Source organism: Pseudomonas sp. 8O (assembly GCF_902506495.1).
GTDB lineage: Bacteria > Pseudomonadota > Gammaproteobacteria > Pseudomonadales > Pseudomonadaceae > Aquipseudomonas > Aquipseudomonas chaetocerotis.
Genome location: NZ_LR733264.1, coordinates 55,624 through 978,369, shown reverse-complemented (window position 1 = coordinate 978,369; position 922,746 = coordinate 55,624). Strand labels below are relative to the sequence as shown.

Here is a 922,746-nt window from a genome sequence, read left to right as displayed (position 1 = left end):
CGATATCGAGATCAAGCCCGGCAACATCTACTACTTCAATTATTGGGGCTCGTAGGCGCCGGAAAAACCGGTGCTCACGCGTTTTAGAGCCTAGCGCTGCAAAGGCTTCGCCCCGGGGCGGGGCTCCTACCGCATGGCGTCCAATAACCCTTGCAGGAGCAGCGCCGCGCAGGGAATAGGCTCTCGCGTGACGGCGATATATCGGTTAACCGCACGACGATGCCATATTTCCAGACGATGAGAGATCTCCTGCCACAGAGTTATTGTTACCCGCTCTTTTGGGACGTCAAAGCCCAGCCAGTTTCAGCCAGTGCGCGTAGAAACCCTCGGCCACCTGATTCAGTAACCTGACCTTCTCGCTCAGGCCTTCGCGCATCTCGTCGATGCTCTGCTGGCTCGGCTGGCTGGCATCGAGCAGGTGCGCCCAGTCGTCTAGCCAGAGCGCGATCAGATCTTCGGTCATCTCCGGGTGGCCCTGCAGCGCCAGCACTTTGTCGCCCCAGGCGAAGGCCTGGTTGTCACACCAGCGGCTACTCAACAGAGGCTGGGCGCCGTCAGGCAGCGAGAAGGTGTCGCCATGCCACTGAAAAATACTGAACGCTGCGGGCACATGCGCCAGCCAGGGGCTATTGGCTGCCTCCGGGCGGCGCTGCATACGCTGCCAACCCGCCTCGGTGTAGGCCATACGGCGGATGCTGGCGCTCAGTGCCTTGGCCAGCAGCTGGCCGCCCAGGCAGTGACCGATGATGGGAATGTCACGTGCGATGAAGCGCTGCAGCGCAGCCACTTCGTCGGCAATCCAGGGTAGCGGGTCATTGACGCTCATCGGCCCGCCCATCACGGCGACCGCCTTGGGCCGCTCCAGGTCGTAGCCGCGCAACTCACCCAGATCGACGCGCAGCACGTCGAAACTGCAGCCACGCGCTTGCAGCACCTGCGCCAGGTGGGCTGGCGGGCAATAATCGATATGAGTCAGGATCAGAACATCGGCCATAGCTACCTCCGCCGCGCAGTCTGCGCGAGAAGGATTGGCAAGTCGAGGTGGGCTGGGAATTGAAGCCATCGGCCGGACAACCGGCCGATGGTCTGTGGTGGGGAATACCGCTGCATTCACCTTTAACGCATGGCTGACGCTTTCACCTCCTGGGTAACGCCCCAGCCATCCATCTTGCCGCCCAGCGGGACGACAATGGACTCTAGGTCATGTTCGAACTCGCCGATACCGGCATGGGTGGCATACATCACTTTGCTGATTTGCAGGTGCCAGATGCCGTCCTCACGGGCGGATATCTGAGCGTTGAGCGACTCGCCGCGAAAGTTTCTGGCCGCCGTTCTGGCCCGCTCTTCGTCGGGAAAGATGGCGTAGAACTCGATCGGGTGAAACTGGGCGAAGTCGAATCCCCCTTCTTTCATCCGACGCAGCACCGAGGTGCTGGAGTCTTCGTGGAAGGCTGTGCTCATAAACGACCCCCTCTCAGGCTATGGATGGATTAACCGCTTTCCCAATGCGACCGTCCTACGGACGGTGTCGCGGCTCCTGCCGGAAACCTCTGAAAACGCCCTGCGTTTACAGAAGCACCCAATTGGCGCCGCCCCGAGAATCGAGCAGATGCTCGATGTGTCTACTGCAAGCGTATCGACGACTGCCCGGCAGAACACCGAACTGAAACCGTCTCCCGTAGAGTAGCTGCTACGAGAGAGATTCGCGCTATACAGAAAGCCTTTGTGACAAAGCCGGCGACCAGCGGCACTTGGCCATCGCGCCTCTTGTATGCGCTCACGGACGACTGAGCCAGCCCATCAGCAGCCTGTTGATCCACCCTGGTGTGATCTGCCCAAGATTGAACAGCAGCCCGAACTGCAACCCTACCGGGCGATGCACGCAGTTACCGTGAGCCTGCTTCCAGGCCGCCTCGGCGATCTGCTCGGCCTCCAGACGCACGCCCAAGCGGCGCATCACCGGCGGACGCTGCGCCTGACTGCGCACCATCGGCGTATTGACGAATGGCGGCATCAGATCACCGACACGGATACCATGCTCGCGCCACTCCAGCTCCAGCGCCTCGGTCAGCCCGCGCACGGCGAACTTGCTGGCCGAGTAGCTGGCCAGTTGCGGCACGCCATAGAGCGCCGAGGCCGAGCCCATGTTGATCACCTGCGCCTCTGGCGTGACCTTGAGATAGGGATAGGCCGCATGGCAAAGATTGAGCACGCCAAGCACATTGATCTGTACCAAACGCGTGTGCTGCTCCAGCTCGATATCGGCGAAGGCACCGGTGCGCAGAATGCCTGCACCGTTGAACAGCAGGCGCAACTGACCGCCGCTCTGCGTGCAGAAGTCGGCCAGCGCGGCCTTCACCGCTGCGGCATCGACCACATCCAGCGGCGCATGCCAGGCGCCGCCCAGCTCGGCGGCCAAGGCTGCCAGCACCTTTTCATCGACATCGAGCAACCCGACGCGCCAGCCCCGCGCGTGAAACAGCCGCGCGGTGGCGGCGCCAATGCCCGATGCGGCGCCGCTGACGAGAATGTTGTTCATCACACACCCCGCTCACGGAGAAAGGCTGCCACGCGGGCGATGGCGTAATCCGCCGCACGCAACATGCCGACATGCGCCTGGAACACGTGCCACAACCCCGGATAACGCTCCAGGCGCACGTTCACCCCGGCCGCCTTGGCGCGCTCGGCCAGGCGCAGACTGTCGTTCAGCAGCAACTCGTCTTCGCCCACCTGGATCAGCGTCGGCGGCAGGCAGCCAAGATCGGCGAACAGCGGCGACATGCCCGGATCGGCGCGCGGCAGGTCGGCCGGGCAATACAGCTGCGCGGCCTGCTCGATCCAACTGGGGTGGAGCAGCGGGTCGCCTGCTGGCGGCTCGTGCATCTGCTCGCCGGTGAAATCGGTGACCGGCGAGAAGCACACCAGTGCGGCAGGCACCGGTAGGCCGAGTTCGAGGATGCGCAGGCAACCGACCAGGCTCAGGTTGCCGCCAGCCGAGTCGCCACCAATGGCGATCTGTTCGGCTCTATAGCCGGCCGTCAACAATGCCTGGTAAGCCACCACCACATCATCGCGCGCTGCTGGATAGGGATGCTCAGGCGCCAGACGGTAATCCAGAGCGCAGACCTCCAGGGCAGCGCGTTTGGCCAGGCTGGCGCAGATGCCTCGGTGCGTGTCTGGTCCACCGATCATGAAGGCGCCACCGTGCAAGTAAAGCAACACGCTACCGCCGCTGACAGGCGGCCGGTGCCATTCGCACGGGCGCCCGGCCAGGGTATCGGCGCTGCGGCTTACTCCGCGCGGCGTCAGCGTGATGGCGGTTAGCGCGCGCAGCACACGACGCTGCCCGGCCACCGGCATCGGCGGCCGTACCAGGCTGCGGAAGAACAGACGCAGAAAACCGCGCAACAGGCCGCGCAGCAGCATCTGCTCGGCGGCGGGGGCTTTGAAATCAGCGGACGCAGTCATAGTCGGCAAGCTCCGGAGTACGGGTCATGAGGCGATAGGTGAAGGTGAACCCCGGCCAGTTGTTGGTGTGCTTGCCGGTAGCGGTCTTGTACCAGCTGTCGCAGCCCTGTTCCCATATCGTTCGATGAGTCGCTCGTTGCAACTCGGCGTTGTAGTGCCGTTGCACCGTCGGGCGCAGATCGAGGTAGCGCAGCCCCTGTTCGCGCAGCGCCTGCAGGCAGCCCAGCACGTAGGCGTACTGGCTCTCGAGCATATAAAGAATGGAGTTGTGGCCGAGGTTGGTGTTCGGCCCGTAGAGCAGGAACAGATTGGGAAAACCGCTGACGCTGATGCCTTTGTAGGCCTCGGCGCCCTCCTTCCAGGCCTGGTTCAGCTCCAGCCCATCGAGGCCGCGTATATGCATCGGCGCGAGGAAATCGGTGGCGGTGAAACCGGTGCCGTAGATCAGCACATCGCAGGGATGCTCACGGCCATCGGCCGTCACCAGCGACTGCTCGCGCACCTCGCGAATCGCCGTGTCGACGATCTCGACATTGGCCTGCGCCAGCGCCGGGAAGTAATCGTTGCTGATCAGAATGCGCTTGCAGCCCATGGGGTAGTTCGGCTGCAACCGCTCACGCTTGCCGGCATCGGGCATCCGCCGCCGCAGGTGGCGGGTGAAGCGGTGGCGGAACAGGCGCATCAGCCAGGGAAAGCGGATGAAGGCCAGCGCCCGGCCCTCGTGATGCAGGTATTGCAGGAGGCGGTCGGCGCGTTGCAGCAGGGGAAAACGCTGTTTGAGAGCAATCTCCCAGGGACTATAGGCACGATCCGGCTTGGCCAGCACATAGGCCGCCGAGCGCTGGAACAGGCTCAGGCTGGCGACCTTCGGCTGGATCTGCGGCACGAACTGGATCGCCGAAGCGCCGGTGCCAATCACCGCCACGCGCTTGCCGGTCAGATCCAGATCATGGCGCCAGCGCGCCGAATGAAAAGCCTCGCCACGGAAATGCTCCAGGCCGGGCAGTTTCGGGTAGGCCGGCCGATTGAGCTGGCCGCAGGCACTGACCAGCGCCTGCGTCTCGATCACTTCGCCCTCTGCCAGCTCGACACGCCAGATACCGCGCGCGGCATCGAACTCGGCGCCGAGCACTTCGCTGTTCAGACGGATGTGCGGGCGCAGCCGGTGTCTCTCCACGCACTGCAGGATATAGGCGTGGATTTCCGCCTGTGGTGCGAACTTGCGCGACCAGTCGTGCTTGGCCTCGAAGGAAAAGGAGTACAGGTGCGAAGGCACATCGCAGGCGGCACCCGGATAGCTGTTGTCGCGCCATGTACCGCCGACCTCGCCGGCCTTTTCCAGCAACAGGAAGTCATCCTCACCGGCTTTGCGCAACTGCATGGCCAGGCCCAGACCGGCAAAGCCGCTGCCGATGATCAGTACGCGCCAGGGCGCGTTCGTACGGGGGTTGTTATGCATTGTGATGACCCGTGTATGACGATGAACAGATGCTACTTGCCTCGCCGCGCTCAGGTTATGGCATAGTCGGCCAGAATATTGTGATTTTCGGACAATCCATGTCAGCCCCCTGGCCCGCACGACGCAGCATCATCAGCCTCCAGTTGCTCACTCAACTGGGGCTCGACCTTGGCTTGAGCCTGGACAGGTGCCTGCACGAAACGGGGCTCAGCCCGGTGCAGTTGGCCAGTTTGAACGGGGAGATCGACGCACAACGCGAACTGCAGCTGATCGCCAACCTGATCGAGGCGCTGCCCGACGCTGGTGATCTTGGCTTGCAGGCCGGTCGGCGCTACCACCTGACCACTTACGGTGCCTGGGGTTACGCCATTCTCAGCAGCGCCACGGTGCGCCAGGCCGCCGAGCTGGGCCTGCGCTATCACGGCCTGACCTATGCCTTCACCCGCATCAGCCTGAGCGTGGATGACGCCGTCGCCAGCCTGTATTTCGATGACAACGCCCTGCCCACGACGCTGCATGACTTCATCGTGCAGCGCGATATGCTCGGCGCCCTGGTGGTCGTGCGCGAGCTGCTCGGCAGCACACTGCGATTGCTGAATGTGGAACTGCGCCAGACGGCGCCGGCTGACGTTTCGCCATTCATCACTGCCTTTGGCCAGATGCCGCGCTTTGGCGCTACGCACAATCGCCTGGACTTTGACGCCGACCTGCTGGACAACCCGCTGCCACGGGCCAATCCGCAACTGGTCAGTGCCTGCGAACAGCAATGCCAGGCGTTGCTGACGCGCCATCAATGGCACCAGGGCCTGGCCGGACGGGTGCGTCAGTTGCTGTTGCAGTCGCCAGGGCAGATCGCCGACATGGAACAGGTCGCAGACCGTCTGCACCTGAGCAGCCGTACCCTGCGCCGGCGCCTGATCGAAGAAGGCACGAGCTTCCGCGCCCTGCAGGACGAAGTCCGTCAGACCCTGGCCGAAGAGCTGCTGGATGCAGGCGGCCTGAGCCTGGAAGAAATCGCCGAGCGCCTGGGTTACGGCGAGCTGTCGAACTTCATTCACGCCTTCAAGCGCTGGAAAGGCATCACACCGGGGCGTTATCAACGTGGCTCCTAGATCGCCGCTGGCTCCCCTGGTGCGCGCGGCGCACCCTACGACAAGCCCGTGCGCCTGGAACGCGCTTCATGTAGGGTGCGCCGTGCGCACCGCGCCCCAGCACACAGGCAGATCGTCGCAGTTTGAAAGTCATCTTCACGCTGACAAGCCGCAAACGCCGAGCTAGGGTGCCAGCCATGAACATCATCACGCTGCTTCTGCCCTACCAACCGCCCTGGGACTGGCAACAGTTCCATAGCCACTTCGCCCTGCGCGCGATCCCTGGGCTGGAGTCACTGAGCGCCGACAGCTACAGCCGCGGCTTCAGCCTCGACGGCACACCCGGCTGGTTTCGGGTAGCCCCGCTGCCGGGGCAGAACGCGCTGGAACTGCGCTGTCGTCTGGCCTCGCCAGCGCACCTCGATCAACTTGAGCAACGCGTGCGGCGCATGTTCGATCTCGACAACGAGCCCGAGGCGATTGCCCTGCACCTGAGCACTGACGAACTGCTCGCGCCGCTGCTGCGACGCAATCCCGGCCTGCGCCTGCCGGTGGCGTTCGATCCGTTCGAGCAGGCGGTGCGCGCCATCGTCGGCCAGCAGGTCACGGTCAAGGCGGCGGTCACCATAGTCGGACGCCTGGTGCAACGTGTCGGTACGTTGATCGAGACGCCGAGAACGCTGGACATCAGCCATCTGTTCCCCTCACCACAGGCGCTTGCCGAGGCCGACCTGAGCGGCATCGGCATGCCCGGTAAACGCGTGCAATGCCTGCAGCATTTCGCCGCGCGCATTGCCGATGGCAGCCTGAAACTGCATCTGGCCGACGGCAGTGCAGCCCTGATCGAGCAGCTATGCGCCCTGCCAGGCATCGGCCCGTGGACAGCGGAGTACATCGCCCTGCGTGCGTTCGGTGAGGCCGACGCCTTTCCCGCCAGCGACCTGGGTTTGCTCAAGGCGCCGGTATGGGGAACGGAGGGTATCGATGCGCGCCGCCTGAAAGCACGCGCGGAAGCCTGGCGCCCGTGGCGCGCTTATGCAGCCGCGTACCTCTGGCATAACTATTCGGGACGCTGAAATCATGCATTACCGTTACCACGACAGCCCCGTCGGTCCGCTGCTGATCGCAGCCGACGACAGCGGCCTGCAACTATTGCTGATGGAGCTGGACAGCCGGCCCTGGCGCATCGAAGACCATTGGCAGCCCGCTGGCCGTGAGCTGGACGCCGTGTGCAGCCAGCTCGATGAATACTTCGCCGGCAAGCGCCGTCAGTTCGAATTGCGCCTGGCGCCGCGGGGCACGGCATTTCAGCAGGCGGTCTGGCAGGCGCTGTTGGACATTCCCTACGGCCGCACCTGCAGCTATTCGGAGCTGGCCCATGTGATCGGCAGGCCGCAGGCAGTACGCGCGGTGGGGACGGCCAATGGCGCCAATCCTATCTCCATCATCGTGCCCTGCCACCGCGTGATCGGCCGGGACGGCAGCCTGACCGGTTATGCCGGCGGCCTGCCGCGCAAGCAGCAGTTACTGGAACTCGAGGGTGTGTTGCAGCCAACGCAGGCGCAACTGGCTTTGTAGCCTAAGGCGCGGGTATGCGCGCCAGAGGCTCTGCACGCGGGCGCAGTGGCAACGCCAGGATCAGCCCTTCGCCCGAGGCCGGAAAGATACCGGTCAGCGCAGTGATATTGACCTGATGGGAAACCAGCACCAACGGTGCGCCAGCAGGCAGCTGGTTGATCGAGCGAATCAGCTCGGCGGTCTGCCCGGCACCATCCGCGGGCTTGCCGAAGAACGAATCCAGCGCAGCGAAGGGTTGTACCGGACCGCGCTGCATGTTGCTGGCCGTGTCCAGCGCGCGGCACCAGCGACTGCTGAGAAGCCGAGGCTGTTCGATCCCCTGGCGCGCGAGCAGTTCGCCCCAACGCCGGGCCTCGGCACGCCCTTGAGCGTTGAGGTTGCGCTGGGTTTCGCATTGCCCCAGGCGAAAGTTCGCCGGGTCGCCCGTACCCGGCGCGGTGGCGTGACGCATGAGTATCAGCGCACGGCCTTCGCGCAGTGCCTGCCAGGCTTGCGCGTCATCTGCAGCCACACTGAACAGTGGCAGCAGCACCAGAACCAGCAGCCACAGGCGATTCATAGTCTGACGTTGCCACGCGGCCCCATCAGCGCCCAGATGATCAGACCGATCACCGGCAACAGCACGATCAGCAGAATCCATAGAATCTTGATTCCAGTTTCCGCGTTGCTCTTGACCACGTTGATGATGGCCCAGATATCCAGGGCCAGGATGACCAGGCCGATCAGCCCATTGAAGGTGGAACCCATGACGACACTCCTGTCTGAAAGGTTGCCTGCATAGGATAGTCGTTGATTGGTTGGGGTTCCCTCAGTCGCCCAGGCGCGGAAAGCGGCTGGCGATATCGTCACCGGTGCGTTCTGGTGTGTCTTCGCTCGGGCTCAGACGCAGCGCCAGCACGTGCGGCTCTTCACCCAGGTCGAACCAGTGACGCGTGCCGGCCGGCAGCGTCAGCAGGTCGCCACGCTCGCCCTGCAGCACATATACGTAGTCATCCAGATGCACGCTGAGTTGGGCGAAACCACCCAGGAACAACCAGGTACTGGCGCTCGACTGCACCAGTTCGTCCAGATACCGAGCGCGCAGCTCCAGTTTCTGCGGATGATTGCGCTGCAGGTTGAACAGCTCCTGCTGCACATGCCCTTCCTTGCCCATGAATGCCTGCAGCCATAGACCATAGGCCGCGTCGAACTCGGCCTGCTCGCAACCGGGGCGCAACGCAGCCGGCAGCTCCATCTGGCGATAGTCGATGCCCACCGCCGCCAGCGTGCTGGCGATATCGTCGGCGTGATTGAGAACCTTGTTCGGCAACTCCGGGGAGGTGTGCAGGTGGACGGCGAGACTGCTCATGAAGGGTTCACTCGATTCAGGGCCGCTCGGGCGGCAGACGGGTGGCAATGATGAAGGCTGCCAGCAAGGCTACCAGACTGGCGATGGCGAAGGTCCAGGCCGGGCCCAGGCCCTTCCAGCTATAGCCGGCATACAGCGCGCCCAACGCACCGCCGATGCCAGCCAGGCTGACATAGAGCGCCTGGGCCTGGCCCTGCTGGCGGTCGACGAAACTGCGCTGCACGAAATGGATACAGGCGGCGTGGAAAGCGCCGAAGGTGGCGGCATGCATGCACTGCGCCAGCAGCAGTACCGGCAGGTACTGGGCCAGGCTGCCCAACAGCAACCAGCGCACGGCGGTGATCAGGAAGCTGGCCAGCAACACGGCGCGCAGTGAATAGCGCTGCAGCAGGCGCGCCATGACCAGGAACAGCAGGATCTCCGCCACTACCCCCAACGCCCAGAACAGCCCGATGGCACCACGGCTGTAGCCAACACCCTCCAGGTGCAGAGTGAGGAAGGTGTAGTACGGGCCGTTGCTCAACTGCATCAGCCCGACGCTGACGTAGAACGCAAGGATGCCGGGGCGGCGCAATTGGCGTAGAAATCCCTCCGCCTCCAGCGTACTCGGGCGCAGCACAGGCTGTGCATTGGGCACCCAGAAGCTGCTGACGACGATACCGGCCATGATCACCAGCAGCGCCGCCGGATACGCGTCCAGGCTCAGCCACTCGAACAGCAGGCCGAGGCCGACCACGGCGACGATGAAACCGATGCTGCCCCACAGGCGAATCTGGCTGTAGCGCGCCGCCTGCTCGCGCAGGTGGGCAAGGGTGATGACCTCGAACTGCGGCAGCACTGCATGCCAGAAGAAGGCGTGAGTGGCCATGATCAGCGCCAGCCAGGCGTAGCTCTGGCTGAAGAAGATGCCGGCGAAGCAGACCAGGGTGCACAGCGCGCCGAAACGCACGATCAGCAGGCGCTGACCGCTGTGGTCACCCAGCCAACCCCACAGGTTCGGTGCCAGGCAGCGCATCAGCATGGGAATGGCGATCAACTCGCCGATCCGCGCCGGGGAAAAGCCCAGGTGGTCGAAGTACAGCGCCAGGAACGGCGCCGTCCCCCCGAGCAGGGCGAAGTAGAAGAAGTAGAAACCGGACAGCCGCCAGTACGGCAGGGCCGCGCTCATGCCGCCCCCAGGATCACAGTTGTGGCAGCACCGGCGTGGTGACGCGCACGTCGGCGTTCTGCGCGCGGTGACGCAGCAGGTGATCCATCAGCACGATAGCCATCATCGCCTCGGCGATCGGCGTGGCACGGATGCCGACGCAGGGGTCGTGACGGCCCTTGGTGATCACGTCAACCGGGTTGCCGTTGACGTCAATGGAGCGCCCCGGTGTAGTGATGCTCGAGGTCGGTTTCAACGCCAGGTGAGCGATGATCGGCTGGCCGCTGGAAATGCCGCCGAGAATGCCGCCGGCGTTGTTGGAGAGGAAACCTTCCGGGGTCAGCTCGTCGCGGTGCTCGGTGCCACGTTGGGCGACGCAGGCGAAACCGGCGCCGATCTCCACGCCCTTGACCGCATTGATGCTCATCAGTGCATGGGCCAGCTCGGCGTCGAGGCGGTCGAAGATTGGCTCGCCGAGGCCCGGCATCACCCCTTCGGCAACCACGGTGATCTTCGCGCCAACCGAATCCTGGTCACGACGCAGCTGATCCATGTAGGCCTCCAGTTCCGGCACCTTGTCCGGATCGGGGCTGAAGAAGGCGTTGTCTTCGACGCTGTCCCAGGTCTTGAACGGGATCTCGATGGGCCCGAGCTGGCTCATGTAGCCACGGATGACGATGCCCTGGGTGGCCAGGAACTTCTTGGCGATGGCGCCGGCCGCCACGCGCATGGCGGTCTCGCGCGCCGAGCTGCGGCCGCCGCCACGGTAGTCGCGGATGCCGTACTTGTGGTGGTAGGTGTAGTCGGCGTGGGCCGGGCGGAACAGATCCTTGATCGCCGAATAGTCCTTGGACTTCTGGTCGGTGTTGCGGATCAGCAGGCCGATGGAGCAGCCGGTGGTCTTGCCCTCGAACACGCCGGAGAGGATTTCCACCTCGTCGTCCTCCTGGCGCTGTGTGGTGTGGCGGCTGGTGCCCGGCTTGCGGCGATCGAGGTCGCGCTGCAGGTCTTCCAGGGAGATCTCGACACCGGGCGGGCAACCGTCGACGATGGCGACCAGCGCCGGGCCATGGCTTTCGCCAGCGGTGGTGACGGTGAACAGCTTGCCGTAGGTATTGCCGGACATGGGAAGACGCTCCGCGAAATTCAGCTCAGGCCCGGCGCTGCGCAGGCCCGATTCACAAGGTGGGCGAGTATACCTGCCGATAACTTGCAGTTCACCCCGAACGGGCATTTCTAAAAACGTAAGCGAGGCAGTCAGCACAAGGCTGAAAACAGGCGAAAAGCGGAGTTTACGGGCTGTAAATGAGCATTTGAGCCTGTTTTCTAACGCAGTGATGACAACGCAGCTAGTTTTTAGAAGTGCCCGAACCTTGGCCCGCGGCCAGCGTCCAATACCAACCTGCCACTACCCTGCCCTCATCATGCTACGAGCTCTGCTCTTGTCCCTCACCCTGATCACCAGCCTGGCCCAGGCCAACACCACCCAGCAATCACCCATCAGCCTCGACACCGACCAGGGCACCCTGTACGGCAGTCTGCTGGTGCCGCAGAGCGAAAAGCCGGTGCCGGTGGCGCTGCTGATCGCCGGCTCCGGCCCCACCGACCGCGACGGCAACAACCCTCAGGGCGGGCATAACGATGCGCTGAAGAAGCTGGCCCAGGTGCTGGCACGCAACGGCATCGCCAGCCTGCGCTACGACAAGCGCGGCGTGGCCGCCAGCCGCACCGCCACGCCGGACGAAAAGGACCTCAGCGTCGAGCGCTATGTGGCCGATGCCGAGGGCTGGGCCAGGATGCTCAAGGATGACCCGCGCTTCGACCGCCTGATTCTCATCGGCCACAGCGAAGGCGCGCTGATCGCCAGCCTGGCCGCGCCCGGTAGCCAGGCCGATGCCCTGGTGTCCATTGCCGGCCCCGCCTACCCCATCGGCCAGGTATTGGACATGCAACTGGCCATGCGCCTGCCGCCGCCGCTCCTGGCCGAGAGCAGGCACATCCTCGCCAACCTGATTCGCGGCAAGCTGCAGCCCAAGGTGCCCAGTGAACTGCAAGCGATCTATCGCCCCAGCGTACAGCCCTACCTGATCAGCCTGCTGCGCCAGGACCCGGCGGAAAACTTCGCTGCGCTGCAGATTCCAGCACTGATCGTGCAAGGCACCCACGACGCCCAGGTCAGCCCGGACAACGCCGAAGTACTCAAGCAGGCCAAGCCCGATGCCGAACTGGCGATGATCGCCGGCATGAACCATGTCCTGCGCATCACCCCGGCGCCCTGGAACGAACAGCTGGCGTCCTACGATGATCCACAGCTACCCTTGGCCCGTGCGCTGGGTGAGAAGATCCTGTCCTTTATTCACTCCAGTGCTGAGGAAAATGGCCGATAACGCATCGAAGGCCACCGAACAGTACACAGGACGCCCATGAGCGAGAACCCAGCCCCGCAGGCACAAGCGCCAGATGCCGAAGCGGCGACAAGCGAAACGCCTGCCGCGCCGCATCCCTGGGCGGACCTTCCAGCCGAGCAATTCAGCCTGCTGCGTCTGGCGCCGCTACCCGTCGACCGGGAAACCGGTCCGCGGCCACTGCGCTTCGTTCAGCTTGGCCGGGTGGAGCGTCACGCCAAAGACACGAGCCTGCTGCGCCTGACTATCCAGGTACCCGGCCAGCGTCTGCATCGCCACAACAACCTGCTGGAGGTCTGGGCCGACCATCAGCGCAAGGAGGTTCGCTTCGGCCCCGACAAGGGCCTGAGCGTAGAGCCGGGCAATCGTGGCCTGGGGCGCTTTCTCATGGCTCAGGGCATCGCCTGGGCACGCAAGCAGTACGCGCATTATCAGGTCGAGGGCGCTGCCCTGCCGACCAAGGACAACTTCAATGACGCCGCCCGCGCCCGCCGTGACCACGCGCTGAAGGCGCAGGGTTTCACCATCGAGTACAGCGACCCGTTGCAACTCAAGCCTTTCTACAGCGCCCCGCGAGTCAGCTCGCTGCATGGTGACTGGCATGCCGAGAAGGTGCAGATCATCGAGTTGCTGGACGCCGCCGCGATGTTGCAGCAGGCCGACCAGACGCTGCAGGAGCAGGACGTGAAACTGCGCAAGCTGGAAGATCGGCTCGAGCGCCTCAAGCGCGAAGACAGCGGCCTGCGCTTCACCATCACCTGCCTGGTGGCGTTCAGCCTGTTTCAGGCCGGCCTGCTGATCTGGATCGCCACGCGCTAGCGCCCCTGGTGCGCACGGCGCACCGTACGTCGCCCTGTCAGCCGCAACTCCCGTGTGGCCCCTGGTGCGCGCGGCGCACCCTACGTGACTACGTCAGCCGCAGCTCCCGTAGGGTGCGCCGTGCGCACCGGCGAATCAGCCTTCGATGCGCGAACGAAACAGTGCCTGATGCTCGCGGCACTGCTTGGCCGCCAGCAGGAACACGCCGTGTCCGCCGCGCTGGAAGTCCAGCCAGGTGAAGTCCACTTCCGGGTATAACGCCTCGACATGCACCTGGCTGTTGCCCACCTCGACGATCAGCACGCCACGCTCGGTGAGGTGATCGGCCGCTTCGGCCAGCATCCGTCGCACCAGATCCAGGCCATCATTGCCGCAGGCCAGGCCCATCGCCGGCTCGTGCTGGTATTCGGCGGGCATGTCGGCAAAATCCTCGGCGTCGACATAGGGCGGGTTGGAGACGATCAGGTCGAAACGCTGCCCCGGCAACCCAGCGAAACCATCGCCCTGCACGCAGTAGACGCGCTCTTCCAGGCCGTGGCGCTCGATGTTGAGGTTGGCTACCTCCAGCGCGTCGAACGACAGATCGCCCAGCACCACTTCCGCTTCAGGGAATTCGTAGGCGCAGGCGATGCCGATGCAGCCGGAGCCGGTGCACAGATCGAGAATGCGCGCCGGCTCGGTCGGCAGCCAGGGGGCGAAATGACGGTCGATCAGCTCGGCGATCGGCGAGCGCGGCACCAGCACACGCTCATCGACGACGAAGGGCAAACCGCAGAACCAGGCTTCGCCGAGCAGGTACGCGGTGGGTACACGCTCTTCGATACGGCGCTTGAGCAGCGCCTGCAGGTGGGCATGCTCGTCGTCTTCCAGGCGGCAATCGAGGTAGGTGTCGGAAATTTCCCAAGGCAGGTGCAGTGCACCGAGCACCAGTTGGCGCGCTTCATCCCAGGCGTTGTCGGTGCCATGGCCGAAGAACAGTTGCTCGGCCTGAAAACGGCTGACGGCCCAACGGATGTAATCGCGCAGGGTGCGTAAACGGGTAGTGAGAGCGGTCACGGGCGGCCTCCGGGTGAAAAGTGCGGAAGTTTAGCCCAGTGCGGGTGGCGAGCGCATGAATTGCGGGTTATCGAGTGTTCATAGCCGCTCGTGCTTCTTGCGCAAAGCATCGTCATCAGGACGGCGCAGCTCGCGCAGAACAGCGATGGCCACGGCGATGGAGAACAAAAGCCAGAAATGCGGGGAAAACTGCGACAAAAGTGACATGGCAACTCCTTTTGCGTACGACCCTGAGTCCTTCAGGGCAGTTCCAATTCTGCTCCGGCAACATGCACCGGGCAAGCCTTGGCGCAGATAGAGGTTCACAGAGCGCTCTGGCAAGCGGACAATGGCACATTATCACCATCAGCCAGGAGCCCGAGATGTCCCATCCGCAAACCATGTTCCAGCTCACCGGTCGTGGCCACGCGCCGGCCAGCCTGAACAATGCGACCCTGCTGATCATCGATGCCCAGGAAGAATACCGCAGCGGCGTACTGGCGCTGCCGGGCCTGGACCCCGCACTGGCAGAGATCGCCAGTCTGCTGGCAGCAGCGCGCAGTGCCGGTGCTGACATCGTTCACGTCAAACACCTTGGCATTCCCGGCGGCCTGCTCGACCCCAGCGGCCCGCGCGGTCGTCACCTGCCGGAAGCGGCCCCACTGGCTGGCGAGATCGTCGTGGAGAAACGCCTGCCCAACGCTTTTGCCGGCACCGAGTTGCATGATCGTCTGCAGGCGCTCGGTCATCTCGACCTGATCGTCTGCGGTTTCATGACCCATTCCAGCGTCAGCACCACCGTGCGCGCCGCCAAGGACTATGGATATCGCTGTACCCTGGTCGATGCCGCCTGCGCCACCCGCGACCTGCCCGCACCGGATGGCAGCGTGATAGCCGCCGCCGAGGTACATCGCATCGAGATGATCGCGCTGGGCGACAACTTCGCCACCCTGGTGCCGCACGCCAAATCGCTGGTGTGAAGCCTGTTGCAGTTATCGCCAACGCTGCGGAACCCGGACGCGACCAGTCGGTCATACCGGCGATAAGCCAAAGGAAATCGGAATGAAGCTGTCCGACGATTTCGATGCACGCCGCTTGCGCCCACGCCAGCCGAGACACTGGCGCCTGCGTATCGGAGCCGGCCTGGGCGCCCTGCTCGCCACTTTCGGCATTCTCTTGTCGATGGCGGGCGTCGCTTCACTGGCAGGTCGCGCGCCAGTGCTGGGTACGCTGAACGACTCCACCGGCGAGGCCATCGTTCTGCTGCTGCTCGGCCTGTTCCTGTTGTGGGCCGGCGTCGCCTTCTGGCGTCGCTGCCGCAGACGCCTGCGTCGCCCCAGCGACCTGAGCCTGTCGCCATCACTGATGAAAAAGCGCGACTGAATCGCCAATAACCGTAGGAGCTGGCTTGCCAGCGATGCTTTGCACCGAAAGAGGCATTGATCGCCCGCAAGCGGGCTCCTACCAATTCGTCTTTGCAGCGCTACAGGGCCGAACATTTGGGTAAAATGCCCGCCTGTTTCGCGGAGCCACCGATGCAAGACGACGATTTTTCCCTGTTCCAGGCCGAGCTGCGCGGCGTCAAGCCGATCAAGCACGACCGCGCCGACACCGGCAAACCCAAAGCTGACAGTAAACGGTTCAGCTCCCTGCGCCAGGCTGCAACCATCAGCCAGGGCGAGACCAAGGTGGACGGGCTGTCTGACCAGTTCGTCATCGACGTCGGCGCCGAAGACCCGCTGTACTGGGCCGGCAACGGCGTGCAGGACGGTCAGATGCGCAAGCTCAAGCTGGGCCAGATCCCCTTCGACGGCAGCCTCGACCTGCACGGCATGAGCGTCGAGAAGGCCCGCGACACACTGTGGGAGTTTCTCGCCGAAGCCACCAAGCTGGAGATTCGCTGCGTGCGCGTCACCCACGGCAAGGCAGTGCGCATGGACGGGCGCAAGCCGATGATCAAGAGCCATGTAAACACCTGGCTGCGCCAGCACCCGCAGGTGCTGGGTTTCAGCTCCTGCCTGGCCAAACACGGTGGCACCGGCGCGGTGTACATCATCCTCAAGCGCACCATGATGGATGGTCGCGACGAGTAATGAGATAACCGCATTGGCGCCTGGCACTCTTGTCAGGCCCTTGTCGGCGCCCTACCCTGCGCCCATTCGATACCCAACAGGATTTTCCATGTCCCTGGAACAACAGTACACCGCGATCCTCGGCCAGCTTGGCGAGGACGTTACCCGCGAAGGCCTGCTGGACACGCCCAAGCGCGCCGCCAAAGCCATGCAGTACCTCTGTCGTGGCTACCAGCAGACGCTGGAAGAAGTCACCAACGGCGCACTGTTCAGCTCCGACAACAGCGAAATGGTGCTGGTCAAGAACATCGAGCTGTACTCACTGTGCGAGCATCACCTGCTGCCGTTCATCGGCAAGGCTCACGTCGCCTACATTCCCAACGGCAAGGTGCTCGGCCTATCCAAGGTGGCGCGCATCGTCGACATGTACGCGCGGCGTCTGCAGATCCAGGAAAACCTCAGTCGGCAGATCGCCGAAGCGGTCGAGCAGGTCACCGGTGCACTGGGCGTGGCAGTGGTCATCGAAGCGCAGCACATGTGCATGATGATGCGCGGCGTGGAGAAGCAGAATTCCTCCATGGTCACCTCGGTGATGCTCGGCGAGTTCCGCAGCAACCCGGCGACACGCGGCGAATTTCTCAATCTGGTTCGCTGACACCACTCAAGACGACGGCCACTCACTTCTCTGAACGGCCGTCGCTGCTTAGCGCAAAATCGCGTAGCGATGCCTTCCTTGATGCCTCTCCCTTGACGAGAAGGTGGCGCGAAGCGCCGGATGAGGGGGCAGGCCAAGAAGATATTCATCATTTGGGTTGCCGCCCGCGGCATGCCCGCTCAGGAGTCAAAAACATGTTGCTCAAAGCCATTCGTATCGGCCTGGGCCAGCTCGTCATATTCGTCGACTGGATCAGCCGCCCGCGCAAGCTCAAGCGCAGCCCCGAGGCGCAAGCCGAAGTCGAGCGCGCCACCGCCGACCTGGCGCTGTACCAGTTCCACGCCTGCCCGTTCTGCGTCAAGGTGCGGCGCAGCCTGCATCGCCTCAACCTGCCGGTGCAGTTGCGCGACGCCAAGAACGATGCCGAACACCGGCAGGCGCTGGAGCAACACGGCGGCCGCATCAAGGTGCCGTGCCTGCGCATCGAGGAAAACGGTCAGAGCACCTGGCTGTATGAATCCAAGGCGATCATCGCCTATCTGGATCAGCGTTTCGCCGGTTGAGCCACGCTTTCGTAGGAGCCGGCTTGCCGGCGATGCTTCTGCGTAAAGGATCGCCGGCAAGCCGGCTCCTACAGGTTCAGAGCTCGACACCTAAACTTCGCCCAGTCCTGTAGCCCGGATGCAATCCGGGAGCCTTGGAGCTACCTGCACCGGTCATTTCGCGGCTGAAGCCGCTCCTACAGGATCGGCGCATCTTCGCCTCCCTTGCAGGAGCGAGCGCTGCTCGCGAACAGCGCCCTAGGGTTCGATGCCGTAGGCCTTGAGCTGCTCGAGGAACTGCGCTTCGTCCAATACCTTAACCCCGAGCTCACTGGCCTTGGCCAGCTTCGAGCCAGCGCCCGGCCCTGCGACAACGCAATGGGTCTTGGCTGATACCGAGCCGGCCACCTTGGCACCGAGGCTTTCCAGCTTCTCCTTGGCCACGTCGCGACTCATCACCTCCAGGGTACCGGTCAGCACCCAGGTCTGGCCGGCCAGCGGCAGGCCTTCGGCGACCTTTTTCTCGCTGTCCCAGTGCATGCCGAACTCACGCAACTGCTGCTCGATGGCGCGAGCCAGCTGGGCATTTTCAGCGTTGTCGAAGAACTCTCGCACAGCCTTGGCCTGCTTCTCCGGCAGGGTCTGGCGCATGTCCAGCCAATCGCCGCCGAGTACGCCTTCGAGACTGCCGAAACGCTCAGCCAATTTCTGTGCAGCACCGGGGCCGACACTCGGAATGTTCAGCTTGTCGAGCATACCTCCGAGGGTGGCAACGGCCGAGAACTCGGCGCTCAGTTCGCCCTCTTCCTGCAACTCGAGGCCGCACTCGCCGAGCAAGGCGCTGATCACCTGCTGGTTGTGCGCGTCCTCGAAGAAGCTGTGGATCTCATGCGCCACTTCCAGGCCGATATCCGGCAGATAGGTCAGCACTTGCGGCAGCGCCTTTCGCACGCGCGCCAGCGAGGCCAGGGAGCGCGCCAGCACCTTGGCGGTTTCCTCGCCCACATCGGGGATACCGAGCGCATAGATAAAGCGCGCCAGCGTAGGCTTGCGGCTATCGGCGATGGCCGCCAGCAGCTTGTTGCTGGAGACCTCGGCGAAGCCTTCCAGGCCGATGATCTGCTCGTACTGCAGCTTGTACAGGTCGGCCGGTGAGGCGATCAGCTTCTCGTCCACCAACTGCTCGATGGTCTTGTCGCCGAGACCTTCGATGTCCATGGCGCGGCGCGAGACGAAGTGAATGATCGCCTGCTTGAGCTGCGCCTGGCAGCTCAGGCGACCAACACAGCGATACACCGAACCTTCGCTGACCGACTCCTTGCCCTTGCTGCGCTTGACCAGTTGCGTGCGCTCCACCGCCGAGCCACACACCGGGCATTGCTCGGGGATGTGCACGGGGCGCGCATTATCCGGACGACGCTCGGGCACCACCGCCATTACCTGCGGGATCACGTCACCGGCGCGGCGGATGATCACCGTATCGCCGATCATCACGCCGAGACGCGCCACCTCGTCCATGTTGTGCAGGGTGGCATTGGCCACCATGACGCCGGCCACCTTGACCGGGTTCAGCCGCGCCACGGGCGTGACCGCGCCGGTGCGGCCGACCTGAAATTCCACGTCGAGCAGCTCGGTGAGTTCCTCCTGCGCCGGGAATTTGTGGGCGATGGCCCAGTGCGGGGTGCGCGCACGAAAACCCAGCTGCTGCTGATCCTCGATATTGTTGACCTTGAACACCACGCCATCGATGTCATAGGCCAGGTTCATGCGCCGCTCACCGATATCACGGTAGTAGTCCAGGCAAGCTTCCACGCCTTTGGCCAGCTTCAGTTCGCGACTGATGGGCACACCCCAGGCCTTGAGCTGCTGCAGCATGGCCACCTGAGTGCCCGGCAGTTCGCCGCTGACCTGGCCGACGCCGTAGCAGCAGAACTCCAGCGGCCGGCTGGCAGTGATTTTCGGATCGAGCTGACGCAGGCTGCCGGCGGCAGCGTTACGCGGGTTGGCGAAGGTCTTGCCGCCGCTCTCGGCCTGGCGCGCATTCAACTCCTCGAAGCCGGCCTTGGGCATGAACACTTCGCCACGTACTTCCAGCACCTGCGGCCAGCCCTCGCCCTGCAGCTTGAGCGGCACGTTGCGGATGGTGCGTACGTTGCTGGTGATGTCCTCGCCGGTACTGCCATCACCGCGCGTGGCGCCGCGCACCAGTTGGCCGTTTTCGTAACGCAGGCTGACGGCCAGACCATCGAGCTTGGGTTCGCAGCTGTACTCGACCTCGGCACCGCCGCCGAACAGATCGCCGCCCTGCATACCGAGGCCGTTCTGCACGCTGCGGTCGAAGGCGCGCAAGTCGTCTTCCTCGAAGGCATTGCCGAGGCTGAGCATCGGCACTTCATGGCGCACCTCGCCAAAGGCGCTGAGCGCTTCACCGCCGACGCGCTGGGTCGGCGACTCCGGTGTCACCAGCTCCGGATGCTCCGCCTCCAGCGCTTGCAGTTCGCGGAACAGGCGGTCGTACTCGGCGTCCGGCACGCTCGGTTCGTCCAGCACGTAATAACGGTAGTTGTGCGCGTCCAGTTCATTGCGCAGTTCGGAAATACGTTGGGCGGCGTCGGTCATGCTCGGTCTCTCAAACGAAAAGAGCAGCCTCGGCTGCTCTTTTGCAATGCACTGGTGTTTCAGCGTTTCTGGGTCAGTTGCCGGCGCTCGAATTCGACGATGCGCTGGCGGTAGTGTTCGATGGTTTGCGCAGTCATCACGCTGCGCTGGTCGTCCTTCAGCTCACCGCCCAGTTCATGGGCCAGCTTGCGCGCCGCAGCGACCATCACGTCGAAGGCCTGCTTCGGATGACGCGGGCCGGGCAGACTGAGGAAGAAGCTCACCGCACGGGTGCTGAAGCCTTCGATGTCGTCCAGATCGAAAGTGCCTGGTTTGAGCGCATTGGCCATGGAGAACAGCACCTCGCCGTTGCCTGCCATGCTCTCGTGACGGTGGAAGATGTCCATCTCGCCGAAACGCAGACCGCTTTCGAGAATGTTCTGCAGCAGCGCCGGGCCCTTGAAACCAAAGTCGTCACGGGCGACCACGTTGATCACCAGCACCTCTTCCACCGGTGCGGCATCGACAGCCGGCCTGGTGGCTTTCTTGGGTTCGACGGGCTGGTCATCGACCGGGTTGAGCAAGGTCGGTACCGGCTCATCGACGGCCAGATTGAGGTCGCCCTGCTGAGGCTCGTTGCGAGGACGACGCGGCAGGTCCTTGGCAGTCATCGAGGGCAGGTCGTCTTCATCCAGTTGCGGCTCGTGGTCGCGTTGCACCACACGCGGTGTACTGAGCAGATCCGGATCACTGTCGTCGTCCGACATATTGGCGAAGCTGCGGTCAAGTCTGAACTTGAGCTTGCCCTTGCCTCCGCGCATACGGCGCCAGCCGTCGAACAGGATGCCAGCGATAACGATGATGCCAATAACGATCAGCCACTCGCGCAGACCGAATTCCATGAAATACCTGACCCTTAAAAATTCTGGTGAAAAAAAGATCCAATCAAACGGATCACAACTCGACTATAAAACGCGGCGCCAACTTCATGTTCTACCTGACGTTTTCCGCGTGTAACAAAAGTGGGCAATAAGCTAGCACGACGAAAGGCAACTTTACACAGGCAGCCACATAAGCTTTTGCCCGTACTCAGTTAATCTCGCGGCGCACTGCCATCACGCCTCCACCATCGCCAGCGCCTCCTCGACATCCACCGCCACCAGACGCGAGCAACCCGGCTCGTGCATGGTAACTCCCATCAACTGATCGGCCATTTCCATGGCGATCTTGTTGTGGGTGATGTAGATGAACTGCACCGTTGCCGACATCTCCTTGACCAGCCGCGCGTAGCGCCCGACGTTGGCGTCGTCCAGCGGTGCATCCACTTCGTCCAACATGCAGAACGGCGCCGGATTGAGCTGGAAGATGGAAAACACCAATGCCAGGGCGGTCAGCGCTTTCTCTCCACCGGAGAGCAAATGAATGGTGCTGTTCTTCTTGCCCGGGGGCCGCGCCATGATGGTTACACCGGTATCGAGTAAATCTTCGCCGGTGAGTTCCAAATAAGCGTTGCCGCCACCGAAAACTTTTGGAAAGAGTGCCTGCAAACCGCCATTGATCTGATCGAAGGTATCCTTGAAACGATTGCGCGTTTCCTTGTCGATCTTGCGAATGACGTTTTCCAGGGTTTCCAGTGCCTCGACCAGATCCGCATCCTGCGCATCCAGATAGCGCTTGCGCTCGGACTGCTGCTGATACTCGTCGATGGCCGCCAGGTTGATCGGCCCGAGCCGCGCGATACGTGCGGCCATGCGCTCCAGCTCCTCTTCCCAGGCGCTTTCCGTGGCCTCGGCCGGCAGCGTGGCGATCACCCCGTGCAGGTCGTAATTGTCCTCGGCGAGCTGATCGGCAAGCGCCTTGCGTCGCACGTTGAGCGACTGCCAGTCCATGCGCTGTTGCTCCAGCTGGCTGCGCAGCAGTTGCGCCTGCTGCTCGGCCTGGGTGCGGCGCTTCTCGGCATCGCGCAGTTCACGGTCGGCGTCTTCCAGCGCCAGACGCGCCTGACGCAGTTCGTCGTCCACCGCCATGCGCCGCTCGAGCAGCTCTTCGAGCTTGATGCGCAGTTCTTCCAGCGGCGCCTCGCCTTCCTCCAGGTTTAGCGACAGCTGCTCGCGCCGCTCATGCAGGCGCTCGGCTTGCATTTCCAGGCGTTCCAGCGCCTGGCGGGTGGAGTCGTGCTGCGCCTTGAGCGAGCCGACGCGCACCGCCAGTTGATGCGCATGATCCTTGTGCTGACGCGCGTCCTGGCGCACACGGTCGAGGCGCTCGCGCAGACTGTCGCGGCTGGCCAGCAAGCTTTCGCGCTGCTCATTGTCCAGCGCCATGGCGTCCAGTGCATCCTGCAGTTGCAGCCGCGACTCACCCAGTTGTTCCTGCTCGATCTCGCGCTGCTCGGCCGCTTCCTGCAGCTCGTCGTGCAGACGGCGACGGCGCAGGCCCAGTTGCTCGGCCTTGGCCTGGCTGGCGGACAGCCGCGCCTTCAGCTCACTCAGCTGGCGCGCCAGCTCCTGACCCTGGCGGCGCTGCTGTTCACGCTGTTCTTCCTGACGGCGCTGCTCTTCGCGCAGCCCCAGCAAGCGTTCATCCAGTTGCGCCAGGGCCGCCTCACGCTCGTCGCGCTCCAGCTGCAGGCGTTCCAGCTCCTGACCGCGCGCCAGCACGCCGCTGTCTGCCTCGGCGGCGCGACGCACGCGCAGGAAATGCCGGCCGACCCAGTAGCCGTCGCGACTGATCAGGCTTTCGCCCTCGGCCAATTGCGAGCGAGCCGCCAGCGCCTGCTCCAGGGATTCCACCGGGCGCACGCCGGCCAACCAGGGTGACAGGTCGTGGCTCGACTCGACCTTGTCCAGCAGGCTACCGGCGCGGCGCGCGCCGCCCCTGGCGGGACTGGCCAGGCGCAGCTCGCCCTGCTCCAGCGCCGAGAAATCCAGCCCGAGGAAATCATCCAGCAGCACCGCCTGCAGGTCGGCGCCGAGCACGGTTTCCACCGCCAGTTCCCAGCCGGCTTCCACGCGCAGCCCTTCGGCCAGGCGCGGGCGCTGCAGCAGGTTCTGTTCACGTAGCCAATCACCCGCGCCCTGCCCCGGATCGAGCGCTGCCTGTTGCAGCGCTTCCAGCGAAGCCAGGCGACCGTTCAGCCGTTGCAGCTCGCCCTGCGCCTGCTGTTGGGCCTGTCCGGCCTGCTGCAGTTCCTCGCGCAGTTGTTGCAGACGCTCGGCCTGCTGCTCTTCGGCCAGGTGCAGGGATTCCTGCTCCAGCTCACCAGCAGCGAGCTGTTCGTTCAGTTCGAGAATGGCCGCATCTTCGGGGTCAGCGGCCAGTTGCTGCAGTTCTTCGCCCAGACGGCGCTGGCGTTCGGCCAGGCGCTCCAGGCTCTGCTCCAGTTGGGCGATGCGCGACTGCTGCACCTCGGCCTGGCGACGCGGCTCGGCGCTGCGCTGGTTGAAGCCGTCCCACTGCTCCTGCCAGCCGTGCATGGCGGCCTCGGCCTCTTCCAGGCTGGCGGCAGACTCCTCGGCGGCGGCGGCGGTCATCTCCTGCTCGGGCAGGAGCATCTCCAGCTCTTCGCCCAGGGTGGCCAGCAGGGTACGGTCGTGACCAAGGTGGGATTCGGTTTCCAGGCGCGCCTTTTCCGCCTCGCGCAGGTCATCCTGCAACTGGCGCAGGCGCTGCTGGCCGTGCTGGATGCTCTGCTCGACGCGGGCGATATCGCCGCCCACGGAATAGAAGCGGCCCTGCACCAGATTGAACCGCTCGCTCAATTCATGATGCCCGTCGCGCAGGCGCTCGATGCTGGCATCGGCGCTGCGCTGCTCGGCCACCAGGGCCTCGAAGGCCACTTCCTGGTCGCCGATCACCTGCTCGCGGCTGCCGACCTGCTGGTTCAGACTCTGCCAGCGCAGAGCCAGCAATTGCGCCTTGAGCTGGCGCTCCTCGGCCTTGTATTCCTGATATTTCTCAGCCGCCTGGGCCTGGCGATGCAGACGCTCGAGCTGGCGTTCCAGTTCTTCACGCAAGTCGCTCAGGCGCTCCAGGTTTTCCTGGGTACGACGGATGCGGTTTTCGGTCTCGCGGCGGCGCTCCTTGTATTTGGAGATGCCGGCGGCTTCCTCGATGAAGTTGCGCAGTTCCTCGGGCTTGGCCTCGATCAGCTTGCTGATCATGCCCTGCTCGATGATCGAGTAGCTGCGCGGGCCAAGACCGGTGCCGAGGAAGATGTCGGTGATGTCGCGGCGCCGGCATTTGGTGCCGTTGAGGAAATAGGTGTTCTGGCCGTCGCGGGTCACCCGACGGCGAATGGAAATCTCGGCGAAGGCAGCGTATTCCCCTACCAGCGAATTGTCGCTGTTGTCGAAGATCAGCTCGATGGAAGCCTGGGTCACCGGCTTGCGCGTGTTGGAGCCGTTGAAGATGACGTCGGTCATCGACTCGCCACGCAGGTTCTTCGCCGAGCTTTCGCCCATCACCCAGCGCACGGCGTCGATGATGTTGGACTTGCCACAACCATTGGGCCCGACCACCGCCGCCATGTTGCTGGGGAAGCTAACCGTCGTCGGATCGACGAAGGATTTGAAGCCGGCCAGCTTGATGTTCTTCAGGCGCATCGTGGCTTAGCGCTCGGCCAGGGTCGCCAGCACCAGCTGGCAATTGTGCTGACCGTAAGCCTGCAACACTTCGCGGGCGCGCGCGTTGTCACGGGCGATGATCGCCTGCAGCAGGCTGGCGAAGGTGCCCATGAACTGCCCCATCTCGCCTTTGCGCCGCTCCAGCGCCAGGTGATAGGTGCGACTGATGGCCGGCAGCAGATTCTCCAGGGTTTCCTGCAAATAGGGATTGTCGGCGAAGGGAAAGGCCGCACGCATCACGTCGAAGCTGCTCTCGACGAAGGCGCCGATATCGCCGCGCTCCAGACTGGCCAGCAGGCGCTGCTGGATATCGACGAAGGGCGCCAGGTCGGTTTCCACCTTCCAGCGCTCGATCACCGCACGCGCCAGCATGATGTAGAGCTCGATGGTCAGCGCGTAAAGGCTGGTGACGTGATGCGGGGTCAGTTCGCTGACCTGGGCACCACGGCGCGGCAGGATCACGATCAGGTGGCGACGCTCGAGAATCAGCAGCGCTTCGCGCACCGAACCGCGACTGACGTTGAGGGCCTGGGTGACTTTCTGCTCCTGGATGCGCTCACGCTCCTTGAGCTCACCGCGAATGATGCGTTCGGCCAGGTAATGGGCAATTTGCTCGGCGAGGCTGTCCGGGGCCTTGAATGTCATGACATTCCTTATTTGCGTCGATCCAGGGGCAGGCGGTCGAGTCTGGGAGCCCCGTCACGGCTGGGCGGGAGCAAAAAAATCTGGCGGCGAGTGTAACACAGGGTGTTACCCCGCCAAGCGTCCCCACAGGGCACTTTCCGTTCTAAAGATTGGTCGTGGGCATCTGTCCATGAAAATGGATTGTCCTACAATCCGAGATATGCCCCTCGACAGTAATGACCGGGAGAATTCGATGTTCGAACGCCTGCCTTCACACTGGATGCTCGCCCTGAAAAAGGTCGGCTACTGGATCTGGCTGATCCCGGTACTGGGCATCCCGCTGAGCTATCACTGGTCACAGGGCAGCGCCCATGCAGACGCCTGGCCCTGGCTGGTGATCAGCGTGGTGTTCGGCGTGATTCCCCTGCTGGACTTCGTCGTCGGCCGCGACCCGGCCAACCCGGATGAGCGCGACGAAGTGCCGGCACTGGAAGCTCAGGGCTACTACCGCCTGCTGAGCCTGGCCACGGTGCCGCTGCTGCTGGCGATGCTGGTGTGGAGCGGCTGGATATTCGCCACTTACGAAGGCTGGAGCTGGGTCGGCAAGCTCGGCTGGGTGCTGTCGGTCGGCACGGTGATGGGCGCCATCGGCATCACCGTGTCGCACGAACTGATCCACAAGGACGCACTCCTGGAGCAGAATGCCGGCGGTCTGCTACTGGCAGCGGTGTGCTATGCCGGCTTCAAGGTGGAACATGTGCGCGGCCACCACGTTCACGTCTCCACGCCCGAGGATGCCTCCTCCTCACGCTTCGGCCAGAGCCTGTATGCCTTTTTGCCCCACGCCTACAAGCACAACTTTCTCAACGCCTGGAAGCTGGAGGCCGAGCGTCTCAAGCGGCGCGGCCTGCAGGCACTGCATTGGCGCAACGAGCTGATCGGGTGGTACGCCATCAGCGCGCTCATGCTGCTCGGCTTCACCCTCTTCTTCGGCTGGCTGGGTGCCCTGTTCTTCCTCGGCCAGGCGTTCATCGCCTTCACCCTGCTGGAGATCGTCAACTATGTCGAACACTACGGCCTGCACCGGCGCAAGCTGGACAATGGCCGCTATGAGCGCACCAATGCACATCATTCCTGGAACAGCAATTTCCTGCTGACCAACCTCTTTCTCTTCCACTTGCAGCGCCACTCCGACCACCACGCCTACGCCAAGCGCCGCTACCAGGTGCTGCGCCATTTCGATGACAGCCCGCAGTTGCCCAATGGCTATGCGGGGATGATCGTGCTCGCGGTGCTCCCACCGCTGTGGCGCGCCGTGATGGACCCCAGGGTGCGTGCCTATTACGCCGGCGAAGAGCACCAACTGAGTGAGTCGCAACTGACGTAAACCTCCCGCTCCAGCAACCCCGGCAGTGCAAGCTCCCGGGGTTTTGCTTTTGTAGGGTATCGCGGGCCCACCCAGGCCATGCGCACCAGTGCTGTGCCATGTTTGCCCGTGGTCACTGGTGCGCGCGGCGCACCCTACGCTCCCCTGACAGAGCCTTCGCCGGCATGAAAGTCACGCAGGGTGCGCCATGCGCACCAACCATTCGCCGCCGAACATTTGTGCGCACGGCCTCGACGCCCCCGCGACATCCTACGGAAACCCCGCAGCAGAGCCCTCGCTGGCACGAAAACCGCTACGCTCAGAGCATGAATCCCGCCCGCCGCGCTCATAACTGAAACGCATGACAAGCAGCTGACCACGAGGTCAAATATTTGTTGACCCAAAAGTCAGAAAACTCTAGATTGCCCCCATGGCCAATCACGCCCGGGCCTTGCAATGCGTGCACACTACCCGGCGAGCCACCGATTCATAACAATAAAGTGCCTGGAGGTCGTCCTTGATCCAGTTTTTACTCAACCGGGAGCTGCGCACTGAGCATGCCCTGGACCCCAACGTCACCGTGCTCAACTACCTGCGTGAACACGTCGGCAAAACCGGAACCAAGGAAGGCTGCGCCTCCGGCGACTGTGGTGCCTGCACCGTGGTGGTCGGTGAGCTGATTGGAGAGCGCGTGCGCTATCGCACCCTCAACTCCTGCCTGACCTTCGTCTCCAGCCTGCACGGCAAGCAGCTGATCACCGTCGAAGACCTCAAGCACCAGGGCCAACTGCACAGCGTGCAACAGGCAATGGTCGACTGCCACGGTTCGCAGTGCGGCTTCTGCACCCCCGGCTTCATCATGTCGCTGTTCGCCCTGCAGAAGAATTCAAAAGGTTATGACAAGGGCGCAACGATGGAAGCCCTGGCCGGCAACCTGTGCCGCTGCACCGGTTACCGCCCGATCATCGATGCCGCCGAGCAGGCCTGCTGCCAGAAGCAGCCGGATCAGTTCGATGCCTTCGAAAGCAACACCGTGGCCCAGCTCAAGGCCATCGCCCCGCGTGAAACCGCCGAGCTCAACAGCGGCGACAAGCGCTGCCTGGTGCCGCTGACGGTGGCCGACCTGGCCGACCTCTATGCTGCCAACCCCGAGGCACGCCTGCTCGCCGGTGGTACCGACCTGGCCCTGGAAGTCACCCAGTTCCACCGTGAACTGCCGGTGATGATCTACGTCGGCCATATCGAAGACATGAAGCGCATCGAAGTGACCGACAGCGCCATCGAAATCGGCGCTGCTGCGGCGCTGTCCGACTGCTACGAAGCACTGTCGCGCGAATACCCGGACTTCGGCGAGCTGCTGCATCGCTTCGCCTCGCTGCAGATCCGCAACCAGGGCACCCTGGGCGGCAACATCGGCAACGCCTCGCCCATCGGCGACGCTCCGCCGCTGCTGATTGCCCTTGGCGCGCAGATCGCCCTGCGCCAGGGCAACACCCGGCGCATCCTGCCGCTGCAGGACTACTTCCTCGATTACAAGGTGACCGCGCGCCAGGAAGCCGAATTCATCGAGAAGATCATCGTGCCGCGTGCCCAGGCGAATCAGGCGTTCCGCGCCTACAAGGTGTCCAAGCGCCTGGACGACGACATCTCCGCCGTCTGTGCGGCCTTCAACCTGACCATCGAAGATGGCGTGGTCACCGCAGCACGCATCGCCTTCGGCGGCATGGCCGCCATCCCGAAACGCGCCAGCGCCTGCGAAGCGGCCCTGGTCGGCTCGGCCTGGTATCCGGGCGTGATCGAACGCGCCTGCGAAGCGCTGGGTGAAGACTTCACCCCGCTGTCGGATTTCCGCGCCAGCAAGGAATACCGCCTGCTCACTGCCCAGAACCTGCTGCGCAAGTTCTTCCTGGAGCAGCAGTCGCCCGAGGTCGAAACCCGGGTTACCGCTTACGCCTGAGGGCGCAGTGAATTGATACGCCGCCGGCCCGCCCGGCGGCATGCGAAGTTTTGGAGGCGAAGATGTCCAGTCATATCGAACACAAATCCCAGGAAGAGCTGGCCGCCCTGTTCCGCGCCGGCATGACCAGCGGTGTCGGCAAGAGCGTCAAGCACGAGAGCGCGGACAAGCACGTGTCCGGCGAAGCGGTCTATGTCGACGACCGCCTGGAGTTCCCCAACCAGTTGCACGTCTACGCGCGCCAGTCGGATCGCGCCCATGCGCGCATCGTGCGTATCGACACCCGCCCCTGCTACGAATTTCCAGGCGTGGCCATCGCCATCACCAAGGATGACGTACCCGGTCAGTTGGACATCGGCCCGGTGGTCGCCGGTGACCCGCTGCTGGCTGACGGCAAGGTCGAGTACGTGGGCCAGGTGGTGCTGGCAGTCGCCGCAGACAACCTGGAAACCGCACGCAAGGCGGCCATAGCCGCGATCGTCGAATACGAAGACCTGGAGCCGGTACTCGACGTGGTCGAGGCCTACCGCAAGAAGCATTTCGTGCTCGCCAGCCACACCCACCGCATCGGTGATTCGGCCAGCAAGTTGGCAAGCGCCCCGCGTCGCCTGCAGGGCACCCTGCATATCGGTGGCCAGGAGCACTTCTACCTGGAAACCCAGATTTCCTCGGTCATGCCCACCGAAGACGGCGGCATGCTGGTCTACACCTCGACGCAGAACCCCACCGAAGTACAGAAACTGGTCGCCGAAGTGCTCGGCGTGCCGATGAACAAGATCGTCATCGACATGCGCCGCATGGGTGGCGGTTTCGGCGGCAAGGAAACCCAGGCTGCTGGCCCGGCTTGCCTGTGCGCAGTGATTGCGCACCTCACCGGCCGGCCGACCAAGATGCGCCTGCCGCGCGTCGAAGACATGAGCATGACCGGCAAGCGCCATCCCTTCTACGTCGAGTACGACGTCGGCTTCGATGACGACGGCCTGCTGCATGGCATCGAGATGGACCTGGCCGGCAACTGCGGCTATTCGCCAGACTTGTCCGGCTCCATCGTCGACCGCGCCATGTTCCACTCGGACAACGCCTACTTCCTCGGCAACGCCACCATCAACGGTCATCGCTGCAAGACCAACACCGCCTCGAACACCGCCTACCGCGGTTTCGGCGGCCCACAGGGCATGGTCGCCATCGAGGAAGTGATGGACGCAGTGGCGCGCAGCCTGGGTAAGGACCCGCTGGAAGTGCGCAAGCTCAACTACTACGGCAAGACAGAGCGCAACGTCACCCACTACCACCAGACCGTCGAGCACAACGTCATTCACGAAATGACCGCCGAACTGGAGGAGAGCTGCGAGTACGCCAAGCGTCGTCGCGAAATTATCGAGTTCAACCAAAAAAGCCCAGTGCTGAAGAAAGGCCTGGCCATGACCCCGGTGAAATTCGGCATCAGCTTCACCGCTACCTTCCTCAACCAGGCAGGCGCGCTGATCCATATCTACACCGACGGTTCGATCCACCTGAACCACGGCGGCACCGAGATGGGCCAGGGCCTCAACACCAAGGTCGCGCAGGTCGTCGCCGAGGTGTTCCAGGTCGATATCGAGCGCATCCAGATCACCGCCACCAACACCGACAAGGTGCCCAACACCTCGCCGACCGCAGCAAGCAGCGGCGCCGACCTCAACGGCATGGCGGCGAAGAACGCGGCCGAGACCATCAAGCAGCGCCTGGTCGACTTCCTGGTGCGCGAGTACAAGGTCACGCCGGAAGACGTGGAGTTCCGCAACGGCCAGGTGCGCGTGCGCGAGCACTTCCTGTCCTTCGAGGAGATGATCCAGAAGGCCTACTTCGGCCAGGTCTCGCTGTCTTCGACCGGTTTCTACCGCACCCCGAAGATCTTCTACGACCGCGACAAGGCAGCTGGCCGCCCCTTCTACTACTACGCCTACGGCGTGGCCTGCGTGGAAGTGCTGGTCGACACCCTGACCGGCGAATACCGCATGCTACGTGGCGACATCCTGCATGACGTCGGCGACTCGCTGAATCCGGCCATCGACATTGGTCAGGTCGAGGGCGCGTTCGTCCAGGGCATGGGCTGGCTGACCATGGAAGAGCTGGTGTGGAACGCCAAAGGCAAGCTGATGACCAACGGCCCGGCCAGCTACAAGATCCCGGCCATCGCCGACATGCCCATCGACCTGCGCGTGAAACTGGTGGAGAACCGCAAGAACCCGGAAGACACCGTGTTCCACTCCAAGGCCGTCGGCGAGCCGCCGTTCATGCTCGGCATCGCCGCCTGGTGCGCCCTGAAGGACGCCGTGGCCAGCCTGGCGGACTACAAGGTACAGCCGCAAATCGACGCCCCAGCCACCCCCGAGCGCGTGCTCTGGGGCGTGGAACAGATGCGCAAGTTGAAGGCTACGGCCAAGGCTGCCAGCGCTGTCGAGGTTGAAACGGCCTGATTCGTAGCCCGGATGCAATCCGGGAGAATCCTGCCCCGGATTGCATCCGGGCTACGACCCAAAATAAAGAGGTGTACAACAATGACAAAACACACCGAACCGAATAACCCACCCGCTCGCCCGGTACCGGTGCCAATTCTCGACCCGTCGCCGAGCAACTGGCGCCTGCCGCGCCCGGGACAGACCACGCCTTCCTGGAGGCTGAGCAAATGAGCTGGATCAGCGCCCTCGCCGAGCTGCGGCAACAAGGTGAAGCCTGCGTGCTGGTGACCATCATCGAGGAACGCGGCTCGACGCCGCGTAATGCCGGCTCGAAGATGGTGGTCACCGCCGAGCGCATCTTCGAAACCATCGGCGGCGGTCATCTGGAATACAAGGCCATGGAGATGGCGCGCGAGATGCTCGCCACGCGCAGCCAGGACACCCGCCTGGAGCGTTTCTCCCTCGGCGCCAGCCTCGGCCAGTGCTGCGGCGGCGCCACCGTGCTGCTGTTCGAACCCATGGGTCAGCCCCAGGCGCAGATCGCCGTGTTCGGCGCCGGCCACGTCGGCCGCGCGCTGGTACCGCTGCTCGCCAGCCTGCCGTGCAAAGTACGCTGGATCGACTCGCGGGAGAACGAATTTCCCGAGCACATCCCCGCCGGCGCGCAGAAGATCGTGGGCGACGAGGTGGTCGACGAGGTGGAGAACATGCCGCCCGGCAGTTACTACATTGTCATGACCCACAACCATCAGCTCGACCTGGAACTGACCGCGGCGATCCTCAAGCGCGGCGACTTCGCCTACTACGGTCTGATCGGCTCGAAGACCAAACGCGTCAAGTTCGAGCATCGCCTGCGCGAGCGCGGCTTCGAGGAAAGCCTGATGGCACGTATGCGCTGCCCCATGGGCCTGGCCGAAGTAAAAGGCAAGCTGCCAGTGGAAATTGCCGTATCCATCGCCGGCGAGGTGATCGCCACCTATAACGCCAGCTTCGGCCAGGACGTGAAGAAAGGCGAACCCAGCGTCACCAAGCTGCTGCCCAGTTCACGCCGCGCCCAGTAGGGTGCGCCGCGCGCACCAATAACACCGCATTGTGCGTGGTGCGCACGGCCTAGGCGGCCCCGCGACACCCTACGCACTGCCCGCCCAATCGAGACCTAACAGATGACCACCAATATCAAAGCCTACCGCGCCGCCATCCTGCACAGCCTCGCCGACCCGGCCGTCGTCGGCGTCGAGCAGTCCTACCAGTATTTCGAGGACGGCATCCTGCTGATCGAAAACGGCAAAGTCGCCCAGGTCGGCGCGGCTGCCGAATTGCTGCCGAAGCTAGCCTGCGTCGAGATCCAGCACTACCGTAACGCCCTGATCACCCCCGGTTTCATCGACACCCACATCCACTACCCGCAGACCGGCATGATCGCCTCCTACGGCGAGCAGTTGCTGGACTGGCTCAACACCTACACCTTCCCCACCGAGAAACAGTTCGAAGACAAGGCGCACGCCAGCGACGTGGCGGCGATCTTCCTCAAGGAACTGCTGCGCAACGGCACCACTACCGCCCTGGTGTTCGGCAGCGTGCACCCGCAGTCGGTGGATGCCTTTTTCGAGCAGGCCGACAAGCTCAACCTGCGCATGATCGCCGGCAAGGTACTGATGGATCGCAACGCCCCGGACTACCTGACCGACACCGCCGAATCCGGCTACGCCGAGAGCAAGGCATTGATCGAGCGCTGGCACGGCAAGGGCCGCCTGCACTACGCGGTCACCCCGCGCTTCGCCCCCACCAGCACGCCGGAGCAGCTGGAACTGGCCGGTAAGCTGCTGGGCGAGTATCCGGACCTTTACATGCACACCCACCTGTCCGAGAACCGCAAGGAGATCGAGTGGGTCAAGGCGCTGTTCCCAGAGCGCAAGGGCTATCTCGATGTCTACGACCACCACAAGCTGATCGGCCCGCGCGCGGTGTTCGCCCATGGCGTGCACCTCTGCGACGACGAGTGCAGGCGCCTGGCCGAGACCGGCTCGGCGGTGGCTTTTTGCCCCACTTCGAACCTGTTCCTCGGCAGCGGCCTGTTCGACCTGAACAAGCTGGAAGCCCATGGCGTGCGCGTCGGCCTGGGTACCGATGTCGGCGCCGGCACCAGCTTCAGCCAGCTGCAATCGCTGAACGAGGCGTACAAGGTGATGCAGCTGCAGGGCAAGAAACTCGACCCGTTCAAGTCGCTGTACCTGGCCACCCTGGGCGGCGCCAATGCGCTGTACCTGGACGACAAGCTGGGCAACTTCCTGCCCGGCAAGGACGCCGACTTCGTGGTGCTGGACTACAACGCCACGCCGCTGATCAGCTACCGCATGCAACAGGCCAAGAGCCTGGAAGAACGCCTGTTCGCCCTGACCATGCTTGGCGACGACCGCGCCGTGAAGGAAACCTTTGCCGCGGGCGTGTCGGTGCACCAGCGCGATTGAAACGAACAGCCTGATCGCCTTGTGGAGCCGGCTTGCCGGCGATCAATTCACTAGCGCATCGCTGGCAAGCCAGCTCCTACAAAAATACGCCTCAACGTAGACACGCCAACGAAAAAGCCCCGATGCGCGAGCATCGGGGCTTTCTTGTCACACGCAACGAATCAGCGGTTGGCAGCGCTGCGGCCGGGCTTCTTCTTGGTCTGCAGCAGGTGCGAGAACACCGCGTGCAGATCGTCCGAAGCGCTTTCCTCGTCCAGGTTCAACTTGCTGTCGATGTGATCCATGTGATGCATCATCAGGTGCACCGCACGCTCGGCATCGCGCGCCTCGATGGCGTCGATCAGTTGGTTGTGCTCGTCATAGGAGCAATGCGAACGGCTGCCGCTTTCGTACTGGGCAATGATCAGCGAGGTCTGCGACACCAGGCTGCGCTGGAAACTTACCAGCGGCGCATTACGCGCGGCCTCGGCCAACTTCAGGTGGAACTCGCCGGACAGGCGAATACCTGCACCTCGATCGCCGCGAGAGAAGCTGTCCTGCTCGTCCTTGACCATCTGGCGCAGCTCGGCCAGTTGCTCGGCGGTCGCGTGCTCGACGGCCAGTTCGGTGATGGCGCGCTCGACCAGGCGGCGCGCGTAGAAGATCTGCCGCGCCTCTTCGACGCTCGGGCTGGCCACTACCGCGCCACGGTTCGGGCGCAGCAGCACCACGCCCTCATGAGCCAGGCGCGAAAGGGCGCGACGGATGATGGTGCGACTGACGCCGAAGATCTCACCCAGCGCCTCTTCGCTCAGCTTGGTGCCGGGCGCCAGACGCTGCTCGAGAATGGCATCGAAGATATGGGCATATACGACATCGTCCTGAGTCCCGCTGCGGCTGCTTTTGCCCACGCGCGGCTGCTTCTTGAGAGGCTGCAATTGATCGTTCATTCTGGCTCGCGTCAATGAGAGTCGGCGACACTGCGACTCTACTGTGTTCTACCCGGTAGCTGACAAGCTCCGAGCGAAAAAACATCAGAAAAAAATTCAGGCAATTGTACACAAGTCAACCAGCCACTACACCCTTCGTTGTATGACGTCATAGCTGGGCATCGGTACCTCATCGCCTGAGACTGAGCACAGAACGACAAATTCTTTCCTTATATATAGCCGACTCCTCAGTCCATTAACGGCTAAGGACCTTCAACGGCTGACGAATCGATGCTCAGACGATAGAAGGCCTTCAGCCGGCCATAAAGATATCTCTTTGTTTTAAAAGAACTTCACTCTAAAGATCGAGAAGATTGTCGCCAAATCTCTACGCACCCACCTCGGCACGGCCAATTGGTGCGATCAATGCAACATTAAAAACATTAATTGCATTTTTTGTATACAACAGCATAATCGCGCCTGAGTGACTTCTTGACCGCTCGGTCAACAACTTAGCCAGGAAGCACCGCCGAAACACCGCCTGCCTCAGAGAGCATTGTTCTTGCGCAACGCTCTGGGCGGTACACAACAAGAGAGATGAGGAGTACCCGCTGTGGAAAGCGTCAAACAAGAACAACACGCGAATCAACTGGCAAGAGGTGGCCTGCTCGACCGCTTCTTCAAACTGACCGAGCATCGCACCACCATCAAGACCGAACTGCTGGCCGGCCTGACGACCTTCGTCACCATGGCCTACATCATCTTCGTCAACCCCAACATCATGGCAACCGCCGGCATCGATCACGGCGCAGCATTCGTCGCCACCTGCATCGGCGCGGCCCTGGGCTGTTTCCTGATGGGGCTGTACGCCAACTGGCCGGTCGGCCTGGCACCCGGCATGGGCCTGAACGCCTTCTTTACTTACACCGTCGTGGGTGAAATGGGCTACAGCTGGGAGATCGCACTGGGCGCAGTATTCATCTCCGGCGTGCTGTTCATGATCATGAGCCTGTCGAAGATTCGCGAATGGCTGCTCAACAGCATTCCGATGAGCCTGCGCTTCGCCATGGGTGCCGGGGTCGGCCTGTTCCTCGGTCTGATCGGCCTGAAGACTGCCGGCATCGTCGTCGACAGCCCGGCCACCCTGCTGACCATGGGTTCGTTCAGTAACCCTTCGGCGCTGCTGGCTGCCGTGTGCTTTCTGATGATCGCCGTGCTCAGCCACCGCAACGTGTTTGGCGCCATTCTCTTCAGCATGCTCGGCGTGACCGCAATCGGCTGGGCCCTGGGCCTGGTGGAATACGGCGGCCTGGTGTCGATGCCGCCGAGCCTGGCCCCGACCTTCCTGGCCATGGACATCGCCGGCGCGTTCAACGTGGCGATGATCAGCGTGATTCTGGCGTTCCTCTTCGTGAACATGTTCGACACCGCCGGCACCCTGATGGGTGTGGCCCATCGCGCCAACCTGGTGGATGAAGATGGCAAGATCCAGAACCTGTCCAAGGCCCTGAAAGCCGACTCCACCTCGAGCGTTGTAGGCGCCATGGTCGGCTGCCCGCCGGTGACCAGCTACGTGGAAAGCGCTGCAGGCGTAGCCGCTGGTGGCCGTACCGGCCTGACCGCCATCACCGTCGGCCTCCTGTTCCTCGCGGCGATGTTCTTCGCCCCGCTGGCTGGCATGATTCCGGCCTACGCAACCGCAGGCGCGCTGATCTATGTGGCGATGCTGATGATGAGCGGCATGGCGCACATCGATTGGAAGGACCACACCGACACCATCCCAGCCATCGTGACCGTGGTGATGATGCCGCTGACCTTCTCCATCGCCAACGGCATCGCCCTGGGTTTTCTCACCTACGCCACACTGAAACTGCTGACAGGTCAGAGTGACAAGGTGTCGCTGAGCCTGTATGCGCTGTGCGTGATCTTCATCGCCAAGTTCGCCTTCCTCTGACGACCAATACCACGCGCTGATCGAAGCCCCGGCCCTGTGCCGGGGCTTTTCGTTTGGCCCATCAACCGCAGGCAGACGCGCGCCTCGCATGCATATCGCCGGCCCCGGATTTCATCCGGGCTACGGGTCGCGCGCACCAGTTTCGACGCGCTGCACGGTGCCGCGTGGGGTTCCGGTGCGCGTGGCGCACCCTACACGCGGACGAAAAAAAGCCCGCAGTGTGAGCGGGCATAAGGACTCAAACGAGTCTGAGGGTGACAAGCATTCGTCTGGCAGGCGACTGGCCCGCCAGTCACTCAGCTACCGCGATAGGTGGAGTAGCTGTAGGGGGAAATAAGCAGCGGCACGTGGTAGTGCTCCTGGCCGGCATCGATGCCGAAACGCAGGACCACGACATCGAGAAATGCCGTGTCCGGCAGCTTCACGCCACGGGCGCGGTAGTAGTCGCCGGCGTGGAAATGCAGCTGGTAAACGCCCGTGCGGTAGTCGTCACCCTGCAGCACCGGCGCATCGCAACGGCCGTCGTGGTTGGTGGTAACGCTGTTGATCAGTTCCAGCTGCGCGCCTTCGACGCGGTACAGCTCGACCTTGATGTCACTCCCTGGGCAGCCGTGCGCGGCGTCCAGTACATGTGTAGTCAAACGTCCCATGGGTCTCGGATGCCCGCAGCGACTCGCGCCCTACGAACACCACACCTCCTCTACTCTGTTGAAATCGGCTCGTCGCAGTGCTTCGACGCAATGGCAGGATAGCACGCAGATCGAATATAAAACACTTTACGCATAAATTGTACACAATAAATCCCATACAGATGCCATGCGTGCACCAAACCGGCTCACTACCCACGACATTGCCAGCCAGCAACCACGGCACAACCAGCGCGCATTACTGACCGCTTAGGCAATTTTTTTGCCTTGGCGCGCAGAGAAGAAAATGATGAAAAGTCGATTTACAAACGGCAACTAACTTTGTATACAATTAGCCATCCCGGTCGCGTAGCCGTCGATTACCCGGCACGCAGTGACCGCAACGTTCCAGATAGGAAGATTGCAGTGAACGCTGATTACCCACGCGATTTGATCGGCTACGGCGCAACCCCACCCCACCCGCACTGGCCGGGCGACGCCCGCATCGCCCTGTCTTTCGTGCTCAATTATGAAGAAGGCGGCGAGCGCAATATCCTGCACGGCGACAAGGAGTCCGAGGCCTTCCTCTCCGAGATGGTCTCCGCCCAGCCGTTGCAGGGCCAGCGCAACCTGTGCATGGAGTCGCTCTACGAGTACGGCAGCCGCACCGGTGTCTGGCGCCTGCTCAACCTGTTCAAGAAGCACGACATTCCGCTGACCATCTTCGCCGTGGCCATGGCCGCCCAGCGTCACCCCGACGTGATCCGCGAAATGGTCGCCGCCGGCCACGAGATCTGCAGCCACGGCTATCGCTGGATCGACTATCAGAATATGGACGAAGCCACCGAGCGGGAGCACATGTTCGAGGCCATCCGTATCCTCACCGAACTGACCGGTGAACGCCCGCTGGGCTGGTACACCGGCCGCCTGGGCCCGAACACCCGGCGCATCGTGCGCGAGGAAGGCGGCTTCCTCTACGACTCCGATACCTACGACGACGACCTGCCCTACTGGGACCCGGCCAGTACCACAGAAAAGCCGCACCTGGTGATCCCCTACACCCTGGACACCAACGACATGCGCTTCACCCAGGTACAGGGCTTCAACAAGGGCGACGACTTCTTCGAATACCTCAAGGATGCCTTCGACGTGCTCTACGCCGAGGGCGAAGCCGGCGCACCGAAGATGCTGTCGATCGGCATGCACTGCCGTCTGCTCGGCCGTCCGGCGCGCATGGCCTCGCTGGCGCGCTTCATCGAGTACGTGAAGAGCCATGACAAGGTCTGGTGCGCCCGCCGCGTCGACATCGCCAAGCACTGGCACGCCACCCATCCCTTCCGTGCGACCGAATGAGAGAGCTGCCCATGAGCCGTTTCCAGACCCTGACCCCTTCCCAGCTGAGCCGCGACGCGTTCGTTACCGCCTTCGCCGACATCTACGAGCACTCGCCCTGGGTCGCCGAGAAAGCTTACGACCTTGGTCTCGACGAGAGCGTCGACGATATCGATAGCCTGCAGCAGCGCATGGCCGACATTCTCCTGTCTGCCAGCCATGAGGCGCAGCTGGCACTGATCAACGCGCACCCGGACCTGGCCGGTAAAGCCGCCGTTCGCGGCGAACTGACCGCCTCCAGCACAGCCGAACAGTCCGGTGCCGGCATCCACGAATGCACCGCCGAAGAGTTCGCCCGCTTCACCGAACTCAACGACGCCTACAAGGCCAAGTTCGGCTTCCCCTTCATCAAGGCCGTCAAGGGCAGCAACCGCCACCAGATCCTGGCCGCCTTCGAGGAGCGCATTCACAACACACCGGAGCAGGAATTCCAGACTGCCCTGGCCGAGATCAACAAGATCGCCCTCTTCCGCCTGCAGCAGCTGTAAGCGCTGCAGCCTCCCCACACGAACAGAACAAGTAGAACAGCCATGCGTAGCCTGACCATCGAGCCCCTGAGCAAAGAAGCCTTCGCCCCCTTCGGTGACGTGATCGAAACCGACGGCAGCGACTTCTTCATGATCAACAACGGTTCCACCCGCCGCTATCACAAGCTGGCCAGCGTGGAGACCGCTCAGCCGGAGGATCAGGCCATCATCAGCATCTTCAGCGCCGAGGCGCTGGAGATGCCGTTGATCATCCGCATGCTGGAACGCCATCCGCTGGGCAGCCAGGCCTTCATTCCGCTGCTCGGCAACCCCTTTCTGATCGTGGTCGCGCCAGTTGGCGATGTACCTGTATCAGGGTCCGTCCGTGCCTTCCTCAGCAATGGCAGGCAGGGCATCAATTACCATCGCGGCGTCTGGCACCACCCGGTGCTGACGATCGAAAAGCGGGATGACTTCCTGGTGGTTGATCGCAGTGGTTCCGGCAACAACTGCGATGAGCATTTCTTCAATGAGGACGAGCTTCTCCTCCTCGACCCCCACCAATAAGAGAAGCCCGGGGCTGGCGTGCCTATCCCGGGAAAGAGGTACAGATCGTGGAAGCACATTTCACCGAATGGCTAAACCTGGGCATCCGCTGGATCCATATGATCACCGGTATCGCCTGGATCGGCGCATCGTTCTATTTCGTCTGGCTGGAGAACAACCTCAACCGTAGCAATCCCCGCGAGGGCCTGTCGGGCGACCTCTGGGCGATTCACGGCGGCGGCATCTACCACCTGGAAAAGTACAAGCTTGCTCCGCCGAAAATGCCGGAGAACCTGCACTGGTTCAAATGGGAGGCCTATGCCACCTGGCTGTCGGGCATCGCCCTGATGCTGGTGGTGTACTACCTCAACCCGAGCCTGTACCTGATCAAGCCGGGCGTCGAACTGGCACCGGCCATGGGCATCGTCATCGGCTTCGGCTCGATGATCGCCGGCTACGTGGCGTATCACTTTCTCTGTGACTCGCCGCTGGGCAAACGCCCGGCCCTGCTCGGCGCCGTGCTGTTCGTGCTGATTATCGCTGCGGCCTATGGCTTCAGCCAGATCTTCAGCGGCCGCGCCGCGTACATCCATGTCGGCGCCATCATCGGCACCATCATGGTCGGCAACGTGTTCTTCACCATCATGCCGGCTCAGCGCGCGCTGGTTAAGGCCATCGAAGACAACACCACACCGGACCCGACCCTGCCGGCAAAAGGCCTGCTGCGCTCGCGCCACAACAACTACTTCACCCTGCCAGTGCTGTTCATCATGATCAGCAACCACTTCCCGAGCACCTACGGCAGTCAGTACAACTGGCTGATCCTGGCCGGTATCGCGATTCTGGCCGTGCTGGTACGCCACTACTTCAACACCCGCCATGACAGCAGCAAGTACGTCTGGACCCTGCCGGCCGCAGCGCTGGGCATGATCTGCCTGGCTTACGTCACCGGCCCGCAAACGCAATCGGTCAGCGCACCGGCAACGGCCCAAGCTCCGGCGATCAAGTACGCTCCCGTTCCTGCTACCGGCCGCCCCGGCAACCCCTCCACAACCAGCAAGCCTGCTGTAGAGGAAACCCAGGCCAAAGCCGATACAAGCGAGGCCTCACCTACTGCCGCTGACACCGCGACACCTGCCGCCAGCACCGATTTCGCCCAAGTCGAAAGCGTGATCCATGAGCGTTGCACCGTGTGCCATTCATCCAGCCCCACCAGCCCGATGTTCAGCACCGCACCGGCCGGCTTCATGCTCGACACACCCGAGCAGATCAAGGCGCAGGCAGCGAAGATCCACGCGCAGACCGTGGCCACGCAGATCATGCCGCTGGGCAACATCACTCAGATGACTCAGGATGAACGCGACCTGATTGGCAGCTGGATCGCCAAAGGCGCTCAGATCAACTGATCCACCGCAATGCCGCGCCCCTGGCGCGGCATCTTCTTGCCGGCCCCGCCTGAATGCTCGTCAGCGCTGTCAGTGCGCGACACAGCGCGGCACGCCCCGCCAATAAAGCGCCAAATCCCCGCCTTGCCAGTCGCAGCCTGCCACGCGCAGCCCGTAGCGACCCGACACGCCCCCGAGCAGAGGGTTACGCCGACCGCGCCCCTCTGGCTGCGAGCTAATTTCTGTACACAACATAAAAACAAGTTGTTCTTTTAAATGTGAACAACTTGCTATAGTCGAGTCATTCTGAGCAAGCGAGCAAGGTCGTCCGCGTGCAGAACAGAGGCCTCGTGAAGCCTCGCCAAGCCCATGAGCCGATAACAACAACTAGCAGGGCCCCACAGCATGTTCTGACCACCCCGACAAAAAGGAAGCACCGATGAAGCTCAACCCTCTGCTCCATGGCCTGGCCATTTCGGCTGGCTTGCTTGTTGCCCTAGGTGCCAATGCCGGCGACCTCTCCCTCCGGCAAGACCGCAGCCCGACCTATCTGGACGGCCACGACAATGACAGCCTCAAGCCACCCGCAATAAGCCACTTTCAAACCCTGACCCCATCACGCCTGAGCCGTGCAGACTTTATCAAGGCCTTCGCCGACATCTACGAGCACTCGCCCTGGGTCGCCGAACAGGCGTTTGACCTGGGCCAGGACGAGCGCATCGACGAGATTGACGGCCTGCATCAGCGCATGGCCGGCCTGATGCTCAGGGCCAGCTATGCCGCACAGCTGGCACTGATCAACGCGCATCCGGACCTGGCCGGCAAGGCTGCCGTGCGCGGCGAACTGACGGCCTCCAGCACCGCCGAGCAGTCCGGCGCCGGCATTCATGAATGCACCGCCGAGGAGTTCGCCCGCTTCACCGAACTCAACGACGCCTATAAGGCCAAGTTCGGTTTCCCCTTCATCAAGGCCGTCAAGGGCAGCAACCGCCACCAGATCCTGGCCGCCTTCGAGGAGCGCATTCACAACACGCCGGAGCAGGAATTCGCCACCGCCCTGGCCGAGATCAACAAGATCGCGCTGTTTCGCTTGCAACAACTGTGAGCCTGCGCGTCAGCCTGTGCATCGCTCACGCCTGAGGATTGTCGCCCTCGACCATCCGGACGTGAGCGGTCGCGGCGAGGCCCTCTCTCCCCAAAGCCGCCCGATCCGGGCGTTTTCGTTCCGCCCCCCAGCCGCAGCAACCGATCAGGCTCAACCGCCCAGGGCATGGCATCGGCCACCTGAGCGAGCGGCCAAACCATTGTGCACAATCTTTAAATAAATTGTTTTTAACCATGTCCACGAGTTGCTATAGTCGGCATATCCTGACCGATCGGACAATTTTCGATTGATTGGAGCAGAGGTGCCGTGAAGCCTCGTGTAAGCCCATGACCATATAAAAACAACTGGCAGGCTATGACATGACCACAGACAGCAACACCCAAGCCCCAGCTGCGCCCGTCGGCAACAGCGACCTGATCTATCAGCTGGACGACACGCCAGCTTTCGCCCCAGCCATCTTCGCGGCGCTGCAGCATGTGCTGGCCAGCTTCGTCGGCATCATCACCCCTACCCTGATCGTTGGCAGCGCCCTCGGCCTCGGCGCCCATGTACCTTATCTGGTGAGCATGGCGCTGTTCGTCTCCGGCCTCGGCACCTTCGTCCAGGCCAAACGCATCGGCCCTATCGGTTCCGGCCTGCTGTGTTTGCAGGGCACCAGCTTCGGTTTTCTCAGCGTGATTCTCAGCGCCGGCTTCATCGTCAAGGGGCGCGGCGCCAGCGAGGAGGAGATACTCGCCACGCTGTTCGGCATCTGCTTCTGCGCCGCGTTCGTCGAGATTGCCTTCAGTCAGTTCATCAACAAGCTGCGCAAGGTGATCACCCCGGTGGTCACCGGCACCATCATTTGCCTGATGGGGCTGTCGTTGACCAAGGTGGGCATGACCGATCTGGCCGGTGGCTATGGCGCGCCAGATCTCGGCGCCCTGCACCACCTGGCCCTCGGCGGTCTGGTGCTGGGCACCATCGTCGTGCTCAACCGCGCATCCTCGCAGGTGCTGCGTCTTTCTGCAGTGATCATCGGCCTGACCCTGGGCTTCGCGGTCGCCTGGTTCACCGGTCGGGTGGACTTCGCCAACATGGCCGAGGTGCCGCTGATCAGCGTGCCGCAACCGTTCAAGTACGGCTTCGGCTTCGACTGGATCGCCTTCGTACCGATCGCCGTGATCTTCCTGATCACCCCACTGGAAACGGCAGGCGATCTGACCGCCAACTCGATCATCTCCAAGCAGCCAGTCAAAGGGCCGCTGTACATGCGCCGGATCAAATCCGGGGTGCTGGCCGACGGCTGCAACTCGGCGGTCGCCGCCATGTTCAACAGCTTGCCGATGACCACCTTCAGCCAGAACAACGGGGTGATCCAGCTCACCGGCGTGGCCAGCCGCCATGTGGGTTTCTACATCGCCAGCATCCTGGTGCTGCTGGGCCTGTTCCCGGTGGTGGGCGCAGTGTTGCAACTGATGCCCAAGCCGGTGCTTGGTGGCGCCACGCTGATCATGTTCGGCACCGTCGCGGTGGCCGGTATCAAGATTCTCAGCGAAGCCGGCCTGCACCGCCGCAACGTGCTGATCGTGGCCATTTCTCTGGGTCTTGGCCTGGGTGTAGCCGGCGTACCGGATGTGCTCTCGCACATGCCGGACGTGCTGAAGAACATCTTCGGCTCGCCCATCACCATCGGCGCCTTCAGCGCCATCGTGCTGAACATCTTCCTGCCCGACGAGAATCACGAAGTCGAGGAAGACGACTACGACCCCGAGGCGCACCTGCACACCGTGCTGCAGAACCGCCCGGATGATGCAGCCATCGACGACAGCAGCCTCAAGACTCTGAGCCGCGACCTCGACCCGGCCGCCCGACCAAGCTGACCCCTGGCTTAGACCCAACTCCCGACGGCACACCGCCGGGAGACGCACGCTTGCACCCCAACAATAAGGAAAACCCATGAAACTCAAGCATCTGCCCCACTGCCTCGCCCTGTCAGCCGGACTGTTCTCCGGCCAGCAGGCACTCGCTGGCGACCTGCTCTACTGGCAGGACAACAGCCTGTCGTACCTGTACGGCGAGAACTTCCAGCGCATGAACTTCAATGGCGAAGAACAGCGCACCCAGACCACCTTCACCTTCGAGCACGCCAGTGGCTGGGCCTGGGGCGACGTCTTCTACTTCCTCGACTACATCCGCGCCGACAACGTGCAGTCGCGCGGCAGTTTCGACAACGGCACCTTCCGCCAGCATGACAAGGATTCCTTCTACTACATGGAGTTCTCCCCGCGCGTCAGCCTGAGCTGGCTGACCGGGCAGAAGCTGGCCGCCGGCCCGATCAAGGATGTGTTCGCCGCCTTCACCTACGAGAAAGGCGAAGGCGGCCCTGGCCCGGAGAACTACCTGTACGGTGTTGGCCTCGACTGGGAAGTGCCTGGCTTCACCTACTTCAAGACCAACCTGTACCAGGTGAAGATCAACAACCACACCTTCTTCGCCGACAGTAACAGCAACGGCTACGCCACCCAACTGACCGTCAGCGCGGCTTACCCGTTCAGCCTGGGTGACCAGGACTTCGTCGTCGATGGCTTCCTCGACTGGCGTTCGCCGTCGCGTGACGCCGGCACCCAGACCTCGGTCGGCTCCTCGATCCAGGTCAAGTGGGATGCGGGCAAGGCCCTGTTCGGCAAGGAGCGTCAGCTCTACGTGGGCACCGAGATCAACATGTGGCGCGCCAAGTACGGCGTGAAACCGGTGGATGGTTCGGATGATCGTTTCGACCAGACCGCCCTGCAGGCACTGGTCAAGTATCACTTCTGATCACTGCCGCAACGCACTTGGCCGACGTCGGGTAGGGACGGCGGCCGGGTAAAAAGGGGGATGGGCGTTCGCGCCCCTCCCCCTTTTTCTTTGAGCGGGAAATGGCTGGTGCGCACGGCGCACCCTACGCAGGCGGCTACCACCCGTAGGGTGCGCCGCGCGCACCGCCTTTGCCGACGCGACCTGAATTACCGCACCAACCCGACGCCAGCAGACAAACCCGGCACCACGTCGGTGCACAATCGGGCGCACCCCAGGCGCCCTCCAATCAACGCCTTGCAATCACACAACTGACCGCAAGGTCAAGTTTTTGATCACAAAATTTCTATTTTTTGTGTGCAATTTGTCCAAAAGCCATATTCAGCAATGCATTTTCTGTGTACAAGACAATCAGGTTCCTACCGAAGCACTGTCGAAATGGCTGTATACATCGATTCAGTCATGACGCGAATACAAAATCGGAACGAAACCTGCAGACAAATCTCCTCACAGATCGCCGCGGCGCAAGAACAGTACTGGGAGCTGTCCATGTCCAACACCGAAGACTTTCGCATCAAGAACATCGATCCGTCGTTATACAACGAGGACCTCGCTCCACTGGCTCCCGAGAAGCGCACCTGGGGCTGGTTCGAGATATTCAACGTCTGGTCGAACGACATTCAAAGCCTGTTCGGCTATACCCTGGCAGCCACGCTGTTCATCTCCTACGGGCTCAATGGCTGGGCGGTGCTGGCCGGTATCGTCCTCGCCGGCTGTATCGTCATGGGCCTGGTGCAGCTGACCGGCAAACCCAGCGTCAAGTACGGCATCCCCTTCCCGGTATTCGCCCGCGCCAGCATGGGCGTGCGCGGCGCCAACTTCCCTGCGCTGGTGCGTGGCATCGTCGCCATCTTCTGGTACGGCGTGCAGACCTACTTCGCCTCCACCGCCGTGGCACTGCTGCTCAACTCGCTGCTGCAGCCGCAAGACCCTGCCGTATACATGGGCCTGACCGCCATCGGCTGGTTGTCCTACGTGATCGTTTGCCTGTTCCAGGTCGGCCTGTTCGTCTGCGGCATGAGCTGGATCACCCGCTTCCTGAACTGGGCCGGGCCACTGGTCTATGTGGTGATGATCGCGCTGATGGGCCTGATCTGGTATCAGGCCGGCCCAAGCCTGCTCAGTGAACTGGGCAACATCTTCAGCGGCACCGGCGAGTACAAGGCCGGCCCGGTGGCTGCGTTCTTCGCCGTGGTCGGCACCATGGTCGCCTACTTCGCGGCCGTGGTGATCAACTATGGCGACTTCGCCCGCTTCGTCAAAAGCGAAAAGCAGATGACCATCGGCAACTTCCTCGGCCTGCCGGTGAGCCTGGCGATCTTCTCGCTGATCGCTCTGGTGATCACTGCAGGTACCGTGGTGGTGTTCGGCGAAACGCTGACCAACCCGACCGATATCGTCGCCCGCGTAGATAACCTGACCCTGACCATCATCGCCGCACTGACCTTCTTCGCCGCGACCGTGGGTATCAACCTGGTGGCCAACTTCATTCCACCGGCGTATGACCTGGCCAACCTTGCACCGGCGCACATCAGCGCTCGCACCGGTGGTTTCATCACTGCGGGCATCGCCTTCTTCATCGGCGCGCTGTGGGTAGCCTTCATCAGCAGCGTCGGCATCGCCGCCTTCGTCGATACCCTGGGCGCCGTGCTGGCGCCGCTGTACGGCATCATCGTCGTCGACTACTACCTGGTGCGCCGACGCAAGCTCGATATGCAGCAGCTGTTCAGCGCCGAGGTCGGCTCGGCCTACTACTTCGACGGCGGCTGGAACCGCAAGGCGCTGGTCGCCTTTGCCATCGCCTCGGTGTTCTCCGTCGCCTCGGTGTGGGCGCCCGTTCTGAGCCAGCTGTCGGGCTACTCCTGGCTGCTCGGCGCCCTGCTCGGCGCGGTGCTGCACTACGGCCTGATGCGTGGTCAGGCGCAGGCGCTGAAACGCGCCGACGCCAGCATCTGAGCGATCACGGACGGGACGAAGCCGGCGCCTGTGCGCCGGCTTTTTCTTTCTGCCGCTCGAGAAAGTCCACCTTCCACTGCTCCAGGCCGATGTAGTCGCTATTCAGGTTGGCCTCGACGCGATAACTCGCCTTGAGCGCGGCAACCTGAGCCGAGTGCTCGGCAAGAAAGCGATCGAAACGAGCGATCAGCTGCGGGTGATGCAGGCTCGACAGGTGAAAGCTGCCACGGGTATGCGGCAACTTGGGATCAAATACCAAAGCACCCGGTCGCGCGCGGATGTTGTCCAGATAATGGGTGGCCACCACCACGTTGAAGTAGGCGCCATCGGTGTCCTGCTTCAACGCCTGGCGAATCATCTGGCGTAGATCGTCGCTGTAGCTCAGCTGGATCTGCCCACTGTCGATAGGCTGTTCGTATCCGCGCGGTGTCCAGCCCTGCACCATGGCCAGACGACGGATGCTCTCCAGCGCCTGCCCCTGGCGCTGCGGCGCCACCAGCACGCCATCGACGTAGTCGACCACCGCCTGGCTGTAATGCAGTGTCATGCCAGCCTTCTGTGCGCCGGCCCAGTGCGGGCTGTCGGGATACTTGAGATCGATCTCGCCGCGCTGCAGGGCCGGCAGCAACTGATCCACCGGCAGCGCCTTGTAGCTCAGGCTGATACCGCTATCGACGGCGAAGGCATCCAGCACCTCGCGGGCGAAGCCACGGTAATGACCTTCGGCATCGAGGCTGTAGTGCGGAGCGAATGGCAGGTCCTCGACGCCGACCACGTAGGTCTGCGCCAGGACTGCGGGTGTCAGCACAATGGTGGAAAACAGGCACAGTCGTACGGGCTGCATTGAGAGCCTCCTTATTGTTGTTATGGGAATCCGATCAGACGGGCTCAGCCGCCGGTCATACTCATGAAGCGCACCACCTGCACCTGCTCGTCGGTGGCGAAGTGATGCCGCTCGGGTTTGAGCCGCAACGCCTCGATCAGCGCCTGACGCAGGCGCCCGCCGTCGCCCGGATGCGCGCGCAGCAGGCGCTTGAGGTCCAGCGCGTTGTCGTGGCCGAGACAGAGCACCAGCTTGCCTTCGGCGGTGACCCGGACACGGTTGCAGTCACCGCAGAAATTGTGGCTGTGCGGCGAGATGAACCCCACCTGGGTCTGCGTACCGACCACTTGCCAGTAACGCGACGGTCCGCCAGTGACCTTGCTGCTGCGCACCAGCGCATGGCGCTTCTCGATGCGCTGGCGCACCTCGTCGCTGGAGCAGAAGGTCTGCTCACGGCTGTGGCTGACCACGCTGCCCAGCGGCATTTCCTCGATGAAGCTGATATCCAGGCCGCGCTCGATGGCGAACTCGACCAGATCCAGCACCTCGTCATCATTGCGCCCGCTCTGCACCACGCTGTTGAGCTTGATCCGCTCGAAGCCGGCCGCACGCGCCGCCTCGATGCCTGCCAGCACCTGGTCGAGCTTGTCGCGTCGGGTGAAAGCGGCGAAGCGCTCGCGCTGCAGGGAATCCAGGCTGATGTTCAGGCGCCGCACGCCCGCCGCGCGCAAAGGCGCTGCCATCTCTGCCAACTGCGAGCCATTGGTGGTGATCGCCAGGTCATCCAGCTCATCACGCTCACCCAGGCGCTGCAGCAGGCTCAGCAGGTTCTTGCGCACCAGCGGCTCGCCGCCGGTGATGCGAATACGCCGCACGCCCAGACCGATGAAGGCATCGGCCACGGCGTAAAGCTCCTCCAGGCTGAGAATCTGCGCACGCGGCGCGAACTGCATGTCTTCGCTCATGCAGTAGGTGCAGCGAAAATCGCAGCGATCGGTCACCGACAAACGCAGGTAGGTGATGCGCCGACCGAATGGGTCGACAAGCTGATGGGTATTCACGGTGGGTCTCCTGCAGCGTCACGCGCCGAGACTTTTTGTCATGGATAACGCTGTGCGCGATAGAAACAGAAAAGCGATTTCCTGTATACAAAAATTTGACTGCAGAGTCAGTTAAGCGCTGGGCAGCCCGTGGCCGCTGGCTTGAGCCTCGTGCAAAGCCGGTGCTACCATGCCCGACCGCCGCCCGGCGGCAGAGCAAACCACAGGGCCTTATGACCAGCATCCGCGAGCGTAACAAAGAGCTCATCCTGCGCGCAGCCAGCGAGGAGTTCGCCGACAAGGGCTTCGCCGCCACCAAGACCAGTGACATTGCGGCCAAGGCAGGCCTGCCCAAGCCCAACGTCTACTACTACTTCAAGTCCAAGGAAAACCTCTACCGCGAGGTCCTGGAAAGCATCATCGAGCCACTGCTGGCCGCCTCTGCCCCCTTCAATCAGCCGGGCCATCCGAGCGAAGTGCTGACCGCCTACATCCGCTCGAAGATCCGCATCTCCCGCGAACTGCCGCATGCCTCCAAGGTATTCGCCAGCGAGATCATGCACGGTGCGCCGCACCTGTCGCCTGAACAGACCGAACAGCTCAACGCCCAGGCCAAGCACAACATCGCCTGCATCCAGCGCTGGATCGATCAGGGCCTGATGGCGAAAGTCGACCCGCATCACCTGCTGTTCAGCATCTGGGCAGCGACCCAGACCTATGCCGACTTCGACTGGCAGATCTCCACCGTCACCGGCAAGGCCAGCCTGGACGATGCCGACTACGAAGCCGCCGCACAGACCATCATTCGCCTGGTGCTCAAAGGCTGCGACGTCAGCCCGATGCCGTCGATGGCCTCCGAGCTGGTGACCAGCGCCTAACTCGAATCCGCGGCATATGCCGAACCCGTAGAGTGCGCCGTGCGCACCGAGTTTACGGCGCAGACGTTCGGGAAGCCTTGGTGCGCACGGCGCACCCTACGGACTGGTGGATGTAAAAAGCGACATCCCCCTACGCAAAGCCGAAACCGTGGGAGGCGCTTTAGCTGCGACGCCTCGGTGCAGCAGTCGCGGCTGAAGCCCCTCCCACAGCCGTAGCCCGGATGCAATCCGGGGCATCGCGCAGCCGCGATCAAACCGGTGCGCGCAGCCTGGACGGCCCCGCGACAACCTAAGCCCCGGCATCCGCCTTCAGCCCCAGCGACTCCAGCGCGCTCACCGCACACTGCTCGTCGATATCCGAGGTGTCGCCGGTGATGCCGACGGCGCCGATCACTTCGCCGCGTTCATCGCGAATCAACACCCCGCCCGGTGCCGGAATCAGGCTGCCCTGCGCCAGATTGTTCACCGCACCGATGAACGCCGGGCGCTGCTGCGCGTCGGCGGCGATCAGGCGCGAGCCCTTGCCCAGGGCCAGCGCGCCCCAGGCCTTGCCGATGGCGATCTGCGGGCGCAGCAGGCTGGCCCCGTCCTCGCGCTGCAGGCAAATCAGATGCCCGCCAGCATCCAGTACGGCGACGGTCAGCGGCGCCGCCTTTATCTCGCGGCCCACGGCCAGCGCGCGGTTACCGATGGCATTGGCGGTTTGCAGGTTCAAGTTGCTCATGCTGGTGACTCCTGAAGTGACGAAGGGAACGAAACACCCGAAGCGAAGCCGGCACTGCGCACGCCGACAGCCCCAGGCAATCCAAAGCTCGCCCCACTATCCCACCAGAAACAAAAAACTCAACCACTACATACAATATTATTTTTTATTGTACACAGTTATCGCGCCACACCTCTTCGCCAGCACTGCCAACCCCGTCAAACGGGCGTTTCAAAAGAATTTGGCCTAGGCGACAGACTGCACCGGAAAAATTGTTGACCGCGAAGTCATGGCCTGCATAGAATCCGAGCCAGGTGTTTTGTATACAATCTGATAACAAAAGAGGCACAAGATTATGGCCAGAATGAGAGCAATCGAGGCAGCCGTACTGGTGATGCGCCGCGAAGGCGTCGATACCGCGTTCGGCGTCCCCGGCGCTGCCATCAACCCCCTGTATGCCGCACTGAAGAAACTCGGTGGCATCGATCACGTCCTGGCCCGTCACGTCGAAGGCGCTTCGCACATGGCCGAGGGTTACACCCGCACCAATGCCGGCAACATCGGCGTATGCATCGGCACCTCCGGCCCGGCCGGCACCGACATGGTCACCGGCCTGTACTCGGCCTCGGCCGACTCCATCCCGATTCTGTGCATCACCGGCCAGGCGCCGCGTGCGCGTATGCACAAGGAAGACTTCCAGGCGGTCGACATCACCAGCATCGTCGGCCCGGTGACCAAATGGGCCACCACCGTCATGGAGCCTGGCCAGGTGCCGCGCGCCTTCCAGCGTGCCTTCCATGAAATGCGCAGCGGCCGCCCCGGCCCGGTGCTGATCGACCTGCCGTTCGACGTGCAGATGGCCGAGATCGAGTTCGATATCGACGCCTACGAGCCGCTGCCGGTGGCCAAGCCGAGCACCAGCCGCGTCCAGGCCGAGAAAGCCATCGCCATGCTCAACGAGGCCGAACGCCCGCTGCTGGTCGCCGGTGGCGGCATCTTCAATGCCGATGCGCAAGACAAGCTGGTGGAGTTCGCCGAGCTGACTGGCGTGCCGGTGGTGCCGACGCTGATGGGCTGGGGCGCGATCCCCGACGATCACAAGCTGATGGTCGGCATGGTCGGCCTGCAGACCTCGCACCGCTATGGCAACGCCACCCTGCTCGCTTCCGACCTGGTGTTCGGTATCGGCAACCGCTGGGCCAACCGCCACACCGGCTCGGTGGACGTCTACACCGAAGGCCGCAAGTTCATCCACGTCGACATCGAACCAACGCAGATTGGCCGCGTGTTCAACCCGGACCTGGGCATCGCCTCCGATGCCGGCAACGCGCTGGACGCCTTCCTAGAAGTGGCTCGTGAGTGGAAAGCCGCCGGCAAGCTGAAGGACCGCAGCGCGTGGGTCGAATCCTGCCGCGAGCGCAAGCGTACCCTGCAGCGCAAGACCCACTTCGACAACGTGCCGGCCAAACCGCAGCGCGTGTACGAGGAGATGAACGAAGCCTTCGGCAAGGACACCTGCTACGTCAGCACCATCGGTCTGTCGCAGATCGCCGGCGCGCAATTCCTGCACGTGTACAAGCCGCGCCACTGGATCAACTGCGGCCAGGCCGGTCCGCTGGGCTGGACCATTCCGGCAGCGTTGGGGGTGGTCAAGGCCGACCCGCAGCGTCAGGTCGTGGCCCTGTCCGGCGACTATGACTTCCAGTTCATGATCGAAGAGCTGGCCGTCGGTGCGCAGTTCAACCTGCCATACATCCACGTGCTGGTGAACAACTCCTACCTGGGTCTGATCCGTCAGGCGCAGCGCGGCTTCGACATCGACTACTGCGTGCAGCTGGCGTTCGAGAACATCAACGCGCCGGAGCTCAACGGTTACGGCGTCGACCACGTCGCCGTGGTCGAGGGCCTGGGCTGCAAGGCGATCCGCGTGTTCGACCCGAACGAGCTGCAGAACGCCTTCGCCGAAGCCAAGCGCCTGATGGCCGAGCACCGCGTGCCGGTGGTGGTGGAGATCATCCTGGAGCGCGTCACCAACATCTCTATGGGCACCGAGATCAACGCCATCAACGAGTTCGAGGAACTGGCCGAGCGCGGCGTCGACGCGCCGACCGCCATCTCGCTGCTGGATTGATCTACCTACTCCCCTCTCCCTTTGGGAGAGGGGCCGGGGGTGAGGGCTGTGCAAGGCACGCGGTCCTCGCTCATTCCGACACTGTTTCCCTCACCCCAACCCTCTCCCGAGGGGAGAGGGAGCCAAATTGAAGGAGCACACCATGCCCCGTTTTGCAGCCAACCTGTCCATGCTGTTCACCGAAGTGGACTTCCTGGACCGTTTCGCCGCTGCCGCCGAAGCCGGCTTCAGCGGCGTGGAATACCTCTTCCCCTATGACTTCGCGGTAGAAGAGATCAAGGCCCGCCTGGACGCCAACCAGCTGGAACAGGTGCTGTTCAACCTGCCCGCCGGTGACTGGGGCAAGGGCGAGCGCGGCATCGCCTGCCACCCGGACCGCGTCGAGGAGTTTCGCGCCGGCGTCGACAAGGCAATCGCCTACGCCAAGGTGTTGGGCAACAAGCAGATCAACTGCCTGGCCGGTATCCGCCCGCAGGGCCTGGATTGCGCGACCGTCGAGAAGACCTTCGTCGACAACCTGCGCTACGCCGCTGACAAGCTGGCCGGTGCTGGCATTCGCCTGGTCATGGAAGCCATCAACACCCGCGACATCCCCGGCTTCTACCTGAACAACACCCAGCAGGCCCTGGACATCCGCGACAAGGTCGGCAGCACCAACCTGTACCTGCAGTACGACATCTACCACATGCAGATCATGGAAGGTGACCTGGCCCGCACGGTTGAAAGCAACCTGGCCGCCATCAACCACGTGCAGTTGGCCGACAACCCGGGCCGCAACGAACCGGGCACTGGCGAGATCAACTATCGCTTTCTCTTCGAGCACCTGGATCGCATCGGCTACCAGGGCTGGATCGGCTGTGAATACAAGCCGGCAACCACCACCGCTGCCGGCCTCGGCTGGATGAAAGCACACAACGCAATCTGACGGCTACACGTGTAGGAGCGGATTCATCCGCGAACACCGGCGAAGCCGGTGCCATTCACCGCGGTGTCTGATTCGCGGGTAAACCCGCTCCTACAGGCTCTGCAGCAACTGGTTCACCACCTACAACGAGGTTATCTCTCATGGCTAAAATCGGATTCATCGGCACCGGCATCATGGGCAAACCCATGGCGCAGAACCTGCAGAAGGCCGGCCACACCCTGTTCTTCTCCGAGCACTTCGACAAGGCCCCGGCCGACTTGGTTGGCGACAACGGCATCGCCCTGGCCAACCCGAAGGAAGTGGCTCAGGAAGCCGAATTCATCATCGTCATGGTGCCGGACACCCCGCAGGTCGAAGACGTGCTGTTCCGCGACAACGGCATCGCCCAGGGCGTCGGCGCCGGCAAGGTGGTGATCGACATGAGCTCGATCTCCCCCACCGCGACCAAGACCTTCGCCGAGAAGATCAAGGCCACCGGCGCCGCTTACCTGGACGCCCCGGTGTCCGGCGGTGAAGTCGGCGCCAAGGCCGCCACCCTGTCGATCATGGTCGGCGGCTGCCCGAACGCCTTCGAACGCGCCCTGCCGCTGTTCCAGGCCATGGGCAAGAACATCACCCGCGTCGGCGGCAACGGCGACGGCCAGACCGCCAAGGTGGCCAACCAGATCATCGTCGCGCTGAACATCCAGGCGGTGGCCGAAGCGCTGCTGTTCGCCGCCAGGAACGGCGCCGACCCGGCCAAGGTGCGTGAAGCGCTGATGGGCGGCTTCGCCGGCTCGAAGATCCTCGAAGTGCACGGCGAGCGCATGATCAAGGGCACCTTCGATCCGGGCTTCCGCATCAGCCTGCACCAGAAGGACCTCAACCTGGCGCTGTCCGGCGCTCGCGAGCTGGGCCTGAACCTGCCCAACACCGCCAATGCCCAGCAGGTGTTCAGCACCTGCGCGGCCCTCGGCGGCAGCGGTTGGGATCACTCCGCCCTGATCAAGGGTCTGGAGCACATGGCCAACTTCAATATCCGCGGCGAGTAAGCGCAGCCCTCTCAGGAAATCCGTGGGAGGGGCTTTAGCCGCGACTGTCGCTGCTGAAGCGCCTCCCACAGATCCCGAAGGCCGCGTTTCGCCCACCCTTTCGACCTTCCTGGCAGGAGGTGTCACGGCCCGATTGCCAGGTCGGTCGATTCCATTCCCCAGGTGCTGCCACGCGGCGCCTGCGGACTGGAATCGATCCACCGAGAGAACATTGATCGTTCCCACGCTCTGCGTGGGCATGCATCCCGTGACGCTCCGCGTCACACAACAGCAGACGCCTTAGCGTCTCGCCGGGCGTTACCACGCGGAGCGTGGGAACGATCATCCAGCGTCACCCCAGAACAAGAGAACACCGCCATGACCTTCGACCCGCAACGCCTGCTGCGCGACCTGTTCGCCACCGCCATCGCTGCCGCGCATCCGCGCCAGGTGCTGGCCGACCACCTGCCCGCGGACCGCAGCGGCCGCGTCATCGTCATCGGCGCCGGCAAGGCTGCTGCGGCCATGGCCGAGGTGATCGAGCAGGAATGGCAAGGCGAGGTCAGCGGCCTGGTGGTGACCCGCTACGAGCACGGCGCCGACTGCAGGAAAATCGAAGTGGTGGAAGCCGCTCACCCGGTGCCGGACGATGCCGGCGAACGCGTCGCCCGCCGCGTGCTGGAGCTGGTGTCGAACCTCAGCGAAGACGACCGGGTGATCTTCCTGCTCTCCGGCGGCGGCTCCTCGCTGCTGGCATTGCCGGCAGAAGGCATCAGCCTCAAGGACAAGCAGGCGATCAACAAGGCGCTGCTGAAATCCGGCGCCACCATCGGTGAGATGAACTGCGTGCGCAAGCACCTCTCGGCGATCAAGGGCGGTCGCCTGGCCAAGGCCTGCTGGCCGGCCACCGTCTACACCTACGCCATCTCCGACGTACCCGGCGACGAAGCCACGGTGATCGCCTCCGGCCCCACCGTGGGCGACCCGACCACCTCGGCCGAAGCCCTGGCGATTCTTGCCCGCTATGCCATCGATATTCCGGCCAACGTGCGCGCCTGGCTGGAAGACCCACGCTCGGAAACGGTCAAGCCCGGCGATCCGGTGCTCGCCCGCAGCCACTTCCAGCTGATCGCCACGCCGCAGCAGTCGCTCGACGCCGCCGCTGCCAAAGCAGAAGCGGCCGGTTTCCCGGTGCTGATTCTCGGCGACCTGGAAGGCGAGTCGCGCGACGTGGCCAAGGTGCATGCCGGCATCGCCCGCCAGGTGCAACTGCACGGTCAGCCGATCAAACCGCCGTGCGTGATTCTCTCTGGCGGCGAAACCACCGTCACCGTGCGCGGCAATGGCCGTGGCGGGCGCAACGCCGAATTTCTCCTGAGCCTCACCGACAGCCTCAAGGGCCTGCCCGGCGTCTATGCACTGGCCGGCGACACCGACGGCATCGACGGCTCCGAAGACAACGCCGGCGCCATCATGACGCCCTACAGCTACGCCCGCGCCGGCATCAAGGGCCTGTCCGCCCGTGACGAACTGGACAACAACAACGGCTATGGCTACTTCGCCGCCCTCGACGAGCTGATCGTCACCGGCCCGACCCGTACCAACGTCAACGATTTCCGCGCCATTCTGATTCTCGAGAAAACCCAATGAACGCCGACAAGAAAGTGAAGATCCTCGCCACCCTCGGGCCGGCGATCCGCGATGCCGCGCATATCCGCCAACTGGTGGAAGCCGGGGTCAACCTGTTCCGCCTCAACTTCAGCCATGGCGAGCACGCCGACCACGCCCAGCGCTACCAGTGGGTGCGCGAGGTGGAGCGCGAGCTGAACCAGCCCATCGGCATCCTCATGGACCTGCAGGGGCCGAAGCTGCGCGTCGGCCGTTTTGCTGACGGCAAGGTGCAACTGGTCAACGGCCAGAGCCTGCGCCTGGATCTGGACGCCACACCCGGTGACGCCAGCCGGGTCAACCTGCCTCACCCGGAGATCATCGAAGCCCTGCAGCCGGGCATGAGCCTGCTGCTGGACGACGGCCGCCTGCGCCTGAAAGTGACCGCCAAACAGAATGATGCCGTAGACACCTGCGTCATCGCCGGTGGCGAGCTGTCCGACCGCAAGGGCGTCAACGTGCCCGAGGCGGTGCTGCAACTGTCGCCGCTGACCGACAAGGATCGCCGCGATCTGGCCTTCGGCCTGGAGCTGGGCGTGGACTGGGTGGCGCTGTCGTTCGTACAGCGCCCGGAAGATATCGTCGAAGCCCGCGAACTGATCGGCGGCAAGGCCTTCCTCATGGCCAAGATCGAGAAACCCTCGGCGGTGATCCACCTGGAAGAAATCGCCAAGCTGTGCGACGCCATCATGGTCGCGCGCGGTGACCTGGGCGTGGAAGTGCCGGCCGAGAATGTGCCGCGCATTCAGAAGGACATCGTGCGCACCTGCCGCCAGCTTGGCCGCCCGGTGGTGGTCGCCACGCAGATGCTCGAATCCATGCGCTTCTCCCCGGCGCCGACCCGCGCCGAGGTCACCGACGTGGCCAACGCCGTGGCCGAAGGCGCCGATGCGGTGATGCTGTCGGCCGAGACCGCCTCCGGCGACTACCCACTGGAAACCGTGCAGATGATGAGCAAGATCATCCGCCAGGTGGAAAACGGCCCAGACTACCAGAGCCAGCTCGACGTCGGTCGCCCGCAGGCCGAGGCCACCGCCAGCGACGCCATCAGCTGCGCCATCCGCCGCATCAGCTCGATTCTGCCGGTCGCGGCCCTGGTCAACTACAGCGAATCCGGTGCCAGCAGCCTGCGCGCCTCGCGCGAGCGGCCCAAGACGCCGATCCTTAGCCTGACGCCGAGCCTGACCACGGCACGGCGCCTGACCGTGGCCTGGGGCATCTACTCAGTGGTCAACGAGCGCCTGCGCAAGGTCGAGGAGGTCACCAGCACCGCGCTGGAGATCGCCCAGGCCCAGGGCATGGCCCAGCGTGGCGAAACCGTGGTGATCACCGCCGGCGAACCCTTCGGCCAACCGGGCAGCACCAACAGCCTGAGGATCGAAACGCTGCATTGAGCCGCGCTGCTCTCCTGTAGGGTGCGCCACGCGCACCGAAAGCCGTACGCACTAATAAAAGGTGCGCACAGCGCACCCTACACAGCCCCGCAGCCCGGATGAAATCCGGGGAATGCTCTGACCCTGCGCCCCGGATTTCATCCGGGCTGCGCGTTGTATTGATTCGTAGGGTGTCGCGGGGCCGCCTGGCCCGTGCGCACCTTGCGTCCCGTTGGCGGTGCGCACGGCACACCCTACGAGCGGCCCCTGCATGTTGCCTCTCCCTTCCCCCACTATCCTGCAAAGCCTGCGCGCCCTGCTCAGCGGCTTCGCTCAGATCTTCCTGCAACAGCACCCCGGCTGCGGCCTGCTGGTGCTGCTGGCCATCCTCATCGGCGCGCCTGACCTGTTGCCCGGCGCCCTGCTCGGTGGCCTGACCTCGATGCTGATCGCGCAACGCAGCGGCTACCCGCCTGCCGACATCACCATCGGCCTGTACGGCTACAACGGCATCCTGCTCGGCCTGCTGCTCAGCCTGAAACTGCCATGGACACCGCTGCTGCCCGTGCTGATCATCGCAAGCGCAGCCCTGTCCAGCCTGCTGCTGGCCCCCTGGATGCGGCGCATGCGCAAACATGGCTGGCTGCCTGCCTTCACCTTTCCCTTCGTGCTGCTGGGTTGGCTGTTGCTGGCTCTGCTCGCTCAGCTGGAGCTGCCAGCTGCACCGCCGGCCAGCGCACCCGAAGCGCCGGAGCTGAACCTCCTGCAACTGATACTCGCCGTGCTGCGCGGCCTGGGTCAGGTGATCTTCCTCGACTCACCATTGGCCGGTCTGTGCCTGCTGCTCGGATTGCGCCTGGCCGATGGCCGCATGGCGCTGTGGGCACTGCTGGGTTCCAGCGGCGGCTTCGCCCTGGCGATTTTCCATGGTTGGCCCAGCGATGGTGCCCTCGCCGGCCTCTACGGCTACAATGCCACCCTCGCCGCCATCGCCCTGGCCCAGGTGCACCGCAGCCCACTGGTACCGGCCCTCGGCATTCTGCTCGCCCTGTTGCTGCAGCCCGGCTTCAGCGCGCTGGACCTACCCGCCCTGACCATGCCCTTCATCCTCGCCTGCTGGCTGATCAGGGCCGGTGCACAAAGTTGGCAAAAGGTAGTCAAGGACAGCACGCCGACGATCTAGAATCGCGCAACGGACTACAAAGCGAGCGCGCAGAACATGGACAGACGAATTCTCGGCCTCAGCTTGCTACTGGCAACCGCTACGACCAGCGCAGAGTCAATCCCCAGCCTGATCGGCCCGGTCAGCGATATCGTGGTGATCGAAGATGGACTCGGCCCGGAGCAAGAAAACTGCCAGAGCTTCAAGGTCAACGAAGCAATGGTCGCCGATTTCCTGCGTTACGCCCTCCTCATCACCCATCGCCAGGAACACGACTGGTATCTCTACGGCCCCTGCCAAGCCCATGGCACCTTGAGCACCCGTTACGGTGAATGGCACTGGCAACTACTCAATCTGGGCACCGCAAGGATTACAGCGATCACCGGTGAAACCTTCGTGCTCGGTGATCCGCGGGAGGAGTCGTCGCTGGAAGGGGATTGAGAACAGAGCAGCAAGCACAACCGCGGCCTTGCCCTCACTCCGCCTTCCTGCCTACGCTGTGCGCTTTCGCTTGATTTGGACCTTGCCATGGAAAACCGGCAGAGCTGGCGCCAGCGCCTTTACATCATCATTTTCGAAACCAGCACGCCGGCAGCGCAGCGTTTCGATAACTGGCTGCTGGTGGCGATTCTCGCCAGCCTGGTGGTGGTGATGCTCGACAGCATCGAGCGCTTCCACAACCAGTACGCCGATGTGTTCGGCGCGCTGGAGTGGTTCTTCACCGCGCTGTTCGCCATCGAGTACGGCCTGCGCCTGTATAGCTCGCCCAAACCGCTGCGCTATGCCTTCAGTTTCTTCGGCCTGGTGGATCTGCTGGCGGTGCTGCCAGCCGTTCTGGCGTTGGTGTTCGCCGATGCGCAGTACCTGATGATCGTTCGCGTCATCCGCATGATCCGCATCTTTCGCGTGCTCAAGCTGCGCCAGTACCTGACGCAGGCCAACTTCCTGCTGGTGGCGCTGCGCGGCAGCAAGCAGAAGATCGTGGTGTTTCTGGTCAGCGTCTCGACCCTGGTCACGGTGTTCGGTGCCCTGATGTACGTCATCGAAGGCCCGGCCAACGGTTTCACCAGCATTCCTACCGGCATCTACTGGGCGGTGGTGACGCTGACCACCGTTGGCTTTGGCGATATCACGCCGAAGACGCCTATCGGCCAGATGCTGGCCACGATGGTGATGATCACCGGCTACTCGATCATCGCCGTGCCCACCGGCATCTTCACCGCCGAACTGGCCAACGCCATGCGCCAGGACGGGCTGATGGAGCATGACTGCCCGCACTGTCGGAAGAACCGCCACGAATACAGCGCGGCGTTCTGCAGTCGCTGCGGTGGGCCGCTGTTCAGCAGGCAGGCCGAGCCGTCATCATCGGCGCAAAGCCCGCCTGAAACAGACTGAAGCAAAACCGATCGGCCACCGCGTGGTCATAAAGTCGCCCTGTGGGCTATAAAGCCCGACTTTTTAGCTGAAGGAAGCGCGCCATGGCCGTTACCACCAATGAATCCACGGCACCTGCCAAGGCTGCCTGGATTGGCCTGATTCTGGGCCCCTTGCTACTGCTCGTCTGCCTGGTCACCGAACCACCAGCCGGTCTCTCCAGCACCGCCTGGGCCACCATCGGCCTGACCCTGCTGATGGCCACCTGGTGGTCGACCGAAGCCATTCCGATCCCGGCCACTTCGCTGCTGCCGATCCTGCTGATCCCGGCACTGGGAATCGACAGTCTCAACGCCGCGACCGCGCCCTACGCCAACCCGACCATCTACCTGTTCCTCGGTGGTTTCGTCCTGGGCCTGGCCATGGAGCGCTGGAACCTGCACAAGCGCATCGCGCTGATGACGCTGCTGGCCATGGGCAGCAAGCCGAGCAGGCAGATCGCCGGGTTCATGATGGCCACGGCCTTTCTCAGCATGTGGGTGAGCAACACCGCCACCACCATCATGATGCTGCCCATCGGCCTTTCGGTGATCGGCATGCTCACCAGCGAGCAGAGCAACGGCGAAGCCGACCGTGAACGCTTCGCCACCGCCCTGCTGCTGGCGATTGCCTATGCCGCCAGTGTCGGCGGTATTGCCACGCTGATCGGCACACCGCCGAATGCCTTGCTGGCCGCCTTCCTCGCCGACAACTACGACGTGCAGATCGGCTTCGGCCAATGGATGCTGCTGGGCGTGCCGGTGGCGGTGATCATGCTGGCGTTCATCTGGTGGTGGCTGACCCGTGGCGGTTTCAACCTGGCCGGGCATGACAGCACGCAGCTGATTCGCAACGAGCTGGCCGAGCTCGGCCCGTTGAGCCGTGGCGAGAAGCTGGTGGCGCTGGTATTCGTGGTCACCGCACTGGCCTGGGTATTCCAACCGTTGATCTCCGGCTGGGTGCCCGGCGTCAATGACACCAGCATCGCCATCGCAGCGGCGATGGCGCTGTTCATGATCCCGGTGGACGTCAAACAGCGCGTGTTTCTGATGAACTGGGAAAGCGCCAGCAAACTGCCCTGGGGCGTGCTGTTGCTGTTCGGCGGCGGCCTGTCGCTGGCCGGCGTGATTCGCAGCACCGGCCTGGCCGAATGGATCGCACAGAGCCTTGGCGCACTGAGTGCGCTGCCGGTGATCGCGATGATCGGCGTGGTGGTGCTGGTGATCATCTTCCTCACCGAAGTCACCTCCAACACGGCCACCGCTGCCGCCTTCCTGCCGCTGCTGGGGGCACTGGCCGTGGCCCAGGGCATGCCGGCCGAGCTGCTGGCGATTCCAGCTGCCATCGCTGCCAGCTGCGCCTTCATGATGCCGGTGGCGACGCCGCCCAATGCCATCGTGTTCGGCACCGGGCACATGAAGATACAGTCGATGATCAAGGCGGGCTTCGTCCTCAACCTGTTCGGTGTGGTGCTGGTGACGCTGATCTGCTACCTGCTGGTGGGCATGATCTGGGCGCACTGAGCCTGGCTCGCACCAACAAGAACGGCGCCTTCGGGCGCCGTTTTCATATGCGGTTGTAGGGCGGGTTTCACCCGCCCTACGAGATCAGCGGTTCTGGTACTGGCGAAACAATCCCGGCGGGATGCCCGAGCTGTCGGTTTCCTTCCACGGCCCGCCGGCTTGCGACGACCAGCTCCAGCCGCCGTCCCAGCGGTAGAAGATGCGCTCGCGGTAGTACAGATCACGCGCACCTTCGACTACGTAGACACCCAGCCCCGGGTTCCAATGACTCTTCACCCCAGGCGGCGGCGCGTAGCGCGGGTGCGAGGGCTGCTGTACCGGCGGCAGTTCACCGACCGGTGCACTCGGTTGCTGCAATACGCAGCCACTCAGGCCAAGCCCGAGTACGCAGGCCAGCGCCAAACGCTTCACTGTGCCTGCCCGTCGCGGCTGTCGATCAGCAGCGCCTGAACGTCACGGGAGGTGTTGGCAACCGGGCCGATCTGGCCGGTCCATTCGCCCTGGGTGGCGTTACCTGCGCGGGATACACGCGCCACCAGTTGCACCTGGTCGAATCGGGAAATCTTCAGCTCGGGCATCATCGCATCCACATCGGAAAGGCTGATCTGCACCGGCAGGTCGGAGACCTTCAGGCGCTTGACCGCCAGCGGCATCGGCGGGCCACTGAGTGCGCGGGCGAATACGAATACGGCATCGTCCGGCTGAACATTCTGCTGCACTTCAGGTGACAGCGATACGCTGACCTCAAGCGCATGCACCTTGGCGCTCGGCTCGGCAGCCGCGTTGGGCTGCTCGCCCTCACCCATCTGCTGACGGGCGCGTTCGATACCGCCGGCGATGGCCGCACGCGACGGGTCCTGCTCCGGCAGCACGGCGACCAGGCGTTCCCAGTAATTCACGGCATCGGCATAGCGCTGGCTTTCATAGGCGGCGATGCCGAGCAGGCCGAGACTGGTGACCTCTTGCGGATCGGCCTTCAACGCTTCGTCGGTGAGCGCCTGCATCTGCTCGCTCCACTGCTTGCCTTCGGCGAAGTACAGCGCCTGCGCCCATTGGCCGAGTAGCTCCGGGGCACGCCCGGCGATTTCCACGGCACGCTCGAACGCCTTGGCGGCATCGCCGGCACGCTCCTGCGCCATGTAGGTACGACCGAGGAAGTACCAGGCCTCGGCAGACTCCGGCTGTTGCTGCACGGTCTGCTCCAGGCGCGCAGTCATCTCCTCGATGCTTTGCGGCTGCGCAGCGGCCATTTGGCGAGTCTGTACGACCTCATCAACAGCGCCCCAGTGCAGATAAAGGGCCACACCCAGCACCGGAACCAGCAGCGCCGAGATCAGCGGAATCTTGCCGCCAAGCACACTGCTGCGGCGCTGCACGCCTTCGGTGTCATCCAGCAGCTCGCGCGCCGCCTCGGCGCGACCGGCCTCCATCTGCGCTTGATCGAGCACGCCAGCCTGGAGTTGGTTTTCCAACTCCTGCAGGCGCTCCTGATAGAGGGTGACGTTGAGTGCGGTGCGGTCTTCTTCGGCCTGCAGCTTGCGAATACGCAGTACCGGAATCAGCAGAAACGCCAGGGCGGTGAGCAACAACAGCCCGGCGGGCAACCAGAAATCGATCATCGGTCTTTCTTGTCCTGAGAGTTTTGCTCGAGCAACGCGGCCAGGCGCGCCTGCTCATCGACGGAGAGGCCAGCAGCAGAGCGGTCTTTGTTCTGGCCACGGCGGCGCAGGACGATAACCCCGAGCACAGCGAAACCTATTACCAGCAGGCCGGCCGGGCCGTACCAGAGCAGCAGCGTGCGGCTGGTCAGCGGCGGTTTGTAGAGCACGAAGTCGCCGTAACGCGAGACCAGGAAATCGATGATTTCCTCGTTGCTCTTGCCCTCTTCGAGCATGCGGTAGATCTCGCCTCGCAGATCCATGGCAATCGGCGCATCGGAGTCGGCGATGTTCTGGTTCTGGCACTTCGGGCAACGCAGCTCTTCGATCAGATTGCGATAGCGCTGGCGCTCGGCCTCGTTGGCGAACTCGAAGGTATCGATGGCGGCATGCGCGCTGGCCAGCAGGCCCAGTGCCAGACCGGCAGAAATCAGCAGACGCTTCATGGCTGGGCCTCGTCGACCAGTTGCTGGTAAATCGGCGCCAGCTTCTCGCGCCAGACGCGCTCGTCGATGGTGCCGACGAACTTGTGACGGATGATGCCCTTGGCATCGACGAAGAAGGTCTCTGGTGCGCCGTACACACCCAGGTCCAGCCCCAGGCTGCCCTTGGCGTCCTCGATGTTGAGCTGATACGGGTTGTGCAGGTCGCGCAGCCATTTCTGCGCCGGCTCGCGCTTATCCTTGTAGTTGACCCCATGGATCACCACGCCGGCCTCAGCCAGCTTGTTCAGCACCGGATGCTCGTGGCGGCAGGCCGGGCACCAGGTGGCCCAGACATTGACCAGCGCAGGTCGGCCCTTGATGTCAGCCTCGCTGAGAGTGCGCTCGGGATCATCCAGCGACGGCAGGCTGAAGGCCGGGAACGGCTTGCCGATCAGCGCCGAAGGCAGTTCGGACGGGTCGAGAAACAGACCGCGATAGAGGAATACGGCAATCGCCAGGAAGGCCAGCAGCGGCAACAGCAGGAGCAGGCGTCTCATGCGCTGGCCTCCTGCATGCCCAGGGCTTCACGCACGCGGGTTCTGACCTTGATGCGGTAGCGCTTGTCGGCCGCAGCGAGTAAGCCGCCGAAGCCCATCAGCAACGCGCCCAGCCATATCCAGCGGACGAAGGGCTTGATGTGCACACGCACCGCCCAGGCGCCCTGCTCCAGCGGCTCGCCGAGGGCGACGAACAGATCGCGGGTGAAGCCGGCATCGATGCCCGCCTCTGTCATGGTCGCCTGCTGCACGGTGTACAGGCGCTTCTCCGGGTACAACACACTGATCTGCCGCTCGCCGTCGAATACGCGCACCGTGCCCTTGTCGGAGATGAAGTTGGGGCCTTCATGATGCACGGCGCCGTCGAACTGGAACCGGTAGCCGCCCAGCTCCACCGACTCACCCGGCGCCATGCGCAGATCGCGCTCGTAGCTGCCGAGACTGGTGAGCACCACTCCCAGGGCGCACACGGCGAAACCGAAGTGCGCCATCTGCATGCCCCAGTAGCTGCGGCCCAGGCTCGGCAGGCCTTTTAGCAGGCCCTTGTGGCGCGTCTTGTCGAGAATGTCGCGCACGCCTGCCAGGATCACCCAGAAGGCCAGCAGGCAAACGGCCAGAACGGCCCAGTTGAAATCGCCGTGCAGGAAGGTGGCAACTACAGCCAGCACCACGCTGGCCACCAGCACCGGCGTCAGCATGCTACCCAGCCATTTCAGCGGGGTGTCCTTCCAGCGCACCAGCACGCCGACACTGATCACGGCCATCAGCAGTGCCATCAGCGGCAGGAACAGCGCGTTGAAATAAGGCGGGCCGACCGACAGCTTGGCGCCGGTCAGCGCGTCGAGCACCAGCGGGTAGAGCGTGCCGAGCAGGATCATCGCAGCCGAGACCACCAGCACGATGTTGTTGACCAGCAGCAACGTCTCACGCGACCACAGGCCAAAGCCGACCTGGCTCTTGACCACCGGCGCACGCACGGCGAACAGCGCCAGCGAACCACCGACCACCACCAGCAGGAAGGCGAGGATGAACACGCCGCGCTCCGGATCGGTGGCGAAGGCGTGTACCGAAGTCAGTACACCGGAACGCACCAGGAAGGTACCCAGCAGGCTCAGGGAGAAGGCCGCGATGGCCAGCAGCACGGTCCAGCTCTTGAACACACCGCGTTTTTCCGTCACAGCCAACGAGTGAATCAAGGCGGTGCCTACCAGCCAGGGCATGAAGGACGCGTTCTCTACCGGGTCCCAGAACCACCAGCCACCCCAGCCGAGTTCGTAGTAGGCCCACCAGGAGCCCAGGGCGATACCGATGCCGAGGAAGGCCCAGGCGACGATGGTCCAGGGCCGCGACCAGCGCGCCCAGGCAGCGTCCAGCTTGCCGCCGAGCAAGGCGGCGATGGCGAAGGCGAAGGCAACCGAGAAACCGACATAGCCCATGTACAGCATCGGCGGATGCACGATCAGGCCGAAGTCCTGCAACAAGGGGTTGAGGTCGCGGCCATCGGCCGGCGCGTTCGGCAGCAGGCGCTCGAAGGGGTTTGAGGTGACGATCAGAAACAGCAAAAACCCGACGCTGATCATGCCCATCACCGCCAGCACACGGGCGAGCATCTCTTCCGGCAGGTGGCGCGAGAAGATCGCCACGGCGAAGGTCCAGCCCGCGAGGATCAGCGCCCACAGCAGCAAGGAGCCTTCGTGCGCGCCCCATACCGCGCTGAACTTGTAGTACCAGGGCAGCGCGCTGTTGGAGTTGTTGGCCACGTAGGCGACGGAGAAGTCGTCGACCATGAAGGCATAGGTCAGGCAGATGAAGGAAAACAGCAGGAAGGCGAACTGACCCCAGGCGGCCGGCTGAGCCAGGCTCATCCACTGGTGGTCACCACGCCAGGCACCGATCAGCGGCAGTGTCGCCTGCACCAGGCACAGGCACAGCGCCAGGATCATCGCCAGATGGCCGAGCTCGGGGATCATTGTGCGCTCTCCTGCTGATAGCCCTGCTTAGCGGCTTTGGCATCATTGTGCTGCTGCATCATTCCGCTCTTTTCCAGCGCCTGCATGACTTCAGGCGGCATGTAATTCTCGTCGTGCTTGGCCAGCACCTCGTCGGCCACCAGCACGCCCTCTTCATTGACCCGACCGAGCGCAACGATGCCCTGACCTTCACGGAACAGGTCCGGGAGGATGCCGTGATAGCGAATGGTCACGCCGTGGGCGCCATCAGTGACGACGAAGTCGACTTCCAGGGTATCAGCGGAACGCTTGACGGAGCCCTCTTCCACTAGGCCGCCGGCACGAATGCGGGTGTCGACCGGCGCCTCGCCGGTGGCGATCTGGCTGGGGGTGTAGAACAGGTTGATGTTCTCCTGCAGCGCGGTCAGCGCCAGCGCCACGGCGATACTGACGCCGCAGAGAATGGCCAGAACGATATACAGGCGTTTCTTGCGAACCGGATTCACTTCGACTTCTCCCGACGCAAACGGCGCGCCTCGTCTTGCAGGTAACGGCGGCGCGCCAGGATCGGCAGCACCACATTCAACGCCAGGATCGCCAGGCTGATACCGTAGGCGCTCCAGACATAAGGGCCATGGGTACCCATGGCGAGAAACTCGGAGAACGACGCGAAACTCATGCCTTGCCCTCCACCAGGGTCTGCACTTCGGCTTTCACCCAACTGCTGCGTGCTTCGCGCTTGAGCACTTCCAGACGCATGCGATAAAGCAACACGGCGCCGAAGAAGCAGTAGAAACCCAACACCGCGAGCAGCAGCGGCAGCCACATTTCCATCGGCATCGCCGGCTTTTCGGTGATCTTGAAGGTGGCGGTCTGGTGCAGCGAATTCCACCACTCCACCGAGTACTTGATGATCGGGATATTGATCACGCCGACGATGGCCAGCACGGCGCAGGCCTTGGCGGCGCTGTCACGGTTGCTGATGGCATTGCCCAGGGCGATGACGCCGAAGTAGAGGAACAGCAGGATCAGCATCGAGGTCAGGCGCGCGTCCCACACCCAGTAGGTGCCCCAGGTCGGCTTGCCCCAGATGGCGCCGGTGAGCAACGCGATGGCGGTCATCCAGGCGCCGATGGGAGCTGCCTGCTGCACGGCGACGTCGGCCAGCTTCATCTTCCATACCAGCCCGACCAGCCCGGCAATGGCCAGGGTCACGTAGATCGACTGGGCGAGGAAGGCCGCCGGAACGTGGATATAGATGATGCGGAAGCTGTTGCCTTGCTGGTAATCCGGCGGTGCGAACGCCAGGCCCCAGATCAGGCCGGCGGCGATCAGCACCACAGCAGCGATACTGAGCCAGGGCAGCCAGCGGCCGCTCATCTCATAGAACCACTTGGGCGAACCCCACTTGTGAAACCACGTCCAGTTCATTCAGTCGACTCATCATCTACACGTAGCCCGGATGCAATCCGGGGAGGCTATCGAGAGCTCCCGGATTACATCCGGGCTACATCACGGTTCGTTCTTATTCGCCGACACTGATGGTCAGACCGGCGGCAATCGCAAAAGGTGTCAGGGTCACCGCCAGGGCAGTGAGGCTCGCCAGCCACAACAGGTGGCCGCTAGCCGGCAGTCCTTGCAAGGCCGCCTGCAGCGCCCCGCTGCCAAGAATCAGCACCGGGATGTACAGCGGCAGGATCAGCAGCGCCAGCAGCAGGCCGCCGCGCTTGAGACCAACGGTGAGCGCCGCGCCCACCGCACCGAGCAGGCTCAGCACCGGGGTGCCGAGCAGCAGGGAAATCAGCAGTACCGGCAGGCAACGCCCAGGCAGACCGAGCATCAGCGCCAGTACAGGCGCCAGCAAAACCAGCGCCAAACCACTGAAAAGCCAGTGTGCCAGCACCTTGGCCAACACCAGAAGAGGCAGGGGGTGCGACGAAAGGACCCACTGTTCGAGCGAACCATCCTCGAAATCACTGCGGAAAAGCCCGTCCAGCGAGAGCAGCACGGCCAAAAGCGCTGCGACCCAGACCAGGCCCGGAGAAAGGGTTTGCAACAATTGCGTCTCCGGCCCTACCGCCAGAGGGAACAGTGCGATGACGATGGCGAAGAACACCAGCGGGTTGGCCAGGTCGGACGGACGGCGAGCGAGCAAACGCATTTCGCGCGACAACAGCTGAGTGAAGACGTTGCTCATGCGGCGTGCTGCCCCAGATCCAGATCGCGATAAGTCGCCGGCTTGTGCTGCAGGCTGTGGTGGGTGGTCAGCACCACCACACCGCCACGCTCGCAATGGCCGGCCAGGTGCGCTTCGAGTTGCGCCACACCGCTCTTGTCCAGCGCAGTGAACGGTTCATCGAGCACCCACAGCGGAGGCGTATCGGCCAGATACAGGCGTGCCAGGGCGACACGGCGCTGCTGGCCGGCCGACAGGGTATGGCAGGGAACATCCTCGAAACCGCGCAGGCCGACCGCCTCCAACGCCTGCCAGACCGCTTCGCGACTGGCCGGGCGATGCAACGCGCAGAGCCAGGCAAGATTCTCTTCGGCAGTCAGCAGGCCCTTGATACCGGCGGCATGGCCGATCCACAGCAGGTTGCGCGCCAGCTCGCTGCGTTGCTCGGCCAAGGGCTGGCCCTGCAGGAAGATATCGCCGGAAGTCGGCTGACGCAGGCCCGCGATCAGCCGCAACAGGCTGGTCTTGCCGCTGCCGTTGGGGCCGCTGATCTGCAACATGTCGCCTGGTTGCAGGGCGAAATGCAGCTGCTCGAAGAGCATGCGCCAGTCCCGCTCACAGCTGAGCGCCACGGCTTCGAGAAGGGGAACAGGACGGGTCATCGATACCTGGCAGGGTTAAAGTCGACGGTGCTCCGGCCGCTATACTGACGCGTGCCGGAAGTGCGCTGCGCAACGGGCCGGCATTATACATGCCGCATCACTGTCCCCGCAGTCAGCATTTTCGACAGGGTGTTAATCGCGTAGGGTGTGCGATGCGCACCAGTAGTCGAAACCGGTGCGCATGGCGCACCCTACGGCACCGCACAGGACGGAGCTTCACGAAAACCCATGAGCGAAATCAGCAGCCCACGCCCGCTTCCCCCTTCCGTGCCGGTGGTTCGCAACACCGCGCCCGCAGCAGACATGGCCGTGCGCCTGTTACAGCCGCTGGAAGGCATGCTGGCGGCTGGCGAAAGCGCCAAGGCCGAAGTCGTGGCGATTCGCGAGCAGGCGCAAAGCTTCCAGTTGCTACTCAAGCTGACCCTCGCAGGTGGCAAACAGGCGACTCTGCAAGCCGAAAGCCCCAGGCCACTGGCCCAGGGTAGTGCGCTGGTGGTCACCGCCCTGTCGGATACTCGCCTGGCGCTGGCCTTGCAAGCTGGCGGCGACAAGCCGCTGACCAGCCTTGACCTGCAGCAACTGCCGCCCGGCACTTTGGTCCAGGGCAAAGTGGTCAGCCGCGACGTTTTGTCGCCACAGGGCGCGCAGACGATCTATCGCCTGGTGGTGAATCTGCTCAACACCCCGCTCGCTGGTAGCCAGCTGGCGCTCGACAGCCCGCTGGCCCTGCCGCTCGGCAGCCTGCTCAGCGCCCAGGTGCAGGGTAGCCAGAGCCTCGCCTTCCTGCCGCTCAGCGGCCGCCTCGATCAATTGGTGCTGGGCCAGCAACTGGCAGCCCAGCAGAATCGCCAGGCGTCGCTGGAAGGCTTGTTCAAGGGCCTGCAGAAGCTGAGCGGCGGCGATGAAGCGCTGCGCGGCAGCATCGACAAACTGCTTGGCGCACTCCCCGACAGCACCCAGTTGAGCACCGCCAAAGGCCTGGCGCAGGCACTCGAAGGCAGCGGTGTGCTGCTCGAAGCCAAACTGCTGCAGGGACAGACCGGCACATTGCCGCAGGATCTGAAGGCCAACCTGCTGCGCCTGATCGCCCAGCTGATGCCGCAATTGCCGGGCGCCTCAGGCCCCCTTGCCGGCCTGCAGAACGCTCTCAATCAGAACCTGCCCAACCTGGCCCGACAACTGCTCGGTGCAGGTGCTACCGGCTCGGCGCGCCAGCAGGCACTGACCTTTCCCCTGCCCTCGCGCTTGCTGCAGAACATGGATGACGAGGCAGACCTTGAAACCCTGCTGAAGCTCGCCGCAGCGGCCGTTTCACGACTGCAGACTCACCAGCTGTCGAGCCTGGCGCAAACCCAGCTCGACGCCAACGGCAACCTGCTGACCACCTGGCAGTTGGAACTGCCCATGCGCCATCAGCAGGAGGTGATTCCCCTGCAGCTCAAACTGCAACGCGAGGACAGCGGCAAGGCGGAAAAAGCGGAACAGAAGGAAACTCTCTGGCGCGTGGAACTGGCCTTCGACCTCGATCATATTGGCCCGCTACAGGTTCGCGCTCAGCTGCTACGCGGCAGCCTCTCCAGCCAGTTATGGGCCGAACGCGCCGACACCGCTTCGCTGATCACCGCCGAACTGGGCAACCTGCGTGAGCGCCTGCAAGCCGCAGGTCTGGAGGTGGGCGAGCTGGCCTGCAGCCAGGGCATGCCGCCGCAAGGGCCGAAAACCTCGCTGGAGCAACGCTGGGTGGATGAAACCGCATGAGCCGCAAGCCGCAGTCCGAAGCGCGTCAGGCCATCGCCCTCAACTACGACGGGCAAAACGCGCCGATACTCAGCGCCAAGGGCGATGACGAACTGGCCGAAGCCATTCTCGCCATCGCTCGCGAATACGAAGTACCGATTTATGAAAATGCCGAGTTGGTGCGTCTGCTGGCGCGCCTGGAGCTGGGCGACGCCATTCCGGAAGCACTGTATCGCTGCATTGCCGAGATCATCGCCTTCGCCTGGCACCTGCAGGGCAAGGCCCCGCCGGGTTTCGAGGCCGACAAAGAGCGCGACGTCACCCCGCCGCTTCCCCTGCTCAAGGGGCCGGCAAACTGAGCGCCAGCCGTTCGTTGGTGCTGCCCTTGCTGCTTGGCATATCGAACAACTGCCAGGCGAAGTAACCGCCACGAAAATAGAACACACGGGTAAAACCCCAGCCAACTGCCTGCTCGACCGCGACGGCACTCTGCGCGCACACCTCACTGTCGCAGTAGATGACCAGGGGCACCTCGCGCGGCCACGGCACCTGCGCCAGAGCTGCAAAGTGCCCGCGCAGGTCGAGATGAATGGCACCCTCGACATGCCCCCAACCCCACTCGCGGGCCGGCCGTACATCGATGAACAGTGCGCCATGGTCGTGCAGGTGCTTGGCCTGCATGACGTTGACGGTGGTCGCACCCGCAACCTGCAGCGGCGCCTCCTGGGCAACCAGGGGCTGGCAGAGCAGCCAGCCAACGAGAAACACAACCAGACGATGCATGACCAATCCCCCGTGACGACCACAGCCGGACGAACCACTGCCTTCTATCAGCGTAGATGGGCGCACAGGGACGCTAGGATTGATTGCGCAGGCGGCAGGGCCTGCTAAGAACGCGCTCGACTATGCGTCAAGACGTGAGGAAGGCTATTGCGACTGGCCTGTCTTGGGTGTGTGCAGGCGGCTGATCAGTTCGGCCTCGGCCTTGCTCAGGCCACAGGACTGGGTCAGGTCATCGACGCTGGCGCCCATGCCTACCAGGCGCGCAGCCTGGGTGAACGACAGACTGCTGGGGTCGCGCTGTTCGATCTGGCTGACCTTGTCCGGCAGCGGCGCCACCACACGGCGCAGCTCATGCAGCTCTTCGCCCATGCGAATGCTGCCGGTCAGGTAGGCGTCGAGACGTTTGCTCAGCTCCCTGATCCGTGTATCGCGCACGGCGTCACGCTTGGCCTGCTCGGCCAGCAGTCGCTGCTGGTTGCGGTACAGGCCTTGGCAGACGATGCCCAGTGCCACGCATAGCAGCGCCACGAAGGCCAGGGCCGCGGCAAGCATGGCGAACTCGGACATGGCTCAGATGCTCTCCAGCTCCGACCACTCTTCCTCGGACATCATCTTGTCCAGCTCGACCAGGATCAGCAGCTCGCCGTTCTTGTTGCATACGCCCTGAATGAACTTGGCCGACTCGTCGTTGCCGACGTTCGGTGCGGTCTCGATCTCGGACTGACGCAGGTAGACCACTTCGGCCACGCTATCGACCAGGATGCCGACCACTTGCTTGTCCGCTTCGATGATGACGATACGGGTATTGTCGGTGACCGGCGCCGAACCCAGGCCGAAACGCTGGCGGGTATCGATCACGGTGACCACATTGCCGCGCAGGTTGATGATGCCCAGCACATAGCTCGGAGCACCCGGTACCGGGGCGATCTCGGTGTAACGCAGGACTTCCTGCACCTGCATCACGTTGATGCCGTAGGTCTCGTTGTCCAGGCGAAAGGTCACCCACTGCAGAATCGGATCTTCGGCACCTTGTGCAGAACTTTTCTTCATGTCCCTAGCCTCATCAAAAACCGCTCAGTGCGGCATGCGCGGGTCGACCCGCTTGTCATCAACTATAGAGCCCGTTGGCACAGGCTCACCAATTCTCAATGCAGCTTTCCGCCATTCAGGCGCTTCGCCCCGCCGCTGGCGATCAGCTCGGCCAGTGCCGCCACGTCGAGCAGCGCGCACATGTGCTCGATCACCGTGCCGGCCAACCAGGGACGCTGGGTACGCTGACTGCGCCACTTGACCTCGCTCGGGTCCAGGCGAATCGAACGGCTGACCTGATGCACCGACAGCCCCCACTCGTAGCCCTGCACCGAAATCACGTACTGCAGGCCCTCGCGGAAGTCCTCGCGGTAACGGTCCGGCATCACCCAACGGGCGGTATCCAGTACCTTCAGGTTACCGGCCTGGCTCGGCAGGATGCCAAGAAACCAATCCGGCTGACCGAACAGCGGCGTCAGCTCCTGGCCTTCGAGCGGGTAGATCGAGCCCAGGCAAATCAGCGGCACGGCCAGGGTCAACCCGGCAACGTCGAACAGCAGACATTCGAACGGCTCTTCGGCCCAGGCAGGGCGACCATCGGCCAGCAGAGCAGCCGGCGGCGGCACCTGTTCGGCAGCGGGAGCAGGCTCTGGCGGCGCCTTGTCGATGACCGGAGCCTGTATCGGCGCGAGCAATTCAACCGGCGCGACGTCCACCTGCACCTGCGGCTCGACCACGGTGGCGAGCACCACCGGCTCGACCAGTCGCGCATCACGCACCTGCTCTTCGAGCACGGCGGCCTCGAACTCGTCGAGACTGACGGACATTTCCAGTTCGGCAGCAGCCTCCTGCAGCAGCCCGTCGAGGTAGGACTGCAGGGCCAGCTGGGAACGCGTGGCGGTGGCGAGGTTACGACTCATGACTGGAACCCGGAATAAGATCTTGACAGCCTATCGGCCGCTGCATGCTCCGACTTGAGTGTCGCAGTTCAACACAGACGCTCATTTCAAGCCACCTGCGCCGCCGGCTGATGACTCAGCAGATGCTTGAGCAGCGCACGATAGGCGATCACCCCACGACTGCCCGCATCGAACTGCGAAGGCGTGCGCCCTGCCCGGCTGGCATCACGCAAGCGCGTATCGACCGGAATATAGGCCGGCCACAGGTGCTCGGGATAGGTATTGCGCAACACCCGCAGCGTGCTCATGGACGCCTGGGTACGACGGTCGAACAGCGTCGGCACTATGGTGTAGGGCAACGCCTGCTTGCGGGAACGATTGATCATGGCCAGCGTGGTGATCATCCGCTCCAGGCCCTTGACCGCAAGGAACTCGGTCTGCACCGGAATCACCAGTTGCTGGCTGGCGGCCAGGGCGTTGACCATCAGCACGCCGAGCAATGGCGGGCTGTCGATGACGGCGTGATCGAAATCTTCCCACAGCTGCGCCAGGCTCTTGGCTATCACCAGACCCAGGCCACTCTGCCCCGGCGACTGGCGCTCGAGCGTGGCCAGCGCGGTGCTCGACGGCAACAGGGCGATATTCTCGTGACTGGTGCTGTGCAACAGCTGCTTGGGCAGGCCTTGCGGCACGTTGCCCTGATGCAGGAACAGGTCGAAGCAACTGTGCTCCAGTACATCGGGGTCATGACCGAAGTAACTGGTCATCGACCCATGCGGATCGAGATCTACCACGACCACACGCTTGCCGGCATCGGCCAACAGGCCTGCCAGAGCGATGGAGGTGGTGGTCTTGCCGACCCCACCCTTCTGATTGGCTACTGCCCAGACTTTCATCTTCTCTCATCCTCCCGGCAAGAGGCGCTCAGGCCGAGAATGGCTGTCGCCTGCACGCAGCAGGCGACTGGGATTTGACGGTTCACGACTGTGGAACCCCCGACGCAGACGCTGGTGCAGGTTGCGTGCCAGCCCCTGACTGCTGGGTCGCAGCACTGCCAGCGCCGCGTCGCGTATCGAGGTTGCGCGAAATCACCAGCACCACCCGGCGATTACGCCCCCTGCCCTCGGCAGTGGCATTGTCCGCCACCGGCTGGAACTCACCGTAACCGACGGCCGCCAGACGAGAAGGGTCGACGCCGTCCATGGCCAGCATACGTACGATGCTCGCCGCCCGTGCCGAAGACAACTCCCAGTTGGTTGGGTACTGAGCGGTCTGGATCGGCAGGTTATCAGTGAAACCTTCGACCTTGACCGGATTCTGGTACGGCGCCAGGATTTTGGCGACTTTCTCGATAATGTCGAATGCCTGGTTGTTCGGAATCGCGTCACCGCTGGGAAACAGCAGGCTGGAGCTGAGCTCGATCTCGATCCACATCTCGTTGCCGCGTACGGTCAGCTGATCACTCTGGATCAGGTCGCCGAACGCTTCACGCACGCTGGAGGCGATGCTCTGCAAGTTCGAGTCCGAACTCGGATCGTCCATCGAGGTGTTGTCCGGCTCGCTGGTACGCGGCCGTTCCTCACCGACCGGAATCGGCTTGATCGAGCGATCGGGCTGATTGAACACGCCGGTCAGCGACTCCGAGAGGATCTTGTACTTGCCTTCGTTGATCGAAGAGATCGAATACATCACCACGAAGAAGGCGAAGAGCAAGGTAATGAAGTCCGCATAGGACACCAGCCAGCGCTCGTGATTCTCGTGCTCTTCATGATGCCGCCTGCGCGCCATGCCATACCTCCATCAGTCCATGAAGCCTTGCAGCTTCAGTTCGATGGAGCGCGGGTTTTCACCCTCGGCGATGGACAGGATGCCTTCGAGGAGCATCTCGCGGTAACGCGACTGGCGCAGAGCGATGGATTTGAGCTTGTTGCCTGCCGGCAGCAGCAGCAGGTTGGCGAAACCAACGCCGTAGATGGTAGCCACGAACGCCACGGCAATACCGCTGCCGAGCATGCTCGGGTCAGCCAGATTGCCCATCACGTGGATCAGGCCCATCACCGCACCGATGATGCCAATGGTCGGTGCATAGCCGCCCATGCTCTCGAACACCTTGGCGGCCTGGATATCGCGCGCCTCCTGAGTGTAGAGATCAACTTCCAGAATGCTGCGAATGGATTCCGGCTCGGCGCCGTCGACCAGTAACTGCAGGCCCTTGCGCGCATAGGGGTCAGGCTCGGCATCAGCCACCGCTTCCAGACCGAGCAGGCCTTCCTTGCGCGCCACCATGCTCCACCCGGTCACACGATTGATGCCGCCGACCAGATCGATACGCGGCGGGAAGAAGATCCAGCGCATGATGCTCATGGCACGCTTGAACACCTGCACCGGTGCCTGCAGAAAGGCCGCGCCCAATGTCCCGCCGATGACGATCAGCGCCGCCGGACCGTTGAGCAACGCCCCAGCGTGGCCGCCTTCGAGATAATTGCCGCCCAGAATGGCAACGAACGCCAGGATGACGCCAATAAGGCTCAGTACATCCATGCGCATGTTTCCGACTTAGCGTCCGTCACTGGCAGGCCTCGGTCAGGTGCCGGCCGATGTCATCCAGGCCGTAGACCGCATCCGCCAGATTGGCTTTGACCACGGCCATGGGCATGCCATAGATCACGCAACTGGCCTCGTCCTGAGCCCACACCTGGCTGCCGCCCTGCTTGAGCAGGCGCGCGCCCTCACGACCGTCTGCGCCCATGCCCGTCAGCACCACGGCCAGTACCTTGTCGCCATAGGACTTGGCGGCAGAGCCAAAGGTGATATCGACACAGGGTTTGTAGTTGAGGCGTTCGTCACCCGGCAGGATTCTTATCGCGCCGCGCGCATCGACCATCATCTGCTTGCCACCAGGAGCCAGCAACGCAAGGCCTGGGCGCAGGATATCGCCATCCTCGGCTTCCTTGACCTGAATGCGGCACAGCTTGTCCAGGCGCTCGGCGAAGGCCTTGGTGAAGGCTGCCGGCATGTGCTGGATCAGAACCAGCGGCGCCGGAAAATTGGCCGGAAGCTGGGTCAATACGCGCTGCAGCGCCACCGGGCCACCGGTCGAGGTGCCTATGGCCACCAGCTTGTAGGCCTTGCGCTTGGGCGCAGGCGATGCGGCGGCAGCGCCACCGGCCGCTGACGCAGGTCGCGCAGGAACAGCAGGGGCCGGGGCAGGTCGCGCCGAAACAGCTGGACGAGTCGTCGGCGCCGCACTCGGACTAGCCGCAGTCGGCGCCGGAGCCACTGCGGCCGAACTGAAACGGCGATTGCTGCGAGCGATGCTGTGCACCTTCTCGCACAGCATCTGCTTGACCTTTTCGGGGTTGCGCGAGATGTCTTCGAAGTTCTTCGGCAGGAAATCCACCGCACCCGCATCCAGCGCATCCAGCGTGACGCGGGCGCCTTCATGCGTCAGCGAGGAGAACATCAGCACCGGTGTCGGACAGCGCTGCATGATGTTCCGCACTGCGGTGATGCCGTCCATCATCGGCATCTCGTAATCCATGGTGATCACGTCGGGCTTGAGCGCCAACGCCTGATCGATGGCTTCCCGCCCATTGGTGGCCGTGCCCACGACCTGAATACTGGGGTCAGCAGACAGAATTTCCGACACGCGCCGACGGAAGAAACCGGAGTCGTCCACCACCAAGACCTTGACTGCCATACACACTCCTAGACGGCGTGGACTTAAGGTCCACGCCGCGAAACATCAGAAACGTCGAGCGTAGCGCTTGAGCATGCTCGGTACGTCGAGAATCAACGCGATGCGTCCGTCGCCCGTGATCGTGGCACCGGACATTCCGGGCGTGCCTTGCAGCATCTTGCCCAGTGGCTTGATTACCACTTCTTCCTGGCCGACCAGTTGATCGACGACAAAGCCGATGCGCTGACTGCCAACGGTGAGAATCACCACATGGCCTTCGCGCTGACCTTCATGGAAGGCCTGCGGCACCAGCCAGCGCTTGAGATAGAACAGTGGCAGCGCCTTGTCGCGCACGATCACTACTTCCTGACCATCGACCACGTTGGTGCGCGACAGGTCGAGATGGAAGATCTCGTTGACGTTGACCAGCGGGAAAGCGAAGGCCTGGTTCTCCAGCATCACCATCAGCGTCGGCATGATCGCCAGGGTCAGCGGCACCTTGATGATGATCTTCGAGCCCTGGCCTTTCTGCGAGAACACGTTGACCGTGCCATTGAGCTGGGAAATCTTGGTCTTCACCACATCCATGCCGACACCACGGCCAGACACGTCGGAAATCTCGGTCTTGGTCGAGAAGCCCGGGGCGAAGATCAGGTTGTAGCATTCGAACTCGTTGAGACGATCAGCTGCGTCCTTGTCCAGCAGGCCCTTTTCAACGGCCTTGGCACGCAGCACGTCGGCATCCATGCCTTTGCCGTCATCGGTGATCGACAGCAGGATATGGTCGCCTTCCTGCTCGGCGGACAGCACCACGCGCCCAGCACGGGCCTTGCCGCTCTTCTCGCGTTCTTCCGGCGTTTCCACACCATGGTCGACGGCGTTGCGCACCAAGTGCACCAACGGGTCAGCCAGAGCCTCGACCAGGTTCTTGTCGAGATCGGTTTCTTCGCCCACCAGCTCGAGGTTGATTTCCTTCTTCAGGTTACGCGCCAGATCACGTACCAGACGCGGGAAACGACCGAACACCTTCTTGATCGGTTGCATCCGGGTCTTCATCACCGAGGTCTGCAGATCGGCCGTGACCACGTCGAGGTTCGATACCGCCTTCGACATGGCCTCGTCGCCGCTGTTCAGGCCCAGGCGCACCAGACGGTTACGCACCAGCACCAGCTCGCCGACCATGTTCATGATCTCGTCGAGGCGCGCAGTGTCGACCCGTACAGTGGTTTCTGCTTCGCTCGCGGCCGATGCCTTTTCGGCAGCGGGCGCCGGCGCGGCAGCAGCACGAGCAGCAGCAGGCTCAGCCTTGGCTGCTGCGGGTTTGACAGGTGCAGCGGCCTTGGGCGCTGCTGCAGGTTTAGCCGCAGCGGCAGGCGCGGGCGCCGGCTCAGCGGGCGGCACGAACTTGCCCTTGCCGTGCAATTGATCGAGCAACGACTCGAACTCGTCGTCGGTGATCTCATCACCCGCCGGAGCGAGCGCTGCAGCAACGGCCGCAACCGGAGCTGCGGCTTCGGCCGTGGCCGAGAACTGGCCCTTACCATGCAGTTGATCGAGCAGCGCTTCGAATTCATCGTCAGTGATGTCATCGCCTGCCGGTGCGCCAGCAGGCACAGAAGCAACTACCGCAGCGGCGGGCGTTTCGACCGTACCGGCGAACTGGCCTTTGCCGTGCAACTGATCGAGCAGCGACTCGAACTCGTCATCGGTGATCTCGTCACTGGCACTGGTCTGCGCACTCGGGGCGGCAGCCGGCGCTTCACCCAACGCGTCGAGCAGTTGCTCGAACTCGCTGTCGGTGATGTCGCCTGCGGGAGCGGAAGGCGCAGCCGGCTGAGGCACCGGCGCGGGTTCCGCTTCGGCTTGCTGCACGGGCTCTGGAGCCGCTTCGGCGCCGCCCGGTTCAGCCAGGCGAGCCAGTGCCGCCAGAAGTTCAGGCGATGCGGGCGTCGGCTCGCGACGCTCACGCACTTCGCCAAACATGCCATTGACTGCATCAAGAGCCTCGAGCACCACATCCATCAGCTCCGAATCGACGCGACGCTCACCCTTGCGCAGGATGTCGAAGACGTTTTCGGCGATATGGCAGCACTCCACCAGCTCGTTGAGCTGGAGGAAACCCGCTCCGCCCTTGACGGTATGAAAACCGCGAAAGATGGCGTTGAGCAGGTTCATGTCGTCCGGTCGGCTTTCCAGCTCGACTAACTGTTCGGACAACTGTTCGAGAATCTCGCCGGCCTCTACCAGGAAATCCTGGAGGATCTCTTCATCGGCGCCGAAGCTCATATTTGTGTGCTCCTTAGAACCCTAGACTGGACAGCAGGTCGTCGACATCGTCTTGGCTGGAGGCGACGTCATCACGCTTATCGGCATGAATCTGCGGACCTTCACCCCGCGATGGCTCTTTTGATTTTTCCTGTTCGGTACGCAGCGCTTCGTGATCGTGCTGAATACCGGCAAAACGGTCGACCTGGCTGGCCATGAGCATCAGCTTGAGCAGGTTGCTTTCCACTTCGGTCACCAGTTGGGTGACACGTTTGATCACCTGGCCGGTAAGATCCTGATAGTCCTGCGCGAGCAGAATGTCGTTGAGGTGGCCGGAGAGCTTTACGCCATCTCGCTCACTGCGGGCGAGGAACAGCTCGACACGCTTGGCTAGCTCACGAAAACCGTCAGCACCGATTTCGCGGCGCATGAAACGGCCCCACTCGGCGCTGAGGCTCTGCGCTTCGTCACTGAGGTCGTTGACCAGCGGCGCACTCTGCTCGACCAGATCCATGGTCCGGTTGGCGGCCTTCTCGGTCATGGTCACGACGTAGTTCAGGCGCTCGGTCGCGTCGGCGATCTGCGACAGCTCCTGGGCATGTGGCATGCGCGGATCGAGTTGAAAATTGACAATGGCGTTGTGCAGTTCACGGGTCAGTTTGCCGACCTCATGATACAGCCCGCGATCACGGACCTTGTTCAGCTCGTTGATCAGTTGCACCGCAGCGCCGAAGTTACCCTGTTCAAGGCTATCGACCAGATCGCGGGCATTGTTTTTCAGGGTCGACTCGAGGTCACCCAGCGTGGAGTCATCGTGTTCCATAGCACCCTCGCGGCTGACATCAGCCGTTGACCCGCTCGAAGATCTTCTCGATCTTTTCCTTCAACACCTGAGCGGTGAAGGGTTTGACCACGTAGCCATTCACACCGGCCTGGGCCGCCTCGATGATCTGATCGCGCTTGGCTTCAGCGGTCACCATCAGCACCGGCAGGTGCTTGAGGCGCTCGTCGGCACGTACGGCACGCAGCAGGTCGATGCCGGTCATGCCGGGCATGTTCCAGTCGGTAACCAGAAAGTCGAAGCTGCCGCTTTGCAGCATCGGTAGCGCCGAGGTGCCGTCATCGGCTTCCGCGGTGTTGGTGAAACCCAAGTCCCGCAAGAGGTTCTTGATGATCCGTCGCATCGTCGAGAAATCGTCAACGATGAGGATTTTCATGTTCTTGTCCAAGTCGACCTCCGTACAGTCCCAAACGTATTGCGCTTGCAACTACGTCCTTTAATCATGAAACCGTTTGCGCCTGCGAGTACACCGCGTTCAGGCAGCGCGCCATTCACTCAGCCGCGAGCGCAAACGCGCTGCGCACTGGCTGTGCAACTGACTCACGCGTGACTCGCTAACCCCCAGCACTTCACCGATTTCCTTCAAGTTCAGTTCTTCATCGTAATACAGCGCCAGCACCAGACGTTCGCGCTCCGGCAAGCCAGCGATGGCATCGGCCAACGCCGCCTGGAAGCGTTCGTCTTCGAGGTCCCGCGAAGGTTCGAGGTGAGAGTGTCCGGCGTCTTCGTGCAACCCGCCATGCTCGCCGTCCTGCAGCAGGTCGTCGAAGCTGAACAGGCGGCTGCCCAAAGTGTCGCCAAGAATGCCGTAGTAATCCTCCAGACTCAATTGGAGTTCGGCCGCAACCTCATGATCTTTAGCGTCACGCCCGGTTCTTGCTTCAACGACACGAATGGCATCACTGACCATACGGCTGTTGCGGTGTACCGAACGCGGCGCCCAATCACCCTTGCGCACCTCGTCGAGCATGGAGCCGCGAATACGGATACCCGCGAAGGTCTCGAAACTGGCGCCTTTACCGGAGTCGTATTTGCGCGAGGCTTCGAGCAGACCGATCATGCCGGCCTGAATAAGATCGTCGACCTGCACGCTGGCCGGCAGACGGGCCAATAAGTGGTAGGCGATACGCTTGACCAGAGGCGCATAGCGCTCGATCAGCTGGTGCTGGGAGTCCTGCGCCTGAGCCTTGTTATACATACGAAGTCCAGAGGCTGCTGTCATACGGCCGAGTCTGCGGTCGGTTGTTGCACCAGACGCTCGACGAAAAACTCCAGATGACCACGGGGATTGGCCGGTAACGGCCAGGTATCTACCTTCTGAGCTATCGCCTTGAACGCCAGGGCGCACTTGGATCGAGGGAAGGCTTCATAGACGGCGCGCTGCTTCTGCACGGCCTTGCGCACGCACTCATCGTAAGGCACGGCACCGACATACTGCAGGGCGACATCGAGGAAACGATCCGTCACCTTGGTCAGCTTAGCAAAGAGATTGCGTCCTTCCTGCGGGCTGTGAGCCATATTGGCCAGTACACGGAAGCGGCTGATGCCGTGATCGCGATTGAGCAGTTTGATCAGCGCGTAGGCGTCGGTAATCGAGGTGGGCTCATCGCAGACCACCACAAGGATCTCCTGCGCAGCACGCACGAAGCTGACCACCGCATCGCCGATACCGGCGGCGGTGTCGATCACCAGCACGTCAAGATTTTCGCTGATGTCACTGAACGCCTGGATCAACCCCGCGTGCTGCATCGGCGTGAGGCTGACCATGCTCTGCGTACCGGAGGCTGCCGGCACGATGCGCACGCCACCCGGCCCCTGCAGCAGAACATCGCGCAGATCGCATTCGCCTGCGATGACATCGGCCAGGGTGCGCTTGGGCGTCAAGCCCAACAGAACATCGACGTTGGCCAAGCCAAGGTCAGCGTCCATCAACATCACCCGACGGCCGAGATCGGCCAGGGCCATGGACAGATTGACCGACACATTGGTCTTGCCGACGCCACCCTTGCCGCCAGTCACCGCAATCACCTGTACGGGATGCATACCCATGTTCTTTCTACACCTTGTCTAACTTCGACTTGGCCCTACAGGCCGTTGAAAAACACCTGTCGGGCCGTTCACTCCCGCACCATGTGCGAGAGGGTGCAACAATTTCGCTGCTTCAGCCGGCCCGCTTGGCCGGATTGTGATAAAGGCCGGCGAACAACTGCGCCATGGCGTCTTCACTCGGCTCCTCGGCAGCCTGCAGCCCCACGGCACGGCTGACCAACTGGTGACTACGCGGCACGTGCAGATCATCCGGAATCCGCGGCCCGTCCGTCACATAGGCTACCGGCAGTTGCTGGCCTATAGCCAGACCTAAAACCTCACCCAGACTCGCGGCTTCGTCCAACTTCGTCAGTATGCAGCCTGAAAGGCCACAACGCTTGTAACTATGGTAGGCGGCCTTGAGCACTTGGCTCTGACTTGTTGCGGCCAGTACCAGATAATTCTTCGCCTTGATGCGTGCCGAGGCCAGGCTTTCCAACTGCAGACGCAGCGCCGGATCGTTGCCTGGCAGGCCAGCGGTATCGACCAGCACCACGCGCTTCTTGGCCAGCGGCGCCAAAGCCTGCAGCAGAGACTGACCAGGGTCGATCTGAGTCACCGACACACCAAGGATGCGCCCCAGGGTCTTGAGCTGCTCCTGCGCGCCAATACGGAAGCTGTCCATGCTCACCAGAGCGACCTGTTGTGCGCCGTACTTAAGCACATAACGCGCAGCCAGCTTCGCCAGGGTAGTGGTCTTGCCCATGCCGGCCGGACCGACCAGGGCGATCACACCACCCTCTTCCAACGGCTCGACCTTGGGTGTAGTGATAGCGTGAGCCAGATGCGCCAGCAGCATGCGCCAGGCCTGACGCGGCTCGGCAACGCCGGCCACTTTGCTCAGCAGCGCCTGCGACAGTTCGGCAGACAGCCCCATGCGCTGCAGGCGACGCCATAGATTGGCCTGCTGCGGGCGGCGATTCTGCAGCTGCCCCCAGGCGATGGAACCCAGCTGTACTTCGATCAACTCACGCAAGCCGTGCAGCTCGAAGCGCATGGCTTCCAGTGCACGCGGGTCGACCGCAGGCGCAGCCGATACAGGGGCCTCGACCGGGCGCTGCGGCTTGACCAGGGTCGCCGGCAGCTCGGGCGCCAGCAACGACTCATTGGCGAATAGTTGGCGGTCCTTGCCGGCATCCTGCTCGGCACGCGTGGTCAGCTCAGCCTGAGCGCTGGCGATGCGCGCCTGGGTCTTGCGCAGCTCGGCTTCCAGCGCCGGGTTCGGGCGCACCGGCATCGGCGCCTGATAATCCAGCGCTGCAGTCAGCTCGACACCACCGGCGACACGGCGATTGCCGATGATCGAGGCGTCGGCGCCCAATTCGTCACGCACCAGTTTCATGGCGGTTCGCATATCGGCGGCAAAGAAGCGTTTAACCTGCATGACCCTTTACCTCAGTTCTGGCCAACCGTAGCGACTATGGTGACCTGCTTGTTGTCCGGAATTTCCTGGTAGGCCAGCACATGCATGCTGGGTACCGCCAGCCGCGCGAAGCGCGACAACATTGCCCGGACCGGTCCGGCCACCAGCAGAATCACCGGCTTGCCGAGCATTTCCTGGCGCTGCGCCGCTTCCACCAGGGAACGCTGCAGCTTCTCGGCCATGCCCGGTTCGAGGAGGATGCCATCCTCACCGCCCTGACCGGCCTTCTGCAGACTGTTGAGCAAGATCTGTTCCAACCTTGGCTCAAGGGTTATCACAGGCAGCTCCGGCTCTAGTCCCACGATGCCTTGGACGATGGCACGGGCCAGCGAGACGCGTACCGCAGCGACCATCGCGGCGGGATCTTGACTCTTCGGCGCGACGTTGGCGATGGCCTCGGCGATGGTACGGATGTCGCGCACCGGCACCTGCTCCTGCAGCAGCGCCTGCAGCACCTTGAGCAGGGTCGACAGCGACACCAACCCCGGCACCAGCTCCTCGGCCAGCTTCGGCGAGCTCTTGGCCAGCAACTGCATCAACTGTTGCACTTCCTCGTGCCCCAGTAGCTCGTGAGCATGCTTGTGCAGGACCTGGTTGAGGTGAGTGGCCACCACGGTACTGGCGTCGACCACGGTATAGCCCAGCGATTGCGCCTGATCGCGCTGAGTAGGGTCGATCCACACGGCCTCCAGACCGAACGCCGGATCCTTGGCGGCGATGCCATTGAGCGGACCGAACACCTGGCCAGGGTTGATCGCCAATTCACGATCCGGATAAACCTCGGCCTCAGCCACGCTGACCCCCATCAGCGTCAAACGGTAGGCATTGGGCACCAGGTCGAGGTTATCGCGGATATGCACCGAAGGCATGAGAAAGCCCATTTCCTGCGACAGCTTCTTGCGCACCCCCTTGATCCGCGCCAGCAGTTGACCACCCTGGTTGCGATCGACCAGCGGAATCAGGCGATAACCCACCTCCAGACCGACCATGTCCACCGGGGTGACATCATCCCAACCCAGCTCCTTGACCTCCTGCGCCTTCTGCGCAGGGATCAGTTCCTGTTGGCGCTGGACCTCCTTGACCGCTTCTTCCTTGGTCTTGCGCTGGCGATTGGCGATCCAGTAGGCGCCGGCAGCAGCGATCAGGCCGAGGCTGATAAAGGAGAAGTGCGGCATGCCCGGCACCAGGCCCATGGCAATCATGATTGCCGCCGCCACGGCCAGCGCGCGCGGCGAAGCGAACATCTGCCGATTGACCTGCGCGCCCATATCTTCAGAGGAAGAAACGCGAGTCACCATGACCGCTGCGGCAGTGGACAGCAGCAGGGAGGGAATCTGCGCAACCAGGCCATCACCGATGGTCAGCAGGGTGTAGACCTTGCCCGCCTCGGCGAACGGCAGGCTGTGCTGCAGCACACCGATGGCGATACCGCCAATGAGGTTGATGAACAGGATCAGCAGGCCGGCGATGGCATCGCCACGGACGAACTTGCTGGCACCGTCCATCGAGCCGTAGAAGTCTGCCTCCTGAGACACTTCACTGCGGCGCTTCTTGGCTTCGCCCTGATCGATCAGGCCAGCGTTGAGGTCGGCGTCGATGGCCATCTGCTTGCCGGGCATGGCATCGAGGGTGAAGCGAGCACTGACTTCGGAGATACGCCCGGCACCCTTGGTGACCACCACGAAGTTGATGATCATGAGGATGGCGAACACCACGATACCCACCACGTAGTTGCCGCCGATCACCACTTCACCGAAGGCCTGGATCACCTGGCCAGCCGCTCCATGCCCCTCGTGACCGTTGAGCAGCACCACGCGCGTCGAAGCCACGTTCAGCGCCAGACGCAACAGCGTGGCTGCCAGCAGGATGGTGGGGAATACAGCGAAGTCCAGCGGCCGCAGCGCATAGATACTGACCAGCAGCACCACGATCGACAGCGCGATGCTGAAGGTGAACAGCACGTCGAGCAGGAAGGCCGGGATCGGCAACATGACCATGCCGAGCATGACCAGCAGCAGCAGGGGAATACCCAGATTGCCGTGACGCAGGCCCGCCAGATTGCTGCGGACATCACCGATTAACTGTGCGCGATCTACTGCCACGTCCCTACCCCAAGCCATTCAATCTTTTGACGCGAAAGTGCGTCCTGAAAGGGTAATGGCAAGAAGCGTTCCAGAAATGACAGGGCAGCGTACAAGACGCTCTTTAAGTGTCGCGCCGTAAATCCGGCGGAATCGGCAGGTCCGGCAACGGACCAGGTCGCTTGCCCTTGCCCGCCCGGTACTGCCGCAACTGATAGACGTAAGCGAGCACCTGAGCCACTGCCAGATACAGGCCAGCAGGAATTTCCTGGTCCAACTCGGTCGAGTGATAAACGGCACGAGCCAGAGCCGGCGACTCCAGCACCATCACCTGGTGCTCCTGGGCAATCTCGCGGATCTTCAATGCCAGGAAGTCGCCCCCCTTGGCCAACAACAGCGGCGCGCTGCCCTTCTCGGGGTCATATTTGAGCGCCACCGCAAAGTGCGTCGGGTTGGTGATCACCACGTCGGCCTGGGGAATGGACTGCATCATGCGCCGCTCGGCCATCTCGCGTTGCAGCTGACGAATACGACCCTTGACCTCAGGCTTGCCCTCGGTGTCCTTGTACTCGTCGCGCACTTCCTGCTTGGTCATCATCAGCTTCTGCTTGTGACTCCAAAGCTGGAACGGCACATCCACTGCGGCGATCAGGATCAGCCCGCAGGACAACCAGAACGCGCTCCAACCGACCACATTGAGGCTGTGCAGGATAGCGGGCTCGACCGGTTCATTGGCAATGGCCAGCAGATCGTCCTGATCTGCCGAAAGCACCACCAGCGCCACCGCAAGGATGACCAGAAACTTGGCCAGCGCCTTGAATAACTCGGCCAGCGCCTGAACCGAAAACATGCGCTTGAGGCCTGCCAGCGGGTTCATCCGGCTGGCCTTGGGTTGCAACGCTTCGGCTGAAAACAACCACCCACCCAGGGCAATCGGGCCGGCGATGGAGGCGATCAGCAAGGCAAGCAAAAACGGCTGCGTCGCCAGCAGCGCCTGCTTGCCCGACGCCAGCAGGTACTGGGCCATGCTGCCTTCGTTCATCAACACGTCACGCGGTAGGCTGAAGTTGCCGCGCATGATGTCCATCAGCACATTGCCCATGTAGGCGCCGAAGATGATCAGCGCCACGGTGCCGGTGAGGGTCACCGCCAGTGTATTGAGCTCCTTGGAGCGAGCGATCTGGCCTTTCTTGCGCGACTCTTCAAGTCGCTTGCCTGTAGGTTCCTCGCTCTTGTCGGCGCCACTCTCGCTCTCAGCCATGCTTGCCCCTCATCGCGTCAGAGCGAATTCGCCCAGCTGCTGCAGGGCGTCGCTGGCCAGCGCCTGGAACAGGCTGCCGAAATCGGAGAGGCTCACCCAGAAGATCACCAGACCCATGGCCAGGGTCAGCGGGAAGCCGATTGAGAAGATGTTCAGTTGCGGTGCCGCGCGCGTCATCACGCCGAACGCCAGGTTGATCACCAACAACGCGGTGACGGCCGGCAACGTCAACAACAGGCCGGCACCGATCACCCAGCCCAGCTTGCCAGCCAGCGCCCAGTAGTGATTGACCATCAGGCCCTGGCCATATGGCAGCGTGACGAAACTCTCTGCCAGAATTTCCAGCGCCACCAGATGGCCGTTGATGGCAAGAAACAGCAACGTCACCAACATCAGCATGAACTGCCCGAGCACGGGCACCGATACACCATTGGTGGGATCCACCATGGACGCGAAGCCCAGGCCCATCTGCATGGCAATGATCTGCCCGGCCACCGCGAACAGATGAAAGAACAACTGCAGGATGAAACCGAGCATGGCACCGATCAGCACCTGCTCGAGAATCAACAGCAAGCTGCGCAGGCTGAGCGCATCGATCTGTGGCATCGGCGGCAAGGACGGTACCAGCACCACGCTGATCGCCAACGCCAGATAGAGACGCACACGAGTCGGCACCAGCTGGGTACCGATGATGGGCATCACCATCAGCATCGCGGCGATACGAAACAACGGCAACATGAACTGGCCGACCCAGGCGCTGATCTGCTCGTTGCTCAATTCCAGCATCGCGCCCAGCCCCTCAGCCTATGAGGTACGGAATGTTCTGGATCAACGTCTGGGTGTACTCCATCAGCTGACTCACCAGCCAGGGTCCGGCCCAGATCAGGGTGATCAGCATCACCATCAGACGCGGCAGAAAACTCAGTGTCTGCTCGTTGATCTGCGTGGCAGCCTGGAACATCGCCACGATGAGCCCCACCACCAGACTGGGCACCACCGCCAGACCAACGATCAGGACGATCAGCCATAGCGCTTCGCGAAACAGGTCAACCGCAACCTCGGGAGTCATCAAAGGCCTCGCTATAACGTGCCGAAACTGGCGGCCAGGGTGCCCATGATCAGCGCCCAGCCGTCGACCAGGACGAACAGCATGATCTTGAACGGCAATGAGATGATCAGCGGCGAAAGCATCATCATACCCATCGCCATGAGGATACTGGCGACCACCATGTCGATGATCAGAAACGGAATGAAGATCATGAAGCCGATCTGGAACGCGGTCTTCAGCTCGGAGGTGACGAACGCCGGCACCAGAATGGTCAACGGCACGTCCTCGACGCCGGCCAGGTCGGTGCGTTTGGACAGTCGCACGAACAGCTCCAGGTCGCTTTCGCGAGTCTGCGCCAGCATGAAATCGCGGATCGGCCCCTCTGCCCGAGTCAGCGCCTCCTGAGCGACGATCTCCTCGTTCAGATAAGGCTGCAACGCATCGGTGTTAATCCGGTCGAAAATCGGCGCCATGATGAACATCGTCAGGAACAGCGCCAGGCCGACCAGTATCTGGTTCGAGGGTGTCTGCTGCAGGCCCAGCGCCTGGCGAAGAATGGAAAAGACGATGATGATGCGGGTGAAACTGGTCATCAGCATGACGAACGCCGGGATGAAACTCAGCGCCGTCATGATCAGCAGAATCTGCAGGCTGACCGAGTACTCCTGCTGGCCCTCCGCGTCCGTCGACAGGGTAATGGCCGGGATCGATAGCGGACTGCTGCCCTGCTGAATCAGCGTGCTGGCGCCAGGCGGGTCTTCGGCGAACGCCAGTGATGCGGCGAGACTCAGCACCAGCACCAGCAACAAACGCAGCATCAGGATTTGTCCTTCTGATCCTTGCCCAGCAGCTCCATCAGGCGCTGAGCGAATTCCGGTGTGGCCTGCTCGGCGTCGGCCAGGTGCACGGGTTCCTTGAGCACGTGCAGCGGAGTGATCCGCCCGGCAGACAGGCCCAGCAATATCTGTTCATTGCCCACCTGCACCAGCACCAGGCGATCACGCGGGCCCAGCGCCTGAGTCGCCAGCAGCTTGATCACCTGACCACCGCGCGGAGCCAGTTGCTGCACACGACGCAGCAGCCAGGCGAGCAGGAAGATCAGACCGATCACCAGCAGCAGGCCGAGCAGCAACTGACCGAGCTGGCCGGCTATGTCGCTGCCAGCCATGGGCGTCGCCGCCTTGCCGGTAGGTTCGGCAGCCATGGCCATCAGGGGCATGCTCAGAAACAGAGCGAGAAGACGAGCCATGGTCAGCGCAGCTTCTTGATACGTTCGCTGGGACTGATCACGTCGGTCAGGCGAATGCCAAACTTCTCGTTGACCACCACCACTTCGCCATGGGCGATCAACGTGCCGTTGACCAGCACGTCGAGCGGCTCACCGGCCAGACGATCCAGCTCGATCACCGAGCCCTGATTGAGCTGCAACAGGTTACGGATCGTGATATCGGTGTTGCCCACCTCCATGGAGATGGACACTGGAATATCCAGGATCACGTCCAGATTGGGCCCATCCAGATTGACCGGCAGGTTGCTGGTAGGCGGCGCGCTGCCGAACTCTTCCATCGGCGCACGCGGCGCTGCAGGTTGCGCCGCCTGAGCGGCACCCTGCCCGGCCAGCATGGCATCGATATCGTCCTGATCGGCATCACCTGCCTCGGCCAGCGCTGCGGCCCATTCATCGGCCAGTGCCTGCTCCTCGGGGGAGGTGTTCTCTTCGTCTGCCATCGTGGTTCCTCGCCTGGCTTCTGCTATTCGTTCGCTTCGGGCCTGGTGGCCCTACGGAGGTGCCAGCGCCTCAGCGTTGGCGTTCGATTGGTTCCAGTACCTGCAGGGCCAGATTGCCCTTGTGCGCACCGAGCTTGACCTTGAAGGTCGGCACGCCATTGGCGCGCATGACCACGTTGTCCGGCAATTCCACGGGGATCACATCACCCGGCTGCATATGCAGGATGTCGCGCAGTTTCAGTTGGCGACGGGCCACGGTGGCGGCCAGCGGCACACTGACATCGAGGATGTCCTCGCGCAGGGCCTTGATCCAGCGTTCGTCCTGATCGTCGACATCGGACTGAAAGCCGGCATCGAGCATCTCGCGGATCGGCTCGATCATCGAGTACGGCATGGTGATATGCAGGTCGCCACCGCCGCCGTCCAGTTCGATATGGAAGGTGGACACGACCACCACCTCGCTCGGACTGACGATATTGGCCAGCGCCGGGTTGACCTCGGAATTGACGTACTCGAAGTTGATGTCCATGACCGCGTGCCAGGCTTCGCGCAGGTCGACGAAGGCCTGGTCGAGCACCATGCGCACGACGCGCAGCTCGGTGGGGGTGAATTCACGGCCCTCGATCTTGGCATGGCGCCCATCGCCGCCGAAGAAGTTGTCCACCAGCTTGAACACCAGCTTGGCGTCAAGGATGAACAGACCGGTGCCGCGCAGCGGCTTCATCTTCACCAGATTGAGACTGGTCGGCACGTACAGCGAATGCACGTATTCGCCGAACTTCATCACCTGCACGCCACCGACGGCAACGTCAGCCGAGCGGCGCAACAGGTTGAACATGCTGATGCGGGTATAGCGGGCGAAGCGCTCGTTGATCATCTCCAGCGTCGGCATACGCCCACGGACGATACGATCCTGACTGGTCAGGTCATATTGTTTGACGCTCCCAGGCTCCGCGGCGTCCTCGGTCTCGACCAGGCCGTCATCGACGCCATGCAACAGCGCATCGATCTCGTCCTGGGAAAGCAGGTCTTGCACGGCCATCTTCGGCTCCCGCTACTGCAACACGAAATTGGTGAACAGCACCTGCTCGACCACAGTGCTGCCGGTTTCCTTCTGCGCCAGTTCCTGCACGCTGGCCAGCGCCTGCTGCAGAAGCATCTCCTTACCCAGCGGCGTTTGCAGCGCGACAAAATCCTGACCGGAGAGCAGCATCACCAGACGGTTACGCAATACCGGCATATGCACCTTGAGCTTTTCCATGCCGGCAGTATCGCGACTCATCAAGGCCATGCTGACCTGCAGGTAGCGGGTGCGATTCTGGTGATTGAAATTGACCACGAAGGCCGGCATCAGATCCTGGTAGATGGCTGGCTGACGCACTGGAGCCGCCGGTGCCGCGGCCTCTGCCGGCTCAGCCGCCTCGCTCTTGTCGCCCTTGCTGAGAATGAACCAGGTACCGCCCACGGAAAGGCCAACGGCCAGAAGCAGGCCCACCACGATCAGGATGATGAGTTTGAGCTTGCTCTTGCCGGCGGGTTGTCCGTCGGCAGCCGGTGCCGCTTCTTTCTTAGCCATGCCAATAATCCGTCAGTACCTACGTTCTTTCCGCATTCAAAGGGTTAAGAGCAAGTGTTATGCCAGCATATGAGCAGGCTTGTCTAACTCTGGGCTGCGGATTTAACAGGTCCAGCTCCCTGCTGTCACCCAAAATGCATTCGCCCGAGCACCTTTCGGCAACCCGGGCGAATGCAAGTCTAGCGGAGGAACACCGGTCTTCGGGCATTGCCCAGTGTCGATACAGTACCTGGCCGCTACTTATGCGTAGTAGTCGACCAGCCCACGGCCAGTGGTCACGTGCTCACTGCGCACTTCCTGATGGACACCAGGCTGCAACTCGTCACCGGCAAGCAGACCATCACGCGAGCCGGAACCACCACGACCACCCTCGCCCTGCCCTTGCCAACCACGGTTAAGCGACTGATCGGAAACATTGGCATCGGCCAGGTTCATGCCTTGCTGCGCGAACAGCTCACGCAGACGATGCATCTGCCCTTCCAGCGCTTCACGCACCCCGGCATTGGGGCTGGCAAACGTCACCTGGGCCTGGTCCTGAGACAGGTTCACGCGCACTTCGAGACGCCCAAGATCTGCCGGGTCCAGTTGAATTTCGGCCGATTTGAGGTTCTGGCTGGAAAGCCACATGACGCGATCCACCACCGCCTCACTCCAGCCGCCCTGCTGCATGGCGACCGGCTGACCAGGCACCAATGGCAGACGCTGCGTAGCACCCGCCTGATGATTGAATGCCTGCGTCAGCGCATTGAGCTTGCTGACGAACTGATCGGGTCGAGTGGGCTGAGCACTATCCTTGAGACTCTCCAGCGCCTCCTTGGCCAGGCTTTCCAGCGGCAAATCCAGGGTCGCTTCTTCAGTGTTCTCCACTGACGCCTCGCCTTTGCCCATGGCCGCCATGGCTGCGGCGAAGTCCGTGCTGGTCGCCACACGCGCGCTCTTGATCGCGGCGTCCTGCGGCAACTGGGCCTTGCTCGCCTCTTGCGCCGGTTGCTTGAGCAGCGCCAGCGGGTCGAGCGCTTCTTCCTCCAGCGCCGGCTCGGCAGTCTCGGCGCCATCGCTGCCTGCGCCGGTAATCACCAGCGCCGGCAGCTCCGACGACGCCTCGGTTAGCGGCGCGTCGTCTACCTGAGCCTGGATACCGCCCAGCGCCATTGCCAGCAACGGATCGAGTTCTTCTTCAGCACCCTCCTGCGTCGGCAAGGAATTGCCGGGGGCGGCAACCGCAGGCTGCTCGGCGGCAGTTGAAGCGGCATCGGGCTCCCCTGCTGATGGCGCAGACTTCTGTTCCTGGCTGGTTTTGTCGGTATTGCCAGTGCGCTCGCCAGGCTTGGCCTGACGCTCCTTGGCATACACCTCGGCAAAGCTGGAAGCACCGTTCTTGCTGGGCTCCGGCGCTCTGGCCGGCTGCTTCGCTTTGCTCTTCACCTCAGGCGTAGCCTGCAGGCGTAGGTCGGGCAACACGGACATGGACGCTCTCCGTCTGATGGGTCGTGACAGGATCAGAGCAAAGGGCGGGCCAACTCGGGGAAAGCCGTCAGAGTATGTTCAATGTCTGCTGCGTTAAAAGCAGGCTCTCAGACGCGATAGCGCTGGCGCTCGGATTTGAACAGGATGCGGACGATGGCGAACTCGCGCTCGATCTGCTCGATCAGGGCCGGAGCCGGCTCCAGGGCCTCGCGCCGCCCCGCGTCCTCGAGCTCCTTGCACAAGCTGGCCAGAAGCACCGCCCCCATGTTGCTGCAGCTGCCCTTGAAGCTGTGCGCAGCCAGGCGCAGGCCCTGCGCATCACCCTCAGCCGTAGCTTCATGCAACAGACGCAGACGCTCCTCGGAATCGGCCACGAAGGTATCGAGCAGAATCGGGTATTCGTCCTCCATGACGTCCTGCAGGGCCGCCAGGACGGCATCGTCGAGATGGATATCGGACACCGTGTCACCCCCTGAACAACAGCCTCGCATTATGCCTCAGAGGACCAGCAAAACTCCACGCTGACTCCCTGGCCAACCGGGGCGATCTGGAAACCATCACTGAGCTGACGTACCAGGGCAAGACCGCGACCACACAGGGCTTCGTCACCGAGTGCCATGACAGTGACCGGATCGAATCCGGGGCCACTGTCCTCGACCCGAACGATCAGACGCCCTCCCCCTGCTTCCGGCAGCATCTGCACATGAAATCGGACATAGCCATCCTGCAGGGAGGCCAGACGCAGCCGTCGCTCCCGGTAGTACTCGGCAAAACCACTGGCATCCTGCTTGAGTGAGGAATCCAGGCCCATAACCCCATGTTCCAGGGCATTGGAATAGAGCTCGGCAAGCACGGTATACAGCTCTCCACCACGCGGCCGCAACGCCCGCACGTCCAGCAGCAGCTGCAGCAAAAATGGCAGAGGGTTGAAATGACGCAGGCTCAGTGCACGAAACTCGAAACTGGCTGACCAGTCCATCACGCTGCTCTGACCACTGTCGGCAAATGCCAGTGGGCGAGGACGCTCATCGTCTTCGGCCAAGCCGACCTGAACCATGCTGACGTCATCCTGTTGCTCGCCACGGAACGCCGTCAGTGCCTGCTGGATTTCTTCGAACAATGCCTGCGGCTGACGATTGGACTCCAGAAGCTCGAGCAGACGGGCCTCGCCGAATAGCTGCCCTTGCTGGTCACTGGCCTCGAGCACGCCATCGCTGAGCAGAAAAATACGATCTCCCGGCGCCAGCGGATAGACCTCGCAGCGATCACTGAACGCCGCTGGCTCGAGGATTCCCAGGGGCAGATGGCGTGACACCAATGACTGACGCGGGCGACCATCGCCATGTAGCAGGTAGCCATCCGGCAACCCGCCACTCCACACCTCGAGCAAGCCTCGCTTGCTGCTGATGTTGAGCACGGTGGCGCAACAGAAAACGCCTACAGGAAGGATGCGCTTGAGCTTGGCGTTGATCTCGCGAAGGACCTCGGCAAGGGCATGGCCTTTGGCAGTCATGCCGTAGAACACCTCGGCCAGCGGCATCGCGCCAATAGCCGCCGGCAAACCATGGCCGGTGAAATCGCCCAGCATCACGTGCATGCCGCCAGACGGCTTGTACGCCGCCAGCAGCAAATCACCGTTGAACAGCGCGTAGGGTGACTGCATGTAACGGATATTAGGCGCATCCAGACAGCCGGAATGCGCCACCTTGTCGAATACCGCCTTGGCCACGCGTTGCTCGCGCAACAGGTGCTCATTGTGCCGAGCGATCAGGTCGCGTTGTTTCAATACCGTGTCATGCAATCGGCGCAGACGATCCATCGCACCTATCTTGGCCTCGAGGATCACCCTGTTGTAGGGCTTGGCGAGAAAGTCGTCGCCACCGGCCTCCAGACAACGCACCAGCGCTTCGCCCTCGGTCAGCGAAGTGAGGAAGATGATCGGCACCAGCGCCTCGCCGGCCTGATCCTTGATCCGTCGCGCCGCCTCGAAACCATCCATCACCGGCATCAGCGCATCCATCAGAACCAGATGTGGGCGCTCCTGCTCGAACAGGGCCACCGCCTCCAGGCCATTGCTGGCGGTCAGGACACGGTGGCCCTGACGACTGACGATGGTGGACAGCAGCATACGGTCGGCCGCGTTGTCCTCCGCGATCAGGATGGCAAGACGCTCAGGCATGCTCAGCTGATCTTGAACAGCTGCTCGAAGTTGGAGATGGCGAGGATCTTGCGCACGTCACTGCTGCAGTTGAGCAGGCTGATCTGCGCCGAATCGCCGCCAGCATGGTCACGCAACAGCAGCAGCATGCCCAATGCCGAACTGTCCAGATAGCTGGTGTCGCGCAGGTCGACCTGATAGCGCCTGGGCGTCTGATCGACGCGCTCATAGGCGTCACGAAATTCCTGGTGGGAGGCGAAGTCGAAGCGTCCTCGAATCACAATGGTCAGCTCTTGCCCGTCTGCCGAGGGCTGCGAGGTAATGGCCATGTCTACTCCTTTGTCGAGACTTTGCCAGATAGGGCAGTTCACGTTTGAAGGTGTAGCATCTGGTCGGCAACGAAACAACCTCTATTCAGGGTTCGCCACGGTCGATCAGGCGTTGCGCCAGTTCGTCGAGCAGTTTCTGTTCGCGCTTGTCTTCGGCCAATCGGGCTTCATCGATGTAGCGCTGTACCAGTTTGCGCAGTCCCTCGAGACGCGCATAGCGCTGCTGCCAAACGGCACGCACCTTTTCAAGATTGGCGCGATGCCACTCCAGACTTTGCTGCTGCTGGCCGACTGCCGTCTCCAACTGCGACAGAAAGCGCTGATAGTTCATCAGCCACTGGCCGGAAACGCCCTTGCTACCCTCGCTGATCCACTGCTGCTGGTAGTCACCACGGAAACGCTCCAGCTCACCCAGCTTGGCTTCGGCCTGGCCGACCAGCCCCTGGCAATGCCCGAGTTGGCGCGCGGCCTCGCGCTCGGCCTTTTCTGCCATCTCGACGACCGGCTGCAGGCGCTTGGCGCGACTGAGACTCATCGATGCACGACCTCAGCGATGACGAAAAACACCTTGATCAACGCCATCATTGCCCCAGCAAGGCCGCCAACTGCTCACGACTCTGTGGCATGCCCACACTTTCGTCCAGACCCTGACGCAGATATTGAGCCATGACCGGCTGGCGGGCGATGGCCAGGTCAGTGTCCGCATCGCCACCGGGAACATAGGCCCCCACACTGATCAGATCGCGGCTCTGTTGATAGCGTGACCACAACTGTTTGAATCGCTGCGCCTGCTTGAGCTGCTCGGGCGGCACCACTTGCGGCATGACCCGGCTGATCGAGGATTCGATATCGATCGCTGGATAGTGCCCTTCCTCGGCCAGACGGCGTGACAGGACAAAGTGCCCGTCGAGCACACCACGTGCCGCATCGGCGATAGGGTCTTGCTGGTCATCGCCTTCACTCAGCACGGTGTAGAACGCGGTGATCGAACCGCCGCCGGCTTCGGCATTGCCGGCGCGTTCGACCAACTTGGGCAACTTGGCGAACACCGATGGCGGGTAGCCCTTGGTCGCTGGCGGCTCACCGATAGCCAGAGCGATTTCACGCTGGGCCTGGGCATAGCGCGTCAGTGAATCCATCAGCAACAGAACGTTCTTGCCCTTGTCACGAAAGTACTCGGCGATGCGCGTGCAGTACTGCGCCGCACGTAAACGCATCAGCGGCGCTTCATCGGCCGGAGAAGCCACAACCACGGAGCGCTTGAGACCTTCTTCGCCAAGAATCTCGTCGATGAACTCCTTGACCTCACGCCCGCGCTCACCGATCAACCCAACCACGATGATCTCGGCCTCGGTAAAACGCGTCATCATGCCCAGCAGCACCGACTTGCCCACGCCGGTACCGGCGAACAAGCCCAGACGCTGACCGCGTCCGACAGTGAGCAAGCCGTTGATCGAACGAATGCCGACATCCAAAGGTTGGCTGATGGGGTCGCGATTGAGCGGGTTGATGGCAGGGCCATCCATCGGCACCCAGTCCTCGGCCTTCATCCCGCCTTTGCCATCCAGGGCGCGGCCAGTGCCATCGAGCACTCGGCCAAGCATGGACATGCCCATGGGCAAGCGCCCGGCATCGGGCAATGGCACAACGCGCGCACCCGGCGCAATACCCGCCAGACTGCCCGCCGGCATCAGATAGATCTTGCCCCCGGAGAACCCCATCACTTCGGCCTCGACCTGAACCGGATGGTAGCTGTCTTCGTTGATGACCAGGCAGCGGCTGCCTATGGCTGCGCGCAGCCCTTCGGCCTCCAGGGTGAGACCGACCATGCGCAGTAGGCGGCCTTCGAGTATGGGTTGGCTAGGCAGGCTGATCGCATCACTGTAGCCCTCCAGACGCCGGGCGAAACTCACGCGGTCAACGCGCATCGTCGCGATCCAGGTCCAGGTCCAGATTGATGTCCGCTTCCGGCGGCTGGGTGCTCTGCGCGCGCTGCTGCTCGAACAGTTGCTTGAGTGCCTGCGCCATGCGCGTCTCGACGCTGGCGTCGATTTGGCTATGCTCCGACTCGATACGGCAACCGCCCGGCAGCAGACTGTCATCCTCGAGGATGCGCCAGCTTTCCTCATGACGCTCGCGCAGCGCCTTGATCACTTCGAAGTCCTGGGGGTTGACCTGAATGCGTACGTTGCCCGCCCCCATCGGCAGCAGCTTGAGCGCTTCACGCAGCACCTGGCGAATCTGACTGGAGTCGGTGCTCAGTTCACGCTGAATCACCTCGCGCACCATATGGCTGACCAGACGCACCATGGCCACTTCCATCTGCTGGTCCTGCTCGGCAATCGGATCGAGCAACTGCATCATGAGCGTTTCCAGGCTGCCGACCTTCAGCGCCAAGGCCGCGTCAGCCTCCTGCTTGGCCTTGATCTGGCCGGCATGGAAGCCGTCCTTCTCGCCCGTGGCGAAGCCTTCGTTGTAGGCATCCTGGCGGATGGCTTCGAGCTCATCGAGCGTCAGCGGTTTGACATCTTCGAGTGCGACCTCTTCGATCTGCGCTGCGTCCTGCTCCTCGACCTCGGCCGGAGGCTGCGCCTGTTCATCAGCAACAGCTTCGGCTGCTGCCGGTTCTTCACCCGGCGCATCGAAGCTGGGCAACGCCCAGCGGTCGAACGCGCCGAGATCCTTGGCGCGAATCAGCTCGCTCTCGGGCTCCTTGGCAGCCATGGCTTAAACCATCTCCTCGCCACCCTTGCCGCCGAGCACGATCTCTCCGGCTTCGGCCATGCGCCGGGCGATGGTGAGAATTTCTTTCTGCGCCCCTTCGACGTCGCTGACGCGCACCGGCCCCTTGGCCTCCAGGTCGTCGCGCAGCAACTCGGCTGCGCGTTTGGACATGTTCTTGAAAACCTTGTCCTTGATTGCCTCGTCGGCGCCCTTGAGTGCCAGTACCAGCACCTCGGACGAGACTTCGCGCATCAGTGCCTGGATGCCACGGTCGTCGACATCGGCCAGGTTGTCGAAGACGAACATGAGGTCTTCGATCTGCGTCGACAGGTCTTCGTCCACCTCGCGGATGGAGTCCATCAGCTGACCTTCCACCGAGCTGTCGAGGAAGTTCATGATGTCCGCCGCACGCTTGACGCCGCCCATGGTGGCGCGTGTGGTGTTTGCGCTGCCAGAGAACTGCTTCTCGAGGATCTGGTTGAGCTCCTTGAGCGCGGACGGCTGCACGGTATTGAGCGAGGACACGCGCAGGATGATGTCCAGGCGCACCTTGTGGTCGAAATGGCTGAGCACTTCGCCAGCCTGATCCGGATCGAGATAGGCGACGACGATGGCCTGGATCTGCGGGTGCTCGTAGCGGATCACGTCAGCGACGGCGCGCGGCTCCATCCACTTCAGGCTGTCCAGGCCACTGGTACTGCCGCCGAGCAGGATGCGGTCAATCAGATTACCGGCCTTGTCCTCACCCAACGCAGAAGTGAGCATCTTGCGGATATAGGCATCGGAACCCACACCGAGGCTGGTCTGGTCGCCAACGATATCGACGAACTCGGCCATTACCTGCTCGACCTGCTCGCGATGGATATTGCGCATGCCGGCCATGGCCACACCGACGCGCTGCACTTCCTTCGGCCCGAGGTGACGCAACACCTGTGCGGCATCGGTCTCACCCAGCGAAAGCAGCAGAATCGCAGCCTTGTCGACCTTGTTCAGCTTGGTAGCGGTACGATTCTCACTCATCGGCGTTGATCCACTCTTTCACGACCTGGGCGACGCGGCCAGGATCTTCCGCTACCAGACTCTTGATAGCGTTCAGTTGTGCATCATACCCCTCGCTGGGGCTCGGCAACATGATGCTCTGCGGCCCACCGAGGCTGACGCGGTCGTCGGACAGCTCGCCGTCCAGACCTCCCATTGCGCCAAGTTCCACATCGCCGGAACCTGCCAGCTCCTTGCCCCTGCCGCCGCCGGTGATGTTGTTGAGCACCGGGCGCAGCACACCGAATACCAACACCAGGATGAACAGCACGCCGAGCACCTGCTTGACGATGTCCCAGAACCAGGGCTGGGTGTAGAACGGAATATCGGGGATTTCCTCGCCCAGCGAGGCCGTGAAGGCAGTGTTGATCACACTGACGCTGTCGCCGCGGCTGGCATCGAAGCCCACCGAATCCTGGACCAGACGGGTAAAGCGCGCGAGGTCATCGGTCGTCCACGGCACTCGGCTGCTCTCGCCAGTGGCCGGATCGACACGTACCTGGTCATCCACCACCACCGCCACCGAGAGCCGACGCAGACGCCCCTGCTGCTGACGGGTGTAGCTGATCGACCGGTCCAATTCGAAGTTGCGGGTGGACTGCTCGCGCTTGTCTGCCGGGTAAGGTGCCAGCATCGGCTGGCCGGTTACCGGGTCCATGATCTGCTGGCCATTGGCGTCGACCAGCGGCTGACCCGCGGCGACCGGGCCTGCTGGTGCAGCCGCACCAGCAGCCTGCTCCGGAGCGGCAGCCGGACCCGGTGGCTGATTGGACAAAGCACCCGGCACGCCCTGCGGCGGCAGACTGCTCTGGCGCTGTTCATTGACCTGCTGCTCACTGCGCAGCGCGGGTTGATCCGGATTGAACATTTCGGAGGTGGATTCAACCGAGCTGAAATCCACGTCAGCCGATACTTCCGCCTTGTAGCGACCGGTGCCCAGCACTGGCTGCAGAATGTTGTGCACGCGTTGGGTGAACAACGTTTCCATGCGGCGGGTGTAGTCGAACTGCTTGCCGGCCATGCTCAGCTCGGACAATTCCTGCTGATCGGAAAGCAGATTGCCCTTCTGGTCGACCACCGTGACCTGGCCCTTGTCCAGCTCAGGCACGCTGGTCGCCACCAGGTTGACGATCGCCATGACCTGGCTGGGCTCCAGCCCACGTCCCGGGTACAGCTCGACCAACACAGAGGCAGACGGTTTGCGCTCATCACGCACGAAAACGGACGCCTTGGGCATAGCCAGGTGCACCCGCGCCGCCTTGACGTTATTGAGGCTGGAAACCGTACGCGCCAGCTCGCCTTCGAGGCCACGGCGATACCGGGTCGCCTCCATGAACTGGCTGGTACCCAGGCCCTGTTCACGGTCAAGAATTTCGAAACCGACGCTGTTATCGGTAGGCGCCACGCCAGCAGCAGCGAGGCGCATGCGCGCACGCGCCAGATCATCAGCCTTGACCAGCAGCGCGCCGGAGTTGGGTTCGATGGTGTAATCGATGCCGGAAGTGGTCAGGGTATCGACCACCTGGGAAGCATCCATACCATTGAGGCTGCCGTACAGCGGACGATAGTCCGGTTGCTGCGACCAGAGCACCACGGCAAAACCGATCGCCACGCTGGCAGCCAGACCGACCAACAGGCCGAGCTGACGCAGCACCGACATCTCCGCGAGGTTTTCCAGGAAGCTGAGGCCCAGCAGGGGCTTCTTGGGCTCACCCGGCTCGGCCTTGGCCGGTACGTTTGCTACTGCTGCTTCAGCCATGAATCAATCCTCAGACCGGCATCTGCATGATGTCTTGATACGCCTGTACCAGCTTGTTACGCACCTGGTTCATGGCCTGGAAGGATACGCTGGCTTTCTGCGAGGCGATCATCACGTCGGTCAGGTCGACCCCGCTCTGCCCCATCTCGAAAGCGGTCGCCAGTTTATTGGAAGCCTGCTGGGTCTCGTTGACCTTGTTCACCGCCTGGCCGAGCATTTCCGAGAAACTCGGCGCCCCTTGCACTGGCTCGCTCACAGCAGGTTTCTGACGCGCCATGGCCTCAGCCTGCATGGAACGCATTTCCAGCATCAAGCGATTGAATTCGACACCTTGGCTCATGACTTCCTCCACTGCCCGCTTTTTGACACTAGCGGCGCTATGCAGGGGTATTTGCAACAAGGGTGCCAACAAAGCAGCTACAGGCGGCTTATGGGAATCAGACCGAGGACACGCAGATAAATTAGGCTAACTACCGTCATCCCCGCGAAGGCGGGGACCCAGCGGCAGGAGCCGAATCACCAACAATCTCCGACCAGAGATCCTGCCACTGCGGATTTTGCTCTTCGATCAGACGCAACTTCCAGACACGATTCCATTTCTTGATCGCCTTCTCCCTGGCTATCGCGCCACTCATGCTTTCATGCTGCTCGTACCACACCAGCAACTTCACGCCATAGCGGCGTGTAAAGCCCTCAAGCACTCCCTCTCTATGCTGCCAGACACGCTGCAGCAGATCCGCCGTAACCCCGGTATAGAGCGTGCCATTACGCCGGCTGGCCATGATGTAAACGGCTGGCTGTTTCATGCTGCAGTCCTTTGCAGATTGCGCCCTCCATAAGTATGGAGGCCTATTCAGCGATCAATTCAAACCCGAACGAAAAAAATAATCACTCATACAAGCCAGGACAACCTGAGCACCGCAGCTGGATCCCCGCCTGCGCGGGGATGACCTCGGTTTTTCTATCACCGTCATCCCCGCGAAGGCGGGGACCCAGGCCACCATATCAGCCGTACCCACTCCCCCCGCTCAGCACAGCACAGCACAGCACAGCACAGCACAACTAGCTGGCGTACAGATACGCCTCGACATCCATGCCGGCATCACGCATCTGCGCCAGCTTGTAACGCAAGGTTCGCGGGCTGATGCCCAGGCGCTCGGCAGCCTCCTTGCGACGACCGCGCTCGGCACGCAGGGTATCGATGATGACCTGGAACTCGCGACGGCGAAGATCCTCGCCCAACGCGCCGGCATCGACCGCACTCGGCGACTCAACCGGTTGCGCCATTGGCGGCGCAACGCTCGGCACCACTGCCAGGCGCGGAGCCGTCCCCTGCACCGATTGGCCGATGGGCGCATGCAGGCACAGATCCTGCGCCTGAATCACACCACCCTGCTGCAGGATCAATGCGCGCTGAATGGCGTTGTCCAACTCGCGCACATTGCCCGGCCACTGATGCTGCACCAGGCTTCGCGCAGCCGACTCGGACAGCCTCACGTGAGGCTGATTCATTTTTTTGACGTGCTTGGCTAGCAGTCGTTCGGCCAGCGGCAGAATGTCGGCAGGCCGCTCACGCAACGGTCGCCAGGCCAGAGGGAAGACCGACAGGCGATAATAGAGATCCTCACGGAAGCGCCCCGCTGCCACCTCACCGGCCAAGTCACGGTTGCTGGTGGCCAGCACACGAATATCCAGGTCGATCGGCTTGCGCGCCCCGACCCGCTCTACCTCACGCTCCTGCAGCACACGCAGCAACTTGGCCTGTAGCCCCAGCGGCATTTCGGAAATTTCGTCGAGCAAAATGGTGCCGCTGTCAGCCAGCTCGAACTTGCCCGGCTGAGCAGTGACCGCACCGGTGAATGCGCCCTTCTCATGCCCGAACAAGGTGGCCTCAAGCATGTTGTCGGGAATCGCCGCACAGTTGATGGCGATGAAAGGCCCGGATGCACGCGGCGACTGCTGATGGATATAGCGCGCCAGCACTTCCTTGCCGGTGCCGGACTCGCCGGTGATCATCACCGTCGAATCACTCTGCGCCACGCGGGACGCCAGCTCCAGCAACTGCACGCTGGCCGGCTCGAGCGCTACCGGACCATCACGATCTCCCGCCGTCAATTTTCCGAGTGCATGCCTGGCCACCAGCTCCAGCAACGTGCGCGGCTCGAACGGTTTGACGAGATAATCAGCGGCGCCCTGGCGAATGGCATCCACCGCCCGCTCCACCGCGCCGAAGGCCGTCATCAGCAATACCGGCAGTTGCGGATAACGACTACGAATCTGCGCCAGCAACTGATGACCATCCATACCCGGCATGTTGACGTCACTGACCACCAGCCCGAACGGCTCTTCGGTCAACGCGACCAACGCCGCCTCGGCACAATCGACCGCCCGATAATCATGCCCGCCCAGGCACAGGGTATCGGCCAGGGCTTCGCGCAGCGCGCGATCGTCTTCAACCAGCAGGACTTTGGTAGCCATGGATTACTCCTGATTCGAGTGAGGCGCTGCACCTTGCAGCGGCAAGGAAACGATGGCGCAGGTACCACGACCCGCACGCGATTGCAGCAGCAGCTGGCCCTGATGAGCACGTGCCACCGCCTTGACCACCGCCAGCCCGAGGCCGGTGCCAGTGGTCTTGGTGGTGAAGAAGGGTTCGCCCAGGCGCGCCAGGGTTTCCCGGCTCATGCCTGGCCCGTTATCGCTGACGCACAGGCGCAGCTGGCTGTCGCGGCGATATAGATGAATTTTCAGACGCGCATCACGCCCGGCAGCCTGAATGGCGTTGTCGATCAGATTGAGTACGGTGCCGACCAGCGTGTCGCGATTGCACATCAGCTCGCCGTCGCGCACATCGCACTGCCAGCGCACGGCCATATCGCCCACATGTGCATCGGCAGCCGCACGCAGCGCATCGAACAAGACAGGCGGCGACAGGCGATCCGGCAACGGCAGCTCACCCCGGGCGAAGATCAGCATATCGCGCACCTGGTTCTCCAACTCGTGCAGCCGCTCCTTCAAGCGCCCGGCGAAGCGCTGCTGCTGCTCGGCTGGCAGTACCTGCTCGTTCAGGTGGCTTGCATAAAGCAGCGCAGCGGAGAGTGGCGTACGGATCTGATGCGCGAGAGAGGCGACCATGCGCCCCAGCGCCGATAGACGCTCATGACGAGAAAGCTGATCCTGCAGGCGACGGGTTTCTGTCAGGTCGGTCAGCAGCACCAGCTGCCCCGGCTCCCCGTGCAGAGAACGTGTGGCGATGGAAAGACGGCGACCGTCACGCATGGAGATTTCATGACCATCGTCTTCGCGCGGCGCAAAGTTGCGAGCGATCACCTGGCGCCAGAGCATACCCACCAGTGGCTGTCCGAGCAGTGCACGCGCGACGGGGTTGGCCTCACGCACGACGCCCTGACCGTCGATGACAATCACACCGCCGGGCAGCAGATCCAGCAGGCTTTGCAGGCGATGGGCCAGGCGCTCCTTCTCCGCCAGTTCCTGCATACGCTGAGCACTGACCAGTGCCAGTTGCCCCTTCAACTCATTGACCCGCGCCTCGAGCAGGCTGTAGGACTCGCTGAGCTGATTGGACATCTGATTGAACAGGGCAAAGGCCTGCTCCAGTCCTGCGCGGCTGGCGTGTTCGAGCGGCGCAGATGCGCCTGGCTCGGCTGACTCGGTAGGACGACGGTTGGCTTCCATCTGCTTCTCTCGTACGACGCACCGTCAGAAGACGGTCGGATACAAGAGCTTTAGCAATCCCCGTGCCTACTTTTTTATTCTTATTTATCAATCACTTGAAAAAACAAAGCCGGAGCTCGCGTCAAAGCTCCGGCTTTCGGGTGACCAATTTCCAGTAGGGTGCGCCATGCGCACCAGCTCTACGGGATCATGACTTGTAGAGCTGCGCGGCCGCTCCCAGCCACGTCAATCCTCGTCCTGACCATCTTCTTCGCGACGGCTCATGCCGTACTTGCGCATCTTCTCGACCAGGGTGGTACGACGAATACGCAGGCGCTCGGCCGCACGCGCCACCACGCCACCGGCATCATCCAGCGCTTGTTGAATCAACCCTTGCTCCAGATTGCCGAGATAGTCTTTCAGGTCCAACCCCTCCGGCGGCAGCATGGCTGGCGTATCGAGGCCCGGCAGACCGGCCATGATCGCAGCGCGCTCTTCCATTTCATCGCGCAAGCTGGCTGCAAGCTGCTCATCCTCGTCATCGACATGACGGAACTTCTTCGGCAACTCGCCCACCCCGATCACCCCATAGGGATGCATGATCGCCATGCGCTCTACCAGGTTGGCCAACTCGCGCACGTTGCCTGCCCAGTCATGGCGACACAGCGACATGATGGCGGCCGAGTTGAAGCGAATGGAGCCACGCTTCTCGTGCTCCATGCGCGAAATCAGCTCGTTCATCAGCAGCGGGATATCTTCGATACGCTCGCGCAGTGGCGCCATCTCGATGGGGAAGACATTGAGGCGGTAATACAGGTCCTCACGGAAACTGCCGTCCTCGATCATCCTCTCCAGGTTCTTGTGCGTGGCGGCAATGATGCGCACATCGGCGGTCTGCGTCTTGTTGCTGCCCACACGCTCGAAGGTGCGTTCCTGCAACACGCGCAGCAACTTGACCTGCATCGGCAGCGGCATATCACCGATCTCGTCGAGAAACAGCGTGCCGCCGTTGGCCAGTTCGAAGCGCCCTGCCCGACTGGTGATAGCCCCGGTGAAGGCGCCCTTCTCATGACCGAACAGCTCACTTTCCAACAATTCGGCCGGAATCGCGCCGCAGTTGACCGGCACGAACGGTGCCTCGCGACGCTTGGAGTGGTAGTGCAGATTGCGCGCTACCACTTCCTTGCCGGTCCCGGACTCACCAAGGATCAGCACGCTGGCCTCAGTGTCGGCGACCTGCTGCATCATCTGCCGCACCTGCTGAATGGCGCGGCTGGTACCGACCAGGCTGCGGAACAGATTGGGCTCGCGCTGCCGACCACGATCGCGGGCCTGATCGTACATCTCGCGATAGACCTGGGCACGGTGCAGCGAATCGAGCAGCTTGTTATAGCTGAGCGGAGTCTCCAGGGTGGCCAGCACACGTCTGCGCAAATCTTCCGGCCACTCGACGATGTTTGAGTCGCCAACCGTCAATAGCGGCAGGAACTCATCCCAGCCAGCAATCTGCTTGGTCAGCTCGAGCGCGCCCCCCTTGGTCTCGACATCGCCCAGCAAGACGCTGAGCACTTCGCGACTGGAAGCGAGCTCGGCCACAGCAGTACGCCAATCCTGGCTGGTACAGGCCAGATGCTCTTCCCCAAGAAAACTCAAAATGATCGCCAACTCGTGGCGGCGCGCAGCATTGTCATCGATCAACAGGATTTTGGTTTCACGCCACATCTTGTGCTTGTCTGACCCGAGAAGTGAGGGAAATTGCGCGCCAGATCTTCGACGCACACCGGCAATGAGCCACTAGTAAAGTCAAAAAATTGAAGCCAGTCAATTTTATGGCGTAATTTTTTCGCCCACCAGTGTAATTAGCTAAGCATCTGTTTGCAGAGCCGGGTAGTGGCAGCCGATAAAAAAGCAGGAGAACGAAAATGGAGAGAGAGGACAACCGAGCCGAACCTGCTGGTTAAACTCGGTAAACACGCTGTTATCAGCCGAAAAGCTGATAAACCTTGGCCCCTTGGCGGGAGTGATTGAGCTGCACTAATTCGCCAGCCAGACGCTGCTGCTCGGTCTGACAAACGGTCACCAACTCACGATACAGTGACAGCAGATTTTCCAGCCCACTGCGCAGCTCTTCTTCGTCATCACTATCGACCATAGCCGCATCGACTACCATGCGGCACTGTAGATCGAGCTCGCCAATCGCGGCCCAGTCCTGTTTGGCCAGAGCATCGCGCAGGGCCGAACCGGTCGCTTGCAAACGCTGGACGGATGAACTCATTTGCTTCTCCTCCGATGCCCACTCACTACTGAGCGATGGCATCCCAACCCTGTTTGACTTTACGCAGCAGCCCTGAAACTTCCTCGAGAAGCTCCGGCTCGTTGCTCACATTGGCCTCGGTCAAACGGGCGATCATGTATTCGTACAGGCTATCGAGGTTAGCGGCCAGCTCGCCACCTTGCTGATGGTCGAGACTCTCGCGCAGTCCCGCGACGATGGCAATACTCTTGCCGATCAATTCACCTTTCAGCGCTGTCTGGCCTCGCTCCATGGCACCACGTGCCTGAGCGATACGAGACAGACCACCCTCCATCAACATCTGGATCAGTCGATGAGGGCTGGCTTCAAAGACCTGTGCATGATTGTTTACGGTTTGATACTGCTTGAGAGCCGCCATCGCATTCATGACATCTGCGCCTATATGGTTGATACCTTAGATATCGACGCGCACTCAAGAAACTTTAGAAAAATCAGGTGGGAGCAGTTGTCTCATCAGGCTCGATAGCGTCCCAGGCATCCTTCAGCACAGCCAGCAAAGACTCGACTTCATCCAGGTTACGGGGCGTATCGTCCACAGCGACACTGGCTAGACGTCGCGTCATGTAGTCGTAGAGCGAATCAAGGTTCTGAGCTATTTCGCCTCCCAGCTCTTTGTCCAAGCTGGCCTGCAGAACGCCAATGATACTGAGCGTACTGCCCACTGCCATCCCGCGCTGCTCATGATTGCCCTCAAGTTTGGCGCGCCTCGCCAAAGATACACGCGCCAGTGCCCCCTCCAGCAACAACTGAACCGCACGATAAGGCGTCACATCCTGATGTGTCTTTATTTGCCGATACGTGTCGATTGGGTTACTCACGAGTCTTTCCTCACGACACCAGGCAGGTTGTTCAGGGCAGAACTCAACTGGCCACTGGTGCTGTTCAATTGACCGATCAGCGACTCCATCGCAGTAAACTGTGCGACCAAGCGCTTTTGCATTTTATCAACACGCAGGGTCAGATCATCACGCTGCTGCTTGATGTCACTTTGCGTACTCCGCAAAGCACCCATCCGCTGTTCGAGAATCCCGCCAGCCTGGTTGTAGGACCCGACGCGATTGTCGAGACGCTTCATCAGCCCTTGGTCACCCGTAAAGAATGAGGCCATGTCATCAAAGTTGTTTTTCAGAGAATCATTGAGCTTGTCATCGTCGATCTTCAGGGTACCATTCTGCTGAGTGGTGATACCCAAATCCGCCAATGCCCGAATGTTGCCCTGACCGCCAGAGAGCGCCACAAGCTCGTTGCGCACCCCACTTACCAGCGTACGTACGGTTGCATCACCCACCAAGCCGCCAGTAAGCGGTGTGCCGTCCTCCCCCACCTTGACGACGCTGGTCAGCGAATTGCTGGTGCTTATAAGCTTGTTATACGCGTCAACAAACTTCTTTACATTCGACGTAACAGCCGTCGTGTCCTGCCCCACTGTAAGCGTCAGAGGCTTGTCAGCCTCAGTTTTCGCTAACAATTGGAAAGTCACACCTGAAATGGCATCGGCGGGGCTGTTGGTCGCACTGCTTAGCGCGAGGCCATCGACAGTGAACTCCGCATTGGCAGCCTTGACGATGTAACCAGCACTCTCATTGTCAGTCGCCCCATTTCCATCCGCCAAGCTAACGCGACCGTCAACATCAAGCGCCTCATAGCCACCCTTTCCCGCGACAATAATATCTTTGCCTACGCCGGTCGTATTACTGCCGAAGACCAGGCGCGAGGTACCTGTCGCAGGATCAGTCACGGCGCTTACCGTGATGCCCTTATCCTTGAGCGCGGCGTTCAACTGATCGCGCGTGCTATTTAGGTCAGATCCAGCGGCAATCTTTACATCGAGGCCGGCATCATCAGCGCCCAGCTTGATATTCAAGACCTGATCAGACTCTACTTTGAATGTCGAGGTCTGAGCCGCGGTAGCGACTTTACTGGCGGTGGCCAGACCTTTGACTTCAATCTGATAACTACCGGCACTCGCCGTCTTGCTCGCCGTGGCGGTCAAGGCAGAGGTATTGGAGGAAGTAGCCGAGCGCTTTTCGAAAAGACTGGCGTTGTTGAGGTCCTTAAGCGCAGTACGAAATTCACTAAGCGCCGAATTCAGCTGCCCTAAGGCGGAAAGCCTGGTCGTCGTGGTTTTATCCAGGCGATCGAGCTGGGCTTCCTTGGGTGCCTTCTCCGCATTAACCATCGCAGTGACTAGATCACCAATGGGCAGTCCTGAATTCAGGCCTGTGGTGAGCCCACCGATAGTCGCCATAGTGATTACCTCGTCATGAAATTGGCAGTAGCACGCTTATCACGCGCCGATGCACTCAAGCATTCAAGAACCATACCAGCGCATCATGCCTCTGCATTGAACAGCAAGCTGCGTACTTCCGTTAGGTTTTCTGCAAGGCGAAGCGCCTCTTCGGACGGAATCTGTCGGATAACATCTCCCGAGCCGGCGTCCGTAACCTTGACCACGACTCGCCCATTACCGTCATCCAGCGAGAAGTTGATGTCACGACGAACAGACTGAACGAACTCCTGAATGTTACTGACAGCCTCTTCTACCTCTGCACGGGTAATTGCAGCAGCATCACGCTCCGGTTCTACAACAGAATCTTTGCCTGGCGACAGCGATTCCTTGGCCACAGAGTCGGAAAGCTCACTTGGACGAGTCTTGACAGACTGCCCTTGTGCCGCTGCCGGCTTCAGCCAATCATGCACTGAGTCAATGTTCATTTCTTTTTCCTCACAACGAGGCAATGGGGGAAAAGGTCATGCCTTTCCCCCCATTGGCGCCGCCTGTCGACTTAGCCCAGCAGGCTGAGTACGGCCTGTGGCAACTGGTTGGCCTGGGCCAGGATAGCCGTACCGGCCTGTTGCAGCACCTGATTCTTGCTCAGGTTAGCAGTTTCGGCAGCGAAGTCAGTATCCTGGATACGGCCGCGAGCTGCCGACACGTTCTCCGCGATATTCTGCAAGTTGCCGATGGTGTTCTCGAAACGGTTCTGCACCGCACCGAGGTCTGCTCGCTGGGAATCGATTGACTGGATCGCCTGATCGATGACCAATACCGCTTCCTGAGAGTTCTGCACGCTACTGACATCAATGTCGGAAATCTTGTCAGTCGTTACCGCCGTGGCAGCCGTGTAGGCACCAGTGGTAAGGCCAGCAGGAGCACCAGTGATGGTCAGAGCGGTCAATTCGTTGCTGCCATCCTTGTCTTGCGAGATGATTTTCATCGCGCCAGTGTCGTCGACGAAAGCACCCACACCCAGGTTGGCATCGTTGATTGCCGCGCCCAACTGGCGGGCAGCCTGAACAGCAGTAGTGCCGCTGGCAATGGTGGTTTCAACGGTTACGGTCTTGCCATCTACGGTCATCGATACCGACGCGGTACCAGAAGCCGTGGCAGTACCCGTGACAGCCGCGACATCGCCCTCATAGTACTTGCCGGTCAACGAGTCGGTGCTCATCTCGTCAATCTTGACGCTGATGGTTTCGTTTGCTGCGCTACCCACTTGGAAGGTAGTGGTTTCGAAAGAACCGTCCAGCAACTTCTTGCCACCGAATGTGGTGGTATTGGAGATACGGTTCAGTTCCTTCTTCAGCTCGGTAACTTCCGAGTTGAGCGCCTTACGCTCTTCGTCACTGTTGGAACCGTTGGCCGATTGCAAGGCCAGGTCACGCATGCGCTGCAGAATGCTGGTGGACTGCTGCAAAGCACCTTCAGCAGTCTGCGCCATGGAGATGCCGTCGTTGGAGTTCTTCACTGCAACGTTGAGGCCGTTGATCTGGCTGCTCAGACGGTTGGAAATCTGCAGGCCGGCAGCGTCGTCTTTGGCGCTGTTGATACGCGAACCCGTGGACAGGCGCTGCAAGGAGGTGTCCAACGCCTTGGACGAGCTGTTCAAGTTACGCTGAGTGTTGAGGGAAGCAATGTTCGTGTTGACTGTAAGAGCCATGATGTATGTCCTCCATCGGACCTAGCTTGTTTGTCTGAGGCTGCGAAACCCGATTCTGCAGTTCTCAGACAGCCATTGAGTTCGCATTCGTATTGCTTATCGGCTTGTGCGGCAGGAGCTTTAGGGCCAAGTGAAAAAAAATTTCTTCCTGCCTTGACAGCGCCAACGCACTCCTAATTCACGTCAGGTCTATCGGCACGATCAGGCCCAGCTTTAGCCACATCTGAAAACGCATCAGGCCGCTCGAAAGCGGCCTGATGCGGGAACCTGTTCAGTCAGGAAGCCAGGCTGTCCGCCAGGCTTGTAGGCCCGGCCCTTCAAGCATCCAGTCACAGTGCACGGCACTGCGCAATGCATCACCCGCCTGGGCACAGGCGTCAAGGTCGGTTATGTGCATGCGTATGGCGTCAACCCAATCACGGAAGCGGTTCTTAACCCGCATGACGGGCAGCCCATCCTGATAGCAGCGTACATCACTGCATATCACCGGGATGCCACAGGCGCCATACTCCAGCAAGCGTAGATTGCTCTTACACTCATTGAATAGATTCTGCTCAACAGGCGCGAGGGCAAGGTCCAAATTCAGCGCGGCAAGAGCCTGGGGATAACGGGTGATATCAACGCCTGAGTGAAACTCTTTTACGAAGGGTCGAATTACCTCTGGGCACATTCCAAAAAACACCCAGTCCACCTCGCTGGCCAATTCCTTGACGACATCGACGATCATCTCTAGATCGCCGCTGTGACCTGCTCCCCCGGCCCAGCCGACTCGAGGCCGGGCAGAGGTTCGACGGCAGCTTTGCAAATTACCCCACCAGTGGCTGGGCAACCTGTTGTGGACGATCCTGATCCGCTCATGCATGCCGACAAACGCTTCGGCTAACGCCTCGGTGGAGACCACCAAGCGATCAACACACGCAAAGCCCTGACGCAACGAACGCAGGATATCCTTGGGCATATGCTGACGATGGGCATTTTTCAGCGGCAGGTTGGGTAGATAATCATCCAGCTCGTAGACTTTGAACGCCGATGAAAACGCCTTCATTCGCTGCATAGCTGCCAGTCGCTCAGCACCGACCTGACGCTGTAACAGAATGACGTCGGGCTGGAAGCGCTCCAGCTCGGTCAGCGGCAGAAGACTGGTGGACATGGCACCCTCAACCAGACCGGCATCCTCTAGCGCCTTAAATGGCTGGACGATCCGGTAATGACCACAGCCGAAGAGATCAGCCGGATGCGCAAGGACCCGGGGCAACGGGCGCCAAGACTCCAACGGGCGCCAAGCCAGGCCGGGATCGGCAAGTTTGAATCCACCGGACTGCACCAGGGAAAAATTCGGGTTGTACGCAGGGTCCCTGGCCAGCACGGACAACCAGCGTGCATACAAGGCATCCTGCTCCTCTGCACTGGCAGTTGGCATCGAGCTGGCGTCCAGCATTAGCTTCGCATTGGCCGCCCACACAGTGAGATAGCCGGCCTGGAGCGCTCGTAGGCAAAGATCAGTATCGAGGTAACGATCGGGCAGATCATCCGCACAACCAGCCAACTCAGCGTAGAGCTCACGGCCGATCATCAGACATTCGCGACTGACAGCACTGTAATCCTGATCCACCCGCAGGCGCTGCATGTAACCGGGCGCGTCCAGCCCCTCGCCCACAAACGGAAATCCCACCGGCCCATCCAGCCCGAGAACCAGGCCGGCATGACGAATCGAGCCATCCGATGCAATTAGCTTGGCGCCGACCACCCCCACTTCCGGCCGAAGAGCGTGGTTGACCAACTCGTCCAGCCACTGATCGTCAATCACCGCCGTTTCCGGCGACAACATCAGCAGAAAATCGCCTTTGGCCTGGACCGCCGCAAAATTCAGAGCTGCGGCTGCACGCAACTGCGACTCATCCGGCCAAACCGCCCTCAAGCGGGCCTCACCCAACCCAGCCAGCGCGGTCAGCCAGTCACGAACCTCACTCGCCGATGGGTCGCTCTCTATCAACAGCAGTTCGTAATGTGGATAGCGAGTACTTTCCAACAAGCTTTCCACGCAGCGCTGCAGCTGCGATAACTGACTGCCCGCCAGGAGCAGCACCGACACCAGGGGCCGCCGGGAATGCTCATAACGAATGCGATACTGCCCCGGTTGAATCGAGTCTATCTGCGGCGACTCATAGCCCCGCAACTGCAGGTGCCGCAGGATCGCCAGACGCTCATCCTCAACGTCCGAGAGCACCGGCGCATCGGTAATCAGCAGCGGCTCAGCGATATGACCTAGCCCGGCAAGGCCGCCAACATTGATGAGCCGAAGTATCATGTCCAGCTCGATGGCACGGGGCAGCGTGTCATCGAACCCACCAGCCTGAAGCAGAATATCTCGACGGAACAGCCAGTGATGGGCCATACCAGCGGGAAAGCTCAACAGGTAGTCCAGATTGAATGCTGGACGGAAACCGACACCCAGTCCTGCGTTGTCCTGGCGGTATACCTGATCGCAGTACACCGCTCGACAATCGGGAGCCGTCAGTAACTCCAGGCTCGCCATCAGCAGACCATTGACTGTGAATGTCTCGCCGGGATTGACCAGCACCAGCCAATCGCACTCTGCTTCCTGTAACACCTGATTAAGGGTGATCACCCAGGTGTCGGAGGTCACGCTGATCCTATGGCCTTGCCAGTCCTTCGCCGATTGGCCGACGGATAGAAGCAACGGATAAAGATTGGCGTAGCCATTGCGAGACGGATGCAGGGATTCCAACGTCCGTACGACACCCTCATCGTCGCCCTTCAGGTCCAGCACAACTACACCGATGCAAGGACCACCCGCATGCTCCTGCAGGCGCTCGTCCACCAACCGCTGTTGAGTCGAGTTTAGCTCTCGCGCTTGCAACCAGTCCTGCAAACCAGCCTTGCGCGGCTGCCGAGTACCATCGCCTAAACCGAAACGTCCCAGCATTTCCTCGCGGCCAGCACGTACCCTATCGCTGCCAAGATCAGAATGGCGGCGGTACATTTCCTGATACAGAGCGCCAAAGTTCTTCTGCTCACGTCCAAGCATGTGGTCCGACCCGGTATTCGGTGCGTCCCGCAAATGCACCTCGGCGGTTACGCCAGGCAGATGCACGAAGGGATAGCGGGCCGCCAGGCGCAGCAGCATGTCCCAGTCCTCGAACGCCGTCAGGCTGGTATCGAACTCACCGACCTCTGCCAGCATGCTGCGCGGATGAGCCCAGGTGTTGACCGGAATGTAGTTCTGGACGAACAACCGCTCTCTGTCGAAGATCTCGTGGGAGAAAGGTGCCTGGCGACCAAGCTCAATGCGCGTATCCCCCTCAAGTCGCTCGCTGATGTACTCGACCCCGGCGTAGACCACGCTCTGTGGCTGGCGCTCGAACGCGTCAGCCAGACACGCGAGGTGCTCGGGCAGATAGAGATCGTCATCGTCCAGGTAACAGATGTAGCGCCCCCGCGCCAGCCTGAGCCCCGCGTTACGCGCCGCCGACAGCCCTTGGTTGCGCCCTTGGTAGAGGTAAGTGATAGGAAAGTCGAACTCCGCCAGCAGCGACTCGACCGGATCACCATGGTCGTTGACCAAAATCACCTCGAAGTCGCGCAGGCTCTGTTCGCCCAGGCTGGCCAGGGCATGGCGGAGCAATCCGGGGCGGTTGTAAGTGGTCAGGATGATGGAGAAAAGTGCCTCCTCCCCTAGACGAGCCAAATCCTCCAGGCGCTCACAGAGCTGGCGGGCTTGCTGACCCAACGCCGAATGCTGTTCCTCTGGATACAGGGCAAGCCGGCGACTGATGTGCGCCGCCACCTCACGCTCGCGCCCCCTCAGGCAACGTTCCGCATTGCGATTGAACACGCCCTGAACAATTGCAAGGTGCGCAGCCAAAGGTTCGGATGAGGCGTAGAAACGAGTCGACTCCTGCCCGCCATGCCAGCGATAGCTGACCCCGGGGGCATCCACGTAAACAAAGTCGGGGTAACGCTCGGCCATCTGCACGACCATTTCCCAGTCGCCGGCACTGTAGGTCTTCTCCGGTCGCCAGGTGCTGCAGAAGGCTTTTCGGCGATAGATGACGGCGGAAGGCGCCATGTAACAATCATGGATCAGCAGGTCAGCGACTTCGTTACGCCCACCCACATAGTCGCCATTGCGGTACCCCGGATGACGGGGCTGATTCAGGGGCTGCCCACTCCCGTCGACCCAGCGGATACTGGTATAACCCACTGCGACATGGGGCTGCCGCTCCAGGGTTGGCAGGAGGCTCGAAAGATGACCAGGGTTGAAGTAGTCGTCCGCCGATAAGAAAGTAATGTAGCGCCCCTTGGCTATCCACATACCATTGCGCCAGTTGAAACCTGGCCCATAGTTATAACGATTGCGCATGTAGCGAACACGCGAATCACCGGCAAATGCACTCATGACCTGCGAGGTATCGTCGGTGGACGCGTTGTCCAACACCAGAATCTCGATGTCATCCACCCCCTGGTCCAGCACCGATTGAATGCACTGCCCGAGAAAGCGCCCGTAGTTATAGGTCGGGATGATAACGCTGAGCAGTGGTTCGTCACCGCGTACTGTCGCGGCATCGGCGGCGACGGCTGATGTCACGCGATGAATCCAGAAATCCGCCGAGCGACTGTATAGCCGAGAGTAGTCACGCTCGTCGGCATCCCGGGCGATCGCCCACTGTGCAGAATCCGCGCAAGCAGGATCGGTGAGGGTATGAGGGTTGAGGGAGATCAGTCGCTCATCATAATGATGGACCGACATTGGCAGAAACAGCTTGGCGAAGGTTGCCTCGTTTTCTAAGCCGTCCCGCTCGGAGCACTCCTGCAAGACCAGATAACGACGCTGTCCGGGAGCCGGACTGAGCACTACCTGATCGCGATACTCGCTAGCGATCAGCAACAGCCCATCGCACCCGGCAAGCGCTGCATGGGTGAGGCGCTCGAAGGACAGACCATTGCCTCGTGCGTAGCTCGCCAAGGGCTCAAGCGGCATCTGCTGCTTGAGGCTGCCCCAATCATCTTCGGACAACAGGAACACCTGTTGGGCATTCGTATCGAAGCCGGCAATTCCCACCTGCCAGGGTTGCTTGCAACGGCCCCCCGCGATCAAAGCCCAGTCCGTCATGCTGTTCCCACCTAGGTTGGAGCTATCAAATTTTGTTTGGTTGTCGATTGGCGACTGAACGGGCGCGGATATCAATCCGTCTTGTATCCCGGCCAGGCTCAGATCCGTTCCAGTATCGGCCGCGAACCGCGTGTTGAAAGACCAGCAGAGTCCATCGGCTCCGCAACAGCAGACACCACAGCGTGCACAGGCACGTCCACTAGGTCTTTCCAGGAAACGATCAGCACCTCGCTGGCAAGGTTCTGCCTGATGAGGGCCTCGATGTAATGCTCGTGGTCCCGTTCGGAGCTCATCACGATGACATCCCCTGGCAGGACATTATCACGCATCCAACTCAACGGCTGGATAGGCACACCCAAGAGCCTCCTGCCCTGTCGGTTGACATTGGAGTCCAGGCACGCGACCACCTCGCCAGCATTCTTGCGCGCCTCGAGCACCAGCAGTGCCGCGATAAAAGCGCTGCCGAACACGATGATCCGCCGCCTTGCAACGGCCGCCAGAATACTCGAAGCGGGATCGGCTGCATGCCGCTGCGCCCAGCGCAGCAGTTGTCGGGTGGCACTGCCGTGCCCCTCCGCCGACAACGTTTGCAACCTGTCAAAGCGCTCCGCCGGCGAGAGCAGGCTGTGCAGCATTACAACCGGCAGGCCGGCAAGAAATGCGTCGATGGAAACATCGGCGGTAGCCTTCAGCTTGCGGGCCGCCCGAGCGATTTTATCCGCAGTGCGTTTACTGACAAGAGACCGCTCCTGCGTGGTGATCGCTTCCTGAATCTCGAACCGCTCCACGAACGCATCGAAATGCAAGGCGTCCGGTCGCCCTCCGGGCACCTCGCTGGCAACCTTCTTCAGGCGCCGATACAGATATACCCCCGGACGCGACAGGCTTGCCACATGAGAGAACTGGTTCGTGTGGACACGGCGTCGGAGCAGAGGCGAACCGATGAACCCGATAAAATGGCGCCTGTTGACACGAGCAGGCAGCAACACATCGGCGATTCCCGCTACATCCATCGGATTTTCCTGTTGCCGCAAGACGCGAAACGGCAACGCCATCGAATAAACCTTGGGCAGGTACGCTCGCTCCAGCATGACGCCACTGGGCATTGGCCAGAGCCGCTCCTTGAGAAAGCTGGCGATATACTGCCCGGGAGCGAACACGCGATCTTCCGTCCGCTCGGCAACACTACCCGCTATCGGCAGGCCATCCTGATCAATATCGCTGACGGCGCTCCAGACCAGGCGCACTTCGGGATTGGCATCCAGAAACGCCATCTGCTGCGCCAGCATATCGGGCTCCATGATGTCGTCGTCATGGGTCACGATCACACGCTTGCCGATGGCAATGTGGAAGGCAGAGCAGCAGTTGAACTCCACAGAGCTGTAGTGGGCGGAGTTACGCACATAGCGAATCCGCGGATCTTGCAAGCCCAGAATATATGCGCCGGTAGCGTCGGTGCTGCAGTTGTCCAGCACCAGCAGCTCAAACTCGCGGTAGCTCTGAGTGAGGATCGCCTCGATGGACTCTTTCAGGTAGTGCAGCCGGTTGTAAGTCAGCAGGGCAACTGTGAGCGGCGGTACGGACAAGCTCATGGCGCTGTCTCTGGGCTGCAATCGCCGGCTATATGGCGATGCTGCTCCACATGGAGAAAGATGAAGTTCGTCTCTGGCGTGTCTTCATTGATCACAGGACAGGGTTTCAGTCCGGCGGCCCCCAGGGTGTAGGCGCGGTAGCCATACCTGCCGAGCAACTGCACGACATCATTCGGGTGGTAGTCGAACTGCCGCGCCCACTTGCGCAGCAACTCGATGAGAATCACCGGCTTGTGGCTGGCGATGGTCGCTTCGCCGCCCTGCATCACCATGAGCTCAGCCCCCTCGACATCACATTTGATGATTTGCGGGGCCAGGCCATGGCGCGTGCAGAACAGGTCAAGTGTCGTGCCCAGGCAGGGAATCCTCTCTAAAGTCTCCTGGTCACCAGGCTGCCCCGCCACGGCCAGCGAGGTTGCGCCTGAGCATAGAGGTGTATGGAGAAACTCCAGAGGGCCTTCCTGATTAGAGAAGGCAAGGCGGTGCGTCTCAATATTGCTCAAGCCGTTGTGCAGGATGTTCCGCGAGAGGATCTCGTGGGTATGGGGTATCGGCTCGAACGCATGCACCTGTACCGAGGAGCAATGGCGAGCCAAGGCGAGCGAATACCAACCGCAATTGGCACCTATGTCCAGAAAGGTGCCATTGGGCTGGATAACCGACTTGAGAAACTCGGTCTCGGTAGTTTCGTATGACCGGAAGTTCATGAGGGTGTAGGGCACTAGATGCTGGTCCTGGGGGTCGAGCACCAATTCGATTTGCTGAGACCGGGAACGAACGTAGATACCGTCATGCTGGATGCGTACAGCCTCCACATCGGTCTCGGCAATAAACGCCGAATACTCGAACAGGCTGCTATGCCGGGCATGGATGGCCTCGATATAGTCTTGCTTACGAGTCTTCCCCGCTTCATGGGCATCTCGTAGCTGAGTTAGTGTGTTCATCGGCTTACGATGCCCTCCGGGGCGAGGCTGATAATGCGTCCGGTCCAGGCATACTGATCAAGGAGCATGCGTCTTATCTCATCAGCGTAGGTCGTGCTCGCGATGAAGACCGTGGCACCCGCATGCTGCAGTACGGATTCCGGTGCTGAAATAGCAACACCCAGCAAGGATTTACCCTGCAGGCTTTTATTCCGGTCGATGACCGCACGCAGGTTCACATGGGCTAGACGAGTGTCACACAGCAAGCGACTTGTCAGAGAACCAGCGCCCCATATAACCACTGGCTCCCCGCTATCCTCCAACTGCCTGGCAAGCGCTTCCACGCAGGCCAGTTTCTCCTGCGAGAACGCCACGTATCGATGCAGGCTGCTCGCCGATACCCGGTCGATACTGGGTGTTTCCATCCGGCTGCCGGTCTTACGATAGAGGGCCAGCAGGTAATGGTTGTCGTAGAAATCATTGTGTTGAGAGATGACGTCTACCTTTTCGAAACCCGCGCCACGGAGCAGATTGTCGAGGCTGGTCTCGCTGAAGAAGTTGATGTGTTCCAACGCAAATTCGAGAAACGCCTCAGCAGGCGGGACAGCACCGAAAGAAACCCCATCGGGAACGGCAATGAATAGATGCCCGCCCTCTTCAACCAACTCAGATAGCTGCCCTGCACTGCGTTTCAGATCAGCAATATGCTCTAGCACACCACAGAGACTGACCAAGTCAAAGGGATGAGTGGCAGAAAGGGTATCCATGGTTTCCGTGCGAATCTCGAGGCCGTGAACCTCCATGCCCAAGCGTGCAGCAGTCGGACTCGGCTCGATGCCCAGTAGGTCGACGAGGCCCGCCGCCTTGAACCGGGACAGGAAGTGGCCCATGCCCGAACCGATGTCCAACACCCGCACCGACTCCGACAATGGGACATGCCGCTGAACGAACGCGAAAAAGTCGTCATGGATGCGTGATAGCCCTGCAGGCACCTCCTGATGCAGATGGTGCTCGGACTCCTGATAGAAACTGTTCAGCACGGACTGATCGGGAATATCGCTGGCAAAGGCGAAGCCACACGCCCGGCAAGACACGACGTCGTAGTGCACGGGTTGCACCTGCCCGGGAAACAGGAAGTGCTGACGGTGGATAAGGTCCAAATCTTCGCCAGCACAAAGTTCACAAGGTCTCATAGAGTCGCATCAATGGCTTGTTGTTGAATGGGATCCCATTGCCGCTGTAGTGGCATCACATTGCGCCTTTACTTGAACGGAAAAGGTACCAATCGTGGGCGATGGTCTTGATCTGGGCGAGCCGGTTGAATACATCATCTGGAATGGCGGCACATATCTCGATCTGCTGCTCCAGAAACATGAGTTCATCCGAGCTGCATCGCACTTGGCTCTCCTCTTCGACTACCTGTGCATCAGGCTCAGGCGCCCAATTATCGATAATTTGGCCTGAGACATCGATGTTGTCACCCAGCCCGTGGCAGCGCAGCGTTTGCACGAAATTCCGGTAAGCGACCTGATAGCGCTTGCTGGTTTCCGAATAATTGCAACGGGAGAGAAAGAAGTCGATATTCAACGTTTCAGGCAACTCGTGCTCGGCAACGAAAGGCAGCGAGAAAAACTCGCACATTTCTCTAACCCGTGCATCGTGGGCGATGAAAACGGCGGGCTTACCCGCATGAATGGCTGGGGTAAGGCCATGCATCCTGGCTCCAAAAGCAAAATCCATCGAGGCCAGGAACTCCTTCCACAGGCTGTAGTTAGTGAAGTAGCGCATGCGCCCTTTACGCAACAGGGAAAGCAGTGGTGCCAAATCTTGGTAGTTCGTCCGCGCGGCATGGATATCCGCTCCCGTTACCTTCCCCGGGTAATACAACGCCTGAGCCATCAGACCGAACGCCTGCTCGACGTAGTGGTAGCCGGCGTGATCGGCCATCCGGACGAAGTCTGCGATCCTGCTGTGCGGATTCCCCTGATAGTTGGAGTAGCACACCGCCACCCGCTCGGGAGCCTGAGGCACATGCAGAAGGGAATCGCGAAGGGACGGCCCGTTCAGATACAGCGAAGGACACCCCAAAGGAACGGCATTCCTGATACCCAGCTTGTGCAGTACGTCTGCGGAGTAGTCACCACGCGTACCAACAATTGGGGACTTTTCAGCAATGACTTTCAGATAGCGAACAACCTTGGGCGAGAGAGACTTATGAAAAACCGGGTCATAGTCATAGCTTCGAGTCTGGATCGACTCGCCAAGACTGAAGAACGGGATACGAAGGCGCTCAATGAACTGAGTCGCAAGCTCGTAGGGATACCCATCCTCATCAAACGGAGCGTTCGCAATGCGACAAGGCACAAAGAACACGACTTTCGAGAATTTCTCGTTGACCTCCTCCGCTGACATACGGAAGTTCCAAGCACTGAAATTGCGCCCTGAGGTCAACAAGGCCCCGGCATGGGCGTAAGCAATATCGCCGATATTGATGAACTGAGAGTGCCCCAGGTAGTTCGCCCCCGTCTTGCGGATCCCCTCTAGCGGGGGTAGGTAGCCAATAAGCGTCGGCCGTGTGTCCTGATTATCAGACATACTCAGTTCACCCGTAGCAGTCTGGACAAGCCAGCTTCCAGATTGACGCGCGGAACCCAACCTAGTGCCCGGATCTTATCGATATCGAAATGCCCCGAGCTGCGTGCCGCAGGCGCCAAAGGACTGCGGGCCTTGGCGGTAACATGAAGACGGTCGGTCTTGCCGGCGGCGGCGATCATCATGTGCGCCAGTTCCAGGATGCTGGTCTCGTGGGTTTCCCCGACGTTGTAGGCCTCCCCGGCCTCACCGTTCAGCAGCACATGGAACAGCCCCAGGACGGTATCGGAGACATAGCAGAACGGGCGAGAGGCGCTGCCGTCCGAGTCAAGCTGGATATCCCGATCGTTCAGCACATCGACAAGCAGATCGGCAATGACCCGGCCGTCGTCCAGACGAATGCCCGGTCCATAGCAATGGGAGATACGTGCGATGCGGGCGTCGACGCCGTACTGGGTGTGGTAGGCCCGGCAAAGCGTCTCGGCCAGACGCTTGCTCTCGCTGTAACAGGCGCGCGGCCCCAAGGGGTCCTCGCTACCGAAATCGGTCTCACGCATAGCGTCGACCTGCAATATGTTGTCGCCGTAGACCGCACCACTGCTGAGGAACAGCACACGGGCCGCCCCACTCCGGGCCAAGTCGAGCATATGCCGGGTGCCATCGGTATTGGCGCCAATGGTCTCCACCGGCCGCTGCAGGTAATGCCTGGGACTTGCCGGGCTAGCCGCGTGAATGATGATGTCCGGCGGTGTATCAAGGTGGCAAGGCTGACGGATATCCTGGATCACAGGGCTCAGCTCGCCAGGAATGTCGAGCCAGGGTAAGCGCTGATGCAACCTGCCCAGATCGCGTGCCAGCGCATAAATGCGCAGCCCGGCATGGGGCTGGCAGCGATTGAGCCAGGCCAGCGTCTCAACGATGTGACCGCCAATAAAACCCGAGGCACCCGTAACCAGGATCGTGCGGCCATATAGCGACTCCCAAGGCAGGGGCGCTGCAAGAATGCTGCTCAGGTCTTCGCGGAGGATGGGCTCAGGGACTTTCATAAATGCTCTCAAGACCGATGATCCGCGCCGGAGCAATGCCTATGGAAAGCAGGTGTTGCCTAATATCAGCCGCGAATCTGATGGAGCAGACAAGTATCGGTAACTCTACGTGTTCATTGGGATCGTAGGCGCCCACAACATGGAGACCGACCTGTTGCCCCCACTTGGCCGGCGACGAATCCAGCAAAGCCTGAATTTCAAGTAACTCAACCAGTGGCGCCACGTAATTGAGAAAATCACCGCCGATGCCGTAGACGAAAAACGGACCGCCAAGCCTCTCGTGAAAGCGCTTTAACAGCAGACGTTGCTGGCTGTCGGCAGTGGGCTGAGGCCGGGCAACAACCCGAATCGAGTCCGAGTAGACCGGCGACTCGTAATGCCCTGTAGATAGCTCATGGCAGACAAAGCCACAGCGAGCCAGCAAGAGGGTTAAAGACGCTGGCGTGAACTGGTGCAGGTGCTCGGGGTTACCGTCATTGGCCAATAGCGGATGGCCTGCCTGGTTGGGCACTTCAATCAACAGTTGTCCATTGGACGATAACAGCCCCGACCAGGCTGCAAGTTCCTGCTCGGGCTGGGCGATATGTTCCAGTACGTGGAAGGAAACAATCAGATCATAGGAACACGAATGCAGTTGACAGGCAGGGGTCTGAAAAACCTGATCCAGCTTCTGCTTGGCGAGCTCCCAGTCACGGGAAAGCTCCACGCCGTCATAGGCGACAGCAAAACGTGCCTTGATTGCCGCACCCAAATCACCTTCGGCGCAACCAACTTCAAGAACCCGCTGAACTCCAGCTTCCAGTAACGAGGACAGCACGGCCACGCGGTCGGCGAGTTTGCGCTTGAACCAGGGCGCCTGCGGGTCGTTGCGCGCCACTAGCGCCTCGTAATAGCCTGCCCCGGTCTTATCTAGCGGCAGACGCCAGCGGTGCCCACAGCCCATGCAGCGCGTGTAGGCTGGGCTGGGCAACAATGCCACGGCGGCACAGCAACAGGGACATGCGCTGGCTAGAGGTGACGTCGCAGTTATCGAACTCATGCGCTCACCAGTCGCTCCAGCAACTGCTGCGGCGACTGCAACGGCTGCTCCTGGCTGGCAAAATGGCCATAGCCCCAGGCCACCGGCCAGAAATCTACTGCATTGGCCGCAGCCGCCAGGCCATCGTGCTCGGTATCCCCGACATAGATAGCCGCCTGCGGCGCTATCGCGCCATCGTGCAGCAATGCGCCGATCATGCCCGTCTTGTCGGCATAGCGCCCGGGGTAGGAGTCACTGGCGAAAACCTCGGCAAACAGACCGTCCCAGCCGAGGGTAGTAATAATTTTTTGCGTAGGTAACAGGCGTTTATTCGTCGCTATAGCCAGGGTAAACCCCTGTTCGTGCAAGCGTTCCAAGGTTGCCTGGCAGCCGGCGTATGCAAGTGTTTCCAGGCAAGCCTCGGTATCGTAGATGTCCTTGAAGCTAGCGCTGAGAGCATCGAGCAATTCAGGATCACTCCGGCCACTCAGCATTTCCAGGGTCTGCCGCAAGGGTGGCCCGATCAGGCCAGCATCGATGGCACGGCAAGCAGACAACCCATGAGCCTGCAACACTCGGCTGAAACAGGCGAGAATAGCCGGAGCAGAATCGACCAACGTACCGTCGAAATCGAACAGGATATGAGTTTTCATCGAACGACCTGGCGCGATACCTGGGTGAGCCTGCCGTCCATTTCCGCCTCCAGAACCTCCAGCGGCAACAATGGACTCATGTCCTCCAGTGGCATCGAGGTCATCGAGCCATCCGACTTGGGTATGGCGGCGACCTTCGGGCTCAGTGCCTCATCATTCATCAGCATCACTTCCACGATCATCGGGCGTGGCTGAAGCATGGCTTCGCGCAAGCCCTTGGCCAGTTCAGCGGCATCATCGATGCGCATGAACGGCAACTGATAGGCACGCGCCACCTCTTGCAGATCGGGCATCCACAACCCGGCCTCAGGGCCGGTACCGACATAACGGCTTTCGAAGTAGTTACGCTGGGTGTTACGGATCGAGGCGTAGCCGCCGTTGTTCATCACCACTAGGCAGATCGGCAAGTTGAAACCACGCAAGGTGGCCAGCTCCTGGATGTTCAACTGCAGACTTCCATCGCTTTCCACCGCCACCATCGGTTTGCGGCCATTGGCGAAGCAGGCGCCAATGGCGGCTGGCAGACCATAGCCCATGGCACCGAGACCAGAGGTGAGAAACACGCGCTGACCGGGACGATTGCGGAACACCGTATAGAAGACCTCCACCGCCAACCCGGAACTGCCGGTGCTGACCAGGGTATCGGCTGGTACGGCGTCGGAAAGCGCATCGGCAAACTGGAAGTGGCTGATAGGCCCCTCGCCCGGAAACGGCTTGCCGTCATTGACACTGTAGCGGGCCTTCCAGTCAGCGCAGCGCTCGAGCCATTGCGGGCGGCGGTACTCGACGCTCCCCAGGTAAGGCCCCAGGGCGGAAATGAAGTTGTTGGCATCACTGGCAATAGCCACCTCGATGTCCATATCGAGTTTCTCGATCTCGTTGACGTCCACATCCACGATGACCTTACGTGCGGAACGAGCGAAATCGCGCGGCGCGTACGCCGTGATGATGTTGTCGAGGCGGCAACCAATGGCAATCAGCAGATCGGCATTTTGCACCGCGAAATTCGGCGCGCGCAGGGCTACCACACCAGGACGCCCCACATACAACGGATGCTCGTAAGGCAGCAGATCCATGGCGTTCCAGGTTGTAACCACCGGTACGCCCAGCGTCTCGACCAGTTGGCGAAAAGCCTTGGCACCACCACTCAAGCGAACGCCATGCCCGGCTAGGATCAACGGACGCTCGGCAGCATCGAGCAGACTGCGTAAACGTGCCAACAACGCCACGTCCAGAGACTCGACAGGTACGTCATCAGGCTGCCAACCTTCCAGGCTAGAGGGGTCGATGGGGGCGCCCTGGACATCCAGCGGCACGTCGATCCAGACCGGACCGGCACGGCCATCGCGCGCCAAAAAGACCGCGCGTTCCAACTCTCGTCGGATGTCCTCAGGACGCTCCACGGTGACCGCGTATTTGGTGATCGGCCCCACCACGCTGACGATATCCACTTCCTGTACGCCCTTCTGCCGCAACGGCGCACCACGCAACATATCCTGACGCTTGACCTGACCGGAAACCACCAGCAGTGGTACCGACTCGATCCAGGCACCGGCCACCGCGGTCACTGCATTGGTTGCGCCAGGTCCTGTGGTGACCATGCATACGCCCAGATTTTCGTTGATCCGGCAGTAGGCCTCAGCAGAAATCGCCGCCGCTTGCTCATGGAGACAGGCCACGACTTCCAGGCGCGGGTGTTTGCCGACGGCATCATTGAGAAACATGGCGCCGCCGCCAGGTAACAGAAATACGTGTTCGACCCCTTGGTCAGCGATGAAATCGGCAATGTAATCGGCAACGCGATAAGGAGTTGGCACGTCAGTCCATCCAATAGCTGAGAAGGGTCTTGCGGTCGAGATTGGCGTTGATCGTTTCGTCTGTATAGAAAGAATCATTACGCAGATGGGTCGAGGAAATCTCTTCGATGATCGCGCCGCCCGCCGAGCTGAATGCATGACGCACACCGGGCTCCACTGTGACCACGTCACCGGGCACACAGATACGCTCGACACCATCGAGAACCAGGCTTACCTCACCTTGCAGGACATGAAAGGTCTCTTCCTTCTCAAGGTGGTACTGCTCTGGATGGCGCTGCCCAGGGAACAGCAACAGCAATTTCTTGCAATAGCCCCGGTTGACGATGGTCAGCATGCTCAAGCCAAACTCATCGAAGCGATCCAATCCATAATGGTGGGAAATTTCCAGAGTGATCCGCCCCGGCACCACCACATGTCCATCACGCAGTTGCGCCTTGACGCGCTGCACGATGTCCCAGACCTTGTCGCGAATGCCACGCACCTGTGTGTTACCACCATGCAGTGGTGCATCTGCAGCAATCGCCTGGGAGGCAGTGAAAATGCTGTACTTGGAGAAATCGTTAGCAGTCAACTGGCCTTCCCGGGGAGGGAAAGCAAAGTAGACGTCGCTGGCCTGCACCACCTCACCAGCAGCAACCGCACGGCGCGCGAATACACCACGGCGCAGCGATTGCAGGCTAGCCTGCTCGGTCGGATTAATTGGCAAGCGCTGCTCGCCTTCACCGCACAACTGCAAGGTGGTTTGCACCGCCTCCAACCACTTTTGCACTTGCTCAGGACTGGCCGAGTAGGCATTCAGCGGGTACTGCGCAGTGGCCAGGCCGACGTGTTTCTCGAATATCTGCGCGCCTTTGGCCAAGGCGATTTTGACGATGTCAGTGTTATCAGGATTCTCATGAGTGGAGAAGCCGATACGGACGTCCGGGTAGCGTCGACGCAAGTAGTCGATCTGCGATAAATGCATGTTGGCGTCTGGCGTCGGATATTCACCGACGCAGTGCAACACGGCGAAGGTTTTTTCACGGTGAGCCAGGAAACTGATAACCCGATCAATCTCATCAATGCCAGAACCGGCAGTAGAAACGATGATTGGCCGATCGCTTTGGACCACCCGCTCCAGCAACGGCCAGTCTGTCATCGAACAGCTAGCGATCTTGATGCAGTCCAGCCCTTGGGCCTCGATCAGATCCACCGAAGCCTCGTCGAAGGGTGTGGCCATGGCCAGGAAACCATTGGCACGGATCTCCGTCACCAGGGCATCGAACTGCTCGCGAGACAGGCGCGTTTCACTGAAACGCTTGATGTACTTGACGTCATCACGCCCCTGCATCGCCGGATGGATGAAGGTGTCGAGATCGCGATACTGCAACTTGAACGCGAAGGTATAGGGGAAGCGCCGACAAACCTCGCCAAAGGCGCGAACGACCTTGATGCCATGGCCGACATCACCCATATGGTTGTTGGCCATTTCCAACACGAACATCGGCAGGGCAAAGGAGGAAGACATGGATTTCTCGCTCGTCAGATGGGCATTCATCGTGCGTCTCCAAGGCCAAACCAGGCCTCTAACTGCGTCGCTACATGGTCCAGATGATCGTCAGTCAAACCAGGCCAGACGCCTAACCAAAAAGTATCCTTCATGACCCGGTCGGTGACCAGCAACTCGCCACACGTCCGATAGTTCTGGTTTTTCATGTATGGCTGACGAGTCAGGTTGCCGGCAAACAGCAGCCGCGTGCCAATCCCCTGAGCATCGAGGTGACGCAATAGCTCAACCCGTGAATGGCGATTGCCATCACGTAGCGTCAGGGGAAAACCGAACCAGGACGGATCGCTACCTGGGGTTGCCTGCGGCAGGATCAGATGCTCGCTGCAACTGAGCAGACGCTTGCTGAGCCAGGCAAAGTTGCGCTGGCGGGCCGCAATGAAATCATCCAGTCGGTCCATCTGCGCCAATGCACAAGCCGCCTGCATATCGGTAATCTTGAGGTTATAGCCCAGGTGCGAGTAGGTGTACTTGTGGTCATAGCCCTCGGGCAGATCGCCCAATTGCCAGCAGAAACGCTTGTTGCAGGTATTGTCCTGACCTGGTGCGCAATAACAATCGCGCCCCCAGTCACGGAACGACTCCATGATGCGTTTCAACAGCGGATTGTTGGTGAAGACCGCACCGCCTTCGCCCATGGTGATGTGGTGAGCAGGATAGAAACTCAGCGTACCGATATCGCCGAAGGTGCCAACGCCTTTACCCTCGAAGGTTGCACCCAAGGCGTCGCAGCAATCTTCAATCAACCACAAGCCATAGCGATCGCACAGCTCGCGAACCACTTTCAGGTTGAATGGATTACCCAGCGTATGGGCCAACATGATGGCCTTGGTCCGCGGGCCAATAGCCGCCTCGATCAATTGCGGATTGATGTTGTAGGTGGGTAGTTCGATATCGACGAATACCGGCACGGCCCCGAACTGCAGGATGGGATTGACCGTTGTCGGAAATCCCGCCGCCACTCCGATGACCTCATCGCCCTTACCAATGGCACGATCACCTAGCCGTGGCGAGGTCAGAGCGGAAAACGCCACCAGGTTCGCCGATGAGCCGGAGTTGGTCGTCAATACACTGCGGCACCCCAGATAACGGGCTAAACGCCGCTCGAAGGCCTCATTGAAACGGCCAGTGGTCAGCCAGCCATCCAGAACGGCTTCCGTCATGGCCTGCAACTCGGGTGCGCCAATCACCTTGCCGGATGGCGGTACACTGTCTTGCCCCGCGACGAACGGTTTCGGCGCCATCTGCAACTGCGCATAACGCCCGACCAGCTCGGCAATCTGCACGCGCAACTGTTGCGCTGCACTGTCACTCATAAGGTTTCGCCTTCATAGGCCGCGATCTGCGCACGGCTGAATTGCTGCATGTCATCTGCGGCTTGCCAGGCCTGATGCCAGGCAAGGGTCTGGGTCAGGGTCGTGCTAAGTGACCAGGATGGCCGCCAGCCAAGTTGCTGACGGGCTTTGGATGAATCAAGAGAAAGCAACTCTGCTTCATGGGGCTGTGGTGAAGGGCACAGCTCCCAGCGCGCATCACCGGCCCATTGCTGCGCAAGCTGCCCGACAATATCGGCAACAGTGCTAATACCATCGGCATCAGGGCCAAAGTTCCAGGCGGAAGCACAGGCATCGCCCCTTTCGATCAGCGCCTGCGCCAACAACAAGTAGCCCTTCAAAGGGTCGAGCACATGCTGCCAGGGACGCGTGGCGTGGGGATGACGCAAGGTGACGGTTTCCCGCTGCTGCCAGGCGCGCAGAATATCGGGAAGTAACCGCTCTGGCGACCAATCGCCACCACCGAGGACATTGCCTGCGCGCGCCGTAGCAAGGGCAACACCTGCCTTGCGCAGGAAGGACTCGCGGTAGGACGCACAGAGCAATTCGACACATGCCTTGCTGCTGCTGTATGGGTCATGCCCGCCGAGCGCATCCTGCTCACGATATGGCCAGACCCACTCGCGATTGTCGTAACACTTGTCGGTCGTTACCACGACAACCGCACGAACGGCATCGCACTGACGCACCGCGTCCAATAGGTTGAGCGTGCCCATGACGTTGGTGGTATAGGTGTCGGCAGGCGTACGGTAGGACTCCCGCACCAGCGGCTGCGCGGCCAGATGAAGGACCAGTTCCGGCCCAAAATCCTTAAGCGCCCGACACAGTTGGTCGGCGTCACGAATATCGGCGAAGCGCCCGGCAATGCTCGCCTCTAGGTTCGCGGCCTGCCACAGTGACGGAGCGCTTGCTGGTGGCAGCGCGTAGCCGTAAACCTCTGCACCCAGCTCACGCAACCAGAGCCCTAGCCATCCCCCTTTGAACCCGGTATGCCCGGTCAGAAAGACTTTACGTCCGGCCCAGAATGCACGGTTCAGCGCCACACTTGCCACTCCGCCTGGCCACTCTTCCAGCGGTCTTCGAGGAGGACACGATCACGCAGCGTATCCATAGGTTGCCAGAATCCGCGGTGCAGGTGACTCATCAACTGACCGTCACGTGCCAGTCCACGCATGGGTTCGTGCTCCCAAGCAGTAGCGTCACCGCTGATGTAATCCAGAACCTGGGGCTCCAGCACAAAGAACCCGCCATTGATCCAGCCACCATCTCCCAGGGGTTTCTCCTGAAAGCCGATGACCGATTGCCCTTGAACATCCAGCGCACCATAGCGACCGGGCGGCTGAACAGCAGTAACCGTAGCTAGCTTGCCGTGCTGACGGTGAAACGCGATAAGTGCCGGAATATCGACATTGGAAACGCCATCGCCATAGGTGAAGCAAAAAGCCTCATCACCCACATAATCGCGCACCCGACGCAGTCGACCGCCGGTACCGGTGTGCTCTCCTGTATCGACCAGCGTGACACGCCATGGCTCGGCGTGGCGCTGATGGATATGCATGCTGTTCTCAACCATATCGAAGGTCACGTCGGACATATGCAGGAAGTAATTGGCAAAGTACTCCTTGATTACATACCCCTTGTAGCCGAGGCAGATCACGAAGTCATTGATACCGTAATGTGCATAGATCTTCATGATGTGCCAGATGATCGGCTTACCGCCTACCTCAATCATCGGCTTCGGCTTGAGGTGGGACTCTTCACTGATCCGAGTACCCAACCCACCAGCCAAAATCACAGCTTTCATCCAATTCTCCAGGGCCGCCAAACGCTGAACCCGTCATTTTTTTGGCAAGCAAGGGTCGTTCGACCATATCTAGCAAGTTATTTGCCAACCTGGCTCAAGACAACCGCCACCTCACAGGCCCTACGCTCAAGCAATTGACCAGGACAGACAAAATCTTATCCTCGTGTAATCACTTAAAACACGCAGTAATGATAATAGAGAGGACGTGCTGAGGAGGAGAGTACAAGCACAGCGTACGAGGATCGCCAACAGAAGGGGTCGGTAGTGTACTGCGGCGATTGCCGCTACAGACATCTCGATCGATCAAAGCTTATTGAACAGATTCAAGCTGCTGATCTTCACATAGCTCTGCTGTGCCGCTTCGAGAATAATCGATTGAAATGACAACCGCGACAATGCCTCGGCATAGTCGAGCTCGCGCAAATCCGCCTGGACGCTTTTATTAACTAACGTCACGTCTTCATTGTCGGTGAGGGTGGTGTCGATCACATTCAGTCGCGCACCAATCTCGCCACGCACGCTATCTATATTGACCGCAGCGTGATCCAGGTTGGTCATACCGGCAGCCACTGCGTCACGAATTTCGCTACTGGTGCTGGCTGGATTCTCCAAGACCCGCCGCAAGTTGACGATGGTATCCAGCACCCCCTGTTTCTGGCGAGTCGGGTCCAGCGTGACGGTCACCCGCTCCCCGCCTACCGCTGCACCATCAACCTGAAGAGTCACTCCACGGAACGTCACCTGATCGGCTTCGTCCGGGTCATCGTCGAGCTGGCCGCTGCCCAGCACTGGCGTTGTGGTGCCGGCCTCGAAAATCTCATAACTCTGCGCATCGGGGTTACCAAAGACTATCTCGATGCCCGCATCCGGGAACGGCGGATTACCGGTAAATGCCACCTCGCTCTGCACCAGCGGCGCGGAAACGCTCAGGGTCGAACCAGGCGCCGCCGAAACGTCCAGCGTTCGATCAAGGCGGTCAGCATTAATGATGTTCTCGAAAATGCGTTTGCCATTGTCGCTGATCGGTATGTCCAGCGAACTACCAATCTGCAACCGGCGCTGACCTTCGTCGCCCTGATAGCTGTAGTTGCCGCTGTCATCACGCCCAAAAGCCTGCGTCTTGCCCTGAAAGCCAGAGAAGATGTACTCACCCCGAGCGTTACGCGTGTTCATCAGAGCGAACAGTTCTTCCTCGCGCTCCTTCAGCTCGGCGGCAATGGATTGGCGCTCCAGCTCACCAAGACTGCCGTTGCCAGCACGGACAGTCAGCTCCTGCAAACGCTGCAGAATGGTATGGGCTGAAGCGAGGGTCACTTCTTCCTGGGTCAGGCTGTTGTCGGCGGCGACCAGGTTGGACTTGTACTGACTCAGTACATTCTGTTGCTGCTCTAGTTGCAGCAGGCGCACTGACGCCACAGGATCATCTGCCGGCGTGAGAATCCGGTTGCCAGTGCTGATCTGCTGCTGGGTGCGCGTCACATCGGCGTAATTACGCTGCAGTCCCTGAACACCGTTGTTGAAGGCCTGTATGCTGGAGATTCGCATGTAAAAACACCCTCGTGTACTTCTTCGACGTGGCGGCTCGCGGCAGCCTACGCCCTAAATTCGGCAGTGGCTTCTGGTTTACCTGAAAGCACCAATCAGGGTATCGAACAGCGAGCGAGCAACTTGAATCACTTGTGCCGATGCATTGTAGTACTGCTCGAACTTGATCAGGTTAGCCGCCTCTTCATCGAGGCTCACCGCCGATAACGAGTTCCGGTTATCCGTCGCCTGTTTGAGGATAGCGGAGGTGGCCGTGCTGTCCTGGCGCGCCTGAGCAGTCAAGGTGCCGACGCGCTCAACCAGGTCGCCATAGCCATCGGTGAAACTGGCTCCGGTAGCAATAGACGTGACATTGGGGTCGACGCCGATGGTTTGCTTATTCTGCAGGTCGACCAGCTTCAACGCGTTGCGGTTATCGGACACACCACTCTGATTGAAGGCAACATTAAAGGTGTCACCATTTTCCGGGCGGCCACTCAGCGTCATGCGCACCGTACTGCCATCCGAAAGCTGCAACTCGAACAGGTTCTGTTGGCCGCTCTGGAATGCCGCTGGCGTTGCCGCCGTGCCATCGGCATTGATGCGGGTTAGCGTAGCGCCAGCCGGCACATTGAACGTGCTCGTCGCCGCATCATAGGTCAGCCCTACAGGCAGGGCCGCCGACAAGGTGGCTGGATTAATCGCCGAGCCATTGAATTGCAGATCAGGCTGACTGACCACCCCAGTCCCCCGGTTCTGCAAACCGGCCTCGGCACGCACGGGGGCTGCGAAAGCCAGTTGATCAGACTGGTCCAGCGTCACGCTGATAGTGCTCGCACCATGCCTGGTAGGCTGCAGAATGAACCGATCATTAGCATTCGGAGCCTGCTCGAGTGCCACACTGAACCCCTGGCTGCGCCCAGCAGAGTCAGTAAAGGTCAAACTCGCGGGGTAAGTCCCGGGGGGGTTCGGGTTCAGCGTCATCAACTGGCCATCGCTCATGCGTATCGCCGAATAGGAGGTACCGTCAAAATCCAAACGATAGTCGCTGGTCGTCAATACGCTGGTATCAGTAATGTTCAGCGCGGGTTGTGTATTACCGGTATTCGTCGCATAGCCACGCACTCGCAGGCTGGCCAGAGTCGCATCATTGTAGTCACCGAACAGCGCAGTCCCCACCTGCCCTTTCAGATCCAACCCTTGGCCAAGCTGGGTATTAACCTGATCAGTCACCGCCAGGGCCAGTCGACCGAGGGAGTTCAGGGTTGGGTCCAGCGATTCGGAACGGTAACGGAGTAGCCCGCCCATTTCGCCACCAGTTACCAGATCGGTGATGGCCTGCTTGGAGTTGCCACTGACAAACGACACCTCGTAGCGCATCGGGTCGCTCTGCCCGGGACCAACTTCCAAGCGGCTGGCGGTACTGCCCACTACCAGTGGCTGCCCCGAACCAACGAACAGGTTGAACGTGTTGTCGTCCTGCGGCACGACCGTGACGCCAACAAAGGTCGACAGTTGACGAATGGCTTCGTCGCGCGCATCGAGCAAATCGTTGGGTTGCTGGCCATTAGCCGATGCAATGGCGATGGCATCGTTATAACCGGCAATCGAAGAAGCCAGACGGTTAACCTGGTCAGTGACCGCCGAGAGCTGTTTATTGATGAAATCGTTTTGCTCACTGACGCGTTCGTACACCATGTTGAAACGCTTGGCCAAGCCCTCGGCTTCGGACAGCACCAACTGGCGAGCGGGAATATTCGCTGGGTCTTCTGCTGCTGTTTGCAATGCAGAAAAGAAGCTTTTGAGCGACGGCGTGATGCCGGTGGTGGTACCCGCCAACAGGGAATCGAGTTGCTCAATCTGACTTTTGTACGCTTCGACATCGGAACCCAATGCCGTGCTGCTACGCACCTGTGCCGTGAGGAACTCGCTATAGGTGCGGCGAATATCAGTCAGCGTGGTCCCCGAGCCAATATAACCTGCGCCACTGAACTGCGGCGTACGCGTGACCTGTACTGTGTCCTGCCGGCTAAACCCGGGAGTGTTGACATTGGTGATGTTATGGCCAGTAACAGCCAGCGAAGTCTTGTTCGCCGCCAGGCCCGAAAGGCCTATGTTCAATAGGTCAGCCATGATTCAACCTCAAGTCCTTGTGGTGGCGCTATCGGCAGCGGCGATTGCTTGATAGGTCTGCATCTTGCGAGCGATCTGCGAGATCTTGCGCGCATAGTTCGGATCGGTGGCGTAGCCAGCCTGCTGCAGCTCCTTGACGAAACGCTCCGGGGTCTCGGTAGCACTCAGCGCTTTTTCGTAGCGACCGTTGCTCTGCAGGAAACTGACGTAATCGTCGAAGCTCTGCGCATAGGAGTCATAGGCACGGAAGCTGGCTGCTTCCTTGACCGCCTTGCCACCCTTGTATTCCGTGGTCAGCACGCGGGCCGAGTCGCCCTCCCAGCTGCCATGGGACTTGATACCGAACAGGTTGTGGCTGCTTTCGCCATCACGGGTGCGGATGATCGACTTGCCCCAACCGGTTTCCAGCGCGGCCTGGGCCACCAGGTAACGCGGGTCGACACCGATCTTCTCGGCAGCGGCCTCCGCCATCGGCAGCATGGTGGCGACGAACTCCTGTGGTGAACTGAATGCGGCTTTGCCCGGCGCCAACGGCGGTTGAGCAATACGACGGCCAGTCAATGCATCGCTATTGCCAAGGCTCAGGCCTCGATCCTTGGGTGCGGCGCTGGCCTGCGCAGGAATCCAGTCACTACCAGCCAGGGCCTTGCCCTCGCCTTCTGCAGCCGATGGCACGATACCAGCCAACAGGCGATCCGCCAGTTTGCCCGGCACAGAGAGGCGACGGCGATTGAGCATCGCCACATCATCACGAAAGCCTTCGCTATTGGCGACCTGGTCAGCCTTCGACTCGCTCACGGCCGCGACCGGCTGCTCGATCTGCGCGAAGGGATTTGGGCGGCTCGACGGCTGCTTGATCTTCGACATCTGCCGCACCAGCACGTCAGCCAGGCCGATGCCGCGCCCTTCCTTGGAGAGCGTCACCGCCAGTTGCTGGTCGTGCATATCCTGATAGGTCTTGCTCTCGTTGCTGTTCATGAAGTTGCCCTCGCCGAACACGGCGTTGGCCGAACGCATGGCTTTGAGCATTTCGTTAAGGAACAGCGATTCGAACTCCTGCGCAACCTTGCGGATGTTCTGCTCGGTGTCACCGCCCACCTTGAACTGGTTGAGGCGGTTCAGGTCGGTGTAGGCACCGCTGTCGATCGGGCTTTTACCGTTGCCGAGCAGACCGGCTGAAAGTCGAGAGTCCATACGTTGTGCCTCTTTAAATCACGATCAGGTCAGCCTGAAGGGCGCCGGCTTGCTTGAGCGCCTCCAGGATGGCCATGAGGTCGGACGGCGCTGCGCCTACCTGGTTAACTGCACGGACAATCTCGTCCAGGCTGGTACCAGGGCCGAACTTGAACATCGGTTTGGCCTCTTCCTCGGCACCCACGCGCGAATTCGGCACTACCGCGGTCTGGCCACCGGAGAATGCCTCGGGCTGGCTGACGATGGGGTCTTCGGTGATGGTCACGGTCAGGCTGCCATGTGTGACTGCCGCCGGCTGTACCTTGACGTCCTGGCCAATGACGATGGTGCCGGTACGCGAGTTGATGATGACCTTGGCCACCGCTTTACCCGCCTCGACCTGCAGGTTTTCGAGGATCGACAGATAGTCGACGCGCTGGTTCGGATCGAGCGGTGCGCTGACGCGAATCGAGCCGCCATCGATGGCCTGTGCGACACCAGGGCCAAGCAGGTCGTTGATCTGATCGACGATGTTCTTCGCCGTGGTGAAATCGGGGCGGTTGAGGTTCAACGTCAGGTAATTGCCCTGATCGAAACCACTCGGCACCGGACGCTCGACGGTCGCCCCACCGGGAATACGACCGGCAGACGGCACATTGACGGTGATGCGCGAACCATCGGCGCCGCTGGCGTCGAAACCACCGACCACCAGGTTGCCCTGGGCGATGGCGTAGACGTTGCCATCGATGCCCTTGAGCGGCGTCATCAGCAGACTGCCACCGCGCAGACTCTTGGCGTTACCGATCGAGGAAATGGTGATATCGATGGTCTGCCCCGGCTTGGCGAACGCCGGCAGGTCGGCATGCACCGACACGGCTGCGACGTTCTTCAACTGCACGTTGCCGCCTGGCGGCACCTTGATGCCGAACTGCGCCAGCATGTTGTTGAAGGTCTGCACGGTAAAGGGGGTCTGTGTGGTCTGGTCGCCGCTGCCATTGAGGCCGACCACCAGGCCGTAGCCGATCAACTGGTTGCTACGCACACCCTGGATCGATGCCAGATCCTTCAAACGCTCGGCCTGGGTCGGCAAGCTCAACAACAGACACGACAGCATGGTTGCCAGCAGCAGCCAGTCGTTGGCGCCACGGCGGCGATAGCCGCGATGAGCGACCGCGAACTGTCGACGGCACGCCCCGGCTTGTGTCGACTCACTGCCATGAGCTCGCCCCCCTCGCCTGGTAACCGAAGTCACTGCGAAGGCCTTGCGCGCCGAGCCGCCGGTCGTCACTCGCGCGTACCAATTGGACAGGTGCTCGAGTAACAGGGACGGAGAATGAGTCAGCCAGGTTTTCATCTACAGCACCCCGAGATCAGAACGGCCACAGCGGGCTCATGAAGAAACGACTCATCCAGCCGGGCTGACTGGCATCGGCGAAGGCGCCAGTCCCGGAATAGGTGATGCGCGCATCGGCAACCCGCGTGGAAGACACGGTGTTGTCAGTGGAGATGTCGTCGGCACGAACCAGGCCGGAGATACGCATGAGTTCATCGCCGGTATTGAGCGTCATCCACTTCTCGCCACGTACGGCCAGAATGCCGTTGGGCAGCACTTCAGCGACGGTCACGGTGACCGAACCGGACAAGCTGTTGCTCTGCCCTGCCTGACCAGAGCCTGTGGCGTCACGCTGGGAATTCCAGCTCGAATCCAGGCTCAGATTGTTGTTGGTCATACCCAGGGCGCTGAGGCTGCGCAGCGGGTTGTCCGGGGCGACGGTCATGCCGAACAGATTCGGTACGCCGAGGGTTCCGCTGCTGTCTTTCTGCAGATTGCTGTTGGCATTCTTGCTGGCCTGGGTACGCTCGTTCAGGGTAATGGTGATGATGTCCCCGATACGGAAGGCCTTGCGGTCGTCATACAGACCATTTTCGAAGCCGGCCTGATAGATCGAACCATTGTTCTGCGCAGCCGGCAACGGCGTGCGCGGCAACACCGGCGCGTAATAGGGATCATCCGGCTTGGCTGTTGGCGCCACGCAGCCGCTGGCCAGCAGCAGGCCAGCCAACAGGGGTAAACAGAGAATTTGCCGGTTCATAACCACTACCTCGCGGCGTTCACAACAGTGTCAAGAAATCAGAGGTTCTGCGTCACGAAGGACAGCATCTGATCGGCGGTGGAAATCACCTTGGAGTTCATTTCGTAGGCGCGCTGGGTGGTGATCATGTTCACCATCTCCTCCACCACGCTGACGTTGGAGTTTTCCAGGGTGTTCTGCAGCGTGGTGCCCAGACCGTTGAGGCCGGGGTTGCCCACCTGCGGCGCGCCACTGGAACCGGTCTCCAGGAACAGGTTGTTACCGATGGCCTCCAGGCCAGCCGGGTTGACGAAGTCGGCCAGCTGGATATTGCCGATGATCTGCGGCTGCGGATTGCCGGTGGTGGTCACCGAGACAGTGCCGTCCTCGCCGACGGTGAAGGTGCGCACTTCGTTCGGCAGCACGATCGCCGGCTCCAGGGCAAACCCCTGGGACGTAACGATCTGTCCATCGGAGTTCAGGTGAAAGCTGCCATCACGGGTATAGGAAACAGTGCCGTCGGGCTGCAGGATCTGGAAGAAACCACGACCATTCACCGCCATATCCATCGGCTGCTCGGTGGTTTGCAGACTGCCGGCGGTGAAGATCTTCTGCGTACCCACCACCCGCACACCGGTGCCGAGCTGCAAACCTGAGGGCAACTCGCTGTCCTGGCTGGACTGGCCACCCGGCTGACGACGGATCTGATAGAGCAGATCCTCGAATTCCGCGCGATCACGCTTGAAGCCAGTGGTCGCCACGTTGGCCAGGTTGTTGGAAATGGTGGTCAGGTTCATGTCCTGAGCGGACAAACCGGTCTTGCTGACCCACAGTGCCGGAAGCATATCGATTCTCCTCGGACGCCGGTTTTACGGCGCCGCGTGCTGGTAATTAGCTAATTTGCAAAACCCGCGCCATGGCCGACGAATTGTCCTCGGCGGTGCGCATCATCTTTACCGACAGCTCGAACTGACGGGACAGGGAGAGGATCGCGGTCATTTCTTCAACGGCATTGACGTTGCTCGCCTCGAGGAAACCCGACGTCACCTGAACGGTCGCATCGGCCTCTACCTCGGGCCGGCCCTTGACGCGGATCAGGCCATCGGTGCCCTTCTCCATGCTTTTCGGATCAGGGTTGACCAGCTTGATGCGGTCGACCTCAGCCAATACGTTGGGATCTTCACCAAGCGCACGAATGCTGATGGTGCCGTCCTGACCAATCTCCACCTTCTGCTCTGGCGGCACGGCAATCGGCCCGGCATTGCCCATGACCGGCAAACCATTGCCGGTACGCAGCACGCCCAGAGCATCGATATTCAGGCTGGCAGTACGTACGTAGGCCTCGCTGCCATCAGGTGTCTGCACGGCGATCCAGCCCTTGCCACCAATGGCGACATCCAGGTCACGACCGGTTTCCTGCAGCGAGCCCGGGCGAAAATCCGTAGCCGGACGTTCGCTCATGGCAAATACACGCGCCGGGTGGGTTTCACCGAACAGCGGCATGGAGCGCGCCTGCTCGAAATCGCGACGAAAACCCGAGGTGGAAACGTTCGCCAGGTTGTTGGCGTGGGCGCGCAGGGCCAGTGTGTTGTTCTGCGCTCCGGTCATGGAGACGTACAGCATCTTGTCCATGGAAACTCTCCGAGTGGGCGACACGCCCTTGGCTCTTTGCATTGACTATAGCAAACGCCGTGCCAGTCTCGAAAAACAAATACAAGGTACTGATTTTAGAGGATTTTACAGATATGAAAGAATCATAAAGAAAAGCCAGCGGCGGGGTTTTGCCGGCCCTGCAACGGCAAAGCGGCAAGCCAGGCTTGCCGCTTTGCTTCAGCCCCGACTCATCAACGCAGGTTGATGATGGTCTGGGTGATGGCGCTTTCGGTTTCGATGGTCTTGGCGTTGGCCTGGTAGTTGCGCTGAGCCACGATCAGGTTCACCAATTGATCCGACAGCTCGACGTTGGAGTCTTCCAGCGCACCAGCCTGCAGAGCACCCAGGGTACTGCTGCGCGGCGTGCCGATGACCGGCTCACCGGACTCGAACGACTGCGCCCAGGCCGTCTTGCCGACAGGAGTGAGCCCCTGGACGTTGGCGAAGTTCGCCAGCAGCACCTGCCCTTGCACCTTGGACTGGCCGTTGGTGTAACGGGCGAAGATCACCCCGGTGTCATCGATCTCGACACCCGCCAATTGGCCCGTGGTGTAGCCATCCTGACTGACGGCGTTGACGCCGAAGGAGGCGGCGTACTGGGTCGAGCCGCGCATGTCGAAGGTGAAAGCCTCACTCTCAGCACCGTTGGGCACCAGAGTTCCCGGATTACCCGGATCCTCCTCGGCAGGCACCCAATCGGTATCCGCCAGAGCGAAGATGCCATTGGGCGTCCCCCCCGGAATGGCCGGCGCATCAAGGGCCGGGTTGGCCGGCGTGCTGGCCAGCGGGGTGAACGCAGGTGTCGACAGCTGCCCGACGGCATCGAAGTTCACCGCATAGCTGAATGGCTGATCACTGGATGGGTCGCGCGGGTTGACCCCATCGACCAGCACATGCATCACCCAGCCGTTGTTGGCCGGCGCTTCGTTCTTGACGAAGTATTGGCTCATCACGTGAGCATTGCCCTGTGAATCGTAGATATTGGTCGAAGTGGACCAGTTGAAGGACTTCGAATCGCTCGGGTCGAACGTCGGTGCCGCCATGGTTCCTGCGTTAGCGGGCCGTACGGCATTGGAGTTCAGGTTGAGGCGCTGGGTAACGCTGGTGGTCGCCTTGGGCTCCTGCTGACCTGCACTGATGCGCAGGTCAGACTGCACCGGCAGGATATTGCCGCTGTCATCAGCCGCATAACCTTGCAGGCGGTAACCGAAGTTATTGACCATATAACCATCGCGATCCGTACCGAAGTAACCGGCGCGGGTATAGCCAATCTCACCGTTGTTGCTGGTCATGAAGAAGCCATTGCCATTGATGGCCAGATCCAGAGCATTGTTCGTGTAGTTGACATTGCCCTGGTTGAACAGCTGCGATACGTCTGCCAGTAGTACACCACTGCCCTGCGCATTCTTGCCGGTACCCAGAACGGAAGCGGCATAGACATCGGCGAACTCGGCACGCGACTGCTTGAAACCTGCAGTACCGGCGTTGGCGATGTTGTTGCCGGTGACGTTGAGGTCGCTGGTCGCGGCACGCAGGCCGCTGAGACCAATATTGAACGACATGGAAGACTCCTTTGCCGGAACTGCCGGCGGCAATAGTTATTGGCCGATGACCTGCACTTGAGAAAGCGGAACGCTGCCCAGGCCGGCGAGATTGAGCATCAGCTCGCTGCCGCCCAGGGTGACGCTGTCGACGTTGGCCGGCAGCATGGTGTACAGCCCCTTGGTCTCACTACCGTAGGTGGCCTGCGCCTCGAACTTGTACGTGCCCGGCGGCGCCACGTTGCCATCGGAATCCTTGCCATCCCAGATGAAGCTGACGTTGCCGGCTTCCTGCTCGCCGAGATTGACGCGGGTAACCAACGCCCCGGAATTGTCATAGACGTTGACGTAAACGTTGCTGCTGCTGACCGGCAGAACAGTGCTGGCCTTGAAGCTTTCACTGGTATCGACCACGGCCTTCTCGCTCGGCACGATCACTTTGCGGCCGACCAGAGAAGACGCCTGCAACGCCTGCGAAGACTGAAAGCTGGAGAGCATCGAGCCCATGCTGGTGTTGAGCTTCTCGATGCCTTCGACCTGGCTGAATTGCGCCAACTGGGCGATGAACTCACCGTTACCCTGAGGCTCCAGCGGGTTCTGGTTGTTGAGTTGCGCCACCAGCAAGTTGAGGAACTCGTTCTTGCCGAGGTCATTGCTTTTCGGTGCATCCTGTTTGAGCTGGTACTGATCCAGTACCGAGCTCGTGCCGTTTACGGTGCTCATACCCTGATTTCCTCGTCTCGTCTTACTGACCCAGGGTCAGCACGCGCTGCAGCATCTGTTTGGCGGTATTCATCATTTCAACGTTGGTCTGGAAGGCACGACTGGCGGAAATCATGTCGGCCATTTCCTCGACCACGTTGACGTTCGGGTAGAAGACATAACCATCGGCGTTGGCCATCGGATGATCAGGCTCATAGCGCGGCATCAGGCTGCCCTGATCCTCGATCACGCCCAGCACCTGCACACCGCGACCGGCTTCATCCTGCTCGGCGAACAGCGAGCCACGGCCTCCGTCTTGTGCCTGCTGAAAGACGGTGGCGAACACCGGGTGGCGAGCGCGGTAGGTCTGATCCAGGCTCGAGGAAACGGTCTCTGCGTTGGCGATGTTGCTGGAAATGGTGTTCAGGCGAGTGCTCTGGGCGCTCATGCCGGTTCCGGCGATGTTGAAGACACTGGCAAGGGACATGGTCGCGCTCCTTATTCGCCGCGCAGGGCAGTGGTCAGCCCTTTGAATTTGCTATTGAGAAAGGTGAAGCTGGCCTGGAACTGCACCGCGTTTTCGGCGTAGTTCGATTGCTCGATCTGCAGGTCGACGGTGTTCTGATCCAGCGACGCGTGGAACGGCGTGCGATAAGGCAGCTCAGCATCGCCACTTTTCACACCATCGGCCGGGATGTGGCGAGTGTCGGTGCGATTCAGGGCAACGCCGCCACGCTGCATGCGGCTGTTCTGCTCGGCCAGCACACTGGCGAAGTCCAGATCACGAGCCTTGTAGTTCGGCGTATCGGCGTTGGCGATGTTGTTCGCCAGCACCTCGGCACGCTGGGCGCGAAAGCCGAGTGCCTGCTCATGGATGCCGAGTGCTCTGCCGAAGTTGATGCTCATGCTCTGAACCTTTGCCACAAGGGCCGTCTGATCACTGTTGCCAGAGATAGAGCAAAGGCTGTGCCATATATTTAAATCCTTATAAATCAATGGCTTGAGATTAAATCGAAGGATCGAATGCGGCAAAGCGGCAAAGTATTACCGCCCCCAGGCAAGGAAGCGGCAAAGCTGATCGGGCAGATTGCCGCCGGCCCGACCCTAGGGTGCGCTGTGCGCACCGCCCCTCTTCACCATCACACCAAAAACCACTGGTGCGCACGGCGCACCCTACCGGGCCCATGGTTTTCAGAGCCCAGAAACGCAAACGGGAGGCCAAAGGCCTCCCGCTGCTGATACCAAACATGCCTTGCGCCTATTTGGCCTTGTAGATGATCCCCGGACTGCACTGCACCATCTGGTACTTGTCCGGTAGGCCATTGAGTGCCTCGGAGGCGCCGAGGAACAGATAACCGCCCGGTTTCAAGGTGGCGTGGATGCGCGTGAGGATGTCCTTCTTCACGTCTGCCGAGAAGTAGATCAGCACGTTGCGGCAGAAGACGATGTCGAACTTGCCCAATGCCGCGTAACTGTCCAGCAAATTCAGTGGGCGGAACTCGACACGGCTCTTGATGGGAGCCTTGACCTGCCAACGCCCCGGTCCCTTGGGATCGAAATAGCGCTGCAAACGCTCCTGTGCAAGGCCTCGCCCCATGGCAAGGCTGTCGTACTCGCCGGATTTGCAATTGGCCAGCATCGACGGCGAAAGGTCGGTGGCAACGATTTGCACACCTGCCTTGAGCTGACCGAGATTGGTGCGTTCGAACTCATCGATGGACATCGACAGCGAGTAAGGCTCCTGACCGGACGAGCAGGCTGCCGACCAGATACGCAGGCGCTGGGCCGGATAAGCCTTGATCAACTCCGGCAACACGCGGTTCTTGAGCACCTCGAAGGGATACGTGTCACGAAACCACAGGGTCTCGTTGGTGGTCATGGCATCTACGACCTGCTCGCGCAGCCCTCCGCGCGGCTGGCTTTGCATGCGCTGCACCAGCTCGCCCAGGGTCTTGATACCGTTCTGTTCCATCAGCTTGTTCAGACGGCTGGAGACCAGGTACTGCTTGTTGCTGCCAAGCAGAATACCGCAGGCCTTTTCCAGGAAAGTCCGGAACTGCTCGAAATCCAAATTACCTGAAGACACTAGTGCCGCCTCTGCAACCATAACATTCGCCGAAGGTCACCCTTCAGCCCCCATCCGATACACGAATGCGATCGACCACCCGCGCCGCCAGATCATCTGGCTTGAACTTGGCGAGGAAGTCGTCAGCGCCGACTTTCTTCACCATCGCCTGGTTGAACACACCGGAAAGCGAAGTATGCAGGAGGATATGCAGCTTCTGCATGCGCGGATCGCTGCGAATCTCCGTAGTCAACGTATATCCGTCCATCTCGGGCATCTCGATGTCGGAAATCAGCATCAGCAGTTCCTTGTCAGGATTATGCCCCTCGTCCGCCATTTTCTTGAGGTAATTGAGCGCCTCACGGCCATCGTTCAGAGCCGTAACCTCGACGCCAACGGTCTGCAGACAGCGCGAAACCTGTTTGCGTGCCACCGAGGAGTCATCGACGATCAGCACATGTTTGGTCACTGCCTGACTCTGCACCTGTTCATCGATCACGCCAGCGGAGATCACTTCCGAGGTCGGCGCGACTTCGGCAAGAATCTTCTCGACATCGATGATCTCGACCAACTGCTTGTCGAGCCGCGTGACCGCTGTCAGGTAGTGATCGCGCCCGGTGCCCTTGGGTGGCGGATGGATTTCCTCCCAGTTCATGTTGACGATACGCTCGACCGAGCGCACCAGAAAACCCTGCACCTTGGTGTTGTACTCGGTGATGATCACGAAGCTGGTCTTCAGATTTTCCAGAGCGGCACTGCCGGTAGCGATGGAAAGGTCGAGAATCGGAATGGTGCCCCCACGAATATTGGCCACACCCCGCACCACCGGACTGGACTTGGGCATGATGGTGAGATTCGGGCACTGCAGTACCTCTTTCACCTTGAATACGTTGATACCGTAAAGCTGTGGGCCCTCCAGGCGAAACAGCAACAACTCCAAGCGGTTCTGCCCCACCAGCTGAGTGCGCTGGTTAACCGAATCCATCAACCCGGCCATGCCCGGACTCCTTCTTGTCTAGTAACGCCTACCCCATTGAGCCTAGCAGGCGGCACGGGGCTTGCTTTGCATTGCTTATGAAGCAGAGAACGTCATCATTCCGTCAGCTACTGGCAAAGTGCCTTGCGCCTTTGCCCGTTTTACTCGCTTTGCCGACACTCGGCTACAGCGCTACGGCGGCTGCCACCTTTACCAGCACTGAGCAACTTATCGGCGCCACCGAGGCCTTTCTTGAGCAGGCAACCACTGAATATCTACAGCGTAGCGAAATTCAGGGCCGCCATGAGATTCGCGTCAACCGTCTCGACCCGCGGTTGCGTCTGCCGCTGTGCGATCAGCCGCTGACGACCACGCTGGAGAGCCCGGCGCAGCCGTTGGGCCGTGTCACCACGCGGGTGCGCTGCGACGGCAGCGCCCCGTGGACCGTATTCGTGCCGGCTGAAGTGCGTTTGTATCGCCCAATCGTCGTACTGACTCGCCCCCTCAAGCGCATGAGCGTAGTCAAGGCTGCGGATCTGAGCCTGGTTGAACGCGATGTCGGACAATTGGGGCAGAACTTTCTCACCGACCTGAACCAGGCGATCGGCAAGAAATTGACACGACAGCTCGGTAGTGACCAGATTCTTCTTTCTACCCACCTGCAAGTAGCCGAGGTCATTCGTCGGGGCGATCAGGTGGTGATCAGCGCTCGCGGTATCACGGTCAACGTGCGCATGCCCGGCGAAGCCCTGACAGACGGTGCTCCAGGTGAGCAGATCAATGTACGCAACCTGCGCTCGCAGCGAGTCGTTCGAGCCCGAGTGGTTGGCCCTGGTCAGGTGGAAGTAGCCATGTAGGCATGTTTCTTGTAGCGCAAAAGCGTGGCGATTCCCTACACTATTCAACGACGCTATGAAATTAATCCTAAAGTTTTCCCGGCTGCAGCCGAGAAGCATGGCAAGCGTCCACTATATCGTCCGAGGTTCTGCATCATGGTCATCGACTTCAACCGGCTGAACAATGCCAATACGCCCGCCAATGCGGGGCGTACCGGCGCGACTCAGGCTGGCAATCGCAATGAGTCGGCACAGCCGAACCAGGCGTCTGCCATCGGTAACGATGAACAAACCAACGCCAAGAGCGGCGAATCGGTGCAACTGAGCCGCGAGGCACAGCAGTTGCAAACAATCGGCGAGAAGCTGCGTGATCAGCCCATCGTCAACAAGGAGCGTGTGGCCCAGCTGAAACAGGCCATCGCTGATGGCAGCTATCAGGTCGACAGCAAACGTGTCGCCCAGAAACTGCTCGACTTCGAATCCCAGCGCTAGTCTCAGGGCTGCGCTGGGGGTGTTGGACGCCCGACCCCCAAGAGCCCGCCATGAACGACACAGCCTTGCTTGACCTCTTCACCAACGATATCGGCACTGCAAAGCAATTGCTTGAGCTGATCGATAGCGAGTTCCAGGCCCTTACCGAACGCGACCTACCGCTCCTGAATAGCCTGCTCAGCGAAAAACAACCGCTGCTTGCCCTGCTTCAGCAGCATGGCAGCGAGCGCAGTCGTCTGCTGCAAAACGCCGGTCTGAGTGCTGATCGCGAAGGGCTCTCAGCGCTGGCGAGCAAGTCCTCCGTCGGCGATCAACTGCTGGCGCGCAGTGAAGAGTTGTCCGCTCTCCTGCAGCGCTGTCAGGAGGCCAATCTGCGCAATGGCCGTTTGATTCGCGCCAACCAGGCCTCGGTCGGCAGCGTCCTTGGCATTTTGCGTGGCGCAGAGACTCCCGGCCTCTATGACAGCCGCGGCAGTGCCGCTAGAATCGCGCAGCAAAGGCCGCTCAGCCAGGCCTGAGCCATCCCCCCAACAAAAAGCACAGGGACATGCAGGCACTCTGCCAGTATTCTAGTGCCGTTGTAGTCCATGACTCGGAGAGTTCCGAACTGTGTCCAGTGCGTTCAACGACGAGAGCGGTCCTCAACCGCCCAAGGTGCTCAAGACATCCGTCGAGATCATTGCCACCCTGCGTCAATTGCAACAGAACCATGATCCCCTGGTTATCCAGTTCAAGGATCGTGGCCAGCGTTTTCAAAGCTACCTCGTCGAAATCGATAAAGACCGTGCGCGTTTAGCGCTGGACGAGATCATCCCTACCGATGGCGAACGTTTTCTCAAGCAAGGCGAAACCTTCAACGTCGAGGCATTCCGCGACGGGGTACGAGTAGCCTGGACCTGTGATCACGACGTGCAGCTTGGCGAACTCGAGGGAGCCCCCTGCTACTGGGCACCGCTGCCCACCGAAGTGATCTATCACCAGCGCCGCAGCGCCTTCCGTGCGCAGTTGAAGCAAAGCGATCTGGTCAAGGTCGTACTCAGCGGCGACAAGCTGCGCGAACCGCTGTCAGGTCATCTGCTGGACATCTCGGCCACCGGCTGCAAACTGCGTTTCGCCGGCAACCTCAGTCAGCAACTGAGCAATGGCCAGGTACACGAGCGACTCACTGCCTATCTGCCATTCGGCAACATGACCTGCGCCGTGGAGTTACGTCACGTGCAATACGAGGACAAGGTCGACATGACGTTCGTCGGCACGCGTTTTCATCGCTTGAACGGCCTGGAGCAACGCCAGGTCGAGCGCTTCGTCTATCAGTTGCAGCGCGAGGCGCGTCGCACCGAGAGCGACGGCCCCTTCTGACGCCCACAGCCCTTACTGGCCCGCCTGCGTTTTCTGCTGATCCTCTTCAGCCGCTGCCGCAGCAGCGGCTGGTTCCTGCATCTGCTCCTGCACCGCCTGCTCATCGACCCTCGGGTCGAGCGCAGCGACCAGCGGCGAGCTGGTGACGTTACCCGGCATGGCCATATGGTGCAGCGGCGCATCATCGACCTGATGCAAATGGGTCACCACTTCAGGACGAATGCGCCAGACCAGAATCAACGCGCAGACACTGAAGAATACATAGAGCATGTTGGCGCCGTAGAAACGCATCAGCACACCGGCCAGCAGTGGACCAATGCAGGCACCCACGCCGAAGGTAACCAGCAGCATGGCCGTCAGTGACACACGGCGCTCAGGCTCGACGTGGTCATTGGCCAAGGCCACCGCCAGTGGGTAGAGGCTGAACTGCATCAGGCTGACCAGAAAGCCGACGCAGAACAGCAAGCCGAGAAAGACCTCTGGCAGTGCCGCCAGCGGCAAGGCAGTCAGCAGCAGCAAGACCGCGCAGCCGCGAATCAGGCGCACACGGTCATGCCGATCGGATAGCCAGCCCAGCGGCCATTGCACCAGCAGGCCGGCGAGAATGCAGCTGCCCATGAACAGACCCACCTGCTCGGTCGACAGGCCCATCCGCGTGGCATACAGCGGTGCCAGACCGTAGAACGAGCCGATCAGCAGACCGGCCACCGCGATGGTTGTCAGCGACAGCGGCACGCGACTGAGGAAGAAACGCAGCTCCAGCGGCGCCGGATGCAAAGGCGCAGGGTGCAGTCGCCGGGTCAGTGCCACCGGTACCAGACACAGCGCAAAGCACAGGGCGACCAGCATCAGCAGCTCCAGCCCCAGCGTCGGGTGTATGACCAGAGCCAGCTGGCCAAGGATAAGCCCCAGATAGGAGGCCGCCATGTAGCCACTGAACACCAGGCCGCGCTGCCTGGCTTCAGCCTGCTCGTTGAGCCAGCTCTCGATCACCATGTACTGGCACATCATGCCCAGGCCTACCAGCACGCGCAGGAACAGCCAAAGCGGCAGCCACTCCACCAGGCCATGGCCGAGCACCGCTGCGGTGACTACCCCGGCGCAGGCCACATAGGCACGGATGTGACCCACCCGACCGATCAGCCGATGCCCCAGCTTGCCACCCAGTACCAGGCCGAAATAGTTGGCCGCCATCAGTGCACCGACCCACAGACCATCCACGGTGTCGGCCAGACGCAACGCCAGATAGGTACTGAGCAGGCCGGAGCCGAGCAACATCAGCAAAGTGGCAAAGTACAGCGAGCGGAATGACTTCCAGATCAGTCGCATTGACGGGTAAAGCTCCTTGTACGGTAACCGGGAATGGCGTCACGCCTGTGCGGCGAGAACACGACGCTCCCAGGGCGTAATTTCATCGTAGAAGCTGGTCAGCTCCAGGGTCTTGCTGGCGATGTAACCTTCGATGAATTCCGCACCGAACAGTTCGATTGCCAGCTCGCTGCGTTTCAGACGCTCGATCGCGGCGTGCATGGTACAGGGTAGCGCCAATTCTTCCGGCACCTCGAACTCACCCTGGATCGGCGCACTGGGTTGCAGTTCGCGCGCCAGGCCATGCAGCCCGGCTGCCAGGCTGGCAGCCAGGGCCAGATAAGGATTGGCATCGGCACCCGGCAGGCGATTCTCCACCCGCCGCGCCACCGGGGCACTGGCCGGAATACGCAGCCCCGCAGCACGGTTGTCAGCCGACCAGCAGGCGTTGTTCGGCGACGCATAGGGATGGCACAGACGCTGATAGGAATTCACGTGCGGTGCGAACAGCAGGGTGAAATCGGCCATCGCCGCCTGCTGACCGCCGATGAAGTGATAAAAAGCCGCTGTCGCCTCGCCTTTCTCCGCGCTGAAGATGTTGCGACCGCTACCCTGCTCCACCACGCTCTGATGGATATGCATGGAGCTGCCCGGGGTATGCGCCAGCGGTTTGGCCATGCAGACCACGGAAAGGCCATGCTTGAAGCCGACCTCCTTGAGCAAGTGCTTGAACAGGAAGGTCTGATCGGCCAATTGCAGCGCGTCACCATGCAGCAGGTTGATCTCGAACTGGCTGACGCCCATCTCGTGCATGAAGGTATCGCGCGGCAGCCCCAATGCCTCCATGCAGCGATAGACCTCGGCGAAGAAAGGCCGCAGACCATTGCCGGAGCTGACGCTGAACGCCGAACCGCCATCCTCGCGACGTCCATCCAGCCCCAATGGCGGCTGGAACGGCTGCTGCGGATCGGGATTGGCGGCGAACACGAAGAACTCCAGCTCGGTCGCCACCACCGGCTGCCAGCCATGCTCGGCGTAGCGTGCAAGTACACGTTTGAGCAGACCGCGAGTGGAAAGCCCGGAGCTACGCCCGTCCAGTTCGTCCGCGTCGCAGATGGCCAGTGCGCGCGGCGACTCGCTCCAGGGCAGACGGTGTATCTGGCCAGGTTCGGCGTTAAGCACCAGATCGCCGTCGTCACCACCGTAGAAACGTGCCGGCGGATAGCCGCCCATGATGCATTGCAGCAGCACACCGCGAGCGAGCTGCAGGCGCCGTCCCTCAAGAAAACCCTCGGCCGTCATCACCTTGCCGCGCGGAACGCCATTGAGGTCCGGGGTTACGCAATCGATCTCATCGATACCCTGCAGCAGGGTTTCCAGTGCCTGGCGGCTGGCAGTGCTCATCTTTTGTTGTCCTTGAATGACGCGAATACCGCCTGACGGCGACGATGCGTACAAAATACGCACCAGTCGTTCGATATTTCAAGCAGGCAAAGCTTGCCGAGATGCGACACCGGCTTGCACCCTGTCGTCCAGATGCCTGCCGCTGCCTCGAAGCAGCGTGGGGCTGTGCTAGAGTCGCGCGCTATTTTTCGGACGCCCTTCCACAGGCTGCGCTGAAAGCCCTCTCGACCCAGGCGCGACGGCCATTGCCACACGCCCAGCAACCAGAGAACCACGCGATGTCCCAAGCCATCCACCCTGCCCTGCAGCTTCTCAACCGCACCAGCCTGGTGACGCAGATCATCATCGGCCTGCTCGCAGGTATCGCCCTTGCCGTCATCGCCCCGCAGGCAGCGCTGTCTGTCGGTTTCATCGGCAACGTGTTCGTTTCGGCGTTGAAGGCGGTGGCGCCGGTCCTGGTGTTCATCCTGGTGATGTCGTCCATCGCCAACCACCAGCAAGGCCAGCAGACCCACATTCGCCCGATCCTGCTGATGTACCTGATCGGTACCTTCAGCGCTGCCCTGGTGGCGGTGATTGCCAGCTTCGCCTTCCCGTCGTCGCTGGTGTTGAGCAGCCAGGCCGCTGAGCTGACGCCCCCCGGCGGCATCGGCGAGGTGCTCAAGACCCTGCTGATGAACGTGGTCGACAATCCGGTCAATGCCCTGTTGAAGGGTAACTTCATCGGCATTCTGGCCTGGGCCATCGGCCTCGGCTTCGCCTTCCGTCATGCCAGCGCCAGCAGCAAGCAGCTACTGGGCGACCTGTCCAATGGCGTTACGGCCATCGTCAAACTGGTGATCCGCCTGGCACCACTGGGTATCTTCGGCCTGGTCGCCGCGACCCTGGCCGAGTCCGGTTTCGACGCCCTGCTCGGCTACCTGCACCTGCTGATTGTGCTGGTCGGCTGCATGTTGCTGGTGGCCCTGGTGGTCAACCCGGCGCTGGTGTACTGGAAGATTCGTCGCAACCCTTATCCGCTGGTGTTCACCTGCCTGCGCGAAAGCGGCATCACCGCCTTCTTCACCCGCAGCTCGGCCGCCAACATCCCAGTCAACCTGCAACTGAGCCAGCGTCTGGGCCTGCACGAGGAAACCTATTCGGTATCGATCCCGCTGGGCGCCACCATCAATATGGCCGGTGCGGCAATCACCATCACCGTCCTGACCCTGGCAGCGGTGCATACCCTGGGTATCCCCGTCGACCTGCCCACCGCCCTGCTGCTGAGCATATTGGCCTCGATCAGTGCCTGTGGTGCTTCGGGTGTCGCCGGCGGCTCGCTGCTGCTGATCCCGCTGGCCTGCAGCCTGTTCGGTATCCCCAACGAAGTGGCCATGCAGATCGTCGCCATCGGCTTCATCATCGGCATCGTTCAGGATTCGGCGGAAACCGCACTGAACTCCTCCACCGACGTGCTGTTCACTGCCGCTGCCTGTATGGCGCAAGAGCAGCGTCAGGCCTGAATCTCGGGGGCTCGTCCATCAGACGAGCCTATTGTCCAACAGCGGTGCGCGCAGCGCACCCTGCGGATCGGGAATACGGCAGGCACCACAAAATTGATAACGATTAGCGTTTGAATTAGATTGACGCCCTTCGCAACCCCACAGCGGACGGCTTCATGTTCGAATTGCAAAGCGTCAGTTTCAGCATTCCTGAACGCACCCTGCTGCATCCCCTGAGCCTGCACATCGATGCCGGACGCATGGTCGGCCTGATCGGCCACAACGGTTCAGGCAAGTCCACCCTGATCAAATTGCTCGCCCGCCAGCAGTCTCCCAGCGGCGGCCACATCCTGCTCGATGGCAAACCATTGCCGGCCTGGGGCCAGCGCGACTTCGCCCGGCAGGTGGCCTACCTGCCCCAGCAGTTACCGCAGACCGACGGCCTGACCGTACGCGAGCTGGTGGGCTTCGGTCGTTATCCCTGGCATGGCGCCCTTGGCCGTCTGGGCAGCGAAGACCGCGCGCACATCGAGCGCGCCCTGGACCTCACCGATACCGGCGTATTTGCCGATCGTCTGGTCGATCATCTGTCCGGAGGCGAACGCCAGCGCGTCTGGCTGGCCATGCTGCTGGCGCAGAACACCCGTTACCTGCTGCTCGACGAACCCACCTCGGCGCTGGACATCGCCCACCAGGTGGAAGTCCTCTCACGCGTTCACGACCTCAGCCGCGAGCTGGGACTGGGCGTGCTGGTGGTGCTGCACGACATCAACATGGCCGCGCGCTATTGCGATCACCTGCTGGCCCTGCACAGCGGCCGTCTGCTGGCGCAAGGCAGCCCGGCCGAGCTGATGCACGGTGAAACCCTGGAGCGCATCTACGGAGTGCCCATGGGCGTGATGGCCAATCCGGCAGACGGTTCGCCGATCAGCTACCTGCACTGAGCGGCACGCCTCAAGGCGTCGAACCAACTGCCTGTGCTGGAGGCTCATCGAGCAGCGGGCAGTTCTCGCACAGTTCGAGCTCGGGCAGCAGATAGCGAATGCAGCACACCCGCCGTTGCCGCCAAGGCAGGGCAGCGCCCTGCAGCTCGACATAACGCACCGGCTGATACAGCGGGTTGCGCCGTCCATCAGACTGCAGGGTCGCCTGCAGGAGGCTGAAACCATCAGCCAGCACGGGTGCAGGCAGTACCTTGCCCAGCGCCGTCAGAATCCACTCGAAGTAATTGCCGGCGTTGCTCCAGAGCACCTTGGGCGCGATCTTCACCTGCGCGGTGAATGCCTGAATCAATGGCGCCAGATGGTCGTGCTGGAGATGGGCGAAACGCTCGAACGGATCGCCAGGGGCGAACGGTTCACCCGCATCGCGCAGCTTGAACGCCTGTGGCAGGTACTGCGCATCGAGCACCACGTCCATGTCGTCGAGATGCAGCGGCAGGCGCCGGTTCAGCACCAGCGCAGCGGCCACCACCGGCGGGATCAGGCGCACGAAATAATGCTTCGACCACTGCGACAGCAGCGCGCGGCGGTCACCGCCGGTGTACGACTCGCCGAAACGCGCCAGCAGCACCGGTAGCCCCTCGTCGCTGAGCAGTTCGCGCAGCGGCACCGAGGGCCGTGGGTCGTCGTGCAGCACCAGGGTGTCCCGATAAGAGGAGAAATCGCCGATGAACAACGGCGCCAGTGCCTCAATCACCCTGAGCGATTCCCGATGCGTTCAATACAGCACCCCGCCGTCGAAAAAGCGCTCGCGACCGATCGCCATCAGCGCCGCGCGCTTGTGAGGAAAATCGAACTCCTTTTCCCGGTAGTAACCCAGCGTTTGCATATAGCCGATCATCTTCGCGTTGTCCGCACGTGGCTCGGCCACCACCAGGCCTGTGCGCGGATCGTCGAGAAAGGCGTAATGGGTCAGCGCCGCCAGCCAACTGGCCACCTTGTGCGGCCCGCGATGCGCCTGCTCACCCACCAGCATGTGAATGCCGCGATCATAGTCGTCCACGCGATAGAAAGGCGCAATGCGGTCTTCCCTGGCCCAGTAGAGCTCGAAGTAGGCGAAGGGCTGGTCATCGAAACAACCGATCAGGCTGTAGACATGCGGATCGGCAGCGATGGTTTCGAGATAGCTGCGGTGCTGCGCCAGATTGCCGCCCTCCTGCCAGAAATGCAGGACGCGCGGCGTATTCTGCCAGCGATTGAAGCGTTCCAGGTCCTGGTCGATGTCCAGCGTACGCAGGGATATCCAGGCGCCCAACTGCGCATCGAAGCGCCGGTAGACCTCGCCCTGGGGCTTGGCCCGGCGCCGGGGATGGCGCTTGCCGTCGCTCATCACCATCTGCTGCGGATAAGGCGGCAGCGCCTGGCGCAACCAGGGCTGCGGCAACTGCCAGAACACGCCGCGCTCGACGTGCGCAAGCTGCGCACCGGCATCACTGCGCAGCCAGTCACCACAGGCGTGCAGTGCCTGCTGATCCAGCCCCTGCCAGAGCAGACGCACCACCTGCGGATGAGTGGCGAACCACCAATAGCTGGCGCACCACAGCGCATCGGCCAGATCGGCCGTGGCCACTTCCAGCACCTGCAGGGTGTTTGCTTCGCCCATGCGTAGCTGCATCAGCGGCCGGCCGTCGCAGGTCAGCCAGATCGCCGACTCGCGCGACTCACCTTGCAGCACACGCCCGTCAGGCAGCGGTAATGCATTCATTGGAAACCCTCCTGGCCATAGGCCTCGGCCATCGCCACCACCACCTTGCGCGGCCCCTTGAAGGGATCGCGGGCATGGGCCGTGAGCATGTTGTCGAGCATCAGGATGTCGCCGTCACGCCAGGGGAAACGAATGGTGCAGGCGTCGAGTACGCCGCGCACCTCGTCCAGCAGGCTTGCCTCGATGGGCGTGCCGTCGCCGAAGTAGACATTGCGCGGCAGGCCCTCGAGACCGACCGCGTCGATCAGCACTTCCTGGGTATCGGCGTCCAGGGCCGACAGGTGGAACAGGTGCGCCTGGTTGAACCAGACCCAGTCACCGGTACGCGGATGCTGGGCAACGCCTTGGCAAAGCTGACGCGTGCGCAGTTCGTCGTCGCCGATCCATTCGAAGTCGATACGGCGAGCGCTGCAGTAACGCTCGACCTCCTGGCGATCTTCGGTATTGAAGACCTGCTGCCAGGGCAGATCCAGACCATTGCCGTAATTGCGCACATAGAGCAGGCCGCGCTCGGCGAAGCGCTGGCGGATGGCCGGATCGATGCGCCGAAAGACTTCACGGCTATCGGCAATCGGTGTCTCGCCGCCCTGCTCGGCCGCCTGGGCGCAATAGAACCAGATGCGCAGCGGCCATTCGGTGGTGTAGGCCTGCTCGTTGTGCAGCGGAATCGGCCGATGAGCAGGAAATTCGGTGGAGGTATACACGCCACCGGCGCTCACCCGGCTACGCGGCGTGGAGCCGAACTCGTAGCTCAGCAATGGATGGCCAAAGGCGCCGGCAAACTGCTGGAAGCTGGCCACATCGACATCGGCGAAGCCACTGAACAGCAGCCCACCGCTCACTTCAAGATGCTCGGCCACCAACTGCTGCAGAGCTGGCAGATGTTCGTGCAGGCCCTGCCCGGCCTGCAGCGGGCTGACGCGCATGGGCAGGCCGGCCTCGATGCTCAGGGCGGCCTGCGCCAGATCGGTCACTTGATTCATCGTCGCGCTCCCCGCAGGTCGCTGTTCACGCCATGGCCTGACGCAGGCTCAGCGGGCGCATGTCGGTCCACACCTCTTCGATATGGGCCAGGCAGGTCGCCTTGTCGCCGGACACGCCCACGGCGGACCAGCCTTCGGGAATGGCCTTGTACTCGGGCCAGATGGAATACTGCTGCTCATGATTGATCACGACCAGAAAGCGCGCGTTCTCGTTGTCGAAGCTCATGCGATGACCTCTGTGAAAATGGCTTGCCCCTGAGCGATATCGATGGTCGCCAGGCTCCTCTTAAAGGACGAATGGCCGGGGACAAAATTCAACGAATCATCGCCTCGATCGCCTCGCGCACCTGGGTCGCGATGGCGGCCGTCGAGCGCGGGCCACCAAAGGTCCAGTAAGGCGTGGGGAGAAAGGCATAACGCTGCTGCTGGGCAACCGGCAGGGCTTTCCACAGGGGGCTGGCGAAGAACGGCGCCTGCTCCTGCCCACCGATGAACAGTACGCGCAGCCCCGGCTCACCGGCGAAGCGGCGCATATCGATGCGCCGGTGCAGGCTGTGTGCGGAACGCAAGGTCCAGGGCGAGCGCACCTCCAGGCGGTTCATCAGGCTGCCGATCAGTGTCTGCTGGTTGAGGGCAATGAAACTGCCCTGCTGCACCAGCGGATAGAGCACGGCCACCGGCTCGCCCTGCAGGTCGCGCTCGCGAACGGACTGACGCGCGGCAGCCAACGCCTGCCGGCCTTCGCGAATCACGGCAGCGGCCTGCGCCTGCCGCCCGGTCAAGCGGCCAAGATGCTCCAGCATGGCCTCGCCGATGGCCACGCCATCGTAGCCAGTGGATGCCAGTGACACCTGATAGATGAGTGTCGGCGCCAGGCCGTCGAGACGCTCGAACAACGGCAGGTGCAGGTAGGCCACGCCAACGATCAGATCCGGCTCGAGCCGGGCGATGGCCTCCAGATTGGGCTGCTGCGCACTGCCCAGCGCCACGCTGCTTTCGAGCAGGTCATTGCCGATGCCGATGTAACGGCGATAGCTGGCCAGGTTGGCCACCCCGACCGGCTCGATCCCCAGCGATACCAGCAACTCGGTACTCAGCTCATCGAGGCTGACGATCCGCTGCGGCGCGTCTCCAACACCGGCCGACTGCCGGGCTACCAGTTGTGCATCGGCCGCCCAGGCGCCGTGCGCCAGACAGACCAGCAGCAGGCAACAGACAAGACGCATCGCCACGGCACTAGCTCCTTTTGTCACTGAAATAGACACGGCTGAGCAACAGCAGAAACAACGGCGCACCGATGGCGGCCGTAGCGATCCCCAGCGGAATGTCCAGCGGCGCGAGCAGCACGCGCCCGAGCAGATCGGCCGAGGCCAGCAGCGTCGCGCCCAGCAGCGGCGCCGCCAGCAGGCGTTGACGGGCACGATGAAAGCCCAGCAAACGCACGCCGTGCGGCACCAGCAAACCGATGAACGCCACCGGCCCGACCACCGCCACGGCCGCGGCGATCAGCGCACTGGCCAGCACGATCAGCAGCACCCGCCGGCTCGGCACTGACAGCCCGAGGCTGCCGGCCACGCCATCGCCCAACTGCAGCAGATCCATCCAGCGCGTGGTCGCCGCGCACAGCGCCAACCCAATCACCAGCCAGGGCAGCATGGCCTGCAGATCACCCCAGGTGCGCCCGTAGCTGCTGCCCACCATCCAGATCAGCGCCTGCGCGATATTGCTGGTGAACTGCGCCATCAGCAGGCTCACCAGGGCCAGCACCACACCGCTGATGGCAAAGCCGGTGAGCGTCACGCGCAGCGGCTCCAGGCCATGACGCAGGTTGAGGCCGATGACGATCACCAGCGCCAGGCCGGCCCCCAACCAGGCCAGCGGGAAGCGCCAGGCCACTGCCAGCTCGGGCATGAAGATCAGCGCCAGCAAGACCACCAGCGCTGCCATCTGGCTCACCCCGAGAATTTCCGGGCCGGCCAGCGGGTTGCGCGTCACCGCCTGCAACAGCATGCCGGCGGTTGCCAGCAGTGCACCGGCGGCCATGTCCACCAGCAGGCGCGGCAAGCGCAGATCGAGCAGGGTCATGGCCATGGGCTCGCCCATCCATACCCGCTGCCAGAACGCCCAGACGCCCGACTCACCCTGCGCGGTACCGCCCACCAGCAGCGCCAGGCAGATCAGCACGGCAAGCATGACGAATGCCCACAGCGGCAGGCGCATAGCCCGGTTCTCGCCCGGCATGCTCGCCGTGACCGAGGCCACCGGCGCGCTACGGCCGTAGCGCAGCAGCAAGAGAATCGCCAGCGAACCGAGAATGGCCGACAGCACCCCCAGCGGCAGCTGGAACCAGGGCTCCACCGCCGCCACCAGCGCATCGGCGAGTACTGTCAGCAGCGCGCCCCAGATTGCGCACAAGGGGATCAACCGGGAAGGTCGCACCACGGCAAAGGCAAAGCGCAACAGGTTCGGCGTGATCAGCCCGATGAAGCCCAAGGGGCCAGCCAGATGAATCGCCAGCGCGGCCAGCAAACTGCCAAGGACGATGCTCAGCCCTTTCAGCCAGGCCGGCGAAAGCCCCAGCGCGCGCATCTGCCCATCGCCCAGCACGGCCAGGTTCATCGGCCGCATCAGCACCAGCAGGGCCAGGGCAATCAGCGGCAGCAGATACAGGGCCGGGTGCATCGCGCCCCAACCCAACTGCTGCAGCGAACCGGTATTCCACAGCGATACCACCATCGCGGCCTGGTCGTTGAGGCTGAGAAACAACGCGATCAGTGCGGCGAAGGTCTGCGCCACCGCCACCCCGGCCAGGGTCAGGCGCAGCGGCGAGGTGTTCCAGCCGCCAGCCATGAGGAAAGTAAACAGCGCCGCCAACAGACCACCGACGAAGACCAGCGGCAGGCCCAGGGCGCCGGGCAGAAGCATGCCAAGGATCACGCCCAGTTGCGCTCCGGCGGTGATGCCGAGCAGATCCGGCGACACCAGCGGGTTGCGCGTGATCAGTTGCATGATCGCCCCGGAAACGCCCAGGCAGGCGCCCACCAGCACTCCGGCAAAGGCGCGTGGCAGCTGGGTCCACCACAGCAGCAGCCCCTCCAGCGATGGCGTCGACGACAGCGGCGCCAACCAGGCCTCGGCGGTTGGCCAGGGATGGCGCAACACGCCCTGCCACAGCAGCATGGCCAGCAGCAGCGCGAGCCCCAACAGCGCCAGGCCGGCGTGACCGAGCCCGCGTGCAGTGGCTGGCTGCCCGGGGCGACTCAAACTCGTCATCCGTTGTCCTTACCTATGCAAAAAGGCGAAGGGGTGCCCCCTCGCCTTGGTTTGCCCACTCGGTTGCCGCTTACCAGCGCAGCGATACGCTACCGAGGAAGGTGCGCTCGTCGCCCCAGTAGCAGCGCCCAGCGTTGTTGCAGCCTGCCACGTACTCCTGATCGAAGACGTTCTTGGCATTGAGATCGACCGACCAGTTCTCGTCGATGTCGTAGCCGATGGCGGCATCGACCAGGGTCACGTCGCCGGTGTCCAACTTGCCGTATAGGCTCTCGGCGGTGTAGGCGAAGGTGCTGTCGAAGTGACGCACGCCGCCGCCCAGACGCAGGCCACGCAGCGCGCCATCGAGGAAGCGGTAGTTGGCCCAGATCGACGCCTGATTGCGCGGCACGCCGGTCATCTGGTTGCCCTCGAGCAGCGAGCCCGGCGCATCCTTGGTAATCCGTACATCGGTGTAGGTGTAGGCGGCGGTGACATTCAGGTTGGCACTGATATCACTGTTGACCTCCAGCTCGACACCTTTGGAACGGCTCTCACCGACCTGACGGTAGTCATTGATGGCCGATTCGAAGTAGACGTCATTTTCTTTACGCAGATCGAATACGGCAGCAGTGAACATGGTGTTCCAGCCCTTGGGCTCGTACTTCAGACCCACCTCGTACTGCTCGGCGGTAATCGGATCCAGAGGCCCGTTGGCGCTGGTGGTCTGCTGCACCGGAACGAACGAAGTGGAATAGCTGACGTAGGGCGACAGGCCATTCTCGAACTGGTACATCACTCCGGTCTGCCAGGTGAAGTCGCGGTCGGTGTAATCCAGATCGGACTCGGCATTGCTGACAGGGCTGCTGGCATCGCGCTTGTTGCGATACTGGCTGTCCACCGTATCGAAACGACCACCAAGCAGGAAGATCCAGTTCTCGTACTTGCTCTGCAGCTGGCTGTAGAGACCGGTCATTTGCTGATCGAGTTGCGAGTTCTGGATGGTGAACGGCGTGGTCGGCTCACTGGTCCACACCGGATTGAATACGTTGATCGACGGGCCGAACCCTGCACTCCAGTCCTGGTTGAAGGAAGTACGGTCGAAACTGGCGCCGACCAGCAGCGTGTGCTGCAAAGCACCGGTATCGAACTTGCCTTCGAGCTGGTTATCCAGCGAATAGGTGATGGACTTGTTGTAGCGGTCGTAAGCCTGCGAACTCACGTTGGTGCCGAAGCCCGCGTTGTTCAGTGCGCCCGGCCAGATCTCGTTACGCTGGATGCGCGACTGCATGTAGCGCGAGTTCTGGCGGAACTGCCAGTCGTCATTGAAGCGATGGGTGAACTCGTAACCCAGGGTCCACACCTCGCGCTCGAAGGTGTTCCAGTCCTCGTTACCGAGGAAGGTGTCCTTGTCGAGCTTGCCATTCGGATTATTCAGCAGCGTACCGGCCGCCGGCAGGCCCAGCTCCAGCTTGGTGCGGTCCTTCTGGTAGGTCGAGAGCAGGGTCAGGCTGTTGAAGTCGTCGAAGTTCAGCGTCAGCGACGGGGCGATATAGATGCGGTTGTCCTGCACGTGATCGACCTGGGTATCGGCCTCGCGACCGACCATCACTACGCGGCCCAGCACATTGCCGCTGTCATTCAGCGGCCCGGACACGTCCAGATTGAGTTGACGACGGTCGTTGGAACCGTAGTTGAGCTGCACTTCACCCTGCGGGACGGCGGTCGGACGCTTGCTCACCAGGTTGACCAGGCCACCCGGCGCGTTCTCGCCATAAAGAATCGAGGTCGGCCCGCGGAACACTTCCACCCGCTCCAGGCCATAAGGCTCGCTGGTGGTGTCGTAGCGGTTGCCCTGCACGCGCAAACCGTCACGCAGCAGGCCATAGCCGTAGTCGGTGGCGTTGAAGCCACGAATGAAGAACAGATCACCCGCCAGGCCATCACCGGCAGCGAATGGCGGCGCGAAGATACCCGGTACGTAACCCAGTACATCGGTGAGGCTCTGCGACTTCTGGTCTTCGATGCGCTTGCGCGTCACCACCGACACCGAACGCGGCGTCTCCGACAGCGGCGTGCTGGTCTTGCTGGCGGTCAGGCTTTTCTCGGCCTTGTAGCCGTAGTCCGGGCCTTGTGGGCGGTCCAGTTCACCGGTGACCGTTTGCGCAGGCAATGTCACCTGATTGGCCTCATCGCTCTCCTGCGCCTGAACCACGCCATGGCATGTGGCAGCAATCACCACGGCCAGGCACTTCAGTTGAAAACGTCCAGCACCTTGCACTGCTTTCGACATCATCTTCTCCCCGATACCGCCAGCCAATCCGCTGGCCTGTCAAAAAAACGCTGGCTAGCCTAACCAATATCAATGCAAAACTAAATAGTAATTTTTATCATTTAGATGGCAATTTGATACAACCCTGCCATCACCCGTTAAAGGGGCACGTTCTGCTATCGATTGATTAGGTAGCCGATTAAATGGCTGTGATTCCCCGCTCAGGCGGGGAGCCCACATCGAATAGGCTCCCGCCTTCGCGGGAGTGACGGTGAAGCGTTCTTAATGGTTGACCGCAGCGTCGAGGGCGCTGGCGAAGATCTCTGCCACCTGATCCACCTGTGCCGCCGTGATGATCAGTGGCGGCAGCAGGCGCAGGACGCTGGAATGGCGACCGCCCACCTCCAGAATCAGGCCCCGACGCAGGCACTGTTGCTGCACGGCCGAGGCCAGCGCGCGGTTGTGCGGCGCATGGCCCATGGCGTCCGCCTTGCCCTGTGGATCGACCATTTCCACCCCGAGCATCAGCCCCCTGCCACGCACCTCGCCAATCTGCGGGTAACGCACCTGCAGTGCCTGCAGGTGAGCACACAGGCGTTCGCCCATGGCGGCGGCGTGCTGGTCCAGGCGCTCCTCGCGGATCAGGCGCAAGGTGGCCGCGCCTGCCGCCATGGCCATCTGGTTGCCACGGAAGGTGCCGGCGTGCGCGCCTGGCTGCCAGCGGTCGAGATCCTTGTGGTAGACCACCACCGCCAGCGGCAGGCTGCCGCCGATGGCCTTGGACAGCACCAGCACGTCCGGTGTGATGCCGGCATGCTCGAAGGCGAACAGCTTGCCGGTACGCCCGATACCGCACTGCACCTCATCGAGAATCAGCGGCACGCCGGCCTCACGGGTGATGCGCCGAATGCCGCGCAACCAGTCGGCGGACGGGGCGATCACCCCGCCCTCGCCCTGCACTGTCTCGAGAATCATGCCGGCAGCCGGCAGCACACCGCTTTCCGGATCGCACAGCTGATTCTCGATGTAATGCAGGCCGACCCCTTCGCCCTCGGCACCGCCCAGGCCGAACGGGCAGCGGTAGCCGTAGGGGTACGGCAGCATCTGTACGCCACTGATCATGCCGTCCAGATACTGCTTGGGCCCCAGGCTGCCCATCAGGCTCAGGGCGCCCTGGGTCATGCCATGGTAGGCGCCGTGGAAAGCCAGCATCTGGCTACGCCCGGTAGCCGTGCGCACCAGCTTCAATGCCGCCTCCACTGCATCGGTGCCGGCCGGCCCACAGAACTGGATGCGCGCATCGCGGGCGAACTCGGCCGGCAGGCAGGCGAACAGTTCATTGATGAACTCGTCCTTGGCTTCGGTCATCAGGTCCAGCGTGTGCAGCGGCCGCTTGCCATCGAGCAGGCCGCAAATGGCCTGCAACACGACGGGATGGTTGTGCCCCAGCGCCAGGGTGCCGGCACCGGCCAGACAATCGATGAACCAGCGTCCCTCGCTGTCCTGCACGTGGATGCCCTCGGCGCGGCGCAGCTCCAGCGGGATGCGCCTGGGATAGCTGCGCGCGTTGGACTCCACCTCGCTCTGGTGCTGCAGCCTGGCCGTGCTGGCGAAGCGATAGTCGGCGCCGCGCAGCGTGGTCTCAGGGGCGAGATCGAGCGCGACAGGCATCGGCAGCGGATCGTAATGCGGTTCAATTTGCATGATCGTGACTCTCCAGGCCCAGTGGCCGTGACGATTGATCGAGCACGGCCAGTTGCCGGCCCAGGTGTTCGATAAAGGACGGATCGCGGACGATGCCCAGGTGGTCGGCCTGGACCCAGCTCGACAGGTGCAACTCGTGGCCCAGCGCGGCCTGCAACAGTGCCTCGCCGTTGCGGTTGTTCTCCGGCGAGTGCGCGGCCCACCAGGCCTGCACCGGGCTGCGCAACGGCTGGATGTGCCGGTATTGCGCGGCCAGTGCGTGCATGTGCCGCTCCAGGGCGAGCAACTGTTGCCAGTCGTCGTCGCCCGTGACCGACGCCTCTGCCACGTCAGCGCGTGGTGCGCGAGCCAGACCGGCACCGGGTACATAGCCGTCGACCAGGCCGACGAAGGCCACCGTTTTGCCCAGGCGCTCCAGCAGACGGGCCATGGCCAGCACCAGGGCGCCACCCATCGACCAGCCGAGCAGGTGGTAAGGCCCCTGCGCCTGGGTTTCCAGCATCACCCTGACGTAATCGCGGGCCATCTGTTCGAGGCTCTGATCACGCCAGGACGGCTGTAGCAATTGCCGGTTCTGCAGGCCGAACACCTGCCAGTGCGGCGTCAGGGCGCGGGCCAAGGGGTAGTAACCGACCAGCGTGCCGCTGACCGGGTGAACGCAGAACAGCGCGGGCCGCCCGGTATCCGCCTGGTTCAGACGCAGCAAGGGGCTGGGCGCGGCAGCCGTCGGGGCTTCCTGCCGTGTTGCAGACGCGGCCGGCGTGTCGTCGATCAGGGCTTGCAGCGCATCGCCCACCGCCGCCAGCAACGCCTCGATACGCTGCAGGCGATGGCGCTGTGCGCTGAAGCGGCAACTGAGGCTCAGGCGGCCGGCGAACACCTGGCCGTTGATTTCCAGCTCCTGGGTCAACGCCGTGGCCGGATCGACCAGAGTGCCCGGCGACTCGCTGGCGGGGGCGAAGTGACCATCGCCGAGCTGCGCGTCGAACTGCCCCAGGTAGTTGAAGGCAATCTCGGGCTCGCCCAGCTCGGCCAGGCTGCGGCGTTGTTCCGCGTTACCCAGGTGGCGCAGCAGGCCATGACCCAGGCCCTTGTTGGGCACGCCGCGCAGGCGCTGGCGAACGTCGGCCAGGGTCTGCGGCAGCGTTTCCTGCGCTTGCAGACGCAGCGGGTAGAGACTGGTGAACCAGCCCAGCGTACGGCCGATATCCTGCTCAGCCTGTTCGTCGAGCCATTCGCGCCCATGACCTTCCAGGGCGATCAGGCTGTCATCGAGGCCGCCCCAGCGGCGCAACCCTTCGGCCAACGCGGCGAGCAGCACTTCGTCCATACGCGCATCCTGCTGCTGCAGAGTCTCGCGCAGCAGACGTCGGGTCTGCGCTTCGCTCAGTTGCCAGGTACAGGTCTGCACCTGGGCATGGCTCGCCTCGCCGGCCGGGTCATCCACGGGCAAACGCTGGCCGGCACGCTGCGCCTGCCAGTAGTCCATCTCGCTGGACAGCGGCACTCCCTGCGCGTGGCGCCACAGGTGCTCGGCCCAGGCCTGATAGCTGCCTGGCCGGTCACCGAGATCGACCGGCTGGCCAGCCACAGCCTGCTGGTAGGCGCGGGCCAGATCATCCAGCAGGATGCGCCAGGAAACGCCATCGATGATCAGGTGATGAGCGGCGAGCAACAGGCGCTGGCCGCCATCGGGCATGTCCGCAAGCAGCACCCGCAGCAGTGGGCCGTGCTGCAGGTCCAGGCTGCGCTGGGCAGCCTCGCATTGCGCCTGCAGGACTGCGTCCGAGTCGATGCGGCGCTGCCAGAACAGACGCTCGGCCTGCTCCTTGTCCCGATAGAAGGCCTGCCAGTTGCCCGCTTCATCCTGGCGGAAGGCCAGGCGCAGCGCATCGTGATGCTCGATCAGCCCCTGCAGCGCACGCTGCAGAGGCGCGGTCTGCAAGGGTCGACGCACGTCGAGCAGCAATGCCTGGTTCCAGTGCGCACGGTTGGCCATGGGCAGCGAGAAGAAATGCGCCTGGATCGGCGTCAGCGGCAGTGAGCCACTGGCGCGCGGCACCATCGCGGGTTGAGTGCTGACGGGTGTCAGCACCGCCGCCAGATCGACCAGGCGCGGATGCTGGAATACCGCCTTGGGCGTCAGCTCCCAACCGGCCTTGCGCAGCCGTGTCACCAGGCTCAGGGACTGGATCGAGTCGCCGCCCAGGGCAAAGAACTGGGCATCGCGGCTGATCTGACCAATACCGAGCAGCTCGGTCCACAGCCCGGCCAGCAACTGTTCCTGCTCGGTACGCGGCGCCTGGTAAGCACCCGCCTCCACCTGCGGCTCGGGCAAGCTCTGCCGGTCCAGCTTGCCGTTGGGCAGCAGCGGCAGGCGCTCCAGCGCCAGGATATGGCTCGGCACCATATGCGCCGGCAGGCGCTGCTTGAGCTGCGCTTTCAGGTCACTCTCGCTCAGACCCTGGCCGCTGACGTAACCCACCAGACGCTTACCGGCAGCACTGTCCTTGACCACCACCAGCGCTTCGCCCACGCCGGTGCAGGCTTTCAGCGCCGCCTCGACTTCGCCGATCTCGATGCGGAAGCCGCGCAGCTTGATCTGCTGATCCAGCCGGCCCAGGTATTCCAGCTGACCGTCAGCGCCCAGGCGCACGCGGTCGCCCGTGCGGTACAGGCGCTCACCCAGGCGATACGGATTGGGCACGAAGCGCTCGGCGGTGGCGCCCGGTCGATCCAGGTAACCCCGCGCCAGCAACCCACCCAGGTACAGCTCGCCAGCCACACCGACCGGCAACAGGTTGAGGTCGGCATCCAGCACATAACCTTGGCGTGTGCCGACACGGTCACCAATCGGCGCGTAAGCAGTGGCGAAATCGGCCATGGCCGCCGGCACTCGCCACAGGGTTGGCGTGACCACGGTTTCAGTCGGCCCGTAACCGTTGATGATCCACTGCGGTTGCAGGCTGCGAATCACCTGTTGCAACAGCTCGCGGCTGAAGGCTTCACCGGCGAAGCAATAGGTCTTCACCCCGGGCGCTTTACCGCATTGCTCAGCCCATTCGGCCAACTGGCGCAGGTAGCTCGGCGGCAAGGCCACCACGCTGATGCCCTCGGCGATCAGGCAGTCATAGGTCTGCTGCACGCTCCACAGTTGCTGGTCACGGATTACCACCCGCGCACCATGGCTCAGCGGCGTGAGCCAACGCTCGTGGGCACCGTCGAAACTGACCGAGAGGAAGTGCAGCTCGCGATCCTCGGCCGTCAGTTCATAGCGCTCGCCAATCGCCTGGCAATGCAGGGCGATGGCGCCATGAGGCACCGCCACGCCCTTGGGCTTGCCGGTGGAGCCGGAGGTGTAGATCAGATAAGCCAGTTGCTCGGGGTGAATATTCACCTCGGGCGCCTGCTCCGGCTGATCATTCACCGGCAAGTGATCGAGGTCGAGCACCTCGATACCGGCCACTTCGGGCAAGCGCGGCAAGGCCGCCTGGTGGCTCAGCAGCAGCTTCACCCCGGCGTCTTCGAGCATGTAGCGCAGGCGCTCGCCGGGGTAGTCCGGGTCCAGCGGCACATAGGCGCCGCCAGCCTTGAGCACTGCCAGCAAGGCGACGAACAACTCGATACCGCGCTCCAGGGCCACACCGACGCGCACCTCAGCTTCGACACCACGGGCGATCAGTTGATGGGCCAGACGATTGGCGCGGGTTTCCAGCTCGGCGAAGCTCAGGCGCTGCTGGCCGTGTACCAGGGCGATGGCCGTCGGGCGCAGGCGTGCCTGTTCGGCAATCCGTTCTGGCAATAGCTGGATGCTGTTCGGAAGCGGTTCTGGGTCGTTCCAGGCTTCGACTTCGGCTACCTCGGCCTCGCCCAGCAAGGGCAGATCAGCCAGCGACGCCTGCGGCATGCGGCAGGCGCCATCGAGCAGGCGCAGGAGCTGGCCGGCCAGACGCTCGACGCTGGAGGCATCGAACAGATCGGTGGCGTAATCCAGGTAGGCCTCGAGGCGGCCATCCGCCTGTTCGAGGGTGCCCAGCACCAGGTCGAACTGAGCGCTCTGCCCCTGGCAGTCGAGGCTTTCACACTGCAGGCCGGGCAGCGCCTGTAGCGCACGATGGTCCTGGCGTTGATGGTTGTAAGCCACCTGGAACAGCGGGTTGTGGCTAAGGCTGCGCTCCGGCTGCAGAACATCGACCAGTTGCTCGAAGGGCACATCCTGGTGGGCCTGGGCACCGACCACCCGCGACTTGACCTGACGCAGCAGGTCGACGAACGAGTGCTGCGCATCCACTTCACTGCGAATCACCAGGGTGTTGACGAACAGGCCGATCAGCCCCTCGCTCTCGCCTTGGGTGCGCCCGGCCACCGGCACGCCGACGCGCAGGTCATGCTGGCCGGTCAGGCGATACAGCAGGCCCTGGTAGACCGCCAGGATCAGCATGAACGGCGTGACTTGATGCAACTGCGCCTGCTCGCGCAGTCGCTCGGCCAAGCTGGCCGGCACGCTGAAGGCATGCCGCGCCCCCTGCCCCAGACGCACGGCCGGACGCGGCCGATCCCCCGGCAGCTCCAGCAGCGGCTGTTCATTGCCGAGCTGCTCACGCCACCACTGCACCTGCTCGGCAAGGCGACTGCCAGCGAGATGATCGCGCTGCCACAGGGCATAGTCGGCGTACTGGATCGGCAGTGCCGCCAGTTCCACCGGCTGCCCTTCGGCATGGCCCCGATAGAGCGCGGCGAACTCGTCGAGCAGCACCTGGATCGACCAGCCATCGGCGATGATGTGATGCAGGCAGAGCAGCAGCACGTGCTGCTGCGGGCCCAGTTCGATCAGTGCCACACGCCAGGGCGGGCTCTGTTCGAGGTCGAAGGGGCGCTGATTGAAGGTATCGACCTGCTGTCGCAGCTGCGTCTCGTCCGGCGCCTGCAGGCGCTCGAGGCCGACCGCAGTCGGCTGCTGCACACATTGCAAAGGCTCACCCGCGTCGCCGCTGGCGAAGGTGGTGCGCAGGCTTTCATGACGCTGCGCCAGGCTGTCGAAGCTGCGTTGCAGGGCCTGGATATCCAACTCACCCGTCAGGCGCACGGCACAAGGCAGGTGGTAGGCCAGGCTGTCGGGCTCCAGCTGGGCAAGGAACCACAGACGCTGCTGAGCGAAGGACTGCGGGCTGCGCGCTGCGCGTTGGCGGGCCTGCAGGCCGAAGCCAGGCGCGGCGTCGGCGGCCGCCAGCTGCAAGGCCTGAAAACTGAGGGTGCTGGCTTCGAAGGCGGCGCGCAGCGGCAGCTCACGCTGCAGTTGACGACGAATCTGCGACACCAGCTGCGTGGCCAGCAGCGAATGACCGCCGAGGGCGAAGAAATCATCCTCACGCCCTACCCGCTCCACACCCAGCAGCTCCTGCCAGATGTTTGCAAGCTGGCTTTCCAGCCCGGGGCGCGGCGCCTGGTAGTCACGCTGGATGCGCTGCGGCTCCGGCAGCGCCTTGCGCTCCAGCTTGCCATTGGGCGACAGCGGCAGGCGCTCCAGCGCTACGAAGTAGCTCGGCACCATGAACTCGGGCAAACGCTGCTTGAGCTGAGCGCGCAGCGCTTCTTCCTCGAACGTATCGCCGACCACGTAGGCCACCAGTTGCGGGCTACCCGCCACGTCGCGCACCAGCACCACCGCCTCACGCAGCGCCGGATGTTCCAGCAGTGCAGCTTCGATCTCACCCAGCTCGATGCGCAAGCCGCGCAACTTCACCTGATGGTCGATGCGACCCAGGTATTCCAGCACACCCTCTTCGGTCCAGCGCGCCAGGTCACCACTGCGGTACAGGCGCTCGCCGTCGCCGAAGGGGCTGGCAACGAAGCGTTCGGCGGTCAGCCCCGGACGGCGGTGATAACCGCGCGCCAGGCCGATGCCACCGATATACAACTCCCCTGCCACACCGATGGGCTGCGGGTTGAGACGCTCGTCGAGGATATGAATCTGCAGGTTGGCGATCGGTCGGCCAATCGGCACGCTACGTCGTTCCTGGCCACTGCAGCGCCAGTGGGTCACGTCGATGGCCGCTTCGGTCGGGCCATACAGGTTGTACAGCTCGGCCTGCGGCAGCAGTTGACGCGTGCTGCCGGCCAGCTCTGCCGGCAACGCTTCGCCACTGCAGACGATGTGGCGCAGGCTGTCGCAGCCGTGCAAGTCACCATGACCGACAAAGGCCGCCAGCATCGAGGGCACGAAGTGCAAGGTGCTGATGCGCTCGCGCTCGATCAGCTCGACCAGCTTGGCCGGGTCGCGGTGATCGCCCGGTTGCGCCATCACCAGGCGCGCACCGCTAATCAATGGCCAGAAGAACTCCCACACCGACACGTCGAAGCTGAACGGGGTTTTCTGCAGCACCCGGTCTTCAGCCGTGAGCTGGTAAGCCTCCTGCATCCAGGCCAGGCGGTTGTACAGCGCCGCATGGCTGTTGCCGGCGCCCTTGGGCTTGCCGGTGGAGCCGGAGGTGTAGATCAGGTAGGCCAGCTGCTCGGGGTGAATGTCCACCTCGGGCGCGGTCTGCGGCTCTTGAGAAAGATCCAGATGATCGAGGTTGAGCACCTGCACACCGCCCACCTGCGGCAGGCTGTCGATCACCGCGTCGTGGCTCAGCAGCAGGCTGACGCCGGCGTCGTCGAGCATGTAGCGCAGGCGTTCGGCCGGGTATTCCGGGTCCATCGGCACATAGGCACCGCCGGCCTTGAGGATGGCGTACAGCGCCACCACCATCTCCACCGAACGCAGCGCCGCCACGCCCACCAGGCTGTCGCGAGTCACGCCAAGTTTCTGCAGATGGTGGGCCAGCTGGTTGGCGCGCAGGTCCAGTTCGGCGTAGCTCAAACGCTGCTCGCCGCACACCAGGGCGATGGCCTGCGGCTGCGCCTGCACGCGGCGTTCGAACTGACGATGTACCGGCTCGACCGCGCCGTAATCGACGCGGGTGGCGTTGAAGCTGGTCAGGGCCAGACGATCCTGATCATCGTCCAGGCGGTGTTCGCCGATGGCCAGTTGCGGCTGTGCCAGCAACTGCTCCAGCAGGCGAATGAAACGCTGGTGCAGACGCTCGACCGTGGCCGCCTCGAACAGATCCCGGGCGTAGTTCCAGTTGCCGCTGAACTGACCGTGGCGATCTTCCTGGGTGTTGAGCGCCAGGTCGAACTGGCTGCCGCCATCGGCCAGAGTCAGCACCTCGGCGTGCAGATCCTGCAGTTGCCCCAGTGCCTCGTGGCGCACCTGCTGGTGGTCATAGGCCACCTGGAACAGCGGGTTGTGGCTGAGGCTACGCTCGGGCTGCAACGCCTCGACCAGTTGCTCGAAAGGCAGCTCCTGGTGCGCCTGGGCGTCCAGGCTGGTGCGCCTGATCTGCTCGACCAACGCCGTGAAGCTCTGCTGCGGAGCAATCTCGCTGCGCAGCACCTGGGTGTTGACGAACAAGCCGATCAGCCCTTCGACCTCGGTGCGCGTACGCCCGGCGATGGGCACGCCGACGCGCAGGTCGCGCTGCCCGCTCATACGGTGCAGCAGCACCTTGTAGGTGCCCAGTAGCAACATGAAGGGCGTCGCGTGCTGCGCCTGGGCCAGCTCGCGCAGGCGCTCACCCAGCGCCGCGCCGAGACGGAAATGCACCCGCCCGCCGCGAAAACTCTGCCGCGCCGGTCGCGGGTGGTCGCAGGGCAGTTCCAGCAGTGGCTGCTCGTCGCCCAGTCGCTCGCGCCAGTAGGTCAGTTGCCGCGCACCTTCGCCGCCGGCCAGCCACTCACGCTGCCAGGCCGCGTAATCGGCGTATTGCACAATCAATGCCGGCAGTTCAGCCGCCACGCCAGTGCGGGCGGCGTTGTACAGGGCAGCGAACTCGGCCAGCAGAACCTGCACGGACCAGCCATCGGACAGCAGGTGATGCAGGCACAGCAGCAGGCGCTGCTCGCCCGGCTCCAGCGTCACCAGGGCGACACGCCAGGGCGGCGACTGCTGCAGCTCGAAAGGCTTTTCCATGAATGCCCGCGCCATGGCCTGGAAGGCGTGCTCGCCCCTGGCCTGGAGCATCTCCAGGTTCACCGATGCCTGCGGCTGTATGCATTGCAGCGGCTGGCCCTGAGCGTCCTGGGTGAAGGTGGTACGCAGAATCCAGTGACGCTCGGCCAACGCTTCGAAGGCCTGCTGCAGCGCCTGCTGGTCCACCTCACCGCGCAGGCGCAGCACGCCCGGCAGATGATAGGCACTGCTGCTCGGCTCCAGTTGCTGAAGGAACCACAAGCGCTGCTGAGCGAAGGACTGTGGCGCCTGCGCCCGCTCGCCTCTGGCCTGCAGAGGCAGGTCGACGGCGCTTCCAGCTTGTTCCAGCTGCCTGGCCAGATCGCTGAGCAGCGGCGCCTCGAACACGGCGCGCAGCGGCAGATCCAGACCGTGCGCGTGGCGCAGGCGGGATATCAGCTGCGTCGCCAGCAGCGAGTGGCCGCCCAGTTCGAAGAAGTGATCGTCACGGCCGATGCGCGGCTGTTCCAGCAACTCGCTCCACAGCTCGGCCAGCAGTCGTTCCTGCTCGGTACGCGGCGCCTGGTAAGCACCCGCCTCCACCTGCGGCTCGGGCAAGCTCTGCCGGTCCAGCTTGCCATTGGGCAGCAGCGGTAGACGCTCCAGCGCCAGGATATGGCTCGGCACCATATGCGCCGGCAGGCGCTGCTTTAGCTGCGTTTTCAGCTCACTCTCGCTCAAGCCCTGGCCGCTGACGTAGCCCACCAAACGCTTACCGGCAGCACTGCCCTTGACCACCACCAGCGCTTCGCCCACGCCGGCACAGGCTTTCAGCGCCGCCTCGACTTCGCCGATTTCGATGCGGAAGCCGCGCAGCTTGATCTGCTGATCCAGCCGGCCCAGGTATTCCAGCTGGCCATCGACGCCCAGGCGCACACGGTCGCCAGTGCGGTACAGGCGCTCACCGGGGCGATACGGATTGGGCACGAAACGCTCGGCGGTAGCGCCCGGTCGATCCAGATAGCCACGCGCCAGTAAGCCGCCCAGATACAGCTCGCCAGCCACACCGACCGGCAGCAGGTTGAGGTCGGCATCCAGCACATAACCCTGGCGTACGCCCACACGGTCACCAATCGGTGCATAAGCAGTGGTGAAATCGGCCGTGGCCGCCGGCACTCGCCACAGGGTTGGCGTCACCACGGTTTCGGTCGGCCCGTAGCCGTTGATGATCCATTGCGGTTGCAGGCTGCGGATCACCTGTTGCAACAGCTCGCGACTGAAGGCTTCGCCGGCGAAGCAGTAGGTCTTCACCCCGGGCGCTTGGCCGCATTGCTCGGCCCACTCGGCCAACTGGCGCAGGTAGCTCGGTGGCAGTGCTACCACGCTGATGCCTTCTGCGATCAGGCAGTCGTAGGTCTGCTGCACGCTCCACAGTTGCTGGTCACGGATTACCACCCGCGCACCATGGCTCAGCGGCGTGAGCCAACGCTCGTGGGCACCGTCGAAACTGACCGAGAGGAAATGCAGCTCACGATCCTCGGCGGTCAGTTCGTAACGCTCGCCAATGGCCTGGCAATGCAGGGCGATGGCGCCATGAGGCACGGCCACGCCCTTGGGCTTGCCGGTGGAGCCGGAGGTGTAGATCAGATAGGCCAGTTGCTCGGGATGAATCTCTATCGCGGGCGCTTCTGACGACTCGCCGCTCAGTTCCAGATGATCGAGGTCGAGCACCTCGATACCGGCCACTTCGGGCAAGCGTGGCAAGGCCGCCTGGTGGCTCAGCAGCAGCTTCACCCCGGCGTCTTCGAGCATGTAGCGCAGGCGCTCGCCGGGGTAGTCCGGGTCCAGCGGCACGTAGGCGCCGCCAGCCTTGAGCACCGCCAGCAGGGCGACGAACAACTCGATGCCGCGCTCCAGGGCCACACCGACGCGCACCTCGGCACCGACGCCACGGGCAATCAGCTGATGAGCCAGGCGATTGGCGCGGGCTTCCAGCTCGGCGAAGCTCAGGCGCTGCTGGCCATGTACCAGAGCGATGGCAGTCGGGCGTAGGCGCGCCTGTTCGGCGATGCGCTCTGGCAATAGCTGAATGGTGCTCGGAGCCGCTGCCGGGTCATTCCAGGCCTCGACTTCGGCCACCTCGCTTGCATCCAGCAAGGGCAGTTCACCGATGCAGCGCTGCGCATCGGCGCACAGGGCGTGTAGCAGCTGTTCGAACTGGCGACTCATGCCGGTGATCTGCCGGTCGCTGAAATGCGCGCGCTGATAATGCCAGTGCACCTGCAGTTCGTTGCCTGCCATTACCGCCAGGCTCAGCGGGTAATGGGTCTGCTCGTGCGCTTGCAGGTTGGCGAAGCGCAGGCCAGCGCCCTGCCCTTGCAGCACCTGATCCACCGGGTAGTTCTCGAACACCAGCAGGGTGTCGAACAGCTCGCGCCCGGCGTGGCCGGCCAGTTGCTGCAAGCGGAACAGCGGCACCTGCTCGTGCTCGCGCAGCGCCAGGTTGTGCGCCTGCAGCACGTCGAGCCAGTCACCGACCGGCTCATGTGGCTGCGGAGCCTGCACCACCGGCAGGGTATTGATGAACAGGCCAAGCATGTGTTCGATGCCCGCCACACTCGCCGGCCGCCCCGCTACGGTGGCGCCGAAGGCCACCTGGCGGCGCCCGCAATAACGCTGCAGGAGCAGCGTCCAGGCCGCCTGGATCAGGGTATTGAGGGTGATGCGTCGAGCCTTGGCGAAGGCTTCGAGTTCAGCACGCGGCAGGTTCAGGACATGCACGCCGCTGCCGCCGGCAGACAGCTCATTGCGCAGGCTGCCGGCCAGTAGCGTCGGCTCATCGAAGCCCTGCAACTGCTCACGCCAGAACGCCTCGCTGGCGGCGATATCCTGGCGTTGCAGCCAGGCCAGGTAATCCGGGTAATGCCCGAGCGCCTGCACACCGCCCTCGCCGCGTGTGTCCTGCAGCACCTGCGCCAGCAGCGCGGCACTGCTCCAACCATCGAGCAGGATATGGTGCAGCGTCCAGATCAGTTGATGACGCCCTTCGCCCAGGCGTACCAGCACCAGGCGCATCAGCGGCGGCCGCGTCAGATCGAATGGCGTCTCGCGCTCCTCGCGCAGCAGTGCTTGCAGGTCGAGGTCGGCGCCCTCCAACTCGCGAATCGTCAGCTGTGCCTCGCGCTGCACCAGCTGCACCGCCTGTTGATCGACGCCCAGGCGCAAAAATGCCCCGCGCAGCAGCGGATGGCGCTGCAGCGCAGCCGCCCAGGCGGCCTTGAAGCGCGCCACCGGCAAGCCCTCGACCTCCAGACTGAGCTGATTGACGTAGGCGCCATCGGCCACCTGCAGTTCGCTGTGGAACAGCAGCCCCTGCTGCATCGGCGTCAGCGGATAGATGTCCTCGATCTGCCGAGCCGGCAGCGGCAGGCTGTCGAGATCGGCCTGGCCGAGCGGCACGAAGGGGAAATCGCTGGGGGTGACAGCCGCCTGTGTACGGCAGTGCTGCACCAGCTCGACCAGCGCGCGGCGGTACGCTTCGAGCAGCTCGACGATGCGTTCGCGGGCGAAGCGCTCATGGCTGAAGGTGCAGGTGAAGTGCAGGCAGCCGCCCGTGACGCGACCGTCCAGGGCCAGGGCACAGGCCAGCGGCGCGCTGGCGTCGCGTTGCGCGCCGGACACTTCCTCAGCTAGGTCGAACAGCTGCCCGCTCGCCTGCATGCGCCCCAGGTAATTGAACAGCAGTGCGTCATCCAGCGCAGGCAGGTCATCGCCCTGCAGGTATTTCAGCAGGCCGTAACCGATGCCACCGTGCGGCACCTGACGCAGATTCTCCTTGGTGCCCTTGAGGGTCGCATCCCAGTCATCACGGGCCTGCAGCAACAGCGGGTAGAGGCTGGTGAACCAGCCCAGGGTCTGGCTCAGGTCCAGATCCTCAAACAGCGCTTCGCGGCCATGGCCTTCGAGGGCGATCAGGGTTTGCGCCTGTCCGTTCCAGTCACGCAGGGCATGAGCCAGCGCACTGAGCAGCAGGTCGTTGACCTGCGTGCGGTACGCCGCCGGTGCCTGTGTCAGCAGCGCCTCGGTGGTGGCGGGGTCGAGCTGCACCTGCAAATGCTCGGCGCAGGCCGTCAGGTTGTGCCCTTGCGGGTGTTCGCAGGGCAACCCGCGATCAGTCGGTAGCGCCTGCCAGTAGGTACGTTCGGCGGCCACTTCGGGGCTGGATGCATAGGCCGCCAGGCGCTCGCTCCAGCTCTGCCAGGCACTGCTCTTGCGCCCCAGATCGGCAGCAGCGCCCACGCCCAGTTGCGCGTAGGCGCGCTGCAGGTCATCGAGCAGGATGCGCCAGGAAACACCATCGATTACCAAGTGATGAACCACCAGCAACAGCCGCTCGCCGCCCTCGTGCAACTGCACCAGCACGGCGCGCAACAGCGGGCCACGGCTCAGATCGAGGCTGGCCTGCACCTCATCGCACAGCGCGCTCAGCTCGGCCAGGCTGCAGCGCTCGACGCGCAGTTCGAGCGTTTCGGCCTCGGCCGCATAGCGCTGGCGCCAAGCGTCGCCCTGCTGCTGGAAACGCAGGCGCAGGGCATCGTGTTGCGCCAGCACGGCCTGCAGGGCAGCGTTGAGGCGCTGCGGCTGCAGCGGCTCGCGCGCGCTGAGCAGCACCGACTGGTTCCAGTGCTGACGATTGTTCATCGGCTGGGCGAAGAACCAGTGCTGGATCGGCGTCAGCGGGATGTCGCGCTGGCTGTCGATGATGCAGCTCGGTGCCTCGGCGCTGCGGGTTGCGACCTGAGCCAGCTCGGCGATGCTCTGGCGTTCGAACAGCTGCCGTGGCGTCAGCTCGATGCCCTGACGGCGGGCACGAGCAATGATCTGCAGGCTGAGAATGGAATCGCCACCCAGCTCGAAGAAGTTGTCATCGCGCCCTACCTGCTCCACACCCAGCAGTTCCTGCCAGATGGTCGCCAACTGGCTTTCAATTCCCGCACACGGCGCCTGGTAGTCGCGCTGGATGCGTTGCGGCTCCGGCAGCGCCTTGCGTTCCAGCTTGCCGTTGGGCGACAACGGCAGGCGTTCGAGCTGCATTACATGGCTCGGCAGCATGAACTCAGGAAGCAGTTGTTTAAGCCGCGCCCGCAGCTCGCTCTCGTCGTAATCGCCGCCGACCACATAGGCCACCAGTTGCTGGTCGCGCACCAACACCACCGCTTCGCGCAGCGCCGGATGCTCCAGCAGTGCAGCTTCGATCTCACCCAGCTCGATGCGCAGGCCACGCAGCTTCACCTGATGGTCGATGCGGCCCAGGTACTCCAGCACGCCCTCTTCGGTCCAACGCGCCAGGTCGCCACTGCGATACAAGCGCTCGCCGTCGCCGAAGGGGCTGGCAACGAAACGCTCGGCGGTCAGCCCCGGACGGCGGTGATAACCGCGCGCCAGGCCGATGCCACCGATATACAGCTCGCCGGCTACACCAATCGGCTGCGGATTGAGACGCTCGTCGAGGATATGGATCTGCAGGTTGGCGATCGGTCGACCAATCGGCACGCTGCGCCGTTCCTGGCCGCTGCAGCGCCAGTGGGTCACGTCGATGGCCGCTTCGGTCGGGCCATACAGGTTGTACAGCTCGGCCTGCGGCAGCAGTTGCCGCGTGCTGCTGGCCAGCTCTGCCGGCAACGCTTCACCGCTGCAGACGATGCGTCGCAGGCTGTCGCAGCCGTGCAGCTCGCCATGGCTGACAAAGGCCGCCAGCATCGAGGGCACGAAGTGCAGAGTGCTGATTTTTTCACGCGCGATCAGCTCGACCAGCTTGGCCGGGTCGCGGTGATCGCCCGGCTGCGCCATCACCAGGCGCGCACCGCTGATCAATGGCCAGAAGAATTCCCACACCGACACGTCGAAGCTGAACGGGGTTTTCTGCAGCACCCGATCTTCAGCCGTCAGGTTGTAGGCCTCCTGCATCCAGGCCAGGCGGTTGTACAGTGCCGCATGGCTGTTACCGGCGCCCTTGGGCTTGCCGGTGGAGCCGGAGGTGTAGATCAGGTAGGCCAGTTGCTCGGGGTGAATGTCCACCTCGGGCGCGGTCTGCGGCTCTTGAGAAAGATCCAGATGATCGAGGTTGAGCACCTGCACACCGCCCACCTGCGGCAGGCTGTCGATTACCGCGTCATGGCTCAACAGCAAGCTGACGCCAGAGTCTTCGAGCATGTAGCGCAGGCGTTCGGCCGGGTACTCCGGGTCCATCGGCACATAGGCGCCGCCGGCCTTGAGGATGGCGTACAGCGCCACCACCATCTCCACCGAACGCAGCGCCGCCACACCCACCAGGCTGTCGCGGTTCACGCCAAGTTTTTGCAGATGATGAGCCAACTGGTTGGCGCGCAGGTCCAGCTCGGCGTAGCTCAAACGCTGCTCGCCGCACACCAGAGCGATGGCCTGCGGCTGCGCCTGCACGCGGCGTTCGAACTGACGATGTACCGGCTCGACCGCGCCGTAATCGACGCGGGTGGCGTTGAAGCTGGTCAGCGCCAGACGATCCTGATCATCGTCCAGGCGGTGCTCGCCGATGGCCAGTTGCGGCTGTGCCAGCAACTGCTCCAGCAGGCGGATGAAGCGCTGATGCAGACGCTCGACCGTGGCTGCTTCGAACAGATCCAGGGCGTAGTTCCAGTTGCCGGCCAGCTCTTCGCCTGGGCCTTCCCAGGTGTGCAGGGCCAGGTCGAACTGGGCGCTGCCGCTGTCCAGGGCGATCAGCTCGGCACGCAGGTCGGCGGTCAGTTGCAGGCTGTCCTGCGGGCGCTGCTGGTGGTTGTACAGCACCTGGAACAGCGGGTTGTGGCTGAGACTGCGCTCGGGCGCCAGCGCCTCTACCAGTTGCTCGAAAGGCAGCGTCTGATGCGCCTGGGCGCCCTGCGCCGTACGCAGCACCTGCACCAGCAGTTGCTCGAAACTCTGCTCGCCGCTCAGCTCGCTGCGCAGCACCTGGGTGTTGACGAAGAAGCCGATCAGCCCCTGGGTTTCGCTCTGCGTACGCCCGGCGATGGGCACGCCAACACGCAGGTCGCGCTGCCCGCTGGTGCGCTGCAACAGCACCTTGTAGGCCGCCAGCAACACGGTGAACGGCGTGCAGCCCTGTTGCCGGGCCAGTTCGCGCACGCGCGCCGCCAGCGCGGGCTCCACGCGAAAGGCCAGGCGCGCGCCACGAAAGCTCTGCTGCGCCGGGCGCGGATGATCGCAGGGCAGCTCCAGCAACGGCTGTTCGTCGCCCAGTTGTTCGCGCCAGTAGGCCAGTTGCCGCTCGCCTTCGCCGGCATCCAGGCAGGCACGCTGCCACAGGGCATGGTCGGCGTAACTCAGCGGCAGCTCGGCGAGCGCGGCAGGTTCGCCCTGCACGCGCGCACGGTAGAACTGCGCCAGTTCGGTCAACAGCAGCTGGATCGACCAGCCGTCGGCGATGATGTGGTGCAGACAGACCAGCAGCGCATGCCGCTGCTCATCCTGGCGCAGCAAACCGATGCGCCACAGCGGCGCCTGCTCGAGATCGAACGGGCGCTGGGCGAACTCACGCGCCAGGGCGGCAAAGTCATCGCCCTGCAGCGGCTCCAGGCTCAGTGCCGGCGCTGCTTCGGCGCACTGACGCGGATTGCCGTCGGCATCGGCGAAGAAGCGCGTGCGCAGGCTCGGGTGACGCTGCGCCAGATCACCGAAGGCGCCCAGCAGCGCGGCCTCGTCCAATGGCCCCTGCAATTGCAGGGCGCCCGGCAGGTGATAGGCGCTGTTGCCCGGCTGCAGCTGTTCGAGGAACCACAGGCGCTGCTGCGCGTACGACAGCACGCTGCCTTCGGCATCGGCCGCACCCGCTGGGATCGGCAGCGCCGAGGCGTCGAGCCCCTGTTCGCGCAGCTTGTCGAGGAAGGCACGGCGCTGCAGTGGCCCCAGGCCGAGAAAGCGACGCGACAGCAGCAGGGCTTTGTCATGCAACAGATTCACTGAATTTCCTCCAGAGCGCTCATCAGGTCGTCGAGCGCATCCAGCCGTTCATCGTTGAGGGCCTGGCTTTCCAGGGTGCGGATCAGGCTGGCCATGGCGGCCACGGTGGTGGCCTCGAAGGCCTGCGCCAGCGGCACCGTGACGCCGCGCGTCTCGCGGATCAGCGCCAGCAGGCGGGTGGCCAGCAGCGAGTGGCCGCCGAGCTCGAAGAAGTGGTCGTGACGGCCGACCTGCTCCACCTTGAGCAGGTCGCGCCAGAGCTGTGCCAGGTGCTGTTCCAGCTCACCCTGTGGCGCCTCGAAGCTGTGTGCCTGCACCTGTGGTGCCGGCAGCGCGCGGCGATCCAGCTTGCCGTTGGCGTTGAGCGGCAGGCGCGGCAACAGCATGATCTGCGCCGGCACCATGAAGGCTGGCAGCTGCGCAGCCAGCTCCGCTCGCAAGGCTTGCTGATCGATGCTCTGGCCGGCTTCGGCCACGCCATAGGCGATCAGCTGCGTACCGGCTGCTCCCTCGTGGGCGACCACCACGGTCTGACGCAGCGGCGCACTGGCCAGCAGGCAGGCTTCGATCTCGCCCAGCTCGATGCGCTGGCCACGGATCTTCACCTGGAAGTCCACCCGGCCGACGTATTCGAGCTGGCCCTCGGCATTCCAGCGCGCCAGGTCGCCACTGCGATACAGGCGCTCGCCCGGTGCGCCGAAGGGGTCGGGCACGAAGCGTTCGGCCGTCAGCCCCGGGCGCGCGGCATAGCCACGGCCCACACCGGTGCCGCCGATGTACAGCTCGCCGACCACGCCAGCGGGCAGCAGCTCGAGGTCGTCGCCCAGCACGTACAGGCGGTTGTTGTCGGTCGGCTGGCCAATGGCGATGGACTGCCGACGGGCCGGCGCCGCGTTCAGGCGGTACAGCGCCACGTCATCGGCGCACTCGGCCGGGCCGTAGGCGTTGATCATCGGCACCTGCGGGTAGCGGTCGAACCAGCGCGTGGCCAGCTCATGGCTCAGCGCCTCGCCGGTGGGCAACAGCCAGCGCAGTGCCGGCAGCGCCATGGGCGCAGCTTCGAGCATGCCGTCGATCACCGCCGGCACCGCCTCCAGCACGCTCACCCCGGTATCAGCGACGCACGCGAGCAAGGCCTGCGGATCGTGGGTGATGGCATCGGGGATGATCTCCAGCGCGCCACCGAACAGCGGCGCGGTGAGCAGCTGCCAGACCGAGATATCGAAGCCGGTGGCGGCAGTCTGGGCGATCACGTCCGCTTCGCCGAGTTGCAGGTAAGGCACCTTGGCCAACTGGTTGTTGAGCATGCCGCGCTGGTTGACCATCACCCCCTTGGGCTCGCCGGTGGAGCCGGAGGTGTAGATCAGGTAAGCCAGGTGCTCGGGGCCGGCGTAGCGCCCGGGGTTGTCGCGGCGGCCATGCTCCAGCACGTCCTCATAGACCAGCACGCGCGGCGGCTGCAGCAGTTCGGCGAGCATCGCCTGAACCTGCGCCAGTTGCTCGCGCAGGGTGATCAGCACCGGCGCGGCGCTGCTGGCCAGCATGCGCGCGCTGCGCGCCGGCGGATGGCGCTCGTCAAGCGCCAGGTAGGCAGCACCGGCCTTGAAGGCGCCGATGATCAGGCTCAGCAGTGGCAGACCACGGGGTGCATACAGCGCCACCACGTCATCGAACTGCACACCGCACTCGATCAGGCCATGGCCGATAAGGTTGGCCCGCTCGTTGAGTTCGAGGTAGGACAGCGTCTGCCCCTGGCAGCGGGCGACGCTACGTGCGCCCTGCTGCTGCACCTGCGCCTCGAAACGCGCCAGGTAGCTCTGCGCATACCAGTGCGGCTGCATGGCGCCCTGGCCCAGTCGGCACAGGGCGTCGCGCTCGTTTTCATCGAGCAGGCGCAGCTCGCTCAACGGACGCTGCGGCGCCTCGCTCAGCTGCAACAGCAGACGACGGAAATGCTCCACCAGCACCTGCATGTCGGCCACGGCGAACTGCTGGGTGTCGAAGCTCAGTTGCAGGGTCAGGCTGGCACCCGGCAGCAGCACCACGGTCAACGGATAGTTGGTGTGGGTGCGGTTGGCCAGCGGCGTGATGCGGTAGGTCTCGACCGCCTCTTGTACTTCACCACCGAGCGGCACGTTCTCGAACACGAACAGGCTGTCGAACAGCGGCTGGCCGCGCGGCGTGCCGGCAAGGTTCTGCACCTCGGCCAGGGACAGTTGCTCATGCTGGCGCATGCCGGCGTTCTGCGCCTGCAGCGCCTGCAGCAGGTGCAGGCCAGTCACTGCCTCGCCCGGCACTCGAACGCGCAGTGGCAGGGTATTGATGAACAGCCCCAGCGCCTCTTCGATGCCCTCCAGCTCGGTGGGCCTGCCGGCTACGGTGACGCCGAACAGCACGTCATCGCGCCCGCTGTAGCGCATCAGCAACAGCGCCCAGGCGGCCTGGACGAAGGTGTTGACGGTCAGTTGATGGTTACGCGCCTGCTCGGCCAGCGTGCGGGTCTGCCCGGCATCGAGCGCGAGGCTGACGTCATGCATGCCCGCCTCGCCCTGCTGGCGGCGATAAGGCAGCGGCGTGACCGTGTCGAAGCCGGCCAGCGCATCGCGCCAGTAGCGGCGGCTGGCCGCCTCGTCCTGGCGTGCGAGCCAGGCGATGAAGTCGCGATAGGGCCGCGCCGGCGGCAGTTGCAGGCTGCGCCCGAGCAGGCGAGCGCGGTACTGGGCGAAGAACTCGGCCAGCATCAGGCCCCGGCACCAGGCGTCGATCAGGGCATGGTGATGGCTCTGCACGATGCGCAGATCGGCTTCGGCGAACTTCACCAGGCGCAGGCGCAGTAAAGGCGCCTGGGTGAAGTCGAAGCCACGCTGACGCTCCTCGCGCAGGATCGCCTGCAACCTGGCCTCGGCTTCATCACGCGGCAGTTCGCTGAAGTCGAGGAACTGCACCGGCGACGGCACCTGACGCAGCACCAGCTGATGCGGCGTGCCGTCGAGGTTGCAGAAGGCCGTGCGCAGCGCCGGGTGACGCTGCACCACCTGTTGCCAGGCATGAGTGAAGGCCTCCACGTCCAGCGCACTGGCCACGGCGTACTGGTCCTGCATCAGGTAGATGCCGCTGCCCTGCTCCAGCTGGCTGTGCAGCAGAATGCCCTGCTGCATCGGTGCCAGCGGGAACAGGTCTTCGATCTGCTGCGGCGCATGAGGCAGCGCGTCGAGCTGCGCCTGGCCGAGCGTTGCCAGGGGGAAATCGCAAGGCGTCAGGCCACCGGCACCAGGCGCGCAGCAATGCTCGATCAGTTGCCGCAGCGCCTGTTCGTAGAGGGCCAGCAGACGCTCGACGCTGCGCGTCTCGAAGCGCGCACGGCTGTAGGTCAGCGCCAGTTGCAGACAACCGCCACCTACCTGGCCGTCGATGGCCAGGGCATTGGCCAGCGGGCCGCTGCCGTCGCGTGGCGCACCGCTCGCTTCGTCGGCCAGACGCCAGCGTGCAGCAGCTTCGTCATCGAAACGGCCCAGGTAGTTGAAGGTCAGCCCCTCGCCCGTCAACTCCTCCAACGGGGCCTTGGCCAGGTACTTGAGCACGCCGTAGCCGATGCCCTTGTCCGGCACCTGACGCAACCCTTCCTTGACCTGCTTGAGGGTAGCGCCGAGGTCATCACCGGTTTGCAGCGCGACCGGATAGAGACTGGTGAACCAGCCGAGCGTGCGACTCAGGTCGAGCTGATCGCCTTCGCGGCCATGGCCCTCCAGGCTGATCACCGTGCGTCGGCGCCCGCTCCACTGCCACAAGGCCTGGGCCAGCGCCGCCAGCAGCACGTCGTTGATCTGCGTGCGGTAAGCCGCCGGCACCTCGCCGAGCAGGCGCGCGGTGGTGGCTGCATCGAGCTGCAAGTGCAACTGGCCAGCATCGGCGATCCTGGCACTGCCTTCGGGTCGGTCGCAGGGAAGGCAGGCTTCGGCCGCGCTGAAGCCCTGCCAGTACTCCAGTTGCGCCGCCAGGTCCGCACTGCCGGCCAGGGCCTGCAAATGCGCCGACCACTGCTGGAAGCTCGCGACCACCGCTGCGAGGCTGACCACCTGTCCGGCCAGTCGCTGCGTGTAGGCCTGCTGCAGATCGTCGAGCAGAACGCGCCAGGACACGCCATCGACCGCCAGATGGTGGACAGCCAGCAACAGGCGATTGCGCCCGTCCGGCAACTGCGCCAATACCGCGCGCAGCAACGGGCCGCGCTCGATATCGAGGCTGCGCTGGGCTTCGTCGCACAGCGCCGGCAGGTCGTCGGCGGCGGCCACCTGGCAGACCCACAGCAGCTCCTGCGCCGGCTGTGCATCACGATAACGCTGCTGCCAGTTACCCTGCGCATCCTGCTGGAAACTCAGGCGCAGACTGGCGTGATGACGCACCACGGCCGCCAGTGCCTCGGCCAGCGCACGGGCGTCGAGCGGCTCGTCCACCGCCAGCAGCAAGGACTGGTTCCAGTGGCCGATACGCGCCGGGGGCTGGGCAAAGAAGCGCGCCTGGATCGGCGTCAGGGCGAAGCTGTGCGTCACCTCGGCACTCGCTCCCACGGGCGTCGCCGGTGCCTCGGTGAGGACGGCGACCTGCGCCAGTTCGGCGATGCTCTGCTTCTCGAACAACTGCTTGGGCGTCAGACGAATGCCCTGGCGCCGCGCACGGGCGATGATCTGCAGGCTGAGGATGGAGTCGCCACCGAGGGCGAAGAAGTTGTCGCGACGGCCGACACGTTCGACCTTCAGCACCTGCTGCCAGAGCGCCGCCAGTTGCGTCTCGACGCCCTCATGCGGCGCCTCGAAGCCCTGCTCTGCCGCCTGTGGCTGCGGCAGCGCCTGACGGTCGAGCTTGCCATTGGCGGTCAACGGGAAGCGTTCGAGCAGCAGCACATGGCTCGGCAGCATGTAGTCCGGCAGGCGCTCGGCAAGCTGCGCCTGCACCTGCGCGGGGTCGAGAGAAGACTCCTGCGCGACCACGTAGGCGAGCAACTGGCCGCGTTCGTCCAGCTGCACATGGGCATCGGCGATGCCCGCCAGGCCGCGCAACTGCGCCACAATTTCGCCGAGGGCAACGCGATAACCGCGCACCTTGACCTGATCATCACCGCGCCCGAGAAATTCGATACGCCCGTCGGCCAGCAGGCGCGCACGGTCGCCGGTGCGATATAGACGCTCACCGTTGGCAAAGGGATCGGGCAGGAAACTCGCCGCCGTCAGCCCCGGACGCTCGAGATAGCCGCGCGCCAGGCCAGGCCCACCCAGGTACAGCTCGCCGACCGCACCCTGCGGCAGCGGCGTCATGCCAGCGTCCAGCACCAGCGCGCGGACGTTGGGCAATGGCCGGCCAATCGGTACCACGCCGTCCAGGGCTGCCAGCTCGGCTTCCGTGACCTCGTGAGTCAGCACGCCGACCGTGGTTTCGCTGGGGCCATAGTGATTGATCACCCGGCACTGCGGACGCAGGCGCTTGACCTCCTTCACCAGCTCGGCCGGCAGCGCTTCGCCGCCGAAGATCAGGGCATGAGACGGGATGGCCCGCACCCCAACGCCAGCCTGCAGCAGGCCGGCCAGATGAGTCGGCACGATCTTGAGAATGCCGACCTGCCAGGTGCTCAGGTAGTCCGCCAGGCTATCGGCGTCGGCCACGCTTTCCGGGCTCAGCAGGTGCAGGGTCCGCCCGGACAGCAGCGCACCGAACAGGACGGTATGGCCCAGGTCGGCCGCCACGGTGGAGACCATCGCCATGCTCGCCTCAGGCGCCAGTGCCAGTTGTTCCAACAAGCCCTGCACGTAGTCGGCCAGGGCCGCATGGCTGATCACCGCGCCCTTTGGCTGGCCGGTGGTGCCGGAGGTGTAGATCAGGTAGGCCGCCTGTAGCGGATGCACCGGCACCGTTGGCGCATCGCTGGGCCGCTGGCGCCACGACGCATCGGCGCTGAAGTCCAGCTGTGGGCCGGCGAAGGATTGCGCCGACGCGGCTTCACCGAGCAATACGACACAGGCGCTGTCGGCCAGGACGAAGGCCTGGCGCTGCGCCGGCCAGGCCGGATCGAGCGGCACGAAGGCGGCGCCGACCTTGAGCGCGGCCAGCAGGCCGATGACGAAAGCCGGCGAACGCTGCAGGCACAGGCCGACGCGCTGCTCCGGCACAACGCCTAGGGCGAGCAAGTGCTGCGCCAGCTGATTGGCCTGGGCTTCCAGTGCGGCGAAGCTGCAGGGCACGCCGTCGTGCATCAGTGCCACGGCCTCGCCGTGCACCTGCGGCTGCCACAGGTCGAGCACCTGCGCAGCGGCGAACCTGCGCTCGACGCCCACGACCTGCGAAGGCTGTGCCGCGAGTTGCAGGCTGGCCAGTGGCGCTTGTGGCTGCGCCAGCAGTTGCTCCAGCAGATGTTCGAAATCGGCGGCGAAACCAGCGATGCGCGGCGCCTCGAACAGATCCTGCGCATAGGTGAAGGCGGCCTCGATACCTTCGGGCAGGTCGGTGATGTCCAACCCCAGATCGAAGTGCGCGGCCTGCTCGTCCAGTTGGCGCGCGCTGAGGGTCACCTCGGGCAGGGCCAGGTCCTGGGCCAGGGCGAACTGCTGGGTGAACTTCACCTGAAACAGCGGGTTGTGGCTCAGGCTGCGCTGCGGCGCAAGCGCCTCGACCAGTTGCTCGAAGGGCAGCAACTGGTGATCCTGCGCGCCGAGGGCCGCTGCCCGAACCTGGGCCACGACATCGGCGAAGCGGTGCTCGCCGCCGAACTCGCTGCGCAGCACCTGGGTGTTGACGAAGAAGCCGATCAGCGCCTCGGTTTCCCGGCACACGCGCCCGGCACTGGGCACGCCAACGCGGATGTCGCGCTGACCGCTGTAGCGCTGCAGCTGCACCTTGAAGGCGGCCAGCAGCAGCATGAACAGGGTGATGCCCTGATCTGCGGCGTGCGCGCGCAGGCGCTGGCTCAGCGCATCACCGAGACGAATGGCGTGGCGCGCGCCGCGATGGCTCTGCCGAGCCGGGCGCGGATGGTCGGCAGGCAGTTGCAGCAACGGCTGCTCATCGCCCAGCTGACGCCGCCAGTAGTCCAGCTGACGCGCGCCCTCGCCCGCCTGCAGCCAGCGCCGCTGCCAGAGCGCGTAGTCGGCGTACTGCACCGGAAGTGCCGGCAGGTTCGCCGCCTGGCCGAGGACATGGGCGGCGTAGAGCTGGGCGAACTCGCGGATCAGCACCTGGATCGACCAGCCGTCGCAGATGATGTGATGCATCACCAGCAGCAGGCGCTGATCGTCCTCACCCATCCGCACCAGGGCGAGGTGCCACAAGGGGCCTTGCTGCAGATCCAGTGGCAGGTTCATCCGTTCATCGCGCAGGCGCGCCAGTGCAGCTTCGCTATCTACCTCGCCACGCAGATCGAAACGCGTCAGGTCGACGGTAAAGGGCGGATCGATGCGCTGCAGCGGTACGCCATCCTCTTCGCCAGCGACGAAACGCGTGCGCAGGCTCTCGTGGCGACTGACCAGGTCATCGAAGCTGCGCTGCAGCGCCGTCTCGTCGAGCCGGCCCTGAAAGCGCAGTTCACCGCCCAGCCGGTAGGCGCTGGCGTCACCCTGCAAGCGCTCGAGAAACCACAGGCGCTGCTGCGCATAGGATTGCGCGCACTGTGCATCACGCGCCTCGCCCAGCAGTGCCGGCATCTGCCGCGTCGTACGCGGCTGCGCCGCGACCCAGGCACTGAATTCCCCCAGGCGCGGCCGCTCGAACAGGCTGTCGGCCTGCAACTCCAGCCCCAGCTCGGCGTTGAGACGCGCCAGCACCTGCATCACGCCCACCGAATCCCCGCCGCGCGCGAAGAAGTGATCGCCCGGCTCCAGGTCCGTGCAACCCAGCACCTCCTGCCAGGCGTGTAGCACCTGCGGCAGCACGGCGCCGGCTTGCGACGCCGGACTGGCCGCATCGGCCCCTTGCAGGCGCCCCTTGTACCACTGCGCGAAGGTCGCCAGGCTGCCGTTCTGCCAGCCACTGCGGCAGGCCGAGCGCTGCAGCTTGCCGCTGGTGGTACGCGGCAAGGTGCCCGGTTCGAGCAGCAGAATCAGTTGCGGCGCCAGCTGGAAACGCTCGCCCATCCCGTCGGCGATGCGCTGGCAGATCATCTCGGCACTGATCAGCTTGCGCACGTTGCGGCTGATCTCCAACGCCAGGCCGACACCCTCCTGCCCCTGCTCGTCGGTGACGGCGAACGCGGCGATACGCCCCTGGCGCAGCAGCTCGATGTCCTGCTCCAGGGCCTGCTCGATGTCCTGCGGGTAATGGTTCTGGCCATTGAGAATGATCAGGTCCTTCAGGCGCCCGGCGATGAACAACTGACGCTCGCGCACCACGCCCAGGTCGCCGGTACGCAGCCAACGCTGACCATCACGTTCGACGAAGGCCTCGGCGGTCGCCTCGGGATTGCGCCAGTAGCCCTGGGCGATGCTCGGCCCGGCGACCCAGATTTCGCCGACCTGATCGTCCCCCAGCACCTCCAGCGTCTGCGGCTCGACGATGCGCAGCGGGTGCTCGGCATCGCTCCAGCCACAGGCCGGCAGGCGGCTGTCCGCCTGGCCCGCTGTCGTGCCGGCGAACGCTTCCACCTGCGGTTCACGCTCGGCAGCATCGACGCACACATACAGCGTCGCTTCGGCCAGGCCGTAACTCGGCGCCAGCGCCTGGGCGCGGAACCCCGCTGCCGCGAAGCGCTGACTGAAGGCCTGCAGGGTGTCCAGACGGATCGGCTCGGAGCCGGAAAACGCCAGGCGCCAGCTGCTCAGATCGAGCGTTTCCAGGCTGCTCTGCGGCACGCGTTCGGTGCACAGGCGATAGGCGAAATCCGGCCCGCCGGAGAAGGTGCCGCCGTATTGGCTGATGGCCTGCAACCAGCGCGTCGGCCGGGCGAGGAAGAAGTTCGGCGCCATCAGCGTCAGGGTGCCGCCATGCAGGATCGGCAGCAGCAGCCCGGCCATCAGGCCCATGTCGTGATACAGCGGCAGCCAGCTGACCCAGGACTCCTCCCGAGCGGCGCTGAAACCCCGGCTCATGCTGCGCTCGTTGGCGAGCAGGTTGGCGTGACTGACCATCACGCCCTTGGGCGCACGGGTGGAGCCCGAGGTGTATTGCAGGAAGGCCAGCGCATCGCTGGCGATCAGGCGTGGCTGGTAGCCGGCGCGGTCGCGGGCATCGACATCCTCGATGGCGATCAGCGCCGCGCCAGGCACGAGCAGTGGTTGCAATGCCGCCTGGCAACGCAGGATCACCTCGCGCGGCGCCAGCACCACAGAGGGCTGGGCATCGAGCAGGATGCCGGTGAGGCGCTCGATATGCATCTGCCGGTTGTTCTCCGGCGCAAAGGCCGGCACCGCGATCACGCCGGCATACAGGCAGCCGAAGAAGGCGGCGGCGTAATCGGCACCGCTGGGCAGCATCAGCACGCAACGCTCGCCACCCTGACAGCCCATACGCTGCTGCAGCAGGCCGGCGACGGCCAGCGCCTGCTCGCGCAGTTCGGCGTACGTCGTCAGCAGCGGCTCGCCCTGATCCGCCACGATATGCCGGATGGCCACACGGCCCGGCGCGTGCTCGGCGTGATAATCCAGAATATCGGCAAAATGCTGCGCCTGATCCACCATCGATCTCATCTCGTCACCCGTGAAAACTCGTGCCTGCGTACGGCCCGGCAGTAACTGCCGAACCGCTCGCGGAAGAAGGAAAAAACTGCGTCAGCCGACTAGCTGAGCGACCCTGCGGCCAGACGCAGCGAATCGCGCACCTGCATGCCGGCGGACTCGACGAACATCGCGCTGACCAACTCCTCGGAGCGCATGGCCAGCACCGACAGCAGGGTGTCGCTGAGGCCATGACTGCCCTCGCAGCCGCCTTGCAGGAAGATCTGCGCCTGGCAGTCCGACCGCAGCGGCAGGCGATACTGGCGGTCGACCGCTTCGCCTTCGATGTAGTCGGCGATGCCCGCCAGCAGGGTGCGGTGGTAGTCGCGGCGGTAGCCGGTGGCGAGGATCACCGCATCGAAACGCTCGCTGTGCTGGTCGCCGTCCAGGGTGTTGCGCAGGCTCAGTTCCACAGCGTTGTCGTCGACGGCAACGGCCGTGACTTCACGGTGAGTGAGCAAGCGGTGAGGGTGCTGACCACGGACCTTCTGCTGGTAGAACAGGTGGTAGATCTTCTCGATCAGCTCCAGGTCGACCACCGAATAGTTGGTGTTGCGGTACTCGCTGAGCATCTGCGCGCGTTGCACAGGGCTATGGGCGAAGATGCGGTCGGTGAAGTCGGCATTGAAGATCTCGTTGACGAACGGGCTGTCGTCAGACGGCTTGAGGCTGCCGCCGCGCACCAGCAGGCTGGCCTCGATCTGCGGGAAGCGGCATGCCAGGTCATGGAAGATTTCTGCGGCGCTCTGCCCGCCACCGATGACGGCGATACGCCGCGGGCGACTGCCATCGCCCAGCATGGCATCGAGGGCGCCCAGGTAGCGCGAGGAATGCACGATGCGCGGGTCAGTCTTGCCGGCGAAGGCCGCCGGAATCTGCGCCACGCCACCGATACCCAGCACCAGGTTGCGCGCGCGGCGACGCGTGCTCTGCCCGTCGCTGCCGCGCGCGACCACCTCGACACCGGCACAGACACCCGCGCTGTAGAACGGCTCGATACTGGTCACCTCCTCACCGTAATGCACCTGCCCGGCGAACGCATTGGCGGCCCAGCCGAGGTAGTCGTTGAACTCCTCACGACTGGGGTAGAAGGTCTTCAGGTTGATGAAGTCCTCAAGGCGCCCGCATGCCTTGAGGTAGCTGATGAAGGTGAAGCGGCTGGCCGGATTGCGCAGGGTGGCAAGATCCTTGAGGAAGGAGATCTGCATGCTCGAGCCGTCGATCAGCATGCCTTCATGCCAGCTGAATGAAGGCTTGCGCTCGATGAAGCAGACGCTGGGCTCTCGCCCACTGCGCTGGGCGAACTCTTCGGTGGCGATGGCCAGTGCCAGGTTCGAGGGCCCGAAGCCAACCCCGATATAGTCATGAACGAGCCCCATAAATCCTCCCGATATCTGCGTGCTGAATGGGTGGTTCGCCAGCCGGAATGACTGGAAAACATTCTCATTAACACTGACGAACGAGAGGAAGGAATGTTTAGGGCAATTGCCTGGGGAATGGGAAATCACTTCGCTAAAACGACTGCGCCCGCATGATGCGGGCGCAGTGAGGGTAGCCAGTGCTCAGGAATGGGCGCGGCCACCGATCTCCAGCAGCGCGTTGCGGCTGGCCCGGGCCCGCTGCTCACCCTGCAGTTCGTGGAGCTGCCCGCCATCCATCTTCAGCAGGCGGTCGGCCTGGTCGAAGTAGTGATCGTCGTGACTGATGGCGAATACGGTCTTGCCTGCGGCCTTCAGTTGCGGCAGCAGCTCGCGATAGAACACCTGACGGAACAGCGGATCCTGATCGGCGGCCCATTCGTCGAGCAGCAGGATGTCGCGCGCTTCGAGCAGCGCCAGGAGCAAGGCCAGACGCTTGCGCTGACCGGCGGACAGGCGCGTGTCGCGCAGGCGCCCCGCCGCCACCTGCACCTTGTGGCGAATGTGCAGGCTGCCGAGCCAGTGATCGAGTTCTTCATCCGACGCTGCCACGCCGTGCGGGCCAAGCAGCTGCGAGAACAGGTGGTAGTCGGTGAAGACCGATGCGAACAGCTGACGGTAGGCGGGCCACTCCTGCGCGCCGAGCACTCGGCCATCGATGCGGATCTCGCCGCGCTGCGGGATGTACAGGCCCGTCAGCAGACGCGCCAGGGTGGACTTGCCACTGCCGTTGCCGCCGACCAGAAATACCGTCTCACCACGTTGCAGGCGCAGGCTGACCGGCCCTACGTCGAAGCCGGGCTCACCATCCTGCGCCGGATAGCGATATTCCACCTCGTGCAACTCCAGCACCTGCCACTGGCCGCTCAGGGGATCGGCCGGATGCTCGAAGGCCTCCACATGCGGTGCCAGCGCCAGCGATTCGACCTTGTCCAGCGCCACGCGTCCGGCGATCTGCGCCGGGATCGCCGCGACCGCCGACACCAGCGGCGTGCGCATGAACAGAATGGTCAGCGCGTAGGTCGAGGCCACTGCTGTGGACGCCCAGCCCAGGCCGTTGGCCAGGTAGAACACCAGGCCGATGGTGCCCAGCACCATGATGTTGGCCCAGTTGCTGGCCAGGCCGTGGTAACGGTCGGCCAGGGTCACGTGATCACGATAGGCGCGGGCGCTGAGGTCGAACTCGTCCTCGTAAAGACGCTGCGCGCGGTCGCGGTTGAGGGTCAGTTCCTTGCGTCCGTCGATCACCGCCTGGTAATCGCCGTACAGACGATCCTCGGACTCACGCAGCATGCGCAGGTGGTGATTGAGACGCCCGACCAGCAACCAGCCGATGCCGAGGGTGAAACTCATCCACAGCAGTGTGGTGACGAACAGACCGGGCGACAGCCAGGCCAGGTAAGCGAATGCCGCCAGCGTCAGCACACTGCCGTAGATCAGCTCGGGCAGATGCACGAAGGCCAGGGTGATGTTGCGAATATCGCTGGACAGGCTGGCGATGATGGTCGAGCCACCGATGATCTCCAGGCGCTCGACGGCCGTGTCCAGCACCCGCTTCACCAGCGCCCGGCGCATGCGATAGACGAAGCGGTGACCCAGCGCCGTCAGCGACAGCTGCGCTGCCGAGGCCAGCACCAGCAGCAAGGCCAGCAAGGCGACGAACTGCCCCAGTGCCGCGCCCGGATTGCTCGCCGGCGTGAGCATGCGCTGATTGATGAAGGCGATCACCGCCACGCTGAGCAATGCGCTGCTCAGGCTGAGCCCCAGCACCAGCGCGATGGACCAGCGATATTCGTGGAAAACCAGACGCAGCAGCTTCATTCAGAACCTCTTGGCCAGGGGACAGTTACGCGAACACTGCCCGTCGAGTCGAACACGGCAATGCCCTAGGGTATCGCGCAGAATCAGATTGATGAGCGCTGGCGACGCACCCAGTTGAGTCGCCACCTCGCGCTGGGTGAGGCCATCGAGCTGACTGAGCTTGAATACCCGGCGCATGCGCGGGGTCAGCTCCGCCAGCGCATCGAGCAACTGGCGCACCGCCTGCTGCCCGCCCACAGCTTGCTCCGGGGAGATTTCCGAAGGCTGCAGATCCGCCAGTTCGGCGGCAGCACCGTAGCGCTGCTCCAGCTGCAAACGGCGCAGATGGTCGATGGCCAGGTTACGCACCAGGCGACTCAGATAACGCTCGGGCGCCTCCACCCGGGAGAGATTGAGGCTGCCCTCCCACAGCTTGAGAAAGGCATCCTGCAGGACATCTTCGGCTCTGCTGCGACACCCCAGTACCCGCGTCGCCAGATTGAGCAACGCATGACGCTGAGCCTGATAGGCAGCCAGCAAGGCCTTGCGGTCGATGACCGCAACAGCATGGCCATAAGCAGGTGCATTCGCGGCAAAGGACGGTCGAAAACCTCTCCGGCCCGAGGCCGGCAATGACTGTTGAGAACATTCCATGTGAGGTCAGGCTCTTGGCAAGGAGCGCCAATCCTGAATGCAAACACTTCTCATTGCAATAATGGCGAGACGCCTTGATATGGCGATCCTCTGCCGACAATTGAAATGGCCGCACGGCATCACGCCGCAGTGGCATCAGCGGATGACCAACATGGCTGCAGGTGATCGAGGAGTACGTATAGAACGGCGCGTTGCGACGAGCGTTCGCTGAACGCGAGGGAGAGAAACGAAGATGGCGTCCCCTGCTGGAATCGAACCAGCATCTAGCCCTTAGGAGGGGCTTATTCTATCCGTTGAACTAAGGGGACAGGGCCGTATTGGCTAAGGCCGGGCCGCATCTTAGCGGCGGCGCGCGCATTTGTCATGTCGCGCGCCGCTCGCTGCTAACGCTGCCAGCCCTGAGCCACAGCCTTGGCGGCGGTTGCAGGACGGCCACCGCGCAAACGCTCCAATGCCATGCGGTCGGCAATCGCGGTGGTGGTCGCACCTTCGCGTTCGGAGCGCTGGAAGATTTCCGTCAGTGTCGGGCCGATGCCTTCGATATGCGCCTTGAGCTGCGCGGCGCTGCCACCGGTGCGTTCGTAGCAGACATCAATGATGCCGCCGGCATTGATCGCGTAATCCGGCGCGTACAGGCACTCACGGCGACGCAGCAGCTCGGCCAGGCTGGCGTCGGCCAGCTGGTTGTTGGCCGCACCGGCGATGATCGGCGCGCGCAGGGCTTCCAGCGTCTGCAGGTTGATGATCGCGCCCAGCGCGCACGGTGCGAACACGTCCACATCGAGACGGTAGATCTCATGCTGGCCGACCGCAGTGGCGCCAAGCTGGCTGACGGCGCGCTGCACGTTGGCCTCGACGATGTCCGTCACCCACAGCTGCGCGCCGGCCTCCTTGAGCGGTTTGGCCAGGCCGAAGCCGACCTGCCCCACGCCCTGGATCGCCACGCGAACGCCCGTAAGATCCTGGCGGCCAAGGCGATGCGCCACAGCAGCCTGGATGCCGATGAATACACCATAGGCGGTCGAGGGCGACGGATCGCCGTCACGGCTGCCACCGCCGAATGCCTCGCGCTGCCCGGCGCCAGCCACGTGGCGGGTGCGCTCGGCCATGATGCGCATTTCGGCCACGCCGGTGCCCGAGTCTGCCGCAGTGACATAGCGCCCACCCAGGCTGTCGACGAAATCGCCCATGGCCTGAAACAGCGCCTCGCTCTTGCCGGTGTGCGGGTCGCCGATGATCACCGCCTTGCCGCCCCCCAGCGGCAAACGCGCCAGCGCCGACTTGTAGGTCATGCCGCGCGACAGGCGCAGCACGTCGCGCAGCGCCTCCTCGTCACTGGCGTAGTTCCACATGCGGCAGCCGCCCAGTGCCGGGCCGAGGGTGCTGTCGTGAATGGCGATGATGGCTTTCAGGCCGCTGGCCTTGTCGTGGCCGTAGACCACCTGTTCGTGTTGATCGAAGTCGACGTGAGTGAAGACGGACATCGGGTTACCTCGGTTATCGGGTCGTAAAAAGCCGCGCCTCTCCCGCACGGGAGAGGGTGGCAAAGGGGATCGGTTGAGGTTCAGGCAGCCGGTTCGAACAGCTGCACGGCAGCGATCTCACTGACGGTCAGGCGCGCCTTGAGCTGCGTCGCCTGCTCGCGCGCCTTGGCCAGCGCCGCTTCCTTGACGTGGCCGTAGCCGCGGATCTGCTCGGGAATCTCGGCCAGCGCCACCGCCGTGCGGTAGTTGCCGGTATTGAGCTCGGCGAGCAGGTAGGCCACGTTGGCTTCGTACTCCTCGATCAACTCGCGCTCCAGGCGACGTTCGGCACTGTGGCCGAACGGATCGAGGGCGCTGCCACGCAGGAACTTGAAGCGCGCCAGCACGCCGAACGCCTTGAGCATCCACGGGCCGAAGCTACGCTTGCGCGGCTGGCCGGTGACCGCATCGGGCTTGCTCAGCCAGCTCGGCGCCAGATGGAACTGCAACTGGTAGTCGCCTTCGAACTGGGCTTCGAGCTGCTTGCGGAAGGTGGCATCGCTGTACAGACGCGCCACTTCGTACTCGTCCTTGTAGGCCAGGAGTTTGAAGTAGTAACGCGCCACGGCCTTGCTCAGGCGCTGCTCGGCATCGCTGTCGGCCTTGCGTACGCGCTCGACCAGCTCGCGATAGCGCTCGGCATAGGTCGCGTTCTGGTAAGCAGTCAGGCGCTGCACGCGGTCGGATACGATCTCGTCGAGTGTGCTGCAATGCGGCGCTTCGACGACCTTGGGCGCGGCGAGTTTTTCCACCGCAGCCAGGTCATGCGCGGCACGACGGCCCCAGAGGAAGGCCTGCTGATTGAGCTGAACCGCCACGCCGTTGAGTTCGATGGCCTTGTTGATCGCTTCGGCCGATACCGGCACCAGACCCTGCTGGTAGGCGTAGCCAAGCATGAACAGGTTGGTGGCGATGCTGTCACCGAGCAGGCGAGTGGCCAGGCGGGTGGCGTCGACGAAGCGGGTCTTGCCCTCGCCCACCGCCTCGCTGATCGCTTCGCGCATGGCCGCGCCGGGCACCTGGGCGTCCGGGTTGCGGGTGAACTCGGCAGTAGCCGCTTCATGGCTGTTGATCACCGCATGGGCGATCTTGTCGTTGAGCTTGGCCAGTGACTCTTCGCTGGACGACACCACCAGGTCGCAGCCCAGCAGCAGGTCGGTCTCCCCGGCGGCAATACGCACGGCGTAGATGTCGCTCTGCTGCGCGGCGATGCGGATATGGGTGATCACCGGGCCGAATTTCTGCGCCAGGCCGGCCTGGTCGAGCACGGTACAGCCCTTGCCTTCGATATGCGCGGCCATGCCCAGCAGCGCACCGACGGTGGTTACACCGCTACCGCCAACGCCAGGCAGGAGGATGTTCCAGGGGCGACTCAGGGCCGGTTGCTTAGGCTCCGGCAAGGCGATGAACAGCGCGCTCAGGCCAACGGCCTCGGGCTTGCGCAGGCTGCCGCCGTGGACGGTGACGAAGCTCGGGCAGAAGCCCTCCAGGCAGCTGAAGTCCTTGTTGCAGGCACTCTGGTCGATCTCGCGCTTGCGCCCCAGTTCGGTTTCCAGTGGCAGCACCGACAGGCAATTGGATTTGACGCTGCAATCACCACAACCCTCGCACACCGCCGGGTTGATGAAGGCGCGCTTGGCCGGATCGACCAGCTTGCCGCGCTTGCGCCGACGGCGCTTCTCGGTGGCGCAGGTCTGGTCGTAGAGGATCACCGAGCAGCCTTTGACCTCGCGCAACTCACGCTGCACGGCGTCCAGCTCGCGACGGTGATGGAAGGTCACACCGGGTGCGAAGGTGGCGCGGGTCGGGTACTTGTCCGGCTCGTCGCTGACCAGGGCGATGCGCTTGACGCCCTCGGCATGCACCTGCTGGCTGAGCTGGTCGATGCGCAGTTCGCCGTCGATGGGCTGGCCGCCAGTCATGGCCACCGCGTCGTTGTAGAGAATCTTGTAGGTGATGTTGACCCCGGCTGCCACGGCTGCGCGCAGGGCCAGGTGGCCGGAGTGGAAGTAGGTGCCATCGCCCAGGTTCTGGAACACGTGCGGCGTGTCGGTGAACGGCGCCTGGCCAATCCAGGTCGCGCCCTCGCCGCCCATCTGGGTGAAGGTGTCAGTGCTGCGGTCCATCCACTGGGTCATGTAGTGGCAGCCGATGCCGCCGAGGGCGCGACTGCCTTCCGGCACCTTGGTCGAGCTGTTGTGCGGGCAGCCGGAGCAGAAATGCGGGGTGCGCACGGTCTTGTGCTTGGGCGCGGCCAGGGCCTTTTCCTTGGCATCGAGAAAGGCCAGGCGCTCTTCGATGGTCGGGCTGCTGTAGATCGGCGCCAGGCGCTTGGCGATCACCCGGGCGATCATCGCCGGCGTCAGCTCGCCCAGGTTCGGCAGCAACGAATTGCCCTGCTCGTCGAACTCGCCGACCACGCGCGGGCGCTTGCCCACCGGCCAGTTGTAGAGCTGACCGGTGAGCTGGTCTTCGATGATGCTGCGTTTTTCTTCCACTACCAGAATTTCGTCCAGGCCTTCGGCGAACTGGTGCACCGACACCGGCTCCAGCGGCCAGCTCATGCCGACCTTGAGCACGCGCAGGCCAACCTTGGCGCACAGCGCCTCGTCCAGGCCGAGGTCATCCAGGGCCTGGCGTACATCGAGGTAGGACTTGCCGGTGGTGATGATGCCGAGGCGCGGGTTGGGCGAATCGAGCTTGACCTGGTTGAGGTTGTTGGCCAGGGCGAAGGCGCGCGCGGCGTAGATCTTGTAGACGTTGAGGCGCTTTTCCTGCGCCAGGGGCGGATCGGGCCAACGGATGTGCACGCCGTCTTCCGGCAGCTGGAAATCCTCGGGAATCTTCACCTGGATACGCAGCGGATCGACGTCCACCACAGCCGAGGAATCGACGTTCTCGGCGATGGTCTTCAGCGCCACCCAGCAGCCGCTGTAGCGCGACAGCTCCCAGCCGATGATGCCGTAGTCCAGCACTTCCTGGACGTTGGCCGGATTGAGCACCGGGATCGACGCGGCGATGAACGCATGCTCGCTCTGGTGGGCGATGGTCGAGGACTTGCAGCCGTGGTCGTCACCGGCCAGCAGCAGCACACCACCGTGTTTGGAGACACCGGCCGAGTTGCCGTGCTTGAACACGTCGCCACTGCGATCGACGCCCGGTCCCTTGCCGTACCACATGGCGAACACGCCGTCGTAGCGCGCGCCAGGGAACAGGTTGGCTTGCTGGCTGCCCCATACCGCCGTCGCACCCAGCTCTTCGTTGACTCCGGGCTGGAAGTGGATGTGGTTTTCCTTGAGGTACTCGCGCGCGTCCCACAGGCTCTTGTCCAGGCCGCCCAGGGGCGAGCCGCGATAGCCGGAGATGAAGCAGGCGGTATTGAGTCCGAAGGCGGCGTCACGCTGCTTCTGCAGCATGGGCAGGCGGGTGAGCGCCTGAGTGCCGGTCAGGTAGAGGTGACCAGTAGCGAGACGATATTTGTCATCCAGGCGGATTTCGGCCAGTGACATGGAGCGCTCCTTTTATTTTTATGGCGAGCACGAGGAGCGCGACGGTAAACACGCTCCGTTGGTTTCCACGGCAGGATCGCTGCTGTGAATTTGCCTAAATCATGACCGGAGGGTTCCGCTTTTTTCTTTCTATTTTCGAGTAGCGAAGGCGATACTTCGCATGATCCTTCCAACAATCACAATAAATTGGAAACAATCATGCAGGACAAGCTCAGCCCCATCGACCGCCGGATTCTCCGCCTGCTGCAGCACGATGCCGACCTCTCTGCCGCCGAGGTCGCCGAGAAAGTCGAGCTGTCGCAATCGCCCTGCTGGCGACGCATTCATCGCATGCAGGAAGAAGGGCTGATCGAACGCAAGGTCGCCCTGCTCAATCACAAGCGCCTGGGGTTCGGCATCACGGTGTTCGTCGACATCAAGCTGTCGGCCCACGGTCGCGGCAATCTGGATGAATTCGAGCAGGCCGTGGTCGGCTACCCGCAGGTACTGGAGTGCTACAGCATGGCCGGCGGTTCGGACTACCTGCTCAAGGTCGTGGCCAAGGACATCGCCGATTACGAGCGCTTCCTGCGCGACCACCTGCTGCAACGCCCGCACGTGCACGAAGCGCACTCGCACATCGCCATGAGCGAGGTCAAACGCACCACCGAGCTGCCGCTGGATTGAACCCCGCCCTGCAGGAAACACATGCGTAGGGTATGCCGCGGCACCGGGATACCGGCGCCAGCGTCACTGAGCCTGGCGACTAATGCCAGTCACTCAAGTGTCAGGATACGGCTAGGTAGGGTGCGCCGCGCGCACCGAAATACCGGTGCTGCCTTCATTGATGCGCATGGCGCACCCTACAAAGGTCATCCGTGCCAAACATTACGTCTTATCTGACCGGCATCAGGCCAGGCGCCTGGCCTTGCGCGCCCGCAGAGCGGCCATCAGCGATGGGCCGAGGGCGGTGAGCGCCGAGCCCAGCACCACCACCACGGCGCCTGCGTAGGCGATCCAGTTGACCTGCTCGGGCAGCACGTGGTCCGGCCACCAGGTCGAGGCCAGGGCCACGGAGACGAAGGTCACCAGCGGCGTCAGCGCCAGGGTCGCGCTGACCCGCGAAGCCTCCCAATGCGCCAGTGCCTCGGCAAAGGCGCCATAGGCGACCAGTGTGTTCAGGCAGCAAGCCAGCAGCAGCCAGCCCTGCAGCGGGCTCAACTCCAGTGCCTGCATTGGCTGCGCCCAGGGCGTCAGCAGCAGCGCGCACGCCAGGTAGATCACCATCATCACCTGCACCGAATTCCACTTGGTCAGCAGTTGCTTCTGCGCCAGGCCGTAGAAGGTCCAGACGAAGGCAGCCGCCAGCACGGTCAGCACGCCGGTGGTATAGGCGGTCAGCGAGGTCAGCAGCTCACCCAGGCGCTGATTGAAGAACAGGCCGAAGCCCAGCAGCATGACCATCAGGCCAACCGCCTGGCCCAGGCTGAAGCGCTCGCGAAAGACGAACAGGCTACTGATCAGCAGCAGTATCGGCGCCACCTGGATCACCAGTTGCGTGGTCCCGGGGCTGAGCAGGTTGAGCCCGACCAGATACAGCACGTAGTTGGCCGTCAGCCCGCCGATAGCCAGTGCCAGCAGCCAACCACCCTTGCGTCCCAGCGGCCGAAAACGCGGTAACCGGCGACTCGCAGCGAGATAGGCAAGTAGCAGAGAACCAGCCACGGCCAGGCGATACCAGGTGACCGTCACCGGGTCCATCACCTGCAGAACTTCTTTCAACTTGATGGGCAGGATGCCCCAGAGCACGGAAGTGATCAGGGCGAGCAGCAGGCCGTACATCCAACGGCCGGAAGAAATGTGCATGGCAACCTCTGGCAGGCGGCCAACAGAGCATGTCGACCGCAGCAGAGCATTCTAGGAGAGGCATACACACCTACACAGCAACAGTTCAGCCCGGTTGCCGAGCGAAACTGTACTGCTCAGCATCCGCATAACGCCAGCCGACCGGCGCCAATAATCCATAAAATCCGCTAAAAGACGCTAACAGGCTGCCAAAATCTACCATCTGTCGTTTTGCCAAGCACGCCGCATTGGCCACAGTAGACTCAGATTATCCAGAACCTGCAGATGGAGCTCTCACCATGTTCGGCCAACGCGATATCGACCCCCAACCGGGCACGCACTACCGCAGTTCACGTCTGAGCGCCGTCAACGGCCAATACTTCTTCGCCACTCGCGAAGGCACACTGGAAGGCCCCTTCATCTCCCGCCATGACGCTGAGCAGAGCATCACGCGCTATATCGAGCGCATGACCATGGCCGACAAGCTGCTACGCCACAGCAGCGAGCACATCGACCATCTGCAACGCCGCGAAGCGATCAAGCACAATCAGGAGCTCTGAGCGCTCGCCCCTTACAGATGCGCCAGGCCCAAATCCCCCCGATGCGCCGCGAGATGCGGCAACACCGCGGCCAGCAAAGGCTCCTTGAAGGCATCCTGAAAGCGATGCGCCAGGCCCGGAATCAACTTGAGCTCCGCGCCCTTGATATGCGCCGCCACGTGCACGCCATGCATCACCGGCAGTAACGGATCGGCCGTACCGTGCACCACCAGCGTCGGCACTGTCAGACGATTGAGTAGCTCGACCCGACTCGACTCGGCAAGAATCGCCAGCAACTGACGCTGTACGCCTTCGGGATTGAAGGCGCGGTCATAAGCCTGCTCGGCCTGATGCAGGAGCAAGGCACGGTCATCATGCACCGAAGGGCTGCCCAGGGCCGCGAGCAAGTCGGCCTGCTGCTGCAACGCCGCTTCGCGACTCCCCGCCTCACGCCTCGCCAGCAGCGACACCAGCGCATCGCTGGGTGCAGGCAATCCCTGAGCACTCGAACTGGTCATCACCAGCGTCAGACTGAGAACGCGCTGCGGCGCCAGATCGGCCAGGTGCTGGGCGATCATGCCGCCCATGCTCGCGCCCAGCACATGGAAGTTGTCGACGCCCAGGCGATCCATCAAGCCCAGGGCATCGCCCGCCATGTCGCGCAGGTGATAAGGCGCACCGAGCGACAGGCCCAGGCGATAGCGCAGCACCTCGTAAGGCAGGTTGATGCTCGGCGCCGGCCGTCGCCAGGTGCTCAGCCCCACGTCACGATTGTCGAAGCGCACGACGCGAAAACCCTGCTGACACAGGCGCTCGACCACCTCGTCAGGCCAGTGGATCAACTGTCCGCCCAGCCCCATCACCAGCAGCAGAGCCGGATCGCGCTCGCTGCCGATGCTTTGATAAGCCAGGCGCACTTCACCGACATCCGCATAACGGGTCGGCTCGGACAGGTCGCAACGATTGGCCGCAAAAGACGGCAGGCCACAAAGCAACGCGGCCAGGAAAATTAATGCACGCATGAAAACACCAGAAACGCAGAACCCCATTGGAACGCGAGTCTGATGAAAGTCATTCGATAGCGCTGCCACACATGCATGACAGTTTGATGAAGGAGGACGAACGGTTGCTCTGCAGGTGACCAGAAGCCCAGCCCAGAGCGTCGCGAGCGCCCCTCCTGCTTAACCGTGGGAGGGGCTTCAGCCGCGACTGGCGGGAATCAGGCCAGCTCGGCGCGCAACTGCCTGGCTGCGGCCACCATGTTCACCAGCGCGGCCTCGGTTTCCGGCCAGGCACGTGTTTTCAGGCCGCAATCGGGGTTGATCCACAGCCGTTCGAGCGGGATACGCCGTGCCGCCTTGCGCAACAGCCCGGCCATCTCGGCGCTGTCGGGCACGCGCGGCGAGTGGATGTCGTACACCCCCGGGCCGATTTCGTTCGGGTAGGCGAATTTCTCGAAGGCCTCCAGCAATTCCATGTCCGAACGCGAGGTTTCGATGGTGATCACGTCGGCATCCATCGCCGCGATGGATTCGATCACATCGTTGAACTCGCTGTAGCACATGTGGGTGTGGATCTGCGTTTCGTCACGCACGCCGCTGGCGGTCAGGCGGAAGGCTTCGGTGGCCCAGTCCAGATAGTGCTGCCAGGCGGCCTGGCGCAGCGGCAGCCCTTCGCGGAACGCGGCCTCGTCGATCTGGATGATCTTGATGCCGGCTGCTTCCAGGTCTACCACCTCATCACGAATCGCCAGCGCCAGTTGCCTGGCCTGCACTTCACGGGAAACATCCTCGCGCGGGAACGACCACATCAGCATGGTCACCGGGCCGGTCAGCATGCCCTTCATCACCTTGTCGGTCAGGCCCTGGGCGTAGGTGATCCACTCCACGGTCATGGCCTTGGGCCGGCTCAGGTCACCGACGATCACCGCCGGTTTGACGCAGCGCGAACCATAGCTCTGCACCCAGCCGAAGCGGGTGAAGGCGTAGCCGTCGAGTTGCTCGGCGAAGTACTCGACCATGTCGTTGCGTTCGGCCTCGCCATGCACCAGCACGTCCAGGCCCAGGCGCTCCTGCACCTGCACCGCATGGCGAATTTCGCTGTGCATGGCCTCGGTGTACTCGGCAGCGCTAAGCTTGCCCTGCTTGAACGACTGCCGCGCCAAGCGAATCGCCGAGGTCTGCGGGAATGAGCCGATTGTGGTGGTCGGCAGCAACGGCAGTTGCAGGCACTCACGCTGCCGCTCGATGCGCTCGGCGAATGGCGACTGGCGCTGGGCATGACGCGGACGGGTCGCTGCCAGGCGCGCCTGCACCTCGGGTTTGTGGATGCGCGTCGATGCAGCGCGGGCGGCCTGCACCGCCCGGCTTGCTTGTAGTGCGGCTTGTACGACGGAATCCTCCGGCGCCTCCAGGGCCTTGCCAAGCACTGCAACCTCCTGGCACTTCTGCACGGCAAAGGCCAGCCAGCCTTTCAGCTCGGCATCGAGCTTGTCTTCGCGCGTCAGATCCACCGGGCTGTGCAGCAGCGAGCAGGACGGTGCAACCCACAGCCGCTCGCCCAGGCGTTCGTGAGCGTGACGCAGCACCTCGAGCACCTTCTGCAGATCGCAACGCCAGACGTTGCGCCCGTTGACCACACCCAGCGACAACACTTTATAGGCGGGCAGGCGGTCGAGGATGGTCGGGTACTGCTCCGGCGCACGCACCAGGTCGATATGCAGACCATCGACCGGCAGGTTGGCGGCCAGGCCCAAGTTATCTTCCAGGCCGCCGAAATAGGTGGCGATCAGCTTCTTGCAGGGTTCGCGCTGGATCAGGTTGTAGGCGCGCTCGAAGGCGTTCTTCCACGCCTGCGGGAGATCGAGCACCAGAATCGGCTCGTCGATCTGCACCCACTCCACGCCCTGTGCGGCCAGACGCTGGAAGATCTCGCCATAGACCGGCAGCAGGCTTTCAAGCAACTCAAGCTTGTCAAAGTCGCCCCCCTTGGCCTTGCCCAGCCATAGATAAGTCAGCGGACCGATCAGCACGGGCTTGACGCTGTGCCCGAGGGCATGCGCTTCATCCACCTCCTCGAACAACTGCTCCCAGCTCAGGGCGAACTGCTGGTCCGCGCTGAATTCCGGCACCAGGTAGTGGTAGTTGGTATCGAACCACTTCGTCATTTCCTGGGCGTGGGCACCTCCGCAGCAAGTGCCACCGCTCTTGTTTGCAACGGCCCCACGGGCCATGGCGAACAGGGTATCCAGCGTCGGCTTGCCATCGGCCGGGCGAAAACGCTCGGGAATCACACCGAAGGCCAGGGAATGACCGAGCACCTGGTCGTACCAGGCGAAGTCACCCACCGGCAGCAGGTCGATGCCCGCATCCTTCTGCAGTTGCCAGTGTTCGGCGCGCAGGCGCTGGCCAACGGTGCGCAGGCCGGCTTCGTCCAACTCACCTTTCCAGTGGGCTTCGAGGGCTTTTTTCAGTTCGCGGTCGCGGCCAATACGCGGGAAACCGAGGGAATGGGACAGGGCCATGTCGTGAAACTCCAGAATCAATCGAGATGGCGACATTCTCGGCATCGATGCCGAGTGAGACAAACTCAAGATTTTCGCCTTGATCTATAGATTTACTCATGTAGGCTGTATGAACGATTTTCATCCGGCCACGACATTGGATGAATGAACTCCTCGCAGAGACCCGCCATGCTCGAGCTACGCCACCTGAAAACCCTGCACGCCCTGCGCGAAACCGACAGCCTGGTGGAGGCCGCCGAGCGCCTGCACCTGACCCAGTCGGCGCTGTCGCACCAGTTCAAGGAGCTGGAAGAACGCCTCGGCCTGCAGCTGTTCGTACGCAAGACCAAGCCGGTGCGCTTCACCAGCGCCGGCCTGCGCCTGCTGCAACTGGCCGATGCCACCCTGCCCCTGCTGCGCGGCGCCGAACGTGATCTGGCGCGCCTGGCCGGCGGTACTGCCGGTCGCCTGCACATGGCCATCGAATGCCACAGCTGCTTCCAGTGGCTGATGCCGACCATCGATCAGTTCCGCGATGCCTGGCCGGAAGTGGAGCTGGACCTGGCCTCGGGCTTCTCCTTCGCCCCACTGCCCGCCCTGGCCCGAGGCGATCTGGACCTGGTGGTGACGTCAGACCCCATCGAGCTGGCCGGTATCACCTATGTGCCACTGTTCACCTACGAGGCCATGCTCGCCGTGGCCAAACAGCACCGTCTGGCGCACAAGGCCTGCATCCAGCCACAGGATCTGGCCACGGAAACCCTGATCACCTACCCGGTGGAACGCGATCGCCTGGACATCTTCACGCGCTTTCTCGAACCCAACGATATCGAGCCGGCCCAGGTGCGCACCTCCGAGTTGACGGTGATGATGATGCAACTGGTGGCCAGCGGTCGTGGCGTATGCGGCCTGCCCAACTGGGCACTGCACGAGTACAGCTCGCGCGGTTACGTCAGCGCCAAGCGCCTGGGCGAAAAAGGGCTGTTCGCCACGCTCTACGCGGCGATCCGCACCGACATGCTCGACGCGCCGTTCATGCGCGACTTCCTGCTCACTGCCAAGGACACCTCCTTCGCCAGCCTCGAAGGCGTCAGCGTGGCGCGCTAGGCGCCGCTACAAAACCGACGGTACTGCAGGCGCAGCGCCCCGCGACGACCAAGACAGAGGCGCAACGCCAAAATCTCAGTCAGTTAAACAGGTGAAGGTGAGTGTGTAGGAGCCAGCTTGCTGGCGATCCACGCTTTGGCAATCATCAGTCCAGCTGAAGAAAAGCATCGTCGGCAAGCCGACTCCTACAGTTGCGCAGTGCCACAGGCCACGCGTATCGGTTTCCCCCCAAGCCACGCAGCGCACTGGGGAACCTCATCTGATCGGCATTAGTCCGCCAATTGACTTGTTACAACTCCCGTCTTGCTGCGCCGTGACCAACAGTCATAGCATGACCACCGGTCACAAAACCCGGAACCGCCATGCGCTACCAGGATCAACTTTTCCAGCAGCGGGAAAACGCCCTGCTGCAATCCGCTCGCCAGCTGTTTCAGGAGCAATCCTGGGATCGCGTCACCATCGCCGAGGTGGCCCGTCACGCCGGCATTGGCAAGGGCACGGTGTACAAGCACTTCTCCAGCAAGGAGGCGCTCTACGCGCGCCTGGTGCTGGACTGCTCGCGCCAGCATCTGAGCGAACTGCGTGAGACCGCGAACCGGGCTCCGCCTCGCGAAGCCATGCGCCATGTGATTCGCCGCGCCTTCGAACAACTGCTGGCCGACCCACTGCAAGCCCAGCTCTGCCTGCTGTGCGACCGCCCCGCCTTTCAGGAACGCCTGGACGCGCCCTACCGTGAACAGTTCCTCGAGCTGGAAGGTCAGTACATGGCCCTGTTCAACCAACTGCTGCAAGGCAGCTTCAGCGAACTGACACTCTCCCCCACGGATTGCCAACGCCTGCTGTGGGGCGTGGAGGCTTGCGTCAATGGCGTGATGGCCCGTATCGCCTCCGGCGGCTTCGCCCATTGGGCCGAACCCATCGAGCTGGATGCCTATTTCCAGCGCGTCACCGATTTCATCATTGCCGGCCTGCAAGGCCAGGCCGCCGCGCTGCATGCAGCGCCTGCACTCAGCGAGTAAACCCACATGTTCGCCCAACTCAGCAAGCGTCCCTGGATCATCGCCATCGTCATCGCAGTTCTGCTGCTGGCCTGGCTGTTCAGCGGCGAGCGTTTCGTCGCTCGCGACGATGTCGAGCCCGACCAACCCGCCACCAGCAACGATCTGGCGCGCGTCGAAATTCAATGGCTGGAAGCCCAACCCATGCAGCGCGAACATGTGGTGCAAGGGCAGGTCGAAGCCTGGCGCCGAGTGGAACTGCGCGCCCAGGTCAGCGGCAGCGTACAGAACCTGGATCAGGACAAGGGCAGCCGCGTCGCAGCCGATCAATTGCTGCTGAGCATTTCGCCAGACGACCGCCCGGCCCAGGTCGCGCGCAGCGAGGCCGATGTGCGCCAGCGTCAGAGCGACGTCACCGCGGCCAAGCGCCTGCGCGAACGCAGCCTGGTTTCGGCCAACGAGCTGATGCGCCTGGAAAGCGAGCTGGCCAAGGCACGCGCCGAACTCGACAGTGCCCGTCTGCAACTGCGCAACACCAAGATCAAGGCGCCGTTTGCCGGCATCTATGACCAGCGCATGGTCGAGCTGGGCGATTTCGTCCAGCCCGGCCAGAGTCTGCTGACCCTGGTGGATATCGACCGCCTCAAGGTCAGCGCACAGATTGCCCAGCAGCAGGTCACCCAGCTGGAACTGGGCCAACCGGTAAAAGTGGAACTGCTCGATGGCCGTACACTGCAAGGCGAACTGCACTTTATCGCCGCAGCTGCCGACCCCGGCTCGCGCAGCTTCCGCATCGAGGTCAAGGTGGACAACCCAGACAGCCTGCGCCTGGCCGGCGCCAGCGCCACCCTGCACATCCAGACCGGCGAAGCCATGGCCCATCGCCTGTCCCCTGCCCTGCTCAGCCTGGATGAAAGCGGCCGCCACGGCGTCAAGTGGGTCAACGAGGCGCAGCGCGTGGAGTTCACCCCAGTGCAACTGATCAGCGTCGACAACCAGGGCGCCTGGGTCAGCGGCCTGCCGCCGAAGGTAGCGTTGATCACCCTCGGCCAGGGCTTCGTCCAGCCCGGTCAGCAGGTACGCACGCAACTCGCGGCCGAGGGCAGTTGAGATGCACGCCTTGATCGCTGCTGCACTCGACCGTAGCCGTACCACCATCCTGGTCCTGCTGTTCCTGCTCTGCGGCGGGCTGGTGGCCTACATCGCCATGCCCAAGGAATCCAACCCGGACGTGGTCATTCCCATCATCTACGTTTCGGTGACCCTCGAAGGCATCAGCCCGGAAGACGGCGAACGCCTGCTGGTGCGTCCACTGGAGCAGGAGCTGCGCAGTCTCGAGGGCGTCAAGGAAATGCGCTCGGTATCCAGCGAAGGGCACGCCTCGGTTACCCTGGAGTTCGACGCCGGCTTCGACGCCAAGGTGGCGCTGGCCGATGTGCGCGAAAAGGTCGATACCGCGCGCAGCAAGCTACCAGAAGAAGCCGACGAGCCGACCGTCACCGAAGTCAACGTGGCGCTGTTCCCGGTTCTGTCGGTGGGGCTGTCCGGGCCGATTGCCGAAACCGAGCTGGTGTATATCGCCCGGCGCCTGAAGGAGAACATCGAGGGTATCGCCGAAGTGCTGTCGGTGGAGATCGGCGGCGACCGCGAGGACCTGCTGGAAATCGTCGTCGACCCCCAGGTGCTCGACAGCTACGGCATCGACTACAACGAGCTGTTCAACCTGGTCAGCCGCAACAACCGCCTGGTCGCCACCGGCAGCCTGGATACCGGCGCAGGCCGCATGAGCATGAAGGTGCCCGGTGTCATCGAAGACCTCGAAGACGTGATGCGCATGCCGATCAAGGTAGTCGGCGACAGCGTGGTCACCTTCGCCGATGTCGCCACCATTCGCCGCACCTTCAAGGACCCCACCGGCTTCGCCCGCATCAACGGCCAGCCGGCCATCGTGCTGGAAGTGGCCAAGCGCAGCGGCGCCAACATCATCGAGACCATCGACCAGGTCAAGGCATTGATGGAGCAGGCCAAACCCCTGCTGCCGCCGGGCGTTGAAGTCAGCTACATCATGGATCAGTCGCAGGAAGTGCAGAGCATGCTCGGCGACCTGCTCAACAACGTGCTCACCGCCATCGTCCTGGTACTGATCCTGGTAGTGGCGAGCATGGGCATGCGTTCGGCGCTGCTGGTCGGCCTGACCATTCCCGGAGCCTTCCTCAGCGGCATCCTGCTGATCTGGATGCTCGGCTTCACCCTCAATATCGTCGTGCTGTTCAGCCTGATCCTGGTGGCCGGCATGCTGGTGGATGGAGCCATCGTCGTCTCCGAGCTGGCCGACCGCTACCTGCACCAGGGCCAGACGCCTCGTCAGGCCTGGGCCAATGCCGCAACACGGATGGCCTGGCCGGTGATCGCCTCAACCGCCACCACCCTGGTGGTGTTCCTGCCGCTGCTGTTCTGGCCGGGCGTGGTCGGTCAGTTCATGAAGTACCTGCCGGCCACGGTGATTCTCTGCCTGCTGGCATCGCTGGCCATGGCCCTGGTGTTTCTGCCAGTGCTCGGCGCCGTCACCGGCGGCCAGGCACGGCCGCAGGCACAGAGCGCCAGCCGCGCGGGCAGTGCCTATCGCCGCCTGCTGGAAAAGCTGCTCAAGCGCCCCGGCCTGACCCTGCTCGGCATGCTCGCGCTGATCGCGCTGATCTATGTCGGCTACGGCCGCTTCAACCATGGCGTGGAGTTCTTCCCTGACGTCGAACCGGAAAGTGCACAGATCTGGCTGCGTGCACGTGGCGACCTGTCGGTGCAGGAGAAAGACGCCCTGCTCAAGCAAGTGGAAAACCAGGTGCTGGGCATGCGCGAGGTCAAGGCACTGTATGCGCGCTCTCTGGCGCAGCCGGACGGCCAACTCGGTGCCGATGTGATCGGCACCCTGCAGTTCCAGTTCGTCGACTGGCATCAGCGCCGCCCGGCCAAGGACATCCTCGCCGAAATGAGCCAGCGCACCGCCGGTATTCCCGGCGTGGTGCTGGAGTTCCGCAAGCAGGAACAGGGCCCCACCGACGGCAAGCCGGTGAAGCTGCAGATCAGCTCGCTGGACCCGGCACTGGGCGAGCAGTGGGTCGAGCGTATCCGCGGGGAAATGCAGAAGCTCGGCGGCTTCGCCGATATCGAAGATGACCGTGCGCTGCCCGGCATCGAATGGCGAATCAAGGTCGACCGCGAGGCCGCTGCGCGCTTCGGCGCGGACGTACTCAGCGTCGGCAACGCCGTGCAGATGATCACCAACGGCCTGAAACTGGCGACCTACCGTCCCGAAGATGCCACCGACGAAGTGGACATCCGCGTGCGCCTGCCCGGCAACTGGCGCTCGCTCGACCAACTCGGCCGCCTGACCCTCAATACAACGGCCGGCCAGGTACCGCTGAGCAACTTCGTCGACCTGCAGCCTGCGCCCAAGGTCGGCACCCTGCGCCGCGTCGATGGCGACCGCACCATCACCCTGCAGGCCGACCTGGCCGAAGGTGCGCGCCTGGACGAACGCCTCAAGGCGTTGCGCGAAGCGCTCGGCGATGTACCGGCCGAGGTCAAGGTGAAGTTCGCCGGCGAGGATGCCGACCAGCGCGAGGCGGCCACCTTCCTGATGACCGCCTTCGTCATCGCCATCTTCCTCATGGCGATCATTCTGGTGACACAGTTCAACAGCCTCTACCAGGCAGCACTGGTGTTGTCGGCCATCGTCCTGTCCACCGCCGGCGTGTTGATAGGCCTGCTGGTCAATGGTCAGTCGTTCGGCATCGTCATGGTCGGCATGGGCCTGATCGCCCTGGCCGGCATCGTGGTGAACAACAACATCATCCTGATCGACACTTACAATCAGTTGCGCCGCCAGGGTCTGGAGCCGCGCGAAGCAGCGTTGGAAACCGGCAGCCTGCGCCTGCGTCCGGTGCTGCTCACCGCGGTGACCACCATCCTCGGCCTGATGCCCATGGTGCTCAGCATCAACGTCGACCTGCTCACCCCGAGCCTTGGTTTCGGCGCGCCCTCGACGCAGTGGTGGACGCAACTGTCCAGCGCCATCGCCGGCGGCCTGGCCTTCGCCACCGTGCTGACGCTGCTGCTCACACCTTGCCTGCTGGTACTCGGTGCCCGCTTCGAGCGCCGCCCGCCACCGCTGGAGACCTACGACACCGACCTGCTCGACCTGCCAGAACACCTGATCGCCGCCAAACCCGACAAGGCGCAGGTGCAGCGCACCAGCTGACGCCTAACCTCCCTGGAATACATGGCAAAACGCCAGATATCGCCTAGGCTAACCAGCAACGATGCTTAGGGCGGGAATGGAAAGACGGCAGGGATGCTCTTGACAGGCAGCAGACGCGCAAGGCGTCTTGCAGAAACGACAAAGCCCTCTCGCGGAGGGCTTTGCTTTTCCACTCGCGCCACATTGCTCAGCGGAAGGAATACCGAGCTAACGAAGTGTATGGGGTCGGCATCCTGCCTGTTGGCCACTTCGTTAGCCCGGTGACCGGAGAGTAGTTCAGGCAGTGGCACTGTGCCAAGCCTCAATTACGTGGCATGACTCACAGAGCGGAGCAGCTCTCCAACGCAAGCTGTCGCCCTTCGAAATTCCCCTGTCTATTCGCATGACGGCTAATCAGCACTCCCGCTCCCAGCGTTGAACACGGCACAGCGCACTCATGCACAACTTCCGAGCAGAACCTTACTGCAGCGCCATACAACTAAGCACAAAAGATAATGTTTTTATGGCGCCATAAAAATAACACACTAAAAAGCTGCAACTATTTTTTGGCGCCCAAAAAACAGCAAATATAAGTATTTGTTTTTATTGATAAAAAAATTAAATCCTGACAATAAAAAACAATTCAAAACTTTTGGTTCAGGTTTTGCTTGAAATGCCAAAACAGCCAACTTAGTATCCGCGCCAATTCGAGCACCCCTATTCGATTGCAGTCACCATTACGCAATCTTAGTGGCGTACTTAATGAACACGGATGTTGGCCAATTCAAACCGGCTAACTCATTTATATGAGAGAGGGACCTATGAGAATCAGCATCTTTGGATTGGGTTATGTAGGCGCCGTATGCGCCGGTTGCTTGTCGGCTCGCGGCCATGAGGTCATCGGCGTCGACGTCTCGCAAACCAAGATCGACCTGATCAATCAAGGCAAGTCCCCCATTGTCGAACCCGGCCTCGCCGAACTGCTCGAAGCTGGCGTCAACTCCGGCCTGCTGCGTGGCACCACCGATGTGGGTGCCGCAGTGCTGGCCAGCGAACTGTCCTTCATTGCCGTGGGCACGCCGAGCAAGCGCAATGGCGACCTCGATCTCGGCTACATGGAATCGGTGTGCAAGCAGATCGGTACCGCCCTGCGCGACAAGCAGGAACGCCACACCGTGGTCGTACGCAGTACGGTCCTGCCGGGCACGGTAAAGAACGTGGTGATCCCCCTGATCGAAGCAGCGTCCGGCAAGAAAGCCGGTGTCGATTTCGGCGTGGCCACCAACCCGGAATTCCTGCGTGAAAGCACGGCGATCAAGGATTACGACTTCCCGGCCATGACCGTGATCGGAGAACTGGACGAACAGTCTGGCGATCTTCTGCAAGAGCTGTACAGCGAGCTGGACGCCCCGATCATCCGCAAGTCCATCGAAGTGGCGGAGATGATCAAGTACACCTGCAACGTCTGGCACGCGGCCAAGGTCACCTTCGCCAACGAGATCGGCAACATCGCCAAGGCAGCCGGCGTCGACGGCCGCGAAGTGATGGATGTGGTCTGCCAGGATCACAAGCTCAACCTCTCCAAGTACTACATGAAGCCCGGCTTCGCCTTCGGCGGCTCGTGCCTGCCCAAGGATGTGCGTGCCCTCTCCTACCGCGCCGGCAGCCTGGACGTGGAAACGCCGCTGATCGGCTCGCTGATGCGCAGCAACGCCGCCCAGGTGAAGAAGGCCTTCGACATCGTCACCCACTATGACAAGCGCCGCATCGGCCTGCTGGGCCTGAGCTTCAAGGCCGGCACCGACGACCTGCGGGAAAGCCCTCTGGTCGAACTGGCTGAAATGCTGATCGGCAAAGGCTACGAACTGCGCATATTCGACAGCAACGTCGAGTACGCCCGGGTGTTCGGTGCGAACAAGGAATACATCGAATCGAAGATCCCCCACGTTTCCTCGCTGCTGTGCAAGGAGCTCGACGAGGTGGTCGCGCAGTCCGACGTGCTGATCATCGGCAACGGCGAACAGCGCTTCGCCGAGGTCATGAACAGCGTCGGCGACGACAAACAGATCGTCGATCTCGTGGGGTTCATGGCGCATGCCACCCAAGCCAACAAGGAAGGTATCTGCTGGTAGCAGCAATCTAGGGCCTTTTCGAAAAGCCGCCGAGCGTAGGCACTTTTCGTACAGAGCCTAACAAGAACAGAGGCGGCACCGGTCAGGTGCCGCTTGGTTGGTCATGGCGTGTCGCCAGTTCACTGCCCATACGATCCGAATCGATGTTTACAAGGAGTGACAGCATGATTCCTCTGATTTTGTCCGGCGGCAGTGGCTCCAGACTCTGGCCTCTCTCGCGCAAGCTATATCCCAAGCAGTTCCTGGCCCTCACTGGCAGCGAAACCCTGTTTCAGCAGACGCTCGGCCGCCTGGCAATCGAGGGCATCAACAAGCCTATCGTGGTGTGCAACGAGGAACATCGTTTCATCGTCAGCGAGCAACTTGCCGCTATCGGCAACGAGGCGCAGACGATTCTGCTGGAACCGTTCGGCCGCAACACCGCGCCGGCCGTGGCCATCGCCGCCATGCACTTGCTCGCCGCCGGCCGCGACGAGCTGCTCCTGGTTCTGCCGGCCGATCACGTGATCGAAGACTTGCCGGTATTCCACAGCGCACTCGGCGTGGCTCGCAAGGCTGCCGAACAGGGCGAGATGGTGCTGTTCGGCATCCCCGCCCAGCGCCCTGAAACCGGTTACGGCTATATCAGGACCGGCGAGCGATCCGGGCTGCCAGGTGGTGTTCTGTCAGTCGAGCAGTTCGTCGAGAAACCCGATCTGGCCACCGCCAGCGAATTCGTGGCGCAGGGTGACTACGTCTGGAACAGCGGCATGTTCCTGTTCCGCTGCAGCCGCTACCTGGAAGAGCTGCAACGCCACGATCAGGACATCTACGACACCTGCCAGCTGGCGCTCAGCCGCAGCAAGAGCGACCTGCAGTTCATCCGTATCGACCCCAGCGCCTTCGAGTGTTGCCCGGACAACTCCATCGACTACGCGGTGATGGAAAAGACCGATCGCGCCTGCGTGGTACCGCTCGCGGCAGGCTGGAACGATGTCGGTTCCTGGTCCGCACTGTGGGACGTCCAGGACAAGGACGACCAGGGCAACAGCCGCTCTGGTGACGTGGTGATCCATGACAGCCAGGACTGCCTGGCTCACAGCCAGAGCAAGCTGGTGACCCTGGTCGGCCTTAAGGATGTGGTGGTGGTGGAGACCAAGGACGCCGTGATGGTCGCCCACAAGGATCGCGTGCAGGACGTCAAGCAACTGGTCAATACCCTCACCTGCGACGGGCGCGCCGAGGCGCAGAACCATTGCCAGGTCTATCGCCCGTGGGGCAGCTACGACTCCATCGACAGTGGCAACCGCTTTCAGGTCAAACGCATCGTGGTCAAACCAGGCGCCAGCCTGTCGCTGCAAAAGCACCACCACCGTGCCGAGCACTGGATCGTGGTCTCGGGCACCGCGCGGGTGACCTGTGACGACAAGACCTTCCTGCTCTGGGAGAACCAGTCGACCTACATCCCCATCGCCGCCGTTCACCGCCTGGCCAACCCCGGCAAGATTCCCCTGGAGATCATCGAGGTCCAGTCCGGCAGCTACTTGGGCGAGGACGACATCGAGCGCTTCGAGGATGTCTACGGCCGCACCGACGCCACGATCAGCTAGCGACTTTCGGCGTCACAGCGGCTGACGCTCGTACACGGCTTCACTGGAGGAAGCACGTCACATGCCTAGGTTATTCAATGGGGTCGACACCTCATCCGGTTTCGGCAAGCTGTGCGGTTGGCTATGCCTGATCGCCTTGCTCGCACTTGCCTCGGAAATGGTCGACCCGAGCTACCTCGACCCGTCGCATCAGAAATTCATTTTTCTGATCGGCGCACTGGGCATGTGGCGTTACGGCAACGCCGCCACTCACTACCTGCGCGGCATGTACTTCCTGCACTGGCGTTTCCCACGGATGCGCAAGGCCGTCGAACGCATGGGGGCCGCGGCACTGCCCGAACACATGTTCATGGTGGTGACCAGCTTCCGCATCCCGACCCACACCACCTTCAAGGTTTACCAGTCGGTGTTTCAGGAAGTGCAACGGATGCCAGTGCCCTGCACCGTCATCGCCTCGATCGTGGAGAAAGGCGACGAGAACTTCATCAAGGACATCATGCGTCAGGAAGTCCGCGACCGCGACGACATCAAGCTGATCATCATACGCGCCCGCGGCACCGGCAAACGCGACGGCCTGGCGCATGCCTTTCGTGCGCTGTCCCGGCAGATGCCGCTGGAGAACGCCGTGGTCGGTGTGGTCGATGGCGACACCATGATGCTGCCCGGCTGCGTCGAGCGCGCCGTCAGCATGTTCGCCTATCTGCCCAGCGTCGGCGGCATCACCACCAACGAGTTCTGCGAGGTGGAAGGCAGCCGGCTGATGCAGGAATGGCACACCATGCGCTTCGTCCAGCGGCACATCAACATGTGCTCGATGGCACTGAGCAAACGCGTGCTGACCATGACCGGGCGCCTGTCGTTCTTCCGCGCCAGCGTGATGACCAACCCGGAATTCATCAAGGACGTGGAAGCCGACTTCCTCGATCACTGGCGACTGGGGCGCTTCCAGTTCCTCACTGGCGACGACAAGTCCTCCTGGTTCAGCCTGATGCGCGCCGGCTGGGACACCTTCTACGTGCCCGACAGCCACACCCTGACGGTGGAGCATCCACCCGACAACAGCTTCCTGCGCGCGACCCGGCAACTGATGTACCGCTGGTACGGCAACTCGCTGCGGCAGAACTTCCGCGCCACCCGACTGCTGGGCCTCGACCGCCTGGGCCTGTTCACCATGTACGTGCTGTACGACCAGCGCGTGTCCATGTGGACCTGCCTGATGGGTCTGAGCGCCTCGGTGGTGGCCGGCCTGCTGTTCGGCATCCAGTACCTGTTGCTGTACCTGTTCTGGGTGCTGTTGTCGCGCACCCTGGTAACGCTGTTGTTCTTCTTCACCAAGCACCCGGTGCATCCGATGTACCCCTTCGTTCTGTATTACAACCAGATCGTCGGCTCGGTGATGAAGGTTTACACCATGTTCCACATGGACCAGCAGAGCTGGACCCGGCAAAAGACCACGCTCAGCAATGGCAGCGTCAGTTTCGATGCGGCCCTTAATCGATGGACGTCGAAGACGATGTTGTTGTCCTCCATTGCCATCTTCTTCGGGGTCATTTCGGTCCTGCTAGAACTCACGCAACCTTAAGTAAAGGCGCGAATGCTATGAGTAGCACCACTGTCTTACCTGCAAATGTTGTTCACGAAGCGATCGATGAGCGCCAGTTCGTCCGCGCCAAGATTCCCGCCCGCATCAGCCTGCAAGGTCACGGCCTGAACGGCGTGGAATGCGAGATCCTGGACATCTCCCTGGGCGGCATCGGTCTGTCCCACGAGCAGCCGCTGAAGCTCGGCAGCCTGTTCCAGGGCTCGATCAAGCTGAAGCTGAACAATATCGACCTGAACATCGACACCAAGCTGAAGATCGTCTCCCAGCGCGGCCATGAAGTGGGCGCCGAGTTCGTCGAACTGGATCGGCAGAAGCGCGACATCCTGCGCTACATCATCTCGGCCTACATGTCCGGCGACATCGCCGACATCAACGGCCTGTTCAACGTGATGCAGCGCGAGAACTACATCAAGGAGCGCAAGACCAAACAGGCCAGCTCGCGCACGCCCACGGAACGCCTGAAGGCGGCGCTGGGTTCGATGCTGTTTCTCGGCGCAGGCCTGGCGGCACTGAGCCTGATCCTCTACAAGAGCTACCTGCTGTTCTTCCAGATGCCGGCCGCACAGGCGGTGGTCAGCGCCAATGCCTACGTGGTGAGCATGCCGGAGAACGGCAACCTCAAGTACCTGATCGGCCCCGAGCAGACCAGCGTGAGCACCGGCCAGCCGCTGGCCAGCGTGTCCACGCAACTGGCCAGCAGCCTGACCAGCCCGACGGACATCGCCGCCCTGGCCAGCCTTTCCGATCAGGATGCAGCCGCCCTGCTCGGCCGCGTGACCGTCGAGACGGTGATCGCCAGCCCCTGCGACTGCAGCCTGTACTTCCCCCGCCCGCGCATGGACGGCTTTGCCTACAAGCAGGAGCAACTGGTGCATCTGCTGCCGCAGGACCAGCCGCTGAACGTCAAGGCCAGCGTGCCGTTCGATCGCATGGACAAGATCGAGCGCGTGCGGGCGGTCGAGATGCGTGTGCTGGGTAGCGACGCCCTCTACAGCGGCGAAATCATCGCCAGCCGCGTCGACGACCAACGGCAGATGGTCGAGCTGACCATCAAGCCTGATCAGGCGTTGCCGCGCAGCGCCTATCAATTGCCGACGGCCGTCGACTTCAAGCTCGGCCTGCCCCTGCGCTGGACGTTCTGAGGTCGCCATGCCGGTCAGATACCTTCTTTGCACAACTGCCCTGATGCTGGCTCTCGCCAGCTCGGCGCATGCGGCGCGCAGCCTCGAACAGGTCCGTTATGCGCTGTTTCAGGACGGCCAGGCACAGGTCGAAGAAGACCTGCGCCATCTGTCCGCGCGTGGCGACCTGGGCGCAACGCGCCTGCTCGGCGAAGTGCTGGCCGGCCGCAGCCCGGCGAATACCACGCAGGCCATCGACCTGTTCAAGCAGGCCTTTGCCGATGGCCGCGGTGACATCGGCGCGCTGATCCCCCTCGCCCGGCTGGTGGACAACAAGCCGCGCTGGCGCGAAGCCAATCGCGCGTACATGCGTCAGGCCCTCAGCCGCTTTACCGCTGGGCGAGACTTCATCGCCGTCGACACGCGCCTGGAGGTGTTCCTGGTCTACCCCGAGCTGTTCAAGCAGGACGAGGTTACCCGCCTGATCGAGCTCTATGACCGCGCCTGCCTGATCTACTGCCACGCGCCGCTGTACCGAGCGGTGGCGGCAGCCCGCTACGGTGAAAGAAGCGAAGCCGAGAAGTGGTTCCAGCTGGCCGTGGAAAGCGACCCGCGCGCCGTGCAGCGCTATTACGAGTTTCTTGGTGAGCAGCGCAACGTGCTGTTTCGCGCCTTCGCCGAACGCCTGGTGCCGCGCATGAACGCCCTGCCCGTCGACCTGGTGCACCGCATTGCCCAGCAGGTAGCGAACATCCGCAACATCGAGATCAGCACCTACAACAACAACCGCCCGACCACCCGCGCGCAGAACGACGAAGAAAAACAGGCCCGCGAGCTCAAGGCGAAGGCCCATGCCAGCCTGGTCGAACAGCTCGACCGCGAAGTGCTGCAGTGGCTGGACAACGCCATCGAGCGTGATTTCGGTCCGGCCATGCTGAGCAAAGCCAGCTTCCTCATGACCGCACCGGACCGCTACGGCCCGGAGCCGGTGCTGGCCCTGATCCAGCGCCTGGAACAACGCCAGGGCGAGAGCCTGACCCTGAGCATGGCCGAACGGGAAAACCCGATCACCCCGCAGCGCATCAAGGCACTGCGCGCCAGCCTGCACATGGTGCTGTGGCGCACCCTCGATCCGCAGTTGAGCCAACGCCTGATCACCGAGCTGCAGGCCGAGCAGTACCCCGAAGCACAGCTGCTCGAAGGCGACCTGTACAGCCAGGGCGGGCTGGACGAGCCCGATCAGGATCGCGCCCTGGCGCTGTACATGGCAGAAGCCCGCCAGGGTTCGGTGAACGCCCTGCTGCGCATCGCTCGCCTCTATACCTACGGCCGCGCCATCTGCCGCGATAACGGCAAGGCCTACAGCTTCGCCTATGCCGCCCACGAGCTGGGCGACCAGCGCGCCACCGATCTGATGCACTCGCTCAGCACCCGGCTCACGCCTGAACAGCGCGATATAGCCGCCGCCGAAGGCAACCGTCTTATCGAGGAATCCATACTGTGAGCGCTCCCAATACCCTTGGCCGCGCAGCCCTGCTGCTCGCCTGCCTGCCGCTCGGTCTGCTGCACGCAGACGAAACCAGCATCGCCTCGCCCGAGCTGGAACCGGTCACCTCGCTGCTGACGCACAAGCTGTTCCTGCGTACCGGCTACGGGCCGGACGAAACGCGCCTGGGCGAAGACCGTCGCAGCTTCTTCAGCCTGCGCTACGAACCGTCCTATCGCTGGTACTCCCCCGAACAACGCTGGGCCAAGTGGGAAGCCTTCGGCCGCCTGTGGCTCAACTACGACACCGATCCGAATGCCCTGCAAAGCGACGAGGGCAACGACGAGAACCTGTCGAGCCGGCGCCATGCCTACAGCGAAGCCCGCGAGTTCTATGTACGCCGCAACCTGCTGGGCGACGACCCGCGCTTCTCCGCGACTTTCGGTCGCCAGCGCTTCAGTGATCGTTTCGGCATCTGGTGGGACGACAGCATCGAAGCCCTGCGCCTGGACTACAACGACAGCTTCGGCAAAGGCTTCGTCGCCATCGCCGAGAAGTTCTACTACTACAACTCCGACGACAACCGCCTCGACCCGCGCGACAAGAAAATTCGCTACCTGATGGCCGAGTACGCCTGGCGCTGGCATGCCGATCACTGGATCGGCGCGCGCCTGCTGCACGAGGACGACTACTCGGGCAGCTCGCCCGATGATCGCCAGGACTTCGACGGCCTGCGTTACGGCGTATTCCTGCATGGTGACACCCGCCACCTGACCTCGCTGGTCAGCGACTACCACCTGGAAGTCGCGGCACTCGACGGCAGGCAGGAAACCACGCAGAACAATGGCCTGCGCGACAGCGGCGACAAGACCGGCTGGGCCGTGGTAGCGGATGTCGGCAAGCGCTTCGAAACGCTGCCATGGACACCGCGCGTGGGCATCAGTGGTGGTATCACCGATCGCCCGGACGACAGCGGCAGCGACGGTTTCACCCTCAACCGCATCCAGTCCGACCGGCGCAACGATCCGCTGAGCTACAGCAGTCGCCTGGTCAGCAACCTGGTCAGCGTCAACCTGAGCAACCTGGCCTTCTACGGCATCGTGCTGGAAACCCAGCCCACCGACCGCACTGCGCTGGATCTGCGCATCAGCGATCTGCATCTGCGCAACCGTTCGGCGCAGCTGCCCCTGCGCACCACCACCGAAGGCGTGGTGCGCGATACCGGCTCGTCCCATCTGGGCCAGGTGCTGGACATCAACCACTACTGGCGCATGTTCCCGCTGGCCTACGACGGCAAGCGGGTACAGCTCAACACCCTGGCCAGCCTGAGCTACTTCAAGGCCGGCAGTGCGCTGGAAATCGGTGATGACTATCAACTGACGCTGGGCATAACCCTGACTTACTGACCGAGAGCAGCGCTAGCATGATCTTCGCCTCCAACGTCTTCCTGTTCCTGTTTCTGCCGGTGTTCCTGCTTTGTTACTACATAGCCAAGGACCACTGGCGCTCGTACGTGATCGTGCTCGGCAGCTACCTGTTCTACGCCTGGTGGCGTCCGGACTTCCTGCTGCTGTTCGTCGCCATCTCGTACTGGAACTACTGGTTCGGCCTGCGCATCAAGGCGCGGATCGATGCCGGCGAGAAGAAGATCGCCTTTCGCCTGCTGACCGTCGGCGTGATCGGCAACCTGGCCACGCTCGGCTACTTCAAGTACGCGAACTTCGGTGCCGACGTGCTGGTGGCGGTGCTGGAACCGCTGGGCATCAATACCTTCACCCTGGAACACATCATCCTGCCGCTGGGCATCTCCTTCTATGTGTTCCAGGCGCTGAGCTACATCGTCGACATCTATCGACGCAATGCCGAGCCGACCAATCGCTTCGTCGATTTCGCCGCCTATATAGCCCTCTTCCCGCAACTGATCGCCGGGCCGATCCTGCGTTACAGCCTGATCGACAAGCAGTTGAAGAACCGCACCCACTCGCTGGAGCTGTTTTCCCTGGGTGCCTGTCGCTTCATGCTCGGTTTCATCAAGAAGGTGCTGATCGCCGACTCCCTGGCACCGATGAATACCCTGTTCATTGGCGGCGGTGGCGAACTGCAGATGGCCGACGCCTGGTTCGGCCTGTTTATCTCGGCCCTGCAGCTGTACTTCGACTTCTCCGGCTACAGCGACATGGCCATCGGCCTGGGCATGATGATGGGCTTTCGCTTCGCCGAGAACTTCAACCAGCCCTATATCGCGCAGAGCATCACCGAGTTCTGGCAGCGCTGGCACATGACCCTGGCCGACTTCCTGCGCGACTACGTGTACATGCCGCTGGTACGCAAGCGCCTGACCGGTATGCTCGTCGGGCTGGTCATCACCATGGTGCTGTCCGGGCTCTGGCACGGGCCGAGCTTCGCCTTCATCTTCTGGGGGCTGTTCTTCGGCATAGCCATGGTGCTCGAACGTAAGCTGGGCATCGCCACCAAGGTCAACACGCCCTACAACTTCTGGCGCAACGCCCGCTGCATGTTCGTGCTGGCTTCCTGCATGCCGCTGTTCTTCACCGGCAACCTGCCGCAAGCGCTGCAGGTCTATCAGGCGCTGATCGGCCTCAATGGCATCGGCTCGCTGGACCTTTACTGGTTCGGCACCTCCGCCATGACCATGACCTTCACCCTGATCGCCCTGCTGTGGATCGTCATCGCTGGCGGCATCAACATTCGCTACTACGCCGGCACGCACAAGGACCAGTACTTCATGCAGCACGTCAGCGGTTTCAGCGCCCTGCTGCTGTGGGTCGGCTTCCTGCTGACGCTGACGCGCCTGGCCGCGAACTCCTTCTCACCCTTCCTGTACTTCCAGTTCTGAGGATGCCCCCATGTTTCCGGTGATGAACTCGGCCAGCAAGATCAACGGGATTCTCTTCTGCGTGATGCTGTGCGCCATGTTCCTGTATTCGCTGCCGACGGTGTTCGCCTTCGCCGGCACGCAGACCCAGGCTGTGTCGCTGTTTCTCGACGGCAAACTGGTGCGCAAGTTCGAGCAGTTCTACGACAAGCGCCTGTTCCTGCGCGACCCGTCCGTCGAGCTGTGGGCCAACATCCAGCACGCGATCTTTCGTGAAGGCGCCAGCGGCGTGGTACTGGGGCGTGACGGCTGGTTGTTCACCAATCAGGAATACCTGCAGCCCAGGGACCTCGAGGGCAACCTGGAGCGACAGCTCGTGCTGATCGACAAGGTACGCGCGCAACTGGCGCAACAGGGCGCGCGGCTGATCGTCCTGCCCATTCCGATGAAGCTGGACACCTACGCCGTACATTCCACCTATGCCCCCTCGCAGCCGATCAGCGACCTGTACCAGCACTTCAGCCAGCGCCTGCACGAACACGGCATCGACACCGTGGACCTGCGCAGCGCCTACCAGAACGCGGCGGCCAATGAGCAGCTGTTCCTGCGTAACGATACCCACTGGAGCCCGAGGGGGGCCGAACTGGCAGCGCAAACCCTGGCCGCGCAGTTCCCTGAACTGCAGGGCGAGACCCCTTACCTGACCCAGGCGGTCAGCGAAAAAGAAGTCACCGGCGACCTGCTCAACTACCTCAAGTTCGACCCCAGGCTGGCGCCCAGCTATTTCGAGCCGGTGCATATCCAGCTCTACGAAACCCTGCAGCAGAGCCGCAACGACCTCGCCGACAGCCTGTTCGGCGAAGAGGCCGTGTCACTGGCGCTAGTCGGCACCAGCTACACACGCATCGATGACTGGAACTTCGTCGGTTTTCTCAAAGAGGCCCTGCAGCGCGACCTGGTAAGCGTCGCACTGGAGGCCCGCGGCCCGTTCCAGTCGATGAACGAGTTTCTCGCCGGCCCAGCCGCGAAAAGCACTGAGCTGCAGACCGTGATCTGGGAATTCCCCCTGCGCACCCTGCTCGCCCAGCGTCAGATTCCTTCGCCCCTGGCTACGCCAGACACTGCCCAACACTGACCGAGGTACCGTCGCATGCCTGCCTTCATTTCCCGCGCCCTGATCATCCTGCTGACGATCGCCAGCGCCGCCGCCCAAGCCCAGGACGGCAACGCCGACCTTTACGATCCGGTGGCCCCGGCCAACTCGGCTTTCGTGCGGGTACTCAACCTCAGCGAACGCAACATCGAAGTCACCCTCAGCGGCAAGAACAAACCCCAGGTCGTCACCGGCGGGCAGTTCGGTGGCTATCGCTTCGTTGTGCCGGGCAAGCAGCGCATCGCCGTGGCCAACCAGGCGATCGAGCATGAGCTGAAGGCCAACACCGCCAGCACGGTGATCTACCGCGACGGCCAGCTGCTGCTGATCGCCGACCAGTTCGTCAACGAACCACGCAAGGCGCAGATCGCCTTCTACAACCTCACCGACAAGCCGGCAGCGCTGAAGACCGTCGACGGGCAGCACGTGGTGGTCGACACCATCGAGCGCGACCAGACCGGCAGCCGCATGGTCAACGAGCTGAAGATCGCCTTCGCCGCCTATGCCGACAGCGAACAACTGATCGGTTTCGACGAGCTGTTCCTGAAAAAGGGCCGCTCCTACAGCTATGCCCTGCTACCCGCAGCCAACGGCTACCGCGCGATAACCCTGGCCAACAGCATCGACCCCAGCGAATGAACCCTGAACGGCCGGCCAAACAAGTGAGCGGACGATGATCCCAACGAGCATGAAGCACTATTTTCTACTGGCCATCGGCAGCCTGATCGCAGCAGGCGTACAGAACGCCTCCGCTGCGGCGCAGGGCGAAAAGACCGATGAATGCACGGATTTGCAATGCCTGATCTGCCCGCAACTCAGTGCGCCCGAGGAATATGCCGAAGGCAACATGAAGTCACTCAAGCAGATCGTGCCGGGGAGTGATCGCTGGCTGTTTCGTTCGGAGGTCGACCTGACCAACGAGTTCGGCATTCCGCCAGCCATGCAGCCAGAGTTCGCCCGCCTGATGCGTGCGTTCGCCAGCCATGGCACCCAGGTGGCGGTGGCCGTGCAGCCGACGCGCGGCCTGATGCATCGCGCCCAGCTGCAGCCAGGTCAGATGCATGGCTTCGACTACGCGCGTGCCAGCGCCAACCTGCGCAAGTTCCTGCAGCAGATGCGTGACGGCGGCGCCATCGTCCCGGACATCATGACTCTGGTGGAACAGCCGCCGAAAGATTTCTTCTTCCGCCGCGACCACCACTGGACCCCGGTAGGCGCAGAGGCCACCGCCCGGGTTACTGCCGACGCCATTCGCCAGCACCCGGTCTACGCGCAACTCCCGCGCAAGGGCTACACCACCGAGCGAACCCTGACCCTGTCCAAGGACGGCACCCTCAACCTCGGCCTGGCGGCGATCTGTGGCAACCACTTCGGTTATCAGTTCGTGCCCGGCTACCAGACCGTGCCGGAAGACAACGACGCCGCCCTGCTGTTCGAGGACCAGCCCGACCCGGAAATCGTCCTGGTCGGTACCAGTAACTCCGCCGCCCGTGAAGACGAGACCAAGCAGTTCAACTTCGACGGATTTCTCAAGCAGTACCTGAGCAGCGACCTGATCAACTACGCCCTGCCCGGCGCGGGCCAGGACGGCTCGCTGCTGGAATACCTGCTGTCGTCCAACTACGCCCCGGACAAGGCGCCCAAGCTGATCATCTGGGAGCTGCCGGCCAACTACCGCCTCGATGGCGACCTGATGTACCGCCAGCTGATCCCGGCGGTCAACGGCGGCTGCAAGGCCAGCGACAGCCTGCTCGAAGCGCGTCTCGAACGCCCGGCCATGGGCCTCAACGATCGTCTCGAACTGCTCAGCAACGCCGGTGCGCAGCTCAAGGACCTCAAGGGCCGCGACGCGGTGCTCGACATCCGCATCAGCGACCCCAACATCAAGAACTTCTACATCATCACCTACTACGACAACGGCACGCGCGACAAGGTGTGGTTCCGCCGCGAGGCCATCGTCACCGGCGGCCAGTACTACCTGGAGCTGAGCCGCGCTGCGGAGTTCCGCGACGCCAACCTGCTCTCGGTGCTGCTCGAACCCACCCAGGTCGTGGAGCAACCCTTCCAGATCGAGACCAAGCTATGTCTGTGAGGATGTCGCCCGGCCGCCTGACGGCCATGCTGGTGCTGCTCGCCGGCTCCATGAGCGCCAGCGCCACGCAGTCGATCTGGAGCAACCACGCGCCGAACGTGGCGGCGCAGATGACGGGCGACTACCGCAACGCGAGCTGCCCGAAAAAGCCGCCTGCGGCCTACACCGGGCACCTGCAACTGGACAGCAAGTACGACCAGAGCGACGCCAGCAAATCGCGGTTGGTGGCGCGCCAGAGCAAGGACACCGAGCGCATCCGCCAGCAGGTCAAGCACTACATCGGCGGCCTGGTGAAAGCGACTCAGGTGTTCCAGCGCACCCGCAAGGCCGATGAAGCCACCACCGCCCTGGCCTGCCTGAACCAGTGGCTCGATGCCTGGGCCGGCAAATCGGCGCTGCTCAGCGCCGACGCCAGCAAGACCGGTGTCGCCTCGCGCAAATGGGCCCTGGCTGCCATCGCCTCGACACTGCTCAAGGTCCAGGCCCTGAGCGATCAGCGCTATCAGTTGAGCGCCGTTCAGGCGCGCTGGCTGGGCGAGCTGTCGGCCAAGGTGATGGCCGAGTACGAGCCGCGCCGCTACGACAGCGGCATCTACTTCAACAACCACGACTACTGGGCCGCCTGGGCCGTGGCCGCCACCGCCATGCTGCTCGACGATGACCGCGCCCTGGCCTGGGCCGATGTCGCGCTGCGCCGCGCCTTCACCCAGCTCACCCCCGGCGAGGGCGATTACCAGTACCTGCCCCTGGAGGTCGCTCGCGGCCGCCTGGCTGCCGACTACAGCCACTACGCCCTGGTGCCGCTGATGCTGCTGGTGGAGGCTGCCGAACATAACGGTCGCCCACTCACCGAGCAGGAGCGCGAGAAACTCGCCGGCCTGGCCAACTTTGCCGCGCGCGCCGCGCTGGAGCCCAAGACCCTGGCGGAACTGACCGAGCGCCAGAGCGAAGTCGGCCCGCACAAGATGGTCTGGGTGCTGCCCTTTCTCACTCGCTATCCGCAGCACCAATGGGCCGCACGCCTGTACCAGGCACACGGCAAAGCCATCAATCATTACAGCCAGGTGGGCGGCGATCTGAAACCGCTCTACCCCCAGCTCAACTGACTCAGGATGCCACCATGTCCCAGGCACTGACCCTCTCCCGCGCGCTGCTGCTGACGGCCTGCGCAGCCTGCAGCCTGAGCGCCCTCGGCGGCCCGGCGGCGTTGCACACGCTGGACCCGCAATGGCAACAGCAGCAGCAACAGCGCACCCGCCAGCAGATCATGCAGCACAGCCAGCCACCGGCCTTCGACCTGCCGGCACCTTCGCAGCGCGGCAACGCCAGCCTGGAGCCGATGTATTCGGCGCAGGCGGGCAGTTGGCCGTTCGAGCCGTTCGTGCATAACGGCCTGTTCCGTGCCATCGCCGGCTACCAGGCGCAACACCCGCGCGCCGTGGTCATCCGCGGTGGCAGCGTCAGCCTGGAGCAACTGCACGCGCAACTGAACGACCCAAGGGTTCTGCGTAAGCATGAAGACGGCTATCTGCTCAGCTACCCGCTGATGATTGCCGAAGACGCCGCCCTGCTCGTCGACGACCAGGTGCTCTACCTCTTCGGCCCGTCGGGCACCGCACTGATCAACCAGGGCTTGCTGCAGGTGCAGGGCTCGCGCCTGGAAAGCTGGAGCGACGGCCGCGCGCTGGCCACCGACCGCCCTACCCGCCCCTTCATCATGAACTGGGCCGGCAGCCGTTTGCGGGTTGTCGACTCGCATCTGGTCAAGATCGGCTACAACGCCAACTTCTCCCGCGGCATCAGCAGCGGCATCAGCGCGCAGCAGTCCGCCACCCGGCCGGCGGCGCGCATTCTGATCGACAACAGCCGCTTCGACAGCATGGCCAGCGCCCTGGAGCTGCGCCACAGCGAGGCTCTGATCCGCAACAACCAGTTCAGCCACCTGCAGCAGTACGGCATCGACCTGGGCAACAGCCGCTTCCTGATCGAAGACAACCGCATCGACGGCGTAAAGCACAACAGCGGTATCCGCATCGGCGGCAGCAGCAGCGGGCGCATTCAGAACAACCTGATTTTGCACACCGGCAAGAGCGCCATCGAAGTCAGCGAGCAAAGCGGCGCCCTGCTGATAGAGAACAACCGCCTCGGCGCGTCCAAGGGCTACGGCGTGATGCTGCGGCAGATCAACGGCGGCACCGGGCTGCTGATCGAGAACAACCTGATCGCCAACAACCAGCTCAGCGCCATCGACGCCGGCGGGCTCAGCGGCGCCCTGATCATCGACAACCGCATCCACTCCACCCCGGAATACGCCATCAGCCTGCGCAACGAGCAGCTCACCGCAGGCCAACTGGTCATCACCGGCAACACCCTGGAAAGCATCGGCAAAGCCATGATCCGCGTGGAAGGCATGCAGAATACCGTGCTGGGCAGCAACCAGTACCGCGCCAACCCGCTGTTGCAGAACCTGCTGATCGGCGACCTGCTGCCGCTGCAGAGCCAGATCCTCGACAACACCGTGCGGCGCAACTGCCACCTGCAGATATCCCAGCCCCTGACCGGCACCAGCAGCAGCGCAGACGCCCCCACCTGCACCAACTGACCAGCGCCAGACGTGGCCGAAAGGCCTGCACTCACCCCGCTCCGAGTGCAGGCCGGGAGACTAACGATGCTCGACTTTCAACGCTGAAAATACGGCGGCCCCGGCACTGGTTTCATTGCCGTTGTTGTCGAGCGTGTAAACGCCCGCCTTGAAATACAGGTTGTGACTGGCCCAGGCCGAGTTGAGTACACCGCTCCAGGTCTTGACCGCGCCACCCGGCTCGACCAGGCCAATCGTCAGCCTGCCGTTCTTCGCCAGAAAGACCTCATAACTGAAATCCTGATTCAGCTTGATCTTGCTCGACAGCACGATCTTGGTGGAATTGCTACTGGCCGGATTGCCCCGAAACGAAATCACCACATTGCCATAGCCAGTGGGTGACAAGGATTGATAGCCCAACATCATGGGGGGCGAGGTGCTGTTCTTCGAATGGATCTGGGAAAAGGCGATCAGCCCATTCGACGGCACCTGAGTGATTCTCACCTTAGCGGTCAGCACGTTATCTGCGGCGCGATAGGGCCAGTTGCGCAGAGCGCCGTTGGCGAACGTCTCGCGCAACTCACTGCGCGGATAGGTCGAGTTGGCAGTCGTGGTGCCGTTGACCGGCGCCCAGAAAAACAACTTGCCCTCCTTCGACTGAAAGTAGTGGTCCTGATACCCACCGGCCAGAACGGGGGTGGAAATGACAGTGGCAGGAACACCGACAGGGATAGTGAGGTTCCAGGTGGACAGATCGATCATGGGGGCGGTACTCCGAGGGTGAAACGCTGGTCTACGCCCGATCTATCCATGACCGTGCCGGCATCGCTTCGAGCGTTGAGGCGGAGAATATCGGCACACTCAGCGGCAGTTAACGACCATCCGTCACCATACTGTCGCTATTTTTTTGACCCTTTGAAACATAGCCAACAGCAAAATCTATCCGCCCATTCACCGCTAAGGAATTTCCCAAGCGAAACGCCGAACAGCGCGCCAAAACTGACGGAGTTGGCGCCAATAAACGCTTTGCAGAAATGTGCACCAGCTCGCGCTTTGTAGCGCGGCGGGCGTTGCTTCGAGGGCGTTCGACCATTTGCGGTAGGCCAAGGTGAAGACCCGAAAACGACAAAGCCCCGAAGCGTAATACGGTTCGGGGTCTTGGTTTGGATATGGAGGGAAAGATGGAGATTTGAACCCGTTTTGGCGGGTGCCCGTTGCTGCCCATCGTTGCCCAAAGCCAGCGAAATCGGGGCTTGCGCATCAATCCTACTGCCTAGTATTGCCGGTTGGTGCCCAGTGATTTCGACACTTTTTCGACACATGCTTTTGTGTTTCTACATGTGCAGCCTCAATCTAAAAACCTCATCAGCTTAATTTGATAGCTCTAAGCCGAAAGGGGAAGAACGGCCTCATAACGATGAATACAGCCATCAGTCCGTTAGCTTTGACTATCGCTATAAAGTTCTAAGTCGCTCTCAGCTACTTCCGTTGAGGAGCCATCTTCAAATTCGATTGTATATACCACCCCTTCTGGGAATGATTTCAAAAACTCGCCTCTGCGAGTTTCAAAGACTCCAACGACCCAAGCCTTACTTCCTGGGCGTGCATTAATCGGTGCGGTGTCTATGACTTTAACGATGTCGTCGTAGTTAAATATAGGCATAGTTAATAAATCGGTAGGTGAGGGTTGCCATCAGGAGTTGTCACTCCTGGCCTGTGCCCGTGAGGGCCTTGAGCACGAGGGTCAGATTGAGTTCTATGTCCCCCTCGATCAAGTCGATCTCCCGTAGGTTTGCCGTCTGCCCCTACGACTTGTTGGTAGTCACCATTTGGTGAGCTTTTGGCACTCTGCCCAGTCCCAACTGGAATGGCATTACCATTTTTATCAACAACGACCACCGGTTCATCTACGGGACCATCATATGGGTTAGTGTTACCCTCGCTATCATCGCTCTGTGATGCCTCATTCGCCAGATAACCACCAAGTAAGGCTCCCCCAACAGCTGTACCGATGTAAGCACATGCCGTTGCGGTTGCTTTCGCTAGAGCGCTACAAGTGGCCCAGCCTACTCCAGGTACAAAGCAAAGTGCTGCTACTGCAAGCCCTTTGGGGTCAGAATACTTCAGTGGATTTCCATAGACGTATCCATATGTGTTCAGCCCCCCCATTAGCCCAATTGGATCACTCTCAACATAGCGCCCCATCTCTGGGTCGTAATCGCGGAAGTAGTTGTAATGCAGCCCGCTTTCCTGATCGTAGTACTGCCCCGGAAACCGCAGGTTGATGGCAAGGCTTCCCGTTGTCTGGCCCACGCCAAAGGCATCGGACACCCAACTCCAGACGGGCTGCTGGCTCTGATTGGTGGCCAATCGCGGCGTACCCAGATGATCGATATGCAGGTAGAAGGGGGTACTCGATGCAATACTGCCGTTGGCGGCATAGGTTACGGTGATACCGGCCACTGGCAGGTTGTCCAGCCAGATGTAGAACTGACTATTTTGTTGTTGCCCTGCTGCGCTGATGCTCCGTTCTTCCAGCAGTTGGCCGCTGGGGTCATACAGAAAAACAGTTGTTCCGCTGGTGGTAATTTTGTGCGTGCGTTGCCCGAGGGCGTTGTAGCGGTATTCGGCAACCGTTGCACCGCCGATCTTTACCCGTGACAGCCGATTCTGCTGATCGTACTCCAGTTGTCGATCAGGGCGATCTTGCGTCAGGTTGCCGGCTGCATCGCTGGTTACTGGCGTTCCCGCTATTGCAGCGAGTCGGTTGCTGTTAGCCGCATAGCTGAGCGGAATAGTTGATCCCTGTTGTGGGCTGCCATTGGCGATGGGCGTGGCCGTTTTGCTTATACGGTTCCCAACAGCGTCATAGGCATAGCCCTGCTGCAGGTCGGCGCGTTGCTCCGAAGTGAGGCGATCCAGGGCGTCGTAGCCGTAGCTGAGATTACCTAGCAAGCTGCTCTGCAGGCTCTCAATATTGCTGTTGGCATCGTAGCCGTAGGTGCTTGTCCAGGTCGCGACCTGCTGCTGGGTCAGGCGGTAGTCCTGATCGTAGGTTCTCGACAGGCTCACGCCGTTGGCCCATGTCAGGCTTTTCAGGGGGCCGAAGGGGAGGTACTGGATCTCACTTACGAGAGCGGTTGGGTTGAGGTCTCCCACTTGCAGCTGGATCTGGCCAACCTGTCCAGCGCCATTGCGGGCATAGATGATGCTGAATCCAACGGGGTAGTTGATCCGGGTGAGCTGATTGGCGCCGTCATATCCGTAGCCCAGGCTGTCGTAATGATCCGCCCCGACAACGTCTATCGAGCGCAACTGTTCGGTGAGATTGCCACGGGCATCATAGTGATAGCCGATTACGCCGCTGGCATCCTGAATGGCCGTCATGCGCCCTATGCCATGATTGCCCTCGGCCGTCATGTCGTAGTGGTACTGCACGTTCAAGGCTGGGTTGGCTGGGTACTGGCGGGAGACCAGACGGTTCAGCGCGTCATAGGCGTAGAGGGTGACGACGCCTCGGGCATCGGTCTTGCTGATGACGTTGCCTGCTGCGTCATGGCTATAGGTGGTGGTACCGCTGTCCGGGCTGATCAGCTTGGTCAGGTTGCCCAGACCGTCGTATTCATAGCGCGTGCTGACGCCGCGTGGGTCCTGCACCAGGGTCAGGTTGTCCTGAGCGTCATAGGCGAGCTGAGTCACCCCGTTAAGCGGGTCGGTACTCGATACCAGGCGATCGAGGGCATCGAAGCTGCTGGTCGTGCTGTGCTGCTTGGGCGTTCGGCTCAACGTGGGATTATCATTGAGGTCGTAACCGTACTGCTGGGTCTGACCAGCTGCGCCCACACTGCGCAGCAGACGCCCTAACTCGTCGTAGGCCCAGGTCTGCAATTGGGTGAGATTGTTGCTGGCATCGCTTAGGCGCTGAGCCGTGCGATTGCCCATGGCGTCGTAGTCGTACTCGACCGTTTCCCCGAGGTTATTGCTGATCGCTGTCAGGCGCCGCGCCGCGCTCCAGGTGTACGCCAGCCAGCTGCCATCACCTCGGGTGACTTTGGTGATCTGGCCAATGGCGTCATGTTCGAAGCTGGTGGTGCTGCCAGCGGTACTGATGGAGGCCAGCCAGCCTTGAGGCGTATAGCTCAAGGACGTGGTGACGCCATTGGCATCCACCAGGGTCTGGGGGTTGCCGTAAGTGTCGAAGTTCGAAAGCTGAGTGATATGACCCAGGGCGTTGGTGACTGTCGTCAGACGGCCCTGGGAATCGTAGGCGTAGGTGGTGATGTCCGAAACGTCGGTACGCGGGCCGTTGGCAGTCTCGATCAGGCCTTGGCTATTGTATGTGTAGCTCCAACTGCGTGTGGATGCTTGAGCATCGGCGGCAATTAGAACGGCAGCCAGAGCCAACGACAGCACGCTGAAGCGATGCAAGATGTTCATTGTTCAGTTCCTTCTGCTGTCAGCGCTGGGTTACGGACTGGCTCGTTTGCCGCCCTTGAGTATCATAGGTGTACTGGGTAGTTCGATCAGGTTCCGTGATCATTACTGGCAAGAAAAATTCAGGGTGCCATTCGGTCGTAATAGTTCGAGCTTGTGGTGTGCCAATGGCTTCTGTACGCGACGCTTCTAAACCACGTGAGTTATAGGTATAGCTGGTCAGAACTCCTTTTTTGTCAGTTTTAGTTGCAAGTAGGCCGCGTGCATCGTATGTGTAGTTTGAATTTGACGCAGGGCAATTAGGCGAGGGCTCGCCTACAATTGATGTAACTCTTTTTACTCCAGCCCCTCCAAGTATATTCAAAAATATTTGGAAGGTATATTTTGTTCTTTTTCCTAACGGATTAACAACGGTAACGCTCCCGTCATCTGCATACTCGATATGAGTCGCCCCACCAGTTGCAGCGTTTTCACTGAGAATGGGGCGCCGCTGAGCATCATAAGCCCAGGTCACATAACGGATACCACGCTCATCGGTAATCCCTGTCAGCAAGCCTTTGTGTGTTTGCTCATAGTGAAACTGAATATTTGTAGAGGCGCCACCTGTAGACTTGTTAATTCTTGTTATTTTGTCAGAGTAATACTCAAAACTTGCAGTCCCCTGTGGAGTTTCAATTGAAATTAACTTCCCGTAACCATCCCTGGAAAGGGTAATCTCATAGCCATGCATGGAGCTAACGGTTATCACAGATGGTGAAGCAGCATAGCTCAATGCCAGCTCATCATTAGCGGTTTTAATTTTTATTAGTCGGCCATATGTATCGAAAAATAGCTTCTCGCCAGTATCTCGCGAAAGAGTCCACTCGTTTGTATCCTTTCGCAGCATATCCACACTTTCATGAGCACGCATTTGGCCGGTTACACCTGCAAAGCTAAGTGTTCGCCCATCACCGAGCACAACATAGGTACGCGTCCCATGCACATATAAACGATCAGAGTATGTATGAGACCACGCTAGCTGCGCGCTATTATAGTGAACCGAAAACTCAAGCACTCCGACAGGAGCCCTGTACAAATTCACTTGCTCATATTTATTGGCGGAAGCAAAGTTTATAGGGTTACCCGCGTAGACTCCCGGGCCGTTATTGCTTACATGACAAGGGTCGTTGCCACCTCCAGATTGCAAGCCTGGGGTAAGGTCTACGCAGCGCCCTAGTATATCGTCGTACACTCTGCCTGGATAGCAGCCATTCCCATATCTAACTGCCGCAATATAGTATCCGTCAATAGAGTATGCAGGCGTTGGTGTGTACCACTTTCCGCACTTAGTACCACTGCACTGGCTTAACCTCAAGTGACAATATGCATGAGTCTTATTTGGGGTTGTGAACACCACGTCGACAAGTTCTTTTTTTCCATTGAACCAAGTGGATGCCACACCTGCGGAACACGCATAATAAGGACTAGTAAAGCTCCCGATCGCATAACCGGATATGTACTTCCAGTAATACTCTTCCGATTGAGCCGAAAAAGAGACCAACAATATTGATATATAGAAGAAGATCCGTTTCACTATTTTACTCCCTGAGAAGTGACTTTTACCTTTGGAGTCTCAACATGCAGAAGTCATATCTACCCACCTTACCAGCATGGTAATTTACATGGCTGGCCTGTTGAGATTTTGCAGTTGAGTTTCAAGCTTAATTATTGCCTAGAAGGCTTGCCATGCAAGCTCCTTCTATAAGTAGAGAAGGAAACCGCTGCCCAAACCGGGCATGTGATGCGGGTGCTGTACAAAACCTGCGCAGCCTAGATCCGTCCGGACCTATTAGTCGCAAATCTATGCTAGCTGCCGTAGTGGAATCAACCGGCTTACGACACTTCTTCGACACCTTGCATGCCGTAGAAAGCAAAAGCCCCCGAAACTCTAGGAATTTCAGGGGCTTAGGCTTGAGATATGGCGGGAAGATAGGGATTTGAACCCTAGGTGCCATTGCTGACACAACGGATTTCGAATCCGTCCCGTTCGACCACTCCGGCATCTTCCCAAGCGGCGCGAATCATAACAGCTGAATGCGCTTTGGCGAAGCTTATTTTGAAAAATTTTCGTGTTCTATCAGACGCTTGTGAAAAAGCCGGGGGATGCCCGGCCTTCTCTCGCAAGGTTCAAGCGGTCAGGCGAGTAAGCGCTTCACGGTACTTGTCGGCGGTTTTCTGCGCGACGTCTGCCGGTACAGCCGGGGCCGGAGCTTGCTTGTTCCAGCCGGTGGATTCCAGCCAGTCGCGCACGAACTGCTTGTCGAAGCTCGGCGGGTTGCTGCCTTCGGCGTAGCTGTCGGCCGGCCAGAAGCGGCTGGAGTCCGGGGTCAGCACTTCGTCCATCAGGGTCAGGGTGCCGTCTTCGTCCAGGCCGAATTCGAACTTGGTGTCGGCGATGATGATGCCGCGGGTAGCGGCGTACTCGACAGCCGTGGTGTACAGCTTGATCGCGGTGTCACGCACCTGGGCAGCCAGTTCGGCGCCGATGATGGCTTCACACTGCGCGAAGCTGATGTTCTCGTCATGATCGCCCACGGCGGCCTTGGTCGAGGGGGTGAAGATCGGTTGCGGCAGTTTGGCCGCTTCTTTCAGGCCGGCCGGCAGGGCGATGCCGCAGACGGTGCCGCTCTTCTGGTACTCCTTCCAGCCGGAGCCGACGATATAGCCACGCACGATGGCCTCAACGGCAACCGGCTTGAGGCGCTTGGCGACGACCGCGCGGCCCTCGACCAGTGGCAGCTCGGCGGCGGACACGACGTCTTCGACCTTGTCACCGGTGAAGTGATTCGGCACCACGCCAGCCAGCTTGTCGAACCAGAAGTTGGAGATGGCGGTGAGGATCTTGCCCTTCTCCGGAATCGGTTGTTCGAGGATGACGTCGAATGCCGACAGACGATCGGTGGCCACCATCAGCATGCGCTTGTCGTCGATTTCGTAGAGGTCGCGGACCTTGCCCGAGTAGATCTTCTTCAGGCTCAGGGTGGTGGGTGTGCTCATGTCGGCATTTCCGTTTCTGGCAAACGGGTATGCCGCGAGAGGCATCCCGAATGATGAAAGCCTTCGCGGCATGCCCTCCCTCGTCCGGCGCTTCGCGCCACCTTCTCCCGGAGGAAGAAGGACTGAAGGAAGACGTCGCTACGCGACTTTCACACTAACAAGGCGAAACCTTTGCAGGTTTCGCCCATCGATTAACGGCTGGAGCGCGCTGCAGGCCGCTTTTCAACGGCCTGCTGGCGCCGGTCAGCCGAGATTATCCTGGATCAGGCTCAGCACGCGGCGCGACACGTCGGCCGGGGCAATGGTGTTGAGGTCTTTTTCCACGGTGACCTGGACACCATCACCAACCGGCGTCAGGCGCACCTGGTAGCGCTCGGCACGGGCTTCGATCTCTTCCTTGCTCGGCTCACTGCCGAACATGCGACCGAAGAAGCCTGGCTTCTCTTCGTTGATCTGAGCGCCCTCGGCCATGTTGATGTAGTACAGGCCAAGGCTGCGGTTGAGGTCGTCGACGCGCACGTTGCCGAGCTCCAGCGAACGGCCGACGCCGGACCAGGCGCGGTCGAAATCGGCGCCGAGGTTGAGCACCGGGTTGCCGTTGCCGTCTTCACTCAGGCTGACGCGGCTGGGCGCATCGTAGTCGCGCGCGGCGAGCAGCGATACCGAGCCGCCCTGCTCCACGCCACGGGTCATGCTCACCAGCATTTCGTCGAGCAGTGCAGCTTCGAGGCTGGCGTTGCCGCTACGGGCAGCAAAATCGACATCGGCGGTGCTGCCGGCAGGACGCTCGGCGCTGGTGACGAAGACTTCACTGGTGTTGCGCTGTACGCCCGGCTCGATGCGCACGCGCACGCGGGTTTCGGCGTCCGACGCCACGCCAGAAACGCGGCTGCTCAGGCTGCGCGCCATGCTCGTGGAGAGCTCATCGAAACGCTGCCAGGAGGTGATGAATTCGCCGGTTTGCGGACGCTCGCTGGCGATGCGAAAGCCGTTGTCTTCGAAGAACTGACGCGCCAGCGGCCAGACTTCGGCCGGCACGCGCTGGGCCACGACCCAGCGCGAATCGCCGCTGCGCTGCAGGCTGAACTCGCGCTCGTCGGCACGTACCTGCAGGCCTTGCGGGCGCGGCACTTCGAATTCGGCCGGAGTCGCAGTGCTGCTGGCGACCTGGGCAGGTATCGGTAGCAACGGGTCGAGGCGCTTGGCCTGGACGTCGGCCGGCAATTGCATCGGTGCGGTCTGGCGTGCTTCCAGGTAGTCGCTACCGCGATCACGGAAGTAGCCATTTTCACCCCAGAGCCAGCCACAACCGCTGGTGCTGGAGACGATCAGAGCAAGGGCGGAAAATCCGGCCAGTCGCTTCATGCGTAGAATCCTTGAGTTAAGCCAATACACCGCACTGGCGCATGGCCTGGCGCAGCGGTTCGTGACAGCGCGGGCTGAGCCACGTCAGCGGCAGACGAATACCGTCGCTCATCAGACCCATTTCGTGCAGCGCCCATTTCACCGGAATCGGGTTGGATTCGAGGAACAGTGCCTTGTGCAGCGGCATCAGACGGTCGTTGATGGCGCGGGCGATGGCCGCCTCGCCACGCATGGCAGCCGCGCACAGGTCGCTCATGGCACGCGGCGCAACGTTGGCGGTGACGGAGATGTTGCCCTTGCCGCCCAGCAGCATCAGTTCGACGGCAGTGGCGTCATCCCCGGAGTAGACGAGGAAATCCTTGCTGACGCGATCCAGCACGTCCTGGGCGCGCTGCAGGTCGCCGGTGGCTTCCTTGATGCCGATGATGTTGTCGATCTTCGACAGGCGCTCGACGGTCTCCGGCAGCATGTCGCACACGGTACGGCCCGGCACGTTGTAGAGAATCTGCGGGATCGAGACGGCTTCGGCGATGTGGCGGAAATGCAGGTACAGGCCTTCCTGGGTCGGCTTGTTGTAGTACGGGGTGACCAGCAGGGCAGCGTCGGCGCCGACTTCCTGCGCGGCACGGGTCAGCTCGACCGATTCACGGGTGGAGTTGCCACCGGTGCCGGCGATCACCGGGATACGGCCGGCAACCTGCTTGACCACGCGCTTGATCACTTCGATGTGCTCGGGCACTTCCAGCGTGGCGGACTCACCGGTGGTGCCGACCGCGACGATGGCATTGGTGCCCTCTTGCAGGTGGAAATCCACCAATTTGCTCAGGGCCTCCCAATCCAGACCACCCTGCGCATCCATGGGCGTGACCAGTGCCACCATACTGCCCGCAATCATGCAACCGCTCCTGCCGGAAAAATTGAGCGGTAATGGTACTGGTGCCACCAATCCGGCACAAGCAACGGACACGGGCTTATCAGGTCGTTTGCACACTACCTGCGTTTTTCCACGGCCTGCCAGTAGCGCAGGCCGTCGTCCGATGCACAAGGCTTCGCCATTCCCCTCGGCGGTGCTTTTCGCTAACCTGCTGTCTTTGGTCTGCGGCTTCTCGTGCGTGGACCGTTCATCGCTTTAGGAAGGCTGCATGTCCACCCCCCTCGTTCGCGAACAATTCCTCGTCATCAGCGCTCTCGGCCGCGATGCTATGGCCCTGACCAACCTGCTCAGCCGCAACAGCCATGAGAACCGTTGCGCGGTGATCAGCACTCGCCTGAGCCGTCACGGTGAATTCAGCGCCCTGGTGCTGCAGGTGTCCGGTAGCTGGGATGCACTGGCGCGCCTGGAGTCGAGCCTGCCGCTGCTGGCCAAGAAGCATGACTTCACGGTGGACCTGGCGCGCAGCGCCGCCGCCGAAGTGCGCCCGCAGGCGCTGCCTTATGTGGCTTACGTCAGCGCCGTGTATCGCCCGGACATTCTCAACGAGCTGTGCCAGTTCTTCATCGACCACCGCGTCGAGCTGGAAGCCCTGACCTGCGACACCTACCAGGCGCCGCAGACCGGCGGCACCATGCTCAACGCCACCCTGACCGTGACGCTGCCGGCCGGCACGCAGATCAGCTGGCTGCGCGATCAGTTCCTCGATTTCGCCGATGCGCTGAATCTGGATGCCTTGATCGAACCTTGGCGCCCGCAGAATCCCTGATAGCCGCATGCAAGGAGTTTCCATGTCCGTTGAACTCGACAAAGCCGTTGCCGACTTCCAGGCCGAGGCCACCAGTGGCCAGCAGGTAAAGCTGTCCGCCCTCAAGGGCCAGCAGGTCGTGCTGTATTTCTACCCGAAGGACGCGACCCCGGGCTGCACCACCGAGGGCATGGACTTCAGTGCTCGCTTCGAGCAGTTCAAGGCGGCCAATACGCTGATCTTCGGCGTGTCGATGGACAGCCTGAAGAAACACGAAAGCTTCAAGTGCAAGCAAGCGTTCCCCTTCGAGCTGATCAGCGACGAAGAGCATCAGCTGTGCGATCTGTTCGGCGTGTACCAACTGAAGAAGAACTACGGCAAGGAATACATGGGCATCGTGCGCAGCACCTTCCTGATCGACAAGGATGGCCTGTTGCGTGAAGAGTGGCGCAACGTCAAGGTCGCCGGCCATGTCGACAAGGTGCTGGCAGCCGCCGAAGCGCTGCATAAGGGCTAAACGGCGCGCCCTACGGCATCGCTGTCAAAGCCTCGTTGCCCTGAAAAAGGCCGCAAATGCGGCCTTTTTCATTGGGCTTGGGTAACTGGTCTTTTGCGTATTTCGCGGCTGAAGCCGCTCCCACAGGCCCGATCAGGCAGGTTCGATACGCGGCCAGGCGTTGATCACAGCCTTGAACAGGGTCGCCAGCGGAATGGCGAAGAATACGCCCCAGAAGCCCCAGAGCCCGCCGAACAGTAGCACCGCGCAAATGATCGCCACCGGATGCAGGTTGACCGCCTCGGAGAACAGCAGCGGTACCAGCACGTTACCGTCGAGCGCCTGGATGATGCCGTAGACCACCATCAGGTAGAGGAACTGATCACTCCAGCCCCACTGGAACAGTCCGATCAGCGCCACCGGCACGGTCACCACCACCGCGCCGATGTAAGGCACCACCACCGACAGGCCGACCAGCAGGGCCAACAGGGCCGCGTAGTTGAGCCCCAGGTAGGCGAAGGCGATGTAGGTAACCACGCCGCAGATGATGATCTCGATGAACTTGCCACGGATGTAGTTGGCAATTTGCTGGTTCATCTCCTGCGCGACCTGGGTGATCAGCGCACGCTCGCGCGGCAGGTAGCTGCGGAACCACTGGCCGATCTGCTCGCGGTCCTTGAGGAAGAAGAACACCAGGATCGGCACCAGCACCAGGTAGATCATCACGCTGACCAGCATCGGCAGGCTGGACAGGGAGAACGACAGTGCCCATTGGCCGAACTTGCCGGCCTCACCGCGCATGCTGTCGATCAGTTGCACGATCTGTGCATCGCTGATCAGGTTCGGATAACGCTCCGGCAGCAGGAGGAACACCGACTGCCACTCGGCCGCCATGCGCGGCAGTTCATTGAACAGCGTGCTCAACTGCTGCCAGAGCAGCGGCATCAACACCAGCATGAACACCGTCAGGCCGCCCATGAACAGGGTAAAAACCAGCCAGACCGCCAGCACCTGCGGCACCTTCAGGCGCTCCAGACCGTTGACCAGCCCCTGCATGAGAAAGGCCAGCACCAGACCGGTCAGCACCGGCGCAAGCATACCGCCAAGCGTCAGCACCACGGCAAAGCCCAGCACCAGAAGCACTGCCAGCACTACAGCCTGTTCATCGGAGAAGTAGCGATGCAGCCAGTCGCGAATAACCTTGACCATCAATGATCCTTAATCTGCAAAAGAGGCGCGTCCGTAATACCGATCAGACAGCCCGCCAAAACAGCTTTGCGTATGAGCTCCGCCCGGGGCGCTGCTCCTGCCTATTCGCTGCATCGACGCTCAACTGGGTGACATTGGGCGCGTCCGTTATCTTTCTGGCCCGTCATGACGAGCCATGGCTCAGGCCTTACGCAACCAGTAACGATAAATACCCGAGTCGACCTCTTCATGCAGCAGCGCATGGCCGGCCAGGCTGGCGAAGGCGCGAAAGTCGCGCTGCGAACCGGCGTCGGTAGCGCTGACCTTGAGCACGGCGCCGCTGGCCAGGCGATTGAGCTCAAGCTTGGCTTTGAGCAAGGGCAACGGGCAGTTCAGCCCGCAGGCGTCGAGTTCGGCATCGAAGGCCGGTACGTCTGTCATCATCTACTCCTGATAGGTCGGCTAGGATACCCAAGCCGCCGCAGCCCTGGCCAGCGCAGTAGCTGGCCGGCTACAGTAACCCCTTTGCCGCCCAAGAGCCCTGAGTGCATGACTTTTCTGCGCCCCACCCTGCTGACGCTGGCCTGCCTGTTCGCCGCCCACACGGGTGCCAGTGATCTGCCGTCGCTAGGCGACGCCAGCTCCTCGATCGTCTCGCCACAACAAGAACACCAGCTCGGCCGTGCCTGGCTCGGCCTACTGCGTGGCCAGGTTTCGCAACTGGACGACCCGCAACTGAAGGATTTCGTCGAGTCCAGCGTCTATCGCCTGTCGGAAACCAGTCAGCTGCAGGACCGCCGTCTCGAGTTCGTCCTGCTCAACAGCCCGCAGCTCAATGCCTTCGCCGCCCCCGGTGGGATCGTCGGGGTCAACGGCGGTCTGTTCCTCTATGCCCAGACCGAAGCCGAGTACGCCTCGGTCATGGCCCACGAACTGGCGCACTTGTCGCAACGCCACTTCGCCCGTGGCGTCGAGGCCCAGCAACGCATGCAATTGCCGCTGATGGCGGCCATGCTCGCCGGCATTGTCGCCGCGGCGGCCGGCGCCGGCGATGCCGGCATGGCAGCGATCATGTCGACCCAGGCGGCGGCCATTCAGGAACAGCGGCGTTTCTCGAGGCAGAACGAGCAGGAGGCCGACCGCATCGGCCTGGTCAACCTGGAAAAAGCCGGCTACGACCCACGCGCCATGCCGCTGATGTTCGAACGACTGATGCGCCAGTACCGCTATGACGCCAAGCCGCCGGAATTTCTGCTGACTCACCCGGTGTCGGAATCACGTATCGCCGACACCCGCAACCGCGCCGAGCAATACCCGGCCACGGGCCGTGAAGACAGCTTGCGCTACCAGTTGATGCGCGCCCGCGTGCAGTTGACCTATGAAGAGACGCCGGGCGTCGCGGCCAAGCGCTTTCGCGCCATGCTCGACGAAAACCCAGGCCTCGATGCAGCGCGCTATGGTCTGGTACTGGCACAGATGAAAACCGGCCAACTCGCCGAGGCTGGTGAGACCCTGGCGCCGCTGCTGGGCAAGACCCCGGACGACATCACCTACAACCTGGCGCAGATCGAGCTGGATATGGCAGCCAATCGCCTGGATGCAGCCGAGCGCAGGCAGAAACGCATGCTCACCCTCTACCCGAGCAACTATCCGCTGCAGCAGACGCGCATCGACCTGCTGCTCAAGCAGCAGCGCGTCGCCGATGCCGAACGTGCGCTGGACGACCTGCTCAAGACCCGCGCCAAGGACCCGGACGTCTGGTACCAGGTTGCCGAGGTTCGTGGCCTGAGCGGCAATACCATCGGCCTGCATCAGGCGCGCGCGGAGTTCTTCGCCCTGGTCGGCGACTACAACCAGGCCATCGAACAGCTGGATTACGCCAAGCGCCGCGCCAGCAATAACTTCCAGCTAGCCTCGCGCATCGATGCCCGTCAGCGCGAGCTTGCCGAGGAGAAACGCCTGGTGGAACAGATGCTGCGCTGATCGGGACCCAATGTTGCGCACGGCGCACCACCACGCTGGGGCCTGGTGCGCATGGCGCACCCTACTCGTCGTAGGGTGCGCTGCGCGCACCGACAACGATGCGGTAGCCCGGATGTAATCCGGGGCAAGAGCGGAAGAATCCCCGAATTGCATCCGGGCTACGCAAGCACAGCAAAACGAACAAGCCCCGCGCCTGGCGTAATGCCGCTCACATAAGGTCCCACGCACCTGCCTCCCCTCTCCGAACGCGACCCACTCTGAGGGGCTGGCGAAACCCAATGTTGCGCACGGCGCACCACCACGCTGGGGCCTGGTGCGCATGGCGTACCCTGTTCGTCGTAGGGTGCGCTGCGCGCACCGACAACGATGCGGTAGCCCGGATGTAATCCGGGGCAAGAGCGGAAGAATCCCCGGATTGCATCCGGGCTACGCAAGCGTGTGAATACCGCTCAGCAAAAAAAAAGAGCCCCGCACTTGGCGGGGCTCTTTTATTTCAGCGGGCGGCTCAGGCGGTTTGTGCCAGGTCCATCAGCTCGCGGTTGGCTACCGCGTACATGGCGTAGTCGGTGCCGGTCGCCGAACGCAGTTCGGCCAGCATCGCCTTCCAGCGGTCGACCAGGCGTTGATGCTGGTCGAGCCACAGGGCCACGCGCGCTTCGATTTCCTGCGGACCATCGGCCATCTGCAACACCGACACGGTGATCGCACGCTGCTGCCAGTCCAGATCATCCCGGAATGCTTCGCGGGCCAGCGCCTGCCAGTTGTTCTCCACAGGCAGGTTGGTGATCTGCTGCAGGTACCAGGACAGCTCCAGGGAGCCGCCAACGGCAAAGTAGACAGTCGCCACTTCACTGGTGTCTTTACCGGTGACATCCGCCGCTTCAATGATCGGCAGCAGCGTATACAGATGGCTGGTGCCGGCGACCACACGGGCCAGCTCTTCCGGCGTGCCGGCTTCGACGAAGCTCTGGTAGCGTGCCAGCCATTGCTCGCGAGCCGGGCCTTCGAGCAGTTCATCCAGGCGACCGACCAGCGCTTCGATGCGCGGTGCGAAATGCGCCACGTCGCGCGCGGCATCCAGCTCGTTACGGCGGCTGCGCAGGAACCAGCGGGTAGCGCGACGGCCCAGGCGCATCAGCTCGTCCATCAACTGCAGTTGCAGATCAGCCGATACCTTGTAGTCCAGCGCCTCGATCTGCGCCCACCAGTGCGGCAGGCGGAACAGGTCACGCACGATGACGTAGGCACCGGCGACGTTGGCTGCGCTCATGCCGGTGGACTCCTTCAGGCGCTGCACGAAGGTGATACCCATGTGGTTGACCAGATCGTTGGCGATCTGCGTGCTGACGATTTCGCGCTTGAGGCGGTGACGGCGCATGGCGTCACCGAACTTCTCGGTGAGGATCGCCGGGAAGGCGGTTTCCATCTCGCGCGCCAGGTACTCGTCGTCCGGCACCAGGGACTTGAGCAGCGATTCCTTGAGGTCGATCTTGCTGTAGGAAATCAGCACCGACAGCTCCGGCCGAGTCAGGCCCTGGCCGTTGGTGGCGCGCTCGTTCAGTTCTTCGTCCGAGGGCAGGAACTCCAGGGCGCGATCCAGCTTGCCGGCGCTTTCCAGCGCGTTCATCAAGCGCTTGTACTCGCCGACACGCTCGCGGGCGCGGCGCTCGGCCAGCGACAGCGCCTGGGTCTGCTTGTAGTTGTTGCCCAGCACCAGTTCGGAGACATCATCGGTCATCTCGGCCAGCAGCTTGTTGCGCTGCTTCTCGGTCATGTCGCCGCCCGAGACGATTTCACCGAGCAGAATCTTGATGTTCACTTCGTGGTCGGAGCAGTCCACGCCACCAGCGTTGTCGATGAAGTCAGTGTTGCTGGCGCCGCCATGCAGGCCAAATTCGACGCGGCCGAGCTGGGTCATGCCCAGGTTACCGCCCTCGCCTACCACCTTGGCACGCAGTTCGCGGCCGTCCACGCGCAGGGCGTCGTTGGCCTTGTCGCCGACGTCGCCGTGGCTTTCCTTGCTGGATTTGACGTAGGTGCCGATACCGCCGTTCCACAGCAGGTCGACCGGCGCCTTGAGCAACGCATTGAGCAGCTCGGTGGGCGCCAGCTTGTCGGCGGCGATGTCGAAGCGCGCCTTCATCTGCGGGGTGATGGCGATGCTCTTGGCACTGCGCAGGAAGATGCCGCCGCCGTCGGAAATCAGCTTGGCGTCGTAATCGGCCCAGCTCGAACGCGGCAGCTCGAACAGACGCTTGCGCTCGACGAAGCTCCTGGCGGCGTCCGGGTTCGGGTCGATGAAGATGTGCATATGGTTGAAGGCCGCTACCAGTTGCAGGCTTTCCGACAGCAGCAGGCCATTGCCGAACACGTCGCCGGCCATGTCGCCGATACCGATCACGGTGACGTTGTCCTTCTGCACGTCGATGCCGCGCTCGCGGAAGTGGCGTTGCACCGAAACCCAGCCGCCCTTGGCGGTGATGCCCATGCCCTTGTGGTCGTAGCCGGCCGAACCGCCGGAGGCGAAGGCGTCATCGAGCCAGAAGTCATATTCGGCAGCGATGCCGTTGGCGATATCGGAGAAGGTCGCAGTGCCCTTGTCCGCCGCCACCACCAGGTAGGGGTCATCGGCGTCGTGACGCACCACGTTCTGCGGCGGCACTACCTCGCCGTCCTTGAGGTTGTCGGTGATATCCAGCAGGCCGCTGATGAAGATGCGGTAGCAGGCGATGCCCTCGGCCAGCACCTCGTCACGCGAACCGCCAACCGGCATCCGGCGCGGCACGAAGCCACCCTTGGCGCCCATCGGCACGATCACCGCATTCTTCACCTGCTGCGCCTTGACCAGGCCGAGCACTTCGGTACGGAAGTCCTCTTCACGATCCGACCAGCGCAGGCCGCCGCGGGCGACGTCGCCGAAGCGCAGGTGCACACCCTCGACGCGCGGGCTGTAGACGAAGATCTCGAACTTCGGCACCGGACGCGGAATATCCGGAATCAGACGGGGGCTGAGTTTGAAGCTGAAGTAGGATTTGGCGGCGCCGCTGGCGTCGGTCTGGAAGAAGTTGGTGCGCAGGGTGGCTTTGATGAGGTCCAGGTAGCGACGCAGGATGCGGTCTTCGTTGAGCACGGCGACGTTGTCCAGCGCAGCCAGAATGGCCTGCTCGAGCTTCTGCTGCTTGTCTTCCAGGTCCTCGGCGGTGAGCTTGCGGGCGAGGTAGAAACGGGTGCGGAACAGACGCACCAGTTCCTTGGCGATATCGGTGTGGTTGATCAGGGTCGCAGCGATATAGCTGAGATCGAAGCCAAGGCGGATCTGCTTCAGGTAGCGCGCGTAGGCACGCAGCAGCGCCACTTCACGCCAGGGCATTGCAGCGGTCAGCACCAGGCGGTTGAACGCATCGTTCTCGGCATCGCCGCCGACGATATGAATGAACGCGTCCTGCAGGGTGTCGTTGAGCTGCTGGATGTCGACGTCCAAGCCTTCGGCATAGGTGAAAGCGAAGTCGTGAATCCAGAACTCGCGGCCGTCATTGCGGCGCAGCTTGTAGGGGAACTCGCCAAGCACGCGCAGGCCGAGGTTCTCCAGAATCGGCAGCACGTCGGACAACGGCAGCGGCGTATCGGCGTGATACAGCTTGCAGTGCAGTTGCTGCCCTGCCTGGGCCAACGGCTGGTAGAAACTCATCACCAGCGGCTTGTCGTTGCTCAGGCTGAGCAGGTGCTGCATGTCCACCACCGCCGAATGTGGGGCAAAACGCTCGCGGTAGCCGGCCGGGAAGCCGCCGGGAAATTCGGCCAGCACGTTGGTGCCCTGGGCTTCACCGAGGCTTTCGACCATCAGGCTGGCGTAGTCGTCCTTCCACGAACGGCAGGCCTGGATGACTTCCTTCTCCAGACGCACGGGGTCGATCTGGGTCTTGTTCTTCGGGTCGACGCGCAGGATGAACTGCACGCGCGCCAGCACCGATTCGGAGAAGAAGGTCCAGAACTCGCAATCGGTGGCCTGCAGACGCTCCATCAGCACCTGCTGGATCTTCATGCGGGTTTCGGTGGAGTACACGTCACGCGGCACATAGGCCAGGCAGTAGCAGAAGCGACCGTAGGGATCGCGGCGCAGGAACACGCGAATCTTGTTGCGCTCCTGGATCTGCACGATGGAAAGCGCTGTGTTGAACAGGTCATCCACCGGGGTCTGGAACAGGTCGTCGCGCGGCAGCACTTCCAGCACCTGGGCCAGTTCCTTGCCCAGGTGAGCACTGCTGTCGAAGCCGGAACGCTGCTTGATCACGTCCACCTTGCGGCGGATGTAGGGGATGTTCCAGACGCTCTCGGCATACACCGAGGTGGTGTACAAGCCCATGAAGCGGCATTCCTTGACCACGTTGCCCTTGGCATCGAGTTCGCGGATGGAGACGAAATCCGGATAGGCCGGACGATGCACACGGCTCGGTACCGCAGCCTTGGCGAAGGACAGCAGCTGCGGCTCGCGCAGGTAGGCCACCGCCTCTGCTTCGATATGCAGCTCCTCGGCCGACAGCCCGGTACGCAGGCGCTTGGACAACCCGAGCAGGGATTTCTCGTCGTAGACCATGCTGCCGCCATCGGCGGTCGGTACGACGGTGAATTCCTCGTAGCCGAGAAAGGTGAAGTGATTGTCCAGCAACCAGTTCAGGTAGACCTTGATTTCATCCAGCTCGGCCTTGTCCACCTTGAGCTTGGCGCGATCCAGCCAGGCCAGCAGTTCGCGCGCCTTGGCCTTCATCGGCTGGAAGTCGGCGACGCTCATGCGCACGTCACCGAAGACTTCGTGAATGGCCCTTTCCAGGGTCTTCAGCTCGGCGGAGGTGGAGCAGCGGTCGATTTCCAGGAACATCAACGCTTCCTGCAGCACGCCCTCGCCCTGGGTGCCGCGCGGCAGGATCTCCAGCAGTTGTCCGTTCTTGTCACGGCGCACGCTGAACACGCTGTTCTGCAGGGTATGGATGCTGTAGCCGTGGCGATTGAGCTCCATGCGCACCGAGTCGACCAGGAACGGGATGTCGCCATGGAGGATTTCCACCGCTGTATGGGTGGACTGCCAGCCGTGCTTCTCGTAATCGGGGTTGAAGGTGCGTACCTGCGGCTTGGCGTGATCGAACTGCTCCAGCATGCGCCAGGCCGACAGGGTGCAACCGACCAGGTCGGACAGACGTCGCTGGGTCAATTCCTCGAGGGCGATGATGCCGAAAAACTGTTCGGCGAACAGGGCTACTTGTGGCAGCGCCTGCTCACTCACGTGCTGTGCCAGGGCCGCTTGCAGTTGGTGCTGGAAGTCGGCTTTGCTGGCCGCCGTAAAGAACGCCATGGTTTTGCTCCATTAGGCTGGTGGTTCGACATCGCTGCCGTGAGGTATTAGTTCAACGTTAGTCCATGAAGCGACGATGACACTTGCGAGTCGCATGCAGACCGGCGTGAAGAGAGCGACCGATGGGTCACATATAACCAGCGAGCTTAACGAGGGATGGCCTGCAACCGCTTGCGGCGCTGCGACATTTTCTTTCAAGGCTGCACCGGCGCGGTGCAAAAAGAAAACCCATGGCCCGCCACTGGAGCGCGAACGGGCCATGGCGAGAGGTCAGGCGCCGCGCATCGCCTCGGGCAGCGCCAGCACGATCTGCGGGAACAAGGTGATCAGGATCGCCGCCAGCACCAGCAGGAGGAAGAACGGGAAACTGGCACGCGCCACCGCGCCCAGGTTACGTCCGGTGAGGTTCTGAATGACGAACAGGTTGAAGCCTACCGGCGGGGTGATCTGCGCCATTTCCACTACCAGGATGACGAAGATGCCGAACCACAGCAGATCGATCCCGGCAGCCTGCACCGCCGGCAGAATCACGGCGGTGGTGAGCAGGATGATCGAGATGCCGTCGAGGAAGCAGCCCAGGGCAATGAAGAACAACGTCAGCGCCAGCAGCAACAGGTACGGCGACAGCTGTTTGGCGATGATCCAGTCGGCCAGCGCCGCCGGCAGACCGGTGAAGCTCATGGCCGAGGTCAGGTACGCCGCACCGAGCAGAATGAAAAAGATCATGCACGAGGTGGACACCGCGCCCATCAGGCTGGCCATGAAGGTTTCCCGGGTCAGCGCTCCGGAGCACAGCGCGATCAGCAGCGCACCGACCACGCCAACAGCAGCAGCCTCGGTGGCCGTGGCGATGCCGCCATAGATCGAGCCGATCACCGCGATGATCAGGCCCAGCACCGGAATCAGCAGCCTGGCCTTGCGCAGCTTGTCCATGAACGGCAGACGCTCGCCCTCTTCCGGCAGCTTGCTGCGATTGCAGGCAGACCAGAGCATCAGGTAACCGCTGAAGATCGCCAGCAACAGGAGGCCCGGCAGGATGCCGGCGATGAACAGGCGCGAGATCGACACCTGCGCCGCCACCCCGTAGACGATCATCATGATCGACGGCGGAATCAGCAAACCGAGCGTACCGGCACCGGCCAGCGAGCCCATGGCGATGGACTCCGGGTAACCGCGCGCTTTCAGCTCGGGCAGGGAGATGCGACCGATGGTGGCCGCCGTGGCTGCGGAAGAGCCGCTGACCGCCGCAAACAGGCCACAGCCGAACACATTGACATGCAGCAGGCGCCCCGGCAGGCCGCGCATCCAGGGCGCCAGACCGTTGAACATGTCTTCGGACAAGCGCGTGCGATAGAGAATCTCGCCCATCCAGATGAACAGCGGCAGGGCCGTCAAGGTCCAGCTGGCACTGGACGCCCAACTGGTGGAAGCGAGGATCGAACCGGCCGGCGCACCGCCGAACAGCTCCATGCCGATGATGCCGACGCCAAGCAACGACAGGGCAACCCAGACGCCGCCGCCAAGCAGCACGAACAGCGCCAGCAGCAGGGTGATTGTAATGATTGTGTAGTCCACGGGTTCACTCACGAATGCAGTGCGGCGCTGGCCGCAATTAAGGGTCGAGCCAGCGGGCTCACTCGCTCATCGCCGTACCGGCTTCGACAGCTTCGAAGCGCTTGCCCTGACAGCTCAGCACCAGGCGCTCGGCCATCGCCACCACCAGAATCAGCGTGCCCAGCAGCATCGGCAGCTGTGGCAGCCACATGGGAATCGGCAACAGGCCGGACGACACTTCCTTGAACTCATAGGACTCCAGCACGAACAACGCGCAGTACCAGGCCATATAGGTAGCGATCCCCAACCCGACCAGCGTGGCCAGTACATCGACTACACGGCGGCCACCAGCGGGCAGCAGGCGCAACAGCAGCTCCACACGGATGTGCGCGCCGCGCTGCAGGGCGTAGGGCAAGGCGAGAAAGCCCGATGCCGCCATCGCGTAAGCGGCGAACTCATCGGCGGCAGGCACCATGCTGCCCAGTTGGCGGGCGACGATCTGCGCCACCACCAACACGCAGATCAGGACGAGAAACACGCCGGACAACCATCCGGACAGGGTGTAGAGCTTGTGCAGTGGGGTCATGAACAACGGGCTCCCTGGGCAAGCCACGAGAAAAAGCCCGCCGCCAGGATAGCGGCGGGCAGCAGAGTCAAGGCTGGTAGGTATCGAGAATCGCCTTGCCATCGGCACCGGCGCGCTTGAGCCACTCATCGGTCATGCTCTGGCCGATCTGCTCGAAGCCGCTCTCCACCGCCGCCGGGGCCTGCTCGGATACTTGCATGCCATTGTCGGCCAGGGTCTTGACCAGCTCACTGGTCTTCTCCTGAGCAATCGCCCAGCCACGTTTTTCGGCACGTTCGGCGGCTGCCAGCACGGCCGCCTGGGTCGCTTCCGGCAGCCGGGCGAAGGCGCGGGCGTTGACGATGACGAAGTTCTTCGGAATGAACGCCTTGACGTCATAGTAATAAGAAGAGAAATCCCAGGCCTGGGAGTCCACGCCGGTGGTCGGCGAGGTGAGCATGCCGTTGATCATGCCAGTGCTGAAAGCCTGCGGGATTTCGCCGGTCTGGATCACGGTCGGCACTGCGCCCATCAATTCGGTCATGCGCGAAGTGGCCGGGTTGTAGGCACGAAATTTCATGCCCTTGAAGTCATCCATACTCGCGATCGGCGTCTTGGTGAAGATGCTCTGCGGCGACCAGGGCATGGCGTACAGCAGCTTGATGCCCTGCTTGGCCAGGCGTTCTTCCACGGCCGGGCGGCTCGCGTCCCACAGGGCCTGGGCTTGCTCGTAGTTGCGCACCAGAAACGGCACGCTGTCGATTTCGAAGATCGGATCTTCGTTGCCCAGCACCGACATCAGTACGTCACCCACCTGCACCTGGCCGGTCTGTACGGCGCGCTTGACCTCGGGGCGCTTGAACAGCACCGAGTTGGCGTGCACGCGAATAAGCAGTTCGCCGTTACTGGCTTTTTCCACATCCTGCGCGAACTCCTTGGCCACGGTGGTGATGAAGTTGCCATCGGGGTTCTCGGCGGTCATGTTCCAGCGCTCGGCGGCCTGGGCACCGAAGCCCAGTGCGCAAGCCAGAGCGGTAATGGCGAAACGCGATGCGATGCTTTTCATGGTGCTCTCCTGTTCATTGTTTTTTGTGCGCCGCAAGGCGCGGCTGGAAGACGATTTCGAGTCTCAGCGCATCGCCCTACCCTGTCCAACTAGAAAAACCGGAGGCGCATGATCGGAAATCGTTATGGGATGAAAAGGGGCGTTTTCGCGCCAAATGCACCAGCAGCGGGCAGCCGTTTCCGGGCCCGCAGACCAGCGAATGGAAGTTAATCAGGCGCTTTGCTGTTCCGGCGCTGGTGCGACCCGTGCCATGCAGGCCTCGCCCATTTCCTCGGCGTAGACGTCCAGCGCTTCGCAGGCCAGGGCGATGATGTCCTCGCTGAGCTCGAGACCCACGCCCGTGCGCCAGGTGGCAACCACCGGCAAGGGCGGTGGCTCGGGCACTTCGTCGAGAATGCTCAGCAGGCCTTGCTTGAGCTCGTCATGTACCAGCGCTGGCGGCAGCGCGCCGATACCGAAACCGTCGCGCACCAGGCGCGTCATCGCGGCGATGGAATTGACGCAGTTGATACGTGGCGCGCTGACGCTGCCGGCATGCAGCAAGTTGAGAATGTCCTGATGCGGTCGCGAATTCTTCGAGAAGGTGATGATGCGCTCGCGTGCAAGCTCCTCCATCGAGGCATAGCTGCGGTGGTACAGCGAACCGGTCGGAACGATCCAACGCACCGGAAAGGCAGCCAGTTCCAGGTTGCGCACACTGTCGCCGTTGACCATGTCGGTCTGGAACACGATATCCAGATAGCCCTTGAGCAATTGCTCGTTGAGGTTGCGCGCGGTGTCAGCGGTCAGTTCGATCTCTACTGCAGGGTAGCGCTCCATCACCCGTGTTACGAACGGACTCAACCAGGTGTGAATGACGGTATCCATCGCCCCGACGCGAATACGCCCCTGTATGTTGCCGGTGTCGCTGATCGACTGCTTCAAGGCCTGCATGGTGTCGATCATGCGCTCGGCATATTCGAGCACCTTCTGCCCTTCCGGGGTCAGCGATACGCCCTTGGAATCACGCAGAAAAAGACGGGTACCGAGTTCATCTTCGAGCGCGGCAATGCGGCTGGAAATGGACGCCTGGGTGCTGAACAGCTTCTCGGCTGTCAGGCGGAAGCTCTTGAGCCGTGCCACCCAGACGAAGGTCTCGAGAAATCTCAGATTCATGCCGTACCGCCTCTTCGCAATGTTCTTCTCAGGGGCTGATTTGCAGCGCCCACGCAGCCTCAGGCGTAGCAGGTTGTATGCCAGAGGTTTTTCCCGCAACCGATGAATTTTCCTATCGCTGGCCCCTGTTTTTTCTCGTTGGACGCAGCCGAACAACGCTTTGAAGAATGGCGCCGCGCTCCGCGCAGACCACAACAACATCATTCAAAACGCGCTCTGCGAAGCAGCCGCTCTCGTCGGCTGCGCGCTCCCAACAGGAGACACTGCACCATGAAACCCCATTACTCATTGGCATCCGCGCTGTTGCTCAGCGGCGGCCTGCCAACCCTCGCGCATGCCGATTTCATCGCTGACAGCAAGGCCAGCGTCGAGATGCGCAACTTCTACTTCAACCGTGATTTCCGTCAAAGCGGCGCCCGTGACAAGGCCGAGGAATGGGCGCAAGGCTTTCTGCTGCGCATGGAGTCCGGCTACACCGAGGGCACCGTCGGCTTTGGTATCGATGCATTGGGGATGCTCGGTGTGAAGCTCGACTCCGGTGACGGCACCGCTGGCAGCGGCCTGCTCCCTGCCGATGGCTCCGGCGGCTCGCAGGACGAGTACTCCAAGCTCGCCCTGACCGGCAAGGTGAAGCTCTCCAACAGCACGCTGAAAGTCGGCGCCCTGCACTTTCGCAGCCCGATCGTCTCGGCCAACGACTCACGCCTGCTGCCGCAGACGTTCCAGGGCGCGCTGCTCAACGTACAGGAAGTCGACAACCTGACCTTGCAGGGCGGCAAGATCAACCGCATCAAGGCCAACAGCTCCACCGACTACACCGAGATGACCGGCAACCGCATCGGCGGCAGCAGTGATTCCTTCGTGTTCGGCGGCGGCGAGTACAAGATCACCCCGCAACTGACCACCGGCCTGCACTACGGCACCCTCGAGGATATCTACCAGCAGTACTACGGCACCCTGGTGCATGTGCTGCCGCTGGGCGATGGCCAGTCGTTCAAAACCGACCTGCGCTACTCGCAAAGCCGCGAGGACGGCAACTTCCGCGACCTCGACAACAAGGCCTTCGGCGCCATGTTCACCTACAGCCTGGGCGGTCATGCCTTCGGTGCCGGCTACCAGCGCATGAGCGGTGACGACCCGTTCCCGTACATCGCCAGCAGCGACCCCTTCCTGGTCAACTTCGTGCAGATCAACGACTTCGCCAACGCCGAGGAGCGCTCCTGGCAGGTTCGTTACGACTACAACTTCGCCAGCATCGGCATCCCCGGTCTGACCTTCATGACCCGCTATATCTCCGGCGACAACGTCGAAGTGGCGGGGCGCAGCAGCGAAGGCAAGGAATGGGAACGCAATACCGATATCGCCTACGTGGTACAGAACGGTCCGCTGAAGAACCTGGGGCTGAAGTGGCGTAACGCCACCGTTCGCTCCAATTTCGGCAACGATCTCAACGAGAACCGCCTGATTCTCAGCTACACCCTGGCGCTTTGGTAAGCACTCAACTCATCACGGGGCCCTTGCGGCCCCGTTCGCATTTCTCGGGAAACAAGACGGCCATAGACTTTTAATCAAGTTGTATGACAACTTGCCGATTCCTGAGCATCATCCCGAAGAAGATGGCGAGGCGTTAACGTGAGCTTTTTACTGTCCTGGCAACAAAAATTCCGCGCCCTTGTCGCGCTCACCCTGATCAGCCTGATCCTCATGGCCGCCGCCTCGTTATGGGCCAGCCACAGTGTCAGCAGTGCATTGCAGGCGAGGGAACAGGCGGCAGCCTATGCCAGCGCCAGTACCCAGTTGATGAACCGCTGGTGGCAACAGAACGCACTGCGCCAACAGATCACCCCAGACCTGTTGGCAGAGTTCGACAGCGGTCTCGATGAGCTGCAAGAACTCATCGGACAACTGTTGACGCAAGCCCAAGCGCTGGAAGACGGCGAGACCTTGCAACACGCCCAGCAGATCCAGGCCGTGCTGCTCGAGGAACTGGCCCAGCAGCGCCAGTGGCTGAGCTTCAATCAGGCCCTGGGCCTGACCCCCTTTGAAGGCCAGCGCAAGACGTTGACGGAAAAAGGCAAGGCTCTGGAGGCGATCAGTTTCGACCTGATCAAACCCTTCATTAGCAGTGCCCTGAGCAGCCAGCGTGACTACCTGTCGACCTTCGACCCGGCGTTCGCCCAGATTGCCCTGACGGCCATCGGCAAATTGCAGGAACAGATCGCAGACCTTGAATGGCAGGACACGCCGATTGGCAAGAACGTGCAGGGCTATGCCCAGGCGTTCACGGATATCCATGGCAACATCGAGCGCATCAACGCGACCAATCAGCGCCTGCGCCAGTTGGGCGAGCAGTTGCAGACGCGTATCGAAGAGCAGGCACAAGCGCTGCAGAGCGGCCTGTTGCTGCGCCGCACCCAGGAAGCCGAGCAGGCCCGCCTGTCCGCACTGTGGATGATGGGGCTGAGCTTCCTCGCCGTTGCCGCCCTGCTCTGCTTCACCTTGCTGCAGGCGTCACGCACCTTGGTCAGCCGCCTGCGCAACGTCATTCAGTTGCTCACTCAGGTCGCCTCCGGCGATCTCACCGGCAAACTGCCGGTGGGCAGCAACCCGCATGACGAATTCAATCAACTGGCCGACGCCGCCAACCGCATGATCCAGGGCATCGGCGGTATCGTTGCCGAAGTGGTGCGCGCCAACGGCGAGCTGAGCCGCCTGCACCATCACCTGGGCGATGCCATGCGTCAGCTGGGTGATAACAGCACCCAGGTGGAAATGCAGACCGAGCAGGCCGCCTCGGCCTCGCATCAGATCAGCGCCACCCTCAACGACATGGCGCAGCGCACGGCGCAAGTCGGCACCGCCACCACCAGCGCCTACGATGCCGCACGTAACGGCGGCGAAGTGATCGCCGCCAGCGTCGACAGCATGAGTCGTCTGGCGCAGCTGATTCAGGACACACACAGCCAGGTCGATGCCCTCGGCCACAGCAGCGCGCGGGTCAACGGCATCGTCGATGTGATCAACAGCCTTGCCGACCAGACCAACCTGCTCGCCCTCAACGCGGCAATCGAGGCGGCCCGGGCAGGCGATGCCGGGCGCGGCTTCTCGGTGGTGGCCGATGAGGTGCGCTCGCTGGCGCAGAAAACGGTCTCGGCAACCACCGACATCAGCGCCATCGTCGGCGAGTTCCAGCAACAGACCCGACACATGCACCAGTTGATGAGCAACGGCCTGAACCTGGCTGCCGACAGCGAGCGACATGCCGCTCAGGTGGCCGACGCCATCAGCGCCATCACCTCGGCGATGGAGCGCCTGACCGGCGAAATGAACCAGGTCGTGGTGGCCATCGAGGAAGTCTCCACCACCACCGAGGACATCGCCGACAAGATGGAAACCATCCACGTGCATACCGGGCAAAGCAAGGACCTGCGCCATACCCTGGGCGGCCATACCGAGGGCTTGTCATCCCAGGTCGATGCACTGGGACGCAGCGCCAGGCAGTTCCGCCTGGCCTGAGCCTCATCGACTTTTCCTATATCGGGCGCACGCTTTAATTAGTTGGACGCCTCCGGCAGGCCGTTGAAAAATGACAGCCATGGATGACGGCTACAGCCGTCGCAAGCCGCGCCAGCACCGGCTTACCGGCTGCCTGCCTGAGGAGCTCCCGCGTGAACGATCTGCTTCTGAACTGTGACATCGGCGAAAGCTTCGGCGCCTGGACCATGGGCCTGGACGCCGAGGTAATGCCCTACATCGACTGCGCCAACATCGCCTGCGGTTTCCACGCCTCGGACCCCAGCGTGATGCGCAAGACCGTGGCCCTGGCCGTGGCCCATGACGTACGCATCGGCGCGCACACCGCCTATCAGGACCTGGTCGGCTTCGGCCGTCGCTCGATGGACTGCACGCCGCAGGAAGTCGAAGACCTGATGCTCTACCAGATCGGTGCGCTGGAAGGCATCTGCCGCAGCCAGGGCACGCGTGTCAGCTACGTCAAACCGCACGGCGCGCTGTATCAGGACATGATGCGCAAACCCGCCACCCTGCGCGCGGTGATGAGCGCCGTGGCCAGGTACGACCGCCAACTGCCGCTGATGCTGATGTGCACCCGCGACAACAGTGCCGCCCAGGCGCTGGGCGAGGAATTCGGCCTGACCCTGTGGTTCGAGGCTTTCGCCGACCGCGCCTACGATGCCGCCGGTTTCCTGGTCAGCCGCAGCCTGCCGGGTGCCGTGCATCACGACAGCGAGGTGATCGTCAGCCAGGCGCTGACCCTGGCGCGTGGCGAGGCACTGCAGGCCAGCGACGGCAGCGCATTGCACCTGGCCGCGCAGACGCTGTGCGTGCATGGCGACAACGCCAGCTCGGTCGCCGCCGTCAGGCGCATCCGCCAGGCCTTCGACAGCCTGGTTCAGGCATGAAGGCGCCCAACGCCAGGCTGGAAGTCGCCGGCATCGACAGCCTGATCCTGCGCCTGTTCGACGTTATCGATGAAGCCAACATGCCGTGGATGCTGGCCGCACGCACGCGCCTGCACGACGCATTCGGCGACGCGCTGATCGACCTGGTGCCCTCCTATACCACGCTGCTGCTGCACTACGACCTGTGCCAGCTCGACAGCGAGCAGGCGCGCGCGAAGGTCACCGAAGCACTCGATGGCTTGCAGCCTGCCGATCTGCAAGGCGGCCGCGAGCATCAGTTGCCCACCTGGTACGACCGCAGCGTCGGCCCTGAGCTGCAACTGCTGGCTCGGCGCAGCGGGCTCAGTGAGGCCGAGGTGATCGCCCGGCACAGCGGTCATGCCTATCAGGTATTCGCCCTGGGTTTCGCGCCCGGCTTCGCCTTCATGGGCCTGGTCGAGGAAATCCTCGCCGCGCCGCGCCTGAGCACGCCGCGCAAGCGCATCGCCGCCGGCAGCGTCGGCATCGCCGAACGGCAGACGGCCGCCTACCCGGTGGTTTCGCCCGGTGGCTGGAACCTGATCGGGCGCACGCCGAGTCGCCTGTTCGGCAGCGACATCGAAGGCTACAGCCTGCTGCAACCCGGTGACCGAGTGCGTTTCGTACCCATCGAGCGCGCCGAATTCATCCGCCTGGGCGGCGACGACAGTCCGCTGGAGACCGGTCAATGAGTGCTATCGATGGCGGCCTGCGCGTATTGCGCAGCAGCCCTTTCATTCAACTGCAGGATGGTGGCCGTTTCGGCGTGCGCCACCTCGGCGTGACCCAGTGCGGAGCCCTGGACTGGATCGCCCATCGCTGGGCCAACTGGCTGCTGGGCAACCCGCTGACTGCCGCTGTGGTGGAGATCACCCTGGGCAATGCCGATTTCGAATGCAGCCGCGACGCCACCCTGGCAGTGACCGGTGCCGACCTCGGTGCGCGGCTGGACGACCAGCCGCTGGCGTCCTGGCGCAGCTTCGAAGTGCGCAAGGGCCAGCGCCTGAGTTTCGCTCAGCCGCGCCAGGGCGCGCGCGCCTATCTGGCTGCGCCAGGTGGATTTGAGGCGCCGCTGGTGCTGGGCAGCTGCGCCAGCATGTTGCGCGAAGGCCTTGGTGGCCTGCAGGGCGATGGCCGCGCCATCGCTGTCGGCGACTCGCTGGCCTGGCCCGGCAGCGCCAGCGCAACGCGACAGATGCCCACCGAGTTCATCCCCGAGTACCGGGATGCGCCACGTCTGCAGTTGGTGTTGGGTGCACAGATCGGCGACTTCCGCGGCCAGAGTCTGTTCGATGCCTTCAACAGCCAATGGCTGATCGACCAGCGCGCCGACCGCATGGGCATTCGTCTCAACGGCCCGCAGCTGCAATGCCAGCGTGGCTCGATGATCTCCGAAGGTATCCCGTTGGGCGCCGTGCAGGTGCCGCCGGATGGCCAACCGATCATCCTGCTCAACGACCGCCAGACCATCGGCGGCTACCCGCGCCTCGGCGCCCTGACGCCACAGGCCGTGGCTCGGCTGGCACAATGCCTGCCGGGGCAGACCGTACAGTTTGCGCCCACCACGCAGGACAGCGCTCTGCTCGCCCAGCGCCGGCTCCTGGCGCAGTGGCAATAGCGTCGCCCCCGGCTATATGACCCGCCCTCGCCAAGGGCGGGCATTTCAGCGTTGGCGACGCCCCTCGCATTTCTGTTGCCAGACTGTTCATGACCCGCGCCGCAGATAGCGGCTGAAGCCGCAAATGCATTAAAGTCGGCGGTCTGCACGCGCGGCCGTGAAAAGCCCCGCCCATCCGCCAGAAGAGCCCGACGATGGAACACCGTGAAGCGCTGCTCGCGTTACGCCAATTTCTCTCCACTCAGATTCTCGGCCAGGAAAGGCTCATCGAGCGTTTGCTGATCGCGCTGCTCGCCGACGGCCATTTGCTGGTCGAGGGCGCCCCCGGCCTGGCCAAGACCAAGGCGATCAAGGAGCTGGCCGAGGGTATCGAGGGCGAGTTCCATCGCATCCAGTTCACCCCCGACCTGTTGCCGGCGGACATCACCGGCACCGAAATCTATCGCCCGGAAACCGGCAGCTTCGTATTCCAGCAGGGGCCGATCTTTCACAACCTGGTGCTGGCCGACGAGATCAACCGCGCCCCGGCCAAGGTGCAATCGGCGCTGCTCGAAGCCATGGCCGAGCGCCAGGTCTCGGTAGGCCGCAGCACCTACGACCTGTCGCCGCTGTTTCTGGTCATGGCCACGCAGAACCCCATCGAACAGGAAGGCACCTACCCGCTGCCGGAAGCGCAGCTCGACCGCTTTCTGATGCACGTGAAGATCGGTTTTCCCGATGCGGCGGTGGAGCGCAAGATTCTTGCCCAGGCCCGTGGCGATGCGCTCAACGGTGAGGCCAAGCCCGAGCACCGGGTCAGCCAGCAGGCTGTGTTCGCCGCGCGCAAGGAAATCCTCGGCCTGTACATGGCCGATGCCGTGGAGGAATACCTGGTGCAACTGGTCATGGCCAGCCGCACGCCGGCCAAGTTCGATGCCGAGCTGGCCGACTGGATCGCCTATGGCGCCAGCCCGCGCGGCTCCATCGCCCTCGACCGCTGCGCACGCGCCCACGCCTGGCTGGCCGGACGCGACTTCGTCAGCCCCGAGGATATCCAGGCGGTGCTGTTCGACGTGCTGCGCCATCGCATCATCCTGTCCTTCGAGGCCGAGGCCTCGGGCGTCGATCAGGACCGCGTGATCCAGCGCATCCTCGACGTGGTGGCGGTGGCTTGATGCAGCTGCGCCCCATGCGCCTGTCCCACGTAGCCCGGATGCAATCCGGGGCTGATCACGCTGCCTCCCCGGATTGCATCCGGGCTACGGGCTGAAGCCCATGCAAACCCCGGCCAGCCAACCCGGCATCCATATCGCCCTCGGCGAGCTGATCGACATGCGCCACAAGGTGCATGAGGTGCCGCTGTTCTCGACACCTGCCCGGCGCAGCCCGTTGATCGGCCTGCACCACTCCAAGCTGCGCGGTCGCGGCGTGGACTTCGACCAGGTGCGCGTTTATCAACCGGGCGACGACGTGCGCACCATCGACTGGCGCGTCACTGCACGCACCCAGGAGCCGCACACCAAGCTGTTCCATGAAGAGCGCGAACGCCCCATCTTCATCATCACCGAGCAGAGCCAGCGCCTGTTCTTCGGCTCCGGCCAGTGCTTCAAGTCAGTGCTGGCCGCACGCGCCGCAGCGCTGATCGGCTGGGCCGCGCTGGGCCATAACGACCGCATCGGCGGCCTGGTGTTCGCCGATAACGACCATCACGAAGTCAAACCAAGGCGCAGCAAGCAGAGTCTGCTGCAACTGCTCAACCTGCTGGCCCGCGCCAACCAGGCGCTCGGCCCGGAGAGCCAGGCCAACACCGGCCGCGACAACTTCGGCCTGGCCCTGCGTCGCGCTCGCGAAGTCCTGCGCCCGGGCAGCCTGGTGATCGTGCTGTGCGATGAGCGCGCCCTCAGCGATAACGCCGAGCAGCAGTTGACGCTGCTCGCGCGCCATACCGATCTGTTGCTGCTGCCGCTGTCCGATCCGCTCGATCACGCCCTGCCGGCCGCAGGCCTGCTGCGCTTTACCCAGAACGGCGCACAGCTGGAGCTCGACAGCCATAATGCTGACCTGCGCCAGGCCTATCGTGCCCAGGCCCAGGCCCGCGAGGCGCGCTGGCAACGTCTGGCGCAAAAGCTCGGCGTGCCGCTGCTGCCGCTGAGCACACAGTTCGAACTGGTCGAGCAATTGCAGGAACAGCTCAGCACCCTGCATTCGAGAAAGTCGCTATGAACCCCATCGACCAGTTGCAGCCGCTGATCGATCCGCCCGCCGTACTCTGGTGGCCGCCGGCTCCGGGCTGGTGGTTGCTGGCCGTGCTGCTGCCACTGCTCGGCTGGGGACTGTGGCGTTTGCTGCGCAACTGGCGCCGACGCGCACCCAAGGTGGCTACGCAGCAGCCACTCGACCCGCTGCGCCAGGCGGCGCTCGATGAACTGTCGCGCTTGAGCAAACCTTATGACGGCGCCCCGGCCGGCCCCTGGCTGCAGCAGCTCAACGCCCTGCTCAAGCGCCTGTGCCGCGAACGCTATCCCGAGAGCGCCAGCCACACCCTGAGCAGCCGCGCCTGGCTGGCGTTTCTCGATAACCGCTGCCCGGCGGCGGGCCTGACCCGCTGGATGATCCTGGTCGATGGCGGCTACAGGCCACAGTGCACCCTGAGCGACAAAGCCATTGTGGAGCTCGATCAGGCCATCGCCATCTGGATTCGCAAGCATGTTTGAGTTCGCCTGGCCCTGGGTCTTTCTGCTCGCGCCGCTGCCCTGGCTGCTGCGCCTGCTGCTGCCGCCAGCCGACAGTGGCGACGCAGCGCTGCGCGTCGGCTTTCTCGACGAGCTGCAGGCCCTGAGCGGGCGCCGCGCCCGCGCCGCTCTGCCCAGCTGGCGTCAGCAAGCACCACTGGTGCTGCTCTGGTGCCTGCTGCTGTGCGCCGCTGCACGGCCGCAGTGGGTCGGCGACCCCCTGCCACTGCCCGCCAGCGGCCGCGACCTGCTGCTGGCGGTGGATGTCTCCGGCTCCATGGATTACGCCGACATGCAGTGGGACGACGAGCCAATCAGCCGCCTGGAACTGGTCAAACGCCTGCTCGGCGATTTTATCGAAGGCCGCCGTGGCGATCGGGTCGGCCTGATCCTGTTCGGCAGCCAGGCCTATCTGCAGGCACCGCTGACCTTCGACCGCCATACGGTACGCACCTGGCTGGACGAAGCCATGATCGGCATCGCCGGCAAGAACACCGCCATCGGCGATGCCATCGGCCTGGCAGTGAAACGCCTGCGCCAGCGCCCGGCGCAAAGCCGCGTGCTGGTGCTGATCACCGACGGCGCCAATAACGGTGGCGAGATCGATCCGATGGTGGCCGCGCAACTGGCCGCCGATGAAGGCGTGCGCATTTATGCCATCGGCATCGGCGCCGATCCGCAGCAAAGCGGTGCCTTCGGCAGCTTCGGCTTCAGCGCCCTGGATCTGGACGAAACCAGCCTGCGCGCGATCACTGACGTCACGGGTGGGGAGTATTTCCGCGCGCGCGATCAGGCCGAGCTGCAGCAGATCGAACTGACCCTCGACCGCCTCGAACCGGTCGCCCAGCAACCGACCCTAGCCCGTCCGGCCCTGGCGCTCTATGCCTGGCCGCTGGCGCTGGCGCTACTGGGCTCGCTGTTACTGGTCGGCCAGATGCTGTGGCCCGACCTGCTGCAGCGGCTGCGGAGGCGTGCATGAGCCTGCTCTGGCCTGAGTGGCTGCGCCCACTGTGGCTGCTGGCCGTGCCGTTGCTGGCCTGGTTGCTCTGGCGCCTGTGGCATCGCGAGCGTCAGAGCGGACGCTGGCAACTGCTGTTGCCGGCGGCGTTCCATCAGGTGCTGCTCAAGGGGGGCAGTGGCCGCTCCAGCAAGCTACCCTGGCTGGCGCTCGGCCTGGCCTGGCTGCTGGCCATACTGGCGCTGCTCGGGCCCAGCTGGCAGCGCGTCGAGCAGAGCAACCAGAAACCTGCCGACCCACTGTTGATATTGCTCGAACTGACGCCGCAGATGCTCGCCACCGACGGCCGCCCCAATCGACTGGAGCAGGCCCGGCGCAAAGTGTTCGACCTGCTCGAAGCGCGTCGCGATACGCAGACGGCGATCATCGTCTACGCCGGCAGCGCGCACAGCCTGGTGCCACTGTCCGATGACCTGGCCACCAGCCGTAACCTGCTGGAGGCACTGAAACCCTCACTGATGCCGGAGCCGGGGCGGCGCGCCGATCTGGCTGTGGCCCGCGCACTGCAACTGCTCGACCAGGCGCAACTGGGCCAGGGTCGCCTGTTGCTGATCACCAGCGCCCTCGACGAAGCGGAACGCAGCGGCATCCAGCAAGCACTGCAAAAGCGCTCGGTACCGCTGCTGATTCTCGGCGTGGGCAGCCGCGAAGGCGCGCCGGTGGTGCAGGAAGACGGCAGCTTCCTCAAGGATTCGCGCGGCGCCATCCTGATTCCGCGCCTCGATGCGCGCGGCCTGCGGGAAACCGCTGAAGCCCATGGCGGCCGCTATGCGCCGAGCCGCCTGGACGACGATGACCTGCGCCGCCTGGGCCTGCTCGACGGCCCGCAGGCCATGCGCGCAGCGGGTGAGCCGACACAGCTCGACAGTCATGTCGACCAGGGCTACTGGTTCCTGCTGCCGCTGCTGTTGCTCGCCGCCTGCGCTGGTCGTCGCGGCTGGCTGTTCTGCCTGCCACTGCTGCTGATGCTGCCGCCACAGAGCAGCCATGCCTTCGAATTCGACGACCTCTGGCTGCGCCCTGATCAGCAGGGCCAGCGCCTGCTGCAGACGCAACGTCCGGCCGAGGCCGCGCAACGCTTCGTCGATCCGCAGTGGCAAGGCAAGGCGCTTTACGAGGCCGAGGATTATGCCGCCGCCGCAGAGCGTTTCGCCAAGGGCGACAGCGCAGCCGATCATTACAATCGTGGCAATGCCCTGGCCAAGGCCGGCGAACTGGAGGCCGCGCTGGATGCCTATGAGCAGGCCCTGGAGCGCCAGCCGGAGCTGGCCGCGGCACAGCAAAACAAGGCGTTGGTGGAGCAAGCGCTGCGTCAGCGCGAAAATCAGCAGCAATCCGGCGAGGATGATTCGGCCGAGCAGCCGGAACAAGCCAACGAGCAATCGCAGCCGAATGAATCGTCGGCCGGCCAGCCCGCCGAGAGTACTGCCACGCAGCCCAGCCAACCAGGCAGTGTTGGCGAGAACAGTGAAAACAGCGAAGTACAGGGCAGCGCCAATGGCTCCGGGGAAGACACCCAACCCAGCACCAGCAGTGAACCCCCAGGCGACGCCGAGCCCGTTGAGCAACCCCTAACGGAAGCCGATCTGGGCACGGCGGCCGAACGCCGACAAGCGCTGGAACAATGGCTGCGGCAGATCCCGGATGACCCGGCCGAACTGCTGCGGCGCAAATTCTGGTATGAACAGCAACAGCGTCAGGACTCGAATCGATGAAGCGTCTGGTCTTCCTGCTTCTTCTAGTGCTCGCGGGGCAGGCCCATGCCGAAGCCTTTTTCGCCAGCGTCGACCGCACACGCCTGAGTGAAGGCGAAACCGTGGTGCTGACGCTGGAATCGACCGACCCGACCCGCTTCGGCCGCCCCGACCTGAAGCCGCTGGAGGAAGACTTCGAGGTGCTTGGCAGCCGCCAGGTCAATCGCCTGAGCAGCATCGGCGATACGCCGCGCGCCAGCACTCGCTGGATCCTGACCCTGCAGCCACGGCGCAACGGCGAAGTGACGATCCCTGCGATCCGCCTGGAAGACGCCGAAACCCTGCCGATCACGCTGACCGTCGAGGCAGCCGTCAGTGCCGGCAATGGCGAACAGCTGGCACCGGTATTCATCGATGCCAGCCTCGATCAGGAGGATGTCTACGTTCAGGCCCAGGCCGTGCTGACCCTGCGCATTTACCACTCGGTGTCCATGTACGACGACAGCAGCCTGACGCCCCTGCGCATAGCGGATGCGCGTGTCGAACAACTGGGCGAACCCCGCACCTACGAGAAGAGCATCGGCGGCGTGCTGCACGGCGTGATCGAATTGCAGTACGCCATCTATCCGCAGCGCAGCGGCCAACTGCTGATCCCGGGCCAGACCTTCAGCGCGACCCTGGTCGACCGCTCGCGCAACAACGACTTTCTGCCTTTCGGACCGCGCGCGGGCAAGGTCTCGCGAGTCAAATCACCGGACATTCCTCTACAGGTCAAACCCAAGCCGGCGGACTACCCGGCTGACGTGCCCTGGCTACCGGCGCGCGCCCTGGGCCTGGCGGAAACCTGGAACCCGCAACCCGAACAGAGCCAGGTCGGCGATTCCCTGACCCGTCGCCTGATTCTCAAGGTCGATGGCCTCTCCAGCGCTCAACTGCCGCCATTACCGGCGACCCAGGTCGACGGCCTGCGGCGCTACCCGGATCAGCCGCAGATGAGCGACCAGAAGAGTGAGAACGGCATCATCGGCACCCGCGAAGAACGCGAGGCGCTGGTGCCCAATCGCAGCGGCAGTTTCGATCTGCCGCCGCTGGAAGTGATGTGGTGGAACACCCAGACCGACACGCTGGAGCGCACCACCCTCTCCGCCCGTACGCTGCAGGTCGCGGAGAACCCGCAACTGCAGAACGACGAGCAACCCAATACGCCGATGGTAACGACCCAGGTCATCGAGGGGCCGCAACTGTGGCCATGGCAGCTGGCCTGCGCTGTGCTGAGCCTGACCACGCTGCTCGGCTTCGGCTTGTGGTGGCATGCCCGCAGGCAACCGGCGATCCAGCGCGCGGCGCAGAACGGCCCCAGCCCACGCACGCTGCTCGACGACATCAAGCGCGCCTGCCAGGCCGGCGATGCCCAGGCCACTCGTCATGCACTCGACGCCTGGGCTCGCCAACAACCGGAAACCCTCGCCGATATGGCCGCGCGCTACGTACCGCTGTCGGACGCGCTGGACGGTCTCAACGGCGCGCTGTACAGCGAAGTTGGCCAGCAATGGCAAGGCGAGGAGCTGTGGAAGGCGATTCGCAACCTGCCTGCCGCACAGGAGCCAAGCGCAGCGCCGCAGGAAAGCAGCGCGCTGCCGCCGCTGTACCCGCGCTAGCGCTGCTACGGTCAAACGATCGCGGGCGTCGAAGCGAACCCCAAACCAGCACTTTCGGATCACGGCGAAAACGCCAACGTGCCAGATGCCTACGGATTGCAGCCGATGCACAGAACTGTAGGAGCCGGCTTGCCGGCGATACACCCCATGCGCAGCAATGACCGGATCGCCAGCAAGCTGGCTCCTACAAAGTGCACATCGGAAATATTCCGATAGCCCATAAAAAACCGCGGCCCGAGGGCCGCGGTTTTCGTTCTACGCGACAGGCATCAAGCCTTGGTGCGCATTTTCTCGGTGTTGATCAGGAAGCGAGCCAGGGCCGGCAGCAACCAGATCGCACCAATCATGTTCCAGAGGAACATGAAGGTCAGCATCAGGCCCATATCGGCCTGGAACTTGATCGCCGAGAAGATCCAGGTCGCCACGCCGATCGCCAGGCAGACGCCGGTGAACAGCACCGCCTTACCGGTAGACTTAAGCGTCTCGTAGTAGGCTTCCTGCAGCGACATGCCCTGGCGCAGATAGGTCTCCAGGCGGCTGTAGATGTAGATGCCGTAGTCGACACCGATACCCACCCCCAGCGCGATCACTGGCAGGGTAGCGACCTTGACGCCGATGCCCATGAACGCCATCAGCGCATTACCCAGCACCGACGTCAGCACCAGCGGCAGGATCACGCACAGGGTCGCAGCCAGCGAACGGAAGGTCAGCAGGCACATGATGCTCACTGCCGCGTACACCGCGATCAGCATGGTGGTCTCGGACGCCGCGATCACTTCGTTGGTAGCCGCCTCGATACCGGCATTACCGGCAGCCAGCACGACCTGCAGCTCGTCAGTGGTGTGCTGCGCGGCGAACGCTTCGGCAGCAGCCACGGCGCGCGACAGTGTCTCGGCCTTGTGGTCCTCGAGGAACACCAGCACCGGTGCCACCGAGCAGTCGGCGTTGTACAGGCCGTCGGCGCGGGCGATCGAGTTGTTCAGTACGTCCTGGTTGCGCGACAGGGTTTCCCATTTCAGGTTGCCCTCGTTCATGCCCTTGATCACCTGCTTGGACACGGTGACCATGGAAATCGCCGACTGCACACCCTCGGTGTTCTCCATCTTCCACATCAGCTCGTCCATGGCGGCCAGGCTGTCATAGGTAGAGCAGCCTTCAGGGCCGGTCTTGATCATGACTACCAGTACGTCGGAACTGGTCGAGTAGTTACGGATGACGAAGTCGTTGTCCAGGTTGTAGCGCGAATCCGGGTGCAACTCCGGTGCGCCCTGGTCGAGGTCGCCAATCTTCAGGTTCTGGCCGTACCAGACACCACCGGCCAACGCCACCACGGCAACGACAACGGAGATCGGTGCCACCATCGGATGAGCGAAGTTGGAAATGGCGCGCCAGAATGGATGATCCTTGGCAGCCTCCTCGCGACTCTTCTTCACCGCACGATTGCCGATACCGATATAGGAAATCACCACCGGCAGCAGAATCAGGTTGGTGAGGATGATCACCGCCACGCCCATCGATGCGCCGATGGCCAACTCGCGGATCACGCCGATGTCGATCAGCAACAAGGTCACGAAGCCAACCGCGTCGGACAGCAACGCCACCAGACCCGGGATGAACAGCTGACGGAAGGCCATACGTGCAGCGGAGAGCGCGTCGGTCGCCTCACCCGATGCCATGGCGATCCCGTTGATCTTCTGCACGCCGTGAGAGATACCGATGGCAAACACCAGGAAAGGCACCAGCATCGAGTAGGGGTCGAGACCAAAGCCCAGTGTATGCAGCAGACCAAGCTGCCAGATCACCGCGATCAGCGTGGTGATCACAACCGCCATGGTGCTCTTGAAGCAGTGGGTGAACCACAGCAGCAGCACGAAGGTAATGCCAATGGCCACGGCGAAGAACAGTGCCACACCGATCAGACCATCGATGAGATCACCGACCTTCTTGGCGAAGCCGATGATGTGCACCTTGACCTTGGGATTCTGCGCTTCGTATTTCTCGCGAATCTTCTCTTCCAGCTCGTGAGAGAACTGCTGGTAGTCCAGCTTGATCAGCTTGCTCTGATCATTCGGGTCCGGGTAGGACTCGAGCAGCGGAATATCGACGATGCTGGACTTGAAGTTGTTCGCCACCAGGCGCCCGATCTGACCCGACTTGAGGATGTTGCTGCGCAGATCCTCGAGACTGTCGGTGGAACCGTCGTAGGTCTGCGGGATCACTTCACCACCGGCGAAACCTTCTTCGGTCACTTCAGTCCAGCGCACGCTCGGACTCCACAGCGACTTCAGACCGGAACGGTCGACGCCTGGAATGTAGAACGCCTCGTCATGGATCTGCCGCAGCGTTTCCATGTATTCCTTGCTGAAGATGTCACCGTCGGTGGCTTCCACCGAGATGCGCACCGTATTGCCCAGGTTGGCCAGGTCGTTACGGTGTTCGAGCATCTTCTGGATATAGGGGTGCCCCAGCGGAATCATCTTCTCGAAGCTGGTCTGCGGGCGTACCTGAGCAGCCTGATAGAACAGGAAGATGCTGATCAGCAGGCAGATCAGGATAACCGCCGGGCGATTGTTGAAAATCAGCCGCTCGAGGAAGGAAGCAGGCTGTTGTTGATGCTTGGTCATGCAAAGGCTCCCGGCTTGTTATTGTTGGCCCAGATCGGCGCCAGTCGAGGCGGCGAGGTGAACGCCGCCCTGCCCCACCAGGATCAGGTTGCCGTTATCCAGTGCAGCTACCCCGGCCAGAGAGAGGCGGTCGGGACGGTTGATCAGGCTGAAGGTCTGGCCGTGATCCTTGCTGCGCAGCACAGTGCCACCGTGCCCGACGACCGCGACGCTGCCATCGTTGAGCAGCGCGCCATCGGCCAGACCGAACTCCAGCGGGCCATTGTTCGGGGTATTGAGCGTGATCTGCTGCCAACTGTCACCGAAATCGGTAGAGCGGAACAGGTGGCCGCGCAGACCGTAGGCCAGCAGTGTGGCTGGCTGATCGGTACCGATCACGCCGAACAGCGAACCCTCGTAGGGCAGATCCTCGATACGCTCCCAGGTCTGCCCCCAGTCTGCGGAGCGGAACATCAGACCCAGCTCACCGACGACGAACAGACCGGAGTCCTTCACGGCGGCAATGGCGTTGAGGTGATAGGCGTCTTCGTTGTCGAGACGGTCGCTGACGTCTTCCCAGTTCTGGCCACCATCGGTGGTCTCCAGAAGCGCGCCATAAGCGCCCACGGCGTAACCGGTCTGAAGATCCTTGAACCAGATATCCAGCAGCGGCGCTTCGAGTTCGAGGTCCTCGTACTGCTTGGTCCAGGTCAGGCCGCCATCGGTGGTCGCGAGAATCTGCGCATCGTGACCGACCACCCAGCCATGCTGGGCATCGACGAAGAACAGCGACGTCATCATCTGGCGGGTCGGCACCTTGGCCTGCTTCCAGCTCTGCCCCTGGTCGTTGGAATAGAGAATGTGGCCACGGTCGCCAACGGCAACCAGGCGCTCACCGGTATTGGCCACATCGAGCAACAGGCTGTGCACGGCCTTGGGAGACTCGATGGCGTAGCCAGCATCAGCCGCAGCCGAGGTCTCGGCCTGCAAGGGTGCGGCAGCGAAAGCCAGAATGGAAAGCACACTGCACAGCGAGAGCGCTTTAGCCAGCGGCGAATGGACACGGAGCGCCGATTTGCGCGCCAGGATGGGCGCCAGACCGGACTGGGTGCGCCGCATGACGGGCTCACTCATATACCTTCCCCCTTTCTTGTTATAGGCGGTACTACTGATCACGCCCATCCTAGCGAGCTTCGGAAAGCCCTGACAATTGGCGCGACGTTATGTTTTGTTAAGGCAAAACCCGCGTGATAGAAGCCTATTCGCCAAGCTGATACGAAAAGGCCGCTACTACTGTAGCGGCCTTCGCATGAGACTACACGACTATTATCGCGTGCCGCGGCGACGCAGTGCGGCCGGTTTGAAATAACCGTCGTCGGGAGTGGCCTGGGTGAAGTCGATGGTGTTGCTCTCTTCGTTGTCCAGGTTCTGCACGTGGTAACGACGCGCCTGCAGGTCATGGAACACATCGAGTGCAGACCAGGTGGTCGGCAGGTCGTAGTAGTTCTTCAGGTAGGCGATGGAAACGCGCCACAGCTCACCACGGCCGTCGTACTGATCCACCACCGCAGCCTGCCAGCTGTCCTCGTCGAGGAACAGGGTACGCTTGGAGTAGATATGGCGGGCGCCGGACTTCAGCGTGCCCTCGACGACCCACACACGGTGCAGCTCGTTACGAGTCAGAGCCGGGTTGAGGTGACCGACCTGCAGCAGATCCTTGTACTTAACGTCAGGGCTGGTGACCTTGTAGTTGTTGTACGGGATGTAGATTTCCTTCTTGCCCACCAGTTTCCAGTCATAGCGATCCGGGGCACCGTTGAACATGTCGGTGTCGTCGGCGGTACGCAGACCGTCAGCCGCGGCGATCGGGGTGTCGTAGGCCAGGTTCGGTGCACGACGCACACGGCGCTGACCAGCGTTGTAGCCCCAGGCCTGACGAGGTTCCTTGACCTGATCCAGAGTCTCGTGAACCAGTACTGCACCACCGGCCAGGCGCGCCGGGCTGGTGGTGAAGGACAGGTAGTAGAACATGATGTTGTTCAGGTCGGCGAAGGAGCCGTTCTGCAGGTAGTACTTGAACAGCGCTTCCTGCTGCGAAGTGACCAGCGAGTAGGCGCCATTGCGCTGTACTGCCACTTCCGAGGCACGACGCACGATGTAGGTACCGCGGTAGCGGGCGATGTGGTTCCACAGCGCCTCGACACCATTTTGCGGAATCGGGAACGGGATACCGCCGTAGGCATCGGAGAAGCCGTTGCCGCCATCGACCAGCTTGGCGCTGGTGGCGTTCTTCACGGTGTTGTCATAGACCCACTGCGGCGCGGAGCCGGAGCGGCGGGTCTGGTACACCGGCATCTGATAGGTTTCCGGGTAAGCCTTGAACATGGCGATCTGACCCGGCGTCAGATTGGCCTCGTACTGGCTCAGGTTGGCTGCGGTGATGGTGAACAGCGGTTTGTCTTCCGGGAACGGATTGACGTGGTGCTGGCCCGAGCGAGTGTAGCCAGCCGGTGCCTGGGTGATGCCACCGGTCCAGGCCGGAATGGTGCCGGCAGCGTTGCCAGCCTTCTCGGCGCCGAAGGGAGTCAGGGTATCGCCGAGCTTGGCGGCTTCCTGCGGGGAAACGGCAGCCAGCGCAGAACCGGCAGAAAACGCCAGCGCAACGGCTACGGCCATCAGCCTGTGCTTGTTCAGCATGGGTAATTCTCCGTGAAGAGTATTGTCGGGCACCCGCGGGCGCCCGGCGTGTTTCTGGTTATAGGTACAGAGGGTGTTTACAAAGCAGCGAGCGAAGGCCAGGCAAGGCGAAACCAGTCGAAAAGCGGCGTGTACGAGCAGTACATGAGCATTTTGAGGCTGGTTCCAACGCAGCATGGCCGAGCGCAGCAATTTGTAGACGCCCTCGTTAGAAGGAGTACTTGACGTTAAGCCCGATGTTGTCGCGATCACGCGCACCGTTGTTCTGACCAGCGCCATAGAACTCGGTGTACTGGATCTCGGCTTCCAGGCTGTTCAGGTAGCTGGCGCGCATACCGAGGGTGTACGCCTTGCGCCCTTCGATGAAGTTGCCGGTCTGGTGCGAGTTGCCTTCGAAGTCATGCTTGAACACGGCGAACGGCGACAGGTTCACGCCAGCGTAAACGTCGTTCCAGGTGCCGGAGAGCACCAGGGTGTAGCCGTAGGCGTTCTTGTTGACCTGGTCGTCGCGGTCGTAGCCGGAAATATAGGAACCGTTACCACGACCGGCGTAGTAGCGAGTGCCGTTGCGCGAGTTGTACTGCAGGCTGTCGCCACGCAGGTGCTCCGAAGCCAGTTCAGCCACACCGAACAACGAGTCGAAACCAAAGCTCGGACCAAAGTTGTAGATCGTACCCAGCGAAGTATTGAATGCTTCGACGCGGGTGTAGTTGTGAATCTGGTCGCCCAGCTGCACTTGCTGACCACCGATGTTCACACGACCACCGCCAGCCAGCTGAGGCGCCTGGGTCAACAGATCGCCGAGCAGGTCGTTGGTAGCGGCGATGCCAACCGGCAGGTTCGGACGGTAAGACAGCTCACCGAACACCGAAGCGTTACCGACCGTGGTGTTGAAGCTGAAGCCGTACATGCGGATGTCTTCCACATACTCGCGACGCGCGTTGACCTGGTTGGCCACGTCGATGGTGGCAAGGCCACCAGTGGCGTTCGTCACGGCATTGGTCAGAGCATTCGAGTAAGCAGTGGCCAGCGCGGGGTTCAGGGCCGGGTTAGCCAGCACAGCTTGCAGGGTGGCAACGGAAACGCCTGCCTGAGCTGCCACCGCCTGTTGCACTTGAGGGGTCAGCGCCCCTTGTGCCTGAGCAGCAATAGCGCCGAGATCAAGGCCGGTGTACGCACCCAGGTCGGCATAAATGGTCGGCTCTTTGGCGTGGTAGTTGACGAAGTAGAAACCAAACTCGGTGGAATTCAGTTCTTCAGCGATATAGCGGAACGCGACGCCAAACTGACCGTCGTTCTTGGCATTGATATCCGGGCCAACACTGGCCACTTTGATGTTGCCATTACCGTCAACGGTACGACCGCCTTGCAGGCCACCTGTTCCCAGAGCGCTTAAACCGGAATAAAGCCCACCCAGCGGAATGAGGGCTTGCTGAGTCGAATAGGCAGTATTACCACCATCAGCAAACAGGTCGGTCTCGGAGAAGTAGGTCCCCACCGGGTCGATGGCGGTCTCTTTCCAGTTGAACTGGTAGAAAGTCTCCATCGACAGGTTGTCAGTCAGACCGAGGTTGAAGCTCAACGCCTCCACCGGCACCAGCACTTCCTTGACTTCCGAGCCAGGCAGACGGAACTTGGCGGCGTCGACCGGGTTGGTGGTGTTTACACCGTTGCGGTAGAACAGGCCTTCACCCCAGTTGAATACCTGCTTACCCAGACGACCGGAAACCGGCATGTTGCCCACATCCCAGTTGCCATAAACGTAGGCGTCGAGGATCTGCGCATCACGGCCAGCCTTGTGGCGGGTTTCGCGGGTGAAACTGTTATCACGCGGCGCGCTCTGGCTCGGCTGGCCAGGCGAGTTGTTGTCGTAGTAATCGTTGCGCTTGTCCATGATCTGGGTGTCATAGAACGCAGTACCGCGAATGAACACCCCGTAGTTCTGGTAGGAAGCTTCAAGGTCACTGGTGATCTTGAACACTTCGGAAACCAGGCCGGTATCGAAGTTGCGATTGCCGTCGTTGGTGTTGATGTCGTCGTTGGTCTTGTCCTGACCCTGTACGCGCCACAGCTGGCCGTAGGAGACGGTGGTGTCGATGGAACCGGTGATTTCGTTGTCGGCGAAGCTGAACTCCACCGCTTGAGCCTGGGCGGCGACCAGCAAAGGCAGAACGCCAGCGAACGCAAAGCCGGCCTTGGCCGGGGCAAAACGTAGAACGGGCTTGCGGGACTTAATTTCCATCGAGACTCACTCCGTGGACAGATCATTCTTTTGGGCGATCCCGTATCCGGGTCGCGATTGCCGTACTGACGACGGCTTCTGTTTTTATTTGCAGCGACATGTTCCAGCGACCAGCGCGCGCTCGCACGCGGTCAGATCCAGCTCGGTACTGCAACCATGGTGCCAATTCAAACAGGTGTATCAGCGCAAACAGGCTTGGAAGAGCTGTTGGCCAGTTTCTTTTCGTGACTGATCAGCCACTGACCAATACGTCAGAAAAACTGGCGCACTTTGTCCTACGATCCGACGCTTTATGCCACTTACCACGCGCCTTGCGGCGCAGCAGAGGGACGAAGATCACCTCGCTGTCAAGCGACGAAGCCCGAACTTAAGTGTGCAAAGGCATAACGAATTGCATGCATATTTCATTGGGTAACAAAAAAGTGTTACCAACCAGAGATCGGTAACACTTTTTTATGGAGCAAAACCCGTTTCAGGCCTGTTGCCATTCACTCAGGCGTCGACACACCGAATCTGTAGGAGCGGCGCCCCGCCGCGAACCGGCGAGAGGGACTAAAAGTGCTTCGCCCCGAGGCAGGGGCTCCTACCAGGCCTACTTCGAGAGCCCTACCTGAGCAGCATCAGCCTCAGGCCAGGCTCTTGCTCACCACTTCATAGACATCGCTGGACAGCTCACCGGAGGCGAGAATGCGTTCCAACTCGGCCTTCATCAGTGCCTGACGCGCCGAACCGTACTTGCGCCAGCGGGTCAGCGGCGCCAGCAGGCGCGAAGCGATCTGCGGATTGAGGGTATTGAGGGTGATTACCTGATCGGCGAGAAAACGATAGCCCGCCCCGTCCGCATGGTGGAAGTTGATCAGGTTCTGGTTGGCGAAGGCACCGATCAGCGCACGCACCTTGTTCGGGTTCTTCAGGGTGAAGGCTACGTGCTGCATCAGCGCATGCACACGCTCCAGACCACCCGGCAGCGGGCAGCCGGCCTGCACGCTGAACCACTGATCCATGACCAGCGGGTTGTCCTTGAAGAAGTCGGCGAACATGGCCAGGGCCTTGCTCTGCTCCTCCTGGAACGGCGAGTTGACCAGCACGGCCAGGGCCGCCAGGCGCTCGGTCATGTTGTCGGCGTTGTCGAACTGATCGACGCAGGCCGCCAGCACTTCAGACTTCTCGCTGAGCATCAGGTAGGACAACGCGATGTTCTGCAGGCTGCGGCGGGCGAAGTGCGCCGCCTCGGCCACGTAAGGCGTGGCCTTGGAGACTTCGCGGTTGGCCTGGTAGCGCGCCCACAGCGGCGCGAACAGCGCGTCGGCCAGCGCCTTGCGGGCGAACTCGCGCGCGACGTGAATGGCCTCGACATCGGCCACTTCGCTGATCTCGGTGAGATAAGCCTCCCCCGGCAGCGAGAGCATTTCCGCGACCATGGCCTGATCCAGAGACTCGTCCTCGATCAGGGTGCGCAGCGCAGCGACCAGGCGCTGATCCAGCACCAGGGCTTCGCCACGTTGGTGCTGGCCGATCAGTTCCTGCAGGACCTGCACAGAAAGCTGCTGGCCGGCTTCCCAGCGGTTGAAGCCATCCGAATCGTGCTGCATGAGGAACATCAACTGGTCACGGCTGTAGGGGAAGCTGAGCTTGACCGGCGCACTGAAGCCACGCAGCAGCGATGGCAGCGGCTTCTCGGCAATAGCCTCGAAGGTGAAGGTCTGCTCGGCTTCGGTCACCGACAGCACGCGACTGGTCCCTTGCACGGCACTCTCGCCTTGCAGACGCAGTGGCAGTTCGTTGCCTTGGGCATCGAGCAAACCGAGCGCTACAGGGATGACGAACGGCAGCTTCTCGCTCTGCCCCGGCGTGGCCGGGCAGCTCTGGCGGAAGCTCAGGCTGTAGCGCTGCGCAGCGGAGTCATAGGCCTCGCTGATTTCCAGACGCGGCGTGCCGGCCTGGGTATACCAGCGCTTGAACTGGGTCAGATCGATACCGCTGGCATCCTCCATGGCCTTGACGAAATCGTCGCAGGTCACGGCCTGGCCGTCGTGGCGCTCGAAGTACAGGTCCGAGCCTTTGCGGAACAGCTCCGGCCCGAGCAGGGTGTGAATCATGCGCAGCACTTCCGAACCCTTCTCGTAGATGGTCAGGGTGTAGAAGTTGGAGATTTCCATGTACGCGTCCGGGCGCACCGGGTGGGCCATTGGGCCGGCGTCCTCGGCGAACTGGTGGGTACGCAGGTAGGCCACGTCCTCGATGCGCTTGACGGTGCGCGAGTGGGTGTCGGCGGAGAACTCGCTGTCGCGGAATACGGTGAAGCCTTCCTTGAGCGACAGCTGGAACCAGTCGCGGCAGGTCACGCGGTTGCCCGACCAGTTGTGGAAGTACTCGTGCGCCACCACGGCTTCGACGCGCTGATGCGCGGCGTCGGTGGCAGTCTCGGCCTTGGCCAGCACACAACTGGAGTTGAAGATGTTGAGGCCCTTGTTCTCCATGGCGCCCATGTTGAAGTCGTTGACCGCGACGATCATGAAGATGTCCAGGTCGTATTCACGGCCGTAGACCTCCTCATCCCACTTCATCGAGCGTTTGAGGCTGTCCATGGCGTGCTGCACCTTGTCGATGTTCTCCGGCTCGACGTAGATGCGCAGCGCGACCTCGCGGCTGCTCATGGTGGTGAAGCTGTCTTCCACGCACCAGAGGTCGCCGGCGACCAGGGCGAACAGGTAGGCCGGTTTCTTGAACGGGTCTTCCCAGGTGGCCCAATGACGACCGCCCTCCTCGCTGCCGCTGGCAATCGGATTGCCGTTGGACAGCAGCACTGGGTAGGCATGCTGCTCGGCGCTGACCGTGGTGGTGAATGTGCTCATCACGTCCGGGCGGTCGAGGTAGAAGGTGATCTTGCGAAAGCCCTCGGCCTCGCACTGGGTGCAGAACATGGTGCCGGACTTGTACAGGCCTTCCAGCGCGGTGTTGCTTTCCGGATGGATGCGCACGCTGCTGTCGACCACGAAACGTTCCTGGGTCGGCTGCAAGGTCAGGTGGCTGTCGGTCAGGGTGTAATCACCTTCACCCAGCTCGTGGTCATCGAGCTTGAGCTCCAGCAGTTCCAGCTGCTGGCCATCCAGCACGAGCTGCGGCAAGCCAGCACCCGCTTCGGGGTTGCGCCGCATGACCAGCTGCGCGTGCACCAGGCTGTGATCCTCGAACAGCTCGAAGGTCAGGTGGGTCTCGTCGATCAGGTAGTCGGGAACCTGATAGTCCTTGAGGTAGATGGTCTTGGATTGTTCGGTGCGCATGGCGGAGCCTCTTCGAGGCAGCTGCGAGCTTCAAGCCGCAAGCTGCAAGGTGGTGGTCAGGCGGCGATCTCGTGGACGGCCAGCTGATAGGCGGTGTACTTGCGGATATTGATCACGCCGGTGTCGAACATCAGGTACTGGCCCTTGATGCCGAGCAGGGTACCTTCGGCCAGGGGCTGCTTGTCCAGATTGAAGCTGGTGATCTTGGCCGGATAGGCTTCGATGGGGTAACGAATCTCCAGCACGTCGGCTGCGCTCAGCGGCTGGATGGCTTGCAGGCCGAAGCGCTGCTGCAGCTCGGCAATGCCCGCGCCACAGCTGTCGAACAACTGCTCGCGAATGGCCAGCAGATCGACCGGTACGGCGTCGCCCTTGAGCAGCGCGCGCCAATTGGTTTTGTCCGCCACTTGGCTGCGCAGCAGGTCTTCGACGAAACCGGACTGCTGCCGGGTGGCCACGCGCAGGATGGGCAACGCCTGGGTCGCACCCTGGTCGATCCAGCGCGTCGGCACCTGGCTGGCACGGGTGATGCCGACCTTCACACCACTGGAGTTGGCCAGGTAGACGATGTGATCGGTCATGCAGAACTGCTCGCCCCAGCTCGGCTCGCGGCAGGTGCCTGCATCGTAATGACACTTCTCCGGACTCATGATGCAGACGTCGCATTGCGCCAGCTTCTGCATGCAGGGGTAGCAATAACCCTGGCTGAAGCTGGTCTTGGTCTTGCGCCCGCAGTGCGTGCAATGGATGGCGCCGAGGTATTCCAGGCGCAGATGCTTGCCCACCAGCGGGTTGACCGGTACTTCTTCGTCGCCAAGACGGAAGGCGTATTGCACCGGTGCGCCCAGGTGCGCCTTCATCTTGCTCAGCGAGCCACGTCCCAATTCGCTCATCAGTGCAAGGTATCCGAGGACTTGAACAGCAGGTTCGGCACCGGCTCGGACTTGCTGCTGCACTCCTGCGGGCCCATGTAGCCGGTGCGCTCTTCCTCCGGCAGGTTCTGCACTTCCCAGGCGATCATCGCCTGCAGGCTCAACTCCTTCTGCTCCTGGGTCAGCTTGCGGCCGTCTGGCCATTTGCCGATTTCCACGGCCAGCTTGAGGCTCTCGTAGATTTCCGGGGTGATGTTCTCAATCGCATCGAGAAAGGACGACATACAGCTCTCCATTGAATCGTAGGGCGGGTGAAACCAGCCGAAACACCGCATTGGCGGGTTGCACCCGCCCTACAGGTCAAAAAGTCGAATCAAGCGCCACGTCGGGCCAGCATACCGCCAAGCAGCCCGGTCAGGCAGCCGGTGAGCAAACCGCCGACATGCGCGGCATTGGCGATGGCGCCGAACTGCAATAACTCGAAGATGCCGGTCATGCAGATCAGCAGCCAGGCCAGCATCATCACCAGCACGCCAGGCGGTAGCCGATAGGCAGCGTTCGGTGCCAGACGCTGGTAGATCCAGCAATGCCCTAGCAGGCCATAAAGTACGCCGGACAACCCGCCGAACAACGACGGCCCGGCCCACCAGTATTGGGCGAAGTTCGATGCCAGGCCGAACAGCAGGGTCAGCCCGAGCAGGCCGATGGCGCCCTGGCGAAACTCGATGCGCCGCCCCAGTTCCCAGTACCACAGGCTGTTCATCGCCAGATGCAGCCAGCCGAAGTGGATCAGCATCGGCGTGATCAGGCGCCACCATTGACCGCTGCCCAGGGTGGCATCCAGATAGGTCAGATAGATGTGCTCACCGTCGAGGCGAAAATCGACGAAGCTCAGCCATCGAATGGTGGAAAAGTTCTCGCCCGCCAGGGTCACCGCGAAGACGATGAAGGTGGTCAGCAACACCAGCGCCGTGACCGGGCTGCGCCGTAGCTGAGTAGCGAAACTCTCGCGGACAGGGGCGACGCTTGGGGGCAGCTCTCCGGCATCATCGCCCTGCGGGTGACGCGCGTACAGTTCACGCACCTGCTCCGCAAGCTCCTGCCCCGGCACCCAGAGCACCTGCTCGCCGCCCTCTTCCGATACCCGGTGCGGCACACGCAAACGCTGCAGCAGAGCGATGAAACCGCTCAAATCGCGATCCAGCGGCAAGCGCAACACAACCACAGCCGTCATCGCGGCGCCTCCTGAGGGTCGACATCGACCCAGACGAATTTACCCGCCTCCAGGCGCGTTTCCTGATCCAGACGATAAGCCACCAGGCGACCGCCAACCACCGCGCTGTAATCCAGGCAGGCCAGGTTGGGCCTGATCGGCGCCGGTTTGCCACGCCGCCAGTAATGACCGACGAACAGCAGCGGCTCATGCGCGCCGTACCTGAGCAGCTCATCCTTCTGCAGCTCGGTTAGCGGCGTCTGCGCAGCCATCTCCGGCAACGCATCGGGCTGGAAGACGATATCGCCGTAGGTCTGCGGATCCTCTTCCCAGAATTTGGTGCGAAAGTACGAGCGGGTGAAGCCGTCACCGCTGGTGAGCGTCAAGCCATGAGGCAACCGCATGTCGGTACCACGCAGCAGGCGATCGAGTGCCATGTTGGCGAAGCTGCCGGGCACGGCAGAGGCCTGCAGGAAGTGTTCGTCGATGCAGCCATCGGGAAATTGCGCCTTGAGCGGAGTGATGAGCTCGTCATCCCAGCAGGCGTGAACGACGCGAAAGCGTCCGGCATCGATGAACAACGGCATCTCGTAGAACCAGCGCAGGAATTCGCGCCACTCCTGCGAATGATCCTCGAACTGCGCCAATGTCTCGCGCATCAGGCGCTGGTGCCGTGGGTTGTGTTCGCGCACGTACTGACGGCCACTGCCCGGCGGGGCTGGCGTGCTCCAACCCAACGCATTGAACTCGTGGTTGCCCATGATGCACAGCGCCTGACCGGCACGCACCATGTCGTGCACCAGGTGCAGGGCCTCGCGAATGCCGGGGCCGCGGTCGACCAGGTCTCCGAGGAAGATCACCATGCGCGTCGGATGGCGCCACACGCCACCCTGGCGGCTGTAACCCAGCCGCTCGAGCAGGCGTTCGAGGGTTTGCGCACAACCGTGGATATCACCGATCAGGTCATAGCCACGATGGGGGTCGAGGGACATTCAGTCCTGCCCTCCCAGGCGGCTGCCCCATCCGAGCTTGGTGCGGCAGACCTCATAGTAGTTGTGATCCAGCGGATGGATCAGGCGCAACTTCTGCGCCTTCTTGGCCACATGCAAGGTATCGCCCGGTGCACAGGTGAAGTGGTTCTGGCCGTCACAGGAGACTTGCGGATAAATGGTCATGTCCGAGGACACCACCACCTTCAGCTCACTGTTGCCGTCGACCACGATGGGGCGGCTGGACAGCGTATGCGGGTACATCGGCACCACCACGATGGCATCGAGCTTGGGATGCATGATCGGCCCGCCAGCGGACAACGCATAGGCGGTCGAGCCCGTGGGTGTGGCGACGATCAGGCCGTCGGCCTTCTGGCTGCAGACGAACTGACCGTCTATATACAGCTCGAACTCGATCATTCGCGTCGACTTGCCGGGGTGCAGCACCACGTCGTTGAGCGCATCGCCCTGGCCGATGGCTTCGCCCTGGCGGCGCACCTCGGCTTCGAGCAAAAAGCGATTCTCGGTCAGGTACTGGCCTTCGAGCACCTGCGCCACCTTGAGCTCCAGCTCGTCAGGGCGAATATCGGTGAGAAAGCCCAGGCTGCCACGGTTGATGCCCAGCACCGGCACCTTGTGCCGGGCCAGGGCGCGGGCGGCGCCGAGCATGCTGCCGTCGCCACCGACGACGATCACCAGGTCGCAGACCTCGCCAAGCATCTTGCGCGAGGAGGTTTGCAGGCCGTGTCCCGGTAGCACGTCGGCGATGGTGTCCTCGAGGATCACATGCAGGTGGCGGTCTATCAGAAAGCGCTTGAGTCGCCGCACGGTTTCCAGCACCCGCGTACTACCCAGGCGCCCGATGATGCCGACATTGCGAAATTGCTCCATGGGACTCCCGCCAGACAGATAAGAAACGAAGAGGGATTATCGGTCAAAGGCCCGGGCGGCAGCAAACCAGCACTGTTACTGCGCTATGCTCGGGTCATGACTGCTCCCGACTCGCTGCACGATCTGCTGCTGGGCTTGCGTACCCCGGCCGTGCGTGACCTGGCCTGGGCGCTGTTCTCCCCCCCCATGCTGGGTGAGACCACGAAAGTCCAGCGTCATCCGCTGCAGGCCAGTTGCTGGACGCGGCAACCGCAGCGGCTGGCTGACTGGCTCGTGCAGCAGGACAACGACGCCGGCGGTCTGCACGCCTGGCTGGCCGCAAAACCTGTACGCCGCCTCGGCCTCTATTATGAACGCCTGTGGCAGTTCGCCCTGCATGCTGCGCCAGATGTCGAGGTAATCGCCGCCAACCTGCCGATCCGCCAGAACGGCCAGACCCTGGGCGAGCTGGACCTGCTGCTGCGTGACGACGAAGGTGAACACCATCTTGAATTGGCGGTGAAGTTCTATCTCGGCACGGACGGCAGCGATGCCGCTGACTGGCTCGGCCCGGGCAGTCATGATCGGCTCGATCTGAAGCTGAGTCATCTCGCACAGCATCAACTACCCCTTTCTTCGCGCCGCGAGGCACGGGGAGCGCTGAACGACCTGCAACTGGGCGAAACCCGATCCGCCTTCTGGCTCGGCGGCTACCTGTTCTATCCCTGGCCCGACGACTCCTCCCCGCCTCGCGGCGCCACGCCCGAACACTGCCGGGGGCGCTGGCTGCATCAGCGCGACTGGAATGACTTCGCCGCGACGAAGCCAGGCGCGCACTGGCAGCCGCTACCGAGATTGGCCTGGCTGGCGCCGGCGCTGGTGAATGCCGATGAGGCCTGGTCCGATGAAATGCTGAAGCAGTGGCTGAGCACGTTGCGCCCGGATGCTCAGGCGCAGTTGCTGGTACGACTGGAGGAGGATCATGCCGGGGATTGGCGAGAGGCGGAGCGGATCTTTCTGGTCAACGATCAGTGGCCGACGCACTCGTAGCCCGGATGCAATCCGGGACGCATGCGCCTGCAATCCCCGGATTTCATCCAGGCTACGCTTGCTCCAGAGCCTGCGCCGATCAACGGCTGCGTTCGGTACGCCCGCCGGAACGTGCCAGATACCCTGCACCGCTTTCACAGAGCAGCGCATCGCGTTGCACCGCCGGCAGGGCATCCAGTCCACCGCGCAAGGCGTAAACGCTGTACCCCAGTTGCGAGAGCAGAAACACCGCGCCGCTACTGCGCTTGCCGCTGTCGCAGTAGCACAGGTAGGTGCGCGACCGGTCCAGCAGGCGCGCCTTCAGACGCAACAGCTGCAGCGGCATATGCAGCGCTTGCGGCGCATGCGCCTTTTCGTACTCTTCCAGCAGGCGTACGTCGAGCCACTGCGCGCCCTGCGTCAGCAACCTGGCGCCCTCACCCAGCGATACCTCAGCTACCACCGGCGCCTTGAGCAGGGCAAAGAAATCCTGACGATCCAGACGCAACACACTGCCGGCCTCGACCATGGTCACCGTGGCATTTCGCGGCCGGTCGGCAAGCAGGGCCTCCTCGCCGAAGCAGGCGCCAACCTCCAGCTCCGCCAGCACCTGGTGCTCGCTACCAGCGCCCCGGATCACTTCGGCGCGGCCGCTTTCCAGAAAATAGCAGCAATCGCCAGTGGCACCCTCTTCGATAATCTGGCTGCCAGCCGCCAGTTCGACTTTCTGCAGGCGAGCGAGCATGTTCTGCACGTTGGCCGGCGGCACCTTGGCAAACAAGGGGTTTTCCAGCAGCCGTTCCAGCCACTCGACATCAGCACCACTCTGCTGCAACGCCAGCAACAGGTCCTGATGCGCAAGGCGCCAGGTCAGCAGGCGATCGAGCGTGGCACTGTCGATCATCAACACGCTGACATCGCTCAAGGCACGGGCGTCATGCAATCTGGGCAGACCGGGTGACAGGGGATGGCAACTGATCTCGCTGCCGGCCTGCACCCTCTGCGTCCTGCCCTCGGCATCCTGCAGCTGCAACTCGCCGGCCAGCAGATAGCAGGTCAGACGGGCCTGATCGCCCTGGCGAAACAGCAGTTGCCCGGCCAGCAGGGGCTGCGGCACCAACTGGCTACGCAACTCGCGCCACTGCTGCTCGGAGAGCGCGTTGAGCGGCGTCAGGCTGCGCAGTTGTTCGGGGGTAAGGGGTTCGCTCATGAGGATTTCCAGGCTCCGCTGGTCAGACCTGAGTGTAGTCGGCGCTGGCGCCCATCAACACCCGCCGCCCTTGCAAGCCGCCAGTATGAATGAATATCAGCCTACTGCCGCGCGCAAGTTGACCACTCTTGCAGAAATCGCGTAGCGCCATGAGCGCCTTGCCGGTATACACGGGATCCAGCGGTACACCGCTGGCCTGCTCGGTTTCCAGGATGAACTGGCGCAGTGGCTCGTCGAGGCGCGCAAAACCGCCGCGCGCGGCGTCAATCAGTTGGTAGCGACGCTCCGACGCCCCGGCCTCGTCCAGCAGCCCGGCGACCTGAGTGGCGACGCCGTGGTCGCTCGGTACGGCCTGCGCGCCGAACACGCTGCGCCGAACATCACCCAGCAGCACACCGGCCAGGGTGGTGCCGGTCCCCGTAGCCAGCCACCAGGCATCGAAATCAGACCAGCCGATATCTGCCAACTGCGCTTCGACCATTGCCACCAGAGAGCTGCAGCCTCTAGCGCCCTGAAGGCCCAGACCGCCCTCGCCGACCGCCTGGAACCCCGGATAGCGGGCGAGCCAGGGCGCCCAGAAGTCCGGCTGATGGCGCGCACGGTAACCGCCGTAACCCAGCCAGTGCAGCGCCATGCCCATGCGCTGCAGATCATCGACGGTCGGGGTCTGGTGCGGTTCACCACGCAACAGACCGACGGTGGCGAAGCCGAAACGCCGGCCAGCCGCTGCCAGCGCATGCAAATGATTGGAGTGTGCACCACCCAGACTGATCATCCCCTGCGCACCGGCCGCAGCGGCCTGTTCAAGATAGGGCGCGAGCTTGAACCACTTGTTGCCAGACACCAGTGGGTCGACAAGATCCAGGCGCAGACAGGCGAGCTCGACGCCAGCGGCCTCGAGCCAGTCCAGTTGCAGAGGTTGTAGTGGCGCCTGAGGGCGCCAGGGGGGAATGCGTATGGGCAAAATCAGCCGACAGTACGCAGACGGCTACTGGCCTTGTGCCGCGCGCAGCAGTTCGAATCACCCAAAGTGAAACGGCTGGGCGTATCGACGCGGTCGATGGGAATGGCGCAGCGCTCCCCACTGGGCAAGGATGCGTCGCAGCTGGGCTGCTGATAATGCGCCAACCAGTGACGATACTGCTCTTCGGAAACGAAGCATTTGCCAGCGGCGTAGGCCATGGGGTTGTCCTGATAGCGGGCGACATCCTGCAGGGGAATGGTCAGGTGCCCGGCGCCGGGATGGTACACCACGAACACCACGCCAAGCTTGGCCAGACGATCCAGCACCTGGTCACCGCCCTGACTGGCAAATGCATCGCGCTCACGCTTGAGGCGTTCGATTTCCGCTTGCAACTGGGCATCCAGCTCGTTGCGATAGGCCAGTTCGACGTCGCGTATGGCGATCTGTTCCTTGTACTCCGCCACGGCCGCAGCGACTTTGGCGCGCATTTCACCCTCGTACTGCGCACGCAGGATATCGCCCTCGGTACGACCGTGACGCTCGAGGGCACGCAGTTGTTGAGTCATGTCCTCACGGCTGCTCTGGAAGCTTTCGGCCTGGGCGGCCAGTTGCGCCTTGAGGTTGGCGTTGAGCTCCTCCTGCTGGCGCAACGCCTGATGCAACCCATGGATCTGCGCCTGCAGATGCTTGCTCTGCTCCTCGCTGGCCAGTTTGAACTTGGCCAGTTCCTCTTCATGCTGCTGGGTCAGGCTGGTGATACGCAGGCGCTGCTGCTGAATCAGCTGCGCGGTCTTGGCACGATGTTCATGATCCATCTTCTGCGCCAGTTGCTCGGCCACTTCCTTGGCCGGATCGGGCGCATACCATTTATCTTCGGAAGCTACCTGCAAACGCTCGGTAACCACCGACTGGGCACTGTCGTCTTCGATCAAGAGCCCGAGCTGATTGCGTTTGACTGCATCGCGCAGCAATACCAGATCGTTTTGCCCCGGCGCCAGGCTGGGGTCCCACAGGTGCATCTGGTGCCAGGACACCGGGCACTGACTGCGACAAGCCAGACGAATCGGCCCGGCACCGAGGTCCGGGCCGCGGCCAGCACGTTCGGCCAGGTGCTGCAGAGGAATGTTCCAGCCCTTGTCAGGGCGACCGTCCTCGTCGAAATCCAGAAAGAAGAATACCGCCGCCCTGACCAGCAGTCGCGGGTTGATCACCACGAATACCGCGCGCATCTGTTCGTCAGCGAACTCGGGCATGTTCACCACGCCATCGAGCAAGGCTTCGAACTCAGGGAACATCATCTGTTTGCAGATACCGCGTTCACTGAAGAACATCACGGCTTCCACCATCTGCGGCTTGTTCTGCATGCTCATTGAGGACCCTCTGGACCAACCGGGAATACGCGCGCGCATAGTCGCGTGCCAGAGCAGCGCATACTCTGGCACTGATATCGTCCCTGATATCTGAGGCAAGTCTAGGGGAAAACCCGACCACAGCAATGTGACTGGGTTGGCACTCACTCTGCGATCCAGGCCGAATAGACCACCGCTTAGCGCAAAAATGTGACAAGGCCGAAAAGTACGAAAGCGGCCAGCGACCCGATCCAGCGGGATGAGCCCTCGCCTGCCAAGCACGGCAAGACCGGCGGATTCTTGCTTTTTATCCCCACCACATAAGCGGATTTTCGCCTACCTCAGTCAGCATGATTGGATCCGCCCGCTCTAGACCGGTGGTCCGACAACCTGGCACGTCACCTGCTCTGAGACATGCAAGCCCACGCGCATGTCGCGTGGGCGGACTGATAAAAAAGACAAGAGGTCAGCCATGTTCCGTCATTACTTCACTGCCAACCCTCATCCCTCAATCCGCTTCGCGGGTGCCTCTCCCGGCACCAGAAAACTGCCTGCGCATCACTGACGCAGTCTTAGCCAAAAAATAACAATAACGGAGAATCCCCATGCACTTAGCCAAGCGCCTTGGCCTGCTTGCCGCTGCCGCGATTTTGGCCAATAGCCCCAACGCTCACGCCGATCCGACCTCGATCAACATCCTCACCGGCGGCACCAGCGGCGTTTACTACCCGCTGGGCATGAGCCTGTCCGACCTTTACAGCGAGCGCATCGCAGACTCGACCGCCAGCGTGCGGGCCACCAAGGCCTCGGTGGAGAACCTCAACCTGCTGCAGATCGCCCGCGGCCAGTTGGCCTTCGCCCTGGGCGACTCCGTTGCCGATGCCTGGAAAGGCGATGAAGAAGCTGGCTTCAGAGCCCCGCGTGACCGCCTGCGCGCCATCGCCGGGATCTACCCGAACTACATCCAGATCGTCGCCAGCAAGGCATCGGGGATCACCAGCCTGGAGGATCTGCGCGGCAAACGTATTTCCGTCGGGGCGCCGCGCTCGGGCACCGAGCTCAACGCCAGGGCCATCTTCAAGGCTGCGGGTCTCAGCTACGCGGATATGGGCCACGTCGAATTCAAGCCCTACGCTGAATCGGTCGAACTGATCGAGAAAGGCCAACTGGACGCCACCCTACAGTCGGCCGGCCTGGGTATGGCGGCGATTCGCGACCTGGCCGAACGCGTACCAATCACCTTCGTCGCCATTCCAGAGCAAGTGGTGTCACGTATCGGCAGCAGCGCCTATCAGTCAGGCACCATTCCTGCTGGCACTTACAAGGGCCAGGCCAACGACGTGACGACGGCGACCATCACCAACGTTCTGGTCAGCCAGACCAGCGTTTCCGACGCCGTGGCCTATCAAATGACCAAGTTGCTCTTCGAGAACCTCGACAGACTGGCCGAAGCGCATCCAGCCGCCAGGGACATCAGACTGGAACGGGCGACCAGCGGCCTGCCGATTCCGCTGCATCCCGGCGCGGAGCGCTTCTATCGTGAGGTGGGCGTTCTCAAGTAGAGCGCCCCTCAGCCCTTGGCGGCTGCGAGAAAGGGCGCCAGGCGCTGCGCCATTTCCGCGCCGAGCGCCTGCAGCCCGCTCATCGGGCGCACCATCACCTCGAACTCGACGATTCGTCCCGAGTCGTCGAAGCGAATCATGTCGATGCCCTTCAATTCGCGCCCGCCTACCTTCGCGGAAAACTCCAGCACCACGCTGAGGCCGTCGGCAGTAGCCAGTTCGCGGTGATAGGCGAAATCCTCGAACACCTTGAGCACGGTATTGAGGATCAGATTGACCGCCTGCGCGCCCGGATACGGGGTGTGCGCCATGGGCGAACGGAATACGGCCTGAGGGTGCAGCAACTCGGGCAAGGCGCTCAGGTCCTTGGCGGCAACGAACTGGTGCCAGCGTTCGAGACTGGTCGCAGCGGCAGGGTGTAGCTGGGCATTGAGAGACATCGGCTTCTCCTTGTTATTGTCAGGCCAGATAGCAAACGCCCCGCACTGGGCGTAATGCTTTTCACTTAGGGCTGCACGCGTTTGGCTCCCCTCTCCCATTTATTGGGGGCACGCCTAGTGGAGAGGGGCTGGGGGAGAGGGCTGAAAACACCGCAAAACTGCCAGTTTTCCCCTCTCCGAACGCGGCCCGCCCTAACCCTATCCCCAAAGGGGCGAGGGGACTGATCGCGCTCGACCGTTTATTGAGTGAACAGTATTACCCGCACTAAGCGGGGCGTTGCGTCGATCAGAGCTCAGCCGCCAGGCGCGAGCCCTGGTTGATCGCCCGCTTGGCATCGAGCTCGGCAGCGACATCCGCGCCGCCGACCAGATGCACGCGCTGACCGGCGCTCTCCAGGCCTTCCTGCAGCTCGCGCAGCGGGTCCTGACCGGCGCAGACGATCACGGTATCGACCGGCAGCACCTGCTGCTCGCCGCCGGCGATGCGGATATGCAGGCCGGCATCGTCGATCTGCACGTACTCGACGCTGTTGAGCATCTGCACGTTCTTGTTCTTCAGACCGGTGCGATGAATCCAGCCGGTGGTCTTGCCCAGGCCATCGCCGACCTTGGACTTCTTGCGCTGCAGCAGGAACACCTGGCGCGCCGCCGGATGGGGATGCGCCTCGACGCCCGCCACGCCACCACGCGCCTCAAGCGCGGTATCGATGCCCCACTCCTTCCAGAACTCATCACGGTCGAGGCTGGTGGCCTTGCCCTGGTGAGTGATGAATTCGGACACGTCGAAACCGATACCGCCGGCACCGATCACCGCCACTTTCTGCCCGACCGGCTTGCGCTCGAGAATCGCATCCAGGTAGCTGATCACCTTGGCATGCTCGATCCCCGGGATCTCCGGCGTACGCGGGGCGATACCGGTGGCCAGGATGATTTCGTCGAAGCCGCCCTTGAGCAGATCGTCCACCGACACACGGGTGTTCAGGCGCACGTCGACGCCAGTGGTTTCCAGCTTGCGCTTGAAGTAGCGCAGGGTCTCGAAGAACTCTTCCTTGCCCGGCACGCGCTTGGCCACGTTGAACTGGCCGCCGATCTCGCTGGCCGAATCGAACAGGGTCACGCTGTGGCCGCGCTCGGCGGCGACGGTGGAAGCCGCCAGCCCGGCCGGGCCGGCGCCGACCACGGCGATCTTCTTCACCGCGGCGGTGGGGATGTAGTTGAGCTCGGTCTCGTGGCAGGCGCGCGGGTTGACCAGGCAACTGGTCAGCTTGCCGCCGAAGGTGTGGTCCAGACAGGCCTGGTTGCAGCCGATGCAGGTGTTGATCTCGTCTGCGCGGCCTTCGGCGGCCTTGTTGACGAAATCCGGGTCAGCAAGGAACGGGCGCGCCATCGACACCATGTCGGCATCGCCCTCGGCCAGTACCTGCTCGGCAACTTCCGGGGTATTGATGCGGTTGGTGGTGATCAGCGGGATCGACACCTCGCCCTTGAGCTTGGCGGTGACCTTGGTGAAAGCCGCACGCGGCACCTTGGTGGCGATGGTCGGGATACGCGCCTCGTGCCAGCCGATGCCGGTGTTGATGATCGTCGCGCCAGCCTTTTCGATGGCCTTGGCCAGCAGCACGATTTCGTCCCAGGTGCTGCCGCCCTCGACCAGATCGAGCATCGACAGGCGGTAGATGATGATGAAGTTCGGCCCGACCGCCTCGCGCACGCGACGCACGATCTCCACCGGCAGGCGCATGCGGTTCTCGTAGCTGCCGCCCCAGCGGTCGGTGCGCTGGTTGGTGTGGGCGACCAGGAACTGATTGATGAAATAGCCTTCCGAACCCATGATCTCGACGCCGTCATAACCAGCCTGCTGGGCCAGCGCGGCGCAGTTGACGAAGTCCTGGATCTGCTTCTCGATGCCTTCCTCGTCCAGCTCGCGCGGCTTGAACGGGTTGATCGGTGCCTGGATGGCGCTCGGCGCAACGGACTTGGGGCTGTAGGCATAACGCCCGGCATGCAGGATCTGCATGCAGATCTTGCCGCCCGCCTCGTGCACGGCCTGGGTAACGATCTTGTGCTTCTCGGCCTCTTCCACCGTGCTCAGCTTGGCCGCGCCGGAATACACGCCGCCCTCCTCGTTCGGGCCGATGCCACCGGTGACCATCAGACCGACGCCGCCACGGGCGCGCTCGGCGAAGTAGGCCGCCATGCGCTCGAAGCCGCCCGGCTTCTCTTCCAGGCCAGTGTGCATGGAGCCCATCAGCGTGCGGTTGCTCAGCGTGGTGAAGCCGAGGTCGAGCGGGGCCAGCAGGTGCGGGTAACGAGCAGTCATGGAATTCTCCACATCGCGGTGCAGTTCACGGATTGCCGCGGTCTCATGGTCACGCGGTCGGTTATGGAGCCAGACGATAAAGAGGCTGCCAGCCATGCTCAATGATCGAAACTAACAAGATAATGATCAAAACCAGCAATAGATCTTGGCAGCGCGGCTCGACCGACCTAACCTGCACCGCAATCAAACCGAAAAGAACCAATGCGCCTACTGATCACCCTCCTGCTCGCGCTCGTCCTGCTGACCGGTCTCGGCAGCTACGCCCACTGGATCGCGCAGCGCCCCACCAGTCATTACCTGTCCGACCTGCGCAGCCAGGTTGCGCTGGATATCGGCCAACCCGGCCCGCGCGGCAATCTGCTGGGCATCCAGCCGGAACTGTTCGCCGCCGACTACCAGAGCCTCGCGCGCCTGCGCCTGAAGCTGGCCGCCTATCTGGACCACGCCCGCGACCTGGGCATGCTCAACGAACGCACCGTCGTCGTGCTGCCCGAACATATCGGCACCTGGCTGCTCGCCGTCGGCGAGAAGGAAGAGCTTTATCGTGCCGCCGAGCGCCGCCAGGCCATGCACTGGCTGGCGGCGAGCAATCCGCTGGACTTTCTCGGTGCGCTGTTCAGTGCCGGAGGCGACGCACGCCTGGACGACGCCATGTTGCGCACCAAGGCCAAGGCCATGGCGCGTGATTACCAACAGCTGTTTGGCGATCTGGCCCGCGATTACCAGATCACCCTGGTTGCAGGCTCCATCGTTCTGCCCGAGCCCCGCGTGGAACGGGGTCACCTCGAAGTCGGCCGCGGCCCGCTTTACAACGTCAGCCTGGTATTCGATCGGGCCGGCAACCCGCAGGGCCAGCCACAACGCCACGCTTTCAGTGCCGGCGCACTCGCCACCGAGTCGCCAGACGCCCTGCAGGTACTGGAGACTCCGGCAGGCCGGCTTGGCGTACTGCTAGGCGGCACTCTCGACCAACTCCAGGCGAAGGCAATCGATGGCGAGGCAGTAGAGCTGCTGGCCATGCCCAGCGACCTGGATGGCCAGACGGACGACGTCGACCTCACCGAACAGTTACAGGCCCACGGCATTCGTGCGGGAGTGAAAGTCCACCTGCGCGGCCGATTGTGGGAGCGTAGCGGTCAGCCCCAGGCAATGGTGTTCGATGCCGGACGCAGCGAACGAGCCGCCAGCGAGCGCGGCGCGCAACTGATCAATCTATGGCTATAAAAGCATCACGCGTTCGCCTCGGCGATCTCTCCGTCGGCTTCACTCAGGCGCTGGCCGACGCACTGCGCGAACAGGGTCAGCGCCCCGAACCCCTCTTCGAGCAATTTGGTCTGGATGCCGCACGCCTGAGCGAGCCGCGCGCACGCCTGTCGATTCCACGCTTCATGCGCCTTGGCCATAGCGCCATTGCCCTGTGCAACAATCCCGCGCTGGGGCTGGAAATGGGGCGGCACAGCCACCTCAGCCAGGTTGGCCTGGCCGGCATCTGCGCCGCGCAGGCGCCTGATCTGCGCGAAGCAGCACGCACCCTGACCCGCTTCGAGCCGCTTTACGCCGCCAACTATCGTGGTCGCTCGGACTTGCGCGAAGATGCCCGCGGCGCCTGGCTGCATTTCTATTCCATCAGTCCGTACAACGCCTACAACCGTTTCGTGGTGGATTCGGTGCTGGCCGGCTGGCAGACCAACCTGAGCCAGGTGGTCGACCGATCCATCACACCGGAAAAGGTCGAGATCGAATTTCCTGCACCGGACTACGGCGAACGCTACGAAACGCTGTTCGGCTGCCCCGTGGAGTTCAGCGCTGGGGCCAATCGCCTGCGCCTTAGCAGCGAAACCCTGGCCCTGCGCAACCCACAACATTGCCCTGGCACCTGGCGGCACCTACTGGAGCTTTGCGAACGCGAACTGGAGCAACTGACCCGCACACGCAGCCTGCGCGAACGGGTCATCCAACTGCTCGGCCCGCTGTTGCACGGCCACGAGCCGGATCTGCAGGAAGTCGCGCGCAGCCTGCAGCTGCCGAGCTGGACACTGCGGCGCAAGCTGGCCGAGGAAGGCACGCAGTTTCGCACCATCCTCAACGACACCCGCCGCGACCTGGCCACTGCCTATATCCGCGATACCGAGCTGGCCTTCGGCGAGATTGCCTACCTGCTCGGCTTTGCCTCGGCCGAAGCCTTCCAGCGCGCCTTCAAACGCTGGCTCGGGCAAACGCCGGGCGACTACCGCCGCGCGCAGCGCAGAGCAAGCTGATCAAACAGCAACCTTGATCACCAAGCGTTCGCAACTTAGAATCCTTTTCATCCGCGTTTGCGGTCGCTTCTTACTCCTTTCATTCCGCGCCGGCCTTGCCGTGCGCGCCAACGACCCCGCGAACATGTCCAAGAAATCCCGCTCCAGACTCTGGTTTCTCGTCCACAGCTGGCTGGCCCTACCGGTCTGGTTCTTCCTGCTGATCATCTGTGTCACCGGCACCCTGGCAACGGTCAGCCAGGAGATCGTCTGGCTGGCCAACCCGGACGTGCGCGCCAGCAAGCCGTCCGATGATGCACAGCGCCTGAGCTTCGGCCAGGTACTGGAAGCGATCAATCGTGCCGAGCCGGAGCTGATCGTGCAATCCATCGGCCGCCCGGACGAAGATCACTTCGCCCTCACCGCGCGTGTCAGTTATCCCGACGGCAGCTCGCCGTTGCTGTACGTCAACCCTTACAGCGGCGCGATCCAGGGCGTCAGCCCGGAGTTCGACTTCCGCCAGTTCACCCGTGCCCTGCATGGCTGGTGGTTGGTGCCGTTCACCAACGGCTACAGCTGGGGCTGGTACCTGGTGTCGCTGATGGGTCTGCCGATGCTGCTGTCGCTGATCACCGGTCTGGTGGTCTACAAGAAGTTCTGGAAAGGCTTCTTCAGCCCACGCCTGCGCGTGGGCCAGGGTGCGCGCATCTTCTGGGGCGACTTCCACCGCCTCTCCGGCATCTGGTCGATCTGGTTCATCGCGGTCATTTCCATCACCGGCGTCTGGTTTCTGATCCAGGCAATTCTCGGCGATACCCACGTGTCGATCTCCACCGAAGGCGTACCGCCGGTGGTGGCGCGCGAGGAAGTGCCGCTGGCGCCGAGCGCCGCCGAAGTGCCGCGTATCAGCCTGGACGCCGCCGTGCTCAAGGCCACAGACATCATCCCGGGCCTCGAGCCAAGTTTCGTCAGCCTGCCCGGCTATGCCTATGGCCATTATTCGGTCTGGGGCCGTGGCTGGTATCCGCTGATGTTCCAGTCCGCCTCGATCAACCCCTACAACGGCGACATCGACTCCACCCGCCTGCTCAGCGACCGCTCGGGCCTGGAGTTCGTCACCGAGTCCATGCGCCCGCTGCACACCGGCGACTTCGGCGGCCTGTGGGTCAAGCTGCTGTGGTTCGTCTTCGGCCTGCTGCTGAGCATGATGGTGCTCAGCGGCCTGCTGATCTGGACCAAGCGCACCGCCCAGGCCACGGTCGCTGCGGTCAAGCGGCCGGCACGCGCCGCCAAGCCGGTCCCGATCGTCGCCACCCGTGAAATCTCGGAGAGCCGCCCATGAGCAAGGCCGCAATCGCCCCCGCCCCGTCCGCTCTGGGCCGTTTTTGGTACAAGTGGCGCTTCCACATTAATGTGCTGCTGGTGCTGATCCCGCTGGGTTTCATGCCCAAGTACTTTCAGGATGTCGCGCTGTTCCGCGGCGCCAGCGGCCTCGGCGAGCGTGAGTTCGGCGAAGTCCAGGTCGGCCCCTGGAGCCTGCGCCTGGCCGAGTTCCGCAACCAGCCGCCGCAACTGGAAGGTCCGGCCGGCTATATGAAGAGTTTCAACGCCGCGCTGTGCCAGGCGTGCATCAGCCAGGTCAAGGTGGTCTACCTGCGCATCGGCAAGCCGCGCAGCCTGCGCGCTGCCGGGGGGCTATTCTTCGGCAGCCCCTATCGCATGGGCACGAGCATTCCCATACCGCCACGCACCAAGCCCGACGCCGAGTTGTGGATCACCGCCGAGGGCTGGGACGGCACAGTACATCAGGCATCCATCCCGCTGGCCGAGGCTTCGCCCGCCACCCTCGCCTGGCTGAAACAACAAGGAGACAAACCATGATCCAAAGCGCCCGCATCGGTCTGCTGATGCTCTGTACCGGCCTGTCCCCTCTGGCTCTCGCGCACAACCCGATCTGCGAATGCGAGGAGCACGGCACCGGCGAAATCGTCTGCACCGGCGGCTTCTCCGACGGCAGTGGTGCCCCCGGCGTGACTCTCGACGTGATCAGCTACGAAGAAGAGGTGCTGGTGCCCGGCAAACTCGGCGATGACTCCAGGCTCAGCTTCAAGCGCCCGGACGGAGAGTTCTACGTACTGTTCGACGCCGGCCCCGGCCACGTCGTGGAAATCGACCACACGGAAATCGCCAGCCAATGACCACCCAAGTGGTACGCCCGGCTGGCGCCGGGCATGAAAGCCTGTGGGTAGCCGTCCTCAGCCTGTCGATCATCCTGCTGGCCGCAACAGTCATCAGCCTGCGCAGCGAGAGTCACGAGGAAGAAAGCGTCGCCGCCCACCAGATCGATGCCCGCCGCGACCTCAACGCTGCCGAGCAAGGTATCCATACCGAATTGGTCGTAGCCCTCGACGAGATCCTGATGCTGCAGGACGAACTGCAGACCTTGCCCGAGCCGCAGCAACTGGCCGAAGAAGGCATTCCGCCCTTCACCAACGACTCCAGCACCGCCACCCGCGGCCACCACGTCTGGCAGCTGCTGCATGTCGGCGATGACTACGCCTACCAGGGTCTGAGCGGCGACAGCGCCGTCGCTGGCTCCTTTCTGTTGCTGGCAAGCCCAGCGGATGCCGACATCTGGCTCAACCGCTCCAGCGATGTCGTTGCCCCACAGAACCTGCATGCCGATGCCCTGATCGCCGCCGGCTGGCGCCAGGTCGCCAGCCAATACGACGCCGGCGTCACCCGCCAGCATCGCCACTGAATATCGGGAACCCCTCCATGCCCTCTCGCTTCGTCTCCCGCCGCCTGCTGGCCAGCCTGCTACTGAGCCTGGGCGCCGCCCTCGCCCCCGTGCTCGCCAGCGCCGACAACCACCGCCTGCGTGTCGGTATCACCCTGCACCCCTATTACAGCTACGTCAGCAATATCGTCGGCGACCGCGCCGACGTGGTGCCGCTGATCCCGGCCGGCTTCAACCCACACGCGTACGAGCCGCGCGCCGAGGACATCAAGCGCATCGGCGAGCTCGACGTGGTGGTGCTCAACGGCGTCGGCCATGACGACTTTGCCGACCGCATGATCGCCGTCAGCGAGAAGCCGGACGTCCCCGTGATCGAGGCCAACGCCCGCGTGCCCCTGCTCGCCGCCACCGGCCAGGCCGCGCGCGGCGCCGGCAAGGTGGTAAACCCGCACACCTTCCTCTCCATCACCGCCTCCATCGCACAGATCAACAACATCGCCCGCGAACTCGGCAAGCTCGACCCGGACAACGCCAAGTTCTACATCCAGAACGCCCGCGCCTACGGCAAGCGCCTGCGCGGCCTGCGCGCCGAGGCTCTGGGCAAGCTGACCGACGCCAAGGGCAGCGAGCTGCGCGTGGCCACCATCCATGCCGCCTACGACTACCTGCTGCGCGAGTTTGGCCTGGAGGTCACCGCCGTGGTCGAACCGGCCCACGGCATCGAGCCGAGCCCCAGCCAGTTGAAGAAGACCATCGACCAGCTCAAGGAACTGGACGTGCAGGTGATCTTTTCCGAGATGGACTTCCCCTCCAGCTACGTCGACACCATCCATCGTGAGTCTGGCGTGAAGATCTACCCGCTGACGCATATTTCCTACGGCGAGTACACCGCCAGAAAATACGAAGAGGAAATGGCGCGCAACCTCGACACCGTGGTGCGCGCCATTCAGGACGAAGGCGTATGACCGCCCTCGAAACCGCGCCGCCGCGCCTGCAGGGCCCCGGCATCGAATTCTCCGGCATCGACCTCAACCTCGGTCGCACGCGGATTCTCGACAAGGTCAGCTTCCAGGTGCGCGCCGGCAGCGTGCACGCTCTGGTCGGCCCCAACGGCGGTGGCAAGAGCTCGCTGATCAAGACCCTGCTCGGGCAGATGCCGCACCAGGGCGAGCTTCGCCTGCACTGGCCGGCCAGCCCCGGCACCATAGGCTATGTACCGCAGGCGCTGGAATTCGATCGCGGCCTGCCAATGACGGTGGATGACTTCATGGCCGCCATGTGCCAACGCCGCCCGGCCTTCCTCGGCCTGTCGCGGCGCCACGCCCCGGCCATCGAGCAGGCGCTGGCAAGGGTCGGCATGCTGGACAAGCGCAAGCGGCGCATGGGCGCGCTGTCCGGCGGCGAGCGCCAGCGCGTGCTGCTGGCCCAGGGCCTGGTGCCCGAGGCGCAGCTGCTGGTGCTCGACGAGCCAATGTCGGCGCTGGACGAGCCCGGCGTCCAGGTGTTCGAGCAACTGCTGCGCGACTGGCGCCAGGCCGGCACCACAGTGCTGTGGATCGAGCACGACCTGCAGGCCGTCGGCCGCCTCGCCGACCGCGTCACCGGGCTCAACCGCCGCGTGCTGTTCGACGATACGCCGCAGCAGGTGCTGACCCCCGAGCGCCTGCTCGAACTGTTCTCCAGCCATCCGCGCCAGCAAGAGGCCTCGTCATGAGTTTCGAAGACATCCGCCTGGCAATCCAGGCCTGGGCCAGCGCCGGCTATCTGCCCGAGGCTCTGGCCTACGGTTTCGTGGTCAACGCCCTGCTCGCCGGTCTGCTGATCGGCCCGGTGCTCGGCGGCCTCGGCACGCTGGTGGTGGTCAAGCGCTTCGCCTTCTTCTCCGAAGCGGTCGGCCACGCCGCGCTGACCGGCGTGGCCATCGGCATCCTGCTTGGCGAGCCCTACACCGGCCCCTACGGCAGCCTGTTCGGCTACTGCCTGCTGTTCGGCATCCTGCTCAACTACCTGCGCAACCGCACCGGCCTGGCGCCAGATACGTTGATCGGCGTGTTCCTCTCGGTGTCGCTGGCAGTCGGCGCCAGCCTGCTGCTGGTGCTCGCCGGCAAGATCAACATCCATATCCTGGAGAACGTACTGTTCGGCTCGGTGCTGACGGTCAACGCCCAGGACCTGGCGGTGCTGGCGCTGGTCTCGCTGCTGGTGCTGGGCCTGGCACTGCCGCTGTACAACCGCATCATGCTGGCCAGTTTCAACCCGCAACTGGCCAGCGTGCGTGGCGTCGCGGTGAAGCCGCTGGACTACCTGTTCGTGATGTTGGTGTCGCTGGTCACCGTGGCTGCAGTCAAGGTCATCGGCGCCATCCTGGTCGGCGCCCTGCTGGTGATCCCGGCTGCCGCGGCACGACTGCTCAGCCAATCACTGAAGGGCTTCTTCTGGCTATCGGTACTGATCGCCACCTGCAGCACACTGGCCGGTATCTTTCTGCCGATCGCCCTGGAGCTGCCGGTCCCCTCCGGCGCCGCGATCATCATGGTCGCCGGCCTCGCCTTCGCCACCGCCGCCATCGCCCGCGGCACACTGCCTAGCCTGAAAGGGAACCTGGGATGACCCTGCAACGCCTGAGCCTTGCCCTCGCCGCCTGCGCCCTGCTCGCCGGCCCGCTGCACGCCGAAACACAGCCCGTGCGCATTCTCGCCAGCCTGCCGATCACCTACGGTCTCGGCGCCAGCCTGCTCGACGGCAGCGCCGTGCAGTTGCAACGCGCCGCCCCGGCCAACTTGCCGGCCAGCCGCCAACCCTCGTACTTCGCCGGCCGTGGCGCGGGCGCACTGGACAAGGCCGCGCGCGACGCCGACGCCGTGATCGGCCTGCGCTCGCTGTGGCCGGACGACCCGCTCTACCCGCTGGCGCGGCGCAGCAACATCCGCATCGTCGAAGTTGACGGCGCACGTCCGGTGGACGGCGCCCTGCCCGGCATAGCCCTGCGCAGCGACGGCGGTGACGCCCTGGCTAGCCAGCCCTGGCTCAACATCAACAACCTGGGACGCATGGCCGATGTGATCGCCGCCGACCTGAACCGCCTGGCACCTGAGGCCAAACCGCAGATCGAGGCCAACCTGGCGACGCTCAAGCAGCGCCTGCTCAAACTCAGCGCCGCCAGCGAAAGCCGCCTGGCAGAGCTGGATAACCTGAGTGTGGCCAGCCTGTCGGATCACTTCGACTACCTGATCGACGGCCTCAACCTTGACCTTGTCGAGCTGAGCGTGGCGACGGACGCCGAATGGACGACTGAAACCCTGGCGCAGCTTAGCGCCGAGCTAAGGGACAACGACGTCGCTGCCGTGCTTGTCCAGCGCCAGCCGCCAGCCGATCTGGCCAAGGCGATCAGCGACGGCGGCAGCCGCCTGGTACTGATCGAAGACAATCAGCAAGAACCCGTCGCCGGACTGGAAACAGCCATCGGCCAGGTGCTGGACGCCCTGTCGCCCTGAGCAAAACTCAACGTCTCTGCCCGGAGCCTGATTAGCCCGGATGAAATCCGGGAATGCCGCGCCCCGGATTGCATCCGGGCCATTAGAGCGAGCGGCAGCCGCTTGAGCAGCGCCTCATCCGGATCGGCCCCGCACACGAGCCTGTTTCAACGCAGCAGTGCTGACGCGCAGCAGGGCCTGGACAGGCCCTTACAGCTCGGTAGCGTCCTCGACGCCATCCACTGCGCCCTGCTCAAGGGCGCTCAGCTCCAGCAGTTCTTCCTGATAATCATCCATTACTCGACCCTCCCGCATGATCCATTCAACGACGACACAAGGTGCATGCCCATCAGGCTAGAGCGGCGGTATGAAGGCAATATGACGAAAAGTCGCGGGCAGGAGAAATGGCCATCGACACTGGCCAGGAGCTGTCTGCGTGGGAGCGGCTTTAGCCGATGACAAGCACGCAAAGCTTGCCGCTTGAACGCCTGCCACAGAGAAGCAGCCGCACAAACGGCGGCCAATAAAAAACCCGCTGATCTTGCGATCAGCGGGTTTCGTATATGGCGCAGCGGACGGGACTCGAACCCGCGACCCCCGGCGTGACAGGCCGGTATTCTAACCGACTGAACTACCGCTGCGTGTCGGTTGGACTTTCGTCCAGAAAACTCTTGAAGCTTTATTGCATCTGATGGCGCCCTTGCGGACTCTGCCATCTCAAATCGATGAAACATCGATCTGGGAAATAATGGCGCAGCGGACGGGACTCGAACCCGCGACCCCCGGCGTGACAGGCCGGTATTCTAACCGACTGAACTACCGCTGCGCGTCGGTGGACTTTCGTCCTTCTCTCTAAGGCTATGGTGGGTGATGACGGGATCGAACCGCCGACCCTCTGCTTGTAAGGCAGATGCTCTCCCGGCTGAGCTAATCACCCATGTGCCTTAGCGAGGCGCGCACTTTATGCAGGCGGCGATGCTAAGTCAACACCCTGCTTGAATTTTTTCTGAAAAAGACGGATTCACCGCCCACCTCATTCCATCTCTCCACACAACTCGGCCGCCCTCAATAGCGCTGCTGTCAGGCTATGGCGCTCCCAATCGGCCAGTGCGGCGAAACGCTGGTTGAATTCTGGCGGCATCAACGACGGCGCCTGCCGGATCAACTCACGCCCGGCAGCACTGATCAGCAGCCACTGCCGGCGACGATCCTGATCATCGCGCTGACGCTGCAGCAGGCCGTGCTCCTCGAGACGATCGAGCAGACCGGAAAGCGTCGCCGCAGTGAGGCTGACGCGACTGCTGAGCACGCTGGCAGTCATCCGCGTCTCGCTGGCCAGCACCTGCAGCACCATCAACTGCATGGGCGTCAGTCCGCCGAAGCGAGCCAGACGCTTGGCATGCACCTCACCCGCCTGCTGCAAGCGCCGCAGAGCCTGGAACAGGGGCATCTCGAAGGCCATGACAGATGACAAATCTATTTCAACAGGAACTTTTTTATCGGTCATAAGCACCAATTCATAACAACCAAAACTTTGACATGAAAGCATTTTTTTGTTTTGGTGTAAAAGGCTCGACCACGAGCCACTCCCCAACGGCAACACCGGTAAGGAACTATGTGCGGAATAGCTGGAGAACTACGTTTTGATCGACGCCCCGCGGACCTGGCGGCAGTCGAGCGCATCACCCACCACCTGGCCCCTCGTGGCCCCGACGCCCATGGCTTTCATAGCCAGGGCCCCATCGCCCTGGGCCATCGCCGGCTGAAGATCATGGATCTGGCCGAAGCTTCGGGCCAGCCGATGATCGACAGTGATCTCGGCCTGTCCATGGTGTTCAACGGCGCCATCTACAACTACCCCGAGCTGCGCGCCGAGCTGGAGACGCTGGGTTATCGCTTCTTCTCCGGCGGTGACACCGAGGTGCTGCTCAAGGGCTATCACGCATGGGGCGAAAAGCTGCTGCCCAAGCTCAATGGCATGTTCGCCTTCGCCGTCTGGGAACGTGACAAGCAAAGCCTGTTCATCGCCCGCGACCGTCTCGGCGTCAAACCTCTTTACCTGTCGCGTACCGGCGAGCGCCTGCGCTTCGCCTCGTCGCTGCCGGCCCTGCTGCAAGGCGGCGATATCGCCAAGACGCTGGATGCCGTCGCCCTCAACCACTATCTGAACTTTCACGCCGTGGTGCCGGCACCGCGCACCATCCTGGCGGGCGTGGAGAAGCTGCCGCCGGCCACCTGGATGCGCATCGACGCCGACGGCAAGGTCGAGCAGAACACCTGGTGGACGCTGCAATTCGGCCCACAAGGCGATGAAACCGGCTACGGTCTGGAAGAATGGCGCGAGCAGGTGCTGGACACCATGCGCGAAGCCGTGGCGATTCGTCAGCGCGCGGCCGTGGACGTCGGCGTGCTGCTGTCCGGCGGCGTCGATTCGAGCATGCTGGTCGGCCTGCTGCGCGAAGCCGGTGTGGAGAACCTGCTGACCTTCTCCATCGGTTTTCAGGATGCCGGCGGCGAGCGTGGTGACGAATTCCAGTATTCGGATCTGATCGCCCAGCGCTTCGCCACCCGCCACCACCAGTTGCGCATTGGCGAGCACGAGATTCTCGATCAGTTGCCGCAGGCCTTCCGCGCCATGAGCGAGCCAATGGTCAGCCACGACTGCATCGCCTTCTACCTGCTCTCACGTGAAGTGGCCAAACACTGCAAGGTGGTGCAGAGCGGCCAGGGCGCCGACGAGCTGTTCGCTGGCTACCACTGGTACCCGCAGGTCGATGGCGCAGACGATGCCTTCGCTGCCTACCGCGCCGCCTTCTTCGACCGCGAGCACGACGAATACGCGGCCTGCGTGCAGCCTGCCTGGCTGACTGGTGACATGGCCGGCGAGTTCGTTCGCGAGCACTTCGCCATGCCCGGTGCCAGTGCAGCGGTAGACAAGGCCCTGCGCCTGGACAGCACGGTGATGCTGGTCGATGACCCGGTCAAACGCGTGGACAACATGACCATGGCCTGGGGGCTGGAGGCGCGCACGCCGTTCCTCGACTACCGCGTGGCCGAACTGTCGGCGCGCATTCCGGCGCAGTTCAAGCTGCCTGACGGCGGCAAACATGTGCTCAAGGAAGCGGCGCGCAAAGTCATCCCCAGCGAGGTGATCGACCGGCCCAAGGGCTACTTCCCGGTACCGGGTCTCAAGCACCTGGAGGGCGCCACCCTGGGTTGGGTGCGCGACCTGCTGCTCGACCCCAGCCAGGATCGTGGTCTGTTCAACCCGACCATGCTCGATCAGCTGCTGACCAACCCGCAGAGCCAGCTCACCCCGCTACGCGGTTCCAAGCTGTGGCAACTGGCGGCGCTCAACCTGTGGTTGAGCGAACAGGGTCTGTAACTCACATGGAGCGGCCCTCGGGCCGCTCCTGCAGGATCAATGGTCGTAGCCCGGTCAAGCCGGGATTTGTCGCGACTCAATGACGATCCGGCTCGGACCGGACGTCGTGAACACGGACAGGGACTATTCCATGCGCTCCACTGCCTTCAACCAACGCCTGCTGCGCGGCCAGACACCCTCTTACGAGCGTCTGCAGGCACGCCTGGCCGAGGATCACACCAGTCAGCCCAGCCAGCCACAAGCCATTCATTGCGGCTGGGGCCGCCTGTTGATCGGCCACACCTACCCCGATGCCACCGCCCTGGCCGAATCCCTGCTGGGCGAACAGCCCGGCGAGCGCGATATCGCCCTGTACGTGGCCGCGCCGCATCAGGTGCTGGCCTACGCGCCGCAGCAACTGTTTCTCGACCCTTCCGACACGTTGCGCCTGTGGTTCACCGACTACCGCCCAGCGCGTCGCAGCTTCCGTGGTTTTCGTATCCGCCGGGCGCAGAACGACACAGACTGGCAGGCAATCAACTGCCTGTACCAGACCCGCGGCATGCTGCCGATCGACCCGGCCAAACTCACGCCCTACAACGAGGGCGGCCCGACCTACTGGCTGGCCGAGGATGAAGACAGCGGCGCGGTGATTGGCAGCGTCATGGGCCTCAACCATCAGCGAGCCTTCCGTGACCCGGAAAACGGCAGCAGCCTCTGGTGCCTGGCAGTCGACCCGCAATGCAGCCGCCCAGGCGTCGGCGAGGTGCTGGTCCGGCATCTGATCGAACACGGCATGAGCCGTGGCCTGAGCTACCTCGACCTGTCGGTGCTGCACGATAACAAGCAGGCCAAGAAGCTCTACGCCAAACTCGGCTTCCGCGAGCTGCAGACCTTCAGCCTCAAGCGCAAGAACGGCATCAACCAGCCGCTGTTCCTCGGCCCCGGCCCACAGGCCGAGCTCAACCCCTATGCGCGGATCATCGTCGACGAGGCACTGCGCCGCGGCATCGAGGTGCAGGTGGACGACGCCGATGCCGGACTGTTTACCCTCAGCCACGGCGGCCGACGCATCCGCTGCCGCGAATCGCTGTGCGACCTGACCAGCGCGGTGAGCATGACCCTGTGCCAGGACAAGCGCCTGACTCATCGCGCCCTGTCGCGCGCCGACCTCAGCGTGCCGGCCCAACGCCTGGCCGGTAGTGCTGAAGATAACGCCACGTTTCTCGCCGAGCATGGTTCGGTTGTGGTCAAGCCGGTCGACGGCGAACAGGGCCAGGGCGTGGCGGTCGATCTGCGTACGCCGGGCGAGGTGCAGGAAGCCATAGAGCGCGCCCGAGTATTCGACCAGCGCGTGCTGCTGGAGAGTTACCACGAAGGCCACGACCTGCGTGTGCTGGTGATCGGCTACGAGGTGGTGGCCGCAGCCATTCGCCGCCCAGCCGAAATCATTGGCGATGGCCGCCACAGCATCGGCAAGCTGATCGATGCGCAGAGCCGTCGTCGCCAGGCAGCCACTGGTGGCGAGAGCCGCATCCCCAAGGACGCAGAAACCCTGCGCACCCTGCACGGTGCCGGCCTCGACTACGACAGCGTGTTGCCAGCTGGCGAACGCCTGGCCGTGCGCAAGACCGCCAACCTGCACACCGGCGGCACCCTGGAGGATGTCACTGCGATCCTCCACCCGGCCCTGCGTGACGCCGCCATCAAAGCCGCGCGCGCCCTGGAAATCCCCGTGGTCGGCCTCGATCTGCTGGTACCGGCTGCCGACCAGCCGCAGTACGTGTTCATCGAAGCCAACGAACGCGCCGGCCTGGCCAACCACGAACCGCAGCCAACCGCCGAGCGCTTCGTCGACCTGCTGTTCCCCCTCAGCCAGACACCGAGCTGAGCCTTCTCCCCCGGCCCTCTCCCACATTTGGGAGAGGGGAAAACCCAACGCCGAGGAGCTTGCATGCAACAACTACCCGAACCCGATCTCGACTACATGCAGAAGGTACTGCTGGAGATGCTTGCCATCCCCAGCCCTACCGGTTTCACCGACACCATCGTGCGCTACGTCGCCGAGCGTCTCGAAGAGCTGGAAATCCCCTTCGAGCTGACCCGCCGCGGCACCATCCGCGCCACCCTGCGCGGGCGCCAGAGCGAGTACGAGCGTTTCGACCGTGCCGTTTCCGTGCACCTGGACACCATTGGCGCCATCGTTCGCGAGATCAAGGACAACGGCCGTCTCGGCCTGGCGCCAGTGGGCTGCTGGTCGAGCCGCTTCGCCGAGGGCAGCCGTGTCAGCCTGTTCACCGACAACGGCGTGATTCGCGGCAGCGTGCTGCCCCTGATGGCCTCGGGGCACGCCTTCAACACCGCCGTAGACACCATGCCGGTGAGCTGGGATCACGTCGAACTGCGCCTGGACGCTTACTGCGCCACGCGCGCCGATTGCGATTCACTGGGCGTCAGCGTCGGTGATTTCGTCGCCTTCGACCCGCTGCCGGAATTTTCCGAAAGTGGTCATATCAGTGCCCGTCACCTCGACGACAAGGCCGGCGTCGCCGCATTGCTGGCCTCGCTCAAGGCGATTCGTGACCACGGCCTGCAACCGATGATCGACTGCCACCCGCTGTTCACCATCACCGAGGAGGTCGGCTCAGGCGCCGCCGCTGCCCTGCCCTGGGATGTCAGCGAATTCGTCGGTATCGACATCGCCCCGGTCGCGCCGGGCCAGCAGTCCAGCGAGCATGCTGTCAGTGTGGCCATGCAGGACTCCGGCGGCCCCTATGACTACCACCTGTCACGCCAGCTGCTGCGTCTGGCTGCCGAGCAGGAAGTACCGGTACGGCGCGACCTGTTCCGCTACTACCACAGCGACGCGCAATCAGCGGTCACCGCTGGCCATGACATTCGCACGGCGCTGCTGGCCTTCGGCTGCGACGCTACCCATGGCTACGAACGCACCCATATCGACAGCCTCAAGGCACTCAGCCGCCTGCTCACCGCCTACATGATGAGCCCGCCGGTATTCGCCAGTGACGCCCAGCCGGCGCAGGGCTCGCTGGAGCGCTTCAGCCATCAGCTGGAGCACGATGCGCAGATGGAAAGCGATACCCGTGTCCCACCTGTGGACAGCCTGGTCGGGCAACATGATCGGGACGCTTGAAGGGTTCAGCGCATAAAGGCAAAGTGACACGAAAGGACGACAGGGGAGCATCAGCTCCCCTTTTTCTGGCCTGCGTCAGTGGCCAACCTTCGGGCCGTCGCCAAGCGACGTTGAACATGACACTCCGGCCATCTCTCATGGCCTTCTGAGGTTCACGGATGCCTCGCGTCTTTCTGGCCTTGTTGCTGTTCTGGCTTGCCTGCCCAAGTTGGGCCCTTACGCCTGCGCCGCTCGATAGCGATGACATGCGTCTATCCCTGGGCCCTTACACCGGCTACTACGAAGACGTGGACGGCACCCTCAGCGTCGAGCAGGTGCGGGCACTGGATGACAATGCCTTCCGTAACCCCGGCGGCGAACACGCCAACCTTGGCAAGAACGCATCCGTATGGTGGTTCAAGGTTCGCCTGGTCAATGCGCTTGAGCATGAGCTGGGCGGCTATCTCGAAGTCAATTATCCGCTGCTCGATCATCTTCAGGTTCACCTGATCAGACCCGACGGCAAGCGTCTGGAGCAGGAAAGCGGCGATAGCTTCGCCTTCTCCCAGCGGCCGGTACAGGTGCGCAACTTCTGGTTTCCCATGCAGCTGGAGCCTGGTGTCAGCACCCTGCTGATCCGCGTGGAAACCAGCAGCACGGTGTTCGTGCCGCTGTTCTTCGCCACCTACGGTGCCAGCGCGGCGGCGCAGGAAAACCTGATGGGCTTCAACGGCGCGTTCTACGGCGTACTGTTCGCCATGTTCTGCTACAACCTGTTCCTCTACCTGTCGCTGCGCGAATCGGCCTACCTCTGGTACCTGGCCTATAACCTCAACGTCGGTCTGCTCGCGGCCTGCTTCGACGGCATGCTGTTCAAGCTGCTACCCGAGCACGTGGCCTTGCAGTCGGTCAGCATCTACATCCTGATGTACCTGCACTGCCTTACGGCCATCCAGTTCAGCCGCCATTTCCTGCACGCACGCCAGTATTTCCCGCGCCTCGATACCGGCCTGCGTCTGTTGATGCTGATCTGCGTCGGCTGCCTGCTGTCGGTGCCACTGATCGGCTTCGCCGCCTGGAACATCCTGGCCAGCGTTACCGTATCGCTGGTGTCGCTGATCCTGCTGCTGACCGGCCTCTACGTATGGCGTCGCGGCGTGCGTTATGGCTCCTACTACACCCTGGCCTGGGCCATCCTGCTGTTCGCCTTCATCCAGGCCACCACTGGCTCCCTGGGGCTGGAAGTGTTCGGCGTATTCGGCGCCACGGTGGTGAAAATCGGTGTGACCATCGAGCTGATCACCCTGTCCATCGGTCTTGCCGACCGCATCAACCTGCTCAAGGAAGAAGGCTTCCAGTCGCGCCGTGCAGCCGAGCAAGCCGCCTTCGAGAGCCAGGCCAAGAGCCGTTTCCTGGCCAAGATGAGCCACGAGATCCGCACCCCGCTCAACGGCGTGCTAGGCATGCTGCAGCTGCTGCGCGAAACGCCTCTGGATCGTAGCCAGCGCTTCTACGTAGACACCATTTCCAGCTCCGGCAGTTCGTTGATGGCAGTGATCAACGACATCCTCGACTACGCCCGCATCGAATCCGGCAAGCTCAGTCTGGAGCAGATCGAGTTCGATCTCGAAGACATGATTTCCGAGACACTCAGCCTGTTCACCGGCCAGGCCCTGGATAAACGCCTACGCCTCTACGTCAGCCTGGAGAACGGCGTGCCACGGCGCATTCAGGGTGATCCGACGCGACTTAAACAGATCCTGATGAACCTGCTCAGCAACGCCCTGAAGTTCACTGCCGAAGGCCATGTGGCGGTCAGCGTCAGCCGCCGTAGCGACAGCCATGGCAACCCGCATCTGGTGATCGCCGTCAGCGACAGCGGTATCGGCATCAGTGAGCAGGCACTGGCGCAGTTGTTCGAATCCTTCGCTCAGGGCGATTCCAGCACCACCCGCCGCTATGGCGGCAGCGGTCTGGGGCTGGCCATCAGCAAGGAGCTGGTGGAGATGATGGGCGGCAGAATCGAGGTGCAGAGCACTCTTGGCCAGGGCACTCGCTTCGCTTTCGACATGCCGCTGCTGGCCGAACAGGAAGCACCCGACGAACTCAGCCGCCTGCTCGCCGGACGCACCGCCCTGCTCGCCTCGCTCGACGGCCTTGGTCTGGATGCCATGAGCCGCCTGCTCGGACGCTGGGGCATGCGTACCGAGCGCTGCCAGACGCCGGAGCGCCTGCAGGACTACCTGGAGGATTTCGCGGCGCCGCCACTGCTGGTGCTGATGGCGCCCTGGCCAGGTGGCGTCAACCACTGGCTTGACTCACTCAGGCCCAAGCTGCAGGCGCAACAGCGCGTGCTGCTGGTCTGCCCGCCCGAGGCCTGCCAGCAACTGCCGGCAAGCCACGAACTACGCCTGCAACACCTGGCCCAGCCAGTGGCGATCAACGCACTGCGCCAGGCCTTGAACGGGCTGTATGAAGAACCCAGAGCACAGGTACATCAGTTGGTCAGAGAAATACGCAGCGACAACAGCGAAGCCCCCTGCATTCTGGTGGCGGAGGACAATTCAGTGAACCAACTGGTGGTTCAGGGCTTTTTGAAAAAACGTGGCTACAGCGTGCGCCTGGTAACCGACGGCCAGGCGGCGGTGGACGAATATGGTCGCGACCCGGCTGCCGTGCACCTGATCCTGATGGATTGCGAAATGCCAGTGATGGACGGCTTTGAAGCCACCCGGCAGATTCGCCGCCTGGAGCGCAGCCAGCATCTCGCTGCCGTGCCCATCATCGCGCTGACCGCGCATATCCTCGAGGAGCACCGCCAGCACGGCCTGGATGCCGGCATGGACGATTTTCTCGGCAAACCGCTGGATAGCGCGCTGCTCTACAGCACGCTGGAGCGCCACCTCAAACGACCCGGCATGGTGCACTGAGAGAACTCGCAGCACGGCGCCTCTGGCTCTATCATGGGCGCCAATAACTGGAGTCACTCGTTGTGCTGATCCCCGCTGACCTGCTGCAAGCCGACACCCTCACCGCCCTGATCGAAGACTTCGTCACCCGTGACGGCACCGACAACGGCGATGAAACCCCGCTGGAAACCCGCGTGCAACGCGTACGCCGTGCCCTGGACAAGGGCGAGGCGGTGATCGTCTTCGACCCTGACAGCCAGCAGTGCCAACTGGCGATGAAGCGTGACGTGCCCAAGGAATGGCTGGACGCCCTCAACGACAGCCTCAGTGATTGACCGTGTGCGCCAGCATTACCGATAGCTGACACAGCGGCCGCCCGCTTTCGGCCTGCCACTGGTTGAAGGCAGCCTGCACGGCAGCCAGGTCTTTCAAACTGGTTGGTGCCTTGTCGATCACGCCCTGGGCCTTGAGCGCGGCGACCATGTCATCGGTAGGGACGAAGGTGTCCTTGCCCACCATACGCAGGAAGCGCGGCGCCGACAGACCGCCAAGCTGACTGCCATGCTTGGCCAGATACTTCCACAACCCGACGATGTCACTGACCGGCCAATCGGCAATCAGCGCGCCAAAAGAGAAATGGGCCGCAGGCCCAGTCTGATGCCCTTCTCCCTCAGGGAGGCAGCTCCCGCTCTCGAAAACGCTCCCGGCGTTTTTCCTACCTCCCCCATCCATGTGGTCGCCGGCGGGAGTACTGCATTCACCACATCCCTGTGGATCAAGGTGGCGCGCAGCGCCGGATGAGGGACTGCCCAACAAGCGTCCAGCCCGCACATCGAGGATGAACTGAGCATTGCGCGGCACGCTTTTGAGCTTGCCCAGGTGGCGAATCAGCCGCGCATCCTGCATCAGGTTCTCCAGGCGCTCGGCGCCCATCAGCACCACCTTCTCCGGGTCGAAGCCAAAGAACACTTCCTCGAACGCCGGCCATTTAGCGTCCACCAGGCTGTGCTTGAGGCCGGCGCGAAAGATGCGCAGGCTGATCAGCGACAAGTAGCGGTCGTCACTCAGCGCACGCAGTTCGGCGTCGCTGCGCGGCTGCGGCAGCATGGCTTCCAATGCCTTGGCCGAGCCGAAACGGTTGAGGCAGAACTCGTGCAGCCACTTGTAATCACGCATGAATCGAACCCTTCATGAAACGGATGACAGAGCCTGCACGCAGCGCGTAGAACACTCAAGTCCCACAGCGGCGACGCTCACGTAGGGCGGGTGCAACCCGCCAGTCCCGGATTGGCGGGTTGCACTCGCCCTACCCGCGCAAACGCTCGGCAGCCTGGCGCAGTGTTGCTTCGGTAGCGATCCAGCCCAGGCAGCCATCAGTAATCGACACGCCGTAACGCAGCTCGCCGGAAAGCGCCTGGCAACCGTCGAACAGGTGGCTCTCCAGCATCACACCGCGCAGGCTGGCATCACCGGCCAGGCGCTGGTCGATCACAGACTCCAATACAGCCGGCTGGCGCAGCGGGTCCTTGCCACTGTTGGCATGGCTGCAGTCGACCATGATGCGCGGCGCTATCCCCTGGCGCTGCAGTGCCTCACGTGCAGCGCCGACGCTGGCAGCGTCATGGTTCGGCGCACCGTGGCCACCACGCAGCACCAGATGGGTGTCCGGGTTGCCGGTAGTTTGCAACAGCGCCGGGTGACCAAGGTCATCGATGCCGAAGTGCTGATGCGGGTGCGCCGCCGAACGCATGGCGTCGCAGGCGATGCCAACGCTGCCGTCGGTGCCGTTCTTGAAGCCCACCGGCAGATCCAGGCCGCTGACCATCTCGCGATGCACCTGCGACTCGCTGGTACGTGCGCCGATGGCCGCCCAACCGAGCAGATCATCGAAGTAACCGGCGGCCATCGGCTGCAGCAGCTCAGTGGCCAGCGGCAGGCCGCGAGCGAGGATATCCAGCATCAGTTGCCGCGACTGGCGCAAGCCTTCGGCCATGTCGCCACTGCCATCGAGATGCGGGTCGTACAACAGCCCCTTCCAACCCACCGTGGTGCGTGGTTTTTCCACGTAGGCGCGCATCACCAGCAGCAGTTGGTCATCGACCTGCGGGGCCAGCTCGGCCAAGCGCTCGGCGTATTCGAGGGCGCTGGTACGGTCATGCAGGGAACAGGGGCCGACTACCACCAGCAGGCGCGAGTCGCGGCCATCGAGCACGGCGCGAATGGCGTCACGGTCGGCGGCAATACGTTCGGCAAGTGCGGCGGGCAGCGGCAGGCGCTGGCGCAAGACAGCGGGGCTGGGCAGCGGCTGGGCGCTGCGGCGGGCGATGCTGGTGACGGTGGAAGCGAGTTGAGCGGAGCTGTTCATGATCTGGCGGTTCCTTGGCCGGCGCGGTCGATACCGCGGCGGCGCTAACTGAGTGTTCGTTGCAAAGGTGTCAGGGCGGTGGTGACGCTGCTAAATCGCCAGTCGTAGCGGTAGTTGCGGTAATAACGGTTCATCTGTGAGTCCTCGATCTGTGGCCGTTTTTCGGCCGGAAAAAACAAAACCCCCGGTCGGGTTGCCGACCGGGGGTTTTCTGGAAAACGTCTCTGGTGGCGACCCTGGTGTCTCAGGCCGCCTGTGGGGTATCAGGCGCGCCTGTGGCTAAACCAATACCCAAAGAAATAATACGCTGCCGCCACAAGCGCCTGCGCACGAGCCAGCGCGGCGCTCGTGGCACCGGCTTGCAGCATGGACAGGAGGTTGAGGCTGGCGGACATGGAATTCTCCAAAGCGATGGCCGAACCATACTCCAGGCCTTTGCAGCCTGGCAAGGGCGAAAGCGTCGCGGCTAAAGCCCCTCCCACAAACGACGCGAACCGTGGGATGGGCTTTAGCCGCGATGTCTTACGTAGGGTGGATGTCGCCCTTTACATCCACCAATCCCCATACACGGCGAATCGGTGAAGCGTGATCCACCCTACGGCGGCGCCTTACAGGCTCATTACATCGAGAAAACGCGGCGTGGCGCTGTCGTCGATCTTCAGGCTCTTGAAATCGAACAGGTTGCGGTCGGCCAACTGCGAGGGGTGCACGTTCTGCAGGGCGCGGAACATGATCTCGACACGACCTGGGCTCTTGCGCTCCCACTCCTGCAGCATCTCCTTGACCACCTGACGCTGCAGGTTTTCCTGCGAACCGCACAGATTGCACGGGATGATGGGGAATCCCTTGAGCTGACTGTAAGCCTCGATATCGGCCTCGGCGCAGTAGGCAAGCGGGCGGATCACCACGTTGCGGCCATCGTCGGACAGCAGCTTGGGCGGCATGGCCTTGAGCGTGCCGCCGTAGAACATGTTGAGGAAGAAGGTTTCCAGGATATCGTCGCGGTGGTGCCCCAGCGCCATCTTGGTCGCGCCAATCTCGTCGGCATAGGTGTACAAGGTGCCGCGACGCAGACGCGAGCACAGCGAGCAGGTGGTCTTGCCCTCGGGAATCTTCTCCTTGACCACCGAGTAGGTGTCCTTCTCGATGATGTGGTACGCCACGCCGACGGATTCCAGATAGGCCGGCAGCACATGCTCGGGGAAGCCGGGCTGCTTCTGGTCCATGTTCACCGCGACGATCTCGAACTGGATCGGCGCCACCTTCTGCAGGTACAGCAGCACGTCGAGCATGGTGTAGCTGTCCTTGCCGCCGGACAGGCAGACCATCACCTTGTCGCCATCCTCGATCATGTTGAAGTCGGTGATGGCTTCGCCGGCCAGGCGGCGAATGCGCTTCTGCAGTTTGTTCTGGTTGACCGAAAGGGTGCCCATGGTGCGTCGAAATCCGAGGGAGTGGGAACGAAAGCGCGACATTTTACGCACAATGGCGCCGCGCCCCTACCCCGATAGCAATGAAATGCTAGTCTCGGCCGATGAACGACGATCTCGACCCCAGCCTGGACCTCGCCGAGCAGCTACTGCAATTGCTGCAGGCAGCACCGGACGGCATTGCCGAATACACCCTGATACAGCAATTGAAAGACCGCCACAGCGGCCACATACCCAATCTGCCCCTGGCCGACAAGCTGGTGCTGTTTCGCACTCATTTCCTGCTGTTCAACGCGCTTTATCGCCTGCGCGAGCGATTGTGGGAGGAGAACTTAAACCAGTTGCAGATCAGCCCGCTGTGTATCCGCCTGCTGCCGTATCAGCCAGGCAACGCAGCGCTCAGTGAGCGCGACGGACTGCGCGATTACTACCTGGACATGAGCAACCTGCAGGGCACCGACGAGCGCGACGTCGAGCGTCTGCTCACCAGCTTCTGGACACGCATGCAGGGCGGTGAAGAAAAGCAGGCCGCACTCGAGCTGTTCGAACTGGCCAATGAACGGACACTCGATCTGCCACGCATCAAGCTGCGCTACCGACAAATGGTCAGCGAGCATCATCCGGACCGAGGCGGCAGCACAGAGCGGTTGCAGTCGATAAACCTGGCCATGGAAATTCTTGAGCGCTATTACCGCTGACTTCTAGAGAGCGATTTGCTCTAAAGCCAGACACCACGCCTGCTCCAGGCCCTGCCTATACTGCGACATAAGGTCGCATAGATTTCGGCCCGACACCCGGTGGCGCTGTACACGCGCCTCGGGCGTTCGCTGGGGGGCGACCGTCATAAGAAAGAGGAGGTGTCTGGCATGATCCACCACGTTTGGGGGCTCTTCACCCATCCCGATCAAGAATGGCAAGAAATCCGTGGCGAGGAAGAATCCATCAGCCACATGTACCTGACTCACGTGCTGATTCTTGCGGCAATTCCCGCCATTTCAGCCTACATCGGCACCACCCAGGTTGGCTGGGCGATTGGTGACCGAGCACCGGTGATGCTTACCGAAGGCAGTGCGATGGTGATGACCATCATGTCCTACCTGGCGATGCTCGCCGGGGTAGCCGTGATGGGCGCCTTCATCCACTGGATGGCACGTACCTACGACGCCAATCCCAGCCTGAGCCAGTGCGTCGTATTCGCGGCCTATACAGCCACCCCGCTGTTCATCGGAGGGCTCGCAGCGCTCTATCCGCATCTGTGGCTGGGCATGGTCGTGGGCACGGTCGCGATCTGCTACACCGTTTATCTGCTCTATGTCGGCATACCGACCTTCATGAACATTCCTGAGGACGAGGGCTTCATGTTCTCCAGTTCCGTACTGGCGGTCGGCCTGGTCGTGCTGGTAGCGATGATCGCCAGCTCGGTCATTCTCTGGGGCATGGGCGTCGGCCCGGTCTACACCAGCTGATAGTCATTAGCAGCTAACCTACAGGCCGCCTTCGGGCGGCCTTTTCATTGGCAAGCGGCACAGGCTCCCGGCTTACGGCATAATCGGCGCTCAGCCAGTACCTGCACCCGCTCATGCCCGAACATATTCACGCCCGCGTCGAAGCCTGCTACCAGCAGGCCGAAACCTTCTTCAAGCAACGCTTTGCCCGCCCCGAAATCAGCTTCAAGCTACGCGGGCAGAAGGCGGGCGTCGCGCACCTGACGGAAAACAAACTGCGCTTCAACCTGCAGCTGTATCGGGCCAACCATGAGGATTTCCTGCACCAGACAGTGCCGCACGAAGTCGCTCACATGATCGCCCACCAGCTATTCGGCCCGCGCATTCAGCCGCATGGCGAGGAATGGCAGTTGATCATGCGCGGCGTCTACGAGCTGCCGCCGCATCGCTGCCACAGCTACGAAGTCGAGCGGCGCAAGGTCAGTCGATTCATCTATCGTTGCAGCTGCGCGGATGGCGAGTTCCCCTTCTCGGCCCAGCGTCACGCCTTGGTCGCCAAGGGCCGCCGCTACTACTGCCGGCGTTGCAAGGTGACGCTGACCTTCAGTGGTGAGCAGCGCCAGGAGTGATCGGGCGCCGACGCACCGCTAGCGGCCTCTAGCCCTCGAACGATTGCAGCCACTGAGTGCGTGCACGTGCTTGCTCGGCATGGCACTCCGACTCCCAGAACCCGGTCCAGGGCGAACCTTGCACGCGGTTGCGGGCGTAGAGGCTGCAATCCTGCTCGCGAAGCTTGATCCACAGACGCTGGGCGTCCCGTAGTTCATTGGCGAGCGCCGGATCATACTGCTTGAGCGAAGCCATCACGCGATCATAAGTGCCTTGCAGCTCCTGCTCGGCGGCTTTCCAGACAGGTCCCTGACACATGAAGGCGGCCATGGCGCTGCCTTGCTGGCAGGGATCCTCTGAATTCTCAGCGGCCTGCACGGGTGCCAGGGTAACGGCCACATACATTGCCAAGCCCGATACGACGCCCGCCATCCTCCCTGAAATTCCGTTCATGCCTGACGCTCCGCTGCGATAAAGGCTCCCATCCTAAGCGGGTTCAACCGAACACGCGCGCCTCACTTAGCGCTGCAATTCGCTCGGCGTCATAACCCAACTCCACCAGCACTTCGGCGGTGTGTGCGCCAACCGCCGCCCCGACATGCCGGGGCGGCGCCAAGCCCTCAGAAAACTTCAGCGGGCAAGCCAGTTGAGATTGCGCGGGCAGCCCCTCGCGCGGCACCTCGACGACCAATCCACGGGCTTTGATCTGCGGATGCTGCAACGCCTCGGATAGCGGCAACATGGGTTCGACGCAGGCATCCAGCGCGGCGAAGACTTCGCACCATTGCGCGAAATCGCGCTTCTCGAACTCGATCTCGATCTCGCGCTTGAGCGCGCGTTGATCCTCGGGCTTGAGTGACAGGCCGCGTGCTGCCAGTTCGGGGCGGCCAATGGCGGCGCAGAACTGTTGCATGAACTGTGGCTCCAGGCTGCCGACGGAGAACCAGCGACCGTCGCGCGTGCGGTAGTAGTCGTAGAAGCTACCGCCATTGAGCGCCTGGTTTTCCATTCCAGGCTCGACGCCGGCACCGAGGTAACCAGCGCCCGCCATGCCATGCAGGCTGAAGGCGCAGTCGGTCATGCTCACGTCGACCTGCTGTCCCTGACCGGTGACCTGACGCTGCACCACAGCCGCAAGCAGGCCGATCACCCCATGCAGCGAGCCGCCCGCCAGGTCGGCCAACTGTACGCCGAGCGGCAACGGGCCGCTGTCGCGGCGCCCGGTGTAGCTGGCGATACCGGCCAGCGCCAGGTAGTTGATGTCGTGCCCGGCGCGATCACGATAAGGCCCACTCTGGCCGTAGCCGGTGATCGACACGTAGATCAGCCGTGGGTTGATCGACTTGAGCGCCTCGTAACCGACGCCCAGCTTGTCCATCACGCCGGGACGAAACTGTTCGAGCACGATGTCGTACTGGCTGACCAGTTGCTTGACCACCTCCACCGCTTCGGGCCGCTTTAGATCGAGGGCGATGCTGCGTTTGTTGCGGTTGAGGTAAGCGTGGCTGGTGGAGGTTCCGCCATCGTGCGGCGGTAGCACGCGCACCAGGTCCATGCGCGTGGGCGACTCCACCCGCAGTACCTCTGCGCCCATATCGGCCAACAGCAGCGAGGCGAACGGCCCCGGCAGCAGCGTGGAAAAATCGAGAATCTTCAGCGATGACAACGGGCCAGACATGGTGACTCCAGATAAGAAAAAGTGGCGTAGGCGACTCAGCCTTCCCAGACGATGACGACATCGCCGGGCATCGCTGCAATTGCTTCGGCATACCGCACTTCCAGCACATTGCGGCGAATCTTCATGGTCGGCGTCATGCTGCCGTTGTCCACTGTCCAGGCCTCGCTGACCAGATAGAAATGACTGACACGCTCGTGCGCCTCCAGCCGTTGATTGACTGCATGCAGATGCTCGGACAACGACTGTTCGAGCAAGCTGCGTGGTTGCTGGTGGGCCGCAGGTGAAAGCTCGATCAGCGCCAGCGGTTGATCCAGGTTGCTGCCCATCAGGCACACCTGCTCGACCCAATGACTCTTGGCGATCTCGCCTTCGATGGGCGCCGGCGCCACGTACTTGCCCTTGCTGGTCTTGAAGATGTCCTTCACTCGCCCAGTGATGCGCAGGTAGCCCGCCTCGTCCAGCTGGCCACGATCACCGGTGTGCAACCAACCGTCCCTGAGGGTTTCCTCGGTTTTCTCAGGCTCACGGTAGTAACCCTGCATCAGGGTCTCGCTGCGCAGCAGGATCTCGCCACTGGCGTCAATGCGCACCTCCAGATGCGGCATCGGTCTGCCCACGGTGCCGAAACGCACCTGCCCGGGGCGATTGAAACAACCGTAGGCGAAGTGCTCGGTCATGCCGTAACCCTCGCAAATAGTCATGCCCAGGCGCCTATACCACTCCAGCAGCCCGGTGGAAATCGCCGCCGCGCCGGATACCAGAATGCGTGCGCGGTCCAACCCCAGCCCCGCGCGCACCTTGCGCGCCACCAGCCTCCCCAGCAGCGGGACGCGCAGCAGCCGGTCGAGCTTGTGCGCCGGCAATTTCTCCAGCACGCCCTGCTGAAAGCGCGTCCACAACCGTGGCACCGAGAAGAACACGGTGGGACGCACCTGACGCAGGTCGCTGGCGAAGGTCTCCAGCGACTCGACGAAGGCCACAGGTGCGCCGCAGTAGAGGCTGTTGAATTCGACCAGGAAGCGCTCGGCGGCATGCGATAGCGGCAGGTAGGAGAAGAACTGATCCTGCGGCGTCATGTTCAGCTCCGCCGTGGCGTTGGCCGCAGAGAACGCCATGGCGTGGGCCGAGAGCATCACGCCCTTGGGCTGCCCGGTGGTGCCGGAGGTATAGAGGATCGACAGCAGATCCTCGCCGCGTTGCAGATGCGCGCCGAGCAGCGGCTCATGCGCCGCCAGCAAAGCATGCCATTGATGCTCGGCGGGCATGGTCGGATAAGGCATGGCGATGCGGGTGATATGCGGCGCGATGCCGGTGGCCAGTTTGTCCGGCTCATCCAGCTTGCCAACCAGGATTACCTTGCAGCCCGCGTGCTCCAGCACGTAGGCGATCTGTTCAGGCGCCTGCAGCGGATACAGCGGCACGCTGACCAGCCCGGCGTGCTGGATCGCCAGGTCGCTGATGAACCATTCGGCGCAGTTCTTCGCCAGCAGAGCGACGCGTTCGCCGGGCACGCAGCCCAGCGCCAACAGCGCGCTGGCCAAGCGGCGCGCCTGCTCGTCGACCTGGCGCCAGGTGAAGTCGTGCCATACGCCATTGACAGGCTGGCGCAGCCAGACCGCGTCGGGTTGTCGATCCAGCCAGTGGTCGAAGCGTTCGAGAGGCAGTTGCAGGGTCATGGAAGGTTACCTTCTTGTCCTTGGGGTTCACCTGCTCGTTGCAATGCGAGCGTTACTGACGATAGACCACAGCCTCTCGCAGGCGGGTGCAACCCACCACAGAGCGCTCGTGGCGGGTTGCACCCGCCCTACACCGTTACAACTTCATCCCGCGACTGATGATTTCCTTCATGATCTCCGACGTGCCGGCGAAGATGCGCTGGATACGCGCGTTCGCGTACATCTTGCAGATCGGGTACTCCCACATGTAGCCCCACCCGCCGTGCAGCTGCACGCCCTCGTCGACCACCTTGCACAGCAGCTCGGTGGTAAACAGTTTGGCCTCTGCGGCGACTTCTGCACTGAGCTTCTTCTGGTTGTGGTCGAGCACGCAGCGGTCGGTGAAAACCTGAGCCACATCGATCTGGGTGCGCATCTCGGCCAGCTTGAAGCGGGTGTTCTGGAAGTGCGCCACCGGGCGGCCGAAGGCCTGGCGTTCCTTGACGTACTCGATGGTGGTCTGCAATGCCGCCTCAGCGCCGGCCACCGCGCCGCAAGCATTGGTCAGACGCTCCTGGGCGAGCATGTTCATCAGGTAGAAGAAGCCGCCCTTGGCATCGCCCAGCAGGTTGTCCTTCGGCACCTTGACGTCATTGAAGAACAGCTCGGCGGTGTCCTGGCTGTGCATGCCGAGTTTCTTCAGCTTCTTGCCGCGCTCGAAACCGGGCATGCCGCGTTCCACCAGGAACAAGCCCATGGCGTGCTTGTTGGCCGGGTCGGTCTTGGCTGCGACGATCACCACATCGGCCAGATAGCCGTTGGAGATGAATACCTTGGAGCCGTTGAGCAGCCAGTGGTCGCCCTTATCCACCGCCGTGGTGCGCATGCCAGCCAGATCGGAGCCGGCAGACGGCTCGGTCATCGCCACCGCGAGGATGGTTTCACCGCTGATGATGCCCGGCAGCAATCGCGCCTTCTGTTCGACATTACCGTACTCGGCGATATAGGGGCCGCACAGCGCCGAGTGCAGCGGGATCATAAAACCTGGTTCGTTGATGCGCGCCAGTTCCTCGCACATGATCTGCTCATAGCGAAAGTCCTTGAGACCCGCGCCGCCGTATTCCTCATCCGCCCAGGGCAGTAGGAAGCCCATCTCGCCGGCCTTGCGCCACACGCTGCGGTCGACCACCCCGGCGGCCTCCCACTCCTCCTGATGCGGCACCACCTCTTTATCGAGAAATGCCGCGAAGGCGTCGCGGAACAGGTTGTGTTCGGTGTCGAAATGGTTGCGTTGCATGGGGCGGGTCCTCCGCTGTTGTTATGCCCTTGAGGTTAAGGGCCGCTCCGCAGCCCCTCAATGACCCATGCGCTCAGCCTCGGTTGACCCAATCGCTCGGCTGGCTTGCCCTGGTCGGGAGCAACTGCCTACCATCGACCACCCTCGTTATCGGAAGCCCAGCATGCGCGAACGCACCATCGCCAGCCACTTCGTCCGTGCTGCCCTGCGCGGCGCGGATCGCCACGGCCTGGCCTGCGACCTGATCCTGCGTCAGGCTGGCATCCAGCCCGCTGTTCTGGTCGAGCCACGCGCACGCATCGCCCCCGAACAGTTCGCCCGGCTGATGCAGTTGCTGTGGGAAGCGCTGGACGACGAGTACCTGGGTTTCGGCCGCCAGCCGAGCAAACGCGGCACCTTCGCCATGATGGGCCACGCCATCATCCATTGCCGCAACCTGGAAAAGGCGCTGAGTCGTGGCGCGATGTTCTACGGGCTGTTTCCCCACGCACCGAGCATCAGCCTGCAACGCGAAGGCGACTGGGCACGGCTGAGTGTCGACGACAGCCCACTGTGGGACCCGGATCATTTTCTCGTGGAAAGCCTGCTGGTGATCTGGCATCGCCTCGGCAGTTGGCTGATCGGCCAGCGCATCCGCCTGGAAGAAGCCACCTTCGCCTACCCCGAGCCCGAGCATGCCGCCGAGTACGAATTGCTGTTCCCCGGCAGCCGCCGCTTCGCCGCCGGCTGCACCAGCCTGCTGTTCCACGCCCGCTACCTGGTCATGCCGTTGCTGCAGGACGAACGCACGCTCAAGCAATTCCTCCAGCACTCCCCCGCCGACCTGCTGGCCCGCCCCGACGGCGGCGACAGCCTGATCAGCCAGATTCGTCGCCTGCTCGGCCGCGACTGTCGCACCTGGCCGGACCTGGAACAGGTCGCCCAGCAACTGCACACCAGCCCACAAACCTTGCGACGTCACCTGCGCGAGGAAGGCTCCAGCTTTCAGGAACTCAAGGACCACCTGCGCCGCGACCTGGCCATCTACCACCTGGGCCGCGATGAACTGGCGATTCAGGACATCGCCGAACAACTCGGTTTCTCCGAACCCTCGGCCTTTCATCGCGCCTTCAAGAAATGGACGGGGCTGACGCCAGGGGCGTATAGGGCGCAAGAGGCTTGAAACGGCGAATCGACGGCGACGCTCAGCCTGCCACACGCCGTAACCTATGCGTCGACCGCTCGGTCATTTCGCCCTAAATAATTGCACCGCAGTGCCGACACAGCCTCAGCACCTACTCAGAGATTCTGCCAATGTTCGCGACCCGCCTGAAACAAGAGCTGCAAGCCTTACGCGAAGAACTGTCCTCGGTCGAACAGGTGCGCACCAGCCTCGATCAAGAGATGCTCGCGCTGATTCTCGATCCACAGGGGCGCATCGAGTCGGTGAACGCCAACTTCGAGAAGGAAATGCTCTACCGCGCCGATCAACTGCGCGGCCGCCCCCTGCTGGAGCTGATCCCGGAACATGTGCACAACCTGGACTTCCACCACCGGGTACGCCATGCCCTGGAGCGCGGCGAACATCTGGCCGGGGTCATCCGCCTGAAACGCGGCAACGGCGAAGAAGCCTGGCTGCGCTCGATCCTGCAGCCGCTACGCGACAGCCAGGGCCGGGTGCAGCGCTTCTCGATCTATGCCAGCGACCTGACGCGTACCATCGAGACCTCGCGCGAGCACGAAAACCTGATCAGCGCGCTGCAGCGCTCCACCGCCGTCATCGAATTCAACCTGAACGGTGAGGTGCTTACCGCCAACCAACGCTTCCTCGATTCGATGGGCTACAGCCTGACGCAGATTCAGGGCAAACATCACAGGATTTTTTGCGACCTCGCCGAAGCCAACTCTCCACAGTACCAGCGGTTCTGGGAGCAACTGCGCCGTGGCGAATTCGCTACAGGTCGTTTCAAACGTCTGGACAGTCACGGACGCGAAGTCTGGCTGGAAGCCTCCTACAACCCTATCACCGACGCCCACGACAACCTGTATAAGGTGGTCAAGTTCGCCACTGTGATCACCGACCAGGTCAACCGCGAAGCGGCCATCGCCGAGGCCGCCAGCATTGCCTTCGAGACGTCGAAAGGCACGGATGACAGCGCCAAGAACGGTGCGTCGGTGGTGCAGCAGATGCTCGACACCATGCGCGAACTGGCCGCTCGCATGCAGGAGGCCGCGCAGGGCATCGAGGCACTGGACAAGCAATCCCAACTGATCGGAGCCATCGTCAAGAACATCAGCAGCATCGCCGACCAGACCAACCTGCTGGCCCTCAACGCTGCCATCGAAGCGGCGCGTGCCGGTGAGCAGGGTCGTGGTTTCGCCGTGGTGGCCGATGAGGTTCGCCAATTGGCTTCACGTACCAGCTCCGCGACGGAGGAAATCGCCCAAGTGGTCGGTCAGAACCAGCAACTGACCGAACGCGCGGTAGAGCTGATCGACCGAGGCAAGACTCAGGCCGAGTTGGGCCTGGAGCTTTCCGCCCAAGCCGGCCAGGTGATCACCGAAATTCAGGATGGTGCAAAGCTCGTGGTAAACGCGGTGGAGCGCTTCGCGACGCAACTCTAGAGACGTGTGCCCTTCATAGTCGCCCGAGTATTTTGCCAGTCCTTAGGCAGCAGCGGCTGTATTCAGTCGTACAGGCGTACCCTGAAGCAGGCGCCACCCAGTTCGGAGTCGTCCAGGCTCAGTTCGCCGTCGTAGCTTTCGACGATGTCTTCGACCACCGCCAGGCCGATGCCCTGCCCCGGGTTCTGCGCATCCAGACGCTCGCCGCGCTGTAGTACCCGCGCACGCTGCTGCTGCGGTACACCGGGGCCGTCGTCCTCGATGGTGATCAGGCAACCTCCGGCCAGGGGTTGCAGCCTGACGCGTACACGATTCAGGCAGAGGCGGTAGGCGTTCTCCAGCAAGTTGCCGAGCAGCTCCATCAGCGCACCACGTTCCATGGTGATCTGGCTGTGCTCGGGAACCTCCAGGGTCGCTTCGACGCGCTTGTCGCGGTAGACCTTGTCCAGCGAGCGGCACAAGCCGTCGAGCACCGGCCAGACCTGCTCGCGATGGCGTACCAAGCCGCTGCGGCGCAGGCTGGCGCGCTGCAGCTGATAGCCGACCTGCTGACTCATGCGCTCGATCTGCGCCTGCATCAGCTGTGCCTGCTCGCGATTTTCGGAGTGCACGGCAAGGGTTTCGCCGATGCCCTGTAGCACGCTGAGCGGCGTTTTCAGGCTATGGGCGAGGTCTTCCAGCGAGTCACGATAACGTTCGCGCTGACGCCGCTCGCTGTCGAGCAGACGGTTGAGGGAGTTGGTCAGGCGCAGCAGCTCGCGTGGATGCTCGTCACTCAGGCGCTGGCGAGTACCCGCCTCCACGCCATCAAGTTCATCGCTGAGGCCGCGCAGGCTGCGAAAGCCCCAGGTCAGGCCGAACCAGAGCAGGCCCAGCAACACCAGCAAGGCCATGCCCAGCCACAAACGCAACTGCCAGGCAAAACCGTTGAACAGCCCCTGGTATTCGCGCGTCGGCTGCATGGTCACGATGCTCAGCGCGGTTTGGTCGCCGCGCAGAAAATCCACTTCCACGTCGTATACGAAATATTCCTGGCCGCTGTCGTCGCGAATGCGGATGAACTCGTGGCCGCGACCGTCGTAACGCGGCAGGTAGCGCACCAACTCGTCGATTGAGGAGCGTGAGCGCCAGATCAGTTGGCCCTCACGGTCGAAGATGAAACCCAGCAGGTGCGAGTCGAGGTTGTCGAATTCCTCGTCGGGCATCTTGTCCGGCATGTGCAACTGGCCGTCATGGATGCGCGCAGCAGATATCAGTGCAGCCGCGTCAGAGGCTAGACGTTTCTCCACGGTCTGTTCCAGGGCCATGAGAAACACACCCTGTAGCACCGGCATCAGCAACAGCATGAACAACATCGCCAACGCAGCGCTGGCCAACATCAGACGCAGTCGTAGCGAACCGAGACGCATGCGCAGCTTGCATAGAACGACGCGCGCTCGACTCACGTGCAGCGCTCGTTGAACATGTAGCCCTGACCACGCACGGTTTCTATCGGCTTGCCGCCCAGCGGGGCCTCCAACTTGCGCCGCAAACGGCCCACCAATACCTCTATGACATTGGGATCGCGCTCGTCGTCGCCTGGATAGAGTTGCTCCATCAGGCGCTCCTTGGCCACTACCTGCTGGTGATGCAACATCAGGTACTCGAGGATGCGATACTCGTAGGCGGTCAGTTGCAATGACTGTTTATCGACTGTGGCTTGCTTGCGATTGAGATCCAACACAAGGGACCCTGCCTCGATGGTCGACTTGGTGAACCCGGAAGAACGTCGTAGCAGCGCGTTCAGGCGTGCCTCCAGCTCTTCGAACTGGAACGGCTTGACCACATAGTCGTCGGCACCGCAGGAGAGGCCTTCGACCTTGTCCTGCCAGTTGCCGCGTGCGGTAAGGATCAGAATTGGAAAGTTCTTGTCCTGGCTGCGCAGCTCACGGATCAGGTCGATACCGCTCATACCGGGCAGACCGAGGTCGACCAGGGCCAGGTCATGGTTGAAGGACTCAGCTCGGTACAATGCTTCTTCGGCGGTGCGCACGGCATCCACCACATGCCCGTTTTCACTGAGGCGAGTGAACAGATGGTGACGCAGCAACGCCTCATCCTCCACCACCAGCAATTTCATGAGACTCTCCCTGATTTAAGGTGTAAAAGGGCCGGGCAGATGCCCGGCCTGGTAATGCCAAGTCGCCATCAGAAGGCGAAGTTGGCGCCGAGGTAGAGCTGCGCACTGCTATGTAGATCCAGCGACCCGGCCTTGCCTTCACCATGCGGTTTCATTTCCGTGCTGGCGTTGGTACGCAGGTAACGATAGCCGGCTTCGATCGATGTATTGCTGTTGAGTTCCTGCAGGATACCGGCCTGCAAACCTGCAGCAAATCCGATGTCGCTGTCACGGGAGAACCCGCGGCTTTCCTGCTCGAGCTTGACCAGGCCGGCGGTTACACCACCGAACAGCTTGGTGTTGTTACTGCCCAGCGGTACGAACATGTCGTAGCTGCCGAGCAGATTCTGCTGGCGCAGTTTGTAGCCGTTGTGACTGTCGGAGACATTCTCGTAAGCCGCGTAGTAGCGGACATCATCGGTCTTCTGGCCAGCGCGGACACCCCAGGTGCCCTCACCATTGATCACCTTGTCCAGTTTGGGATTGCCGAGGTTGGCGTTCAACGCGTTGGACTTCTGGATGTTGTTGTCAGTCTGCCCCCAGGTCAGGCCGACGAAATTGTCATTGGCCTGAGCAGCGGTTGCGCCCAGGGCCAGGCAGGTCGCGAATGCGATACGGTTCAGGGTGATTTTCATTGCATCATTCCTCTCGTTGCAGTTTTGATCAACTCGGCAACAAGTCTGCGGGAAGGCTACTGAATCCCTGCTGAACCCTCCTTGAACCTGCACTGAACGAGCGGCAAACAGCCTAGATACGCCGTACCAGAGCCCCAGCGGCGACGAATAACGAGGCCAGAACAGCCAACAACGCCAGCCAGCCGGCGTGCTCCCAGACATAACCACCGACGTAGCCCACCAGGCTGGAGCCGAGGTAATAGGCACACAGGTACAACGCCGAGGCCTGCGCCTTGGCCCCCTGTGCATGGATACCAACCTGCCCGCTAGCAACCGCATGAGCCGCGAAGAAACCCAGGGTGAACAGCGCCAGCCCGATCACCACAGCGCTCAGCCACGGCCCTGCGCACAGGGCCACCCCAAGCAGCATCAGACCGATGCCGCCATGCAGCACCTGGCGTGCGCCGAAGCGTGGGACCAGACGCCCTGCCCATCCGGCGCTGAAGATACCCAGCAGGTAGACGGTGAACAGCAGACCGATCACCGTCGCCGACAGGTTGAATGGCGCTCCGGCCAGACGAAAGCCGACATAGTTGAACAGCGCAACGAAACCGCCCATGAGCAGAAAGGCCAAAGCGAACAGCACGCGCAGACGCGGGTTACTCAGGTGCAGGACGAAGTTGCGCAGCAGCCCGCGCAAGGACAGCGGCTGAGCCGTGAAATGCCGCGAGGGCGGCAACAGCCAGATAAACAGCGCCAACGCCAGCAAGCCGAGCCCGGCAATGCCGCCGAGCGCCCAGGGCCAGCCGCCCAGGTCACTGAGCAGACCGGCCAGCAGGCGACCGAGCAACCCACCCAACGCCGTACCGCCGATATACAGCCCCATCGCCGCCGGAAGCGCTTCGGGGTCGAACTCTTCGCCGACATAGGCCATGGCCAACGCCGGCAAACCGCTCAGCGCCAGTCCCAGCAGCGCACGCAGAATCAGCAGGCTGCCCCACTCTTCTACCAGTGCGCAGGCGATACCCAGCATCGCTGCCAGGCCCAGCGCCGCAGCCATGACCGGCTTGCGCCCCCAGCTCTCGGCCAGCGCACCGGATACCAGCAGGCATAGCGCCAGGCTCAGTGTGGTCAGCGACAGCGCCAGGCTGCTGCTGGCCGCAGAAACACGAAAGTGCGCCGCCAGTAGAGGTAGCAGCGGCTGCACGCAGTAGAGCATGGCGAAGGTAGCGAAACCGGCACAGAACAGCGCCAGAGTGGCGCGCCGATAACCGGCGCTGCCACGGGTAAGATGGGTAGCGGACATCAGGCAGACTCATGAAGCACGGCGCAGGTTCGGCCGGAGCAAAAGCTTAGCATGCTACCTATTACTGCGACTGCATGTCGCAGCGATTTTTCTAGTCGTTACTGCCCGCGCAACTGTTTGAGATGCGCCTGTAAGCCCGCCGAGGTCTGCTCACCGACCAGGCGCTCGCGCAACTTGCCGTCCGCATCGACGATATAGGTCACCGGTAGCACGTCATTACGCGGCAGCTCGAAACGCGCCGCCGGGTCCTGCGCCAGCACGGTGAACCGAATGTCAAAACTGTCCGCTGCACGCTTGAGGTCATCGCCCTGCAGGGCGTCGAAATTGACGCCGATCACTCGCGCCGACTGGTTCTTCAGCTCTTCTTCCAAGGCGTTGAGCTCGGGAATTTCCGTGCGGCACGGTGCGCACCATTCAGCCCAATAATTAATGACTAGCCACTGGCCATCCAAGCTCTCAGCCGTTACCTTTCGTCCATGCTGATCAAGGCCGTAATCTTCGGCACAAGCCGTCAGCAGCAGAGCGGCGCAGATACCCATAACAGCCTTGCCGACATTCCGGAGCCCTAAGCCCATGTACTCGATCCTCGTCCACCCGGGGTTGATATGACGCTGGATGCCCTGCGCCTGGAAGTACCGGACATCCGCGAGGACAACAGCGTATCGCCGGCGGAAATCGTCCAGCGACTCGCGACGGCTCGTCACCTGGAGCAGGAAAATGGCCTGCAACACGTACTGGGCCTGTTGTTTTCGCTCAATCGCAGCGCCCTGACCTTACTGGAAAGGCAACGTGCGCTGCAAAACTTCAGTGACGAGTACCGCCATTACGCCGGCCTTGCCAATCGCCAGCATCCGCCAAGCACTCTGTTCGTGCGTTTCTGCGGCGAGCTGGCGATCGGTTTCAAACGCCTGTTGCTGCAAATCCTGCAGGGGCGTCAACCATCGATGCCGCACCTGGCCTGGTGCCTGTACATGGCCCAGCACTTCCTTGCCCAGCAGTTGCTGCGCCACTATCAGCTTTACCAGGAGCCACCCGCAGCGCTCTGGCGCGACAGCCACTTGCTGTATTGGATCGGCGAGCATCAGCAGTGTCTGGACGAGCCAGTGGCTGCGGCCTTCGAGCCGAAGCCGGCCAGCACCCTGAGAGGCCTTTACCAGCAGATGCTGCTATTGGCCCTGAGCAACCCCTTCCACCTCGATGAAGGCGAATGCCTGACTCTTTTCAGCGCACTGGCGCCTCTGGCCGCCCTGGCCAGGTTGCAAGCGTGGGACGAGGAAGACGAAATCGAAGGTCCGGTAGTCGACCTCAGCGAATCACAGGCCTGCCTGAGTTTCGAACAACGTATCGAAGGCGAGGCCGCCAACCTGCGCCGCTTCGAACTGGGAGCTCTGCTGATCGCGCTGCATGAACCAGCGCCACTGCAAAGCACGCAGGAGCGTCAGTTGCTTGAACGAGTACGTCAGCACTGGCTGGGACGCCAGCAACGCCGCCATGAACGCGCCGAACTGGACGGACAATGCAGCCTGGTGGTCGGCCTGCCAGCCATTCATGCGCAACTGCTGGACAAGCTGCCACAACGCACCGAGGCACAGATTCTCGATGCCAGCCCAGGCGGTGCGCGCCTGCTGTGCAACGCCAACGAGGGCGGGCAACTGCAGGTCGGGCAACTGGTTCTGCTGCTTACCAATGGCACACCGACTCTGGCATTGGTGCGCTGGCGTCATCTCAATAGCGAAGGCTTGCACCTCGGGCTGCGCTATCTGAAAGGCCTGCCACGGCCGGTCTGGCTGCGACGCGCCCCCAATGCGCAGACTCATCCGGGCGTGTTGCAGAGTACCCCGGCACCGGGCAACGGCTGGCACCACGGCCTGTGGCTGCCCAACGGCCAGTTCGCCTCCGGCGAGCACCTTTGGCTGCAACTGGTCAGCGTGCATAATCAGGCGATCCTCCCTCTCCCCGAAAGCAACCTGCAGACCTCATCGGTTACTCGTCACCCGCTGCGCCTGGCCTGATACGCGAAACTGCGACTCCAGTCACGCGGTCTGTCCGCCGAGTGCACAGTTTCGCCAGCAGGTGGCTGCTTATAATTCCCGGTACTAACGTCTCACCTAGCCTGGAATTTCACCATGTCCCAAGCGCAAGACAAGCTGATTGGCTCCGTGCCCTCGCGCATCGTAGACGCCGCTCGCCTGCTGGTCACGCCCTACGAGGGGCGCGTAGCCGAATACAACGTCGCCACCTGGCTGCAACTGCCGGGGCTGGCCAATCTGCCGGTGTCACTGCTGGTGAGTTATCGCGATGGAGACAAGCGTCGCGAGGTCAATGTCGACCACGGCAAGGTCAATGCCCATGGCAAGATCCTGCTCTCAGGGATCGCTCGCATGCCGGTGCGGCTGAAGATCGAAGACATGCAGGTGCGCCTGCGCTCGGCGGTGCCGGCGCAAAGCCTGGTAGTCGAGGAATTCTTCGTTCAAGCCGTCGAGTTGGTCAACAGCGAGAGCCGCCAGGCCATGGCCTGAGACAGAACTGGAACATCAAACCCCGCGCATCGACGCGGGGTTTCGCTTTCAGCCTGAGGAAACTCCGGAGCTGGGCGCAACCTGCGGATTTGAGTCGTCAGCGTCTGGCTGCAGGTTTTCGGCAGCAACATGCTCGAGCAGCGACTCCGGCCAACGTGCGAAGTGCAGCCCAGTGATTCGGTTGAGCCGCGTCAGCGCTTCCTGCGGATCGCGTCGGTGAAGGTGGATTACCCTGTTTTTTACCGTCATTACTGCCTGCGTCCTCAGCGATCCCTGCCTTGCTGGCAGTTCGATAGCAACTGACCTGGCATTTGCTAGAAGCGTGCCAGCCCTTCTACAACGCATTCATTGCCGCCACGCCTTTGCTCAGAGCGCATCAGGCCTGGGCAATGCCTGAAAGTGACGTTTTTCGTCACCCTCCGTTACGCTTCCTCAGCCCTTCCCCGGCAACCAGTCCGCCAGACTGGCGCCGAACTGCTCCTCGCGCTCCGCTTGCATGCGTTCCATTCCCTCGCGCAATGCCGGATACCAGGGCTCGTCAAGCTGAGCGGGCAGTTGCGAGAGGCTTGGCAACGGCCAAGGGCTGCACTCGAGTAGTTGATGCAGGGAAAAATTATGCAGGTCACGGCACAGCACCCAACCTCCACCGTTGGCCTTGCATGCCAGGTGCTCGCGCTCGAGGAAGTCCATCACTTGACTCCACTCGTCCTCGGGTAAACGCCAGCCAGCACGCTGCATATCGCCGTAATGCAGGACTTCACCCTTCTGCTGACGCTTGAGCAACAGGCGCAGCACCACTAGCAGAATCAATCCCTTGGGGATGGGTTCGCGGCGCCAATGCCGTGGTTGCGAGAGGCCGTACACCAGCTCGGCGCCCAGCAGCACGATCAACCAGGACAGATAGATCCACAGCAGAAACAGCGGCACCGTGGCGAAGGCGCCGTAGATCAGGTGGTAACCGGGAAACAGGCGCACGTATAGGCCGAACAGTGCCTTGGCCACTTCGAACAGTACGGCGCTGAACAAACCACCCAGCAACGCATGGCGCAAGGACACCCGAGTATTCGGGACCGCCGCATAGAGCAAGGTAAAGGCTGCGATGCTCGATAGCAGCGGCGCGAAGGCAAGCAGGGTCTTGGCGCCCAAGACGGCATCCGGCCCGGAAATCAGCGACAGCGAGGCGATATAGGTACTGATCGCAAAACCTGCCCCCAGTAGCAACGGCCCGAGGCTGAGGATCGCCCAGTACAGCAGAAAGCTGGACATACCGCGGCGCGGCTGACGCACCCGCCAGATCACGTTGAAGGTCTTTTCGATGGTCACCAGCATGAGGAAGGCGGTGACAGCCAGCAGCCCCACACCGAACCAGGTCAACTGCCGCGCCTGAGTGGTGAACTCGCGCAGGTACTCCTGCACCGTCTCGCCAGTGGAAGGCACGAAGTTATTGAAGATGAAACCCTGGATGTCCTCGCCCACGTCCTTGAATGCCGGAATCGCCGAAAGCATGGCGAAGGTCACGGTCATCATCGGCACCACGGCGAACAAGGTGGTGTAGGTCAAGGCAGCCGCATTGCCTGCGCCACGGTTCTCCACGAAACGCTTGTAGAGACTCAGCCAGAACCCCAGCCAGTCCTTAAAACGAACCCGCATGCCCTCTCCTTAGCTCTCAAACCTTACAGACAGTGCGCCGCGTGAAAAGGTCGCAGCAAAGCGACCCAGCGGTTTGCGTGCATCCGCGCACCAGGCGGTTAGAATAGCCGCCACCTCAAGCCGGATGCGAGCCACCATGACCGACCTGACCCTCTACCACAACCCGCGCTGCTCGAAATCTCGCGGTGCTCTGGAGCTGCTGGAAGCCCGCGGCCTGCAACCGCAGGTAGTGCGCTACCTGGAAGCACCACCCAGCGCTGGCGAACTCAAGAGCCTGCTCGGCAAGCTGGGCATCAGCGCCCGCGAACTGCTGCGCAGCGGCGAAGACGAGTACAAGGCACTAGGCCTGGACGATACCGGTTTGAGCGAGGCGCAGTTGATCGAGGCCATGGTCAAGCATCCCAAACTGATCGAGCGCCCGATTCTGATCGCTGGCGACAAGGCCGTGATCGGCCGCCCACCGGAAAAAGTGCTGGAGCTGCTGGCATGAGCGCGCGTTATATCCTCGTGCTCTACTACAGCCGCCACGGCGCCACCGCGCAGATGGCCAGGCAGATCGCCCGTGGTGTCGAGATGGCCGGCCTGGAAGCACGTCTGCGCACGGTGCCAGCGGTATCCAGCGAATGCGAGGCCGTTGCGCCGAGCGTGCCGGAGGACGGCGCCATGTATGCCACCCTGGACGACCTGAAGAACTGCTCGGGCCTGGCCCTGGGTAGCCCGACCCGTTTCGGCAACATGGCCGCACCACTCAAGTACTTCATCGATGGCACCAGCAACCTGTGGCTCACCGGCGAACTGGTTGGCAAACCAGCCGGCGTGTTCACCTCCACCGCCAGCCTGCATGGCGGCCAGGAGACCACCCTGCTGTCGATGATGCTGCCTCTGTTGCACCACGGCATGCTGGTCTGCGGCCTGCCCTACAGCGAATCGGCCCTGCTCGAAACCCGCGGCGGCGGCACGCCCTACGGCCCCAGTCACCATGCTGGTGGTGACGGCAAACGCGCGCTGGACGAGCATGAAACAGCCCTGTGCCGCGCACTGGGTCAACGCCTGGCGCAAACCGCCAGCAAACTGGAGCGCTGAACGTGGCCCGAGCGAAGAAACCCCTGCCCAGCCTCGAATGGCTGGAGCCACGGGTCAAACTCAGTCGAGCACTGAGTCTGTTCAGTTTCATCGCCCTGCTGACCCTGCTGCTGGTGTGGAATCTGGCCTTCGCCGATCTGCATGGCGCGCGGGTCGGCGTGGTGCTGGCCATTCAGCTGCTGCCGCTGGCGTTGCTCGCCCCCGGGATATTGATGGGAAACGCCCGTGCCCACGCCTGGGCCTGCTTCGTGGTCAATATCTATTTCATCCAGGGCGTACTGGCCGCCATCGATCCGGCGCGTGCTCTGTTCGGCGCGCTGGAGGCGGTAATCAGCTTCGGCCTGTTCTGCTGCGCCCTGCTCTATACCCGCTGGCGCTTTCAGTACGATCGCAAGCTGGCGGGGGAATAAGCAACAGCCGCAAGCCGCGCTATTCAGGGGGCTTATTGGTGCGCACGGCGCACCCTACATGTTTCCGTCGTAGGGTGCGCCGCGCGCACCAAGGGCCGCCCGGACTCTGAATCGAGCATGTAGCGGGGCTTGGGGACAGGCAGAGCGATGCGCCGACCGACGCGTGTTGGCTTGCAGCTTGCCGCTACCAGCCCAGCGTTTCCTTGAGAAAGGGAATGGTCAGCTTGCGCTGGGCCTGCAGCGAAGCCTGATCCAGGCGTTCCAGCAGCTCGAACAGCGCGCTCATGCTGCGTTCGCCACGGGTGAGGATGAAGCGGCCAACCTCGTCGCTCATCTGCAGGCCACGACGCGAGGCACGCAGCTGCAGGGCGCGCAGCTTGTCCTCATCAGACAGCTCGTGCAGTTGGAAGACCAGCGCCAGGGTCAACCGCGACTTCAGATCGGGCAGTTGAATGGGCAACTCGCGCGGCGACATGGTGCCGGCCAGCAACAGACGCCGGCCGCTGTCACGCAGACGATTGAACAGGTGGAACAAACCCTCTTCCCAGTCGCTGCGGCCAGCCACTGCATCGAGATCATCGAGACAGACCAGCTCACACAGCTCGAGGTTGTCGAGCAACTCCGGGCCATGCTGCACCACCTCGCCAAGCGGCAGGTACACCACCGCTTCGCCGCGCTGCTCGAAACGCAGGCAGGCGGCCTGCAGCAAGTGGCTGCGCCCCACGCCCTCAGTGCCCCACAGATAGATCAGGCTTTCCGTCCAGCCGGCATCGGCCTCGCACAGACGCTCGACATAGCCCAGGGCGGCGGCATTGGCGCCGGGGTAGTAGTTGGCGAAGGTGGCGTCGTCACGCAGACGCACCCCCAGAGGCAGCTGGATTGGTTTCATGCAGGGCTCGGCGGTTCGTCAGAACCGCTGTTGGACTCTCCGTAAAGGCCGGAAAGTTTATACAAATCATGGGCATGGCGCAGCAGAACCATGATTACTGCAGCAACTGGCAAGGCCAGCAGCACGCCGGTGAAGCCAAACAGCTGGCCGCCAGCGAGGATGGCGAAGATCACTGCGACCGGATGCAAACCGATGCGATCACCCACCAACATGGGTGTCAGGACCATACCTTCGAGCAGTTGGCCGATCATGAACACCACACCGATGCCGATCAACGGATAGGGCTCAAGACCGAACTGGAACAACGCGGCAGTCAACGCCGCACCGATGCCGACGATGAAGCCCATGTAGGGCACGATGCTCGCCAGGCCAGCCAGCACACCGATCAGCAACCCCAGCTCCAACCCCACCAGCATCAGGCCAGAGGCGTAGATGATGCTTAGCGCCAGCATTACCATCAACTGGCCACGCAGGAAGGCACCGAGCACCTCGTGGCATTCACCAGTCAGCTTGACTACCAACCCTTCGCGCTGGCGCGGCAGCAGGCGACGCAGGCGCTCGACCAGCACATCCCAGTCGCGCATCAGGTAGAAGCTCACCACCGGAATCAGCAGCAGGTTGCCCAGCCAGGCCAGCAGCGCCAGGCCCGAGGACGTGGCCTGAGCCAGCACCATCTTGAGCACATCGGTGGTCTTGCCGATGTTATCGGTGAAGACCTGCTTGAGTTGGTCGATCTGCAGCAGGTCATCCTGCAAACCCAGATGTGATTGCGACCAGGGCAACGCCGTACCCTGCAGCCAGTCGAGCATTTCCGGCGCCAGCTGGTACAGACGCACCAGCTGTCGCCCCAGCATGGGCACCAGCACCAGCAACAGGATCAGCAGCACCAGCGCGAACAGCGTGAACACCACCACTACGCCGCCGGTGCGCGACAGGCGGTGCCGCTCGAGGCGGTCGACCAGCGGGTCGCCCAGATAGGCCAGCAGGATACCGATCAGGAACGGGGAAAGAATCGGGTGTAACAGGTACAGCAGCCAGCCGAGCAGGAACAGCCCAGCCATCCATAGCCAACGGGTGGAATCGGTCATGCTCGCGTCCTCGATGCGAAACGGCGCCAGTAAGGCGCCGCGGAACTGGGCTGTGGTCTACCCGACAGGAATTCTACCAACGAAAGCGCAACTGATCGGTGCGCGGTTTCACCTGCGGAGCCTCGGTTGTAGCGGCCCCCGGGTTCTCTACCGGCTCAGCGGCATCGAGCGGCTCGCTGACTTCCTGCAACTGCCCCAATGCCAGTTGCGCACGCAATTGCTCCGGGCTGGCACTGACCTGATAGACCAGGCGCTGGCCATCGATCTCCTGCAAACGCGCGGCGAAGGGTTCGAGCAAGCGCTCCAGCGCCGCGAAACGACCCAGGTCTGCACCTTCGATTACCAGCGTCAGGCTTTGCGCAGCACCAGGCTTGACCAGAAAACGCGGGGCCAGGCGTTCGGCCACCGCCAGCAGCACGGCATCGGCCAGCGCAGCCTGATCAGCGCCTTCGGCCTTGCCCTGTTCACGTTCGTCGCCCAACCACAGGCGCCAGGTGGCCTGCCAGTTGCCGCTGCTCTCGGTCGCCTGCACGGCCAGCAAAGCATCGGCGCCATAGCGCTCGGAGGCCTCGCGCAGTGCTTGCGGATCGTTGGCCAGCAACGTATCGGCATTGCCCAGCGCCTGCTCGCTCAGGTCCGCCAGCGGCAGACGCAGCGGCAGGCCACGATGCTGAGCAGCATCGCGTAGCAACGCCGCTGCACTCTGGCTTTCGCCAACCAGTTGGCTGCCTTCCGGCGATTCGTTGAGCCACCAGGTGAGAATGGCCGGACGGTTGGCGCCCCACAGGGCAAGGCCTGCCTGGCGCAGTTGGTGATCGGTGCTGGCTGGATCGAACTCGACCAACAGCGCGTCACCTTCATATCCGTACTGACTGACGATCTGTTGCGGGTCCTTGCGCAGACCTTCCAGCCCAGCGCTCTGCAGCGCCTTGGCATCACCGGTCAAACGCAGCACCAGAGTCTGCAGGGCCTTCTGCATGGCCGCGTCACGGCTTTCCGGCTGCTGATCCGCCACGGGTTCACGCACCTGATAAAGACCGGTAACCGGCGCGGCCAATGCCGGCAGGCTCAGGAGCGACAGACAGAAGAACAGCAGACGGATGGGCAAACGCATTGGGGCGGACTCTCGCAAGGGATGGCTGCACGGAGGGCGGCCACAAAGGCCTATACCTTAAACAGCCGCTCAAGCCCCGGCAACCAGAGCCCGTGCCTGCGACGAAGCGCATGCACGCGAGTGGCCGCTACCGGGCAAGCCTGATAAAATCGCGCGCCTCCGCCAGCCGGTACGCGCGCCGGGCTCCTTGGATGAGCCTGCGCCACGTCGGCGCCTACACGAACTCCCCATCCAAAGGCCCGGATCTATGAGCAAGCAACCCTCCATCAGCTACAAGGACGCAGGCGTCGACATCGATGCCGGTGAAGCCCTGGTCGAGCGCATCAAGGGCGTGGCCAAGCGCACTGCGCGTCCGGAAGTCATGGGTGGCCTGGGCGGCTTCGGCGCCCTGTGCGAGATCCCGGCCGGCTACAAGCAACCCGTCCTGGTGTCCGGTACCGATGGCGTCGGCACCAAGCTGCGCCTGGCGCTGAACCTGAACAAGCACGACAGCATCGGCCAGGACCTGGTCGCCATGTGCGTCAACGATCTGGTGGTCTGCGGCGCCGAGCCGCTGTTCTTCCTCGACTACTACGCCACCGGCAAGCTCAACGTCGATGTGGCCGCCACCGTGGTCACCGGCATCGGCGCTGGCTGCGAACTGGCTGGCTGCTCTCTGGTCGGCGGTGAAACTGCCGAGATGCCGGGCATGTACGAAGGCGAGGACTACGACCTGGCCGGCTTCTGCGTTGGCGTGGTGGAAAAGAGCGAAATCATCGACGGTTCCAAGGTGGTCACTGGCGACGCCCTGATTGCACTGCCCTCCTCCGGCCCGCACTCCAACGGCTACTCGTTGATCCGCAAGATCATCGAAGTCTCCGGCGCCGACATCGAGCAGGTGCAGCTGGACGGCAAGGCCCTGGCCGACCTGCTGATGGCGCCGACCCGTATCTACGTCAAGCCGCTACTCAAGCTGATCAAGGACACCGGCGCGGTCAAGGCCATGGCCCACATCACCGGCGGCGGCCTGCTGGACAACATCCCGCGCGTACTGCCGCAAGGCGCCCAGGCGGTGATCGACGTCGCCAGCTGGAATCGCCCGGCCGTGTTCGACTGGCTGCAGGAAAAAGGCAACGTCGACGAGCATGAAATGCACCGCGTCCTGAACTGTGGCGTCGGCATGGTCATCTGCGTCGCTCAGGATCAGGTCGAAACTGCCCTGGCCAGCCTGCGTGCCAGCGGCGAGCAACCCTGGGTCATCGGCCAGATCACCGAAGCTGCAGAAGGTGCAGCCCAGGTTCAGCTGAACAACCTGAAAGCCCACTGATGCCCTGCAATGTCGTCGTCCTGATCTCCGGGTCAGGCAGCAATCTGCAAGCGCTGATCGACAGCGTTGCCCACGACGGCAATCCGGCCCGCATCGCCGCGGTTATCTGCAACCGCGCCGGTGCCTATGGCCTGGAGCGGGCGAAACAGGCAGGGATAGCCACCGAACTGCTTGACCACAAGCAGTTCGACGGCCGCGAAGCCTTCGATGCCGCTCTGATCCAGGCCATCGACGCCCACCAGCCTGATCTGGTGGTGCTGGCCGGCTTCATGCGCATCCTCACGCCCGGCTTCGTTCAGCACTATGCAGGCCGCCTGCTGAATATCCATCCCTCACTGCTACCTAGGCACAAAGGCCTGCACACCCACCAGCGGGCTCTCGAAGCTGGCGACAGCGAACACGGCTGCAGCGTGCACTTCGTCACCGAGGAACTCGATGGTGGCCCTCTGGTCGTACAAGCTGTGTTGCCAGTAATGGCAGACGACACGGCCGAAAGCCTGGCCCGCCGCGTGCACATTCAGGAACACCAGATCTACCCTCTGGCTGTACGCTGGTTTGCCGAAGGTCGCTTGCGTCTTGACGCTCAAGGCGCAATGCTGGATGGCCAGCCGCTGCCCGCCAGCGGCCACCTGATTCGAACCTAGGAGACTCTATGCGTCGTGCCCTGCTGTTCGCCCTGACACTGTTCAGCCTGCCCGCCCTTGCCGAGGATCTGCAGCCCTTCTCCGCCAGTTACACCGCGGACTGGAAGCAGTTGCCGGTCAGTGGCAGCGCCGAGCGTAGCCTCAAGCGCGAAGATGACGGCCGCTGGACCCTCAACTTCGAAGCGTCGATGCTGGTCGCCGGCCTCACCGAAGAAAGCACCTTCCGGGTCGACAACCAGACCCTGATGCCACTGACCTACCGCCTCAATCGCAGCGGCCTGGGCAAAGGCAAGAAGGTCGAGCAGGACTTCGACTGGGAACAGAAGCAAGTGATCGGCACCGACCGTGGTGACGCCGTGCGCTTCCCGCTCAATCGCGGCCTGCTGGACAAGTCCACCTACCAGATCGCCCTGCAACAGGACGTCGCGGCCGGCAAGAAGAGCGTGAGCTATCAGGTGGTCGACGGTGATGAGATCGAAACCTACGACTTCCGTGTGCTGGGCGAAGAAGTGGTACGCACCAAGGCCGGCCTGATCGACGCGATCAAGGTCGAGCGCGTGCGGGACCCCACGCAAAGCACCCGCAAGACCGTGTTGTGGTTCGCCAAGGACTGGGGCCACCTGCTGGTGCGCCTGCATCAGGTGGAGACCGACGGCAAGGAATACCAGATCATGCTCAAGGAAGGCACCGTCTCCGGCAAGTCGGTGGAAGGTCGTCGCGACTGATTGGCAAGCGCACAAAAAACCGGGCTAATGCCCGGTTTTTTTATGGTTTTTTGCATTCTCGCGGAGAGGATACGCTTGACACCGGACTGGCAATTAAGTGTTAGCTGTCGATGACTTGGCACTATCCATTAGCACGCCGTCTGACCTGATGGGTTTCGCCCCTTACGGGCGAGCAACCGTGTTCAGCGTCAAGCCACTTGAGGCCTGAAATGAGCCTGATCACGGAGCATCGCATTGAGGATGGTAAGCAATTTCCGCATGCAGGCGACGACCGCTACTTTGCCTGGTTTCCCCTGTTCCTTAAGTCGCCGGTAGAAGCTGTACACGACCCGTCGCCGATACCGAGCAAAAACTCGTTACCGCCGAAATAGTCACCCAGCCAATAAAACAGGGTGTAGAAGTTGTTGAGGATCACGTAGACGAAAGTGATCAGCGTCATGGCCGCCAGGAGGAAAGCGATGAAGCCTTCCTCGAAGTGCTCCCAGACGCGCCGCAAGGCGTTCATCGGCATCTCCGAGCATTGTTGTGGTTTTAAGGAGTGAGGCGAATCTAACCGAGCAAGGACCGGCGCGATATTCGTCATTGGCAAACGCCGTCTTAGGCGACGGCGAATGAGAGGCCGCCCCGGGTGCGTGGGCCCGGGGCGACTGTAAGGCTTACGGCTGGTTGGCGGCTTGCGCGGCTTCGATCACATCACTGCCGATCTCGGCCTCGAACTTCTTCCACGCCGGGCGCACGGCGTCACGCCAGACGGCACGCTGCTCGGGCGTCAGGGTGATGATCTCGCTCTTGCCGGTGGCGACGATGGCCTGGCGCGCTTCGGTATTCAGCGCCTCTGCCTGCTTGTTCACCTCGACGGTCACCTCGTCGACGATCTGTTCCAGTTCGCTGCGGATATCCGCCGGCAGGCCGTTCCAGAACTGGGTGTTGGTGATCAGCAGATAGTTGCCGATGGCATGGTTGGACTCGGTCATGTACTTCTGCACCTCGAAGTACTTCTGCGAGTAGATGTTCGACCAGGGGTTGTCCTGGGCGTTGACCACGCCGGTCTGCAGACCCTGGTAGATCTCGGCGAAGGCCATCTTGCGCGGCACCGCGCGCAGGGCGCTGTACTGCGCGGCCTGCAGGTCGGACGGTTGCACGCGGAATTTCTGCCCACGGGCATCGGCCGGCTCCACCAGCGGCTTGTTGGCGGTGAGCTGACGCATGCCGTTGAGCCAGTAGGCCAGGCCGGTGATGCCCTTGCTCTCCATCGACTTGAGCAGCGCCTTGCCCTTGTCCGAAGACTGGAAGCGCTGCGCGGCGGCGACGTCATCGAACAGGAACATCATGTCGAACAGCTGCAGCTGCTTGGTGTACTGCTCCAGCTTGGACGGTGCCGGCGCCAGCATCTGTACTTCGTTGAGCAGCAGGGCTTCCATTTCCTTGCCATCGCCATACAGCGAGGAGTTGGCGTAGACGTCGACCTTGACCTTGCCGGCCAGGCGCTCCTCCACCAGTTTCTTGAACAGCAGCGCGCCCTGGCCCTTCGGCGTGCTGTCAGCGGTGATATGGGAAAACTTGATCAAGATCGGATCGGCTGCGTGTGCCGAGAGTGCGCCAAGCAGCGCGCAACCGGCGAGCACGCCGGCCAGGCCACGACGGACGAAAGAAAACTTCATGGAAAGCTCCTGTTGTTTTTGTCTGAGCGTCGAGGGCGGATCGCCGTCGATTGGCCCGGACTCTACTCCGCCGTCCCCCCACGCTGAAATTCACATTTGGACAACCGAGCCTTCGGCATTCACGAAGGCAGCGCAGAACCCTCCCCTGCCGCGCCACTGTTTCTCAGGTGATCGAGCATCTGCTTCGCGGTCAGCGAAAGGTTGTCCTGATTGCGCACCGCCACCTTGAGTTCGCGCCGGGCCCAGGGATCGTGCAGCGGGATCACCCGCACATCGAGCGCCGGCAAATAGGTGCGCACCGCCAGATCCGGCAACACACCGACGCCCATGCCGGTGTGGATCATCCGGCAGATGGCTTCGAAGCTGCGCACCTGGATGCGCAGGCGCAGGGCCACCCCCTGGCTGTGCGCCGAGTGCTGTAGCAGGCCGTGCAAGGACGCGTCCTGCTGCAGGCCGATGAAGTCGTAGCCCACCGCCTCGCGCAGGAACAGGCCGTCGCGTTCGGCCAGCGGATGCTCACGCGGAGTGACCAGCACCAGCTGGTCATGGCGGTAGGTGAACACCTGGAGGTCCTCGGCCGGCACATGCCCAGCGAAGATGCCGATATCGGTCAGCCCCTCGCGCACGGCGCGGATGGTCTCGCTGCTGACGCGCTCTTCCAGGTCGATCTTCACCTGCGGGTGCAGACGGCTGAAGCTGGCCAGATCCTCGGGCAGAAACTCGATCACCGCCGAGGTGTTGGCGTGGATGCGCACATGGCCTTTGACCCCTTCGCTGAACTCGCTGAGGTCGGCGTTGAGCTGTTCGAGGTTGTCCATCATGTTGCGCGCGTGGTGCAGCAGCGCGTGACCGGCCGGGGTCAGCTCGACGCCCTTGGGCTGGCGATAGAGCAGCGTGATGCCGAGCTGGTTTTCCAGGTCGCTGACACGCTTGCTCACCGCTGCCAGGGCCAGGTGCTCGCGCTCGGCGGCGCGGGTCAGGCTGCGCTCGTCGGCGATGGCGACGAACAGCTTGAGAGTGACGAAATCGATGCGGCGCATCAGGGTCTCCATTTCGTGCCTGGCGAAGCGAAGCTGCCAGAAAGCTGATTTACAGCATGCCACTTCGCGATACGCGAAGCCTAGCTTGGCCATTGGGCAATTGTCGGCACCGCTGCGCTGCGCCATTCTGCGCACCACGAGAAACGCACAGGCAAATCAGGTGCAGCCATGACTCAGAGCAATAACAGCAACATGGCCCTGCAGGGGCTCAAGGTGATCGAGATGGGCCAGCTCATCGCCGGTCCCTTCGCCAGCAAAATGCTCGGCGAATTCGGCGCCGAGGTGATCAAGATCGAGCCGCCGGGCGTCGGCGATCCGCTGCGCAAATGGCGCAAGATCAAGGACGGCACCTCGCTCTGGTGGCACGTGCAGTCGCGCAACAAGCGCTCGCTGACCCTCGACCTGAAGCAGGCCGAAGCGCAGGACATCGTCCGTCGCCTGGTGAGTGAGGCCGACGTGCTGGTGGAGAACTTCCGTCCCGGCACGCTGGAAGGCTGGGGCCTGAGCTACGAGGCGCTGAAGGCGATCAACCCGCGCCTGATCATGCTGCGCATCTCCGGCTACGGGCAGACCGGCCCCTACCGCGACCTGCCCGGTTTCGGCGTGATCGGCGAAGCCATGGGCGGCCTGCGCCACCTCTCTGGCTACCCCGGCCAGGCACCGGTGCGCGTCGGCATCAGCATCGGTGACTCGCTGTCATCGCTGTACGGCGTGATCGGCGTACTGCTGGCCCTGCAGGAGCGTGCGCGCAGCGGCGAAGGCCAGGAAATCGACGTGGCGCTGTACGAGTCGGTGTTCGCCATGATGGAAAGCCTGATCCCCGAATACGACGCCTTCGGCTACGTCCGCGAGCCGGCCGGCAGCGCCCTGCCCGGCATCACGCCGTCCAACTCCTACCCCTGCAACGACGGCAGCTACGTGCTGATCGCCGGCAATGGCGACAGCATCTACAAGCGCCTGATGAGCCTGATCGGCCGCGACGACCTGGGCAATGACCCGCGCCTGGCGCAGAACGACGGGCGCAGCCAGCACGCCGAGCTGATCGACGGTGCCATCGCCGAATGGACCGCGCAGCGCGGCCGCGATGAAGTGATCGAAGCCCTCAAGGGCGCGCGCGTACCGGCCGGCTATCCCTACACCGCCGCCGACATCGTGCAGGACCCGCACTACCTGGCGCGGCAGATGATCGAGCAGGTGCAGACCAGTGTCGGCCCGCTCAAGGTACCGGGCGTGCTGCCCAAGCTGAGCCGTACACCGGGCCGTATCGGCACCGGCGGCCCGCAGTTGGGCGAGCACAACGACGACATCCTCGCCGGCCTAGGCCTGAGCGCGGAACAGGTCGCCGGCCTGCGCGAGCGCGGCATCATCTAACGACCGATAGCTCCCACGCTCTGCGTGGGAGCACCGCTCAGGACGCTCTGCGTCCGCCCCTAACAACAGCCGACGCAGAGCGTCGCAAGATGCGTTCCCACGCGAACGGTTCGACGCCTCGACGTGAGGAACGATCAACAACCAGGATCACACCATGAGCAAACGCCTTTACATCCAGGACGTCGCCACCCGCGACGGCTTCCAGATCGAAGCCACCTTCGTGCCGACCGAAGACAAGATCGCCCTGATCGACCGTCTGTCCCACACTGGCCTGGCCAAGGTCGAAGTCACCTCTTTCACCTCGCCCAAAGCCATTCCCAACCTGCGCGATGCCGAAGAGGTGATGCGTAGCATCCAACGCGTGGCCGGTGTCGAGTACACCGTGCTGGTACCCAACGTGAAGGGCTGCGAACGCGCGCTGTCGTGCGAAGTGGACGAGATCAACCTGGTGATGTCCGCCAGCGACACCCACGGCCTGGCCAACCTGCGCATGACGCCGGAGCAGTCGCTGGCGCAGTTCGCCGAGATCATCGAGGTCAGCCGTGGCAGCGGCGTGTTCATCAACGCCTCGCTGTCGACCACTTTTGGTTGCCCGTTCGAAGGCGAGGTCAGCGAAGCCCGCGTCTATGGCCTGATCCAGCGTCTGCTGGAGATCGGCGTACAGGGCGTGACCCTGTGCGACACCACCGGCATGGCCGACCCGGCGCAGGTCGAGCGCATCTGCCGCGAAGCCCTGCAACGCTGGCCCGAGGCGGTATTCACCGCGCACTTCCACAACACCCGTGGCATGGGCCTGGCCAACGCCCTGGCGGCACTGAATGCCGGTATCGACCGCTTCGACGCCTCACTCGGCGGCCTCGGCGGCTGCCCCTATGCCCCGGGCGCCAGCGGCAATATCTGCACCGAAGACCTGGTGCACATGTTCCAGCGCATGGGCCTGGACACCGGCGTGAACCTCGATGCCCTGCTCGACGCTGCCGCTTCCCTGCCCGGCCTGATCGGCCACGAGGTGCCAGGCGCCATCCTCAAGGCCGGCAAATCCGATCGTCGTTACCCTAAGCCCAAGTGGATGCAGGAGGCCGGGCTCTGAAGCTCGGCTGCCAAGTCGCGGCTGAAGCCCCTCCCACACGATGGTGCTGGTCTGAGGTAAAGCTGAACGGCGTGCGGCTTTAGCCATACCCCATCGCCTACCCAAAAGGCTATGCCCTTCCAATATTGTGGGAGGGGCTTTAGCCGCGACAAAAAAAGCCCGGTGCAAGCACCGGGCTTTTTCATGTCAGGGTGAACGATCAACCCTGGTTGGACTTCTCGGCCGCCTGGATCAGCTCGGCGCCGATCTCCTTTTCGAACTTCTGCCACACCGGGCGCATCGCCTCACGCCATTGGGCGCGCTGCTGCGGGGTCAGCTCGATGATCTCAGTGGTGCCAGCCTTGGCAATATCCTCTTTGGCCGTGCGGTTGAGTTCGTCAGCCTGCTTGTTCACCTCGACGGAAACCTCGGCCATGATCGTTTCCAGCTCGCTGCGCACGTCATCCGGCAGCCCCTTCCAGAATGTGGTGTTGGTGATCACCATGTAGTCGATCAGGCCATGATCGGAGTCGGTCATGTACTTCTGAACCTCGTGCACCTTCTGGCTGTAGTAGTTCGACCAGGTGTTCTCGGTGCCGTTGACCACCCCCGTCTGCAGCCCTTGATAAACCTCGGCGAAGCTCATCTTGCGCGGGTTGGCGCGCACCGCCTTGAACTGCTCTTCCAGTACAGCGGAAGCCTGCACGCGGAATTTCAGGCCACGGGCATCGGCCGGATCGCGCAGCGGCTTGTTGGCCGACATCACCTTCAGCCCGTTGTGCCAGTAGGCAAGGCCGGTGATGTTCTTGTCTTCCATGGAAGTCAGCAGACCACGCCCCTCAGGGCTGGCCTGGAAGCGATCGACCGCGGCCATGTCGTCGAACAGAAACGGCAGGTCGAAGATCTGCACCGACTTGGCGTACTGCTCGAACTTGGCCAGCGACGGCGCCAGCATCTGCACGTCGCCAAGCAGCAACGCCTCCATTTCCTTGCCATCGCCGAACAGCGAGGAGTTGGGGTAGACCTCCACCTTCACCCGGCCTGGCAGGCGCTCTTCAGCCAGTTGCTTGAACAGCAACGCCCCCTGGCCCTTGGGCGTATTGTCCGCCACCACATGGGCGAACTTGATGAGGATGGGTTCATCGGCAGCCTGGACCAGACCGGCACAGGACAGGATGGCGGCGCAGGCGAGCGCCTTGGCGGTGAGTTTGAACATGACGTTACCTCGTTGTTGTTGTAGGTCGGTACGTGGTTACAAGGTGGCTGACTGCCTCGGCAGCCAGCCGTTTTTTGTAGGAGCCGGCTTGCCGGCGATCTGCTGAGATGCATCGCCCGCCAGCGGGCTCCTACGGTTCTCCTGCGCGCTGCAGCAAGCGACGAGCGCGACCGAGTACGGGGGCGTCGACCATCTGGCCGTCCACCACGAAGACGCCTTCGCCGCTGCTGGCCGCCGTCATTACGCGACGCGCCCAGGCCAATTCCTGGTCCGCCGGGCGCAAGGCGTCGTGGACGATTTCGATCTGGGTCGGGTGGATGCAGAGCAAACCATCGAAGCCCATGTCGCGCGCATCACGCGTCGTACGGGCCAGACCGTCGCGGTCCTCGATGGCGGGAAATACGCTGTCCAGCGGCGCTGCCAGGCCCACTGTGCGCGAATGCAGCAGCAAGGCGTAACGGGCCTGATCGAGAATGCGTTCGGCCGCTGCGCTGCCGCTGCTCAGACCGAGATCCAGCCCCAGGTCGAGCGCGCCGAAGGACAAACGCTCGACGCCTTCCGCGCGGGCGATTTGCGCCAGCGCCAGCACCCCCGCCGCACTCTCGATGATCGGCCACACCGGCTTGCCACAAGCAGCCACCCGCGCCACCTGCACAGCGCTTTCCACCTTGGGTAGCAACACGCCAACGACACCGGCATGGCGTGCGCAAAGTTCGATATCGGCGCCATGGCCGGCATGCTCCGGCGCGTTGATGCGCACCAGCAGACGGGCCTCGGGATTGGCCGTCAGGAAGGCATCGAGATTGGCCCGCGCCTCGATCTTGAGGCTCTCCTGCACGGCGTCTTCCAGGTCGACGATGACTGCATCGGCGCCGACGGCGAGCGCCTTGGGAATACGCTCAGGGCGACTCGCCGGCACGAACAGGGCACTGCGAATGATCGGATTGCTCATGATCTACCCTCTTCGAACACAGGCGACTGGTGGACGAAAAGAGCGTCGTCCACCCTACGCAGCGACTTGCGGCGCGTAGCCCGGATGAAATCCGGGAGCGGTCTGATGGCAGCCAAGAAATTCCCGGATTGCATCCGGGCTACGGTCGGACTCATACGGCCCCCTGCTGATGCAGGCGCTGGATGTCATCGGCGGCATAACCCAGCTCGGCGAGCAGTGCATCGGTGTGCTGGCCCAGCGCCGGAATGGCGTCCATGCGCGGTTCGAAGGCGCTGTTGCGCCCTGGCGGCAGCAGCGCCGGCAGGCTGCCGCTGGGGCTGTCGACCTGGCGCCAGCGCTGCCGCGCTTGAAGTTGCGGATGAGCCCAGACGCCAGCCATGTCGTTGACCTGGGCATTGGCGATCTGCGCCTGCTCCAGGCGCTCGATGACCTGCGCCGCGCTCATGCGCGAGAAGGCCTCGACGATGATGGCGCGCAGCTCACTGCGATTGGCCGAGCGTTTGGAGTTGGCGCAAAAGCGCTCGTCGCTGGCCAGCGCCGGCTGCTCCAGCACCTTGTCGCAGAACGCAGCCCATTCGCGCTCGTTCTGCAGGCCGAGCATCACCGTGCCGCCGTCACCGGCCGGGAAAGGGCCGTAGGGATAGATGGTCGAGTGTGCGGCACCGGCACGCGGTGGCGGCGTGGCGCCGTCGTAGGCGTAGTACAGCGGGTAACCCATCCATTCCACCAGGCTTTCCAGCATCGACACGTCGACGCGGCTGCCGACACCGGTCTTGCCACGCAGCATCAGGGCCGAAAGCACACCGGTGTAGGCATACATGCCAGCGGCGATATCAGCGATGGAGCAGCCGGCCTTGGCCATCTCCTCCTCGCCCGGCCCACCGGTAACGGAGAGAAAGCCGCCCTCGCTCTGGATCAGCAGGTCGTAGGCTTTCTTCTGCTCGTACGGGCCGCCCTCGCCGTAGCCGGAGATGTCGCAGACGATCAGCGTGGGAAAGCGTTCGTGCAGCGCCTCGAACGACAGGCCCATGCGCGCGGCGGCACCCGGTGCCAGGTTCTGTACCAGCACGTCGGCACTGGCCAGCAGGCTGCCGAGCACCTGCATCGCATCGTCCTGCTTGAGGTCGAGGGTCAGGCTTTCCTTGGAGCGGTTGGTCCAGACGAAATGCGAGGCCAGGCCGCTGACCCGCTCGTCGTAGCCACGGGCGAAATCGCCACTGCCGGGGCGTTCGACCTTGATCACCCGCGCGCCGAGGTCGGCGAGTTGGCGGGTGCAGAACGGCGCGGCGATGGCGTGCTCCAGGCTGACCACGGTGATGCCATCCAGTGGACGGGGGTTACTTTGAGTCATGTCGAAAACCTCATTTACTCAGGCGCCACAGCATCCTTGTAGGAGCGGCGGGCGGCGTACCGCTTTATCCGCGAAGACGTATGTCGATCCCACACAACTGCAGCGCCTAACACATTGCATTCGCGGATGAATCCGCTCCCACAGATTGGCTGTTCTCATCACACCAGGTGGCGCAGATCGTCCATCTCGCGCAGGCGCCAGACCCGCTCGATCAGCACACCCGCCTCATCGCTGCTGCGCTTGCCGGCGAAGGCCAGCAGGCGGCGAAACTTGTCTTCCAACTCGACGCGGCTGAGGGTGTTGCCGGGGTCGCCCTTGGGCTCGTCGATGGCGCCACGCAGGGTTCGGCCATCGGTAGTGAGCACCTCGATGCGGCCCAGCCAGCGCTGCGGGTAGGCCACATCCACCTCCGGGTCGAGGCGCATCAGCACCTTGTCACGGAAGGCGGCCACCGCTGGGTCCTGCAACGCTAGGTTGGCGAACTCGGTCAGTTGCGCGCTGCCATACACGGCGATCAGACCGAGCACGGTGCCCATGGAGAACTTGGCCTGGTGCACCGTCTGCGGCACCTTCACGCGGCCGAGCACATCGATGGCGCCCTGATGCACGCGGGCGATGACGCGCTCGATCTGCTCGTGACGCAGGCCTTCGCGCTGCATCAGATCGAGCAGCGCGTCAGCCGCCGGATGGGTATGACGGCAGGAAGCGTGGAACTTGAACGAGGTCTCCACCAGCGCCCAGCGCCGACCGAGACGGTCCGACAGCTTGCTCGGGTCGGCATCGCGCGACATACCGGCGGCCATGCCCTGCTCGCCTTCGAGAATGTTCTGCGCGCCGGTCAGGCCCTGCTCGGTGAAGTACGCCGCCAACAGACCATCAGCGGCGGCCTTGGCGGTATGCAGTTGCTTGGAGTCGGCGGCATCGCGCAGGAACTCCCACAGCCCGGCGGCCTGGGTGCCGGCATTGCCAAGCAGATGGATGAACTGCTGCTGATCGAAATCCAGCAGCTTGCCCACGGCCACCGCAGCGGCCAAGGTGCCGACGGTGGCCGTGGTGTGGAAGATGCGGTAGTGCGAGCGGCCAAGGAATTCGCCGATGCGGATACCCGCCTCGTAGCCGGCCACCGAGGCCAGCAGCAGCTCGCGACCGGACTTGCCGAGGTCCTGCGCGGCCGCCAGGGCCGCCGGGAATACCACGGTGGCCGGGTGCAGCACCGAGCTGTTGTGCAGGTCGTCCTGCTCCACCAGGTGCGAGGAGGCACCGTTGACCAGCGCGGCGAAGTACGCCGAGGTGCCGCGACCGTTGACCAGGATGCGCGCCGGGCCGTCGGCCGGGCCCATCTTCTGCGCGTAGGCCTCGAACAGCGGAATCGGCCGCGCGCCCTCGCTAGCCAGTGCCGAGCCCAGCCAGTCGAGGAACAGGTCTTCGGTGCGATCCAGCACGTGCTCGGGAATCTGCTCGTAGGACAGTTTGGCGAGGAATCCAGCCAATGCCTGGGTGTGCTGACTCATCTTGATGCTCTCCAATTCGTAGGGCGGAAAACCGCGATGCGTCTTCCGTCATGCAGGTGGTGGATGTAAAAGCGACAGCTACGCGCCCCGATCCACCCTACGTTTACAGTCAGAACGAACGCGGCAGCTCGAGCAGATGCTCGGCCACGTAGCTCAGAATCAGGTTGGTGGAGATCGGCGCGACCTGGTACAGGCGGGTTTCGCGGAACTTGCGCTCGACGTCGTACTCGTTGGCGAAGCCGAAGCCACCGTGGGTCTGCAGGCAGGCGTTGGCCGCCTCCCAGCTAGCCTTGGCCGCCAGATACTTGGCCATGTTGGCGGCGGCACCGGCATTGCGCCCGGCGTCGTATTCCTCGCAGGCGCGCCAGCGCATCAGGTCGGCGGCCTCGATCTCGATGTGCGCCTCGGCGATGGGGAATTGCACGCCCTGGTTCTGCCCGATGGGGCGGCCGAACACCACACGATCACGGGCGTACTGCGCGGACTTCTCGATGAACCAGCGGCCATCGCCGATGCACTCGGCGGCGATCAGCGTGCGCTCGGCATTGAGGCCGTCGAGGATGTAGCGGAAACCCTTGCCCTCTTCGCCGATCAGACTGCTGGCGGGAATCTCCAGGTTGTCGAAGAACAGCTCGTTGGTCTCGTGGTTGACCATGTTGGCAATCGGCTGCACGGTCAGGCCGTTGCCAATGGCTTCGCGCAGATCGACCAGGAAGATCGACATGCCTTCGGACTTGCGTTGCACCTCGGCCAGCGGCGTGGTGCGCGCCAGCAGGATCATCAGGTCGGAATGCTGGACGCGCGAGATCCACACCTTCTGGCCGTTGATCACGTACTTGTCGCCCTGGCGCACGGCGGTGGTCTTGATCTTGGTGGTGTCGGTGCCGGTGGTCGGCTCGGTGACGCCCATCGACTGCAGGCGCAGCTCACCGCTGGCCAGCTTGGGCAGGTAGTAGCGCTTCTGCTCCTCGCTGCCGTTACGCAGCAGGGTGAACATGTTGTACATCTGCCCGTGAATGGTGCCGGAGTTGCCACCGCAGTGGTTGACCTCCTCGAGGATCACCGACGCCTCGGCCAGGCCCAGGCCCGAGCCGCCGTATTCTTCCGGGATCATCGCCGACAGCCAGCCGGCCTCGGTCATGGCGCTGACGAAGGCTTCCGGGAAGCCTTTCTCCTCATCGATCTTGCGCCAGTATTCGGCGGGAAATTCCGCACACAGGGCGCGCACGCCTTCGCGGATGGCATTGAGTTCTTCGTTGTTGTAGGCGTTCATCACAGTTCCTCGGTAAGCCGTAGCCCGGATGCAATCCGGGAGCGATTTCCCGGATTGCATCCGGGCTACACAATCAGTCGAATTGCACCTCGGCGCGCTGCGCCAGGCCGGCCTCGTTGCCCGCCCACAGCTCAGCCAGGCCTTCACCGCTGATGCGCCCACCGACCTCGAACGGCTGCGGCGCAATCAGCGGCCGCAGGCCGCGATAGGCGAAACGGCGCAGGCGCACCTGCGGGTTGGCGCGGCAGAAGGCGCGCAGGTTCAGGGTGGCGGTCAGCGGGCCGTGCACCACCAGGCCGCTGTAGCCTTCGGTTTCGGTGACATAGGGCCAGTCGTAATGGATGCGGTGACCGTTGAAGGTCACTGCGCTGTAGCGAAACAGCAGGGTGCTGGACGGCGTGACCGCCTCGCGCCAGTCACCGGCGACCAGCGGCTCGCCACTGCTGGCCTTGGGCGGGCTGGGCTCGCGGTAGACGATGTCCTGCTCCTCGCGGATGGCCAGTTGGCCGTCCTGCAGGTAGTCGTGCTGCACGGTGACGAACAGCAGCGCGCCGGTGCGGCCATGTTTCTCTTCGATGTGCTTGATGGTCGATACCCGACTGGCTTCGCCACCCACGCGCAGTGGCTGGATGAACTCGATACGGCCGCCGGCCCACATGCGATTGCGGTTGTCGGCCGGCGGCAGGAAGCCACCGCGCGCCGGATGGCCGTCTTCGCCCAGGCCGCTCTCGGCGACCGGCTCCTGGAAGAACGCCCAATGCCACAAAGGCGGCAGCGCCTCGCCATGGGCCGGCGTGACTTCGCCAAAGGTAGCCGCGATGTGCTTGACCAGGTTGCGGCTGAGTTGGTCGTGAACTTCTTCGCTACGACCGATCCAGGCGGAAAAAGCAGAATCACTCATGGGGCAGGTTCCAGCTCGGTTCTTGTGTGAGCTGTAGCATGCGACGCCGCTTGCGTTCAGAGAATCCGCATTTATTTAAACCGGCGTTCGGATATGCTTAACGCTAATCCTGTAGGAGCCCGCTTGCGGGCGATGCTTTACAGATCGCCAGTGATCGCCCGCAAGCGGGCTCCTACGAATGACCTCAGGAAATGGCCACCATGCATTTCGATCTGCCCGACCTGCGCCTGTTCATCCATATCGCCGAGTCGCCCAGCCTGACCCAGGGCGCGCGCAAGGCATTCCTTTCGCCGGCCGCCGCCAGCGCACGGATCAAGGCACTGGAAGGTCAGCTCGGCAGCCGCCTGCTGTACCGCGACAGCCGTGGTGTCGAGCTGACCCCGGCCGGTCAGCGCCTGCTGCAGCATGCGCGGCTGATCATGCGCCAGGTGGATTACCTGAAGAGTGAATTCACCGAATACGGCACCGACGCCGCCGGGCATATGCGCATCTTCGCCAACACCACGGCGGTGACCGAGTTCCTCCCCGAGGTGCTGGCCGGTTTTCTCGCCGAACGCCCCGGCGTCACCGTCGATCTGCAGGAGCGCCTGAGCCGCGACATCGTGCGTGGCGTACTCGATGGCGCGGCGGATCTGGGCATCATCGCCGGCCCGGTGCAGGCGCCCGGCCTGCAGGTACTGCACTTCAGCACCGACCGCCTGGTGCTGGCCGTGCCGCTGGGTCATGCCCTGGCGCAGCGGCAGACGGTCAGCCTCGGCGACACCCTCGCCTACCAACACATCGGCCTGCACGAGGGCAGCACCCTGCTGAGTTTCCTGCGCGAACAGGTGGAGAAACTCGGCGGCAACCTGGCCCTGCGTATCCAGGTCTCCAGTTTCGAGGCGATCTGTCGGATGATCGAAGGCGGCGTCGGCATCGGCATTATCCCCGAGTCGGCCGCACGTCGGCACAGCCGCACCATGCAGTTGGCCATCCTGCAGCTGGACGAAGCCTGGGCGGTGCGCGAACGCAGCATGCTGGTGCGTGAGCTGGATGCGCTGCCGGGCAGCGTGCGGGCGCTGATCGACCGGCTGAACCAGGGTGTATAGCGCCAGGCGAAATCACGGGTAAAAAAAAGGGCGACCAATTTGGTCGCCCGCCCATTCAAGGCATTCCTCGAGAGGAATGCGGAAACGCTTGCACCCAAATCACGCAGGATGATCGGGACGGCCTCAGTGTCGCCGTAGCCCCATGCCCTGCCTATTGCACCAAGGTCGTAGGGTCTGTACGAAAAGTGCCTGCGCTCGGTGATGCTGCGTTAAAAACAGGCTCGTGTGCGAGCCCGGTCAGAATGCTCATTTACAGCTCGTAAAGTCGAACGCGACCCCGGCCGTTCTTCGCCTGTTTTTGCGGGGCCGCCATCGGTATTGCCTGACCTTCGCTCGACGACTTTTCGTACAGACCCTAGGGCGCCAGTCACAGGGCAGGCCATACTCACGCGACGCCTTTTTGGCCCTGGAGGCACCCATGAACCCGGAGTACCTCGCCCTGCTGCAGCAGGCACCAGCCAGCACCCATGTCGATGACACCTGGGCCCGGCTCTGTTGCGAACAGGCCCTGCTGGCGCTTGAGGAAGGCTGTTACGCGGTCGGTGCATTGCTGGTGGATGACGCAGGTGAGCTGTTGTGCAGCGGTCGGAATCAGGTGTTCGCTGCGGCGTACAGCAGCGCCGCTCACGCCGAGATGCAGGTGCTCGACCAGCTCGAAGCCGAACACGCACAGATCGACCGTGGGCGCCTGACGCTCTACGTCAGCCTCGAACCCTGCCTGATGTGCTACGGCCGTATCCTGCTGGCCGGCATCACCCGCGTGCGCTACCTGGCGCGCGACCGCGATGGCGGCTTCGCCCTGCGTCACGGGCGCCTGCCACCGGCCTGGGCCAATCTCGCCTCCGGCCTTTCGGTGGTTCAGGCTACGGCCGATCCCTACTGGCTGCATCTCGCCGAGCAGGTCATCGTCGGCCTGCAAGACCGACGGACCATGCGCGAGCGCGTGGCCGCAGCCTGGCGCGGCGGGCGTTGAGCGCAGGGTGCGCCCGCACCAAAAATGGCAGACGTAGGGTGCGCCATGCGCACCGAAATTTGCGGGCATCCGCCAGGACCAGCGGAGCCATTGGTGCGCGCGGCGCACCCTACTCCTTGCCCAGGCCATGCTGCCGCAGCTTGTTGGCGATGGTGGTATGGGAAACACCGAGGCGCTTGCCCAACTGGCGGCTGCTGGGATGGTCGTGGAATAGCCGCTCCAGCACTGCCTTCTCGAAACGGCCGAGGATATCGTCGAGGCTGCCTTCCACTGAAAACTCGCCCAACGGCTGCGGCGCGCCGTAGTCTGGCAGGCGGATATGCTCGGCCTTCACCGTACCGCCATCGCACAACGAAACCGCCTGGAACAGCACGTTCTCCAGCTGCCGCACGTTGCCCGGCCAGTGGTAATGGGCCATGCGCTCGAAGGCCTGCGGCGCCAGTTTCGGCAGCGCGCAACCTATCTGCCGACTGGCGGAATCGAGAAAGTGCTCGACCAGCGGCGCCAGGCCGTCGAGGCATTCGCGCAGCGGCGGGATGTGCAGGCTGAGCACGTTGAGGCGGTGGTAGAGGTCCTGGCGGAACTCGCCATGGGCGCAGAGTTCGGACAGATCGACCTGGGTGGCGCAGATCACCCGCACGTCTAGGTACACCTCCTCGTCGCTGCCGACGCGGCGGAAGCAGCCGTCCTGCAGAAAGCGCAGCAGCTTGGCCTGCAGGCGCGGGCTCATCTCGCCAACGCCGTCGAGAAACAGCGTGCCGCCGGCGGTCAGCTCCAGCAGACCGAGCTTGCCTTCCGGGCGTGCGCCTTCGAAGGCGCCGGGGCCGTAACCGAACAGCTCGGTCTCGGCCATGGATTCCGGCAGGCCGGCGCAGTTGAGCGCCATGAAGGGCGACTGCCCGCGCGGGCTGGCCAGGTGACAGGCGCGCGCCAGCAATTCCTTGCCAGTGCCGGTTTCACCTTCGATCAGCAGCGGTGCATCCAGCGGCGCCATGCGTCGCGCCTCCTTGACCACCGCCGCCATGACTTTCGAGCTCTGGAAGATCGAGTCGAAGCCGCGCAGCTCCTGCTTGCGCACATGGTAGATGCGCTCACCGACGCGGTCGGCGCGGTGCAGGGTCAGCACGGCACCGGCCAGTGCCTCGCTGTCGTCGTGTTCGTTCTGCAGCGGCGCGATATCGGCGAGAAATACATCGCCCTTGATCTTCACCCGCAGCCCGTTGATCCGCGTCTTGTTGGCGCGAACCAGCTCGGGCAGATCGAAATCCTCGGCATAGCGCGACAGTGCCATGCCCGGCACCTCGTCCACGCGTACGCCGAGCAACTGCGCGGCGCTGCGGTTGGCGGCGACGATGCTGCCGGCCATATCGATGGACAACACGGGAAAATCCAGCGCACCGAGCAGCGCATTGAGCTCCAGGTGACGCCGTTCGCTGGGCATCAGCCCCACACGCTTGACGCCGAACACGCCGGCAATGGCCTCGAACTTCGGCCTTAGCGCTTGGAACTGCAAATTGATCAGATTCGGGCAGTGCAGGTAGATGGCGTTGCCCTGCTCACCCCCGACTTCGCCACGGGCGACGTTGATGCCGTAGTCGACCAGCAGGTTGAGGATGTCACGCAGGATGCCGACACGGTTCTGGCAGTGGACCTTGATACGCATGGCTCAGGCTCTTGTTAGACGCCATCCACGGCCTGCTGCGCGTCGGCGCTACTGCGTTAAAAACGAGCTGGATCGCCAGCCCGGTCGTAATGCTCATGTACAAAAGTACAGTCGCCCGCGACCCCGGCCGCTCCTCTCTCGTTTTCGCCTTGTATCGCTCTAGCTCGTGAGGCCGTGAACAGCGTCTTGATCTTGTTGTTGTGGCCGCCGAGTCGTAGAAATCAACGATGGCGGCATAATTTCCGTCAAGAATATGTGACAGCAGAGCACAGCAGCAAGCCGATAAATCGCCATACCGGCAATATCGTAATAAAAATTTTACAGTTTCTGAGCGCAATGCCGGGCAGCGCTGCTTATGGGCACCATTTCAACCCGAACAATCGTCGGCATGCTTGGGTCAAGACAAGAACAACAGCCCCCTCAAGGAGGCAGCGATGAAGAGTACGCAGTACCTGGCCCGGGACCCGGACGAGAGTGGCTTTATCCACTACCCGGAAAGCGAACATCAGGTGTGGAACACCCTGATCACTCGCCAGCTGGAAGTCATTCAGAACCGCGCCTGCCAGGAATACCTGGACGGCATCGAGCAGCTCGGTCTACCCATGGAGCGGATTCCGCAGCTCGGTGAGATCAACCGGGTGCTCGAGTCCACCACCGGTTGGCGCGTGGCGCGAGTACCGGCGCTGATCCCCTTCCAGACCTTCTTCGAGCTGCTGGCCAGCAAGCAGTTTCCCGTTGCCACCTTCATCCGTACGCCCGAAGAATTGGACTACCTGCAGGAACCGGACATCTTCCACGAGATCTTCGGTCACTGCCCCATGCTGACCAACCCCTGGTTCGCCGAATTCACCCATACCTACGGCAAGTTGGGCCTCAAGGCCACGAAAGAGCAACGTGTCTACCTGGCGCGGCTGTACTGGCTGACCATCGAGTTCGGCCTGCTCGACACCCCGGCCGGCAGGCGCATCTACGGCGGCGGCATCCTCTCGTCGCCGAAGGAAACCCTCTACGCCCTGTCCGACGCCCCCGAGCACCAGGCATTCGATGCGCTGGAGGCGATGCGCACACCGTATCGCATCGATATCCTGCAGCCGGTGTACTTCGTCCTGCCCGAGCTCAAGCGCCTGTTCGAGCTGGCTCATGAAGACATCATGGCGCTGGTGCATCAGGCCATGCAGTTGGGCTTGCACGCGCCGAAATTTCCGCCGAAAGCGGCGTAGCCTTTTAGCCCCTCGCCCGTTTATGCGAACGGGCAGTGGTTCACGCAGCCTTTATCCTGCACAGGAAACGCTTCGTGTCTTCACTGCGTCGAACACCCCAGATGAGTAGCCCGGATGCAATCCGGGATCGTTCACAGACATGGCCCCGGATTTCATCCGGGCTACGAATAATCAGGAGAGCCTCATGTCCCTTGCCCAAGCCCAATGCGAAGCCTGCCGCGCCGATGCGCCGAAAGTGACCGATGAAGAACTGGCCGAGCTGATCCGCGAGATCCCCGACTGGAACATCGAGGTACGCGGCGACCACATGGAGTTGGAGCGCGTGTACCTGTTCAAAAACTTCCGCCACGCCCTGGCGTTCACCAACGCGGTTGGCGCCATCGCCGAGGAAGTCGGCCACCACCCGGCTCTGCTCACCGAATGGGGCAAGGTCACCGTCACCTGGTGGAGCCACGAAATGCGCGGCCTGCACCGCAACGACTTCATCATGGCCGCACGTACCGATGTGCTGGCAGCCAGCGCCGAGGGCCGCAAGTGAGCCACTTCGCCCAGGTCACCCGCGTGCCGGGCGACCCCATCCTCAGCCTGATGGAAGCCTATCGCCTCGACAGCAACCCGGCGCGCCTGGACCTCGGCGTCGGCGTCTACAAGGACGCTCAGGGCCTGACGCCAATCCCACGTGCGGTGAAGCTTGCCGAGCAGCGCCTGATCGATATCGAGCAAACCAAGACCTACATCGGTGGTCACGGCGACGCGACATTCGGCACGCTGCTGAGCCAACTGGTGCTGGGCGCTGACTCGGCCCTGCTCGCCGAGCAGCGTGCCGCCGCGACGCAAACGCCAGGTGGCACCGGCGCCCTGCGCCTGGCAGGTGACTTCATCCGCCACTGTCTGCCGGGGCGCGGTATCTGGCTGAGCGATCCGACCTGGCCGATCCATGAAACCCTGTTCGCCGAAGCCGGGCTCAAGGTCGGTCACTACCCTTACGTCGGCGCCGACAATCGCCTCGACGTGGAGGCCATGATCGCTGCCCTCACCCACCTGCCCAAGGGCGACGTGGTGCTGTTGCATGCCTGCTGCCACAACCCCACCGGCTTCGACCTCACCCCGCGCGACTTCAAGCGTGTGCTGGAAGTGGTCAAGGCGCGTGAACTGCTGCCGCTGATCGACTTCGCCTACCAGGGCTTCGGTGATGGCCTGGAGCAGGACGCCTGGGCCGTGCGCCTGTTCGCCGCCGAACTGCCGGAGCTGCTGATCACCAGTTCCTGCTCGAAGAACTTCGGCCTCTACCGCGAGCGCACCGGCGCGCTGATCGTCTGCACCGGCGACGCCGAAAAGCTCGTCGACATCCGCAGCCAGCTGGCGTCCATTGCCCGCAACCTGTGGTCGACGCCGCCGGCCCATGGCGCCGCCGTGGTGGCGCAGATTCTCGGCGACGAAGAACTCAAGGCGCTGTGGCTGGACGAGCTGAAAAACATGCGCCTGCGCGTCGCCAGCCTGCGTCACGGCCTGGTCGAGGCACTGGCACCGCACGGTCTGAGCGAGCGCTTCGCGCACATAGCCGAGCAACGCGGCATGTTCTCCTACACCGGTCTGTCGCCGTTGCAGGTGCAACGCCTGCGTGAGGAATTCAGCGTGTACATGGTCGGCAGTGGCCGCGCCAACGTCGCCGGGCTGGACGCCAGCCGACTGGATCAGTTGGCCGACGCCATCGCCCGGGTCTGCGTGAACTGAGTCCGCAGGCGGTAGTCTCAAAGACCGCCGCCTGCCCACTTCACGGCTATAGTGCGGTCATCGCCATTCACGACGGATTCGCCAATGGCCGTACCCAGCAACATTCTCTTTCGCGCCTACCAGCGCATCATCCACAGCCTGGCGTTCTACCCGACGCTGATCGCCATCGGCTTCTTCCTGCTGTGCCTGCTGACCATGGCCATCGAATACCAGCCCTGGATGATGACGCTCAAGGGGCATTTCGATCTTGGCCTGGTGCGCAACGCCGACAACGCCAGGCTGATTCTCGGCACCCTGGTGGCCGGCATTCTGTCGCTGATGGTGTTCAGCTTCTCGATGGTCATGGTGGTGCTCAACAATGCTGCGGCATCGCTTTCGCCACGGGTGATTCCGGGATTGATCAGCAGCAAGGGCCACCAGAAAACCCTGGGCATCTACCTCGGCAGCATCCTCTACGCACTGCTGCTGATCACCACCATCGAACAGGGCAACAGCGACCGTGTGCCGAGCCTCGGCGTGCTGATCACCCTGGTGCTGGGCATCACCTGCCTGGGTCTGTTCGTGCACTTCATCCGTTCGATCTCGCAGTCGATTCAGGTCGAGCACATCCTCAGCAACCTCTACAACGCCAGCCTGGCAAAGCTCGATGCCTGCAGCGGCGGCCCGGCCTCGCGCGACGCCGCGCCACAGTGGCCGGACGACCGCGAATGGGTAACCGTCAATGCGCAGCGCAACGGCTACTTCAAGGAACTCAACGTCAAAGAGGTCAACACGCTGCTGCGTCGCCATCAGGTACGCATGACGGTACTCGCCCACCGTGGTTTCTTCGTCAGCGAGGGGCATCCGCTGTTTTGCCTGGAACGTCCGCTGGATGAGGCCGTTTGCCAGCAACTGCTCGACTGCTTCGACTTCTTCATCGAAGAGTACGCCAGCACCCATTACCTCTTCGGTTGCCGGCAGATGTCGGAAATCGCCGTGAAGGCGCTGAGCCCCGGCATCAACGATCCCGGCACGGCGATCAAGACGGTGGACCTGCTCAGCGTGCTGCTGAGTCGGCGCCTGGCGTTGTCCGAGCGAGATTTCGCCAGCCTGCCTGACGAGCCACCACGGCTGTGCTACCAGGAACTGTCGCTGGACCAGTTGCTGCTGCAACTGCTGGGGCCGATACGCGCCTACGGTGCGGCGGATGTCAGCGTACTGGTCAGCCTGCTGCAGGCCTTCAAGAACCTGCTGCATCGCCCCGCCAGCACGCAGCAACGCGCCGACCTGCTGCGCCACGCACGCAGCGTGCGCGATACCGCCGAGCGCCATCTGACCGAGCGTCGCGAGCGCGAGGAAATCAACGATTTCATCACTCGTCTCAACCGCACATTGCAGGACTCGGAGCAGCCGCTGATGCCCCTGCAAATCGCGAACGAAGCACCATGATGGGGCCAAGTTTGCCGCCAAAATATTGCACGACCGTTTATCAGTAAAAATAATCCTTAAAAATCAAATAGATAAAAAACAATCACAAAAAACATGGCGTACTTCATGCTTGCCATCAGGGGCACAGTTCCCTAGGGTAGTTCGCATGTGGTCCCTGATTGCCCCCATCAGTTCGTTGCTGAGCGGGGTCGCGTTACTCCTGCTTGGCAATGGTCTGCTCAACACCCTACTGACCCTGCGTGGCGTCGCCGAAGGCTACTCCACCACGATGCTCGGACTGATCATGTCCGGGTACTTCGTCGGGTTCCTCCTCGGTACCTGGCTGGCGACTCCGCTGGTCAAACGTATCGGGCACATTCGCGCGTTCGCCTGTTGTGCCGCACTGGCCGCCATCGCTGCCCTGCTCCATCTGCTGCTGATCGATCCCTGGGTCTGGTTGCTTCTGCGCGTGCTCTACGGCCTGGGGCTGGTAACGCTGTACATGGTCATCGAGAGTTGGCTCAACGCCCAGGCACCCAACGACAAGCGCGGCCAGGTGTTCGCCGTGTACATGGCGGTCAACCTCGGTGCCCTGGCGCTGGCCCAGCAGTTGCTGCACCTGGCCGACCCGGTGCAGTTCACCCTGTTCGCCATCGCCGCCATCCTCATCAGCGCCGCGTTGATGCCCATTACCCTCACCCGCCAGGCACAGCCAAGTCTGCCCGAGACACCGCCGAGCAACCTGCGCCAACTGTGGACTATCGCGCCGCTGGCCATCGTCGCTGCGGGTTTGTCCGGGCTGGCACTCGGCGCCTTCTGGGGCATGGCGCCGGTCTACGCCAGCCTGGCCGGCTTCGATACGTCCGGCGTCGGCCTGCTGATGACCGCGACCATTCTCGGCGGCGCCCTGCTGCAATGGCCCATCGGTATCTACTCCGATCGCCACGACCGGCGCCAGGTGCTGCTCTGGGTCGTGATACTGGCAGTCGCCCTGGCGCTGATCATGAGCCTGCTGCCAGCCGGCCCGCTGCTGCTCGGCGCCATATTCATCTGGGGCGGCCTGGCCTTCGCCATCTACCCCATCGCCGTGGCGCAACTGATCGACCAGTTGCACAGCGACGAGATCCTTTCCGGCTCCGCCAGCCTGCTGATGGTCAACGGCATCGGCTCGGTGTGTGGGCCGCTGCTGGCCGGCGTACTGATGGAACAACTGGGCGCCGGCGCACTGCCGCTGTATTTCGCCAGCACCCTCGGCCTGCTGGCCGCCTACACCTTTTACCGGCTGCGCCATGTCAGCGATCTGGTCAGCGGCGACGCCGCGCACTTCGTACCCATGCTGCGTACCAGCCCCACGGTGCTGGAGCTGATGCCCGATGCACCGCCACAAGACCACGAAGCCACGGAGGAACCTTCCCCCAACGCCTCCTGAACACCTGGCAGGCTGTTGAAAAACAGCCTGTTGAAGGATGGCTGTTTCGGCAAGGCCGCGAGCCTACCCCAAGCAGCCAGAAACCCGGCCCGTCGGCCGCTCGCATTCGCGCCGAGCCGTACCGGCCACTTCTGGAGAAACAACGATGCTACTTGCTACCGACCTGGATGGAACCTTTCTCGCTGGCGATCCCGAGGATCGCCTGAGCCTTTATCAGACCATCGCCGCTCATCCCGAGATCAAGCTCGCCTACGTCACCGGGCGCAGCCTGGAGGCGGTGCTGCCGCTGCTGGCCGACCCGACGCTGCCGCAGCCTGACTACATCATCGCCGACGTCGGCGCGACGCTGGTACATGGCGACAGCCTGCAACCGATCCAGCCGTTGCAGAGCGTGGTCGACGCCCGCTGGCCCGGAGAAACCCAGGTGGCCAGCGCCATCGAGCCGCTCGGCCTTGAGCGCCAGGACGTACCGCAGGCGCGCCGCTGCTCCTACTTCTGCACACCTGAACAGGCGGCCAACCCGGCGCTGCGCGAGATCGCCGATGAGCTGGGCTGCGACCTGCTCTACTCCGCCGAGCTGTACCTGGACTTTCTGCCCAGGGGCGTGAACAAGGGCAGCAGCCTGCAGGCTCTGGCCGACTGGCTGGAGCTGAGCCACGATCAGGTACTGGCTGCCGGCGATACGCTCAACGACCTGTCCATGCTCAGCGCCAGCTTCCACGGTGTGTGCGTCGGTCAGTCGGAAACCGCCCTGTTGGAGGCCACCGCCAGCCACTCGCGCACCCTGCACGCCACTCGCCCTGGCTGCGGCGGCATTCTCGAAGCCTTCGCCCACTTTGGCTTTCTCGGCGAGCACGGCATCGCTGCCGAACGCCGCCAGGCCGCGCAGCCGGGCAAGGCCGAGCTGGTGATGGTCTATCACCGCCTGCCCTATGAGGAATACCGCAATGACGCCGGCAAGCTGCAGCGCCGTCGCCCGACCTCGCCCAACGGCATCATCCCCACCCTGCTGAGTTTCTTCGGCGATGGCCGCCCCGGCTCCTGGGTGGCCTGGGCCGTGCACGAGGATGGCGACGAGCCGTTCGACAGCCACACCACGGTGGACGCCGAACGCTATCCCAAGCTCACCGCGGCGCGGGTCAAACTGAGCAAGGAAGAAGTGGACATCTTCTACAAGCGCTTCTCCAAGGAAGCCTTCTGGCCGACCCTGCACACCTTCTGGGAGCGCGCCACCTTCAACGAAGACGACTGGCAGGTGTTCCTCAAGGTCAACCGCGCTTTCGCCGAACGTACGGCGCTGGAGGCCGCCGAGGGCGCCATCGTCTGGCTGCACGACTACAACCTGTGGATGGTGCCGGCCTACCTGCGCGAGCTGCGCCCGGACCTGCGCATCGCCTTCTTCCACCACACCTACTTTCCCTCGGCGGACGTGTTCAACGTGCTGCCCTGGCGCCGGCAGATCGTTGGCAGCCTGCTGCAGTGCGACTACATCGGTTTTCACATCCCACGGCAGGTGGAAAACTTCGTCGACGTCGCCCGTGGTGTATTCCCGCTCAAGACCCTGGAGCGGCAGAACTGCGCCCCACGCTTCATCACCTATGGTTGCGCCGTAGGACTGGAGCGCATGACCACCGCACTGGATACCGGCACCCGCCAGGTCAAACTCGGCGCGCACCCGGTCGGGCTGGACATCGAGCGCGTACGTAATGCGCTGGAAGCGCCGAAGATCAAGGAGCTGATGGGCCAGCTGCGCGAGGAAATGAAAGGCGTGAAGCTGATCCTCTCGGTGGAACGGCTTGACTACACCAAAGGCATTCTGGAAAAGCTCAACGCTTACGAGCGCCTGCTGGCCGATAACCCCGAGCTGATCGGCAAGGTCACCCTGGTCACCGTCTGCGTGCCGGCGGCCAAGGAAATGACCATCTACGACGAGTTGCAGACGCAGATCGAACAGGCCGTCGGCCGTATCAATGGCCGCTTCGCCCGCATCGGCTGGACGCCGCTGCAGTTCTTCTTCCGCAGCCTGCCGTTCGAGGAAGTCAGCGCCTGGTATGCCATGGCCGACGTCATGTGGATCACCCCACTGCGCGATGGCCTCAACCTGGTAGCCAAGGAATTCGTCGCCGCCCAGGGCCTGCTGGGTGGACGTGGCGTGCTGGTGCTATCGGAGTTCGCGGGTGCGGCCGCCGAGCTCAAGGGCGCACTTTTGACCAACCCGCACGATCCGGCCGACCTTGCGCAGACCTGCTACCTGGCGCTGAACCTGCCGAAAAGCGAAGCCCAGGCGCGCCTGCGCGAGCTGTTCGACATCGTCTGCTACAACGACATTCGCCGTTGGGGCGAGGAGTTTCTCTCCGGCGTGCAGGTGCAGGAAGAGCCCGAGCCGCTGACGCTGGTGAGCTGAAAAGCGCTTCGCGGCTGAAACGGAATGCCGCCCAGCCGCTCCTACGGAGCTCATTCACTCGGTAGGAGCGGCTTCAGCCGCGAAGGCACATGCTCCTTCCCCAGAACTGCATCCGCACCCGTCGTAGGGTGCGCCGTGCGCACCAAAGCCGACTTAGGCATCTGGGTGGCAACAGGCATAGAACAGGCTCAACCCTGCTGGCTATCGACCATGCAGTTGATCATCCAGGACACGCCGAAACGGTCGGTAAGCATGGCGAAGCGGGTCGCCCAGAAGGTCGCCTGCAGCTCCATCTGCACCGAACCGCCGGCCGACAATGCCTCGTACAGGCGCTCGGCCTCCGGCACGTTGTCCACCTGCAGGGAAACGGAACACCCCTTGATCCCCTCATAGGGGTACTGCGGCAGATTGTCGGAGGCCATCAGCAACTGATCGCCAACGGTCAGGCAGACGTGCATGACACGCTGCTGGTACTCGGCCGGAACCTCCATATCCTCAGGGCTGTCGGCGTAGCGCATCATCTCCAGGTTACCGCCGAAGACCTCGGCGTAGCGGTTGAAGGCGGCCTCGCACTGGCCATCGAACATCAGATAGGCATGAATCTTCATCATTACGCTCCTTGATTTTCACTGCTCATGCGCGCGCGAATACGGTCTTCCTGCTCACGCAACTCGGGGGTGAACTCGGCGCCGAAATCCTCGGCCTCGAAGATCTGTCGAATCTCGATATCGGATTCGCCAGGCATGGGGTTGGGGCAACGCTTGACCCAGTCGATGCAGGCCTGCAGCGATTCGCACCGAAAGATCCAGAAACCGGCTACCAGCTCCTTGGTTTCCATGAAGGGGCCGTCGATCACTGTGCGCTGCGCCCCGGAGAACCGCACCCGTGCTCCCCTGGAGCTCGGGTGCAAACCTTCGGCTGCCTGGATCACACCAGCGGCTGCCAGCTCTTCGTTGTAACGGCCCATGGCCGTCAGCAGCTCTTCGCTGGGCACCAGACCGGCTTCGGAATCGGCCGTCGCTTTGACAATCACCATGAAACGCATCGCCTTTCTCCTTGTTCGAGTCGAAGTCGCGCGCAGGGTGTCTCCCTACGGCTGACAGTGAACCCAGAGTGGGGTTCTATGCAGTAGTCGAATAGGCGACGGAAGAATCGACAGGCACATTGAAAAAAGTTGGTGCGCGCGGCGCACCCTACGAACACTGCCGCTACCCGTAGGGTGTCGCGGGGCCGCCCAGGCCACGCGCACCGCGTCATTCGCCGTACTCACCGTTGTCCACCACTGCATCACCGCCCCAATCGGCCGGATATACGCCCTCCGTCACCAACCGATGAAAGCTCGACCACGGCCAATCCGCCACACGACCGACCAGGCCATGCTTCACCGGATTGAAATGCAGGTAATCCATATGCCGCTGGTAATCGTCGCCATCATGAATGCGATGCTCCCAGAAACGCCGCTGCCACAGCCTCGACTCGCGGCGCAGGCTACGGCTCAAACTGACCGCTCCAGGGATCGCGATTGCCTGGGATGTCAGGCGTTTGATCATCGACCAGCGCGACCCGAAATCTGCATCTCCTTGAGGCATGCGCCAAAGACAATGCAGGTGGTCTGGTAACAGCACACAGCCCTCGATGACGAACGGACGGTGTAGACGGACGCGTTCGATGGCGCGGCGCAGGGCTGCGCGCAATGGCGCATCGGTCAACACCGGGAGGCGCTGATGGCTTACCAGCGTGAAGAAATAGCAGGCGCCCGCATCGCGAGCGCGGCGGTAGTTGGACATTCCCTGTCTCCTGAATCCTTGCCGGCAGATTCAGGATAGTCGGTGGTGCGCACAGCGCACCCTACGGTGGCGCATCTCGGCGTATTCGGTGCGCGCGGCGCACCCTACAGGTAGAAAGGCGCAATTCCCGTAGGGTGCGCCGCGCGCACCGACTCCAACTCAAATCAAACGCGGAAGCGGCTGACCATGGACTGCAGCTGGCCACCCAGGCGCGCCAGCTCGGCCGAGGATTTGGCCGTTTCGTCGCTGGCAGTCGCGGTCTGCTCGGAGACATCACGCACGCTAAGGATGCTGCGGCTGATTTCTTCGGCCACGGCGCTCTGCTCTTCTGCAGCGGCGGCGATCTGCTGGTTCATCGACTGAATGTTGGACACCGCAAGGGTGATGCTGCCCAGCGAGTCGCCGGCCTTGCGCGTCAGCTCGACGCTGCTGTCGGTGAGTTTGTGGCTGTTGCGCATCACCGCCGCCACCTGCTGGGTGCCGCTCTGCAAGCCGGCGATCAGCGCCTCGATCTCCTCGGTGGATTTCTGCGTACGCTGCGCCAGGCCACGCACCTCATCGGCGACCACGGCAAAGCCGCGCCCCGCCTCGCCGGCACGCGCTGCCTCGATGGCGGCGTTGAGCGCCAGCAGGTTGGTCTGCTCGGCCACCGACTTGATCACGTCCATCACACTGCCGATCTTGTCGCTTTCCTGCTGCAGGCCGGTCATGGCCTCGGAAGAACGCCCCACTTCGGCAGCCAGACGCTCGATCTGCGAAATCACCTCGCCTACCACCTGGTCGCCCAGCCGCGCCTGGCCGTCCGCGTCGTTGGCCGCCTGCGAGGCCTGCTCGGCGTTGCGCGCCACTTCCTGCACAGTGGCGGACATCTCATGCATGGCGGTGGCCACCTGGTCAGTCTCGCTCTTCTGGCTGTTGGCGCCAGCGCTGGTCTGCTCGGTGACCGCCGACAGCTCTTCGGCGGCGCTGGCGATCTGGGTAACGCTGTCGCGGATGCCGCCGATCAGCTCGCGCAGGGTCGTGGCCATGTGCTGGATGCCCTGCTGCAGCTGGCCCATCTCGTCGCGGCGGTCGACCCGCACGCTGGCGGTCAAGTCACCGTCGGCAATGCGCTGCACCGCGCCCAGGGTATCTTGCAAGGGTCGGGTGATCTGACGGGTGATGACCCAGGCGGCAAGTACGCCGAACAGCAGGGCCAGCAGCGTGGCACCAATCTGCAGACTACGCGCCTGGGCACTTTCGATGGCCATGCGCTCCATCTGGAATCTGTACAGCGTCTCGCTGATACGGACGATCTCGCCCTGCTGATCGGTCATTTCCTGGCGGGTACGGGCGATAGCGGCAGTGGCAGCCTTGAACGCCTGCACCGTCTGCTCGAACTGGCCGAGCGCAGTGGAAATACGCCGTACCGCATCCTGCTGGGCGCTACCGAAAACCTGCTCCAGTGCATTGAGACTGTTGCGGGCAGTGGCTATGCGCTCGGCAAGGGCCTGCTCGGTTTGTGCATCGGGTGCGCTGTCATAACGTTCGAGCAGATAACGCAGACGCAGCAGCTCGCCATGAGTGAGCGTCAGCGCCTGCAGTTGCTCGAAGCGACGACCGTCGTATTCCGGCAGCAGCTCCACGCTGCGCCGCATCGCGCCCAGCAGCTCGCCCAGTTGCTGGTCTTCGTTAAGGATCTGGCCACGTGCCTGCCCGACGGCCGTGTAGGCTGCGCGCATACCCGCCAGTGAACGCTGGTAGTCCTGGTTGTAGCGGTACTGCTCTTGCAGCAGCTTGACGTTGACCGGATTGGTGAAGGTCCCCAGCAGCTTCTTCTGCTGCTCGAGATAGATGTTCAGGTTGGTCAGCAGACGTTCGGTACTGGCTGCGTCGCCCTTTGCCAGCATGAACTGCAGGCGGGCGATACGCAGGTTGGTCAGCGTTGCATTGAGTTGGGTGATCTCGCTCATCCAGGTGCTGCGCTGGATCACACTGCCCAGGCCGCTCCAGGCGGTCCAGGCCAGAGCCAGGGTAAGCACCAGCACCAGGCCGAAGCCGAGCGCGAGTTTGCGGGTAACGCTGAGATTAGCGAACCAGGTGTTCATGACAATTCTCCGACTGCGGATGTTTCAGGTTTCGCTGGAGAATTGTTTTTGTTGAAGCCAGCACGAGGGATCAGCTGACGTACCAGGCGACCACGACGGCACAGATTTTAAGCGACTGCGGCATTATGCAACGGCGCCGCCAGCGTTGGCGGCGCTACGCGCGCATCAACCAAGCAACTGCAGCGCCTCGACGCTGCATTGCTGGATGCGTGCCCAATCGCTGTTTTCCACCCACTCGCGCTGGAACATCCAGGTGCCGCCCACGCACATGACATTGGGCTGCGCCATGTAGCGCTGCAGGTTGTCCGGGGTGATACCGCCGGTCGGGCAGAAGCGCACCCCGCCGAAAGGCCCGGCCAGCGCCTTGAGCGCCGCGACACCGCCACAGACCTCAGCCGGGAACAGCTTGAAGCGGCGATAACCCAGGGCGTAGCCGACCATCAGCTCCGACGCGCTGCTCACACCAGGCAGCAGCGGCAGCGGGTTGTCCAGCGCGGCCAGCAACAGCTCGCGCGTGCTGCCCGGCGTGACGATGAACTGCGCACCGGCAGCGGTCGCTGCGGCAAGCATGTCTTCATCCAATACGGTACCAGCGCCAACGCAGAGCTCGGGACGCTCGGCACGCAGGCGACGAATCGCCTCCAGGCCATGCTCCGAGCGCAGAGTCACCTCCAGCACGCGCAGGCCGCCAGCGGCAAGCGCATCGGCCAGCGGCAGGATATCCGCCTCACGGGCGATGGTGATCACCGGCATGATCCGCGCCTGCGCGCAGATGCGGTCGATCTCGGCGATTTTGTCGGCCATGCGCACACGCTGGCTTGGGTCGAGGCTGGTCATGTCAGGAGCACCAATGGATTTCAAGAGGAGAATTGAGGAACGCGCGGATCGGCAGTTGGGCGGTCTCACCCGGCATCAGCGCCGCGCTCAGGGTGTTCAGTTTCGCCTGGCCCTGGATCGCCAGCAGCGGCAGCCGTGCGCTGGCCAGCACCGGCAGGGTCAGGGTCAGGCGTTGCGCCGGCTCGCTCGGGGCGAGCATCGGCAGCACGCGGCGCGCACAGTCCGGCTGCAGTGCCTGGTGCAGATTGGGGCTATGCGGGAACAGCGACGCGGTATGACCGTCGTCGCCCATGCCCAGTACCAGCACGTCGATCGGCACCAGTTCGGCGACCGCAGCATCGGCCAGCTCGGCCGCCTGTTCGAGGTTGCCAGCGACCTGGTAGAGGCTGAGAAAACGGGCTTCGGCCGCCGGGCCACGCAGCAGATGACGACGCACCAGCGCCTCGTTACTGCCCGCGTGATTCACCGGCACCCAACGCTCGTCGGCCAGGCTGACCAGCACCTGCGCCCAGGGCAGCTGCTGCTGCGCCAGCGCCTCGAAGAACGGCACCGGGCTGCGACCGCCGGACACCACCAGGGTGGCCTTGCCGCGACTGGTGATGGCCTGGCGCAGCGCATCGGCCACGCGCACGGCCAATGCCTGGGCCAGTTGCTCGGCACCAGCGTGCGGGCAGGCCTGCACGCCTGGCGGCAGTTTCAGTTCAGAGATCGCCATACCAACTCCTGCCATCGCGGGTGATCAGCGCGACCGACGCCATGGGGCCCCAGCTGCCGGCCGTGTACGGCTTCGGCGCCTCGCCGAGGCGATGCCAGCCGTCGATCAGTTGATCGCACCACTGCCAGGCGTATTCGATCTCGTCCTTGCGCACGAACAGGTTCTGGTTGCCGCGCATCACTTCCAGCAGCAGACGCTCGTAGGCATCGGGAATGCGCGCACTGCGGTAGGTGTCGGAAAAACTCAGCTGCAGCGGGCCGCTGCGCAGCTGCATGCCCTTGTCCAGGCCCTGATCCTTGGTCAGCACCTGCAGGGCGATACCCTCGTCCGGCTGCAGGCGGATGATCAGCTTGTTGCCGATCAGCTGCCTCTGCTCCGGGGCGAAGATGTAGTGCGGCGGCGCCTTGAAGTGGATGACGATCTGCGACAGCTTCTGCGGCATGCGCTTGCCGGTGCGCAGGTAGAACGGCACGCCGGCCCAGCGCCAGTTGCGGATGTCGGCGCGCAGGGCGACGAAGGTTTCGGTGTCGCTCTGGGTATTGGAGTTCTCTTCCTCCAGATACCCCGGCACCGGCCGCCCATCGCTGCTGCCGGCCACATACTGGCCGCGCACCACGCGCTGGCCGAGCTGCTCGACGCTGATCGGCTCCAGCGCCTTGAGCACCTTGACCTTCTCGTCACGGATGCTGTCGGCGGACAGGTCGCTGGGCGGGTCCATGGCGATCAGGCAAAGCAGCTGCAGCAGGTGGTTCTGGATCATGTCGCGCAACTGCCCGGCCTGATCGAAGTAGCCCCAGCGCCCTTCGATACCGACCTTCTCGGCTACGGTGATTTCCACGTGGGAGATGTGGTTCTGGTTCCACTGGGTTTCGAACAGGCTGTTGGCGAAGCGCAGGGCAATGAGGTTCTGCACCGTCTCCTTGCCCAGGTAATGGTCGATGCGATAGACGCGGTTCTCCGGGAACACCTGGGCCACGGCATCGTTGACCGCACGTGAGGACGCCAGGTCATGGCCGATCGGCTTCTCCAGCACCACCCGCGTGCCCTCGGCCAGCCCGACGGCGGCCAGGTTGGCGCAGATGCCGCCATACACCGAGGCGGGCGTGGCGAAGTAGGCGATCAGCTGATCCTGCGGGCTGACCTGCTCGAGCAGCGCCGAATAGTCCTCAGGCTTGAGGAAATCCATGCTCAGGTAGCTCAGACGCGCCAGGAACCGCGCCATGTCGGTTTCCGTCAGCTCCTTGGCTGGCACGTGCAGGCGCAACGCCTGCTCGATGGCGCGCAGGTGGCCGCTCGGCTCCCCCGTTTCACGGGCCAGGGCGAGGATGCGCGTGGCATCGTGCAGCAAACCGGCGCGATCGAGCTGGTAAAGCGCAGGAAACAGCTTGCGCAAGGCCAGATCGCCCAGCGCGCCGAACAAGGCAAAGGTGCAGGATTCAAGCTTCATCGCGGGCATGAGTTTGTTCTTTTATCAAGATGCACTAGAAATACCGGGTGATACTGCTTTTATCAAGGAAAAATGTTGTGATAGCAACAACATTATTCACGACATCCGATAAGTCAGTGGTGACCTTGGGGCGGCATCAGTAGGATAGGCCGGTTGTCTTACCGCCCATCGCCTGTCGCCAAGCCCGTTCAACCGCCTGTTTAGGAGCCCTTATGGACCGTGTGCGCAACTTGCTGGAACAGATCCAGAGCCGCCTTGACGACCTGAACAAGGCCGAACGCAAGGTCGCCGAAGTGATCCTGCACGATCCGCAGCAGGCCACGCGCTTCAGCATCGCCGCACTGGCCCAGGCCGCAGGCGTCAGCGAGCCGACGGTCAACCGCTTCTGCCGCTCGTTCGGCGCCAACGGCTACCCGGAACTGAAGATGCAACTGGCGCAGAGCCTGGCCAGCGGCGCCGCCTACGTCAGCCGCGCGGTGTCCGCCGACGACGGCCCCGAGGCCTACACCCGCAAGATCTTCGGCAGCACCATCGCCTCGCTGGACACCGCCTGCCAGAGCCTCGACCCGCAGCACGTCAGCCGCGCCGTCGACCTGCTGATCCAGGCGCGGCAGATCCATTTCTTCGGCCTCGGCGCCTCGGCGTCGGTGGCGCTGGACGCGCAGCACAAGTTCTTTCGCTTCAACCTGGCAGTGTCGGCGCATTCCGACGTGCTGATGCAGCGCATGATCGCCTCGGTGGCGCACACCGGTGATCTGTTCGTGATCATTTCCTACACCGGGCGCACCCGCGAATTGGTGGAAGTGGCGCGCCTGGCCCGCGAGAACGGCGCCTCGGTGCTCGGCCTCACCGCCGCCGGCTCGCCCCTGGCCAAGGCCAGCACCCTGAGCCTGGACATTCCGCTGCCGGAAGACACCGACATCTACATGCCGATGACCTCGCGCATCATCCAGCTCACCGTGCTCGACGTGCTCGCTACCGGCGTCACCCTGCGCCGTGGCGTGGACTTCCAGCCGCACCTGCGCAAGATCAAGGAAAGCCTCGGCGCCAGCCGTTACCCGGCGGATGAAGAGCCGCTCTAGGGCTTTTGCAGGAGCCAGCTTGCTGGCGATCGGTTCTATCGACACTCCTTGGAAAAGCATCGCCGGCAAGCCGGCTCCTGCAGTTCTGGTGCGCTGGACACTTCTGGTAGGCTTGCCGGCTTTTCCGAACCTGCCAGGAAATCCGCCATGCAAGCACTGATTGCCCTCAGCCGTTTCATCGGCAACACCTTCGCCATCTGGGTGTTGCTGTTCGCCGTCATGGCGTTCTTCCAGCCCGGCTGGTTCCTGCCGCTGACTGCCTGGATCGTCCCCCTGCTCGGGCTGATCATGTTCGGCATGGGCCTGACCCTCAAGGGTGCGGACTTCCAGGAAGTCGCCCGGCGCCCGTTGGCGGTGCTGCTTGGTGTGCTGGCCCAGTTCATCATCATGCCCTGCACCGCCTGGCTGCTGTGTCAGGCCTTTGCCCTGCCGCCGGAAATCGCCGTTGGAGTGATCCTGGTGGGCTGCTGCCCGGGCGGCACCGCCTCCAACGTGATCACCTGGTTCGCCCGTGGCGACCTGGCGCTGTCGGTGTCGATCACCGCCGTCACCACCCTGCTCGCCCCGCTCGTCACCCCGGCGCTGATCTGGCTGCTGGCGTCGGAATGGCTGCCGGTGTCGTTCAGCGCCATGTTCATTTCCATCCTCAAGATGGTGCTGCTGCCCATCGCCCTCGGCCTGATCGCCCAGCGCCTGCTCGGCGAACGCGTGAAGACCGCCGTCGAGGTGCTGCCGCTGATTTCCGTGGTGAGCATCGTCGCCATCGTGGCTGCGGTGGTCGCCGCCAGCCAGGGCAAGATCGCCGAATCGGGCCTGCTGATCATGGCCGTGGTGATCCTGCACAACGGTATCGGCCTGGGCCTGGGTTACCTGGCCGGACGCCTGTTCGGCATGTCGCTGGCGCAGCGCAAGACGCTGTCGATCGAGGTCGGCATGCAGAACTCCGGCCTTGGCGCCGCCCTGGCCAGCGCCCACTTCAGCCCGCTAGCCGCCGTGCCCAGCGCCCTGTTCAGCGTCTGGCACAACCTGTCCGGCCCACTGCTGGCGACCCTTTATCGGCGGATGGACCGGGGGCAGGAGAAAGGCGCCAACTGACCGGACACCTCGCACCAATCCGGGGCACCTTGCCCCGGATGCGCCGATATGCACAATAATGGCGCACGCGAGGACGACCTCCGCACCCTGACGCCAGGGTGGCTCATCCGGGGACGGCCCCTTCAGCACCTACTGGAGGTCATATGTCCTGGATCATTCTGTTTCTCGCCGGCCTGTTCGAGGTCGGCTGGGCCATCGGCCTGAAATACACCGAAGGCTTCACCCGCCCGCTGCCCACTCTGCTCACCGTCTGCGCCATGCTGGTCAGCCTGGGCCTGCTGGGCCTGGCCATGAAGGAATTGCCGCTGGGCACCGCCTACGCCATCTGGACCGGCGTCGGCGCCGTGGGCACGGTGATAGCCGGCATCATCCTGTTCGGCGAATCCATGGCGCTGCTGCGCCTGGCCAGCGTGGCGCTGATCGTCTGCGGCTTGATCGGTCTCAAGATGAGCCACTGAAAAAGCCGGAATCCAGCTTCGTGGGAGGCGCTTTAGCGGCGAATCGCGGCTGAAGCCCCTCCCACACTACAGTTCGCTATCGCCAATCCCCACGCAAGGCCGCCACTTGCGCCTGCAGCGCCTCACGTTTGGCCTGCTCCGGCGCAACCGGAGTACCGGCCACCAGGCACACCCGCGACCACAGGCGCTTGAAGATGCCCTTGTGCGGATCGCGACTGAAGAAGCTGCCCCACAAGCCCTGCAACGCCATGGGGATCACCGGCACCGGGTTCTCTTCGAGAATGCGCTCGACACCCGACCTGAACTCATCGATCTCACCATCAGCGGTCAGCTTGCCTTCGGGGAAGATGCACACCAGCTCGCCGTTGCGCAGGTACTCGGCGATCTTCCTGAACGCCGCGTCGTAGATCAGCAGATCCTCGTTGCGCCCGGCGATCGGCACGGTACCGGCGGTGCGGAAGATGAAATTGAGCACCGGCAGGTCGTAGATCTTGTAGTACATGACGAAGCGCACCGGCCGCCGTACCGCGCCACCGATCAGCAGCGCATCGACGAACGACACATGGTTGCATACCAGCACCGCCGGCCCCTCGTCGGGAATTGCGTCCAGGCCCTTGTGCTCGACCCGGTACATCGAATGCCCCAGCAGCCAGATGAGAAAGCGCATGCTGAATTCGGGGACGATCTTGAAGATGTAGCTGTTGACCGCGATGTTCATCAGCGAGATGGCCAGAAACAGCTGCGGAATCGACAGCCCGGCGACGCTCAGGAACAGGATCGCAACGATGGCCGAGGCCACCATGAACAGCGCATTGAGGATGTTGTTGGCCGCGATCACCCGCGCCCGCTCATGCTCGGCGGTGCGCGACTGGATCAGCGCATACAGCGGCACGATATAGAAGCCACCGAACAGACCGATGCCGAGGATGCAGCCGAGAATCCACCAGGCCTGGCCGTAGCCCAGCAGCGCCAGCCAGTCATGCGGCGCGGCGCCCTGCGGGAAACCACCAGAGAACCACCACAGCAACATGCCGAACAGGGTCAGGCCGATGGAGCCGAACGGTACCAGGCCGATCTCCACCTTGTGCCCGCTCATGCGTTCGCAGAGCATCGAGCCCAGGCCGATCCCCAGCGAGAACACAGTGAGGATCAGCGTCACCACGCTCTCGTCGCCGTACAGCCACTCCTTGGCATAAGCCGGGATCTGCGTCAGGTAGATCGCGCCGAGAAACCAGAACCAGGAGTTGCCCACCAGCGAGCGCGACACCGCCTTACGCTGGCCCAGGCCGAGCTTCATGATCACCCAGGACTGACGGAAGATGTTCCAGTCCAGCGGCAGCGTCGGCATCGCCGCCGCCGCACGCGGAATGCCCTGGCTGGCCAGGTAACCGAGCAGCGCCACACCGACTACCGAACCGGCGACGATGGGCGCATAACTGCTGCTGGCCATCATGATGCCGGCGCCGATGGTGCCAGCCAGAATCGCCAGGAAGGTGCCCATTTCCACCAGCGCGTTGCCGCCCACCAGCTCCTCTTCCTTCAGGTGCTGCGGCAGAATCGAATACTTCACCGGGCCGAACAGCGCCGACTGCGTGCCCATGGCGAACAGCACGGCGAGCATCAACGGCAGGTTGTCCAGCAGCACTCCGGCAGCGCCGACGAGCATGATGCCGATCTCGGCGAACTTGATCTTGCGGATCAGCGCGTCCTTGGCGAACTTCTCGCCAAACTGCCCGCCGAGGGCGGAGAACAGAAAGAACGGCAGGATGAACAGCAAGGCGCAGAGATTGACCAGCAGATCGCGGTCGGCGCCCGTGTTGAGCTTGAAGAGGATGGCGAGAATCAGCGACTGCTTGAAGATGTTGTCATTGAAGGCGCCGAGCAATTGCGTCACGAAAAACGGCAGAAAACGCTTCTTGCCGAGCAGGGCGAACTGCGATTGTTGGGTCATCGTCCATGGTCCTCGCGGGGGTAGATTTGCCCGCACAGGCATTTGACTGCAAATCCCCCCAAGAAAGCCACAGGGCAAATGCGAACGCCTTGGCGATCACACGAAGGGCCGGGAGGGTCGCGTAGGGTGGATGTCGCTTTTTACATCCACCAAAGCGGTGGATCGGTGATGCGTGATCCACCCTCGCATTTCGGCATTGCGTAGGGTGCGCCGTGCACCACAATGCCGCCGAATCCTCGGTGTACCGCGCCGCCAGACAAAGGATGCTGTAGGAGCCGGCTTGCCGGCGATCCCGTACATCAGCGCAGCTATCGCCGGCAAGCCGGCTCCTACGAACTGGTGACACCTCAGACATCGACTGCTCACCAGGCCTTTTGCCACAGCAGCAAATGAGAGACGAAAAAAAACGGTAGCCCAATCGGGCTACCGTTCTCGAACTCGGAGAAAACGTCAGTGCCTTCGCACTGACTACAACCTCACCTGCATTCCCTGGGGAATGCCAGCGCAGTCTGACAAAAGCCAGGGCAAGCGTCCGTTTAGCTTTGTTACCTGGCTGCAAAGAAATGTAAACGGCGGATGACTGCACGGTCCGCCGCGCGGCACAATCGCGCCCATGAACGCTCACCACCCCGCCTGCTGCAGCCCTCTCGACACGCACAACCCGCTGCCAAATGCGCTTGCCGGCGCGCAGCTGATCAGCACGCACTTCGACCCGGCCCTGCTCACAGAGGATGACTTCGCGCGCTGCGCCATCGCCCCGGTGCGCGGCGTGGCCAAGCGGCAGGCCGAATACCTGGCCGGGCGGCTGTGCGCCCGCGAAGCGCTGCGCCGCGTGACCGGCCAAGCCAGTGTTCCGGCAGTCGGCGAAGACCGCGCGCCGCAATGGCCCAGTGGCGTGGTCGGATCCATCACCCACGGCGACAACTGGGCGGCTGCACTGGTCGCGCCTGACCATCGATGGCGCGCCCTGGGCCTGGACGTCGAGCGCCTGCTGCCGGCCGAGCGCGCCCAGCGCCTTCAGAGCGAAATCCTCACTCCAGCCGAACTGCAGCGCCTGTCGGACCTGGACGACGAGACCCGCGCCGCGCGCATCAGCCTGACTTTCTCGCTCAAGGAAAGCCTGTTCAAGGCGCTCTACCCGCTGACCCTGTCGCGCTTCTATTTCCATGACGCCGAGTTGCTGGAGATCGACCACGACAGCGCGCGCCTGCGCCTGCTGATCGACCTGCATCCCGATTGGCGCGAGGGCGCCGAGCTGGATGGCCAGTTCGTGCTGTTCGATAACAAGGTGCTGAGCCTGGTGGCCGTGGCGGCGTGACCACGGGGCAGCCTGTCATAGATGGAAACCCGGTGCGCGCGGCGCACCCTACGGTCACTGCACAGTGCGCTACGTAGGGTGGATGACGCTTTTCCCATCCACCACCCAGGCACCATGGTGGATCGGTCGGGCGGCGGTCGCGGCGTAGCCCGGATGAAATCCGGGAGCAGTAGGGTGCGCCGTGCGCACCGAGCCCGACACGCAATCGCGCCTTACTCCCCCTGCCGCCGAGGCCACACCAGGCTGAAACGTGCCCCGCCGAGGCTGTCGCTGCGACCGATCTGCGCCCGACCGCCGTGCCAGTAGATGATCCGGCGCACGATGGACAGCCCCAGGCCATGCCCGCCAGAGGCCCGCGTGCGGCTGTCGTCGAGACGCAGGAAGGGGCTGAACAGGCGCTCCCAGGCTTCTTCCGGCACGCCAGGCCCGTCATCCTCGACGTCGATGCGGCAACGCTTGTAGCCGACCTGGCAACTGATCAGCACCTTGCCTTCGGCATAGCGCATGGCGTTGCTCACCAGATTCTGCAGCGCACGGTGCAGGTAGCGCGGCTCGGCCTCGACCCAGCAGGCGCCCTCGGCCTGCACGCTGAGCACCGCACCACACTCCACCCGCACCTTGTTGCTCAGCGGCGCCAACTCGTCGATCACCTGATCGATGAGCGCCTTGAGCTCCACCTGCTGGAAGTTCAGGGCCGGCGAGCCCTGCTCCAGGCGCGCGTAGGTCAGCATCTCGTCGACCAGCTTGTCGAGGTCCTGGATATCGCTGTCCATGCCGTCCATGTATTTGCGCCGGGTACTTTCGTTCGGCGCATCGGCAATCATCTCCAGGCCGAAACGCAGCCGCGCCACCGGCGTGCGCAGCTCGTGGGACACTGCGCGCACCAGCTCGCGCTGGGTGCTCAGGGACGTCTGCAAGTGCTCGGCCATGGCATTGAAGCTGCTGGCCAGGCGTCCTACCGAGTCCGCGCCGCGAGCCGGCACCCGCGCATCCAGACGACCACTGGCAATGTGCGTGGCCGCGCCTTCGAGCGCACGCAGGCGCTGCTCCAGCGAGCGCACCAGCAGGTAGACGATCAAGCCGATCAGGCTCAGGCCCAGCGCACCGATCAACACCAGCAGCTGCGGCGGATAAGGGTTCATCTGGTACAGCGGGCCGATCTCCAGCACCCAGGGCGTATCGACGATGCCGGAGAACACGTAGATGGAGTCGCCGCCCTTGCCCAGCGCCATCACCGTATCGCCCTCGTCGATGCGGCGCCGCTGGTCGGGGTCGATAGTGGCCTCTTCGAGTCGTACCAGCTGCAGGTCGAAGCCGAACTGCTTGGCCGCCTTCAGCTCGGCCAGGCGCTGCGGCTGCTCATGCACCGGGTAGCGAACCAGTTCGTCGATCAACAGGTAGTTGGTGGCCCGCGCCAACTGCTCGCTGATCTGCTGGATCTCGCCAGTCAACAGCAGCGGCTGCTTGCCATCGAGCAGGCCATAGACCTTGGCCGAATGCGGGCCGGTCTGCTGCACCAGCACGTGGCCGCGCTGCAGGCGATTGCGCTCGCTGCTTTCCAGCGGCACCTCGCTCAGGGCCTGCAGTTCCAGCGGAATGCCGAGCAGGCGCGACCACACCACCAGGGCGCGTTTGCGCTCCACCTCGTTCATCGGCAGCAGGTTGTCCGCCATCAGGCGAAAGGTGCCGCGCGCCAGGCCTTCGCGATACTGATCACCGCGCACCTCGTTGACCAGGTGCAGGGTGCCGACCCCCAGCAGCGCAACCAGCACCAGCGCGGCGAGCATGCCGCCATAGATGCGCAGGAAGATCGAGTTCATGGCTGCCCGATCAATCGCGCAGGATCGGTGGCGCATCACCGAACGGCAGCGCCTCGGCGGCCTCGGCGACGAACAGATAGCCCTTGCTGCGTACCGTCTTGATCATCCGTGGATGCATCGGGTCATCGCCGATCTTCGGGCGGATGCGCGAAATGCGCACGTCGATGGAACGGTCCTGACCGTCATATTCGATACCGCGCAGGGAGTTGAAGATCTCCTCGCGCGACAGGATGCGCCCGGCGTTGGCCGCCAGCAGCCAGAGCAGGTCGAACTCGGCGCTGGTCAGCTCGATGCCCTGCTCGCCCAGCCACGCTTCGCGCATGGCGCTGTCGATGGCCAGCGCGCCGAACTGCAGACGCCTTGGCTGACCCTCGTCACGCTCGCTCTCGCTGCCCTCGCGGCGGCGCAACAGCGCACGAATGCGCGCCAACAGCACGCGCGGGCGCACGGGTTTGCACACGTAGTCATCGGCGCCCATCTCCAGGCCCAGCACCTGATCCATGTCGTCGGTGCGCGCGGTGAGCATGAGGATCGGCCCCTTGTAGCCGCTGCGCACCTTGCGGCAGATGCTCAGGCCGTCTTCACCCGGCAGCATCAGATCGAGGATCACCAGGTGCGGTTGCTCGGCGAGAATCCGCGCTGCCGCACGCGCGCCATCGGCTTCGATGGACACACGCAGGCCGTTGCCCTCCAGATACTCGCGGGTCAACTGCGCCAGGCGCTGGTCATCCTCGACGATCAGAATCTGCCACGCTTCTTGTTCCACACCCTTTCCCCTTTGCATACCGGCAAGCGCCGCAAACACAGCGGCCATTCTAGGGGCTGAGCGTGTCTCGGCGCGAGCGACAAACCAGCGCCCGGACCTGGTGTCTGGTTAAGCACAGCACATGCCAAGAGCACTATATATAGTAGTACTCTGTGCACCGCCGAACAGCTTCGCCACGTCGCTGAAAACCTTCTTCCAGGGGCGACGAACGGTCATCAGCAGCCAGAGCCAGAGAACACGCGGGCTACGCTGTTAACACCCACAAGGCACTCACAGCTTATCCACAGGCAGTTCTTTTTCTAGCGCCTTGCAATGCCTCCAACAGCGCACTATCTTGTATCCCTATCGAGTGGCACACACCAGATATTGGGTTGCCACAGAAAACCGGATACAAAAAGAACGAATCGCGCAAGCCCTTTTCACAGGGTTTCCCAGATGATCCGGCTAACCGTTTTGCCCTGATCCAGGCCTGGCCTGGGTTACAGCCACGCAGCAACGCTAGACGTTGCGCGTGAGCCGGTCAGACAGCGGTCTTATCCGCCAGTCGACCACTATATGTAGTAGGCGGGGTGTGGTAATGCCCCGCTGTGACTTATGCGCCAGGACGGCAATTGAAGTCGTGCCCACCCTGCCCGCTCTTGCAACACCCCGTACCCGGCCCCGCTGCCGCGTGCGGCCAAGTTGTTCACAGGCCGTTGAAAAACGTAGGCGAGGCAGGCAAGACAAGGCAAAAACGACCGAAAAAGCGCAGTTTACGTGTTGTAAATGAGCATTTTGAGGTCGTTTTTAACGCAGGATTGCCAACGCAGGTAGTTTTTCAACAGCCTGTTAATGGAATGAACGGCGGACAGGGCACGGTTTCTAATCGTGACGTCCAACCAAAAATTACAGAACACGGAGATCTCCATGCATACCGACACTACTCGCGAGAACCCGCAGGCCGTGGCGCCGCAGGCCGCTGAATCCTCCCAGGATCTGGCTGCCACCGCCCCCGGCCAACTGCGTGTGATCAAGCGCAACGGCACTGTCGTCCCTTACACCGATGACAAGATCACCGTCGCCATCACCAAGGCCTTCCTCGCAGTAGAAGGCGGCACCGCAGCCGCTTCGTCGCGTATCCACGACACCGTCGCGCGCCTGACCGAGCAGGTCACTGCCACCTTCAAACGTCGCATGCCGTCCGGCGGCACCATCCACATCGAAGAGATCCAGGACCAGGTCGAACTGGCCCTGATGCGCGCCGGCGAGCAGAAAGTCGCCCGCGACTACGTGATCTACCGCGAAGCCCAGGCCAACAAGCGCAAGAGCGCCAATGCCGGCAGCGACATCGCCCAGCCGCACCCGAGCATCCGCATCACCACCGCAGGCGGTGAACTGCAGCCGCTGGACATGGGCCGCCTGCAGACCATCATTCGTGAAGCCTGCGAAGGCCTGGCCGAGGTCGATGGTTCGCTGATCGAGCGCGAAACCCTGAAGAACCTGTACGACGGCGTTGCCGAGAAAGACGTCAACACCGCCCTGGTGATGACCGCCCGTACTCTGGTCGAGCGTGAGCCGAACTACAGCTACGTCACCGCCCGCCTGCTGATGGACAACATCCGCGCCGAGGCCCTGAGCTTCCTCAACATCACCACCAGCGCCACTCACCACGAGATGGCCGAGCTGTACGCGAAGGCCCTGCCGGCCTACGTCGAAGCCGGCGCGCAGTTCGAGCTGCTCGACCCGAAACTCAAAGAGTACGACCTGGAGAAGCTGGGCAAGGCGCTGAACCACGAGCGCGACCAGCAGTTCACCTACCTGGGCCTGCAGACCCTGTACGACCGCTACTTCATCCACAAGGACGGCATCCGCTTCGAACTGCCGCAGGTGTTCTTCATGCGCGTGGCCATGGGCCTGGCCATCGAAGAGCCGAAGAACCGCGAAGACCGCGCCATCGAGTTCTACAACCTGCTGTCCTCGTTCGACTACATGGCGTCGACCCCGACCCTGTTCAACGCCGGCACCCTGCGTCCGCAGCTGTCCTCCTGCTACCTGACCACCGTGCCGGACGACCTGTCGGGCATCTACGGCGCCATCCACGACAACGCCATGCTGAGCAAATTCGCTGGCGGCCTGGGCAACGACTGGACCCCGGTGCGCGCGCTGGGCTCCTACATCAAGGGCACCAACGGCAAATCCCAGGGCGTCGTGCCCTTCCTCAAAGTGGTCAACGACACCGCCGTGGCGGTCAACCAGGGCGGCAAGCGCAAGGGCGCGGTCTGCGCCTACCTGGAAACCTGGCACATGGACATCGAGGAATTCCTCGAACTGCGCAAGAACACCGGTGACGACCGTCGTCGTACCCACGACATGAACACCGCCAACTGGATTCCGGACCTGTTCATGAAGCGCGTCTTCGAAGACGGCAAGTGGACCCTGTTCAGCCCGAGCGAAGTACCGGACCTGCACGACCTGACCGGCAAGGCCTTCGAAGAGCGCTACGAGTACTACGAAGCCCTGATCGAGTACGGCAAGATCAAGCTGTACAAGACCATCCAGGCCAAGGACCTGTGGCGCAAGATGCTCTCGATGCTGTTCGAGACCGGCCACCCATGGCTGACCTTCAAGGACCCGTGCAACCTGCGCAGCCCGCAGCAGCACGTGGGCGTGGTACACAGCTCCAACCTGTGCACCGAGATCACCCTGAACACCAACAAGGACGAGATCGCCGTCTGCAACCTGGGTTCGGTCAATCTGGTCAACCACATCACCGACGGCAAGCTGGACATCGAGAAGCTCGGCCGTACCGTGAAGACCGCTGTACGCATGCTCGATAACGTCATCGACATCAACTACTACAGCGTCGACCAGGCACGTAACTCCAACTTCAAGCACCGTCCGGTCGGCCTCGGCCTGATGGGCTTCCAGGACGCCCTGTACCTGCAGCACATCGCCTACGGCTCCGACGCTGCCGTCGAGTTCGCCGACAAGTCGATGGAAGCCATCAGCTACTACGCCATCCAGGCTTCCTGTGACCTGGCCGAAGAGCGCGGCGCCTACAGCACCTTCGAAGGCTCGCTGTGGAGCAAAGGCATCCTGCCGCTGGACTCGCAGCAGATCCTCATCGAGTCCCGCGGCCAGAAGTACATCGACGTCGACCTGTCCGAATCGCTGGACTGGGCGCCGATCCGCGAGCGCGTGAAGAAAGGCATTCGTAACTCGAACATCATGGCCATCGCGCCGACCGCGACCATCTCCAACATCATTGGCGTGTCGCAGTCCATCGAGCCGACCTACCAGAACCTGTACGTGAAATCGAACCTCTCCGGCGAATTCACCGTGATCAACCCCTACCTCGTGCGCGACCTGAAGAACCGCGGCCTGTGGGACAGCGTCATGGTCAACGACCTGAAGTACTACGACGGCTCCGTGCAGCAGATCGAGCGCATCCCGCAGGACCTCAAGGACCTGTACGCCACCGCGTTCGAAGTGGAAACCAAGTGGATCGTCGACGCTGCCAGCCGTCGCCAGAAGTGGATCGACCAGGCGCAGTCGCTGAACCTGTACATCGCCGGCGCCTCGGGCAAGAAGCTGGACGTGACCTACCGCATGGCCTGGTTCCGTGGTCTGAAAACCACCTACTACCTCCGTGCCCTGGCCGCCACCAGCACCGAGAAGTCCACCATCAACACCGGCAAGCTCAACGCGGTATCTGCTGGTGGTGATGACGGCTTCTCGGCCAAGGCCCAGGCTCCGGCGCAACAAGCTGCACCGGCCCCGGCGCCCGTACCAAAAGCCTGTGCCATCGACGAACCCGACTGCGAAGCTTGTCAGTAAGGCTTTCGCGTGGATCTGAGCGGCGCCCGCGTCGTTGCCTGGTAGGCCGGCCCCCATCACGTACATGCGTACGCTCAGGGGCTCCGACCTACCAGGCGCCTAGCGCTCACTCGCTCAGCTGCACGCTCGATAGCTGGATTAAAAGCTAGAGCAACACACAGATCGAACCAGGGAGAGGGAAGGCTCTTTCCGTAGGAGCGGCTTCAGCCGCGAAGCTCGCGGATAAATCCGCTCCTACAGGGCCACCGCTCCCCACCAAATTCCCGCCCCTCCTCCTCCGGGTCGAGGGGCAACGGTCAGCCAGCCATCCACCGTCTGCTGACCAGTGGTACCCGTTTCACCCTTGCGCGCATCACGCAACGGAACATAATTCAAATTATCTGTATATCCATACAGGCCGGTTTATTCACCGGCCCTCACGCAGGAGCCAAGCCATGCTGAGCTGGGATGAATTCGACAAGGAAGACGGCGCAGAAGCAGCCGCCGCAAGCAACGCCAACGCACAGAGCGCCGGCACCAACTTCGACAAGCTCGACAGCGAAGCTGCCGGCTCGGTCGAGCAGGCTCGCGCCGTCGACGCCAACGACTCCGAGGCCATCGCTCGCGCCAAGAAAGCCCTGAACGACCTCGACATCCAGGAAGGCCTGGACGACCTCGAAGGCGCTTCCGCGCGCGTACAGGTCGGCGACAAGCAGATGATCAACGCCCGCGCCGACCTCAACCAGCTCGTACCCTTCAAGTACGACTGGGCCTGGCAGAAGTATCTGGATGGTTGCGCCAACCACTGGATGCCGCAGGAAGTGAACATGAACGCCGACATCGCGCTGTGGAAGAGCACAGACGGCCTCACCGAAGACGAGCGTCGCATCGTCATGCGCAACCTCGGCTTCTTCTCCACCGCTGACAGCCTGGTTGCCAACAACCTGGTCCTGGCCGTGTACCGCCTGATCACCAACCCCGAGTGCCGCCAGTACATCCTGCGCCAGGCCTTCGAGGAAGCGATCCACACCCACGCCTATCAGTACTGCATCGAGTCGCTGGGCATGGATGAAGGCGAGATCTTCAACATGTACCACGAGATCCCGAGCGTCGCGAAGAAAGCCTCCTGGGGTCTGAAGTACACCCGCTCGATCTCCGATCCCAAGTTCGAGACCGGCACCCCGGAAACCGACCGCCAGTTCCTGCGAAACCTGATCGCCTACTACTGCGTACTGGAAGGCATCTTCTTCTACTGCGGCTTCACCCAGATCCTCTCCATGGGCCGCCGCAACAAGATGACCGGCACCGCCGAGCAGTTCCAGTACATCCTGCGTGACGAGTCCATGCACCTGAACTTCGGCATCGACGTGATCAACCAGATCAAGATCGAGAACCCACACCTGTGGGACGCCCAGATGAAGGACGAAGCGACCCAGATGATCCTGCAGGGCACCCAGCTGGAGATCGAATACGCGCGTGACACCATGCCGCGCGGCGTACTGGGCATGAACGCCGCGATGATGGAGGACTACCTCAAATTCATCGCCAACCGCCGCCTGACCCAGATCGGCCTGAAGGAAGAGTACCCAGGCACCACCAACCCCTTCCCGTGGATGAGCGAGATCATGGACCTGAAGAAGGAGAAGAACTTCTTCGAGACCCGCGTGATCGAGTATCAGACTGGTGGGGCGTTGAGCTGGGATTGATGGCTCGCTGACATCAGAGTAAATTGACCCTACACCTGCCAGGGATGTTGGGGTTGAAGTTTGAATAGAAAGCCCCGCCTAGTGCGGGGCTTTTTTATTGGAGTACGCGAATGCAGTCCAGGTCAAAGCTACTGCTAAAAAAGTCCATAGACGCGATGCTCGCGGCCATCGAAACTTACAACAAACCAAATTTCTTCTATCGTGAAGAAACCTTTTCCATCCTAGCCATTAATAGCTGGGAACTACTTCTCAAGGCCCGCATCCTTCAACTTGAGAAAAACAAAGTCAGCTCGATTTTTGAGTATGAAAAGCGAACCCTAGCCAACGGCGATAAGTCACAGAAAAAATATAGAAAACTTAACCGATCGGGAAACCCAGTATCCATTGGGCTTTACAAGGCATGCCGCAAGCTAAAAAACGATTACAAAGATGACATATCACAAGCAGTATTTTCAAACCTAGAACTTCTTACGGAGATTCGAGACAACTCCATACACCTAGTCAACAAGACAGGCGCCGTAGAACTTAAGATACAAGAAATAGCAACAGCCTCTCTGGTGAACTACATAGCGCTAGCCCGGCAATGGTTTGGTGTAGACTTCTCCCAATACCATATTTTTCTAATGCCACTGGCTTTTGTAAGAAATTTCGGAGTAGCTGAAGGAATAGTTCTTTCCCAGCAGGAGAAAAAGCTACTTTCAATGATCGACGCAATGAAGAACCCAAGCAAAGAAGGGGACAACTACAGCTTATTAGTAAAGATAGACATGCGTCTACATAAAAATACCGAGAAAGGAAACGCAGAGGTTCGCTTGAGTCGATCTGAAGATGCAACCCCAATAAGAATAGAAGAAGAGAGCATCATGGACAGATATCCTCTGAGCTTCAATAACTTAAAAGCAAAGCTAACAAATCGCTACACAAACTTTAGTTTCAACAAAGATTTCTACGCTCTAAAGAAAGCTCTCGAACAAGACGAAAAGCTATGTAAAACAAGACTATTAGACCCCTCCAATGAGAAAGGACAAAAAAAGAAATTCTATAGCCCAAATATACTCAAGGAATTTGACAAGCATTACAATCGTCAACTAATAAAAGCGCCAAATGATGACGACTAATTGGGATATTGGGGACAGATTTATTTTTCCGTACACCTCCTCTACCAGTTTCGCCCTTACGGCGAGCTACTTTTTCTTTGCTCGCGTGAAAGAGAAAGCAACCAAAGAGAAAGCGCGCCCGGCATCAGGGTTTCGCTGCGCTCAACTCCCCCTCGCTCCGGCGCTGTTCCGAGGATCTTCGCGGCGGAGAGGTCGATATTGAGTGCGAGGAGTGTTTTCATGCCGCCAGAATGGCGGCATCAGATCAGATGGGGAGTTTCAGGAGAGTTTAAGGTAGAAAAAGCAATGTGGCTGGTGGAAAGGCTTTATGCAACTCTACCTCTAACGCCTGTGAGAACGATAGAACAGTGTTAATCAACTCTTCTACTTCAGCGGTACTGACTTCAAAGCTTACCCCGTCTTTGTCTCGACTTCCGCGATGAACGACGTCATGGCGTTTGATCACAGCTCGCATTAGCTCTTCAATCTCGGGAAATTGAATCCCCAAAGCGCTCATAAACATCGGCTTAACTTTATCAAGGCGGTGCCACACGAACGTCTGCAAATGCAAATCATGGGCTTCCTTGATTTTTTCCATTGACTTGGCCTGCTCAAGCACATCAGCAATGGTGAATTTTTGATTCTTGAAGTCCGGATTATCTTTGAGGAATTTGTGTAGGACGCTTTCCTCGTTATCACACCAATACTTAGCCGTATCCCACAAATAGCACTCTAAGGCGGTGATGACTGAACCGAAGCACACTGGTGCGATGAGATGATGTAGATGTTCGGGTGTACCGCTCAAGATTGACCTGATGTCATCGATACGATTGTTGATCATCAGCTCTGGATCGCTACGCGCTATGATTTCAAATGAGAGGGCTTGATCGTAAAACTCTTCCTCCCAATCATCACCGTGATCAATGCCAGCCCACTCATCTCCATACATGCCATGCAACTCTGAGATGACATTTTCCATGACCTCATAAGGTACGTATTCGCTGAAACGCTCCTGTATCACCTCATTGGGATCATATGGCCCGCCACAGATGAACTGATACCCACCTTCTCGGCTCTCGTAAGGGGTACAGTTAGCCGGATCTTCATAGCGCAGAAGGAACCATGACCGCATAGCGATAATTTGTTCCTCTCGGCTGGCGTTCTGAATCCAGCGATTGTCAGGATCAAAAACTGAAGAATGCTCACTACGAGCTTCCTCAGGTAGATTTTGATATTCACCAGCGTTTGGCGAGTCATCTATGTAGTCGTTCCAGCCCATCTCATGTACCCCTGACCTTTGCTTGCTGGTGTATGCACTGCTGCTCGCAAATTTAACGCACCTTTAACGCCCCTTGCACGTAGCAGCCATACGAAGCCTGAAGAAAGGTGACAGATTTATTTTCTACGTCACCCTCCTCTACTGGTTTCGCCCTTACGGCGAGTCACTTTCTCTTTGCTCGCGCGAAAGAGAAAGTAACCAAAGAGAAAGCGCGCCCGACATCCGGGTTTCGCTGCGCTCAACTCCCCTCGCTCCGGCGCTGTTCCGAGGGTCGTCACGGTGGGCCATCCCTGGCCCATCGTTCCTCGTTTGGCATCCATGCCAAACGCCCCTCTCCACAGCACCTCCACTCGGCCTCCTGACGGGATTCGGAAACCGAGTCGCCTGAACTGTCCGTGTAGGCAAATCCAAAAAGCAGAGCCAAAGCATTGCGGCCTTGCCGCAATGCTTTGGCTCATAGGTTCTGTAGTACCAATCTCACAAGCGACGCCAAACGCCCCATCAGAAGGCCGAGTGGAATCGTTGTGTAAGGGGTTGAGCGGCATGGATGCCGCGAGAGCCGCGATGGGCCAGGGATGGCCCTTCGCGGCGGGCCCCTGGAACGACGATGAAGCGAGGGAACCCGACGAAGTCGGGCCGGATGGCAGGGGCAGAGACCTTTTGCTTACTTTTGGGGCGTCTGCCAAAAGTAAGCCGCTGTAAGAGCGGAACCGGTATCCAAGTCACCACATCAGCGGCGGGTTCACTCCGTAGCGAGTAGCCGGACAATCGCTGATGGTGGATGAAAAAAAGCGTCATCCACCCTACAAATCTTGCCATCCTTGACCACTTCCGCACACTTCCCCTACCCTGACGACGGCGCCTAAGAAACGCCTTACCAGAGCGGTATACCGCACCCGATAGCTATGCGGCTTTTTTGCGTTCGCGGCTTTGCCACGCCCGCAGAAAAACTCCGTGCTGTCGGGAGTGGGCTAATACAAGACCCGAAAGGGGAATACGTCCGGCCCGTCTCTGGTGGGTTTCTTAGCTCCCGACTCCAATCAAGCCCTAAGAAAGCTTCCAGAGGTAATGGACATGTCGATTCAACCCGTATCACCCGCAATCCCCGCCCTTCCCAACGAAATCCTGATCCCCCACACCTTCACCCGCCACCGCAGGCAACTGCGCGCGCAGCTGATCGAACGGCAATGCTGGTTCTGCGCAACGGATCTTGGCCGGCTGATCGGCCAGCCCCATCTGGACGAACGCGCCACACGCACGCTCGAGGCCGACCAGCTACTCGATGCCGTGGTGCTCAACACCCACGGCCAACCGGAGACGACACGGCTGATCAGCGAATCCGGCGTCTATGCCGCACTGATCCACTACTACCACCCGGAGAACCGCTGCATCCGCCGCTGGATCACCGCCGACGTGGTGCCGATACTGCGCGAAGCCGAACGACCCGCCGGGCACCACCCAAGGCGCGAGAACCGCCAGGGGCTGTCGCTGCTGCATTGGCAAGGCGACACGTGGATGCCTTACCGTCCTGCCTGACAATGGCCACTCAGCGGGTGGATGGACACAGGGTCATCCACCCTGCCCGCATTGCGCCAATCTCAGGGCAAGTCGGCCGGCTCAGCCTGGTGGGCCTTGTGCAGCAGCTCGATGAACGGCCCTGCCTCAGCGAGCGTATGAGCGGCGATGGCGGTGACCGGAATCCCCGGTGTCCATGAGTTCATCACGGCTGCACCAGAGAGCTCTTTCACCCGCTCGAGCGTGATGACTTCACAACGCTGTGGCACGCCAAGGCGGGCAAGTTGACGCTGAACCATGCCCATCATGGTGCCTTTGAGCATCTTGGCCTCAGGCCAGATCACCGTCTCACCATCCCAGAACGCCAGGTTCCAGATCGTGGCCTCACTCAGGTGCCCACGTTGATTGACGAAGGCCGTATCATCGAAACCCTCGCGTATGGCCTGGTGCAGGTAATGGGTCTTGCCGATTTCACCGACATGCTTGATTGCCGCCAGCGGCCTCTCATGCTCGATGACACCCAATCGCAACGGACCTTGCGGCCCATCGGACGGCGCGGCCGTGCGTACGAACACGGCAGGTTCAACCTCCATGCTCTCTGCCGTGAATTCGCCGTGAGGTGAAAAGACGGTGACGGTCAGTGACTGGTCGCTCGCGCCTTCTTCGATCGCGGTGCGAATGTACGACCGTAGCAACGCTTCAGCAGGCGCACGGTTGAAGAGTTTCAGAGAGGCATCACGCAGCCGCTGCAGGTGAAGATCCAGCCCCTTGATTCTGGAGCGTCTGACCTGCATCGCGGTGAAGTGGGCAAAACCGGCGAAAGCCAGCGGGTTCAGCGGTGAAGCGCCGACGGGTTGTCCATCGATGTAGGACGGATAGGGGTTCGGGTGAATCGCCATGAGAACGGCTCCTGATGGTGCTCGATTGATCGAGCCCCTATCATCGACCCTGACAGCACTGTCAGAGTCAAGGCGAAGCAAGCGATGAAAATAGGTGAGCTATCCAGGCGTTCTGGCGTGAGTGTGAGAATGCTCCGTTACTACGAAACCGAAGGGTTGCTGAAGCCCAGGCGCACAGCCAGCGGCTACCGCGATTACGCCCTGGAAGAATTACGCACGGTCGAACGCATCAGGTTGCTGGGCGCAGCCGGCATGACCCTGGCGACCATCTTGAAGTTCTTGCCGTGCGTGAGAGGCGAAGGCCTCGCCTTCGAGCCATGCGATGAGCTGCGTGACGTGCTGCACGAACAGATCCGCGTGGCCGATCAGAAAGCGGCAGAACTGGCGCAAAGCCGCAAGATTCTGGAGAGCTTTCTGCAGGAAGTTGAGCTCGGGACTGCCATGGTTGTTGATAGAAAAACACTGCAGCACGCTACGCCTTCATCGTAAGGAGACGACGTCAAATGCCGGACATGCCCAGCCCAATCCCCTTGATCATCCTCGACGTTCAGGACGCCATCGACCAGCCCGTATGGGATGGTAAAAGTCATCCCGGTTACTTGTCCGTCATCCAACGTCTCCTGCAATTCTGGCGATCAAACGGCTGGCCAGTTCTTCACGTAAAGCACGATGAAAAGACGCCCACCTCCAGCTATTACGTTCACGGCCCCTGGAATGGCATCAAACAGGAAGTCGCGCCGATAGAGGGCGAAGCCGTCATCATCAAGAATGAAAACTGCGCGTTCATAGGCACCCAATTGGATGCCGCGCTGAAGGGCATGAACGCAAATCGCATCGTGCTGACGGGCGTTGTGATCCATAACAGCATGGATGCCACCATCCGCGCAGGCAAAGCGCTCGGGTACAGCATCATCCTCCCGTCAGATGCTACAACCGCCGTACCTGTAACAGGACCAGGTGGAACCTGCTGGGATGCTTCGACTGTGTACGAGCTGACGTTGGCCATACTGGGCGCCGAATATGCCGAGGTCATGTCATCAGACGATGTGATCGCACAATTCAGCCTATGAAGTTGCAGGAAAGAGAACAGATTCATTTTCCTAGCCCCCTCCTCTAATCGATTCGATCCTCTCCACGCTTCGCGGCAATGCCACAGTCGTGGAGCGCTTCCCTTTCCCGATGTGAGACGAGCGGTATCATGCGCAGCCCATTTTCAGACCTAAGGAGAGGTCCAATGAACGTTCGTCGCATCATGCTGCTTGGCTCACTGGCATTACTTGGCGCTTGCAAGGAAGAACGCCTGGTGCTGCATTTCGAGCAGCCCGTTACCAGTGGCTGGGGAATTGACGCCGCATATGAGCACGCGATCCTCGATGGCCTGAAAAACGCAGGCATCGACGGCAGCCAGGCAGCGCTCAGCACGCGCGACAGCGGCAAGGTGGTGGCCGTCTCCTTCCCGGAGGGTGTCCTGGGCCAGCAACAGCAAGCCAGCCTGACCACCTATTTCAACGATGTGCTCAAAGCACGCACCGAGGCGCAACAGGTGCGGCTGCACATCAAGCAGCAGGAGCCAGAGCAGGCCGAGGGTGGTCCCCTCTCCGACGCCGCGCGAATGCTGCAGGAGAAGGCCAACAAGATGCGCCCGCTATTCACCAGCCGCATCAGCTCCTTCGACACGCCGCGCCTGACCTATCAGGAGCAGGAAAAGCCAGGTATCCGCCTGTACGAATCCAGCCAGGTGCGCTGCCAGGTCACGCTGGGGCTGGAAAGCCCCCTGCCGCACATCGATTACCAGCTGAACCTCCCTGGCGAGAGCAGCAGCACCAGCATGCTCAATCAACTTCTGGGGCTGCAGAGTTTCCGCCTGCCTTCGTCCATGCGTATCGGAAAGAGCGATCTCGATCAGGCAGTCGCTGATGGCCACTACGCATACAAGCTGATCACCAGCCCCAATGCCCGTAACAAACAAGCCGATGAGCTGGTGTTCTTCTTCGGTGAGCTGGGTGATGTCGTACACAGCGGCGGTGCGACCACCACCGACCTTGGCCAGTTCGAGTCGGTCTGCCTGGAGCGAGTCATCGCTGCCGGACGACCATTCACCTTTCATTACGGCAACTCGCTGGATCGACTCGTTGCGGTGGACTATCTCTTCGGCGAACAGGCCCGCTGATACGTGCGGGCGGTGTGATGGATGTTCATGCTGCTTAGAACACTATCGAGCATCTTGCTCTGCGCTCTGCTCGCCGGCTGCGAGACCTTGTTGCTCGGAAGTACCCTCGCCGGCTGCGCTGCCAGGGTAGAGCCTCGACTCCTGCCCGAGCACTTGCCGGACGGCCAAGTGGGAGTGCCTTACAGACAGCGCATCGAAATCACCAACGCTTCAACGCCCGTTCATGGTTTCTATATCAGCGACCAGACGCCGCTGCCGGCAGGCCTGCGGATCGGGCATCAGGATCGTGAAGCACAGGCCCTGGTCGCGGGAATCCCGACCCAGGCTGGCCTTTATCAGGTTCACATTTCGGTGGGAACCTATGGAACGCAGTGCGTGGGGCTGCGCGCCGAGCGCACTTACAACCTGCGTATCGTTGAATAGCGCGTCGAACAGATCGTCTTCCAGACTGCGCTGTAGTCGCCGATTACTCGCTAGCCTTTGCCTCTCTTCCTGGCAATCGCCTTCATCCGCACCGCCGCTTTCTGCACGGTGGCCATTTTCTCGGGCCGCTTCATGCCCCGCCACTTGCGGATTTCCTCGCGGGTGCGCCCGCAACTGACGCACAGCTCGCTGTTGAGCTGGCACAGCGACACGCAGGGATTGATCGCTAGCCCTTGCTTTTCTTCTTGGCAATCGCCTTCATCCGTACCGCCGCTTTCTGCACGGTGGCCATTTTCTCGGGGCGCTTCATGCCGCGCCATTTGCGGATTTCCTCGCGCGTGCGCCCGCAACTGACGCACAACTCACTGTTGAGCTGACACAGCGACACGCAGGGATTCTCAATGTCCTTGGCCACGCTTGCCCCTCGCCGGCTGCTCGACCGAAAACGCCACGTGTTCAGCGATGCTGGAAACGCTGATGCCCACTTCATCGAAAGCGGCTTGCGTCAGCGCCAACATTCGCGCCTTGTCCGCACTGGCGAGTGCGCGCGCCCTGCTCGCCTCGCTGTCGAACATCCAGGTCACGCGCAGGCTCTGCGGAAACCGCTCGTAGTCCACGTCATGGGTCAGCCACCGGAAGCCGACGATTTCGCTTTTTGCCGTTTCACAGGCAAGGGTCAGGGTGCGGATCAGCTCGCGCTCCACAGCTGAGTATTTTCGTTTTGGCGATGGCATAAGGTTCTTCTGGGTCCGAGTTCGCTGCGCCGCCATGTTACCCGAGGCGCTCAACGGCCAGAGGGAACAGATGGATCGAGGTCGAACAATGGCATCCGCGACGCAGGGCAACGCCGAGCGCGAGAGCGATCATCGCGCCCGAGCAAGGCGGCCCGCAGGTTACAATCCACGGCCCACGCATTTTCCAGCGGACCATATACCGATGTTCACCCTTTCCCACCTCAGCAGCCCGCCGCCCGAGTCACTGAAGAGCCAGGTGCAGCAGATGGTGGTGGACTACTTCGCCGATGTCAGCGCAGTACCGCTGCTGCCAAGCAATCCGCTGTATCAGCTGTACCAGTACGTGATCGGCTATGAGCTGCATCTGCACCTGCAGACCATGAACGGCGAGGCCGAAGGCCCCGTGCAGTTGCTACTGGCGCTGGACGATGAAGACCCGGCCCGTGTGCTGGGGTTTGCCCTGTATCTGCCGAGCCCGGACGATGCCGCCGCCTGCACCCTCGCCTATCTGGCGGTACTCAGCGAGCATCGCACTCAGGGCATCGGCCGGGCGCTGCTGCAACGCGTGCTGGAGCGACGCCCGCACCTGGAGCTGGCCTGCGTGGCAGACAAGGTGCCGCTGTTCGAGGCCCTGGGCTTGCAGGTGCTGGCCGCTCAGGGTGCGTTGGTGGTGATGAGCAGCCGCGACTATCGCTCCAGCGGCATGGTGGCCGTCGCCGACCTGGCGCCGGTGTTTGCCTCCACGGAGGTCAGGCAGATTCACGCCTACCTGCTCAAGCAGCACGGCCAGCGCGCCATGCAACAGGCGGAAAAACAGCGTGACACACACCTCGACGCGCTCGCCCTCCAGGCTCAGCAGTTGGTCGCTGAGCGCCTGCCTTCACGCGCGCTGCATTGAGGCGATGCCCCACGCCAGGCGTGGGGGCTTCACTAAACACCGAGCGCCATCACCTGCGGCGGCCAGCCGACATCGCGCATGCACACACGCAGTCGGTGGCCGTCTGGGTCGAATGTGACGAAGGTCGGCCCGCGCACTGCGCGGACCAGGGGTTGCTCGGTCTCGACGTTCAACGCTGATAAAGCATTACGACAGGGGCTCTGGCCCGGTCAGAACGAGTAGCTGGCGCTGACCACCAGGTTACGCGGCTCACCCAGCTGGATCTGCCCGGCGCTGGTGGCGGAGCTGTAGTAGGTGCGGTCGGTGATGTTGTTCAGCGCCGCGCGCACGTCCCAGTCCTTGTGGCGGTAGCCGGCCAGGGCGTCCCACGCGCCATAGCCAGGCAGTACGGTGGTGTTCTGGTTGTCGGCAAAGCGCTCGCCCACCAGGATCACGCCGGTTTCGGCGTACCAGCCCAGCTCGGGCTTCCAGGTGATGAACAGGCTGCCATTGCGCTTGGCGACGTTGCTGACGCGGTTGCCTTCCAGGCCGTTGTTGTCCTTGACGATGCTGGCGTCCTGCAGGCCGATGCCACCGCGCACATACCAGTTGCCAACCAGCTGACCGGTTACGGTCAGTTCGATACCGCGCGAGCGCTGCAGGCCGGTAAGAATGGTCAGGGTCGGGTCGTTCGGGTCGCGGGTGCGGCGGTTGTAAAGTTCCAGCTCGTACACGGCCAGGGTGGTGCTCAGGCGCTCGTCCAGCCAGTCGCTCTTGACGCCGATTTCCTTCTGCCGGGTCTGTTCGGGGTCGAGTTCGTTGCCATTGCCCGAGGCGCCCGGGGTGATGCCGATCAAACCACCGCCGACCGGGGAGAAGGTCTTGCTCCAGGAGGCGTAGAAGGAGTGATGCTGCAGCGGCGTCCAGACGATACCGGCGCGGGGACTGAGGCCGTGGTTGTCGCGCTCTTCCTTGAGGTTGCGCAGCTTATTGGTGGTGGCCACCTCGAATTCGTCGTAACGCAGGCCGGCCAGCAATTGCCACTGGTCGTTGATGCGCAGTTGATCCTGCACGTAGAGGCCACGGCTTTCGACTTCGCTGTGGTTGTTGCTGGAGAGCGCCATGGCGCCCCGGTGGCTCTGGCTGCGATCCGGGTTGTACAGGTCGAGCGCGGGTACGGCCTGGCCTGCGCTGTAGAGTTTCGGGTCACGGCGCTGGCTGCCGATTTCCACACCGGTCAGCAAGCGATGCTCGAAACCGAACGTATCGACAGTGCCTTCAGCCTCCAGGTTGTTGAACAGGTTGCGGGTGCGCAGATCCTGCTGCCAGCGTTGCCGGGTCACGCGCTGAGTGCTGGCGTTGAAGCCGGTCAGGTAGGTGTTGTCGAAATCGCTGTCGAGTTTGAACAGGCTGGTGGTCTGCCGTAGCTGCCAGTTGTCGCCCAGCTCATAGGTGAGCCTGGAGCGTAGCGATTGTGTCTTGTCGTCGATGAAATCACGGTCGTCGCCATAGGTGGTGCCGCGCTTGACGTCCGCCGGGCGCCCGCCAACGCCGGGAATACCGCGATCCGGGGTGCGGTCGAAGCGGCTGTATTCGTATTGCACCAGCCAGTTCAGCTCAGGCGCCAGTTGCCAGCTCATGGACGGCGCGAACAGTTGGCGATGGCTGGAGACGCCGTTACGGAAGCTGTTGCTGTCCTGATTGCCCATGTTCAGGCGCAGGCTGATGGTGTCCGTAGGGTCGGCACTGAGGTCGGCGTACAGGCTGCGCAGGTCTTCGCTGCCGCCCTGTGCCTCGAGCGTGGAGCGGCGCCCGGCCTCGGGCGCCTTGCTGATGCGGTTGACGATACCGCCCTGGCTGCCACGCCCATAGAGTACGGCTGCCGGCCCCTTGAGCACTTCGATGCGCTCGATGTTATGCAGGTCGCGCACGTACTGGCTGTCATCGCGCACGCCGTCCAGGTAGAAGTCGTTGCTGGCATCGAAGCCACGAATGCGCAGGCTGTCGAAACGGGTATCCGCCCCGCTGCTGACGTTGGGCAGGCCGCTGAGCGCCTTGCCCAGATCGTTGATGCCATAGTTCAGCACATTGCTCGTCTTCAGCGCGTCGATGGCCTGAGGCACGTAACGCACCGGCGTGGCCGTGCGGGTGGCGGTACTGACCTCCTTGACGCGCGGGTTATCGGCTTCCTCGTCGACATCGCCATAGACCACGGTCTCAGGCAGATTAGCCGGGGCGGCGCAGGCGAAGCCGGCTGTCAGTAGAACGGAAAAGCCCAGCGAAACAGGGGTTAGTCGTGAAAGGGAGAACATCTCAGCACGCATCCAGACAGTGGTGATTGATTAACGGGCGCGCATGATAATTCTTTTCATTTGATATCTAGAAGTATTTCTTTAGCATCTCCACCCACGCTGCCGCTTTCTGCTCGGTGGCCATCTTCTCGGCCCGTTTCATGCCCCGCCAGTTACGAATTTCCTCGCCCGTGCGCCCGTAAATGACGCATAGCTCGCTGTTGAGCTGGCCGAATCAGCGGGCAGCACAGCAGCCGGTTGGCGCTGCGCCACGATGATGAACCGAGGGAACACACGGCTGAAAAAAGCGTTATCCACTCGCACTGCAGCACATAAGTGGCCATTGGCGATTGCCACCTGAACACGCCACGACGCACTATCGCCAAGGCAATCCGTTTTCCGCTGCGAACAAGGAAGCTCCATGCGCCTCGCCCTCGTCCTACTGCTGTTCCTGTGCCATTACGCGCACGCCACCGAGACCGTCAACGACGTCACCGGCATGAATCCCATCGAGGTGGCACAGGTGCTGGCGCCTACCGAACTGGAGCAGATCGTCGAGGCAGTGCGCGGGCATTCCGGCCCCATCGCCATTGGCGGCGGGCGCTACAGCATGGGTGGGCAGACCGCCACCGAGCAGGCTCTGCAACTGGACATGCGCCAGTTCAACAAGGTGTTGGAGTTTTCCGCGCAGCGCCGGGAAATCCGCGTGCAGGCCGGCATCACCTGGCGCGACGTGCTCGAATACATCGACCCGCACGGCCTGTCGCCGCAGATCATGCAGTCCTACGCCAACTTCACCGTCGGCGGCGCACTGAGCGTAAACGCCCATGGCCGTTACGTCGGCCAGGGGCCGTTGGTGCTCGGCGTTCGTTCGCTACGCCTGGTGCTGGCCGACGGTCAGGTGGTGGAGGCCAGCCCGACGCACAACAGCGAGCTGTTCCATGGCGCCATAGGCGGTTACGGCGGGCTCGGCGTCATCGTCGAAGCCACCTTGCCGCTGGTGGAGAACAGCAAGCTGGTGCGTCAGACGCAGCTCATGCCGCTCAGCGACTATGCGCAGTTCTTCGCCAGCCAGGTCGTCGATAACCCGGACATGGTGATGCACAACGGCATTCTCTATACGGACGACTACGACAGCGTTCGTGCCGTGTCCTACCTGCGTACGGACGCGCCGCTGACCGTCACGCAGCGCCTGGTACCGCTGGACCGCGACTACAAGGCCATGCGCGCCGCGCTGGCAGTGGCCAGCAGCAATGGCGGTGCGAAGGTGCGTGAAAGCGTCGTTGACCCGCTGCTGCTCAAACGACCGCAAGTGCAATGGCGCAACCATGAGGCCAGCCTGGATGTGCGCGAGCTGCAGCCAATCTCCGGCCCTGACTACAGCTACGTGCTACAGGAGTATTTCGTTCCCGAAGCTCAACTGGAGTCTTTCGTCGCTGGGATGAAAGCGGTGCTCAAAGCGCACAAGGTCAAGGTCGCCAATATCTCCATCCGCCATGCCAAGGCCGACCCGGGTACGCTGCTGGCCTGGGCCCGCGAAGACACCTTCGCACTGGTGATCTACTACCGACAGGGCGTCTCGCCCAGCGAGCGCGCCGCCGTAGGCGACTGGACACGACAGCTGATCGACCTCGCCATCGCCCACCAGGGCAGCTACTACCTGCCCTATCAGATCCACGCCAGCCGCGAGCAATTTCTCGCAGCCTATCCCCGCGCCGAGGAATTCTTCGCGCTGAAAAGGCGCGTCGATCCCACCAACAAATTCCGCAACAAGCTGTGGGATGCCTATTACCTTCAGCCCACTGGCCGCTGATTGGAAATCGCGGTTCAACGCTCAGGAGTTCCGATGCCCGGCATTACCCATGTCGCCGATACCTTCCAGGCGTTTCTGAACGACCTGCAAGCGCACCGCGCACCAGCACTGCCCCAGCTATCCAGACTGCGCAACGGCTTCGAGGGCTGGCTCAAGATCGAGCTATACCTCTGGCTGACCGAACGCTTCAGGCTGCAGCCGCAGACGGATGTGGGTGTCGAGTACAAGGTCTGGCTGGATCAGCGACGCGGGCAGATGGATCGCGCAACCAAGCAATGCGACTTGTGGGTGCGCGATGCGGCAGGCAATGGCTACCACTACATCGAGCTGAAAGTACCGTTCGCCAACAACAACCGCGGCAAGCTGTTTCTCAGCGCGTCCGATGACTTCTGGTACATGTCACGCCTTCTCGCAGCCGACCAGCGCGCAGCGAGCGGAAGCGCCATCCTGGTCGGCGCTGGTTTTGCCGAGGATGACTGGAAGCTCGCCATCGACGAGGCAGTCGCTTACGCCGGCAACGACCCGACACAGGTTCAACTCAACGTCGGGGCGTTGATGCTGGAGGAGGCGCCAGCTCTGCAATGGGCGGTAATGACAAAACTATATGAGTCCCGACCTGGCACCTAGCGGGTTCGGTATTTGCCAGGCAAATGCCGGCCGCTGCCTCTAGATCGAACACAACCCACCCGGCACCGCCATGATCCACTCCCGCACCGCGAGAATGGTCGGGTCGTTCCGACGGCTCTCCGGGTACACCAGAAAGAACGGTTTGCCTTCCAGTTCCGGGCCGAAGGGCTGCACCAGTCGTCCCTCCTTCAACTCGTCCTCGATCAATTGCCGGCTCATCAGCGCCACGCCCTGGGCGCCAATGGCAGCCGAGACGGCGTGGGTTTCGTCGGAGAACACCAGCCCGGCACCGACATCCAGCCCCGGCACCTGAGCGTGTTTCTGCCAGATGGCCCAGTCCATCGGCGAGGAAATCGCCGCCTGGTTACGAAAGTGAATCAGCGCATGCCTGGGCAGCTCAGCAGCATCGTGCAGCCCCAGCAACGGGCTGCAGGCGGGGACGAAGGTGTTGTCGAACAGTTTTTCGGCCACCAGGCCAGGCCAGCGGCCGTCGCCGTAGCGAATGGCGATATCGGCGGTGACGCCATCGAGCGCCACCGGCTCGTGCGAGGCGTGGATACGCAGGTCGATAGTGGGATGGGAGTCGCGCAGCATGCATACCCAGGACAAAAGCCAGCGCACGGCCACGGCCGGCGTGGTGCTGAGGGTGATGGCCTGTCGGCTGGGCGTCGCGCTGAGGCGTTCGACCGTGGCACCGATGCTGTCGAAGGCGCTCTCCAGCACCTGCTGCAACTCGCGCCCGGCCATGGTCAGTTCCAGCTGACGCGGCTTGCGCACGAACAGCGCGACGCCGAGGGCGTCTTCCAGCGCGCGAATCTGGTGACTGATCGCCGTGGCGGTAACGGAAAGTTCTTCCGCAGCCTGCTTGGCGCTTTCATGGCGTGCAGCCGCCTCGAAGGCGCGCAAGGCGGAAAGCGGAGGGAGTCGGCGCCGGCTCATGCCTGAGTTTTCCTCATTCATTGCGAAAAATATTGATCGTTTGTCGCGCGAACGGTGAGACCTTAGCCTGAGTCTGCTGCTAATCACAGATGAATTCAAATTCAAGCAGGAGACTCATCATGCCCCATATTCTGCATCTCGACGCCAGCGCCCGCCCCGGTCTCGCCGGCAAGGATCAACACGGTTCGCACAGCCGCAACCTCAGCCATCGTTTCATCAGCCAGTGGCAGGCGCGCCGCCCGCAGGACGTCGTCACCTACCGCGACATCGGTCAGAATCCGCCCTCGATCATCAGCCATGACTGGATCGCCTCATCCTTCACGCCCGAGCCGAAACGCGAGGCCTGGATGCACGACACCCTGGCCGAAAGCGATCGCCTGGTGGATGAACTGATCGCCGCCGACGTGCTGGTGATCGGCACGCCGCTGTACAACTTCGGCATGCCCGCCGCGCTCAAGGCGTGGATCGACCAGGTGGTACGTCCCGGCCGCACCGTGGACGTGGATGAGAGCAACCCGCTTGATCCCTATGTACCCAGGCTGGCCGACCGGCCGCGCCATGCAGTGATCCTCACGGCGCGCGGCGGCGTCGGTTTCGACCTGGGTGGCGAGATGGCGCACATGAACCATCTGGAGCCGAACCTGATCACCGCGCTCGACTTCATCGGCATCACCCGCGTGCACCAGATTGCCATCGAAGGCCAGGAAGTCGGCGGTGAACTGCTCGCCGAATCCGTCAAACAGGCCTTGGCCACGGTCGATGCGCTGGTGGCCGAGCTGCAGCGTTCATTGCAAGCCGAGCGCGTCGAGGAGCTGGCGTGAGGCGATGGCCAGGCAGAGGATGACGCGGCCTCGCGTCAGCGCTTGGTGCAGGCAAAGAGCGCGTTGCCGGAGCTGCCATCCCACGGCGCCAGGCGCTGATAGTCGTGCTCCAGCACCTGCACCTCGAAATACGGCGCCAGCAGGCTCTGCAGCTCGGCAAAGTTCACCGCCACCATCGGGTGTTCGTCGTGCCAGACCTCGGTCTGCCCGGCGACGCTGCGTTCGATACGCAGGCGCAGCGCCTGCGCATCGCCTTCCCCGAGGTAGTACCAGCCGGAGCTGAAGCGGAACTGTCCTTCGGCATGCCGCGCGCTGTGGGAAACGAACGAAGCGTTGTCGATGCACTGCTTGTCCACGGCGTTGAAACAGAACACTCCGCCGGCTGCGAGGGCGCCGTGCGCGCTGGCGATACAGGCCTTGAGCCGCTCGATGCTGGCGCTGTAGTGGATGGAGTAGAGAAAGCAGGTGATCAGGTCCAGCGGCTCGTCGACCTGAAAACCGCACATGTCCTGCCGGGCAAAGCGTGCCTCGGGGCAGCGCTGGGCGGCGCGGTCGAGCATCGGCTGGTTGATGTCCAGGCCGCTGCTGACATAGCCAGCATCGAGAAAGTGACGCACATGCGGGCCGGTGCCACAGGCCAGATCGAGGTGACGTTTGCCGCCGTTGCCGAACAGCTGGTGCAGGCGGTGCACACAGTGGCTTTGGGCGGCGTAGTCGATGTCCGCGCACATCAGATCGTAGTAACCCGACAGGTCGGTATAGAGGGCATTGCCGGACATGATGACAGGGGCGCGAGGACGAAGGGCGCGCATCATAGCTCATGACCGATGCCGCTGAGCATTGACTTGACGTGGCACGCCTTGAAACAGCCACGCTCATTCGGGAAAGGAGGCACCTTGCGCAAGTCATCATATGACAAAGCCGAGTCAGCGCCGCCACCACCTAATGCACGAGCCAGACAGAATCATGCAGACAGGTGATTTTGGACTGTTAGGCGCTCATGGCAGAATTGAAGCACTTTCACAGTTGTCATACATCATATAAGTTCATGAGGTCGCATCCGCGATCAACAAGAACAACAAGGAACCTCACGATGAATGACGAACAACGCCCCGACGGCTCACGCCGTCATTTCCTCAAGCAGTCGCTGGTCTATTCCGCTGCCGCCGCCAGCGCTGCCTCTCTGCTGCCGCAACTGGCAAACGCCTCGCAGCCTCTCGATCTGCGCTACCCATCCGGCGCGGTCAAGGCGCTGGATGACAGCTTCCTGCAATTGCGCCTGTTCAACGCCAGCGTGGAAAAGCTTGCCGATGGCATCCGCTGGGCCGAAGGCCCGGTGTGGTTCGGTGACGGTCGCTACCTGCTGGTCAGCGACATCCCCAACAACCGCATCATGCGCTGGGACGAGATCAGCCAATCGCTGGCCGTCTACCGCCAGCCATCGAACTATTCCAATGGCCTGGTGCGCGACCGCCAGGGCCGGCTTATCGCCTGCGAGGGCTCGACCACTCAGGACGTTGGCCGGCGCATCACCCGCACAGAACACGACGGCAGCATTACCGTGCTGGCCGATGCGTTCGAGGGCAAACGCTTCAACTCGCCGAACGACCTGGTGGTCAAGCGCGACGGCTCGGTCTGGTTCACCGACCCGCCCTTCCAGACCGGCAACTTCTACGAGGGCTACAAGATCGAGCCGGAGCTGCCCCATGGGGTCTATCGCATCGACGGCGAAACGCAGCAGGTCACCCGTGTGATCGAGGATCTGGCCGGCCCCAACGGCCTGTGCTTCTCGCCCGACGAGAAGACCCTGTACATCGTCGAGGGCCGCGCCAAGCCGCACCGCCTGGTGTGGGCTTATCAGGTGAACGACGACGGCAGCCTCGGCCAACGCCGCAAACACATCGAAGCCACCGACACCGGTGCGCTGGATGGCATCAAATGCGACGAGTTCGGCAACCTGTGGTGCGGCTGGGGCAGCAATGGCTCGGCCGAGAGCGATCCGGAAAAGCTTGATGGCGTGCGCGTGTTCAACCCGCAGGGCAAGGCCATCGGTCATATCTCACTGCCGGAACGCTGCGCCAACCTGTGCTTTGGTGGCGAGAAAGGTAATCGCCTGTTCATGGCCAGCAGCCATGGCATCTATTCCCTGTTCGTCAACACACGCGGCGCCACCTTCATCAGGTAGCCCATGTGCCACGGCCGATACGGCCGTGGCCTGCCTAGGGGCCGAACAGCGCCCCAAAATGCGCTTGGACCCTTCTATCTCGGTCCTTACAGCAAGCATCAGTCGCATCGATGTTCACCATCATGCCAATGAAGTTCTCTGAAAAAATCCAGTGCGTAACATCTGCTCCATACCCAACCACAACACCGCTGGAGCACCACACCATGAAACGCCAACTGATCCTCGGCTTCGCCCTCTCCGTACTGGCAGCCAACGTATTCGCCGCTTCTTCCGCCCAACCTGTAGTCGCCGAAGGCGGCTCTGATCGCCTGATCGAAAGCCGCGTCGCCGAAGGTGGCTCGGACCGTCTGATCGAGAACCGCGTTGCCGAAGGTGGCTCGGATCGCCTGATCGAGAACCGCGTTGCTGAAGGTGGCTCGGATCGTCTGATCGAGAACCGCGTTGCTGAAGGTGGCTCGGACCGCCTGATCGAGAACCGCGTTGCCGAAGGTGGCTCGGATCGCCTGATCGAGAACCGCGTTGCCGAAGGTGGCTCCGACCGTCTGATCGAGAACCGCGTTGCCGAAGGTGGCTCCGACCGCCTGATCGAGAACCGCGTTGCTGAAGGTGGCTCGGACCGTCTGATCGAGAACCGCGTTGCCGAAGGTGGCTCGGACCGTCTGATCGAGAACCGCGTTGCCGAAGGTGGCTCGGACCGTCTGATCGAAAACCGCGTCGCCGAAGGTGGCTCGGATCGTCTGATCGAGAACCGCGTTGCCGAAGGTGGCTCGGACCGTCTGATCGAAAACCGCGTCGCCGAAGGTGGCTCGGATCGTCTGATCAAAAGCCGCACCGCCTGATACCTTCCTGATGACCTGATCGAGAACGTCGTATGACTCGATGCCAAACGCAGCCCCACAAGGCCGGCCTGATAAGCCGGCCTTGTTTTTTTCAGCGATAGAAAGCCCCGCGCACTGCGCGAATGAGCAGCCCCGTGTCGACCCCAGGCAATCGACCGCCCCGCCCCCGCTCTATGGTGAACGCCCCTTTGATCTCTCACCGGAGCGCCCCATGGCCAACAAACCGATCACCGTTCTGCGCGATACCCAGCCGATGCCCGTCGTCGATGCCTGCAAGTGGGAGCGCATCGAAGGTGACCCGCACACCGTCAACCTCAATGCCTACACCTCCGAAGACGGCAGCAAGATCATGGGTACCTGGATCTGCACGCCCGGCAAATGGCGCGTGGAGTACGTGAAGTGGGAGTACTGCCACTTCCAGGAAGGCTACTGCATCATCACCCCGGACGGCATGGACCCCATCCACCTCAAGGCCGGCGACATCTTCGTCGTGGAGCCCGGCATGAAAGGCACCTGGGAAGTAGTGGAAACAGTGCGCAAGTACTTCGTATTCGCCTGATCACAGCACCTCGTATCCGTGTGCGCCCAGCAAGGCGCCCACCGATTGCCCTTGCCTTGTCGCCCGCGCCAATCCTGAAGCCCTCCCCCTGGATGGCGGCGTAGCACTACTCAGGACGCCCGTACCGTGAGGCTCACCAGCTTGATCACGATCGGCCGCACCAGCATCACACAGACAAACGCCACCGGCATCGCCAGGCTGTAGGCGCCCAATACCGCCTGCAGATAACCCTCGCCGATGCCCCGGTTTGCAGCAGTAATGACCAGCGACATGAGCATGGCCATGATGCCCGACATGAAGAAGGCGAAGGCCACGGGCATGGCGCGGGCTGGCAGTTTCCAGTTGCGCCTGGTGGTTGCAGCGAGGTCGAGATCGGACATGCTCAGGTTCCCTGTTCGATGAAAGTGTCGGGCACTCTAGCGATGAAGATGATTGCGGCGGTAGAGGGCGAAAGGTAAGTTGAGTATCAAGATCAACTTACGAATGAATGACACATTGGAAAGCAAAGGCACAGATACCCTGCGCGGCCTGGAAAGTTTCGTGAAGGCCGTGGAGAGCGGCAGCATCGCCGCCGGCGCACGTCTGCTGGGTATCAGCGCAGCCGCAGCGAGCCAGAATATCGCTCGTCTGGAACAGGGCCTCGGCCTGCGCCTGCTCACCCGTACCACCCGAAGGCTGGCACTCACCGACGCTGGCTCGTTGTATTTCGAGCGCGTGCAAGCTGTGCTTCAGGAGCTGGAACTCGCTCGCGCAGCCATCGCCGACCTGCAGGACGAGCCACGCGGGCAGTTACGCATTGCTGCCAGCGCAGCGTTCGGTCGTCACGTACTGGCTCCGCTGCTCCCCGGTTTCATGGCGCAACATCCGCTTATCCGCTGCGAATTGCTGACCACCGACGCCACTGTCGATCACGTCCAGGAAGGCGTGGATATCAGCATCCACATCGCACAGCAGTTGCAGGAGGGCCTGGTGGCCAGGCGCATTGCCACCGCGCAGACACGCTTCTGCGCCGCACCGGCCTATCTGCAACGCGCCGGACACCCCAGCGAACCCGAACAGTTGCGCGACCACGACTGCCTGCTGTTTCGCTTCGCCACCGACGGACGCCTGTTGCGCTGGGGCTTCGTCCGCGAGGGCGTGCATTTCGATGCCCAGGTCAAAGTGGGTATGAGCAGCAACGATATCGATGTCCTGGCGCAGTGCGCCGTGGCAGGCGGCGGCATCACCCGACTGGCGTCCTTTGTCGCCGCCCCCTATCTGGCTCGAGGTGAACTGGTCGAACTGTTCTCCTCGGCCACGCCAACGGACAGCCGGGCTACCAGCGCTGCGCTGGACTATTACCTGTGCGTACGCGACCGCTACGAGCTGACGCCCAAGGTGCGCCTGTTCATGGATTACCTTCAGCAAGCCTTGCCCGCCGAGCTGAAACCCTCAGCCGAGGCGCCCTGAAACTTCTTGAAAAGCACGGGAAATTGGCCTATTCACGAAGGTCAGTGCTGCTCCGCCGATCAGGCGATTTCCCAACCACGGACAGGCCAGAAGGCCTTTCAGCAAGGAATCATCATGAACCGACTCAAACTGCCACTGCTCTCCCTCGCTTGCGCGCTGCCGCTGGTTGCCTGCGCGGCAACCCCGGAAGCGCTCAAGCCCTACCCCGCCGCTGCCGACGGCTATAACCGCCATGTGATCGAACTACCGGCGCAAGCCAACGAAGCCGAACACAAGGTAGAGATCATCGCCGGCAAGACCCTGGAAGTGGATTGCAACCCGCAACGCCTGGGCGGCCAGTGGCAGGAAAAAACCGTGGAAGGCTGGGGCTACACCTACTACGAACTGGGCCAGGTCGGCCCTGCCATGAGCACCCTGATGGCCTGCCCTGACGGCAGCCGCAAGCAGGCATTCGTACGCGTTGGCGGTGAGCCGCAACTGGTGCGCTACAACAGCAAGCTACCACTGGTGATCTACGCGCCGAAGGATGTCGAAGTGCGCTACCGCGTGTGGTCTGCAGCGGCCGAAACCAGCACCGCACCGCGTCAGTAAGCCCTCCCCGACATGCCAGCCCCTCGGGGCTGGTGTTTCAATCGGGTAACACCCATGAAAAAGGCTCTAGATAGCGGTTATGGGACTGGCTGCAGCGATAGGCACAGCTATGCTCAAGGAGCACTTTTCATCAGCCATCACTGCAGCGTTCGTACGTATCGGAGTTGCCATGGACATAGAGAGTCTGTTCGCCCAACTGCACACCCTGCCCAGTATTCCCAAGGTTGCGCAGGATCTGATCCAACAGTTCGACAACCCTTCCTCCAGCCTGGAAAGCGTGGCGCGCAACATCGAGCGTGACCCGGTCATCGCCGCCAAGGTCCTGCGCCTGGCCAATTCGCCGCGTTTTCGTGGAGCTCGTGAAGCCGTGAGCGTCGAGGACGCCGCCATGCGCCTGGGCTTCAACACCCTGCGCACGCTGGTGCTGGCCTCGGCGATGACGGGTGCGTTTCAGGTCGATACCGGCTTCGACCTCAAGGGTTTCTGGATTCGCAGCTTTCGCGTCGCCAGTATCGCCCGCAGCCTGGCCAAGCAGCTGAAGCTGGACACCGACGCGGCCTTCACCTGCGGCATGATGCACAACATTGGCGAACTGCTGATCCAGACCGGCGCGCCGGATTTCGCCAGGCGCATGAACCGTCACCCCAAACGCGAAGCCGCAGCCCACGCCGCCGAGGAAACCCTGCAATTGGGCTTCGGCTACCCGGAAGTGGGCGCTGAACTGGCGCGCCGCTGGCAGCTGCCTGCGCTTATCCAGCACGCCATTGCCTATCAGGCACGGCCGACTCAGGCGCCCGGTGACGGCCGCTACGCGCGCCTGGTCGCACAGTCGGTGATCGTCGCGCAAACCATCGAGCTGGACGGCGTCAGCGAACAAGCGAAGCAGAATCTGGAAGGCCCGTTATTCGAGGAAGTCGACCTGACCATGCTGTTCGAAGCCTTGCCGGCGGTGCTGGAAGCGGACAGGGCGTTTGCCGAACTGCTGGGGTGAACATGGCGTCTGCTCACTCGCCGGCGTCAGGCGAGGTACGCATTGCCGGCAGGTAACTGACAACCACGACCACGACTGACTTCAGGCAGGGCCTCAGCCAGGCTTCTTGCCGGAGTCAGCCTTGGCTGCAACAGCCAGGGCCATCACCACTTCGCGTGCCACCTTGCGCTGTGCTGCTGGCAGAGCGAGAAAGGCCTCGATGACCTCACGTTCCTGATAGAACTTGGGATCTTCCCAACGGCCACGCTGCTCGCGCACGGCAGCGCCGGCCTGTTCGCCAAAGCGCAGTACCTGCGGTTCGATACGCAGCCACTCGGCAAGGACCTGCAATTTGTCCTGCGACGGTATCGCCTCGCCACGCAGCCAGCGGGAAACTGCCTGGAAGGTTACGGAACGGCCCCAGTAACGCGAATTGAACTCGCGCTCGAGCACAGCAGGGCGATCTGGATATCCAGCCGCAATCATGGCGCCACGCAGGCGCTGGGCGAATTCGGTTTTCTCGGTCATGGACGCGGACGTTAAGTTCCGCTTCCATGCTTGATTGAACAGTCAGTTGTATATTAAATGAAATTCATGGTTTCATTGCATTCGACAAGCCGTTGTTTCATGCACCAGGGAGGGCGCCATGACCAGTTCGATCCACCTCATCTTCGAAGATATCCGCTTCACCGTACGGCGCGCCGCCGACGGCCGCTTCTGGTTCGCCGCACAGGCCGTTTGCCAGGCCCTGGAGTTGGCGGATGAAGAAACCGCCCTGCTGCTGCATTGCCGGCCGGAGGGCATCCTCTTCGGCAACGAGCAAGCGCCTCAAGCCATGATCGACCTGGAAAACCTGCTACGCCTGAGCCTGAGCAGCACCAGCTCACGCGCCGAGCGTCTGCGCAGCTGGTTCTGCCAGGTCTTGCTGCCGAACCTGTTAAGAAGCTCCAGCCCGCCCAGCTATCGACAGCTGAACACCGCAGACAAACGCATGCGCGTACTCAAGTGGCATGACGACTGGTGGATGTCGGTGAGTGACGTGATGCAGGTTTTCGGCGCGCGGTCCGAACTGCTGCCCATGACCGAGGACCCGCACTGAAGCTGAGCACGACATCGGGGCTCGCTCGCCAGGCAGGTTGACGACAACCGGTCAGCGCATGCAGCACTGCTTGTATTTCTTGCCGCTGCCGCAGCTGCACGGATCGTTGCGCCCGACCTTGGCGTCATCACGGCGCACCGGTAGCACCGGCTGCAAGTTCTGCTGCCAGTACTCGTAAAGCTCGACAGCGGCCGGTTCGAGCATCGCCGTGCTGGCCTCGTATTCGGCGTCGGACATGGCCTTGAGCGTCTCGCTGCCACTTTCATCGCCATGCAGGGTGATCAGCGCCAGCGCGGCCTGCACCGAGTCGGGTAGTGCCTCCTCCAGCCAACCGGCAACCACAGCGCCGCGCAAGTAGCCTGCGCACCACTCGGAAACGATCAGCTTCTCGCCCTTGCCGTTATCGTCGGCGAGGAAGATTGCCTCGTAGTCATCCGGCTCCTCGCTGAGCATGTAGGCCGCCTCGCTCATCAACTCGACGGCCAGCTTCATGAAGCGTTCGCCATCCTTGTCGCTCGGCCATTGCGGCGGCTGGTCGGCCCAGATCGCCGAATACCAGACGGCAGGCGCGACCTGACGCGGCCCAGAGACGATCGCGGCGAAATAACCGTCCAGCTCGCTGGCGGACAGGATCGAGTCATCGTTGCCATACTTGAGCAGCCACTGATCGAGCTTCTCCAACCCTCTGTTGTCCATCGCCACGCCTCCGCCTGAAAAAGGCCGCTACTGTACCGCCATCGGTGCGTATTGCCAGCCGTCCGGCATCTGACGAGTGCCCACAGGCCAACAGCCCGGTACAATGCCCGCCTTGCCCGTGTGCCAGCCTGATAAAAGAAAACACCATGTCCTTGCCCAAGAACCACCTGGAACTGCTCAGCCCTGCGCGTGATGTCGAGATCGCCCGCGAAGCCATTCTGCATGGCGCCGACGCCATCTATATCGGCGGCCCGAGCTTCGGCGCGCGGCACAATGCCTGCAACGAAGTGAGCGATATCGCCAGGCTGGTGGAGTTCGCCCGCCACTATCACGCGCGGGTGTTCACCACGATCAACACCATTCTGCATGACGATGAGCTGGAGCCGGCGCGCGCGCTGATCCACCAGCTCTACGACGCGGGCGTGGATGCGTTGATCGTGCAGGACATGGGGGTGATGGAGCTGGATATTCCGCCCATCGAGCTGCATGCCAGCACCCAGACCGATATCCGCACGCTGGAGCGGGCCAAATTTCTCGACCAGGCCGGCTTCTCCCAGCTGGTGCTGGCGCGCGAGCTGAACCTGCAGGAAATCCGCGCCATCAGTAACGCCACCGACGCGGCCATCGAGTTCTTCATTCACGGCGCGCTGTGCGTGGCCTTCTCCGGCCAGTGCAACATCTCCCATGCGCAAACCGGGCGCAGCGCCAACCGTGGCGACTGCTCGCAGGCCTGCCGCCTGCCCTACACCCTCAAGGATGAAAAAGGCGGCGTGATCGCCTACGAGAAACACCTGCTGTCGATGAAGGACAACAACCAGAGCGCCAACCTGCGCGCCCTGGTCGAGGCCGGCGTGCGCTCGTTCAAGATCGAGGGCCGCTACAAGGACGTGGCCTACGTGAAGAACATCACCGCCCACTACCGCCGCGAGCTCGACGCCATCCTCGAAGACCGCCCGGACCTGGCCCGCGCCTCCAGCGGCCGTACCGCGCACTTCTTCGTGCCCGACCCGGACAAGACCTTCCATCGCGGCAGCACCGATTACTTCGTCACTGAGCGCAAGGTGGACATCGGCGCCTTCGACTCGCCCACATTCACCGGGCTGTCTGTGGGCTTTGTCGAGAAAGTGGGCAAGCGCGACCTGATCGCCGTCACTCACGAGCCGCTGTCCAACGGCGACGGCCTCAACGTGCTGGTCAAGCGCGAGGTAGTGGGGTTCCGCGCCAATATCGCCGAACTGAAGGCAGAGTTCGAGGACGACGGCGAGAAGCGCTACCGTTACCGCGTCGAGCCCAACGAGATGCCCGAGGGCCTGTTCCGCTTGCGCCCGAACCATCCGCTGAGCCGCAACCTCGACCACAACTGGCAGCAGGCGCTGCAACGCACCAGCGCCGAACGCCGTATCGGCGTGAACTGGAAGGCCGAGTTGCGCGAAGCTGCACTCACGCTCACCGCCACCAGCGAAGAAGGCATCAGCGTCGAAGTCGCCCTGCCCGGCCCGTTCGGCGTCGCCAACAAACCGGAGCAGGCGCTCGATGGCCTACGCGACCTGCTCACCCAGCTCGGCACCACCATCTACCACGCCCAGGGTGTAACGCTGGATGCGCCGCAGGCGTTCTTCGTACCCAACTCGCAGCTCAAGGCGTTGCGCCGCGATGCCATCGAGGCGCTGACAGAAGCGCGGGTCGCCGCTCACCCACGCGGCAGCCGCAAGGCCGAGACCGACCCGGCGCCGGTGTACCCGGAGTCGCACCTGTCGTTCCTCTACAACGTCTACAACCAGAAGGCGCGCGACTTCTACCATCGCCATGGCGTGCAGCTGATCGACGCGGCCTACGAGGCCCACGAGGAAACCGGCGAAGTGCCGGTGATGATCACCAAGCATTGCCTGCGCTTCTCCTTCAACCTGTGCCCGAAACAGGCCAAGGGCGTGACCGGCGTACGCACCAAGGTGGCGCCGATGCAGCTCGTACATGGGGATGAAGTGCTGACCCTGAAGTTCGACTGCAAGCCGTGCGAGATGCACGTGATCGGCAAGATGAAGGGCCATATCCTCGACCTGCCACACCCAGGCAGCGCCGCCACTCAGGTGGTCGGCCACATCAGCCCGGACGACCTGCTCAAGACCATTCGCCAGAAGCCGGGTTACAGCCACTGAGCCAACAGCCCCATCAGGTAAAGGCCCAGGCCGAATACCAGATGGGTCAGTAACGCACGCACACGCACCCGCCAGGGCTGCGGCGTGCGTGAAGCGGCCACGCCCATGCCGAACGCCGGCTGCATCAGCAGCAGGGGCGCAGCCACGCTGAGCGCAGCAAAGGCCAGAGCCGGCGCAAGCGTGGGACGCTGCAGCCAGGCTTCGCCAACCCAGGCCAGGAACAACGCGGCGAACAACAACCCGGTCAGGTAATGAACGCCCCAACCCAGCGCACGCTCACCGCGCAGTGTGGGCGCCTTGCCAATCGCTGCGTGGCGAAACTGTCCATGCCCCATGTGCCCCAACCAACGTCCGACCCAGGCGTAATCCAGCGCCGCCACACCGAACCAGCGCTTGCGCGCCAACGTCCACAGGTCCATCAACAGCGTTGCGCCAATACCCAGCATGATGATCTCGACTGCCATACACACCTCCATCTAACCTATCTGAAAAGCCTTCAAAACAAAGCTGCCAGTTAAAGTCGACTTGAGGTCAAGCAATGAAAGAGCTGGATATCGGCAAGGTCGCGCGCTGGTCAGGTCTGCCGGCCTCGACCTTGCGTTACTACGAAGAAAAAGGGCTGATCCATTCCATCGGGCGCAATGGCCTGAAGCGGGTCTTCGCCGAGTCGGTGCTGCAGCGCCTGTCGCTGATCGCACTCGGGCGCACGGCTGGTTTCTCACTGGACGCTATCGCCGAGATGCTGGCAGCCGAGGGCGGCCCTGCCATCGACCGTGAGCAACTGGAGCGCAAGGCAGAGCAGTTGGATCACACCATTCGCCGCCTGTCCGCCATTCGCGACGGGCTGCGCCATGCAGCGCTGTGCCCGGCCGACAACCACCTGAGCTGCCCCACCTTTCAGCGCCTGATGAGCATGGCCAGCAAGCAGATGGGCCGAAAGCGGTCTGCCGCTCCCGAACGGGCTTGAACGGCCGCAGCGCCAGTGTTTCGGGCTCAAATTCGGGTCGCCACTCGGCATGCTTGGGACTCGGTGCGCACGGCGCACCCTACAGGAGTGGCATGCTCCGTAGCACCAAGCGCGACACGCTCCGTAGGGTGTCGCGGGGCCGCCAAGGCCATGCGCACCGGGTTTTCAGCGACGCCCTCACCGGGCCGGGCTGAGCATCTCGATTTCACGAATCTCGACATCACGACGCAGGTAGTCCATACGCTGATCATGGAACTCGCGCATGTGCGGCAGGGCCGTGTGCTCGGCCAGCGCCTCCCGTGACGCCCACACCTCGTAGAAGATGAACAGCGTTGGGTCCTGCGCGTCGCGCAGCATGTGATATTCGATGCAGCCGGGCTCGGCGCGACTGGGTTCGACGTAAGCACGGAACAGTTGCTCGAAGGCCTCGGCCTGTTCGGGTCTGGTGTGAGCGTGAAGGATGAAGCCGTACATGGAGCAGGTTCCTCGATGTGGGAAGATGCCTCACCATAATGCAGTATTCGACAAGCCTTTCATGACTTTCAGTCAATAATCATTTGACCGTTCCGGGGTGTTTCGCACGCGCAGGACTGGATAACCTGCCGCCACATTTTTGGAGAACCCCCCATGAAAAAGATCCTCCTGCTCAACGGCGGCAAAGCCTTCGCCCACTCCCACGGCCAATACAACAGCACCCTGCATGACGCAGCGCTGGCCTTCCTCGACCGCGCCGGCTTCGACGTCAAGACCACCTTCATCGACGGCGGCTACGACGTGGAAGAAGAAGTGCAGAAATTCCTTTGGGCCGACGTGGTGATCTACCAGATGCCCGGCTGGTGGATGGGCGCACCCTGGACAGTGAAGAAGTACCTCGATGAGGTGTTCACCGCCGGTCACGGCAGCCTCTATGCCAGCGACGGCCGTACCCGTTCCGACGCCTCGCAGAAGTACGGCAGCGGCGGCCTGATCCAGGGCAAGCAGTACATGCTGTCGCTGACCTGGAACGCCCCGGTACAGGCCTTCGAGGACCCGACCGATTTCTTCGAAGGCAAAGGCGTGGACGCGGTGTACTTCCCCTTCCACAAGGCCAACGAATTCCTCGGCATGAGCGGCCTGCCCACCTTCATCTGCAACGACGTGATGAAGGTGCCGAACATCGAGCGCGACGTGGCGCGCTACGAGCAGCACCTGGCCCAGGTGTTCGGCGTCAACTGATACGCCGAGCTATCAGCGCTGCTTGGGAATCGTCTGCTCGCGCTCGATGTCACCAAGCAGTTCGTCGAGCATGTCGCGCTTGTTGCGGTCAAAGGGCATGGGCACGTACCAGGCCAATACCCCCCAACCATCGCGGCGATAGTCGTAGGACTTGATCGGTACGCCATCCTTGAACACGGTACCGCGCAGGTGCTGTTCGTAGCTGACCGGCAACGGCAGCGTGAGCAAGGTCAGCGCCCCCAACAGGACGACACCCGTGTTGGCGCGTTTGCCTGCCGGCTCGACGATCAGCAGGCTGTAGCCGTTACGGCTGATGCCTTCATCGAGCCAGGAAAAACTGCCGGACTGCTGCAGACGCTGCACCACCTGGCGGTTGCTGGTGTCGCCCTTGCGCCCCGTGGTGAGCATGGACACTCGCAGCCCGACCGGCACGAACGGTTCGACCTGCCGATGCTCGAGCGGCGGTAGCGTGGTGGAGCAGCCGCTCAGCAGCGACAACATTACCAGCAGCGGTAAAACAACCTTGACGGACATTCTCATTGCGCCACCCCAGCCTGCATCAGATCGTCCTGCTGGACGTCGCGGGCAAAGGAGCGGGTGATGCGGCGCAGGTGCTCCGCGTTCGCCTCGTCGCCTCGGTCGAGCAGCCAGAAATAGGCGCGCGTGCGATTCTCGTAGCTGTAGCGTTTGAGCGTACGTTCACCCTTGAGCAGGGTGAAATCCATGCGCGTATCCGCGTCGCTGGGCAGCGGCAGCAGGAACAGGGTCGCGGCACTGAGCAGCACCAGCGGGAAAGCGGCGTGGTCACGCTCCTGCGCGACCTGGACGCGCACCGCGTAGGCATCGCCCGGCGCCTGGCCGGCGAGCACGTCCTCGAACATCCCCGTGGCGCGCAGGCTGTTGCGGATTTCCCCGCCCTTGAGCGGGTCGTTGCTCATCACATGAATGGGCGGCAGGTAGGACTCGCCGTAACGCAATTCGGTAGACGGCAAGGTATGAGTCGCGGCGCAACCCGACAGCAATACGCTGGCGAGCAGCAGGTAACGAAACGGTTTCATGGTGTGGGGCGGTCCTTCGTCCGGGATGAAGAATTGGCTGCTTCGGGCAGGATGAACGGTTTCGCCCGCTCCAGCTGCAAGGGCAGCAGCTGCAGCTCGGGCAATGCGGGGAACTGCTGGCGCGCGATGGCTTCGTCACGCGCAAGACGCTCGCGCTGCACGAACAGGCACAGGCTGCCGGTGATGCAACGCGAGCGGTACTCGCCGATGTAATAGGCCTTGCCGGCCTCCAGGCGCATGGGCACGACGAACTTCTCCCGCGCCTGCATCGAGGAGTAGTAGGTGCCGTAACCGGTACTCGTGGTGGAGAAGAACTGGAAGTCGTACAGCTCGTAATCGCCGGGTTTCAGTGGCATCACGAATACGCTGGCGCTGGCCGAACCGTCCTGGATGTCCTTCGGCGTCTGGCGTATGCCATTGTCGATCCAGACTGCAGCGGCGCCCTCTTCCGAGCCGCGCAGCCGAAACAGCAGGCGCTGGTTCTGCGCCGTGGCGGCCATCACCCCATCAGGGCCAACGGCGCCAACCAGATAGGCCGCCGGCTCCCCAGGCGCAGGACTCAGACGGTCGCTGACCAGCGCGGAGCGCTCGGTAATGCTGCAACCGCCCATTAACAACAACAGGCCAACCAGCTGGGCCTGGAAAAACACACGAACCATGCAACACCCTCAAACCACATGGATCACCTCGGCACGAGGCGCCAATCGAAGGGCGCGGATTATACGTAGCCTCCGTGGGTGCTGCAGTGGCAAATGGCCAAAGTGCGAAACGGATTCACTCGCCGCCGAACAGCGCCGTCCAGTAGATGCCAGCATCGCTCTGCGGGTCGTTGGCGTAGGCAGCGCCTAGTTCGCTGAACTCCGGGTTCATGATGTTGGCGCAGTGCCCGGAGCTGGCCAGCCAGCCCTCGACCACCTTGGCGGTGCTATCCAGAGCCGCCGCGATGTTCTCGCCAACCTTGCTACCGCTGTAACCCGCCAGCTCCGCGCGGTCACCCGGCGTCAGGCCGTCACGCCCCTGGTGGGCGAAGAAGTTGCCATTGGCCATGGCCCGACTGTGGCTCTCGGCAGCGTTGCCCAGCTCGGCGTTCCATACCAGCGGCGCGGCAGCGGCAAAGCGCTGGTCACCGCATTGGCGCGCCTCGGCGCGGGCCGAGTTGATCAGCAACAGCAGACTTTCCCCCTCGGTCTGCCAGGTTTGCAGGCGCGCACTGAGCAGCGGCCGTGCAAGCACGATGCGCCAGTCACGATCCTGCTGGCTGACACCGATGTCGATGAATTGCGGATCGAGCAACACACGACAGAAACTCTCGCTCAAGGCCTGCATGGCCGCCTGCGCATTGCGCGGGCCGGAGAGCGTGATGGCCTGTACGTTGACCAACGGATAACCGGCCGCGCTCAGCGAATCCTGCAGATCCGCGGTGCCATTGGCAGGCAGGATCAGGCGTGGGTCATTGGTCAACGGTGGCAGTGGCTCGGAGGCCTGCACGCCGCAGCGTTGCACCTCGCTGCGATAGCTGTTGATCGTCTCGATCAGCGCAAGGTCCTCAGCGGCCTGAGCCGCGCCCCAAAAGCCCATCAGCAGCAGCGCCAACAGGCAGCGTTGCCATCCCCATATGCCCCTTGTTGTTGTCATACCGTCCTCTCCCAACTAACGTCGTGATTCTGACGCAATTTCCGGCGCAGGATCATGGCCGGTTTCCTGGTCCCATCAAACGCCCGCATGCACTGGCATCGCGGCCGAACGGCAGGGTTCCTGCATGACGCCATCTGCCGTCATCGAACAATTTGCGCACTTGCCTCTCCCGCCGAGAACACTGATGCCCGGTTACTTCGCCAAGAACGAACAACATCGTCGCCTGGTCCTCAAGGCCTTGCTATGGATCACCTTGAGCGGTGGTTTGTTCTTCTCCGTGGTCAATCTGCTGCACGACAACTGGCTGCTGGCCGGTCTGGAGATCGGCTACGCCGCTGTGTCGCTGTATCTGCTGACCATCGTCGACCGAACGCACAACTTGCAGCTATTGACCGCGGTTTACCTGCTGCCGTTCTTCAGCATCATGATTTTGGCGCTGGCTCAGACCCACACCACCTTCGCGGTGTTCGCCTGGATACAGTCGATTCCGATCATCTGCTATCTGCTGCTGGGGCTGCGTCTGGGCATGTACGGCTCGGTGCTGTTCGTCGGCATCGGCCTGTTCGTCTTCAGCCGGCGGTTTGCCTCTGATCAATTGCTGCAAAACATCGAGATCATCGCCAATCTTGGCCTGGCCAGCCTGGCAGTGATGATTTTTGCGCATATCTACGAGCGCAGCCGCCTCCTCAACGAGCAGCGTTTGACCGATCAGGCGACCACAGATTCCCTGACCGGTCTGCCAAACCGGCTGAAGCTGGCCGAGGTATTCGAGCGCGAGCGTGCCCATGCGCTGCGCAATGGCACGCCGCTTTCGCTGGTATTCGTCGATATCGATCACTTCAAGCAGATCAACGACCGCTTCGGCCACGAGGTCGGCGACCGCGCCCTGGTTCACTTCGCCACGGTGCTGGCGCAGCGTTTGCGGGTCAACGATCTGTTCTGCCGCCTGGGCGGCGAGGAGTTTGCGGTGCTGCTGCCAGGCAGCACGGCGACGCAAGCTCGTGAAATCGCCGAGAGCCTGCGCGAACGCCTGGCGGCACAGCCGCTGGCGGTGGATGAGACCACGCTGCGCATGACACTGAGCGCCGGCGTGGCCTGCTTCGGGGTGGACGGGCAATCACTGGACGAGCTGATGCTGGCGGCGGACAGGCGCACCTATGCGGCCAAACGCGCCGGGCGTAACCGGGTGATCACCCGAGAGGACGTAGAGCCCGTTCTGGGCTGAACAGGTGCGGATCAGACGTAGATGCTGACCCCACCCTTCTCCTGCAACCACTGACGGTAGGTCTCCAGCGAGTCGGTCTGCTGGTCGCCGTTGTAGCCGGAGATGCGCACGCTGCCCTCCATGCCGGCATCCACCATCTTCTGTACCTGCGCCAGCAGCGAGGCGGCATCGTCGCGATCGAGTTGCATCACGTCCGGCAATTGAATCACCGAAGGGGTCGCCGGCTGGCTGTCGCCAGTGGGCTGCACGGCATTGCCGGGTTGCGCCGCGCCGCCATTCATCGCACGCAACAGTCCACCATCACTGCGCGCCACCACCTGCAGGGCGAAACGCCGCAGGTCGGCCAGCGGGTCCTGACTGGCCTGGTCGCCGGTGTCGCCACTGCCTGCGCTCGAGCGATTGTTGAGCTGACTGCCGTAGTAGCTGAGCATGGCAGGCATGCTGTTGTTGATACTGGTCATGAGGCCTCCGCGAAATCCGTTCGCCTCATGCAAAGCAGATTCCGGGCCAGCCACTGCAGGCCCGTCATTACGCGGGTTGCGCATCCATTCGCGGCAGCGGCTTGCCACCGCGGGGCAAGGTTTTGCCTGTGCCGGTCAACCCAACAGGTCGACCATCACCGCATTGCTGTAGATCAGGCAGCCATCTTCGGCACTGTAGCCGACCAGATGAAACTGGCCCCGCCCCTCCTCGCCGCCGATGTATACGCGCCATTTGCATTCGCTCAGCGGGCCGAAGCCGTCCGGCATGACCAGCTCCAGCGTCTGCATGTCGGCGTCGATCATGGTGTCTCTGAGCCCGCTGTGTTGCAGCTCTTCCTCAGCCCGTTCCAGGCGCAAGTGCTCCGCCTCGCTGACATGGAACTGCAGGGTACCGATGGGAATGGATTTGCTGTCATTGTCGGCCTTACGCCAACCGTCGATGCTCAGGGTGTTCATCTGCACGTCTCCTCAGTGAAACCCGAGTTCAGGGCACATGCCCACTTACAGAAAATGGGACAAGCCAGACTCCGAGGCGACTCCTGAGAAATGGACGAACGGCCTACCGTTTGCTTGTCGAGACGATTGCGCTAGGCTCTGCACCTTCATTGATAGGAGGTACTCCCATGGCCCGCGCCACTGCCCGCCACATCCTGGTTGCCAGCGAAGACAAGTGCAACGAACTGAAAGCCGCCATCGAAGGCGGTGCCGACTTCGCCCAACTGGCCAAAGACAATTCTTCCTGCCCGTCCGGCCGCAGCGGCGGCGACCTGGGCTCGTTCGGCCCCGGCCAGATGGTCAAGGAATTCGACACCGTCGTCTTCAGCGCGCCGGTCGGCGTGGTGCAGGGCCCGGTGAAGACCCAGTTCGGCTACCACCTGCTGGAAGTCACCAGCCGCCAGGACTGACCTGACTAGACCGAAGAGTCGCCAGCGCGGCTCTTCGGTTCACGTCCCCCGCTCGTGACAGCAGCGCTCATCCGGTTCAGCATTTCGTGACGCCTTGTCGGCTCGCGTCGGCGCCAGCCATCGAGCAAACGCCCGCAAGACTGAGCCTGTCGTTGTAGGGTGCGCAGTGCGCACCAAGGTTCCAGAGAATATCGGGTCACGATTCTGGAAGCGGTGCGCACAGCGCACCCTACGGCAGCGTCGGCTCGCGCTGGCGCCAGCTATCGAGCAAACGCCCGCCCCAGACGTTGATCAGCAGCCCGGCCATGACCAACGCCGCACCGACCATCTGCAGACTGCCGAGGCGCTCGCCGAGCAACAGTGCCGAGGAGCTGATACCCACCACCGGCACCAGCAGCGAGAACGGCGCCACCTGGCTGGCCGGATAGCGCGAAAGCAAGCGACTCCAAAGCCCGTAGCCGAGAATGGTGGCGCCGAATGCCAGGTAAGCCAGCACCAGCAGCGAATCCAGGCTGAGCGTGCGCAGCGACTGACCGATCAGCTCCGGCCCTTCCAGCCACAGCGACAAGGCCAGAAATGGCAGCGGTGGAATCAGGCTGCCCCAGACCACCAGGCCGACCAGATTGACCTTGCCCAGCTTGCGCGTGACCACGTTGCCCAGCGCCCACATCGAGGCCGCCGCAATGGTCAGGGCGAAGCCCGCCAGGGTCATCGCCTGCCCGCCCTGCAGACCTATCAATACCAGACCGCTGGCCGCCACCAGCAAACCGAACAGGTTACTGCGACGCAGCCGCTCGCCGAGAAACAGCGCGGCGAAGAACAGGGTGAAGAAGGCCTGCGACTGCAGCACCAGCGACGCCAGACCCGCCGGCATGCCGACGTACATGGCATAGAAGAGAAAGGCGAACTGCCCCACTGAAATGGTCATGCCATAGGCCAGCATCCAGCGCAGCGGCACCTGCGGCCGCCGCACGAAGAGGATCGCCGGAAAGGCTGCGAGCATGAAGCGCAGAGCGCCCATCAGCATCGGCGGCATGCCATGCAGGCCAACCTTGATCACCACGAAGTTCAGCCCCCAGACGACGATCACCAGCAGCGCCAGCAGTAGATCCTTGGGTGTCATGAGCACAAACCTCAGGTTGAGTGAGCCGGCATTAGAGCAGCCTCCCCCCAACAGCAGAAAGACACAGACGCCGAGGAAAAAAGCCACACAGCCACTGGCGGCTGCTAACCTGCGCGCCTCCGTAGCGTTACGCCAAACCCATGACTCTGCACGATTTCCTTTTGTTCGCCCTGCCGGCAGTGTTTCTCACCGGGCTGTCCAAGGGCGGCTTCGGCGGCGCCCTGGGCGGCATCGCCGTGCCGTTGCTGGCACTGGCCACCTCACCGAAACAGGCGGTGGCGGTCATGCTGCCGATTCTCTGCCTGGCCGATGTGGTGGGCCTGAAGGCCTACTGGGGCAAGTGGGATATGGCCAACCTCAAGGTCATGCTGCCGGGCGCGGTGATCGGCATCGCCATCGGTTCGATGACGTTCGGCTTGTTCGACGAACGCGCCATCGGCCTGCTGATCGGCGCCATCGCCATCACGTTCGTCGGGCTCGGCCTGGTGGTTGGCAAACAGGCGCCACGACCGCTGCACAAAGGGCGCGGCACACTGCTGTCGAGCCTGGCCGGCTTCACCAGCTTCGTCGCCCACGCGGGCGGCCCGCCGGTGATGATGCACCTGCTGCCGCAGCAACTGGACAAGGTGCGCTTCGTCGCCACCATCAACCTGTTCTTCCTGCTGACCAACGCCGCCAAGCTGTTCCCCTACGCGGCGCTGGGCCAGTTCACCGAGGAAAATCTGCTGCTGAGCCTGATGCTCGCGCCCATCGTGCCGCTGGGCGTATGGAGCGGCCTGTGGCTGCAATCGCGCGTCAACCACCTGTGGTTCTACCGTATCGCGCGGCTGGGCATTCTCATGGCGGGTGTGCAGCTGATCTGGCGCTACCTATAGATCCCCCGCCCGTAAGGTGCGCCGTACGCACCGCTTCCTGGATCGTGACCCGATACTGCCTGAAGCCCTGGTGCGCCCAACTACCCACGCCAGCTCAGGGCTCGATCACCCTCCACAGCTGCGGCCACTCGCCGGGGTTACGCCCCGCACAGCGGTTCAGGAAGCTGAACAAGGCCAACTGAAAACGCTCGCCATCGAAGCGCCAACTACCCGACTCGCCGCAATCGGCAATGCCACGCCCCTTGTGCAGGTAAGCCAGCTCGCCTGTCTGCGGCTGATAACTGACCCAGCCGGATAACCCATCGTGCCCCAACGGCAGCGGATCGATCTGCATGTCCTGCTCTACATACGGCGACTGACGGCTGACGCGATAGACCGCGAAATCGCAGTTGTAGGCCGCACACCAGGTACGAATGATGACCAACGCCTCGCGCTCGTTGAGCGCGAAGGCCTCGGCCTCAGGCTCGTCTGTCATGCCCTCCTCGAACCACTGGCTGCGAGTCGCGGCCATCAGGTGCCGGGCGATGTCATGCTGTTCGACTTCGCTCAGTGGTGCAACGCCAGGATAGGCACGCAGACGTGGCGCCTGCGGCGGCGCCGGCACCTCGCTGTCAGGGCGCGTACCCGACCGGTACAACGCCGTGCGGGTATCCATCCGCCCCTGCACGGCATCAATGAGCAGCAATGCGGCGGACAGCCCACTGAGCGACACCACCGCCTGGTGCTCGCCATCGCCTGCCATACGCAGCTGCGCACCATTACGCAATTCGGCCAGCACGACCTGGGCATCGGCCCCCTCGGCCGCCAGCAGTGTTTCACCATCCTCGTCCACCAGGCGCAGGCGACCGGCACTGGATAATGCGTGACCATCGAGCTGCAGCGGTGCATATCCACCTCGCCCGGCATGGTGCAGCGACAACGCCAACGGCGCCTGCGCACCCGCAGCACGCTGCAGATGAAGACTCAATGGCGTGTAATCAAAGCCTTGCGTGGCACTCAGCGCCTGGCATGCCCGCAGGTTGTCGCAGGCGATCACCCAGTCCTTGATTTCCCGGTACAGCGGCACCTGCTCGGGTGCTGCCTGGACCATTCCCGCCGCCAGCAGCAGAGCCGAGATCAGCATCCGACGCGACATGAACAACTCCTTTTGATGATTGCGCAGGGCCGTCATGTTCCCTGGCCCGAGCAAGCCAGGCAAGCGCCATCACAACCCCAGCAATTCGCGCAGCTCACGCGCGGTGGGCATGCGCGCCGACACGCCGCTGTTGAAATCGAAAGACTTGGCACTGGACAACGGCCCGACGATCACCGGATCGAAGCCGGCATCTGTCACCAGACGCGCCGCCACCTCCAGCGCCGCCTCGTCATCTGCGGCCAGCGGGATGGCCAGCTTCTCGCCGCTGCGATGGGCCTGGCTACGCAGGTTGTGCGCAGAGATGGCATTGAACGCGCGTACCAGGCGCACGCCTGGCAGAAACTGCTGCGAGGCCAATCCGGCACCCATCTCGACCGCCTCCTCGGCCATCGGCCCGTCGCGTCCCGGACGGGGATTACCAGCGTCCAGCACCACCTTGCCAGCCAGCTCAGAGACATAGTCGCGCCCGACCTGCGGCGTCGCGCCATAGGGTACGGCCAGCAGAATCACCTCGCCAAAGGCCGCCGCCTCACGCGGGGTGCCGACGCGGGCACGCTCGCCCAGCTCACTGGCAAGCGGCTGCAGGCGTTCGGGATTGCGCGAGGAAATCATCACCTCATGCCCCGCTTCGACCCACAATCGCGCCAGCGCGCCGCCAATATTGCCGGTGCCGATGATGCCGATACGCAAGGCGTCCGCGTGTGCCAGCACTGGGGCGCCGCCCAGCAATACCAGCAGGCCGAGCGCGGCGGTGAAAAGCTGAAGTAAACGGGGCATGGTGAGTTCCTCGAGCGAGTGACGACGAAGACCAAGCATAGAAAAACCGAACAGCGTGACGACCCACGATTCGCAACAGAGTGTTGCCCGCCAGCTATGCTTGAAAGGCGATATTGCATTGCAGTCGGCTACAGGGGCCGAGGAGGTGGCAGTGACCCGAACGCATCCCCCCAGTCAATGAACTGCTTCCCGGAGACGCGACCATGAGCAAAAGCATGGATTCACACAAAGAAGGCAAGAAGAAACCGCTGAAAACGGCGCATGAGAAACGCATGGCCAAGCGCGAGAAGAAGCACGGCCAGACCCTGCTCGGCAGCCACTCACCGGACGCCTGAGCTCCAGCCTGCCGGCGCAGCCTCGCTGCGTCGGCCCTCCCCTGCCGCAAAAACACCATCCGGGAAATTGCGCGTGCCGCCGGCGCCGCAAGGCACTAGAATCCGCAGCCTAAGTGATCGTCCGGCCGCCTCTGCGCACCGCGACACCCTCTCACCTATCGGCCAGGAGACCCCAGATGGGCGCCCAGTGGAAAGCCAAACCCAAAGAAGCCGCCGCCAACGCCCGAGGCAAGATCTTCGGCAAGCTGGTGAAGGAAATAATGCTCGCCGCGCGGAACGGCGCCGACCCGGACATGAACCCCAAGCTGCGCCTGGCCGTGCACCAGGCCAAGAAAGCCTCGATGCCCAAGGACACCCTCGAGCGCGCCATCAAGAAAGGCGCCGGTCTGTCCGGTGAAGTGATCAACTACGAGCGCACCCAGTACGAGGGCTTCGCCCCGCATCAGGTACCAGTGATCGTCGAGTGCCTGACCGACAACGTCAACCGCACCGTGGCCGAGATCCGTGTGCTGTTTCGCAAGGGCCAGCTCGGTGCATCCGGCTCGGTCAGCTGGGACTTCGACCACGTTGGTCTGATCGAAGCCAGCAGCGAAGAGGGTTCCGACCCGGAACTGGCCGCCATCGAAGCCGGTGCCCAGGACTTCGTGCCCGATGACGAGGGCTCGACCCTGTTCATCACCGATCCGACCGACCTCGACGCCGTGTGCAAGGCACTGCCGGAGCAGGGTTTCACCGTCAACTCGGCCAAGCTCGGCTACCGCCCGAAAAACCCGGTAAGCAGCCTGACGCCGGAGCAGATGGAAGAAGTCGAAGCCTTCCTCGAAGCCATCGACGGCCACGATGACGTGCAGAACGTTTACGTCGGCCTGGCCGGCTGATGTTCGCCAGGTCCCCAGCCTGACGCTGTAGGAGCGAATTGATTCGCGAAATTCGCGGCACAATCGCGAATAAATTCGCTCCTACACCAGCCGAGCCATCCGCGGCATCGTCGATAAATTTTCGCAGCCAGGCATGCAAAGGCCACACCCCCATGAAAACCACCCTGCATATCGCCGCCGCCTGCCTGTTCGACGCACGAGGTCGTCTGTTGCTCGTGCGCAAGCGCAACACCCGATTCTTCATGCTGCCAGGTGGCAAGCGTGAACCGGGCGAAGACGCGCTGTCGGCGCTCGCGCGTGAGCTGCTCGAAGAGCTGGAACTGCAACTGCAGGCCGGTGCACTGCGACCGCTCGGCCAGTTCCAGGCGCCAGCCGCCAACGAGGCCGATACCTGGGTGCAGGCAGACATCTATCGCGCTGCCCTGCCCCACGCGGTGCAGCCGGCCGCCGAGCTGGAAGAGCTGCGCTGGCTCGATACCACCTTGCCCCTGCCCGATGACCTGGCCCCGCTGCTGCGTGATCAGGTGCTGCCGGCTCTGCAACGCCAGCCGTTCCTGTAGGGCTGGCGCCAGCGACATCAAAGACCGCTCCCGGCCGTTTCTTGATCCACGACAACGCGGGTGACAACGCCAGCGATTAGGCTGCGCCGATAACCAGAACCATTCGTTTTGCGTGCAAACCCCACAGGACTCCGAGGTTTGCCATGAGTATCAGCTCAGCCCATATCTGCCAGGCCGCCGACCAGTTGCAGGGCTTCGTCGGCTTCAATGCCAAGACCGGCCAGTACCTGCTGCGTTTTTCCGAAGACAGCTTCGGCCTCGACGTGCCGGCCGAAACCATCACCCCTACCTGCGAATACGTATGGAGCAGCGCCAAAGGCGAACTGATGCGTCTGGATCGCCAGCGCCTGGCCTGGTTGCAGGAACAGCGCATCGACGACCGGGTCAACCTCAGCGAACCGTTGCGCATTTACCTGCGCCGCAGCGACCTGCCGGAAATCCACGCCGAACGGCGGCGCCTGACACCGGCTTGAGGTGTAGCGTGTCTCGGTGCATTCGGTGCGCACGGCGCACCCTACGGCAGAGTTGCGTCAAACGTCACCGTACGGCAACCACCCGTAGGGGGCGCCGTGCGCACCAATGCGCGTATGCCTCAGCCCAATAAGCGCATCGAGATGGCGCCGAGGCCCACACCGATCAGCAGCAGTACGATCCCACCCAGCCACAGCTTGCCCGCACTGTTCGCAGGCGCCACGACAACGGGCGCGGGTTTGGCCTGAGCTGCTCGCAGTGGATTGGCCGCCGCCGGCGCAGCCTTGACGCTGGCGCGCGCCACCTGCGGCACCGGGGCGATCTGCGTGGCGCCGCCAGCCGCCTTGGCAGCCAGCGCTGGCGGCAAGTCCGTCACGCGCATGAACTGGGTGGCATCCTCGTCGGGCGCATCGCTTACGCTCACCTTCGGCCCGATCACCAGCAGCGTCACCGTGCCCATCTTCAACTGATCGCCCGGTTGCAACACGGCGGTACGGACCTTCTGCTGGTTGACCAGCACACCGTTGGCCGAGGCAAGGTCCTTGACCTCCAGCACGTCGTCCTTGAGAAAGAACTCGCAATGCCGGCGCGACAGTTCCAGATCGCTGAAGCACAGCTCGCACTTGCTCGAACGGCCGAAGGTCATCGAGCCGTGGACATGAAACTTGCGCCCCTGGTGTTCGCCCTGGATCACCTGCAGAAACCAGCGCGGCGCAGCGGCCTCGGGCCTGGCCGCGCTTTTCGCCGGGTCGACCAGCTGCAGTTCGACGGCGCCCAGCCGCAGGCGATCGCCGTCGCGCAGCTGAAAACGGGTACCGACGCGCTGGTCGTTGACCCAGGTGGCGCCCTGGCCGGCATCGCTCAGGTAGTAGTAGCCGTGATCCTGGCGGATCTCGGCGTGGAAGCTGGCGATTCCGGTATCGCCGAGCACAAGTTGGTTGCGGCTGTCCTGGCCGATGGTCAGGCGTTCATCAGTCAGCCAGACCGGCGCTTGGCGGTTATCCAGGAACTGCAGTCTTAGCATCGTGGTCGCCTCGGGTCAGTCGAATAGGTTGTTCAGCAAGCGCTTGATCGGGTTCTGCTGGGCCGGCTGTGCGCTGCGCGGGCGGTTCGCCGCCTGACGCACGCGCTGCTCGTGGCTGTCATAGAGGGCCAGCAGCCGTTCGTTGTCGGGCTCTGCCTCGAGGCCCTGCTTGATCTGTTCCAGCGCCAGGTTGTATTCACGCCGCGCATAGGCCGCCTCGCTCTGTTCGATGAACCGCTGCGCCACGCGATTGATGCCAGCCAGAGCCAGCAGGTTGTCCGGTTCCCAGCCAAGCACCTGACGGAAGTAATGCACCGCGCTGTCGTCCTCGGGCAGGATCAGCAAGCCCTCGCCCAGGCGTTGCTCGGCCAGGTCGAGATACTGCTGGATGCGGGCCTGCAGTACGCGCTGCAGGCCGTCGCTGGCCTGCCGGTTGTCTGCATCCAGGGCCAGCGTCTGGCGAAAATAGTAGTCGGCGTTGTCTTGCGCCGGGGTCAACAGGTGCCCCTCGCTCAAGCGCGTTTCAGCCAGCCCAAGCAACCCGGCGATGCGCTGCTGCAACTGCCAGTAGTAGCCGCCTGCGCTACCCATGCCGAGCAACAACAGACCGAGCACGGCCCAGGGCAGCCAGCGCCGCCGGGATGGACGAGGCGGCAGGCTGACGGCCGGGCTCAGACGGGTCTGGTCCTGCTCGACATCCTGCAGCTCATCGAGACTGGCCAGCAGCACGTGGCAGTCGGCGAAACGATCTTCCGGGTCCTTGGCCAGCATGCGGTCGAGCAGCCACTGCAACTCGCCCAGAGGCTCCGGCAGCGGCGGCGCCTCCAGCTGCAACTGGTTCATCAGGGTCTGGGTGTAGTTGCCGCCGCGAAAGGGGTTATGCCCGCTGAGCATCTCCAGCAGGATCACGCCGAGGCTGTAGATGTCGCTGCGTGCGTCCAGTGCCTGACACTGCGCCTGCTCGGGGCTGCTGTAGGCCGGGCTGCCAACGGCGATGCCGGACTGGGTCAGCTCGCTGTCGAGCTGCAGGTCCTTGGCCACGCCAAAGTCGCTGAGCACGGCGGTGCCATCGTCGCGAAACAGGATGTTGCCGGGCTTGATGTCGCGGTGCACCAGGCCCTTGTCGTGTACCAGCGCCAGGGCGCTGGCGATCTGCCGGGCGATGCGCAGCGCACGCGCCGGCTCCAGGCGCTGGCCCTTGTACTGAGCCAGGTCGCCGCCAGCCAGGTACTCCATGGCGAGAAAATGGCGGCCGTCGTCCAGTTGGTCGATGCGGTAGATGGTGATGATCGAAGGATGCTGCAGGGAGGCGACGGTATGGCCTTCCTTGATGAAGCGCTGGGTGAAGGCGGCGTCCTCGCGATGCAGCAGCACCTTGAGCGCCACCTGGCGCTGCAACGCCTGCTCGGTCGCCAGATAGACCTCAGCCATGCCGCCTTTGCCGAGGCGATGATGAATGCTGTAACCGGGTACGCTGATGGAAGGCTGGCTCATGCGGCTCGACTGGCGCTCAGGGTTGGAGGGACTTGAACAGCTTGCGCAGCAGACCGGGGGTCGGCGCTTCGCGGTGCTCGGCAGCTGGGCCAAGGCACAGGACGATGCAGCTGATATTGTCTCTGCCGCCATGGCTATTAGCCAGCCCCACCAGTTGCTCGACCATCGTTTCCAGCGTGGCCGCTTCGGCGCAACAGTGCTGGATGGCCGCGTCGTCCAGCTCGTTGGTCAGCCCGTCGCTGCACAGCAGCAGCAGTTCGTCCGGCGCCAGCCGGGCGCGCAGCAGACCGACATCAGGCATCTGCCCGACCTGTCCCAGGCACTGCAGAATCACGTTGCGACGCGGGTGCTCACGCGCCTCCTCGGCGCTCATCTGGCCGGCGTCGACCATGGCCTGGACCCAGCTGTGGTCGTGACTGAGTTGCTCGATATGTTCGCTGCCGACGCGATAGGCGCGGCTGTCGCCGACCCAGGCCAGCTCGAACTCCTCCCCGTCCAGGCGCACGGCAACCAGGGTGCTGCCCATGCCAGCCTCGTCCGCAACGGGCTGCGCCGCCGCTACGATTGCCAGATGGGCGGCATGCACCGCTGCAAGCAGCTCCTCGCCCTGCTGCACGGCGCCCACCAGTTCCTCCAGCGCCAGGGCACTGGCCACCTCGCCACGCTCATGCCCGCCCATGCCATCGGCCAGCGCCCACAACCCCAGATCGGGACGGCAGGCCAGGGCATCCTCGTTGTGCGTGCGTACCTGGCCGGCAACGCTCTGCGCAGCGAACACCACGGATACGGGGAAAGGCTGAGACACGCGGCGAATCCTTTAGCAAAATGCGATTGTCCATGATGCGGCGACGCGAACGAGCTGTCACCGCCCGCCAGGTCGTAAATGCGCAACCGTTAACCAAAATGCGATGGTCAAATGAGCCGCCACTGAATCCATGATTACACCGCACTTTCGCCATCTGCCCCTGCAGCTACGACCTCTGGTCGACAAGTTCTACCGCGACCACCGCTCGCCGATGCGCAGCCAGGCAGGGGATGAACTGTGGGTGGCGCAAAGCGCCAGCGAGATTGTCGCCGCCCTCAGCCTGCGCCCACTGGCGGGCGGGCAGTGGCTGACCGGCCTGTTCGTTGCCCCCGCGCGGCGACGTCAAGGCGTGGCGGCTGCGCTGCTCAGCCACAGCCTGGCACTGCATCCCGAACCCGTCTGGCTGTTCTGCCATCCCGAGCTGCGCAGCTTCTATCAGCGCCTGGGCTTCGAGGACTGTCAAAGCCTGCCGACCGAGCTGGCCGAACGGCTGACCCGCTATCAGCGCACCAAATCGCTAATCTCGCTGCGCATCCACTGAGCAGCCTGTCGCCCTGGGCAAAAATACTGGCACTTTGCTCAGGAATGCCCCTTGCCATACGCGGTCAAAGCTCTGCATGCTTGTTCCATAACAACGAAAAGAAATGCTATGGCTACCCAGACCGCTCGTTTGCTGAAGCGCCTGCGCAACGATTTCCAGCTGTCGATCATCACCCTGATGGGTCTGTTCGGCGTCATCGGCATCTCGCCTTATGCCGTCTACCGCCTGCTCCAGGGCAACTACCTGGTCGGCATTGCCGACACCATCATCGTTCTGTCCACGCTGTTCGCCGTGCTTTATGCCTGGGTCACCCGCGACACGGTCAAACCCGGTATCTACCTGGCGGCCGTGTTCTCTGTCGGCGCCACGCTGATCGCCATCAACCTGGGGGTCAACGGCCTGTTCTGGATCTACCCGCTGATCCTCTTCAATTTCTTCATGGTCACCCCTGGCAAGGCCCTGCTGGCCACTGCGCTGGTGCTGGTCAGTCTGGTCAGCCATGCCCTGCTGGTACCTGACAGCGTGTTCGAAAGCCACTACCAGATGGTGTCGTTCCTGGTCACCTGCATGATGGCCAGCGTGCTCAGCTTCATCTTCGCCTTCCGCACCCGCAACCAACGCGACCAGTTGCAACTGCTGGCCATTCATGACCCGCTGACCGGCGCACGCAACCGCCGGGCGATGAACGAAGAACTGAAGATCGCCATGGCCAGCCATCGCCGCCACAGCGACAGCTACGGCCTGCTGGTAATGGATCTGGATCACTTCAAGCAGATCAACGACCGCTTCGGCCATCACGTTGGCGACCAGGTGCTGGTAGCCTTCGTCGAGCTGATCAAGCGCTGTTCACGCAAGGAAGATCGCTTGTTCCGCTTTGGTGGCGAGGAGTTTCTCCTGTTGCTGCCCAATACCGAGCTGGCGGGCCTGCAGGTCGCGGCGCAGAATCTGCTCAGCTGGGTCGCACAGGAGCTGAAAAGCCCGGGCGGCGCGGTAACCGTCTCCATCGGCGGCGCCATTCTGCACAGTGGCGAGCACTGGGAAAGCTGGCTGCAGCGCGCCGATGAATGCCTGTATCGCGCCAAGAGCGAGGGGCGCAATCGCTCGGTGATCGCCGATGCCCCGAGCAGCCCGAACAAGACTGCCGCCAGCAACTGAGGCGTCAGCGGCTACGCTGCTGCTGATAACTGCCACTGCCCGGCTGGCGCTCGATGATCAGCCCGCCCGGGTATTCGGTGCTCTGCCGAATGCCGCCACGGCTTTCGCTGGAGTAACTGCCGTAGCGGCTTTCCTGACGCACGCTGCCCTGCGGCAGACGCTGCCCACCGTAGAGATTGTGCTGCTGATAACTCGACGAACCGGAGACGCTGCCACTGGCGCCGGGGCTGACGTAGCTCTTGGGAATGACGCGAATGGTCTGCGGCTGATCGGCGAACGCAGCACTGGCGAACGACGCAGCCAGAATCAGTACAAGCGAGCGAATGAACATGAGCACCTCCCCTGCGAGTCAGGGCCAGACGTCAAGCGCCTGAGCCGAAATCATCATCACACCGGCTTTGACAGCAGCGCGAGGGAATTTTCAGCGCTGATACGACAAAGGGTCAGCCGAAGCTGACCCTTTGCTGGACATGGTGCCGGAGATAGGAATCGAACCTACGACCTTCGCGTTACGAGTGCGCTGCTCTACCGACTGAGCTACACCGGCGGGAAAACGACGGCATTATGCGAGTTGCCACGCTCGCGCTCAAGTCGCTGTGACGTCAGCTGTCAAGCAGTTCGATGCGGTCGTCGTGGATGCGGATCAGGCCCTGCTTGTAGAGGCCACCGATGGCCTTCTTGAAGTTGCCCTTGCTGACCCGGAAATGCTCGGAGATCAGCTCTGGCGGGCTCTTGTCACCCAGCGCCAGCACACCGCCTTGTGCGCGCAGTCGTTCGATGATCTGCTCGGCCAGGCCACTGGCGGCTTCGTGACCGATGGGCTGCAGGCTCAGGCTGATCTTGCCGTCGGCACGCAGCTCCTTGATGTAGCCCTTCTCGCGCATGCCGCTGCGGATGAACTTGAACAGCTCGTTCTTGTGGATCAGGCCCCAATGCTTGCCGTCGATGATGGCCTTGAAGCCGAGGTCGGTACGTTCGACCACCAGCAGGTCGACTTCCTGGCCGACCTGGTAGTTGGCCGGCACCTTGTCCAGGTGGCGGTCCAGGCGTGCGGTGGCGGTAAGGCGGCGGGTGCGCTTGTCCAGGTAGAGGTAGATCACGCAGTAGTCGCCGATCTGCAGCGGACGCTTCTCTTCGGAATGCGGCAGCAGCAGGTCCTTGGGCAGGCCCCAGTCGAAGAACAGGCCGACGCGGTTGATATCCACCACCTTGAGGCTGGCGAACTCACCGAGCTGGATCTTCGGTTTCAGGGTGGTGGCGATCAGCTTGTCTTCGCTGTCGAGGTAGAGGAACACGTTGAGCCAGTCATCGACTTCGCTCGGCGTGTCCTTGGGGATGTAGCGCTTGGGCAGGAGGATTTCACCATCCGCACCACCGTCCAGGTACAGACCGAAGTCGGTGTGCTTGACCACCTGCAAAGAATTCATCCGCCCAATCAAGGCCATCGCGTTTCACCTCACCAAAACAGCCGGCCATTCTACCCGAGTTGACGCGCGACCGGGCTGGCCGCATGGCAAAACGACAGCCGGTCGAATGGTGGCATAAGTGCCTGGGAAACAAGCCATAAGTTGCCGCGAAAAGTGGATGAGACGCAGCATTACGCTATTCATCACGGCGATTAACCAAGCAGAAAGGGGCTGCTTCAGGCATAATGATCGGCCGCCCATCTGAAAGAGATCAAGGTCATGGCCACCCTGCGCGTGAAGTCCTCCTCCAGCAAAGTCAGCAAACCCGCCCCTGCCGTGGAAACCCGCGAGTCCATCGAGGCGCAGATTGCTGCCTTCCTGCAGGGCGGCGGCGAGATCCAGCAGATCGCCAAGGGCGTCAGCGGCCAGACTTACGGCGGCACGCGCCAGATCACCATCAGCAAGAAGTGATCGCTTCGGGTGCGCGATGCGCACCCAGCCCCTCCCTCATTATTCGCTCGCCAGCCCCAGGCGCAGCAACTGCCCTTTCGGCGCATCCGTCAGCACGTAGATATAGCCGTCCGGTCCTTGCCGTACGTCGCGCACCCGTGCGTTCAGTGACTCCAGCAAACGTTCCTCATGCACGATCTTGTCGCCATCGAGCTGCAGGCGAATCAGCGCCTGGCCGGAAAGCGCGCCGATGAACAGGTTGTGCTGCCAGGCCGGGAAACGCTCGGCATCGTAGAAGGCCATGCCGCTGATCGCAGGTGATTTTTTCCAGACGTGATGCGGCGGCTCGGTGCCCTCCACGGTTTTGCCCTTGGCCTCGGGAATCGCCAGCATCGAATAGTTCACCCCGTGCGTCGCCAGCGGCCAGCCGTAGTTCTTGCCCGCTTCAGGAACGTTGATTTCGTCACCGCCGCGCGGGCCATGCTCGTGGGTCCACAGGCGGCCGCTCCAGGGATTGAGCGCTGCGCCCTGCTGGTTGCGGTGGCCGTAGGACCAGATTTCCTCACGCGCGCCGTCACGGCTGACGAAGGGGTTGTCCTCGGGTATGCGCCCGTCCGGGAAGATGCGCACCAGCTTGCCCTGCAGCTTGTCGAGGTCCTGCGCGGTGGGGCGATTGTTGTTGTCGCCCAGGGCGATGAACAGATGGCCGTTGCGGTCGAACACCAGCCGCGAGCCAAAGTGCGTGCCGCTGGACAGCTTCGGTTGCTGGCGGAAGATCACCTCGAAACCTTCCAGCGCCCTGGCATCGGCCGACAGCTTGCCACGCCCGACAGCCGTACCTGCCGCGCCGTCGCCTTCCTCGGCGTAGGACAGATAAACCAGGCGGTCTTCGGCGAAGTCAGGCGACAGCACCACGTCGAGCAAGCCGCCCTGGCCGACGGCGAAGACCTTGGGCACGCCGCGTAGCGGCTCGGACACGTCACCCTCAGCGCTTACCCGGCGCAAGGCACCTGGCCGCTCGCTGACCAGATAACCCTGGCCATCCGGCAGAAAGGCAACGGCCCAGGGGTTGGCCAGACCTTCGGCGACGGTATGAACGTTCAACGGTCCCAGTTCGGAGCTCAGTTGTCGGTCTTCGGCGAAGCTGTACTGATAACCGAACAGGGCGAGCAGACCGAGGGCGGCGAGGGGTTTCAGGCGCGGCATCGTGGCGTCTCCATGCGTCAGACAGGCGGCCATAGTGCAACAGCCCCTCAGCCGTGGCAGCCCCGCAAAAGTTTCCTCAGGTTTCAGTCCGTCAGGTAGCGCTGCTCGATACGGCGGTATTCGCCGGACTCTCTGAGCATACGCAGCCCCTCATCGAAGCGCCGACATTGTTCGTCACGGCGAAAACCGACGCGGTACGGCGTCGGCGGGAAAATATCGAACCAGTCCAGTGGCTGATGGATGTCGACCTGATCGGCGACCTCACGGTCGAGATAGCGGATGATGCGCTTTTCGCCCACCACCACATCGGTGCGGCCGCTGTAGAGCAGGCGATTGCGATTGATCTGCAGCGCCTCCTCGCGATAACGCGGATTGTTCATGGCCATCTGCTCGAACTCCGGCCCCATCAGCAGCCGCGCGCGCTGGAAGGCGCTGACGGCATACTGGCCGAGGTCGGCGATCTGCTCGATGCGATATCCGCGCTTGGCTAGCGCCACCGCTACGTTCTGGTAATGAATGTAAACGTCCGAATAGAAGGCCTGCACGCCACTGCGCTCATGAGTGGTGGCAATCGCGTCGATCTCGCCGCGGCGCAGCATCAGGTGCAGGCGCTCTATCGGCGCGTAATAGGCGGCCACTTCGAAACCCGCGTTGTGCGCGGCGCGCTCAACCAGTTCATATTCCAGGCCACGCGGCTCACCTTCGAAGATATAAGGCGGCTTGTGCGTGCCGAAGCCGACGTGCAGCACTTGCGCCGTCGCCGTTACAGCCCAGCACGACAACAGCACCACCATCCACCATCTATACATGCCACCTCCGGCAATGACCCTGCCAGAGCATAGACCCCATGCGCCCCTCATAACCAGAATGGATGCCGGCCGATTCACTCCGCTTTGCCCTATCGCGGCTAGACTGGCTGCACGCATTTTGCGCCTGCCTTCAGGAGACCAAGACCATGCTCAAAGCCGAATACCAACAACGCGGCCCGGTGCCGCAAGACGTGATCAGCGCGGTGCCACTGCAGCTACCTGAGCCCACGGCCGGGCAAGTGCGGGTCAAGGTACTGGCTGCACCGATCAACCCGTCCGATGTACTGACCCTGACCGGCGCTTACGGCATGCTGCCGCCGCTGCCAGCCGTGGGCGGCAACGAAGGTGTGGGCAAGGTCGAGGCGCTCGGTGAGGGCGTCAGCAACTTCAAGGTCGGCCAGACCGTGCTGCTGCCGGTCGGCTGCGGTACATGGGTCACGGCGCTGAATGCTCCGGCGGAAAAACTCATCCCGCTGCCGGATGCCGACCCGCTGCAACTGGCCATGCTGACCGTCAACCCACCCACTGCCTCGCTGCTGCTCAGCGAGTTCGTCGACCTCAAGCCGGGCGACTGGGTGATCCAGAACGCCGCCAACTCGGGCGTCGGCAGCTACCTGATCCAACTGGCCAAGCTGCGCGGCTTCAAGACCATCAACGTGGTACGCCGTGATTCGGCCATTGCCGGCGTCGAGGCTGAAGGCGGTGATCTGGTACTGGTGGACGGCCCGGACCTGGCCAAGCGTGTGCGTGCAGCCACTGGTGGCGCCGAGGTGCGCCTGGGTATCGACGCAGTCGGCGGCGTCAGCACCGACAACCTCGCAGCGGTCCTGGCCAACGGCGGTGTGCTGGTGAACTACGGCATGATGAGCGGCCAGGCTTGCCAGGTTTCGCCAGCCTCCTTCGTGTTCCGTGACGTGACACTGCGCGGCTTCTGGCTAGCCAAGTGGTTCCAGAACGCCAGCCCGGCGCAGCAAATGAAGGTGTTCGGCGAGCTGGTGCAACTGATCGCCAGCGGCAAACTGAAGACCCGCGTCGCCGCCACCTATGACCTGGAGCACATCAAGGACGCCGTGGCGGCAGCCGCCAGCGGCGAGCGTGACGGCAAGATTCTGCTGGTGCCCTGAGGCTTACAGCGATTGGTGCGCACAGCGCACCCTACCTCCGAAGTACGCCCGGCGCCCCTGCCCCAGGGGGCGCCATCTCTGCTGCCGCTCACTCGCGGCATACTGCCTGCGGCGAGTACGCCCTTCGCGGGTAGTGCCACTGCCATTCGCTTGCCTGATGCGCAGCGATGAGGCTGATCGGCCAAAGCAGCTCATATCTGTGGGGAATAAGGCAAAGTACTTTTTTCCGTGCTAGAACCTATGGGGTTGGTCATGTTATGGCCAATGGCCAATACCCCACTGACTCGCCGGACTGTCACCGATGAAAACTAAAAAAGACGCCGTAGCCCCCGCAAAGGAAGCCACCCTGGCCGACATCGCCGACAACCTGCTGGCGCCGCCCGCACTGCCGGGACACAGCGTTAGCGGCGAGCAGTATCTGTATTTCACCGAACGCGATATCGAACGCATCCTCGACAACCTCGACGGCCTGCGCAACATGGTGTTCCCGCTGGGCGAGCCGCTGGACGAGGGCGAGTCGAGCCGCATCCAGCAGTTTCCCTCGGTGTGCCTGATCGGCCTTGGCCGCTGCGGCTCGAACATCGCACTGGACGTCGCATCCCTGGTCTACAACGCACGCCAGTTCTACCTGGAAGAGTTTCACAGCGAAGCCACTGCCGCCATCGAGCAGGCCTCGCGCCCCAGCCGCTGGATACGCAGCAACCTGTTGCGCGCGCCGCGCAAGAACAGCAAGCCGGTGTTCCTGATCGAGCCGCTGGTGATGCTCGGCGACCTGGACAAGGACATCGCCGGACGCATTCGCTTCTCGCGCAAAGGCGAAATGAGCGGTTTTCTCGACGATTACAGCAAGATGAAGATCATGGACCTGTCCGAAGTGCATGCCGGTGGGGCCGGCAATGCGCCGATCCTCGGTCAGTACCTGGCCAAGATCATCCTCAACAAGGACACCCAGCGCTTCTCCAACGAAGACTGGAAGTTCATCCACAGCTATCTGATCGACTCCTGCGGGATCAAGGCCAACCAGTCGCGCTTGTACTTCTATATCTTCAGCGCCGGCGGCGGCACCGGCTCGGGCATGGCCTCGGAGTTTGGCCTGGCACAACAGTTCGCCTACATGAGCAAGACCTTCGACAGCAAGACGCCGGACGATGGCGAGGCCGAGCGCGAACGTGGTTTCGTATTCGAACCGATCTTCACCAGCGGCATCTGCATCCTGCCGAACATTTCCGACCAGCGCAGCGAGATGTCAGAGGCCCTGCACATCAATGCCGGACGCCTGCTGTGCAAGTACCTGGCCGAGGAATGGGACTTCTCCTACAACTTCGACAACGAGCAGAACAGCGCCGAAAGCGTGATGCGCCGCATCCGCCCGTGGAACGCGATGATGCTGATCTCCAACGACATCATGCGTTACGCCGAAGAGAGCGGTGACGGCAGCATCCACAACATCGACGTGACCGCCATGGAGCGCCACGCCAACCAGTACATCTCGCAGCAGATCTTCAACATCCTCACCGCCCAGGCGGTGACCAGCGACTACGACCAGAACTACTTCCGCCGCGCCGGCATCGACATCGGCGAGACCATCCGCCTCGACGCCAACGACCTGTTCATGAGCCTGGCCGGCCCGGTGGCCGTGGCCTACGCCGAGTCCGTGGTGCCCGAACAGCATGCCCAGCTCTCGGAAAAATTCCGCGTGCTGGACAAGGAACAAAGCCCACCCCGCCTGAACATCGACGACCTGTTCTTCCGCTCCATCGACCTGCCGCACTTCAACAAGGTCACCCAGGCCATCGAAGGCATCAGCCTGCTGCCGATCGAGTCCAAGCGCTATCGCCAGGCGCTGGAGCAATACAAATCCAGCGGCTACGACGCCACGCAACTGAGCGACCTGCACTTCTTCAAGAACTGCTCCTCGGTGGTGTCCATCGTCTCGTTGCCCAAGGACTACAAGCTGTCCTACATGGACCTGAACCGGCTCAAGACCCACCTCAACAACCTCTTCCCCAACACCACGCTCAAGCGCTATGCGCTGGTGATCGGTGCCTCGGCAAACCTGTCGCTGACCACCCTGATCGTCAAGAGCCCGTGCCTGTCGGACGACTTCCTGACCCTGATCGTCGCCTACATCAAGCGCTGCTTCGCCCGCGACCAGTACCGCTTCGACGACAGCCTGGACGACGCCATGCTCGACTTCATCGTCTCCGAGCGCTTCAACGAAGCGCAGCTCGACGCCATGCTCAACGAGCACGAAGACCCGGCGAAGATCCTCGACACCAATTGGTACGCGATCAAACCGATGTACGAGAAGAAGTACCGCGAGCTGATCCACGACGCCGAGAAGTTCGTCTCGATCAACGACATTCGCCTGTCGCGCGAAAGCGTCAAACAAGCGATCAAGTACCTGCGCGAAATCTATCGCCACCGCATCGGCAAGACCCGGGTGATCTCGCTCAACGATTACGGAAAATAGGTGGTACGGGCGTGCCTGTGCTTCACTGAACAGGGCACGCAAGCCGCCGCCAAGCGGGGTGACTATGGAAGGACTATCGATCCGCTTTCTCGCCGACCTGCCCGAGCAGGGCCAGCTCCTGCTCGATTGCGAACACGATCCCTGGCTGGTGGCGCTGTCATACGTCATCGCCAGCGTCGGCAGCCTCAGCACGCTGACCATCGCCAAACATCTCGATCAGGTACAAAGGCGCAGCATGCGCCTGGTCTGGGGCTTGCTTGGCGGGTTGTGCCTGGCCGGCGCCATCTGGTCCATGCACTTCATCGGCATGCTGGCGTTCCAGGCGCCTGTCGCCATTCGCTATGACCTCGCCACCACCGCGCTGTCGCTGCTGGTGGCCCTGGCCGCCGCACTCCTCGCCGTGTACTACATGGCCATGCCGCGTCCCGGCCTGAGCCGCCAGTTGCTGGCCGCCAGCATCATCGGCCTGGGTATCAGCGCCATGCACTACAGCGGGATGGCGGCGATCCGCTCGCACGCGCAGGCCTATTACCACGGCGGCCTGTTCACCCTGTCCATCGTCATCGCGGTCAGCGCCAGCTTCGCCGCGCTGCTGCTCAACCGTTATGTGCGCCACGGCTCGCAGCTTCGCCAACGCTGGATGAGGTACTCGGCAGCGCTGGTGATGGGCGCGGCGATCGCCTCGATGCACTACACCGGCATGGCCGCGCTCAACCTGGTAGTACCGGACGGCACGCCGCTGCAGTTGCGCAGCGCCGACAACAGCGTGCAACTGGTGCTGATCGTCGCCTCCATCACCTTGCTGATTCTCAGCCTGAGCCTGGCCGCGGCCTGGATCGGCCGCAAGCTCGACGACAAGGAGCGCGACCTGCAACGGGTCAATACCCTGCTGGTGCAGCTCGATCAGGCCAAGGCCTCGCTGGAGCAGGTGGCACATTTCGACCCCCTGACCGAGCTGCTCAACCGCCGCGGCTTCAACCGGGTGTTCGCCGCCACCCTGGAGGAACACGCCGTCACCGGCCGCAGCCTGGCGGTGATGTTCCTCGATATCGATCACTTCAAGCGCATCAATGACAGCCTCGGCCACGACGCTGGCGACGAATTGCTGCGCGTGGTGGCACAGCGCATCCGCAGCGCGTTGCGTGAGCGCGACATCATCGCGCGCTTCGGTGGCGACGAGTTCTGCGTGGTCGCCAGCCTCGACAGCAACTCCGCCCCGCGCGCGCTGGCCGCGCGCATGCTGGAGCACATGAAGGAGCCGATTGGCCTGGCCGGCCGCAAGATCGTAATGACCACCAGCGTCGGCATCAGCCTGTTCCCACAGGACGGCAGCAACGCCGAAGAACTGCTCAAGCACGCCGACCTGGCGCTATACCAATCCAAGGGCAGCGGGCGCAACGTCGTGCATTTCTTCAACCCGCATCTGAAGCAGAAAGCCTCGTTCGAGCTGCAGCTGGAAGAAGACCTGCGCCAGGCCCTGCAACAGGACAACGGCCTGCTCCTCTACTACCAGCCGATCATCGACCTGCGCAGCGGCGCGCTGAGCAAACTCGAAGCCCTGGTACGCTGGCATCACCCACAGCACGGCCTGCTCACACCGGAGCGCTTCATCGCCATCGCCGAAGCAAACGGTTTCATCGATCAGCTCGATAACTGGGTGTTGCGCCGTGCCTGTCTCGACCTCAAAAGCCTGGACCGCCTCGGCTATCCGGGTCTGAAGATCGCGGTCAACTGTTCGGCGCTGAACCTGGCCAACGACCAGTTGCCTGGCCGCATCGAACAGCTGTTGAACTCGACCCGTTGCCCCGCTCACTGTCTGGAGCTGGAGGTGACCGAGAGCGCACTGCTGAGCAACATCAACCGCGCCATCGGCTTGCTGGAAAACATCCGCGCGCTGGGCGTCAGCCTGTCCATCGACGACTTCGGCACCGGCTATTCCTCGCTCGCCTACCTGCGCCGCCTACCGCTGGATACCCTGAAGGTCGACCGCTCCTTCATCCAGGACGTGGCCCACTCCAATCAGGATCGCGAGATCGTCCACGCCATCATCGCCATGGCCCACGCCCTGCATTTGAAGGTCGTCGCCGAGGGCGTGGAAACGACCGAGCAGCTGGCGTTCCTGCAGGAGCGCGACTGCGATCAGGTCCAGGGCTATCTGTTCAGCAAACCCATACCGCTGGAAGAAATCGTGACCCTCTTCCCCCCACATTACCGGCCGCTGGAGCGGGTGGCGGCACGGTCTTGAGCCTTCGCCCCAGAGCAAAGGCTCGCCGCTGAAGCGCCTCCTACAAGCAGCTGTGCAGCCCTTGTGGGAGGGGCTTCAGCCGCGACCAAGGCACGCCACGCACTCAAGCCCTGAACGCCTGCAACCAACCCAGGCTGGCCTGCGTGCCCGCCTCACCGGGCTTGTACTCGGCGCCCAGCCAGCCGCTGTAACCGCTGTCACGCAACGCACCCAGCAACGGCGGGAATGCCAACTCACCTGTACCCGGCGCACCGCGCCCCGGCACATCGGCGAACTGCACGTGGCCGATACGCCCGGCCAGCAGATGCATGCCTGCGGCCACGTCGATCCCCTGGCGCGCCATGTGGTAGAGGTCGTACTGCGCCGCCAGGTTCGGGTGATCCACTGCGCGCAGCAGCTCATCGAGATGCTCCGGCGTATTGATCAGAAAGCCCGGCATGTCGATGGGGTTGATCGCCTCCACCAGCACGCGAATGCCCAACGTCGCGAAGGCCTCGGCGCTCTTGCGCAGGTTCGCGGCCAGACAATCCAGCGCCTGCTCGCGGCTCACGCCTTCGGCCAGGCGGCCGGGCAGCACGTTGATGCAGGCCGGGCGCGCCATGGCGGCGTAGGTCAGCGTCTCCTGCAACGCGGCATCGAACTGTGCCTGTCGCGCCGGCACGCTGGCCAGGCCGGGGCCGCCCGTCATCAGATCGCCTGCCGGCACGTTGATCAACACCAACGGCAGCGCGGTCAACTCCAGCACTTCTTTCAGGGCGACCGCCGGCAGTTCGTAAGGAAATTGAATTTCCACGCCCTCGAAACCTGCAGTCATCGCCGCCAGTACGCGCTCGCGCAGCGGCAACTCGGTGAACAGCATGGACAGGTTGGCGGCGATCTTCATGGGCATTGCTCCCGCAGCATTTCCACCAGGGTGGCGGGGTCGCGTTCCAGGTTGCCCTGCCTGCCGTGCAGGCGCATCAGTTGTGCGGCCAAGCCGCTCATGGGCGTGGCGCTGCCCTGCTCGCGAGATAGTTTGACCGCCGTATCGAGGTCCTTGAGCAGCGTGCGCACGTGCCACTTGATCGGCTCGAACTGGCTGGCGGCCATCTGCGGCGCGAGAATCTGCAGCGGCTTGGAGTCAGCGAAACCACCGGCCAGTGCCGGGGCGATCAGGCTGGTATCGACGCCGGAGCGCTCGGCCAGCGCCACCACCTCGGCGATCACCAGCGCATTGCAGGCAACGATCATCTGGTTGCACACCTTGGTCACCTGCCCGGCGCCCACCTCGCCCATGCGCGTCAGGCGCTGGCCCAGATGCGCCAGCACCGGGCGCACGCGCTCCAGGTCCTCTTCGCGGCCGCCAGCCATGATCGCCAGCGTGCCTGCCTCGGCGCCAGGCGTACCCCCGGAAACCGGCGCATCCACCCAGCGCATGCCAGTACGCGCCTCCAGCTCGGCGGCCATCTCACGGGTAGCAGCCGGCTCCAGGCTGGAAAAGTCCACCAGCAACTGCCCAGGCCGCGCGCCCTCGACGATCCCGCCCGGACCGAACACCACCTCACGCACCACCTCGGTGTTGGCCAGGCAGAGCATCACCACATTGGCATCGCGACACAGCTCGGCGGGACTCTCCACGCGATGTGCCCCCTGCGCCAACAGCGACGCGCATTTGTCCGGCGTGCGGTTCCAGAGGGTCAGCGGGTAGCCTGCGGCGAGCAGGCGGCGGGTCATCGGCAGGCCCATCAGACCAATCCCGGCGAAGGCCAGGGCGGGAAGCGTTGCAGTCATCGATCAACTCCAGGCAATGAAGATCAGACCCGCATCTTAACCTCGGAGTCAGTTGTGTGCTGCCGGGGCTGCATCGGCAGCGCCAGGCCACTATACTCCGCGCGCCTTCCCCGCTATTGAACCGGAGAATCCGACATGTTCAAGAACACCCTGGCGCTCGCCGCCGGCATCGCCCTGTCCGTATCTGCTGTATTCGCGCAAGCCGCCGACGTCCTCAAGGTCTCGGCCATCCCTGACGAAGCCCCCACCGAACTGCTGCGCAAGTTCAAGCCGCTGGGCGCCTACCTGGAGCAGGAACTGGGCATGAAGGTGGAGTTCGTGCCAGTGGCCGACTACGCCGCCGTGGTCGAAGCGCTGGCCGCCGACCGTATCGACATGGCGTGGCTGGGCGGTTTCACCTTCGTCCAGGCGCGCCTTAAGACCGGCAACGCCGTGCCGTTGGTACAGCGTGAGCAGGACGCCGAGTTCACCAGCAAGTTCATCACCTCCGATCCAGCGGTGAAGTCCCTGCAGGATCTGAAAGGCAAGACCTTCGCCTTCGGTTCGGTGTCCTCGACCTCCGGCAGCCTGATGCCGCGCTATTTCATGCTGCAGGACGGCATCAAGCCGGAAGACTTCTTCAGCCGCGTGGCCTATTCCGGCGCCCACGACGCCACCGCTGCCTGGGTGCAGGCCGGCAAGGCCGATGCCGGCGTGCTCAACGCCTCGGTGTGGCAGAAGCTGGTCGACGCCGGCAAGGTCGACACCGACAAGGTCAAGGTCTTCGCCACCACCCCGACCTACTACGACTACAACTGGACCGTGCGCGGCAACCTCGATGCGGCGCTGCAGGCGAAGATCAAGAGCGCCTTCCTCGCCCTCGACCCGGCCAAGCCCGAGCAGAAGGCGATTCTCGACCTGCAGGCCGCCAGCCGCTTCATCGAGACCCAGCCTGCAAACTACGAAGGCATCGAAGAAGCCGCTCGCGCCGCTGGCCTCTTGAAGTGAGCATCGCCCTGCGTGGCGTGGGCCTGGCCCACGCCAACGGCAAGGTGGCGCTGGAAAACATCGATCTGCAGGTAAATCCCGGCGAACGGGTGGCCATCATCGGCCCCTCCGGCGCCGGCAAGACCACCCTGCTGCGCCTGCTGGCCACCAGCCTGCAACCCACGCACGGCGAGATCGACTTGCTACAGCACAACCCCTGGCGCCTGGCTGCCCGCCAACGCCAACGCCTGCGTGCGCGTATCGGCTTGATCCACCAGGCACCGCCGCTGCCGCCGCGTCAGCGCGTGGTCACCGCCGTGCTGGCCGGCAAGCTTGGCCAGTGGTCATTGGCGAAGGGCCTGATCAACCTGCTGCATCCGCTGGATGCCAACGGTGCCCAGGCCGCCCTTGCGCGGCTGGATATAAGCGAGCAGCTCTACCAGCGCTGCGACCAGCTCTCCGGTGGCCAGTTGCAGCGCGTCGGCATCGCCCGCGTGCTGTACCAGGCGCCAGAGCTGATTCTCGCTGACGAACCGGTCTCGGCCATGGACCCAGTGCTGGCCGGTCATACGCTGGCCGTGCTCAATCGCGAGGCCGCCGAGCGCGGCATGACCCTGCTGGCCAGCCTGCACGCCGTAGACCTGGCCCTGGCGCACTTCCCCCGGGTGATCGGCATTCGCGGCGGGCGCATCGCCTTCGACCTGCCGGCCGCGCAGGTGCAGCCCGAACAGTTGCAAGCCCTGTACGCCAACGAGCAGTTGCAGGCCACGCCCAGCTCACCCGTGCAGCCGCAGCCGGTGCATATCCCGCGATGCTGACCGCCGCCCCACGTGACCCCGCCGCCCTGCCGCGCCTGCTGATCAGCGTACTGGCGCTGCTGCTGTTGTGGCCGGGCCTGAGTCTGAGCGAACTGGACCTGGGCGTGCTGGTCGATGGCGACAACACCCGCGCCATGGGCAACTTCCTCGCCGGTTTCTGGCCGCCTGCACATGACGCCGAGTTCCTCGCCCTGCTCGGCCGAGCCACCCTGGAAACCCTGGCCATCGCCACCGCCGGCATGAGCCTGGCCCTGCTGATCGCCGTCCCTGCCGCGCTGCTGGCCAGCCGCGCGCTGTCGTTGTCGGCCGTGCATCGCGGTGGCCGCCCGGCCTGGTGGGCGAATCTGGCGCGCTGGCCGGTGCGCGGTCTGCTGATCTTCCTGCGCAGCGTGCCGGAGATCGTCTGGGCACTGCTGTTCGTGCGCGCCGTCGGCCTCGGCCCCACTGCCGGCGTGCTGGCCATCGCCATCACCTACGCCGGCATGCTCGGCAAGGTGTATGCGGAAATCTTCGAGTCGGTCGACGCCCGCCCCACGCGCGCGCTACTGGGTGCCGGCAGTAGCCGCCTGACCGCCTTCGCCTACGGCGTGCTGCCCAACGCTGCGGGAGAGATGCTCTCCTACACCGTGTACCGCTGGGAGTGCGCCATTCGCGCCTCGGTGGTGATGGGCTTCGTCGGCGCGGGTGGGCTGGGCCAGCAGATCGACCTGTCGCTGCGCATGTTCGCCGGCGGCGAAGTGGCGAGCATGCTGCTCACCTTCCTTTTGCTGGTACTGCTGGCCGACCAGTTCAGCCGCCTGCTGCGCGTGAGGCTGACATGAGATCCGGCAACCTGATTCTGCTTGCTGCCATGCTCGGCGCGGTGGCTGCCTCGTTCCTCTATCTGGGCATCGACCTCGGCGCCCTGGTCGCCGGCGACAGCCTGGCGCAGATGGGCAAGTACGCCAGCAGCTTCCTGCAGCCGGACTTCTCCAGTGCACACTTGCAGGCCATCGGCCGTGGCGCGCTGGAAACCCTGGCCATGTCCGCCATCGGCACCCTGCTCGCCGCCCTGCTCGGCCTGGCCCTGGCGCTTCCGGCAGCCGGGCGCTTCGGCGGTGTCGCCCTGCACCTCACACGCCTGCTGCTCAACGCCCTGCGCGCCATCCCCGAGCTGGTATGGGCGGCGCTGATGGTGCTGGCCGCCGGCCTCGGCCCCAACGCCGGCACCCTGGCTCTGGCCCTGCACACCGCAGGCGTGCTCGGCCGCCTGTTCGCCGAAGCGCTGGAAAACACCCCACGCGAACCGGCCGACGCCATCCGCGAAAGCGGCGGCGGACGCATGCTCGCCTTCTGCTACGGCACCCTGCCCGGCGTCTGGCCGCAACTGGTGGCCTACACCTTGTATCGCTGGGAAAACAACATCCGCATGGCCAGCGTGCTCGGCTTCGTCGGCGCCGGCGGCCTGGGGCAGATGCTCTACGTGTCGCTCAGCCTGTTCCAGGAAGCGCAGGCGGCCACGGTGATCCTGGCCATGTTGCTGCTGGTGCTGGCGGTGGATGGCTTGAGTGGCTGGGCACGGCAACGGTGGGTGAGCTGAGCCGAACACAGCATTGTGCCCTGGCGGCTAGTCTGTTCGTAAAGTGCCGCGACCAGTACGAGGCATCGGCACAGCCGAAGGAGCCAGGTTGGCGGTGCCGCGCAAACCGCCGGTAGTTGAAAGCTGCCGAGTTTTTTCCTGCCTCAAGATCGCCCACCCGACTGTGAGACCTCAGCCAGCCTGCAAACACGCGCGTGGCCATGGGCATGAACAGATACACCACGAGCAGGACGATCAAGTGAAACCTCAAGAATATTAAATAGCATCCCATTACATAACCGGACTTCCCCCACTCATGATGCAGTGGTGACCTTTGTCAAATGACGGATTGGATAGTCAGGCGTTGGAGGCATATAACTTTCGCCACGTTTGCGGCGACAACCCTGTTTCCCGCCTAAATACACGGCAAAAGTGTGCCTGATCACAGAAGCCGTGACTTAGCGCAACGTCGCTTAAGGAATGCATGGAGCAAAGCATAAATTGCTGCGCAGCCTTCACACGCATAGTCGCTACGTATACCAAAGGGGTCATACCGGTCGTTTGTTTGAAGGCATGTGTAAAATGGCTGGCGCTCAAACTGAGCAATGAGGCAAGTTCGACTGTCCGTATACTGCTACTGATATTGTCATTTATGAATTTATCTACGCGCGACATCTGCCAGCTCGCCAACCCTCCGCGAGGCTTGTATGGGTTGTGTTTGTTATGCCTGGTGACTGTCAGCAAGCTAATTGCCTGATTAAGGTAAGTCGATGCGATATCAGGATCACGATAAATTGCTCTTTCCGTTTCCATTAGCAACATCAACAGTCGTCTTGCCTGTTCTGCACGGTCAGGGCGACCGACGCTACTGTTACTCAACATAATACCCGTATCGATACTTTCGCTCATAGCTCGCGCTCCTAGATCGGGTGGTTAATTCATGAGTTTCGTATTACTTATGAGATAGTCAACTGGTGTGCTCTCAACACAACCGACACCATAATAGTTATTTGAGAAATATTTCCGATGCTTGTGCGCCGCCAAAATTCACGAAAACCCTCGCAGGAACAAACTGACTCGACCGGCACATATCTACTACAACTGACGCCCGTTTCTTGATCCCGCTTCATGGCCTCACGGATGGAGAAGTCAGAAGAGCTGGAGGTCCAAATGCGTGACATTTATTGCCAGCCAAAATCAATCGACGCTTATGATTGCCCTGTGGCACGACATCTTGACCGCCGAAGGCGAAGTTGGAGATATCTGCCCCCGATGCTGACGTTATAGCGCCCCGGCATCAGGCCACACTTAGTTATCCATCAGTCCTGGATTGAGCGTGATCGTTCTGATCTCGGTGAAGTCCTCGATCGCAGCCACACCGTTCAGACGGCCGAGCCCCGACTGCTTGGAACCGCCCTCCTCGGTGTCTTCGCCGAGTGCGCCCCACTCGTTGATCCAGACCATACCCGCTTCGATCCGCGGCGCGATCCGCAGCGCCTTGGAGAGATCGCGCGTCCAGATGCTCGCTCCCAAGCCATAGATGCTGTCGTTGGCCAACGCAACGGCCTCCTGTTCCGTAGCAAACCTCTGCATGGTGACCACCGGCCCGAACGTCTCTTCCTGGACGATTGGCATCGTCGGATCGCTCACCTCCAGAAACGCGGGGCGAAAGAATGCGCCTTTCGACAGCGGGCCTTCGGCCACCGGACCACCTCGCACAATGACCTCCGCGCCCTGCGCAATGGCGCGCTCAACCAGGATATCGACGCGCTCGACGTTCTCGCGGTCGATCATCGGGCCCATGTCGCTCGACAGGTCTGCCGCAGGCCCGACCTTTACCGCGCGCAGGCGTTCGGCAAAGCGTTTGCGAAACTCGTCGGCGATCCCTTCCTGCACAATCACCCGTTGACCCGTCACACAGAACTGGCCCGCAAACACTGTCACTGACTTTTCGAGGATGGGTAGCGCAAGATCGAGATCCGTATCGTCGAACACGATCGATGGCGTCTTACCGCCGAGTTCCAGTCCAACTCGCTTGAAGTGCGGTGCGGCGCTGAGCGCGATCGCCTTGCCGGTCCCAGTGCTACCGGTAAAGCTGATGATCGGCACCTCCGGCGAGGTGACGAGATGCTTGGCTCCATCGCCAGTCTCGTCGGTAAAGACATTAATCACGCCGCGGGGCAGTACCGTTACGTTGCTGAAGATCTTGGACAGGGTCGAGGCGATCTGCGCGCTCTTGCCCGGCACCTTGACGATTACCGCACAGCCGGCCGCCAATGCAGGGGCGAGTGATCGTACCGTCAGGATTATCGGGGAATTCCAAGGCACGATGATTCCCGCCACGCCCATCGGCTGGCGCACCATCATCGCGATTCTGCCCGGTTTGGAGTCCACGACCCGTCCGGCCTCAGTGCGCACGATGCCGGCAAAATATCGCAGTGACGACGCGCAAAGATCGACTTCGAAGCTGGCCTCGCGTTGAATCTTGCCGTTCTCGGTGCAGAGGATCTTGATGAGTTCGCCCCGATTGCGTTCGAACGCGTCTGCAAGATTGTCGAGCACGCGCGCGCGCAGCTTGCGGTCGTGTACCCAATCGGTCTCGCGCATTGCGCGTTTCGCCGCGACGATGGCCGCTTCAGCGGTTTCAACCCCCCCTTCGGCATAGGTACCTATGACCTCATAGGTGGCAGGGTTGATGGATCCACGGATCGTATCCGAGCCCATCCACTCGCCGCCGACCCAATTCAACGCATGCCTGGACGTGTGCGGGGTATGAATACTCATGGCTAACTCCTGGGTTTGCCTGGTGTGAATTATCGGGCCCTGTCCCCGCATGGCAGCAATCCGTTCGGCGACCATCAGGTCACCCTGGCTGGCGCCAACGGCATCTCTGGAAACGGCGCATAGCGAGAGCTTGGCAATGATGCGCTCCCTCATCTGGGCGCTATCTGCCGGCACGCCAGGAGTGTTTTCACTCTCTGGGATGCCGACACAAGGCTTGGTCCTCGCGATCAAAATCGTTAATCCGCACCCACCGCAAAGGGGGCTGCGTTCGCAGAGGTCTTCACAGTCCAGGAGCCAGACTGTCGGAAGGAACTGGCAGACGCGTAGGTATCTTCCATGAACTGGAAATAGGTCATCTTGCCGTCACGCACCTTGGCATGGATGGAGAACGGCGAAGTGAATACCTGGTCGACCGCCACGGACCGGTAGGTGAACTTACCGAAAATCGCCACATCTTCTCCGGAGGAGATTTTAGTGCTGATGGTGAAGTCTTCGATTTTCCAGTAATCCTGGACCTGCAGGAATAATGAACTAAAGGCTTTCGGGCCCTTGTTTGTGCCAGTCCAAGGCAAGATTTTCCTTAATTCCGGGTTATCGAAGTTGAGAGAAACATAAGTGGCGTCCGGAGCTGCCAGCTTCTCGGCAGCTGCCTCAACCTTATCGGGCGCAGTATTGGCCAGAAACTCCATGACTACCGAAAGTGAAGCCGCAGACTGTGCTTCGCTGGTTGACTGCGCGACCGCAGGAGTAACAGTCACAATGCACGCAGCGAGCGTAATTGCTGCAGCGAGCGATTTAATTTTAGAGGTGATCATGGGTTTTCTCCGATTAACTACCATTTGTGATGCGTAAGAACAAACACGTCGCTAAGTACGGGGTACATACCCAGCAACTGGCAGGACTACAGCAAAGGGTATGCCATCGCAGCAAAACTTGGAGAAAAGCTATATTTATCAGCAGGATAGACTTGTAGCTGGCGGGGTTCAGCTCAAATCCACTGTTTATCGAAGAGGGTTGAATTCATCATTTGATAAATCATGGCAGCCCATTGATCAATTGGTTAATGCCACAAAAATTCGCAATCGATTGGATCCGTCCGAGAAGGCAACTGAAATTACTCAGTTGCCTCCTCATCAAGGATGTCGCTTTTCTTAAGACGATAAGCTAGCGCAGGTCGAGTTAATCCCAGGATTCGAGCGGCTTGCGCAACGTTTTGCTGAGCATGGTCCATTGCCCGTCGCATCAGCTGTTCTTCTACAGCTTCCAGGCTTATGTTTCGTTCGAAGATTTGCGTGACCCAATCGGCCGAGCTTGCTGTGTCCTCAGCCTGAACCAGCGCGCCATCGGCGTTAAGACGATCACCACGCACAGTGCCGGCCTTCGGGAAAACCGCAAAGAGCGCGTCCTGTCCTATGGTTTCGTTGCTGTCAGTCAAGATGACGCCGCGTTCAATCACATTCTCCAATTCGCGGATATTTCCAGGCCACGCGTAACTTAGACACAGCTCTAGTGCCTTGTCCGACAAACCTAGCGTGCGCTTGTGATACTGCAGATGAAACTTGCTTAGAAAGTGCTCGACCAGCAGCGGCAGGTCCTCGAGCCGATCACGCAGAGGGGGGACCTGAACCGGAAAAACGTTCAGGCGATAATAAAGATCCGCGCGAAACCGGCCTGCCTCGACCGCATCGGCGAGACTCTCATTGGTGGCCGCAATGACTCGCACATCGACCTTATGGGTCCGAGAGCCCCCCACACGTTCGAGTTCCCCCTCTTGCAGCACCCTTAATAAGGTCGCCTGCGCTCTGGGCGTCAGCTCTACCACCTCGTCCAGAAAGATGGTCCCGCCGCTAGCGCGCTCGAAGCGCCCCGGGCGGGTCTGATTGGCGCCGGTATAAGCGCCTTTCTCAACGCCGAACAGTTCAGCCTCGATCAAGTCCTGCGCAATGGCAGCACAGTTCACCGCGACAAAGGCTTGCTCGGCGCGATCGCTGCGAAGATGCACGCTGCGAGCGATGACCTCCTTGCCGACACCGGTTTCTCCGAGCAACAGGACCGAAATCTTGCCCTTGGCTGCCTTGTCGATCGTCTTGCAGACCTTCATATAGGCAGGGGAGCGCCCGATACCGTAGTACTGGCCTTCCTGCTTCTCTAGGCTCGTGCGCAGTGAGCTGACCTGCGATTGCAGTTCATACAGCTCCTCGATGATGGGGTCGCTTTGAAAGTACTTTCTGAACTCTGCTGCGTTCTCCCATTCCTCAGCGGGTTTCCCTATGATGATGCAGCGCTCATCACCACACCCGCGGCAGCTCGTTTCCTGAATGATGATTTCGCGTTTCATGAACGAAGAGCAGTGCGCACATGCGTAGCCCAGCAAGGACCAGCAAACCGGCTCATCCATCACACCCACCTCCGTCAGGCAGGTCTCGACCTCGAATGAATCAACCCATTCAAGCTCGCAATAGAAGTGGCCGGTCTCCTGATCCAGTTCCAACTGGATGGGTTTCGGATTGACCATGCCTTTCAAGGAGTGCAAATGCGGTCCAACCAGGAACATCTCCAGTTCCGGACTGTTTGGCCTGAGCTTGCGGGCCAATTCGGCGTCCTTGAGCCCGGATTGGTAGCCAAGGCGCATGAAGAACCCTTTTGCGCGCTCGATGCCGAGGGTATTGATGAGTTCACGGCGCAAACTAGCCATCGCCGACACCTGCATCAGCAACATGCGCTGCTCACCAAACCAGATTTTACCTTCTGTGCTTTGGAAGCGAACCTGATCGCTTAGGTCCTGAAAGCCGGAATACTGCAGCTCCGGCTTGTAGCTGATAGCCATTGAAGGAGGCCTCGATTATTGTTTTGAGCGGCTTGATGGATCTGTGCCACCGAATAAGAGGACCGAAGCGAGTGATCGTGATATCACACGGTTCCAGTCAGTATGGATGCGCAGAGCGGGCCTGCTCCGGAGAAGCCGCCAGGGCGGCGCAGGGTTAACGGATAGCGCTGGAGCCATGATCAAGGGCTGATCAACTAAGACGGCCACGGCTCAAGTCGCTGGATTGAGCGAAAGCCGGGCGCTACACGAAGCCTCTCCCCCATTGCTTCGATTACCAGGTGAATGCCCGCTCGAGGACCGGGGTGAACGCAGTGACTGACGCTTGCACCTGCAATTTCAGGCAATCTCATAATCGTTGCTCTGAACGGTAGCCTAGCCATAAGCCTTTACCGGCCTGCCAATAGGCCTGGTTCCACGCACCAAACCACACGGGTTAGCCGAATACATCCTGGCAAACACGCCACGGCGAGGGGTATGGAACGTTGACACTGATCCTTTCGCGTACAGCGCGCTCAGCTGAAAAAAGGATAAGTCGGAGAGACCCTCTCCATAAGCCTGGAAAAATCGAATCGGTGTTTCGTTTTTCTCGAACGACTCACTGCCGGGATTGCGAACTGGTTGCCAGCATCTGGTCCCATATTGGCGGGTTGCCGATCTGCTCGCTAAGGAAGCTGCTCAGTGCGTGAAGCTTGTGCGAGCCTTTTTGCGATTGGCGATAGACCACAGAAATATTGCCGCCTCGCGGAGCATAAGGCTCCAACACCTCTATCAGCTCACCGTCCACGATGGCCTGCGCGGCCAGAAAGGTGGGCAATATAGCCAGACCGAGGCCTGCTTTCGCCGCTTCCATGAGCTGATGACCACAGTTGGTGCGCATTCGGCAGCGCACACGAAATGACTCCAATGTGTCGTTCACCGGTAGCGTCCACATGCCATGTGGTTCGCGATTGACATAGAGCAAGGCGAAATGCTGAGCCAGGTCTTGTGGTGTCTGTGGCGTGCCATGTGCATTCAGATAGTCAGGGCTGGCGCAGATGATATGGCGGTTGGGAGTAATGGTCTTGGCCACCAGGGAAGAGTCCGGCAACTCGCCTATACGCACCGCCGCATCAAAGCCCTCTTCATGCAAGTTGACGCGCCGGTCGTCGAACTCAACGTCCAGAGACAACTCAGGATATTGCTTGGAAAAAGAGGCCAAAATCGGCGTCAGATATCTCATGCCGAAAGCCATCGGAGCAGCGATGCGCAAATCCCCACGGACACTCGACTGAGACGTCAGAACTGCATTCTCGGCATTTTCTATGTCAGCGAGAATTCCGGTGCAATGACGGTAAAAAACCTCACCCGACTCAGTCAGGCGAGTCTGCCGGCCACGCTCGAGCAGGATGCATCCTAGACGTTTCTCGAGTTGCTGAATGCGCTGAGAAACCATCGACTTGGCCGTGCCCAAACGACGAGCGGCCTCGGAAATACTCCCGCTGTCCACTACCGCAACGAAAGCATGCATCTCAGATAGTTTATTCATGCTCTGATCCACAGAAATTGGCTTGCATGCTTTTAAGCCTGACCGCCCAGGTGCAGTTGGATCTGCACAATACCAGCAGAAAGCAGATTTATCGGCGGGATCGAGGGACCCTAAGGGCTGCTCCGCGGAACTGATTCACATCGATTGGATAGAGCACAGCGTACGGGCACCGTCTGACTCAGTACGGGCCCACCTCACATCAAACGAGTCCCGGCCTGGCGCAACGTGCATGCTGCGAGCAAATCGCTGCAGCATGCAGCGCCGTGCAAACGGAGTTGATCTGCGCTGATCGTTAATCAGGCGGAAACGAGTCTCTCGTAGTCAGAGAAAGGCTTGAGCGCGCAATACTGCACGTGTAGCAGATTCTCTTGAACGTAAGGCAGCGCCTCGATGTAATCGCGCGCCTCTTCGAAGGTGGCGGACTCCAGCTCAAACGCTGCACCGGGGCCAGCGGCCAGCCCATGGACCGCGCGAACAATGCCGTCGGCGAAGCCTTGCCAAACATGCAATACCTCCGGTTTCGCCAGTCGCTTGAAGTCATCTGCCGCTCCATCAGCGCGGCGAGTCAGAATCACGAAGGTTTTCATAACGCCCCCTCCGTTTCCAGCTGCTGCCGCTGAGTTGTTTCGCCATCAGCAACATGCGCCGTTATCCCCGTCTGGCCCACGGCCACATGCGGTTCAAGCTCGTTGCGGGGCGTGTAGTCCCCACCATTCTGGGGCCGGAAGGGTATCGGCGCGTCCTCGAACAAACCCTCCAGACGGCTGCGCCAAGCCTCCTTGGCCGCGTCAGCACCGACGGCAGTCAAGTGGCCAGTGCCGTATACGGCGAACGTAGGCAGCACATCGAACCCTGGGAAGTAGAGCGAGCCGTGCGTGATCGGAAACAGCAATTGCTCAAGTGGTCCGTTGATACCGCGCGGCGAGTAATCTTCTGCGGGGCCACCGACAGCGACTGACAACATGGCCCGCTTGCCCTTGAAGGCCCCATCTCCGTAGCGATAGGTGTTGCCTGCGTCCTTGAAGTTGTGGGCAAGTCCGGCTGCCCAAACACGATCTATCCATCCCTTCATGATGGCCGGCATACCGTACCACCAAAGCGGGAACTGAAAGATCACGGCATCTGCCGCAATGACCTTGTCTTGCTCTGCCGCTACGTCGGCGGTCTGGCGGCCATGACGATATGCGTGAGCAGACTCTGCGCCAAACGATAGCCGCTGAGTGTTCGCTCGATCGGGAAAGTCGTGCTCGTCGAACGTTGCTTTCCAGCCCATGGCGTATAGATCGGATTGCAGGACCTCGTGCCCTTGCGCAGTCAAGCATTCAACAGAGACATCCACCAGTTGCCGCGTTAGCGACGAAGGCTCGGGATGGGCATAGATGATCAGTACTTTTTTCGACATGAAGGACGGCTCCGCTGTAATGTCGCTGGAGTGTCGCGGGGCTCGGACCCTCTGTGAAATCGCAAAATTTTCCTGCTAGCATAAGTTCGATGGATACCAGACGCCTTGATCTCAATCTGCTTGTGACGTTGGAGGCCCTTCTCATCGAGCAGAATGTGACCAGGGCCGCCGCCCGTCTGCATTTGAGCCAGCCAGCAGTCAGCGCGCAGTTGAGCCGTCTGCGCGATGTCTTCAATGACCCTCTTCTGGTCCCCGCGCAGCGTGGAATGACCCCCACCGTCAAAGCCTTGGAGCTGCTGGTGCCGCTTCGCCAAGCACTTGACCAAGTAAGGGCCACCGTCACTACTCACCTGAATTTCGAGCCTGCGACGGCGAGCCTGACGGTATCAATCGCCTGCACGGATTACGTGCAGGCGGCCTTGATCAAGCATCTCGTCGTCGCCATGCGACCCGAAGCGCCGGGTGTCCGTATCGCACTGCGCATCCTGGACGTACCACAGCTGGAGCTGCAGATGACCCGCGGCGAAGTGGATCTGGCCGTGATAAACATGAACGGGGCTCCGCCAGCACTCCACTCGCAACACCTCTACGATGAGAGTTATGTGCTGATTGGACGTCGTGGGCATCCAAGCCTGCGCGCGGACCTGACGGTGGATGAGTTCGCGCAGCTGGAACATGTGGTGGTGTCACTACGCGGCGGAGGCTTCTCTACGTCGGTGGATAACGCCTTGGTAGCGCGAGGGCTGCGGCGTAACGTAGTCCTGTCTGCGTCGTCATTTCTTCCAGTACCGGAGTTGGTCGCGCAGTCGGATTGTGTGGCCCTGGTGCCACGACGTCTTGTAGAAGGTCGCGACGAGCAGTTGCTGTGCGTAGCCCCGCCATTGCCGGTGGAAGGTTTTGCGATTGGCATGTTCTGGCATGAGCGGTCAGACGGACACGCCGGCTTCAGATGGGTGCGTGAGTTCATCACTCTCGTAGCCGATTCTCGAGCATCCCAGTTCAACGAATCGAATAGTCAGGCTGGGTAGTTCATCGCATTATTCAAATGCGGCCTCACGTAGCTCGCGGCGTTTGTGTATTCGCCGCAGACATGGCTTAAAAACGGAAATAGTGTTCGCTGCTCTGGCCAGTTACAGCCTGTCACGACAGGCGCCTACCGGCCAAAAGCTGCCCGTTAAATTGCCTATGGGTAGTCCGGTAGTCTATTCATGACAACCTTTTAGTAGAGATCGAGCACTTTGCATTACTTTCGCCCAGTCATGCGTGCATTCGGTAATATCCGGGATATCTCAGGATTGCCGAAGGTTAAGAAATGGACGTCGCTCAAATATCGGTATCGCTTTCCGACCTTGGCCTTGCCTACCGCAAGGCCAAGGTTGACCTCTACTACTCAACCAACCCCTCGCTGTTCGACATCGTCGACTATGAAGATGATCTGGGCAAAAACCTTGCTCGTCTGAAAGAACAGATTGAAGCCAGTAGCGAGGATTGGGTGAAAGAGCCCGATTTTCTCGGCACTTGGACGCTGGCACCCAAAGAAATCCGGCCAGAGAAGGCAGAGAAGGATCAAAGCCTGATCTTCGCCTCACCGGAAGCTGAGTGGCTAAGCGCGACGGAGGCCGGCAATCAACCCACCGCCGTATTCCGCCTCATGGCCCGCTGCAGCATCGACTTTCACGTGCTGTCATCGCTCTGGATGATGGAAGTCGGCGGTCTCTTCGACAAGCAGCTCAGCAGCAACGTCTTTGGCAGCCGCCTACGTCGTAACCGGCATGACGAGATCAACACGTGGGCACTTGGCTCCTTCAAACCTTACCTCAGGCCCTTTCGCGAGTGGCGCGACGGTGGCATCAAGGCGATGCGCACTGCCCTGAGCGAGAAGAAAAAAGTATTAGCCCTGACAGCCGATGTAAGCAGTTTCTATCACGAGCTAAGCCCCGGCTTTATGCTCGATGATAGCTTCCTCAAGTTAGCCCAAATTGAGCTGAGCGAATCGCAGTCAAAACTTAACCGCCTGTTCATCTCCGCCTTGTTGGCCTGGGCACAAGAAACACCGCTGAAAAAAGGTTTACCCGTCGGTTTGCCTGCGTCTGCTGTAGTCGCAAACGCCGCGCTACTCAAGCTCGACCAGTTCATCGAGCAACAAGTGGTACCGCTTTATTACGGTCGTTATGTGGATGACATTCTGCTGGTCATGGAAAACGCCAGCGACATCAAAAGCACCGAGCAGTTTTGGGAGTGGATTTTTAGTCGCGACGGCGGAAAGGATCTGCTCAAAAAAGATAAAGGCAGCATCCTGTTCAAGCCTGACTATCTCAAAAAGGACCGCATCGCTTTTGAAAACAGCAAAAACAAGCTGTTCATACTTGGGGGCTCTGCAGGCACCGCTCTGGTCAACGCCATTTCCGAACAGATCAACCAACGTGCCAGCGAATGGCGCGCTTTACCGGACCTGCCGAATTCGCCCAACACCGTGGCAACGGATCTGCTCAAAGCTACCAACCTGGCCGGTGAGCAAGCAGACAACCTACGCAAAACTGATGCTCTGACGCTGCACCGAGCTGGCTTTGCACTCAGCCTCCGCAACTACGAAGCCTTCGAACGTGATATCCCCCCAGAGGACTGGCAAGCACACCGTCATGCCTTTTTCGCCGCAGTCATTGAGCATCTGCTGACCCCGGCGAAGTTCTTCGAGCTGGCTCAATACCTGCCACGTATCATCCGTATGGCTACGGCCTGTGAAGATTTTGAGTACCTAGACAAGATCATCAGCGCACTCACTGGCCTAATCAACAAAGTTGAAAATGACTGCACTCTGGAGATCAAAAGTCTGACCGTGACCGACGTGCCAGCCGAAGCCCGACATTTGTGGAAACGATCTATCTGGGAAGTTACAGCGCAGAGCATCGTTTCAGCTTTTCCTTCCCGCCTAAGCAAGTCGGGGGCTACCGCCTGGAAGAACCAGATGACAAGCCATATGGAGAGCCTTGCCTTCATCATCTGGAGTAACTTCCTGGACAGGCCAATGAACATCACCAGCCAGAACATACAGAAGCTTCAAGCTCGTATGTTCAGCTTCGACCTTGCCCATATTCCCCTTCGCTTTGCAGGCCTTCCTCAGGAAATGGTCAGCCAGCGCGGTATTCCACTCCGTAAAAACCTCACAACTGCTGACTTAGAGAAATTGCTGCCTGATGAGATGAGCGACGGCATAGCCACGCTGGCGAATTGGCTCAGGTTTAAACGCGGTACACCGCCTGGACTTACCTTTGCCACTCGACCGTTCAGCCTCAATGAGCTCTACCTCATAGTGCCCACTCCTTTTGCTGCCTCCAGCCGCCAGACCCTGGGGCTGGTGGTGCAGGCACTACGAGGCTTTGAGCTGACTGAGCACAAGATGCCGCACCTCGACAAAAAGCAGGTGTTGTATATCCCCGACGGAGATCCCAAAGCCAAGCAGACCATCGCTGTAGCGAGCTTGGAAACCAAAGATGAAAGCTTTACCGCCGCGATCATGGGATTGCCCGACCCGGACGGTCTGCACCGTTACCAACGGATCAATCGCCTGATCAACGAACTAATCTCTCGGCCTGACGGCGCCGGTTACTTGATCCTCCCGGAAGTGGCATTACCACCCCAATGGTTTATGCGTATCGCCGACAAGCTCAAGGGCCGTGGCATATCTTTGATCACCGGGGTCGAGTACCTCCACGCGCCGAAAAAGTATGTACGCCACCAGGTTTGGGCTTCGCTCACCCACGACGGTCTTGGGTTCCCTTCGCTGATGCTCTATCGCCAGGATAAACAACGTCCAGCATTCCATGAGGAGCAAGAACTCTTTCGTCTGGCTGGCCTACAGCTGAAGCCCGCTCAAGAACAGCAGTGGCAAAAGCCTCCGGTCATCCAGCATGGTGAATTCCGCTTTGCCATCATGATTTGTAGCGAGCTGACGAATATCCGCTACCGCGCTGACCTACGCGGCCAGGTCGATGCGCTGTTTGTCCCAGAGTGGAACAGCGACACCGACACATTCAATGCGCTGGTGGAGTCTGCCGCCCTAGATATTCATGCCTACATCATCCAGTGCAACAACCGCCGCTTCGGTGATAGCCGTATCCGCGCCCCATACAAGGACCGCTGGAAACGCGACATATTGCGCGTCAAGGGTGGCAACCACGACTACTGCATTACAGGTGAAATCGACGTATTGAGCCTGCGCCAGTTCCAGTCCAGCCACCGCTCGCCAGCCTCAGGTTTTAAGCCTGTACCAGATGGTTTTAGCGAGGATATGGCCGCGGATCGGAAAGTATTACCCAAGGCATAAATTAGAAAATGAATAGGTATAGAGAACAACGCTTTGCACTGCTGATGCGCGATAGATTTGTTGAGTCACATCAGTTCAACGCACCACATTCGCTGGCACTCGGATAGTCAGCCGCAGGGAAAGGGTGAGAGGCTTATGAATACCATCCCGCTTACAGATACGATCGTCCATGCATTGGCGCAGCTTGTAGACGACTCAGGAAATAATGGCAATTATCGCGAGCCATCCCATGCCGACATTGAGTTTCAAGTAAATACCGCCGGTCTTTCTAAACATGATCCAAAGCAGCAAGGGCAAACCATTGGCAAAGCGAAGCGAAACAATTGGCGAAACAATTGCGAAACAATTGAAACAATTGGGGACTGAAACAATTGGGGACAGACCACGATATTGATGCTCCTGCATCAACAGCTACTGGCCTGTTCATCCCTGTTGCGAGCATCCGCTTTCCCAGATTTTTGCTCTCTACCTTCTTCTTCAAACCTAGGCGAGTTCAGAGATCTAGCAGCATCAACCGCTGCTCCTTGCCCCAGGCCTGAAAAAATTCCTGCACCTGCCATCCACGCTTGGAGTAGTAGTCGCTGCGATCATGGGTGTGCAGGTACAGCCGTGTGGTGCCGTTGGCCTTTGCGGCGGCGCAGATGCCTTCTATCAACTGTTCCGCCAAGCCTCGCTTCCTTGCCTGCGGAGCGATAAAGACGCAGGCGAGCCAGGGACCCAACTCCGGGCGCTCGGGCAGATCGTTGACGGCGAGTGCAGCACCGCCAAGTAGCTGGTCATTCTCTAGTGCGATCAGGCATTGCCAATCACCGTTGCCCTGGCCTTCCGCGAATTCGCGCTGCCAGTCGGCCAAGGGCTGCTCGATAAACTCGTATACGAACTGCTGATGCAGCCACTGCGCCAGGGTGTCGCTGTGTTGCATATGGTCGCGCAGCCAGACCAGGCGGGGCATGTGGGGATCTTCCTTGGTTTTTTGATCAGTACGCGCATGTAGCCGTAAGGAGGGAATAGGGTCAAGCGCAACGGTGAAAAGTGGAGAGACTATTTCTCCTCCGGAATGACCGCTTTTGGCCGATAGCAGCCTCCCACATAGTCCAGCTACTCCACCCTCTCCCATCTTTCAGCGTAAAGTCGCCACACCCCACACCTGCGGTTTCCGCTCAGACGAATGGGGTCGAACAAGGACTCACCAACATGGACCGTTTACGCAGCATCGTCTCCGCCTTCGCGCTCTGCCTGCTCTCCCTCGCTCACGCCGACACGCGCCAGCCACAGCCCTGCGACGCTTCCTTGCTGGACTCACTGGCGACCCAACTGGGACAACAAGGCTGGACGCCCCCTGACGGGCGCGGCGACGGGCCGTTGGTGGCGGCTGCCTGCAAGCCCTGGCCGGATGATCCGGCGTTGTCCGTGGTGACCCTGGCTTACCGTGACGCCGAGGACGCCACGCCAGCGGGCGAGCGCAACCTCAACTGGCTGGTGGCGAAGGTGGACACGCAGAGCGGGCAATTGCGCGAACGTTATGACGACTACCTTGGCGAAGATGCCGCACTGGAAATAGATGCCGGTAGCCTGTGGCTGGATACCGCGCGCTATCACCTGGCGCCAGGCGTTCGCGCGTTCGGTGTAGTGGTGCGCAGTGTCGCGCGCGGGGCGAGCTGTCCGGATGCAGGCTTCAATGACCTGCTGACGCTGGTAGTGCCGCAAGGGCCTCGGCTGAGGCCGGTGTTTGCCACCTATCTGTATTCGTGGACGACGCTAAAGGGCACGTCCTGTGTCACGGATAGTGACTTCCAATCGGAGCGAGCCGACCTGACGCTGGGCCTTGGGTCGAAGCAAGCCCATGGCTATGCCGACCTGGTGCTAACCGCTCAGGTTCGCGCAGGCTGGCAGGAACCCGTGCTACGCAAGGTCAGTACCACCGTCCGCTACGATGGCAAGCACTACCCCTTCGATCAGTTCCCGATGTTCTGGATGACAGAACCGCAGCCGTAACGACGAACAGGCAAGGACAAGCCAGCGCGTCACTGCCGTCTAGACTGCTGAGTCTCAACCCATGGCGGGAGACTCAGGATGACCAGCAAGAACACCATCTGCCTCTGGTACGACCGCGACGCGCTGGAGGCTGCGACCTTCTACGCCAAGACCTTTCCCGACAGCGCCGTGCTGGCGGTCCACCATGCGCCCGGTGACTACCCCAGTGGCCAGCAGGGCGATGTGTTGACGGTGGAGTTCAGCGTGATGGGCATTCCCTGCCTGGGTCTGAATGGCGGCCCGGCATTCCAGCACAACGAGGCGTTCTCGTTTCAGGTCGCCACCGACGATCAGGCCGAGACGGATCGCCTGTGGCACGCGATCATCGACCACGGCGGCCAGGCCAGTGAATGTGGCTGGTGCAAGGACGAATGGGGCGTCTCCTGGCAGATCACCCCGCGCCTCCTCAGCGCCGCCATCGCCAGCCCCGATCGCGCAGCGGCCAAACGCGCCTTCGAGGCGATGATGACCATGAGCAAGATCGACATTGCCAGAATCGAGGCGGCGCTGAAGGGCTGACTGCCGAAATGAATCAGGCGCGGGCGTTCTTCTTCTGCAGGATCAGCGACGCTTCGTTATAGGCGCTCTGGAAGGCGTCGCTGCCGATCCAGGTGATCGCGGCGTCTTCGTCTTCATCGTGGAAGATGCCGCGGTAGACGATCAGCAGGCCCATCATGAAGTCGGTCGCGGCCTCTTCCGACTCCTCGGCGACCACCAGCTCCAGCACCGGGTACTGCAGGAATATCAGGCACAGGGCGAGCAGGCTGATGCCTTCGCCGGCTTTCATGGCCTGGAACAGGTCATCGAAATGCGCGGGGTCGAAGCCATTCTCCTCGATATCCTTGAAATCGAAGGTGCTCAGGTCGATCTCGACATCATCGAACGGCTCGTTGATCAACGGGTTGGCGAGAATCGGATGGACGACATTGACCTGCGCCTTGGGCTTGCCCATGCGGTTCTGCCTGGCTTTGGTCTTGGCCCGTTGGGCGCGCTTCTTCTGTTTGTCTGCGGATGCCATGGGGCGTTCCTCGTTCGGTACAGCCATGTGCATGGCGCGGAAAGTTCAGGCGCCATTGTATTCAGTCTTGGTCATGGCCTGCGGCTGAATTTGCAGACGGAGAGTCATGCATTGAAGAACTGGCTTGCCTCTTCGACTTCCACCTGTTTTCTTCGGGATGCATGGATGACAGGAGCCTGACCATGACGGACCGCGAACAACTCCACCACGACGGCTATGCGTTGCTACGCCAGGCGGTTCCTATAGGGTGGCTGGATGGGTTGCGCACCGTGTTCGATGCGGGCATTACCCCCTCGGATCAGTGGCCGGTACCGCGTGGCGCAGACTGGCATCACTCGCTGCTGGATGACGACGCCACGATTCAGGCTGTGTGCCGCCTGCCACACTTGCTGGCAGTGGTCGGCGAGCTGATCGGCGAACGTTTCTTCCTCACGCAGGTGGAGGGCCGCGAGCCACTGGCTGGTGGCGGTCATCAGCAACTGCATCGCGATCTGTCGGCGCAGCGCCCGGGTGATATCGTCAATGCCATGGTCTACTTCGATGACTACGGCCCAGACAACGGCGCCACCCGTATCGTCCCGAGCAGCCACCGTCCGCCTGCCGGCGAGCCCCCCTTCGATTTCAACGACGAGTCCCGCTCAGTGCAGCTTGCGGGTGCGGCCGGCGACATCCTGGTGTTCGATGTGGACCTGATACACGCCGGCAGCCTGAACCGGCTCGGCACACGTCGCCGCTCGATCCTGATCAGCTACTTCGCCGAGCCCCTGTACGCGTCCTATCTGGAGATGCGCAGCCTGCGGGGGATTCGCATGGACGCAAGAGAACACTTCGAACCTGCGGATTTTCCCCTGAGACAGGTGTGAGCAAGGCGGTTGCTCGTGTCAGCAAGCGACACTGGCGTCTCTCGCCGGCGGCAGGCCGAACAGCCGGCGGTACTCCCGGCTGAACTGCGACACACTTTCGTAACCCACCGCGAACGCCGCACTGCTGGCGGTGGCGCCCTCCCCCGTCATCAGGCGACGCGCCTCGATCAGACGCAGCTGTTTCTGAAATTGCAGCGGCGTCAATGATGTCTGGTTGCGAAAGTGGTGATGAAAAGATGACGGACTCATACCGGCCACGGACGCCAGATGCTCCACCGGCAGCGGCCGGGTGAATTCGGTGCGCAGCACCTTCACCGCCCGAGCGATGCGTTGCGCATGGCCGTCCGGCCAGCCCAGGCGACTGATCGCCGGGCCATGCCGGCCAGCCAGCAACCAGTAATGCAGTTCGCGCACAAGCGACGCATGCAGCACCGTCGCCGAAGCCGGGCGCTCGAGCAGTCGCATCAGGCGTAGTGCCGCTTCGGCGACTTCGCTATCGGTCGGTTCGATGCGGATGGGCTCCAGCTCCGCACTCGGCACCGCCTTCATCTCCTCCATCAATTCGGTGAGCAGTGCAGGATCGAGGTCGATCACCAGCGAGATATACGGGACCTCGTGGCTCGCCTGGATGATCTGGCTGACCGTCGGTACGTCGGCGGTGATCAACAGCGAATCACCGGCGCTGAAGTTGAAGCTCCGGGTGCCCATCATGACGCGCTTGCTGCCCTGCAACACCAGGCAGGCCAGAGGCCGGGTGATGGCGTAATCCAGCCCGCTGGGCTCTGACGTGCGAATGATGGTCAAGCCGGGAATGGGCGTTTGGGCAAGCCCGCCGGGTTGGCCATGTCGATTCAGATAACCGCGCACAACCTCCAGCAGCGCTGCGCTCATCGTAGGCTCCTGATGCTGATCCAGAGCATGTCTTTTCCTCTTGGAGAAATAGGCAAAAAGCGTCGAGGTTTCGGTAACGACGGGGTTGCGCCACGAGCCACACAATGAAATCCCGTTCACCCATGAGAGGATTTTTACCATGACCAAGATCGCCATCGTAACCGGCTCCAGCCGTGGCCTCGGCCGCAACACTGCGCTGAACATCGCGCGTCAGGACATCGATGTCGTCGTCACCTATCACAGCCAGGCCGACACCGCACAGGCCGTGGTTGCCGACATCCAGGCCCAGGGACGCAAGGCGGTCGCCCTGCAGCTCGACGCAGGCGACGTCAGCACCTTTCCGGCCTTCGTACAACGCCTGCGCCAGGCACTTAACGAGACCTGGCAACGCGACAGTTTCGACCACCTGATCAACAACGCCGGCCATGGCGACATGGCGTCGATTGCCGACACTACTGAAGCTCAGTTCGATGCCCTGGTGAACGTGCATTTCAAAGGAGTGTTCTTCCTCACCCAGGCGTTGCTGCCACTGATGGCCGATGGCGGTCGTATCGTCAATATCTCGTCCGGGCTGACCCGCGTGTCCTATCCCGGTTTCTCCGCCTACTCGGCGGTCAAGGGCGCAGTGGAAGTGCTGAGCCTGTATATGGCCAAGGAGCTGGGCAGCCGGGGTATCGCAGTCAACACCGTGGCGCCCGGCGCCATCGAAACGGATTTCCTGGGTGGAGCCGTACGTGACATGCCGGACCTGAACAAGGTGTTCGCGGACATGACGGCGCTGGGTCGGGTCGGCGTGCCGGACGACATCGGCCCGATGATCGCCAGCCTGCTCGGCGAGCAGAATCGCTGGATCAACGCCCAGCGCATCGAGGTATCCGGCGGTCAGGCGATCTGATCGCCCCGCTGCGACCGGACAACCCGGTCGCAGCGATATCCGCGCGCCCTAGCCACGCGACGGTTGTCCAGCCATGCGCTGACGCATCAGCTCCAAATCATGATCGTTGTCAATTTACCTGATGACTGTCGTCTTTCTTTATCAGCTCATTCCCTCTAGTTTCCAGCCATCGACAACCCGATGGGAGCCTTGCATGAAACAGGACTGGAACGACCAGGTTGCACTGATCAGCGGTGCCGGCAGCGAACACGGCATCGGCATGGCCATCGCCAGGCGCTTGGGCGCGGCAGGGGCGAAGCTGATCGTCACCGCCAGCAGTGCGCGCATCGCCGAGCGCGTCGCCGAATTGCGCGCCGAAGGCTTCGCAGCCGAGGGCCGGGCAGTCGACCTTACCGACGAAGCCGGCGTGCAGGCGTTCGCCGCCTGGGCCGAAGGGCTGTGGGGGCACGTCGATATCCTGGTGAACAACGCCGGCATGGCGATGCAGGGCAGCCCCGAGCCGTTCGCGGAGCTTTCCAGCATGAGCCTGGAGGTCTGGAATCTCTCGCTCGCCCGCAACCTGACCAGTGCCTTCCTGCTCACCCGCGCCCTGCTCCCCGGCATGCAGACGCGCAGCTACGGGAGGATCGTCAACATCGGCTCCACCACCGGCACGCGTGGCGGCAATCCCGGCGAGGCGGCCTACAGCGCCGCCAAGGCCGGTATGGTGGGCATGAACATGGGCCTGGCGTTGGAGGTCGCACGCCAGGGCATCACGGTCAACACCGTGGCGCCGGGCTGGATCGCCACGGGCTCGAGCACGCCGCATGAACAGCGCGCCGCGGCCTATGTGCCGATAGGCCGTGCCGGCCGCCCCGAGGAAGTGGCATCAGCCGTGGCCTTCCTCGCCTCCCCTGAAGCCAGCTACATCACCGGCGAGGTGCTGGTGGTCGATGGCGGCAACTGCCTGATCGAGGACAAGGCCCCATGAGTACCGAGCCCAAAATCAGCCCCGTGGTGCTGATCACCGGCGCGGCTGGCGGCGTGGGCAGTGCGCTGGTGGCACGCTTCGTGGCCGGTGGCTGGGCGGTGTTCGCCACCGACGCCAACGCTACCGGTCTGGCTGAGCTGGGCCAGCGCCACGCCCTGGTCGGCAGCCTGACGGCGGATATTCGCAAGCCTGCCAACTGCAATGCAGTGGTGACGGCAGTGATCGAAGCAGCTGGCCGACTGGATGCATTGATCAATGCGGCAGGGGTGTGGCGCGAAGGGCCGGTGGAAGCCTTCAGCGAGGAGGATTTCGACCTGGTATTGGACGTCAACCTCAAGGCCAGCTTCTTCATGTGCGCTGCGGCCATTGCTCACCTGCGCCAGACGCGAGGCGCCATCGTCAATATTTCCAGCGACGCCGGACGCCAGGGCAACCCCAATGCTGCCGCCTACAGCGCCAGCAAGGGCGGCCTGAGCATGTTCACCAAGGCACTGGCGCTGGATCTGGCACCTTACGGCGTGCGTTGCAACGCCGTCTCGCCTGGCGATATCGAGACACCGATGCTCAAGTTCCAGGCCGAGCACTACGGTAATGGCGATCCGGACGCCTACTACCGGGAGTTGCTGGGGAAATATCCACAGGGTGATCAGGCGCGTTTCATCCAGCCGGAAGAAGTGGCGGAACTGGCGTTCTTCCTCTGCCAGCCTGGGGCGCGGTCGATCACCGGTGCCGACCTGGCCATCGATCAGGGCGTTTCAGCCGGTCACTGATCGTCGCGACGTTCGTAGCGGCGCTGGATACGTGTCAGCTCCCCCGTGCTGCGCAACTTGGCCAGAGCAGCGGCCCAGGCCGCGACCAGCGCATCGTCGCTGTCGCGGCTGAAGGCGATATACAGCGAGGAGCGATACAGCTCGATGGGCACTCGCCTGAGAGTGCCCGGGGCGATACCCAGCTGGCGACTGTAGTAGGCCACGCCGGCGTCGGTGTCGCCGATGATGACCTCGGTACGACCGGCCAACAGCATGCGGTAGAGCTGCTCACTCTCCGTTGCGCTCGTGTCGAGGTTGTCGAACCCCATCGACGCCAACATCGTTGGCACCAGTCCGGCGTGCCGGGTGGTTATACGTGGGGTGTGCAACAACTGCTCCAGCGTGTGGATCGGCTGCGCTGCAGCGGCCAACTGGTAAGGGTAGATGGACTCCTCGGCGATGGGCCCGACCCACTTGAACAAGGACTCGCGCTCTGACGTGCGAAACATCGAATACATGATGGTTCTGGGCTGAGTCTGCAGTACACGAGAGGCACGCATGCTGGGTCTCATCCTGATCTCGAAGTCGTCGCCGGTCAGCGCCATGATGGCCCGCACCACTTCCGTGGCCATGCCGGTGATGTGCTCGTTCTCCCGGTAGTTGTAGGGCGCCCATTCCTCGGTGACGAGCTGATACGTCTCGGCCTTGGCAAGCGCCCCCATCAGCAGGCAGAGCAGCGCGGCGATGAGTATCGAGTGCTTCACGGGCTGTACCTGCTGGAGAGGATGCGGTTCAAGAGCGGCTCTGATCAGGGGGCTCGGCAAGCATAGACGCTCTGCCAGTGTTGCAGCCTCATGGCCAGAGCCGAAGGTTAAAGTTAACCTTGAGCTCACCACACTCCTGCCACGGTGATATTACCCAAATGAAGATCGGCGAACTGGCGCAACGCACAGGCCTTGCGGCCTCGCGCATTCGCTTCTACGAAAGCATCGGCCTGCTCAAGCTGGTGGAGCGCCAAGCCAACGGCTATCGCAGTTACCCGGAACAGGCCGTGCTGGTGCTCAACCTGATCACCACCGCACAGCAGGCCGGCTTCAGCCTGGACGAGTTGCGCACCCTGCTGCCGCAGGATCTGTCGCAGTGGGAACACGGCAAGCTGCTCGATACCCTGCAGGCAAAAGTGAAGGACATCGAAGCGCTGGAGCAGCGTCTGGCACAGAGCAAGACGCACCTGCTGGCGCTGATCGACGAGATCGAAAGCAAACCCGATGATATCGACTGCGCCAGCAACGCCAAGCGGGTGCTGTCGAAGATGAACCTGAGCGAGCCGAGCGAGACGCCCAAGCGCGCGAAGAAATAAGCGAGTGCTCGCTACATCTGTAGGAGCCGGCTTGCCGGCGATCTGCTTGAAAGCACAAAGCATCGCCGGCAAGCCGGCTCCTACGAAAAACGTTGGCGGCGCGGCAACGCTTCGACGTCGCGTGCGAAACCCATTGACATTAAAGTGAACTTTAAAGTTAAGGTCAGCGCTGGCTCAACCGAGGAAGCGCCCATGACCCTGTTCGATCCCCTTGTCCTGCCCAATGGTTCGACCCTGCCCAACCGCATCGCCAAAGCGGCGATGGAAGAGAACATGGCAGACGCCAACCACGCACCGTCCGAGCACCTGATGCGCCTCTATCAGGCCTGGGCCGAGGGCGGCACCGGCCTGCTCATCTCCGGTAACGTGATGGTCGACAGCCGCGCCATGACCGGGCCAGGTGGCGTGGTGCTGGAAGACGACGAACAGCTGGCGCGATTCGAACGCTGGGCCCGTATCGGCCGCGCCAAAGGGGCGCAATTCTGGTTGCAGATCAATCATCCCGGCCGGCAGATGCAGTCCAACCTGGGCCAGCCAACCTGGGCGCCTTCGGCCGTAGCGCTGGAGCTGGGCAACCTGTCCAAGCGTTTCGCCACACCGCAGGAAATGCCCCCGGCGGTGATTCAGGACGTGATCGAGCGCTTCACCCGCACCGCACAATTGGGCGAGCAGGCCGGCTTCACGGGCGTGCAAATCCATGCGGCGCACGGCTACCTGCTCAGCCAGTTCCTGTCGCCACTGACCAACCAGCGCAACGACCAATGGGGCGGCTCGCTGCAAAACCGCGCGCGCCTGCTGCTGGAGATCGTCAAGGAGGTGCGCACCGTGGTGTCGCCGGGCTTCGCCGTGGCGGTCAAGCTCAACTCGGCGGACTTCCAGCGCGGCGGTTTCAGCGCCGAGGACGCGCAGCAGGTGGTGCGCCTACTTAATGGACTGAATGTGGATCTGGTCGAGCTGTCCGGCGGCAGTTACGAGGTGCCGGCCATGCAGGGCCAGGCCCGTGATGGCCGCACCCTGGCGCGCGAAGCCTACTTCCTGGAGTTCGCCCGTGAGATTCGTGCAGTGGCGAACATGCCGATCATGGTCACTGGCGGTATCCGCCGTGCCCCCGTTGCACAGGAAGTGGTGGACAGCGGTATCGAGATGGTCGGCATCGGCACAGCCCTGGCCATCGACCCGAACCTGCCGCGTGACTGGCAGCTCGGCCTCGGCAGCGCTCCCCAGCTGCCGCCGATTACCTGGAACAACAAGGTGCTGGCCTCGCTGGCGAACATGGCAGTGGTGAAGTATCAGCTGCACCAGCTCAGCCAAGGCCGGGACTCCCAGCCCGGCGTATCCCCCTTGTGGGCGCTGGTGACGCAGCAGGTGAAAGACCTCTTCCGCACTCGCCAATATCGGCGTCGGATGGCGCGGCGCGCAGCGCGCTAATCCCCCCACCGATCTCGTGATTCGACAGTCTCTGGGCGGCGACCTCGCCGCTGCTTGGCACGTGGTGCCGAACCCGCGGACAACCGAAACGCCGTTTCGCTCGTTGCGCAGATGCAACAGTCCTTTGCCAAATCCCCGGTTTAATTAGCTTGCTAACGAGGCGTATAAACGAACTGCGACATATCGCCGCATTCGTATTTCGAGGAGACAAGCATGAACGTGATCGTGCATGAGCGTGACAACGAACATCTTTCCCGTGAAGCCCGTGCCATGGGGATGGTGGTCTGGGATGTGATTCAGAATGGAGAGCTGGTGGGTATCTTCCCGTCGCAGGACGAAGCCGATGCCTACCGCAAAACGCTGGAAAGCGCGCAGCTGCAAGGCTAAGCAGAGGCTGTTGCCGTTTCGAGCGAAACGGCAACAGCTTCAGACGAGCACTCAGCCCAGCGCACACTGCGCCCCCAACCGAGCCACCGAAGCATCCCCGCCAGCAACCCGCAAGCCCCGACAATCCCTCGACGGCCAATAGCGCAGGCACCGCACCATATGCAGCCAGAACCTCGAGCGGCCAGGGGCATACCTGGGCAACTCGCGCGGCAGTAACAACTGCGATGCCAGATAGCCGACCTCCATTTCGCAGTGCTCATGACTTCCTGGCGAGCCGCGCGCATCGCCTGTTTCAAGATCTGGCCAGATATCACGACGTTCAGATCGAATGCTCATCGACTCGGCCCTCTCACAGATCGAGCACGAGGGGTTGCACGCCATCCTCACCCTGTGCCGGCACCGCGCAGCAGATCAGCACACTATCGCCTTCCGGCAGCTCGGCTGGCGGGTTCGGGTAATGCACCTGGCCGCTGACCAGGCGCGTCTTGCAGGTGCCGCAGGAACCGCCACGGCAGCTGAATTCGGGGGTCAGGCCACGACTTTCCGCCAGTTCCAGCAGGCTGCCACTATCCGGCGTCCAACGCGCTTCCTTGCTCGAGGTGGTGAAATACACCGGCACTGGCTCGGTTGCCGCTGGCGGCTGCATGAAGGTCGTCACCTGCCCATCCGTGCGACGCGTCAGCGTCGAGGGGCCGAACGCCTCGGCATGGATGCGCGCGTCGGCAACGTTCAGATCGCGCAGGCCGTCGTAAATCGCCTGGGTAAAGGCGGCCGGGCCGCACAGGTAGAAGTCGTAATCGTCGAACGACAGTGCCGCCTTGATCTGCGCCAGCTCGATGCGCCCGTGCTGCTCGTAGTCGCGCCCGAGTACTGCGTCCTGCTCCGGCGCACTGACTGCACGGTGAACGTGCAGCAGGCCATCGGCACGTTGCACCAGCTCACGCAGCTCGGCCTGGAACGGCAGGTCAGCGAGCCTCCGTGCGCCCTGGAAGAAGTGGATGCGCTTGCCCTGCCTCAGCGCCACCTGCTCGCGCAGCATCGACAGCAACGGCGTGATGCCGACACCGGCACCGATCAGTACCAGCGGCCGGTTGGTGTCGCTATTAAGGGTGAAGCTGCCCAGCGGCGGACGTACTTCCAGCACATCGCCAACCTGGATCTGCTCGTGCAGGTGCCGCGAGACCAGGCCCTGCGCCTTGACGCTGATACGCAGTTGGCCATCCGACGGCGCGCTGGAAAGGCTGTAGGTGCGCAGCAGGGTGTCGCCCGTGGCGGTGGTGATGCGAATCGGCAGGTGCTGACCGGCGGCGAAGCGCGGTGCAGCGCCCTGCTCCGGCGCCAGCACGAACGAGCGGATATCGGTGCTCTCCTGCTGCTGGCGCTGCACGCGCCAGCGCTGCCACTGATTGCGCTGCTCGCGTTCGCGCAGGCGCACCTCCGTTTCCGCCCAGGTGCCGGTCATCAGGCTGGTCGGTGCATATTCCTCGAAGGCCCAACGTAGCGAGGCCGCCGCCGGGCGCAGTACCACCTGCTCGACGTCGAGTGTCCATAGCCGTTCGGCCCCCTCGAAGACGTTTATCAGCGGACTGTCGAGGAGTATTTCGGCGCGTCCGCCCAGTTGCAGAACGTCGCCCGTGGCGAAGTCGACGAACAGCAGGCCAGCGCGCGGATTGACGCTAAGGTTGCCCAAGGTGTTGAAGAACAGGTTGCCGGCGTAGTCGGGGATGGTCAGGCGATTGCCCTCTACCCGCACGAAGCCGGCGCGCCCGCCCCGGTGCGAGACATCCACCGAGCGGCGGCCATCGGCATGCTCGACGTAACTGGCGACGAAGAAGGTGTCGGCGCTACGGATCATCTCGGCAGTGCGCGCATCCAGTTCGGTCGCCTCCAGGCGTTCGACGCCCCGCTCGGGTACGCGGCGGTAATGACGCAGCTGGATGTACTGCGGGCAGTTGCCGAAGGAATGCTCCACGGTGATGTCCAGACGCTGTGCCGACGCCTGATGAATATGCCCGTTGATGCGATTGCGCCGCCGCGAATGCAGCTCGATGCCAAGCAGGCCGATGGCCTCGCCGCTGCCCAGACCGGGCGTGGCCGGATCGAGCGGGTCGAGCGCCATGGCGGCGAGGTCGAACGACAGGTGACGGGGATCGGGCGAGGTGACGAACCCTTCTTCGCCTTCGATCAAAGTGGCCCAGGGCTGGCCGCTGCCATCCACCGAAGCGGCGATCATGAACGGCAGCTGCTGGTAGAACTCACGATGCTGATCCGGCATGTAGTCGCGGATCACCTTCTGTCCGAGCACTTCCATGCGTTCGCCGACGCCGACCTTTTCCTGCAGTTGCTTTTCACCGGCATGCCAGGGCGAGTGCCGATGGCTGGGGAGCTGTTGCATGCTGCGCCCTCCTTCAGAGGTGCTGCCGGGGTACCCGGCAGCGGCTGTGTATCAGGCTTGCAGACCGGCGGCTGTACGCGGCATCGGCACGAAACCTGGCAGCGCCTCGATGCGGGCCAGCCAGGCGCGGATGTTCGGGTAGGGCTCCAGCGAGACGTTGCCCTCCGGCGCATGAGCGATGTAGGAGTAGTTGGCGACGTCGGCGATGCTCGGCTTGTCACCGGTTAGAAACGGGGTTTCGCCCAACTCGCCTTCCATCACGGTGAACAGCGCATGAGCGCGGTTGATCACTTCTTCGGTGTTGAACGAGTAGCCGAATACGGTAACCAGGCGCGCGGCGGCAGGGCCGAAAGCCACCGGCCCAGCGGCCACGGACAACCAGCGCTGTACGCGAGCGGCGGCGGCGGGCTCCTGCGGCAGCCAGTCATCATTACCGTAGCGCTTGGCCAGGTAGACGAGGATGGAGTTGGAATCGCTGATGATGGTGCCGCCGTCATCAATCGCCGGTACCTGGCCGAAGGGGTTGATGGCCAGGAACTCCGGCGTCTTGTGCTCGCCCTTGGCCAGATCGACGAAGATCAGCTCGGTGGGCAATTGCAGCAGCGACAGCATCAGCTCGGCGCGGTGGGCGTGGCCGGAGCGAGGAAAGTTGTAGAGCTTGATGGCGGGACGGGACATGGCGATGACTCCTTCGAGCGTGATTGGATAAGGTCACCGCGAGACGACTGGCCTTCGCGACGATGGGGCCATGTTCGCCTCATCCAGTCCCGATAAGAATCACCACAAAGGACAATCCACTATTTCACTTTCTGCAATTACCTCATTTCAGGCCTGAAACGCCGGATGGACGCGCAGACGTGGCACGGCGAAGTCGAGGAAGCTGCGTACCCGCGCTGCAGCCCGGCGCCCTTCGCGGTAGTACAGCTGCACCGGCACGGGCGCTGCGGCAAAGTTTTCCAGCACCGCCTGCAACTGCCCACTCTGCAACTCCTGATAGGCCTCGTAGCTCAGGCAGCGGGTCAGGCCAAAACCGGCGAGCGCAGCGCGGATCGCGGCCTGCGGCGTGCTGCAGGTCAACCGTGGCGCGAGCTTCACCGCGCCGTTCACAAAGCGCCATTCCCCCGCATGGCCGGTCGAAGAACGAGCGATGGTGCGGTGCGCATGCAAAGCCTGCGGGTTGGCGGGCCAGCCCCAGCGCTGCAGATACGCAGGTGCCGCACATACTAGCGGTCGCGCCCATCCCAACGGCACGGCGAAACCGGACGAACTGGGCAGATGGCCGACCACCACGGCCAGATCGATGCCATCCTCCAGCAACCTGGGCGACTCTTCGCGCGCCAGGGTGGTCAGGCTCACCTCGGGAAATTCCGCCAGGTAGTCGACCGCGATGGGGGTCAGCACCTGATGCGTCATCAATAGCGGCAGGGCCAGGGTCAGTTGTCCGACGGGGTTGGCATGCAGGCCCGTCACGGAACGTTCGGCCTCCTCCACCCGCAGCAGGATGCGCTGGCAGCTATCGGCGAAAGCCGCACCCGCCGGGCTCAGGCTCACACCGCGTGGCCCGCGCAGCAGCAGGGTGCTGTCCAGACGGCTCTCCAGCGCTGCCACGGTCCGCATCACCGTGGCCTGCGACAGCTGCAACTGCCGAGCAGCAGCCGCCAGGCTGCCCGCCTGGGCCACGACGAGAAACACCTGCATCTCGCGGTGAGCGTTCATGAAACAGGCGCTGCGCCGGCCGCATGCAACGCCGGGTCGGCACGAAAACTGGCAGCGCAGTGGTCGACGAACGTGCGCACCTTGGCCGAGACCTGGCGACCGCCCTGGTGAATGATGTGCACCGGCAAAGCCGGCGGTTCGAACGCCTCGAGCACCAGCTCGATCTCGCCGCGCGCCACTGCGGCGGCCACCTGGTAGGACAGCACGCGGGTATAGCCCCAGCCCAGGCGCGCCACGCTGATTGCCGCCTGGTTGGAGCTGACAGTGAAGCGTGCCTGCGGCATGAAGCCGAACGGGCCGTCCGCGCCGACGAACTGCCAGTGCGACAGCAGGGTGCTGGCACTGGACATGACGATGGGAGCGTCGCGCAACTCATCCGGGTGACGCGGGCGCCCGACGCGGTCGAGAAAGGCTGGCGAGGCGCACACCACCGAGCGGATCTGCCCGACCTGCAACGCCGGATGATCGCCCTCGGGCAACGAGCCGATGCGCACGGCAACGTCGATGCCCTCCTCCATCATGTTCACCACACGATCGACCAGCAGCGCGTTGACCTCCACGTCCGGGTGGGTGTCGAGGTACTGGGCGATGCGCGGAATCAGAAACAACTCGCCGAACATTACCGGCGCCGTCACGGTGAGCCGCCCGCGTGGTCGTACACTGCCTCCGGCGGCCAGCTCCTCGGCCTCTTCCAGCTCCAGCAGGATACGTCGGCAGTCCTCGACATAACGCTGGCCGGCTTCGGTCAGACGCAGGCTGCGCGTGCTGCGGGCCAGCAACAGCGTGCCGAGACGTGCCTCCAGCGCCGCGACGGCGCGGGTCACGCTGGGCGGCGAAATGCCCAGCAGCTTGGCGCCACCGGCGAAGCTCTCGGCCTCGGTCACTGCCAGCAGCACCCTCATTTCCTGAAACCGATCCATCGTCACCGCCTGGTTTTCTGTTGCATCGACGCAGCGTACCTCATGAAGAGGCCGCGTCCAGAATCAGCGCCGACTCAAGGCCAGACGCGCAGCGAACAGGACAAAGATCAGCCCGGTGCTGCGATCCATCCACTTGATCACCGCCTCGCGCCGCAGCCAGTGGCCGAGTGGCTGGGTGGCACCGATCAGCAGCAGCGCCCAGACCAGGCTGAGCGCGACATGGATACCCACCAAGGCGAATGTCCAGGTGATCAGCGGCTGCCCCTGCGGAATGAACTGCGGCAGGAAGGAGACGTAGAAAATCCCCACCTTGGGATTGAGCACGTTGCCCAGCAGACCGCGCAGGAACCAGTTGGCATCGGGAGTGCCGCTCGATTGTGCGGGTGCCAGCGAGGTACGCGGGCGCAGCAGCATGTTCAGCCCGAGCCAGGCCAGATAAGCCGCACCGCAATACTTGAGCAGGTTGTAGCCGAACTCGGAAACCGCCAGCAGCGCACCGAGTCCGAAGGCCACCGCCGCGCCCCAAAGCAAGCAGCCGGCATTGATGCCCAGCGCTGCGCGAAACGCCTGCTGCCGGCCCTCGACTGCGGCAGTGCGTAGCACCAGCGCAGTGTCGATCCCTGGCGTCAGGGTCAGCAGCGTGGCCGCCAGAGTGAAGGCGATCAGGTTTTCGGCAAATGGCATCGGCAGGCGCTCCGTCAACAGGGCAGAGCGCGAGTATAAACAGCGCATCGTTCAAACCGTAGGGTGCGCCGCGCGCACCGCCAACAACCGGAAAACCACCCGGTGCGCACAGCGCACCCTACGTTTAGCCGCGATACGCCTCGAACAGCCCGGTGGCGCCCATGCCACCGCCCACGCACATTGTGACGATGCCGTAGACCCGTAGGGTGCGCCGTGCGCACCGCCAACCAACGGAAAACCACCCGGTGCGCACGGCGCACCCTACGTTTAGCCGTGATACGCCTCGAACAGCCCGGTGGCACCCATGCCACCGCCCACGCACATGGTGACGATGCCGTAACGCAATTCGCGGCGTTGCAGCTCGCGTACCAGATGCCCGACCTGGCGCGAGCCGGTCATGCCGAATGGATGGCCGATGGAAATGGAGCCGCCATTGACGTTGTATTTCTCGTTGTCGATCTCGAGCGTGTCGCGGCAGTACAGGCACTGCGAGGCGAAGGCTTCGTTGAGCTCCCACAGGTCGATGTCGGCCACGCTCAGGCCCTTGCTCTTGAGCAGCTTGGGCACCGAGAACACCGGGCCGATGCCCATCTCGTCCGGCTCGCAACCGGCAACGGTGAAGCCGCGGAAGTAGGCCTTGGGCGTCAGGCCCAGTTCCAGCGCCTTTTCCAGGCTCATCACCAGGGTCATCGAGGCGCCATCGGACAATTGCGAAGCATTGCCGGCGGTGACGCTGCCAGCCGGGTCGAACGCCGGTTGCAGCTTGGCCAGGGATTGCAGGGTGGTATCCGGGCGGTTGCAGTCGTCCGCCTCGACCACGCCGTCGACGATCTTCTTCTCGCCAGTGGTCTTGTCTTCGACCAGATACTTCACCGTCATCGGCACGATTTCGTCAGCGAACAGACCTTCGGCCTGAGCCCGTGCGGTGCGCTGCTGGCTCTGCAGGGCGTAGGCGTCCTGGGCTTCGCGGGTGATGCCGTAGCGATTGGCGACGATCTCGGCAGTCTTGCCCATGGGGTAGTAGATGCCGGGGTTGTCCTGTTGCAGCAGCGGGTTGAACAGATTGTCCATGTTCATGCTTTTCAGGGTCATGGTGATGGACTCGACGCCGCCGGCGACGATGATATCGCTGCAGCCGGACGCCACCTGGTTGGCGGCGATGGCGATAGCCTGCAGGCCCGAGGAGCAGAAGCGATTGAGGGTCATGCCCGCCACCGGATTACCCAGGCGCGAGAGCACGGCGACGTTGCGGCCGATGTTCATGCCCTGCGCCCCCTCGTTGGAACCGGCGCCGACGATGCAGTCATCGACCAGTTTCGGGTCGATGCCGTTGCGCACCAGCAGCGCATCGACGCAATGGGCGGCCATGTCGTCCGGCCGGGTCATGTTGAACTTGCCGCGGAAGGACTTGGCCAGGCCGGTCCGGACGCTGTCGACGATCACCACTTCACGCATGACGCACCTCGTTGTTATTGGATGGCGAATGGCGTGAAGATAAATCCAGCCGATCCCAGGGCGCGACCATCATTGATCTGGCGTATACGAGGCGATGCAGGGACGTAGCCCGGATGTAATCCGGGGCTTTGGGATCGACACAAAAATCGCGGCTGAAGCCGCTCCCACAGTGCAGTGAATACCGTAGGAGCGGCTTTAGCCGCGATTACCGCTTCAATCCCTGGCGAACGCCGCCTCGATGGCCTCGTTGATGGTGCGCAGCACCTTGACTCGGGCGAAGCGCTTGTCGTTAGCCTCGATCAAGGTCCAGGGCGCGATCTCGGTGCTGGTGCGGTCGACCATGTCACCCACCGCATCGCCGTACTCATCCCACTTGTCGCGGTTGCGCCAATCCTCTTCGGTGATCTTGAAGCGTTTGAAAGGGATCTGCTCGCGCTCCTTGAAGCGCTCGAGTTGTGTTTGCTGGTCGATGGCCAGCCAGAACTTCACCAGGATCACGCCGGCATTGGCCAGTTGCTCCTCGAAGTCGTTGATCTCGCCGTAGGCGCGCAGCCAGTCGGCCTGGCTGCAGAAGCCCTCGACCCGCTCCACCAGCACGCGGCCATACCAGCTGCGGTCGAAGATGGTGAACTTGCCGCGCGCCGGGATGTGCCGCCAGAAACGCCACAGATAGGGCTGGGCACGTTCTTCCTCGGTCGGCGCCGCCACCGGCACGATGCGGTATTGGCGCGGGTCGAGCGCACCGGTCACACGGCGGATGGCGCCACCCTTGCCAGCGGCATCGTTGCCCTCGAATGCCGCGATCAGAGCGTGCTTGCGCATGCGCTTGTCGCGCATCAGGCCAGACAGACGCGCCTGCTCGGTGGCCAGTTGCTCCTTGTACTCGTCCTTGCTCAGTGCCTGGGTCATGTCCAGGCTGGCCAGCAAACCGCGATTGTCCAGACTGGAAACCAGCGGCGCGGCATGCGGTTGCAGCTGGGTGCGCTGCGGATTGGCCAACGCCGCCTGCAAGCCTTCGAGCAGAATGCGCCCGACGGTGAGGCTGCGGTAATAGTGATCGACGCCCTCGACCACATACCAGGGCGCATAGTCGCGGCTGGTGCGGCGCAGCACACGCTCGCCGTAGCGCACGAACTTGTCGTAGGTCTTCGATTGCTGCCAGTCCAGCGGGCTGATGCGCCAGCTGTGCAGCGGGTCTTCCTTGAGCGCTTCGAGGCGCGCCTTCATGTGCTTCTTGGACAGGTGAAACCAGAACTTGAAGATCAGCGCACCCTCGTCGCAGAGCATGCGCTCAAGGCGCTCGGCACCGTCGATGGCCTGGTCCAGCACCGCGTCCTTGAACTTGCCGTGCACCCGCCCCTGCAACATCTGGCTGTACCAATTGCCGAAGAACACGCCCATGCGCCCCTTGGGCGGGAGCTGCCGCCAGTAGCGCCAGGCCGGCGGCCGCGCCAGCTCTTCGTCGGTCTGTATATCGAAGGTGCTGACCTGGATCAGCCGCGGGTCCATCCACTCGTTGAGCAGTTTCACCGTCTCGCCCTTGCCGGCACCTTCGACGCCGTTGATCAGTACGATCACCGGAAAACGCGCCTGCTGCTTCAACTCATACTGTGCCTCCAACAGCGCTTCGCGCAGCGCCGGCTCTTCGGCCTCGAACACGGCTTTATCAATGCTGCGGCCGATTTCGGCGGATTCGAACATGCGGCAACCTCCCTGGAAACGATCCTCACAGAGTAACGGATGAAGCCCGCTTTTGCCTGCAGCCGCGGCGCCTTGTCCCAGCGCCGAGGTACCCGAGCACGGTAGAATCGCATCACGATCCAGCGGACCTCTCCCATGCCAGACACCCATCACGCCCAGCTCGACTGGGACGAGCGCGGCCAGCCTCTGTCGCGCAGCTACGGCGACGTCTATTTCTCCCAGGAAAACGGCCTGGAAGAGACGCGCTATGTCTTCCTCGCCAACAACGATCTGGCGGCGCGCTTCGCCGCTCTCACCGATGGCGAATGCCTGAATATCGGAGAGACCGGTTTCGGCACCGGGCTGAATTTTCTCTGCGCCTGGCAGTTGTTCGAGCAACAGGCGCCTGCCGGTGCCCGCCTGCACTTCGTCAGCGTGGAGAAGTACCCGTTGCGTCACGACGACCTGCAGCGCGCCCTGGCCCTATGGCCGGAGCTGGCGCCATTCAGCGCAGAACTGCTGACTCAATACCGCGCCATTCACCCCGGATTCCAGCGCCTTCTGTTGGCCGGTGGTCGGGTGATGCTGACCCTGTTGATCGGCGACGCGAGGGAGCAATTACCGCTGTTGGATGCGCGCATCGACGCCTGGTTTCTCGACGGTTTCAACCCGGCGAAAAACCCTGAGATGTGGACGCCCGGACTGTTCGCCGAACTGGCCCGGCTGTCTGCAGCGAACGCGACCCTGGGCACCTTCAGCAGCGCCGGCGTGGTGCGCCGGGCGCTGAACGAGGCCGGTTTCCAGATGCGCCGCGTGCCCGGCCTGGGCAAGAAATGGGAAGTGCTCAAAGGGCACTTCATCGGCAACCCGCAAAACGAAGGCAAACCCTGGTTTTCAAGAGCAAAAGCCAAACGCCACCGACTTTGATCTTCCGGAGATTTCGCGAGCTCGCGGCCCGGTCCCCTTCAGGAGGCCGAGTGGAGGTGTTGCGTAGGGGAGCGAGCCGCATGGATGCGGCGAAATACCGATGGCGGCCCCGCTTAAAGGGCCAGGGATGGCCCTTGTAAGCCGGCCCCCGGAGCAGCGCCGGAATGAGGAAACGCAGCGAAGCGAAGTAACAGCCGCAGGCTGGCCCGAAGGGTGAGCAAAGCGAATCAAGTTTCGCGTAGCGAAACCCGGATGTCGGGGTGCCCTTCTTTGGCACACCTTTCTTGGGCAAGCAAGAAAGGTGTGGCGCCCGTAAGGGGCGCAACCCAAATGCTCAGTGGACTCGGTAATGGATAGTGCTAAGCCCGTCAGCAATACGCACACAAACTTGCCAGTCCGGTGTCAACCCGGACGTTACCCAAACTATGCGAAGAACCTTCTTTTCAGCGCCGGACCTTACTGCTCCAGCCCCGGGGTTTCCTGGCCCATGCAGCGCACAGCCTGCTTCTTGTTGTCCACCAGCACACCGGTCAGCCCCTTCTGCTGCAGATCGAACAACACCAGCACGCCGTCGATGCACTGCGCCACCTGGTTGGCCGGTTTCAGCGAGACCTTGTAATCCTCACCCGGTACGGTCTTGAGCATGGTGAAATCGGACAGCAGCAGCGCATCTTCCGGCTTGGCGAAATGCACGTAGCCGTAGTACCAGAGCACGCCGATGGTGCCGACGATGCTGGCGACACCCGTGAAGATGAGGGGAATGGGATTACGTTCGGTCATTGCGGACTCTCTGTTGCGGATTCGGTAGCCGGCCCCTGGCGTTCGACAAAAGCCTGCGGCGCGCTGAAGAACGCCAGCAGCGACTGGCGCCAGGCGGGCTCGGCAAAGGTTTGCACGTGCAGGCCACGGGTCGCCTGAAAGACGCGTGGCGGGCGCGCAGCTTGATACAAACGCTGGCCATTGGAAAGCGGCACGATCGTATCGTCAATGCTGTGATAGATCAGCAGCGGCAAGCCTTCGAGTCGATCGATGCTGTGAATCGCGCTGTCACCATCCGGCACCAACCAGGACAGCGGCACCTGCAGCGGCCAGGTCAGCCAGGACGTGCTCAGGGCATGGCGGGCCACGTCGCGATAACTGGCTGGCACACCATCGAGCGCCATAGCCTGCACGCCTGAGCGACGCTCGGGATGCTCGGCCAGGTAGTGCACGGCCAACGCGCCACCGAGGCTCTGCCCCAACACCAACAGCGGCAAGCCCTGCACCTGCGGCGCCTGTTCGAGCCAGGCGAAGGCCGCATCGATATCCTGATAGACCTCCGGCAGTCGCGGCTTGCCTTCGGACAGACCGTAACCGCGATAATCCAGCATCAGCACCTGATAACCCTGTTCCGGCAGCCAGTGAACGCCGCCCAGGTGCCAGGCCAGATTGCCGCCATTGCCATGCAGATGCAGCACCGTGCCCTTGACCTTCACTCCGGCCTTGGCCGGCAGCCACCAGACATGCAGGCGCGTGCCATCGGCGGCGCGCAATTCGATATCGCGGTATTCCAGGCCGGCGCGAGCCGGAGTGATGGGCAGGCCAGGTTCCGGGTAGAACAACAGGCCGCTGCAACCGGCCAAGCACAGGCTGGCCAGCAGCAAGGCCAGTGCTCGCAGGCTACTTGCCACCCGCGCGTACCTCTTCGCGCGCCTGAACGGTCGCGGCATAGACACGTTCGGCCAGACGCGAGAACGGCAGACTCTGGATCCACACCGTGCCGGTGCCCTTGAGGGTGGTCAGCAAGATGCCTTCGCCGCCGAACAGCATGCTCTTGAGGCCGCCGGCCAGGGCGATGTCGTAGTCGATACCGCTACTGAAGGCCACCAGGCAGCCGGTATCCAGACGCAGCGTTTCGTTGTTCAACTCCTTGCGAATCACCGTACCGCCGGCATGCACGAAGGCCAGGCCATCGCCTTCGAGCTTCTGCAGGATGAAGCCCTCGCCACCGAAGAAGCCGGCACCCAGGCGCTTGGCGAAGCTGATACCGATGCGGGTGCCATGTGCGGCACAGAGGAAAGCGTCCTTCTGGCAAATCAGCCGGCCGCCGACCTTCGCCAGGTCGATGGGCACCACAGTGCCCGGATACGGCGCGGCGAAGGCGACCCGCGCCTGGGTTTTCCCGCCATTGCTGAAGTGGGTCATGAAAAGCGACTCGCCGGTGAGCATGCGCTTGCCGACGCTCCACAGCTTGCCCAGCAGACCGCTGGACGAACCGTCACCCATGCGTGTTTCGAAGCGCACGCCGTCGGTCATGTAGTTCATCGCACCGGCCTCGGCAATTACCGTCTCGCCAGGGTCGAGGATGATCTCCACCGATTGCGCCGAAGCGCCGAGGATTTCGTATTCGAGTTGATGGCTGGGCACTTGCGGGTCTCCGGGGTGGGCCACGACGTTGTAAACCTGACGATGCGCTGCGGCAGCGGTGCGCGCGGCGCACCCTAGGTACGGTGTGATTCAGAGGATGTTGGCGTAGTCCGCTTCGATGCGATCCAGGCTCAAATGGTTGAGGAAGTTGGAGAAGCACATCCAGGCCGATAGTGCGTTCATGTCCTGGAACTGCGGTGGCAGGTACTTGGGCGGCTGCACCAGGCCCTCGTCCACCAGTTTGCGCAGGGTGCGCATGTCTTCCAGGGTGGTCTTGCCGCAGAACAGCAGCGGAATCTGCTCCAGCTTGCCTTTGCGCACCGCCAGCTGGATGTAGTTGTAGATGAGGATGAAGCCCTTCAGGTAGGACAGATCCTTGGTGAACGGCAGCCCCGTCGGCAGCGAGCCGCGAAACACCCGGCTGGCATTGCTGTAGCCGCCTTCCAGGCCATAACCCTGCTCGCGGAAGAACTCGAACACCTCGAGAAAATCTGCGCCCTCCTCGGCCATGTGGATGGCGCGGGTGCGGTTGGTCAGCTTGCGCAAACGCGTGGGGTAGGAGGCGAAGGCGATCACCTCCATGAGAATTGCCAGGCCCTCCTGGGTCACCGTCGATGAGGGCGGGCCCTTGGCCAGGAAGGTGCAGATCGGCTGGTTGAGGCCGTTGAGCGTAGTGCCGACGTGCACCAGCCCTTCGTGCACCTCCAGCGCCTTGACGTCACGTTCGTTGAAACGCGCATCGCTGCGGATCTTGATGTAGTCGGCGCCGGCGGCAGCATCGGCAAGGATACCGTCGGACTCGAACACGCGAATGGTGTCGTCGCCGAACACCCCGGCCAGGCGCTGCTGCAGAATATTCACCGCATCACTGGCCCCGAGGGTCTTGGCCTCGTCTTCCAGATCACCACGCGCGGCGATGTTGTTGAGGTAGTCCGAAAGCATCAGACCCAGGTCGGCCAAGGTCGGATCGCCAGCATGGAAGGCGTCGGAGGCAGCGCCATACAGTTCCTGGCTGATCAGGCCGAAGTCCTCGGTGCCACGCGCCTCGAGCATGCGGATGACCATGCGGTATTCCTTGCACATGCGTCGCATGATCTGCCCGACCGGGTTGAACTGGCCGAGCTGGCGGGTGATATCGCGCTCGATGTTCTGAAATTCCTGCTTCTTCGCGGTGGCATCGAAGGCCAGCGGCCGACTCAGGTAGTAGTCGCGATCCACGGCTGGCAGCTGCTTGCCCTTGGCCTTGAGAAAGCCGTCACGGATGCCGTCGTCCCACTTCACCGCATCGAGTATGCGGATGGGCGTTTGCGCGTCGACGATGCGGTCACTGAGGGCACGAATACAGAGTTGGTAGTCGTCCAGTTTTTGCTGGCTGTTCATTGCAGTTCCTACTCGGCGGCCCGCTGATAGCGCGCCACCTCGACGAACAGGTCGGCATTGGCCGGGTCGTCGAGGTAGGCGAACACCTTGTCCAGCGGGCTGGTGATCAATGCACCGTCAGCTTCGGGCATGGAGACGGTCTGCCCTTCCAGCAGGCCCTTTTCCATGTCCTGGAGAATGCGGTCGGTGTCGAGGTTGTACAGCACCAGCTCGTTGTCCCTGGTCAACTCGAAACCGGCGATGGCGAAGTTGGCGCCCAGGCTCTTCGGCAAGCCCGCCGAGAGGTACCAGCGGCGGCCATGATGAGCGACGGTGAAACCGAACTCCTCGAAGCTGCTTTCGTTGTCCGCGCTGCCTTCATAGATACGCGCCAGGTAGAGGTTGGAGCCGGCACGGGTGATCTCCAGAAACAGCTGGTCGCCCCACTCGTCCTGCCGGGTCCATTCGCCCAGCAGTGGTATGGGCGCAGCCTCGTTGGCCGGAATCGGGTCCTTGAAGGTGACCAGGCAACCACTCAACAGCAGGAAGGACAGGGCGACCAATGCGCGCCAGGCTTTCATTTCGCTCTCCTTGTGAAGGCCGTTCGACCCGATGATCGACGGTTTACAACCCCAGAACCAGATTCATGTAGCGTTTAAGGATGGCCAGCATTCCTTGGCTGTCCAGGCGCTCTACACCGTCTAGCAGGCCCTGATACTCCATCCGCACGATGGTGGCCGTCAACAGCACGGCATCCTGTTCGGGCTGGCGCGAGCCCAGCACCTCGAAGAAGTGGGTGACACCCTGCTGCAGGATCTGCCGGTGGGCTCGCACCAGCTCGCGCAGGCGTGGGTTGAGCAGGGCTTCCTGCTGGAACGCCTGCTCGGCGATCAGGTGATCACGACGCTCACGCAACTGGCGCTGCACGTACTGCACCGCCAGAGCGGCGATCTCGTCGGCCAGTTGCCGACGCGCCTGCTCGCTGCCATCCAGGCGCCCGACCATCTCCTCCAGCGCACCCTGGGTACTGGCCCAGAAGGCCGCCATCTGCGCAGCGCTGCGCTCGACGAACTGGGCGAAGGTATCGGTGATCAGGTCATCGATGTCCTTGAAATAGTAGGTCGTGGCCGACAAGGGTACCTGCGCCTCGGCCGCCACCGCACGATGGCGCACGGCGCGCACGCCATCGCGCACGATGATGCGCATGGCGGCATCGAGAATCGCCTGGCGGCGCTGCTCACTGCCCTGGCGACTGGCCTTGCGGCCCTGGTACTGGACGCTTTCGGCGACGGCATTGGCTGCCTGGGTGGCATTCGGGGACGCGGGCACGGGGCTCAAGGTGGGTCGACCCTCTGGGTTCTGGTTATGACAGGGAGAGTAATGGCTTGGACAGGCAAGCAAAAGGCTCCGTTTCGCTTACAGCCCGGGCGACCGGTGAAATCGCCGTGAAAAGTGCAAAGGCAAGTAGCAAAAAGCCGCCCGAAGGCGGCTTTCTGTCTGGCATCAAGCCTGCGGACGCATGTGCGGGAACAGGATGACGTCGCGGATCGACGGTGAGTTGGTCAGCAGCATCACCAGGCGGTCGATGCCGATGCCTTCACCGGCCGTCGGCGGCATGCCGTACTCCAGGGCGCGGACGAAGTCGGCGTCGTAGTGCATGGCTTCATCGTCACCGGCGTCCTTCTCGGCCACCTGGGCGAGGAAGCGCTCGGCCTGATCTTCGGCGTCATTGAGCTCGGAGTATGCGTTGGCGATCTCACGACCACCGATGAACAGCTCGAAGCGGTCGGTGACGTTGGGATTGTCGTCGTTGCGACGCGCCAGTGGCGACACTTCGAACGGATACTCGGTGATGAAGTGCGGCTGCTCCAGCTTGCTCTCCACCAGCTCTTCGAAAATCATCACCTGCAGCTTGCCCAGGCCTTCGTGGCCAAGCACCTTGGCGCCGGCCTTCTTGGCGATGGCGCGGGCCTTCTCGACGTCGCCCAGGTCAGCCTCGGTGATCTCCGGGTTGTACTTGAGGATGGAGTCGTACACCGACAGGCGCACGAACGGCTCGCCGAAGTGGAACACCTTGTCGCCATACGGCACGTCGGTGCTGCCCAGCACGGCCAGGGCCAGCTCGCGGAACAGCTCCTCGGTGAGGTCCATGTTGTCGCGATAATCGGCGTAGGCCTGGTAGAACTCGAGCATGGTGAACTCGGGGTTGTGCCGGGTCGAAACGCCTTCGTTACGGAAGTTGCGGTTGATCTCGAAGACCTTTTCAAAACCACCAACCACCAGACGCTTGAGGTACAGCTCCGGGGCGATACGCAGGAACATGGCCATGTCCAGCGCATTGTGGTGGGTCTCGAACGGCTTGGCCGCGGCGCCGCCGGGGATGGTCTGCAGCATCGGGGTTTCCACTTCGAGGAAACCGCGCTCGTTGAGGAAGCGACGGATGTGCGCGATCACCTGCGAGCGCACACGGAAGGTGTGGCGTACTTCCTCGTTGACGATCAGGTCGACGTAGCGCTGGCGGTAGCGCTGCTCGGTGTCGGTCAGGCCATGGTGCTTGTCTGGCAGCGGGCGCAGCGACTTGGTCAGCAGGCGCACGTTCTGCATGTCGACGTACAGGTCGCCCTTGCCCGAGCGGGCCAGGGTACCCTCGGCAGCGATGATGTCGCCCAGGTCGAAGTGCTTGACCGCTTCCAGCTGCTCGGCCGGCAGGGTCTTGCGGTTGACGTAGACCTGCAGGCGCCCGGACGTATCCTGGATGACCATGAAGGCGCCACGGTTGAGCATGATGCGCCCGGCCACCTTGACCGGGATGGCTGCGGCTTCCAGCTCTTCCTTGCTCTTGCCCTCGTACTGTTTCTGCAGGTCGGCGCACAGGCGGTCGCGGCGGAAATCGTTGGGGAAGGCAATGCCCTGCTCACGGACGGCAGCAAGCTTTTCCTTGCGCTGGGCAATCAGCTTGTTTTCTTCCTGTTGCAGTTCGTTCTGGTCGAGTTGTTGGTCGCTCATGGTCGCTTTATCTGCCTGGCGTGTCGTACAAGATTTGAGCAGGCGCCGGCTAGCCGGCGCCCACGGATGGGTTGCTGGGCTTAGAGGCCCTGCTTGAGGCTGGCCTCGAGGTAGCCGTCGAGGTCGCCATCGAGGACTTTCTGGCAGTCGCTACGCTCGACGCCGGTACGCAGGTCCTTGATGCGCGAGTCATCGAGCACGTAGGAACGGATCTGATGACCCCAGCCGATATCGGACTTGCTGTCCTCCAGCGCCTGCGAAGCAGCGTTGCGCTTTTGCATTTCCAGCTCGTACAACTTGGCCCGCAGCATCTTCATGGCGGTGTCCTTGTTGGCGTGCTGGGAACGTTCGTTCTGGCAAGCCACCACGGTGTTGGTCGGCACGTGGGTGATACGCACCGCCGAGTCGGTGGTGTTGACGTGCTGACCACCGGCACCGGAGGAGCGGTAGGTGTCGATGCGCAGATCGGACGGGTTGATGTCGATCTCGACCTTGTCATCGATCTCGGGCGATACGAACACCGCCGAGAACGAGGTGTGGCGACGGGCGCCGGAGTCGAACGGGCTCTTGCGCACCAGGCGGTGCACGCCGATCTCGGTGCGCAGCCAGCCGAAGGCATACTCGCCCTTGATGTGCACGGTGGCGCCCTTGATGCCGGCGACTTCACCCTCGGACAGCTCGATGATGGTGGCGTCGAAGCCGCGCTTGTCGGCCCAGCGCAGGTACATGCGCAGCAGGATGTTGGCCCAGTCCTGGGCCTCGGTGCCGCCGGAACCGGCCTGGATGTCCAGATAGCAGTTGTTCGGGTCCATCTCGCCGCTGAACATGCGGCGGAATTCCAGCTTCTCGAGGATTTCGCGCAGGCGCTCGACTTCGGCGGCGATGTCGTTCACGGCGCCTTCGTCGTTTTCTTCAGCGGCCATTTCCAGCAGATCTTTGGAATCAGTCAGGCTGCCGGTGAGGTCGTCGATGGTTTCGACGATCTGAGCCAGCATGGCGCGCTCGCGGCCCAGGGCTTGCGCGTACTCGGGCTTGTTCCAGACGCTGGCGTCTTCCAGCTCGCGGTTTACTTCGACCAGACGATCATGCTTGTGATCGTAGTCAAAGATACCCCCGAATTGACTGGGTTCGCTCGGACAGGTCCTTGATGGCGTTGAGGATCGGATTGATTTCCATGGTAGTCGGCGCTCTCGGGCAAAAGACGCGAAAAGGCTCAATCCGGCTCGCCCGAGCGGCTAATGCGCTGCCCTGGCCGAGCACGACAAGAGCCGTGACCGCAAAGTTTCTGAAAAGCCGGCGAGTATACCCGACTCGAAGCCCCCTGGCAGCCCGCTGACTGACCGGCGGGGCGCGCTCAGAACTTCAGGCTCAGGCGCGCTGCCAAGGCGTTGTCGCGCGCGTCTTCGGCGTAATGGCCCGCATAGGTCAGGCCCAGGTAGAGACTGCGGCTGAGTTCATGATCCAGGCTCAGGTCAAGACGCAGGCTGCTGCGCTCGAACTCACGACTGTGCATCTGCTGGAGTGCGCCCTGGCCGTCGACCGCCTCGTCACGCAAGCGGTCGCTGCCCAGGTTCTGCCGCAGCGCCAGACTGGCACGCCCTACCCACTTGCGCTGTTGCCAGTACCAGGGCGCGGCCAGGCGCCAGCCAAGCGTCAGGTAACTACCCTGCTCGTGCGCCGAGGCCAGGCGCAGTCCGTCGAAACGCCGGGCGTCGGCATCCAGATGCACTAACGCCAGGCCGGCAAATGGCTCCAAGGTGAAATCGCGATAGTCCATGGCGTAACTGCTTTCGCCAAACAGCTGCCAACTGCGCGCGTTATCACGCCGATCCAGCTCATGCCAGCCGTGCAGCAACCCGAGCCGAAACCCCAACTGGTTGTATACCCGGGTCGCGGCGTAGACCCCAAGGTAACGACTATCGGTGCGGCCATGACCCTGATCATGATCCAGCCGGGCACGCGTCACGCCACCCAGTACACTGCCGATCCACTGTCCACCCAGCGCACGATCCATCCCCATCAGCAGCCCCTCGCCGCGGCGCTCGAGGCCGGCGTCGTCCCAGCTCCCCTGGATGCCATAGGTGCGCGACCACAGCGGCCACTCGCCGGCCTCAGGCGACGCCTCGCGAAAGGCGAAGCGCACCTGCTGCAGACGATCCAGGGCCGCCTCACGCGGCAACCGGCTGTCCTCCAGGAGCAAGGCGCGCTGGTCCAACGCCAGATCGCCAGCTACAACGCTCATGGCGACCTGAAGCAAGCCCAACCCGATCAGCGCTACACGCAGAGCCATGTTCGCCTCCATTCATCAACGCCCAATGCTACCAGAGCACACCGTCAGCCTCGCCCGCCAGGGCACTTCGGATCGAGCGGTCACGCGCTCACCGCGCAACCAGGCTCGCGCTGCGGCAGCATGCTTATCGCCGCTCGCGCATCGGCGGCGATCATCTGCGCGGCCTTTTCCGCGATCATCAGTACCGGCGAGCAGGTATTGCCCGAGGTGATGCTCGGCATGATCGACGCGTCGACCACGCGCAAACCGGCGATACCGTGCACGCGCAGGCGGGCGTCCACTACGGCATCGCGCCCCTGCCCCATGGCGCAAGTGCCGACCGGATGGAAAATGGTGGTGCCGATCTCGCCCGCTGCGCGCTGCAGGTCTTCCTCGCTCTGGTACTGCGGCCCCGGCTTGTATTCCTCGGGCCGGTAGCCGGCCAGGGCGGGCGCGGCGACGATGCGCCGGGTCAGGCGAATGGCGTCGGCCGCCACCTGCAGATCCCGCTCGTCACTGAGGTAATTGGGGCGAATCAGCGGGGCGACGCTGGCATCGACCGAGGCGATCTGGACGCTGCCGCGGCTGTGCGGGCGCAGGTTGCATACCGAGGCGGTGAAGGCCGGGAAATCGTGCAAGGGCTCGCCAAAGCGTTCCAGCGACAATGGCTGCACGTGATACTGCAGGTTGGCGCGCACCTGGCCGGGGTCGGATTTGGCGAAAGCGCCGAGCTGGCTGGGCGCCATGGACAAGGGGCCGCTACGCTTGAGCAGGTACTCCAGGCCCATGCCCAGCTTGCCCCAGGGCGTAGCCACGATGCGGTTGAGCGTCTTCACGCCCTCGACTCGATAGATCAAACGCAGTTGCAGGTGATCCTGCAGGTTCTCACCGACGCCTGGTAGCTCATGGTGCACGCCGATGCCCAGGCGTTCGAGCAGCGGCCGTGGGCCGATGCCGGAACGCTGCAGCAAGGCCGGCGAACCGATGGCGCCAGCACACAGGATGATCTCGCGGCGAGCCGCAATGCGCAGCGCCCGCCCCTGACAACGCAGATGCAGCGCACGGGCGCGACCGCCCTCCAGCTCCAGCCGTTCAGCTTCGGCGCCGGTAAGCACCTGCAGATTGGGGCGCTGGCGAATATCGCGCAGAAAGGCCTTGGAGGCATTCCAGCGCACACCGCGTTTCTGGTTGACCTGAAAATAGCTGCAGCCTTCGTTGTCACCGCCGTTGAAGTCATCGACGCTGGCGATACCGCTCTGCGCCGCTGCATCACGGAAGGCCTCGAGAATCGCCCAGGACAGACGCTGGCGCTCGACCCGCCACTCGCCATCGCCGCCGTGCCATTCGCTGGTGCCAGCAAAATGTTTCTCCGACCGTTTGAACAGCGGCAACACATCACGCCAGGTCCAACCGGGATTGCCCGCCGCAGCCCAGCCATCGTAGTCCGCCGCCTGGCCACGCATGTAGATCATGCCGTTGATCGAGGAGCTGCCACCGAGCACACGGCCACGCGGGTATTTCAGCGAGCGGCCATGCAGGCCGGGATCGGCCTCGGTGTCGTAGCACCAGTCGGTACGCGGGTTACCGATGCAGTAGAGGTAGCCGACCGGGATATGAATCCAGGGATAGTTGTCGCGCCCGCCCGCCTCGATCAGCAGCACGCTGACGCCAGGGTCGGCGGAAAGCCGATTGGCCAGCAGACAGCCGGCAGGGCCGGCGCCGACGATCAGATAGTCGTATGCATCCAGTGGCAGTTGCGACATAAGCATCCTCGCGTGTCGTTCTTGTCGTTGGCCAACAGCCTAGAACAAGCCGGGTGCGGGGATGAATGATCTTTTGGTCTGAGGCAGCGGCTGAATGTGCGCCCATCGACTGGCAGCTATGGTGAAGCACCCGTGCTCTGCGCTTTACTTGTAGGCATTCCTGCTCGAGCCCGTCCGCGATGCCACCAGCGCCTGCACGCAAGCCACACACGCCGCTTCCTGCCATTTCGCAACAGCGCGGCTGGCTACGCTGGCTTCCGGGCCTGCAAACGCTCAGGGGCTATCACCTGGCCTGGCTGCCGAAGGACATTGCGGCCGGCCTGGTGCTGACCACCATGCTGGTGCCGGTGGGCATCGCCTATGCCGAGGCCTCCGGCGTGCCAGGCATCTATGGTCTGTACGCGACCATCGTGCCGCTGCTGGCCTACGCCCTGTTCGGCCCCAGCCGTATTCTCGTGCTCGGCCCGGACTCGGCCCTGGCGGCGCTGATTCTCGCCGTGGTGCTGCCGCTCTCAGGCGGCGACCCGATGCGTGCGGTGACCCTGGCCAGCATGATGGCCGTGGTGGCCGGCCTGACTTGCCTGATTGCCGGGCTGCTGCGTCTGGGGTTCATCACCGAATTGCTGTCCAAACCCATCCGCTATGGCTACATGAACGGTATCGCGCTGAGTGTGCTGATCAGCCAGACGCCCAAGTTGTTCGGTTTTTCCATCGACAGCCAGGGTCCGCTCAGCGACCTCCGGGCAATCGCCAGCGCGCTGATCGAGGGACAGGTCCACCTCTACAGCCTGCTCGTCGGCACCGGCACACTGGCCTTGATCCTGCTGCTGAGCCGCTTCAGGCAGTTGCCCGGCATCCTCATCGCCGTGACTCTGGCAACCGTGGCGGTCGCACTGTTCGACCTCGATACCCAGGGCGTACAGGTACTAGGTGAACTGCCACAGGGGCTGCCCAGTTTCACCCTGCCCTGGCTGAGCGGCGTCGATCTGGCCAGCGTGGTGCTGGGCGGCCTCGCTGTCGCCCTGGTCGCATTCGCCGACACCAGCGTGCTGTCGCGCACCTACGCAGCCCGTACCGGACGCCCAGTAGACCCCAATCAGGAGCTCATCGGTCTCGGCGCGGCGAACCTGGCCGGTGGTTTGTTTCAGGGTTTTCCCATCAGCAGCAGCTCGTCACGCACGCCGGTCGCCGAAGCTGCAGGCGCGATGACCCAGGTCGCCGGTATCGTCGGCGCCCTGAGCGTCGCCCTGCTGCTGGTGCTGGCCCCGGATCTGATGCAGCACCTGCCCACCAGTGCGCTGGCCGCGGTGGTGATTGCCGCGGTCATCGGTCTGTTCGTGGTCACCGACCTGCGCCGTATCTTCCGCGTGCAGCAATGGGAGTTCTGGCTGTCGATGGCCTGCTTTGCCGGCGTGGTGACCTTCGGTGTCATCCCCGGTATCGGCATTGCCGTGGTGCTGGCGGTGATCGAGTTTCTCTGGGATGGCTGGCGCCCTTACTACACCGTTCTCGGCCAGGTAGAGGGCATTCGTGGTTTCCATGACATCAAGCGACACCCCGATGCACGACAGATACCCGGCCTGCTGCTGTTTCGCTGGGACGCCCCGCTGTTCTTCGCCAATGCCGAGCTCTTCCAGCAATCCCTGCTGCAGGCGCTGGAGCGAGCTCCCGCACCGGTGCGTCGCGTGGTGATCGCAGCCGAGCCGATTACCAGCATCGACGTGACCTCTGCCGACATGCTCGGCGACCTGGAACGGACGCTGGCGGATATCGGCATCGAGCTGCACTTTGCGGAGGTCAAGGGGCCGCTCAAGGACAAGCTGCGACGCTTCGGATTGCTGCATGAGGATCAGCCAAGGCACCTGCAACCAACGGTTAGCGCGGCCGTCGAAGCCTACCTGAGCGATCATGGTTATGAGGCGATGCCGGGCCATGCCCGGCATGCGGACTGAAACGAGAAGACGACTCAGGCACCGGCCGGCAGCGAGCGCACCTGGGTTTCCAGCTCGGCCTTCAGCTCCAGCGGCAGTTTCAGCTGACGCGCCAGCTCTTCGAGGTAGGCGCGTTCCATGAAGTGCTCTTCATCCACCATCAGGACGCTGGCCAGGTACATTTCGGCGGCCATTTCCGGGGTCGCTGCGGCGCGCGCCACATCAGCCGGGTCGAGCGGCTTGTTCAGTTCGGTGTGCAGCCAGGTCTGCAGTTCGGCGTCCTGCGCCAGCTTGCCCAGCTCCTCTTCGATCAACTGACGCTCACGCTCGTCGACATGGCCATCGGCCTTGGCCGCCGCCACCAGTGCCTTGAGAATGGCGCGGCTGTGCTGCTCGACTTGCGGCGCCGGCAAACGATCCAGGGTTTGCGGCTCGACCGGCTGCGCGCCGCCCTGCTGGGCTTGCTGCGCCTGCCAGTTGCCGTAGGCCTTGTACGCCATCACACCGAGAGCAGCCAAGCCGCCATAGGTCAGCGCCTTGCCGCCCATCTTGCGCGCTTTCTTGTTGCCCAGCAGCAGGCCGACCGCACCGGCCGCCAGCGCGCCGCCGCCCGCGCCCGAGAGCAGGCTGCCCAGGCCTCCACCAGAGAGCAGGCCACCCAAACCACCGGCTTGCTGCCCCTGGGAGCCCTTCGCAGCAGGTTTTTGCATGGCCTGCTGGCCGGCCTTGAGCAGTTGGTCGAGCAGATTACTGGTGTTCATCGCGAACGCTCCTGAAAAAGTAGGCTCCGGTACATCCGACCCCGGATAGTGCAGGGAAATTCCGAATGCGCCTCAACCGACATCGGCTGAATTGACGAGAGTTTCTAGCAGAGTTCGTCAGAATCAGCCTGGCATATTGGTAACGCCGAGTTTCATCGCCGCCACGATCAACGCGGGGCGATATGCGCCACCATCAACTGTACCGTCTCGTTACCGCGAAATTCGTTGAGGTCGAGCTTGTACGCCACTTCGGCCCAGCGCAACGTCGGATTGGGCCAGACCTCACGGTCGATGTTGAAGGCGATGCCGTCGAGTTGCACGCTGCCGCATTCGGTCTTGAGCACCAGCTTCAGGTGACGCTCACCGACTATGCGCTGATTGACGATCTGGAACACGCCATGGAACAGCGGTTCGGGAAAGTGCTGTCCCCAGGGCCCGGCGTTGCGCAGGGCACGGGCCAGTTCCAGATGGAATTCGGTGGCATCGAGCTGGCCGTCTGAAAGCAGGCGGCCGGTCAGGTCGTCTTCGCACAGCTGGCGGCGTACCTCGGCGTCGAAGGCGACGGCGAACGCGCCGAAATTTTCCTGCGGCAGCGACATCCCCGCGGCCATGGCATGCCCGCCGAACTTGCTGATCAGCCCGGGATGCTTGGCCGCCACGGCATCCAGCGCATCACGGATATGCAGCCCCGGCACCGAACGCGCCGAGCCCTTGAGCATGCCTTCGCCGGCATCAGCAAAGGCGATGGCCGGGCGGTGATAACGCTCCTTCAGGCGCGAGGCGAGGATGCCGATCACCCCCTGGTGCCAGTCCGGCTCGAACAGGCACAGGCCGAACGGCATGTCCGCCACCGGCAGATCCTTGAGCTGGGCCAGCGCCTCGCGCTGCATGCCCTGTTCGATGGCCTTGCGATCCTGATTGAGCTGGTCGAGTTGCACCGCCATGTCGCGAGCCAGGGCCTCGTCGTCGCAGAGCAGGCATTCGATGCCCAGGCTCATGTCATCCAGGCGCCCGGCCGCGTTCAAGCGCGGCCCGAGGATGAAGCCGAGATCGGTGGAGGTGATACGGCGGTGGTCGCGCCCGGCGACTTCGAGAATCGCGCGCAGGCCAGGCCGCGCCCGCCCGGCACGAATGCGCGCCAGGCCCTGGTGCACCAGGATGCGGTTGTTGGCATCCAGCGGCACCACGTCGGCGACGCTACCCAGTGCCACCAGGTCGAGCAGCTCGCCCAGATTGGGCTCCGCACGGCTGGCGAACCAGCCGGTTTCGCGCAGGCGAGCGCGCAGCGCCAGCAGCACGTAGAACATCACGCCGACACCGGCCATGGCCTTGCTCGGGAAATCGCAGCCTGGCTGGTTCGGGTTGACGATGGCATCGGCGGCCGGCAATTCCGGCCCTGGCAAGTGGTGATCGGTGACCAGCACCGTCAACCCGGCGGCCTTGGCCGCCGCCACGCCGTCGACGCTGGAGATGCCGTTGTCCACGGTCAGCAGCAAGTCGGGCTGGCGCTGCAGCGCAACGGCGACGATCTCCGGGGTCAGGCCGTAGCCGTACTCGAAGCGGTTCGGCACCAGGTAATCCACATGTGCCGCACCGAGCAGGCGCAGGCCGAGCACGCCGACCGAACTGGCAGTGGCGCCATCTGCATCGAAGTCGCCGACGATGAGGATGCGCTGACGCTGCGCCAGCGCCTCGACCAGCAGTTCGACCGCCGCATCGATGCCTTTGAGCTGCTGGTACGGAATCAGCCGCGCCAGGCCCTTGTCCAGCTCTTCGGCGGACTGCACACCACGGGCGGCGTAGAGACGGGTCAGCAAAGGCGGCAGATTGCCCAGATCAGGCAGTTGGGCGGGTAAGGGACGGGCTTCGATACGCATCTTGGGTCTTTTCGTGTAGGGCGGGTGCAACCCGCCACAGGTGATATGACGGGTTGCACCCGCCCTACAGCATCAGGTTCAACGCTCGCCGGCGAGCCATTCAATGGGAATCTCGTGCTGACCGCGCTCGTCGGTGACGAACAACTCGCCATCGCTGATCATCACGCTCCAGTTCAGCGAACGCGGCATGTCCAGCGCCAGGTCGGCCAGTGCCTCCTGGCCGAGCGCGACCACATTGATATTCTTCAGGCTGCGCACAGGGTCGAGGCACTTGGTCTGCCATACGCGCAGGTTGCCATAGGCCACCAGGCTGAACTTCTCGGTACGCCGCGAACACCAGGTGATGCGCTCACTGTCGGGCTGACCCACTTCGATCCAGTGCAGCACGCGATCGTCCAGACTCTTTTCCCACAGCGCCGGCTCATCGACATCCGACAGACCGCGACCGAACGCCAGTTGCTCGTGGTAGAACAGCGCATAGGCAATCAGCCGCGCGGCCAGGCGCTCTTCGGTCTCGGACGGGTGGCGAGCGACGGTGAACCGCAGGTTTTCATAAACGCTGCGATCCATGTCGGTGAGGTTCAGTTCGATCTTGTAGGTGGTCGATGGCAGGGCCATGGCGGGCTTCTTGGCTGGTCGAAAGAGCGCAAGTCTAACGCGAAAGCATGACCCACGCCGACCTTCAACAGGTCATGCGGCAGATACTCAGTTGTTCATCGGTGTAGTCGATGATCGCTTGCAGGCTGCTCAAATCGAGATGCAAACGGCAGTAATGCTCGCCATGACGCCAGGCCAGAAGCAGTTGGTCGTCAGCCGAGTAGTTCTGCTCGAAACGCCCTTCGAAAGCCGGATGCTGACAACGCAAACGCATCAGCGCCAGCAGACGCTGCACCAAAGGTTGCTGCAAGGCCTGCTCGGCCTCCTCGAGGCTGTAGTAATGACGATTGACGTCGCGCGCCTCGCCGGTCTGCTCGTGCAGGTCGAAGTCGTTGCAGCCAGCCAACAGGCCAACGTAGTAAACCTGTGGGATACCCGGCACGAAGAACTGGATGGCGCGTGCGGCGATATAAGCCTCGTCATTGCGCATCAGCGCCTCGTAGAAGGTGCAGGTCAACTGGTAGATGGCCCCGACGCTATGCACGTTCACCGCCGAGCGACGCATGATGGGGTCGGCACTGCGTGTCGAGACCTCATCGATCAGGTACTGGATCTGCGCCTCGGGCAACATGCCTTCGACATCCGGAATGCAGATGCCGTCGTGGGTATCGAGCACAGTGATCTGGTTGCGCGGGCACATCCGCAACCAGTTCTTGAGGTAGCGGCTGCTGCCGCTGAGCAGTGCATGCAGGACCAACGGTGGCAGAGCGAAGCCGTACGGGCGCATCTGCCGCCGCGAGATGGCGTACTGGTAGCTGATGTGGTCATGCACCTCCGGCAGCATCTCGGCCTCGTATTTGACCCCGGTTTCGCGGAACCACTCGAGGATGCGGTACACGTTCGGCTCCACCAGAAAACAGCTGGTGCCAATGCGTTTGGTGGTGTAGCCGAAGGCATCCAGACGGAACAGCTTGACCCCGCGCGCCGCGAGAAAGGCCATGTACTGTTCCATCAGCTGATAGGTTTTCGGCGAGTCGTAATTGAGGTCGATCTGCCGTTCGGTGAAGGTGCACCAGACCCGACAGGTTTCACCGTTGGCCAGTCGCACATCGCGAAAAGGCTCCTTTTCCTTGCGGATATGGATCTTGGCCAGGTCGTCATGGCTGATTTCGCCGAAGCGATCGACCTGAACGAAGAGATCCGCGTAGGGCGAGTCCTGGCCATGCGCAACGAAATCGAGAAACTCCGGCGACTCGTCCGCGATGTGGCTGATCACCAGATCGACGCACAGGTCGAAGCGTGCGGAGATGCGCTCGACATCCGCCCAGTCGCCGTAACGTGGATCAACCTCCATGTGCGTGAGCGGCGAGAATCCACCGTCGGCATTGGACGGATACAGCGGCAGGATATGCACCCCGCCCAACGCGTCACCCAGGTGCCGCTCCAACAGCTGGTAAAGCTCCCCGAGGTTACGCCCCAGGCGGTCGGGATAGGTGATCAGTTGAACAGCGTTGCGCAGCGCCATGAGTCCCCCGGTACATTGATGGTCTACCTAACCAAGGCCTAGGCCACGATCGCCGCGCGCGTCAAGAAAGCCCGCGAAGAAGCGTCAGAGTCGCGCCAGTACCGCCTGCAACGCCTGCTCCGGTGCCTCACGCCATAGACCGTAGCTCAGCGGCAAGGTCTCCAGCCCGGCGCGCGCCAGCACCAGGTAGCGCTCCAGCTCGAGAAAGCCTTCGCCCTCCCCCGGAAAACCGATCAGGTCGATGGCCAGGCATTTTTCGCCGCGGCGGCAGAACAGATCCAGCACCTGTCCGGCCAGCGGATAGTGACTCCACACGCTGACGCCCTGACTTTCGAGCGCCTGACACAGGTTCTGCCGGGCGACTTCCACAGCCCCCGCCTGCCAACTGACACCAGGCTTGTGCAGGAATTCCAGATAGCGGCGCAACAGATGCATGGCCGGCAACTGGCGTTCGTCACCGCTGAACAGCAGCACCTGGCGCTCGCGGGCACGCGTGATGGCGACATTGAACAGATCGGCACGATTCAGGTAGCTGGCCGCCTGGCTCGATTCGCGGTCGATGGCGAAACTGAGGATCATCAGGTCGCGCTCCTCGCCCTGAAAGCCGTATGGCGTATCCACCAACAGACGAAACTCGCGCAGTTGCTCCAACGGCAGCGTTTCGCCGATACGCGTGCGGATGCGCTCGACCTGATCGCGAAACGGTGACAGTACGCCGATGCTAGGTTTGAGCGGGCTACCCTGGTATTCGGCCAGATGCGCCGTGATCAGCGCCAGCACCCGCTCGACCTCCGCCTCATTGGCACCGTTGCGCCCGCGCTGGCCCTCGATACGCAGCAGTTGCAGGCTGTCGCAGGCATCAACGCCGGGGCGCTCCTTCATCACCCGCAGACGCTGGTCGTAGAACAGCTCGTTGCTGAAGCGGATCAGCGCCGGGCGGCTGCGGAAATGCTCATCGAGAAAAACCACCGCCTCCTGGCTGGCCAGCTGCAGGCCGACCAGATCCAGCACGCTGTTGTCGCGGTAGCTCCAGGCCTCGCGCTCCTCGGCCTGCAGGCCGGCGCGCTGCAGCAGCTGCGTTTCGCGCACGCGGGAGAGAAAGGAGATGTGCCGCAACTGGCGCGCATCGCCGGTGACCACGGCACGCTTGCAGCGCTGGAAGGCCGGCAGCGCCGAGGCGATGTCGCACTGCGTCGCCTCGTCCATCACCATCACATCGAACAATTCCGGACGCAGTGGCAGCAGGCGGTGCAATTCGTCCAGGGTCACCACCCAGATCGGAAAGGCAGCCAGCAGGCGCGCCGGGTCGATATCCTCGAACAAGGCCAGTTGACGCTGTGAGCTGCGCGCGCGAATGGCCTGGTTGTAACGCACGAACAGCGCGCGGTCGCTGACCAGCAGGCGCTTGAGGTTCAGGGCGCGATGACTATTGAGGTGCTCACGGCTCAGAAGCTGGCGGCGCTGCTGGCAATCACGCAACTCATCCAGCAATGCCCAGGGGCGCACACTGCTGCCGATACGCCTGCGCACCCAGGGCACCTGCAACCAGCGCTGCCAGAAGGCCAGGCTGCCACGTTCGGCGCGCAGCAACAGGCGGCTCCAGCGCACAGCCTGCTCGCAGCGCTTACGAAAATCTGCCGACAGGCGCAGCTCGGCCTCGGTCAGCACTTCCAGCTCGCTGCGTTGACGCGCTTCGGCTTGTTCCGATACCCATTCGAATTCGCCCTGCAGCAACCGCTCCAGACGCTCGCGCAGGGCCTGGCGCAGGCTCTGGCCGTCGCCTTCGAGCACGCCGTCACGCAGGCCGAAATCCTCACGCAACTTGTGCGCGATCACGCGCACCGCCTGGGCACTGCGGCTGACCAGCAGCACGCTCTCACCCTGCAGATAGCGATCCAGCGCCAGCGCGGCCAGGCTGTAGCTCTTGCCGGTACCGGGCGGTCCGGAAATCTGGCTCAGCGGGTGGCGCGCGGCATTGGCCAGCGCCTGGCACTGGGCAGTGCTGAGCTGCGCCGGCAGACGCTGCGGCCTGCTGGTCGAGCCCACCGCCTGCACAGGGGGTGTTTCGCCCAACAGCTGCAACAAGGCAGGTGACAGTCGCTCGGCGTCCTGCAGCAGTTGCAACTCATGGGCGATGCCACGGCTACCGCTACCGCGCGGTACCAGCGCGACGAAGGCACCCGCCTGCAGCGACAAACTGCGACGCCGCTGAGCCTTGGCCAACACCTCGCCGCTCACCAACTGCGGGAAACCAGCGGCCTCGCTGACCTCGCGCACCTGCGTATTGCGCGCCACCCAGGCGAGCAACTGACCCAGCGCGGCAGCATCCAGTGTTGCCATCGGCAGTGGCAGACCATCGAGGCTGGCGTTGCCGCTTTCATCGAACAGACGGCGCAGCAGACGCCAGTTGCCATGCACCTGCTGCGGGTCGATGGCGAGCAAGTGGCTCTGCCCGTCCGCCGTCGGTTGCAGGCTCGCCTCGTAATAGAACAGCGGGCCGCAGATCGTCTGCGAACCACCGCCCTCCAGTTGCAGGCGGCCACAGATCGGCAGCACGCCATAGACCAGTTGCAGCTCACGCTGATACAGCGCCTGCGCCTCGGCCAAAGCACGCCCCAGCTCGGCCGACAGCGGTAACAGCGGTATGCCGCCGCTGGCCAGTTCCTCAAGCCCATCGAGCCAGGCCCAGCGGTTGGCAGGCAGCTTGCCGACGTTGTCCAGGTCCAGGTCGCGGCTGTCGGCCAGGTAGCAGCTGCGGTAGAAGCCGAGGAGCTGGCGAGCGTGAGGATGATTCATCAGTTGCCTGCGTAACGTGCCCAGAGCGCTTCGAACTCACGACTGTAGGCTGCCAGCAGCTGCGGGTGGTCGATCACCAGCAGGTTTTCCTCGTTGCTGGTGGTGGCGCTGCGCGTCCAGTTGAAGCTGCCGTTGAGCAGCAAGCGGCCGTCGAACAGGGCGAACTTGTGGTGCATGTGATATGGCCCGGCGTCGATGCGCAGCGGCACACCCTTGTCACGCAGCCACTGGATATCGCTGCCGACATCGAACTGTTTTTCGTTGTCGGTGATCACCCGCACGGCGATGCCGCGCTCATGACAGGCGAGCACCTCTTCGCTGAGCTGATCGTCGGAGATGGTGTAGACGCAGATATCCACGCTCTTGCGCGCCTGGCGGCACAGCTCACGAATCTTGCGCCGGCAGCTCTCGCCCGGACTGAAGTGAGCGCTGGCATGCTCCACGCGCGGCGCGCTGCCGGCGCTGTCGAGGGTCTTGATCACCTGCTCGAGCCATTTCAGCGCTGGCTCGACGTTCTCCGGCTCACGCATCAATTCACGGGCCAGAGCGAAGGCGCGGTTGCGCATGAAACGCACCTGGTCACTGCTCAGTTCACTGCCCAGCTGGCGCAGCTCGTCACGCTCCTCATTGCTCAGGCGCAGGTCGGCCAGGCTGTCACGCAGTTGCTGATCGAGTCGATTGAAATCCATTTAAAGTCCCTTTTAACGATATTTACGACGGCTCAGCGCGGCATAGAGAACACCGCAGAAAGCCCCCGCCAGGTGGTATTCGAAGGAAACGCCAGCACGCGGCAGCAGGCCGAAGAACCAGCCGCCGTAAAGGAAGAACACCAGCACCGCCAACAGCAGATCGAGCAGGCTGCGCTCGAACCACGCGCGCGCCAGGAGTAGCCCCCAGAAGCCGAACAGCCAGCCGCTGGCACCGACGTGCAGGCCGGTACGACCGAACAGCCAGACCAGCGCCCCGCTGCCGAGGATGATGAAGGCGCTGGATAAATAGAAATCGCGACGCGAGCGCAGCAGCACCAGGCTGCCGAGCACCAGCAGACCACTGAGGTTGCTGAGCAGATGCGCCCAACTGCCATGCAGCCAGGGCGCGAAGAGAATACCGGGCAGCGCCTCGACATGCCGGGGTAGCAGCCCCCAGACGTTCAAGGCACCCGCGAAGGCGCCATTGACCAGTTGCACCAGCAGCATCACGCCGCTGATCACCAGCAGCGGGCGCAGCTCGGTCAGCCAGCCTCGTCTCACGGCGCCTCGTCATCCGAGACGTCGTTGCGCTGCTCGTGCCCGAGCAGCGTGCCGAGGTCACGCAGTTGGGTGGAGATTTCCAGCATGCGGTTGTGGGTACGCAAATCGATGTCGATTTTCTTGTCCATCGCCTTGACCAGCGGCAGGAAGCTGTTTTCCAGGCTATCAGCCAGGCTTTCCAGCAATTTTTGCGTGCCCTGCTGTGGCGGCGCAACCACCTCAACCTGCGGACGCAGCTTGCCGAGGTTGTCCAGGCCGGCGAGCAGCTGCTCCCAGGGAATGCTCGGCGTCTCGCCGGACGACTTGCCCGAGCCCAGGCCACGCACGCTCTCGACCAGATCATTGAGCTGCGCCACCATGCGGCCACCGACATCACTGTCGCTGCCGCCCATGGCCTTGTTGCGCATGAAGTCGCGCTTGATCTGCGCCCAGCGTTCGGCCTGCTCGGGCGTCTGGTTACAGCGCAGCTCGGCAAGCTTGAGCAGGTTTTCCTCGGCACCGGTGGTGAGCAGCTGCGACTCGCCCTGGTAGTGGTCGGCGATCAGTTGCAGCAGCTCGGCGTCGTTCATCACCGCGCTGATCTTCTCGGCCATCTTGTTCATGTTGCGGTAGCTGCCCTGCAGCTTGAACGGCGGCTCGGTGCGGTAGCTGTCGGCCTGCGCGGCGCTGACGATGTACTGCTGGTTGACCCGGCCGACCACATCGCGAATCTGCATCAGGCGCTGCAGGGTCGAGGTGATCTCGTTGATCTCGGCGGCGCTGTAGGTGTGCGACAGCTCGTTGGCAGAGAACGGCTTGCCCTCGGCCTTGGCGACGAAGCGGTAGACGTCGGCCATGTCGCGGGTGGCCAGCGGCGCCAGCACCGGGTTGGACGTCAGGCTGTTCTCGATGTAGGACAGCGCGAAGGCTTCCTGCATGCCACCCAGGGTGTCACCCAGGTTGTAGATGTCGGCCCGGTTGGCGAGCATGTCGGGGATCTTGAACACATCGCCGGACTCGGTGTACGGGTTGCCGCTCATCACCACGCAGAACTTCTTGCCGCGCATGTCGTAGGTCTTGGTCTTGCCCTTCCATACGCCTTCGATGCGCCGCGTGCCGTCGCAGAGCGAGATGAACTTCTGCAGAAACTCCGGGTGGGTGTGCTGGATGTCGTCGACATAGAGCATCACGTTGTTGCCCATCTCCAGCGCCAGGTTGAGCTTCTCCAGCTCCTGGCGCGAAGTGGCGTCCGGCGCCTGCGCCGGGTCGATGGAACGCACCTCGTGGCCCAGGGCCGGGCCGTTGATCTTCATGAAGATCAGGCCCAGGCGGTGCGCCACGTACTCCATCAGCGTGGTCTTGCCGTAGCCGGGCGGCGAGATGAGCATCAGCAGACCCATCAGGTCGGTGCGCTTGTTCTCGCCAGCGGTGCCCATCTGCTTGGCCAGGTTGTCGCCGATGAAACCCAGGTACACATCGTTGATCAACTTGTTACGCACGAAGGACGACAGCGGCCGTGGCTTGAACTCGGACAGACGCAGGGCCTGGCGCTCGCGGTTGATGACTTCCTGGCGCAGCGCCTGGTAGCGCTGCAACTGCGGCACGAAGTCGCCGCGGTGCTGCTGCAGGCGGGCGAAGTAATCGTCGATGGCCAATACCAGGGCACCACCCTGCACACGCGGGTGATCGCCGAGCAGGCCGCTGACGGTGAAACGCAGGTCGACTTCGGTGAAGCGACGCGGGAACTCGTCGTCCAGCAGGCTGATGGCCACGGCTTCGGGAATGTAGTCGACCAGCTCGGCCAGTGCTTCGTCCTGCGCGCAGAGGCCATCGAGCCAGGTCTGCGCCAGCGACCAGCGCTGCACCGGCCGGCCGCGCAGGTTGTCCAGCGCGGCGCGGTAGTCGTCCCAGACATGGCTGGCCTGCATGCGCTGCTGCAGGGTGTCGAGCAGTTGCCGGGCGTACTTGCTGAAGGTGAACTCGATGGGCTTGGCCGCCAGCTCCTCGACCAGATAGGCCGCGGCCGCCTGGCGCTGCGCTGCCGTCACCGTCAGCGGGTGCTGGGCGAGGAAGCGCTGCATGGCTGCAGCGATCTCTTCCTGCAAGCGCAGCACGCCGTCTTCACTGCCGAACATCTGCCGCAGGTGCAGGCTGCTGCGCGCGCGCTCGGGCCACAGTTCGGCCTCGATATCCTGCCCCCAGCGGTTCCAGAACAGCGCAGCAAAGCCTCGCGCAGCCGGCGCATAGCGCAGCAGCCCGGCGCTTTCGCGCAGCGGCAGCAGCTGGATGAGGATCAGCGCGGCATCGTGGTCGTGAATACCTTTCTCGTAGGCATCCTTGTAGCGCGGCGCGGCGAAGTCGCGGATCAGTCGGGTGAGGTCATCCGGCTGCGCCAGATGGGTCTTGAGCAGATCCAGGTTCAGCCCTTCACGCCCGCCCAGGGCGGCGTCCAGGACCAGCCCGGCCAGGTATTCGGCGCGGTACAGCGAGGGTGATTCGGACTCCAGCGACACCTGCCAGTAGTCGCGTAGGCCCTCCAGGGTTTCATCGCGCAGCGGCTCGAGAAAATCGGTACCGGTCAGGTGCAGGTACAGTGCATCGCCGCGCGGCATCAGGGTCAGATCGAGTTCCTGGGTGTTGACGCTGAAGCGGTGGCGCGGGCCGAGCTTGATGACGTTGCCGCCCTCTTCGAACAGCTCGCTCTTGTCACGCAGTGCCCGCACCGCCTGGTCGCGGGCGGCCTTCAGGCGCGCCTCGACGTCGTCGGCCTTGACGCTGTCCTTGAGCTCGCGCAGGCGCTCGGCCATTTCGCGCAGCTTGAGAATCAGCGGGTCGGCGGCGAAGAAGGCGTTGAGTTCCTCCATCTGGGTCAGGCGCGCGGTGCGCCGGACGAGGCTGTCGAGGATGCGCTGGGCGGCGTCGAGCACGCCCTGGGCGCGGCGCTGACGCTCGTCGAGCAGGCTCTGCTTGTGCGACTCGAAGGTTTCCAGCAGCTCTTCGCGCTTGCCGAGAATATCGCTGAGGAACTGCTCCTGATCACCGAACTGGCTTTCCAGTTCTTCCAGTTGCACCAGCAGGCGCGACAGCTGTTCGTCGCATTTCTCCGGGTCCTGGGCCAGCGCCAGGGCGTTGGTGATGCCCTGGCTGAACAGCTTGAACTGGGCACCGAACTGCGCCACGGTCTCGGCCGAGCCCAGCCCCTTGCGCCGTTGCTCGGCACGCGCCTTGGCCTGGTTGAGCCGTGCGTAAACTTCGGAAATCGACTCGACGATGCGGGTGCGCTGGGTGGCGTCATCGATCTTCAGCGAGGCCATCAGGCTCGACAGCATGTCGAGGTTGCCGGCCATCTCCTGCATCTCGACCAGCGGTTCATTGAGCTGGGTGACGGTCTCGGCCTTCTGCGCCAGGGCGTCCAGCTCGCCCAGCCGCTGTACATAGGGTTGCAGCGCCGCATCACTGGCGAGGAAGGCCGAGGTGGCGCCGGCCACGCGCTCCTGCGCTTCGAGCAGCTCGGTCTCCATGGCGTCGATACGCGCCACGTCGATGTAGCGGTAGTCGCGGATGGTCAGCAGTTGGCCGCGTTGTGCGGTGATGGCGTTGAGCGCCTCGACGAAGTGCTGCACCTCATCCCAGCTGTCCACCAGCAGGCCCGAGAGCAGGCTCTTGTGTCGCGACTCGGCCTCGGCCATGGCCCGGCTGGACTGCTGGCGAATGCTCTCGACCTTCTCGAACTCGTCGAGGACCAGCTCGGAAGTGGCGGCCACTTCGCGCAGCAGCGGTGCCAGCTCGGCGCACTGGGCGTCGCCCAGCCAGTGGTAGACGTCGAACAGACGACGGGTGTTCTGGCACAGCTGGGTGTAGCGCGCCACCGACACTTCGCGGCTGTCGATCTCGCGGCTCAGATTCAGCAGGTCGGATACGCCACGCACCAGCTCGGCATTGCCGATGCGCCCGAAGAAACCACTGCGTGCTGGCTGGCGCGCTGCATGGTCCTCGCTCTCGAACGGCGTCTGCCAGATCTGCATCGGGTGGATGCGGGTCGGTTCGCTGCCCTCGGCGGCGAAGATCACCATGCGCCCATCTTCCAGGCGCGCGTAACCGTGGCCGAAGATCGGGTTTTGCAACTGGCGATTGATCATGTTGTAGGTGAACAGCGCCGAGCGGCCTTCTTCCGGGTGGTAGAAGATGTACTGCACGTCCTCGCCGTTGGGCGAACGCACCGAGCGCTTGAAGCGCATGCCGCCCATGGGCTGCTCGAAGGTCTTGTACTCGCCGTTCTGCAGGTAGTAGCCGCCAGGGAAGATGATGCCGTGGTCTTCCGGTAGCTGCACGCAGGCCAGGCCGATGGCATCGATACGCTCGACCTGGCGGGTCAGGCTGTTGAATACCAGGTAGCGCCACTGCTCTTCGCGGTACGGCAGCACCTTGAGCAGGATCAGGCTGCCCAGGCGCGCATATTCGATCTGCGCGTCGTCCAGCGACTGAGTCTTGTCGACCACCGCCTCGCGGTAGATACCCTGGCCGTCCTGGGTGTTGTTCTCGACCTTGATGGTGAGGTCGCCACCGACGGTCTCGACGAACAGGGTGTCGAGGATGTTCACATGCGGATGGCGACCCATGACCACCATCTCGCGGTTGGTCTTCTGCCATTCGAAATCGAACGGCGCCGGCAGCGCGATATCGCGCTCGCCACGGTTATCGATGTAGCGAACATCCTTACCGTCGGTAGAGATGGACCAGCGGAACACGCGGATGTCGGTGATCCGCTCACCGATCTGGAAACTCGCCAGCAGCTTGCCGTCACGAATGGCCAACTGCAGCAGGCGGGTGTTCTTGTAGTAGGTGTACAGCTCGTTGAAATCGGCGACGAAGCTGGCCTGGGCCAGGAAGCTGCCGTCCAGCGGCACCGATTCGGCATCGAAGCCGTCAGGGGTTTCCACCAGGCGGTAGAGGGAGAACACATCGGCGACGCCGGTTTCCTTCTTCAGCCCCAGGAACACGTTGTAGCCGAACAGCAGGCACTCGCCGACCTGGACGATATCGCGGGCGATGCAGTTATTCTCGGTGCGAATACGCACCCGACCGATGGCCTCCATCGCACTGCTGCCGAACTCGACCAGGCGCTGGCCGTTGAGCGTCTCGGTCAAGCCACGCAGGCGCTGGCCCTGCTCCTGCAGGCGCCTGTGCAGCACCTCGTAAGCGCCGCCTTCGGCGACGGCCTTGTCCAATACGTCCTGTGTGTGTGCATCCGACATCGTAGTCATCCTGAATCTGCTGCATCTGAAAAGCCCCTCTGGAGAAGGGCTGGCAGGTTAGGCCGGGCGGCATCCGCGCAGGGGCCGGGCGGCGCTCCGCTTCAGCTCACCATTCAAGGCCAACTTGGTGGGCTGAAGTCCACCCAACAAGCTGGGAGAGTTGCCTGGGTGGACAACGCGAAGCGTGTCCACCGATCTCGTCAATGGTGGACAAAAAGAGCATTGTCCACCCTACCTGCTAGGCGCCGATCTTCTGCTCGACGATGGCGATCTTGTCGCGCAGCGCCACATCGATCTCTTCTGGGCGCACCTGGGCAATGATCTTGCGCAGCACCCGCACCTCGTTGTCGTCGATTACGTCATCTCGCTCGGCGATTTCCAGCAGCGCTTGGAGTTCCTGCGCATCCAGGCGACCGTCATTGCTGAAGCACTGGATCGAGCGGAAGGTCATCTCCAGGTAGTCTCTTGATTCTGACATCGCATATTCCCTGTTCGATCAAAGGGTAGACACTGTGGGAGGGGCTTCAGCCGCAACTGTCGCCGCTAAAGCGCCTCCCAGGATGAAGGTCTCAGACCGACTCAGGGCCTGAGCTTGGCGCCGCCGCTGGCGCTGCGGGCGCCGCCTTGCCGGCCAGCAAGCGCGACAGCACGTCCTGCACCACCGGGCTCTTGCCCACCACACCTTCGATGGCCTTGCCCACCGACAGCGACTTGGCAAAGGAGTTGAAGAAGTCGCCTTCGCCGCCGACGATCTCGATCTTCGCCTTGGCCAGCGCGGTGGCCAGTACCTCGGCCTGATCCTTGGCGATGTCCTTGTTGGCGGCAATGGCGGCCATGGCTTCCTCGAAGCTCTTCTCCAGCTGCATGCGGAACTCTTCGTGAGCACGCGCGTTGTCGCTGAGCGAATCCAGAGCACCGAACTTCTTGCCCAGACCTTCGGCTTCGGCGTTCAGGCGCTCCAGCAGCACCTGCGCTTCGGCCATGCCCAGATCCTGGGTGGCCTTGGCCTTGGCCGCGCCCAGCTGTTCTTCGCCGCGCGCCTGGGCGCCGAGTTTCTCTTCCAGTACCTTGGCGTCGGCCAGGCCGTCTTTTTCCTTGGCAGCAGCCTGCGCCTCGATGACGCGCGCCTGTGCCAGACCTTTCTCCTGTTCGCCCTTGGCTTCGGCGATCAAGCGCTCGGCCTGTACGCGAGCCTCGGCCAGACCTTCCTTCTCCTTGGCCGCAGCGGTGACTTCACGTACGCGCGCATCGGCCAGGCCAGGTGCAGCGCGCTCGGCCTCGATACCTTCGGCCATTTTCTTCTTGGCTTCGGCGCTCTTGGCCGCCGCTTCCAGCTCGGCCTGAGCGAGGTTGTTGATTTCCACCGCCTTGTGCTTGGAACGGGTTTCGTCGGCTTCGGCCTGCTTGACCTGGCGCACCAGCTCCTGCTCGGCTTCGGCCTGGGCATTGAGCACGGTGACCTGCTTCATGCGCTCTGCTTCGGACACTTCACGCACTTCCTTGATGCGCTCTTCTTCCTGGGCCACGGTCTTCTCGACCGCGACGCGCTCGCGAATCACGCCAGCGATATTCTTGCGTTCTTCCTCAAGCGCCTTTTCTTTCTCGATGCGCTGCAGCTCGACTTCGCGCTCGCGAGATACCACTTCCAGGTCCTTGGCGCGGGTGACTTTTTCCACCTCGATGACCACGGCACGCTGGCGGTTCTGCTGGGCCACTTCCACTTCGCGCTGGTGGTTCTCGGCGCGGATATCCAGCTCCTGCTGGGTCTGGATACGGGCCTGCTCGGCCTTGAGGCGCTCTTCTTCCTTGACCTTGAGCGTCTCGGCCTGCTCACGAGCCTGGATGGTTTCGATCTCGCGCTTCTGGCGCGCTTCGGCATCGGCCTGCTGGCGCTCCAGCGACAGGGTCGCCTCGCGGGTCTCGACGTTCTTCTTCTTGATCGCCAGCTCTTCGTTGCGCTCCAGTTCGTTGGTGATGACGTTCTGCGCGGCGGTCAGCTCGGTGATCTTGCGGATACCTTCGGCGTCGAGGATGTTGCTCGGGTCCAGCGAGTGCTTGGCCGTCTGCTCCAAGTAGTCGATGGCCACGTCTTCGAGCACGTAGCCGTTGAGATCGTTGCCGATCACCTCGACGATACGATCACGAAAGTCCTGGCGATTCTCGAACAGCTGGACGAAATCGAACTGCTTGCCGACGGTCTTCAGTGCTTCGGAGAACTTGGCGTTGAACAGTTCGTTGACTGCCCCACGGTCGGAAGCGCGCTCCACGCCAATGGCCTTGGCCACCTTGAGTACATCTTCCTGGGTCTCGTTGACGCGCAGGTAGAAGGCCACGGTGATATCGGCGCGCATGTTGTCGCGGCAGATCAGGCCATCCTTCGCGCGACGGTCGACTTCCAGGGTGATCAGGGAGATCTTCATGAACTCCTTGAGGTGGATCACCGGGTATACCAGCGAGCCGGTGAAATGCACCTTGGGCGTCGAGCTCATGTCGTTGACGATCAGCGCGGTGCCTTGCGGAACCTTGATGTAGAAGGCCTTGAACAGGGCAATCAGGGCAATGATGAAGAGGACGACCAGCCCTGCCCCGACGATGAAGGGAATGACGTTTTCCATTACAGCTCTACTCCTTTGCTAGTTGTGCAGGCAGGTTGGGTAATGCCCCACTCTGCCTGCCCTGTGTTACGTACGGATTGTGGGCAGAGGCTAAACGCCTCGGAACTCTTCTTCGGTGATGATGCGATAGGCGTGTTCGGCCGCCAGATATTCGAGCAGCACCACGCGGTCGCCGCGTTTGAAGCCCAAGGCTTCGTCGGCACGTACCCGCAAGATCAGACCAGCGCCGCCATCTTCCAGCACCGCCTCACCATGATTGGCGGTGACGCGACCACTGCGCACCACGGCCACCTGGCCCAGCACCGACTTGCTGCTGATCGCCTCGACCTTGTGAAACAGCGGCCGCAGCGGCCGGCAGATCGCCGCGCACAGCGGTGCCGCCAGCACGAAGGCGCCAGCGATGACCACCAGCCCAAGCGGGTAACGCAGAATGCCCAACGGCAAGTGACGCAGCAGCCATAGTTCGATGAAGTAGCAGGCGAACCAGGCAAAGAAGAACAGCAGCGTCAACACCAGAGTGACCGGCACGCCATCGAGCTTGAGTTTGTAGAGCAAGCCGGCGAGGCCTTCGGTCTGACCGCTGCCCTCCATCATCGAATCGGCTTCGACGTCGAGCAAATCGACCTCGAGCAAGCCGGCGGCAACCACCAGCCAGTAGATGACCGCCACGCACAGCAGAAAGCTGTAGATGGCGGTGGGGAATGACAGAGCCGTCTGCAGGAAGAGTTCCATAGCTTTCCTTTTCCCGAATCCATACGACAGGCGCGATCACTCGCGCCTGTCGCTCAATGCGCCCTGATCAGGACTTGGCCTTGTCCTTCAGACGCGCCAGCACGCTGTCGGCGCTGGCGTTGTCGGCCTTGATGCCGGCCGCGCGCAGCTTGGCTTCCAGCGAATCGTCCGGCGCGCTGGTGGCAGCAAGCTCGGCTGAAGCCTCCATCTTCGCTGCACGCTCGGCCTGCTTCTGCTTGATCCGTTCGAGCGACTCGACCGCGGTCTGCAGCTTGGCTTGCGAGCCGCCGTAGCGCTGGGCCACGGCCATTTGCGCCTTCTGCACGCTTTCGGTGGCCTTGACCGTATCCACCTGCTGCTTGAGACGCTTGATGTTGCCCTCGGCCTGGGTCACGGCCTTGCGCAGCTGCGCCACGCTGGCGGCGAAGCCTTCGGCCTGCTCGCGCTCGCCGGCCTGCTCGACTTCCAAGTTGGCGATCTTCTCAGCGACTTCCTTGGCCAGGGTTTCGTTGCCCGCGTCCAGCGCCTTAAGCGCGTACTGTTCGTACTCGGCAATGCTCACCGCGCTCTTGGTCACCTTATCGCTGGCCAGCTTGTGCCTGGCCATGATCTCGGCCAGCGCTTCCTTGGACTTGCGCAGCTCGACATCGGCGTCGCGGATTTCCTGATCGAGGATACGCAGGGCCTGACCATCGACCACCGCCTCACCTACTTCATTGGCGCCGCCACGCAGCGCCGTCAGCATTTTGCTCCAGACATTCATCGTCTCATCTCCTCTCAGGCGCCGGTCTTGAGAAAGCCTTCATAGGCCTCGGTGGCCTTGATCACGTTATCCGCCAGCAATTCGATCTCGAACACCACATCGGACAGGGTCGAAGACGAACTCAGAGCGCCAAACATGGTGTAGCAGTCACGCCCGTCGACCATTTTTTCCAGGCCGATGGACGACAGCGGGAACAACTTGTGGGTACGCAGCACTTCTTCGTTGAAGGTCGCCGCATCCTTGACGTCCGCTGCCGGCCAGAGCAGCGCCTCGACGATGATCTGTTCACCGAACACGGCGATGAATAGCGGCAGATCGCCGTACTCACGCATGGTGATGTGCAGACTGGCGTCAGCGCCTTGAATCAGCTCGACGCCGGCCTGACCGCTTTGGAACAGTTCCGTTGCCGCCAGCGCTTCATGCAGCGCCTGGGCGGTCCAAACTTGAGGCATGCTCATACCCTCCTCCTTCTCCATCGAAGCCAGCAGCGACTGTGGCTGGCGCAGTTTGCGCTCGAACGCGACCAGCAATGGCGCATGCTCGGGCAAGATCCAGACTTCCTTCTTGACCAACCCCTGCTCACGCAGACGCTGACGATAAAGACGCTGGTAATGGGCTGATGATTTGTTGTCCATGAATCGCAGCCTAGACCCTTACATGTGAACCGTAAAGTAATCACATGTAATAAATGTGATGCCGTTCGTCAGATAAGCGCGCAGGCGCAATCCTCGGCGCAAAAAGCCGAAGAACAGACAAGAATGGGTAAAGAAGAGAGACAGGCACTTGGGCTCATCCATGACTCGAGCAAAACGCTTCCATTCGCGAGGTGTCGAATTAAACCGCAGACGCTCGCACTGCGCACGAAAAAAAGCGCTAACCGGGTCGCAGTTATGACCCTGCCCCCGCCAACCCGAGAGACAGACAGCGCCATGAACGAACTTCCACCCGCAGTACGCCAGCTCGTGCATGCCAATCAACGTCAGGCAGCCATCGACCTGCTGAGCGAGTACCTGGCTAACGACCAGAAGGAAGCCGAACGCCGTATCGATCAGTACCTGGAAGACGATCCCCCGGTGCACCTGCGTGGCGCTGGCGTCGTTCGCGCCAGCCGCCTCAACGCCCTGATCTGGCTGATCCTGATCATCCTGATGGCGCTTCTGGCTCTGATCTTCGCCCTTTGAGCCCCGCACAAACGAAACCGGCGCCACTGGGGCGCCGGTTTCATCAGGACAGAGACCTCAGAGCGGCTTGCCGCGATTCCCGTGAGCCGCAACGAACTGCTGTACGGCCTTCAGGTCATTGGCCAGCACCGTGCAGCGCTCTTCACGCTGGAACAGATCGGTCAGGTGCGCAGGCAACGCCGGCACGGCGTCGATGCCGGCCTTTTCCACCGCCTCTGGAAACTTGACCGGGTGCGCGGTACCCAGCACCACCATTGGCGTAGCCAGGCTGCGGCGGCATTCACGCGCGGCACGCACGCCAATGGCGGTATGCGGGTCGAGCAGTTCGCCACACTCCCGATACACCTCGGTGATGGTCTCGCAGGTTTGCTCGTCGTTCACCGCCAGCGAATCGAACAGCTTGCGCGCTTCGGTCCAACGATCTTCGTCGACACTGAAACCGCCGCCCTGCTTGAAGCGGTCCATCAGACTGGCAATGGCCGCACCGTTGCGACCGTGCAGGTCGAACAGCAGACGCTCGAAGTTGGACGAGACCATGATGTCCATCGACGGCGACAGCGTCGCGTGCAGGGTTTCCTTGACGTACTGATTGCCGCTCATGAAGCGGTGCAGGATGTCGTTACGGTTGGTGGCGACGATCAGCTGGCTGACCGGCAGACCCATGTTGCGTGCCAGGTAGCCGGCGAAGATGTCGCCGAAGTTGCCGGTCGGCACCGAGAAAGCGATGGAACGCGCCGGCGCGCCGAGCTGCAGCGCAGCATGGAAGTAGTAGACGATCTGGGCCATGATCCGCGCCCAGTTGATCGAGTTGACCGCCACCAGGCGAGTGCCCTTGAGGAAGCCCTGATCGGCGAAGCTGGCCTTGACCATCTCCTGGCAGTCATCGAAGTTGCCCTCGATGGCGATGTTATGGATGTTGTCGCCGAGGATGGTGGTCATCTGCCGGCGCTGCACCTCGGACACGCGGTTGTGCGGGTGCATGATGAAGATGTCGACGTTGTCGCAGGCCTTGCAGCCTTCGATGGCAGCCGAACCGGTGTCGCCGGAGGTAGCCCCCATGATCACCACGCGCTCACCGCGCTTGGCCAGTACGTGATCGAGCAGACGGCCGAGCAGTTGCAGGGCGAAATCCTTGAACGCCAGGGTCGGGCCGTGGAACAGCTCCAGGACCCATTCGTTGCCGTTCAGTTGACGCAGCGGCGCGACAGCGTTGTGCTCGAACACCCCATAGGTTTCTTCGAGGATCTTCTTGAAGTCGGCATCGGCAATGGAGCCGGCGACGAACGGGCGCATCACCCGGAAAGCCAGCTCGTGATAGGGCAGGCCCGCCCAGGAAGCGATTTCCTCGACGGTGAAACGCGGCAGATTTTCCGGTACGTAGAGGCCACCATCGCTGGCCAGGCCAGCCAGCAGCACATCTTCGAAATTCAGGGCCGGCGCCTGACCGCGGGTACTGATATAGCGCATGGGATAAACCTTCGTTCTGCAGCACCCGCAGACCAGAGGCCTGCAGGTGGACACGGGATTAATTGAGCTGTTCGACGCGCAGGCGCATGACCGGTGAGGTCACGCCATCCAGCGCCTCCATGGCGGCAATGGCTTCGATGATACGCGCCTCGACCACACGGTGAGTCACAAGGATCATCGGCACCAGACCGTCCTGCTCCTCGACTTCCTTCTGCATGATCGATTCGATGTTGATACCACGCTCGGAGAGGATGCTCGCCACCTGAGCCAGCACACCCGGATGATCCTTGGCCTGGATGCGCAGGTAGTAGGCGCTTTCGCACTCTTCGATCGACAGGATCGGGTGGTCGGACAGCGAGTCCGGCTGGAAGGCCAGATGCGGCACGCGATTGGTCGGATCAGTGGTCAGCGCACGCACCACGTCCACCAGATCAGCCACCACCGCCGAAGCGGTTGGCTCCATGCCGGCGCCAGCGCCGTAATAAAGGGTGCTGCCAACCGCATCGCCGTTGACCATCACCGCATTCATCACGCCATTGACGTTGGCAATCAGACGGTCGGCCGGGATCAGCGTCGGGTGTACGCGCAGCTCGATGCCCGCCTCGGTGCGACGAGCGACGCCCAGGTGCTTGATGCGATAGCCCAACGCCTCGGCGTAGTTCACGTCGGCCGTGGTCAGCTTGGTGATGCCTTCGGTGTAGGCCTTGTCGAACTGCAGCGGGATACCGAAGGCGATGGACGCCAGGATGGTCAGCTTGTGCGCGGCATCGATGCCTTCGACATCGAAGGTCGGATCGGCCTCGGCATAACCCAGCGCCTGCGCTTCTTTGAGCACGTCCTCGAAGGCACGGCCCTTCTCGCGCATTTCAGTCAGGATGAAGTTGCCGGTGCCATTGATGATGCCGGCCAGCCAGTTGATGCGGTTGGCCGACAGGCCTTCGCGGATCGCCTTGATCACCGGGATACCGCCAGCCACGGCGGCTTCGAAGGCGACGATCACACCCTTCTCACGCGCCTTGGCGAAGATTTCGTTACCGTGCACGGCGATCAGCGCCTTGTTCGCGGTAACCACATGCTTGCCGTTTTCGATGGCCTTGAGCACCAGCTCCTTGGCCAGGGTGTAGCCGCCGATCAGCTCGATGACGATGTCGATCTCGGGATTGTTCACCAGCTCGAACACATCGCTGGTCATGGTAATGCCGGTGGTGTCGTACTGAGGCTTGGGCGAACGAATGGCGATCTGGGCAATCTCGATGCCGCGACCGGCGCGCCGAGTAATCTCTTCGGCATTGCGCTTGAGTACATTCAACGTACCGCCACCAACGGTGCCCAACCCACAGATGCCCACTTTGACCGGCTTCACACTCAATTCCCCATCAGCACTGCACGAAACGGCCGGAGCATGCCCCGGCCGCAGATAAAGAGCCGCACCTTACGAAGCGGCTGTTTGTTAGTCAATCCACGGTGCACAGAACCTATTCACGACCTCGCGAGCTAGAGCTATGCAAGGCAAAAACAGGCGAGGAAGCGCAGTTTACGAATTGTAAATGAGCATTCCGAGCCTGTTTTTAACGCAGCAGAGCCGACGCGCAGCAGGTCGTGGATAGGTTCTTAGTTCGACTCCAGCGCAATCTTGGCCAGCTGCGGCGCCGGCTGGTAACCCGGAATCATCTTGCCGTTAGCCAGAACGATGGCCGGCGTGCCATTGACCCCGATCATCTGACCGAGCTGGTACTGCTTGGCCACCGGATTATCGCAGGACGCATCGGCTACGCTCTGGCGAGTCTTGGCGCGATTCATCGCGTCCTGCTGATCCTTGGCACACCAGACGCTGACCAGCTCCTTGGCCGCAGGGCTGTTCAGGCCCTGACGTGGGAAGGCGACATAACGCACTTCGACACCCAGACGATTGAGCTCCGGCACTTCGCTATGCAGTTTCTGGCAATAGCCACAGTCGGTATCGGTGAACACGGTGATGTGGGTCTTCGGATCCTTCGGCGCGAACACCACCATCTCCTTGGCCGGAATGGCGTTGATCTGCTTGGCCACGGCGCGGCTTTCTTCGATCTCGGTCAGGTTCACGGCCTTGCCGTCCTTGACCTGGAACAGATAGCCCTGAATCAGGAACTGACCATCAGCGCTGGTGTATAGCTGACGACCGCCTTGCAGTTGAACCTGATAGACACCGGGCATCGGGCTCTCGGCAATGGCCTCGATCGGCAAGCTGCCGTCGAGCGACTTCAGCGTCTGACGAATGACCTGATCGGGATCAGCCGCCAGGGTGGCACTACTGCCCAGTGCAAGCGCCAGGGCAATGGAAATACGGGTCAGGGACATGGACACTCCTGTCGAACGACGGACCGATGAAAATCGCTACAGCCTACCACAGATGGCGCCCCAGACAGCCGACCAGCTAGCAGACAGCGCATCAGCGGGACGACATACCTCTCAATCCCCGCTCGAGCGGACCCACCTTATGCACACCCTCACTCCACACTTATTCCAATAAACGGAAAGCATATAACCAAATCTTCCATTTATTTATCTTGCGCGCTAATGTTTTGCGCAATATAGTTCGCTCCATGGAAACGGTTAGCGCACAAAAGATTAGCAAGCCAATCCATCACCACCCCACCGACAAGGATCAATGCCATGACTATCGAAAACGTTCTGTACCGCGTTCTACACGCCTCACCTCGCTTTGCAACCCCTCTTTTAAACTTAACTTATTGATTAACAAGAAGTTTTTGAAGAGCTTCATCGCTGAAGTGGCGCGCATTCTACCGCCAGCAGAATGCACGTCAAGCTTATATTTCAATTTTCTTTGGATTCTCTCGAAAAAGGACGCCTGCTCTCTGTAATGCGCCCGCGACAGCGGAGAGACGCATCAGCAGCAGCGCGCCACCGATCAACGCGTAAGCGAGCCACTCCCCCAGATCAGCCCGCACCACCCAGAGCATATGCAGCAAGGCCAGCAGCAGGATGGCGTAAACCAGACGATGCAGCGTCTTCCACTTACGGCCCAGCTTTCTGATGCTGAAGCGATTGGAAGTAACCGCCAGGGCAAGCAAGCCAATAAAAGCCAATGCCCCCACGATTATGTAGGGCCGCTCGGAAAGATCGCGCAGCACCAGTTCCACACGCAACCCGGCGATAAACAGGGCATAGCCAGATAGATGCAGGACGACATAGGTAAAGCACCAGAGCCCTAGCTGTCGCCGCACGGCAATCCAGCCTCCCCAGCGAGTCAACTGCTGCAAAGGCGTCATCGCCAGGGTGATCAGCAGAAGGATCAGAGCACCGAGCCCCAGGTTATCAACCAGCACCTTGCCGGGGTCAGGCCCCAGCAGATTGAAGACGGCGCAGTACAGCCAATACAGCGGCGGTACCGATGCAGCCAGGAATACGCCGACACGCCAGAGCCTGTAGCGCATCAGTAGTACCTCGCCAGATCCATCCCCGTGTAGAGACCAGCGACCTCCTCATAGCCATTGAACATCCGGGTATCGATCACATTCGGACTGAACAGGCCACTGGGCAGGCGCCGCTCGGTCGCCTGCGACCAACGCGGGTGGTCCACCTGCGGATTGACGTTGGCGTAGAAACCATACTCGTTCGGCGCGATGCGCTCCCAGGTGGTTTGGGGTGCCTCACTTACCAAACTGATACGCACAATGGACTTGATGCTCTTGAACCCGTACTTCCAAGGCACTACCAGGCGCAAGGGAGCCCCGTTCTGGTTAGGCAAAACACGTCCGTACATGCCGACGGCCATGAAAGCCAACGGGTGCATGGCCTCATCCAGACGCAACCCCTCGACATAGGGCCAATCGATCAGCGAAAAACCCGAGCGCTGGCCCGGCATGCGCTCAGGATCGACCAGCGTTTCGAAGCGCACATAGCGCGCCGCCGAGGTTGGCCCGACCTGCTTGAGCAGATCAGCCAAAGGAAAGCCCAGCCAGGGTATGACCATGGACCAGGCCTCGACGCAGCGCAGCCTGTAGATGCGCTCTTCGAATGCATGCGGCTTGACCAGATCCTCGATGGAATAGCGCCCCGGATTGCTCACCTCGCCATCGACCATTACCGTCCAGGGCTCGACCTGCAGCTTGCCGGCATTGGCTGCAGGGTCGCCCTTACCCGTGCCGAACTCATAGAAGTTGTTGTAGTGCGTGGCATCCTTGAAGGGCGTGATGCTTTCACCCTTGGCAGTGATTGCTTGCCAGCGTGCGCCTGCCAGCTTCTCGTCGAACCACCCCGGTGCCTTCGACGGCTCAACATCGGCATAGACACCTTGAGCGTCAGCACTGGCCAGACCCGGCATAGCAGCCATGGCCGCCAGCGCCAACGAGCCCTGCATCAGCTTGCGACGAGAGAGATAGACCGACTCGGGGGTGACTTCGGACTCGAGGGCCCGAGAGGAAGGAGGAACTCGGATGAGCATAACGACTCCGCGACTACAGTTCGAGAAACGAACTGTAGACCACGGAGCGCAGAGGAAATTACAGCAGCGTCAGACAGATTTTCGACGACGCAATTGCAGCAGGTACTGGATCGGGCCGGAAGCCGCATAAGCCAGGAAGATCAGCAGCAGGATACGGGGTGGGTCGCTGAACACCACCGCGAACACCAACACCACGGCCAGAATGGCCACGAAGGGCACGCGCCCCTTCAGGTCCAGGTCCTTGAAGCTGTAGTACTTGATGTTACTGACCATCAGGCAGCCAGCGGCGGCAACGAGCAGCGCCACGGCGAAGGACATGTTCGAGCCCTTGATGCCGAAGTCGCTGAATGCCCAGACCGTTCCGGCAACGACACCCGCGGCAGCCGGACTGGCCAGACCGATGAAGTAGCGCTTGTCGACGCTGCCGATCTGCGTATTGAAGCGCGCCAGGCGCAATGCCGCGCCAGCGACATAGATGAAGGCGACCATCCAGCCCACCTTGCCCATGCTACCCAGCGCCCATTCGAATGCGAGCAGAGCCGGTGCAACGCCGAAAGCCACCATGTCCGAGAGCGAATCGTACTCGGCGCCGAATGCACTTTGCGTGTTGGTCAGGCGCGCCACGCGACCATCCAGACCGTCGAGCACCATGGCGACGAACACCGCGGCGGCAGCCACGTAGAAATTGCCATTCATCGCGTTGATGATGGAGTAGAAACCGGCGAACAGGTTTGCCGTGGTGAACAGATTGGGCAGCAGGTAGATGCCACGGTGACGCACCTTGCGCCCTTCCGCGTCCTGCTCTTCCTCTATGTGCTCGTCGATCGGCAGCAGGCTTTCCAGGTTGTCGCCAGCCGGCTTTTGATCCTCGGGACCTTCACTCATGAACAGCACCTTGCAACGGGTTTGACGAATTTCGAACGGGGCGACTGAACTCAGTTCGCCGCTCATCGAGCTGGCTTTATACCAGAAGCCTCGCCACAGAATGAAAAAACGCGGCATATAGCCGCGTTCTTTCGCACATCGCAGACCTTAGTTCTTGGCCTTGTCGACGATCTTGTTGGCAGCGATCCACGGCATCATAGAGCGCAACTGCTCGCCGATGACTTCGATACCATGAGCGGCGTTGTTACGACGCTTGGCAGTCATCGATGGGTAGCCAGTGGCGCCTTCGCTGATGAACATCTTGGCGTACTCGCCGTCCTGGATGCGCTTGAGGGCGTTGCGCATGGCCTGACGGGATTCGGCGTTGATCACTTCCGGACCGGTCACGTACTCGCCGTACTCGGCGTTGTTGGAGATCGAGTAGTTCATGTTGGCGATGCCGCCTTCGTACATGAGGTCAACGATCAGCTTCAGTTCGTGCAGGCACTCGAAGTAGGCCATTTCCGGCGCATAGCCAGCTTCGACCAGGGTTTCGAAACCGGCCTTGACCAGCTCGACGGTGCCACCACAGAGAACGGCCTGCTCACCGAACAGGTCAGTTTCGGTCTCGTCCTTGAAGGTGGTTTCGATGATGCCGGTACGACCACCACCAACGCCCGAAGCGTAGGACAGCGCGACGTTCTTGGCATTGCCGGAGGCGTCCTGGTAAACGGCGATCAGATCAGGAATGCCGCCGCCTTTGACGAACTCGGTACGTACGGTATGGCCCGGAGCCTTCGGCGCGATCATGATCACGTCGAGGTCGGCACGCGGAACGACCTGGTTGTAGTGGATGGCGAAACCGTGGGAGAAGGCCAGGGTGGCGCCCTTCTTGATGTTCGGCTCGATCTCGTTCTTGTACAGCTGGCCCTGGAATTCGTCCGGGGTCAGGATCATGACCAGATCAGCGGCAGCGACGGCAGAAGCCACGTCGGCAACTTTCAGGCCGTGAGCTTCAGCCTTGGCAACGGTAGCGGAGCCTTTACGCAGGCCAACGGTGACATCGACGCCGGAATCCTTCAGGTTGCAGGCCTGGGCGTGGCCCTGGGAGCCGTAACCGATGATGGCGACTTTCTTGCCCTGGATGATGGAGAGGTCGCAATCTTTGTCGTAATAAACTTTCATGTTCTTGGCTCTTTTGAATCGAAAGGGATGGGGTGCGAGGCACCACGACGGAGACACCTTAAGTGATCCTCACCATTGCGTAAAATGATATATTTGCAACACAACATGCCGATATATGAAACATAAATGGACAGCCATTCCCTCAGGCTTTTTCTCTCCCTGGCAGACAACCTGCACTTCGGTCGAACCAGCCGCGAACAGCACGTCAGCCCTTCCGCGCTCAGCCGCAGCATCAAACAGCTCGAGGACGAACTCGGTGCCGCGCTGTTCGTACGCGACAACCGCTCGGTCCGCCTGACTCGCGAGGGCCAGCAGTTTCGCGAATACGCGAGCGAGGTCATCAATGGTTGGCAGGCGATTCGCCAGACCTTCATGCAGGACCAGTTGAATCTGCACGGCGAGCTGTCGCTGTATTGCTCGGTCACGGCAAGCTACAGCTTCCTCTATGACATTCTCAGCAGCTTTCGCCAGGACTACCCACGCATCGAAATGAAACTGCATACCGGCGACCCGGCGAAAGCCGTCGAACGGGTGCAGCAAGGACTGGAGGACCTGGCCATTGGCGCCCTCCCCGACAGCCTGCCGAGCGGAGTGGAGTTTCAGTCGATCACGCGCTCGGAATTGCGCTTCATCGGTCCACAGGCTCCCCAGTTGTTGAACGAAGAACAACTGCGCAACCCAACTTCGGAGAGATGGAAGGACGTGCCGATGATTCTCTCCGAGGAAGGCCTGGCCCGGACACGCACCGACCGCTGGCTGAAAAGCCACAACATCAAACCGCGCATCTATGCCCAGGTCAGCGGCAACGAAGCGATCGTCAGCATGGTCAGTCTGGGCTTCGGTATCGGGGTGGTGCCACAGATCGTGCTGGACAACAGCCCGCTGACTGCCCGCATCCGTATCTACGATATCCAGCCACCGCTCACCGCCTATGACATTGGTCTGTTCGCACTGGAAAAGCGCCTCAAGGATCCGCTGATCGCGGCCTTCTGGAATCGCCAACGCTGAATTCGAGCAATAAAAAACCCCGCACCAAGCGGGGTTTTGTTCGCCACAGCGATCAGATACTCAGTACCTTGTCGCCGCGCGCGATGCCCGTGACACCACTGCGTACAGTTTCCAGGATCGACGCAGTACCGACGGCCTGAATGAAGCTGTCCAGCTTGTCGGTGGTACCGGTCAGCTGCACGGTGTAGACGCTGCTGGTCACATCCACGATCTGGCCGCGGAAGATGTCGGTAGTACGCTTGACCTCGGCACGCTGAGCGCCGGTGGCCTTGATCTTCACCAGCATCAGCTCGCGCTCGATGTGGGCGCTTTCCGACAGATTGACCAGCTTGACCACCTCGACCAGCTTGTTGAGGTTCTTGGTGATCTGCTCGATCACCTCATCCTGACCAACGGTAGTGAGGGTCAGACGCGACAGCGTCGGATCCTCGGTTGGCGCAACGGTGAGGCTTTCGATGTTGTAGTTACGCTGGGAGAAAAGACCAACCACGCGCGACAGAGCGCCCGGCTCGTTTTCCAGCAGCAGGGAAATGATGTGTCGCATCTTAGGTCCGCTCCGTCTTGCTCAGCCACATGTCACGCATCGCACCGTCTCTGATCTGCATCGGGTAGACGTGCTCGCTGGAATCCACCGCGATGTCGAGGAACACCAGGCGATTCTTCAGGGCGAAGGCTTCCTCCAGCTTGGGCTTGAGGTCCTTCAGCGAAGTGATGCGCATGCCGACATGGCCATAGGCCTCAGCCAGTTTGACGAAGTCCGGCAGCGACTCCATGTAGGAGTGCGAATAACGGCTGTTGTACTGCATGTCCTGCCATTGGCGAACCATGCCGAGGGTGCCGTTGTTCAGGTTGACGATCTTCACCGGCAGGTCGTACTGCAGGCAGGTCGACAGCTCCTGGATGTTCATCTGGATGCTGCCCTCGCCGGTGACGCACGCCACGTCGGCTTCCGGGAAGTTCAGCTTGATGCCCATCGCAGCAGGGAAACCGAAGCCCATGGTGCCCAGGCCGCCGGAGTTGATCCAGCGATTGGGCTTGTTGAATCGGTAATACTGCGCAGCGAACATCTGGTGCTGACCGACATCGGAGGTGATGAAGGCATCGCCCTTGGTCACGTCACACAGGGTTTCGATCACGGTCTGCGGCTTGATGATCGAACCGTCGCCCTCGTTGTAAGGGAACAGACGGCCGCTACCACGCCACTCTTCGATCTGCTTCCACCAGCTGGCAACGGTGTCCTTATTCGGGGTTTCGCCGATTTCCTTGAGGATGGCGACCATCTCGGTCAGCACGCTGTCCACCGGGCCAACGATCGGGATGTCGGCCTTGATGGTCTTGGAGATCGAAGCCGGGTCGATGTCGATATGGATGATCTTGGCGTTCGGGCAGAACTTGGCCGCACCGTTGATCACACGGTCATCGAAGCGCGCACCGACAGCCAGGATCACGTCGGCATGGTGCATCGCCAGGTTGGCGGTGTAGCTGCCGTGCATACCGAGCATGCCGATGAATTGGCGGTCGGTACCCGGGTAGCCACCAAGGCCCATCAGGGTGTTGGTCACCGGCAGGTTGAGCATCTGCGCCAGCTCGGTCAGCGGCGCAGAAGCACCGCCCATGATCACGCCACCACCGGAGTACATGACGGGACGCTTGGCGGCCAGGAGCATCTCGGCAGCCTTGCGGATCTGGCCGGAGTGGCCACGCACCGCCGGGCTGTAGGAACGCAGCTTGACCTTCTTCGGATAGACGTACTCGAACTTCTGGGTGGGATCACCCATGTCCTTCGGAATGTCGACCACGACCGGACCGGGACGACCGGATTCGGCGAGGTAAAACGCCTTCTTCAGCACTTCGGGGATTTCCGACGGGTGCTTGATGATGAAGCTGTGCTTCACGATCGGACGGGAAATACCGACCATGTCGGTTTCCTGGAAGGCATCGGTGCCGACCATGGCGCTCGGCACCTGGCCGGAGATCACCACCATCGGAATGGAGTCCATGTAGGCGGTGGCAATACCGGTGATGGCATTGGTCGCGCCGGGGCCAGAGGTCACCAGCACCACACCGGCCTTGCCGGTGGCGCGGGCATAGCCGTCAGCCATATGGGTCGCTGCCTGTTCATGACGGACCAGAATGTGAGTCACTTCCGGTTCTTTGAACAGGGCATCGTAAATATGCAGGAGAGCACCACCGGGGTACCCATAGATATGCTTAACGCCTTCGTCACGCAGGAAGCGGACGACCATTTCAGCGCCGGATAAAAGCTCCACGTTGTTCACCTCTTGAACGCCAGTATGCCACCCGACAACGGGTAGCCCTAAGTAGGTCTTACTGTCAGCGGACACGCACGACGGTGATCGTGGATTCGGAACATCAGCTTGACGAGTAACGGAGCAGCCCATGGTCTTGCGGGGCCGACCCTCCCAGCGCGAGGTAACGCGTTGCGGGTGTCACGGTTCGGCGCGGGTAGCGCCTCTTTTCCCCGAGCTGGAGGACGCTTGCGGCGGACTCCACTACGGGGGAAGGCTGGATTGTTCGGGTTCGGCGAGGGCAAGTCAAGAGATGGCTAACCTATTATTCAACCTGCTGCTGTGACGCAGCGCAGAATGAAGATTGCCGACTTTTGGTTATAGTAACCTTCAGTACCGCCGCTCTCGATAAAGGAAACAGCATGCGCCACATGATTCTTACTGGCACCCTGATGCTCGCTTTGAGCACGGCCGCCATGGCCAGCCAGGTTTACAAGTGGGTAGATGACCAAGGCGTGACCCATTTCGGCGCGCAACCTCCGCAAGGCCAAGAAGCCACGACCATCAATACCGCCGCCCCACCTCCCCGTCAGGCGCCCAGCACACCGGCGCCGAGCATCGAAGAGCAGCTCGACCCCGAACAGGCTGCCATCGACAAGAAGGTCAAGGAAGATGTCGCGAAGCAGGAAGCCGAGCGCAGGCAGTACTGTGAGAACGCCCGCACCAACCTGGCTCAGTTGGAAAACAATCCTCGCCTGCGCATCGAGGACGGTGGCGAGGTTCGCCGCATTGACGAGAACGAACGGCAGGAACGCATCACCGAGCTGAAAAAGTCCATCGCAGAAAACTGCAAATAATGGACGACGCGCACGCCCTCAAGGCGTGCGCGTAAGTAGGCGATCGAACTCGCCGAGCAGCTCAAGCAACCGACGCGCAGTGCTCGGCTGCTGCTGATAGACCATCTCTGCCATGGCCTGAATGCCTGATACCGAGGGCAACGCGGCGCCGGTTTCCAGCAGAACCTTCATACGCGGCAGAAAAATCCACTGCAGCCATTGCTCGAACGCCAGCGTATCGACGCAGAACGGTTCCGGGCTGGCCAGGGCCTCGGCGCTCGGAGCCTCCTCCTGCCACCAACCCTGCACACGCAACTCACGCTCGATCAGCAGCAGGTGTTCGGCCAGTGCGCTTGCGCGAGCATCCATCAGAGGTTGACTCGTGCGCGTTCACGGGCCTGGGCAGCACCAGCAGGATCCCCCTGACGCTCGCGAGCCTGCGCGATCAGGTCCCACAGACTGGCTTGCAACGCCGGACGACCGTTGGCGTAAGTCAGGCCACGACGGGCGAACTGCTCGGCTTGGGCAGCATCGCCCTGCGCCAGGCGAACCTCGGCAAGACGGTAAAGCACCTGCGGCTCACGCGGCGCGATGCGCTGGGCACGCTCCAGACTGGAGGCGGCGCCATTCAGATCGCCACCGCCCTGCTGCTGTTGAGCGGTGGTCAGCAGCGCGAGAACCGGGCCATCCAGTTGCTCGTCTGCAGCCAGGCCGCCGCCACTGGGAATGCCGCTAGGCATGCTCGGCGCCGAAGAGCCGAAGCTGCCCTGGCTCGGTGCAGACGGTTGACTGGGCACGGGCGGGTCGAAGGTCAGTCCGCCACTGGAGGTGATCGGCTGAGAGTCGGTCTGCAACGGCGTCGAGACAGCTCCCTGCGGCACCATCACAACTACACCGGAATCTTCCTCGATACGCTGCGGTGCAGCTGCAGGCCCCGGACCAGTCGCCGGGCCAGCCCCGCCCGAAGACAGCGGAGAGCCGGCGTCGATCACCGGGATCGAACCCTGCGGCACCGTACTGCAACCACTCAACACCGCCGTTGCCAGCATAGTGGCAAGCCACTTCTTGTTCACATCCAATCCTCTTAGGTCACACCGAATCACTCGACCCGGCCGTTATTCCAACCAGCCTCGCACCCAGTCCATCACCGAATCGACTGGCGCCTGGATACCGCACGCGGAACCGGCGGCAGGTTCACTGCCGCGAATATAAGGCATCTGTACCGCATTCGGGCAGCCCGAAGCCGAGCCCAGACCCGTCTGACGATCCACCCAGGCCTGGGTGACGTTGTCCGGCATCGGCATATCCAGCGGCAGCGGATCCGCCTTGCGCATGAACCCGGTCCAGACCTGCAGGGCGCCGGTCGCGCCGGTCAACGGGGTCGGACCGTTGTCGTCACGCCCCAGCCACACCACCGACAGTAGATCCTGACTGAAGCCAGCGAACCAGCTGTCGCGGGAGTCATTACTGGTACCGGTCTTGCCCGCCAGGTTCAGCGAGCTGGGCAGCTGGCTGTATACCGAACGACCAGTGCCTTCACGCATGGTGCGCTGCATGGCGTTCTGCACCAGATAGATGGCACCCGGATCGAAGCGCTGCTGGATCTGGAATGGATAACGACCGAGCGGTTCGCCGTCGGCTGTCAGCACACTGCGAATGCCACGCAAGGGCGTATTGAAGCCTCCGTTGGCCAGAGTCTGGTACATACCTGCCACTTCCATCGGCGTCAGAGCCCCCGCACCAAGCAGCATCGACGGATAGGCCGGCCACTTGCGCTCGACGCCCAGTCGCTCGAGCGTCTTGAGCACATTGGGCACGCCGATCTCCAGGCCGAGCTTGGCCGTGGACAGGTTGTAGGACTGCGCCAACCCCTGATACAGGTAGATGGTGCCATGAGCCTTGCGGTCGTAATTTTGTGGCGTCCAGACCTGGCCATCCTGGCCCTTGATGGAGAACGCTTCATCCTCCAGCCAACTGGTCAGGGTGTACTGACTCGGACGCTCCAATGCAGACAGGTAAATCGCCGGCTTGATCAGCGAACCGATCGGCCTTACGGCGTCCAGCGCACGGTTGAAGCCGGCAAAGCGTGGCTGGCGGCTGCCGATCAATGCCTGAATTTCCCCGGTCTCGGGGTTGGTCACTACCATACCGGCCTGCACTTCATCCACGCCCTTGCGCCCGGCCAGGCGCTTGAGCGTCTCGGCCAGCGCCTCTTCGGCCTTGAGCTGCAGAATCGGATCGAAGCTGGTGAAGATACGCAGGCCTTCTTCAGTCAGATCCTGCTCACGATAATCTTCACGCAGCTGACGCTTGACCAGATCGAGGAACGCCGGAAACGAGCTGTCAGCCATGCTGCCGCGCGAGCTCACGCCGAGCGGTTTCTGTTTGGCTGCTGCCGCTTCCTCAGGGGTGATCGAACCTTGTTCGGCAAGCAGATCGAGCACCAGATTGCGGCGCGCCAGCGCTCGCTCGGGATTGCGCCGTGGGTTGAAGTAGGTGGGGCCCTTGACCATGCCCACCAGCAGCGCGACCTGCTCCAGCTTCAGCTCGGAAACCGGCTGACTGAAGAAATACTGGCTGGCCAGACCGAAGCCATGCACCGCGCGCTGGCCATCCTGCCCGAGAAATACCTCGTTCATATAGGCTTCGAGAATCTCGCGCTTGTCGTAGTGCAGCTCGAGCAGCACCGCCATCATCGCTTCGGTGGCTTTACGCACCAGGGTGCGTTCGTTGGTCAGGTAGAAGTTCTTCACCAACTGCTGGGTCAGAGTACTGCCGCCTTGCACCAGGCGCCCGGACGTGGCGTTGATCCACATCGCTCGGGCAATGCCCTTGGGCGACACGCCGAAGTGATCGAAGTAGTCACGATCCTCGACCGCCACCAGCGCATCGATCAGATAGGCCGGCACCTGATCCAGCTTGATCAGGATGCGATCCTCCTGATGCGCCGGATAAAGCCCGCCAATCAGCAGCGGCTCCAAGCGTGCCACGGCAAGATTGCCGCCGTTGGCCTGGGTCAGACCGGCAACGTAATCGCCAGAGAAACGCACGCGCACCTTCTGTGACGGTTCGGCACCTTCATAAAACTGAAAGCCGCGACTGTGCAGCTCGATATTGTTACCGGCCACCGACACTGCGCCCGGCCCATTGACTGCGCTCTCGCGGCGGTAGCCCAGCGCATCGAGTTCACGCAGGAAATCGTCCTTGGCCAGCTTCTGCCCGACGAAGAGTTCGAGCGGCCTGGCGTAGACTTTCGCGGGCACCGTCCAGCGCTTGCCGGAGAACTTCTCCTGCACCACGGCATCGAGATAAACGGCAAAGCCAGCCAGGATCACCAGGCCAACCAGACCGAGCTTGAGGCCCCAGGCAAACCAGGGACGCATACTGGATGAGCGGGATTTTTTGTTTGAGCGGGGGGAGCGTTTTCGAGTCATGGCGGGATTATACGCACTTTACATGGGGGCCAGCAGGCCGCCTGGATGGTTTGCAGAGCAGCTCACAGCGGCCATAATGCCCAGCTCGAACAGCGTCTAGAACAAGGATCGAACGTGAGCCAAGCCCTGATTGCCGCATTGCAGAACCCGGCCCTGTATCCGCATCCCGTGGATGGGTTTCAGGTCATTGAGACCCACATTTCCTGGATTTTGCTCACTGGCCCCTACGCCTACAAGATCAAAAAGCCGGTCAACTTCGGTTTTCTCGACTTCACCGAGCTGGATGCACGTCGTCATTTCTGCGAAGAAGAGCTGCGCCTCAACCAGCGCCTGACCCAGGATTTGTATCTGGACGTATTGCCGATCGGTGGTAGTGAAAATGCTCCCAGCTTCGACGGCAGCACCCCCGCCATCGAATACGCACTGAAAATGCGCCAGTTCCCGCAGGAACAACTGCTCAGCGCCATTCAGGCACGCGGCGAGCTGAACGACGCTCATATCGACGCCCTGGCCGAACAGATCGCCACCTTTCACCTGGACGCACCGCAGGTGCCGCAGGAACATCCGCTGGGTAGTGCAGAAGCGGTCATGGTTCCGGTGCAGCAGAATTTCGAGCAGATTCGCCCGATGCTCAGCGAGAAGGCAGACCTGCAGCAACTCGATGCCCTCGAGGCGTGGGCCCAGTCCAGCTACGAACGCCTGCAACCACTGTTGAGCGAACGCAAGGCGCAGGGGTTCATTCGCGAATGCCACGGTGACATTCACCTGGGTAACGCCGCCCAGATCGACGGCCGCGTAGTACTGTTCGACTGCATCGAGTTCAACGAGCCCTTCCGTTTCACCGACGTCACCGCAGATATCGCCTTCCTGGCCATGGACCTCGAAGACCGCGGCCTCAAGTGCCTGGCCCGACGCTTCATAAGCGGCTGGCTGGAACGCACTGGCGATTATGCAGCCCTGCAACTGCTGAACTTCTACAAGGCTTACCGCGCCATGGTCCGCGGCAAAGTCGCATTGTTCCGCCTGGGGCAGGAACAGGACTCGGTGCAGCGGGCGGTGATCCTGCGTCAGTACCGTGGCTATGCCGCACTGGCGGAGAGCTACAGCGCCATTCCATCGCCTTTCCTGGCCATCACCCATGGTGTCTCGGCAGTCGGCAAGAGCCACGTCGCCATGCGTCTGGTGGAAGCGCTGGGCACCATCCGCCTGCGCTCCGACATCGAGCGCAAGCGCCTGTTCGGCGAGCAGAGCGCCGAAGGCAAGGATCAGTTGGCCGCCGGCATCTACAGCGCTGACGCCAGCCAGGCGACCTACCAGCGCCTGCATCAGCTGGCGCGCCAGACACTACTGGCAGGCTTCCCCGTGGTGATCGACGCAACCTATCTCAAGGCAGCGCAACGCCAGGCCGCCAGCGAAATAGCCGAAGAGACCGGCGCGCCCTTCCTGATTCTCGACTGCCATGCGCCGCAAGCCGTGATCGCCAGCTGGCTGGAGCAGCGCCGCAGCGAAGGCCAGGATCCGTCCGATGCGACGCTGGAAGTGATCCAGGCCCAGCAAGCCAGCCGCGAGCCGCTCGACGACGAGGAACAGAGCCACAGCAAGCGCGTCGACACACATGACAGCGCAAGCCTGGACAGCCTGGTCGAGCGGATTCGCCAACGACTGCCTGGGATCTGAGCATCGCCCCAAGCAGTTGGCACGCCCTGCCAGGCAAACCCTGGCAGGACTTCTATACTGCCGGTGAAGCCATAACCGGTATCCGCCATGAGTCAGCCACGCCAGCTTGATCATCCGCTCTACCACCTCCTGCACAACGACGACGTAAAGGGCTTCAATGCACAGAAGCCGAAGGGCGTGGAAGTCGATCTGTCCGGTGGCGACTTTCGCGGGCTCGATCTGCGCAACATGGACACCGACGCCGTCAATTTCACCGATGCCTACTTCCGTGGGGCTGACCTGCGCGGCCTGGATTTCCGTAACGCCAGGATCGAAGGCGCCAGCCTGGCCCACGCGCAGATTTCCGGCGCCTACTTCCCCGTCGAACTGACCGCTGACGAGATTCTCATGTCGGTCAATTTCGGTACCCGCCTGCGCTATCGCACCAAGTAGACCTCTACGAATGACGACGCGAAGCACTCAGGCAATTGGCCGCTACACTTTTTGGCAGGCACGCCAACGTGAACCTTTCACCCGCACGCATGGAGGCCCGATGAACGACGAACTGCAACACTTGAAAAACCTGGGCAAGACCTCGGCGCAGTGGCTGCACGCCGTGGGGATTCACAGCGCCAACGACCTGCGTCGCTATGGCGCTGTGGGAGCCTATCGCGCAGTCAGAGCGCGCGGTTTTCGCGCATCCAAGGTGCTGCTTTACGCCATCGAGGGAGCTCTGCTCAATGTGCATTGGAGTGAGCTCCCCCCCGCACACAAGGCCGAACTGAACGGCAAGCTGGACGAAGCCCAAGGCCACAACAAGAGCTAGCTCACAACACCAGCGCAAGGTGATTTACTCGAAGAGCCGCACAGCCTATTGTTTCAGGGACCTTCGTGTGGTCAGCCAGTCCAGCCAGTTCAAGGAATTACGGTTATGTATTTACTCGGGGAGCAACCGGCCTACGCCGATCAGTTGATCAATCGCCTGCAGAGTATCCCCACTCAGCTGCTGGAAGGGCTGCAACCCGCGGGTGAGCCGCTACGTCTGGAGCGTGTCGATGATCTGGCTCAGGTACTGCCTGGCAACCAGCTGTTCATCATCGAGAACGGGCTGCTGCATGCGCTGGTTGATGAACGCCCGCTGTTCTATCTGCAGGAGGGCGATCTGGTCGGCCTGCGCCAGGGCATCGACCTCCCCTCCTGCCGCTACAGCAGTGAAGAACCCATCAGCCTGATTCCCTACTCGCGCAGCGAAACGTTCCAGCACATCTATGCCAGCGAGCAGCGCCAGGAACAGTTCATTCAATATCTGATCGGCCACACCGCTCTGCTGTCCGACGCACTGGCACGCCTGAAACAACCGGAGATCCGTCCGGCGACCGGCTTCCAGCATTTCGCTGCCGGCGAGGAGCTGATTCATCAGGGCGATGAAGCCGACCACGTGTTCATCATCATCGAGGGCCACGCCGAGGCCTACGTCGACGGCCAGAAGGTCGGCGATGTGCAAAAGGACGAAATCTTCGGCGCCATGGCGGTATTCACTCGCGAGAAGCGCAGCGCCACGGTGGTCGCCAGCGAACCTTGCACGGTCATGGTGATTCCCAAGGAGCAATTCCTCAGCCTGATGCAAAGCAACCCGCGCATCGCTCACAGCCTGATCGAGAGCATGGCTCGACGCATCGATCTGCTGAACAAGGAAGTCACTCAACTGCGCTTGCCTGGGGAATCCTGAGTCTCCACCCGCATCAGCGAACCCGGCCCAGAGCCGGGTTTTGCATTTATGAGCCCGGCAAAAACTTTCTGAGAAAAGTTCTCAAAAGGGCATTGACTATGGAATGAGAATTGTTATTATTATCTCAACTGGTCGCGAGATCAGCCGATAAGCTAAAGAGACCATTCAGTCGGACTCTTCAGATTATCTCCTCATCAGGCTAATCACGGTTATTGACCCGGCTCTTGCCGGGTCTTTTTTTGCCTGGCCGAAAGTGTGCCCTGCTGCACCCGGCACAACGTCCGCAGCGGACCTCAGTCGTCGACCTGCGCCAGCCAGTCCGGCAAATTGAAATGCAGGCTGATGCGTGCGATCAGCCCGTCCTGGATCTCGAAGAAGGCGCCGACGCGCATCTCGTAACGCTGCCCGCAGGCCTCCGGCAGGCCATCATCGGTAGCCAGGTACTCGCCGATAACGCGGTACTCGCAGGCCGCATGTCGCCCCTGTGGTTCGACCAGGATCACCAGCGACTCGATCATCTCGCGATAGCAATGCAGCTGCCGTTCCAGAAAAGCCGCGAATGCATCGCGCCCATGCTCGGTGAAACCCTGATTGGGCTCCAGAATCAGTCCGTCGCTGACCAGCGACAGGCAGGCGCGGATATCCCGATCATTGAGGGCGTTGAAATAACCTTGCAGCAGGTCGCGAACGTCTGTGGACATAGGCCAGGCTCCGAATCGGCAAAGCGCCGAGGATACCGTGCAGGCAGCTCACGAAAGGCGGCTAGGGTCGCAGTTTGGCGCAGTGATCCTGCTCCGGCTGCGCGGCAGTGAACCAGACGTAATCGGCCATGGAGGCGTCCACCGAGCGACCGACTTCAGCCAATATCAGCACCGCGCTGCCAGCCTGCGCGCCAAGGTCGGCCAGATGCAAGGGGACGCCGAGGTCCTTGCGCGCATGAAAGGCGCCGGCCAGCAGCAGGCTTGGCTGCGGCGCCGCCATCAGCGCCTCGGCCATGCGCCGGTCACGCTGCTGCTGCACGGCCAGCATCGCCGGCAACTGGCTGTCCGGCAGCAGGCCGCAGTGCGACTCGCGGATATCGGCCAGCAAACGCGCCTGCACCTCGGCTGCACCTGAGCGCTCCCCCGCAAGCGTCGGCCGCTGGCGATAAATCTGCATGATCTCGGTACGATCCAGATTGGCCGCGAGCAAGGGATAGGGCTGACGCAATTGATGCAACACCAGCGGCCCGTAAAGCGACCAGCCCCATCCCGGCTGCCAGGCCAGGGCGTCGAACGGATCGGTAATCGCCTGCCCTGCGCGCACGGTTTTCTGGGCCTGATCGACCTTGTTCTGCTGATCGGGGTTGAGCATCTCCATCAGCACGCTGCCCTGCGGGCGCAACCTGGATAGCTCGCGCGACAGCCAGAGCTGCAAGGCATGGTGATCGGGATTGTCGTGCTGCTCGCCGACCAGTACCCGCTGAGCCGGCGCAAGACGACTCAGCAGTTGCTCAGGGCTGACGCTCTGCCCGCTGACCAGATCGACGATACGCCCCAGATCGGCATGCTCATGCCCCAGTGGAGCGAGCGGCGCCGGCGGTGGCAGCACATTTCGACTCTGACAGGCGGCCAGCAGCATCAGACAGCTCAACAGAACGACTCGCATCGGGGTTTCCAAGATTCAGCGCGCGACGATCAGCGGGTGGCCGCGTTCGGGATGAGTCTGCACCAGCACTTCCAGACCGAACACGGCCTGCAGGGGCTCGGCACGCAACACTTCGGCAGGGGTACCCAGCGCATGCGCCCTGCCCTGTTCCAGCAACAATAGGCGATCGCAGTAGCGCGCGGCCAGATTGAGATCATGGAGGATCACCAGTACCGCCGCGCCGGATTCGGCCAGACGGCGAACCGCCTGCAGGCAGGTGTGCTGATGCAGCGGATCGAGCATCGAGGTCGGCTCATCGAGCAGCAGGGTCTGCCCCTCGCCGCCCGGCCACAGCTGCGCCAGCACCCGCGCCAGGTGCACGCGCTGGCGCTCGCCGCCGGACAACGCCAGGTAGCTGCGCCCCGCTAGGTGAACAGCATCGGCTGCCAGCAACGCCTGCTGCACGATCTGCGCGTCGCGCACGCGCCCGCTGTCATGCGGCAGGCGGCCCATGGCGACCACTTCCTCGACACGAAAGGCGAAATTCAGACTGGAACTCTGCGGCAACACGGCCAGACGCCTGGCCCGCTCCGGCCCGGCCCAGTCATCGAGCGCGCGCTGATCCAGCGTCACCTGCCCGGCGCTGGCCGGCAGCTCGCCGGTCATCGCCGCCAGCAAAGTGCTCTTGCCCGCGCCGTTGGGCCCCAGCACACCCAGCACTTCGCCGGGGTGCAACTGCAGATCGATGCCACTGAGCACCACGCCCTGGCCGCGGCGGACTTCCAGCTGTTCAACCCGCAGCATCAGCTTCGCCCCCGCACCAGCAGATAAAGAAAGAACGGCGCACCAATCAGCGCCGTGACAATGCCGATCGGCAACTCCGCAGGGGCCAGCGCCAGGCGCGCGATCAGGTCGGCCAGCAGCAACAGACTCGCACCGGCGAGCGCGGATGCAGGGAGCAACAGGCGATGATCAGGCCCCACCAGCAAGCGCATCAGATGCGGCACCACAAGGCCGATGAAACCGATCAAGCCGGCGGCCGCCACCGCAGCACCGACACCCAGTGCAGTGCAGAACACCAGCTCGCGCTTGAGGCTCTCCACATCGAAACCAAGATGACGCGCCTCCGACTCGCCCAGCAGCAGCGCGTTCAACGCCCGTGCCCGTCGCGGCAACCACAGCGCCACGGCCAGCGTGGCCAGCAACAACGGCCAGAGCCGTGCGTAACTGGCGCCATTGAGGCTGCCCAGGTTCCAGAAGGTCAGGGTGCGCAGGGTCGCATCGTCCGCCAGGTAGGTGAACAGACCGATGGCCGCCCCCGCGAGTGCGGTCAAGGCGATGCCCGCCAACAACATGGTCGCCACGTTGGTTTGCCCGTCACGCTGGCCCAGGCGATAGACCAGCGCCGTGACCAGCAAGCCACCGACGAAGGCACAGGCCGACAACAAATAGGGCGCGAAGGCCTCCGGTAAACCACCGAATGCGGCGCCGCCGACAATGGCCACCGCAGCGCCCAGCGCGGCGCCGCTGGAAACGCCGACCAAACCGGGGTCGGCCAATGGATTGCGAAACAGCCCCTGCATCGCCACGCCACAGAGTGCCAGCACCATGCCTACGGCCAGCCCGAGCAAGGTGCGCGGCATGCGTATCTGCGACAGGATCAATTCGGCCTGCTGTACCGACGCATCCGCCGTGAGAGGTAGGCCCAGCAAACGCAACGCAGCACGCATGGTATCGCCCAGTGGCAGACCGACCGGCCCGAGCGCCAGCGAGAGCCACAGCACGAGCACTAGCAACAGGCCCAGTGCGATGAACAATGGGCGCGTCGAAAAAGATGAGGTCATGGCTCGCGCTTGGCTTCGGCTATCGGAGATGGGCTAGCAGGATAAAAGCCTGCCGCGAGCATCGCCAGCCCATCCGGCACGCGCGGCCCAAGACCGCCGACCAGCAGGGTCGGGTCCAGCGCCAGCAAACGTCCCTCGCGCGCCGCACGCGTACCGGCCAAGGCAGGGTTCTGCTGCAGCAGGGCCTGCCTGGCCGCGTCACCCTCCAAAGCACGATCAGCCACCACCACGACCTGCGGGTCGAGCGCCAGCAGCGCTTCGCTGGACAACGCCTTGTAGCCATTGTGACTGGCCAGATTGCGTCCGCCGGCACGACGGATCAGCCAGTCGGCAGCAGTGTCAATACCGCCAATCAGCGGGCTGCCGCCCGCATGCCCGAGCAACAGCAACACACCGGGCGCCTCCTGGCTGCGCTGGGCCTGCTCAACCCATTGTTGCTGGGTCTGCAAGCGCGCCTGGTAATCAGCGAAGGCGCGTTGCGCTGCCGCCTCATCACCGAGCAACTGGCCCATGCGCTGCAGATTGGCCTGCAGGCTGTCCAGCTCAGCCCGGGCAGTCAGGCGCTCGATGCGTACGCCTGCCGCCATCAGTTGCGCGAGCACCGGCGGCGGACCCATTTCTTCACTACCAAGCAGCAGATCCGGGCGCAGGGCCAGAATACCTTCGGCCGCCAGTTGGCGTTGATAACCGACGCTGGGCAGCTTGGCCAGCGAGGCAGGATGACGACTGGTGGTATCGACGCCCACCAGTTTGCTCTCGCCTCCGAGCAGCACCACCCACTCGCTCAGCGCACCGCCGGAACTCACCCAGCGCTGCGGCAGCGGCTCGGCTGCCAGCACCACATTGGGAAACAGCAGGACGGCCGCCAGACCGCCCAGGATATTGGCAAGACGCATGATCTCGACTCCTCGAACGTGACATCGACCGGCCCCAACGGGAGACCGGCACACTCGGCTCAGGCCAGCACAGACAGTGATTCGGCCAGCTCGCGCCAGTCGTTACGCTCGGCCATGCCCGGCTTGCGTGCACCGAACAGCTGAATGACCAGTTCGCCATCGGCATCGAAGGCCTCCAGGCTGGTTATCACGCCGTCGAAACTGGGTTTGCGCACGCGCCACAACTCGACCACACCGCGCGTCTGCAGGTGCAAGTTGAAGTCGGGATCGAGCACGTTGAACCAGCTGTCCATCCAGCGCAGGTTGTGCACCGGACCAGTGTGAATCTGAATGCAGTGGCGGTTGCCGACGAACACCATGATCGGCACTTCACGGGCAGCGGCCTGCTCCATCAGCACCGTCAACTCAGAGGTCGCCAACGGCTGTGCCCATTGCTCGCCCGCCAGGCGCAGCGCCTGGGTACGGGCCACCTCATACTTCTTCAAAAGAGCGAAGAAATGGTGGGTGTCCTGCAGCGTCGCCCAGCCCTCACGCAACGCCTGACTGTCAACATCGGTGTCGACCTTGCGCAGCGGCGCAGCAGGCGGCGGCAGCAACTGCAATTCGGCGCTCTGCTCGCCAGCGAAGCGTTCGATCAGCGGCTGCCAGGCGCTCAGCTCACTGCGTTCGGTCAGGTAGACCTTGTGCACGGCAACGCCCTGCTGGTCGAACACCTGGATGCTGCGCTGGGTGCCCTTGGCGGTCTCCTCGGCGATGGCGAACACACTGGCCCAGCCACCGAGGAAAAGACGCAGGTCGATATCGGAAGACACCACCAGGCCTATTTGCCCAGATGCGGAAACACTCACCTCGCGATACAGCCCCTTGCGTTCATGGACGCAGTGCTCGTTGCGAGTCAGCACCATCACATGCCCCAGCTGAGCAAAAGCCGGCAGCAATTCGGCCCAGTCCGGACGCAGCCGCTGTGCATCGATGCCCACACGGTTTGCGGTCAGCTCGGCCTCGCTCACGCCCAACTGTGCTGCCGCCTCGCGGGCGCGCAGGCGTGGTTGTTCCAGGCGTAGCGCTTGCCAGGCCTGATAAAGATTGACCGCCTGAACGGCAGCAGTTGGAGCGGTACTCATGGGGAACAGTCCTTCTCGCGGGCGATTGCCAGTCTCTTTGCGGCACTGACGCCAGGCCAGCACCAACAGAACATATCGATAATCTACATGATAATCACTTATATAGAGCAGTAATCTGCCACCCCAATCATTGCAACGCCGCCAACCGTGGGCAGGCTTAGCCCCTATTGAAGATCATCTCACCTGACGAATGCCCGGTATCACGAGGCATCTGCTGAAGGATTTGCCGCAGACACTGCCGGCCACGCCGTCGTACCTGAGCATGGATGCGCCCTCTTTCTTCTTGCGGGATAATCAGTTCCTCTTGCGGCGCTACGCGCCATCTTCTCCAGAGAGAGAAGGTCATCAGAGGTCGCCACTAAGCGACTTCCACGCTAACGGGAAACCGCGATGATTCGCTTGTGCGCCCCACACGAACTGGTCGAAGGTCAGAGCCGGGGCTTTGTGATTGACCAACGGCCCCTGCTCGCCGTGCGCAGGGACGGGCAGGTACATGCCTATCTCAACCGTTGCCCGCATCGCGGCATTGCACTGGAATGGCAGAAGGACGATTTTCTCGATGACAGCGGCAGCCTGATCCGCTGCGCGACCCATGGCGCGCTGTTTCTGATCGAGAGCGGCGAATGCGTGGCGGGCCCCTGCGAGGGGCAGGCACTGCAGATGCTTAAGTGCAGGGAAGATGCAAACGGGATCTGGATCGCGCCATAGGGAGTCGCTGGGCAGCCCAGGTCGTGCGCACCGCGCCAGCGAAGCATAAGCCGGTGCGCGCGGCGCACCCTACGGGGGTTCATCGCAAGATGATTCGAGAGAAGCAGCACGACGTGCCGTAGGGTGCGCCATGCGCACCGGGCGATATTGATGATGTCGCGATGCATTCGGACAGTGTGTTGCGAATAGCCGGTGCGCAGGGCGCACCCTATCCCAGTACCTCTAGCCGGCGAACCAGGGCGATCCCCTCGGGACTGAGCTCGGCGCCGTAGGCCAGCACCTCAACTCCCGCAGCCTTGGCTTCGCGCAAGCCTGCAGCGTAAGTCGGGTCGATTTCTTCGGCAGCACGCACAGCGCGGATACCGGAGAGGTTCACGCAATACAGCTGCACGGTCCGCACACCGGCACGCGCCAGCGCAGCCAGCTCACGCAGATGCTTGGCGCCGCGCTGCGTCACCGCATCGGGAAAGGCCGCCACGTCGCTGCCATCGAAGCCCAGGGTGACACTCTTGACCTCGACGTAGACCTGACCATCCGGGTAATCCAGACGAAAGTCGGCGCGGCTGTTCTCCACCCCGTAAGGCACTTCGCGCTTGAACGCGGTAAAGCCGGCCAGCTCCGTGATCAGCCCGGCACGCAGCGCCTCTTCCACCAGCGCATTGGCTCGCGCGGTGTTGATGCAGGCCAGACGCCCCTGCGGCGTTTCGCTGATCTCCCAACTACCCGGCAGCTTGCGCTTGGGATCATTGCTGCGGCTGAACCACACCCGGCACCCTTCGCTCATGCAATTGAGCATCGAGCCGGTGTTGGCGCAGTGGATGGTCATCTGCTCGCCGCTGGCAGTCTCTATATCGGCGAGAAAGCGCTTGTAGCGACGCAGCAGGCGCCCTTCTTCCAGCGGCGGGTCAAAGCGCATCGGGCTTCCAGCTCTTCAGGCCACGAGCGATACGCTCGACCGCCTGCTGCAGGCGCTCGACATTCTGCGTGTAGGCGAAGCGCACATGGTGCCCGGCCTGATAGCGACCGAAGTCCAGGCCCGGAGTGAAGGCCACGTGTTCGGTTTCGATGAAGTGCCGGCAGAAGGCGAAGGCATCGCCGCCGAAGGCGCTGATGTCCGCATATAGATAGAAGGCACCTTCCGGTTCCACGGCGATGCCGAAGCCCAGCTCGCGCAACGCCGGCAGCAGGTAGTCGCGGCGGCGCTGGAATTCGTGACGACGCTCTTCAAGGATCGCCAGCGTGGCCGGCTCGAAGCAGGCCAGTGCGGCATGCTGCGCCATGCTCGGCGCGCTGATGTAGAGGTTCTGCGCCAGTTTTTCCAGCTCCGGCACGGCCGCCTCGGGCGCCACCAGCCAGCCCAGACGCCAGCCGGTCATGCCGAAATATTTGGAGAAACTGTTGAGTACGAAGGCGTCGTCATCCACTTCCAGCACACTCGGTGCATCACAGCCGTAGGTCAGGCCATGGTAGATCTCGTCTACCACCAGGTGACCGCCGCGCTGCTTGAGACAGGTCGACAGGGCTGCCAGCTCGTCCCTGTGCAGCAAGGTGCCAGTCGGGTTGGCCGGCGACGCAACCAGCGCACCGACGCTGCCCGAGTCCCAATGCCGCTCCACCAGTTGCGGGGTGAGCTGGTAACGCACGTCCGGGCCGACTGGCACCAGCTGCGCTGCCCCCTCGACCAGTCGCAGAAAGTGGCGATTGCACGGGTAGCCGGGGTCGGCCAGTAACCAGTGCTTGCCAGGATCGACCAGCAGGCTGGCGGCCAGCAGCAACGCACCAGAGCCGCCGGGCGTCACCAGAATGCGCTGCGGGTCGACATTCAACCGGTAACGTTCGGCGTAGAAGCCGGCGATGGCTTCGCGTAGCTGCGGCAGGCCGCGAGCAGCGGTGTAACGGGTATGCCCGGCAGCCAGCGCGGCCTGGCCAGCACGGATGATCGGCTCGGCGGTGGTGAAGTCCGGCTCGCCGATCTCCAGGTGGATCACATCGTGACCAGCCGCCTGCAATTCGTTGGCACGCGCCAGCAAGGCCATCACATGGAAGGGTTCGATGGCGCGACTGCGCGCACTGTAGAGCTGAGCCATGGGTCTGTCTTCTGGGTTGCGAGGCGCGGATTCTAGCAGGGCAGCTTCAGCCCGCGGCAAGGGCGTCAAAGCGCCGCTACGCTTACTGGCCAGTCCCATGCAGATTTCGTTCACAGCCCGGACAGGGCAGAGACAACCGGGAGTAGCGCGCCCCGATTCGATCTGGTAAGTTCGCCGGCTTGCAGTCGCAGGGCCGGACAAACGCCTGGCAATGGAATAACCTGCGCGATGGATTAGAAAGAGTGAGAGGCGTCATCCATGCCCACAAAAGAAAAAGCCAAAAGCACCAGCCAGCTGATTCGTGGTTTCGAACCCTATCAAGAGAAGAAGGGCGAGGAATACATGAGCGAGCCGATGCGCGCTCACTTCACCAGCATCCTCAATAAGTGGAAGCTGGAGCTGATGCAGGAAGTCGACCGTACCGTGCACCACATGCAGGACGAAGCGGCCAACTTCCCGGACCCGGCCGACCGCGCCAGCCAGGAAGAAGAATTCAGCCTGGAACTGCGCGCCCGTGACCGCGAGCGCAAGCTGATCAAGAAGATCGACGAGACGCTGCAACTGATCGAAGACAACGATTACGGTTGGTGCGACTCCTGTGGCGTCGAAATCGGCATTCGCCGCCTCGAAGCCCGCCCGACTGCGACTCTGTGCATCGACTGCAAGACGCTGGCGGAAATCAAGGAAAAGCAGATCGGTTCCTGATCTGACGACGGGGCGCTTAGGCGCCCCGCTCTGTTTCTGGCCTTGCCTCCATGAACACTGCCTATATCGGGCGTTTCGCCCCCACGCCCAGCGGCTACCTGCACTTCGGTTCGCTGGTCGCCGCCCTCGCTTCCTACCTCGATGCCCGCGCCGTTGGCGGCCGCTGGCTGCTGCGCATGGAGGACCTCGATCCGCCACGGGAAATACCTGGCGCACAGGATGCGATCCTGCGCACGCTGGAGACCTACGGTTTCGAGTGGGACGGCGAACTGGTGCGCCAGAGCGAGCGGCATGACGAATACGCAGCGGTGATCGCCCGCCTGTTCAGTCAGGGCCTGGCTTATGCGTGCACCTGCTCACGCAAGCAACTGGAAGGCTACGCCGGCATCTATCCGGGGTTCTGCCGTAACGCCTGCCATCCTGATCACGACGCCGCCATCCGCCTGCGCGTACCGGAGCTGGACTACCACTTCATCGACCGCGTGCAGGGTGAATTTCGCCAGCACCTGGGCCGTGACGTCGGCGACTTCGTGATTCGCCGGCGCGATGGTCTGTTCGCCTATCAGCTCGCGGTGGTACTGGACGATGCCTGGCAGGGTGTTACCGACGTAGTGCGCGGCGCCGACCTGCTCGACTCGACCCCGCGCCAGCTCTATCTGCAGGAGTTGCTCGGGCTGCGACAGCCGCGTTACCTGCACGTGCCGCTGATCATCCAGCCGGACGGGCACAAACTGGGCAAGAGTTATCGCTCCGCGCCCTTGCCGGCCGACCAGGCCAGTCCTCTGCTGCTGCGCGCCCTGCGGGCGCTGGGCCAGCAGCCACCCACCGAGCTGCAAGGCGCCAGCCCCGGCGAGCTGCTGGCCTGGGGCATCGCCAACTGGGACGCCACACGCATTCCACGCAGCCGCACCCTGGCCGAAGCGCAATTGAAGTAGCCGTAGCCCGGATGCAATCCGGGAACGATGGTGCAGGCATCCCCGGATTGCATCCGGGCTACGCGCTGTAAGGCCTCGGTGTGCGCGGCGCACCCTACGAGAGGCATCACAAGACGATTCGAGAGAGGCTACGCGAGGTACCGTAGGGTACGCCATGCGTACCAGTGCCTCCCCAGAGAACCTGGCACGACCTCGATGCTCGCGGCGCACCCTCCATCCTCCGGCTTCAAGTTTGTGGCTTGGAACGCGCGGCATCCTTTACCATCGCGGCATCTTTCGACGAGATGTCACATGTATATCTACCGACTGGTTCTGATCCTGGTAGTGGGGATCTACCTGTTCTCCCCGGCCATCATGGACTGGTGGATCGACCCCAATGGCGCCTGGTACCGGCCTTATCTGCTGTGGCTGATCCTGATCGTCGTCACCTTCATTCTTCAGAGCCAACGCGATGCTGACGAGCTTTAGCCTGAGCGAGCTGATCCTGATCAGCGCCGGCTATCTGCTGGTGCTGTTCGGCGTCGCCTGGGTCAGTGAACACGGTCTTATCCCCCGCTGGATCATCCGCCACCCGCTGACCTACACCCTGTCGCTAGGTGTCTATGCCAGCGCCTGGGCCTTCTACGGCACGGTGGGGCTGGCCTACCAGTACGGCTACGGTTTCCTCGCCAGTTACCTCGGCGTCTCCGGGGCCTTCCTGCTCGCGCCGGTGCTGCTCTACCCGATCCTGCGCATCACCCGCACCTACCAGCTGTCATCGCTGGCCGACCTGTTCGCCTTCCGCTTTCGCAGCACCTGGGCCGGCGCACTGACCACGCTGTTCATGCTGATCGGTGTGCTGCCGTTGCTGGCCCTGCAGATCCAGGCGGTGGCCGACTCCATCGGCATCCTCAGCCGCGAGCCACTGCAGGAAAAAGTCGCGCTGAGCTACTGCGGCCTGATCATCCTGTTCACCATCCTGTTCGGCGCGCGCCATATCGCCACCCGTGAGAAACACGAGGGCCTGGTGTTCGCCATCGCCTTCGAGTCGCTGGTCAAGCTGGTCGCCCTGGGCGTGATCGGCTGGTACGCGCTTTACCAGGTGTTCGGTGGTCCACGTGAATTGGAATTGTGGCTGGTACAGAATCAGGCGGCGTTGGCCACGCTGCACACGCCGCTGCAGGAAGGCCCGTGGCGCACCCTGCTGCTGGTGTTCTTCGCTTCGGCCATCGTCATGCCGCACATGTACCACATGACCTTCACCGAGAACCTCAACCCGCGCGCGATGGTCAGCGCCAGCTGGGGCCTGCCGCTGTTCCTGCTGCTGATGAGTCTGGCCGTGCCGCTGATCCTCTGGGCCGGCCTCAAGCTCGGGGCGACCACCAACCCGGAATATTTCACCCTGGGCCTGGGTATCGCGGTCAACAGCGAGACCCTGGCATTGCTGGCCTATGTCGGCGGGTTGTCGGCCTCCAGCGGCCTGATCATCGTCTCGACCCTGGCGCTGTCGGGCATGGCCCTCAACCACCTGGTACTGCCGCTCTACCAGCCACCGGCCGAGGGCAACATCTACCGCTGGCTGAAGTGGACACGCCGCACGCTGATCGCCTGCATCATCATGGCCGGCTACGGCTTCTACCTGCTGCTGGGGGCGCAGCAGGACCTGGCCAATCTGGGCATCGTCGCCTTCGTCGCCACTCTGCAGTTCCTGCCCGGCGTGCTCTCGGTACTGTATTGGCAAACGGCCAATCGCCGCGGCTTCATCGCCGGTCTGCTGGCCGGCATCAGCGTCTGGGCGCTGACCATGCTGCTGCCGCTGCTGGGCAACCTGGAAGGTTTCTACCTGCCACTGTTCAACGTCATCTATGTGCTCGACGACGCCAGCTGGCACCTCGCTGCCATCGCCTCGCTCGCCGCCAACGTACTGGTATTCACCCTGGTGTCGCTGTTCACCGAAGCCAGCCCCGAGGAAAAGAGCGCCGCCGAAGCCTGCGCAGTGGACAACGTGCGCCGCCCGCAACGGCGCGAGCTGGTCGCCGTGTCACCGCAGGACTTTGCCGCGCAACTGGCCAAGCCGCTTGGTGCCAAGACCGCGCAACGCGAAGTCGAGCAGGCCCTGCGCGATCTGCATCTGCCCTTCGACGAGAGCCGCCCCTACGCCCTGCGCCGCCTGCGTGACCGCATCGAGGCCAACCTGTCCGGCCTGATGGGACCGAGCGTGGCACAGGACATCGTGGAAACCTTCCTGCCCTACAAATCCGGCAGCGAGGGCTATGTCACCGAGGACATCCATTTCATCGAAAGCCGCCTGGAAGACTACCAGTCGCGCCTGACCGGTCTGGCCGCCGAGCTCGATGCCCTGCGCCGCTACCACCGTCAGACTCTGCAAGAGCTGCCGATGGGGGTGTGCTCGCTGGCCAAGGACCAGGAAATTCTGATGTGGAACCGGGCCATGGAAGAGCTCACCGATATTCCCGCACAACGCATCGTCGGCTCGCGCCTGAGCACCCTGAGCGAACCCTGGCAGAGCCTGCTGCAAGACTTCATCGAACGTCCCGACCAGCACCTGCACAAGCAGCACCTGGCGCTCGACGGCCAGATCCGCTGGCTCAACCTGCACAAGGCGGCCATCAACGAGCCCCTGGCGCCCGGTAACAGCGGTCTGGTGCTGCTGGTCGAGGACCAGACCGAAACCCAGATGCTCGAAGACAAACTGGTGCACTCCGAGCGCCTGGCCAGCATCGGCCGCCTCGCCGCTGGCGTGGCCCACGAGATCGGCAACCCCATCACCGGTATCGCCTGCCTGGCGCAAAATATGCGCGAAGAGCGCGAGACCGACGCCGAACTGACCGAAATCAGCGGGCAGATCCTCGAACAGACCAAACGCATATCGCGCATCGTCCAGTCGCTGATGAGTTTCGCCCACTCCGGCAGCCACCAACGCAGCGACGAGCCGGTGTGCCTGGCCGACGTGGCGCAGGACGCCATCGGCCTGCTGTCGTTGAACAAGCGCAACTTCGACATCCAGTTCTACAACCTCTGCGACCCGCAGCACTGGGCCTGTGGCGATCCGCAGCGCCTGGCCCAGGTACTGATCAACCTGCTGTCCAACGCCCGCGACGCCTCGCCCCCGGGCGGCGCCATCCGCGTGCGCAGCGAAGCCAGCGAACATACCGTCGACCTGATCGTCGAGGATGAAGGCAGCGGTATTCCCAAAGCGATCATCGACCGCCTGTTCGAACCCTTCTTCACCACCAAGGACCCCGGCGAGGGGACCGGCCTGGGCCTCGCGCTGGTCTATTCGATCGTGGAAGAGCATTATGGACAGATAACAATCGACAGCCCGGCTGACCCCGAGCGCCAATTGGGCACTCGAATTCGGGTCACCCTGCCAAGGCATGTCGAGGCGACGTCCGTAGCGATGTAAACAGCGAGAGAGGCTGCCAATGGCACCTCCGTGACCGTCGAGAGACCGAATTGATGCCACATATTCTTATCGTCGAAGACGAAACCATTATCCGCTCTGCCTTGCGCCGCCTGCTCGAACGCAATCAATACCAGGTCAGCGAAGCTGGCTCAGTACAGGAAGCCCAGGAACGCTACAGCATTCCCACCTTCGACCTGATCGTCAGCGACCTGCGCCTGCCCGGCGCGCCAGGCACCGAACTGATCAAACTGGCCGAAGGCACTCCGGTGCTGATCATGACCAGCTACGCCAGCCTGCGCTCGGCGGTGGACTCGATGAAGATGGGCGCGGTCGATTACATCGCCAAACCCTTCGACCACGACGAAATGCTGCAGGCCGTCGCCCGCATCCTGCGTGACCGCCAGGAAGCCAAGAGCGCACCGGCACCTACTGCCGCCAGCAACGCGCGCAGCGGCAATACCGAAAAGGTGGTGGATAACGCCAATGGCGAGATCGGCATCATCGGTTCCTGCGCGGCCATGCAGGAGCTCTATAGCAAGATTCGCAAGGTAGCCCCCACCGACTCCAATGTGCTGGTGCAGGGTGAGTCCGGCACGGGCAAGGAGCTGGTTGCGCGCGCCCTGCACAACCTTTCCAAGCGCGCCAAGGCCCCGCTGATTTCGGTGAACTGCGCCGCCATTCCGGAAACCCTGATCGAGTCCGAGCTGTTCGGCCACGAGAAAGGCGCCTTCACCGGCGCCAGTGCCGGACGCGCCGGCCTGGTCGAAGCGGCCGATGGCGGTACGCTGTTCCTCGACGAGATTGGCGAGTTGCCGCTGGAAGCTCAGGCGCGCCTGCTGCGCGTACTGCAGGAAGGCGAAATTCGTCGGGTCGGGTCGGTGCAGTCGCAGAAAGTGGATGTGCGCTTGATCGCCGCCACCCACCGCGACCTGAAGACACTGGCCAAGACCGGCCAGTTCCGTGAAGACCTTTATTACCGTCTGCACGTCATCGCACTCAAGCTGCCAGCATTGCGTGAACGAGGCAGCGACGTGATCGAAATCGCCCAGGCCTTCCTGGTGCGCCAGTACACACGCATGGGCCGCGAGCCGCTGCGTTTCGCTCATGACGCCGAGCAGGCGATCCGCCACTATCCCTGGCCGGGTAACGTGCGTGAACTGGAGAACGCCATCGAGCGTGCGGTGATTCTCTGCGAGGGTGCGGAAATTTCCGCGGACCTGCTGGGCATCGACATCGAGCTGGACGATCTGGATGACGAGGACTTCGGCCTGCCGGTGGCAGGCGGACAGAGCAGTGGCAATAGCCACGAACCTACCGAGGATCTGTCACTGGAGGACTACTTCCAGCACTTCGTCCTCGAGCATCAGGACCACATGACCGAGACCGAGCTGGCCCGCAAATTGGGCATCAGTCGCAAATGCCTGTGGGAACGGCGTCAACGCCTGGGCATTCCGCGACGCAAATCCGGTGTGACCAGCGGCCCTTGACGCCACGGCCTCGGTGACAACCTGCCCGCGCACGGGTTCCACAAGTTGTTACCGTTTCAATATCTCGTAACAAAGGCCGGGTCTATCGGTAACGAAAGCCCGGCCTTTTTCTCCCCCACCGAACACCCATGATTGCCGCAAACCCTTGATTTACAAGGATTCGTAAAAACTGGCACGGCATCTGCTTTATCTCTGGCACAACAACAATAACAAGCAATGCCCTACACAATAAGAACAAGACGTAACGACTCCAGAACAACAAAAACAACAAGGTACGGAGGCGCAGCTAACTGATTCTTTTGGAGAGGAGTTGCCGTGAGGGGTTCGCCCCAGCGACCAGACTGAGAACAATAAAACTGCCTCAAGGCAGCGCCGGAACTGGTTGATTAAGGCAGCATCAGCGTCCAAAGAAATCCGTTTGCTATTGGCTCCCCTCTCTAGGGAGCACCCGGTAAGCCACGGCAAGCCGGGAAGGGCCGAACAACAAAAACAACAGGCCCTCAATAACAATAAAAACATAGCACGCACCAACTTGGGGGGGAGCTTCGGCTCCCCCAGTAGCTTCCGGTCCTCGAATCCCCGCCTGCCGCCCTTCTACACACCTTCTCCCTACACGATGCTAGAATCCGCTGCAAACATGCGGTCATCGTTTCGCATGCAGTTGAAAAACCTTGCCGAAGCAAACTGCTTTTAACGCCGTGATGCTCACGCAATTTGATTTTCAAGCGCATGCGCAGCAGGCCGACCACTACTCCAAACAGTGCATCCCATGCTGAAAAAGCTGTTCAAATCTTTCCACTCACCTCTGCGCCGTGCCCCACGTCCACGCAGCACTCCCGAAGTGCTGAGCAGTAGCCAACACCCGCTCAAGCGCAACGAGATCAGCCGTCACGCCATCAGCGTGGTCGAGCGCCTGCAGAAGGCCGGCTACCAGGCCTATCTGGTCGGCGGCTGTGTACGCGACCTGCTGCTGGATATTGACCCCAAGGATTTCGACGTGGCCACCAGTGCCACGCCCGAACAGGTCCGCGCCGAATTCCGTAACGCACGGGTGATCGGCCGCCGCTTCAAGCTGGTACACGTTCATTTTGGTCGCGAGATCATCGAAGTGGCCACCTTCCGCGCCAATCACCCTCAGGGTGATGAGGAAGAGAACAGCAATCTGGCATCGCGCCACGAGAGCGGCCGCATCCTGCGTGACAACGTCTATGGCACGCTGGAAGACGATGCCCAGCGCCGCGACTTCACCATCAATGCGCTGTACTACGATCCGACCCAGGAACATATCCTCGACTACGCCCGCGGCATGCACGATGTGCGCAACCATCTGGTGCGGCTGATCGGTGACCCGGAACAGCGTTACCTGGAAGACCCGGTGCGCATGCTGCGTGCGGTGCGTTTCGCCGCCAAGCTCGACTTCGAGATCGAGAAGCACAGCGCCGCGCCGATTCGCCGTCTGGCGCCAATGTTGCGCGACATTCCCTCAGCGCGTCTGTTCGACGAAGTGCTCAAGCTGTTCCTCGCCGGTTATGCCGAGTACACCTTCGACCTGCTGCTCGAGCACGATCTGTTTGCCCAGCTCTTCCCGGCCAGCGGTGCGGCGCTCAAGCAGAATCCGCAGTACACCGAGAAGCTGATTCGCCAGGCGCTGATCAACACCGACGACCGCATCCACGACGGCAAATCGGTCACGCCAGCCTTTCTCTTCGCCGCACTACTGTGGCCTGCGCTGCCGGCCCGCGTACTGCAACTGCAGAACAAGGGCATGCCGCCGATTCCGGCGATGCAGGAAGCCGCCCATGAACTGATCGCCGAGCAGTGCCAGCGCATCGCCGTACCCAAGCGCTTCACCATCCCGATTCGCGAGATCTGGGACATGCAGGAGCGCCTGCCGCGCCGCAGCGGTAAACGCGCCGACCTGCTACTGGAAAATCCGCGTTTCCGCGCCGGCTACGACTTCCTCCTGCTGCGCGAACTGGCCGGGGAAGACACCGGCGGCCTGGGCGAATGGTGGACGGACTATCAGGACGCCAACGACAGCGAGCGTCGGCAGATGATTCGCGACCTCGCAGGCAAAGGCGAAAGCACCGGCAACGCGCCGCGCAAACGTCGCCGCAGTAACAACAATCGCCGTAAGCGCAGCGACGAAAGCGGCGGCGAGTGATGGAGCGGGTTTACATCGGCCTCGGCAGCAACCTGGCCGAACCGCTGCAACAGCTGCGCGCGGCCTTGCATGCCATCGCGCAGTTGCCGCACAGCCAGTTGCAGGCTCATTCGTCGTTCTACATCAGCGATCCACTTGGCCCGGCGGATCAACCGCGTTACGTCAACGCCGTGGCGGCGCTGGATACCGAGCTGCAGCCCTGGCAGTTGCTCGATGCGCTGCAACGCATCGAGCAAGAGCAGGGCCGCGTGCGCAAGGCCGAGCGCTGGGGGCCGCGCACACTGGACCTGGACATCCTGCTATTCGGTGAGCGCCTGATCGACGATGAGCGTCTGACCGTGCCGCACTACCACATGCAGGCGCGCCCCTTCGTGCTCTATCCGCTGGCCGAACTGGCCGCTGAGCTGCAAATGCCGGATGGCCGCAGCCTCGATGCGATGCTGCAAGACTGCCCATTTACAGGCCTGGAACGCCTGGCCGAGTAGCCCAGCCGGCCTCTGTGGCAGGGGCCTCAGCCGCGACCCGACAAGCTCGCCGCTGAAGCGCATCCCACAGGGCGGCCTCTTGCGCCCCCCCCGACATCCCGCGCCTTGGCGGTAACGCCAGTAACAGCCGGGTAACACCTGCAATTGACTTCGCCTGCCCCCATCAGGACTATAGGCGTCCCGTCGCCCTGCGCCGGACGCACCTTTGATGCCAATCCAGGCCGGATTGCAGCCAGATAGAAGCGGTATACCGAGCCTGAGCGAGGACCCTTGAAATGCCTGACGTTACCCTGACCACCCTGCAGAGCCTCAAGCAGAACGGTGAAAAGATCGCCATGCTGACCTGCTATGACGCTACCTACGCCCATGCGGCCTGCCAGGCGGGTGTCGACGTGTTGCTGGTCGGCGACTCCCTGGGCATGGTCCTGCAGGGCCACGACAGCACCCTGCCGGTCAGCGTCGAGGAAATGGCCTATCACACTGCCTGCGTCAAACGCGGCAACCAGGGCGCACTGATCGTCACCGATCTGCCGTTCATGGCGTACGCCACCACCGAGCAGACACTGCACAACAGCGCCAAGCTGATGCAGGCCGGCGCGCATATGGTCAAACTGGAGGGCGCTGGCTGGCTGGCCGAGCCGATCCGTCTGCTGGCCGAACGTGGCGTACCGGTGTGCGCGCATCTGGGCCTGACCCCGCAGGCGGTGAACATTCTCGGTGGCTACAAGGTTCAGGGCCGCCAGGAGGCGCAGGCACGGCAGATGCGCGCCGATGCCATGGCTCTGGAGCAGGCCGGCGCTGCCATGTTGCTGCTCGAATGCGTGCCGAGCGAACTGGCCGCAGAAATCACCCAGGCGGTGAAGATTCCGGTGATCGGCATCGGCGCTGGCAGCGCCACCGATGGTCAGGTCCTGGTGCAGCACGACATGCTCGGGCTGTCGCTATCGGGCCGCGCACCGAAGTTCGTGCGTAACTTCATGGAAGGCCAAAATAGCATTCAGAGTGCCTTCAGCGCTTACGTAAAGGCCGTCAAGGACGTTAGCTTCCCTGCAGCCGAACATGGTTTCTCCGCATGAACATGGTGAAAACCCTGCGCGAATTGCGCGCAGCCGTTGCCCAGGCACGAGCCGAGGGCAAGCAGATCGGCTTCGTGCCGACCATGGGCAACCTGCACGCGGGTCATGTTTCGCTGGTGGAAATCGCCGCCCAACGTGCTGACTTCGTAGTCGCCAGCATCTTCGTCAATCCACTGCAGTTCGGTGCAGGCGAAGACCTGGATACGTATCCGCGTACCCTCGCCGCCGACCAGGAAAAATTGCTCGCGGCCGGCTGCCACCTGCTGTTTCACCCCGATGTCGCGGAAATCTACCCGCACGGCATGGGTGACCAGACCCGCGTCAGCGTGCCCGGTGTTTCCGAGGGCCTCTGCGGCGCGAGTCGTCCGGGGCATTTCGAAGGCGTCGCGACGGTGGTGACCAAGCTGTTCAACATGGTCCAGCCTGATCTGGCCGTTTTCGGTGAGAAGGACTACCAGCAACTGGCGGTAATCCGCGCACTGGTGCAGGACCTGAACATGCCGATCCAGATCATCGGTGCGCCGACTCAACGCGCCGAGGACGGCCTTGCCCTGTCCTCGCGCAACGGTTACCTCAGCGAAGCACAACGCGCCACCGCCCCTGCGCTGTATCGGGGCCTGCAAACGATTGCCGAAGAACTGCGCCGTGGCGCTCGCGACTACGCACGGCTTATCGACAGCACTCAGGCGCAACAACGCGCCGCTGGTTTCATCCCCGATTACCTGGAAATCCGCAATGCGGTGAATCTGCGTCCGGCACAGCTCGACGACCATCACCTGGTGATTTTGACCGCCGCACAGCTGGGTAACACCCGCCTGATAGACAATCTGGTGGTTGAATTGCCACGCCAGTAGCTGCCTGCAAAGGCAGCCGGTTAAACTCTCAGAGGCCCGGATCGATCCGGGCCTTTTGCTTTTGTGGATCAGGAGCTCCGATGGCCTATTACCAGCAGCCTCAAGACGTCACCACCCTGCCCGCCTGGCAGGCCCTGCAGCAACATCGTGCCGAGATGGCCGGTTTCAGCATGCGCGAGGCCTTCGCTGCGGACACAAGGCGCTACCAGCGTTTTTCTCTCGACAGCTGCGGGCTGCTGCTGGATTACTCGAAAAACCTGATCGATGAGCGCGGCCTCGAGCTGCTGATTCAACTGGCCGAGCAGGCCGGTCTGCAGGAGTCCATCGCCAACCTGTACAACGGTGAGCAGGTCAATGCTTCGGAAGGCCGCGCCGCGCTGCATACGGCGCTGCGCAGCCCGATCGGCCGCCGTCTGCTGGTCGACGGCCATGACATCATCCCCGAGGTCCATCGCGTTCTGAATCAGGTCACCGAGCTGGTCAGTCGCATTCACAGCGGCCTGTGGCGCGGCTACAGCGAGAAACCGATCAAGGAAGTGGTCAACATCGGCATTGGTGGCTCGTTCCTCGGTCCGCAACTGGTTTCCGAAGCGCTGCGCCCGTTCACGCAGCGCGGTGTGCGCTGCCACTACCTGGCCAATATCGACGGCAGCGAATTCCGCGAGCTGACCGCCCGCCTCGATCCGGAAACCACCCTGTTCATCGTTTCCAGCAAGTCCTTCGGCACCCTGGAAACCCTCAAGAACACCTTGGCCGCGCGCGACTGGTACCTGGCCATGGGCGGCCCGGAAGAGCAGTTGCACCGCCACTTCATCGCGGTGACCAGCAACCGCAAGGCCGCCATCGAGTTCGGTATCGGCGAAGAGAACATCTTCCCCATGTGGGACTGGGTCGGCGGGCGTTACTCGCTGTGGTCGGCCATCGGCCTGCCCATCGCCCTGGCCATCGGCGTGTCCAACTTCAAGGAATTGCTGGCCGGCGCCTACGCCATGGACCAGCACTTCACCCAAGCACCACTGGCCGAGAACATGCCAGTGCTGATGGCCCTGCTGGGCATCTGGTACACCAATTTCTGGGGTGCGCAGAGCCACGCGATCCTGCCCTATGATCATTACCTGCGTAACTTCACCAAGCACCTGCAGCAGCTGGACATGGAGTCCAACGGCAAGAGCGTGCGCCAGGACGGCACGTCACTGGACATCGCCACCGGGCCGATCATCTGGGGCGGCGTCGGCTGCAACGGCCAGCATGCCTACCACCAGCTGCTGCATCAGGGCCGCCTGTTGGTCCCGGCGGACTTCATCGTCCCGGTCAACAGCTACAACCCGCTCTCCGACCATCACCAGTGGCTGTTCGCCAACTGCCTGTCGCAGGCCCAGGCGTTGATGCAGGGCAAGACGCGCGAAGAGGCCGAAGCCGAACTGCGCGCCAAGGGATTGAGCGAAGACGACGTGCAGCGCCTGGCGCCACACAAGGTGATCCCCGGCAACCGTCCGAGCAACATCCTGGTGATGAATCGCATCGCGCCGTTCGAGCTGGGCGCGCTGGTAGCGCTGTACGAGCACAAGGTATTCGTGCAGAGCGCGATCTGGGGCATCAATGCCTTCGACCAGTGGGGTGTGGAGCTGGGCAAGGAGATGGGCAAGGAGGTCTATCAGCGCCTGACAGGCCAGCTCGACAGTAGCGCATCGGATGCCTCGACCCAGGGTCTGATCGCCCATTTCCGCGAGCATCATCGCGGCTGATCCCACCTCTTGTCGCAGTCCGGCGCCAAGCGCTGGGCTGCGTCCCTGCTTTCGTCGCCTCGACTACGCCCTTTCCCTGGAACATCGCCCCTTGAACCAAGCACCTGCTTGGGTGCACCCTTGTGCCTGTTGCGGACAAACAATTACAAGGACCCCGCCATGTTCGAGATCACCCGTCACCCCGTGGCCGACGCGGTGCGCCAGCGTGCACACCTGGATAACGACGCCTATCTGCGCCTGTACCAGCAGTCCGTCGAGCAACCCGATACCTTCTGGGCCGAGCAGGCCAAGGCCTTTCTCACCTGGTTCAAGCCCTGGGATCAGGTCCACAGCAGCGACCTGAAACAGGGCAGCGCCGAGTGGTTCAAGGGCGGCCAGCTCAACGTCGCCTACAACTGCATCGACCGCCATCTGCAACAGCGCGGCGAACAGATCGCCATCATCTGGGAAGGCGACAACCCGGCTGAATCAGCGCACATCACCTACAACAAGCTGCACCACAACGTCAGTCGCCTGGCCAATGTGCTCAAGGGCCGTGGCGTGAAGAAAGGCGACCGGGTATGCATCTACATGCCGATGATTCCCGAGGCGGCCTACGCCATGCTCGCCTGCGCGCGCATCGGCGCGGTGCATTCGGTGGTGTTCGGCGGTTTCTCCCCCGATGCCTTGCGTGACCGCATTCTCGATGCCGACTGCCGCGCGGTGATCACCGCCGACGAAGGCGTACGCGGCGGCAAGTACATACCGTTGAAGAACAACGTCGACAAGGCCTTGCAGAGCTGCCCGAACGTGTCCACCGTGGTGGTGGTCGAGCGCACTCAGGGCGACGTCGCCTGGGTGGAAGATCGCGATCTCTGGTACCACCAGGCGCTCAAGGAAGTCAGTGCAGACTGCCCGGCCGAGCCGATGGACGCCGAGGATCCACTGTTCATCCTCTACACCTCAGGCTCCACCGGTAAGCCCAAGGGCGTGCTGCACACTACTGGCGGTTACCTGCTCGGCGCGGCGATGACCCACAAATACGTGTTCGACTACCACGAGGGCGACATCTACTGGTGCACCGCCGATGTCGGCTGGGTTACTGGGCACAGCTACATCGTCTACGGTCCGCTGGCCAACGCCGCCACCACGCTGATGTTCGAAGGCGTACCCAACTACCCGGACGCCTCGCGCTTCTGGCAGGTGATCGACAAGCACCAGGTCAACACCTTCTACACCGCCCCCACTGCCCTGCGCGCGCTGATGCGCGAGGGCGAAGGTCCAGTGAAGGCCACCTCGCGCAGCAGCCTGCGCCTGCTCGGCACCGTGGGCGAGCCGATCAACCCGGAAGCTTGGGAATGGTACTTCCATGTGGTGGGCGACATGCGCTGCCCCATCGTCGATACCTGGTGGCAGACCGAAACCGGCTCCATCCTGATCACCCCGCTGCCCGGCGCTACCGACCTCAAGCCGGGCTCGGCCACCCGTCCCTTCTTCGGCGTGCAGCCGGTGCTACTCGACGAACAGGGCAAGGAGATAGACGGCCCTGGCGCTGGCGTACTGGCGATCAAGGCCAGCTGGCCGAGCCAGATCCGCAGCGTCTACGGCGATCATCAGCGCATGATCGACACCTACTTCAAGCCCTACCCCGGCTACTACTTCACGGGTGACGGCGCACGCCGCGACGAGGACGGCTACTACTGGATCACCGGCCGCGTGGACGACGTGATCAACGTCTCGGGGCACCGCATCGGCACCGCCGAGGTGGAAAGTGCGCTGGTACTGCACGATGCAGTGGCCGAGGCGGCAGTGGTCGGCTACCCGCACGACGTGAAGGGCCAGGGCATCTACGCCTATGTCACCCTGATGAATGGCCAAGAGCCGTCCGACGAGCTGAAGAAGGATCTGCTAGCCCTGGTCGGCAAGGAGATCGGCAGCTTCGCCAAGCCGGAGCTGATCCAGTGGGCGCCGGGTCTGCCCAAGACCCGCTCGGGCAAGATCATGCGGCGCATCCTGCGCAAGATCGCCTGCAACGAGCTGGAGAACATGGGCGATACCTCGACCCTGGCCGACCCGAGCGTGGTCGACAGCCTGATCGATCAGCGCCTCAACCGCTGAGCCTCGCGCCCGGCCTGAAAGGGCCGGGCGCATCTTGTCTTGTGCCTGCCAAGCGCTGAAACTGCGCGCCATGGAAAGCCTACGTCGTCAGATCGAAAAACAGGTGCACAGCCTCACCGGCGCTTCGCTGGGCGTGCTCGACCTCGACCAGCCGCGCGGTGATGCCGGCCTGTTCGGCCCCGAGTCGATGGTTTGGAAAGTCCACGCCGACTTTACCGCGATGATGGTCGGCGGCATCTCCGCCCTGCTCCTGCAGATGCTCCACCCGCTGGCGCTTGCCGGCGTGTGGGACCACTCCACCTTCCGCCAGGACATGCTCGGCCGCCTGCGCCGCACCAGCCTGTTCATCGCTGGCACCACTTACGGTGGCCTGCATGACGCCGAGCGACTGATCGACAAGGTGCGCACCATCCATCTGCAGGTGATCGGCAGCGCGCCGGACGGCCGCCCCTATGCCGCCAGCGATCCCGAGCTGCTGACCTGGGTGCATGTCTCCGAGGTCAGCCAGTTTCTCGCCGGTTACCTGCGTTATGTCGACCCGCAGCTAGCGGTTGCCGAGCAGGATCGCTACTACCGCGAAGTGGCGTTGATCGCCGAGCGCCTCGGCGCAGAGGACGTGCCCACGTCGCGCCAGGCCATCAGCGACTACCTCGAGCACATGCATACGCAGTTGCTGTGTGACGAGCGCACCCGCGAAGTGGTGCGACTGCTGTATGCCGCACCGATGCCCAATATCCTCGCCAAACCTTTCGGCAACCTGATGATGCAGGCCGGCGTTGACCTGCTGCCGGACTGGGCCAGCGATCTGCTCGGCGAACATCAGGCTCCCTGGCGCCGTCCGCTGATTCGCAGCAGCGTACAACGCACCGCCTCGCTGCTGCGCTGGGCGATTCGTAACAGCGCCGCACAGCGCGCCCACCGTCGTCTGCTGCCAATCTCGTAGGGCGGGTACGACCCGCCGCCAGCATGCGCCACGCTCTCGAGCAGCGGCTTTTCTTGCTAGACTGCTGCCCTTTCCTTCCTCCGAGACGCCGCGCATGCCTTCTCTTGACCAGGCGCTGCGCGCCGCCCTCGCCACTCGCGAAAACCTGCTCGCAGACCTGCACGCCCAGGGCACCGACTGCTACCGGCTGTTCCACGGCAGTCAGGAAGGCGCACCCGGCCTGACCGTCGACCGCTACGGCCCGCAGCTATTGGTGCAGAGCTTTCATCAGCCGCTTGCAGCCAGTGATCTGCACAACATCATCGACAGCGTCGAAACCCATCTGGGACAGCCGCTGCTAACGGTCTACAACGACCGCTCCAAGGGCAATTCGCGGATCGATCGCGACACGAGCCTATTCCAGGCCGACGATGCGGCACTGGAGGATATGGTCGGCCGCGAATGGGGGCTGAATTACCGCGTACGCGGTCGGCATGCCGGACAGGACCCGCTGCTGTTTCTCGACCTGCGTAACGCCCGTGGCTGGATCAAGGCCAACAGCGCCGGCAAGTCCGTGCTCAACCTGTTCGCCTATACCTGCGGCGTCGGTCTGTGCGCCGCAGCGGGCGGTGCACGCGAGGTGACCAACCTCGACTTCGCCCAGGGCAACCTCGCCGTGGGCCGCGAGAACGGCGCACTCAATCCCGAGCTACCCGCCATGCAGTTCATCCAGTCCGACTATTTTCCGGCGATTCGTCAGCTGGCCGATCTACCGATCAGCAGCCGCCGCGGGCAAAAACTGCCGAGCTATCCGCGCCTGCAGCCGCGCCAGTTCGACCTGGTTTTCCTCGACCCGCCCGCCTGGGCCAAGAGCGCTTTTGGCACCGTCGATTTGCTGCGCGACTATCAAAGCCTGCTCAAACCGGCACTCCTGGCCACTGCCGACGGCGGCACGCTGGTGTGCAGCAATAACCTGGCGAAGGTGGAGATGAACGACTGGCGCACGCAAGTGCTGCGCTGCGCCGAGAAGCTCGGCCGCCCGGTGCAGGATTGCCAGGTGATAGCCCCTGCGCCGGACTTTCCTTCGCAAGACGCCAAACCACCCCTTAAAACCCTGATCCTGCATCTGTGAAACGGGAAAATCATTCACCACGAATACGGCTATAACGACCGGAACTGAACCGTCGTGCCATACTCCAAATCGTCTCCTCGTCTGGATAGATGACGTCAAGCCATGCCCAAAGGACTGAAGCGCGCACTGAGCGCACTGTTGATCACCGTTTTCCTCTACAGCCTGATCGGCTTTCTGATCCTGCCGGGCATCGCCCTGCGTATCGCCAACCAGCAGTTGGCGCAGTACGCCACGGTGCCCGCCTCACTGCAGCGCGTGCAGCTCAACCCCTTCACGCTCGAACTGAGCCTTTGGGGCCTGCGTGTCGGCGAGAGCGGCCAGGAGCAACTGAGCTTCCAGCGCCTCTACGCCAACCTGCAGGGCGACAGTTTGTGGAGCGGTGCCTTGCACCTGAGCGACGTCGAACTCGACGGCGCGCGCACCGAGATACTGTTCGACAAGGACGGTACGCTCAATCTCACCCAGTTGTTCCGACTGCCGGAAAGCCAGGCGGAGCCCAAGGCAGAGAGCGGCGAGGAGCCCTTCCCGCTGCGCATCGACAGCATTCGTCTACGCGAGAAGTCACTGCGCTTCCAGGACCTGCGCCCGAGCGAGGCGGTCGAATTCGCCTATGACGCACTCGACCTGGAACTCAACAACCTCAGCACCCTGGCCGGCGACAACGCGGAAATGACCATGACCGCCAGTGGCCCGCAAGGCGCCAGGATAGACTGGCGCGGCCAGGTCAGCCTGACGCCGATCACCTCCAGCGGCAGCCTGAGCGTCAGCGATGGCCGCCTGAGCACCTTCTGGCCTTACGTGCGCGACGCCTTGCCGCTGGTGCTCAAGGAGGGCCAGGTCGATCTCAGCAGCGACTATCGCCTCGACCTGTCCAGCGGCACCGAACTGCAACTGAGCAAGATCAAGGTGCAGTTGGCCCCCTTCGCCATCGACGATCCGCAAGGCAAACCGCTGGTACGCCTGCAACGCCTGGATATCGACAACACCAGCCTCGACCTGGCCAAGCAGCAGGTGGTGGTCGGCCAGGTGCGCAGCCAGGGCCTGGAGGCCTGGGCGGCGCGCGAAGCCGACGGCCAACTGGACTGGCAGAAACTGTTCGCCAAACCCGAAAGCGCCAAGAGCGAGGCTGCCGCCCCCACGGAGCAGGCTGGCGAAAGCAAGCCCTGGCAAGTACTGCTGCAAGATGTGCAACTGCGCGACTACAAGGCCCACCTGGCCGACCGCGTACCGCAGCAGGAAGTGGCCGTGGAGGTCGGCCCGCTGAACCTCGACCTGAAGAACTTCGACAGCATCGGCGACAAACCTTTCGACCTCAGGCTCGACACCGGCCTGGGCAAGCAAGGCAAGCTGCAGGCGGCCGGCAACGTGCAACTGAGCCCGACCAGTGCTCAGCTCAAGGTCGCCACCCAGGACATCGACCTGCGCCTGGCGCAGGCCTATCTGAGCCCCTTCATTCGCCTGGAGCTGCGCAGCGGCCTGCTCGGCAGTGACCTCGACGTGCAGCTCAAGAGCACCGAGCCGCTGGCGCTCAGCGTCACCGGCAGCGCCAGGGTCGATCAGTTGCATACCCTGGATACCCTGCGCGAACGTGATTTCGTGCGCTGGAAACAGGTGCGGGTGAATGGCCTCGACTATCGCCACGGTGAAAGCCTGGCCATCGAGCGCGTGGAGCTGGATCAGCCCTATGCACGCTTCGTGATCAACGAGAACCTGACCACCAACGTCAGCGAGCTGATCGTGCCGCAGCCGCCGGCACAGAACGAGAACAAGACCGATGCGGGCAAGCCGCTGGCTATCCGTATCGGCGCCGTGGCCATCAACGACGGCTCGGCCAACTTCGCCGATTTCAGCCTGACACCCAGCTTTGCCACCGCCGTTCAGCAGATGAACGGACGCATCGGCGTACTCGACAATCAGAAGCCGCAAGCCGCCAGCGTCGATATCCAGGGCAAGGTCGACCGCTACGCGCCAATGAGCATCAAGGGCAAGCTGACGCCGTTCGATCCGCTCAACAGCCTGGATATCGCCACCAGCTTCAAGAATGTCGAGCTGACCACCGTCACCCCCTACTCCGGCAAATTCGCCGGTTATCGCATCCGCAAGGGCCGCCTCAACCTCGACCTGCACTACCGCATCGAGAAGGGCCAGCTAAATGCCGAGAACAAGGTGCTGGTGGAAAACCTGCAGCTGGGCGAACGCGTCGACAGCCCCGACGCAGTGGACCTGCCGATTCGCCTGGCAGTCGCCCTGCTCAAGGACACCCAGGGGCGCATCGCCATCGAGTTGCCGGTACAGGGTGATCTCAACAATCCGCAGTTCAGCGTCATGCCCATCGTCTGGCAGACCCTGCGCAATCTGGTGTTACGCGCAGCCCAGGCGCCATTCAAGTTCATCGCAGGGCTGGTAGGTGGTAGCAACGTCGATCTCAGCACCGTGCCGTTCGTCGCTGGCTCTGCAGAGCTGGAGGCAGACGCGCGCCAGGCGCTGGACACGCTGGCCAAAGCGCTCGAGGAACGCCCGAATCTGCGCCTGGAGGTTGAAGGCCAGGCCGCGCAGAGTGCCGACGGCCCGCTGCTGGCCGAACAGCGCCTACAACGCGAATTTCGCGAAACCTGGTACAAGGTGCTGCAACGCCGCGGTGACAAGGTGCCCGCCAGCCCCGATGAGTTGACGGTCGCTGAAGACGAACAGGCCGCGCTGCTCGAAGGCATCTATCGCACGCGGCTCAAGCAGCAGCCGCCTGCCGAATGGAGCGAGCTGGACAGCGAGCAACGCCAGCAGAACATGCGCAAGGCGGTGCTGGACTCCTGGGCTCAAAGCAAGCTGCTGTTGCGCCAACTGGCTCAGCAACGTGCTGCAACGATCAAGGATTATCTGGTTGAACAAGGTGGGTTGTACGATGAACGCGTCTACCTGATCGATGCCAATCTGGGTGAACCCGAAGCCGATGGCCGCGTGTTCACCACCTTGCACCTGGACAGCCAATGATCATTCGCCGCCTATCCATCACCACGCTCACCACCCTGGTTGCCGCCCTGATCAGCATCGGCGCGCAGGCCGACACGCTGCGTTGCGGCAGCTCCCTGGTCAGCCTTGGCGACCGCACGTTCGAGGTCGAGCGCAAATGTGGCGCACCGGTGCACCGTGATCCGGTCGGCTACACGCTGGGCTCCTATGATCGTCGTGAGTACATGATCGAGGAATGGGTATACGGCCCGAGCAACGGCATGCTCAGCATCCTGCGCTTCGAGGGTAACCGTCTGACCACCATCGAACGTCGTCGCGAACGCTGAGCAGGAGGTTCTCATGCGCAAATTCAGCTATCTGCTCACTCTGCTGTGTCTGCCCCTTATGGCTGAGGCGTCCTCCACCTACCGCTGCGGTAGCGCCTTGGTCAGCAAGACAGCGCCCGCCGCAGAGGTGCTGAACAAATGTGGCGAGCCTTCCAGCCGCGATTTTCTTGGTTACAAGGAAGTGGTCGATAACTACGGCTTTCGCAATGAGGTGAGCGTCGAGGAGTGGGTCTACGGCCCGAAAAGCGGCATGTACCACTTTCTCCGCTTCGAGGGCGGCCGCCTGACCGAGATCCGCAGCAAGCGCGGTAGCTGACGTAACACTGCATGCAGGGCGCACGTTCCTGAAGCATCTCGAGCACCCGGCACAAAAAATCAAGGCCCCGCCGGTCACACCGGCGGGGCCTTCGCGCTTCCATGCCTATCGCTGTCCGTGCTGATCAGGCGTCCTGCCTGTAGCCATCCGGGCTGAAAAATACATCCGTTTCTGCAGCTATCCGTTCTTGTGAGCATCCTTTACCCGGCAATCCGTGCTCAGAGCTTGTCGCTGAAATCGCGCAGCTCTTGCTGGGCCTTTTCCTTGGTCCAGCCGTAACGTTCTTGCAGCTTGCCAGCCAGGTATTCACTGTGGCCCTCGGCGACGTCCAGGTCGTCATCGGTCAGGTTACCCCAACGCTCCTTCATGCGACCGCTGAGCTGCTTCCATTTGCCTTTGATGATGTCGCTATTCATGGTCATTCTCCCAGTGACAGAAGGTAGAGCCGGGCGCTAGCCCGGCCGGCTCGACTATCAGTCAGCGGTCTTCAGGGCATCGGCGGACACGTCACGCACACCCTCGATTTCCTTGGTCTTGGCGATAGCCAGATCACGCTCGGCGTCGGTTGCGACCACACCTGACAGGGAAACAACGCCCTGGTTGGTCTCGACCTTGATGTCCAGCGCGCTGAGGTTCGAGTCAGCGACGAAGGTGGACTTCACTTTACTGGTGATCCAGGTGTCGGATACCGCCTGCTCGGCTTTATCCACAGTGTCATTGGCCGCCAGCATGGTCGGCTGTGCGGCGAAGGCTGCCGAGGCCAGCGACATGCTCAGCACGGCAGCGGTCAGGGCGGTAGCGGCAAAACGGTTGATTGGCTGTTTCATGATTCGACTCCTGTACATTCCAGACAATCTGCAAACCAACTCCTGGTTGCAGGTTCACCAGTGCTGTTGCAGGGGCTGTGCCAGGTTCTGAAATAAAATAAATCCCTTTAAAAACAAACACTTAATATATATAAAAAATATGCTTTTGATTGCATTTCGCCGAGTCGCACAAAAACTCTCGGGCAATTTGCATGATTCGAGGTGCCCGGCATGACCGCATAACCTCATGAATGCATCGCTGGCGCAGGTTAAGGGCAACTGCGCTCTCCCTGACGATCAGGCACAAAAAAGGGCTCCCGCAGGAGCCCTTCTCGTTCGAACAGGCGAACCGTGCTTAGACGCCAGAGGCCTCGGCAGCAGCTACGTCCTTGATCGACAGTTTGATACGGCCGCGGCTATCCACGTCCAGCACCAGAACCTTCACTTCCTGGCCTTCCTGCAGCACGTCGGTGACCTTCTCCACGCGCTGATCGCTCAGCATGGAGATGTGCACCAGGCCGTCCTTGCCCGGCAGGATGTTGACGAAGGCACCGAAGTCGACGATGCGCTCGACCTTGCCGACATAGATCTTGCCGATCTCGGCTTCTGCAGTGATGCCCAGAACACGCTGACGAGCAGCTTCGGCAGCTTCTTTGGTTTCACCGAAGATCTTGATCGAGCCATCGTCTTCGATGTCGATCGAAGCCTTGGTTTCTTCGCAGATACCACGGATGGTGGCGCCGCCTTTACCGATGACGTCGCGGATCTTGTCCTGGTCGATTTTCATCGCAATCATGGTCGGCGCGTTGGCCGACAGCTCGCTGCGCGATTGGGCGATGACCTGGTTCATCTGGCCAAGGATGTTCAGGCGAGCTTCCAGCGCCTGCTCCAGCGCCTGCTCCATGATTTCTTCGGTGATGCCCTGGATCTTGATGTCCATCTGCAGTGCAGTAACGCCATTGGCGGTACCGGCAACCTTGAAGTCCATGTCGCCCAGGTGATCTTCGTCGCCGAGGATGTCGGTCAGAACGGCAAACTTGTCGCCCTCCTTGACCAGACCCATGGCGATACCGGCAACCGGTGCCTTCATCGGTACACCAGCATCCATCAGCGCCAGGGAAGCGCCGCAGACGGAAGCCATCGAGGAAGAACCGTTGGACTCGGTGATTTCCGAAACCACACGGATGGTGTACGGGAACACGTCAGCAGCCGGCAGCATGGCCTGAACCGAACGACGCGCCAGACGGCCGTGACCGATTTCGCGGCGACCAGTGGCGCCCATGCGACCACACTCACCAACCGAGTACGGCGGGAAGTTGTAGTGCAGCATGAAGGGGTCTTTGCGCTCGCCTTCAAGGGTATCGAGCAGTTGCGCGTCACGCGCGGTACCGAGGGTGGCAACCACCAGCGCCTGGGTTTCACCACGGGTGAACAGCGCCGAACCGTGGGTCTTGTCCAGTACACCGACTTCGATGTTCAGGCCACGCACGGTGCGGGTGTCACGGCCATCGATACGCGGTTTGCCGTTGACGATGTTCTCGCGCACGGTGCGGTATTCGATTTCGCCGAAGGCTTCTTTGACTTCACCAGCGGAAGGCTGACCTTCTTCACCGGAGAACTTGGCAACGACCTGATCTTTCAGCTCGCCCAGACGCGCATAGCGGTCTTGCTTGATGGTGATGGTGTAAGCCTGGGAAATTGCCTCACCAAACTCGCTACGGATAGCGCTCAGCAGAGCAGTGTTCTCGGCTTTCGGCTGCCAGTCCCAGGTCGGCTTGCCGGCTTCGGCAGCCAGCTCGGTAACAGCCTGGATGACCGATTGGAATTCGTCGTGGGCGAACAGTACAGCGCCCAGCATCTGGTCTTCGGTCAGCTCTTTGGCTTCCGACTCAACCATCAGTACGGCGTCCTTGGTGCCCGCTACGACCATGTCCAGGCTGGAAGCCTTGAGTTGCTCGTAGGTCGGGTTCAGCAGGTAGCCGGCTTCCGGGTGGAAGGCAACGCGCGCAGCACCGATCGGGCCGTTGAACGGAATACCGGAGATAGCCAGGGCAGCCGAGGTACCGATCATCGCAGCGATGTCCGGATCAGTCTTCTTGCTGGTGGAAACCACGGTGCAGATGACCTGCACTTCGTTCTGGAAGCCTTCCGGGAACAGCGGACGGATCGGGCGGTCGATCAGACGCGAGGTCAGGGTTTCTTTCTCGGAAGGACGCGCCTCACGCTTGAAGAAACCACCTGGGATCTTGCCGGCAGCGTAGGTCTTTTCCTGGTAGTGCACGGACAGCGGGAAGAAGCCTTTGCTCGGGTCGGCAGTCTTGGCGCCGGTTACGGCAACCAGCACGCTGACGTCGTCGTCAACGGTGACCAGCACTGCGCCGGAGGCTTGACGGGCGATACGGCCAGTCTCGAGGGTAACGGTCGACTGACCGAACTGGAATTTCTTGATTACCGGGTTCACGGTGTTTTCCTTCTCTTTGTTGCCTTGGGGGAAATTGGAAAGAAGCGCGGGAGTCGGACCCGATGCATCCCTCGAAAAGCCAAAAGCTGGAAGCCCAGCGCCACGAGGTGAGGATCTCTCCCCACCCGCGACGCCGGACTCCCAGCTTCCAACTTGTGCAGCTCGCGTCTATTAACGACGCAGGCCCAGGCGACCGATCAGGGCGCTGTAACGACTGGCGTCTTTACCCTTCAGGTAGTCCAGCAGCTTACGGCGCTGGTTAACCATACGGATCAGACCACGACGGCTGTGGTGATCTTTACCGTTGGCCTTGAAGTGGCCTTGCAGCTTGTTGATGTTGGCGGTCAGCAGGGCAACCTGCACTTCCGGGCTACCGGTATCGCCTTCAGCTTGCTTGTAGTCGTTAACGATCTGGGCTTTTTCTTCAACGCTGAGTGCCATGTTGGCTTCCTCTCATCTGGAAACTGCCGAAGCAGTCTCAATAGGCCGGGAATCGCTTCCCGTGTTTTTAAAAGAGGTATGACCGTGCCTACTAACAGCCACCCTCGCAGCACCTGATGACGACATCGTCAGCATCAGGCTTTCAGCCCTCTCGGCCGAACCGTTCGGTGCTACGCACCGGTATAAATCAATCGACGCGGGGCGATACGCCCATCGTCACTCACTTCACCGATGCCGATGAAGCGACCATTGTGATCCTGCACCCGCACCATGCCGAACTTCGGTGCCTCCGGCGCTCGCACCGGCTGCCCTTGCAGCCAGTAGAACGCGCTGTGCTCGGAGAACTGCAGCAGCGGCCAGTCCTGCAGACCGCTATCGGCCGGTAGCAGGAAGCGATCCAGCGCCTCGTTACCACCTTCGGCGTGTGCGGCCTCCAGTTCTTCCAGCGTCACGGTACGCGTCAGGTCGAACGGGCCCGCCTTGGTACGGCGCAGCTCGGCGACATGTGCACCGCAGCCGAGCAGTTGGCCAAGATCCTCGACCAGCGTACGAATATAGGTGCCTTTGCTGCAATCGACCGCCAGACGGGCCTGCTCGCCTTCGCAGGCCAGCAGTTCCAGGCGCGCAATAGTAACAGAACGCGCTTCGCGCTCCACTACTTCACCCGCACGCGCCAGCTTGTAGAGTGGCTGACCATCCTTCTTCAACGCCGAGTACATCGGCGGTATCTGCTTGATTTCACCGCGAAAACGCGGCAACAGCGCCTCGATCTCGGCGCGACCGACGGTCACCGGACGACGCTCGATGACATCGCCTTCGGCATCGCCAGTGGTCGTGGTGACGCCCAACTGAGCGACGGTCTCGTAGCCCTTGTCAGCGTCGAGCAGATACTGGGAGAACTTGGTTGCCTCACCGAAGCACAGCGGCAACACACCAGTGGCCAACGGGTCGAGGCTGCCGGTATGGCCGGCCTTCTCGGCATTGAGCAGCCAACGCACCTTCTGCAGCGCGGCGTTGGACGTGAAACCGTGCGGCTTGTCGAGCAGGATGATGCCGTCGACCTTGCGGCGAATACGTTTGACCTGCGCCACGCCTTACTCCTTGGAACCTGCGGTGTCGTCGTGCAGACGATCTTCCGCCACGGCACGCTCGATCAGTGCCGACAGGTGAGCACCGCGCTGGACGCTCTCGTCGTAGTGGAAGTGCAGCTGTGGCACGCTGCGCAGCTTCATCGCCTTGCCCAGCTGCATGCGCAGGAAACCGGCCGCGTCGTTGAGTACCTTGAGGCTCTCTTTGATCGCCTCGGCATCATCCTGCCCCATGACGGTGATGAAGACCTTGGCGTGACCGATATCACGACTGACGTCGACTGCGGTGATGGTCACCAGCCCCAGACGCGGATCCTTGACCTCACGCCGGATAAGCTGGGCCAGTTCGCGTTGCATCTGGTCGCCGATACGCTGGGTACGGCTGTAATCTTTGGCCATTTTCTACTTACCTTTACTTCGTCCGCTGTCTGTTCGCCAGCGGACTCAAAAGCGGCAAACGCCCGGCCGCGCGAATGCGGGGCCGGGCGTTGCGTGTTGCGACTCGCGATTACAGGCTGCGAGCCACCTGGACTTTCTCGAACACTTCGATCTTGTCGCCGACCTTGACGTCGTTGTAGCTCTTCACCGCGATACCGCACTCCATGCCGTTACGCACTTCGGCGACGTCGTCTTTGAAGCGACGCAGCGATTCCAGCTCACCTTCGAAGATCACCACGTCTTCACGCAGGACGCGGATCGGACGGTTACGGAAGACAGTGCCTTCGATGACCATGCAACCTGCAACCGCGCCGAACTTCGGCGAACGGAATACGTCACGCACTTCGGCGGTGCCCAGGATGTTCTCGCGAACATCGCTGCCGAGCATACCGGTGAGCGCCTTCTTGACGTCTTCGATGATGTCGTAGATGACGTTGTAGTAGCGCATGTCCAGGCCTTCGGCCTCGACGATTTTGCGCGCACCGGCGTCAGCACGGACGTTGAAGCCGAACAGCACGGCGTTGGAAGCCAGCGCCAGGTTGGCATCGGACTCGGTGATACCACCGACGCCGCCACCGACCACACGCACCTGCACTTCGTCGTTACCCAGGGTGCTGAGCGAGCCTTGCAGGGCCTCCAGAGAACCACGCACATCGGACTTGAGCACGATGTTGAGGGTTTTCTTCTCTTCCTGGCCCATGTTCTCGAAAATGTTTTCCAGCTTGCCGGCGTGAGCACGGGCCAGCTTGACCTCACGGAACTTGCCTTGACGGAACAGGGCAACTTCGCGGGCCTTCTTCTCGTCGGCGACCACAGTCATGTCGTCACCGGCATCCGGCGTACCATCGAGGCCGAGGATCTCGACCGGAATGGACGGACCGGCCTCTTTGATCGGCTTGCCGTTCTCGTCAAGCATGGCACGCACGCGGCCATAGTTGACGCCGACCAGGACCATGTCGCCCTGACGCAGGGTACCGTCCTGAACCAGCACGGTGGCCACCGGGCCACGGCCCTTGTCCAGACGCGATTCGACCACCACACCACGACCCGGGGCCGACGGAGTGGCTTTCAGCTCGAGGACTTCAGCCTGCAGCAGTACGGCTTCGAGCAGCTCGTCGATGCCGGTACCCATCTTGGCCGACACATGCACATAAGGTGCATCGCCGCCCCACTCTTCCGGGATCACGTCGAGAGCGGCCAGGCCGTTCTTGATGTTGTCCGGGTTGGCATCGGGCTTGTCGATCTTGTTCACCGCAACCACGATCGGCACGCCAGCTGCTTTCGCGTGCTGTACGGCTTCCTGGGTCTGCGGCATCACGCCGTCGTCAGCTGCGACGACCAGGATGACGATGTCGGTCGCCTTGGCACCACGCGCACGCATGGCGGTAAACGCAGCGTGACCCGGGGTATCGAGGAAGGTGACCATGCCACGCTCGGTTTCGACGTGGTAAGCACCGATGTGCTGGGTAATGCCACCCGCTTCACCGGAAGCCACCTTGGCACGACGGATGTAGTCGAGCAGCGAGGTCTTACCGTGGTCGACGTGGCCCATGACGGTCACGACCGGCGCACGGGAGAAGGCTTCACCTTCGAACTTCAGCGACTCGGCCAGGGAATCTTCCAGGGCGGTATCGCTGACCAGCTTGACCTTGTGGCCCAACTCTTCGGCGATCAGCTGGGCAGTTTCCTGGTCCAGCACCTGGTTGATGGTAGCCGGGGTGCCCATCTTGAACATGAACTTGATGACTTCGGCTGCCTTGACCGACATCTGCTGAGCCAGATCGCCCACCGTGATGGTTTCGCCAATGGCCACTTCACGCACCACCGGACCGGCCGGAGCCTGGAAGCCATGCTGGTTGCGCTTCTTCATCTTCGACTTGCCGCGGCCACCACGACGGAAACCGTCGCTTTCTTCATCGACGCTACGCGGAGCGACGCGTGGAGCCGGCGCCTTCTCCTTGGTAGCAGGACGATGCTGGGTGTGCTTGCGGTCGCGACGTTCGTCTTCATCAGAGCGCGCCTTCTCAGGACGACGCACTTCTTCTTTCTTGCGCTCGACCTCAACGACCGGAGCAGCAACCACCGGCTCGCTGACAGGCGTCGGCGCAGCAGCAGGTGCAGCGCCATCGGTCGCAGCAGCGGCAGGCTGACGCTTGGCTTCTTCGTCAGCCTTGCGCTTGGCTTCTTCTTCGGCCTTCAGGCGTTCAGCCTCGGCAGCGGCGCGCTGCGCTTCCAGCTCGCGCTGCTTCTCGGCTTCGATCTCTTCCGGGCTGCGCTTGACGAAGGTTTTCTTCTTGCGCACTTCAACACTGATGGTCTTGCTGCCAGCAACGCGCAGGGTGCTGGTGGTCTTGCGCTGCAAGGTGATCTTGCGCGGCTCTTCGACCTTGTCGCCGTGACTGCTCTTGAGATGGGCCAGCAGGGCCTGTTTCTCACTATCGGTCACTACTTGTTCGGCACTGTCGTGGGACAGGCCAGCTTCACGCATCTGCTGCAGCAGGCGCTCAACCGGGGTGTCGACCACTGTGGCCAGTTCTTTAACCGTGACTTGCGTCATGCATCTTTCTCCTCAGGCCGCAACCGCTTATTCGAACCAATGGGCTCGGGCGGCCATGATCAGCTTGCCGGCACGTTCTTCGTCGATGCCGTCGATGTCGAGCAGGTCGTCAATCGACTGCTCGGCCAGGTCTTCACGGGTAATCACGCCGCGCAGCGCGAGCTCTAGAGCCAGCGCCTTGTCCATGCCTTCCAGTTCCAGCAAATCATCTGCCGGATGGGCATCGGCCAACTTCTCCTCGTTGGCGATCGCCTTGGTCAGCAGACGATCCTTAGCCCGTGCACGCAGCTCATTGACGATCTCCTCGTCGAAGCCATCGATACTGAGCATTTCTTCCATGGGTACGTAGGCAATCTCTTCGAGACTGGTGAAACCCTCTTCGACCAGGACTTGAGCCAGTTCTTCATCGACTTCCAGCTCGTCGACGAAGGACTGCATGATGTCGCCGGTTTCTGCCTGCTGCTTGGCCTGGATGTCCGCTTCGGTCATCACGTTCAGGGTCCAGCCGGTCAACTGACTGGCAAGACGCACGTTCTGACCGCCACGACCAATGGCCTGGGCCAGGTTGTCTTCGCCAACGGCGATGTCCATGGCATGGGCATCTTCATCGACGATGATCGCAGCCACTTCAGCCGGCGACATGGCATTGATGACGAACTGTGCAGGGTTGTCGTCCCATAGCACGATATCGACGCGCTCACCGCCCAGTTCGCCGGAAACGGCCTGGACGCGCGAACCACGCATACCGATGCAGGCGCCCTGCGGGTCGATACGCTTGTCCTTGGAGCGCACGGCGATCTTGGCGCGCGAACCCGGATCACGGGAGGCAGCCTTGACGTCGATCAGCCCTTCGGCGATTTCCGGTACTTCGATGCGGAACAGCTCGATCAGCATTTCCGGAGCGGTACGCGACAGGATCAGCTGCGGACCGCGGTTCTCGGTACGAATTTCCTTGAGCAGAGCACGCAGACGCACACCCACGCGGAAAGTCTCACGCGGGATGATGTCTTCACGGGCCAGCAGCGCCTCGGCGTTGTTGCCCAGATCAACGATGACGTTGTCGCGGGTGACCTTCTTCACGGTGCCGGAGATGATCTCGCCCAGGCGTTCGCGGTAGGCGTCAACGACCTGAGCACGCTCGGCCTCGCGCACTTTCTGCACGATGACCTGCTTGGCAGTTTGCGCGGCGATGCGCCCGAACTCGATGGAGTCGACCTTCTCTTCGAGCACGGCACCGATCTTGGCGTTGGCCTCGACGGCCTGCGGCATATCTTCGGTCACCTGGTAGGCCGGGTCCTCGAACTCGGACTCGTCGACCACGGTCCAGCGTCGGAAAGTTTCGTAGCTACCGTTCTGACGGTTGATCGACACGCGCAGATCGACTTCGTCCTCGAAACGTTTCTTGGTGGCGGTCGCCAGAGCCAGCTCCAGCGCCTCGAAAATCACGCCGGCCGGTACACCCTTTTCATTGGATACCGACTCAACAACCAGCAGTACTTCTTTGCTCATCGTACGCCTCGCCTTTCGCAATCCATTGGTTCTGCGCAGTCCGCGTCACGTTCACGCCATTGGCGCTATCTTCGTGAGCCGCCGCGCTACCTTCGCGCCATCTGTGTCGCTCGCGCTGCGCCGACAATCGGCAGTCCAGCAGCGCCACAGAATCCGCATCTCAATCAAATCGGGGGATGATATTGGCCTTGTCGATCAGGTCGATCGGCAACAGATACTCGTGGTCATCCACCTGAACCACCACGTCCTGCTCCTCCACACCGCGAAGGAGGCCCTGGAAGTTACGACGCCCGTCGAAAGGCGAACGCAGCTTGATCTTCACCTGTTCACCGGCATGCGTCGCAAACTGTTCGAGGGTGAACAACGGACGATCCATGCCAGGAGAAGAAACTTCCAGTGTGTACTCCGAGGTAATCGGATCCTCGACATCGAGTACACCACTGAGCTGACGGCTGACGACTTCACAATCATCGATCAGGATGCCATCGGCTTTATCGATATAGACACGCAGCAGCGAATGACGCCCCTGCGACAGGAACTCGATGCCCCAACATTGGTAACCGAGCGCTTCGATTACTGGGGCCAACAAGGCCTGCAACTGTTCTAGCTTGCTCGACACTTAACGGCCCTCGTGCATGCTGTGCAAATAAAAAATGGGCGAAACGCCCATCCCTTCAATCCGCCGTAAATACCAACGGACACTGTCTTTCAGCTAACAAAAAGCCCCTGAAAAGGGGCCTGCTGAAACTGGTTGCGGGGGCAGGATTTGAACCTACGACCTTCGGGTTATGAGCCCGACGAGCTACCAGACTGCTCCACCCCGCGTCAAAGCTGGGCCGGAATTATACGGCCACCCCCTGGCGAGGGTCAACCAAACACTCCAGCAACAAGAAAGCCCGCGAACTGCGGGCTTTCTTGAGTATGGTACCGAGGAGGGGACTCGAACCCCTACAGCCTATGGCCACTACCACCTCAAGGTAGCGTGTCTACCAATTCCACCACCTCGGCAAAACTGTTACTGCTCTGGAGCTTCCGGCACATCCGAAGCATCGGACGCTGGAACTTGCTCTTCGAGCACCGGCACATCTTCGACAGCCGGTTTTTGTTGAACTTCCAGAACCGCTGGATCTGGCAGACCAACCTGAGTCAGTGCATCAGCTTTTTCTTTAGCAAAGAACGCTAAACCCAAGCTGGTAATGAAAAAAGCCGCGGCGAGTATACCAGTAAACTTACTCAGAAAGGTAGAGGAACCTTGGCTTCCGAATACAGTTGCCGAAGCACCCGAACCGAACGACGCACCCGCGTCAGCGCCTTTACCCTGCTGCAACAGCACCAGCACTACAACCCCGATCGCACCCAGCAGGTGCAGAACAACAATGACTGTTTCCAGCATTCTTCAGTTTCCTGCAGCGCGACAGATCGCACCGAATTCATCCGCATTCAGAGAGGCGCCACCTACAAGCCCCCCATCTATATCCCGCATGCCGAACAACTCGGCAGCACTGGCGGCCTTCACACTGCCGCCATAAAGAATTCTCAACCCACTCGCGACACCAGCATCGAGCCGCGCAACTTGCGCGCGGATAGCTGCGTGCACTTCCTGAGCCTGCTCAGGCGTAGCGGTCAACCCAGTGCCAATGGCCCATACAGGCTCATAGGCCACTACCGCGCCCTTCAGCGCATCGACACTCAGCGCATCGATCACTGCGGCCAACTGGCCACCCACTACATCCAGCGTTGCATTCGCTTCACGCTGCTCGCGGGTCTCACCAACACAGAGCACAGGGGTCAAGCCTGCAGCCTGCACGGCCGCAAATTTGCGCACGACCACTTCATCGCTTTCACCCAGAATCAGGCGACGCTCCGAGTGACCAACCAGCACCAGCTCACAACCGCCATCGACCAACTGACTGACTGCCAGCTCACCGGTCAATGCACCCTGCTCTACTTGTGCCGCACAATCCTGCGCCCCAACCTTCACAGCTTTAGCATTCAGGCCTTCGGCGACCTGAGCGATGTGAAGACTGGAGGGAAACACAGCGACATCCACATCGGCAGGTAATTCCTGCTGACGCAACCCCTCGATCAGCTCTGCGACGCTTGCGCGGGTACCGTGCATTTTCCAGTTACCAGCGACTAAGGCGCGACGCATGTTTTACCTCGTCGATCAAAGAGGGCGCAGATGTTACCCAAGAGCACCCTCGGTAGCAAGCTCAATCAAGCACAGACCTCGGCAACAATCTTAGCCAATTCATCGGCATAGCCGCGAACCGAACTTTCCTCGTCACCTTCGACCATCACTCGCACCAATGGCTCGGTGCCGGACTTGCGCAGCAGCACTCGACCACGCCCAGCCATGCTCTCGGTCACCCGCGCGCAGGCTTCCTTCACCGAAGGATGCTCGAGCGGATCGAGCGCACCGGAGAAACGCACATTGACCAGCACCTGCGGACACTTCTTCAGATCGCTGCGTGCATCAACCAGGCTCTGGCCTCGGCGCTTGAGTGCCATCAGCACCTGCAGGGCCGCGATGATCGCATCGCCAGTCGTGGTGTGCTGGAAGCACACCAGATGCCCGGAATTCTCGCCACCGAGCTGCCAGTTGCGCGCCAACAATTCAGCGATCACATAACGATCGCCCACATTGGCGCGAATGAATGGGATGTTCAGATCGGCCAGAGCCAGTTCCAGCCCGAGATTACTCATCAGCGTGCCGACCACACCACCACGCAGCCGCCCACGCTCCTGCAGATCACGCGCAATGATGAACAGCAGTTCATCACCATCGACCACCGCACCATACTGGTCGACCATCAGCACGCGATCAGCATCGCCATCGAAGGCGATACCCAGATCAGCCTGCTGCGCGACTACTTCAGCCTGCAGCGCTGCAATGTGCGTGGAGCCACAAGCATCATTGATATTGAGCCCATCGGGCTGCGCCGAGATGACTCGAACCTCCGCACCCAGCTCGCGAAACACGCTAGGCGCAACCTTGTAGGCAGCACCATGGGCACAGTCGATGACGATCTTCATGCCTTTGAAGCTGGTGCCACTGGGCACACTGCCCTTGCAGAACTCGATGTATCGCCCCGAGGCATCGTTGATCCGCGAAGCCTTGCCGATACCGGCAGATTCGACCACGGTCATCGGCTGATCGAGCAACTCCTCGATCATCAGCTCCACATCGTCCGGAAGCTTGGTGCCTTCGCTGGAAAAGAACTTGATGCCGTTATCGTCATGCGGATTGTGCGAAGCACTGATGACGATGCCGGCATCGGCCTGGAAAGTGCGCGTCAGATAGGCAATGGCTGGCGTCGGCATAGGCCCGAGCAGTTGCACGTCCGCACCTGCGGCAGCCAGCCCCGCCTCGAGGGCGGACTCGAACATGTAGCCGGAAATACGCGTGTCCTTACCGATCAGAATGCGGCACTTGCCCTGCTTGCGAAACGCCATGCCAGCAGCCCAACCGAGCTTGAGCATGAAATCCGGAGTAATGGGGAACTGGCCGACGCGACCACGAATACCGTCGGTGCCGAAGTATTTTCTAGCCATAACGCTTTCCTTGTTATTGCGCCGCTTCAACCGCAGCGATCATGCGCACCACATCCACCGTTTCGGCGACATCGTGCACACGCAGAATATGTGCGCCCTTGGTCAACGCCAGAGCAGCCAATGCCAGGCTACCGTAGAGGCGACCGCCAACTTCGTGACCGAGCACCTTGCCGATCATGCTCTTGCGCGAGACACCAACCAGCAAGGGCCGCCCCAGCGCAGAGAGCTCACTCATGCGCCTGAACAGGGCGAGATTGTGCTCCAGGGTCTTGGCAAAACCAAAGCCCGGATCGAGCAGGATCCGCTCAGCGGGAATACCGGCTGTCGCGCAGGCAGCCATGCGCTCGACGAGAAAGTCACGCACCTCAGCGACGATATCCGGATACTGCGGATCATCCTGCATGTTGCCGGGCTCACCGCGCATATGCATCAGACACACAGGCAAACCAGTGTCTGCCGCCGCATCCAGAGCGCCATCACGCTGCAACGAACGCACATCATTGATCAGCCCCGCGCCCAGCCTTGCACTTTCGCGCATGACTGCAGGCGTCGAGGTATCCACGGAAATGATCACGTCAAGCTCACGGGCGATGGCTTCGACCATCGGCGCGACCCGCTCCAGCTCCTCGGTCGGCGAAACGCTTCGCGCCCCAGGGCGGGTGGATTCACCACCGATATCGATCAACGTCGCGCCTGCGGCGACCATCTGCTCGGCGTGACGCAACGCAGCATCGCGCGCCGTGAACCGCCCACCGTCGGAAAAAGAATCGGGGGTGACATTGAGGATGCCCATCACTTGCGGACGGGACAAATCAAGAAGCCGGCTACCACAGGGCAGCCGGCTCAGGTGTTGCGCTTGAGACATATGAAACCTTAGTGCTCGGCCGCCGGCCCACCAATGGGCTTTTCAGAACGATCTGGTTCGTCGACCTTGGCTTGCGGAGCACCGGAGTCACCGCCACCATCCCAGCCGCGAGGCTCACGAGGCTCGCGACCATTCATGATGTCATCGATCTGCTCGGCGTCGATGGTTTCGTACTTCATCAGCGCTTCAGCCATGGCATCGAGCTTGTCACGGTTCTCTACCAGCAGTTTCTTGGCCGTGGCGTAGCATTCATCGATGATGCGACGCACTTCCTCGTCGATCAGCTTGGCAGTTTCTCCGGACACATTGCTGGCCTGACTGCCCATGCTGCGACCCAGGAAGACTTCACCCTCTTCTTCCGCATACATCAGCGGGCCCAGCTTCTCGGACAGCCCCCACTTGGTGACCATGTTCTTGGCCAGCTGAGTGGCGCGCATGATGTCATTCGAGGCGCCAGTGGTGACACCATCGAAGCCCAGGGTCATTTCTTCGGCGATACGACCACCGAACAGCGAGCAGATCTGGCTGATCAGCGCGCGCTTGCTGAGGCTGTAACGATCTTCTTCCGGCAGGAACATGGTCACACCCAGGGCACGACCACGCGGAATGATGGAAACCTTGTAGACCGGATCGTGCTCGGGCACCAGACGACCGACGATGGCGTGGCCTGCCTCGTGGAAGGCGGTATTGAGCTTCTCCTTGTCGGACATGACCATGGTCTTGCGCTCGGCGCCCATCATGATCTTGTCCTTGGCCAGTTCGAACTCCTTCATTTCCACCAGGCGCTTGCCAGAGCGAGCGGCGAACAAAGAGGCTTCGTTGACCAGGTTGGCCAGATCAGCACCGGAGAACCCCGGAGTACCACGTGCAATGACCGCCGGATTGACGTCGTCACCCATCGGCACCTTGCGCATGTGCACTTTCAGAATTTGCTCGCGACCGCGGATATCCGGCAGGCCGACGACCACTTGACGGTCAAAGCGGCCAGGACGCAGCAGCGCAGGGTCGAGAACGTCCGGACGGTTGGTGGCAGCGATGACGATGATGCCGTCATTCATTTCGAAGCCATCCATCTCCACCAGCAACTGGTTGAGGGTCTGCTCACGCTCGTCGTGACCGCCACCCATGCCAGCGCCACGATGGCGACCCACGGCGTCGATCTCGTCGATGAAGATGATGCACGGCGCGTGTTTCTTGGCCTGATCGAACATGTCGCGAACACGGCTGGCACCCACACCGACGAACATCTCGACGAAGTCGGAACCAGAAATGGTGAAGAACGGCACTTTCGCCTCACCGGCCACGGCCTTGGCCAGCAAGGTCTTGCCGGTACCCGGCGAGCCAACCATCAGCACGCCGCGCGGGATGCGACCGCCCAAACGCTGGAACTTGCCCGGATCGCGGAGGAATTCGACCAGCTCGCTGACTTCTTCCTTGGCTTCGTCGCAACCGGCGACATCGGCGAAGGTGGTCTTGACCTGATCTTCGGAGAGCAGACGCGCCTTGGACTTGCCGAAGCTCATCGGCCCGCCCTTGCCACCAGCACCACCCTGCATCTGGCGCATGAAGAACATGAATACGGCGATGATCACCAGAATCGGGAAGCTCGCCACCAACAACTGAGTCCAGATGCTCTGCTGCTCAGGCTGCTTGCCTTCGATGACCACGTTGTTGTCGATCAGGTCGCCAATCAGGCCGCCGTCCTGGATCGCTGGACGAATGGTTTTGAAACCTTCGCCATCGGTGCGCTTGCCGGTGATCACGTAACCATCGACGGTAACGCGCTCGACGCGCCCCTCCTTTACCTGCTCGATGAATTGCGAGTAGCTCAGGGTCTGCGGCTCGCTCGGACTGGAGAAGTTGTTCATCACGGTAACCAGCACCGCCGCGATGATCAGCCACAGGATCAGATTCTTTGCCATGTCGTTCAATTAGCTACCCTCTGAAGCAGGCCTCGTGGCGAAGCGGGCTTCCCATGACGACCAATGATATACCGACTAACTTACACCAAACGCCCGCGTCCCGCAGGCGCCGTCTGTAACCCTTTATGAGGTTTCTGCCACTGAGACCGACAGGGCGGACAACCGTTTCAACTCATACGCCGCGAAAGCCACGCGCCAGCATATATTGCTCACGGGAGCGATCACGCGAGGACAGCGGCTTGCGCATCTGCACCTTGTCGAAGGTCTCACGCACCTGCTTGTGGTAGGCGTCGAAACCTTCACCCTGGAAAATCTTGATCAGAAAATCGCCACCTGGACGCAACACACGTCCGGCCAGATCCAGCGCCAGCTCGCACAGATACATCGCGCGCGCCTGATCGGCGGTTCTTACCCCACTCATATTGGGGGCCATATCGGAAATAACAAGGTCCACCGGATTTTCGCCAATGGCCTCGAGAATCTGCGCAAAGACAGCGTCATCGGTGAAATCACCCTGAATGAAGGTGACATCGGGAATGCTGTCCATCTCCAATATGTCGGAAGCGATCAGTCGCCCTTTGTCGCCGATCACTCGACTGGTGACCTGCGACCAGCCGCCTGGCGCAGCGCCGAGGTCGACCACGGTCATGCCCGGGCGCAGAATGCGATCCTTCTCCTGGATTTCCAGCAGCTTGTAGCTGGCGCGCGAACGATAGCCGTCCTTCTGCGCCATCTTCACGTATGGATCATCGAAATGTTCTTTCAGCCAACGCTGGCTGGTCTTGGAACGTGCCACTGAAACCTCTGACTCAACGGGTCATGAATAACTGCGCGGGCTCGGGTAAGATAGGCGCCGTTTTCCAGACCGAATTAGGTACTAACGATTATGCCGCTCACTCAAGAGCAGAAGAAGCAATTCAAATCTATCGGCCACCACCTGAAACCTGTATTGATCGTGGCTGACAATGGTTTGACCGAGGGCGTGCTGGCCGAACTGGACCGCGCCCTGAACGATCACGAGCTGATCAAGGTACAGCTGCGCCTCACCGAACGCGAGGATCGCCAGGCGGCCATTGTAGCCCTGTGCGAGAACGGACGCGCGGAACTGGTCCAGTCGATTGGCAAGGTCGCCCTGCTCTATCGCAAGAACCCCAAGCCGAATCGCAACCTGTCCAACGTTATCCGTTACCAGGGTTGAGGCGCTTGCATCGCGATCACGGGCAAGCATGGCGCGCCCGGATCGCGAATGAATTCGCGCCTGCACGCGCCGTTAGCGCCTGACCGGCGCCCCCGGCACGGGCTGCAGCACCAGCAGCAACCCGCAAAATGCCATCACCAGATAGCTGAAGCGCAGCCAGTACTCGACCTCGGGCCAGTAGCGCAACACAGCGAAGTAGCTCAGGGCCATGACCGCAACGGTCAGCAGTAGTTGCCCACGCATATCCCGCAACAGGCTCGATAGACCTTCACTGCGCAGCAAGGCAAAAGCCTGCAGCGCAACGCACACCGCTGTCAGACCGACCAGCAGCGGCACCAGCCGCGTGGCTATCTCCTGCACCAGCAGAGGCGCCAGACCGCTTTGGCCGATGGCCGGCAGAATGACGAACTGCAACAACCACAAACCGCCCACCCAGAGGGTCTGGGCGAGCTGCCAACTGACGGCAGCCGCCCGAGACGGTTGTTGCGGTTTAGATATGACGGACTTCGACAATCTCGTACTCGATCAGGCCGCTGGGGGTCTGCACCGCCACCACATCACCCTCGTTCTTGCCGATCAGGGCACGGGCAATGGGTGAACCGACGGAGATCTTGCCCTGCTTGATGTCGGCTTCGTCTTCGCCAACGATCTGGTAGGTCACGCTTTCGTCAGTCTCGACGTTGGCGATTTCCACCGTGGTGCCGAAGATCACCTTGCCGGTGTGCTCGATGGTAGTGACATCGATGACTACTGCGTTCTGCAGACGACCTTCGATATCACGCACACGCGCCTCGACCATACCTTGCTGCTCACGCGCGGCGTGGTACTCGGCGTTTTCCTTGAGATCACCCAGTTCGCGGGCTTCACCGATGTCCTGACTGAGTTTCGGGCGAACCACCTTGGTCAGGTGCGCCAGCTCTTCTTCCAGGGCGCGAGCGCCCTGGACGGTCATTGGGTATTTGATCATGCCTTGATTCCTGCATGCAGATCCTGCAGCCGGCGCACAGTCTTCTCCGGGCCGAACTTGAGCGCTTCACAGACCGCCTGACCCGCCGCGATGGTGGTGGTGCAGTAGATCTTGTGCTGCAGGGCGTTACGACGGATCGAGTAGGAGTCAGCAATCGACTGACGCCCCTCGGTGGTATTGATGATCAGGGTCACTTCGTCGTTCTTGATCATGTCGACGACATGCGGGCGACCTTCAGTCACCTTGTTCACCCGACGAACTGGCAGACCAGCCGCCTCGATCACCTTGGCGGTGCCGGCAGTGGCGACTACTTCGAAGCCCAGCGCGACCAGATCACGGGCGACCTGAACGGCTTCCGGCTTGTCATCTTCACGTACGCTGATGAAGGCGCAACCGGAGTTCGGCAGAATCTCGCTGGCACCCAACTGGGCCTTGGCGAAAGCTTCGCCGAAGGTGTCACCGACACCCATGACTTCACCGGTGGACTTCATCTCCGGGCCAAGGATCGGATCGACGCCGGGGAACTTGGCGAAGGGGAACACCGCTTCCTTGACGCTGAAGAACGGCGGGATGATTTCCTTGCTGTAACCGGCCTCGGCCAGGCTCTTGCCAGCCATGACGCGCGCAGCCACCTTGGCCAGCGACTCGCCGACGCACTTGGAGACGAACGGCACGGTACGCGAGGCGCGCGGGTTCACCTCGATGACGTAGATGTCCTCGCCCTGCACGGCCATCTGCACGTTCATAAGACCGACCACGCCGAGCTCCAGAGCCATTTTCTTGACCTGGTCGCGGATCTCGTCCTGGATGTGCATCGGCAGCGAGTAAGGCGGCAGCGAGCAGGCGGAGTCACCAGAGTGCACGCCGGCCTGTTCGATGTGCTGCATGATCGCGCCGATCACCACGGTCTCGCCGTCGCACACCGCATCCACGTCCACTTCGATGGCGCAGTTGAGGAAGCGATCGAGCAGCACCGGGCTGTCGTTGGAGACTTTCACCGCTTCGCGCATGTAGCGCTTGAGTTCTTCTTCCTGGTAGACGATTTCCATCGCCCGGCCGCCCAGTACGTAGGAAGGACGCACCACCATCGGGTAACCGATGCCCTTCGACAGAGCGAGAGCCTCGTCTTCGCTGCGCGCAGTGGCGTTGGCCGGCTGGCGCAGGTTCAGGCGCTGAACCATCTGCTGGAAGCGCTCGCGGTCTTCGGCGCGGTCGATGGCCTCGGGGCTGGTGCCGATGATCGGCACGCCCGCTTCTTCCAGCGCGCGACAGATCTTCAGCGGGGTTTGGCCGCCGTACTGGACGATGACGCCCTTGGGCTGCTCGACGCGGACGATTTCCAGCACGTCTTCCAGGGTCACCGGCTCGAAGTACAGGCGGTCGGACGTGTCGTAGTCGGTGGAGACGGTTTCCGGGTTGCAGTTGACCATGATGGTCTCGTAACCGTCTTCACGCATGGCCAGCGCAGCGTGTACGCAGCAGTAGTCGAATTCGATACCTTGGCCGATACGGTTGGGGCCGCCACCGAGGATCATGATCTTCTCACGGCTCGACGGATTGGCCTCGCACTCTTCCTCATAGGTCGAGTACATGTAGGCGGTGTCAGTGGCGAACTCGGCGGCGCAGGTGTCCACGCGCTTGTACACCGGCAGCACCTTGAGCTTGTGGCGATGGGCACGCAGGCTCTTCTCGGAAACACCCAGCAGCTTGGCCAGGCGCGCATCGGAGAAGCCCTTGCGCTTGAGTTTGAACATCAGGTCGCGGTCGATGGCCGACAGACCGAGGGTCTGCACGGCGGCCTCGTCCTTGACCAGATCCTCGATCTGCACCAGGAACCACTCGTCGATACGGGTCAGCTCGAAGACTTCGGCGACGGTCTTGCCGGCGCGGAAGGCATCGGCCACGTACCAGATACGATCGGCGCTAGGCACGGTCAGCTCGCGACGCAGAGTGCTTTCGGCTTCCGGGTCGTTCAGGTCGAGCTTCGGATCGAAGCCGGCAACACCCACTTCCAGGCCGCGCAGGGCTTTCTGCATGGACTCCTGGAAGGTACGGCCGATGGCCATGACTTCGCCCACGGACTTCATCTGGGTAGTCAGGCGGGCGTCGGCTTTCGGGAATTTCTCGAAGGCAAAGCGCGGTACCTTGGTCACCACGTAGTCGATGGCCGGTTCGAACGACGCCGGCGTGCGCCCGCCAGTGATGTCGTTGGACAGCTCATCGAGGGTGTAACCGACAGCCAGCTTGGCAGCGATCTTGGCGATCGGGAAACCGGTGGCCTTGGAAGCCAGCGCCGAGGAGCGGGAGACGCGCGGGTTCATCTCGATCACGACCATACGGCCGGTGTTCGGGCAGATACCGAACTGCACGTTGGAGCCGCCGGTTTCCACGCCGATCTCACGCAGCACCGCCAAGGATGCGTTACGCAGGATCTGGTATTCCTTGTCGGTCAGGGTCTGTGCCGGCGCGACGGTGATCGAGTCACCGGTGTGCACGCCCATCGGGTCGAAGTTCTCGATGGAGCAGACGATGATGCAGTTGTCCTTCTTGTCGCGGACCACCTCCATCTCGTATTCCTTCCAGCCGATCAGCGACTCGTCGATCAGCAGTTCGCTGGTCGGCGACAGGTCGAGACCGCGGGCGCAGATTTCTTCGAACTCTTCACGGTTGTAGGCGATGCCGCCGCCGGTGCCGCCCATGGTGAAGGACGGACGGATGATGCACGGGAAGCCGACCTTCTCCAGCACGCCGTAAGCGTCTTCCATGCTGTGGGCGATGCCGGATACCGGACAGGCCAGGCCGATGTCCTTCATCGCCTTGTCGAAGCGCGAACGGTCTTCAGCCTTGTCGATGGTGTCGGCGTTGGCACCGATCATCTCGACACCGAATTTCTCCAGCACGCCATGGCGCTCCAGATCCAGCGCGCAGTTCAGCGCGGTCTGGCCACCCATGGTCGGCAGCAGGGCGTCGGGGCGCTCCTTCTCGATGATCTTGGCCACGGTGGCCCACTTGATCGGCTCGATGTAGGTGGCGTCCGCCATCGACGGGTCAGTCATGATGGTGGCCGGGTTGGAGTTCACCAGGATGACGCGGAAACCTTCTTCCTTCAGCGCCTTGCATGCCTGGGCGCCGGAGTAGTCGAACTCGCAGGCCTGGCCGATGACGATGGGGCCGGCGCCGAGGATCAGGATACTTTTGATGTCTGTACGTTTTGGCATTTTTTCTCTCTCGAATCCGTAGGTCAGTCGGCGGGCTTAGCGGCGCTTGGCCATGGCTTCGATGAAGCGGTCGAACAGCGGGGCGACATCGTGTGGGCCTGGGCTAGCCTCAGGGTGGCCCTGGAAGCTGAAGGCGTCCTTGTCGGTACGCTCGATGCCCTGCAGGGTGCCATCGAACAGCGACTTGTGGATCGCACGCAGGTTGCCTGGCAGGCTGCTTTCGTCCACGGCGAAACCGTGGTTCTGGCTGGTGATCATCACCACGCCGCTGTCGAGATCCTGCACCGGGTGGTTGGCGCCGTGGTGGCCGTGGCCCATTTTCAGGGTCTTGGCACCGGAAGCCAGGGCCAGCAGCTGATGGCCGAGGCAGATGCCGAATACCGGGATATCGGTTTCCAGAACGTCCTTGATCGCCTTGATCGCGTAGTCGCACGGCTCGGGATCGCCAGGACCGTTGGAGAGGAACACACCATCAGGATTGAGCGCCAGCACGTCGCTGGCCGGAGTTTGCGCCGGTACCACAGTCAGGCGGCAGCCACGCTCGACCAGCATTCGCAGGATGTTCAGCTTCACGCCGTAGTCGTAGGCGACCACGTGGTAAGGCAGCTCACTGGCCGGAATTTCCGGATGGCTGTCGGACTGCAGGTTCCAGGTGCTTTCGCGCCACTCGTAGCGCTCGGTGCAACTGACCACCTTGGCCAGGTCCATACCCTTGAGGCCCGGGAAGCTGCGCGCCAGCTCCAGTGCTTTCTCTTCCGTGGCGTCGTCACCGACCAGGATGCAGCCATTCTGCGAACCCTTCTCGCGCAGGATGCGAGTCAGCCGGCGAGTATCGATACCGGCGATGGCGACGGTGCCGTTGGCCTTCAGGTATTCGTCCAGCGGTTGCTTGTCGCGCCAGTTGCTGGAGATCAGCGGCAGGTCACGAATGATCAGGCCAGCGGCCCAAACGCGGTTGGACTCGGCATCTTCCGGCGTGGTGCCGGTGTTGCCGATGTGCGGGTAAGTCAGGGTAACGATCTGCTGGGCATAGGATGGATCGGTAAGGATTTCCTGATAGCCGGTCATGGCGGTGTTGAACACCACCTCTCCGATCGTCTGGCCATCGGCCCCGATGGAATCGCCGCGAAAAATGCTGCCGTCAGCAAGGGCCAGAATGGCAGGTTTGGGGGCTGGCTTAGTCAAGAAGACCTCCGTCTCGATCAAGGCTTGAAGCAAACGCAGGTTGTAAAAAAGCGGGATGACGTGTGAAGGTCATCCCGCTTTTTTATTTGAGCCATTCTGCGTAACTTTTAGTGGACACACTAAAACAGGAAGCTTACAGGAAAACCCTTTTTCGGTCCACCCGATAAGACGCCTCAGTCACACATTTGCGTCAACGCAGGCCCAATACGTCCTGCATGTCGTACAGAGCAGGCGAACGCTGCTGCAGCCATAGCGCCGAACGTACCGCGCCCTTGGCGAAGGTCATGCGGCTGGAGGCCTTGTGAGTGATCTCCACGCGCTCGCCATCGGCAGCGAACAGCACGGTGTGATCACCCACCACGTCACCGGCACGCACGGTGGCGAAACCAATGGTTTCACGCTCACGCGCGCCAGTCTGACCTTCACGACCGTAGACAGCGACCTTCTGCAGATCACGCCCCAGGGCATCAGCAACCACTTCACCCATGCGCAGCGCGGTGCCGGATGGCGCATCGACCTTATGGCGGTGGTGGGCCTCGATGATCTCGATATCCACGTCATCACCCAATACACGGGCAGCGGTATCCAGCAGTTTCAGGCACAGGTTGACACCAACGCTGAAGTTGGCGGCAAAGACGATAGGAATCTGCTTGGCCGCTTCGCTCAGCTGCTGTTTCTCTTCCACGCTGAAGCCGGTGGTGCCGATGACCATGGCCTTGCCCGCCTGGCGGCAGACTTCCAGATTCTTCAGCGTCACCGACGGGTGAGTGAAGTCGATCAGCACATCGAAATCATCGACCACCGCACTCAGGTCGCCCGCCAGGGTCACACCGATCTTGCCCAGCCCGACCAGCTCGCCGGCATCGGCGCCGATCAGGCTGCTGTCGGCGCGGTCGATGGCGGCACTGAGCTTGGCACCCTCGGCCTGATTGACAGCTTCGATCAGGGTCTTGCCCATACGCCCGGCGGCGCCCATCACTGCAATACGTTGCATACATCAGCTCCAAGCTGTCGCCCCGGCATCACCGGGGCGCTTTGGGATTAAACGTCGCCGAAGAAGCGCTTCACGCCCTCGAACCAGCCACTGGCCTTGGGCGAGTGGGAATCGTCACCCTGCAGCGACTTGCGGAACTCATCGAGCAGCTCGCGCTGGCGCTTGTTCAGGTTGACCGGCGTTTCCACCGCGACGCGGCACATCAGATCACCCGCCGCACCACCGCGCACCGGAGCCACGCCCTTGCCACGCAGACGGAACAGCTTGCCGGTCTGAGTACCTTCCGGAATCTTCAGCTTGACCCGACCGTCGAGGGTCGGCACTTCCAGTTCGCCGCCCAGCGCCGCATCGGCGAAGCTGATCGGCACTTCGCAGTACAGATGCTTGCCATCACGCTGGAAGATCGCATGCTCACGGACGTTGACCACCACATACAGGTCACCGGCCGGACCGCCATGCGTGCCGGCCTCACCTTCGCCGGACAGACGAATGCGATCACCGGTGTCGACACCTGGCGGCACCTTGACCGACAGCGTCTTGCTCTCTTCCACACGACCTTGACCATGGCAGCTGCCGCAAGGGTCGGTGATCATCTTGCCGCTGCCATGGCAGCGCGGGCAGGTCTGCTGCACCGAGAAGAAGCCCTGCTGCATGCGCACCTGGCCGATGCCGCCACAGGTGGTACAGGTGACCGGACTGGCGCCCTTCTTCGCACCCGAGCCATCGCAGGTCTTGCAGCCGACCAGGGTCGGCACGCGGATGGTCACGGTGGTGCCGCGCACCGCTTCTTCCAAATCCAGCTCCAGGGTATAGCGCAGATCCGAGCCGCGCTGGGCACCGCCACGCGAGCCGCCGCGAGCACCGCCGAAGAAGTCGCTGAACACGTCGCCGAAAATATCGGAGAAGTTGGCGCCACCGAAACCAGCGCCACCACCGCCGCCCATCTGCGGGTCGACCCCGGCGTGGCCGTATTGGTCGTAGGCCGAACGCTTGGCCGCGTCAGAAAGTACTTCGTAGGCCTCGTTGGCCTCCTTGAATTTCTCTTCGGCGTCTTTGTCGTCCGGGTTGCGGTCCGGGTGATATTTCATCGCCAGGCGCCGGTAGGCCTTCTTCAGCTCGGCTTCACTAGCGCCGCGCTCGACCCCCAGGATCTCGTAATAATCACGTTTTGCCATAGTTGTGCTGCACTCTCAGATTCGTGAGCTCCAGATACGCCGACGCGGGAGAAGGCTCCCGCGCGGCGAATCCTGCCCGTCGCGAGCGACGGTGGAGCGTAAAGAAGAGGCGGCCCGCCGAGCAGGCCGCATCCCTTACTTGTTCTCCTTGACCTCTTCGAACTCAGCGTCGACCACGTCGTCACCGGCATCCTTGGCGTCGCCAGCGTCAGCCTGGGCGGCACCGCCCTGTGGTTGCTCGGCATACATCTTCTGCGCCAGCGGCGTGGTGGCCTCGGACAGTGCGTTCATCTTGGCCTCGATGGCTTCCTTGTCGTCGCCTTTCACGGCCACTTCCAGTTCGCCAATGGCCTTCTCGATGGCCGCTTTCTCGTCGGCAGTGGCCTTGTCGCCAGCCTCGGTGAGCATCTTGCGGGTGGCGTGCACCAACTGATCGCCCTGGTTACGCGCAGTGGCCAACTCTTCGAACTTGCGGTCTTCCTCGGCGTTGGCCTCGGCGTCGCGCACCATACGCTCGATTTCATCATCGGACAGACCGGAGTTGGCCTTGATCACGATGGACTGCTGCTTGCCAGTGGCCTTGTCCTTGGCGGAAACGTGCAGGATACCGTTGGCATCGATGTCGAAGGTCACTTCGATCTGCGGCACGCCACGCGGAGCCGGCGGAATTTCGGCCAGGTCGAACTTGCCTAGCGACTTGTTCTGTGCGGCCTGCTTGCGCTCACCCTGCAGCACGTGAATGGTCACGGCGCTCTGGTTGTCATCGGCAGTGGAGAACACCTGCGACTTCTTGGTCGGAATGGTGGTGTTCTTCTCGATCAACGCAGTCATCACGCCACCCATGGTTTCGATACCCAGGGTCAGCGGTGATACGTCGAGCAGCAGCACGTCCTTGACGTCACCGGCCAGAACGGCGCCCTGAATCGCTGCGCCCATGGCAACGGCTTCGTCCGGGTTGACGTCCTTGCGCGCTTCCTTGCCGAAGAACTCGGTCACCAGCTTCTGCACCAGCGGCATGCGGGTCTGACCACCGACCAGAATCACATCGTTGATCGAACCGACGTCGACACCGGCATCCTTCAGCGCGATACGGCAAGGTTCGATGGTGCGCTGTACCAGGTCTTCGACCAGCGATTCGAGCTTGGAACGGGAGATCTTCACGTTCAGGTGCTTCGGACCGGTGGCATCTGCAGTGATGTACGGCAGGTTGACGTCGGTCTGCTGGCTCGAGGACAGCTCGATCTTGGCCTTCTCGGCGGCTTCCTTGAGGCGCTGCATGGCCAGCGGGTCGCCCTTGAGGTTCATGCCGGTTTCTTTCTTGAATTCGTCGACGAGGTAGTCGATCAGACGAATGTCGAAGTCTTCACCGCCAAGGAAGGTGTCACCGTTGGTGGCCAACACTTCGAACTGGTGCTCGCCATCGACTTCGGCGATCTCGATCACGGAAACGTCGAAGGTACCGCCACCCAGGTCATAGACGATCACGGTATGGTCACCCTTGGCCTTGTCCATGCCATAGGCCAGCGCAGCCGCAGTCGGCTCGTTGATGATGCGCTTGACGTCCAGACCAGCGATGCGACCGGCATCCTTGGTGGCCTGACGCTGACTGTCGTTGAAGTAGGCCGGAACGGTGATGACCGCTTCGGTGACTGGCTCGCCCAGGTAGTCCTCGGCGGTCTTCTTCATCTTCTTGAGAATTTCAGCCGAGATTTGCGGCGGTGCCATTTTCTGGCCGTTGACTTCGACCCAGGCGTCACCGTTGTCAGCCTTGGCGATCTTGTACGGCACCATCTGAATGTCTTTCTGCACGACTTCTTCGTCGAAGCGACGACCGATCAGACGCTTCACCGCATACAGGGTGTTGTGCGGATTGGTCACAGCCTGACGCTTGGCCGACTGGCCAACAAGGATTTCACCGTCGTTGGCGTAAGCGATGATGGACGGCGTGGTACGAGCGCCTTCGGCGTTCTCGATGACCTTGACGTTGCCATTTTCCAGAATGGAGACACAGGAGTTGGTGGTCCCCAGGTCGATACCGATAATTTTGCCCATGAATATTCTCCCGAAACTTTGATTTTTCCGTCGCCTCGTTTCTAAGGCGCCGGCAGCACTAAAACGCTTGACTTAAAAATGGGGTCGTTACGGCTGTTTTCAAGCCTGCTCGTCGATACTCGGCGGCGGCGTCATTGGCGCCTTGCTGACCACGACCATGGCCGGACGCAGCAGGCGACCATTGAGCAGATAGCCCTTCTGGAACACCTTGAGCACCGAGTTCGGCTCGGCATGAACGCTCTCTTCCATGGCCATGGCCTGGTGATGCTCCGGGTTGAACGGCGCACCATGCGGGTCGATGGCTTCCAGGTTGTAGCGAGCTAGGGTGTCATGGAACAGCTTGAGGGTCAGTTGCATGCCCTCACGCACGGCCTTGATCGATACGTCGTCAGGGCTGGACAGCTCCAGGCCGCGCTCCAGGCTGTCGATTACCGGCAGCAGATCGCCAGCGAACTTTTCCAGCGCAAACTTGTGTGCCTTCTCTACATCCTGCTCCGCGCGACGACGCACGTTTTGCAGGTCGGCAGCCATGCGCAGCGACTGATCCTGCGCAGCGGCCAGTTGCTCTTCCAGCGTTTGCACGCGAGCAGCCAGGTCGTCACCAGGCGCCACAGCTTCTGCTGCCTGCGCCTCGGAATTCTGCGTATCCAGGGTCTGTTCGTCAGCCATGCCTTTCTCCTCTCGAAAAAACTGGCGCGATATCGACTCGCGCTCCTGCCGCCTATATGGAGTCAATTCCACAGGTTTCAAGGGGCAATAGGGAGGATTGCCAGAGAAAGAAAAAACACTGTATAAATAACCAGACATCAATTCGGGAGCGTTCGCCATGCTGGTGCACCTGTCCATTCACAACTACGCCATCGTCGACCACCTGGATCTCGAGCTGGATGCCGGCATGAGCGCCATCAGCGGCGAGACTGGTGCCGGCAAGTCGATCATGCTCGACGCTCTCGGCCTGTGCCTGGGTGATCGCGCCGACAGCGGCGTGGTACGCCCAGGCGCAGACAAGGCTGACATTCTCGCCAGCTTCGACCTGGCGGACATTCCCGAAGCCCGCACCTGGCTCGCCGAGCGGGATCTGGACAACGACGGCCCGTGCATCCTGCGTCGGGTGATCACCGCCGAAGGCCGCTCGCGCGGCTATATCAACGGCAGCCCCTGCCCGCAGGCCGACCTCAAGGCCCTTGGCGAGCTGATCATCGATATCCACAGCCAGCACGAGCATCAGTCGCTGCTCAAGACCGATACCCACCGTCGCCTGCTCGACGAATATGCCGGTAGCCAGGATCTCGCGCGCCAGGTGCAACTCGCCGCGCAGCGCTGGAAGCAGACGCGCAACGAGCTGGAACGTATTTCCAGTCAGGGCGACGAACAACGCGCGCGCCACCAACTGCTCAGCTACCAACTGGAAGAGCTGGAAAATCTGGCGCTGGGCGACAACGAACTGGAACAGCTGGAACAGGAGCACAAGGCCCTGAGTAATGCTGAAGCGCTACTTGCGGCTTGTCGCCAGGTGCTCGACCTGTGCAGCGAGAGCGATGCCGGCAACGTGCTGTCTGCACTGACCGCCAGCCTCAACCGCCTGGGCGCCTTTGGTGGCCAGGGCGGCGCCTTGAACGAAGCCAGCAACCTGCTGGCCAGCGCACAGATCCAGGTGGAAGAAGCCGTCGGCGAGCTGAATCGCTTCCTCGATCACTTCGACGCCGACCCGGAGCGTCAGCAGTTTCTCGAAGAGCGCCTGGACACCATCTACACCCTGGCACGCAAACACCGCATTCAACCAGCCGAACTGGCCGCCCTGCAGCAGCAGTTGTTCGAAGAGCTTGAGGGCCTGAATGCCGACGACCAGGCCAGCGAACGCCTGGCCGAAGAGCTGGCAGCCTATGAACGCCATTACCAGGCAAAGGCAGCCGAACTCAGCGCACTACGCAGCAATGCCGCTGAACGCCTGGCCGCAGCAGTTGCGCAAGAAATGCAGGCGCTGGGCATGCCCGGCGGCCGTTTCAATATCCAGCTCCAGGCCATGAGCAGCGAAGAACCGCATGCCAGCGGCCTGGAGACAGTGGAGTTCCTGGTCAGCGCCAACCCTGGCCAGCCGCTACGCGGCTTGGCCAAGGTAGCCTCCGGTGGTGAACTGTCACGTATCAGCCTGGCGATCCAGGTGATCACCGCACAGACCTCGCGCGTACCGACCCTGGTGTTCGACGAAGTGGACGTCGGTATCGGCGGCCCGACCGCCGAAGTGGTCGGGCAGTTGCTGCGCCGCCTTGGCGAACGCGGTCAGGTACTGTGCGTCACCCACCTGCCGCAAGTCGCCGCGCAGGGCCATCAGCATCTGTTCGTGCACAAGCGTCGCGGCGAAGATGCCACGTCTACCGCCGTGAGCAAGCTGGACGAGAGCGGCCGCGTCGAGGAAATCGCCCGCATGCTCGGCGGCGTCGACCTGACCGAAGAATCCCTGGCTCACGCCCGCAAGATGGTCACCAGCGCCCAGGCTGCCTGACGCAACGTAGCTCGGATGCAATCCGGGCCACGGCAAAGTAAAAAAGGCGACCCGAGGGTCGCCTTTCTCATTGCCGCAGAAGGATCAGCTCTTCTTGCGTACGTACAGCACCAGATTGTGATCGACCAGCTCGAAACCGTGCTCCTTGACGATCTCCTTCTGGCGCTTCTCGATCTCGGCGTCGAAGAACTCGATCACTTCACCAGAGTCGACGCAGACCATATGGTCGTGATGGCCGCTGTCAGCCAACTCGAATACGGCATGACCGCCATCGAAGTTGTGACGCACCACCAGGCCGGCAGCCTCGAACTGAGTCAGCACGCGGTACACGGTGGCCAGGCCAACGTCCTCACCCGCCTCCATCAGGGCCTTGTAGACATCCTCCGCACTCATGTGGCGGTGCTCGGCGTTATCGAGCATTTGCAGGATTTTGACTCGCGGCAGAGTCACCTTCAGTCCAGCTTTGCGCAGTTCGTTATTTTCAACCATGGTCTGCTTTCTCATGGATGCTGCTTCGCAGCACCCTTCAATACGGGTATGATCCGGGGTTCAAGTTGCCCAAGATAGTGGAAGTCACCCTCCGATGCAAAAAACCAAGCTCTTGCTGACCAGCCTGTCGCTGACCGGGCTCTTCGCACTCGCCGGTTGTTCATTCCCCGGGGTTTACAAGATCGACATTCAACAGGGCAATGTCGTGACACAGGACATGATAGACCAGCTGCGCCCGGGAATGACCCGACGCCAAGTGCGGTTTATCATGGGCAACCCGTTGATCACCGACACCTTCCATGCCGATCGCTGGGATTATCTGTACAGCCTCCAGCCTGGCGGTGGTCAGCGCCTGCAGGAACGCGTCAGTCTGGTATTCGACGGCAGCGACCAACTGGTCGGTCTGGCCGGCGACTTCATGCCCGGCGTCAGCCGTGACCAGGCCATCATGGGCGAAGGCAGCGACACCAGCAGTGCGCAGCCGCAAGCCAAACCACAGGACGAAACCCCGCCGGCGCCAGGCTCTTTGCTGGAGCAGATTCAGCGTGAGGTGGATCAGGTCGAAACCGTTCCGGTCCCGATTCCCGAGCCGCTGGACACCGATCCGCAGTAACACGCGGACACGAAAAAGCCCGGAGCGAATCTGGGCTTTTTCATATCTACCGCCTTACGACCTGCTGGGTCAGTTCGACTCTTCGCCTTCTTCCCTGGCCTTGGCTTTGGCCGCACGCTGCTTGCGTACCTCCTTCGGGTCGGCGATCAACGGCCGATAGATCTCGACTCGCTCCCCTTCCTCCAGCACTCGCTCTTCCGGCTTGCCTACCGCCTTGCCAAAAATACCCAGTGGCGCCTGGCTCAGATCCAGCTCCGGAAAGAACTGCTGCATACCAGAACGCAGCGCGGCCTCGCGTACAGTGGTGCCTGCCGGTACGGACAGACGCAGGAGCTTCTGCCGTTCGGCAAGGGCATAGACCACTTCGATGGCGATACTGGGCTTATCCATACAGCTGTTTGGCTCGCTGGCAGAAGGCATCGACCATGGTATTGGCCGCCTGATTGAACAACGGGCCCAGCGTGGCACGCACCAGTGGCCCGGCATAGTCGAAGGTCAGGTCCAGACTGATCTTGCAGGCCTTGTCACCCAACGCCTTGAATTCCCAGACGCCATGCAGGCTGGTGAAAGGCCCTTCCTGCAGGTTCATCTCGATACGCTGCCCAGGCTGCAGGACATTACGCGTGACGAAGCGCTGGCCGATGCCACCCTTGGCCACTTCGAGGCTGGCCAGCATGTGCGTCTCGCTGACCTCCAATACCTCACTGGCGCTGCACCAGGGCAGAAATTGCGGGTAACCGGCCACATCGTTGACGAGATCGAACAGTGCCTGAGCCGGGTACGGCAGCAACGCCGAACGCTGGATTCGAGTAGCCATTTACTTGCTCAGCTCCGCGATGAAAACGATCAGCACGCCGATTGGCGCCACGACGCGAATCAGCCAGAGGGCCAGATTGAACAGCAGCGGGCTTCTGATGGACAACTCTTCACGCACAGCATCACGGCTCAGCACCCAACCGGCGAACATGGCGAAAGACAGCCCGCCCAGCGGCAGCAGGATACGGCTGGTGAGGTAATCGATGCTGTCGAAGAACGTCTTGCCGCCCTCAGCGCCCCACTGCAACAGATGGAAACCGTCCTCGGCGAAGACGAAGAACTTGGCCTCGGCCCAAAGATTGAACGACAGCACCGTGCCCATCCCCACCAGCCAGCACAGCAGCGCCAGCACGGCGGTTACCTGCGCGCGGCTACGCCCGGTTTTCTCGACGAAGTAGGCTACGGCCGGCTCCAGCATGGAGATCGACGAACTCCATGCTGCAACAGCCACCAGTACGAAGAAGATCAACCCCATCACCTGACCGAAAGCGATATTGCCGAAGGCAATCGGCAGGGTGACGAACATCAGCCCCGGCCCACCACCCGGCTCCAGGCCGGCGGCAAAGACGATGGGGAACAGCGCCAGACCCGCAGTCAGCGCCACCAGGGTATCGAGCACGCCGACGGTCAGCACCGTAGCGCCTATCGAAGCCTTCTTCGGCATGTAAGCGCCATAGACCATGATCGAACCCACACCCACGCTCAAAGTGAAGAAGGCATGACCCATGGCAGCCAGAATGCCGTCCTGCACCTTGCTCGGGTCGAAATGGAAGAGGAAGTCGAAACCTTCGCGGAAATGCCCGGTGGTAAAGCTGTAGCCCAACAGCACCAGCAACAGCACGAACAGTAGCGGCATCATGATACGCAAGCTGCGCTCCAGACCCGCCACCACCCCCTTGGCGATGACGAACGCGGTGATCAGCATGAACAGGCTATGCCACAGGGTCAGCCGCCACGGATCGGAAGTCAGACCGCCGAACGCCGCACCAGCCCCATCGGCGCTGATGCCGGTGAAGTCGCCACGGCCCATGCCGATGATGTAATCCAGCGACCAACCGGCGACCACGCTGTAGAACGACAGAATCAGTAGCGCGGCGACCATCCCCATCAGCGCAGCCAGCGACCAGTGCTTCGAGGCTCCGGCTTCGATCGCCAGACTCTTCATCGCATTGACCGGGCTCTGCCGGCCACGGCGACCGATCAGGGTTTCCGCCAGCATGATCGGCACACCCACCAGGGCGATGCAGAACAGGTACATGACGACGAACGCACCGCCGCCGTAGACCCCGGTCATGTAGGGGAATTTCCAGATATTGCCGAGACCGACCGCCGAACCGGTCGCTGCCAGAATGAACACCCAGCGACTGGCCCAGGCACCATGAATCGAAACGTTGTCGCTCGCCATTGCGGCCAAGACCCCATACTGCGGGAAAAAAAGATCGCGCATTGTCGGAGATTCACCCGGCAGGCTCAAGCGTAAGCCGGCAACCGGCCAGGAGAGCCCCATAGCGCAGGCGCGGACGACTCCCTATAATGCGCGCCCTATGGCTAAGCAAAAGAAACATCCTCAAGGCACCATCGCGCTGAACAAAAAGGCGCTGCATGACTATTTCATCGAACACAAGTTCGAGGCCGGCCTGGTGCTGTCCGGCTGGGAAGTGAAGAGCCTGCGTGCCGGCAAGGCACAGCTGGTCGACAGCTACGTGCTACTCAAGGACGATGAGGCCTGGTTGATGGGCTGCCACATCACGCCACTGAAAACTGCCAGCACCCATGTCATCGCCGACCCGACCCGCACGCGCAAGCTGCTGTTGAACAAACGCGAGCTGGAAAAGCTGTTCGGCTCCGTGCAGCAGAAGGGCTACACCGCCGTGGCGCTGTCGCTGTACTGGAAGCAGCATCTGGTCAAATGCGAGATTGCCCTGGCCAAGGGCAAGAAGGACTTCGACAAGCGCCACACCGAGAAGGAACGTGACGCCGACCGCGAGGTTCAGCGCGCGATGCGCAGCAAGGGCAAGGACGACTAAGAGCAGCTGCAAGCTTCAAGCCTTAAGAAAAGCTCAAGACGTAGGGCGAAGCGGAACGCAGGCAGGCCGCCGCCGGTGCGGTGCGCGCGGCGCACCCTGCGGCCTCGGCCGCAACATCCCTGAGGGTGCGCCATGCGCACCAAAATCTCCCTTCGAGTCATAACCGGATTAGCGCAACGAGGGCCAGCAGCCGTGCGCAGGGCGTACCTACGGCCTGACAGCCCCGCGCCGCTGCGCCCGTTCCACCCGCCGCGCCTCCAATTGCACTTCCGAGAGCACTTCCTGCACATAGTCGATGTGCTGATTGGAGAGCTCGCGGGCGTCTTCCGCGCGACCTTCGATGATCGCCTTGTACAGCGCGCGATGCTGCCCGATCAGCATGTCGCGGGTCTCTTCGCGCTGGGCATACATGCCGCCGATGTTGGTCACCACGTTGCGCTTGAGCAGGTCGAACAAGCCACGAATGGTGTGCAGCAGAACGGCGTTGTGGCTGGCCTCGGCGATCGCCAGGTGAAAACGCGCATCGGCAGCGCCCTCTTCGGCGCGAGTCACCTTGCCAACTCGCGCGTAGCAATCCTGCAAGGCTTCGAACGCTTCGGTTAGACGCTGGCGGTCGATATCGGTGGCACGCCTGGCCGCGTAGTAGGCGCAAGAGCCTTCCAGCGTGTGACGAAATTCCAGCAGGTCGCGCTGAGCGTCTTCCTTGTGCTCCAGCAGTTGCAACAGCGGGTCACTGAAGGTCGAGCCGAGTGATTCGGCGACATAGTTACCGCCACCCTGACGACTGACCAGCAGCCCCTTGGCCACCAGTTTCTGGATCGCTTCACGCAGGGACGGACGAGACACACCGAACTGCTCGGCCAGCGCACGCTCTGCAGGCAGTCTCTCACCGGCACGCAAGGTGCCCTCGAGAATCATGGTTTCCAGTTGCGCGACGATGTCATCGGAGAGACGACGCTGCCGCACCTGACCTACTTCCATCACCCACATCTCCATTGGTTTGACCAGGCTGAAGGCCCGACAGGGCAAGCCTATAGCGCCCTTCTTCGCTGAACAAGCAAGCACACTACGACCAAAGTCTTAGCCTCCCGATTTGACAGTCCATTGAGCAACTTTTAACCTGAGCCCGCTGTTTTGTAAATTGGTATTACCAATTTAACCAACAAGAACAACAAACCATCGAGGTCATGCCATGACAGCCCTACGCGCTGCAAGCCTGTTCGATCACGCCTCATCCCTGCCGCGCCAGCTGCGCGTTCGTGTGGAGTAAGACTCAATGTCCAACGGAATTCTCGCCCTGCTGGCGTTCTCGCCGATTCTGCTCGCTGCCGTTCTGCTGATCGGTCTGCGCTGGCCGGCCAAACACGCCATGCCGCTGGTCTACCTGGTGACTGCCGCTGTCGGCCTGTTCGCCTGGGACATGACCTTCAACCGCGTCCTGGCCTCCACCCTGCAAGGCTTGCTGATCACCCTCGGCCTGCTGTGGATCATTTTCGGCGCCATCCTGCTGCTGAACACCCTCAAGCACTCCGGTGGCATCACCGCCATTCGTGCCGGCTTCACCACCATCAGCCCTGACCGGCGCATCCAGGCGATCATCATCGCCTGGCTGTTCGGTTGCTTCATCGAGGGCGCATCGGGCTTCGGTACGCCAGCCGCCATCGCTGCACCGCTGCTGGTGGCCATCGGTTTCCCGGCGATGGCAGCCGTGCTGATGGGCATGCTGGTACAAAGCACGCCGGTATCCTTCGGCGCCGTCGGTACACCGATCATCGTCGGCCTCAATACCGGCCTGGATACCGCCACCATCGGTGCACAGCTGGTCGAGCAGGGTTCGTCCTGGGCGCAGTTCCTGCAGTTGATCACCAGTGAAGTGGCGATCATCCATGCCACCGTTGGCGTAGTCATGCCGGTCATCATGGCGATGATGCTGACGCGCTTCTTCGGTCAGGAGAAAAGCTGGAAAGCTGGCCTGGAGGTCATGCCGTTCGCGATTTTCGCCGGGCTGGCCTTCGTCGTACCGTATGTATTCACCGGCGTCTTCCTCGGCCCGGAATTTCCGTCGCTGCTGGGCGGCCTGATCGGCCTGGCCATCGTCACCAGCGCCGCACGCTTTGGCTTCCTGGTGCCGAAGAAGACCTGGGACTTCGCCCCGGCGGACAAATGGCCGAGCGAGTGGCTGGGCACCGTCGAGATGAAACTGGACGAACTGACCGCCAAACCGATGAGCGCACTGCGCGCCTGGCTACCCTATGTGCTGGTCGGCGCCCTGCTGGTTATCAGCCGTGTATTCCCGGAAGTGGGCAACGCGCTGAAAGCGGTAGTGGTGAATTTCCCGGACCTGATGGGCGAAGCCGGCGTCAGCGCCAACTTCCAGCCGCTGTACCTGCCGGGCGGCATTCTGGTTGCCGTGGTGCTGGCCACCTTCTTCCTGCATGGCATGAAGGCACGTGACCTGGGCAAGGCGGTGAAAGAGTCGTCCAGCGTATTGCTCAGCGCCGGCTTCGTGTTGCTGTTCACCGTGCCGATGGTGCGTATCCTGATCAACTCCGGCGTCAACGGCGCCGAGCTGGCCAGCATGCCGATCCTCATGGCGCGCTGGGTGGCCGACAGTGTTGGCGGCATCTATCCGCTGCTGGCCCCGAGCATCGGTGCCCTGGGGGCCTTCATCGCCGGCTCCAACACCGTCAGCAACATGATGTTCAGCCAGTTCCAGTTCGGCGTGGCCAGCAGCCTGGGTATCTCCAGCGCGCTGATCGTCGCGGTCCAGGCCGTTGGCGCCGCCGCCGGCAACATGGTGGCGATCCACAACGTGGTAGCGGCTTCGGCCACCGTTGGCCTGCTCGGCCGTGAAGGCAGTACCCTGCGCAAGACCATCTGGCCGACGCTGTACTACCTGCTGTTCACCGGCATCATCGCGATGATCGCGATCTATGTGCTGGGTGTCAGCGATCCGCTGATGACCCGCTGATCGACTGTTAGTGCCCGCCCCGACATCGTCGGGGCATTTGCCGTCAGGCTACGCTTCCCCTTTTCAGCAACAGGATGAGCCCATGATCATTTCTGCCTCGACCGACTATCGCGCTGCCGCTCAACGCAGGCTGCCGCCCTTCCTGTTCCATTACGCCGATGGCGGCGCCTACGCCGAGCACACCCTGCGCCGTAACGTCGCCGACCTGTCGGACATCGAACTGCGCCAGCGCGTGCTGAAGAACATGTCCGAGCTGGACCTGTCCACCGAGCTGTTCGGTGAGAAGATGTCGATGCCGGTAGGCCTGGCACCCGTCGGCCTGACCGGCATGTTCGCTCGTCGTGGTGAAGTGCAGGCCGCCAAGGCAGCAGCGGCCAAGGGCATTCCCTTTACCCTGTCCACCGTTTCAGTGTGCCCGATCGAGGAAGTGGCCCCGGCCATCGATCGGCCGATGTGGTTCCAGCTCTACGTGCTGAAAGACCGCGGCTTCATGAAGAACGCACTGGAGCGCGCCAAGGCCGCCGGCTGCTCGACACTGGTGTTCACCGTCGACATGCCCGTGCCCGGCGCCCGCTACCGTGACGCGCACTCCGGCATGAGTGGCCCGAACGCTGCACTGCGCCGCATGCTGCAGGCCATGACTCACCCGCAATGGGCCTGGGACGTCGGCCTGATGGGCAAACCGCATGACCTGGGCAACATCTCCGCCTACCGCGGCAATCCGACCGGCTTGGCCGACTATATCGGCTGGCTGGGCGCCAACTTCGACCCGTCGATTTCCTGGAAGGACCTGGAATGGATCCGCGACTTCTGGGACGGCCCGATGGTGATCAAGGGCATCCTCGACCCCGAAGACGCCCGAGATGCCGTGACCTTCGGCGCCGACGGCATCATCGTCTCCAACCACGGCGGTCGTCAGCTCGACGGCGTGCTGTCCAGCGCCCGCGCCCTGCCGGCCATCGCCGACGCGGTCAAGGGCGAGCTGAAGATTCTCGCCGACTCCGGCATCCGCACCGGCCTCGACGTAGTGCGCATGCTCGCCCTTGGCGCCGACACCGTGCTGCTCGGCCGCGCCTTCCTCTACGCCCTGGCCGCTGCCGGTGGCGCCGGTGTGAGCAACCTGCTCGACCTGATCGAGAAGGAAATGCGCGTGGCCATGGTGCTGACCGGTGCCAAGTCCATCGCCGAAATCACTCCGGATCTGCTGGTAAAGGAGCGTTGAGCCAATGACTGCTGCCGCCTCCATCACCCGTGACGCTCTGCTGGCACAGATGCGCCAGATCGTCGGCAGCAGCCACGTGCTGACCGACGAACAAGCCACACGGCGTTTCCGCAAGGGCCACCGTACGGGTGAAGGCAACGTGCTGGCGGTGGTGCGCCCGGGCTCCTTGCTGGAGCAATGGCGCATCCTGCAGGCGGCCGTAGCGGCCGACCGCATCGTCATCATGCAGGCCGCCAATACCGGGCTTACCGGCGGCTCCACCCCCGACGGTGCCGATTACGACCGCGAGATCGTGTTGATCAGCACCCTGCGCATCACCGGCGTACAACTGATCAACGATGGCGAGCAGGTGGTGTGCCTGCCCGGCGCCACCCTCGACCGCCTGGAACAGGCGCTGGCGCCGCTGAATCGCGAACCGCATTCGGTGATTGGCTCGTCCTGCATCGGCGCCTCGGTGCTAGGCGGCGTCTGCAACAACTCTGGCGGCGCCCTGGTGCGTCGCGGCCCGGCCTACACCGAGCTGGCGCTGTACGCGCAGGTAAAAGATGACGGTTCGCTGGAGCTGGTCAATCACCTGGGGATCGAGCTGGGCAACGATCCAGAGGAAATCCTCACCCGCCTGCAGAGCGGCGACTACACACCGCAGCAGGTACACAACGAGGAAACCGCCAAGGCCTCCGACGCTCGCTATGGCGAACACGTGCGCGATGTCGATGCCGACACTCCGGCGCGCTTCAACGCCGACCCGTCGCGCCTGTTCGAGGCCTCCGGTTCGGCCGGCAAACTGTGCCTGTTCGCCGTGCGCCTGGATACCTTCCCCAAGGAACCGAGCACGGTGTTCTACATCGGCAGCAACGACCCGCACGACCTCACCGAAGTGCGCCGTCACCTGCTGGCCAGGCTGCCGCGCCTGCCTATTGCCGGGGAATACATCCATCGCACCGCCTTCGACATCGGCGAAAAATACGGCAAGGACACCTTCCTGGTGATCGACACCTTCGGCACATCCAAGGTGCCGGCCGCCTTCGCGATGAAGAGCCGGGTCGATGGCTTCTTCGAACGCTTTGGCCTGCGCGGGGTGACCGACAAGGTGATCCAGGTCCTGATGAACCAGCTGCCCAGCCACCTGCCGGCGCGCATGCGCGAATATCGTGATCGCTACGAGCATCACCTGCTGGTGCGGGTGTCCAACGACACGCTGGAGCAGACCCGCAGCTTCCTCAGCGAGTACTTCGCGAACAGCGCCAGCGGCGCTTATTTCGAGTGCGACGCCGAGGAAGGCCGCAAGGCCTTCCTCCATCGCTTCGCCATTGCCGGTGCGGCGATCCGTTACCGCGAGTCACACCGCAGTAGCGTCGAGGACATCCTCGCCCTGGACATCGCCCTGCGCCGCAACGACCGCGACTGGGTCGAGACGCTGCCGCAGGAGATGGAAGAGCAGATCATCCACAAGCTCTACTACGGGCACTTCTTCTGCCATGTGTTCCATCAGGACTACATCGTCAAGAAGGGCGTCGACCCGATCGAGATGGAGCACCGCATGTGGAAGCTGCTGGACGAACGCCGCGCCGAGTATCCGGCCGAGCACAACGTCGGCCATCTGTACGTGGCCAAGCCGGCGCTGGCGGGGTTCTACCGCGAGCTCGACCCGACCAACACCTTCAATCCCGGCATCGGCCATACCTCGAAGAAGAAGCATTGGGGTGGTTGTTGCTAAGGCGTTACCTCCAGGGTGGATCACGCTTTATCGATCCACGATGGCCGCGGATGTAAAAAGCGACATCCGCCCTACGGCCGTGTTGAGCCAACCGTGTGGTCAGCCGCAAATCCCGTAGGAGCTGGCTTGCCAGCGATCAGCCGGTAGAGCATCGCCGGCAAGCCGGCTCCTACAAACACCAAGGCCCGCCAAATTGGCGGGCCTTGGTGTTTAACGCAGCAACCGATCAGGCGAAGACGATCTCCTCGCCTTCGACCTTGGCATGCACTACCGCACCGGGAGCGAAGGCACCGGAGAGTATCTGCTGCGCCAGCGGGTTCTCGATCCAGCGCTGGATCGCACGCTTGAGCGGGCGGGCACCGTACACCGGGTCGTAACCGACGGCGATCAGCTTGTCGAGCGCCTCCGCCGTCAGCTCCAGGCTGAGCTCGCGCTCGGCCAGACGACCACGCAAACGTCCTAGCTGGATCTCAGCGATACCAGCGATCTGCTCACGACCCAGCGGTTCGAACACCACCACTTCGTCGATGCGGTTGATGAACTCGGGACGGAAGTGGCTGCTCACCGCATCCATCACCGCCGCGCGCTGCGCTTCCCTATCGCCGACCAGCTCCTGGATCTGCGCCGAGCCGAGGTTAGAGGTCATCACGATCACCGTATTCTTGAAGTCCACGGTGCGGCCATGGCTGTCGGTGAGGCGACCATCTTCCAGTACCTGCAGCAGCACGTTGAACACGTCCGGGTGAGCCTTCTCGACTTCATCCATCAACACCACGGAGTAAGGCTTGCGGCGCACCGCCTCGGTCAGGTAACCACCCTCTTCGTAGCCGACATAGCCGGGGGGCGCGCCGATCAGACGAGCGACGCTGTGCTTCTCCATGAACTCGGACATATCGATACGCACCAGCGCCTCCTCGGTGTCGAAGAGGAACTCGGCCAGCGCCTTGCACAGCTCGGTCTTGCCCACCCCGGTCGGGCCGAGGAAGAGGAACGAGCCGCTCGGCCGGTTCGGGTCAGCCAGGCCGGCACGCGAGCGGCGCACGGCGTTGGAAACAGCGACCACCGCTTCGTCCTGGCCGATCACACGCTGGTGCAGCAGCCCTTCCATCTTCAACAATTTTTCGCGCTCGCCCTCGAGCATCTTGCTCACCGGAATACCGGTCCACTTGGAAACGACTTCGGCGATCTCTTCATCGGTGACCTTGTTGCGCAGCAGCTGATTCTCGCTCTTGCCGTGCTGGTCGACCATCTGCAGGCTGCGCTCCAGATCCGGAATGATGCCGTACTGCAATTCGGCCATGCGGTTGAGGTCGCCCTTGCGCCGTGCGGCCTCGAGCTCGGTCTTGGCCTGCTCGATACGTTGCTGGATCTGCGCCGAGCCCTGAACTTCGGCTTTCTCCGACTTCCAGATTTCCTCCAGGTCGGCGTATTCCTTCTCCAGCCGGGCAATGTCTTCCTTGAGCTTTTCCAGGCGTTTGAGAGCCGCGTCGTCGTCTTCCTTCTTCAGCGCTTCGCGCTCGATCTTAAGCTGGATCAGGCGACGATCCAGGCGATCCAGCTCCTCAGGCTTGGAGTCGATCTCCATGCGGATGCGACTGGCGGCCTCGTCGATCAGGTCGATGGCCTTGTCCGGCAGCTGACGGTCGGTGATGTAGCGATGACTGAGCTTGGCCGCGGCGATGATCGCGCCGTCGGTGATGGTCACGCCGTGGTGCACCTCGTAGCGCTCCTTCAGGCCACGCAAGATGGCGATGGTGTCTTCCTCGCTCGGCTCGTCCACCAGCACCTTCTGGAAGCGGCGCTCCAGCGCGGCGTCCTTTTCGATGAACTGGCGGTACTCATCCAGCGTGGTGGCACCGACGCAGTGCAGCTCACCACGGGCCAGAGCCGGTTTGAGCATGTTGCCGGCGTCCATGGCGCCTTCGGCCTTGCCGGCACCGACCATGGTGTGCAGCTCGTCGATGAACAGAATGATGCGCCCTTCCTGCTTGGAGAGCTCGTTGAGCACCGCCTTCAGGCGCTCCTCGAACTCGCCACGGAACTTGGCGCCAGCGATCAGCGAGCCCATGTCCAGCGACAGCAGGCGCTTGTCTTTCAGACCATCGGGTACTTCGCCATTGATGATGCGCTGGGCCAGGCCTTCGGCGATGGCCGTCTTGCCCACGCCAGGCTCGCCGATCAGCACCGGGTTGTTCTTGGTCCGGCGCTGCAACACCTGGATGGTGCGGCGAATCTCGTCGTCACGACCGATCACCGGGTCGAGCTTGCCCTCCTCGGCGCGCTTGGTCAGATCGACGGTGTACTTGTCCAGCGCCTGGCGTGACTCCTCGACGTTGGGGTCGTTGACCGCCTGGCCGCCGCGCAGGTTCGCAATGGCGTTTTCCAGGGCCTTCTTCGACACACCCTGGCCGAGCAGCAGCTTGCCCAGCCTGGTGCTCTCGTCCATCGCCGCGAGCAGCACCAGCTCACTGGAAATGAACTGGTCACCACGCTGCTGTGACAAGCGGTCGGCCTGGTTGAGCAGGCGCGCTAAGTCCTGCGACAGGTTGATGTCGCCGGTGGGGTTCTGCAATTTGCCGAGCTGATCCAGTTCTCGGGTCAGGGCCTGCCGCAGACTGTTGATGTCGAAGCCAACCTGCATCAGCAACGGCTTGATCGAACCACCCTGTTGCTCGAGCAGCGCCTGCATCAGGTGCAGCGGCTCGATGGCGGCGTGGTCCATGCCCACCGCCAGGGATTGGGCATCGGAGAGTGCAAGTTGCAGCTTGCTGGTCAAACGATCGATACGCATATATGTCATTCCTCCAGAGTGGCGGGCCGGGACAGAATCCCCGAAAAAAGAAACTCGCCGAGATGAAGACTAGATAAGGACGATTACGCCGTATTCAAGACGTGACAACTTGATCCAGATCAGCGCCAGATCACCTGCTGCTCCAGCGGAAAGCGCAGCCGCGGGTTGTACACGCCCTTCTCGCCCTGCCGCCCGACGGCCAGCAACATGATGGGGATAGCATGACGAGGGATATCGAGCACACGACGCAAACGCACCTCGTCGAAACCTTCCATCGGACAGGTGGCATAGCCGTGGCTCTGAAAGGCCAACATCAGGTTCTGGGCCGCCAGCGCGGTGGACTTCACCGCCCACAGGCGCATGTCGGCCTTGCTGTTGGGCTTGCGCATCAGGGGTTTGCGCACACCCATCAGTCGCACCAGCTGACGCTTGAACAACCCCAGCAAGCCCAGCGGGCCCTGGTTGTACTGGAACGGCGCGGTCTTGCTGTAGAAGCGGCGGATGCGCGCCGGCACTTCAGCTTCCGGCCAGTAATCGATGATGTTGCGACAGGCCTGACGCCAGGTATCCGGGCGCGCCAGCACAGCAATGATCAGAGGCGCACGGGCGGCGTTCTGACTCATGCATATCGGGTGCAATTGCGCCAGCAGCGCCGGATCACGAATCACCTGGAAACTCCAGGGCTGCAGGTTGCAGGAATTTGGCGCCAGCACGGCCAGCTCCAGGCAATCGCGAATCACATTCTCGGGCACCGGTTCAGGCATGAAACGACGCACTGCGCGTCGACTCTCGATCAGTGCGCGCAACTCGGCCGGTGAGGCCATGGCAGGCAGTTGCTCGTTGGGAAAGCTGGTCATGGGGCACTCCTCGGCATGTCGGCCGATTAAGCAACCGGATGACGATGCGAACAAGAGCGCAAGGGGAAATGACCGCGGGTTTGGCCGATTAGCCTCACCTGCGCCCGGCATAGAGGGCGCAGGCGTCGCTATTTCAGAGGCCCAGGGCTTTTTCGATGGACTGGATCAACGTCGGATCGTCCGGCGTGGTACGCGGCGAGAAACGCGCCAGCACACGGCCGTCCTGGCCGACCAGAAACTTCTCGAAATTCCAGGTGATATCGCCTGGAAACTCGGCCCCCTCACCGGCCAGCAAGCGATAGAGCGGGTGACGACCGGGGCCGTTGACCTCCAGCTTGCTACCCAGCGGGAAGCTGACGCCGTAATTGAGGGTGCAAAAATCGCGAATTTCCGCTTCGCTGCCGGGCTCCTGACCGGCGAACTGGTTGCAGGGTACGCCCAGCACGGTGAAACCATTGCCCTTGTACTGCTGATAGAGGTTTTCCAGCCCGGCGTATTGAGGCGTCAGGCCGCACTTGGAGGCAACGTTGACCACCAGCACCACCTGGCCCTTGTAGGGCGCCAACGGCAGTTCCTGGCCGTCCAGCGCACGCAGATTGAGATCGTGAAAGGCACTCATGACGAACTTCCTCAGCGAATTCAGTGCAGCGGGCGCAAGGCCCCCGTAAATCATCAAGGCGGCTGCGGATGAGCACGCCGACATGCATGAAAAAGGCGCCCTGAGGCGCCTTCATCGCAAGCTTGAGCTTAGCAGCGGTTAATCCAGTCGGAACGACCGCAAGTCGCCTGACAGGCGACTCAGTGGTGGTGACCACCTTCGCCATGGATATGACCATGAGCCACTTCTTCTTCGCTGGCTTCACGCACGCCTACGACCTTGACCTTGAAGTTCAGGCGCTGACCAGCCAGCGGGTGGTTGCCGTCGACAGTCACGTCGTCGCCGTCGATATCGCGGATGGTAACGATCTGCATGCTGCCGTCCGGGCCCGAAGCGTGGAACTGCATGCCCACTTCCAGAGTGTCGACGCCTTCGAACATAGCGCGGCTCAGCGTCGCGACCAGCTCGGCACTGTATTCGCCGTAGGCTTCTTCCGGCTCGACGGAAACGTCCAGCTCATCACCAACCTGCTTGCCAACCAGGGCCTTCTCGAGACCGGCGATGATGTTGCCTGCGCCATGCAGGTACACCAACGGCGCGCCGCCAGCGGAACTGTCGATCACCTCACCGGCATCGTTGGTCAGGGTATAGTCGATGGAGACGGCCTTGTTGGCGGCGATCAGCATGGGGAGACCTTTTGCGAAAGATAAATGAACGGGCAAGTTTAACCAAGGCCAGCCTGGATTGCGACCCGAGCCCGGACAAACGGGCCGTGCGTATCGTTGATTTTCGTCAGGATGATCACGGCGACTGGGTGGCAGTCTTGTCTTGTGGCCATACTCAGCATGTACGCCACCAACCGCCCTGGCAGAATCGGCCCTGGGTACTCGATCCCGAGCAGCGCCAACTCAAGCAGGGAAGCCTCTTCCCGTGTGGCTGGTGCGCCACGGATCGATCGCACGATGAATCCAAGGAAGCTTAAATGTCTGCACGCAACATTCTGGTGATCAACTGCGGCAGCTCGTCGATCAAGTTCGCCCTGGTCAACGAAGCGCAGGAAATCTTCATGCTCAGCGGCCTGGCCGAGCGTCTTGGCAGCCCCGAGGCGGTGCTGCACTGGCAACAAGGCGAACAAAAGGACAGCCTGGTCCTGCCGGGCGCCGACCACCGCCTGGCCCTGTCTCATCTTCTACCTGTGGTACAGCAGGCCGCAGCCGGCGAACTGCACGGCATCGGCCACCGAGTGGTACATGGCGGCGAGCATTTCTCCGGCGCCTCTCGTCTGGACACCGCAAGCCTGCAGGCCATCCGCGAAGTCGCGCCGCTGGCGCCCCTGCACAACCCTGCCAATCTGCAGGGCATCGAGGCGGCGATGAAGCTGTTCCCGGACCTGGTCCAGGTGGCGGTGTTCGATACCGCCTTTCACCAAAGCCTGCCCGAACACGCCTACCGCTACGCCGTACCACAGGCGCTCTACGCCGAACACGGCGTGCGTCGCTATGGCTTCCACGGCACCAGTCACCACTATGTCAGCCGCAAGGCAGCGCAGATGAGCGACCTGGCATTCGACGCCAGCAGCTGGCTGGTCGCGCACCTTGGCAATGGCAGCTCCACCTGCGCCGTGGAAAATGGCCACAGCCGCGATACCAGCATGGGCCTGACGCCGCTGGAGGGCCTGGTAATGGGCACACGCAGCGGCGATGTCGACCCCAACCTGCACGGCCACCTGGCACGCACCCTGGGCTGGAGTCTGGAGCGAATCGACAGCATGCTCAACAAGGACAGCGGCCTGCTCGGCCTGTCCGGCCTGTCCAACGACATGCGCACGCTGGAGCAGGCCCGCGAGCGGGGCCATGCCGGCGCGACCCTGGCCATCGAGGTGTTCTGCTATCGCCTGGCCAAATCGCTGGCGGCGATGAGCTGCGCGCTGCGCCGTCTCGATGGCCTGATCTTCACCGGCGGTATCGGCGAGAACTCGACACTGATCCGCAGCAAGACCGTGGATCACCTCGGCCTGCTCGGGCTGCAGCTGGATGCCCAGGCCAATGCTCGCTGCGTACGCGGCGTCGCCGGTGCCATTCACGCCGACGGTCACCCGCGCGTGCTGGTGGTACCAACCAATGAAGAGCGGCAGATCGCCCTCGATACCCTTGCCCTGCTCGACTGAGGCTTTCTCATGCATACCTTCTTCATCGCCCCCACCGGTTTCGGTGTCGGCCTTACCTCCATCAGCCTCGGCCTGGTCGGCGCGCTGGAACGCAGCGGCCTCAAGGTCGGTTTCTTCAAGCCCATTGCCCAACCGCATGCCGGCGACCTCGGCCCGGAGCGCTCCAGCGAGCTGATCGCCCGCACCCACGGCCTGAACTCGCCCAAGCCGCTACCGCTCAGCCACGTCGAGCGCATGCTCGGCGACGGTCAGTTGGATGAGCTGCTGGAGGAAATCATCAGCCTCTACCAGCAGGCCGCCGCCGACAAGGACGTGGTCATCGTCGAAGGCATGGTGCCGACGCGCCACGCCAGCTACGCCGCGCGAGTCAACTTCCACCTGGCCAAGAGCCTGGATGCCGACGTGATCCTGGTCAGCGCACCTGAGGACGAGAGCCTCACCGAGCTGTGCGACCGCATCGAAATCCAGGCGCAGCTGTTCGGCGGGCCGAAGGACCCAAAGGTGCTCGGCGTGATTCTCAACAAGGTGCGCAGCGAAGATGGCATCACCGCCTTTGCCGAGCGCCTGCTGGAACTCTCACCACTGCTCAAGAGCCAGGACTTCCGCCTGCTCGGCTGCATTCCCTGGCAGGAGGAACTGAACGCGCCGCGCACCAAGGACATCGCCGAGCTGCTCGGCGCGCGCATCCTCAACGCTGGCGATTACGAGCAACGGCGCATGCTGAAGATCGTGCTCTGCGCCCGAGCCGTGGCCAATAGCGTGCAGTTGCTCAAACCAGGCACCCTGGTGGTGACGCCGGGTGATCGCGACGACATCATCCTCTCTGCCAGCCTCGCGGCGATGAATGGCGTGCCGCTGGCCGGCCTGCTGCTGTGCAGCGATTTCGCCCCCGACCCACGCATCATGGAACTGTGCCAGGGCGCCCTGGCCAGCGGCCTGCCGGTGATGACCGTGGGCACGGGCTCCTACGATACCGCCACCCACCTCAACCGCCTGAACAAGGAAATCCCCCTGGATGACCGCGAGCGCGCGGGCAAGGTCTCCGACTTCGTCGCCGGCCATATCGATCACGACTGGCTGAGCGCCCGTTGCGGCACGCCGCGCGAGCTGCGCCTGTCGCCCCCGGCCTTCCGCTACCAACTGGTGCAACGGGCCAAGGCTGCAGCCAAGCGTATCGTCCTGCCCGAGGGCAGCGAGCCACGCACGGTGCAGGCAGCCGCCATCTGCCAGGCGCGCGGCATCGCCCGCTGCGTATTGCTGGCCAAGCCGGAAGACGTGCATGCAGTGGCCCGCGCGCAGGGTATCGAGTTGCCGGAAGGCCTGGAAATTCTCGACCCGGATCTGATTCGCGGTCGCTACGTCGAGCCGATGGTCGAGCTGCGCAAGGGCAAGGGCCTCAACGCGCCGATGGCCGAGGCGCAACTGGAAGACACCGTGGTGCTGGGCACCATGATGCTGGCGCTGGACGAGGTGGACGGCCTGGTCTCCGGCGCCATCCACACCACCGCCAACACCATTCGCCCGGCGCTGCAACTGATCAAGACCGCACCGGGTTACAACCTGGTGTCCTCGGTGTTCTTCATGCTGCTGCCGGATCAGGTACTGGTCTACGGCGACTGCGCGGTGAACCCTGATCCCAACGCCGAGCAGTTGGCGGAGATCGCCCTGCAGAGCGCCGCTTCGGCGCAGGCCTTCGGCATCCCGCCGCGCGTGGCCATGCTCAGCTACTCCACCGGTGATTCCGGCAGCGGCGAGGAGGTAGAAAAGGTACGGGCTGCCACCCGCCTGGCCCGCGAGAAACGCCCCGACCTGCTACTCGACGGCCCGCTACAGTACGACGCAGCGGCCATCGAGAGCGTCGGTCGGCAGAAAGCGCCGAACAGCCCGGTAGCCGGTCGCGCCACGGTGTTCGTGTTCCCTGATCTGAACACCGGCAACACCACCTACAAGGCGGTGCAGCGCAGCGCCGACTGCATCAGCGTCGGCCCAATGCTGCAGGGCCTGCGCAAGCCGGTGAATGACCTGTCGCGCGGTGCGCTGGTCGACGACATCGTCTACACCATCGCGCTGACGGCCATTCAGGCGGCCGATCTGCCAAGCTAGAGAGGCCGTAGGGGTCTAGCAGAAAGCGCCGGCCAGAATAGCCGGTGCGCACGGTGCACCCTACGAGCCACCGAAACCCACGAGTCAGCACTGGCACTTGCAGGTCAGTGCACAACCGTTACCCTTGGCGCCGAACCTGCTCGCTGCAAGGAACGCCGCAGCTCTTTCGACTGATACGGGGCGCAGAGAAAGCCCCTTTCTCAGGCTGCCCGCCGGGCGTGCAGCCTGCTTATGGAGGCGTTCGCCCGATGCTGCACTTTCTTCCCGCGCCGCTGCGCGGCCTGATCGCGAGCCTGCTGCTGGCTCTGAACACCCTGTTCTGGTGCTGGCCGCTGTTCTTCGTCGCCCTGCTCAAGCTGCTGCTGCCGTTCGCGCCGATCCAGCGCGCGCTGCGCTTCGTCATGCACCGCATCGCCGAAAGCTGGATCGGTATCAACAAGTTCTGGATGCGCCTGGTTGGCCATATTGAATGGAAGGTTCAGGGGCTGGAGCGCTTCGATACCCGTCATTCCTATCTGGTGACCAGCAACCACCAGAGCTGGGTGGACATCCTGGTGCTGCAGTACCTGCTCAACCAGCGCATGCCGCTACTGAAGTTCTTCCTCAAGCAGGAGCTGATCTGGGTGCCGGTGATCGGCCTGTGCTGGTGGGCGCTGGAGTTTCCCTTCATGAAGCGCTTCAGCAAGGAATACCTGGCCAAGTACCCGGAAAAGCGCGGCCAGGACCTGGCCACCACGCGCAAGGCCTGCGCGCGTTACAAGACCAACCCCGTGGCGGTATTCAACTTCCTCGAGGGCACCCGCCTGACTCCTGCCAAGCATGCGCAGCAGCAGTCGCCTTTCAAGTACCTGCTCAAGCCCAAGGCGGGTGGTATCGCCTTCGTGCTCGACGCGATGGGTGAACAACTGCACGCCATCGTCAACGTCACCATTCATTACCCACATGGTGTGCCAGGCTTCTGGGACTTGCTCTGTGGCCGCCTGGATGCCGTGCAGGTGTTTTTCAAACAGGTCGAGATTCCGCGCGAATTCATCGGCCGCAATTACGATCAGGACGATGACTACCGTCTGGCATTCCAGCAGTGGGTCAATCGCCTGTGGGAAGAGAAGGACGCTGAGCTCGCCAGCCTGCATCAGCAAGCCTGAAACGTCCTGGGCGCTTCATTCACCGCGTGGTAGTGGCAGCTTGCTCCAGTCCAGTTGTGCCGGCACCTGCATGGCAGTGCTGGCCGACACACCCGGCGCCACCAGAAATCCTTGCATGATGCTGCAATGGTGTTGCGTCAACCACTCGCGCTGCTCCTGGGTTTCGACGCCCTCGGCGATGACTTCCAGCCCCAGATGACGCCCCAGATCGATGATGGTGCTGACCACTGCGGCGTCGCGCGGTGAGTCGAGCATGTTGGAGATGAACAGGCGGTCGATCTTCAGCGTGTCCAGTTCGAAATGCCGCAGGTACGCCAGCGACGAGTAGCCGGTGCCGAAATCATCGATGGCGATCTTCACCCCCAGCTTACGCAGATGACGCAGCTGCGCCTGGGTCAGCTCCAGATCCTGCATCAGCGCACTCTCGGTAACTTCCACTTCCAACTGGCTGGGCTTGAGACCGTGGGCGTCGAGTACACGCTGCAGGTCCGTCACCAGTTGCGGCATACCGAACTGCACCGGGCTGACATTGAGACTGAGCACCATGTCCTCACCGAACTGCTGCTTGAAGTCCGCCAACTGCCTGGCGCCCTCACGGAAGATCCATTCGCCAAGACGATTGATCAGGCGGGTTTCTTCGAGCAGTGGAATGAATACGTTCGGTGCGACAGTGCCCGCAACACGATGCTGCCAGCGCAGCAAGGCTTCGAAGCCGCGCAGGCGCCCGTTATCGAGATGGAACTGGGGCTGATAGACCAGCACGAAGTCATCGTTCTCGATGGCGTGGCGCAGGCTCTCTTCGAGCATCAGCCGTGAACGCGCGCGGCCGTTCATTTCTGGAGAGAAGAAGCGGTACTGCTGGCGACCGGCGCGCTTGGCTTCGTACATTGCCATATCGGCGGAGCGCAGCAGGCCCTCGACGCTCTGCCCGCACTCTGGAAAGCAGGCGATGCCAACGCTGGCGCCAAGGGTGAAATCCACACCATCGAGGGTGTGCCGAACCGAAACCAGTTCGATCAGCTTCTCAGCGACCTTGGCTGCATCCTCGGGATGGCCGAGGTTGTCCAGTAGCGCAGTGAACTCGTCACCGCCGATGCGTGCCAGACTGTCATAGGGGCGCAAGCAAGCCTTGAGCTGCTCACCAACACGACGCAGCAGCTGATCGCCGACATCATGGCCCAGCGAGTCATTGATGCGTTTGAAACCGTCCAGATCCAGGTACAGCACCGCGACCCGCTGACCGCTGCGTTCGATACGCGCCAGCGCCGATTCCAGCGCCTGATGAAAGCCACGGCGATTGAGCAGACCGGTCAGCGCGTCAGTAACTGCCTGCGACTCCAGCTGCGCGTGCAGATTGCGCACCACCGACATGTCCAGGGCGATAACCACCATGGCGCGCTGCTGCCGCGGTAGCGGCGAGCAGGACAACGCCGCGGGCAGGCAACCGCCCTTGAACGTGCGCATCATCGCTTCGTGTACGCGGTAGGTCGCCTCACGCTTGAAGTGCAGGTAGAACTCGGATTGCTGCCAGCCGTCTTCGCTGGCGGGATTCTTGAGAAACGACAGCAGCTCGACGCCCTCGAGATCGCCTACCTCGCCATCGAGCATCTGGGCCATGGCTGGGTTGGCGAACTGGATGCGACCGTCCTCGCCGACTACCAGGATACCCTCGGCGGCATTGGCCAGCACCGAGGCGTTGAAAGCTCTCGCTCTTTCCAGTTGCTGGGAAAGCGCCTGCAATTCGCAGCGATTGTGCTCATGCTCCAGCAGGCTCTGAATCTTGTGGCGCAGCACAGTGGGATCGAACGGTTTGAGCACGAAGTCCACGGCGCCAGTGCTGTAGCCTCGCAACACGGCATCGTGAGTCTGCGAAATGGCGGAAACGAAGATGATCGGTGTCAGCCTCGTACGCGGATTGCCGCGCATCAACCGGGCGACTTCGAAGCCATCCATGCCTGGCATCTGCACGTCGAGCAGCACCAGTCCGACATCCTCTTCGAGCAGACAGCGCAGAGCCTCCTCGCCGGAGCTGGCACAGCGCAGCTGCCACTCGCCATCTTCGAGCAGCGCCTGCATGGCCTCGAGGTTTTCCATGCGGTCATCCACCACCAGCAGAACCTGCCTGGCGGGTACGGCGGCGTTCTTGCTCTGCGCCTGGGCCATCGTCACTCCCCTATCCATCTGCCCTTGCACCAGTCACTCCTGCCATCAGGGTAGTCCATCGCCAGACGAAAGCATGGTCGGCATAGCCAACCAGCGCTCCAGCAGTGCCAGCAGCTCATCACGCTTGATCGGCTTGGCCATGTAGTCGTCCGCGCCCGCAGTGATGCATTTTTCCCGGTCGCCCTTCATGGCGTGAGCGGTGAGCGCGATGATGGGGATCACGCAGCCGTGCTCCTGCTTGAGAAGACGCGTGGCGGTGTAGCCGTCCATATTGGGCATGGCCATGTCCATCAAAATCAGGTCGAAGGGATCGCGCTGGTAACTGGCGATGGCCTCCAGGCCGTCCTTGGCGGAGCTGACACGCAGCCCCACTTCATCCAGCAGTGCGGTCAGCGCATAGACGTTACGCACGTCGTCATCCACCAGCAGGATGCGCTTTCCCTGTAACAGGTTGAGCCGTGCATGGGCCGGTTGCGGCGCCCGCACGTCAACGAGAAAGCCCTGAACCGCTTGGCACAGCGCGTCGGTGTCGTCGCCATGCTTGCGCACCACGACGGCGCTGTAGCGCCGCAGCCGTTGCAGGGTCTGCTGAGTAACGTCCACACCGGTGTTGATCACCACGCGCGTACCTTGAAACGGGCGCAACTGGTTCAGACTGTCGAGCAGGGCAAAACCGTCCTGATCCGGCAGATCGAGATCGATCACCAGCGCGCAGAACTGGCCCTGCGCATAGGCCTCGCGTGCCTGCTCACCATCGGAGCAGGCGATGACCTGAAAGCCCAGCTCCGTCAGTTGCTCGCGGTAGTGCTCGCGCTCTACCTCGACATCCTCCACCAACAACAATGCCTGCTCCTGTTGCGCGCCGTGCTGCAGCTCGATGAACACCTGCTCCAGTTCATCGCGACCGATGGGCTTGACCAGATAGCGCGTGCCATCGTCGTTCCAACCCACCGGTTGCGGAACGCAGGAAATGATGTGCACTGGCGTATGCCGATGAGTCGGCTGGGCGCGCAGACGCCGGAACAGCTGCCAGCCACTGAGATCAGGCAGCAGGATGTCGAGAATCACCGCATTGAACGACTCCTGCTGCAGCAGCCCCAGCGCCTGCAGCCCGGTGCGGCAATGCACGCTGGAGAAGCCGTGAGCATGAGCCTCCTCGGCGATCACAGCAGCGAAATTGGCATCATCCTCGATGATCAACAGTGGCGGGCCGTCACCGGCACGCAGCGGCCCCTCGAGCGGCGCTTCGACACTGAGTGAGCCAGCCTGCACCGGCAATCTGACGGTGAAGGTAGACCCCTGCCCCGGCGCACTCTGCAGGCTGATATCGCCATCCAGGGCGAGCACCAACTGACGGGTGATGGCCAGCCCAAGGCCGGTACCACCGAAACGCCGACTGGTAGAACCGTCGATCTGTTGAAAAGCCTGGAATACCTGCTCGTGCTGGGCCGGATCGATGCCAATGCCGGTATCACGCACGCTGAAGCAGAGCAGCTCGCGCTCATCCTCCTGGCGCCCCTGACTGCTGACGCTCAGCGTGACCTCGCCCTGATCGGTGAACTTCAGCGCGTTGGACAGCAGATTGCGCAGGATCTGATGCAGGCGTACGCGGTCGGTATGAATGACGCGCGGCACGCCGGCTTCCAGTTGGGTGTGCAGGCGCAAGCCCTTGAGCTCGGCCATCGGGCGCAGACTGGCATCGAGCTCCACCAGCACGTCCTGCATGTTGATCGGTTCCAGCTTGAGCTGCATGCGTCCCGACTCGACCTTGGCCAGGTCGAGTACATCGTTGATCAGTTGCAGCAGATCACTGCCGGCGCGGTGCACGATATCGGCGTGCTTGGCCTGCTTCTCGGTCAGATTGCCCGCCAGATTCTGGCGCAGTTGATCGCTGAGAATCAGGATGCTATTGAGCGGCGTGCGCAGCTCATGGGACATGTTGGCGAGAAACTCGGATTTGTAGCGGTTGGCCAACAACAGCTGCTCGGCCTGCTCACGCAGTTTCTGCTCGGCCGCCTTGCGCTCGCTGATGTCGATGACCACCGCCTGCACCAGGTTTTCATCGCCGCTGCGGATTGGCGACAGGCCGACCTCCAGAGGAATCATGCGACCTTCACGGTGCTGCCCGAACAGCTCGCGGTTACCGCCCATGCGGCGCGGTTCAGGCATAGCCTGGTAACCACGGCGCAGCGCCACATGACTGCCACGCTGCGCCGTCGGCAGGAGCATCTCCACCGGCTCGCCGAGCAACATCTGACGTTCGTAACCGAACAGCAGCTCGGTCTGTCGATTGACCATGGCGATACGCCCCAGGGCATCGACCAGCACGATGGCATTGGGCGACGCCTCGACCACCAGACGGAAGCGCTCCTCGGCCACCTTGCGTGCACGCAGGTCCACCAGGTTGATCAGGTAGCTGCTGCCCTCGTGCAGCGGATTGAGGCTGATACTGACCGGAATCGACTCACCGCGTAACGTGCGCACCATGCGTTCGTCACTCTCGGCCAACTGCTCCTGCAGGTCTTTCGGCGATTCGATATTGGGCAGCACGCGCAACACGGTCTCACCCGGCAAGGCATTGAGCGGGCAGTCGAACAGCTCGGCAGCACTGCGATTGGCCATTTCGATGCGGCCCCTGTCATCACAGAGCAGGGTCGCCACCGGCAGCCGTTCGACCAATAGACGAAAGCGCTCTTCGCGCTCGCGCAGGGCCACGGCAGCCCGTTCACTGATCTGCAACTTGCGCTCACGCTGATAGAGAAAACCGCCGACCAGAATCGACAGTAACAGCGTCGCAGCCAGCCCCGCCCAAAGACCGAGCATGCTGCTGCGATCAACCAGGCTGCGTTCGTATTCAGGGGTGCCGATCACCTCAAGCGCCCAGGTGCGGCCATACAGGGATAACTCCTGCTGACTGCGAAATCTCGGCTGCCAACCATTGGTCTTGGTTTCACCACTTATCAGCTGCAAATCGGTCGTCTGCAGGTCTTTCAGGATGATGTCGAACAAACGGCTCTGAGCGCCAAGAATCCCATCGATCAGGTCATGACTGCGAAAAGCGCCATGTACCATTCCCAGCAATGCAGAACGACGTTGCTCGACGGTATTGACGGGTAAACCCGGACGAAACACCGGCAGGTAGAGCAGTACGCCAGACTGCACGTTTACATCGACCTCCTGACGCAGTATCAGCGGCGCGCTGAGGCTGGCTTCGCCGGTCTCGACACTACGCTCGATAGCCGTACGCCGCACTGTTTCGCTGAGCATATCGAAGCCAAGCACGCGACGATTACGCCAATCCACGGGGCTGACGTAATCAATGGGTAGATAATGCCCACGCTCACCGGAAGGGAAGATCTGATAGTCGAGGCGACCGTCAGCAGCTACCTCGGCGGCGAAGTCAGCCAGTTGCTCCGGCAGCAGATAACGTGACCAGGCCACGGCCTGAATACCGGGATAGCGATCCTGAACCTGCAACTGATCCAGAGCACGTTCCCACTCGACGAGCGAGACCTGATCACTGCCTATCATCAGACCGGATACGCCGCGCAAGACCATCTCGTATGTGCGCATACGCGCAAGCACCCGCTGGCTTACGTCCTGAGCCTCCAACTGAAAGCGGCGGTAACTGTCCTCGTCCTCACGCTCCTGCAGAGTATTCCACTGCCAGAAAATCAGGCCACCCAACCCCAGTAGCAGACCAAGCGCAACCAGCAGCGGCGTCCAGGGCCTTGGCGGCTGCTCGACAGCTCTGTCGTCCATTCGCTCTCCTTCGGTCATCCAGAACCAACGCGCACGGTGCATCCGCACGCGGACATCACAGAACCACAGCAAGCAGTCTAGTCAGGTTTTGAATGAGTGGCCTTTTGCCAGAAGGGACACGACGGGCGGTCACGAACATGGCCGTAAACGCCTTCTGACACCTCGGCGAAAACGTCCACAGAGGTGAATGTCAGCGACATAAAAAAGCCTCCCAAAGGGAGGCTCTCATTACAACGTGGCGAGCTTTTAAAGCGGACGCAGGTTGATCTCGACACGACGGTTCTGCGCACGACCAGCATCGGTGGCGTTGCTGGCAATCGGCTGGCTCGGGCCGGCACCGTATGCAGAGATGCGCTGACCCGGCACACCATTGGCGCTCAGGTAGTTGGCCACGCTCTGAGCGCGACGCTGCGACAGGCTCTGATTAAGCGCCTGCGAACCGGTGCTGTCGGTGTGGCCAACGATGTTCACACCGTTCTTGTTGAACTCCTTGAACACCAGCACCAGCGAATTGAGGGTTGGGTAGAAGCTGCTGGAGATATCCGCCGAGTTGCTGGCGAAGGTGATATTGCCCGGCATGATCAGTTTCAGGTCATCGCCGTTGCGTTGCACCTGCACGCCAGTGCCCTGCAGGGTCTGCCGCAGCTTGGCCTCCTGGGTATCGACGTAATAGCCGTAACCGCCACCGGCGGCACCACCGACAGCCGCACCGATCAGCGCGCCTTTGGCGCGATCCTTCTTGCTCGAAGTCGCAGCACCGATCACCGCACCAGTCGCTGCGCCGATCCCCCCATAGATACCGGCTTTGCCGGCCTGGCTTTCGCCGGTGTAAGGGTTGGTGGTACAGCCGGCCAGCAAGGCCATGAGCGCAGTTGCTGCGATCAGATTACGCCTGGTCTTCATAAATTTTCCTTAGGATTTCTTCTGGTATCGGGCAGACATGCCGCAGACTTCGAGCCGCCAAGGCGCGGTGAAGTTCCGCCCAAGCTTATCAACCTGTGGATATCAGAACTGCGACGCAAAGCAGATCAGCCCGATACGTACCTTACTGCACGCCTGGCAGCGGTCGCAGTGTCACTTCGACACGGCGATTCTGCGCACGCCCTTCGACGGTAGCGTTACTGGCCACTGGCTGATCCGGCCCCATACCACGAGTACTCATGCGGCTGGGGTCGACCCCTTGCGCCAGCAGATAATCGGCCACGCTTTGCGCACGACGCTGCGACAGCCCCATGTTGTGGCTATGCGAGCCGGTGCTGTCGGTATGCCCGACCACCTCGATACTGTTCTGGTTGTACTGGCGGAAGGAATTGGCCAGGTTGTTCAGCGGCTGATAGAAGCTGCTGGCGATCTGCGCCGAGTCGGTGGCAAAGGTGATATTGCCCGGCATGATCAACTGAATCACATCGCCCTGGCGCTGCACCTCGACGCCTGTGCCCTGCATGCTGCGACGCAGTTCTTCTTCCTGCTTGTCGGCGTAATAGCCGTAACCCGCCGCTGCGGCACCGGCCACCGCAGCACCGATCAAGGCGCCCTTGCCGCGATTGTCATGGTTGATCAGCGCACCGGCAGCCGCACCGGCCAACGCACCGATACCACCGTAGGTGGCGGTACGGTTGGAGCTCGGCGCGCTCTGGTCATAAGGGTTCTGCGAGGCGCAGCCGCTGATTAGCAGCGCGGACGAGCAGAGGGCAATCAAAGAAAGGCGGAACATGAAGGAATCTCCATGAACGGTGGATGATGGCTCTTTGAGTTCCAGCGCGGCCATTAGTGCCCTGTCACGCGCGAATAAAGGGGTTCTCACGCATTTCATCACCGAGGCGGGTATCCGGGCCATGGCCGGTGACCACGATGGCGTCCTCATCGAGGCGGTACAGGCGCTGCTTGATCGAACGTTCGATAGTGGCGTAATCACCGCCCCAGAGGTCGGTACGGCCGATGCCGCGACGGAACAGCGTGTCACCAGCGATCAGCAGCTTGGCATCCTCGAACCAGAAACTCATCGAACCCGGCGTGTGCCCGGGTGTATGCAGCGCCACACCGCAGCCGCAGGCCAGCTCCTCGTCATCGGCCAGCCAGCGATCCGGCGCCGGCACGGGCGTGTAAGGCACGCCGAACATGCTGCACTGCATCTCCAGATTGTCCCAGAGGAACTGATCTTCCTTGTGCAGGTGCAGCGTGGCACCGGTCTTCTCCTTCATCTGCCCCGAGGCAAGAAAGTGATCGAGGTGCGCATGGGTGTGGATGATGCTCACCACCTTGAGGCCATGAGCCTCCAGACGCGCCATGATCAGATCGGGATTGCCACCCGGATCGACCACGATGGCCTTCTTCGTAATCGGGTCGCCGATGATGGTGCAGTTGCACTGCAAAGGGCCGACAGGGAAGGTTTCTCGTATTAACGCAGCTTTTGCGGCTTCCATGGGTGTTCCTGTAGGGTTAATGGCACATTTTTGGCACAGTGCGATTGACGATGGCGACGATCAGGAAGAAAGGCCTATACCAGTGGCACGCCCAAATCAGGCGTAAAGGGTGGCCCCAACAGACCCGCACTTTCAACACCCAGGCAGAGGCAAAGGCTTGGGCAACAATGATCGAGCGCGAAATGGACGCCGACGTATTCGTCAGCCGCAATGAAGCGGAATCGACCTCCGTCGCCAAAGCCCTGGAGATGTACGCCGAGCAGGTGACTAGCAAGAAACGCAGTAGCGATTCCGAGCTATCACGCATCCAGGCCCTGCAACGCCACCCACTGGCCCTGAGATCGCTGGCCAGTATTCGCGGCGCCGACATGGCCAGCTACCGCGATCAACGTCTCGCAGAGGGTCTGGCAGCGGCTACAGTACGCCGTGAGCTTGCGTTGATATCCCATGTTTTCACCATCGCGCGTAAAGAGTGGCGCATGGAGTCCTTGAGCAACCCCGTGGAGCTGATTCGCCAACCCAGTGTTGATGACGCCAGGGATAGACGCATTTGGAGCGCAGACGTTTGGACACTGCGCGACGGCAAACTGATTTGCGAGCACCTGGATGAGCTGGAAATAATCTGCCGCCACTCGCGCTCGGCCGAGCTGCCGAAGATCGTCGCCTTCGCCGTGGAAACGGCGATGCGCCGAAGCGAGATAACCGGCCTGCTGCGCAGCAACGTAAACCTGGTCAAGCGGGTTGCCCTACTGCCCATGACCAAGAACGGAACCGCCCGTGGCATCCCCCTATCCAGCAAGGCGGTGGAGATACTGGAAAGTCTCACCAAACGCGACGACGGCCGCTGTTTTAGAAGCCGGCCGGACTCAATCACCAAGGCTTTCGCGGACGCCATCGTTGATGCACGCAGCGCCTACGCACAAGGGCTAAGCCTTCATCTCAAACAGAAAAAGCTTTCCCAGGCCAAGATCGACAAGAAAATCAGCGACGATCCGTATCTGCTGGATCTGCGCTTTCATGACCTGCGCCACGAAGCCACCTCACGCCTGGCCGAGGTATTTCCGCTGCATGAGCTGACCAAAATCACCGGACACCAAGACACACGGATGCTGATGCGCTACTACCACCCAAGGACGGAAGATCTTGCCCGGAAGCTTACCTAGGCGAACACGTCTGGGCCCAGACCACGCAGGCCGGTATACTCTCGACCAAGCTAATGCGCGCACACTTTTTGCCGCCCCACCAGACACTATGAACTCGAAATGATCTCAGAAGCCCAAGAACAAAAAAGCAGCCTAAGTTTTTTAAGCCTGTTCTCAGGCTGCGGAGGACTTGACCTCGGGTTTATCCAAGCAGGCTTCGGCCCTATTGCAGCATTCGATATATGGCCACTTGCAGTTGAAAACTACCGAACCAATATTGGTGACCATGCTCACGTCTGGGATCTATCCAACGGGCAACTACCAAGTGAACTTTATTGTGATGTGGTTGTTGCTGGCTCGCCATGCCAAGGTTTCTCTACTGTAGGGAAGCGGGACATTGATGACCCAAGAAACCACCTACTCCAATCTGCCGTGAAAATCGGAATAAACGCGAAACCCAAAGCAATGGTTTTTGAGAATGTACTAGGAATACTACAGGGCGACCATAAAGCCCACTGGGATCGCGCGCACGCTCAATTAAACGCCGCCGGCTACAAAACCAGCACACTCATAATAGATGCGCGAGACACTGGTGCCCCCCAGTCCAGAAAAAGAGCCTTCCTAATAGCCTGGGAAAAGCATTTCGAGCTAACACCGGTTATTGAAAAGCAGAACCATTCAACTTTGGGCGATGCACTAAGAAATGTTTCCACTCTCGCCAACCATGAACCCAGATCATTATTGATCGATGGCTCAGAATACAAAATTGCAACCAAGATAAAACCCGGACAAAAGCTTTGCAACGTTAGAGGTGGCGAAGCATCAGTACACACATGGAATATTCCTGAAGTGTTCGGAGATACCACACCTGAGGAAAGGGAAATTCTACAGTGCATAATGAAATTACGACGAAGAATTAGAAGGCGATCTTTCGGCGATGCAGATCCTGTGACACCGCGAGACGTGTATCTAAATCTGCAAAGAAAAGTCACAACTGACATCAAGTCCTTAATTAAAAAAGGATACCTCAGAAAAATTGAGGACTCTGTAGATCTAACTAACACGTTCAACGGAAAATACCGACGCCCTCTCTCGAACGGCGCATCACACACGGTAGACTCTCGCTTTGGGGACCCCAGATGCTTCTTGCATCCAAACGAGCACCGCGGCTTCAGCGTAAGAGAAGCCGCTCGCATACAGAAGTTCCCCGACTCATATGTCTTCCACGGACCAATTGACGAGCAGTTTCGCCTCGTGGGCAATGCCGTCCCCCCTACGATGGGGTTTGCAATTGGAAAAATGATTAAAGACGCACTCTCAAGGGAACATAAATGACAAGCACCCTTGATACAATTGAAAAATTACAAAGAGAGCACCACCCAATATATGAAGGGCGCGCCGCACGAGCAAGCAGGTTACGCGGACTATACGAGACACTCGCCGCCCACCTTTTTCACCAGTTCGAACCCACCAAGAAAATATCTCCACGCGTCAGCAGAGACTTCATGGTTCGACTAAACACTTGGCTAGATTGTTTTGAGTCAGATGAAGACATCTGGAATGCATTTAGATCCATCGAATACTTATTTTTTGCAGGCCAACAGGAGTTCGAAGAGCTTTATCGCTGCGCCAGCGAACATATAATAAAGCCATGGATTATCGATCTAGCCAGGATCGATATATTCAGCGAAGATGCCTCGAAAGCCCTTAACCTCGAGCTCAAAGCCACTTGGCCATGCCCAGTAACTGACAGCCTAAGAATAAATGGCTTCCTGCATATAACCGGCCTTGAAGGGCAAAGCCTTCGACCAGACTGGCTTAGCCTTAAGGAACTCGCCAGCCCAGAAAAGATTGAAGCTTATCGCAACAGCAAAGGAATTAAATACCTGGCGCTTCTTGAAGACTTTGTCGGATCAGGCGGCCAGCTTTGCCGCGCATTAAAGTTTGCATCAGCCAACTTTAATGGCCCAATTATTGTAATACCCCTAATTATTTGCGCTCCCGGCGATAGGGCAGTAAAAGAGAAAATCGCTGAACTCCAAAATCCAAATATAACCTACAGGCCCGTTTCAATCCTGAGCGACTCATGCTTGGTCGGCCCGACCCCCACCCCTGGCGAACCCAACCTCTTCCCAAAACTAAGGACAACATTAAAGTCAGGGTACGAAAAAATGGAGTCATCTCTAGACGGCGATGAGTTTGGATGGAAAAAAATCGGCAGCCTTGTAGTAATGTATAGTAATTGCCCCAATAACACGCCACCCATATTCCACCAGACAAGTGCAACCTGGAAGCCTCTATTCCCAAGGTCTGAACGAGAACTAAAGGTAGTCAAATGAATCGATTCGACAACCCTTTCCACGATCTTTGGGTAACAGAAATACTTGCACCTAACGATTTCGTAAAAATGTTCAGCCCGATAATTGCCTCTGACTCAGAGGTGCTATTTGGAACAGGGAACGTTGTCATTAAAGGCCGCCAAGGCAGCGGCAAGAGCATGCTGTTAAGCTTACTCAATACGAGAACGAGGGTAGCTTACTCTAGATCAGGGCAAAAATATCCAGCACCAAACAACTATAAATCCTTTATAGCGGCCGGCGTACACTTAATCAGAGATAACGCCCGAATAGTTGCTTCTAGACTATCAGAACAACCCATTGAAAAAAGGCAGCACTGGGCAGCCACAACATTTGCCGACTACATCAATTACATATTAGTGCAAGATCTTATAGCGAATGTGAAGTACTTAGCTGAAGAGCAAATGGTTGACGGAGTTCTTAAGGACGAACTCCCCGTCACCTGGACCCAAAAGTCAAAGCAGGTTCTAACCAACAAAATCACGTCCTCCCCCGCTTGGTATGACTACCTTCAGGGCTGCCATGATTTTGAGCAAATAGAAAAAAAGATAAGCAGTCGAATAACGGAATATAGAAAGTACTTCAATTTTAACGTAGACGAACTTCCCCCTGAAGTAGAGTCTACCAAAACTGACATCGGTGAGCCTGCTGCGGCCTTAGCAGAAGCCCTAAGGCAATCAGGTGTAATCCCTGAAAACACCCTTGTATACTTACGAATTGATCAGCACGAAGAACTGTACGAGCTAGAAAGATCGTCTGGAAATTCCAACATCTTCCGCCAAGTCATTAATAGGGCTCTAGCCCTCAGGGATGGTCGTGTAGCCTATCGTGTCGGGACTCGCCACTATGCATGGAACTCAGACGTTTCAGTCTGGGGAAGTGGTGCCCATCTTGAAAACATGCGGGATTACTCGATAGTAGATATTGATGAAATACTCAAAAGACATGAGAACGCATCTCTCGGAATATCATTCAGCGACTTTGCAACGGACGTTTTCCACCGAAGACTAACCGCATATGGATTTAACATAGAGAGCATCAGTAAAGAAAAACTCCTTAACGCAGTCTTTGGGAAAACATTAACCCCAACGGAACGCGCAAAAATATACGCAAAGGAAAAGCCACCACTTTTAAACATACCAAGTAACTGGTCAAAAGAGTGGAAAGAAGCACTTGAAAAAACTTGGCGCACTGACCCTCTAGACGCAAAGCTTGGCGAAGTCTGGCTCAGGCAAAGAAAACAGCAAAAAGAGAAAATTTATTTATTAAGCGACCTAGATAAAATTCTTACCTGGAAAGAAAGAGCATACTGGAAAAAAGAAAGAAACGAAGCAGCCTTAGTCCAAATTGCAGGCGACGCAAGAGAAATGCTAATTTGGAGTGGCGAAAGACATATTATTGACCTATCTGGATGGAACATTCTTGCATTCATGACCATATGCAGAGCGATTTGGGCTGCATGGCTAAGAAGCACACCAGACGAAGAGCTTCAAAAAACAAGCCTGCCATCCATCGATATGAATAAGCAAGTAATTGGAATCTACGAGGCCAGCAGAATATGGGCCGAGAAATTAAGAGAAGGAACTGATGGAGATAAACGCTTAGCCTTCATAACGGCTATTGGCGCATGGCTCTCATCAGCTATTCGAAATGATCGAGCCCTATCTAACCCCGGCCACACAGGATTTTCTCTATACAAGAGTGAGTTCGAGCAATCAAACACATTAACATACTTATTAAAAAGTTGCAGAGATCAAGGTGATCTAATCGAATCAGAGCACACGACAAAAAGCCCTGACGGCATGCCTAGAATTAAGTGGTACCTTAACCCTTTGCTATGCCCGTATTTTCGCATACCGCATGTTAGAACAAAAGAGCCTATTTATACTTCAACCCAAGAGCTTACTGATGTACTCGCGGGGAAAAACACCAACTCAAAAGATAGAAAATCAGAAGACGCTGATCCACCTGTACAGAGCGAGCTTTTTAAATGACTACGTCGGCCGCTAATATACGCCCCTGGGGAGATATCGATTGGATACTACCAAAAGTCGGCGTACGTCAATGGAAAGGGCTGTTTTGCGCATCTTTTGAACCAAGATGCACAGCCGTAGCGGAATGGCTTTCTGACAAAGAAAACACACAAGAACACTACTGCTTAAAAATCTCAGACCCTGACAACCGTTTCACTGCTGAAATCAATAAAATCATAAAAACCCACGAAGGTAAAATTGCGAAATCACTTACCAACCGACTTGAGATAATTGAAGCAAGCTTGTTATCAGAGGCAAGCGTATGGAATAGAATTATTTCTAACGTAGCATCAGAACCCCAATCTTCAATACTCATCGACATAAGCTCCCTTCCTAAAAGATTCTTTTTATTTGCAATAAAACGCCTGTTAGCCAACCAAAATGTCAAAGACTTGGTTGTTTGCTATACGCGCCCCGAAGGTTATAAAGAAGGCCAGCTAACTGAAGACGCAGAACCACCAGCGGCTCTTCCTGGTTTTTCTCGCATAGAATCTGCCGGTGGCGACTCTACCGCTGTCATAAGTGTAGGATACATGGCATTTAATCTTGCCGAGCTACTCGAACAGCATCGCGGCAAATCACCAAAATTTCTATTCCCATTCCCACCAGGCTCCCCAGGCTTCAGAAGAAGCTGGGCTTTATTACACGAACTCGCACCAAACCTTGAATATCAAACAGAAATAAAAAGAATACATGCAATGGACATGTTTGCGGCATTGGACTGGATAATAAGCATCGGAAAAGAGACTGCGCACAACATTGATTTGATTCCGCTAGGACCAAAGCCTCACGCCCTAGCGATGGCGCTTGCTTTCCCGGCCTTAGGAAACAGAGCAGAAATTATCTACTCACAACCCAGGCTTTATCATCCCGACTACTCTCACGGAATACTTAAAAACCCACTAGGAAAGCCAGACATAACCACTTACTGCCTAAAGAGAAACCATACCAATTTCGTGTAACCTATTCTAACGTTTGTAATAAACCCATAACCTTTCAGATAGTGCCCAATCTGCCATGTCCAACCAACCCCAGATATATCCAAAACCTTGGAAAAGCTACCAGGAACAGCTCGACCAACTAATCGCTCGCGGTATGACCGTCACGGATAATGCCAAGGCATTGGATTACCTGGAGCGCATCGGATATTACCGGCTAAGCGGCTATTGGTTTGCCTTCCGCGAACGAACAGAACTCTGTTGTCCGCTCGATCCACATAACGGGAAAAAGCCCAAAAAGGTCAAACAAGACCGACTACCGCTCGACGACTTCCGCCCAGGTACAACCTTTCAGAATGCTGTCGACCTGTATGTGTTCGATAAGAAACTGCGGCTGCTCGTCCTAGACGCACTGGAGCGCGTTGAAATCGCCCTTCGCGTCGACATTTCCCATGGTCTGGGCAAGCACCATAAGTTCGCCTACCTGAAGCCGGAGCTGTTTCACGAAAGTTTCTCCAGCAAGCTGGATAGCAAGACAGGGCTGACCAAATATCATGGCTGGTTGAGCAAGCATGCGGCGCTGATCAACCGCTCCAAAGAAGATTTCATACGCCACAACAAAGACAAGTACGGCCTCCCCTTGGCCGTTTGGGTGGCGTGTGAAGTTTGGGATTTCGGCACGCTGTCTACGCTATACGATGGCATGACCGAAGCGGATCAGGACGCCATTTCGTCGCAGTACAACATCAGCAATGGCCGCATCTTCGCCAGCTGGCTGCGCAGCCTGAACTACCTGCGCAACGTATGCGCACACCATAGCCGGCTGTGGAATCGCAACATCGTTGATCAGCCGAAACTGCCGCCAGTGGGTCAAGTACCTTCACTGGCAGCGTTTCATAACGATCCTCAGCGGCAGGCGCGTCCCTTCATGCTGCTGTGCATGACCCAACACCTGATGAAAATCATCAATCCCTCATCGAGCTGGGGTGCACGGCTGAAAGCGTTGCTGGAAAATGACTTTCCAAACCTGACACACCTGGGTCTTGGGCTTGATCGGATGGGCGTGGACGATGACTGGAAGGCGAGAGATTGGTAAATCGCAGGTAATAAAAAACCCCTGAGCAATCTCAGCGCCGGAGCGCATCAACCGACAGGGGCCGTGTTACTGACAATTATTAGGCAGCTACGCCATTGCGTCAACTGCTGCCTGGCGCCACCTTAATCTCAGCGCGCCGACATTCCGCTGCACACCTGAGAACTGCAGTCATCCATACAGACCTCTCCTCATTCCTCAGCGCGGTAATCGCCGGGCAGTTTGCCGGTCCATTTGCGGAATGCACGGCGGAAGTTGGACGGGTCACTGAAACCCAGCAACTGGGCAATTTCATACAGCGGCAAATGCGTGGTGGTCAGGTACTGCAGGGCCAGGCGCTTGCGCACGTCGTCGAGCACCTGCTGATAGCTGGTGCCCAGCTGCGCCAGGTGCCGGCGCAGGCTGCGGCCGCTGGTATGCAGGGCACCAGCGGCGCTTTCCAGGTCGGGAAAATCTCCGGGACGCGCCAGTAACAATCGGCGCACCCGCGTGAGCAGGCCATCCTGCACATCGAGGCTGGCCAGCAGCGCTTCGCACTGCTGCTCGCACATCTGCACCGTGGCCGGGTTGGCCAGCGCCATGGGCCGTAGCAGGTAGTGGCGGGGCAAGCGCAGCCAGTGCCAGGGCTGTTCGAACTGCGCGGCCACACCGAATACCTCGGCATAGCGCTCAGCGTAGTCCGGCGTGGGATACGCGAAACCAACGGCCAAGCCCCGCAACTCTTCCCCCACAAGAAAGCGCGCAATGGTATGGATGCTGGTCAACAGGCCCTCGGCGGCGAAGCGCGATTGCGCCCCCATGGGAAAGGACTCGAGCGCACGCAACTGCATATCCTCCTCTTGCTCCACCAGTTCCAGCTCGAATGCCAGGCCGAGCACCCGGTAGTACTTCAGGGCGAACTGCAGCGCCTTGCCCAGGTTGGCACTGGACAGCACTGCGTAACCGAGTATGCCGTGGGTCGAGACGTTCAGGCGCTGGCCCAATACCAGGCCAAGCGCCGGTTCGCCGCAACGCTCCAAGGCGGTCTGCGTCAGCAGATGAAAGTCGAGAAAGGACAGTCGACCATTAGGACTGCCAAGCACTTCAGGGCGGACCCGTGCGGCAGCAAACATCTCGGCACGCGCCAGGCCGAACTCTTCCGCCAGCGCCAGCAATGCCTCGGCGTAGGCCACGGGAACCAGTTCGGCGGTGAAGTTGAGGGCTTGTTTCATGAGTTCGTTGTTCTGGTGACTGGCCGCAAATGACCTTCTCGATTGCGAACCTTAGCTCAGCGAATCCATGCTCGTTGCCCTGCTGCTGCCCCAACTTTCTACTGGAATAACGCACTGGCCGGATATGACTGTCACCTTGGCTGTTACGAACCTGTGCCCAGCGGCGCATGACGACCATAGTGGGAACCCGTCAAACAGCACGATGGAGTTCTCATGGCCAGCACTACACCGGAAGGATTGCAGATTCGTCCAAGACACATGGATTTCGATCTGCCCAACCCGCTGCCGCGCCACTGGAACGGCGGCGATGCCTTCAAGACCCATTTGTTCGATGCCATGTCGGTGTTGTTTCCCGACGGCGAGCGTTTCTTCATCGACTCGGTGCGCCAGTTCCGCGACCGCATCGACGACCCGGTACTCGATGAACAGATTCGCGGCTTCATCGGCCAGGAAGGCCATCACAGTCGTGAACATCTGGAGTACAGCCAGCGCCTGCGCGACCTGGGCTACAACGTCGAACGCATCGAGAAACGCGCCCGGACGCGCATCCGCTACACCCAGAAGAAGTTCTCGCCACAACGCCAGCTGGCTGCAACCGCAGCGTTGGAGCACATCACCGCGATCATGGCCGATGGTTTGCTGAGAAATGACGCGTACATGGCCGATGCTCATCCGGCCTTGGCTCGTCTGTGGCGTTGGCACGCGCTCGAGGAGACCGAGCACAAGGCGGTGGCTTTCGACGTCTACAACCAGGTGTGCGGCAGCCGCAAACTGCTGCGCCGGGCAATGCTCATGGGCACCTTCTTCTTCGTGCTCGATACCACCCGTGGCCTGGCACACATGCTCAAAGTGGACGGTCTGTTGTGGAACTGGCGCGTCTGGCGTGACGGCATCCGCTGGATGTGGGGCAAAGAAGGCGTGTTCCGCCCGCTGATCAACGCTTATCTGGACTTCTTCAAGGACGGCTTCCATCCCTGGGAACACAACAACCTGGATCTGCTGCACGCCACCCGCGAGGAGTTTGACGGTGCCCCGTTGATTCAGGCCGGAGCCGCCTGAAACGCAGCACCTGCCACGCAACACAAACGAGCCCGGAATCTGTCCGGGCTTTTTCGTGGCCCGGATTTTCTCTGGGCCTCTCCAGGGCAAACTCAACCCAGCAGAAATCTCATTGCATCGGCCGCGCTCTGCTCGGGAATTTCTTCCATGGGGATATGCCCGACACCCTGATAGACCCTGACCCGAACACCCGGTAGATCGCGCTGCCAATGCAGCACATGTTTGGGTGAGATCCAGCGATCGCGATCGCCCCACATGAGCAGGGTTGGCGCCTTGATCAGCGCGACCCGCTCTGGCGTCGTGTGCAGCTCGTTCTTGTTGACCTTCAGCAGCACGCGGAAGATATCCATCATGCCGCGACGATTACCGGGCCGTCGCGACAAGTCGTAGTAGCGCTCGACCACACCTGGTTTGATTCGCCCTGGCTCACCGTAGACCTCCTTGATACCCCGGGCGATCAAGACGCGAGGCATCCACATCGGCATGGCAACAGTAGCACCGGGCAGCGCGGCCGCAGCGATCATCCACGGCACCTTGTGCATGGGATAGCCGGCCGGGTCGATCAGCACCAGCTTGCCGACGCGCTGTGGCTGCGCAAGGGCGAAGTTCCAGGCGATATAGCCGCCAAGGGAGTTGCCGGCGATATCCGCCTTGCCCACCTGCAGGTAATCGAGCAGTTGACCGAGCACATGCATCATGCGCTCGACCGAATAGACGCCGTCGCGCGCCGGCCCCGTGAGGCCGAACCCCGGAACGTCGAAGCGGATGATGCGGTAATGCGGGGCGAAGGCCTGCGCCCACCCGTCCCAGGTGTGCAGCGAAGCGACGACGCCGTGGATCAGTACCAACGCCGGTTTGTCACGACTCCCTTCGTCACGGTAATGGACATTGAAGCCGTCGATCTCGACATAGCGAGAACCTTGAGTCGCGTTGCCATAACGCGATTTCAAACGCTCCAACGGCAAAGAACCGAACCCAAGACGTGAGAAGCCGGCAGCCAACGGCGTTTGCAGAGACAGTCTATTGGCAGACATGCGCGATACCTTGATTCTTGCAATAGGTATCCGTGATCAGAGCATGAGTGGGCGCCAAACACCGCCCAACCTAGGTTGAGCCAAGCACCGTCTTGATCGGCTGCTGCAACGCCCAGATCAGCGCAGCAGACCGAGGCCCTTGGCCCGCGCTACCGCCTGAGTGCGCCGCTCGACGCCGAGCTTGCTGTTGATGTGACGGGCATGGGTCTTGACCGTGTGCAGGGAGATGAACAGACGCTCGCTGATCTCCTGATTGGAACAGCCGCGCGCGATCAACTGCAGCACGGCCAACTCGCGACCACTGAGTTTTTCCGCCAGGGCGCCCGCCTCTGCGACCTCCTCCTCGCCCGCCTCCCGACTGACCGGCAACTGGGCGAGCAGCGCGTCGCGCAGCGGACACTCCGAGCGCAACAGCAGACGCTCGCGCAGCCACTGCGGCTGATGCTGCAACAGCTCGATGAAAGGTAGCAGCGCACCACCCTGAGCGAGATCCAGACAACTATCGAGCTGTTGCTGCGCCTCCCGCTCTCGCCCAGTCTGCCTCAGTAACTGGGCGAGCTGCGCCTGTGCCGCCAGGGCGACCAACTGACCACCCAGCCCCTGTGCACGCTGTTGCAACGCACGCAGACGGCGCTCTGCATGCCCCAGCTCGCCCTGCAAGCGCTCCAGAGCCGCCTGCTGCAGATCGATATGCAACGCCAGCTGCGGGTGAAACTCCGGCGCCAGTGCCCGCCCCTGCTCACCATAGGTCTCCGCCAACTGAGGCAACCAGGCAGCAGCCAACTCGACCTGTCCTTGCCGCAGCCACAGCTCGCACTTGATCAGCGTGATCATCGCCAGGTAGTAGATCGCCGGCACATCCCAGACATGCATCAAACGTTCGGCCTCACCCAGCAGGGCAAACGCCTCGGCGGGCCGTCCATCACGCCCTTCCAGGCTGACCAGCACGCAATAGCCAATCAACGCACCGACGTCGCGGCAAGCCCTGGCTTCGGCAATCCCCCCCCGTAAGCGCTCCACGGCCTGAGGCTGCAGACGCAGACTGAGCAGATAGCCCTCATAAATCGTCAAGCGCGCCCGCACCGAGTAACTACGCTGCGCCGGCAGACGCTGCACCAGCAGCAATCCCTGATGCACCTCCTCCTGCGCGCGCAGCACCTCACCACGGGCCTGCAGCACGCGGGCGCGCTCGTAATGGGCAAGCGCCTCGAGCAGAGGGTTGTCGATACGCTGCGCCAGCTCCAGGGCGTCGCGGTTCAGCCCACGCGCACGCCACAGATCGCCACGCACCATGGCCAGGTTGGACAACGCTGACAGGCACATGAAGTGCGGACCGTAACGCTCCGCCGGTAAACCAGCCAAGGCCTCGCTGCATTGCAGTTCGGCGCGCGCTCCATCGCCACGGCCACGGGCGATGACCCCATCGAGTGCCTGCCATTGCGCCAGTAGACTGCGCTGGGCGGCAGGCTCGGCAGCCGGCAGGAAGCGTGCGAGCTGATCAAGCAGTTCCTGGGCGGCATCCAGCTGGCAGGCCAATGCCAGTGCCCAGCCATAGAGCATGATCAGTCGTGGTGTGCTGGCCAGCAGATCGTCCGGCAGATTGGTTTTCCAGCGCAGCAGCATGGCGATGTTCTGTTCCGCCAGCATCTGCTCCTCGGACAGGTTCTGCACCAGGCTGGCGGCCACGTCGGCCTGCCCCGCCAGCAGCGCCTGCTCGATGGCGGCATCCAGCATGCCTTGCGCAGCGAACCAGCGACAGGCACGCAGGTGGGCGCTACCGTGCGAACGACTCAATCCGTCGGCAGAGCGCGCATTGAGCAAGTCGGAGAACAGGTGGTGATAGCGAAACCAGTGCCCCTGTTCATCAAGCGGCACCAGAAACACCTGATTGGCCTGCAGATGACGGATGATTGCGGCGCTGTCATGGCTGTCACGAACCGCATCGCACAGCTCAGCGCAGAAGCGCTCCATGCAGGCGGTGTCATAAAGGAACTGTTGCACCTCGGCGGGCTGCCGTTCGATGACTTCCTCGAGCAGGTATTCACGGATCAGCCCTTCACCACCGTGCAGTTGAAGCACCTCGCCAGCTTCCGCCAGTTCCTCGACAGCCAACAGCCAGAGGCGTAAACCAGCGATCCATCCCTCGCTGCGCTGCAGAATCCCGGTGACCTGCTCCTTCTCGAGGCGCGCGCCCTGACTTGCCAACAGCGCGTCCAGCTCGGCAGCCGTCAGACGCAGATCCTGCTCGTTGAGCTCCAGCAACTGTCGCGACAGACGCAAGCGCGCCAGGTGCCAGTCAGGTCGCTGACGACTGGTGACCAACAGCAGCACACCAGGTGGTAAATGGTTGAGGAAGAATTGCAGACAACGATCCAGCACCGGCCCCTGCGCCAGATGGTAGTCGTCCAGCACCAGCAACAGTGGTTGACCATCATCGAGTTGCTGGGTCAGCTCATCGAGTAAACCGTCAAGCCACTGCTCGAATGCGAAGGGTTGATGGCGCTGGCGCATCTTCAGCAGCCCGAGCGCTTCCTCGCCGAGGCCAGGGTAGAACTGCTGCAGCCCATTCAGGAGACGCTCGAGGAATCGCCCCGGATCATGATCGCGCTCGCTCAGCCCGAGCCAGAGGCTGTGCCAGTGATCGGGTAGTCGTTCGCAGAACTCGATGGCCAGTGAGCTTTTGCCAAAACCTGCTGGCGCACTGACCAGCAGCAATCGCCCTTGCAGGCCCTCCTCAAGACGCTCACACAGCCTGGGCCGCGGCATATGTCCTGCCGGTAGTGGCGGACGATAGAAACGCGCTTCAACCGGTGTGGCCGGCGTGTAGGGAAAACCTGGCGAGCGGGAGAAATCTGTCATCGGCCTATTCTTGGAAGTCTTCTATATGCACCGGCGGGCTCGATCTGAACCCAGCCTAGCGACTTGCAATGGCCATTTGAAGCGCCCGCTACAGTCCGTAACGAAAAAGCCGGCACAAGGCCGGCTTCGTCGTGTTGCCTGAGGCAGGTTTTAGCGAACGCCAGCCTGACGCAGAGCAGCCGGGGTGTAATCGCTGCCAGACGCCTTGTAGTTGAAGTCGTAGGCTTGTTTCTCCTCGTTCTTCATACCCAGGGCCAGGTAGCGACCAGACAGCAGGTCGTACAGGGTTTCCACGGTGTACCACGGCACTTGCTTGTCGTAGTAGTACTGGGCATGCGCCTCAGCTACACGCCACAGGGTGCCACGGCCGTCGTAGTGGTCGATCAGAGCGGCTTGCCAGGTGTCTTCGTCGATGTAGAAGTCACGCTTGGCATAGATGTGACGCTCGCCCGACTTCAGGGTCGCGGTCACGTGCCATACGCGGTGCAGCTCGTAACGAGTCAGGTCCTGGTTGATGTGGCCAGCCTTGATGATGTCGGCATACTTCAGGCTCGGCGAGTCCAGCTTGTAGGCGTTGTAGGGGATGTAGATCTCCTTCTTGCCGACCAGCTGCCAGTCGTAGCGATCCGGCGCACCGTTGTACATGTCGAAGTTGTCGGAAGTACGCAGACCGTCAGCGGCGGTACCCGGACCGTCGTAGGACACCTGCGGAGCACGACGCACGCGACGCTGACCGGCGTTGTACAGCCACGCCAGACGCGGCTCCTTCACCTGGTTGAGGGTTTCGTGCACCAGCAGTACGTTACCGGCCAGACGCGACGGAGCCGTCACACGCTGCTTGAAGTAGAACAGTACGTTGCTTTCCTTGCTCGCATCGAAGTCGGTCAGCGCATCACGGAAGGTGAACTCGTCCTGGAAGTAGACCAGCGAGTAGGAACCGTTCGCTTGCGGCGTCGCCTGGGTCACCAGACGACGCACGCTGCCACCGCGGTAGCGGGTGATGTGGTTCCAGATCGCTTCCAGACCGTTCTGCGGGATCGGGAAAGGGTTGGCGGTCTGGAAGTTCTCCAGGCCGTTGCCGCCCTCCACCATCCTGGTATTCACCGCGTTCTGCTTGGTCGCCTCCAGCACCGAAGCCGGCAGGCTGGCCGAACGGTGCGTCGGGAAAACCGGCATCTTGTAGCTTTCCGGGTAGCGCTTGAACATCGCCAACTGGCCGGGGGTCAGCTTGTCCTTGTACTGGTCGACGTTCTGCGCGGTGATGGTGAACAGCGGCTGCTCGTTGGCGAACGGATCGGCCAGGAAGCCACGTGGATCGACCGCACCGGCGTTGGCCGGCAAACCGCCGGTCCAGGCCGGGATCGAACCATCGGCATTACCTGCCATCTCGGCACCGACTGGAGTCAGGGTGTTGCCCAGCTTCGCCGCCTCGTCGGGCGACACTGCCGCCATCACGCTGGTCGCCAGCAGAGACAGGGTCAGGACACCGCTTTGCCACAGTTTTTTTGTTGTTTTCATTTGCATCATGATTCCTCGAAATTCCTGGCCGCTTAGAAGTTCATACCGAAGCTGAGCGCGACGAAATCGCGGTCAACCGAGGTGTTGTACTTGCCGCCGAAGAAGCTGGTGTACGACAGGTCGGCCGTGTAAGTGTTCTGGTACTCGGCGTTGAGACCCAGACTGACCGCTTTGGCGTCTTCGGTGAACAGTCCATTGGGGCCATAACCATCTACGTCGTGAGACCAGGCGACGCTGGGGTTCAGGTTGACGCCGGCGATAGCGTTCGGGTAGTTCCAAATGGCCCGGGCGCGGTAGCCCCAGGAAGTACTGGTGACAAAACCATCGTCTTCACAGTACTTAGAAACGTTCGCCGAAGAAGCGCCGGCTCCCGCACCAGCAACGGTGCTGGCGTTCAACCCTTGGCAAGTTGCACCGGCGAGAGGTCCCGGACCATAAACGGGATCACGCCCGTAGCGAACATCTGAACTGCTCTCCAGGCCTCCAACATGAACAACGCCAATCTCACCCACCAGAGTCAAGCGAGATGCACCCATGACCTGATCGAAGAAGTGAGTAAAGGTCGTCTGGAACTGACTTATCTCTTTGCGACGATAGCCATGCTGATCCTGCCCAGGAACCCCTTGCAGCAAAGATACCCCACTACGACCAGGCAAAGGCGTCAGGCCAGAGAACAGAATATCTGTACTGTTTAATTGCACTGGCGCATTGGGACGGTAGCTGAACTCGCCACTCCAAGCAGTTCCCGTAGGTAGCGTGGTGGAGAAGCTAAGGCCGTAAAGTTGGATGTCCTCTGGGTACTCCATAAAGTAAGAGGAATTACCGGCAATGATAAGCGGAGCAAGCGGACTAGCTGCCACAGCTGTGTAAAGGGATGCAGGTGCGCCTGTAGCACTGAAAATCGGCGCACGACTGTGGTAGTTAATGAAGTAAAGGCCAAATTCCGTGTCGATATTTTCGGCAAAGTAGCGGAAGGCACCACCCCACTGACCACTATCACGGGCATCGCGATCACCTGCGCGAGCTACACGAACACCTTCTTCGTTTACATCGACGCCAAAGGCGGACAATCCCGCAAGCGCAGGACCGCTCAAAGTGGAACGTTTGTTCAACACTCGAAGATTGTCATCGCATCCGTCAGCGGCAATATCTGCCTGGGAAAAAAATGTACCGCAGTTGTCGATAACAGTCTGATCCCATTCGATTTGGTAAAACGCCTCAGCAGAAAGATTGTCTGTCAGGCTCTGCGAGACGTAAAACATATTAACTGGAATCAAACCTTCCTTGACTTCCGCACCAGGACGACGGAACGCTGACACATCAATTGGGTTGATGGAGTTTATGCTGTTGCCGATAAAGGTACTTTCACCCCAGCTTACGACCTGCTTACCCAGGCGTACGGAGCCAGGCTGGTTACCAATTGCATAGTTGTGATAGACAAATGCATCGAGTATTTGACCGCCAGAGGACTGGGCGCCCTCCTTGCGATTACTGTCGCTGATGTCCTTGAACTGACGACTTTCATCCTTCAACTCGAAGTCATACCAGTACTTTCCGCGCACGAATACGCCGGTGTCACCGTATTTCAGTTCAAGGTCATGAATACCCTTGAATATTTTCGAGAAGGTCTCACCACGTTTGAAGTTCAGGTGACCATCATCGGAGGTCTGCGACAGACCACGACCACCGTTGTTCACGCCTATCAGGTCTTTATCCGCGCTTTGGGTCGACCAGCTAGCACCGACCGACAGCGACGAGTCGAACTGCCCTTCGATCTCGCCGATATTGAAAGTGACGCCGAATGCCGGAGCGGCAAGGGTGGAAGCGAGGCTGACGGCCAGCGGCAGTTTTGCCAGGCGCCAGTAGGGTTTTGTTTTTGTTGTCATCGACGCTACTCCATGTGTTTTTTGTTATGGATGCTTGGACTATAGCCAGCAGGTGGTACTGCTTGATCCCTCGAAAGTGTGATTTGCAGCCCCCAGGCACTCTGGCTCGCAGGTTTCAGGCCCTGCCCCTAGCCAAGCATGGACGTGAAACAGCAATTAGCAAGCCAAACGCTTGTTTGACTGAGCGGTCACTTTCACCGCCCAGCCAGTTCGCACCTCACAGCGTGGACAGGAACGCGCTGCCAGCCTCCTGCCACTGGGCGATTTCGACGCGAATGCGCTTCTTGTCCAGTTTGCCGACGCTGGTCTTGGGAATTTCAGTAACAAGGGCGATCTGCGTGGGAATCGCCCACTTGTTGATGTGGCCTTGCTCGACGAAAGGCTTGAGATGTTCCTTCAAGTCTTTGGCATCCAGCCCTTGTTCTTCACGCAGTACCAGCAGCGCAAACGGGCGCTCGCCCCACTGCGGATCGGGCACCCCCACCACCGCCACCTCACGCACCGCAGCGTGACGGCTGATCAGGTCCTCCAGCTCCAGCGAGGAAATCCACTCGCCACCGGTCTTGATCACATCCTTGATTCGGTCGCGGATTTCGATGAAGCCCATACCGTCGATGGTCGCCACATCGCCGGTGTGCAGCCAGCCGTGGGCCCAGAGTTCCTCGCCCTTCTCGGGTTCACGGAAATAGCCCTGGGTCAGCCAGGGCGCACGCAGCACCAGCTCGCCCTGGGATTCGCCATCGCTCGGCAGTAATTTGCCGTCCGCATCCATGATCGCGGCCTCAACCAGCGGCACCGGAATACCGGCCTTGATACGGTAAGTGGTGCGTTCGTCCTCCCCCCCCGCACGCAACTCTTCGTTGAGATAGGCACAGGAGATCAGTGGACAGGTCTCGGACATGCCATAGGCCGCGGTCAGCTGGATGCCGCGCGCCTTGGCCGCCTCGTAAAGAGAGCGATTGAGCGCACTGCCGCCAATGATCATTTTCATTCCACCGAAATCATGGCCCTGAGCCCCCGGCGCGCTCAGCACCATCTGCAGGATGGTCGGGACGCAGTGCGAGAAGTTGACTTTCTCTTCCTTGATCAGACGGCAAAGCATGTCCGGCTCGTAGCGGCCGGGATATACCTGCTTGACCCCAAGCATGGTGGCCACGTACGGCACGCCCCAGGCATGCACGTGGAACATCGGCGTAATCGGCATGTAGACATCGTCGTTGCCAAGCAGGCGAATGCTGTCCAGGCCACCCATGGTGGTTGCCATGGACATGGTGTGCAGCACCAGTTGCCGATGAGTGAAGTACACGCCCTTGGGATTACCAGTGGTGCCAGTGGTATAGAAGGTCGTAGCCACCGAGTTCTCATCGAAATCGGCGAAGTCGTAGTGCGGGCTTGCTGCGGCCAGCAGACTCTCGTACTCGCCAACGAGGTTTGGCAGTTCGGCGCTCTTGTCTTCGCCATCGGTCAACAGCAGGGTCTTCTCGACAGTGGTGAGTTGCCCGGCAATGCCGTTGTACAGCGGCACGAACTCACTGTTGACCAGCACGAAGCGGTCTTCGGCGTGGTTCATGGTGTAGAGGATCTGGTCCGGCGACAGGCGAATGTTGATGGTGTGCAGCACCGCGCCGAGCATGGGAATCGCGAACATGCATTCGAGATAGCGGTGGCTGTCCCAATCCATGACCGCCACGGTATCGCCGGCCTTGACCCCTGCCTCGCTGAGCACGTTGGCCAGGCGCGCGACACGTTCGTTGAAGGTCGCATAGCTGTAACGCAGCTTGTCGCGATAGACGATTTCGCGGGTCTTCTCGTAACGACTACCGGAGAGCAGCAGGCGCTTGATCAGCAACGGATAGGCGTGGGCGTTGTTGGCGGGAGGGATCAGTCGAGTCTGCAGCATGAAGTCACCTTGAGGCACGCGAGGAATAGGTATGCAGCGACTCTAGAGCGGCTCCTGCATAGCGAAATCAGCCCAAAGAATGATTTGCCACGTGACCCTATGGCCACTTTTGGTCACAGGGTAGAATCAGATCAACACGCCAGTCTAGAAAAAGACTTCACCGAGCCACACTTTCGTTCGAGGTAACACCATGTCCGATATCGTCATCGTCAGCGGCGCCCGTACTCCCATGGGCGGTTTTCAGGGCAGCCTGGCCAGCGTACCAGCTGTCGAGCTGGGCGCTGCCGCCATTCGTGAGGCAGTCAAGCGCGCCGGTATCGAGCCAGCCGACGTGCAGGAAGTGATCATGGGCTGCGTATTGCCCGCTGGCCTCAAGCAAGGTCCGGCCCGCCAGGCGTCGCTCAATGCCGGACTGCCCTCTGCCACCGGTTGCACCACCATCAACAAGCTGTGCGGCTCGGGCATGAAGGCGGTGATGATGGCCTTCGACTCGCTGAAGGCCGGCAGCAACCAGGTAATGATCGCCGGCGGCATGGAAAGCATGTCCAACGCGCCCTATGTCCTGGAGAAAGCGCGTACCGGCCTGCGCATGGGTCATGGCGAAATCAAGGACCATATGTTCCTCGACGGCCTGGAAGACGCGCGCACAGGTCGCCTGATGGGCTCCTTCGCTCAGGAAACGGCCGACCAGTACGGCATCACCCGCGAGGAAATGGACGCCTATGCCATCGAATCGCTGCGCCGCGCGCAGGTGGCGATCAAGGACGGTTCGCTGGACGCTGAAATCGTTCCGGTCACCGTCACCTCGCGCAAGGGCGAAGTGGTGGTCAAGGATGATGAGCAACCATTGACGGCCAACCTGGACAAGATTCCTGCGCTCAGACCTGCCTTCAAGAAAGACGGCACCATCACCGCCGCCAACGCCAGCTCGATTTCCGATGGCGCCAGCGCGCTGCTATTGATGACCGCTGATGAAGCCGCCAAGCGCGGTCTCAAGCCGCTGGCCAAGGTGGTTGCCCATGCTACCCAGAGTCAGGACCCGAGCGAGTTCACCCTGGCGCCCATCGGCGCCATGAGCAACCTGCTGAAGAAGACAGGCTGGAGCAAGGACGAGATCGATCTGTTCGAAATCAACGAAGCCTTCGCCATGGTGACCATGCTGGCCATGCGCGAACACGGCCTGGACCATGCCAAGGTCAACGTGTTCGGCGGTGCTTGCGCCCAGGGTCATCCGGTCGGTTCCACCGGTTCGCGGATCATCCTCACCCTGATCAACGCGCTACAGAAAAAGGGCGGCAAGCGTGGGGTCGCGTCGTTGTGCATCGGTGGCGGAGAGGCCACCGCAGTGGCCATCGAACTGCTGTAAGCCAGCCCTCACGAAAGAGCCCCGCAGTTGCGGGGCTCTTTCGTTAACGCATTTCGGTCAGCGCCAGCTTCACACCGATCCCCACCAGTACCGCCCCCATCAGTCGATCGAACCAATGCCCCAAACGGGCGAAACCGGCGCGCACGCGTGGCTGGCTGAACAGCCAGGCCACCAGGCAGAACCAGAAAGCCGTGGCCAAGGCCAGATAGAGACCATAGCCGGCCTGAACGGCCACCGGGGTATGCGGATTGATCACCACGGTGAACAGTGAAAGAAAGAACAGCGTCGCCTTGGGATTCAGGCCATTGGTGATGAACCCCGTGACGAAGGCGCCACGCCCGCTGCGCTCGCCTGCTGCCAGATTCAGCTCGGCGCTGGCCGGGTCGGCCGGGCGCGCGCGCAGGGCCTTGATGCCGATATACAGCAGATAAGCAGCTGCCAGCCATTTCAGCGCGTTGAACAGGACGATGGACTGCGACACGATCAGGCCAATACCGAGCAACGAATAGGTGACGTGCACCAGAATCCCGGTGCCCACGCCGAAGGCCGTGAACAGTCCTGCGCGGCGACCATGACCAACGCTCTCGCGCACGACAATGGCGAAATCCGGCCCCGGACTGGCCACCGCCAGTAGGTGAATCAGGGCAACGGTGAGAAATTCAGTCCAGTACATGGTGGCTCCGCATCGACGCTGAAGGTCTGGTAGGCTCGCCAATCTACTCTTGCGACCCTCCTGCGAAAAGGTACAGCTGATGAGCAACAGTCCACGCGCCGTCTTCCTCGACCATGCCTCCCTCGACCTTGGCGACCTCGACATGCAACCGCTGCATCAGGCGTTCGCCGAGCTGACCCTGCACGCGCACACGCGTCCGGATCAGGTCGCCGAACGCCTGCAAGGTGCCCAGGTCGCCATCAGCAACAAGGTGCCGCTGGACGCCGCCACCTTCGCCGCCTGCCCTGACCTGAAACTGGTTCTGGTAACCGCTACCGGCACCAACAACATCGACCTGAAAGCCGCCAGTGCCCATGGCGTGACCGTCTGCAACTGCCAGGGCTACGGCACCCCGTCCGTGGCACAACACACCTTGATGCTGCTGCTTGCCCTGGCCACGCGCCTGCCCGATTACCAGCGCGACATCGCCGCCGGTCGTTGGCAGCAGGCCAGCCAGTTCTGCCTGCTCGATCACCCCATCGTCGAACTCGAAGGCAAGACTCTGGGCATGCTCGGCCATGGCGAACTGGGCGGCGCCGTCGCCCGTCTGGCCGAAGCCTTCGGCATGCGCGTGCTGCTTGGCCAACTGCCCGGCCGCCCGGCGCGAGCCGATCGCCTGCCGCTGCACGAACTGCTGCCCCAGGTCGATGCCCTGACCCTGCACTGCCCGCTCAACGAACAGACGCGCAACATGATCGGCGCCGAGGAGCTGGCACTGATGAAGCCGCGCGCCTTCCTGATCAATACCGCACGCGGCGGTCTGGTCGATGAACAGGCGTTGGCCGATGCCCTGCGCCGTGGCCATCTGGGCGGCGCGGCGACCGACGTGCTGCTGCAGGAGCCGCCGAAGGACAGCAACCCGCTGCTGGCTGCCGACATTCCCCGCCTGATCGTCACCCCGCACAGCGCCTGGGGCAGCCAGGAAGCGCGCCAGCGCATCGTCGGCCAGGTCGTGGAAAACGCCGCTGGTTTCTTCGCCGGTGCGCCGCTGCGAGTCGTCGGGTAAGCTGCGCAGCTTTTTTCAGGGAGCGACGGGCCAGCACTGCGCGTTAACAGCGATGCCCAGATTTCGCGAGCCGAGATCGCTCCCGCCCCTCTTACTTTTCCGCATCACAGATTTCAGGAAGCACCATGGACCCGCGAAGCGAAGTTCTCCTGCGCCAGGCCGAGCTGTTCAGTGACGAGCTGTTGCTGGCAGGTCTGCCGGCTGACGACCTGCTTGGCGCCCTGCCGCAGGCACATGGCTGGAACTGGAATGCGGGCGATCAGGCACTGCTCGCTGCGCGCTTTGCCGGTCGCAGCCACTTTGACACACGCATGCCGGAAGGCGACTACCGCGCCGCTGTGCTGTTCCTGCCCAAGTCACGCGAGCTGACTGACTACCTGCTGCAAACACTGGCCTCACGCCTGGCAGGCAAAACGCTGTACCTGGTCGGTGAAAAACGTGGCGGTATCGAACGCGCGGCGAAACAGCTGGCCGTCCATGGCAAGCCGCGCAAGCTCGACAGCGCGAGACATTGCCAACTCTGGTGCGTCGAGGTGGAACAGGCGCCAGCAGTACCGGACCTGCACGCTCTGGCGCAGAGCTATCCATTGCAGTTGGCTGACGGCGCACTGGAGATCGTTACCCTGCCCGGCGTATTCGCCCATGGCCGCCTGGATCGCGGCAGCGCATTACTGCTGGAGCACCTGGATGAACTGCCCAGCGGCCACATGCTCGACTTCGGCTGCGGCGCTGGCGTGCTCGGCGCCGCGCTCAAACGACGTTATCCAGACAGCGAGCTGAGCCTGCTGGATGTCGACGCCTTCGCACTGGAAAGCAGCCGACTGACCCTCGCGCGCAATGGCCTGTCAGCCCACCTGATCGCCGGCACGGGCATCGAATCGGCGCCCGAGGGACTCAGCGCCATCGTCAGCAACCCGCCGTTCCATCAGGGTGTACACACCGATTACCAGGCCAGCGAGAACCTGCTGAGCCAGTCGGCTCGCCACTTGGTAAAAGGTGGCGAGCTACGCCTGGTGGCCAACAGCTTCCTCAAATACCCGCCACTGATCGAACGTCATCTCGGCCCCTGCCGCACCCTGGCAGACGCCGACGGCTTCCGCATCTACAGCGCCAGACGCTGAATTGAGGTTGCTCCCAACGCGGCGCTTGGGCACAATTGCGCCCGTCCTAGGGGAGTAGTCTCCCGCGAGCGCCCTGCTCGCCCGGTATACGTCAACACACTTGCTCCGCAGAGCATGGCGTATACGACCCAAGGCCTTCACAGAGAGGCCTGCGGTTTGACAAGACCTATGACACGCACAACCTATACCCGGGGCGGGAAGGTCGTTCGTGTCATAAGCCGTGTTGACCCGCCCCCTGTAGGAAACCTGATGCTGGAATCGCTGTTCGTCCCCACCCTGATCGTTGCTCTCGCCGAAATCGGTGACAAGACCCAGTTGCTCGCCCTGCTGCTGGCCGCCCGTTTTCGCAAACCCTGGCCGATCATCTGGGGCATAGTCGTCGCCACCCTGGCCAACCACTTCGCCGCTGGCGCAGTCGGTAACTGGGTCGCCAGTTTCTTCTCCCCCGCCACTCTCAGCTGGATTCTCGCTGCCAGTTTCGTCGCCGTGGCAGCCTGGACCCTGGTACCGGACAAACTCGACGACGACGAGGCATCCGGCCTGAAGAAATACGGCCCCTTCCTCACCACCCTGATCGCCTTCTTTCTCGCCGAGATGGGCGACAAGACACAGGTCGCGACCGTGATGCTGGCCGCGCAGTACCCGCACTTCATCCTGGTGGTGGTCGGCACCACCCTGGGCATGTTGATCGCCAACGTGCCGGTGGTACTGGCGGGCAATTTCGCGGCCGATCGCCTGCCGCTGACCCTGATCCGGCGTCTGGCCGCCTGCGCCTTCGCCGCTCTGGCAATCTATGCCGGCTACCAGGCGTTGAAGCTGAGCGGCCTGACCTGACGAATCGCCGACGTCAACAGACCGGCACTTCGGCCAATCCCAGCCCCCTCCTGCCTGATGCTAAAGTGCCACATCACTGGTTCAGGCCTGCAGTCAGGAGGGCAGCATGTCATTGGATGATCGCAAGAAGGTGGTGTGCCAGCACATCGACCTGACCTGGAACAAGGGACGCCTGGCGCTGGCTGAACAACTGCACAGCCGCGATTTTCTCTATAAAAGCTCATTCATTGGCCGGCCACTTGGCAGCGCCGGCTTCGTGCAGATGGTGCAGGAAATCCGCCTTGCAATGCCGGACCTGCAGGTGGTGGTCGAGGAGTGCATCGCCGAGGGCTACAAGGTGGTGACCTGGAGCACGCTGATAGGCACCATCCAGAAACCGGCGCTGGGCTACCCGCCCAGCGACAAGGTGCTGAGCATCTCGGCCATGGCGTTCTGGACGCTCACCCCCGCTAACGAAGTCCAGGAAATCTGCACCATGTTCGACATGGAAAGCTTCCGCGCCCAGTTGGGCCTGCAAACCCGCCCACTTGCCGAAACCGCCCTGCCCTGAAACGCAAACGGCGCGCCGTGAGCCATCACGTCGCGCCGTTCCTTGGTCCGAAATTAAAGCCCGGCTCTGGCCTGCTCGTACAGCGGCATCACCTTAGGGATCGCCGCCTGTAGTGCAGCGATTCGACTGCTGGACGATGGGTGAGTACTCATGAACTCGGGCGGCGCACCACCACCGGCGGCCTCCATCTTCTGCCACAGGCTGATGGCCGCATTCGGGTTGTAACCCGCACGGGCAGCCAGTTCCAGACCGATCAGGTCGGCTTCGTTCTCGTTACCCCGGCTGTTGGGCAGGGTCAGGCTGTACTGCACCACGGTATCGGCCAGTGCCATGCCACTCTCACCCAGTCCGAGCAAGGCACTGGCGCCCTGTTTGGCCACCTCGATACCGTAAGCCTTGGACATAGCCTCACGGCTGTGCTCACGCAGGGCATGCGCCATCTCGTGGCCCATGATCGCGGCGATTTCATCGTCAGTCAGCTTTAGCTGCTCGATGATGCCGCTGTAGAAAATGATCTTGCCGCCCGGACCGCAGTTGGCATTGAGCTCGGGGCTCTTGATCAGATTGACCTCCCACTGCCAGTTGGCCGCATCCGGACGAAAACGCGGCGCCTGCGGAATCAGACGACCGGCGATGGTCTGCAGACGCTTGGCGTTAGCGCTGCTCTTGTCCAGCACGCCCTTGCCCGAGGCCTCGCTCAGCGTTTGCTGATAGGACTGCGCGTACATCTGATTGACTTCTTCGGCTGACAGCATGCTGAACATGTACTGCTTGCGCTCCACACCAACCGCACCACCACTGGTGGTATTGACGGCCTGACAACCAGCCAGCAGCACCGCCACCGCCAAGCCACTCAGATATAGAACCTTGTTCATCGAGCCACCTCCTTGAATCGAACGTCCTATGCTAGGCCGCCCAGGTAGTACGAGCAACCGCGTCACTTGCGCGATGGCCGTGCGCCATCTTTGCTGAATGCAGCAGCAGCCAGATGTTTCGCATCAGCCCATTAAGGTTTTTCCCTGCCACGGCCGATAGCCCGTAACAGGACACACTGCGCTCGGGAGCTCCCATGAAGTTCAAGTCGATCCAGTTTTCCGTCGCATTTCTCGCCGGAGCCAGTGTGCTGGCGGTGGTCGCGGCGCTGGTGCTCTACGCCCTGTTCGCCAGCGACCGAACCCAGAATCTGGTACAGCAACGCACCCAGGCACTGCTCGAGCAGAGTATCGAACAGCGCCTTTCCTCACTGGCGCAGGCTCAGGTCAGCGAGATCCAGCGAGAACTGGAAGCGCCCCTGCAGATCACAGCCGATCTGGCGCGGGTCAATGCCATGCTCGGCATGACCGATACCGGCGGTAGCCCACTGCTCAGCATCAGCCGCGAAGAACTTGCCAACCTGGTACATGAAACCACAGCACAGAATCCCAAACTGCTCGGCAGCTACCTGGGCTGGGAACCAAACGCCTTCGACGCCAGCGACGATATGTATGCCGGCAGCAAGGAGAATGGTTACGACGGCACCGGCCGCTTCCTGACCTGGTGGTACCGCAATGCCGACGGCAGCCTTGGTGTCGATGCCATTGGCTCGACCGAAAGCGAGGAGCTACTACCGACCGGTGTGCGCGCCGGCGAGTACTACCTGTGCCCCAAGGAACGTAAACGCCCTTGCGTGATCGATCCGGCTCCCTACGATGTCGGCGGCAAGATGACCATGCTCGCCTCCTTTACCTCGCCAATTCTGGTCAACGGCGAGTTTCGTGGTATCGCCGGCGCCGACCTGGCGGTCAACTTCATTCAGGAACTGCTGGTCAAGGCCGACGCCCTGCTCTATGGCGGCGCCGGCGAGATCGCCCTGATCGCCAGCAATGGCCGCATAGTCGCCTCGACCCAGGCGCCGGAAAAACTCGGTGAGCCCGCCACCGAGCTGCTCGACGCCAATGAGCTGGCCAACCTGAGCAGCCTGCAGCCAGGGCTGCCGAAATACGACGTGCATGTCGAGGATGATCCCGCCGACAGCCACATCGAGCTGTTTCTCAGCTTCACCATCGGCCAGACTGACACGCGCTGGGTGCTGATGCTGGTGCTGCCGCTGGACACTGTGATGGCTGACCTGCGCCAACTACAGGCTGAGCTTGTCACCCAACGCAACGGCGACACGCTGGGCATGGCGCTGGTGGGACTGCTGATCGCCGGCCTGGGCCTGCTGGTGATCTGGTTCGTCGGCTACGGCATCGCCCGTCCGCTGCGGCAGATGGTCGGCATGCTCGATGACATTGCCAAAGGCGACGGCGACCTGACGGTGCGCCTGCAAGTTGATCGCAAGGACGAACTCGGACAGATCGCAGCCGGCTTCAACGCCTTCCTGAGCAAGCTGCAAAGCATGATTGCCTCCGTGGTGACGTCGGTGCAGCAGGTCAGCGACTCCTCCGAGCACACTGCCGACATCGCCATCCGCACCAACCAGGGTGTACAGAAGCAACTGGCCGAGATCGAACTCGTGGCCACTGCCGTGCATGAGATGACTGCCACCGCCCAGGACGTCGCGCGCAACGCCACTCATGCTGCCGAGGCGGCCAACCACGCCGACCGCGCGGCCAATCAGGGCAAGCAGGTGGTACAGGAAACCTCCACGGCCATCGCCGCCCTGGCCAGCGAGATCGGCCGCGCTGTGGGCGTGGTGCAGAACCTGGCCAAGGACAGCGAGAACATCAACGCCATCCTCATCGCCATTCGCGGCATTGCCGAGCAGACCAACCTGCTGGCACTCAATGCCGCCATCGAGGCAGCCCGCGCCGGTGAACAGGGTCGCGGCTTCGCCGTGGTCGCCGACGAGGTGCGCAATCTGGCGCAGAAGACCCAGCAAGCCACCGAAGAAATCCAGAACATGATCCAGCAGCTGCAGCAAGGCACGCGCGAAGTGGTCAAGGTGATGGAGCAGAGCCAGAGCAAGACCGACGACAGCGTGGAGCACGCCAACCAGGCCGCTCAATCGCTGGAGTCCATCACCCAGGCGGTGTCGGTGATCAATGACATGAACACGCAGATCGCCAGCGCGGCAGAGGAGCAGAGCGCCGTGGCCGAGGATATCAACCGCAACGTCACCAACATCGGCCAGGTCGCCAACGAGGTGGCCGGCGGCGCCAACGAAGCCAGTCAGGCCAGCGCCCAACTGACCAAGCTGGCCGAACAGCAACGCAGGCTGATCAACCAGTTCAAGGTGTGAGGGGGTCACCGCCAGTGGGGTGCGCCGCGCGAACCGCTTTCGCATCAGTCGCAGTGCGCCCAACCCCGGCTGTACCGCGACACCCCACGCAAGCTCAAGCCGGCGTCAGGCACTCCGGCGCATCCAGCTGTGGATCATTGACCAGCGTTGCCAGCGCGCGCTCACGCAACGCTATCTGCGGCTTGGCCAATAAAGCTGTCAGCTGTTGCGGCGGCGTGTCATTGCTCAACCACAATGCCTGTTCGTGTTCACCAAGAATCAACGGCCGCCGAAGCGTAGCGGCTTCCTGAGTGATCAACGCCACGCTCAGGTACTCCTGCCCGCCCACCGGATAAAGCTCCCACAACGCCGCGAAATACATCAGCGGGTCACCGTTGCTCATCCAGTAAGGCCGCTTGCGTGCGCCCCCGCGCCATTCATAGAAGCCGTTGGCCGGCAGCAGCGCACGGCGCTGACGAAAGGGCTCGCGGAACATCGGCTGCTCGGCCAGGGTTTCGGCACGCGCATGGGCCGGCGTCTTGGACAGATCCTTGAGCCAGGCCGGCGTCAGCCCCCAACGCGCCGCTGCCGCGTGTAGCCCTTGCTCGCCAGCGCGCAGCATCAGCACCTGGCCACTGGGTGCCAGGTTCCAGTGGGGCTTCTGGTCAGCGGGAAAACCGGGCAACGCCGCAAAAGCGGGCGACCAGCGAAACAGGGCATAACGTCCACACATGACACGACTCGACAGGCAGGGGGCGCGTCAACAGAGCAACACGCCCTGAAAGGACTCTGGCTCATCGCCAGGCACAGGTTGCGCCGCATTGTACTCAGCGATCAGCGTACGCGCCCGCTCGGCGTAAGGATCAGCGACGACCAAACCAAGTAACCCGCATGCCGGCAACTCACCCACCGCGCCGACCAGATGCTGCCCGAGCAGGTGCGCCTCGACGCCCTCACTGGCCAGCATGTCCAGCAGCATCTGCCCTTCCAGGAGGTTTTCCGGTTCGTAGATTCGTTGCATCAGTCGTTCTCCCCGCGAACGTCCAACTCCCATTCGGTGCCGTCCGTACGCAACTCGAACTGAATCGGCCGACAGCATACCGGACAGTCTTCGATGTAAGACTGGTCCCCGCCGGACAGATCCAGCAGCGCCTCGGCCGGTTCGCCGCAATAAGGGCAATAATATGACTCGCTTTCCAGCATCGCGGCCTCCTTGTGACTTGGCGGTATAATCGCCGGTCTACTGCTCACCCTGTTTAAGCAGACACCCTTTCAACCTTAGCCGTTCTAGAACAAGAGAGCATGATGGGCGCATTCGATGCCATCCGACCCTATGCCGATGCAGAAGTGCGCCCCGTACTGGCGCGCCTGCTTGCCGACCCGGCGTTTCTCGGCACCCTCACCCGTTTTCGCTTCCCGCGCCTGGCCGGGCCGTTGGGCTGGCTGCTCAAGCCGCTGATCGCCGCACGGCTGCGCAGCGAGTTCGCCAGCGTCGATTCGGTCACCAAGCTACAAGAGAAGATCGAGCCCTACATCGACCGCACCATCGAGCACGCCAGTGATGGCATCAGCTATTCCGGCCTGGAACACCTGCAGCCCGGCAAGCCCTACCTGTACCTGGCCAACCACCGCGACATCGTCATGGACCCGGCCTTCGTCAATTACGCCGTCTACCATGCCGGCCTGCAGACGCCACGTATCGCCATCGGCGACAACCTGTTGCAGCGTCCCTTCGTCAGCGACCTGATGCGCCTGAACAAGAGTTTCATCGTGCACCGCTCGATCAGCGGGCGACGCGAGAAGCTGGCGGCCTATCAACTGCTCTCGGCCTATATCAACCACTCGATTCGCGAAGATGGCGAGTCGATCTGGATCGCCCAGGCCGAGGGCCGCGCCAAGGACGGTGACGACCGTACCGACTCGGCAATCCTCAAGATGTTCCACATGAGCCGCAAGGACGAGCCGTTCGCAGACGTGATCGCGTCGCTGAACCTGATCCCGGTGTCGATCAGCTACGAGTACGATCCTTGCGACCTGGCCAAGGCCCGCGAACTGTGCGTGCGTGCCACCACAGGCAGCTACACCAAGGCGCCGGGCGAAGACGACGCCAGCATCGCCCTGGGCATCACCGGTTACAAAGGGCGCGTGCACCTGCACTTCAGTCCGCCTGTCGCTGGCCTGGAAGACACCAAGCAGCTTGCACAGGAGATGGATCGTCACATTCTCGGCCAGTATCGCCTGTTCCCCGTACACTACCTGGCCTACGCCATGTGGGAAGGCCGCGAGGCCGAGCTGAACGTGCCAGCGGCAAGCGACATGTTCGATGCCGCGGAACTGGCCAAGGCCGAAGCTCAGTGGAACAAACGCCTGGTCGCCTGCAGCGCCGAAGAAAAACCATTCCTGATTCTTCAGTACGCCAATCCGGTGCGGAACCAGTACCGGATCAAGGCGGGGCTCCCCCTGTAAAAACCCTGCGCTACAAACGAAAACGGCAGCCATCAGGCTGCCGTTTTCGTTTATCGCTCAAGCATCAAAGCCGCGTGCTGGCCCAGGACAGTATCAGGGCTGCGCCCAGGCAGACGGCACCGAAACGATAGAAGAAGCGATTGATCCGCACGGTGCGCTCGTCCTGAATCTCGGCTTCATCCAGCTCGCCCTGAGCCAGCACTCGCGCCATGCCGCGCTGCTCACGCACGCGGGTCATCAGACACAGCCAGGCACCCGCTACAGCGAAGAACAATGCCAACGAATTGACCGCTCCGGCCGGATGGGCGAGGAACAGCGACCACAACACCTGCAGCGACATGCAACACCTCGGGAACAGCATGGTGCAGCAACCTCGCCACTGCACCAGAATGGGGATTTCGACCGAGAAACGGTGCGTCTCAGCCCTCGAAAAGTCGTCGCGCAGTGTACTGAAATAGCGCTTTTATAAGGTTCGTTTCCGACGAACGCGGCCCGCTATCCCGAAATCGTCTGAAAACTGTCATATGCCTGGCCTAGGGTTTGTATCTCCAATAGTGACCAAACAGTCACGACTGTTACTGGAGCCAAAACCCAACGTCCCTGGAGGACCTGCCATGCTTAATTCACAACCGCTGGATCGCGATTACCTGATCGACTCGCTGGATGAAGTGGACGCCGTGGTCGACGAACTCTCCTTCAACGTGCAGGACCAGCACTGGCTGGTGTACTGCGCCCTTGGCGGCCATGAGCATTACGACCTGCCGGACATCGACAACCGTACCGGCATGAGCCTGCCAGAGTTCTACGCGGAAGCGGCATGAAGCCCCAGGGCAAATGAAAACGCCCCGCAATGCGGGGCGTTTTTCGTAGCGTCGCCAGCAATTACTGAAGCAGAACCTGGCCGATGGTCGGGTCCTTGAACGCGCGGGTCAGCGCGTCGCTGAGCACGTCACCCACCAGCTTGGTGTTGGTCTGCTGATTCGGTGCGGTGCCGAAGCGCTGGTTCAACGAGGCACCGTAACGGCCGGTATAACGGCGGCTGCCACCTTGCACGTCGGCACGAATGGAGGCCGAGACATCTGCCTCGGTGACGTACATACCCTCTTTGGGCGACTGATACTTCAGTTCCGCCAGGGTGATGGTCAACTGCGGCGCGTTGTAGGCGTTGGCCGACGGGGTGAAGCCAAGCAGACGTACAGCAGCCTCGGCCTCAGCCTGCAGTCTGGGCAGCACATATTCGGGGCTGACGCTGATGGAACTGGTTTCCGGATACAGGCCGCCGCGGGTGCCAAGCACCGGCGAAGGACGGCCGTCGACCACGCGCACCACCACCGGCTGGCCCTGACCCACAGCGGTCAGCGAGCTGGTGAGCTTGGGTTGCGGGGTGAGTTGCTGAGGGCTGAGGGCGCAACCGGCCAGAGTCAGGCTGGCGGCAGCAAGCAAGGCGATCAACGCACGGTGCAGCATGCTCATCTCTCCGAGTGAGGTAAAAGTGGCCGGCAGTATACCCACCGCGGCCTGAGGCCGACAGTATTGCCGCATAGGACCGTCAGCACAGCGTCGCGGTTCCTGTCATCAGCCTGTCACCGCGCCCTGGCATAAAGGCACCTGTCAATTCGCTGGAGCCTTCGCCATGCTTTTGCGCCGCCTGTTCAGCCGCGCTCGCCCGATACGCCACTTTGCCCTGATCGATGGTGAGGGTCTTTGCCGCGCCCTGCGGCAGATGCAGGAACACCCGAGCCAGGCTGGCTGGGTGGAAGTTCACGAGCCGAGCATCACCTGGTTGGGCTGCCACCTGCCCGCCGGTGCCCGGATCACCCCGGTCGTCACACACGCACCAGCCGCTCGCCCGTTGGCGGCCTGACCGGCGGAAGAATAAAAGTCACGCAGGGGCGACCAATTTCCCCTCATTCACCGTTATAATCGCGCCCCGATTATAAGGACGTCTCCTGATCGGGCCGCACGACCTCGCCGATGCAACGTCATCGCCCCGCCCCAGAGAGTCGCCCACTTCGAGCTGCCGCTTCCGGCCAGCCGCTTTCAGCCCATATGCAGAGCCGATAGCAGCCATGCGTTGCATGATTTGCACGGGCAAAAGCGTGCCGAGGCAGTCGAGCTTTTGAGGTTCACCGCTCCAAAAGAGCGTGAAAAAACGGTTTTTACAACTTCACAAGAGTGTGGCGAACAAATGAACAGTTTTGCGTCCGCAAATCCCAGCCTTGACCCTCCCCGCCGAACGACAGGGCATTACGCCTGAGTCTGCCGGTATCGCCCTGAAAGGCCGAACGGCCGTCCATCTGGTGCAGTTTTCTTGGAGAGAGGTTAATGGCGCATAACGATTACCAAAGCGTAGATGTGGTGCTGGTTGGCGCTGGCATCATGAGCGCGACCCTGGGCGTGCTGCTCAAGGAACTCAACCCCGGCATCACGCTGGAAGTGGTAGAGCTGCGCGAGTCCGGCGCAGTGGAAAGCTCCAACCCCTGGAACAACGCCGGCACCGGTCACGCCGCGCTGTGCGAGCTGAACTACACCCCGGAAGGCGCAGACGGCAGCATCGACATCAACAAGTCGGTGAACATCAATGCCCAGTTCGAGGAGTCCAAGCAGTTCTGGGCTTACCTGATCGAAAAAGGCGCGATCAACTCGCCGAAAACGTTCATCAACCCGGTCCCGCACATGAGCTTCGTGCGCGGCAACAGCGGAATCGCCTTCCTCAAGAAGCGTTTCGAGGCGCTGCGCCAGCATCACGCCTTCACCGAGATGGAGTACACCGAGGATCGCGCCACCATCGCCGAATGGGCGCCGCTGCTGATCCCGGGCCGCGATAGCAACGAGCCGCTGGCGATGACCCGTGTGCAGGCCGGTACCGACGTCAACTTCGGTGCGGTCACCGAGCAGATGCTCGCCTACCTGACTACCCAGCCCGACGCCAAGGTCACCTGCAACCAGAAGGTCACCGACCTCAAGCGCGACGGTGAAGGCTGGCTGGTGGACATCAAGGACACCCGCTCCGGCGCCACGCGCAAGCTCAAGAGCAAGTTCGTCTTCCTCGGTGCTGGCGGCGGCGCGCTGCCGCTGCTGCAACTGTCCGGCATCCCGGAAGGCAAAGGCTTTGGCGGCTTCCCGGTGAGTGGTCAGTGGCTGCGTTGCGACAACCCGGAAATCGTCAAACAGCACCAGGCCAAGGTCTACAGCCAGGCTGCCGTGGGCTCGCCACCGATGTCCGTGCCGCACCTCGATACCCGCGTGGTCGATGGCAAGAAATCCCTGCTGTTCGGCCCCTACGCCGGCTTCACCACCAAGTTCCTCAAGCACGGCTCGTTCCTCGACCTGCCGCTGTCGGTACGCCCCAACAACCTCGGGCCGATGCTGGCGGTGGCGCGCGACAACCTGGACCTGACCCGCTACCTGATCAAGGAAGTGATGCAGTCCGAGGAGCAGCGCCTGAACACCCTGCGCGGCTTCTACCCCGAAGCCAAGGCCGAGGACTGGCGCCTGGAAGTCGCTGGCCAGCGCGTGCAGATCATCAAGAAGGACAGCAAGAACGGCGGCGTGCTGCAGTTCGGCACCGAACTGGTGGCTGCAGCCGACGGTACCATCGCGGCTCTGCTCGGCGCCTCGCCGGGCGCTTCGGTCACCGTGTCGATCATGCTCGACCTGATCCACCGCTGCTTCCCCGAGCAGGCCAAGAGCGACGACTGGCGCAGCAAGCTGGACGAGATCTTCCCGGCCATGGCCGATGTTCTGTCCAAGGACGCCGAGCGCTACCACGAAGTGCAAACGCAATCGAACCAGCGCCTGCAGCTGGATACCCCCAGCGCCTGATCATGGCGCATGAAAAAACCGCCCTTCGGGGCGGTTTTCTTTTAGACGTAGGGTGCGCCTTGCGCACCTTCATGCATGGGATGTTCGGTGCGCACGGCGCACCCTACGGTTGGCCCCAGGGCAGGATCGGAATGGCTGTCACCGCATTCTGCGGGCTACCCTCGATCACCCGGTCGCTGTATACCAGATACACCAGCGTGTTGCGCTTGCTGTCGAAGAAACGCACCACCTGCATGGTCTTGAACACCAGCGAAGTGCGCTCCTTGAACACCTCCTCCCCGTCCTTGAGCGTGCCCTTGAATGCAATGGGGCCGACCTGGCGGCAGGCGATGGACGCTTCGGCACGATCCTCGGCCAGACCCAGACCACCCTTCACCCCGCCGGTCTTGGCACGCGACAGGTAGCAGGTCACACCGTCCACCTTGGGATCATCAAAGGCCTCGACGACGATCTTGTCGTTGAGCCCGACCCATTTGAACACCGTCGACACTTCACCAATGGTTTCGGCCAGTGCCAGGCCGGGCAGCATCAGCAGGCCCAGCAGACATCCCTTGAACAGACGCATGGTTTGCTCCTTTCGCCTCTAAACCAGAATCAGGTTATCCCGATGCACCAGCTCCGGCTCATCGACATAGCCGAGCAGCTTCTCGATGGCATCGGATGGCTGGCCAATGATCTTCTGTGCTTCCAGCGCGCTGTAGTTGACCAGGCCGCGCGCGATCTCACGGCCGTCAGGCGATACGCAGACCACCATCTCGCCACGGCGGAAGCTACCCTGCACAGCCTTCACGCCGACCGGCAGCAGGCTCTTGCGATCCTGGCTCAGCGCCTTGACCGCGCCGGCATCCAGCACCAGCGTGCCACGGGTCTGCAGGTGACCCGCCAGCCACTGCTTGCGCGCCGCCAGCAAGCCACGCTCGGGGGCCAGCAGCGTGCCCAAACGTTCGCCAGCCTTGAGTCGCGCCAGCACCTGCTCGATGGCACCACCAACGATCACCGTATGCGCGCCAGAGCGCGCAGCCAGACGCGAGGCGCGCAACTTGGTCTGCATGCCGCCACGCCCCAGCGCACCGCCGACGCCACCGGCCACGGCATCCAGTGCCGGGTCATCGGCGCGGGCTTCGAAGATCAGCTCGGCATCGGGGTTGTGACGCGGGTCGGCGTTGTACATGCCGTCGCGGTCGGTGAGGATCACCAGCAGATCGGCTTCCACCAGGTTGGCCACCAGCGCGGCCAGGGTGTCGTTGTCGCCGAAGCGGATTTCATCGGTGACCACGGTGTCGTTCTCGTTGATCACCGGGATCACGTCGAGATTCACCAAGGTGCGCAAGGTGCTGCGCGCGTTGAGATAGCGCTTGCGGTCGGAGAGATCGTCGTGCGTCAGCAGCACCTGTGCGGTACGGCGACCGTGTTCGGCAAAGCTCGACTCCCAAGCCTGCACCAGGGCCATCTGGCCAATGGCGGCAGCGGCCTGCAACTCATGCATCGCACTGGGTCGGCTGGTCCAACCCAGGCGGCTCATACCGGCCGCCACAGCGCCGGAGGACACCAGCACCAGTTCCACGCCCTGCTCACGCAGCGCGACCATCTGCTTGACCCACACCGCCATGGCAGCACGATCCAGGCCACGCCCGTCGGCGGTCAGCAGCGCACTGCCGATCTTCACCACCCAGCGCCGCGCGCCGGTCACCTTGTCACGCATGATCTTCCAACCTTAGCCAGAAAATGATGGGGTCCACCCCACCTACAAAAACGCCGCAATTAAGCGGCGTTAGAAATTTGCTTAATCCCGGACGTAAATGATTTCCGGGCCATCGTCGTCTTCTTCGTCGAGGAAGTCATCGTCCTCGTCGATATCATCGACACTGCGCACACCGGATTTACGCAGCGCACGCTGATCGTCCAGCGCCTGCAGACGGGCACGCGCCTCGTCTTCGATGCGCTGATCCAGCTCGGCCAGCTCCTCGGCGAATACCGGGTCCTCGGCGATGCGCTCGGCACGTACTTCCAGGTAATGCATGATGTCGCGGCTGATACGCTCGGTGCCGTCGCGGCTGATGGCCGAAACCACGTAAACCGGACCCTGCCAGTTCAAACGGGCAACGATATCGGCCTTGCGCGCCTCACGCTCGTCCTCGGGCACCTGGTCCATCTTGTTCAGCACCAGCCAGCGATCGCGCTCGGCCAACGCCGGGCTGAAGCGCCCGAGCTCGTCGATGATGACCTGTGCAGCCTCGGCCGGATCGCTCTCGTCCAGCGGCGCCATGTCCACCAGGTGCAGCAGCAGGCGGGTACGCGCCAGGTGCTTGAGGAAGCGAATACCCAGGCCGGCACCGTCCGAAGCGCCTTCGATCAGCCCCGGAATGTCGGCGACGACGAAGCTCTTGAAGCGATCGACGCTGACCACGCCCAGGTTCGGCACCAGGGTGGTGAAGGGGTAATCGGCGACTTTCGGCTTGGCAGCGGAAACGGCGCGGATGAAGGTGCTCTTGCCGGCATTGGGCAGACCGAGCAGGCCGACGTCGGCCAGCACTTTCAGCTCAAGCTTGAGATCGCGCGACTCGCCCGGCTTGCCCGGCGTGGTCTGGCGCGGCGCACGGTTGGTACTGGACTTGAAGCGGGTGTTGCCCAGGCCGTGCCAGCCGCCCTGGGCGACCATCAGGCGTTGACCGGCCTTGACCAGGTCACCAATCACTTCCTGAGTCGCCACGTCGATCACCGTGGTGCCAATCGGCACCGGCAGAATCAGGTCTTCGCCCTTGGCGCCGGTGCAGTCGGTGCTGCCGCCCTTCTCGCCATTCTGCGCGTTGAATTTACGCGTGTAGCGGTAATCGATCAGGGTATTGAGGTTGGCGGTGGCCTCGAGGAATACCGAGCCACCGTCGCCACCGTCGCCACCGTTGGGGCCGCCCTTCTCGATGAATTTCTCGCGACGGAAGGCCATCATGCCGTTACCGCCGTCACCGGCTTTTACAAAAATCGAAACTTCGTCGACAAATTTCATGGATACGCCTCCCGCAAGCGCTGCGGGTCAACAGAACAACGTAAAGGCCCTTGCCGGATGACCCCACGCGAACAGCGTGGCGTTACGGGTGATCGGGCAAGAACCCAAGGATACAGAAACAAAAAAAACGCCTGGAGCGTTTTTTAACGTCGCTTGCGACGGCCCGGAGGGATGCCGCCATGGACGGCGGGCCAATAAAAAAGCCCCGTCCTACGGACAGGGCTTTTCCAGCGCGTAGGCGATTAGGCCTGAACGACGCTCACGTAGCGACGGCCGAAAGCGCCCTTCACTTCGAACTTGACCACGCCTTCGACTTTAGCGAAGAGGGTGTGGTCTTTGCCCATGCCCACGCCGAAACCGGCATGGAACTCGGTGCCGCGCTGACGAACGATGATGTTGCCGGCCTTGATGACCTGACCACCATACATCTTCACGCCAAGGCGTTTACTTTCGGAATCGCGGCCGTTACGGGTAGAACCGCCAGCTTTTTTGTGTGCCATGAGTCAATACTCCTATAAAGGATCGGGGCCGACGAATCAGGCCTGGATACCGGTGATTTTGATCTCAGTGAACCACTGACGGTGGCCCTGACGCTTCATGTGGTGCTTACGACGGCGGAACTTGATGATACGCACTTTGTCGTGACGGCCTTGCGAAACGACTTCGGCAACCACTTTAGCGCCGTCTACGACCGGAGCGCCGATCTGAACGTCGTCGCCATTGCCGATCAGCAGAACGCGATCGAAAGTCACGGCTTCGCCGGTGGCGACTTCGAGCTTCTCGATCTTGAGGAATTCGCCTTCGGTGACTTTGTATTGCTTGCCACCAGTAACAATTACTGCGTACATGGTAAATCTCCGTTGATCCTGCTCACCCAGCGCTTTAGAAAAGTCGTTATTGGCTGGCATGGCTGCTTGGGGCCGGAAGTGACACCCTTGCAATTGCGTAAGGCAGGGAAATGCCCAGGGGGAAGTTCAGGGTGCGCGATTGTACGCAAGCGCAGACCGCTTCGCAAGGCCCACAGGCACTTGCCTTGACAGCCCCCACCCCGCCACCTAGCATGCCGCGCAACCTCAAAGGAGCACCTGTCGCCGATGCAACCCCAGGCTTTCTACCGCGTGGTAGCGGACGATTTCACCGCCGTCGATGGCATCATTCGCCAACAGGTGGTTTCCCGCGTGCCGCTGGTGGAAAAGATCGGCGACTATATCATTTCCGCTGGCGGCAAACGCCTGCGCCCGCTGCTGGTGCTGCTCAGCGGTCGCGCGCTGGGTTACCAGGCCGACGACCTGCGCCTGCTGGCCGCCACCATCGAATTTCTGCATACCGCCACCCTTCTGCATGACGATGTGGTCGACATGTCCGATATGCGCCGCGGCCGTAGCACCGCCAATGCCCAGTGGGGCAACGCACCGAGCGTACTGGTGGGCGACTTCCTTTATTCACGCTCGTTCGAAATGATGGTCGAGCTCGGCTCCATGCCGGTGATGAAGATTCTCTCCCACGCCACCCGCGTGATCGCCGAAGGTGAAGTGCTGCAACTGTCCAAGGTTCGCGACGCCAGCACCACGGAAGAGACCTACATGGAAGTCATCCGCGGCAAGACCGCGATGCTGTTCGAAGCCTCGACTCATGCCGCCGCCGCGCTGGCCGGCGCCAACGAAGCACAGCGCGAAGCCCTGCGCACCTTCGGCGATCACCTGGGCATCGCCTTCCAACTGGTCGACGACCTGCTCGACTACAAAGGCGACGCAGCCGAGCTGGGCAAGAACGTCGGTGATGATCTCGCCGAGGGCAAGCCGACGCTGCCGCTGATCTACACCATGCGTGAAGGCACCGAGGAACAGGCAGCACTGGTGCGCCGCGCGATTCAGAAAGGCGGTATCGAAGACCTGGAAAGCATCCGCGCCGCCGTGGATGCCGCCGGCGCTCTGGATTACACCGCCAGACTCGCTCGCGACTACGCCGAACGCGCAATTGCCTGCCTGGAAGTGCTGCCGGCCGGGGAATATCGCGAGGCGCTGGTGGAGCTGAGCCGTTTCGCTGTCGCTCGCACGCATTGAAAGCTGCGGTGCGCACGGCGCACCCTACGAAAAGCAAACAGAACGCCGCCATTAGGGTGCGCCTTGCGCACCAGCTGTCGGAAACGAAAAACGCCCCGAACCAGTCGGGGCGTTTTTCGTTCAGGCCGGGTGAATTACAGGCGCAGGCCGCCGTCCAGTTCCAGAATACGACCGGTGTAATAGTCGTTTTCCAGAATGTAGGCCACCGAATGCGCGATCTCGGCCGGCTTGCCCATGCGCTTGAGCGGAATGCCCGAGGTCATCTTCTCCAGGGCTTCCGGCTTCATGCTGCCGGTCATCTCGGTTTCGATGAAGCCCGGCGCCACGCCCGCTACGCGAATGCCGTAACGCGCCAGTTCCTTGGCCCAGACCACGGTGTCGGCAGCTACGCCCGCCTTGGCTGCGGAGTAGTTTGCCTGCCCCATGTTGCCGGCACGCGAGATCGAGGAAATGTTGACGATCGCGCCTTCATTCTTCAGTTCGATCATCTTCGCCGCCACTTCGCGAGTGCAAAGGAATACGCCGGTCAGGTTGACATCGATCACCGCCTGCCACTGCGCCAGGCTCATCTTGGTCATCTCGCCATCCTTCACGCGGATGGTCAGACCATCGCGCAGGATGCCTGCGTTGTTGACCAGGCCGTTGATAGCACCGAAGTCATCGGCCACCTGGGCGACCATATGGGTCACCTGCTCTTCATCGGCCACGTTGCACAGGTAGCTGCGGGCATCGCCACCGGCGGCCTTGCAGGCAGCCACGGCTTCGTCGAGTTTTTCCTGGTTCAGATCGACCAGCGCCAGCTTGGCGCCCTTGGCTGCCAGGTACTCACCCATGGCGCGGCCCAGTCCCTGGCAACCGCCAGTGATGATGATGACTTTGTCTTTCAGTTGCATCGCTTTATCCCCTCAAGGTGCAGCATTTACCGACCCCGCTGATGCCCGCTAACCGCTATGCTAGGGCGTCTGTCCGTTTCTGACGGATTCTTTGCGAGGAGTCATAAGGTGAGCGTGAAAGCCGGCAAGCATGCACGAGAATTGCTGCTCAAGGAATACCGTGGCGTGCTCAGCACCCACTCCAAGGCCATGCCGGGTTTCCCTTTCGGATCGGTGGTGCCCTACTGCCTGGACGCCGAGGGCCGGCCGCTGATCCTGATCAGCCGCATCGCCCAGCACACCCATAATCTCGGGCAGAACGCCAAATGCTCGCTATTGGTCGGCGAACGTGGCGCAGAGGATGTGCAGGCGGTCGGCCGCCTCACTTTGCTCGCCGAAGCACGACAGTTGCATGACGAAGACGCAATCGAAGCGGCCGCACAGCGTTATTACCGTTTTTTCCCCCAGTCGCGCGACTACCATCGGGCGCATGATTTCGATTTCTGGCGCCTGGAGCCAGTGCGCTGGCGCTTCATCGGCGGTTTTGGCGCCATTCACTGGCTCGACCACGTCGCCCTGGCCAATCCCTTTGCGACAGACGGCAGCGAAGCGAGCATGGTCGAGCACATGAACGACGACCACGCCAGCGCCATCGCGCATTACGTCGAACTGGCCGGCCTGCCGCAACACGAACCCGCGCAGATGGCCGGTGTCGACAGTGAAGGTTTTCATCTGCGCATCGGCCAGAGCCTGTACTGGCTGCCCTTTCCCGCACCCTGCAGCAATCCCGGCGCCGTGCGCCAGGCATTGGTGCAGCTGGCTCGAGCCGAAAGCTGGCCGACCAGCGGTACGCCTTCAGCTTGAATTCAGGCCATTACCCCATACTTAATTCCTACTGGAAGCTCGCTTCCGTCAAGGACCCTCTGAAAATGCGCGCGTTTCTATTCCTCTTCCTGCTGTTTCCGATCATCGAACTGGCCCTGCTGATCAAGGTCGGCAGCGCCATTGGCGTGCTGCCCACGCTCATGCTGGTGATCGGCACCGCCATCCTAGGTAGCGTGTTGCTGCGCGTTGCCGGCGTCGCCACTGCCTGGCGCGCCCGTGAAAAACTCTCGCGTGGCGAGCTGCCTGAGCAGGAAATGCTCGAAGGCCTGCTCATCGCCGTCGGCGGTGGCCTGCTGCTGCTGCCGGGCTTCATCAGCGACATATTCGGTGTGCTCTGCCTGATTCCCTTCACCCGTCGCCTGTTGGTCGGCAAGATTCGTCGCCGCGCCGAGGAGCAGGCCCTGCGTCAACGTGCCTTCTTCGACGATGCCGCCGCTCGCTCCGGACAGACTCGGCCCAACGTGCTCGAAGGCGATTACGAGCGCCGCGACTGATCCCTACAGCACCTGCAGGAGCCGGCTTGCCGGCGATCTCTCTCTGGCTGATCGCCGGCAAGCCGACTCCTACGCAAAGTCGTCAGGCTGCGGTGCTTGCCGCGAGTGCCGCCCCCTCTGCAGCGCAAAAAAATTCACTTCCTCCCCTTGAAATGCACTTGCCCGCCCACATGTAGCAGTCACCGCAAGGTGCCTGCCCTCTGAGGCAGTCCGACTTTCGCGGTGCGCCCAGCGTGCCGCGCCCGGCCTCGCCGGATTTTACAAACCCGCCGACCAATCAAGAGTCGGCAAGTTGGCCATTCAATTGTTAGGAGAGATCGACAATGAAGCTTCGTCCTCTGCATGACCGCGTCGTGATCCGTCGCAGCGAAGAAGAGACCAAAACCGCAGGCGGCATCGTGCTGCCGGGTTCGGCCGCCGAGAAGCCGAACCAAGGTGAAGTCGTTGCCGTCGGTACCGGTAAGGTTCTGGATAACGGCGAAGTCCGTCCGCTGGCCGTCAAGGTCGGTGACAAGGTGGTATTCGGCCCTTACTCCGGCAGCAACACCGTCAAGGTCGACGGCGAAGACCTGCTGGTAATGGGCGAGAACGAAATCCTCGCTGTCGTCGAAGCCTGATTCCCACGAATCTCCGTTTTAACCTTCAAGAATTTGAGGACTGATCAACATGGCTGCTAAAGAAGTCAAGTTTGGCGATTCCGCCCGCAAGAAAATGCTCGTTGGCGTCAACGTACTGGCCGACGCCGTCAAAGCCACCCTCGGCCCGAAAGGCCGTAACGTGGTGCTGGCCAAATCCTTCGGCGCCCCGACCATCACCAAAGACGGTGTTTCGGTTGCCAAGGAAATCGAACTGAAAGACGCCTTCGAAAACATGGGCGCCCAGCTGGTCAAGGACGTTGCGTCCAAGGCCAACGACGCGGCCGGTGACGGCACCACCACCGCTACCGTTCTGGCTCAAGCCATCGTCAACGAAGGCCTGAAATCCGTCGCTGCCGGCATGAACCCGATGGATCTGAAGCGCGGCATCGACAAGGCCACCATCGCCATCGTTGCCCAACTTAAAGAGCTGGCCAAGCCGTGCACCGACACCAAGGCCATCGCTCAGGTAGGCACCATCTCCGCCAACTCCGACCACTCCATCGGTGACATCATCGCCGAAGCCATGGAAAAGGTCGGTAAAGAAGGCGTCATCACCGTTGAAGAAGGCTCGGGCCTGGAAAACGAACTGTCCGTCGTAGAAGGCATGCAGTTCGACCGCGGCTACCTGTCGCCGTACTTCATCAACAAGCCGGACACCATGGTTGCCGAGCTCGAAGGCCCGCTGCTGCTGCTGGTCGACAAGAAGATCTCCAACATCCGCGAACTGCTGCCGGTTCTGGAAGCCGTTGCCAAGGCTGGCCGTCCGCTGCTGATCGTGGCTGAAGACGTCGAAGGCGAAGCCCTGGCTACCCTGGTCGTCAACAACATGCGCGGCATCGTCAAAGTCGCTGCCGTCAAGGCTCCGGGCTTCGGCGACCGCCGCAAGGCCATGCTGCAGGACATCGCCATCCTGACCGGCGGTACCGTGATCTCCGAAGAAGTTGGCCTGTCCCTGGAAAGCGCCACTCTGGAGCACCTGGGTAACGCCAAGCGCGTCGTGCTTAACAAGGACAACACCACCATCATCGATGGTGCTGGTGCCCAGGTCGACATCGAAGCCCGCGTTGCACAGATCCGCAAGCAGGTCGAAGAAACCTCTTCCGACTACGACAAAGAGAAGCTGCAAGAGCGTCTGGCCAAACTGGCTGGCGGTGTTGCCGTGATCAAGGTTGGCGCTGCCACCGAAGTCGAGATGAAAGAGAAGAAGGCCCGCGTTGAAGACGCCCTGCACGCTACCCGCGCTGCCGTGGAAGAAGGCGTGGTACCTGGCGGCGGCGTGGCCCTGGTTCGCGCTCTGCTGGCCATCGACGAGCTGAAAGGCGACAACGAAGACCAGAACGTCGGTATCGCTCTGCTGCGCCGCGCTGTCGAAGCGCCGCTGCGTCAGATCGTTGCCAACGCCGGCGGCGAGCCGAGCGTAGTGGTCGACAAGGTCAAGCAGGGTTCGGGCAACTTCGGCTTCAACGCCGCTACCGACACCTACGGCGACATGATCGAGATGGGTATTCTCGACCCGGCCAAGGTCACCCGTTCGGCCCTGCAGGCTGCTGCCTCCATCGGCGGCCTGATGATCACCACCGAGGCCATGGTTGCCGAAGCGGCTGACGACAAGGCTCCGTCCATGCCTGACATGGGTGGCATGGGCGGCATGGGTGGTATGGGCGGCATGATGTAAGCCGACCGGCACCCACGCAGCACAAAGAACCCCGCGCCAGTCGCGGGGTTTTTTTTTGGCCTGCCATCCATGGCGGCCACCCTGCGGGCCGTCGCTACGCGACGTTAAAAATTTCTCCCGGAAAATTTTTATTCCCGATGAAAAGCGATACAGATCGAAAAATTCGATTTCATTGCCGGTGGACTCGGGAACGTTGCTTGCATATGTTTCGTTACCACCCTGAACGACGTAGCAGCCGTTCACGAGACGGGCGCTGCGCCAACCTCCAATAGAAGAACAAAAATATGGCCCTTTGCAGTACGAGCGAAATCCCTCAGCAGGCATTCCAACACTGGTGGCAACAGCAAGGTGATTGGGTCGAAGAGCCCAACGTTCGCCGTGGCGGCGAGAGTGGCGTGCAGCGCCTACTGGATGAAACCGGCGTGCTCTACGCCAAGAAACAGATCGGCCACATCTATCGCAGCCTGCTGCACCCAAAAGGACGCCCGACCGTACTGCGCGAACGCAGTGCATTGCTGGCTCTGGATGCACTCGGCGTGCCCGTTCCCCAGCTGATCTACTGCGGCGTCCAACACGACCCACAGCAAGGCTGGCGCGGCCTGCTGGTGACCGCAGAGCTCGAAGGCTTCATGGATATCGAAAGCTGGTACGCCAAAGGCGGCCGCGAAGCCTGTGGCGAAGCCGTACATGCCCAGCTGCTGCAACTTGTTGGCGCGACTCTGGCGCGTATGCACCTGGGGCGCTGGCAGCACGGCTGCCTGTATGCCAAACATATCTTCGTCAACCTTGTCGACGAAACGCCGCAGGTTGCCCTGCTGGATCTGGAGAAAAGCCGGCGCCGCCTGACTCGCGCCCGGGCCGCTCAGCACGACCTGTCTCAACTACGACGTCACAGCCCCTGGTCCGACGACGACTGGCAGCGACTGCTGCAGGGCTATCGCCAGATTTTCGCCGGTGGCGTCAAGGGCCTCGGCACGTCTATTGCGTGAGTAAACGGCTGCCGGCCCAGAGCCGGCAGTGTTTTATCCGCAACACCTCGTTCCATCCGCATCATCCCCACCAGGAAGTGGCTCTACCTTGCACCTTTGCGCTGGGTAGCAAGAAAAGCTGCAGGCGACTGCGACTGCCAGGGCCGGCTGTTACAGGGGGCCGTAACAGGCACCTAAGGTTACGTCGATACGTTACCCGCACCATTGTTGAACCACCCAACAAGGCCCGTGTCCCACCACAGCCCCGGCTGGTGTCAGCTACGCGCTAAGACCGTTCGTCGCATGAAACGACGACAAGGCAATGGGTGATCTAGGTTTAGCGAACAGCGTTTGGCAGCGCTTTCAAGGGGTTAGCAAAATGAAATTAGAAATAGCACGAGGTTTGTTCCTTGGCCTCGCACTCAGCGTAACGGCAATCGCTGCCGCAGCCTGGCAGGAGCCCGGCCCCCGCGTACTGGAAGCACAGGCCTGCACCGCTGTGCAACCCTGCTCAACCGCACCTTTGCGCAAGCAGGTACAACCCGCCGCCAAACCGGACGCCAACCTGCTTGTGTTGATGTTCGGCCTCAGTGGTGCGATGAAGGGCGAGCAGTAAGTCCCCACGATCAGGCCTCGCCAAGCGGGCTGATCTGCATCCGCAGGTGGCCCGCCAGGCGTCAGCTTCTGACACTTGCACCCATGCTGCTCGAGTAGCCGTACTGCTCATTCGTATCCCCCATTTCCCGCCCGGCCGTCACAAGGGCCAAGCCCCTGAAAGTGCCCGCATAAGTGCAATGCTATTCACTTAAGGCTGCGTGCGCTTAGCTCCCCTCTCCCTGAGCCTCTTCCCAGAGGGGCAAGGGGACTGATCGCGTCCGATCATTTCTTCTGTGAACAGCATTACCCGCATAGTGGCGTTTTAGAGCCTCTCGTTCAGTTTTGATTAAGTAAGAATCCTTATCGTTGCCCTGGAAGTGACCGACTGGTCACAGGCGTTTGGCTGGCAGTCGAGAACGTCACCGATGAAAATCACAGGAGATGCAACGATGAACTCAACCGCTTCCCGAACCGGCAACACCCTGCGCCCCGTCGCCAAGGACAACGCTCAGGCCGCCCTGCAACAACTGCTGCAGGGTTTTCGGCGTTTCCGCCAGGAGGTCTACCCGCAGCAGCAGGCGCTGTTCAAGCGTCTTGCCTCGGCGCAATCGCCCAGCGCGATGTTCATCACCTGCGCCGACTCGCGCATCGTGCCGGAGCTGATCACCCAGAGCGACCCCGGCACCCTGTTCGTCACCCGCAACGTGGGTAACGTGGTACCTCCCTACGGACAGATGAACGGCGGCGTATCCACTGCCATCGAGTACGCCGTACTGGCGCTCGGCGTACAGCACATCATCGTCTGCGGCCATTCCGACTGTGGCGCGATGAAGGCGGTGCTCAACCCGGATAGCCTCGACGGCATGCCCACGGTACGCGCCTGGCTGCGTCACGCCGAGGTGGCCCGCAGTGTGGTAGCGGACAACTGCAACTGCGGCAGCGCCCATGAAACCCTCGGCGTGCTGACCGAAGAGAACGTGGTGGCCCAGCTCGACCACCTGCGCACTCACCCTTCCGTCGCCGCCCGTCTGGCCAGCGGCCAGTTGCAGATCCATGGCTGGGTCTACGACATCGACAGCGGCGGCATCCGCGCCTACGACGCCGCCTCGGGCCACTTCCTCGCGCTCGATGGCGACGAGCAGCCCTGCGCCACCCCGCAACCCCGCTACGCCAGCGCCTGATCTATCCGTTTCCCCCGAGCCTGCGCGAACAGAGCGCGCGGGCACGGGCTGCTTTTGCCCGCGAGATGGGCAAGGAGATTCCCCATGAATGTATTTCGCACACTGCCACGGGACGCGCTGGCGTCCGTGGTGGTCTTTCTCGTCGCCCTGCCGCTGTGCATGGGCATCGCCATCGCCTCCGGCATGCCACCGGCCAAGGGACTGATCACCGGCATCATCGGCGGCCTGGTAGTCGGCTTCATCGCCGGAGCGCCACTACAGGTGAGCGGCCCGGCTGCCGGCCTCGCCGTACTGGTGTTCGAACTGGTGCGTACTCACGGCATGGCCGCGCTAGGCCCGGTATTGCTGCTGGCCGGACTGATCCAGCTGGTCGCCGGCGCCTTGCGCCTGGGCGGCTGGTTTCGCGTCACCGCGCCGGCGGTGGTCTACGGCATGCTCGCCGGCATCGGCATCCTCATCGTGTTGTCGCAGGTGCACGTGATGATCGATGCCGCGCCCAAGGCCTCCGGCCTGGACAACCTGCTGGCCTTCCCCGGCGCCGTGCGTGATGCGCTGAGCCTGATCGGCAGCAACGCCATGATCGCAGGTGCAGTGGGCCTCGGCACCATCGCCAGCATCTGGCTGTGGGAGCGTTTTCGTCCGGCACCGCTGCGCTTTCTGCCTGGCGCACTGGTCGGCGTGACGCTCGCCACTCTGGCCAGCCTGTGGCTCGCGTTACCGGTCAAGCGCGTGGAACTGCCAGCCAATCTCGGCGATGCCATCGACTGGATCACCCCACAAGGTCTGGCCAGCCTGGCCGATCCGCAACTGCTGATCGCCGCCCTCGCCTTGGCCTTTATCGCCAGCGCCGAGACGCTGTTGTCTGCCGCTGCCGTCGACCGCATGCACGATGGCCCGCGTGCGCGCTTCAACCGCGAGCTTTCCGCCCAGGGCATCGGCAACATGCTCTGCGGTGCGGTCGGCGCCCTGCCGATGACCGGCGTGATCGTGCGCAGCTCGGCCAACGTCCAGGCCGGCGCACGCGGCCGCGCCTCGACCATCCTCCACGGCGCCTGGCTACTGGCCCTGGTCGCTCTGCTGCCCGTCGTACTGCAGAGCATCCCGGTGGCCAGCCTCGGCGCGGTACTGGTGTACACCGGCTGCAAACTGGTCGACCCCAAGGCCATGCGCAACCTCGGCCAGTACGGCCGTGCCCCGGTGTTCATCTACGCCGCCACGGCGCTGTGCATCGTCTTCACCGACCTGCTGACCGGCGTGCTGATGGGCTTCGGCCTGACGCTGCTGAAACTGGTCTGGAGCGCCTCACGCCTGCGCGTGAAACTGGTACCCACCGGCCCGAACAGCGCCGAACTGCGCATGAGCGGCGCCGCCACCTTCCTCCGTGTGCCACAACTGGCCAAGCTGCTGGCCAGTGTCGAGCCGGGCACACGACTGCATCTGAGCCTGGCGCGGGTCAGCTACATCGACCATGCCTGCATGGAGCTGCTGGAAGACTGGGGCCGCTCCGCCCGCGCCCAAGGTGGTGGGCTGGAGATCGTCGAAGGGGCTGCGCTGAAGCGCCGGGTAGAAGGTCGGCAGCGCACCGCGCTGGCCTGATTGCCAGGGCCGGGCGAAAGCCAAGAGTGCATGCAGCTAGAGCGGGGGCAGGTGTGTCTGCAACACCAGACCAACCGACTGGGCGAACGCGTCCTGTCCCTGAATGAAACGGTGGACAAGCTTCGCGTTGTCCACCCTACGTAAATCCGGGCTACTTGCTGATCGCGGTCCATCAGCAATCTCAGCAGGCTTTCGAGGCTTCCGAGATTTTCGCGGCTGAAGCCGCTCCTACAGATTTGGGTGGCTTCGGGTCGCGGCTGAAGCCCCTCCCATAAGAGCGAGGCGATACCAGCGGCCTTGCCTTCACGCCCCCGTAATCAACCGCTCGATGATCTCCCGCCGCTCAGGATGCTCCGGCACCTGAATGCCAAACTCCTCGCGTAACACCCTCAGCACCTCATCGACACTCTGCAACTGCACTCGCTCGCTCGCCTGCCCCAGGCGGTGAATGGCGAAGCTGCCGTTATTCAGGGTCTTGCGTAAGCCTGGGCCGGTGCGCGCAGCGATCATCTGGCCGAGGAAGGGCGAATCCGGGTGGGTGCACACGTACCAGTTGCCCACCACGTAATCGATATCCGCCACCTTCTGCAGATCGAAGACGTACATCGCCCGCCAGCTACCCGCCACCAATGCGCGCAGGGTGTAGGTACCGTCCACCAGCGTCAGCCGATAGGGCTCATGCGGCGTGGCCTGTTCGGCCTCGCTATCGAGCAGCAGGGGACCGGTCGGCACCATGCCGCCGAAACCAACGTCGGTGATGTAGCGCACGCCATCGATCGTCACCAGCACCAGCATATGGGTGCGCGCCGGCAGGGCATCCTCCGGGCCGCCCATCACTACGCGGCCGGTCAGCCCGCGCGCGTCGAACCCCAACGCCTGCAACAGCAGCAAGTACAGGCGGTTGAGTTCGAAGCAGTAACCGCCACGGCCCTGGCGCAGCAGCTTGTCCTGAATCGCGGCGGGTTCGACCTCGACCGGCACGCGCAGCATGCTCGCCAGGGTTTCGAAGGGGAACTCGGCGGTGTGCCGCGCCTGCAGTTCGCGCAAGGTGTCGAGAGTCGGTGGCGGTGCCGACGAGTAACCCAGGCGCTCGAGGCACCTGTGTAGATCCAGCATGAATGGCTCGGTCATCGTGCATCTCCCTTTTCTATCTGCCGGCTGTTTTACCAGAGGGCGTGGATGGACGATATGCAACGAACGGCATGGCGTACTCGAATCAGCACTTTCGGTTTGCGGCAGCCGGCACACACAAACCGGCATGAATGCGCCAATCTATCGCTTACCGCACGAGCTTGCCCGAGGACTCCATGATGCACCTGCGCCGTTTCTGTACCTTTTCCCTGTTACTCACCCTGGGCGGCTGCGGCGCCGGTGAGACGGCCGCTACGGCGACACTCCAGGCTGAGCAGGCCAAACTGGCTCAGCAGCAGATGGAGCAGCTCAAGCAGCAGATCGACCAGGCCAATGCGGCGAACACGCAGCGCCTGCAGGAGGCCATCGATCAGGCGCAGTGACCGGCGCCTCGTGCAGGGCGCAGCTCCATCCAGCGGCGAGCGCTGGCAGCGAACAGCACGTTCGCCTGAAAACAGGGAGGCCGGTCACAAGACTGGTCTTTTTCTTTAATGCCCTGCAGTTATCCACCTGTAGTGGACATTCGGCACTTCCATGATGGCTATAAGCCTTTATAGTACGCGCCCCTATCAGCACTCACGACAAGGATGTAATCCGGATGTCTTCCCTCAAGTCTGCCGCCATGCTGGCAGCCGCGCTGATCGTCAGCGGTTGCTCCACTGCCACCTGGGTCAAGCTCCCCGACGATAGCGCGCTCATCGTCAATGAGCGCCCAACTCTCCACAACCAGGGCCTGATCAAGACACGCCCATTTTCATGGGGTGCAGCCGGAGGCGTACCTTATCGGCTGGAGGACAAGCAATCCCATGTCATCCAGAGTGGCCGCCTGAAAACACGCTTCCGCGTTGCCTCGATCTTCTGGCCTCCGGTCGGCATCGCCTATTGGCCGATGGGCTTCGGCCAGCGTTGCTATGACCTGACCGGACCGGCGCCACAAGCCTGCACCTATCAGGATCTGGTCGACCTGCGGAAGAACCATCGCCTCTCCCGCTGACGGTTTAACCAGATAAGGCTTCCACGGCAGCGTTCGTAGGAGCCCCACCCCGGGGCGAAGCTTTTCGAAGCCTCGCAGCCCCGCTCCTACAGGTTCTGATCGTTCCCACGCTCCGCGTGGGCATGCAGCCCGTGACGCTCCGCGTGGGAACGATCACGCAACTCCCAAGTGGCTGCCAGATTTTTCGCGGCTGAAGGCGCTCCTGCCGGAAGCCCGATCACCACGACACTGCAACCAATAAAAAGGCCGATCTCGTGATCGGCCTTTTCGTTCAACGCATCAGCTCACTCAGCCATTGCTGGGGAAGGCGAACTGCGCCGCTTCGTGGCTCTTGCGCGCCGGCCAGCGTTGGGTGATGGCCTTCTTGCGGGTGTAGAAGCGCACACCATCCGGACCGTAGGCATGCAGGTCGCCGAACAGCGAGCGCTTCCAGCCACCGAAGCTGTGGTAGCTCACCGGCACCGGCAGCGGCACGTTGACGCCGACCATGCCGACTTCGATCTCGTCGCAGAACAGGCGTGCCGCTTCACCGTCACGGGTGAAGATGCAGGTGCCGTTGCCGTACTCGTGATCGTTGATCAGCTGCATGGCTTCTTCCAGGCTGCCAACGCGGACGATGCACAGCACCGGGCCGAAGATTTCGTCGGTGTAGATGGTCATCTCCGGTGTCACCTTGTCGAACAGAGTGCCGCCGACGAAGTAACCGTTCTCGTTGCCAGCGACCACCAGGTCGCGGCCGTCGACCACCAACTTGGCGCCCTGCTCGACCCCGGCGTCGATGTAGCCCTTGACCTTGTCACGCGCCGCGGCGGTGACCAGCGGGCCCATGTCGAGGCCGCAGGAGGTGCCGGCACCGATCTTCAGTGCCTGGATCTGCGGGACGATCTTGTCCACAAGCGCGTCGGCGATCTGGTCACCCACGCACACGGCTACGGAGATGGCCATGCAGCGCTCGCCACAGGAGCCATAGGCCGCGCCCATCAGGGCACTGACGGCATTGTCCAGGTCGGCATCGGGCATCAGCACGGCGTGGTTCTTGGCGCCGCCCAGGGCCTGCACGCGCTTGCCGCGCTTGGTGCCTTCGCTGTAAATGTACTCGGCGATCGGGGTCGAGCCGACGAAGCTCAGGGCCTTGACCTCGGGCGCTTCGATCAGCGCATCGACCGCATCCTTGTCGCCGTTGACCACGTTCAGCACGCCCTTGGGCAGGCCGGCCTGGTTCAGCAGTTCGGCGATGAACAGGGTGGAGCTGGGATCACGCTCGGACGGTTTGAGGATGAAGCAGTTACCGCAGACGATGGCCAGCGGGTACATCCACAGCGGCACCATGGCCGGGAAGTTGAACGGAGTGATGCCGGCGACCACGCCGATGGGCTGCAGGTCGGTCCAGGCGTCGATGTTCGGGCCGACGTTGCGGCTGTACTCGCCCTTGAGAATTTCCGGGGCGGCGCAGGCGAACTCGACGTTCTCGATGCCGCGCTTGAGTTCACCGACGGCGTCTTCGAGGGTCTTGCCGTGTTCGGCGCTGATCAGCGCGGCGATCTCGTTCTCGTTCTGCTCCAGCAGTTGCTTGAAGCGGAACATGATCTGCGCACGCTTGGCCGGCGGGGTGTTGCGCCAGGCCGGGAAGGCGGCCTTGGCGGCGTCGATGGCCAGTTGCATGGTGGCGCGATCAGCCAGGCCGACGGCGCTGGTGGAGTCGCCGGTAGATGGGTTGTACACCGGGGCACTGCGACCGTTGCCGGCAATGCGCTCGCCGTTGATCAGGTGAGGGATATGGCTCATGGGGAAGCTCCTAGACGTAATTATTGTGGGTAGGAGCCGGCTTGCCGGCGATCCGTTTTACAACATCGCCCGCAAGCGGGCTCCTACAGAAATGGGTGCGTTCGCTCTTAATCCAGCTTGTTCAGCACGTCGCCAACGGCGTTGAAGACGCGGTCGAGGTCTTCCATCTTGGCGTTGAAGGTTGGGCCGAACTGCAGGGTGTCGCCACCGAAGCGTACGTAGAAACCCGCCTTCCACAGGGCCATGCCGGCCTCGAACGGACGGATCACCGCATCACCGTCACGCGGGGCGATCTGCAGGGCGCCAGCCAGGCCGCAGTTGCGGATGTCGACGATGTGCTTGGTGCCCTTCAGGCCATGCAGCGCAGCCTCGAACTTCGGCGCCAGCTCGGCGGACTGCTGGATCAGGTTCTCGCGCTTGAGCAGCTCCAGGGTCGCCAGGCCAGCGGCGCAGGCAACCGGGTGCGCCGAATAAGTGTAGCCGTGGGTGAACTCGATCATGTGCTCCGGCGACGGCTGCTGCATGAAGGTGTTGTAGATCTCGCTGCTGGCGATCACCGCACCCAGCGGGATGGCGCCGTTGGTGATCTGCTTGGCGACGTTCATCAGGTCCGGGGTCACGCCGAAGAATTCCGCACCGCTCCACTTGCCCATGCGGCCGAAGCCGGTGATCACTTCGTCGAAGATCAGCAGGATGTTGTGCTGCGTGCAGATCTCGCGCAGGCGCTGCAGGTAGCCCACCGGCGGCACGATAGCACCGGCCGAACCGGACATCGGCTCGACGATCACCGCGGCGATGTTGGAAGCGTCGTGCAGTTCGATCAGCTTGAGCAGCTCGTTGGCCAGCTCCACGCCGCCGGTCTCGGCCATGCCCTTGGTAAAAGCCATGCCCGGTTGCAGGGTGTGCGGCAGGTGGTCGGCGTCCATCAGCTGGCCGTACATCTTGCGATTGCCGCCGATGCCGCCCAGCGCGGTGCCCGCGATGTTGACGCCGTGGTAGCCACGGGCACGGCCGATGAAGCGAGTCTTGGAGGCCTGGCCCTTGAGGCGCCAGTAGGCTTTGGCCATTTTTACCGCGGTGTCGGCGCACTCGGAGCCGGAACCGGTGAAGAACACATGATTGAGATCACCCGGCATCAGGTCGGCGACCTGCTCGGCCAGCTTGAACGACAGCGGATGGCCGTACTGGAAGCCCGGCGAATAGTCGAGGGTGCCGAGCTGCTTGGCCACGGCTTCCTGGATTTCCTTGCGCGAGTGACCGGCGCCACAGGTCCACAGACCCGACAGGCTGTCGTAGATCTTGCGACCCTGGTCGTCGGTCAGCCAGTTGCCCTCGGCCGCCACGATCAGACGCGGGTCGCGCTGGAAGTTGCGGTTGGCGGAGAACGGCATCCAGTGCGCATCCAGCTTGAGCTGGCTGGCCAGGGACGGGGTTGCGGTCTGCGGCATGTTCATTGGGAGCCTCACTCGGGCAGGCAATCGGATGTAGGAGCCGGCTTGCGGGCGATGATCGCCGGCAAGCCGGCTCCTACAGGGTAGTTGCCAGCAAAGGTGCCACGGGCATAGAGTCAGTAAAACAACACTCTTCTTATCTTCAGTTCAAGGTCTACTAAACAAATGAGCAGCCGTCGTCCCGATCCGCTGGCCCAGGTCAGCGACTTTGAAATCCGCCTGCTCAAGCTGTTTCGCAGCGTCGTGGAATGCGGCGGTTTTTCCGCGGCGGAAAGCGCTCTGGGCATCGGTCGCTCGGCCATCAGCCAGCAGATGAGCGACCTGGAACAGCGCCTTGGCCTGCGCCTGTGCCAGCGCGGCCGCGCCGGCTTCGCCCTGACCGAGGAAGGCCGCGAGGTTTACCAGAGCACGCTGCAGCTGCTGGCGGCGCTGGAGAGCTTTCGCACCGAGGTCAACGGCCTGCACCAGCACCTGCGCGGCGAGCTGAACATCGGCCTGACCGACAACCTGGTGACCATCCCGCACATGCGCATCACCAATGCCCTGGCGCGCCTCAAGGTGCAAGGGCCGGACGTGCGCATCCACATCCGCATGACGCCGCCCTCGGAAGTGGAACAGGGCGTGCTCGACGGCCGTCTGCATATCGGCGTGGTGCCGCAGGTCGGCGCCCTCTCCGGCCTGGAATATCAGGCGCTGTACGACGAGCGCTCGCTGCTCTACTGCGCCGTCGGCCACCCGCTGTTCTACGTCGATGACCAGCAGCTCGAGGACGAACGGCTCAACGCCCAGGAGGCCATCGCCCCGACCTTCCGCGTGCCGCCGGAGGTTCAGAGCCACTACCAGGCGCTGAACTGCACCGCCAGCGCTTCGGATCGCGAGGGCATGGCCTTCCTTATTCTGACCGGGCGCTATATCGGCTACCTGCCCGACCACTACGCCCAGGCCTGGGTGCAGCAGGGTCGCCTGCGCGCGCTCAAGGCGTCCACGCGCTACTACGACATCAACCTGGCAGCGGTAACGCGCAAGGGCCGCCGCGCGCACCTGGTGCTGGAGAGCTTTCTCGACGCCCTGGCCGAAGCCTGAGGTGCGTACTGGCAAATGCCCCATCTCGAAGAGAAAAAGCGGGCAGATCGCCTGCGCAGGGTGACACGCCCGACGCAAACGGGCTTTTTCACGCCGTAATGCTTGTCACCCAGCCAAGGCTGGGGTATCTGTGCAATCGCTCGGCTCCCTGATCAGTTCGGAATCGCCCCATGACCTTCGAAGTCCCCGCCCACAGCGCCAACGGCAAGCCCGCCGGGCGCATTCGCCAGAAGAACGAAGAAGCCATCATCAAGGCTGCCGAGGAAGAATTCGCCCGGCACGGCTTCAAGGGCACCAGCATGAATACCATCGCGCAGAACGTCGGCCTGCCCAAGGCCAATCTGCACTACTACTTCAACAACAAGCTGGGGCTGTACCTGGCGGTGCTGAGCAACATCCTCGAACTGTGGGACAGCACCTTCAACAATCTGAGCGTCGATGACGACCCGGCCGAAGCGCTGGAGCGTTACATCCGCGCCAAGATGGAATTCTCCCGGCGCCAGCCAAAGGCTTCGCGCATCTTCGCCATGGAAGTGATCAGCGGCGGCGAATGCCTGTCGCAGTACTTCAACCAGAACTACCTGGACTGGTTCCGTGGTCGTGCCGCCGTGTTCGAAGGCTGGATCGCCGCAGGCAAGATGGACCCGGTCGACCCGCTTCACCTGATCTTCCTGCTATGGAGCAGCACCCAGCACTATGCCGACTTCGCCTCGCAGATCTGCCGCGTGAAGCAGAGCTCGCGCCTGACCAAGCAGGACTTCGAGCAAGCATCCGACCAGCTTGTGCAGGTCATCCTCAAGGGCTGCGGCCTGACACCTGCCGCCAAAGCCTGATGGCGTTCACCCTGCTCGGCCCTTGCGAATACCGCGAGGAGATTCGCAAGAGCCGCTTCATCGCCCTCGCCGCGCCGATTGCCAGCGCGGCCGAGGCGCAAGCCTTCATCGACAGCCACAGCGACCTGGCCGCCTCGCACAACTGCTGGGCGTGGAAGGTCGGCAACCAGTACCGCTTCAACGACGACGGCGAACCAGGCGGCACGGCGGGGCGGCCGATCCTCGCCGCCATCGAGGGGCAGGACTGCGATCAGGTGGCGGTGCTGGTGATCCGCTGGTACGGCGGCATTCAGCTCGGCACCGGCGGTCTGGCTCGCGCCTACGGCGGCAGCGCGGCCAAATGCCTGCAGGCCGGCGAGCGGCGCGAACTGGTGCTGCGCCAATCCTTCACCTGTCATTTGCAGTTCGCCGAGCTGCCCGTGTTCAAGGCGCGCCTGAACGAGTTCGACAGCCTGATCGAAAGCGAGGACTACGACGCCACTGGCGCACGCCTGCAACTGGCCGTCGTGCCGGCCGAGCGTGCCACGCTGGAACGCTTGCTGGGCGATATCAGCCGGGGCCGCGAAAGCCTGAAGGCGCCATGAAGCGGACGATCCTTACAGTTCTGTCGCTGCTGTGGCTCTGCCTGCCGGCCCATGCCGAGGTGCAAGAGCGTGTGCAGGAACAGTATTACGACCTGCAGGTGGACTCTGGCCAATCCCTCAGCCGCGCCCTCAACCAGGCCTCGCCGATTCGCCAGAACGGCCAGATCTACCACGCCTACACCCGCTGGCGGGTGCAGTGGAATTTCTGGTGGCGCGAGCAACGTGACGGCCGCTGCCAGATCGACCTCACCCGTACCCGGTTGAACGCCACCATCACCCTGCCCCGTCTCGGCGGCGGCGACGCCCAGCAGCGCCAGCGATTCGAGCAGTACCTCGGTGCACTGCGCGAACATGAGCTGGGCCATTACCGCATCGGCCAGGCTGCCGCCGCCGAGATCGACGCCGCCCTGCTGCAGACGTCCGAATACCCCAGTTGCGCCGAGCTGCAACAGCAAGCCAACCAGCGCGCCAACGCCATCCTGCGGCGCCATGCCGAACAGGAGCGGCAGTACGACCAGCAGACTGGTCACGGCCGCAGCCAGGGCGCCTGGCTGACAGAATGACGGCTAACGCACAGGGTGTGCAGGGCCGCCGCCCTGCCGCGAATCAGAGGCGGACGCGCTCGACAAATCCCACCCGAGACCAGGCCGCTTTAGCCAGTGGCTGTACCGGGCTTATCGGATCGACATTCGCTATGCTGATCTTCTTTCTCATCCGCCATGGAGCCTGACATGACTGCCCCCCGATCCATCCTGATCATTGGAGCCTCACGTGGCCTCGGCCTTGGTCTGGCCGGTGAATTCACCGCCCAGGGCTGGAGCGTCACCGCCACCGTGCGTAGCGCCACGCAGCAGGCACCGCTGCAGGCGCTGCCCGGAGTACGCGTGGAGCAACTGGAGATGACCGATCCGAACAGTCTCGAGCAGTTGGCCAACCGCCTGAGCGACCAGCAGTTCGACGTCATCTTCGTCAACGCCGGGGTTGCCGGCCCCGAGCACCACAGCACTGCACAGGCCAGCGCCGAGGAAATGGGCCAACTGTTCCTGACCAACGCCGTCGCCCCGCTGCGCGTGGCCGAGCGCCTACTACCGCACCTGGCCGCCGAGCACGGGCTGATCGTGTTCATGAGTTCGATCCTCGGCAGCATCGAGGCCGGCGCTGGCCTGGGCATGCCGCTGTACGGCGCCAGCAAGGCCGCGCTCAACCACCTCGTGCAGTGCTTCGTGCGCACTCAGGACAACCCAAAACTCGGCGTGCTGCTGATGCACCCGGGCTGGGTACGCACCGATATGGGCGGCGCCGACGCTCCGCTGGATATCGACAGCAGCTGCAAGGGCATGGTCGAACAAGTCAGCTCCGCCGTCGGCCAATCCGGCTTGCGCTACATGGACTACCAGGGCAATGCACTGCCCTGGTAAGCGCCAGCGTCACCTGCTCGGCCCGCACTATTCGGGCCGAGCAACGATTGCTCCCACGCGCCTGCGTGGGAGCAATATTGAGGCGCTCTGCGTCGCTACCGGGCCTGGATATACCGCTGCCTGCTGGTGGACGCTGCAGCGTCGAACCCCGCATTCCCACGCAGAGCGTGAGAACGATCACCTTAAATTGAGATGGCAAGCAATTTCGCGCCATAGCACACGCCCCAACGTCGTGACATCCGTATACTCTGCCGCCCTCTGAACACTCGCAGGATGCGAGCCTCCCACCACCATTACTCGGGACTCGGTCAATGGACAACCTGTATCAGACACCCAAAGCAGAGCTGCTGGACGAACAGTCCCATTCCCGTGGCGCATTCTTCGCCACCTCACAGAACAAGCTCTACTTGCTGTACTTCACCACCTTCGGCCTGTACTCGATCTACTGGTTCTACAAACAGTGGGACAGTCAGCGCACCGCGATGCTGCCTAAAAGGATCATGCCGGCGGCGCGTTCTATCTTTCAGATTTTTTTCACCCACTCGTTATGCCGCCAGATCAACGAGCACAAAAAGCGCCAGGGCCAGGCGCCCTGGGCTTACTCGGGCACCGCCTGGGCCTATGTGCTACTGACACTCGTCAGCGATGGCCTGACACGAACCGATGGTCCAGGCGGTGCTCTTGAATTGCTGCTGACGATCGGCGTCGTCATGGTTCCGGCCATTCCCCTGGCGCTGATTCAGCAACAGGCCAACCAGGCGAGCGGCGATGACAATGGGCAGACCAACGCGTCTATCAGCGGTCTGAACCTGCTGTTCATCATCCCCGGCGCATTGCTGTGGTTGCTCATTCTGATCGCTGTCTTTCTCTGAAGCCCAAGCGCAGACGTGGCAATCGCAAGATGGATTGAGCATCACGAAACCCATCATCAACAGCCGCCCCGGGTATCGATGCGCTCAAGCCAGGCTACTTGCTTTTCTGGTGGCCGCAGGCTGTTACTTCGAGAAATTCCCGGATTGCATCCGGGCTACGGCCACGACCGTAGGGTGCGCCGTACGCACCAATGTCACCTGCGACAAGCGCTCGAATGCGGTGCGCATGGCGCACCCTGCGGGGCGGACCGCACCAATCCTGCGCATGGATCAACGTTTGCAGCAGGCGAGAACGCAGCTGACAGGTTTTCTGACCTCCTGGCCAAGTTTTTGCTTTAGCCCCGCTCAGTTATTGCCATGAGCGTTTTCCATGCCTGCCTCACCCGATGCCACACGCTTGCAACTGACGGCCATCAGCAAGCAATACCCCGGTTGCCTGGCCAACGATCGTATCGACCTGGCCATCGCCCCCGGCGAGATCCGCGCCCTGCTCGGCGAGAACGGTGCCGGCAAGAGCACCCTGATGAAGATCATCTACGGCGTCACCCAGCCCAGCAGCGGCGAAATCCGCTGGCAGGGCGAGCGGCTGACGATGCGCGACCCAGCCATGGCGCGCGGCCTGGGCATCGGCATGGTGTTCCAGCATTTCTCGCTGTTCGAGACCCTGACCGTGGCCGAGAACATCGCCCTGGCCATGGGCGCGGATGCCGGCACGCCGAAGCAGCTGGAGGCGAAGATCCGCGAAGTATCGCAGCGCTACGGTATGGCGCTGGAGCCGACGCGCCTGGTGCACAGCCTGTCCATCGGTGAGCGCCAGCGGGTAGAAATCGTGCGCTGCCTGATGCAGGACATCAAACTCTTGATCCTCGACGAGCCGACCTCGGTGCTCACCCCGCAGGAGGCCGACGAGCTATTCGTCACCCTGCGCCGGCTGGCCGCCGAGGGCTGCAGCATCCTCTTCATCAGCCACAAGCTCGGCGAGGTGCGTGCCCTGTGCCAGAGCGCCACGGTGCTGCGCGGCGGCCGGGTGTCCGGTCATTGCGTACCGGCCGAGCGCTCGGACCTGGAGCTCGCGCGACTGATGGTCGGTGATGCCGAGGGCCTGGAGAGCAGCTACCCGAAGGTCAGCGGCGGCCTGCCACGGCTGCGCGTCGATGACCTCAGCTGGCACAACCCCGATCCCTTCGGCTGCTCGCTCGAGCACATTCGCCTGGAAGTGCGCAGCGGCGAGATCGTCGGCATCGCAGGGGTGGCCGGCAATGGCCAGGACGAGTTGCTCGCGCTGCTCAGCGGCGAAGCCCGCCTTCCGCGTGGCGAACGTGAGCGAGTGAGCATCGATGCGGCGCCGGTGGCCAACCTGCATCCCGATGCACGGCGCCAGCTGGGGCTGGCGTTCGTGCCGGCCGAACGCCTCGGTCATGGCGCCGTACCGGAAATGAGCCTGGTGGACAACGCCCTGCTCACCGCCTTCGGCCAGGGCCTGGTCAAGGGCGGCCTGGTGCAGCGTGGCAAGGTGCGCGCACTGGCCGAGGAGATCATCCGCCGCTTCGCGGTGAAAACGCCGAATGCCGACACGGCGGCGCGCAGCTTGTCCGGCGGCAACCTGCAGAAATTCATCCTCGGCCGGGAAATTCTGCAACAGCCCAAGCTGCTGGTGGCCGCGCACCCGACCTGGGGCGTGGACGTCGGCGCCGCCGCCGCCATCCACCGTGCCCTGATCGCCCTGCGCGATGCCGGCGCGGCGATCCTGGTGATCTCCGAAGACCTCGACGAACTGTTCCAGATCAGCGACCGCATTGGCGCCCTGTGCAGCGGGCGGTTGTCGCCGCTGACCAACACCGCTCAGGTCTGCCCCGTGGAGGTCGGCCGCTGGATGGCCGGTGAATTCGATCAACCCGCCGCTGCTGCGGCCTGCTGACGGAGCCCGTCATGCTGTTATCCCTGGAACCGCGCGGCCAGCAGTCGCGCCCCATGCTCTGGCTGTCGCCGCTGCTGGCCGCCGTACTGACCCTGATCAGCGGTGTGCTGCTGTTCACCCTGCTTGGCCATGATCCGCTGGAAACCTTGCACACCCTGTTGATCGCCCCGATCAGCGACTGGTATGGCGTGTCCGAACTGCTGGTCAAGGCGCTGCCGATCCTGCTGTGCGCCCTCGGCCTGGCGGTGGCCTACCAGGCGCGCATCTGGAACATCGGCGCCGAGGGCCAACTGCTGATCGGCGCCCTGGCCGGCAGCGCCATGGCCCTGCAACTGATCGACTGGGACAGCCGCTGGGCGCTGGCGGCGGTGGTGCTGGCCGGCACCTGCGCGGGCGCCGCCTGGGCCGGGCTCACCGCCTGGCTGCGCACGCAGTTCAATGCCAACGAAATCCTCACCAGCATCATGCTCAACTACATCGCGCTGAACCTGCTGCTGTTCTTCGTGCATGGCCCACTGAAAGATCCGGCCGGTTTCAATTTCCCCGAATCGGCGATGTTCGGCGATGCCAGCCGCCTGCCACTGGTCAGCGAGGACGGTCGCCTGCACGGCGGCCTGTACCTGGCGCTGCTGGCCCTGGTGGCAGTGTGGGTGTTGCTGCACAAGAGTTTTCTCGGCTTTCAGATAAAGGTACTGGGCCTGGACAGTCGCGCCGCCGGCTTCGTCGGCTTTCGCGAGAGGCGCCTGGTGTGGTTCGCCCTGCTGGTCAGCGGCGCACTGGCCGGTATGGCCGGCGTCGGCGAAGTGGCCGGCCCCATCGGCCAGCTGGTGCCGCAGGTCTCGCCCGGCTACGGCTATGCGGCGATCACCGTGGCCTTCCTCGGCCGCCTCAACCCACTCGGCATTCTGTTCGCCAGCCTGCTGATGGCGCTGCTGTATCTGGGCGGCGAGAACGCACAGATGAACCTCAACCTGCCGCAGGCGATCACCCAACTGTTCCAGGGAATGATGCTGTTCTACCTGTTGGCCTGCGACGTGCTGATCCTCTACCGACCTCGGCTGAAGTGGAAATGGGTGAAGCGCGACGCCAAAAACAACACCGAGGCCATGGCCTGACAAAGAACCTGTAGGAGCGAGCTTGCTCGCGATCCTTGCCGACACTGATCGCGAGCAAGCACTGGGCGTCCCCCTCGCTCCTACAAAGCTATACACAAAGGAAATCCCCATGGATCTCGATCTGTTGACCAATATCTTCTATGCCATGGTGCGCACCGGCACGCCGCTGCTGCTGGTGGCCCTGGGCGAGCTGGTGTGCGAGAAGAGCGGCGTGCTCAACCTCGGCCAGGAAGGCATGATGCTGTTCGGCGCGGTGATCGGCTTCATCGTCGCCTTCAGCACCGGAAGCCTGTGGCTGGGCGTGCTGCTGGCGATTGCCGCCGGCATGCTGCTGTCGTTACTGTTCGCCGCCGTGGCGCTGGGTTTCAACGCCAACCAGGTGGCCACCGGCCTGGCCCTGACCATCTTCGGCGTCGGCTTGTCCACCTTCGTCGGTGCAGCCTGGGTGGGCAAGCCGCTGACCGGCTTCGAGCCCATCGTCATCCCGCTGCTGTCTGACATCCCGCTGATCGGGCGCATGCTATTCGCCCAGGACGTGCTGATCTACCTGTCCTTCGCCCTGTTCACCCTGGTGGCCTGGGTACTGATGAGAAGCCGCATCGGCCTGATCATCCAGGCCGTCGGCGAGAACCCGGACGCCGCCAGCGCCATGGGCCTGCCGGTGCTGCGCGTGCGTACCCTGGCAGTGCTGTTCGGCGGCGCCATGGCCGGCCTGGCCGGTGGCTACCTGTCGCTGGCGTACACGCCGATGTGGGCGGAGAACATGACCGCCGGGCGCGGCTGGATCGCCCTGGCGCTGGTGGTGTTCGCCAGTTGGCGCGTATTGCGCGTGCTGCTCGGCGCCTACCTGTTCGGCCTGGCCAGCATCCTCCATCTGGTGGCGCAGGGCATTGGCCTGTCGATCCCGTCGAACCTGCTGGCCATGCTGCCCTACGTCGCCACAATCGTGGTGCTGGTGCTGCTGTCGCGCGATGCGATCAAGACCCGGCTGTATGCACCGGTATCGCTGGGCCAGCCGTGGCGGGCGGGGCATTGAGGCTCAATAGTCGCGGCTGAAGCCGCTCCTACACACAGCGTACGCCCCGTAGGAGCGGCTTCAGCCGCGATAAGCTCTACAGCCACACGGTGTCCCATAGCGGGTAATCCGCCACCCGCTTTACCAGGCCTGCCCGCACAGGATTGGCAATCACGTATCGTGCGACAGTCTGTAAGTCCTCTTCCTGGCGCAAAGCCCGATCATGGAAGCCGTGCTGCCATAACGGGCCTAAACGCGACAAATACTGATTGATCCGTCGAGCGCTGCGGCCTTTTATCCGACGCATCAGCTCATCCAGGGGTGTGCGCTCCAGCTGCACCAGCCAATGCAGATGATCAGGCATCACGACCCATGCCAGGGAGTGCGCCAGGCCATTCTCATGAGCATCGCGCAACTCGGCGACCAACAACCGCCCGAGTGCGAAATCCTGCAGAAGCGCTTCGCGCCCATGTAGCACAGCCGTCAGCAAGTAGACGCGACCAGGTTCGGAAAAGCGTCCTCGGCGTAGTGCATCTGCATGCGGTTTGTCTGGACGAAGCATTCCTTTGCCTCCTGATCTTGACTGGTTCTGTATAGCAGTAACCGTTCATCGCGGCTGAAGCCGCTCCTACAGAAACAACATGCCCCGGAGGAGCGGCCTCAGCCGCGAAAAGCTTGTTACGGCAATCTGACCGGCCACAACTGCGCCACGCCCCAGGCCAGTTCGAAGAGCAGGAAGATCGCGATCAGCGGCGTCGCACCCTGCATCAATGCGTACACCTGCCAGGTGGAGAACAACAGGCGACCGGCCGCGTCATAGCGGCCGAATACCAGTTGCGGGTCACGAATACGCAGCACCGACCAGACGCAGACGATCGAGCCCATCAGGTTGGCCATCAGCATATGCATCGGCTCGAAGGGCGGCAGCATGTCGGGCAGGCCGAGGCCGTGATGCAGGCTCTGCAGCAGGCCGTGCAGCGCCATGAAGCTCCAGGGCGTGACAAAGGCCGCGGTCACCAGCAGGTCGTACCAGCCGCTGGCCCGCACCAGGCGGCGATAGTGTTCGGGGGTCCACATGGGTGTTGCTCCAGTCATCGAAGGAGCACCCAAGCTAAGGCCTGGAGTATGCTCCAAGGTCAATACTCCAACGAGCGATAACGATGCGTATCGGAGAACTGGCCGAAGCCTGCGAGGTGAGCCGCGACACCCTGCGTTTTTACGAGCAACGCGGGCTGATCACCGCGCGGCGCACTGCCAACGGCTACCGAGACTACCCCGCCGAGATGGTGCAGTTGGTCACCTATATCAAGACCGCGCAGCGCCTGGGTTTCAGTCTTGGCGAGATCAGTCAGCATGTCGGCGGCCTGTGGCAGGCCAGCGCCCCGGATCAATCCGTGACCCAACTGCTGCAGGACAAGCTGGCGTTGATCGAGCGACGCATCGGTGAATTGCAGCAATTGCGCAGCGAACTGCAGCAGCGCCTGGCAACGACCTGCCCGCTGCGCGCCTGAGGCGCATTGCATGCTGACCCCGAGGTCAGTTATCTTCGCCGCACGTCGATTCCGACGCACCTGGATCAGCAGACAGGGTCAACACTGAGCTGGCTTACCTGACATCAACCTCAGAGGAGCCTGCTCATGGCAGCTACCCGTATCTGGATCAAGAACCCTCTCGCCATCTTCACCGCCAACGACCTGGACGCTACCGGCGGCCTGGTGATCGAAGATGGCCGCATCGCTGAAGTGCTCAGCAAAGGCCAGCAGCCGTCAACACCCTGCGACCAAACCTTCGATGCACGCGAGCACGTGGTGCTGCCGGGCCTGGTCAACACGCACCATCACTTCTACCAGACCCTCACTCGCGCCTGGGCGCCGGTGGTCAACCAGCCGCTGTTCCCCTGGCTGAAGACGCTCTACCCGGTCTGGGCGCGCCTCACACCGGAGAAACTCGCCCTGGCCAGCAAGGTGGCGTTGGCCGAGCTGCTGCTGTCCGGCTGCAGCACGGCTGCCGATCACCATTATCTGTTCCCCGGCGGCCTGGAGAATGCCATCGATGTGCAGGTCGAGGCAGTGCGCGAACTGGGCATGCGCGCCATGCTCACCCGTGGTTCCATGAGCCTGGGCGAAGCCGACGGGGGCCTGCCGCCGCAACAGACGGTGCAGCAGGGCGAGGTGATCCTGGCCGACAGCCAGCGCCTGATCGGCCAGTACCACCAGCGCGGCGACGGCGCGCAGATCCAGATCGCCCTGGCGCCCTGCTCGCCCTTCTCGGTGACCCAGGACATCATGCGCCAAAGCGCCCAACTGGCCGACGAACTGGACGTGCGCCTGCACACCCACCTGGCCGAAACCCTCGACGAGGAGGACTTCTGCCTGCAACGCTTCGGCCTGCGCACGGTGGATTATCTGGACAGCGTCGGCTGGCTCGGTCCGCGCACCTGGCTGGCCCACGGCATCCACTTCAACCCCGACGAAATCGCCCGCCTGGGCGCTGCCGGCACCGGCATCTGCCATTGCCCCAGCTCCAACATGCGCCTGGCCTCAGGCATCTGCCCCAGTGTCGAGCTGGAAGCCGCCGGTGCGCCGCTGGGCCTGGGTGTCGACGGCTCGGCCTCCAACGATGCCTCGAACATGATCCTCGAAGCGCGCCAGGCGCTGTACATCCAGCGCCTGCGCTACGGCGCCGAACAGATCACCCCGCAACGCGTGCTTGGTTGGGCCAGCAAGGGTTCGGCGAAGCTGCTGGGCCGCAGCGATATCGGCGAGCTGGCGGTGGACAAGCAGGCCGACCTGGCGCTGTTCAGGCTCGATGAGCTGCGTTTCTCCGGCAGCCACGATCCGCTCTCCGCGCTGCTGCTGTGCGGCGCCGACCGTGCCGACCGGATGATGATCGGCGGCACCTGGCGCGTCATCGATGGGCAGATCGAGGGGCTGGACGTGGCGCAGCTGATCGCCGATCACCGCCAGGCAGCGAAGCAGTTGGTCAACGCCTGATCCCGAACCGTAGGGTGCGCCGTGCGGCACCCTAAGGTTTGCAGCAGGGCAATCGCACCACAACGCAGCATCTGCACGCCCATCGCACCAATAGCGCTCCACACCATTCTCCGCTCTTGCCCACAAAGGCTTTCAGTACGGCTATCTGTCCTTTTGGTCAGCTTTTTGCAGTCAAGGGATCAGCCAACCAACGGCCACCCCAACACCAAGACTGGAGCTGCACCCACCATGCACAAGAAGAGCAAGAAACCGCTGCTGCGCACCCTCGTCGCCGCCCTGGGCTTTGGCGCCATGCTCAGCGCCTCCGCCGCCGATCCGCTGAAGGTCGGCTTCGTCTACATCGGCCCCATCGGCGACCACGGCTGGACCTACCAGCATGAACAGGGCCGGCAAATGCTGATCAAGGAAATGGGCGACAAGGTCACCACCAGCTTCGTCGAGAACGTGCCGGAAGGTGCCGACGCCGAGCGGGTGATCCGCAACATGGCCAAGGGCGGTTTCGACCTGATCTTCACCACCTCCTTCGGCTACATGAACCCGACCATCAAGGTGGCCAAGCAATTTCCCAAGGTCACCTTCGAGCACGCCACCGGCTACAAGCAGGACAAGAACGTCGGTACCTACCTGTCGCGCTCTTATGAAGGTCGCTACGTCGGCGGCTTCCTCGCAGCGAAGATGACCAAGACCAAGAAGGTCGGCTACGTCGCCTCCTTCCCGATCCCCGAGGTAATCCGCGACATCAACGCCATCCAGTTGGCGCTGGACAAGTACAACCCGGGCACCGAGATCAAGGTGGTGTGGGTCAACACCTGGTTCGATCCGGGCAAGGAATCCGACGCTGCCAACGCGCTGATCGATCAAGGCGTGGACGTCATGTTCCAGCACACCGACAGCCCTGCACCGATCCAGACCGCCGAGCGCCGTGGCATCTACTCCGTCGGCTACGCCTCGGACATGGCCCACTTCGGGCCGAAAGCCGTGCTCACTTCGATCGTCAACGACTGGGGCCCGCACTACGTGAAATCCACCCAGGCGGTGATCGACGGTACCTGGAAATCCGAAGATTTCTGGGGCGGCCTGGCAGAAGACACAATCGAACTGCCGATCAGCGACCTGGTGCCGGCTGATGTGAAGAGCGAGGCCGAGCAGATCATCGCCGACATTCGCAGCGGCAAGTTCCACCCCTTCACCGGCCCGATCAAGGATCAGAGCGGCGCGGTGCGCATCGCCGAAGGCGTGAGCGCGACCAACGCAGAACTGGCCTCGATGAACTACTACGTGGAAAACGTGAAGGCCGAAATACCGAAGTAAGTGGCTGGCGGGTGCAACCCGCCACCCGGCAACTACCGATGCCGTCCCTGCCATTGGCAGAACCGCATCAAGGGGACGCTTCACCAGAAGCGTCCTTTTTCGCTGCCCTGGGTACGAGAAGACTCGCAGCAACACCCCGGAGCTTTTATGAACAGCCTCCCCATCATCGACATCGCCCCTCTCTACGCCGACGACGCCTCGGCCTGGCCCGCCGTGGCCGAGCAGATCGACCGCGCCTGCCGCGACTGGGGCTTCTTCTACATCGTCGGCCACCCCATCGGCAGCGAGCGCATCGACGCCCTGCTCGGTGCAGCAAAGCGCTTCTTCGCCCTGCCCGCCGAGGAAAAACTCAAGATCGATATCACCCAGACCACCCACCACCGTGGCTACGGGGCGATTGCCACCGAGCAGCTCGACCCAAGCAAGCCGAGCGACCTCAAGGAAACCTTCGACATGGGTTTCCACATGCCCGCCGATCACCCCGAGGTGCTGGCCGGCAAACCTCTGCGCGGGCCGAATCGCCACCCGGACATACCCGGCTGGGCTGCGCTGATGGAACAGCATTACGCCGACATGCACGAGCTGGCCAAGACCCTGCTGCGCGCCATGGCCATGGCGCTGGACATCGAGCACGACTTCTTCGACGCGCGCTTCCATGAGCCGATCAGCGTGTTGCGCCTGATCCACTATCCACCGCGCCACACCGCCAGCTCGGCCTCCCAGCAAGGCGCCGGCGCGCATACCGACTACGGCTGCATCACCCTGCTCTACCAGGACGATGCCGGTGGCCTGCAGGTGCGCGCGCGCGAAGGCGAGTGGATCGACGCGCCGCCGATTGCCGGCAGCTTCGTGGTCAACATCGGCGACATGATGGCCCGCTGGAGCAACGACCGTTACACCTCCACGCCGCATCGGGTGATCAGCCCGCTAGGGGTAGATCGCTACTCCATGCCGTTCTTCGCCGAACCGCATCCCGATACGCTGATCGACTGCCTGCCGAACTGTTCCAGCACGGACAATCCGGCCAAGTATTCGCCGGTGACCAGCGCCGCGTACCTGCTGTCGCGCTTCGCCGACACCTACGCCTATCGGCGTGAGGAAGCGTAGGGCGGATGATGGCTCCCACGCTCCGGCGTGGGAGACCAACCCGGGACGCTCTGCGTCCCTCAGACGCAGAGCATCTGCAAGGGCATTCCCACGCGGAGCGTGGGAACGATAAATGCCTATCGGCGCGAGGAAGCGTAGGGAGGATGATGGCTCCCACGCTCCGGCGTGGGAGACCAGCCCGGGACGCTCTGCGTCCCTCAGACGCGGAGCGTCTGCAAGGGCATTCCCACGCGGAGCGTGGGAACGATCAAAGGGTTAAACTTCTACCCTACCCAAGCCTGACAACGAGAACCGACCATGCCCGAATGGCTCAACGCCCTGCCCAAGGCCGAACTGCACCTGCACCTGGAGGGCTCGCTGGAGCCCGAGCTGCTGTTCGCCCTGGCCGAACGCAACCAGATCGCCCTGCCCTGGGCCGATGTCGAGACCCTGCGCGCGGCCTATGCCTTCAACAACCTGCAGGAATTTCTCGACCTGTACTACGCCGGCGCCAACGTGCTGCGCACCGAGCAGGACTTCTATGACCTGACCTGGGCCTATCTGCAACGCTGCAAGGCGCAGAACGTCATCCACGTCGAACCTTTCTTCGACCCGCAGACCCACACTGACCGTGGCATTCCCTTCGAGGTGGTGCTGCGCGGTATTCAGCAGGCGCTGCTCGACGGCGAGAAGCAACTGGGCATCAGCCACGGCCTGATCCTCAGCTTCCTGCGTCATCTACCCGAAGAAGAAGCCTTCAAGACTCTGGAGCAGGCCATGCCGTTCCGCGATGCCTTCATCGGCGTCGGCCTCGACAGTTCGGAGAAGGGCTTCCCGCCCCGACTGTTCGAGCGGGTGTTCGCCAAGGCTCGTAGTGAGGGCCTGCACGCGGTGGCGCATGCCGGCGAGGAGGGTCCACCCGAATACATCTGGGAAGCGCTGGGTTTGCTCAAGATCAAGCGCATCGATCACGGCGTGCGCGCCATCGAGGATGAACGCCTGATGCAGCGCATCATCGACGAGCAGATTCCGCTGACCGTCTGCCCGCTGTCGAACATCAAGCTCTGCGTGTTCGAGCACATGGGCCAGCACAACATCCTCGAGATGCTCGAGCGCGGCGTGAAGGTGACGGTGAACTCGGACGATCCGGCCTATTTCGGCGGCTACGTCGGCGAGAACTTCGCCGCCCTGCACGAACACCTGGGCATGACCGAAGCCCAGGCCAAGCGTCTGGCGCAGAACAGCCTGGACGCGCGCCTGGCCTGAATCGACGGCAGCACTGATCGCCCGCAAGCGGGCTCCTACAACACCGCGAACCTGTAGGAGCCCGCTTGCGGGCGATGCTTTTGAACGAAGGGCAAATCCGCGATGCCTCAGTGCTGTTCCAGCTTGCGCCGCTTGCCGGTCACCATCGACAGCGGCAGGTTCTCGCGCAGCCGATAGCTCTCGAACAGGGCCGCGGCGATATGCAGGCCGACCAGCGCCATCAGACCGTTGGCACAGAATTCATGGATTTCCAGCGGCAGGTCCGCGCCCCAGAAGTAATCGACCTCCTCCATCAGAAAGCCGGTCACACCCAGACCGAGCATCAGCGTCATCATCAGGAGCATCACCAGTGCGCCCAGCGGCGAATGCCCCAGGCGGTGATACGGCTGCCCGGAAACCAGTGCGCGCAGGTGCTCGCTCAAACGCGCACGGCTGGGCCAGAAATCCGCCCAGCGCGCCGCCGGCGTACCGACGAAACCCCACACCAGGCGAATCGCCAGCCAGGCCACGGCGTAATAGCCGAGCCAGCGATGCCAGTCCTCACCCTCTTCGGTGAAGAAGTAGTTGGCCAGGAAAGCGCCGGCCAAGGACCAGTGGAACAAGCGCACCACTGGGTCCCACAAGCGCGTGGTCGGTGCGCTCATCAGCTTTCCACGTCACTCTTGACGGCGTTACCGCTGACCGGGTCAAAGTAGATCTCGACCTTCTTGCCGTCCTTGTTGAAACCGTAGATTTCGTAGCAGTCGCCGTCAGTTACCTTGAACTTGTTGATCTCGTAGCCCTGAGCCTTGAGGTCGGCCTGGAACTTGTCCTGATCCTGCCACTGAGCCTTGTCGGCGGTGGTGCATTCGGTGGCGGCGAAGGTCAGCGGGCTGGCCAGAGCCAGGGACAGCAGAAGCAGTTTACGCATGGTGGAGTCCTCTTCGATGCAGGGGAAAGTGTGTCTGCGGGGACTACTCTGGCGCCTGAACCTTAAGACTCTATTAGCCCACGCAAAATAGTAGCCCGGATGCAATCCGGGAAAGGTGGGCGCCGTGCCCGGCCAAACGTAGGAGCCCGCTTGCGGGCGATCCGCATTGTGCAAGCGCCAACCGCCCGCTTGCGGGCTCCTACGAGAGGATCGCTACGGTTCGTAGCGCCGGACTAGCGAAGGCTTAGAAGTCGAAATCGACCTTGGCCCAGAGGGTGCGGCCCGGCTCATCGATACGGGTTTCGGCCGGGAAGCCGAAACCAGCATCGCCAGCCAGGTTGAGGTGCTCGGCGTAGCGCTTGTCGAGCAGGTTATCCACACCGGCGCTGAGCTTGACCTGCTGGCTGACGCGGTAGGCGCCATTGAGCGAGAGCACGCCGAAGCCGGCGCTGTCGCCGAAGTCCTGCCCCACCACGTTGCCGCGCCCTTCGGCGATGCGGCCCTGGCCGTCGACCACACGCCACAGCGCACCGACGCTCCAGTCGTCACGCTGGTAGGTCAGACCCAGGCGCGCTTCCAGCGGCGGCATCTGCGGCAGTGCTTCGCCGTCAGAGCTGTTCTTGCCCCAGGCGTAGGCCAGGGTCGCGTCGGCCGTCCAGTTGGAATCGAAGGCGTAAGCCACACCCAACTCGCCGCCCATGATGCGCGCATCGACGTTGTCGGCCTGGGTGCTCATGCCACGGTAGTCGAACAGGATGTAGTCGCGGATCTGCCCGGCATAGGCGGAGGCCCAGGCCTGCAGCTTGTCGTCCTGATACTGGATGCCGATATCGAGCTGGGTGGTCTTCTCCGGCTCGATGCCAGCGAAGGCGTTGTCCGCGCCGGCCGGGCCGTTGAGGCCGGCGGAGAACAGCTCCCAGTAATCGGGGAAGCGCTGCACGTGGCCGATGCCGGCATAGACGGTGGTCGGCGAGGCGGACAGGTCGTGCTCGTAGCGCACGAAACCACTGGGCAGGGTATCGGCACGGGTCTCGCCCGCCGTCGGGTTGGCCGTGGTCATGCCCATCATGTTGCTGAAGTTCTGCCGGTAGTCCTTGGCCGAAGCACGATCAAGGCGTGCGCCGGAGATCAGCCGATCACGTTCGGCCAGGCGCCAGGTGGCTTCGGCGAACACGCCATAGTTGTGCATCAGCGCGTCCTTTTCCCAGGGGAAGCGATCGGCGTCGACATAGGGCATGCCCATCATGCCGCCGCTGGAGCTGCGCTGGCGGTGCTCACTGCGCTGCGCATCGACGCCGGTGATCAGCTCGACGTCGTCCCACTTCCAGGTCGCGGCCAGCCGTGCGCCCAGGGTGCGACGGTCGACCTGCGCCGCCATCGGCCCGGCCATCATGCTGCTCGGGTCCGGCGCGCGCAGACGGAAGTTGTCCATGATGTGGTCGGCGTAGTTGTAGTAGACCTTGGCCTCGACCTTATCCAGCACACCGCCGAGGTTGCTGCGCTCGATGCGCAGGCCGAGGCTTTCGCGCTTGAACTGGGTGCCATCCATGCCACGACCGCCGTAGCGCGCCTCGCCATCGCCACGGCCGGCGCTGAGCTCGATCAGGGTATCGGCATCCGGCGTCCAGCCCAGGGCCACGTCGCCGTTCCACTTGTCCCAGCGCGAGGCGATGGTGTCGCCGTCACCGTTGTCGTAATCGTCCGACTGCGAGCGGTTGCCCATCACCCGCAGGTAGCCCTGATCGCTGCCGACGGCGCCATCGATCAGGCGGTCGAAGCGGCCATTGGAGCCGGCCAGCACACTGGCATGCAGCCGCGTGCCCAGCTCACCGAAACGTTCCGGCTCGCGGTCGAAGCGCACCACCCCAGCCGAAGCGCCCGGGCCCCAGATCACGGTTTGCGGACCCTTGGTGACGGTCAGCAGATCGTAGGTTTCCGGCGAAATGTAGGAACTGGGCGCGTCCATCCTGCCCGGGCAGGCGCCGATCATCTGCCCGCCATCGGTGAGCAGCAGCAGACGCGAGCCGAACAGGCCGCGCAGCACCGGATCGCTGTTGCTGCCGCCGCTGCGGATCGCGGAGAAACCGGGAATGGTCTTCAGATAATCCGCCGCATCGCTGGCCGGCACCGGCTGACGCGGGTCCTTGGGATCGGCCACAACGGTCAGCGGCGAGCTTTGCTGGATCGCCGTGATCACGCTGGGCGGCAGTTCGTGCACAGGCTCCTCGGCAGCCTGCAGGGCCGTGATGGAACACAGGCCGCAAGCGACAGCCAAGGCGGAAAGGGGAAAACGAGGGCGCACGGAAACAGCGCCCGAAACGAAGAAAACGGACATGCGAATACCTGAAAAGTCGATTGGCGAAGAGGCTTGCTCATTGCCTCATGGGAAGGGTGACTTCAGGCGCGCATCGGCGGTGCGCGTGACAACGCGTGTGGGAAATGAGCGCGAGGCAGTGGCTGCGTCGGCTGCACGCTGCCCGTTTGATGAAGCGGCCCCAGCCACCCTGCAACCGGCAAGCTGTCCTCGGCCAGCGCCGGGCAGTGGGAGAACAACGAACAGTAGCCGCAGGCATCCGCCTGCAGCACCGGCAGGCCCCTGTCGAGCGAGACCGGCACACTGCCCGCCCCCTCATGACAGCCAAGCTCGTTCAGCCAGCGCCAGTCAGTGGGCTCGGCACGCAGTTGCGACGCCAGGGGCGCCAGCACGATAAGGACGAACGCCAGCAGCCCAAGCTGGGCGGCGAGCGTGCGTCTGCGTGCCGTGAACAGCATCAGTGCTGATGCTTGCCGTGGTCGTGAGCGTCGCCATGTTCATGGCCAGCCGGTGCATCTTTCTGTACGGCAACTTCGACCTCCACAGCACCGGCCTTCTCGAAGGTCAGGGTCAGCGGGAAGCGCTCACCGTCCTTGCCCTGTTGTTTCAGGTTGAACAGCATGACGTGGTAGCCCATGGGTTCGAACTTCACCTCGCCACCGGCGGGGATGGCCACGTCCTGCACCTGCTGCATTTTCATCACTCCATCGGCATGCACGTGCTCGTGCAGTTCAGCCTTGCCGGCCACCGGGGTGCTGGCGCTGAGCAGACGATCGGCTTCGCTGCCCTTGTTGTGGATGACGAAATAAGCAGCAGCAGTCGGTGCCACCGGCGGCATCTCGCGCGACCACGGGTGGTCGATATGCAGTTGGCCTGCCTCGTACTCGTGGGCCTGCACCAACAGCGTCGGCAGCAGCAGGGTGAGGCCGAGCAGGGTTTTCTTCAGGGTCATGGGTGTTGCCTCCTGGTTTGGAATCGAATCATGGGTCGAGCCTATAACGTCTTGCGACGATCAAACTGTTCACTTTCATTCATGCCAGCGGCCGGGTCGATGGCCACAGTTGGCGAAAGCGCGAGAGTAGCCAGTCAAGAACGAAGACCAGCAGCAGCGAAGCGCCGACCAGCGGGAAGATCGCGCCGAGCACGATCATCACGCCGATGGCGGTCTTCCAGCGCGGCAGGTCGTGGCGCAGCGGCGGCACACCGAAGCGTCCGGCCGGGCGGCGTTTCCACCACAGCACCAGGCCGCTGACGGAACTGAAGATGATCAGCAGGCAGACCGCCGCCATCAGCAGCTGGTTGGCCAGGCCGAACAGCTTGCCTTCGTGCAGCATCACCCCGGTTTCCACGGTTTTCGCCACTGGGCCGTAGTCCTTCCAGCGCACGTCGGCGAGCACTGCGCCGCTGTATTGGTCGAAATGCAGCGTGGCGTCGTTGCGCGGGTCATCGGCAAACAGCGCGACGGTGTAAACGCCCTGCTCGCCCTTGGGCAGACTGATGCTGTAGCCGGGCTGAACACCGCGCTCGGCGGCGCTGTCGACCACATGCTGCAGCAGGCTGGTGGAGGCCGCTGCGGCCTGATGCCCGGCATGGCCGTGATGCGCGGCATGCGGGTCGGACGCTGGCAGCGGCGTGACCTCCACCGCCCAGGCCACGGTTTGCTGGCTGCTGCTGTTGAGGCTGCCGGTCAGTTGCCCGGACTTGGGCACGTCATCCCACATGGCGGCGGGAAAGTGATTCCAGGCACCGGCGAACTGCGCGCCCCAGTAGCCCGTCCAGGTCATGCCGGTGAGCAGCATGAACAGCAGCAGTGCGCTGCCCCAGAAGCCGGTCACCGCATGCAGGTCGCGCCACCACAGGCGCCCTCGCGCGCTCAGACGTGGCCACAACACACCCGCCCCACTGCTGCCGCGTGGCCACCACAGGTACATCCCGGACACCACCAGCACGATGCCCCAGCCAGCGGCCAGTTCGATCAGCCGGTCACCAACGGTGCCGATCAGCAGATCACCGTGCAGCTTGCGCACCACCGCCTGCAGGTTCCACAGGGCGTCCTGGGCGCCGAGAAGGCTGCCGTTGTAGGGATCGACGAACAGGTTCAGCTCCTGGCCGTCCCGATTGATCACAAACTGCGCACTGCGATCCTGTGCAGCGGGCGGCAGGTACTTGCTGACCGTCGCCTGCGGATAGGCTTCGCGAACGATAGCCAGTTGCTGATCGGCACTGAGGCGCTGCTCGGCGACCGGCACCTGCATCAGGTCGGCATACATCCAGGTATCGAGCTGCGGTTTGAACAGGTAGATGATCCCGGTGATCGACAGCAGGATCATGAACGGGATGACGAACAGCCCGGCATAGAAGTGCCAGCGCCAGGCCAGGTTGTAGAACGAGACATTATTCATTTCCATCTCCAGTCGGTGAGGGTGGCGGAAGGAATTCGCAGGTCGCCATCAGCGCACTCTCCGACGCAGCAGGCTCAGGCCGACCAGCGCCAGTAGCACATGCGCCAGCGCAACCAGGCCCAGCAGCAGATGCTTGTAGCCATTACCCAGGCCGGCGAGAAACTCCCACTTGTGCAAGTAGGCGAAGATCCAGCCTTCGCGCCGGTCGGCGTCCTGGACGCGGCTGGCCAGCGCGCCGTCCAGCGGGTCGACATACAAAGCGGTGTGTCGCACGTCGGTGTAAGTGGCCTTGAACACCGGCAGGCGTTTGAAGACGAAGCCGTATTCGTGATCGAACTGCGATTGCAGCTCAAGGCTCTGCATTTCGCCCAAGCCGAGGCCGGCAGCGTAATGATCGAGGCGTTGGCGAGCATGACGACGCGCCGCATCGATATCCAGCTCACGCCCGTCGGCATCCAGATAGTGCAGGCTCGGCATCATGCCGAACTGCTGCCCCTGAGCCCGCCAGACCGGTTTACCGTCCAGCTCCAGCAGGCTCAGGCCGAACAGTGTCTCGCCCTGCAGCAGCCACTCGGCATTGGGTGCCTTATCCAGCCGGGCCACGTCGAAGCTAGGGGCATAGGCGACCGGCCACGGCTCGGCCATCTGTTTGTGCAGCAGGTGCCAGGCGCCACTACTGGCGAAGCTCAGGGTCGCGGCCGCCAGCCCCAGGCCCCACCAACCATGTAGCCGGCGACTGAAGCTGCGGGCGCGGCGACGCGCGACGAACAGCGTGATGCCGAACAGCGTCGCGCTGAGGATAGAGGCCAGCAGCAGGACCATCAGTAGCGGACGCAACGGCCCCGCCGCATCCAGCCAGCGAAAGCTGTGCAAGGTCTGGAAGAAGGCGCTGAACCAGGCCTTGCGCTGATCCACCAGGGTGCCTAGACGGTCATGGAACAGGTCGACATACACCCGCAGTCGATCATCGCGCTGGGTATCGACCCGCGCGACCGGCAACAAGCGGTTGATAAAGGCGTACTCGCTGGTAAAGCGCTCGACGCTGTCGACATAGCTCAGCGGCTCGTCACTGCCTAGATAGTGCCGCGCCAGGTGTTCGGCATGAGCCGCAGCCACATCGCTGGCCTGGCCGCTACGCGCATGCCAGTAACGCGGCAGCGGTTCACCCGGCAGACGCGCCTGGTAGTAAGGCTCGCCGGCCAGGACCAGCAGGCGCAGTGCCTGTACCCGCTCGATGGTCGCTGCGGAGAGGACCTGCGCCGGGCTGCGCAGGTGATCCAGCGGTACTACCTGCTGTGGTGCGGCCATGGTCTGCGGGCGCGGCTGCAGGTAGCCCATCAGCGGGTGCAGCATGCCACTGCCCGCCCAACTGAACACGCCCAGGCAGGCTAGTAGTGCAAGGCGCCTGTGCCACGGCAGCAGCCGCAACAGGCGCTGATGCCAGGTCAGACGCGGCAGTTCTTGCGCCGGCAGTGCCGCTGTCAAAGCCGCCACTCCAGGCCGGCATAAACGGCGCGGCCGTCGCCGGGCAGGAACTGCGCGCTGTCCTGGCCGCGAGCGTCGGCGATCACCCCGGTGGTGGCGGCGTAGGTCTTGTCGGACAGGTTGCGACCCTCGACGAAGAAGCCCAGCCCTTCGCGCGCCCGGTAACCGGCCTTCAGCCCCCAGATGGCGTAGCCGTCGGCATACAGGCTCTCGGCGTGGTCGACGTTGTAGTGGGTCGGCACCCATTCGAAGGTCGGCCCGGCGTACCAGCCACCCTGCTGCCACAGCGCCTCGCCCTTGACGAACTGGCGCGGCGCGCCGGCCAGGCGGTTGTCGCCGTAGACATCGTCGTTGTCGAAGCGAAAATCGTTGAGCAGGTACTGGCCACGCAGCACGAACTGGCCCAGGGTCAGCGCGCCGCCCAGCTCTATGCCCTGGTGCAGGGTGCGGTCGGCGTTGATGGTGCCCAGCGCGTTGCCGTCGGCGTCGTTGAGCGCCAGCAGTTCGTCGCGGATCTCGCTGCGATAGACCGCCACGTCCAGCTCCAGATTGCTGCGCATCCAGCGCATGCCGAACTCCAGGGTATTGGCCTTCTGCGCGTCGTTGGCCGTGACCACCTGGCCGCCGGTCAGCTCGCTGAAGGTCGGCGGCTCGACGCTCTGGCTGAAGTTGGTGAACAGCTGCAGACCGTCGTCCAGATCATGACGCAGGCCGATACGGCCAATGCGACCGATATAGGTCTTGTTGAACGACTCATCCTGGGCCAGACAGAAACCGCTGACGAAGGCGTTGCACTTGAGCCGATCGTCGACGTCGCGCTGCTGATGCAGCCAGGCCAGGCCGCCAATCAGCGCCCAGCGCTCGGCCAGCGGTACTTCCAGCTCGGCGAAGGCATTCAGGCTGCGTGCGGTCTGGTGCAGTTCGTTGACCTTGCGCCCCTTCTGCCCGCCTACGTTGAGGTAACGCGAATCCCAGTTACGCCCGTGGTTGACCTCGACGCCGCCGACCCAGCGCCAACCCTGGGCGTCCTGCCACTTGTGCGCCAGGCGCAAGCCGTAGTCCTCGCTGTCGATATCCAGCACCTGGAAGATCGGGTGGAACATCGACTTCTCGCTGTAAAAGCTCGACAGTTCCAGGCTGTGCCCGCCGTCCAGTTGCAGGGTGCTGATGTTACCCAGGCGGTTGAGGGTGAAATCGCGCTTCTGGTCGCCACCGAGGGCCGCAGCCGAGGCCTGCTCGGGATCGCGGCGCAGCTGCGCCTTGGTCAGGCTTCCCGGCAGCTCGGAGTCGCTCTCGACATGGGTCAGGTAGAAGCGGGTGGCCAGGCGCTCGTTGATCCGCCCGCCGAGGTTGGCGAAGTAGCGCTGGTTGTCCTGCCTGGCGTGATCGCGAAAGCCGTCCTGCTGGTAGTCGGCGATGCTGACGAAGCCATCCCAGGCGCCGAAGTCCTGGGCAAAGGCGCCGTACAGCCGCTGGTAGCCGAAGCTGCCGCCCTCGACGCGCAGATCGACCGGCGCCGCGGTCTTGCCGGTGGGGGTGACGAAGTTGATCGCCCCGCCCAGGTTGGCCGCACCGTAGCGCCAGGCGTTGGCGCCGCGCAGCACCTCGACGTGGTTGGCCGCCAGCGGCTCGATGGTCTGGAAGTCGAAGCTGCCGTCGGCCAGGTTGACCGGCGCGCCGTCCTGCATCAGCAGCAGGCCGCGGCCATGGAAGGTGCGCTGCAGGCCGGAGCCGCGAATCGACAGGCGTGCCTCCTCGGCACCGAAGCGCGGCTGGATGAACACCCCGGTGGCCAGGCCGAGGGCATCCTGCAGGGTGCTGCTGCGCCCGCTCTTGTAGGTCTCGGCGTCGACCAGGCTGGCGCCGCCGGGAATATGGGCGAACTCGGCGCGCTTCTCCTCGATGGTCGGCGCGGTGGGGTCGGGTCGTTGCTGGCCGGTGACGGTGTCGTCCGGTAGTTGCACGTGGTCGGCCTGGGCCAGGCCGCAGCTCAGCGCCAGCAGGCCGAAAAGAAATGGGCGTCGCATGGGTGTCTCCCCTGAAAACTGCGCCAGCCGCCATGCACTGGGCATGCACGGGTGGCAGCAGGTATTCGCTCGATTGTTATGGTGCGTCGGCAGGCGACGGCTCGGGCGGAATCAGGCGAGCAACGGGGAGGCGCGGGGATTGGCCGAGGGCCAGAGGTAGCGGACGGGGTGGCGGACGGCGAGGCCGACGCCAGGCAGCGCGCGGCTGGTCGACAGCAGCCCGAGCAGGCCGAAGAAGGCGGCGAGAATGATCGCGCTGAACAGGCTGGCCAGCGCACAGTTGGAACCGGTGGCCGGGTTGGGCGCGACGATGCCGGAGCCGTCGAGGTCGGCGCCGGCGCCGAAGTTGCCATCGAACGAGCAGTACTGGCCGTCCAGACCGCTGAGCTGCATGCCGGCCATCTGGCCGTGGCTGATCGCGCAGACGAACGCACTGAACAGGATGCTGAAGTACAGCACCCAGGCGGTCAGTGAGCGGTCTTTGCGGGCCAGTTTCATGGGGCGCGACTCTAAACAGAGGATGGCAGCGCGACACTGCGGTGCGTTGCCGCAGGCATTGTGTACGAGAGTCTAGCAAAGTAATGGGAGTGGGGACTTATCCGCGTTCAACATGATCGGGCCGGCACCGACCGGCCCGTGATCGTGCGATTCGTGCCGCCGTCAGCTAACCACCGAAGCGCCCCAACCGATAGGCCGCAAGCCCCGGTAGCACTTGCCCCCGAGCAAGCCCGGCAATGTGTTCGGCTGTGATGGCGGCCTGCGTCAGGCCCAGGTGCTGATGGCCAAAGGCGAGCAAGACACGCCCCTGCTCGACCTGGTCGATGATTGGCAGCGAATCCGGCAACGACGGTCGCATGCCCATCCACGGACTGGCTCCCTCGAGGTTCAGTTCATCGCGAAAAAGCCCCTCGCTCAGACGCTGCAACTGCCAGGCACGGGCCATGTTCGCAGGCTTGTTGAGCCCGGCGAACTCCACGGTGCCCGCCAGGCGCAGGCCGTCCTGCATGGGCGTCATGATGAAGCGGCGCTCGAAGGAGGTGACGGCGAAGGGTAAGCGCCCCTGCTCCCGTGGCAACATCAGGTGATAGCCGCGCTCGGTATCCAAAGGCACCCGCCTGCCGGTGAGGCGCGCGGTGAGTGCCGCCGAATGGGCTCCACAGGCCAGCAGCACCCGGCGTGCGCGAAGTGCACCACCATCGAAGTGCAGCGCAACGCCGTCCGGCAACAGGTGCCCGTCCACCACCCGGCGTTGATGGAACACCACGCCCAGTGCTTGGGCGGCGTGAGCCAGTTCACCCACCACCCGGTAGGGGTCGATGAAGTGCCCGGTGGCGGGAAAGAACAACCCACCGCGCATGCCATCGCTGAGTGTGGGCAGCGCCGCACGCACGGCCGCCGCGTCCCAGTAATCGACCGGGACCCCCTGCGCCTGCATGCGTGCCTGCAGGGCCAGCAGCGCCGGACGCGATTGCTCCTGCTCATAGGCCAGCAACGAGCCGTCCTCACGCAACAGCTCTGGTCGTCCGATAGCCTGCAAGGTGCGCCGCCAGGCGCTCAGACTGGCCTCGTTGAGCGCACGCAGCCCGGCCACGGTGCGTGCGAACGGCGCAGCCCGCAGATTTAGCAGCAGGCGTAGAAACCAGGGCGTTGCCTGCGGCAGATAGGTCCAGTCCAGACGCAGCGGCCCCATCGGGTCGAGGAGCATGGCTGGCAGGCGCTTGAGGATGGAGAAATCGACAATCGGGAACACCTGCTCGGTGGCCAGGTGCCCGGCATTGCCGAACGAGGCACCCTGGCCCACGCCATCCGGGTCGAAGACCTGCACCCGCAGCCCCTGACGCGCCAGTTGCAGGGCGCAGGCGACACCGATGATACCGGCGCCGACCACAGCCACATCGACATCGACATCGACCGACAGGTGATCGCTCATCGATCAGACCTCCCTTTCGCCGTCGATCAATCGCCGCAGCCCCAGCGGATTGGCGTCGCGCAGGGCCAACGGCAGCAGCTCATCCGGGAAACCCTGCAGGCATACCGGCCGCAGGAAGCGGCGAATGGCGGCCGTGCCCACCGAGGTGGAGCGCGCATCCGAGGTGGCCGGGAACGGCCCGCCATGAACCATGGCGTCACACACTTCCACACCTGTCGGCCAGGCATTGACCAGCACCCGACCGACCTTGAGTTCCAGGGTCGGCAACAGGGCATGCGCCGCATCGAAGTCGGCAGCGTCCAGATGCAAGGTGGCCGTGAGCTGGCCTTCGAGCGCGTCAAGCAGACGGCGAACCTGCGCCGCGTCGTCGTACTGCACCAGCAGCGCCGCCGCGCCGAAGACTTCGCCATGCAGAGCAGGGTCGGCGAGGAAAGACTCGGCATCGGTGAGGAACACCTGTGCCTGGCAGCGGTTCGGCCCGTCTCCCGGCAACCCGCTGGCAACCTGCCTCACCTGAGGATGTGCAGCCAGCGCCTCGACACCGGCGCTGAATGCCTGGTGGATACCCGGCGTGAGCATCACCTGCGCCGGACACTGCCTGAGCTGTTCAGCCACCGCGACGAGAAACGCATCCAGCGCCGCACCGCGCGGGGCAAGCAGCAGGCCCGGATTGGTGCAGAACTGACCGGCGCCCAGGGTCAGCGAAGCGACGAAGCCCTGGGCCAGTTCCTCGCCGCGCGCCTTGAGCGCTGCCGGAAACAGCAGCACCGGGTTGATCGAACTCATCTCGGCGTAGACCGGGATCGGCTCGGGCCGGGACTGGGCCGCCTGACACAGGGCAAGGCCGCCACTGCGCGAGCCGGTGAAGCCGACCGCCTTGATGCGCGGATCACCGACCAAGCCGAGGCCGACCTCGCGCCCGGCGCCGAACAGTAGCGAAAACACACCCTCGGGCAAACCGCAGCGCGTCACTGCCTGGCGCACCGCCTGCCCGACCAGCTCACTGGTGCCGGGGTGAGCGCCGTGGGCCTTGACCACTACGGGACAGCCTGCCGCCAGCGCCGAGGCGGTGTCGCCACCGGCCACGGAGAACGCCAGAGGGAAGTTGCTCGCGCCGAACACCGCCACCGGCCCCAGTGGCACCTGGCGCTGGCGCATGTCGGGTCGAGGCAGGGGTTGACGTTGGGGTTGTGCGCGGTCGATACGCACGTCCAGCCACTCACCCGCGCGCAGGGTGCAGGCGAAGGTACGCAGTTGCTGGCAGGTACGCGCACGCTCACCCTGCAAGCGCGCCTGGGACAGGCCGGTCTCGGCCATGGCCCGCTCGATCAGCGTCTCGCCCAGGGCTTCGATGGACTCGGCAATGGCCTCCAGGAAGGCCGCACGGGCTGACGGCGTGGTCTCTCGGTAGTCATCGAAGGCGGCCCAGGCCAGGGCACAAGCCTGCTCCACCTGCGCGCGAGTGGCGCCGTGGTAGGCGGGCTCAAGGGTCTGGCCGGTAGCGGGGTCGATGGCGTGAAAAGCGCTGCCGACGCCGGACACAGCCGCGCCGCCGATCAGCATCTTGCCTGTAAGAGTCATGGTGCATCCTTAGCGTTCAGGGGTTGGCCCCGCCGTATCGATAGCTGGCGGGGCGGGCGAACTCACGCGAGGTTGTGTTCGACAGTCCAGTTGGCATACCACTGGCGGAACAGGCTGTACTGCTGCTCGGCATAGCGGCGCTGGGAGTCGCTGAGGGCATCGCTCTCGTTGAAGTGCAAGCGGTACTCGCGGTCGCCGTTGAGCACCATCAGGTACTTGTAGAACAGCACCAGATCACAGCCTTCGTCGAAGGACGAGAGCACCTCCAGCGCAGCACTCAGTTCCAGGGCCAGGCGCCGCGCGCGGGCGTCACCGCTGGCAGCCTGGCGACTCAGGGCGACCAGTTGCAGGACTTCACGAGGCAGCACGTTACCGATGCCGGTGATGGTGCCGGTGGCGTTGCAGTTGACGTAACCGTGGAACACCTGGGTGTCGACACCGGCCATGAGAATCACGTCGTCATCGCGGGAGGTGATGTGCTCGGCGGCGTAGCGCATGTCGGCCGCGCCGCCGAACTCCTTGAAGCCGATCAGGTTGCGGTGCTGCCCGCGCAATTCGAAGAACAGATCGGCGCGGGTGGAGAAGCTGTAATACGGGCTGTTGTAGATGACCGAAGGCAGCTCCGGCGCCGCCTGCAGCACGGCGCTGAAGTGGGCCTTCTGCGCCGCCGGCGAGGCCGCACGGGAGAGCAGACGCGGAATCACCATCAGCCCGTGGGCACCCACCCTGGCTGCGTGTGCGGAATGCGATACCGCCTCACGGGTATTCACCGCCCCCGTGCCGACGATGGTGGGCACGCCAGCCTGCACCAGACGCGCCACGCCCTCCTGACGTTGCGCTTCGCTGAGCAGCGGCCAGTCACCCATGGAGCCGCAATAGACCACGGCGCTCATACCGGCCTGGATCAGTTCGCGGCCCTTGGCAACCAGGGCATCGTAGTCGGGTTGACGTGCCTCGGTGCAGGGCGTCATGAGGGCGGGAATGCAGCCACGGAAGATATCGATATTCATGCTGTCGCTCCTTGAGCAGGGATTGAGAATTTGGCGAAGAGGGCTCAGATGCCCCAGGCGAAAGGGTCCTGCTCATCGATGAGCAGGGTGTTGTCGGCGGTCAGGTGGGCGCGTCCCGTGATAAAGGGGCGAATACGCTCGCCCTCCCACTGGTAGTGCCCCTCGAAGCGACTGCCGGTGATGCTGGCCTGGACCCAGGTCTGCCCGGCAGCGAGCTTGCCGTCTGCGGCGAGGCAGGCGAGCTTGGCGCTGGTTCCAGTGCCGCAGGGCGAACGGTCATAAGCCTTGCCGGGGCACATGACGAAATTGCGGCTATGCGCTTCGTCGTCCTCGGCGAACAACTCGATATGGTCGATAGGCGCCCCGCCCTCGCCGCCGATGCCCTGTGCCTCCAGGGCCTGCAACAGCGCCCAGGTGTATGCGCTGAGGGCATCGACATTGTCCAGGTGCAGGGTCTGGCCGTGGTCGTTGACCAGGAAGAACCAGTTGCCGCCCCAGGCGATGTCGCCGTGGACCACGCCGTGTCCCGGCACGTCCACCGGTACCTGACGGCGATAGCGATAGGCCGGCACGTTGCCGAGGGTGACACTACCGTCCTCGTGCAGCATGGCGCTGACAGTGCCCACCGGTGTGTCGATGCGGTGCTCGCCAGGGGCCATCAGGCCCAGGTACTGCAAGGACGCCACCAGGCCGATGGTGCCGTGGCCGCACATGCCGAGGTAACCGGCGTTGTTGAAGAAGATCACCCCGCAGGTTGCGCCGGGCGAAACCGGTGGACGGTACAACGCGCCCACCAGCACGTCGTTGCCGCGCGGCTCTAGCAGACAGGCACGGCGCCAGCGGTCGTGCTGCGCGCGCAAGGTGTCGCGCTGCTCCGCCAGGGTGCTGCCGGCCAGTTCGGGAAAGCCGTCTATGACCAGGCGCGTGGGTTCGCCGCCGGTGTGGGAATCGATGACATGGATGCGCTTCATGGCAAGGTCCGTCAGGTCAGGGAATGAGGCTGATCGATCAGCCGTTGAATATCGTCCAGCAGCGCCCGGCTTACCCAGACGCCGGCCTGTTGGCTGCGCTGGCGGGCCGCGAAGCGGCGCTGTGAGGGCAAGCGCGCGCCCTGTTCGGTAATGACGCTGAACAGGGCCTCGGCGCGTTGCCGTCCGGCTTCCAGTTCGCTGCCCAGAAAACGCGCCGGATCGAACGCCAGCAGCAGCTCGCCATGGCATGGCGTCGCCCCGGCGCCAGCGTCGAACGCCAGCGACTCGGCACTGGTCAGGTCACCAATCAGTGCCCCGGCCATGAGTTCGATCATCGCCGCCAGGGCCGAGCCCTTGTGACCGCCGAAAGTCTGCATGGCGCCTTCCAGTACAGCGCGGGCATCGGTGCTGGGCTGCCCGTTGGCATCCAGCCCCCAGCCCAGGGGAATCGGCTTGCCCTGGCGCGCATGCAGCTCGATATCGCCTCGGGCGATAGCGCTGGTGGCGAAGTCGAAGACGAAGGGCTCACGGCCCTGGCGTGGCCAGGAAAATGCCAGCGGATTGGTGCCGAACACCCCTTGGCTGCCGCCCTCCGGCGCCACCCAGGCATGACTCGGGGTCATGGCCAAGCCCACCAGTCCCTCGGCGGCAATGGCTTCCACCTCCGGCCACAGCGCGGAAAAGTGGAAACAGTTGCGGATCACCAGCGCCGCCACGCCCAGCTCGCGGGCCTGCTCAAGCAATAGCGGCAGCCCGGTCTGCAAAGCCAGCAGCGAGTAGCCCCGCTGCGCATCGACGCGGACGATGGCCGGCGCCGGGCGACTCACGCGAGGCTGTGCCAGCGGGTCCACCTTGCCGCAGCGCAGCGAGTGCACGCACACCAGCACACGGTACAAGCCGTGGGAATGACACTCATCGCGCTGCCCCTGGGTGATGGTGTCAGCGATGGCGCGGGCGTGATCCTGGCCCATGCCATTGACGGTCAGGGCACGCAACGCGAGCGCGTGCACCTGATCGAGGCTGAGATTGACGAGTTCCGTCATGGCCGTACTCCTTCCGGTCAATGCTGACTAGACGCGGTTAGGCAACAGCGTTGGGGCTGGCACCACATCGACGTCATCCCCCTCCTCACTTTCGTCCTCGCCGCTCAGGCGAATCAGCTCGGCCGGTACACCGGTAGCAGCGCCCCAGTGGTAGATGCCCAGGGCACAGAGCGCCACGCTGAGGGTGTCATAGGGATGACCGAGCACTCCCAGCCCGCCAAAACTGCCCAACCAGGAAAGCAGCAGCGTCACGGCGTAAAAGCCGATCAGCCAGGCGGACGAGCGCACCTGCAGGGCAAGACTCAGGTGCTCGGTCGGCACGAAGCGGCGGCACAGCAGGTAGATCACGAACATCACAATCTGCAGGCTCAACAGCCAGGACACGGTGCCCCAGCCGGACCAGTAGACGATCAGCGCGGCAATCACGAAGGACAGCGGCCCCATCACCGCCAGGCCACGCACACGAAACGGGCGCGGCATATCCGGCGCATTGCGGCGCAGCGCAGCCACCGTGACCGGCGCTACCGCATAACTCAGTACCAGCGCGGCGGACACCACATTGATCAGCGCTTCCCAGGAGGGGAATGGCAGGGTCCAGAACACCGACAGGGCGAAGGTCAGCCACAGCGCCGGACGCGGAATGCCAGAGGCTTCGTCGATGCGAGTGAAGATGCGGAAAAAAGTGCCGGTCTGCGCCCAGCCATAGATCACTCGCGGCGTCGCATTCATGTAGATGTTGCCGCAGCCACTGGGCGAAACCACGGCATCGGCGACCACCAGATAGGCTAGCCAGCCCACCCCGAGTACCAGCGCGATGTCGCGGTATGGCAGGGCGAATTCTTTGGAGATACCGGCCCAGCCGTTGGCCAGCATTTCGGTCGGCACGGCACCCAGGAACGCCACTTGCAGCAGAACATAGATAGCCGTGGAGAGCAGCACCGAGAGGATCAGCGCGATGGGGATGGTGCGCTGCGGATTCTTGACCTCGCTGGCCACCGAGATGATCGGCGTGAGGCCCAGGTAGGCGAAGATGATGCCGCCGGCCGACACCGCCATCTCGATACCCGACAGCCCGAACGGGGCAAAGCCCTGTACCTGGAAGTTCTCGGGCTTGAAGAAGGTGAAGAGCACACCAATGACCAGCAGTGGCACGATGAACTTGAATACGCTGACCAGGTTGTTGGCGCGGGCGAAGGTTTTCACGCTGCGGTAGTTGAGCCAGAAGAACAGGCACAGCAATGCGAATTGCAGCAGCCAGCCGAGCAGCGTCGGATTGCTGGTGCCGGACTGGGTCAGGCTGGGAAACCAGGCCGCTGCATACTGACGTGCAGCCACCACCTCGATCGCCACCAGGCTGGAAAAGGCGATCAGCGTGATGAATCCCATCAGGTAGCCCAGCAGTGGACCATGGGAAAACACCGGGTAGCGCACCACTCCACCGGCACGTGGCAGCGCCGCGCCCAGCTCGCAATAGATGATGCCCAGCAGCAGCACTGCAAAGCCGCCGAGAAACCAGGAGATGATGCCTGCCGGACCGGCAATGGCGGATACATGGCTGGCAGCGAACAGCCAGCCGGAACCGAAGATGGCCCCCAGGCCAATGAAGGTGAGGTCCGTCAGAGACAGTTGTTTCTTGAACTTTCCAGACATGGTGCCGCCCTCTTGTATGTTTTGGATGGGCTGGAGAGAGTCTGCTGCAGTGTCTTGATTCGGAGACGATTCAGGCACCCGCCAGGAGCCGGGCCAAAGACCTCCGCTATCTGCAGCGGCCATAGATTGGCCCGGCAAAGCGTGCCTGGGCTTGATACTTTTCCTCGGCCACCATGACGAAATCGGCACAAAACGCCCATCCCGCGCGATGTCGCCGAGTGCCTCTCGACAGCAGACATGGCCGTGGGGCAACCTGCCGGACGGTCGTCAACAGGCCCCACCGCTGGAGAAAGGAAAATGTCGCAAAACGCGCTCGGTGCCCTGTTCGCGCAGAGCGAGCAGACGCACCCGAAGAACATGGAAGAGTTGCTGGGCAGCGCCAGACTGCTGCTGCCCATGCTGGATGCGATCCCCAATGCGGTGATCTTCATCAAGGACACCCAGGCACGCTACCTGCTGGCCAACCGCACCCTGGTTCAACGCTGCGGGCTGAAGGACCTGCGCCCCCTGCTGGGCAAGACCAGTGCCGAGGTCTTTCCCGCCCAGCTAGGCCCCGGCTACACCGAGCAGGATCGCTGTGTTCTGCAACAGGGGCAGATGCTGGAAGACCAGCTGGAGCTGCATCTCTACGGCAGCCGCGAACCTGGCTGGTGCCTGACCCACAAACGCCCGCTGCACGACCGCAGCGGACGCATAATCGGGCTGGTGGGCATCTCCGTGGACCTGCAGTCGGCCAGTGCCAGCCATCCCGCCTACGAGCGCCTGGCCGCCGTGGACGAACACATTCGCCAGCATTTCCACGAAACCATCACCCTGGAGACTTTGACCCATATCGCCGGCCTGTCCGTTGCCCAGTTGGAGCGCTACTGCAAACGCGTCTTCCATCTCACGCCCCGACAGATGATCAGCAAGGCCCGACTTGAGCATGCCCATGGTCTGCTGCTGACCGATCTGCCCATCACCGATATCGCCCTGCAATGCGGCTACACCGACCACAGCGCCTTCAGCCGAAAGTTCAAGCAACTCACCGGCTTTACCCCGCAGCAGTACCGGCAGGCAATGGGTAGACACGCATAAAAGCCACTCGCCACTTCGGGGCCGCACTGACGTGCATCAGGCGAACAGTTGCATGCAGCCGGTTTGTAATGCAGCCCTACCGTGCCTCAGGGCTTTATCGCGTCGAGTGCTAACGCCATGGCGCAGCGTCCAGCAAACGCTGGCAGCGCAGTTGCACGAATTCACGTAACAGATGCACCGCCTTGCTCAACTGAGCACGGTGCGCACAGACCAGATACAAAGGCGTCGGCTCGCCCAGCCAGTTCGGCAGCAGCACCTGCAGGCGTCCTTCGCGAACGTCTTCGGCGACATCCAGCCAGGACTTGTACACCACACCCCGCCCGGCCACGGCCCAGCGTCGAGTGACATCGGCATCGTCGCAGACTCGATCACCCGCGACGTTCATCAGCACTTCGCGCTTGCCGTCCTGAAAGCGCCAGCGATCATACGCACGGCCATGCAGCATATAGAGCAGGCAGTTGTGCTGATGCAGCTCCTCCACGCTCTGCGGCGAACCGTGCCGGGCAACGTAGGAAGGTGAAGCGCAGAGCACCCGACGATTGTCCGGTGCTACCGGCAGCGCCACCAGGCTTGAATCCTCCGGTGCGCCGTAGCGCAGGGCGATATCCACCGGCTCACGAAACAGGTCGGTCACCCGGTCTGCCAGCAGCAGGCGCAGTTGCAGTTGCGGATGCTCGCCCTGGAACTCGTCGAGCCAGGGCAACAGCGTGTTACGCCCCAGATCCGAGGGCGCAGAAAGCTGCAATACGCCGCAAATACCCTCCTGACTGCCGACCAGTTGCTGACGTCCCTCCTCCAAGCTCTGCAACGCCAGCCGGGCATGCACCAGATACAGCTCGCCCTCGGGCGTCAGGCGCAGACTGCGCGTCGAACGCGCCAGCAGGCGCACCTGCAGTTGCTGCTCCAGACGTTTGAGGGCGGCGCTGGCGACCGCTGGCGATACATCCAGCTGCCGCGCCGCAGCGGACAGGCTGCCGGTTTCGGCGGTACGTACGAAGAGTTGCAGGTCGTCGAAACGCAGCATGGCCGTTCACTTTCAAAATAATGATGAAAGAGACTCTATTACCCGCTGCTTTTTCTTGCCACACAAATAAACGAGCATGACTCCAATACCCCACCGGAGCCAGCCATGACCACTGCTCTCACACTGATCGCCACCATCAAGGCCCTGCCAGGTCATGCCGAGGCAGTGGCCGCAGGCCTTCAACGCCTGGTCACGGCCACCTGCGCAGAGCCCGGTTGTCTGCAGTACGCGCTGCACCGCAACAAGTTGGACCCGCACCAGTTCGTGATGATCGAACAATGGCGCGACGCCGAGGCATTGGACCAGCATCGCGCAGCGCCCCACTTTCTATACTTCACCAACGCATTCGGCGAGCGGCTTGCGGGCATCGATCTGCTATCGCTGCAACCCCTTACCTGATATCTCACAGAGGACCATTTCCATGAAAGCCGTCGCTTACTACCAATCCCTGCCTGCCGACCATCCCGAAGCACTGCAGGACATACAGCTGGCCGACCCCACTCCGGGCCCGCACGATCTACTGGTCGAGGTTCGGGCCATCTCGGTCAACCCGGTCGATACCAAGATCCGCCTCGGCGTCAAACCGGAGAACGGCGCCGCCAAAGTGCTGGGCTGGGATGCGACCGGTATCGTCCAGGCCGTGGGCAGCGAAGTCAGCCTGTTCCAGCCCGGCGACCGGGTGTTCTATGCCGGTGCCATCGACCGTGCCGGTGCCAACAGCGAACTGCACCTGGTCGATGAACGCATCGTTGGCCATATGCCAAGCAGCCTGTCATTCGCCGAAGCTGCGGCCCTGCCACTGACTGCCATCACCGCCTGGGAACTGCTGTTCGAGCGCCTGCAGGTTGCCGAGGGTTCGGCCGATCAGGGCCAGAGCCTGCTGATCGTCGGCGCCGCCGGCGGTGTTGGCTCGATCCTCACCCAGCTGGCACGCCACCTGACCGGCCTGACCGTGATCGGCACTGCCTCGCGCCCGGAAACCCAGGCCTGGGTCCGTGAGCTGGGCGCACATCATGTGATCGATCACAGCAAGCCGCTGAGCGAGGAACTGGCGCGCATTGGCATCGGCCAAGTCACCCATGTCGCCAGCCTGACCCAAACCGACCAGCACTACGCACAACTGGTCGAATCCCTGGAGCCTCAGGGGCGCCTGGCGCTGATCGACGACCCACTGCAACCACTGGACGTGATGCAACTCAAGCGCAAGAGCCTGTCACTGCATTGGGAGTTGATGTTCACCCGCTCTCTGTACCAGACCGAAGACATGATCGAGCAGCATCGTCTGCTGGAACGAGTATCCGATCTGGTCGACAGCGGCGTGATCAAGACCACCCTCGGTGAGCATTTCGGCACCATCAATGCAGCCAACCTGCGCCGCGCCCATGCGTTGCTGGAGAGTGGCAAGGCCAAGGGCAAGATCGTGCTCGAAGGGTTCTGAGGCGCGATGCGGGGCTGGGTCGCACGGGGTGAGTCGGTGTGGTGGGCTGAAACGGAAAACCGCCCACCCTACAGACTGAATCTCAGCCCTGATTACGATGTCGTAGGGTGCGCTGTGAGCACCGAAAAAACCGGCTAGTACCTGGTGCGCACAGTGCACCCTACCTCTCTGCTTCAGCCCCGTCGCCTGACCCAGTCACGTTGCCTTCGCGGTACCGCTTATCGCGAAGCGGCCATCACGCTGGTCGGTCATTTGACTCAGATCAGAAAAAAATCGTGCAAGCGAACTATCCTGATTGTCCCCAACAAGCACTGGCGACTCGTCGCAGCTCAAGGAGGTGGTTCGCATGAAAGTTCTCGTTCAGCCACGCAATCAGGGCGGCGAATGCCTGTGGCAGGTTCGACTGGATCAGCATTGCGTGAGTTTTCGCAGCGAAGAGGAAGCCCGCCAGTTCGTCGTCAGGCTGGAAGCCCGCGTGCGTGCGCCACACAACCTGCCCGACTGGCCCGCGCAACGTCAAGCGAGCTGAATCTCAGCCCTGATTGCGATAGCGTAGGGTGCGCTGTGCGCACCGAACAACCGGGCTAACCCCTGGTGCGCGCAGCGCACCCTACCTCTCGTCAGGCAGCTGACTGACCGTCATCAGGCGCAATGCCGGACTGCACAGCATGTCCAACGCGGTGTCGACCAGCGCGGGCGCCTGCTGTGCCAGGTCGAAGTTGGGCACCAGCAACCAGTTCGACTCGATACCTTCCATATAGGCATGCAGACAGACGGCTGCGCGCGCGCAGTCCAGATCGCTCGGCAGCTGGCCCTTGTTGACCGCGTTGCTCAGCGCCTTGGCGATACGCTGATCGCACTCCAGGCTCAGCGCCTGCATGCGCTCGCGCAGGCCGAGCAGCTCACCGGTGTATTCGCATTTGTAACGCAGGATGTCATGGGTGCGGTGGGTCTGCGGTTCGCAAGCCAGGCGCGTCAGGGCCTTGACCAGCAATTCACGCATGCAGCCCAGTGGATCAGGCTCGTCCTCGCTCTCGCTGGCACGCGCCAGTTCCTCGAGCGGCAGGCGCAGACGTTCGAGCATCGCCTGAAACAGATCGATCTTGTTCTCGAAATGCCAATAAATAGCGCCGCGGCTGACGCCGGCTTCTTTCGCCACTTCCGCCAGAGAGGCACGGGAAACGCCCTGGGCATGGAACACCCGCTCGGCGGCATCGAGTATCTGCACCCGCGTCGCCTGCGCTTCCTCTTTGGTTCTTCTGGCCATCTGTCACCTACTGTCGCTTTGCCGTAACCCTTCGGTAAGGAAGGACGGGCGAGAGTATGCAGGCAGCTTTAGGCATTTACAAACATTCACGTACGTAAGTATATTCCTCCATCGATTTTTTCCCCTGCCTTCGTCCCCTTCGCCCCTTGGGCCATGATTCGATAAAAACGAGGTTCTCAGATGCACTCGAAGCCAGCCTTCGCTGTCTTGGTTTCCGCCATCGCCGTGGCAATGCTCAGTCTCACCGGCTGCCAGGAATCCAGCGCCCCACAGACCCAGCAAACCCCGCAAGTCGGAGTGGTAACGCTCGAAGCCAAACCCTTTGCACTGACCAGTGAAGTGCCAGGCCGCACCAGTGCCTATCGCATCGCCGAGGTGCGCCCACAGGTCAACGGCATCATTCAGAAGCGCCTGTTCACCGAAGGCAGCGAGGTCAAGGCGGGTCAGCAGCTGTACCAGATCGACCCAGCCACCTACCAAGCCACGTTCAAGAGCGCCCAGGCCACGCAGCTGTCCGCCAAGTCCCTGGCTGATCGCTACAAGCTGCTGGTCACCGACAAGGCCGTCAGCCAACAGGCCTATGATGAAGCTCGCGCCGCCGCCCTGCAGGCTGACGCCGCACTGGAGCAGGCGCGCATCGACCTGCGCTACACCAAGGTGATGGCGCCGATCAGCGGTCGCATCGGCCGCTCTGCGGTAACCGAAGGTGCGCTGGTCAGCAATGGCCAGGCGGGCGCCATGGCCACCATCCAGCAGCTCGATCCGATCTACGTCGACGTCACCCAATCGAGCAAGGAACTGCTGCGTCTGCGCCGTGACCTGGCCGATGGTCGCCTGCAGAAAGCCAGCGACAGCGCCGCCAAGGTCGCGCTGAAACTGGAGGACGGAAGCCGTTACGCCCATGAAGGCACCCTGGAATTCTCCGAAGTGGCAGTGGACGAAAGCACCGGCTCGGTGACCCTGCGCGCCGTGTTCCCCAACCCGGACCACCTGCTGCTGCCGGGCATGTTCGTACATGCCGAGTTGCTCTCCGGGGTCAAGCAGAACGCCATCCTCGCCCCGCAGCAGGGTGTGACGCGCAACCAGCGCGGCGAACCCACGGCGATGGTGGTGGGTGCCGACAACAAGGTTGAACTGCGCGTACTCAAGGCTGATCGCACCGCAGGCAGTGCCTGGCTGGTAGAGGAAGGCCTGAACGAAGGCGACCGCCTGATCACCGAGGGCCTGCAGTTCGTGCAGCCTGGCGCCGAGGTCAAGGCCGTGCCGGCCGGCAACGTCAACACCGAACAGCCTGCCCAAGACGCCGAACAAGCCAGCGGCCAGGACTAACGGAGAAGTACTGAATGTCCAGATTCTTTATCGACCGGCCGATCTTCGCCTGGGTGATCGCCCTGGTGATCATGCTGGCGGGTGGCCTGTCCATCCTCAAGCTGCCGATCAACCAGTACCCGAGCATCGCGCCACCTGCCGTTGCCATCCAGGTCAGCTACCCGGGCGCCTCGGCGCAGACGGTGCAGGACACCGTGGTGCAGGTGATCGAGCAGCAGCTCAACGGTATCGACGGCCTGCGCTACGTCAGCTCGTCGAGCAACTCCGACGGCAGCATGGAGATCATCGTTACCTTCGAACAGGGGGTGAACCCGGATATCGCCCAGGTCCAGGTGCAGAACAAGCTGCAACTGGCCACCCCGCTGCTGCCACAGGAAGTCCAGCAACAGGGCATCCGCGTGACCAAGTCGGTGCGCAACTTCCTGATGGTCATCGGCGTGGTGTCGAAAGACGGCAGCATGACCCGTGAAGACCTGTCGGACTACATCGTCTCCAACCTGCAGGACCCGATCTCACGGACCAAGGGCGTCGGCGACTTCCAGGTGTTCGGCGCGCAGTACGCCATGCGTATCTGGCTCGACCCGGCCAAGCTCAACAGCTTCCAGCTGACTCCAGTTGACGTGCGCAGCGCCATCCAGGCGCAGAACGTGCAGATTTCCTCCGGCCAGTTCGGCGGCCTGCCTGCGGCACCGGGCAATCAGCTCAACGCCACGATCATCGGCAAGACGCGCCTGCAGACCCCGGAAGAGTTCCGCAAGATTCTGCTCAAGGTTCAGCCCGATGGCTCCCAGGTGCGCCTGGGTGACATCGCCAAGGTCGAGCTGGGCGGCGAGAACTACGCCATCAACGCGCAGTTCAACGGCCTGCCGGCCTCCGGTCTGGCGATTCGCCTGGCCACCGGCGCCAACGCCCTGGATACCGCCAAGGCGGTGCGTGAAACCATCTCCAATCTCGAGCCGTTCTTCCCGGCCGGCATGGAAGTGGTCTTCCCCTACGACACCACGCCGGTGATCTCGGCCTCCATCGAAGGGGTGGTGCACACCCTGTTCGAGGCCATCGTGCTGGTGTTCCTGGTGATGTTCCTGTTCCTGCAGAACCTGCGCGCCACCATCATTCCGACCATGGCGGTGCCGGTGGTACTGCTCGGCACCTTCGGCATACTTGCCGCGTTCGGTTTCTCCATCAATACCCTGACCATGTTCGCCATGGTCCTGGCCATCGGCCTGCTGGTGGACGACGCCATCGTGGTGGTGGAAAACGTCGAACGGGTGATGCGCGAGGATGGGCTATCGCCCAAGGAAGCGACGCGCAAGTCCATGGGGCAAATCCAGGGCGCACTGGTGGGCATTGGCCTGGTGCTCTCGGCAGTGTTCCTGCCGATGGCGTTCTTCGGCGGCTCCACCGGGGTGATCTACCGGCAGTTCTCCATCACCATCGTCTCGGCCATGGCTCTGTCGGTGCTGGTGGCGCTGATCTTCACCCCGGCGCTGTGCGCCACCCTGCTCAAGCCCATCGATGGCGATCACCACGAGGCCAAGCGCGGCTTCTTCGGCTGGTTCAACCGCACCTTCGAGCGCGGCAGCAATGCCTATCAGCGCGGCGTTGCGGGCATGATCAAGCGCAAGGCGCCCTACCTGCTGCTGTACCTGGTGATCGTCATCATCATGGCGTGGATGTTCACCCGCATCCCCACCGCCTTCCTCCCCGAGGAAGACCAGGGCGTGCTCTTCGCCCAGGTGCAGACGCCGTCCGGCTCCAGTGCCGAGCGTACCCAGGTGGTGGTCGACGAAATGCGCCAGTACCTGCTGGAAGACGAGGCGAGCACGGTCAAGTCGGTGTTCACCGTCACCGGCTTCAACTTCGCCGGCCGTGGTCAAAGCTCCGGTATGGCCTTCATCATGCTCAAGCCCTGGGGTGAACGTCCCGGCGCCGAGAATGGCGTAGCCGCGCTGGCGCAACGTGCGCAGATGCACTTCTTCAGCTTCCGCGATGCGATGGTGTTCGCCTTCGCCCCGCCGGCGGTCATGGAGATGGGTAACGCCACTGGCTTCAACTTCTTCCTGCAGGATCAGGCGGGCGTCGGCCACCAGGTGATGAACGAGGCACGTGACAAATTCCTGCAACTGGCCAACCAGCACCCGGTGCTCGACAGCGTGCGCGCCAACGGCCTGCGCGACGAGGCGCAGTACCAGTTGCTGATCGATGACGAGCGCGCCCGCGCCCTCGGCCTGTCGCTGGCGGACATCAACAGCACCCTGTCGATTGCCTGGGGTGCCAGTTACGTCAACGACTTCATCGATCGCGGTCGAGTGAAGAAGGTCTACCTGCAAGGCACATCCGAAGCACGCATGAGCCCGGAAGACCTGAACAAGTGGTACGTGCGCAACGACCAGGGCCGCATGGTGCCGTTCAGCGCCTTCGCCAGCGGTGAATGGACCTATGGTGCGCCGAAGCTGGCGCGCTATAACGGCGTCTCGGCGGTGGAGATCCTCGGTGCTCCGGCGCCTGGCTACAGCACCGGTGATGCCATGGCCGCCGTCGAGGAAATCGCCTCGCAATTGCCACAGGGCGTCGGCTACTCCTGGACCGGGTTGTCCTACGAGGAGCGCCTGGCAGGCTCGCAGACCACTGCACTGTTCGTGATCTCCGCCATCGTGGTGTTCCTGTGCCTGGCAGCCCTGTACGAGAGCTGGTCGATCCCGTTCGCGGTGATGCTGGTGGTGCCGCTGGGGATCATTGGCGCCTTGATGTTCACCGAGCTGCGTGGCCTGTCCAACGACGTGTTCTTCAAGGTTGGCCTGCTCACCACCATCGGCCTGTCGGCGCGTAACGCGATTCTCATCGTCGAGTTCGCCAAAGCGCAGTACGAACAGGGCATGACCTTCGCCGAAGCGGCCATCGAAGCCTGCCGCATGCGCTTGCGCCCGATCATCATGACTTCGCTGGCGTTCATCCTCGGCTGTCTGCCACTGGCCATCGCCAGTGGTGCCGGCGCCGGCAGCAAGCACGCCATCGGCACCGGGGTGATCGGCGGCATGCTCAGCGCGATGATCCTGGCGATCTTCTGGATTCCACTGTTCTACGTCGTGGTCTGCTCGATTTTCGAGAAGAAGCGCCCCGAGCCGACCCGTGAAAACGAGAAGGAGGTACTGCAATGAGGCAGTCCCTGTTGTCCCTGGCCGTGGCCGCCGCTCTGCTCAGCGGCTGCAGCCTGATTCCCGACTATGAACGTCCTGACGCTCCGGTGGCCGCCGACTGGCCGCAAGGCGAAGCCTATGGCAGCGCCGCCAGCGAAGGCAGCCGTGCGGCGGCCGACCTGCAATGGCGCGAGTTCTTCCGCGACCCGGCGCTGCAGCAACTGGTACAGGTGGCACTGGAGAACAACCGCGACCTACGTGTCGCTGCACTGAACGTCGAAGCCTATCGCGCGCTGTACCGTATCCAGCGCGCCGATCTGCTGCCTTCGGTTTCCGCCGACGGCGCCGGCACTCGCCAGCGCCTGCCGGCCGATCTGAGCCAGACCGGTGAAGCCCGTACCAGCGGTCAGTACAGCGCGACCCTGGGCGTCAACGCCTGGGAGCTGGACTTCTTCGGTCGTATCCGCAGCCTCAGCGAGCAGGCCCTGCAGCAGTACCTGGCCACCGAACAGGCCGCGCGCAGCACGCAGATCAGCCTGGTCGCCAGCGTCGCCAACGCCTACCTGCAATGGCAGGCGGATCAGGCGCTGCTGCAACTGACCCAGGACACCCTGAAGACCTTCGAGGAAAGCTACCAGCTGACCCAGCGCAGCTTCGACGTCGGCGTCGCCGATGCCCTGGCCCTGAGCCAGGCACGCAGCTCGGTGGACAGCGCCCGCGTCAGCCTGGCGCAGTACCAGCGCCTGGTCGCTCAGGATCGCAACGCCCTGATTCAGCTGCTCGGCACCGGCCTGCCGGCCAACCTGCCGCAAGGTCTGGCATTGAACGCCGAACTGCTGGAGCAGGTACCGGCTGGCCTGCCCGCCGACCTGCTGCAGCGTCGCCCCGACCTGCTGCAGGCCGAGTACCAGCTCAAGGCCGCCGATGCCAATATCGGCGCGGCGCGTGCGGCGTTCTTCCCCAGCATCAGCCTGACCGCCAATGCCGGCACCGCCAGCAGCCAGTTGTCCGGCCTGTTCGACGGCGGCTCGGGCACCTGGCTGTTCCAGCCGCAGATCAGCCTGCCGATCTTCAACGCCGGCCGCCTGCGCGCCAACCTCGACTATGCCGAACTGCAGAGCGATATCCGCGTCGCCGAGTACGAGAAAGCCATTCAGGTGGCTTTCCAGGAAGTCGCTGACCGCCTCGCCGCACGTACCACCTACCGCCAGCAACTGGACGCCCAGCGTGCCCTGCTGGAAACCACCGAGACCTATTACGACCTGGCCGAACGCCGCTACCGCACCGGCGTGGACAGCTACCTGACCCTGCTCGACGCCCAGCGTCAGCTGTTCAGCGTGCGCCAGCAACTGATCGCAGACCGCCTGGCCCAGCTCAGCAGCGAAGTGGAGCTGTACAAGGCCCTGGGTGGTGGCTGGAGCAATACGGGGAGCAACGCCCCACAAGGTTGACCGCGCGTAACCCGCTTCAAGGACGACCTTATCCAACGCGCCGCCCCCGCAGTCTTTGCGGGGGCGTTTTTTTGCTGGGTCAGTCGGTCAGAGCTCGGACTTGAGCGTCTCGAACGCTTCCTCGAGATAACTGGCCACGGGCTTGGGCTGCCCCACCTGCTCCTGCCAGGTCTGGATCGCCAGGCGCATGGCGCCCAGAGACGCCATGGCCACCACCCGCAGGGTCATGCGCCGCTCGGGTTGGCGCCATACCTCACAGAGCGTGGCGAACAGTTGCCTCTCCTGCTCGGCGTAATGCGCCTGCTTGCGTGCCAGCAGCGACTCGCTGGAGCGCATCAGTCGGTCGATGGCCGCCATCTGCTCGGTGGTGTAGCGGGAAATATGACTCACCAATACATCGCGCACGGCATCCAGCGGCGCGATATCCGGCGAAACCTGCAGCAGCTCGCTGTGGATGCTGGCCCAGCCGGCCTCCTGCCAGGACAGGATGACGTCATCCTTCGACTTGAAATAGGAAAAGAAGGTACGCCGCGAGATACCAGCCTCGGCGGCGATCGCGTCGAGCGTGGTGCTTTCGTAACCATTTGTGAGAAACAACTGCAGCCCGACTTCGGCGATACGCTGCCGAGTGGCCCGGCGCTTGCGCTCTCGCAGGCCTTCGGCAGGCGCATTGCCCTCGGGAGGGAGAGATTCGGACATTCCAATAGCCTATTGCGATAATTGCACTGAGTGCACTAATGTTTGCACCCAGTGCAATTATTTACGTATTCAGATTAGCGCCCCATTCTGAGGCAAGGCAACGATCATGGCCAACTGGACCACTTCCGATATTCCCTCGCTACACGGTCGCACCGCCGTCATCACCGGCACCGGTGGGCTCGGCTTCGAAGACGCAAAAGCCCTGGCCGAAGCGGGAGCGCGGGTGATACTCGCCGGCCGCAACCCTTCGCGTGGCGCGGCTGCCGTCGAGCAGATCCGCCAACTCACTCCGGGTTCAGACGTCTGCTTCGAGCAGTTGGATCTGGCCAGCCTCGATTCCATCGACGCCTTTGCCAAACGCCTTGGCGACTCCGATGGCCACATCGACCTGCTGATCAACAACGCCGGGGTGATGACGCCGCAGCGCCAGGAGACGGCCGACGGCTTCGAACTGCAATTCGGCACCAGCCACCTTGGTCACTTCGCCCTGACCGCCCAACTGTTGCCGCTGCTGCGCAAGGGCGATCAGCCGCGCGTTGTCAGCCTCTCGAGCATCGCTGCCAGGCAAGGCGCCATCGACCTGAGCGACCTGCAATCCACCCGTGACTACAAGCCGATGGTCGCCTACAGCCAATCCAAACTGGCCTGCCTGATGTTCGCCCTGGAACTGCAACGCCGCAGCAACGCGGCTGGCTGGGGTATCCGCAGTATCGCGGCGCATCCGGGTGTGTCACGTACCGAACTGCTGCCCAATGGCGCCGGCAAGTGGAGCGCGGCCGGCAGTGCCCGGCGCCTGCTCTGGTTCCTGTTCCAGCCAGCGGCTCAGGGCGCGCTGCCGACGCTGTTCGCCGCTACCGCCCCGCAAGCTCAGGGCGGCGCCTACTACGGCCCGAACAGGCTGAGCGAAACCCGCGGTTATCCCGTCCTCGCCAGAACGCCTCTGCAGGCAATGGACCTGGGTATGGCCAGACGCCTGTGGAACGAATCCGAACGCCTCACCGGCATGTCATTTCCCGCCGCGCCTTTGCGGATCACCAAGCCCTACCAACTCTTTCCATAGCTTGAACAGCCGCCAGGGAATCCGTACCACGATGAACTCGACTCTGAAATACCAAGCCAGCAGCGACGAACTTGCCGACTCCGCCGACTTCGTCGCACAACCACGACGCAGAGGCTGGAAGATGCTGGCAAGCGCATTGCTGGCCATGCTGGCCGTGTCGAATACGGCCACGGCCAACACCACCGAAGCAGAGGAGCCGGCCTACGAAATCAGCGATTTCGACTGGCTCGATCAGACCCGCTCGCGCGCCGTTCCGGTACGCCTTTACTGGCCGGTCAACGTGCAGCCAGGCGCCAGCGTGCCGCTGGTGGTGTTCTCCCATGGCATCGGCGGCTCACGCAAAGGCTACAGCTACCTCGGCAAGCACTGGTCGAGCCACGGCGTCGCCAGCCTGCACGTGCAGCATGTCGGCAGTGATTCCGCGCTGTGGCGGGGTAACCCGTTCGCCGTGGTGGAGCGCCTGCACGATGCCGCCCAGGAAAGCGAAGCGATGGCCCGTGCCAGCGATGTGAGCTTCGCCCTCGACCAGATGCTTTCCGCTGCGACAGGGAAGATGGGCGCTGCGGTCGACCCACAACGTATAGTCATCGCCGGGCACTCCTACGGCGCCAACACGGCGCTGCTCACGGCAGGGGCGCAGGTGGTCAGGGATGGCCAGGTCATCAGCTACCGCGATCCTCGCTTTGCCGCCGCGGTGATCATCTCGGCCCCGCCGTTCTATGGTGAAAAAAACCTGACAGCGGTGCTCGGCCAGGTCTCGGTACCGACCCTGCATGTGACCGCCACCGATGACGTGATCCAGATTCCGGGTTATCGCTCTGGCGCGGATGACCGCCTGGCAATCTACGATGCGGTGGCCAACCCGACCAAATTGCTGGCGGTATTTCGCGATGGCTCCCACAGCATCTTCACCGATCGCTCGTTCACCGGCGGCCCCTCTCTCAACGCCAAGACCAAGGCAGCCACGGCCGACCTGAGCCTGGCTTTTCTCGACCTGGTATTTCGCGGCGATGGCGCGGCACTGACGCAATGGCGCAGCGACTGGCAACCCATTCTCGCTCAGGCTCGGGGCATGGACACCGCATCAGTCACAAGCCCGCAACACGCCGTCAATAACTGAGACCTCGCCGCTCAGCCCAGCCCCGCCAACAGCTGCGCGCAATCCTGCGCGTGCAGCTCGGTCAGCTCCGGCCAGGGGTTGTCCGGCATGTTGACCAGCACGCTGCGCGCACCGGCGGCCTGGGCGCACTCCAGGTCGAAGCGGTAGTCGCCGACCATTACCAGCTCACGCGGCCTGACACTCCAGCGCTCGGCCAGGTGCAGCAATCCGCCCGGATGAGGCTTGGGCGGAGCTTCATCACGGCCGAGAACGTCCGCCGTGGCGAAGCAGTCATCCAGGCCGATGGCCTGCAGCGTCAGCAGCGCCAGTTCGTAAGCATTGCGGGTCAGGATGCCGAGCTGGCAGCCACGCTCGCTCAGGGTACGCACCAGCTCGATGGCACCTGGTGCCGGGCGCGAGGCTACCGCCAGCTCGCGTTCATGCTCCAGCAGCCAGGCATGCTTCTGCGCGGCCTCCTCCGCCGGCAGCGCCGCCAGGTGATGGAGAATGTCATCCTCCTGGGGAATGCCCAGCGTCCGCTTGATCGCCGGAAAATCATGCACCGCCAGAGTCAGAGTGCCGTCCATGTCGAACACCCAGTGACGCGCCTCACGCAGTGTCTTCACTTCCAGTCCTCACGCACGCGGGTCAGGCCTTCCTGGGCGACGGAGGCCACCAGTTCGCCCTGACGGTTGTAAATGCTGGCGCGGGAGAAACCACGGGCATTGCCGGCCCAGGGGCTGTCCATGGCGTACAGCAGCCAGTCGTCCATACGCAGGTTGCGGTGGAACCACAGCGAATGGTCAAGGCTGGCCACCTGCATGAACTTCTGGAACACCGACACACCGTGGGGCTGCATCGAGGTGGTCAGCAGGTTGAAATCACTGGCGTAAGCCAGCAGGTACTTGTGCAGCTGCGGGTCGTCAGGCAGCTCGCCGGCGGCGCGGAACCACACGTATTTGACCGGCTCGCAGGGTTGCGGGGCAAAGGGGTTGATCAGGGTAACCGGGCGAATCTCGATAGGCTTGTCGCTGATCGCACGCTCGCGCATGCGCTCGGGAATCATCGGCGCGACCATGCGCGCCAGCTCGGTTTCCGACTTCAGGTCCTCGGGGCCGGGGACGCCCGGCATCTCGCTCTGATGGTGAAACCCCTCTTCGTCATACTGAAACGAGGCACTGCAGAAGAAGATCGGCTTGCCCTTCTGCACCGCCACCACGCGACGGGTGCTGAAGCTGCCGCCATCGCGGGTGCGCTCGACCTGATAAACCACCGGCAGGCTGGCATCGCCCGGGCGCAGGAAGTAGCCGTGCATGGAGTGCACGTGGCGCGCCTCCTCGACCGTCTGGCTGGCGGCGGAAATGCATTGGCCAAGCACCTGGCCACCGAACAACTGGCGAAAACCGAGATCCTGGCTGCGGCCACGGAACAGGTTTTCCTCGATCTGTTCCAGGCTCAGCAGCGCGACCAGATCGTCGAGTACCTGGGTCATGGATTGTCTCCTCGTGCAGGGGTAACAGACCGTTGAAAAACTATCTGCGTTGGCAATACTGCGTTAAAAACGCCCTCAAAATGCTCATTTAGTATACTAAACTGCGCTTTTTCGGCCGTTTTTGCCTTGTCTTGCCTGCCTCGCCTACGTTTTTTCAACGGTCTGGTAATCGCGGTTGGGAATAGGCCGGCAGGGACGTCAGGCGTTCATCCCATACAGCGCGGCCAAGGGTGAAATGGTAAAGACTTTGCCAACCGCTGTCGGCATCTTCGAGCAATTCCCGCAAAGCGTCGTCGAAATAGCAGCCGATTCCCGTTCCGGAGAGCCCCGCCGCCTCAGCTTCCAGGTAGAGCAACTGGCCGATCTGGCCACATTCCCAGTAGAGCCGGGGATAACGCCAATTGCCATTGGCAACAGTGCTCTCCACCCGCGCCAGCATGGCCAGGGCCACACAACCGTCGGCGGCAATGTCCTGACCGCAACTGAGAAAGCCCGCCAGACCACGGGCATCGCCTTCGAGCAGACGGTACAGCGGCAGTTCGTCGTCCACCCGCTGCCACAGATAGTCCTCGCGCAGCGACTGCACGCCGCTGCCCGTGCGATCCAGCCAGTACAGACCGGGCGCCAGGCCCTGCACACGATGAACGAACAGCAGCAGGTCGATCTCGCTCGGCTCACCGGTGACGGCGAACGGCACCGGCGATTGCACCGGCATCAGGCGGCGCAGCCAGGCCAGCAGCAGTGCAGCCTGAATACCGCTGCGGCCGTCCATGCTCTGCGCACTGCGCCGGCGATGCAGGATGGGCCTCAAGGGCAGGCCGGGGTTGTCATTGCGAACACCAGCAACATCTACGCTCCAGGCGGCGCGAGGACGTGCCGGTGCACGGCATAGCCCATGTATGCGCTGCAGCTCGGGCCAGTGGCGATAGTCGCGTGACAGACGATTGGGCACACCGGCCCGCTCAAGCTGCGCCAGCCCGGTCAGCAGGGGCTCGGGCAGCGCAAACTCCATCGTCTGCACCGGGCCGATCCACAGCAGACAGTCGCCGTGTTCGGCCTCATGAAAGCCCTCATCATCCAGCCCCAGCAGGCCGTCCAGACGCACTTCGGCCACGCCATGCAGCATACGCACCTGCCAGCCTTGCACGCTGGCGGCGATGGCCAGCGCAGCCAGGGCATGGCCGAGATCGTGCTGACAGTAGCGGTAGGCGCGCTCGCCGTACTTCCAGGCTTCGCGCCAGGCAATGCTACTCAGGCCAAGAAGAAAACCACCCGGCGGCAGGCTGTTGGCAAGCTGCTGGCCGAGCGGCGCAGGCAGGTCGCAGCGCACCTCCAGCGCATGCAGATCCGGCGCGTAATGTGCCAGCACACCAGTCTCATCCACGACTCCCGGCGGCAGCAACAGGTAGGCCTCGGTCGGGTGCAGGTTGCCAGACGACGGGTTTACCCGCAGCGCCCAGCGGCTGCCGCCGGCCTCCTTCCAGGCGGAAATGGCCAGGCTGTCGTACAGCAGTTGCGAGACGCTGGTGCGACCCAGCGGCGCGGGCGGCCTATGCGGTCCAGCGAAAGCTGAGTCATAAGCCGGCCCTTCCTCCAGCGGGCGGTGGTACAGCTCGATCAGCCGAGCCCCCTCGTAACGGCGAAAGGGCGCTGGCTGGTTCGCCCAGTCCAGTTGCCCCGGCCCCGGTGCGAAGCGCTCGGGGGCGTGTTTGCTGAGCTGGTGATAGGCGAGCACGTCCGTCATCGCTGCGCCTCCCACCGCTCGCGGCTTATGCGATAGAGCACGTGCGGTTGCAAGGGGTGACCGGACGGCACGCGCGGATGGAGAAAATCGCCGCTCTCGTCGCGCTGCATACCGATGCTGCGCATCACCGCCTGTGACGGCAGATTCGCCGGCACGGTGAAGCTCAGTACCTCGTCCAACCCAAGCCGCTCGAAGGCCACGGCCAGGGCAGCACGCGCCGCCTCGCGGGCATAGCCCTGACGCCAGTGCGCCCGCGCCAGGCGCCAGCCGATTTCCACAGCCGGTACGAACGGCGCATCGAAGCCGACCTGTGCCAGGCCGGTGACGCCGATCAGTTCGCCAGTGTCACGCCGCTCCAAAGCCCAGAAGCCAAAGCCGTGCTCATCGAAATGCGCACGGATGCGCGCCAGCAGTTGTGCACTCTGCTCGGCATCCATAGGCGCGGGAAAATGACGCATCACCTCGGCATCGGCATTGAGTGCGACCAGCGCCGACAGATCACTGTCGCGCCAGGTGCGCAGCAGCAGGCGCTCAGTGGAGGTTTCGATCAGGGGCATGGCGATTGTCTCGATTGGCTGCGACCATATAGCGTCGACTCGATGTGCACTTATTGTAAGCCGCTTACAGCCCGCCTTTCCCGCATGCTGCACGAGCATCTGGTCGACAGCGGCCGGACCACCGATGCTTAACTGCATCGTCCCGAACGGTCTCCAGCGGAGGTCCTCGCCCTCCAACTACGGGGCTTGCTACATGGCTGGCGAGCTGTCATACGAAAACCCGCGCAGAAAAGGTCTGGCAAAGCCAGGCGTAACGGAAGACGGCAGATAGCATGTACCACGGAGAAAAATTCAACGCCTGGAGCCACCTGATCGGCGCTGTGCTTGCAGCCATCGGTGCGGTATGGCTGCTGGCACTGGCCAGCTCCACGGGCGATCTCTGGAAGATCGTCGCGGTGGCCATCTATGGCGTCACCCTGATATTGCTGTACAGCATCTCCACCCTCTACCACAGCATGCGCGGCCCGGCGAAACGGGTGATGCAAAAACTCGATCACCTGTCGATCTACCTGCTTATTGCCGGCAGTTACACCCCTTTCTGTCTGGTAACCCTACGTGGTCCCTGGGGCTGGAGCTTGTTCGGCATCGTATGGAGCCTTGCGCTGATCGGCATGCTGCAGGAAATCAAACCCCGCTCCGAAGCACGCGTGCTGTCGTTGATCATCTACGCGGTGATGGGCTGGATCGTGCTGGTGGCGGTAAAACCCTTGATCGCTGCCCTGGGTATGACAGGTTTCAAATGGCTGGCGGCGGGTGGCGTGCTCTACACCGTGGGCATCATTTTCTTCGCTTACGACAGTCGCTTTCGCCATTGGCATGGCATCTGGCACCTGTTCGTCATGGCCGGCAGCCTGCTGCACTTCGTGGCGATTCTGTTCTACGTGCTGTGACGACTTTCGTGCGCCGATTGAAAGACGTTCAACAGGGCCAGTCTTTTTCATCTTTGCTGACAAGGCTTCATCGATCCTCAAAGCGCTACATGACTGGATGCTTGCCCAGCGTGATCTTGTGCCCAACGGATCAGCAACGGCCATAGCCCTGGATTACAGCCTCAAACGCTGGGTAGCGCTGACGCGCTACCTGGAAGATGGAGCGGTACCCATCGACAACAACCAAATCGAGAACCAGATTCGACCATAAGCTCTTGGACGCTCGAACTGGTTGTTTGCCGGCTCGCTGCGCAGCGGTAAACGCGCGGCGGCGATCATCAGCCTGATCCAGTCGGCGCGGATGAATGGGCATGATCCCAATACCTATCTCAAAGGCGCACTGTCGAAGCTGCCAACGCAGAAGGTCAGTTCATTGCCTGAACGTCTACCGTCCAACGGGAAACCTGCTTGCCAGGAGTAGTTCCGCGGTCACAGACCTTTAATCTGCGCCCTCAGTATTTGAACGACCAGCTCTGCCCGAGTAGATAGTGGCCATTCGGCGCGATGTATTAGCCATAGAGTGTCCTCTACTAACCGTGGCCCCTCGATGACCTGGATACTTTCTGGGCGTTGAAACGCCAAACGTGCATAGCGCGGTAACACCGTAAAGCCCAACCCTCGTGCAACAGGCTCAAGAATCAGACCAATCTGGTTGGTAAAGCCACGACAGGGAAGACTGCCGATACCTGATTCGTCAGGGTAGTAACGACTGAGCAGACGACTACCCATGGCGCGGCCATCTGGGTGATCGATGAAGCCTATGCGTCTCAGATCCTCCCAACCTTCGACTCGCTCTGAGGCGGGTGCGATCAGCTCCAGCGGCTCCTCGGTGAAGCGACTCATGCAAAGACGCGGGTCGTCAGGCTTGAGCGTGACCAGGCCCAACTCGAAGCGATTATCCAGCACTGCTTCGAGCACCTCTCTATCCGGGGCAAAACGTTGTCGAATGATCAGACCGGGATTCGCCTGCTGCAAATTCAACAGAATGGGGTAAAGGGCCAGTCCGATGCTGCCGGGACAGATCAAACCGATCTCTCCGTGCTTGTCATCATGCTCGGATAGGCGCTTGTGCAGGCGCTGATCGGCTGCGTTGATTTCCTCGCAGTAGCTCAATAACGCTCGCCCAGCAGGAGTTAGTTCGAGCTGACGAGGCCGGCGTATCAGCAATGGGCCAAGCTTTTCCTCAAGCTTCTGTACATGTTGACTCACAGCAGCCTGGGTCAGGTCGAGGTGCTCAGCGCAGCGTGTAAAACTGCCCTGTTCGATCAGGGCGGCGAAGGTGCGTAGCCATTGCGGACTTAGCATAACAATCTCTTATCAAGACAATAATCTTATGATTGTTTTCATTATGGGACTGCCTTCCTAGACTAGCCACATCACCAACGATTAAGAGGTACAGGTTATGTCACTTGTCTACCCGCGTAGCTTTTCTCATCTCGGCCTGTCGGTCACTGATTTAGATGCCGCCGTGAAGTTCTACACTGAAGTCATGGGCTGGTACCTGATCATGCCTCCGACCACGATTACTGAGGACGATTCAGCTATTGGAATCATGTGTACTGATGTATTTGGTGCCGGCTGGGGGGCGTTCCGTATTGCGCACCTGTCAACAGGTGATCGAATCGGCGTAGAGATATTTGAGTTTCGCAATGCCGAAAGGCCGCAAAACAACTTCGAATACTGGAAGAGCGGTATCTTCCACTTCTGCGTTCAAGATCCAGACGTTGAAGGACTTGCCGCCAAGATAGTTGCCGCTGGTGGCAAGCAGCGCATGCCCGTACGCGAGTATTTTCCTGGTGAGAAGCCATACCGCATGGTCTATATGGAAGATCCCTTTGGCAACATTCTGGAAATCTATAGTCACAGCTACGAGCTGATTTACTCGGCTGGTGCTTACAAGTAACGGCTAGCGGCCCAGGCCCACAGAGCCTGGGCCGCATCATGTCCAGTGCCGCTCACTACGCCGCAACGGCGAATAACGCTTGTGTAGCGCATTCGCCTTTCCCAGCGCACAACAGGAAACCTGTCATGACGTCTCTTTCTCGCCCCATCCGCCGGGCAGCCAGCGCTACCCTGCTGGCTCTTTCCATACCGTTCTTCAACTCGGCCCTTGCAGCCAAGGTCGGCGACCTGGAAGTGATCGCCGAACTACCGATCCGCCCCGGCAACGTCGCCCCCAGCGCGGACAACCGGGTGTTTGCCACGGTCCATCCCCTGGGGGCGCCCGCAGCCGCTCAACTGATCGAGATCACTGGCCGCGACAGCTACAAACCCTGGCCCACCAGCACGGTGCAACGCGGCACCGCCGCTGCCAACGATGCGCAGATCGATACGCCGCTGGGTATCGCCATCGATGGCAAGAACCGCCTGTGGATAACCGACATGGGCCTGAACCTGGGCAAAACACGTCTGTGGGGCTTCGATGTGGCGACTGGCGATGAGCTGTATCGCATTGAGCTGCCTGCCGATATCGCGCCCAAAGGCAGCTTCATCCAGGATCTGGCCGTCGACGACAACGCTGGCTGGATCTACCTGGCGGACATTGCCAACCCCGGCCTGATCGCCGTGGAAATCAGCAGCGGCAAGACGCGGCGCTTCAGCGGCCATGCCGCGCTGCAAGCAGAGCCCGACGCCAGAATGGTCATCGGCGGCGTGCCGATTCAGTTCCAGGGCAAACCTGCCAACGTGGCGGTCAATCCGATCACCCTGTCGGCCGACCATGCCACCCTGTACTTCGGTGCAATGAGCGGCAAAAGCTGGTACTCGTTGCCCAGCAAGCTGCTGCGTGACGGCGCCAGCGACGAGCAAATCGCGGCTGCCATCCAGCGAGTCGGTGCCAAGCCCGTTTCCGACGGCGCCGGCACCGACGCCAAGGGCCGGCATTTTTTCACCAATCTCAACGACAACGGCATCGACCTGCTCGATACCGATGGCACGCTCAAGCCGCTGGTACGCGACGCCCGACTGGACTGGCCGGACAGCGTACATGTCGGTCACGACGGCTGGCTGTATATCTCGGTCAATCAGCTATACAAAACCCCGGCCTTCACCGGTGGCACCGACAGCGGCAAACCGCCTTATCGCGTGATGCGCGTATGGCCGGGAGAATAAGGCAGCTCGTACCACTGCCTGCATCATCCGTGCCCTGACGGAGATCACCGTACCTACTACTGTGCCTATCGGTTCGGTCGCCGTTTACAACACCAGGGGCATTGCCCACCAGGCCATTCCCACAGCACCGGCCCTCTCCGGTGCTGTGGGCGAGTGGACGTCAGTGCAGAAAGTCAACTTTCGCTCGAAGAAGGTTTCGATCAGAGGCATGGAGATTGCCTCGATTGGCTGCGACCATATGGCGTCGATTCGATGAGCGCTTACTCTATGCCGCTACCGCTGGTCTACCACGAGGACTACAGCCCGCCCTTTCCGGCCGGGCATCGTTTCCCCATGGAGAAATTCCGTCTGCTGCGCGATCACCTGGTCGACACTGGCCTGACCACCGATGCCGAGTTGCAACGCCCCGAATTGTGCCCGGCGGAGGTTCTCGCCCTGGTTCACTGCCCCGACTACATCGCCCGTTACATGGCCGGCGAGCTGTCATACGAGGACCAGCGCCGCCTCGGCCTGCCCTGGAGCGATGCCCTGGCACGACGTACCGTGCGCGCCGTGGGCGGTTCGCTGCTGACCGCCGAATTGGCGCTGCGTCACGGCCTGGCCTGCCACCTGGCTGGCGGCACGCACCACGCGCACTACGACTTTCCGTCAGGCTTCTGCATCTTCAACGACCTGGCGGTGATCGCCCGCTACCTCCTCGAAGCTGGCCGCGTGCACCGGGTACTGATCTTCGATTGCGACGTTCATCAGGGCGACGGCACCGCGCGGCTGCTGGAAGACGAGCCGGATGCCGTTACCGTGTCGCTGCATTGCGAGCAGAACTTCCCGGCACGCAAGGCGCAGAGCGACTGGGACATCCCCCTGCCGCGCGGCATGGGCGACCAGGACTACCTGAAGGTGGTGGACGACATACTCAATTACCTGCTGCCGATCTACCAACCGGACCTGGTGCTCTACGATGCCGGCGTCGACGTGCACAAGGACGATGCCCTGGGCTACCTGCAACTTACTGACGCAGGCCTGGCGGCTCGTGACGAAGCCGTGCTGCAGCACTGCCTGGGCCGCGACATTCCGGTGCTGGGGGTGATCGGCGGCGGCTACTCGAAGGACCACGTCGCACTCGCCCGCCGCCACGGCATCCTGCACCACAGCGCGGCGAAGGTGTGGGCGGCGCGTGGGTTGGGTTGACGAGCACACCTGACGACACCTCGGCATAATCGTGTTTTATCCCTATATGGAAACAGCGTCATGGATGACTCATTCGAGCTGAACAAGGCCAACTGGAACGAACGCGCCGCACTGCACGCGGCCTCGCCCGACTATCAGGTGCAGAAATTCATCGAGTCGGCCGAACACCTGTCCGATGTCGTGCGCTTCGATCTGCCTCGCCTCGGAGATATCCAAGGGCTGGAAGCGCTCCATCTGCAATGCCATATCGGCACCGATACCCTGTCACTGGCCCGCCTGGGCGCGCGGCTTACCGGCCTGGACTTCTCCTGCGCCTCGCTGGAGCAGGCCCGCCGCCTGGCTGACGCCTGCCTGCAGCGCATCCACTTCGTCGAGGCCTCGGTCTACGATGCGGCACAGGCGCTCGGCGAGCGGCGATACGACCTGGTCTACACGAGCATCGGCGCCCTCAACTGGTTGCCGCGCATCGATGATTGGGCGCGCAATGTTGCAGCGTTGCTCAAGCCCGGTGGGCGCCTCTTTCTGCGTGAGGCGCATCCCGTTCTGCTGAGCTTGGACGAGACGTGCGAGGATCAATTGCGCATCGCCCATCCGTACTTCGAACACCGCGAGCCGCTGGTCTGGGATGACGAGCAAACCTACGTGCAGACCGAAGCGACGCTCACAACCAGCGTTACCCACGAATGGAATCACGGCCTGGGTGAGATCATCTCGGCCCTGCTGCGTCACGGCATGACGCTCACCGCGCTGGAAGAACACGACTGCCTGCCCTGGGAAGCCCTGCCCGGGCAGATGCAGTTGGGCGCAGACGGCGAATGGCGTCTGCGCACCCGGCCCGAGCGCCTGCCACTGAGCTACACGCTGCAGGCCGTGAGGATTCGCTGACAAACCCAGCCCAGGTCAGCCGGCCAGCACTTTATCCAACGCCTGCTCCAGAGTGGCCACGGTGCGGTCGATGTTGCCGAGTTTGTCCAGCCCGAACAGGCCGAGGCGGAAGGTCTGAAAGTCCGCCGGTTCGTCGCATTGCAGCGGTACCCCGGCGGCGATCTGCAGGCCGATGGCGGCGAACTTGGCGCCGGTCTTGATCTGCGCGTCGTCGGTGTAGCAGACCACCACCCCTGGCGCTTCGAAGCCCTTGGCCGCGACGCTGTTGAAGCCACGCGCCGCCAGCAGTGCGCGCACCCGGTCACCGAGTTCCTGCTGTTGCTGACGTACGCGGTCGAAACCGAGGGTCTTGGCCTCGAGCATGGCATCGCGGAAACGCGCCAGGGCGTCGCTGGGCATGGTGGCGTGGTAGGCATGACCGCCCTGCTCGTAGGCCTGCATGATCTGCAGCCACTTCTTCAGGTCGCAGGCGAAGCTGGTGCTCTGGGTCGATTCGACACGCGCCTGAGCCGCTTCACTCATCATCACCAGGGCGCAGCAAGGCGAGGCGCTCCAGCCTTTCTGCGGGGCGCTGATCAGCACGTCGATGCCACAGGCCTGCATGTCCACCCAGAGGGTGCCGGAGGCAATGCAATCGAGCACGAACAGGCCGCCGACGGCGTGCACCGCGTCGCTCACCGCGCGCAGGTAGTCGTCCGGCAGGATCATGCCCGAGGAGGTTTCCACATGCGGGGCGAACACCACCTGCGGCTTCTCGGTGGCGATGGTAGCCAGCACTTCGTCCAGCGGCGCCGGGGCGAAGGCGGCCTGATGGCCGTCAGCGACCGGGCGCGCCTTGAGCACCCGCGCCTCGGCGGGAATCCGGCCCATCTCGAAGATCTGCGTCCAGCGGTAGCTGAACCAGCCGTTGCGGATCACCAGGCACTTCTGAGCGGTCGCCAACTGCCGCGCCACCGCTTCCATGCCATAGGTGCCGCTGCCCGGTACCACCGCCACGGCATGGGCGTTGTAGACCTGTTTCAGGGTGGCGGAGATATCGCGCATCACGCCCTGGAACGACTGCGACATATGGTTCAGCGAGCGGTCGGTGTAGACCACCGAATATTCGATCAGGCCATCGGGATCGATGTCGGGGCAGATCTGGGACATAACGGGCTCCAGCCGAAAAGGTTCGACCAGAACCTGCCCTAAGCCTGAGCAAATGACAAGGCCGGGGAGCACTCGGGTACCAGGCTGCTGAAAAACTACCTGCGTTGGCAATACTGCGTTAAAAACAGCCTCGCGTGCGAGCCCAGTCAAAATGCTCATTTACAGCACGTAAACTGCGCTTTTTCGGCTGTTTTTGCCTTGTCTTGCCTGCCTCGCCTACGTTTTTCAACTGCCTGGTAGAATGCGCAGCCGTTCCCTGACCATCCTGCCGCCATGACCACAGCCACCCTGCCCACCGCTCATCACGTCGCCATCATCGGCGGTGGCCCTGCCGGGCTGATGGCTGCCGAAGTGCTGGCACAGGGCGGCGTGCGCGTGGAGTTGTTCGATGCCATGCCCTCGGTGGGGCGTAAATTCCTGCTGGCCGGCGTCGGCGGCATGAACATCACCCACTCCGAGCCCAGGGACGCCTTCATTGGTCGTTATGGCGAGCGTCAGGCCGACGTCGCGGCGCTGCTGCGCGAGTTCGACGCCGATGCCCTGCGCACCTGGATTCATGGTCTGGGCATAGACACCTTCGTCGGCACCTCCGGCCGCGTATTCCCTAGCGACATGAAGGCCGCGCCGCTGCTACGCGCCTGGCTGCGCCGCCTGCGCGAACTGGGTGTAGTCATCCACACGCGCAGCCGCTGGCTGGGATGGAACGCCGATGGCAGCCTGCGTATCGCTGGCCCGGATGGTGAGCGCGCACTGGCCGCCGATGCCTGCCTGCTGGCACTGGGCGGCGGCAGCTGGGCGCGGCTGGGCTCCGATGGCGCCTGGGTGTCCCTGCTGCAAGCTCGCGGCGTCGAGGTGGCAGCGCTGAAGCCAAGCAACTGCGGTTTCGAGGTCGCCGGCTGGAGCGATCACCTCAGGGAGAAATTCGCCGGTGCGCCGCTGAAGAACGTAGCCCTTGGCCTGCCCGACCAGGCGCCTCGCATCGGCGAGTTCGTGCTGACTGCAGGCGGTATCGAAGGCAGCCTGGTGTACGCCTTTTCCGCCGATATCCGTCGTGCCATCGAGGCCGATGGCCTGGCCGTGATTCACCTCGACTTGTTGCCGCAGATGCCGCTGGCCAGGCTGCAACAGGCGCTGGCCAAACCACGCGGCAAACACTCGATGGCCAAGCATCTGCATCGCCAGGCCGGCCTCGATGGGGTGAAGGCCGCCCTGCTGCGCGAGCTTGCACCCGCTGAAACCTTCGCCGATCCAGCCGCACTGGCAGCGTGGATCAAGGCGCTACCAATCACCCTGGTGCGCACCCGACCGCTGGACGAGGCAATCAGCAGCGCCGGCGGCGTGCCCTTCGCGGAGCTGGACGCAGGCCTGATGCTCAAGACCCTGCCCGGCGTGTTCTGCGCCGGCGAGATGCTCGACTGGGAAGCGCCCACCGGCGGCTACCTGCTGACCGCCTGCTTCGCCAGCGGGCGGGTGGCGGCGCAAGGTCTGCTGGCCTGGTTGAAACCGTAGGAGCCCGCTTGCGGGCGATCCATCAATCGCCCGCAAGCGGGCTCCTACGAAAACGATCACAACGCTAAATACATCGCGCGCTGAAAAAGCGCTGAAGCCGTCGTGACGCCTTACGGGCTGCGTCTATGCTCAGAATTGGCGCTTCCCACACAGGTAATCCCCCAACGTGATCCCGCTGCTGGTCTGTGACGACTCCAACATGGCGCGCAAGCAATTGATCCGCGCGCTGCCGGCTGAGTGGTCGGTTTCCCTCAGCCAGGCCAGCAACGGCGAAGAGGCGCTGGCATCGATCCGCCAGGGGTTGGGCCAGGTCATGCTGCTCGACCTGACCATGCCGGTGCTCGATGGCTACCAGACCCTGGCCGCACTGCGCGCTGAAGGGCTCAGCAGCCAGGTCATCGTGGTGTCCGGCGACGTGCAGGAAGAAGCCGTACGCCGCGTACGTGAACTGGGCGCCCTGGCCTTCATCAAGAAACCCGCCGACCCCGAGATCCTGCGCCAGACACTGATCGACCTGAAGCTGTTCGACCCGCAGGCCACACCAGCGGCGCAGGCCCAGGCCGCTGCGCTGTCGGAACTCAAGGTCAGCTTCCGCGATGCCCTGCGCGAAGTCAGCAACGTCGCCATGGGCCGCGCCGCCGCGCTACTGGCCAAGGTACTGGGTGTGTTCGTGCAATTGCCGGTGCCGCAGGTGAACATCTTCGAAGTCAGCGAACTGCACATGACCCTGCTCGACGCGCAACGCGGCGAGCGCTTCAGCGCCATCTGCCAGGGCTTCATCGGCGAGGCCATCGCCGGCGAGGCGCTGCTGCTGTTCCATGACTCGGAAGTGGACGACATGGCGCGCCTGCTCGGCTGGCAGCCGGAGAACGAAGCGCAAACCTCGGAAATGCTGCTGGACCTGGCCAGCATCCTGATCGGCGCCTGCCTGGCCGGCGTCGCCGAGCAACTCGACTTACGCTTCTCCCAGGGCCACCCGCAGTTGCTTGGCCAGCATGCCAGTCTCGACCAACTGATCCAGGTCAACCGCCAGCGCTGGCGCAAGACCCTGGCCGTGGAGATCAGCTACAGCCTGGAAGGCCATGCCATCCACTTCGACCTGCTGTTGTTGTTCACCGAAGATTCGATCAAACGCCTGACCGACAAGATCGGCTACCTGATGGACTGAGGCGATGCCCGCACAGATCGATATCAAGGAAGTTCACTGGCTGCTCGACATCGTGCAATGCATCGACGTCGGCGTGGTGGTGCTCGACCGCCAATACCGCGTCGAAGTGTGGAATGCCTTCATGGAGAACCACTCCGGGCTGGGGCCGGACCAGGTTCAGGGGCGCTCGCTGTTCGAGCTGTTCCCCGACATCGACCGCCCCTGGCTGGAGCGCAAGGTGGAAAGCGTGGTGCAATTGGGCACCCGCGCTTTCAGCCTGTGGCAGCAACGCCCGTACCTGATGCGTTTCAAGAGTTACCAGCCGATCACCGGCCAGGCCGATTTCATGTACCAGAACGTCACACTGTTGCCGCTGGCCGGCCAGCCGGTAGAGCATGTGTGCCTGGTGATCTACGACATGACCGCTGCAGCCGTGGCGGCACGAGCGCAACCGGCTCGATGAAACCGCCGTAGCCCGGATGCAATCCGGGGCCGGTGCCAGGTGCTCCCGGATTGCATCCGGGCTACGGCTCTGACGAAAAAGGGATTTACATGCTGCGCAGCCTTGAACTGAAAACCTTCGTCCCGGCACGGGACTTCGAACTGAGCAAGGACTTCTACCAGACGATGGGCTTCAAGCTCGGCTGGGCGGACGAACAGCTGGCCTACTTCAGCCACGGCGAGCACTGCGCCTTCCTGCTGCAGAACTTCTACGTGAAGGAACAGGCGGAGAACTTCGTCATGCACCTGCTGGTGGAAGAAGTCGATGCCTGGTGGGCGCAAATTCAGGCAGCCCGCCTGGATGAGCGGTTCGACACGCGGCTGGTCGCGCCGCAGGATCAGCCCTGGAGCATGCGCGAGTTCATCGTTTTCGATCCCAGCGGCGTGCTGTGGCGCATCGGCCAGAACACCTGAGCCTCATTGGCGGACAAGCTTCGCGTTGTCCGCCCTACGCACTGTCGCGGCTAAAGCCCCTCCCACATGGCAAGCCCCCCTATTTCTTGCCGCCCTTGGGCTTGCTGCCGAAGCTCGGCACCTTGCGCACCGCCTTGGCCTTGGGCTTGGCGTCCTCTTCCTCGAACCAGCGGCCGAGGTGAATATTGCCCTTGCCGGCAGGCTTGGCCGCACCTGGGATCAGCTTCTGCTTGGGCTTCTTCGGTTTCTTCAGCACCTGGCCACCGACCGCCGTCTGCGGTACGCGGTGATCGGGAATGAAGTCCGGCTCGTCGACGCGCTTGATCAATTGCTGGGTCAGGTTCTCGATCGCCGCCAGCTGATCCACCTCGTCGGCGCAGACCAGGGAAATCGCCTCCCCCGTAGCGCCAGCACGCCCCGTGCGGCCAATGCGGTGTACGTAGTCTTCGGCATTGATCGGCAGGTCGAGGTTGACCACCAGCGGCAGGTCGTCGATGTCCAGGCCACGCGCGGCCACGTCGGTGGCCACCAGAATCTGCACCTCGCCGGCCTTGAAGCGTTCCAGTGCTCGCAGGCGGCTCGGCTGCGGCTTGTCGCCGTGAATCGAATCAGCAGACACGCCCATGGCCAGCAGTTCCTGTTCGAGCTGATCGACGCCCTTGCGGGTCTTGGCGAACACCAGCACCTGGCCCCAGCGGTTTTCCTGCAGCAGGTGCAGGAACAGCTCGCTCTTGCGCTTCTTGTCCACCGGAATCAACCACTGTTTGACGCTCTTGGCGGCGGCGTTGCGTGGGCTTACTTCCACTGACAACGGGTCGCGCAGCAACTCGCCGGCCATCTGCCGGATGGCATCGGAGAAGGTGGCGGAGAACAGCAAGGTCTGGCGCTTTTTCGGCAGTGCGCTGAACAGCTCATCCAGCTCGCGGGCAAAACCCAGGTCGAGCATGCGGTCGGCCTCATCCAGCACCAGGGTCTGCAACTGGGAGAACTTCACCGCGTTCTGCCGATACAGGTCGAGCAGCCGCCCCGGTGTGGCCACCAGCACGTCGACACCCTTGCGCAGCTTCATCATCTGCGGGTTGATGCTGACCCCGCCGTAAACTGCATAGCTGCTCAGCGGCAGGTGCTGGCCGTAGCTCAAAAAACTCTGCAGCACCTGTTCGGCCAGTTCGCGAGTCGGCGTCAGCACCAGCGCGCGCACGGAGTTGCTGGCGACCTGTGGGCCTTCCAGGGTCAGACGCTGCAGCAGCGGCAGGGCGAAACCAGCGGTTTTGCCGGTGCCAGTCTGCGCCGCGGCCATCAGATCACGGCCCTTGAGTACGGCTGGGATGGCCTGAGTCTGCACCGGGGTCGGCGTCTGGTAGTCGAGATCAGCAAGGGTATGCAGCAACGGCTCGATCAAACCGAGGGAGGCGAAGGTCATGAAGGGTAACCGCAGGAAGTAGAAGAACTGGCGAGTAGTTTACCCGTGCCAACCCGCTTGTAGGAGCCCGCTTGCGGGCGATTGGCAGCGGATCGCCCGCAAGCGGGCTCCTACACAAGAAGCGGCGTACTGCGTGGCCCGAATGTAATCCAGGCTACGCCGCGGCCAGCAGCGCCCGTACCTTGGCCGCCGAAAGATTCTGCAATTGGCAGAGAAACGCATGGTCGGCCTGGTGCCGGCCATGGCGCTCACGCAGCAGGCCGAACAGATGCAACGTCAGGTTCGCTGCCATCTCGGCATCGGCCAGGGCGCGGTGAGCACGGCCGGTATCCGGCAAGCCGGCCCAAGCGTTGATGTTGCCCAGCTTGTGGCTAGGTGCCTCGGGCAACAGGCGCCGCGATAGCAGCAGCGAGCAGGCGAAGGGCTGCGCACGACGACGGCGCACACGCGCCAGTTCGGCGTCCCAGAACTTCTGGTCGAAGGACGCGTTATGCGCCAGCAGCGGCCTTTCCCCGATGAAGTTGGCCACCTCGTTCATCACCTGATCCGATGGCGGCGCGTTGCGCAGCATGGCGTTGCTGATACCGGTGAGCTGCTCGATGAATGGCGGCACCCAGGCGCCGCTATTCATCAGGCTCTGGTAGCGGTCGACGATGCGCCCGTCCTCGATGATCGCCACGCCGATCTCGGTGGCGCGCGCCTGGCTCGGCGACACGCCGGTGGTTTCGAAGTCGATGACGGCGATGGATTCCACGTAAAACCTCAGAACTGGTGAAGAAGTCGTCGCGAGCGATGGCAGGTCGCGTTTCGCCTGCGCGCAGCAAGCGGAGTGTATTGAAATACATGAGCATTGCGAGCACAGCCGAAGCGCGGGATGCCGAGCGCAGTAGACTTAGAACCTGTTCACAATCTCGCGAGCTAGAGCCATACAACACCGATGGCGGCCCCGCAAAAAAAGGCGAGGAACGGTCGGAGTCGCGCTCGACTTTACGAGCTGTAAATGAGCATTACTCGCTTCGCTCGCCCCTTTGGGGTCGCACTGAAGTGCGTTAGCCGCAAGCGGCTTTCCGAGCCTGTTTTTAACGCAGTAGGGCCGACGCGCAGCAGATCGTGAACAGGTTCTTACAAGTTCTCAGTGATTACGCAGCAACAATTCACCCTCGATGGGCACGTACAAGCTGGCGGCACGGATCAGCGACTGCGCCGTCAGCCCGGGCGCGCCATAGGCGATGGCCTCGACGCCACGGCTGCGCACGCGCTCGAGCAGCAAGTCGAAATCGCCATCGCCAGAGGCCAGAACGATCTCGTCGACGCGCTCGACGGCATCGAGCACGTCGATGGTGATGCCGACGTCCCAATCGCCCTTGGCCGAGCCGTCGCTGCGCTGGATATAGGGTTTGAGCTTCACGGTGAAGCCGAGCTTGCGCAGGATCTGCTGGAACTGCTGCTGCTTGGCGTCGCCACGGTCGATGGCGTAGGCGTACGCTTCGACGATCACACCACGGCGACTGACCTCGGCCCACAGCACGCTGTAGTCGAAGTGGCAGCCATAGACCTGGCGAACCGTGTAGTAGAGGTTCTGCACATCGGCGAATACGGCGATCTTCTTCACCGGGAGTCCTCGGGGGCAACGAAGCCGCCAGTATGCCAGAGCTGGGCCGCGGATGCGGCCGGGGCTGGCCCAGGCGCGGCGCAGACCCTATCCTTGCCGCCATGACGCCTCTACAACTGCTTTGCCAGCGCAATCTCGAACTGCTGCAACGCCTGGATATCGCTCATCGACTGGTCGAACACGAGCCAGTGCTGGATTACCCCACCGCACACGCCGTGCGCCAGCGTTTTGGGCTGCGCGGCGTGGAGAGCAAGAGCCTGTTCCTGCGCCTGGGGCCGCAGAGATACGCAATGCTGATCAGCGTCGAAGGCGCCCGCGCCGACTGGGCCAGGCTCAAAGCGCTGCTCGGCAGTCGCCCGCGCATCGCCAGCGACGAGGAACTGATCGAGCGCACCGGCTGCGTGCCGATGTGCGCCTGTCCGTTCGGACATGACGCCAGCATCACCCTGCTGATCGACCGTGCGGTGCTGGCCTGCGACTTTTTGCTGTATTCACCCGGCCCGCCCGAGCTGACCCTGGAAGTGCCTGGTAACGAACTACCGCGTCTGCTCGCCGCACTGCCCAACGCGCAGCTGGAGTACCCTTGAACTCATTCGACTGCCCCGGCGAACGGCTACAGCGCCCACGCCCACACACTTGGTAACCTGCCGATGAAGCCTCTGTCCGTCCTGCGCGACGCCTGGTTTTTCTCCAGCCACAACCTGCTGGCCATTGCCCGCCTGACCCTGCCGCTGTTGCTGCTCGAAGCCATCGCCCAGACGATCCTCGCCGCCCAGCTCGGCGAAGGTGCCAACCCGGCCTATGGCGTGCTGCTCGGCATTCTCTTCTACCCGCTGTATGCCGCGCCGCTGATTCTCTTCCTGCATGCGCGCAGCATCGGCCAGACGCCCGCCAACGCGCCGCTGTTCGCGGCCGGCCTGCAACTGTGGCCAGCCTTCGCCCTGATGACCGGATTGAGCACCCTGGCAATCATGCTCGGCCTGTCGCTGTTCATCGTGCCGGGCATCTGGATCATGATGCGCCTGGCCTTCTCCGAACTGATTCTGGTACTGCGCCAGGAGCCGCCGCTACGCGCGTTGCAGGCCAGCTTCACGCTGACCGAAGGGCGCTTCTGGCCGGTGTTCGCCTGCCTGGCCAACGTGCTGGTGCCGTTGTGGCTGCTCGACTGGTGGACGCAACCGAGTCAGAGCGACACCCTGCTATGGGTGCTGCATCAGACCGGCAACGGCTTCCTGCAACTGTTCGCCATCGTGGTGCTATTTCGCCTTTTCATGTTGCTCGAACCGCAGCAGGCGGCGAATAGCGAGAACAGTGACTAGCAGGCTGTTGAAAAACTACCTGCGTTGCCATTGCTGCGTTAAAAACAGGCTCGCGTGCGAGCCCAGTCAAAATGCTCATTTACAGCTCGTAAACTCCGCTTTTTCGCCTATTTTTGCCTTGCAATGGCTGCCTCGCCTACGTTTTTCAACGACCTGCTAGGCTTGCAGCTTTGGCCAGTGTAAGGAGAGCGCCATGAGCGAAACGAATCCCAGCATCCTGTCCCACGTGTCCATCGGCACCAACGACTTCGACGCCGCCAGCGCCTTCTACGCCAAGGTGCTGGCCACTCTCGGTTGCCGGGAAATCATGCGCCATCCCGGGGCAGTGGCCTTCGGCCGCGAGTACCCGGAGTTCTGGGTGCAGACGCCAATCAATGGTCAGCCGGCGACGCTCGGCAACGGCAGCCACTTCGGCTTCGTCGCCCCGGACAAGGCCTCGGTACATGCCTTTCACGAGGCGGCGCTGGCAGCCGGCGGCACGGACGAAGGCCAGCCAGGCCCGCGCCCGGACTACGGCGAGCCCTACTACGGTTGTTTCGTCAGAGACCTCGACGGCCACAAGATCGAGGCGGCTTACTGGGATATGGAGCTGATGTACGAGCTATACGTCGAGCCACACGATCATGGCTGACCGGGCCTGCTATTGATGCGCCACCACCACTTGGTAACGCCGAGCCGCTCGCGCTACCCAACCCTCGCGTAGCAGGGTCTCCAGCGCAGCCGCAAGTTGCGGCAGACGCTCCAGGCGCTGACGGGAAAAACCGATGTAGAGATCGGTGCGCGCCTCGGGACGGTAGGCAGCCTTGACGATGCGACCGCCCAGTTCGGGGGTCAGCAAAGCGTAGTCGACCTGGCAGTCGGTGCCCACCAGCACGTCGATACGGCCGCGCACGAGCATCTGCAGCAACTGGCTCTCGTTACTGACACCGACCTTGTTCAACGCCTGATCGCCATCGAACGGCTGGAAGTATACCGACTCCAGCACATAGCCGATGCGCAGCCCGCGGAGCTTCTCGTAGTCGTCCAGGCGCGTGGCCAGCACCGGATTGGCGTAGAAACGCGGCGAGCACGCGTAGTACGGCGCATCCAGATACTGGATATAACGCTCACGCTCCGCCGTCCTGGCCAGCCCGGTCATCAGGTCAGCCTTGCCCTGCTCCAGCGCAGCCAGCCCTCTCGCCCAGGGCGCCCGCTCCACGTCGAAGCGCAGCCCGGTGCGCCGTGACAGTTCGGCCAGCAGATCGATATCCAGCCCCTGCAACTGACCGTTCTCGTCTTCCATGCGAAAGGGCGGCCAGAGGTCAGTGATCACCCGCAAGGGTTCGCCTTCGCCAGCACGGCACAGAGGCGCCAGGACCAGCAGTGCGAGCAGCCAGAGGCGCATCAATTGCGCCCCGAACGCTGTGGTCGCAACCCGGAAAGCCGCGGTAGCAGCACCCGCTCGAACAGCCTCGGGAAGAAGCGCGCCAGCACCCGGGCACGCCAATCGACGTTGGACAACACCAACAGACGCCGACGCTTGAGCGCCCCATGGTAGATGGCCTCGGCGACATCCTGCGGCGAAGCCACCTTGCCCATCGCCAAGGGTGGCTGGGCGGCCACCGAGCCGTCACCGACCAGGGCATTCTTGCGCAGATCTGTCGCGGTAAAGCCAGGGCACACCAGCATCACGTTCACACCCGAGCCCTTGAGCTCAAAGCGCAGTGTCTCGAACAAGCCGTGCAGCGCGTGCTTGCTGGCGTTGTAAGCGCTGCGATAGAGCAACGGCGCGATGCCCGATAGCGAGCTGAGCACGATGATCTGCCCGCCCCGAGCAATCAGGCTGGGCAGCGCCGCCTGGGTGCAGTAGAGCGCACCGAAATAGTTGACCGCCATGACCCGCTGGAAGACCTCCAGACTGGTCTCGGCGAAGGTGCTGCGATGAGTGATGCCGGCATTGTTGACCAGCACATCGATGCCGCCGAAACGCTCCACCGCCAGCGCCACCGCGCGCTGCACCGCCTCGGCGTCAGCGACGTCGCAGAGCAGGCCCAGAGCCTCGGCGTTGTGATGATCGGCCAGGTGCTGCACCAGGCTGTCCAGCGACGCCTGCTGCAGATCGAGAATCACCAGCCGCGCACCAGCCTGGGCCAGGCGCATCGCCAGGGCGCGACCGATGCCGGCACAACCTCCCGTGATGAGTACGACCTTGCGGTCGAACACCTTGTTGGCGAATACCTTGCGATACATGCGTTGCTCCCGCTGCCCTGGCCTCGCCGACACTACAACCTGTTATGGCTGCCATCGCAACAGGGGGGCGTGGCCGTGTGCTTGCAGCCACAGAAAAATACCCGTTCGGCGCGCTCGGCATGGTACTTCTGTGGCGTCAGCCCGCTGCCCTTGTGGCTGCCATCGCAGAATGGCTGGCTGGCGCTGTGCCCGCAACGGCACCAGAAATAATCCCGCCCGGCCTCCACATCCACCGCGTAGGGGCCACGCTGGGCGATCAGCGGCTGGTTCATCGCAACCTCCCGGCAGGATCGCGCATGCCTGGGCCGACAGGCCGCAGTCAGGTATCCTCGCCTCCTTCCAGCATAGCCGCCCGTTTCGCCATGTCCCTGCCCCGCCCGCTTCGTCTGCTCCTGCTCATTGTGTTGTCATTACTCGCGGTGCTGATTGCGCTGGTCTACAGCCTGACCTGGCGCCCGCTCCCCCGTGAGGAGGCAGCCGTGTCATGCACTGGCCAAGTCGCCCAGCTGCAACCCGGTCAGGCACTCAAGGTGATGACCTGGAACGTGCAGTACCTGGCCGGCAAAGGCCATGTGTTCTGGTACGACCTACCCGGCGGCGATGGCCCGGATGAGCGCCCGAGCAGCGCCGATCTGGCTGTCACCCTGGATGAAGTGGTACGCGTGCTGCGCGACGAACAACCGGATGTCGTGCTGCTGCAGGAGTTGCACGACAACGCCAGGGCCAGCGACTACCAGGATCAGCTGGCCCTGCTGCAGGCGCGCCTGAGCGACCTTTACCCCTGCAGCACCCAGGCCTTCTACTGGAAGGCCGGCTTCGTCCCGCACCCGCGCATCCTCGGCAGCGTCGGCATGAAGCTCGGCACCCTCAGCCGCTTCCAGATCGCCCGCGCCGAACGCCTGCAACTGCCCATGCTGGAAAGCGACCTGCTGAGCCGTCAGTTCCAGCTCAAGCGCGCCCTGCTGGTCAGCTACCTGCCGATTCGTGGCGGCGACGAACTGGTCGCGATCAATACCCATTTCGATGCCTTCGCCCAGGGCGCGGACACCATGCAGCGCCAGGTGGAGATGACCGACGGCCTGCTCCAGCAGCTGCAAAACAGCGACAAGACCTGGGTGCTGGGCGGCGACCTCAACCTGCTGCCGCCCGGCCAGTTCCAGCATCTGCCGGAGGATCAACGTAGCTGGTACGCAGCCGACAGCGAACTGCAGGACCTGGCCCAGCGCTACCCGATGATCCCCAGCCTGCAACAGGCCAGCGGCGAGGATCAGGCCAGGTGGTACACCCATTACCCCAATGATCCCGCCGCCAGCGGCCCGGATCGCACTCTCGACTACCTGTTCTACAGCCCGCGCCTGACGCCCTTCGCCAGCCAGGTTCGCCAGCGCGATACCCTGACCATTTCCGACCATTTGCCGGTGATCGGTCGCTTTTTCCTGCCAAGTCAGGAATAAACGTGCAGAACTGGACAAGTCCACCGCGACTTGTCCATGCTCGTGGGGCACCACTCGATAACAACAAATGACGGCCAAGAGCCGCAATACCCGGATGCCAAGACGCTTCTGCCTGATATTCATCGTCCTGCTATGGCTGCACGCCGCTCATGCTGCCGAGTCAAAGCAACGCGTTCACGTGGGTTACTACGAGTTTCCACCCTTTTCCTATACCGACGCCCAAGGCCAGCCCAGTGGTTCAGGCCTGGAGCTGACCGCACGCCTGCTCGACGAGGCGGGATACCAGGCAGACTTTCGCGCCTACCCCGGTGCCCGCCTCTACAGCGGCCTGCTCGACGGCAGCATACATATCTGGGCCGGCGCCTCAGGCAAGCCGGAGCTGGTAGAGCACACCCTCGAAGGCAAGCATCTGCTGGGGGAGATCACCCTCAACCTGTATTTTCGCCACGACACACCTGCACCGCGCATTCCGGATGATCTGCAGGATCGCGGGGTGATCCTGATCACCGGCTACAGCTACTGGCAGGACGTCAATCAATGGCTGGAAGATCCGGCGCGCAATATCACTCATCACCGTACCGCTAACCACACCTCAGCCCTGGAAATGCTGGCGCGCCGACGCGGCGACTACCTGCTGGACTATCAGGCCCCCGTCGAACAGGCCAAACGCACACTGGGCATGGGCGAACTGCCCTTCGTCGAGGTACAGCGTCTGCCGCTGCGGCTGATCTATTCACGACGAGCGCCTGATGCCGAGCGCCTGCGCGAGAACCTGGATCGGGTGTATCAGCAATTGCAGGATGCCGGCGAGGATCTGTGGCTGAATTGACGCTTCAATCTTCCCGCAATCGGGCCAGTGCCCGCTCCAGACTGGCATGCGACAGCTCGCCCAGATGACTGCCGACCTGTCGGCCCTCGGCGTCGTAGAACAGCGTGGTGGGTAAGGCCCGCGAGCCCACCAACTGACCCAGCTGCACCTGCTCGTCGAGCAGCAGGTTGTCCAGGCTCAGTTGCTGCGCGGCGAGGAACTCATCCACCAGCGCAGCGCTTTCCCCCTGGTTGACGAACAAGATGGTGATAGCCGCCTCACGTTGTTGCGCCTGCATCAACACCGGCATCTCGCGCCGACATGGCGGGCACCAGGTCGCCCACAGGTTGATCACCAGCGGCTGACCGGCGTAGTCACGCAGGTTCACCGGCTCACCCTGCATATCCCGCACCTGCAGACCGGGCAACCGCGTGCCCTGCTCAAGCGCATGCAACATCAGGTTGCCGCCGAGCCACAGTGCCAGCCCGACGCTCATCGCCACCCCCAACGGCCGCCGCAATTGTGCGTGACGCCAGAGATACCAGGCACCCAGCGCCAGCCCTGCGAGCACGCCTGGCCAGGCGATGAAACCACCATCGCGGATATCCACCACTCGCCAAGGTTCATCGCGGTAGTACTCGGCATACAGCAGCACGAACGCCAGCCGCGCCACCAGCAGCCCCAGCATGAGCATGCGGAACAACTGACTTTCCGGATTGCAGCCGTGGCGACGACCGATCAACCAGCCAACCAGTGTGGCCAGCAGCAGGCTGCCAAACAGCAGCACATGGGATACACCAAGGGCCAAGGGCCCGACATCCAGGGTCAGCATCGACTTCTCATTTTCTCGGTTTGGCCCGTGCGGTGGGCTCGGCAATCAGCGGGTCATCCGGCCAATAATGCTTCGGATAACGCCCCTTGAGATCCTTCTTTACATCCAGGTAGGTATTGGCCCAGAAGCTGGCCAGGTCCTGGGTCACCTGCACCGGCCGCCGCGCTGGTGACAGCAAGTGCAGTTTGAGACCGAGGCGGCCACCGGCGATGCGCGGCGTGGCGGCCAGGCCGAACAGCTCCTGCAGGCGCACGGCGAGCACCGGTGGGTGCTCCGTGTAGTCGATGGCGATGCGTGAACCGGACGGCACGTTCAACGCACGCGGTGCCAGCTCGTCGAGGCGCTGCGGCAACGGCCAGGGCAGCAGCGTCTGCAGGATCGACGGCAGGTCGAGGCCTGCGAAGTGGCTGAGGCGATTGACCTTGCCCAAGTAGGGCGTCAGCCACTGTTCGAGGCTGGCCAGCAGCGCGACATCGGACAGGTCCGGCCATTCGCTTTGCCCTTGCTGTTGGATGTCCAACTCGCGCAGCAGCGCCACTCGCGCCTGCCACTGCCGCAGCTCGGGCGTCCAGGGCAGCAGCTCCAGGCCCTTGCGCCGCACCAGGCCGACCAGCGCACGGCTGCGCGCGGCCTCGTCCAGCGCAGCCAGCGCCTGGCGTTCCAGCACCAGTTCGCCGACCTTGCGTTGGCGCTCGGCGCGCAACACGCCTTCGCGCTCGTCCCAGTCGAGCACGTCCAGCGCCTCGACCTGCTCGGCGAGCTCACGCTCGAACAGCGCCGGGTCGAGATCGGCGGCGAGGTAGATGCGCTCCTCACGCTGGCCCTGGCGGCTGCCCAGATCAGCGACCACCAGCCATTCGTGCTTCATCAGGGCATCGGTTTCACCGAACTGCGCGGCGCGACCATTGGCCAGGCGATAGTCGGCGCCACCGGCGCGGCGCTGCTGGGCGATGCGGTCGGGGTAAGCGAAGGCCAGCAGACAGCCGAGCCAGCGCGGGTGCTCGGGGTCGCCCACGGCCTGGCTTACCGACCGGCCTCTAAGCAATCCGTGGAACTGCTTCGCCAGTTGCCGGGCGCGCTGCACGCCGCCTTGGGCCGAGCGCACGGCGCGGCTTTCGCCACCAAGCAGTGCCAGACGACTGTGCAAGTCGGCGCCACCGCCGCGCAGGATATCGCGCTCGGACAACACCGCCGCCAGGTCGCACGCCAGCGCACCGAGGCCAAGAGCCTGGCCGCGCAGCAGCAGATGGGCAATACGTGGATGGCTCGGCAGCTCGGCCATGGCCTGGCCGTGAGCATTGAGCGCACCACGTTCATCGAGGGCGCCGAGGCGGCCGAGCAGATCGAGCGCCTGTGCGTAAGCGGCCGGCGGTGGCACGTCGAGCCAGCTCAGCTCCTGTGGCGTCACGCCCCAACGCAGCAGTTGCAGGGCCAGCCCGGCCAGATCAGCAGCAAGGATTTCTGCACCGGAATAGGAACTGAGCTGCTCGTGCTGCGCCTGCGACCACAGCCGATAGCAGGCGCCCGGCTGCAGGCGGCCGGCACGCCCCGCGCGCTGGGTGGCGGAGGCGCGGGAAATGCGCTGGGTGTCGAGCCGCGTCATGCCGCTGGCCGGGTCGAAACGCGGCACTCGCGCCAGGCCGGCGTCGATGACCACGCGCACACCGTCGATGGTCAGGCTGGTCTCGGCGATGTTGGTGGCCAGCACCACCTTGCGCTTGCCCGCGGGCGCTGGCTCGATGGCGGCGCGCTGGGCGGACAGATCAAGCTCGCCATGCAGCGGACAGAGCAGGATGTCGTCGCGACCTCCCAGGACATCCCCCAGTTGCTCGGCCACGCGGCGAATCTCGGCCTGCCCCGGCAGGAACACCAGCAGGCTGCCCGGCTCGTCGGCCAGCGCCTGCTGCACCGTCTGCACCACGCGCGGCTCGATCCACTCACCGGGCGCCTGCGGCGCGCCCCAGCGAATATCCACCGGGAACATGCGGCCCTCACTGCGCAGCACCGGCGCATCGCCGAGTAGCGCGGCCAGGCGCTCCCCCTCCAGAGTGGCGGACATCAGCAGCACCTTGAGCGGCGACTCGCCGCTGTCGGTACCGCGAAACATGGCGCGGCCATTGAGGGTCAGTGCCAGGGCCAGATCGGCGTCCAGACTTCTTTCGTGGAATTCATCGAAGATCACCAGGCCGACGCCGTCCAGCGCCGGATCATCCTGCAGACGACGGGCAAGAATGCCCTCTGTGACCACCTCGATGCGCGTGTTCGGCCCTACCTTGCTGTCCAGACGAATGCGATAGCCGACCGTCTCACCCACCCGCTCGCCCAGCTCGCTGGCCAGACGCTCGGCAGCGGCGCGGGCTGCCAGGCGACGCGGCTCGAGCATGAGGATGCTCTGCCCGGCCAGCCAGGGCGCATCGAGCAATGCCAGCGGCACGCGGGTGGTCTTGCCGGCGCCGGGTGGCGCTTCCAGCACCACTTCGTGGCGGGCGCTCAGCGCAGCGCGCAAATCAGGCAGCAGCGAATCGATAGGCAGGGTGTTCATCATTTCTCCACAGCAGACCGGCGATTATAACGGCGAACCGCCTGTCAACTTGCTGGTCTGAAACAGCGCCCTGCAGTTTTGCAATCATCGCCTTGGTATAGTTGCGCCACTTTTTTCTGGAGGTGCTCATGCGCACGAAATCCCGCGTTATTGTCGGCGTTGTCGCCGCTACCCTGCTCGCTCAACTGACCGCCTGTGGCTCGATCTTCTACCCTGATCGGCGTGGCCAGATCGAAGGCCGGATCGACCCGGTAATCGCCGGGGCCAACGCCATCGGCATCCTGTTCTACGTGATTCCGGGCCTAATCGCCTTCGCCGTGGACTTCGCCACCGGCGCCATCTACCTGCCCGAAGGCCAGACCGTTCAAGTCGACCCGCAGGAGCTCAAGCAACTGATCGGCAAAGACGGCAAGGTCGACCAGTACGCGCTGAAGACGCTGATCGAAACCAGCACCGGCCACCAACTGCCGCTGGACGACACGCGCCTGATCCAGCACAGCGGCAGTGCTGAGCAACTGGCCGCCTACGGCCTGCGCCCGGCTGCCTGAGTCCATGCACAACCCGCAGCATGCCAGGCTGATGCGCCTGGCCACTCGCGCGGCGCTGACCGTAGCGCTGACGCTGGTGCTGGCCAAGGCGATTGCCTGGTGGTTGAGTGGTTCGGTCAGCCTGCTGGCCGGCCTCACCGATTCGCTGCTCGACAGCGCCGCCTCGCTGATCAACCTGATCGCCGTGCACTTCGCCCTGCGCCCTGCGGACGAGGATCACCGCTATGGCCACGGCAAAGCGGAGGCGCTGGCCGGCCTGGCCCAGGCGCTGTTCATTGGTATCAGTGCCATCCTCATTGGCCTGCAAGGCATCGAGCGTCTGCAAGCGCCACAGCCGCTGGAGGCCGAAGGCCTCGGCATCGCCGTCATGCTGCTGTCGTTGGCGCTGACTGTCGCGCTGTTGATGTTCCAACACAAAGTGGTGCGCGAGACCGGCTCCACCGCGATTCATGCCGACTCGCTGCACTACCGCTCCGACATCCTGCTCAACAGCAGTATTCTTCTCGCCTTGCTGTTGACCCGTTTCGGCTGGCTGCAGATGGATGCGATCTTCGCCATCGGCATCGCCTTCTACATCTTCTGGAGCGCCATCAGCATCGTACGCGGTGCAATCGGCGTACTGATGGATGAAGAACTCCCCAGCGAAACCACTCGGCACATGTACGAGCTGGCCAATGCCGTCCCCGGCGTGCTCGGCTCCCATGACCTGCGCACGCGTATTTCTGGTACGCGCTGGTTCGTCCAGTTGCACCTGGAGCTGCCGGGCGAGATGAGCCTGTCCGACGCACATGCGCACTGCGAGGCCGTGGAAAAAGCGATCCATGAGCAATATCCACGCGCCGAAGTGCTGGTACACGCTGATCCGTCGGAAGTGGTCCAGCGCTGATATCGATGCCCTCCCCTGCCTTTCAGTATTCCTCAAGCAGCAAAAATCCCAGGCAATAAAAAGGGGCCTTGCGGCCCCTTCGGGAAATCTGTCCGGTGCTGGCGATGCTGTCGCCGCTTTCGTCGCCCGCCTGGTTGGGCAGTGCGGACCCGGGTGCCGGTGCGATCCGGTAGGACCGTCGGCGCCGGCTCACCTGGTTGGGCGAGGCCGGTAGGACTTGTCGTCCGGGCCGTGAAACTGAGAGAAAGCTTACGCCTTGGGCTGCGAAATAAGATTGCTAAGATTGCTTACAAACTTACCAATTGCGCAATTAACAACTAAAGGAGCACTATCTAGCGCAATCCAATAATGAGCCAGTTTAAAAATGGACAAACTCGACCGTTACGACCTGAACATTCTCGCCGAATTGCAGCGCAACGCTGCCCTGTCCAACCAGGAACTCGCCGAACGCATTGGCCTGTCGCCCTCGCCCTGCTCGCGTCGGGTCAAACAGCTGGAAGACGACGGCTACATTACCGGCCAGGTCGCCCTGCTCGACCGCAAGAAACTTGGCCTGAGCCTGACCGCCTACGTGCTGATCGGCATGGACCGGCATACCCCCGAGCGCTTCGAGCACTTTCAGGATGAAATCCGCAAATGCCCCGAAGTGCTGGAGTGCTGCCTGGTGACCGGGATGGACGCCGACTACCAGCTCAAGGTGGTGGTACCGGACATGGATCATTACCAGAAGCTGCTGCTCGGCACCCTGACCCGTATCGACGGTGTTTCCAGCGTGCGCTCGAGCTTCGTGCTGCAGCAGATTCTCTCCAGCACGCAGTTGCCCTTGCAGCATCTGCGCGACTGAAAGTCGCAGGGTGAAGCGGATCATGCCGCGCACCAGGGCAGGGCGCGTATAATTCCCGCCCTGCGTTTTCCGTCCGAATCACGAGGCACCATGGAAACCGAACAATTTGAAGCCCTGATGATGTACGTCCTGGTGGGCGGCCTGATGCTGTTCATGTTCTTCATCATCTGGGACCTCGCGAAGAAGTCCAAGGCCGGTCGCCTGGGCACCGCCATCCTGTTCCTTGGCCTGGGTCTGTGCCTGTTCGCCTTCCTCGCCAAGCCGATCATCACTTATATCATCGAGACCGCACGCGGCATTCACGGTTGAACGAGCGCATTAACCCGCGCTAGATATGATCGTTTACAGGGCATCGTCTCGATGCGACCTGCCGCCTACCCAAGGAGTCACACATGAGCGCCGCCAATCTGGTGATGCAGAGCTATGGACGCTGCTGCGCCAGCCCGGATTTCTTCGACAGTTTCTACCGCCACTTCCTTGCCAGCTCGCCGCTGATCCGCGAGAAGTTCGTCGACACCGACATGAGCGCGCAAAAGCAGCTGCTGCGCCAGGGCATTCTCAACCTGGTGATGCACGCCCGCGGCATGCCTGACACCAAGCTGCGTGCCCTCGGCGAATCGCACTCGCGCCAACATCTGGATATTCGCCCCGAACTCTACGACCTGTGGCTCGACGCGCTGCTGGCGACCATCGGCGAGCACGACAAGGAGTGCGACGCAGACGTGCGCCAAGCCTGGCGTGAAGTGCTGAACAAAGGTATCGCCGTGATCAAGGCCGGTTATTGATTCAGGTCATGCTCGCTGGGCCGGCCTCTGCGACAAAACGTCCGCTGCGCGGTGCGCCTCACTGATCACCGCGGCCGCCGCCATTCTCCCCCTATACCCATCCAGCGGCGACTCGGGAACAATCGGCGTGACCCTGGTGCGCGCGGCGCACCCTACAGGGACACCGCCGGCAGTAGGGTGCGCCGTGCGCACCAACTTCGCCTGCAATGATGCTCCCTATGGCAATAACGCCGGCACCTCGCGCCACTGACCGGGCTGCAATCCGTCCAGACACCAGGGGCCGATGGCCACGCGCACCAGGCGCAGGGTCGGCAGGCCGACGGCGGCAGTCATGCGCCGTACCTGACGATTGCGCCCCTCGCGAATCACCAGCTCCAGCCAAGCCGTCGGCACGCTCTTGCGAAAGCGTACCGGCGGGTTGCGCTCCCACAGCTCGGGCTCGTCCAGGCACCGCGCCTCGGCCGGCAGGGTCGGGCCGTCATTGAGCGTCACGCCATCGCGCAACTGCTGCAGTTGCTTAGCGCTCGGCTCGCCTTCCACCTGCACCCAATACGTCTTCGGCAGCTTGTGTTTCGGGTCGGCGATACGCGCCTGCAGGCGGCCATCGTTGGTCAGCAGCAGCAGGCCTTCGCTGTCGCGATCCAGGCGCCCTGCCGGATAGACGCCAGGCACCTCGACGAAATCCTTGAGCGTGGCACGGCCCTGCTCATCGTTGAACTGGGTGAGCACGTCGAACGGCTTGTTCAACACCAGCAAACGCGGCTGGGCAGGCGGCGCCTTGGCGACGCGCCGGGGAGCGGCAGGGCGGTGATTGGCAGGTAGACGTGGGCGAGACATGCGGCGGACTTCGATGAAACTGGGCTGCGCAGTGTAACCCACGATAAGCGCCGCTGATGGTGCTTCCACGCCCAGCCAGACCTACTAAGCTGCTGATTCACCCCCTGCATTCAGGAGCCACCGATGAGCAACAGTGCCGAACTCGCCACCTTCAGCGGCTGGGCCGCCACCGCACCCAAGGCACCGCTGGAGCGCCTGAGCTACGACCCTGGCCCGCTTGGCGCCGAAGAGGTGGAAGTGGCGGTGGAGTATTGCGGCATCTGCCATTCCGACCAGTCGATGATCGACAACGAATGGGGCAATGCGCGCTATCCCTTCATACCCGGCCATGAGGTGGTCGGCACCATCGTTCGCCTTGGCGAGCAGGCACGCGGCCTCAAGCTGGGGCAACGGGTCGGTATCGGCTGGTACAAGGGCAGTTGCATGCACTGCGGCTCGTGTATGGAAGGCTCGCACCAGCTGTGCCGCTCGGTGAAGCCGACCATCGTCGGCAGCCATGGCGGTTTCGCCGACCGCCTGCGTTCGCACTGGGCCTGGGCCGTGCCGCTGCCCGACGGCCTCGACCCGGCCCTGGTCGGGCCGCTGTTCTGCGCCGGCTCCACGGTGTTCAGCCCACTGCTGGAGTTCGACATCAAGCCCACCGACCGCGTCGGCGTGGTCGGAATCGGCGGCCTTGGCCACCTGGCGCTGCGTTTTCTCAATGCCTGGGGCTGCGAGGTAACAGCCTTCACCTCGTCGCTGAACAAGCAGGACGAAGCCAAACGCCTGGGCGCACACAAGGTGGTGGCCTCTACCGACAGTGCAGCGATGAAGGCGATTGCCGGTAGCCTGGATTTCCTTCTGGTCACCGCCAGCGCCGACCTGGACTGGATCGCCCTGCTCGGCACCCTGCGCGGCAAGGGCCGGCTGCACTTCGTCGGCATCGTGCCCAGCGCCATCCCGGTGCACGTGTTCAACCTGATCCCGCAGCAGAAGAGCCTGTCTGGCTCGCCGGTGGGCTCGCCCTCGAGCATGGCGACCATGCTCGAATTCTGCGCGCGGCATCAGATCCTGCCGCAGGTCGAGCAATTCCCCATGAGCCAGGTGAACGCCGCCATCGACCACCTGCGCAGCGGCAAGGCGCGTTATCGCGTGGTACTCGACGCCAGCAAATGACAGCACGGGCGAAAGCTGTCGGCGTAACGTGGGTGTAGGAGCCGGCTTGCCGGCGATCATAGGCCCGGAAGGATCGCCCGCAAGCGGGCTCCTACCTATTGCCTGGATGTTGCGCGCCAAGGACAAATCCGCACCTACAGGGTTGAGAGGCCTTGAGACACTCAACCGACGGGTATACTCCATCCCCCGCTTTCCTACCGATACCAATTAGCATGCTGATTCTCGACACCCCCACCGATGCAGAACTGCCCACCCTGGTGGACATCTGGGAAGCGGCCGTGCGCGCCACCCACCACTTCCTCCCGGAAAGCGACCTGCAGGTGATCAAGCCGTTGCTGCGCGAGCAATATTTCCCGGCCGTGCAACTGACCTGCGCGCGGGACGAAACGGGGCGGATACTGGGTTTTCTCGGTACGACCGAGGGCATGGTGGAAATGCTCTTCGTCGATCCGGCCTGCCACGGTCAGGGCGTGGGCAAGCGGCTGATGCGCCATGCCATCGACGAACTGGGCGCCACTCGGGTCGACGTCAACGAACAGAACCCGCAGGCCGTAGGGTTCTACCAGCACCTGGGATTCGTGGTGACCGATCGCTCGCGCCTGGACGGCGGCGGCCGGCCCTTCCCGATCCTGCATATGACGTTCAGCTGATAGGCCAAGCAGCCACTATCCCTTCCAACGCCCGCTTGAGTTCGACCCGGCTGGCTGCCGCCGCAAGGCTTACACGCACGGCGTTCCCCGGACTGGCCTCGACCGCGAACACCTCGGCCGGCACCACTTCCACGCCATGCTGCCGGCAGGCCTCAGCCAAACCGGCCGGAGGCTCGCCATCGAGCCACAAATGCGGCGCCACCGCCCTGCCCTGCGGCATGCGCGGGCCGAGCACGCGCGCAGCCAGGCGCCAGCGCTGCTGCAGCTCGCCGATCTGCCAGGCCAGGCGCTGATCGGCAATGCTGCTCTCGATCCACTCACACGCCAAGGCCAAGCTCAGCGGTGTCACCGCCCAGCGCGTGGCCTGGGCCTCGGGGTCGATGCGTTCGAGCAGCTCCGGCGCGCCCGCGATAAAGCCCAGGCGCAACCCCGGCGCGACGCTCTTGGACAGGCTGCTTATCAACAGGCAGCGCTCGGGAAGCTGCACTGCCAGCGGCGCCTCGCTGCCCAGCACGCCGTAGACATCGTCCTCGACGATCCACAACCCGCGCCGCCGCGCCACCTCGGCGATGGCCTTGCGGCGCTCGGCGTCGAGACTGGCGCCGGTTGGGTTCTGCAAACAGGGCGTGAGCACCGCGACACGAGCCCCGGTGGCGCGAGCCAGGCGGTCGAGATCATCGGGCAGGATGCCGTGCTCGTCCATCGCCACGCCATGCAGTGGTAGACGCAACTGGCGCGCGGCGGCCTTGATCCCCGGGGCGGTGTAGCGCTCCACCAGAATCGGCTCGCCTGCCTCGCACAGTGCCAGCAGCGCGGCCGACACGCCCTGCTGAGCACCGGCACAGAGCAACAGGCCACCCGGCGCCAACTCCAGGCCACGGCGGCGCAGCCAGGTGACGCCAGCCAGGTGCGCGCGCTCGACCAATGCTGCCGACGGGTAGGCCTGCAGCGCATCCAGATCGCCACGTGCTGCCAGAGCGACGAGGCTGGCAGAGAGGTCACGGTTGTCCGGGTCATGCACCGGCACGTTGGTCGACAGGTCGATCAGCTCGCCCTGTGCGGCCGGCTGCTTGAGGCGGAACAGGCTCGCTTCGTGGCTGCTGGCGAGTACGTAGGTACCGCGCCCGACCTCACCGGAGACCAGGTGCCGACGCGCCGCCTCGCGGTAGGCGAGCATCACCGTGCTCGGATTGATGCCCAGCGTCCAGGCCAGGCGTCGCTGCGGCGGCAGGCGCTCACCGGGCTTGAGCTCGCCACGGCCGATGGCAGCGGCAATGGCCTCGACCAGCGCAAGATACGTCGGAAGGGCGTTGTCTTGAAGATCAGGAAGCCACATTGCTTGCCATGCAATATAAAGATTTACCCATACAATGCGCCGCACTAGCATCCAGGTCAACATCACTTGGAGTGCCTGCCATGTTCGACCTTGCCCAACTGCGCCAGAGCGCTGAACTGGTTCACCGCCATATGGCAGCAACGCCGCAACTGGCCTGGCCACTGCTGGCCCAGCGCCTGGGTTGCGAGGTGTGGGTCAAGCACGAGAACCACGCGCCGACCGCAGCCTTCAAGGTGCGAGGCGGGCTGGTCTATATCGACGCCCTGCTACGCCGCAAGCCGCAGGTGCGCGGGCTGGTCACCGCCACCCGTGGTAACCACGGTCAGAGCCTGGCGCTGGCAGCGCGCGCGGCCGGTCTGGCGATCCGCATCCTGGTGCCGCACGGCAACGCCCGCGAGAAGAACGCGGCAATGCGCGCTCTCGGCGCCGAGGTGATCGAGCATGGTCGCGATTTCGACGAAGCCCGCGCCGAGGCCGCGCGCCTGGCCGAACGCGACGAGCTGCACTGGGTGCCGTCACTGCACGAGGATCTGGTGCGTGGTGTGGCCACTTACGCGCTGGAACTACTGGAGGCGGTGCCGAACCTGCGCCGGGTGTACGTGCCCATCGGCCTCGGCTCGGGCATCTGCGGGATGATCCGCACCCGCGACCTGCTTGGCCTCGACACCGAGATCGTCGGCGTGGTCGCCAGCGGCGCCGACGCCTATGCGCAGAGCTTCGAGCAGGGCTGCCTGGTGCAGACCGACCGCGCCGACACCCTGGCCGACGGCATGGCCTGCCGCCAGCCGCAGCAACTGGCGCTGGACATGATCCGCGCCGGCGCCGCGCGCATCGTGCGGGTCGACGACGAGGAAATTCGCGCCGCCATCCGCACCTATCACGAAGACACCCACAACCTCGCCGAAGGCGCCGGCGCCGCTGCTCTCGCCGCCCTGATGCAAGAGCGCGAGCTCAATGCCGGTCAGCGCGTGGCCGTGGTGCTCAGCGGCGCCAACATCGACCGCGCAGCGCTGGCCGAACTGCTGCGTGACGAGGCGCCGGTCGCCGCCTGAGTTCCCCCGACCAACGGTGGCTGAATGGCGTAGGGTGCGCTGTGCGCACCGCTGACAAACAGATACCTGAGCGCGACAGCAGCCTGCTGGCCGCGCTCAAGCCTTCAGCGTCGGATTGCACCTCAGCGGAACGGCGGCTCGTCGAAACTGCGCAGCTTGCGCGAGTGCAGCGAATTGAGCTGGCTGCGCATCAGCTCCAGCGCCGCGATACCGATGTGCAGGTGCTGGGTCACGGCGCGTTCGTAGAAGGCGCCAGCCGCGCCGGGCAGCTTGATCTCGCTGTGCAGGGGTTTGTCCGATACGCACAGCAGCGTGCCGTAGGGCACCCGCAGGCGATAGCCTTGCGCAGCGATGGTGCCACTTTCCATGTCCACCGCCACGGCGCGCGACAGGTTGATCAGCGGCCGCTCCTGGGCCCAGCGCAGTTCCCAGTTGCGATCGTCGTAGGTCAGCACGGTGCCGGTGCGCAAGCGCTTCTTCAGCTCGTCGCCCTGCTCGCCGGTCACCAGCTTGGCGGCTTCCTGCAGCGCCTGCTGTACCTCGGCCAATGCCGGCAGCGGGATATGCGGCGGCAGTACGCGGTCGAGAATGCCGTCGCGGCGCATGTAGGCGTGGGCCAGCACGTAGTCACCGATGGTCTGCGATTGGCGCAGGCCACCGCAGTGGCCGATCATCAGCCAGCAATGCGGGCGCAGCACGGCCAGGTGGTCGGTGATGTTCTTGGCGTTGGACGGGCCAACACCGATGTTGACCAGGGTGATGCCGTGGCCGTCCTCGGCCTGCAGGTGGTAGGCCGGCATCTGGTAGCGGTGCCAGACCACGTTCTCGATGATCGCCTGCATCTCACCTTCGGCCATGCCGCGCTCGATCACCACGTTGCCCGGCAACACCATGCGGGTGAAACGCGAGTCGCCCACCAGCATGTCCAGGCCGTGGCGAATGAACTGATCGACGTAGCGGTGATAGTTGGTCAGCAGGATCCACGGCTGCACGTGGCGCCAGTCGCTGCCGGTGTAATGCTGGATGCGCTTGAGGGAGAAGTCGGTGCGCGCCGCGTCGAACAGCGCCAGCGGCAGCGGATCGATGTTCTCCCAGTCGTACAGGCCATCGGCGGTGCCGTCGGTGGCGGCGGACAGGTCGGTGCTGGGGAATACGCGCGCCAACTCGGCGGCGGTCACGCCACTGCCAGCCAGCTCATCACCGCCCTCGACCACGTACGGATAGGGAATGTTCTGCTGGCTGCGGCCGACTTCCACACGCAGGGTGAAGTCGTTCATCAGCGGGCTCAGCTGCTCCAGCAGGTATTTGCGGAAGGCCGCCGGCTGGGTCACGGTGATGGCGTAGGTGCCAGGCACCTGCACCTTGGCGTAGGCGCGCACGGTAGTGGGCACCTCGCCCTGGCACAGGTAGGTCAGGCGCAATTCGGGGTAGCGGAACAGACAGTGCTCGCTGGCATCGGGGCGGATGCGCTCCTTGAGGTAACGCTTGAGCGCCTGGCTCAACGCACCGGTGGCTTCCTGGTGCAGGGCGGCGAGACGGTCGACCGCTTCTTCGGGGGTGTGGGCAATGATGAAATCATCTGAGCAGGCTTTCACAGTGCATCTTCCTGACTGAACGTACGCCCCTATCTTGCCTGCATACGGTGACGAAAACATAGCGCGACAGGCCTCGCGCATCACTGCTAGCGACTAGGCTTGGATCAACTCGTCAGAGGTCACCATCATGCCCCGTGCAATCGTTCTGCTGTTGGCCATGTCCTCATGCTCAAGCATTCAGGCCGGTGAACTCGACGGTCATTACCGGGCAACCCTCGACGGCCAGCCGAGCGAGCTGATCCTGCGCCAGAGCGGCGCCTTGGTGGAAGGCGAGTATGTGGAAAGCCAGCGCCTGCGCCTGATCGTCAAAGGCCGCTACGACGGCAAGCTGCTGCGTGCCGAAATCAACGACCCACAGACCGGACTGCTACTGGCCAACATGAACGCCACCTATGCCAATGCCATGCTCAATACCAGCATCGCCGCGCGCGATCCACGCAACGGCGAAGTGTTGGAGCGCCAGGCTCTCTTTCAGCGTGAAGCGGTAGTCATAGCGGCGACGCCGTCCACTGCCGGCGCTCAGGAGCCGGCGCTTATCGGCACCTGGGTACACGAGAAGATCATCAACAGCGGCGGCGCCAACTTCGCCTCGTTCAATACAGTGATGACCCTGCAACTGAACGCCGATGGCAGCGTCACGCAGTGGACTCGCTCGGTAGGCGGCGGCAACGACTGGAACTACGACAGCCCTGGCGAGGTGCAGTACAGCGGCCACTGGCGCAGCCAGGACGGCATGCTGATGGTGCGCCTGACAGGCGCCGCCGACTATCAACCCGCCGCCTATTACCGCTTCAGCGACCAGTACCTGGTCACCGAAAGCAATACCGGCAAGATGATCTGGCAGCGCCGCCGTTAGCGCAAAAGTCGCGCAGCGACGCCTTCCTTAATGCTCCTCTCCCTTTGGGAGAAGGTGGCGCGAAGCGCCGGATGAGGGCAGGCATGCAGCACAGGCTTTCATCATCCAGAACGCTTCTTAGCGCATGACCGTCAGAGCGACGAGGTCAGGCCGGCTGATGCAGACGCACGTTGAACAGCGGCCCCTGACTGAAACGCGACAGCGCCTTGGCACCGGCCAGCACGCCCAGGTCGATCAGCGGCTCGATCAGGATCACGCTCATGTAGGCCAGGCCGAAGCTGCCCACGGCCGCCAGGTTTTCGCTGGAGAAACCGTGGCCGTAGAAGGCCCAGAACGCCACCCAGGCGACGATGCCGCCCTGATAAGCGGTCGAAAGCGCCAGCGCCTGCTTGTAGGAAAGATCGATGTAGGCGGTGCCCGGCGCGACGATGCGCTTGGCCAGCAGGCTGATGCCCCACAGCGGAATCAACAGCGTGGTGACGTTCATGCCGTACTGCGGCAGGTCGAACTGGGCGAACAGCAGCCCTTGCAGCAGCAGACCTGCCGCCAGGCCAATGCCCGCGGCACCGGCACCGAACAGCAGGAGCAGGGTCGAACCGAGGATCAGATGAACCTCGGAAACGCCCACCGCATGATGCGGGAACACTTCGAAAAAGCAGAACACCAGGGCGGTGGTCAGCAGGCTGCGGAGCGCCAGGGCAGCGACACCGCCGTTGTTGCGTACGCTGTCTAGGGCGAGTTTGGCGGTCAGGCCGAAGGCAGTGACGGCCGTTGCGTAGCTAAGCAGGATCTTGGCGCCTTCGACGACGTCCGGTTCGATATGCATGCGAGTTCCTTTGCCGCGCCCACCGCGCGACGATTCGGATGAGGGAGTGGGCGAAACGCCCGTTGTCGATGGCAGGTCTCCTGGCTCACGGCTTGACACTTCGCCCGCCTTCCCGACCGAAGTCAGTGGCATCAGGGCATCGTTAGCCGCTTACAGTTGCGGGGGCAGCCAGGGCATTGGCGAGATTCGCCGCACCCTGTTCCCTTTTCATCCGCGCCACAGGCGTGCACGCAGAACCATCGGCCGCAAGATTACTCGCCTGCCCGGCTAAAAAACAGCGCACCAGGTGCATCACTCCAAGCTCATCCCTGCTGGTGTTGGGAGCACGCGCAAACCTCGAATGCTCGGTGTGACTCCCCGATTCATCCCCGCTGGCGCGGGGAACAATGCATGGTGGTTCTCCTTCGAGGTTATGCCGGCGGTTCATCCCCGCTGGCGCGAGGAACACACTGACCTCGATCTTGACGACTTCGTTAGTAACGGTTCATCCCCGCTGGCGCGGGGAACATCAGGCTCTGGGACTTGAGCAGCTTTACATCGTCGGTTCATCCCCGCTGGCGCGGGGAACACACTTAGCGCAACCAATTGCTCCTGAAGGGAAAAATCAGCCGCTAAAAACCTACCAACTTTTCCTTGTTAAAGATCGCCCCTGCATCAAAGCAGATCCGGCGTGCTGCGCGCCAGCAGCGCCTCGACGTCAACACCGCGCGGCAGGGTGCCGTAGACACGACCGCGACCTTCCAGGCGGCTGGCGATAAAGGCATCGGAGACGATGGCGTTGCCCGCCTCCAGCAGCAGCTTGGCCTGCAGCGCGACGGCCATGTCTTCGGTGAGCTGGCGGGCGCGGTACTGGATGTCGGAGGTATCGGCAAAATCGGCCTTCAGCCGCTGGATATGCGCCTGCAGACGGGCATCACCGTGGCCATCACCCAGCTCGGTGAACAGCGCATCGAGTACGCCGGGCTCCTTGGACAACGCGCGCAGCACGTCCAGGCATTGCACGTTGCCCGAGCCTTCCCAGATCGAGTTGACCGGCGCTTCACGATACAGGCGCGGCATGATGGTTTCCTCGACATAGCCGGCGCCGCCCATGCATTCGCTGGCCTCGTAGATCATTTCCGGCGCGCGTTTGCAGATCCAGTACTTGCCCACGGCAGTGACCAGACGGGCAAATTTGTCTTCCTGCTCATCATGCTGATGATCGAGCGCGCCGCCCATGCGCATGCACAGAGCCAGCGCGGCTTCGCTCTCCAGCGCCAGGTCGGCGAGCACGTTCTGCATCAACGGCTGGTCGGCGAGCAGCTTGCCACCGACCTGGCGATGCGCGCAGTGGTGCGCGGCCTGGGTCAACGCCTGGCGCATCAGGCTGCTGGAGCCGACCATGCAATCGAAGCGGGTCATGGCCACCATCTCGATGATGGTCGGCACGCCGCGCCCTTCCTCGCCGAGCATCCAGGCGAAAGCACCGCGATATTCCACCTCGCTGGAGGCGTTGGCCCAGTTGCCCAGCTTGTTCTTCAGGCGCTGGATGTAGAACGCGTTGCGCGTGCCATCCGGCCGGTGACGCGGCAGCAGGAAGCACGACAGCCCCTTGTCGGTGTACGCCAGGGTGAGAAAGGCGTCGCACATGGGCGCCGAGCAGAACCATTTGTGCCCCACCAGCTCATAGCCCTGTCCCGGCCCGCCAAGACCGATGGGATAGGCCCGCGTGGTGTTGGCGCGCACATCAGTGCCGCCCTGCTTCTCGGTCATGGCCATACCGATGGTGACGCCGGACTTCTGCTCCATCGGCAGGTTGCGCGGGTCGTACTGGCTGGAGAGGATCTTCGGCAGCCACTGCTCCGCCACGTTGGGTTGCAGGCGGATGGCCGGCACAGCGGCGAAGGTCATGGTCAGCGGGCAGCCACTGGCCGCTTCGACCTGGCTGTGCATATAGGTCAGCCCGGCGCGGGCGACATGAGCGCCGGCGCGCGGATCTGTCCAGGGCAGCGACGGCAGGCCGTGCTCGACCGCCGTGCGCATCAGCTCGTGATAGGCCGGATGAAACTCCACCAGATCGATGCGGTTGCCATAGCGATCGTGGCTCTTGAACACCGGCTTGTTCTCGTTGGCGAGAAAGCCGGCCTGCATCAGAGGCCCGCCGGCCAGGGCGCCATAGGCGCTCAGGCGCTCGTGGGCCCAGGCGCCGTCGTAGCGGCGAATCCACTCCTGCAACGGTAGGTCGAGGTGATAGAGGTTGGCGCCGTCCAGGCTTGGTACCTGATTGAACACCTCATGGGTTTCGGCATGCAGACTGGGTTTCATCGCGTGGGTTCCTCGGCGCCGACGGCGCGCAGGCAGAAGGTGGCAAGGCTGGCGCTGACCTGCGCCAGCTCCAGAGTGGGTTGGCCCGCTTCGCGAGCGGCACGGGCAGGTGGCGACAGCGGCCCGACCAGCGCCTCGGCAATCGCGCCGACCAGACAGGCCGCCATCAGGCTGATCGGCTCGACTCGAAACTCGCCGGCAGCGGCGCCCTCCTCCAGCAGGTCACTGAACAGTTCGGCGTAGGCTTCGCGATAGAGCAGGCGCTGCTCGTCGACTTCGGGGTCGACCGGCTCGGCGATCAGCGCAAAGGCCAGGCGGCGGCTATGCCAGGCGCGGGCGGCGAACTGCTCGAGGCCGATGCGCAGGCGCTCACTGGGGCGGCCCGGCCCGCGCAAGGCAGCGGCCAGAGCATCCACCTCACGCTGACTGGCGCTGGCAAAGACTTCGGCGGCCAGTTCACCCTTGCTGCGAAAGTGGCGATACAGGCTGCCGGTGGCGATGCCGACATCGTCGGCCAACGCCTGCATGGTCAGAGCGGCGAAACCGCCCTCGGCCACCCGTAGCAAGGCGCAGTCGAGAATACGCGCGCGCAACGCCTGGTCGCGGTCGAGTCGAGCTTCGGTGGTGCGATAAGCCATGGTCTGAATCCTGATTCATCTACGCTCAGTGAATCAGGATTCAGACCATGGCTAAAGGGGCGATCCGGCCAAACCTGCCGCCGAATCGGGAAAGAGGTTGCTCGTGCAAAGCTGCACTTGTAGGAGCCAGCTTGCTGGCGATCATCGATCTGACAGGCGCCAAGCATCGCCGGCAAGCCGGCTCCTACAGGGCGGAGCGACTTGATTACGCCCTGCGAAGAAGAGTCAGACCGGAGCGGCGCCACCGGAAACCGTCGCCGGGCGGCACAGCACCCAGTCATGCAGCAGCACGCGCAACTCGTCGAACTTCACCGGCTTCGCCAGGTAGTCGCTCATGCCCGCAGCCAGACAGCGCTCGCGGTCGCCACTGTGACTGTGCGCAGTGATCGCCAGCACCGGCAACTCGGCGCAGCCCGGCAGGGCGCGCAGTGCGCGGCAGGTGGCAAAACCGTCCATCACCGGCATCTGGCAGTCGAGCAGCACCGCATCCACCGTCTCGCCGCGCAGCAACTCCAGCGCCTCGGCACCGTTGTCGGCAGTGCGCACGCGGTAGCCGAGCTTGAGCAGCATGCCGCGGGTAACCAGTTGGTTGATCGCATTGTCCTCGACGATCAGTACCGTGCATTGCTGTGCCTGGCGCTGCAGCGCACCACCCCGCGGCCGTGCCGGGCGTACATCGTTGGCCTGTGGTTGCAGCGGCAGAGTCAGCGGCACATCGAGGCGAAAACGACTGCCCTGCCCCGACTGAGACTCGTGACTGAGACTGCCGCCCAGCAGATCGACCAGTTGCCGACAGATCGCCAGGCCAATGCCCAAACCGCCGTACTTGCGGGTCATTGAACCGTCGAGCTGGTGGAAACGCTGATACAGATCGCCCTCATGGACGAAACCGATACCACTGTCGCTGACCACCACACTCAGTGGCAGGTTGCTCCCCACGTTGCCGGCCCGGCCGACCTGCAACGTCACGCCGCCCTCGCTGGTGAACTTGATGGCGTTGTCCAACAAATAGCCCAGCGCCTGCGCCAGCTTGGTCGCGTCCCCTTCCAGGGTATCGGGCAGGTTGTCATCCAGCTCCAGGGCGAACGTCAGCCCCTTGTCTTCGGCGCGCGACGCATACTGGGCACGCAGGCCATCGAACAGCCCGCGCAGGCTGAACGTCTCACGTCGCGGGTAGAGTTTGCCGGCCTGCAGCTCAGTGAGCGCGAGGATGTCGTTGACCATGCGCATCATGTCGCGCGCGGACGCTGCTGCGGTCTTCTGGTACTGCTCCAGTTCGATGTCCATCTTCACCGTCTGCATCAGCTCCAGTGAGCCGATCACCCCGTTCATCGGCGTACGCAGCTCATGGGTGACGGTGGCGAGGAATTCGTCCTTGAAGCGGTTGCTGTCAGCCAGTTCCTGGTTCAGCGTTTCAAGCTTGCGTCCGGCCTCCTGGAGGATGCGCGTACGTTCTTCCTTCATCGCGTTGATGCGGTCGGCCAACGCCAGCGACAGCAGGCCCACCTCCAGCGCCGAGCCAATCTGGCTGGCGTACATGGTGAGAAAGACATTCGGCAGGTAGCCCAGCACCATCAGCGTGTTGACGAGGCCGCCAATGAGAAAGGCGGTCCAGGCGACGATGAAGTAGCGCGCCACGCGCATGCCGCGCAGCCAGGCCAGTACCCCGGCGGCGAAGATCACCACGGTGAACAACAGCGCAAGGTAGGTGGCAAGACGCAGTGCGGTCGCATAGCTGACGCTCAGTGCCAGGATCATCACCACGGCACCACAGGCCATGAGCAGCAACAACAGGCGGTCGACCCAGGGACTGTGCTCGGAGGTGTGCAGGAAGCTGCGGGCGAACTGGCAGCCGAACAAGGCGGCCGAGCCGATCAGGAAGGGGGTCGCGGCATTGGCCCACCAGGGACTGTTGGGCCAGAAATACTCGATGCCGGCACCGTTGACCGAGACCTGATACAGACCGAACGAGGCTATGTAGAGAATGTAATAGAGGTAGCTGGTGTCGCGCACGCTGAGGAAGATGAACAGGTTGTAGACCAGCATCACCAGCAGCACACCGTAGATGATGCCGAGCACGTAGATTCGCGCGGGCTGCTCTTCCAGGTAGGCATTGGGCGCCCACAGGGTCAACGGCGCCTGGATCGAACCCTGGCTTTCCAGGCGCAGATAAATGCGCTTTTCCTGGTTTGGCTCGAGGTTCAACTCGAAGAGGTAGTTGTTCTGCCGGATCTGCCGGCTGTCGAAGGGCAAGGCATCGCCGGTACGTTGAGCCAAGGCGAAGCCGCCCGCTTCGCTCGGCAGATACAGCTCCAGATGATCGAGCGGCGGATAGGCCAGCTCCAGCAACCAGTTGCGGGGGCCCAGCGCCAGCTGCGGCAGGTAGTGCAGGTCCAGCCGCAGCCAGAACACCGAACGCGAATAGCCGGCATTGAGCACGGGCTTGTCATGCAGGCGGAAGCTGCCTTGCACGGCCAGCGAGGCAACATCGTCGATGCTGGCGTCGCCACGTACGTCCTCGAACACGTACATGCTCTGCCCCAGCGGCAGTGCACGCGTCTGTTCGTCGAAGGTAACGGCGCCCACGAGCGAGGAAAAAACGAAGCTCACGATGAGCAGGAGCAGCCGGTACATACGACTCCAGAACCCTGTCGAACGGTGCCCAGGCCCCCATTAGCCCATCAGATGGCACCGTCACGCACGGCAGACTTATATTCGAATCGCCCTACTCTAGGGACTGTTGGGTCGCTTTTCCAGATTCAGACGGCAGTTTAAGCAGCGCTTCACCTATGGCCTCGACCAGATACTGCAGGGAAAACACGCCGCCATAGGTCCAGATCGAAGGCATCGCGGCGAAGTGATGCCCCAGGGGCTTGGCGCCAGATCCATGGCCGACTGAAAGCCGAGCAGCGCCATTGCTCCAGCTCGGCGTCCATCGCCTGCTGGAGTTGCTCGGCCAGCGCCTCGCGCCACAGCGAACGCGCCAGATCGAAAAACGCCTCGCGCTGCACCTGCTGATTGTCATGCTGCTGGCTGAAACCCTGATACACCTGCACCGGCGCAATACGCTCGAGCGCCCGGCATGGCATGCAGCGACTGACGACCTGTTAGTGATAAGCTCGCGCACCATGAAAACGCCAAACTTCCGCCCCGTAGTGCTCTGCATGTCCGGTCACGACCCCAGCGGTGGTGCCGGCCTGCAGGCCGATATCGAAGCCCTGCTGGCTCAAGGCTGCCACGCTGCCCCGACGGTGACCGCCCTGACCGTGCAGGATACCGTCAACGTCTCCGACTTCCGTGTGCTCGACCGCGACTGGGTGCTGGCCCAGGCTCGCGCGGTGATCGCCGACATGCCGGTCGCCGCCGTCAAGCTGGGCATGCTCGGCTCGGTGGACATGGTCGACACCGTGCTCGAAGTGATGAGCCAGTTGCCGGGCGTACCGCTGGTATGCGACCCAGTGCTGCGCGCGGGCGGCGGCGGCTCGCTGGGCAAGGATGACGTCGGCTATGCCATGCGCGAGCGCCTGTTCGCCGCGTCCACCATCGCCACACCGAACCTGCCGGAGGCGCGCATCCTCGCCGAACTGCCGCAAGGCAACGCCGACGAGTGTGCCGACAAGCTTCTGCCTTATATCGAGCACCTGCTGATCACCGGCGGCCACGGCGACGAAGCCGAAGTGCACAACCGCCTGTACAGCCGCGACGGCAGCCGTCATACCTTCACCTGCGCACGCCTGCCGGGCAGCTACCATGGCTCCGGCTGCACCCTGGCCAGTACCCTGGCCGGTCGCCTGGCGCTGGGCGAGGAACTGGTCAGCGCCGTGAAGAGCGCCCTGGATTACACCTGGCGCACCCTGCGCGATGCCGAACAACCCGGCCATGGCCAGTACGTACCGCGCCGCCTGCCGCTGGATTTTTTGCAATGAAGAGCCGTTCGTGAACCTGCGCGGTCTATACGCCATCACCGACACACCACTGCTGGCCGGCGGCAAGCTGCTGCCCTACACCGAAGCGGCGCTGGTCGGTGGCGCACGCCTGCTGCAATACCGCGATAAATCCGCTGATGCCGTGCGCCGTTTCGACGAAGCCCAGGCCCTGGCCGAACTGTGCCAGCGCCACGGCGCTACGCTGATCATCAACGACGACCTGGAGCTGGCCGCCCGCCTGGGCGTTGGCCTGCACCTGGGCCAGAGCGACGGCTCGCTGGCCGCCGCCCGCGCCCGCCTCGGCGCTGACACCGTGATCGGCGGCACCTGCCATGCCCAACTGGAACTGGCCGAGAGCGCCGTCGCCGAGGGCGCCAGTTACATCGCCTTCGGCCGCTTCTTCAACTCCAACACCAAACCCGGCGCTCCGGCTGCCACCGTGGAGCTGCTGGACGAGGCGCGTGCGCGTTTTGCCCAACCCATCGTCGCCATCGGCGGCGTGACCTTGGGCACCGCACCCAGCCTGATCACCCGCGGCGCCAGCATGGTCGCCGTGATCCACGCCCTGTTCGCTGCGGACTCCGCCACCGAGGTGGAAGACCGCGCCCGCGCCTTTGCCGCGCTGTTCGTCTGATTCGTTTCCAGAGAGACCTGCCATGTCCCGTTCAGAAATCCTCTTCGCCAATGCCCAGAAACACATCCCCGGCGGTGTCAACTCGCCGGTGCGCGCCTTCCGCAGCGTCGGCGGCACGCCGCTGTTCTTCAAGCACGCCGAAGGCGCCTACGTGGTGGATGAAGACGACAAGCGCTACGTCGACTACGTCGGCTCCTGGGGCCCGATGATCCTCGGCCACAGCCACCCCGAAGTGCTCGACTCGGTGCGTCGTCAGCTTCAGCACGGCCTGTCCTACGGCGCACCGACCGCTCTGGAAACCGAGATGGCCGAGCTGGTGTGCAGCCTGGTGCCGTCGATGGAGATGGTGCGCATGGTCAGTTCCGGCACCGAGGCGACCATGAGCGCCATCCGCCTGGCCCGTGGCTATACCGGCCGCGACAGCATCATCAAGTTCGAGGGCTGCTACCACGGTCACTCCGACAGCCTGCTGGTCAAGGCCGGCTCTGGCGCACTGACCCAGGGCGTGCCGAACTCCGCCGGCGTGCCTGCGGCTTTCGCCAAGCACACCCTGACCCTACCGTTCAACGACATCGACGCCGTGGCCGAGTGTCTGGCGCAGGTCGGCCAGGAAGTCGCCTGCATCATCGTCGAACCCGTGGCCGGCAACATGAACTGCGTGCCGCCGGCGCCAGGCTTCCTCGAGGGCCTGCGCGAGCAGTGCGACAAGCATGGCGTGGTACTGATCTTCGACGAAGTGATGACCGGTTTCCGTGTCGCCCTCGGCGGTGCCCAGGCGCACTACGGCGTCACCCCGGATCTGACCACCTTCGGCAAGATCATCGGCGGCGGCATGCCGGTGGGCTGCTTCGGCGGCAAGCGCGCGATCATGGAATGCATCGCTCCGCTCGGCCCGGTCTACCAGGCTGGCACCCTGTCGGGCAACCCGCTGGCCATGGCCGCTGGCCTGACCACGCTGAAGCTGATCAGCCGCCCGGGCTTTCACATCGAGCTCACCGACTACACCTCGCGCATGCTCGCCGGCCTGCAGGAGCGCGCCGATGCCGCCGGCATTCCCTTCGTCACCACCCAGGCAGGTGCCATGTTCGGCCTGTACTTCAGCGGCGCCGACGACATCGTCACCTTCGCCGACGTGATGGCCAGCGACAGCGCACGCTTCAACCGTTTCTTCCACCTGATGCTGGACGGCGGCGTATACCTGGCCCCGAGCGCCTTCGAAGCGGGCTTCACCTCCATTGCCCACGGCGACACGGAACTGGAAATCACCTTTGCTGCCGCCGAGCGCGCCTTCGCCGAGCTGAAAAAAGCCTGATGCAGTACAGCACCGCCTTCAGTGATGCGTTACTGGCACTGGCCTGCGCCGCCTGCGTCTGGATTGTCGGTCGGGCACGCGGGCGCTACGGCGAGGGCGACCAGCCGGCGCTGTTCTGCGCACTGCTCGGCTTCCTGCTGCCGGCCGCAGCGGCCAGCGTCGGTGTGATTCGCTACGGCTTCGACCCAAGTTGGCAGCCCGCGCACCTGTGGCTGAGCCAGGCCAGCAGCTTTCTCGGCCTGCCACTGCTCGGCGCTGCTGCGTTGGCGCTGGGGCGCGGCTGGGCCTGGAGCCGGCCGAACTGGGGGCGCATCCTGCTCGGGCTGTGTGCATTCTTCGAACTGTTCCGCCAGCTTGGCTACCTGGAGGACTACCGCCTGGCGCTGAACCTGGCCACGCTGGTACTGATTCTCTATGCCGGCGCGGTCCAATGGCCACGCCGCGCGCCAGTGATCAGTGCAGCTGTGGTGGTGGGCCTGTTTCTGTTGGCCGGCCTGGCGGTCGGCACCAACGGAGTGATCGGGCCACTGCGCCGCATCGACCTGTTTCACGTGCTGCTGGCGCCGGCTTATCCGCTGCTGGCCTGGCTGCTGCTGAGCCTGCCGGGGAGCGCGAAACGACAGACCGGGTAACAGGCTGTTGAAAAACGTAGGCGAGGAAGGCAAGACAAGGCAAAAGCGGCCGAAAAAGCGCAGCTTACGTGCTGTAAATGAGCATTTGATTCGTTTCGCTCACCCCTTCGGGGCCGCGCTAAAGCGCGTTCAGCTTTTGGCTGTGAGGCCGGTTTTAACGCAGTATTGCCAATGTAGGTAGTTTTTCGACAGCCTGGTAAAGCCTTTGTAACCAGCCCGCGGTTATTCCATAATGCGACGGTCGGCACGTTCTGCGCCGACCGGGCACGTCACCCGACCTGAACTGCCGAGGTCCCGTTATCCAGATGAACCGCACCGGCCGCACCCTGTCACTGGGCTGCCTGTTGCTTTTCCTCCCGCTGTTTGCGTTTGCAGGCGGCAATTCCCTGCTGATCCCCGCCAGTGGCAGCTGCGCGCTGAACGCCTCCCCCGAAGAAATGCCCGATGCCCTGGCAAGCTGCCAGGAAATGGCGCGCACCGGCAACATGCAGGCCGCTTATGAGCTGGGTGAGTACTATTACGACGGCAAACGCACCCCACGCGATCTCAAGCAGGCCCTGACCTGGTTCGAACGCGCCTCACTGCAGGGCCATGCAGAAGCGCAGCTGCGCCTGGGCACCATGTTCTTCCGTGGCGAAGGCGTACCGGCCAACAACGTGCAGGCCTACATCGTGTTGAAGATGGCATCGGTCAATGGCTCGGACGAAGCCATGGATAGCGCTGATCTGGTATCGGCGCAGATGCGCCGCGATGAACTGGAAATCGCCAGCCAGGTGCTGGGGCAGATTTTCCGCAGCTACCTGCTGGAGCTGCAGACCGCCGAAGGTCGCTCGCCCTTCGCGCCGCTGCCCTAAAACACTGGTGCGCGCGGCGCACCCTACGGGCCTGCTCTTATTTATCCGGCATCGGCATGGGGAACGGCATCACGTTGCCGCCGCCCTTGGCCTCGCTGATCTTCGCCGTGCCCAGACGCTCTACCTCGTCGATGCGAATGATCGCGTGCATTGGCACGAAGCTGCGCACCACACCCTCGAACTGCGCCTTGAGCTTCTCCTCGCTGGGATCGACCACCAGTTGGCTGCGCTCGCCGAAGACGAACTCCTCTACCTCCAGAAAGCCCCACAGATCGCTCTGATAGATCTGCTTGGCGTACATCTCGTACACCTGGCCCTGGTTGAGGAAAATCACCTTGTAGATGGGATCGCGCTTGCTCATGAAGACTCGGAGTGAGGAAAAACGGGGGGGCGCAGGATAGCACAGCGCCGCATGCGTAGCCGGATGCAATCCGGGGACGGACGACGCAAGACCCCGGATTGCATCCGGGCTACGGGAACTGAGCGGTGGCATCCACTTTGGCACACGCCTATAATGCGCGGTCATTTTTTAACCACCTCAGACAGTGCCATGACCAAGAAGCTCTATATCGAAACCCACGGTTGCCAGATGAACGAGTACGACAGCTCGCGCATGGTCGACCTGCTGGGTGAGCATCAGGCCCTGGAGGTCACGGAAAAACCCGAAGACGCCGACGTGATCCTGCTCAATACCTGCTCGATCCGTGAGAAGGCGCAGGACAAGGTGTTCTCCCAGCTAGGCCGCTGGCGCGAGTTGAAGCAAGCCAACCCGGATCTTGTGATCGGCGTCGGCGGCTGCGTGGCCAGCCAGGAAGGTGCGGCTATCCGCGACCGCGCACCCTATGTCGATGTGGTCTTCGGCCCGCAGACACTGCACCGCCTGCCGGAGATGATCGATGCCGCACGCCTGACCAAGACCGCGCAAGTCGACATCAGCTTCCCCGAGATCGAGAAATTCGACCGCCTGCCCGAACCGCGCGTCGACGGCCCCAGCGCCTTCGTTTCGGTGATGGAAGGCTGCAGCAAGTACTGCACCTTCTGCGTGGTGCCCTATACCCGTGGCGAGGAAGTCAGCCGACCGCTGGTCGACGTGTTGATGGAAATCACCTCCCTTACCGAGAAAGGCGTGAAGGAAATCACCCTGCTCGGGCAGAACGTCAACGGCTACCGGGGCGAAGCGCCAGATGGCCATATCGCCGACTTCGCCGAGTTGCTGCATGCCGTGGCGGCGCTCGACGGCATCGAGCGCATCCGCTACACCACCAGTCACCCGCTGGAGTTCTCCGACGCGATCATCCAGGCCCACGCCGAGATCCCGCAGTTGGTCAAATACCTGCATCTGCCGGTGCAGTCCGGCTCCGACCGCATCCTCGCGGCGATGAAGCGCAACCACACCGCCCTGGAATACAAGTCGCGCATCCGCAAGCTGCGCGCTGCCGTGCCGGACATCCTGATCAGCTCGGACTTCATCGTCGGCTTCCCCGGCGAGACCGAGAAGGACTTCGAGCAGACCATGAAGCTGATCGAAGACGTCGGTTTCGACTTCTCCTTCTCTTTCATCTACAGCTCGCGCCCCGGCACACCGGCCGCCGACCTGGTCGACGACACCCCGGACGAGGTGAAGAAGCAACGCCTGGCCCTGCTGCAGCACCGCATCAACCAGAACGGCTTCGAGAACAGCCGACGCATGGTTGGCACGGTGCAACGCATCCTGGTCAGCGACTACTCGAAGAAAGACCCGGGCATGCTCCAGGGCCGCACCGAGCAGAACCGCATCGTCAATTTCCGTTGCGACAATCCGCGCCTGATCGGCCAGTTCGTCGACGTCCACATCGACGACGCCCTGCCCCACTCTCTGCGCGGCACCCTGCTGGATGCCAACACCCTCAACTAAAGCCGTAATTGCCCACACTTTGCGTTGTGGGCGACCGGCGTTATGCTGCCTTTCCATACCCAGACAAGTGACGATCACACCATCACCTTGAACGCCTCTCTAGAACCTCATCGTTTTACCCTCGAACCTTTCGAGGCTCGCCGTTTCGCCAATCTCTGTGGCCAGTTCGACGAGCATCTGCGCCTGATCGAAGAGCGCCTCGGCCTGGAAATCCGCAACCGTGGCAACCAGTTCGAGATGCTCGGCAGCACCGAAAAGACCCAGGCCGCCGAAACCCTGCTGCGCAAGCTGTACCGCGAAACCAAGGCCACCGAGCTGTCTCCCGATCTGGTGCACCTGTACCTGCAGGAATCCGGCGTCGAAGAGCTGGTCAGCCCCAGCAACCTGCCGCAGGTGACCCTACGCACCAAGAAGGGCGTGATCAAGCCGCGCGGTGCCAACCAGCAGCTCTACGTCAAGGCGATCCTCGACAACGACATCAACTTCGGAATCGGCCCAGCCGGTACCGGCAAGACCTACCTGGCCGTAGCCTGCGCGGTGGACGCGCTGGAGCGTGAACAGGTGCGACGCATCCTGCTGGTGCGCCCGGCGGTCGAGGCCGGCGAGAAGCTCGGTTTCCTGCCCGGCGACCTGGCGCAGAAAATCGACCCTTACCTGCGCCCGCTGTACGACGCGCTGTACGAGATGCTCGGCTTCGAATACGTGGCCAAGCTGATCGAAAAGCAGGTGATCGAGATCGCGCCACTGGCCTACATGCGCGGCCGCACCCTTAACAACAGCTTCATCATTCTCGACGAGAGTCAGAACACCACCGTCGAGCAGATGAAGATGTTCCTCACCCGTATCGGTTTTGGCTCTACCGCCGTGATCACCGGCGACATCACCCAGGTCGACCTGCCGCGCGGCACCAAGAGCGGCCTGGCGCACGTCATCGAGGTACTGCGTGACGTGCCCGGTATCAGCTTCACCCACTTCAAGCCCAAGGACGTGGTGCGCCACCCGCTGGTGCAGCGCATCGTCGAAGCCTACGAGCGCCACGACGCGCGCCTGCACGGCAAGGTCGACGGCCACGATGCTTGAGCTCGACCTGCAACTGGCCACTGACGGCCAGCACCCGGACGAAGCACAGCTGCGCCGCTGGTGCGAACTGGCGCTGCGCCAGCGCACGGCCGATTCCGAGCTGACCATCCGCCTGGTCGATGAGGCCGAAGGCCGCGAGCTGAACCACACCTGGCGGCACAGGGACTACGCCACCAACGTGTTGTCCTTCCCGGCCGAGATTCCCGATGGAATCCTCGACATTCCGCTGCTGGGCGACCTGGTGATCTGCGTGCCGGTGGTCGAGCGAGAAGCCGCCGAGCAAGGCAAGACACCCGAGGCGCACTGGGCACATCTGGTGATCCACGGCTGCCTGCACCTGCTGGGTTATGACCATATCGAGGAAGACGAAGCCCTCGAGATGGAAGAACTGGAACGACAATTGCTCGCCGAACTGGGTCATCCCGACCCGTATGCGGACGACGAATCCCCTCCTGACAAGGACCCCGAGTAAAACGCCATGAGCGAAGACCGATCGAGCAACGAGCAGAAGTCCTGGTTCAACAAGCTGACCCAGGCTTTTGCTCATGAGCCGAGAAACCGCCAGGAACTGCTGGAAGTCCTGCGCGAAGCCCACCAGAACAAGCTGCTCGACAGCGAAGCACTGGCCATCGTCGAAGGCGCCATTCAGGTCGCCGACCTGCAGGTACGCGACATCATGGTGCCGCGCTCGCAGATGATCAGCATCAAGGCCAGCCAGACGCCCCGCGAGTTCCTGCCCGCCATCATCGACGCGGCGCACTCGCGCTACCCGGTGATCGGCGAGAGCCTCGACGACGTCATCGGCATTCTCCTGGCCAAGGATCTGCTGCCGCTGATCCTGCAGGGTGAACAACCCAACTTCAACATCAAGGACCTGCTGCGCCCGGCCACCTTCGTGCCCGAGTCCAAGCGCCTGAACGTGTTGCTGCGCGAGTTCCGCGCCAACCACAACCACATGGCCGTGGTCATCGACGAATACGGCGGTGTCGCCGGCCTGGTGACCATCGAGGATGTACTCGAGCAGATCGTCGGTGACATCGAGGACGAGCACGATGTCGAGGAAGACGGCTACATCAAGCCGCTGCCCTCCGGCGACTACCTGATCAAGGCGTTGACGCCCATCGACAGCTTCAACGAAACCTTCGACAGCCAGTTCTCCGACGATGAGTACGACACCGTCGGTGGCCTGGTGATGAGTGCCTTCGGCCACCTGCCCAAGCGCAACGAAGTCACCGAGATCGGCGAGTTCCGCTTCCGCGTGCTCAACGCCGACAGCCGCCGCATCCACCTGCTGCGCCTGACCCCAGTCAGCCGCTGACGGCTGGTATCCGGGGATGGCAACCGAGCCTCCCCGGATTGCATCCGGGCTACCACTTGCCGCCCGCCACTGCCTGCCCCTACCCTTGCGCCACCCCGATTCCAAGGATCTGCTCATGTTGCAATGGATCACTCGCCCGGGCTGGCCCGGCCACCTGCTCGCCTGCGGCGCTGGCGCCCTGACCACCCTGGCGCTCGCGCCTTTCGATCTCTGGCCATTGGCCGTGCTTTCCATTGCCCTGTTGTATTTCGGCCTGCGCCATCTGCGCCCCGGCCAGGCAGCGCTGCGCGGCTGGAGCTACGGCTTTGGCCTGTTCGCCGCCGGAACCAGCTGGGTATATGTCAGCATCCACGACTACGGTGCTGCATCACCGGCACTGGCCGGCATTCTCACCCTGGGCTTCGTCGCCGGCCTGGGCCTGTTGTTCGCCCTGACTGGCGCCCTATGGGCGCGCTGGATACGCCGCAACGAAGCACCACTGGCCGACGCCCTGGCGTTCGCCGCGCTATGGGTCGCACAGGAAGTGTTTCGTGGCTGGTTCCTCACCGGTTTTCCCTGGCTCTATGCCGGTTACAGCCAGCTCGACGGCCCGCTGAGCGGCCTGGTACCGGTCGGCGGCGTGTGGCTTTCGTCGTTCGTCATCGCCCTGTCGGCAGCGCTGATCATCAATCTGGAGCGCCTGCGCAAGCACAAACCACGCTACGCCTGCGCCCTGCTCCTGTTGCTGAGCCCCTGGATCGTCGGCCTGGCGCTGAAGGATCACCACTGGACCCGCGCCGCAGGCAACAGCCTTACGGTTGCCGCCGTGCAAGGTAACGTCGAGCAGAACCTGAAGTGGGACCCGGCCCACCTCAACGCGCAGCTGGCGCTGTATCGCGACCTCAGTTTCAGCACCGAGCGAGTCGACATTCTGGTCTGGCCGGAAACGGCGATCCCGGTGCTCAAGGACATGGCCCAAGGCTATATCGGCGTGATGGATCGCTTCGCCCGTGATCGTAACAGTGCACTGATCAGCGGCGTGCCGGTGCGCCAGTCAAACGAACGTGGCGAGCTGCGTTATTACAATGCGATCACCAGCTTTGGCGAAGGCCAGGGCACCTACCTCAAGCAGAAGCTGGTGCCATTTGGCGAATACGTCCCTCTGCAAGAAGTGCTGCGCGGCTTGATCGCCTTCTTCGACTTGCCGATGTCCGACTTCGCCCGCGGCCCGGCCGACCAGCCACCGCTGCTGGCCAAGGGGCATCGCATTGCGCCCTTCATCTGCTATGAAGTGGTCTACCCGGAGTTCGCCGCAGCACTGGCAGCGGACAGCGAGATCCTCCTCACGGTGAGCAACGACACCTGGTTCGGCACCTCCATCGGCCCGCTGCAGCACCTGCAGATGGCGCAGATGCGTGCACTGGAGGCCGGACGCTGGATGATCCGCGCCACCAACAATGGCATGACCGTGGTAATCGACCCGCAAGGACGTATCCAGTTCGGCTTAGCGCAGTTCGAACAAGGCGTGCTCTACGGCGAAGTGCTGCCCATGCAGGGGCTCACGCCCTATCTGCAATGGCGCATCTGGCCGCTGGCGATTCTCTGCGCCCTGTTGCTGGGCTGGGCACTGCTGGCCAGCCGCATGGCCAAGACGGTATAGAAGCGGCGGCAGCGAAGGTCGCCCGGATTGCATCCGGGCGATGCGCTTTTCGTAGGAGCCAGCTTGCTGGCGATCAGTGCGGCCAAGTGCCCCAGGATCGCTGGCAAGCCAGCTCCTACAGGAATCACGCACGCCCTCAATCAGGACCGTAAATCAGCCCTCGGAACGCAGAATCCGCAGGCGTACAGCCTGCGGCGAGTACGCCCTACTGCTTCCCGTAGACGATGGGGTACGCCAACAACCCGATGACTTCGTTGAGCAATTGACTGCTCTGCCAGATCACGCTCGACTCCGGCAACCAGCCGCCCAACGGGCGCTCATAGCCGGCACTGAGATAGCCCATCGGCGCCGTGATCACCTCGAAGCCGGCCTGTTCGAAACTCCAGCGCGCACGCGGCATGTGCCAGGCCTGTGTCACCAGCACCACACGACGAACGCCTTGAGGCTGCAACAGCTCAGCGCTCAGTTGAGCATTTTCCCAGGTGGTACGGCTCTCCTCCTCCAGCCAGCGTATCTGCAGCCCATAGTCCCGGTGCATGGCATCGGCCATCAACGCCGCTTCACTGGGTGGCTGGTCGTAATGCAGGCCACCAGTTGCAGCCAATGGCAGGCCGGACGCGCGTGCCAGGCGAGCTGCATAGCGCAGTCGCTCCAACGCCATCAGACCGGGCTGATCGGTGCGCCCCCAGCCCGGATCGTTCTGCTCACGCCCGGCACCGAGAATCACGATAGCGTCGGCACGCTGCGCCAGCGTCGCCCATTGCGCCTCCTCCAGCACCGGCTCACGCTCGAGCAGTCGAGCCCCCGACTGCATCACCGCCGGCAGGCTCATCAGCCAGAGCCCGCAAAAGCCCGTCGCGAAACAGGCCATCGCCACCCGGGAAACCGGCGGCGTAGCCACCAGCCCAGCAGCATCAGCAGCAGCAGGACGCCTGGCGGCATCAACAGTTGTTTGAGGATGTAGCGAATCGGCATCAGGCACCTCCTGGGCGCCCAAGCCTATCAGGCTGCTGAAACCGCAGGCGACGACTACATGGATGCAGGAAGTCCGAGGCGAGGCAGCTAGCGGGGATTACCGCTACGAAACAACTTCGAGCCGCAGGCCTGACAGGCCTGGGCATCCTGCCCTCGCTGCCAGGTCACCGGCGTACCGCAGAGAGCACAACACAAGGCCTGGCGCCGCTTGAGCAGGGGTTTTGCCTTGGCCATAGGGCCGGCAGAAACGCCCTTGCCCACGCGCATTGGCTGGCGCTGGATCAGCGCCAGCTCCTCGGCCGCCGCATGCCAGCCACGCAACCAGTTCAGGTCACGGTTGAGATAGGCACGGATCAGGTCCAGCTCCGCCGGGCTCAACCCATCGAGCTCCAGCTCGCGCAGCGGCTCGGCATGCAGGCGGCTGGCGGTATCGGCTTCCTCCAGCGCCAGGGCAAGCCTTTGCAGCAGTCGCTCGTAAAGGCCACCCCTCCGCTCCACTTGCCGTGCATCCGCCATCTAACACCTCGCGAGCCCCGACAACCGCGGGCCTTGAATAAAGCTTAGCGAAGGCCCCGCACGCAGCCCGGCGCTGCGACAAACGGCGGACGCAGCACAATCTGGGTTTCCCTCGATAGACGGCGCTCATGTATGCTACGACGTTTTCCGCAAGCCCCATTCCTTCAGCGCCAGAGCCATGCACGAACAGTACTCGCCCCGTGAAATAGAAGCCGCCGCGCAGTCCCATTGGGACGCGCAGAAATCCTTCGTCGTCAGCGAACAGCCTGGCAAGGACACCTTCTACTGCCTGTCGATGTTCCCCTACCCCAGCGGCAAGCTACACATGGGGCACGTGCGCAACTACACCATCGGTGACGTGATCGCGCGCTACCAGCGCATGCAGGGCAAGAACGTGCTGCAGCCGATGGGCTGGGACGCCTTCGGCATGCCGGCGGAAAACGCCGCGATGAAGAACCAGGTGGCACCGGCCAAATGGACTTACGAGAACATCGCCTACATGAAGTCCCAGCTCAAATCGCTGGGACTGGCCATCGACTGGACACGCGAAGTCACCACCTGCAAGCCGGATTACTACCGCTGGGAGCAGTGGCTGTTCACCCGCCTGTTCGAAAAGGGCGTGATCTACCGCAAGAACGGCACCGTCAACTGGGACCCGGTTGACCAGACCGTACTGGCCAACGAGCAGGTCATCGACGGCCGTGGCTGGCGTTCGGGCGCGCTGATCGAGAAGCGCGAAATCCCGATGTACTACTTCAAGATCACCGCTTACGCCGAAGAGCTGCTGAGCAGCCTGGATGAGCTCGATGGCTGGCCCGAGCAGGTCAAAACCATGCAGCGCAACTGGATCGGCAAGAGCTTCGGTGCCGACATCGTCTTCGACTACGACGTCGCCAGCGTGGGTATCGAGGGACAACTCAAGGTCTACTCGACTCGCCCCGACACCCTGATGGGCGCCACCTACGTCGCAGTTGCCGCCGAGCACCCGCTGGCCCAGCGCGCCGCCGAAGGCAGTGCGCAGATCGCCGCCTTTATCGCCGAATGCAAGGCCGGCTCCGTGGCCGAGGCCGACATGGCCACCATGGAGAAGAAAGGCCTGGCCACCGGCCAGTTTGTCATCCACCCGCTGACCGGCGACAAGCTGCCGGTGTTCGTCGCCAACTACGTGCTCTGGGGCTACGGCGAAGGCGCAGTGATGGCCGTGCCGGCGCATGACGAGCGTGACTTCGAATTCGCCAACAAGTACGACCTGCCGATCCAGCAGGTCTACACCGGCGAGGGCAAGGACTACGACGCCAGCACCTGGCAGGACTGGTATGGCGACAAGGCCGGCCTGACCACCATCAATTCCGGCAAGTACGACAACCTGGACTTCGGCGCCGCCTTCGACGCCATCGTCGGCGATCTGGAAGCCCGCGAGCACGGCGCCCGCAAGACCCAGTTCCGCCTGCGCGACTGGGGCATCAGCCGCCAGCGCTACTGGGGCTGCCCGATCCCGATCATCCACTGCGACAGCTGCGGCGACGTACCGGTGCCGGAAGACCAATTGCCGGTCGTGCTGCCCGAAGACGTGGTGCCGGACGGTGCCGGCAGCCCACTGGCGAAGATGCCGGAATTCTACGAATGCACCTGCCCGAAATGCGGCGCCCCGGCCAAACGCGAAACAGACACCATGGACACCTTCGTGGAGTCCTCCTGGTACTTCGCTCGCTACGCCAGCCCGAACTACGAAGGCGGCATGGTCGATCCGCAGGCGGCCAACCACTGGCTGCCGGTGGACCAGTACATCGGCGGTATCGAGCACGCCATCCTGCACCTCTTGTACGCGCGCTTCTTCCACAAGTTGATGCGCGATGAAGGTTTGGTCAGCTCCAACGAGCCGTTCAAGAACCTGCTGACCCAGGGCATGGTGGTCGCCGAAACCTACTACCGCACCCTGGCAAATGGCGGCAAGGACTGGTTCAACCCGGCCGATGTCGAGGTCGAGCGTGACGCCAAGGCCAAGGTCATCGGCGCCAAGCTGAAAAGCGACGGTCTGCCAGTGGAAATCGGCGGCACCGAGAAGATGTCCAAGTCGAAGAACAACGGTGTCGACCCGCAGGACATGATCGACCAGTACGGCGCCGACACCTGCCGCCTGTTCATGATGTTCGCCTCGCCGCCCGACATGAGCTGCGAATGGTCGGATGCCGGCGTCGAAGGCGCCAACCGCTTCCTGCGTCGCGTCTGGCGCCTGGCTCAGGGCCATGTCAGCGCCGGTCTGCCGGGCAAGCTGGATGCCGCCAGCCTGAGCGACGAGCAGAAGGCTGTACGCCGCGCTATTCACCTGGCGATCAAGCAGGCCAGCAACGATATCGGCCAGCACCACAAGTTCAACACCGCCATCGCCCAGGTGATGACGCTGATGAACGTACTGGAAAAAGCCGCCACCGCGACAGAGCAGGATCGCGCGCTGGTGCAGGAAGGCCTGGAGATCGTCACCCTGCTGCTCGCGCCGATCACCCCGCATATCAGCCACGAACTGTGGCAACGCCTGGGTCACGCCGATGCCGTGATCGATGCGCAGTGGCCGCAGGTCGACGAAACCGCCCTGGTGCAGGACAGCCTGACCCTGGTGGTACAGGTCAACGGCAAGCTGCGTGGCGAGATCATCGTGGCGGCCAGCGCCAGCCGCGAGGACGTCGAAGCTGCCGCCCGCGCCAACGAGAACGTGCTGCGCTTCACCGAAGGCCTGAGCATTCGCAAGGTCATCGTGGTACCGGGCAAGCTGGTCAACATAGTCGCCAACTGATTAAGCTCGGCGCCACACATGTGTGGCGCCGTGATCCGCCAAGGGGATATGAGAATGATGAAACGGAATCTGCTGGTCATCGGCCTGGCCGGCCTGCTCAGCGCATGCGGCTTCCAGCTGCGTGGCACTGGCGATGTGCAGTTCGCCCTCAAGGAACTCGACGTCAGCGCGCGCGATGCCTACGGTGACACCGTGCAGCAAGTACGTGAAGTACTGCAAGACAACGACGTTCGCGTTTACTCCGGCGCGCCCTACAAGCTGGTGATCAGCCGTGAAACCGAAGATCGTCGCGGCGCCAGCTACAGCAGCGGCGCCCGTACCGCCGAGTACGAGCTGACCATGGGCCTGGAATACGAGATCCGCGGTGCGAAGAACCTGCTGCTGACCGGCAACAAGGTGGAAGTACAGAACTACTACCAGCAGGATGACAACAACCTGGCCGGTTCCGACCAGGAAGCGGCTCAGCTGCGCAGCGAGCTGCGCCGTGAAATGATCCAGCAACTGATGTTCAGCCTGCAGCAGATCACGCCCGAGCGACTGGACCAACTGCAACAGACCGCCGAAGCCCGCGCCAAGGCCGAAGCCGAAGCACTGGAAGCAGAGCGCCGGGCTCGCGAGAGCCAGGTCGCACCACAGCAGTCGCCGATCGAACTGCCGTCCCGCTAAAGGCCCAAGGGCCGCAACTGCGGCCCGACGCCATGCCCGTCTGATGACATCACCTCGATGAAGCTTGCCCCCGCGCAACTCAGCAAACACCTGCAAGGCGCTCTCGCACCTGTCTATGCGATCAGCGGCGACGAGCCGCTGTTGTGCCAGGAAACCGCTGACACCATTCGCAATGCCTGCCGCCAGCAGGGGTTCGGCGAACGCCAGGTGTTCAATGCCGAAGCCAACTTCGACTGGGGCAACCTGCTGCAAGCGGGTGCCAGCCTGTCGCTGTTCGCCGAAAAGCGCCTGCTGGAACTGCGCCTGCCTTCCGGCAAGCCAGGCGACAAGGGCACAGCCGCCCTGCTCGAATACCTGGCCCGCCCGCCCGAGGACACCGTCCTGCTGCTGAGCCTACCCAAGCTCGACGGCAGCACGCAGAAATCCAAATGGGCCAAGGCGCTGATCGACGGCCAAGTCAGCCAGTTCATCCAGATCTGGCCGGTAGACGCCAACCAGTTGCCGCAGTGGATTCGTCAGCGCCTGGCTCAGGCGGGCCTGAGCGCTAGCGCCGATGCGGTGGAAATGATCGCCGCACGAGTGGAAGGCAACCTGCTGGCCGCCGCCCAGGAAGTGGAAAAACTCAAGCTGCTCGCCGATGGCAATCAGGTCGATGCCGAAACCGTGCAGGCTGCGGTGGCCGACAGCGCCCGCTTCGATGTCTTCGGTCTGATCGACTGTGCCCTCGGTGGCGACGCCGCACATGCCCTGCGCATGCTCGAAGGCCTGCGCGGCGAAGGCGTGGAAACCCCGGTGATCCTCTGGGCTCTGGCCCGCGAGATTCGCCTGCTGGCCGGCATCGCCCACCAGCAGAGCCAGGGCATACCGCTGGACAAGGCCTTCTCCAGCGCCCGTCCGCCCGTCTGGGACAAACGCAGGCCGCTGGTATCCAAAGCATTGCAGCGTCACAGCAGCAAACGCTGGGGCGAGCTGTTGCAACAAGCACAGTTGATCGACGCGCAGATCAAGGGCCAGGCGCCCGGTGATCCGTGGAGCAACCTGGCCATGCTAACCCTGCAACTCTCCGGGCAACGGCTGCGTCTTTCTCCGTAGGGCGGGTGCAACCCGCCACCCGATGATGGCGGGCTGCACCCGCCCTACGCCCCCGTCTGGACATTTTCTGTACAGCGGCGCATAGTCTTCGCCGCCTGCATTGGCGCAGGCCAGCCTGCATGAGGAAATGCCATGAGCAAGAAAACCGGCAAACGGCCGAACAAGGCCAAATCCATCGTCGCCCAGCCACTGTTTCGCTCCCGCCAGGAACGACCGCAGAAAGGCAAAGGCAGCTACCGCCGCGAAGCCTCCCACACTTGGGAGGCTTCTTGCTTTATGGGGTATGTTGATTCACTGATAGCCCTGACTGTTGCCCGAGCATGCTAAGGTAACCGCCTGCTTAAACGTCCTGAGATAGACATGCCACACCAGCTTCCTCGTCGCGTCCTGGCTCTGCTTCCTCTTCTGCTGCTGGCGGCCTGCGCCCAGGCCCCGGCGGAAAACCTGCCTAGCGCCACAGCCCCCGCAGCGCTCCAGACTACAGCCGAAAACCCCTTGCCCAGTTTCGCCGACTGGCAGCAGGCAATGCGTGGCGAAGCGATTGCCGCCGGCATCGATGCGGCGCTGTTCGATCGCGTATTCGCTGACGTCACCCCTGACCCTGCGGTGCTCAAGGCAGACAGCAGCCAGCCCGAGTTCACACGCCCGGTTTGGGAATACCTCGATGGTGCCGTCTCCTCCAGCCGCATCGGTCGCGGCCGGGTATTGCTGGCCCAACACAACACCGTGCTGCAACGCATCGAGCAGCAATATGGCGTCGAAGCGCAGATCCTGGTGGCCATCTGGGGTCTTGAGAGCAACTTCGGCAACAACATCGGTAGCCACAGCGTAATCCGCTCCCTCGCCACACTGGCCTATGACGGTCGCCGCCAGGGCTTCTGGCGTGCTCAGTTGCTGGCCGCACTGCAAATCCTGCAGAACGGTGATGTACCCAGCGAACGCATGATCGGCTCCTGGGCCGGCGCCATGGGCCAGACCCAGTTCATGCCCACCACCTACAACCAACATGCGGTCGATTTCGACGGCGACGGCAAGCGCGACCTGTGGAATTCCTCAACCGACGCCCTGGCCTCAGCCGCCCACTATCTGCAGGCATCCGGCTGGCAGCGTGGCCAGCCTTGGGGGTTCGAAGTGAACCTGCCGAGCGGCTTCGACTACGCCCTGGCCGACCCGGATCAACGCCGCACGCTGGCCGAATGGGCAGAGCTCGGCGTAAGGCCACTGGCACCGACAGGCGCAGCGGCGAGCTCCCGCGCCAGCCTGCAGCTGCCTGCCGGGCACCAAGGCCCGGCTTTCCTGCTGCTGGACAATTTCCGCAGCATCCTCAAGTACAACAATTCCACGTCCTACGCGCTGGCCATCGGCCTGCTCGCCGACAACCTGCTGCGCGCCAGCGAAATTAAGGGGCAATGGCCTCGGGGTGAGCGTCAACTTGGGCGTAGTGAACGTGTCGAGTTGCAAGAACTGCTGGCCCAGGCCGGCTTCGACCCCGGCCCGGCCGACGGCATCATCGGCGCCAATACGCGCAAGGCCATTCGCGCCCTGCAACTGCAGTTGAACTGGCCAGCCGATGGCTACCCCAACACCCAATTGCTGCAACAGCTGCGTACACGCTGAATCCAGGCGCTGGCCCACCAAGGTCTTGCCATCACTGGCGAGTGTATTGCTGACCTGTCGCAGCAAAGCCCCCGGAAACGCCTTTCCGGTGTTTTGTCGACAGGCGGCCCCAGCGTCTGCATACACCTTCTGTGATAGACTGGCCGGCGGCCAAAAGCCACCTGCCCACGGAGCCTCTACCGGAGCCCAGATTTCCGATGTCCGACACCTCCTCGCCCAAATCCGTCGCCAGCGGCGAAAAATTTCGCACCGCCCAAGGCATCACCGCGATCAAGGATGGTCAGAAGCGCCGCGCCTCGGCCGAACCCCAGGTTTTCGAACCCAAGCCCAAGTGGCTGCGGGTCAAGGCGCCTGGCGGTAGCCGTTTCGAGGCGGTCAAGCGCAACGTCGGCGAACATCGCCTGAGCACCGTCTGCCAGGAATCGCACTGCCCGAACATGGGCGAGTGCTGGTCCAACGGCACGGCCACCATCATGCTGATGGGCTCGGTGTGCACCCGTGCCTGCCGCTTCTGCGCCGTGGACACCGGCAATCCCAATGGCTGGCTGGATCTGGAAGAGCCGCAGAACACCGCCAAGTCGGTGGAGCTGATGGCTCTGCGTTACATCGTGCTGACCTCGGTGGACCGTGACGATCTGGAAGACGGCGGCGCCGGCCACTATGCAGCCTGCGTGCGTGCAATCAAGGAAAACACCCCGCAGGTGGTGGTCGAAGCCCTGACCCCGGATTTCGATGGCGATCACCAGGCCATCGAGCGCGTCGTCGACTCCGGTCTCGAAGTCTTCGCGCAGAACGTCGAGACGGTCAAACGCCTCACCTACGTGGTACGCGACCCGCGCGCCGGCTACGAGAAGACCCTCAAGGTGCTCGAACACGCGAAAAAGCACCGTCCCGATGTGCTGACCAAGACCAGCCTGATGCTCGGCCTGGGTGAAACCGACGAGGAAATCCTGGAAACCATGGATGACCTGCGCGCCATCGGCGTGGATATCCTCACCCTCGGCCAGTACCTGCAACCCACACGCAACCACCTCAAGGTGCAACGCTGGGTCAGCCCTGAAGAGTTCAATCGTTTCCGTGACATCGGCCTGGAGAAAGGCTTCATGGAAGTCGCCGCCGGCCCGCTGGTACGCTCCAGCTACCGCGCTGATCGCGTGTTCGAGAAGAACAACCTGGGCCTCGCCGCACCCGTACCGGTGCCCGGCCAGGAGATCAACGCCAGCCTGATTCCGGCGCTGAATCTGAACTGAAACAGGTCTTCACGGCAAACGAAAGGGACGCCTCGGCGTCCCTTTTTCGTTGCTGACAGTCAGGGTGCGCCATGCTGTCGCCTCATTGGTGCGCGCAGCGCACCCTATGCTTGGCGCGATCATCCGTAGGGTGCGCCGCGCGCACCGAGAAACCGCGAATATCGAGCCGCTGAAACGCTACGCGTAACCCAACCTTTTGCGTAGCGCCTGTTCCAGACGTTGCGCTACCTCGTCGAAGGCCGGTGGCGATGGCAGCAGGTCACTCATCTGCACCATCTTCAGCCCGGCATAACCGCACGGATTGATGCGCAGAAAGGGTGACATGTCCATATCGACGTTCAACGCCAAGCCATGAAACGAGCAGCCACGGCTGACGCGCAGGCCCAGTGAGGCGATCTTGTCTCCTGCCACGTATACGCCCGGCGCATCCGCCTTGGGCGCAGCCTCGATACCATAACTGGCCAACAGCTCGACCAGGCTCTGCTCCATGGCAGTCACCAGTTCACGCACGCCGAGATCGAGGCGACGCAGATCGAGCATCAGATAGGCGACCAATTGGCCAGGACCGTGATAGGTCACCTGCCCACCTCGCTCGACCTGGATCACCGGAATATCGCCCGCCGCAAGCACATGTTCGGCCTTGCCAGCCTGGCCCTGGGTGAACACCTTGGGATGCTGCAGCAACCAGATCTCGTCCGGGGCCTGTGCATCGCGCTCACGGGTCAACTGGCGCATGGCCTCCAGCGTGGGCTGGTAGTCGACCAGCCCGAGATGACGGACGACAAGCTCGGGCATGGGTATCACAGCACCATGTGCACGCGGCCGGTGGCACGCAGGTCAACGTGAATCGCCTGCAATTGCTCGACACCGGTGGCAGTGATCAGCACCTGAACAGAAAGGAAGTTACCGTTGCGGCTGTCGCGCATCACCAGCGTGGATGCATCCAGATCCGGGGCGTGACGCTGGATCACTTCGATCACCAGGTCGGAGAAACCCTCACCGGCGGTACCGATCACCTTGATCGGGTAACGCTCGCAGGGGAATTCGATTTTTGGCGGTTGAACATCGTTATCGGTCATGGCATCAGCGGGCTTGTGGCCCGTCCGTAAGAGGGCCGCCCCGAGCTGGAGCGGCCAGGCTAAATCAGTTGAACAGGCCGAAGAAGAACAGGCGAATGCTGTCCCACAGGCGACGCAGCAGACCGCCCTCTTCTACCGATTCCAGCGCTACCAGGTCAGTACTGCGCACCACTTCATCACCCAGTTTGACTTCGACCTTGCCGATCACGTCGCCCTGCTGGATCGGCGCGATCAGCTGCGGGTTGAGGACCATGCTGGCCTGCAGCTTTTCCAACTGCCCCTTGGGCAAGGTCATGGTCAGGTCTTCAGCCAGACCAGCCTTGACCTGATTCGCAGCACCTTTCCAGACGGTGGCCTGCGCCAGTTCTGCGCCCTTCTGGTAGAAGGTACGGCTTTCGAAGAAACGGAAGCCGTAGGTCAGCAGCTTCTGGGTTTCCGCTGCGCGGGCCTGCTCGCTGTCGGTACCGAATACCGAGGTGATCATGCGCGCGCCATCACGCACGGCCGAGGCCACCAGGCAGAAACCGGCTTCCTGGGTGTGGCCGGTCTTCAGGCCGTCGACAGTGCGGTCACGCCACAGCAGCAGGTTGCGGTTGGGCTGCTTGATGTTGTTCCAGAGGAACTCCTTCTGCGAGTAGATCGCGTAATGCTCGGCGTCTTCATCGATGATCGCGCGGGCCAGAATGGCCATGTCATGAGCGCTGGAGTAGTGCTCGGGATGCGGCAGCCCGGTGGCATTCATGAAGTGGCTGTTCTTCATACCGAGGCGCTCGGCGGTGACGTTCATCATGTCGGCGAAGGCATCTTCGCTACCGGCGATGTACTCGGCGATGGCGATGCTGGCATCGTTGCCGGACTGGATGATGATGCCGTGCAGCAGGTCGTCGACCGTCGCCTGGCTGTTCAGCGGCAGGAACATGGTGGAGCCACCGGAGGCGGCACCGCCGGTGCGCCAGGCGTGCTCGCTGATGGTCACCAGATCCTGCTCGCCGATCTTGCCGTTACGGATTTCCAGGGTGGCGATGTAGGCGGTCATCAGCTTGGTCAGGCTGGCGGGCGGCAGGCGCTCGTCACCATTGTTCTCGACCAGGATATTGCCGCTGGCGGCATCCATCAGAACGTAGGATTTAGCGGCCAGTTGCGGCGCCGCAGGCACCACCTGCTGGTTGGCCATTGCAAGTGGCGCGGCCAGAAGGGTCAGTACCAGTGAAGCACGTTGCACGAAGCTGGTGATGTTCATCCGTCTCTCGAAAAATCATTGCTTGGGTTGTACGGCCCCGAAGGGCCATCTTTCGACTCGCTATCAAGGCGAGCCTCGGATTTAGTCCGGCAAAAGCCGGTTAAGTTGCCATCAGTCGGCGCGCACCAGCGTGGGCTGCCCCAGGTTGGCCAGGCGCAGGCTGCTCTGCAGCTGCTCAGCCTCGCCCTGGTTGCTGATCGGCCCCATTCGGACCCGATGCAGGATCTGCTGGTCGCGAACCACTGAGCTGATGAACACCGGCACACTGCTGGTCTGGCTCAGCTTGGACTTGAGCAGCTCCGCAGCGTCCGGATTGGCGAAGGCTCCCACCTGGAGATACAGGCCAGAGGCTCCGAGTGAATCGTTTTTTTTTGCGTCGATCTGCACGGGCACCACCGCAGCGGCGTGCTGCGCGGGCGGCGGCGCGTACTGCTCGACGACCTGCGGCACAGGCTGCACCACGGGCTGAGCAACGGCAGCCTTGGCCGGCTGGTTGTTGGCCAGTACCAGCGGGACCGGGCGGCCCTGCTGTGCCCACCACTCATGTGGGTCGATGCCTTCTACCTTGACTCGCGCAGTGCCTTTCTCGGCATAGCCGAGCTTCTTCGCTGCAGCGAAGGACAGATCGATGATGCGGTCCGAGTAGAACGGCCCACGATCATTGACCCGCAGGATCACGACCTTGCCGTTCTCGAGGTTGGTCACTCGTACATAGCTGGGCAGCGGCAATGTCTTGTGCGCTGCGGTCATGCCGTACAGATCGTAGGTTTCGCCGTTGGCAGTGGCCTGGCCATGGAACTTGGTGCCGTACCAGGAAGCCGGACCGACCGCCTGGTAGCGACGGGCATCCTGAATCGGGTAGTACTGCTTGCCGAACACCACATAGGGGCTGGCCTTGACCGGCCCGTAATGTGGCATGGGGATGGCGTCCTGAATCTTCGAGACGTCGACGTCCCACCAGGGTGCGCCATCCCTGTGTGGTCGGTTGAAATCCTCCGGGCCAGAGATACCGGCAGACTGACCGGGCGTCACTGCTGGCTGCGGTGCACGCTTGGAAGAGCAGCTTGCCAGCAACAGCGCCGCCGTTACGCAGGCTGCCAGCGGCAGCAGTTTGGACGCACTCATCGATTACCCCGCGTTTCGACCAGCAGTTCGGCCAGTTGGTTGACCGCCATGGCATACATCACGCTGCGATTGTAGCGGGTGATGGTGTAGAAGTTGGGTAAACCGAACCAGTATTCGTCACCTTCCGCGCCTTGCAGACGAAACGCAGTCACCGGTAAATCCTCGGCCAGCTTGTCTCCGCTCTTCCAGCCCAGCTCGCGCAGCTCGGCTACGTTCTTCACCGGATCCAGGCCTTGCGTCAGGCCTTCCTCGACGCGAGTACCGCTGGCTTCGACGCGACTGGCGACCTGACCGCCGGCCTGCCAACCATGGCGTTTGAAATAGCTGGCAACACTGCCGATGGCGTCGGTCGGGTTGCTCCAGATGTTGATATGGCCGTCACCGTCGAAGTCCACTGCGTAAGCACGGAAACTGCTCGGCATGAACTGCGGCAGGCCCATGGCACCCGCGTAAGAGCCTTTGAGGGTGATCGGGTCGACCTGTTCCTCACGGGTCAGCAACAGAAACTCACGCAGTTCCTTGCGGAAGAACGGCGCACGCGGCGGGTAGTCGAAGGCCAGGGTCGACAGTGCATCCATCACCCGCCAACTGCCGGTATTGCCGCCGTAGAACGTTTCCACGCCAATGATGGCGACGATGAACTGCGGCGGCACGCCGTACTCGGCTTCGGCCTTCTCCAGCGCCGCCTGGTTCTTGTTCCAGAACTCGACACCCTGGGCGATACGCTTGTCGGTGATGAAGATCGGGCGATAGTCCTTCCAGGGTTTGACCTTTTCAGCCGGACGCGAAATGGCGTCGAGAATCGCCTGCTTGCGCTCTACCTCGGCAAACAGGCTGACCAGTTGCTCACTGGCGAAGCCATAGTCACGGGTCATTTCCTCGACGAACTCGGCTACCTGCGGCGAGCCGTCGTAATCGGCAGCCAGCGCCTGGACGCTTGTGCCGAGCACGCCGGCGACGCCGACTCCGATGAACGTACGAGCAGCCCAACTACGCAAAGAATGCATTGACTCAAAACCCCCAAAATCAAACCTGAGCGATCCACTTTCTGTGAGTGTGGATCGCCATCAATATCCCGAAGCCTGACAACAGCGTGACCAGATGGGTTCCGCCATAACTAATGAAGGGCAGCGGAACCCCAACCACCGGCAGCAGCCCGCTGACCATGCCGATGTTGACGAATACGTAGACAAAGAAGGTCATGGTCAGCGCCCCTGCCAGCAACTTGCCGAACAGCGTCTGCGCCTGGGCGGTAATCACCAGGCCACGCGCCAGCAACAGCAGATACAGCAGCAACAACAGACAGACGCCGACCAGGCCGAACTCCTCCGCGAGCACGGCAATGATAAAGTCCGTGTGGCTTTCCGGCAAAAAATCCAGGTGCGACTGGGTACCCAGCAGCCAGCCCTTGCCCAATACGCCGCCGGAACCGATGGCAGCCTTGGACTGGATGATGTTCCAGCCCGACCCCAGCGGATCGCTTTCCGGGTTGAGGAACGTCAGCACGCGCCGCTTCTGATAGTCGTGCATGACGAAGTACCACATACCCACCGCGATCGGCACAACGGCAGCGGCGGCACCGATTATCCAGCGCCACTGCAGGCCAGCCATGAACACCACGAAGGCTCCCGAGGCGAGAATAAGCAATGAGGTGCCAAGGTCCGGCTGTTTCAGGATCAGCACGAAGGGGATGCCGATCATCGTCAGGCTGACGACGATATGTTTGAAACGTGGCGGCAGGTTATGCCGTGACAGATACCAGGCAATGGTCATCGGCATGATGATTTTCATCAGCTCCGAGGGCTGGAAGCGGATCACGCCTGGGATATTGATCCAGCGTGTCGCCCCCATCGCCGTATGGCCCATCACCTCCACCGCCATCAGCAAGGCGACACCCGCCACGTAAGCAAGAGGTACCCAGCGCGCCATGAAGCGCGGGTCGAACTGGGCGATCACGATCACCGCGACCATGCCGAGGCCGAAGGACGATGCCTGCCTGAGCAGCAGGTCGATATTCTTGCCACTGGCCGAATAGAGAATGAACAGGCTGCCGGCACCCAGAATCAGCAACAGCAACAGCAACCAGCCATCGATATGCATACGCTGCAACAGACTGGCACGACGACGCAGTACGTCCTCATCGGACAGGGTACGGTCGAAATTACTGATCATCGCTGACTGACCTCGGCAGGCGTGGGCAACGCGAACTCGGCCTTGAGCTGACCGGTCTCCTTATCCAGTAGCCAGGCGTCCATCACCTGCTTGACCACGGGTGCAGCAACGCCAGAGCCTGACTCACCGTTCTCGACCATCACCGCCACGGCGATCTGCGGTTTCTGCGCAGGCGCGAAGCCAATGAACAGCGCATGGTCACGATGGCGCTCCTGTATCTTGTTACGGTCGTACTTCTCGCCCTGCTTGATCGCCACCACCTGCGCCGTACCGCTCTTGCCGGCGATGCGATAGACGGCGCTATCACCGACCTTGCGCGCCGTCCCGCGGGCACCGTGCAGTACCTCTTCCATGCCATGGATGCCATAGTCCCAGAACTTGGGATCGCGCAGGACGATATCCGGGATCGGGTTGGGGTCGACAGGCTGGCGGCCGTCAACGCTCTTGGCCAGGTGCGGACGAATCCACTTGCCGCGCGTGGCCATCAGCGCGGTGGCCTGCGCCAACTGCAGTGGCGTGGTCTGCATGTAACCCTGGCCGATGCCAAGAATCAGCGTCTCGCCCGGGTACCACGGCTGGCGATAACGCGCCCGCTTCCAGTCCCGCGAAGGCATCAGGCCGGCGGTTTCCTCGAACATGTCCAGTGCCACGCGCTGCCCGAGGCCGAAACGACTCATGTAGTCATGCATGCGGTCGACGCCCATCTTGTGCGCCAGATCGTAGAAATAGGTGTCATTGGAGCGCGCAATGGCCAGGTTCAGATCGACCCAGCCGTCACCGTTACGGTTCCAGTTGCGGTATTTGTGGCTGTGATTGGGCAACTGATAGAAGCCGGGATCGAACACCCGAGTAGTGGGGGTGACCACACCCGCATCGAGACCCGCCACGGCGACCATGGGTTTGATGGTCGACCCCGGCGGATAGAGACCGCGCAATACCCGGTTATATAAAGGCTGGTCGATGGAGTCTCGCAACTCGCCATAGGCCTTGAAGCTGATGCCGGTGACGAAAGGGTTTGGGTCGAAGCTCGGCTGACTGACCATCGCCAGCACTTCGCCGTTGTTCGGATCGATGGCTACCACTGCGCCTCTGCGACCGCCAAGCGCATTCTCCGCAGCCTCCTGCAGCTTCACGTCGAGGCTGAGGACGATGTCCTTGCCCGGCTTCGGATCGACGCGATTGAGCACACGCAACACGCGACCACGGGCGTTGGTCTCGACCTCTTCGTAGCCGACTTCCCCGTGCAGTTCTTCCTCATAGAAACGCTCGATACCGGTCTTGCCGATATGGTGCGTGCCCGCGTAGTCGGTCGGATCGAGACGCTGAAGTTCCTGCTCGTTGATGCGCCCGACGTAGCCGACCGAATGAGCGAAGTGTTCCTGCTGCGGATAGTGCCGCACCAGTTGCGCAGCCACCTCAACGCCCGGCAGGCGGAACTGGTTGACCGCGATGCGAGCGATCTGCTCTTCGGACAGTTCGAACAGGATCGGCACCGGCTCGAACGGGCGCCGGCCCTGGCGCACCCGACGCTCGAACAGCGCGCGCTCTTCCTCGGAAAGCTCCAGCACCTCGACCACCGTATCGAGCACGCCGCGCCAGTCACCAGCGCGCTCGCGGGTCACGGTGAGGCTGAAGCTCGGCCGGTTGTCAGCGATGATCACACCATTGCGGTCGTAGATCAGCCCACGAGTCGGGGGCAACGGTTGCACGTGAATGCGGTTGTTTTCCGCCAGGGTGCTGTGATGCTCGTACTGAATCACCTGCAGGTAGTACATGCGCAAGATCAGCACGCAGGTCAGCAGGATGATCACCGCGCCGCCGACGAGCACCCGGCGCTTGACCAGGCGAGCGTCCTTTTCGTGATCCTTGAGGCGAATCGGCTGCGGCATGACTAGGTGATCACTTGTGGTACGGATGGCCGGACAGCACGGTCCAGGCTCGGTAGATCTGCTCGCCAAGCAGGATACGCACCAGCGGATGCGGCAGGGTCAGTGGCGATAGCGACCAGCGCTGGTCGCTACGCGCGCAGACCTCCGGCGCCAGCCCTTCCGGGCCGCCGACCATGAGGTTGACGTTGCGCGCATCAAGACGCCAGCGATCCAGCTCCGCGGCCAACTGCTCGGTGCTCCATGGCTTGCCATGGACCTCCAGCGTGACGATACGTTCGCCGGGTTGCACCTTGCTCAGCATGGCCTCGCCTTCCTGACGGATCAGGCGGGCGATGTCGGCATTCTTGCCGCGGGTATTGAGGGGGATTTCCACCAGTTCCAGCGTTAATTCGGCAGGCAGACGCTTGACGTACTCCTGCCAGCCCTCCTCGACCCAGCGCGGCATGCGCGAACCGACGGCGATCAGTTTGATCCGCACGGTTTGCGCTTACTCGGCGCTGTGCTGAGCGCGGCTCTGCTCGGCGCCTTGCCACAGGCGTTCGAGGTCATAGAACTGGCGCGCGGTAGGCAGCATCACGTGCACGACGATGTCGCCCAGGTCGAGCAGAGCCCACTCGCCGCTGTCCAGACCTTCGCTGCCGATCGGGCGCACGCCCTGCTCCTTGACCTTTTCCAGCACGTTCTCCACCAGCGACTTGACCTGACGGCTGGAGCTACCGCTGGCAATCACCATGAAGTCGGTGATGCTGGTCTTGTCCTTGACGTCGATCACGGTGATGTCGGTCGCCTTGATCTCTTCCAGCGCCGCCACGGCGATCTTGACCAGCTCTTCGCTGGGCATGTTCTGCTTGCTCATAAATGACTCATTTGCCTCGTGTAATGGACGCCAGCGCACATGCGCGACGTTTCAAGCATGGGGCGCACGGTACAGATCGTGCGCTTGGATGTAGGCCAGTACCGCATCCGGCAGCAGGTATCGCGCCGAGCGGTCGGTTGCCAGCAAGTGGCGAATCTGCGTGGCGGAAATCGCCAGCGGAGTCTGCCAGATGAAACTGATCTGCCCGCCAGCACCCTGCAGGCTCAGCGGGTCGCTGACACTGCGCGCGGCCAGCAGATCGCGCAGCGCCTCGGGCGCCTCGCTGTCGGCATCCGGCCGTTGCAATACCAGCAGGTGGCAATGCTCGAGCAACTCCTGCCAGCGATGCCAGCTCGGCAAGCCGCAGAAAGCGTCCCAGCCGAGCAGCAGAAACAACTGATCGTCCGCCGCCAGCTCGGCGCGCACCGACTCCAGCGTGTCGACCGTATACGACGGTTTGTCGCGGCGCAGCTCGCGGTCATCGACCGTCAGCCGCATCTCGCCAGCCACCGCCAGTTCGACCATGGCCAGACGCTGCTCGGCCGTTGCCTGCGGCGTGTCGCGATGCGGCGGTCTGGCGCTGGGAATCAGACGCAGCTCGTCCAGCGCCATGAACTCGGCCACTTCCAGTGCGGCACGCAGATGCCCGATATGCACCGGGTTGAAGGTACCGCCGAGCAGGCCGATGCGTCGGGCGCCGATCCGTTTCATTTATGTGCGAATGTGTCCATCGCCAAAGACCACGTACTTCTCGCTGGTCAGGCCCTCCAGGCCAACCGGGCCGCGTGCGTGCAGCTTGTCAGTGGAGATACCGATCTCCGCGCCCAGGCCGTACTCGAAACCATCGGCAAAGCGGGTCGAGGCATTGATCATCACCGAAGCGGAATCCACCTCGGTGAGGAAGCGCCGGGCATCGCTGAAGTTCTCGGTGATGATCGAGTCGGTGTGCTGGGAGCCGTAATGGTTGATGTGCTCGATGGCCGCATCCAGCGAATCGACGATGCGAATCGCCAGAATCGGTGCGTTGTACTCGGCGAACCAGTCGTCCTCGCTCGCTTGAAGCACATCGCTGCCGAGCAGCTGGCGGGTGGCGGCATCACCGCGCAACTCCACGCCCTTGTCGCGGTAGATGGCGGCCAACGGCGGCAGCACGCGCGCGGCGATGGCCTGGTGCACCAGAAGGGTTTCCATGGCGTTGCACGGCGAGTAGCGCTGGGTCTTGGCGTTGTCGCAGACGCGGATGGCCTTGTCGAGATCGGCAGCGACATCGACGTAAACGTGGCAAACGCCGTCCAGATGTTTGATCACCGGCACCTTGGCGTCGCGGCTGATGCGCTCGATCAGGCCCTTGCCACCGCGCGGCACGATGACGTCGACGTATTCGGGCATGGTGATCAGCTCACCGACGGCAGCGCGGTCAGTGGTTTCCACCACCTGCACGGCAGCCGCCGGCAAATCGGCCTCGGCCAGCCCCTGCTGGATGCAGCGGGCAATCGCCTGGTTGGAATGAATGGCCTCGGAGCCGCCACGCAGGATGGTAGCGTTGCCGGACTTCAGGCACAGGCTGGCCGCATCGATGGTCACGTTCGGACGCGACTCGTAGATGATGCCGATAACGCCCAGCGGCACGCGCATCTTGCCGACCTGGATACCGGACGGCAGGTAGCGCATGCCCTGAATCTCGCCGATCGGGTCAGGCAGGGTCGCAACCTGGCGCAGCCCTTCGATCATGCTGTCGATCACCTTTGGCGTCAGCGCCAGGCGGTCGACCATGGCCGGCTCCAGACCGTTGGCGCGGGCGGCAGCCAAGTCCAGTTCGTTGGCGGCGGCAAGCTCGGTGCGAGCGGCGTCGAGGGCGTTGGCAGCCGCCTGCAGCGCGCGATTCTTCTGCGCGGTGCTGGCGCGGGCGAGCACCCGCGAGGCCTGGCGGGCGGCCTGGCCCAGGCGGGTCATGTAGTCGTGCACGGACTCGGTCATGGCGGCGGAGGTCTGGCAATTGGAAAAAGGGGCTGATTATAGCGGGCTCGCAAGTCCACGCCCAGCGGCGTCTGGCAAGCGGTAGGCAGCTCGTCCGCCAGGTGCTGAATGCTGGGCAATGCCGGACGTCGCGGGTGTAACGCGCCAAGGGGCAGACATGGGCACGACGGGAGCAGGAACGTTCAGGCATTTTTAAGCTTCTTGTTGTTATGCTCGCCGCCCGAGACCAAGCCCCCATACGACAGATGACAGCAGTCGAACCCACCCTCAGTGTGCCCTGGCCCGACGCCAGGCCATTGCCCGATACCTTCTTCGATCGCGACGCGCAGTTGCTGGCCCGCGAGTTGCTCGGCAAGGTCATCCGCCATCGCGTCGGCGCGCTGTGGCTGAGCGCGCGGATCATCGAGACCGAGGCCTATTACCTGGTCGACAAGGGCAGCCACGCATCGCTCGGCTACACCGAGAAGCGCAAGGCACTGTTCGCTGATGGCGGGCACATCTATATGTACTACGCGCGCGGCGGCGATTCGCTGAACTTCAGTGCCCATGGGCCCGGCAACGCGGTGCTGATCAAATCCGCGCATCCCTGGGTCGATGCCTTCAGCGGCCCCGATGCCCTGGCGGCTATGCAACGCAACAACCCGAGCAGCCTCGGCCAGCCCCGCGCCCCCGAACGCCTGTGCGCCGGACAGACACTACTGTGCAAGGCGCTGGGCCTGAAAGTACCGGACTGGGATGCGCGCCGCTTCGACCCACAGCAGCTGTTCGTCGAGGATGTCGGAGAACGACCGCATACGATCATCCAGTGCGCACGACTGGGTATTCCCAAGGGCCGCGACGAACATCTGCCCTACCGTTTCGTTGATGCTGCCTACGCCCGCCATTGCACACGCAACCCTCTGCGCCGTGGGCAGGTCGAAGGGCGTGATTATCAATTATTGAGCGTTTCGGGAGCAGAACGATGAGCGCCTGGCTGGACAACCTGACCACCTGGTTGAGTGGCAACCCGCAATGGCTGGGCCTGGCAATCTTCCTTATCGCTCTGCTCGAGTGCCTGGCACTGGTGGGTATTCTGCTGCCCGGCGTGGTGCTGCTGTTCAGCGTCGCCCTGCTGGCCGGCAGCGGCATACTGACGCTGTGGCAGACGTTGCTGCTGGCCTACGCCGGAGCGCTGTGTGGCGACATGATTTCCTATTCGCTGGGCAGACGCTTCAAGCACAACATCGGCCGCCTGCCGGTGTTGCGTCACCACCCGCAGTGGCTCCTGCGCGCCGAGCTCTATTTCCGCCATTACGGCGTGGCCAGTCTGCTGGTCGGTCGCTTCATCGGCCCGCTGCGCCCCATGCTGCCGCTGGTAGCCGGCATGCTGAACATGCCACTGCTGCGCTTCATTCTGGTCAGCCTGGTGGCGGCAGCCGGCTGGGCGGTGGCTTACCTGTTGCCGGGCTGGGCGACCGGTGCCGCCCTGCGCCTGCCAATGGCGGAAGGCTTCTGGACCGAAGCAGCGGTGCTGCTGGCCGGTATTGGCTTGATCCTGCTGCTGACCATTCAGGCCAGCCTGGCGGAAAAACCGCGCGCCAGCCTGTTGGGCGGCGGCCTCAGCCTGTTGCTGTTGATAGCCATCGTCATTGGCTGGCCGCATCTCGATGCACTGGATCAAGGCCTGATGACGCTGGTCCAGGAACAACGCCAGGCACATCTCGATCGCTGGATCGGCACCATCACACGACTAGGCGACTTCCATATCCAGCTTGTAGCAGCAGCGGTGCTGTGCACCTTATTGCTGCTGGCTCGCCGCTGGCATCACCTGCTGTTCGCCGGTTCGACGCTACTGATCACAGCCCTGGGCAACACCACCCTCAAGCATGGTTTTGCCCGGGCGCGCCCCGACGTATTGAGTGAGCCACTGACCACGTTCAGCTTTCCCAGCGGCCATAGCTCGGCAGCCTTTGCCTTCTTCCTGGTGCTGGGAGTGCTGGCCGGCCGCGGTCAATCGGCGCGACTGCGCCTGGCCTGGCTGGTAGTGGCATGCCTGCCGGCTCTGGCGATCGCTTTGTCGCGGGTCTACCTTGGCGTGCACTGGCCCAGCGACATCATCGCCGGCGCCCTGCTGGCTTCAGCCGTCTGCGGCCTTAGCCTGGCGCTGTGTCAGCGCCAGGAAACGCTGCCGGCGCTACCGGCGCGCCTGTGGTGGATCGTCCTGCCGGCCTGTCTCGCGGTACTGGGCGCCATGGCGACCTGGCAGCTGTCCACCGCGCTGCTGCGTTATTCCTACTGACGCGTCGCTTCAGGCATTGCCCTGGAGCATTTCCAGCATGGCGTGCAGTTGTTCCAGGCGCAGGGCCGGGTCATCGAGTTGAAGTAACTGCAGTTTCTGCGCCGGCTCCAGTGGCAGCAGATAGGCCAGCTGATTGGCCAACTGCTGCTGCCCGGCGACCACGCTCGTCATGCCCAGGCCAGCCACCAGCGGATGCTCGGCCAGGGCAGCGTGCAGGGCGGCCAGATCGGCATGCTCGGCCTGCAGCGGGCTGTTTGCCTGCTCCTCCAGCCACTGCACCTCGGCGACGGTCAGTTGGTCAGGCATGACCTGAGCTCGCTCGACATGAAAACGCCGCCCGCCTTCGACACGAATCCCCAGCAGACCATTGGTGCGCTGCTGAAAGTCGCGCACCAATGCCTCGCAGCCAATAGCGGAGAAACTACTGGCGGCTTCGCCGACTTCATCCCCCTCGACGATGCACACCACACCGAAGCCACTGCCCTGTTTCATGCAGCGGCTGATCATGTCCAGATAGCGCGCCTCGAATATCTGCAGGTCGAGCACGCAGCCGGGAAACAGTACGGTATTGAGAGGGAACAGCGGCAGATTCATGGTTTCACAGCCTGTTATCAATGCAGTGGTGCCAGGGCATCAGTGATCGCCTGGCAGGCTCTCACAGCAGCAGAGCAATCGCCAGAGGCAACAGCACGGCGGTAATCACCCCCATCAGGCTCATCGCCAAAGCCGCGAAAGCACCACATTCGTCGCTCTCCTGCAGCGCTCGCGCCGTACCCACGGCGTGCGCGGTGATACCCAGCGCCATGCCCTGCGCGGCCGGATGATGAACCCTGCACAGACGTAGAATGGACGGCCCGACTATGGCGCCGATGACCCCGGTGATCATCACGAACACCGCCGCCAGCGCCGCGATACCGCCAATCTGATCGGCCACCAGCATGGCGATAGGCGAGGTCACCGACTTGGGCGCCATGCTCATCAGCATCAGTCGCTCGGCGCCGAACAGCCAGGCCAGCCCCGCTCCAAGCACGGTGGCGAAGGTGCCTGCGACCAGCAAGGTCAGGATGATCGGCCAGAACAGCTGGCGAATCCGCCGCAGATTGAGATACAGCGGCACCGCCAGGGCCACGGTGGCCGGGCCAAGCAACAGCGTCAGCGCCGCGACGCTGCCCCGGTACTCGGCGAAACTCAGACCGCACAACAACAGAATGCCGATCACCGTGAGCATCGATACCAGCACCGGCTGCAGAAATACCCAGCGGGTGCGCTCGTAGGCGGCCATGGCCAGTTGATAAGCGCCCAGGGTGATGCCGATGCCGAACAACGGGTGATGGGTCAGCGCCTGCCAGGCACCCTGCCAATCGGGACTCATACGTCCTCCCGGCGCTGCTGACGCTCGATCAGTTTCTGCATCAGCCAGCCGGCGAAGGCCAGCGACACCAGCAGCGACAGCACCAGCGCACCGACCACCGCCCAGAAGTCGGCGGCGATGTCGCTGGCGTAAGCCATCACGCCCACGGCCGGTGGCACCAAAATCAGCGGCAGGTACTTGAGCAGGCTACTGGACGCGACGCTCAGCGGTTCCCCCACCTCGCCGCGCAGCATGAGAAAGACGAACAAAAGCAGCATGCCGATGATAGGCCCCGGCAGCATCGGTAACAGCAGGACATTGAGAACGGTACCCAGCAACTGGCACAGCACCAGCCAGGAAAGGCCGCGAAGCAGCATGTTTGAGGTCTCCAGAAGACGAGCGATGGCCGCGTTTCCGCTCGCGAGTAGGCCGCTGAAAAACGTAGGCGAGGCAGTCAGTGCAACACCGATGGCGGCCCCGCAAAAACAGGCGAGAAAGCGCAGTTTACGAGTTGTAAATGAGCATTCTGATCGGACTCGCGCACGAGCCTGTTTTTAACGCAGCAATGGCAACGTAGGTAGTTTTTCAGCGACCTACCAGAGGGGATTCCGGGCATCTGTTGAGGCATGTCGGCCATTATAGGCGCGATGCCCCCTCGCTGGCCCCTGTATTGCTTCGTCAGGCTGGCCTATGCCGTGCCATTCAGTCAATCAAGGCAGGCTTGACCCGCTGCCGGCCCCGTGATGATCTAGGCCGCAACGGTTTCACGCACACAATAAAAACACCCGTGTCCTCAAGGAGGAACTATGCCGTTCGTACCCGTAGCAGAGCTCAAGGACTATGTTGGCAAGGAACTCGGCAAGTCCGAGTGGCTGACCATCGACCAGCAGCGCATCAATCAGTTCGCCGAGTGCACCGGCGATCACCAATTCATCCACGTCGACCCGGAAAAGGCCAAGCTGACCCCCTTCGGCACCACCATCGCCCACGGCTTCCTGTCGTTGTCGCTGGTGCCGATGCTGATGGAAAAGATCATGATCATGCCGCAGGGCCTGAAGATGGCGGTGAATTACGGCCTCGACAGCGTGCGCTTCATCCAGCCGGTCAAGGTTGACTCCAAGGTGCGTCTGACGGTAACCCTGACCGACGCCACCGAGAAGAACCCCGGCCAGTGGCTGCTCAAGGCCCGCGCCGTACTGGAGATCGAAGGCCAGGAAAAGCCGGCCTATATTGCCGAACCCTTGACCCTCTGCTTCGTCTGACCCTGACTGTTCCCGTTTCCGGCGGCAGCCGCCGGGGCGGGAGCGTTCTCGCATCAGCAAAGCGTGAGACTCGGCAACGCAAGCGTCCAGGCTTGCGGCATACTGCGGGCAAAGCACCGACCTGGACGTCCGTCATGAATCCCCTTGCCCTGCGCTTACTGCCTCTTTGTCTGTCCCTGCTGCTCGCCGGTTGCGAGGAAGCGCGCCCGCTGCTGCCGGCCAATGCCACGCTGCCGGACGGCGGCCAGTATCGCGGCGAGATAGTCGATGGGTTGTTGCAAGGCCCCGGGCGCCTGGACTACCGCAACGGCAGCTGGTTCGTCGGCCAGTTCAAGGACGGCATGCTCGAAGGCAGCGGCGAATGGCAGGGCCCTGGTGGCGAACACTATCTGGGGGAATTCCACCAAGGCATGTTCCATGGCCAGGGCACCCTGACCTACAGCGATGGCAGTCGCTATCAGGGCGGTTTCGAACGCAACCGTTTCAGTGGCGCAGGCTTGCTCGAACAGGGCGGCCAGCGCTACCAGGGCGAATTTCTCAATGACCGCTTCCATGGCCTGGGCAAACTGGAGACGGCCGACGGCAGCAGCTTCCAGGGCCAGTTCGTCAATGGTCAGCCAGAAGGCCAGGGCGTGCGCAGCGATGCCTATGGCAACCAGTACAGCGGCGTGTTCGCCCAGGGGCTGCTCAGTGGCCAAGGCAGTTACCAGAATGCCGATGGCGACAACTACAGCGGCGGTTTCCAGAATGATGAATTCCACGGCAAGGGCCGCTACCAGAGCGCCAGCGGCGAAACCTGGGCCGGGGATTTCATCGAGGGCGTGATGCAGGGCCCCGGTGAATACACCGACGGCGCAGGCACCCGCTACCTCGGCGAATTCGCCGACTGGCAGTACGAAGGCGAAGGCCTGCTCACCCTGACCGATGGCAGCGCCTACCGCGGGCATTTCTCGGGTGGCGAGTACAGCGGCGAAGGCACCCTGACCCTGGCCGATGGCAGCCGCCAGTCCGGCACCTGGCAACGCGGCCGCCTGGTGCGTGACGAACAGGGCCAGGTGCTGCCTGACAGCCTCGAACTGGGCCTGCTGCAGCAAGGGCACCTGCTCGATGAAGCCATCGCCGCCATTCCAGCCTCGACACCAGCGCGCGAACTCTATGCACTGACTCTGGCCGGCGACGGCAAGCAAAGCGTATTCATGCGCGAAGCCGACTACGTCAGCCGGCTGATGCGCGAGCGCTTCGGCGCCTATGGCAGCATCAGCCTGATCAACCATCGCGACCATCTCGCCGACCGCCCACTGGCCACCCGCGAGAATCTCACCCGCGCGGTTCAGGCCCTGGCCAAGCGCAGCGGCGACGAAGACCTGATTTTCATCTACCTGACCAGTCACGGCTCGCGCCGTCACGAGCTCAATCTCGACCAGCCACGCCTGCAGCTGGCCGACCTGCCCGCCAGCGAGCTGGCCGCTCTGCTCGCTCCGCTCAAGCAGCGCAACAAGGTGGTAGTGATCTCTGCCTGCTATTCCGGCGGTTTCATCCCGCCACTGAAAGACGAGAAGACTCTGGTAATGACCGCCGCACGCGCCGATCGGGTGTCCTTCGGCTGCAGCGAGGAAAACGACTTCACCTACTTCGGGCGTGCCCTGTTCGCCGAGGCGCTGGGCGAGACCGACAACCTCGAGCGTGCCTTCGAGCTGGCCAAGGAACGCGTCGCCGAGCGTGAGCAGAGCGACGGCTTCGAACCTTCCGACCCGCAGATCTGGGCGCCACGCGGCGTACTCCAGCACTGGCGTAACCTGCGCCAGAGCCAGGCCGAGCGAGCGCTCAGTGCCATGGCCAGTGGTCCGGCAAAGGACTAAGCTGAACTGTAACGGACAAGAGACAATTGCATGTACCTGACCCCGCAGCACATCCTTCTCGCTGGTGCCACCGGACTCACCGGTGAACACCTGCTCGACCGCCTCCTCAGCGAGCCGACGGTCGCCCGCGTGCTGGCGCCTACCCGCCGGCCGCTGGCCACGCACCCTCATCTGGAAAACCCGGTGGGCGACCTGCAAGCGCTGCTGCCGCAGTTGTCCGGCCAGGTCGATACCGCGTTTTGCTGCCTGGGCAGCACCATCAAGCAGGCCGGCTCGCAGGAAGCCTTCCGTGCCGTCGACCATGACCTGGTGCTGGCCTTCGCTCGCCGCGCTCGCGAGCTGGGCGCACGGCATCTGGTGGTGATCAGCGCCCTGGGCGCCAACCCCGGATCAAAGGTGTTCTACAACCGCGTCAAGGGCGAGACCGAAGAGGCGCTTAAGGCCATGGACTGGCCGCAACTGACCATCGCCCGCCCGTCGCTGCTGCTCGGTGCGCGGCACGAATTTCGTCTCGGCGAGCGTCTGGCAGCCCCGCTGCTGCGCTGGCTGCCGGGCAAGTACCGGGGCATCGACGCCTGCGCCCTGGCCCGTGCATTGTGGCGCCTGGCACTGGAAGAGGAAGACGGCGTGCGCGTGATAGAGTCTTCCGACCTGCGCCGCCTGGGGCGCTGATGCCGTGGGTGATGCGATGAAACCGACAAGCCTGATCGAGGCCCTGCAAGACGCCGACATGCTGGAGATCGATGGTCTGTATGCCTGGCAGTTCGACCTCGACACCGAATTGCTGGCGCAGATCAGCGCCGGTACGGCGGGCAGCGACAGCTCTGCCAAACCCCTGCTGCAGGTGCACTGCATCGATGGCCGCGAACGTCGCCTGTGGAAGTTTTCCCTGGCTTCGGTGCAGGCCGCGCGGTACAGCGAAGCGGACGACAGCTGGCTCATCGAAGGCAACGAGGCTAGCCACAGCCTCAAGTGCTTCGCTGCCTATCGCGGCGACAACGATGACGACGTCGAGCAAGACGAAGCCTGAACCATGGGCCTCTATGACCGCCATGTGCTGCCGTATCTGATCGATTTCGCCTGCGGCATGGGTGCAGTGATGAAGGCACGCTCGCAGATCGTGCCGCTGGCCAAAGGCCGAGTACTGGAGATCGGCATCGGCAGTGGCCTTAACCTGAGTTTCTACGATCCGCAGCGCGTCGAGGTGATCGTCGGCGTCGACCCGTCCGCCGACATGCAGCGCCTGGCCCGCGACCGCGCCGCGCGCTGCCAGATGCCGGTGGAAATGATCGCCCTGGAGCTGGGCCAGATTCAGGCTGAGGACGCCAGCTTCGACGATATCGTCTGTACCTTCACTCTGTGCACCATCCCCGATGCGGTGGTCGCACTCAGGGAAATGCGCCGGGTACTGAAACCCGGTGGTCGTCTGTTGTTCTGCGAACACGGCCTGGCGCCGGATCTCCCTGTGGTGCGCTGGCAGAAACGCCTGACGCCGTATTGGAAGCCGCTGGCCGGGGGCTGCCACCTGGACCGCGACATACCCGCGCTGATCACCGCCGGTGGTTTCCATATCCGCCAGCTGGATACCGGCTACCTGAAGGGGCCAAGGCCCATGACCCACGTCTATCGCGGCTGGGCCGACTGAGCACCGTCCTGAGCTCGCATACTCGGCACAGGCGGCCATACTGCAGAACAGGTTGCTGGAACTTTGCCCATGGAAGTCGACCCGCGCATGAAGCCGCTCCCTTCACCCCGCCTCGTTCACCTGCTGCTGTGCCTGTGCCTGTGCCTGCTGGGCTGCGCCTGGAGCATCGCCGCTGAGGCACGAACGGTCAGGGTCGGCGTATACGCCAACGAGCCAAAGATCTTTGCCGATGGCAACGCACAGCCATCGGGCATTCTCGGTGAACTGCTGCAGGCCATTGCCAAGGAGGAACGCTGGCAGCTGCAGACAGTGCCCTGTGCCTGGCAGCAATGTCTGCAGATGCTGCAGGACGGCGAGATAGATCTGCTGCCGGACGTCGCCTTCAGCGAAGAACGCGCACAGCTGATGGACTTCCACCAGGTGCCTTCGCTATTCAGTTGGTCACAGCTGTACAGCCACGAAGAGCTGCACCTGCAGAGCGTGCTCGACCTGCGCGGCCTGCGTATCGCCGCCCTGGAGGGGTCGATTCAATACCAGTATCTGCAGAGCCTGCTCGACAGCTTCGGCCTGCAGGCGCAGATAATTCCGCTCAGCGACCTGAGCCAGGGCTTTGCCATGGTGCTTGCCGAACAGGCCGATGCCGTGGTGGCCAATCAGCTGTTCGGTGACTATCACGCCGCCGACTACCGCCTGAGCGCGACACCGATCATGTTCCAGCCCGCACAGCTGTTCTACGCCACGCGCAAGGGTGCCAACGGCGAGCTGCTCAGCGCCATCGACCGGCACCTGCAAAGCTGGCAATCAGCACCCGGCTCTCCCTACTTTCAGGTGCTGCAGCGCTGGAGTGGCGCACCTCAGCAGCGTAGCGTTCCCGTCCTGTTCTGGTGGGGCCTGATGCTGCTCGCCGCGCTGCTGACACTGGCCATTGGCGGCAGCCTGCTGTTGCGCCGCCAGGTCACGGACAAGACCCGACACCTCAAGGCCAGCGAGGAGCGCCTCAATACCATCCTCGACAGCGTCGAGGCGCATATCTATATCAAGGACCCACAACTGCGTTATCAGTACGCCAATCGCAAGGTCTGCGAGCTGTTCGGACGCAGCGCCGAACAGGTCATCGGCCATAGCGATGCCGACTTCTTCGACAGTGACACGGCGCAAACCCTGGGCATCAACGACCGACGCGTACTGGCTGGCGAGCGCATCGAGAGCGAGGAAACCAACCGTGATCGATACGGCCGTAACGAGCGCACCTACTTTTCGGTGAAGCTGCCGCTGCGTGCGGCCGATGGCGGCATCTACGCTCTGTGCGGCATTTCCACCGACATCACCGAGCACAAGAAGAACCTCGAACAGATCCATCAGCTCGCCTATTACGACGCGCTCACCGGCCTGCCCAATCGCCGCCTGCTGCTCGAACACCTGCAGTTTGCCATTGCCCGCTGCGCGCGCAGTCGGCATGAGGGGGCACTGCTGTTCATCGATCTGGACAACTTCAAGCAACTCAATGACACCCTCGGCCACGACATGGGCGACCTGCTGCTGCAACAGGTCAGCGACCGCCTGCTCAATCAGGTACGCCTCGAAGACAGCCTGTCGCGCCTCGGCGGCGATGAATTCGTACTGATTCTGGAGAACCTAGACCCCGAGCCTCAGGCCGCCATCACGGCTATCGAGCATGTCGCCGACAAACTACTGCGCGCGCTGTCTACGCCATTCGAGCTGCCAGGCTACAGCCACAGCGGCAGCGCCAGCATTGGTGTCGCATTGTTCTCGCAACCCCACGACAAACCCGAGGAGCTGCTCAAGCACGCCGATCTGGCCATGTATGAAGCCAAGGCCGCCGGGCGCAATACCCTGTGCTTCTTCGACCCGCGCATGCAGCAGGCGCTGGCCGCCCGCGCCACCCTGGAGCACGAACTGCGCCGCGCACTGAGCGAGGATCAGTTGCTCCTGCACTACCAGCCGCAGGTGGATGAACAGGGTGAGCTGCTCGGCGCCGAAGCGCTGGTGCGCTGGCAACACCCGCAGCGCGGTCTGGTGCCACCCGGCGAATTCATCCCGCTGGCGGAAAGCACCGGACTGATCCTGCCCATGGGCCGCTGGATTCTGCACACGGCCTGCCAGCAACTCGCCACATGGGCCAATGACCCGCAGCGCGCCGCGCTGACCGTGGCGATCAACGTCAGCGCCCGCCAATTCCATCATCCGGACTTCGTCACCGACGTGCTCGCTGCACTGCAGGAGACTGGAGCCAACCCGAACAGGCTGGAACTGGAATTGACCGAAAGTCAGCTGGTCCAGGATATCGAAGCGCTGATCAACAAGATGGTCCAGCTCAGAGCCCATGGCGTGCGCTTCTCGCTGGACGACTTCGGCACCGGCTACTCATCGCTCAGCTACCTGAAGCGTCTGCCTCTCGACCAGTTGAAGATCGACCGCAGCTTTGTTCGCGATCTGCTCGACAATGCCAGCGACACCGCCATCGTGCGAACCATTCTCGCCCTGGGTCAGGCGCTGGAGTTACGCGTCATCGCCGAAGGCGTAGAGAGCCAGGCACAGCGCGATGCCCTGCTACGCCTGGGCTGTCGCTACTTCCAGGGTTATCTGTATGGCGTCCCGCAGCCGGTCGAACAGATCGGTGCCTATGGCCGAGCCACCCTCGACCTGCACCAGGGCTCAGCCTGAAAACTCAGGCGCGCGCCGGCTCACGCAACGCCAGGCTGTCCACCAGACCGGCGGCAATCGCCATGCCCACCAGCTCCGGCAGGCTTTCGGCCTGCATGCGCTTCATCACCCGCGAGCGATAGAGGTCGACGGTTTTCACGCTGATATCGAGTTGCTCGGCCACTTCACGGTTGGTGTAGCCGCGCACCAATGGCAACAGCACGTCACGCTCGCGCGGGGTGAGTTGATCGAGCCGTGCCTGTACTTCGGCCAGACGCGGATCCAGCCGGACCGGAGGCGCACGACGCTCCAGCGCCTGCTGCACACTGTCGAGCAGCAATTGCTCGTTGTAGGGCTTCTCGATGAAATCCACCGCGCCGGCCTTGAACGCGCGCACGACTATGGGTACGTCGGCATGGCCGCTGACGAAGATGATCGGTAGGTCGATGCCGCGCGCACGCATCTCCTCCTGCACGTTCAGGCCGCCCATACCCGGCATGCGCACATCGAGCAGCACGCAAGCATTGGCCAGCGCATCGCAGGCCTCGAGAAAGGCGCGACCGCTAGTGAACGGCACGCCCTTGAGGCCTACCGACTCCAGCAGCCAGAGGGTCGAGTCGAGCATGCCCTGGTCGTCATCGACCACATAAACCAGTTGTTGCATCCCAGTGCAGCTCCTCTTGTTGTTATCCGTGACTCGGCCGCTCGTAGGGCGGATTCAGGAGCGCCAGCGAACACTCCGCCGATTCGCGTCGCGCCACGAATCCTGATCGCCGGCAAGCCGGCTCCTACAGATCAACCTAATCCTCTCTGCCCAGCGGCAAACGACACTCCAGGCACAACCCGCCACCCTCGGCCGGCAATGCCTCCAGCGCCCCACCAAAACCCTCGATGATACTGCGACTCATGGACAGACCCAGCCCCAGGCCGTCCGCCTTGCTGGTGTAGAACGGCGTGAACAGCTTGCCCAGTTGCTCGTCGCTGGCGCCCGGTCCCTGGTCGATCACCCTGATCGTCAGGCTGCCGTTGCCTTCACGAGCCTCCAGGCGTATCTGCGATGCGCTGCCTGGATGCTGGTCGCGATTCGCCTCGATGGCATTGCGTAGCAGGTTCAGCAACACCTGCTCGAGCAATACACGGTCGGCGAATACCAGCGGCAGATTGTCCGGCAAGGCGTCGCTGACCGCCACCTGTGCCGCGCCCGCCTCCCAGGCGCACAAACGCACGGCCTCACGTGCCACCTCGGCCAGGTTCAGCGCCTGCATGCGCCTTTGGCCCTTGCGCAGGAAGGCACGCAGACGCCTGATCACCGTCGCGGCGTGGTTGGCATGCTCGGTGATGCGCGCCAGGCCCTGAGCCACCTTGTCGATACCGGCCGGATCACCGCCGACGCCCTGCAGATAGCGCTGGCTGGCACTGGCGTAGTTGACCACGGCCGCCAGCGGCTGGTTGATCTCATGGGCGATGCCCGACGCCAGCTCGCCCAGGGTGATCAAACGCGTGGTGTGTGCCAGTTCGTCCTCCAGACGCCGCTTGTTCTCTTCGGCATGGATACGCGCGGTGATATCGCGCGAAACGCTGACCACCTCCACCACCGCGCCGGTGTAGGTCTCGCGGATGGCGCGACTGGCGGTCTCGAACCACAGGTAGTGGCCGTCGCGGTGGCGGATGCGGTAGGTCATGGTGTGATAACCGTTCTGCTCCAGCGCCTCGCGCGCCTGCTTGGCCTGCTGCAGTTGATCCTGGGGATGCAGCAGGCTGTCGACCGCCATGCCGCGCAACTCTTCCGGCCAGTAGCCGAGCAACGTCCAGCTTGCAGGCGTGGCATCGAGAAACACGCCGTCCGGCGTATGCCGGGAAATCAGGTCGGTGGTGTTCTCGGTGATCAGCCGATACAGCCTGCGTGCGCGCGCAGCTTCGCGCTGCTCGCGAATTTCCTGGGTCGCTTCGCGGCAGCGTGCCAGCACGCGACGTTCGGCGAGGTCGGGGATGAAGCTCCAGATCAGGATGCGCTCGCCGTCCTGCGCCTCCACCGCCTCGATGGCACGGGCCTGCTCCAGACAGGCACGCACCAGCGGCACATGATTCACCGGCAACAGCGCGCCCACCTGCGCCAACGCGCGCTCGCCTAGCAGCGCCAGCAACGCGTGGTTGAACTCCAGCGGGCGCGCCTGTTCATCGAGCAGCAGCGCCGGCTGCGGATCTGCCGATAGCAGCGGCGCGCTGCGCGCCATACCGCCGGACAGCGCGATCAGTTGCGCCAGCAGCTCACGCAGCCAGGGCAGCCATTGCAGACCGGCGTCTTCGTCCACCTGCAGCAGCAACAGACCGGCACCACCCTCCTCCAGACTCAGCGCCAGCGCCTGGCCGTGATGAATCGCGGCGCGGCGCAGTCGCCCGGCCAGCCAGCAGGGCAGTTGACGCACTGCTTCCAGGCTCAGGCAGGGCTGTGTCGTCAGCGCCTCGAACAACTCCTGATCGCTGGCGGCCAGAGGATCGCCCTGCCCCGGCGGCAGGCGCGGGCCACCGTCGTCCTGGGCATAGGTACGGCTGGCCGGCTGCCAGGTCAGGTACCAGGCCTGGCGCACCTGTGGGCAACCCAGCACGGCGCGGCGCAAAGCCGCCGCCCGCTCGTTGAGGGATGGCGCTTCGCGCTGGATACGCAGCCAGGCCTGCAGCGGCACGGCCGCCTGATCACTCGAAAGACTCATATAGTAATTATTCTATAAAACCTTGGTACAACTTCCATAAAAAAAAGAAATGACCTATAAATTACCGCCAGAAAGCTTCGGTAATGCCTGCATCATTACCGGAATAACCAGAGCTAACAATCAGCCAAAGGTGTATCCGCCATGTCGATCTACGAGCAGGGCCTCGGCCGCGCCGCCGTCAACCATGTCGCCCTCAGCCCCCTGAGCTTCATCGAACGCACTGCGGCGATATACCCACACTACCCGGCAGTGGTGCATGGTTCGATTCGTCGCGACTGGGCCGAAACCTACGCGCGCTGCCGGCGCCTGGCCTCGGCGCTGGCCGGCCGTGGCATCGGCAAGGGCGATACGGTGGCGGTGATGTTGCCGAACATCCCAGCCATGCTCGAAGCGCACTTCGGTGTGCCGATGATCGGCGCAGTGCTCAACACCCTCAACGTACGTCTGGATGCAGAGGCCATCTCCTTCATGCTGCAGCATGGCGAGGCCAAGGTGGTGATCGCCGACCGCGAGTTCCATGACGTGATCCACGCCGCCATCGGCATGCTCTACCACCCGCCGCTGGTAATCGATGTCGACGACCCCGAGTACGGCGAAGGCCAGGCCGTCAGCGATCTGGACTACGAGGCCTTCCTCGCCGAAGGCGACCCCGAGTTCGCCTGGCAGTGGCCGGCGGACGAGTGGCAGGCCATCAGCCTCAACTACACCTCCGGCACTACCGGTAACCCGAAAGGCGTGGTCTATCACCACCGTGGCGCCTTCCTCAACGCCATGGGCAACCAGATGACCTGGGCCATGGGCAACCACCCGGTCTACCTGTGGACCCTGCCGATGTTCCACTGCAACGGCTGGTGCTACCCCTGGACCATCACCGCCCTGGCCGGCGTGCATGTGTTCCTGCGCCGCGTCGACCCAGCGAAGATCCTCACCCTGATCCGCGACGAGCAGGTCACCCACCTGTGCGGCGCGCCCATCGTGCTCAATGCCCTGGTCAACATGCCGCCCGAAGCCAAGGCCGCCATCGATCATCCGGTCAAGGCCATGGTGGCTGGCGCCGCACCACCGGCCAAGGTGATCGGTGCGGTGGAAGAGATGGGCATCACCGTGACCCACGTCTATGGTCTCACCGAAGTCTACGGCCCGGTCACCCTGTGCGCCTGGCATGCCGAGTGGGATGAACTGCCGCTGGAGGAACGCGCCACCATCAAGGCGCGCCAGGGCGTGCGCTACCCGACTCTTGAAGGGGTGATGGTCGCCGACCCGAAAACCCTGGAACCGGTGCCGCGCGATGGCCAGACCATCGGCGAGATCTTCATGCGCGGCAACACCGTGATGAAGGGTTACCTGAAGAACCCCAGCGCCACCGCCGAGGCCTTCGAGGGCGGCTGGTTCCACACCGGCGACCTGGGCGTGTGCCATGCCGACGGCTACGTGGAAATCCGCGACCGCCTCAAGGACATCATCATCTCCGGCGGCGAGAACATCTCCACCATCGAAATCGAGGGCGTGCTCTATCGCCACCCCGCCGTGCTGGAGGCGGCCGTGGTGGCGCGCCCGGACGAGAAATGGGGCGAGACGCCCTGCGCCTTCATCACCCTGAAGACCGGTCAGCAAGCCAGCGACAGCGAGATCATGACCTTCTGCCGCGACCACCTGGCCGGCTTCAAGGTGCCCAGGACCGTGGTCTTCACCCAGTTGCCCAAGACCAGCACCGGCAAGATCCAGAAGTTCGTCCTGCGCGATATGGCCAAGGCGCTGTAGAAGCGGCCCTCACCCCCGGCCCCTCTCCCGGTGGGAGAGGGGTGAATGAACCGTTTGCACAACAACAAGAACCGGCCCTGGCGGCCGACGGAGAACCCTCATGCAAATTTTCAAGCGCCGTGACGGCGACGAACAACCGCACTGGCCCCTCGGGCCGTTCAAGGTGCGCCTGCCCTTCGTGCATTACCGCTGGGAAACGGCGGAGATGCTGCAGGCGCTGATCATGTTCGTGGTCAGCCTGGCGATGATCCCGCTGCTGGAGAAATACCTCGGCCTGCCCTATGACGTGGCCCTGGCCTATGTGGTGGTGTGTGGCATCGGCTTCATGCTGCCGGCGCTGCTCGGCGTGCCCTTCGTACCCGGCTGGATCACCCCTGGCATCCCCGTGGTGCTGCTGTTTCTCGGCGACTTCGAGCCGGGCCCGCAGGCCATCCAGGCGCTGTTCGCCCTGCAGTTCCTGGTGTTCGTGATCTTCCTCGTGCTCGGCGTCACGCGTCTGGGCAGCGCCCTGGTGCGGCTGATCCCCAACTCGATGAAGGGCGGCATCATCATCGGCGCCGGCATCGCCGCACTGATGGGCGAGATCAGCGCCGGTGGCCGCCTGGCCAACACGCCGATCTCCCTGGTGCTGGGCAGCCTGATCTGCCTGTACCTGATGTTCTCGGTGTCGTTCAAGGGCCTGACCGAGCGAGTGCCGATGGCGCGCAAGATCGTCAACTACGGCATGGTGCCAGGCATGCTGATCGCCATTTTCATCGGCATCGGCGTGGGCGAGTACAAGATGCCGGACGTGAAATGGGGCATCACCGCGCCGGCCTTCGCCGAGATGTGGAACTACCTGCCGTTCAGCGTCGGTTTCCCCGGCCTGGACGTGTTCCTGCTGGCCGTGCCCACGGCGGTGATCGCCTATGTGATTGCCTTCGGCGACATCATCGTTGGTCAGTCGCTGATGCAACGCGCCGATGAACTGCGCACCGACGAGGTGATCGAAAACAACGTCGACCGCGTGCATCTGGTGACCGCCATCCGCAACGCCCTGCATGCCTTCTTCGCACCCTACCCGGGCCTGGCCGGTCCGCTGTGGACGGCGGTGGCGGCAACCATGGCCGAACGCTACAAATACGGACGCAAGGCGATGGATTCGATCTACAGCGGCGCTGGCACGTTCTGGATCACCGGCTTCGCCGCGCTGTTCATGCTGCCGCTGGTCAGTTTCTTCCAACCGGTGCTGCCGATCGCCCTGTCGCTGACGCTGATTCTCACCGGCTACATCTGCCTGATGGTCGGCTTCGAGCAACTCAACAACAACACCGAGCGCGGCATCGCCGGCACCATGGGTGTGGTGCTCGCCGTCTACGGCGCGGGCTGGGGCCTGGCTGCGGGTGCAGCGCTGTACATCCTGGTAGAACGTACCCATCTGCTTAAATTCACCAGCGTCAAGGATAAGCCGCACGAACCGGCCGAAGCCGACTGACAGACCATTGAAAAACTACCTGCGTTGCCATTGCTGCGTTAAAAACAGGCTCGTGCGCGAGTCCGATCAAAATGCTCATTTACAGCTCGTAAAGTCGAGCGCGACTCCGACCGTTTTTCGCCTGTTTTTGTGGGGCCGCCATCGGTATTGCACTGGCTGCCTCGCCTACGTTTTTCAACGGCCTGCTAACGTTTTTTCGTTCCACACGCGCCGCGCTTGTCGCGGCGCCACTGCTGTCGAGGTTGCACCATGCCCGAGTTCAACGCCCCGCTGCGCGATATGCGCTTCGTCCTCCATGAAGTCTTCCAGGCGCCGAGCCTGTGGGCACGTCTGCCGGCCCTGGCGGAAACCGTCGATGCCGACACCGCCGACGCCATCCTCGAAGAAGCCGCCAAGGTCACCGGCAGCCTGATCGCCCCGCTCAACCGCAGCGGCGACGAGGAAGGCGCGCAGTGGGTCGATGGCGACGTGCGCACCCCAGCCGGTTTCCGCGAGGCCTACGCCACCTACACCGAAGGCGGCTGGGTCGGCCTGTCCGGCAACCCGCAGTACGGCGGCATGGGCATGCCCAAGATGCTCGCCGTTGCCTTCGAGGAAATGCTCTACGCCGCTGGCTCGAGTTTCGCGCTGTATTCGGCGCTGAGTTCCGGCGCCTGCCTGGCCATCGACGCCCACGCCAGTGAAGACCTCAAAACCACCTACCTGCCGCCGATGTACGAAGGCCGCTGGGCCGGTTCCATGTGCCTGACCGAGGCCCATGCCGGCACCGACCTGGGCATCATCCGCACCCGCGCCGAGCCGCAGGCCGACGGCAGTTACCGCATCACCGGTAGCAAGATCTTCATCACCGGCGGTGAGCAGGATCTGACCGAGAACATCATCCACCTGGTGCTGGCCAAGTTACCGGACGCACCGGCTGGGCCGAAGGGCATCTCGCTGTTCCTGGTGCCCAAGGTGATGGTGGGTACCGACGGCAGTCTGGGCGAGCGCAATGCCGTGAGCTGCGGCTCCATCGAGCACAAGATGGGCATCAAGGCATCGGCCACCTGCGTGATGAACTTCGACGGGGCCACCGGCTACCTGATTGGTGAGGTCAACAAGGGCCTGGCGGCGATGTTCACCATGATGAACTACGAACGCCTGTCCATTGGCATCCAGGGCATCGGCTGCGCCGAGGCGTCCTACCAGTCGGCCGTCAGCTACGCCCGCGAACGCATCCAGAGCCGCGCCGCCACCGGCCCTGTCAATCACGACAAGATCGCCGACCCGATCATCGTTCACGCTGATGTGCGTCGCATGCTGCTGACCATGAAGGCACTGAACGAAGGTGGTCGTGCTTTCGCCTGCTACGTCGGCCAGCAACTCGACCTGGCCAAGTACGCCGAGGACGCCAACGAGCGGCAGAACGCCGAAGCCCTGGTCGCCCTGCTGACGCCGGTGGCCAAGGCCTTTTTCACCGACACTGGTCTGGAAAGCTGCGTGCACGGCCAGCAGGTGTTCGGCGGCCACGGCTACATCCGCGAGTGGGGCCAGGAGCAACTGGTGCGTGACGTGCGCATCGCGCAGATCTACGAAGGCACCAACGGCATTCAGGCGCTCGACCTGCTCGGGCGCAAGGTGGTGGCCAACGGCGGCGCCGCGCTGCGCCTGTTCGCCGGCGAAGTGCGCGACTTCGCCCATGCTCACGAATCGCCTCACGGCGAGCGCCTGGTGGAAGCGCTGGAACGTCTTGAAGCGGTCAGCGGCTGGCTGCTGGAGCAGGCCAAGAGCGATCCCAATTCGGTCGGTGCCGCCTCGGTGGAGTACCTGCACCTGTTCGGCTACGTCGCCTACGCCTACATGTGGGCGCGCATGGCGGCCGTGGCGCAAAGCAAACTGGGTGAAGACGAAGCCTTCTACGGCGGCAAGCTCGCTACCGCCGAGTTCTTCTTTGCCCGCCTGCTGCCGCGCACCCTGAGCCTGGAGGCGAGCATTCGTGGTGGTAGCCAGTCGTTGTATGGCCTGGCTGCCGAGCAATTTTGAACGTAGGGCGGGTTTCACCCGCCCTACAGGGTTGAGCGTGTTGCGCGGCGCTTCGGCGCCGCGCTTTTTTATTCAAGTCTCGGCTGGGACATGCCCAACCGACGAGGAACCTTTATGCGTGAAGTCGTGATAGTCGCCGCCTGCCGTACTGCCATAGGCAGCTTCCAGGGCGAGTTGAGCCGCATTCCAGCCCCGCAGCTGGGCGCGGCAGTGATCCGTGAACTCCTCGCCCGCACAGGCATTGCAGGCGAGCAGATCGACGAGGTGATTCTAGGCCAGGTGCTTACCGCAGGCTCAGGGCAGAATCCGGCCCGGCAGAGCGTGCTGCTCGCCGGCCTGCCACATACGGTGCCGGCCATGACCCTGAACAAGGTCTGCGGCTCCGGCCTCAAGGCGGTGATCCTCGGTGCCCAGGCCATTCGTGGTGGCGATGCCGAGATCATCATCGCCGGCGGCCAGGAGAACATGAGCCTGGCGCCCTACGTCATGCCCGGCGCCCGCAGCGGCCTGCGCATGGGTCATGCCGGGCTGATCGACACGATGATCCAGGACGGTCTGTGGGACGCCTTCAATAACTACCACATGGGCATCACCGCCGAGAACCTGGCCGAGCAGTACGGCGTCACGCGCGCCGAACAGGATGCCTTCGCCCTGCGCTCGCAGCAGCGCGCCCAGGCAGCCATCGAGTCCGGCCGTTTTGCCAGCGAGATCGTCCCCGTGGAAATTCCCCAACGCGGCGCCGAACCGCTGCGTTTTGCCCAGGACGAACAGCCGCGCGCCGGCACCAGCCTGGACAGCCTCGGCAAGCTGCGCCCGGCCTTCAAGAACGACGGCACGGTGACCGCCGGCAACGCCTCGACCCTCAACGACGGCGCCGCTGCCGTACTGCTGATGAGCGCCGAGAAGGCCGATGAATTGCAACTGCCGGTGCTGGCGCGCATTGCCGCCCACGCCAGCGCCGGGGTCGACCCGGCGGTGATGGGCATTGGCCCGGTATTCGCCAGTTGCAAGGCACTGGAGCGGGCAGGCTGGAGCCTGGAACAGCTCGACCTGATCGAGGCCAACGAAGCCTTCGCCGCCCAGGCCATCGCCGTCGGCCGCGAGCTGCATTGGGACAGCGCCAAGGTCAACGTCAACGGCGGTGCCATCGCCCTCGGCCACCCCATCGGCGCCTCCGGCTGCCGCATCCTGGTTAGCCTGATCCACGAGATGCAGCGCCGCGATGCCCGCCGTGGCCTGGCTACCCTGTGCATCGGCGGCGGCCAGGGCGTGGCGCTGGCCATCGAACGCTAGCCTGGAACAAACGAGCCGGTGGATGTAGAAAGCGTGATCCACCCTGGGTGGATCACGCTTCACCGATCCACCACGCAATCCCAGACAAGAACAAGAGAACACCCATGCGAACCCTGACCACCCTCACCGGCAACAGCCAGAAACTCGACGGCGGCGCCATGTTCGGCAACGCGCCCAAGGCTCTCTGGCAACGCTGGATGCCGGCCGACGAACTGAACCGCATCGACCTCGGCTGCCGTGCCCTGCTGGTGCAGGAGAACGAGCGCAACATTCTTATCGAGACCGGCATCGGCGCCTTCTTCAGCCCGGAGCTCAAGCAGCGCTTCGGCGTACAGGAAGACCGTCACGTACTGCTCGACAGCCTTGCCGCCGTCGGCCTGAGCGATGCCGATATCGATATCGTCGTGCTCACCCACCTGCATTTCGACCATGCCGGTGGCCTGCTCGCTGCCTGGCAAGAGGGTCAGCCCGCACGCCTGCTGTTCCCCAACGCGCGCTTCATCACAGGCCGACGTCAGTGGCAGCGTGCCTGTAACCCACACGCCCGGGATAAGGCCTCCTATATTCCGGAACTGCTCGATCTCCTGGAAAACAGCGGCCGCCTGCAACTGATCGACGAAACCGAGCACTGTGAATTGCTCGGCCCCGACTGGCGCCTGCACTGGAGCGACGGCCACACGCCAGGCCAACTGCTGCCGGAAATAGCCATGCCGGACGGACCGGTGGTGTTTCCTGGCGACCTGATTCCCGGCGCGCCCTGGGTCCATCTGCCGATCACCATGGGCTACGACCGCTTCCCCGAAGGCCTGATCGAGGAAAAGCAAGCGCTGCTCAGTGACCTGTTTTCGCGTGATGGCCGGCTGGTGTTCACCCATGACCCCGAAGTGGCCATGGGCAAGGTGACGCAAGACGAAAAAGGTCGCTACAGGCTCGTTGAGGCGGTAAAAACAGCACATCTGCTGGCAAACTGACGCCATCGGGCCTTGACGTGCCGGTCATGCAGCGCGAGCATGGCCGCTTGTTTTTTCGCCGTGGTCACGACCACACCAGCACCCCAGGAAGGGGGCTGCGCTTGGCCAGCGAGAGACTGGCCGTCGTGCCATGCCCACCTCGACAGCCCTGGGGGACCGTTTCATGAGCCTGGCCTCTGTACGCGCCTTCTTCGCCGCCAAGGCGCCCGATATCGCGATCATCGAACTGCAGTCCAGCACCGCCACCGTGGCGCTGGCTGCCGAGGCGCATGGTGTATCGCCGGGACAAATCGCCAAGACCCTGGCCTTTCGCATCGCCGAACGGGACGTGCTGATCGTCGCCCGCGGTGACGCGCGCATCGACAACCGCAAGATGAAGGAATGCTTCAGTGCCAAGGCGCGCATGCTCGATGCGCAGACCGTGGTCGAACTGACCAGCCACCCGGTCGGCGGCGTCTGCCCGTTCGGCCTGGCCACACCGCTCAGCATCTACTGCGACCGCTCGCTGCTGGCCTTTAGCGAAGTGCTGCCAGCCGCCGGCGCCACCCACAGCGCCGTGCGTATCGCCCCGCAGCGCATGGCCGAGCTGGTGGACGCCGAGTGGATCGACGTGTGCCAGGAAGTGGAAACCGAACCCTGCTGAACGGCGTCACGTCCATGTAGGGTGCGCCAAGCGCACCGGGCTTTCCCGGATGACATCCCAGCCTACAACCTTAGGGCGCACCACTGCAGCCGAGATTCGGTGCGCACAGCGCACCCTACGAAGTCACGGCACCATCGCGGATTGCATCAGGGCTACAACCCGCCGCTGACACCGAGGCTGACACCCAGGGCAGTAGCCAGCGAAAACGGCAGCAACAGGGTATCGAGCAACGCGCTGGCCGGCAGATCCAGCCCCGCATAACGAGGCGCCTCGGCACCGAAACGATCCAGCGGGCAGCAGCCGCCATTGATCGCATACCAATCCAGTCGCGTGCCGGCATAGACCACCGGCGCACCAGGCTTGGCCGCATCCAGCGTGCGCACGGTGGCACAGCCGCTCAGGCTCAGCAGCGCCACGGCGCATAAGAGCAGGCGCACACTGCTAGTCATCCGTCACCAAATGATGCTCGCCCCAGCGCGGCAACATGTCCTGAGGGATATTCAGGCAATTGAGGATGCGCGCAACGACGAAATCCACCAGATCATCCAGCGTCTGCGGCTGGTGATAGAACCCAGGCGAAGCCGGCAGAATGGTCACGCCCAGATTCGACAGCTTGAGCATGTTTTCCAGATGGATACTCGAATACGGCGCCTCGCGCGGCACCAGAATCAACTGGCGGCGCTCCTTCAATGCCACGTCGGCGGCGCGTTCGATCAGGTTGTTGCAGGCACCGGTAGCGATGGCCGACAAGGTGCCGGTGCTGCAGGGCACCACCACCATGGCCGTCGGCGCACCGGAGCCGGAGGCGGCCGGGGCCATCCAGTCTTCCTTGCCGTAAACACGAATCTGCCCCGGCGCCGCGCCGGTGTATTCGGTGAGGAACTGCGCCATGGACTGCGGCTTGGCCGGCAACGCCACGTCGGTCTCGGTGGCCATCACCAGTTGCGCGGCCTTGGAGATCAGGAAGTGCACCTCGCGATCCTCCTGCACCAGGCAATCGAGCAGGCGCAGACCATATTGCGCGCCGGAGGCGCCGGTCATGGCCAGGGTAACTCTATCGGGACCGCTCATACATTCACTCTCAAGACTGCTACGCGTGCTTATGCCGCGTAGGGCGGGTGCGAACCGCCGGGACTTGAACCATGGCGGGTTTCACCCGCCCTACTGCCAGCGTCAGGCCAGGGCCTTGGCCAGCTTGCCATGCAAACCACCGAAGCCGCCGTTGCTCATGATCACCACCTGGGTGCCGGGGCGCGCCAGGGCCTTCACGCCGTCGATGATCGACTCCAGCGAATCGCACACCTGGGTCGCATTGATCGCTCCGGCAACGGTCGCGCCCAGGTCCCAGCCGAGATTCGGCGGGGCGTACCAGAACACCGCATCGGCCTGCTCGGCCGACTCGGCCAGGCCATCGCGATGAGCGCCAAGCTTCATCGAATTGGAGCGCGGCTCGATCACCGCGATCACCTGAGTGTCGTCACCAACGCGCTTGCGCAGCCCGTCCAGGGTGGTGGCAATGGCGGTCGGGTGATGGGCGAAGTCATCGAAGACGGTCACGCCATTCACCTCGGCGACCTTCTCCATGCGCCGCTTGGCGTTGATGAACTGACCCAGCGCCTCGATGCCCAGCGCCGGCACCACGCCGACATGGCGCGCTGCAGCGAGCACGGCCAGGGCGTTGGCGACGTTGTGCTGACCGGTCAGGTCCCACTGCACGGTACCCTCGACCTTACCGTCGAAGCTCACCTCGAAGCGCGAGCCATCCGCGCTGAGCAGGCGTGCCTGCCATTGCCCGCCTTCGCCGGTGGTCTGCACAGGTGTCCAGCAGCCCATTTCGATGACTCGCGCCAGTGCGGCTTCGCTGGCAGGGTGGATGACCAGGCCTTCGCCGGGAATGATGCGCACCAGATGGTGGAACTGTCGCTCGATGGCCGCCAGGTCCGGGAAGATATCGGCGTGGTCGAATTCCAGATTGTTGAGAATGGCCGTACGCGGACGGTAATGGACGAACTTGCTGCGCTTGTCGAAGAAGGCGCTGTCGTACTCGTCAGCCTCGACCACGAAGAACGGCGTGTCGCCCAGCCGCGCGGAAATGCCGAAGTTCTGCGGCACGCCGCCAATCAGAAAGCCCGGACTCATGCCGGCGTGCTCCAACACCCAGGCGAGCATGCTGGAACTGCTGGTCTTGCCGTGGGTACCGGCGACCGCCATCACCCAGCGCCCCTGCAGCACGTGATCGGCCAGCCACTGCGGGCCGGAAACGTAGGGCAGGCCCTTGTTCAGCACATATTCCACCGCCGGGTTGCCACGGCTCATGGCGTTACCCACCACCACCAGATCGGGCGCCGGCTGCAAATGCGCCGGGTCGTAGCCCTGCATCAGCTCGATGCCCTGGGCTTCCAACTGAGTGCTCATGGGCGGGTAGACGTTGGCATCGGAGCCCGTGACGCGATGGCCAAGCTCTTTGGCCAGAACGGCCAGCGACCCCATGAAGGTGCCGCAGATGCCGAGAATATGAATGTGCATTGATGACCTCTGAACGCGCCCTGATCATAGGGCTTAAAGCGATGGCGGCAGGTTAGCACAGCACCCGCCAGGCGGCTGCTGCGCCCTGTTCAGACAGAGATGCGCAAACCAAGTTGCCCGGCAGGCGAAAATCAAACGCTTGCTTTGATTGCACATTCAACTGGCTTTGAGGCAGCATCGACTGGCTTGCTGGCACAACAGCTGCATCGTCCATCCAGTTTCAATCACAGAAGCCGAGGCCCGCCATGCGCATCGTCCAAGCCACCCTGGAGCACCTGGACCTGCTGACCCCGCTGTTCGTCAAATACCGCGAGTTCTACAACGAACTGCCCTACCCCGAGTCGTCGCGCAAGTTCCTCGAGAAGCGCCTGCGCCGCAAGGAGTCGGTGATCTACCTGGCCCTGGCCGACGATGAAGACAAGCTGCTCGGCTTTTGCCAGCTCTACCCCAGCTATTCCTCGCTGTCGCTCAAGCGCGTGTGGATTCTCAACGACATCTATGTCGCCGAGGATGCCCGCCGCCAACTGGTTGCCGACCGCCTGCTGCACACTGCCAAGCAGATGGCCAGGGAAACCAACGCCGTGCGCATGCGCGTGGCTACCAGCCGCGACAACGAGGTGGCGCAGAAGGTTTACGAGTCCATCGGCTTCGTCGAGGACGAGCAGTTCAAGAACTACGTGCTGCCGATCAACTCCGATTGATCGAATGCAAGCGCAGCGGCTGTCCGTCAGCCGCTGAGACTGAGCAGCAGCCCGAACAGCAATGGCAACGTGACCAGACCTAAAACAGCCAGGCGTGCCGGCTGCAAGGGCACCCGCCGCAGCGCTTGACTGCGACGCGCCTGCAGCGGCTGCTGCAATGCCAGCTGAAACTCCGACAGTGCATCGAAACGTGCCTGTGGCTGCGGCGCCAGGGCACGGGCGAGCACACCATCCCAGCCTTGCGGTACATGCACGCTAAAGGTCGCCAACGGCACGTAGCAGTGACCGGGCCCGACGTCGCTGCGCGCCGCCTCCGGCCATTGCCCGGACATCAGCCAGTAGACCAGCGACGCAAGGGCGAACTGGTCAGCACGACCATCCAGCGCACGGCCGCTGCGCAACTCCGGCGCCAGTGGCACAGCCTGTTCAGGCACAGGTTGACGCGCAACGCCGGGCAGGATGACAGCCGCTCCAGGCAGAAACAGCACGCGCCCGTCATCACCGAGCAGAATCTGCCTGGGACTCAGCCAAAGCCCCTGCATGCCGCGGCGCTGCAGCGAACGCACGGCGGCGATCAGTTGCGTCACTATCCCCATCAGCGTCTGTGTATCCGGCGCACCATGGGCGGCCACCCAATCGAACAGATTGCGCATGCCGCGGGGCGGTTTGGCCAGTACCAGATACGCGTGACTGCGCGCCTGATGCGACGACAGCACCTGCGGTAACGCCTGCTGTGCACTGCGCCGCAACGCCCACTCGCGCTGCCAGAAGGCTTCGCCTGCGTCTTCCTCGGCGAACCAGAGCACGGCTTCCCGCCCGGACTCATCACACCCGACATACAACCGCCCGGGCGGCCCGTAAGGACATTGGCGCAACAGTGTCCAGCCATCGAGCTGCTGGCCACAGGTGATCTGCGTCAACGCCGGGCGCGCCGGCGCGGACGGCGCCGGCGTCAGGCACTGGGTTTCGCCCACGCGCAGAAGAACTGCGGCGCCGGGGGCCTGCAACAGCGGCTGCAGCCGCTCGCCAAGCGCGCCCTCCGCCTGGATACAGAGCCCTTGCAGATCACTCACATCGAGCAGCGGTTGCGGCGCCAGCAGCAAATACTCGCCGTAGCCTGGCACCAGGCTGTGCTGAACCAGCGCCAGCTCGGCCTGGGCGCCGAGCGCCTGTCCCTCGCGCCCCGCGAGGATTTGCAGGGCGCCTTTGTGCGCACGCGCCAGGCCGACGCTGCCCGCCTGCAGAAACTGCAACTCATCGCCTTGCATCAAAAGCACACCGGCATGCAAGTCGGCGACGCCCTGCCCGGCCTGCTGCTGGCGAAACAGCTGGAGATTCAGGGCTGCCAGCACCTGTCGCACGGCCTGGGTTTCACTCCAGCCCTCAGGCGTACAGCGAAAATCGGCGAACAGGGCATCCAAATGATGTTCAAGGCGCTGCACCACATCGGGGCAATGGCGCGCCCAAAGCAGCACGACCAGCAACAAGGGTGGACGTTGTTGGCGACCGGCCAGCCACATCGCCCGAGCGCGCGCGGCCTGCTGCGGCAAGTCCAGCCCAGTGCCGAACGCCAGCGTGATTCCAGGGTGTTCCAGCAATTGCAGCGCCATGCTCAGTCCTCCTGCATCAGCGAAGCTGCCAGTGGCATTGCAGCCTTTGTGCCGACTTGTAGCCAGGCCTTGGCGCCCTTATGGTGGCGTGGTCATCCCAACGAGCCCGCATGCATGTGGTCCTTCAAGGCCTGGCGCCGTCGGCGCACCCTCGAAAACAACCCTGTCGACCCCGCCCACTGGGCCGAAGTACGCAGGCGCCTGCCAATTCTCGACGGCCTCGACGAACGCGAAGAGCACCATCTGCGCGAGCGCGCCGTACTGTTTCTGCATGACAAGCACCTGACCGCCATGCCCAGCCTGGAACTCGGGCCAGTCGAGCAACTGCTGCTGGCAGCTCAGGCACAGTTGCCACTGCTACACCTGGGTGATCTGGACTGGTACCAGGGTTTTCACGAAATCGTCCTTTACCCGGACGACTTCCTCAGCCCACAGCGCCACCGCGACGCCAGTGGCATCGAACATGAATGGGATGACGCCCGCAGTGGCGAAGCCTGGCAGCAAGGCCCGGTGATCCTCGCCTGGCCCGGCGTCGAGGCCAGCGGCGGTTGGGAAGGCTACAACCTGGTGATCCACGAATTGGCACACAAGCTGGACATGCTCGAAGGCGGCGCCAATGGCCTGCCGCCGCTGCACCGCGACATGCGCGTGCAGGACTGGGCCAATGCCATGCAGAGTGCCTATGACGCACTGAACGCCGAGCTGGACGCCAACCCCGACACCGAAACCGCCATCGACCCGTACGCAGCCGAAGACCCGGCGGAATTCTTCGCGGTGACCAGCGAATATTTCTTCAGCGCACCGGATCTGCTGGCTGACGCCTTCCCCGAGGTCTACCGGCAACTGGCATTGTTCTACCGCCAGGACAGCCTGGCGCGATTGCAGCGTCTGCAGGCGGAACACCCCGACTACAGGGCGGTCGAAAACGCGACCAATGGCTGAGTAGGCCACCGTAGTAACGCCTGGCGAATACGCCTATAATGCGCCCCACTTTTTTGGCCCTCCCTGGGAGTTTCCCCCATGAGCTACAGCAAGATCCCGGCTGGTAAAGACCTGCCGAACGACATCTACGTTGCCATCGAAATCCCGGCCAACCACGCGCCGATCAAATACGAAATCGACCACGACACCGACTGCCTGATGGTCGATCGTTTCATGGCCACCCCGATGTTCTACCCGGCCAACTACGGTTTCATCCCGCACACCCTGGCTGACGACGGCGACCCCCTCGACGTGCTGGTCGTGACCCCTTATCCGGTTGCTCCGGGTTCGGTGATCCGCGCCCGTCCGGTCGGCGTACTGCACATGAGCGACGAAGCGGGCGGCGACGCCAAGCTGGTTGCCGTTCCGCACGACAAGCTGAGCGTTCTGTACAAGGACGTTCAGGAATACACCGACCTGCCCGCGCTGTTGATCGAGCAGATCAAGCACTTCTTCGAGAACTACAAGGATCTGGAGAAGGGCAAGTGGGTCAAGGTAGAAGGCTGGGGCGGCGCTGAAGAAGCCCGCGGCCTGATCAACAAGGCAGTCGCGGCTTACCAAAAATAAGCCCTGACCACCTCCGAAAAGCCGGCCACAAGCCGGCTTTTTTATTGCCTTTCGCCAGGCAACCGGTACACATTCGTTACACCCAGGCAAAACGGCGACACGCCGGTGTGCTGTAATCGATTAGCAAAACTGACCTGCCAGGCCCAATGGACATGATGAACCTGACCGTACGTAATCGAATCATTGTCAGCTTCCTGCTGATCATCGCCATTCTGGTTCTGCTGGCTGGCGCCTCTTATTTTCGCCTGGTGCAGATCGAGAAAGAGGCCAATGGCATTCGCAACGGCTCTATCCCGGGCCTCTATCATCCGAGCAAGGCGCAGGAGCTCTGGTCCCGTCACATGCTCGACACCCGCCGCCTGCTGCTACGTGCCGTCGATGAAGACGTTACCATCGTGCTCGACACCTACCGCGACCAGTTCGCCACGTTGGAGCAGGCGCTCGATGAGGAATTCGGTCGTTACCAGAGCGCCACGGCGGACGAGCAGGAGCTTGCTCTGGCAGAGCAATTCCGTCAGGTGCAGCGTCAGTATCTGAACCGCCACGGGCAACTGCTCGACAGCTTGCCAAGCATCGAACTCAAGCAGGCTCGTCAGTTCAGTGCCGAACGCGTGTTTCCCGAGTGGGACAAAGGCGAAAGCCTGCTGAGCGAGCTGATCGAGATGAATCGCAGCCAGGCCGAGGCCGCCGCGCACGAAATTCGTGGTGCGGTGCGCATCATGGAAGCAGGCTTGCTGATTGCCATCCTCCTGGCCATCCTCGTCTCCGCCGTGTGCGGCTGGCTGCTGATGAACGCCATCACCAAACCGGTGAACCGCATCGTCGCCACCCTCAAATCCCTGGAAAGCGGCGACCTGTCAGTGAAGCTCGACCTGCACCGGCGCGACGAATTCAACGCCATCGAGCTGGGTTTCAACAGCATGGTCGGCGAGCTCAAGAACCTGGTCGGCAACACACAGCGTTCGGCTGTGCAGATGACCACCTCGGTCACCGAGATTGCTGCCACCTCGCGCCAGCAGCAGGCCACGGCCACCGAAACAGCCGCCACTACTACAGAGATCGGCGCAACTTCACGGGAGATCGCCGCCACTTCGCGCGATCTGGTCCGCACCATGGGCGAGGTATCGGATAACGCCGAGCAGACCTCGATTCTCGCCGGCACCGGCCAGCTGGGCCTGGCCCGCATGGAAGAGATCATGCATCAGGTAATGGGCGCTGCCGACGTAGTCAACGGCAAGCTGTCGATCCTCAACGAGAAGGCCGGCAACATCACCCAGGTGGTCACCACCATCGTCAAGGTGGCAGACCAGACCAACCTGCTTTCACTCAACGCCGCCATCGAGGCGGAAAAAGCCGGCGAATATGGCAAGGGCTTCGCCGTGGTCGCCGTGGAAGTGCGTCGTCTGGCCGACCAGACCGCCGTCGCCACCTATGACATCGAACAAATGGTGCGCGAGATCCAGTCCGCCGTATCGGCTGGGGTGATGGGCATGGACAAGTTCTCCGAAGAAGTGCGCCGCGGCATCGGCGAGATGGCACAGATGGGCGACCAGCTCAGCCAGATCATCCAGCAGGTACAGGCCCTGGCGCCACGCATCCAGATGGTCAACGAAGGCATGCAGGCACAGTCCACCGGCGCCGAACAGATCAACCAGGCCTTGGTGCAGCTCGGCGAAGCCAGCAGCCAGACCGTCGATTCGCTGCGCCAGGCCGGCGCCGCCATCGATGAACTCAACCAGGTGGCCAACAACCTGCGCGTTGGCGTCAGCCGCTTCAAGGTCTGAACATGCCGGCTTCCAGCAAAGCATCAGCCGGGGAACTGCACCTGCAGTTTCAGCTCGGTGACGATCGCTACGCCCTGCCCGCCAGCCAGGTGGTCGAAGTGCTGCCGCTGCGCCGCCTGAAAAAGGTACCCGAAGCACCGCAGTGGGTTGCCGGGCTGTTCGAGCATCGCGGCCGGGTGACCCCGGTGATCGATCTCAGCCGCCGCGTGCTGGGTCGCCCCGCCCTGCCGCGCAGCAGTACGCGGCTGGTGCTGGTGCGCTTCGACATGCAGCTGGGTGAGCAATCTCCGGTGCTCGGTCTGATCCTGGAGCAGGCCACCGACACCCTGCGGCTGCCCAGCGAGGCGTTCAAGGCCAGCGGCCTGGAAGCGGGTCAGGCCGATTACCTGGGGCCACTGCAACGCGACGCCCGGGGCATGATCCAGCGTATCGAGGTCGCCGGGCTGCTCGACGACGAGGTACGCGCCTTGCTGTTCCAACCGACGCAGCAGGGCTGACGGCATGATCGAGCATATCGAACGCCTGTTGAAAAACCGCATCGGCCTGGAAGCCGAATCGGTCGGCCGCACAGTGATCGAACGCGCCGTACGCCAGCGCATGAACGCCCTCGGCCAGCAGAGCCTGGAAGGCTACTGGACCACCCTCGGCGGCTCGCCACGCGAGCAGCAGGCGCTGGTGGAAGCCGTAGTGGTGCCGGAAACCTGGTTCTTCCGCTACCCGGAATCGTTCAACGCGCTGGCCAGTCTGGCCCAGGAACGTCACGCCCAATTGCATGGGGCCAGGCCGCTGCGCCTGATCAGCCTGCCCTGCTCCAGCGGTGAAGAACCCTACTCCATCGCCATGACCCTGCTCGATGCCGGTTTTGCCGCCGAACAGTTCCAGATCGAGGCACTGGACGTCAGCGACAAGGTGCTGGAGCAGGCTCGCAAGGGCCTCTACGGGCGCAACTCGTTCCGCGGTGATGCCCTGGCCTTTCGTGATCGCTTCTTCCATGAGCAGGACTCCGGTGGCTTTCTCCTCGACGAGCGAGTACGCAAGTGCGTCAAGCTGCGCACCGGCAACCTGCTCGACCCCAGCCTGTTCGCCGGCGAGCCCAGCCACGATTTCATCTTCTGCCGCAACCTGCTGATCTACTTCGACCGCCCGACCCAGGTGCGCGTGCTGGAGCTGCTCAAGCGCCAGCTGCAGGAAGGCGGCACACTGTTCATTGGCCCCGCCGAGGCCAGCCTGGCCAGCCAGAACGGTTTGCAGGCGCTGGGCCGCCAGCAGACCTTTGCCTTTCGCATGGCCCCGGCCCAACCGGTCATAAGCGTGCCGACGCGGGCACCCGCCAGTCGTTCGCGCCCAGCTGTGGCCATACCGACGCGCGCCATCCAGCCAAGCAGGCCACGCTCCGCGAGCAGAGCGCTGGACACAGCGGCACCAAACGTACAGGCAGTGGATGTCTGGAGCGAAGTCGCCAACCTGGCCAACGCCGGCCGCACCGACGAGGCGCGCCAGCGCAGCGAAGAGCATTTGCAGCAAAACGGCCCCAGCGCCGCAGCCTATTACTGGCTGGGTCTGCTCTGCGACGCGGCAGGTCAGGGCGACCAGGCGTGCGCCTACTACCGCAAGGCGATCTATCTCGAACCGCAACACCGCGAGGCACTCACCCATCTGGCCGCGCACCTGGAAGCGCAAGGCGATCAGACTGGCGCCCTACGCCTGTATCGACGCGCGCAGAACCCCGAGGTAGGCGAACGTGACTGATCAGGATCTGTTGCACAGCCAAACAGCCGTAGACGACTGCTGGAACCGCATTGGCGTGTTCGGCGACAAGCGCTGCCCGCAGCTGGAGCGGCATATCCATTGCCGCAACTGCGAAGTTTACGGCGAAGCGGCCATCGCCCTGCTCGACCGCTACGGCAGTGCACTGGAACGTGGCGATGACGACTACGCCCAGAGCGGAACCGAGGAAGTTCAGGGCGCGCAGCGCTCACTGCTGATCTTCCGCCTTGGCGAGCAATGGCTGGCCATCGCCACGCGCTGCCTGGCCGAGGTGATGCCGGTCTCGCCGATCCACGTGCTGCCGCACCGTAACAGCCGTGGCCTGCTGGGCGTGACCAACGTACGCGGCACCCTGGTCGCCTGCCTGTCGCTGGCCGAACTGCTCGATCTCGACACGCAGCAGGATGCGCGCCGTGGCGAGCGACGGGTGATTCCGCGCATGCTGATACTGGAGAGCGACAGCGGCCCGCTGGTGACGCCGGTGGATGAGGTCAGCGGCATCCAGCGCATCCCTGTCACACGTATCAGCAGCGCCAAACATGACGACAAGCGCGCCATCAGCCGTTTCACTGCGGGCGTCCTGCAATGGCAGGAACAGAGCATTACCCTGCTCGACGACGAACAGTTGCTGCAAACCATGATCGGGAGCCTCGCGTGACACCGGACCAGATGAGGGACGCATCGCTGCTCGACCTGTTCCGGCTGGAAGCCGAGGCGCAGAAGCAGGTGCTCGACACCGGCCTGCTGATTCTCGAACGGGACCCGACCAACGCCGGCCAGCTGGAAGCCTGCATGCGCGCCGCGCACTCGCTCAAGGGCGCGGCACGCATCGTCGGCCTGGACCATGGCGTGCAGGTCGCCCACGCAATGGAGGACTTGCTGGTCGCCGCCCAGGAAGGCCTGCTGCGCCTGCTGCCCGATCATATCGACGCCCTGCTGCAAGGTTCCGACCTGCTCCTGCGCATCGGCCAGGCACAGCAGGACGCCGAGCTGGACGCGCGGGTGGAAACCGTCACCACACGCCTGCAGGTGCTGCTTGGCAATGCCGTGCCGACACTGCGCGTGCAGCCTGGTGACAGCACCCCGTTTGCCGCCGAAGCCACCCCGGCCAGCCCGCACGAAACGCCCATTGCGCCCAGCCCGCAGCCAGCCGAGCCGCAGGCCGACGAACGCATCAGTCGCGTATTGCGGGTGTCGGCCGAACGCTTCGACCACCTGATCGACCTGTCCGGCAAATCGCTGGTGGAGTTCCAGCGCACCAAGCCGCTGAACGATTCGCTGCATCGCCTCAAGCGCCAGCAGGAGTCGGCACGGCGCACCCTGGAGACGTTGCGCGAGCATCTACTGGGGACCGACCTGGACGCCTCCGCCCAGGCGCTGTTCGCCGAGAGCCGCAACCTGCTGATCGAATGCCAACAACAGCTGCAGGCCCACCAGGAACTGTTCGACGACTTCGTCTGGTACGGCGGGCAACGCACGCAACAGCTTTACGACCTGGCACTTGCCTCGCGCATGCGCCCGTTCGCCGATGTGCTGACCGGGCACACGCGCATGCTGCGTGACCTGGGTCGCTCGCTGGGCAAACAGGTGCGTCTGGAGATCGAGGGCGACAACACTCAGGTCGACCGCGACGTGCTGGAGCGCCTGGAAGCCCCCCTGACGCACCTGCTGCGCAACGCCGTCGACCACGGCATCGAGCCACCGGCGCTGCGCGCCCGCAAGGGCAAGCCGGAAGAAGGCGTGGTGCAACTGCGCGCCCGTCATCATGCCGGCATGCTGGTGCTGGAAGTCAGTGACGACGGTGCCGGCATCGACCTCGAGCGCGTCGCCGAGGCGGTGATCAAGCGTCGTTTCGCCACTGCCGAGCAGGTCGAGCAGATGACCGAGGAAGAGCTGCTGGCCTTCCTCTTCCTGCCTGGTTTCAGCATGAGCCAGCAGGTCACCGAGGTTTCCGGTCGCGGTGTCGGCCTCGACGTGGTGCAACACGAGATTCGCCGCATGCGCGGCAATGTGCGCCTGCTGCAGAACCCTGATCAGGGCTGCCTGTTCCACCTCGAACTACCGCTGACCCTCTCGGTGGTGCGCGCGCTGGTGGTGACCATCGGCGGCGAGGCCTATGCCTTCCCGCTGGCGCAGATCGAACGCATGCTGCGCCTGCCGCGCAGCGCCATCGTCCAGCTCGAGGGACGCCAGCACTTCTGGTTGGAGGACGAGCATGTCGGCCTGATCTCCGCCGCACAGCTGCTGCAATGCAACGAGAAACAGGGTGACGATGACAGCATTCCCATCGTGCTGATTCGCGACCGCGAGCAATACCACGGCCTGGCGGTCGAAGCCTTCCTCGGCGAGTTCACCCTGGTGCTGATGCCGCTCGATGGGCGCCTGGGCAAGGTGCGCGACGTCGCCGCCGGCGCCCTGCTGCACGACGGTACGCCGGTGCTGATCCTCGACGTCGACGACCTGCTCAACTCGGTGGGCAAATTGCTCGGCACCGGTCATCTGGAGCGCGTCGACCATGCCAGCCATGCGCGCCAGGCTGTCAGCAAGCGTGTGCTGGTGGTGGATGACTCACTTACCGTGCGCGAACTGGAGCGCAAGCTGCTGCTCAGTCGTGGCTATCAGGTGTCGGTCGCCGTGGATGGCATGGACGGCTGGAACGCCCTGCGCGCCGAGACCTTCGATCTGCTGATCACCGATATCGACATGCCGCGCATGGACGGCATCGAGCTGGTCACGCACGTGCGCCAGGACCCTCGCCTACGCTCTCTGCCAGTAATGGTGGTGTCGTACAAGGACCGCGAAGAGGATCGTCGTCGCGGCCTGGAGGCCGGCGCCGATTATTACCTGGCCAAGGCCAGCTTCCATGACGAAGCGCTGCTGGATGCCGTACAAACCCTGATCGGTGAGGCCCGCGAATGAGGATCGCCATTGCCAACGATATGCCCCTGGCAGTCGAAGCCCTGCGCCGCGCCCTGGCGGCAGAGCCCGAATACCAGTTGATCTGGGTTGCCAGCAACGGCGAAGAGGCAGTCAGCCGCTGCCGCGACGACCTGCCCGACCTGCTGCTGATGGACATGCTCATGCCCGGTATGGACGGCGTGGAAGCGACCCGGCGGATCATGCACGACACGCCCTGCGCCATCCTCATCGTCACCTCGGACGTCGAACGCAACATGTCGCGGGTATTCGATGCCATGGGTGCCGGTGCGCTGGATGTGGTCGCCGCGCCGTCGCTCGGCCCGCAACAAGTGCTCGATGCCGCGACGGTAAGACGCAAGATCCACAACATCGCCTGGATGATCGGCCACAAGACCTCACGCTCGGTCAAACCGACACCCGTGCGCAGCACTGAGAACCGCGGCAAACGCCTGGTGGCCATCGGCGCATCGGCCGGCGGCCCGGCTTCGCTGGTGGAGCTGCTGCGGCAGATACCACCGGATTTTCCCGCCAGCATCGTGCTGGTGCAGCATGTCGACGAAGTTTTCGCGGCCGGCATGGCCCAGTGGCTCGGCAGCGAATCGCACATGCCGGTGCGCCTGGCCCGAGAGGGCGAAGTGCTGCAACCGGCCACCGTGCTCCTGGCCGGCACCAACAATCACCTGTACCTGGCGCCGGAGGGGCGCCTGGTGTACCGACGCGAGCCGACCGATCAGGTCTACCGGCCCTCTATCGATGTATTCTTCGAGAGCGTGGCCACCTACTGGCGAGGTGATGCAATTGGCGTGTTGCTGACGGGGATGGGGCGCGATGGCGCCAGGGGCCTGAAACTGATGCGCGAACGCGGCTTCCATACCATCGCCCAGGATCAGGCCAGCAGCGCCGTCTACGGCATGCCCAAGGCCGCTGTGGCGTTGGGCGCCGCAGCCGAAGTGCTGCCTCTGCACAAAATTGCGGCGCGCCTGCTCGAGCGCCTGGGCTGAGAACGCCAACTCGCGGCCAAAGCAGCCGCGCAACCTACGAAGACAAAGGCGGAGACGCACTTATGCAACGGCCTCAAGGGAACTCCAATCATCATTACGGCTTGCCCGACTACTCGATGATGGTGCTGCTGGTCGACGACCAGGCCATGATCGGCGAAGCCGTAAGGCGTGCGCTGAGTGAAGAGAGCGACATCGACTTCCACTTCTGCTCCGACGCGCATCAGGCGCTGAGCGTTGCCCAGCAGATCAAGCCGACGGTGATCCTGCAGGACCTGATCATGCCTGGTGTCGACGGACTCGAACTGCTCGCCCAGTATCGTGCGGCGCCCGGCTTGCGCGATGTACCGATCATCGTGCTGTCGACCAAGGAAGACCCCAAGGTCAAGAGCGCCGCCTTCACCGCCGGGGCCAACGATTACCTGGTCAAGCTGCCGGACGTGATCGAGCTGCTCGCACGCATCCGCTACCACTCGCGCTCCTACCTGACCCTGCTGCAGCGCGACGAGGCTTACCGCGCCCTGCGCGAAAGCCAGCAGCAATTGCTCGATACCAACCTGGTGCTGCAGCGCCTGATCAAATCCGACGGCCTCACCGGCCTGGCCAACCGCCGCTACTTCGACGAATACCTGGAAATCGAATGGAGCCGCGCCTTGCGTGATCAGAGCGAACTGTCGCTGCTGATGATCGACGTCGACTACTTCAAGGCCTACAACGACCAGCACGGCCACGTCGCCGGCGATGAAGTGTTGCGCCGCGTCGGTGAGTCGCTGCGCGGCAGTTGCACACGCGCCTCTGATCTGGCCGCACGCTACGGCGGCGAAGAATTTGCCGTGATCATGCCAGGCACCGCCGCCGGCGGCGCGCGCCTGCAGGCAGAAAAGATCCGTCGTGCTGTCGAAGCACTGGGCATTCCCCACGACCTGCCCAAGCCCGGCTCTCCGATCAGTGTGAGCATCGGTATCGCCACCATCCGGCCCTCAGCGGAGCATGACCCGTTAAGCCTGGTGATCAAGGCCGATGAAGGCCTGTACCTGGCCAAGCACAGCGGCCGCAACCAGGTGGCGCAGGCTGGCGAAAACAGCTAAGGCACCGGGCGATAATCGCCCACTTTGCAAGCACCCTTCGGCCTTGCCGAAATCTTCCACAACCCTTGATTTTACTGAGCCTGACGCCCTGACCGAGGGCGCCAGGCTTTTTCTTGCATGCTTACTCAGCGACCACTGAATTGACTGAATTAACCAGTTAGTACATTTTTCTCGCAGTCACGTCACAACAACAAGAGATACCCCATGACGCCCTGCATTCTTGTACTCAATGGCCCCAATCTGAACCTGCTCGGAACCCGCGAACCAGCCACTTATGGCCATGAAACCCTGGCCGACATTTCCCGGCTTTGCGCCGATACTGCCGCCGAACAGGGCTTGAAGATCGAGTTTCGCCAGACCAACCATGAGGGCGAACTGCTCGACTGGATTCATGCCGCGCGCGGGCGCTGCGCCGGCATCCTGATCAATCCGGCAGCCTGGACCCATACCTCGGTGGCCATCCGCGATGCCCTGGTGGCCAGCGAACTGCCGGTCATCGAGGTGCATCTGTCCAACGTGCACAAGCGTGAGCCGTTCCGTCATCACTCCTTCGTCTCGCCGATCGCCGTCGGTGTCATTTGTGGGCTCGGCAGTCAGGGTTACCGACTGGGCCTGCAGTACTTCGCTCAATCGCTCAAGGGTTAAGACCATGTCCTCTGTTACCAGCGGCATTCTCGCCGGCCTCATCGGCAAAGGCATTCAGGCCTCCCGCACGCCCGACATGCACGAACGCGAAGGCGATGCGCAGGGGCTGCGCTACCTCTACCGTCTGATCGACCTCGACCAGTTGGGCCTCGACCTCGATGCGCTGCCGAGCCTGCTCGATGCTGCGCAGCACATGGGCTTTACCGGTCTCAACATCACCTTCCCGGCCAAGCAGGCGATCATCCCGCTGCTCGACGAGCTGTCGAGCGAGGCCCGTGGCATTGGCGCGGTGAACACCGTGGTGCTCAAGGACGGCAAGCGTGTCGGCCACAACACCGATTGCCTGGGCTTCGCAGAGGGCTTGCGCCGTGGCCTGCCCAACGTGGCGCGCCGTCGCGTGGTGCAGATGGGCGCAGGCGGTGCCGGCGCAGCCGTGGCCCATGCCCTGCTCGCCGAAGGCGTCGAACGCCTGTGCATCTTCGAGGTGGAGCCCGGCCGCGCCCAGGTCCTGGCGGACAATCTCAACGCTCACTTTGGCGCCGAGCGCGCCATCGCGGGCGAAGACCTGACAGGTGAAGTCGCCGCTGCCGACGGACTGGTCAACACCACGCCGGTGGGCATGGCCAAACTGCCGGGCACACCGCTGCCGGTGGAGCTGCTGCATGCCGGGCTGTGGGTCGCCGAGATCATCTACTTCCCGCTGGAAACCGAACTGCTGCGCCACGCCCGCGCCCTTGGCTGCCGCACGCTGGATGGCGGCACCATGGCGGTGTTCCAGGCGGTCAAGGCGTTCGAACTGTTCAGTGGCCGCCCGGCCGATGCCGAACGCATGCAGGCGCACTTCGCCAGTTTCTGAGCACACTCATGCAAAAAGGGCCCTGGCAGCGACAACGCGGCCAGGGCCCTTTTCATATCCGCACCGATCTTCAGCCCTGGATATAACGCAGCACCGCCTCGCAGATCATCGCCTTGTGTCGCTGCTTGACCTGCTCGTCGGGCAGATCGATCTGGAAGATCTCGCCAAAGGTGTGGCGGTTGGACACCCGGTAGAAACAGAACGAACTGATCAGCAGGTGTACATCGAGCACATCGATACCGGGGCGGAACACGCCCTCTAGCTCGCCGCGACGCAGGGTCTTGCCGAGGGTATCGAGCACCACGTTGCTCATCTGGCGGATGACCGGCGACTGCTTGACGTACTCACCGTAGTGGATGTTCTCGATGCTGACGATGCGCACGAAGTCGACGTTGCGGTCATGGTGATCGAAGGTGAACTCCACCAGCCGACGGATCGCCAGCACCGGCGGCAAGGACGCCAGATCGAGGCGACTCTCGGTGCCGCGGATATCGCCGTAGAGCTTGACCAGCACCTCGAGATAGAGCTGTTCCTTGCTGCCGAAGTAGTAGTAGATCATCCGCTTCGAGGTAGCGGTACGCTCGGCGATGGCGTCCACACGGGCGCCGGAAAGGCCCTGCTGAACGAACTCCGTGATGGCGGCCTGGAGAATGCTCTCGCGCGTTTTTTCCGGGTTGTTCTTACGTACCTTGCGCACCACCTCGAGAGGTTGAGTGGTCAGGTTGGCAACGGCTTCGGTCATACGGCAATGGTCTTTTTTATAGGTATTGGTGGAGCGGATTATGGCAGGCCGCAGCGGCAACCGGACAGGCTGCCACCTGCACCCACTTATAACCGCGGACGCTTCAAGCCACCGCTGCGCGCCTTGGCCATGGCCGCCAGACGCACCGCGACGTTGGCCGCGCCATAGCCCACGTAGCCGCCCTTGCGCTGAATGATTTCGAAGAAGAAGCGCTCCTCGAACGGCTCGGTGTAGACGTGGAACAACTCGCCACCCTGGGCATCACGATCATAGAGCACGTTGTAGTACGCCAGCTCGCTGAGGAACTCGTCGTCGAAATCGAAGCGCGCGGCCAGATCATCGTAGTAGTTCAGCGGAATTTCCAGTAGCGGCACACCCGCTTCCTTGGCCCGCGCCACTTCGGCGAAGATGTCTTCGCAGGAAAACGCGATGTGGTGCACGCCGGAGCCCTGATAGCTGGACAGAGCATGGGCAATGGCGGTGTTGCGGTTCTCCGAGATGTTCAGCGGCAGGCGGATCGAACTGCAACGGCTGCGAATCGCGCGACTTTTCACCAGGCCATAGGGATCTGGAAGGACCACTTCGTCGTCTGCCTCGAAATCCAGCAGGCTCTTGTAGAACAGCACCCAACTGTCCAACGACTCGGCCGGCAGTGCCAGCGCCATGTGGTCGATGCGCTGCAGGCCACCACTGGTCTCGGCCGCCTGATTCAGGCTGAAGTCAGTGTCATAGATGGTCTGACCTGCTCCCGCCTGCTCCACCAGATAGATCAGGCTGCCATCGGGAGCGCGCACTGCCGGCACTTCCCGCTCGTTGGGGCCGACCAGGCCACGATAGGGCTGGCCCCGATAGTCGCAGGCGCGCTGCAACGCAGCGGCGCCATCCTTCACCCGCAGCGCGGTGGCACACAGCGACGGGCCGTGCGACTCGAAGAAGTTGTGGGCGAAGGAATAGGGCTCGGCGTTGAGCACGATATTGATATCGCCCTGACGCAGCAGGCTGACGCTCTTGGAGCGATGCTGGCCGGCATGGGCAAAGCCCAGTCGCTCCAGCCAGCCGGATAGACGCGCGCCGACGGCTTCGTCGACGGCGAACTCGAGAAACTCCACGCCGTCGTAGCGGTGTGCCGCAGGCGGGGTGAAGAGCACGCCCGGCTCGATCTGATGGCCCTCTTTCTCAAGGCGCTTGTGGGTCTTTTCCTCGAGATAGAGCAGCGAGCGCAGACCGTCGGCGGCGTTCTGACGCGGCGGCGCGGCACGGAAACCATCGTTGAAGATTTCCAGCGACAGCGGACCGCGGTAGCCGGTACGCAGGATCGGCGCGAGGAAACCGGCCAGATCGAATTCGCCCTGCCCCGGGAAGCAGCGGAAATGGCGGCTCCACTCCAGCACGTCCATGGCCAGGATCGGTGCATCGGCCATCTGCACGAAGAAGATCTTGTCGCCGGGGATATCGGCGATGGCTGCGGGATCGCCCTTGAGCGACAGCGTATGGAAACTGTCGAGGATCACCCCGACGGCCGGGTGATCGGCCTGACGAACCAGATTCCATACCTGCTGGTAGGTATTGACGTGACGGCCCCAGGCCAAGGCCTCGTATCCAATTCGCAGGCCGCGCGCACCTGCGCGCTCGCCCAACAAGCGCAGGTCGTCGATAAGGATTTCATCGTCGCCCAGCGAGTCGGCAGCGACGTTGCTGCACACCAGCACCAGGTCGGTGCCCAGTTCCTGCATCAGGTCGAACTTGCGCTCGGCACGGTCGATGTTGCGCTGCAGGCGGTCGCGGCGGCAGCCTTCGAAGTCGCGAAATGGCTGGAACAGGGCGATGGCGATGCCCAGGTCGGCGCAGCGCTTGCGAATTTCGCTGGGGCTGCCGTCGTAGTAGAGCAGGTCGTTCTCGAAGATTTCCACACCGTCGAAGCCGGCGGCAGCAATGGCTTCGAGCTTCTCGGGCAGGGTACCGCTGAGGGAAACGGTGGCAATTGAACGCTGCATAGACGGCTCCGGGCTGAGGCGGCGCCGTGGCGGGCAAAGTGAGGGAGGCGAGACGCGCTCATGAGCCCTCACTCGGCCGGTTGGTCGGCGCTCATGGATTGTTCGTAGCCTGGATTATTGGCAGGGTCGGGGAGATCAGCAATTCAAAATGAACGAACTGGTTAGTTTTCCGTTCGATAATCGAACATCATCACTTCCGGGGCTGTTTCCGGTTCTGCCAGGCAGCCGCCAAACCACTCAGGCAGATGATGAGAATACCGATCATCGCCGTGGTATCCGGCTTGTGCTGGAACACCAGCAGCCCCAGCAGCCCGGCGAAGACGATCTGCACGTAGCCGAACGGCGCCAGCAAAGCCGGCGCGGCATGGCGGAAGGCGTGGGTCAGCAGCAGGTGCGCGGCCATGCCACAGCCGCCCAGCGCCAGCATCATCAGACCGTGCGTGAGGCTCGGCACATGCCAGAAGAACGGCACCAGCAGACTCATCACCAGCGTGTTGACCAGGCCGGCGAAGAAGTTGCTGGTGGTCGCGCTGTCCACTTCACTGAGACGCCGGGTGAGGATCTGATAGCAGCTGAAACACAACGCCGCGCTCAGCGGCAACAGCACAGCCGGGGTAAACAGGTTGCCGCCCGGATGCACGATGATCAGGACCCCGACGAAGCCGACGATCACCGCAGCCCACTGGCCCGCGCTGACGCGTTCACCGAGCAAGGGCACCGATAGCGCCGTGACCAGCAGCGGCGCCAGAAAGATCACCGAGGTCGCCTCGGCCAGCGGGATGAACATCAGACCCGTGGTGAACAGCAGGCTCACACCCAGCAGGCACAGCGCGCGCAGCACCTGCAGGCCAGGCCGCTTGGTACGCAGCACGCGCAAGCCGGATTGCGGCAGGAAGATGCCGGCCATCAGCAAGGTGTGCACCAGGTAGCGCGCCCAGACGATGAGGATGATCGGATAGAAACCCGACAGGTATTTGGACATGGCATCGTGACTGGCGAACAGGAAGGTCGCCAGCACCATCAGGCCGATCCCCTTGAGCGGGTGATTGGCACCGGACAATGGAGTGAGACTCATGAAATACCCGGAAGGCGGACTCGCCGCAAAAAGATAGCAAGACAACTAACTATACAGACCACGACGGATCAACGCCTACATCCACTGCGGCAGGCGCTGACTGCATCACGACTGACGGTCGAGCAACTGCCGGGTCTTCTCCAGCGCCATGCGGGCTCGCTGCAATGCGCTGACACCCTGTTCCATCAGTTGCCGGGTCGGAATTTCCAGGCTCAGCGGGATGTTCGTCGGCAGGGTTCGCAGCAAGCCGAGCAGATCGCAGTCGCCGTCGCCGGGGAAGCGCCGTTCGTTGCGCGCCTGCCGCAGGATCTCCTCCATGTCATCTGGACGAGGCCCGGCCACGTCGCACAACTGAGCGTAGCGCAGGCGCTCGGTGGGCACGGCCGCCAGATCCTGCAGGCGCGAGCCAGAACGGTCGAAGTGAAAGGCATCGACCAGCACGCAGCCATTGGCTCGCCCCGCCGCAGCGACGATACGCGCCGCCTGGGTCAGGTCGCGAGCGTCGGTCCAGGGCATGAATTCCAGGTGCGGATGTAGGCCGTACTGCGCGGACAGATCACAGAGCGCAGCGAAGTTGTCGGTCTGCCGCGCTTCGTCTGGGTCATTGCCGGCCACCAGCAGTTCACTGGCACCGCACTCGGCGCCTACAGCGAGGATGGCCTCGAAGTCGCTGACGCGGGTTTGCGCCTTCAGGCGCAGAATTTCCACATCGAGGACCTGGATGCCGGTATCGCGCAAACGCTGCAGGGTCTGCGTACGCAGACCGGCATCGGCCACCAGCGGGAAGTGATGTTCCTCCGGTGTGGCCGGCACCAGACGCAAGCCAACATGGCTATAGCCGGCGCGCGCCGCCACCTCGACCATTTCCGGCGGCGACAGCTCGAGCACGGTCAGGGCGGCCAGGGAAAGAATACGTTCGCTCATGATGATTCTCTGCTCAGAGGGTTTCGGGGACGCAGGCCTGGCCGCTTTCCGCCGCCTGGCGAATGGCCTCGACCAACGCCAGGGTGCGACCGGCATCGGCAGCGCTGACCAGCGGCTGAACCTGGCCACGGGCGACCTGGACAAAATGCTGCAACTGGCGGTATAGCGCCTCGCCTGCGTCGAAGTGCTCCTGCACCTGCTGCAGCGGCTGGTGCCAGCCGGCACCCGCCTCGCTGTAATGCCAGCGCTTGAGCTGCGGAATGCTCAGGGCGCCGCGGGTACCGGCGAGCAGATAACAGGGCTGATCGGCCTGGCGCGGGTAGACCGGGTTCTCGCCCGATGTCATCTCCCAGCTCCAGGGCGCCGCGGCGGCGTCAGAACCAGTCAGGCTGCCCAGCGCACCACCTTCGAACTGCAGCAGCACCGCCGCGCTGTCCTCGTTGGCGAAACCGCGCACGCCATTGCTGGTAATGGCCTGTACCTGGCGCACTTCGCCGCACAAGTGTCGCAGCAGATCGAGGTCATGAATCAGATTGGTCAGCAGCATTCCGGCACCGGCTTCACGGCGCCAGGCGATGTCGTAGTAGCTGTCGGGTTTCTGCACCTGCCACAGCGCGGTCACCGTGGTCAGTCGGCCCAGAGCGCCCTCTTCGATCAATTCGCGGGCACGGGCGATCAGCGGATTGTGCCGGCGATGATGCCCCACCAGCACCGGCACGCCACTGCGTTCGCTGGCCGCAACCAGCTCGCGTACCTCGTCCAGGTGGACGCCCACCGGTTTTTCCAGCAGCACCGGCACGCCCGCTGCAATGCAGTCGAGCGCCGTACTGACATGCAGCGCATTGGGGTTGGCAACGATCACTGCTTCAGGCCGCACCTGCTCCAGCATCTGCTGGTGATCGGCGAAAAAAGGCACGCCGCATTGCGCCGCAAACTCGGCGGCCTGAGGGCCGGGATCGGCGATGGCACAGAGTTGCGCTTCGGCCAGATTCTGCAGGTGCTGGTGGTGCTGACGGCCCATGACACCAGCGCCGATCAGGGCAATACGCAGGGGGGAAATCACGCGTTGATCCTCTTTTTGTCGTATTTGCACGGGCGCTGCCTGGGAGGTCCTGCAGCGCCTCTTTTTTAATTTAGAACTCAGTTCCATAAAAATCGCAAGCGCGAATTGGGGCTAACGGATTGCCCTTGATCGGAAGTCGGCGAGAGGAAGAAGTTGAAGCCGGTGCGCGCAGCGCACCCTACAAACCGGGAGTCGCATCACTCGATGCATTGCGCCCGTGCCGACTCAGTCCGTAGGGTGCGCCGTGCGCACCAGAACCGACGGAAGCATCGGATCCGGCATCAGCCCGCAGATCAGATGCCGGCGCGACGGAGCCACGAAGGACGCTGATTCGCGGCTGAAGCGGAGTGCCGCCCAGCCGCTCCTACGATGAGGTGGGCGTGTCGCTTTCCAATCGATCAGGCGAACAGTTCGGAAGCAGGGCTGGCGGCGGACAGCTCGTCGGCGGCGGCCAGCAGCTCAGGCGCCAGTTGCTCGATACGCGCCAGCGACAGGCGCGCACTGGGCCCGGCAATGCTGAGCACGCCGATTACCCGTTCCTCGACGGGGTGACGCACCACAACGGCCAGCGCAGCGGTACCCAGCGACGAACTTTCCATCACCCAGGCGTATCCCTGCTGGCGCGCCAGGGCCAGGCGCTGCAGCAGTTCCTGCTGGTTACGCGGCGCATTGGGGCCGAAGTCGGCAGGGTCGGCGACACCCTGCCGCGCCACCAACGCCAGAGCGTCTGCGTCGCTCATGCTGGCCAGCCAGGCATGCCCGGAAGCGGTGTAGAACAGCGGTGCGTCACGCCCCATGTCCGGGTCGTAACGCAAACCGGAGCGAGCCCCCTGGCTCTTGGCGATCCAGGTCTGGCGCTCGCCCTCGATCACTCCCAGGCGCACCAGCTCGCCGCTGGTTTCAGCCAAACCATCGAGAATCGGCTGCACCACATCGGCGCCGCTGTTGGCCAGATAGCGAAAGCCCAGCGCTACCAGTTTGGTCGAGAGCCGATAGCGACTGGTGAGCGCATCCTGGCGCACATAGCCCAGACGCATCAGCTCGGCGAGCATGCGATGCGTAGCGCTCTTGGGAATATCCAGCTCATCGGCCAGGGCCTGCATCTGCATGCCACGGGCATCGCGAGTGAGGCTTTCGAGAAGGCTGAGCGCGCGTTCGATCTGACTGCCGGCCATGAGAATGTCCTGAAAAATTTGCGCCGATTCTAAGAGACAAGCGTCCGGTGACGCGAGCCAGACCGGCGCCTGCCTCTGGATGCTGGGCCACGGACGCGCGATACTGCCGGCGCGACGCACAATGTACTAACCGGTTCGTTCTTGTTCGGTTATCGAACAAAACCCCGTTTAGCGAATTGAAATGGCCAGCCTGGTCGGCCCACTATTCCTACCACGCCTGAAACCGAAGTGATCTTCTGCCTGGTGCATCACGCTTCGAATGTTTCAGCAGCCAATAAATATAAGAAGGTCAATTGTCATGTCACAGCCTATGCACCTGCGTGCCCCGGCCACCCACGCCACAGCGAGGATCGCTCCTCGTCCGGCGCCCAGCTCGTTGCTCGACGACTGGTCCTCTCTATCCACTCTGGCCATGCCCGTCCTCGCCCCTGCCCATCAGGGCATGCGCAAGGTCTCCTGGCGGCGCCTGATCAGCGCGCTGACAGCCAAACGGCAGCCTGCGTGCGAATCCTGACCAGCCCCACCCCCTCCCCAACCCTGTCGGAGCGATAGCATGAACAAGACAGACAAGATGCTGGTCGGCGAGCGCACCTTCTGTGTCCTGCTGGTGCTGACGAGCCTGGTGGTGTTCTACCTGGCTTACCAGATTTCCGGTTTCTCCTCGATCAATTCCCCTGGGGCATTTCCCATCGGCGTCGCGCTGGTGATGATCTTCTCCGCAGTGAAGATCGGCGTCGAACTGATCGGCAAGGCCAAACCCGACTGCAGCGGCTGGCTGGATGCCTTCCAGCAGTTTCGCGACACCCACTTCCCGCGCCGCACACTGGTCTTCGGCCTGCTGGCCGTGGCGTATCTGGCGGCGATCCAGTGGGTCAGTTTCTACGTCAGCACCTTCCTTTTTCTGGTGCTGTCGATCGTTTACCTGCGCAAAGGCCGCGTACTCAACGCCATCCTGATCGCAGCTGTGTTGCTGGTGCTGATCTATCTGCTGTTCAGCCTGGCGTTCAGCGTTTACCTGCCATAACGAGGCACTCGAGATGAGCGATACCCTTTCCTACCTGCTGATGGCCTGGAGTGATCCGCAGCTGCTGATGCTGACTGCGCTGGGCACCTTTGCCGGCATCTATATCGGCGCCATCCCGGGCCTCTCGGTGACCATGGCAGTGTCCATCCTGGTGTCCTTCACCTTCTCCTGGGATGTCAACGATGCACTGGCGCTGATCGTCGGCATCTTCATCGGCGGCGTTTACGGTGGCTCACGCAGCGCCATCCTGCTGAACATCCCCGGCGCGCCCTCCTCGGTGGCCACGGCCTTCGACGGCTACCCACTGGCACAACAGGGCGAAGCCGGTCGCGCCATCGGCCTGAGCACCGTGATGTCGGTGGTCGGCGGTATCGTCGGCACCATCATGCTCGCCAGCGCGGCACCGCTGATCGGCGAACTGGCCCTGCGCTTCGCCCCGCGCGACTACTTCCTGGTCGCCGCCATCGGCCTGCTGTTGGTCGGTAGCCTGGCCGAAGGCTCGCTGGCAAAAGGCATCTTCGCCGCCGGCCTGGGCGCGGTGATCGGCCTGGTGGGTATGGACCCGGTCACTGCGCAAGGGCGTTTCACCCTGGGCCAGGTCGAACTGATGGGCGGCATCCACTACGTGGTGCTGATGATCGGCCTGTTCGGCGTCGCCGAGGCCTTCTATCAACTGCATAACCTCGACAGCCCGGTAGTCCGCCAGAAGGTGGACAAGATCCTGCCGTCCTTCGCCATGGTGCTGAAATTCCTCCCGTTGTCGATCCGCACCTCGATCATTGGTGTCATCGTCGGCGTGCTGCCGGGCGTCGGCGGCGACATCGCGGCGCTGATGGCCTATGACCATGCCAAGCGCACCGTGAAAAATCCGTCCAGGCCGTTCGGCAAGGGTGCCTACGAAGGCCTGGTAGCCCCGGAAACCGCCAACAGCGCGGCGGTCGGTGGCGCCTACGTGCCGATGCTGACCCTGGGCATGCCCGGTGATGCAGTCACCGCAGTGATCATCGGCGCCCTGGTGGTGCATGGCCTCAACCCCGGCCCGATGCTGATGGTGGAAAACCCGCACATCTTCTACTTCACCGTCGGCAACCTGCTGCTGGCCAATGTGTTTCTGATGATCTTCGGCCTGATGGGCATCAAGCTCTTCGCCAAGTTCGTGGAAATGCCCAAGGCCGTGCTGATTCCACTGATCCTCGTGCTCTGCGTGGTCGGTACCTACTCGATCAACAGCAGCATGACCGAGGTGTACTGGATGCTCGGTTTCGGGGTGCTCGGCTATCTGCTGAAGATCTTCGGCTTCCAGATGGGTCCGATCATTCTCGGCGCCATCCTCGGCCCGTTGATGGACACCTCGTACCGCCAGGCCATGTCCTCGGCCGGTGACAACCCGGTGGAGCTGCTGCAAGGGCTGGTCACCAGCCCGCTGTCGCTGATCCTCAGCGCCGCGGTGGTGCTGATCCTGCTGGGCAACACCCCGCTGCTGAAGAAACTCAAGAGCAAGCTCAGCCCCGCTTCGGCGCGCGGCTGATACCCAGGTTCCAAGGCGTGCCCCGGCCGACAGGGGCTCACAACAACAACCGATGGAGAGTCTCCACATGTTCAAATCGTTACTGACTGGCGCCGCTCTCGGACTCAGCGCCCTCACCATGGCCCTGCCAGCCCACGCCGAATACCCCGAGCGCAGCATCCAGGCGGTCATTCCCTGGGGTGCAGGCGGCGCCACCGACAACGTCATGCGCAGCCTGACTCCGTACGTGGAGAAAGAGCTGGGCGGCAAGTTCATCCTCAACAACCGCCCGGGTGGCACCGCCGTCATCGGCAGCACCCACGTCATGCAGCAGCGTCCTAACGGCTACACCGTCCTGCTCGGCGCCGAGAACCCGCAGCTCTATAAAGTGCTGAAACTCGCCGACTTCGATTACGCCGACTTCTACCCGGTCAACATCATCGGCCAGAACGTGGTGGTGATCGCCGCCAACGCCGACGCGCCGTTCAACAACATGGCCGAACTGATGGCCGCCGCCAAGGCCAACCCGGACACCCTGCGCATGGGCTCCACCGGCGCCGGCGGCCTGCCGAGCACCGTCAGCGCGATGATCAACGCGGTGGACGAGCTGAAAGTGCGTGAAGTGACCTTCGGTGGCGACGGCCCCGGCATCACTGCACTGATGGGCAAGCACATCGACTTCATGCCCCTGAGCCTGGCCGCCGCCCGCGAACTGGTACGCAGCGGCAAGCTCAAGGCCCTGGCCGTGTTCGCCACCGAGGAAACCCCGGAACTGCCGGGCGTCGAGCCGATCACCAAGTCCCTGCCGGCCATCGCCGAGTACCTGCCGTGGGGCCCGTTCTGGGGCGCCTTCGTGCACAAGGACACCCCGGACGACGTCAAGCAGAAGCTGGTCGACGCCTACGCCAAGGCCGTTGCCAACCCCGAGTTCCAGGGCTTCCTGAAGAACTTCGGCGCGCAGAGCCTGAACCTCAACGGCGCCGAAGCTGAAGAGTTCCTCAAGCGCTGGCAGTCGGTCACCACCTGGTCGATGTACAAGGCCAAGGCCATCGAAATTTCCCCGGACTCGGTCGGCATCGCCAAGCCCTGACCTTCCCCAGCGGGTGCCTTCGGTGCCTGCCTCTCTTTCGCCTGCATCGCTGCTCAGCGATGCAGGCGAAATGCCTTGGGCGAAAGCCCGCTGCCACGCTTGAAGAAACGGGAAAAATAGCCCGGCTCGGAAAAACCCAGACTGTCTGAAATCTGGCTCACCGTCATGGTGGTGTACACCAGACAGCGCTTGGCCTCGAGCAACAGACGCTGATTGATCAGCTGCAATGCGGATTGCCCGGCCAACCGCCGGCACAGCGCATTGAGGTGAGCGGCACTGATCCCCAGGCGCGAGGCGTAATGTTCGATCGGTAGATGCTCGCGAAAGTGCACTTCGAGCAAATGCACGAAGGCCTGCACATGCTCGCGCCCTCGGCCATCGGCAGGCTCCTGCGCCTCGCTTCGCGCCAGTTGCCGGCGCGCGATGGCAACCAGCAGGACACTGATCAGCGAGTGCAGCATCAGCTCCCGCGCTGGCTCCAGACGGCCGTACTCCTGGCTGATCGACTCGAACAAGGCGTCCAGATAACGGCGCTGCTCGCCGACCTCATAGCACATGGGGCTCTGCAAGCATTGCTGGCCCAGCGGCGCGGCCAGTTGCTCCACCAGCGGCCGCGCCAGGCTCAGCACATAGCCCTGAACATCACGCGAGAAACGAAAGCCGTGCACGCACAGCGCCGGCACGACCTGCAGCGAAGCACTGCGCACCAGGCGCACCTGCCCCTCCACCTCCAGCTCGGCTTCACCTGACTGCACATAGAGCAACTGCAGCAGGTCAGCGTGACGGTGCGGTTTGATTTCCCAACCGTGCAACTGGCTGCGCTCGGGAATCGATTCACAGTGGATAAGGTCGGGGGTCGGCCATTCGGCCGTCTCACCGTACAGCTTGAATACCGGCACCAGGGGAGCTTTCGAAGCAGTCATGAGCGGGCTCTTAAAATCATCGAAAAGTCCAAGAATCCTTTTCGATATTGCCTTCTAACCAAGCATGTATCCACAAAAAATACAGACCTGAGCCTGTGAATCGACATACAGCCGATCACGTACTGGAGAACAATAATGAACACTCAGGTCGCCATCATCGGCGCTGGCCCCTCCGGCCTGCTGCTCGGCCAATTGCTGCACAACGCCGGCATCGACAATGTCATCCTCGAACGCCAGAGCCCCGACTACGTGCTCGGCCGCATCCGCGCTGGCGTGCTCGAACAGGGTATGGTCGACCTGCTGCGCGAGGCCGGCGTGGCCGCGCGCATGGATCGCGAAGGCCTGCCGCACGATGGCTTCCAGCTGGCCTTCGATGGCCGCTGCGAGCGCATCGACCTCAAGGGGCTGACCGGTGGCAAGAGCGTGATGGTCTACGGCCAGACGGAAGTCACTCGCGACCTGATGGAAGCACGCCAGGCCAGCGGCGCCGTCACCCTGTACAACACCAGCCAGGTGCAGTTGCACGAGCTCAAGGGCGAGCGCCCTTACCTGACCTTCGAGCATGAGGGCCGCACGCAGCGCCTGACGTGCGATTACATCGCGGGCTGCGATGGCTTCCATGGTGTATCGCGACAATCCATCCCGGCTGGGGTACTTCAGGAGTTCGAGCGGGTGTATCCGTTCGGCTGGCTAGGCATCCTTGCCGACACCCCGCCGGTGCATGAGGAGCTGATCTACGCCAACCACGCGCGTGGCTTCGCCCTGTGCAGCATGCGTTCGCCGACACGCACGCGCTACTACGTGCAGGTGGGCGCCGAGGAGAAGGTCGAAGACTGGTCCGACGAGCGCTTCTGGGACGAACTCAAACGCCGCCTGCCAAACGAGATCGCCAGCCAGTTGGTCACCGGACCTTCGATCGAAAAGAGCATCGCGCCGCTGCGCAGCTTCGTGGTCGAGCCGATGCAGTATGGTCGTCTGTTTCTGCTCGGTGATGCCGCGCACATCGTTCCGCCGACCGGCGCCAAGGGCCTGAACCTGGCCGCCAGCGACGTCAGCACGCTGTACCGCATCCTGCTCAAGGTCTACCGCGAGGGCCGTGTGGACCTGCTCGAACGCTACTCGGAAATCTGCCTGCGGCGCATCTGGAAGGCCGAGCGTTTCTCCTGGTGGATGACCTCGATGCTGCATCGCTTTCCCGACACCGATGCCTTCAGCCGCCGCATGCAGGAGACCGAACTGGACTACTTCGTCAGCTCCGAAGCCGGCCGCAGGACCATCGCCGAGAATTACGTCGGCCTGCCCTACGAAGCCATCGAATGACTCATTGCTCAGCCGTAGGGTGCGCCACGCGCACCCAGCCAAACTGCGGGCCATTGGTGCGCACGGTGCACCCTGGCCCTCGCACGGGAGCCCTTGATCGATAATCGCCCGGCGCGCCACTGGCACGTCCCAGGCCTACGCAATTCGTTCGTTTATCGCACACTAAGTCGTTAATCGAATTGAATAGCCCCTCGCTAACTCGCACCATGCGAGCAGCGAATCCTAGCGGCGGCAGTATTGCAGCCGAATTTGGCTGTACCTGAATCGCCTACTAACAATGAATAAGAAAGGACATTTGCGATGCACAAGCTTTCCAAGGCTTTGCTGACGCTGCTTGCCACCAGCGTCATGACCTGGGCCAACGCCGACGAGGCCGAGGTCACCCTCAAGGTTCACCACTTCCTGCCGGCGCACTCGGTGACCCAGGCCGACTTTCTCAAGCCCTGGGCAGAGAAGATCACCGCCGAATCCAATGGTCGAATCCAGTTTCAGTTCTACCCTTCCATGCAGTTGGGCGGCACCCCGCCGCAACTGATCGACCAGGCGCGTGACGGCGTCGCCGACATCGTCTGGACCCTGCCTGGCTACACCAGCGGCCGCTTCCCGCTGGCATCGGCATTCGAGATGCCGTTCATGAGCCGCTCTTCGGAAGCCAGCAGCCAGGCCATGTGGGATTTCCTCGAAGCCCACGGGCAGAAGGAGTTCGCCGACGTGCATCTGCTCGCGACTCACCTGACCGATGGCGCGCTGCTGCACACGGCGAAGAAGCCGGTGCGCAGCCTGGCCGACTTCCGTGGCCTGAAACTGCGCTCGGCCAACCGCATCTCCACCAAGCTGATTTCCATGCTCGGTGCCACCCCGGTGGCCATGCCGGTACCGCAGGTGCCGGAAGCGCTGTCCAAGGGTGTGGTCGACGGCGCCGTGCTGCCCTGGGACGTGGTCCCTGCACTGAAGCTGCAGGAACTGGTCAAGTACCACACCGAAATGGCGCCGGGTCAGCCAGCGTTGATGCACACCGCGCTGGTACTGGCGATGAACCCGGCCAAGTACGCCAGCCTGCCCGATGACCTGCGCAAGATCATCGACGCCAACAGCGGCCGTGAACTCTCACGCCAGGCCGGCCATATCTGGGATACCAACGTGATCGAGACCGGGCACAAGCTGGCGCAATCGCGTGGCAACGAGATCTACGTACTGCCCGCCGAAGAACAGGCCAAGTGGATGGCCATCGGCCGCAAGCTGGACAACGACTGGATCAAGGAAGTCGAGAGCAAAGGCAACGACAACGGTGCTGCGCTGCTGCAAGAAGTGCGCGACCTGATCGAAAGCTACAACGCCAAGCTGCCGCACTGATCGTTAACCCTCGTTGTGTTGGCCGGCACCTGCGGTGCCGGTCTTGCGGAGTCCTCTCATGATCGAAAACCCTGCCTTGCCCGGGCAGCCTCAGCGCACGCGCCCGTTCGGCCAGTTGCTCGATGTCCTGGCCCGTTGGCTGGCACTGGCTGGCGGCCTGGTGCTGGTCGCCATCACCCTGCTGTCGGCCTACAGCATCACCATGCGCAGCCTGTTCGACGCGCCACTGCTCGGTGACGTCGAGCTGGTGCAGATGGGCTGCGGCATTGCCGTGGTGAGTTTCCTGCCGTTGTGCCAGCTGCGTCGCAACAATGTCATCGTCGACGCCTTCACCTTGCGCGCCTCGGCCAACACCCGGCGCTATCTCGACACGCTCGGCTGCCTGCTGATGGCCGCCTGTGCAGCGCTGCTGGCCTGGCGCTCGATAATCGGCACCCTGGATACTTACCGCAACGGTGAGGAGTCGATCATCATGGGCATTCCGATGTGGTGGTCGATGACCCCCTTCGCGCCTTCTTTCGCCCTACTCGCCGTCGTTTCCCTGTACACCGCCTGGCTCGACCTGCGCGGTGAGGGAGGCCAACAATGAGCAGCGTCGCATTGGGCGGACTCTTCCTCGCCTTCCTCCTGGTTCTGCTGGCCATCCGCATTCCAATCGCCATCGCCATGCTGCTGACCGGTATTGGCGGCTACGTCTCGATCAGCGGTTGGGACCCCTTGCTCAACTACCTGAAGACGGTGGCCTACGCCCGCTACACCGTGTACGACCTGTCGGTGATCCCGCTGTTTCTGCTGATGGGGCAGTTCGCCTCGCGTGGCGGCCTGGCTACCGGCCTGTTCCGTGCCGCAGCCGCCATGGTCGGGCACTGGCGCGGTGGCCTGGCGATCTCCGCCATCGGCTCCTGCGCAGCCTTCGGCGCGGTCTGTGGCTCATCGGTGGCAACCGCCGCGACCATGGGCCAGGTGGCCCTGCCGGAGCTGCGTCGCTACAAGTACTCCAATTCGCTGGCAGTGGGTTGCCTGGCGGCCGGCGGCACCCTGGGCATTCTCATCCCACCCTCGGTGGTGCTGGTGATCTACGCCATTCTCGCCCAGCAGAACATCTCCACGCTGTTCATGGCCGCCTTCGTGCCGGGCATTCTCGCCGTCATCGGCTACATGATCGCCATTGCCATCTATGTGCGCCTGTTCCCGGACTCCGGGCCAGCGCAGGAGCGCTCGAGCTGGAAACAGCGACTGCAGGCGCAGCAGGGGGTGTGGCCGGTACTGCTGATTTTCCTGGTGGTGCTCGGGGGGATCTACGGTGGCTGGTTCACCCCTACCGAAGCTGCAGCCATCGGCACCGTGGGCACGGGGTTCTTCGCCTTCACCCTGGGCAAGATGCGTCTGGCCGAACTCAAGGAGGTGCTGCTGGGCACCGGCGTGACCACGGCCATGATCTTCATGATCCTGCTCGGCGCCGATGTGATGAATGCCTTCCTGGCCATCTCGCAGCTGCCCAACTTCATCGCCGAAACCATCAGCGGCGCAGGTCTGCAGCCGTTCCTGGTGCTGGCCGGAATTCTCGTCCTGTACCTGATCCTCGGCTGCGTGATGGACACCATGTCGATGATCCTGCTGACCATCCCGATCTTCTTCCCTGTGATCATGGGGCTGGACTTCTATGGACTGGACCAGACCGAGAAGGCCATCTGGTTCGGCATCCTGGCCCTGATGGTGGTGGAAATCGGCATGGTCACCCCGCCACTGGGCATGAACGTGTACGTGATTGCCGGCATGGCGCGCGATATCCCCATGAGTGAAGCCTTCAGAGGCATCGTGCCGTTCCTGATCTCGGACATCGTGCGCGTGGTCATCCTTGTGCTCTTCCCATCGATCACCCTGTGCCTGGTGCGCTGGCTGAACTGAGAACTCGCGATGCATTCAGACGAACGCCGCTGAACCCCGAATAACTGCCACCACTCTCCCCGATGTAGAAGCGTATCCGCCGCTGCGGAGGGGAGCTTTCAACCTTGAAAAAGGAAACGATAACAATGAAAAAAACCCTGTACCTCGCTCCCAGCGCAATCGCCATTGCAGTCATGGCCTCCAGCCTCTCGGTCGGCGTTCAGGCCGCCGGCTTCGTCGAAGACGCCAAGGTCACCCTCGGCCTGCGCAACTACTACTTCAACCGCAACTACCTCAACGGCACCGATCCGGTGATTCGCGGTGAACGCCAGGGCCAGGCCGAAGGCTGGACCCAGAGCTTCATCCTCGATGCCCGCTCCGGCTACACCCAGGGCACCGTCGGCTTCGGTCTCGATGTGCTCGGCCTTTACAGCATCAAGCTGGATGGCAACCGTGGCGCAGCCAACACCCAACTGATGCCGATCCACGATGATGGCCAGGCCGCCGACCAGTTCGGCCGCACCGCCGTGGCCGCCAAGGCCAAGATTTCCAAGACCGAACTGAAGGTCGGCGAATGGTTCGCCGTGCTACCGATCCTGCGCGCCGACGACGGTCGTTCGCTGCCGCAAACCTTCCAGGGCGCCCAGCTGACTTCCAACGAGATCGATGGCCTGACCCTGTACGGCGGCCAGTTCTGGAAGAACAGCCAGCGCAACGATGCCAGCCGTGAAGACATGTCGTTCGGCGGTGTGAAGGGCGACGACTTCAACTTCGGCGGTGGTGAGTACCGTTTCAATGGCAACAACACCATGGTCGGCGTCTGGCATGCCCGCCTGGAAGACGTCTACCAGCAAAGCTACGTGCAGTTGACCCACAGCCAACCGGTCGGTGACTGGGTACTGGGTGCCAACCTCGGCTATGTCACCGGCAAGGAAGAAGGCGCGGCCAAGGCCGGCAATCTGGACAACAAGGTCTATCAAGGCGCGTTCACGGCCAAGACCGGCAACAACACCTTCATGCTGGCCTACCAGCGACTGAGCGGTGACACCAAGTTCATGCGCATCGACGGCGCCAGTGGCGGCACCCTGGTCAACGACGGCTTCACCAACAGCTACGACAACCCTGAGGAGCGCTCCTGGCAGGTTCGCCACGACTACAACTTCGCCGGCCTCGGCATCCCGGGCCTGACCCTGATGAACCGCTACGTCAGCGGCTCCAACATCCACACCGGCGGCCGTACCGATGCCGAAGAGTGGGGTCGTGAATCCGAGCTGGCCTACACCATTCAGGAAGGCACGATGAAGAACCTGAGCATCCGCTGGCGTAACTCCGACGTGCGCCGCGACGTGGGCCAGGATCTGCACGAGAACCGTCTGATCATCAACTACCCGCTGTCGATTCTGTAAGCATCACGCGACATCGCTGCACAAGTGACTCCTAGTGTTACGGCACGTTCAGCCCGTCCTCGTGACGGGCTTTTTTTGATGTGCAACTGTTCGAGGAAGTACCCCCATGCGCTGGATTATCGAACGTAGCGCCGACCTCAAGGTCGGGCACAAACTCCTGCTGGGCTTCTCACTGGTCATGCTGCTGACCCTGGCAGTCGCCCTGGGTGGCTGGCGCACAGCCAGCGAGATTCTCGGGCATGCCGGTCAGTCGCTCCAGGTGGCGGACATCAAGCAACAGATCCTGCAACTGCGCTTGCAGGAGAAGGATTACCTGCTGGCGCCGCTGGCTGGTCATGACGCCGGCATCACCGAGCAACATGCGCGCATCGCCGCAGAGCTGGCTGACTTACCCACCGACGCCGAGCAACTCCAGCTGTTGCAGCACGGCAATGACGCCTACCTGCAGCAATTCGCTCAACTGCGCGCGGCGCAGTCTCAGGCAAGCACCGCACAGACCGGCATGGCGATTCGCGCCGACGAAGCGCTGATCCAGTTCGAGATGGTCACCCAGGACCAGTTCAACCTGATTCGCGATCGATTGTACGATGGCGAAACGGGCACGCAGAGCAGCGTCGACCAGGCCGAAGCGGCGGCGCGCCTGAGCCACACCCTGTTGCAGCTGCGCCTGGCGGAAAGCCAGTTCATCCGCAGCGCTGACAACGTCGATGCCGATCTCTGGCAAACGCGCTTCGCCAGCATGACCGAGGCAGCTCAGCAACTGCGCGCGCAACTCGCCGCCCTGCAGCAGGCATCCCTGGACGAGGCCCTGCGCGCACTCGACAGCTATCGCGAATCCTTCGAGCACTATCGCCATAGTCGCGAGGCCGAGCAGCGCAGTCGCAGCCAATTGGCCGACCTGGCGCAAGGCATGCTGCAGCATAGCAACGACCTGCAGCAGCACCAGCAACGCGCCATGCAAGCAGGCAACCGCACCTCCCTGCAAACCCTTGCCCTGCTCACGACTGCAGCACTGCTACTGGCTCTGCTCGCCAGTTGGCTTATCCGCCACCTGATCGTCGGGCCGCTGCAACACTGCCTGTTGCTGGCCCAGCAGGTCGCGGCCGGCAATCTCAGTGGCAGTCGTATCGTCGTGAGCCGTGATGAGGTCGGTCAGCTTCTGGGCGCACTGCAAACCATGCGCGACCACCTGCGCGAATTGATCGAGCAGATCGGTGGCAGCGCGACACAGATTGCCGCTGCGGCAGAGCAACTCTCGGCAGTCAGCGAACAGACCCGCGCGGGTGTGCGCGAGCAGAGCGAAGAGTCCAGCCAGACGGCCTGCGCCATGCAACAGATGGTCACCAGCGTGCAGCAGGTGGCCGGTGATGCCGAGCAGGCATCGCAGGCCGCGCAACAGGCAGAATTGCAGGCCCGTGATGGCGACCGCCAGGTGCATCGAGTAGTCGAGCAGATCGAACGCCTGGCCAGCGAAGTGGCGCATACCGGGCAGACGGTTGGCCTGGTGCAAGGCGAGAGTCAACGCATCGGCAGCGTGCTGGATGTAATCAAGGCAGTCGCCGAGCAGACCAATCTGCTGGCGCTCAACGCCGCCATCGAGGCCGCACGCGCCGGTGAACAAGGCCGCGGTTTCGCCGTGGTCGCCGATGAAGTACGCGCGCTGGCGCGCCGTACTCAGGACTCCACCAGCGAGATCGAGGCGCTGATCACCAGCCTGCAGAGCCGCGTACAAACGGCCGTTACCCAGACTCAGGCCAGCCAGACGCTGAGCCAGGACGCGATGAGCAGCGTCAAGCTGGCCGGCCAGAGCCTGACGCGCATCAATCAGGCGGTCGCACTGATCGAGCAGATGAACCAGCAGATCGCCAGCGCGGCCGAACAGCAGAGTGCGGTTGCCCTGGAGATCAACCGCAGCCTGGACAACGTACGCGGCATCGGCGAGCAGAGCGCCAGCGCCACCGAGCAGACCGCGCTATCGAGCGCCGAACTGGCCAGACTGGGCGGTGAATTGCAGCTGCGCATCGGCCGCTTTCGTACCTGAGGCCGAGAAACTGGCCTTGATCATCAAGGCCGTCGGGTGGACAACGCGAAGCTTGTCCACCGCTGCTGCTCACGAGCAAGACACAATCGCGGCCCTTTCCCGGATTGCATCCGGCTACACCGACAATAAATGACCGCTAACCGCACGACTTCCCGGGCAAATCATCCGACAGTGCTTGGCGCCCCGGTAGTCGCCACATAAAATTCGGAACCAAGTTCCAATAAATAACAAATGCGGAGATCTGCCATGGCCAACGCCCCACTCGACTGCGACCTGCTGGTGATTGGCTCCGGCGCGGCCGGCCTGGCAGCCGCCGTCAGCGCCGCGCACCTGGGCAAACGGGTGATCCTGGTAGAAAAGGACCCGGTATTGGGCGGCGCCACCGCCTGGTCCGGCGGCTGGCTGTGGGCGCCACGTAACCCGCTGGCCAGACGCGCCGGCATCGTCGAAGACATCGAGCAACCGCGTACCTACCTGCGTAACGAGCTGGGCGAACATTACCGCGCCGAGTTGGTGGACGCCTTTCTGCAGCACTGCCCCGAGATGGTGGCGTTCTTCGAGCAGCACACTGCCCTGCAGTTCGTCGACGGCAACGGCATCCCCGATATGCACGGCAACACGCCCGGTGCCGCCAGCGGTGGCCATCAGGTCATCGCCGCGCCCTACGATGGCCGCGAAGTGCTCGACCTGTTGCCGCGCCTGCGCAAGACCATGCGCGAGACCTCCTTCATGGGCATGCCGATCATGGCCGGCGCCGATCTCGCAGCCTTCCTCAACATGACCCGTTCACCCAAGGCGCTGCTGCACGTGATCCGGCGCTTCACCACCCATCTCTATCACCTGGCCCACTACGGACGCGCCATGCACCTGGTCAATGGCGTGGCGCTGATCGCACGCTTGGCGCGCTCGGCGCAGGATCTGGGTGTGCAGATGATGGTGTCCACGCCCGCGCAGCGCCTGATGATCGAAGACGGCAACGTATGCGGTGCCATGGTGCTGCACGCCGGTGAGGAAATGACTATCCGCGCCAAAGCGGTGGTACTGGCTGCCGGCGGTTTTCCCAACGACCCCGAACGCCGCAAGGCGATATTCCCGCGCGATGCCAGCGGCCACGACAACCTCGCCCTGCCGCCTGCCAGTTGCTCCGGTGACGGCCTGCGCCTGGGCGAATCAGCGGGCGGCCAGGTGGCCGACGACCTGCGCTCGCCGGTGGCCTGGGCGCCGGTTTCGAAGGTGCCCTACGCCGACGGCAGCGTCGGCCATTTCCCGCACATCATCGACCGCGGCAAGCCCGGCATCATCGGCGTGCTGCAAAACGGCAAGCGCTTCGTCAACGAGGCTGGCGGTTACTACGACTACGTCGACGCCATGCTCAAGGCCATTCCCGAGGATCAGCAGGCCTGCTCCTGGCTGATCTGCGACCACCGCTTCCAGCGCCGCTACGGCCTCGGCTTCGCTCGCCCGGCGCCAGTACCGCTGTGGCCACATATCCGCAATGGCTACCTCAAGCGCGGCCAGAGCCTGGAAGCACTGGCGCAGGCCTGTGGCATCGACCCGATCGGGCTCGTTGCCACCGTCGACGAGTTCAACCAGCATGCGCGCCGTGGCGAAGACCCACTGTTCGGGCGTGGCAGCACCGCGTTCAACCGTCGCAGTGGCGATGCCAAGCACAACGGTCCGAACCCCTGCGTAGCCCCTATCGAGCATGGCCCCTTCTATGCCGTGAAAGTACAACCGGGTTGCTTCGGCACCTTCGCCGGGCTGCGCACCGATGGGCATGCGCGGGTGCTCGATGGCACAGGCCAACCGATACCCGGGCTGTATGCAGCAGGTACGGACATGGCCAGCCCCATGGGTGGGCACTACCCGTCGGGCGGCATCAATCTCGGCCCTGCATTGACCTTTGGCTATATCGCCGGACGCCACGCGGCCACGGTCTGATATCGGCCAGCCATGGATGGCAGGCATAAAAAAGCGCCACCCGGATGCGTGGTCCGGGTAGCGCCCCATTGCTCGTACGAATCAGTCTTCCAGTGATTCCACGCCCAATTCGTCCCAGACTTCCTCGGCCAGGTGGAAGGTGGCATTGGCCGCCGGGATACCGCAGTAGATCGCGCTCTGCATGAGCACTTCCTTGATCTCGTCGCGGGTCACGCCGTTGTTCTTCGCTGCGCGCAGGTGCAGTTTCAGTTCGCCCTCGCGGTTCATGCCGATCAGCATGGCGATGGTGATCAGGCTGCGGGTGTGGCGCGGCAGGCCGGGGCGAGTCCAGATATCGCCCCAGGCGTGACGGGTGATCATCTCCTGGAACTCGCTGTTGAACGGCGTGAGCTTCTCCAGGCTGCGGTCGACATGGGCGTCGCCCAGCACCGCGCGGCGCACCTGCATGCCGGCTTCGTAGCGTTGTTTTTCGTCCATTTTCTGCTCCGTGGAAAAATGCTCTTGTAGGAGCGAGCTTGCTCGCGAACATCACGAGCGAAAAAGCTTCGCGAGCAAGCTCGCTCCTACAGAAAAACGTGCGATCAGGTGGTTAGGAAATCCAGCAGCGCCTGGGTAAAAGCCACGCCAGCCTCGACGTTGGACAGGTGCGCGGCGTGGAACTCCACCAGCTTCGCACCCGCTATCCGCTGCTGCATGAAGCGGCCGTGCTCGACGGTGGTCACCGGATCGAGGCTGCCGCAGACGATCAGCGTTGGCGACTGGATATCGGCAATCTGCTCGCGGAAATCGGCGTCGCGCACCGCTGCACAGTTGGCGGCGTAACCTTCGGGCGCAGTCTGCGCCAGCATGTCGACGATGGGCTCGACCTGCTGCGGCTGCGCGGCGGCGAAACCGGCAGTGAACCAGCGCGAGATCGAGGCGTCGCGCAGATCGCGCATGGCCTGCGCGCCGCCGGCCAGCACGGTGTCGATACGCGGGTTCCACACCTCCGGTGTGCCGATCTTGGCGGCGGTGTTGCACAGCACCAGGCGGGCGATGCGCTCGGGCGCGTTGAGCGCCAGCCACTGGCCGATCAACCCGCCCATGGACAACCCGCAGAAATGCGCCTTGGCGATATCCAGCGCGTCGAGCAGGCCCAGCACGTCGCGGCCCAGTTGCTCGATGCTATAGGGCCCTTCAGTCACCAGCGACTGGCCATGGCCACGGGTGTCGTAGCGTAGCACCTGGAAATCGCGGGTCAGCGTCGGCATCTGCACATCCCACATGTGCAGATCGGTACCCAGGGAGTTGGACAGCACCAGCACCGGCGCACCGGTCGGCCCTTCGAGCTGGTAGTTGAGGTCGCCATCGGCGAGACGTACGGCAGGCATGGATAGCTCCTAACGCGAAAATTGCTGGTGTTCGGCGACGGCCCGCTGCACCCAGCGGCGGGCCTGTCCCAGGTAATGGGCCGGATCGAGTAGACGCTCCAGCTCGGCGGCGGACAGCTCTGCGCTGACCTCGGCATTGGCGCCGAGCACCGCACGCAGGTGCGCGCCCTGCTGCACCGCCTGGCGGCAGCACTGCTCGACCAGATGATGGGCGGCGTCGCGGCCGATGCGCTGGGCCAGGGCGATGCTCACCGCCTCGGCCAGCACCAGGCCCTGGGTCAGTTCGAGGTTGGCACGCATGCGCGCGGCATCCACCCCCAGCCCAGGCACCGCCAAAAGCGCCTGCTGCAGCGCGCCGGAAACCAGGCAGCACAGCTCCGGCAGGGTTTCCCATTCGGCGTGCCACAGGCCCAGGCTGCGCTCGTGCTCCTGCGGCATGGTGGCGAACATCGTCGCCACCAGGCCCGGCGCGCGGGTGGCGGCGCCGATCAGCACCGCAGCGCCAACCGGGTTGCGCTTGTGCGGCATGGTGGACGAGCCGCCCTTGCCCGGCGCCGAGGGTTCGAAGACTTCGCCGGCCTCGGTCTGCATCAGCAGGCTGAGGTCGCGGCCGAGCTTGCCCAGGCTGCCGGCGATCAGCCCGAGCAGGCTGGCGAATTCCACCAGGCGGTCGCGTTGGGTGTGCCAGGGCTGCTCGGGCAGGTTCAGGCGCAGCTCATCGGCCAGTGCTTCGCTCACCGGCCAGGCCTGCTCGCCGAGCGCCGCCAGACTGCCGGAGGCGCCACCGAACTGCAGGCATAGCAAACGCGGCTTGAGTTCACTCAGGCGCTGACGATGGCGGGTGATGGCGCCGAGCACGCCGGCCAGCTTCATACCCAGGGTCACCGGGGTGGCCTGTTGCAACCAGGTACGCCCGGGCAACGGCGTGTCGGCATGGCGTTCGGCCTGCGCCGCGAGGGCATTGCCCAGGTTGGCGAGATCGCTTTCGATCAGCTCGATGGCTGCGCGCAGTTGCAGCACCAGGCCACTGTCCATGGCGTCCTGGCTGGTGGCGCCGAGGTGCACGTAGCGTTCGGCCTCGGCATTACTGGTGGCGATACGTTTGCCGAGGGCCTTGACCAGTGGAATGGCGGAATTGCCGGCGGTGGCGATGGCCTGGGCCAGCGCCGGGTAATCGTAGAGTTCAGCTTTACAGGCGGCCTCGATGGGCCCCACGGCCTCGGCGGGGATCAGCCCCACACGTGCCTCGGCCCGCGCCAGCGCGGCCTCGAAGTCGAGCATGCCCTGCACCCGACCGGCGTCGCAGAAGATCGCGCGCATGGCCGGGGCGGTGAAGTAGGCATCGAAGAGTTGGTTGCTCACGAGCGAAACGCTCCTGGGAAAAATGTACGGCTAGTGTGGCATCAACCGGCGGCGCCGCGCACGGAGGGGCGTCTGTGGGAGGGGCTTTAGCCGCGACGGCTTAAAGGCGTCGCCGCTGAAGCGCCTCCCACAAGGTTCACACCCGCTCGATGGCCAGCGCCAACCCCTGGCCCACGCCCACGCACATGGTCGCCAGACCAAGCTTGCCGGCGGTCTTCTCCAGGTGGTGAGCGGCGGTGAGCACCAGGCGATTGCCGCTCATGCCCAGCGGGTGGCCGAGGGCGATGGCGCCGCCATTCGGGTTGACCTTGGCGCTATCGTCCGGCAGGCCGAGGTCGCGGGTGACGGCCAGGCCCTGGGCGGCGAAGGCTTCATTCAGCTCGATCACGTCGAACTGCTCGATGCTCAGGTTCAGCCGCGCCAGCAGCTTGCGCACCGCCGGTACCGGGCCGACGCCCATGATGCGTGGCGCCACGCCGCCGCTGGCCATGCCCAACACCTTGGCGCGCGGCTTGAGGCCGTACTTCTGAACGGCTTCGGCAGAGGCCAGGATCATCGCCGAGGCGCCGTCATTGAGGCCCGAGGCGTTGCCGGCGGTGACGGTCTTGCCTTCGCCATTGACCGGCTTGAGCTTGGCCAGGCCTTCGGCGGTGGTGTCGGCACGCGGGTGCTCGTCACGGTCGACGACGATCTCGCCCTTCTTGGTCTTGATCACTACCGGGACGATTTCCTCGGCGTAGTAACCGCTCTCCTGAGCCGCCGCCGCACGCTGCTGGCTGCGCAGGCCGAAGGCATCCTGATCGGCGCGACTGATGCCGTAATCCTCGGCGACGTTGTCGCCAGTGACCGGCATCGGGTCGACGCCGTACTGCTCTTTCATCAGCGGGTTGACGAAGCGCCAGCCCAGGGTGGTGTCTTCCAGCTTCTGGCCACGGCCGAAGGCGCTGTCGGCCTTGCCCATCACGTAGGGTGCGCGGGTCATGGACTCTACGCCAGCGGCGATGGCCAGCTCCATTTCTCCAGTGGCGATGGCGCGGAAGGCGGCGCCCACCGCTTCCATGCCCGAGGCGCACAGGCGGTTAAGAGTCACGCCCGGCACCGTTTCCGGCAGACCGGCGAGCAGCAGCGCCATGCGCGCCACGTTGCGGTTGTCCTCGCCGGACTGGTTGGCGCAGCCCATGAACACTTCATCGACTGCCGACCAGTCGACCTGCGGGTTACGCTCGACCAGCGCCTTGAGCGGAATCGCCGCCAAGTCGTCGGCTCGCACCGCCGACAGGGCGCCATTGAGGCGCCCAATCGGCGTGCGCACGGCGTCGCAGATGAATACGTCGCGGCTCATTCCTCACCCCCGGCCTGGCCGTGGGCGGCGGCGGTGCGCGCTTCCAGGGCGCGCAGCGCTTCCAACTCGGTGTCGTTCGGCGCCTCGGTCACGGCCAGGTCGTCGGCGAAACGGATGGCCCAGCCGGTGTTCTCGATCACCTGCTCGCGGGTCACGCCCGGGTGCAGCGAGGTGACGATGAACTCGTTGCTACCGGCTTCCGGCTCCATGATGCACAGGTCGGTAATGATACCCACCGGGCCCTTGCCGGGCAGGCCGAGCTGCTGACGGTGGTCGCCGCCCTCGCCGAAACCGACCGATGTGATGAAGGCCAGCTTGTCGACGAAGGTGCGATGCGACTGCTTGAGGATGATCAGCACTTCCTTGGCGCTACCAGCGATCTCCGGCGCGCCGCCGGCACCGGGCAGGCGCACTTTCGGGTTGTGGTAGTCGCCGATCACGGTGGTGTTGATATTGCCGAACTTGTCGACCTGGGCCGCGCCGAGAAAACCGACGTCGATGCGCCCGCCCTGCAGCCAGTAGCGGAAGATTTCGCCAGTGGGCACCACGGTGTCGGCGGTTTCGGCCAGCTCACCGTCGCCGATCGACAGCGGCAGCACGCTGGGCTTGGCACCGATGGGGCCGGATTCGTAGATCAGCACGACGTCTGGCGAGGAGGTCAGGCGCGCCAGGTTGGCAGCCTTGGACGGCAGGCCGATGCCGACGAAGCAGACCGCGCCGTTCTTCAGGCGGCGGGCGGCGGCGACGGTCATCATTTCATTGGTGCTGTAGTGGCTCATCACTTGGCCTCCGCAATCTTGGCTTGGGCGATCTTTTCCCGGAACTGGGCGAAATCCTGAGTGCCGCGGATGTATTCATCGATCCAGGCGCTGAAGGTTTCACGGTCGCGGGCAATCGGGTCCCAGGCCTGATAGAAGCGGTTGTCGCGCTCGTAGTAGCCGTGGGCATAGGACGGGTGCGCGCCGCCAGGCACGTGGCAAACGGCGGTCAACGCCCAGCTCGGCAGCACGCAGGCATTCATCGGCGCCTTGAGGTCGTCGACGATTTCCTCGACCGTGACGATGCAGCGCTTGGCCGCCAGAGCCGCTTCCTTCTGCACGCCGAGGATGCCCCACAGCAGCACGTTGCCCTTGCGGTCGGCCTTCTGCGCGTGGATCACGGTGACGTCCGGGCGCACCGCCGGGGTAGCCGCCAGCTTCTCGCCGGTGAAGGGGCAGTCGATGAACTTGATGTTCGGGTTGACCTTCGGCAGGTCGGAGCCGGCATAGGCGCGCAGCAGGGCGAACGGCAGGCCGGAGGCACCGGCGACGTAGGAGTTGGCCAGGTCGGCGTGGCTGTGCTCGTCGATTTCCAGGGCGTTCGGCCACTGCTTCTCGACCGCATCGCGCAGGCGATGCAGCGAGCCGACACCGGGGTTTCCGCCCCAGGAGAAGGTCAGCTTGCGCGCGCAACCGGCGCCGATCAACAGGTCGTAGACCAGGTCCGGGGTCATGCGTACCAGATGCAGGTCTTTCTTGCCCTGGCGGATCAGCTCGTGGGAGGCGGCAGTGGGGATCAAATGGGTGAAGCCTTCGAGAGCGACGCAGTCGCCGTCGTTGACGTGGCGCGAAATGGCTTCGCCCAGGGTAATGATGTCGGCCATCGTGTTGTTCTCGCTTGGGTTGCAGGTGCCACCGGGCAGGGGTGGCGGTGAGTTCAGATTAGGGCGCGCCATGCGGCGGAACAATCCGATAATCGCCTTATCGTGCGATTATCGAACCATTCCTGATTAATGGTGCTGACAGCGCCTTACAGCAGGTTCCAGGTGTAACTGAGGATCAGGCGGTTCTCGTCGATATCGCTGCGGTAGTTGGAGCGCGCGGTGACGTTGCGCACGCGCACACCGAGCCCCTTGAGCGCGCCACTCTGCAGCGTGTAGCCGATATCCAGATCGCGCTCCCAGTCCTTGCCTTCGTAGCGCGCACCGCCACGGTTGGTGGCCTGGACATCGACGTTGTCGCCGCGGATGTAGCGCACCCCGGCCACCAGGCCCGGTACGCCCATGGCTGCGAAGTCGTAGTCGTAACGCAACTGCCAGGAACGCTCGTCGGCCGAGGCGAACTCGAATGTCGGCACCTCGTTGCCCAGCGGGCTGACGTTGGCGAATACGCGCGGGAAGGCGTCATCGCCGAACATCGCCTGGTAGCCGACATAGAAGGTGTGGCCACCGTGCCTGGCCGACAGCAGGGCGAACAGCGCTTGGTTGTCGATCTCACCGAGCAACTGCTTGCCGTCTTCGGCCGAGTCGTAGAAGCCGAGGTTGGCGCCCAGGGTCCAGGTGCCAACCGGCTGGCTGTGCTTGAGGCCGAGGAAGCGCTGGTCGTAGATGTCTTCCAGCTGCGCGTACCAGGCGCTGGCGGTGGTGCGCCCGGCGTTGAAGGCATAGTCGCCGCCGGCGTAGTTGAAAGCGTCGCTGGTCGCCGCGCGCTGCGGCAGGTGACCGAGCATGGCGAGCATCTTGTCGTCGCCAGCCTCGTTGCGCAGGCTGGTGGAATTGAGATGCCCGGCCTGCAGGGTCAGCCCGGCGAACTCGTTGGAGACGACGCTGACGCCCTGGTAGCTGGGCGGTAGCAGGCGGATATCGGAATAGGTCAGCACTGGCAGGTTGGGTTGCAATTCGCCCACCTTCAGCTCGGTCCTGGACACACGCAGCTTCGCTGCCAGGCCCAGGCGGCTGTAGTCGTCGGCGGCCTTGCCGCTCTCGCGGGTTGGCAACAGACCGGTATTGACTCGATCCGGGCTACTGTCGAGCTTGAGGCCGAGCAGGCCGATGGCATCCACGCCGAACCCCACCGGCCCAGGGGTGTAGCCGGATTTGACGTTGAGGATAAAGCCCTGCGCCCACTCCTCGGCCTTGGACTGCCGGTTAGGGCCGACGATGTCGGAAAAGTCGCGGCTGAAGTAGTAGTTGCGCGCCGTGAGCGTGGCACTGGCGTCTTCGATAAACCCTCCCTCGCCAGCCTGGCTCAGGCTCGGCAGGCAGGCGGCAATGGCGGTGGACAGCAGGCAAAGGCGTGGGCTGTGTTTCATCGGTAGCGTGCTCTTGTTGTTATCGAGGTTGCAGAAACCCGCCCGGCAGCCATTGGGAAGCCGGTTGGGGGTAGATGGATCGGGTCGATTGGAGCTATATCGCGGTTTGTAGGGGGTCGCGGGGCCGCCTAGGCCGTGCGCACCAATACAGACGGCAACTGTTGATACGCGCGATGTGGCAATGGTTGGTGCGCATGGCGCACCCTACGAAAGCCGGTCCAGACGCGGATATAGCGCTGTTCACTCGCGCACCGGCGCGGCCCTCGGGTTACTCATGGCGCTTGGCGATTGCTGCCGTGCTCGCAACAGCAGGTGTGCGGCGAGACCGAACAGCAGGCCCCAAAAGGCCGCCGACAAACCGAGAAAACTCACCCCGGAGGCCGTCACCAGAAAGGTGAACAGCCCGGCGTCGCGCTCCCTGGGCTCGTTCAGGCTGCGCGCCAGCGCCTCACTGAACGCGCCATATAGCGCGAGCCCCGCGAGGGCGGCGATCAGCGCGGCGGGAAAGGCGGCAAACAGCGACACCAGGGTGGCGCCACCAATGCCCAGCAGCAGGTAGGCCAGGCTGCCGGCCACTGCGGCGATGTAGCGCCGCTTGGGGTCTTCATGAGCCTCGCGGCCGGTGCAGAGGCTGGCGGTGACCGCCGCCAGGTTCAGGCCGTGGCAGCCGAATGGCGCCAACAGCGCGCCACCAATGGCACTGGCGCCGATGATCGGGCTGGCCGGTGTGTCATAGCCGGCGCCGCGAAGCACCGCCATGCCCGGCATGAACTGCCCGGTGAGCGCCACCAGCACCAGCGGCAGCGCCAGGTTGAGGCTGGCGGCCAGGCTGAACTCGGGGGCGATCCACTGCGGCGTAGCCAGTTCCAGCACCAGCGCCTCGCTGCGCAGCTGGCCGCCGAGCAGGGTCAGCGCCGCGCCCACCAGCAATACGCCGGCCACCGCATAACGCGGCGCGATTCGGCGCAGCAGCACGTAGGTGGCGAACATGCTGACGATCAGCAACGGCTGCTCCGGTAGCGCCTTGAACACCTCGATGCCGAAGGCGAACAGAATGCCGGCCTGCAGGCCAGCAGCGATGGAACCGGGCAGTTTGGCGATCAGCCGGTCGAAGCTGCCGCTCAGGGCAATCAGCAGCAGGATCAGGTTGGCCACCAGGTAGGCGCCGATGGCCTGGTTCAGGCCCAGTTCCGGCAGGGCGCCGACCAGCAGCGCGCTGCCGGGGATCGACCAGGCGATCACCACCGGCGTGCGGTAGCGCAGGCTGAGCAGCAGGCCCAACGCGCCACTGCCGATGGAAATCGCCCAGACCCAGGAAGACAGCAGCGCCTGCGACAGGCCGGCGCTTTCCGCGGCATGGAAGATCAGCACCAGCGGCCCTGCGTAGGAGATGGTGGTGGCGAGCAGCCCGGCCACCAGGGCGGGCAGAGAACAGTCGCGCAGCAAAGCCTGCATGTCAGCCTCGCAAGTCAGTGTGGCCTTCCGGCAGCGGAAGGCGCTCGGTGTCGGAACGACGGGCCCCTGCCTGCTCACAGGCAGGGGCTCGGCATGCGGCTCAGGCCTTGGCAGACACCAGCGCCGCGGTCGCTGCCGCCTGGCGCCGCTGGCCGCTGAGGGTGAACACCGCCATGGCCAGGGCAGCGATGGCCCCGGGCACGGCGAAGGCGATGAAATTCAGTTGCAGCGGCAGGTTGATCGCCATCAGCGCACCACCGAGCAGTGGGCCGACGATAGCGCCGTTGCGGCCGATGCCCGAGGCCCAGCCGAGGCCAGTGGAGCGGATCGACAGGCCGTAGAACTGTGCGGCACCGGCGTACAGCAGAATCTGCGTACCGATGGTGGTAGCGCCAGCAATGAAGATCAGCCCGTAGAGCACCGGCGTGGGGCTGTTGAAGCCCAGCAGGCTGATCGAGGCGGCGGCGGCGACGAAGAAGGCCACCATCACCTTGCCCAGGTTGAAGCGGTCGCCCAGCCAGCCGCCGAGGATCGCTCCGGCCATGCCGCCGAAGTTCAGCGCCAGCAGGAACGACAGGCTCGAACCCAGGCTGTAGCCGGAGTTGGCCATCAGTTTCGGTAGCCAGGAGCTCAGCGCGTAGACCATCAGCAGGCAGCAGAAGAACGCCAGCCACAGGCACAGGGTGCGCAGCGCACGACCGTCGCGAAACAGCTCGAATACGCCAACGCCCTGGCCCTTGCCATCGCTCATTTGCAGTTGGTCGGCGGCGTCGATCCGCAGGCCCGGCTCGACCTTGGCCAGCACCGCGCGGGCCTGCTCATGGCGACCCTGGCGCACCAGGAAACCCACCGACTCCGGCAGCTTCCACAGAATCAGCGGCAACAGCAGCAGCGGCACGGCGGCGGCGAAGAACATCGATTCCCAGCCGAAGCGCGGCAGCATGTAGATACCGACGCCGGCAGCGAGCATACCGCCCAGCGAGTAGCCGCTGAACATCACCGCCACCAGGGTGCTGCGCAGGCGCTTGGGCGCGTACTCGTTCATCAGCGCCACGGCGTTGGGCATCAGCCCGCCGCAGCCTAGCCCGGCGATAAAGCGGAAGATGCCGAACTCGGTGGGGCTGGAGGCAAAGCCGTTGAGGATGGTCGCCGTGGAGAACAGCACGAAGCAGATGGCGATGCCCTTCTTGCGCCCGACCCGGTCGGCCAGGGTGCCGAAGCCGAGGGCGCCGAACATCATGCCGAACAGCGCGTAGCTGCCCAGGGCGCCGGCCTCCAGCGGGGTCAGGTTCCACTCCTGCATGATCGACGGCAGCACCACGCCGAAGATGAACAGGTCGTAGCCATCGAAGATCAGCAGCAGCGCGCAGAGCGCCATGACCATCCAGTGAAAGCGGGAAAAACGCGCGTTGTCGATAACGGGGTGAACGTCTATCTGTCGCATGGCATCGGTTCTCGGTTTTGTTTTTGTTGTGAACTGCTCGGTTGATGTTTGTAGGAGCCCGCTTGCGGGCGATGCAGTTGATGGATCGCCGGCAAGCCGGCTCCTACGCGATCAGGGGACTAGCCGAGATCCCCGCCACCCACCGGCAGGGTCACGCCGGTGATATAGGAGGCCTCGTCGGAGGCGAGAAAGAGGATCGCGCCGACCTGCTCGTCGAGGGTTCCGTAGCGCTTCATCAGGCTGCTCTCGACGGTCTGATCGACGATCTGCTGGTACCAGGCCTTCTCCTGGTCGCTCGGCTCGGCGGCGTTGCGCGGGATGCGTCGCGGCGGCGCCTCAGTGCCGCCAGGGGCGGTGGCGTTGACGCGAATGCCGCGCTCGGCAGTCTCGAACGCCAGGCAGGCAGTTAGTGCGTTGACGCCGCCCTTGGCCGCGCCGTAGGGCACACGGTTGACCCCACGAGTGGCGATGGAGGAGACGTTGACGATGGCACCGCTTCCCTGCTTCAGCATCTGTGGCAATGCGGCGTGGCAGCACCACAGCGTGGGGAACAGCGATCGACGCACTTCGGCTTCGATCTGCGCGGTTTCGTAGTGCTCGAACGGCTTGGTCCAGATGGTGCCGCCGACGTTGTTGATCAGGATGTCCAGGCGGCCGAAACGCTCGACCGCCGCCTGCATCACGCCCTGGCAGTCGCCGGCCTGCTCCAGGTCGGCGGTCAGGCACAGCACACCGACCTGCTCGGCCAGTTCATTGATCAGCTCGGAGCGGTCCACCGCCACCACCTGCGCGCCCTCATCCAGCAACCGCTCGGCGACCCGTCGGCCGATGCCCTGGGCGGCGCCGGTGACCACGGCGACCTTGTCTTGGAAACGCTTGTTCATCTTGCCCACCTCAATCCGGGGTATCCGCTATCTACCCCCTCTCCCGCTTGCGGGAGAGGGCTGGGGAGAGGGTGGCGTTTGCCCCTCCTCTCCCCCGACCCCTCTCCCATAGGGAGAGGGGAGCCAACTTCTCAGGCGCTGGCAGCAAACTTCTCGTAATAGAAATTGGCCGGCGCGATGCCCTGTTCGCGGATGTAGGCGCTGACCGCCTCGACCATCGGCGGCGGGCCGCACAGATAGATGTCCACCTCGCCGTCGTTGAGGTGCCTGGGTTCGATGTGCTGGGTGACGTAGCCCTTGTGCGGGTAGCTGCTCTCGGGGCTGGCCACGCAGGCGCTGAAGCTGAAGCCGGGGATGCGCGCGGCGAAGGCTTCCAGCTTGTCCAGCTCGACCAGGTCATGGTCGTGGGTCACGCCGTAGATCAGGTGCAGCGGATGCGCGCTGCCCTCGGCGGCGATCTTCTCCAGCATTGCGGTAAAGGGCGCTAGGCCGGTGCCACCGGCCAGCAGCAGCAACGGGCGCTTGATCTCGCGCAGGTAGAAGCTGCCCAGCGGGCCGGCCAGGCTGATGCTGTCGCCGGCCTTGGCCAGGTTGCTCAGGAAGCTGCTCATCAGCCCGCCCGGCACGTTGCGGATCAGGAAGCTGACCTCGCCGTCCTTCTGCAGGCTGCTGAAGGAGTAGGCACGGCTCTGCTCACTGCCCGGCACCTGCAGGTTGACGTACTGCCCCGGCAGGAAGGCCAGCTGGCTCAGGGCCTCGCCCTTGACCGACAGGGCGATGGTGCTGTCGCTCAGTTTGCGCACCGCGCTGATGGCCGCCTCGAAGCTGGCCTGCTGGGTCTTGCACACTTGCGAGGACGCCGGCACGCGGATCACGCAGTCGCTCTCGGCGCGCATCTGGCAGGTCAGCACGTAGCCCTGCTCGGCCTCGGTCTGGCTCAGGGCGTCCTCGATGTATTCCTCGCCGAGGTCGTACTGGCCGGCTTCGGCGAAGCACTTGCAGGCGCCGCAGGCGCCATCGCGGCAGTCCAGCGGGATATTGATGCCCTGGCGATAGGCGGCGTCGGCCACCGTCTCACCCAGGTTGGCGTCGATAAAGCGGGTCACCCCGTCTTCGAAATTCAGTGCGATCTTGTGGCTCATGGCGCACCTCGCTATGCGGTTGGCGGCGTGCAGAAGCCCGCGACGGGAGCCAATGGCCCCGCCGGCAGCGCTGCAGCGGATTCAGATGTGGTAGACGTCGATGATCTGTCTGACGTAATCGTTCTTCAGCACCACCTTCTTGGCCTTGATCAGCGGGTTCTCGCCGCGGGTATCCAGGGTGTAGAAGCTGCTGCCGTAGAAGTGATCGACGGTCTTGTAGCGAAAGCTCAGGGTGTGCCAGTTGAAGCGCACCTTGGTGAGGTCCTCTTCCTGCTCGACGATCTCGATGTTGTTGATGTTGTGCGAGGTGCGGGTATCCGGGATGGTGGCGCTGGAGCGCTCGGTGCGGATGCGGAACACCCGGTCCTCCAGGCCGCCGCGGTTGCCGTACCAGATCAGCGAGATCTCGGTCTGCGGGTTTTCAACCAGCTGATCGGCATCGTCCCAGGCCGGCATCCAGAACTCGGCATCCGGGGCGTACAGCTCCAGCCACTGATCCCACTGCTTGTCGTCCAGGTAGCGCGCCTCGCGGTAGAGGAAGTCGCGCACGGCGTCATAGGAAAGGCTCATTTACGCACCCTCCACGTGGATCAGTTGGTCCTGTTCTTTCTTCACTGCCTGGATCATCTGCTGCTGCCAGTAGTGGTGCTGCAGCACGAACAGACCTTCGTCCTCGGTGCGCACGCCGCTCATCAACGGCTGCAGGTCGATCTCCTTGGCCGAGTCGTCGGCGCCGTCGATCCAGTGCTTGGCGCCGCGGGACATGTCGTTCCACTCCATCGCGCGGCCGGCGAAGCCCTGCTGGCAGGCGCGGAATTCTTCCAGGTCATCAGGGGTGGCCATGCCGGAGACGTTGAAGAAATCCTCGTACTGGCGGATACGACGGGCGCGGGCCTCGGCACTCTCGCCCTTGGGCGCGATGCAGTAGATGGTCACTTCGGTCTTGTCCACCGACAGCGGGCGGGCGATGCGCAGCTGCGAGCCGAACTGATCCATCAGGTACAGGTTGGGGTACAGGCAGAGGTTGCGCGAGTGGCCGATCATCCAGTCGGCACGGGCCTCGCCGAACTCGGCGGCGAGGCGCTCGCGGTCGGCGAACAGCGGGCGGTCCTCGGGGTTGTCCCAACGGGTCCAGAGCAGCAGGTGGCCGTTCTCGAACGAGTAGAAACCGCCGCCCTTCTTGCCCCAGCCGCCGGCGCTCATGGCGCGGATATCGTCGCCGGCCTCTTTCAGCTTGCGCTGCTGCTGGGTGGCGGCGTAGTTCCAGTGCACGGCGGTGACGTGGTAGCCGTCGGCGCCGTTTTCCGCCTGCAGCTTCCAGTTGCCCTCATAGACGTAGGTGCTGGAGCCGCGCAGCACTTCCAGGCCTTCGCTGGACTGGTCGCAGATCATGTCGATGATCGTCTTCGACTCGCCGAGGAACTCTTCGAGCGGAGCCACGTCCTCACGAAGGCTGCCGAACAGGAAGCCGCGGTAGGACTCGAAGCGGGCGACCTTCTTCAGGTCGTGGGAGCCGTCGCAGTTGAAGCTGTCCGGGTAGCCGGCTTCCTTGGGATCCTTGACCTTGAGCAGCTTGCCGCTGTTGTTGAAGGTCCAGCCGTGGAACGGGCAGGTGTAGCTGGCCTTGTTGCCGCTCTTGAAGCGGCAGAGCATGGCGCCGCGATGGCTGCAGGCGTTGATGAAGGCGTTGAGTTCACCGTCCTTGTTGCGCGCGATGAAGATCGGCTGGCGCCCCATGTGGGTGGTGTAGTAGTCGTTGACGTTGGGGATCTGGCTCTCGTGGGCCAGGTACAGCCAGTTGCCCTCGAAGATGTGCTGCATCTCCAGGTCGAACAACCGGGGGTCGGTGAACATCTCGCGCTTGCAGCGGAAAATGCCCTTGTCCTTGTCTTCTTCAAGCAGGCTATTGAGGTAGTCGAGTCCCAGGTTCATGGCCATGGCTCCGTTGTTATTGTTTCAACGGTTCCAAGGCTATGCCGCCTGATTGTCCGACAATATCCAGTTCGTGCAGGACCTTTATCCGTTTTCTGCAGGGTGCGACCAAGGTCGTAGAAGCCAGAGATGACGGGGCCTGCGCGACGCTTCATCGGCCGTAGGGTGCGCCGCGCGCACCGAGAAGGCGGGAAATCAGGACTCGCGGCGACGCAGGGTATCGGAGGGCAGTTCGCCGAAGGCGCTCTTGTAGCTCTCGGAGAAGCGGCCAAGGTGAAGGAAGCCGTAGTCCAGCGCCACCTCGGTGATATTGCGCACCTTGGCCGACGGATCGCTGAGGCAGGCATGCACCCGCTCCAGCTTGCGCTGGCGGATGTAGTGCTTGGGCGTGGTGCCCAGATGCTTGTCGAACAGCCCGTAGAGCGAGCGCGGGCTGATATGGGCCAGCTGAGCCAGCTGCTCGAGGCTGATGTCCTGTTTGAGGTTGTCGTCGATGAACTGCACCAGGCGCTCGAACGAAGGGTTGCTCTCGGCCAACTCCACACGACTGACATTGTTGCCCAGCAGGCCGAGCAGCTTGCTGGCGATGATCCGCGTGTAGTGCTCCTGCACCGATGGCAGCGACTGCTCGCTCTCGGCCTCGTCGCAGACCAGACCGAGCAGATTGGTGAAGCCTTCGAGCTGCTGCAGCTGGTGGCGCGAGGCGAAGCGCACGCCATCGGCCGGGCGCTGCCAGTGGTTGTCGCTGCAGGCGCGCTCGATCAACTGGGCCGGCAGCTTGACGATGAACTTCTCGCAATCGTCGGAATAGGTCAGGTCGACCGGATCATCCGGGTTGATCAACAGCAGTTCGCCGGGGGTGAAGTAGTGTTCCTGGCTGTAGCCACGCCACAGGCAGTGGCCCTGTAGCAGCACCTGCAGGTGGTAGATGGTCTCCAGCGCCGGCGAGGTGACGCGCACGCTGCCGCCGTAGCTGATACGGCACAGGTCAAGACTCGCGAAGCTGCGATGACTGAGGCTGGCGGCCAGACGGCCGCTGCTGGGCAGGCGGATGCAGTGCGAGCCGACATGCTGGTTGACGTAGTCGGATACCGCATAGGGGTCGGCGTTGGCGAACAGCCGACTCTTCTCGTTCAGCAGGCGACAGTCCATGACTCACGGCACTCTTATCATTGTTATTTGAGTAGCGGGTACTGACGGGCCAAGGCAGCCCTCCTCGCTCGAACCATAGATACAGGCAAATGGCCCATACCTGATCACAAACCGATCAACGGTTGACCGCAGCAGGTTAGCGGCTCGACGAGCTTAGGCAATCGGATCTTGGACGAATATCGCTGCGGGCGATTACCGCCCGGTTTCGTGAATTGGCGTAGCAGGACCGCCCCCCGCAGCCTTTGCAGGAGCCCCGCCCCGGGGCGAAAGCGATCGAGCAGACAACGCACCTTCGCCCCGGAGCGCAGCGCCTACGAGCAAGCGTCGAGGCGGCCGCTCAGGCCGGCCGGAACAACTGGCTACTGAGCTCGCGGCTGGCGCTGAGCATCAGCGGCAGGTAGCGCTTCTCCAACTCGCTGACCGGCACGCGGCCGGCGTGGGTGCTGACGTTCATCGCCGCCAGCACGTGGCCGGCAGAGTCATACACCGGCACTGCCAGCGAACGCAGGCCCTGTTCCAGTTCCTGATCGACGACGCACCAGCCCTGGTGACGCACGCGCTGCAGGCATTCCCATAGCGCCTCGGGAGTGTGCAAGGTGCGGCTGGTCTTGGGCTGCAGTTCGGCGTGAGCCAGGTAGTCCTGAAGCTGGTCGTCGTCCAGCGCGGCCAGCAGGATGCGGCCCATGGAAGTGCAGTAGGCCGGCAAGCGGCTGCCGACACTGAGATCCACCGAGATCAGCCGCTGCGGAATCGCCGAACGGGCGATATACAACACCTGCTCACCTTCCAGGGTGGCCAGGTTGCAAGCCTCGTGCAGTTGCTCGCTGAGGCGGTCGAGGTAGGGCTGGGCGGACACCGCCAAAGGCGTCGACGACAGGTAGGCATGGCCCAGGGTCAACACCTTGGGCAGCAGCGAATAGGTACGCCCGTCGGTGGTGACGTAGCCCAGCTTCATCAGGCTGTAGAGGCAGCGGCGCACGGCGGCGCGAGGAATCTCGGTACGGTGGCTGATCTGGGCGATGGTCAGGTGACGCTTGCGCTCCTGGAAGGCATTGATCACCGCCAGGCCGCGAGCCAGGGAGGTCATGAAATTGGGATCGCCGGCGAACTCCTCGATACGCTTGGCCGGCGACACGTAGGGTGGCGGAGCAAGACTGGTAAGCGGCGGACGGGTTTCGCTCATGGGGCCTCCGAAACGGAATGGACAGCACCAGGCGATTATCGAACCATTGTGCGGTAATCGCAATTCGCTGCCACAGCCGCAGCTACGGCAGTTTCAGCGTACCGGGTTGCCAGTGGCACAAAACAGGGTATTGACTTAGAGCGCGCTCAAACCAATAGGCTCCTTTGCATGGCATCTCATCTCAGCATCGACGACGTCGCGAAACGCACCGGCCTGACCGCGCATACCTTGCGCTATTACGAGCGCATCGGCCTGATCAGCCCCATTGCTCGCGCAGCAGGAGGGCAGCGGCGCTATGGCACGGCGGACATCGCCTGGATCGAGTTCCTCCTGCGTCTGCGCACGACCCATATGCCAATCAGCAAGATGCTGGCCTTCGCGGGCCTGCGCAGCGCCGGGGACTCGACCATTTCCCAGCGTCGCCACTTGCTGCAAACGCATTTGGCCGAAGTACAGATCGAACTTGAGGCCATGAATCGCTGCGTCGCGGCACTGCAGGAGAAGATCGAGCACTACCACTCGCTCGAACCATGCCATAGCTCAACCTTCAACCCTGAGGAGAACCTGCCCGATGACCACACAAAGCCGTTACCAGCGCGGACTGGAGAAACTCCGTGAAATAGATGGAGAAGCCGGCGAACAGGTACTGGACAGCCTGGGCGACATTGCTCCGGACTTCGCCCGCTACCTGATCGAGTTTCCCTTTGGCGATATCTATTCGCGCCCTGGACTGGATCTGCGCAGCCGGGAAATCGCCGTGGTGGCAGCACTGACCGCACTGGGCAACGCCAGCCCGCAACTGAAGGTTCACATTCAGGGAGCCTTGAATGTTGGCGTTTCCCGTCAGGAGGTCGTCGAGATCATGATGCAGATGGCCGTCTACGCCGGTTTCCCGGCTGCCCTCAATGGCCTGAGCGCTGCCAGGGAGGTATTCGCCCGCAACGCAGCCTGAGTACGGGCCGACCGAGTGCGCAAGGACGCGTGACAACCTGCAGCTGGTACCTCATGACCGCCGCAACGCTTCCAGGCGTTGCTGGGTCATCGTGGGCGTTTCGCCAAACAACTTGCGGTACTCGCTGGCAAAGCGCCCAAGATGATTGAACCCCCAGGCCATGGCGATAACCGAAATATTGCGCGCAAAGCGATCCTCCAGTAGCTCCTGGCGCACGGCTGTCAGACGGTATTTTTTCAGGTACGCCATGGGCGTCTGCCCAAAGTAGCGGTTGAACCCCTCGAACAGCTTGAAGCGGGAAACGCCTGCTACCTGCTCGACATCATCCAGCGCCAGTTGCTCGCGGGCATGGGCATGAATGAAGTCACGCGCACGCACCAGATAATGCGGCAACTTGAGCGCCAGACGTTCACGCAGTTCGTCGGCGTAGTTGCTCGGCTGAGAAAGAATCAAGCCCTTGATCAGAGCGCTTTCGATATCACGGGTGAAAAGCATCTGTCCGTAAAGGTCGCGACTGTGCTCCAGCTCGTCGCTCAGGTGCCGAACCATACGCCACCAGCCGGCAGCCGCACCCTTCAAGGCATTCATTCGCGGCTCGAAACATAGCGGAGCATCCACCCGACGCTGCAGCAGTTCTTCGAGGGTTTTCTGCATGGCCGCACGGCCAATGGCGACTTGCAGCTTGTGGCAGTTGCCGGCGATGGTCAGCCGCTGCGTTTCATGAGGCGAGACGATCACACCACAGCCTCGGTCCGATAGCAGTCGCTGACCGCCCTTTTCCAACTCCTGTTCGCCGCTAAGCGGCAGACTCAGGCTGTAACAGTTCAGCGCATGACCATCACCGATGCCGATAGTGACATCCGTGCCGTACTCGACATAACCAAGTGTCGTCGACATCGAAGGCAGCACGTTGCCACTGTGGTGAAACTCAATGCACTCAGGCCGGGCCACATATAGATGATGCGGCCCGCAAACAGTGGCCATCCAGGCACGGGCTCCGGCTAGATCGTAATGATCGGCGGAGATATCTCGATAATGCTGGGAGGGGCTATTCATCACGCAACTCTCGACACGGCAATAGGCAGGCGCGTTCTGACGACGCACTCGATGCATTCAACGCAAGCGGTATGCCATCAAGACCTGCCTGACAGCGAACCGAAAGAAACGGATAGTAATCGCGCACTTTTCGGCCAGACTCGGTGAACCCTCACCTGTCGGCATCCCTGAAAGCTCTGGCCAAGTAATCCGCGCAATGCCGACGTTGCCCAGAAAAACAGGCGAAAAGTGGAGTTTTAACAGGTTAAATGAGCATTTTCGAAGCTTTTTAACCCGCCGGAGGCCGCTCTGCAGGCGAGGCAGCGACGCTGATCAACGCGCATCGCCGCTCACCACGCTCTACTCCCTGACAGCAGGTCAACGCCGACAAAGCGTTACCCCATCGCCCGCAATTGCCCCGGAGCGTTACCAAGGGCTACCAAACTCCAGGTTCTGTCATCCCTACCAAATAAGCGGCCCGACTTCGTCAACTAAGCGGATAGACCGGCATTTGCCGCACTCTTTCTAATGGCATCTCGAATTGCCTGACGTGCAAGGTGCGACGCCATGAATACCTCCAACAAAAGCATTGAACAGTGGAAAGACTACATAAGCGGCTGCCTGGACTTCCGCCCTGATGAGGGCGTGTTCCGTATCGCCCGCGACATGTTCACCAAGCCAGAACTCTTCGATCTGGAGATGGAGCTGATCTTCGAACGCAACTGGATCTACGCCTGCCACGAGAGCGAGATTGCCAAGCCGAACGACTTCATCACGATGCGCGCCGGCCGCCAGCCGATCATCATCACCCGCGACGGCAATGGCCAACTGCATGCTCTGGTCAACGCCTGCCAGCACCGTGGCGCCACGCTGACGCGCGTGAGCAAGGGCAACCAGTCCACCTTCACCTGCCCCTTCCACGCCTGGTGCTACAAGAGCGATGGCCGTCTGGTTAAGGTCAAGGCGCCGGGCGAATACCCGGAGGGCTTCGACAAAGCCACGCGCAGCCTGAAAAAGGCGCGCATCGAGAGCTACAAGGGCTTCGTCTTCATCAGTCTCGACGTCACCGCCAGCGACAGCCTGGAAGATTTTCTCGGCGACGCCCGTGTGTTCTTCGACATGATGGTGGCGCAATCCCCCACCGGCGAACTTGAGGTCATTCCGGGACGCTCCACCTACACCTTCGACGGCAACTGGAAACTGCAGAACGAGAACGGCCTGGACGGTTATCACGTGAGTACCGTGCACTACAACTACGTGGCCACCGTACAACACCGCCAGCAGGTCAACGCCGAAGCCGGCACCACCAGCCAGACCCTGGACTACAGCAAACTCGGTGCTGGTGATGCGCAGACCGACGACGGCTGGTTTTCCTTCCACAACGGCCATAGCGTGCTGTTCAGTGACATGCCCAACCCCAGCGTGCGTCCCGGCTATGCGAGCGTCATGCCACGTCTGGTCGAAACCTATGGCAAGGCCCGCGCCGAGTGGATGATGCATCGCCTGCGCAACCTGAACATCTATCCCAGCCTGTTCTTCATGGACCAGATCAGCTCCCAGTTGCGCATCGTCCGTCCGCTGGCCTGGAACAAGACTGAAGTCATCAGCCAATGCATCGGCGTGAAGGGTGAATCCGACGCCGACCGTGAAAGCCGCATCCGCCAGTTCGAAGACTTCTTCAACGTCTCAGGCATGGGTACACCGGATGACTTGGTGGAGTTTCGCGAACAGCAGCGCGGCTTCCAGGGACGCCTGGAGCGCTGGAGCGACATCTCGCGCGGCTACGACAAGTGGCGCACAGGCCCCACCGCCAACAGCGAAACCCTCGGTATCAAACCTGTGATGACCGGCACCGAGGCAACCCACGAAGGCCTCTACGTGAACCAGCAAGGCAGCTGGCAGCGCTTTTTGCTCGAAGGTCTGGCCAAGAAAGCTCTGAGCCTGAAGGAGGTGCAATGATGAACGCGCAACTGCAATACCAGGTCGAGCAGTTTCTCTACCGAAAATCGGTGCTGTGCGACGCACAGGATTGGGATGCCTACCTGGACCTGTTCGATGAGCAGTGCGAGTACCACCTGCCGCAATGGGAAAGCGAGCACACCTACACCCAGGACCCCAAGCGCAGTATGTCGCTGATCTACTACGCCAACCGCTCGGGCCTGGAAGACCGCGTGTTCCGCATTCGCACCGGCAAAGCCGCCTCCACCATTCCGATGCCGCGCACCCTGCACATGATCAGCAACGTGCGTATCGCCGAGGCTCAAGACGGCCAACTGGAAGTGAAGACCAACTGGCAGACGCTGTTCCACCGCCTCGGCGCGAGCGACCAGTTCTTCGGCTACGCCACCTATCACCTCAAACCGCACGGCGAGAGTTGGAAGATCACCCGCAAGCACATCGTGCTGCTCAACGACACCATCAACGCGGTGCTCGATTTCTACCACCTCTGAACAGCCGGACAGACAGCTCATGACGCACAAGGTCGCCTTCAGTTTTGCCGACGGCAAAACCCTGTTTTTCCCCGTGCAGGACAATGAAATCCTGCTCGATGCCGCCCTGCGCAACGGCATCAACATCCCACTGGACTGCCGTGAAGGCGTGTGTGGAACCTGCGCGGGCCGCTGCGAGTCGGGTCTCTACGAAATGGACTATGTGGATGAGGAAGCCCTCTCGCCACAGGACCTCGCCCAGCGCCGGATTCTCAGTTGCCAGACCCGTGTGAAATCGGACGCCGCCTTCTACTTCGACTTCGATGCCAGCCGCTGCAGCACCGCCCAAGCGGTGCAGTGGCGCGGCGTGGTCAGCCACATCGAGCAGGTTTCACCGACCACCGCCATCCTCCATCTGGACGGCAGCGACAGCCAGCAGCTGGACTTCTTGCCGGGACAATACGCGCGCCTGCACGTGCCCGGCACTGACGCCCGCCGCTCCTACTCCTTCGCCAACCGGCCGGGTGCGGACAACAAGCTGCAGTTTCTAATCCGCCTGCTGCCGCACGGGGTCATGAGTGACTACATCCGCGAACGCTGTCAGGTGGGTGACGAAATTCATCTGGAAGCGCCCCTGGGCACCTTCTACCTGCGCCATGTCGAACGGCCACTGGTGCTGGTAGCAGGTGGCACCGGGCTGTCCGCCTTCCTCGGCATGCTCGATGAACTGGCCGAACGCGGCGGTTGCGGCCAGCCGGTACAGCTGTACTACGGCGTACGTCAGGTGGCGGATCTGTGCGAACTATCGCGTATCCAGGGCTACGCCGAGCGCATTCCCGGCTTCAGCTTCACCCCGGTGATCAGCGACGAGGCGCAGAACTGGCAGGGCAAGCGCGGTTACGTGATCGAACATATGGACGCTGAGGCCCTGCGCGCCCTGGCGTTCGACATGTATCTGTGCGGTCCACCGCCGATGGTCGACTCGGTCAAACACTGGCTCGAAGAGAATGGCCTGGACAATGGCCATCTGTATTACGAGAAATTCACCCAGAGTAATAGCTGACAATCGCAATACAGCTCTGCCAGAACCGCACACCTGCGTCGAAGCGGAGCTGTCTTCCTGCACATCCGCGTTCCCGAAGCCTCGACTGGCGCACCTGCGCACACGCGCACATCGTCCGTTCCGCACCTCGACTACGCGCCGCTGCAGGAGGCGCAGGCCACTTCGCCGATCATCATCAGCCGGCGTATCGGCGACGCCTCGCCGCTGAAGCGCCTCCCACAGGCGCCATGCCTGAACGCAAGGTGCGCCACGCGCACCACCAACTCTCAGCCCGGCAACAGGCCCTGCCAGCGCAGCAACACCAGCAGGATGCTGACGCTGAAGAAGGCGAGCACGGTGCAACCGACCAGCGAGGCAGCGCAGCGCTCCTCCAGGCCGAAGCGTTGGCCGAGAATCGGGAACACGCTCATCATGGGCGCGCTGGCGAACAGCAGGCCGGCCACCATCAGCGTCGGGTCGATGCCTGGCACCAGCGCCAAAGCCGCGAACATCAGCAGCGGATGCAGGATCAATTTGCCGATGGAGGTCTGGGCCAGATCCGCCGCCATGCCGCCGACTTTCATACCGTTGAGCGTGGCGCCGATTACGAACAGTGCCACCGGGGCCGAGGCTGCGGCCAGCATGTCGATGACACGTGCCGGAACCGTCGGCAGACGCAGCGCCAGCATTGACATGACCAGACCCAGCACGATGGCGATGATCAGCGGATTGCGCAGCAGGCGCAGCGCCGTTTCACGCACCACCGTCCAGCCGCGCCCGCCCTGCTGGCCGGCTTCGGCAAGCGCCAGAGCCAGAGGGACCATCAGCAGGTTTTCCACCAGCATGCCCAGCGCCATGGCCAGCGCCGCCGTGGGGCCGATCACCATGACCGCAATGGGGTAACCAACGAAACCGCTATTGGGCACGGCCATGCCCATGGCCAGGATCGCACTGCTGGAAAGATTCAGACCGCGCCAACGTCGCGCCACCAGCAGGCCAATGCCGAACAGGCTCAGCGAGGCCATCGCATAAGCTGCCAGATAAGGCCCGTTGAGCACCTCGCTCAGGCTGCGCTCGGCTAGCGCCTTGAACACCAGCGCAGGCAGCGCGAAGTAGATGACGAAGGTGCCCATGCCGCGCACCTGTTCCCGATTGACGAGCCCGACGCGAGCCGAGAGAAAGCCCAGACCGATGAGGATGAAGATCGGTGCGGTAATGCTCAGAACCGCTAGCATGCCAGGCTCTCCGCTTGTTCTTGGCGCAGTTGCGCAAAGCGACTGCGAGTACGGGAAAAGTCGCCGTGCGAGACACCTGCACACAGCACATCGAGAGGGCGCTCGCCTTGCAGCCAGAGTTCACACGCACGGTCGTAAGCGATGTCGATGAAGTTGATCAGACGCTGTTGCTCGTCCAGCGTGCAACGCCCCAGTGCGGGCAACTCACCGATGGCGATGTGCGCGAAACGCTGGCATAGCTGCAGGTAGTCACTGCTGGCCAGCGGCTGCCGGCACAGTGCGGCGAAGTCCAGCCAGATCGTTCGTTCATCCATGCCGCGCAGTGCCAGAGTACGGCGCTGCACAAGCAACTGAGACGTGGCCGGCAGATGCGCCAGCCGCGCCTCCAGCAATCTGGCAGGGCCTTGCAGGTAAAGTCCCCAGTGCCGCGTGCTGTGGGCACGGTAGTCAGGGCCGGCCTCCATCTGCAGCACCAGGCAGCGGCGCTGCAGCAGCTCGGCGAACGGTTTGAAACGACTGTGATACAGCGGGTTGGGACACAACTGCGCCGGGGTGTAGTTGGAGCTGAACAGGAGGATGCAGTCGCGCTCGATCAGGGTCTGCAACAGGCGCCCGAGCAGGATTGCATCGCCGATGTCATGGACATGGCATTCATCGAGATAGAGCAGCCGTGCCTCGCGGGCCAGTTCGTCGGCCACGCGCTGCAGCGGATCAGCCTGGCCGGCATGCGCCAGCAGACGGCGCTGCACGTCCTGCAGCAGCGCATGGACATGCATACGGCGCTTGCTGGCAACTGGCGCGGCCTCGAACAAGGCCGCCAGCAACAGGCTCTTGCCACGACCGACACCGCCCCACAGGTAAGCGCCAGCCGCAGGCCGGCGCCGCCAGCCAGACGGCCGAATGCGCGCCTGCAACCAATCGGTCAGGCGGGCGAGCGTCCGTTGCTGGGCATCGTCCAGATGCAGACCTTGCGCTTCGATGAAGCGCAAGGTCTGCGAGCACAACTCAGAAGTCAAAGAAGACCGTCTCGCCCTCACCCTGAATGCGGATGTCGAAACGGTACGCCGGCTTGCCGTCCACTTCGCAGCGTTTGGCGATCAGCGTCTCGCGGCGCTGTGGCTGCTCGATCAGGTTCAGCACCGGATCCTTGGCGTTGGCCTCGGCCTCGTCTTCGAAGTACAGGCGGGTGTTGAGGTGAATGTTGATGCCGCGGGCGAACAGCGCGACGTTCACGTGCGGCGCCATCGGCACGCCGGCAGCATTGTTCACCACGCCCGGCTTGACCGTGTAAGCGGTCCACTCACTGCCGGCGTCGAAGGTGGTGGCGGTACGAGCGAAACCGTTGAACGCTTTGGACGGGTCGTAATCCTCGTCGTACTGGCCCTGGTGGTCGGCCTGCCACAGTTCGAGGAAAGCATCGCGCACCAGATGGCCGTTGCCGTCATAGACATGGCCGACCAACACGATGTGCTCGCCCGGGGCTTCGGGCCTCGCCATCTGGTTCCAGATTTCCTGCTCACGGATCGGGTTGCCGGCGGCGGCCAGGGCCAAACCGATATGGACGTAGGGGCCGGCGGTCTGCGAGGGAGTTTCCGGCAGCAATTCAACAGGCATGGGGCATCCTCCTCATTTGTTCTCGAAATGGGTCTTCCGCTGGCCGCGCAACACGATATCGAAGCGGTAGGCCAGGCAATCCATCGGGTTGGCCGTGCTCATGTCGAGCTTGGCTATCAGCGTCTGTACCGCATCCGGGTTGGCGATGGACTTGACGATCGGGCACAGCGGAATCAACGGATCACCCTCGAAGTACAGCTGGGTGATCAGGCGAGTGGAAATCGATGGGCCATTGAGCGAGAAGTGGATATGCGCCGGGCGCCAGTCGTTGGGGTTGTTGCGCCACGGATAGGGTCCGGGCTTGATGGTGCGGAAGATATAGCGACCTTCGCTGTCGGTCAGTGCCCGGCCGACACCGCCGAAGTTGGGGTCGAGCGGCGCCAGATAGCGATCGTTCTTGTGCCGGTAGCGGCCGCCGGCGTTGGCCTGCCACATCTCCACCAGGGTATGCGGGATCGGCTTGCCGTACTGATCCATCACCCGGCCGGAAACGATGATGCGCTCGCCGATGGGCAGGCCACCGTTGTTGAAGTTGAGCAGCAGGTCGTTGTCGTGCTCGGCGAACTTCAGGTGCGAGAAGTCCGGGCCGGTGGTCTCGGAGATCGACTGCGGGATGCTCACCAGCGCCTGGCGCGGCGAACGGGCGATGGAGGTCTTGTAATCGGGCGTCAGGGCTTTGGGGTGCCAGTTGCGGTCACGAATGACGAAACGGCGGTTGTCCTCGGCAGGCATGGTGCGCTCCTGTTGTGAGTATTGTGGAGTCGACCTGGGATCAGGCTGAAGCACAGTTTCCGACAAAGCAGACGCGGGGAATATTGAAAAGACACCGCCAAACCATAACCAGGTGGTTATGCAAACAACCCTTCGCGGTAGGCTTCGGCCACCTCACGCAGCGCAGCGCAGAACTGCTCGGCAGCCAGCGGCAGTGCCAGCGCGCTGTTGCGACAGATGCCCACCGAGCCGCCTGGTTCCTGCACGCCCAACTGCAGCTCGACCAGCTCGCCACGCTGCACGTCCAGGCACACTGCGTCCTGCGGCGCCACCCACAGCGCATCGCCGGACAGCACGTAGCGCCGACTCAACGCCGGCGACAGGGTCTCCAGGCGCTGCCGCGACGGCGTCACCCCGCACTGCACGAACAGGCTGTCGGCGTGCTTGCGGATGGTGGTGCCCGCCGTCGGCAACACCAGCGGGTAATCGCCGAGCCGCCCCAGTGTGGCGGCGCCTGCGGCCAGCAGCGGGTGACCGGGGCGCACCACCAGGCTCATCGACTCGCTGTACAGATGCTCGAAGGTCAGGCCCTGGATGTCCGGGCTGTCGGTCATGCGTCCGACCACCAGGTCCAGCTCGCCAACGCGCAACTGACCGAGCAGGTAGGCACCCGGCCCGGTGGCCACGCTGACCACCAGCGCCGAGTGACGCTGATGTAGGCGTCGCACCACCTCGGGAATCAGCAGGCTCTCTACAGTAGAAAGCACACCGACTCGCACCTGGCCGGCCTCGTGCTCACCTTCGCGAAGACTGTTCACCCCATCGCGCAGCGCCTGCACGCAGGGCCCGGCGTAACGCATGAAGGCCACGCCGGCAGCGGTCAGACTCACCCCGTTCCTGCCCCGCTCGAACAGGCTGGCCTCGAGGATCTCCTCCAGTTCCTTGAGCGTCTTGGAAATCGCCGGCTGGCTGACCGCCAGGGCATCGGCCGCCTTGGCGAAGCTGCGCTGGCGAGCGATTTCGAGAAAGCACAGCAGGTGGCGGAATTTGATACGGGTGTCGATGTTCATCGCGGGCACCGAAGGGACATGCTGCGATCATGCCGCAAAGCCCGCCAGGCTCCCAGCCCGATTCCTCGCCCCGTCCCTAGGGTGAGACGGAATAAAAAAAGCCGGCACCAAGGCCGGCTATTGATCGGGGTGGTTGGCGACCCGGTCTTACTGCAAGGCCCGGGGGCGCGCGTTGCGCTGTTCGGCATCCGGTACGGGTGCACTCTGCAGCTGGAAGTCGAAGTTCACTTCAGCGAAGCGATTGCCCTGAAAGCCACGGTCGCGTGCAGCGGCTTCACCCTCGACGAAGGTCACGTCGCCGATCAGGCCTTCGCGGGTGGCGTAGGCGAAGTCGTCCCACAGGTACTCGTCGCCCGCCAGGTTGATCTGCGTGGTCAGGTGACGATAGCCAGGTGCGGAGATGAAGAAGTGGATGTGCGCTGGGCGGTTGCCGTGGCGACCAAGCTGGTTGAGCAGCTCCTGCGTGGTGCCTTCGGGTGGGCAGCCATAACCGGACGGCACGATACTGCGCGCGCGGTAGCTGCCATCGGCATCGGTGACGATGCGTCGACGCAGGTTGTAATCGCTCTGGCTCGAATCGAAGTAGGAATAGGTCCCTTTGGTATTGGCATGCCAGACATCGACGATGGCGCCAGCAACCGGCTTGCCGTGGCTATCGACCACGCGGCCATGCAGGTACATCGGCGTACCCGGGTCGGTGCCGTCGTCCATCCGTGCTTCGCCTTCGGTCATCGGCGCACCGGCCACGTACAGCGGGCCTTCGATGGTGCGCGGGGTGCCACCAGTGAGGCCGGCCGCCTCGTCCTTGGCATCGAGCAGCAGATCCAGGTAGTGCTCCAGACCCAGACCGGCGACCAACAGGCCGGCTTCGCTGCGAGCACCCATGCGGTTGAGGTAGTCCACCGCCTTCCAGAACTCTTCGGTGGTGACCTCCATGTCCTCGATGATGCGGATGCTGTCCTGCAGGATGCGATTGATCAGCGCCTTCATACGCGGGCTGCCCTGATCGTTGGTCAGGCCGCTGACTTCCTTGAAGAAGTTCTGGACGCTTTCGGTATGCGACAGTTTGATGCTCATGATTATTTCCTCATCTTGTTTTTATCGACTGGAAGATTGATCAGCGATCGTCCTGGTGGATCGAAGACGGGTGACGACACAGGCCGTTCACCTCGATCTCCATGTAGGGAAACAGCGGCAACTGCATGAGGGTATCGTGCAGTTCCTCGACGCTGGCCAGGTCGAACACGCTGTAGTTGGCATAGTGGCCGGCGATGCGCCACAGGTGGCGCCATTTGCCATCGCGCTGCAGGCGCTGCGCCAGTTCTTTCTCGTCGGCCTTGAGCTTGGCCGCCTGAGCGGGGTCCATGTCGACCGGTAACTTCACGGTCATCTTCACGTGGAACAGCATGAGAGCTCTCCTCCTTCGCGCGGGGTTAGGAACGGCGGAAGCGCGCCAGGCGCTCCTCGTCGAGGGTCAGGCCAATGCCGGGCAGGCGCGGCACGTGCAGGTGGAAGTCGCGGTACAGCGGCGGCTCGGTGACGATGTCTTCGGTCAGCAACAGCGGGCCGAACAGTTCGGTATCCCAGGCCAGCTTGTTCAGGGTGATGAACGCATGGGCCGAAGCCAGGGTGCCGACGCTGCCCTCGAGCATGGTGCCGCCGTACAGGCCGATGCCGGCTGCCTCGGCGATGCTGGCAGTACGCAGCACGGCGCGCGGGCCACCGTTCTTGGCGATCTTCAGTGCGAACACCGGGGCAGCACCGTCACGTGCAAGGTTGAAGGCGTCCTCCACGCATTCGATGGATTCGTCGGCCATGATTGGCGCCGGGCTGGACTGGTTCAGGCGCACCTGGCCACCGCGGTTATGACGCGAGATCGGCTGCTCGATCAGGTCGATGCCGTTGTCGCCGAGTATGCGACAGGCACGCAGGGCCACCGCCTCGTCCCAGGCCTGGTTGACGTCGACACGCACGCTGGCGCGCTCACCGAGGGCCTGTTTGATGGCGATGACGTGGGCCAGGTCCTTGCTCACCTCACCGGCGCCGATCTTCAGTTTGAAGATGCGGTGGCGACGGGCTTCGAGCATCTGTTCGCCTTCGGCGATGTCCTTGCCGGTGTCGCCGCTGGCCAGGGTCCAAGCCACTTCCAGGCTGTCGCGCACGCGGCCGCCGAGGATCTCGCTGACTGGCAGGCCGAGGCGCTTGCCCTGGGCATCGAGCAGCGCGGTTTCCACGGCCGAGCGGGCGAAGGTGTTGCCCTTCACCACGCGGTCGATGCGCTGCATGCAGGCGTTGATATTGCTGGCGTCCTGGCCGATCAGCAGCGGCGCGAAATGACGATCCAGATTGACCTTGATGCTGTCCGGGCTCTCGTTGCCATAGGACAGGCCACCGATGGTGGTGGCCTCACCGATGCCCTCGATACCGTCGGCGCAGCGCAGGCGCAGGATCACCAGGGTCTGGTTCTGCATGGTGTGCATCGCCAGCTTGTGCGGGCGGATGGTCGGCAGGTCAACGATGATCGCTTCGAGCGACTCGATCGCGGCGTGGCTCATTTCAATACCCATCAGGTTGCTCATATCTATGGACTGATATTGATCCTGCCTTTTGAGAGGTTCCAATATTGATTTTGTCTGCAACAATACCCTGAAGGTATCGTCAACCTCAGAGGACAGTCGCCCATGGAGCTTCGCCACCTGCGCTATTTCCAGGCGCTCGCCGAAACCCTCAACTTCACCCGCGCCGCCGAGCGCCTGCACATCGCCCAGCCACCACTGAGCCGGCAAATCCAGCAGCTCGAGGACGAACTCGGTGTGGCCCTGCTCGAACGCGGCCGGCCGCTGCGCCTGACCGAAGCCGGGCGCTTCTTCCACGAGCACTCCAATGCCCTGCTCGAGCAACTGGCCAAGGTCTGCGATAGCACCCGGCGCATCGGTTCGGGCGAGAAGGCCTGGCTCGGTATCGGCTTCGCCCCGTCCACCCTCTACGGCGTGCTGCCGGAACTGATTCGCCGTCTGCGCAGTGACGCCGGCCTGGAACTGGGTCTGTCGGAAATGACCACGCTGCAACAGGTGGAAGCACTCAAGGCCGGGCGTATCGACGTCGGCTTCGGCCGTATCCACATCAACGATGCGGCCATCTCGCAGCAGGTGCTGAGGCTCGACCCCCTGGTCGCCGCGCTGCCCGCCGGGCATCCGCTGCTGCCGGGACCGGTGAGCCTGGCCGAGCTGGCCCGCGAGCCGTTCGTGCTGTACCCGGGCAACCCACGCCCGAGCTACGCCGACCATGTGCTGACGCTGTTTGCCACCCATGGCCTGCAGATTCGCGTGGCGCAGTGGACCAACGAGCTGCAGACAGCCATCGGCCTGGTCGCCGCCGGCATCGGCATCACCCTGGTACCGGCCTCGGTGCAGGTACTGCACCGCGCCGACATCGACTACGCGCCGCTGCAGGATGCGCAGGCCACCTCGCCGATCATCATCAGCCGGCGTATCGGCGACGCCTCGCCGGCGCTCGATCACTGCCTGACTCTGGTCGACGAGCTGTCGCGCGCGCACCAGCGCTAAGCGCGGAGGAAGAAAAAAGCCCGCAAGGAGGGAGACGGGCATGAAAGAGTCCCTGCCCTACTGCAACGGCGAGAACGCCGCCGGCAGATAGAGGGTGGAATGCATCTCGCGCAGTTGCGGCCCGGAGTTCTCCGGCGGCCAGACACCGTCCGCCACTGCACGAGAGCGCACATCCAGGCGTTGCTCCTGGGTCGCGTACGGCCAGATGTGCAGGTAGCGCGGGGTGCGCCCGTCGGTGGCGAAGAACGCTGCATAGACCGCTGAGTAACCGGCCCCAGTGCGCGAGCTGACTGCCTTCTCCCAGCCTGCCATGGTAGGCGCCAGGCCCGAGGGAATCAGGTTGTATTCGCGCAGCTCGTAGAACGGCCCGTGATGACCGGGCGCCAGGGGTTCGAGAAAGGGGAAAAGCGTGTAGTTCTCCACCTTCATGTCGAGCATGAAGGCTTCGATACCGAAGGCATCGGGTGCCTGCAGGAAGCGCTCGCGCTCAGCCTGCCGCGCCGTCTCGTCACGGAAACCGCGTAACACGGCGATCTGGTTCAGTGGGCCGATTTCGGACGACCAGCAGCCCATCAGCATGCAGCCATCGCGCACCTCGGCGAGCGTCTCACGCAGGCGCTTCAGTGCTTCGGCCGGGGTGCGCACGCGCAGGGTGAAGGTGATCAGTTCGTAGAGTCGCATCGTCTTCTCGCAACCGTTGAATGCAGGCGGAGCCGGATCTGCATCCGACCCCGCCGCAGGTCAGAACTTGAAGGTGTAGGAGGTGATCAGGCGGTTCTCCTTGTAGTCAGCACCCGACGCCGCGCCATTGCCGTAGCGGGTCTTCACGTCGATGTTGCGCCACTCGAAACCTACGCCCTTGAGGGGACCGCTCTGCACCACGTAGCTGAGGAAGATGTTGCGCTCACTCTCCACGTTCTGATCCAGATCGTTGCTGCCACGGTCGATACCGGTACCGCGCAGGTAGCGGGTCATCAGCTTCAGCCCAGGTACGCCATAGCTGGCGAAGTCCAGGTCGTAGCGCAGTTGCCAGGAGCTCTCGTTGGGCTTGACGAAGGCGACGGTTGACCAGTTCACCAGGTACGGCTGCGGTGCGTAGCCGTTGAGGGTGGGGAAGGTACTGTCGCCAAGCATGCGCTGGTAGCCGACACCGACAGCGTGGGCCCCCTTGCGCAGGGTGGTCATCGCGCCGTAGGAGCGGTTGTCGATGTCACCGTAGAGTGCCTTGCCGTCCTCACGATTGTCGAAGTAGCGCAGGTCAGTCTTGAGCCCGAAGCCGTTACCCAGGTCGGCGTTGTAGGTACCGCCGAGATACTGCTGCTGGTAGATGTCTTCCAACTGACCGTAGAAGTAAGTAGCAGACAACGACGGAGTGAAGGCGTAGGTGGCACCGCCGAAGTTCAGACCATCGCTGCGGCGCTGGATATCCGGCCCGTTGAACAGGTACATCTTCTCGCGGTTGGACGACTCACGACTGCTGATCTCGGTAAACCGGCCGGCAGTAAGGGTCAGCTTGTCCACTTCACGCGACTCCAGCATGAAGCCGTGGTAGGTGGTGATCAGCTGGCGCGAATCGTCATAGAAGGCCACCGGCAGCATCGGGCGGTGCTCACCCACCTTCAGCTCGGTCTTGGAATAACGCATCTTGGCCGTCAGCGCGGCACGGCCATAGTCACGCACCTGCTCGCCCTTGCTGTCATCATAGGGAATGATGGTGTCCGGGCCGCGACCACCACCGCCATCCAGGCGATAGGCATATTGCGCCGAGACGTCGAGTCCGAATTGCAGCGTGCCTTCGGTATATCCGGAGATGGCGCGAAAATCGAAACCCTGAGTCCAACTGCCAATACGCGATTTGGGCGCATCATGCTGTTTGAAGTCGCGATCGATATAGAAATTGCGCAAGCCGAGACTGACGTTTCGATCATCGAAGAAGTCCGCCTGCGCGGAAATAGACGCGAACATGCCCATCAGGCCAACAGCGCCCAAGCTGCCGGCCAGCCAGTTATTCTGAATCATTGTTTTGATCCTTTGTTACTTGTGCAAAGCACAATGAGTGGAAGCAGATTAATTAGCAGACAACTCAAACAAGGCAGTTAATCCGCAGTGTTGTTTTTATAACCACTTACTGCAAAAAGGTCGTAGCAAGGTTCTACCCATGAATATCGGGCAGTTATTTCTTATTAATGGGTACTACATGCTTCAGGATGAAATGACACTTCATCCGTCATTTCCGAAGTTACTTCGGAAATCCCTGTGCACTGGCAAAACGGCGGGAGGGCCAATACCCACCTACGGCGCCTCAGCAGGCCGAGCGCGACTGCTCGCCCAAACGGTGATAGGCACGGTTGAAATACACCAGACCGTCCTGGTTCTTGCCGTTACGAATACCCAGTACCTCGCAATAGAAGATGGTGTGCGAACCCACCTCATGCGCCTGCGCGATGCGGCAATCGAAATTGACCAGGGCGTCGTCCAGCAGAGGCGCGCCGCTTTCCAGGGTGCTCCAGCTGGCCTGGGCGAAACGCTGTTCGGAGTCCAGGTCGCGGCTGGCGAAGACGCCGGAAATGTCCTTCAGCTCGGCACTCAGCACGTTCACGCTGAGCACACCGTTCTGCTTGAAGTGGCCATTGGAGAAAGATGAGCGATTCATGCACACCAGCAGCGTCGGCGGCTGGTCGGTAACGCTGCACACGGCCGAGGCGGTGAAGCCCCAGCGTCCGGCAACGCCGTCGGTGGTAATCACGGAAACGGCGCCGCCCAGCAGCGCCATGGCGTTACGGAAACCTGTGGTATCAACCATGATCTTGCCCTCGCCTCTTAGATATCCAGCACCAGTTTTTTTGACTTGGCGCGCGAACAGCAGACCAGAATCTGGTCGTTGGCGGCCTTCTCGTCATCGGTCAGGTAGACGTCGCGATGATCCGGCTCGCCGTCCAGCACATCGCACAAACAGGTACCGCAAACGCCCTGCTCGCAAGAGATCTCCACCTTGATGCCGACGGTGGCGAGGGCGTCGATAATGGTCTGGCCTTCGGCGACCTGAACGGTCTTGCCGCTGCGCTGGGCCACCACTTCGAAACCGGCGCCACTAGCGTCGACTTCCACCTGGAAATACTCGCGGTGGATGTGTGCCTCGTCATAGCCTGCCTGGCGCGCCCCCTCGATGACCCAGTCCATGAAACCGGACGGACCGCACACATAGACGTGCACACCGGCGCCCGGCTGGCCGAGCACAGCCGGCAGATCAAGCTTTTGCGCATCGCCTTCATCATCGAAGTGAGTGCGCACACTGGCAGCGAAACCGGCGCTGGCCAGTTCGTCGAGGAAGGCTGTGCGCTGACGCGAGCGACCGCAGTAGTGCAGCTCGAACGGGCTGTCCTGGGCAGTCAGCTGGTGCGCCATGGCGATCATCGGGGTAACGCCGATACCGCCTCCGATAAGGATCGAACGGCTGGCGCCAGCGGCCAGAGGAAACAGGTTGCGCGGCGTGCCGACGCTGACGCTGGAGCCTTCGGTGAGCAGGTCGTGAACCGCTACCGAGCCACCGCGCGAAGCCGGATCGCGCAGCACACCCAGGCGGTATACAGCGGCGTTGGCCGGGTCACCGCAGAGGGAATACTGGCGCACCAGCCCGGGCTTGAGGTGGATATCGACATGGGCACCGGCCTCGAAGGCCGGCAGATCGCTGCCCGTCGGATCGGCGAGGTCGAGGATCACCACGCCCTCGCCTTGTTCCTGCCGCTTGCGTACCACCAGGTTCAACACTTGCTCAGTCATACCGACCTTCCCGCACCCTTCGGGGTGCTGATTTTTCTCGTTCGTTACAGTCCGCAGCTCGCACGCGCGGCATTCTTTCGCTTGTCCGCTGCAGCCGAAGGGCCACAGCGAACGGGATTCAACGCATGAACAGGCCGCCGTTCACGTCCCAGGTCGCCCCGGTTGTGAAGTAGGCTTCCGGGCGCGCCAGTTGCACCACCAGGTCACCAAGGAAGTCGGCATCGCCGAGGCGCTTCACCGGGATATTGGCGAGCAGCCCGGCCATGCGCTCCGGCGGCACCGCCGCATGCACGGCGGGCGACTCGATGGGGCCGGGGGCGATGGCGTTGACCGTCACACCGGCGCCGGCCAGTTCCTTGGCGAAGATCTTGGTCAGGGTGACGATGGCGCCCTTGGAGGCGGCGTAGTGCGCACCCGTAGCGGTGCCGCCGTTCTGCCCGGCCAGTGAGGCCATGTTGATGATCCGCCCGTAGCCAGAGCCGGCCATGTGCCCACCGAACACCTGGCAGCCGAGGAAGATGCTGCGGGTGTTGAGGCTCATGACCTGATCGAACTCTTCGGGGCTGATCTGCATGACCGGCGTGGTACGGGTCATTGCGGCGCTGTTGACCGCCACGTGCAGCTCGCCCCAGCGGGCCAGCACGGCGGCCAGCGCGGTCTCGAAGTCGGCCTTGCTGGCAACGTCGAGCTGCAGCGCCAGGCTGCGCTGGCCGCTCGGGTCGAGACGGTCGGCGGCGGCCTGGGCACTTTCGAGCGACAGGTCGGTGATCACCACCGTATAACCGGCTGCATACAGGCGGCTGGCGATGGACAGACCGAGCCCCTGGGCGGCGCCGGTGACGAGGGCTACCTGAGTCATGCCTCACCCCCGAGGGCCCGTTCATGGGCGCGCGAGCTAGCGCGAGACAAGGAAGAAAGGGCTGAGGAAGCGGAGTCTACGAGCTGTAGATGAGCATTCCGAAGCCGTTGATGACGCTGTATCGCCGACGCGCAGCCGCTCATGGACGGGCCCTCACAGGATGTAGCCGATACCGGCGAGGGTATCGGTCGAGTTGATCAACTGGATCAGCTTGCGCTGGATCCTGAAGCTGTCGCCGTCACGCTTGAGCTGGAAGGTGAGGTCGGCGGTGTAGTGTTTGAGCACGTCCTTGCGAAACTCGCGCAGATTCTGCGCACAGCGCACGGTGACCACGTCGTCTTCCTCGCCAAGCACGCGAAAGCGCGACAGGCTGCGCACGGTGCGTGCACGCGGGCTGGTGGAAATGGACTCGCCGCCGATCAGGCGCTGCACGCGCAACTGGCGCATGTGGTGATCGTCGTAGGCGTAGTTGAGGGTGTTCTCGAAGTCGGTCTCGTTGGGATCGATGGGGATGATGTAGGTGCCCTTGTCGGCCCACAGGTTCAGCCAGGCGTCGAATTCGCCGTGATCCAGCATGTCCGCTTCCTGCCAGATAAAGGCACTGACGTGGTTGAGCAGCTCGATATTCATATTCGTTCTCTTCAGATAAGTGCGTTACGCAGCTGAGCAGCAGCCCCCTCTCATCGCGACGAGAGGGGCGAAAAGACTCAGGCCGACATCATCTTTTTCCACTGCTGGTAAGCCGCGCGCATGCCGGTCTCGGCGCTCACGTCGCTGACCAGGCCGTCTTCGCTTGGCTTCTCGCCGGGCAGACCGCGGTTGAGCATGATCCACAGGTCACTGCCGGCCTGGGCGCCCTTCTGTACGCGCTCCCAGGCCTCGGAATCGTCCGGTGTGCCGAAGCCCATCGGCCCCTGGAAGTGCTCGTGCAGGCGCAGGCGGTAGCGGTTGGCCACGGCCGGGCCGCCGTCCATGGTGATCACTGCGTGGTGGATCTCGGTCTCTGTTACCGAGACCGGCTGCAGCACGCGGAAGAACGCCATGGAGCAGGCGACATTGGGGAACAGGTTGAGGTTGAAGCCCGAACCGCCGACGGCGCGGACGATGCGGCGCACCTGCTGCTCGTCGATGCCCTCGTCACGCAGTTCCTGCGCCAGCGTTTCGAAGCGCTCGGGGATCGGCTTGTCGAGGTCTGCTTCCAGATCCACCAGATCGGGGATCATCACCATCACGCTGTGGCCGTTGCCGAGATCCTCGACATAACCGGGGCCTTTGACGAAATCGAACAGCTCCAGAGTCTGCTCGTCCACCGAGGACAGGAACGACTTGTGCACCAGCGGGAAGTGGTAGGCGTCGGTGGTATTCTCCAGCTGGATTTTCCAGTTGCCGGGGAAGCGGAAACGATGCTCACCGGAGACTTTCACTCCGTAGCCAGCTCCCTGTTTCATGAACAGGTCGATCCACTTCTTGGCCGCGCCGAGGAAGTCTTCCAACGGTTCGATGTCGTCCTTGAAGGTGGCGAAGATCATGCCGTTGTATTGCTCGACGCGCAGGCTCACAAGCGGCAGTTCACCCTTGTCCAGGCAGTCGGCGTAGCTCTCCGGGTGCGGCACGCCACGTAGGCTGCCATCGAGCGCGTAACTCCAGCCGTGGTAAGGGCAGACGAAGCTGTTGGTCTTGCCCTTCTTGTGCTCGCACACAGTGGCGCCACGGTGACGGCAGCGATTGAGCAGCACGTGCACATCCTTCTTGCGGTCGCGGACCACGATCACCGGCTGTTTGCCGATGTACGTGCTCTTGTAGCTGCCGTTGTCAGGAATCTCGCTGGCATGCGCCACCCACACCCAGGTGCTGTAGAACACCTTCTCCAGTTCTTCGTCGAACAGACGCGCATCGGTGTACAGGGAGGTGTGCACGCGGTCGTGCAGCACCAGGTCGGCCGGGGTGGCGGCCAGGTTCACGGTTTCGATCAGGTTGGTCACGATCACTCCTCCTCGGCATCACGTGCCGACTCACAATTTCTTTTGCGCGCCTTGTCCGAAAATCGAAGTTTCGGGTGGCGCTCTCTTCGTAGGGTGGGCCTCAGCCCACGTCTGGCCTTTCTGCGGTGGGCCAAATCCCACCCTACGTCTGTTGGTTCTTGCCCGGCACGGGCAGGTGGGCATCGCTGTTCCATGCCTCGACCGGACGACCGAACAGGTTCTCGGTCTGGAAATGGGCCATGCGCCAGACGCCCTCCTCTTCACGGAAACGCACCGTCAGGCGCGCCGCATTGAGATGCGAAGCGCCACTGGCGAAGGTTGAGGTCTGCAACATCACCCAACTGCCGCTGGCTTCGTCACCCTCCACGCGGATCAGCTCCGAGCAGAGGAAGTGCACGTTGAGGGCGAAGTGCGCCGGCTCGCTCATGTAGCCGGCGAACATCGCGCGGATCGCCTCACGTCCCCGGTAGCCGCCGAAGCTCTTGGCGTACTTGGCGCCCTTGCCCTCCCAGACGGCGTCGGTGGTGAACAGCCCGGCCAACTCGTCCAGCGGGGTGCGCGCATCGAGTGCATCGCACAGCACCATGTAGCGGTTCATGCAGCAACGCACGGCGTGCTCGCTTTCCAGCCGGTACAGGCGGGCTTCGAGGGATTGGCTCATGGCTCAGGCCCGCTGGATGATCAGTTCACGACCGGTACGCGCTTCCACCTTGCAGTAGCGCCACAACTTGTAAGGGCCGGTGCCCACAGCGGTGGTGCGGAACAGGTTGCAAGCGGCGTGGACGCTTTCGATATCCGGCACGTCGGCCAGCAGGTAGGTGGTCCAGGGGTAACCGCTGGATGGCCCGACCATGCTCTGGTCGTCATCCATGTTGCCGTAGACCGTCACACCAGGCAGGTCGTGGATGCCATTCCACATGGCGCTGAACGCAGCCCAGACTTCCAGTTGCTCTTCGCGCGGGGCGTCGAAGAAGTTCTGGTTGATGCCCATGCAGAACAGGACGCGCAGGGCTTTTTTCTCAGTCATCACATTCACCGATCGTTAGTTGTCGATTACAGGTAGCCAGGCAGTGGCTTGTTGCCGAAGAAGATCGCACCGGCATTCTGGTAGGTCATGTCGCCCATGAAGGCGTGCTGGGTAACCACCAGGGTGTCGTTGACGAAGCGCGACAACGGGTTGTCGCGATAGACACCGGTCATCCCTGAAAGCATCTGCGCGGTGCGCGCCACTTCGGCCGCCACACGGGTGGCATGGGTCGAGGACAAGCGCAGCAGGTTGGTCTGCTCTATGCTCGCCGGCGTACCGGCAACCACGCTGTCCCAGGCGTCTTCCATGGCTTCGTAGAACCAGGCGCGGGCGGCGCGCAGTTCGGCTTCTGCTTTGGCCATCTGCATCTGCGCCAGTGGGCGATCAGCCAGGGCTGGCGCACCGGTGACTGAGAAGCGGCCGCTGGCCATGCCGGATAGATAGTCCAGGGCAGCACGGGCCACGCCCAGGCCGACCACGGATAGCACCTGTGTGGCGAAGGACAACGACGGGTAGCGGAACATGGGCTCGTCGAGGTTGGACGGGCCGCCACGGACGAATGTCCACTCCTCGGGCACTACCACGCCATCGATCACCACGTCATGACTGCCGGTACCGATCAGGCCCACCACATTCCAGGTCTCCTCGATCGTCACCTTCTCGCTCGGCATCACTGCCAGGCGCGGCAGCCCCAGAGTCTCGCCATTCTTTGGGCTGATGCCGACGCCGATCAGGCTGGCCCCCTTGCAGCCACTGGAGAAACGCCAGCGTCCGCTGACCTTGAAGCCGCCTTCATGTAGATCGGCCGGTTGTGGAGGAAAAATACCGCCGGCAAACACCACGTCCGGACCATCGGCATAGAGTTTCTCCAGCGTTGCCAGGGGTAGCGCTGCCAGGTACACAGGATTCATGCCGAAGCTGGCCACCCAGCCGGCAGAACCGTCGGCAGCGGAGATCTCCTCCACCATCTCGCAAAACTCCATGGGGCTGCGCTGATCGCCACCGAAGCGCGTAGGCACCAGGGCACGGTAGACACCGAGCTCCTTGAAACGCTGGATCACGTCATGGGAGATGTATTTCTGCTGGTCGAACTCTTCACGTTGGGCGCGCTCACGAATATCGACCAGCAGCGACTGAAAGGCTTCATTTGCGGTAATCGGGGCAAGGCGCTGGTGATCCAGCTGGCTTAGGGAAGACATGGGCTTCTCCAGGATGGACATGGTTATTGTTCGAGGCGCTGCAATAATTCGCGGGCGACTGCCAGAAGCAGTTCGTCCGCGCCTTTGGCAGCGACCAGTTGTAGTCCTACCGGCAGCTTCGAGGCGCCCTCGAAAGGGATGCTCAAGGCCGGGTGACCAGTCAGGTTGAAGGGACGTACGAAAGCGGTCATGCCGATGGCCGCGCGGGTGTCGGCAGCATCTGCAACGAGCGCCGGGTAATCCGGCATGGTCGGTAGGGCGAGAATCGAGCATTGCGCCAGGGCGGCGTCCACCTCGGCAGTGAACGCGGCGCGACAACGCTCGGCGTCAACCAGGGCCGCGTCACGGGTATCACGCGCTGCCAGCAGCCGGGCGGCGACATCAGTGCCGACCAGGCCGGTTTCCACAAGGTGTCCGCAGGCATTCCAGGTTTCCCGGTTGATCACGGCCAGACCCGCGTCGTAGGCAGCTGGCATACCAGGCAGCGGCATCTCGCACAGCTCAAAATCAGCAGCCTCAAGCACGGCGCCCAGAGTGTCCTGCAACTCGTGGTTGGCCTGCACCGGCACCACCCCGATGCGGATGCCAGCCACGTCCGGCAGCGCCTTGAAGGAAGGGTCGATGACCTTCATCGCACTGATCAGTGTCTCGATGTCGGCCGCGAAGGGGCCGACGCAATCCAGCGAGGTCTGCACCGGCATCACTCCGGCACGACTGATCCGGCCGTAGGTGGGTTTGAGGCCGAACACGCCACAGCAGGCAGCAGGAATACGCACCGAACCGCCGGTGTCGGTACCCAGGGAAAAATCACACAGGCCCGCAGCAACGGCAGCAGCTGAACCACTTGAGGAGCCTCCTGGAATGCGTCCGGGATAGCGCGGATTTTCCGCTGTACCGATCCAGGCATTGAGTCCGGTAGTACCAAAGGCCAACTCATGCAGGCTGGTCTTGCCAACCAGCTGACAACCGGCATCGAGCAACGCCTTAACCACATCGGCATGACGCTCGGCATCCGGCGCATGCTCAAGAGCACGACTGGAAGCACGGGTGGGATGACCGGCCACATCGATGGTGTCTTTCACCATCACACGCGGACCTTGCCCACCAAGCTTCAGCTTCTCGACCACTATTGCCATCTGCTTCACCACTGCCGTTCCTATTGAAAAGCGAGCCGTATCAGAGGAGCGGCTTGCGTAAATTCAGAATCGGAAGAATTACGTGAATTGTCAATTGAATTATCGCTTAAAAATAGTGTGTAGATTCGGTGCATTTTCACCATCACAAGCACCATTCTCGTGCAGTTTGGTAACACTAAAAACCTGTAACATTCCTGCATAAATCACATATAAATCAAATAAAAACAAATACTTAAAAACAATATGAGAGCTTTTATCAACGCACACCTAGTTTTTCAGTGATCTTTTCCGAACCGCAATAACGGCCGATAATCGCACAGAAAATACACTCTCCAGACACCATTTTTAAATGCAAAAAACGCCACTTTTCAATGACAAAAAAAGCTCAAAAAAACGGATTTATCTAGCATTGAAAAAGCCCCTCAAGACCCGATGAAATCGGCCATGGGGTGATCCGCGTCACCCTCGCGACAGGATCGTCTCGGCACCACTCCTGGAGGCCGAGCCCTGCTCTTGATTCGCGGCCGAACAGGGTGATGCGACAGGTCGGTGCACGCCGTTCTGGCACGAGAGGTGCAATTCGGGTCATGTCGGACGGGTAAACCACCGGCAGCGCCCACAAGGCGCCAGAACAAAAAGAAGACGGCACACCATTCGCGCATAGGACTCGATGGCCCATGCCCGACCGGCCCCTGTCTCTCCAAATAGCCTTGCAACCCTCGGAGTACGTCATGCACTTCAAACGAGCTGTGTCCACCCTCCTTCTCAGCGCCGTCTGCGCCTCCTTCGCACAGGCCGAGGTAAAGGTCGGTGTCATCACCTCCTCTACCGGCCCCATCGCCCTGGTCGGGCTACCGCAGAAGAACTCCGTACCGCTACTGCCCACTCAGGCCGGCGACCAACAGGTGAAGTACATCGCCCTGGATGACGGCAGCGACCCAACCGCCACCGTAAAAGCACTGAAGAAGCTGATCAGCGAGGAAAATGTCGACGCAATCATCGGCCCAAGTGGCTCGCCCAATGCCATGGGCGTGATTCAGTTCGTGGCCGAAGCCGGCGTACCGCTGCTGGCCCCGGTCGGTACTGCTGCTGTGGTGTTGCCGATGACCGAGCAGAAGAAGTGGGTATTCAAGACCACGCAGAACGACGACCTGATCGCCAAGGCCCTGGTCGAGGACATGAAAACCCGCGGCGTGAAGACGCTCGGTTTCATCGGCACAGCCGATCCCTACGGCGAAAACTGGTCGAAGGTGATGGGCACGATGGCTGCCGAGCACGGCATAAAGCTGCTGGCCAGCGAGCGCTTCCAGCGCCAGGACACCTCCGTGACCGGGCAGAGCCTGAAGATTCTCGCCTCACGCCCTGACGCGGTGCTGGTGGCGGCCCCAGGCAGCTCCGCGGTACTGCCGCAGACGACACTGTTCGACCAGGGCTACCGCGGCCAGATGTACCAGACCCACGGCGCGGCCCTGCCAGACTTCCTCCGGCTCGGCGGCAAGAAGGTCGAAGGCACCATCCTCGCCGCCAGCCTGATGCTGGTGCTCGATCAGATGCCCGACAGCCATCCGTCCAAGGCCATCGCTGGGGAATACGTGACGGCCTACGAGAAGCTCAACGGCAGCAAACCGGCCACCTTCGGCGCCAATACCTACGACGCTGGCCTGCTGCTGCAACAGGCGATTCCGGCCGCCGCCGCCCAGGCCCAACCCGGCACGCCCGAGTTCCGCTCAGCCCTGCGCGAAGCGCTGGAGGCGACCCACGAGTTCGCCGCCACTCAAGGCGTCTACAGCATGACCCCCGAGGATCACAGTGGCTTCGACGAGCGCGGCCGTGAGCTGATCCAGGTGAAGAACGGAACCTGGACGCTGCTCAAGCGCGACTGATCGCGGAGTCAAGCCCCGTAGGGTGGACAGCGCTTTTCTGTCCACCGGATGGAGCCTGGCCCGGTACCGACAGGTGGATGAAAAAAGCGTCATCCACCCTACGCCCGAGCCGCACCAACCCGCATGCCCATACCGCAACAAGAGTTTCCGACATGAATTTCCAAATTGCCCTGCTGCTCGGCCAGGACGGCATCACCAACGGCGCCATCTATGCGCTGCTGGCGCTGTCGATCCTGCTGGTCTTCACCGTGACGCGTATCCTGCTGATCCCCCTGGGCGAGTTCGTCACTTACGGTGCCCTGACCATGGCAGCCCTGCAGGCTGGCCAGCCCACCGCACTGGTATGGCTGCTGATGACGCTGACCCTGGCCGACTGCGCCATGGACCTGTATGACGCGGCCCGCGCCAGCCACAGCTTCCGCTTCCCGAAACGCATCGTGCTCAAGCTCGCCTACGCCCTGGCCATGGTCGGCCTGATTCGCAGCCTGCCGTTGGCAGAGCTGCCCATGGCATTGCAGGCACTGCTTACGCTGGCACTGGTAGTACCGCTCGGCCCGCAGCTCTACCGCCTGGTGTTCCAACCGCTGGCCTCTGCCAGCGCTCTGGTATTGCTGATCGTCTCCATTGCCGTACACGTGGCCATGGTTGGTATTGCCCTGTTGCTATTCGGCCCCGAAGGCGCGCGTACTCAGCCCTTCTCCGAGGCCGGCCTGACGCTCGGCCCGGTGACCTTCAACAGCCAGACCCTGTGGGTCATTGCCGTGTCCCTGGCACTGATCATCAGCCTGTTCCTGTTCTTCGAACGCAGCCTGTATGGCAAAGCCCTGCGTGCCACCGCAGTTAACCGCATGGGCGCCCGGTTGATGGGTATCTCACCGAACTTGGCGGGCAAGGCTACCTTCGCCCTGGCAACCTTCATCGGCGCGCTGTCGGGCATCCTCATCGCCCCCATCACCACCCTGTACTTCGACTCCGGTTTCGTCATCAGCCTCAAGGGTTTCGTCGGCGCCATCATCGGCGGCCTGGTGAGTTATCCGGTTGCAGCCCTGGGCGCACTCGCCGTGGGCCTGATCGAGGCCTTCTCGATGTTCTGGGCCAGCACCTACAAGGAGATCATCGTCTTCACCCTGATCATCCCCTTCCTGCTCTGGCGTTCCCTCACCAGCCGTCACGTGGAGGACGATGAATGAAACCGCGCTACCTGATCCTCATGCTGATCGCCGTCCTGGCCGTGGCGCCAGCGGTGCTGCCGCCCTACTACGTCACCCTGCTCAACTACATCGGCCTGTACACCCTGGTGGTGCTCGGCCTGGTACTGCTCACCGGTGTCGGCGGCATGACCAGCTTCGGCCAGGCCGCCTTCGTCGGCCTAGGTGCCTACACCAGTGCCTACCTGACCACCGTGCAGGACCTGCCAACCTGGCTGGCCTGGGCCAGCGCTTCGCCCTGGCTGACCCTGCTGGTGGGCATGGCCCTGACCGCCATCGTGGCCCTGGTACTCGGCGCCATGACGCTAAAACTGTCCGGCCACTATCTGCCGCTGGGCACCATTGCCTGGGGCCTGTCGCTGTACTACCTGTTCGGCACCCTGGAGTCGCTCGGCGGACACACTGGCGTCAGCGGCCTGCCGAGCATTTCCCTGTTCGGCTGGGCGTTGGACAAGGGCGAGAAGATCTATTACCTGATCTGGGCGATCCTGCTGTGCTCCATGCTCATCACGCAAAACCTTCTCGACTCGCGTGAAGGCCGTGCCATACGCGCGCTCAAGGGCGGCCAACTGATGGCAGAGTCGATGGGCGTAAACACCTTTCGCACGAAGATGGTGATCTTCCTCATATCGGCGCTGTTCGCCGCCCTCTCCGGCTGGCTCTACGCGCACACCCAGCGTTTCGTGAACCCCACGCCGTTCGGCCTGCACATGGGTATCGAGTACCTGTTCATGGCGCTGATCGGCGGCGTCGCCAGTGTCTGGGGTGCCCTGCTCGGCGCCGGCGTGCTGACCATGCTCAAGCAGTGGCTGCAGGACCTGTTGCCGCAGTTGCTGGGCAATACCGGCAACTACGAGGTGATCGTCTTCGGCATCGCCATCGTGCTGCTGATGCAGCGCGCGCCCGGCGGTCTCTGGCCGCTGCTGACACGCCTGCTACCGGACAGCTGGAAAGCCCGCCGTGCCGCACGCACCATCGACGACGACGCCAACGAGCTGCCGCAGCGCGAAGCACCGGCCTACGGCGAGGTGCTGCTGGAAGCACGCGACGTGACCCGCTGCTTCGGCGGCCTGGTGGCCAACGACGCGATGAATCTCGATGTGCGCGCTGGCGAGATCCTCGCCCTTATCGGCCCCAACGGAGCCGGCAAGAGCACCCTGTTCAACCAACTCTCCGGCGTCGACACCCCCTCGTCCGGCGAGGTGCTGTTCCGTGGCCAGCGCATCAACGGTATCCCCTCACGGCGCATCGCGCGCATGGGCATGAGCCGTACCTTCCAGCACGTCAAGCTGCTGCCGGAGATGAGCGTGCTGGAGAACGTCGCACTCGGTGCTCACCTGCGCGGCAGCAAGGGTGTGCTCGCCGCGGCCCTGCGTCTGGATCGCGCCGAGGAAGCACGCCTGCTCGGCGAAGCTCGACGCCAGCTCGAGCGTGTCGGCCTCGGCGACTACCTGTACGCGGAAGCCGGCAGCTTGGCGCTGGGCCAGCAACGCATCCTAGAAATAGCCCGCGCGCTGTGCGCCAACCCCTGCCTGCTGCTGCTCGACGAGCCGGCCGCCGGCCTGCGCCACAAGGAGAAGGAAGCACTCGGCCAGTTGCTCAGCCGCCTGCGTAGCGAAGGCATGGCGATCCTGTTGGTCGAGCACGACATGGACTTCGTGATGGGCCTGGTCGATCGCGTGGTGGTGATGGAGTTCGGCCAGCGCATCGCCTTCGGCCTGCCGGCCGAAGTGCAGAAGGATCCGGCCGTGCTGGAAGCCTATCTCGGAGGAGCGGAGTGATGAACATGCCCATGCATAACCTGCAGCAAGCGCAGAACCAGGTGGCCAACCCCGTTCTCGACATCAGCGACCTGAGCGTCGCCTACGGCAAGGTGGAGGCGCTGTCCAATGCCAGCCTGCGCGTCGGCCAGGGCCAGATCGTCACCGTGATCGGCCCCAATGGCGCCGGCAAGACCACCCTGCTTTCGGCCATCATGGGCGTGCTTGGCTCGCGCGGCCGAGTCGCCTTCGATGGCAGCCTGGAAGCCGTGCCGGAGGTCGAGGTGATGGTCGCCCGTGGCCTCGGCCTGGTGCCGGAGAAACGCGAGCTGTTCAGCAGTATGACGGTCGCCGACAACCTGCTGCTGGGCGCATTCCAGCGCCATCGCAGCGGCCAGCGCGATCACGGCCAGACGCTCAAGGAAGTCTATGAGCTGTTCCCGCGCCTGTGGGAACGCCGTGAGCAGCTCGCTGCCACCCTCTCCGGCGGCGAACGGCAGATGCTCGCCGTCGGCCGCGCACTGATGGCCAAACCCAAGCTGCTGATGCTCGACGAACCGAGCCTGGGCCTGGCGCCGCTGATCACCCGCGAGATCTTCCGCATCATCACCACTCTGCGCCAGCAGGGCGTGTCGATCCTGCTGGTGGAGCAGAACGCCCGCGCCGCCCTGCGCGTGGCGGACTACGCCTACGTGCTGGAAACCGGCCAGATCGCCATGCAGGGCCCGGCCGCCCAATTGGCAGACGACCCGCGCGTGATCGAAGCCTACCTGGGCCTGGCCAGCAAGCATCAGGAAATGCTCTCCACCTGAACCCACGGCGCCCGCCTGGCGGGCGCCGTCGTCAGCTCGCAAGGAAACACACGCATGCCTGATTCCAAGCTATTGCGCGTCGGTATCGCCGGTGCCGGCGCCATCGGCTGTACCCTCGCCGCCCGCCTGGTCGCAAGCGGCCAGCCGGTCAGCCTGCTGGCGCGCGGCAAGACGCTCGCCGCGCTGCGCGACAGCGGCATCCAGTTGACCGATCTGGACGGCGAACACCGCGTACAGGTCAGCGCCAGCGATGACTGCCGCAAACTCGGTCAACAGGATCTGCTGTTCATCTGCACCAAGGCGCCGGCCCTGGTCGGCCTGCTGCCCGAACTGGCACCGCTAATCGGCCCCGACACCGTGGTGGTGCCGGTGGTCAACGGCGTGCCCTGGTGGTACTTCCACGGCCACGAAGGGCGCCTCGCCGGCCGCCGCGTCGAGGCGGTCGACCCTGACGGCGCACTCAGCGCCAGTCTCGACCTGCGCCACGTGCTCGGCTGCGTGGTATTCATCACTGCCGAAAGCAGCGCTCCCGGCGTGGTGCGCTCGAACAACCCGCACCTGATGATCTTCGGCGAGCCGGATGGGCAGATGAGCCAACGCCTGGAGCGGGTGCGCGCACTGATCGCTGCGGCCGGTATCGAAGCGCGCGCCACCGAGCGCATCCGCGACCAGCTGTGGACCAAGATCATCGCCAACATCACCTCCAACCCGCTGTCAGTGGTGACCGGCGCGACCCTGGAAGAGCTGTACGGCCAGGCCGAGCTGAAAACGGTGGTCGGCAAAATCCTTCAGGAAACCCTGCTCACGGCAGCCGCCTACGGTGCACGCATCGCCTTCGATCCGCAGACATTCATTGAGCTGGGTGCCGGCATGGGCGCGGTACGCACGTCCATGCTGCAGGACTACGAACAGGGCCGCCCACTTGAACTCGCCGCCATCGGCGATGCGGTCGTAGAACTGGCCGGCTACCAGGGCCTGGCCATGCCCACCACTCAGGACATCCTCGCCCTGGCGCGCTTCCGCAGCGCACCCGGTCACGTCCATTCCCCCACACCTTGATACGAGACTTCGCCATGACCGCCATGACCGATTTCAGCAAACCCGCCCATTGCAGCGACGAAGAATGGGCGCTGCGCGTCAAGCTCGCCTACTGCTACCACCTGGTCGATTGGTTCGGCTGGACCGAGACCATCTTCAACCACATCTCCGCGCGCCTGCCCGGCCCGGCTCACCAATACCTGGTCAATCCATTCGGCCTGAACTACAGCGAAGTCATGCCGGGCAACCTGCTCAAGGTCGACCTGCACGGCAAGAAACTGGAGGCCTCGCCCTACGACGGCAACCCCGCCGGCTTCGCCCTGCATAGCGCCGTGCACGGTGCGCGCGAAGACATCCAGTGCGTGATCCACACCCATACCACGCCGATATCTGCCGTGGTGCAGAAGAAGCGCGGTTTTACCCACGACGACTTCTACGGCGCCCAGCTCTATGGCCGCATTGGCTACCACACCTTCGAGGGCATCACCCTGTTCGATGACGAGAAGGCGCGAATGATCGAGAGCCTCGGCGACAAGCATGTGCTGGTGCTGCGCAACCACGGCATCGCGGTAGGCGAAAGCAGCATCGAGAAGACCTTCTTCCTGCTCTGGACGGTGCAACGCGCCGCCGAGAATCAATGCGCTGCCGGTGCCCTGGGCGGCGAGGACAACCCATTGGAAGAAGGCATCGCGGCCAAATGTTCCAACCTCACCGCGATGCTGATCCGCGAGAGCGGTTTCGCCACCAAGTTCTATGACGCCATGGTGCGCAAGATGCGCGCCGAACGGAGCATGGACTGGTAATCGCACGGCCTGCATAGGCAGGCCACAACGGGTCACAGCCGAGGAGTCGTGCCATGCAAACTGCCGTCAACACACCAACGGGTTTCGAGGAACCGCCGATTTCCCGGCTCGATCCACAGGGCGTTATGCTCACCTGCAACGCCGCCTACCTGAACATGAGCGGGTACGCCGAGCACGAGTTGGTCGGCAAACCCCACGAGTTGATCAATCATCCACGCATGCCGACATCGGTGGTCGCCAGCATGTGGCGCGCCCTACGTGCCGGCGTGCCATGGACCGCACCGGTGATGATCCGCCACAGGCAGGGCGACCAGGACTGGCGCAACCTCTACGTGGTCCCGCTGTTCGACGACGGTAAGCTGGCGGCGCTGGGCACCGTATACCAGCCCATCGAGCCGGCACAGGCACGCCGTGCCGAGTTCCTCTATACGCGTCTGGCACGGGGCCAGGCGCCGTGGAATGCGGGTCAGCGTCTCGTCGCACTGCTGGCAGGGCACGGTCTGCAACTGGCGCTTGGGCTTGCCACGCTGCTTGCGACACTGCTGGCTTACTTACCAGCCACTGCGGGCCTGCCGCTGCTGTTCGCGCTGGGGCTCGCCGGCCTGCAGCCAGCGCTGCGCCAGCGTCAATTGATCCGCGCCCTCCTCGCCCAGCATGGCCAGGCCTTCAGCGACTCGCTGCTGGCACCACTGCACGCCCAGCAACCCGGCCCGGTCAGCCTGCTGGCCATGGCTCTGGAAAGCCAGCGCGCGCGTATGACCACGGTGATGTCACGTATCTGCATCAATAGCGTGGTGCTGCGCCAGCAGGCGCAGACCTCGGCCGATGTGGTGGAAAACTCGGTCGAGCACCTGGATCGCCAGGTGCGCGAGACCGAGCAGACCGCTGCCGCGATCAACCAGATGAGCGCCACCATCCAGGAGCTGTCGCGTAACCTGCAGCACACCGCGCAGGCCGCACAGAACGCTGACCAACTGGCTCGCGATGGCGAACGTCTGTCCGATGACAGCCAGCGCTCGGCCCAGACCATGCGTCACTCGGTGGGCGAGATTGGTCAGGCGGTCGGCAGCCTGGCTGTGGCCATCGAATCCATCGGCGGCGTCGCCGAGGTGATCCAGAGCATCGCCGAGCAGACCAACCTGCTGGCCCTCAATGCGGCGATCGAAGCCGCCCGCGCTGGCGAGTCAGGACGGGGCTTCGCGGTGGTCGCCGACGAAGTACGCAGCCTAGCCTCGCGCACCCGCGAATCGACCCATGAGATTCAGCGCTCGCTCGAAACCCTGCGTCAGGACAGCGGCACCGCCCTGGCCACCGCCCAGCGCGGCGAGCAGGCGGCAGTACGCGCCAGCACCGACGTCGAGCAGGCGCGCCAGGCACTAACACGTATCTGCGCCGAGGTCGCGCAGATTAGCGGCATGAGCCTGCAGATGGCCGCCGCCATCGAGCAGCAGGGCCAGGTCGCCGAGCAGATCAACCAGCAGATCACCGAGATCGCCGGTTTTACCGAACGCAGCAGTCAGCAGGCCGGGCGCACCAACGAGATCAGCCAGGCACTGCACCAGTTGGCCGAGTCGCAACTGGGTTTGGCGCAGCGCTTCCTCAGGGGCTGACGCTGCACCACCTGGCAGCCAGGTACAAGACTTGGGCTGCCAGGATCAAGCAGGGCCGCAGCTACCTGCTGGAAAGCCTGCCGCCCCGACAGAAGCAGGTACTCGACGAAGCCTGGGCGCGAGTCAGGGCCGCCCGGCACTGACGGCGCCAGAGTGGCAGGCATCTACAACAAGCTGTCCGCCATGATCAATTTTCCCTCGCTGGTCGGGTGCTATGAATAGCGCCCAGATATTCCCGGCCCGAGCCCATCGGCGCCCGGGTACCCCAGCCGGCCACAGAGGCCCAGAACCTCGGGCCGCCCCTCCCCGGAGTCCTCCATGAGCGAAATCCAGTTACTGCCTCAGGTGCGCGAGTTCCTTCAGCGCAACCATGCCCATTTCATCGACGGTCAGCACCGCGCCGGCACATCGGGCAAGCGCATCCCCATTGTCAACCCGGCCGATGGTGAAGTGATCGCGCAGATCACCTGCGCCACCGCCGACGAGGTCGAGTCGGCCATCGCCGCCGCTCGCCGTACCTTCAAGGGCGAATGGGCGCAAACCTCGCCCTATCAGCGCGGCGTGGTGCTCAATCGCCTGGCCGATCTGATGGAGGCCAATGGAGAGGAATTGGCGCAACTGGAAACCCTCTGCTCCGGCAAGTCCATCCACCTCTCGCGCATGTTCGAAGTCGGCCAGAGCGCCATCTTCCTGCGCTACTACGCCGGCTGGACGACCAAGATCAACGGCGAGACCATGAGCCCGTCGTTCCCCTCCACGGCTGGCGAGCAGTACACCGCCTTCACCCGCCGCGAGCCAGTGGGCGTGGTGGCCGGCATCGTGCCGTGGAATTTCTCGGTGATGATCGGCATCTGGAAAATCGCCGCCGCCCTGGCCACCGGCTGCACCCTGGTACTCAAGCCCAGCGAGTTCACTCCGCTGACTCTGCTGCGCCTGGCCGAACTGGCCATCGATGCAGGGGTACCGGCGGGCGTATTCAACGTGGTCAACGGCACTGGTGAGGTCGGCGCCAGCCTGATCGAACACCCGCAGGTGGCCAAGGTGTCCTTCACCGGCTCGGTGCCCACCGGGCTCAAGGTCGGCCAGAGCGCCATGGCCGCCAACCTCACCCGCGTGACCCTGGAGCTGGGCGGCAAGAACGCCGCCGCGCTGCTGCCCGACGCCGATATCGACGGCGCTGTGGCTGGCCTGATCCAGACCGGCTACGTACACCAGGGCCAGGTCTGCGCCGCGCCGGAGCGCATCTACGTGCACCGCTCGCGCCTCGACGAGACCCTGGCGAAATTCACTGCGGCGCTGCACGGCATGAACATTGGCTCGCCGCTGGACGAGAGCGTCAACTTCGGCCCGCTGGCCAACAAGCCGCAGTTCGACAAGGTTTCACAATTCCTGCAACTGGCCCGCGAGCAGAGCCAGGTGGTCTGCGGCGGCAACCCCTTGGCACGCCCCGGCTACTTCGTCGAGCCGACCGTGGTGCTGGCCAACGGGCCGCAGGATCGCCTGCTGCACGAAGAAACCTTCGGCCCGATCCTCTGCGTGCTGCCCTACGACGAGGTCGAGGAACTGCCGGCACTGATCAACGATTCGGCGTTCGGCCTCACCGCCAGCGTGTGGACCAACGACCTGTCGCGCGCGCTGCGTCTGATCCCGCAGATCGAGGCCGGCACGGTGTACGTCAACATGCATACCTTCCTCGACCCCTCGGTGCCCTTCGGCGGCATCAAGGCCTCCGGCACCGGTCGTGAATTCGGCAGCGCCTTCATCGACGACTACACCGAACTGAAATCGGTGATGATCCGCTACTGACAGGCTGCAAACGGGCCGCCAGCCACTCTCGGCGGCCCGTTCCTCCCCCCGCCAAGCCCCCATTCTCACATGCCCCCGAGTCGGCTCACTGACGCGCGGACGCGCCGGCATTCGACCGCCCGCACGGAACCCGCCACCGATCTCAATACGACATCACATGGCGGTTTCTGGCTCAAAAAATGCTTGAATATTCACGTTATTTGCCAAGTGTGCAGAAACGACACAAACAGCGCACCAAAACACCAAGAATAAAGCGAGGCTGCCTCATGAGCGTGCATACATCCCGTGATTTCGAACGTTGGAACCATAGCGTTCACAGCGTTTGTGGGCGTTTTGAAACCCGACCAGCCTGGCATGACACAACCTTCATCGGCGAGATAGAGCGCATCGACCTGGGCGGCCTGGAAATCGCCGATATCAGCACCAACGCCCTGGCCATCAACCGCCAGCGTGGTAACAGTGCCCGCGCCGATGATCGCTACTATTTCCTGGTGATGCAGCGCGAGGGTGTGATGGCCATCGACCAGGGTGATCGCGAGTTCGTGCTGCACCCCGGCGACATGGCCCTGCTCGATTCGGCGCAGACCTTCGAGATGAAGCCGCAAGGGCTGATCCGCCAACTGTCGGTACACCTATGCCGGGATATGGTCGACCCTCTGCTGCCGGTAACAGCTCGACGCTTTGGCAAGCTGGAGCAGGAAAACCCGACTGGACACCTGCTACAAGGCATCTTGCAGCAGATCGCCAATGGCGAACTCAGCTCGGCCACCCAGAACCACTACGGTTCCGCCCTACAAAACGCATTGATCGCCCTGCTGCCACCGGCTTTCCACGACGAGCAACTGCTCGAACCGGGCCGCCCACTGCGCCGCCTGGCGGAGAAGATCATCAGCGAGTCGCTACCGAATGCGCCGACACCGACCGAGCTGGCGGCGAAGCTGAACGTGTCGGTGCGCAAGCTGTACCGCCAGTTCGAGATCGACGGTGACAGCATCTGCCGCTACATCCAGCGCCAGCGCCTGGAACGCAGCGCGCGGGAACTGGCCGACACCGGCAGCCAGGCGCTACCGATCACCACCATCGCCTACAAGTGGGGTTTCACCGATTCGGCGCATTTCTCGCGCGTGTTCAAGCACTGCTACGGCGTGTCGCCGCGCGCCTATCGGGCCGACGCCCTGAACCGCCAGATGGCAGGCCATACGTTCTTGCATGGCTGACTCGGCGGCTCAGATCTCGGACAAGTTGTCGAACATGCTCGCCAGGGTCTGATTGAGCTTGCGAATCTGCGCTTCGGTCATCCCCTTGAAACCGGCATGAAACAGCTCTGCGGTGACCTCATGCATGGCGAAGTAGGCCTGACGGCCTTTTTCCGTGATGGACACCTGGGTCACGCGGCCGTCGAGATCGCTCTGGCGGGTATCGACCAGACCGTCGTCCTTCATCCGGTAGACGATCTTGGTGATGGTGGAGAGCTTGGCCACGGCGAACTCGGAAATCTCCGAAATACTCGCATCCTGGGTTTCGTAAAGGATGTTGAGAACGCGCCAACGAGGAATGTCGAGATCGACCTTCTTCAGCAGCCTCTCCATGCTCATCGAATAGCGGGCGTGAACACGCACCAGCCAATAGAACGGAAACTCTTCCTTGTGAAAATCTTCGCTGATCGGGTTATAGCGATTGCGACGTTTCTTCGGCACCTTCATGGATAGACCGCTTCGATGGGAATAAGGCGAGATAATAGATAATTCTCGTAATCGTTGCACCGTGACATCGCGACTCAGAGGCCGCCATGCCTCGCTATAAAGCACTGGCGAGGCACGTGTGTCGGGTATCAGAAGTGGAAGGCGAAGACCAGTTGGCTGTAAAGGTTGCGGTCGTTGTTACCCAATTGGGCGCCACCGTTCTCGGCACTTTTCTTCGGCTGATACAGACCCACAACCGGCATCATCACCAAATTTTCGGTCAGTCCCCATTGAGCGTAGAGATTCAGCTCGCGGCCGGAGAAATCACCACGCTCACGATCGAGCGTATCGAAGTCGAACCACAGCGCGCCGACACTGAGGTTCTCCAACGGACTGGCACGCAGGCCGACGTGATGCACACGGCTGTTGGTGTTGAACGGCCCGGCGTAGTTGCCCGCTACCTCACCCTGGAACCAGGTGCCATAGCCACGGCTGAAACCGTAGAACAGCGTGTCGTAACCTTCCGAGAAACGGCTATAGCGATAGCTGAGCGTCGGCGACCAGGCGACATCAGCGAAGGTCCAGCCGGCCTCCAGGTACCAGGCATTCTCGTCGGTGCCCTGGTCGCGATCCTGCATGGCGTACTCGCCGGACAGCGACAGGTTCTCCACGCCGGCGTTGCCCGCCGCGCGCAGGCTATAGGTCTCCATGCTTTTGCGTTGGAGCTGCGAGGGCGAAGCGTAGCGCTCGTCGACATCACGCGTGCGGATATAAGTGAGGCCTACCGTACCGGCATCAGCTACATGCTCCAGCGTACCGACGTAGAGTTCGGTCTTGGCCTGCGCACGGTTGTCGGACTTCAGCCACATCAGGTCGCCACGCCAGCCCTGTTGATCGCCCAGACGCAGCACTGCGGTCTGATCGAACGCCTTGCGCGCCGCCAGGTAATAAGCACCACCGCGACTGAATTCGCCGTCAGCCAGGCCCTTGCCGATGTTCAGCGCATCACCGTTGATCAGGAAACCATCGCCGACCATGACGTTCTGCCGACCGAAGGAGACGTCCACGCCGTCCTCGCCGAGCGCCTCGAAGAGATTTCCCGAGCGCCAGCCGAGGTAAGCATCCTCGATCTTGGTGGTGCGCTCGGAGCCATCGGAGAAACCAGCGGCATCGCCATCGCCCCAGGTAGCGGAACTGAGCATGGAGAGTGCCCCATAGGAGCTGCCCACGCCTGCCAGGCCCTGATCAAAACTCAGGCCATACTTGACATAGCCCTCGCGCCAGGAGGAACTGCCCTCTTCCAGGCGCCCGCTCGGGGCATAGTTCTCACGGCTGTGAAAGAGGCCGAATACGGCTTCGAGATTGGCCTGCACGCGCGTGTCGGCATCGGCGTAAAGCTCCACTGCACCGGCGGGGAATGCGGCACCGAGCAGCAGCGCGAGAGTAGAGAGATGGAAGGCGGGTAGCTTGGACATGAGTTGCCCCAGAGTGGTGAGTGAAGTTGACAGACCCCGACGCTATTCCCTGCCCCTCTCGCACTCTTTCATCTGCCTGCCATTCACTTGCCTACGCCTGCCAGATCGCTCGACCTCCCATCGCACGCCGCTGCCAGGCCTGCACGCTGGCAGGCAAATACAAGTTTCTTGCAGGCGCTTACAAGCCAGTTAGCTGCGTTTTTAGGATCGTGGCGATGCCCATCCCGAATCATTTGCCCTCGGAGAACGCCTGCATGCTCACCCGCCATTCAGTCCGACTGCGCTCGACTCCGTCGGCAATACCCCGCACTCCCGACAACAAGGAGAACTCCATGCGAACACCTCGGATCATCAAACAGACCGCCCTGGCGCTGGGTCTGTCCCTGGTGGGGCTCGGCGCCCATGCCGAGCTTCCCCGTGACACCATCGGCCAGGAAACCCTGCCCTTCCCGCCGTCGCCGCACCGCGCCTACATCGTCGATGCCGAATTCGAGAACCTGGTGACGGGGCGGATCACCGTGGTCGATCCGGACAGCAAGCGCATGCTTGGCATGGTAAGCACCGGTTTCGCCGCACCCTCGACCCTGAGCCACGATGGCAAGTACCTGTACACCGCCGACCTGTTCTACTCGCGCGGCACTCGCGGCATCCGCACCGACGTGCTCACCGCCTGGAACACCAGCACCCTCTCTCCCGATTGGGAAGTGGAAATCCCGAACAAGCGCGCTGTGATGCTGCCGGAACGCCACGCTCTGGGAGCCAGCTCGGATGACCGTTTCATCTACATCTACAATTTCACTCCCTCCACCTCGGTGACGGTGGTCGACACCCAAGCCAAGAAAGTGGTCAGCGAGATCTCGATTCCAGGCTGCGTACTCAACTACCCGGTCGGCACACGCCGCTTCGCCTCGCTGTGCGGCGACGGCAATCTGCAGGTGGTAACACTGGACGATGCCGGCCAGGAAAGCGCACGCACCCACACCGCCTTCTTCGACCCGAACGCCGAGAAGCTGGTGGAGCGCGCCTACGCAGTGGGCGATACCTACTACTTCGTCACTACCACCGGCACCGTGCGCGCCGTGGACTTCTCTGGCGAGAAGCCGAAGATCATTCCGGCCTGGGAGCTGGTCAGCGAAGCCGCCGACAAGAAAGCTGGCTGGGCGCCGGGCGGTTGGCAACTGATTGCCGTAGCGCCGAAGCTCAATCGCCTGTACGCACTGATGCACGACGCCCACGAACCGCTGAAATGGGAAGATCCGAGCACAATCATCTGGGTCTACGACCTGAAGACGCGCAAGCGAATCGGCACTATGGAAGCCCCGGCGCCGATCTGGAGCCTGCAAGCGACCACCGATGACCAGCCGCGACTACTCGGCGCCAATGTGGTCGGCGGACTTGAGGTCTTCGACCTGACCAGCGGCAAACATACCGGAACCGTGGAAAGCATCGCCAAGACCGCGATTCACATACTCAGTCACTGACGAGGTGCAGCCATGCAACCCGATCCGATATTCGTCATCGCTGCCGCACTCGCGGTATCGGTGATCCTGGCCAGCGCCGCGACCCACAAACTGCGCGCACCGGCTCGTTTCGCCAGCCAATTGGAGGAATACCAGTTGCTGCCGCAAGCCCTGGTGCGCCCCGTGGCTCGGGTTCTACCCTGGATCGAGGCGGCCCTGGCCTTCGCCCTGCTGGTTCCAGCGGCTCGTCAGGTTGCGGCCCTCGCTGCTGCTGCGCTGCTCGCGGGCTACGCCCTGGCCATAGCCATCAACCTCTGGCGTGGCCGACGTGATATCGATTGCGGTTGCGCCGGGCCACAACAAGCGCAGCCGATTCGCCCGGTGCTGCTGGCACGCAATGCCGTTCTGGTGGGATTGGCACTGGTCGCCAGTCTCGCTCCACTGAGCCGTGGTCTGGGCGTGTTCGACGGTTTCGTCGTCATCGCTGCCAGTGCCGTGGCCCTGCTGATCTACGCCGCTGCTGATGGTTTGATGGCCAACAGCCCCCGTCTGCTCAAACTCATTGGAAGGTGAATCATGGAAGCTCTGATCGTTTCTAACATTCTGCTCTGGTGCCTGCTGATTGCCCTGGCCTTCGCCGTCATGGGGCTGGTACGCCAGATCGGTGTTCTGCATGGTCGCCTGGCGCCAGCCGGCGCGCTCATGGTCGACAAAGGCGTGGCCGTCAACGAGCCCGCACCGCAACTGACTGCCGCCGACCGCAGCGGGCGTCCGGTGAACATAGGCTATGCCGGCGAGAAGGCGCAGCTGCTGTTCTTCCTATCGCCCACCTGCCCGATCTGCAAATCCCTGCTGCCGTCGATCAAGTCCATCGCCAAGGAACAAGCCCATCGTCTCGACGTGCTCTACGTCAGCGACGGCGACATGGATGCGCAGAAGACCCTGATAGCTGAACACAAGCTGGAAGACGCCACCTACGTGGTAAGCCCCGAAGTGGGCATGACCTACCAGATCGGCAAACTGCCCTATGCGGCCCTGATCGATAACGCTGGCGTGCTGCGCGCCAAGGGCCTGGTGAACTCCCGCGAGCACCTCGACAGCCTGTTCGAGACCGAGCACCTGGGTAGCGCCACCCTCCAGCAGTACCTGCACAACAGCCAGCACGCCCACGGCGCGCACAACCACTGAGCCAGGGAGCCCTGACATGAAATTGCTAGACCGCCTGTTCGAACGCTCCACTCGCCATGTGGCCAACACCACCTCACGACGCAACTTTCTCGGTCGCCTCGGCTCGCTGATGGTCGCCGGTGCCGCTCTGCCGGTGCTGCTGCCCATTGACCGCACCAGCAAGGCGCTGGCCGCCGAGGCACCGAAAGCCGGTGACCCAGGCGACCCCAACAGCTGCGATTACTGGCGCTACTGCTCCATCGACGGCTTCCTGTGCAGCTGCTGCGGCGGCACCGTGACCTCCTGCCCACCGGGCACCGAAGTATCGCAAGTTACCTGGATCGGCACCTGCCGCAACCCGGGCGATGACAAGGACTACATCATTGCCTACAACGACTGCTGCGGTAAGCACAGCTGCGCTCAGTGCGCCTGTACCCGCAACGACAGCGAGGAGCCGCTGTACCGGCCGTTCAACAACAACGACATCAACTGGTGCCTGGCCGCCAAGTCGAGCATCTACAACTGCACGGTTGCCGTAATCCGAGGCGTCGCAGTGTGAGACAGGGGGCGACCATGCGTGCATTCATAATCGGACTGGCCTGCGCCATGGTCGCCCCTCTGGTCATGGCTCGCGCCATTCCCAACCCGGACCAGCGGCCTGCTCCCGGCAACGAGGAGCAACAGAAGCCCATTGCCCAGGCCCAGTACAGCACGCCGGTCAACTACCAGCTGCAGTGTGCCGGCTGCCACCTGGACGACGGCACGGGCTCGAAGGCCAACGACACGCCGAACATGAAGGATTTCGTCGGCCACTTTCTCAAGGTCGAGGGCGGGCGTGAATTCCTGGTGCGCGTGCCCGGCATGTCGCAATCGGCGCTCAACGACGCACAACTGGCCGATTTGCTCAACTGGCTGCTGCGCGAGGACGGCATGGCCGGCAAGAGCATGCCGGCGCATTACCAGCCTTACAGCTCCGATGAGGTGGCCCAACTGCGCAAGGTGAGCATGCTCAACCTGCCGGATACTCGCGCTCATCTGATCGAGCAGATGCGTGAGCTGGGCATCCCGATCAATGACGGCATGGGCGACGATACGCCCTGAGCCAATGGTCGGGCTGGCTGAGTAATACCTCAGGTCTTATGCTGCACCTTTTTCGTGCGAGCCTGCCTGATGACTCTGTTCGATCTGCTGCTGTTGGCCCTCGCCGGTTTCGCCGCTGGGGGCATGAATGCCCTGGCCGGCGGCGGCACCTTTTTCTCCTTCCCGGCCCTGCTCGCCGCCGGCCTGCCGCCGGTGACGGCCAATGCCACCAACGCCGTGGCGCTGTGGCCGGCCAGCTTGGCCGGCGCTTGGGCTGCACGTGCCTCGCTGCGCCCGCTGGGGCGTTACCTGATCCCATTGCTGCTGGCCGGGCTGGCTGGCGGCCTGCTCGGTGGCCTGTTGCTACTGGCGGGTGGCGATGACGTGTTCCGCGTGCTGATCCCTTGGCTGTTGCTGGCGGCCACCGCTCTGTTCGCCGCCAGCCCCTGGCTGGGTCGCGCGCTGGCGGCACGCCGCAAGGCAGCCGAGCATCCGCCACATACGCCGTTGTCGCTGGGTGCGCACATTGGCGTATCGATCTACGGCGGCTACTTCGGCGCCGGCATGGGTATCCTGCAACTGGCTGCCTTTTCCATCGAAGGTCACCCGCTGGCCCGCGCCAACGCACTGAAGAACCTGATCTCGGCAGTGATCTACAGCATCGCCACCCTGACCTTCGTCATCGCCGGCCGAGTCAGCTGGTACGAGCTGGCGATCCTGCTCACCGGCGCCACCCTGGGTGGTTATGCCGGCGGCGCACTGGGCGAAAAACTACCACCGGCACTGCTGCGTAGCTTCGTCATCCTGGTCGGCAGCACGATGACGCTTTACTACTTCTGGAGCACCTACCTGGGATAGGCCGCAGGGTGCACCGTGCGCACCAGGGTTCCACGGCGGTGCGCGCGGCGCACCCTACTCAGGCCCCAATCCCGGACTGCGCCCTCGGCCAGCACACCTGCTGCCCCGCTGATTTGCCCGAGTGGCGCACCTCTGCTAGTGTCGCGCGGTTTCCACGCTGCCCGAGACCCGCCGCCATGGCCCGCAAGAAAGCCGCCCCCGACTTCGAACACTCCCTCGCCGAACTGCAGACGCTGGTCGAGCGCATGGAGAGCGGCGAGCTGTCGCTGGAAGACTCGCTGACCGCCTTCGAACAGGGCATCGGCCTGACCCGCGAATGCCAGGCCGCCCTGGCCCAGGCCGAGCAGAAAGTGCAGATTCTGCTCGAGCGCGACGGCGAGTTGCAGCCCGCGCCCTTCGACACGGACGAGCCCGCATGATCGCGGCGTATCAGAAACGCTGCCAGACCCGCGTCGACACGGCACTGGAAACGCTGTTTCAAGCACCACGCACGGAGCTCGAGCGCCTCTACCAGGCCATGCGCTACAGCGTGATGAACGGTGGCAAGCGCGTGCGCCCTCTGTTGGTCTATGCCGCTTGCGAAGCCCTCGACGGTGATCTCGAACGTGCCGATGGTGCCGCCTGTGCGGTGGAACTGATTCACGCCTACTCGCTGGTGCATGACGATCTGCCGGCGATGGACGACGACGATCTGCGTCGCGGCCAGCCGACTACCCACAAGGCCTTCGACGAAGCCAGTGCCATCCTTGCCGGCGATGGTCTGCAAAGCCTGGCCTTCGAAGTGCTCGCCGACCGCCGACGCAATCCGCAGGATGCCGAGACGCGACTGCAGATGATCGAGTTGCTGAGCCAGGCTGCTGGCCCGGCCGGCATGGTCGGCGGCCAGGCCATCGACCTCGGCTCGGTCGGCCGGAGGCTCGACCAGCAGGCGCTGGAAGTGATGCACCGGCACAAGACCGGCGCGCTGATCGAGGCCAGCGTGGCGCTCGGCGCCCTGGCCAGTGGCAATACCGACGAGCTCGCGCACAAGGCCCTGCGGCAATACGCCCGCGCCATCGGCCTGGCCTTCCAGGTGCAGGACGACATCCTCGACGTGGAGAGCGACACCGCCACCCTGGGCAAGACCCAGGGCAAGGACGAAGCCCACGACAAACCCACTTACCCTGCACTGCTCGGCCTCGACGCGGCCAAAGACTATGCCCTAGAGCTGCGCGACCAGGCCCTGCACATGCTGCGCCCGTTCGACAACAGCGCCGAACCGCTGCGCGAGCTGGCGCGCTACATAGTCGAACGGCGCAGCTAGTCCGCTCTTGTGGGAGCGGCTTCAGCCGCGAAATCCACTCGCTCGCCCCATCATTGCAATCTATGTCGCCATGATCGCCGCATAAGGCTTGCTTTACCCCTGCGACCAGGCTCCTAAGATGGCTCCATAACGACAAGACGTCTGGAGCCGCCATGCCCTTCCCCGCCCTGCTGATCGCCAACCGCGGCGAGATCGCCATCCGCATCGCCCAGGCCTGTGCCGATCTCGGCATCCGCAGTGTCGCGGTGTATGCCGAAGATGACGGTGCCTGCCTGCACACACGCAAGGCGGATCTGGCAGTGCCGCTCGCAGGGCGAGGCGTGGCCGCGTATCTGGATATGGACCAGCTGATCGCCATTGCCCGCGAGCAGGGCTGCACCGCCGTCCATCCCGGTTATGGCTTTCTCGCCGAGAACGCCGAGTTCGCCCGTCGCTGCCAGGCAGCCGGGCTGACCTTCATTGGCCCCTCGCCAGAAACCCTGCAGTTGTTCGGCGACAAGGCCGCCGCCCGCGACCTGGCCGAACGCTGTGCGGTGCCGCTGGTGCCCGGCATCAACCAGGCGGTGACGCTGGAGCAGGCCGCAGACTTTCTCGCCGAGCACGGCAGCGTGATGCTCAAGGCCCTGGCCGGTGGCGGCGGACGCGGCATGCGAGCGGTGGACGATGCCGCGCAACTGGCCGAGGCTTTCGCCCGCTGCACCTCCGAGGCCCAGGGGGCCTTCGGCAGCGGCGCACTGTACGTGGAGAAGCGCGTGCGCCGCGCCCGGCATATCGAAGTGCAGGTGCTCGGCGACGGCAGCGGCGCGGTCAGCCACCTGTGGGAACGCGACTGCAGCCTGCAGCGCCGCCACCAGAAGCTGGTGGAGATTGCACCCAGTCCCGATCTGGATGTGCCCACCCGTGACGCGATCATCACCAGCGCACTACGCCTGGCGGCCGAGGTGCAGTATCGCGGCATCGGAACCTTCGAGTTCCTGCTCGACCTCGACCAGCCGGGGCGCTTCTACTTCATGGAAGCCAACCCGCGCGTGCAGGTGGAGCACACCGTTACCGAGCAGATCACCGGTGTCGACCTGCTGCACACACAACTGCACCTGGCCGCCGGTAAAAGCCTGGACGAGCTGGGCCTGCTCACTCCGGCCGCGCCGAAAGGCTGTGCCGTGCAGCTGCGCCTGAACCTGGAAACCCTGCTCGCCGACGGTACCGCGCGCCCGGCGGCCGGTGTGCTCGCCGCCTACCAACCGCCCTCCGGCCCCGGCCTGCGCGTGGATGGCTGCGGCTATGCCGGCTACGCCGTCAGCCCGGCCTACGACTCGCTGGTGACCAAGCTGATCGCCAACGCCGGCGACTACCCCGGCGCCCTGCGCCGTGCCTACCGGGCGCTGTGCGAGTTCCGCATCGAAGGCGTGGCGAGCAACCTGCACCTGCTGCAGAACCTGCTGCAGCGCGACGAGGTGATCGCCAACCGGGTCGACACCACCTACGTCGAGCGTCACCTGGGCGAGTTGCTCGCCGCCCGCGAACAGGCGCATCCACATCATTACTTCGCCTGCGCCGCATCTGCACAAAGTGCCAAGGATACTGTCGATGCACCGCCCGGCACCCTGGCGCTCAATGCACCCAGCACCGGCGTGCTGGTCAGCCTGTCGGTCGCCGAGGGTGACGCCGTGGCCGCCGACCAGCCCATCGCCGTGCTGGAAGCGATGAAGATGGAATTCGAGGTCAAGGCCGAGCACAGCGGTATCGTCCGCGCGCTGACCGTGGCGCCGGGTGACGCCATCGGCGAAGGCCAGGCGCTGCTGTTCGTGGAGCCAGCCGAGGTGGACGGCCTCGACGCCTACGGTGAGCAGGCGGTTGACCTGGCGCATATCCGCGCTGATCTGGCTGAAGTGCTGGAACGCCATGCGCGCCTGACCGACGCGCGCCGCCCCGAAGCGGTGGCCAAGCGGCGCAAGACCGGCCATCGAACGGTTCGGGAGAACCTGGCGGACCTGCTCGATGACGGCAGCTTTATCGAATACGGCGCCATGGCCCTGGCCGCCCAGCGCCGTCGGCGCTCGCCCGAGGAACTGCAGGAGCTGAGTCCGGCCGATGGCCTGGTCGCCGGTATCGGCACGGTATGCGCTGCGCAGTTCGGCGCCGAGGCCGCGCGCTGCATGGCCATCGCCTACGACTACACGGTATTCGCCGGCACCCAGGGCGTGATGAACCACAAGAAGACCGACCGCATGCTGGCCCTGGCCGAACAATGGCGCCTGCCCGTGGTGCTGTTCGCCGAAGGCGGCGGCGGGCGGCCGGGCGATACCGATTTCGTCGGCGTGGCCGGGCTGGACTGCCACACCTTTGTCGGCATGGCCAAGCTCTCCGGCCTGGTACCGACGGTGGGTGTCGTCTCCGGTCGCTGCTTCGCCGGTAATGCGGCGCTGCTCGGCTGCTGCGACGTGATCATCGCCACGCGTAACGCCAGCATTGGCATGGCCGGCCCGGCGATGATCGAAGGTGGCGGCCTCGGCAGCTTCAAACCCGAGCAGGTCGGCCCGACCAGTGTTCAGGGCCCAAATGGCGTGATCGACGTGCAGGTCGAAGACGAGGCCGCAGCGGTCGCCATAGCCAAGCAGTACCTGGGTTATTTCCAGGGCCCGCTCAGCGACTGGCAGTGCAGCGATGCCCGCGAACTGCGCCAGGTGATCCCGGAGAATCGTCTGCGCGTATACGACATCCGCAAGGTGATCGAACTGCTGGCCGATCACCGCAGCGTGCTGGAGCTGCGCCGTCAGTTCGCACCCGGCCTGATCACCGCGCTGATCCGCATCGAGGGCAAGCCCTTCGGCCTGATCGCCAATAACCCCGCACACCTGGGCGGCGCCATCGATGCAGTGGCCGGCGACAAGGCTGCACGCTTTTTGCAACTGTGCGAGGCACACGATTTGCCCATCGTTTCACTGTGCGATACCCCCGGTTTCATGGTCGGCCCGGAGGCAGAGAAGCAGGCCACGGTGCGTCACGTCTCGCGTCTGTTCGTCACCGCCGCCAGCCTCACGGTGCCCTTCTTCACCCTGGTGCTGCGCAAGGGCTATGGCCTCGGTGCCCAGGCCATGGCTGCCGGCAGCTTCCATTCGCCGCTATTCACCGCCGCCTGGCCCAGTGGAGAATTCGGTGCCATGGGCCTGGAGGGCGCGGTGCGCCTGGGCTTTGCCAAGGAACTGGCAGCTCAGCCAGACGACGACGCGCGTCAGGCGCTGTTCGACAAACTGGTGGCCAAGGCCTACGAAAACGGCAAGGCGCTGAACATGGCCAGTTATCTGGAGATCGACGCCGTGATCGACCCGGCTGACAGCCGCGCCTGGCTGTTGCGCGGGCTGGCAGCCACACCGCGCCCGGTGCGGCGCGAGGGTCGCAAGCGGCCGTTCGTCGATACCTGGTAGGGGCCCCGTGCGAGGACGCTGGCTTGTCGCACGGGGCGTGAAGCTTGCAGCCACCTTTTTCGGGTAAACTGCCGCATCTTTTTACACCTATAACGATTCGCCTGATGCCGACCACTTTCCACGAGATCCCCCGCGAGCGCCCGCTGACGCCGCTGCTGGACAGCGCCAACACGCCGGATGAGCTGCGCCGCCTGGCCGAAGCGGACCTGGAAACCCTCGCCGACGAACTGCGCCAGTACCTGCTTTACAGCGTCGGCCAGAGCGGCGGGCACTTCGGTGCCGGCCTAGGCGTGATCGAACTGACCATCGCCCTGCACTACGTCTTCGACACCCCCGATGACCGTCTGGTGTGGGACGTCGGCCATCAGGCCTACCCACACAAGATCCTCACCGGCCGTCGCGAGCGCATGGGCAGCCTGCGCCAGAAGGATGGCCTGGCCGCCTTCCCGCGCCGCAGCGAGAGCGAGTACGACACCTTCGGCGTCGGTCACTCCAGCACCAGTATCAGCGCCGCCCTGGGCATGGCCATCGCTGCCCGCCTGAAGGGCGAGAAGCGCAAGAGCGTGGCGGTGATCGGCGACGGCGCACTGACCGCCGGCATGGCCTTCGAGGCGCTGAACCACGCCACCGACGTCGGCGCCAACATGCTGGTGATCCTCAACGACAACGACATGTCGATCTCCAAGAATGTCGGCGGCCTGTCCAACTACCTGGCCAAGATCATCTCCAGCCGCACCTACGCCAGCATGCGCGAAGGCAGCAAGAAGATCCTCTCGCGCCTGCCCGGTGCCTGGGAAATCGCGCGCAAGGTAGAGGAACACGCCAAGGGCATGCTGGTGCCCGGCACCCTGTTCGAGGAACTGGGCTGGAACTACGTCGGCCCCATCGACGGCCACGATCTGCCCACCCTGCTCGCCACCCTGCGTAACATGCGCGACCTCGACGGTCCGCAGTTCCTGCATGTGGTGACCAAGAAGGGCAAGGGTTTCGCCCCGGCCGAGGTCGACCCCATCGGCTACCACGCCATCACCAAGCTCGAACCCGTCACCCCCAGCGCTGCTCCCAAAAAGCCGGCTGGCCCCAAGTATTCCAACGTGTTCGGCCAGTGGCTGTGCGATATGGCTGCGGCAGACAACCGTCTGGTCGGCATCACCCCGGCGATGAAGGAAGGCTCGGATCTGGTGGCCTTCGCCGAGCGCTTCCCCGAGCGCTACTTCGACGTCGCCATTGCCGAGCAGCACGCCGTGACCCTTGCGGCCGGCATGGCCTGTGAGGGCGCGAAGCCAGTGGTGGCGATCTATTCCACCTTCCTCCAGCGTGCCTATGACCAACTGATCCACGACGTCGCCGTGCAGCACCTCGACGTGCTGTTCGCCATCGATCGCGCCGGCTTGGTCGGCGAAGACGGTCCGACCCACGCCGGCAGCTTCGACCTGTCCTACCTGCGCTGCATCCCCGGCATGCTGGTGATGACTCCGAGCGACGAAAACGAGTTGCGCCGCATGCTCACCACCGGCCACCTGTTCGACGGCCCGGCAGCGGTGCGCTATCCGCGCGGCACCGGCCCCAACGCACCGCTCGATGCAGGCCTTGAGCCGCTGGAAATCGGCAAAGCGGTAGTGCGCCGCCGGGGCAAGGGCGTCGCCCTGCTGGCCTTCGGCGTGCAACTGGCCGAAGCCCTGCGCGTGGGTGAAACGCTGGATGCCACTGTGGTCGATATGCGCTTCGTCAAACCCCTGGACGAAACCCTGCTACGCGAGCTGGCAGACAACCATGAGCTGCTGGTGACCCTCGAGGAAAACAGCATCATGGGCGGCGCCGGCAGCGCGGTCAGCGAATTCTTCGCTGCAGAAAATCGCCAGGTACCGGTGCTGCACCTGGGCCTGCCGGACTACTATGTCGAACACGCCAAACCCAGCCAGATGCTCGCCGAATGCGGCCTCGACGACGCGGGTATCGAACGCGCGGTACGTCAACGCCTGAGCCTGCTCAAGGCCTGAGCATGAAGCCCGCTCATCGCTGAATGAGCGCGGCTTGCTTGTCATTCATACTCGCGCGCACTAAGGTGCGCGCCATTCATGTTCCGCCTGGGTGCGCTGCGCAAGCGGCGTCAGCAGGCCGTTGAAAACGTAGGCGAGGCAGGCAAGACAAGGCAAGAACGGCCGAAAAAGCGGAGTTTACGAGTTGTAAATGAGCATTTTGAGGCCGTTCTTAACGCAGTATTGCCAACGCAGGTAGTTTTCAACGGTCTGCTGAACGGGAAGTCGGTGCGATGCCGACGCTGCCCCCGCAACGGTAATCGACAGCAAGCGCTGAGCTTGCGCCGCGTTCAACAGCCACTGGGCCAGGCCTGGGAAGGCGGACGCGGGTCGACAGCCCGGAGACCGGCCAAGGCGGTGCGACTGGTGTTGCGGAGGGCGACACGGTCAAGCGCTGCCCTGCCCGCGCTTGCGCCTGCCCTCCTCGAACGTCTGCCGACCGTTGAGGAAAGAAAATGAAACTGTCTCGTCTGGCTCTGGCCATCAGCTTCATGCCTGCTGCCCTGCTGGCTGCCGAGCCTTACGCAAGCGAACCACTGGTAATCACCTCCGGGCGTCTGGCAGAACCGCAAGTGCAAGCTACCGCCGCCACCACGGTGTTTACTCGCCAGGATATCGAACGCCTGCAAGTCAGCAGCGTTGTCGAACTGCTGGAACGCGTGCCAGGCCTCAGCGTGGTCCGCACTGGCGGTGCCGGCAGCCAGACTGGCGTGTTCCTGCGTGGCACCAGCACGGCACAAACCCTGGTGCTGGTCGACGGGCAACGCATCGCGGCGGCCTCCAGCGGCACCAGCAGCCTGGAGTTTCTCGCTCCCGAACAAATCGAACGCATCGAAGTGGTCCGTGGCGCCCGTTCGGCACTCTACGGCTCCGACGCCATTGGTGGGGTGATTCAGATCTTCACTCGCCAGGGCGACGGCCCTGGCCTCAAGCCCTACGCGCGCCTGGCGGCTGGCAGCGACAGCACCTACCAGCGCAGCCTTGGCCTCTCCGGCGGTGACGAGCGCACTCGCTTTCACCTCGGCGCCGCCCTGGACGAGACAGCCGGCATTGACGCGACCCGCGACGGTTTCGGCGCCAATGGCGACGACGACGCCTACCGCAACCGCTCGCTCAGCCTGAATCTGTCGCACCGCTTCAATGAGGATTTGCAGGTTGGCTTCAGCGCACTCGATCAGCGCGGACAGGTGGAATACGACGACGTCTTTACCGGGCTGCTTCCGACAACGGACTTTCAGGTCAGCAGCCTTTCCGGTTTCATCGATGGCCAGCTCAACGAGCGCTGGAACAGCCGTCTGGAAATAGGCCACAGCAAAGACCAGCGCGATAGCGGTGATGACTCGCCGGCAGCGCCAGACTATTCATTCTTTACCTACACCACCTATCGCGACTCTGTGAGCTGGGTAAATACCCTGACGCTCAGCGATAACCAGCAACTGCTGGTCGGTGGCGACTGGTACGAGGATCGCCTGCACAGCAGCGCGGTCTTCGCCGAGGACTCACGCTGGAACCGAGCGGCCTTCGTCCAGCACCGCTACACCGGCGATACCTTCTCGACCGAGCTGGGGCTTCGTCACGACGACAACCAGCAGTTCGGCAGTGAGAACACCTGGAACGCGGCACTGACCCTGCCCCTGAACAGTGCCAACGACCTGATCCTGTCCTATAGCGAAGGCTTTCGTGCGCCGACTTTCAATGACCTCTACGATCAGTGGTACGGCAACCCCGGCCTGCAAGCCGAGCGTTCCGAAAGCTACGAGCTGCAATGGCGCAGCCGCTACAGCGACACAGGTTCATTGCAGGCGTCCCTGTATCGAACCGACATCGAAGATGCCATCGTCCTGGACGAAAATTTCATTCCGCAGAACGTCCAGACTGCGCGGATCAATGGCTTCGAAGCGGCCGTACAGCAGGAGCTGTTCGGCTGGCAGGCCAATCTCGCTCTGGCCTTGATCGACCCACGTGACCGCAACAGCGGCCATACCTTGCAGCGCCGGGCCAAACGCACGCTGAGCCTGGATGTCGACCGCCGCTTCGGCGATGTCTCACTCGGTGCTGGCTGGCGTGCGATCAGTGGTCGCTACGATGATGCCGAAAACCAGCGCGACATGAGCGGCTACGGCCTGCTCAGCCTGCGCGCCGCTTGGCAGGCCACGTCAGAGCTGGGCCTGAGCCTGAAGCTGGATAACCTGCTGGACAAGGATTACGCAGAAGCGACCTACAGCACACCCAATGGCCGTCTTGGCTACAACAGCGCCGGCCGCACTGCGCTCTTCGCCGTAACCTGGACGCCGCAACTCTGACCTTGGTGCGCACGGCGCACCCTACGAGCGCTGTAGGGTGCGCCGTGCGCACCAAGGGCTTCGGGCTACCGCGCCCCCGCCATCCGCTCACACAACTGCTCGATGGCACCCAACATCTGCCGGCTGGGCCGCTCCAAGCCCTTGTCCGGCACCGCCCAGACCTGCTCCTGGCGCACTGCATGCAGCTGCGGCCAGGCCTGCCAGGCTGTGAGTTCGGCATTGCTGCCGCCAAGAATGACGTCCGGATCACGCGCCAACACCGCCTCGACGCTGACCTGCGGCGCCGGCTGCGCTAGATCGTCAAACAGGTTGCGCGCGCCGCAGACCTGCAAGGCGTCACCGATCAATTGCTCGCCACCAATGGTGTAAAGCGGTTGGTGCCAGACCTGGTAGAACACCGTCAGGGGCTGCTCGCGCCGGTAGCGCTGGCGCAGCGTATCCAGCTCAGCGCGAAATTCGGCCGCCAAGCGCTGCCCCTGCTCTGCCCGGCCCACTCGCTCGCCAATCCGCACGAAAGCTTCCCCGAGCTGCTCGAGACGCTGCGGCTCGACGATCAGCAGGTCGATACCAAAGCGCTGCAACTGCGCTTGTTGCGCCGGTGGCACGCTGCCAGGCGCGATGAGGATCAGATCCGGCGCCAGCTGCAATAGATGCTCGAATTCCAGCTGGCCATAACGGCCAACTGTTGGCAGATGCGCCAGCGCGGCAGGACGCTCATCACCTTCAAGCACGCCAACCAGCAGGTCGGCAGCATCCAGATCGAGCATGATTTCACTGAGCGAAGGAGCCAGGCTGATCACCCGCTCGGCGGCTGCCAGCGGCAGCGCCAGCGCCAGCGCCAGCAGGCAAAGCGTGAGCAGCAGCGTGCGCATCAGCCCAACTGGCGAGGTATGCGGTAGAGACCGTGCAGCACGATGGACGACAGCGCCAGCAATACCAGCGGGATCGCCTCGAGGCCAGCCAGCACCGCCAGCGCCGCGATCCACGCAGGCAGGGCAGCGCCAAGCAAGGCGCGCAAACGTACGCGATCCAGCTCCAGCCAGGCGGCGGGCTCGTCGTCGCTGTCGAGTGCTTTTTCAGTGGCGATCAGTGCGCGCTTGTAGGCGGAGAACAACGGCAGGCTGACGAACATCGCAGCCATGCCGGCGATGAACAGCGGCATGGCCAGCACCGTGGGACCGCCGCCGCCAAACAGCAGGTTGAACACAAACAGAGGCGCCAGCGCCACGCCCAGCTGACGCCACCAGGCCAGCGCCAGACGGCGCTTTACCTGGCCTCGGGTCACAGGCTTTCCTCGGTCTCGCCCTGGTGCTGATTGCCCAGCATATGGCCGAGCTTGCCGGCCTTGGTGGCGAGGTAGCGCTTGTTGTAGGGGTTGTGCGCAATCTGCAGCGGAACACGATGATCCACGGCGATGCCCATGTCGCCCAGCGCCTTGACCTTGCGCGGGTTATTGGTCATCAACTTGAGACTGTCGATACCCAGGTGCTCGAGCATCGGCAGGCAGATGGCGTAATCACGCTGGTCGGCACCGAAACCCAGGCGCTCGTTGGCTTCCACCGTATCGGCACCGCCGTCCTGCAGCTCATAGGCGCGGATCTTGTTCAGCAGGCCAATGCCACGGCCCTCCTGACGCAGATACAGCAGCACGCCACGGCCTTCGTTGGCGATGGCCTGCAGCGCCGCCTGCAGCTGCGCACCGCAGTCGCAACGCAGGCTGAACAGCGCGTCGCCGGTCAGGCATTCGGAATGCAGACGGCCAAGCACCGGCGCACCGTCGGCGACGTTGCCGAAGGTCAGGGCGACATGTTCCTTGCCGGTGGCCTCGTCGAGGAAGCCGTGCATGATGAACACACCGAAGGGGGTGGGCAGTTGGGAGGCGGCGACGAACACGACGGACACCGGATACTCCTGGCAATGAGTACGAAACAGGGCCGGCATTGTATCAGCAGCCCTCGCTGGCGGGTCAGTCAGAATTGCCGATCATCAGTATCGAAACGGTCAATGAGCACGATCAGAATCAGTTCAAAGTCTCGCGAGCTAGAGCAATGCAAGGCAGAAGTAGGCGAGGAAGCGGAGTCTACTGATTGTAAATGAGCAGTACTCGCTTCGCTCGCCCCTCTGGGGCCGCGCTGAGGCGCGTTGGCCGCAAACGGCCTCCGACCGGGCTGGCGCTCCCGCCTGCTCCTAACGCGGCAGTGCCGACGCGCAGCAGACTTTGGGCTGATTCTCATAGCTTGGACTCCAGCACTAGCATCCCCTGCTCCTCGCGCCAGCCCACCCGACCGAGGAAGCTCATGCCCAGCAGCGCCTCATGCGGCGCGCCGCCTTCGAGCACCACAGCTTCGACGCCGAGCACCTCGAGATCGCCGATCTTGACCCGGTCGAGCATCACTCGCCAGCCACGGGCCACGCCGCTGGCGGTATTGACCTGCAAAGGCCGACCACTGACCCGGTAATCGATACCCAGACGCTTGGCATGCGCATCGTTGAGCGCCACCGAGGTGGCGCCGGTATCGACCAGAAACTGCACCGTCTGGCCGTTGACCGAACCGGCCACCCAGTAATGTCCACCGATGCCCTTGGCGATGCTCAAGCGTTTCCTTACCGGCTCGGCGAAACCGGCACTGTATTCACGACTCAGTGGATAGGCACGCTCGACGCCATCGACACGCAGCACTGCGCCCTGCTTGTCGACGCTGACTACTTCTACCCCGCCCGGACCGGTCTGTCCGATCCGCACCAGCTTGCGCTGACCATCGACATTGACCACCGCCGCGCCGGGAAACAGGCCGACCACCTGAACCTGAGAGGCCGCCCAGGAAGAACTCGCACATAGCAGCGCCAGCGCGGCGAGACAGTGACGACGTTGCATGTATGAAGGCCTCCCGGCTCAGTCGAAGGGATAGGGTTGCTGCCAGCGCTCGAAGATCGGCCGCAGCTCACCGCTGGCGATCAGCTGCGTCATACGCTGATCGAAGAGTTCGGCCAGGGCATGACCGCGTGGCGTATCGGCAAAACCTAGATACAGCGGCAACTGCGTCAGATTCGTCACCCGGTATTGCTGCGGCTTGGCGGCCCGGCTCAGCACGTAGTCGACCTCGGGACGGGCATCGATATAGAAATCCGCGTGGCCCAGTTCGAGCATGCCGAGGATACCGTCGCGCCGCTGTACTTCCCGGTAGTCGTGCACATTCGGCAGATATTCCTCGTAACCGTAGCCTCGCACCCAGACCAGCCGGTACTTGCCGAGGCTGTCGAGGGTCGGCACCGGTTTGTCCTTGAGGCCAAGTGCGACGATCTGATCACGATCATAGGGGTGCTTGGGGTAGAACACCGGCCCCTCGACCTCGTCACGATAGGAACCGACCCAGGCATCGGCTTCGCCACGCTGCACCAACCCGACAGAACGGGTGTATGGCACGCTGTGAATATCCAGACGGACGCCTGCCGGCTCGAACACCTCACGCATCACATCCCAGCCCAGACCGCTACCATCGGCTTCGGTATAGGCCTCCCAGATCTCACTGGCCAGGCGTATTTCACCTGGCAGCTCGCTCTGAGCCTGGGCACCAGACAAGGCAGAGAGCATCAGCAGCATCCCCAGCCAGACTTGCCTCATGCGCATGCGCACTCCTTAGAAACCCAGCCCGGCTCCATAATTGGCCCAGCCCCAGACCAATCCTTGCATCGCCAACCAGGCAAAGACCCCGGCAATGACATCATCGAGCATGATGCCGACACCACCATGTACGTGGCGGTCGATCCAGTGAATCGGCCAGGGTTTGACGATGTCGAACAGACGAAACATGAGAAAGCCTAGCAGCAACCAGACCCAACCCTCGGGCACCAACCACAGGGTGATCCACATGCCGACCATTTCATCCCAGACGATGCCTTCGTGATCGTGCACGCGCAGGTCGTCGGCAACCTTGCCGCACAGCCAGAAGCCGAACAGCATGGTCACGCCGAGCATCAGCCAGTAGCCCCAGTCCGGCAGCATCTGCCAAAACGGCACGAATGGCAGTGCCACCAGTGAGCCCCAGGTGCCGGGCGCCTTGGGCAGGGTGCCGGAGCCGAAGCCGAAGGCGATGAAGTGCCAGGGATTGCGCCACACCGAAGGCGGTACGTATTCGGCGGGAACCTGGTTGGGGTGATCGGTCACGCGCACTCCGTCCTGTCAGAAATGTTGGTAGCCGGCACGCGGCGGATCGATGGGCTGGTCGGCAGCATCCAGCAACTGTACCCCAGAGCCGGCCAATATACGGCCGATAACCCGTACATCAGGCCAATCGGCCTGCAGGTCGGCGAGCAGGGCTGGTGGCAGGGTAAAGACGAGGCGGTAGTCGTCGCCGCCGCCCAACGCACAGATCCGAGCCTGTTCTTCACCGGCGAAAGCGCGCAGCGTTGCAGACAGCGGAACACGCGCCAGCTCGATCTCAAGGGCGACCTGTGAGGCCTTGGCGATATGCCCGCAGTCGGCCAACAGGCCGTCGGAAATATCCAGCGCGGCCGTGGCCCGCCCGCGCAAGGCCTGACCCAGGGCCAGTTGCGGCTGCGGCGACCAGTAACGCGCCAGCAAGGGCTCGCCGACTTCAGGAGCTGCCTCACGTTGACCCAATACCAGCGGCAGGGCGCCAGCGGCATCACCCAGTTCGCCACCGACGCAGAGCAGATCGCCAACCTGGGCGCCGCTACGCAACAGCGCCTGCCCGGACGGCACACGGCCAAACACGGTCAGCGTCAGGCTCAACGGGCCCCGCGTGGTGTCGCCACCGACCAGCGCCAGCGAACAGCTCTGCGCCATCGTTTGCAGGCCGCGAGCGAACTCGGCCAGCCAGGTTTCATTGGCGCTCGGCAGGGTCAGGGCGAGGGTAAAGGCCAGCGGCGTAGCGCCCATGGCGGCCAGATCACTGGCGGAAACAGCCAGCGCGCGCTGACCGAGAAGAAAGGCATCGCAGGCTTCGGGGAAATGCACCCCGGCGACCAAGGTGTCGGTGGAAACCACCAGCTGTTCACCGGCGGGCAACGCCAGCAGTGCGCAGTCATCACCAATACCGAGAACCACTCCGTCGCCGCCCTGAGCACAACGGGCGGCGGCGAAGTAGCGACGGATCAGCTCGAACTCATTCACCGCTTGTTGGCGTTGACTTCGGCGGCACGCAGCTTGGGCGCGAGCTTGTCGAGGATGCCGTTGACGAACTTGTGTCCGTCGGTGGCACCGAACACCTTGGCCAGCTCGATACCTTCGTTGATCACCACCTTGTAGGGGACGTCGACGCGGTTCTTCAGCTCGTAGGTGGACAGGCGCAGGATGGCCAGCTCGACCGGATCGATCTCTCCCAGCGGGCGATCGAGCAGGGGCGTGAAGGCCTCGTCCAGCTCGGTCTTCTGCCGCGGCACGCCGTGCAGGATCTCGTGGAAATAGGCACCGTCGACCTTGCTGAAATCGTTGTCGACGCGGAACTGCGCTTCGATCTCGTTCAGCGGCTGCCCGGCGATGTGCCAGGAGTACAGGGCCTGCATGGCCAGGGTGCGGGCTTCACGGCGCGCGAGGATCTTGCCGCTGGGGCCCTTCTTGGCCGGCTGGCCGTTACCGGAGTTGCTCACTTGGCCTCCAACTGCGCCAGCAGGCTGACCATTTCCAGGGCAGACAGCGCAGCTTCGGCACCCTTGTTACCCGCCTTGGTGCCGGAACGTTCGATGGCTTGTTCGATGGAGTCGACAGTCAGGACGCCGAAGGCGACCGGTACGCCGTATTCCATGGAAACCTGGGCCAGGCCCTTGGTGCACTCGCCTGCGACGTACTCGAAGTGCGGAGTGCCGCCACGAATGACCGCGCCCAGGGCAATGATTGCCGCGAACTCGCCACGCTGAGCGACCTTCTGGGTAACCAGCGGAATCTCGAAGGCACCCGGCGCACGGATGATGGTGATATCGCTCTCGCTCACGCCGTGGCGAACCAGGGCGTCGATGGCGCCACTGACCAGGCTCTCGACGACGAAGCTGTTGAAACGGCCTACCACCAGGGCGTATTTGCCCTTCGGGGCGATGAAGGTACCTTCGATGGTCTTCAGGGTCATGACGGGTCTCACATGGGTTAAAGAGCCGGAGCGGCGGTGCGCTCCGAAAATAAAATTCGTTTGGCTGCGTAGCCCGGATGCAATCCGGGGCCAGTGTGCCGATCTTCCCGGATTTCATCCGGGCTACGTGCTTTAGCTACCCTCTCCCATAAATGGGAGAGGGGCAGGGGCGGCCCGCGTAGGGAGAGGGTTAGGCGTTGGCCACAACACCCTCTCCCGCCCTGCGGGCACCCTCTCCCGGAGGGAGAGGGTCATCAGATGCGGCTCTGTCGAGCCGCTTCTTATTTAGAAGGCAGGTATTCTACAACCTCAAGGTCGAAGCCGGATATCGCGTTGAACTTCATCGGCGAACTCATCAGGCGCATCTTGCGTACGCCAAGGTCGCGCAGAATCTGCGAGCCGGCACCCACCGTGCTGTAGGTCGCCGGATTGGCCGGCTGCTGACGGCTGATCAGCGCAAGCAACTCCGGCCCGGTCAGCGGATTACCCAGCAGCAGCACCACGCCGCTGCCAGCCTTGGCTACTTCCGCCATCGCTGCACGCATGCTCCAGCGCCCCGGCTGGTTGACCATGAACAGGTCGCGCAGCGGGTCCATGTTGTGCACGCGCACCAGAGTCGGCTCTTCGGCGCAGATGGTGCCCAGGGTCAGCGCCATGTGCGCGGTGTTCTCCACGCCATCGCGGTAGGTCACCAGGTTGAACTGGCCCAGTTCGGTGTCCAGCGGCTGTTCGCTGATGCGCTCGACGGTGCGCTCGTGGATCAGACGGTAGTGGATCAGGTCGGCGATGGTGCCGATCTTCAGACCGTGCTCTTCGGCGAACTTCTCCAGCTCCGGGCGACGCGCCATGGTGCCGTCGTCGTTCATGATCTCGCAGATTACCCCACTCGGTTCGAAACCGCCCATGCGCGCCAGGTCGCAGGCCGCTTCGGTGTGACCAGCACGCGCCAATACGCCGCCGGGCTGAGCCATCAACGGGAAAATATGGCCCGGACTGACGATGTCCTCGGCCACGGCGTTGCGTGCCACGGCAGCCTGTACGGTGCGCGCGCGGTCGGCGGCGGAGATGCCGGTGGTCACGCCCTCGGCCGCCTCGATGGAGACGGTGAACTTGGTGCCGAAGCCGGAGCCGTTGCGCGGCGCCATCAGCGGCAGCTTGAGCAGCTCGCAGCGTTCGCGGGTCATCGGCATACAGATCAGGCCACGGGCGAAGCGGGCCATGAAGTTGATGTGCTCGGCGGTGACGCATTCGGAGGCGATGATGATGTCGCCTTCGTTCTCACGGTCCTCGTCATCCATGAGGATGACCATCTTGCCGGCGCGGATGTCTTCGATCAGTTCTTCAGCGGTGTTGAGCGCCATCGGGGCGTCTCCTCAATTCTTCAGGTAGCCGTGTTCGGCGAGAAAGCTTTCGGTCAGGCCCGAGGCCTTGGGTTCGGCGGCCTTGTCGCCGAGCAGCAGGCGCTCCAGGTAACGCGCCAGCAGGTCGACCTCGAGGTTGACCTTACGCCCGGCCTGGTAGTCGACCATGATGGTCTCGGCCAGGGTGTGCGGCACGATGGTCAGCTCGAACTCGGCGCCATCGACCGCGTTGACGGTCAGGCTGGTGCCGTCGACGGTGATCGAGCCCTTGTGTGCGATGTACTTGGCCAACTCACGCGGGGCGCGCACCTTGAACTGCACGGCGCGGGCGTTATCGGCGCGCGAGACGATCTCGCCAACGCCGTCGACGTGGCCACTGACCAGGTGCCCGCCGAGGCGACTGGTGGGCGTCAGGGCCTTTTCCAGGTTCACCGCGCTGCCGGGCTTGAGATCGACGAAGGCGGTGCGCGCCAGCGTCTCGCGGCTGACGTCGGCCCAGAAGCCGTCGCCAGGCAGTTCCACAGCGGTCAGGCACACGCCGTTGACGGCGATGCTATCGCCGAGTTTGACGTCACCCAGATCAAGCTTGCCGGTGGCCACGTAGACACGCACGTCGCCCCCCTTGGGCGTCATGGCGCGAATGCTGCCGATGGCTTCGATTATGCCGGTGAACATAAGCCCTCCGGTTTCACGTTGAAGGTATTTCTGAACAGCATGGACGAACTCCTGTTTTGGTCAAAAACAGGGCAATGCCGATCGATAGGGATTTCGCGGACACGCACGAGGCGCCCGTGGAGGGAATCCCGCTCTCTCTTTATCCGGACTATACCGTCGGCCCCGGAATCACACCGGGTCTGCTGGACCTCGCACGGCAGGTGCCGTGGCGAGCGCTCGCGGGCTAGGTTCTGCAAACCATTACCGCCGGTGGGGAATTTCACCCCGCCCTGAGAACGTTGCGGTCATCTGAAATGACCGCGTGGCGTTTTACCATATTTATCGCTGCGCTGCATGGCCTGTAGGTTGCGCTGCGCGCACCAGGGTCAACCGCCAATATGCCAGGCCAGCGCCTGGTCTCGTGCCCGTTCGAGTCGCTGCCACCAGGCAGGGAGGACTTGGAGAAAACTGCGGCAACCGCGGTGCGCACGGCGCACCCTACGAAAAGCGGTAATTTCAGTCCCGTAGGGTGCGCTGTGCGCACCGGGGCTAACCGCCGATTTGCCAGGCCAGCGCCTGCTCCCGCGCCCGTTCGAGTCGCTGCCACCGGGCAAGGGAGACTTGGAGAAAACTGCGGCGGCCGCGGTGCGCACGGCGCACTCTACCTGGCCTTGGGCACTGCAGTGATCTGCCAGTCGTCGCCGATAGCACGAATATCGAGAATCTGCAGTTCCGGCGCCTCGGCCATGCGGTTGAGCGGCAGCTCGAACAGCGGCCGCGCACTGGACCCCAGCAGCTTGGGCGCGATGAAGATGCGGTACTCGTCCACCAACCCGGCACGGGCAAAGGCTCCGGCCAGACGCGGCCCGGCCTCGACCAGCACTTCGTTGACGCCACGGCCAGCCAGCTCCAGCAGCAGCTTGCGCAGGTCGACATGGCCATTGCTGCCCGGCACAGCGAGCAGTTCGTGACCATCGACCAGATAGCGATCACGCGCGGCGGCGGCCGCGCAGGTGGCCACCAGCGCCGGGCCGACCTGGAAGAAGGCCTTGCTCAGCGGCACGCGCAGACGGCCATCGACCAACACCCGCAGCGGCGGCCGCGAAGCGGCCATGAAGGTGGCTTCGACACCCAGCCCCAGCTCGTCAGGGCGCACAGTCAACCGGGCATCGTCCGCCAGCACGGTGTCGGCGCCGCTGAGCACCACGCTGGACTGCGCGCGCAAGCGCTGGACTTCCGCACGCGCCGCCGGGCCGGTGATCCACTGACTCTCACCGCTTGCCATGGCCGTGCGACCATCCAGACTCATCGCCGACTTGACCCGCACCAACGGCAACCCGCTCTCCATACGTTTGATGAAACCAGCATTGAGTGCTCGCGCCTCGCTTTCCAGCACGCCGGACAGCACTTCAATACCGGCATTGGCCAGGCGCAACAGGCCGCGACCAGCGACCTGCGGATTGGGGTCCTGCATCGCCGCGACCACCCTGCCAACGCCAGCGGCGACCAGCGCATCAGCGCAGGGTGGCGTACGCCCGTGGTGGCTGCAGGGCTCCAGTGTGACGTAGGCCGTGGCACCGCGCGCCCGTTCGCCGGCCTGGCGCAAGGCGTGCACCTCGGCGTGCGGCTCACCGGCACGGGCATGCCAGCCCTCGCCGACGATCTCGCCATCACGCACGATGACGCAGCCGACACGCGGATTGGGATGAGTGGAGTAGAGGCCTTTGCGCGCCAGCTTGAGGGCACGCGCCATGAAGATGTGGTCGCGCTCGCTCATCGGCTTTTCGACGGTTCGCGGGCCAGGCGTTCGATTTCCTCGCGGAATTCGTTGAGGTCCTGAAAACGGCGGTAGACCGAGGCGAAACGGATATAAGCCACCTCGTCGAGCTTGCTCAGCTCGGTCATCACCAGCTCGCCGAGCACCAGCGACTTCACCTCGCGCTCGCCGGTGGCACGCAGTTGCTGCTTGATGCGGGCGATGGCCTCTTCCAGGCGCTCGACACTTACCGGGCGTTTTTCCAGCGCACGCTGCATGCCAGCGCGCAGCTTCTCTTCATCGAAGGGCTGACGGCTGCCGTCCTGCTTGATCAGGCGCGGCATCACCAGTTCGGCGGTTTCGAAGGTGGTGAAACGTTCGCCGCAGGCCACGCATTCACGGCGGCGGCGGACCTGGTCGCCCTCGGCGACCAGACGGGAATCGATGACCTTGGTGTCGTTGGCGGCGCAGAAGGGACAATGCATGGCAGGCGCGGGCTAGTGGCGGCAAAGGCGTCATGGTAGCGCATAGAGGCAGCAAGACAAATTAAGCTATGGGGACGCACCTCCAAGAGCCGTACATGCCATGAACCGATACCTGCCCCTCCTGCCACTGGCCCTGAGCGGCCTGCTTGCCGCCTGCGCCAGCGAGCCCACGAACACTGCGCCGCCTATGCCAGCACCTGCAACGGTAGAACGCAGCGATGCGCCGACTCTGGGCCCTGGTCTGCGCGGCGAGTTGCTTGGCGTCGCCGCTGGCGCCGATGTCGACCTGGCACTGTTGGGCGTGGATATGCGCGGCAGGCCGCGTGCCCTGCTCGGCCAGGTTCATCTGCGTGGCAACGGCGAAGCGCTGCCGTTCCATCTGCCGCTGAACACGCAGCAGCCGCCTCAGGATCTGCGCCTGGAACTGCGCGGCCGCGTCAGTCACGCCGGGCGCCTGGTGCAACGTCTGCCGGCGCGCAGCATCGCCGAACTGAGCGATCAGGACCTCGGCGCGCTGCATCTGGTGCCGGCGCCATGAGGCCACCCCAAGCGCTTCAGCAAGCACTCAGCGAACTGCTCGGCGATGCCCGCCTGGTGGCCGAAACCCTGCCGGGTACCGATATCGCCCTGTGGCTGATCGATGCCAGCAACATGGATCGCGCTTTCAACCCCGAGGAAACCCGGCGCATTCTCGAAGAGCCGCCCTACTGGTGCTTCTGCTGGGCCAGCGGCCTGGTGCTGGCGCGCTGGCTGGCCGAGCGCCCCGAGTGGGTGCGTGGCAAACGCGTGCTGGATTTCGGCGCAGGTTCCGGTGTGGCCGCCATCGCCGCAGCCAAGGCCGGTGCCGCCGAAGTGGTAGCCTGCGACCTCGACCCCGTGGCGCTGGCCGCCTGCCGTGCCAATGCCGAGCTCAATGGTGTGACGCTGAACTACTCGGCAGATTTCTTCGCCGAAGCGGATCGCTACGACCTGATCCTGGTGGCCGACGTGCTTTACGATCGTGCCAACCTTCCACTGCTCGATCACTTTTTAAGCCGCGGGCGCCAGGCGCTGGTGGCCGATTCGCGGGTCAAGGACTTCCAGCATCCGCTCTACCAGCGCCTGACAGTGCTGGATGGCTGCACCTGGCCGGACCTGGCCGAGCCGGCGCAATTCCGCGAAGTCAGCCTGTATCATGCGCGACGACCGACGTAGCCCGGATGTAATCCGGGAAACAGGGTGCCGGCCATCCACGGATTGCATCCGGGCTACAGGCAATATCGGCGCCCCCTTGTTTCGCCAGCCACCCGCCCGCATTAATAAGCCATTGCCCTTCTTTTTCGAGACCGACCATGAGCGACTCCCCTTACATCTTCGACATCTCCGGCGCCGCCAGCTTCGAGCAACTGGTGATCGAGAACTCCTTCCACAAACCGGTGCTGGTGGACTTCTGGGCCGAGTGGTGCGCACCGTGCAAGGCGCTGATGCCGATGCTGGCGAAGATCACCGAGGAGTACGCCGGTGAATTGCTGCTGGCCAAGGTCAACTGCGATATCGAGCAGGACATCGTCATGCGCTTTGGCATCCGCAGCCTGCCCACCGTGGTGCTGTTCAAGAACGGTCAGCCGGTGGACGGCTTCGCCGGCGCGCAGCCGGAAGCGGCGATCCGCGAGATGCTCAAACCCCATGTCGCCGAACCAGCTCCCGCCGCTGCCGACCCGATGGAAGTCGCCCAGGCGCTGTTCGCCGAAGGACGCTTTGCCGAAACCGAAGCGCTGCTCAAGCAGGTGCTCACGGAAGACAACGAGCATGCGGCCGCGCTGATCCTCTACGCGCGCTGCCTGGCCGAACGCGGCGAGTTGGGCGAAGCGGAAACCGTCCTCAACGCGGTCAAGGGCGACGAACACAAGCAGGCGCTGGCCGGTGCCAAGGCGCAGCTGACCTTCCTGCGCCAGGCCGTCGACCTGCCTGACGCCGCCACACTGAAAAGCCGTCTGGCACAGAACGCCGAGGACGACGAAGCGGTGTATCAGTTGGCCGTGCAACAACTGGCGCGCCAACAGTACGAAGCGGCACTGGACGGCCTGCTCAAGCTGTTCGTGCGCAATCGCAGCTACAGCGACGGCTTGCCGCACAAGACCCTGCTGCAGGTGTTTGACCTGCTCGGCGGCGACCACCCGCTGGTCACCACCTACCGCCGCAAGCTGTATCAGGCGATCTACTGATCTTAGGGTTTTTCACGCAGGGTGTGCCACCGCAGGCCTCTCCAGGCCTGCCCGGTGCGCGCGGTGTTCAGCCTACGGACCACTCAGGCGAGACGTTGGCCTGCCACGGATGGCCTTTGTAGGGTGCGCCATGCGCACCGGAATCTCGCCAGGTCCAGCAGGTAATGCCTGATGCGCGCAGCGCACCCGACGAAGGGCCAGAGCGGGCCGCAAGCCCTACTCCGTCACCCAGTGATAGATCGGCGCATCCGCACCGGTTTCCATGCGGATCTGCTCGCAATGACGCAGACGCACCAGCAGGCGTTTGCCTGCAGCTTCGCCACCCGCCAGCGCAGCCAGCTGCGCCATCAGCCGTGGCCCTTCGACCTGCCCCGCATCGCGTACCAGCTGCAATGCGGTCTGCCATAGCGCATCACCCGCATCCGTCATGGGAGTCGCTGCCACCACATTGGCGGCCGGCGTAACCGCCACATGCTGCGCAAATTGCGCCCAATCCTCGGCATCCAGCTCCAGCGTCAGGTCCACCGGCCAGTCGCCAATGCGCCCACGTATTCGCACCATGTTCAGCCTCCAGTCATGATCTTGCATGCTCCCATGACAGCGGCAGACTGGCCAGTTCGCCACGAAAGTTGTTATAACGTAACAATCGAATCGTACCTACGCTGGAGACAACCATGCGCCACCTGCTGCTCGCCCTGCCCTTCGCCCTGCTGCCCCTGGTCGCCGCCCAGGCGCAAGAGCACAGCCACGATCACGACCATGAACATTCCCACGACAGCCTGGGTGCTCACGAGCACGGCGTTGCCAGCCTCAATGCCGCGCTGGACGGCAACCTGCTGGAGCTGCAACTCGAAAGTCCGGCGATGAACCTGGTCGGCTTCGAACATGCCGCCAAGAGCGATGCCGACAAGGCCAAGGTCGCGGCAGCCAAACGTGAACTGGAGCAGCCCATCAGCCTGTTCGCCCTGACCAGCGGCGACTGTAAGGCCACCCTGGTCGAACTGGAAAGCCCACTGTTCGCCGACGCAGACCACGACCACGACCACGACCACGACCACGACCATCATGATCATGAGAGCGAACACAGCGATATCCACGCGCACTATCGCTTCGAATGCGCCAAGGCCAACGAATTGAAACAACTGGATCTGGCCGAGCTGTTCAAACGCTTCCCCGCCACCGAGAAGATTCAGGTACAACTGATCGGCCCGAACGGCCAGCAGGGCGTGGAGCTGACTCCAGCCCAGCCACGCCTGTCTTTCTGATGCCGTAGGGTGGACCGGGGCGCGTAGCTGGCGCTCGTTTCACCCACCACGCCAGCGTTGTGGGAGGGCCAGGTGGCGACCTGCTTTAGCCGCGAAAAAGCTCGCTGCCAAAGCGCCTCCCGCAAAACCTGCTCAGGAGGTATGAATGCCATCCTCGAGTTCTGCTAACACAATCAGGCCACCATGCCCGGCTTTTCATGAACGACGATTCGAAGAAACCATGACCCAACCTCTGATCGAACTCGCCGATCTCGGCTTCGCCTGGCCCGGCCAGACGCAGTTGCTGGATATTCCCGATTTCACCCTGGCGCGTGGCGAGACCCTGTTTCTCAAGGGGCCCAGCGGCAGCGGCAAGACCACCCTGCTCGGCCTGCTCGGCGGCGTGCAACGGGCGCAGAACGGCCATATCCGCCTGCTCGGCCAGGACCTGGGCCAGCTTTCGGCCGGCGCCCGAGACCGTTTTCGCGTCGATCACACCGGCTACATCTTCCAGCAGTTCAACCTGCTGCCGTTTCTTTCCGTGCGCGAGAACGTCGAGCTGCCCTGCCGCTTCTCGCGACTGCGTGCCGAACGCGCACGCCAGCGCCATGGCAGCATCGATGCGGCCGCCGCGGCGCTGCTCGACCACCTCGGCCTGCGCGCCGACCTGCTCGGCCGCCGCGCCGACGAGCTGTCCATCGGCCAGCAACAGCGCGTCGCCGCTGCCCGCGCGCTGATCGGCCAACCGGAGCTGGTGATCGCCGACGAACCGACCTCGGCACTGGACTTCGACGCCCGCGAGGCCTTCTTGCAATTGCTCTTCGCCGAATGCCGCGCTGCCGGCGCCAGCCTGCTGTTCGTCAGCCACGACCAGAGCCTGGCCGCGCTGTTCGACCGCAGTATCTCGCTGAGCGAGCTGAACCGCGCCGCCAAGTCCGTCGAGGTCTGAGATGCACCTGATTCGTATCGCCCTGGCCAGCCTGGCCAACCGCCGCTTCACCGCCCTGCTCACCGTGTTCGCC

821 protein-coding genes, 8 tRNA genes, 10 pseudogenes and 4 riboswitches (2 of these 843 cut by a window edge) are annotated in these 922,746 nt (G+C 62.8%); of the genes and pseudogenes, 367 read left to right on the top strand and 472 right to left on the bottom strand.

The genetic code is table 11. From position 1 onward, the window contains the following. Positions 1-55, top strand: the 3' end of a protein-coding gene (locus GV002_RS07210; RefSeq protein ID WP_160017698.1) for a hypothetical protein. The gene continues 296 nt to the left of window position 1, outside the view; only the last 55 of its 351 coding nucleotides appear in the window; its start codon lies beyond the left edge, outside the window; it ends in the stop codon at positions 53-55. A 231-nt stretch (positions 56-286) separates the two neighbouring features. On the opposite strand, the gene GV002_RS07205 is transcribed toward GV002_RS07210, so the two are convergent. The 5 genes from GV002_RS07205 to GV002_RS07185 form a co-directional block, all read right to left on the bottom strand. Then, the gene (locus GV002_RS07205; RefSeq protein WP_160017697.1) at positions 287-994 is read right to left on the bottom strand and encodes a type 1 glutamine amidotransferase; all 708 of its coding nucleotides are present in this window, start codon (positions 992-994) and stop codon (positions 287-289) included. Positions 995-1,116: 122 nt separating this feature from the next. Next, on the bottom strand, positions 1,117-1,461 hold the full coding sequence (locus GV002_RS07200; RefSeq protein ID WP_017679242.1) for a ribonuclease E inhibitor RraB: 345 nt from the start codon (positions 1,459-1,461) through the stop codon (positions 1,117-1,119). A 316-nt stretch (positions 1,462-1,777) separates the two neighbouring features. Beyond that, the gene (locus GV002_RS07195) at positions 1,778-2,539 is read right to left on the bottom strand and encodes an SDR family oxidoreductase (RefSeq protein ID WP_160017696.1); all 762 of its coding nucleotides are present in this window, start codon (positions 2,537-2,539) and stop codon (positions 1,778-1,780) included. Then, positions 2,539-3,468 (bottom strand): alpha/beta hydrolase, encoded by a 930-nt coding sequence (locus tag GV002_RS07190; RefSeq protein WP_160017695.1) that lies wholly within the window; start codon positions 3,466-3,468, stop codon positions 2,539-2,541. The genes GV002_RS07195 and GV002_RS07190 overlap by 1 nt, the downstream gene beginning before the upstream one ends. Then, positions 3,452-4,927 (bottom strand): flavin-containing monooxygenase, encoded by a 1,476-nt coding sequence (locus GV002_RS07185; RefSeq protein ID WP_160017694.1) that lies wholly within the window; start codon positions 4,925-4,927, stop codon positions 3,452-3,454. The genes GV002_RS07190 and GV002_RS07185 overlap by 17 nt, the downstream gene beginning before the upstream one ends. A gap of 98 nt (positions 4,928-5,025) precedes the next feature. Here GV002_RS07185 and GV002_RS07180 point away from each other — a divergent pair, with 98 nt between their 5' ends. The 3 genes from GV002_RS07180 (at position 5,026) to GV002_RS07170 (ending at position 7,596) form a co-directional block, all read left to right on the top strand. Then, a complete protein-coding gene (locus tag GV002_RS07180) occupies positions 5,026-6,039 on the top strand; it encodes an AraC family transcriptional regulator (RefSeq protein ID WP_218580338.1) in 1,014 nt (337 codons plus the stop codon). Positions 6,040-6,215: 176 nt separating this feature from the next. Then, positions 6,216-7,094 carry a DNA-3-methyladenine glycosylase family protein gene (locus GV002_RS07175; protein ID WP_160017692.1) on the top strand — a complete coding sequence of 293 codons (879 nt, stop codon included), beginning with the start codon at positions 6,216-6,218 and terminating at the stop codon, positions 7,092-7,094. 4 nt (positions 7,095-7,098) lie between these two features. Further along, positions 7,099-7,596, top strand: a complete 498-nt coding sequence (locus tag GV002_RS07170; RefSeq protein WP_160017691.1) for a methylated-DNA--[protein]-cysteine S-methyltransferase — start codon at positions 7,099-7,101, stop codon at positions 7,594-7,596. A gap of 1 nt (position 7,597) precedes the next feature. Here the strand turns inward: GV002_RS07170 and GV002_RS07165 are convergent, their stop codons facing one another. From GV002_RS07165 to aroC, 5 genes are all read right to left on the bottom strand, one after another. Then, complete coding sequence (locus GV002_RS07165; RefSeq protein ID WP_160017690.1) at positions 7,598-8,155, bottom strand: histidine phosphatase family protein; 558 nt, start codon at positions 8,153-8,155, stop codon at positions 7,598-7,600. Beyond that, complete coding sequence (locus GV002_RS07160; RefSeq protein ID WP_160017689.1) at positions 8,152-8,343, bottom strand: PLDc N-terminal domain-containing protein; 192 nt, start codon at positions 8,341-8,343, stop codon at positions 8,152-8,154. Before GV002_RS07160 ends, GV002_RS07165 begins: the two co-directional genes overlap by 4 nt. 61 nt (positions 8,344-8,404) lie before the next feature. Beyond that, entirely contained in the window at positions 8,405-8,944 is a 540-nt protein-coding gene (locus GV002_RS07155; protein WP_160017688.1) for an acireductone dioxygenase, read from the bottom strand. Between the two features lie 16 nt (positions 8,945-8,960). Further along, complete coding sequence (locus GV002_RS07150) at positions 8,961-10,112, bottom strand: MFS transporter (RefSeq protein ID WP_160017687.1); 1,152 nt, start codon at positions 10,110-10,112, stop codon at positions 8,961-8,963. A 13-nt stretch (positions 10,113-10,125) separates the two neighbouring features. After that, complete coding sequence (gene aroC, locus GV002_RS07145) at positions 10,126-11,217, bottom strand: chorismate synthase (RefSeq protein ID WP_160017686.1); 1,092 nt, start codon at positions 11,215-11,217, stop codon at positions 10,126-10,128. 298 nt (positions 11,218-11,515) lie between these two features. On the opposite strand from aroC, the gene GV002_RS07140 reads away from it, so the two are divergent. Next, the gene (locus tag GV002_RS07140; protein WP_160017685.1) at positions 11,516-12,478 is read left to right on the top strand and encodes an alpha/beta hydrolase; all 963 of its coding nucleotides are present in this window, start codon (positions 11,516-11,518) and stop codon (positions 12,476-12,478) included. Between the two features lie 36 nt (positions 12,479-12,514). Then, positions 12,515-13,315 (top strand): hypothetical protein, encoded by an 801-nt coding sequence (locus tag GV002_RS07135; RefSeq protein ID WP_160017684.1) that lies wholly within the window; start codon positions 12,515-12,517, stop codon positions 13,313-13,315. 135 nt (positions 13,316-13,450) lie between these two features. On the opposite strand, the gene prmB is transcribed toward GV002_RS07135, so the two are convergent. Together prmB and GV002_RS24270 are read right to left on the bottom strand one after the other, a co-directional pair. After that, positions 13,451-14,371: a 50S ribosomal protein L3 N(5)-glutamine methyltransferase gene (gene prmB, locus GV002_RS07130; RefSeq protein ID WP_160017683.1), complete on the bottom strand. Its 921-nt coding sequence runs from the start codon at positions 14,369-14,371 to the stop codon at positions 13,451-13,453. A 78-nt stretch (positions 14,372-14,449) separates the two neighbouring features. Further along, on the bottom strand, positions 14,450-14,578 hold the full coding sequence (locus tag GV002_RS24270; protein WP_256667044.1) for a hypothetical protein: 129 nt from the start codon (positions 14,576-14,578) through the stop codon (positions 14,450-14,452). 155 nt (positions 14,579-14,733) lie between these two features. Here GV002_RS24270 and GV002_RS07125 point away from each other — a divergent pair, with 155 nt between their 5' ends. From GV002_RS07125 to GV002_RS07105, 5 genes are all read left to right on the top strand, one after another. Continuing rightward, on the top strand, positions 14,734-15,330 hold the full coding sequence (locus GV002_RS07125) for a cysteine hydrolase family protein (RefSeq protein ID WP_017679227.1): 597 nt from the start codon (positions 14,734-14,736) through the stop codon (positions 15,328-15,330). A gap of 82 nt (positions 15,331-15,412) precedes the next feature. Next, entirely contained in the window at positions 15,413-15,733 is a 321-nt protein-coding gene (locus GV002_RS07120) for a hypothetical protein (RefSeq protein ID WP_160017682.1), read from the top strand. 152 nt (positions 15,734-15,885) lie between these two features. After that, on the top strand, positions 15,886-16,443 hold the full coding sequence (locus tag GV002_RS07115; RefSeq protein ID WP_160017681.1) for a Smr/MutS family protein: 558 nt from the start codon (positions 15,886-15,888) through the stop codon (positions 16,441-16,443). Between the two features lie 88 nt (positions 16,444-16,531). Beyond that, positions 16,532-17,077, top strand: coding sequence for a GTP cyclohydrolase I FolE (gene folE / locus GV002_RS07110; protein WP_075748315.1), 546 nt, complete (start codon positions 16,532-16,534; stop codon positions 17,075-17,077). A 194-nt stretch (positions 17,078-17,271) separates the two neighbouring features. Continuing rightward, positions 17,272-17,640 (top strand): glutaredoxin family protein, encoded by a 369-nt coding sequence (locus GV002_RS07105; RefSeq protein ID WP_160017680.1) that lies wholly within the window; start codon positions 17,272-17,274, stop codon positions 17,638-17,640. Between the two features lie 237 nt (positions 17,641-17,877). On the opposite strand, the gene ligA is transcribed toward GV002_RS07105, so the two are convergent. The 4 genes from ligA to GV002_RS07085 form a co-directional block, all read right to left on the bottom strand. Then, a complete protein-coding gene (ligA, locus tag GV002_RS07100; protein ID WP_160017679.1) occupies positions 17,878-20,238 on the bottom strand; it encodes an NAD-dependent DNA ligase LigA in 2,361 nt (786 codons plus the stop codon). Between the two features lie 59 nt (positions 20,239-20,297). After that, the gene (gene zipA, locus GV002_RS07095) at positions 20,298-21,119 is read right to left on the bottom strand and encodes a cell division protein ZipA (RefSeq protein WP_160017678.1); all 822 of its coding nucleotides are present in this window, start codon (positions 21,117-21,119) and stop codon (positions 20,298-20,300) included. A 213-nt stretch (positions 21,120-21,332) separates the two neighbouring features. After that, positions 21,333-24,821 (bottom strand): chromosome segregation protein SMC, encoded by a 3,489-nt coding sequence (smc, locus tag GV002_RS07090; protein ID WP_160017677.1) that lies wholly within the window; start codon positions 24,819-24,821, stop codon positions 21,333-21,335. A 6-nt stretch (positions 24,822-24,827) separates the two neighbouring features. Beyond that, positions 24,828-25,487, bottom strand: a complete 660-nt coding sequence (locus GV002_RS07085; protein ID WP_160017676.1) for a GntR family transcriptional regulator — start codon at positions 25,485-25,487, stop codon at positions 24,828-24,830. Between the two features lie 232 nt (positions 25,488-25,719). On the opposite strand from GV002_RS07085, the gene GV002_RS07080 reads away from it, so the two are divergent. The 5 genes from GV002_RS07080 to guaD all read left to right on the top strand — a co-directional run bounded on the left by GV002_RS07080 (position 25,720) and on the right by guaD (position 33,698). Beyond that, positions 25,720-26,853, top strand: a complete 1,134-nt coding sequence (locus GV002_RS07080) for an alkane 1-monooxygenase (RefSeq protein ID WP_160017675.1) — start codon at positions 25,720-25,722, stop codon at positions 26,851-26,853. A 496-nt stretch (positions 26,854-27,349) separates the two neighbouring features. Then, on the top strand, positions 27,350-28,789 hold the full coding sequence (gene xdhA, locus GV002_RS07075; protein WP_160017674.1) for a xanthine dehydrogenase small subunit: 1,440 nt from the start codon (positions 27,350-27,352) through the stop codon (positions 28,787-28,789). Positions 28,790-28,851: 62 nt separating this feature from the next. After that, the gene (xdhB, locus tag GV002_RS07070; protein WP_160017673.1) at positions 28,852-31,248 is read left to right on the top strand and encodes a xanthine dehydrogenase molybdopterin binding subunit; all 2,397 of its coding nucleotides are present in this window, start codon (positions 28,852-28,854) and stop codon (positions 31,246-31,248) included. 209 nt (positions 31,249-31,457) lie between these two features. Further along, positions 31,458-32,291 (top strand): xanthine dehydrogenase accessory protein XdhC, encoded by an 834-nt coding sequence (xdhC, locus tag GV002_RS07065; RefSeq protein ID WP_160017672.1) that lies wholly within the window; start codon positions 31,458-31,460, stop codon positions 32,289-32,291. Positions 32,292-32,393: 102 nt separating this feature from the next. Then, positions 32,394-33,698 carry a guanine deaminase gene (guaD, locus tag GV002_RS07060; RefSeq protein WP_160017671.1) on the top strand — a complete coding sequence of 435 codons (1,305 nt, stop codon included), beginning with the start codon at positions 32,394-32,396 and terminating at the stop codon, positions 33,696-33,698. Between the two features lie 161 nt (positions 33,699-33,859). On the opposite strand, the gene GV002_RS07055 is transcribed toward guaD, so the two are convergent. Then, positions 33,860-34,627, bottom strand: coding sequence for a GntR family transcriptional regulator (locus GV002_RS07055; protein ID WP_024307768.1), 768 nt, complete (start codon positions 34,625-34,627; stop codon positions 33,860-33,862). Between the two features lie 592 nt (positions 34,628-35,219). Between GV002_RS07055 and GV002_RS07050 the strand changes: the two genes are divergently transcribed. Further along, positions 35,220-36,560, top strand: coding sequence for an NCS2 family permease (locus GV002_RS07050; RefSeq protein WP_160017670.1), 1,341 nt, complete (start codon positions 35,220-35,222; stop codon positions 36,558-36,560). Positions 36,561-36,856: 296 nt separating this feature from the next. On the opposite strand, the gene uraH is transcribed toward GV002_RS07050, so the two are convergent. Further along, positions 36,857-37,210: a hydroxyisourate hydrolase gene (uraH, locus tag GV002_RS07045; RefSeq protein WP_003460854.1), complete on the bottom strand. Its 354-nt coding sequence runs from the start codon at positions 37,208-37,210 to the stop codon at positions 36,857-36,859. 402 nt (positions 37,211-37,612) lie between these two features. Here uraH and puuE point away from each other — a divergent pair, with 402 nt between their 5' ends. From puuE to GV002_RS07005, 8 genes are all read left to right on the top strand, one after another. After that, entirely contained in the window at positions 37,613-38,539 is a 927-nt protein-coding gene (gene puuE, locus GV002_RS07040) for an allantoinase PuuE (RefSeq protein ID WP_160017669.1), read from the top strand. A gap of 11 nt (positions 38,540-38,550) precedes the next feature. Continuing rightward, positions 38,551-39,066 carry a 2-oxo-4-hydroxy-4-carboxy-5-ureidoimidazoline decarboxylase gene (gene uraD, locus GV002_RS07035; protein ID WP_160017668.1) on the top strand — a complete coding sequence of 172 codons (516 nt, stop codon included), beginning with the start codon at positions 38,551-38,553 and terminating at the stop codon, positions 39,064-39,066. A gap of 42 nt (positions 39,067-39,108) precedes the next feature. Beyond that, positions 39,109-39,612, top strand: coding sequence for an ureidoglycolate lyase (locus GV002_RS07030; RefSeq protein WP_160017667.1), 504 nt, complete (start codon positions 39,109-39,111; stop codon positions 39,610-39,612). Between the two features lie 47 nt (positions 39,613-39,659). Beyond that, a complete protein-coding gene (locus GV002_RS07025; protein WP_160017666.1) occupies positions 39,660-40,997 on the top strand; it encodes a urate hydroxylase PuuD in 1,338 nt (445 codons plus the stop codon). Positions 40,998-41,565: 568 nt separating this feature from the next. Next, positions 41,566-42,081: a 2-oxo-4-hydroxy-4-carboxy-5-ureidoimidazoline decarboxylase gene (gene uraD, locus GV002_RS07020; RefSeq protein WP_160018897.1), complete on the top strand. Its 516-nt coding sequence runs from the start codon at positions 41,566-41,568 to the stop codon at positions 42,079-42,081. A gap of 359 nt (positions 42,082-42,440) precedes the next feature. Further along, complete coding sequence (locus tag GV002_RS07015) at positions 42,441-43,943, top strand: nucleobase:cation symporter-2 family protein (protein ID WP_178094622.1); 1,503 nt, start codon at positions 42,441-42,443, stop codon at positions 43,941-43,943. Between the two features lie 76 nt (positions 43,944-44,019). After that, a complete protein-coding gene (locus GV002_RS07010) occupies positions 44,020-44,880 on the top strand; it encodes an outer membrane protein OmpK (protein WP_160017665.1) in 861 nt (286 codons plus the stop codon). Between the two features lie 528 nt (positions 44,881-45,408). Then, a complete protein-coding gene (locus GV002_RS07005; protein ID WP_160017664.1) occupies positions 45,409-46,875 on the top strand; it encodes an NCS1 family nucleobase:cation symporter-1 in 1,467 nt (488 codons plus the stop codon). A 4-nt stretch (positions 46,876-46,879) separates the two neighbouring features. Here the strand turns inward: GV002_RS07005 and GV002_RS07000 are convergent, their stop codons facing one another. Together GV002_RS07000 and moaA are read right to left on the bottom strand one after the other, a co-directional pair. After that, the gene (locus GV002_RS07000) at positions 46,880-47,719 is read right to left on the bottom strand and encodes a substrate-binding periplasmic protein (protein WP_160017663.1); all 840 of its coding nucleotides are present in this window, start codon (positions 47,717-47,719) and stop codon (positions 46,880-46,882) included. A gap of 44 nt (positions 47,720-47,763) precedes the next feature. Next, complete coding sequence (moaA, locus tag GV002_RS06995) at positions 47,764-48,759, bottom strand: GTP 3',8-cyclase MoaA (RefSeq protein WP_160017662.1); 996 nt, start codon at positions 48,757-48,759, stop codon at positions 47,764-47,766. 212 nt (positions 48,760-48,971) lie between these two features. On the opposite strand from moaA, the gene GV002_RS06990 reads away from it, so the two are divergent. After that, on the top strand, positions 48,972-49,616 hold the full coding sequence (locus GV002_RS06990; protein ID WP_055986324.1) for a TetR/AcrR family transcriptional regulator: 645 nt from the start codon (positions 48,972-48,974) through the stop codon (positions 49,614-49,616). A 289-nt stretch (positions 49,617-49,905) separates the two neighbouring features. On the opposite strand, the gene GV002_RS06985 is transcribed toward GV002_RS06990, so the two are convergent. Continuing rightward, positions 49,906-50,340, bottom strand: a complete 435-nt coding sequence (locus GV002_RS06985; RefSeq protein WP_160017661.1) for a GlcG/HbpS family heme-binding protein — start codon at positions 50,338-50,340, stop codon at positions 49,906-49,908. 334 nt (positions 50,341-50,674) lie between these two features. Here GV002_RS06985 and gcl point away from each other — a divergent pair, with 334 nt between their 5' ends. From gcl to GV002_RS06940, 9 genes are all read left to right on the top strand, one after another. Beyond that, a complete protein-coding gene (gene gcl / locus GV002_RS06980) occupies positions 50,675-52,450 on the top strand; it encodes a glyoxylate carboligase (RefSeq protein WP_160017660.1) in 1,776 nt (591 codons plus the stop codon). Positions 52,451-52,592: 142 nt separating this feature from the next. Then, positions 52,593-53,375: a hydroxypyruvate isomerase gene (hyi, locus tag GV002_RS06975; RefSeq protein WP_160017659.1), complete on the top strand. Its 783-nt coding sequence runs from the start codon at positions 52,593-52,595 to the stop codon at positions 53,373-53,375. 140 nt (positions 53,376-53,515) lie between these two features. Beyond that, on the top strand, positions 53,516-54,406 hold the full coding sequence (locus GV002_RS06970) for a 2-hydroxy-3-oxopropionate reductase (protein WP_160017658.1): 891 nt from the start codon (positions 53,516-53,518) through the stop codon (positions 54,404-54,406). A gap of 357 nt (positions 54,407-54,763) precedes the next feature. Continuing rightward, positions 54,764-56,035 carry a glycerate kinase type-2 family protein gene (locus GV002_RS06965; RefSeq protein WP_160017657.1) on the top strand — a complete coding sequence of 424 codons (1,272 nt, stop codon included), beginning with the start codon at positions 54,764-54,766 and terminating at the stop codon, positions 56,033-56,035. Continuing rightward, positions 56,032-57,447 carry a pyruvate kinase gene (gene pyk / locus GV002_RS06960; RefSeq protein WP_160017656.1) on the top strand — a complete coding sequence of 472 codons (1,416 nt, stop codon included), beginning with the start codon at positions 56,032-56,034 and terminating at the stop codon, positions 57,445-57,447. Before GV002_RS06965 ends, pyk begins: the two co-directional genes overlap by 4 nt. 250 nt (positions 57,448-57,697) lie before the next feature. Continuing rightward, positions 57,698-58,609, top strand: coding sequence for an urea transporter (locus GV002_RS06955; RefSeq protein WP_160017655.1), 912 nt, complete (start codon positions 57,698-57,700; stop codon positions 58,607-58,609). Between the two features lie 36 nt (positions 58,610-58,645). After that, a complete protein-coding gene (locus GV002_RS06950; protein ID WP_160017654.1) occupies positions 58,646-59,029 on the top strand; it encodes a hypothetical protein in 384 nt (127 codons plus the stop codon). Positions 59,030-59,116: 87 nt separating this feature from the next. Beyond that, complete coding sequence (locus tag GV002_RS06945; protein ID WP_160017653.1) at positions 59,117-59,983, top strand: ion transporter; 867 nt, start codon at positions 59,117-59,119, stop codon at positions 59,981-59,983. An 83-nt stretch (positions 59,984-60,066) separates the two neighbouring features. Then, positions 60,067-61,524, top strand: a complete 1,458-nt coding sequence (locus GV002_RS06940; protein WP_160017652.1) for an SLC13 family permease — start codon at positions 60,067-60,069, stop codon at positions 61,522-61,524. 84 nt (positions 61,525-61,608) lie between these two features. Here GV002_RS06940 and GV002_RS06935 read toward each other — a convergent pair whose 3' ends face one another. From GV002_RS06935 to ccmA, 10 genes are all read right to left on the bottom strand, one after another. After that, complete coding sequence (locus GV002_RS06935) at positions 61,609-61,935, bottom strand: hypothetical protein (protein WP_160017651.1); 327 nt, start codon at positions 61,933-61,935, stop codon at positions 61,609-61,611. Beyond that, entirely contained in the window at positions 61,932-63,143 is a 1,212-nt protein-coding gene (gene ccmI / locus GV002_RS06930; protein WP_160017650.1) for a c-type cytochrome biogenesis protein CcmI, read from the bottom strand. Before ccmI ends, GV002_RS06935 begins: the two co-directional genes overlap by 4 nt. After that, on the bottom strand, positions 63,140-63,628 hold the full coding sequence (locus GV002_RS06925; protein WP_160017649.1) for a cytochrome c-type biogenesis protein: 489 nt from the start codon (positions 63,626-63,628) through the stop codon (positions 63,140-63,142). Before GV002_RS06925 ends, ccmI begins: the two co-directional genes overlap by 4 nt. After that, positions 63,625-64,164: a DsbE family thiol:disulfide interchange protein gene (locus GV002_RS06920; RefSeq protein WP_093050903.1), complete on the bottom strand. Its 540-nt coding sequence runs from the start codon at positions 64,162-64,164 to the stop codon at positions 63,625-63,627. Before GV002_RS06920 ends, GV002_RS06925 begins: the two co-directional genes overlap by 4 nt. Next, entirely contained in the window at positions 64,161-66,134 is a 1,974-nt protein-coding gene (locus GV002_RS06915; protein ID WP_160017648.1) for a heme lyase CcmF/NrfE family subunit, read from the bottom strand. The genes GV002_RS06920 and GV002_RS06915 overlap by 4 nt, the downstream gene beginning before the upstream one ends. After that, complete coding sequence (gene ccmE, locus GV002_RS06910) at positions 66,131-66,619, bottom strand: cytochrome c maturation protein CcmE (protein WP_160017647.1); 489 nt, start codon at positions 66,617-66,619, stop codon at positions 66,131-66,133. Before ccmE ends, GV002_RS06915 begins: the two co-directional genes overlap by 4 nt. After that, entirely contained in the window at positions 66,616-66,792 is a 177-nt protein-coding gene (ccmD, locus tag GV002_RS06905; protein ID WP_021489619.1) for a heme exporter protein CcmD, read from the bottom strand. Before ccmD ends, ccmE begins: the two co-directional genes overlap by 4 nt. Next, a complete protein-coding gene (locus GV002_RS06900; protein ID WP_160017646.1) occupies positions 66,789-67,544 on the bottom strand; it encodes a heme ABC transporter permease in 756 nt (251 codons plus the stop codon). Before GV002_RS06900 ends, ccmD begins: the two co-directional genes overlap by 4 nt. Before the next feature lie 94 nt (positions 67,545-67,638). Continuing rightward, positions 67,639-68,310, bottom strand: a complete 672-nt coding sequence (ccmB, locus tag GV002_RS06895) for a heme exporter protein CcmB (RefSeq protein WP_003460796.1) — start codon at positions 68,308-68,310, stop codon at positions 67,639-67,641. Beyond that, the gene (gene ccmA, locus GV002_RS06890; RefSeq protein ID WP_160017645.1) at positions 68,307-68,951 is read right to left on the bottom strand and encodes a cytochrome c biogenesis heme-transporting ATPase CcmA; all 645 of its coding nucleotides are present in this window, start codon (positions 68,949-68,951) and stop codon (positions 68,307-68,309) included. The genes ccmB and ccmA overlap by 4 nt, the downstream gene beginning before the upstream one ends. Positions 68,952-69,179: 228 nt before the next feature. Here ccmA and GV002_RS06885 point away from each other — a divergent pair, with 228 nt between their 5' ends. Continuing rightward, positions 69,180-70,709: a flagellar hook-length control protein FliK gene (locus tag GV002_RS06885; protein ID WP_160017644.1), complete on the top strand. Its 1,530-nt coding sequence runs from the start codon at positions 69,180-69,182 to the stop codon at positions 70,707-70,709. Then, positions 70,706-71,047, top strand: coding sequence for an EscU/YscU/HrcU family type III secretion system export apparatus switch protein (locus GV002_RS06880; RefSeq protein WP_160017643.1), 342 nt, complete (start codon positions 70,706-70,708; stop codon positions 71,045-71,047). The genes GV002_RS06885 and GV002_RS06880 overlap by 4 nt, the downstream gene beginning before the upstream one ends. On the opposite strand, the gene GV002_RS06875 is transcribed toward GV002_RS06880, so the two are convergent. The 69 genes from GV002_RS06875 to GV002_RS06535 form a co-directional block, all read right to left on the bottom strand. Beyond that, positions 71,028-71,471 carry a rhodanese-like domain-containing protein gene (locus GV002_RS06875; RefSeq protein ID WP_160017642.1) on the bottom strand — a complete coding sequence of 148 codons (444 nt, stop codon included), beginning with the start codon at positions 71,469-71,471 and terminating at the stop codon, positions 71,028-71,030. The genes GV002_RS06880 and GV002_RS06875 overlap by 20 nt on opposite strands. 144 nt (positions 71,472-71,615) lie before the next feature. Further along, positions 71,616-72,038, bottom strand: coding sequence for a DUF2802 domain-containing protein (locus GV002_RS06870; protein WP_160017641.1), 423 nt, complete (start codon positions 72,036-72,038; stop codon positions 71,616-71,618). Positions 72,039-72,041: 3 nt separating this feature from the next. Further along, on the bottom strand, positions 72,042-72,521 hold the full coding sequence (locus tag GV002_RS06865) for a chemotaxis protein CheW (protein ID WP_003243242.1): 480 nt from the start codon (positions 72,519-72,521) through the stop codon (positions 72,042-72,044). A 95-nt stretch (positions 72,522-72,616) separates the two neighbouring features. Then, positions 72,617-73,420, bottom strand: a complete 804-nt coding sequence (locus GV002_RS06860) for a CheW domain-containing protein (RefSeq protein WP_160017640.1) — start codon at positions 73,418-73,420, stop codon at positions 72,617-72,619. Between the two features lie 86 nt (positions 73,421-73,506). Next, a complete protein-coding gene (locus tag GV002_RS06855) occupies positions 73,507-74,295 on the bottom strand; it encodes a ParA family protein (RefSeq protein ID WP_160017639.1) in 789 nt (262 codons plus the stop codon). A gap of 82 nt (positions 74,296-74,377) precedes the next feature. Beyond that, on the bottom strand, positions 74,378-75,187 hold the full coding sequence (gene motD, locus GV002_RS06850; RefSeq protein ID WP_160017638.1) for a flagellar motor protein MotD: 810 nt from the start codon (positions 75,185-75,187) through the stop codon (positions 74,378-74,380). 12 nt (positions 75,188-75,199) lie between these two features. Beyond that, positions 75,200-75,940 (bottom strand): flagellar motor protein, encoded by a 741-nt coding sequence (locus GV002_RS06845; protein ID WP_017679181.1) that lies wholly within the window; start codon positions 75,938-75,940, stop codon positions 75,200-75,202. A gap of 25 nt (positions 75,941-75,965) precedes the next feature. Next, a complete protein-coding gene (locus GV002_RS06840; protein WP_160017637.1) occupies positions 75,966-77,099 on the bottom strand; it encodes a protein-glutamate methylesterase/protein-glutamine glutaminase in 1,134 nt (377 codons plus the stop codon). A gap of 45 nt (positions 77,100-77,144) precedes the next feature. After that, the gene (locus GV002_RS06835) at positions 77,145-79,364 is read right to left on the bottom strand and encodes a chemotaxis protein CheA (RefSeq protein WP_160017636.1); all 2,220 of its coding nucleotides are present in this window, start codon (positions 79,362-79,364) and stop codon (positions 77,145-77,147) included. A gap of 13 nt (positions 79,365-79,377) precedes the next feature. Beyond that, entirely contained in the window at positions 79,378-80,166 is a 789-nt protein-coding gene (locus GV002_RS06830) for a protein phosphatase CheZ (protein WP_160017635.1), read from the bottom strand. 19 nt (positions 80,167-80,185) lie between these two features. Then, the gene (locus tag GV002_RS06825) at positions 80,186-80,560 is read right to left on the bottom strand and encodes a chemotaxis response regulator CheY (RefSeq protein WP_169968482.1); all 375 of its coding nucleotides are present in this window, start codon (positions 80,558-80,560) and stop codon (positions 80,186-80,188) included. Between the two features lie 99 nt (positions 80,561-80,659). After that, positions 80,660-81,406, bottom strand: coding sequence for an RNA polymerase sigma factor FliA (gene fliA / locus GV002_RS06820; RefSeq protein WP_178094620.1), 747 nt, complete (start codon positions 81,404-81,406; stop codon positions 80,660-80,662). Continuing rightward, positions 81,403-82,233, bottom strand: a complete 831-nt coding sequence (fleN, locus tag GV002_RS06815) for a flagellar synthesis regulator FleN (protein WP_162843938.1) — start codon at positions 82,231-82,233, stop codon at positions 81,403-81,405. Before fleN ends, fliA begins: the two co-directional genes overlap by 4 nt. 112 nt (positions 82,234-82,345) lie before the next feature. Beyond that, positions 82,346-83,656: a flagellar biosynthesis protein FlhF gene (flhF, locus tag GV002_RS06810; protein ID WP_160017633.1), complete on the bottom strand. Its 1,311-nt coding sequence runs from the start codon at positions 83,654-83,656 to the stop codon at positions 82,346-82,348. 11 nt (positions 83,657-83,667) lie between these two features. Continuing rightward, a complete protein-coding gene (flhA, locus tag GV002_RS06805; protein WP_160017632.1) occupies positions 83,668-85,815 on the bottom strand; it encodes a flagellar biosynthesis protein FlhA in 2,148 nt (715 codons plus the stop codon). An 85-nt stretch (positions 85,816-85,900) separates the two neighbouring features. Beyond that, the gene (flhB, locus tag GV002_RS06800) at positions 85,901-87,037 is read right to left on the bottom strand and encodes a flagellar biosynthesis protein FlhB (protein ID WP_160017631.1); all 1,137 of its coding nucleotides are present in this window, start codon (positions 87,035-87,037) and stop codon (positions 85,901-85,903) included. Positions 87,038-87,046: 9 nt separating this feature from the next. Further along, complete coding sequence (gene fliR, locus GV002_RS06795) at positions 87,047-87,823, bottom strand: flagellar biosynthetic protein FliR (RefSeq protein ID WP_160017630.1); 777 nt, start codon at positions 87,821-87,823, stop codon at positions 87,047-87,049. Positions 87,824-87,836: 13 nt separating this feature from the next. Beyond that, positions 87,837-88,106, bottom strand: coding sequence for a flagellar biosynthesis protein FliQ (gene fliQ, locus GV002_RS06790; protein ID WP_013714993.1), 270 nt, complete (start codon positions 88,104-88,106; stop codon positions 87,837-87,839). A gap of 11 nt (positions 88,107-88,117) precedes the next feature. Beyond that, the gene (fliP, locus tag GV002_RS06785) at positions 88,118-88,903 is read right to left on the bottom strand and encodes a flagellar type III secretion system pore protein FliP (RefSeq protein WP_160017629.1); all 786 of its coding nucleotides are present in this window, start codon (positions 88,901-88,903) and stop codon (positions 88,118-88,120) included. Then, complete coding sequence (fliO, locus tag GV002_RS06780; protein ID WP_160017628.1) at positions 88,903-89,334, bottom strand: flagellar biosynthetic protein FliO; 432 nt, start codon at positions 89,332-89,334, stop codon at positions 88,903-88,905. Before fliO ends, fliP begins: the two co-directional genes overlap by 1 nt. A gap of 2 nt (positions 89,335-89,336) precedes the next feature. Next, on the bottom strand, positions 89,337-89,813 hold the full coding sequence (gene fliN, locus GV002_RS06775) for a flagellar motor switch protein FliN (RefSeq protein ID WP_160017627.1): 477 nt from the start codon (positions 89,811-89,813) through the stop codon (positions 89,337-89,339). 70 nt (positions 89,814-89,883) lie between these two features. Next, positions 89,884-90,855, bottom strand: coding sequence for a flagellar motor switch protein FliM (gene fliM, locus GV002_RS06770; protein ID WP_017679168.1), 972 nt, complete (start codon positions 90,853-90,855; stop codon positions 89,884-89,886). Between the two features lie 12 nt (positions 90,856-90,867). Beyond that, positions 90,868-91,389 (bottom strand): flagellar basal body-associated protein FliL, encoded by a 522-nt coding sequence (fliL, locus tag GV002_RS06765; RefSeq protein WP_160017626.1) that lies wholly within the window; start codon positions 91,387-91,389, stop codon positions 90,868-90,870. Between the two features lie 240 nt (positions 91,390-91,629). Beyond that, the gene (locus GV002_RS06760; RefSeq protein ID WP_160017625.1) at positions 91,630-92,856 is read right to left on the bottom strand and encodes a flagellar hook-length control protein FliK; all 1,227 of its coding nucleotides are present in this window, start codon (positions 92,854-92,856) and stop codon (positions 91,630-91,632) included. 107 nt (positions 92,857-92,963) lie between these two features. Continuing rightward, a complete protein-coding gene (locus GV002_RS06755) occupies positions 92,964-93,317 on the bottom strand; it encodes an Hpt domain-containing protein (protein ID WP_160017624.1) in 354 nt (117 codons plus the stop codon). A gap of 29 nt (positions 93,318-93,346) precedes the next feature. Continuing rightward, a complete protein-coding gene (locus GV002_RS06750; protein ID WP_160017623.1) occupies positions 93,347-95,035 on the bottom strand; it encodes an ATP-binding SpoIIE family protein phosphatase in 1,689 nt (562 codons plus the stop codon). Between the two features lie 2 nt (positions 95,036-95,037). Next, positions 95,038-95,343 (bottom strand): STAS domain-containing protein, encoded by a 306-nt coding sequence (locus tag GV002_RS06745; RefSeq protein ID WP_160017622.1) that lies wholly within the window; start codon positions 95,341-95,343, stop codon positions 95,038-95,040. Between the two features lie 85 nt (positions 95,344-95,428). Next, positions 95,429-95,878: a flagellar export protein FliJ gene (gene fliJ, locus GV002_RS06740; RefSeq protein WP_021489636.1), complete on the bottom strand. Its 450-nt coding sequence runs from the start codon at positions 95,876-95,878 to the stop codon at positions 95,429-95,431. Positions 95,879-95,924: 46 nt separating this feature from the next. Then, a complete protein-coding gene (gene fliI / locus GV002_RS06735; RefSeq protein ID WP_160017621.1) occupies positions 95,925-97,271 on the bottom strand; it encodes a flagellar protein export ATPase FliI in 1,347 nt (448 codons plus the stop codon). Beyond that, positions 97,261-98,067: a flagellar assembly protein FliH gene (gene fliH / locus GV002_RS06730; protein WP_160017620.1), complete on the bottom strand. Its 807-nt coding sequence runs from the start codon at positions 98,065-98,067 to the stop codon at positions 97,261-97,263. The genes fliI and fliH overlap by 11 nt, the downstream gene beginning before the upstream one ends. Before the next feature lie 3 nt (positions 98,068-98,070). After that, positions 98,071-99,087: a flagellar motor switch protein FliG gene (gene fliG, locus GV002_RS06725; RefSeq protein WP_160017619.1), complete on the bottom strand. Its 1,017-nt coding sequence runs from the start codon at positions 99,085-99,087 to the stop codon at positions 98,071-98,073. Beyond that, on the bottom strand, positions 99,080-100,864 hold the full coding sequence (fliF, locus tag GV002_RS06720; RefSeq protein ID WP_160017618.1) for a flagellar basal-body MS-ring/collar protein FliF: 1,785 nt from the start codon (positions 100,862-100,864) through the stop codon (positions 99,080-99,082). The genes fliG and fliF overlap by 8 nt, the downstream gene beginning before the upstream one ends. A gap of 10 nt (positions 100,865-100,874) precedes the next feature. Further along, a complete protein-coding gene (gene fliE / locus GV002_RS06715; RefSeq protein ID WP_160017617.1) occupies positions 100,875-101,204 on the bottom strand; it encodes a flagellar hook-basal body complex protein FliE in 330 nt (109 codons plus the stop codon). Positions 101,205-101,340: 136 nt separating this feature from the next. Continuing rightward, on the bottom strand, positions 101,341-101,670 hold the full coding sequence (locus GV002_RS06710; RefSeq protein ID WP_160017616.1) for a GIY-YIG nuclease family protein: 330 nt from the start codon (positions 101,668-101,670) through the stop codon (positions 101,341-101,343). A 256-nt stretch (positions 101,671-101,926) separates the two neighbouring features. Further along, positions 101,927-103,342: a sigma-54-dependent response regulator transcription factor FleR gene (fleR, locus tag GV002_RS06705; RefSeq protein ID WP_160017615.1), complete on the bottom strand. Its 1,416-nt coding sequence runs from the start codon at positions 103,340-103,342 to the stop codon at positions 101,927-101,929. A 3-nt stretch (positions 103,343-103,345) separates the two neighbouring features. Further along, positions 103,346-104,560, bottom strand: coding sequence for a sensor histidine kinase (locus GV002_RS06700; protein ID WP_160017614.1), 1,215 nt, complete (start codon positions 104,558-104,560; stop codon positions 103,346-103,348). A 225-nt stretch (positions 104,561-104,785) separates the two neighbouring features. Then, a complete protein-coding gene (locus GV002_RS06695) occupies positions 104,786-106,261 on the bottom strand; it encodes a sigma-54 dependent transcriptional regulator (protein ID WP_160017613.1) in 1,476 nt (491 codons plus the stop codon). Between the two features lie 259 nt (positions 106,262-106,520). Continuing rightward, positions 106,521-106,814: a flagellar protein FliT gene (fliT, locus tag GV002_RS06690; RefSeq protein WP_160017612.1), complete on the bottom strand. Its 294-nt coding sequence runs from the start codon at positions 106,812-106,814 to the stop codon at positions 106,521-106,523. Positions 106,815-106,839: 25 nt separating this feature from the next. Next, positions 106,840-107,220, bottom strand: a complete 381-nt coding sequence (gene fliS, locus GV002_RS06685) for a flagellar export chaperone FliS (RefSeq protein ID WP_160017611.1) — start codon at positions 107,218-107,220, stop codon at positions 106,840-106,842. A gap of 64 nt (positions 107,221-107,284) precedes the next feature. Continuing rightward, a complete protein-coding gene (fliS, locus tag GV002_RS06680) occupies positions 107,285-107,671 on the bottom strand; it encodes a flagellar export chaperone FliS (protein ID WP_160017610.1) in 387 nt (128 codons plus the stop codon). After that, positions 107,668-109,101 carry a flagellar filament capping protein FliD gene (gene fliD, locus GV002_RS06675; RefSeq protein WP_160017609.1) on the bottom strand — a complete coding sequence of 478 codons (1,434 nt, stop codon included), beginning with the start codon at positions 109,099-109,101 and terminating at the stop codon, positions 107,668-107,670. The genes fliS (GV002_RS06680) and fliD overlap by 4 nt, the downstream gene beginning before the upstream one ends. Positions 109,102-109,184: 83 nt before the next feature. Further along, the gene (locus GV002_RS06670) at positions 109,185-109,568 is read right to left on the bottom strand and encodes a flagellar protein FlaG (protein ID WP_160017608.1); all 384 of its coding nucleotides are present in this window, start codon (positions 109,566-109,568) and stop codon (positions 109,185-109,187) included. A gap of 71 nt (positions 109,569-109,639) precedes the next feature. Further along, positions 109,640-110,794 (bottom strand): flagellin, encoded by a 1,155-nt coding sequence (locus GV002_RS06665; protein WP_160017607.1) that lies wholly within the window; start codon positions 110,792-110,794, stop codon positions 109,640-109,642. Positions 110,795-111,065: 271 nt separating this feature from the next. Continuing rightward, positions 111,066-115,928: a glycosyltransferase gene (locus tag GV002_RS06660; protein WP_256667041.1), complete on the bottom strand. Its 4,863-nt coding sequence runs from the start codon at positions 115,926-115,928 to the stop codon at positions 111,066-111,068. A gap of 98 nt (positions 115,929-116,026) precedes the next feature. Further along, a complete protein-coding gene (locus tag GV002_RS06655; RefSeq protein WP_160017606.1) occupies positions 116,027-117,520 on the bottom strand; it encodes a glycosyltransferase family 2 protein in 1,494 nt (497 codons plus the stop codon). Then, entirely contained in the window at positions 117,517-118,464 is a 948-nt protein-coding gene (locus tag GV002_RS06650) for an FkbM family methyltransferase (RefSeq protein ID WP_160017605.1), read from the bottom strand. The genes GV002_RS06655 and GV002_RS06650 overlap by 4 nt, the downstream gene beginning before the upstream one ends. Beyond that, complete coding sequence (locus tag GV002_RS06645) at positions 118,461-119,552, bottom strand: class I SAM-dependent methyltransferase (RefSeq protein ID WP_256667040.1); 1,092 nt, start codon at positions 119,550-119,552, stop codon at positions 118,461-118,463. The genes GV002_RS06650 and GV002_RS06645 overlap by 4 nt, the downstream gene beginning before the upstream one ends. Positions 119,553-119,691: 139 nt before the next feature. Beyond that, on the bottom strand, positions 119,692-121,038 hold the full coding sequence (locus GV002_RS06640; RefSeq protein ID WP_160017604.1) for a polysaccharide pyruvyl transferase family protein: 1,347 nt from the start codon (positions 121,036-121,038) through the stop codon (positions 119,692-119,694). A gap of 2 nt (positions 121,039-121,040) precedes the next feature. Next, positions 121,041-122,081: an NAD-dependent epimerase/dehydratase family protein gene (locus tag GV002_RS06635; protein ID WP_160017603.1), complete on the bottom strand. Its 1,041-nt coding sequence runs from the start codon at positions 122,079-122,081 to the stop codon at positions 121,041-121,043. Beyond that, positions 122,068-122,958, bottom strand: a complete 891-nt coding sequence (locus tag GV002_RS06630; protein WP_256667039.1) for a class I SAM-dependent methyltransferase — start codon at positions 122,956-122,958, stop codon at positions 122,068-122,070. The genes GV002_RS06635 and GV002_RS06630 overlap by 14 nt, the downstream gene beginning before the upstream one ends. Positions 122,959-123,116: 158 nt before the next feature. Next, complete coding sequence (locus tag GV002_RS06625) at positions 123,117-123,752, bottom strand: HAD family hydrolase (RefSeq protein WP_160017602.1); 636 nt, start codon at positions 123,750-123,752, stop codon at positions 123,117-123,119. Continuing rightward, complete coding sequence (locus tag GV002_RS06620; protein ID WP_178094616.1) at positions 123,749-125,569, bottom strand: thiamine pyrophosphate-binding protein; 1,821 nt, start codon at positions 125,567-125,569, stop codon at positions 123,749-123,751. The genes GV002_RS06625 and GV002_RS06620 overlap by 4 nt, the downstream gene beginning before the upstream one ends. Before the next feature lies 1 nt (position 125,570). Continuing rightward, positions 125,571-127,106 carry an N-acetylneuraminate synthase family protein gene (locus GV002_RS06615; RefSeq protein ID WP_160017600.1) on the bottom strand — a complete coding sequence of 512 codons (1,536 nt, stop codon included), beginning with the start codon at positions 127,104-127,106 and terminating at the stop codon, positions 125,571-125,573. Beyond that, positions 127,103-128,431 (bottom strand): lipopolysaccharide biosynthesis protein RfbH, encoded by a 1,329-nt coding sequence (gene rfbH, locus GV002_RS06610; protein WP_160017599.1) that lies wholly within the window; start codon positions 128,429-128,431, stop codon positions 127,103-127,105. The genes GV002_RS06615 and rfbH overlap by 4 nt, the downstream gene beginning before the upstream one ends. After that, the gene (gene rfbG, locus GV002_RS06605; protein ID WP_160017598.1) at positions 128,428-129,492 is read right to left on the bottom strand and encodes a CDP-glucose 4,6-dehydratase; all 1,065 of its coding nucleotides are present in this window, start codon (positions 129,490-129,492) and stop codon (positions 128,428-128,430) included. The genes rfbH and rfbG overlap by 4 nt, the downstream gene beginning before the upstream one ends. Further along, positions 129,483-130,253, bottom strand: a complete 771-nt coding sequence (gene rfbF, locus GV002_RS06600) for a glucose-1-phosphate cytidylyltransferase (protein ID WP_160017597.1) — start codon at positions 130,251-130,253, stop codon at positions 129,483-129,485. The genes rfbG and rfbF overlap by 10 nt, the downstream gene beginning before the upstream one ends. Before the next feature lie 303 nt (positions 130,254-130,556). After that, positions 130,557-131,798, bottom strand: coding sequence for a flagellar hook-associated protein FlgL (gene flgL / locus GV002_RS06595; RefSeq protein ID WP_160017596.1), 1,242 nt, complete (start codon positions 131,796-131,798; stop codon positions 130,557-130,559). Between the two features lie 78 nt (positions 131,799-131,876). Then, a complete protein-coding gene (flgK, locus tag GV002_RS06590; RefSeq protein WP_160017595.1) occupies positions 131,877-133,910 on the bottom strand; it encodes a flagellar hook-associated protein FlgK in 2,034 nt (677 codons plus the stop codon). Positions 133,911-133,919: 9 nt separating this feature from the next. Beyond that, the gene (gene flgJ / locus GV002_RS06585) at positions 133,920-135,104 is read right to left on the bottom strand and encodes a flagellar assembly peptidoglycan hydrolase FlgJ (protein WP_160017594.1); all 1,185 of its coding nucleotides are present in this window, start codon (positions 135,102-135,104) and stop codon (positions 133,920-133,922) included. Positions 135,105-135,117: 13 nt separating this feature from the next. After that, positions 135,118-136,197 carry a flagellar basal body P-ring protein FlgI gene (locus GV002_RS06580; RefSeq protein WP_160018892.1) on the bottom strand — a complete coding sequence of 360 codons (1,080 nt, stop codon included), beginning with the start codon at positions 136,195-136,197 and terminating at the stop codon, positions 135,118-135,120. Between the two features lie 256 nt (positions 136,198-136,453). Next, entirely contained in the window at positions 136,454-137,176 is a 723-nt protein-coding gene (flgH, locus tag GV002_RS06575) for a flagellar basal body L-ring protein FlgH (protein WP_160017593.1), read from the bottom strand. Between the two features lie 38 nt (positions 137,177-137,214). Next, a complete protein-coding gene (flgG, locus tag GV002_RS06570) occupies positions 137,215-138,000 on the bottom strand; it encodes a flagellar basal-body rod protein FlgG (protein WP_160017592.1) in 786 nt (261 codons plus the stop codon). A gap of 46 nt (positions 138,001-138,046) precedes the next feature. Then, positions 138,047-138,787: a flagellar basal body rod protein FlgF gene (locus GV002_RS06565; protein WP_160017591.1), complete on the bottom strand. Its 741-nt coding sequence runs from the start codon at positions 138,785-138,787 to the stop codon at positions 138,047-138,049. A gap of 212 nt (positions 138,788-138,999) precedes the next feature. After that, on the bottom strand, positions 139,000-140,370 hold the full coding sequence (gene flgE / locus GV002_RS06560) for a flagellar hook protein FlgE (protein WP_160017590.1): 1,371 nt from the start codon (positions 140,368-140,370) through the stop codon (positions 139,000-139,002). Positions 140,371-140,406: 36 nt separating this feature from the next. Continuing rightward, complete coding sequence (gene flgD / locus GV002_RS06555) at positions 140,407-141,072, bottom strand: flagellar hook assembly protein FlgD (RefSeq protein WP_160017589.1); 666 nt, start codon at positions 141,070-141,072, stop codon at positions 140,407-140,409. 22 nt (positions 141,073-141,094) lie between these two features. Continuing rightward, a complete protein-coding gene (gene flgC, locus GV002_RS06550) occupies positions 141,095-141,538 on the bottom strand; it encodes a flagellar basal body rod protein FlgC (RefSeq protein ID WP_160017588.1) in 444 nt (147 codons plus the stop codon). An 11-nt stretch (positions 141,539-141,549) separates the two neighbouring features. Further along, entirely contained in the window at positions 141,550-141,957 is a 408-nt protein-coding gene (gene flgB / locus GV002_RS06545; protein ID WP_160017587.1) for a flagellar basal body rod protein FlgB, read from the bottom strand. Between the two features lie 352 nt (positions 141,958-142,309). Then, a complete protein-coding gene (gene cheR, locus GV002_RS06540; protein WP_160017586.1) occupies positions 142,310-143,137 on the bottom strand; it encodes a protein-glutamate O-methyltransferase CheR in 828 nt (275 codons plus the stop codon). 43 nt (positions 143,138-143,180) lie between these two features. Continuing rightward, complete coding sequence (locus GV002_RS06535; RefSeq protein WP_160017585.1) at positions 143,181-144,113, bottom strand: chemotaxis protein CheV; 933 nt, start codon at positions 144,111-144,113, stop codon at positions 143,181-143,183. 77 nt (positions 144,114-144,190) lie between these two features. On the opposite strand from GV002_RS06535, the gene flgA reads away from it, so the two are divergent. The 4 genes from flgA (at position 144,191) to GV002_RS06515 (ending at position 146,779) form a co-directional block, all read left to right on the top strand. After that, positions 144,191-144,949 carry a flagellar basal body P-ring formation chaperone FlgA gene (gene flgA / locus GV002_RS06530; RefSeq protein ID WP_160017584.1) on the top strand — a complete coding sequence of 253 codons (759 nt, stop codon included), beginning with the start codon at positions 144,191-144,193 and terminating at the stop codon, positions 144,947-144,949. A 135-nt stretch (positions 144,950-145,084) separates the two neighbouring features. Further along, positions 145,085-145,420, top strand: coding sequence for a flagellar biosynthesis anti-sigma factor FlgM (flgM, locus tag GV002_RS06525; RefSeq protein WP_160017583.1), 336 nt, complete (start codon positions 145,085-145,087; stop codon positions 145,418-145,420). Positions 145,421-145,470: 50 nt separating this feature from the next. After that, on the top strand, positions 145,471-145,938 hold the full coding sequence (locus GV002_RS06520; RefSeq protein ID WP_160017582.1) for a flagella synthesis protein FlgN: 468 nt from the start codon (positions 145,471-145,473) through the stop codon (positions 145,936-145,938). Between the two features lie 91 nt (positions 145,939-146,029). Then, a complete protein-coding gene (locus GV002_RS06515) occupies positions 146,030-146,779 on the top strand; it encodes a flagellar brake protein (RefSeq protein WP_072425720.1) in 750 nt (249 codons plus the stop codon). 12 nt (positions 146,780-146,791) lie between these two features. Here GV002_RS06515 and GV002_RS06510 read toward each other — a convergent pair whose 3' ends face one another. Together GV002_RS06510 and GV002_RS06505 are read right to left on the bottom strand one after the other, a co-directional pair. Beyond that, positions 146,792-148,108 (bottom strand): MFS transporter, encoded by a 1,317-nt coding sequence (locus GV002_RS06510; RefSeq protein ID WP_160017581.1) that lies wholly within the window; start codon positions 148,106-148,108, stop codon positions 146,792-146,794. A 39-nt stretch (positions 148,109-148,147) separates the two neighbouring features. Further along, positions 148,148-149,389 (bottom strand): glutamine synthetase family protein, encoded by a 1,242-nt coding sequence (locus tag GV002_RS06505; RefSeq protein ID WP_178094668.1) that lies wholly within the window; start codon positions 149,387-149,389, stop codon positions 148,148-148,150. Positions 149,390-149,769: 380 nt separating this feature from the next. Between GV002_RS06505 and sstT the strand changes: the two genes are divergently transcribed. Both sstT and GV002_RS06495 read left to right on the top strand, forming a co-directional pair. Next, positions 149,770-150,993 carry a serine/threonine transporter SstT gene (gene sstT, locus GV002_RS06500; RefSeq protein WP_160017579.1) on the top strand — a complete coding sequence of 408 codons (1,224 nt, stop codon included), beginning with the start codon at positions 149,770-149,772 and terminating at the stop codon, positions 150,991-150,993. A gap of 155 nt (positions 150,994-151,148) precedes the next feature. After that, positions 151,149-151,916, top strand: coding sequence for an ATP-binding cassette domain-containing protein (locus GV002_RS06495; protein WP_160017578.1), 768 nt, complete (start codon positions 151,149-151,151; stop codon positions 151,914-151,916). A 10-nt stretch (positions 151,917-151,926) separates the two neighbouring features. Here GV002_RS06495 and fhuF read toward each other — a convergent pair whose 3' ends face one another. From fhuF to GV002_RS06415, 16 genes are all read right to left on the bottom strand, one after another. After that, positions 151,927-152,670 (bottom strand): siderophore-iron reductase FhuF, encoded by a 744-nt coding sequence (gene fhuF, locus GV002_RS06490; RefSeq protein WP_160017577.1) that lies wholly within the window; start codon positions 152,668-152,670, stop codon positions 151,927-151,929. A gap of 21 nt (positions 152,671-152,691) precedes the next feature. Then, positions 152,692-153,678, bottom strand: a complete 987-nt coding sequence (locus GV002_RS06485) for a GNAT family N-acetyltransferase (RefSeq protein WP_160017576.1) — start codon at positions 153,676-153,678, stop codon at positions 152,692-152,694. Next, a complete protein-coding gene (locus tag GV002_RS06480) occupies positions 153,675-154,661 on the bottom strand; it encodes a TauD/TfdA family dioxygenase (RefSeq protein ID WP_160017575.1) in 987 nt (328 codons plus the stop codon). The genes GV002_RS06485 and GV002_RS06480 overlap by 4 nt, the downstream gene beginning before the upstream one ends. A 25-nt stretch (positions 154,662-154,686) precedes the next feature. Next, positions 154,687-154,887, bottom strand: a complete 201-nt coding sequence (locus tag GV002_RS06475) for an MbtH family protein (RefSeq protein WP_003247048.1) — start codon at positions 154,885-154,887, stop codon at positions 154,687-154,689. 88 nt (positions 154,888-154,975) lie between these two features. Next, complete coding sequence (locus GV002_RS06470; RefSeq protein WP_160018891.1) at positions 154,976-155,887, bottom strand: iron-siderophore ABC transporter substrate-binding protein; 912 nt, start codon at positions 155,885-155,887, stop codon at positions 154,976-154,978. Positions 155,888-155,897: 10 nt separating this feature from the next. Further along, on the bottom strand, positions 155,898-157,934 hold the full coding sequence (gene fhuB / locus GV002_RS06465) for a Fe(3+)-hydroxamate ABC transporter permease FhuB (RefSeq protein WP_160017574.1): 2,037 nt from the start codon (positions 157,932-157,934) through the stop codon (positions 155,898-155,900). 70 nt (positions 157,935-158,004) lie between these two features. Further along, the gene (locus GV002_RS06460) at positions 158,005-160,206 is read right to left on the bottom strand and encodes a TonB-dependent siderophore receptor (RefSeq protein ID WP_256667038.1); all 2,202 of its coding nucleotides are present in this window, start codon (positions 160,204-160,206) and stop codon (positions 158,005-158,007) included. A 261-nt stretch (positions 160,207-160,467) separates the two neighbouring features. Then, positions 160,468-161,889: an aspartate aminotransferase family protein gene (locus GV002_RS06455; RefSeq protein WP_160017573.1), complete on the bottom strand. Its 1,422-nt coding sequence runs from the start codon at positions 161,887-161,889 to the stop codon at positions 160,468-160,470. After that, positions 161,879-177,877 carry a non-ribosomal peptide synthase/polyketide synthase gene (locus GV002_RS06450; RefSeq protein WP_160017572.1) on the bottom strand — a complete coding sequence of 5,333 codons (15,999 nt, stop codon included), beginning with the start codon at positions 177,875-177,877 and terminating at the stop codon, positions 161,879-161,881. Before GV002_RS06450 ends, GV002_RS06455 begins: the two co-directional genes overlap by 11 nt. Beyond that, entirely contained in the window at positions 177,874-187,533 is a 9,660-nt protein-coding gene (locus GV002_RS06445; RefSeq protein ID WP_160018889.1) for a non-ribosomal peptide synthetase, read from the bottom strand. The genes GV002_RS06450 and GV002_RS06445 overlap by 4 nt, the downstream gene beginning before the upstream one ends. Before the next feature lie 98 nt (positions 187,534-187,631). Further along, a complete protein-coding gene (locus tag GV002_RS06440; RefSeq protein WP_160017571.1) occupies positions 187,632-188,948 on the bottom strand; it encodes a lysine N(6)-hydroxylase/L-ornithine N(5)-oxygenase family protein in 1,317 nt (438 codons plus the stop codon). Positions 188,949-189,131: 183 nt separating this feature from the next. Then, on the bottom strand, positions 189,132-190,808 hold the full coding sequence (locus tag GV002_RS06435; protein WP_160017570.1) for a multidrug ABC transporter permease/ATP-binding protein: 1,677 nt from the start codon (positions 190,806-190,808) through the stop codon (positions 189,132-189,134). After that, complete coding sequence (locus GV002_RS06430) at positions 190,809-191,441, bottom strand: sigma-70 family RNA polymerase sigma factor (RefSeq protein ID WP_160017569.1); 633 nt, start codon at positions 191,439-191,441, stop codon at positions 190,809-190,811. 233 nt (positions 191,442-191,674) lie between these two features. Further along, positions 191,675-191,749, bottom strand: a tRNA-Arg gene (locus GV002_RS06425). Between the two features lie 75 nt (positions 191,750-191,824). Continuing rightward, complete coding sequence (locus GV002_RS06420; protein WP_160017568.1) at positions 191,825-192,925, bottom strand: Leu/Phe/Val dehydrogenase; 1,101 nt, start codon at positions 192,923-192,925, stop codon at positions 191,825-191,827. Between the two features lie 80 nt (positions 192,926-193,005). Continuing rightward, positions 193,006-196,473, bottom strand: coding sequence for an indolepyruvate ferredoxin oxidoreductase family protein (locus GV002_RS06415; RefSeq protein ID WP_160017567.1), 3,468 nt, complete (start codon positions 196,471-196,473; stop codon positions 193,006-193,008). A gap of 198 nt (positions 196,474-196,671) precedes the next feature. On the opposite strand from GV002_RS06415, the gene GV002_RS06410 reads away from it, so the two are divergent. After that, complete coding sequence (locus GV002_RS06410) at positions 196,672-197,139, top strand: Lrp/AsnC family transcriptional regulator (RefSeq protein WP_160017566.1); 468 nt, start codon at positions 196,672-196,674, stop codon at positions 197,137-197,139. Positions 197,140-197,361: 222 nt separating this feature from the next. Here GV002_RS06410 and GV002_RS06405 read toward each other — a convergent pair whose 3' ends face one another. Continuing rightward, positions 197,362-198,318 carry a DMT family transporter gene (locus GV002_RS06405; RefSeq protein WP_160017565.1) on the bottom strand — a complete coding sequence of 319 codons (957 nt, stop codon included), beginning with the start codon at positions 198,316-198,318 and terminating at the stop codon, positions 197,362-197,364. A 278-nt stretch (positions 198,319-198,596) separates the two neighbouring features. Between GV002_RS06405 and GV002_RS06400 the strand changes: the two genes are divergently transcribed. Then, the gene (locus GV002_RS06400; RefSeq protein WP_160017564.1) at positions 198,597-198,857 is read left to right on the top strand and encodes a DUF6316 family protein; all 261 of its coding nucleotides are present in this window, start codon (positions 198,597-198,599) and stop codon (positions 198,855-198,857) included. Between the two features lie 11 nt (positions 198,858-198,868). On the opposite strand, the gene GV002_RS06395 is transcribed toward GV002_RS06400, so the two are convergent. Both GV002_RS06395 and metE read right to left on the bottom strand, forming a co-directional pair. Next, positions 198,869-199,858 (bottom strand): alpha/beta fold hydrolase, encoded by a 990-nt coding sequence (locus GV002_RS06395; RefSeq protein ID WP_160017563.1) that lies wholly within the window; start codon positions 199,856-199,858, stop codon positions 198,869-198,871. A 197-nt stretch (positions 199,859-200,055) separates the two neighbouring features. Next, a complete protein-coding gene (gene metE / locus GV002_RS06390; RefSeq protein WP_160017562.1) occupies positions 200,056-202,359 on the bottom strand; it encodes a 5-methyltetrahydropteroyltriglutamate--homocysteine S-methyltransferase in 2,304 nt (767 codons plus the stop codon). A gap of 168 nt (positions 202,360-202,527) precedes the next feature. On the opposite strand from metE, the gene metR reads away from it, so the two are divergent. From metR to GV002_RS06310, 16 genes are all read left to right on the top strand, one after another. Further along, positions 202,528-203,445, top strand: coding sequence for a transcriptional regulator MetR (gene metR, locus GV002_RS06385; protein ID WP_160017561.1), 918 nt, complete (start codon positions 202,528-202,530; stop codon positions 203,443-203,445). Between the two features lie 362 nt (positions 203,446-203,807). Continuing rightward, entirely contained in the window at positions 203,808-204,464 is a 657-nt protein-coding gene (locus tag GV002_RS06380; RefSeq protein ID WP_160017560.1) for a TetR/AcrR family transcriptional regulator, read from the top strand. A gap of 6 nt (positions 204,465-204,470) precedes the next feature. Next, on the top strand, positions 204,471-205,553 hold the full coding sequence (locus GV002_RS06375; RefSeq protein ID WP_160017559.1) for an efflux RND transporter periplasmic adaptor subunit: 1,083 nt from the start codon (positions 204,471-204,473) through the stop codon (positions 205,551-205,553). 1 nt (position 205,554) lies between these two features. After that, a complete protein-coding gene (locus GV002_RS06370) occupies positions 205,555-208,701 on the top strand; it encodes an efflux RND transporter permease subunit (protein ID WP_160017558.1) in 3,147 nt (1,048 codons plus the stop codon). Between the two features lie 800 nt (positions 208,702-209,501). Then, positions 209,502-210,812 (top strand): GDP-mannose 6-dehydrogenase, encoded by a 1,311-nt coding sequence (gene algD / locus GV002_RS06365; RefSeq protein WP_160017557.1) that lies wholly within the window; start codon positions 209,502-209,504, stop codon positions 210,810-210,812. 164 nt (positions 210,813-210,976) lie between these two features. After that, positions 210,977-212,401, top strand: a complete 1,425-nt coding sequence (locus GV002_RS06360; RefSeq protein ID WP_160017556.1) for a mannose-1-phosphate guanylyltransferase/mannose-6-phosphate isomerase — start codon at positions 210,977-210,979, stop codon at positions 212,399-212,401. A gap of 61 nt (positions 212,402-212,462) precedes the next feature. After that, on the top strand, positions 212,463-213,983 hold the full coding sequence (locus GV002_RS06355; protein ID WP_160017555.1) for a glycosyltransferase: 1,521 nt from the start codon (positions 212,463-212,465) through the stop codon (positions 213,981-213,983). A 17-nt stretch (positions 213,984-214,000) separates the two neighbouring features. After that, positions 214,001-215,146, top strand: a complete 1,146-nt coding sequence (locus GV002_RS06350) for a PilZ domain-containing protein (protein ID WP_160017554.1) — start codon at positions 214,001-214,003, stop codon at positions 215,144-215,146. A gap of 43 nt (positions 215,147-215,189) precedes the next feature. Beyond that, positions 215,190-216,629: a sel1 repeat family protein gene (locus GV002_RS06345; RefSeq protein WP_178094614.1), complete on the top strand. Its 1,440-nt coding sequence runs from the start codon at positions 215,190-215,192 to the stop codon at positions 216,627-216,629. Beyond that, positions 216,626-218,017: an alginate export family protein gene (locus GV002_RS06340; protein ID WP_160017552.1), complete on the top strand. Its 1,392-nt coding sequence runs from the start codon at positions 216,626-216,628 to the stop codon at positions 218,015-218,017. Before GV002_RS06345 ends, GV002_RS06340 begins: the two co-directional genes overlap by 4 nt. A gap of 17 nt (positions 218,018-218,034) precedes the next feature. After that, positions 218,035-219,468 carry an MBOAT family O-acyltransferase gene (locus GV002_RS06335; RefSeq protein WP_160017551.1) on the top strand — a complete coding sequence of 478 codons (1,434 nt, stop codon included), beginning with the start codon at positions 218,035-218,037 and terminating at the stop codon, positions 219,466-219,468. A gap of 10 nt (positions 219,469-219,478) precedes the next feature. After that, positions 219,479-220,582, top strand: coding sequence for an alginate O-acetyltransferase (locus GV002_RS06330; RefSeq protein WP_160017550.1), 1,104 nt, complete (start codon positions 219,479-219,481; stop codon positions 220,580-220,582). Positions 220,583-220,597: 15 nt separating this feature from the next. Continuing rightward, complete coding sequence (locus tag GV002_RS06325) at positions 220,598-221,239, top strand: alginate O-acetyltransferase AlgF (RefSeq protein WP_160017549.1); 642 nt, start codon at positions 220,598-220,600, stop codon at positions 221,237-221,239. Between the two features lie 49 nt (positions 221,240-221,288). Beyond that, positions 221,289-222,692: an alginate O-acetyltransferase AlgX-related protein gene (locus GV002_RS06320; RefSeq protein WP_160017548.1), complete on the top strand. Its 1,404-nt coding sequence runs from the start codon at positions 221,289-221,291 to the stop codon at positions 222,690-222,692. Beyond that, on the top strand, positions 222,683-223,798 hold the full coding sequence (locus tag GV002_RS06315; protein ID WP_178094610.1) for a polysaccharide lyase: 1,116 nt from the start codon (positions 222,683-222,685) through the stop codon (positions 223,796-223,798). The genes GV002_RS06320 and GV002_RS06315 overlap by 10 nt, the downstream gene beginning before the upstream one ends. Positions 223,799-223,812: 14 nt before the next feature. Beyond that, positions 223,813-225,294, top strand: a complete 1,482-nt coding sequence (locus GV002_RS06310; protein WP_160017547.1) for a right-handed parallel beta-helix repeat-containing protein — start codon at positions 223,813-223,815, stop codon at positions 225,292-225,294. 60 nt (positions 225,295-225,354) lie between these two features. On the opposite strand, the gene GV002_RS06305 is transcribed toward GV002_RS06310, so the two are convergent. The 7 genes from GV002_RS06305 to dapA all read right to left on the bottom strand — a co-directional run bounded on the left by GV002_RS06305 (position 225,355) and on the right by dapA (position 235,003). After that, positions 225,355-226,035 carry a polysaccharide lyase family 7 protein gene (locus tag GV002_RS06305; RefSeq protein WP_160017546.1) on the bottom strand — a complete coding sequence of 227 codons (681 nt, stop codon included), beginning with the start codon at positions 226,033-226,035 and terminating at the stop codon, positions 225,355-225,357. Positions 226,036-226,938: 903 nt separating this feature from the next. Then, a complete protein-coding gene (locus tag GV002_RS06300; RefSeq protein WP_160017545.1) occupies positions 226,939-229,710 on the bottom strand; it encodes an RHS repeat-associated core domain-containing protein in 2,772 nt (923 codons plus the stop codon). Between the two features lie 19 nt (positions 229,711-229,729). After that, the gene (locus tag GV002_RS06295) at positions 229,730-231,280 is read right to left on the bottom strand and encodes an RHS repeat protein (protein ID WP_160017544.1); all 1,551 of its coding nucleotides are present in this window, start codon (positions 231,278-231,280) and stop codon (positions 229,730-229,732) included. A 385-nt stretch (positions 231,281-231,665) separates the two neighbouring features. Continuing rightward, positions 231,666-231,755: transfer RNA gene (locus GV002_RS06290), tRNA-Ser, on the bottom strand. A gap of 118 nt (positions 231,756-231,873) precedes the next feature. Further along, on the bottom strand, positions 231,874-232,743 hold the full coding sequence (locus GV002_RS06285; protein WP_045735233.1) for a phosphoribosylaminoimidazolesuccinocarboxamide synthase: 870 nt from the start codon (positions 232,741-232,743) through the stop codon (positions 231,874-231,876). 243 nt (positions 232,744-232,986) lie between these two features. Next, the gene (gene bamC / locus GV002_RS06280) at positions 232,987-234,108 is read right to left on the bottom strand and encodes an outer membrane protein assembly factor BamC (protein ID WP_160017543.1); all 1,122 of its coding nucleotides are present in this window, start codon (positions 234,106-234,108) and stop codon (positions 232,987-232,989) included. Between the two features lie 16 nt (positions 234,109-234,124). Then, on the bottom strand, positions 234,125-235,003 hold the full coding sequence (gene dapA, locus GV002_RS06275) for a 4-hydroxy-tetrahydrodipicolinate synthase (protein WP_160017542.1): 879 nt from the start codon (positions 235,001-235,003) through the stop codon (positions 234,125-234,127). Between the two features lie 247 nt (positions 235,004-235,250). On the opposite strand from dapA, the gene GV002_RS06270 reads away from it, so the two are divergent. Together GV002_RS06270 and GV002_RS06265 are read left to right on the top strand one after the other, a co-directional pair. After that, entirely contained in the window at positions 235,251-235,808 is a 558-nt protein-coding gene (locus GV002_RS06270) for a glycine cleavage system protein R (RefSeq protein WP_160017541.1), read from the top strand. 22 nt (positions 235,809-235,830) lie between these two features. Next, positions 235,831-236,304: a peroxiredoxin gene (locus tag GV002_RS06265; RefSeq protein ID WP_160017540.1), complete on the top strand. Its 474-nt coding sequence runs from the start codon at positions 235,831-235,833 to the stop codon at positions 236,302-236,304. A 132-nt stretch (positions 236,305-236,436) separates the two neighbouring features. Here the strand turns inward: GV002_RS06265 and GV002_RS06260 are convergent, their stop codons facing one another. Beyond that, complete coding sequence (locus GV002_RS06260) at positions 236,437-237,492, bottom strand: AI-2E family transporter (protein WP_160017539.1); 1,056 nt, start codon at positions 237,490-237,492, stop codon at positions 236,437-236,439. Between the two features lie 180 nt (positions 237,493-237,672). Then, positions 237,673-237,912: a sulfurtransferase TusA family protein gene (locus GV002_RS06255; RefSeq protein WP_160017538.1), complete on the bottom strand. Its 240-nt coding sequence runs from the start codon at positions 237,910-237,912 to the stop codon at positions 237,673-237,675. Between the two features lie 108 nt (positions 237,913-238,020). Here GV002_RS06255 and GV002_RS06250 point away from each other — a divergent pair, with 108 nt between their 5' ends. Further along, positions 238,021-239,454, top strand: coding sequence for a M48 family metalloprotease (locus GV002_RS06250; protein WP_160017537.1), 1,434 nt, complete (start codon positions 238,021-238,023; stop codon positions 239,452-239,454). A gap of 505 nt (positions 239,455-239,959) precedes the next feature. Here the strand turns inward: GV002_RS06250 and GV002_RS06245 are convergent. The 5 genes from GV002_RS06245 to GV002_RS06225 all read right to left on the bottom strand — a co-directional run bounded on the left by GV002_RS06245 (position 239,960) and on the right by GV002_RS06225 (position 249,141). Then, positions 239,960-244,801, bottom strand: a complete 4,842-nt coding sequence (locus GV002_RS06245; protein ID WP_160017536.1) for an NAD-glutamate dehydrogenase — start codon at positions 244,799-244,801, stop codon at positions 239,960-239,962. A 270-nt stretch (positions 244,802-245,071) separates the two neighbouring features. Continuing rightward, positions 245,072-246,376 carry a TRAP transporter large permease gene (locus tag GV002_RS06240; RefSeq protein WP_160017535.1) on the bottom strand — a complete coding sequence of 435 codons (1,305 nt, stop codon included), beginning with the start codon at positions 246,374-246,376 and terminating at the stop codon, positions 245,072-245,074. A 58-nt stretch (positions 246,377-246,434) separates the two neighbouring features. Beyond that, on the bottom strand, positions 246,435-246,941 hold the full coding sequence (locus GV002_RS06235; protein WP_160017534.1) for a TRAP transporter small permease: 507 nt from the start codon (positions 246,939-246,941) through the stop codon (positions 246,435-246,437). Positions 246,942-247,008: 67 nt separating this feature from the next. Continuing rightward, positions 247,009-247,986 (bottom strand): TRAP transporter substrate-binding protein, encoded by a 978-nt coding sequence (locus tag GV002_RS06230; RefSeq protein ID WP_017679075.1) that lies wholly within the window; start codon positions 247,984-247,986, stop codon positions 247,009-247,011. A 210-nt stretch (positions 247,987-248,196) separates the two neighbouring features. Beyond that, complete coding sequence (locus tag GV002_RS06225) at positions 248,197-249,141, bottom strand: LysR family transcriptional regulator (protein ID WP_072425356.1); 945 nt, start codon at positions 249,139-249,141, stop codon at positions 248,197-248,199. A 270-nt stretch (positions 249,142-249,411) separates the two neighbouring features. On the opposite strand from GV002_RS06225, the gene GV002_RS06220 reads away from it, so the two are divergent. The 11 genes from GV002_RS06220 (at position 249,412) to GV002_RS06170 (ending at position 262,279) form a co-directional block, all read left to right on the top strand. Then, positions 249,412-250,635: an OprD family porin gene (locus tag GV002_RS06220; RefSeq protein WP_160017533.1), complete on the top strand. Its 1,224-nt coding sequence runs from the start codon at positions 249,412-249,414 to the stop codon at positions 250,633-250,635. Positions 250,636-250,773: 138 nt separating this feature from the next. Then, on the top strand, positions 250,774-252,657 hold the full coding sequence (locus tag GV002_RS06215) for a methyl-accepting chemotaxis protein (protein WP_160017532.1): 1,884 nt from the start codon (positions 250,774-250,776) through the stop codon (positions 252,655-252,657). 152 nt (positions 252,658-252,809) lie between these two features. Next, positions 252,810-253,562: a 5-oxoprolinase subunit PxpA gene (locus GV002_RS06210; protein ID WP_160017531.1), complete on the top strand. Its 753-nt coding sequence runs from the start codon at positions 252,810-252,812 to the stop codon at positions 253,560-253,562. Next, positions 253,559-254,272 (top strand): 5-oxoprolinase subunit B family protein, encoded by a 714-nt coding sequence (locus GV002_RS06205; protein WP_160017530.1) that lies wholly within the window; start codon positions 253,559-253,561, stop codon positions 254,270-254,272. The genes GV002_RS06210 and GV002_RS06205 overlap by 4 nt, the downstream gene beginning before the upstream one ends. Continuing rightward, positions 254,269-255,198, top strand: coding sequence for a biotin-dependent carboxyltransferase family protein (locus tag GV002_RS06200; protein ID WP_160017529.1), 930 nt, complete (start codon positions 254,269-254,271; stop codon positions 255,196-255,198). Before GV002_RS06205 ends, GV002_RS06200 begins: the two co-directional genes overlap by 4 nt. A 194-nt stretch (positions 255,199-255,392) precedes the next feature. Further along, a complete protein-coding gene (locus GV002_RS06195) occupies positions 255,393-256,352 on the top strand; it encodes an AAA family ATPase (protein ID WP_160017528.1) in 960 nt (319 codons plus the stop codon). A gap of 100 nt (positions 256,353-256,452) precedes the next feature. After that, a complete protein-coding gene (locus GV002_RS06190; RefSeq protein WP_160017527.1) occupies positions 256,453-257,400 on the top strand; it encodes a DUF58 domain-containing protein in 948 nt (315 codons plus the stop codon). Beyond that, entirely contained in the window at positions 257,397-257,891 is a 495-nt protein-coding gene (locus tag GV002_RS06185) for a DUF4381 domain-containing protein (protein WP_160017526.1), read from the top strand. The genes GV002_RS06190 and GV002_RS06185 overlap by 4 nt, the downstream gene beginning before the upstream one ends. Continuing rightward, positions 257,884-258,888, top strand: coding sequence for a vWA domain-containing protein (locus GV002_RS06180; protein ID WP_160017525.1), 1,005 nt, complete (start codon positions 257,884-257,886; stop codon positions 258,886-258,888). The genes GV002_RS06185 and GV002_RS06180 overlap by 8 nt, the downstream gene beginning before the upstream one ends. After that, a complete protein-coding gene (locus tag GV002_RS06175) occupies positions 258,885-260,642 on the top strand; it encodes a VWA domain-containing protein (protein WP_160017524.1) in 1,758 nt (585 codons plus the stop codon). The genes GV002_RS06180 and GV002_RS06175 overlap by 4 nt, the downstream gene beginning before the upstream one ends. Next, the gene (locus GV002_RS06170; RefSeq protein WP_160017523.1) at positions 260,639-262,279 is read left to right on the top strand and encodes a BatD family protein; all 1,641 of its coding nucleotides are present in this window, start codon (positions 260,639-260,641) and stop codon (positions 262,277-262,279) included. The genes GV002_RS06175 and GV002_RS06170 overlap by 4 nt, the downstream gene beginning before the upstream one ends. A gap of 269 nt (positions 262,280-262,548) precedes the next feature. Here GV002_RS06170 and GV002_RS06165 read toward each other — a convergent pair whose 3' ends face one another. From GV002_RS06165 to GV002_RS06120, 10 genes are all read right to left on the bottom strand, one after another. Then, the gene (locus GV002_RS06165; RefSeq protein WP_160017522.1) at positions 262,549-264,903 is read right to left on the bottom strand and encodes an efflux RND transporter permease subunit; all 2,355 of its coding nucleotides are present in this window, start codon (positions 264,901-264,903) and stop codon (positions 262,549-262,551) included. Positions 264,904-264,921: 18 nt separating this feature from the next. Then, positions 264,922-266,016, bottom strand: a complete 1,095-nt coding sequence (locus GV002_RS06160) for a YCF48-related protein (protein WP_372241818.1) — start codon at positions 266,014-266,016, stop codon at positions 264,922-264,924. Positions 266,017-266,208: 192 nt separating this feature from the next. Beyond that, on the bottom strand, positions 266,209-267,579 hold the full coding sequence (locus GV002_RS06155; RefSeq protein ID WP_017679059.1) for a DUF1329 domain-containing protein: 1,371 nt from the start codon (positions 267,577-267,579) through the stop codon (positions 266,209-266,211). A gap of 208 nt (positions 267,580-267,787) precedes the next feature. Then, positions 267,788-269,821, bottom strand: a complete 2,034-nt coding sequence (locus GV002_RS06150; RefSeq protein ID WP_160017521.1) for a DUF1302 domain-containing protein — start codon at positions 269,819-269,821, stop codon at positions 267,788-267,790. Between the two features lie 626 nt (positions 269,822-270,447). Beyond that, positions 270,448-273,105 carry an aminopeptidase N gene (gene pepN, locus GV002_RS06145; protein WP_160017520.1) on the bottom strand — a complete coding sequence of 886 codons (2,658 nt, stop codon included), beginning with the start codon at positions 273,103-273,105 and terminating at the stop codon, positions 270,448-270,450. Positions 273,106-273,161: 56 nt separating this feature from the next. Next, positions 273,162-273,998, bottom strand: coding sequence for a DUF2797 domain-containing protein (locus GV002_RS06140; protein WP_160017519.1), 837 nt, complete (start codon positions 273,996-273,998; stop codon positions 273,162-273,164). Beyond that, a complete protein-coding gene (locus GV002_RS06135) occupies positions 273,998-274,261 on the bottom strand; it encodes a YeaC family protein (RefSeq protein WP_074681470.1) in 264 nt (87 codons plus the stop codon). Before GV002_RS06135 ends, GV002_RS06140 begins: the two co-directional genes overlap by 1 nt. 89 nt (positions 274,262-274,350) lie before the next feature. Then, the gene (locus GV002_RS06130) at positions 274,351-275,211 is read right to left on the bottom strand and encodes a rhomboid family intramembrane serine protease (RefSeq protein WP_160017518.1); all 861 of its coding nucleotides are present in this window, start codon (positions 275,209-275,211) and stop codon (positions 274,351-274,353) included. Further along, positions 275,208-276,182 carry a metallophosphoesterase gene (locus tag GV002_RS06125; RefSeq protein WP_160017517.1) on the bottom strand — a complete coding sequence of 325 codons (975 nt, stop codon included), beginning with the start codon at positions 276,180-276,182 and terminating at the stop codon, positions 275,208-275,210. The genes GV002_RS06130 and GV002_RS06125 overlap by 4 nt, the downstream gene beginning before the upstream one ends. Continuing rightward, complete coding sequence (locus tag GV002_RS06120) at positions 276,183-277,070, bottom strand: NAD(+) kinase (RefSeq protein ID WP_160017516.1); 888 nt, start codon at positions 277,068-277,070, stop codon at positions 276,183-276,185. 96 nt (positions 277,071-277,166) lie between these two features. Here GV002_RS06120 and GV002_RS06115 point away from each other — a divergent pair, with 96 nt between their 5' ends. After that, on the top strand, positions 277,167-278,099 hold the full coding sequence (locus GV002_RS06115) for a DUF1853 family protein (protein WP_160017515.1): 933 nt from the start codon (positions 277,167-277,169) through the stop codon (positions 278,097-278,099). Between the two features lie 79 nt (positions 278,100-278,178). Here GV002_RS06115 and GV002_RS06110 read toward each other — a convergent pair whose 3' ends face one another. The 3 genes from GV002_RS06110 to GV002_RS06100 are packed head-to-tail and all read right to left on the bottom strand — an operon-like array spanning position 278,179 to position 281,622. Next, the gene (locus GV002_RS06110) at positions 278,179-279,288 is read right to left on the bottom strand and encodes a cyclic nucleotide-binding domain-containing protein (RefSeq protein ID WP_160017514.1); all 1,110 of its coding nucleotides are present in this window, start codon (positions 279,286-279,288) and stop codon (positions 278,179-278,181) included. Positions 279,289-279,310: 22 nt separating this feature from the next. Further along, the gene (locus GV002_RS06105) at positions 279,311-280,252 is read right to left on the bottom strand and encodes a 1-aminocyclopropane-1-carboxylate deaminase/D-cysteine desulfhydrase (RefSeq protein WP_160017513.1); all 942 of its coding nucleotides are present in this window, start codon (positions 280,250-280,252) and stop codon (positions 279,311-279,313) included. A 2-nt stretch (positions 280,253-280,254) separates the two neighbouring features. Further along, a complete protein-coding gene (locus GV002_RS06100) occupies positions 280,255-281,622 on the bottom strand; it encodes a chromosome partitioning protein ParA (RefSeq protein ID WP_160017512.1) in 1,368 nt (455 codons plus the stop codon). 584 nt (positions 281,623-282,206) lie between these two features. On the opposite strand from GV002_RS06100, the gene GV002_RS06095 reads away from it, so the two are divergent. Beyond that, a complete protein-coding gene (locus GV002_RS06095) occupies positions 282,207-283,163 on the top strand; it encodes a TAXI family TRAP transporter solute-binding subunit (protein WP_160017511.1) in 957 nt (318 codons plus the stop codon). Between the two features lie 8 nt (positions 283,164-283,171). Here the strand turns inward: GV002_RS06095 and GV002_RS06090 are convergent, their stop codons facing one another. Both GV002_RS06090 and GV002_RS06085 read right to left on the bottom strand, forming a co-directional pair. Then, positions 283,172-283,603: a nuclear transport factor 2 family protein gene (locus GV002_RS06090; RefSeq protein ID WP_160017510.1), complete on the bottom strand. Its 432-nt coding sequence runs from the start codon at positions 283,601-283,603 to the stop codon at positions 283,172-283,174. Positions 283,604-283,889: 286 nt separating this feature from the next. Next, positions 283,890-285,923, bottom strand: coding sequence for an NADPH-dependent 2,4-dienoyl-CoA reductase (locus tag GV002_RS06085; protein ID WP_160017509.1), 2,034 nt, complete (start codon positions 285,921-285,923; stop codon positions 283,890-283,892). 201 nt (positions 285,924-286,124) lie between these two features. Here GV002_RS06085 and GV002_RS06080 point away from each other — a divergent pair, with 201 nt between their 5' ends. The 10 genes from GV002_RS06080 (at position 286,125) to GV002_RS06035 (ending at position 294,394) form a co-directional block, all read left to right on the top strand. Next, the gene (locus GV002_RS06080) at positions 286,125-287,147 is read left to right on the top strand and encodes a carbon-nitrogen hydrolase family protein (RefSeq protein ID WP_160017508.1); all 1,023 of its coding nucleotides are present in this window, start codon (positions 286,125-286,127) and stop codon (positions 287,145-287,147) included. After that, positions 287,138-288,181, top strand: coding sequence for an AraC family transcriptional regulator (locus GV002_RS06075; RefSeq protein WP_160017507.1), 1,044 nt, complete (start codon positions 287,138-287,140; stop codon positions 288,179-288,181). Before GV002_RS06080 ends, GV002_RS06075 begins: the two co-directional genes overlap by 10 nt. Before the next feature lie 124 nt (positions 288,182-288,305). Beyond that, entirely contained in the window at positions 288,306-289,502 is a 1,197-nt protein-coding gene (locus tag GV002_RS06070) for a PepSY-associated TM helix domain-containing protein (protein WP_160017506.1), read from the top strand. Further along, the gene (locus tag GV002_RS06065; protein WP_160017505.1) at positions 289,499-290,041 is read left to right on the top strand and encodes a thiamine pyrophosphate-binding protein; all 543 of its coding nucleotides are present in this window, start codon (positions 289,499-289,501) and stop codon (positions 290,039-290,041) included. The genes GV002_RS06070 and GV002_RS06065 overlap by 4 nt, the downstream gene beginning before the upstream one ends. After that, a complete protein-coding gene (locus GV002_RS06060; protein ID WP_160017504.1) occupies positions 290,038-290,358 on the top strand; it encodes a hypothetical protein in 321 nt (106 codons plus the stop codon). Before GV002_RS06065 ends, GV002_RS06060 begins: the two co-directional genes overlap by 4 nt. Further along, entirely contained in the window at positions 290,355-290,921 is a 567-nt protein-coding gene (locus GV002_RS06055) for a DUF6162 family protein (protein WP_160017503.1), read from the top strand. Before GV002_RS06060 ends, GV002_RS06055 begins: the two co-directional genes overlap by 4 nt. A gap of 17 nt (positions 290,922-290,938) precedes the next feature. Further along, positions 290,939-291,865 (top strand): metal ABC transporter substrate-binding protein, encoded by a 927-nt coding sequence (locus GV002_RS06050; protein WP_160017502.1) that lies wholly within the window; start codon positions 290,939-290,941, stop codon positions 291,863-291,865. Further along, positions 291,862-292,614, top strand: coding sequence for a metal ABC transporter ATP-binding protein (locus GV002_RS06045; protein ID WP_160017501.1), 753 nt, complete (start codon positions 291,862-291,864; stop codon positions 292,612-292,614). The genes GV002_RS06050 and GV002_RS06045 overlap by 4 nt, the downstream gene beginning before the upstream one ends. Beyond that, on the top strand, positions 292,611-293,510 hold the full coding sequence (locus tag GV002_RS06040; protein ID WP_160017500.1) for a metal ABC transporter permease: 900 nt from the start codon (positions 292,611-292,613) through the stop codon (positions 293,508-293,510). Before GV002_RS06045 ends, GV002_RS06040 begins: the two co-directional genes overlap by 4 nt. Then, complete coding sequence (locus tag GV002_RS06035; protein ID WP_160017499.1) at positions 293,507-294,394, top strand: metal ABC transporter substrate-binding protein; 888 nt, start codon at positions 293,507-293,509, stop codon at positions 294,392-294,394. The genes GV002_RS06040 and GV002_RS06035 overlap by 4 nt, the downstream gene beginning before the upstream one ends. Positions 294,395-294,937: 543 nt before the next feature. Here GV002_RS06035 and GV002_RS06030 read toward each other — a convergent pair. The 4 genes from GV002_RS06030 to GV002_RS06015 form a co-directional block, all read right to left on the bottom strand. Further along, a tRNA-Asp gene (locus GV002_RS06030) sits at positions 294,938-295,014 on the bottom strand. Positions 295,015-295,122: 108 nt separating this feature from the next. Then, positions 295,123-295,199 (bottom strand) — tRNA-Asp (locus GV002_RS06025). A 35-nt stretch (positions 295,200-295,234) separates the two neighbouring features. Beyond that, positions 295,235-295,310, bottom strand: a tRNA-Val gene (locus GV002_RS06020). Positions 295,311-295,406: 96 nt separating this feature from the next. Continuing rightward, positions 295,407-295,880: a MarR family winged helix-turn-helix transcriptional regulator gene (locus tag GV002_RS06015; RefSeq protein ID WP_160017498.1), complete on the bottom strand. Its 474-nt coding sequence runs from the start codon at positions 295,878-295,880 to the stop codon at positions 295,407-295,409. Positions 295,881-295,988: 108 nt separating this feature from the next. Between GV002_RS06015 and GV002_RS06010 the strand changes: the two genes are divergently transcribed. The 5 genes from GV002_RS06010 (at position 295,989) to GV002_RS05990 (ending at position 304,114) form a co-directional block, all read left to right on the top strand. Further along, positions 295,989-297,758: an N-acetylglutaminylglutamine amidotransferase gene (locus tag GV002_RS06010; protein ID WP_160017497.1), complete on the top strand. Its 1,770-nt coding sequence runs from the start codon at positions 295,989-295,991 to the stop codon at positions 297,756-297,758. A gap of 130 nt (positions 297,759-297,888) precedes the next feature. Next, positions 297,889-299,628: an N-acetylglutaminylglutamine synthetase gene (ngg, locus tag GV002_RS06005; protein ID WP_160017496.1), complete on the top strand. Its 1,740-nt coding sequence runs from the start codon at positions 297,889-297,891 to the stop codon at positions 299,626-299,628. A gap of 63 nt (positions 299,629-299,691) precedes the next feature. Then, positions 299,692-300,891 (top strand): osmoprotectant NAGGN system M42 family peptidase, encoded by a 1,200-nt coding sequence (locus GV002_RS06000; RefSeq protein WP_037000027.1) that lies wholly within the window; start codon positions 299,692-299,694, stop codon positions 300,889-300,891. A 158-nt stretch (positions 300,892-301,049) separates the two neighbouring features. Next, on the top strand, positions 301,050-303,800 hold the full coding sequence (locus tag GV002_RS05995; protein WP_160017495.1) for a hybrid sensor histidine kinase/response regulator: 2,751 nt from the start codon (positions 301,050-301,052) through the stop codon (positions 303,798-303,800). A gap of 62 nt (positions 303,801-303,862) precedes the next feature. Continuing rightward, positions 303,863-304,114: a YheU family protein gene (locus GV002_RS05990; protein ID WP_074681514.1), complete on the top strand. Its 252-nt coding sequence runs from the start codon at positions 303,863-303,865 to the stop codon at positions 304,112-304,114. Here GV002_RS05990 and GV002_RS24440 read toward each other — a convergent pair. From GV002_RS24440 to ttcA, 4 genes are all read right to left on the bottom strand, one after another. After that, the gene (locus GV002_RS24440; RefSeq protein ID WP_160017494.1) at positions 304,104-304,955 is read right to left on the bottom strand and encodes a DNA-3-methyladenine glycosylase I; all 852 of its coding nucleotides are present in this window, start codon (positions 304,953-304,955) and stop codon (positions 304,104-304,106) included. The two genes, GV002_RS05990 and GV002_RS24440, sit on opposite strands and share 11 nt — an antisense overlap. A 130-nt stretch (positions 304,956-305,085) precedes the next feature. Further along, on the bottom strand, positions 305,086-306,144 hold the full coding sequence (locus GV002_RS05980) for a 3-deoxy-7-phosphoheptulonate synthase (protein ID WP_160017493.1): 1,059 nt from the start codon (positions 306,142-306,144) through the stop codon (positions 305,086-305,088). Between the two features lie 263 nt (positions 306,145-306,407). Beyond that, positions 306,408-306,539, bottom strand: a complete 132-nt coding sequence (locus GV002_RS24255; RefSeq protein ID WP_256667037.1) for a hypothetical protein — start codon at positions 306,537-306,539, stop codon at positions 306,408-306,410. A 213-nt stretch (positions 306,540-306,752) separates the two neighbouring features. Beyond that, positions 306,753-307,577 (bottom strand): tRNA 2-thiocytidine(32) synthetase TtcA, encoded by an 825-nt coding sequence (gene ttcA / locus GV002_RS05975; RefSeq protein WP_160017492.1) that lies wholly within the window; start codon positions 307,575-307,577, stop codon positions 306,753-306,755. A 101-nt stretch (positions 307,578-307,678) separates the two neighbouring features. On the opposite strand from ttcA, the gene GV002_RS05970 reads away from it, so the two are divergent. The 3 genes from GV002_RS05970 (at position 307,679) to GV002_RS05960 (ending at position 309,648) form a co-directional block, all read left to right on the top strand. Next, the gene (locus tag GV002_RS05970; protein WP_160017491.1) at positions 307,679-308,272 is read left to right on the top strand and encodes a DNA-J related domain-containing protein; all 594 of its coding nucleotides are present in this window, start codon (positions 307,679-307,681) and stop codon (positions 308,270-308,272) included. A 168-nt stretch (positions 308,273-308,440) separates the two neighbouring features. After that, positions 308,441-309,040 (top strand): Yip1 family protein, encoded by a 600-nt coding sequence (locus GV002_RS05965; protein WP_160017490.1) that lies wholly within the window; start codon positions 308,441-308,443, stop codon positions 309,038-309,040. A gap of 113 nt (positions 309,041-309,153) precedes the next feature. Further along, on the top strand, positions 309,154-309,648 hold the full coding sequence (locus GV002_RS05960) for a SprT family zinc-dependent metalloprotease (protein WP_160017489.1): 495 nt from the start codon (positions 309,154-309,156) through the stop codon (positions 309,646-309,648). A gap of 28 nt (positions 309,649-309,676) precedes the next feature. Here the strand turns inward: GV002_RS05960 and GV002_RS05955 are convergent, their stop codons facing one another. From GV002_RS05955 to GV002_RS05940, 4 genes are all read right to left on the bottom strand, one after another. Further along, positions 309,677-310,081 carry a lysozyme inhibitor LprI family protein gene (locus GV002_RS05955; RefSeq protein WP_256667036.1) on the bottom strand — a complete coding sequence of 135 codons (405 nt, stop codon included), beginning with the start codon at positions 310,079-310,081 and terminating at the stop codon, positions 309,677-309,679. Between the two features lie 43 nt (positions 310,082-310,124). Further along, positions 310,125-311,306, bottom strand: a complete 1,182-nt coding sequence (locus GV002_RS05950) for a CaiB/BaiF CoA transferase family protein (RefSeq protein ID WP_160017488.1) — start codon at positions 311,304-311,306, stop codon at positions 310,125-310,127. 35 nt (positions 311,307-311,341) lie between these two features. Next, positions 311,342-312,982: an AMP-binding protein gene (locus tag GV002_RS05945; protein ID WP_160017487.1), complete on the bottom strand. Its 1,641-nt coding sequence runs from the start codon at positions 312,980-312,982 to the stop codon at positions 311,342-311,344. 136 nt (positions 312,983-313,118) lie between these two features. Continuing rightward, complete coding sequence (locus GV002_RS05940; RefSeq protein WP_160017486.1) at positions 313,119-314,258, bottom strand: acyl-CoA dehydrogenase family protein; 1,140 nt, start codon at positions 314,256-314,258, stop codon at positions 313,119-313,121. A gap of 163 nt (positions 314,259-314,421) precedes the next feature. On the opposite strand from GV002_RS05940, the gene GV002_RS05935 reads away from it, so the two are divergent. From GV002_RS05935 to GV002_RS24540, 3 genes and pseudogenes are all read left to right on the top strand, one after another. After that, positions 314,422-315,420, top strand: a complete 999-nt coding sequence (locus GV002_RS05935; protein WP_160017485.1) for an AraC family transcriptional regulator — start codon at positions 314,422-314,424, stop codon at positions 315,418-315,420. 131 nt (positions 315,421-315,551) lie between these two features. Beyond that, positions 315,552-316,280, top strand: a pseudogene (locus tag GV002_RS24545) (PAS domain-containing protein); the annotation flags it as partial. 144 nt (positions 316,281-316,424) lie between these two features. After that, positions 316,425-316,862: a methyl-accepting chemotaxis protein gene (locus GV002_RS24540; RefSeq protein WP_372241826.1), complete on the top strand. Its 438-nt coding sequence runs from the start codon at positions 316,425-316,427 to the stop codon at positions 316,860-316,862. Between the two features lie 62 nt (positions 316,863-316,924). Here the strand turns inward: GV002_RS24540 and GV002_RS05925 are convergent, their stop codons facing one another. From GV002_RS05925 to GV002_RS05905, 5 genes are all read right to left on the bottom strand, one after another. Beyond that, entirely contained in the window at positions 316,925-318,307 is a 1,383-nt protein-coding gene (locus tag GV002_RS05925; RefSeq protein WP_160017483.1) for an ATP-binding protein, read from the bottom strand. Continuing rightward, positions 318,304-318,981 (bottom strand): response regulator transcription factor, encoded by a 678-nt coding sequence (locus tag GV002_RS05920; protein ID WP_160017482.1) that lies wholly within the window; start codon positions 318,979-318,981, stop codon positions 318,304-318,306. Before GV002_RS05920 ends, GV002_RS05925 begins: the two co-directional genes overlap by 4 nt. 68 nt (positions 318,982-319,049) lie before the next feature. Beyond that, on the bottom strand, positions 319,050-319,655 hold the full coding sequence (locus tag GV002_RS05915) for an outer membrane beta-barrel protein (protein ID WP_160017481.1): 606 nt from the start codon (positions 319,653-319,655) through the stop codon (positions 319,050-319,052). Positions 319,656-319,767: 112 nt separating this feature from the next. Further along, positions 319,768-320,940, bottom strand: a complete 1,173-nt coding sequence (locus GV002_RS05910; RefSeq protein WP_160017480.1) for an MFS transporter — start codon at positions 320,938-320,940, stop codon at positions 319,768-319,770. A gap of 98 nt (positions 320,941-321,038) precedes the next feature. Beyond that, a complete protein-coding gene (locus tag GV002_RS05905; RefSeq protein ID WP_256667035.1) occupies positions 321,039-321,515 on the bottom strand; it encodes a TlpA disulfide reductase family protein in 477 nt (158 codons plus the stop codon). Positions 321,516-321,545: 30 nt separating this feature from the next. Between GV002_RS05905 and GV002_RS05900 the strand changes: the two genes are divergently transcribed. Together GV002_RS05900 and GV002_RS05895 are read left to right on the top strand one after the other, a co-directional pair. Then, positions 321,546-322,952, top strand: coding sequence for a PilZ domain-containing protein (locus GV002_RS05900; protein WP_160017479.1), 1,407 nt, complete (start codon positions 321,546-321,548; stop codon positions 322,950-322,952). Between the two features lie 114 nt (positions 322,953-323,066). Further along, a complete protein-coding gene (locus GV002_RS05895) occupies positions 323,067-323,459 on the top strand; it encodes a hypothetical protein (protein ID WP_160017478.1) in 393 nt (130 codons plus the stop codon). A 432-nt stretch (positions 323,460-323,891) separates the two neighbouring features. Here GV002_RS05895 and GV002_RS05890 read toward each other — a convergent pair whose 3' ends face one another. Continuing rightward, entirely contained in the window at positions 323,892-325,109 is a 1,218-nt protein-coding gene (locus GV002_RS05890) for a YihY family inner membrane protein (protein ID WP_160017477.1), read from the bottom strand. Positions 325,110-325,245: 136 nt separating this feature from the next. On the opposite strand from GV002_RS05890, the gene arsC reads away from it, so the two are divergent. From arsC to GV002_RS05875, 3 genes are read left to right on the top strand one after another with little or no spacing between them, the layout of a single operon-like run. Beyond that, on the top strand, positions 325,246-325,599 hold the full coding sequence (gene arsC, locus GV002_RS05885; protein WP_160017476.1) for an arsenate reductase (glutaredoxin): 354 nt from the start codon (positions 325,246-325,248) through the stop codon (positions 325,597-325,599). After that, positions 325,596-326,192 (top strand): NAD(P)H:quinone oxidoreductase, encoded by a 597-nt coding sequence (wrbA, locus tag GV002_RS05880; RefSeq protein ID WP_160017475.1) that lies wholly within the window; start codon positions 325,596-325,598, stop codon positions 326,190-326,192. Before arsC ends, wrbA begins: the two co-directional genes overlap by 4 nt. Before the next feature lie 2 nt (positions 326,193-326,194). Next, a complete protein-coding gene (locus tag GV002_RS05875; RefSeq protein WP_160017474.1) occupies positions 326,195-326,602 on the top strand; it encodes a DUF2069 domain-containing protein in 408 nt (135 codons plus the stop codon). Positions 326,603-326,786: 184 nt separating this feature from the next. Here the strand turns inward: GV002_RS05875 and hda are convergent, their stop codons facing one another. The 3 genes from hda to GV002_RS05860 all read right to left on the bottom strand — a co-directional run bounded on the left by hda (position 326,787) and on the right by GV002_RS05860 (position 329,693). Beyond that, a complete protein-coding gene (gene hda, locus GV002_RS05870) occupies positions 326,787-327,491 on the bottom strand; it encodes a DnaA regulatory inactivator Hda (RefSeq protein WP_160017473.1) in 705 nt (234 codons plus the stop codon). Then, the gene (locus GV002_RS05865; RefSeq protein ID WP_160017472.1) at positions 327,488-328,579 is read right to left on the bottom strand and encodes an AI-2E family transporter; all 1,092 of its coding nucleotides are present in this window, start codon (positions 328,577-328,579) and stop codon (positions 327,488-327,490) included. The genes hda and GV002_RS05865 overlap by 4 nt, the downstream gene beginning before the upstream one ends. A 73-nt stretch (positions 328,580-328,652) precedes the next feature. Continuing rightward, positions 328,653-329,693 (bottom strand): DUF2066 domain-containing protein, encoded by a 1,041-nt coding sequence (locus GV002_RS05860; protein ID WP_160017471.1) that lies wholly within the window; start codon positions 329,691-329,693, stop codon positions 328,653-328,655. Between the two features lie 247 nt (positions 329,694-329,940). Here GV002_RS05860 and purM point away from each other — a divergent pair, with 247 nt between their 5' ends. Genes purM through GV002_RS05845 form a run of 3 tightly spaced genes read left to right on the top strand, consistent with a single transcriptional unit; the run spans position 329,941 to position 332,368 of the window. Next, complete coding sequence (gene purM, locus GV002_RS05855) at positions 329,941-330,999, top strand: phosphoribosylformylglycinamidine cyclo-ligase (protein ID WP_160017470.1); 1,059 nt, start codon at positions 329,941-329,943, stop codon at positions 330,997-330,999. Continuing rightward, positions 330,999-331,643, top strand: a complete 645-nt coding sequence (purN, locus tag GV002_RS05850) for a phosphoribosylglycinamide formyltransferase (protein ID WP_160017469.1) — start codon at positions 330,999-331,001, stop codon at positions 331,641-331,643. The genes purM and purN overlap by 1 nt, the downstream gene beginning before the upstream one ends. 8 nt (positions 331,644-331,651) lie before the next feature. Then, entirely contained in the window at positions 331,652-332,368 is a 717-nt protein-coding gene (locus tag GV002_RS05845; protein WP_160017468.1) for a DUF3108 domain-containing protein, read from the top strand. Positions 332,369-332,556: 188 nt separating this feature from the next. On the opposite strand, the pseudogene GV002_RS05840 reads toward GV002_RS05845, so the two are convergent. The 4 genes and pseudogenes from GV002_RS05840 to GV002_RS05825 form a co-directional block, all read right to left on the bottom strand. Then, positions 332,557-332,685: pseudogene (locus GV002_RS05840) on the bottom strand (IS110 family transposase); the annotation flags it as partial. 14 nt (positions 332,686-332,699) lie between these two features. Beyond that, positions 332,700-332,873: pseudogene (locus GV002_RS05835) on the bottom strand (C4-dicarboxylate ABC transporter); the annotation flags it as partial. A 151-nt stretch (positions 332,874-333,024) separates the two neighbouring features. Beyond that, complete coding sequence (locus GV002_RS05830) at positions 333,025-334,029, bottom strand: TRAP transporter substrate-binding protein (protein ID WP_160017467.1); 1,005 nt, start codon at positions 334,027-334,029, stop codon at positions 333,025-333,027. 119 nt (positions 334,030-334,148) lie between these two features. After that, a complete protein-coding gene (locus tag GV002_RS05825; protein WP_160017466.1) occupies positions 334,149-335,069 on the bottom strand; it encodes a LysR family transcriptional regulator in 921 nt (306 codons plus the stop codon). Between the two features lie 168 nt (positions 335,070-335,237). Here GV002_RS05825 and GV002_RS05820 point away from each other — a divergent pair, with 168 nt between their 5' ends. Then, positions 335,238-336,440 (top strand): CaiB/BaiF CoA transferase family protein, encoded by a 1,203-nt coding sequence (locus GV002_RS05820; protein ID WP_160017465.1) that lies wholly within the window; start codon positions 335,238-335,240, stop codon positions 336,438-336,440. 154 nt (positions 336,441-336,594) lie between these two features. Beyond that, complete coding sequence (locus GV002_RS05815; protein ID WP_160017464.1) at positions 336,595-337,530, top strand: hydroxymethylglutaryl-CoA lyase; 936 nt, start codon at positions 336,595-336,597, stop codon at positions 337,528-337,530. A gap of 199 nt (positions 337,531-337,729) precedes the next feature. Here the strand turns inward: GV002_RS05815 and GV002_RS05810 are convergent, their stop codons facing one another. From GV002_RS05810 to GV002_RS05785, 6 genes are all read right to left on the bottom strand, one after another. Beyond that, on the bottom strand, positions 337,730-338,725 hold the full coding sequence (locus tag GV002_RS05810; protein ID WP_160017463.1) for a TRAP transporter substrate-binding protein: 996 nt from the start codon (positions 338,723-338,725) through the stop codon (positions 337,730-337,732). Between the two features lie 130 nt (positions 338,726-338,855). Continuing rightward, entirely contained in the window at positions 338,856-339,677 is an 822-nt protein-coding gene (locus tag GV002_RS05805) for an HpcH/HpaI aldolase/citrate lyase family protein (RefSeq protein ID WP_160017462.1), read from the bottom strand. Positions 339,678-339,828: 151 nt separating this feature from the next. After that, a complete protein-coding gene (locus tag GV002_RS05800; protein WP_160017461.1) occupies positions 339,829-341,028 on the bottom strand; it encodes a CaiB/BaiF CoA transferase family protein in 1,200 nt (399 codons plus the stop codon). Positions 341,029-341,186: 158 nt separating this feature from the next. Then, the gene (locus GV002_RS05795) at positions 341,187-342,539 is read right to left on the bottom strand and encodes an MmgE/PrpD family protein (protein ID WP_160017460.1); all 1,353 of its coding nucleotides are present in this window, start codon (positions 342,537-342,539) and stop codon (positions 341,187-341,189) included. Positions 342,540-342,648: 109 nt separating this feature from the next. Continuing rightward, positions 342,649-343,812, bottom strand: coding sequence for an acyl-CoA dehydrogenase family protein (locus GV002_RS05790; RefSeq protein WP_160017459.1), 1,164 nt, complete (start codon positions 343,810-343,812; stop codon positions 342,649-342,651). Between the two features lie 73 nt (positions 343,813-343,885). After that, on the bottom strand, positions 343,886-344,713 hold the full coding sequence (locus GV002_RS05785) for an FAS1-like dehydratase domain-containing protein (protein WP_160017458.1): 828 nt from the start codon (positions 344,711-344,713) through the stop codon (positions 343,886-343,888). A 200-nt stretch (positions 344,714-344,913) separates the two neighbouring features. Here GV002_RS05785 and GV002_RS05780 point away from each other — a divergent pair, with 200 nt between their 5' ends. After that, positions 344,914-345,801, top strand: coding sequence for a LysR family transcriptional regulator (locus tag GV002_RS05780; protein WP_160017457.1), 888 nt, complete (start codon positions 344,914-344,916; stop codon positions 345,799-345,801). A 418-nt stretch (positions 345,802-346,219) separates the two neighbouring features. Continuing rightward, positions 346,220-346,774 (top strand): nucleoside deaminase, encoded by a 555-nt coding sequence (locus GV002_RS05775; RefSeq protein WP_160017456.1) that lies wholly within the window; start codon positions 346,220-346,222, stop codon positions 346,772-346,774. Between the two features lie 109 nt (positions 346,775-346,883). Here GV002_RS05775 and GV002_RS05770 read toward each other — a convergent pair whose 3' ends face one another. After that, positions 346,884-348,437, bottom strand: a complete 1,554-nt coding sequence (locus tag GV002_RS05770) for a sigma-54-dependent transcriptional regulator (protein WP_160017455.1) — start codon at positions 348,435-348,437, stop codon at positions 346,884-346,886. Positions 348,438-348,871: 434 nt separating this feature from the next. On the opposite strand from GV002_RS05770, the gene phhA reads away from it, so the two are divergent. The 6 genes from phhA (at position 348,872) to ggpS (ending at position 356,631) form a co-directional block, all read left to right on the top strand. After that, positions 348,872-349,657, top strand: coding sequence for a phenylalanine 4-monooxygenase (gene phhA, locus GV002_RS05765; protein WP_160017454.1), 786 nt, complete (start codon positions 348,872-348,874; stop codon positions 349,655-349,657). A gap of 139 nt (positions 349,658-349,796) precedes the next feature. Beyond that, the gene (locus tag GV002_RS05760) at positions 349,797-350,195 is read left to right on the top strand and encodes a 4a-hydroxytetrahydrobiopterin dehydratase (protein WP_178094608.1); all 399 of its coding nucleotides are present in this window, start codon (positions 349,797-349,799) and stop codon (positions 350,193-350,195) included. Continuing rightward, positions 350,192-351,391, top strand: a complete 1,200-nt coding sequence (locus tag GV002_RS05755; RefSeq protein WP_160017453.1) for an amino acid aminotransferase — start codon at positions 350,192-350,194, stop codon at positions 351,389-351,391. Before GV002_RS05760 ends, GV002_RS05755 begins: the two co-directional genes overlap by 4 nt. Positions 351,392-351,475: 84 nt before the next feature. Next, the gene (locus GV002_RS05750; protein WP_160017452.1) at positions 351,476-352,819 is read left to right on the top strand and encodes a DUF2254 domain-containing protein; all 1,344 of its coding nucleotides are present in this window, start codon (positions 351,476-351,478) and stop codon (positions 352,817-352,819) included. Between the two features lie 145 nt (positions 352,820-352,964). After that, on the top strand, positions 352,965-354,227 hold the full coding sequence (locus GV002_RS05745; RefSeq protein ID WP_160017451.1) for an MFS transporter: 1,263 nt from the start codon (positions 352,965-352,967) through the stop codon (positions 354,225-354,227). A 145-nt stretch (positions 354,228-354,372) separates the two neighbouring features. After that, entirely contained in the window at positions 354,373-356,631 is a 2,259-nt protein-coding gene (ggpS, locus tag GV002_RS05740) for a glucosylglycerol-phosphate synthase (RefSeq protein ID WP_160017450.1), read from the top strand. A gap of 188 nt (positions 356,632-356,819) precedes the next feature. Here ggpS and GV002_RS05735 read toward each other — a convergent pair whose 3' ends face one another. The 8 genes and pseudogenes from GV002_RS05735 to zwf all read right to left on the bottom strand — a co-directional run bounded on the left by GV002_RS05735 (position 356,820) and on the right by zwf (position 363,513). Continuing rightward, complete coding sequence (locus GV002_RS05735) at positions 356,820-357,239, bottom strand: VOC family protein (RefSeq protein ID WP_160017449.1); 420 nt, start codon at positions 357,237-357,239, stop codon at positions 356,820-356,822. A gap of 2 nt (positions 357,240-357,241) precedes the next feature. After that, positions 357,242-357,676, bottom strand: a complete 435-nt coding sequence (locus GV002_RS05730; RefSeq protein WP_160017448.1) for a YciI family protein — start codon at positions 357,674-357,676, stop codon at positions 357,242-357,244. A gap of 208 nt (positions 357,677-357,884) precedes the next feature. Then, a complete protein-coding gene (locus GV002_RS05725; protein WP_160017447.1) occupies positions 357,885-358,418 on the bottom strand; it encodes an REP-associated tyrosine transposase in 534 nt (177 codons plus the stop codon). 164 nt (positions 358,419-358,582) lie between these two features. Then, positions 358,583-359,287 carry a methyl-accepting chemotaxis protein gene (locus GV002_RS24535; protein WP_372241825.1) on the bottom strand — a complete coding sequence of 235 codons (705 nt, stop codon included), beginning with the start codon at positions 359,285-359,287 and terminating at the stop codon, positions 358,583-358,585. Between the two features lie 198 nt (positions 359,288-359,485). After that, positions 359,486-360,370: pseudogene (locus tag GV002_RS24530) on the bottom strand (methyl-accepting chemotaxis protein); the annotation flags it as partial. 300 nt (positions 360,371-360,670) lie between these two features. Next, positions 360,671-361,342 (bottom strand): bifunctional 4-hydroxy-2-oxoglutarate aldolase/2-dehydro-3-deoxy-phosphogluconate aldolase, encoded by a 672-nt coding sequence (locus GV002_RS05715; RefSeq protein WP_160017445.1) that lies wholly within the window; start codon positions 361,340-361,342, stop codon positions 360,671-360,673. 1 nt (position 361,343) lies between these two features. Beyond that, a complete protein-coding gene (pgl, locus tag GV002_RS05710) occupies positions 361,344-362,057 on the bottom strand; it encodes a 6-phosphogluconolactonase (RefSeq protein WP_160017444.1) in 714 nt (237 codons plus the stop codon). Then, positions 362,044-363,513, bottom strand: a complete 1,470-nt coding sequence (gene zwf / locus GV002_RS05705) for a glucose-6-phosphate dehydrogenase (RefSeq protein ID WP_160017443.1) — start codon at positions 363,511-363,513, stop codon at positions 362,044-362,046. Before zwf ends, pgl begins: the two co-directional genes overlap by 14 nt. Positions 363,514-363,725: 212 nt before the next feature. Here zwf and GV002_RS05700 point away from each other — a divergent pair, with 212 nt between their 5' ends. From GV002_RS05700 to sugE, 3 genes are all read left to right on the top strand, one after another. Next, on the top strand, positions 363,726-364,586 hold the full coding sequence (locus GV002_RS05700; protein ID WP_178094664.1) for a MurR/RpiR family transcriptional regulator: 861 nt from the start codon (positions 363,726-363,728) through the stop codon (positions 364,584-364,586). 147 nt (positions 364,587-364,733) lie between these two features. Next, positions 364,734-365,681 carry a bile acid:sodium symporter family protein gene (locus GV002_RS05695; RefSeq protein ID WP_160017441.1) on the top strand — a complete coding sequence of 316 codons (948 nt, stop codon included), beginning with the start codon at positions 364,734-364,736 and terminating at the stop codon, positions 365,679-365,681. A 143-nt stretch (positions 365,682-365,824) separates the two neighbouring features. Then, the gene (gene sugE, locus GV002_RS05690; RefSeq protein ID WP_160017440.1) at positions 365,825-366,139 is read left to right on the top strand and encodes a quaternary ammonium compound efflux SMR transporter SugE; all 315 of its coding nucleotides are present in this window, start codon (positions 365,825-365,827) and stop codon (positions 366,137-366,139) included. A gap of 76 nt (positions 366,140-366,215) precedes the next feature. Here sugE and GV002_RS05685 read toward each other — a convergent pair whose 3' ends face one another. Further along, the gene (locus tag GV002_RS05685; RefSeq protein ID WP_160017439.1) at positions 366,216-368,090 is read right to left on the bottom strand and encodes an MFS transporter; all 1,875 of its coding nucleotides are present in this window, start codon (positions 368,088-368,090) and stop codon (positions 366,216-366,218) included. A gap of 613 nt (positions 368,091-368,703) precedes the next feature. Between GV002_RS05685 and GV002_RS05680 the strand changes: the two genes are divergently transcribed. Next, positions 368,704-369,408 carry a 4'-phosphopantetheinyl transferase family protein gene (locus GV002_RS05680; protein WP_160017438.1) on the top strand — a complete coding sequence of 235 codons (705 nt, stop codon included), beginning with the start codon at positions 368,704-368,706 and terminating at the stop codon, positions 369,406-369,408. Between the two features lie 212 nt (positions 369,409-369,620). Here GV002_RS05680 and GV002_RS05675 read toward each other — a convergent pair whose 3' ends face one another. Both GV002_RS05675 and GV002_RS05670 read right to left on the bottom strand, forming a co-directional pair. Continuing rightward, complete coding sequence (locus GV002_RS05675) at positions 369,621-371,228, bottom strand: ATP-binding protein (RefSeq protein WP_160017437.1); 1,608 nt, start codon at positions 371,226-371,228, stop codon at positions 369,621-369,623. A gap of 10 nt (positions 371,229-371,238) precedes the next feature. Beyond that, positions 371,239-371,994: a winged helix-turn-helix domain-containing protein gene (locus tag GV002_RS05670; RefSeq protein WP_106735505.1), complete on the bottom strand. Its 756-nt coding sequence runs from the start codon at positions 371,992-371,994 to the stop codon at positions 371,239-371,241. 906 nt (positions 371,995-372,900) lie between these two features. Here GV002_RS05670 and GV002_RS05665 point away from each other — a divergent pair. The 3 genes from GV002_RS05665 (at position 372,901) to GV002_RS05655 (ending at position 378,613) form a co-directional block, all read left to right on the top strand. Next, a complete protein-coding gene (locus GV002_RS05665; RefSeq protein ID WP_160017436.1) occupies positions 372,901-375,810 on the top strand; it encodes a ribonucleoside-diphosphate reductase subunit alpha in 2,910 nt (969 codons plus the stop codon). 434 nt (positions 375,811-376,244) lie between these two features. Next, entirely contained in the window at positions 376,245-377,495 is a 1,251-nt protein-coding gene (locus GV002_RS05660; protein ID WP_160017435.1) for a ribonucleotide-diphosphate reductase subunit beta, read from the top strand. Positions 377,496-377,605: 110 nt separating this feature from the next. Beyond that, positions 377,606-378,613, top strand: coding sequence for a DUF3644 domain-containing protein (locus tag GV002_RS05655; protein ID WP_372241817.1), 1,008 nt, complete (start codon positions 377,606-377,608; stop codon positions 378,611-378,613). A gap of 268 nt (positions 378,614-378,881) precedes the next feature. On the opposite strand, the gene GV002_RS05645 is transcribed toward GV002_RS05655, so the two are convergent. Then, positions 378,882-379,871 (bottom strand): hypothetical protein, encoded by a 990-nt coding sequence (locus tag GV002_RS05645; protein WP_160017432.1) that lies wholly within the window; start codon positions 379,869-379,871, stop codon positions 378,882-378,884. A gap of 1,074 nt (positions 379,872-380,945) precedes the next feature. Between GV002_RS05645 and GV002_RS05640 the strand changes: the two genes are divergently transcribed. Continuing rightward, positions 380,946-381,407: a Bro-N domain-containing protein gene (locus GV002_RS05640; RefSeq protein WP_160017431.1), complete on the top strand. Its 462-nt coding sequence runs from the start codon at positions 380,946-380,948 to the stop codon at positions 381,405-381,407. A gap of 62 nt (positions 381,408-381,469) precedes the next feature. On the opposite strand, the gene GV002_RS05635 is transcribed toward GV002_RS05640, so the two are convergent. Further along, the gene (locus GV002_RS05635; RefSeq protein ID WP_160017430.1) at positions 381,470-382,285 is read right to left on the bottom strand and encodes an aminotransferase class IV family protein; all 816 of its coding nucleotides are present in this window, start codon (positions 382,283-382,285) and stop codon (positions 381,470-381,472) included. A gap of 84 nt (positions 382,286-382,369) precedes the next feature. Between GV002_RS05635 and GV002_RS05630 the strand changes: the two genes are divergently transcribed. The 4 genes from GV002_RS05630 to GV002_RS05615 all read left to right on the top strand — a co-directional run bounded on the left by GV002_RS05630 (position 382,370) and on the right by GV002_RS05615 (position 384,878). Beyond that, positions 382,370-382,774 carry a MerR family transcriptional regulator gene (locus GV002_RS05630; protein WP_160017429.1) on the top strand — a complete coding sequence of 135 codons (405 nt, stop codon included), beginning with the start codon at positions 382,370-382,372 and terminating at the stop codon, positions 382,772-382,774. A 14-nt stretch (positions 382,775-382,788) separates the two neighbouring features. Beyond that, on the top strand, positions 382,789-383,355 hold the full coding sequence (locus GV002_RS05625; RefSeq protein WP_160017428.1) for an isochorismatase family protein: 567 nt from the start codon (positions 382,789-382,791) through the stop codon (positions 383,353-383,355). Between the two features lie 164 nt (positions 383,356-383,519). Beyond that, the gene (locus tag GV002_RS05620) at positions 383,520-384,455 is read left to right on the top strand and encodes a hypothetical protein (protein WP_160017427.1); all 936 of its coding nucleotides are present in this window, start codon (positions 383,520-383,522) and stop codon (positions 384,453-384,455) included. Between the two features lie 21 nt (positions 384,456-384,476). Further along, the gene (locus tag GV002_RS05615; protein ID WP_160017426.1) at positions 384,477-384,878 is read left to right on the top strand and encodes a hypothetical protein; all 402 of its coding nucleotides are present in this window, start codon (positions 384,477-384,479) and stop codon (positions 384,876-384,878) included. A 50-nt stretch (positions 384,879-384,928) separates the two neighbouring features. Here the strand turns inward: GV002_RS05615 and GV002_RS05610 are convergent, their stop codons facing one another. The 3 genes from GV002_RS05610 to GV002_RS05600 are packed head-to-tail and all read right to left on the bottom strand — an operon-like array spanning position 384,929 to position 385,612. Next, positions 384,929-385,090, bottom strand: a complete 162-nt coding sequence (locus tag GV002_RS05610; protein ID WP_372241816.1) for a DUF1289 domain-containing protein — start codon at positions 385,088-385,090, stop codon at positions 384,929-384,931. A gap of 14 nt (positions 385,091-385,104) precedes the next feature. Continuing rightward, positions 385,105-385,293: a DUF1289 domain-containing protein gene (locus GV002_RS05605; protein ID WP_160017425.1), complete on the bottom strand. Its 189-nt coding sequence runs from the start codon at positions 385,291-385,293 to the stop codon at positions 385,105-385,107. Beyond that, a complete protein-coding gene (locus GV002_RS05600) occupies positions 385,277-385,612 on the bottom strand; it encodes a hypothetical protein (RefSeq protein WP_160018883.1) in 336 nt (111 codons plus the stop codon). The genes GV002_RS05605 and GV002_RS05600 overlap by 17 nt, the downstream gene beginning before the upstream one ends. Positions 385,613-385,814: 202 nt before the next feature. Between GV002_RS05600 and GV002_RS05595 the strand changes: the two genes are divergently transcribed. After that, positions 385,815-386,510, top strand: a complete 696-nt coding sequence (locus GV002_RS05595) for a GNAT family N-acetyltransferase (RefSeq protein ID WP_160017424.1) — start codon at positions 385,815-385,817, stop codon at positions 386,508-386,510. Between the two features lie 209 nt (positions 386,511-386,719). Here the strand turns inward: GV002_RS05595 and GV002_RS05590 are convergent, their stop codons facing one another. Both GV002_RS05590 and GV002_RS05585 read right to left on the bottom strand, forming a co-directional pair. Next, the gene (locus tag GV002_RS05590) at positions 386,720-388,801 is read right to left on the bottom strand and encodes a TonB-dependent receptor (RefSeq protein ID WP_160017423.1); all 2,082 of its coding nucleotides are present in this window, start codon (positions 388,799-388,801) and stop codon (positions 386,720-386,722) included. A gap of 67 nt (positions 388,802-388,868) precedes the next feature. Then, positions 388,869-388,985, bottom strand: coding sequence for a DUF1289 domain-containing protein (locus GV002_RS05585; protein WP_160018882.1), 117 nt, complete (start codon positions 388,983-388,985; stop codon positions 388,869-388,871). 216 nt (positions 388,986-389,201) lie between these two features. Between GV002_RS05585 and GV002_RS05580 the strand changes: the two genes are divergently transcribed. After that, positions 389,202-390,593: an FAD-binding oxidoreductase gene (locus GV002_RS05580; RefSeq protein ID WP_160017422.1), complete on the top strand. Its 1,392-nt coding sequence runs from the start codon at positions 389,202-389,204 to the stop codon at positions 390,591-390,593. Between the two features lie 33 nt (positions 390,594-390,626). Then, entirely contained in the window at positions 390,627-391,220 is a 594-nt protein-coding gene (locus tag GV002_RS05575; RefSeq protein WP_160017421.1) for a hypothetical protein, read from the top strand. A gap of 39 nt (positions 391,221-391,259) precedes the next feature. Here the strand turns inward: GV002_RS05575 and GV002_RS05570 are convergent, their stop codons facing one another. Next, positions 391,260-392,159 carry a LysR substrate-binding domain-containing protein gene (locus GV002_RS05570; protein WP_160017420.1) on the bottom strand — a complete coding sequence of 300 codons (900 nt, stop codon included), beginning with the start codon at positions 392,157-392,159 and terminating at the stop codon, positions 391,260-391,262. Between the two features lie 119 nt (positions 392,160-392,278). On the opposite strand from GV002_RS05570, the gene GV002_RS05565 reads away from it, so the two are divergent. Further along, on the top strand, positions 392,279-392,980 hold the full coding sequence (locus GV002_RS05565) for an FMN-dependent NADH-azoreductase (protein ID WP_160017419.1): 702 nt from the start codon (positions 392,279-392,281) through the stop codon (positions 392,978-392,980). 35 nt (positions 392,981-393,015) lie between these two features. Here GV002_RS05565 and GV002_RS05560 read toward each other — a convergent pair whose 3' ends face one another. Next, complete coding sequence (locus GV002_RS05560) at positions 393,016-393,759, bottom strand: class I SAM-dependent DNA methyltransferase (protein ID WP_160018881.1); 744 nt, start codon at positions 393,757-393,759, stop codon at positions 393,016-393,018. A 314-nt stretch (positions 393,760-394,073) separates the two neighbouring features. Here GV002_RS05560 and GV002_RS05555 point away from each other — a divergent pair, with 314 nt between their 5' ends. From GV002_RS05555 to GV002_RS05545, 3 genes and pseudogenes are all read left to right on the top strand, one after another. After that, positions 394,074-395,165 (top strand): SMP-30/gluconolactonase/LRE family protein, encoded by a 1,092-nt coding sequence (locus tag GV002_RS05555; protein ID WP_160017418.1) that lies wholly within the window; start codon positions 394,074-394,076, stop codon positions 395,163-395,165. A 203-nt stretch (positions 395,166-395,368) separates the two neighbouring features. Continuing rightward, positions 395,369-395,806 (top strand): annotated as a pseudogene (locus tag GV002_RS05550) (phage infection protein); the annotation flags it as partial. Between the two features lie 409 nt (positions 395,807-396,215). Beyond that, positions 396,216-396,563 (top strand): cupin domain-containing protein, encoded by a 348-nt coding sequence (locus GV002_RS05545; RefSeq protein ID WP_074681057.1) that lies wholly within the window; start codon positions 396,216-396,218, stop codon positions 396,561-396,563. A 110-nt stretch (positions 396,564-396,673) separates the two neighbouring features. Here GV002_RS05545 and GV002_RS05540 read toward each other — a convergent pair whose 3' ends face one another. Beyond that, the gene (locus tag GV002_RS05540; protein ID WP_160017416.1) at positions 396,674-396,943 is read right to left on the bottom strand and encodes a DUF2798 domain-containing protein; all 270 of its coding nucleotides are present in this window, start codon (positions 396,941-396,943) and stop codon (positions 396,674-396,676) included. 103 nt (positions 396,944-397,046) lie between these two features. Between GV002_RS05540 and GV002_RS05535 the strand changes: the two genes are divergently transcribed. The 3 genes from GV002_RS05535 (at position 397,047) to GV002_RS05525 (ending at position 399,594) form a co-directional block, all read left to right on the top strand. Next, a complete protein-coding gene (locus tag GV002_RS05535) occupies positions 397,047-398,012 on the top strand; it encodes a LysR family transcriptional regulator (RefSeq protein WP_160017415.1) in 966 nt (321 codons plus the stop codon). Between the two features lie 114 nt (positions 398,013-398,126). After that, on the top strand, positions 398,127-398,603 hold the full coding sequence (gene eco / locus GV002_RS05530) for a serine protease inhibitor ecotin (protein WP_160017414.1): 477 nt from the start codon (positions 398,127-398,129) through the stop codon (positions 398,601-398,603). Between the two features lie 169 nt (positions 398,604-398,772). Continuing rightward, a complete protein-coding gene (locus GV002_RS05525; RefSeq protein ID WP_160017413.1) occupies positions 398,773-399,594 on the top strand; it encodes an HDOD domain-containing protein in 822 nt (273 codons plus the stop codon). Between the two features lie 93 nt (positions 399,595-399,687). On the opposite strand, the gene GV002_RS05520 is transcribed toward GV002_RS05525, so the two are convergent. Beyond that, entirely contained in the window at positions 399,688-400,101 is a 414-nt protein-coding gene (locus GV002_RS05520; RefSeq protein WP_160017412.1) for a transcriptional regulator, read from the bottom strand. A gap of 118 nt (positions 400,102-400,219) precedes the next feature. Between GV002_RS05520 and GV002_RS05515 the strand changes: the two genes are divergently transcribed. After that, on the top strand, positions 400,220-400,672 hold the full coding sequence (locus tag GV002_RS05515) for a BRO family protein (RefSeq protein ID WP_160017411.1): 453 nt from the start codon (positions 400,220-400,222) through the stop codon (positions 400,670-400,672). A gap of 51 nt (positions 400,673-400,723) precedes the next feature. On the opposite strand, the gene GV002_RS05510 is transcribed toward GV002_RS05515, so the two are convergent. Further along, positions 400,724-401,368, bottom strand: coding sequence for a YecA family protein (locus tag GV002_RS05510; RefSeq protein ID WP_160017410.1), 645 nt, complete (start codon positions 401,366-401,368; stop codon positions 400,724-400,726). A 146-nt stretch (positions 401,369-401,514) separates the two neighbouring features. On the opposite strand from GV002_RS05510, the gene GV002_RS05505 reads away from it, so the two are divergent. Further along, on the top strand, positions 401,515-403,524 hold the full coding sequence (locus GV002_RS05505) for a peptidase U32 family protein (RefSeq protein WP_160017409.1): 2,010 nt from the start codon (positions 401,515-401,517) through the stop codon (positions 403,522-403,524). Here GV002_RS05505 and GV002_RS05500 read toward each other — a convergent pair. Then, entirely contained in the window at positions 403,512-403,988 is a 477-nt protein-coding gene (locus tag GV002_RS05500; RefSeq protein ID WP_256667032.1) for a DUF2938 family protein, read from the bottom strand. The two genes, GV002_RS05505 and GV002_RS05500, sit on opposite strands and share 13 nt — an antisense overlap. 74 nt (positions 403,989-404,062) lie before the next feature. Here GV002_RS05500 and GV002_RS05495 point away from each other — a divergent pair, with 74 nt between their 5' ends. Continuing rightward, entirely contained in the window at positions 404,063-404,491 is a 429-nt protein-coding gene (locus GV002_RS05495) for a helix-turn-helix domain-containing protein (protein WP_160017407.1), read from the top strand. Positions 404,492-404,668: 177 nt separating this feature from the next. Here the strand turns inward: GV002_RS05495 and GV002_RS05490 are convergent, their stop codons facing one another. Continuing rightward, a complete protein-coding gene (locus tag GV002_RS05490; RefSeq protein ID WP_160017406.1) occupies positions 404,669-404,965 on the bottom strand; it encodes a putative quinol monooxygenase in 297 nt (98 codons plus the stop codon). A gap of 153 nt (positions 404,966-405,118) precedes the next feature. Between GV002_RS05490 and GV002_RS05485 the strand changes: the two genes are divergently transcribed. Further along, positions 405,119-405,706, top strand: a complete 588-nt coding sequence (locus GV002_RS05485; protein ID WP_160017405.1) for an NAD(P)H-dependent oxidoreductase — start codon at positions 405,119-405,121, stop codon at positions 405,704-405,706. Between the two features lie 12 nt (positions 405,707-405,718). On the opposite strand, the gene GV002_RS05480 is transcribed toward GV002_RS05485, so the two are convergent. The 4 genes from GV002_RS05480 to GV002_RS05465 form a co-directional block, all read right to left on the bottom strand. Further along, entirely contained in the window at positions 405,719-406,240 is a 522-nt protein-coding gene (locus GV002_RS05480; protein WP_160017404.1) for a hypothetical protein, read from the bottom strand. Between the two features lie 2 nt (positions 406,241-406,242). Beyond that, positions 406,243-406,764 carry a hypothetical protein gene (locus GV002_RS05475; protein WP_160017403.1) on the bottom strand — a complete coding sequence of 174 codons (522 nt, stop codon included), beginning with the start codon at positions 406,762-406,764 and terminating at the stop codon, positions 406,243-406,245. Further along, positions 406,761-407,423, bottom strand: a complete 663-nt coding sequence (locus GV002_RS05470; RefSeq protein WP_160017402.1) for a hypothetical protein — start codon at positions 407,421-407,423, stop codon at positions 406,761-406,763. The genes GV002_RS05475 and GV002_RS05470 overlap by 4 nt, the downstream gene beginning before the upstream one ends. A gap of 115 nt (positions 407,424-407,538) precedes the next feature. Then, positions 407,539-408,399, bottom strand: a complete 861-nt coding sequence (locus GV002_RS05465; RefSeq protein WP_160017401.1) for a CAP domain-containing protein — start codon at positions 408,397-408,399, stop codon at positions 407,539-407,541. A 184-nt stretch (positions 408,400-408,583) separates the two neighbouring features. Here GV002_RS05465 and GV002_RS05460 point away from each other — a divergent pair, with 184 nt between their 5' ends. Further along, positions 408,584-409,624, top strand: coding sequence for a GGDEF domain-containing protein (locus tag GV002_RS05460; protein WP_160017400.1), 1,041 nt, complete (start codon positions 408,584-408,586; stop codon positions 409,622-409,624). Positions 409,625-409,635: 11 nt separating this feature from the next. Here the strand turns inward: GV002_RS05460 and GV002_RS05455 are convergent, their stop codons facing one another. Next, positions 409,636-410,085, bottom strand: coding sequence for a hypothetical protein (locus GV002_RS05455; protein WP_160017399.1), 450 nt, complete (start codon positions 410,083-410,085; stop codon positions 409,636-409,638). 135 nt (positions 410,086-410,220) lie between these two features. Next, a complete protein-coding gene (locus tag GV002_RS05450; protein WP_160017398.1) occupies positions 410,221-410,562 on the bottom strand; it encodes a hypothetical protein in 342 nt (113 codons plus the stop codon). A gap of 167 nt (positions 410,563-410,729) precedes the next feature. Here GV002_RS05450 and GV002_RS05445 point away from each other — a divergent pair, with 167 nt between their 5' ends. Continuing rightward, positions 410,730-411,011 (top strand): peptidylprolyl isomerase, encoded by a 282-nt coding sequence (locus GV002_RS05445; RefSeq protein WP_003462270.1) that lies wholly within the window; start codon positions 410,730-410,732, stop codon positions 411,009-411,011. A gap of 229 nt (positions 411,012-411,240) precedes the next feature. Here the strand turns inward: GV002_RS05445 and GV002_RS05440 are convergent, their stop codons facing one another. Further along, positions 411,241-412,134, bottom strand: a complete 894-nt coding sequence (locus GV002_RS05440; protein ID WP_160017397.1) for an EamA family transporter — start codon at positions 412,132-412,134, stop codon at positions 411,241-411,243. 140 nt (positions 412,135-412,274) lie between these two features. Here GV002_RS05440 and GV002_RS05435 point away from each other — a divergent pair, with 140 nt between their 5' ends. After that, positions 412,275-413,009: a sulfite exporter TauE/SafE family protein gene (locus GV002_RS05435; RefSeq protein WP_160017396.1), complete on the top strand. Its 735-nt coding sequence runs from the start codon at positions 412,275-412,277 to the stop codon at positions 413,007-413,009. A gap of 94 nt (positions 413,010-413,103) precedes the next feature. Here GV002_RS05435 and GV002_RS05430 read toward each other — a convergent pair whose 3' ends face one another. Beyond that, the gene (locus tag GV002_RS05430) at positions 413,104-414,144 is read right to left on the bottom strand and encodes a DUF1176 domain-containing protein (RefSeq protein ID WP_160017395.1); all 1,041 of its coding nucleotides are present in this window, start codon (positions 414,142-414,144) and stop codon (positions 413,104-413,106) included. A 69-nt stretch (positions 414,145-414,213) separates the two neighbouring features. After that, positions 414,214-414,921, bottom strand: coding sequence for an NADPH-dependent F420 reductase (locus GV002_RS05425; RefSeq protein WP_160017394.1), 708 nt, complete (start codon positions 414,919-414,921; stop codon positions 414,214-414,216). A gap of 511 nt (positions 414,922-415,432) precedes the next feature. Here GV002_RS05425 and GV002_RS05420 point away from each other — a divergent pair. From GV002_RS05420 to GV002_RS05410, 3 genes are all read left to right on the top strand, one after another. Next, complete coding sequence (locus tag GV002_RS05420; protein WP_160017393.1) at positions 415,433-416,134, top strand: YebC/PmpR family DNA-binding transcriptional regulator; 702 nt, start codon at positions 415,433-415,435, stop codon at positions 416,132-416,134. A gap of 152 nt (positions 416,135-416,286) precedes the next feature. Next, on the top strand, positions 416,287-416,694 hold the full coding sequence (locus tag GV002_RS05415; RefSeq protein WP_160017392.1) for an NUDIX hydrolase: 408 nt from the start codon (positions 416,287-416,289) through the stop codon (positions 416,692-416,694). Positions 416,695-416,837: 143 nt separating this feature from the next. Next, positions 416,838-417,167, top strand: coding sequence for a DUF2025 family protein (locus GV002_RS05410; RefSeq protein ID WP_160017391.1), 330 nt, complete (start codon positions 416,838-416,840; stop codon positions 417,165-417,167). 119 nt (positions 417,168-417,286) lie between these two features. On the opposite strand, the gene GV002_RS05405 is transcribed toward GV002_RS05410, so the two are convergent. The 3 genes from GV002_RS05405 to GV002_RS05395 are packed head-to-tail and all read right to left on the bottom strand — an operon-like array spanning position 417,287 to position 420,488. Continuing rightward, entirely contained in the window at positions 417,287-418,189 is a 903-nt protein-coding gene (locus tag GV002_RS05405) for an FHA domain-containing protein (protein WP_160017390.1), read from the bottom strand. 15 nt (positions 418,190-418,204) lie between these two features. After that, positions 418,205-419,683: a serine/threonine-protein kinase gene (locus GV002_RS05400; RefSeq protein ID WP_160017389.1), complete on the bottom strand. Its 1,479-nt coding sequence runs from the start codon at positions 419,681-419,683 to the stop codon at positions 418,205-418,207. Between the two features lie 16 nt (positions 419,684-419,699). Next, positions 419,700-420,488 (bottom strand): PP2C family protein-serine/threonine phosphatase, encoded by a 789-nt coding sequence (locus GV002_RS05395; RefSeq protein ID WP_160017388.1) that lies wholly within the window; start codon positions 420,486-420,488, stop codon positions 419,700-419,702. A gap of 130 nt (positions 420,489-420,618) precedes the next feature. Here GV002_RS05395 and GV002_RS05390 point away from each other — a divergent pair, with 130 nt between their 5' ends. Further along, entirely contained in the window at positions 420,619-421,029 is a 411-nt protein-coding gene (locus GV002_RS05390; protein WP_160017387.1) for a GNAT family N-acetyltransferase, read from the top strand. A gap of 108 nt (positions 421,030-421,137) precedes the next feature. Beyond that, a complete protein-coding gene (locus GV002_RS05385) occupies positions 421,138-422,184 on the top strand; it encodes a GGDEF domain-containing protein (protein WP_160017386.1) in 1,047 nt (348 codons plus the stop codon). A 4-nt stretch (positions 422,185-422,188) separates the two neighbouring features. Here the strand turns inward: GV002_RS05385 and GV002_RS05380 are convergent, their stop codons facing one another. The 3 genes from GV002_RS05380 to GV002_RS05370 form a co-directional block, all read right to left on the bottom strand. Beyond that, entirely contained in the window at positions 422,189-422,515 is a 327-nt protein-coding gene (locus GV002_RS05380; RefSeq protein ID WP_160017385.1) for a hypothetical protein, read from the bottom strand. A gap of 140 nt (positions 422,516-422,655) precedes the next feature. Continuing rightward, positions 422,656-422,731, bottom strand: a tRNA-Thr gene (locus GV002_RS05375). Between the two features lie 55 nt (positions 422,732-422,786). After that, entirely contained in the window at positions 422,787-423,629 is an 843-nt protein-coding gene (locus tag GV002_RS05370) for a S1 RNA-binding domain-containing protein (protein WP_003462310.1), read from the bottom strand. Positions 423,630-423,869: 240 nt separating this feature from the next. Between GV002_RS05370 and GV002_RS05365 the strand changes: the two genes are divergently transcribed. Continuing rightward, positions 423,870-424,061 carry a hypothetical protein gene (locus GV002_RS05365; protein WP_003462311.1) on the top strand — a complete coding sequence of 64 codons (192 nt, stop codon included), beginning with the start codon at positions 423,870-423,872 and terminating at the stop codon, positions 424,059-424,061. Positions 424,062-424,100: 39 nt separating this feature from the next. Here GV002_RS05365 and GV002_RS05360 read toward each other — a convergent pair whose 3' ends face one another. After that, positions 424,101-425,246 (bottom strand): PQQ-dependent sugar dehydrogenase, encoded by a 1,146-nt coding sequence (locus GV002_RS05360; RefSeq protein WP_160017384.1) that lies wholly within the window; start codon positions 425,244-425,246, stop codon positions 424,101-424,103. 83 nt (positions 425,247-425,329) lie between these two features. Next, positions 425,330-426,055 (bottom strand): substrate-binding periplasmic protein, encoded by a 726-nt coding sequence (locus GV002_RS05355; protein ID WP_178094606.1) that lies wholly within the window; start codon positions 426,053-426,055, stop codon positions 425,330-425,332. Between the two features lie 146 nt (positions 426,056-426,201). Here GV002_RS05355 and GV002_RS05350 point away from each other — a divergent pair, with 146 nt between their 5' ends. From GV002_RS05350 to GV002_RS05340, 3 genes are all read left to right on the top strand, one after another. Beyond that, the gene (locus tag GV002_RS05350; protein WP_160017383.1) at positions 426,202-427,179 is read left to right on the top strand and encodes a zinc-dependent alcohol dehydrogenase family protein; all 978 of its coding nucleotides are present in this window, start codon (positions 426,202-426,204) and stop codon (positions 427,177-427,179) included. 301 nt (positions 427,180-427,480) lie between these two features. After that, positions 427,481-429,652 (top strand): hypothetical protein, encoded by a 2,172-nt coding sequence (locus GV002_RS05345; protein ID WP_160017382.1) that lies wholly within the window; start codon positions 427,481-427,483, stop codon positions 429,650-429,652. A gap of 64 nt (positions 429,653-429,716) precedes the next feature. Then, positions 429,717-431,897 (top strand): putative bifunctional diguanylate cyclase/phosphodiesterase, encoded by a 2,181-nt coding sequence (locus GV002_RS05340; RefSeq protein WP_160017381.1) that lies wholly within the window; start codon positions 429,717-429,719, stop codon positions 431,895-431,897. A 103-nt stretch (positions 431,898-432,000) separates the two neighbouring features. On the opposite strand, the gene GV002_RS05335 is transcribed toward GV002_RS05340, so the two are convergent. Further along, complete coding sequence (locus GV002_RS05335; RefSeq protein WP_160017380.1) at positions 432,001-432,780, bottom strand: hydroxypyruvate isomerase family protein; 780 nt, start codon at positions 432,778-432,780, stop codon at positions 432,001-432,003. Continuing rightward, complete coding sequence (locus GV002_RS05330) at positions 432,777-433,667, bottom strand: NAD(P)-dependent oxidoreductase (protein WP_160017379.1); 891 nt, start codon at positions 433,665-433,667, stop codon at positions 432,777-432,779. Before GV002_RS05330 ends, GV002_RS05335 begins: the two co-directional genes overlap by 4 nt. 135 nt (positions 433,668-433,802) lie before the next feature. Here GV002_RS05330 and GV002_RS05325 point away from each other — a divergent pair, with 135 nt between their 5' ends. From GV002_RS05325 to phnE, 4 genes are read left to right on the top strand one after another with little or no spacing between them, the layout of a single operon-like run. Further along, a complete protein-coding gene (locus tag GV002_RS05325; RefSeq protein ID WP_160017378.1) occupies positions 433,803-434,654 on the top strand; it encodes a putative selenate ABC transporter substrate-binding protein in 852 nt (283 codons plus the stop codon). Beyond that, positions 434,651-435,451, top strand: coding sequence for a phosphonate ABC transporter ATP-binding protein (locus GV002_RS05320; protein ID WP_160017377.1), 801 nt, complete (start codon positions 434,651-434,653; stop codon positions 435,449-435,451). Before GV002_RS05325 ends, GV002_RS05320 begins: the two co-directional genes overlap by 4 nt. After that, positions 435,445-436,272, top strand: coding sequence for a PhnE/PtxC family ABC transporter permease (locus GV002_RS05315; protein WP_160017376.1), 828 nt, complete (start codon positions 435,445-435,447; stop codon positions 436,270-436,272). Before GV002_RS05320 ends, GV002_RS05315 begins: the two co-directional genes overlap by 7 nt. Next, the gene (gene phnE, locus GV002_RS05310) at positions 436,269-437,030 is read left to right on the top strand and encodes a phosphonate ABC transporter, permease protein PhnE (protein WP_160017375.1); all 762 of its coding nucleotides are present in this window, start codon (positions 436,269-436,271) and stop codon (positions 437,028-437,030) included. The genes GV002_RS05315 and phnE overlap by 4 nt, the downstream gene beginning before the upstream one ends. Positions 437,031-437,366: 336 nt before the next feature. On the opposite strand, the gene GV002_RS05305 is transcribed toward phnE, so the two are convergent. The 7 genes from GV002_RS05305 to GV002_RS05275 all read right to left on the bottom strand — a co-directional run bounded on the left by GV002_RS05305 (position 437,367) and on the right by GV002_RS05275 (position 445,547). After that, positions 437,367-437,918 (bottom strand): helix-turn-helix domain-containing protein, encoded by a 552-nt coding sequence (locus GV002_RS05305; RefSeq protein ID WP_160017374.1) that lies wholly within the window; start codon positions 437,916-437,918, stop codon positions 437,367-437,369. A 399-nt stretch (positions 437,919-438,317) separates the two neighbouring features. Next, positions 438,318-439,793 carry an aldehyde dehydrogenase family protein gene (locus tag GV002_RS05300; protein WP_160017373.1) on the bottom strand — a complete coding sequence of 492 codons (1,476 nt, stop codon included), beginning with the start codon at positions 439,791-439,793 and terminating at the stop codon, positions 438,318-438,320. A gap of 236 nt (positions 439,794-440,029) precedes the next feature. After that, entirely contained in the window at positions 440,030-440,608 is a 579-nt protein-coding gene (locus tag GV002_RS05295) for a nuclear transport factor 2 family protein (protein ID WP_160017372.1), read from the bottom strand. 299 nt (positions 440,609-440,907) lie between these two features. After that, entirely contained in the window at positions 440,908-442,620 is a 1,713-nt protein-coding gene (locus tag GV002_RS05290; protein ID WP_160017371.1) for a sigma-54-dependent Fis family transcriptional regulator, read from the bottom strand. Between the two features lie 595 nt (positions 442,621-443,215). After that, a complete protein-coding gene (locus GV002_RS05285; RefSeq protein WP_160017370.1) occupies positions 443,216-444,145 on the bottom strand; it encodes a LysR family transcriptional regulator in 930 nt (309 codons plus the stop codon). A gap of 296 nt (positions 444,146-444,441) precedes the next feature. Then, positions 444,442-444,732, bottom strand: coding sequence for a hypothetical protein (locus GV002_RS05280; RefSeq protein ID WP_160017369.1), 291 nt, complete (start codon positions 444,730-444,732; stop codon positions 444,442-444,444). Next, the gene (locus tag GV002_RS05275) at positions 444,729-445,547 is read right to left on the bottom strand and encodes an NAD(P)H-dependent oxidoreductase (RefSeq protein ID WP_160017368.1); all 819 of its coding nucleotides are present in this window, start codon (positions 445,545-445,547) and stop codon (positions 444,729-444,731) included. The genes GV002_RS05280 and GV002_RS05275 overlap by 4 nt, the downstream gene beginning before the upstream one ends. A gap of 89 nt (positions 445,548-445,636) precedes the next feature. Here GV002_RS05275 and GV002_RS05270 point away from each other — a divergent pair, with 89 nt between their 5' ends. The 3 genes from GV002_RS05270 to GV002_RS05260 all read left to right on the top strand — a co-directional run bounded on the left by GV002_RS05270 (position 445,637) and on the right by GV002_RS05260 (position 450,237). Continuing rightward, on the top strand, positions 445,637-446,575 hold the full coding sequence (locus GV002_RS05270; protein ID WP_160017367.1) for a LysR family transcriptional regulator: 939 nt from the start codon (positions 445,637-445,639) through the stop codon (positions 446,573-446,575). Positions 446,576-446,859: 284 nt separating this feature from the next. After that, positions 446,860-449,871 (top strand): RNA-directed DNA polymerase, encoded by a 3,012-nt coding sequence (locus GV002_RS05265; RefSeq protein ID WP_160017366.1) that lies wholly within the window; start codon positions 446,860-446,862, stop codon positions 449,869-449,871. Between the two features lie 135 nt (positions 449,872-450,006). Further along, positions 450,007-450,237, top strand: a complete 231-nt coding sequence (locus tag GV002_RS05260) for a hypothetical protein (RefSeq protein WP_218580337.1) — start codon at positions 450,007-450,009, stop codon at positions 450,235-450,237. A 127-nt stretch (positions 450,238-450,364) separates the two neighbouring features. Here GV002_RS05260 and GV002_RS05255 read toward each other — a convergent pair whose 3' ends face one another. Beyond that, positions 450,365-450,823, bottom strand: coding sequence for a GNAT family N-acetyltransferase (locus GV002_RS05255; protein ID WP_160017365.1), 459 nt, complete (start codon positions 450,821-450,823; stop codon positions 450,365-450,367). A gap of 242 nt (positions 450,824-451,065) precedes the next feature. On the opposite strand from GV002_RS05255, the gene GV002_RS05250 reads away from it, so the two are divergent. Both GV002_RS05250 and GV002_RS05245 read left to right on the top strand, forming a co-directional pair. Next, positions 451,066-451,866, top strand: coding sequence for a hypothetical protein (locus GV002_RS05250; protein ID WP_160017364.1), 801 nt, complete (start codon positions 451,066-451,068; stop codon positions 451,864-451,866). A gap of 78 nt (positions 451,867-451,944) precedes the next feature. Continuing rightward, entirely contained in the window at positions 451,945-452,424 is a 480-nt protein-coding gene (locus GV002_RS05245; protein WP_160017363.1) for a VOC family protein, read from the top strand. 13 nt (positions 452,425-452,437) lie between these two features. Here the strand turns inward: GV002_RS05245 and GV002_RS05240 are convergent, their stop codons facing one another. Then, positions 452,438-452,923 carry a hypothetical protein gene (locus GV002_RS05240; RefSeq protein ID WP_160017362.1) on the bottom strand — a complete coding sequence of 162 codons (486 nt, stop codon included), beginning with the start codon at positions 452,921-452,923 and terminating at the stop codon, positions 452,438-452,440. 182 nt (positions 452,924-453,105) lie between these two features. Here GV002_RS05240 and GV002_RS05235 point away from each other — a divergent pair, with 182 nt between their 5' ends. After that, positions 453,106-453,786, top strand: coding sequence for a phytanoyl-CoA dioxygenase family protein (locus GV002_RS05235; RefSeq protein WP_178094604.1), 681 nt, complete (start codon positions 453,106-453,108; stop codon positions 453,784-453,786). 18 nt (positions 453,787-453,804) lie between these two features. Here the strand turns inward: GV002_RS05235 and GV002_RS05230 are convergent, their stop codons facing one another. Further along, on the bottom strand, positions 453,805-454,677 hold the full coding sequence (locus GV002_RS05230; protein WP_160018879.1) for an AraC family transcriptional regulator: 873 nt from the start codon (positions 454,675-454,677) through the stop codon (positions 453,805-453,807). A gap of 139 nt (positions 454,678-454,816) precedes the next feature. Here GV002_RS05230 and GV002_RS05225 point away from each other — a divergent pair, with 139 nt between their 5' ends. From GV002_RS05225 to GV002_RS05215, 3 genes are all read left to right on the top strand, one after another. After that, on the top strand, positions 454,817-455,572 hold the full coding sequence (locus GV002_RS05225; protein WP_160017360.1) for an SDR family oxidoreductase: 756 nt from the start codon (positions 454,817-454,819) through the stop codon (positions 455,570-455,572). Positions 455,573-455,765: 193 nt separating this feature from the next. After that, on the top strand, positions 455,766-456,542 hold the full coding sequence (locus GV002_RS05220) for an SDR family NAD(P)-dependent oxidoreductase (protein WP_160017359.1): 777 nt from the start codon (positions 455,766-455,768) through the stop codon (positions 456,540-456,542). Next, positions 456,539-457,312 (top strand): SDR family NAD(P)-dependent oxidoreductase, encoded by a 774-nt coding sequence (locus GV002_RS05215; RefSeq protein ID WP_160017358.1) that lies wholly within the window; start codon positions 456,539-456,541, stop codon positions 457,310-457,312. The genes GV002_RS05220 and GV002_RS05215 overlap by 4 nt, the downstream gene beginning before the upstream one ends. On the opposite strand, the gene GV002_RS05210 is transcribed toward GV002_RS05215, so the two are convergent. Beyond that, positions 457,306-458,055, bottom strand: a complete 750-nt coding sequence (locus GV002_RS05210; protein WP_160017357.1) for a substrate-binding periplasmic protein — start codon at positions 458,053-458,055, stop codon at positions 457,306-457,308. The two genes, GV002_RS05215 and GV002_RS05210, sit on opposite strands and share 7 nt — an antisense overlap. 158 nt (positions 458,056-458,213) lie before the next feature. Here GV002_RS05210 and GV002_RS05205 point away from each other — a divergent pair, with 158 nt between their 5' ends. The 3 genes from GV002_RS05205 to GV002_RS24145 all read left to right on the top strand — a co-directional run bounded on the left by GV002_RS05205 (position 458,214) and on the right by GV002_RS24145 (position 460,466). Then, entirely contained in the window at positions 458,214-458,651 is a 438-nt protein-coding gene (locus tag GV002_RS05205) for a MerR family transcriptional regulator (RefSeq protein ID WP_160017356.1), read from the top strand. 192 nt (positions 458,652-458,843) lie between these two features. Beyond that, the gene (locus GV002_RS05200; protein ID WP_160017355.1) at positions 458,844-460,079 is read left to right on the top strand and encodes an NADH:flavin oxidoreductase/NADH oxidase family protein; all 1,236 of its coding nucleotides are present in this window, start codon (positions 458,844-458,846) and stop codon (positions 460,077-460,079) included. Positions 460,080-460,292: 213 nt separating this feature from the next. Then, positions 460,293-460,466 (top strand): hypothetical protein, encoded by a 174-nt coding sequence (locus GV002_RS24145; protein WP_178094602.1) that lies wholly within the window; start codon positions 460,293-460,295, stop codon positions 460,464-460,466. A 349-nt stretch (positions 460,467-460,815) separates the two neighbouring features. Here the strand turns inward: GV002_RS24145 and GV002_RS05195 are convergent, their stop codons facing one another. The 7 genes from GV002_RS05195 to pap form a co-directional block, all read right to left on the bottom strand. Then, positions 460,816-462,861, bottom strand: a complete 2,046-nt coding sequence (locus tag GV002_RS05195) for a pyridoxamine 5'-phosphate oxidase family protein (RefSeq protein WP_160017354.1) — start codon at positions 462,859-462,861, stop codon at positions 460,816-460,818. Positions 462,862-462,912: 51 nt separating this feature from the next. Then, positions 462,913-463,539: a glutathione S-transferase family protein gene (locus tag GV002_RS05190; RefSeq protein ID WP_160017353.1), complete on the bottom strand. Its 627-nt coding sequence runs from the start codon at positions 463,537-463,539 to the stop codon at positions 462,913-462,915. A 147-nt stretch (positions 463,540-463,686) separates the two neighbouring features. Continuing rightward, a complete protein-coding gene (locus tag GV002_RS05185) occupies positions 463,687-464,577 on the bottom strand; it encodes a LysR family transcriptional regulator (protein ID WP_160017352.1) in 891 nt (296 codons plus the stop codon). Continuing rightward, positions 464,574-465,497 carry a LysR family transcriptional regulator gene (locus tag GV002_RS05180; protein WP_160017351.1) on the bottom strand — a complete coding sequence of 308 codons (924 nt, stop codon included), beginning with the start codon at positions 465,495-465,497 and terminating at the stop codon, positions 464,574-464,576. Before GV002_RS05180 ends, GV002_RS05185 begins: the two co-directional genes overlap by 4 nt. Positions 465,498-465,560: 63 nt before the next feature. Next, positions 465,561-466,181: a LysE family translocator gene (locus GV002_RS05175; protein ID WP_160017350.1), complete on the bottom strand. Its 621-nt coding sequence runs from the start codon at positions 466,179-466,181 to the stop codon at positions 465,561-465,563. A gap of 267 nt (positions 466,182-466,448) precedes the next feature. Further along, the gene (locus GV002_RS05170; protein ID WP_160017349.1) at positions 466,449-467,636 is read right to left on the bottom strand and encodes a thiolase family protein; all 1,188 of its coding nucleotides are present in this window, start codon (positions 467,634-467,636) and stop codon (positions 466,449-466,451) included. Positions 467,637-467,849: 213 nt separating this feature from the next. Further along, entirely contained in the window at positions 467,850-469,337 is a 1,488-nt protein-coding gene (gene pap, locus GV002_RS05165; protein ID WP_160017348.1) for a polyphosphate:AMP phosphotransferase, read from the bottom strand. Between the two features lie 135 nt (positions 469,338-469,472). Between pap and mnmD the strand changes: the two are divergent. Beyond that, positions 469,473-470,216: pseudogene (mnmD, locus tag GV002_RS05160) on the top strand (tRNA (5-methylaminomethyl-2-thiouridine)(34)-methyltransferase MnmD); the annotation flags it as partial. A 483-nt stretch (positions 470,217-470,699) separates the two neighbouring features. Here the strand turns inward: mnmD and GV002_RS05155 are convergent. The 10 genes from GV002_RS05155 to GV002_RS05110 all read right to left on the bottom strand — a co-directional run bounded on the left by GV002_RS05155 (position 470,700) and on the right by GV002_RS05110 (position 481,046). Further along, on the bottom strand, positions 470,700-471,023 hold the full coding sequence (locus tag GV002_RS05155) for a hypothetical protein (protein ID WP_160017347.1): 324 nt from the start codon (positions 471,021-471,023) through the stop codon (positions 470,700-470,702). Beyond that, positions 471,020-471,952, bottom strand: coding sequence for an alpha/beta hydrolase (locus GV002_RS05150; protein ID WP_372241815.1), 933 nt, complete (start codon positions 471,950-471,952; stop codon positions 471,020-471,022). Before GV002_RS05150 ends, GV002_RS05155 begins: the two co-directional genes overlap by 4 nt. Then, the gene (locus GV002_RS05145; RefSeq protein WP_160017345.1) at positions 471,903-472,649 is read right to left on the bottom strand and encodes a TIGR00266 family protein; all 747 of its coding nucleotides are present in this window, start codon (positions 472,647-472,649) and stop codon (positions 471,903-471,905) included. Before GV002_RS05145 ends, GV002_RS05150 begins: the two co-directional genes overlap by 50 nt. A gap of 90 nt (positions 472,650-472,739) precedes the next feature. Continuing rightward, positions 472,740-474,029, bottom strand: coding sequence for a flavohemoglobin expression-modulating QEGLA motif protein (locus GV002_RS05140; RefSeq protein ID WP_160017344.1), 1,290 nt, complete (start codon positions 474,027-474,029; stop codon positions 472,740-472,742). Between the two features lie 8 nt (positions 474,030-474,037). Then, a complete protein-coding gene (locus GV002_RS05135) occupies positions 474,038-474,589 on the bottom strand; it encodes a hypothetical protein (protein ID WP_160017343.1) in 552 nt (183 codons plus the stop codon). 43 nt (positions 474,590-474,632) lie between these two features. Then, positions 474,633-475,346 carry a TetR/AcrR family transcriptional regulator gene (locus tag GV002_RS05130; RefSeq protein WP_160017342.1) on the bottom strand — a complete coding sequence of 238 codons (714 nt, stop codon included), beginning with the start codon at positions 475,344-475,346 and terminating at the stop codon, positions 474,633-474,635. 165 nt (positions 475,347-475,511) lie between these two features. Beyond that, positions 475,512-477,014 (bottom strand): lysine--tRNA ligase, encoded by a 1,503-nt coding sequence (lysS, locus tag GV002_RS05125; protein ID WP_160017341.1) that lies wholly within the window; start codon positions 477,012-477,014, stop codon positions 475,512-475,514. An 80-nt stretch (positions 477,015-477,094) separates the two neighbouring features. After that, positions 477,095-478,190, bottom strand: a protein-coding gene (prfB, locus tag GV002_RS05120) for a peptide chain release factor 2 (protein WP_160017340.1) whose coding sequence is annotated in 2 segments (ribosomal slippage) — positions 477,095-478,117 and positions 478,119-478,190 — 1,095 coding nt in all. Because the reading frame shifts where the segments join, the coding sequence is not laid out codon by codon here. Positions 478,191-478,368: 178 nt separating this feature from the next. After that, entirely contained in the window at positions 478,369-479,304 is a 936-nt protein-coding gene (locus GV002_RS05115; protein ID WP_160017339.1) for an autotransporter outer membrane beta-barrel domain-containing protein, read from the bottom strand. A gap of 80 nt (positions 479,305-479,384) precedes the next feature. Continuing rightward, positions 479,385-481,046 (bottom strand): GMC family oxidoreductase, encoded by a 1,662-nt coding sequence (locus GV002_RS05110; RefSeq protein ID WP_372241814.1) that lies wholly within the window; start codon positions 481,044-481,046, stop codon positions 479,385-479,387. A 179-nt stretch (positions 481,047-481,225) separates the two neighbouring features. On the opposite strand from GV002_RS05110, the gene GV002_RS05105 reads away from it, so the two are divergent. Further along, entirely contained in the window at positions 481,226-482,998 is a 1,773-nt protein-coding gene (locus tag GV002_RS05105) for a SulP family inorganic anion transporter (protein WP_160017338.1), read from the top strand. Positions 482,999-483,012: 14 nt separating this feature from the next. On the opposite strand, the gene GV002_RS05100 is transcribed toward GV002_RS05105, so the two are convergent. From GV002_RS05100 to GV002_RS05040, 13 genes are all read right to left on the bottom strand, one after another. Continuing rightward, positions 483,013-483,738, bottom strand: coding sequence for a tellurite resistance TerB family protein (locus GV002_RS05100; RefSeq protein WP_160017337.1), 726 nt, complete (start codon positions 483,736-483,738; stop codon positions 483,013-483,015). Between the two features lie 167 nt (positions 483,739-483,905). Next, positions 483,906-485,615, bottom strand: coding sequence for a single-stranded-DNA-specific exonuclease RecJ (gene recJ, locus GV002_RS05095; protein WP_160017336.1), 1,710 nt, complete (start codon positions 485,613-485,615; stop codon positions 483,906-483,908). A 78-nt stretch (positions 485,616-485,693) separates the two neighbouring features. Continuing rightward, entirely contained in the window at positions 485,694-486,233 is a 540-nt protein-coding gene (locus tag GV002_RS05090; protein ID WP_160017335.1) for a YaeQ family protein, read from the bottom strand. Between the two features lie 64 nt (positions 486,234-486,297). Continuing rightward, positions 486,298-487,737 (bottom strand): sucrose phosphorylase, encoded by a 1,440-nt coding sequence (gtfA, locus tag GV002_RS05085; RefSeq protein ID WP_160017334.1) that lies wholly within the window; start codon positions 487,735-487,737, stop codon positions 486,298-486,300. A gap of 84 nt (positions 487,738-487,821) precedes the next feature. Continuing rightward, the gene (locus GV002_RS05080) at positions 487,822-490,533 is read right to left on the bottom strand and encodes a DEAD/DEAH box helicase (RefSeq protein WP_256667031.1); all 2,712 of its coding nucleotides are present in this window, start codon (positions 490,531-490,533) and stop codon (positions 487,822-487,824) included. Continuing rightward, a complete protein-coding gene (locus GV002_RS05075) occupies positions 490,533-491,222 on the bottom strand; it encodes a phospholipase D-like domain-containing protein (protein WP_160017333.1) in 690 nt (229 codons plus the stop codon). Before GV002_RS05075 ends, GV002_RS05080 begins: the two co-directional genes overlap by 1 nt. A gap of 12 nt (positions 491,223-491,234) precedes the next feature. After that, on the bottom strand, positions 491,235-491,783 hold the full coding sequence (locus tag GV002_RS05070; protein ID WP_160017332.1) for a rhomboid family intramembrane serine protease: 549 nt from the start codon (positions 491,781-491,783) through the stop codon (positions 491,235-491,237). After that, entirely contained in the window at positions 491,780-497,017 is a 5,238-nt protein-coding gene (locus tag GV002_RS05065) for a DNA repair ATPase (RefSeq protein WP_160017331.1), read from the bottom strand. Before GV002_RS05065 ends, GV002_RS05070 begins: the two co-directional genes overlap by 4 nt. A 238-nt stretch (positions 497,018-497,255) precedes the next feature. Then, positions 497,256-497,495, bottom strand: a complete 240-nt coding sequence (locus tag GV002_RS05060) for a hypothetical protein (RefSeq protein WP_160017330.1) — start codon at positions 497,493-497,495, stop codon at positions 497,256-497,258. A 91-nt stretch (positions 497,496-497,586) separates the two neighbouring features. Further along, positions 497,587-499,632, bottom strand: a complete 2,046-nt coding sequence (locus GV002_RS05055) for a flotillin family protein (protein ID WP_160017329.1) — start codon at positions 499,630-499,632, stop codon at positions 497,587-497,589. Positions 499,633-499,722: 90 nt separating this feature from the next. Next, positions 499,723-500,364, bottom strand: coding sequence for an OB-fold-containig protein (locus GV002_RS05050; RefSeq protein WP_160017328.1), 642 nt, complete (start codon positions 500,362-500,364; stop codon positions 499,723-499,725). A 67-nt stretch (positions 500,365-500,431) separates the two neighbouring features. Next, positions 500,432-501,127, bottom strand: coding sequence for a PspA/IM30 family protein (locus GV002_RS05045; protein ID WP_160017327.1), 696 nt, complete (start codon positions 501,125-501,127; stop codon positions 500,432-500,434). Positions 501,128-501,141: 14 nt separating this feature from the next. Beyond that, the gene (locus GV002_RS05040) at positions 501,142-501,762 is read right to left on the bottom strand and encodes a YjfI family protein (RefSeq protein ID WP_160017326.1); all 621 of its coding nucleotides are present in this window, start codon (positions 501,760-501,762) and stop codon (positions 501,142-501,144) included. Between the two features lie 294 nt (positions 501,763-502,056). Here GV002_RS05040 and GV002_RS05035 point away from each other — a divergent pair, with 294 nt between their 5' ends. After that, the gene (locus GV002_RS05035) at positions 502,057-502,308 is read left to right on the top strand and encodes a hypothetical protein (protein ID WP_046492792.1); all 252 of its coding nucleotides are present in this window, start codon (positions 502,057-502,059) and stop codon (positions 502,306-502,308) included. 57 nt (positions 502,309-502,365) lie between these two features. On the opposite strand, the gene thrC is transcribed toward GV002_RS05035, so the two are convergent. From thrC to ilvC, 7 genes are all read right to left on the bottom strand, one after another. Then, on the bottom strand, positions 502,366-503,775 hold the full coding sequence (thrC, locus tag GV002_RS05030) for a threonine synthase (RefSeq protein ID WP_160017325.1): 1,410 nt from the start codon (positions 503,773-503,775) through the stop codon (positions 502,366-502,368). A gap of 58 nt (positions 503,776-503,833) precedes the next feature. Beyond that, positions 503,834-505,138: a homoserine dehydrogenase gene (locus GV002_RS05025; protein WP_046492776.1), complete on the bottom strand. Its 1,305-nt coding sequence runs from the start codon at positions 505,136-505,138 to the stop codon at positions 503,834-503,836. A 248-nt stretch (positions 505,139-505,386) separates the two neighbouring features. Next, complete coding sequence (locus tag GV002_RS05020) at positions 505,387-506,112, bottom strand: thioredoxin fold domain-containing protein (RefSeq protein WP_160017324.1); 726 nt, start codon at positions 506,110-506,112, stop codon at positions 505,387-505,389. A 470-nt stretch (positions 506,113-506,582) separates the two neighbouring features. Then, positions 506,583-507,209, bottom strand: a complete 627-nt coding sequence (msrQ, locus tag GV002_RS05015; protein WP_160017323.1) for a protein-methionine-sulfoxide reductase heme-binding subunit MsrQ — start codon at positions 507,207-507,209, stop codon at positions 506,583-506,585. After that, on the bottom strand, positions 507,209-508,219 hold the full coding sequence (gene msrP, locus GV002_RS05010; RefSeq protein ID WP_046493275.1) for a protein-methionine-sulfoxide reductase catalytic subunit MsrP: 1,011 nt from the start codon (positions 508,217-508,219) through the stop codon (positions 507,209-507,211). The genes msrQ and msrP overlap by 1 nt, the downstream gene beginning before the upstream one ends. 69 nt (positions 508,220-508,288) lie before the next feature. Next, complete coding sequence (gene pssA / locus GV002_RS05005; RefSeq protein ID WP_160017322.1) at positions 508,289-509,104, bottom strand: CDP-diacylglycerol--serine O-phosphatidyltransferase; 816 nt, start codon at positions 509,102-509,104, stop codon at positions 508,289-508,291. 147 nt (positions 509,105-509,251) lie between these two features. Then, positions 509,252-510,268: a ketol-acid reductoisomerase gene (ilvC, locus tag GV002_RS05000; protein WP_037001483.1), complete on the bottom strand. Its 1,017-nt coding sequence runs from the start codon at positions 510,266-510,268 to the stop codon at positions 509,252-509,254. 126 nt (positions 510,269-510,394) lie between these two features. Here ilvC and ilvY point away from each other — a divergent pair, with 126 nt between their 5' ends. After that, positions 510,395-511,276, top strand: coding sequence for an HTH-type transcriptional activator IlvY (ilvY, locus tag GV002_RS04995; protein ID WP_160017321.1), 882 nt, complete (start codon positions 510,395-510,397; stop codon positions 511,274-511,276). Positions 511,277-511,328: 52 nt separating this feature from the next. Here ilvY and ilvN read toward each other — a convergent pair whose 3' ends face one another. Both ilvN and GV002_RS04985 read right to left on the bottom strand, forming a co-directional pair. Next, on the bottom strand, positions 511,329-511,820 hold the full coding sequence (gene ilvN, locus GV002_RS04990) for an acetolactate synthase small subunit (protein ID WP_160017320.1): 492 nt from the start codon (positions 511,818-511,820) through the stop codon (positions 511,329-511,331). Position 511,821: 1 nt separating this feature from the next. Further along, positions 511,822-513,546 carry an acetolactate synthase 3 large subunit gene (locus GV002_RS04985; protein WP_026088417.1) on the bottom strand — a complete coding sequence of 575 codons (1,725 nt, stop codon included), beginning with the start codon at positions 513,544-513,546 and terminating at the stop codon, positions 511,822-511,824. 401 nt (positions 513,547-513,947) lie between these two features. Between GV002_RS04985 and GV002_RS04980 the strand changes: the two genes are divergently transcribed. Continuing rightward, positions 513,948-514,382: a DUF4124 domain-containing protein gene (locus tag GV002_RS04980; RefSeq protein WP_160017319.1), complete on the top strand. Its 435-nt coding sequence runs from the start codon at positions 513,948-513,950 to the stop codon at positions 514,380-514,382. A gap of 18 nt (positions 514,383-514,400) precedes the next feature. On the opposite strand, the gene GV002_RS04975 is transcribed toward GV002_RS04980, so the two are convergent. The 3 genes from GV002_RS04975 to mrcB form a co-directional block, all read right to left on the bottom strand. Further along, positions 514,401-514,730 (bottom strand): YqcC family protein, encoded by a 330-nt coding sequence (locus GV002_RS04975; protein ID WP_160017318.1) that lies wholly within the window; start codon positions 514,728-514,730, stop codon positions 514,401-514,403. Next, entirely contained in the window at positions 514,730-515,410 is a 681-nt protein-coding gene (locus GV002_RS04970) for a tetratricopeptide repeat protein (RefSeq protein WP_160018876.1), read from the bottom strand. The genes GV002_RS04975 and GV002_RS04970 overlap by 1 nt, the downstream gene beginning before the upstream one ends. Before the next feature lie 66 nt (positions 515,411-515,476). After that, entirely contained in the window at positions 515,477-517,795 is a 2,319-nt protein-coding gene (mrcB, locus tag GV002_RS04965; protein ID WP_160017317.1) for a penicillin-binding protein 1B, read from the bottom strand. 114 nt (positions 517,796-517,909) lie between these two features. Between mrcB and GV002_RS04960 the strand changes: the two genes are divergently transcribed. From GV002_RS04960 to GV002_RS04945, 4 genes are all read left to right on the top strand, one after another. After that, positions 517,910-519,472, top strand: coding sequence for an AAA family ATPase (locus tag GV002_RS04960; protein ID WP_160017316.1), 1,563 nt, complete (start codon positions 517,910-517,912; stop codon positions 519,470-519,472). Between the two features lie 87 nt (positions 519,473-519,559). Next, positions 519,560-519,904 (top strand): pentapeptide repeat-containing protein, encoded by a 345-nt coding sequence (locus tag GV002_RS04955; RefSeq protein ID WP_160017315.1) that lies wholly within the window; start codon positions 519,560-519,562, stop codon positions 519,902-519,904. A gap of 100 nt (positions 519,905-520,004) precedes the next feature. Further along, positions 520,005-520,277, top strand: a complete 273-nt coding sequence (locus tag GV002_RS04950) for a TfoX/Sxy family protein (RefSeq protein WP_074679532.1) — start codon at positions 520,005-520,007, stop codon at positions 520,275-520,277. Between the two features lie 105 nt (positions 520,278-520,382). Beyond that, positions 520,383-521,180 (top strand): cyclic nucleotide-binding domain-containing protein, encoded by a 798-nt coding sequence (locus tag GV002_RS04945; protein ID WP_017675299.1) that lies wholly within the window; start codon positions 520,383-520,385, stop codon positions 521,178-521,180. Positions 521,181-521,473: 293 nt separating this feature from the next. On the opposite strand, the gene GV002_RS04940 is transcribed toward GV002_RS04945, so the two are convergent. From GV002_RS04940 to GV002_RS04915, 6 genes are all read right to left on the bottom strand, one after another. Beyond that, positions 521,474-521,881, bottom strand: a complete 408-nt coding sequence (locus GV002_RS04940; RefSeq protein ID WP_160017314.1) for a nuclear transport factor 2 family protein — start codon at positions 521,879-521,881, stop codon at positions 521,474-521,476. Positions 521,882-521,942: 61 nt separating this feature from the next. After that, the gene (locus GV002_RS04935) at positions 521,943-522,827 is read right to left on the bottom strand and encodes a ChaN family lipoprotein (RefSeq protein WP_160017313.1); all 885 of its coding nucleotides are present in this window, start codon (positions 522,825-522,827) and stop codon (positions 521,943-521,945) included. A gap of 15 nt (positions 522,828-522,842) precedes the next feature. Then, positions 522,843-523,610 carry a heme ABC transporter ATP-binding protein gene (locus tag GV002_RS04930; protein ID WP_160017312.1) on the bottom strand — a complete coding sequence of 256 codons (768 nt, stop codon included), beginning with the start codon at positions 523,608-523,610 and terminating at the stop codon, positions 522,843-522,845. Further along, on the bottom strand, positions 523,610-524,596 hold the full coding sequence (locus GV002_RS04925; RefSeq protein WP_178094660.1) for a FecCD family ABC transporter permease: 987 nt from the start codon (positions 524,594-524,596) through the stop codon (positions 523,610-523,612). Before GV002_RS04925 ends, GV002_RS04930 begins: the two co-directional genes overlap by 1 nt. A gap of 50 nt (positions 524,597-524,646) precedes the next feature. Beyond that, positions 524,647-525,546: a heme/hemin ABC transporter substrate-binding protein gene (locus tag GV002_RS04920; protein ID WP_160017310.1), complete on the bottom strand. Its 900-nt coding sequence runs from the start codon at positions 525,544-525,546 to the stop codon at positions 524,647-524,649. A gap of 59 nt (positions 525,547-525,605) precedes the next feature. Continuing rightward, positions 525,606-526,670: a hemin-degrading factor gene (locus tag GV002_RS04915; protein ID WP_160017309.1), complete on the bottom strand. Its 1,065-nt coding sequence runs from the start codon at positions 526,668-526,670 to the stop codon at positions 525,606-525,608. 390 nt (positions 526,671-527,060) lie between these two features. Between GV002_RS04915 and GV002_RS04910 the strand changes: the two genes are divergently transcribed. Further along, positions 527,061-527,378 (top strand): Rieske (2Fe-2S) protein, encoded by a 318-nt coding sequence (locus GV002_RS04910; RefSeq protein WP_160017308.1) that lies wholly within the window; start codon positions 527,061-527,063, stop codon positions 527,376-527,378. 208 nt (positions 527,379-527,586) lie between these two features. On the opposite strand, the gene sfsA is transcribed toward GV002_RS04910, so the two are convergent. After that, a complete protein-coding gene (gene sfsA, locus GV002_RS04905; RefSeq protein ID WP_160017307.1) occupies positions 527,587-528,294 on the bottom strand; it encodes a DNA/RNA nuclease SfsA in 708 nt (235 codons plus the stop codon). Then, positions 528,284-529,465, bottom strand: coding sequence for a pyridoxal phosphate-dependent aminotransferase (locus tag GV002_RS04900; protein ID WP_160017306.1), 1,182 nt, complete (start codon positions 529,463-529,465; stop codon positions 528,284-528,286). Before GV002_RS04900 ends, sfsA begins: the two co-directional genes overlap by 11 nt. 258 nt (positions 529,466-529,723) lie before the next feature. Here GV002_RS04900 and dksA point away from each other — a divergent pair, with 258 nt between their 5' ends. From dksA to GV002_RS04820, 16 genes are all read left to right on the top strand, one after another. Next, the gene (dksA, locus tag GV002_RS04895) at positions 529,724-530,170 is read left to right on the top strand and encodes an RNA polymerase-binding protein DksA (RefSeq protein ID WP_017675309.1); all 447 of its coding nucleotides are present in this window, start codon (positions 529,724-529,726) and stop codon (positions 530,168-530,170) included. A gap of 50 nt (positions 530,171-530,220) precedes the next feature. Continuing rightward, positions 530,221-531,105: a tRNA glutamyl-Q(34) synthetase GluQRS gene (gene gluQRS / locus GV002_RS04890; RefSeq protein ID WP_160017305.1), complete on the top strand. Its 885-nt coding sequence runs from the start codon at positions 530,221-530,223 to the stop codon at positions 531,103-531,105. 291 nt (positions 531,106-531,396) lie between these two features. Beyond that, a complete protein-coding gene (locus GV002_RS04885; RefSeq protein WP_003244646.1) occupies positions 531,397-531,573 on the top strand; it encodes a hypothetical protein in 177 nt (58 codons plus the stop codon). Next, entirely contained in the window at positions 531,557-534,511 is a 2,955-nt protein-coding gene (locus GV002_RS04880; RefSeq protein ID WP_160017304.1) for a sensor histidine kinase, read from the top strand. Before GV002_RS04885 ends, GV002_RS04880 begins: the two co-directional genes overlap by 17 nt. A 53-nt stretch (positions 534,512-534,564) precedes the next feature. Beyond that, positions 534,565-535,998, top strand: a complete 1,434-nt coding sequence (locus tag GV002_RS04875; RefSeq protein WP_160017303.1) for a sigma-54-dependent transcriptional regulator — start codon at positions 534,565-534,567, stop codon at positions 535,996-535,998. A 769-nt stretch (positions 535,999-536,767) separates the two neighbouring features. After that, positions 536,768-538,162 (top strand): polynucleotide adenylyltransferase PcnB, encoded by a 1,395-nt coding sequence (locus tag GV002_RS04870; RefSeq protein WP_160017302.1) that lies wholly within the window; start codon positions 536,768-536,770, stop codon positions 538,160-538,162. Continuing rightward, a complete protein-coding gene (gene folK, locus GV002_RS04865) occupies positions 538,162-538,647 on the top strand; it encodes a 2-amino-4-hydroxy-6-hydroxymethyldihydropteridine diphosphokinase (protein ID WP_178094600.1) in 486 nt (161 codons plus the stop codon). Before GV002_RS04870 ends, folK begins: the two co-directional genes overlap by 1 nt. A gap of 275 nt (positions 538,648-538,922) precedes the next feature. Next, a complete protein-coding gene (gene panB / locus GV002_RS04860) occupies positions 538,923-539,723 on the top strand; it encodes a 3-methyl-2-oxobutanoate hydroxymethyltransferase (RefSeq protein WP_160017300.1) in 801 nt (266 codons plus the stop codon). Then, complete coding sequence (gene panC / locus GV002_RS04855) at positions 539,720-540,577, top strand: pantoate--beta-alanine ligase (protein ID WP_160017299.1); 858 nt, start codon at positions 539,720-539,722, stop codon at positions 540,575-540,577. Before panB ends, panC begins: the two co-directional genes overlap by 4 nt. A gap of 80 nt (positions 540,578-540,657) precedes the next feature. Next, complete coding sequence (gene pgi, locus GV002_RS04850; protein ID WP_160017298.1) at positions 540,658-542,322, top strand: glucose-6-phosphate isomerase; 1,665 nt, start codon at positions 540,658-540,660, stop codon at positions 542,320-542,322. A 159-nt stretch (positions 542,323-542,481) separates the two neighbouring features. Continuing rightward, complete coding sequence (gene acs / locus GV002_RS04845) at positions 542,482-544,419, top strand: acetate--CoA ligase (RefSeq protein ID WP_160017297.1); 1,938 nt, start codon at positions 542,482-542,484, stop codon at positions 544,417-544,419. 70 nt (positions 544,420-544,489) lie between these two features. Further along, on the top strand, positions 544,490-545,362 hold the full coding sequence (locus tag GV002_RS04840) for an oxygenase MpaB family protein (RefSeq protein ID WP_160017296.1): 873 nt from the start codon (positions 544,490-544,492) through the stop codon (positions 545,360-545,362). A 94-nt stretch (positions 545,363-545,456) separates the two neighbouring features. Next, positions 545,457-546,473 carry a class I SAM-dependent rRNA methyltransferase gene (locus tag GV002_RS04835; protein ID WP_160017295.1) on the top strand — a complete coding sequence of 339 codons (1,017 nt, stop codon included), beginning with the start codon at positions 545,457-545,459 and terminating at the stop codon, positions 546,471-546,473. 102 nt (positions 546,474-546,575) lie between these two features. Continuing rightward, complete coding sequence (locus GV002_RS04830; protein WP_160017294.1) at positions 546,576-549,461, top strand: DUF748 domain-containing protein; 2,886 nt, start codon at positions 546,576-546,578, stop codon at positions 549,459-549,461. Then, positions 549,458-549,766: a DUF2845 domain-containing protein gene (locus tag GV002_RS04825; protein ID WP_160017293.1), complete on the top strand. Its 309-nt coding sequence runs from the start codon at positions 549,458-549,460 to the stop codon at positions 549,764-549,766. Before GV002_RS04830 ends, GV002_RS04825 begins: the two co-directional genes overlap by 4 nt. Positions 549,767-549,779: 13 nt before the next feature. Then, entirely contained in the window at positions 549,780-550,082 is a 303-nt protein-coding gene (locus tag GV002_RS04820) for a DUF2845 domain-containing protein (protein WP_160017292.1), read from the top strand. A 218-nt stretch (positions 550,083-550,300) separates the two neighbouring features. Here GV002_RS04820 and GV002_RS04815 read toward each other — a convergent pair whose 3' ends face one another. The 17 genes from GV002_RS04815 to rlmE all read right to left on the bottom strand — a co-directional run bounded on the left by GV002_RS04815 (position 550,301) and on the right by rlmE (position 566,520). After that, positions 550,301-550,498: a CsbD family protein gene (locus GV002_RS04815; RefSeq protein ID WP_017675326.1), complete on the bottom strand. Its 198-nt coding sequence runs from the start codon at positions 550,496-550,498 to the stop codon at positions 550,301-550,303. A gap of 57 nt (positions 550,499-550,555) precedes the next feature. After that, on the bottom strand, positions 550,556-550,909 hold the full coding sequence (locus tag GV002_RS04810) for a BON domain-containing protein (protein ID WP_160017291.1): 354 nt from the start codon (positions 550,907-550,909) through the stop codon (positions 550,556-550,558). A 334-nt stretch (positions 550,910-551,243) separates the two neighbouring features. After that, complete coding sequence (pnp, locus tag GV002_RS04805; protein WP_160017290.1) at positions 551,244-553,349, bottom strand: polyribonucleotide nucleotidyltransferase; 2,106 nt, start codon at positions 553,347-553,349, stop codon at positions 551,244-551,246. Positions 553,350-553,520: 171 nt separating this feature from the next. Further along, on the bottom strand, positions 553,521-553,790 hold the full coding sequence (gene rpsO, locus GV002_RS04800; protein ID WP_075749474.1) for a 30S ribosomal protein S15: 270 nt from the start codon (positions 553,788-553,790) through the stop codon (positions 553,521-553,523). A gap of 170 nt (positions 553,791-553,960) precedes the next feature. Next, positions 553,961-554,881 carry a tRNA pseudouridine(55) synthase TruB gene (truB, locus tag GV002_RS04795; RefSeq protein WP_004424396.1) on the bottom strand — a complete coding sequence of 307 codons (921 nt, stop codon included), beginning with the start codon at positions 554,879-554,881 and terminating at the stop codon, positions 553,961-553,963. A gap of 3 nt (positions 554,882-554,884) precedes the next feature. Then, positions 554,885-555,277, bottom strand: a complete 393-nt coding sequence (gene rbfA, locus GV002_RS04790) for a 30S ribosome-binding factor RbfA (RefSeq protein WP_004424397.1) — start codon at positions 555,275-555,277, stop codon at positions 554,885-554,887. 109 nt (positions 555,278-555,386) lie between these two features. Further along, positions 555,387-557,873 (bottom strand): translation initiation factor IF-2, encoded by a 2,487-nt coding sequence (gene infB / locus GV002_RS04785; protein WP_160017289.1) that lies wholly within the window; start codon positions 557,871-557,873, stop codon positions 555,387-555,389. Positions 557,874-557,900: 27 nt separating this feature from the next. Then, the gene (gene nusA / locus GV002_RS04780; protein WP_160017288.1) at positions 557,901-559,382 is read right to left on the bottom strand and encodes a transcription termination factor NusA; all 1,482 of its coding nucleotides are present in this window, start codon (positions 559,380-559,382) and stop codon (positions 557,901-557,903) included. Positions 559,383-559,542: 160 nt separating this feature from the next. Next, entirely contained in the window at positions 559,543-560,001 is a 459-nt protein-coding gene (gene rimP / locus GV002_RS04775; protein WP_160017287.1) for a ribosome maturation factor RimP, read from the bottom strand. A 129-nt stretch (positions 560,002-560,130) separates the two neighbouring features. Next, positions 560,131-560,207: transfer RNA gene (locus GV002_RS04770), tRNA-Met, on the bottom strand. Between the two features lie 97 nt (positions 560,208-560,304). After that, positions 560,305-560,390 (bottom strand) — tRNA-Leu (locus tag GV002_RS04765). Between the two features lie 7 nt (positions 560,391-560,397). Next, entirely contained in the window at positions 560,398-560,775 is a 378-nt protein-coding gene (gene secG, locus GV002_RS04760) for a preprotein translocase subunit SecG (protein WP_160017286.1), read from the bottom strand. 3 nt (positions 560,776-560,778) lie between these two features. Next, on the bottom strand, positions 560,779-561,534 hold the full coding sequence (gene tpiA, locus GV002_RS04755) for a triose-phosphate isomerase (RefSeq protein ID WP_160017285.1): 756 nt from the start codon (positions 561,532-561,534) through the stop codon (positions 560,779-560,781). Positions 561,535-561,599: 65 nt separating this feature from the next. After that, positions 561,600-562,937 carry a phosphoglucosamine mutase gene (glmM, locus tag GV002_RS04750; RefSeq protein WP_160017284.1) on the bottom strand — a complete coding sequence of 446 codons (1,338 nt, stop codon included), beginning with the start codon at positions 562,935-562,937 and terminating at the stop codon, positions 561,600-561,602. Between the two features lie 13 nt (positions 562,938-562,950). Continuing rightward, positions 562,951-563,802 (bottom strand): dihydropteroate synthase, encoded by an 852-nt coding sequence (gene folP / locus GV002_RS04745; RefSeq protein WP_160017283.1) that lies wholly within the window; start codon positions 563,800-563,802, stop codon positions 562,951-562,953. An 8-nt stretch (positions 563,803-563,810) separates the two neighbouring features. Then, entirely contained in the window at positions 563,811-565,724 is a 1,914-nt protein-coding gene (gene ftsH, locus GV002_RS04740; RefSeq protein ID WP_160017282.1) for an ATP-dependent zinc metalloprotease FtsH, read from the bottom strand. Positions 565,725-565,896: 172 nt separating this feature from the next. Continuing rightward, complete coding sequence (rlmE, locus tag GV002_RS04735) at positions 565,897-566,520, bottom strand: 23S rRNA (uridine(2552)-2'-O)-methyltransferase RlmE (RefSeq protein ID WP_074679468.1); 624 nt, start codon at positions 566,518-566,520, stop codon at positions 565,897-565,899. A 90-nt stretch (positions 566,521-566,610) separates the two neighbouring features. On the opposite strand from rlmE, the gene yhbY reads away from it, so the two are divergent. Beyond that, entirely contained in the window at positions 566,611-566,922 is a 312-nt protein-coding gene (yhbY, locus tag GV002_RS04730) for a ribosome assembly RNA-binding protein YhbY (protein WP_045736364.1), read from the top strand. A 72-nt stretch (positions 566,923-566,994) separates the two neighbouring features. Here the strand turns inward: yhbY and GV002_RS04725 are convergent, their stop codons facing one another. The 8 genes from GV002_RS04725 to grpE all read right to left on the bottom strand — a co-directional run bounded on the left by GV002_RS04725 (position 566,995) and on the right by grpE (position 577,182). Beyond that, positions 566,995-567,435 carry a DUF4149 domain-containing protein gene (locus GV002_RS04725; protein ID WP_160017281.1) on the bottom strand — a complete coding sequence of 147 codons (441 nt, stop codon included), beginning with the start codon at positions 567,433-567,435 and terminating at the stop codon, positions 566,995-566,997. After that, entirely contained in the window at positions 567,413-567,889 is a 477-nt protein-coding gene (greA, locus tag GV002_RS04720; protein ID WP_160017280.1) for a transcription elongation factor GreA, read from the bottom strand. The genes GV002_RS04725 and greA overlap by 23 nt, the downstream gene beginning before the upstream one ends. Continuing rightward, complete coding sequence (gene carB / locus GV002_RS04715; RefSeq protein ID WP_160017279.1) at positions 567,886-571,107, bottom strand: carbamoyl-phosphate synthase large subunit; 3,222 nt, start codon at positions 571,105-571,107, stop codon at positions 567,886-567,888. Before carB ends, greA begins: the two co-directional genes overlap by 4 nt. A gap of 36 nt (positions 571,108-571,143) precedes the next feature. Next, positions 571,144-572,292, bottom strand: a complete 1,149-nt coding sequence (gene carA, locus GV002_RS04710; RefSeq protein WP_160017278.1) for a glutamine-hydrolyzing carbamoyl-phosphate synthase small subunit — start codon at positions 572,290-572,292, stop codon at positions 571,144-571,146. A 190-nt stretch (positions 572,293-572,482) separates the two neighbouring features. Next, positions 572,483-573,286 (bottom strand): 4-hydroxy-tetrahydrodipicolinate reductase, encoded by an 804-nt coding sequence (gene dapB / locus GV002_RS04705; protein ID WP_160017277.1) that lies wholly within the window; start codon positions 573,284-573,286, stop codon positions 572,483-572,485. Positions 573,287-573,333: 47 nt separating this feature from the next. Next, positions 573,334-574,461, bottom strand: coding sequence for a molecular chaperone DnaJ (gene dnaJ, locus GV002_RS04700; protein WP_160017276.1), 1,128 nt, complete (start codon positions 574,459-574,461; stop codon positions 573,334-573,336). Positions 574,462-574,596: 135 nt separating this feature from the next. Beyond that, positions 574,597-576,513: a molecular chaperone DnaK gene (gene dnaK / locus GV002_RS04695; protein WP_160017275.1), complete on the bottom strand. Its 1,917-nt coding sequence runs from the start codon at positions 576,511-576,513 to the stop codon at positions 574,597-574,599. Positions 576,514-576,612: 99 nt separating this feature from the next. After that, positions 576,613-577,182, bottom strand: coding sequence for a nucleotide exchange factor GrpE (gene grpE, locus GV002_RS04690; RefSeq protein WP_160017274.1), 570 nt, complete (start codon positions 577,180-577,182; stop codon positions 576,613-576,615). 157 nt (positions 577,183-577,339) lie between these two features. Between grpE and recN the strand changes: the two genes are divergently transcribed. After that, on the top strand, positions 577,340-579,016 hold the full coding sequence (recN, locus tag GV002_RS04685) for a DNA repair protein RecN (RefSeq protein WP_160017273.1): 1,677 nt from the start codon (positions 577,340-577,342) through the stop codon (positions 579,014-579,016). A gap of 84 nt (positions 579,017-579,100) precedes the next feature. Here recN and fur read toward each other — a convergent pair whose 3' ends face one another. Then, a complete protein-coding gene (gene fur / locus GV002_RS04680) occupies positions 579,101-579,505 on the bottom strand; it encodes a ferric iron uptake transcriptional regulator (RefSeq protein WP_003240531.1) in 405 nt (134 codons plus the stop codon). A 94-nt stretch (positions 579,506-579,599) separates the two neighbouring features. Here fur and GV002_RS04675 point away from each other — a divergent pair, with 94 nt between their 5' ends. Next, positions 579,600-580,118: an outer membrane protein assembly factor BamE gene (locus GV002_RS04675; protein ID WP_160017272.1), complete on the top strand. Its 519-nt coding sequence runs from the start codon at positions 579,600-579,602 to the stop codon at positions 580,116-580,118. A 69-nt stretch (positions 580,119-580,187) separates the two neighbouring features. On the opposite strand, the gene GV002_RS04670 is transcribed toward GV002_RS04675, so the two are convergent. From GV002_RS04670 to GV002_RS04660, 3 genes are read right to left on the bottom strand one after another with little or no spacing between them, the layout of a single operon-like run. Beyond that, positions 580,188-580,508 carry an RnfH family protein gene (locus GV002_RS04670; RefSeq protein ID WP_160017271.1) on the bottom strand — a complete coding sequence of 107 codons (321 nt, stop codon included), beginning with the start codon at positions 580,506-580,508 and terminating at the stop codon, positions 580,188-580,190. Further along, on the bottom strand, positions 580,501-580,935 hold the full coding sequence (locus GV002_RS04665) for a type II toxin-antitoxin system RatA family toxin (protein ID WP_160017270.1): 435 nt from the start codon (positions 580,933-580,935) through the stop codon (positions 580,501-580,503). Before GV002_RS04665 ends, GV002_RS04670 begins: the two co-directional genes overlap by 8 nt. Continuing rightward, a complete protein-coding gene (locus tag GV002_RS04660) occupies positions 580,936-582,339 on the bottom strand; it encodes a sodium-dependent transporter (protein WP_160017269.1) in 1,404 nt (467 codons plus the stop codon). It abuts the gene before it with no gap. 139 nt (positions 582,340-582,478) lie between these two features. Here GV002_RS04660 and smpB point away from each other — a divergent pair, with 139 nt between their 5' ends. Then, positions 582,479-582,961 (top strand): SsrA-binding protein SmpB, encoded by a 483-nt coding sequence (gene smpB / locus GV002_RS04655; protein WP_017675350.1) that lies wholly within the window; start codon positions 582,479-582,481, stop codon positions 582,959-582,961. Positions 582,962-583,168: 207 nt separating this feature from the next. On the opposite strand, the gene GV002_RS04650 is transcribed toward smpB, so the two are convergent. Next, the gene (locus GV002_RS04650; RefSeq protein WP_160017268.1) at positions 583,169-583,942 is read right to left on the bottom strand and encodes an FCD domain-containing protein; all 774 of its coding nucleotides are present in this window, start codon (positions 583,940-583,942) and stop codon (positions 583,169-583,171) included. A 295-nt stretch (positions 583,943-584,237) separates the two neighbouring features. Between GV002_RS04650 and GV002_RS04645 the strand changes: the two genes are divergently transcribed. From GV002_RS04645 to dld, 3 genes are all read left to right on the top strand, one after another. Then, the gene (locus tag GV002_RS04645; protein WP_160017267.1) at positions 584,238-585,932 is read left to right on the top strand and encodes an L-lactate permease; all 1,695 of its coding nucleotides are present in this window, start codon (positions 584,238-584,240) and stop codon (positions 585,930-585,932) included. 82 nt (positions 585,933-586,014) lie between these two features. Continuing rightward, positions 586,015-587,154: an FMN-dependent L-lactate dehydrogenase LldD gene (gene lldD, locus GV002_RS04640; protein WP_064494883.1), complete on the top strand. Its 1,140-nt coding sequence runs from the start codon at positions 586,015-586,017 to the stop codon at positions 587,152-587,154. 4 nt (positions 587,155-587,158) lie between these two features. After that, complete coding sequence (gene dld / locus GV002_RS04635; RefSeq protein ID WP_160017266.1) at positions 587,159-588,871, top strand: D-lactate dehydrogenase; 1,713 nt, start codon at positions 587,159-587,161, stop codon at positions 588,869-588,871. Positions 588,872-589,097: 226 nt separating this feature from the next. Here the strand turns inward: dld and clpB are convergent, their stop codons facing one another. From clpB to GV002_RS04615, 4 genes are all read right to left on the bottom strand, one after another. Next, entirely contained in the window at positions 589,098-591,662 is a 2,565-nt protein-coding gene (clpB, locus tag GV002_RS04630) for an ATP-dependent chaperone ClpB (RefSeq protein ID WP_160017265.1), read from the bottom strand. 119 nt (positions 591,663-591,781) lie between these two features. After that, positions 591,782-592,519: a nitroreductase family protein gene (locus GV002_RS04625; RefSeq protein ID WP_160017264.1), complete on the bottom strand. Its 738-nt coding sequence runs from the start codon at positions 592,517-592,519 to the stop codon at positions 591,782-591,784. Positions 592,520-592,652: 133 nt separating this feature from the next. Then, a complete protein-coding gene (locus GV002_RS04620; RefSeq protein ID WP_160017263.1) occupies positions 592,653-593,138 on the bottom strand; it encodes a glutathione peroxidase in 486 nt (161 codons plus the stop codon). 179 nt (positions 593,139-593,317) lie between these two features. Then, entirely contained in the window at positions 593,318-593,803 is a 486-nt protein-coding gene (locus tag GV002_RS04615) for an FKBP-type peptidyl-prolyl cis-trans isomerase (protein ID WP_160017262.1), read from the bottom strand. Positions 593,804-593,814: 11 nt separating this feature from the next. Here GV002_RS04615 and GV002_RS04610 point away from each other — a divergent pair, with 11 nt between their 5' ends. The 4 genes from GV002_RS04610 to GV002_RS04595 all read left to right on the top strand — a co-directional run bounded on the left by GV002_RS04610 (position 593,815) and on the right by GV002_RS04595 (position 598,532). Continuing rightward, positions 593,815-594,099: a DUF3565 domain-containing protein gene (locus tag GV002_RS04610; RefSeq protein WP_160017261.1), complete on the top strand. Its 285-nt coding sequence runs from the start codon at positions 593,815-593,817 to the stop codon at positions 594,097-594,099. Next, complete coding sequence (locus tag GV002_RS04605) at positions 594,100-595,284, top strand: acetate kinase (RefSeq protein ID WP_160017260.1); 1,185 nt, start codon at positions 594,100-594,102, stop codon at positions 595,282-595,284. It abuts the gene before it with no gap. Positions 595,285-595,293: 9 nt separating this feature from the next. Further along, a complete protein-coding gene (gene pta / locus GV002_RS04600) occupies positions 595,294-597,387 on the top strand; it encodes a phosphate acetyltransferase (RefSeq protein WP_160017259.1) in 2,094 nt (697 codons plus the stop codon). Between the two features lie 248 nt (positions 597,388-597,635). After that, positions 597,636-598,532, top strand: coding sequence for an acyltransferase (locus GV002_RS04595; RefSeq protein ID WP_160017258.1), 897 nt, complete (start codon positions 597,636-597,638; stop codon positions 598,530-598,532). A gap of 15 nt (positions 598,533-598,547) precedes the next feature. Here GV002_RS04595 and GV002_RS04590 read toward each other — a convergent pair whose 3' ends face one another. The 5 genes from GV002_RS04590 to GV002_RS04570 form a co-directional block, all read right to left on the bottom strand. After that, positions 598,548-600,695, bottom strand: coding sequence for a putative bifunctional diguanylate cyclase/phosphodiesterase (locus GV002_RS04590; RefSeq protein ID WP_160018875.1), 2,148 nt, complete (start codon positions 600,693-600,695; stop codon positions 598,548-598,550). Positions 600,696-600,740: 45 nt separating this feature from the next. Then, positions 600,741-604,457 carry a response regulator gene (locus tag GV002_RS04585; RefSeq protein WP_160017257.1) on the bottom strand — a complete coding sequence of 1,239 codons (3,717 nt, stop codon included), beginning with the start codon at positions 604,455-604,457 and terminating at the stop codon, positions 600,741-600,743. Between the two features lie 246 nt (positions 604,458-604,703). After that, positions 604,704-605,360 carry an OmpA family protein gene (locus GV002_RS04580; RefSeq protein WP_160017256.1) on the bottom strand — a complete coding sequence of 219 codons (657 nt, stop codon included), beginning with the start codon at positions 605,358-605,360 and terminating at the stop codon, positions 604,704-604,706. 142 nt (positions 605,361-605,502) lie between these two features. Beyond that, entirely contained in the window at positions 605,503-606,171 is a 669-nt protein-coding gene (locus GV002_RS04575; RefSeq protein ID WP_160017255.1) for an OmpA family protein, read from the bottom strand. 64 nt (positions 606,172-606,235) lie between these two features. Beyond that, positions 606,236-606,880, bottom strand: coding sequence for an MBL fold metallo-hydrolase (locus GV002_RS04570; protein WP_160017254.1), 645 nt, complete (start codon positions 606,878-606,880; stop codon positions 606,236-606,238). 167 nt (positions 606,881-607,047) lie between these two features. Between GV002_RS04570 and GV002_RS04565 the strand changes: the two genes are divergently transcribed. The 6 genes from GV002_RS04565 (at position 607,048) to GV002_RS04540 (ending at position 614,446) form a co-directional block, all read left to right on the top strand. Further along, positions 607,048-608,043, top strand: a complete 996-nt coding sequence (locus tag GV002_RS04565) for a tyrosine-type recombinase/integrase (RefSeq protein ID WP_256667030.1) — start codon at positions 607,048-607,050, stop codon at positions 608,041-608,043. A gap of 99 nt (positions 608,044-608,142) precedes the next feature. Then, positions 608,143-609,357 (top strand): DNA cytosine methyltransferase, encoded by a 1,215-nt coding sequence (locus tag GV002_RS04560; protein ID WP_160017252.1) that lies wholly within the window; start codon positions 608,143-608,145, stop codon positions 609,355-609,357. Next, positions 609,354-610,361, top strand: coding sequence for a hypothetical protein (locus GV002_RS04555; RefSeq protein WP_160017251.1), 1,008 nt, complete (start codon positions 609,354-609,356; stop codon positions 610,359-610,361). Before GV002_RS04560 ends, GV002_RS04555 begins: the two co-directional genes overlap by 4 nt. Further along, entirely contained in the window at positions 610,358-612,373 is a 2,016-nt protein-coding gene (locus GV002_RS04550; RefSeq protein WP_160017250.1) for a hypothetical protein, read from the top strand. Before GV002_RS04555 ends, GV002_RS04550 begins: the two co-directional genes overlap by 4 nt. Further along, positions 612,370-613,374: a hypothetical protein gene (locus GV002_RS04545; protein WP_160017249.1), complete on the top strand. Its 1,005-nt coding sequence runs from the start codon at positions 612,370-612,372 to the stop codon at positions 613,372-613,374. The genes GV002_RS04550 and GV002_RS04545 overlap by 4 nt, the downstream gene beginning before the upstream one ends. A gap of 55 nt (positions 613,375-613,429) precedes the next feature. Continuing rightward, positions 613,430-614,446 (top strand): Abi family protein, encoded by a 1,017-nt coding sequence (locus GV002_RS04540; RefSeq protein WP_160017248.1) that lies wholly within the window; start codon positions 613,430-613,432, stop codon positions 614,444-614,446. Positions 614,447-614,634: 188 nt separating this feature from the next. Here the strand turns inward: GV002_RS04540 and GV002_RS04535 are convergent, their stop codons facing one another. Next, positions 614,635-615,654: an AraC family transcriptional regulator gene (locus tag GV002_RS04535; protein ID WP_160017247.1), complete on the bottom strand. Its 1,020-nt coding sequence runs from the start codon at positions 615,652-615,654 to the stop codon at positions 614,635-614,637. 213 nt (positions 615,655-615,867) lie between these two features. On the opposite strand from GV002_RS04535, the gene GV002_RS04530 reads away from it, so the two are divergent. Beyond that, positions 615,868-616,713, top strand: a complete 846-nt coding sequence (locus GV002_RS04530; RefSeq protein ID WP_160017246.1) for a metal-dependent hydrolase — start codon at positions 615,868-615,870, stop codon at positions 616,711-616,713. A 92-nt stretch (positions 616,714-616,805) separates the two neighbouring features. Here GV002_RS04530 and GV002_RS04525 read toward each other — a convergent pair whose 3' ends face one another. From GV002_RS04525 to GV002_RS04505, 5 genes are all read right to left on the bottom strand, one after another. After that, the gene (locus tag GV002_RS04525) at positions 616,806-617,747 is read right to left on the bottom strand and encodes an alpha/beta fold hydrolase (RefSeq protein WP_160017245.1); all 942 of its coding nucleotides are present in this window, start codon (positions 617,745-617,747) and stop codon (positions 616,806-616,808) included. 117 nt (positions 617,748-617,864) lie between these two features. Then, positions 617,865-620,606 (bottom strand): LuxR C-terminal-related transcriptional regulator, encoded by a 2,742-nt coding sequence (locus GV002_RS04520; RefSeq protein WP_160017244.1) that lies wholly within the window; start codon positions 620,604-620,606, stop codon positions 617,865-617,867. Between the two features lie 150 nt (positions 620,607-620,756). Beyond that, entirely contained in the window at positions 620,757-622,124 is a 1,368-nt protein-coding gene (locus GV002_RS04515; protein ID WP_160017243.1) for a DUF1329 domain-containing protein, read from the bottom strand. 32 nt (positions 622,125-622,156) lie between these two features. Next, a complete protein-coding gene (locus tag GV002_RS04510; RefSeq protein WP_160017242.1) occupies positions 622,157-624,010 on the bottom strand; it encodes a DUF1302 domain-containing protein in 1,854 nt (617 codons plus the stop codon). Positions 624,011-624,227: 217 nt separating this feature from the next. After that, positions 624,228-625,910, bottom strand: a complete 1,683-nt coding sequence (locus GV002_RS04505; protein ID WP_160017241.1) for a fatty acid--CoA ligase — start codon at positions 625,908-625,910, stop codon at positions 624,228-624,230. Positions 625,911-626,100: 190 nt separating this feature from the next. Here GV002_RS04505 and GV002_RS04500 point away from each other — a divergent pair, with 190 nt between their 5' ends. Next, positions 626,101-627,276 (top strand): thiolase family protein, encoded by a 1,176-nt coding sequence (locus GV002_RS04500; protein WP_160017240.1) that lies wholly within the window; start codon positions 626,101-626,103, stop codon positions 627,274-627,276. Positions 627,277-627,319: 43 nt separating this feature from the next. Here the strand turns inward: GV002_RS04500 and GV002_RS04495 are convergent, their stop codons facing one another. Continuing rightward, positions 627,320-627,949 carry a LysE family translocator gene (locus tag GV002_RS04495; RefSeq protein ID WP_160017239.1) on the bottom strand — a complete coding sequence of 210 codons (630 nt, stop codon included), beginning with the start codon at positions 627,947-627,949 and terminating at the stop codon, positions 627,320-627,322. Positions 627,950-628,028: 79 nt separating this feature from the next. On the opposite strand from GV002_RS04495, the gene GV002_RS04490 reads away from it, so the two are divergent. From GV002_RS04490 to GV002_RS04475, 4 genes are all read left to right on the top strand, one after another. Further along, the gene (locus GV002_RS04490) at positions 628,029-628,994 is read left to right on the top strand and encodes a 2-hydroxyacid dehydrogenase (protein WP_160017238.1); all 966 of its coding nucleotides are present in this window, start codon (positions 628,029-628,031) and stop codon (positions 628,992-628,994) included. Positions 628,995-629,119: 125 nt separating this feature from the next. Continuing rightward, positions 629,120-630,115: a class I SAM-dependent methyltransferase gene (locus GV002_RS04485; RefSeq protein WP_160017237.1), complete on the top strand. Its 996-nt coding sequence runs from the start codon at positions 629,120-629,122 to the stop codon at positions 630,113-630,115. A gap of 37 nt (positions 630,116-630,152) precedes the next feature. Further along, positions 630,153-630,340: riboswitch (yybP-ykoY riboswitch) on the top strand. A gap of 27 nt (positions 630,341-630,367) precedes the next feature. Continuing rightward, positions 630,368-630,949, top strand: coding sequence for a TMEM165/GDT1 family protein (locus GV002_RS04480; RefSeq protein WP_160018874.1), 582 nt, complete (start codon positions 630,368-630,370; stop codon positions 630,947-630,949). Positions 630,950-631,055: 106 nt separating this feature from the next. Beyond that, entirely contained in the window at positions 631,056-631,499 is a 444-nt protein-coding gene (locus GV002_RS04475; RefSeq protein WP_160017236.1) for an ester cyclase, read from the top strand. 53 nt (positions 631,500-631,552) lie between these two features. On the opposite strand, the gene GV002_RS04470 is transcribed toward GV002_RS04475, so the two are convergent. Beyond that, positions 631,553-632,374 carry a M48 family metallopeptidase gene (locus GV002_RS04470; RefSeq protein ID WP_160017235.1) on the bottom strand — a complete coding sequence of 274 codons (822 nt, stop codon included), beginning with the start codon at positions 632,372-632,374 and terminating at the stop codon, positions 631,553-631,555. 194 nt (positions 632,375-632,568) lie between these two features. On the opposite strand from GV002_RS04470, the gene GV002_RS04465 reads away from it, so the two are divergent. Further along, on the top strand, positions 632,569-634,719 hold the full coding sequence (locus GV002_RS04465) for a methyl-accepting chemotaxis protein (RefSeq protein WP_160017234.1): 2,151 nt from the start codon (positions 632,569-632,571) through the stop codon (positions 634,717-634,719). A gap of 94 nt (positions 634,720-634,813) precedes the next feature. Here GV002_RS04465 and GV002_RS04460 read toward each other — a convergent pair whose 3' ends face one another. The 3 genes from GV002_RS04460 to GV002_RS04450 are packed head-to-tail and all read right to left on the bottom strand — an operon-like array spanning position 634,814 to position 635,901. After that, a complete protein-coding gene (locus tag GV002_RS04460) occupies positions 634,814-635,431 on the bottom strand; it encodes an SOS response-associated peptidase (protein WP_160017233.1) in 618 nt (205 codons plus the stop codon). 27 nt (positions 635,432-635,458) lie between these two features. After that, positions 635,459-635,719 carry a putative signal transducing protein gene (locus GV002_RS04455; RefSeq protein ID WP_160017232.1) on the bottom strand — a complete coding sequence of 87 codons (261 nt, stop codon included), beginning with the start codon at positions 635,717-635,719 and terminating at the stop codon, positions 635,459-635,461. After that, positions 635,719-635,901 (bottom strand): CPXCG motif-containing cysteine-rich protein, encoded by a 183-nt coding sequence (locus GV002_RS04450; protein WP_160017231.1) that lies wholly within the window; start codon positions 635,899-635,901, stop codon positions 635,719-635,721. Before GV002_RS04450 ends, GV002_RS04455 begins: the two co-directional genes overlap by 1 nt. A gap of 99 nt (positions 635,902-636,000) precedes the next feature. Between GV002_RS04450 and GV002_RS04445 the strand changes: the two genes are divergently transcribed. Beyond that, complete coding sequence (locus tag GV002_RS04445) at positions 636,001-637,164, top strand: 1-acyl-sn-glycerol-3-phosphate acyltransferase (RefSeq protein WP_160017230.1); 1,164 nt, start codon at positions 636,001-636,003, stop codon at positions 637,162-637,164. Positions 637,165-637,228: 64 nt separating this feature from the next. Here GV002_RS04445 and GV002_RS04440 read toward each other — a convergent pair whose 3' ends face one another. After that, entirely contained in the window at positions 637,229-637,504 is a 276-nt protein-coding gene (locus tag GV002_RS04440; protein ID WP_160017229.1) for a hypothetical protein, read from the bottom strand. Positions 637,505-637,778: 274 nt separating this feature from the next. Here GV002_RS04440 and GV002_RS04435 point away from each other — a divergent pair, with 274 nt between their 5' ends. Continuing rightward, positions 637,779-637,985 carry a hypothetical protein gene (locus GV002_RS04435; RefSeq protein WP_004424534.1) on the top strand — a complete coding sequence of 69 codons (207 nt, stop codon included), beginning with the start codon at positions 637,779-637,781 and terminating at the stop codon, positions 637,983-637,985. A gap of 61 nt (positions 637,986-638,046) precedes the next feature. On the opposite strand, the gene GV002_RS04430 is transcribed toward GV002_RS04435, so the two are convergent. Further along, entirely contained in the window at positions 638,047-638,631 is a 585-nt protein-coding gene (locus tag GV002_RS04430; protein WP_160017228.1) for a YajG family lipoprotein, read from the bottom strand. 166 nt (positions 638,632-638,797) lie between these two features. On the opposite strand from GV002_RS04430, the gene GV002_RS04425 reads away from it, so the two are divergent. Next, entirely contained in the window at positions 638,798-639,028 is a 231-nt protein-coding gene (locus GV002_RS04425; RefSeq protein WP_160017227.1) for a hypothetical protein, read from the top strand. 461 nt (positions 639,029-639,489) lie between these two features. Continuing rightward, positions 639,490-640,989 (top strand): malate dehydrogenase (quinone), encoded by a 1,500-nt coding sequence (gene mqo / locus GV002_RS04420; RefSeq protein ID WP_160017226.1) that lies wholly within the window; start codon positions 639,490-639,492, stop codon positions 640,987-640,989. 103 nt (positions 640,990-641,092) lie between these two features. Here mqo and GV002_RS04415 read toward each other — a convergent pair whose 3' ends face one another. The 5 genes from GV002_RS04415 to rplU all read right to left on the bottom strand — a co-directional run bounded on the left by GV002_RS04415 (position 641,093) and on the right by rplU (position 644,841). After that, a complete protein-coding gene (locus GV002_RS04415; RefSeq protein ID WP_160017225.1) occupies positions 641,093-641,554 on the bottom strand; it encodes a CreA family protein in 462 nt (153 codons plus the stop codon). An 18-nt stretch (positions 641,555-641,572) separates the two neighbouring features. Continuing rightward, positions 641,573-642,691, bottom strand: a complete 1,119-nt coding sequence (gene proB / locus GV002_RS04410; RefSeq protein ID WP_160017224.1) for a glutamate 5-kinase — start codon at positions 642,689-642,691, stop codon at positions 641,573-641,575. Positions 642,692-642,772: 81 nt separating this feature from the next. Further along, entirely contained in the window at positions 642,773-643,993 is a 1,221-nt protein-coding gene (gene cgtA / locus GV002_RS04405; protein ID WP_055986966.1) for an Obg family GTPase CgtA, read from the bottom strand. Between the two features lie 242 nt (positions 643,994-644,235). After that, entirely contained in the window at positions 644,236-644,493 is a 258-nt protein-coding gene (gene rpmA / locus GV002_RS04400) for a 50S ribosomal protein L27 (protein ID WP_004424545.1), read from the bottom strand. A gap of 36 nt (positions 644,494-644,529) precedes the next feature. Then, positions 644,530-644,841, bottom strand: coding sequence for a 50S ribosomal protein L21 (gene rplU / locus GV002_RS04395; protein ID WP_004424548.1), 312 nt, complete (start codon positions 644,839-644,841; stop codon positions 644,530-644,532). Between the two features lie 246 nt (positions 644,842-645,087). Between rplU and GV002_RS04390 the strand changes: the two genes are divergently transcribed. Beyond that, the gene (locus tag GV002_RS04390) at positions 645,088-646,056 is read left to right on the top strand and encodes a polyprenyl synthetase family protein (protein ID WP_160017223.1); all 969 of its coding nucleotides are present in this window, start codon (positions 645,088-645,090) and stop codon (positions 646,054-646,056) included. Between the two features lie 134 nt (positions 646,057-646,190). Here the strand turns inward: GV002_RS04390 and GV002_RS04385 are convergent, their stop codons facing one another. Further along, positions 646,191-646,949 (bottom strand): SDR family oxidoreductase, encoded by a 759-nt coding sequence (locus GV002_RS04385; RefSeq protein WP_106733578.1) that lies wholly within the window; start codon positions 646,947-646,949, stop codon positions 646,191-646,193. A 108-nt stretch (positions 646,950-647,057) separates the two neighbouring features. Between GV002_RS04385 and GV002_RS04380 the strand changes: the two genes are divergently transcribed. The 8 genes from GV002_RS04380 (at position 647,058) to GV002_RS04345 (ending at position 654,962) form a co-directional block, all read left to right on the top strand. Next, the gene (locus tag GV002_RS04380; RefSeq protein WP_160017222.1) at positions 647,058-647,792 is read left to right on the top strand and encodes a HugZ family protein; all 735 of its coding nucleotides are present in this window, start codon (positions 647,058-647,060) and stop codon (positions 647,790-647,792) included. Positions 647,793-647,857: 65 nt separating this feature from the next. After that, positions 647,858-648,307, top strand: coding sequence for an FxsA family protein (locus GV002_RS04375; protein ID WP_160017221.1), 450 nt, complete (start codon positions 647,858-647,860; stop codon positions 648,305-648,307). 323 nt (positions 648,308-648,630) lie between these two features. Beyond that, positions 648,631-648,924, top strand: a complete 294-nt coding sequence (locus tag GV002_RS04370) for a co-chaperone GroES (protein ID WP_017675400.1) — start codon at positions 648,631-648,633, stop codon at positions 648,922-648,924. A gap of 49 nt (positions 648,925-648,973) precedes the next feature. Then, entirely contained in the window at positions 648,974-650,620 is a 1,647-nt protein-coding gene (gene groL / locus GV002_RS04365; protein WP_160017220.1) for a chaperonin GroEL, read from the top strand. A gap of 284 nt (positions 650,621-650,904) precedes the next feature. Continuing rightward, positions 650,905-651,609 carry a lipopolysaccharide kinase InaA family protein gene (locus GV002_RS04360; RefSeq protein ID WP_160017219.1) on the top strand — a complete coding sequence of 235 codons (705 nt, stop codon included), beginning with the start codon at positions 650,905-650,907 and terminating at the stop codon, positions 651,607-651,609. A gap of 358 nt (positions 651,610-651,967) precedes the next feature. Beyond that, complete coding sequence (locus tag GV002_RS04355; RefSeq protein WP_160017218.1) at positions 651,968-652,204, top strand: hypothetical protein; 237 nt, start codon at positions 651,968-651,970, stop codon at positions 652,202-652,204. 430 nt (positions 652,205-652,634) lie between these two features. Beyond that, the gene (locus GV002_RS04350) at positions 652,635-653,366 is read left to right on the top strand and encodes a carbonic anhydrase (protein ID WP_306109743.1); all 732 of its coding nucleotides are present in this window, start codon (positions 652,635-652,637) and stop codon (positions 653,364-653,366) included. An 84-nt stretch (positions 653,367-653,450) separates the two neighbouring features. Next, the gene (locus tag GV002_RS04345) at positions 653,451-654,962 is read left to right on the top strand and encodes a SulP family inorganic anion transporter (protein WP_160017217.1); all 1,512 of its coding nucleotides are present in this window, start codon (positions 653,451-653,453) and stop codon (positions 654,960-654,962) included. A gap of 303 nt (positions 654,963-655,265) precedes the next feature. On the opposite strand, the gene GV002_RS04340 is transcribed toward GV002_RS04345, so the two are convergent. Beyond that, entirely contained in the window at positions 655,266-656,093 is an 828-nt protein-coding gene (locus GV002_RS04340; protein ID WP_160017216.1) for an arylamine N-acetyltransferase family protein, read from the bottom strand. Positions 656,094-656,272: 179 nt separating this feature from the next. Between GV002_RS04340 and GV002_RS04335 the strand changes: the two genes are divergently transcribed. Both GV002_RS04335 and GV002_RS04330 read left to right on the top strand, forming a co-directional pair. Further along, a complete protein-coding gene (locus GV002_RS04335) occupies positions 656,273-656,476 on the top strand; it encodes a hypothetical protein (RefSeq protein ID WP_256667029.1) in 204 nt (67 codons plus the stop codon). 215 nt (positions 656,477-656,691) lie between these two features. Continuing rightward, on the top strand, positions 656,692-657,087 hold the full coding sequence (locus GV002_RS04330; RefSeq protein ID WP_160017215.1) for a hypothetical protein: 396 nt from the start codon (positions 656,692-656,694) through the stop codon (positions 657,085-657,087). Between the two features lie 288 nt (positions 657,088-657,375). On the opposite strand, the gene GV002_RS04325 is transcribed toward GV002_RS04330, so the two are convergent. Both GV002_RS04325 and GV002_RS04320 read right to left on the bottom strand, forming a co-directional pair. Next, a complete protein-coding gene (locus GV002_RS04325; RefSeq protein WP_160017214.1) occupies positions 657,376-658,872 on the bottom strand; it encodes a CoA-acylating methylmalonate-semialdehyde dehydrogenase in 1,497 nt (498 codons plus the stop codon). 107 nt (positions 658,873-658,979) lie between these two features. Beyond that, on the bottom strand, positions 658,980-660,326 hold the full coding sequence (locus tag GV002_RS04320) for an aspartate aminotransferase family protein (RefSeq protein ID WP_160017213.1): 1,347 nt from the start codon (positions 660,324-660,326) through the stop codon (positions 658,980-658,982). 162 nt (positions 660,327-660,488) lie between these two features. Here GV002_RS04320 and GV002_RS04315 point away from each other — a divergent pair, with 162 nt between their 5' ends. From GV002_RS04315 to GV002_RS04275, 9 genes are all read left to right on the top strand, one after another. Continuing rightward, complete coding sequence (locus GV002_RS04315) at positions 660,489-661,406, top strand: LysR family transcriptional regulator (protein WP_160017212.1); 918 nt, start codon at positions 660,489-660,491, stop codon at positions 661,404-661,406. A gap of 170 nt (positions 661,407-661,576) precedes the next feature. Next, on the top strand, positions 661,577-662,239 hold the full coding sequence (locus GV002_RS04310; protein ID WP_160017211.1) for a TetR/AcrR family transcriptional regulator: 663 nt from the start codon (positions 661,577-661,579) through the stop codon (positions 662,237-662,239). Continuing rightward, entirely contained in the window at positions 662,239-662,823 is a 585-nt protein-coding gene (locus GV002_RS04305) for an IMPACT family protein (RefSeq protein ID WP_160017210.1), read from the top strand. The genes GV002_RS04310 and GV002_RS04305 overlap by 1 nt, the downstream gene beginning before the upstream one ends. Further along, positions 662,820-663,386 carry a DUF922 domain-containing protein gene (locus GV002_RS04300; protein ID WP_160017209.1) on the top strand — a complete coding sequence of 189 codons (567 nt, stop codon included), beginning with the start codon at positions 662,820-662,822 and terminating at the stop codon, positions 663,384-663,386. Before GV002_RS04305 ends, GV002_RS04300 begins: the two co-directional genes overlap by 4 nt. Positions 663,387-663,554: 168 nt before the next feature. Further along, a complete protein-coding gene (locus tag GV002_RS04295) occupies positions 663,555-664,241 on the top strand; it encodes an SDR family oxidoreductase (RefSeq protein WP_160017208.1) in 687 nt (228 codons plus the stop codon). A 311-nt stretch (positions 664,242-664,552) separates the two neighbouring features. Continuing rightward, positions 664,553-665,113, top strand: coding sequence for an MFS transporter permease (locus GV002_RS04290; RefSeq protein ID WP_160017207.1), 561 nt, complete (start codon positions 664,553-664,555; stop codon positions 665,111-665,113). A 370-nt stretch (positions 665,114-665,483) separates the two neighbouring features. Further along, positions 665,484-667,031, top strand: a complete 1,548-nt coding sequence (locus tag GV002_RS04285; RefSeq protein ID WP_160017206.1) for an ABC transporter ATP-binding protein — start codon at positions 665,484-665,486, stop codon at positions 667,029-667,031. Between the two features lie 11 nt (positions 667,032-667,042). Then, positions 667,043-668,146, top strand: a complete 1,104-nt coding sequence (locus tag GV002_RS04280) for an ABC transporter permease (protein WP_160017205.1) — start codon at positions 667,043-667,045, stop codon at positions 668,144-668,146. A 109-nt stretch (positions 668,147-668,255) separates the two neighbouring features. After that, positions 668,256-669,182 carry an ABC transporter permease gene (locus GV002_RS04275; protein ID WP_160017204.1) on the top strand — a complete coding sequence of 309 codons (927 nt, stop codon included), beginning with the start codon at positions 668,256-668,258 and terminating at the stop codon, positions 669,180-669,182. A gap of 76 nt (positions 669,183-669,258) precedes the next feature. Here the strand turns inward: GV002_RS04275 and GV002_RS04270 are convergent, their stop codons facing one another. Then, positions 669,259-669,723, bottom strand: coding sequence for an REP-associated tyrosine transposase (locus GV002_RS04270; RefSeq protein ID WP_160017203.1), 465 nt, complete (start codon positions 669,721-669,723; stop codon positions 669,259-669,261). A gap of 116 nt (positions 669,724-669,839) precedes the next feature. Next, on the bottom strand, positions 669,840-670,238 hold the full coding sequence (locus tag GV002_RS04265; RefSeq protein ID WP_160017202.1) for a hypothetical protein: 399 nt from the start codon (positions 670,236-670,238) through the stop codon (positions 669,840-669,842). A gap of 83 nt (positions 670,239-670,321) precedes the next feature. On the opposite strand from GV002_RS04265, the gene GV002_RS04260 reads away from it, so the two are divergent. From GV002_RS04260 to GV002_RS04240, 5 genes are all read left to right on the top strand, one after another. Continuing rightward, the gene (locus GV002_RS04260; RefSeq protein WP_160017201.1) at positions 670,322-670,672 is read left to right on the top strand and encodes a MerR family transcriptional regulator; all 351 of its coding nucleotides are present in this window, start codon (positions 670,322-670,324) and stop codon (positions 670,670-670,672) included. A 126-nt stretch (positions 670,673-670,798) separates the two neighbouring features. Further along, a complete protein-coding gene (locus GV002_RS04255; RefSeq protein WP_160017200.1) occupies positions 670,799-672,154 on the top strand; it encodes an 8-oxoguanine deaminase in 1,356 nt (451 codons plus the stop codon). Between the two features lie 228 nt (positions 672,155-672,382). After that, the gene (locus GV002_RS04250; protein ID WP_160017199.1) at positions 672,383-673,465 is read left to right on the top strand and encodes a BMP family ABC transporter substrate-binding protein; all 1,083 of its coding nucleotides are present in this window, start codon (positions 672,383-672,385) and stop codon (positions 673,463-673,465) included. A 147-nt stretch (positions 673,466-673,612) separates the two neighbouring features. Further along, on the top strand, positions 673,613-674,572 hold the full coding sequence (locus GV002_RS04245; RefSeq protein WP_160017198.1) for a 2-oxoglutarate and iron-dependent oxygenase domain-containing protein: 960 nt from the start codon (positions 673,613-673,615) through the stop codon (positions 674,570-674,572). 297 nt (positions 674,573-674,869) lie between these two features. Continuing rightward, positions 674,870-675,817 carry an adenosine deaminase gene (locus tag GV002_RS04240; protein WP_160017197.1) on the top strand — a complete coding sequence of 316 codons (948 nt, stop codon included), beginning with the start codon at positions 674,870-674,872 and terminating at the stop codon, positions 675,815-675,817. Between the two features lie 107 nt (positions 675,818-675,924). On the opposite strand, the gene GV002_RS04235 is transcribed toward GV002_RS04240, so the two are convergent. The 15 genes from GV002_RS04235 to GV002_RS04165 form a co-directional block, all read right to left on the bottom strand. After that, positions 675,925-676,461, bottom strand: coding sequence for a cytochrome b/b6 domain-containing protein (locus tag GV002_RS04235; RefSeq protein ID WP_160017196.1), 537 nt, complete (start codon positions 676,459-676,461; stop codon positions 675,925-675,927). Beyond that, positions 676,461-676,727, bottom strand: a complete 267-nt coding sequence (locus GV002_RS04230) for a PepSY domain-containing protein (protein WP_160017195.1) — start codon at positions 676,725-676,727, stop codon at positions 676,461-676,463. Before GV002_RS04230 ends, GV002_RS04235 begins: the two co-directional genes overlap by 1 nt. Positions 676,728-676,971: 244 nt before the next feature. Further along, positions 676,972-679,062: a TonB-dependent copper receptor gene (locus tag GV002_RS04225; protein ID WP_160017194.1), complete on the bottom strand. Its 2,091-nt coding sequence runs from the start codon at positions 679,060-679,062 to the stop codon at positions 676,972-676,974. 62 nt (positions 679,063-679,124) lie between these two features. Next, positions 679,125-679,499, bottom strand: coding sequence for a DUF2946 domain-containing protein (locus GV002_RS04220; RefSeq protein ID WP_160017193.1), 375 nt, complete (start codon positions 679,497-679,499; stop codon positions 679,125-679,127). Further along, on the bottom strand, positions 679,499-679,993 hold the full coding sequence (locus GV002_RS04215) for a copper chaperone PCu(A)C (protein ID WP_160017192.1): 495 nt from the start codon (positions 679,991-679,993) through the stop codon (positions 679,499-679,501). The genes GV002_RS04220 and GV002_RS04215 overlap by 1 nt, the downstream gene beginning before the upstream one ends. A gap of 79 nt (positions 679,994-680,072) precedes the next feature. After that, a complete protein-coding gene (locus GV002_RS04210) occupies positions 680,073-681,449 on the bottom strand; it encodes a PepSY-associated TM helix domain-containing protein (RefSeq protein ID WP_160017191.1) in 1,377 nt (458 codons plus the stop codon). A gap of 42 nt (positions 681,450-681,491) precedes the next feature. Continuing rightward, positions 681,492-682,937: a hypothetical protein gene (locus GV002_RS04205; protein WP_256667028.1), complete on the bottom strand. Its 1,446-nt coding sequence runs from the start codon at positions 682,935-682,937 to the stop codon at positions 681,492-681,494. Further along, positions 682,925-684,955 (bottom strand): TonB-dependent receptor family protein, encoded by a 2,031-nt coding sequence (locus GV002_RS04200; RefSeq protein WP_160017189.1) that lies wholly within the window; start codon positions 684,953-684,955, stop codon positions 682,925-682,927. Before GV002_RS04200 ends, GV002_RS04205 begins: the two co-directional genes overlap by 13 nt. 111 nt (positions 684,956-685,066) lie before the next feature. Next, positions 685,067-685,453: a DUF2946 domain-containing protein gene (locus GV002_RS04195; protein WP_160017188.1), complete on the bottom strand. Its 387-nt coding sequence runs from the start codon at positions 685,451-685,453 to the stop codon at positions 685,067-685,069. Between the two features lie 166 nt (positions 685,454-685,619). After that, complete coding sequence (locus GV002_RS04190; protein WP_160017187.1) at positions 685,620-686,885, bottom strand: NAD(P)/FAD-dependent oxidoreductase; 1,266 nt, start codon at positions 686,883-686,885, stop codon at positions 685,620-685,622. Between the two features lie 3 nt (positions 686,886-686,888). Further along, complete coding sequence (locus tag GV002_RS04185) at positions 686,889-688,466, bottom strand: aldehyde dehydrogenase (NADP(+)) (RefSeq protein ID WP_160017186.1); 1,578 nt, start codon at positions 688,464-688,466, stop codon at positions 686,889-686,891. Between the two features lie 62 nt (positions 688,467-688,528). After that, positions 688,529-689,476 (bottom strand): dihydrodipicolinate synthase family protein, encoded by a 948-nt coding sequence (locus GV002_RS04180; RefSeq protein WP_160017185.1) that lies wholly within the window; start codon positions 689,474-689,476, stop codon positions 688,529-688,531. A gap of 44 nt (positions 689,477-689,520) precedes the next feature. After that, a complete protein-coding gene (locus GV002_RS04175; protein WP_160017184.1) occupies positions 689,521-690,447 on the bottom strand; it encodes a 4-hydroxyproline epimerase in 927 nt (308 codons plus the stop codon). Between the two features lie 11 nt (positions 690,448-690,458). Continuing rightward, a complete protein-coding gene (locus tag GV002_RS04170) occupies positions 690,459-691,490 on the bottom strand; it encodes an Ldh family oxidoreductase (RefSeq protein WP_160017183.1) in 1,032 nt (343 codons plus the stop codon). A gap of 27 nt (positions 691,491-691,517) precedes the next feature. Beyond that, positions 691,518-693,140, bottom strand: a complete 1,623-nt coding sequence (locus GV002_RS04165) for an APC family permease (RefSeq protein ID WP_160017182.1) — start codon at positions 693,138-693,140, stop codon at positions 691,518-691,520. Positions 693,141-693,437: 297 nt separating this feature from the next. On the opposite strand from GV002_RS04165, the gene GV002_RS04160 reads away from it, so the two are divergent. Further along, positions 693,438-694,217: an AraC family transcriptional regulator gene (locus tag GV002_RS04160; protein ID WP_160017181.1), complete on the top strand. Its 780-nt coding sequence runs from the start codon at positions 693,438-693,440 to the stop codon at positions 694,215-694,217. Between the two features lie 109 nt (positions 694,218-694,326). On the opposite strand, the gene GV002_RS04155 is transcribed toward GV002_RS04160, so the two are convergent. Further along, positions 694,327-695,241: a LysR family transcriptional regulator gene (locus GV002_RS04155; protein ID WP_160017180.1), complete on the bottom strand. Its 915-nt coding sequence runs from the start codon at positions 695,239-695,241 to the stop codon at positions 694,327-694,329. 105 nt (positions 695,242-695,346) lie between these two features. On the opposite strand from GV002_RS04155, the gene GV002_RS04150 reads away from it, so the two are divergent. The 3 genes from GV002_RS04150 to GV002_RS04140 all read left to right on the top strand — a co-directional run bounded on the left by GV002_RS04150 (position 695,347) and on the right by GV002_RS04140 (position 697,208). Further along, a complete protein-coding gene (locus GV002_RS04150) occupies positions 695,347-695,640 on the top strand; it encodes a putative quinol monooxygenase (protein ID WP_160017179.1) in 294 nt (97 codons plus the stop codon). Between the two features lie 22 nt (positions 695,641-695,662). Next, complete coding sequence (locus tag GV002_RS04145; RefSeq protein ID WP_160017178.1) at positions 695,663-696,679, top strand: zinc-binding alcohol dehydrogenase family protein; 1,017 nt, start codon at positions 695,663-695,665, stop codon at positions 696,677-696,679. A gap of 346 nt (positions 696,680-697,025) precedes the next feature. Next, positions 697,026-697,208 (top strand): hypothetical protein, encoded by a 183-nt coding sequence (locus tag GV002_RS04140; protein ID WP_160017177.1) that lies wholly within the window; start codon positions 697,026-697,028, stop codon positions 697,206-697,208. Positions 697,209-697,289: 81 nt separating this feature from the next. On the opposite strand, the gene GV002_RS04135 is transcribed toward GV002_RS04140, so the two are convergent. After that, the gene (locus GV002_RS04135) at positions 697,290-697,946 is read right to left on the bottom strand and encodes a TetR family transcriptional regulator (protein WP_160017176.1); all 657 of its coding nucleotides are present in this window, start codon (positions 697,944-697,946) and stop codon (positions 697,290-697,292) included. 180 nt (positions 697,947-698,126) lie between these two features. On the opposite strand from GV002_RS04135, the gene GV002_RS04130 reads away from it, so the two are divergent. From GV002_RS04130 to adeC, 3 genes are read left to right on the top strand one after another with little or no spacing between them, the layout of a single operon-like run. Beyond that, positions 698,127-699,275 carry an efflux RND transporter periplasmic adaptor subunit gene (locus GV002_RS04130; RefSeq protein WP_160017175.1) on the top strand — a complete coding sequence of 383 codons (1,149 nt, stop codon included), beginning with the start codon at positions 698,127-698,129 and terminating at the stop codon, positions 699,273-699,275. Between the two features lie 14 nt (positions 699,276-699,289). Further along, entirely contained in the window at positions 699,290-702,433 is a 3,144-nt protein-coding gene (locus GV002_RS04125) for an efflux RND transporter permease subunit (protein WP_160017174.1), read from the top strand. Further along, positions 702,430-703,863 (top strand): AdeC/AdeK/OprM family multidrug efflux complex outer membrane factor, encoded by a 1,434-nt coding sequence (gene adeC / locus GV002_RS04120; protein WP_160017173.1) that lies wholly within the window; start codon positions 702,430-702,432, stop codon positions 703,861-703,863. The genes GV002_RS04125 and adeC overlap by 4 nt, the downstream gene beginning before the upstream one ends. An 87-nt stretch (positions 703,864-703,950) precedes the next feature. Here the strand turns inward: adeC and GV002_RS04115 are convergent, their stop codons facing one another. Then, the gene (locus GV002_RS04115; RefSeq protein WP_072424352.1) at positions 703,951-704,562 is read right to left on the bottom strand and encodes a TetR/AcrR family transcriptional regulator; all 612 of its coding nucleotides are present in this window, start codon (positions 704,560-704,562) and stop codon (positions 703,951-703,953) included. Between the two features lie 106 nt (positions 704,563-704,668). Here GV002_RS04115 and GV002_RS04110 point away from each other — a divergent pair, with 106 nt between their 5' ends. Both GV002_RS04110 and GV002_RS04105 read left to right on the top strand, forming a co-directional pair. Beyond that, positions 704,669-705,622 carry an SDR family oxidoreductase gene (locus tag GV002_RS04110; protein ID WP_160017172.1) on the top strand — a complete coding sequence of 318 codons (954 nt, stop codon included), beginning with the start codon at positions 704,669-704,671 and terminating at the stop codon, positions 705,620-705,622. A 31-nt stretch (positions 705,623-705,653) separates the two neighbouring features. Continuing rightward, positions 705,654-706,742, top strand: coding sequence for an alpha/beta hydrolase family protein (locus GV002_RS04105; protein WP_160017171.1), 1,089 nt, complete (start codon positions 705,654-705,656; stop codon positions 706,740-706,742). 11 nt (positions 706,743-706,753) lie between these two features. Here the strand turns inward: GV002_RS04105 and GV002_RS04100 are convergent, their stop codons facing one another. The 4 genes from GV002_RS04100 to GV002_RS04085 form a co-directional block, all read right to left on the bottom strand. Next, positions 706,754-707,347 carry an HAD family hydrolase gene (locus GV002_RS04100; RefSeq protein WP_160017170.1) on the bottom strand — a complete coding sequence of 198 codons (594 nt, stop codon included), beginning with the start codon at positions 707,345-707,347 and terminating at the stop codon, positions 706,754-706,756. Continuing rightward, on the bottom strand, positions 707,344-708,213 hold the full coding sequence (gene tesB, locus GV002_RS04095) for an acyl-CoA thioesterase II (protein WP_160017169.1): 870 nt from the start codon (positions 708,211-708,213) through the stop codon (positions 707,344-707,346). The genes GV002_RS04100 and tesB overlap by 4 nt, the downstream gene beginning before the upstream one ends. A 154-nt stretch (positions 708,214-708,367) precedes the next feature. Next, positions 708,368-709,957 carry a SagB/ThcOx family dehydrogenase gene (locus GV002_RS04090; RefSeq protein ID WP_160017168.1) on the bottom strand — a complete coding sequence of 530 codons (1,590 nt, stop codon included), beginning with the start codon at positions 709,955-709,957 and terminating at the stop codon, positions 708,368-708,370. Then, positions 709,954-710,514: a GNAT family N-acetyltransferase gene (locus GV002_RS04085; protein WP_160017167.1), complete on the bottom strand. Its 561-nt coding sequence runs from the start codon at positions 710,512-710,514 to the stop codon at positions 709,954-709,956. Before GV002_RS04085 ends, GV002_RS04090 begins: the two co-directional genes overlap by 4 nt. Before the next feature lie 272 nt (positions 710,515-710,786). Between GV002_RS04085 and GV002_RS04080 the strand changes: the two genes are divergently transcribed. Next, positions 710,787-711,404, top strand: coding sequence for a PAQR family membrane homeostasis protein TrhA (locus tag GV002_RS04080; protein WP_160017166.1), 618 nt, complete (start codon positions 710,787-710,789; stop codon positions 711,402-711,404). Positions 711,405-711,468: 64 nt separating this feature from the next. Beyond that, positions 711,469-711,864 (top strand): annotated as a pseudogene (locus GV002_RS04075) (transposase); the annotation flags it as partial. 8 nt (positions 711,865-711,872) lie between these two features. On the opposite strand, the gene GV002_RS04070 reads toward GV002_RS04075, so the two are convergent. Then, positions 711,873-712,748 (bottom strand): LysR family transcriptional regulator, encoded by an 876-nt coding sequence (locus GV002_RS04070; RefSeq protein WP_160017165.1) that lies wholly within the window; start codon positions 712,746-712,748, stop codon positions 711,873-711,875. 97 nt (positions 712,749-712,845) lie between these two features. On the opposite strand from GV002_RS04070, the gene GV002_RS04065 reads away from it, so the two are divergent. From GV002_RS04065 to GV002_RS04050, 4 genes are all read left to right on the top strand, one after another. Continuing rightward, positions 712,846-713,346: a lactoylglutathione lyase family protein gene (locus tag GV002_RS04065; RefSeq protein ID WP_160017164.1), complete on the top strand. Its 501-nt coding sequence runs from the start codon at positions 712,846-712,848 to the stop codon at positions 713,344-713,346. A gap of 125 nt (positions 713,347-713,471) precedes the next feature. Continuing rightward, positions 713,472-714,554 (top strand): L-dopachrome tautomerase-related protein, encoded by a 1,083-nt coding sequence (locus tag GV002_RS04060; protein WP_160017163.1) that lies wholly within the window; start codon positions 713,472-713,474, stop codon positions 714,552-714,554. 267 nt (positions 714,555-714,821) lie between these two features. After that, entirely contained in the window at positions 714,822-715,742 is a 921-nt protein-coding gene (locus tag GV002_RS04055; RefSeq protein WP_160018872.1) for a histone deacetylase, read from the top strand. Positions 715,743-715,802: 60 nt separating this feature from the next. After that, the gene (locus GV002_RS04050) at positions 715,803-716,627 is read left to right on the top strand and encodes a class I SAM-dependent methyltransferase (protein ID WP_160017162.1); all 825 of its coding nucleotides are present in this window, start codon (positions 715,803-715,805) and stop codon (positions 716,625-716,627) included. 15 nt (positions 716,628-716,642) lie between these two features. Here the strand turns inward: GV002_RS04050 and GV002_RS04045 are convergent, their stop codons facing one another. Then, the gene (locus GV002_RS04045; RefSeq protein ID WP_160017161.1) at positions 716,643-717,776 is read right to left on the bottom strand and encodes an aminotransferase class V-fold PLP-dependent enzyme; all 1,134 of its coding nucleotides are present in this window, start codon (positions 717,774-717,776) and stop codon (positions 716,643-716,645) included. Positions 717,777-718,049: 273 nt separating this feature from the next. Between GV002_RS04045 and GV002_RS04040 the strand changes: the two genes are divergently transcribed. The 4 genes from GV002_RS04040 to GV002_RS04025 all read left to right on the top strand — a co-directional run bounded on the left by GV002_RS04040 (position 718,050) and on the right by GV002_RS04025 (position 721,347). Beyond that, positions 718,050-719,285: a TIGR03862 family flavoprotein gene (locus GV002_RS04040; RefSeq protein WP_160017160.1), complete on the top strand. Its 1,236-nt coding sequence runs from the start codon at positions 718,050-718,052 to the stop codon at positions 719,283-719,285. Between the two features lie 166 nt (positions 719,286-719,451). After that, positions 719,452-720,453: a response regulator gene (locus GV002_RS04035; protein ID WP_160017159.1), complete on the top strand. Its 1,002-nt coding sequence runs from the start codon at positions 719,452-719,454 to the stop codon at positions 720,451-720,453. A gap of 4 nt (positions 720,454-720,457) precedes the next feature. Beyond that, the gene (locus GV002_RS04030) at positions 720,458-720,895 is read left to right on the top strand and encodes a PAS domain-containing protein (RefSeq protein ID WP_160017158.1); all 438 of its coding nucleotides are present in this window, start codon (positions 720,458-720,460) and stop codon (positions 720,893-720,895) included. Positions 720,896-720,984: 89 nt separating this feature from the next. After that, complete coding sequence (locus GV002_RS04025) at positions 720,985-721,347, top strand: VOC family protein (protein ID WP_160017157.1); 363 nt, start codon at positions 720,985-720,987, stop codon at positions 721,345-721,347. A gap of 79 nt (positions 721,348-721,426) precedes the next feature. On the opposite strand, the gene GV002_RS04020 is transcribed toward GV002_RS04025, so the two are convergent. The 3 genes from GV002_RS04020 to GV002_RS04010 form a co-directional block, all read right to left on the bottom strand. Then, positions 721,427-722,770: a DEAD/DEAH box helicase gene (locus GV002_RS04020; protein ID WP_160017156.1), complete on the bottom strand. Its 1,344-nt coding sequence runs from the start codon at positions 722,768-722,770 to the stop codon at positions 721,427-721,429. Between the two features lie 154 nt (positions 722,771-722,924). Beyond that, positions 722,925-723,524: a PolC-type DNA polymerase III gene (locus GV002_RS04015; protein WP_160017155.1), complete on the bottom strand. Its 600-nt coding sequence runs from the start codon at positions 723,522-723,524 to the stop codon at positions 722,925-722,927. A 378-nt stretch (positions 723,525-723,902) separates the two neighbouring features. Beyond that, a complete protein-coding gene (locus tag GV002_RS04010) occupies positions 723,903-724,382 on the bottom strand; it encodes an NYN domain-containing protein (protein ID WP_075749683.1) in 480 nt (159 codons plus the stop codon). Positions 724,383-724,483: 101 nt separating this feature from the next. Between GV002_RS04010 and GV002_RS04005 the strand changes: the two genes are divergently transcribed. From GV002_RS04005 to GV002_RS03995, 3 genes are all read left to right on the top strand, one after another. Next, a complete protein-coding gene (locus tag GV002_RS04005) occupies positions 724,484-724,969 on the top strand; it encodes a YbaK/EbsC family protein (protein ID WP_178094596.1) in 486 nt (161 codons plus the stop codon). A gap of 63 nt (positions 724,970-725,032) precedes the next feature. Then, positions 725,033-725,701 (top strand): hypothetical protein, encoded by a 669-nt coding sequence (locus GV002_RS04000; RefSeq protein ID WP_160017153.1) that lies wholly within the window; start codon positions 725,033-725,035, stop codon positions 725,699-725,701. A gap of 193 nt (positions 725,702-725,894) precedes the next feature. Continuing rightward, positions 725,895-726,332 carry a VOC family protein gene (locus GV002_RS03995; protein WP_160017152.1) on the top strand — a complete coding sequence of 146 codons (438 nt, stop codon included), beginning with the start codon at positions 725,895-725,897 and terminating at the stop codon, positions 726,330-726,332. Positions 726,333-726,341: 9 nt separating this feature from the next. Here the strand turns inward: GV002_RS03995 and GV002_RS03990 are convergent, their stop codons facing one another. From GV002_RS03990 to GV002_RS03980, 3 genes are read right to left on the bottom strand one after another with little or no spacing between them, the layout of a single operon-like run. Beyond that, positions 726,342-727,085 carry a substrate-binding periplasmic protein gene (locus GV002_RS03990; RefSeq protein WP_160017151.1) on the bottom strand — a complete coding sequence of 248 codons (744 nt, stop codon included), beginning with the start codon at positions 727,083-727,085 and terminating at the stop codon, positions 726,342-726,344. Further along, entirely contained in the window at positions 727,085-727,930 is an 846-nt protein-coding gene (locus GV002_RS03985; RefSeq protein ID WP_160017150.1) for an SDR family oxidoreductase, read from the bottom strand. The genes GV002_RS03990 and GV002_RS03985 overlap by 1 nt, the downstream gene beginning before the upstream one ends. 32 nt (positions 727,931-727,962) lie before the next feature. Beyond that, positions 727,963-728,202, bottom strand: a complete 240-nt coding sequence (locus GV002_RS03980; protein ID WP_160017149.1) for a CDGSH iron-sulfur domain-containing protein — start codon at positions 728,200-728,202, stop codon at positions 727,963-727,965. A 90-nt stretch (positions 728,203-728,292) separates the two neighbouring features. Here GV002_RS03980 and GV002_RS03975 point away from each other — a divergent pair, with 90 nt between their 5' ends. Next, complete coding sequence (locus GV002_RS03975) at positions 728,293-729,384, top strand: endonuclease/exonuclease/phosphatase family protein (RefSeq protein ID WP_160017148.1); 1,092 nt, start codon at positions 728,293-728,295, stop codon at positions 729,382-729,384. Positions 729,385-729,478: 94 nt separating this feature from the next. Further along, a complete protein-coding gene (locus GV002_RS03970) occupies positions 729,479-730,213 on the top strand; it encodes a substrate-binding periplasmic protein (RefSeq protein ID WP_160018871.1) in 735 nt (244 codons plus the stop codon). Positions 730,214-730,217: 4 nt separating this feature from the next. Here GV002_RS03970 and GV002_RS03965 read toward each other — a convergent pair whose 3' ends face one another. Genes GV002_RS03965 through GV002_RS03955 form a run of 3 tightly spaced genes read right to left on the bottom strand, consistent with a single transcriptional unit; the run spans position 730,218 to position 733,696 of the window. Then, the gene (locus GV002_RS03965; protein WP_160017147.1) at positions 730,218-731,024 is read right to left on the bottom strand and encodes a TlpA disulfide reductase family protein; all 807 of its coding nucleotides are present in this window, start codon (positions 731,022-731,024) and stop codon (positions 730,218-730,220) included. Positions 731,025-731,031: 7 nt separating this feature from the next. Next, entirely contained in the window at positions 731,032-733,566 is a 2,535-nt protein-coding gene (hrpB, locus tag GV002_RS03960; RefSeq protein WP_160017146.1) for an ATP-dependent helicase HrpB, read from the bottom strand. Then, positions 733,532-733,696: a hypothetical protein gene (locus GV002_RS03955; RefSeq protein ID WP_160017145.1), complete on the bottom strand. Its 165-nt coding sequence runs from the start codon at positions 733,694-733,696 to the stop codon at positions 733,532-733,534. The genes hrpB and GV002_RS03955 overlap by 35 nt, the downstream gene beginning before the upstream one ends. Between GV002_RS03955 and GV002_RS03950 the strand changes: the two genes are divergently transcribed. From GV002_RS03950 to GV002_RS03930, 5 genes are all read left to right on the top strand, one after another. Then, positions 733,695-734,114, top strand: coding sequence for a polyribonucleotide nucleotidyltransferase (locus tag GV002_RS03950; protein WP_160017144.1), 420 nt, complete (start codon positions 733,695-733,697; stop codon positions 734,112-734,114). The genes GV002_RS03955 and GV002_RS03950 overlap by 2 nt on opposite strands. A 4-nt stretch (positions 734,115-734,118) precedes the next feature. Continuing rightward, positions 734,119-735,000 carry a cation diffusion facilitator family transporter gene (locus tag GV002_RS03945; RefSeq protein ID WP_160017143.1) on the top strand — a complete coding sequence of 294 codons (882 nt, stop codon included), beginning with the start codon at positions 734,119-734,121 and terminating at the stop codon, positions 734,998-735,000. A 364-nt stretch (positions 735,001-735,364) separates the two neighbouring features. Further along, positions 735,365-735,844 (top strand): Lrp/AsnC family transcriptional regulator, encoded by a 480-nt coding sequence (locus GV002_RS03940; RefSeq protein ID WP_004424680.1) that lies wholly within the window; start codon positions 735,365-735,367, stop codon positions 735,842-735,844. A gap of 90 nt (positions 735,845-735,934) precedes the next feature. Further along, the gene (locus GV002_RS03935) at positions 735,935-736,153 is read left to right on the top strand and encodes a DUF2788 domain-containing protein (protein ID WP_003240295.1); all 219 of its coding nucleotides are present in this window, start codon (positions 735,935-735,937) and stop codon (positions 736,151-736,153) included. Positions 736,154-736,236: 83 nt separating this feature from the next. Continuing rightward, a complete protein-coding gene (locus GV002_RS03930; protein WP_021489453.1) occupies positions 736,237-736,629 on the top strand; it encodes a globin in 393 nt (130 codons plus the stop codon). A gap of 216 nt (positions 736,630-736,845) precedes the next feature. On the opposite strand, the gene GV002_RS03925 is transcribed toward GV002_RS03930, so the two are convergent. Then, a complete protein-coding gene (locus GV002_RS03925; protein WP_160017142.1) occupies positions 736,846-737,466 on the bottom strand; it encodes a pseudouridine synthase in 621 nt (206 codons plus the stop codon). Positions 737,467-737,589: 123 nt separating this feature from the next. Between GV002_RS03925 and GV002_RS03920 the strand changes: the two genes are divergently transcribed. Both GV002_RS03920 and GV002_RS03915 read left to right on the top strand, forming a co-directional pair. Beyond that, positions 737,590-738,621, top strand: coding sequence for an NADPH-dependent aldehyde reductase Ahr (locus GV002_RS03920; RefSeq protein WP_160017141.1), 1,032 nt, complete (start codon positions 737,590-737,592; stop codon positions 738,619-738,621). A 212-nt stretch (positions 738,622-738,833) separates the two neighbouring features. After that, positions 738,834-739,271, top strand: coding sequence for an acetyltransferase (locus GV002_RS03915; protein ID WP_160017140.1), 438 nt, complete (start codon positions 738,834-738,836; stop codon positions 739,269-739,271). On the opposite strand, the gene GV002_RS03910 is transcribed toward GV002_RS03915, so the two are convergent. Further along, the gene (locus tag GV002_RS03910; RefSeq protein ID WP_160017139.1) at positions 739,264-740,607 is read right to left on the bottom strand and encodes a PLP-dependent aminotransferase family protein; all 1,344 of its coding nucleotides are present in this window, start codon (positions 740,605-740,607) and stop codon (positions 739,264-739,266) included. The genes GV002_RS03915 and GV002_RS03910 overlap by 8 nt on opposite strands. An 80-nt stretch (positions 740,608-740,687) precedes the next feature. On the opposite strand from GV002_RS03910, the gene GV002_RS03905 reads away from it, so the two are divergent. Next, positions 740,688-741,659, top strand: a complete 972-nt coding sequence (locus tag GV002_RS03905; protein ID WP_160017138.1) for a threonine dehydratase — start codon at positions 740,688-740,690, stop codon at positions 741,657-741,659. A 122-nt stretch (positions 741,660-741,781) separates the two neighbouring features. On the opposite strand, the gene amn is transcribed toward GV002_RS03905, so the two are convergent. After that, entirely contained in the window at positions 741,782-743,314 is a 1,533-nt protein-coding gene (amn, locus tag GV002_RS03900) for an AMP nucleosidase (protein ID WP_178094595.1), read from the bottom strand. Between the two features lie 67 nt (positions 743,315-743,381). Between amn and GV002_RS03895 the strand changes: the two genes are divergently transcribed. Continuing rightward, positions 743,382-744,110, top strand: a complete 729-nt coding sequence (locus tag GV002_RS03895) for a hypothetical protein (RefSeq protein ID WP_160017136.1) — start codon at positions 743,382-743,384, stop codon at positions 744,108-744,110. A 145-nt stretch (positions 744,111-744,255) separates the two neighbouring features. On the opposite strand, the gene GV002_RS03890 is transcribed toward GV002_RS03895, so the two are convergent. The 4 genes from GV002_RS03890 to GV002_RS03875 form a co-directional block, all read right to left on the bottom strand. After that, on the bottom strand, positions 744,256-744,936 hold the full coding sequence (locus GV002_RS03890; protein WP_160017135.1) for an energy-coupling factor ABC transporter permease: 681 nt from the start codon (positions 744,934-744,936) through the stop codon (positions 744,256-744,258). 52 nt (positions 744,937-744,988) lie between these two features. Then, positions 744,989-745,192: riboswitch (cobalamin riboswitch) on the bottom strand. Positions 745,193-745,590: 398 nt separating this feature from the next. Continuing rightward, positions 745,591-747,240: an acyl-CoA dehydrogenase family protein gene (locus tag GV002_RS03885; RefSeq protein WP_160017134.1), complete on the bottom strand. Its 1,650-nt coding sequence runs from the start codon at positions 747,238-747,240 to the stop codon at positions 745,591-745,593. Then, positions 747,237-747,878: a TetR/AcrR family transcriptional regulator gene (locus GV002_RS03880; RefSeq protein ID WP_160017133.1), complete on the bottom strand. Its 642-nt coding sequence runs from the start codon at positions 747,876-747,878 to the stop codon at positions 747,237-747,239. The genes GV002_RS03885 and GV002_RS03880 overlap by 4 nt, the downstream gene beginning before the upstream one ends. Positions 747,879-748,103: 225 nt before the next feature. Further along, entirely contained in the window at positions 748,104-750,512 is a 2,409-nt protein-coding gene (locus GV002_RS03875) for a hybrid sensor histidine kinase/response regulator (RefSeq protein WP_160017132.1), read from the bottom strand. A gap of 494 nt (positions 750,513-751,006) precedes the next feature. On the opposite strand from GV002_RS03875, the gene GV002_RS03870 reads away from it, so the two are divergent. The 5 genes from GV002_RS03870 (at position 751,007) to GV002_RS03850 (ending at position 755,236) form a co-directional block, all read left to right on the top strand. After that, positions 751,007-751,804, top strand: a complete 798-nt coding sequence (locus GV002_RS03870; protein ID WP_178094658.1) for a hydroxymethylpyrimidine/phosphomethylpyrimidine kinase — start codon at positions 751,007-751,009, stop codon at positions 751,802-751,804. A gap of 10 nt (positions 751,805-751,814) precedes the next feature. Continuing rightward, positions 751,815-752,438 carry a thiamine phosphate synthase gene (gene thiE, locus GV002_RS03865; RefSeq protein ID WP_160017131.1) on the top strand — a complete coding sequence of 208 codons (624 nt, stop codon included), beginning with the start codon at positions 751,815-751,817 and terminating at the stop codon, positions 752,436-752,438. A 22-nt stretch (positions 752,439-752,460) separates the two neighbouring features. Further along, entirely contained in the window at positions 752,461-753,750 is a 1,290-nt protein-coding gene (gene hemL / locus GV002_RS03860; RefSeq protein WP_160017130.1) for a glutamate-1-semialdehyde 2,1-aminomutase, read from the top strand. Further along, positions 753,750-754,382: a DUF6962 family protein gene (locus GV002_RS03855; RefSeq protein ID WP_160017129.1), complete on the top strand. Its 633-nt coding sequence runs from the start codon at positions 753,750-753,752 to the stop codon at positions 754,380-754,382. Before hemL ends, GV002_RS03855 begins: the two co-directional genes overlap by 1 nt. Positions 754,383-754,687: 305 nt before the next feature. Beyond that, the gene (locus GV002_RS03850; protein ID WP_160017128.1) at positions 754,688-755,236 is read left to right on the top strand and encodes a tetratricopeptide repeat protein; all 549 of its coding nucleotides are present in this window, start codon (positions 754,688-754,690) and stop codon (positions 755,234-755,236) included. Between the two features lie 37 nt (positions 755,237-755,273). Here the strand turns inward: GV002_RS03850 and GV002_RS03845 are convergent, their stop codons facing one another. Continuing rightward, a complete protein-coding gene (locus tag GV002_RS03845; protein ID WP_013717157.1) occupies positions 755,274-755,597 on the bottom strand; it encodes a DUF1820 family protein in 324 nt (107 codons plus the stop codon). Positions 755,598-755,786: 189 nt separating this feature from the next. Between GV002_RS03845 and miaB the strand changes: the two genes are divergently transcribed. The 5 genes from miaB to lnt all read left to right on the top strand — a co-directional run bounded on the left by miaB (position 755,787) and on the right by lnt (position 761,167). Continuing rightward, positions 755,787-757,130: a tRNA (N6-isopentenyl adenosine(37)-C2)-methylthiotransferase MiaB gene (miaB, locus tag GV002_RS03840; protein ID WP_160017127.1), complete on the top strand. Its 1,344-nt coding sequence runs from the start codon at positions 755,787-755,789 to the stop codon at positions 757,128-757,130. An 87-nt stretch (positions 757,131-757,217) separates the two neighbouring features. Continuing rightward, positions 757,218-758,210 (top strand): PhoH family protein, encoded by a 993-nt coding sequence (locus GV002_RS03835; RefSeq protein ID WP_160017126.1) that lies wholly within the window; start codon positions 757,218-757,220, stop codon positions 758,208-758,210. Beyond that, on the top strand, positions 758,203-758,682 hold the full coding sequence (gene ybeY, locus GV002_RS03830; protein ID WP_160017125.1) for an rRNA maturation RNase YbeY: 480 nt from the start codon (positions 758,203-758,205) through the stop codon (positions 758,680-758,682). Before GV002_RS03835 ends, ybeY begins: the two co-directional genes overlap by 8 nt. A gap of 6 nt (positions 758,683-758,688) precedes the next feature. Next, the gene (locus GV002_RS03825) at positions 758,689-759,528 is read left to right on the top strand and encodes an HlyC/CorC family transporter (RefSeq protein ID WP_072424410.1); all 840 of its coding nucleotides are present in this window, start codon (positions 758,689-758,691) and stop codon (positions 759,526-759,528) included. A 115-nt stretch (positions 759,529-759,643) separates the two neighbouring features. After that, entirely contained in the window at positions 759,644-761,167 is a 1,524-nt protein-coding gene (gene lnt, locus GV002_RS03820) for an apolipoprotein N-acyltransferase (RefSeq protein ID WP_160017124.1), read from the top strand. A 205-nt stretch (positions 761,168-761,372) separates the two neighbouring features. On the opposite strand, the pseudogene GV002_RS03815 reads toward lnt, so the two are convergent. Together GV002_RS03815 and GV002_RS03810 are read right to left on the bottom strand one after the other, a co-directional pair. Then, positions 761,373-762,142 (bottom strand): annotated as a pseudogene (locus GV002_RS03815) (YdcF family protein). A gap of 87 nt (positions 762,143-762,229) precedes the next feature. Then, positions 762,230-762,658, bottom strand: a complete 429-nt coding sequence (locus GV002_RS03810; protein ID WP_160017123.1) for a hypothetical protein — start codon at positions 762,656-762,658, stop codon at positions 762,230-762,232. Positions 762,659-762,836: 178 nt separating this feature from the next. On the opposite strand from GV002_RS03810, the gene leuS reads away from it, so the two are divergent. The 6 genes and pseudogenes from leuS to lipA all read left to right on the top strand — a co-directional run bounded on the left by leuS (position 762,837) and on the right by lipA (position 770,074). Then, positions 762,837-765,449 carry a leucine--tRNA ligase gene (leuS, locus tag GV002_RS03805; protein WP_160017122.1) on the top strand — a complete coding sequence of 871 codons (2,613 nt, stop codon included), beginning with the start codon at positions 762,837-762,839 and terminating at the stop codon, positions 765,447-765,449. Positions 765,450-765,503: 54 nt separating this feature from the next. Further along, the gene (gene lptE / locus GV002_RS03800) at positions 765,504-766,115 is read left to right on the top strand and encodes an LPS assembly lipoprotein LptE (RefSeq protein ID WP_160017121.1); all 612 of its coding nucleotides are present in this window, start codon (positions 765,504-765,506) and stop codon (positions 766,113-766,115) included. Between the two features lie 57 nt (positions 766,116-766,172). Then, complete coding sequence (holA, locus tag GV002_RS03795; RefSeq protein WP_160017120.1) at positions 766,173-767,207, top strand: DNA polymerase III subunit delta; 1,035 nt, start codon at positions 766,173-766,175, stop codon at positions 767,205-767,207. Positions 767,208-767,339: 132 nt separating this feature from the next. After that, positions 767,340-767,486, top strand: a pseudogene (gene arfA / locus GV002_RS03790) (alternative ribosome rescue factor ArfA); the annotation flags it as partial. An 81-nt stretch (positions 767,487-767,567) separates the two neighbouring features. Continuing rightward, complete coding sequence (locus tag GV002_RS03785; RefSeq protein ID WP_160017118.1) at positions 767,568-768,824, top strand: lytic murein transglycosylase; 1,257 nt, start codon at positions 767,568-767,570, stop codon at positions 768,822-768,824. A gap of 197 nt (positions 768,825-769,021) precedes the next feature. Continuing rightward, entirely contained in the window at positions 769,022-770,074 is a 1,053-nt protein-coding gene (gene lipA, locus GV002_RS03780; RefSeq protein ID WP_160017117.1) for a lipoyl synthase, read from the top strand. A gap of 177 nt (positions 770,075-770,251) precedes the next feature. On the opposite strand, the gene lipB is transcribed toward lipA, so the two are convergent. The 11 genes from lipB to GV002_RS03725 form a co-directional block, all read right to left on the bottom strand. Next, positions 770,252-770,869: a lipoyl(octanoyl) transferase LipB gene (gene lipB, locus GV002_RS03775; protein ID WP_160017116.1), complete on the bottom strand. Its 618-nt coding sequence runs from the start codon at positions 770,867-770,869 to the stop codon at positions 770,252-770,254. Positions 770,870-770,874: 5 nt separating this feature from the next. Next, entirely contained in the window at positions 770,875-771,153 is a 279-nt protein-coding gene (locus GV002_RS03770; RefSeq protein WP_160017115.1) for a DUF493 domain-containing protein, read from the bottom strand. Positions 771,154-771,217: 64 nt separating this feature from the next. Beyond that, on the bottom strand, positions 771,218-772,393 hold the full coding sequence (locus GV002_RS03765) for a D-alanyl-D-alanine carboxypeptidase family protein (protein ID WP_160017114.1): 1,176 nt from the start codon (positions 772,391-772,393) through the stop codon (positions 771,218-771,220). A 111-nt stretch (positions 772,394-772,504) separates the two neighbouring features. Then, on the bottom strand, positions 772,505-773,518 hold the full coding sequence (locus tag GV002_RS03760; protein ID WP_160017113.1) for a septal ring lytic transglycosylase RlpA family protein: 1,014 nt from the start codon (positions 773,516-773,518) through the stop codon (positions 772,505-772,507). Next, positions 773,515-774,525 (bottom strand): lytic murein transglycosylase B, encoded by a 1,011-nt coding sequence (gene mltB, locus GV002_RS03755; RefSeq protein ID WP_160017112.1) that lies wholly within the window; start codon positions 774,523-774,525, stop codon positions 773,515-773,517. Before mltB ends, GV002_RS03760 begins: the two co-directional genes overlap by 4 nt. A gap of 19 nt (positions 774,526-774,544) precedes the next feature. Beyond that, complete coding sequence (gene rodA / locus GV002_RS03750; RefSeq protein WP_178094656.1) at positions 774,545-775,648, bottom strand: rod shape-determining protein RodA; 1,104 nt, start codon at positions 775,646-775,648, stop codon at positions 774,545-774,547. 38 nt (positions 775,649-775,686) lie between these two features. Continuing rightward, positions 775,687-777,579 (bottom strand): penicillin-binding protein 2, encoded by a 1,893-nt coding sequence (gene mrdA, locus GV002_RS03745; protein WP_160017110.1) that lies wholly within the window; start codon positions 777,577-777,579, stop codon positions 775,687-775,689. Between the two features lie 10 nt (positions 777,580-777,589). Beyond that, positions 777,590-778,057, bottom strand: coding sequence for a 23S rRNA (pseudouridine(1915)-N(3))-methyltransferase RlmH (gene rlmH / locus GV002_RS03740; protein ID WP_160017109.1), 468 nt, complete (start codon positions 778,055-778,057; stop codon positions 777,590-777,592). 9 nt (positions 778,058-778,066) lie between these two features. Next, positions 778,067-778,420 (bottom strand): ribosome silencing factor, encoded by a 354-nt coding sequence (gene rsfS, locus GV002_RS03735; RefSeq protein WP_003240193.1) that lies wholly within the window; start codon positions 778,418-778,420, stop codon positions 778,067-778,069. A 66-nt stretch (positions 778,421-778,486) separates the two neighbouring features. Beyond that, positions 778,487-779,146 (bottom strand): nicotinate-nucleotide adenylyltransferase, encoded by a 660-nt coding sequence (gene nadD, locus GV002_RS03730; RefSeq protein WP_160017108.1) that lies wholly within the window; start codon positions 779,144-779,146, stop codon positions 778,487-778,489. Then, positions 779,147-780,412, bottom strand: a complete 1,266-nt coding sequence (locus GV002_RS03725; RefSeq protein WP_160017107.1) for a glutamate-5-semialdehyde dehydrogenase — start codon at positions 780,410-780,412, stop codon at positions 779,147-779,149. Between the two features lie 245 nt (positions 780,413-780,657). On the opposite strand from GV002_RS03725, the gene GV002_RS03720 reads away from it, so the two are divergent. Then, entirely contained in the window at positions 780,658-781,377 is a 720-nt protein-coding gene (locus GV002_RS03720; RefSeq protein WP_160017106.1) for a DNA-3-methyladenine glycosylase, read from the top strand. Next, positions 781,374-782,690, top strand: coding sequence for a bifunctional DedA family/phosphatase PAP2 family protein (locus tag GV002_RS03715; RefSeq protein ID WP_160017105.1), 1,317 nt, complete (start codon positions 781,374-781,376; stop codon positions 782,688-782,690). The genes GV002_RS03720 and GV002_RS03715 overlap by 4 nt, the downstream gene beginning before the upstream one ends. Positions 782,691-782,699: 9 nt before the next feature. Here the strand turns inward: GV002_RS03715 and GV002_RS03710 are convergent, their stop codons facing one another. From GV002_RS03710 to GV002_RS03700, 3 genes are all read right to left on the bottom strand, one after another. Further along, positions 782,700-783,284, bottom strand: coding sequence for an LON peptidase substrate-binding domain-containing protein (locus tag GV002_RS03710; protein ID WP_160017104.1), 585 nt, complete (start codon positions 783,282-783,284; stop codon positions 782,700-782,702). A gap of 61 nt (positions 783,285-783,345) precedes the next feature. Next, the gene (locus GV002_RS03705; protein WP_160017103.1) at positions 783,346-784,062 is read right to left on the bottom strand and encodes an LrgB family protein; all 717 of its coding nucleotides are present in this window, start codon (positions 784,060-784,062) and stop codon (positions 783,346-783,348) included. After that, positions 784,059-784,418 carry a CidA/LrgA family protein gene (locus tag GV002_RS03700; RefSeq protein ID WP_003463039.1) on the bottom strand — a complete coding sequence of 120 codons (360 nt, stop codon included), beginning with the start codon at positions 784,416-784,418 and terminating at the stop codon, positions 784,059-784,061. Before GV002_RS03700 ends, GV002_RS03705 begins: the two co-directional genes overlap by 4 nt. Positions 784,419-784,847: 429 nt before the next feature. Between GV002_RS03700 and GV002_RS03695 the strand changes: the two genes are divergently transcribed. From GV002_RS03695 to GV002_RS03670, 6 genes are all read left to right on the top strand, one after another. Continuing rightward, on the top strand, positions 784,848-785,303 hold the full coding sequence (locus tag GV002_RS03695; RefSeq protein ID WP_160017102.1) for a MaoC family dehydratase: 456 nt from the start codon (positions 784,848-784,850) through the stop codon (positions 785,301-785,303). A gap of 134 nt (positions 785,304-785,437) precedes the next feature. Further along, positions 785,438-787,162 carry a C13 family peptidase gene (locus GV002_RS03690; protein ID WP_160017101.1) on the top strand — a complete coding sequence of 575 codons (1,725 nt, stop codon included), beginning with the start codon at positions 785,438-785,440 and terminating at the stop codon, positions 787,160-787,162. 30 nt (positions 787,163-787,192) lie between these two features. Next, positions 787,193-787,834 carry an oxidoreductase gene (locus GV002_RS03685; RefSeq protein ID WP_160017100.1) on the top strand — a complete coding sequence of 214 codons (642 nt, stop codon included), beginning with the start codon at positions 787,193-787,195 and terminating at the stop codon, positions 787,832-787,834. 16 nt (positions 787,835-787,850) lie between these two features. Further along, complete coding sequence (locus GV002_RS03680) at positions 787,851-788,192, top strand: DUF5629 family protein (RefSeq protein ID WP_160017099.1); 342 nt, start codon at positions 787,851-787,853, stop codon at positions 788,190-788,192. A gap of 3 nt (positions 788,193-788,195) precedes the next feature. Beyond that, positions 788,196-788,807 (top strand): class I SAM-dependent methyltransferase, encoded by a 612-nt coding sequence (locus tag GV002_RS03675; protein ID WP_160017098.1) that lies wholly within the window; start codon positions 788,196-788,198, stop codon positions 788,805-788,807. Between the two features lie 69 nt (positions 788,808-788,876). Further along, complete coding sequence (locus GV002_RS03670; RefSeq protein WP_218580335.1) at positions 788,877-791,492, top strand: EAL domain-containing protein; 2,616 nt, start codon at positions 788,877-788,879, stop codon at positions 791,490-791,492. A 4-nt stretch (positions 791,493-791,496) separates the two neighbouring features. Here the strand turns inward: GV002_RS03670 and GV002_RS03665 are convergent, their stop codons facing one another. Both GV002_RS03665 and GV002_RS03660 read right to left on the bottom strand, forming a co-directional pair. Then, positions 791,497-792,135 carry a response regulator transcription factor gene (locus GV002_RS03665; protein WP_160017097.1) on the bottom strand — a complete coding sequence of 213 codons (639 nt, stop codon included), beginning with the start codon at positions 792,133-792,135 and terminating at the stop codon, positions 791,497-791,499. Between the two features lie 136 nt (positions 792,136-792,271). After that, positions 792,272-794,182: a sensor histidine kinase gene (locus GV002_RS03660; protein ID WP_218580334.1), complete on the bottom strand. Its 1,911-nt coding sequence runs from the start codon at positions 794,180-794,182 to the stop codon at positions 792,272-792,274. A gap of 141 nt (positions 794,183-794,323) precedes the next feature. Between GV002_RS03660 and GV002_RS03655 the strand changes: the two genes are divergently transcribed. From GV002_RS03655 to GV002_RS03630, 6 genes are all read left to right on the top strand, one after another. Next, positions 794,324-795,943: an acyl-CoA synthetase gene (locus tag GV002_RS03655; protein WP_160017096.1), complete on the top strand. Its 1,620-nt coding sequence runs from the start codon at positions 794,324-794,326 to the stop codon at positions 795,941-795,943. A gap of 100 nt (positions 795,944-796,043) precedes the next feature. Continuing rightward, complete coding sequence (locus tag GV002_RS03650) at positions 796,044-797,417, top strand: solute carrier family 23 protein (protein WP_160017095.1); 1,374 nt, start codon at positions 796,044-796,046, stop codon at positions 797,415-797,417. Positions 797,418-797,666: 249 nt separating this feature from the next. After that, a complete protein-coding gene (locus GV002_RS03645; protein ID WP_160017094.1) occupies positions 797,667-799,439 on the top strand; it encodes an acyl-CoA dehydrogenase C-terminal domain-containing protein in 1,773 nt (590 codons plus the stop codon). Between the two features lie 114 nt (positions 799,440-799,553). Continuing rightward, positions 799,554-800,732, top strand: a complete 1,179-nt coding sequence (locus tag GV002_RS03640; RefSeq protein ID WP_160017093.1) for an acetyl-CoA C-acetyltransferase — start codon at positions 799,554-799,556, stop codon at positions 800,730-800,732. A 104-nt stretch (positions 800,733-800,836) separates the two neighbouring features. Continuing rightward, on the top strand, positions 800,837-801,703 hold the full coding sequence (locus GV002_RS03635) for an MBL fold metallo-hydrolase (protein ID WP_160017092.1): 867 nt from the start codon (positions 800,837-800,839) through the stop codon (positions 801,701-801,703). Positions 801,704-801,866: 163 nt separating this feature from the next. Further along, positions 801,867-802,346: a YbaK/EbsC family protein gene (locus tag GV002_RS03630; RefSeq protein ID WP_160017091.1), complete on the top strand. Its 480-nt coding sequence runs from the start codon at positions 801,867-801,869 to the stop codon at positions 802,344-802,346. 152 nt (positions 802,347-802,498) lie between these two features. On the opposite strand, the gene GV002_RS03625 is transcribed toward GV002_RS03630, so the two are convergent. The 4 genes from GV002_RS03625 to GV002_RS03610 all read right to left on the bottom strand — a co-directional run bounded on the left by GV002_RS03625 (position 802,499) and on the right by GV002_RS03610 (position 805,086). Further along, positions 802,499-802,795: a YceK/YidQ family lipoprotein gene (locus tag GV002_RS03625; protein WP_003463065.1), complete on the bottom strand. Its 297-nt coding sequence runs from the start codon at positions 802,793-802,795 to the stop codon at positions 802,499-802,501. Then, entirely contained in the window at positions 802,788-803,417 is a 630-nt protein-coding gene (ubiX, locus tag GV002_RS03620) for a flavin prenyltransferase UbiX (protein ID WP_160017090.1), read from the bottom strand. Before ubiX ends, GV002_RS03625 begins: the two co-directional genes overlap by 8 nt. Positions 803,418-803,519: 102 nt before the next feature. Continuing rightward, complete coding sequence (mpl, locus tag GV002_RS03615; protein WP_160017089.1) at positions 803,520-804,872, bottom strand: UDP-N-acetylmuramate:L-alanyl-gamma-D-glutamyl-meso-diaminopimelate ligase; 1,353 nt, start codon at positions 804,870-804,872, stop codon at positions 803,520-803,522. A gap of 52 nt (positions 804,873-804,924) precedes the next feature. Further along, on the bottom strand, positions 804,925-805,086 hold the full coding sequence (locus GV002_RS03610) for a hypothetical protein (RefSeq protein WP_160017088.1): 162 nt from the start codon (positions 805,084-805,086) through the stop codon (positions 804,925-804,927). Positions 805,087-805,117: 31 nt separating this feature from the next. Here GV002_RS03610 and GV002_RS03605 point away from each other — a divergent pair, with 31 nt between their 5' ends. Continuing rightward, positions 805,118-805,573 (top strand): GNAT family N-acetyltransferase, encoded by a 456-nt coding sequence (locus GV002_RS03605; RefSeq protein ID WP_160017087.1) that lies wholly within the window; start codon positions 805,118-805,120, stop codon positions 805,571-805,573. Positions 805,574-805,599: 26 nt separating this feature from the next. Here GV002_RS03605 and GV002_RS03600 read toward each other — a convergent pair whose 3' ends face one another. After that, a complete protein-coding gene (locus GV002_RS03600; protein WP_160017086.1) occupies positions 805,600-807,183 on the bottom strand; it encodes a protein kinase in 1,584 nt (527 codons plus the stop codon). A gap of 114 nt (positions 807,184-807,297) precedes the next feature. On the opposite strand from GV002_RS03600, the gene GV002_RS03595 reads away from it, so the two are divergent. The 11 genes from GV002_RS03595 to GV002_RS03545 all read left to right on the top strand — a co-directional run bounded on the left by GV002_RS03595 (position 807,298) and on the right by GV002_RS03545 (position 818,788). Further along, positions 807,298-808,125, top strand: coding sequence for a zinc-dependent peptidase (locus GV002_RS03595; protein ID WP_160017085.1), 828 nt, complete (start codon positions 807,298-807,300; stop codon positions 808,123-808,125). A gap of 78 nt (positions 808,126-808,203) precedes the next feature. Then, entirely contained in the window at positions 808,204-808,731 is a 528-nt protein-coding gene (gene ppa / locus GV002_RS03590; protein ID WP_074679082.1) for an inorganic diphosphatase, read from the top strand. Positions 808,732-808,883: 152 nt separating this feature from the next. Next, a complete protein-coding gene (locus GV002_RS03585; RefSeq protein ID WP_178094593.1) occupies positions 808,884-810,515 on the top strand; it encodes a methyl-accepting chemotaxis protein in 1,632 nt (543 codons plus the stop codon). A 2-nt stretch (positions 810,516-810,517) separates the two neighbouring features. Further along, positions 810,518-811,012: a chemotaxis protein CheW gene (locus GV002_RS03580; protein WP_160017083.1), complete on the top strand. Its 495-nt coding sequence runs from the start codon at positions 810,518-810,520 to the stop codon at positions 811,010-811,012. Between the two features lie 4 nt (positions 811,013-811,016). Beyond that, complete coding sequence (locus GV002_RS03575; protein WP_160017082.1) at positions 811,017-812,264, top strand: CheR family methyltransferase; 1,248 nt, start codon at positions 811,017-811,019, stop codon at positions 812,262-812,264. Further along, positions 812,257-812,940 carry a chemotaxis protein CheW gene (locus tag GV002_RS03570; RefSeq protein WP_160017081.1) on the top strand — a complete coding sequence of 228 codons (684 nt, stop codon included), beginning with the start codon at positions 812,257-812,259 and terminating at the stop codon, positions 812,938-812,940. The genes GV002_RS03575 and GV002_RS03570 overlap by 8 nt, the downstream gene beginning before the upstream one ends. Beyond that, a complete protein-coding gene (locus tag GV002_RS03565; RefSeq protein WP_160017080.1) occupies positions 812,937-815,201 on the top strand; it encodes a hybrid sensor histidine kinase/response regulator in 2,265 nt (754 codons plus the stop codon). Before GV002_RS03570 ends, GV002_RS03565 begins: the two co-directional genes overlap by 4 nt. Next, positions 815,198-816,202 carry a chemotaxis response regulator protein-glutamate methylesterase gene (locus tag GV002_RS03560; protein WP_160017079.1) on the top strand — a complete coding sequence of 335 codons (1,005 nt, stop codon included), beginning with the start codon at positions 815,198-815,200 and terminating at the stop codon, positions 816,200-816,202. The genes GV002_RS03565 and GV002_RS03560 overlap by 4 nt, the downstream gene beginning before the upstream one ends. Positions 816,203-816,264: 62 nt before the next feature. Beyond that, on the top strand, positions 816,265-817,287 hold the full coding sequence (locus tag GV002_RS03555) for a response regulator (RefSeq protein WP_160017078.1): 1,023 nt from the start codon (positions 816,265-816,267) through the stop codon (positions 817,285-817,287). A 204-nt stretch (positions 817,288-817,491) separates the two neighbouring features. After that, a complete protein-coding gene (aroQ, locus tag GV002_RS03550) occupies positions 817,492-817,932 on the top strand; it encodes a type II 3-dehydroquinate dehydratase (RefSeq protein ID WP_160017077.1) in 441 nt (146 codons plus the stop codon). A 4-nt stretch (positions 817,933-817,936) separates the two neighbouring features. Continuing rightward, positions 817,937-818,788 carry a shikimate dehydrogenase gene (locus GV002_RS03545; RefSeq protein WP_160017076.1) on the top strand — a complete coding sequence of 284 codons (852 nt, stop codon included), beginning with the start codon at positions 817,937-817,939 and terminating at the stop codon, positions 818,786-818,788. A 70-nt stretch (positions 818,789-818,858) separates the two neighbouring features. On the opposite strand, the gene GV002_RS03540 is transcribed toward GV002_RS03545, so the two are convergent. From GV002_RS03540 to GV002_RS03515, 6 genes are all read right to left on the bottom strand, one after another. Next, positions 818,859-819,530 carry a TetR/AcrR family transcriptional regulator gene (locus tag GV002_RS03540; RefSeq protein ID WP_160017075.1) on the bottom strand — a complete coding sequence of 224 codons (672 nt, stop codon included), beginning with the start codon at positions 819,528-819,530 and terminating at the stop codon, positions 818,859-818,861. A gap of 86 nt (positions 819,531-819,616) precedes the next feature. Continuing rightward, positions 819,617-821,524 carry a 3-dehydroshikimate dehydratase QuiC gene (quiC, locus tag GV002_RS03535; protein ID WP_160017074.1) on the bottom strand — a complete coding sequence of 636 codons (1,908 nt, stop codon included), beginning with the start codon at positions 821,522-821,524 and terminating at the stop codon, positions 819,617-819,619. A gap of 190 nt (positions 821,525-821,714) precedes the next feature. Then, on the bottom strand, positions 821,715-822,599 hold the full coding sequence (locus tag GV002_RS03530; RefSeq protein ID WP_160017073.1) for a DMT family transporter: 885 nt from the start codon (positions 822,597-822,599) through the stop codon (positions 821,715-821,717). A gap of 105 nt (positions 822,600-822,704) precedes the next feature. Beyond that, a complete protein-coding gene (locus GV002_RS03525; protein ID WP_160017072.1) occupies positions 822,705-823,523 on the bottom strand; it encodes a sugar phosphate isomerase/epimerase family protein in 819 nt (272 codons plus the stop codon). 13 nt (positions 823,524-823,536) lie between these two features. Continuing rightward, a complete protein-coding gene (locus GV002_RS03520) occupies positions 823,537-824,586 on the bottom strand; it encodes a Gfo/Idh/MocA family protein (protein WP_160017071.1) in 1,050 nt (349 codons plus the stop codon). Positions 824,587-824,984: 398 nt separating this feature from the next. After that, on the bottom strand, positions 824,985-825,761 hold the full coding sequence (locus GV002_RS03515; RefSeq protein WP_160017070.1) for an IclR family transcriptional regulator: 777 nt from the start codon (positions 825,759-825,761) through the stop codon (positions 824,985-824,987). Between the two features lie 553 nt (positions 825,762-826,314). Here GV002_RS03515 and GV002_RS03510 point away from each other — a divergent pair. From GV002_RS03510 to GV002_RS03500, 3 genes are all read left to right on the top strand, one after another. Continuing rightward, entirely contained in the window at positions 826,315-826,785 is a 471-nt protein-coding gene (locus tag GV002_RS03510) for a tripartite tricarboxylate transporter TctB family protein (RefSeq protein WP_160017069.1), read from the top strand. Positions 826,786-826,798: 13 nt separating this feature from the next. Beyond that, a complete protein-coding gene (locus GV002_RS03505) occupies positions 826,799-828,313 on the top strand; it encodes a tripartite tricarboxylate transporter permease (protein WP_160017068.1) in 1,515 nt (504 codons plus the stop codon). A 67-nt stretch (positions 828,314-828,380) separates the two neighbouring features. Next, on the top strand, positions 828,381-829,382 hold the full coding sequence (locus GV002_RS03500) for a tripartite tricarboxylate transporter substrate binding protein (RefSeq protein ID WP_160017067.1): 1,002 nt from the start codon (positions 828,381-828,383) through the stop codon (positions 829,380-829,382). 53 nt (positions 829,383-829,435) lie between these two features. Here the strand turns inward: GV002_RS03500 and GV002_RS03495 are convergent, their stop codons facing one another. Further along, entirely contained in the window at positions 829,436-830,305 is an 870-nt protein-coding gene (locus GV002_RS03495; protein ID WP_160017066.1) for a helix-turn-helix domain-containing protein, read from the bottom strand. Positions 830,306-830,440: 135 nt separating this feature from the next. Here GV002_RS03495 and pobA point away from each other — a divergent pair, with 135 nt between their 5' ends. From pobA to GV002_RS03460, 8 genes and pseudogenes are all read left to right on the top strand, one after another. Continuing rightward, positions 830,441-831,625, top strand: a complete 1,185-nt coding sequence (pobA, locus tag GV002_RS03490; protein WP_160017065.1) for a 4-hydroxybenzoate 3-monooxygenase — start codon at positions 830,441-830,443, stop codon at positions 831,623-831,625. A 300-nt stretch (positions 831,626-831,925) separates the two neighbouring features. After that, complete coding sequence (locus GV002_RS03485) at positions 831,926-832,978, top strand: TRAP transporter substrate-binding protein (protein WP_045736188.1); 1,053 nt, start codon at positions 831,926-831,928, stop codon at positions 832,976-832,978. Positions 832,979-833,036: 58 nt separating this feature from the next. After that, a complete protein-coding gene (locus GV002_RS03480; protein ID WP_160017064.1) occupies positions 833,037-833,567 on the top strand; it encodes a TRAP transporter small permease in 531 nt (176 codons plus the stop codon). Next, entirely contained in the window at positions 833,564-834,886 is a 1,323-nt protein-coding gene (locus tag GV002_RS03475) for a TRAP transporter large permease (protein WP_160017063.1), read from the top strand. The genes GV002_RS03480 and GV002_RS03475 overlap by 4 nt, the downstream gene beginning before the upstream one ends. 125 nt (positions 834,887-835,011) lie before the next feature. After that, complete coding sequence (locus GV002_RS03470; RefSeq protein WP_160017062.1) at positions 835,012-836,271, top strand: OprD family porin; 1,260 nt, start codon at positions 835,012-835,014, stop codon at positions 836,269-836,271. Positions 836,272-836,377: 106 nt separating this feature from the next. Then, a pseudogene (locus tag GV002_RS24525) lies at positions 836,378-837,457 on the top strand (methyl-accepting chemotaxis protein); the annotation flags it as partial. Further along, a complete protein-coding gene (locus GV002_RS24520; RefSeq protein ID WP_372241824.1) occupies positions 837,449-838,312 on the top strand; it encodes a methyl-accepting chemotaxis protein in 864 nt (287 codons plus the stop codon). The pseudogene GV002_RS24525 and the gene GV002_RS24520, both read left to right, overlap by 9 nt. A 246-nt stretch (positions 838,313-838,558) precedes the next feature. Further along, a complete protein-coding gene (locus GV002_RS03460) occupies positions 838,559-840,253 on the top strand; it encodes an FAD-dependent oxidoreductase (RefSeq protein ID WP_160017060.1) in 1,695 nt (564 codons plus the stop codon). Positions 840,254-840,334: 81 nt separating this feature from the next. Here the strand turns inward: GV002_RS03460 and pcaC are convergent, their stop codons facing one another. The 15 genes from pcaC to GV002_RS03385 all read right to left on the bottom strand — a co-directional run bounded on the left by pcaC (position 840,335) and on the right by GV002_RS03385 (position 856,588). Beyond that, the gene (pcaC, locus tag GV002_RS03455; protein WP_160017059.1) at positions 840,335-840,730 is read right to left on the bottom strand and encodes a 4-carboxymuconolactone decarboxylase; all 396 of its coding nucleotides are present in this window, start codon (positions 840,728-840,730) and stop codon (positions 840,335-840,337) included. Between the two features lie 104 nt (positions 840,731-840,834). Next, the gene (pcaD, locus tag GV002_RS03450) at positions 840,835-841,623 is read right to left on the bottom strand and encodes a 3-oxoadipate enol-lactonase (RefSeq protein ID WP_160017058.1); all 789 of its coding nucleotides are present in this window, start codon (positions 841,621-841,623) and stop codon (positions 840,835-840,837) included. 9 nt (positions 841,624-841,632) lie between these two features. After that, positions 841,633-842,985, bottom strand: a complete 1,353-nt coding sequence (locus GV002_RS03445) for a 3-carboxy-cis,cis-muconate cycloisomerase (RefSeq protein WP_160017057.1) — start codon at positions 842,983-842,985, stop codon at positions 841,633-841,635. A 136-nt stretch (positions 842,986-843,121) separates the two neighbouring features. Next, positions 843,122-844,327 carry a 3-oxoadipyl-CoA thiolase gene (pcaF, locus tag GV002_RS03440; RefSeq protein ID WP_160017056.1) on the bottom strand — a complete coding sequence of 402 codons (1,206 nt, stop codon included), beginning with the start codon at positions 844,325-844,327 and terminating at the stop codon, positions 843,122-843,124. Then, positions 844,324-845,106 carry a CoA-transferase subunit beta gene (locus GV002_RS03435; protein ID WP_160017055.1) on the bottom strand — a complete coding sequence of 261 codons (783 nt, stop codon included), beginning with the start codon at positions 845,104-845,106 and terminating at the stop codon, positions 844,324-844,326. The genes pcaF and GV002_RS03435 overlap by 4 nt, the downstream gene beginning before the upstream one ends. Continuing rightward, positions 845,106-845,969: a CoA transferase subunit A gene (locus tag GV002_RS03430; RefSeq protein WP_160017054.1), complete on the bottom strand. Its 864-nt coding sequence runs from the start codon at positions 845,967-845,969 to the stop codon at positions 845,106-845,108. The genes GV002_RS03435 and GV002_RS03430 overlap by 1 nt, the downstream gene beginning before the upstream one ends. Positions 845,970-846,115: 146 nt before the next feature. Next, positions 846,116-847,396, bottom strand: a complete 1,281-nt coding sequence (locus tag GV002_RS03425; RefSeq protein WP_160017053.1) for an OprD family porin — start codon at positions 847,394-847,396, stop codon at positions 846,116-846,118. A gap of 240 nt (positions 847,397-847,636) precedes the next feature. After that, complete coding sequence (locus GV002_RS03420) at positions 847,637-848,851, bottom strand: benzoate/H(+) symporter BenE family transporter (RefSeq protein WP_160017052.1); 1,215 nt, start codon at positions 848,849-848,851, stop codon at positions 847,637-847,639. 100 nt (positions 848,852-848,951) lie between these two features. After that, positions 848,952-850,295: an MFS transporter gene (locus tag GV002_RS03415; protein WP_160017051.1), complete on the bottom strand. Its 1,344-nt coding sequence runs from the start codon at positions 850,293-850,295 to the stop codon at positions 848,952-848,954. Between the two features lie 119 nt (positions 850,296-850,414). Next, positions 850,415-851,179 (bottom strand): 1,6-dihydroxycyclohexa-2,4-diene-1-carboxylate dehydrogenase, encoded by a 765-nt coding sequence (locus GV002_RS03410; protein WP_160017050.1) that lies wholly within the window; start codon positions 851,177-851,179, stop codon positions 850,415-850,417. Positions 851,180-851,310: 131 nt separating this feature from the next. After that, entirely contained in the window at positions 851,311-852,321 is a 1,011-nt protein-coding gene (benC, locus tag GV002_RS03405) for a benzoate 1,2-dioxygenase electron transfer component BenC (RefSeq protein ID WP_160017049.1), read from the bottom strand. Positions 852,322-852,402: 81 nt separating this feature from the next. Further along, complete coding sequence (gene benB, locus GV002_RS03400) at positions 852,403-852,891, bottom strand: benzoate 1,2-dioxygenase small subunit (protein ID WP_160017048.1); 489 nt, start codon at positions 852,889-852,891, stop codon at positions 852,403-852,405. After that, entirely contained in the window at positions 852,892-854,253 is a 1,362-nt protein-coding gene (gene benA, locus GV002_RS03395) for a benzoate 1,2-dioxygenase large subunit (protein ID WP_160017047.1), read from the bottom strand. Between the two features lie 195 nt (positions 854,254-854,448). Continuing rightward, the gene (locus tag GV002_RS03390; protein WP_160017046.1) at positions 854,449-855,405 is read right to left on the bottom strand and encodes an AraC family transcriptional regulator; all 957 of its coding nucleotides are present in this window, start codon (positions 855,403-855,405) and stop codon (positions 854,449-854,451) included. Positions 855,406-855,742: 337 nt separating this feature from the next. After that, on the bottom strand, positions 855,743-856,588 hold the full coding sequence (locus GV002_RS03385; protein WP_160017045.1) for an IclR family transcriptional regulator: 846 nt from the start codon (positions 856,586-856,588) through the stop codon (positions 855,743-855,745). Positions 856,589-856,756: 168 nt separating this feature from the next. Here GV002_RS03385 and GV002_RS03380 point away from each other — a divergent pair, with 168 nt between their 5' ends. Together GV002_RS03380 and GV002_RS03375 are read left to right on the top strand one after the other, a co-directional pair. Continuing rightward, positions 856,757-857,206: a MerR family transcriptional regulator gene (locus GV002_RS03380; protein ID WP_160017044.1), complete on the top strand. Its 450-nt coding sequence runs from the start codon at positions 856,757-856,759 to the stop codon at positions 857,204-857,206. Continuing rightward, positions 857,160-857,540: a carboxymuconolactone decarboxylase family protein gene (locus GV002_RS03375; protein ID WP_160017043.1), complete on the top strand. Its 381-nt coding sequence runs from the start codon at positions 857,160-857,162 to the stop codon at positions 857,538-857,540. Before GV002_RS03380 ends, GV002_RS03375 begins: the two co-directional genes overlap by 47 nt. Before the next feature lie 51 nt (positions 857,541-857,591). Here GV002_RS03375 and GV002_RS03370 read toward each other — a convergent pair whose 3' ends face one another. Then, positions 857,592-858,596, bottom strand: coding sequence for an AraC family transcriptional regulator (locus tag GV002_RS03370; protein WP_160017042.1), 1,005 nt, complete (start codon positions 858,594-858,596; stop codon positions 857,592-857,594). A 546-nt stretch (positions 858,597-859,142) separates the two neighbouring features. Here GV002_RS03370 and antA point away from each other — a divergent pair. Genes antA through antC form a run of 3 tightly spaced genes read left to right on the top strand, consistent with a single transcriptional unit; the run spans position 859,143 to position 862,067 of the window. After that, positions 859,143-860,534 carry an anthranilate 1,2-dioxygenase large subunit gene (antA, locus tag GV002_RS03365; protein ID WP_160017041.1) on the top strand — a complete coding sequence of 464 codons (1,392 nt, stop codon included), beginning with the start codon at positions 859,143-859,145 and terminating at the stop codon, positions 860,532-860,534. Beyond that, entirely contained in the window at positions 860,534-861,025 is a 492-nt protein-coding gene (gene antB, locus GV002_RS03360) for an anthranilate 1,2-dioxygenase small subunit (protein ID WP_160017040.1), read from the top strand. The genes antA and antB overlap by 1 nt, the downstream gene beginning before the upstream one ends. Positions 861,026-861,044: 19 nt before the next feature. Then, complete coding sequence (gene antC / locus GV002_RS03355; RefSeq protein ID WP_160017039.1) at positions 861,045-862,067, top strand: anthranilate 1,2-dioxygenase electron transfer component AntC; 1,023 nt, start codon at positions 861,045-861,047, stop codon at positions 862,065-862,067. A gap of 266 nt (positions 862,068-862,333) precedes the next feature. Here antC and GV002_RS03350 read toward each other — a convergent pair whose 3' ends face one another. The 8 genes from GV002_RS03350 to GV002_RS03315 all read right to left on the bottom strand — a co-directional run bounded on the left by GV002_RS03350 (position 862,334) and on the right by GV002_RS03315 (position 869,231). Beyond that, positions 862,334-863,281, bottom strand: coding sequence for an AEC family transporter (locus GV002_RS03350; RefSeq protein WP_160017038.1), 948 nt, complete (start codon positions 863,279-863,281; stop codon positions 862,334-862,336). Continuing rightward, complete coding sequence (gene zapE / locus GV002_RS03345) at positions 863,275-864,297, bottom strand: cell division protein ZapE (protein ID WP_256667027.1); 1,023 nt, start codon at positions 864,295-864,297, stop codon at positions 863,275-863,277. Before zapE ends, GV002_RS03350 begins: the two co-directional genes overlap by 7 nt. Beyond that, positions 864,287-864,895 (bottom strand): protocatechuate 3,4-dioxygenase subunit alpha, encoded by a 609-nt coding sequence (pcaG, locus tag GV002_RS03340; RefSeq protein ID WP_160017037.1) that lies wholly within the window; start codon positions 864,893-864,895, stop codon positions 864,287-864,289. Before pcaG ends, zapE begins: the two co-directional genes overlap by 11 nt. 12 nt (positions 864,896-864,907) lie before the next feature. Next, the gene (gene pcaH, locus GV002_RS03335) at positions 864,908-865,627 is read right to left on the bottom strand and encodes a protocatechuate 3,4-dioxygenase subunit beta (protein ID WP_160017036.1); all 720 of its coding nucleotides are present in this window, start codon (positions 865,625-865,627) and stop codon (positions 864,908-864,910) included. A gap of 116 nt (positions 865,628-865,743) precedes the next feature. Then, positions 865,744-866,676: a pca operon transcription factor PcaQ gene (pcaQ, locus tag GV002_RS03330; RefSeq protein ID WP_017675565.1), complete on the bottom strand. Its 933-nt coding sequence runs from the start codon at positions 866,674-866,676 to the stop codon at positions 865,744-865,746. A 147-nt stretch (positions 866,677-866,823) separates the two neighbouring features. Continuing rightward, on the bottom strand, positions 866,824-867,753 hold the full coding sequence (gene catA / locus GV002_RS03325; protein ID WP_160017035.1) for a catechol 1,2-dioxygenase: 930 nt from the start codon (positions 867,751-867,753) through the stop codon (positions 866,824-866,826). A 40-nt stretch (positions 867,754-867,793) separates the two neighbouring features. After that, positions 867,794-868,084, bottom strand: a complete 291-nt coding sequence (gene catC / locus GV002_RS03320; protein WP_160017034.1) for a muconolactone Delta-isomerase — start codon at positions 868,082-868,084, stop codon at positions 867,794-867,796. Positions 868,085-868,109: 25 nt separating this feature from the next. Continuing rightward, positions 868,110-869,231 carry a muconate cycloisomerase family protein gene (locus GV002_RS03315; protein ID WP_178094591.1) on the bottom strand — a complete coding sequence of 374 codons (1,122 nt, stop codon included), beginning with the start codon at positions 869,229-869,231 and terminating at the stop codon, positions 868,110-868,112. A gap of 126 nt (positions 869,232-869,357) precedes the next feature. Between GV002_RS03315 and GV002_RS03310 the strand changes: the two genes are divergently transcribed. Then, a complete protein-coding gene (locus GV002_RS03310; RefSeq protein ID WP_160017032.1) occupies positions 869,358-870,242 on the top strand; it encodes a LysR family transcriptional regulator in 885 nt (294 codons plus the stop codon). A gap of 57 nt (positions 870,243-870,299) precedes the next feature. On the opposite strand, the gene GV002_RS03305 is transcribed toward GV002_RS03310, so the two are convergent. The 11 genes from GV002_RS03305 to GV002_RS03255 all read right to left on the bottom strand — a co-directional run bounded on the left by GV002_RS03305 (position 870,300) and on the right by GV002_RS03255 (position 880,225). Next, positions 870,300-870,923 carry an NIPSNAP family protein gene (locus GV002_RS03305; protein ID WP_160017031.1) on the bottom strand — a complete coding sequence of 208 codons (624 nt, stop codon included), beginning with the start codon at positions 870,921-870,923 and terminating at the stop codon, positions 870,300-870,302. A 60-nt stretch (positions 870,924-870,983) separates the two neighbouring features. Next, complete coding sequence (locus tag GV002_RS03300) at positions 870,984-872,261, bottom strand: OprD family porin (protein WP_160017030.1); 1,278 nt, start codon at positions 872,259-872,261, stop codon at positions 870,984-870,986. Positions 872,262-872,544: 283 nt separating this feature from the next. Next, complete coding sequence (locus tag GV002_RS03295; protein WP_160017029.1) at positions 872,545-873,045, bottom strand: flavin reductase; 501 nt, start codon at positions 873,043-873,045, stop codon at positions 872,545-872,547. 17 nt (positions 873,046-873,062) lie between these two features. Then, positions 873,063-874,022 carry a PDR/VanB family oxidoreductase gene (locus GV002_RS03290; protein ID WP_160017028.1) on the bottom strand — a complete coding sequence of 320 codons (960 nt, stop codon included), beginning with the start codon at positions 874,020-874,022 and terminating at the stop codon, positions 873,063-873,065. 118 nt (positions 874,023-874,140) lie between these two features. Further along, positions 874,141-874,881 (bottom strand): SDR family NAD(P)-dependent oxidoreductase, encoded by a 741-nt coding sequence (locus tag GV002_RS03285; RefSeq protein ID WP_160017027.1) that lies wholly within the window; start codon positions 874,879-874,881, stop codon positions 874,141-874,143. A gap of 153 nt (positions 874,882-875,034) precedes the next feature. Beyond that, on the bottom strand, positions 875,035-875,511 hold the full coding sequence (locus GV002_RS03280; protein ID WP_160017026.1) for an aromatic-ring-hydroxylating dioxygenase subunit beta: 477 nt from the start codon (positions 875,509-875,511) through the stop codon (positions 875,035-875,037). A gap of 77 nt (positions 875,512-875,588) precedes the next feature. Next, the gene (locus GV002_RS03275) at positions 875,589-876,863 is read right to left on the bottom strand and encodes an aromatic ring-hydroxylating oxygenase subunit alpha (RefSeq protein ID WP_160017025.1); all 1,275 of its coding nucleotides are present in this window, start codon (positions 876,861-876,863) and stop codon (positions 875,589-875,591) included. Positions 876,864-877,005: 142 nt separating this feature from the next. After that, positions 877,006-877,524: a nuclear transport factor 2 family protein gene (locus GV002_RS03270; RefSeq protein ID WP_160017024.1), complete on the bottom strand. Its 519-nt coding sequence runs from the start codon at positions 877,522-877,524 to the stop codon at positions 877,006-877,008. A 3-nt stretch (positions 877,525-877,527) separates the two neighbouring features. Next, positions 877,528-877,890, bottom strand: coding sequence for an IacB protein (locus tag GV002_RS03265; RefSeq protein ID WP_160017023.1), 363 nt, complete (start codon positions 877,888-877,890; stop codon positions 877,528-877,530). A gap of 26 nt (positions 877,891-877,916) precedes the next feature. Next, positions 877,917-879,089, bottom strand: coding sequence for an acyl-CoA dehydrogenase family protein (locus tag GV002_RS03260; protein ID WP_160017022.1), 1,173 nt, complete (start codon positions 879,087-879,089; stop codon positions 877,917-877,919). A 23-nt stretch (positions 879,090-879,112) separates the two neighbouring features. After that, positions 879,113-880,225: an amidase gene (locus GV002_RS03255; protein ID WP_160018866.1), complete on the bottom strand. Its 1,113-nt coding sequence runs from the start codon at positions 880,223-880,225 to the stop codon at positions 879,113-879,115. Between the two features lie 731 nt (positions 880,226-880,956). On the opposite strand from GV002_RS03255, the gene GV002_RS03250 reads away from it, so the two are divergent. The 9 genes from GV002_RS03250 (at position 880,957) to feaR (ending at position 892,362) form a co-directional block, all read left to right on the top strand. Beyond that, positions 880,957-882,108, top strand: a complete 1,152-nt coding sequence (locus tag GV002_RS03250; RefSeq protein ID WP_160017021.1) for an ABC transporter substrate-binding protein — start codon at positions 880,957-880,959, stop codon at positions 882,106-882,108. Between the two features lie 152 nt (positions 882,109-882,260). Then, the gene (locus GV002_RS03245; RefSeq protein WP_160017020.1) at positions 882,261-883,298 is read left to right on the top strand and encodes a branched-chain amino acid ABC transporter permease; all 1,038 of its coding nucleotides are present in this window, start codon (positions 882,261-882,263) and stop codon (positions 883,296-883,298) included. Beyond that, positions 883,295-885,097 (top strand): ABC transporter permease subunit, encoded by a 1,803-nt coding sequence (locus tag GV002_RS03240; RefSeq protein ID WP_160017019.1) that lies wholly within the window; start codon positions 883,295-883,297, stop codon positions 885,095-885,097. The genes GV002_RS03245 and GV002_RS03240 overlap by 4 nt, the downstream gene beginning before the upstream one ends. After that, entirely contained in the window at positions 885,097-885,888 is a 792-nt protein-coding gene (locus GV002_RS03235) for an ABC transporter ATP-binding protein (protein ID WP_160017018.1), read from the top strand. The genes GV002_RS03240 and GV002_RS03235 overlap by 1 nt, the downstream gene beginning before the upstream one ends. A gap of 54 nt (positions 885,889-885,942) precedes the next feature. Further along, on the top strand, positions 885,943-886,947 hold the full coding sequence (locus GV002_RS03230) for a ketopantoate reductase family protein (RefSeq protein WP_160017017.1): 1,005 nt from the start codon (positions 885,943-885,945) through the stop codon (positions 886,945-886,947). Positions 886,948-886,961: 14 nt separating this feature from the next. Then, positions 886,962-887,729 carry a class II aldolase/adducin family protein gene (locus tag GV002_RS03225; RefSeq protein WP_160017016.1) on the top strand — a complete coding sequence of 256 codons (768 nt, stop codon included), beginning with the start codon at positions 886,962-886,964 and terminating at the stop codon, positions 887,727-887,729. A gap of 53 nt (positions 887,730-887,782) precedes the next feature. Beyond that, positions 887,783-889,339 (top strand): PAS domain-containing methyl-accepting chemotaxis protein, encoded by a 1,557-nt coding sequence (locus GV002_RS03220; protein ID WP_160017015.1) that lies wholly within the window; start codon positions 887,783-887,785, stop codon positions 889,337-889,339. A gap of 318 nt (positions 889,340-889,657) precedes the next feature. After that, entirely contained in the window at positions 889,658-891,145 is a 1,488-nt protein-coding gene (locus GV002_RS03215; protein ID WP_160017014.1) for an aldehyde dehydrogenase family protein, read from the top strand. Positions 891,146-891,411: 266 nt separating this feature from the next. Beyond that, positions 891,412-892,362, top strand: a complete 951-nt coding sequence (gene feaR / locus GV002_RS03210; RefSeq protein ID WP_160017013.1) for a transcriptional regulator FeaR — start codon at positions 891,412-891,414, stop codon at positions 892,360-892,362. A 9-nt stretch (positions 892,363-892,371) separates the two neighbouring features. Here feaR and GV002_RS03205 read toward each other — a convergent pair whose 3' ends face one another. Beyond that, the gene (locus tag GV002_RS03205; RefSeq protein ID WP_160017012.1) at positions 892,372-892,848 is read right to left on the bottom strand and encodes a MarR family winged helix-turn-helix transcriptional regulator; all 477 of its coding nucleotides are present in this window, start codon (positions 892,846-892,848) and stop codon (positions 892,372-892,374) included. Positions 892,849-892,976: 128 nt separating this feature from the next. Beyond that, positions 892,977-894,302, bottom strand: coding sequence for a hypothetical protein (locus GV002_RS03200; protein ID WP_160017011.1), 1,326 nt, complete (start codon positions 894,300-894,302; stop codon positions 892,977-892,979). Positions 894,303-894,634: 332 nt separating this feature from the next. On the opposite strand from GV002_RS03200, the gene GV002_RS03195 reads away from it, so the two are divergent. The 11 genes from GV002_RS03195 (at position 894,635) to GV002_RS03145 (ending at position 907,937) form a co-directional block, all read left to right on the top strand. Continuing rightward, a complete protein-coding gene (locus GV002_RS03195; RefSeq protein ID WP_160017010.1) occupies positions 894,635-895,783 on the top strand; it encodes an amine dehydrogenase large subunit in 1,149 nt (382 codons plus the stop codon). A 12-nt stretch (positions 895,784-895,795) separates the two neighbouring features. Then, entirely contained in the window at positions 895,796-896,335 is a 540-nt protein-coding gene (locus GV002_RS03190) for a MauE/DoxX family redox-associated membrane protein (protein WP_160017009.1), read from the top strand. A gap of 3 nt (positions 896,336-896,338) precedes the next feature. After that, positions 896,339-896,950 carry a methylamine dehydrogenase accessory protein MauD gene (gene mauD / locus GV002_RS03185; protein ID WP_160017008.1) on the top strand — a complete coding sequence of 204 codons (612 nt, stop codon included), beginning with the start codon at positions 896,339-896,341 and terminating at the stop codon, positions 896,948-896,950. 16 nt (positions 896,951-896,966) lie between these two features. Next, on the top strand, positions 896,967-897,488 hold the full coding sequence (locus GV002_RS03180) for a methylamine dehydrogenase light chain (RefSeq protein ID WP_160017007.1): 522 nt from the start codon (positions 896,967-896,969) through the stop codon (positions 897,486-897,488). Positions 897,489-897,502: 14 nt separating this feature from the next. After that, a complete protein-coding gene (locus GV002_RS03175; protein WP_160017006.1) occupies positions 897,503-898,030 on the top strand; it encodes a cytochrome C in 528 nt (175 codons plus the stop codon). A 69-nt stretch (positions 898,031-898,099) separates the two neighbouring features. Then, the gene (locus tag GV002_RS03170) at positions 898,100-898,867 is read left to right on the top strand and encodes a sulfite exporter TauE/SafE family protein (protein WP_160017005.1); all 768 of its coding nucleotides are present in this window, start codon (positions 898,100-898,102) and stop codon (positions 898,865-898,867) included. A 176-nt stretch (positions 898,868-899,043) separates the two neighbouring features. Continuing rightward, complete coding sequence (locus tag GV002_RS03165) at positions 899,044-899,286, top strand: exodeoxyribonuclease VII small subunit (protein ID WP_024309614.1); 243 nt, start codon at positions 899,044-899,046, stop codon at positions 899,284-899,286. Beyond that, positions 899,283-900,170, top strand: a complete 888-nt coding sequence (locus GV002_RS03160; RefSeq protein ID WP_160017004.1) for a polyprenyl synthetase family protein — start codon at positions 899,283-899,285, stop codon at positions 900,168-900,170. Before GV002_RS03165 ends, GV002_RS03160 begins: the two co-directional genes overlap by 4 nt. 152 nt (positions 900,171-900,322) lie before the next feature. Further along, the gene (locus GV002_RS03155; RefSeq protein ID WP_160017003.1) at positions 900,323-903,595 is read left to right on the top strand and encodes an acetyl-CoA carboxylase family protein; all 3,273 of its coding nucleotides are present in this window, start codon (positions 900,323-900,325) and stop codon (positions 903,593-903,595) included. A gap of 104 nt (positions 903,596-903,699) precedes the next feature. Next, entirely contained in the window at positions 903,700-905,595 is a 1,896-nt protein-coding gene (dxs, locus tag GV002_RS03150; protein WP_160017002.1) for a 1-deoxy-D-xylulose-5-phosphate synthase, read from the top strand. Positions 905,596-905,810: 215 nt separating this feature from the next. Beyond that, positions 905,811-906,003, top strand: a riboswitch (cobalamin riboswitch). Between the two features lie 86 nt (positions 906,004-906,089). Then, positions 906,090-907,937 carry a TonB-dependent receptor domain-containing protein gene (locus GV002_RS03145; protein ID WP_160017001.1) on the top strand — a complete coding sequence of 616 codons (1,848 nt, stop codon included), beginning with the start codon at positions 906,090-906,092 and terminating at the stop codon, positions 907,935-907,937. Between the two features lie 65 nt (positions 907,938-908,002). Here the strand turns inward: GV002_RS03145 and GV002_RS03140 are convergent, their stop codons facing one another. The 13 genes from GV002_RS03140 to nrdR form a co-directional block, all read right to left on the bottom strand. Then, on the bottom strand, positions 908,003-908,809 hold the full coding sequence (locus tag GV002_RS03140; protein ID WP_160017000.1) for a cobalamin-binding protein: 807 nt from the start codon (positions 908,807-908,809) through the stop codon (positions 908,003-908,005). Further along, on the bottom strand, positions 908,809-909,222 hold the full coding sequence (locus tag GV002_RS03135; protein WP_160016999.1) for an MFS transporter: 414 nt from the start codon (positions 909,220-909,222) through the stop codon (positions 908,809-908,811). The genes GV002_RS03140 and GV002_RS03135 overlap by 1 nt, the downstream gene beginning before the upstream one ends. Further along, entirely contained in the window at positions 909,219-909,839 is a 621-nt protein-coding gene (gene ribA, locus GV002_RS03130; RefSeq protein WP_160016998.1) for a GTP cyclohydrolase II, read from the bottom strand. The genes GV002_RS03135 and ribA overlap by 4 nt, the downstream gene beginning before the upstream one ends. Positions 909,840-910,167: 328 nt before the next feature. After that, positions 910,168-910,812 (bottom strand): retropepsin-like aspartic protease family protein, encoded by a 645-nt coding sequence (locus tag GV002_RS03125; protein ID WP_160016997.1) that lies wholly within the window; start codon positions 910,810-910,812, stop codon positions 910,168-910,170. A gap of 18 nt (positions 910,813-910,830) precedes the next feature. After that, a complete protein-coding gene (locus GV002_RS03120; RefSeq protein ID WP_160016996.1) occupies positions 910,831-911,565 on the bottom strand; it encodes a substrate-binding periplasmic protein in 735 nt (244 codons plus the stop codon). A gap of 9 nt (positions 911,566-911,574) precedes the next feature. Then, entirely contained in the window at positions 911,575-912,102 is a 528-nt protein-coding gene (locus tag GV002_RS03115) for a phosphatidylglycerophosphatase A (RefSeq protein ID WP_160016995.1), read from the bottom strand. A 15-nt stretch (positions 912,103-912,117) separates the two neighbouring features. After that, a complete protein-coding gene (thiL, locus tag GV002_RS03110) occupies positions 912,118-913,071 on the bottom strand; it encodes a thiamine-phosphate kinase (RefSeq protein WP_160016994.1) in 954 nt (317 codons plus the stop codon). Then, a complete protein-coding gene (gene nusB, locus GV002_RS03105) occupies positions 913,068-913,547 on the bottom strand; it encodes a transcription antitermination factor NusB (RefSeq protein WP_160016993.1) in 480 nt (159 codons plus the stop codon). Before nusB ends, thiL begins: the two co-directional genes overlap by 4 nt. Further along, positions 913,544-914,020 (bottom strand): 6,7-dimethyl-8-ribityllumazine synthase, encoded by a 477-nt coding sequence (gene ribE, locus GV002_RS03100; RefSeq protein ID WP_003243999.1) that lies wholly within the window; start codon positions 914,018-914,020, stop codon positions 913,544-913,546. The genes nusB and ribE overlap by 4 nt, the downstream gene beginning before the upstream one ends. Positions 914,021-914,301: 281 nt before the next feature. Further along, positions 914,302-915,381 carry a bifunctional 3,4-dihydroxy-2-butanone-4-phosphate synthase/GTP cyclohydrolase II gene (gene ribBA / locus GV002_RS03095; RefSeq protein WP_160016992.1) on the bottom strand — a complete coding sequence of 360 codons (1,080 nt, stop codon included), beginning with the start codon at positions 915,379-915,381 and terminating at the stop codon, positions 914,302-914,304. Between the two features lie 12 nt (positions 915,382-915,393). After that, positions 915,394-916,056: a riboflavin synthase gene (locus GV002_RS03090; protein ID WP_017675583.1), complete on the bottom strand. Its 663-nt coding sequence runs from the start codon at positions 916,054-916,056 to the stop codon at positions 915,394-915,396. 126 nt (positions 916,057-916,182) lie between these two features. Further along, positions 916,183-916,337: riboswitch (FMN riboswitch) on the bottom strand. A gap of 359 nt (positions 916,338-916,696) precedes the next feature. After that, the gene (gene ribD / locus GV002_RS03085; protein ID WP_160016991.1) at positions 916,697-917,812 is read right to left on the bottom strand and encodes a bifunctional diaminohydroxyphosphoribosylaminopyrimidine deaminase/5-amino-6-(5-phosphoribosylamino)uracil reductase RibD; all 1,116 of its coding nucleotides are present in this window, start codon (positions 917,810-917,812) and stop codon (positions 916,697-916,699) included. After that, positions 917,809-918,276, bottom strand: coding sequence for a transcriptional regulator NrdR (gene nrdR, locus GV002_RS03080; RefSeq protein WP_003243991.1), 468 nt, complete (start codon positions 918,274-918,276; stop codon positions 917,809-917,811). Before nrdR ends, ribD begins: the two co-directional genes overlap by 4 nt. Before the next feature lie 100 nt (positions 918,277-918,376). On the opposite strand from nrdR, the gene GV002_RS03075 reads away from it, so the two are divergent. From GV002_RS03075 to trxA, 3 genes are all read left to right on the top strand, one after another. Next, the gene (locus GV002_RS03075; RefSeq protein ID WP_160016990.1) at positions 918,377-918,814 is read left to right on the top strand and encodes a hypothetical protein; all 438 of its coding nucleotides are present in this window, start codon (positions 918,377-918,379) and stop codon (positions 918,812-918,814) included. Continuing rightward, positions 918,811-919,470, top strand: a complete 660-nt coding sequence (locus GV002_RS03070) for a class I SAM-dependent methyltransferase (protein ID WP_160016989.1) — start codon at positions 918,811-918,813, stop codon at positions 919,468-919,470. Before GV002_RS03075 ends, GV002_RS03070 begins: the two co-directional genes overlap by 4 nt. Positions 919,471-919,607: 137 nt before the next feature. Next, positions 919,608-920,480: a thioredoxin gene (gene trxA, locus GV002_RS03065; RefSeq protein WP_160016988.1), complete on the top strand. Its 873-nt coding sequence runs from the start codon at positions 919,608-919,610 to the stop codon at positions 920,478-920,480. A gap of 216 nt (positions 920,481-920,696) precedes the next feature. Here the strand turns inward: trxA and GV002_RS03060 are convergent, their stop codons facing one another. Then, positions 920,697-921,041, bottom strand: coding sequence for a hypothetical protein (locus tag GV002_RS03060; RefSeq protein WP_160016987.1), 345 nt, complete (start codon positions 921,039-921,041; stop codon positions 920,697-920,699). Between the two features lie 113 nt (positions 921,042-921,154). On the opposite strand from GV002_RS03060, the gene GV002_RS03055 reads away from it, so the two are divergent. The 3 genes from GV002_RS03055 to GV002_RS03045 form a co-directional block, all read left to right on the top strand. Beyond that, complete coding sequence (locus tag GV002_RS03055; RefSeq protein ID WP_160016986.1) at positions 921,155-921,745, top strand: DUF2796 domain-containing protein; 591 nt, start codon at positions 921,155-921,157, stop codon at positions 921,743-921,745. A 220-nt stretch (positions 921,746-921,965) separates the two neighbouring features. Next, positions 921,966-922,673, top strand: coding sequence for an ABC transporter ATP-binding protein (locus tag GV002_RS03050; protein WP_160016985.1), 708 nt, complete (start codon positions 921,966-921,968; stop codon positions 922,671-922,673). A gap of 1 nt (position 922,674) precedes the next feature. Then, a protein-coding gene (locus GV002_RS03045) for an ABC transporter permease (protein ID WP_160016984.1) crosses the window boundary here: on the top strand, positions 922,675-922,746 show its 5' portion. 1,194 nt of this gene lie beyond the right edge of the window; only the first 72 of its 1,266 coding nucleotides appear in the window; the start codon lies at positions 922,675-922,677; the stop codon falls past the right edge of the window.

What these genes read in the sequence shown, in the direction of transcription:
- ccmA (WP_160017645.1), bottom strand. Translation starts at nt 68,951, where the DNA reads ATGACCCGTCCTGTTCCCCTTCTCGAAGCCGTGGCGCTCAGCTGTGAG.
- GV002_RS03645 (WP_160017094.1), top strand. Translation starts at nt 797,667, where the DNA reads ATGCCCGAGTTCAACGCCCCGCTGCGCGATATGCGCTTCGTCCTCCAT.
- GV002_RS04215 (WP_160017192.1), bottom strand. Translation starts at nt 679,993, where the DNA reads ATGACCCTGAAGAAAACCCTGCTCGGCCTCACCCTGCTGCTGCCGACG.
- GV002_RS03545 (WP_160017076.1), top strand. Translation starts at nt 817,937, where the DNA reads ATGTCCTCTGTTACCAGCGGCATTCTCGCCGGCCTCATCGGCAAAGGC.
- recN (WP_160017273.1), top strand. Translation starts at nt 577,340, where the DNA reads ATGCTGGTGCACCTGTCCATTCACAACTACGCCATCGTCGACCACCTG.
- GV002_RS04955 (WP_160017315.1), top strand. Translation starts at nt 519,560, where the DNA reads ATGAGTCAGCCACGCCAGCTTGATCATCCGCTCTACCACCTCCTGCAC.
- purM (WP_160017470.1), top strand. Translation starts at nt 329,941, where the DNA reads ATGAGCAAGCAACCCTCCATCAGCTACAAGGACGCAGGCGTCGACATC.
- GV002_RS06015 (WP_160017498.1), bottom strand. Translation starts at nt 295,880, where the DNA reads ATGACCGATAAAAAAGTTCCTGTTGAAATAGATTTGTCATCTGTCATG.
- GV002_RS05640 (WP_160017431.1), top strand. Translation starts at nt 380,946, where the DNA reads ATGTCGATTCAACCCGTATCACCCGCAATCCCCGCCCTTCCCAACGAA.
- uraD (WP_160017668.1), top strand. Translation starts at nt 38,551, where the DNA reads ATGAGCCGTTTCCAGACCCTGACCCCTTCCCAGCTGAGCCGCGACGCG.
- GV002_RS03200 (WP_160017011.1), bottom strand. Translation starts at nt 894,302, where the DNA reads ATGTCCAAGCTACCCGCCTTCCATCTCTCTACTCTCGCGCTGCTGCTC.
- GV002_RS03710 (WP_160017104.1), bottom strand. Translation starts at nt 783,284, where the DNA reads ATGAATCTGCCGCTGTTCCCTCTCAATACCGTACTGTTTCCCGGCTGC.
- GV002_RS04605 (WP_160017260.1), top strand. Translation starts at nt 594,100, where the DNA reads ATGTCTGCACGCAACATTCTGGTGATCAACTGCGGCAGCTCGTCGATC.
- GV002_RS04080 (WP_160017166.1), top strand. Translation starts at nt 710,787, where the DNA reads ATGTACCACGGAGAAAAATTCAACGCCTGGAGCCACCTGATCGGCGCT.
- mrdA (WP_160017110.1), bottom strand. Translation starts at nt 777,579, where the DNA reads ATGCCGCAGCCGATTCGCCTCAAGGATCACGAAAAGGACGCTCGCCTG.
- amn (WP_178094595.1), bottom strand. Translation starts at nt 743,314, where the DNA reads ATGTTTTCGTCACCGTATGCAGGCAAGATAGGGGCGTACGTTCAGTCA.
- GV002_RS03315 (WP_178094591.1), bottom strand. Translation starts at nt 869,231, where the DNA reads ATGAGCCACGCCGCGATCGAGTCGCTCGAAGCGATCATCGTTGACCTG.
- GV002_RS04330 (WP_160017215.1), top strand. Translation starts at nt 656,692, where the DNA reads ATGTCTTCCCTCAAGTCTGCCGCCATGCTGGCAGCCGCGCTGATCGTC.
- GV002_RS05555 (WP_160017418.1), top strand. Translation starts at nt 394,074, where the DNA reads ATGAATGACGAACAACGCCCCGACGGCTCACGCCGTCATTTCCTCAAG.
- GV002_RS04295 (WP_160017208.1), top strand. Translation starts at nt 663,555, where the DNA reads ATGACTGCCCCCCGATCCATCCTGATCATTGGAGCCTCACGTGGCCTC.
- adeC (WP_160017173.1), top strand. Translation starts at nt 702,430, where the DNA reads ATGAGGCAGTCCCTGTTGTCCCTGGCCGTGGCCGCCGCTCTGCTCAGC.
- GV002_RS04285 (WP_160017206.1), top strand. Translation starts at nt 665,484, where the DNA reads ATGCCTGCCTCACCCGATGCCACACGCTTGCAACTGACGGCCATCAGC.
- GV002_RS24440 (WP_160017494.1), bottom strand. Translation starts at nt 304,955, where the DNA reads ATGCGTGATTACAAGTGGCTGCACGAGTTCTGCCTCAACCGTTTCGGC.
- lnt (WP_160017124.1), top strand. Translation starts at nt 759,644, where the DNA reads ATGTTGCAATGGATCACTCGCCCGGGCTGGCCCGGCCACCTGCTCGCC.
- GV002_RS04515 (WP_160017243.1), bottom strand. Translation starts at nt 622,124, where the DNA reads ATGAAAACAACAAAAAAACTGTGGCAAAGCGGTGTCCTGACCCTGTCT.
- GV002_RS05945 (WP_160017487.1), bottom strand. Translation starts at nt 312,982, where the DNA reads ATGACCCTGCAACTGCCTCTCGAACGCTTCGACCACTGGCTGGATCGA.
- GV002_RS06885 (WP_160017644.1), top strand. Translation starts at nt 69,180, where the DNA reads ATGAGCGAAATCAGCAGCCCACGCCCGCTTCCCCCTTCCGTGCCGGTG.
- GV002_RS05190 (WP_160017353.1), bottom strand. Translation starts at nt 463,539, where the DNA reads ATGTCCCGTCCCGCCATCAAGCTCTACAACTTTCCTCGCTCCGGCCAC.
- flgC (WP_160017588.1), bottom strand. Translation starts at nt 141,538, where the DNA reads ATGTCCCTTGCCAGTGTCTTCAACATCGCCGGAACCGGCATGAGCGCC.
- GV002_RS04060 (WP_160017163.1), top strand. Translation starts at nt 713,472, where the DNA reads ATGACGTCTCTTTCTCGCCCCATCCGCCGGGCAGCCAGCGCTACCCTG.
- GV002_RS04160 (WP_160017181.1), top strand. Translation starts at nt 693,438, where the DNA reads ATGTCGCAAAACGCGCTCGGTGCCCTGTTCGCGCAGAGCGAGCAGACG.
- lptE (WP_160017121.1), top strand. Translation starts at nt 765,504, where the DNA reads ATGATGAAACGGAATCTGCTGGTCATCGGCCTGGCCGGCCTGCTCAGC.
- GV002_RS05340 (WP_160017381.1), top strand. Translation starts at nt 429,717, where the DNA reads ATGGAAGGACTATCGATCCGCTTTCTCGCCGACCTGCCCGAGCAGGGC.
- GV002_RS04820 (WP_160017292.1), top strand. Translation starts at nt 549,780, where the DNA reads ATGCGCAAATTCAGCTATCTGCTCACTCTGCTGTGTCTGCCCCTTATG.
- ilvN (WP_160017320.1), bottom strand. Translation starts at nt 511,820, where the DNA reads ATGCGACACATCATTTCCCTGCTGCTGGAAAACGAGCCGGGCGCTCTG.
- GV002_RS05440 (WP_160017397.1), bottom strand. Translation starts at nt 412,134, where the DNA reads ATGACACCCAAGGATCTACTGCTGGCGCTGCTGGTGATCGTCGTCTGG.
- GV002_RS03850 (WP_160017128.1), top strand. Translation starts at nt 754,688, where the DNA reads ATGAACCGCACCGGCCGCACCCTGTCACTGGGCTGCCTGTTGCTTTTC.
- metE (WP_160017562.1), bottom strand. Translation starts at nt 202,359, where the DNA reads ATGGCCCTGTCCCATTCCCTCGGTTTCCCGCGTATTGGCCGCGACCGC.
- fliF (WP_160017618.1), bottom strand. Translation starts at nt 100,864, where the DNA reads ATGGCTGAAGCAGCAGTAGCAAACGTACCGGCCAAGGCCGAGCCGGGT.
- GV002_RS06660 (WP_256667041.1), bottom strand. Translation starts at nt 115,928, where the DNA reads ATGACGGACTGGGCTTTGATCGCGGGGGGCCGTTGCAAGCAACCCTGG.
- GV002_RS06170 (WP_160017523.1), top strand. Translation starts at nt 260,639, where the DNA reads ATGAAGCGTCTGGTCTTCCTGCTTCTTCTAGTGCTCGCGGGGCAGGCC.
- ccmB (WP_003460796.1), bottom strand. Translation starts at nt 68,310, where the DNA reads ATGAGCAACGTCTTCACTCAGCTGTTGTCGCGCGAAATGCGTTTGCTC.
- algD (WP_160017557.1), top strand. Translation starts at nt 209,502, where the DNA reads ATGAGAATCAGCATCTTTGGATTGGGTTATGTAGGCGCCGTATGCGCC.
- GV002_RS04915 (WP_160017309.1), bottom strand. Translation starts at nt 526,670, where the DNA reads ATGAGTACCGCTCCAACTGCTGCCGTTCAGGCGGTCAATCTTTATCAG.
- GV002_RS05450 (WP_160017398.1), bottom strand. Translation starts at nt 410,562, where the DNA reads ATGAACACCCTGAGCATCGACGGTTGGCGTAAGGCCGACAATGACAGC.
- fliG (WP_160017619.1), bottom strand. Translation starts at nt 99,087, where the DNA reads ATGAGTGAGAATCGTACCGCTACCAAGCTGAACAAGGTCGACAAGGCT.
- nrdR (WP_003243991.1), bottom strand. Translation starts at nt 918,276, where the DNA reads ATGCATTGTCCCTTCTGCGCCGCCAACGACACCAAGGTCATCGATTCC.
- GV002_RS04225 (WP_160017194.1), bottom strand. Translation starts at nt 679,062, where the DNA reads ATGTCCGTTTTCTTCGTTTCGGGCGCTGTTTCCGTGCGCCCTCGTTTT.
- GV002_RS06305 (WP_160017546.1), bottom strand. Translation starts at nt 226,035, where the DNA reads ATGATCGATCTGTCCACCTGGAACCTCACTATCCCTGTCGGTGTTCCT.
- GV002_RS06565 (WP_160017591.1), bottom strand. Translation starts at nt 138,787, where the DNA reads ATGGACAAGATGCTGTACGTCTCCATGACCGGAGCGCAGAACAACACA.
- GV002_RS05895 (WP_160017478.1), top strand. Translation starts at nt 323,067, where the DNA reads ATGTCCCAAGCGCAAGACAAGCTGATTGGCTCCGTGCCCTCGCGCATC.
- GV002_RS05425 (WP_160017394.1), bottom strand. Translation starts at nt 414,921, where the DNA reads ATGCCCCGTTTACTTCAGCTTTTCACCGCCGCGCTCGGCCTGCTGGTA.
- GV002_RS05115 (WP_160017339.1), bottom strand. Translation starts at nt 479,304, where the DNA reads ATGGCTCTGCGTGTAGCGCTGATCGGGTTGGGCTTGCTTCAGGTCGCC.
- GV002_RS03980 (WP_160017149.1), bottom strand. Translation starts at nt 728,202, where the DNA reads ATGAACCAGCCGCTGATCGCCCAGCGTGGCCCCTACGCGGTGGATGTG.
- GV002_RS07005 (WP_160017664.1), top strand. Translation starts at nt 45,409, where the DNA reads ATGTCCAACACCGAAGACTTTCGCATCAAGAACATCGATCCGTCGTTA.
- GV002_RS03575 (WP_160017082.1), top strand. Translation starts at nt 811,017, where the DNA reads ATGATCGAGCATATCGAACGCCTGTTGAAAAACCGCATCGGCCTGGAA.
- GV002_RS05080 (WP_256667031.1), bottom strand. Translation starts at nt 490,533, where the DNA reads ATGAATCATCCTCACGCTCGCCAGCTCCTCGGCTTCTACCGCAGCTGC.
- GV002_RS06270 (WP_160017541.1), top strand. Translation starts at nt 235,251, where the DNA reads ATGTCCACCCCCCTCGTTCGCGAACAATTCCTCGTCATCAGCGCTCTC.
- pta (WP_160017259.1), top strand. Translation starts at nt 595,294, where the DNA reads ATGCATACCTTCTTCATCGCCCCCACCGGTTTCGGTGTCGGCCTTACC.
- GV002_RS06065 (WP_160017505.1), top strand. Translation starts at nt 289,499, where the DNA reads ATGAGCAAGGCCGCAATCGCCCCCGCCCCGTCCGCTCTGGGCCGTTTT.
- smc (WP_160017677.1), bottom strand. Translation starts at nt 24,821, where the DNA reads ATGCGCCTGAAGAACATCAAGCTGGCCGGCTTCAAATCCTTCGTCGAT.
- GV002_RS03555 (WP_160017078.1), top strand. Translation starts at nt 816,265, where the DNA reads ATGCAACGGCCTCAAGGGAACTCCAATCATCATTACGGCTTGCCCGAC.
- sugE (WP_160017440.1), top strand. Translation starts at nt 365,825, where the DNA reads ATGTCCTGGATCATTCTGTTTCTCGCCGGCCTGTTCGAGGTCGGCTGG.
- GV002_RS05920 (WP_160017482.1), bottom strand. Translation starts at nt 318,981, where the DNA reads ATGAAATTGCTGGTGGTGGAGGATGAGGCGTTGCTGCGTCACCATCTG.
- GV002_RS04260 (WP_160017201.1), top strand. Translation starts at nt 670,322, where the DNA reads ATGCGTATCGGAGAACTGGCCGAAGCCTGCGAGGTGAGCCGCGACACC.
- GV002_RS03605 (WP_160017087.1), top strand. Translation starts at nt 805,118, where the DNA reads ATGCGCATCGTCCAAGCCACCCTGGAGCACCTGGACCTGCTGACCCCG.
- GV002_RS04880 (WP_160017304.1), top strand. Translation starts at nt 531,557, where the DNA reads ATGCTGACGAGCTTTAGCCTGAGCGAGCTGATCCTGATCAGCGCCGGC.
- GV002_RS03050 (WP_160016985.1), top strand. Translation starts at nt 921,966, where the DNA reads ATGACCCAACCTCTGATCGAACTCGCCGATCTCGGCTTCGCCTGGCCC.
- GV002_RS06160 (WP_372241818.1), bottom strand. Translation starts at nt 266,016, where the DNA reads ATGAGTGAGCCCGTCATGCGGCGCACCCAGTCCGGTCTGGCGCCCATC.
- GV002_RS03875 (WP_160017132.1), bottom strand. Translation starts at nt 750,512, where the DNA reads ATGTACCGGCTGCTCCTGCTCATCGTGAGCTTCGTTTTTTCCTCGCTC.
- GV002_RS06155 (WP_017679059.1), bottom strand. Translation starts at nt 267,579, where the DNA reads ATGCTGAACAAGCACAGGCTGATGGCCGTAGCCGTTGCGCTGGCGTTT.
- acs (WP_160017297.1), top strand. Translation starts at nt 542,482, where the DNA reads ATGTTCGAGATCACCCGTCACCCCGTGGCCGACGCGGTGCGCCAGCGT.
- GV002_RS03885 (WP_160017134.1), bottom strand. Translation starts at nt 747,240, where the DNA reads ATGAAACCCAGTCTGCATGCCGAAACCCATGAGGTGTTCAATCAGGTA.
- smpB (WP_017675350.1), top strand. Translation starts at nt 582,479, where the DNA reads ATGGCTAAGCAAAAGAAACATCCTCAAGGCACCATCGCGCTGAACAAA.
- GV002_RS04040 (WP_160017160.1), top strand. Translation starts at nt 718,050, where the DNA reads ATGACCACAGCCACCCTGCCCACCGCTCATCACGTCGCCATCATCGGC.
- GV002_RS04290 (WP_160017207.1), top strand. Translation starts at nt 664,553, where the DNA reads ATGGACAACCTGTATCAGACACCCAAAGCAGAGCTGCTGGACGAACAG.
- GV002_RS04090 (WP_160017168.1), bottom strand. Translation starts at nt 709,957, where the DNA reads ATGACGGACGTGCTCGCCTATCACCAGCTCAGCAAACACGCCCCCGAG.
- GV002_RS04210 (WP_160017191.1), bottom strand. Translation starts at nt 681,449, where the DNA reads ATGGAAATGAATAATGTCTCGTTCTACAACCTGGCCTGGCGCTGGCAC.
- GV002_RS03895 (WP_160017136.1), top strand. Translation starts at nt 743,382, where the DNA reads ATGCCCCGTGCAATCGTTCTGCTGTTGGCCATGTCCTCATGCTCAAGC.
- GV002_RS04565 (WP_256667030.1), top strand. Translation starts at nt 607,048, where the DNA reads ATGATCGAGCGCGAAATGGACGCCGACGTATTCGTCAGCCGCAATGAA.
- GV002_RS06405 (WP_160017565.1), bottom strand. Translation starts at nt 198,318, where the DNA reads ATGCACATTTCTTCCGGCCGTTGGATGTACGGCCTGCTGCTCGCCCTG.
- GV002_RS05315 (WP_160017376.1), top strand. Translation starts at nt 435,445, where the DNA reads ATGCTGACCGCCGCCCCACGTGACCCCGCCGCCCTGCCGCGCCTGCTG.
- GV002_RS05500 (WP_256667032.1), bottom strand. Translation starts at nt 403,988, where the DNA reads ATGGCAGTCGAGATCATCATGCTGGGTATTGGCGCAACGCTGTTGATG.
- GV002_RS03940 (WP_004424680.1), top strand. Translation starts at nt 735,365, where the DNA reads ATGGACAAACTCGACCGTTACGACCTGAACATTCTCGCCGAATTGCAG.
- GV002_RS04065 (WP_160017164.1), top strand. Translation starts at nt 712,846, where the DNA reads ATGTCACTTGTCTACCCGCGTAGCTTTTCTCATCTCGGCCTGTCGGTC.
- recJ (WP_160017336.1), bottom strand. Translation starts at nt 485,615, where the DNA reads ATGCGTATCGAAGCCCGTCCCTTACCCGCCCAACTGCCTGATCTGGGC.
- GV002_RS06375 (WP_160017559.1), top strand. Translation starts at nt 204,471, where the DNA reads ATGTTCGCCCAACTCAGCAAGCGTCCCTGGATCATCGCCATCGTCATC.
- GV002_RS03390 (WP_160017046.1), bottom strand. Translation starts at nt 855,405, where the DNA reads ATGGACTGTCGCCTGCTGAACGAGAAGAGTCGGCTGTTCGCCAACGCC.
- GV002_RS04900 (WP_160017306.1), bottom strand. Translation starts at nt 529,465, where the DNA reads ATGGCTCAGCTCTACAGTGCGCGCAGTCGCGCCATCGAACCCTTCCAT.
- dld (WP_160017266.1), top strand. Translation starts at nt 587,159, where the DNA reads ATGACTGCTGCCGCCTCCATCACCCGTGACGCTCTGCTGGCACAGATG.
- GV002_RS05795 (WP_160017460.1), bottom strand. Translation starts at nt 342,539, where the DNA reads ATGAGTCAGCACACCCAGGCATTGGCTGGATTCCTCGCCAAACTGTCC.
- GV002_RS06495 (WP_160017578.1), top strand. Translation starts at nt 151,149, where the DNA reads ATGTTCGAATTGCAAAGCGTCAGTTTCAGCATTCCTGAACGCACCCTG.
- GV002_RS03470 (WP_160017062.1), top strand. Translation starts at nt 835,012, where the DNA reads ATGAAAAAAACCCTGTACCTCGCTCCCAGCGCAATCGCCATTGCAGTC.
- GV002_RS04970 (WP_160018876.1), bottom strand. Translation starts at nt 515,410, where the DNA reads ATGCTGGCAACGGCGGTGTTGAGTGGTTGCAGTACGGTGCCGCAGGGT.
- GV002_RS07015 (WP_178094622.1), top strand. Translation starts at nt 42,441, where the DNA reads ATGACCACAGACAGCAACACCCAAGCCCCAGCTGCGCCCGTCGGCAAC.
- wrbA (WP_160017475.1), top strand. Translation starts at nt 325,596, where the DNA reads ATGAGCGCGCGTTATATCCTCGTGCTCTACTACAGCCGCCACGGCGCC.
- GV002_RS04115 (WP_072424352.1), bottom strand. Translation starts at nt 704,562, where the DNA reads ATGTCCGAATCTCTCCCTCCCGAGGGCAATGCGCCTGCCGAAGGCCTG.
- GV002_RS06665 (WP_160017607.1), bottom strand. Translation starts at nt 110,794, where the DNA reads ATGGCTCTTACAGTCAACACGAACATTGCTTCCCTCAACACTCAGCGT.
- mqo (WP_160017226.1), top strand. Translation starts at nt 639,490, where the DNA reads ATGGCGCATAACGATTACCAAAGCGTAGATGTGGTGCTGGTTGGCGCT.
- GV002_RS03855 (WP_160017129.1), top strand. Translation starts at nt 753,750, where the DNA reads ATGCAGTACAGCACCGCCTTCAGTGATGCGTTACTGGCACTGGCCTGC.
- GV002_RS04280 (WP_160017205.1), top strand. Translation starts at nt 667,043, where the DNA reads ATGCTGTTATCCCTGGAACCGCGCGGCCAGCAGTCGCGCCCCATGCTC.
- GV002_RS06310 (WP_160017547.1), top strand. Translation starts at nt 223,813, where the DNA reads ATGTCCCAGGCACTGACCCTCTCCCGCGCGCTGCTGCTGACGGCCTGC.
- GV002_RS04105 (WP_160017171.1), top strand. Translation starts at nt 705,654, where the DNA reads ATGAACTCGACTCTGAAATACCAAGCCAGCAGCGACGAACTTGCCGAC.
- GV002_RS03825 (WP_072424410.1), top strand. Translation starts at nt 758,689, where the DNA reads ATGAGCGAAGACCGATCGAGCAACGAGCAGAAGTCCTGGTTCAACAAG.
- fur (WP_003240531.1), bottom strand. Translation starts at nt 579,505, where the DNA reads ATGGTTGAAAATAACGAACTGCGCAAAGCTGGACTGAAGGTGACTCTG.
- GV002_RS04255 (WP_160017200.1), top strand. Translation starts at nt 670,799, where the DNA reads ATGGCAGCTACCCGTATCTGGATCAAGAACCCTCTCGCCATCTTCACC.
- glmM (WP_160017284.1), bottom strand. Translation starts at nt 562,937, where the DNA reads ATGGCTAGAAAATACTTCGGCACCGACGGTATTCGTGGTCGCGTCGGC.
- GV002_RS24145 (WP_178094602.1), top strand. Translation starts at nt 460,293, where the DNA reads ATGAACGTGATCGTGCATGAGCGTGACAACGAACATCTTTCCCGTGAA.
- GV002_RS06320 (WP_160017548.1), top strand. Translation starts at nt 221,289, where the DNA reads ATGAAGCACTATTTTCTACTGGCCATCGGCAGCCTGATCGCAGCAGGC.
- GV002_RS03525 (WP_160017072.1), bottom strand. Translation starts at nt 823,523, where the DNA reads ATGAGCGAACGTATTCTTTCCCTGGCCGCCCTGACCGTGCTCGAGCTG.
- dapA (WP_160017542.1), bottom strand. Translation starts at nt 235,003, where the DNA reads ATGATTGCGGGCAGTATGGTGGCACTGGTCACGCCCATGGATGCGCAG.
- GV002_RS03510 (WP_160017069.1), top strand. Translation starts at nt 826,315, where the DNA reads ATGAACAAGACAGACAAGATGCTGGTCGGCGAGCGCACCTTCTGTGTC.
- GV002_RS03290 (WP_160017028.1), bottom strand. Translation starts at nt 874,022, where the DNA reads ATGACTGAGCAAGTGTTGAACCTGGTGGTACGCAAGCGGCAGGAACAA.
- GV002_RS03910 (WP_160017139.1), bottom strand. Translation starts at nt 740,607, where the DNA reads ATGTGGCTTCCTGATCTTCAAGACAACGCCCTTCCGACGTATCTTGCG.
- GV002_RS06535 (WP_160017585.1), bottom strand. Translation starts at nt 144,113, where the DNA reads ATGGCCGGGTTGATGGATTCGGTTAACCAGCGCACTCAGCTGGTGGGG.
- GV002_RS05790 (WP_160017459.1), bottom strand. Translation starts at nt 343,812, where the DNA reads ATGAACGCCTACAACAACGAAGAACTCAATGCCATCCGCGAAGGCGTG.
- GV002_RS06125 (WP_160017517.1), bottom strand. Translation starts at nt 276,182, where the DNA reads ATGTCCCTCGACCCCCATCGTGGCTATGACCTGATCGGTGATATCCAC.
- GV002_RS04525 (WP_160017245.1), bottom strand. Translation starts at nt 617,747, where the DNA reads ATGTCTGCCAATAGACTGTCTCTGCAAACGCCGTTGGCTGCCGGCTTC.
- GV002_RS03595 (WP_160017085.1), top strand. Translation starts at nt 807,298, where the DNA reads ATGTGGTCCTTCAAGGCCTGGCGCCGTCGGCGCACCCTCGAAAACAAC.
- holA (WP_160017120.1), top strand. Translation starts at nt 766,173, where the DNA reads ATGAAGCTTGCCCCCGCGCAACTCAGCAAACACCTGCAAGGCGCTCTC.
- GV002_RS07135 (WP_160017684.1), top strand. Translation starts at nt 12,515, where the DNA reads ATGAGCGAGAACCCAGCCCCGCAGGCACAAGCGCCAGATGCCGAAGCG.
- GV002_RS05385 (WP_160017386.1), top strand. Translation starts at nt 421,138, where the DNA reads ATGGCTACCCAGACCGCTCGTTTGCTGAAGCGCCTGCGCAACGATTTC.
- GV002_RS05915 (WP_160017481.1), bottom strand. Translation starts at nt 319,655, where the DNA reads ATGAAAATCACCCTGAACCGTATCGCATTCGCGACCTGCCTGGCCCTG.
- GV002_RS03485 (WP_045736188.1), top strand. Translation starts at nt 831,926, where the DNA reads ATGCACAAGCTTTCCAAGGCTTTGCTGACGCTGCTTGCCACCAGCGTC.
- fhuB (WP_160017574.1), bottom strand. Translation starts at nt 157,934, where the DNA reads ATGACGAGTTTGAGTCGCCCCGGGCAGCCAGCCACTGCACGCGGGCTC.
- GV002_RS06925 (WP_160017649.1), bottom strand. Translation starts at nt 63,628, where the DNA reads ATGAAGCGTCTGCTGATTTCTGCCGGTCTGGCACTGGGCCTGCTGGCC.
- GV002_RS06110 (WP_160017514.1), bottom strand. Translation starts at nt 279,288, where the DNA reads ATGAGCGAACCCCTTACCCCCGAACAACTGCGCAGCCTGACGCCGCTC.
- GV002_RS05415 (WP_160017392.1), top strand. Translation starts at nt 416,287, where the DNA reads ATGAAAACCACCCTGCATATCGCCGCCGCCTGCCTGTTCGACGCACGA.
- GV002_RS03075 (WP_160016990.1), top strand. Translation starts at nt 918,377, where the DNA reads ATGAACCGATACCTGCCCCTCCTGCCACTGGCCCTGAGCGGCCTGCTT.
- GV002_RS06830 (WP_160017635.1), bottom strand. Translation starts at nt 80,166, where the DNA reads ATGGAACACGATGACTCCACGCTGGGTGACCTCGAGTCGACCCTGAAA.
- GV002_RS04390 (WP_160017223.1), top strand. Translation starts at nt 645,088, where the DNA reads ATGCAACCCCAGGCTTTCTACCGCGTGGTAGCGGACGATTTCACCGCC.
- GV002_RS05950 (WP_160017488.1), bottom strand. Translation starts at nt 311,306, where the DNA reads ATGTCTGGCCCGTTGTCATCGCTGAAGATTCTCGATTTTTCCACGCTG.
- GV002_RS05780 (WP_160017457.1), top strand. Translation starts at nt 344,914, where the DNA reads ATGCATTTCGATCTGCCCGACCTGCGCCTGTTCATCCATATCGCCGAG.
- GV002_RS03305 (WP_160017031.1), bottom strand. Translation starts at nt 870,923, where the DNA reads ATGCGACTCTACGAACTGATCACCTTCACCCTGCGCGTGCGCACCCCG.
- bamC (WP_160017543.1), bottom strand. Translation starts at nt 234,108, where the DNA reads ATGAAGCGACTGGCCGGATTTTCCGCCCTTGCTCTGATCGTCTCCAGC.
- flgA (WP_160017584.1), top strand. Translation starts at nt 144,191, where the DNA reads ATGAAGCAGAGAACGTCATCATTCCGTCAGCTACTGGCAAAGTGCCTT.
- GV002_RS04200 (WP_160017189.1), bottom strand. Translation starts at nt 684,955, where the DNA reads ATGCGACGCCCATTTCTTTTCGGCCTGCTGGCGCTGAGCTGCGGCCTG.
- GV002_RS06745 (WP_160017622.1), bottom strand. Translation starts at nt 95,343, where the DNA reads ATGGCCATTACCTCGCAGCCCTCGGCAGACGGGCAAGAGCTGACCATT.
- GV002_RS04550 (WP_160017250.1), top strand. Translation starts at nt 610,358, where the DNA reads ATGAATCGATTCGACAACCCTTTCCACGATCTTTGGGTAACAGAAATA.
- GV002_RS05020 (WP_160017324.1), bottom strand. Translation starts at nt 506,112, where the DNA reads ATGTCCCTGACCCGTATTTCCATTGCCCTGGCGCTTGCACTGGGCAGT.
- GV002_RS05575 (WP_160017421.1), top strand. Translation starts at nt 390,627, where the DNA reads ATGCCCGGCATTACCCATGTCGCCGATACCTTCCAGGCGTTTCTGAAC.
- GV002_RS04810 (WP_160017291.1), bottom strand. Translation starts at nt 550,909, where the DNA reads ATGAAACAGCCAATCAACCGTTTTGCCGCTACCGCCCTGACCGCTGCC.
- GV002_RS05110 (WP_372241814.1), bottom strand. Translation starts at nt 481,046, where the DNA reads ATGTCGCAACTGCCACTGGATGCATACGACTATCTGATCGTCGGCGCC.
- GV002_RS05495 (WP_160017407.1), top strand. Translation starts at nt 404,063, where the DNA reads ATGAAAGAGCTGGATATCGGCAAGGTCGCGCGCTGGTCAGGTCTGCCG.
- GV002_RS04940 (WP_160017314.1), bottom strand. Translation starts at nt 521,881, where the DNA reads ATGTCCACAGACGTTCGCGACCTGCTGCAAGGTTATTTCAACGCCCTC.
- GV002_RS05525 (WP_160017413.1), top strand. Translation starts at nt 398,773, where the DNA reads ATGGACATAGAGAGTCTGTTCGCCCAACTGCACACCCTGCCCAGTATT.
- GV002_RS05400 (WP_160017389.1), bottom strand. Translation starts at nt 419,683, where the DNA reads ATGAGCCAGCCTTCCATCAGCGTACCCGGTTACAGCATTCATCATCGC.
- GV002_RS05845 (WP_160017468.1), top strand. Translation starts at nt 331,652, where the DNA reads ATGCGTCGTGCCCTGCTGTTCGCCCTGACACTGTTCAGCCTGCCCGCC.
- flgG (WP_160017592.1), bottom strand. Translation starts at nt 138,000, where the DNA reads ATGCTTCCGGCACTGTGGGTCAGCAAGACCGGTTTGTCCGCTCAGGAC.
- carB (WP_160017279.1), bottom strand. Translation starts at nt 571,107, where the DNA reads ATGCCAAAACGTACAGACATCAAAAGTATCCTGATCCTCGGCGCCGGC.
- GV002_RS05260 (WP_218580337.1), top strand. Translation starts at nt 450,007, where the DNA reads ATGAATACCATCCCGCTTACAGATACGATCGTCCATGCATTGGCGCAG.
- rpmA (WP_004424545.1), bottom strand. Translation starts at nt 644,493, where the DNA reads ATGGCACACAAAAAAGCTGGCGGTTCTACCCGTAACGGCCGCGATTCC.
- hda (WP_160017473.1), bottom strand. Translation starts at nt 327,491, where the DNA reads ATGAAACCAATCCAGCTGCCTCTGGGGGTGCGTCTGCGTGACGACGCC.
- GV002_RS06410 (WP_160017566.1), top strand. Translation starts at nt 196,672, where the DNA reads ATGCAGGACAAGCTCAGCCCCATCGACCGCCGGATTCTCCGCCTGCTG.
- GV002_RS05760 (WP_178094608.1), top strand. Translation starts at nt 349,797, where the DNA reads ATGGCCCCGGATTTCATCCGGGCTACGAATAATCAGGAGAGCCTCATG.
- lipA (WP_160017117.1), top strand. Translation starts at nt 769,022, where the DNA reads ATGTCCGACACCTCCTCGCCCAAATCCGTCGCCAGCGGCGAAAAATTT.
- GV002_RS04485 (WP_160017237.1), top strand. Translation starts at nt 629,120, where the DNA reads ATGGACCCGCGAAGCGAAGTTCTCCTGCGCCAGGCCGAGCTGTTCAGT.
- GV002_RS06350 (WP_160017554.1), top strand. Translation starts at nt 214,001, where the DNA reads ATGAGTAGCACCACTGTCTTACCTGCAAATGTTGTTCACGAAGCGATC.
- GV002_RS03920 (WP_160017141.1), top strand. Translation starts at nt 737,590, where the DNA reads ATGAGCAACAGTGCCGAACTCGCCACCTTCAGCGGCTGGGCCGCCACC.
- GV002_RS05540 (WP_160017416.1), bottom strand. Translation starts at nt 396,943, where the DNA reads ATGTCCGATCTCGACCTCGCTGCAACCACCAGGCGCAACTGGAAACTG.
- pcaC (WP_160017059.1), bottom strand. Translation starts at nt 840,730, where the DNA reads ATGGACGAAAAACAACGCTACGAAGCCGGCATGCAGGTGCGCCGCGCG.
- fleN (WP_162843938.1), bottom strand. Translation starts at nt 82,233, where the DNA reads ATGGGTATGCATCCCGTACAGGTGATTGCGGTGACTGGCGGCAAGGGT.
- GV002_RS04830 (WP_160017294.1), top strand. Translation starts at nt 546,576, where the DNA reads ATGCCCAAAGGACTGAAGCGCGCACTGAGCGCACTGTTGATCACCGTT.
- GV002_RS03560 (WP_160017079.1), top strand. Translation starts at nt 815,198, where the DNA reads ATGAGGATCGCCATTGCCAACGATATGCCCCTGGCAGTCGAAGCCCTG.
- GV002_RS03610 (WP_160017088.1), bottom strand. Translation starts at nt 805,086, where the DNA reads ATGGACGATGCAGCTGTTGTGCCAGCAAGCCAGTCGATGCTGCCTCAA.
- GV002_RS06520 (WP_160017582.1), top strand. Translation starts at nt 145,471, where the DNA reads ATGAACGACACAGCCTTGCTTGACCTCTTCACCAACGATATCGGCACT.
- GV002_RS06230 (WP_017679075.1), bottom strand. Translation starts at nt 247,986, where the DNA reads ATGAAAAGCATCGCATCGCGTTTCGCCATTACCGCTCTGGCTTGCGCA.
- GV002_RS04265 (WP_160017202.1), bottom strand. Translation starts at nt 670,238, where the DNA reads ATGTGGACCCCCGAACACTATCGCCGCCTGGTGCGGGCCAGCGGCTGG.
- pcaH (WP_160017036.1), bottom strand. Translation starts at nt 865,627, where the DNA reads ATGCCTGCCGAGGACAACCGCCGTTTCGTCATTCGTGACCGCAACTGG.
- GV002_RS05635 (WP_160017430.1), bottom strand. Translation starts at nt 382,285, where the DNA reads ATGGCGATTCACCCGAACCCCTATCCGTCCTACATCGATGGACAACCC.
- GV002_RS03265 (WP_160017023.1), bottom strand. Translation starts at nt 877,890, where the DNA reads ATGACTGAGAAAAAAGCCCTGCGCGTCCTGTTCTGCATGGGCATCAAC.
- GV002_RS04320 (WP_160017213.1), bottom strand. Translation starts at nt 660,326, where the DNA reads ATGAACATGCCGCAGACCGCAACCCCGTCCCTGGCCAGCCAGCTCAAG.
- GV002_RS05665 (WP_160017436.1), top strand. Translation starts at nt 372,901, where the DNA reads ATGCATACCGACACTACTCGCGAGAACCCGCAGGCCGTGGCGCCGCAG.
- GV002_RS05745 (WP_160017451.1), top strand. Translation starts at nt 352,965, where the DNA reads ATGTGGTCCCTGATTGCCCCCATCAGTTCGTTGCTGAGCGGGGTCGCG.
- nusA (WP_160017288.1), bottom strand. Translation starts at nt 559,382, where the DNA reads ATGAGCAAAGAAGTACTGCTGGTTGTTGAGTCGGTATCCAATGAAAAG.
- GV002_RS03415 (WP_160017051.1), bottom strand. Translation starts at nt 850,295, where the DNA reads ATGCGACAGATAGACGTTCACCCCGTTATCGACAACGCGCGTTTTTCC.
- ilvY (WP_160017321.1), top strand. Translation starts at nt 510,395, where the DNA reads ATGGACAGCCATTCCCTCAGGCTTTTTCTCTCCCTGGCAGACAACCTG.
- GV002_RS03650 (WP_160017095.1), top strand. Translation starts at nt 796,044, where the DNA reads ATGCAAATTTTCAAGCGCCGTGACGGCGACGAACAACCGCACTGGCCC.
- GV002_RS04325 (WP_160017214.1), bottom strand. Translation starts at nt 658,872, where the DNA reads ATGAGCCATATCCCTCACCTGATCAACGGCGAGCGCATTGCCGGCAAC.
- GV002_RS04415 (WP_160017225.1), bottom strand. Translation starts at nt 641,554, where the DNA reads ATGCGTCTGTTCAAGGGATGTCTGCTGGGCCTGCTGATGCTGCCCGGC.
- GV002_RS06985 (WP_160017661.1), bottom strand. Translation starts at nt 50,340, where the DNA reads ATGAGCAACTTGAACCTGCAAACCGCCAATGCCATCGGTAACCGCGCG.
- GV002_RS07105 (WP_160017680.1), top strand. Translation starts at nt 17,272, where the DNA reads ATGTTGCTCAAAGCCATTCGTATCGGCCTGGGCCAGCTCGTCATATTC.
- GV002_RS06865 (WP_003243242.1), bottom strand. Translation starts at nt 72,521, where the DNA reads ATGAAGAAAAGTTCTGCACAAGGTGCCGAAGATCCGATTCTGCAGTGG.
- GV002_RS04445 (WP_160017230.1), top strand. Translation starts at nt 636,001, where the DNA reads ATGATGGGCGCATTCGATGCCATCCGACCCTATGCCGATGCAGAAGTG.
- GV002_RS04470 (WP_160017235.1), bottom strand. Translation starts at nt 632,374, where the DNA reads ATGAACAAGGTTCTATATCTGAGTGGCTTGGCGGTGGCGGTGCTGCTG.
- GV002_RS24540 (WP_372241826.1), top strand. Translation starts at nt 316,425, where the DNA reads ATGCTCGACACCATGCGCGAACTGGCCGCTCGCATGCAGGAGGCCGCG.
- GV002_RS03600 (WP_160017086.1), bottom strand. Translation starts at nt 807,183, where the DNA reads ATGGCGCTGCAATTGCTGGAACACCCTGGAATCACGCTGGCGTTCGGC.
- GV002_RS06345 (WP_178094614.1), top strand. Translation starts at nt 215,190, where the DNA reads ATGCTGGCTCTCGCCAGCTCGGCGCATGCGGCGCGCAGCCTCGAACAG.
- GV002_RS06370 (WP_160017558.1), top strand. Translation starts at nt 205,555, where the DNA reads ATGCACGCCTTGATCGCTGCTGCACTCGACCGTAGCCGTACCACCATC.
- flgJ (WP_160017594.1), bottom strand. Translation starts at nt 135,104, where the DNA reads ATGGACTCTCGACTTTCAGCCGGTCTGCTCGGCAACGGTAAAAGCCCG.
- folK (WP_178094600.1), top strand. Translation starts at nt 538,162, where the DNA reads ATGGAGCGGGTTTACATCGGCCTCGGCAGCAACCTGGCCGAACCGCTG.
- GV002_RS06050 (WP_160017502.1), top strand. Translation starts at nt 290,939, where the DNA reads ATGCCCTCTCGCTTCGTCTCCCGCCGCCTGCTGGCCAGCCTGCTACTG.
- gluQRS (WP_160017305.1), top strand. Translation starts at nt 530,221, where the DNA reads ATGAACACTGCCTATATCGGGCGTTTCGCCCCCACGCCCAGCGGCTAC.
- GV002_RS06035 (WP_160017499.1), top strand. Translation starts at nt 293,507, where the DNA reads ATGACCCTGCAACGCCTGAGCCTTGCCCTCGCCGCCTGCGCCCTGCTC.
- GV002_RS06180 (WP_160017525.1), top strand. Translation starts at nt 257,884, where the DNA reads ATGTTTGAGTTCGCCTGGCCCTGGGTCTTTCTGCTCGCGCCGCTGCCC.
- GV002_RS04195 (WP_160017188.1), bottom strand. Translation starts at nt 685,453, where the DNA reads ATGAAACTGGCCCGCAAAGACCGCTCACTGACCGCCTGGGTGCTGTAC.
- GV002_RS04070 (WP_160017165.1), bottom strand. Translation starts at nt 712,748, where the DNA reads ATGCTAAGTCCGCAATGGCTACGCACCTTCGCCGCCCTGATCGAACAG.
- GV002_RS05900 (WP_160017479.1), top strand. Translation starts at nt 321,546, where the DNA reads ATGACGCTGGATGCCCTGCGCCTGGAAGTACCGGACATCCGCGAGGAC.
- GV002_RS03180 (WP_160017007.1), top strand. Translation starts at nt 896,967, where the DNA reads ATGAAATTGCTAGACCGCCTGTTCGAACGCTCCACTCGCCATGTGGCC.
- GV002_RS05175 (WP_160017350.1), bottom strand. Translation starts at nt 466,181, where the DNA reads ATGCCATTTGCCGAAAACCTGATCGCCTTCACTCTGGCGGCCACGCTG.
- GV002_RS07165 (WP_160017690.1), bottom strand. Translation starts at nt 8,155, where the DNA reads ATGAATCGCCTGTGGCTGCTGGTTCTGGTGCTGCTGCCACTGTTCAGT.
- GV002_RS06695 (WP_160017613.1), bottom strand. Translation starts at nt 106,261, where the DNA reads ATGTGGCGTGAAACCAAAATCCTGTTGATCGATGACAATGCTGCGCGC.
- feaR (WP_160017013.1), top strand. Translation starts at nt 891,412, where the DNA reads ATGAGCGTGCATACATCCCGTGATTTCGAACGTTGGAACCATAGCGTT.
- purN (WP_160017469.1), top strand. Translation starts at nt 330,999, where the DNA reads ATGCCCTGCAATGTCGTCGTCCTGATCTCCGGGTCAGGCAGCAATCTG.
- GV002_RS24520 (WP_372241824.1), top strand. Translation starts at nt 837,449, where the DNA reads ATGCGCGACCACCTGCGCGAATTGATCGAGCAGATCGGTGGCAGCGCG.
- GV002_RS05625 (WP_160017428.1), top strand. Translation starts at nt 382,789, where the DNA reads ATGCCGGACATGCCCAGCCCAATCCCCTTGATCATCCTCGACGTTCAG.
- GV002_RS05910 (WP_160017480.1), bottom strand. Translation starts at nt 320,940, where the DNA reads ATGTCCGCTACCCATCTTACCCGTGGCAGCGCCGGTTATCGGCGCGCC.
- GV002_RS05200 (WP_160017355.1), top strand. Translation starts at nt 458,844, where the DNA reads ATGACCCTGTTCGATCCCCTTGTCCTGCCCAATGGTTCGACCCTGCCC.
- folE (WP_075748315.1), top strand. Translation starts at nt 16,532, where the DNA reads ATGTCCCTGGAACAACAGTACACCGCGATCCTCGGCCAGCTTGGCGAG.
- GV002_RS06245 (WP_160017536.1), bottom strand. Translation starts at nt 244,801, where the DNA reads ATGGCGTTCTTTACGGCGGCCAGCAAAGCCGACTTCCAGCACCAACTG.
- GV002_RS05250 (WP_160017364.1), top strand. Translation starts at nt 451,066, where the DNA reads ATGGACCGTTTACGCAGCATCGTCTCCGCCTTCGCGCTCTGCCTGCTC.
- GV002_RS03975 (WP_160017148.1), top strand. Translation starts at nt 728,293, where the DNA reads ATGTCCCTGCCCCGCCCGCTTCGTCTGCTCCTGCTCATTGTGTTGTCA.
- GV002_RS03060 (WP_160016987.1), bottom strand. Translation starts at nt 921,041, where the DNA reads ATGGTGCGAATACGTGGGCGCATTGGCGACTGGCCGGTGGACCTGACG.
- GV002_RS06435 (WP_160017570.1), bottom strand. Translation starts at nt 190,808, where the DNA reads ATGAAGCTGCTGCGTCTGGTTTTCCACGAATATCGCTGGTCCATCGCG.
- GV002_RS05600 (WP_160018883.1), bottom strand. Translation starts at nt 385,612, where the DNA reads ATGCCATCGCCAAAACGAAAATACTCAGCTGTGGAGCGCGAGCTGATC.
- GV002_RS07195 (WP_160017696.1), bottom strand. Translation starts at nt 2,539, where the DNA reads ATGAACAACATTCTCGTCAGCGGCGCCGCATCGGGCATTGGCGCCGCC.
- GV002_RS06060 (WP_160017504.1), top strand. Translation starts at nt 290,038, where the DNA reads ATGATCCAAAGCGCCCGCATCGGTCTGCTGATGCTCTGTACCGGCCTG.
- GV002_RS06950 (WP_160017654.1), top strand. Translation starts at nt 58,646, where the DNA reads ATGGACAGACGAATTCTCGGCCTCAGCTTGCTACTGGCAACCGCTACG.
- GV002_RS03280 (WP_160017026.1), bottom strand. Translation starts at nt 875,511, where the DNA reads ATGAATATCGAGCTGCTCAACCACGTCAGTGCCTTTATCTGGCAGGAA.
- GV002_RS05480 (WP_160017404.1), bottom strand. Translation starts at nt 406,240, where the DNA reads ATGTCCGTCAAGGTTGTTTTACCGCTGCTGGTAATGTTGTCGCTGCTG.
- GV002_RS05995 (WP_160017495.1), top strand. Translation starts at nt 301,050, where the DNA reads ATGCCTCGCGTCTTTCTGGCCTTGTTGCTGTTCTGGCTTGCCTGCCCA.
- GV002_RS03635 (WP_160017092.1), top strand. Translation starts at nt 800,837, where the DNA reads ATGCGAACCCTGACCACCCTCACCGGCAACAGCCAGAAACTCGACGGC.
- GV002_RS05775 (WP_160017456.1), top strand. Translation starts at nt 346,220, where the DNA reads ATGAACCCGGAGTACCTCGCCCTGCTGCAGCAGGCACCAGCCAGCACC.
- leuS (WP_160017122.1), top strand. Translation starts at nt 762,837, where the DNA reads ATGCACGAACAGTACTCGCCCCGTGAAATAGAAGCCGCCGCGCAGTCC.
- GV002_RS05590 (WP_160017423.1), bottom strand. Translation starts at nt 388,801, where the DNA reads ATGTTCTCCCTTTCACGACTAACCCCTGTTTCGCTGGGCTTTTCCGTT.
- GV002_RS04175 (WP_160017184.1), bottom strand. Translation starts at nt 690,447, where the DNA reads ATGAAGCGCATCCATGTCATCGATTCCCACACCGGCGGCGAACCCACG.
- GV002_RS04165 (WP_160017182.1), bottom strand. Translation starts at nt 693,140, where the DNA reads ATGTCTGGAAAGTTCAAGAAACAACTGTCTCTGACGGACCTCACCTTC.
- GV002_RS05050 (WP_160017328.1), bottom strand. Translation starts at nt 500,364, where the DNA reads ATGGAACTCTTCCTGCAGACGGCTCTGTCATTCCCCACCGCCATCTAC.
- GV002_RS07180 (WP_218580338.1), top strand. Translation starts at nt 5,026, where the DNA reads ATGTCAGCCCCCTGGCCCGCACGACGCAGCATCATCAGCCTCCAGTTG.
- GV002_RS03955 (WP_160017145.1), bottom strand. Translation starts at nt 733,696, where the DNA reads ATGAGCACCTCCAGAAAAAAGTGGCGCAACTATACCAAGGCGATGATT.
- GV002_RS04180 (WP_160017185.1), bottom strand. Translation starts at nt 689,476, where the DNA reads ATGAATATCGATATCTTCCGTGGCTGCATTCCCGCCCTCATGACGCCC.
- benB (WP_160017048.1), bottom strand. Translation starts at nt 852,891, where the DNA reads ATGAGCCTTTCCTATGACGCCGTGCGCGACTTCCTCTACCGCGAGGCG.
- GV002_RS06070 (WP_160017506.1), top strand. Translation starts at nt 288,306, where the DNA reads ATGTCCAAGAAATCCCGCTCCAGACTCTGGTTTCTCGTCCACAGCTGG.
- GV002_RS04560 (WP_160017252.1), top strand. Translation starts at nt 608,143, where the DNA reads ATGATCTCAGAAGCCCAAGAACAAAAAAGCAGCCTAAGTTTTTTAAGC.
- pcaQ (WP_017675565.1), bottom strand. Translation starts at nt 866,676, where the DNA reads ATGAACATCGACACCCGTATCAAATTCCGCCACCTGCTGTGCTTTCTC.
- cgtA (WP_055986966.1), bottom strand. Translation starts at nt 643,993, where the DNA reads ATGAAATTTGTCGACGAAGTTTCGATTTTTGTAAAAGCCGGTGACGGC.
- GV002_RS04495 (WP_160017239.1), bottom strand. Translation starts at nt 627,949, where the DNA reads ATGTACTGGACTGAATTTCTCACCGTTGCCCTGATTCACCTACTGGCG.
- GV002_RS05285 (WP_160017370.1), bottom strand. Translation starts at nt 444,145, where the DNA reads ATGAATAAACTATCTGAGATGCATGCTTTCGTTGCGGTAGTGGACAGC.
- fliD (WP_160017609.1), bottom strand. Translation starts at nt 109,101, where the DNA reads ATGGCGACTATCGGTGGGCTCACCACAGGCCTGAATTCAGGACTGCCC.
- GV002_RS05565 (WP_160017419.1), top strand. Translation starts at nt 392,279, where the DNA reads ATGCCCCATATTCTGCATCTCGACGCCAGCGCCCGCCCCGGTCTCGCC.
- GV002_RS05100 (WP_160017337.1), bottom strand. Translation starts at nt 483,738, where the DNA reads ATGAACACCAGTAATCTGCTCGACCAACTGCTCAAGGCCGGCCAGCAG.
- GV002_RS07150 (WP_160017687.1), bottom strand. Translation starts at nt 10,112, where the DNA reads ATGAGCGCGGCCCTGCCGTACTGGCGGCTGTCCGGTTTCTACTTCTTC.
- rpsO (WP_075749474.1), bottom strand. Translation starts at nt 553,790, where the DNA reads ATGGCACTCAGCGTTGAAGAAAAAGCCCAGATCGTTAACGACTACAAG.
- GV002_RS06505 (WP_178094668.1), bottom strand. Translation starts at nt 149,389, where the DNA reads ATGACGGCCGAGGGTTTTCTTGAGGGACGGCGCCTGCAGCTCGCTCGC.
- GV002_RS05445 (WP_003462270.1), top strand. Translation starts at nt 410,730, where the DNA reads ATGGCCCGCGCCACTGCCCGCCACATCCTGGTTGCCAGCGAAGACAAG.
- flgB (WP_160017587.1), bottom strand. Translation starts at nt 141,957, where the DNA reads ATGAGCATCAACTTCGGCAGAGCACTCGGCATCCATGAGCAGGCACTC.
- GV002_RS07185 (WP_160017694.1), bottom strand. Translation starts at nt 4,927, where the DNA reads ATGCATAACAACCCCCGTACGAACGCGCCCTGGCGCGTACTGATCATC.
- trxA (WP_160016988.1), top strand. Translation starts at nt 919,608, where the DNA reads ATGAGCGACTCCCCTTACATCTTCGACATCTCCGGCGCCGCCAGCTTC.
- GV002_RS04465 (WP_160017234.1), top strand. Translation starts at nt 632,569, where the DNA reads ATGAAGTTCAAGTCGATCCAGTTTTCCGTCGCATTTCTCGCCGGAGCC.
- GV002_RS05380 (WP_160017385.1), bottom strand. Translation starts at nt 422,515, where the DNA reads ATGTTCATTCGCTCGCTTGTACTGATTCTGGCTGCGTCGTTCGCCAGT.
- fliQ (WP_013714993.1), bottom strand. Translation starts at nt 88,106, where the DNA reads ATGACTCCCGAGGTTGCGGTTGACCTGTTTCGCGAAGCGCTATGGCTG.
- GV002_RS03965 (WP_160017147.1), bottom strand. Translation starts at nt 731,024, where the DNA reads ATGCTGACCCTGGATGTCGGGCCCTTGGCCCTTGGTGTATCCCATGTG.
- GV002_RS04435 (WP_004424534.1), top strand. Translation starts at nt 637,779, where the DNA reads ATGCTTAATTCACAACCGCTGGATCGCGATTACCTGATCGACTCGCTG.
- GV002_RS06625 (WP_160017602.1), bottom strand. Translation starts at nt 123,752, where the DNA reads ATGAAAACTCATATCCTGTTCGATTTCGACGGTACGTTGGTCGATTCT.
- GV002_RS03990 (WP_160017151.1), bottom strand. Translation starts at nt 727,085, where the DNA reads ATGCGCCTCTGGCTGCTCGCACTGCTGGTCCTGGCGCCTCTGTGCCGT.
- GV002_RS04005 (WP_178094596.1), top strand. Translation starts at nt 724,484, where the DNA reads ATGACGCCTCTACAACTGCTTTGCCAGCGCAATCTCGAACTGCTGCAA.
- GV002_RS05820 (WP_160017465.1), top strand. Translation starts at nt 335,238, where the DNA reads ATGACTCAGAGCAATAACAGCAACATGGCCCTGCAGGGGCTCAAGGTG.
- GV002_RS03140 (WP_160017000.1), bottom strand. Translation starts at nt 908,809, where the DNA reads ATGCGCACGCTGCTGCTCACGCTTTGCCTGCTGGCGCTGGCGCTGGCG.
- pap (WP_160017348.1), bottom strand. Translation starts at nt 469,337, where the DNA reads ATGTTCGAATCCGCCGAAATCGGCCGCAGCATTGATAAAGCCGTGTTC.
- GV002_RS07085 (WP_160017676.1), bottom strand. Translation starts at nt 25,487, where the DNA reads ATGACATTCAAGGCCCCGGACAGCCTCGCCGAGCAAATTGCCCATTAC.
- GV002_RS04875 (WP_160017303.1), top strand. Translation starts at nt 534,565, where the DNA reads ATGCCACATATTCTTATCGTCGAAGACGAAACCATTATCCGCTCTGCC.
- GV002_RS05355 (WP_178094606.1), bottom strand. Translation starts at nt 426,055, where the DNA reads ATGTATAGATGGTGGATGGTGGTGCTGTTGTCGTGCTGGGCTGTAACG.
- GV002_RS06075 (WP_160017507.1), top strand. Translation starts at nt 287,138, where the DNA reads ATGGCTATAAAAGCATCACGCGTTCGCCTCGGCGATCTCTCCGTCGGC.
- GV002_RS05090 (WP_160017335.1), bottom strand. Translation starts at nt 486,233, where the DNA reads ATGGCCCTGCCATCGACCACCTACAAGATCGAACTGAACCTCACCGAC.
- GV002_RS03625 (WP_003463065.1), bottom strand. Translation starts at nt 802,795, where the DNA reads ATGACTAGCAGTGTGCGCCTGCTCTTATGCGCCGTGGCGCTGCTGAGC.
- GV002_RS06875 (WP_160017642.1), bottom strand. Translation starts at nt 71,471, where the DNA reads ATGCATCGTCTGGTTGTGTTTCTCGTTGGCTGGCTGCTCTGCCAGCCC.
- GV002_RS04230 (WP_160017195.1), bottom strand. Translation starts at nt 676,727, where the DNA reads ATGCGTAAACTGCTTCTGCTGTCCCTGGCTCTGGCCAGCCCGCTGACC.
- fliS (WP_160017611.1), bottom strand. Translation starts at nt 107,220, where the DNA reads ATGAATGCGATGGCGGCTCTCAAGCAGTATCAAACCGTAAACAATCAT.
- hemL (WP_160017130.1), top strand. Translation starts at nt 752,461, where the DNA reads ATGTCCCGTTCAGAAATCCTCTTCGCCAATGCCCAGAAACACATCCCC.
- GV002_RS07120 (WP_160017682.1), top strand. Translation starts at nt 15,413, where the DNA reads ATGAAGCTGTCCGACGATTTCGATGCACGCCGCTTGCGCCCACGCCAG.
- fliN (WP_160017627.1), bottom strand. Translation starts at nt 89,813, where the DNA reads ATGGCAGACGAAGAGAACACCTCCCCCGAGGAGCAGGCACTGGCCGAT.
- GV002_RS06330 (WP_160017550.1), top strand. Translation starts at nt 219,479, where the DNA reads ATGTTTCCGGTGATGAACTCGGCCAGCAAGATCAACGGGATTCTCTTC.
- GV002_RS04535 (WP_160017247.1), bottom strand. Translation starts at nt 615,654, where the DNA reads ATGAAACAAGCCCTCAACTTCACCGCCGAACTGGTTCCCGTGGCCTAC.
- tpiA (WP_160017285.1), bottom strand. Translation starts at nt 561,534, where the DNA reads ATGCGTCGCGCCTTAGTCGCTGGTAACTGGAAAATGCACGGTACCCGC.
- GV002_RS04250 (WP_160017199.1), top strand. Translation starts at nt 672,383, where the DNA reads ATGCACAAGAAGAGCAAGAAACCGCTGCTGCGCACCCTCGTCGCCGCC.
- GV002_RS04575 (WP_160017255.1), bottom strand. Translation starts at nt 606,171, where the DNA reads ATGTTCCGCCTTTCTTTGATTGCCCTCTGCTCGTCCGCGCTGCTAATC.
- GV002_RS05280 (WP_160017369.1), bottom strand. Translation starts at nt 444,732, where the DNA reads ATGAAAACCTTCGTGATTCTGACTCGCCGCGCTGATGGAGCGGCAGAT.
- pcaG (WP_160017037.1), bottom strand. Translation starts at nt 864,895, where the DNA reads ATGCCTGTTGAATTGCTGCCGGAAACTCCCTCGCAGACCGCCGGCCCC.
- lldD (WP_064494883.1), top strand. Translation starts at nt 586,015, where the DNA reads ATGATCATTTCTGCCTCGACCGACTATCGCGCTGCCGCTCAACGCAGG.
- GV002_RS05520 (WP_160017412.1), bottom strand. Translation starts at nt 400,101, where the DNA reads ATGACCGAGAAAACCGAATTCGCCCAGCGCCTGCGTGGCGCCATGATT.
- GV002_RS04055 (WP_160018872.1), top strand. Translation starts at nt 714,822, where the DNA reads ATGCCGCTACCGCTGGTCTACCACGAGGACTACAGCCCGCCCTTTCCG.
- GV002_RS05800 (WP_160017461.1), bottom strand. Translation starts at nt 341,028, where the DNA reads ATGACTCAAAGTAACCCCCGTCCACTGGATGGCATCACCGTGGTCAGC.
- fliT (WP_160017612.1), bottom strand. Translation starts at nt 106,814, where the DNA reads ATGAGTTCATCCGTCCAGCGTTTGCAAGCGACCGGTTCGGCCCTGCGC.
- GV002_RS04945 (WP_017675299.1), top strand. Translation starts at nt 520,383, where the DNA reads ATGTATTTACTCGGGGAGCAACCGGCCTACGCCGATCAGTTGATCAAT.
- GV002_RS07140 (WP_160017685.1), top strand. Translation starts at nt 11,516, where the DNA reads ATGCTACGAGCTCTGCTCTTGTCCCTCACCCTGATCACCAGCCTGGCC.
- GV002_RS06100 (WP_160017512.1), bottom strand. Translation starts at nt 281,622, where the DNA reads ATGAGCATGCAGAACAAGCCGCAGATGGTGGAAGCCGTGATGTTCTTC.
- GV002_RS05105 (WP_160017338.1), top strand. Translation starts at nt 481,226, where the DNA reads ATGCCACCAGCGCCTGCACGCAAGCCACACACGCCGCTTCCTGCCATT.
- GV002_RS06945 (WP_160017653.1), top strand. Translation starts at nt 59,117, where the DNA reads ATGGAAAACCGGCAGAGCTGGCGCCAGCGCCTTTACATCATCATTTTC.
- GV002_RS04885 (WP_003244646.1), top strand. Translation starts at nt 531,397, where the DNA reads ATGTATATCTACCGACTGGTTCTGATCCTGGTAGTGGGGATCTACCTG.
- GV002_RS05045 (WP_160017327.1), bottom strand. Translation starts at nt 501,127, where the DNA reads ATGAATGTCTGGAGCAAAATGCTGACGGCGCTGCGTGGCGGCGCCAAT.
- GV002_RS05810 (WP_160017463.1), bottom strand. Translation starts at nt 338,725, where the DNA reads ATGTTCAAACTCACCGCCAAGGCGCTCGCCTGCGCCGCCATCCTGTCC.
- GV002_RS05515 (WP_160017411.1), top strand. Translation starts at nt 400,220, where the DNA reads ATGACCAGTTCGATCCACCTCATCTTCGAAGATATCCGCTTCACCGTA.
- GV002_RS05490 (WP_160017406.1), bottom strand. Translation starts at nt 404,965, where the DNA reads ATGTACGGCTTCATCCTTCACGCTCACACCAGACCCGAACAGGCCGAG.
- GV002_RS03515 (WP_160017070.1), bottom strand. Translation starts at nt 825,761, where the DNA reads ATGGCCGGCAGTCAGATCGAACGCGCGCTCAGCCTTCTCGAAAGCCTC.
- GV002_RS03700 (WP_003463039.1), bottom strand. Translation starts at nt 784,418, where the DNA reads ATGCTGCTTCGCGGCCTTTCCTGGCTGGTGCTGTGCCAGTTGCTGGGT.
- pepN (WP_160017520.1), bottom strand. Translation starts at nt 273,105, where the DNA reads ATGCGCACCGAACAATCCAAGACCATCTACCTCAAGGACTATCAGGTT.
- GV002_RS03240 (WP_160017019.1), top strand. Translation starts at nt 883,295, where the DNA reads ATGAAACCGCGCTACCTGATCCTCATGCTGATCGCCGTCCTGGCCGTG.
- GV002_RS05725 (WP_160017447.1), bottom strand. Translation starts at nt 358,418, where the DNA reads ATGTCCAACTACCGCCGCGCTCGCGATGCGGGCGCCTGCTATTTCTTC.
- mpl (WP_160017089.1), bottom strand. Translation starts at nt 804,872, where the DNA reads ATGCACATTCATATTCTCGGCATCTGCGGCACCTTCATGGGGTCGCTG.
- GV002_RS06845 (WP_017679181.1), bottom strand. Translation starts at nt 75,940, where the DNA reads ATGGATGTACTGAGCCTTATTGGCGTCATCCTGGCGTTCGTTGCCATT.
- GV002_RS03090 (WP_017675583.1), bottom strand. Translation starts at nt 916,056, where the DNA reads ATGTTCACCGGCATAATCGAAGCCATCGGCAGCATTCGCGCCATGACG.
- GV002_RS03540 (WP_160017075.1), bottom strand. Translation starts at nt 819,530, where the DNA reads ATGACCGAAGCCGTTGCCAACCTGACCACTCAACCTCTCGAGGTGGTG.
- GV002_RS07030 (WP_160017667.1), top strand. Translation starts at nt 39,109, where the DNA reads ATGCGTAGCCTGACCATCGAGCCCCTGAGCAAAGAAGCCTTCGCCCCC.
- aroQ (WP_160017077.1), top strand. Translation starts at nt 817,492, where the DNA reads ATGACGCCCTGCATTCTTGTACTCAATGGCCCCAATCTGAACCTGCTC.
- panC (WP_160017299.1), top strand. Translation starts at nt 539,720, where the DNA reads ATGAACATGGTGAAAACCCTGCGCGAATTGCGCGCAGCCGTTGCCCAG.
- GV002_RS06840 (WP_160017637.1), bottom strand. Translation starts at nt 77,099, where the DNA reads ATGGCAGTCAAGGTCTTGGTGGTGGACGACTCCGGTTTCTTCCGTCGG.
- GV002_RS06090 (WP_160017510.1), bottom strand. Translation starts at nt 283,603, where the DNA reads ATGTCTCTCAATGCCCAGCTACACCCTGCCGCTGCGACCAGTCTCGAA.
- GV002_RS03640 (WP_160017093.1), top strand. Translation starts at nt 799,554, where the DNA reads ATGCGTGAAGTCGTGATAGTCGCCGCCTGCCGTACTGCCATAGGCAGC.
- GV002_RS07190 (WP_160017695.1), bottom strand. Translation starts at nt 3,468, where the DNA reads ATGACTGCGTCCGCTGATTTCAAAGCCCCCGCCGCCGAGCAGATGCTG.
- GV002_RS05505 (WP_160017409.1), top strand. Translation starts at nt 401,515, where the DNA reads ATGTCCTTGCCCAAGAACCACCTGGAACTGCTCAGCCCTGCGCGTGAT.
- GV002_RS04385 (WP_106733578.1), bottom strand. Translation starts at nt 646,949, where the DNA reads ATGCAACTGAAAGACAAAGTCATCATCATCACTGGCGGTTGCCAGGGA.
- GV002_RS04555 (WP_160017251.1), top strand. Translation starts at nt 609,354, where the DNA reads ATGACAAGCACCCTTGATACAATTGAAAAATTACAAAGAGAGCACCAC.
- GV002_RS06260 (WP_160017539.1), bottom strand. Translation starts at nt 237,492, where the DNA reads ATGGTCAAGGTTATTCGCGACTGGCTGCATCGCTACTTCTCCGATGAA.
- GV002_RS05365 (WP_003462311.1), top strand. Translation starts at nt 423,870, where the DNA reads ATGGCCACCCTGCGCGTGAAGTCCTCCTCCAGCAAAGTCAGCAAACCC.
- GV002_RS05170 (WP_160017349.1), bottom strand. Translation starts at nt 467,636, where the DNA reads ATGCGTGAAGTGGTGATCGTCGACAGCGTCCGGACCGGCCTGGCCAAG.
- GV002_RS05570 (WP_160017420.1), bottom strand. Translation starts at nt 392,159, where the DNA reads ATGAGCCGGCGCCGACTCCCTCCGCTTTCCGCCTTGCGCGCCTTCGAG.
- GV002_RS05940 (WP_160017486.1), bottom strand. Translation starts at nt 314,258, where the DNA reads ATGCAACGCAACCATTTCGACACCGAACACAACCTGTTCCGCGACGCC.
- fliR (WP_160017630.1), bottom strand. Translation starts at nt 87,823, where the DNA reads ATGCTGGAATTGAGCAACGAGCAGATCAGCGCCTGGGTCGGCCAGTTC.
- GV002_RS05510 (WP_160017410.1), bottom strand. Translation starts at nt 401,368, where the DNA reads ATGGACAACAGAGGGTTGGAGAAGCTCGATCAGTGGCTGCTCAAGTAT.
- GV002_RS05695 (WP_160017441.1), top strand. Translation starts at nt 364,734, where the DNA reads ATGCAAGCACTGATTGCCCTCAGCCGTTTCATCGGCAACACCTTCGCC.
- uraH (WP_003460854.1), bottom strand. Translation starts at nt 37,210, where the DNA reads ATGGGACGTTTGACTACACATGTACTGGACGCCGCGCACGGCTGCCCA.
- GV002_RS06420 (WP_160017568.1), bottom strand. Translation starts at nt 192,925, where the DNA reads ATGTCCGTCTTCACTCACGTCGACTTCGATCAACACGAACAGGTGGTC.
- GV002_RS03430 (WP_160017054.1), bottom strand. Translation starts at nt 845,969, where the DNA reads ATGGCCGACATCATTACCCTGGGCGAAGCCATTTCGCGCCACGTCAAC.
- GV002_RS05620 (WP_160017427.1), top strand. Translation starts at nt 383,520, where the DNA reads ATGAACGTTCGTCGCATCATGCTGCTTGGCTCACTGGCATTACTTGGC.
- GV002_RS06150 (WP_160017521.1), bottom strand. Translation starts at nt 269,821, where the DNA reads ATGGAAATTAAGTCCCGCAAGCCCGTTCTACGTTTTGCCCCGGCCAAG.
- GV002_RS04975 (WP_160017318.1), bottom strand. Translation starts at nt 514,730, where the DNA reads ATGGATGCTCGCGCAAGCGCACTGGCCGAACACCTGCTGCTGATCGAG.
- GV002_RS05370 (WP_003462310.1), bottom strand. Translation starts at nt 423,629, where the DNA reads ATGGCCTTGATTGGGCGGATGAATTCTTTGCAGGTGGTCAAGCACACC.
- GV002_RS06205 (WP_160017530.1), top strand. Translation starts at nt 253,559, where the DNA reads ATGAAGGCGCCCAACGCCAGGCTGGAAGTCGCCGGCATCGACAGCCTG.
- pcaF (WP_160017056.1), bottom strand. Translation starts at nt 844,327, where the DNA reads ATGAGCCGCGACGTATTCATCTGCGACGCCGTGCGCACGCCGATTGGG.
- GV002_RS04335 (WP_256667029.1), top strand. Translation starts at nt 656,273, where the DNA reads ATGCACCTGCGCCGTTTCTGTACCTTTTCCCTGTTACTCACCCTGGGC.
- GV002_RS03945 (WP_160017143.1), top strand. Translation starts at nt 734,119, where the DNA reads ATGCACAACCCGCAGCATGCCAGGCTGATGCGCCTGGCCACTCGCGCG.
- GV002_RS03715 (WP_160017105.1), top strand. Translation starts at nt 781,374, where the DNA reads ATGAGCGCCTGGCTGGACAACCTGACCACCTGGTTGAGTGGCAACCCG.
- GV002_RS03930 (WP_021489453.1), top strand. Translation starts at nt 736,237, where the DNA reads ATGAGCGCCGCCAATCTGGTGATGCAGAGCTATGGACGCTGCTGCGCC.
- GV002_RS06130 (WP_160017518.1), bottom strand. Translation starts at nt 275,211, where the DNA reads ATGACGGCTGTGGTTGTGTTGCGCTTGCCGCTGGATCGCGATTTGAGC.
- GV002_RS06900 (WP_160017646.1), bottom strand. Translation starts at nt 67,544, where the DNA reads ATGAACTGGACGTGGTTTCACAAGTGGGGTTCGCCCAAGTGGTTCTAT.
- GV002_RS03660 (WP_218580334.1), bottom strand. Translation starts at nt 794,182, where the DNA reads ATGAGTCTTTCGAGTGATCAGGCGGCCGTGCCGCTGCAGGCCTGGCTG.
- ccmD (WP_021489619.1), bottom strand. Translation starts at nt 66,792, where the DNA reads ATGAGTTTCGCGTCGTTCTCCGAGTTTCTCGCCATGGGTACCCATGGC.
- GV002_RS05230 (WP_160018879.1), bottom strand. Translation starts at nt 454,677, where the DNA reads ATGAGCGCAGCGCTGCTGGAGGTTGTGCGCGGTTATCTGAATCGACAT.
- GV002_RS06095 (WP_160017511.1), top strand. Translation starts at nt 282,207, where the DNA reads ATGCACTTAGCCAAGCGCCTTGGCCTGCTTGCCGCTGCCGCGATTTTG.
- GV002_RS24255 (WP_256667037.1), bottom strand. Translation starts at nt 306,539, where the DNA reads ATGTCCGCCAGCCTCAACCTCCTGTCCATGCTGCAAGCCGGTGCCACG.
- GV002_RS06225 (WP_072425356.1), bottom strand. Translation starts at nt 249,141, where the DNA reads ATGAATCTGAGATTTCTCGAGACCTTCGTCTGGGTGGCACGGCTCAAG.
- pyk (WP_160017656.1), top strand. Translation starts at nt 56,032, where the DNA reads ATGAACGCCGACAAGAAAGTGAAGATCCTCGCCACCCTCGGGCCGGCG.
- mltB (WP_160017112.1), bottom strand. Translation starts at nt 774,525, where the DNA reads ATGCATTCTTTGCGTAGTTGGGCTGCTCGTACGTTCATCGGAGTCGGC.
- GV002_RS04340 (WP_160017216.1), bottom strand. Translation starts at nt 656,093, where the DNA reads ATGACCGAGCCATTCATGCTGGATCTACACAGGTGCCTCGAGCGCCTG.
- GV002_RS03420 (WP_160017052.1), bottom strand. Translation starts at nt 848,851, where the DNA reads ATGCAGGCTTTGCTGCGCGACTGTTCTCTGCCCGCCCTGGTGGCCGGG.
- GV002_RS04490 (WP_160017238.1), top strand. Translation starts at nt 628,029, where the DNA reads ATGAGCAACAGTCCACGCGCCGTCTTCCTCGACCATGCCTCCCTCGAC.
- GV002_RS03245 (WP_160017020.1), top strand. Translation starts at nt 882,261, where the DNA reads ATGAATTTCCAAATTGCCCTGCTGCTCGGCCAGGACGGCATCACCAAC.
- folP (WP_160017283.1), bottom strand. Translation starts at nt 563,802, where the DNA reads ATGTCTCAAGCGCAACACCTGAGCCGGCTGCCCTGTGGTAGCCGGCTT.
- zipA (WP_160017678.1), bottom strand. Translation starts at nt 21,119, where the DNA reads ATGGAATTCGGTCTGCGCGAGTGGCTGATCGTTATTGGCATCATCGTT.
- guaD (WP_160017671.1), top strand. Translation starts at nt 32,394, where the DNA reads ATGACCACCAATATCAAAGCCTACCGCGCCGCCATCCTGCACAGCCTC.
- pgi (WP_160017298.1), top strand. Translation starts at nt 540,658, where the DNA reads ATGGCCTATTACCAGCAGCCTCAAGACGTCACCACCCTGCCCGCCTGG.
- GV002_RS05075 (WP_160017333.1), bottom strand. Translation starts at nt 491,222, where the DNA reads ATGGATTTCAATCGACTCGATCAGCAACTGCGTGACAGCCTGGCCGAC.
- GV002_RS03915 (WP_160017140.1), top strand. Translation starts at nt 738,834, where the DNA reads ATGCTGATTCTCGACACCCCCACCGATGCAGAACTGCCCACCCTGGTG.
- GV002_RS06195 (WP_160017528.1), top strand. Translation starts at nt 255,393, where the DNA reads ATGGAACACCGTGAAGCGCTGCTCGCGTTACGCCAATTTCTCTCCACT.
- GV002_RS03665 (WP_160017097.1), bottom strand. Translation starts at nt 792,135, where the DNA reads ATGCAACAACTGGTTTATGTGGTCGATGACGACCAGGGCATGCTCGAC.
- GV002_RS05205 (WP_160017356.1), top strand. Translation starts at nt 458,214, where the DNA reads ATGAAGATCGGCGAACTGGCGCAACGCACAGGCCTTGCGGCCTCGCGC.
- secG (WP_160017286.1), bottom strand. Translation starts at nt 560,775, where the DNA reads ATGCTGGAAACAGTCATTGTTGTTCTGCACCTGCTGGGTGCGATCGGG.
- GV002_RS05965 (WP_160017490.1), top strand. Translation starts at nt 308,441, where the DNA reads ATGATCCACCACGTTTGGGGGCTCTTCACCCATCCCGATCAAGAATGG.
- GV002_RS04980 (WP_160017319.1), top strand. Translation starts at nt 513,948, where the DNA reads ATGCGCCACATGATTCTTACTGGCACCCTGATGCTCGCTTTGAGCACG.
- GV002_RS06040 (WP_160017500.1), top strand. Translation starts at nt 292,611, where the DNA reads ATGAGTTTCGAAGACATCCGCCTGGCAATCCAGGCCTGGGCCAGCGCC.
- GV002_RS05185 (WP_160017352.1), bottom strand. Translation starts at nt 464,577, where the DNA reads ATGAACGCTCACCGCGAGATGCAGGTGTTTCTCGTCGTGGCCCAGGCG.
- GV002_RS06220 (WP_160017533.1), top strand. Translation starts at nt 249,412, where the DNA reads ATGAAACCCCATTACTCATTGGCATCCGCGCTGTTGCTCAGCGGCGGC.
- GV002_RS04920 (WP_160017310.1), bottom strand. Translation starts at nt 525,546, where the DNA reads ATGCGTCTTGCCAATATCCTGGGCGGTCTGGCGGCCGTCCTGCTGTTT.
- GV002_RS04430 (WP_160017228.1), bottom strand. Translation starts at nt 638,631, where the DNA reads ATGCTGCACCGTGCGTTGATCGCCTTGCTTGCTGCCGCCAGCCTGACT.
- flhA (WP_160017632.1), bottom strand. Translation starts at nt 85,815, where the DNA reads ATGGCTTGGGGTAGGGACGTGGCAGTAGATCGCGCACAGTTAATCGGT.
- GV002_RS05655 (WP_372241817.1), top strand. Translation starts at nt 377,606, where the DNA reads ATGCAGTCCAGGTCAAAGCTACTGCTAAAAAAGTCCATAGACGCGATG.
- GV002_RS06655 (WP_160017606.1), bottom strand. Translation starts at nt 117,520, where the DNA reads ATGAGCTTGTCCGTACCGCCGCTCACAGTTGCCCTGCTGACTTACAAC.
- GV002_RS03410 (WP_160017050.1), bottom strand. Translation starts at nt 851,179, where the DNA reads ATGAACAAGCGTTTCCAAGACAAGGTCGCCGTGGTCACCGGCGCCGCC.
- GV002_RS04185 (WP_160017186.1), bottom strand. Translation starts at nt 688,466, where the DNA reads ATGACTCTTACAGGCAAGATGCTGATCGGCGGCGCGGCTGTGTCCGGC.
- GV002_RS03530 (WP_160017073.1), bottom strand. Translation starts at nt 822,599, where the DNA reads ATGAGTCTCACTCCATTGTCCGGTGCCAATCACCCGCTCAAGGGGATC.
- GV002_RS05060 (WP_160017330.1), bottom strand. Translation starts at nt 497,495, where the DNA reads ATGTCAGAATCAAGAGACTACCTGGAGATGACCTTCCGCTCGATCCAG.
- GV002_RS05270 (WP_160017367.1), top strand. Translation starts at nt 445,637, where the DNA reads ATGGATACCAGACGCCTTGATCTCAATCTGCTTGTGACGTTGGAGGCC.
- aroC (WP_160017686.1), bottom strand. Translation starts at nt 11,217, where the DNA reads ATGTCCGGCAATACCTACGGCAAGCTGTTCACCGTCACCACCGCTGGC.
- GV002_RS05195 (WP_160017354.1), bottom strand. Translation starts at nt 462,861, where the DNA reads ATGCAACAGCTCCCCAGCCATCGGCACTCGCCCTGGCATGCCGGTGAA.
- GV002_RS05265 (WP_160017366.1), top strand. Translation starts at nt 446,860, where the DNA reads ATGGACGTCGCTCAAATATCGGTATCGCTTTCCGACCTTGGCCTTGCC.
- GV002_RS05680 (WP_160017438.1), top strand. Translation starts at nt 368,704, where the DNA reads ATGAACGCTCACCACCCCGCCTGCTGCAGCCCTCTCGACACGCACAAC.
- pcaD (WP_160017058.1), bottom strand. Translation starts at nt 841,623, where the DNA reads ATGCCTGCCGTACGTCTCGCCGATGGCGACCTCAACTACCAGCTCGAA.
- GV002_RS06825 (WP_169968482.1), bottom strand. Translation starts at nt 80,560, where the DNA reads ATGAAAATCCTCATCGTTGACGATTTCTCGACGATGCGACGGATCATC.
- GV002_RS05465 (WP_160017401.1), bottom strand. Translation starts at nt 408,399, where the DNA reads ATGACAACAACAAGGGGCATATGGGGATGGCAACGCTGCCTGTTGGCG.
- GV002_RS04085 (WP_160017167.1), bottom strand. Translation starts at nt 710,514, where the DNA reads ATGCCCCTGATCGAAACCTCCACTGAGCGCCTGCTGCTGCGCACCTGG.
- ilvC (WP_037001483.1), bottom strand. Translation starts at nt 510,268, where the DNA reads ATGAAAGTTTATTACGACAAAGATTGCGACCTCTCCATCATCCAGGGC.
- zwf (WP_160017443.1), bottom strand. Translation starts at nt 363,513, where the DNA reads ATGCCCGCGATGAAGCTTGAATCCTGCACCTTTGCCTTGTTCGGCGCG.
- GV002_RS04505 (WP_160017241.1), bottom strand. Translation starts at nt 625,910, where the DNA reads ATGCTGCAGACTCGACTGATCCCTCCCGCCAACAACGCCCACGCCTAT.
- GV002_RS03190 (WP_160017009.1), top strand. Translation starts at nt 895,796, where the DNA reads ATGCAACCCGATCCGATATTCGTCATCGCTGCCGCACTCGCGGTATCG.
- GV002_RS04240 (WP_160017197.1), top strand. Translation starts at nt 674,870, where the DNA reads ATGCCCGAATGGCTCAACGCCCTGCCCAAGGCCGAACTGCACCTGCAC.
- fliJ (WP_021489636.1), bottom strand. Translation starts at nt 95,878, where the DNA reads ATGAGTCTCAGTCGCGCCAAGCGCCTGCAGCCGGTCGTCGAGATGGCA.
- GV002_RS04665 (WP_160017270.1), bottom strand. Translation starts at nt 580,935, where the DNA reads ATGGCTACTCGAATCCAGCGTTCGGCGTTGCTGCCGTACCCGGCTCAG.
- dksA (WP_017675309.1), top strand. Translation starts at nt 529,724, where the DNA reads ATGCCCACAAAAGAAAAAGCCAAAAGCACCAGCCAGCTGATTCGTGGT.
- GV002_RS04370 (WP_017675400.1), top strand. Translation starts at nt 648,631, where the DNA reads ATGAAGCTTCGTCCTCTGCATGACCGCGTCGTGATCCGTCGCAGCGAA.
- benC (WP_160017049.1), bottom strand. Translation starts at nt 852,321, where the DNA reads ATGAGCCACAAGATCGCACTGAATTTCGAAGACGGGGTGACCCGCTTT.
- GV002_RS04935 (WP_160017313.1), bottom strand. Translation starts at nt 522,827, where the DNA reads ATGCGAGTCGTTCTGTTGAGCTGTCTGATGCTGCTGGCCGCCTGTCAG.
- GV002_RS05770 (WP_160017455.1), bottom strand. Translation starts at nt 348,437, where the DNA reads ATGCGTATCAAGGTCCACTGCCAGAACCGTGTCGGCATCCTGCGTGAC.
- GV002_RS05715 (WP_160017445.1), bottom strand. Translation starts at nt 361,342, where the DNA reads ATGACCAGCCTCGACCCAAGCCAGCGTGTGCGCATGGCCGACAAAATC.
- GV002_RS03500 (WP_160017067.1), top strand. Translation starts at nt 828,381, where the DNA reads ATGTTCAAATCGTTACTGACTGGCGCCGCTCTCGGACTCAGCGCCCTC.
- rplU (WP_004424548.1), bottom strand. Translation starts at nt 644,841, where the DNA reads ATGTACGCAGTAATTGTTACTGGTGGCAAGCAATACAAAGTCACCGAA.
- ggpS (WP_160017450.1), top strand. Translation starts at nt 354,373, where the DNA reads ATGCTACTTGCTACCGACCTGGATGGAACCTTTCTCGCTGGCGATCCC.
- GV002_RS06325 (WP_160017549.1), top strand. Translation starts at nt 220,598, where the DNA reads ATGCCTGCCTTCATTTCCCGCGCCCTGATCATCCTGCTGACGATCGCC.
- ybeY (WP_160017125.1), top strand. Translation starts at nt 758,203, where the DNA reads ATGCTTGAGCTCGACCTGCAACTGGCCACTGACGGCCAGCACCCGGAC.
- GV002_RS05215 (WP_160017358.1), top strand. Translation starts at nt 456,539, where the DNA reads ATGAGTACCGAGCCCAAAATCAGCCCCGTGGTGCTGATCACCGGCGCG.
- GV002_RS07125 (WP_017679227.1), top strand. Translation starts at nt 14,734, where the DNA reads ATGTCCCATCCGCAAACCATGTTCCAGCTCACCGGTCGTGGCCACGCG.
- GV002_RS04130 (WP_160017175.1), top strand. Translation starts at nt 698,127, where the DNA reads ATGCACTCGAAGCCAGCCTTCGCTGTCTTGGTTTCCGCCATCGCCGTG.
- GV002_RS03260 (WP_160017022.1), bottom strand. Translation starts at nt 879,089, where the DNA reads ATGTCTTCCCTAAGCCAGCTGGATCACCAGCGCCTTGCCCCGATTACC.
- GV002_RS03175 (WP_160017006.1), top strand. Translation starts at nt 897,503, where the DNA reads ATGCGTGCATTCATAATCGGACTGGCCTGCGCCATGGTCGCCCCTCTG.
- GV002_RS06115 (WP_160017515.1), top strand. Translation starts at nt 277,167, where the DNA reads ATGACTGCTCCCGACTCGCTGCACGATCTGCTGCTGGGCTTGCGTACC.
- GV002_RS05240 (WP_160017362.1), bottom strand. Translation starts at nt 452,923, where the DNA reads ATGGCATCCGCAGACAAACAGAAGAAGCGCGCCCAACGGGCCAAGACC.
- thrC (WP_160017325.1), bottom strand. Translation starts at nt 503,775, where the DNA reads ATGCGCTATATCAGTACCCGCGGTCAGGCGCCGGCCCTGAATTTCGAA.
- GV002_RS03235 (WP_160017018.1), top strand. Translation starts at nt 885,097, where the DNA reads ATGAACATGCCCATGCATAACCTGCAGCAAGCGCAGAACCAGGTGGCC.
- GV002_RS04155 (WP_160017180.1), bottom strand. Translation starts at nt 695,241, where the DNA reads ATGCTGCGTTTCGACGACCTGCAACTCTTCGTACGTACCGCCGAAACC.
- GV002_RS04275 (WP_160017204.1), top strand. Translation starts at nt 668,256, where the DNA reads ATGGATCTCGATCTGTTGACCAATATCTTCTATGCCATGGTGCGCACC.
- GV002_RS03270 (WP_160017024.1), bottom strand. Translation starts at nt 877,524, where the DNA reads ATGAGCCAATCCCTCGAAGCCCGCCTGTACCGGCTGGAAAGCGAGCAC.
- GV002_RS05960 (WP_160017489.1), top strand. Translation starts at nt 309,154, where the DNA reads ATGCCCGAACATATTCACGCCCGCGTCGAAGCCTGCTACCAGCAGGCC.
- GV002_RS03310 (WP_160017032.1), top strand. Translation starts at nt 869,358, where the DNA reads ATGGAGCTTCGCCACCTGCGCTATTTCCAGGCGCTCGCCGAAACCCTC.
- antA (WP_160017041.1), top strand. Translation starts at nt 859,143, where the DNA reads ATGAATACCTCCAACAAAAGCATTGAACAGTGGAAAGACTACATAAGC.
- metR (WP_160017561.1), top strand. Translation starts at nt 202,528, where the DNA reads ATGCTCGAGCTACGCCACCTGAAAACCCTGCACGCCCTGCGCGAAACC.
- GV002_RS04520 (WP_160017244.1), bottom strand. Translation starts at nt 620,606, where the DNA reads ATGACAGATTTCTCCCGCTCGCCAGGTTTTCCCTACACGCCGGCCACA.
- GV002_RS06285 (WP_045735233.1), bottom strand. Translation starts at nt 232,743, where the DNA reads ATGAGCACACCCACCACCCTGAGCCTGAAGAAGATCTACTCGGGCAAG.
- GV002_RS04660 (WP_160017269.1), bottom strand. Translation starts at nt 582,339, where the DNA reads ATGGCGAGCGACAACGTTTCGATTCATGGTGCCTGGGCCAGTCGCTGG.
- GV002_RS03760 (WP_160017113.1), bottom strand. Translation starts at nt 773,518, where the DNA reads ATGAGTGCGTCCAAACTGCTGCCGCTGGCAGCCTGCGTAACGGCGGCG.
- fliE (WP_160017617.1), bottom strand. Translation starts at nt 101,204, where the DNA reads ATGAGCCAAGGTGTCGAATTCAATCGCTTGATGCTGGAAATGCGTTCC.
- flgL (WP_160017596.1), bottom strand. Translation starts at nt 131,798, where the DNA reads ATGCGAATCTCCAGCATACAGGCCTTCAACAACGGTGTTCAGGGACTG.
- GV002_RS06870 (WP_160017641.1), bottom strand. Translation starts at nt 72,038, where the DNA reads ATGTCCGAGTTCGCCATGCTTGCCGCGGCCCTGGCCTTCGTGGCGCTG.
- GV002_RS06235 (WP_160017534.1), bottom strand. Translation starts at nt 246,941, where the DNA reads ATGACCCCACTGCACAAGCTCTACACCCTGTCCGGATGGTTGTCCGGC.
- GV002_RS05955 (WP_256667036.1), bottom strand. Translation starts at nt 310,081, where the DNA reads ATGAACGGAATTTCAGGGAGGATGGCGGGCGTCGTATCGGGCTTGGCA.
- GV002_RS04545 (WP_160017249.1), top strand. Translation starts at nt 612,370, where the DNA reads ATGACTACGTCGGCCGCTAATATACGCCCCTGGGGAGATATCGATTGG.
- dnaK (WP_160017275.1), bottom strand. Translation starts at nt 576,513, where the DNA reads ATGGGCAAAATTATCGGTATCGACCTGGGGACCACCAACTCCTGTGTC.
- msrQ (WP_160017323.1), bottom strand. Translation starts at nt 507,209, where the DNA reads ATGCGCTACAGGCTCTGGCGTGTCGGCGTATTCCTGGCTGCATCGGTA.
- GV002_RS05405 (WP_160017390.1), bottom strand. Translation starts at nt 418,189, where the DNA reads ATGCTAAGACTGCAGTTCCTGGATAACCGCCAAGCGCCGGTCTGGCTG.
- GV002_RS05140 (WP_160017344.1), bottom strand. Translation starts at nt 474,029, where the DNA reads ATGAACAGCCAGCAAAAACTGGACGACTACCAACTCTGTATTCGTGCC.
- GV002_RS06990 (WP_055986324.1), top strand. Translation starts at nt 48,972, where the DNA reads ATGACCAGCATCCGCGAGCGTAACAAAGAGCTCATCCTGCGCGCAGCC.
- GV002_RS03810 (WP_160017123.1), bottom strand. Translation starts at nt 762,658, where the DNA reads ATGGCGGATGCACGGCAAGTGGAGCGGAGGGGTGGCCTTTACGAGCGA.
- GV002_RS05245 (WP_160017363.1), top strand. Translation starts at nt 451,945, where the DNA reads ATGACCAGCAAGAACACCATCTGCCTCTGGTACGACCGCGACGCGCTG.
- GV002_RS03705 (WP_160017103.1), bottom strand. Translation starts at nt 784,062, where the DNA reads ATGAGTCCCGATTGGCAGGGTGCCTGGCAGGCGCTGACCCATCACCCG.
- GV002_RS05420 (WP_160017393.1), top strand. Translation starts at nt 415,433, where the DNA reads ATGGGCGCCCAGTGGAAAGCCAAACCCAAAGAAGCCGCCGCCAACGCC.
- GV002_RS05830 (WP_160017467.1), bottom strand. Translation starts at nt 334,029, where the DNA reads ATGAAGTTTTCTTTCGTCCGTCGTGGCCTGGCCGGCGTGCTCGCCGGT.
- GV002_RS03195 (WP_160017010.1), top strand. Translation starts at nt 894,635, where the DNA reads ATGCGAACACCTCGGATCATCAAACAGACCGCCCTGGCGCTGGGTCTG.
- GV002_RS05815 (WP_160017464.1), top strand. Translation starts at nt 336,595, where the DNA reads ATGAGCAAACGCCTTTACATCCAGGACGTCGCCACCCGCGACGGCTTC.
- GV002_RS24270 (WP_256667044.1), bottom strand. Translation starts at nt 14,578, where the DNA reads ATGTCACTTTTGTCGCAGTTTTCCCCGCATTTCTGGCTTTTGTTCTCC.
- GV002_RS03675 (WP_160017098.1), top strand. Translation starts at nt 788,196, where the DNA reads ATGGGCCTCTATGACCGCCATGTGCTGCCGTATCTGATCGATTTCGCC.
- GV002_RS06650 (WP_160017605.1), bottom strand. Translation starts at nt 118,464, where the DNA reads ATGAACACACTAACTCAGCTACGAGATGCCCATGAAGCGGGGAAGACT.
- GV002_RS03170 (WP_160017005.1), top strand. Translation starts at nt 898,100, where the DNA reads ATGACTCTGTTCGATCTGCTGCTGTTGGCCCTCGCCGGTTTCGCCGCT.
- eco (WP_160017414.1), top strand. Translation starts at nt 398,127, where the DNA reads ATGAACCGACTCAAACTGCCACTGCTCTCCCTCGCTTGCGCGCTGCCG.
- GV002_RS06045 (WP_160017501.1), top strand. Translation starts at nt 291,862, where the DNA reads ATGACCGCCCTCGAAACCGCGCCGCCGCGCCTGCAGGGCCCCGGCATC.
- GV002_RS04650 (WP_160017268.1), bottom strand. Translation starts at nt 583,942, where the DNA reads ATGGAAGTAGGTCAGGTGCGGCAGCGTCGTCTCTCCGATGACATCGTC.
- tesB (WP_160017169.1), bottom strand. Translation starts at nt 708,213, where the DNA reads ATGACCCAGGTACTCGACGATCTGGTCGCGCTGCTGAGCCTGGAACAG.
- GV002_RS05460 (WP_160017400.1), top strand. Translation starts at nt 408,584, where the DNA reads ATGCCCGGTTACTTCGCCAAGAACGAACAACATCGTCGCCTGGTCCTC.
- lysS (WP_160017341.1), bottom strand. Translation starts at nt 477,014, where the DNA reads ATGAGCGACCAACAACTCGACCAGAACGAACTGCAACAGGAAGAAAAC.
- GV002_RS05935 (WP_160017485.1), top strand. Translation starts at nt 314,422, where the DNA reads ATGCGCGAACGCACCATCGCCAGCCACTTCGTCCGTGCTGCCCTGCGC.
- GV002_RS06080 (WP_160017508.1), top strand. Translation starts at nt 286,125, where the DNA reads ATGCGCCTACTGATCACCCTCCTGCTCGCGCTCGTCCTGCTGACCGGT.
- GV002_RS07010 (WP_160017665.1), top strand. Translation starts at nt 44,020, where the DNA reads ATGAAACTCAAGCATCTGCCCCACTGCCTCGCCCTGTCAGCCGGACTG.
- GV002_RS03765 (WP_160017114.1), bottom strand. Translation starts at nt 772,393, where the DNA reads ATGAACATCACCAGCTTCGTGCAACGTGCTTCACTGGTACTGACCCTT.
- GV002_RS06955 (WP_160017655.1), top strand. Translation starts at nt 57,698, where the DNA reads ATGTTGCCTCTCCCTTCCCCCACTATCCTGCAAAGCCTGCGCGCCCTG.
- GV002_RS03970 (WP_160018871.1), top strand. Translation starts at nt 729,479, where the DNA reads ATGCCAAGACGCTTCTGCCTGATATTCATCGTCCTGCTATGGCTGCAC.
- GV002_RS06710 (WP_160017616.1), bottom strand. Translation starts at nt 101,670, where the DNA reads ATGAAACAGCCAGCCGTTTACATCATGGCCAGCCGGCGTAATGGCACG.
- GV002_RS05560 (WP_160018881.1), bottom strand. Translation starts at nt 393,759, where the DNA reads ATGTCCGGCAATGCCCTCTATACCGACCTGTCGGGTTACTACGATCTG.
- GV002_RS05685 (WP_160017439.1), bottom strand. Translation starts at nt 368,090, where the DNA reads ATGACCCAACAATCGCAGTTCGCCCTGCTCGGCAAGAAGCGTTTTCTG.
- flgM (WP_160017583.1), top strand. Translation starts at nt 145,085, where the DNA reads ATGGTCATCGACTTCAACCGGCTGAACAATGCCAATACGCCCGCCAAT.
- GV002_RS05805 (WP_160017462.1), bottom strand. Translation starts at nt 339,677, where the DNA reads ATGAGCAATCCGATCATTCGCAGTGCCCTGTTCGTGCCGGCGAGTCGC.
- GV002_RS03460 (WP_160017060.1), top strand. Translation starts at nt 838,559, where the DNA reads ATGGCCAACGCCCCACTCGACTGCGACCTGCTGGTGATTGGCTCCGGC.
- fliM (WP_017679168.1), bottom strand. Translation starts at nt 90,855, where the DNA reads ATGGCCGTGCAAGACCTGCTTTCCCAGGACGAGATCGATGCGCTGTTG.
- GV002_RS03695 (WP_160017102.1), top strand. Translation starts at nt 784,848, where the DNA reads ATGCCGTTCGTACCCGTAGCAGAGCTCAAGGACTATGTTGGCAAGGAA.
- ribBA (WP_160016992.1), bottom strand. Translation starts at nt 915,381, where the DNA reads ATGGCGCTCAACACCGCTGAAGAACTGATCGAAGACATCCGCGCCGGC.
- GV002_RS04245 (WP_160017198.1), top strand. Translation starts at nt 673,613, where the DNA reads ATGAACAGCCTCCCCATCATCGACATCGCCCCTCTCTACGCCGACGAC.
- GV002_RS04510 (WP_160017242.1), bottom strand. Translation starts at nt 624,010, where the DNA reads ATGACAACAAAAACAAAACCCTACTGGCGCCTGGCAAAACTGCCGCTG.
- dapB (WP_160017277.1), bottom strand. Translation starts at nt 573,286, where the DNA reads ATGCAACGTATTGCAGTGATGGGCGCCGCCGGGCGTATGGGCAAGACC.
- GV002_RS05305 (WP_160017374.1), bottom strand. Translation starts at nt 437,918, where the DNA reads ATGAGCGAAAGTATCGATACGGGTATTATGTTGAGTAACAGTAGCGTC.
- msrP (WP_046493275.1), bottom strand. Translation starts at nt 508,219, where the DNA reads ATGCTCATCCGAGTTCCTCCTTCCTCTCGGGCCCTCGAGTCCGAAGTC.
- GV002_RS05290 (WP_160017371.1), bottom strand. Translation starts at nt 442,620, where the DNA reads ATGGCTATCAGCTACAAGCCGGAGCTGCAGTATTCCGGCTTTCAGGAC.
- GV002_RS05330 (WP_160017379.1), bottom strand. Translation starts at nt 433,667, where the DNA reads ATGACTGCAACGCTTCCCGCCCTGGCCTTCGCCGGGATTGGTCTGATG.
- GV002_RS03690 (WP_160017101.1), top strand. Translation starts at nt 785,438, where the DNA reads ATGAATCCCCTTGCCCTGCGCTTACTGCCTCTTTGTCTGTCCCTGCTG.
- GV002_RS05430 (WP_160017395.1), bottom strand. Translation starts at nt 414,144, where the DNA reads ATGTCGCGTCGGATGCTGATCTCGGCTCTGCTGCTGGCGGCGGGAATG.
- GV002_RS04425 (WP_160017227.1), top strand. Translation starts at nt 638,798, where the DNA reads ATGCTTTTGCGCCGCCTGTTCAGCCGCGCTCGCCCGATACGCCACTTT.
- GV002_RS06965 (WP_160017657.1), top strand. Translation starts at nt 54,764, where the DNA reads ATGACCTTCGACCCGCAACGCCTGCTGCGCGACCTGTTCGCCACCGCC.
- GV002_RS04355 (WP_160017218.1), top strand. Translation starts at nt 651,968, where the DNA reads ATGAAATTAGAAATAGCACGAGGTTTGTTCCTTGGCCTCGCACTCAGC.
- GV002_RS06470 (WP_160018891.1), bottom strand. Translation starts at nt 155,887, where the DNA reads ATGCGTCTTGTCTGTTGCCTGCTGCTGGTCTGTCTGGCGCACGGCGCC.
- GV002_RS03950 (WP_160017144.1), top strand. Translation starts at nt 733,695, where the DNA reads ATGCGCACGAAATCCCGCGTTATTGTCGGCGTTGTCGCCGCTACCCTG.
- GV002_RS04140 (WP_160017177.1), top strand. Translation starts at nt 697,026, where the DNA reads ATGAAAGTTCTCGTTCAGCCACGCAATCAGGGCGGCGAATGCCTGTGG.
- GV002_RS05545 (WP_074681057.1), top strand. Translation starts at nt 396,216, where the DNA reads ATGGCCAACAAACCGATCACCGTTCTGCGCGATACCCAGCCGATGCCC.
- benA (WP_160017047.1), bottom strand. Translation starts at nt 854,253, where the DNA reads ATGAACCTGGGACTCGACTACCTCAATAGCCTGCTTGAAGAAGACAAG.
- GV002_RS04580 (WP_160017256.1), bottom strand. Translation starts at nt 605,360, where the DNA reads ATGAAGACCAGGCGTAATCTGATCGCAGCAACTGCGCTCATGGCCTTG.
- GV002_RS06750 (WP_160017623.1), bottom strand. Translation starts at nt 95,035, where the DNA reads ATGCCTGAGCGTCTTGCCATCCTGATCGCGGAGGACAACGCGGCCGAC.
- GV002_RS03160 (WP_160017004.1), top strand. Translation starts at nt 899,283, where the DNA reads ATGATCGCGGCGTATCAGAAACGCTGCCAGACCCGCGTCGACACGGCA.
- GV002_RS04670 (WP_160017271.1), bottom strand. Translation starts at nt 580,508, where the DNA reads ATGGATAAGCCCAGTATCGCCATCGAAGTGGTCTATGCCCTTGCCGAA.
- grpE (WP_160017274.1), bottom strand. Translation starts at nt 577,182, where the DNA reads ATGGCTGACGAACAGACCCTGGATACGCAGAATTCCGAGGCGCAGGCA.
- hyi (WP_160017659.1), top strand. Translation starts at nt 52,593, where the DNA reads ATGCCCCGTTTTGCAGCCAACCTGTCCATGCTGTTCACCGAAGTGGAC.
- GV002_RS04110 (WP_160017172.1), top strand. Translation starts at nt 704,669, where the DNA reads ATGGCCAACTGGACCACTTCCGATATTCCCTCGCTACACGGTCGCACC.
- rfbH (WP_160017599.1), bottom strand. Translation starts at nt 128,431, where the DNA reads ATGAGTGACAGTGCAGCGCAACAGTTGCGCGTGCAGATTGCCGAGCTG.
- sfsA (WP_160017307.1), bottom strand. Translation starts at nt 528,294, where the DNA reads ATGCGCTTTGACCCGCCGCTGGAAGAAGGGCGCCTGCTGCGTCGCTAC.
- GV002_RS06175 (WP_160017524.1), top strand. Translation starts at nt 258,885, where the DNA reads ATGAGCCTGCTCTGGCCTGAGTGGCTGCGCCCACTGTGGCTGCTGGCC.
- GV002_RS03870 (WP_178094658.1), top strand. Translation starts at nt 751,007, where the DNA reads ATGAAAACGCCAAACTTCCGCCCCGTAGTGCTCTGCATGTCCGGTCAC.
- GV002_RS04135 (WP_160017176.1), bottom strand. Translation starts at nt 697,946, where the DNA reads ATGGCCAGAAGAACCAAAGAGGAAGCGCAGGCGACGCGGGTGCAGATA.
- GV002_RS03935 (WP_003240295.1), top strand. Translation starts at nt 735,935, where the DNA reads ATGGAAACCGAACAATTTGAAGCCCTGATGATGTACGTCCTGGTGGGC.
- GV002_RS04500 (WP_160017240.1), top strand. Translation starts at nt 626,101, where the DNA reads ATGTCCGATATCGTCATCGTCAGCGGCGCCCGTACTCCCATGGGCGGT.
- phhA (WP_160017454.1), top strand. Translation starts at nt 348,872, where the DNA reads ATGAAGAGTACGCAGTACCTGGCCCGGGACCCGGACGAGAGTGGCTTT.
- GV002_RS03370 (WP_160017042.1), bottom strand. Translation starts at nt 858,596, where the DNA reads ATGAATAGCCCCTCCCAGCATTATCGAGATATCTCCGCCGATCATTAC.
- GV002_RS04025 (WP_160017157.1), top strand. Translation starts at nt 720,985, where the DNA reads ATGCTGCGCAGCCTTGAACTGAAAACCTTCGTCCCGGCACGGGACTTC.
- GV002_RS06185 (WP_160017526.1), top strand. Translation starts at nt 257,397, where the DNA reads ATGAACCCCATCGACCAGTTGCAGCCGCTGATCGATCCGCCCGCCGTA.
- GV002_RS03785 (WP_160017118.1), top strand. Translation starts at nt 767,568, where the DNA reads ATGCCACACCAGCTTCCTCGTCGCGTCCTGGCTCTGCTTCCTCTTCTG.
- GV002_RS03300 (WP_160017030.1), bottom strand. Translation starts at nt 872,261, where the DNA reads ATGATTCAGAATAACTGGCTGGCCGGCAGCTTGGGCGCTGTTGGCCTG.
- GV002_RS04645 (WP_160017267.1), top strand. Translation starts at nt 584,238, where the DNA reads ATGTCCAACGGAATTCTCGCCCTGCTGGCGTTCTCGCCGATTCTGCTC.
- GV002_RS05630 (WP_160017429.1), top strand. Translation starts at nt 382,370, where the DNA reads ATGAAAATAGGTGAGCTATCCAGGCGTTCTGGCGTGAGTGTGAGAATG.
- ligA (WP_160017679.1), bottom strand. Translation starts at nt 20,238, where the DNA reads ATGACCGACGCCGCCCAACGTATTTCCGAACTGCGCAATGAACTGGAC.
- GV002_RS03295 (WP_160017029.1), bottom strand. Translation starts at nt 873,045, where the DNA reads ATGGTTGATACCACAGGTTTCCGTAACGCCATGGCGCTGCTGGGCGGC.
- GV002_RS05255 (WP_160017365.1), bottom strand. Translation starts at nt 450,823, where the DNA reads ATGCCCCGCCTGGTCTGGCTGCGCGACCATATGCAACACAGCGACACC.
- catA (WP_160017035.1), bottom strand. Translation starts at nt 867,753, where the DNA reads ATGAGCATCAAACTGTCGCATACCGAAAGCGTCCAGAACTTCTTCAAG.
- GV002_RS05035 (WP_046492792.1), top strand. Translation starts at nt 502,057, where the DNA reads ATGAACGAACTTCCACCCGCAGTACGCCAGCTCGTGCATGCCAATCAA.
- GV002_RS03505 (WP_160017068.1), top strand. Translation starts at nt 826,799, where the DNA reads ATGAGCGATACCCTTTCCTACCTGCTGATGGCCTGGAGTGATCCGCAG.
- GV002_RS05595 (WP_160017424.1), top strand. Translation starts at nt 385,815, where the DNA reads ATGTTCACCCTTTCCCACCTCAGCAGCCCGCCGCCCGAGTCACTGAAG.
- GV002_RS05300 (WP_160017373.1), bottom strand. Translation starts at nt 439,793, where the DNA reads ATGAGTATTCATACCCCGCACACGTCCAGGCATGCGTTGAATTGGGTC.
- GV002_RS03250 (WP_160017021.1), top strand. Translation starts at nt 880,957, where the DNA reads ATGCACTTCAAACGAGCTGTGTCCACCCTCCTTCTCAGCGCCGTCTGC.
- quiC (WP_160017074.1), bottom strand. Translation starts at nt 821,524, where the DNA reads ATGCAGCGTTCAATTGCCACCGTTTCCCTCAGCGGTACCCTGCCCGAG.
- GV002_RS03255 (WP_160018866.1), bottom strand. Translation starts at nt 880,225, where the DNA reads ATGGCAATAGTGGTCGAGAAGCTGAAGCTTGGTGGGCAAGGTCCGCGT.
- rbfA (WP_004424397.1), bottom strand. Translation starts at nt 555,277, where the DNA reads ATGGCCAAAGATTACAGCCGTACCCAGCGTATCGGCGACCAGATGCAA.
- GV002_RS05470 (WP_160017402.1), bottom strand. Translation starts at nt 407,423, where the DNA reads ATGGTTCGTGTGTTTTTCCAGGCCCAGCTGGTTGGCCTGTTGTTGTTA.
- flhB (WP_160017631.1), bottom strand. Translation starts at nt 87,037, where the DNA reads ATGGCTGAGAGCGAGAGTGGCGCCGACAAGAGCGAGGAACCTACAGGC.
- GV002_RS04045 (WP_160017161.1), bottom strand. Translation starts at nt 717,776, where the DNA reads ATGTCCCAGATCTGCCCCGACATCGATCCCGATGGCCTGATCGAATAT.
- GV002_RS05055 (WP_160017329.1), bottom strand. Translation starts at nt 499,632, where the DNA reads ATGGAAAACGTCATTCCCTTCATCGTCGGGGCAGGGCTGGTCGTCCTC.
- GV002_RS04220 (WP_160017193.1), bottom strand. Translation starts at nt 679,499, where the DNA reads ATGCTGTTCACGGCACGCAGACGCACGCTCGCCGCCCAGCTTGGGCTG.
- arsC (WP_160017476.1), top strand. Translation starts at nt 325,246, where the DNA reads ATGACCGACCTGACCCTCTACCACAACCCGCGCTGCTCGAAATCTCGC.
- GV002_RS03985 (WP_160017150.1), bottom strand. Translation starts at nt 727,930, where the DNA reads ATGTATCGCAAGGTATTCGCCAACAAGGTGTTCGACCGCAAGGTCGTA.
- pobA (WP_160017065.1), top strand. Translation starts at nt 830,441, where the DNA reads ATGAACACTCAGGTCGCCATCATCGGCGCTGGCCCCTCCGGCCTGCTG.
- GV002_RS03380 (WP_160017044.1), top strand. Translation starts at nt 856,757, where the DNA reads ATGGCATCTCATCTCAGCATCGACGACGTCGCGAAACGCACCGGCCTG.
- hrpB (WP_160017146.1), bottom strand. Translation starts at nt 733,566, where the DNA reads ATGAACACCCTGCCTATCGATTCGCTGCTGCCTGATTTGCGCGCTGCG.
- GV002_RS06835 (WP_160017636.1), bottom strand. Translation starts at nt 79,364, where the DNA reads ATGAGCTTCGGCGCCGATGAAGAGATCCTCCAGGATTTCCTGGTAGAG.
- GV002_RS04310 (WP_160017211.1), top strand. Translation starts at nt 661,577, where the DNA reads ATGACCTTCGAAGTCCCCGCCCACAGCGCCAACGGCAAGCCCGCCGGG.
- GV002_RS06700 (WP_160017614.1), bottom strand. Translation starts at nt 104,560, where the DNA reads ATGGAAGCCAACCGTCGTCCTACCGAGTCAGCCGAGCCAGGCGCATCT.
- greA (WP_160017280.1), bottom strand. Translation starts at nt 567,889, where the DNA reads ATGATCAAATACCCAATGACCGTCCAGGGCGCTCGCGCCCTGGAAGAA.
- GV002_RS06640 (WP_160017604.1), bottom strand. Translation starts at nt 121,038, where the DNA reads ATGTCTGATAATCAGGACACACGGCCGACGCTTATTGGCTACCTACCC.
- GV002_RS05150 (WP_372241815.1), bottom strand. Translation starts at nt 471,952, where the DNA reads ATGCCGCGACCGTTCAGGCGCGCGAAGAGGTACGCGCGGGTGGCAAGT.
- GV002_RS05750 (WP_160017452.1), top strand. Translation starts at nt 351,476, where the DNA reads ATGGCCGTACCCAGCAACATTCTCTTTCGCGCCTACCAGCGCATCATC.
- GV002_RS03685 (WP_160017100.1), top strand. Translation starts at nt 787,193, where the DNA reads ATGTACCTGACCCCGCAGCACATCCTTCTCGCTGGTGCCACCGGACTC.
- GV002_RS07200 (WP_017679242.1), bottom strand. Translation starts at nt 1,461, where the DNA reads ATGAGCACAGCCTTCCACGAAGACTCCAGCACCTCGGTGCTGCGTCGG.
- GV002_RS07175 (WP_160017692.1), top strand. Translation starts at nt 6,216, where the DNA reads ATGAACATCATCACGCTGCTTCTGCCCTACCAACCGCCCTGGGACTGG.
- clpB (WP_160017265.1), bottom strand. Translation starts at nt 591,662, where the DNA reads ATGCGTATCGATCGTTTGACCAGCAAGCTGCAACTTGCACTCTCCGAT.
- GV002_RS04910 (WP_160017308.1), top strand. Translation starts at nt 527,061, where the DNA reads ATGATTCGCTTGTGCGCCCCACACGAACTGGTCGAAGGTCAGAGCCGG.
- GV002_RS03655 (WP_160017096.1), top strand. Translation starts at nt 794,324, where the DNA reads ATGTCGATCTACGAGCAGGGCCTCGGCCGCGCCGCCGTCAACCATGTC.
- GV002_RS04170 (WP_160017183.1), bottom strand. Translation starts at nt 691,490, where the DNA reads ATGACGGAACTCGTCAATCTCAGCCTCGATCAGGTGCACGCGCTCGCG.
- pssA (WP_160017322.1), bottom strand. Translation starts at nt 509,104, where the DNA reads ATGAGTGAAGGTCCCGAGGATCAAAAGCCGGCTGGCGACAACCTGGAA.
- GV002_RS07000 (WP_160017663.1), bottom strand. Translation starts at nt 47,719, where the DNA reads ATGCAGCCCGTACGACTGTGCCTGTTTTCCACCATTGTGCTGACACCC.
- dxs (WP_160017002.1), top strand. Translation starts at nt 903,700, where the DNA reads ATGCCGACCACTTTCCACGAGATCCCCCGCGAGCGCCCGCTGACGCCG.
- GV002_RS05580 (WP_160017422.1), top strand. Translation starts at nt 389,202, where the DNA reads ATGCGCCTCGCCCTCGTCCTACTGCTGTTCCTGTGCCATTACGCGCAC.
- GV002_RS03230 (WP_160017017.1), top strand. Translation starts at nt 885,943, where the DNA reads ATGCCTGATTCCAAGCTATTGCGCGTCGGTATCGCCGGTGCCGGCGCC.
- GV002_RS03055 (WP_160016986.1), top strand. Translation starts at nt 921,155, where the DNA reads ATGCGCCACCTGCTGCTCGCCCTGCCCTTCGCCCTGCTGCCCCTGGTC.
- GV002_RS04625 (WP_160017264.1), bottom strand. Translation starts at nt 592,519, where the DNA reads ATGACCAGCTTTCCCAACGAGCAACTGCCTGCCATGGCCTCACCGGCC.
- GV002_RS03375 (WP_160017043.1), top strand. Translation starts at nt 857,160, where the DNA reads ATGACCACACAAAGCCGTTACCAGCGCGGACTGGAGAAACTCCGTGAA.
- GV002_RS04950 (WP_074679532.1), top strand. Translation starts at nt 520,005, where the DNA reads ATGAACGACGAACTGCAACACTTGAAAAACCTGGGCAAGACCTCGGCG.
- GV002_RS05350 (WP_160017383.1), top strand. Translation starts at nt 426,202, where the DNA reads ATGCTCAAAGCCGAATACCAACAACGCGGCCCGGTGCCGCAAGACGTG.
- GV002_RS05825 (WP_160017466.1), bottom strand. Translation starts at nt 335,069, where the DNA reads ATGCGCCGCATCGATTTCGTCACTCTCAAGCTGTTCGTCGCCATCGCC.
- GV002_RS03925 (WP_160017142.1), bottom strand. Translation starts at nt 737,466, where the DNA reads ATGTCTCGCCCACGTCTACCTGCCAATCACCGCCCTGCCGCTCCCCGG.
- GV002_RS06415 (WP_160017567.1), bottom strand. Translation starts at nt 196,473, where the DNA reads ATGTCACTGGCCGAAATCCGCCTGGATGACAAATATCGTCTCGCTACT.
- GV002_RS05615 (WP_160017426.1), top strand. Translation starts at nt 384,477, where the DNA reads ATGTTCATGCTGCTTAGAACACTATCGAGCATCTTGCTCTGCGCTCTG.
- GV002_RS04000 (WP_160017153.1), top strand. Translation starts at nt 725,033, where the DNA reads ATGAAGCCTCTGTCCGTCCTGCGCGACGCCTGGTTTTTCTCCAGCCAC.
- GV002_RS06920 (WP_093050903.1), bottom strand. Translation starts at nt 64,164, where the DNA reads ATGAGACGCCTGCTCCTGCTGTTGCCGCTGCTGGCCTTCCTGGCGATT.
- GV002_RS06315 (WP_178094610.1), top strand. Translation starts at nt 222,683, where the DNA reads ATGTCTGTGAGGATGTCGCCCGGCCGCCTGACGGCCATGCTGGTGCTG.
- GV002_RS05905 (WP_256667035.1), bottom strand. Translation starts at nt 321,515, where the DNA reads ATGGGCTTAGGGCTCCGGAATGTCGGCAAGGCTGTTATGGGTATCTGC.
- GV002_RS06085 (WP_160017509.1), bottom strand. Translation starts at nt 285,923, where the DNA reads ATGACTGCTCGTTACCCGCACCTGCTGGCCCCGCTCGACCTCGGCTTC.
- GV002_RS06440 (WP_160017571.1), bottom strand. Translation starts at nt 188,948, where the DNA reads ATGGGGCTCGTTCATGACTATATCGGGGTTGGCTTCGGGCCCTCGAAC.
- GV002_RS05180 (WP_160017351.1), bottom strand. Translation starts at nt 465,497, where the DNA reads ATGGATCGGTTTCAGGAAATGAGGGTGCTGCTGGCAGTGACCGAGGCC.
- GV002_RS04585 (WP_160017257.1), bottom strand. Translation starts at nt 604,457, where the DNA reads ATGGACGACAGAGCTGTCGAGCAGCCGCCAAGGCCCTGGACGCCGCTG.
- GV002_RS06190 (WP_160017527.1), top strand. Translation starts at nt 256,453, where the DNA reads ATGCAAACCCCGGCCAGCCAACCCGGCATCCATATCGCCCTCGGCGAG.
- GV002_RS07115 (WP_160017681.1), top strand. Translation starts at nt 15,886, where the DNA reads ATGCAAGACGACGATTTTTCCCTGTTCCAGGCCGAGCTGCGCGGCGTC.
- antC (WP_160017039.1), top strand. Translation starts at nt 861,045, where the DNA reads ATGACGCACAAGGTCGCCTTCAGTTTTGCCGACGGCAAAACCCTGTTT.
- xdhB (WP_160017673.1), top strand. Translation starts at nt 28,852, where the DNA reads ATGTCCAGTCATATCGAACACAAATCCCAGGAAGAGCTGGCCGCCCTG.
- miaB (WP_160017127.1), top strand. Translation starts at nt 755,787, where the DNA reads ATGACCAAGAAGCTCTATATCGAAACCCACGGTTGCCAGATGAACGAG.
- GV002_RS06480 (WP_160017575.1), bottom strand. Translation starts at nt 154,661, where the DNA reads ATGAATCAAGTGACCGATCTGGCGCAGGCCGCCCTGAGCATCGAGGCC.
- GV002_RS04475 (WP_160017236.1), top strand. Translation starts at nt 631,056, where the DNA reads ATGTCATTGGATGATCGCAAGAAGGTGGTGTGCCAGCACATCGACCTG.
- GV002_RS06460 (WP_256667038.1), bottom strand. Translation starts at nt 160,206, where the DNA reads ATGTCGAAAGCAGTGCAAGGTGCTGGACGTTTTCAACTGAAGTGCCTG.
- flgH (WP_160017593.1), bottom strand. Translation starts at nt 137,176, where the DNA reads ATGAACCGGCAAATTCTCTGTTTACCCCTGTTGGCTGGCCTGCTGCTG.
- groL (WP_160017220.1), top strand. Translation starts at nt 648,974, where the DNA reads ATGGCTGCTAAAGAAGTCAAGTTTGGCGATTCCGCCCGCAAGAAAATG.
- GV002_RS06915 (WP_160017648.1), bottom strand. Translation starts at nt 66,134, where the DNA reads ATGATCCCCGAGCTCGGCCATCTGGCGATGATCCTGGCGCTGTGCCTG.
- ngg (WP_160017496.1), top strand. Translation starts at nt 297,889, where the DNA reads ATGCGCTCCACTGCCTTCAACCAACGCCTGCTGCGCGGCCAGACACCC.
- flgD (WP_160017589.1), bottom strand. Translation starts at nt 141,072, where the DNA reads ATGAGCACCGTAAACGGCACGAGCTCGGTACTGGATCAGTACCAGCTC.
- GV002_RS04675 (WP_160017272.1), top strand. Translation starts at nt 579,600, where the DNA reads ATGCAAAAAACCAAGCTCTTGCTGACCAGCCTGTCGCTGACCGGGCTC.
- GV002_RS06510 (WP_160017581.1), bottom strand. Translation starts at nt 148,108, where the DNA reads ATGCGACTGATCTGGAAGTCATTCCGCTCGCTGTACTTTGCCACTTTG.
- GV002_RS05435 (WP_160017396.1), top strand. Translation starts at nt 412,275, where the DNA reads ATGACTCTGCACGATTTCCTTTTGTTCGCCCTGCCGGCAGTGTTTCTC.
- GV002_RS05485 (WP_160017405.1), top strand. Translation starts at nt 405,119, where the DNA reads ATGAAAAAGATCCTCCTGCTCAACGGCGGCAAAGCCTTCGCCCACTCC.
- GV002_RS03225 (WP_160017016.1), top strand. Translation starts at nt 886,962, where the DNA reads ATGACCGCCATGACCGATTTCAGCAAACCCGCCCATTGCAGCGACGAA.
- GV002_RS03905 (WP_160017138.1), top strand. Translation starts at nt 740,688, where the DNA reads ATGTTCGACCTTGCCCAACTGCGCCAGAGCGCTGAACTGGTTCACCGC.
- GV002_RS04620 (WP_160017263.1), bottom strand. Translation starts at nt 593,138, where the DNA reads ATGAGTGCCTTTCACGATCTCAATCTGCGTGCGCTGGACGGCCAGGAA.
- GV002_RS04930 (WP_160017312.1), bottom strand. Translation starts at nt 523,610, where the DNA reads ATGCTGCGGGTTGAACAGCTGGAAGTCCGCCGCGGCCAGGGCGTGGTG.
- GV002_RS05980 (WP_160017493.1), bottom strand. Translation starts at nt 306,144, where the DNA reads ATGAACAGCTCCGCTCAACTCGCTTCCACCGTCACCAGCATCGCCCGC.
- GV002_RS04150 (WP_160017179.1), top strand. Translation starts at nt 695,347, where the DNA reads ATGACCACTGCTCTCACACTGATCGCCACCATCAAGGCCCTGCCAGGT.
- GV002_RS04455 (WP_160017232.1), bottom strand. Translation starts at nt 635,719, where the DNA reads ATGCAACGAATCTACGAACCGGAAAACCTCCTGGAAGGGCAGATGCTG.
- GV002_RS03580 (WP_160017083.1), top strand. Translation starts at nt 810,518, where the DNA reads ATGCCGGCTTCCAGCAAAGCATCAGCCGGGGAACTGCACCTGCAGTTT.
- flgE (WP_160017590.1), bottom strand. Translation starts at nt 140,370, where the DNA reads ATGTCGTTCAATATTGGTCTCAGCGGCCTGCGTGCCGCGACCAGCGAC.
- catC (WP_160017034.1), bottom strand. Translation starts at nt 868,084, where the DNA reads ATGCTGTTCCACGTGAAGATGACCGTGAAGTTACCGGTCGACATGGAC.
- GV002_RS03205 (WP_160017012.1), bottom strand. Translation starts at nt 892,848, where the DNA reads ATGAAGGTGCCGAAGAAACGTCGCAATCGCTATAACCCGATCAGCGAA.
- GV002_RS04615 (WP_160017262.1), bottom strand. Translation starts at nt 593,803, where the DNA reads ATGCTGATCGCCGCCAACAAGGCCGTCTCCATCGACTATACCCTGACC.
- GV002_RS06970 (WP_160017658.1), top strand. Translation starts at nt 53,516, where the DNA reads ATGGCTAAAATCGGATTCATCGGCACCGGCATCATGGGCAAACCCATG.
- GV002_RS03385 (WP_160017045.1), bottom strand. Translation starts at nt 856,588, where the DNA reads ATGAGCGAAACCCGTCCGCCGCTTACCAGTCTTGCTCCGCCACCCTAC.
- GV002_RS05065 (WP_160017331.1), bottom strand. Translation starts at nt 497,017, where the DNA reads ATGTCGGATGCACACACACAGGACGTATTGGACAAGGCCGTCGCCGAA.
- proB (WP_160017224.1), bottom strand. Translation starts at nt 642,691, where the DNA reads ATGCGTGACAAGGTGACCGGCGCGCGGCGCTGGGTGGTGAAGATCGGC.
- GV002_RS05220 (WP_160017359.1), top strand. Translation starts at nt 455,766, where the DNA reads ATGAAACAGGACTGGAACGACCAGGTTGCACTGATCAGCGGTGCCGGC.
- GV002_RS05785 (WP_160017458.1), bottom strand. Translation starts at nt 344,713, where the DNA reads ATGAGTGATTCTGCTTTTTCCGCCTGGATCGGTCGTAGCGAAGAAGTT.
- GV002_RS06120 (WP_160017516.1), bottom strand. Translation starts at nt 277,070, where the DNA reads ATGGAGCAATTTCGCAATGTCGGCATCATCGGGCGCCTGGGTAGTACG.
- GV002_RS04835 (WP_160017295.1), top strand. Translation starts at nt 545,457, where the DNA reads ATGCCTTCTCTTGACCAGGCGCTGCGCGCCGCCCTCGCCACTCGCGAA.
- GV002_RS04530 (WP_160017246.1), top strand. Translation starts at nt 615,868, where the DNA reads ATGGCCAGCACTACACCGGAAGGATTGCAGATTCGTCCAAGACACATG.
- GV002_RS03070 (WP_160016989.1), top strand. Translation starts at nt 918,811, where the DNA reads ATGAGGCCACCCCAAGCGCTTCAGCAAGCACTCAGCGAACTGCTCGGC.
- fliH (WP_160017620.1), bottom strand. Translation starts at nt 98,067, where the DNA reads ATGGCTGCCAAGGAGCCCGAGAGCGAGCTGATTCGCGCCAAGGATCTC.
- GV002_RS06355 (WP_160017555.1), top strand. Translation starts at nt 212,463, where the DNA reads ATGCCTAGGTTATTCAATGGGGTCGACACCTCATCCGGTTTCGGCAAG.
- GV002_RS03155 (WP_160017003.1), top strand. Translation starts at nt 900,323, where the DNA reads ATGCCCTTCCCCGCCCTGCTGATCGCCAACCGCGGCGAGATCGCCATC.
- rsfS (WP_003240193.1), bottom strand. Translation starts at nt 778,420, where the DNA reads ATGCCCAGCGAAGAGCTGGTCAAGATCGCCGTGGCGGCGCTGGAAGAG.
- GV002_RS05335 (WP_160017380.1), bottom strand. Translation starts at nt 432,780, where the DNA reads ATGAAGATCGCCGCCAACCTGTCCATGCTGTTCACCGAGTTGCCGCTG.
- GV002_RS06380 (WP_160017560.1), top strand. Translation starts at nt 203,808, where the DNA reads ATGCGCTACCAGGATCAACTTTTCCAGCAGCGGGAAAACGCCCTGCTG.
- GV002_RS03680 (WP_160017099.1), top strand. Translation starts at nt 787,851, where the DNA reads ATGAAACCGACAAGCCTGATCGAGGCCCTGCAAGACGCCGACATGCTG.
- GV002_RS05040 (WP_160017326.1), bottom strand. Translation starts at nt 501,762, where the DNA reads ATGGACAACAAATCATCAGCCCATTACCAGCGTCTTTATCGTCAGCGT.
- GV002_RS06335 (WP_160017551.1), top strand. Translation starts at nt 218,035, where the DNA reads ATGATCTTCGCCTCCAACGTCTTCCTGTTCCTGTTTCTGCCGGTGTTC.
- GV002_RS03770 (WP_160017115.1), bottom strand. Translation starts at nt 771,153, where the DNA reads ATGACCGATAACGATGTTCAACCGCCAAAAATCGAATTCCCCTGCGAG.
- ccmI (WP_160017650.1), bottom strand. Translation starts at nt 63,143, where the DNA reads ATGATCGATTTCTGGTTGCCCGCCGGGCTGTTGTTGCTCACCGCCCTG.
- GV002_RS03125 (WP_160016997.1), bottom strand. Translation starts at nt 910,812, where the DNA reads ATGCAACGTCGTCACTGTCTCGCCGCGCTGGCGCTGCTATGTGCGAGT.
- GV002_RS06940 (WP_160017652.1), top strand. Translation starts at nt 60,067, where the DNA reads ATGGCCGTTACCACCAATGAATCCACGGCACCTGCCAAGGCTGCCTGG.
- GV002_RS03120 (WP_160016996.1), bottom strand. Translation starts at nt 911,565, where the DNA reads ATGCGCATGAGGCAAGTCTGGCTGGGGATGCTGCTGATGCTCTCTGCC.
- GV002_RS06615 (WP_160017600.1), bottom strand. Translation starts at nt 127,106, where the DNA reads ATGAATGCCCATCTGACGAGCGAGAAATCCATGTCTTCCTCCTTTGCC.
- GV002_RS06860 (WP_160017640.1), bottom strand. Translation starts at nt 73,420, where the DNA reads ATGAGTCGTAACCTCGCCACCGCCACGCGTTCCCAGCTGGCCCTGCAG.
- GV002_RS05860 (WP_160017471.1), bottom strand. Translation starts at nt 329,693, where the DNA reads ATGCGTTTGCCCATCCGTCTGCTGTTCTTCTGTCTGTCGCTCCTGAGC.
- GV002_RS03220 (WP_160017015.1), top strand. Translation starts at nt 887,783, where the DNA reads ATGCAAACTGCCGTCAACACACCAACGGGTTTCGAGGAACCGCCGATT.
- GV002_RS03425 (WP_160017053.1), bottom strand. Translation starts at nt 847,396, where the DNA reads ATGAAACACAGCCCACGCCTTTGCCTGCTGTCCACCGCCATTGCCGCC.
- GV002_RS03670 (WP_218580335.1), top strand. Translation starts at nt 788,877, where the DNA reads ATGGAAGTCGACCCGCGCATGAAGCCGCTCCCTTCACCCCGCCTCGTT.
- flgK (WP_160017595.1), bottom strand. Translation starts at nt 133,910, where the DNA reads ATGGCTGACCTATTGAACATAGGCCTTTCGGGCCTGGCGGCGAACAAG.
- GV002_RS07205 (WP_160017697.1), bottom strand. Translation starts at nt 994, where the DNA reads ATGGCCGATGTTCTGATCCTGACTCATATCGATTATTGCCCGCCAGCC.
- GV002_RS06445 (WP_160018889.1), bottom strand. Translation starts at nt 187,533, where the DNA reads ATGGTGGATCAGGCGCAGCATTTTGCCGATATTCTGGATTATCACGCC.
- ribD (WP_160016991.1), bottom strand. Translation starts at nt 917,812, where the DNA reads ATGAGCGAGCGCGACCACATCTTCATGGCGCGTGCCCTCAAGCTGGCG.
- GV002_RS05235 (WP_178094604.1), top strand. Translation starts at nt 453,106, where the DNA reads ATGACGGACCGCGAACAACTCCACCACGACGGCTATGCGTTGCTACGC.
- GV002_RS04360 (WP_160017219.1), top strand. Translation starts at nt 650,905, where the DNA reads ATGGCCCTTTGCAGTACGAGCGAAATCCCTCAGCAGGCATTCCAACAC.
- yhbY (WP_045736364.1), top strand. Translation starts at nt 566,611, where the DNA reads ATGCCGCTCACTCAAGAGCAGAAGAAGCAATTCAAATCTATCGGCCAC.
- GV002_RS05135 (WP_160017343.1), bottom strand. Translation starts at nt 474,589, where the DNA reads ATGAAAGCCTGGCGCGCATTGGTCGCCCTGTCCTTCCTGCTGTTGAGT.
- fliP (WP_160017629.1), bottom strand. Translation starts at nt 88,903, where the DNA reads ATGCTGCGTTTGTTGCTGGTGCTGGTGCTGAGTCTCGCCGCATCACTG.
- GV002_RS06580 (WP_160018892.1), bottom strand. Translation starts at nt 136,197, where the DNA reads ATGCTGTCGTGTCTGTTGTTGAGCTTGCCGACCCAGGCCGAGCGTTTG.
- GV002_RS06670 (WP_160017608.1), bottom strand. Translation starts at nt 109,568, where the DNA reads ATGAACATTGACTCAGTGCATGATTGGCTGAAGCCGGCAGCGGCACAA.
- GV002_RS06000 (WP_037000027.1), top strand. Translation starts at nt 299,692, where the DNA reads ATGCAACAACTACCCGAACCCGATCTCGACTACATGCAGAAGGTACTG.
- GV002_RS07080 (WP_160017675.1), top strand. Translation starts at nt 25,720, where the DNA reads ATGTTCGAACGCCTGCCTTCACACTGGATGCTCGCCCTGAAAAAGGTC.
- GV002_RS05390 (WP_160017387.1), top strand. Translation starts at nt 420,619, where the DNA reads ATGATTACACCGCACTTTCGCCATCTGCCCCTGCAGCTACGACCTCTG.
- GV002_RS05155 (WP_160017347.1), bottom strand. Translation starts at nt 471,023, where the DNA reads ATGACCGAACGTAATCCCATTCCCCTCATCTTCACGGGTGTCGCCAGC.
- GV002_RS04050 (WP_160017162.1), top strand. Translation starts at nt 715,803, where the DNA reads ATGGATGACTCATTCGAGCTGAACAAGGCCAACTGGAACGAACGCGCC.
- GV002_RS03725 (WP_160017107.1), bottom strand. Translation starts at nt 780,412, where the DNA reads ATGACCGAGTCCGTGCACGACTACATGACCCGCCTGGGCCAGGCCGCC.
- GV002_RS04300 (WP_160017209.1), top strand. Translation starts at nt 662,820, where the DNA reads ATGAAGCGGACGATCCTTACAGTTCTGTCGCTGCTGTGGCTCTGCCTG.
- GV002_RS04450 (WP_160017231.1), bottom strand. Translation starts at nt 635,901, where the DNA reads ATGCTGGAAAGCGAGTCATATTATTGCCCTTATTGCGGCGAACCGGCC.
- GV002_RS06300 (WP_160017545.1), bottom strand. Translation starts at nt 229,710, where the DNA reads ATGAACATCTTGCATCGCTTCAGCGTGCTGTCGTTGGCTCTGGCTGCC.
- ppa (WP_074679082.1), top strand. Translation starts at nt 808,204, where the DNA reads ATGAGCTACAGCAAGATCCCGGCTGGTAAAGACCTGCCGAACGACATC.
- sstT (WP_160017579.1), top strand. Translation starts at nt 149,770, where the DNA reads ATGTCCCAAGCCATCCACCCTGCCCTGCAGCTTCTCAACCGCACCAGC.
- GV002_RS03165 (WP_024309614.1), top strand. Translation starts at nt 899,044, where the DNA reads ATGGCCCGCAAGAAAGCCGCCCCCGACTTCGAACACTCCCTCGCCGAA.
- GV002_RS04125 (WP_160017174.1), top strand. Translation starts at nt 699,290, where the DNA reads ATGTCCAGATTCTTTATCGACCGGCCGATCTTCGCCTGGGTGATCGCC.
- GV002_RS05455 (WP_160017399.1), bottom strand. Translation starts at nt 410,085, where the DNA reads ATGACCAGTATCAACAACAGCATGCCTGCCATGCTCAGCTACTACGGC.
- GV002_RS04305 (WP_160017210.1), top strand. Translation starts at nt 662,239, where the DNA reads ATGGCGTTCACCCTGCTCGGCCCTTGCGAATACCGCGAGGAGATTCGC.
- GV002_RS05675 (WP_160017437.1), bottom strand. Translation starts at nt 371,228, where the DNA reads ATGAACTCGATCTTCCTGCGCATCTATGGCGGCATGCTCGCCGCGCTG.
- GV002_RS04030 (WP_160017158.1), top strand. Translation starts at nt 720,458, where the DNA reads ATGCCCGCACAGATCGATATCAAGGAAGTTCACTGGCTGCTCGACATC.
- fliA (WP_178094620.1), bottom strand. Translation starts at nt 81,406, where the DNA reads ATGACAGCAGCCTCTGGACTTCGTATGTATAACAAGGCTCAGGCGCAG.
- GV002_RS06635 (WP_160017603.1), bottom strand. Translation starts at nt 122,081, where the DNA reads ATGAAAGTCCCTGAGCCCATCCTCCGCGAAGACCTGAGCAGCATTCTT.
- GV002_RS03995 (WP_160017152.1), top strand. Translation starts at nt 725,895, where the DNA reads ATGAGCGAAACGAATCCCAGCATCCTGTCCCACGTGTCCATCGGCACC.
- GV002_RS05645 (WP_160017432.1), bottom strand. Translation starts at nt 379,871, where the DNA reads ATGGGCTGGAACGACTACATAGATGACTCGCCAAACGCTGGTGAATAT.
- GV002_RS03585 (WP_178094593.1), top strand. Translation starts at nt 808,884, where the DNA reads ATGATGAACCTGACCGTACGTAATCGAATCATTGTCAGCTTCCTGCTG.
- GV002_RS04570 (WP_160017254.1), bottom strand. Translation starts at nt 606,880, where the DNA reads ATGGAAGCCGCAAAAGCTGCGTTAATACGAGAAACCTTCCCTGTCGGC.
- GV002_RS24535 (WP_372241825.1), bottom strand. Translation starts at nt 359,287, where the DNA reads ATGTCCGCCACTGTGCAGGAAGTGGCGCGCAACGCCGAGCAGGCCTCG.
- GV002_RS06430 (WP_160017569.1), bottom strand. Translation starts at nt 191,441, where the DNA reads ATGGAATGTTCTCAACAGTCATTGCCGGCCTCGGGCCGGAGAGGTTTT.
- GV002_RS04460 (WP_160017233.1), bottom strand. Translation starts at nt 635,431, where the DNA reads ATGTGTGGACGTTATGCCCTGTTTCGCTGGTCGCCCGCTTTTGCGGCG.
- ftsH (WP_160017282.1), bottom strand. Translation starts at nt 565,724, where the DNA reads ATGGCAAAGAATCTGATCCTGTGGCTGATCATCGCGGCGGTGCTGGTT.
- fliO (WP_160017628.1), bottom strand. Translation starts at nt 89,334, where the DNA reads ATGGCTCGTCTTCTCGCTCTGTTTCTGAGCATGCCCCTGATGGCCATG.
- GV002_RS06055 (WP_160017503.1), top strand. Translation starts at nt 290,355, where the DNA reads ATGACCACCCAAGTGGTACGCCCGGCTGGCGCCGGGCATGAAAGCCTG.
- GV002_RS06200 (WP_160017529.1), top strand. Translation starts at nt 254,269, where the DNA reads ATGAGTGCTATCGATGGCGGCCTGCGCGTATTGCGCAGCAGCCCTTTC.
- GV002_RS05410 (WP_160017391.1), top strand. Translation starts at nt 416,838, where the DNA reads ATGAGTATCAGCTCAGCCCATATCTGCCAGGCCGCCGACCAGTTGCAG.
- GV002_RS06475 (WP_003247048.1), bottom strand. Translation starts at nt 154,887, where the DNA reads ATGAGCTTCGACAACGAGAACGCGCGCTTTCTGGTCGTGATCAATCAT.
- GV002_RS05890 (WP_160017477.1), bottom strand. Translation starts at nt 325,109, where the DNA reads ATGCGGGTTCGTTTTAAGGACTGGCTGGGGTTCTGGCTGAGTCTCTAC.
- mauD (WP_160017008.1), top strand. Translation starts at nt 896,339, where the DNA reads ATGGAAGCTCTGATCGTTTCTAACATTCTGCTCTGGTGCCTGCTGATT.
- GV002_RS06880 (WP_160017643.1), top strand. Translation starts at nt 70,706, where the DNA reads ATGAGCCGCAAGCCGCAGTCCGAAGCGCGTCAGGCCATCGCCCTCAAC.
- gtfA (WP_160017334.1), bottom strand. Translation starts at nt 487,737, where the DNA reads ATGGCGCTGCGCAACGCTGTTCAACTGATCACCTATCCCGACCGCCTG.
- rfbF (WP_160017597.1), bottom strand. Translation starts at nt 130,253, where the DNA reads ATGAAAGCTGTGATTTTGGCTGGTGGGTTGGGTACTCGGATCAGTGAA.
- GV002_RS03630 (WP_160017091.1), top strand. Translation starts at nt 801,867, where the DNA reads ATGAGCCTGGCCTCTGTACGCGCCTTCTTCGCCGCCAAGGCGCCCGAT.
- GV002_RS04235 (WP_160017196.1), bottom strand. Translation starts at nt 676,461, where the DNA reads ATGAGCGCACCGACCACGCGCTTGTGGGACCCAGTGGTGCGCTTGTTC.
- GV002_RS05475 (WP_160017403.1), bottom strand. Translation starts at nt 406,764, where the DNA reads ATGAAACCGTTTCGTTACCTGCTGCTCGCCAGCGTATTGCTGTCGGGT.
- GV002_RS04020 (WP_160017156.1), bottom strand. Translation starts at nt 722,770, where the DNA reads ATGACCTTCGCCTCCCTCGGTTTGATCGAGCCGTTGCTGCATACCCTT.
- GV002_RS03350 (WP_160017038.1), bottom strand. Translation starts at nt 863,281, where the DNA reads ATGCTAGCGGTTCTGAGCATTACCGCACCGATCTTCATCCTCATCGGT.
- infB (WP_160017289.1), bottom strand. Translation starts at nt 557,873, where the DNA reads ATGACGCAAGTCACGGTTAAAGAACTGGCCACAGTGGTCGACACCCCG.
- flhF (WP_160017633.1), bottom strand. Translation starts at nt 83,656, where the DNA reads ATGCAGGTTAAACGCTTCTTTGCCGCCGATATGCGAACCGCCATGAAA.
- lipB (WP_160017116.1), bottom strand. Translation starts at nt 770,869, where the DNA reads ATGCCCGAGCTTGTCGTCCGTCATCTCGGGCTGGTCGACTACCAGCCC.
- GV002_RS03285 (WP_160017027.1), bottom strand. Translation starts at nt 874,881, where the DNA reads ATGACTCAGGTAGCCCTCGTCACCGGCGCCGCCCAGGGGCTCGGTCTG.
- GV002_RS05535 (WP_160017415.1), top strand. Translation starts at nt 397,047, where the DNA reads ATGAATGACACATTGGAAAGCAAAGGCACAGATACCCTGCGCGGCCTG.
- mrcB (WP_160017317.1), bottom strand. Translation starts at nt 517,795, where the DNA reads ATGACTCGAAAACGCTCCCCCCGCTCAAACAAAAAATCCCGCTCATCC.
- GV002_RS04440 (WP_160017229.1), bottom strand. Translation starts at nt 637,504, where the DNA reads ATGTCGCTGCAGGTGTTGTGGTCGCTGTTCCTCGCCCATCCGGCCGGA.
- GV002_RS05970 (WP_160017491.1), top strand. Translation starts at nt 307,679, where the DNA reads ATGAACGACGATCTCGACCCCAGCCTGGACCTCGCCGAGCAGCTACTG.
- nadD (WP_160017108.1), bottom strand. Translation starts at nt 779,146, where the DNA reads ATGAAACGGATCGGCGCCCGACGCATCGGCCTGCTCGGCGGTACCTTC.
- GV002_RS03480 (WP_160017064.1), top strand. Translation starts at nt 833,037, where the DNA reads ATGATCGAAAACCCTGCCTTGCCCGGGCAGCCTCAGCGCACGCGCCCG.
- GV002_RS05865 (WP_160017472.1), bottom strand. Translation starts at nt 328,579, where the DNA reads ATGACCGATTCCACCCGTTGGCTATGGATGGCTGGGCTGTTCCTGCTC.
- GV002_RS06455 (WP_160017573.1), bottom strand. Translation starts at nt 161,889, where the DNA reads ATGCAAATTGAACCGCATTACGATCCGCTGCCGATGCCTGTCGCGCTC.
- GV002_RS05360 (WP_160017384.1), bottom strand. Translation starts at nt 425,246, where the DNA reads ATGCCGCGCCTGAAACCCCTCGCCGCCCTCGGTCTGCTCGCCCTGTTC.
- motD (WP_160017638.1), bottom strand. Translation starts at nt 75,187, where the DNA reads ATGGCGCGCAGGCGGCATCATGAAGAGCACGAGAATCACGAGCGCTGG.
- GV002_RS03880 (WP_160017133.1), bottom strand. Translation starts at nt 747,878, where the DNA reads ATGGCTTATCGCACCACCGAAGCTCGACTCGACCGCGACCAGGCGTTG.
- GV002_RS07160 (WP_160017689.1), bottom strand. Translation starts at nt 8,343, where the DNA reads ATGGGTTCCACCTTCAATGGGCTGATCGGCCTGGTCATCCTGGCCCTG.
- gcl (WP_160017660.1), top strand. Translation starts at nt 50,675, where the DNA reads ATGGCCAGAATGAGAGCAATCGAGGCAGCCGTACTGGTGATGCGCCGC.
- GV002_RS04595 (WP_160017258.1), top strand. Translation starts at nt 597,636, where the DNA reads ATGCTGCACTTTCTTCCCGCGCCGCTGCGCGGCCTGATCGCGAGCCTG.
- phnE (WP_160017375.1), top strand. Translation starts at nt 436,269, where the DNA reads ATGAGATCCGGCAACCTGATTCTGCTTGCTGCCATGCTCGGCGCGGTG.
- GV002_RS05225 (WP_160017360.1), top strand. Translation starts at nt 454,817, where the DNA reads ATGACCAAGATCGCCATCGTAACCGGCTCCAGCCGTGGCCTCGGCCGC.
- ttcA (WP_160017492.1), bottom strand. Translation starts at nt 307,577, where the DNA reads ATGGGCACCCTTTCGGTCAACCAGAACAAACTGCAGAAGCGCATTCGC.
- ribE (WP_003243999.1), bottom strand. Translation starts at nt 914,020, where the DNA reads ATGACCCTGAAGACCATCGAAGGTACCTTCATCGCCCCGAAGGGCAAA.
- GV002_RS06140 (WP_160017519.1), bottom strand. Translation starts at nt 273,998, where the DNA reads ATGAGCGAATTGGGACGTGGCTCGCTGAGCAAGATGAAGGCGCACCTG.
- antB (WP_160017040.1), top strand. Translation starts at nt 860,534, where the DNA reads ATGAACGCGCAACTGCAATACCAGGTCGAGCAGTTTCTCTACCGAAAA.
- ubiX (WP_160017090.1), bottom strand. Translation starts at nt 803,417, where the DNA reads ATGAGCGGTCCCGATAGAGTTACCCTGGCCATGACCGGCGCCTCCGGC.
- GV002_RS04825 (WP_160017293.1), top strand. Translation starts at nt 549,458, where the DNA reads ATGATCATTCGCCGCCTATCCATCACCACGCTCACCACCCTGGTTGCC.
- xdhC (WP_160017672.1), top strand. Translation starts at nt 31,458, where the DNA reads ATGAGCTGGATCAGCGCCCTCGCCGAGCTGCGGCAACAAGGTGAAGCC.
- GV002_RS04145 (WP_160017178.1), top strand. Translation starts at nt 695,663, where the DNA reads ATGAAAGCCGTCGCTTACTACCAATCCCTGCCTGCCGACCATCCCGAA.
- GV002_RS06760 (WP_160017625.1), bottom strand. Translation starts at nt 92,856, where the DNA reads ATGTCCGTGTTGCCCGACCTACGCCTGCAGGCTACGCCTGAGGTGAAG.
- GV002_RS04840 (WP_160017296.1), top strand. Translation starts at nt 544,490, where the DNA reads ATGGAAAGCCTACGTCGTCAGATCGAAAAACAGGTGCACAGCCTCACC.
- GV002_RS04315 (WP_160017212.1), top strand. Translation starts at nt 660,489, where the DNA reads ATGAGCAGCCGTCGTCCCGATCCGCTGGCCCAGGTCAGCGACTTTGAA.
- GV002_RS06255 (WP_160017538.1), bottom strand. Translation starts at nt 237,912, where the DNA reads ATGACAGACGTACCGGCCTTCGATGCCGAACTCGACGCCTGCGGGCTG.
- GV002_RS04345 (WP_160017217.1), top strand. Translation starts at nt 653,451, where the DNA reads ATGAATGTATTTCGCACACTGCCACGGGACGCGCTGGCGTCCGTGGTG.
- GV002_RS03215 (WP_160017014.1), top strand. Translation starts at nt 889,658, where the DNA reads ATGAGCGAAATCCAGTTACTGCCTCAGGTGCGCGAGTTCCTTCAGCGC.
- GV002_RS04815 (WP_017675326.1), bottom strand. Translation starts at nt 550,498, where the DNA reads ATGAATAGCGACATCATCAAAGGCAAATGGAAGCAGCTCAGCGGTCGC.
- GV002_RS06855 (WP_160017639.1), bottom strand. Translation starts at nt 74,295, where the DNA reads ATGAAAGTCTGGGCAGTAGCCAATCAGAAGGGTGGGGTCGGCAAGACC.
- GV002_RS06395 (WP_160017563.1), bottom strand. Translation starts at nt 199,858, where the DNA reads ATGCGTGCATTAATTTTCCTGGCCGCGTTGCTTTGTGGCCTGCCGTCT.
- GV002_RS06485 (WP_160017576.1), bottom strand. Translation starts at nt 153,678, where the DNA reads ATGAATGCATTACCGCTGCCTGACGGGCGTGTGCTGCAAGGTGAGTCG.
- GV002_RS06360 (WP_160017556.1), top strand. Translation starts at nt 210,977, where the DNA reads ATGATTCCTCTGATTTTGTCCGGCGGCAGTGGCTCCAGACTCTGGCCT.
- GV002_RS05325 (WP_160017378.1), top strand. Translation starts at nt 433,803, where the DNA reads ATGTTCAAGAACACCCTGGCGCTCGCCGCCGGCATCGCCCTGTCCGTA.
- GV002_RS03435 (WP_160017055.1), bottom strand. Translation starts at nt 845,106, where the DNA reads ATGAGCCACTACAGCACCAATGAAATGATGACCGTCGCCGCCGCCCGC.
- GV002_RS05735 (WP_160017449.1), bottom strand. Translation starts at nt 357,239, where the DNA reads ATGAAGATTCATGCCTATCTGATGTTCGATGGCCAGTGCGAGGCCGCC.
- GV002_RS03845 (WP_013717157.1), bottom strand. Translation starts at nt 755,597, where the DNA reads ATGAGCAAGCGCGATCCCATCTACAAGGTGATTTTCCTCAACCAGGGC.
- GV002_RS04870 (WP_160017302.1), top strand. Translation starts at nt 536,768, where the DNA reads ATGCTGAAAAAGCTGTTCAAATCTTTCCACTCACCTCTGCGCCGTGCC.
- GV002_RS07155 (WP_160017688.1), bottom strand. Translation starts at nt 8,944, where the DNA reads ATGAGCAGTCTCGCCGTCCACCTGCACACCTCCCCGGAGTTGCCGAAC.
- GV002_RS07170 (WP_160017691.1), top strand. Translation starts at nt 7,099, where the DNA reads ATGCATTACCGTTACCACGACAGCCCCGTCGGTCCGCTGCTGATCGCA.
- GV002_RS05730 (WP_160017448.1), bottom strand. Translation starts at nt 357,676, where the DNA reads ATGCGTTTCATGGTGATTGTCAAAGCGACGGCCGATTCCGAAGCCGGT.
- GV002_RS03475 (WP_160017063.1), top strand. Translation starts at nt 833,564, where the DNA reads ATGAGCAGCGTCGCATTGGGCGGACTCTTCCTCGCCTTCCTCCTGGTT.
- GV002_RS06250 (WP_160017537.1), top strand. Translation starts at nt 238,021, where the DNA reads ATGACTTTTCTGCGCCCCACCCTGCTGACGCTGGCCTGCCTGTTCGCC.
- GV002_RS04270 (WP_160017203.1), bottom strand. Translation starts at nt 669,723, where the DNA reads ATGCTTCGTCCAGACAAACCGCATGCAGATGCACTACGCCGAGGACGC.
- GV002_RS07055 (WP_024307768.1), bottom strand. Translation starts at nt 34,627, where the DNA reads ATGAACGATCAATTGCAGCCTCTCAAGAAGCAGCCGCGCGTGGGCAAA.
- GV002_RS06010 (WP_160017497.1), top strand. Translation starts at nt 295,989, where the DNA reads ATGTGCGGAATAGCTGGAGAACTACGTTTTGATCGACGCCCCGCGGAC.
- GV002_RS05660 (WP_160017435.1), top strand. Translation starts at nt 376,245, where the DNA reads ATGCTGAGCTGGGATGAATTCGACAAGGAAGACGGCGCAGAAGCAGCC.
- GV002_RS04590 (WP_160018875.1), bottom strand. Translation starts at nt 600,695, where the DNA reads ATGGCCCAGGCGCAGAGCAAGAACGCCGCCGTACCCGCCAGGCAGGTT.
- GV002_RS06135 (WP_074681470.1), bottom strand. Translation starts at nt 274,261, where the DNA reads ATGTCGTCCTTTCTCGATGCGATTGAGAACATCACCCCGGAAATCTAC.
- pgl (WP_160017444.1), bottom strand. Translation starts at nt 362,057, where the DNA reads ATGGCGATCTCTGAACTGAAACTGCCGCCAGGCGTGCAGGCCTGCCCG.
- GV002_RS03720 (WP_160017106.1), top strand. Translation starts at nt 780,658, where the DNA reads ATGACAGCAGTCGAACCCACCCTCAGTGTGCCCTGGCCCGACGCCAGG.
- GV002_RS03890 (WP_160017135.1), bottom strand. Translation starts at nt 744,936, where the DNA reads ATGCATATCGAACCGGACGTCGTCGAAGGCGCCAAGATCCTGCTTAGC.
- fliI (WP_160017621.1), bottom strand. Translation starts at nt 97,271, where the DNA reads ATGCGCGTTGACCGCGTGAGTTTCGCCCGGCGTCTGGAGGGCTACAGT.
- GV002_RS04375 (WP_160017221.1), top strand. Translation starts at nt 647,858, where the DNA reads ATGCGCGCGTTTCTATTCCTCTTCCTGCTGTTTCCGATCATCGAACTG.
- GV002_RS04540 (WP_160017248.1), top strand. Translation starts at nt 613,430, where the DNA reads ATGTCCAACCAACCCCAGATATATCCAAAACCTTGGAAAAGCTACCAG.
- GV002_RS03145 (WP_160017001.1), top strand. Translation starts at nt 906,090, where the DNA reads ATGAAACTGTCTCGTCTGGCTCTGGCCATCAGCTTCATGCCTGCTGCC.
- dnaJ (WP_160017276.1), bottom strand. Translation starts at nt 574,461, where the DNA reads ATGGCAAAACGTGATTATTACGAGATCCTGGGGGTCGAGCGCGGCGCT.
- GV002_RS04350 (WP_306109743.1), top strand. Translation starts at nt 652,635, where the DNA reads ATGAACTCAACCGCTTCCCGAACCGGCAACACCCTGCGCCCCGTCGCC.
- GV002_RS06265 (WP_160017540.1), top strand. Translation starts at nt 235,831, where the DNA reads ATGTCCGTTGAACTCGACAAAGCCGTTGCCGACTTCCAGGCCGAGGCC.
- GV002_RS05345 (WP_160017382.1), top strand. Translation starts at nt 427,481, where the DNA reads ATGAAAACTAAAAAAGACGCCGTAGCCCCCGCAAAGGAAGCCACCCTG.
- panB (WP_160017300.1), top strand. Translation starts at nt 538,923, where the DNA reads ATGCCTGACGTTACCCTGACCACCCTGCAGAGCCTCAAGCAGAACGGT.
- GV002_RS06400 (WP_160017564.1), top strand. Translation starts at nt 198,597, where the DNA reads ATGTTCGGCCAACGCGATATCGACCCCCAACCGGGCACGCACTACCGC.
- GV002_RS04190 (WP_160017187.1), bottom strand. Translation starts at nt 686,885, where the DNA reads ATGAGCGATCACCTGTCGGTCGATGTCGATGTCGATGTGGCTGTGGTC.
- GV002_RS06165 (WP_160017522.1), bottom strand. Translation starts at nt 264,903, where the DNA reads ATGACCAAGCATCAACAACAGCCTGCTTCCTTCCTCGAGCGGCTGATT.
- GV002_RS03495 (WP_160017066.1), bottom strand. Translation starts at nt 830,305, where the DNA reads ATGACTGCTTCGAAAGCTCCCCTGGTGCCGGTATTCAAGCTGTACGGT.
- GV002_RS05275 (WP_160017368.1), bottom strand. Translation starts at nt 445,547, where the DNA reads ATGTCGAAAAAAGTACTGATCATCTATGCCCATCCCGAGCCTTCGTCG.
- fleR (WP_160017615.1), bottom strand. Translation starts at nt 103,342, where the DNA reads ATGGCTACCAAAGTCCTGCTGGTTGAAGACGATCGCGCGCTGCGCGAA.
- GV002_RS05295 (WP_160017372.1), bottom strand. Translation starts at nt 440,608, where the DNA reads ATGATCACCTCTAAAATTAAATCGCTCGCTGCAGCAATTACGCTCGCT.
- fliL (WP_160017626.1), bottom strand. Translation starts at nt 91,389, where the DNA reads ATGGCTAAGAAAGAAGCGGCACCGGCTGCCGACGGACAACCCGCCGGC.